Genomic DNA, 922,746 nt, shown 5'->3' on the forward strand with positions numbered 1-922,746 from the left:
TAGCCCAGGATCATCCAGAGCAGATAGCCGATGTTGCCGGGCGCCAGCGGGTCGAGGCCGATGCCGCGGAAGATCGCGGGGAGCGAGATGATCACGATCGAGCCGTCGATGGTCGCGATCAGGACGCCCAGCGTCGTGTTGGAGAGCGCGACCCACTTGTACCGGCCGTCGTCCTCCGGCCGGCCGTTGCCTTCGGGGCGGGCCGTCGTGCCCGCCGGTGCGGCGCTCACAGCCGCTCCGAGAGCCGGTCCAGCAGCGGCAGCACCGCCAGCAATCGGTGCCGTTCGTCGTCGGTGAACTCCGTCCGGATGATCGCGCCCAGCCGCTGCACGGACTCCGAGCGCCGGTCGGCGAGCACCTTGCGGCCCGCGTCCGTCACCGTCACCACCGCACGGCGTCCATCGGCGGCATCGGGGCGGCGGCTGACCAGCCCCCGTTCCTCCAGCCCCGCCAGCGTCGTCGCCATGGCCTGCGGGCGCACCCGCTCCGATTCGGCGAGCGACCCGGGGGAATCCGGTCCCTCGCCGTCCAGCCGCGCCAGTACGGACACCTCGGAGAGCGTCACGTCCCCCACCGCGTGTGCCTGTCGCAGTCGGCGCGCGATCCGGCCCACGGCCAGCCGGAGTGCCGCTCCGACCTCCGTGGGGTCGTCCGCCGCCGGCGTCGTCTCGTCCATAATTAATTACAGTAGCTTAATCAATTGGCTGTAACTACCCCCGTCCCGAGGGCCGCCGCAGCGATGAGTCCGAGCCCCGGGCCCGGTCCCGGGCGGTGAGGGCTGAACGCGGCCGTCCGCCCCGCCGGTTGACGCGGGCGGGCCGCGGTCGTCGCCGGGGACCCGCGGTCCGGGTGGTGGCGGGGACCCGTGCGGCATACGTTTGACGTGGGAGCGGCGCCGTACGCTCGTACGCCATCGCGACGCCGGTCCACGGCCCTGCAGTCCATCGCCGGTGAGGTGCTCCCATGAGAATCCAAGGGTCTGTCGCTCTGGTCACCGGAGCGAACCGCGGGCTCGGTGAGCAGTTCGTGCGGGCGCTCCTCGACGCGGGAGCGGCCAAGGTCTACGCGGGGGCGCGCGATCCGGGAAAGGTCACCGTGCCGGGGACGATCCCGCTCGCCGTGGACATCACCGACCAGGAATCCGTGCGCGCGGTGGCCGAACAGGCCCAGGACGTGACGCTCCTCGTCAACAACGCGGGTTCGACGACCCGGGCCCATGTGCTCACCTCCGACTTGGACTCGTTCCGCAAGGAGTTCGAGACGCACGTCCTCGGGACCCTCGCCATGAGCCGGGCCTTCGCGCCGGTTCTCGGGCGCAACGGCGGCGGCACGATCGTCAATGTGCTGTCCGTGCTGTCCTGGGTGTCGATCCCGGCCAGCGCCGGATACGCCGCGGCCAAGTCCGCCGAGTGGTCCGTGACCAACGCCCTGCGGGTGGCGCTCGCGGAACAGGGCACACAGGTCACCGCCGTGCACGTCAGTTACCTCGCGACGGAGATGGCCGCACGGATACCGGGCCCCAAGGCCGATCCCGCCGCGGTGGCCCGCGCGGCCGTCGACGGGGTCGACGCCGGACTGGACGAGGTGCTCGCCGACGACGTCAGCCGGCAGGTCGAGGCGGCGCTGGCGGCGGGACCCGAGGCTCTGTATCCCCAGCTGTCCGGCGGGCACCCGCTGGTCTGACCGCCCGGGCGGTTCCTTCCCCCGCCGGTCAGCGGCCGGTCAGTGCGGGAGAAGCTGCTGGCCGCCGTCGATGTCGTACGTCGCACCGGTGAGTGCGTCGTTGACCATGATGTGCAGCGCCAGAGCGGCGATGTCGCCCGGGCCGACGACCCGCCGGATGGGCAGCGTGGAGCGCAACTCCTCGCGTCGCGCGTCGAGTTGATCACCCAGCAGCGAGGCCGACAGAGGCGTGTCGACGAATCCGGCCGCGATGAGGTTGACCCGGACCGGTGCGATCTCCAGCGCGAGATTGGCGACCAGCGCGGGCAGCGCCGCCGTCATGGCGCTCACGACGGACAGGCCGACGCCCGGTCGCCGGGCGCCGGTGCCGCCGATGAACAGCAGCGTTCCCCCGGCCCTGACCTTCTCGCGGCCGTAGAGGGCGACCGCGAGCGTCATCGCCAGGCGGTCACTGAACTGCCTGCGGGCCACGACGAGGTCCATGTCGTCGAGGGGCATGTAGGCGGGACCGCCGGCGGTGACCATCACGTGGTCGACCGGCCCCTCCAACTCCTCGAAGAACCGCTGGAGCCGGTCGGTGTCGGTGGCGTCGAACGACGCCGTGCTCAGCGGCCGGAGTTCGAGCGCGGCCCGCTCCAGCCGTTCCGGGTCGCGGCCGACGAGGATCAGCCGGGCGCCGCGCGCGCGCCTGGCGGGCGGTCTCCAGCCCCATGCCCGCACTGGCGCCGATCACCACGACGGTCTGCCCGGCGAGGCCCGGCGGACCGAGGGTGCCGGGAACACCGGGCGCCCCGGTCATGGCACGACCTCGCGGCCGCCGTCGTACTCGCGGACGCGGTGCGGCTCGCTGCTCATCCGTGCCTCCGGGGGTCGCCTCCGCTCCATCGTCGCGCTTCGGCCCGCCGATCGCCCGTCGGCCGGCCACGGCGTCGGGAGGCACTGCCAGTCCGGCCGTCCATCGTCGCCACCCATGGCCGAGACCTCCCACCTCGATGCCGTCCGCGCCTCGTAGGACACCGTCGCCGTCGACCACGCCCGGCTCCTCGGCGGCAGACTCGCCGAACCCGCCCTGGACCGCGCGATGGCGGCCCGCGTTCGTCGGCCGTGTCCGCGCCGACGGCTCCCACCGCGTCGCCGACCTCGGCTGCGGCCGGACCGGGTGACGACGCACCTCGCCTCGCCGGGGCTCGACGTGTTCGGCGCCGACCTCTCCCCCGGCATGGTGGAGGTGGCCCGGCGCACCTACCCCGTGCTGCGGTTCGAGGTGGGCACGATGCCGGCGCTGGACCTGCCCGACGCGGGCCTCGGCGGCGTCCTGTCCTGGCACTCCACCGTCCACACGCCGCCACGGGAGCTCCCGGCCGTCCTCGCCGAGTTCCACCGCGTGCCGGCGCCCGGCGGCCCTGCTCATCGCGTTCACAGCGGGCGACGCGCGTGTCCGGCTGGAGCACGCCTACGGCCACCCGGCCGCACTGGACGTCCACCAGTACCCTCCGGACCGCGTCGCCGGGCTGCCGGCCGAGGCTGGATTCCCCGAGACCGCACGCCTGGTGCGGGCGGCCGGCGTCGGCGAGCGGACGCCGCACGCGTTCCTGCTCGCCCGCAGGAACGGCGGTGGGTGACACGGCGGGGCCGGGCGCCCCGACCCGCGTGGACGTCCGGTGACCTGGTGACATAAGTTCCTGCGTGCCCGCTCGCGGCGGGCCCACCACTCGTCCACCATCCCTTGGGGGGATCCCATCGTGTCGCTCAACCCTGCCGGTCCGCCGGGCACTGCCCCCTACTCCGGGGCCGGCCTGTCACCCACGCCTCCTCCGGCCCCGGCCGGCGTGCTCCGGTCGCCGCTCGGCCTGGCGAACGCGGTCACCACGCTGCTGGCGCTGGTGATCGCGCTGGACGTGTTCGCGATCGTCGCGGACATCAATCTCTACTCCACAGCCGGGACGTGGGCGCCGGACGACCTCGCCTCGGTCAGCGAGGCCGGCCCCGCCGACGTGCTCGTGTCCGCCGCCTCGCTCATGCAGGCCATCGGCCTCCTGGCCACGGCGGTCGTCTTCATCATCTGGTTCCACCGGGTGCGCGCCAACGGCGAGGTCTTCTCGCCCAACGGGTTCGACAAGGGGCGCGGCTGGGCCATCGGCGGATGGTTCGTCCCCATCGGCAACCTCGCCATCCCGTACCGCATCGCCCGTGACATCTGGACCGCCAGTACGCAGCGCGCCCCGGACGGCTCGTGGCGCCCGGCCCGGACGGGCATCATCACCGCGTGGTGGTTCGTGTGGATCCTCAGCCTGATCGTCGACCGGGTGGCCTCCCAGGTGTACTCCGGCGCCGAGGTGCCCGACGCCGTGCAGGACTCCGCACTCGACATGGCCGTGGCGACCACGCTGGACGTCGCCGCCGCCGTGCTGGCGATCCTCTTCGTCCGGCGACTCACCGCCATGCAACATCGCATGGCCACCCAGGGCCCGCTGGTCGCCTCCTGAGGTTCCCGCGTTCCTCGGCGTCCGGGCGCCGGCCACGTGCCGGTGCCCGGACGCGTTTTCGCGGCCCGGGTTGCGAGCGGTGCGGACACGCGGGGAGGCTGGCAGAGGAACGGTGCCACGAAGGCGGTGGTGGGACGTGGAGCGCCAGGTGTCGGTCGAGATGACCGGTGAGGGCTATCGCGTCGCGTGCCGGGACACGGGCGCGGTCGGGCACGGCATGACCGAGTCGGAAGCGTGGACGGACTTCTGGCAGGCCCTGCACGCGGTGTGGAAGTCGCCGGAGGACGCGCGGGCCGCCGCCGAGCGGCGGGACGCGGACCGTGCGCGGCCCCGGATGGACCGGGTGCGCGGCCTGCTGAGCTGAGCCTGTCCGAAGCGGCCGCGGCACACCGCGGGTCGCCTGCCGCGGACCGTGGCATAGGCAGACGGCCTGAGCCGGCACGCGGTGATCGAGGGCATCCACGAGGGCCGCACCTACGTGGCGGAGTCCTCCGCGATGACGATGGCCTTCACTGTGCCCGTCGGCTTCGCCGAGACGCCGACGGTGGACGGGGACGTGCCCGTCCAGTGCCGGGCGTCTCGTTCTGCGTCCACCACTTGGCCTGCCAGTTGTGGCCGCTGTAGGAGGCCGTCATCCCGTTCGTGTAGACCGAGGATGCGCTCCACGCGGCCGCGCGGGTGGCGGCGGAGGCGAGGGTGGTGAGGAGTGCCAGAGTGCGTCGCGTGACCGTAACTGCTCCTTGCGTGGGGAGAGTTGTGTTGCGCACTGAGCAATGGGATTGACCTAGGCCTGTCAAGGTCTAGACCAACCCGCGTTCCGCTTGAGGCCGCGCCCCGGCGGCGTAGCGTGGGACGAGGGGGGAAGCACCACGGGGGACGGCGGCAACGGGGGGCCTCAGCGCTACGAGGAGCGTGGGCGATGGGCAACCCCTCGACCGACCGGCTGCGTGAGCGCGTCCGCGGCCCGGTGATCACCCCCGGCAACGACGACTACGACCAGGCACGTACCGTCCGCAACGCCATGATCGACAGACGCCCCGCGGCCGTTGTGCGCTGCGCCGGCACGGATGACGTCAGGGCCGTCGTGGACTTCGCGCGGGACAACGACGTCGATCTCGCCGTGCGCGGCGGCGGGCACAGCGTGCCCGGCTTCGGCACATGCGACGGCGGTGTCGTCGCCGACCTGTCGCCGATGCGCGCGGTGCGGGTGGACCCGGCGACGCGGACGGCCCGCGCCGAGGGCGGAGCCACCTGGGACGACTTCAACACCGCGACGCACGCCTTCGGACTGGCCACGACCGGCGGCATCATCTCCAGCACCGGTGTCTCCGGGCTGACCCTCGGCGGGGGCATCGGATACCTGAGCCGGGCGCTCGGCCTGAGCTGCGACAACCTCGTCTCCGCGGACGTGGTGACCGCGGACGGGGAGCTGGTCGTCGCGAGCGGCAAGGAGCACGACGACCTGTTCTGGGCACTGCGCGGCGGGGGCGGCAACTTCGGGGCCGTGACCTCGTTCGTGTTCCGGCTGGCGCCGCTGACGGACGTCTACGGCGGCCTGATGCTCTTCGAGCCGGACGACGCCGCCATGGTGCTGCGCGCCTACCGCGAGGCCATCGCCGCCGCCCCGGAACGGCTCTGCGTCTTCCCGGCGTTCCACATCGCGCCACCGCTGCCGTTCATCCCCGAGGACCGGCACGGGGACCTGTTCGCCGTCCTCGTGGCGTGCTGGGCCGGACCGCCGGGAGAGGGTGAGCGCGCGCTGCGGCCGTTCCGCGACGCGGCCCCGGTGGCCGCCGAGCACGTCGGCCCGATGTCCTATCCGGCGATGAACCGCCTCTTCGACGCGATCGCGCCGCCCGGCCTCCAGCACTACTGGAAGGCCGCGTTCGCCACCGAGCTGACCGACGAGGCCATCGCGGCCCTCGCCGCCCACGCCCCCGGGCTGCCCGCGGTCAACTCGGCCGTCCATCTCTACCCGATCGACGGCGCCTGCCACCGGGTGGCCGCGGACGCGACCGCCTTCGCCTACCGCGACGCCTCGTTCGCGGCGGTCATCGCCGGAATGTGGCCCGACGCCGCGGCCAACGACGCCAACATCGCCTGGGTGCGCGGCTGCTACGACGCGATCGCGCCGCACGCGCAGGAGGGCGGTTACATCAACTTCATGGCCGGTGACGACCAGAACCGCATCCGGGCCAACTACCGCGGCAACTACGACCGCCTGGTGGAGGTGAAGAGGGCCTACGACCCGGGCAACCTCTTCCACCTCAACCAGAACATCACGCCTTAACGTGCGGGCGCCGGAAGGAAGATGCTCCCGCGCGCCGCGGCCCGCGCCGTGCGCGTCGCGACCGTGACCCACGCCACGAGCAGCAGGGTGCCGAGCACGACCGCCGCGCCCTGGAAGGCCGTCGCGTGCAGACGCAGCGCGAGCGCGCTCGTGCCGGTGACGCAGGTGCCCACAGGGAAGGTGAAACTCCACCAGGTCAGCGAGAAGGGCAGGCCGCGGCGCGCGGTGCGCACCGTGAGGGCCGCCGCCAGGACGAGCCACATCATCGCGAAGCCCCAGACGGGCACGCCGTACACGAAGCCGAACACCTCGGCGCCGGTGGCGTAGGGGCGCGGCAGCACCGAGGGGGCCACCCCGCCGAGCAGGTTGGCGGCGGTCACGGACTGGCCCAGCGGTCCCAGCACGATCCAGAGCGTCGGCACCATCGCGGCCGGGCCCGTCTTGTGGTGCACGAGCCGGCTCCACACCTGGGTGATGATCACCAGGCTCGCGATCAGGCTCATGCCGAACATCGCGTAGCACGCCAGCAGCAGCGTGAGTCGTCCCTGCCCGGGCGCGAGGTGCGGGATCAGGGCGGCGCCGGTGGCGGCCGAGACCATCGGGGGCACGACGGGCATCAGCCATCCGCCGAAGGCCGCGTCCTCGGTGACGCGGTGGTCGGTCATGGCCCGGTACGGGATCCACACCCAGGTCGCCAGACCCAGCAGGGTGCCCGCCGACCAGAGCACCACGTCCACGACGAGCGCCGGGCGCTCCCCGATCCACGCGGAGCCCAGCGTCAGGGTGCCGGTGCCGACCGTCATCAGCGCCATCGCGGGGGCGCCCCAGAAATGCGCCATGACCGGATTGCCGGCGTGCGCGCGGCCCCGTTCCGGGTGGCGCGTCCAGTGCACGGACCAGGCGGCGGTGAGTACGACGAGCCAGGCGGCTGCCAGGGCCCATACGACGGTGGCGAACGTCCGCAGCCCCGGCACGTGCACGGGGAGGCCGGCCGCGGCGACGGCGACGATGCCGGTGCCCATGACGGAGGCGTACCAGTTGGGACCGAGGTCGCGGAAGAGCTGGGAGGGGTGGTCCAGCTCCCGCAGCAGACCGGTGCGCGGGTGGGCGCCGGTCCTGGGCGGGGCGGTGAGCGAGCTGTGCATGGGCACAGCCTCCCCCCGCCCCCGAGGCCGCGGTAGGGATCATTCCGCGATGGGGTCATAGACTCGGGCTATGCCCCTGCCCGAGCGTGTGAGCGACCTGGCGGCGTACGACCTGCTGCTGTCCGTCGCCCGCCTGGGCAGTGTGGGCGCGGCCGCCCGCGCGCACGGCATCAGCCAGCCGTCCGCGAGTTCCCGGCTCCGCCATCTGGAGCGCCGGCTCGGGCTGCACCTCCTGGAGCGGTCGCCCCGAGGCTCGCGGCTCACCGAGCAGGGCGCGCTGGTCGCCGACTGGGCCCGCACCGCGGTGGACGCGGCGGCCTCGCTGGACGCGGGCGTGACCTCGCTGCTGGGCACCACGGAGAGCCGGCTCCAGGTGGCGGCCAGCATGACGGTGGCCGAGTACCTCCTCCCCCAGTGGCTTGCGGTCCTGCGGGCCCGCGCGCCGCAGACCTCGGTCGCCCTGACCGCGGGCAACTCCGACGAGGTCGCGGCCGCCGTGCGGGAGGGCAGGGCACACCTCGGATTCGTCGAGGCCCCCGATGTCCCGCGCGGGCTGACCGCCCGCACCGTGGGACGCGACGAGCTCACGGTGATCGTGGCCCCGGCCCACCCCTGGGCACGCCGTTCGGGGATCACCGCGGGCGAGCTGGCCGCCACGCCGCTGGTCAGCCGTGAACGCGGCTCCGGCACCCGCCGTTATCTGGAACGGGCCCTCGACGGGGTGGGCGCGGTGCCCCTCACCGCGCCTCTGCTCGAACTCCCGTCGACGACCGCGATCAAGACCGCCGTCGCCGACGGGGTCGCCCCCGCGGTCCTCAGCTCGCTCGCGCTCGCCGCGGAGCTGGCCAACGGCACCGTGGTCGCCGTACCGGTGCGTGACCTCGATCTCACGCGCGCCCTGCGGCTGGTCCACCCACGGACCAGCCCTCCCGCCGGCGCGGCCGGTGAACTCGCGGCGATCGCCCGGCACGGCGGCCCGCCGGCGGCCGCCTGAGGCCACCGCCACGACCTATCATTGAAGTGCGGCAACGATCCGCACCGGCGGATGGTTTCCCGCTTGATACGGTGATCGGCGTGACAGGACACGAGAACGCGAACCGGGACCCCGCATCCGATCCGCTGGACCGGCTCGGCTTCCTGTTGGCCCGTCACGGAGCCGTCGCCAAAGGCCGCGTGCACCATGCGTTCGCCGTCTGCGGACTGGCACCCCGTCAGGGCACCACGCTGATGCTGCTCGGCAGGTCGGGCCACATGAGCCAGCAGACGCTCGCCGGCGAACTCGGCGTCGACCCCAGCATCATGGTCGGCATCCTCAACGACCTGGAGTCCTGCCGCCTCGTGGAACGCCGCCGCGACCCGGCCGACCGCCGGCGGCACATCGTCGCCATCACCGAGGCGGGCGTCGACACGCTGACGCGGGTCGAGAAGGCCCTCCACGAGGTGGAGGGCGAGCTCTTCGCCGATCTCGCCCCCGAGGAGATCACCACGCTGCGCGGCCTCCTGGCCCGGGTCAGGGCGTCCCCGGCCGTCTCCCCGTTCGACGAGGCCTGAACGGCCGGCCCCGGCGCCCCGGACGGTACGGCCTCCGGACGCTACGGCTTCCGGGATGCGCGCGAAGGGCGGGCGGCCGTCACATCCGAGCGTCCCCACGCGCGATGACGGGCCACCCGCCCTGGCGGACAGGGCGACAGCCGTGTCCTGTCAGCCGCACTTACCGTCCCCACGGGCGCGGCCTCCTGCGCCTCCCTCACAGAGCGCAGGACCTTCACCCCGTCCTCACAGGTCCGGGGCGAAATTGAACGTACACGACGGTTGATCTATATCAATCATTATGCTCCTGTGACCATGACCTCAGCCCGACGCTCCCCGGCGGCGGAATAAAAGGCTCCGTGGGGCCGAGGGGCCGGCCCGGGCGGCGTGGGGCACCTCACACCGCACCGCCAGGCATGACGATCACGGCCCTGACCTGCACGTTCACGGAATCACACCTGGTGGGACCGCCAGAGGCCGACCCGGGGGCCTTGCGCTCCGCGCGCACCCTGTCGCAGAGTCCACACATATCCGGCCTCGTTCGCTTACGCGGCGATGGGGCAACCGGGCGGGGGGCACGTTCGAAAGGGTCCTTGTCCTCCCATGGTTTTCCCACGCAGCAACCAGGCAAAGCACCGCCGCGGTCGATCCCTGCTGTGGAAGGTCACGACGGCCGGCGTCGCAGCGGCCGCCGCGCTCGGCGGCACCGCCTGGGCACTGCAGCAGTCCTTCCAGGAACCCGCGGAGGCCGCCGGCAAGCCCCGGCCGGCCGCCGTCTCGCCGGCGCCCGCGTCCCACCGCACCGCCCCCAGCCCCGACGCCGCACCCGGCAAGGGGCTCGACCCGGCGGTCCACGGCGAGAAGAAGGCGAAGAAGGCGACCGGGAAGAAGACCGGCGCCGGCAAGAGTGCCGAGCCCGCCCACGAAGCGCCGTCCCCGAAGGCATCGGCGTCCACCTCCGCAAAGGCGACGCCCAAGCCCGCCAAACCCACCAAGCCCGCCGCACCCACGAAGTCCGCCGCGCCGACCCGCCACCCGGCCTCGAGCGCGCCGCACACGACCCACCCCACGCACCCCGCCGTCACCCCGTCACCGGTGGTCACCCACCCGTCGCACACGCCCCCGGCCACCCCGCCCGCACCCAGCACCCCGCCGGCGAGCCCCGATCCGACGGACACGGCGACACCGGCGCCGAAGCCCTCGGCCACGGACACCCCGGCCGAGGACACGGCGCCCTCCGCCACATCGGAGGGCCGGGTACCGCGCGGGCACGTCATGTGGTGGCAGCACCGCACACCGAGGTGACACCGCGGGCACGGATCAGCGCCCGCGCCCCGAGAAGCGCTCGACAGCCCGCAGTACGGCCTGCCCCATCGCGGGGCTGCCGGTGTGCCCCGAGTCGTCGATGACCTCCAACTCCGCGTCCGGCCACACCTTGGCCAGCTCCCACGCGGTCGTCAGCGGGCTGCCGAGGTCGAGCCGGCCGTGGATCAGCACCCCGGGGATGCCCGCCAGCCGGTGGGCGTCGCGCAGCAACTGCCCGTCCTCCAGCCAGGCGTCGTGCGAGAAGTAGTGCGCGCAGATCCGCGCGAACGCGATCAGCGCGTCGTCCGCCCGGTCGCTGTACGCACCCGGCTTCCCAAGGCTCTCGTGGGCGATGACCGCGTCCTCCCATGTGCACCAGTCCCGCGCCGCCTTGGCGCGCACGGCCTCGTCGGTGCTGTTCAGCAGCCGGCTGTAGGCGGCGACCAGGTCGCCGGCGCGGTCCTCGGGCGGCAGCGCGTCGCGGAAGGTCTCCCAGGGGCCGGGCAGCAGGCGGCCCACGCCGCGGTAGAGCCAGTCGGTCTCCTCGGGCCGGGTCGTCGTGACCCCGACGATGATGATCTCGGTGACCCGCTCGGGGTGGCGCTCGGCGTACGCGAGGATCAGGGTCGACCCCCAGGAGCCGCCGTAGAGCAGCCAGCGCTCGATGCCCAGGTGCTCGCGCAGCCGCTCCATGTCGGCGATCAGGTGCTCGGTGGTGTTCTCCGCGAGGCTCACGCCCGGGTCGGAGGCGTGCGGCAGGCTCTCCCCGCAGCCCCTCTGGTCGAACATGACAACCCGGTAGAGCTCGGGGTCGAAGCCGTTGCGGGCGCCGCGCTTGCCACCGCCGCCGGGGCCGCCGTGCACGCACACCGCGGGCTTGCCCTCCGGATTGCCGCTGACCTCCCAGTGGATCAGCTGGCCGTCGCCGACATCGAGCTGCCCCTGTGCGTACGGTTCGGAATGCCTGAACGGCGAAGCCACGGCGGTCTCCTCCTGCGGGATGCGGAACGGACGCGGTACGGACGCTGAAACGCCCAGGTGAGGCTACTGGGCGCGCCCCGGGGGACGCCATGCGCTCCCGCACGCCCTTCGCGGTACCGGCCAAGCCGTACCGAACCACCCCTATGAGCCGAAAAGATCACCAACGTGCCGGCTCACGCCCTGGGGGGAGAGCATCATCGAGGACACGCGGAGCCACGCGCCCGCGGACCGGCGTCCGGAGCGACCGCGCTCCGCCCGCACCCCGTCCCGGAGCGGGCCGCCGCGACCCTCAAGGAAGCGGGCCAGTACACCTAAACCGAGTTCCGCAACGACGTCGCCGGCGCGGGCACGGACAAGAACGGCTGCTGCGTCTTCCCCGCCGGGCAGCCGGCGCCGTCCGTCGGCGATGGGTGCCTTCGGGCGAATGACGCCCGCCGCGCGTTGCACGGACCCGGAGCGGTGGTACGAGCCCAGGCGTACGGGAGGTGGTGGCGGGCCCATGCCCAGGCGAGCGCACACGCAGGGCGGCCCGGGACCGGGCACGCCGCCGGCGGGCCGCCGGGACCGCATCCGCAGCAGCCGTCGCGCGGCGGCCGGCCGTACTCCCCTCGGGACCGGGCCCCGGGTGCTGCCCGCGCTCAACACTGCGGCCGCGTACAGCTGGCGGCTCATCGTCGTCGGCGTGGTCGTCTGGGGGATCTTCTCGGTCCTGGGACGCTTCCACGAGATCGCGGTCGCGGTCTTCCTCGGGCTCGTCGGCACGGCGATGCTCCGTCCGGTGGCGGACCGGCTGGCGCGGTGGATTCCGCGGCCGCTCGCGGTCGCGGTGTCGCTGATCGGCAGCATCGTCCTGGTGCTGGGCGTGCTGGCCCTGGTCGGCGAGGCGGTCGCCCAGGAACAGCAGGGACTGCAGAAGGAGTTCGGGGCCGGACTGACCAGAATCGAGCGCTGGCTGGAGGCGCCGCCCCTCCGGCTCGACCCGAAGGCCCTCACCGACCTCCAGTCCACGATCGGCGACTGGCTGTCCAGCCACCGCTCGACGCTCATCAGCACCGCGCTCAGCGGCGCCGGGCGGCTGATCGAGGTGCTCACGGTCTTCGCGCTCGCCCTGTTCTGCTCGGTCTTCTTCCTGCACGCCGGCGACCGTCAGTGGACCTGGTTCTGCCGGCAGTTGCCGCTGTCGGTGCGGGACCGGGTGGCGGCCGGGGGCACGGCGGCGTGGCGCACCTTCACCGGGTACACGCACGGCATCGTGCTCGTGGCCGCCACCAACGCCATCCTCGTGGGCCTCGCCCTCTACGCGCTCGGCGTGCCGCTCGCCCTCCCCCTGGCCCTGCTGGAGTTCTTCGCCGCCTTCGTGCCGCTGATCGGCTCACCGATCGCGCTCGCCGTGGCCGCCGTGGTGGCCCTGGCCTCCAAGGGCCCGCTGGTCGCACTCGTCGTCGTCGCCCTCATCGTCATCATCGGCCAGATCGAGGGCCACATCCTGCACCCCCTCGTGATGAGCTGGGCCGTCCGCCTCCACCCCGTCGTCGTCGCCCTCAGCGTCATCGGCGGCGCCATCGCGGCCGGCGTCATCGGCGCGGTCGTCGCCGTCCCCCTCGTGTCCGTCCTCTGGTCCGTCCGCCAGGCGCTGCGGGCCGCCGGAGCGCGCCGGGCGTAGCCCGCGAGCCGCCGGGGCACCCGGAACGCCGACGTCCGAACAAGCGGACGAGGCGGTACCGGAAGGGTCAGGGAGCGTAGTGAAGGCGACCCCCCGCGGCAAGGGCAATGGCGAATTGCGCAAATTCTTGCATGCACGCGCAAGTACGTGTCGGATGCACCGCACGGCAGCGCAAGCCTGTCGCGTGCATATCAAGAGACCCCGCCGTAGGCATGGACGCCCGTAATTGGCTCTGCAACTATCGCCACGGTTAACGCAATTTCATGAGCGATCAACGCAACTTCTCGGTCATCAACACACGAGAGGCACAGGGACGACATGCGAAGGAAGCACATGGTCCAGCGACTGGTGGCGGGGGTGATCGCGGCGGGCATGGTCGTACTCGGCCTGTCGGCGCCGCCCGCCTCGGCCGCCGGGGGGCCGAACCTCGCGGCCGGCAGAACGGCCACCGCGAGCAGTTCGCACGCGGAATACGGGGTCGCGAACCTCACCGACGGCAGCCAGGACACGTACTGGCAGAGCGCGGGAAGCTCGTTACCGCAATGGGTCCAGGTCGACCTGGGCAGCGGTACGAACGTCGACGAGGTGGTAGTGAAGCTGCCCGCGGCGTGGGGCGCGCGCGACGAGACATTCGCGGTGCAGGGCAGCACGGACGGCAACACCTTCTCCACCTTCTCCGGCTCCGCGGCGCACACCTTCGCGCCCGGGGCGGGCAACACGGTGACGATCGGCTTCTCCGCCGTCACGACCCGGTACGTGCGGCTGAACATCACCGCCAACACCGGCTGGTCCGCCGCCCAGGTCTCCGAGCTCGAGGTGCACGGTGCCGCCTCCTCGTCGGACAACCTGGCCCAGGGCCGGACGCTGACCGCGAGCGCGAGCAACGCGCCCTACACTCCGGCCAACGCCAACGACGGCAACCAGGCCACGTACTGGGAGAGCGCCGACAACGCCTTCCCGCAGTGGCTCCAGGCCGACCTCGGCTCCTCGGTGGGGGTCAGCAAGGTCGTGCTGAAGCTGCCGCCGGCCTGGGAGGCAAGGACGCAGACGCTGTCGCTGCGCGGCAGCACGGACGGATCGAACTTCAGCGACCTGGTGGCGTCCCACGACTACGCGTTCAGCCCCGGGAGCAACAACACGGTGACCGTCAACCTGACCTCGGCGACCGTGCGCTACCTGCGGGTGAACGTCACGGCCAACACCGGCTGGGGCGCCGCCCAGCTGTCCGAGCTGGAGATCTACGGCCCGGCCACCGGTGACACCGTCGCGCCCTCCGCGCCCACCGGGCTGGCGTACACGCAGCCCGCGTCCGGCCAGATCCGGCTGACCTGGAACGCGTCCACCGACAACGTCGGCGTCACCGGCTACGACATCTACGCCAACGGCATGCTGCGCACGAGCGTCGCCGGCAACGTGACGACCTTCACCGACAGCCAGCCCGACACCGCCACGGTCACGTACTCCGTGCGGGCCAAGGACGCGGCCGGCAACCAGTCGGGCAACAGCAACACCGTCACCCGCACCGGCGACACCGGCGGCGACACGCAGGCGCCCTCGCAGCCCGGCAACCTCGCCTGGACGCAGCCCGCGTCCGGCCAGGTCAAGCTGACCTGGACCGCCTCGTCGGACAACGTCGGCGTCACCGGCTACGAGGTGTACGCCAACGACCAGCTGCGCGCCACGGTCTCCGGCACCACTCTGACGTACACCGACACGCAGTCGGACTCGGCGACCGTCGCGTACTACGTCAAGGCCAAGGACGCGGCCGGCAACCGCAGCGTCGCCAGCGCCACCGTGATCCGCAACGGATCGACCACCGGCCCGGGTTCGAACATGGCGGTCGGCAAGGCGATCACGGCCTCCTCCACCACCCAGAACTTCGTCGCGGCCAACGCCAACGACAACAGCGTGACGACGTACTGGGAGGGCGCGGGCGGCAGCTACCCCCACACGCTGACCGTCTCCCTCGGCGCCAACGCCGACGTGACCTCGCTGGTCCTCAAGCTCAACCCCGACAGCGCCTGGGGCACCCGCACCCAGACCATCCAGGTGCTCGGCCGCGATCAGGGCGCGACCGGCTTCACCAGCCTCAAGGCCGCGGCGGACTACACGTTCAACCCGGCCTCGGGCAACACCGTGACCATCCCGGTCAGCGCGCGCGTCGCCGACGTACGGCTGACGTTCACCGCCAACAGCGGGGCGGGCGGCGGGCAGGTCGCCGAGTTCCAGGTGATCGGCACCCCGGCGCCGAACCCGGACCTGACGGTCTCCGCCATGTCCGTGTCCCCGAGCGCGCCGGTCGAGACCGACGCGGTCACGCTGTCCGCCACCGTCCGGAACATCGGCGATCTGGCGTCGGGCGCCACCAACGTCAACTTCTACCTGGGCACCACCAAGGTCGGCACCGCCGCGGTCGGCGCGCTGGCCGCGGGCGGCTCGGCCACCGTGACGGCGAACATCGGCACCCGTGACGCGGGCAGCTACCCGCTGAGCGCGCAGGTCGACGAGTCGAACACCGTCATCGAGCAGAACGACACCAACAACGCGTACAGCAACCCGAGTCCGCTGGTCGTCAAGCCGGTCGACAGCTCCGACCTGGTCGCCGCGCCGTCCAGCTGGACGCCGGGCAACCCGGGCAAGGGCAACACCGTGACCTTCTCGGTCGCGATCAAGAACCAGGGCACCGTGGCCTCCGCGGGCGGCGCCCACGGCATCACGGTGACGGTCACCGACACCGCCTCCGGGAGTGTCGTGAAGACACTCACCGGTTCCTACAGCGGTGCCATCGCGGCGGGCAGCACCAGCAGCCCGGTCAACCTCGGCACCTGGACGGCGGTCAACGGCAAGTACACCGTCAGGACGGTGCTCGCCACGGACGCCAACGAGCTGGCGGTCAAGCAGCAGAACAACACCAGCACCCAGTCCCTGTTCGTCGGACGCGGCGCCAACATGCCGTACGACATGTACGAGGCCGAGGACGGCGTCCTGGGCGGCGGCGCTCAGGTCGTCGGCCCGAACCGCACCGTAGGCGACCTCGCGGGCGAGGCGTCCGGCCGCAAGGCCGTCACGCTGAACAGCACCGGGAGCTCGGTGGAGTTCACCACCAAGGCCAGCACCAACACCCTGGTCGTGCGCTACTCCATCCCGGACTCCGCGGGCGGCGGGGGCATCGACTCCACGCTGAACGTCTACGTCAACGGCACCTTCCTCAAGGCCATCGACCTGACCTCCAAGTACGCGTGGCTCTACGGCAACGAGACCGCCCCGGGCAACAGCCCCGGCGACGGCAGCCCGCGCCACATCTACGACGAGGCCAACATGCTGCTCGGCACCAACGTGCCGGCCGGGGCCAAGATCAAGCTGCAGAAGGACGCCGCCAACGGCACCACCTACGCGATCGACTTCGTCAACACCGAGCAGGTCGCGCCGATCGCCAACCCCGACCCCGCCGCGTACACCGCGCCCACCGGCTTCAGCCAGCAGGACGTCCAGAACGCCCTGGACAAGGCGCGGATGGACACCACCGGCACGGTCAAGGGCGTCTACCTGCCGCCGGGCGACTACGACACCTCCAGCAAGTTCCAGGTCTACGGCAAGGCCGTCAAGATCATCGGCGCCGGGCCCTGGTACACCCGCTTCCACACCCCGTCGAGCCAGAGCAACACCGACGCGGGCTTCCGTGCCGACTCCACGGCCAACGGTTCGTCCTTCTCGGGCTTCGCGTTCTTCGGCAACTACACCTCCCGCATCGACGGTCCCGGCAAGGTCTTCGACTTCGCCGGCGTCGCCAACATCACCATCGACAACGTCTGGAACGAGCACACGGTCTGCCTCTACTGGGGCGCCAACACCGACAACGTCACCATCACCAACTCCCGTATCCGCGACACCTTCGCCGACGGCATCAACATGACCAACGGCAGCACGGACAACCACCTCGACAACATCGAGGCCCGTGCCACGGGTGACGACAGCTTCGCGCTCTTCTCCGCGATCGACGCGGGCGGCGCGGACGAGAAGAACAACCTCTTCGAGAACCTGACGTCCCTGCTGACCTGGCGTGCCGCGGGCGTCGCGGTCTACGGCGGCTACGCCAACACGTTCCGCAACATCCTCATCGCGGACACGCTGGTGTACTCCGGCGTCACGATCAGCTCCCTGGACTTCGGCTACCCGATGAACGGCTTCGGGACCGAGCCGACCAACGTCCAGAACGTCTCCATCGTCCGCGCCGGCGGACACTTCTGGGGCGGTCAGACCTTCCCGGGCATCTGGCTCTTCTCCGCCTCGAAGGTCTTCCAGGGCATCCGCGTCACCGACGTGGACATCGTGGACCCGACGTACAGCGGGATCATGTTCCAGACCAACTACGTCGGCGGGCAGCCGCAGAACCCGATCAAGGACACGATCCTCACCAACGTGACCATCAGCGGCGCCCACCGCAGCGGTGACGCCTTCGACGCCAAGTCCGGCTTCGGCCTGTGGGCCAACGAGATGCCGGAGTCCGGCCAGGGTCCCGCGGTCGGCTCGGTCACCTTCAACAACCTGCAGTTCAACGACAACTTCCAGGACATCAAGAACACGACGTCCACCTTCACCATCACCCGCAACCCGTAGGCGGTAGCCGGGTAGCCCCGGCCGGGAGCAAGGCGCACGCAAAGGCGGCGTGCCGCGACTGGATGTCGCGGCACGCCGCTCGTTCATCGGGCCCTGTCGGGCCTGGGCTCAGCGGTGGCGGCGGCCGCCCCACTCCTTGCTGTCCACGAAGCGGCCGTGGTCGTTGCGCAGGGTGGCGCTGTCACGGTTGTCCCAGACGCCCTTGCGGCGGTCCTGGAAGACGTCGAACCGGCTGTCGCGGCCCTGACCGGTGTGCACACGGACCTTGGAGTGGCCGGGGAGGCGCAGGAAGTCGAAGCGGTAGCGGTTGCCGTCGCTGTCGGTCAGCGTCCAGCCGCGCAGGTTCACTCCGTCGCGGCCCCTGTTGACCACCTCGACCCACTCGGTGTTGAGCGCGCGGTTCGAGCGGACGCCGCGGCCGCCCTCGTCGTGCCGGACGTCGCCGATCGACACCGCGGAGCGGGGGGCCGGGCCGTGCCCGTGCCCGTGGCCGCGGCCGTTGTCGGCGGAGGCCGGCATGGCGGCGGCCGCCACGACGGCGCCGGAGGCGAGGACGGTGGCGATGACGCGACGGGCGTTGAACGAAGCAGACATGATGCCCCCTCATCAGGGTGCGTCCCGGAACTCCAGTGTTCCGGTGACGCGGTGTGGATACCTCGGCGGTTGGCCGATGACCCAACTCTGACCTGCCGCGACGGCAAAATCCGGAAGATCCGCTTCACGTTACGGAATGCGGACATATCCGTAACCCTCACCTGTAGGCGACATCTGTCAATGTCATAGGACACTCCATGTCATTGCCTGATACATCGACCCGGCCGGCGCACGTCATCCACGCGACGACATGTCACCCATAGGGGTAAGAGCCCCATGCGCGGCGTTGACGCGCGGGCCCGAGGGCCTTTGTAACGGCCCCACCTGCGAACATCGCGTCATGGCCACACACGAGCCCGGCAGCGGCTACCTCCTCGACAACCGGCAGTCCGAGGCGGGTGTCCGCTTGGGGGCTCTTGCCGATCTCTTCGATCCCGTGACGTTCCGCCACGTCGACGCCCTGGGGATCGGCTCGGGGATGCGCTGCTGGGAAGTGGGTGCGGGCGGCCCGTCCGTGCCGCTCGGACTGGCCCGGCGTGTCGGGCCCGGCGGGACGGTGGTCGCCACCGACATCGACGTGTCGTGGGCGCGGCAGGCGGCCGGCGGCGTGATCGACGTGAGGCGCCACGACGTGGCCGCCGACCCGCCGCCGGACGGCGGCGGCTTCGACCTGGTCCACGCGCGGCTGGTGCTGGTGCACGTCCCCGACCGCGCCGAGGCCTTGCGGCGGATGGTCGCGGCGCTGCGCCCGGGTGGCGTCCTGCTGCTGGAGGACGCCGACCCGGGCCTCCAGCCGCTGCTCTGCCCGGACGAGTCGGGGCCCGCGCAGCAGCTCGCCAATCGCCTCAGGTCCGGATTCCGGACGCTCATGGCGGAGCGCGGCGCCGATCTCGCGTACGGCAGGACGCTGCCCAGACTGCTGCGCGAGGCGGATCTGGAGGACGTGCGCGCCGACGCGTACTTCCCGCTCACCTCACCCGCCTGCACGGTGCTGGAAGCGGCCACGGTGCGGCAGATCCGCGGCCGCCTGGTGGCGGCGGGACTGGCCACGGACGAGGAGATCGACCGTCATCTGGCCCATGTCGCCACCGGCGCCCTCGACCTCGCCACCTCCCCGATGATCTCGGCGTGGGGACGCCGGCCGCTCAGCGCGACGGACGCCACCCCGGATTCCGCCCGGTGAGGGCGACGACCCGGTCCAGCAGCGGCGCCTCGGGAGGGACGGGGACCGGGCGGCCGAAGGGCCCGGAGCCGTCCGATTCCGCGGTGAGCGGGGTGAGCAGGGCGAGCGCCGCCTCCAGGCCCGCCGGGTCCGGCCGGTAGTCCTGGCCCGTGGCGCGGGCCAGGTCCCAGCCGTGCACCAGGAGCTCGTTGAGGGCGAAGCCCCCGGCCGCGCCGGCCGGCAGGTCGATCCCTCCGACGCGGGTGCGGCCCTCCCACGCGAGGGGACTGAGCCAGGCATCCGCCATGTCCGTCAGCAGACCCGGCAGGCCGGCGCGCCACCGCGGCGGCGGCTCCGGCGGGAGGGCGCTGCCCGGATCGCTGTCGGTGGTGGGCCCGAGGTCCTTGCGGGCCGCGTCGCGGAAGGCCGCGCACAGCCCCGCGACATGGCCGATCAGAACGCCCACGGTGTAGTCGGGGCACGGGGTGGGAGCGCCGAGCCGGTCGTCGTCGATCCGCTCCAGCACCGCGGCGACGCCGAGGGCGGCGGGACGGAGGTCGGGCCGCCCGGCGGTGCCGGGACCGTGGAGCTGCTGCGTCATGGGAGTCCCCTGGGTGTCGGTGTACCTGCCCGGTAGGACCGCGGCGGCGCCCTGAACTCATCGGTGCAAGGCCGTGGCGCAGGCCGTGGCCGCGGCGGGGCGCGGCCACCGGGTGCTGCAGATCTTGCCTGAAGGCAGTATTGACCTGTGGAGGTCCTTGGCAGGAGGCACCGCCGCCCGGACCGGCCGCGCGGACGCGGGCGGCGCGGTGCTCCCTGACGCTCCGGACGACTCGCCCGTGAGGGGTGACGCGTACGCCGTGCTCGACGACCGCGGCGCCATCGTGAGCTGGAGTCCCGGCGCGCAGCGGCTGCTCGGGCACACCGCTGCCCGCGTGCTGGGCACACCCGCCGCCCGCCTGCTGCACTCGGCCGCCGACGCCGCCCGGATCCTGGAGCGCCGCCGCGACGACCGGTCGGTCGTACTCGGCGTGGCGGGGCTGCGCCATCTCGACGGCCACCGCGTCGACGTGGCGCTGTGGGCGCATCCGCTCGCCCTGGCGGGGCGGCAGTACTGGCTGCTGCAGGTCGAGGACGCCGAGACGGTGCGGCGGAGCGACCTGCGTGACGCTGTGCTGCAAGGCGTGTTCACCGAGTCGCCGTTCATCATCGACGTCTTCGACCGGGACCTGCGCTTCCTGGCCCAGAACGACTCGCGGAAACGCGTGTCCGGATTCGGGGAGGTCGTCGGGCGGACGATGCGGGAGGCCGCGCCGCCGGGCCTGCTCGACATGGACGGCCTGGAGAGCAGGCAGCGGCAGGTCCTGGCCACGGGGAAGGCGCTGATCGGCACCGAGGTACGCGGCCGGGACCCGCGCGACCCGGACCGGGACACCGTCTGGCAGGAGACCATCCTGCCGCTGCGCGGCACCGGCGGTGACGTGGTGGCGCTCGCGCACATGGTGACCGACACCACCGAGGAGTCCCGCGCCCGCGAGCGGCTCGACCTCGTCAACGAGGCGAGCGCCCGCATCGGCAGCCGGCTGGACGTCCTGACCACCGCGCAGGAGCTCACCGACGTCGCCGTGCCGCGCTTCGCCGACCTCGCCTACGTCAATCTGCTGGACCCGGTCTTCGGCGGGGCCGAGCCGGTGACCGGTCCGCCGCGCGACACGGTCGTGCTGCGGCGGGCGGCGAGCACCATGGACACCGGCGACCTGGAGCAATCGATCGTCGCCACCGGTGATGTGGACGCGTTCGCCTCCGCGCCCGACTCCCGCACCCGGCGGGCCCTCGCCGACGGGAAGCCGGTGAGGCTGACCGGCGAGGAGGTCAGGAGCGAGCTGGCGGCATCCGATCCGGCGCGCGCGGCGCTGGCCGTTCGGTACGGCGTCCACTCCTGGCTGCTGGTCCCGATGTTCGCCCGCGGCGCGCCGCTCGGCTCCGTGGTCTTCGTCCGCATCACCCGCGCGCACCCCTTCGAGGACGACGACGTGCCGCTGGCCACGGAGATGGTGACCCGCGCCGCCGTGTGCATCGACAACGCCAGCCGCTACACCCGGGAGCGGACCACGGCGCTGACGCTGCAACGCAACCTGCTGCCGCGAAGCATGCCGGAACTGCCGTGCGTGGAGAGCGTGTCGCGCTGTCTGCCGTCCGGTGAGCAGGCGGTGCTCGGCGGTGGCTGGTTCGACGTGATCCCGCTCTCCGGCGCCCGGGTCGCGATGGTGATCGGCGACGCCGGCGGCGAGGGACTCTACGCGGCGGTGTCGATGGGGCGGCTGCGGACGGCGGTACGCACCCTCGCGGATCTGGACCTGTCACCCGAGGAACTCCTGACCCATCTCGACGACCAGGTCAAGCGCACCCTCAACGACCGTCCCGAGCCGGTGGCACGGCCCAAGGACACCGCCCGGTCCTGCCTCTTCGCGGTCTTCGACCCGATCTCCCGCAAGTGCCGCTTCGCCGCCGCGGGCCACCCGCTGCCGGTGCACGTGGGGGCGAGCGGGCAGGCCTCGTTCGTGGACGTCCCCGTCGGCGCCCCGCTCGGCGTCGGCGCGGTCCCGTACGAGTCGGGCGAGGTGACCCTCGCCGACGGCGACGTACTGGCCCTGTACACCGGCAGCCGGATCGGCGAGCCGGGCGACCGGGACCGCGGCGCGGGGTCGGCACGGCTGCGCGAGGCCCTGTCCGACCCCGGCATCGCGGCGGTCCTGCGCGCCGGCGGCGGGCCCGACTCGCTCGGTGACGCGGGCGACGCCGTCCTGAGCCGCATGCACTCCGGCTCGCCCGGCTCCCCCGAGAACATCGACGTGCTGCTGCTCGCGCGCGTGCACGGGCTGGAACCCGACCGGCACGTCACCTGGGAGCTGCCCGCGGAACCGGAGGCCGTCGCACGGGCGCGGGCGCTCACCGTGGCGAAGCTGGCCGAATGGGGACTGAGAGAACTGGAGTTCACCACCGAACTGCTGGTCAGCGAACTGGTCACCAACGCGATCCGGTACGGACGGCCCCCACTGCGCCTGCGCCTCATCCACGAGCGCACCCTCATCCTCGAGGTCTCCGACGGCAGCAACACCTCGCCCCGCGCCCGCCGTGCGCTGGAGACCGACGAGGGTGGCCGCGGTCTCTTCCTGGTCGCCCAGGTCGCGAAGCTGTGGGGCACCCGCTACGAAGTGCGCGGCAAGACCATCTGGGCCGAACAGCCACTCACCGACCGCCCGGACGGGGCGGACGGGGCGGATGGCGATGACGCCGCACTGTGACGCGTGGCGCGCCGCCGCTTCGCCACGTCGCGGGGCGGGGCGGGACGGGGCGGGGATGTTCCGGCATGTTCCCCAGGGGCGCCGGGTGCGGGAACACCTCCTGCACTGCGGCGGGAGACCGGGGCGTCGAGGCCGGTGACGGCGACGAGCGCCGCGAACACCACGGCGGCCGGCCTGGGCGACCCGTCCCCCGCGTCCCTCGTGCTCGACCCGGCCACCCACGCCGAGGGCGCGTACCCCCCTCGCCAGGGTCGACTCCCGCTCGTGTGCGCCAAGGGCAACGACGCCCGGTCGCCGGCCACGCTCGAAGCGTTCCTGTCGTACGCCGTCAGCGGTCCGGGCCAGGAGACCGCTCGGCAGGGACACACCCGGCTGCCTGGCTGAGGCCCGGGAGCCTGAGAGAGCCTTCCGGAACGGCGGACTATCGTGTCGATCATCCGTCACCTCGGAAGGAAACCCCCTTCATGTACGACGCAATCCTGGCCGAGACGATCACCGTCAGCGGCCACGGCGCCGACCCGATCGAGGCGTACGCGGCGCGCCCGATGACGCCCGGTCCCCTGGGCGGCGTGGTGGTGATCCATCACATGCCGGGCTACGACGGCCCGTCGAAGGAGATCACCCGCCGCTTCGCCGCGGAGGGCTATGCGGCCGTCTGCCCGAACCTCTACAGCCGCGAGGCCCCCGGCGCCTCCCCGGACGACGCGGCCGCGACGGCGCGGGCCCGGGGCGGCGTACCCGACGAGCGGCTGCTCGGGGACGTGGCGGGTGCGGCCGCGTACCTGCGCGGGCTGCCCTCGTCCAACGGCCGTGTGGGTGTCATCGGTTACTGCTCCGGCGGGCGGCAGGCGTTCCTCGTGGACGCCTCGCTCGACGTGCAGGCGGCCGTCGACTGCTACGGCGCCTTCGTCGCGGGCCGGCCGCCGGAGGGCTTTCCGCTCCAGGTCGAGCCGCTCCTGCACCTGACGAAGGAGCTGCGGGCGCCGTTGCTCGGGCTGTTCGGCGCGGAGGACAGCTACCCCTCGCCCGAGCACGTCGCCGAGCTGGAGGCCGAGCTCAAGGCGCACGGCAAGCCGTACGAGTTCCACACCTACGAGAACGCGGGCCATGCCTTCTTCGCCGTCGACCGGCCGAGCTACCGGCCGCAGGCGGCCGTCGACGGCTGGTCCCGGATCCTCACGTTCTTCGGGGAGCACCTCTGATGTGCACGTACCTCACGGAGAAGATCCGCATCGAGGGCAGCGGCAAGGGTGCGCAGGGCTACTTCCCGCTCACCGACGCGATGGTCTACGTCGACCATCCGCAGCACGCGCCCTTCGAGCACACCGTCAACATCGACTTCATGAACCCGGAGCTCGGCCCCTCGGCGCGGGTGGCCGTGGAGCTCACCGAGGAGGCCGCGCTCGCGCTGGTGGAGGCGATCCGTTCGGCCCTGGCCGCGGCGCCGCCCGGGCTCGCCTCGGCGTCCGCGGGACGCTGAGGGCCGTTCCGGAACCCTAGGCGGTCCCCACCTGGATCAGCGCGTGGGTGCCCGTGGTGCGCCAGGGCGTGCCGGTGGCGTCCAGACGGGCGACGGTCCGCGCGTCGACGCCGGTGAGGGTGTCCGACTTGAGGGTGCGCAGGGCCGCGACCGGGCCGGGGAAGTAAGCGGTGACCTCCGCGAACGGCACGGTGGCGGCCCACTGCCGGTCGCCGACCAGGCGGCGGTAGTTGAGGTCGCCCTTCATGATGGTGACGGCCGCAGCCGCGAAGCGTTCGCGCAGGTCGACGGGCAGGGCGTCGTAGGGCAGCGGCGCGCAGGCGAACGGGTGCGTGGACAGCGTCAGGCGGTCAGCGCGCAGGGCGTCGGCGAGCCGGTGCCCGATCGACCCGGCGGCGCCGGGTGCGTGCGTCATACGGCGCAGGCACATCAGCACGTCGCGGGGGGTGGCGTCGGAGACGAAGTAGGGGCGCGGCTTGAGCATGAGCTCGACCCGCCCGGCGCGTCCCGTGGCCAGCAGGTGGTCGATCAGGGCGAGGTCGGCCAGGATCTCGCGGGCGCTGTTGTCGGCGACCACGACGACCTGCCCGCCGTCCAGGAGCGGCCACAGGCGGTCGGACTCGTCGGCCACGTACGTCCCGGACGGCTCGGGGGCGCTTCCCTGCTCGCCCGCGATGGTGAAGCCCAGGTCGGCCTGGTTCCCCCAGACGGCCGCCGTCAGCAGCCGGTGCTCCCGCTCCTCCTGGGTGAGCGCGGCCAGGTCGTCCAGGGCCGCGAGGTCGCCGGCGAAGCCGCGGCCCTCCAGCTCGGCGTCCTTGAACGGCGCGAAGAAGTCCAGACCGTGCCAGGGCCCGTCGGCGAAGTACCCCGTGGCCTCGAGCAGTCTGCGGTAGAAGTACGACTCCGCCCACAGGAACGGCAGTTCGGGCCAGGCTCTGCCGTAGCCCCCCTGCCCCCACCGCTCCCACACGGCCGCGTCCGGCACGTCCGCCGGCAGTGGGGCGACGGTGCCGCGGCGGGACTCCTCCAGGAGCGCGGCGCACGCCTGGCGCTGCGCTCCGCCGTAGGGGACGGCCTCCAGGATCCGTCCGATCAGCACCGGGTGGCGGACCTGGAAGACGTTCCAGGCGAAGGAGCCCGGTTCGTCACAGGTGATCGGCGGCGCGTCCGGGTGCGTCGCGCCGTGCGCTTGACTGGGCATGCGTGGTCCTCCAACGGTGGGAACGCAATTCTCACAGGAAGCGGCCCGGAATCACGGACCGCACGCCCGTCCGGGCGGACGTTCGGGGGAACGTCCCCTACGCTGCTGCCCGCGATGACGCCGCCGACCCCGCTGGACCGCGCCCTCACTGACCCCGGCGACCCGCCGATGCGCCCGCTGCCTCCCGCGGTCGCCGCCCTCCTGCTGCGCCTGCAGGCCCCGCCCCGCCTGGCGGCGCACCTGCGGGCCGTCCACGACGTCGCCCACGAGCTGGCCGGCTGGACGCGGGAGCACTGCCCGGGCCTCCCGCTGGACCGTGAGGCGGTGCTCTTCGGCGCGGCGACGCACGACATCGGCAAGACCGTCCACGAGGCCGAGCTGTCCGGCCCGAGTTCGGCGCACGAGGAGGCGGGCCGAAAACTGCTGCTGGCGCACGGTTTCTCCCCGGGGCTCGCCCGCTTCGCCGGGACCCACGCGTCCTGGGCACAAGCGGCGGTGACGGTTGAGGAATTGCTGGTCAGCACGGCCGACAAGGTGTGGAAGAACAAGCGGGTCCCGGATCTGGAGGACCGCCTCGTGACACGGCTGGCCGAGGCGAACGGCACTCCGCGCTGGGAGGAGTTCCTCGCGCTCGACGACGTCCTGAGCCGGATCGGCGAGCACGCGGGGCGGCGCCTCGCCTTCCAGGCGTCCTTCCCGGTGCGGGGCTGACGCGGTGCGCAACAATGTCCTGTCCGATGCGGCACGGCCTGTCGAGCACATCCGGGAGCCCCGATGGCAGTGGAGATCGTCTACGAGACCCATGCCACGACCACCGACAACGAGGCGGGCATCGCCACCGGTCGGCTCCCGGGCGAACTGTCCGAACCAGGCTGCCGCCAGGCCCGTGAACTGGGTGAGCGCCGGTCGGGCGGCGGATTCGCGGCCGTGTTCACCTCCGACCTGCACCGGGCCGTCCGGACGGCCCGGATCGCGTTCCCCGACGGCCGCCCACCGGTCCACCAGGACATCCGGCTGCGCGAGTGCGACTACGGCGCCCTCAACGGGGGCGCGTACTCGCTCGTCGCCGCCCAGCGGGCCCAGCGCCTGGACGAGCCCTTTCCCGGCGGCCAGAGCTACCGTCAGGTCACCGCGGCCACCAGCGCCTTCCTCCACGACCTGGCCACCGGATGGGACAACACGCGCATCCTGGTGATCGCGCACTCGGCCAACCGGTGGGCGCTGGATCACCTGCTCGCCGGCACGCCGCTGGAAGAACTCCTCGAAGCGCCCCCGGCGTGGCGCCCGGGCTGGCACTACACGCTGCCCTCCGGCTGGCCGCCCCCTGCGGGTCGGTGAGGCCCGGCTACCGGGACCCGCGCACGGAGAACTCGTTGCCGTCCGGGTCGAGCATCAGCAGCCTGCCCCCGTCCCCCTCGCCGGTGCGGGTCGCGCCGAGCGAGATCAGGCGATCGACCTCTTCCTGCCCGTCGTCGTGGGCGGGGATCTCCAGCTCGAGGAACAGCCTGTTCGCGCCCGTCTTCGGCGCCACCGGAGGACCACCCCAGGTGATCTTCATGCCGCCGTTCGGCGACTGGATCGCGGTCTCCTCGTCCTGATCCCAGACGAGCGGCCAGCTCAGGGCCTCGCTCCAGAAGTAACCGACCTTCTGGGTACCGTCGCAGGACAGGGCTCCGATGAAACCGGTCCCGGCGAGGAACGTGTTGTCCGCCTCGCAGACGCAGAACTCGTTGCCGTCCGGATCGGCGAGCACCACATGTCCCTCTTCCGGGAGTTGCCCCACGTCGATGTGTGCGCCACCGAGGGCCAGCGCCCGGGCCACCGTCCGCTGCTGATCCTCCGGGGAGGCGCTCGTCAGATCGAAGTGCGCCCGGTTCTGCCCGGTCTTCGGCTCCTGGCTCGGAAGGAAACGGATGCGGAACCCGGCGGGGTCAGGGGGCAGGATCGCGATGTCGTCCGGGCCGTCGGCCAACTCCCGGCCCAGGAGCCCGGACCAGAACCGCGCCAGGTCCGTCGGCCGGGTCGCGTGGAAGCAGATCGCGAACAGTCGACTGGTCATGGCCTCTGCATCTCCGCTCCGTCGACGGTCGACACGGTGCCTCCCCGCGAGGGCAGCATAGGACGGCCGTGCGACACCCGCATCCGAGTTCCCGTCGCGCGGAAGCCCCTCACACGCCGCGCCTGCCACGGTCGTTCGGCGCCGGGCCGGACGAGAGCGGCGAGGAATCCGGCGGCCCTCTCCCCGCGGACGCGGTCCGCCGTCGCATGGGCCCGCGGCGATCGGGTACGCGACGTCTCACGATTGCGTCCGCAGCACTCCGTACGTGTTCTCCGAAAGGAGTTGCCATGAGCTGGTGGCGAAACGCCGCTTGTTCCGACGAGGATCCCGACCTGTTCTTCCCGGTCGGTGCGTCAGGGCCGGGGGCCGCTCAGGCGGAGCGGGCCAAGGCGGTCTGCCGTCTTCTCTGGGGGTGACCATGTGGCACGAGGCGAGTGGTGACTACTTTGTGCAGCTCAGCGCCGGTGTTGTCGACACTATCGCGTGCAACATGTGTGGCACAACTCCCGTACAAAACACGGAACCCAGTCGCCTCCTTTCCCCGGTGACTGCCAGGCGTACAAGCTCGTCTGTGCGCCGGGCATGGCTGCACCGCCGCCACTCAGCCCGAGGCTCGGTAGCGTGTGCGCGAAGATCGAGGAGAGGGGGCCGACGCGATGACGGACGGCTTGGCGTGGATCGGCGAGCACTGGTACAGCGGTGCGATCGTCAAGGACGGGATGATCTCGGACATCTGCCTCACGGCGGTGCGGGGCGTGGACCCGGTGGACTTCGTGGTCCGTCTCGGTGCCGACCGCCGCATGGCTGAACGGGCCACGTTGTTCGCGGACTTCGACAGGCTGAGCGTGGGCGCGAGCGACAGCGTGGCGATGTTCGGCCGCAGCGGCGAGTGGGCGTACGTTCTGGAGACCGAGTGGTCCACGTATCAGCACCTCATCCTCGACCGGGCGGACCACAAGAACACCTTGGTGCGGCAGGGTGAGGAATTCGTCTGCCTGGATCGGTTCGTGCAGGAGACCCCGTGGGTGTGCTACGGCGACGTGGCCGGCGAAATGAGGGCTATCGAGCCCGGCGACAGCCTGCTGGTGGCCGAATTCCCGCTTGAGGATCGGTTCGGGGCGTTCGCCGCACTAGATGCGTCCCTGCGCGAGGCCGGGGCGGTGTGGGACACCTTCCCCGGCGTTGAGGACCCCGACGACCCCTGGGCTGAAGAAGAAGAGTTGGCGAGACGGTTGTTCGGGGCGGTGGGCGAGCATCTCGGCCTGTCGCTGCCACGCCGGCAGATCGAGAAGGGACTACTGCCCACGGTGGTCCTGTCCTCGCCGTTCTGAACCGGAGCAGCATGGAGCGCCGCGCGGGCCCTTGCCATCCACGGCCGGAGGCGAAGCCCCGAGGTCTACGGTCGGCGGTCGACGAGCGCCCGGTCCAAGCGTCGCCGTCGCCGCGGGCCAGCACCCGGCGAACCATGACCTTCGAAGGGAGCGCCTGGCGATTGAGCCTTCGAGTTGGCGAGCCCAGCGACAGACCTGGTGGGCACGGCACCGAACGGGGCCAGCGGTGGCCCCGCTACCGTGGCCGGCAGGCGGCGATCAAGCTGTCAGTGTCTGTCTCTAGGCTCAGCTCATGAGAAAAGACCTGGTCCGGGAGTCGTGGGACCGCATCGACGAGTGGCTGCGCGAGAACGCGCCTCGCACCTTCGCCACGCTTGGGCCGCCCGCGGAACATGGGGAGATAGCAGCAGCGGAGGCGGGACTGGACGTCACCTTCCCTCCTGATCTGGTCGCGTCACTGCTCCGGCACAACGGAGCTCTGGGCGGCGCGGAAGCCTTCCGGTTCAGCACGCATGACCGGCTGCTCTCGGTGAGCGAGATCGTCGAGGACACCAGGTTCATGCGCGACATCGCCGAGGGCCTGGACGAGGAGGAGGCCGAGTACTACTGGATCGACACCTACCTGAAGTTCGGTTCCTACGAGGCGACGGCCGACGGCCTCACGATCGACTGCCGCCGGGGGCAGGACTCCTACGGTGCGATCGGACGCTTCTTCGATGAGACCGGCACCGACTTCGGACGAGCCGACTCGCTGGGTGCGTATCTGGCAGAGCTGGCCGACCAGCTTGAACGCGGCCGGGACGGGGGTGCCATCACGTTCAACGGCCGACTGCTCTGGGAGCGGGCCGGGCCTCTCGGACCGGACTGGGGCAGCGCCGACGACCCCCTTCCCCAACTGGACGAGCAACTGCCGGAGCTGGACCTGTCCTGCAGCCCCACCGATGTTCTACATGTCGGCCTCCTCGACGGGCTTGAGGAACTCGGTGCGCTGCTCGCCATCCTGCCTCGTGAACAGGTGGCCACGGCTGCGCGGAAGCAGCTGCGCAGAGTGGCTGTGGAAACGGGCCTGAACAAGTACCCGGAGGTCAGATCGGTCCTGGACGCGCTGGACCGGGGCGAAGCCCCACCAAACCCGGAACAGGCCAACCCGCTGGCCCTGCGACTGCGCACGGTGATCGCGCAGGCGAACACCCACCGAGACGCTCCTCGTAGGTGGGCTGCGGAGAAGATGGTGCACGGGATCTGGGGCTCGCCCTACAGGTCCGTTTGCGAGAGCGTGAGCATCCGCGGCCACCTCACTGTCGACTGGCGTACGGATCTGCACGAGGACCTGGGCAGTCCGCCACTGCCATCCATCCCTGATGACCGCTTCTGGGGGACCCTGCGCAATCCCGCCATCGACTCCACCTGGCATGCGGCTCAATACGCCCAAGATCAGGGCTGACCCCGGGGCTCCGGTTCCAGCTGTGCGGTCCCTTTGGTCGGCCCCGCCAGATGGACCGCTCAGTCACACTCGTCGAGGACGTAGCGGACGTGCGGGGCTATGAAGTAGCCCGTAACGACGAGGGGCTGACGCTGTCGGCGGTGGAGGAACCTGCGGGTTTCGGTGGCGAGTTCGTTCTGGTTCCTGGTCCGGTGGGTGAGGGGCAGGCTGCGTTTGAGGTCGGCGTTGACCAGCTCGTCCGGGTTCAGCTCGGGTGAGTACGAGGGCAGGAAGTGCAGCTCGATTTTGTCCTTGTGGTCGGCGAGCCAGGTCCGTACAGCCATTGAGCGGTGGGCCGAGTGCCGGTCCACGATCAGATGCAGCTTCCGGTCGAAGTGGCCGACCAGCCGGTCCAGGAAACGGCACATGACCTTCGCGTCGAAGGTCTCGGTGAAGACCATGAAGTGCATCCGGCCCTTCGTGCTGATCGCGGACATCGCGTTCACCGAGAACCGGTTCCCCGTGCGGCGGACGATCGGCGTCCGCCCCTGCTCGCCCCAGGTGCGACCGGTGACCTGATCCGAGCGGATCCCGACCTGGTCACCGAAGAAAACTTCAGCACCTTCCGCGTTCGCCCTGGCCCGGATCGCCGGCCAGGTTTCCTCGCACCAGGTACGGACGGCCTCCGGGTCCTGTTCGACTGCCCGCTTGTCCGGCCGCTGGAAGGTCAGGCACCAGCGCTTGAGGTACTTGCCCACGCCGGGCTCGGTGAACTGGACTCGGTACAACTTGAAGATCAGCTCGCCTATCAGCCTCCGCGTCCACAGTTGCCCGGAAAGCCCCAGGTCGCAGGGAATGTGAGCGAGGACCGCCTGCCGCACGGCGGCCTGCTCGGCCTCGGACAGCACCTGGTGTTCGCCTGCGCGGCGGCCTCGCGGCCGGGACAGCAGCGCGTCCCGGCCACTCGCCTGCCACGGCCCTGACCGACACCCTGAACAAGGCGGCGACCTCCGCCCTGCCCCGCCCCTCCACCAGCGCGAACACCGCCAGCAGCCGTACAGCCTCCTGCGCGTCCGGCGACCACGTCCGCGCATCCCCCACCAGATCGCTCACCCACGATCAACGAGCCTGAACCCAAAGCGTTTCGGATCAATAGCAACTTAATCCCGCTGACAGTGCTCCGCGCTGACCTGTTGTTCGGGCCTGGCGCTCCATCCAGACCCACGCGGTACTCGCACTACGACTGTGGCGCAATCCGATACGGCCCGGAAATCTCAATTCGCGAATTAGAGTCAATACAGATCAAATCGGGCGTCGCCGCGCACCCACCACGAGCACCCTGACCCTAATTCGACTTTGAAATCATCCTGCGAATACAATGCACCCTGGCGATCTACACAGGAGAGAGCATTGTGAATAAAACGCGCATATGTCTCGCCGTAGTGGTGTGTACTTTCATGGCCGCCTCGTGTGGGGGAAGCAGCACGCCCGTCGACACGTCCCACCTGACGGGCCGAGAAAAAGAATGGGTGGAATTTTCTTATACACACGAGAAGAACGACGAGATCAAACGGGCCTGGGAAGGACTAACCGCTGAAGGCGTCAAGTCCTACCTTGATCAGCAGCGTCCCCACCTATGCGACGACACGGCGCCGCTGATGCGAAGCCTGAAGGAAGCGGGATACGAGGCCGGCGAAATGCAGGAATACAAAGAAAAGACCGAGCAGCTAATCTGCTAACTTCGATCTTTCGTGACGGCCCGCCAGTTCTTTGGCAGGCCGTCACGAAAGATCGAAGTTAGCTCAGGTCAGCGTCGCACTCAGAGGAACTCTGGACAATGGATGGCGAGATCCAGTGCTCACAGTGACGCTTCGTACGCCTCGCGGATGGATGTAGGAATACGGCCGTGGTCGTTGCCAAGTAACCGTTCGCGCGAGCCCAGAGGCGTAGCGCCTCGTCCCTCGGACTGCGATCGAGCGTACGGCGCCCAGCGGGCCCAGCCGCGTTGCCGGAGCTCGTCCGCTACAGCTTGAAAGGCCCGCCGCACGTCTCCCGCCGCACGCATAGTCACTCCGCTCACGTTCCGTTCTCGAGTGGTCGGGCTATGCCACCGGCTTGTTGACCGCCGTCGTACCCACCGCCTACCTGATCACGACTGGCCGCCGCAGGCGCGGCGGTTGCAATTTCCTGGGATGTACGGGCTGGTTGAGTTGTGACGGGTTGTGGTGAATAGCAGAGCACAACATCACCAAACCACCCGAACCATCCACGACGAAAAGGAAACTACCAACGCCCGGGACGCTCAGGGAACTTGATCAGCCCCTGCCCCGATCCACAGGCCGAGACGATCTACTTAAATGAAGGGAACGCTGTGGCCTGCTTTGAGCGCGCTCGTCGCGGTGTTTCCGCGGTGTCAGGCCACCCGGATGGAGCGAAGTCACTCTTCCTGCCACCTGAGAGACCCGTTCACCACCTGCGGGCGCTGCACATCCCAGTTGCCACGTTCCATTCCGTCGGCGAACGACATCAGCAGCTCGCCCAGAGAAGCCTTCGGATGGGTTTCATTCGGGCCTACCTCGGCATAGTGAAGCACATAGATTTCGGAAGACCCAGAAGCATCAAGGACATAACCGTAGTAGGCTCCTTCGAAGTCCCAGATGACCGGGATCAGGTGGGGTTGCCAGTAGCCCTCAGCTTCCTGGGCCAAATCCAGCAGCCAGGCGCGTTCCGCGATGATCTCGTCGCATCCCAGGTACACCTTGCTGAACGGAAAGATCACCGAATCCAGGTGCTTGAGCGGCACAACACGCCCATTAGGGAGAGTCTGCGTGGTGTTCTTCGCGCAGCTGCCGTTGTTCGCCCGCAGCAGGACCTCAAGCACGTCGGGTACCTCGAATCCCAGCGCGTCGCGCAGATTCGCGATGTCCTCGTCCGTCGCAGGACCGCGCAGTGCCAACGCTGTGGACGGCGAGTTGACCCGGAGCCAGTGCACGATCCGGGCCCAGGCCGCCTGCACTTCTTCGATCTCGGACACTCCGGCTACATCTCCCTGCTCTTGACGCAAAACCAGTGGGCGACACTGCCCCGCACCGTCGGCACACCATCTGGCTCGTCCGGCCAGATACTCATCGCCCTACGGCGACGCCCTTTCAGGCGGCCTGACTATAGCCGCAGGCGTACTCGAGACCAGTCGCGCGGCCAGCCGATGGGATTCAGCCGCGTTGGTTGAGAGATCTGGTGAGGTCCCGGTTGGCCGATCGGGCGGCATCAAGGTCGGACCGGGTCTCTTCCAACTGGGCAGTCAACTCAACGTTTTCCTGCTCCAGCCTGGTGATCTTTCGCTGAAGTTCTTCGATGTCGGTCGGGGCACCCAGCCCTGATTCCTGCCATGCCTGAGTTCCCAGCGTCTGCGACAGCCGCTTCTCCAGTTGCTGGACGCGGGCCGCCAGTCGGGTATTGCGGTTCTGGGCGTGGGCGAGATCGGCCTGAAGAGAGGCCCGGCTGACCGGCGAAGCAGCGGCCGGGTCCTGACCTGCGGGTTCGATTTCAGCGGCGTGGACCAGTCCGAGCAGGTCGCGGTGGCGGTACAGGAACGTGCGGTCCACTCCGGCTTGCCGAGCGATGACCGAGACATTGATCGGGGTGCCGTTCTTGCGGGCGTTCTTGATCGCGGTGACCACCCGCTGACGGCGCCGCTCGGAGTTGGCCTGGCGGCCGTCTCGCATGGTGGGGGTCACGGCAGTCTCCAGGGACGGACGTCGGGCATGGGCTGGGCGATGCGCGGCATGCCGAGCATGACCGTGCGGCCGCGGCGAACCACCGCGACGGCTTCCTCGATCTGGGAGCGTTCCTCGGACGAGAGGTCGTCGAGGTCGGCCTTGACACGGTTGATCAGTCGCCGGACCCTGCGAATCTCCTCCTCGGAGGGCATCGCCTCGCTGCGGGCCCAGTCGTCGGCCTCGAAGGCCGACATCAGCCTTTCCCGGCTGCGGAGAAGGTCATCGAGGTATCGCTCCAGATCGGGAAGGTAGGAGACGTCGGTGCGGAAGTGGTCGCAGCCGACACAGCGGAAGCGGATCGGGCAGCTCTGCCCGCCGGCTGCGACATTGTGGGGCTCCAGGCAGATGCCGTAGGCCGTGGCGACCTCTCCGATGGCCCTTCGCACGTGCTCGGAGTCGAGCAGCCCCTGGGCCTTGCGCCAGACACGGGTGCCACGCCGGTCGAACTGCAGGGCGGTAACGCGGTCGACGGCTTCGCGCCGTCGTTCCTGGCTGACCCGGTAGTACGACTGTGTGGTGGAGAGTTCGCGATGGTCCATCAAATCCTTGAGGACATCGGGCGCGACGCCGGCGTCGGCGTGCCGTTGCGCATAGCTGTGCCGGTAGGCGTAGGGGAAGATCTTGGACTTGTCGAACGGCAGATGCTGCGTGACCTGCTTCCCGTCGATCTCGACCACGATCGGGATCATGATGTCGGGAAGTGCGTCGACCCACGCGCGGTGCTGGTCCCCGATCGTGCCGATGGACTTCTTCCCTTCGGGGTTGGCCACGGGGCTCGGCAGGAGTTTCAGCATGCCGGTCGGGGTGTCGGGGTACCTTTCGCGTACTCGTTTCTGCTGTTCGGTGATGATCGCGGCGGTAGCCTTCGCGATCGGCAGCCGCCGGCCCAGTCGGTAGTTCTTGTGGTTGTCGTAGAGCAGGACGAGGGAGCCGTCGGGGTCCTTGGCCAGACAGTCCCATGGCAGTTTCGCGATCTCGTCGGGTCGTCGACCAGTGTCGATCAGCAGCTCGGTGGCGACACGGACCTCGCGGTAGCTGGTCTTCTCCAAAAGGTCGAGGTTGTCGCAGAGTTCGCGCATCACCTCGTCCGGAAGATCCTTGCCGGCCTCGGTGTCCTCGGGCTCGTCCGGGATGTCCTCCACGGACAGCGCAAAGCTCACGGGAAGTCCGTCGAGTACCTCGCCGTGAGCGGTCAGGCCCAGGACACGGATCCTGTTCAGGACCTGTCGGACGCCTCGGATCACGTGGACCCGGTGATAGGCCCCGAACACGCCGGTCTCGGCGAGGAAGGCCATCCGGTTGCAGAAGTTGTCCATGTCCGCGCGGCTGAGGAGCGTTGGCTGATGGCCCTCGTCATCGCGCTGCAGCCGCAGGGACTCCGACAGCCTCTCCATGCCTCGGATCATGTTCTGCAGGGAGGAGGCGACGTGCTGGCCTCGCCGCCGCGGCAATTCGTCGTAGGCCCAGACCTTGGCCGCTTCGCGGAAGCCCTTCTGGTGGATCTTGGTGAAGTTGACCGTGCCGCTGTGGCCGAAGACGACCAGGTCCCACGTGTCCTTGAGACGTTCGGTCTCCGGAGTCGTCCCCAAGCGGCGCAAGGCCGTCCGGGCACCTCGGATGATCATTCCGAGGTCGTCGATCATGCCCAGACGATCCAGGTCCGCGTCGTCGAGTGCTTCCAGACTCGGAATCTGCAGGATGCGGACTCGGTCGCAGACCGTGCGGAACCGATGGTCTCGCGTCTTTACCTCGCGCGCGGTGCGGACTTGGAGGCTGTAGAGCAGCTCGGCAACGAGCCGGTCGGGCAGACCGCGCAGGCTGATCTCGCGGTCCACGGCCACCGCGGGTGTCGTGCGACGCCACTTGTCTTCGTCACCGTCGAAGGTTCCCCGCTTCCGCTCGAGGCTGAGTCGTGTGGCGTGCACGTCGCAGTAGGGGTTTCCCTCTCTGCCACGGGTCCGGTAGCAGGAAGCGACGTGGCAGGGGCCAATGGCGGGCAGCGGATGCAAATTCGGGCGGCTGAGGAAGTCCTCCATGGTCAGATCGGTCGATCTGTCCCAGTGATACTGGTGCGCGGGACACAGTCTGGCGGCGACCGACCTGCGTGGACGTTCGCACTGCGGCACCTCGCAGAGCTTCTGCCCGATACAGCGGAGCCGACCCGTTCTGCCCCGGGCCTTGAACTCCTCCAGGGACAGCCCGGACTGCCTCCAGCGGTTCATACAGCCAACACACATCGGCTCACCGAGCGGAGTGCCCTTCACACAGCCCGAGATCTCACAGTCCGGCATGCCCAGCACCGGATGGCTGTTGGGATAGCGGGCCACCCGCACGTCCCAGTCCCAGCTGAGAAGACTCAGGAAACCGGCGTCCAGCGCACTGATGATCTCGGTGGTCCGCAGATCCTGCAGTTCACGGGCCAGAGGCAGAGGCGTCGCCATCAGCTCTCCTCCAGGCCGTGCGGTGCCCGCGGGGAGGGGACACGCTCGATGGCCTCCCGCAGTCTCGACCGGTCAGGGATCAGATAGGGCCGCACTGACCCCGGATGTTCCTGTCCGAGCAGGGCCTGCACCTCGTCCAGCGTGCCGCCGGCGTCCGAGACGTTGCTGCCGAACGCGCGGCGGGCCATGTGAGGCCCCACCTTCCGCAACAGCTTCGCCCGCTCACCCAGGCGCTCGAACAGCTCGCCCATCGCATCGGGCGTCATGGGAGCACCCAGCGGCTCACGGAACAGGTTCACCAGCAGGAAGTCACTGCCGCCGGACCCGACGATCTCCCGGCGCTCGTCGATGTACTGGTCGAAGGCCTGGACCACGAGGAAGTCCACCGGCTGTGCCCATGCCTTCTTCGACTTCGACCAGGCGTCATTGCTGTTGTCCCGCCGACGCACGTGCAGGTGGGGCCCTTCGTAATCGCAGCCCAACGCCTTCGAATCGGGCAGCAGATGGCAATCACTGCGGCGAAGGCCGGCCACCTGTCCGCGGCGAAGGCCGACCCGCCCGTGCAGCAGCACGATCAACCGGTCCCGCGCGTTGCGGCACTCGAGGAACATCGCCACCAGCTCCTCGTCGGTGGCCCTGTCCACCTCCGCCTCCGGTTCCTTCACCCGATGCCGTGCCCGCAGCCGGTAGGACAGCCCCGAGTCCTCGCCCTGAGCCTCCAGCGGCAGGTCCCGGCTGTCGGCCAACTCATAGATCTGACCCAGCACCGACCGGGGCGCCTCGCCCACCGACACGGCGTACGAGAGGAGCCCGCGCACCGCGGTCAGCACCCCGTTCATTCGCCGTTCCTTCCGGGCCGGATCGGCCCCGGGCCCCAGCACCACGGGGGCCGGTTCGCCATCCGGCGTCGACGGCGTGTACTTCAGCCAGACCATGAACAGGCCCATGTCCCGGGCCGCATGCCTCCACTGCCGCCCCGTCCGCCTGCACCACAGCAGGTAGAGGGCCACGCCACCGGCGTACGCCTTCGTGGTCAGCTCGGCTCGACTTCGGCCGAACCTCAAGAACCTCAGCCACTGGTCAGCGACCGGCACCACCCGGAGGTCGTCGTCCACGACGGTCCAGTACCGCACCCCAGAAGGCAACTCCACAGGAAAAGCCCGCACATGCAACTCCATGATCTGACAGCTGATGCAACAACCCGCCACAGAGCCACAACCCCCAAGAACGAGTCTCAGTGGATCAACTTAGCCCCCTCTTGCAACAACACACCACGCAGGTCAGCACCCCAGAGAAGCTCGCGGTGCCCGGTGGAGGAGCAATGCCTGCAGTGGGCCCTGGACAGCGGGCAGAACCCGGGAATCTGGGGCGGTACGACCGAGGACGACCGACGGGCAATCAGGCACCGCCGGGCGCGGCACCGTTCGCACGCGCCACGGTCACCGTCGTCCCCCCGCAGGGAGCGCCGGCCGGCGGCCCGCTGACCTCCTGGGGCCGGCGGGCGGTCACCCGGTGCGCGGGGCGAACATCCCCGGACGGGCCGTTCCCGGCCGCCGGAAGGCCACCGTGAGGGCGAGCAGCCAGCTCACCCCGAAGGCCGCCGCGACGCCCGGCTGCCAGGTCATCACGGTCGCGACCAGCAGGGCGAGCGAGGCGGCCACGAGCACCGCGACGAGCAGCACCCGCGGCCCGGGCCTCCCCGTCCGCCGGTCCCGGAGCGCGTCCAGCGCCCGGTCACGGGGCGTCAGGTGCATGGTGCGCAAACGTCGTTCGAGAACGGCGTCGGCACTCAGCAGACGCTCCATCCCCGCCAGCGTGCGCCTCTCCCGGTCGGACAGTTCCGAGCTCTCCATTGCCGGCACCTCCGCGGCTCGCCACCCGTACCTGTCATCTACCCCGAATGGGCGCGGGGATGGCGGGTAGCCGAGTTCCGGTGGCCGTCCTACGGTCGCTCGTCGGCCCCCGTACCCGGCTGACGACGGAAGGAGTCCGATCATGCTGATGGCGCATCCCGTGGTGCTGTACATGCTCGTCGAGAGGTACGAGTCGCTGTGCGCGCGGCCGGCGGGCGAGGGCGGCGGCGAGACCGGCCGCCACAGGGACGACCTCGCCGCCGCCCTGTGCGCGGCCACCGGGACACCGGACGTGGAAGCCGCGCTGCGCGCCGCCCGCCGCATGCTGCCGGGGACGGGAGCGGACTCGGAGTCGGACTCGCAGTCGCAGTCGCAGTCGCAGTCGCAGTCGGGCAGGAGTTCCGGCGGATCTTGAGGACGACCGGTCGGCACGGCGTGGCGGTGTCGTGAAAGGGCCGGTCCGCGCCCTGCATCACTTGACGGGACCGGCGGGTGGCCCGACCCTGAAAAGGATCGAGCGTTCCACCCCACTGGGAGCTCCACGTGCCACCCCTCCCCTCCCCCCGTCCGGCACGGGCCGCCCACCGGCTCACGGTCCGCTTCGGCGGAGCCGAGGACCGGCCGCTGGCCATCGTCGCCGGTGAGATCGACCAGGACGGCGCCGATGATCTGCGGCACGCCCTTGAGTCCGCGCTGGGCGACGGCACGGACGGCCCCGGCGGTCTCGACGTCGACCTGCGCGACGTCTCTTTCTGCGACTGCGCCGGGCTGAACGCCCTGCTGCAGGTCCGGTTGCACGCCCTGGACAGCGGCCGCACCGTCACGCTCCGCGCGGTCAGCGGGCAGGTGGGGCGGCTGCTGTCGCTCTCCGGCACGGAGGACCTCTTCGCCGCCGCCGCGTGAAGCGTCGCCGGAACGGGCCGTGTCACCGCCGCGGCACCGGGTAGCCGACCGTGGACAAGCCTCGATCCACTTCCGAGGAGGACCAGGTCATGACCGACCCCGTGCCCCCCAGCCCCGTCCCCTCGCCGGGTCCCACGGGCCCCGGCCCGGGCCCTTCGCCCGGCCCCGTGCCCCCGCCCCTCGGCCCCGACCCCGTACCGCCGGAGCCGCCGCGGCCCGGTCCCGACCCGGTGCCGCCGGACCCGACGCCGCCCGGTCCAGGACCGGAACCGGGGCCCTTGCCCGACCCCGGTCCGCGTCCCGCGCCCGCCACCTGACCGCGGGAGGCAGAACGCCGGTGGCCACCGGCAAAACCCTGACGGAGTATCACCGCAAGCGGGACTTCGCCAGGACCCCAGAGCCGGAGGGCCGCGGCGGACGGGATCCGGACGGCGAGCCCCGGTTCGTCGTCCGGATCCACGACGCCGGCACACGGCACTTCGACGTCCGCCTCGCGGTCGACGGCGTGCTCAAGAGCCGGGCCGTCCCGAAACGCCCGTCCGGCGCATCCCACGACAAGCGCCTGGCGGTGCCCACCGAGGACCATCGCTGGAGTACGCGGACTTCGAGGGCGTCATCGGGCAGGGCGAGTACGGCGGGGGGACCGTGATCGTCTGGGACACGGGGGACGTACCGGCCCGTCACCGACCGTCCCTTCGCGGCGGCGCTCGGCCGCGGGCATGCCTCGTCCTGGCTCGACGGCGCCAAGCTGCGGCGGCGGTCACGCACTGACCCGGACGCCCGGCCTCCAGAGCGGCCGGGCCTCGCGTGCCCGCCACCGCAGGAACCTCCGCGTGCGTGAACACCGGCCCCGCGCAAACGACTTGGGAGCAGCGGATTGACAGTGCGCGCTGTGGCGCGGAGATTTGAGAGCGCTCTCATAGGAGCGTCCGCATCCTCCACCCCCCACACAAGGAGGAACCACATGCACGCCCGAGTCGCACAACGCAGATTCCTCGCGGTGCTGTTCGCCGCGATTCTGGTGGCCGTGGGCCTGACGGCCCTCGGCACCACGTCCCGGGCCGACGCCGCGGTACCGGCCACCATCCCGCTGACCATCACCAACAACTCCGGTCGGCCGGGGCCGGTGTACCTGTACGACCTCGGCACCCAGCTGTCGAGCGGACAGCAGGGCTGGGCCGACGCGAACGGCGCGTTCCACGCCTGGCCGACCGGAGGCAATCCGCCGACACCGGCGCCGGACGCCTCGATCGCGGGGCCCGCGAACGGTCAGTCGGTCACGATCCGCATGCCCAAGTTCTCGGGCCGGCTCTACTTCTCGTACGGCCAGAAACTGGTCTTCAAGGTGACGACGGGCGGCCTGGTGCAGCCCGCCGTCCAGAACCCGAGCGACCCCAACCGCGACATCCTGTTCAACTGGACCGAGTACACGCTCAATGACGCAGGACTGTGGATCAACAGCACCCAGGTGGACATGGTCTCGGCCCCGTACGCGGTCGGCGTCAGGCTCGCCGACGGCTCCGTGAAGACCACCGGGCACTTCAAGCCGGGCGGGTACACCGGCTTCTTCGACGCCCTGCGCGCCCGGCCCGGCGGCTGGGCAGGCCTGATCCAGACGCGTTCGGACGGCACCGTGCTGCGCGCCCTGTCGCCCGGCCACGGCATCGAGACCGGGGCGCTGCCGCGCACGGCCATGGACGACTACATCAACCGCGTCTGGCAGAAGTACACGGCCTCCACCCTGACCGTGACCCCGTTCGGGGACCAGCCCGGCACCAGGTACTTCGGGCGCGTCTCGGGCGACGTCATGAACTTCACCAACTCCTCGGGGGCGGTGGTCACCTCCTTCCAGAAGCCCGACAGCGACAGCGTCTTCGGCTGCTACAAGCTGCTGGACGCCCCCAACGACCTGGTGCGCGGCCCGATCTCCCGCACGCTGTGCGCCGGATTCAACCGTTCGACCCTGCTGGTCAACCCCAGCCAGCCGGACACGAGCGCGGCGAACTTCTACCAGGACGCCGTCACCAACCACTACGCCCGCGCCCTCCACGACCGGATGGCCGACGGCAGGGCGTACGCCTTCGCCTTCGACGACGTCGGCAACCACGAGTCGCTGGTCAACGACGGCGATCCGCAGCAGGCCTACATCACCCTGGACCCGTTCAGCTAGACCGGGGCTGGACGTCCCCGACGAAGGAGGCGAGCGTGCCGGCCGGTGCGGCGCGCTCGTCCGGGGGCATGCCGGGGTGGTGCCCGGCCGGCGCGGACCCCTGCGGCACCGTGCCGGCCAGCGCGAGCCGGGACACGATGCGGTAGCGGTCGCCGCGGTAGAGCGAGTGGACGTACTCCACCGGCTGCCCCTGCGCGTCGCAGGTGAGGCGGTCGAAGAGCAGCGCCGGGGAGAGCACGGGTACCGCGAGCAGCCGCGCCTCCTCCTCGTTGGCGACCGTGGGCTCGATGGACTGGACGGCCTCGTGCACCTGGACTCCGTGCCGGTCGCGCAGGAAGGCGTAGAAGTCCCCGGACTCCATGTCGGCGGCGCGCAGTCCCGGTACCAGGCCGGCGGGAACGTGCAGGTACTCCACCGCCATGGGCTCGCCGTCGACCAGCCGCAGCCGGGCGATGTAGACGATCTCGGCGGCGGGCGAGATCCGCAGCTTGCGGCCGACGCGCGCGCCCGCCCGTACGGTGGCGAACTCCAGCACGCGGCTGAGCCAGTCGCCCCCGGCCTGCGGAAGGGTGAAGACGCTGGCGCCCTGGGCGAGTTCCTGGGTGATCTTCGCGGGGGCGACGAACATGCCGCTGCCGTGCCGGCGGACGAGCAGGCCGGTGTTGACGAGCTCGTCGACGGCGGAACGCACCGTGGGGCGCGAGACGTCCAGCCGCTCGCACAGCGCGCGTTCGGACGGAATCGGCGTGCCGGGCGCCTGGGACTCGACGAGCTCCAGCAGATGGTCGCGGACCTTCTCCCGCTTCAGCGGCGACCGCGGCGCCTCGCCCGTCATGGATCAGCCCCCCCGTTCGGTACCCGGTACCCGGTACCCGGGCGTACGGCGCGGCGCCGTACGGTGCGAGGCTAGCCAGTTGCTGACCAGTTCACCAGTGGTCACGGCCCAACGGATCGACGACGAGCCCCTATTCCCTTGCGTCCCGGCCTCTTGACCGCCCATCAGGTCTATGCCATTTTCCCTTACCAGTGGAAGACCAGTTGCCAAGTGGTAAGCCCCACGCGCTCCACCGACTGGAAGGGATCACCATGTCAGGAACGTCCCGCACCACCGACCCGGGCCGCAGATCCGCCCGGGTCCGCACGGCCATGGCCGTCTGCGCCGCGGCTGGTCTGGCCTGTGCCGGGCTGACCGCCCTGCCCGCGTCCGCCGCGGTGGGCACGCTCAGCGCCCAGTACCGCACAAGCGCTCCGGGGGCGACCGCCGACCAGGCCGAACCCTGGTTCGAGATCACCAACACCGGGAGTACCGGCGTCCCGCTCAGCGAGGTGACGCTGCGCTACTACTTCAAGGCCGACAGCTCCACGACGGCGTACCGCTTCGCCTGCTCCTGGGCGGTCAAGGGCTGCGCCAACATCACCGGCACCTTCGGCACACTCGCCAACCCCACGGCGACCGCCGACCGTTATCTGGAGATCGGCTTCACCTCCGGCGCCGGCACGCTCGCCCCGAGCCAGAACACCGGTGACATGCAGCTGCGCTTCTACCGCGCGGACTGGCAGCGGCTCACGCAGTCCGACGACTACTCCTTCAGCGGCACCCAGACCGCCTACGCCGACTGGAACAAGGTCACCCTCCAGCGCGGCGGCTCCGTCGTCTGGGGCACCGCCCCGGCCGGCAACAACCCCACCGATCCCCCCACCGACCCGCCGACCACACCGCCGACCGACCCGAACGCGCCCGCGCTCTTCGACGACTTCCGCTACGCCTCCAGCGGCGACCCGGCCCTGCAGAGCCACGGCTGGACCGTCAAGTCCGGCCAGGGCGGCCCGGGCGTGCCCGGCGCCACATGGTCCCCGCAGGACGTCACCTTCGTCGCGGGCACGGGCGGTGACAAGGTCATGAATCTCCGCCTCACCACCGACGGCACCGCCGCCGGCACGAAGGAGACCGAGATCCAGACCAGCGCCCGCAAGTTCCGCAACGGCACCTACGCGGCGCGGGTCCGCTTCGACGACAGCGCGGCCGGCGGCCCGGACGGGGACCACATCGTCCAGACGTTCTTCGCCTTCACCCCGCTGAACGCGCCCATGGACCCCGACTACAGCGAGCAGGACTTCGAGTACCTGCCCAACGGCGGCTGGGGCGAGCCGAGCAACATCATGTACACGACGTCCTGGGAGACCTACAACCCGGACCCCTGGAACGCCGTCAACACGCACTCGGAGAACCGCGCGAGCTACGACGGCTGGCACGACCTCCAGGTCACCATCGACAACAGCGCCATCACCTACTCCATCGACGGCCAGGTCTTCGGCACGCACGGCGAGCCGTACCTGCCCGAGACCAGCCAGTGGATCGACTTCAACCACTGGCTGATCGACCTCACCGGCCAGACCGGCAGCACTTCGCGCTCGTACGACCAGCAGGTCGACTGGGTCTATTTCGTCAAGGACCAGGTCCTGACCCCGGCGCAGGTCGCCGCCAGGGTGGCCGCCTACCGCTCGGCGGGCACGTCCTTCACCGACACCGTGCCCGGGAGCTGATCGGACCCCGCGCCGCCGTCCACCGCCACAGGCGCGCGGTGGACGGCGGCGCGGACCCAAAGAAAGGCGCGACCAACGGAATTGGCTACCCGTCACCCAGGTGTTTCCGCCGGTCGCGCGGTCGTCCGCGTTCAGCCCCCGAATTCCCGCGATGCACGGTGCGGATCATCGCCCTGCGCGCCGCCGAATGAGCCGTGAGCGGCCGGGCCGGAAACGGGCTCGCGATACGCCGGCGCCGACGCGGCATCCGGTGAAACGGGGGCGCCATTCCACCGCGTGCCCCGGAATTCCTCCGCCGCGGCCGCAGTGCCGTTCCGGGCCTCCGCGACGGGACTCATGAGTACGGCGAAAGTGATCAGCATCAGCTCGAGGCCGAGGCCGATGATGAGCGGCGCGACGAGAACCAGGCCGGTGACACCGCTGTCGCTGTGGACACCCGACACATCCCGCACGTTCACGGCCGCCATTCCGGTGTAGTGCATACCGCTGATCGCGACGGCCATCACCAGTGCGGCGCCGAACGTCGCCCAGGTCCCCTTCACCCGCAGGGTGAACCACAGCGCGACGGTGGCGGCCACGACGGCGATCACCACGGAGAGCACCACGAGCCATGTCGTGTAGACGACCGCCCCCGGGAACAGCAGGGCCCGCATGCCCATGTAGTGCATCGCGGCGACCCCGATGCCGGCGCCGACACCGCCGGTGAGCAGCCCGGACCACGATCGCCGCACCCCGGCGACCAACATCCCGAGGCCCACGATCACGATGGCGACCAGCAGGCTGACGATGGTCAGCGGTACGTCGTAGCGGAACTCCACGCCGTCGACGGCGAAGCCGAGCATGGCGATGAAGTGCATGCCCCAGATGCCCGACCCGAGGGTCAGCGCTCCTGCGGCGAGCCACGACCAGCCCTGGGCGAGCCCGCGGGCGTGGAAACGGGCCGCGCAGGCGAGTCCGAGTCCGGAGCCCACGGCCGCCATGAGGTAGGCGAGCACGGGATACAGGGAATGCGAATAGAGATGCTGATGCTGCCCCACGAAGGAAACTCCCCACCTGCCATGGACGGTACGCGCTCCACCGGGAACGGAAAGGGGCAGTGCGGGTCGCCGATCGACCGGCACCTGTGCCCACAAGCCTCGCCGGTGTACCGACCGCAATTCGGAATCGGGGCTCCCGCGGCGGCGCCCTTGCCGTTCCACGGGGCACGGCCACGGCGATTCCCCCATCGCCCGACCACCGATGCTTGAACCTTATATTAAGTCCCGGAAGGTGTCGCACGCCCACGGCACCGGAAACACACCGTTCCCATACGGGTAATTCTTCCTCGGGAAATGCGCCGGCCGGCGGCCGGAATGGATCACCGGGCGGCCCACCGCAAGAGGTGGGGCCCTTCAGGCTCCCGAGGAACGGCGGAGCGTGCCCGCGTACGCGCCGGCGAGGGTGCCCAGCGCGGCGGCGACCGGGCGCCGGGCGGGCCCTTCGAGCAGTGCGACGCCGCCGCGTTCCGCCGCGCGCAGCCGGTGGACCTGGAGGTCGACCAGGGCGCGCGTCATGGGCCGGTAGGGCGGGGGGACGATGTCGATCAGCCGGCGGGCATCGGCGAGGCCGCGGCGGGTGGTCGCGGCGACCTCGTGCACGAGACCCGCGAAGTCGCCCGCCGGCGCGCCGCGTTCGAGGGCGGCGCGGGTCAGCCCGTGGCGGGCGAGGGCGTCCTCGGGGATGCCGAGGCGGCCGGCGCGCAGGTCCTCGGCGACGTCCTCCAGGAAGTCCAGGCGCTGGGCGGCCTCGACGAACGTACGGCAGGCGGCGCGGTAGCCGGCCCATCCGTCGGACGGGGCGAGCAGGGAGGCGACGAGGAGGAAGGCGGGCAGGGAGTACGCGTCCACGTAAGCCTGGAAGTCGGCCTCGGCGGCGAAGCCCCGCCAGCCGGCATCGGCCGGGGCGGCGACGAGGTACTCGGCCACGACGTCGCCGAGCACAGGCCGCCGGGCGACGGTGTGGGCGAGGGCCCGCAGCAGCCGGTCGCCGTCACCGTCACTGGCGTTGCCTTCGCCCTTGCCGTTGCCGTCCGCCAGGGCCTCCTGCACGCGGCGCTCCCACGCCGTGAAGGCCGTGCGTGCCGCTCGGCCGTCGGTGTCCTGGTCGAGCAGGTTGTCGGTGTGGTGCATGAACGCGGTGGCGGCGACGACGTCGGGGACGAGCTCCGCCGGCAGCAGGAGCCGGACACCGAGAAAGGTGGCGCGGTCGAAGCGGGTGACCAGGCGTCGCTGGGCGGTGTAGGCGTCGCGCAGCGCCGGGTCGGCGATGCCGGCCCGGTCCAGGGTGTGCCGCCAGGTGGTCATCGTTCCGCCGCTCCGTTCGTCCGGCCAAGGTTTCCGGCGAAGAGTCACACGCAGAAAAACCGGCAAACTCACTGCTCGATGCCGCCGGACACCCTCTGAGCTGGGATTCACCGTACCGGGAAACGGCCGGATACGGGCGGAGTCTCCCCTTGTACGGGCTGACCGGCCCACGCCCCGCGGCGGCACACATCTCGGGCGGGCCGGAACGGGCACAGGATGCCCGAAGTTGCCCGAACGGCCGTGGAGCGTCCACCGCCGACGTGTGCCACCGGCGGAACCGGCGGACCAGGGAGGTGCGGGGGGCGAGCTCGCGGGACTGCTCTCCGCCGGGCTGCTCGGTGACCGGGCCGGCCGGCTGCGGCTGTGCGCGGACAACCCGCGGCGGCCCCGCGTTCCCCGCCGTGCCGGCCGGCGCTCGGGCTCGCCGCGCGGGTGGCGGAGGTGACGTACGGCCGCGGCCGTAGGATGACCGGCCGGTGCCCTTGCCGGGTCGCCGGCCCCGGCCCACCCCCGCACAGGAGGCGAGAAACGATGCGGTCCCGCGTCCACAGCATGCCGACGCCCCGCCTGTTCTCCGGCCGGCGGCGGGTTAGGGCGGTCGTGCGGATCCGGATCGAGGGCCACGACCTGCCCGGGCGCACACAGTTGTGCGGCCCGGAGGACTCCGCGTACACCGACGTCCATGTCGCGGTCCAGCGCCGCAATCGCCCCGCGGAGCTGCTGGACCTCCAGCCGGCGGACGCCGCGACGGTCGTCTGGACGCTGGAGTGCGTCGCCACGGACACCCCCGAGGGCACCGACATCACGGGCCCCTATGTGCAGGGCGCGCCGGGCGGCCGGTTCGTCTACCTGTCGTGGGGTGCCGTGGACGGTGCCGGCGGCTTCACGATGTTCCGCCGGGCCAAGCTGATGTTGGACGCGGTCGACCGGGACGTGCTCGCCCGGTCGGCCCGGTCCGGGGTGCTGGTGGGCACCCTCGGGCTCACCGACGGCGGCGGGCGTCCTCTGTGCGCCGCCGTGCGGCCACCGCGCATTGCCTGGTCGGCTGCGTAGGCGGAAGCAGCCGGCTCAGTGGGCCGAGGGTCAGTCCTCGCCCCGGACGATGTTCCAGTCCGTGCTGTTGTCCTGGTCCCGCTCCGGCTTGTCGGCGCGCTTGCCCGTCTTCACAACGGCCGGCCTGCAGGTACGTATCTGCTGGTCACGCGGTATTCGGGTACTGATGGGGTGGCCGTTCCTGTTGTCCACGGTCCGGTGCCTCCTCGATTCCTCTCAAATGTCGACATACCCACTTAAATAGTACATGCACGAACAACCTCCACCCCGTACGGGCACGCTGCGTGAGGGGCTGTCAGCGAGGTGTCACACATCGCCGGATTCCCGGCGGAGTCGGGGCGCCCACGGATGCGAACGCCTGGCCGGAGGGCACCGCCCGCCAAGGTCGCGCCTGCCCCGCTCTGCGGGCCGGAAACAGCTCCCCGGCCCGGCCGGCATCCGGGCGCAACCGCTCCCCCACCCTTCGATACACCGCCCACCTGCGGAAACGTGGACGGGCCGCCGGCAGGGCGGAGGGCACGGACGGCCGACGGCCGCCGGTTCCCGAAATGGCCTTATTCCAGCAAATTGAGTGTCATGACGGGCGTGCCGCTCCCGCCGACGGGTCGCGGGGGCCGACGCTTGCCCTGTCCAACCCCGCGGGTGCCCCGGCACCCGCCGAGACAGGAGGTCACCATGCGTCTTCCCCGCTTCGCGACCGCGGTCGGTGTGGCCGTCGCCGTCGTCCTGGGTGGTGCCGCCGGCGCCGGCGCCGCCACCCCCGAGCTGGTCGGCACCCACGCGGGCCACTCCGCGCACGCCGCTCACGACGCGCATGCCGCGCACGACGACCACGGCCGCCACGGGAACCACACCCGTCACCACAGCCGCCACCTGCCGAAGTGGCACGGTCACCGGCACCACCGCGCCAGCCACCGCGACAGCCACCGCCACCACCCGTTCGCCAAGCACCACCGCCGCTGACCCCCGGCGGCACGCTCTTGAGGCGGCGGCAGGCACCTGGCTGGTGCCCGCCGCCGCCTCAGGCCGTCTGGGCGGTGCGCAGCGCCGCGTACGAGCCGCCGGAGCGCAGCAGTTGGTCGTGCGTCCCGGTCTCGGTGATCCGGCCGTCCTCCATGACGACGATCCGGTCGGCGTTCCTGATCGTGGACAGCCGGTGCGCGACGACGAAGACCGTCCGGTTGCGCACCAGCCGCTCCAGTGCCTGCTGCACCAGCGCCTCGGACCGCGAGTCCAGTGCCGACGTCGCCTCGTCCAGCACGAGGACACGGGGGTTCCTGATGAGGGCGCGGGCGATCGCCAGCCGTTGCTTCTGCCCACCCGAGAGGCGGGCTCCGCGCTCGCCGACGACCGTGTCCAGGCCGGCCGGCAGGCGTTCCACGAACTCCATCGCGTTCGCGGCGCGCAGCGCCTCGCGCACGGCCTCCTCGGCCACGCCGGGCATGCCGTAGGCGACGTTGTCGCGGATGGTGCCCTCGAAGAGGATCGACTCCTGCGGAACCACGGACACGAAACGGCGGTAGCTGCGCAGGTCCAGGCTCTCCATGTCGGCCCCGTCCAGCAGGATGCGGCCCTCGGTGGGCCGCAGGAAGCCGATCACGAGGTTGAGCACCGTCGACTTTCCCGCGCCCGAGGCGCCCACCAGCGCGATGGTCTCCCCGGCTCGCACGGAAAGCGTGAAGTCCCGTACGGAGTGCCGCCCGGCGTCCTCGTAGACGAGGCCGACGCCCTGGAAGTCGATCCGGCCGCGGACCGCCTCCACCTCGGTCTTGCCCGCGTTCTGCTCCAGGTCGGGTGCCTGGAGCACCTCGCCGGCCGAACGCACCGACTCCAGGCCCTTGCTGACCACCGGGGTGAGGCTGAGCAACGTGGTCACGGCGGCCGTGAGCGAGGAGAAGTACGTGGTGAGCATGACGACGTCCCCGGGGGTCACGCCGAGCCAGCCGTTGTACGCGGCCAGGGCGGAGCCGAGCAGGCAGCACGTGCCCAGGACGTTGAGGATGATCCAGGCGAGTGAACCGAAGCGGCCGTTGAGCCGGTCCAGGCGCAGTCCGGCGGTGAGCACCTGGCTGAGCGTGCCGTCGACCCGCCGCAGCGCCGTGGACTCCAGCCCGTGCGCGCGCGTGATCGGGATCAGGGCCGTCATCTCCGTGACCCGGGAGGACAGTTGCTCGACCTCCTGGCGGAACGACTCGTTGGACTCGCGCAGCCGGCCGCGCAGCCACATCACCAGCGCGGAGGTCGCGGGCACCACGACCAGGAAGACCGGCAGGAAGGACGGGGTCTGCACGGCGATGACCACGAGCGCCCCGCTGAGGGTGGCGAAGGCCGACAGGCCCATGTCACCGGTCTGCTGCACGGCCTGCTCGATCGCCTCGACGTCCCGTATCACCTTGGTCTGCAGGACCGCGGAGTTGACCCGCGAGTGGTAGCCGATGGACAGCTGCTGCATCCGCTGGCACAGCGCCGAGCGCAGCCGCATGCCGGTCCGCCGCGCGCTGCCGTACCAGCACCGCACATAGAGCAGGTGGAAGGGGTAGTTGAGCAGGAGCATCAGCAGCAGGACCGCGGCGCCGAGCATCATCCCCGACAGCGGCCGGTGCTGCACGATGACGTCGATGACCTGCGCGGTGACCAGCGGCGTCAGCCAGATCGGCGTGTGCTTGACCATGAAGGCCAGGACCGCCACGGTCAGCCGGCCGCGGTCGTGGCGGAAGAGGTAGGCGAGGGTGCGGATCGGGTGTTCACCGCGGTAGCGGTGGTCGAGCGGGCCGTGCGGCGACGCCATGCGGGAACTCCGGGAGCACGTGGGCGCGGGGGATGAGACGGCACTGGCTCATCGTCCGGTCAACGCGGGATCTTAGGCTGTGCGCGCTCCCACGGTCACGGTGCGGAGCACCGGCTGTCCGGTCCCGGCCGACTGGAGACGTCCTCAGGGGGAAGCCGGTGGAGGACAGGGCGCGACGTGGCGCCCGGAAACCCCTGGGGAGTCAGCCATGTTGGCCATCATCGCGACCGTCGTCTTCGCGATCGCTTTCGTCATCAACGCCACCGGGACCCACACCGACGCGGTGTTCACGCCGACGAGCCTGCTCCTGGTCGGGCTCGCGCTGGTCGCCGCGCACCTCGGCGGCCTGGGTACCAGTGCCCGCTGGTCCGGCTACCGCGGCCGGCGGCGCTGAGCCCGCGGGACAGCGGAGGGGAGGGCACGATGACCGACCACCGCGAGGAGCCCGCGCCCGAGAAGGACGGCCCGCACCGGCCGGGCTTCTCCAGCCCCGGATTCTCCACGTCCACCGGCGGGGAGGAGGCGGGCCGCGTGCCGCCGGCCCCGCCGGTCCCCGAGTACGAGGTGCCGGAGCCCGAACTGCCGAACGCGGACGGCCCCGGCTTCGCGTCGGCCGCGTTCGAGTCCCCGGGCTTCGAGTCGCCCGGCTTCTCCAGCCCCGACTTCTCCAGCCCCGACTTCAGCAGTCCCGGCCCGCTGGGCGGCGACGGCCAGGACACGGAGCACGACAAACGCGGCGAGGACGACAAGGACGCCGGCCACAGGGACAACGGCGCCTCAGGCGGGGGGCCTTGAGGCTTCTTCGGCCATCTTGGCCCGGCACTCGGCGATGACCCGCAGGGCGTCCCGCTCGATCTCGACGGGGTCCAGCCCGAGCGCCTGCCCTATGTGCGCCGACCAGACCTCCGAGCGCACGTTGGTCTCGAAGTCCAGGTCCGCCCGGATGGTGTCGCGCGCGGCCTGCCGGTTCTGGCTCACCATGACGAACGTCGACAGGAAGATCGCCTCCAGGCTGACGACCATCGTCAGCAGCCCGAAGGGGAACCGGTCGAAGACGGCGCCCTGGCCGAACACGCCCTCGTTGGCCAGGATCCAGCCCGTGAACCAGACGATGTGCACGTACACGAAGCCCATCGACCCGGCGAACCGGGTGATCACGTCCGCGACCCGGTCCTGGAGGCCGCGGCCGCGGGCGAAGAGGGCCTGCTCGTGCCGCAGGGGGCTGATCACATGCGGCGTCGGGCCGGCGCGGTGGGACGTCATGGGCACATCCTGCCCCGGCAGCCGTCGCCGTCGACGCACGGGGTACGGGGTACGGGGTACGGGACCGGGAAGAAGCGGGCCCCTGGGTGCGTTGTCATGAGCGGATCGGGTGGATCCGGTGGATCCGCCGCCATCGCGACAAACGGAAGGAGTCATCGTGAAGGTACGTGCTTCACTGCGCTCCCTGAAGAAGGCGCCCGGCTCGCAGATCGTCCGCCGACGCGGGCGGGTGTTCGTGATCAACAAGAGGGACCCGCGGTTCAAGGCCCGCCAGGGCTGAGCCGCCGCTCCGGGAACGGGCGCCGAGCCGTCACATGACGGTGCGGCGCCCGTCCGCGCGTCCGGGCGGGTCCGCGTCCCGGCGGGTCACGACACGGGGGCTCGCGCGCGCAGCAGGAGCAGGACGACGTCGTCCGTGCGGCCGCGCCGCCCGGCGGTGTGCGCGAGCAGGCCGTCGGCGACCTCTTCCAGGGACAGGTGCCCGGTGAGCGCGAGGTGCTCGGCGAAGTCGGCGAGCGCGTCGTCCATGTCCGTACCCGGGGCCTCGACCAGGCCGTCGGTGTAGAGGGCGAGCACCGAGCCCGGCGGGAAGCGGACCTCGGTGGTGGGGTAGCACGCGTCCCCCTCCACGCCCAGCAGCGGGCCGCCGGCGAGCTCGAGCACCCTGACCCGCCCGTCCGGTTCGCGCAGCAGCGGGTGCGGGTGACCGGCGCGGGCGACGAGGGCGCGCCGCCGCGGCAGATCCAGGTGGAGGTGCACACAGCTGGCGAACAGCCCGGCGTCCAGGTCGACCAGCAGCCGGTTGGTGGACTCCATGACCTGACCGGGCGACTGCCCGGCCGCGCTGTAGGCCCGCACCGCCGTGCGGACCTGGCCCATCAGCCCGGCGGCCTTGACGTTGTGGCCCTCGACGTCGCCCACGACCGCGGTCACCCGGTCACCGACGCGGGTCATGTCGTAGAAGTCGCCCCCGATGTCCATGCCCTCGGTGCCCGGCAGGTAGCGGGCCGCGACCTCCAGGCCGCGCGGCGACGGGAGGGTGTGCGGCAGCAGGGCCGCCTGCAGCCCGTGGGCCAGCCGGTGCTTGATGTCGTACAGCCGCGCGCGCTCCGCCGCCTGCGCGATCAGGCCCCCGAGGGCGGTCAGCACGGCGCGCTCGTCGGCGGAGAAGGTGTGCGGCTCGGGGTAGCCGAGCACGCAGCTGCCCACCGCCCGCCCCGAGGCGATCAGCGGCAGGAACGCCCAGGAGGCCATGCCGTCGCTGACGGCCGGCCGGTCCGGGTAGAGCTGCGCCAGGCGCTCCGGGGACTCCACGAAGGACGGCGCCCCGCGCACCAGCACCTGCACACTCGCGGTGGGCGCGGTCACCGGCAGCCCCTCGAAGTGGTCCAGCATCCGCGGGTCCGGGTAGCCGCGGTGCCCCAGCACCCGCATCCGTCCGCCCTCCGAGGCGAGCAGGGCCACCGTGCGGCCGCCGATGGCGGGCACGATCTCGCCGGCCAGCAGGTCCACGACGTCCTGCACCCCGGCCGCCTCGGTCAGCGCGACCGCCAGGTTCAGCACATGGGAGATGGTCACCAGCCGCCCCGGGCCGCGCTGCCCGGGGCCGCCGGACTCCGCGTCGTCCCTTCCGTCCCTTCCGTCCCTGCCGTCACCGTGATCACTGTGCTCCTCGTGCTCCCCGGGGATGCCGGACGAGCTGGTCGGGGCCGGCGTGATCCGCAGGGTCACACCGTCGGTGCCGGGGTGGAGGCAGAAGCCCAGCCAGTCGTTCGGCGGGCGGAGCGCGACGAACGACATGGACCGCTGGCTGATCAGCGCCCCGCGGAAGCGGTCCTCGTACGCCGGGTCGTTGAGCCAGGGCATCGCGGTCCACAGCTGGGCACCGGTCAGTGCCTTGACGGGGACGCCGAGGAGGGCCGCCGCGGCGGCGTTGGCGAAGGTGACACGGCCGTGCAGGTCGAGGGCGCAGAGCCCCTCCGGCAGCCGGGCGACCATGTGCTCGGCCTGGACGGGGAGCGTCGCGGCGGTCCGCGGTGAGGCCTCGCCGGCGTCCGGGGTGCCGGGCTCGCGGCGCACCGGCCGGCCGGCCACGGCCTCGCGTTCCAGGCGCAGGGCCAGCCGCCGGCAGGCGGAGGACAGCAGGTCGCGTTCCAGGTCGCCGAGTTCCGGCGGGTGCGCGGCGGCCAGGACGACGAAGACCGCGCCATAGGCGGTCTCGTCGGTGACGACCGGCAGCGCCGCCATGGTGTACGGGTACGGCAGCACCAGCGCGATCCGCGGATAGAGGCGCGCCATGTCGTTCTCGCTGCCGACCCAGACCAGGCGGCGCTCGCGCAGGGCGTCGGCCACGGGGAGCCGCGTGGCGAGCCCGATACGTTCCCACGGAGCGGCGAAGGCACGCGGCAGCCCCGCGGTGACGGCCATCTCCAGGACCGGTTCGTCGGGCGCGAGCAGGTAGACCGCGCCGGCGTGGGCGTGGACGTCGTCCATCATCGAGGCCAGGGCGAGGGAGAGCAGCGCGCCGCCGGCCGTCCCCCCGTCGTCCGGGTACGGCAGGCCGGGAGGCATCCCGTCGGGCACGGGGACCACCTCCTCCGGCTCCATCGGTCCAGCCTGCATCCGGGCGACGCTCCGCGCATGCGGGGGGCGGTCCGACCGGCGCGGACCCCGGCGGCCCGCGTACCGCGGTCACGCGGTCGGGGGCTCAACTGCCTTGTGGCGTCGCACAGATGGAGTACCGCGTTTTTGTTCCATCCCTTGGCGTTCGAACGAAGCGATGCTTCAATGTGGCGCTGTTAGGAAGGTTTCCTAACTTCTGACCACCGGAGACTCCCGTGCTGATCCCCCCACCCCGCCATGCACGTACCGTCAACGGCAAGCGCGTGGCGCTCTGCGCGACCGCCGTCCTCTCGGCCGGCGTGCTCGTCGTGGGCGTCGGCTCGCTCGCGTCCGCCGCTCCCGCCCCCGCGGTCGCTCCAGCGACCGCACACGCCGCCGTGGCGGCCAAGGCCGCCGCGACCGGCCTGGACGACGCGCACAAGAAGGACATCGCGATGCAGCTGGTGTCCAGCGCCGAGAACTCCTCGCTGGACTGGAAGGCCCAGTACAAGTACATCGAGGACATCGGCGACGGCCGCGGCTACACGGCCGGCATCATCGGCTTCTGCTCCGGCACCGGTGACATGCTCGACCTCGTCCAGCTCTACACCGACCGCAAGCCGGGCAATGTGCTCGCCCGCTACCTCCCGGCGCTCCGCAACGTCAACGGCACCGACTCGCACAGCGGCCTCGGCTCCGGCTTCGTGAGCGCCTGGCGGACCGCCGCCGCCGACACGGCCTTCCAGCAGGCCCAGAACGACGAGCGCGACCGGGTGTACTTCAACCCCTCGGTCCAGCAGGCCAAGGCCGACGGGCTGCGCGCGCTCGGCCAGTTCGCGTACTACGACGCGATAGTGATGCACGGCCCCGGCGACGACAAGGTCAGCTTCGGCGGCATCCGCAAGACCGCCCTGTCCAAGGCCAAGAGCCCGGCGCAGGGCGGCGACGAGAAGGCGTACATCAACGCCTTCCTCGACGCCCGCAAGGCGGCCATGAAGACCGAGGAGGCGCACAGCGACACCTCCCGCGTCGACACCGAGCAGCGGGTCTTCCTCAACAACGGCAACTTCGACCTCACCCCTCCGCTGAAGTGGAAGGTCTACGGGGACAGCTACACCATCAGCCAGTGATCCCCCCGCACCACAGGACCGGGCCGGCCCCCCGTGCGAGGGAGCCGGCCCGGTCCGCGCGGGAGCCCGCGGCGGGCCCGCGGCGTCAGGCGACGCAGACGCCCTGGACCGCGAGCCGCTCGTACAGGTGCGGGTGGGCCACCGTTCCGTCGGGGTAGCGCTCGGCGGCGCCGCTGAACTCGGGGCTGGTGAGCGCCGCGTGCAGATGCCCGGCGGACTCCCAGACCGCGATGTTCATCAGCGCGCGGCTGCTCCCGACGCCCTTGTGCATCTGGGCGGAGATGAAGCCGGGCTGGCGCTTGAAGTAGGCGGAGTCCTCCGTCCAGGCGGCCAGCACCTCCGCCACCTTGCCGTCCGGCGCCACGATGGTGTTGACCAGGACCACCGGCCCGGTCTCCTCCAGCAGCTGCTTGGGGTAAGGGGACGTCTCGTCGACGTCGGCGAGCTCAATCACAGCTGTTCCTGTCGTTGGGGAGCGGTGAGGGGTCGAGCGTCACGGGGAGTTCCGCCAGTCCGCGGAACGCGGGGAAGGGGACGGCGAGCCAGCGCGCCCGCTCGGGCGGCGTACCGAGGGCGACGTGCGGGAAGCGGCCGAACAGCGTGGCCAGGGCGATCCGCGTCTCCAGCCGGGCCAGCGGCGCCCCGACGCAGTAGTGCGGCCCGTGCCCGAACGCCACGTGGGAGCCGGCGTCCCCGCGGGTGACGGCGAAGCGGTCGGGGTCCTGGAAGGCCGCGGGGTCGCGGTTCGCGGAGGCGATGGCGATCTGCACCAGCGCCCCCTTGGGGATGAGGGTGTCGCGGATCTTCACGTCCTCGGCGGCGTAGCGGAACGTGGCGTTCTCCACCGAGCCCTCGAAGCGCAGCACTTCCTCGACGGCCCGTGGCAGGAGCTCCGGGTCGCCCATGACCGCGGCCAGCTGGTCCGGGTGGGCGAGCAGATGGTGGACGGCGTTCCCGATCAGATAGGCCGTCGTCTTGTGGCCGGCGAAGAGCAGCACCCAGGCCGTCGAGATCAGCTCGTGGTCGGTCATGGCCCCGCCCTCGTCCTGGGCCCTGACCAGCGCGCTCATCATGTCGTCGCCCGGGTGCGCGCGCTTGCGCGCGACAAGCTCCACCAGATAGTCGCGCAGCGCCCCCTCGGCCTCCTCCAGCGCCTTCCTGGCCTCGGGGCCGAAGCCGGTCTGCGCGACGGTGGCGGACCAGTGCCGGGCCTGCTCGCGCTCGGACTCCGGGACGCCGAGGAGTTCGCAGATCACGTTGAGCGGGAGCGGGAAGGCGAACCGGGGCAGCAGGTCGACGGGCTCACGCGTCGGGCACCGGTCCAGCAGCTCGTCGGCCACGCGCTGGATGCGCGGGCGCAGCGCCTCCACGCGGCGCGGGGTGAAGGCACTGTTGACGATCCGGCGCAGCCGGGTGTGCTTGGGCGGGTCGGAGAAGAGCATGTTGTCGTCGAGCGCGACGGAGGAGTCCCCGAAGATCCGCTGGTAGGCGTCCATCGCGCCGTACATGTCCTTGCTCAGCCGCGGGTCCGCCAGCGCGGCGCGGGCGTCGTCGTAGCGCGTGATCAGGTATGTCTCCACACCGTGCGGGGGCCGCATCGGGCACACCGGCGCCGCTTGCCGCAGCGCCGCGTAGACCGGGTGCGGGTCCGTGCGGAACTCCGGTCTCCCCTCGGCGACGGCGGCCGCCGCCTCGCCGGGGGTGGATGCGTGTGTCATGGCTCGTCCTGACATTCGGGCTGCCGTCGGTCACTGCAGCGGGCGGCTCGCGGCGCGGTCACATCCGCACATCCTGTGGGGCATACCGGAACCGGAAGGACGATTCACCGGAAACCCCACCTGCGGACATCGTAGGAAGACTCCTCGCGGTCCAAATCCGGAAGGGGGCAAATGGATGAAACGCGCGAGCGAGTGAACACCGGTCGCGTGGCGGTGCCCGGTGAGCGTCCTGTCCGGTGGCGTACGTCCTGGTAGCGGCAGGGCCAGGTCGCGGGACGGGTGGCCGCCTCCGGTGGAACGCGTGAGCGGTTCGAACGAGCTCGGCGTCTGGGCGCGGCGGGGCCTGGTGCGCCCACAGGACGCGGGCCTGCCGCCGACCGGGTTGCGGCGCGTGCCAGGGCCTCCGGCTGCCGGGTCATCCCGTCCCGGCCTCATCACCCGCCAACTCCGCACCGGAGCACGGCACTTCGGAAAAGTCCCTACCCATGGATGGGTGAAAGTTGTACGGTCCACGGGGCCACGTATCGCCAGGGAGGTATGTCATGGCCCCGCCAACAATACCCGCCGTACCCGCTGTGCTCAGCCGAGCCCGCACCGTAGCCCCACCCGGCTGGAGCCGGTGGCTCGTACCGCCCGCGGCGCTCTCCATCCACCTCGCGATCGGACAGGCCTACGCCTGGAGCGTGTTCAAGCCGCCGCTGGAGGGCTCCCTCCACCTCAGCGGCACCCAGTCGGCGCTCCCCTTCCAACTCGCGATCGTCATGCTGGGATTGTCCGCGGCCTTCGGCGGCACCCTCGTCGAGCGCAACGGTCCGCGCTGGGCGATGTGCGTGTCCGCGCTCTGCTTCTCCGCCGGCTTCCTCATCTCCGCGCTCGGCGCCGCGACCAGCCAGTACTGGCTGATCGTGCTCGGGTACGGCTTCGTGGGCGGGATCGGCCTCGGCATCGGCTACATCTCCCCGGTCTCGACCCTCATCAAGTGGTTCCCCGACCGCCCCGGGCTGGCCACCGGCATCGCCATCATGGGCTTCGGCGGCGGCGCCCTCATCGCCTCGCCCTGGTCGACCCAGATGCTGTCGTCCTTCGGCACCGACAGCTCGGGCATCTCCCAGACCTTCCTGGTGATGGGCCTGGTCTACGCGGTCTTCATGACGTTCGGCGTGCTGCTGGTACGCGTACCGGCCGACGACTGGAAGCCCGCGGGGTGGACGCCCGCCGAGGACGCGGTGCGTCCCCTGGTCACGACCGCCCAGGTGTCGGCCCGCACGGCACTGCGCACACCGCAGTTCTGGTGCCTGTGGGTGGTGCTCTGCATGAACGTGACGGCGGGCATCGGCATCCTGGAGAAGGCCGCGCCGATGATCACCGACTTCTTCGCGGACACCTCCACTCCGGTCGCGGCCACGGCCGCCGCGGGCTTCGTCGGCGTCCTGTCGCTCGGCAACATGCTGGGGCGGATCACCTGGTCGGCCACCTCCGACCTGGTCGGGCGCAAGAACATCTACCGCGTGTACCTCGGCGTGGGTGCCCTGCTCTACCTGCTGATCGCGCTCGTGGGCGACTCCTCCAAGCCGCTGTTCATCCTGGCGGCCGCCGTCATCCTGTCCTTCTACGGCGGCGGATTCGCCACGGTTCCGGCGTACTTGAAGGACCTGTTCGGCACCTACGAGGTCGGCGCCATCCACGGGCGGCTGCTGACCGCGTGGTCCACCGCCGGCGTGCTGGGGCCGCTGATCGTGAACGCGATCGCCGACCACGAGAAGGCGGCCGGGCGCACCGGCCCGGACCTCTACACCACGTCCTTCGTCATCATGATGGTCCTGCTGGTCATCGGCTTCGTCGCCAACGAACTCGTACGCCCCGTCAACGCCCGCCACCACGACGGCCCGTCGGCCGCACCCGCCGTCGAGGCGGCCGGCCCCGAGTCGGAAGGAGCCGTCCGATGACCGACCCCTCCACACCGCCCGCACCCACCCGGGGACCGGCGGCGACCGCGACCGCGCCGGCCCCTACGGGAGCGCGGGACCGGCGTCCCCTGACGGCGCTCGCATGGCTGTGGGTGGGGGCCCCCCTCGCCTACGGCGTCTACGAACTGGCCCTCAAGCTCAAGCAGTTGTTCGGCGGCTGAACCGCGGCGGGTTGTTGCGGAATTCTTACCCCCGTCCGGTGGGGCTGGGCGGGCCCGCGGGCGCACTCGTACGCTCGCGGGCATGCCCGCCTCCCTGCCGGCCAGGCTCGCCCTGGTCACCGCCGCTCCCCTGGCCCTCGCGGCCGCCGGTCTCCTGGTGCACCCCCACACGCTGACCGCCGGGACGGCACACCACTGGGCCGTACTGCATGTGTGGCTGCTGCCGTTGTTCCCCCTCCTGCCGCTGGGCCTGGCCGTCCCCCTGCGGGGTCGCCACCGGCGCGACGCCGCGGGCCTGGCCGCGACGCTGGCCTGGGCGGGCGCGTACGGCTACGCGGTCCTCTACACCGGACTGGACGCGGTCGCCGGCATCGCGGGGGGAACGGTGCGCGCGTACGGCGCGCCCGGCCAGGAGGCCCTGCTGAACCGCCTGTTCGCCACCGGGGACGCTCTCGGCCGGGCCGGCGTCTGGGCCCTCGCCGGAGCCGTGCTCGCGACGGGAGCGACGCTGCTGCTGCGCGGCGGCAGCCGGGACGGACTGCGGGCCGTGCCCGGGACGGCCGTCCTGCTCGCCGCGTGCTGGTCCTTCCGGGACAGTCACATCTTCTGGCCCCGGGGGGTGTTCACCATGCTGGCCTTCGCCCTCGGCTTCGCCCTGCTGCTGTGGCCCGGTAGCCCCTCCCCCACCGGCCCCGCCCCCGCGCACAGCCGATGGCCTGACAAGCACTGAGCGGCCGCCAAGCGGGGTAACCGGCTTCCGTACGACCGCGCGCTCATCGCGTCGAGCGCCGACCACGGAGGAAGCGAACCATGCCCCACAGCCCCCGGACGAACACCGGCACCGACCGCGGCACGCTCGGCGTCATCGGTCTGATATGCGCCGGCGCCGGCTTCTTCGTCCTCGGCATCCTGCTCGGCCCGGCCGCCGTGATCTGCGGCTGGCTCGCCATGGGCCGTACGTGGCGGGGCGCCAAGCCGCTGCTTCCGCTCATCGCCGTGGTCCTGGGCGCGATCGACACCCTGGTCGCCCTGCTCTGGATGACCGGCCCGCACTGGAGCGGCGGCGGCGGCATCCTCTGACCGGTCCCCCTGGAGCCCGTGTGCCCACCCCCGCCGTCCCGTCGTCGCACAGCGCGGCTGCCCTCCTGACCGCGGTGCTGCTGGCCGCGCTGCTGCCGACTGTGGGGTGCGGCACCGGCCAACGCCCCTCCCGAGACGTCCCGGTGACCCCGCCGGCGGCCGGCGCGCGCTTCGACTACCAGATCGGCGGCGGCTACCCGCCCGCGAAGGGCGTCAGCGTGGTCTCCCGCGACCGCTCCGACCGGCCCGCCCCGGGTGTCTACTCCGTCTGCTACGTCAATGCCTTCCAGGCCCAGCCCGGCGCGTCGCCGTGGTGGCGACGGCACCACCCGGAGCTGCTCCTGCGCGACCGGCGGGGTGCCCCCGTCGTCGACGAGGAGTGGGACGAGGTGCTGTTCGACGTCTCGACGGCCGCCCGGCGCTCCGCGCTGGCCGCGGTCGTCGGCCGCTGGATCGGCGACTGCGCCGCGCGGGGGTTCCAGGCCGTCGAGCCGGACAACCTCGACTCCTTCGACCGCTCCCAGGGTCTGCTGACGCCTGATCAGAACGCCGCGTACGCCCGGCTCCTGGTGACACGGGCGCACGCGGCGGGACTGGCCGTCGCGCAGAAGAACACCGCCGAGCTCCTCCCCCGGCACGCGGACGTCGGCTTCGACTTCGCCGTGGCCGAGGAGTGCGGGGAGTTCGCAGAGTGCGGCGACTACGCCGTCGCGTACGCCGACCGCGTCCTGGTCGTCGCCTACACCGCGGCCGACTTCGGCCGGACCTGCCGCCGCTGGCGCGACCGCCTCTCGGTGGTGCTGCGGGACCGGGACGTCGTGCCCGCCGGGGAACGCGGGCACGTCTTCCGCACCTGCTGAGCGACGGCGGCCGCCTCAGCCCACGGACACCGCGTACCAGCGGCCGTCGCGCTGGTGGACGAGTTCGGCGGCGACCAGGGTGTCGATGTGGCGCACGATGGTGGCCGGCTGGTAGCCCACGACGGCGCTCAGGTCGTCGACGGTCGTGCCGTCACCGCCCGCGGCACGCAACTGCTCCAGGGTCTTGAGCGCCGTGCGGGGCAGGGCGGGTTCCGGCCGGCGTTCCGCCGCTGGCTCCGGCCGCGCCCCGGGCCCCCGTTCCGGGCTCTGCTCCGAGCGCGGTGCGGGGGCCACGGGCGCGGGAGCCGCGGGCGCGGGGGCCACCACCGGCGCCGGGACGCCCGCGGGAGCCGCCGCGAGGGCGGTGGCGGGCGAGGCCGGGCGGGAGGCGGGCCGTCCGTCGACCGGGGCGGTGGCCGCGACAGGGCGGGGGGTGCGGTTGACCGTGCGGTGCTTGCGGCCCTTTTGGTGACGTCGGGTGCTCATCTCACGCTCCTCCTTGGCTGCGATCTTGCAGGGCCAACGGGCGAACGCGGTTTCGGTCACGCGGATACGTGCATGCGGGGGACACCGCCCCGGGGAATGCGCTCCCGTTCCGTGAGGTTGCACGACCAGAGCCGAGTGAAAAGGGGAGCCTCATGGCATCCACCCACAGCACGCGGGGCCACACCGTCACGGCGGTGCCCGGTACGCAGCACGTGAGGGTCGAGATCGACGGACAGATGGTGGCCGACACCCGGCGCCCGCTCCTGGTCCACGAGACCGGTCTGCCCGTGCGCTACTACATACCGCCGCAGGACGTCGACCTGGCGCGGTTCCAGCCGACCGAGACCCACACCACCTGCCCGTTCAAGGGCCTGGCCTCCTACTGGTCGTACGGCGACCACACCGACGTGGCCTGGGCGTACCCGGAGCCGATCGCCACCGTGCCGGAGATCAAGGACCACCTGTCGTTCTACGACACGATCGCCGAGATCACGGTCACGGACGGCGCCTGACCTGCCGGCCCGTCGCGGCCGGCGCCCTCGCCCGGGCGGCGCCGGCCACCGCTTTCAGCACCCGCACGGCCGTCACGATGCGCCATACAGTGTGACGTTTCGTAATGCCTCGCCCCACCAGGCACGAGTGTTCGTTTTGAGGCGCGCCGCGGGCTTTCGGGAGCAATGATGGTCACATGGCGAATCCGACCATCCTCACCGTCGACGACGATCCGGCAGTCTCCCGGGCGGTGGCCCGCGACATTCGCCGCCGGTACGGGGACCGGTACCGGGTGGTGCGCGCGACCTCCGGCGACGAGGCCCTGAGCGCGCTGCGCGAGATCAAGCTGCGCGGCGAGCAGCTGGCGGTGATGCTGGCGGACTACCGCATGCCGCAGATGAACGGCGTCGAGTTCCTCGAAGCCGCGATGGACCTGTTCCCGCTGGCCCGGCGCGTACTGCTGACCGCCTACGCGGACACCGCGGCCGCCATCGACGCGATCAACATCATCGATCTGGACCACTACTTGCTCAAGCCGTGGAGCCCGCCGGAGGAGAACCTCTACCCGGTGATCGACACGCTGCTCGAATCGTGGCTGTCCACGCCCGACCCGACCGCCAGTGAGACCCGGGTCGTCGGGCACCGCTGGTCGGCGCCCTCGTTCAAGGTGCGCGACTTCCTCACCCGCAACCTGGTGCCCTACCGCTGGCTGCCCTCGGAGGACCCGGAGGCCGTCCAGCTGCTCACCGCTGCCGGTCTCACCCCGGACGACGTGCCGCTGGTGGTCACCGACGACGGCTCGACGCTGGTGCGGCCGAGCGAGGCCGAGCTCGCCGCGCACGTCGGTCTCAGCACCATGCCGTCCGCCGACTTCTACGACCTGGTGGTGGTCGGCGGCGGCCCCGCCGGCCTCGGCGCGGCCGTGTACGGCGCCTCCGAGGGCCTGCGCACGGTGCTGGTCGAACGCAGGGCGACGGGCGGCCAGGCCGGCCAGAGCAGCCGGATCGAGAACTACCTGGGCTTCCCGGACGGTGTCTCCGGCGCCCAGCTCACCGACCGGGCGCGCCGGCAGGCGCTGAAGTTCGGCGCGGAGATCCTGAGCACCCGCGAGGTCATGGGCCTGGAGGCGGCGGGCGCCGGAAGGGTGCTGTCCTTCGGCGACGGCTCGGCGATCACGGCGCACACCGTGGTGCTCGCCACCGGCGTGTCGTACCGCAGGCTGGAGGCGCCGGGACTCGCCGAGTTCACCGGGGCAGGGGTGTTCTACGGCTCCGCCATGACCGAGGCCATGAACTGCGCAGGCCAGGACGTCTACATCGTGGGCGGCGCCAACTCGGCGGGGCAGGCCGCCGTGTACTTCTCGCGCAACGCCCACCGCGTGCATCTGCTGATCCGCGGCGCCGACCTGGGCCGTTCCATGTCGCGCTATCTGATCGACCAGATCTCCGCGATCGACACCATCGAGCTGCACCCGTGCACCGAGGTCGTCGGCGGCAAGGGCGGCGACCACCTGGAGCAGCTCATGCTGCGTGACGCGAAGACGGGCGCCGTGACGACCGTGGACGCGGAGTGGCTGTTCATCTTCATCGGCGCGGAGCCGCGGACGGACTGGCTGGAAGGCGTCGTGGAGCGCGACGCGCGGGGCTTCGTCCTGACCGGCCCCGATCTGCTGACCGGCGGGCGGCGGCCGGGGCGCTGGCCGCTCCCCCGCGACCCGTACCACCTGGAGGCCAGCGTGCCCGGGGTCTTCGCGGCGGGCGACGTCCGCGCGGAGTCGGTCAAGCGGGTGGCGTCGGCCGTCGGCGAGGGCGCGATGGCCGTATCGCTCGTGCACCGTTATCTGGAGGCGCAGTGACCATGTCGGACCGGCTCGTGCCGGAGCAGCTGAAGACCCTGTTCCTGTTCGAGTCGCTCGGGGACGGGCAACTGGACTGGCTCGCCGAGCAGGGCGTTGTGGAGCGGACGGCGGGCGGCGACGACGTCTACTGCGAGGGCGAGCCCGCGACCTGCTTCTACATCCTGCTGAGCGGCACCGTGGCGATGACCAGGCTGCTCCACGGCGACCAAGTGGAAGTCAACCGCACGGACCAGCGCGGGGTGTACGCGGGCGCGACGCAGGCGTACCTCGGGGACCGGGTGGAGCAGACGTACCCCAACTCGCTGCGGGCGATCACCGACTGCGAGTTCTTCGTGGTCCCGGCCGACGAGTTCGCTGGGGCGATGCACCGGTGGTTCCCGATGGCGGTGCACCTGCTGGAGGGGCTGTTCTTCGGGGTACGGCAGCAGAACACGATCATGGGTGAGCGCGAACGCCTACTGGCTCTGGGCTCGCTGTCCGCGGGGCTGACGCATGAACTCAACAACCCCGCCGCGGCGGCGGTGCGGGCGACCTCCGCGCTGCGCGACCGGGTCGCCGGCATGCGGCACAAGCTCGCCCTCATCGCGGACGGCCGGCTCGACACCCGGCAGCTGCACGAGCTGGTCGAGCTCCAGGACGCCGCGATCAAGCGCCTCGCCTCGGCACCGGAGCTGTCGGCGCTGCAGGCGTCGGACGCGGAGGACGAGCTGACGGACTGGCTCGAGGACCACGGCGTCAACGGCTCCTGGGAACTGGCCCCGACACTGATCGCGGGCGGGGTGGACATCGAGTGGCTCGGCACCGTGGTGGAGACGGTCGGCGAGGACCGCCTCGAGGCGTCCGTGCGCTGGCTGTCGTACACCCTCGACACCGAACTGCTCATGGGCGAGATCGACGACGCCGTCACCCGGATCTCCGGTCTGGTCGGCGCGGCGAAGCAGTACTCGCAGCTGGACCGCGCGCCGCAGCAGACCGTGGACGTGCACGCGCTGCTGGACGCCACGCTGACGATGCTTCACGCGAAGATCCCCGGCGGGGTGCAGGTGGTCAAGGAGTACGACCGCACCCTGCCGCAGATCCAGGCCTACGGCGCGGAGCTCAACCAGGTGTGGACGAATCTCATCGTCAACTCGCTGGACGCGATGGGTGGTTCCGGCACCCTCAGCATCCGCACCGAGTGGGACGGCACGGAACGGCTGCTGGTCCAGATCGGCGACACGGGGACTGGTGTCCCCGACGAGATCCGGCCGCGGATCTTCGAGCCGTTCTTCACCACGAAACCGGTCGGCGAGGGCACCGGGCTCGGCCTCGACATCTCCTACCGCATCGTGGTCAACAAGCACCACGGCGACATCCGCGTCGAGTCCACCCCGGGCGACACGCGCTTCACCGTGTGCCTGCCGGTCGCCCTGAGCCACCCGGGCGACGCCTCGATCCCGGGCTGAACCGGCGGCCGGCGGTCAGCCGAGCGTCTTCCGCGACTTCCCGAAGCCGGTGGTGGGCAGTTGCTGGTCCGCGGCGCTCTTGAGCGACCGCAGGGCCAGCAGCAGCACCCCGATGTCGTCGATCAGGATCGGGTCGGGCAGCAGGTCCACCGGGCACACCAGATAGATCACCGCGGCCCAGAAGGCCAGCTTGCCCGAGCGCGGGACGTCGGCGCTGCGCAGCAGGGTCCGGACCCGTGCCATCTTTACCACCAGCACCACAGCGACCACGAGCATGGCCGCGACCGCAACCCCCGCGACAACCAACACTGTCGTGGACCAACCACCCATGACTGCCTCCCTCCCTCGTTCGCGTCTACCCCTGAGGGGTGCGCAGAAACGGTACCCGACCCGGCACGAAAGGCCGTCCACCGCATGATCGCGTCACACCGGATCGCCGCCACCACCGACCTCGGCGAACGCAGGCTCGCCGGACTCGCACTCAATCCCGCCGCCCCCGAGGACGTGTTGCTGCGCCTGCTGGCCGAAGGGCCGAAGGTGGCCCAAATGACACTGTGCGAGGACCGGCCGCTGCCGGACACCGTCGCCGAGGCCGTGATCGCCCACCCGGACCGGTCCGTACGCGGCCGCTTCGCGCGCAATCCGCACGTCGACCCGGTCCGGCGGATACGGCTGATCGATGACCCGGAGTGGTCCGTGCGGGCCCTGCTGGCCGACGGTCCCGCGCTGCCGCGGTACGCGACCGCCGCACCGCTGCCGGACTGGGCCGTCCTCCACATGATCCGTACCTACGAGGACGACATCCTGGGCGGCATGCCATCCCGCCAGGTCTCCTCCGGCCTCATGCGGTCGGCGCACTCCCATCCGGACCCCAAGGTGCGGCTCATGGGCATCAAGTGGCGCGGCGTGCCGGACGACGTCAGGGAGGCGCTGCTCGCGGATCCCGACGAAGGGGTCCGGGAGGCGGTGCGCGACCGTCTGCGGCACGAGGACCCGGAGTGCGTGGAGCGGGAGCTGCCGGCACGGAGCTGCCACGCCCGCACCGGCATGCTCATCTACGGAGCCCTCAGCCGGAATGTCGTCGAGAGCGTGCTCACCGCGCCGGCCGCCGAGGACGAACGCGCCACGATCGCGAGCAACCCCACCCTTCCCGCGGACGTGGTGGCGCTGCTCTCCGCCGATGCGGACGCCGAGGTCCGCCGGGGGATCGCCCGCCATCCCCGGCTCTCGCAGGAGCGGCGCCGGGCCCTCGGAGCGGATCCCGACCCGCTGGTGCGGCGGAGCGCCGCCCACCGCCGCGACCTGGAACGTGACGAACTGCGGGCGTTCGCCACCGACACCGATCCCCGCGTGCGGCTCGCCGCGTCCATGCACCCCGCGCTGACCGACGCCGAACGTGCCGCCATCGACTTCGAGGTCCCGATGGACGAGCCGTTCGTCCCGTGGCCGCAGCCACGGGTGCCCGGTGACCCGGCCGAGTTGCGCCGCAATGCCCTGTCCGGCCATCCGATGCTGCGCCGCCGGGCCGCCCGGAACCGCTTCCTGCCGCCCGACCTGGTGGAGCGCCTGGCCGCCGACGAGGACCTCGGCGTCCGTGTCCTGCTCGCGCAGAACCACCCGGGGGCGCCGGCGGCCCTGCTGCTGCGCAGCTTCCTGGAGTACACCGGTCCCGAGCGCGAACACCTCACCAGCCGAGCGGACTTCCCCACCGCCGGGCTGGCCCGGTACGCCGGCCACGAGGACCCGGCGGTGCGGGTGCTGGCCTGCCGGGACCCGCAGACCGCCGCGGAGACCGTGGAGGGGCTCGCCCGCGACCCCGATCCGCGGGTGCGGGCCGCCGCGGCACGCCACCCGAACCTGCCTCCCGCCCGGCTGGCGGAGCTCCTCGACGACGAGGAGTTGGCCCATCACGCGGCGGCGAACCCGGCGCTGGACCCCGTCGTCATGCGTCGACTCGCGGCGTCCGCTGCCGGATGAAGGAGGTCAGCCGGTCGTAGGCGGCACGCAGTTCGGCGCGGGTGTACGCGTCCCGGACGGCGATGAGGGCGCCGTGGGAGGCGGCGTGGTCGACGGTGAAGCGGTCGTGCCAGCCGCCCCCCGAGGCGATGATCACGGGGGTGTCGACACCGTCGAACTGGTCGGCGGTGATGTCGACGCGCAGGCCGTTCTTCTCGATCCACGCGTGGGAGGCGCCGTTCTCCCAGGCGCTGACGTACCTCCACACGCCCATCCCGTTCTCGTGGAGGTACTCGCCGAGCAGGACCGACGCGTCACCGCAGGAGCCGTAGGGGAAGCGCTCCAGGGAGACCAGGCCGGCGTCGGGGCAGTCCAGGATCGCCTGCCGGAGTTCCAGGGCGAGTGTGCGGAGTTCGGACACCCGCGGAGTGTAACGTGTGAAGATCATTAGTTCGAGGGCGCCGGTTCCGGCAGCGGTTCCCTTCGCCGGGGCGGCAGCCGAGCCGGCACCGCGTTCGCCGTCAAGACTTCACGCCAGGGCCGAGACGGGGACGTCCCCGCGGCTCGCGGAACCCGCTTCGCGTTCAACAAGCGAAGGAAACGGACTCCCCGCAGGTCACCGACCGTTCGAGGTTCTCACGCGCCGACGGCCCGCGACTCCGTCCGAAACAGTTCCTGCCGGACCACTTGACCGCCACTTCTCTCACGTCTTAACTCACGCCCTGAATTAAGTCGCGCGGCCGAGACAGGAGTTCCGATGAGACCCCACGTCAACGACGCCCACCGCAGACACTTAGGGCTGATAGCCCTGCTGTCCGTCCTGCTCGCCCTGATCGCCGTCCCCGCCGGCCCTCTGACCAGGGCCCACGCCGCGGCCTGCGGCACCACCAACGCGGCCCAGGGCAAGACCGCCACCGCCTCCTCCACCGAGAACGCCGGCACCGCCGCTGCCAACGCGGTCGACGGCAACGCGGGCACCCGCTGGTCCAGCGCCTTCAGCGACCCGCAGTGGCTCCAGGTCGACCTCGGCAGTTCGCAGACCCTCTGCGAGGTCGTGCTCACCTGGGAAGCCGCCTACGCCAGTTCATACCAGATCCAGATCTCGTCCAACGGCACCGACTGGACCACCGCCGCCTCCACCACGACCGGCGCCGGCGGCACCGAGACCCGCGCCGTCAGCGGCACCGGCCGCTACGTACGCATGAACGGCACGGCCCGGCACACCCAGTACGGCTACTCGCTCTGGGAGTTCGCCGTGCACACCACCGACGGCGGCACCGGACCGGTGATCCCGGGCGGCGGCGACCTCGGCCCGAACGTCCTGGTCTTCGACCCCACGACCGCGGGCATCCAGGCCAAACTGGACCAGGTCTTCCAGCAGCAGGAGGCGGCGCAGTTCGGCACCGGCCGCTACGCGCTGCTCTTCAAGCCCGGCACGTACAACAACATCAACGCCAACATCGGCTTCTACACCTCGATCGCCGGGCTCGGCCTCTCCCCCGACGACACGACCTTCAACGGCGACGTCACCGTGGACGCAGGCTGGTTCAACGGCAACGCCACCCAGAACTTCTGGCGCTCGGCGGAGAACCTCGCTCTCAACCCGGTGAGCGGCACCGATCGCTGGGCCGTCGCCCAGGCCGCGCCCTTCCGCCGCATGCACGTCAAGGGCGGCCTCAACCTCGCGCCCAACGGGTACGGCTGGGCCAGCGGCGGCTACATCGCCGACAGCAAGATCGACGGCACCGTGGGCCCGTACTCGCAGCAGCAGTGGTACACCCGTGACAGCTCGGTCGGCGGCTGGACCAACGGCGTGTGGAACATGGTCTTCTCCGGCGTCCAGGGCGCTCCCGCGCAGAGCTTCCCCAACCCGCCGTACACCACACTCGACACCACCCCCGTCTCCCGCGAGAAGCCCTTCCTGTACCTCGACGGCAACGACTACAAGGTCTTTGTGCCCGCCAAGCGCACCAACGCGCGCGGCACGACCTGGGGCGCCGGCGCGCCGCAGGGCTCCTCGATCCCGCTGAGCCAGTTCTACGTGGTCAAGCCGGGCGCCACCGCCGCGACCATCAACGCCGCGCTCGCCCAGGGCCTCAACCTGCTGTTCACCCCGGGCATTTACCACGTCGACCAGACCATCAACGTCAACCGCGCCAACACGGTCGTGCTCGGCCTCGGCCTCGCGACGATCATCCCCGACAACGGCGTCACCGCCATGAAGGTCGCGGACGTCGACGGCGTGAAGCTGGCCGGCTTCCTGATCGACGCCGGTGCGGTCAACTCCCAGGTGCTGCTCCAGGTCGGCCCGCAGGGCGCGGCCGCCGACCACGCCGCCAACCCGACCACCGTGCAGGACGTCTTCATCCGGATCGGCGGCGCCGGCCCGGGCAAGGCGACCACCAGCGTGGAGGTCAACAGCGACGACACCATCATCGACCACACCTGGATCTGGCGCGCCGACCACGGGGCCGGGGTGGGCTGGGACACCAACGCGGCCGACTACGGCCTGCGCGTGAACGGCGACGACGTCCTGGCCACCGGCCTGTTCGTCGAGCACTTCAAGAAGTACGACGTCCAGTGGAGCGGCCAGGACGGCAGGACGATCTTCTACCAGAACGAGATCGCCTACGACGCCCCCAACCAGGCCGCCATCCAGAACGGCGCCACGAAGGGCTGGGCCGCCTACAAGGTGGACGACTCCGTCACCACCCATGAGGCCTGGGGCGTGGGCAGTTACTGCAACTTCACCACTGATCCGACCATCCGGATGGACCACGGCTTCGAGGTCCCGGTGAAGGCCGGGGTCAAGATGCACGACGTCCTGGTGGTGTCCCTCGGCGGCATGGGCCAGTACGACCACGTCATCAACAGCACCGGTGGCGCGACCTCGGGAACCTCGACGGTGCCGTCCAACGTCGTCTCGTTCCCCTGACCCTCGCATGACGCACGCCTGAGGCACATCCGGCACGCAGGGGTGTCCCGCCCGCCGGCGGGGCACCCCGTCCGTCTCAGGCGGCCCGCCGGCGACGGGAGTTCAGGGCCTCCCCCACGGCGGCCGCCGCCGCCATCGCCACCCCGGCCACCGGCACCGCCCAGTGCCCGCAGAACGTACTGGCCAGCACCAGCACGGCGCAGACCGGCAGAACCGCGTGCTCGGCCAGGCCGCGCTTGGCCCGCCGGGAGTGGATGAGCCAGACCGTCAGCAGGAACAGCGCGGCCGGCAGCGTCACCGCGAAGGCGGCGGCCGTCTGCGAGATGTGCGCCTTGTGCACGGCCTGCTCGACCACCACCTCGAGCCCCGCTCCGACGGCGGCGGCCGAGCCGAAGACGAAGTAGTGGCCGTAACCCCACACGAACGACCGGATGCCGCTGGCGAGGTGTTCGGTGACGGGGGTGGAGAAGTAGATCCAGTACGCCGCGAAGACGATGAGCAGTCCGCCGAAGGCGATGGGCAGCAGCTCGCCGAGCGCGGAGAACTCGTCCACCGCGGACTGCACGGCCACCGTCGCGGCGGCGACGGACTCGCCGAGCACGATGATGGTGAACAGCCCGTAGCGTTCGGCGATGTGGTGGGCGTGCCAGGTGGTCCGCTGCGCGTGTTCCGCGATGACCGGCACCGACAGGTCCGCGACGGCCATGGCCACGAATCCCCAGGTGAACACCCCACCGGGGACCAGCAGCAGCAGGATCCATCCCGTCTCGACGACCACCAGGCCCACGGCATAGCGCAGCGCCGTGGTCCGCGCCGCCGCCGTCGTGTTGCGCGCCGCGCGCAGCCACTGGCAGGTCAGGGCGATCCGCATGATGACGTAGCCGGCGACGGCGACGGTGAAGTCGTTCTGGTCGAAGGCGCGGGGCACACCGGCCGCCAGCACCAGGACGCCGACGATCTGCACGAACGTCGCGATTCGGTAGGGGACGTCGTCGGTGTCGTAGGCCGAGGCGAACCAGGTGAAGTTGACCCAGGCCAGCCAGATCGCGAAGAAGACGAAGCAGTACCCGGCGACCCCGTGCCCGAAGTGGCCCTCGGCGACGGCGTGCACGAGCCGGACGCCGGCCTGCGCCACGGCCACCACGAAGCACAGGTCGAACAGCAGTTCCAGCGGAGTGGAGACCCGGTGCACCTCCCGCGGGTCCCGTGGGGTCATCCGCACCAGGGGACGGTAGTGCCAGCCCGGCGGCGCGTGATCGTGATCGGTCATCCGCGCATCGTAGGACGCGCGTCGCGGGCCGCGCACAAGAGGGCCCGCGCCCCCCGGTGGGGGCGCGGGCACCGAGGGGGCGGCGTCAGCCGGCGCAACCGTCCTGGAGCATTCCGGCGCGCAGTCGCGCGATGGTCCGCGACAGCAGACGGGAGACATGCATCTGGGTGCAGCCCATGATCTCGCCGATCTGGGCCTGCGTCAGCTCCTCCACGTACCTCAGGTGGAGCAGTCGCCGGTCGCGCTCGCTCAGCTCGGTCATCAGCGGGGCCAGGGAGCGCAGGTCCTCTATGAGTTCCATGCCCGGATCGGGGGCGCCGATGAAGTCGGCGAGCACGGTCTCGTCGCCGTCGCCGTCGTCCGTGGTCAGCGCCGCGTCGAGGGAGGAGGCGGTGTAGCCGTTGGACGCGACCTGCGCCTCGACGACCTCGTGTTCGCCGATGTCCATCAGCGCGGCCAGTTCGGCGACCTTCGGGGCCCGGCCGAGCCGGGAGGACAGCTCGTCCCGGGCGCGCGCCAGTTCGACCCGGCGCTCCTGGAGCCGGCGCGGCACGTGCACGGCCCAGGTGGTGTCGCGGAAGAAGCGCTTGATCTCCCCGACGATGTACGGCACGGCGAAGGTGGTGAACTCGACCTCGCGCGAGATGTCGAAGCGGTCGATGGCCTTGATCAGACCGATCGTGCCGACCTGCACGATGTCGTCCATGTCGTCGCCGCGGTCACGGAAGCGCCGCGCCGCGAACCGGACCAGGGACATGTTCATCTCGATGAGGGTGTTCCGCGCGTACTGGTGGTCGGGCGTGCCCTCCTCGAGAACCGTCAGCCGCTCGAGGAAGAGCTTTGACAGGGCCCGCGCGTCCGAGGGTGCGACACTGCGCGGGTCGCTGATCTGCGGCAGTCCGTCCACGACGGCCTTCTCCACCCCGGACCCGACCATCGTCTTCCTGACGTCCGCGATCACAGTTCCTCCTCAACCCGTCCAGCGACGTGTACGCGTGTACTGCCGTTCGGGTACCCGGTCCCGCACCGGGCATGCCCCCCAATTCCGGGGTGACGTAAATCTGTCCACCGGGCCGCGTAGGACCGGCACGGCCGGGCAGACACACAGGGACCAGTGAGGCCTACGGGGTGATCGTACGTGTACAGCCTTCAAACGGATGACGAAGGACAGGTGCCCACCGCCGCACACAGTGGCGGGGGCCTCCCCGCGTCCATCGGCGAGGCGCGTGACATGGCCCGTGCCCGCCTGACCGGGATCGATCCGGAACGGGTCGAGGACTGCCTTCTGGTGGTCTCCGAACTCGTCACCAACGCGTTCCGCTACGGCGAGGGGATCGCCGGCTTCGAGGTCCTGCCCGGGCCGGACGGCATCCGCGTCTCGGTCGGCGACCACAGTTCCCGGCTGCCCGCCACGCCGCCGGCGGACGGCGGCTTCCTGCCCGGGGGCTACGGCTGGCGCCTGGTGCGCCGGCTGGCACGGGACATCAGGGTGACCCTGCTCGCCCGGGGCGGCAAGGTCATCCAGGTCGTACTGCCGCGCTGAGCGCGCGCTGCTCCGCGCCACCTCCCTTCCCGGGGCGCCTCGTCCGGGAGACATGTGCGTGGAGAGACGGATCGCGGATACACGCACCGTAGACACGACAAGGGACCCGAAACAAGGTCAGATCCCATTCCGGGACCCCCATGGGTCCCCAGGAGGCACACCATGACCACGGGCATCATCATCGGGGCGGTCGTCCTGGTAGTCCTGATCGCCGCCGCGGCGCTGTACCTGACGCGCCGCGGGCAGGGGCCGGGACATCTGAGGCGGCGTTTCGGCCCCGAATACGAACGTACGCTCGCCCGGCACGACGGCGACACAGCCGCCGCCCACAAGGAGTTGCAGGAACGCGTCGACCGCCACGGGCATCTGACGCAGCGCCCGCTGGAGGCCCGCAGGAGCGAGGAGTACCGGGCCGAATGGGCGGCCCTCCAGGAGCGGTTCGTGGACTCCCCCGCCCAGTCCGTCCGCGAGGCGGCCGGCCTGCTCGACCGGCTGGCCCGCGAGCGCGGCTTCCCGGCGGCCGACTCCGGCGAACAGATCGACGCGCTGTCGGTGCACCGCCCGCGCCACCTCCAGGCGTACCGCGATCTGCGCGGCGCCGCCGCCCGCCCCGGGGAGCACAACGGTGACCGCCCCACAACCGAGACCGAGGACCTGCGCGCCCGCCTGCTGAAGGCCCGCACGCTCTTCGACGACCTCGTCGCGGGGGGCAAGGAGCCGCGGCACGCCGCCCGAAACCGGCACGACACCGACGGGCGGGCCGACGCCCCCGCCGGTGACAGCGAGACCGAGACCGAGAGCGGGACCGGCACCGATGGCGACACCACCGCCACCGGACGCCGCGGCTCCCGCCGTTCGCATCTGCCCTCCGGGAGTAACCGATGAACCCCATGAACGAGTCCGGCCACGACGACAGGACGACCGAGCCCGGGACCGACGAGCGGATCGACGTCAAGAGCAATGACGTCACGCCCGGCACCGAGCGCGCCACCCAGCGGCCCGGGCAGCGCTCGCGGCCCTCACAGCCCTCTCCGTCCGGACGGGTGAGCGAATCCGAGGCCGCGCACGGTCCCGTGACACCTGATCGGACCGCCGACCCGCACGAGTCCAGCGACCCGCGGGAGCCCGCGGAGCAGGCGCGGCGCGTTCCCACCGCCGAGCCGGAGCACCCGGTGCGGGCCCCGCACACCCCGCGGGAGCCGGGTGCCCCCAAGGCGACGGCGGAGGACGCCGACAAGCTCCAGCGCCGGCTCCAGCAGGCTGTCGGCGGCTTCGTCGACGAGCCGCGGCACGCGGTGGAGGAGGCCGACCACGTCCTGGAGGAGGCCACCGAACGGCTCGTCCAGGAGCTGAAGGGCCGGCGCCACGCACTGCGCGCGGGCTGGGACGGCGGCCGGGACGAGACCGACACCGAGAAGCTGCGGGTGGCCCTTCAGGGATACCGCGAGCTGGTGGACCGGGTCCTGCACGTCTGACGCCGCACCACCCGTACGGAGGAAAGCCGCCGCGCATCGCGGCGGCTTTCCTCGTGCCCACTACCTCCCACGCCGTCAGTCCCGGCTGCCGTGACGGGTACGGGCCCACAGCGGCAGCCCGTACCAGCAGGCCAGGTACCAGAGGACCACCCCGGCCACGACGTAGGGGACATAGGCGCCGTGCGTCGCCACCCGCAGGACGAGCAGCACCGCGCAGGCCATCGTGGCCAGCAGGAGCAGAAGTCCGGCAAACGTCAGCCGCGAGGCCCAACGCACGCTCTCCGGCTTGATCCGCCGGCCGGCGACGATCCGATGGAAGGAGACCGGGCCGATGAGCGCCCCGGTGGCCGCCGCACCGAGCACGACGGTGACGATGTAGATGGTGTGGTCCACCGTGTCCAGCCGCTGGTAGTTCGGGGTGAAGACCACGGTGAGCAGGAAGCCGAAGAGGATCTGCACGCCGGTCTGGGCTACCCGTACCTCCTGGATCAGCTCACCCCACATCCGGTCCGCGCGTTCGTCCTCCGTCTCGTCCCGGCCCCGTTCCTCGTGTCCTTCCGAGGTGTCGGTCATCGTTCCCTCCCGGTTCCTCTGCGCGCGGCTCGGAGCGATATGTGCTTAATATGCGTTTCGCTAAGCTATGTAACATCTCATCAGATTGGGACGACCGATGGCGAAGACGTACCTTCTCCGCGGCACCGCCGCCGCCTGCCTGGCGGCCGCGGCACTCGCGTGGCCGGCCTCGGCCCAGGCCGCCACCACCCCGGCCCGCCCGGCGGCGGTCCCCTCCGTCGCGCAGGACGACGGAAACGGTAGTGGCGACGGCCGGGATCGGGGTGACGACGACAACCGCTTCGGCAACGACCGGGGCGACTTCAACCGCGGCGACTTCGGCCGCGACGACGACCGGGGCGACGGACGCGGCGACGACCGGGGCGACCGCGGGGACGACCGCGGCGGACGTGACGGCGGACGCGGGGACGACCGCGGCGACGGACGCGGCGGACGTGACGGCGGACGCGGGGACGACCGCGGCGACGGACGCGGCGGACGTGACGGCGGACGCGGGGACGACCGCGGCGACGGACGCGGCGGGCGCGACGGCGGACGCGGGGACGACCGCGGCGACGGACGCGGCGGGCGCGACGGCCGCTGCGACGACGACCGCGGCGGACGCGACGGGCGTGACGGGCGTGACGGCGGACGCGGGGACGACCGCGGCGGACGCGGCGACGACCGCGGCGACCGGCGCGGCGGCGGACGTGACGGCCGCTGCGACGACGGCCGCGGTCGCGGCGACCACGGCCGGCACCACTGCAAGTGCGGCCGCCACCACGGCGGCGGCCACGGCGGAGGCGGCAACTACGGCGGAGGCGGCGGCAACTACGGCGGCGGGGGCGGCGGCGGCGGCGGGATCGGCGGCGGCGGGATCGGCGGCGGCGTCGGTGGTGTCGGCGGCTTCCCCGACAAGGACGCCCCGGTCGCCCCGGTCGCGGTGGGCCAGGGGCTCAGCAACCGCTCGCTCTACGACCCGAGCCTGCTCGACGTGCTCTGAGCGGGTCCGCGCACGACGGTCCGGCCGCCCCGTTCGGGGCGGCCGGACCGTCGTTGCCGTCAGCGCCCCAGCCGGGTCCTGGCCAGCGCCGTGACACCGACAGCCGCCAGGGCGATCTGGATGAGCCACTCGATCCAGTCGACACCATCGGTGTCCGCGACCCCGAGTCCCGCGGCGATGGCGCTGCCGAGGAACGCGGCGACGATACCCACGACGATCGTCCACACCAGGCCGATCGGCTGCCGGCCGGGCGCCAGCAGGCGTCCCAGCAGACCGATGACCAGGCCGATCACGATCGCACTGATGATGCTCGACATCTCCATCCCTACCCCAACTCTCGCGTCCCCGCGTTCGAATGTCTGTCTGCCTCCACCCGGATACCCCGGACCGGCGGGTCCACGCGGGCCGGCGTCCCGATCACCGGGCCCCGCTGTTTCACCGGCCCGGTACGGGGCAGCCGACGGCCGGGGGGATTCAGGTACACAGGCCCAGCTCAGGGAGGCCGGCATGGAGACGTCGGGAACAGCCGCCGCGGTGCGGCCCGGAAGCGGGGGGCGGCGCGCGATCCGGGCCGGCGCACGCGCGGGGCTGACGGCCCGTGGGGTCATCTACACACTGACCGGCGTACTCGCCCTGCGGATCGCCTTCGACGGTTCCTCGCAGCAGGCCGACCGCGGGGGCGCGGTGTCCGAGCTGGCGGCTCAGCCCCTCGGCGGCGTCCTGGTATGGGCCCTGACGGTGGGACTGGCCGGGATGGCGCTGTGGCGGCTGTCGGAGGCCGCTTTCGGAGCAGCAGGGCCGGACGGCGGCAAGGCGTCCAAGCGGTTGCAGTCGGGGGCCCGCGCGGTCTTCTACGGCTTCGTCACCTACTCGGTGGCGACCTTCGCGGTGAACGGCGGATCCGGCGGCGGATCCGGAGGATCGGGCGGTTCCGGCGGCGGGGCCGGGGGGTCGAGCGACCAGACCTCCAAGGACGTCACGGCCGAGGTGCTGGGATGGCCGATGGGCCGCTGGCTGGTCGGCGCGGCCGGGCTGGTCCTGGTGGGGGCGGGCGGCTGGATCGCCGTGCGGGCGATTCTGCGCCGATTCCGCAAGCACCTGCGTACCGGCGCCATGTCGCCGCGTACCCGCAAGGTGGTCGAGGCCTTGGGCGTGGGCGGGGGCACGAGCCGCGGGGTGGTGTTCGCCGCCGCGGGCTGCTTCGCCGTCATCGCCGCGGTGCGCTTCGACCCCGGCCAGGCCAAGGGACTGGACGACACCCTGCGGACGTTCCGCGAGACCCCCGCCGGGCCCTGGCTCCTTGCGGCGGTCGCCGTGGGGCTGGTCCTGTTCGGTCTCTTCTCCGGCGCGATGGCGCGCTGGCGCGACGTCTGAGGGACGGCCGGCGCCGGCCGCCGGCGGGTCAGCGCCCCGGCAGCTTCACCACGGTGACGAAGAACTCGTCGATCTGCCGGACGACCTCGATGAACCGCTCGAAGTCGACGGGCTTGGTGACATAGGCGTTGGCGTGCAGCCTGTAGCTGCGCACGATGTCCTCCTCCGCCTCGGAGGTGGTGAGGACGACGACCGGGATGTCGCACAGCGAGGCGTCGGCCTTGACGTCGGCCAGCACCTCGCGGCCGTCGTAGCGCGGCAGGTTGAGGTCGAGCAGGATCAGACCCGGCCGGGGGGCGTCCGCGTGCTGCCCGCGGCGGTGGAGGAAGTCCAGCGCCTCCTCGCCGTCGCGCACGACGTGCAGGACGTTGCGGATCTTGTGCTCCTCGAATGCCTCACGGGTCATCAGCTCGTCGCCCGCGTCGTCCTCGACCAGGAGGACGACGATCGGTTCCGGCTGGGGCGGCACGGTCAAGGCGTCAGTCCTCCAATGGGGCGGGCCGCGCGGCGGCGGGCAGGGTGAAACGGATACGGGTGCCCGCGCGTGGCGCGGGGTCGAGCCAGATCCGGCCGCCGTGATGCTCCACGATCTTCTTGCAGAGGGCCAGACCGATGCCGCTGCCGTCGCCCCCGGGCTCCCCCTCGCGCGGGCGCGGCACGACGCCGAAGACCTTCTCCGCGTAGGCCCGGGGCACGCCGACGCCGTTGTCGGTGACGGCGAAGCCGAGCAGGCCGTCCTCGTCCGGGCCGTCCGAGGTGATGCCGATCCGCGGCGCGCGCTCCGGCGAACGGAAGGCGACGGCGTTGCCGAGCAGGCTCTGCCAGAGCATCGTCAGGAGCGTCGGGTCGCCGATGGTGCGGGGCAGGGACTTCGGCCGCTCGACCGCGGCACCGCACTCCTCGATCGGCACGGCGAGGTTGGCCAGCGCCTGATCCAGCGATTCGTCCAGCGCGACCACGACGTCGCCTTCGTCGGGCCGGCCCGAGCGGGCGAAGGCCAGCAGGTCGCCCAGGAGTACCTGCATGCGCTTGGCGCCGTCGACCGCGTACGCGATGTACTGCAGGCCGCGCTCGTCGAGGCGGTCGCCGTAGCGCTTCTCCAGCAGCTGGCAGAAGGAGATGACCTTGCGCAGCGGTTCCCGCAGGTCGTGCGAGGCGACGTAGGCGAACTGCTGGAGCTCGCTGCCGGCGCCCCGCAGCTGCTCCTCCCGCTGCCGGGACTGCGCCAGTTCGGCGTCGGAGGACTGCCGGGACCCCTCCAGTTCGCGCAGGGCCTCACGCAAGGGGGCGAGCTGCCGCAGGGCCCTGCGGTGCACGAGCAGGGCCAGCCCCGCCGCGGCGAGCAGGAGGAGGCCCAGAACGGCCGCGACGGCCCAGTACGGCAGGGTGAGCCCGGAGCGGTCGTCCTGGGCGGCGGCCGAGGTGCGCGGCGGGACGGCGGACCCGGGCACGCGGCCGGGGCCGGGGGCGGCCTCGTGGAGCGCGGCCGGGCGGATCAGGGCCGGTGGCGAGCCGGGGCCGCCGGCGCCGAGGGTGTACCCGGCCGGCCGGCTCGCGGCCGCGGTGTGCGAGGGCTGGGGGGCGGCGACGCCCGCGACCGCGCCCACCACCACGACCAGGGCGGCGGGCGCGAGGACGATCCGGCCCGCATGGGTGAGCCGCGTGATGGTCATGACGTGATGTCCCAGTCGAGTCGGACGACCGCGACGTCGTCGTCGAAGCCGCCGTGTCCGGCGGCCAGCGACTCGGCGCGGTCGATCAGGGTGTCGACGAACTCCGGCGCCGCCAGCGCGGCGTGCTCCCTGGCCAGCGTGAGCAGCCCGTCCTCCCCGAGCCGCCCGCTGCCGGCCCGGCCCTCGAACAGTCCGTCGGTGAAGAGGGTGAGGGCCTGTCCGGGGAGCAGGTCGAGCCGGCCCTCGGGCCAGCTCCCGGCGCCGGGGATCATGCCGAGGGCCGGGCCGCCGGGGGGCTCGGCGTACTCGACGCCGCCTTCCGGCGTGCTGCGGAGCAGGCCGTGGTGGCCGGCCCGCCACACAGACGCGCCGCGGCGGTCCGGGCTGAGGGTGAGCACGGTGGCGGTGGCGAAGATCTCGGGTGCCGCGCGTTCGGCGACCAGCACCTCTTCCAGCAGGGACAGCTGGCGTTCGCCCGTGACACCGCTGAGGACGAGGGTGCGCCAGGCGATGCGCAGGCCCACGCCGAGCGCGGCCTCGTCGGGGCCATGGCCGGAGACGTCGCCGATGACCGCGTGGACGACACCCTCCGCGGTCTCCACGACATCGAAGAAGTCTCCGCCCAGCAGGGCGTCGGCGCGGCCGGGACGGTAGCGCGCGGTGACGGTGACGTCCTTGGTGCGCAGCATCGGCAGCGGAAGCAGACCGCGTTCGAGCCGGGCGTTCTCCTCGGCCCGCATCTGGCTGGCGTGCAGCGCGATGGCGGCCCGTTCCGACTGCTTGCGCTCCACGGCGTACCTCAGTGCCCGGCCGAGCAGCTCCGGATCCACGCGCCCCTTGACGAGATAGTCCTGGGCGCCGGCGGACACCGCCGCGAGCCCCGTGCGCTCCTCGGCCAGGCCGGTGAGCACGACGACCGCCGCCCGCTGGGTGAGGGCCAGCGCCCGGCCGAGGGCGGCCAGCCCCTGGCCGTCCGGGAGGTGCAGGTCCAGCAGGACGCAGTCGGCGGGGCGGGCGCCGAGGGCGTCGCCGGCCTCGGCGAGGGAGCGCACCCACCGCAGCTCGACCGGCACGCCGCTGTCGGCCACCAGTTCCTCGACCAAAAGTGCGTCGCCGGCGTCGTCCTCGACCAGGAGCACGGCGAGCCGCCGGCTCGTGCTGTCGCCCGGTCTGGGGATCAGCCCCCCAGACGGAGTAAGGGTGTTGCCTTCCACGTCGTCTCCCCACCCCAGCGGTGCCCCTTGCGGAGCGATGGGATCGTACGCGAAGGAAGCCCTGGCCGGGCAGCCTTTGCGACACTGCGGACCCTCATCGATCATTGCCGTCGGGCAACAGTAATACCCTGCAACGGATACACGGAGCACACCCGGGTCGGGAACAGCCCGTTCAAGAAGTGAGGATGCCGTGCGCACCTATGCGCTGCGGCTCCGCCCCTCCGTCACGGCGGGGACGGCGGACAGCCCTGTGGAGGCCGCCGCGCTCCGGAAGGCCGCCAGCCCCTCCAGCAGGGCGCGCCGGGCGCGCTCGGGCATCGCGGCGACCACGGTGGCGAGCTCCCGCTCACGGCGTTCGCGCAGTTCGGTGAGGAGCGCGGCCCCGCGGGGGGTGAGCCACAGGCGCACCTCGCGGCGCGACGTCGGACTGATGTCCCGGGTGAGGTATCCCACAGCCTGCAGCCGGTCGCAGAGCCGGCTCATCGCCGGCGGCGCCGCGCCGAGCAGCTCGCACAGGGTGCGCAGATTGGCGCCCTCGTTCCCCTCCAGCGCGAACAGCAGGCGCAGCTGCGAGGGCGGGACGGGCGGGTCCCCCGCGTCCCGGCCCCGGCCCCAGAGCACTTCCAGCGCCTCGACCATCGACGACGCCTCGGCGACAACGTCCCGGTCGGGCGAGCGACTCGCGGACAAGGTCATCTCCTGGGCGTCATGTCTCGGGCCCGGAGCGGGCAGGAAACGGATATAGGGGTACACATCACGGCTCCCCTCGGCCCTGCCACCGTAACCGACCCTCCCCTCCACCCAGAAGGACCCCAGCGAACGGTGAACACCTCCGATCTCCACTCCGCCGAGCGCGCCCTGCGCGCTTCCGCCCCCCATGCCCTCCCCGACGCCGTCCGCCGGATTCTGCGGCAGCACTACGGCGCGCGTTCGGTGGACGTCCTGCTGGCCGACTACGGCCAGACCGTGCTCCAGACGGTGGGTGCACAGCCCGGCGCCGACGGCGTCGTCCGGATCGCCGCCAGTCCGGCCGGCCGGGCGTTCGGGGCTCAGGAACCGGTCACCGAGGCCGTCGCCGGCGGTGTGCTGCTGCACCTGCCGGTGAGCGTGCGCGGCGACCGCCTCGGCGTGCTCAGCGTCGGGCTCGCGGCCGGGCCCGCCCCCGATGACGCCGATGACGCCGAGGCGGTCGCGGACCTCGGCGAGATCGCCGAGATGCTGGGCCACCACATCCTGGTCGCCGACCGTGACACCGACCGGTATCTGCGGGCCCGCCGCCTCGACCGCCTCACGCTCGCCGCCGAGATCCAGTGGCAGCTGCTGCCGGGGCACTCCCTCGCCCGTCCCGGGTACGCGCTCGGCGCCCAGCTGGAGCCCGCCTACGACATCCACGGCGACAACTTCGACTGGTCCGCGTCCGAGGAGGACCTCACGCTGACCGTCACCAACGGCATGGGCCAGGGGATCGACGCGGCCCTGCTGACCAGTCTCGCCGTCAGTGCGCTGCGCAACGCCCGGCGTGCCGGTGTTCCGCTCGCCGACCAGGCCGTCCTGGCCGACCAGGCGGTCTTCGCCCAGTACCGGGGTGAGAGATATCTGTCGGTGCTGCTGATGCGCTTCGAGCCGGCCACCGGCACCGTCGACGTGGTCGACGCCGGGTCGCCGCGGGTGTACCGGCTGCGCGACGGTGCGGTGGAGGCCGTCCCGTTCGAGCCGCAGTTGCCGCTGGGCATGTTCGAGGACACCCCCTACGTCGTCCAGCGGTTCGAGGTGCGCTCCGGCGACCGGCTCGTCGTCGTCAGCGACGGGGTGTACGGGACCGCTTCCGCGTCCGGTGAGACGTACGGCGAACAGGCCCTGGCGCGGGCGATGCTGGCCACCCGGCTGGTGCCGCCGGCCGATGTGCCGCGGGCCGTGCTGCGCGAGCTTCCCGGCTACCGAGCGGTGCCCGACGCCGAGGACGACGCACTCGTCCTGTGCCTGGACTGGGACTGAGCCAGGGACCGGGAGGTCCGCGGGACCGGCCGGCCGGCCCGCGCGAGCGAGCGGTCATACTGGTGTCATGACCAGGGCGGCGAGCGAGAGAGCGAGACCCCGCGCATGACGCAGTCCCGCGCCGCACGCCAGGAGGGACCCGCGGCGGACGAACCGCGCTTGACGGTCGACGAGTTCGCGGCCCGCGCGGGGACGACCGTCCGCACCGTCCGCTTCTACAGCGCCAAGGGCCTGCTGCCGCCGCCGGAACTGGGCTCGCGCCGCGTCGGGCTCTACGGGCCGGACCACCTCGCGCGGCTGGCGCTGATCGAGGAGTTGCAGCACCAGGGCCTGACCCTGGCCGCCATCGGCCGCTACCTCGACCAGCTGCCGGGCGACATCACCCCGCAGGACCTGGCCCTGCACCGGGCGCTGGTGGCCACCTGGATGCCGGACACCGCGGAGGAACTCCCGCGCGCCCGGCTGGAGCAGCGGGCCGGACGGGAACTGAGCGGCCACGACCTGGACCGGCTGGCCGCGATGGGGGTGCTGCACGCCACCGTCGACCCGGAGGTCCTGCTGGTCAACCCGGCGATGCTGCACCTGGGGGTGCGTCTGCTGGACGTGCCGATCCCCTTGGAGACGGTGCTGGCCACCCGGGAGATCGTGCTCAAGCACGCCCGCGCGGTCGCGCACGAGCTGCACCGGCTCTTCCAGCGCGAGGTGTGGCAGCCGTACATGGCAGGGGAGCCCGACCGGGAGGACCGGGCGCGGATGCGCGGCCTCACCGAGGACCTCCAGCCGATGGTCGTGCAGGCCCTGGTCACCGCCTTCCAGCGGTCGCTGGCGGAGGAGCTGCGGGTGACGGCCGCGGGGCTGGACGGCACGGAGATGTGAGCCCCGAGGGCCGCGGACGCGGCCCCCGGGGCGTGCCGGTCAGCCGTCGGTGAAGGTCTCGCCGCGTTCGGCCTTCCGTACCAGCAGCTCAGGTGCCGCGAAGCGCTCGCCGTAGGCGGCCCGCAGTTCTCCGGCGCGCGCGAGGAAGCCCGCCGGGCCGCCGGGGTAGCCGTTGATGTACTGCAGGACGCCGCCGGTCCAGGCGGGGAAGCCGATGCCGAGGATGGATCCGATGTTGGCGTCGGCGACGGAGACGAGGACGTTCTCCTCCAGGCAGCGCACCGAGTCCAGGGCCTCGACGAAGAGCATGCGCTCCTTGAGGTCCTCGAAGGGGACGTCCGCCGCCCCGGGCTCGGTGAAGTGCTCGCGCAACCCGGGCCACAGGCCCGCCCGCTTGCCGTCGGCATACTCGTAGAACCCGGCTCCGCCGCTGCGTCCCGGACGGTCGAACTCCTCGACCATCCGGTCGATGACCGCGTCGGCCGGGTGCGGCTGCCAGCTGCCGCCGGCCTCCTCCACCGCGCGCCGCGACTCGTTGCGGATCTTGCGGGGCAGGGTGAGGGTCAGTTCGTCCATCAGCGAGAGGACCTTGGCCGGGTAGCCGGCCTGGGCGGCGGCCTGCTCGACGGTGGCGGGGTCGACGCCCTCGCCGACCATGGCGACGCCCTCGTTGATGAAGTGCCCGATGACGCGCGAGGTGAAGAAGCCGCGCGAGTCGTTGACGACGATCGGGGTCTTGCGGATCTGCCGCACCAGATCGAAGGCGCGGGCCAGCGCCTCGTCGCCGCTGCGGGCGCCCTTGATGATCTCCACCAGCGGCATCTTGTCGACCGGCGAGAAGAAGTGCAGGCCGATGAAGTCCTCGCGGCGCTGCACCCCTTCGGCGAGCAGGGTGATGGGCAGCGTGGAGGTGTTGGAGCACAGCAGGGCGTCGGGGGCGATGACGCTCTCGATCTCCTGGAAGACCTTGTGCTTCAGTGCCGGGTCCTCGAAGACCGCCTCGATGACGGCGTCGCAGCCCGCCAGGTCCTGCGGGTCGGCGGTGGGGTGGATCCGGGCGAGCAGCGCGTCGCGCTTCTCCTGGGTCGTACGGCCCTTGGCCAGGGCCTTGTCGAGGAGTCCGGCGGAGTACGCCTTGCCGCGCCCGGCGGCCTCGGCGGAGACGTCCTTGAGGACGACCTCGATGCCGGCCTTGGCGCAGGAGTAGGCGATGCCCGCGCCCATCATCCCGGCGCCGAGGACGGCGACCTTGGTGACGGGGCGGGCCGGGACGCCCTTGGGGCGGCTGGCGCCGGAGTTGACGGCCTGCATGTCGAAGAAGAACGCCTGGATCATGTTCTTCGCGATGGGGCCGGTGACCAGCTCGGTGAAGTAGCGGGTCTCGATGGTGAAGGCGGTGTCGATGTCGACCTGGGCGCTCTCCACGGCGGTGGCGAGGATGTTGCGCTGGGCCGGGTAGGGCGCGCCGGCGAGCTGCTTCCTCAAGTTGGCCGGGAAGGCGGGCAGGTTGGCGGCGAAGGCGGGGGTGCTGGGGGTGCCGCCCGGGATGCGGTATCCCTTGGTGTCCCAGGGCTGCGCCGACTCGGGGTGCGCGTCGATGAAGGCACGCGCCTTGGCGAGCATGTCCTCGCGGTCGGCGGCCACCTCGTGGATCAGGCCGTTGTCCAGGGCGCGCTGCGGGTCGTACTGCGTGCCCTGGAGCAGCACCTTGAGGAGCGCGTCGGTGATGCCGAGCAGCCGGACGGTGCGGACGACGCCGCCGCCTCCGGGGAGCAGGCCGAGGGTCGCCTCGGGAAGGCCGATCCTCGAGCCGGGCGCGTCGAGCGCGACCCGGTGGTGGCAGGCCAGCGCGATCTCGTAACCGCCGCCGAGCGCGGCGCCGTTGACGGCGGCGACGACGGGCTTGCCGAGGGTCTCGATGCGGCGCAGGTCGCGCTTGATCGCCATGCCGGCCGCGAAGATCTGCGGGGCGTCCCCGGGCCCGGCCTTGATCATGTCCTTGAGGTCGCCGCCGGCGAAGAAGGTCTTCTTGGCGGAGGTGACGATGACGCCGCGCACGCTCTCGCGTTCCGCCTCCAGGCGGTCGGCGACGGCCCGCAGGGACTCCCTGAAGGCCTGGTTCATCGTGTTCGCGGACTGGTTCGGGTCGTCGAGGACGAGGGTGACCACGCCGGTCTCGTCCTGCTCCCAGCGGATGGTGGTGTTCGTCGGAAGAGCGGTCATGTTCGGTCGGCTCCGTTGCGGGGTGCGGGACAGGAGGTCAGAGGCGTTCGACGACGGTGGCGATGCCCATACCGCCGCCGACGCACAGCGTGGCGAGTCCGTACCGCTGGTCGCGGCGCTCCAGTTCGTCGATCAGGGTGCCCAGGATCATGGCGCCGGTGGCGCCGAGGGGGTGGCCGAGCGCGATGGCGCCGCCGTTGACGTTGACCTTGTCGTGGCTCAGGCCCATCTCCCGCATGAAGCGCAGGACGACGGCGGCGAAGGCCTCGTTGATCTCGACGAGGTCGATGTCGTCGATGGTGAGCCCGGCCTTGGCGAGCGCCTTGCGGCTGGCGGGGGCCGGTCCGGTGAGCATGATGGTGGGGTCGGAGCCGGAGACCGCGGCGGAGACGATGCGGGCGCGCGGGGTCAGTCCGTAGCGCTCGCCGATCTCGCGGTTGCCGATGGCGACCAGGGCGGCGCCGTCGACGATGCCGGAGGAGTTGCCCGCGTGGTGGACGTGGTCGATCCTCTCGACCCAGTGGTACTTCTGCAGGGCGACGGCGTCAAAGCCGCCGGCCTCGCCGATCGTGGCGAAGGACGGCTTGAGGCCGGCCAGGCTCTCGGCGGTGGTGCCGGGGCGGATGTGCTCGTCGCGGTCGAGGACGACCAGCCCGTTGCGGTCCAGGACGGGGACGACGGAACGGTCGAAGCGGCCCTCCTTCCACGCCTCGGTGGCCCGGGCCTGGGACTCGGCGGCGTAGGTGTCCACGTCGTGGCGGCTGAGGCCCTCGATGGTGGCGATGAGGTCGGCACCGACGCCCTGGGGGACGAAACCGGTGGTGTAGCTGGTCATCGGGTCCATGGCCCAGGCGCCGCCGTCGGAGCCCATGGGGACGCGGGACATGGACTCCACGCCGCCGGCCAGGACCAGGTCCTCCCAGCCGGAGCGGATCTTGGCGGCGGCCATGTTCACGGCCTCCAGGCCGGAGGCGCAGAAGCGATTCTCCTGAACGCCGGCCACGGTCTCGGGCAGACCGGCGAGGATCGCCGCGGTCTTGGCGATGTCGGAACCCTGGTCGCCGAGCGGGGTCACGACGCCGAGCACGACGTCGTCGATGGCGGCCGGGTCGAGGCCGGGCAGCCGGCGCCGCAGCTCGTCGATGAGCCCGGTGACCAGGTCGACGGGCTTGGTGCCGTGCAGGGAGCCGTTGGCCTTTCCGCGCCCGCGCGGGGTGCGGATGGCCTCGTAGACGTAGGCGTCGGTGCTCAACGTCGGATGCCTTTCGGTGAGGGTGGTGGGGGGGTCGTACGGGTCAGTCCAGCAGCGAGCGGCCGATGATCTCCTTCATGATCTCCGTGGTGCCTCCGTAGATGGTCTGGATGCGGCCGTCGATGAACGCCCTCGCCACCGGGAACTCGGCCATGTAGCCGTAACCCCCGTGCAGTTGGAGGCAGCGGTCGGCCACCCGCTTCTGCAGTTCGGTGGCCCACCACTTGGCCATCGAGGCGTGCACCGCGTCGAGCCGGCCGGCGCTGTGCTCGGTCACGCAGCGGTCGGTGAAGGCACGGGTGACCGCGCACTCGGTCGCCATCTCGGCTATCTCGAAGCGGATGTGCTGGAGCCGGGCGAGCGGGCGGCCGAAGGCCTCGCGCTCCTTGACGTACCGGGTGGTGATCTCCAGCAGGTGCTCGGCGGCGGCCGCCGCCGCGACGGCGATGCCCAGGCGTTCCTGGGCGAGGTTGGCCATCAGGTGGAAGAACGCCTGGTTCTCGGCGCCGAGCAGGTTCTCCTTGGGCACCCGCACATCGGTGAAGAAGAGCTCCGCCGTGTCCTGCGCCTTCTGCCCGATCTTGTCGAGGTTGCGTCCGCGGTCGAAGCCGGCCATGCCGCGCTCGACGACCAGCAGGCTCAGGCCCCGTGCCCCGCCCTCGGGGGTGGTGCGGGCGACCACCACGACGAGGTCGGCGAGGATGCCGTTGGAGATGAAGGTCTTGGCGCCGTTCAGGACCCAGTGGTCGCCCCCGTCCACGGCGGTCGTGCGGATGCCCTGGAGATCCGAGCCGGCGCCCGGTTCGGTCATGGCGATGGCGGTGATGATCTCGCCGCTGCAGAAGCCGGGCAGCCAGCGGCGTTTCTGCTCCTCGGTGGCGAGCCCCGTCAGATACGGGCCGACGATGTCGTTGTGCAGGCCGAGGGCGAGGCCGTGGGCCCCGGCGCAGGCGAACTCCTCGGCCAGGACGACCGCGTAGCGGAAGTCCCCGGTGCCCCCGCCGCCGTGCTCCTCGGGGACGGCGATGCCCAGCAGCCCCTGGCGGCCGGCCGCGAGCCATGCCTCACGGTCGACGATGCCCGCCTTCTCCCACCGGTCGTGGTGCGGCAGGACCTCCTTGGCGAGGAACGTCCGCACCGTCGCCCGGAACGCCTCGTGCTCGGCCGAGAAGAGCTCGCGCTGCATGCTGCCTGCCTTCGGGGAGGGACGTCGCGGTCAGGGCCGGGTACGCCGGCCGGCCTCGGGGGTCAGTGCCGGGACGTCCCAGTCGCGGGCGACCTCGGCGGTGTGGGCTCCGGGCCGGGCCGGGGGCCGGCGCAGGCTCGCGGGGGTGGCGGAGAAGCGGGGGGCCGGGGCGGGCTGGGTGATGCCGCCGGCCGTGACGAAGGTGCCGCGGGCGGCCAGGTGCGGGTGCTCGGCCGCCTCGTACAACGACAGTACCGGCGCGACACAGGCGTCGCTGCCCTCGAACACCTCGGTCCACTCCTTGCGCGTACGCGTGGCGAAGCGCTCCGCGATCAGCGACCGCAGTTCGCCCCAGCGGGCGAGATCGCCGCGGTCGGGCGCGTCGTCGGGAAGCCCGAGCAGCCGGGCGAACTCGGCGTAGAAGGCGGGCTCCAGGGCGCCGACCGTCATCCAGGCACCATCGGCGGTCGCGTAGACGGCGTAGTAGGGGCAGCCCCCGTCCAGCAGGTTGGCGGCGCGGCGGTCCTGCCAGGCGCCCGCGGCCAGCATGCCCCAGATCATCGCACCGAGGTGGGCGGCGCCGTCCACGATGGCGGCGTCGACGACCTGGCCCGTCCCGGTGGCACGGGCGTGGTGGAGCGCGGCCAGCACCCCGGTCACCAGGTAGAGGGAGCCGCCGGCGTAGTCGCCGAGCAGGTTGGCCGGGACGGCGGGCGGGCCGCCCGCGGGCCCGATCATGCCGAGGGTGCCGGCGGTGGCGATGTAGCCGATGTCGTGACCCGCGTTCAGGGCCAGCGGGCCGTCCTGGCCCCAGCCGGTCATCCGGCCGTAGACGAGGCGGGGGTTGCGGGCGTGGCAGTCGGCCGGGCCGACGCCGAGGCGTTCGGCGACGCCGGGGCGGTTCCCCTCCAGCAGGATGTCGGCCCGCTCGGCGAGGCCGAGGACGAGCGCGGCACCGCCCTCGTCCTTGAGGTCGACCACGACCGAGCGCTTGTTGCGGTTGGTGACGTCGTGGTCCGGGTCCACGCCCAGCCGCGCGCCGCCGGGCCGGTCCACGCGGACGACGTCGGCGCCGAGGTCGGCGAGGAGCATGGCGGCGAAGGGCGCCGGACCGATCCCGGCGAGTTCCACGACGCGCACCCCGGCGAGCGGGCCGCCCGCCGCCGGGAGGGCATCCGTCGCGGGCGCGCGCGGGTCCGGTCCGAGCGGGTCCGGGCGTCCCTCGGCCATCGTTCCTCCGGCCTCTTCGGCGGGACATGACAGTAATGGTGTAACACTGAAGATGCTATGGAGACCCGGAGCGGGTGACAAGGGGTGGCCGACGTGGCACGGCCGGATGACGACGTACGGGTGAAGGACCTCTGGCGGGAGCTGGGGCTGCCGGGGATCGTGGACGTGCACACGCACTTCATGCCGGAACGTGTGCTGGCCAAGGTGTGGGCGTACTTCGACGGCGTGGGCCCGCTGACCGGCCGGCCGTGGCCCATCGCGTACCGGGAGGACGAGGAGGAGCGCGTCGCCGCGCTGCGCTCGTTCGGCGTCCGGGCCTTCACCTCGATGCTCTACCCGCACAAGCCCGCCATGGCGGCCTGGCTCAACGCCTGGGCGGCGGACTTCGCCGCGCGCACGCCGGACTGCCTGCACACCGCGACCTTCTTCCCTGAGCCGGAGGCGGCGGGCTACGTGCGGCAGGCGCTGGAGTCCGGCGCACGGGTCTTCAAGTGCCACGTCCAGGTGGGCGGGTTCGACCCCAACGATCCGCTGCTGGACGACGTGTGGGGGCTGCTCGCCGAGGCCGGCGTCCCCGTCGTCACGCACTGCGGGTCGGGCCCGGTGCCCGGCCGCCACACAGGCCCTGAGCCGATCCGCAGGCTGCTGGCCCGGCACCCGCGGCTGCGCCTGGTCGTCGCGCACATGGGCATGCCCGAGTACGGCGACTTCCTCGGCCTGGCGGCCCGTCACCCCGGTGTGCACCTTGACACGACGATGGCCTTCACCGCCTTCGCCGAGGCCGACGCCCCGTTCCCGGCCGGGCTGCGCGGCCCGCTCGCCGACCTCGGCGACCGCGTGCTGTTCGGCAGCGACTTCCCCAACATCCCCCACGCGTACCTGGAGGCCGTGGAGGCGGTGGCCCGGCTGGGGCTCGGCGACGCATGGGTGCGCGGCGTGCTGCACGACAACGCGGCCCGGCTGTTCGGGCTCGACCGCTGAGCGGCTCCCGGTCGCGGCATACCGCGCCCTGCCGTGCCGTGTCACCGGCGGGCCGTTCCCGCGGCGCCCCTGCAAGGGCCGGTGACGCGTGAGGTGATCCAGCCGAGGCAGGGACCGCCCGGCTTCGGGACGACCGCCTCGCCGTCCACCAGGCAGCGGTCCGCGCGGGAGGAGGGAGATCGCGGGGTTCCTCGCCCTCCGCCTCGCGGACGGCTCCAGGCGGCCTCGCGGGAGACCCGTTCGCCGACGACGTCGTCCCCGTGGGCGGCCTGCCCCTTCCACTCGCCCGGCGTGCGCACGGCGGAGGGCCGCGGCAGTCCCGCGGACACGGCGTCCGGCGGGAGGCGGCGGACCGGCGGGATGCCGGCCTCCCGCACGCGGACGGCGAGCCGGGTGCCGGCCACCACGCGGCCCCGCCCACTCGGCACACAGGCGCTCCGCGACGGCCTGGACGGCCGGCGGTCGCGGGTACTCCCGGACGGACTCCTGCGGCGCGGGCACGGCACGCTCCTCGTTCGGACCGGCCCTCGGTCCCTCCCTCCGTTGTACTCCCGGGCACACGTTCGGGCGGTGCGGCGCGCGGTCGGCGGACCGGTCGGTACACCATGGTTTGTCCCGATTCTCAGGCCACCTTCCGGGAGCGCAGCCCGATGACTCCCCGCACGCCCCGCCCGCACTGGCTGTTCGGCGACCAACTGGGACCGCACTTCCTCGACTCCGCCGGCGGCGGACCGGATCCCGGAGCGCCCGTGGTGATGATCGAGGCCCGCTCGGTCCTCGCGCGCCGCCGCTTCCACCGGGCGAAGGCCCATCTGGTGCTCTCGGCGATGCGTCATCGCGCCGCGGAACTCGGCGACCGGGTCCACTATGTGCGGGCCGAGACCTACGGCGAGGGACTGCGGAAGGCGGTCGGCAAGGGACCGGTGACCGTCTGCCGTCCGACCTCGCGCGCCGCGCTCGGTCTGGTGACGGCGCTGGACGGGGTCGCGGTGCTGCCCGACCGCGGTTTCCTGGTGCCGGCCGCCGACTTCGCCGCGTGGGTGGACGGCCGGGAGGGCGGGCGGCTGCGGCTCGAGGACTTCTACCGCTGGGTGCGCCGCTCGCACGACCTGCTCATGGACGGCGACCGGCCGGTGGGCGGCCGCTGGAACCTGGACCAGGACAACCGGGAGCCCCCGCCGCGCGACTGCCACGGCGGCGCACTCGGCACCCCGGAGCCGTGGCTGCCCCGCGAGGACGCCGTCGACGAGGAGGTGCGGCACGACCTGGACCGCTGGGAACGCGACGGCCTGGTCCGCTTCGTCGGCCGCGACGGGCCGCGGCGCTTCGCGGCCACCCGCCGGGAGGCGCTCGCCGCGCTGCGCCGCTTCACCGCCCACCGGCTGCCGGACTTCGGCCGCCACGAGGACGCGATGCTGGCCGGCGACCCGGTCATGGGCCACAGCCTGCTCTCCGCGCCGCTGAACCTGGGACTGATCCATCCCGCCGAGTGCCTGGACCGGGCGGAGCGGGCGCTGCGGTCCGGGGAGGCGCCGCTGAACAGCGTGGAGGGCTTCGTCCGGCAGATCGCCGGCTGGCGGGAGTACGTCTGGCACCTGTACTGGCACTTCGGCCCGGACTACCGGCACCGCAACGCGCTGCGCCACCACACCCCGCTGCCCGGCTGGTTCCTCGATCTGGACGCGGACGCGGTGCAGGCCCGCTGTCTGGCGACGGTGCTGGCCCAGGTCCGGGACACCGGCTGGACGCACCACATCCCGCGGCTGATGGTGCTGGGCAGCCACGCGCTCCAGCGCGGCTGGGACCCGGAGCAACTCACCGACTGGTTCCACCGCTGCTTCGTCGACGGCTACGACTGGGTCATGGCCCCGAATGTGACCGGCATGTCACAGTTCGCGGACGGCGGCCTGATGACGACCAAGCCGTACACCTCCGGCGGCGCCTACATCCACCGCATGAGCGACCTGTGCGACGGCTGCGTCTACCGCCCCACGGAACGGACCGGGGAGCGCGCCTGCCCGTACACCACCGGCTACTGGTCCTTCCTGCACCGGCACCGCACCCGGCTGGCGGCAAATCACCGCACTGCGCAGGCAGTTCGCGGGCTTGACCGGCTCGGCGACCTTCCCGACGTGCTGGCGCGGGAGGCCGGGCGCGGCGACGGACCCCCGTGACGGACCATCACGGGACACACCTGTGACGGTGTGCAACCTTCGCCGCGCAGCGGGTACGCGAAGGGGGATGCGCCGCGGCGTCATGTACCCATCAGAGTCGAATTATTACGGAGAGTAGCGAACTCAATGCACTCCAGGCACGTATAGTTACCTGCGTCACACCGGTAACAGGGAACGGTTCGGACTCCCGAGCGAGTCTCATACGTAGAGCCGCAGTTGGGCGCAGGGCCCGGAACCCGCCCGGCCCGGAGAGACAGTGAGGAGAAGCCATGCGACCGTTCGCGCTGATTCATGCCCGGCCGGCTACACCGGAAACGTTCATACCCAACTACACCTACGACTCCGCGCTTCAGTTGAACGTCCTGCCCGACGGACGTCCCGTCATCAGCGACCGGGGGCTGCTGCTCGCCACCGGCGCCACCGTCTCCACCGCGGGCTCCAAGACGCACTTCGACGACTGACCGCCCCTGCCCACCCGCCGCCCATGACCGTCCTGATCCTCACCTCCCCCGAAGACGTGACAGCCGACCTGGTGGTCGCCGCGCTGCACGACCGCGGGGCACCCGTCGTGCGCCTGGACCCCGCCGAACTGCCCGGCGAGGTCTCCATGTCGGCCGAGTACGTGCGCGGCGACGTGCACGGCTACCTGTCCGTCCACGAGCGCCTGGTCAGCATGAGCAGCCTGCGCTCCATCTGGATCCGCAGGCCCGGCACGCCCGGCTCCGGAGCCGTCGAGCAGTCCGAGTGGCTGTCCGCGGAGACCGGACGGGCGCTGTACGGGGCCCTGCGCTGCGTGCGGGCGCGATGGATGAACCATCCCTCCGCCGCGGAGCAGGCCCGTTACAAGCCCTGGCAGTTGTTCACCGCGCACCACGCGGGGTTCGCGGTCCCGGCCACCTTGATCACCACCTTCCCGCAGGCGGCAAGGGAGTTCGCCGAGCAGCATCCGCACCTGGTGGTCAAGTCCGTCTCCGGCACGCACCCGGGCAATCCGCCGCTGGCCCTGCCGACCACCCTGGTCGCCCCCGATGCCGACTTCTCCGCGGTCGCGGCGGGCCCCACCCTGCTGCAGGAGTACATCCGCAAGGCCGCCGACGTCCGTCTGACCTGCGTGGGGAACCGGCTGTTCACCGCCCGCAAGAAGTCCGGCCCCGACCAGGTCGACGGGCGCTTCGGCAGCCCGGACGACGCGCGGTGGGAACCCGTCGCGGCACCCGCCCGGATCGCGCGCGCCGTGCGCGCGTTCATGGACGCCGCCCAACTGGCTTACGGTGCCTTCGACTTCGCCGAGGACGACGACGGCACCTGGTGGTTCCTGGAGTGCAACCAGGGCGGCCAGTTCGGCTTCGTCGAGCTGGCGACCGGGCTGCCGATCACGGACGCGATCTCGGGCTGGCTGGCGCCCGACACGGGCTGACCGGGACGCGCGCCTGACGGACCGTCATGACATCGTGTCAGGACTCCCGGATGCCCCAAGGGGACCCGTAGCCGGTCAGCAGGTCCAGGAAGGGCCGCGGCGCGAACGCCTCGGGCCCGAGCACCCCGGATCCGGCCCAGGCTCCGGAGGCCATCAACTCCATTGCCACCACGGGGTTGACGGCGGTCTGCCAGACGACGGCCTGGGAGCCGTACTCGCGCATCGACCACTGGTTGTCGACCACGTGGTACAGGTACACCTCGCGCGGCCGGCCGTCCCGTGTCCCGGTGACCCACGTCCCGGCGCACGTCTTGCCGTGCATGCGCTCGCCCAGCGCGGCGGGGTCGGGCAGGCAGGCGGCCACGACATCGCGCGGGCTGACCCGGACCTGGCCGTCCCGGCCCGCCACCGTGACGGGCCCTGTGCGGTCCAGGCCCAGTTGGTGGAGGGTCCTGAGGGTGCCGATGAACTCCTCGCCCAGCCCGTACTTGAAGGTCACCCGCCGGGCGTCCACCCAGCGCGGCATCAGCAGCACCTCTTCGTGCTCGACGTTGACACAGCTGACCGGGCCGATGCCCTCGGGGAAGTCGAAGACCTCCGGCTCACTGAAGGGCGCCGTGGTGAACCAGCCGCGGCCCTCCTCGTAGACCACCGGAGGGTTCAGGCACTCCTCGATCGTGGTCCAGATGCTGAACGAGGGCGCGAAGTCGTAGCCGTCGACGGTGAGGTTCGCGCCGTCCCGCACCCCTAGTTCGTCGATGGTGTCGAAGAGTTCGTCGGCCGCGTAACGGGCGAAGACGTCCGACAGCCCCGGCTCGACGCCCATGCCGACCAGCGCCAGCCGCCCGGCCCTCTCCCACTCCGCGGCCCGCTCGAACTGCTCGTCGCCGAGCTTGACGCCGCACTCCTCGTACGGGCGCTCCGGGTGCGGGCGGGACAGCGACATCGCCATGTCGAGATAGTCGGCGCCCGCCGCGAGCGCCGCGCCGAACAGCGGCATCACGAACCGCGGGTCGGTGGCGTTGAGCAGCACGTCGCAGCGGTGCGCGGCGAGCAGCGCGGTCACTGCGGCCTCGTCGGACGCGTCGGCCCGGGCGGCGGTGAACCGGGTGTCACCGCCGGCGGACACGGCGGCGACGGCGGCCTCCGCGCGTGCCAGGTCGCGGTCGGCGACCACCATCGCCTCGAAGAACTCCCGCCGGGCCGCGATCCGGGTGATCGCGGTGCCCACGCCGCCGGCTCCCACAAGCAGTACTCGCATGGCTGACCAGTCTCCGTTCCCGAGGCGGTGCCGCCTCTGACAGGGGTGACCCGATGGACCCGATCGAACGCCCTGCCCGTTCCTACGGTCAATGGCGTTGGCATAAGGTCGCCACAGCGTCCGGACAGCGTGCGAGGGAGGCGGCCGTGCCGAAGAAACCGGTCCCGGAAGCGGACCGCAGGCGCCGCCGCCCCACCCGCGGCGGAGCCGTCCTGTCGCACCGGCTGATCGTCGACACCGCGCTGCGCGTGCTCCGCGAGCACGGCAGCGCGGGTCTGACCGCGCGGCGGCTCGGCACGGCTCTCGGCGCGGACCCCAGCGCCCTCTACCGCTACTTCCGGGGCATGGACGACCTGATCCTGGCCATCGCCGACGACCTCATGGGCCGCGCCGTCGACGGCTGGCAGGGCACCGGCGCCTGGCGCGCCGACCTGCGCGACCTGGGCCTGCGCGTCCACTCCGCGTACCAGGCCCACCCCCAGGCGGCCGTGCTGACCGCCGGCCGTGTCTCTGGCCGCCCCCATGAGACCGCCGCGGACGAGACCATCCTCGGCATCCTCCGCACGGCCGGGTTCCCCGACCCCGACGCGGTCGCCGTCTACCAGGCCTTCATCGACCAGGCCCTGGCCTTCGCCGCCCTCGACGCGGCCACCCTCGCCCTCCCCGCGGCCGCCCGCGAGGCCGACCACGCCGTATGGGGCGCCACCTATGCCCGTCTCCCCGCCCGCACCCATCCGCACATCGCCGCCACCGCCGGCCTGCTGGTCGCCCGTATGAACCGCAGCGCCTACCCCACCGCACTGGAGATGTTCCTCGACAGCGCCGAGAGCCGCCTGACGCGGGCACGCGCCGGCGCGGCACCGGGTCCGCCGGACCGCCGTCCCTGAGGCCGCGGCCCGGGCCCCGGGCGGGATTCACCAACGTGCTGCTGTTCGAGCCGCTGGGCCCGGCCGTCGCCCGCGCCCGTCCGGCCCGGCGGGCCCTGGGCCTGGCGGCCGCCGGCTGCGTCCTGCCCCTCGCCATCGAGACCGTGCGGTACGAGGTCGTGCGGCTGATGCGTGCCGCCGACGCCCAGGACATCGCCGACAACCTCTGCGGCCTGCCCGCCGGCCTGCTCCTCGGCATGGTCACGCGTCCCCTCGTCCGCCGCACCTCCGTCTCCCCCGGCTTCCCCCTCCCGCGTGCCGTCCCACTCGCCCCGCTCCCCGGACCGCGAGTTCCCGCCGGAGGCGTGACACAGGACACGTACGAAACGGTTTCGTTTCGGTGTGCACTGCCCTAGGCTCAGATGAGTACGAAACCGTTTCGTTTAGATCGGTGGGACACCATGTCCGAAGCCTCCGTGGAGCGCCGCTCCCGCCTCACGCCCGAGCGGGAGGAGGAGCTGTACACCAGCACGCTGGACCTGCTCCGCGAGGTCGGCTACGAGGCCCTCACCATGGACTCGCTCGCCACCCGCTCGCGCTGCAGCAAGGCGACCCTCTACCGCCAGTGGGGCGGCAAGGCCCAACTGGTGGCAAGGGCGCTGCGGCACCAGAAACCGGTGCACGCCGCCGACATCGACACCGGGAGCCTGCGCGGGGACTTCCACGCGATGCTCACCGTCGAGGACGACAGCCGGCTGGCGCGCGACTTCGCGCTCATGCGCGGGCTGGCGATGGCGATGCACGCCAACCCCGACCTGCTGCGCGCCTTCCGCGAGCTGATGGTCGAACCGGAGCGCAGCGGTCTGAACGCCGTACTGAGGCGGGCCGTCGACCGCGGCGAGGTCCGCGCCGACAACCCCGCGCTCGACTACCTCATGCACATGCTCGTGGGCGCCTTCGCCACCCGCGCCGTGATCGAGGACCGGCCCCCGACGGTGGCCTACCTGACCGCCTATCTGGACGCCGTGATCCTGCCCGCGCTCGGTGTCGCCCCCGTCGGTGACGGTGCGCCCGCCGGCTAGCCCGGCGCGGCCGCACACCCCCGCCCCGCCCTTCCACGACCCGACCGGGAGTACGTCCTCGTGGCCACTTTCCTCTACCGCATCGGCAGACTCGCCTACCGGCGACGGAACTTCGCCGTCCTGATCTGGGTGGCGCTGCTCGCGCTCGCGGGTGTCGGCGCCGCCAACGCGCCCGCCGCGGGGAGTTCGTCCTTCTCCGTCCCCGGGACGGAGTCCCAGAAGGCGTTCGACCTGCTGGACCAGCGCTTCCCCGGGTCCAGCTCCGACGGGGCGACCGCCCGCGTGGTCTTCAAGGCCCCCGCCGGCGAGAAGATGACCGACCCCGCCAACAAGAAGGCCGTCGGGACGACCGTCGCGGAACTGCGCCGGGGCTCCGAAGTCGCCTCCGTGGACAACCCGTTCACGGCCAAGGCAGTCAGCACGGATCACACGACCGCATACGCCCGGGTCGCCTACGACGTCCCCGGCATGCAGCTGAAGGACTCCTCTCGCGACGCGCTGGAGAAGGCGGCCGAGCACGCCCGCGCGGACGGGCTGACCGTCGAGATCGGCGGTGACGCACTCCAGGCCGCACCCGAGACGGGCGCCACGGAGGTCATCGGCATCGCGATCGCCGCCGTCGTCCTCGTGATCACGTTCGGCTCGCTCGTCTCCGCCGGTCTGCCGCTGCTCACCGCCCTCGTCGGCGTCGGCATCGGCGTCAGCTCGATCACCGCCCTGGCCAGCGCGCTCGACCTCGGCTCGACCACCTCCACCCTCGCCATGATGATCGGCCTCGCGGTCGGGATCGACTACGCGCTGTTCATCGTCTCCCGCTACCGCGCCGAACTCGCCGAGGGCCGCGAGGGCGAGGAGGCCGTGGGCCGGGCCGTCGGCACGGCGGGCTCCGCCGTGGTCTTCGCCGGCCTCACCGTGGTGATCGCGCTCGTCGGCCTGTCCGTCGTCGACATCCCCATGCTGACGAAGATGGGCATCGCGGCCGCGGGCACCGTCGTCATCGCCGTGCTCATCGCGCTCACCTTGATCCCGGCGCTCATCGGCTTCGCCCGGCGCCGCATCCGGCCCGCCGACGCGCGCGGCGGCCTGCTCCGCCGCCGCGCGAGGACGGCCGAACAGCACGCCCACCGCAAGGCGCGGAACCTGGCCGCGCGGGGCACCGAACGGCCGAACATGGGCACCCGCTGGGCGCGCTTCGTCATCCGGCGGCCCGTCGCCGTCCTCCTGCTCTGCGCCGCCGCGCTCGGCGCGGTCGCGGTGCCCGCCGCATCGATCGAGCTCGGCCTCGGCGACGACGGCTCCCAGCCCTCCTCGACCACGCAGCGCCGCGCCTACGACCTGCTCTCCGACGGCTTCGGCCCCGGCTTCAACGGACCGCTGGTCGTCGTCACCGACGCCCGGGGCGCCGCCGACCCGAAGGACGCGGTCACGGAGGTCGCCAAGAGCCTCAAGGGCCTCGACGACGTCGCCGCCGTCACCCGGGCGACCTTCAACGGGGCCGGGGACACCGCGGTCATGAACGTGGTGCCGGACTCCAAACCGAGCAGCACCGAGACCGAGGGGCTGGTCAAGGCGATCCGCGCCACCGGCGGGGAGATCACCGCGGACACCGGGGCGAGGATCTCCGTCACCGGCACCACCGCGCTGAACATCGACACCTCGCAGAAGCTCACCGACGCCCTGCTGCCCTATCTGGGGCTCGTCGTCGGACTGGCATTCCTCCTGCTGATCGTCGTCTTCCGCTCGGTGCTCGTGCCCCTGAAGGCGGCCCTGGGCTTCCTGCTCTCGGTGATGGCCGCCCTCGGCGCCGTCGTCGCGGTCTTCCAGTGGGGCTGGTTCGCCTCGCTGCTCGGGGTGGAGCAGACCGGCCCGATCATGTCGATGATGCCGATCTTCCTGGTGGGCGTGGTCTTCGGCCTGGCGATGGACTACGAGGTGTTCCTGGTGACCCGGATCCGGGAGGCGTATGTGCACGGGGAGCGGCCCGGCCAGGCGATCGTGACCGGCTTCCGGCACGGCGCCCGGGTGGTCACCGCCGCCGCGGTCATCATGATCGCCGTGTTCGCCGGCTTCATCGGGTCCGGCGAGTCGATGATCAAGTCGATCGGCTTCGGCCTCGCGATCGCGGTCTTCTTCGACGCGTTCATCGTGCGCATGGCCATCGTCCCGGCGGTGCTCGCCCTGCTCGGCAAGCGGGCGTGGTGGCTGCCGAAGTGGCTGGACCGCCTCCTGCCGAACGTGGACGTCGAGGGCGAGGGGCTGCGGGTGCCGGACACGGGCACCGGCAGCCACCAGGGGCCCGGCCCGGACGGCTTCGAGGACCACGGGGACCGGCAGGGCGGGGACGACCTGCTCCGGCCCGTGCGCGTCTGACGCCGCCGCCCGGCGAGGGCCTCGCTGCGACCGCGCGGGGGCCTCATGGACATCCCCTCCCCCTAGGGGGAGGTCCGCCAGGAGCTCCCCGACCTCGTCCGCCACTGCTGGCGGGCACAGCGTCTGTGTTCCGAGTTCCGGCTCGTACTCCGCCGGGTCGGTCAGCGGCGCGCCACTCGGCACCGTGAAGCAGTACATCGAGCAGCAGAACCCGCCGCTCTGACCCCTGCCGAGGTGAACCACACGGACCCATGCCCACAGCCCACGTCAGAACAGTTCCCGGATTCGCCTCACCACCAGGCTGAAGCCCGGTGCAAATACACCCGGTAGCGTGGTGGTGCCGCAGCCGGACGACCGCGAAGGGGGCCACCGATGGCAGCACCGGAGGAGTCGCCGCAGTTCCCGGTCCACGCCGCCGCGCGGGCAACGGGTCTGGCGGCCCTGGACGAGGCGCTCACCGGATGCCGTGCCTGCCCGCGGCTGGTGGCCTGGCGCGAGGAGACCGCCCGGGTGCGGCGCCGGGCGTACGCGGACGAGGAGTACTGGGCCCGGCCCGTGCCGGGCCTCGGCCCGTCGGACGCCGCCCTGGCCATCGTCGGGCTGGCCCCCGCGGCCCACGGCGGCAACCGGACCGGCCGGATGTTCACCGGCGACCGCTCCGGCGACGTGCTGTTCGCCGCGATGCACGCGGAGGGGCTGGCCTCCCAGCCGACGTCCACCGCGCGCGGCGACGGCCTGGAGCTGTACGGGGTGCGGGTGACCGCTCCGGTGCACTGCGCGCCGCCCGCCAACAAGCCCACCACGGACGAGCGGCTGACCTGCCGCCCCTGGCTGGTGCGCGAACTGGAGCTGCTGCGGCCCACCCTGCGTGCCGTCGTCGTGCTCGGCGCCTTCGGCTGGCAGGCCCTGCTGCCGGTGCTCGCCGACTCCGGCCGCCGCCTGCCGCGCCCGCTCCCCCGCTTCGGGCACGGCGCGCACGTCGAACTGCCCGGCGCCGGCGGCTCGGAGCCGCCGTTGCACCTGCTGGGCTGCTACCACGTCAGCCAGCAGAACACCTTCACGGGACGGCTCACCCCGGCGATGCTCCGCGAGGTCCTGGCACGCGGCGCCGCGTACGCCGGGCTGCGGCCCGAAGTGTGAGGCGCGCGGCCCCCGGCCCGTGGATCAGCGCCGGGCGGCGGTGACGATCGCTTCGGCGACGACGGGCAGCGAGGCCGGGTGGAGGCCGAGGAAGAGGTTGGGCTCGATCAACTCCAGCTCCATGACGCGCGGCGCGCCGTCCTCGTCGTCGACCAGGTCGACGCGCGCGTAGAGCAGCTCGGAGGAGGCAGCGGGGACCACTGCCAACGCAGCTTCGGCAGTGGCGAGTTCGGCCGCGGTCGGGGTCCACGGGCGCACGCCCGGGTGAGCCACCTTGGTCGCGTCGTAGGCCGTTCCGTGGGAGAGGACGGCGTTCTTGGCGACGGCGTGCAGGAAACGGCCGCCGATGAAGACCAGGGCCCGTTCCCCGCTGGAGTCGATGGCCGGCATGTAGGGCTGGACCATGGCGGTGAGGCCCTCGGCGTGCATGCGCGCGATGTGCGCCCGCGCGGCGAGGTGGCCGCCCGCGCGGTAGCGGCCGGCGTAGCGGGCGCCTGCTCCGGCGGCCGGCTTCACCACGTACTCACGGTCGTCGGGGAGGCCGTCCGGCTCGGATCCCGGCGGCAGATAGCGGGTGGCGACGGCGGGGACGCCCCGCGCGGACAGCTCGCCGAGGTAGCGCTTGTCGGAGTTCCAGCGGACGACGGCCGGCGGGTTCGCCAGCGTGGTCGCCGCCCCGCAGCGGTCGGCCCACGGCAGGAACTCCGCGGTCCGCCAGGTGTAGTCCCAGGTGGAGCGTATGACCGCCAGGTCGAGGGAGGCCCAGTCCACGGCGGGGTCGTCCCAGTGGACGACGACGGCCTCGGCGCCGGCGACCGCGACGGCCTCCCGCAGGAACGGCAGGTCGCGGTCGGTGCTGGTGCCCTGGCGCGGTGCGCACGTCACCAGCGCGATCCTCGGACCGCTCGTACGGCTCGTGCTGCGCGGCACGGGAACTCCTCCGGGTCGGCTGCCGTGACCCCGGCAGCGTATCCGGGCCGGGTCGGCGCCGGTCGGGAGCCTCCCGCACGGCACAATTGCGCCATGTCGAAGTCGCGCCCCGGCCGCCGTTCCGCCCCCCGCCCGCACACCCGGCCGGTCCTCCACTCCCCCGCAGCCCCCTGCCCCTGCGGCCTCCCCGCCGGGTACGCCGACTGCTGCGGCCGCTACCACGCGGGCCACGCCGCCGCGCCCACCGCCGAGGCCCTGATGCGCTCCCGCTTCACCGCGTACGCGGTCCACGACGCCGCCTACGTCCTGCACACCTGGCACCCTGACACCCGCCCCGCCGAGCTCGCCCTCGACCCCCATCTGCGCTGGGAGCGCCTGGAGATCCTCGGCACGACCGACGGCAGCGCCTTCCACACCGAGGGCACCGTCACCTTCCGGGCGCACTACGCGCTGCACGGCGACCGTGACGCCATGGAGGAGCAGAGCCGCTTCGTCCGCCACGACGGGGCCTGGGTGTACGTGGCGCCGCTGCCCTGAGCGGTGGCGAACGGACCCGTACGCGCCGGTCCTGCTCCCTCCTGGGCCCCCGACACGAGGTCAGAGCCGCACGCCGTCCACTCCCGGTGCGACGCCGCGTGCCACTCCGTGCGGCGTCAGCGCGAGCACCCCCGCGCCTCGCACCGGGGTGTGCGGAGTGAGGGTCAAAGGGGTGGGGCCGAACGTGGCGGCGATGTCGGGCGCCATGTCCAAGGCGGCCGCCCTCCACTCGTCCTCGTCCTCGTCGCTCTCCCCGGCGGCGTCCCACTCCGGTGACAGGCCCAGTTCCGCTCGGCGGGCCCGCTCGTAGGGCAGCGGATCCCCGAGGGTGAGCAGTTCGTCCTCGCCCTCGCCCGTCTCGCAGTATCGCCGGACGACATCGCCGCCCTCGGCCACCAGCCATGCCGATCCGTCACGTTGAGCGCCGTAGTAGTAGGCCTGCGCCTGGCCGTAGTGGGCACTGAGCATGGTGCAGATCTGAAGGACTTCCTCCCTGCGCTCCTCGTCGCAGGGGTTGCACCAGTCGCCGACGATCAAGGTCCAGCCGTCGAGCTCGGGGGACACGTAGACCCGCGCACCGAAGACCGCGTCCTCGCCGACGCCGCCGTGAGTGTCGGCATCGAGCACGGCGGCAGCTTCGGCGAAGCGCACCGGCCTGGAGTGGACGAGGCCGAGGAGTTCCATGAGTCCGCCCTGGTCACCCGTGGGTACGGCCATCCAGTAGTTCCAGCACGTCGTCAACGGCCCGGGACTGTCACCCTCGTTCGCATGCACGCGTACACCATTCCAGGCCGCGGTGCGGCTTTGGAACCGGGGTAGGGCGGCGGCCGGGGGCCACTTCCCAGGGAGCCGCCCGCACGTCATCCTGCCGCGGGGGGGGCGCCGGACAAGGGGGGGCGTGCGTCGCGGGTGGGTGCTCGGCGGGCCGGCGCCGACGTCCCGGCTGCTGCTGGACCTCCTCCCGGACGGGCACGTCGTGGCCGTCAACGGCTCGTCACGCATGCTCGACCGGCCCCGGGACCGGCACCACGAGAACTGCCGGCCCGCCTCGACGCCCTCTGCCTACCCGCCCAGGACGCCCGAGGCCACGCGTCCCGGCCCCCAAGGACACCGCCTCCCGGCCCACCGGGGCGTCGAGCCCGACCGGCCCCGGCCCGGCCCAACGCCCTGGGCTGCCCGCCCAGGACTCCTGTAGCCGAGCGTTTTGGCCAAGGCCGCGATCCGGACTCCCGCCCCTTCCGTCCGGCACCAGCACCGGCACCGCAGCCTGTCCGCCTCGCCTCCCAGCGAGCGCCACGCGACCGCGGACCAGGGACCGCCTGCCGCCCGCCGCCCGCCGCCAGGCCATCCGAGGCCGAGGACGCGCGGCACCTCCGGCCCGCCGTAGCGCACCACCGGGAGGCAACGCCGGGCCCGAGGACCGGGACAGCCGGCCCACCGGGCCGTCAGCGGGCGCCGCGCAGGCGCTCCATGTCGCGCCGGTCGCGTTTGGTGGGGCGGCCGGTGCCGCGATCGCGGACCACGGGCGCCGCTACCTCCTCCGGAGTGGGCGGCGGCGGGCTGTTGTCGACAAAGCACTCGGCGGCCACCGTCGCCCCGACACGCTTGCGGACCAGCCGGGACACGACGACGACCCGCTCCTGCCCGGCGCCGCGGAGCCGTACCTCGTCGCCCGGGCGGACGGCGTGCGCGGGCTTCACGCGCTCGCCGTTGACGCGCACGTGACCGGCCCGGCACGCGGTGGCGGCCATCGAACGCGTCTTCGTGAGCCGGACGGACCAGATCCAGGCGTCGACCCGCACCGGGCCCTCGTCGTCAGCCATGGTCCGACCCTAGCGCGCCCGCTTCGCGGAACGCGGCGTCCGGTATGCGCCCTTGACGGAAGCCCCCGCGGTACACAGGATCTGCACAGGCATGTACGCGTCAAAGTTCGCTCAAGAGCGTCCCCTCCCAGCGCGACTCCATCCCCCCACACACCGGAGTGACCTGTGCCCGCAATCAGACTCGTCGCGGCCGGCGCCGCCGGCGCCTTGGCCGCGGCCCTTCTGACCGCCTCCGCCACGCCCGTTTCCGCCACGCCCGTTTCCGCCACGCCCGCCTCGGCCCGGCCGGCCCTCGCCGCCGCGCCCGACATCCCGGTCGCCAACGTCAAGGCGCACCTCAGCCGGCTGCAGTCGATCGCCACCGCCAACGGCGGCAACCGCGCCCACGGCCGGACCGGCTACCGGGCGTCCGCCGACTATGTGAAGGCCCAGCTGGACGCGGCCGGATACACCACCACGCTCCAGCCGTTCACGTCGGGCGGCGCCACCGGCTGGAACGTCATAGCCGACTGGCCCGGTGGCGACACCAACCACGTGATCATGGCGGGCTCGCACCTCGACTCCGTGACCGCGGGTCCCGGCATCAACGACAACGGCTCCGGTTCCGCCGCCGTCCTGGAGACCGCCCTCGCGGTCGCCCGCGAGAACCTCCAGCCCACCAAGCACCTGCGGTTCGGATGGTGGGGGGCCGAGGAACTCGGCATGATCGGCTCCAAGGCGTACGTGAACAGCCTGTCCACCGCGGACCGCGGCAAAATCGACGGCTATCTGAACTTCGACATGATCGCCTCGCCGAACCCCGGCTACTTCGTCTACGACGACAACACCGCGCTGGAGAAGGTCTTCAAGGACTGGTTCACCGCCAAGGGGATCGCTACCGAGATCGAGACCGAGGGCGACCGGCCGATCCGACCACGCGCCCTTCAAGAACGCGGGCGTGCCCGTCGGCGGCCTGTTCAGTGGCGCCGACTACATCAAGACGGCGGCGCAGGCGCAGAAGTGGGGCGGCACCTCGGGGCTGGCCTTCGACCGCTGCTACCACTCCTCCTGCGACACGGCGTCCAACATCAACGACACCGCGCTGGACAACAACACCGACGCCATCGCCAACGCGATCTGGACACTCGCCACCGCCACGGCTCCCCCGCCGGGCACGGTGTTCGAGAACACCGCCGACGTGACCATCCCCGACGCGGGCACGGCCGCGGAGTCCCCCGTCACCGTCAGCGGCATCTCCGGCAACGCGCCCTCCGCCCTCGCCGTCGGCGTCGACATCCGCCACACCTGGCGCGGTGACCTCGTCGTCGACCTGGTCGCCCCGGACGGGACCGCGTACCGGCTGAAGAACTCCAGCAGCGGCGACTCGGCCGACAACGTCATCACGACGTACGCCGTCAACGCGTCCGCCGAAGTCGCGGCCGGAACCTGGAAGCTCCGCGTCCGTGACGTGGCGGCGCAGGACACGGGTTACATCAACAGCTGGAAGCTGACCTTCTGACCGTTCCGGCCCCCGCCGACGAGCCGGGTCCACCCGGAACCCGGCTCGTCGGGCGAAACATTTGCACGCGCCGATTATCGGCGGCGCGACTTATCATGGCCGTATGGTCGCCACCACGGACTCCGCACCCACCCGGCTCACGCAGAGCTGGTGCGCCTTGTCCCTGCTCCACGACCGGATCGAGGCCCACGTCGAGCGCGCGCTCGAGGCCGGGCACGGGCTGAGCGTGCGCGAGTTCTCCCTGCTCGACGTCCTCAGCCGCCAGCACACGGGCGAGGGCGGCCATCTGCGGATGGCGCAGGTGGCCGACGCCGTGGTGCTGAGCCAGAGCGCCACCACACGGCTGGTGACGCGGCTGGAGGACCGCGGACTGCTCACGCGCTACCTGTGCGCGACCGACCGCCGCGGCATCTACACCGACGTCGGCGAGGCCGGCCTCGCCCTGCTCGCGCAGGCCCGTCCGACCCACGACGAGGCACTGCGCCAGGCGCTCTCCGAGGCCGCCGCGCATCCCGAACTCGCGCCCCTGGTCACGGCACTGGAGTCGCTGGGCACCGGCGCGTGACCGTGGCCCGCTGCGGCCCGGCGGGCACCGACCTACGCTGAGAGGGGCGCGGACCGCGGTCGCCGCATCGCCGCACCCCGACGGGGCATCCCGCGAGAGGAGAATCGCCGATGACCACGTACCACACCGACTCCCATGACTCCCACGTCGACGTCATGCTCACCGATTGCGCCAAGCAGGACGCAGGAGCCGTACTGGGCGCGCTGGAAGCCGCCTTCCCCACGCGCCCCGGCGAGAGCCTGACCGAGGCCGTGGAGCCACGGCCCGGCGCCACGCACCCGACCGTGTGGGCGGCCTCCGTCGACACGCGCAGCCACGGCCACGAGCTGGGGCCGGTCCACCTCGACGGCACGCTCACCGCCGACCTGTCCGGCGGCCCGCGGCACGTCCGCGAGGTCAAGAAGGTGCTCGGCGACTGCTTCGAACTGGAGGAGCAGGGCAGCGTCTCCGGTGACCAGGAGGTCGAGCTCCGCGTCCGCCTGACGGAGATCTCCGACCGCTGAGACCGCCGAGCCGCCCGTCCCACCCGCTCACCCCGTGCCGGAGGGCCTCCGGAGCCGCCGCTCCGGGGGTCCTCTCACGCCACGAACAGGCCCGTGGTGCCCTCGGTCTCCGCCCCGCCGCCGTCGCGGACGGCCTGCGCGGCGGCGGCGAGCCGCTCGACGGCGTCGCGGGCCACGCTGCCGCCGACGGTGAAGGGCAGCCGGATGTAGGACTCGAAGGCCCCGTCGATGCCGAAGCGCGGACCGGACGGGACGCGCACGCCCAGGCGCTCGCCCGCCATCGCGAGGCGGGAGCCGGAGACCTCCGCGGTGCGCACCCACATGGTCATCCCGCCGGAGGGCACGGCGAACTCCCACTCGGGCAGCCGGTCCCGCAGGGCGGCGACCAGGTCGTCGCGGTGGGAGCGGGCACGTTCGCGCCGGGCGGCCACGGCGTCGTCCCAGACCTCGTTGCGCAGCAGCCACGCGACCGCGAGCTGGTCGACGACGGGCGAGCCGAGGTCGAGGTAGGCGCGGGCGCTGACCAGCCGGCGCACGACGTCCGGGGTCGCGCGGACCCAGCCGATGCGCAGACCCGCCCAGATCGCCTTGCTGGCCGAGCCGACGGTGACGACGGTGCCGCCGCGGTCGAAGGCGGCCAGCGGGCGCGGCGCGGGCCCGCCACCGGCGTCCAGGGTCAGCTCGGCCATCGTCTCGTCGGCGATCAGCACGGTACCGGCGGCGCGGGCCGCCTCGACCAGCCCGCGGCGCTGCTCGTCGGGGACGAGGGTGCCGGTCGGGTTGTGGAAGTCGGGCATGACGTAGGCCATGCGCGGCGCAGCGTCGCGCAGGACGCGCTTCCAGTGGTCGAGGTCCCAGCCCGCGAGCCCTTCGCGCAGCGCGACCGGGACCAGCCGGGAGCCGTTCTCCCGCAGCAGTTCCAGGACGTTGGCGTAACTGGGGGACTCCACGGCCACCCGTTCGCCGGGCGCCACCAGCCGCCGGACCGCGGCGGCGATGGCCCCCATGGCACCGGTGGTGACCATGATCTGCTCGGGGAGGGTGGGGATGCCGCGCGCGGTGTAGCGCTCGGCGATGGCCTCGCGCAGGACGGGCAGCCCGGCGGGGAAGTCGCCGTGTGTGGCGGAGTAGGACGGCAGGTCCGCCAGCGCGCCGCCGACCGCGCGGGACAGCCATGGCTCGGGCGCGGGCAGGGCGGCGCAGCCGAGGTCGATGACGGTGCCTGCGGCGTCCGGCGGCAGCGGTTCCAGGCCGCGCGTGGGCAGGGCGTGGCCTTCGGGGACCGCGGTCCAGGTGCCGGCGCCGCGCCGGGAGCGCGCGAAGCCCTCGGCGCGCAGCGCCTCGTATGCGGCGGCGACCGTCGTCCGGCTGACGGTGAGGGCGAGGGCCAGTTCGCGTTCCGCGGGAAGCCGGGCGGCCACGGGGACGCGGCCCTCCAGGACCAGGACCCGGATGCCGTCGGCGAGGCCCCGGTAGGCCGGGACGCGGCGTCCCGTGGAGCGCTGGGGGCGGGGTTCGAGCAACCGGGCGAGATGGGTGACACCCACAGTTGCGGTCCACTGCGACATGGTTACCGGTCCACCTTCCGCATATTGGCCATGGAATACGACCACGACCATGCCACATACTCTCCCGTACAGCGTCATCGCGGCCAGAGGGGGGTCCCGTGGAGGGCCAATCACACACCGGCGCACGCACCGCCCGCAGACTGGTGCACCTCTATGCGGGACTGACCCTGTACGGCGCGAGCGCCGCCCTCCAGGTGCGCGCGGCGCTCGGTCTGGATCCCTGGGACGTGCTGCACCAGGGCATCGCGCGGCACACCGGAGTCAGCATCGGCCTGGTGTCGGTGGCCGTCGGCGCGCTCGTCCTGCTGCTGTGGTGGCCGCTGCGCCAGCGGCCCGGCCTGGGAACGGTCTCCAATGTCTTCGTCGTCGGCCTGTCGATGGACGCGACGCTGAGCCTGCTCCCCCAGCCGCACTCCCTCGGTGTCCGCATCCCGCTCCTGGTGGCCGGCATCGTGCTGGGTGGCGTGGCGACCGGGCTGTACATCACCGCCGGCTACGGGCCGGGCCCGCGCGACGGCCTCATGACCGGGCTGCACCGGCGCACGGGGTGCTCGATCCGGCTGGTGCGCACCGGGATCGAGGTGACAGTGCTGGCCGTGGGCTTCGTCCTGGGCGGCAGCGTGGGCGTCGGCACGGTGCTGTACGCGCTGTCGATCGGCCCGCTCGCCCAGTTCTTCCTGCGCGTTCTCGCGTTCCCGGCGCCTGCGGCGGAGCAGGAGCCGCAGATCGTGGTCCGGGGAGCTCAGCCGGTGGCGGAGCCCACCGGGGGACACGCGATACTGCACGAGTGACTGCGATACGCCACCCGTACCTCGACAGCCCGGCACCGCTCGCCTTCGCACACCGGGGCGGTGACGCCGACGGCCTGGAGAACACCATGGCCGCCTTCCGGACCGCCGTCGACGGCGGCTACCGCTACCTGGAGACGGACGTCCACCTCACGTCCGACGGGGTGCTGGTGGCCTTCCACGACAGCTCCCTGGACCGTGTCACCGACACGCGCGGGCGGATCGCCGAGCTGACCTGGGCCGAGGTCCGCGAGGCCCGGGTGGCGGCCAAGGAGCCGGTGCCGCTCTTCGACGACCTGCTCGAGGCCTTTCCCGAGGCCCGCTGGAACGTCGACGCCAAGGCGGACGAGGCCGTGGCCCCCTTGATCGAGGCGATCCGCCGCGCGGACGCCTGGGACCGGGTGTGCGTGGGCTCCTTCTCCGAGGCACGGCTGGTCAGGGCGCGCGCGCTGGGCGGGCCGCGCATGGCGAGTTCCCTCGGCACCCGCGGCGTGGCGGACCTGCGCCTGCTGTCGGTGGGCGGCAGGCTCGCCGAGCGCTTCCTGCTCGACACGGCGGTGCGGCGGGGCGCGGTCTGCGTGCAGGTGCCCGAGCGCGCGTACGGCATCCGTGTGGTCGACGCCGCGTTCCTGCGGACCGCGCACCGCCTGGGCCTCCAGGTGCACGTGTGGACGGTGAACGACGAGCAGCGCGTGCACGCCCTGCTGGACCTCGGTGTGGACGCCATCATGACCGACCGGCTGGAGATGCTGCGCTCGGTGTTCACCGAACGCGGCGTCTGGACCTGACCGGCTGACGTTCCGTCACTTCGGGTCGGTCTTCTCCTCCTTGCCGGGGGTCGCGGCCGGGCTCGCCTTGCCGGTCTTGCCCTCCTTGTCGGCCTTGTCGCTCTTGGTGGTCCCGGCGGACTTGTCGGCGCTGCCCGCCTTCTGTTCCCTCTCGGCCTTCTCCGCTTTTTCCGCCTGCTCCGCCTTCTCGTCGGCTGCCGACTTGGTCTTCGACATCCGGGCGAAGACCACGACATTGCCGGAGTAGCCGCTGGCACTGCTGTACGTGCCGCCGCAGGTGATGACCCGCAGCTCGGGGTCCTTCGTGTCGCCGTAGACCCGGTGGGCCGGGAAGCCGGTCCTGTTGAAGACCTCGATGCCGAAGATGGTGAAGACCGCGGTGGTGCCGTCGTCCCGGGCGACCTCGATGGTCGAGCCCTTCTTCAGGGCGCCGAGGCTGTAGAAGACGGCGGGGCCGCTCATGTTGTCGACGTGGCCCACGATCACCGAGGCGCCGCGCGCCCCGGGGCTCACCGAGTCCTTGAACCAGGCGGCCTCGTTCTTCTCCTCGGGCGGCGGCGTCTCGATGACGCCGTCCTTGTCCAGGCCCACGTTCATCAGCGGGGCGTCCACACCGATCGACGGGATGCGCACACGCGTCGGCTGGGCCGGCGGCAGCGGAGGCGGCGCCTTGATGCCGGAGGTCGCACCGCTCCCGCCGCCGGCCAGGGCCGCGGAGCCGGCCGAGGGCTGGGGCGGGCCGCCCGATCCCAGGAAGCCGTCGAAGGTCAGCACGAGTCCGGTCACGACGACCGCACCCACCGCCACCCCGGCGACCCGCCGGCCGCGCCGCGTCAGACGCAACGGCGGCGGCTGCTGACGACGGCGGGCGGCGGGCCGGGCGGCGGCACCGGCCGGCGGGCGCCGGGTCGCGGTCTCGCGAGCGGCGGGGCGCGGCGGGTTCCCCTGCCAGGCGAGTGCCTTCGGCGTGACGGCGTGGGCGCGAGGGGTCGCGGGGCGGGCCTTCGCCTCGAGGCGGGCCTTCACGTCGGGGCGCGCTTTCGCCTCGGAGCGGCCCTTCACCTCGGGACGGGCCTTCGCCTCGGGACGGGCCTTGGCGTCGGGACGGGCCTTCGCCTCGGGACGGGCCTTGGCGTCGGGCACGTTCTGGGCGCCCGGCTTCGGCGCTTGCCCGGACGGGCGGCCGGCCTTCGCCTTCTGCCGGGGGCGCGGCGCCGGTTCCGGCTTGCCGCGCTGCCGCGCGGCGCGGGACGGCGCCTTCGGGGCCGGGCGGGGGCGCGCGGGCGGACGCGGCGTCTCGTCCTCCCAGGTGGCCGGGAGCGGCTGGCCGAACCAGGGGTCGGGCTGCCCGTACCAGGCGTCGGGATGTCCGTACCACGGCACGGGAGTGGTGTGCTCCCCGGGATAGTGATGCATCACAGTCCTTCAGCTCCGGCAGCCAGGTCCGTGACGGCACATGACGGCCCGTCATACATGACCGTAGGACGAATGCGCGCGGGCCGCATTCGGAGGAGTGCGAACGGGGCAATCCGCACCTCACCCGATCGGGTAGAGCGGGTGAGGCAGCGGGTGCAATCCGGTGCCGCCGGGATGCGGAGCGGCCCCGGGGTGCCGACCGTGGCCTGATGAACACTCAGCACCCGCGCGCACAGGGTCTCGACGGCTTGCGTGCGCTGGCCGTGACGGCGGTCGTCGTGTACCACGTGCACGCACCGTGGCTGCCGGGCGGCTTCCTCGGCGTGGACCTCTTCTTCGTGCTCTCCGGCTACCTGATCACCAGTCTGCTCGCCGCCGGCCACTGGCGGGGCGGACGCCTTCGGCTCGTCGCCTTCTGGCGGCGGCGCGCCCTGCGGCTGCTGCCCGTGCTGTGGCTGGTCCTGGCGGTCACCGCGTGCGCGGCGACGCTGGTCGGCGGGGACGGCCGGCGCGACCTGCGGGGGGCGGTGGCGGCCGCGCTCACCTACCGCAGCAACTGGTGGCAGCTCGGACGGCACGACATGTACTTCGCGCAGTTCGGCGCCGAACCGCCACTGCGGCATCTGTGGTCGCTGGCGGTGGAGGAGCAGTTCTACGTGGCGTGGCCGCTGCTGCTCTGGGCACTGATGGCGGTCGTGCGCCGGCAGTGGGCGCAGGCGGCGATCGCGGCGGTGCCGGCCGCCGCGTCGTTCGCGGCCATGGCGGCGCTCTACGTGCCGGGCACCGACCCCTCCCGGGTGTACTACGGCACGGACACGCACGGCGGCGGTCTGCTGCTCGGCGCGGCGGTCGCGCTCGTGCTCCCGCTGTCCCGGGCCGGGACGATGCGCCGGGCCGGATACGTGCGGGCCATCGACGGGCTGGGCGTGGCGGGCCTGGCCGTACTGGCCGCGGCGGCAGTGCTGGTGTCCGGGACCTCGGCCTTCGTGTACCGGGGAGGCCTGGTGCCGGTGTGCCTGGCGGCGGCCGCGCTCACGGTGGCGGCGGGCGGGCCGGGAAGGGTCGCCCGGCTGCTCGCGTGGCGGCCGCTGGCCTGGACCGGGCGCCGCTCGTACGGAATCTACCTGTGGCACTGGCCGGTCCTCGCCTGCCTGGTCAACGCAGCACCGGAAGCGCTGAGTTCGCCCTGGGCACGGTGTGCCGCGCTCACGCTGCCGGTGGCCCTCGCGGCAGCGTCGTACCGCGTGCTGGAGGAGCCCTTGCTGCGACTCGGCCTGCGCGGGTACGCCGAGTTGTGCAGCACGTTCCTGCGCCGGGCGTGGGGCGCCCGTCCCCGGCTGGTGCTGGGAGCGGCGGCCGCGGTCGTCGCGGCGGCGGGCGTGGCGTACGTCGGCGTGCTCCGGGCTCCGTCCGGCGGCGGCCTGCAGTCGCAGATCGCGTCGGGCGAGCGGGTGGTCGCGGCGGCGTCCGCGCCTGCGGCACGGCCTGCCGAGCCGCTGAGTGCGATGCGCCCGGAGCGGCGGGATGACGGGCCGGGCACCACGAGCGGCGTTCCGGACGTGACCGGCGCCGACATCACGGCGGTGGGCGACTCGGTGATGCTGGCCTCGGCGGATGCGCTGCAGGAACTGCTTCCCGGGATCGCCGTGGACGCCGTGGTGGGCCGTCAGATGAGCTCCGCCCCTGCGGTCTTGCAGCGGCTGCGGGACGCCGGGCGACTGCGTCGTGTGGTGGTCGTCGGGCTCGGGACGAACGGGGACGTCACCCCGGAGGTTCTCGACCGGGTGGTGCGCATCGCCGGTCCCGGACGGCGGGTCGCGTTCGTGGACGTCCAGGCGCCCCGGTCCTGGGAGGCCCGGGTGAACAGCGCGCTGCGGAAGGCGGTACGCCAACACCCTGGATCCGCGCTGGTCCCGTGGCGGGCCGTGATCGCCGGGCACCCTCAGCTGCTGTGGGGGGACCGCATCCATCCGCGCCCCGAAGGCGCACGGCTGTATGCGCGGACGCTCTCCACCGCCGTAGCAGGACGTTTCTGACGAGTCGTCCGCGCGGCCTGCGTGCGTGCGGGCTTCTGACGGCACATCGGCTGACGGCCGGTCGGCCGCACATCGGGACAAGATCCTCTGACAGGGGGTCACCCGTTTGACGATCTCTTCACATTTTTCTGACACGGCTCCAGACATGTCGCTGACCTGCGGCAACCGCGATCGGCCGACAGGCCTGATGCCCCGTCCGGAGCAACGCGGCAGACCGTGCCAAGGTGCGGCCGCATCCCGGTCCTCGTGCCATGGGAGCAAGGACGCGGTCGCAGTTCGTGTCACGGGAAGCCAGTCCCACCTGCCCCGTCCGCAAGGAGGTTCTCCCTATGCGTGCTTCACGCATCATGGCCGGGGCGGCGATGACCGTAGCCGCTGTCGTCCTGCCAACAAGCGCTATCGCGGCCCCTGGCGTCGGGCTCTCCAGCTACCGGGTCTCCCCCGGTGACCTCGTCACGGTCACCGTCGCCAACTGCGTGAGCGACACCGTCATCACCACCAGCATCCCCGAGCGTCCCACCGTGGCGGTCAGCGGGACCGGCGGCGGCGCCAGCTTCACCGTCCCGTCGGCCACGCCCCCGGGCACGTACAACGTGACCGTCGACTGCACCGAGCCGACCGGCCAGGACACCGGCCCGAGCGTCGTGCAGCTGACCGTTCGCGCCATCGACGGCAACGCCAACGGCCCGGGCGGCGCCAACGGCAACGGCAACGGCGACAGCCGGGGCGACAACGGTGGCCGTGGCGACGACCGCGGCGACGACCGGGGTGAGGGCCGCGGCGACGACCGCGACCGCGGCGACGACCACGGTGACCGCGGCGACGACCGGGGCCGTGACCACGGCGACCGGGGCTACGGGCGTGGCGGGCACGGCGGTTACGGACACGGCCGCGGCGGCTACGGCGACAACTGCGACTCGTGGTGGGGCGGTGGCCGTGACGGCTACGGCCGCGGCGGCGAGGGCGGCCGGGGCGGCGACGGCGGTTACGGCGGCGGCCGCGGGGACGACCGTGGTGACGGCGGTGGGCGTGGTGACGGCGGCGGCCGCGGCGACGACGGTGGGCGCGGCGACGGCGGCGGCCGCGGCGACGACGGTGGGCGCGGCGACGGCGGCGGCCGCGGCGACAACGGCGGCCGCGGCGACAACGGCAACAGCTCCGGCGCCGGCTTCAACAACTCCGGCAGCCAGGGCCTGAACGACAACCTCGCCGCCCAGGGCGCGGGCACGGATCTGGCCGACGGCCGCAACATGGACGACAACGGCGGTGGCCGCGGCGGCGAGGGTGGCCGCGGCGGCGACGACCGCGGTGACTTCGGTGGTCGCGGCGGCGAGGGTGGCCGCGGCGGCGACGGCGGTTACGGCGGTGGTCGCGGCGGCGGTCGCGGCGGCTGCTGGGGTGGCGGTGGCGGCGGCGGCATCGGTGGTGGCATCGGCGGCGGCGGTATCGGTGGTGGCGGCCCGATCGGCGCCCCGAACACCGGTCTCGGCGGTTCGATCGGCATGAACACCCCCGAAACCATCGTGGGCGGCGCGCTGCTGGCCACGGGTGCCGGTGCCACCTTCTGGGTGCTGCGCCGTCGCCGTACCAACGGCGGCAAGGCCTGATCATCGCGGACCTCCGCGATCCGGGCATACCGCCCTGCCCCCGGGCCGCCCCAGTGGCGCCCGGGGGCAGACGTGTGTCCTGGCTCTCACTCGCCGCCCCGCGGATGGCATCATGCCGATCACATCGGCACGGCGCACGGACACGGAACGGCGGGCACAAGTGGTGAGCACGGACGAGGCGCGGGGCACGACGGCGGATGTCGGCGCCGTGGCGGCCGCGGGCGAACGGCGCCGCGAGCAACGCGGCTGGTACTTCTACGACTGGGCCAATTCGGTCTTCTCCACCAGCGTCATCACGGTCTTCCTCGGCCCCTATCTCACCGACATCGCCGAGGCCGCCGCCGACCCCGACGGTTTCGTCCGCCCGCTCGGGATACCCGTGCGCGCCGGCGCCTACTTCGCGTACGTCGTCTCCGCCTCCGTACTGCTGTCGGTGCTGGTGATGCCGCTGGCCGGGGCGATCGCGGACCGTACCGGCCGCAAGAAGGCGCTGATGGGGGTCTTCGCCTACACAGGGGCCGCCGCGACCACCGCCATGTTCTTCGTGGGCGGTGACCGCTATCTCCTGGGCGGCGCACTGCTGATCGTCGCCAACGTCGCCTTCGCGGCCTCGGTCGTCCTCTACAACGCGTTCCTGCCGCAGATCGCCGAGCCCCACGAACGCGACGCCGTGTCGTCGCGCGGCTGGGCGTTCGGCTATGCCGCCGGCGCACTGATGCTCGTCGCCAACCTGGCGCTCTTCCTCGGCCACGACGCGGTCGGCGTCACCAAGGGCATGGCTGTGCGGATCTGCCTCGCGTCAGCGGGGCTGTGGTGGGCGGGCTTCACGATCGTGCCGCTGCTGCGGCTGCGCGATCGCGTCGACGGGGCGGCCGGGGCGGCAACGGTGGCCGCGGCCGGAACCGTCAAGGCCCGGTCCGGGGCGCTGCGCCAGGGCTGGCGCCAGCTCGCCGACACCGTGCGGGACATGCGCCGCTATCCGCTCACGCTCGGCTTCCTGCTGGCGTACCTCATCTACAACGACGGCATCCAGACCGTGATCTCCCAGGCGTCCGTCTACGGCTCCGAGGAACTGGACCTGGACCAGACCACGCTGATCGCGGCGATCCTGCTGGTGCAGGTGCTGGCCGTCTTCGGCGCCCTGCTGCTCGGCCGGCTCGCCGCGCGGTACGGGACCCACCGCACGGTGCTCGGCTCACTGGTGGCATGGACGATCACCCTCGCGGCCGGCTTCTTCCTGCCCGCCGGCCGGCCGGTGGGCTTCTTCCTCCTGGCGGCGGCTATCGGCATGGTGCTGGGCGGCAGTCAGGCGCTGTCACGGTCCCTCTTCTCCCACCTCGTGCCGCGCGGCAAGGAGGCCGAGTACTACTCCGTGTACGAGGTGAGCGACCGCGGGACGAGCTGGCTCGGGCCGCTGCTGTTCGGGCTGACCTACCAGCTCAGCGGCAGCTACCGGGACGCGATCATCTCGCTGGTGGTCTTCTTCGCGATCGGCTTCGTGCTGCTGCTGCGGGTGCCGATGCGCCGGGCGGTGACGGCCGCCGGTAATCCGGTCCCCGAGACGATTTAGTCCCTCGGAGTGCGACGCGGTAGTGTACGCCGTTGGTTCGACGGATGGACCGTTACTGCGCGCTAAAGATATCAGAACGCAGGGTGACATCTTTCGTGAGATGTGACAAAACGGGCGCCGATGGGTACAAAAAGGGGCGGCACGACGGCCGACGCACCTCCCGATACGGGAATCTTCACCGCCGACCGGACGTTGACCGGATGACGACGACAGCGACACCTGTCCTGTGGGCGACACAGCCCGGGAGGCACGATTCATGAGTGAGCGAGCTCTCCGCGGCACGCGACTCGGGGCGACAAGCTACGAGACCGACCGCGGCATCGATCTGGCGCCTCGCCAGACCGTTGAGTACGCATGCCGGAACGGCCATCGATTCGAGATGCCGTTCTCGGTGGAGGCCGAGATTCCGCCGGAGTGGGAGTGCCGGGCCTGTGGCCAAGTGGCACTTCTGGTCGACGGAGAGAGCCCGGAGGAGAAGACGAGCAAGCCCACGCGTACGCACTGGGACATGCTCATGGAGCGGCGTACGGTGGAGGAGCTGGAGGAAGTTCTGGCCGAACGGCTGGCCGTTCTCCGCTCGGGCGCGATGAACATCGCCGTTCATCCGCGCGACAGCCGCAAGAGCGCCTGACAGAAGGTAGCGGGCCCGTGAGGGGCGGGCCCGGTCCGACGTGCGCCCCGGGCGAACGTGGCCTCAGAGCCGCGTCCCGGGGTTTTCGTTGTCCTCACCCGGTCCGCGGTCCACGACCTCGCCCTGGATGACCTTGCCGTCCGGGCGGTGGATGCGGATCTGCGTCTCCGCGTCGCGGGCCTGCTGGAACAGGTCGCCGAGCGAACCCTGCTCCTGGGACCGGGCGGCGACCCGGCGCTCCAGCGCGCGCCCGCCGATGCGGGTCAGCAGCGAGCGGGTGGGCGGGAAGAGGAAGAGCAGACCCGCCACGTCCGAGATCAGACCGGGCACCATCAGCAGCAGGCCACCGGTCAGCAGCGCACCCGCGCCGCCCTTCCCCTTGCCGGCCGTGCCGCCCTTGGAGTTCCCGGTGCCCCCGGCCTGCCCGGCGTCGTCGGGCCGGGCCGCGTTCGCGTCCTGGCCGGGCGGCGTCGCCGCGCGCACCGCCTCGCTCAGCGACCGCCAGGCGCTGCGGCCCGCATTGCGTATCGCCAGCCCGCCGAGGACCAGTCCCGCGACGAGCAGCAGCAGGACCGTGAAGCCGCCGGCCGCCCTGCCGACCAGGATCAGCAGCCAGATCTCCAGCAGGGCGTACGCGGCCACGGCCAGGGGAATCAGCCGTCGGCCGCGGGAACGCCCCTGCTGTCGCTGCTGCTGCGGTCCACCGGACCCGCCGGGCGGCGGGGTGCTGATCGTCATACGCCCCATTGTGCCTGGTCGCCGCCGAACGCCCGGAGGATCCCGGTCAGCTCTTCCGCCGGGCCTCCGTGTACCGCCGCACGCGGGACCCCACACCCCAGGCGGTGACCCGCCACAGGGCCTCCACCACGATGTCCCGGCTCATCTTGCTGTCGCCGCGCTCGCGCTCGACAAAGGTGATCGGCACCTCGACGACGTGGAAGCCGGCCTTCACCGCGCGCCAGGCCAGATCGACCTGGAAGCAGTACCCCTGCGAGGCGACCTCGTCCATGCCGAGGCCGAGCAGCGTCTCCTTGCGGAAGGCACGGTAGCCGCCGGTCACGTCGCGCAGCGGCACGTCGAGCAGGAAGCGGGAGTACGTGCTGCCGCCGCGGGACAGGTACTCGCGGGACTTGGGCCAGTTGACCACCCGGCCGCCGGGAATCCACCGTGAACCGAGCACGACATCGGCGCCCTTGAGGGCGGTCAGCAGCCGCGGCAGCTCCTCGGGCTGGTGGGAGCCGTCGGCGTCCATCTCGACCAGTACGCCGTAGCCCTGGTCGATGCCCCAGCGGAAGCCCGCGAGGTAGGCGGCGCCGAGGCCCTCCTTGCCCTTGCGGTGCAGCACGTGCACGTGGTCGTCGACGACGGCCAGCTCGTCCGCGAGCTTGCCCGTGCCGTCGGGGCTGTTGTCGTCGGCGACAAGGACGTGCGCCTCCGGTACGGCAGCCCTGACCCGGCTCACGATCGGCTTGATGTTGTCGGCCTCGTTGTACGTCGGAATGATCACGAGGACCGTGCCGAGCGGCCCGTAGGCGCTCCCCGGGGCCGTACCACGGGTGACCCCACCGCCAACGCTCACTGCTGCTCCTCCATTTCCTTGCTGCCTCGCCTGCCCAGCACGAACACGGCGACGCACGACAGGAGCCCCACCATAGCGAGCGCCCATTCGGGAGCGTCGCCGACGTGGTCGGCGACGGTCAGTTCGTCCCGCAGCGGCAGCCGGGCGCTCAGCACGTCCTGCGTGAACTCCTGTGTCCGCTGCTCGATCCGGCCGTCGGGGGCGACCACGGCGGTGATGCCGCTCGTGGCGGCCGTGACGACGGCACGGCCGTGCTCCACCGCCCGCAGCTGCGACATGGCCAGCTGCTGCTCGGGCTGGCCGGTGCGCCCGTAGGTCGCGTTGTTGGTCTGGATGATCAGCGCGCGGGCGCCGGCGGCGACGGTGTCGTGCACGATGCCGTCGTAGGCCACCTCGAAGCAGATCACGTCGCCGAGCCGGGCCGGGCCGATCCGCAGCACCCCGGAGTGCTTGCCGGGGTAGAAGTCGCGCGGGATCTGGTCCAGGCGCTTGATGACCTTCGTCAGCTCCTGCCGGAAGGGCACGTACTCGCCGAAGGGGACGGGGTGCTGCTTGGTGTACGAGGCGCCGGGACCGGTCACCGGGTCCCAGACGATGCCCTCGTTCTGCACGTGCGTGGCGTCCGGGCCGTCGACCAGCGCGCCGACCAGCACGGGGACGCCGACGGCCTGGACGGCCTTGGTGATCAGCGCGTAGGCCTGCGGATCGGCGAACGGGTCCATGTCGGAGGAGTTCTCCGGCCAGATCACCAGGTCCGGCTTGGGGGTGCGCCCCGCCTTGACGTCCGCGGCGAGCTTGAGCGTCGCCTCGACGTGGTTGTTGAGGATCTTCAGCGGACGGCCGAGGAAGTGCAGACCCGGCTGCTGGACGTTGCCCTGCACGATGGCGACCCGGACGCTGTCGTCCGCCTTCGTCGGGACCGGTACGGCCCAGCCCGCCGCGAAGACGGCGACCGCCGCCACGGCCGACCCGGCCACGGGCAGGAACCGGCGCCGGCCGAAGACGACCGGGCCGGTGCGCAGCCGCCACACGGCGACGGCGGCCGCGGCCAGCAGGGAGCCGCACAGCGCCACGGCGAAGGTCACCAGCGGGGCCCCGCCGAGTGCCGCCAGGGGTGTGAACGGCGAGGAGGTGTTGGCGAAAGCCAGCCGGCCCCACGGGAAACCCCCGAACGGCAGCCGGTCCCTGGCCAGTTCCTCGGTCACCCACAGGCAGGCGCCCCACAGCGGCCAGGCCCGCAGCCGTGACGTCACAGCCAGGCCGGCGCCCAGCAGCGCGACGAAGGCGGCCTCGATCACCGAGAGGCCGACGACGGCGTCGTAGCCGATCACCCGCAGCCACAACAGCAGCCACAGGAAGAACGGCAGTCCGAAGGCGAACCCGAGCCACGCCCCCTGGCGGCCGGTACGGCCCCGGGTCAGCAGCGCCAGGCCGGACACCGCCGCGATCGACAACGGCCAGAGCCCGTACGGCGGGAAGGCCGCCGCGAGCGCCAGGCCGCACACCGCCGCGAGCGCCGACCGCCGCGCGTGCCGGCGCACGGAACGCCGCATGCGGACCAGCCGCCCGGGCGCACCGGCGGCCGCCGCCGGGAGGGCCTCATCGGTCGTCGCCGTCGGCTCGGCGGTCGCCGTCGCGGCGTCGGAACGCGATCGCACGTTCGCGGCCTTCCTGCAGGTGGGCACTGTGTGAAGTGACGGTACCCCGGATGGCGGCCCCCGCGGACCCCGGGCAGGCAAAGCGGGCGGCGGGACCGGGCCCGTGACGGAGCGGCAGGAGACGCCGAAAGCGGAGCGGCGGCCTCCCGGCGGCCCGGGAGGGGGAGGAGGGCTCGGGAGGGGGAGGAGGGCTCGGGGCCCGGAGCGCCCTTCGGGCCGACCTGGGACCCGCTGGCTGCGGATCGGCGACAAGGCCGTTGTCTACTGGGCGTCCGGGCCCCTCCCGGTCACACCTGCCGGCCGGGCGAGCCCGTTCCGTACCGCGGGCGCTGGACCTGGCTTCCAGTGGCGGGTGCCGGTGCGGCACGACGCCCCGTGGCCCAGCGGCGGTCGCCGGACGCGTGGAGGCCTCCGGTCGGACGTCCGGTGGTGGACCCGGCCGAACCTACTCGCCCCCGACCGTCGCCTGTCAACAGCCGTTTGACCTGCGCGGATTGACCAAATCAGCAGGTCAAGCGCGGGCCGTGGACCGTGCCATGCCATGCCCAGGGAGAACCGTTCGGCCGCATCGCGCGGGGTCGCGTCACTCGTTCGGCCGTGCGAAGACCGTGCGACCGCCGACGACCGTCCGCAGTGCGGTGGGCAGAGGCAGGTCCGGGCTGAGGTCGGGCAGGCCCGGGGTGCCGGAGCGCGGGTCGGTGGACCAGTTGGCGACGCGGTCGTCGGGTGCCTGGACGACGAGGTCGCCTGCCTGCCAGATGACGTAGTCGGCGGGCGCGCCAGGGACGAGGACGCCCGCGTCGTCACGGCCGGCGGCGCGCCATCCGCCGCGGGTGTGGGCGTTGAAGGCGCCCCGCGCGGAGATGCGGTGGTCCAGGGTGCGGTGGAACGCGGCGGCGCGGACCGTTCCCCAGGGGTCGAGCGGCGTGACGGGGCTGTCGGAGCCGAGCGCCAGCGGCACCCCGGCGCGGGTCATCGCCGCGAAGGGGTTCAGCGTGCGGGCCCGGTCCGCGCCGAGGCGCCGGGCGTACATGCCGTCCTCGCCGCCCCACGCCGCGTCGAAGGCGGGCTGCACCGAGGCGACGAGCCCCAGTTCCGCGAAGGCGGCGATGGTGTCCTCGGTCATCATCTCGGCGTGCTCGACCCGGTGGCGCAGCGCGCGCACCCGGTCGAGCCCGACGCGCCCGGCGGCCTCGCGCACGCCCTCGGCCACAGCGGCGACCGCGGCGTCGCCGATGGCGTGGAAACCGGCCTGCACGCCCGCCGCGGTGCACAGGGCGACGTGCTCCGCGACGGCGGCGGCGTCGAGGTACCCGGTCCCGCCGGTGCCGGGAGCGTCGGCGTACGAGGCGTGGAGGCAGGCGGTCCTGGAACCGATCGAGCCGTCCACGAACAGATCGCCGCCCGCCCCGATCGCCCCCAGGTCCCGGAGGCGCTCCAGGTCCTTGGGGCCGGTGACGGCCTCGGCCCAGTAGCCGAGGACATACGGGCCCGGCTCCTCGGCCGCGAGGCGCAGCAGCGCGGTCAGGTCGTCCTCGGAGGAGATCTCGGGCCCCGCGCACTCGTGGAGGGAGCCGATGCCCAGCGAGGCGGCGTGCGTGAGCGCGGCACGCTGGGCGGCGGTGCGCTGCTCAGGGGTGACGGCGGCGTACGCGGCGCGGCGCACCGCGTGGTGCGCGTCGCGGGTGAGCGGCCCGGCCGGGTGGTGGCCTGCCATCGCCTCGACGCCGGGCACCAGTGCCAGGAGTGCGGTGGTCACGGCCGCGGAGTGCACGTCAGCGCGGGTCAGGTACAGGGCGCGGCCGCCGGTCGCGGCGTCGAGCTCGGCGCGGTTCGGCGGGCGCTGCTCGGGCCAGCGGGACTCGTCCCAGCCGTGGCCGAGCAGCACGCGGTGGCCCGGGTGGGCCCGCGCGTGCGCGCCCACCCGGTCCAGTGCCTCTTTGAGGGTGCCGGACCCGGCGAGATCAAGACCGGTCAGGGCCAGGCCGGTCGCGGTGCTGTGCACATGGGCATCGGTGAACGCCGGGGTGACCAGCGCGCCGGCCAGGTCGACGACCTCGTCCACGCCTTCCGCGAAGGAGTCCGCGGCGCCCTCTGAGCCGAGCCAGGCGACCGTGCCGCCGTCGACCACCATGGCGGTGGCGAAGGGGTCGGCGGGGCTGTAGACGTTGCCGCCGCGCAGCAGCACGGTACGGGGGGTGGTCGGCTCGTTCGTGGTGTGCGGCACTGGTTTCGCCTCGCGGGGTGGTGCGGTGTGGGAGTGCTTCGGTGGGGCCGGGCTCAGACGCGTGGCGGCCGGGCCTCGTAGGGGGTGGAGAGCACGACCGTGGTCCGGGTGGAGACCCCGGCCAGGGTGCGGATCCGCGCCAGCAGGTGCTCCAGCTCGATCGGGGTGGCCACCCGGACCTTGAGGATGTAGTTCTCCTCGCCGGCCACGCTGTGGCAGGCCTCGATCTCCGGGACCTCGGCGAGCCGGTCGGCGATGTCGTCCGGAGCACTGGGATCGAAGGGCTTGACCGAGATGAAGGCGGTCAGCGACAGGCCCACCGCTTCGGGGTCGACGATCGCGGCGTACCCGCGGATCACCCCGCGCTGCTCCAGGCGGCGGACCCTCTGGTGCACGGCCGAGGTGGACAGGCCGGTGGCCTTGCCCAGGTCGGTGTAGCTCATGCGCCCGTCGGCCACGAGAAGTTCCACGATTTGCCGGTCCAGCTCCTCCACGACGCAAGAACCTACAGGGTCCATGGTCGTCCGCGACATCCGGCCCGGTTCCCCGCCGTACGTCCCGGGCGGACCGTTTCACGGGCAATTCCCGCGAACCTCCTGTTTCCGGCATCCGTGACGGGGAACCTGATCCGGAGCCGGACGTCCACGGAGGTGATGGCGATGCCGGAACGTCAGGGAAGGCCACCAGGTGCCGGCGACGCGTCCTCCCGGCAGGGCCCGGGGGTGCCGGACGTGCGGGAGGACCGGGGCGGCTCCCCCGCCGCCGTGGAACTGGACGAGCTGCTGCGCTACGAGCACGAGCACGCCGGTCGGCCCGCCGTGCTCCGTATGCTCCGGGCTCGCCGCGAACGGCTCCGCGACCAACGGCTCCGCGGCGAGGAAGGCGACGGCCGCTGACCTGTCACGCCGTGATGCGCACGCAGAGCAGGCAGGTGTCGTCACCCGGATCGGCCAGGCCGAGCGCCTGGGTCAGGCTCAGGGCCACCGTGGCGCAGTCGGTGCCGGCTACCGCCTCGGCCGTACGGCTCAGGCGTTCCAGCCCTCGTCAAGGTCCTGGCCGCGCCGTTCGACCAGCCCCGTCGGTGAACAGGAAGAGGCGGTCGCCACCGCGCAGCTCCGCCGTCGACTGCCCGTAGGCACTGTCGTGACTCGCCCCGAGGATGCGCCCGTCGGGCTGGGCCAGGAAGACCGCGTGACCGCCGCGCAGGTGGAGGATCGGGAGATGCCCGGCGCGGGCCCTGGTGAGGATGCCGGTGGCGGGCCGGTAATGGGCCAGGAGCATCGTCGCGGTGGCGGTGCCCGTGCTCATCAGCACGCGGTTCAGACGTTCCAGGACGCGCTGCGGGGGTGTGCCGCTCAGCGCCATGGCCTCGGCGCCGTAGCGCAGTTCGGCCATGGTGGCGACGGCCTCGATGCCGTGGCCCGCCACGTCCCCCACGCCCAGCAGGGCCGAGCCGTCGGGGAGCTCGACGGCGGTGAACCAGTCGCCGCCGATCGGGATCGAGGTCTCGGCGGGCAGGTAGGACACGACGCAGTTGAGTCCGGGCAGGTCGAAGGAATGGTCGGGCACCGGCAGCAGCGCGTTCTGCGGACGGCGGGCCAGCACATGCTCGGCGTTCAGGCTGCGCTGCTGGGTGCTGAACGCGCGCTGCGCCTCGTCGAGGGCGATCTGCTCGTGCCGCTGTGCGGTCAGGTCCTGGTAGAAGCCGTGGACCGCGACCGGCCGGCCCAGGGCGCCGACCACGGCCTCGGCGACGAAGCGCAGATGGCGGGTGCCGTGCGGAGTGCGGATACGGAAGGGCACGTCGACCGGCTGCCCCCCGCCGAGCACGCCTGCGCGGCGGCATTCCCAGGCGCTCCATGAGCACGCCCCTGGCCCGCTCCACCGCGTCCCGGCCGGGGATCGTCCGCTGCTGCTCGGCGGCGGTACGCGGCTCCTGCCGGCCACCGAACGCGGAGCCGTGTGCGTCGTGGCTCACCTTGCGAGCACCGCACAGCCCGGTCCCCCCGGGGGCCGCCGCTCGTTCGGCCCTTGCGCACCGGGGGGATGCGCACATGCCCGTACCGGGCGGCGGCCCGGAACGAGAGGGGTTGGAAGCATCTCCTCCGGGAAGCCGAACCACCGACGATTCCCCGAAAGGAGAGACCACATGGGCACCATCAGCGAATTCGTCGACGTCGACGTCCCGCTGCACACGGCGTACAACCAGTGGACGCAATTCGAGGAATTCCCGCAATTCATGGAGGGCGTGGAGCAGGTGACCCAGGTCGACAACCGCCACAACCACTGGGTCACGAATGTCGCGGGCTCCCGCCGGGAATTCGACACCGAGATCGTCGACCAGCTCCCCGACGAGCGCGTGGCATGGCGCACCCTGTCCGGCGACGTCAGGCAGCGCGGCGTCGTCACGTTCCAGCGGCTCGACCGGACGCGCACGCGCGTCAACCTCGCCATGGAGGTCGAGACCTCAGGGCTCGCGGAGATGGCCGCCGACGCGCTCGGGGTGCTGGACCGGCGCACCCGCGGCGACCTGCGGCGCTTCAAGGACTACATCGAGGAACGCGGCAGCGAGTCCGGCGGCTGGCGCGGCCGGGTAGCGCCGGGCGGATGACGGTGCGACCGTGGCGCCATGACGGACCTGGACGCGGTGGCGGACGAGCTGTACGCGCTGGCGCCGGAGGAGTTCACCGCCGCCCGCGACGAGCGCGTCAGGAACGCCCGCCGCGCCGGGGACCGTGCCCTGGCCGCCCGCGTCGCGGCGCTGCGCCGGCCCTCTCTCGCGGCATGGGCCGGGAATCTGCTCGTCCGTGAGCACGCCGACGATGTCGCGGCGCTGCTCGGTCTCGGCGAGTCCCTGCGGCGGGCTCATCGCGAACTCGACGGCGGGCAGTTGCGGGCGCTCGGCCGGCAGCAGCGGGCACTGGTCGACGCCCTGGGCCAGCAGGCCGCCCGGCTCGCGGCAGACGCCGGGCGGCCGCTGGCGGAGGCCACCCTGGACGAGGTCCGCGGCACCCTGCACGCCGCCCTCGCCGACCCCGGCGCCGCGCGGGCCTGGGCGACCGGGCGCCTCGTGCGGCCCCTCAGCGGCACCGTCGACTTCGACCAGGCGGTCGGCGGCGCCGTTCCGGGGGCGGGAGCGCCGGCCGGGCAGATGGACGGGCACATGGACGGGGTGGGGGCCGGGGACACCGTCGTTCCCCTGCGGTCGCGGCCGCACGAGGCGGCCAAGCGCCGCCGGCTGGACGAGGCCCGTCGCCATGCCGAGCGCGCCCGCAACGAGGCCCTCGCCCGCGACACGGACCTCGCGGCCGCCCGTACGGCACTGGACGCCGCGGAGTCCCGGCTCGGCGAGCTCGGCGACGCCGTGCGGCGCGCGGAGGAGGACCGGCAGCGCGGCGCCGCCGACCGCGAGCGGGCGCTGGGCCGGGTCGCGGACGCCGAGAAGGCGGCGTGTGCCGCCGCCGGTCAGGCGGCCGCCGCGTCGGCCCGCGTCGGCGAGCTGACGGCGGAACTCGCCGGCCCCGGAGCGGGCCCCGGCCCCGGCCCCGGCTCCGGCGGGTAGACGCACGGCCATGACCACCCCCGACGAGAACGCGCCCCCGCCGCGCCCCGCGACGGCTCCGGAGCCCGGCAGGACCCTCGGGGTCGAGGAGGAGTTCCTGCTCGTGGACGCCGGTAGCCGACGGATCGCGGGCCTGGCCGGCGCGGTGATCGAACGGGCCCGGAGGACGCCTCCGCCCGCAGCCGACGCCGTACTCCAGCGGGAGCTGTCCGCGGCGCAGATCGAGGCGGCCACGGGTGTGACGACGGACCTGCGGGAACTGGTCCGGCAGCTCGACACCGCGCGCCGCACCCTGGCCGCCGCCGCCCGGGCCGAAGGCGGTCGCCTGGTGTCGACGGGCCTGCCCGTGCTCGACGGGACGGCCCCCGTGAGCGGCGGCGAGCGCTACGCCGCGATCGCCCGGCTCTACGAGCACCAGGCCGCCGGATATCTGGCCTGCGGCTGCCATGTGCACGTCGGGGTGCCCGACCCGGAGACGGCGGTCGCGGTGGTCAACTGGCTGCGGCCGTGGCTGCCCACGCTGCTCGCCCTGTCCGCGAACTCCCCCTGGGACCGGGGCCGGGACTCGGGGTACGCGAGCTGGCGGGTCATGGACCAGGCGCGCTTCCCCGGGTCGGGGATCCCGCCCCGGTTCGGCTCCGCGGCCGAGCACGACGCGGAGGTGGCGCGGCTCGTCGAGTGCGGCGTCCTCGTGGACCCCGCGATGACCTTCTGGCTCGCCCGGCCGTCGCCCCATCTGCCGACGGTCGAGGTCCGGGTCGCCGACGCGCTCGGCACGACGTGGGAGACGGCACTGCAGGCGGCCCTCACCCGGGCCCTGGTCTCGACCGCCCTCGCCGACCTCGCGGCGGGGCGCGAAGCGCCTCCGGTACCTCCGCAGCTCGCCTCCGCCGCCCTGTGGACCGCGGCGCGCTTCGGCCTCGAGGGCCCCGCCGTCGACCCGCTGCACGAGACCCGCGTCCCGGCCCGTGCGCTGCTGGACCGTCTCCTGGCACGCCTGGCGCCCGCCCTGGAAGCCACCGGCGACCTTCCCTTCGTCCGTGGCGCCCTCGGCGCCCTCCACCGCCATGGCACCGGTGCTGCCCGCCAACGCCGTGCCACCGCACCGTCCGGCCCCACCGCGGCTGTCGACATGCTCGCCGCCCAGACGGAGGGCGCGCCCTTGCCCGGCCTGCGGGCACATGCCTGCCGGGTGCCGGGTTTGTCCGGGGCCGGAGAGGAAAGCCGCTCCCCATGAGGCTCGTCAGGCGCGCCCCGGGCACGTGCGATGCCCCGGCTCCGGGCCGCGGCCGGCAGGTGCCGCACGGCCCCGGTGAAGCGCGCGGACCGGGCGCGGTCCGCCGTGCCGTCGACGTCCGCCTCGCGCGGACCTGAGCAAGGGAGGCCCGTCATGCGCCGGGACGTCCTGGGGATCTATCTGAACGACCATCTGGCGGGCTCGACCGCGGGCAGGAACCTCGCCCGCCATCTCGCCGAACACCACCGCTCCTCGCCGTACGGCGGCGAGCTGAGCCGCGTCGCCGACGAGATCACGGAGGACCGGCAGGCCCTTCTCGGCCTGATGGACGACCTGGGCGTGCCGGCGCACCGTCACAAGGTGTACGCCGGATGGGCCGCCGAGAAGGGCCGCCTGCTGAAGCTCAACGGGCGCGTGACGCGCCGTTCCGGGCTGAGTACGGTGATCGAACTGGAGACGCTCCGGCTCGGCATCGAGGGCAAGACGCTGCTCTGGCGTACGCTGCTGTCCCTCACGCCGCACCGGGCCCTGGACGAAGCACAGCTGAAGGGCTTGCTGGAGCGGGCCCGTGAGCAGGCCGACACGGTGGAGGTCGTGCGTCGCCACGCGGCCGTCGCCGCCTTCCGCTGATCGCCGAGGTGTGTGATGGCCCGACCCGGGGTGTGGTGGACGCTGCGGCATCCGCTCCGGGCATGGCGCCGCTCCACGGGGCACCGGGTGATGCGCCAGGGCGGCGAACTGGAACTGCTGCACCGGGCCATGGGATTCGCTGCGCTGGGCATGGTGACCCTGGTGCCGCTGCTGATCGTGGTGGCGGCCGCCGTACCGTTCCAGCAGGCCGGGTTCGCGCAGTGGATCGTCGACGGGATGGGGCTGTCGCCGACCCCGTCGGAGGCGGTGCGCAAGCTCTTCGCCGCGCCGCGCAGGGTGTTGAGCAGTACCAGCGTGCTGAGCCTTGTGCTGCTGGGTCTGTTCGGTCTGTCCTTCGCGGCCGCCGTCGAAGTGGGATACCTGCGGATCTGGGAGCTGCCGCCGGCACCGTGGCACCAGTTGTGGCGCCGTGCGGTGTGGCTGGTGGCGCTGACCGCGTACCTGTTCGCGGAGGCGCAGAGCGGCACGGTACTGAGGGAGGGCCTGCCGGCCGCAGTCGTGCGGGTGGCACTGACGCTCGTGCTCGGCGTCCTGTTCTTCTGGTGGGCGCAGCACTTCCTGCTGGCCGGGCGGATCAGCTGGGGAGTGCTGCTTCCGGGGGCCATCCTCACCGTGGCGGGCCTGGTGGGCCTGCGGATCTTCTCGTCGCTGGTGTTCTCCCCGCTGATCGTGACGAACGCCGTCTCCTACGGCGCGGTCGGCACGGTGCTGATCGTCCAGTCGTGGCTGATCGGCGTCGGGTACGTCGTCTTCGGGGCGTGTCTGCTGGGCCGGCACCTATCCGGGCCGAATGAGAGGTTTTCCCCTCATTCCGGAGGGCAGGCGAAGGACGAGAACGAAGCTGCCGACGCCTCGGAAGGAGACCCCCATGGGCGCCGAGAAGAAGACCAAGAACACCGGTCAGAAGATAAAAGGCCAGGTCGAGGAGACCGCGGGCAAGGCCACCGGCAATGACCGGCTGAAGATGAAGGGCAAGGCCGACCAGGTCAAGGGTGACGCGAAGCAGGTCGTCGAGAAGTCGAAGGACACGCTCGACCCGTGAGGCGGCCCGGCGACCGTACGGCGCCATGGGCCGGCGACGCGCGACGGCGCGTCGCCGGCCCGCGTCCGCCGCCGGAGGCTACGCGCGGGCGGTCCGCAGATAGAAGCGGACGCTGGTGCCGTCCGCGCCGGTCCGTGTGCGGACCAGATCGGCGAGGTGATGCACCAACAGCAGTCCGCGCCCGTTGGGCAGGCCGCGGACCGCGGGGCGGCGCCCCGCGAGCGGGTCGTCCAGTCGGCCGGCGTCGGCGACCTCGCACACCACGTCCCCGTCCTCTGCCCACACCTCCACGGTCCCGGAACCGCCCCCGTGCACCACGCTGTTGGTGATCAGCTCCCCCGCGGCCAGCGAGAAGTCGCCGAGCCGCTCCCCCGTCAGACCGAGTCCGCGGGCCCGGTCGGTCGCGGCGTGCCGGGCGTCGGTGAGGCGCTCCGCGTCGAAGGGATCGGGGGCGGAGCCAGGCGGCGGGGGCGGGAGGCAGTTGTACGCGGCGACCACGCGGTCCGGCGCGTACGTCGCGCTGCGCGACAGGCGTCCGCCGTCGACGATGACAGGGTGCGTGGCACGGGCGTCGGCAAGCGCGGTGGTGTCCAGGCGCGCGGCGTCGTAGGGGCAGAGGATCGTCACGGGGCGGCCGGCGAAGGCCAGGTTGATCAGGGCCTCGTGCTGGGCGCAGGCGGGGTACTCGGTGGCGGAGCGTCCCGGCCAGACGGGCTCGCCGACGATCCGGACGCGGGCGCCCGGGTGCTCGTCGGCGAAGGCGCCGAGCACGCCGGGGATGATGCGGCCCGGATTGCGGCCGGCCTGCTGCATGTCGAGCCAGCGGACCTGGTCCGCCCGCGCTCCCAGCTGGGCCCGCAGCAGCTCCAGTCGGGCACCGGGCACGGCGACGGCGACCGGTTCGCCGCTGTACAGCCCCTCCAGCACGAAGGGGACCGTGCCCTCCATGTACTCGCGCATACTCCGGTAGAACAACGCCGGATGCACGAACGGCCCGGTGTGGGAAGCCTCGTTCCGCACCTCGCCACCTTTCGCCGCCCCCGGCGACCCTACCAACCGCTCACGCGCGGCGGGCGCGGCAAGCCGGGTCCGCGGGCTCCCTCGACGGCTGCGCGGGGCGTGATGTGGGCATCGTGCCCGGCCGGACGGCCTCCCCCTTTCGCGCGGACGGCCGAGCCCCGCGCTGACAGGCAGCCGAATGGCTGCCTTTTCTGGACGGCGGGGCATGGACGACGCGATCTCCAAGGCACTGGCGGACGCCGGCCGGCGCAGGCTGCTCGACAGCCTCAACGCCCGCGGCGGGCAGACCCTGCGGAAGCTGTGCGCCGGGCTGGAATGGCCCGGCAGTCGGTCAGCGATCACCTCGCCGTCCTGGAGGCGGCGCACCTGGTGACAACAGCCCGCCGCGGCCGCGAGAAGCTGCGCTTCCTCGACGCCGCCCCCGTCAACGCCGCCGCCGAGCGGTGGATCGACCAGTACGCCCGCGAGAGCGCCCGCACTCTCGCGCACCTGCACAGGGCATTGGAGCTGCCGGCGATGAGCGAGAGCGCGTTCGTCCGCACGACCTACATCCGCACGACGCCGGAACGCCGCTGGCAGGCGCTGACGGATCCGGCCTTCACACGTCGCTACTGGGGCGTGGCCTTCGGGACCGCTTGGCGGCCGGGGTCGCCCATGGTCTGGGAGGAGAAGGGCGCACGCACCGCCGATCCGGAGCAGGTCGTCCTGGAGTCCGAGCCGTACCGGAGGCTGTCGTACACCTGGCGCACCTTCACCCCGCGATGGGCGGGGAACGCCGGCGGGGACGCGGACGTGCCGGCCCGACTGGTCCGGGAGCGGCGCTCCCAGGTGACCTTCGAGATCGAACCGCTCGGCGACACGGTCACGCTGACCGTGGTCCACGAGGCCACGACCCCGGCGGCACCGTGCTCGACATGGTCCGGCACGGCTGGCCCGCCCTCGTCTCGGGCCTCAAGACCCTGCTGGAGACGGGCGAGACGCTGGCGGAGCCGCGCTAGACGCGGCCACACCGTGGGACGGGTCGTCCGGGGGTGACCGCCGCACACGCACGACGGTCACCCCGGGACGCAGGCTCGAAGATCAGCGAGGACATCCACACACGTGGCAGGTATTCAACTCGAAACCAAGCTCCTCGATGGTCGCCGGACTACGGGGTTCAGCGGACTCCCGCGCTGCGGAAGCACGATGTTGCCAGCGCGGAACACATCAACGGAAGTCTGCGTGTACGTCCGCGCGGCGAAGGATGTCTTCGCCGAGTCGCCACCGATCGCTGTCGCGGACGTGGCGCGTCCTCTGCCCGGCCCTGATGACTTCCGCGAGCCGCCGCAGCTGTGCAGCGCCGAGGTTGTCGGCCATCTCCTTGGCCAGCCGCATCGCGTGATACTCCTCGAACGCACTGTGCGAGTCCTCGATGGCCCCAAGTACTGCGTCAAAGTTCCGCAGCTCCCGCCTGGCCTGCATCATGGCCAATGCCGTGATGCGCTCCTCGTCGCTTCCTTCCTGGAGCCAGCGGAGCACCTGGGCGGGCTCGAACTCCCGCTCCCCGGCAAGTCGCCGAGCCTGACTCATCACATCTTCCATCGCACGCGTGCGCTCCCGGCCGGCGTTCATCGAACTTCGGACGGAACGGTAATTGGCAGCAATGGGACCGGCCGCCTCCAACAACGCCTGGGCTTCCGAGCGCAGTTGCGCAGCCTCCGTAGTGTCGCCGCGTTGCTCTGACTCTTCGGCCAACCACAGTCTCTCCGCTGCCGCGGCGCGCAGCCTGAGGGTGGCACCTCCGACCTCGAAGCTCTCGATGCGATTACCGAGAAGCCCGAACACCAGCAGCACGCCGCCGAATATCAGCAACACGGCTGCACCGGTCCCGTTCTGCGTCACGAAGACCGCGAGCACCCCGGTCCCAAAAGACAGAGCGCCCAAGAGACCCGTCAGCACCTGCAGGACAGGTGTGAACGGACCAGAAATGGGTTGTCTTTCCACCGGCTTCTCCTCAAGAAGTGAACTACAGCTCGCCAGCTGCGGACCTCAGGAAGCTACCGCGGCCCGGGCCCAATGACGGTGCGGCAAGGCGAACAAGCAGCGTCAAAGCAGTAATTGCGGGGTCTACGCCCCCAGCCGGGAGCGCAGGAACGCGAGCGCCGCCTCGTCGTCGTCGATGGCGCCGCCCTCGTGGCCGTTGTAGGGCCAGACGTCGATGGCCTTGGGGCCCGCGTAGGCGTTGTACGCGGCGAAGACCGTCGAGGGCGGGGTGATCTCGTCCATCAGGGCCGCCGAGAAGCGGGCGGGGACGCGGGCGCGGGCGGCGAAGTTGACGCCGTCGAAGTAGGCGAGGGTGCGGTGGACGCGAGCGGCGCTGCCGCGGTGCACGGCGAGGTAGCGGCCGATCTCGCGGTACGGGTCGGCGTCCGTGACGACGACGGCGCGCGGGAAGTCGCACAGGAACGGCACGTGCGCGACCAGGGCCGCGACGTCGGGGACGAGGGCCGCGACCGCGAGCGCCGTGCCGCCGCCCTGGCTGGCTCCGAGGACCGCCACGCGGCCGGCGTCGACGGAGGGCAGCGTGCGCACCGCGTCGACGGCGCGCACGGCGTCCGTGAACAGCCGCCGATAGTAGTACTGGTGGGGGTCCTCGATGCCGCGGGTCATCATGCCGGGGGCCTGGGGGCCGGACGGGCCGGAGTCGGGGGTCGCACCGCGGCTCCAACCGGAGCCCTGGCCACGGGTGTCCATGTGGAGGTGGGCGAAGCCCGCGGACGCCCACAGCAGCGACTCCAGGGCGTGTCCGCGGCCGCCGCCGTAGCCGACGTAGGTCACGATCGCGGGCAGCGGGCCCTCGGCGCCGTGCGGGAGCCGCAGCCAGGCCCGTACGGGCTCGCCGCCGAACCCGGGGAAGGTGACGTCGAAGACGCGCAGGGTGCGCAGGCCGGTGTCGACCGGCTCGACCGTGACGGCGCCGGGTGCCGCGGCGGCGCGCGCCGCCGCGAGCGTGGCGTCCCAGAAGTCGTCGAAGTCGTCCGGGGCGGTCTGGGTACTGCGGTGGGCCCGCAGTTCCGGCTCGGGCAGGTCGGTGAACAAGGGTGCGGCTCCAGGGTGGTCAGGGAGTGAGGGGCCGGTAGTCGAACCAGTCGATGTCGGCGACGGTGGCCGACGCGGCGCCGTGCGCGGTGGCGTAGGGGCCGAGCCACACGCCGAGGAAGCCCCCGGCGCGCGGCGAGCTGAGGAAGCCGCCGTCCACGGCGGTCAGTTCGGTCTCCCGCGGCTCGGGGCCGCCCGCCGGGGCGTACCGCAGCCCGTAGCGCTGGCCTTCCGCGTGGATGCGCAGGACCACCGGGCCGGCGGGCAGGGGTGCCTCGGCGACGATCCGTTGCACGCCGTGCTCGCGGAGGGCGGCGAGGACACGGCGCCCGCCGCGGCCGTCGCCCGCGACGGCCAGCACGAGGTGGTCGGCCTCGGACTGCCGGACGGCCAGTCCCGCCCACTCCCCGGGCGTCTGCGGCTCCACGTCGAACAGCGCCGAGACGCTGACGCTTTGGTGCTGCTGCCGCCGTCCGAGGAAGCAGGGCGTGGCGGTGTCGGCGAGCGTTGCCGGACCGAGCGGCAGCCGCAGGAAGCCGGGCCGGGCGGTCAGCGACCAGAACGGCTCGCCGGTGCGGACCTGGTTCCAGGACAGGCGCGGCACGGGGTCGTCGAAGTGGTCGCGGACCGGTTCCCGGTACGGCTCGCCGGCGGGGCCGGCGGTCCCCGGCCGCGGGAAGGGTCCGAGGGTGGTGCCGACGCCCGGCGCGAAGACCGGCCAGCCGTCCTCCCACACCACGGGGACGAGGAAGGTCTCCCGTCCGAGGTTGGGGTGGTAACCCCCGTAGGGGCGGCTGCCGAGGAGCACCGCCCACCACTCCCCCGCGGCGGTGTGCACGAGGTCGGCGTGGCCGACGCCGACGACGGGGAAGTCGCGGCCCAAGTGCCGGTGGGTGAACACCGGGTTGGCGGGGTTGCCCGTCCAGGGCCCCGTGACGTGGTCGGCGCGGGCGACGCTGACGGCGTGCCCGTGCTCGGTGCCGCCCTCCGCGGCGAGCAGGTAGTAGCGGCCGTCGGCCTTGTAGAGATGGGGCCCCTCCGCCCACACCGCGCCGTGCAGGGCGCCGCGCCACAGCAGGTGCTCGGGGCCGGTGAGGGCGAGCGCGGTGGGGTCGAACTCCCGCAGCCAGACGTCGGTCTGGCCGTCCCACTCCCCCGATTCGGCGAGCCGTGTCCCCGTGCACCAGGCGCGGCCGTCGTCGTCGAAGAAGAGGGAGGGATCGATACCGGGGGCGTCGTCGAGCCACACCGGGTCGCTCCACGGACCCGCGGGGTCGGTGGACGTGACGACGAAGGTACCGGTCCGGCCGGTCCCGCCGGTGCCGCCGACCAGGGTGGTGATGACCCAGAAGCGGCCTTCGTGGTGGCGGATCGTCGCGGCGAAGATCCCCTCGGACGACGCGACCGAGCCGAGGTCCACCTGCGAGGGGCGGTCCAGGACGTGTCCGACCGGCCGCCAGTGCAGCAGATCGCGGCTGTGGAAGACGGGGATGCCGGGGAAGTACTCGAAGGTCGAGGTGATCAGGTAGTGGTCGTCGCCGACCCGGCAGATGCTCGGGTCGGGGTGGCAGCCCGGCAGAACGGGGGCGGCGGACGCGCGGTGCGCGTCCGCCGCCCCCGTACCGTCGGACGGATTCACGCGCCGGCCCCGGCGGCGGTGACCCGGGCGTGCAGCCTGCGGGTGTGGTCCACCTGCCGTGCCGGGCCGGTGAGTTCGGCCGGCACCGTGAGCCGGACGTCGGCGCTGGAGGCGGCCAGCCGCAGTTCCAGCCCGCCCGGCTCCACGACGCGCCGGCCGTCGCGGCCGGTGAACGCCGCCACGTCGGCGGGCACGGTCACCCGGACCCTGGAGACCTCGCCCGCCTCCAGCGGGACCCGCAGGTACCCGACGAGCCGCTGCACGGGCTGCACGACCGAGGCGACCGGGTCGTGCAGATAGACCTGGACGACCTCGCTGCCCGCCCGGGCACCGGTGTTGCGGACGGTGAAGGACACATCGACCTCGCCGTCGGTACCGGTGACGGCGCGGCCGTCCGGGCCGGCGCCCGCGACGTCGAGATCGCCCCATTCGAAGGCCGTGTACGTCAGCCCGTGGCCGAACGCGAACGCGGCGGCCGGGTCGATGTTGGAGACCTCGCTGGCGCGGGCGAGCGGTGCGGCCAGATAGGTGGACGGCTGCACGGCAGGGTGCGCGGGCACACTGACCGGCAGGCGCCCGGAGGGAGCGATCCGCCCGCCGAGGACGCCGGCGAGCGCCGGGGTGCCCTCCTGCCCCGGGAAGAAGGACTGCACGATCGCGGCGGCCTCGGTGGCGGCCCGGCCCAGGGCGTAGGGCCGCCCGGCGAGCAGGGTGAGCACCACGGGGGTGCCCGAGTCGAGAAGGGCGTCGAGGAGTTGCTGCTGCACTCCGGGGAGGGTGAGCGACTCCGCGTCGCAGCCCTCGCCGCTGGTGCCGCGTCCGAAGAGGCCGGCCCGGTCGCCGAGCGCGGCGATGACGACGTCCGCGTCCCGCGCCGCGCGCACGGCCGCCGCGAAGCCCTTGGTGTCGGCATCGTCGACGCCGCAGCCGGCGACGGTGACGATCTCGGCGCCGGGGAACTCCGCGACGAGGGCCTGGCGCAGCGTCGGCAGGTCGATGCCGGCCGGGGTGCCCGGGTGCTGCGATCCGACGTGGACGGGGAAGGAGTAGCAGCCGAGGACGGCGGCCGGGGTCTCGGCCTGGGGTCCGACGAGCGCGATCCTGGCGGGCCGGTCCAGCGGCAGGGTGCCGTCGTTGCTCAGCAGGATCACCGACCGCTCGGCGAGCCGGCGGGACAGCTCGCGATGGGCCGCGGAGTCCAGGTCGACGGTGCCGCGCAGGCTCTCCGGGTCGGTGAGGTCGGCCCCGGCGAGGGCGGGCGGCACAGGGCTCCACTCGGGGTCGAGCAGGCCCAGTTCCGCCTTCTGCGCCAGGACCCGGCGCAGCGCCCGGTCGATCAGCTTCTCGTCGATCCGGCCGGCGGCGACGGCCTCGCGCAGCGGCTCCCCGAAGGTCTTGACGGTCGGCAGCTCGATGTCGACGCCGGCGGTGAGCGCGGTGCCGGCGGCATCGGCCCAGTCGGCGGCGACGCCGTGCAGGGTCTTGAGGAAGGCGATGCCGAAGTAGTCGGCGACCACGGTGCCGTCGAAGCCCCAGGTGTCGCGGAGCAGTCCGGTCAGCAGTTCCTCGTCGGCGGCCGAGGGCACGCCGTCGGTGTCGGTGTAGGCGTGCATCACCGAGCGGACGCCACTCTCGCGGACCGCCATCTCGAACGGCGGCAGGACAACGTCGGCGCGCTCGCGCGGTCCCATGCTCACCGGCGCGAGGTTGCGTCCGGCGCGGGAGGCCGAGTAGCCGGCGAAGTGCTTCAGGGTGGCGACGATGCCGGCCGACTCCAGTCCCTGGATGTACGCGGTGGCGATGGTGCCCACCAGGTACGGGTCCTCGCCGATGGTCTCCTCCACGCGGCCCCACCGGGCGTCGCGCACGACGTCCAGGACGGGGGCCAGCCCCTGGTGGATGCCGACCGAGCGCATGTCGCGGCCGATGGCGGCGGCCATGACCCGGACGAGGTCGGGGTCGAAGGAGGCGCCCCACGACAGCGGTACGGGATAGGTGGTGGCGCCCCAGGCGGCGAAGCCGGCGAGGCACTCCTCATGTGCCATGGCGGGGATGCCGAAGCGGTTGGCGGCGGCGATCCGCTCCTGGGTGCGCATCAGGGACAGCGCGCCGAGGGCGGGGTCGACGGGGGCGGTACCGAAGGGCCGGGTGAGCTGGCCGAGTCCCGACGGCAGGAGGTCGTCGAGGCTCGGGGGCTGGTCCATGTCGTGCTGGTGCGGGGCGACTTCGGCGCCCTCGTTGGATGCGCCGACCCAGACGCCGTACAGCTGGGCGATCTTCTCGTCCAGGGTCATGTCGCGGATCAGCACTTCGACGCGGGAGTCGGCGGTCACGTTGTCGTTCACTTTCCTCCGACACCCATCAGCCCTTGGACGAGGGCACGGCGGGCGAACAGGTAGACGAGCAGGACGGGGATGGTCGACAGGACCACGGCGGCCAGCAGGCCGGGGATGTTGATGCCGTACTGGGTCCGGAAGTTGTACAGGCCGAGCGTGATCACCTTGGTCTCCTCGGACTGGGTGAGCACCAGGGGGAAGAGGAAGCCGTTCCAGGCCTGGAGCGCGGCGAAGACGACGATCGTCGACAGCCCGCTCTTGGACAGCGGCACCACCAGCTGGAAGAAGGTGCGGCTCACGGAGGCGCCGTCCACGGCCATCGCCTCGAAGAGTTCGGTGGTGATGTCGCGCATGGTTCCGGTGAGGATCAGCGTGCAGACCGGCAGGCAGAAGGCGGCCGTGGGCAGGATGACGCCGAGGAGGTTGTCGTAGAGCCCGGCCTTGCTGATGACGTAGAACATCGGGACGATCACCGCCTGGGCGGGGATGGCCAGGCCGAGCAGGAAGAGCCGGAACACCCCGGAGGTGCCGCGTCCCCGGTTGCGGACGATCGTGAACGCCAGCGGCGGCACGAGCAGCACCACGATGGCGACGACGCTGACGGTGACGACCACGGTGTTGAGGAAGTACTGGCCGAAGCCGTTGGTGAAGTCCTGGACGTAGTTGTCCAGGGTGAAGGACTTGGGGAAGGACAGCGGGCCGTTGGCGCTGTACGCCGAGCGCGACTGCACGGTCGCGCCGAGCATCACGTACAGCGGCAGGCCGACCAGTCCGAGCCACACCAGGGCGCCGAGGCCCGCGAGGTAGTTGGGGCGGCGCCTCATCAGAGCCCTTCCTTGGTGCCGGCCATCTTGTCGTAGCCGGAGACCTTGACCACGACGAGCGAGATCACGGTGGCGACGACGACGAGCATCAGCGCGATGGCCGCGCCCGCGCCGAAGTCGAATCCCTTGAAGGCCTTGTCGTACATGTAGTAGGCGCTGATGGTGGTGTCGGTGCCGGGGCCGCCCTGGGTGAGGATCAGCACGGTGTCGAAGGTGGTGAGACCGCCGACGACCATCAGGATCACCGAGGTGATGATCGAGTTGCGCAGCTGCGGCAGCGTGATGTGGAAGAACTTCCGTACGGTGCCCGCCCCGTCGATCTCCGCGGCCTGGTAGAGCACCTGCGGGATGGCCCGGGCGGCACCCTGGTAGATCAGGGCGTGGAACGGCGTGAACTGCCAGGTGCTGACGAAGACCAGTACCCCGATGGCGGCGGTCTGCGTGCCGAAGAGATTGCCGTCGCCGAACAGCCAGCGCGCCTGCGAGGGCACGCCGAAGTTCGGGTCGAGCAGGGCCCGCCAGAGCACCGAGACCGCGGTGGCCGACAGCAGCAGCGGCACGAAGAAGATCGCGGACAGCACGGCCCGGTTGCGCTCGGGGCCCGCCGCCCAGACCCCGAGCAGGATGCTCAGCGGGGTCTGGACAACGACGCCGAGCACGGTGAGCAGGACGCTCAGCCACAGGCTCTTGATCATCACCGGGTCCTGGAAGAGCCGGACCCAGTTGTCGAAGCCGGCGTACTCCGGCGAGCCGAGGCCGTTCCAGGCGGTGAAGGACAGCACCGCGACCATCACCAGGGGAACGAGGGCGAACAGGGCGAAGAACACGGTGGCGGGGAGCGCCCAGGCCAGGCCCGGCCGGCCGACGGTGCGGCCGGCCGGGCGCTGGGTCTGTCGCTTGCCCGTCACGGTGGCGGCGAGGGAAGCCATGCGGGGGACGTCGCTTTCAGGAGGCGGGCAGGGCCTGCATGGCCTTGATGAAACCGTCGGCGTCGAGCTGGCCGTTGAAGAACTGCTGCACGGCCTGCTGGATCGGCGTGCCGGCCGCCGGCGGGTAGGCCTGGTCCCACGACAGCTGGAACGAGGGCGCCTTCTGGACCAGGTCGAACTGGTACTTCAGGTAGTCGGGGTGGTCGGTCGTGTCGAGGAACTTGGCGGTGTTCGTGGTGGTCGGCAGGTTGCCGATCGCCAGTTGCTGCTTGACGAAGTCGTCGGAGTACATGAGCTTGAGGAACTCCGCGGCCGCTTCCGGGTGCTCGGTCTTCTTCAGCACCGAGTAGAAGTTGTTGGTGTTGCCGACGACGTTCGCCGGGTCGCCCTTGCCGCCGGGGATCGTCGGGAAGCTGGCGTAGCCGAAGTCGTTCTTGACGAAGTCCGGGCTGGCGTCCTGCTGCGTGGAGTACTCCCACGAGCCCATGAGCTCGAAGCCGGCCTTGCCGGAAGCGAGGAGCTGGGGCGAGCCGCCGTCGGTGAACTTCACCGAGTCGTAGTTGGTGCCGAAGGCGCCGGCGTCGATGAGCTCCTTGAGCATGCTCAGCGCCTTCTTGCTGTCCTCGCCCTCCCAGGCGCTCTTGTCGCCGCTGAGCGCCTTCGAGAACAGCTCCGGGCCCGCGACGCGGTCGTAGAGGTACTCGAACCACATCAGGGTCGGCCACCTGTCGCCGCCGCCGAGCGCGATCGGGGTGACGCCCTTGGCCTTGAGCTTCTTGACCGCGTCGACGAGCTCGTCCCAGGTCTTGGGCGGCTGGACGCCGGCGTCGGCGAGGACCTTCTTGTTGTTGAACATCAGCACCGGCTGGGTGCCGCGCATCGGCACGCCGTAGGCCTTGCCGTCGATCACCGCGGTGTTGAAGACCGAGGGCAGGAAGTTGTCCTTCAGGCCCGGGTCCTTCTGGATGAAGTCGTCGAGCGGGAGCAGCAGACCGGCCTTGACGAACGGCTGGATGCTGCCGCCACCCCAGTTGAAGAAGACGTCGGGGGCCTGCTTGGTGTTGATGACGGTCTGCAGCTTCTGCTGGTAGTCCGCACCGGGGATCGTGTCGAGGACCGCCTTGACCTTCGAGGTCTTGTTGAACTCGGCGACGAGCGCCCTCTCCACCTTGTTCGCGGAGTCGCCGTACACCAGGACGTGAATCGTCCCGGAGCCGCCGCCCGCGGAGGAGTCGTCACCACCGCAGGCCGTCAGGGTCAGGCCCAGTGCCAGTGCCGCGCCGCCGGCGACGGCACGGGGAAACCACGCACGCTTCTTCATCATCGACCTCTCGAAAGTTTCGGCTACATTGCCGAAATTCGCCTGACGACGGACCGTAGGCTTCCCTCAGCCCGGGGTCAACAGGGTGGAATCCCCGCGACCAAACCGTTATCGAACGGTGGTGGGACCGGTGCTCTATCCTGTGCGCCATGCATGAAGATGAGATCGAGGGCGGCCGGATCACTCTGGCCGACGTGGCGTCGAAAGCCGGCGTGTCACTTTCGACAGTTTCGAAAGTCCTCAACGGCCGTCCCGATGTCGCCGCCCCGACCCGGAGCAAGGTGGAACGGCTGCTGGAGGCCAACGGCTACCAGCGTCCGGCGCCCACCCAGCCCGAGTCCCGGCTGATCGAGATCGTCTTCCACGAACTCGAGAGCATCTGGGCGATGGAGCTCATCCGCGGCGTGGAGAACGTCGCCAAGAGCCGCACCATGAGCGTGGTACTCACCGAGAGCGGCACCCGGCACGCCCCCGGCCCGGAGTGGATCGAGGGGGTGCTGCGCCGCCGGCCGCTCGGCGTCGTCCTGGTGTTCTCCACGCTCCCGGACGACCTGAAGCGCAAACTCCGGTCGCGGGCCATCAACTTCGTCATCATCGACCCGGCCGGCGACCCGGAGCCCGACGTGCCCTCCGTGGGCTCGGCCAACTGGGCCGGCGGGGTGGCCGCCACCCGGCACCTGATCGAGCTCGGGCACCGTCGCATCGGGATCATCACCGGCCCGGACGACATGCTCTGCTCCCTCGCCCGCCTCGACGGCTTCCGCTCGGCCATGAGCATGGCCGGGCTCACCGTCGACCCCGGACTCATCCAGTACGGGGACTTCCATGTGCAGGGCGGCCACGACGGCGCGTTCGAGCTGCTGGAGCGGCCCGACCCGCCGACCGCGATCTTCGCGGGCAGCGACCTGCAGGCGCTCGGCGTCCTGGAGGCCGCCCGGGTCAAGGGGCTCCAGGTGCCCCGCGACCTGTCCGTCGTCGGGTACGACGACATCCCGCTGGCGCAGTGGGCGAGCCCGGCGCTCACCACCGTCAATCAGCCGCTGCTCGAAATGGCCGAGGAGGCGACGCAGATGCTGCTGCGCATGGCCCACTCCGGGGACGCAGGGGATCTCGGCACCATGCGCGTGGAACTCGGTGTCCGACTGGTCGTCAGGAAGAGCACCGCCCCGCCCCGGGACACCACAGGTCCGGAGGGCGGCTGAGCGGGCGGTGGCCGCGGGGAGGGCGCACAGCGGGCGCACGGCAGCGCCGCAGTGGGCACGGAAGGCCCTCCGGGCGCATCGTGTGACGAAGGCCACACCCGATGTCAACGGTCGTCGGAGTGGCGGTGATTACCACGCCCGGGTGGCGGGAAATGCTCGCTATGGCCGCGGCCGAGAGCCCTGGCCGGCCCCACTGATGGGCGTTCTTCTGAGGGGGAGATGCACCCATGCGTACCCACGCACGACACAGCCGCGGCGAAGGCACGACAGCCGCGCTCGGGGAGGAGCACGAACGCACTGAGGTGCTCGTGCTCCTGACTGCGGACGACTCCGACTCCGACGCCGCTCCGGACTCCACGGATGACGCCTTCGACGCCTTCGACGACGAGGCCTACGAGATCTTCCGCGTGCACTGCCCCGACTGTGCCCGGCCGATCGCCCTGCTCGCCGACGAGGACGTGCTGCCGGAGCACGCGCTGTGCTCCTCGCCGTGGAATCCCTTCGGGCTGACGGTCTGCCCCGGCTCGGGCCGGCCCGCCGCGGACGCGACGCCGGCCGACGGGGAGGACGCGGCCGACGACCAGGACTGGGGGCAGCTGCTCACGCTGCCGGACGGCCTCGACTGGCGTACGCAGCCCTTCTCCCACGTCGGGGGCCCGGGGTCGCAGCCGATCCGGGTGCCGTTCCAGCGCGCCGCCTGACCTCGCGCAGCCGCGGTGCCGCGCCGCCTGTTGAGGAGCGGCACGGCACCGGGGCAACACGCGGACCCGGCTACGGGGCCTTGCTCTCCGGCCCGGCGAGGCTGCGGGCGATGACCATCCGCTGGATCTGGTTGGTGCCCTCGACGATCTGCAGGACCTTGGCCTCGCGCATGTACCGCTCGACGGGGAAGTCGGCGGTGTAGCCGTAGCCGCCGAGCAGCTGGACCGCGTCCGTGGTCACCTGCATCGCGGTGTCGGTGCAGAACAGCTTGGCCATGGCTGCCTGCCGGGAGAACGGCCGGCCGGCGTCGCGCAGCCGGGCCGCCGCGAGGTACAGGGCCCGGCCGGCCTCGATCCGGGTCGCCATGTCGGCGAGCATGAAGCGCAGGCCCTGGAAGTCCACCACGGGCCGGCCGAACTGCTGCCGGGTCATGCCGTAGGCGAGCGCCTCGTCAAGGGCCGCCTGCGCGACGCCGATCGCGCACGCGGCGATGCCGAGGCGCCCGGAGTCCAGGGCGGCCAGCGCGATCGTGAAGCCCTGTCCCTCCTCGCCGATCCGGCGGGTGTCGGGAACGGTGACCTGGTCGAGGTGCAGCTGGGCGGTGGGCGAGCCCTTCATGCCCATCTTCTTCTCCGGCGGCGCCGCCGACAGGCCCTCGGCGTCCCCCGGGACGAGGTATGCGGTGATGCCGCGCGGGCCGTCGACGCCGCTGCGGGCGAGCACGGTGTAGAAGTCGGCGACGCCGCCGTGGGTGATCCACGCCTTCGTGCCGTCGAGGCGCCACCCCTCGTCCACCCGGGTGGCCCGGGTGCGCAGGGCGGCCGCGTCGGATCCGGCGGCCGGCTCGGACAGACCGTAGGCGCCCAGCAGCGAACCCCCCAGCATCGCGGGCAGGTACTCGGCGCGCTGCTCCTTGGCGCCGAAGTGGGCGACCGCGTGGCTGGCCAGGGTGTGCACGCTGACGCCGAGGCCGACCGTGAGCCGGGCGGCGGCCAGTTCCTCGAGCACTTGGAGGTACACCTCGTACGGCTGGCCTCCGCCGCCGTACTCCTCCGGGTAGGGCAGGCCGAGCAGGCCCGCCTCGCCGATCAGGCGGAAGGTGTCACGCGGGAAGATCCCCGCGTCCTCTTCCCCGGCCGCCTTGGGCCTGATCTCCCGCTGGGCCAGCTCACGCACGAGCGTGAGCAGGTCGCGGGCCTCCTCGGTGGGCAGTTGGCGTTCCACCGGCTGGGGGCCGTCGTGGGTCATGGCGGCGCTCTCCTCCCTGTCGGGCGCGGCGGCGGCGTCCGCTCAGGATGTGGCGGCGCTACCGGTATACGTACCCTCCGCCCATGGTCTCCCGCCGGGTCACGGCATGGTCCGACCTGCGGCTTCGGCGCGATGGAGTATGCCCGATCGGAGGTGCCGTCGTCACGGGTTGCCCGGCCCTGTAAGGGGGAGCGGCGGATTTTGTCATATCGGACGTGCGTGGGGCGTGGCTTTCGCAAGGCCGTACGGGTTCCGCGGGGTCCGGGATACCGTCTGCGGGCGCGCGGTGCGCGTGGACGGCTGTGCGATCCGTGCGGCCGGCACAGAGCTGGGGAAGGGTGATGCGGGTGTCCGTGATCCGTACGTGGGGTCCGCGGGCGGCCGCCGCCGTGGCGGTGGCGCTGCTCGGGACGGCCTGTGGCGGCCAGGACTCCGGAACGCCGGGCGGCCCGGTGGCACTGGAACGGATCGGCCGGGCGATCGGCTGCACCCCGCAGGTGCAGACCGACGTCGACGAGCTGCGCCAGGGAGCGTGCACGACGGCGCGCGGAGCGTACGTGATGGTCACCTTCGCCAGTGCCGCGGGGCAGAAGGCCTGGCTGGAGGAGGCGCAGCCGTACGGCGGTTCGTATTTGGTGGGCGAACGCTGGGTGGTCGAGGCCGACCCCAGCGCCCTGGAGCCGGTCCGCAAGGAGCTCGGCGGCACTGTCGAGGAGGGGCAGCACCACGGGGGGCACGCCTCCCACCCGGGGGCCTCGGCCCCCTCGGCCTCGGCGAAGGGCTGATCCCCCTCCGCAGGGGACCGGCCCGGCACACGGCGGCGTCACTTGGTGTGCCGGGCCGTCACCGGCCGCGGGTGATCGGGTCGGGCGGGTCAGATCTCCAGGTCGGCCTCGATGCGCTTGAGCTGGTGGCGGGCCATCGCCAGGTTCGCGCGGTCCTTGTCCAGCGCGACGTAGAGGAAGAGGCCCTTGCCCGAACGCCCGGTCAGCAGCCTGATCATGTGGATCTGGGTGTTGAGCGTGATCAGGATGTCCTCGATGTGCTCCTTGAGGTTGAGCATCTCCATCGTGCGCATCTTGGCGCGGACGACGTCGGTGTTGCCGGCGGCCGCGACGGTCAGGTCGAGGTCCTTGGAACCGCCGAGGGTGCCCAGGGCCATGCCGCTGCCGTAGTCCACGAGAGCGACGCCCAGGACGCCCTCGATCGACGTCATTACATCCTTCAGCGCGGTCTCGGTGTTGGCCATGACGGTCTCGCTTCCTTGTCGTTGAGTGCTGTTGCGTGATGAATGCCTGGGACCCGTGGCGGCGCGGCCGCGTCCGGTGCCCGACGGCTTGTCAGCTGGTGAAGGTGGTCGTACGGTCATTTCCGCTCCTGACGTTGGAGCGCGAGGTCGACGAGATCCTCGATCCGTCGACTGGATCGGCGGGCTTCCAGGTGCAGCCGGCCCACGTTCGAGCCGGGGCCCGCGACGAGGGCGAGGGCCATCGCGCTGCCTGCCGCGTACGCCGCGACATATCCGCTGTCCCCCCGGACGATGAGCTCCCGGAAAGCGCCTCGCTCCGTCGCCTCGGTGATCCTGGCCGCCACGCCCAGCGCCGCTGCGGTGAGCGCGGCGACGCCCTCCGGTTCCGGCCCGCTGAGGTCGTGCGCCACGACCAGGCCGTCGGCGCTGGCGACGAGCCCGCCCGTCAGGTGCGGCACCCTCGTCCGCAGACTCCGGAGTTCGGCCAGCACATCGGCTTCGAGTGCCACGAGCTGTCTCCTTCCGGCGAGCTGCCGCAGAGCCTTCCTCCACGGTCGGTCGGCAGGCGCCGGGCGGGTCGGCAGGGCGCTCACAGGCGGGCCTCCAGGGCGGCACGTAGTCGGAGCAAGAGGGCGACGGAGGGATCCGTGGACATCGGTGCCGCGGGCTGCGGCCCGCCGACCGCCGGGGGTGGGGCGGGTGCGGACGGCTCGGCCCGGGCCGCGGTGGCGATCCGGCCCCCGGCGGCGAGCCGCCGGACGTCCAGCAGCGTGGCGAAGGCGGAGCGGCCCAGATGCCACGCGATCTGGACCGGCGTGCGGCGGCCGTCCGCCGCCGCGAGCACGGCCAACTGGCCTCGGGTGGGGGCGCGGGCCCGCCCGCCGCGGAACTCCTCGCCGGGACGTGGGACGACGGGACCCGCGTCGGTGTCGTCCCACGGCCAGGCGCGCTCCAGCTGGGTGCGCCGGCGCTGTGCCTCCTGGGCGATCCGCTGCGCCGGGACCGGCCGGGAGATCGGGCCGAGCCGCGAGGTGGCGCCCGGCTGGAACCGGTCGGGCTCCGAGTCGGGCAGCAGGGTGAAGTACGCGGCGTCGAACAGCGCCAGCAGATGGCACAGTTCGAGTTCACCGCGGGCCACCCGGCCGGTGTCCACCAGGTGCCGGCCCACGCCGCGGCCGACGTCCGCGGTGGTGACCGCCTCACGCCACTGGTCGGGAGTCAGGCGGCCGCACGCCATCAGCCGCACCCCGAGGTCCGGGGCGCACGGGCTCTCGGCGTGCACGACGGCACCGTCGCGCAGGTAGACCGCGCCCGCCGATCCGTACAGCGCCCCGCTGGCGCCGGCGTCGGCGAGCCGGGCGAGCGCGGCGCCGAAGGCGTACGCCCCGAACCGGCCGGGGCCGCCGGCGACGGGGGCGGGAGCCGGGACGCCCCGGGAGGGCGTCCGGCGGGGCAGCGAACGCAGCGCGAGCGGAGGCCGCGCGGCCTCGGCCCCGGTCATACGAGCACCAGCCGGTCGGCGATGGACTGGAGCCCGATCCGGGCGACGGCCAGGTTGGCGATCGCCCGGTCCAGCCAGATGTACAGGATGACGTCGCTGTCGAAGGACGTGTCCAGGAAGCGGATCAGGTGATAGCTCCCCGGCGCGGTGATGATGATGTCCTCCACCGGGATGCGCCCCGGTTCCTTCGCCGTGAAGGTGGCGCCCTCCACGACCGCCCGGGCGGCCTCCGTGGTGTCCGCGGCCGCGGACTCGTGGCCGTGTCCCGGTTCCTGCCCGACCGCCCCGAGGATCAGGCCGCTGCTCCAGTCGACCACACTCGCCCCGAGCACGCCGGGTATGGCCAACGCCTCGGAAAGGCATTCGTCGATGCCGGGCACGCGCACCCCTTCGCCGCCACGTCTGGTATACGGAACAGCACGGAACGTTACTCAAGCCGTACGCGAATCAGGTGAGTTACGGCATTTTCCGTTGGCACGTGCGACGGACTCGCTAGGATTCCGAACCGCTTGCGCTCACTCGGCGGAATTGTCTTCAGGCGTCCCCTTGGCGATCACCGCGAGCGTGTCCAGCGCATGCCCCAGGACCTGCGTAGACGGTGAGGCGAGGCCGATGCGCACGGCGTGCGGGGCGCTCCCGCGCCCGGCGGCGAAGGCGGCGGCGGGGGTGACGGCGATGCCGTGCCGGGCGGCCGCGGCGACGAAGGTGTCGGCCCGCCACTGTCCGGGCAACCGCAACCAGCAGAAGTAGGCGTGGGGGTCGGCGGACACGGCGAAGCCGGCCAGCCGCTCGGCGGCCAGGCCCGCACGGGCGGCCGCGTCGCGCCGTTTGGCCGCCACCACGGCCTCCAGCGTCCCGTCGCCGATCCAGCGCGTGGCGGCTTCCAGGGCGAAGCCCGTGGCGAGGCTGCCGGCGGAGCGCAGCGCGGCGGCGACCGGCGCGGCGAGCGCCTCGGGGGCGAGGGCGAAGCCCACGGTGAGTCCGGGCGCGAGCCGCTTGGAGAGGCTGTCGGTGAGGATCACGTGCCCGGGCGCGTACGCGGCGAGCGGGGGCGGCGCGTCCGGCCGCAGGAAGGCCCAGACGGCGTCCTCCACCGCGTGCAGGCCCAGCCGGCCCAGTGTGCGGGCCAGTTCGGCGCGGCGGGCGCCGGACATGGTGACGCCGAGCGGGTTGTGGAGGGTGGGCTGCAGGTAGAGGGCGTGCAGCGGGGCTCCGGCGTGGAGTTCGGCGAGCGCGTCGGGCCGGATGCCGTCCTCGTCGCACGGAACGGGGACGAGGCTGACTCCCCGTCGCGCCGCGACGGAGGCGATCACAGGGTACGTCAGCGGCTCGACGCCGAGCCGGCCGCCCGGCGGGACCAGGGCGGCGACGGCGGCGGCGATGGCCTGGCGGCCGTTGCCGGCGAACAGCAGGCGGCGCGGGTCCGGGCGCCATGCCGGACCGGACAGCAGCGCGGCGACCGCCTCCCGCCCCGCCGGGGTCCCGTCGGCGGTGAGCGGACGCAGGGCCGCCCCGAGGACGTCCGGGCGCAGCAGCGGGGCGAGGCCGGCGGCCAGCAGTTCCGCCTGCCCTTCCGTGACCGGGTAGTTGAGCTCCAGATCGACACGCTGCCGCGCGGGCTCGGCGAGCGCGGGGCCCGCCGCCGGCGCCGCGGCTCGGACGAAGGTGCCGCGGCCCACCTCGCCGACGGCCAGGCCACGGCGCGCGAGTTCGGCGTAGACGCGGATGGCCGTGGAGTTGGCGATGCCGCGCTGCCGCGCGAAGACGCGCTGCGGCGCGAGCCGGTCGCCGGGGCGCAGCCGTCCCGCGGCGATGTCGGCCGCCACGGCGTCGGCGACCGCGCGGTAGTCCTCCGTCGGCATGTCCCCTCCAGAGCGAAGCCCATATTGCACCGAGAGCAAAGATCTTATTGCACCGAGCCGGAGAGGGCACCTAGCATCACGAACAACACCCCGACACCGTGGGGCGTTTGGGGATTTTCGGGGAAAGGGGGAAGGCTCGTGGCGACCACGCGGGTCAACGGCATCACCGTCGCGTACGACGACGAGGGCGCGGACGGGAACGGGGGCGGGGAGAGGGACGGCGGCACGGCTCCCCTCCCCCTGCTGCTCGTCCACGGCCACCCCTTCGACCGCTCCATGTGGGCGCCCCAGGTGGCATCGGTCGCCGCGTCCGGGCGCCGGGTGATCGCCCCCGACCTGCGCGGCTACGGAGCCAGCGAGGTCGTCCCGGGGATCACGCCGCTCGGCACCTTCGCGCAGGACCTCGCCGCCCTGCTGGACCATCTGGGCGTCGCCCGGGTGGTGCTCGGCGGGCTGTCGATGGGCGGCCAGATCGTGATGGAGTTCCAGCGGCGCTTCCCCGGGCGGGTCGCCGCGCTCGTCCTCGCCGACACCTTCCCCGGCGCCGACACCGAGGACGGCAGGAGGGCCCGCGAGGCGATGGCCGGGCGTCTGCTCGGCGAGGGCATGGCGGGCTGGGCCGACGAGGTGCTGGACCGGATGATCGCACCGTACAACGTCACCGGGCGGCCCGACGTGGCCGCCCATGTGCTGCGGATGATGCGCGGTACCTCCCCCGAGGGCGCCGCCGCCGCGCTGCGCGGGCGCGCCCGGCGCCCGGACTACGGCCCCGTGCTCGCCGCCGTCCGCGTGCCCACCCTGATCGTCGTCGGCCGGGACGACGTGTTCACCCCCGTCGCCGAGGCCGAGGCCATGCACCGCGCTGTGGCCGGGTCGCGGCTGGCGGTGGTGGAGGGTGCCGGGCATCTGCCCAACCTGGAACGGCCCGAGGTCTTCGAGGGCGTACTGCGGGAATTTCTCGACGGGTTGGACGAATAGGAGCGAATCCGCCCCGGCCCGCGACGCGTTGCGACAGGTTCGGCGCTGTCGGCGTCGCGCGCGGGCCCGGCCGCCCCGACGCTCAGGCCGTCGCGTCCACGAGCGAGAGCGAGTGGAGCCGGTCGGGCGGGCCCGGCCGGGCGTAGTACCAGCCCTGGGCGGTGTCGCAGCCCAGGGCCCGCAGGTACTCCGCCTGGGTGCCGGTCTCGACGCCCTCGACGGTCACCGACAGTCCGAGCGTGTGGGCGAGGTCGACGATGACCTCCACGATCTTCAGGTCGACCGGGTCCGCCGGGTGCTGCTGCATGCCGCGCGTGAAGGAGCGGTCCAGCTTCAACGCGGTGATCGGCAGCCGGCGCAGCGACGCCAGGTTGGAGTAGCCGGTGCCGAAGTCGTCCAGCGCGATGGCCATGCCGAGGTCGGCGAACTCCCGGAGCGGGCGCAGCAGTTCCTCGTCGGCGCCGATGAAGGCGCTCTCGGTGACCTCCAGGCACAGGGCGGCCGGCTCCAGCCCCGCGTCCTTGATGACGGCGAGGGTCTCCGGGACCAGTCCGTGATGGCCGAGCTGCGCCGGGGACAGGTTGACGTTGATGCGCAGCGGGTGGCCGTCGCTGCGCGGGAACTGCCAGTCACGGGCCTGCCACGCGGCCTGCTGGAGCACCCAGTGACCGAGCGGCACGATCAGCCCGGTGCTCTCCGCCAGCGCGATGAACCGGTCGGGACCGAGCACCCCGTGCACCGGGTGGCACCAGCGCACCAGGGCCTCGGCACCGCGCACGCTGCCGTCGGCGAGCCGGACCAGGGGCTGGTACTCGATGAAGAACTCGCCGCGTTCCAGGGCGATGGGCAGCTGGTTGGTGAGCCCGTGCCGGGTGATGGCGCGGGCGTCGGAGTCGGGATCGGCGAGCTCGAAGCGGTTCCCGCCGGCGGCCTTGGCGCGGTACATGGTGATGTCGGCGCTGCGCAGCACCTCGGCCGGGCCGATGCTGCCGGCCTGGCCCTCCACAATGCCGATGCTGCACCGCACGGACAGTTCGCGGTCGTCGATCCGGACGGGGTCGGAGAGCGCGGCGAGGATGAGGCCGGCGAGGCCGGTGACGTCCGTACGGCTCGCCGGGTTGACGACGAGCGCGGCGAACTCGTCACCGCCGATCCGGGCGACGAGCTGGTCGGCCGAGGTGACGCAGGCCTTCAGCCGCTCGGCGACGGCCACCAGCAGCCGGTCGCCGACCGCGTGGCCGAGGCTGTCGTTGACGTCCTTGAAGCCGTCGAGGTCCAGGTAGCAGACCCCGACGCGGGAGCCCTCGGGGCCGCCGAGCACCTGCTCGAGGCGTTCGAAGAACAGGTTCCGGTTGGCCAGCCCGGTGAGCGCGTCGTGCGTGGCCTCGTACCGCAGCCGCTCGCTGAGCAGGCGCTCCTCGGTGATGTCCTCCATCAGCGCCAGCATGTACTGCGGGACGTCCGCGTGGTCGCGGAGCAGGGAGACCGTCAGATTGGTCCACAGGGCGGTGCCGTCGGGGCGGTAGTACGCCTTCTCCACGCTGTAGCGGTCGCGTTCGCCCCGGTTGAGCTGGCGCTGCATCTCCCAGACCTCGGGGGCGTCCTCCGGGTGCACCCAGTCGTAGACGTTCCTGCTGAGGATGCGGCGCTCCAGGCCGCCGAACATGGCGGTGAGGGCGTCGTTGACGTCGAGGATCCGGCCCTCCATGTCGGCGATGCCGATACCTATGGAGGCACCCTGGAAGATGGCTCGGAACCGCACCTCGCTCTCGTGCAGGGCCTGTTCGACGGCGGTGCGGGCGGCGAGCGCGGCCCGGGACAGGGCCTCCTGCTCGGTCCTGGTCCGTTCCCGCAGCGCGCCCGCGTACCCGTAGGCGATCCAGTGCTGGAGCCGGCCGGAGCGGGTACGGCCCTCGTCCGTCGGCAGGGCCGGGTCCAGCGGGGAGTACAGCAGCAGGTAGGCGTCCACGACGCCGAGGATGCGGGGCAGCGCCTCGGGGTCGGTGCAGTGCGCGGCCACCAGCGCTGAGCCGATCTCCGCGCCGGCGCGCGGGTCGAAGGGCTGGGCGTGCAGGGCCGCCTCCAGCCGCGCGGCGAGCGGGAGCAGGTACTCCTCGAACTCGCCGCGGGTCATGGAGGTGGCGGTGGCCGGGTAGATCGCCCGGCTCCAGATGATCGCGAAGCGCCGCAGGCTGTCGGCGGGCTCCGGTTCGGGGTCGGGGTCGCATTCCGTGGTCACGGTCACGCCTTGCGGCCGACGCCCGCGAACCCGCTGAAGACGACCGGATCGAGTTCGTCGTCGTCCGAGCCGTCCGGGCGCCACAGCGGCGGCGAGACCAGGCCCGGTTCGACGAGTTCGAACCCGTCGAAGAACGCCTCCACCGCGTCCCGCGAGCGCATGATCAGCGGTGAACTGGCACGGCGGTAGACGTTCTCCACCCGCTCGCCCTCCTCGGGCCGGCGCGGGCCGCCTTCCACGGAGGCATGGGTGAGAACGAGCAGGCTGCCCGGGGCGAGCGCGTCGCGCAGTTCGGCGACGGCCTTGGCGGGGTCGTCGGCGTCCTCGATGAAGTGCAGGACGGCGACCAGCAGCAGGGCCACCGGGCGGTCGAGGTCCAGCAGCCGGCCGGTCTCCTCGCTGTCCAGGATGTCGCGCGGGGAGCGCAGGTCGGCGGCGACGATCACGGCGTTCTCGTGGCCGTCCAGCACCGCGCGGCTGTGGGCGACCGCGACCGGGTCGTGGTCGACATACACCACGCGGGAGGCGGGGTTCGCGGCTTGGGCGACCTCGTGGACGTTGCCGAAGGTGGGGATGCCGGAACCGATGTCGAGGAACTGGGTGATGCCCTCGTCCACCGCGAAGCGCACGGCCCTGCGCATCAGGGCCCGGTTGGCCTGCATGATCTTGGGCAGGCCCGGGAAGGCCTCGATCGCCCGCCGCCCGGCCTCCCGGTCGACCTCGAAGTTGTGCGAGCCGCCCAGGTAGTAGTCGTAGATGCGGGACACGCTCGGCACGGACAGGTCGATGCCGTGGGGGGCCCAGGCGGGACGCTCCATCAACGACTCCAGCTCGTCGGGATCAGGGCACCCGTCCGTGTGGACGGCCGCGTGGCTCAGAGGCTACTGATCGTTCGATCGAGAGAAACCAGAAATGGAAATATTCGATCCGTTTTCGGTCACTCGCCAACGGCAAGTGCCCTGCCCCCGCGGCGCGGGAAACAGGGCACTTGTCACCGCCGGATGACGGGCAGTCAGATCGCTCAGACGCTGACGCCGTGCGCGCGGAGGTAGGCGAGCGGGTCGACGTCGGAACCGAACGACGCGGTGGTGCGCACCTCGAAGTGCAGGTGCGGGCCGGTGACATTGCCCGTGGCGCCCGACAGGCCCAGCTGCTGGCCCTCGGAGACGGTCTGGCCGGCCGAGACCGACAGCGAGGACATGTGGGCGTACTGCGAGTACTTGCCGTCGGCGTGCTTGATGACGACCTGGTTGCCGTACGAGCCGCCCCAGCCGGCGGAGACCACGGTGCCGGACGCGATCGACTTCACCTTGGTGCCGGTGGAGGCGATGAAGTCGACACCGGTGTGGTAGCCCTTCGACCACATGGAACCGGACTGGTGGTAGGGGGTGCCCAGCGTGACGTGGTCCAGCGGGGCCGTGTAGCCGGAGGCGGACGAGGAGGCGGGCTTCGCCGGCGCGGGGGTGCTCTCGGCGGGCTTGTCCGGGAGGGCGACCTTGACCTCGCCGCTCAGCGCCAGGACCTGGCCCGGGCGGATCAGGTTGGGGTCGGCGCCGATGACGGACCTGTTGGCGGCGTACAACTCGTGCCAGCCGCCGGTCACGTCCTGGGCGTCCGCGATCGAGGAGAGGGTGTCGCCGCCGACGACCTTGTAGCTGTCGCCGGTGGCCGGCTTGGAGGCGGAGTCGGCGGGCTTGCCGGCCCCGGTGTCCTTCACGGGGGTGGCGGGCTTGGGGGTGGTGGTGCCGGCGACGCTCTCGGGGGTGGCCGAGGTGTCGGCCATCGCCTTGGTCAGACCGGCCTTGGGGCCGCACACCGGCCAGGCCTGCGGGCCCTGGACGGCCAGGACCTTCTCGGCGACGGCGATCTGCTCGGACTTGGTGGCGAGGTCCGCACGCGCGGCGTACTTGGTGCCGCCGAATCCGGCCCAGGTGCTCTGGGTGAACTGGAGGCCGCCGTAGAAACCGTTACCGGTGTTGATGGACCAGTTGTTGGTGCTTTCGCAGCTGGCGACCTTGTCCCAGACGCTCACCGGGGCGGCGTGGGCACCGGTGGCGCCGACGACCGGAAGGGCGATCGCGGCACTCGTGGTGCCGGCGAATGCGCCGATGCGGACGAAACGGTTGGTCCGCTGACGACGGTGCTTTCCCTTTGCGGGCATGAGGAATTCCTCTCCGACGCCTACGAGGTGAGCTGTCGGGTTCGGGCTGGAGCTGCCCGGCCGCGTTGAGGCATGCCAACCAAAGGCACGTCGCTGCGACTTCACCCCAAGCCGTTCCGTGACACGGAACGGCACCTACCTGGGTCCCCCGCTCCTGCCGTGCGGTCTTGTCATCCGGTTTACGAGTGGCGGCAGGATTAGGCGTTCCACTCGGAAGAATTCCCGCGGGCATCCGGCCTGCGGGACTTGGAAGCTAAACGACGCCATCGCGCCCCGGCAAGGTCCGAAATCACAGCAATCGCCGACCGGCAAGTCGATCAATAAATTCTGTGACGTTACGTGAGAGGCGTCCGCTCTGCGTAGGCGAAATAATGACCCCGGGCAAACGGCCGTACACGGGTGGTGAATATGGGGAACTTAAATCGACGTTGGGTTGCCGAAACCTGCCGCAGCGTGTTCGCCGCGTGACACCCATCACGTGCCTATTGCCTACGCATGCACTGTGGATGCATATGTCCGCTTACGACCTTTGATGCCGGATAAGGCATGACATGGGGCGTCCCAACCCGCCTTCCACGACGGCTTCATGGAGCCCGCACACGTCGTCGTGTCCAGTGGGGCAACCGATGACCGGCACCCGTCGATTCCCGACGGCGTCGCCGCCCTCCGGTAACGCGGACGGGAGCACCGCTGCACCGTCGAGGCGACCGAGGACCCGGCGGCGCTCACCGCGGGCCTGACCGGCGGCGCGGCCGCGGTCTTCCTGCCGACCCGCGGCGAGGTGCTCGACGCGCGGGGGCACCGAGTACGGCCGGGTCTGGTAAGGGGACTGCCCGGGGGCGCGCTCCACCCGGCACTCGGACATGCAGCCGGGCGTGCTGCGCGTGAAGGAGGGCGACCCCCTCGCCCCGCGCACCCCACCCCCTCCACGCCCGGCCACACCCGAAGCCTGCGCCGACCCCGCGTGACGGCGGTATCTGCCGGGCGCCGTGACCTGGGCCACGGGCAGCGCGCGGGACGGCCGGGAACCCGGGTGACACGGCAGAACCGCCAGGGGTAGCCTCCCAATCCCGAACATTTTCTTACATCGCCACACCGACCGGGAGCCCCCGCGTGCCCTACCTCGCCGCCGAAGACCGCTATGCCTCGATGCAGTACCGCCGCACCGGCCGCAGCGGGGTCCTGCTCCCCGCCGTCTCCTTGGGCCTGTGGCACAACTTCGGCGACACCTCGCCGCTGGAGACCCAGCGCGCGGTCCTGCGCCGCGCCGTGGACCGCGGGGTCGTCCACCTCGACCTCGCCAACAACTACGGGCCGCCCGCCGGCTCGGCCGAGGCCAACTTCGGCACCCTCTTCGCCCAGGACCTGCGCCCGTACCGCGACGAGCTGTTCATCGCCAGCAAGGCCGGCTACGACATGTGGCCCGGCCCGTACGGCGAGTGGGGCAGCCGCAAGTACATGCTGGCCTCGCTGGACCAGTCGCTCGGCCGCATGGGCCTGGACTACGTCGACGTCTTCTACTCCCACCGCTTCGACCCGGACACGCCCCTGGAGGAGACCATGGGCGCCCTGGACACCGCGGTCCGCCAGGGCAAGGCGCTGTACGCCGGCATCTCCAACTACCCCGCGGACGCCCACCGCCGGGCCACCGAGATCCTCCGCGAACTCGGCACCCCGCTGCTGATCCACCAGGCGGCCTACAGCCTCCTGCAGCGCGGCCCCGAGGCGGGCGTCCTCGACGCCGTCGGCGAGACGGAGACCGCCCTCATCGCCTACTCGCCGCTCGCCCAGGGCCAGCTGACCGACCGTTACCTCGACGGTGTCCCCGCGGACTCCCGCATGGCCCTCGGCCACTTCCTCAAGCGCGACACCCTCACCGACGAGAAGCTCACCCTGCTCCACGCCCTGAACAAGATCGCCGGGGAACGCGGCCAGACCCTCGCGCAGCTTGCCCTCACCTGGGTCCTGCGCGACCCGCGCGTGGTCTCGGTCCTCATCGGCGCGAGCAGCGTGGCGCAGCTCGACCAGAACCTCGCCGCACTCGACGCCGCGCCCCTCAGCGAGGCCGAACTCACCGAGATCGACCGCCTGTCGGCGCAGGGCGGCGTCGAGATCCCGTAGTCCCGCCAGGGCGTCGCCGCCCAGGGGTCCCGTCCGTCAGGACCCCTGGAGGCGGCCCTCCAGCGCGGCCCGCACGCCGGGCCACTCGCCCCGGAGGACGGAGTAGTAGGCGCTGTCGCGGACGGTGCCGTCCGTCGCACGGACGTGGGCACGGCGGATGCCCTCGAAGCGCCCGCCGACGCGCTCGATCGCGGCGCGCGAGCGAGCGTTGCGGGCATCGGTCTTCAGGGTGACGCGCAGCACGCCCCAGGTCTCGAAGGCGTGGGTGAGCAGCAGGAGCTTGGCCTCGGTGTTGCACGGTGTGCGCTGGGCGGAGGCGGACAGCCAGGTGCTGCCGATCTCCGCGACCGTGGGCACGCCGTCCGGGCGCGGTGCGGCGCGGCCGGCGGGCCAGGCCGGGGTGGCGGTCCAGTAGTCGAGGTCCAGGAAGCGCGTCGAGCCGATCAGCGTGCCGCGCGCGGTGCCGACCACGGCGAACGGGAGTGCGGCGCCGGTGGCCTGGTCCGCCAGGGCGTCCCGGACGTACCGCAGCATGGCGGGCAGCTCGTCCGGCACCAAGGTGAATCCGTAGCTGTCGCGGGACTCCTGGGCGGCGCGCAGCAACCCGTCCGCGTGGTCCGCGGTCAGCGGCTCCAGGCGGACGTGTCGGCCCTGCAAGGTCACGGTTTCCGGCATGCCCCGGATGCTATGCGCACCGCCGCGCGGCTGGTCAACTGCGTGTCCCGCGCGGGGCGCGGTCGGGAGTGGTGACCGGGGATGTGAAAATGTCGGCATGAGCAACAACGACGTGTACTTCGACATCACGATCGACGGCGAGCCCGCCGGACGGATCGTCTTCACCCTCTTCGACGACGTGGTGCCCAAGACCGCGCGGAACTTCCGCGAGCTCGCCACCGGCGAGAACGGCTTCGGCTACGAGGGCTCGCACTTCCACCGCGTGATCCCGGACTTCATGCTCCAGGGCGGTGACTTCACCGCCGGCAACGGCACCGGCGGCAAGAGCATCTACGGCGCGAAGTTCGCCGACGAGAACTTCCAGCTCAAGCACACCAAGCCGGGCCTGCTGTCGATGGCCAACGCGGGCCCGAACACCAACGGCTCGCAGTTCTTCATCACGACCATCGTCACCGACTGGCTGGACAACAAGCACGTCGTCTTCGGCGAGGTCGTCGAGGGCCTGGACATCGTCAAGAAGATCGAGTCGCTCGGCTCGCGCAGCGGCAGCACCAACGCCCGCATCGAGATCGCGAAGTCCGGCACGGTCGCCTGACCCACGTCCCGCCGCCCGGCACCCGGGCCGCCCCGTGCGGCCTCCGGTGCCGGGCGCCCGCCCCGGTGCGGCGACCGGGAGCGGCGTACGATTTCCCATCGGCGCCATCACTCCTGGCAGGGCCGCTCACGCGGCCACCGCTGAACGGGACGGCGCCGAACAGCCCCGGCCGCCTCGCGGTACGCCGGGCGCCGCACGAAGGAAAGGAACGACCCGGATGTCCGCGGAGAAGAACTGGGGCGGCAACATCGCCTTCCACGCACGGCGGCTCCACACCCCGGAGTCCGTCGGCGCGCTGCAGGACATCGTGGCCCGCTCCGAGCGGATCCGGCCGCTGGGCACCCGGCACTCCTTCAGCACCGTCGCCGACACCGACGGCGACCACGTCTCCACCGCGGCGCTGCCCCCCGTCGTCGACATCGACGCCGACGCGCGCACCGCGACCGTGAGCTCGGGCCTGCGCTTCGGCGAGATCGCCGGGACGATCGACCGCGCCGGTTTCGCCCTGCACAACCTTGGCTCCCTCCCGCACATCTCCGTGGCCGGCGCGTGCGCCACCGGCACCCACGGCTCGGGGACCACGAACGCGTCCCTCGCCGGGGCCGTCCGCGCGCTGGACGTGGTCACCGCCGACGGTGAGCACGTCGGGATCCGCCGCGGCGACCCGGACTTCGAAGGCTCCGTGGTGGCGCTCGGCGCGCTCGGCGTCGTGACGCATCTGACACTGGACCTGCTTCCCGCGTTCTCCGTACGCCAGTGGGTCTACGACGACATGCCGCGCGAGGAACTGGGGCGGAACTTCACCGAGGTGATGTCCGCCGGCTACAGCGTCTCGGCGTTCACGCGCTGGCAGGACCCCGTGCTGGAGCAGGTGTGGCTCAAGGAGCGCGTCGAGGACCCCTCCGCGCCCCCGGCCCCGGCGCCGCGCGAGTGGTACGGCGCCGTCCTGGCCGACGGGCCCCGGCACCCCGTCCCGGGCATGCCCGCCGCGCACTGCACGCCGCAGAACGGCGACGTCGGCGCGTGGTTCGAGCGGCTGCCGCACTTCCGCATGGAGTTCACGCCCAGCAGCGGCGAGGAGATCCAGTCGGAGTACTTCGTGGACCGCGCGGACGCCGCGGCGGCGTTCGACGCCCTGTGGGAGGTGCGCGAGCACTTCGCGCCCGCCGTGCAGATCGGCGAGATCCGCAGCATCGCGGCCGACGGACTGTGGCTGAGCCCCGCGTACGGGCGCGACAGCGTCGCCTTCCACTTCACGTGGATCCCCGACACGGCGGCCGTCCTGCCCGCGCTCAAGGCGATCGAGCAGGCCCTGCGGCCGTTCTCCGCCCGCCCCCACTGGGGCAAGCTCTTCACCACTCCGGCCGCCGACCTGCCGGCCCTCTACCCGCGCTACGACGACTTCCGCGCCCTCGCCGCCCGCAGGGACCCCTCGGGCACGTTCCGCAACGACTACCTGCGGGAGTACTTCCCCGGCCACTGACCGGCGCGCTCCCCGCCGGGGGCGGGCGGAGGCACAGGTGGACGAGACGGATGCGCAGCCGGTCCGGCAAGGGCCGGGCGCAGCGCGTACCGCCCGGTGCCACGAGGCGGACGTGCCGCCGCGTCCCGTGCGGCGAAGCCACCGAACCGCCGCCCCCGCCGGCCCGGCAGGACCTCGGCACGCACCCGGCCCGCAAGCCGGAAAGCCCACCGCACTGCCCTCCAGAGGACCCCGCACCCGCCGGGCGCAGCGCGTACCGCCCGGTGCCACGAGGCGGACGTGCCGCCGCGTCCCGTGCGGCGAAGCCACCGAACCGCCGCCCCCGCCGGCCCGGCAGGACCTCGGCACGCACCCGGCCCGCAAGCCGGAAAGCCCACCGCACTGCACTCCAGAGGACCCCGCACCCGCCGGGCGCAGCGCGGCACCGGGTCGAACGGCCCGCCACGCTCCCCCACGTCCTCGGGGACGAGCACCGGGGCCGCCGGATCGACGTCGGCGTCCATCGTGACGTCCGGCACGGTTTCGGGGCCGAAGCCCGGCACGTTCCCCGCGAAGGCATCGACGCCCCACAGCGGTTCACGTACGCCGGCCGCGTCGACCCGCCCGTCGCCACCCCCTCCGGACGGACACGGCTCCGCGGGCGGCCGTGGGCGCGGTGACGTGGGTCACGACGCGTCGCCGGCCCGTCAGCTCGCCCTGGCCCGGCCCTCGTCGTCCTCCCCGAGCACGCGCTCGATGTCGGCCCACGAGGCGCCGAACTCCGCGAGCACGTCGGCCACCACGCCCGGGCCGGTGGCGAGCGCCAACAGCATGTGCTCGTCACCGATGTGCCGATCCCTGCGGGCTGTCGCGGCGCGCAGAGAGCGCTCCAGTACGGTCTTCGCGCCCCGGGTCAGCGGCGGGCGCCCGGCCGGACGCCACCGCCGGGGCCTGCGTGCGACGGACAGCGCCCCGGCGCCGTGGGCGTCCTCGACGCGGGCGACGATCTCGGCGACGTCGATGCCGAGCCCGGCCAGCGCCTCGGCGTCCGCCCGTGAGACCCCGCCGCGGCGGCGGGTCTGCGCGATCGCCTCCTCCAGCGCCTCGCGGCGCCGGTCCACGCCCAGTGCGGCAAGGACGCCGGAGGCCCGGGTGCCCTCCGCGTCGAGCAGCGCGAAGAGCAGGTGCTCCTCGGCGATCGCCTCGTCCCGGGCCTTCCCGGCGTGCCCGAGCGCGCCCTCCACCACGTCGCGCGCGCTCTTGGTGAACCTCTCGAACATCCTCAGTTCCTCCCGTACTTCTTGTGCACGGCCTGCCTGCTGACGCCCAGTTCATGGGCGATCTCCTGCCAGGACCACCCCTTGGCGCGCGCGCTCCTGACTTGCACGGCCTCGAGCTGCTCCAGCAGCCGCCGCAGTGCGGCGACGGCCCGCAGCCCGATCCGCGGGTCACGGTCTCCCGCGCGTTCGGCGAGATCGGTTGCCTCGGTCATGTCTGTCAATTTACGTTGACAAGCCGCACACGTCAACCGCAGTTGACAGGGGCGCCGGGGAGAACGCGCGGCGCCCGGTCCTCCGTGACGGAGGACCGGGCGCGCGGCGGAACGGGGAAGGGCCGGGGCACCGGTCAGCCGAAGGCCTTGACCGCCTGGTAGTAGGTCCACGCGGTGCCGTTGCACGCGGTCGCGGTGGCGCCGCTGTAGCCGGCGCAGATGCGCTTCAGGTCCTCGTAGAAGGCGCTGTCCAGCCTGCTCTTGTTGGCCGAGAAGGCGCCGGCGGCCTTGTAGTTGCGGTAACCGAAGTCGTGCCGGGCGCAGGAGTTCGCGAAGGGGAAACCGAAGGGGTTGTCCGGGGAGGTGCTGCAGTAGTCGGTGGACCAGTCGAAGGCGTAGGCGGACCAGGCCGCCTGGTTCTGACGCGCGGCCCACCAGGCGTTGTAGCTGGAGGCGCTGGTCTGGGTCCAGCTCGACAGCACCTGGGTCTTGTCGGCGGGAGCGGCGTTGGCGGGCGTGGTCAGAACGACGGTGGCGACAACGGCGGCCACGGTGGCGGCGAAGCCGGTGGTGATTCGGCGCATGGGGTCTCCAGAGACGGGCGCGCGGCGGCACGCGGGTACGGGGGTGGCACCGGATGCGGAATCTCACGGGTGGTGCGGAAGTGCCGGATCAGGATCGCGCCGGGAGGGTCTATGCGAGTAGACGCGAGACGGCAAAATCCGCATGAACATGCCGAAGCGCCGCCGACGTCAGTCGTCGACGGCGCATCACCAACGGTTCAGGAGCGGGGGGAACGGCCTCCCGGCCCGTGGGATCAGGAGCCCTGGGCGCCCGGCGGGCCGCCGAAACCGGAGGACGGGGCGGAGGCGGACGCGGCCGGCTGGTCCGAAGTGCCTCCGGCGTCCGCGGCATCCTTGGCATGGTCCCAGTGCGGGTGGTGAAGCCGCGCCCAATTCGGCGTGACGAACCCCGTACGCAGGCCGTGCCGCGCCTCGGCGTCGTGGGCCGCCATCCACCAGTGGCCCGCCACCGCGAACGCGACGGCCAGCGCCAGCCAGTCGTGGACGAAGGTCGCCCCCGTACGCCACACCACCGCCGTCAGGTGCGGGAACATCATCAGCAGCCCGGTGCCGAGCATCACCAGCACGGCCCCGGCCGCGAAGGCCGCGTAGAGCTTCTGCCCCGCGTTGAACTTGCCCGCCGGGCGGCCCTGGTAGAGCCGGCCGCGCACGGCGGCCCTCAGCCAGGTCTTGTCATAGGACATGAAGCGGTTGAGCCGCCGCAGGTCGTGCCGGAACGCGCGGGAGGCGAGACCGGCGAGCGCGGGCAGCGGCAGCGCGATACCGGACCACTCGTGAACGGTGACGACCAGGCGCCTGCGGCCCACGATCTCGGCGAGCGGCGGCAGATAGAGGGACGCCGCGGTGAAGAGGCAGATCGTCATCAGCGTCGCCGTGCTGCGGTGCACCCAGCGCTCGGCCCGGGTGAAACGGCGTACGGACTCAGGAAGTCGGGGCATCGTGGCGTCCGTTCGAGCGGCCGACCCAGGCGTCGACGTCATAGCCGTAGTGCTCCCAGTAGCCGGGCTGCACGTCCTTGGTGACCTCGATGCCCGAGAGCCACTTGGCCGACTTGTAGAAGTACATCGGCGCCACGTACAGCCGCACCGGGCCGCCGTGGGCCGACGTCACCGGCTTGCCCTGCATACTCAGGGCGACCAGCACGTCGTCCCGGCGGGCCTGTTCGAGGGTCAGGCTCTCCGTGTAGGCACCGTCGAAGCAGGTGAAGCGGACGGCGCCGGCCCCGTCCCGCACGCCCGCGAGGTCGAGCAGATGGGACAGCCGCACTCCTTCGAAGGCGGTGTCGTCCACCCGCCACCCGGTGACGCACTGGACATCGCGCACCATGTGCGTCTGCGGCATGGCCCGCAGATCGGCGAGGGTGTACCCGGCCTGGCGCTCGACGAGCCCGGAGACGGTCAGCCGGTAGTCCGTGGCGTCGCGGTGCGGGATCGAGCTGGTCACGTTGTAGAAGCGGAATCCTCCGCCGCCCGGCAGCAGTCCCGTCAGACCGGTGGGGTCCTTGCTCGTCACCTGCGACAGCGCCGAGTCCAGGCCGTCCTGCGCCCGGCTGCCCAACGCCACGCCGAGCGCACCCAGCCCGATCATGCCGAGCACTACGCGTCGGCCGACCGGCGTGCCCTTGCTCTCCATGTCCCTCACCGTAATCCCGGGAATGCCGGATACAGAATGCCCGGTCACCCCGTAAGCAAGGCGTAATAGGTCGGTCAGCCGATCTCCAGACCCGCGTAGTTCTCCGCCAGCTCGGCCGCCGCGTGCCGGGAGGCGGCGATGCGGTCGAGCTGGCTGATCTGGAGCCGGGTGTCGAAGTCGCTGTGCGCGGGGTCGGTGTGCAGGGTCGTGGTCATGAACCAGGAGAACTGCTCGGCCCGCCACACCCGGCGCAGGCACGTGTCGGAGTAGGCGTCCAGCAGTTCCTCCGACCCGGTCTCCCGCAGGTGCGCGAACGCCCTGGCCAGGACGACCACATCGGCGGCGGCCAGGTTGAGTCCCTTGGCGCCGGTGGGCGGCACGATGTGCGCGGCGTCCCCGGCGAGCAGCACCCGCCCCCAGCGCATGGGTTCGGTGACGGAGCTGCGCATCGGCAGCACCGCCTTGGAGGTGATGGGTCCCCGGTCCAGCTTCCAGTCGCCGTCGATCGCGAAGCGGGCGTCCAGCTCGTCCCAGATCCGCTCGTCGGACCAGTCGTCGGTGTCGGTGCCGTTGGGCACCTGGAGATAGAGCCGGCTGACCTGGGGCGAGCGCATGCTGTGCAGGGCGAAGCCGCGCGGCGAGTGCGCGTAGATCAACTCGTCACTGGACGGCGGGACGTCGGCGAGGATGCCGAACCACGAGTACGGGTAGACCCGTTCGTACGTCCGGCTCGCCCCGTGCGGGAGCGCCCGGCGGGTCACACCGTGGAAGCCGTCGCAGCCCACGACGTAGTCGCAGGTCAGGATCTTGTCGCGGTCCTCGTGGGTGTAGTGGACCACCGGACGGTCCGTGTCGGCCCCCTCGACCGCACGCACCGTGGCGCCGAACACCAGCGGGGCGCCGTCCTCGGTCTGCAGGGCGACGAGGTCCTTGACGACCTCGGTCTGCGCGTACACCCACACGCGGCGGCCGCCGGTGAGCGCGGGGAAGTCCAGGCGGTGGGTGCGCCGGTTCCAGCGCAGTTCGATGCCGTCGTGGACCAGGGCCTCCCGGTCCAGCCGGCCGGCCGCGCCGGAGGAGCGCAGTACGTCGACCGTGCTCTGTTCGAGGATTCCGGCGCGCTGGCGGTGCTCGACATAGGCGCGTTCCCGGCCCTCCAGGACCACGCAGTCGATGCCCGAGCGGTGCAGGAGCCGGGCGAGCAGCAGGCCGGCGGGGCCGCCGCCGACGATGCCGACGGTGGGGTGGGGCTGCATGGGTGGGCTACTCCCCCTCTTCCGGTACTTCTCCGGGACCTTCTGGTTCTTCCTCTTCGAGGACGCGGTTCGCGACGGCGAACGCCGCGTTCCCGGCGGGCACGCCACAGTAGACGGCCGACTGGAGCAGGACCTCCTGGATCTCCTCCCGGGTCAGGCCGTTGCGCCGGGCGGCCCGGACGTGCAGGGCCAGCTCGTCGAGGTGACCGTGCGCCACCAGCGCGGTGAGCGTGACACAGCTGCGGGTCCTGAGGTCGAGGCCGGGCCGGGTCCAGATCTCGCCCCACGCGTAGCGGGTGATGAAGTCCTGGAACGGCGCGGTGAAAGCCGTCGTCCGGGCGACCGCCCGGTCCACGTGGGCGTCGCCGAGCACAGCGCGGCGGACCGCCGTGCCCGCGGCGTGGCGGGAGCCGTCGTCGGTGGCGGGACCGGGCGTCAGGTGCCCGAGCAGCGCGGCCAGTACGGGTCCCGGGCGCTCGACGTTGGCCAGGTGCGCGGCGTGCGCGACCTCGGTGAGGCTCGCGCCGGGGATGCCGTCCGCGAGTTCCCTTGCGTCGGCCACCGTTGCCGCGGGGTCCTCGCGGCCGGCGACGACGAGCGTCGGCGCGGTGATCGCGGCCAGGCCGGACCGCACGTCATGCGTGGCGAGCACCTCGCACAGCCGCGCGTACGCCTCCGGGTCGGCGGCCCGCAGATCGTCCACGAGGGCCTCGGCCGCGGAGCCCGGGACAGAGGCGGAGGTGAACCAGCGGGCCGCGGTGGTGTCGGCGACCGGCCCGGTGCCCTTCGCCCGCACCAGCGCGGCCCGGTCACGCCAGCCCTCCGGCGTCCCGAAGCGGGCCGCGGCGCACAGGACGGCCAGCGAGGTCACCCGCTCCGGGTGGTGGATCGCCAGCCATGTCCCGACCGCGCCGCCCAGCGAGATGCCGGCGTACCCGAACCGCCCGACGCCGAGCGCGTCGGCGAGTTCCAGCACCATCCGCCCCAGGTCCGCCGTCGTGGGGTCCGGCGGGAGCAGCCCGGCCGGTGTGCCGCCGTGCCCCGGCAGGTCCCAGCGGATCACCCGGTGGTCGCGGGCGAGCGCGGGCACTTGGGCGTCCCACACCGCCAGCGACGTGCCCAGGCTCGGCCCCAGCAGCAACGCCGGGCGCCCGGCCGCCCCGTCCACCCGGTGGTGCAGCAGCCGTGGCTCCCCGGCGCCGGCCGATGTGCTGCCGCTCATGCGTCCTCCTCGTGTGCGGGCCTGCGGACGTGCGGACGTCTCGGTCCAGCGGGACCCGCCCGGCGCCGGCGGGGGGTCGGGGCGGCGCAGGGCCCGGTCGACGAGGGCGGCCGCGGAGCCGGTGCAGCGGGTGGGATCGGTGAGATCGCGCAGGCGGTCCTTGGGGAGGAGGGCCGCGAGGGCGGGGTCCTCGGCGAGGACGTCGCCGAGGTCGATGCCCTCCTCGACGGTCCGGCGGGAGGCCCGGGCGAGCGCTTCCTTCGCCTCACCGCGGCCGATCACGGCGGCGAGGGCCGCGGCCAGGCGCTCGGTGACGAGGAGACCGCCGGTAGCGTCGAGGTTGTCGCGCATGCGGTGCGGGTGGACGCGCAGTCCCTCGGCCAGTTCGGCGGCGCCCTGCGCCGCGCCGCCGGCGAGGCGCAGGGCCTCGCGCAGCGGCTGCCACTCGGCGTGCCAGGCGCCGGCCGGCCGTTCGTCCTCGGCGGCCAGGGAGCCGTGCAGCACGGCGGCGAGCGCGGGTACTTGGCGGGCCGCGGCGGCGATGAGGGCGGCGCGCACGGGATTGGCCTTGTGGGGCATGGCGGAGGAGTCCCCGCCGGTGCCCTCGGCTACCTCGCCGATCTCGGTCCGGGTCAGTACGAGGACATCGGCCGCGATCTTGCCCAGCGCGCCCGCCGTGAACGCGAGCGCCGCGCCGAGGTCGGCGACGGGGGTGCGCAGGGTGTGCCAGGGCAGCCCGGGTTCGGCGAGCCCGGTCTCGGCGGCGTACGCGGCCGTCAGCCGCTCCCCGAGGTCGGGAACCTCCTCCCCCTCCGCGCCGCCCGCCCTGCCCGCCTCGCTCGCCGCGCTCACCGCGCTCGCCGCGCTCGCCTCGGCGAAGGCGTGGAACGCCGCGAGGGTGCCCGCCGCGCCGCCCAGTTGCGCGGGCAGGGCGGTGCGGACGGCCGTCAGGCGGTCGTGGGCGTCCAGGACGAGGGCGCGCCAGCCGGCCGCCTTGAGCCCGAAGGTGGTGGGGACGGCGTGCTGGGTGAGAGTGCGCCCGGCCATGGGCGTCTCGCGGTGCTCGCGGGCCAGCCGCCCGAGCGCGCGGGCGGCGCGGGCGAGATCGCCGAGCAGGGGCGTCAGCGCCCGGGAGGCCACCAGCATGGCCGCGGTGTCGAGGATGTCCTGGCTGGTGGCCCCGCGGTGGACAAAGGGTGCGGCCGCCTCGTCCCGCTCCCCCACGGCCGCCGTCAGGTCGGCCACCAGCGGGATGACGGGGTTGCCGCCCGGCCGGGCGCGCAGCGCGAGGTCGCGCGCGTCGAATCCGCCGGTGTCGGCCGCGGCCGCCGTCACCGCGGCCGCCGCGGAGGCCGGTGCGAGACCGAGCGCGGCCTGCGCGCGGGTCAGCGCGGCTTCGGCGTCGAGCATGCCGCGGACGAACGCGGCGTCGCCCGTCGCCTCCTCCACAGGCGTGCCGGCCCGGCCCGGGGAGAGCAGGCCGGTGTCGGCGAAGGGCTCAGTCGAAGGCAAGGAAGACCGTCTCCTCATGCACTCCGTCGTACTGCAGGCGGATGTCGAAGCGGTGGACGCCGTCGCCGTCCGAAGTGGCGACCAGCGTGGCACGCCGTTCCGGCTCCAGCGAGCCGAGCAGCGGATCGCCGGCCGCGTCCTCGAGATAGGCGCGGGTGTGCAGATGGTGCAGCAGGCCGCGGGCGAAGACGATCATCGACAGATACGGGACGCCGCCGGGCGGCAGCGTGCGGAAGGCGTAGTGCCCGTCGGCGTCGGTGGGCACGCGGCCGAAACCGGTGAAGGCCGGTCCGTCGCGGCCGATGACCGCGCCGTCCACGGGGTCGCGGCGCAGGGAGCCGGGGGCGCCGTGCCGGGAGCCGTCGGGGGCGGGCTGCCAGACCTCGATCATCGCGTCGGGGACGGGCTGCCCCGCGCCGTCGTGGACGTACCCGTGGACCGTGATCGCACCGGGGTGCCCGGCGGGCGCCAGCTCGCCGCCCTTGGCGAAGGGCAGCGCGTAGCCGTAGAAGGGGCCGACGGTCTGCGAGGGCGTGGGACCGGGGGGTGCGGGAGGCGGCGTCATCGGCCCTCCTCGGCCCAGGTGGCGGCCGGTCCGTCCAGGACGATGTCCCAGCGGTAGCCCAGCGACCATTCCGGGGTGGACAGGTCGTGGTCGTAGGCCGCGACCAGGCGCCGCCGTGCGCGGTCGTCGGTGACCGACTGGAGGATGGGGTCGCCGGCGAAGAGCGGGTCGCCGGGGAAGTACATCTGCGTGACCAGGCGCTGCGCGAACGCCGTACCGAAGAGCGAGAAGTGGATGTGGGCCGGGCGCCAGGCGTTGACGTGGTTGCGCCAGGGGTAGGCGCCGGGCTTGATCGTGACGAACTCGTACGCGCCGTCCTCCCCGGTCAGGGTGCGCCCGACCCCGGTGAAGCCGGGGTCGAGCGGGGCGGGGTGGTCGTCGCGCTGGTGGGCGTAGCGGCCGGAGGCGTTGGCCTGCCAGATCTCGACGAGCTGTCCGCGCACGGGCCGGCCGCGCCGGTCCAGGACGCGCCCGGTGACCCGTATCCGCTCGCCGAGCGGCTCGACCTGGTGCTGCCGGGTGAGGTCGTGGTCCAGGGCGGTGACGTCGGTGACGCCGAAGACGGGTCCCGAGAGTTCCAAGGCCTCGGGGTCGCCGCCGGCCGTACCGGCGGCGACCAGCGGCCGCTTGGGATGCCGCAGCACGCTGCTGCGGTAGGGGGCGTAGCCACGCCTGGGGTGGTGCTCGGCGGCCGCCCCGTCCGCGAGGCGCCCGGCGTACGCCTCGTGTGCCTCCGCGATCTCGCGGGAGATCTCGTCCTGCGTGAGCGGGGTGGCCATGCGGGCGCTCCTACCTCTCCAGGACCAGGGCGAGACCCTGCCCGACGCCGATGCACAGGGCCGCCAGGCCGGTGCCGGAGCCCCGGGCGGCGAGCTGGTGGGCGACGGCACCGGCGATCCGGGCGCCGGACGCGCCGAGCGGGTGGCCGACGGCGATGGCGCCGCCGCGCGGGTTGACGAGCGCCGGGTCCAGTTCCGGCCAGCCGGCCAGGCAGCCCAGCACCTGGGCCGCGAAGGCCTCGTTGAGCTCGACGGTGCTGAGGTCGCCGAAGCCCTTGCCGGACTTCGCCAGCGCCTTGCGCACGGCCTCGACAGGGGCGAGGCCGAAGTAGTCGGGCTCGATGCCGGTAACCGCGGAGGCGCGGATGCGGGCGAGCGGCTCGCGGCCGGTGGCCCGCAGTCCCTCCTCGTCGACGATCAGCAGGGCGGCCGCACCGTCGTTCAGCGGCGAGGAGTTGCCCGCGGTGACCGTGCCGCCGTCCTTGCGGAAGGCGGGCTTGAGGCGGGCGAGCGCCTCCATGGAGGTGGTGTCGCGGATGGTCTCGTCGCGGGTGAGGTCCACGCCGTCGAGGGGGACGACCTCGCCCTCGTACAGGCCGTCCTTCCAGGCGCGGGCGGCCTTCTCGTGGCTGGCCACGGCCCAGGCGTCCTGCTGCTCGCGGGTGATGCCGTGCCGGTCGGCGATCAGCTCGGCGCTCTCGCCGAGCGGGATGGTCCACTGCGGGTTCATCCGCGGGTTGACCATGCGCCAGCCCAGGGTGGTGGAGTACATCTCCTGGTGCCCCGCGGGGAAGGCGCGCTCGGGCTTGGGCAGCACCCAGGGAGCGCGGCTCATGGACTCCACGCCGCCGGCTATGGCGACGGAGACATCGCCGACGGCGACCGCGCGGGCGGCCTGGATGACGGCTTCCAGGCCGGACCCGCAGAGCCGGTTGACGGTGGTGCCGGGGACGGTGACGGGCAGTCCCGCCAGCAGGACGGCCATCCGCGCGACGTCACGGTTGTCCTCGCCGGCGCCGTTGGCGTCGCCGAAGAACACGTCGTCGACACGGGCCGGGTCGAGGTCGGGGGTGCGGGCCATGAGCGAGCCGACGACGTGCGCGGCGAGGTCGTCCGGGCGCACGCCGGACAGGGCGCCGCCGTACTTGCCGACCGGGGTGCGGACGGCGTCGACGATGTAGACCTCGCGCAACTGCTGGCTCATGACTGGCCTCCTTGGCCGGTGGCGGCGACGGCGGCGTTGCCGGCGCCCTGGGGGGTGCGGACCGGGGCGGCGGTCTTCTCCAGGATCTCCTCCACGGCGACGCCTGGAGCGGTCTCGACGAGGACGAGTCCGTCGTCGGTGACGTCGAGGACGCCCAGGTCGGTGATGATCCGGTCGACGCACGCCTTGCCGGTGAGCGGCAGGGAGCACTCCTGGACGATCTTGGGGCTTCCGTCCTTGGCGGTGTGGGTCATGGTGACGATCACGCGCCGGGCGCCGTGCACGAGGTCCATGGCACCGCCGATGCCGGTGACCAGTTTGCCGGGGACGGCCCAGTTGGCCAGGTCCCCGCGGGCGGAGACCTGCATGGCGCCGAGTACGGCCGTGTCGATGTGGCCGCCGCGGATCATGCCGAAGGACAGTGCGGAGTCGAAGAACGCGGCACCGGGCAGGACGGTGACCGTCTCCTTGCCCGCGTTGATCAGATCGGGGTCGACCTCGTCCTCGTACGGGAAGGGGCCGGTGCCCAGGATGCCGTTCTCCGACTCCAGGACGACCTCGATGCCCGCGGGAAGGTGGTTGGGGATCAGCGTCGGCAGGCCGATGCCGAGGTTGACGTACTCGCCGTCGCGCAGTTCCAGCGCCGCGCGGGCGGCCATCTCGTCGCGTGTCCAGGCCATCAGGCCGACACCTCCCTCGCGGTGACCGTACGGAACTCGATCTTCTTGTCGGCGGCCTGCCCGGGGGTGAGGGCCACCACCCGCTGGACGAAGATGCCCGGCAGGTGGACCTGGTCGGGGTCGAGCTCACCGGGCTCGACCAGCTCCTCGACCTCGGCGACGGTGATCCGGCCGGCCATGGCCGCGAGCGGGTTGAAGTTGCGGGAGGACTTGGCGAAGACCAGGTTGCCGTGCCGGTCGCCCTTGGCGGCGCGGACGAGGGCGAAGTCGGTGGTGATGCCGCGCTCCAGGACGTACTCGACGCCGTCGAACGCGCGGACCTCCTTGGGCGGGGACGCGAGGACCACCCCGCCGTCGCCGTCGTACCGCCAGGGCAGGCCGCCGTCGGCGACCTGTGTGCCGACACCGGCGGGCGTGTAGAAGGCGGGGATGCCGCAGCCCCCGGCGCGCAGGCGCTCGGCGAGGGTGCCCTGCGGGATGAGTTCGAGCTCCAGCTCGCCGGCCAGGTACTGGCGGGCGAATTCCTTGTTGGCGCCGATGTAGCTGCCGGTCACCCGGGCGATGCGCCCCGCGGCGAGCAGGACGGCGAGGCCGGAGTCCAGCGCGCCGCAGTTGTTGGAGACCACCGCGAGGCCGCCGGTCCCCGCGTCATGGACGGCCTGGATGAGCGTGTTGGGCACGCCGCCCAGTCCGAAACCGCCGACGGCCAGCGACGCCCCGTCATGGACGTCCGCCACGGCCTCGGCGGCCGAGGCGACCACCTTGTCCATCCTGTGCCACCCTTGTTCGTCCAGTGAACTTAAGTTCACAATGATTCGTGCCCGAGTGTGATCCTCCGGCGCCCGCTCTGTCAACGTCTCGGGGCGGTACGGTTTCGACGACCCATCTCCATGCTGGAGCGCCCATGACATCCCCCGCACCCGCCACCGCTCCCCCGCCGCAGGAGGCCGTGGGCCCGCTCCTCCGGGGGCTCGCCGTACTGCGCGGGCTCTCGGCGGCCGACGGACGGCGCTCGGTGGGCGACCTCGTACGGGACACCGGACTCGCCCGCTCGACCGTGGACCGGGTGGTCAGCACCCTCACCCGCACCGGCTATCTGCGGCTGGAAGGCCGGGACGCGGTCCTCGCCCCCCGGCTGATGGAGCTGGGCAACGCCTATCTGGCCGCCAGCCGGCTGCCCGAACTGCTGGGACCGCTCGCGGACGCGCTGGCGGACGGCCTGGACGAGTCGGTGTCCATCGCGGTCCCCGACGGGGACGGCGTGCGCTTCGTCCACCAGGTCACCCGGCGCCGCGCCATGTCGCTGACCTTCCGGCTGGGGGATCTGCTGCCCGCGGAACGGGGCGCGCCCGGCGCGCTGTTCGCCTGCGGGTGGGGCGAGGCGGAGTGGGACCGCTGGCGGCGGCGCCGGGCGGCCGACCCCCACGGCGCGGGCTTCCCCGCGCTGCCGGACGGGCACGACGAGGGCGCCGCCTCCTTCGAGGAGCGCGTCCGGACCGCCCATGAGCACGGCTGGTCGGCGGACGACCAGCTCATCGAGCCCGGCCTGATCGCCGTCGCCGTACCGGTGCGCGACCCGGCCGGCGCCGCGGTGTGCGCGGTGAGCGTGGTCAGCCACACCAGCAGGCACAGCGCCGGCTCGCTGCGGGCGGCGGTGCTGCCGCGGCTGCGCGGGACGGTCGCCGCGATGGAGGGGGCGCTCGCCGCCCCCGCTGGCCCGCCCGCCGCCACGCCGGCCGGCCCCACTCCGGCGGCCTGGACACGGGCCTCCAAGCAGGAGCTCGGGCCCGAGTTCGTGGAATCGCTGGCGCGCGGTCTCGCCGTCCTCACCGCGTTCGGCGAGGGCCGCTCCGAACTGCCGCTGACCGCCGTCGCCGAGGCCACCGGCCTGGCCCGGGCCACCGCGCGCCGCTCACTGATCACCCTGGAGCACCTGGGCTACGTCGCCGCCGACGACCGGCTCTTCCGGCTCACCCCGCACGTGATGGAGCTCGGCTGCGCCCATCTGTCCCGGCTGACCCTGTCCCAGATCGCCGGGCCGCACCTGGTCGGCCTCGTGGAGCACGTGCACGACTCCGCCTCCATGGCCGTGCTGTCGGGCACGGACATCCAGTACGTGGCCAGGGTCCCCACCGTCCGCATCATGAGCGTCAACATCACCGTCGGCACCCGGTTCCCCGCCTACGCCACCGCCATGGGCCGGGTCCTGCTCGCGGGCCTGCCCGCCGGTGAGCGCGCCCGCCTCCTCGCCGGCGCCGACCGCGCCGCCCTCACCCCGCACACCGTCACCGACGCGCAAGCCCTGAACGACGTCCTGGACGCCGCCGCCACCGACGGCCACGCGCTGGTCAGCGAGGAACTGGAGGAGGGCCTGCGGTCGATCGCGGTGCCCGTGCGCGACGGCTCCGGCCGCGTCGTCGCGGCCGTCAACGTCTCGATGCACGCCAGCCGCCGCACCGTCGAGCAGTCCCGCGCCGACCTCCTCCCCCCGCTCCGTGAGGCCGCCGCCCGCATCGAGGAGGACCTGCGCGTCGTGGGCCGCTACGCCCGCGTCGGCGTCTCCTGACCTGCCGTCATGACCGGGGCGAGGGCGTGCCGTCCCCGTCGGACGGGTCCACGTTCCACTCACCGGGCAGCACGCTCCCGCAGAAGACGCACACGAAGTCGTCCTCGCGCACGATGCCGCGCTCCCCGCACCCGGCGCAGCGGCGGAAGACCACGGCGTACGTGAAGGCGGGCGGACGGCCCAGCCCGGCGCGGTCCAGGGCACGGGCGACCGAGGGCCACGACACGATGTCCGGGCAGTAACCGGTCGAGAGGTTGCTGACCTCGACGGCCGTCCACTGCCCGGACGTTTCACGGAAGGCGATCTCCCCGGCGCCCAGGACCTCGCCACCGCCGGCACAGGCCACGTGTTCACTGCGGCGCGGCGCCAGACGCAGCACCCCGGCGACGTCGACGACATAGGTGAAGGGCTCCGCCAGGTCCGCCGACGTCTGCTCCGCGGCCCAGGCGGCGAAGTCGTCCGTGCGGCGGACCGGCCACCCCGCCCCTTCGGGCCGTGCGGTGGCCCTGAGGTCCGCCGGCCCCACGTAGCGATAGCGACGCACTCGCTCGTCCACGCCGCCACCGTAGAACGTCCGTCGCACCGGCGGGAACCGGGGCCGCGGAGCGTGCGTGATCACATGACATGATCCCGAAGAACAGGGCAGCGCCGGCGCTCGTACACCTCACCGCGGTGTGGTTCATGGGTTGCGCGCTCACCGCGATCGGGTTCGAGGCGGTGCTGATCGGGCTGTTCAGCGGCGGGCCGGCGGCGGGGGTGGTCGCGGCCGCGTGCTGGGCACCGGTCGCTGTGGCGCTCCTCGCGGCGCCGGGGTTCGCGGCGCGCCGGCTGATACCGGTGACGGAGCGGCGCGGCGGGGTGTGGGGGTGGGCCGCCGGAGTGTTCGGGGCGGGCACGGCCGGCGTCCTGATCGCCGTGGCGGTGCGCCTGCACGTCGACGGCCTGCGCAACGGGTTCGTGCTCTGCGTCTCGGGAGGACTCTGTTACGCCCTCGCCGCTGCGCTCTTCCTTCCCGGCGCGCGGACGCGGATCGCCGCCGTCGCGGCGGCCGCCCTCTTCGCGACCGGCGGGGCCTGGACCGCCTGGGACGCCGGGCGGCTGCCCACCCTGGACACATGGCTCCGCGCCAACGGTGTGGACCGGGCCCTGCTGCGCGTGGGCGACCCGCCGCCGGGCTGGACGCTGCGCGTGCTGGGCGCGGGCGAGGACGGCTTCGGCGCCGACTACGAACGCCCCGGCACCACGGCCATGCACCTGGCCGTCGAACGCAGCGGCCACGACACCCGGCGCGTGGACGCCCGCGGCTGCCCCGTCCCCTTCGGTGAGACGATCCGCTGCACCGACGACGGCGGGGGCCGCCGACTCATCACGTACGAGGGCGCCTACGAACGACGCGAGCTGCTGCTGCGCCGCGACGGCCTGGTCTGCACGGTGACCCTGTACGCGCACGGCCCGGGCGCCGGGACCGGCCTCCCGGCGGCCCGCCGCGTCCTGTCGACCCTCCGGCCGGCGACCGACGCCGAACTCGCCCCACTGGTACGGCTGCCCCTGCGCGAATGACCGGAGAGCAAGGTCCCCTCAGTTTCCGGGCCGCTGCTCAGCGCACCCCGAGCCGGTGCAGCACCCGGCTCTGGGCCGGGGACGGCCACAGCGGCCAGGAGAGGTAGCAGACGCCGCCGGTACCGCTGCGGACCTGGCCGTCGGCGGCGTAGCGCTTCGTCCTCAGCCAGTTGTTCTCGAACTGCGACCGCGGGTAGACGCGGCGCACGGCCTCGTCGTCCGGGCTCGCGGGGTCGTTGACGATCACATCACCCTCAAGGGTGAATCCGATGACGCACATCAGATGACCGGAGGTGCCGTAGCCGGCCCCGTCCAGCTCGGTGGCCAGGAAGGACTGGGACGTCATCACCGGGATACCGGCCCTGATCAGCCGCTCCACGTCGTTCAGGCTGTGCAGCCGTGTCACGGTCGCGACGAGGTCGCGGTAGGTGGCGGTGTAGGCGGTGTTGAAGGGCCAGTTGCCACAGCCCTCGTACTGGTAGTCGTAGGTGAAGCGGGCGGCGTGGTCGACCTGGGGATCCTCGTAGGAGGGGTCGACCCAGGCGAGGTCGTCCTCGTCCGGTTCCCGGCCCCAGTACTCGATGACCATCTGCGAGGACGTGGGGCTGCACCAGGCCTCGCCGCCGTTGTCGTACTCGGGGTACTGGCCCTTGTGGATCTCCTGGGAGTAGCGCGGGACGGGCAGTTCGACGCCGCGTCCCACGCCGGGCTCCGAGGCGGGCACGGTGAAGCGGTCGGGGATGTCGGAGGCCAGCGCGGCGACCCGCCAGACGGTGGGGGTCGCGTGGCTGCCGGGGCGGCGCAGGAGGGTGAGGCGCAGGCGGTACCAGGCCAGACGGACGCCGGACGCGGGGTCGGCGATGGCGAGGGTGTCGGTCGAGACGCTGCTCTTGGCGTCGGTCTGGCCGTCCACGGAGGTGCGCCGGATGTCGGCGTCGCCGGAGGCCCAGCGGCCCATGACGTACCAGGGGGACATGCTGCCGTCGGTGTAGGTGGCGCACAGCTCCACCTGGATCCAGGTGCCCGCGGGGGTCCGGGCGTTCCAGGAGGCGACGATCTCGGTCGCGGGGCTGCGCGGGGTGTGCACCGGCGAGATCCACGTGGCGGTCTCCCACGTCTCGGTGATCCCGGTGTGCGGGTCGGCGTACTCCAGGACACCCGAGGGCCTGCCGATGGCGATGCCGGGGCGGGGACCGGGTACGACACAGATGCCGCTGCCGTCGCCGCTGTGCCAGTCGGACCAGCGGGTCCATGCGTGGTGGTCCACAGCGGCCTCGTCGTGATCGCCGTACGGGTGCCGGCCGGGCCCGCCGCCCGGCCGTCCGGGGGCACAGGGGCGGTTACCGCCGCCGGCGGCGAAGGCCCGCGGAGCGGTCGCGGTGGCCGCGGCCGCGATGGCGGCGGCGAGCACCGCGCGACGTGGGGCGAGTCGTGTCATGGGCGGTCCCCCCTGTCCTGAGCATGGACGGCGGACGGTCAACTGTCGTCCCGCGCACGCCTCTCGACCTTCATTCCCGGCACATTGGAGCATGTTCGTCGGCCGATACCATCGAATGCAGCCAAGGACACGCCAAAAAAGTGTCAAGGATATCGGCACCGTTTCGCGCGCATTACTCATATTGACTTACCGGAAAAAACGCGAACGGAGTGTCATCCACGCACCCCGCATGGCGGATGAGAATCTTGCGCTTCTGGCCATGTCGACGCCGCTCCGGAGGAAGCCTGATGACACTCGGTGCCGTCAGAAGCACGCGCACACTGGCCGGTCTGGCCGTCCTGTTCACCGGGGCGGCGGGCTGGCAGGCGCCGGCCGGAGAGGCGGCCGTGGCAACCACCGCGCAATGCGCCACGTCCGTGCCGTTCCGCTCCGGCACCGGCGGTTACCACACCTTCCGTATCCCAGCGGTCCTGCGGATCGGCAAGAGCACCGTGCTGGCCTTCGCCGAGGGCCGCCGCAATTCGGCCGCGGACGAGGGCGACATCGACGTGGTCCTGCGCCGCTCGCTGGACGGCGGCTGCACCTGGCAGGCCATGCGCGTCATCGCCCGCGGCGCAGGCCAGGCCTTCGGCAACCCCACCCCGGTGGCCGACCCGAAGACCGGCCGCATCGTGCTGCTGATCTGCCGCACCGTCGGAAATCTGACGAAAAGTCAACTGGGTGGCAGCTCCAAGGCGGTCTACGACGCCCGGCAGGTCTGGGAACTGCACAGCGACTCCGGCGGGGGCAAGTGGTCCGCGCCCCGGCAGATCACCAAGAGCGTCAAACCCGACAACTGGCGCTGGTACGCCACCGGACCCGGCCACGCCATCGCGCTGAGCAAAGGCCCCCACGCCGGACGCCTGCTCGTCCCGGCCAACCACACCGCCGTCGTCGACGGCGAGGTGGTGCACGGCGCCCACTCCCTCTACAGCGACGACCACGGCAGGACCTGGCACATCGGCTTCGTCGAGGAGGTCCCGGGCGGCTGGATCAATCTCAACGAGACCAGCATGGCCGAGCTGCCGGACGGCCGGATCTACATCAACAGCCGCGACGACGGCGGCTTCTCCAACGCCTCACGGGCCAACGCCTACAGCACCGACGGCGGAGAGAGCGTGGAGGGCAGCTTCGAGCCCCAGGAGGCCATCGAGGGGCCCGAGGTCCAGGGCAGCGTCCTGCAACTGCCGAGCGGGACGCTGCTGTACTCCGGACCGTCCGATCCGGGGGCGCGGGCCGCCATGGAGATCCGGTCCAGCGACGACGGCGGCATCTACTGGGAGCCCGCCTGGCTGACGGACAGTCACCCGGCCGCGTACTCCGACCTGGTGGACTTGGGCGGCGGCATGGTGGGGCTGCTCTACGAGACGGGAACGAGTTCTCCGTACGAGACCCTGACCTTCGCCCGGCTCACCTCGTGACCGGACCGGCGGGCGCACACAATCGGGTGGCGTCGCACGTCGTCGGCCGGGGTCACCAACGAATTTCGAAGGAGAACGCCATGAAGCGCATCGCGAAGGCCGCGGCCCTGTCCGCCGTCGCCGGTGTGACCGTGCTCGGTGTCGCCACCGGCGCCGTCGCCGGCGGTCACGGCGGCGGTTTCGGCGGCCGCGGCGGCGGTGCCAACGCGCGGGCCGCCGCCATCGGCTCGCCCGGCATCCTGAGCGGCAACGTCGTCCAGGTGCCGGTCAACATCCCGATCAACATCTGTGGCAACGGCATCAACGCCGTGGCGCTGCTCAACCCGGTGGCCGGCAACGTCTGCGTCAACCGCTGACACCATCGGAACGGCGCGAGGGGCGTACCGGAATCGTCCGGTACGCCCCTCGGCGTGTTCCCAGCGGCGTCCGCTCAAGCGGACTGGGCGGCCATTTCCTCGGCCAGCGCGGCCGCGAAGGAGTCCACGTCCTCCTCGGAGGTGTCGAACGCGCACATCCAGCGCACCTCGCCGGTGGACTCGTCCCAGAAGTAGAAGCGGTACCGCTTCTGCAGCCGCTCGCTGACCTCGCGCGGGAGCAGCGCGAAGACGGCGTTCGCCTGGACGGGGCGGACGACCGTCACCCCGTCCACGTCGCGCACGGCCGCCTCCAGGCGGCGGGCCATCGCATTGGCGTGGCGGGCGCTGCGCAGCCACAGGTCCCCCGTGAGCAGCGCCTCGAACTGCACCGAGACGAAGCGCATCTTCGAGGCCAGCTGCATGGACAGCTTGCGCAGGTGCTTCATCGCCCGGACCCGCTCCGGGTTCAGCACCACGACGCACTCGCCCAGCAGCAGCCCGTTCTTGGTGCCGCCGAAGGAGAGCACGTCCACGCCCGCGTCGGTGGTGAACTCCCGCAGCGGCACGCCGAGCGTGGCCGCCGCGTTGGCGATCCGCGAGCCGTCCAGATGGACGGCGAGACCCCGCTCGTGCGCGTGGTCGCAGATCGCCCGGATCTCCTCGGGCGTGTAGCAGGTGCCCAGTTCCGTGGTCTGGGTGATCGAGACGACCTGCGGCTGGGCGCGGTGCTCGTCCTCGAAGCCCCAGGCCTCCCGGTCGATCAGCTCAGGGGTGAGCTTGCCGTCCGGGGTGGGCACGGTGAGCAGCTTCAGCCCGCCCATGCGCTCCGGCGCGCCGCCCTCGTCCACGTGGATGTGGGCGGAGGCCGCGCAGATCACCGCGCCCCAGCGCTCGGTGAGCGCCTGGAGCGAGACGACGTTGGCACCGGTGCCGTTGAAGACCGGGAACACCTGCGCGCGCGGGCCGAAGTGGGCGCGGAAGACATCCTGGAGGTGGAGGGTGTACTCGTCCTCGCCGTAGGCGACCTGGTGGCCGCCGTTGGCGAGGGCGATCGCCGCCAGCACCTCGGGGTGGACGCCCGCGTAGTTGTCGCTCGCGAAACCGCGCGTCCTCGGGTCGTGGTGGCGGACGGCGTCCGTCGGGGCCTCGGTCACGGGCGGGGTGTCAGCCACTGGCGGGTTCCGTTCACTTCCTCGGCGGGCCGGCTCCACACGTCAGCGACGGCGTCGGCCAGGTCGGTCACATCGGTGTAGCCCGCGAACTTGGCGTTCGGGCGCTCCTCGCGCATCGCGTCGTGCACGAGCGCCTTGATCACCAGGACGGTGGCGGCGGCGGTCAGGGGCTGCTCCCCCGCCGCCTTGCGGAAGGAGTCGCCGAGCGCCAGCGTCCACGCCTCGGCGGCGGCCTTGGCGGCGGCGTACGCCGCGTTGCCGGCCGTGGGCTTGGTTGCGCCCGCCGCGCTGATCAGCACGTACCGTCCGGCGGGCGCGGCCTGCAGGGCGTCGTGGAAGGCGAGCGAGGTGTGCTGGACGGTGCGGATGAGCAGCTTCTCCAGGAAGTCCCAGTCCGCGAGGTCCGTCTCCGGGAAGGACGCCGAGCCGCGCCAGCCGCCCACCAAGTGGACCATCCCGTCGATGCGCCCGTGCTCCTTCTCGATCCGGCCGGCCCACTCCTTCGTCGCGGACAGGTCCAGCAGATCGACGACGTCCCCGGTGATGACGGCGCCACCCGCGTCGAATCGCGCGAGGTCGACGGCCTCGGCGAGCCGTTCCGCGTTGGCGTCCGCGCCGACCACGCGGGCACCCGCGCGGGCGAGCCGCTGGAGGGTGGCGCGTCCGGCGGGTCCGCCGGCCCCCGCCACCGCGATCACGGCTCCGGCCAGGCTTCCCCCGGCCGTCCCGCCTGCTTCCGTCATCTCCGCCGCCTCCTTCGCTGCATCGGTCACGCGGCCACCTGCCCCGTGCCGTGGGCCGTGATGCCCTTGGTCGAAGCGATCACATCACGCAGCTTCTTGGCCAGGGCCTCGTAGAACATGCTGAGCGGAAACTCGTCCGGGAGCACCTCGTCGACGAGCTTGCGCGGCGGCAGGCCGAGGTCCAGCGCGTCCGGGCCCTTGGCCCACACCGAGCCGGGGTGCGGGGAGAGGTAGCCGGAGACCAGGTCGTAGGCGGCGAACCAGTGCACGAGCTTGGGGCGGTCGATACCGTCCCGGTACAGCTTCTCGATCTCGCCGCAGAGCTGGTTGGTCACCTGCGGGGCACGCTCCCAGTCGATGCGGAGTTTGTTGTCGGTCCAGCGCACGGCGTCGTGCTTGTGCAGGTAGGAGAAGAGCAGCTGGCCGCCGAGACCGTCGTAGTTGCGGACGCGGTCACCGGTGACCGGGAAGCGGAAGAGGCGGTCGAAGAGGATCGCGTACTGGAGGTAGCGGCCCATGCCGTGGCCCTCGGCCTCCAGCTTCACGGCCTCCTTGAAGGTCGTCAGGTCGCAGCGCAGCTCCTCCAGGCCGTACATCCAGAACGGCTGGCGCTGCTTGATCATGAAGGGGTCGAAGGGCAGGTCGCCGTGGCTGTGGGTGCGGTCGTGGATCATGTCCCACAGCACGAAGGTCTGCTGGCTGAGCTCCTGGTCCGCCAGCAGCTCCTCGGCGTCCTCGGGCAGCGCCACACCGAGGGTGTCCACGGCGGCGCGGCTCACGGCGCGGAAGCGGGCCGCCTCGCGGTCGCAGAAGATGCCGCCCCAGGTGAAGCGCTCGGGGGCCTCGCGGACGGCGACGGTCTCGGGGAAGAGCACCGCGGAGTTCGTGTCGTACCCGGGCGTGAAGTCCTCGAAGGTGATCGGCACGAACAGCGGGTTGTCGTAGCGAGTGCGCTCCAGCTCCGACAGCCACTGCGGCCACACCACGCGCAGCGCGACGGCCTCCAGGTTGCGGTCCGGGTTGCCGTTCTGGGTGTACATCGGGAACACCACGAGGTGCTCCGCGCCGTCCGTGCGGTCGGCGGCGGGGTGGAAGGACAGCAGGGAGTCCAGGAAGTCGGGGACCGCGTAGCCGCCGTCCGACCAGCGCCGCAGGTCCTTGACCAGGGCCTGGTGGTAGGCGGTGTCGTGCGGGAGCAGCGGGGAGAGGTCCTCCACGGCGCGGACCACGCGGTCCAGCGCGTTGTCGACGACGGCGCGCTGCGGCGCGTCCTGCGCGGAGAAGTCGATGGAGCCGTCCCCCAGCTGCCAGGGGCGGATCTCCTCCACCGCCCGTTTCAGGACCGCCCAGGCCGGGTGCCGGACAACACCGCCGCCGGACGCACCGGTCCCGCTGGTGCCCGTGCTGTCGTGCGACACCGTCGCCGGCGACAGGATTTCCGTCATGACCCCTCCTTCGCAGAAGAACCTCTTGTATGGCCACCGTATATAGCGCTGCTTCTTCCGTTCAAGTGGAGACGGAGGAAAATCTTCCGCACAAGGCCCCCCTCGCCGCGATTCTTCCTGTAGGCAGGCGCGCCGTTCACCCGGTGTTCGGCCCGGCGCCGCAAGGGCCCGCTAGGCTGCGCGATGTCCCTCGACCATGCGCAAGCACCCGCACCGGAAGCGACCCGATCTTGAGCTTCTTCACCGTCGGTCACCGCGGTGTCATGGGCGTCGAGCCCGAGAACACCCTCCGCTCCTTCGTCCGCGCCGAGCGCGAGGGACTGGACCAGATCGAGCTCGACCTGCACCTGAGCAAGGACGGCGCCCTGATCGTCATGCACGACGAGAAGGTCGACCGCACCACCGACGGCTCCGGATTCGTCTGCGATCTCACTCTTGCCGAGCTGCGCGGCCTCGACGCGGGCCGCGGCGAGCGCGTGCCGGTCTTCGAGGAGGTCGTCGATGCGGTCGCGAAGCCCATCCAGGCGGAGATCAAGGACGTCGCCGCCGCACGCGTCCTCGCGGACGTGCTGCGCGAGCGCGACCTGGTCGAGCGCGTCGACGTGCTGTCGTTCCACGACGCCGCCCTCGCCGAGATCCGCGAGCGCCTCCCACAGGCCCGCACCGTCCTGGTCGCCGAGGGCCCGATGGGCTCCGAGATCATCCCCCGCGCCCAGGCCGTCGGCGCCCGCCTCGTCAGCCTCAGCCTGCGGCGCATCAGCCTCGCCCTGGTGCAGGAGTGCCACCGCGCCGGCATCTCGGTGATCGCCTGGACGGTCAACACCCCGCGCGAGCTCGCCCTCGCCCACGCCCTCGGCCTGGACGGCGCGGTCACCGACGTCCCCGAGGTCAAGCGCGCGGTCGAGAACGGCCTCACGGACTGGTAGCCGGCGCCCCGCCGCCGCTGCCCGGTCAGCCGGTCAGCCGGTCAGCCGGTCAGCCGGTCAGCCGAGCTTCTTCACCAGCAGCTCGAAGGCCAGGTCATCACGGGTGGGCAGGCCGAAGCGGGCGTCGCCGTACGGGAACGGGCTGGTCGAGCCGGTGCGCTCGTAACCGCGGCGTACGTACCAGGCGATCAGTTCCTCGCGCTGGGTGATCACGGTCATGTGCATCGCGTCGGCGCCCCACTCCTCACGCGCGAAGCGCTCCGCCTCGGCCAGCACGGTCCTGCCGAGACCCGCGCCCTGCAGGCCCGGACGGACGGCGAACATGCCGAAGTAGGCGTGCCCGTCCCGGTTCTCCAGCTGGCAGCAGGCCACGATCGCGCCGTCCGACTCGACCACCAGCATCCGGCTGCGTTCGCCGTCGACGACGGCCGCGACGCCCTCGGAGTCGGTCCGCCGGCCCTCGAGGAGGTCCGCCTCGGTCGTCCAGCCGGCCCGGCTCGCGTCGCCGCGGTACGCCGATTCGACGAGCGCGACGAGCACCGGCACGTCGGCGGGGGTGGCGGTGCGGAACACGGGGCTGACGACGGGCGTTGCGCTCTCCATGGCGGGGTCCTCTCGGGTGCGGCGGGGTCGTCCCGAGGCTAGCCGGTCACCGCGGGCGGCGGTGCGAAACCCCTCGCCTGTGCGTGCCCGACGAACTCCGCGGGCGGCGCGCAGCCGTGCACCCGCACCCAGTGCTCCCACGGCAGGTCCCAGGTCCAGGTGCCGTCGGTGGCCATACCGGGCTGAACCTTGTCGTACGGGTCCTGCGCCAGGGGGTCCGCCGCACAGCCCGCCGCGATGACGACGACGCTGCCCCCGGCCAGGTAGCGCGCGAGCGGATCGCGCAGTTCCTCCGGGAGGCTGCCGGGTACCAGTTCCACCTCGGGCAGGTCCGTCATCTCGCTCCCCTCGAACATGCCGAGTACCTCGGCCTCGCCCGCCCGGAACGGGGCACGGGTGATGACGGGCCGGCCCTGGGCGGCCGCGTTGGCGGGCCAACGGGTGTGGCCGTCGACGCCGGGGTGTGCCGGAAGGCGGTCGTTCCGCGCGGGTGGTTCGGGGATCCGCAGGGGCACGGTGAACCCTGCGTCCTCCAGGCGGGCGGCCGGCAGCCTCGACTCCGGCTCGGTGCCCTTGACGCCGTCCTCCGCGAGGGCGCGCAGGCGGGAGCGGACCTCGGAGAGCGGCACGCCGAACAGCTCTCGGACGGCCTTGAGCCCGGCGGCCCACGCACCGCCGGGCCGCGGCTCCGCGCGCAGCAGCACCTCGCCGTGGGTGGCGATCAGCGCCTCCCGCACGTACCACGGGACCTCACCGTGTCCGCACTCCGCGCTTCCGTCCCCGCACGCCGCGCAGGCGCCCTCCACGCTCCAGTGGACGACGCCGTCGATGACGATCCCGCCCGCCTCGTAGCGGGCCTCGGCACCGCAGCGGAGGCACGTCCGGTACAGCGGGGCGATCGAACCGGGACCGTGGGTCATACGGGTCAGCGTGCCCGAGGCGGTCCGACGTGTCAGGCGGTTTTCCCGTCGCCTCGTGGGTAGTTTCGCGCGCATGCTGAACGTACTGAGCAGCCGGATCCTCCTGCGGCCCACCGATCTGGAGCGTTCGCGCGCCTTCTACCGTGACGACCTCGGGCTCGCGATCTACCGGGAGTTCGGTCCCCGCGAGACCCGCGGCACGGTGTTCTTCCTCGGTGGCGGATTCCTGGAGGTCTCGGGGCACGCCGACGGGCCACCCGCGCCGGGTCTGCAACTCTGGCTCCAGGTACCTGATGTGACGGGGACTCACCTCATGCTGACCGGGCGCGGCGTGCGTGTGGTGCGGGAGCCGCGACAGGAGCCGTGGGGGCTCGTGGAGATGTGGATCGAGGACCCCGACAGCGTACGCATCTGCGTGGTGGAGGTGCCGGAGGACCATCCGATCAGGTATCGGCCCTAGCCGGAAGTGGGGCGCGCCGCCGGGGTCCGCGCAGGTGGACGCGGGAGGGCGATCTCGGCCCAGATGGTCTTTCCGTCGGGCCGCTGACGGGTGCCCCAGCGCTCCGCGAGCTGCGACACGATGAGCAGCCCGCGCCCGCCCTCGTCGAGCATCCGGGCCCGGCGGAGGTGGGGGGCGGTGTTGCTGCCGTCGGACACCTCGCAGATCAAGGTGTCCTGCCGGATGAGGCGCAGTTGCACGGGACACGCTCCGTAGCGGATGGCATTGGTGACCAGCTCGCTGACCACCATTTCCGCGGTGAACGCCAGCTCGTCGAGCTCCCAGCCCGCCAGCCGGGACGTGGCGAGGTCGCGGGCGTGCGCGACCTCGGCGAGGTCCACCGTCAGGTCCCAGGCGGCGGCGTGCGTCGCGTCGAATTCCCGGGTGCGGGCGATGACGAGGGCGACGTCGTCCCGCGCGTACCCGTCGACCTGGGTGCTCAGGACGTGGTCGCACATGTCCTCCAGGGAGGGCACCGGCTCGGAGAGGGCTTTCTGGAGGCGCTCGAGTCCCTCGTCCATACTGCGCCCGGCAGACTCGATGAGGCCGTCGGTGTACAGGGCGAGGAGGCTGCCTTCGGGCAGTTGCAGTTCGGCGGTTTCAAAGGGGAGCCCGCCCACGCCCAGCGGAGGACCGGCGGGGATGTCGAGGTACTGGACGTCCGATCCCGGACCCACCACGGCGGGTGGCGGGTGGCCGGCCCGAGCGGCCACGCACTGGCGTGAGACCGGGTCGTAGATCATGTACAGGCAGGTCGCCACGATCCCGCCGGTGTCCGATTGCGGATCGCGGCTCCCGTCCTGGGTCCGGTCCGTCTCCTCCCGGAAACGGGTGACGACGTCGTCCAGGTGGGTGAGCAGCTCGTCGGGCGGCAGGTCCACGTCCGCGAGCGTGCGTACCGCGGCACGCAGCCGCCCCATCGTCGCCGAGGCCTGCACACCGTGCCCGACCACGTCGCCCACCACCAAGGCGACCCGGGCCCCCGAGAGCGGGATGACGTCGTACCAGTCGCCGCCCACTCCCGCGCGAAGGCCCGCGGGCACATAGCGGGTCGCCGCCTCCACCGCCGACTGCTCCGCCACCACCTGCGGCAGGAGACTGCGCTGAAGAGCCAGGGAGGTGTTGCGCTCGCGGGTGTAGCGGCGTGCGTTGTCCACGCACACGGCGGCCCGTGCCCCGATCTCCTGTGCCAGGAGCAGGTCGTCGGCGTCGAAGGGCTCCCGGTTCGGGGAACGCGTGAACAAGGCGGCACCGAGGGTCACACCCCGCGCGCGCAGGGGGACCACCAGCGCGGAGTGGGGAGCGTTCGTCCCGGCGTCGTCCGGACCGGCGGCCCGGCAGGCCGCATCGGCGGTACCGGTGATCTCCGTCATCACGGGGTCGCCCGTCATCAGACCGGGGGTCGCCTCCGCTCCTTCGCGGTGGGCGACGACGTCGCCGGTCCGTACGCCCCCCAGGGGCGCGGCCGAACCCGCCTGGGCGGTGCGGCGAAGGGTGATGTCGTCCGTCCCGGGTCCGCCACCGGGTTCCTCGCCCTGGAGTACGGAGTCGAAGAGGTCCACGCTGGCGTGGTCCGCGAAGCGGCACACCGCGACGTCGGCCAGTTCCTCGGCGGTTCTGGCGGCGTCGAGGGTGCTGCCGACCTGTGCGCTGGCCGCGCTGAGCAGTTCGAGGCGCTCGCGGGCGATCACAAGACGTCTGAAGCGTCTCTCCCCCGCGACACGGATCCGGCAGACGACCAGGCTGATGCACAGCGCGGCGGCCAGCGCCGTCAGCGTCGTGATCTTACTGGTGGGCCCCATGTCATGGAGGAGGACCCCGTAGACGGCGACGCCTGCGGCCAGGTTGAACAGGCCCACGATCATCGTCCGTCGCACCGACAGCAGTGCGCTCGCCACAACGGGGATCAGCACCGCGTACTCGGCGATTCCCATGACGTGCAGCCCGCCGGCAGCCAGCCCCACCCTCACAGCTGAGATCAGCACAACGCTCAGAAGGAGAATGGCGAAGCTTCTGTTGTCCCGGACCGGTTGCACGCGGGAAACCTCCCACGGCGGAGGGCGGGGCCTTGCGGCAGTCCCTCGCGCCGAAGCCGTTCGCACGCCGATTCACGTACACCCTCCCCCTGCCCCGCACCGGTCGCCCCCACCCCCGCTCGCCCCGGTCCGGATATCCGCGGATACGGCCGCGCTCCCCTCACGGACTCCGGGCGACGGGCCCGCACCGGGCCCCTGTACTGGCCCCCGCACTGGGCCCGCGCCCGGAACCGACGGGCGAAGCGGGTTAACGTAAAAGGGTGGAGATATTCCATTTGAGGTACTTCGTCGCGGTCGCGGAGGAGCTGAACTTCTCGGCGGCCGCGCGTCGGCTGCATATGGCCACGTCGCCCCTGAGCCAGCGGATCAAGGACCTCGAGCACGAGATAGACCACCGGCTGTTCGAACGCGACACCCACAGCGTCACGCTCACACCGGCCGGCGAGGCGCTGCTGCCGATCGCGCGGGACGTGCTGGAGCGGATCAATTCCGTTCCGTGGCGGCTGCGCGTAGCCACTTCGCCGGGGCGCAGCACGATGTTCGTGGGCATACCTCTCGGGGTGCATCCCCGGCTGCGGGACCTCGCCGACGCGCTCTGCGAGCGGGTCGGCGAGATGTACGAGCTGAGGTGCTGGCCAGGGTCCTCCAGGGCGCTGATCTCCGGGGTGAGCGAGGGCAGACTCGCGCTCGCCCTGGTGCGGATGCCACTGAGCGACCCGGCCCTGGAACTGCTGCCCGTCATGTCGGAAACACTGGGAGCGCTGGTGCCCGCCGACCAGTTCGCCGGGCGGGACTCCGTGGCACTGACCGAACTGGCGGACCTCAGCTTCATCGTCGCCCCCAAGGAAGGCAGACCCGCGTACTTCGACGAGCTCGACCGGGAATTGTTCGAGCGGGGCGTCAGAAAACGCATCGACCTGACCGACACCGATTATTCCGGAATCGCCGAGATCGTCTCGAGCGGAATGGCCTTCTACTTCTCCCTGCTCGACCCCGAGAGCCCTCTGCACGGCTACGCGAGGAAGAACACGCGGGTCCTGCCGTTCACGGACTTCGAGCGCCGACTGGACACTGCCCTGATCTGGCGTCGCGACCGGGCCTCCGACGGCGACCTGGACGAACTCGTCGACGCGGCCCGGGAGGTATTCGCAGAACCGCTCCATGTCTGAGCCGACGACGGCGCGACCCCCGCGGTCGTACCGGCAGCGGCAATCGACAATTCCACTGTCCTGTTCACGCTCCCGATCTCTCGACGGCGCTCACACATTCGGCCGGGGGCCCGGGGCGCGTCACCGGGTCGCCGGTCGGGTTCTCCGGCACGCGGCTCGATCCGCCGTCCGGCGCCGGTTCCCGGCCAGGACACCGCGGAGATCCCGGCCGGGCCGGCGGCAGCCGCCCGCTGGGCCGAAAAACGGAGGAGAAACCATGTCCACCAGCGAAGTACCCGTCCAGCGGGTCGGCTCGACCCTGCTGATCACCATCGACCGGGCGAAGGCACGCAACTCGGTGGACGCCGCCGTGGCCGCCGCGCTGGCCGCCGCGCTGGACGAACTGGAGGCCGACACGGGGCTGAGGGTGGGGGTACTGACCGGAGCAGGGGGCACTTTCAGCGCCGGAATGGACCTGAAGGCCGCTCTGAAGGGCCAGTCGCCCACGATCCCGGGCCGCGGCTTCGGCGGCCTGACGGAGGCATCACTCACCAAGCCGCTCATCGCCGCGGTGGAGGGCTACGCCCTCGGCGGCGGATTCGAACTCGCCCTGGCCTGCGACCTCATCGTCGCCGCCGAGGACGCGAAGTTCGGCCTGCCCGAGGTCACGCGCGGGCTCATCGCCGCGGGCGGCGGTGTGATCCGGCTGCCCGCGCGCATCCCGTACCACCTGGCCATGGAGCTGCTGCTCACCGGCGAACCGGTGAGCGGGAACCGCGCGGGCGAACTCGGCCTGGCCAACCGGGTCACCGCGCCCGGGGAGGCCGTGACCGTCGCCCTCGAACTCGCCGAACGCATCGCGCGAAACGCCCCGCTCGCGCTGGCCGCGGTGAAGAGCCTCACGCGGGCCGCCAACGGTGTACCGGAGGCCGAAGCGTTCGCCGTGCAGCGCGAGACAATGGCCACGCTGATGGCCTCGGCCGACGTACGCGAGGGCATGACGGCCTTCGCCGAGCGCCGCCCCCCGCAATGGACGGGGACGTGATTCTGGGATCGGTGTCGTCCTGATCCGCTGTCCGCCGGCATCCTCCCCGCCCGCGGTGCGCCGGCTCACGGCGGCCCCCTGGGTCCCCGGTGTCCGTCGGACACCGGGTGGCGCTCATCGCGTCGGCTGCGTTTCCGCCGTCACGGGGATCGCTCCCCCCTCGCGGAGCCCGGTGATCTCCGCGGGGCCGAATCCCAGCTCGGCGAGGATCTCCTCATTGTGCTCACCCAGGTCGGGCGCCCGCTTCGCCGTCACCTTCGGCACCCCGCGCAGATTGACGGGGCTGCTGATGGTGTATTCCAGCCCACTGACCCCTTCGAGCGGGACGACGATGTCGTTCACGCGCAACTGCGGGTCCCGCGCGGCCTCTTCCGGTGTCTGGATGAGGCTGTAGTTGACGCGCTCCCGCGCCAGGGCGTCCTTCCAGTGGGCGAAGGGCCGCGAGCGGAACTCGGCGTCGAGCACTTCGCTGAGCGCGGCAGCGTTCTTGGCGAAGCCTTCGAGGTCCGTGAAACGGGGATCCTCGGCCAGTTCGGGGCGCCCGATGGCCCGCGACAGCGCCGGCCAGTGCACGGAGGAGGTGGCCAGCATGAGCCAGCGGCCGTCCGCGGTCTCGTAGGGGTTGGTCAGCGCGTTCGCCGGCGCGGTGCGGTCGTGCAGCTCGAACGGTGTGCCGCCGGCAAGGGCGCCGGCCACGAGCGTTCCCGTGGCCCAGACGCCCGTGGCGAGCAGCGACGTCCCGACATCGGCCCCTTGCCCCGTCCGCTCGCGGCGGTACAGGGCGGTCGCGATCGCGGCGTAGACGGCGATCGCCGACGAGTAGTCGCCGCTGCCCCAGACCGGCACTGTCGGCGGAGCTCCCGCGTCCCGGGTGGAGGCCAGCAGTCCGCTGCGCGACCAGAAGGCGGTCAGGTCGAAGCCCGGCTGCCTGGCGTCGGGGCCGGCGTCCCCGAAGCCGGTGAGGTCGGCGTAGACGACCCTCGGGTTCCAGCCCGAGACCTCGTCGTAGCCCAGGTGCAGCTTCTCCCGTGTGCCGTGCGGAAAGTTGGTGATCACCACGTCGGCCCACTCGACGAGGCGCTTGAGCACCTCGACGGTCGCGGGGGACTTCAGGTCGATCACCATGCCGCGCTTGTTGCGGTTGGCGAGGTGCCAGCCGTAGTTGGCCTGTGCGACGGGGCTGGGCGGCACGGAACTCAAGAGCCGCTGGGGGTCACCCCGGCCCGGAGGTTCGATCTTGATGACGTCCGCTCCGAAGTCGGAGAGCACGGCGGCCGCGGCCGGTCCCGCGATGTAGGTGGCCGCGTCGAGGACCTTCAGTCCGCTGAAGACGGATTCGGTGGTCACGGCCGTCACCCCACGAAGGCGCTGTGGCCGGTGATGGACTTGCCGACGATGAGGGTCTGCATCTGGTGCGTGCCCTCGTAGGAGTAGAGCGCCTCGGCGTCGGAGAAGAACCGGGCGATGTCGTACTCGAGGACGATGCCGTTGCCGCCGAAGATCTCGCGGCACCAGGAAACGACCTCGCGCATACGGGCCGCGACGTACTCCTTGGCGAGCGCGGACTGCTCGTCGCGGAAGACGCCCTGGTCCTGGAGGCGGGCGAGCTGGATCAGCATGCCCCAGCAGGCGGTGATGTTGCCCAGGCTCTTGACCAGGAGGTCCTGCACCAGCTGGAAACCGGCGATCGGACGGCCGAACGCGATGCGCTCCTTGGCGTAGTCGAGCGCGAGCTCGTAGGCGCCGATCATGACGCCGAGCGACTGCCACGCCACTCCGCCCCGGGTCCGGCGCAGGATTTCGCCGACGTCCCGGAAGCCCCTCATGTTGTGCAGCCGGTTCGCCTCCGGCACATGGACGTCGGTGAGGGTGATCTCGGCGTTCTGCACGATCCGCAGTGCGATCTTGCCCTCGATCTTCACCGGCGCGAAGCCGGGGGTGCCCTTCTCCACGACGAAGGCCTTGACCTTGTTGTCGTCGACGTCCCGGGCGAAGACCACGACGTAGTCGGCGAACGTGGCGTTGCCGATCCACTTCTTGGCCCCGTTGAGGATCCAGGTGTCGCCCTCGCGCTTGGCGGTGGTGCGCATGCCGCCGGAGACGTCGGAGCCGCCGAGCGGCTCGGTCAGGGCGAACGCGCCGATCTTCTCCATCGTGGCCATGGCGGGCAGGAACCGGTCGCGCTGCTCCTGGTCGCCGCCGTAGTAGATGGAGTAGAAGCCGAGGCCGTTGTGGACGCCGAAGAAGGTGGCGGTCGAGGCGTCGACCCGGCCGAGTTCCACGGCGAGCATGCCGCTGAGGAGGTGGCTGACCGCCGGCTTGTGCGCTCCGTAGCCCTCGTAGGCCAGGGCGGCCAGTCCGCTGCCGCGGAACTTCTCGATGTACTCGACGGGGAATTCGGCCTTGGCCCAGTACTCGTTGACCAGCGGCTTGATCTCCTTGCTCAGGAAAGCGCGCGCCGTGAGCAGGATGTCGAGCTCGTCCGCCGACAGCAGCGACTGGTAGAGGTAGAAGTCGGCGGCCAGCTGGTCGTCCGCCTCGGTGAGGGGGGTGGCGGTGGCGGTCATCTCAGTTCTCCTTGCTGTGCTCGGTGCGGCGTACGTCCTCCAGGGCGGACAGGACGGCCAGTTGCCTGCGGTCGCGGGCTTCGGCGAGCTCGGTGTACGGCGTGGCGGCGTAGGCCTTCTCCACCGCCTGGATGACGTACTCCCGGTCCTGCGGGTCCTGCGAGGGCTGTCCCAGGGCCAGTTGCTGCATGGACTGACCGATGTGCGCGCTCATGTGGCGGTAGCCGCCGGGGCCGCCGCCCAGGTGTGAGCCGAGGAACGGCCCGACCGTGGCCCAGCGGAGGCCGAGCGAGTGGGTGACGACGGTGTCCAGTTCCTCGGGGGACACCACGCCCTGCTGCACGAGGTGGACGGCCTCGCGGCTGAGCGCGCTCTGGAGCCGGTTGCCCACGAAGCCGGGGATCTCCCGGCGTTCGACGACGGGGGTACGGCCGACGGAGGTGTAGAAGGCGACGGCGGCCTGTACGGCCTCTTCTGTGGTGCGTTCGCCGGGTACGACCTCGACGAGCGGCACCAAGTGGGGCGGGTTGAAGGGGTGTCCGATGAGGATGCGGCCGGCGTCCTCGAGGTCCGCGGTGAACGCGGTCGCCGGGATCGCCGACGACGAACTCAGGAGCAGCGCGTGTCCGGGGGTCTCCCGGATCAGGCGGGCGAACAGGTCCTTCTTGAATTCGACGCGCTCGGGCCCGTTCTCCTGCACGACATCGGCGTCCCGGACGGCTTCTGTGATATCGGCGGCGAGGTGCACGCGGTCGGCCAGGCCGTCGGTTTCCAGGCCTTGGGCCGCCAGCTGCGGGACGAATTCGGCAAGCGCCTCGTCGGTCGCCTCCTTCAGGTCGGGGCGGGGATCGCTGACATGAACGGTGAGGCCATGTGCGGCGAACAGTGCTGTCCAGGACAGACCGATGGTGCCCGCGCCGATCACGGCGGCGGTACGGAAGGGGCGTGTCATCACCCGTCCTCCTTCAGATGGTCGAATACCGGCTCCGCAGGGCGAACGTGAGGTCGGCGGGATTCCGCCACCGTCTCCTGGTTTCGCTCCGCGCTTTTTCTCGTCTCACACACAACGCTAATGCGGGCGGCAGTGCGACGGAATTATCGAACCGGAAACGGCGACATGACCGAAGCGGTCACACCACTTCGGAATTTACCCGGCGGGACTTTCCTTGAATCAATTCCGGGAGCGGATATTCCCTCCGGGGATTCCGCTGCCCGGCGTGAATTCTCGTACAGCCGGTATTCCGCCCGGTGACGTACGGGGCCACCGGCCGCCGATTGGCTCTCGACCCGGCCCGGCGCGCCGGGGAGACTGAACATCTGCCGTACTGAAGGAGTTGTGATGCAGGTAGCCGTGGTCACCTTCGACGGGTTCAATGAGCTCGACAGTTTCATCGCCTCCGCATTGATCAACCGGTGCCGCAAGGACGGCCTGGAGGCCTTCATCACGACGCCGACGCCGGTCGTCACGTCGATGAACGGCGTCGAGGTGACCGGCCAGCGACCCATGGGGTTCGTGACCGAGGCCGATGTCGTGCTGATCGGCAGCGGCGTCAAGGCACGTGACGTGGCAGCCGACGAACGCCTCCCTTCCATGCTGCCACTCGACCCCTCACGGCAGCTCGTCGGTGCGCAGTGCTCGGGCGCACTGGTACTCGCGCGGCTCGGTCTGCTGGGGGACATGCCCGTGTGCACGGACTCGAAGACCCGGCCCTTCGTCGAAGCCCTCGATGTCACCGTGCTGGACACGCCGTTCCACGTGGAGGGGAACATCGCCACGGCCGGCGGCTGCCTGGCGTCGCAGTATCTCGCCACATGGGTGATCGGCCGCATGGTCGGGGAGGACGCCGTACGGGACGTCATCGGCTACGTGGCTCCGGTCGGCGAGAGCGAGGAGACCGTCGAGCGCGCCCTGCGTGCCGTCCGCGCGGGCGAGGTGGCGCTGAGCTGACCCCCCGCCCCCGCGGTCCGCTCAGCCGCCTGCCGTGACGCCCGTCTCCGCGCAGGCGGCGGCGAAGCGGCGGACGCCGTCGGCGATCTCGTCGGTGCCCGTGGTGTCCGCGAAGCTGAGGCGGACGTACGGGGCCGGGGCCTCGGCGGCGAAATAGGGGCGGCCGGGGGCGACGGCGGTGCCCGCGCGCAGTGCGGCGGCGGCGAGAGCGGTCTCGTCGGTGCCGTCGGGGAGGCGCACCCAGAACTGGTAGCCACCGCTGGGCGCCCGCACCGTGGCGGCGAGGCCGGGCAGGTGGCGCTGGAGTGCGGCGAGCATCGCGTCGCGGCGCTCGCGCAGCCCGGCGGAGACCGCGCGCAGGTGGCGCGGCCAGGCGGGGGCTCCGACGAGTTCGAGGGTGGCTTCCTGCAAGGGCCGGGGCACGAAGAAGCTGTCGACGACCTGGATCGCGCGCAGCCGTTCCATGACCGGCCCGCGGGCGACGAGGGCACCGACCCGCAGGCTGGGCGCGGTCGGTTTGGTCAGCGAGGTGACGTGGACGACCGCGCCGTTGGGGTCGTCGGCGACGAGCGGCGGCGGGAGCGGCCCGCCGTGGCCGAGGCGGCGCGCGAAGTCGTCCTCGATGACGAACGCGCCGGCGGCGTGCGCGATCTCGGTGACGCGGCGGCGCCGGCCGGCGGCGAGCACGGTGCCGGTCGGGTTCTGGAACAGCGGCTGGCAGAAGAAGACCCGGGCGCCGGTCGCGGCGAAGGCCTCGGCCAGAAGGTCGGGCCGTACGCCGTCGTCGTCCATGGGCACCGGCACGGGACGCAGTCCCGCGGCGCGGGCGACCGCCAGGGCACCGGGGTAGGTGGGCGACTCCATGAGCACCGGGGCGCCGGGCGGCGCGAGGGCCCGCAGGGCGGTGGTGAGCGCAGCCTGCCCGCCCGCGGTGACCAGGACATGGGCGGGGCCGAGGTCTCCGCCCGGGCCGGCCGCCTCGCGGGCGAACCAGGTGCGCAGCGCGGTCAGTCCCTCCAGCGGGGGCCGCTCCCAGGCGCCGGGGCGGCGGGCCGCGCGGGCGAGGGCGGCGCCGAGTGCCTGCTCGGGCTGGAGGGAGGGGTGCAGATAGCCGCCGTTGAAGGCGATGACGCCGGGCGGCGGCACCGCGAGGCTCGTGGTGACCCCGGAGGCGTCGACGACCCGCGGCGCGGGCTCGCCGTGCTGCTCCTCGGCCGTGAGGGCCACCTGCTGCCAGGAGGTGTCGACGGCCCGGGCGTCCCCGGCCCCTTGGTGCGCGCGATACGCACCGGCGCCGGGGCGGGTGACGACGAGCCCTTCCGCGGCGAGGGCGGCGAGGGCGCGGGAGACGGTGACCGGGGAGACGCCGAACCGTTCGACCAGGACACGGCTGGAGGGCAGCTTCTCGCCCGGGGAGTAGCGGTGCAGCTCGCTGCGCAGGATATCTGCGAGATTCCTCGAACTGCTACCGTCATTCATGACAGAACAGAATAGCGCTACCGAACGCACGCGGATAGCGGTCGCCGGTCGCGGAGCGACGCCGGGTGCGATGCGCGGCGGAACGGTCCCCGGCGGCACGGCCCTGGCCGGCCTCGGCGTCGCCGCCTTCTCCCTCACCTTCCCGGCCACGCACTGGGCGCTGACCGGCTTCGGCCCCTGGACGGCGGCAACCGTCCGGGCCGTCCTCGCGGCCGCCGTCGCCGGCGTGTGCCTGGCGGTGGCGCGCGTGCCGTTGCCGGAGCGGCGGCACTGGGCGGGGCTCGCCGTCGTGGCGGCCGGGGTCGTGCTCGGTTTCCCGCTGCTGACGACGCTGGCACTGCGCACCACGGGCACTTCGCACGCCGCCGTCGTCGTCGGCGCGCTGCCGCTGGTCACCGCCGCACTCGCCGCGGTACGCATGGGGACGCGGCCCTCGCCGCTGTTCTGGACCGCGGCGGTCGCGGGCGGAGCGGTCGTGGTGGGGTTCGCGCTGTGGCAGGGCGGGGGCGTACCGACGACCGGCGACCTCTTCCTCATCGCGTCGCTGGTGGTGTGCGCGGCGGGCTATGTGGAGGGCGGCCGGCTGGCCTCCGTGATGCCCGGCCGGGAGGTGATCGGCTGGGCGCTCGTGGGGGCGCTGCCGCTGACCGTGCCCGCGGCGGTGGTCTCGCTGGCCACCGAACCGGTGCACGCGGGCGCCCAGGCCGTCGCCGGACTGATCTGGGTGTCGCTGGTGTCGCAGTTCCTCGGGCTCGTGGTCTGGTACCGCGGGATGGCCGCGATCGGCGTCGCCCGCGCGAGCCAACTGCAGTTGGCGCAGCCGCTGCTGACGCTCGTGTGGGCGGCCGCGCTGCTGGGCGAGGACCTGGGCGCGCTGACCGCGCCGGCCGCGGTGGCGGTCCTCGTGTGCGTCGCCGTGACGCAGCGGGCCCGTACCTGATCCCCAGCCGCGCCCCCCTATGCCCCCATGCGCGGGGGTTCGCGCCGCCGGGCGGGGGCATCCTCCGGTGAGGAGCCGAAGGGGGTCGGGTCATGCACGGACCACCGCTGGTGGCCTGGCTGCTCGTGGCGCTGGGAGCGGCGACGGCCGCCTACTGCCTGGCGCGCACGCGGCCCCGCTGCCCGGGTACGACACGCGAGGAACGTGAGGAACAGAGCGTGGCGCGGGCCGAGGCGCTGATGGGCGCCGGCATGGCGGTGATGGCGGTGCCCGTGTCGGTCCTGGACCAGCCGCCGTGGGCGGGCGCGGTGCTCGCGCTGGTCTTCGGTGGCGCGGCGGTGCGGTCGCTGCTGCTGGTCCGGCGGAGCGCGCACCATCTGCACCACGCGGTCGGCGCGGTCGCGATGGTCTACATGACCGCCGCTATGGAGGGTGTCGGCGGGTCGGCGCACGCCGGGCACGGGGCGATGGGCGCGCCTGTGCTGACCGGACTGCTGCTGGTGTACTTCGCGGTCTATGTGCTGGCCGGAGGGGTGCGCCTGGTGTCCGTCCCGGTCACGTCGACCGCGGCAGCGGCAGCGGGGCCGGCGGGGCAGATCGCGGTGCGGCACGCGCCCGGGCTGGCGTCGGCGTGCCGCGTGTCGATGGCGATCGGGATGTTCGCCATGCTCCTGACGCTGTGACGCCCGTGAGGCGTACGTCACTTAGGGCGCGGCAGCGTACCGGGCGGCCGCGCCGCCCTCATAGTGTGGCGCCATGACGGTCCCGCTGGTCCTGCTGCTGCTCGGTGCGACCGCGGCGGCCATGGCGCCGCGACTGCTGACCCGGGTCGGATGGCCGGAACGCGAACCCGTGCTGGCCCTGTGGGTGTGGCAGTGCGTGGTCGGCGCGGTGCTCCTGTGCTGCTTCCTGGCGATGGCGCTGAGCGCGTGCGCCGCGTGGGAGTGGCTGCGCGGTGGGCTGTTCGCGTTCGCGCCACGCGGGGTCGTGGAGGCGTACGGGCTCTCGGGCCATGGCTCCTGGGCGGGATATCTGGCCATTCTGCTGGCCTGCGGCGGCGCCTGGACGGGCGCCATGCTCGCCCGCGAGATCCGTACGGCGCGCACCCGGCAGCGCCGGCGGCGCGCCGAACTGCGCGTACGTTCGCCGCGGCTGCCGGGCGAAGCGGCGGCGTCCGGTGAACGGCTGGTCGTTCTGGAGGACCAGCGGCCGGAGGCATGGTGGCTGGCCGGGCAACGGCCGCAACTGGTCATCACCACGGCCGCGCTGCGCCGCCTGAAGGGACGCCAGCTCGACGCGGTCCTCGCGCACGAGCAGGGACACGCCCGGGCCCGGCACGACGTGCTCCTGCACTGCGCGGGCGCGCTGGCGGCCGGATTCCCGCAGGTCCCGGTCTTCGCGGGCTTCCGCCACCAGGTGCACCACCTGATCGAACTGGCCGCCGACGACATCGCCTCGCGCCGCTTCGGCGGGCTCACGACGGCCCTCGCGCTGGTCGAACTCAACGAGGACCGCGGGGTGTTCGGCCCCGGCTCCGCCCCGCACGGCCATCTGCCCGGCCGCGTCAGCCGGCTGCTGGACCCGGCGCCGCGGCTGACCCGGCTCGGCCGCGCCCAGGCCTCCGCGTGCGCCCTGCTGATCCCGTTCGTGCCCCTGCTCGTCGCGTTCGGCCCCGGGCTCCGCGCCCTCACGTAATCTCGGGCGCATGCACGCCCCACCCGCCTCCTCCGTCAGCCGGGGCGCCGGCCCGCGCGCCGTGTGCCTGCGGTACTGCGCCGCGACGGGTGCCGTCTTCCTGCTGCTGCTCGCGTTCGTGGCGGGCCGGTGGGCCCCGCTGACGGACACCGACCGGCGCATCGCCGTCGCGTTCCACTCCTTCGGGGTCCTTCACCCCGGCTGGACGCGGGTCAACCGCGTGCTGTCGGACGGATTCTGGGACCCCTCCACCATGCGCGCCCTGCTCGCCGTCTGCCTCCTGTGGCTCCTGTGGCGCGGGGCCAGGCGTCAGGCGCTGTGGCTCGCCGTCTGCGGCCTCCTGGGCTGGGTCCTCCAGCAAGCCGTCAAGGCCGCCGTGGGACGCCCCCGTCCCCATTGGCCGGACCCGCTCGCCACGGCGGGCTTCGCGGCCTTCCCGTCGGGCCATGCCATGACGGCCGCCATCAGCTGCGGCGCCCTGCTGTGGCTGTTCCTTCTGCGCCGCCCCGGGGCCGGGACCCGCCGGCGCGTCGCCGCCTGGCTGCTCGCCTGGGTCTCGGTGATCGGTGTCGGCCTCACCCGGATCTATCTGGGTGTCCACTGGCCCAGCGACGTCCTCGGCGGCTGGCTCCTCGGGGCGGCCGTGCTCACGGGGACCGCGGCGCTCTGCGAACCCTGGCGCCCGCCGGCGGCGGCGACCGGCGGCCGGGACATCTGACGCGGCGCGCGGCGTCCTTCACGCCTACCGTGGAGAGTGGAAGGGGCGGGCACACGGCCCTCGGTACGTGTGCGCCCGCGGTCCCGACGTCAGGGAGCACCACATGTCGCGCGAATCCAACCTCTCCATCCTTGAGCACATCGGCTCGGCGGTGAACGGCGGCCGGCTCGAGGAGTTCGACTCCTATGTGGCACCCGGTTCCGTCGACCACGACCCGGCGCCCGGCCAGGTCCCGGGCCCGGAGGGTTACGAGGAGATGTTCGCCGCGATGCGGACGGCCTTCCCCGATCTGCACATCGACGTCGAACACGTCCTGGCCACGGACAACGAGATCGCCTTCGCCTACACCATCACGGGGACCCACCTCGGCGAGTTGATGGGGCACCCGCCGACCGGTCGGACGGTGAGCTACCGGGGCATGCAGATCAGCCGTGTCGAGGACGGCAAGATGATCGAACGCTGGGGCAGCAGCGACGAGCTCGGGATGCTGCGGCAGCTCGGCATCGCCGACTGACCCCGCGCGGCGCGGCGCCACCGGCCGGAAAGCCGCGGTTCGGCCCCGCTCGACCGCCCCGTGACGTCCCCGCGAGGCGGGTCGGGGAGGATGCCGGGCATGACCATCAAGGGATTCATGTTCGACTTCTCCGGGACGCTGCTGCGCGTGGAGCCCACGGAGAGCTGGCTGCGTGCCGTCGTCGCGGAGCGCGGCATCCCGCTGGAGGAAAGGGAGTTGACGGCGTACGTGGAGCGCCTGGAGCGGGTCGGCGCGCTGCCCGGCGGTGTCGCGCCGGAACGCGTGCCCGCGCATCTGGCCACGGTCTGGGGCGAGCGGGACCTGTCCGCCGATCACCACAGGGCCGCGTACACGGGCCTCGCACGGGAGGCGGAGCTGCCGTGGGAAGGGATTTACGACGCCCTGTACGAGCGGCACATGCGGCCGGAGGCGTGGGCGCCGTACCCGGACACCGCGGAGGTGCTCGGTGAGCTGCGGCGGCGCGGGGTGCCGGTGGCCGTGGTGAGCAACATCGGGTGGGACCTGCGGCCGGTCTTCCGCGCGCACGGACTGGACGGCCTCGTGGACGCCTTCGTGCTGAGCTACGAGCACGGGGTGCAGAAGCCGGACCCGCGGCTGTTCGGGATCGCCTGCGAGGCGTTGGGGCTGCCGCCGGAGAGCGTCGCCATGGTGGGCGACGACCGGCGGGCGGACGGCGGCGCCGCGGCACTGGGTTGCCGGGTGCATCTGGTGGATCATCTGCCCGCGGACCGGCGCCCGGCAGGGCTGCTGCCGGTACTGGAACTGACCGGCTGATGTGGTTCCGGCCGTGACCCGGCGGTCCCCCGCGCCGCCGGGTCACGGCTCGAACCCCGCGTTCCCGCCCGAGCACAGGGCTCGCGCGAGTCGGACTCCCGGTACATTGGCCCGGAGCCAGTCAACGCAGGAGTAAAGCATGTCCCCTCGGCGACCGTCGGTCAACGAAGAGATGCGGCGCCGCTCGCGGGAGCGGCTGTTACGGGCGACCGTCGAGCTGGTCGAAGAGCGCGGCTACGAGTCCACGACCCTCGGCGACATCGCCGACCGGGCCGGTACGGCGCGCGGGCTGGTCTCGTACTACTTCCCGGGCAAGCGCCAGTTGCTGCAGTCGGCCGCCCACCGCCTGATGCACACCGAGCTGTCCGCGGCGCTGGAACGGCCGCCGGCCTCCGCCGACGGAAGCGAGTTGCTGGCCCGGGCGATCGACAGCGTGCTGGGGCTGCCGGGGCGGTTCCCCGTGCTGATGCGCGCGCACATGGCCGGCATCCTGCAGACGGCCGGTTTCAGCGAGTGCGCGGAGCGGCACCGCCTGGCGGAGTTACTGCGCGGTGCCGTCGAGGCGTGGGGCTCCCCCGACCCGGAGCACGACTACCGTATGCTGCGTGCGCAGTTGATGGGCGGGGTCTTCGCCCAGCTGATCCCGGGGGCTGCGATGCCGCTGCCCCATCTGCGGCGCGACCTCTTCCGGCGCTACGCGCTGGGCTGGGAGCTCGGCGTGCCGCCGGGCGGCCCCGAAGGACTGCCACCCGGCGGCACGCCACTGCCTGACCCCGCTCAGCGGTAGTCGGGCTGGGACTGCACGTTGAGCTCGGCGAGCCGGATGCCGCGGGCGCTGTCGGTGCGCCGGTCGGAGATCCGCAGGACGTCGAAGCCCTTGGCGATGTCGTTCGAGTAGATGTAGCCGTTGTAGTAGTAGGCGCTCCACGAGCCGCCGAGCACGAGCGCGTCGGCGGACAGCGGGCCGCGCTCGAAGAAGCCGATCTCGCGGGGACGCGAGGAGTCGGTGAAGTCCCAGACGGAGACTCCGCCCTGGTACCAGGCCTGGACCATGATGTCGCGGCCCTTGGCCGGGATCAGCGAGCCGTTGTGGGCGACGCAGTTCTCGGTGTCCGCCTGCTGGCGCGGGATCTTGTAGTAGCTGCGGAAGACGAGCTTGAGGTGGCCGTGCTTGCGCACGATGTCGTAGATGCCGTCGGCGCCGCGCTGCGGACCGATCAGCGCGTTGCACTCGGCGCCGCCGCCACCGCCGAGCTCGTCGGTGAAGACGACCTTGGTGCCGCGCTCGTTGAAGGTGGCCGAGTGCCAGAACGAGAAGTTGACGTTGTCCTGGACCCGGTCGATCACCTTCGGGCGCGCGGGGTCGGAGATGTCCATCAGGATGCCGTCACCCATGCAGGCGCCCGCGGCGAGCCGGAGCTTGGGGAAGACCGTGATGTCGTGGCAGCCGGTCGTCTCGCTCACCCGCCCCTGGGTGTCGCTGGGCGGGATGCCCGGGTTGCCTCCGTCCGGGAAGAGGACGGGGAAGCCGGCGAGGGCGGCGTTCTCGGGGTGCGAGCGGGGGATCTTCACGACGGAGATGCCGTCGTGCGGGGGCTGGCAGTCCGGGAAGGACGCACTGGGCGCGTACGAGGAGACGTATACGAACACATCGCGCTTGCCCGGCACCAGGGTGTGGGTGTGGGAACCGCAGTTGGTCTCGACGGCGGCGACGTAGCGCGGGTTGGCCTTGTCGCTGATGTCGAAGACCTTGATGCCCTCCCAGGAGGACTTCTGACTGGCGGGCTGGGTCGCGCTCGCGCAGGAGTCGTCCGAGCGGGAGGAGTCGGTGGACAGCACCAGCAGGTTGCCGGACACCGAGATGTCGTTCTGCGAGCCGGGGCACAGGACCTGGCTGACGACCTTCGGGCTGGTGGGCCGGCTGATGTCGTAGACGACGAAGCCGTCGTAGTTGCCGGCGAAGGCGTACTTGCCCTGGAAGGCGAGGTCGGTGTTGAAGCCGGCCAGGGACTGCTTGGGGATGTTCACCAGGTGGTCGACGTTGGCGCTGGTGACGACCTCGTCAACACCGGGTATCGCGCCGTCGGCGGTCGCGGGCGCCGTGGCCGCGAGGCCGAACAGCATGACCGCCGCGGCCACGAGGGCCGCAAGGCGTCTGGGGCGGGCGGGGGAAGTACCTAAACGCGTCACCGCGTCCTCCAAGGTGTTCGGTCAAGATGAAACGATGAAACGACCAAGCCGAAGTATGCTCTTTTCATGCTCGCGTCAAAAGATGCACAATGAGGCAGTGCTCGTTACCCGCTGTGCAGTATTAGCGCTGCTTCCCCTGTCCCTTGCCGCCTCGATGCTCACGCTGACCGGATGCGACGGGGGCGCCGGCGACGCCAAGGCCGCCGCTCCGTCGGTCATCGCCCCGGGCCGGCCCGGGGAGGACGCCGCCACCTTGTCCGCGGACGAGGCCGCCGAGGCAAGGCCCGACGACTCCCCCAACACCGCCGACCTGACCTACACGGCGAACATGATCGCCCACCACGAGCAGGCGCTGGCCATGTCCGCGTACGCGGACACCCGCGCGTCCGGCACCAAGGTGCGCGCCCTGGCCGCGCGGATCGAAGCCGCCCAGGGCCCGGAGATCAGGACCATGACCGCCTGGCTCCAGGAGAACGGCGGCGCGTCACCAGGTACCGGCGACGATCACGGTCACGACCACGCGTCGATGCCGGGCATGGCCTCCCCCGCACAGCTGGCCGAGCTGCGCGCCGCCCGGGGCACGGCATTCGACCGGCTCTTCCTCCGGCTGATGATCAGCCACCACGAGGGCGCGGTCACCATGGCGGCAGGGGAGCTGTCCGAGGGGCGCAACGTCCAGGTGGGCGAGTGGGCGAGCGAGGTGATCGCGCAGCAGACCGCCGAGATCGGCCGAATGCGGTCCTTGACCTGACATCCCGCGCCGCGACACGCCTGCGCCGGACATCCCGCGCCGCGACACGCCTGCGCCGGCCTGCCCGGGCCGATGCCCGGTGCGATGCTGGATATGCCCGGCCGCTCCGGCCGTCGCCTCGACGAGGAGGAGGCGCCTGTGCTTCGCATCGCCGTCGTCGGATCAGGTCCCAGCGGGGTGTACACGGCGGAGGCCCTGGCCCGCCAGGAGGCGGTACCCCAGGTCGCGGTGGACGTGCTGGACCGGCTCCCCTGCCCGTACGGCCTGGTCAGGTACGGTGTGGCACCCGACCACGAGAAGATCAAGTCCCTGCAGGGCAATCTGCGGCGCGTCCTGGAGGACCCGCGGATCCGCTTCCTGGGCAATGTCACGGCCGGCGCCCCCGGCCTGCCCCCCGAGCGCCTGCTGGAGCTGTACCACGCGGTGGTCTACTGCGTGGGCGCCGCCACCGACCGCCACCTCGGTGTCCCCGGCGAGGATCTGCCGGGCAGCTTCTCGGCGACACGCTTCGTGTCCTGGTACAGCGCGCACCCGGACGAGGCACCGGACGAGTTCCTGCTCAGCGCGCGGTCCGCCGTCGTCGTCGGGGTCGGCAACGTCGCCGTGGACGTCGCCCGCATCCTCGCGCGCGGCGCGTCCGAACTGCGTCGCACCGACGTCCCGGAAGCGGCCCTGCGCGCACTGGAGAACAGCCGGGTCACCGACGTCCACATGGTCGGCAGGCGCGGCCCCTCACAGGCGAAGTTCACCACCAAGGAGCTGCGCGAACTGGGCGCACTCGCCGACGCGGACGTGCTCGTCCGGGAGGACGAGCTCGCGCTCGATCCCGCGTACGCGGATCCGCAGTCCCTGCCGGCGGTGGCCCGGCGCAATGTCGAGGTGCTGCGCGACTGGGCCGGGCGCCCGCCAGCCGGGCACCGGCGCCGCATCCATCTGCGCTTCTTCCTGCGACCTGCCGCACTGCTGGGCGAGGACAGGGTGGCGGGCGTGCGTTTCGAGCGGACGGTGCCGGACGGGCAGGGCGGCGTGCGCGGCAGCGGCGAACTCGAGGACATCGACGCGCAGCTGGTGCTGCGCTCGGTCGGCTACCGCGGTGTGGCCATGGAAGGGCTGCCCTTCGACGAGGCGCTGGGCATCGTCCCCAACGAGCAGGGCCGGGTCCTGCGGGACGGCAGGCGGTCGCCCGGCGAGTACGTCGCCGGATGGATCAAGCGCGGGCCGACCGGCGTGATCGGCACCAACCGGCCGTGCGCCAAGGAGACCGCCTCGGCCCTGCTCGCGGACGCCGGTGCGCTGCTGTCGCGCGGCGAGCTGCCGGCGGACCCGCTGGAAGGGCTGCGCGCGGCGGGCCGGCATCCCGTCGAGTGGACGGGCTGGGAGGCCATCGAAGCCGCGGAGGCGGCGCTCGGCCGGTCCCTGGACCGGGCGACGGTCAAGATCCCGGACTGGGCGGGCCTGTTGGAGGCCGCGACCGGGAGCCCCGGGTGACGGTGCGACAGCACAGCGGACGTCAACAGACTGTGCACGGTCCCTAGGGTCTCGGGCAGCCGTTCACCCGGCACAGCCGCTCATTCGCGCCGCGTTCGAGGAGTCCCCATGGCGACGACGTCCCGCCCGCCGGTCCATCCCGTCGACGAAGTCCTGCCGCCCGCCCGGCTCGCGGCGTTCGGCCTGCAGCACGTGCTGGCGATGTACGCGGGCGCTGTCGCGGTGCCGCTGATCGTGGGCGGCGCCCTGAAGCTGTCGCCGGCCGACCTCGCGTACCTGATCACGGCGGATCTGCTGCTGTGCGGCATCGCCACGCTGCTTCAGTGCGTCGGCTGGTGGCGCTTCGGTGTACGGCTGCCGATCATGCAGGGCTGCACCTTCGCCGCGGTCTCCCCCATGGTGCTGATCGGCCAGGACGGCGGACTGCCCGCGATCTACGGCTCGGTGATCGTCGCGGGCCTGGCGATGATCCTGCTGGCCCCCGTCTTCGGGCGGCTGCTCCACTACTTCCCGCCCGTGGTCACGGGCACCGTGATTCTGGTCATCGGGCTGAGCCTGCTGCCGGTGGCGGGCAACTGGGTGGCGGGCGGTGTCGGTTCGGCCGACTTCGGGGCGCCGCGCAACATCGGTCTCGCGGCCGCCGTGCTGCTCGTGATCCTGCTCGTCCAGCGTTTCGCACCGGACGTCCTCGCCCGGATCGCCGTGCTCGTCGGCATCGTCGCGGGGACGGCGGTGGCCGTGCCGCTCGGCTTCACCGACTTCGGCGCGGTCGGCGACGCGGACTGGCTCGGCATCAGCACGCCCTTCCACTTCGGCACCCCCACCTTCCAAAGTGCCGCTGTGGTCTCGATGCTCGTCGTTGCGCTGGTGACGATGACCGAGACGACCGGTGACATCATCGCCGTCGGTGAACTGACCGGCCGCAAGGCGGAGCCGGACCGGCTCGCGGACGGGCTCCGCGCCGATGGCGTGTCCACGGTGCTGGGCGGGATCTTCAACACCTTCCCGTACACCGCCTACGCGCAGAATGTGGGCCTGGTGGGGCTGACCCGCGTGCGCAGCCGGTGGGTGGTGGCCACGGCAGGCGGCATCCTGGTCCTGCTGGGGCTGCTGCCGAAGCTCGGCGCGCTGGTCGCCGCGATCCCGGCACCGGTGCTGGGCGGCGCGGGACTGGTCATGTTCGGCACGGTGGCGGCGAGCGGACTGCGCACACTGGCCACCGTGGACTTCCACGGCCCCGCCAACCTGATGATCGTCGCGGTGTCCGTGGCGGTGGGCCTGCTGCCGGTGGGCGTGCCCACGGTGTACGCGAGGTTCCCCGACTGGTTCCGGACGATCATGGACAGCGGTATCAGCGCGGGATGCGTCACGGCGGTCGCGCTCAACCTGCTCTTCAACCACCCGCCGCGCGGCCGGGCTTCGGCGGACGGCGAGGCCCCCGAGCCGGGCACGCTACCGGCCGGCCAGTGATGAGCGTGCCACCGGATGCGGGCTCCCGCGGCACTGCCCGCGCTTCTAGGGCAGCTGCCAGTCGACCGGCTGCGCGCCCTGCTGGAGCAGGAGGTCATTGGCCCGGCTGAAGGGCCGCGAGCCGAAGAACCCGCGATCCGCCGACATCGGGGAGGGATGCGCCGACTCGATCGCCGGCAGGTCGCCGAGCAAGGGACGCGCGTTGCGGGCGTCGCGGCCCCAGAGGATCGACACCAACGGCTTGCCGCGCGCGGCCAGGGCGCGAATGGCCTGCTCGGTCACTTCCTCCCAGCCCTTGCCGCGATGCGCGGCGGGGCTGCGGGGTGCCGTGGTCAACGCCCTGTTGAGCAGCAGCACTCCCTGCCGGGTCCACGGCGTCAGATCGCCGTTCGACGGCCGGGGCAGGCCGAGGTCCGACTGCAGTTCCCGGTAGATGTTCTCCAGGCTCCCGGGCAGTGAACGCACGTCCGCGGCAACGGCGAAGCTGTGCCCGATGGCCATCCCCGGCGTCGGGTAGGGGTCCTGCCCGACGATCAGCACCCTGACCTCGTCGAAGGGCTGCTGGAACGCCCGCAGCACATGCTGCCCCGCCGGCAGATAGGTCCTGCCCGCCGCGATCTCCGCCCGCAGGAAGTCACCCATCCCCGCGATGCGTTCGGCCACCGGCGCAAGGGCCTCGGCCCAGCGGGGTTCGACAAGTTCACTCAATGGTCGTGCTGCCACAGCCGTCACCCTACCGGCCCACACGGCCGCACTCCCACCAGCCGCGAGAGCACCGAGACAGACAGCACCGAGGGCGAGCACGTGGTGTGTGCTCGCCCTCGGTCATGTGACGTGGTGTGTCACGTGGTCATTCTCAGCCCTGTGCGGCCGGGAGGACCTGGATGGTCCTGGAGGTCGTGACCGGTGCGAGCGAGGCGGCGTCGGTGTAGGCGCGCATCGAGTCGTTCGTCACCGACACCGTCACCGAGCCCGCCTTCAGCGCGGTCAGGATCCGGGTCTGCGGGTCGAGGATCGCGACCTTGCCCTTGCGGCGGGCGTCATCGACGGCGTCCTGACCGGTACCGATCGCCAGGTTCGACGAACCGGTCCAGTGGACCGACATCGGGTACCGCAGCGGCACCACACGCGAACCCGTGGCCACACCCTGCGGCTGCACGATGCTGCCGGACAACTGCGCGGTGCTGCCGGCCTCGACCGACTCGGGCGTGTTCAGCGTGATCGACTGCGCGAAGGCACGCACATCGGCCTGGAGCCACTGCTGACGCGCGTTGCGGTGCGAGTCCACCGACCAGTCGACCCAGCCGGTGAAGCCACCGCGGTCCGGCGTGCCGTAGGGGTCCTTGCCCGAGGACGGCAGCACCATGTAGGGGACGCCCTCCAGGTGGTGGACGTCGGCGATCTGGGCGTGCGAGCCGACCATGACGGCGCCCTTGCCCGAGTCGTCACGGAAGTCGGTCAGCAGGTTCTCCACCAGCGCGGCCTCGTCGCGGTCGCCGAGCTGGCTGGACTTGGTCTCCGCCGGGTCGTCCACCGGGTGGTGGGCGAACACCGCGACGTTGTCGATCGACTTGTCGTTCTTGGCGTCGGCCAGTGCCTGCTGCAGCATCGGCAGCTGCTCCCACGCGGTGGAGCGCAGCGAACCGACGGAGCTGGCGAGCAGGATGAAGCGGGTGCCCTTGTGGTCGAACGTGCGGTAGGGCTTGCCGAACTCGGCGGTGAAGTTCGTCAGGTCCTGCTGGACGTTGTTCAGGCCGTAGGACTCGTGGTTGCCCGGCACGTAGTAGCACGGGATCGAGCCGGCCGCCGGGTCCGGGGTGCTGTCGGCCGCGGGCTCCTGGCCGACCGGGATCAGGTCGCAGCCGGCGTCGGTGAGGACCTTGCGGGCCAGGGTGAGGTCCTGCGGCAGACCGCGGTCGGTGATGTCACCGTTGAGGACCAGCAGGTCGGGGTGGGTGGTGCGGATCCGCTGGATCGCCGTGGTGGCGACCTGCGTCAGCACCGGGCTGTCCGCGGTGAACTGCACGTCCGACAGCGTCGCGAAATTCCAGGTGCTGCTGCCCTTGAGCAGCGAGCCGTCGTCGGAGACCAGCGCGTCCGGCTTCAGGTCCGCCTGCGCTAAGCAGGTCGATGGCGCTGGGGATGTCGGCCTCGATGCGGTCCAGGACGAACGTGCCCGCCTTCTGCTGGGCGACGCTGGTGTTGATGCCCTGGAAACCCGAGATCGCGATCGGGAACTTCGTGTCCGCCGGGACCGGGAAGGTGGCGTACTGCCAGTCACTGCTCGCCGAAAGCCCCGTGCCGTAGATGCCGTTGCTCTTGCCGCTGGAGTCGGTGTAGGCGAGGTAGCTCAGACCGCTGGGCACGCTGATGCTGGACTTGAGCCGCACCCGCAGACGCAGCGGCTGGCCGGGCACCTGCACGCGCTGGGCCGACGAAGCCGAGGTGACACCGACGTTGCGCATCGCGTTGAAGTCGATCCGCAGGCCCTCAGGGGCGGTGGAGAACGTCGTGGCCGCGGTGCTGTTGTTCCGCCAGCGGGCCAGCACATCGTCGTCGAAGTCGTAGACCGTCTTGGTCTGCACACCGATCGTGATCGGCAGCTGGGCCGACACACCGCCGACCGAGATCTTCAGGATCGTGCTGTCGTCGGCCAGCGGGGTGATCCGCAGCTTGCCGCCCACGGCCTTGATGTCCACGACGTCGTGGTCGTAGTCCAGCGACAGGTCCTGCGGGTCGACCGGAGCGGTGTAACCCTCGCCGTCGCGGCCCGTCACCGAGACGGTGGTCGCGTCCTCGGGCGTCGGGGCGGCGATCGACAGGAGCTTGGAGGACGGCTCCACACTGGCCAGCGGGCCCAGGACGGAGACCGTCCCGTGCCCCTGCACACCGTCCGCGGTCGCGTCGACGGTGACCGGGCCGTGCGCCTGCGGCGCCGTCAGCACGTCACCCTGGACCGACGCCTCACGGGAGGACCACTGCACGGAGTTCGGGTCGACCGTCACCGGCGTCTGGTGGCTGTCCACGCCCACCGCGGTCAACGTGCGGTGCAGACCGGGGAAGACCTTCACGTCGCCGTCGGCCGACGCCGCACCGGGCGCCGGCTTCACGAGGAGCTGGCGCAGCTTGCCGTCGCCCTTGGCGACGAACACACCGACACCGTTGGTGTTACTGCGCTCCTGGCCGTCGGACGGGGTGTTGCGAATGGTCACCTGGTCCTCGCCCAGCGGGCGGGCGACCATCTCGCTGGAACCGCCGCTGTCGAGGATGACCGCGGTCTGCACGCCCATCGCGACCATGTCGTGGCCCACCTTGGCGACGGTGACGCCGCCCTTGCCGGTGCCGCCCGGGCCGTTCCACTCGCCGAGCACGAGAGTGTGGCCGCCGTCCTTGAATCCGAACGACGTGCGCGGGGAGATCGCCGAGTTGTCCAGGTTGGCGCGGGCCTTGCCGTCGGAGACGATGATGCCCTCGCCGGTGCCGCCGTGGCCGAGCGCGAACTGCATGTTCTTGGCAACGTTGTCAGCCAGTTCCCAGTCGAGCGTCGCCGGGTCGCCGGGCTGCAGCGCGCGGATCGCGGCCGCAGAGGCGCCTGTGCCGACCAGGTAGAACCCGTCGTCCGGGATCGTTCCCGAGCCCGCGGGACCGTTGGGGGTGACCGACACGACCTTGCCGTTGCGGACCAAAACCTCGGCGAGGTCCTGGTCCACACCGATGAACGGCCGATTGCGGCTGTAAGTGCCCCACGCGGACGTGAACGCCACCATGCCGCCGGCGGGCACCGGGTGGGGCTCGGGGTCCGCGGCGTTGACCGACAGGAGCTTGTGGTCCGTGCCCGCGAAGTTCGCGGACGCGTTGACCATGACGTTGACGAGCTGGGCGATGCCGTCCTTGCTCACGCCGACGTGCGGCTGCACCGCGGCGGCTTCCGGGCCGCCGAGGTTGGCGGTCTTGAGCAGTTGCCCGTTCTGGATCTCGGCACCGTGCGCCGCGGTGGAGTTGCCCAGGTCGTAGAAGTCGCCGTTCACGCCCGCGACGGCACCGGCCTTGTTGGCGGCCGTGCTGAGCGCCCCGCCGGAGGCGACGGGTCCGGCGGTCAGCAGGTCCGTGCCGACGGCGCTGTTGGACAGGTCGACGGTCAGGAACCGCGCGTCGTACCAGCCGCTCTGGTCGAGCGCCTGAACGTGCTGGAGGCCGATCCCCGGACCGATCTTCTCGGACGTGTTGATCAGCGGGATGCCACCGGTAACGGGTGCGGGCCGGCTACTGTCCGCATACGCCATGGCAGGTGCGGCCGCCAGCGCGGTCGCCGTGGCGAGCACCACGAGCAGTGGCCTTGCAAGCCGACGGTTCAAGACCATCGATGTCATGGAAACCTCGGGTCGGAAGAGGACACGGAGGCAGAACCTCCGTTACACCCACACCAGTGATGGGTGCGGTTCCGATGAGAGAGATCCAGTGAATCGTGCACATTACATCTTCACGATCGGCCAATGAACCCTGGCTGTGCCCTTGTGTTTCCAGCACGGGTGAGGGGACGTCAGGATCCTCGTCCGCTCGAGGCCCACCCGCCACAGTCCGGACGTCCTGTCACTCTTCGCGAGGAACGCCCCCAAGGCCGCCAGCCATGCACCGGGTTGGTCGATGTGGGCCATGTGGACCGCGTCCGCGAGCCGCCGGGGCGCGTCCGGGTGGCGGGGGCCGGACACCGGCAAGTGCCCTGTCGGTGACAGCCGTTACTCTGCCCGGGTGACGACGCAATCGAACACCCCGGCGGGCTGGTACACGGACCCGCACGGCACTCAGAATCTGCTGCGCTACTGGGACGGATCCCAGTGGACGGAGCACACGCACGCGGGCCAGCAGCCCCCGGCGCCCACCAAGGAGAACCCCTGGGAGCTGGGCGTCGACGGCGGCCACGATCCCTCGCGCATCCAGCGGCAGGTGCAGCAGCAGGCGGGCCTCGCGCCGGGAGCCGCGGGCGGTGGCACGCTGTTCAGCGAGCCGGTCCTCGTGGTGAACCAGAAGGCCAAGCTCATCGAGCTGAACAACGAGTACAGCGTGTTCGACCAGAACGGCGGCCACATCGGCTCGGTGAGCCAGGTCGGCCAGAGCACCGCGCGCAAGGTGCTGCGCTTCGTCTCCAGCGTGGACCAGTTCCTGTCGGTCCGCCTGGAGGTGCGCGACGCCCACGGGCAGCCGCAGTTGCTGCTCACCCGGCCCGCGAAGTTCATCAAGTCGAAGGTCGTCGTTCAGCGCCCGGACGGCACGACGCTCGGTGAGATAGTCCAGCAGAACGCGATCGGCAAGATCAACTTCGCGTTCGAGGTGAACGGCCAGAAGATCGGCGCCATCAAGGCGGAGAACTGGCGGGCCTGGAACTTCGCGATCGTCGACCACGCCGGGACCGAGGTGGCCCGTATCACCAAGACGTGGGAGGGCCTGGCGAAGACGATGTTCACGACGGCCGACAACTACGTGCTGCAGATCCACCGCCGACTGGAGGAACCGCTGCTCAGCATGGTCGTCGCCTCGGCGCTCACCGTCGACACCGCCCTGAAGCAGGACTCGCGCGGACTGGGCTGACCGGCGCTCGCGGTACGGTGCCGGGCCTCGTGGACCCGGCACCGTACCGGGACAGAACCGGACAGGTAACCCCTGGGAAGGACCCGCCCGAACAACAGCGCACGCAAAGGCACTAGCATGCCTCGCCATGAGCACTGCCGAAGGCCCCGCACCCGGCCTGCCCGTTCGAATGCCGCGCCCCCGCCAGCCCGGGCGGCACCGCCGACCGGAAACGCTGACCACGCCCGAGGGCGCCCCCGTGCTGGTCCTTGCCGTGCCCGGTACGCCTTCCCCCGCGATACGCAGCCTGGCTGAGGAGATCGTCAGCATCGCGCGCATCGAGCTGGCCGGTCTCGACCCCCGTGTCGGTTACGTCGACGGTGACGGCGAGGAGTACCCCTCGCTGGAGTCCGTGCTGACCCAGGCGGCCGCCGAGCGCGGTGACGACTCCCCCGCGGCGATCGTGGTGCCGCTGCTGGCCGGGCCCGAGGCGTCGGTGATGCGCCGACTGCGGCAGGCCGTGATGGACAGCCGCTCCGCGGCCGAGGTCACCGATGTGCTGGGCCCGCACCCGCTGCTCGCCGAGGCGCTGCACGTGCGGCTGTCGGAGGCCGGTCTCGCGCGTGCCGACCGTGCCCGCCTGTTCACGGTCGCCACGGCGGCCGACGGCATCATCCTGGCCACCGTGGGCGGCGAGGAGGCGGTCCAGGCCGCCGGTGTGACCGGTCTGCTGCTGGCCGCGCGGCTCGCCGTGCCGGTGCTGCCCGCCGCGCTGGACATCGAGGGCTCGATCGCCGAGGCCGCCGACCAGCTGCGTTCCTCCGGCTCGCTGACCCTGGCCCTGGCGCCGTACGTGGTCGGCCCGGAGGTCGCCCCCGAGGTGCTGCACGACGCGGGCAAGGAGGCCGGCTGCTCGACCGCCGATGCGCTCGGCCCGTACCCGGCGATCGGCAGGCTCGTGGTGGCCAAGTACACGACGGCCCTGGGCATTCCCCAGTCGCCGGAGGGCGTCCCGATGCCCTGACGGCACACCCGCACGACCGTACGCACGCGTACGACGACGGCGTGGTGGTGCCGTCCCGGAGGTCCGGGGCGGCACCACCACGCCGTTGTTCGTGGTGCGGAAAGCCGAGAGAGCGTCAGCCGAACACGACGCAGGAGGCCGCGGGAACGGCCAGCGAGCCGGCGAGCTCGGGCGTGCCGGTGGCCGGGTCCACGTCGAACCAGCTGACATCGCCCGAGCGCTCGTTGGCGGCGTACAGCCTCGTGCCCGCCGGGTCGAGGGTCAGGTGGCGGGGCCAGTCGCCCCCGCAGTCCACCGTCTCCAGCAGCTCGAGCGTGTCGCCTTCGGCGTCGACGGAGAGCACGGCGATGCTGTTGTGACCCCGGTTGGCGGCCCACGCGAACCGTCCGTCGGGCGAGACGACCAGCTCGGAGGGGTAGTTGGGGCCCGTCGCGTCCTCGGGCAGCACAGAGACCTCGGCGACCGGCTTCAGTCGTCCCACCTCGGCGTCCCAGTGACAGACGGTCACGACCGAGGCCAGCTCGTTCATGATGTAGGCGCGGTCGCCGCGCGGGTGGAAGGTCAGATGACGCGGGCCGCTGCCGGACCGCAGGCCCATCTCCCGCTCGATCTCCAGCTCGCCCGTGGCGGCGTCGAGTTCGCACACCCGCACCGAGTCGGTGCCGAGGTCCACGGTCAGCACCCAGCGGCCGGCCGGGTCCGGCAGCACCATGTGCGCGTGCGGGCCGGTCTGCCGGTCCGGGTCGGGGCCGTCGCCCTCGTGCTCCATCACGTGCCGGGTCGCGCCGAGCCTCCCCTCGCCGTCGACGGGCAGCACGCTGATCGTGCCGCTGCCGTAGTTGGCGGTCAGCAGATGTCCCTGGTGCAGGCACAGATGGGTGGGTGAGCCGCCGTTCACCGGGACAGCGGCGCCGAGGAGTTCGGGGCGCGAGGGGTCGCTCAGCGAGAACGCGGCCGCGCCGCCGTTCTGCGGGTGCTCGGCCACCGTGTAGAGGCGCGTGCGGTCCTGCGAGAGGACGAGGAAGGACGGGTCGTCCACCGCGGCGTCGGCATGCAGCGCCGTCAGCGCACCCGAGTCGGGGTCGACGGCCGCGGTGGTCAGCCCCTTGCCGCCCGCCGAGGTGAACGACCCGATGTAAACGTGCCCGGCCACTGCCGTACCTCTTCCACTGGTTGTACGTACGGCGGCTGAGAGTAACGCAGTGGCCGGAATCCGCTCCCGCTGCCCCCGTCACACCATCGTTTCGCCGCGGGCGAGGGCGAGCGCCTGCGGATGGTGGACGTACGCCGGGGTCCGTTCCCCGGTCTCGTAGTAGCGGTGGAACACCCCGGTCGCCGAGCCCGACATCGGCGGCACGATCCACGACCAGTCGGCGGGCACGGTACGGCCCCTGCGCTCCTCGCGGTCGATGTGGGCGAGGAAGCGGCGGGACTCGGTGTGGTGATCGGTGACGGTGGCGCCCGCGCGGTCGAAGGAGTGCAGGACCGCGCGGTTCAGCTCGACCAGGGCGCGATCGCGCCAGAGCGTGCGGTCCTGGGCCGTGTCCAGGCCGAGCGCCTCGGCGACGCGCGGGAGCAGGTCGTAGCGGTCGGTGTCGGCGAAGTTGCGGGCACCGATCTCGGTGCCCATGTACCAGCCGTTGAAAGGTGCGGCGGGATAACAGACCCCGCCGATCTCCAGGCACATGCAGGAGATCGCCGGGACGGCGTGCCAGCGCAGCCCCCACTCGGCGAGCCAGTCGAACTCCGGGTGGACGATCGGGACCTCGAGCACGGCCTCGTCCGGCAGCCGGAAGCAGCGCGGCTGCCCGCCCCCGGCCCCCTGGACGATGAGCGGCAGTACGTCGAAGGGCGTACCGGCGCCGCCCGACCAGCCGAGGCGCACGGCCGCCTCGGTGATACCGGTGTTGACCGGATCGCCGACCACGGTGCCGTCCGGCGCGCGGTGGCCCGCGTAGCGGATCAGCTGCTCGTTCCAGATCCGCGGGCCCTGCCGCTCCGGGGTGTCGGGGGCGAGGACGGTGATGACGGGGCGGATCCGGCCCCCGTTGGTGGCGGCCCGCAGATGGGCCACGGCCTCCAGCGCGACGCCTTCTGCGGTCGTGACGTGCCGGCGGTCGCGCACCTGAAGGGAGTTCCAGTACAGCCGGCCGATGCAGCGGGTGTTGTTGCGCCAGGCCACGCGGGCGCCAAAGACCAGTTCCTCGCGCGTGTGCCGGTACGTGCCCGTCGCCTCGATCTCGGCGAGGACCGCGGCCAGCCTGCGCCCCGGGTCCCCCGCCGCGGGGAACTCCGTGTGGAACTGCCGCACGAAGTCAGCCGCCAGGGCCCGCATGCCGGGCTCCTTCTCCGCTTCGCCCGCCTGGTCCTGCCGGTCCTGCCCTGCCTCCGGCCACTCCCCGGCGGCCGGCGCCTCCTGCGGCACCGGGTGCCCGGCCGGGCACCTCGTCACCGGTTCCGGTTCCGGTTCCTCCATGCGTATGTGCTGGACATCGGCGGGGGCGCGGCCAGCCCCCGCCGACGTCCGCTGATTCGTTCCTCCTGCACGGCGCAGAAACCTCAGCACGCCACGTACCCCCCAAGACGGTTCCACCCGGGCCGTGTCCCGTGACGGCCCGCGTATTCGGACGCGAGATGGAACCGGTCTACTGCGTCGGCGGAACGATCCATCCCGTCTTCCGGGGGTGAATACGACGCGAAACCGCGCCGATTGTCTATGTGTGGGGCCGCCGGTGATTGCTTTGCGTCACCCACCGACAGCAGTGCGTGTCGATACGCCTGCGGCTGACGGGTCAGACCGGGACGGTGGTGCGCGGCTCGGCACCGAGCGGGACGGCCAGACCGGTCAGGGCCGCTTCGAGGTCGTGAAGATGGGCGAGGGCGCGCTCGGCGTGCGGATGGGAGCCGCCGGCGCCGGAGGCGACCGGGAGCGGGGACACGGATGACGGCGGCACCAGAAGACGTTGCACGGCGGTCTCGACGCGCCGGCAAGCGGCGGTGAGGCGTTCGTCGTGGCACGCACGGGGGTCGGCGACGACCGCGGCAAGACCGCCGACCTGACGGGCGCACTCGTCCAGGAGGGTGAGGACGGCGCGGGCGCGCGCCTTGCGGGACCGCAGGGGGCTGAGGGGATGGACGAGCGGCGCCACGGACTGCCGCACCCGCGCGAGCAGGGCGTCCAGTTCGGCGACATGGCGGGCGAGGTCGTCGGCCGGGCCGCCGGCCAGGTGCCGGGCGGCCTCGCCGGTGAAGTCGCGCACGGCGTGCAGCGCGCGCCGGATCCACGCGTCCGTGGCCGCGTGCGTCGTCATCGGCAGCACCGTCAGGACCGCCACGGCCGCGCCCAGGGCGCCGACGGCGGTCTCCCCCAGCCGGAGCGCGAGCAGCCCGGGGTGAAGGATGCCGAGCAGTCCGTAGAGCAGCCCCGCCATGACGGTGACGAAGAACATCATCCAGCTGTACGAGACCGGTGCGGTCCAGAAGATCCCGAAGACGCACACGGCGACCAGCACGGCGGTCGGCACGGGTGCGCCGTGCAGGGGCGGCGCGATCATGAGGCCGCCCGCGATGCCCGCGACGGTACCGAGCACCCGGCGGAAGCCACGGACGAGCGTCTCGCCGCGCGACGCCGTGTTGACGAAGATCCACCAGGCGGTGCCGACCGCCCAGTACCAGCGGTCCTGCGACAGCGCCTGACCGGCCGCCACGGCGATCGCTGCCGCCAGCAGCACCTGGAAGGCCTGCCGCGTGGTCGGACGGCGCAGCCCGCGCTCCTGGGGCAGCGCGTGCACGGGGCCGGGGACGGCACCGCGCTCGTAGCACCACACGCCGAAGCGGACGACGGCGGCGCAGCCCAGTCCGAGCCCCACGGCCCCGTACAGCTCCGGCAGCAGCTCAGGACCGGCGCGCAGGAACTGGGCGACGAAGAACATCATGAAGGCGAAGACGCCCAGGGCGTGGCCACGCGGCCCCCAGCGGCGGGCGTAGACCCCGGCGAAGACGACGGCCAGGAATGCCGCGTCCCGGGCGCCGGGGACGGCGTGCAGGCACGCGGCCAGTGCGAGCACGGGAAAGCCGGCGAGCGGCATGAGCGCGGTCGTCACGGCCTGGCGGGCCGGTCCCGGGTCCGCCACGACGAACAGCGCGAGCAGCGCCGCGAGGCCGCCGGCGACCACGGCGGGGAGCGGCAGTCCCGCCGCCGCGACCGAGGCGACACCCGAGCCGATGCCGAGCACGGCCCGACAGGCGGCGCGCAGCCGTGCCCGTCCCGGGTCCGGTGCGTGGAACATGCGCTTCACCACGGGTGCCGTCCCGCCCCCTGTCCGCACTGTGCGACCGTCCGTCCATGGCAAAGGCGCTGCGGGGACACCGGTCTCCCGCAACGCCATCGTCCGCCCCAGCGAAGCATCCTCCGGGTCCATGGCTCAAGCGGCGCCCGTTTCCCTGTGCCATTGGCCCACCGGCATCGGGCGCCCGCCGGCTCGACCCCGGGCCAGTGGTCCATGCCGGAACACCCATACGGCGTATATTGGCGATAAAGGCGGGCATATCGAGACCTAACGGTTGGTCCCCGCCTTTCACGGCGCCTGACGAACCAACTCACCGGATCCGCCCCTGAAGGGGCTCGAGTCGTATCCGGCCCGTCCGGAGGAGGACGCGATGAGGGACGTGGCGAGCGAGCGGGACGTGGACGACCGTCCCGCGATGATCGAGCGGGTCGTAACGCTCGATGTGAACGGACGGTCGTACACCCTGCGCCTGGACACCCGGGTGACGCTGCTGGACGCCCTGCGGGACCGGCTGGGACTGGTCGGCACCAAGAAGGGCTGCGACCAGGGCGCCTGCGGCGCGTGCACGGTGCATCTGGACGGCAGGAGGGTGCTGGCCTGCCTGACCCTCGCCGCTCAGGCGGAGGGCCGGGCCGTCACCACCATCGAGGGCCTTTCCGGCGCCGACGGGCCGCATCCGGTGCAGCGGGCCTTCATGGAGCACGACGGTTTCCAGTGCGGCTTCTGCACCCCGGGACAGATCATGTCCGCGGTGGCGCTGACGGCCGAGGGCCGGACCGGCTCCGACGAGGAGATCCGCGAGTTCATGAGCGGCAACCTGTGCCGCTGCGGCGCCTATCCCAACATCGTCGCCGCGATACGCGAGGCGGCGTCCGAGGGAGGTCACGATGCGCACCTTTGAGTACGTGCGGGCCACGGCCACCCAGGAAGCGGTCCGGATGCTGGCCGACGACCCGGCGGCGTCCTGCCTGGCGGGCGGCACGACGCAGCTCGACCTGATGAAGGACGGGGTCCTGGAGCCGCCGCGGCTGATCGACATCACCAGACTCCCGCTGCACGGAATCGAGCGCCGCGGCGACACCCTGCACGTAGGAGCGCTGGCCACCATGGAGGAACTGGCCGCCGACGCCACGGTGGCCGAGCGGCTGCCCATGGTGCGCGAGGCCCTGTTGCTCGGCGCGTCGGTGCAGTTGCGGAACATGGCCACCATCGGCGGCAACCTGCTGCAGCGCACAAGGTGCCGGTATTTCCGCGATTCCGGGGTCTTCGAGTGCAACAAGCGCTCGCCGGGATCGGGTTGCGCCGCGGTGCAGGGCGCGGCGCGTATGCACGCCGTGCTCGGAGCGAGCGAGCGGTGCGTCGCGCTGCACGCCTCCGACCTCGCCGTCGCCCTGGTGGCGCTCGACGCGGTCGTACACATTCAGGGGCCGTCGGAGCGTCGCACTGTGCCGCTGACGGAGTTCTACTTCACCGCCGACGAGAGCCCCGAGCGCGAGAACGTCCTGGAGCACGCCGAGCTGATCACCGAGATCGAGATCCCGCTGCCGCCACCGGCCGCCCTGTCGGGCTACCTCAAGGTGCGCGACCGGATGTCGTACGAGTTCGCCCTCACCTCGGCCGCGGTGCTCCTGGTCCTCGACGGCGGCACGATCCGCCAGGCCCGCGTCGGGCTGGGCGGCGTGGGGTCGAAACCCTGGCGGGCCTACGAGGCCGAGCACGTGCTGACCGGAGCGCCGGCCACGACGGCCGCCTTCCGGGACGCGGCCGAGGCGACGATGGGCGACGCCTGGACCCTCCCGGGCACGGCGTTCAAGGTGCCGCTCGCCCGGCGCACCCTCGTCCGCGAACTGCAGACAGTGTCAGGAGTGACGGCATGAGCACCGTCGAGAGCAGGCCGCTGGTCGGTACGGGCATCAACCGGGTCGACGGTCCGCGCAAGGTCACCGGCACGGCCCCCTACCCGATGGACTTCAGCGTCCCGGGGCAGCTCTACGGCGCCCTGGTGCAGAGCACGATCGCCGCGGGCCGGATCGTGCGCATGCACACCGAGGCGGCCGAGACCGCCCCCGGGGTGATCGGCGTGCTCACGCACGAGAACGCCCCCGAGGTCGGGACAGGACCGGTGACGGTGCTCGGCGCGTCGCCGCCGGCCCCGCTGCGGAACGACCGGATCGTCCACCAGGGGCAGCACATCGCCTTCGTGGTGGCCGAGACCCCGGAACAGGCCACCGCGGCGGCGCGCCTGGTGCGGGCCGACTACGAGGCAGCGGAGCCGTTGCTCGACCTCCAGGACCCCCGCGCCGAGCTGGTGACCGACCCATGGGGGATGGACACCTCGCGCGGCGACACCGCCGCGGCCCTGGAGAGCGCCGAGGTGGTCGTGCGGGCCACGTACACCACCCCGGACAACACCAACAACCCGCTCGGGCTGTTCGCCACGCTGGCCTCGTGGGAGGGCGACACCCTCACCGTCCACGACACGAGCCAGTGGCCCTCCATGGTGCGTACGACCCTCGCCATGGTCTTCGGCATTCCCGAGAGCTCGGTACGGGTCCTGGTGCCCTATGTCGGCGGGGGCTTCGGCGCCGGGCTGCGCGCATGGCCGCACGTCGTCCTCACCGCCATGGCCGCCCGCGTGCTCAAGCGCCCGGTCAAACTGGTCCTGACCCGGCCGCAGATGTTCACCTCCGTCGGGCACCGCCCCCATGGCGTGCAGTGGCTCAGCCTCGGCGCGACACGCGACGGCGATCTGGTCGCCCTGGACCACCGCAGCCTGACCTCCTTGAGCATGGAGGACAACGACTTTGAGCCCTTCACCCACGGAACCGCCTCCGCCTACCGGTGTCCCAACGTGATCACCCAGGACCGGCAGGCCAGGATGAACATCTGCGCGCCGACGTCCATGCGCGCCCCGGCCGAGGCCCAGGGCAACTTCGCGATGGAGTCGGCCCTCGACGAACTGGCGTACACCCTGGGCATGGACCCCGTGGAGCTGCGGGTGCGCAACCACACCGCCGTCGACCCGCGCAACGGGCTGCCCTGGTCCGGCAAGGCGATCCTGGAGTGCTACGAGGCCGGCGCGCAGCGCTTCGGCTGGTCCGAACGGAATCCCGAGCCGCGCTCCATGCGCGACGGGAACTGGCTCATCGGCTACGGCATGGCCAGCGCGATGTTCCCGTACTTCGCCACCCCGTGCATGGCCGAGGCGACCGTCAACCGCGACGGCAGCGCCTTCGTGCGCAGCGCGGCGACCGACATCGGCACCGGCACGTACACCGTGATGGCCCAGCTGTCCGCCGAGGAACTGGGACTGCCCCTGGAGAAGGTCCGCTTCGACCTCGGCGACTCCGACATGCCCGACTCGATGATGGCGGGCGGCTCCGGCCTGACCGGAGCGCTCGGCAACGCGGTGCACGACGCCTGCCGGCGGCTGCTGCGCTCGTTCGCGGAACTCGCCCGCGAGGACGCCGAGTCGCCCCTGAAGGGCGTGAACCCGGACGCCGTGGAGTGCGGCGACGGCCGGGTCTTCCTCGCCGGCCGGCCGGACCGCGGGGAGTCGTACATCGACATCCTCGCCCGGCACGGGCTGCCCCAGCTCACGGCGACCGGGAGCAGTACCCCGCCCGTCGCGGAGGAGCTGGGCATGTCCCCGGCCGGCGCCTACGGCGCGAAGTTCGCGGAGGTCCGGGTCGACGCCGACCTCGGCCTCGTCCGGGTGGCGCGCGTGGTGTCCGCGATCGACGGCGGCCGCATCCTGAACGCGAAGACGGCCAGGAGCCAGATCATCGGCGGGACGGTCGGCGGCATCGGCATGGCCCTGTTCGAGGACACCGTCACGGACCCGCGCACCGGCCGCATCGCCAACGGCACGTTCGCCGACTACCTGGTCGCCGTGAACGCCGACATCCCGGAGCTGGACGTGGTGTTCGTCGGCGAGCCCGACCGCGGCACCGCGACCGGCACCAAGGGTATAGGCGAGGTCGGCCTGGTCGGCATCGCGGCAGCGATCGCCAACGCCGTCTTCCATGCCACCGGAAAGCGCTTCAACCGACTGCCGATCACGCTCGACGCCCTGCTCTGAGGCCGGCCCGTGCCCGCCGACGAGCTGGACGCCCGCATCCTGGTGCTGCTGCTGGAGCGGCCGCGCACCAGTGTGCGCGAGTGTGCCCGCATCCTGGGGGTGGCGCGCGGCACGCTGCAGGCCCGGCTGGACCGGATGGAACGGGACGGGGTGATCACGGACTACCGTCCGCGCCTGTCACCCGAGGCCCTGGGGTACCGCGTGCTGGCCTTCGTGCACCTGGAGGTGACCCAGGGACATCTGGACGACACCGGCAAGGCGCTGGCCGCCGTGCCCGAGATCATCGAGGCCTTCTCCATCACCGGTGGCGGCGACCTGCTGACGCGTGTCGTGGCACGCGACGCCGCGCACCTGGAGGGCGTCATCCAGCGGCTGATCCAGCTGCCCGGCGTCGTCCGCACACGCACCGAAGTGGCGCTGCGGGAGCGGGTACCGCAGCGCATGCTCCCCCTGGTCGAGGAGGTCGGCAGGGCGGCGGCCGCCCGTACGCCCTGATCGCGGGCTTGGCATGCTGGAGGTATGACACTCCCCGCGGTGATCTTCGACCTGGACGGCACGCTGGTCGACAGCGAGCCCAACTATTTCGAGGCCGGCCGCCGGCTGCTGGCCACCCACGGGGTCGACGACTTCACCTGGGACCAGCACGCGCGCTTCATCGGCATCGGCACCCGCGAGACGCTGGAGACCCTGCGCGCCGAGTACCGGCTCAGCGCCTCCGTCCAGGAACTGCTGGACGCGAAGAACCGGCTCTACCTGCGGCTGGCACGCGAGGCGACCCATGTCTTCCCCGGGATGCGCGCGTTCGTCGATCTCCTGCACGCCGAGGGTCACCCGATGGCGGTCGCCTCGGGGTCCTCGCGGGAGGCGATCCGGGCGGTGCTGGCCGGCACCGGGCTGGGCTCGGTGCTGACCACCGTCGTCTCGGCGGAGGAGGTCGCGCACGGCAAGCCGAAGCCCGACGTGTTCCTGGAGGCGGCGGCGCGCCTCGGGGTCGACCCGGCCGACTGCGTCGTCGTCGAGGACGCCCCGCCCGGGGCGGAGGCGGCGCACCGCGCGGGCATGCGGTGCATCGCGGTCCCCTACCTGCCGGCGCAGGTGGACGACCCCGCCTTCGCGACGGCGGGACTGCTGGTCCGCGGCGGGCAGCACGCCTTCGACGCGCGCGTCGTGCACGCCTGGCTGACCTCGTGAGCACGTAGCCGGGCGCCCCGCACCATGACGGCGGGTGCCTCGGGCGGCGGCCGGTTCGCCGAGGAGCCCGACGGCAGGCCGGCCCTGGCCGAGGCGATCCTCAACGGCATGCGGGGGCAGCCCTGCGGCGTCGGAACTCGGTTGCCCAGCGGCACGCGGCGAGCGCGATCGGCTCCGGCTCGTCGTGGACGCGGGCCCCGAGCGGCGCGCCGTCGCCGGCACGCGCCGCCGCTCGAATGGCGCGTGCGGTCCGCCGGCCTTATTCGTGGTGTGGGGACCCCGCCCGTCGCCGTCCCCGCCCGCCACGGCCCGCAGCAGGAGGAGGCGGAACGGTGAAGATTGTCGTCGACCTCAACCGGTGCCAGGGATACGCGCAGTGCGCGTTCCTCGCGCCCGACGTGTTCGAGCTCCACGGCGAGGAGGCGCTGCTCTACGACGCCGGCGCCTCGGACGAGGAGTACGACCGTGTGTCCCGCGCCGCGGCCGCCTGCCCCGTTCAGGCGATCCTCGTCGAAGGGCCGGCCCCGGTGGCCGCGGGGGTGGGTTCCCATGACTGACCAGCGGACGGACTGGCCCGCGGCGCCGGAGCGCATCGTGATCGTCGGCGCCTCGCTCGCCGGGCTGCGGGCCGCCGAGGTCCTGCGCGACGAGGGCTTCAGCGGATCGCTGACCATCATCGGCGAGGAGACCGAACGGCCCTACGACCGCCCGCCGATGTCCAAGGCGGTGCTCCTCGGCCGCATGCCCCCCGAGCACGCCGCGCTGCCCGCCCGGCGCGAGGTGGACGCCCACTGGCGCCTCGGTGTGCCTGCCACCGGCCTGGACCTGGCCGCCCGGCGGGTGCTGCTGCGCGACGGCAGCCATGTGGAGTACGACCGCGTGCTGATCGCGACGGGCGTCCGCGCCAGGCCCTGGCCGGACGCCGCGCAGGCGTCCCTGGAGGGGGTGTTCACGCTGCGCACCATGGAGGACGCCCGGCAGCTGGTAGGACGTCTGGACGCCGGGCCGCGCCGGGTGCTGGTGATCGGCGCCGGCTTCACCGGCTCGGAGATCGCCTCGGTGTGCCGTGAACGCGGTCTCCAGGTGACGGTGGCCGAACGCGGGCCCGCGCCCCTGGTCGGGGCGCTCGGCGGCGTGATCGCCGCCGTCGCCGCGGACCTGCAGCGCGAGCACGGCGTCGACCTGCGGTGCGGGGTCACGGTCACCGAGCTGGTGGGGGACGACGGCGGCCGGCTGCGATCGGCGCGCCTGTCGGACGGCTCGACCCTCGACTGCGACGTGGCGGTCGTGGCGCTGGGCGCGGTCCGCAACACCGAGTGGCTGCACGACTCCGGTCTCGGAGCCGGGCCGCGGGGACTCGCGAGCGACGCGGGCTGCCGGGCGTTCGACATCAACGGGGTCGTGACCGACGACGTGTTCGTGGCCGGCGATGTGGCGCGTACCCCCCACCCGCTGTACGAGTACCAGTTGCTGGCCCTGGAGCACTGGGGCAACGCGGTGGCGCAGGCCGAGGTGGCGGCGCACAACATGGTCAACTGCGGCCCCCGGCGCCGCCCGCACCTGGCGGTCCCGGCCTTCTGGTCCAGCCAGTTCGGGGTGAACATCAAGTCGGTCGGGGTGCCGTCGTTCGCCGACGAGGTCGCGATCGTCCAGGGGTCGGTGGACCAGCGTTCCTTCGTCGCCGTCTACGGGTACCGGGGCCGCATCACCGCCGCGGTCTCCTTCAACCAGAGCCGCTGGCTGGACTACTACTGCACCCTGATCGAGGCCGCCGCCCCCTTCCCGCCCGACCCCGGCACCTTCGACCGGCCGGACGAGGTCCTGGTGCAGGCCGCCGACGTGCCCGATCCGTCCCAGCTCTCGCACGGCCCCACGGTCGCGGTCACCGGGCACCTGCCGGACGAGCGCCGCGTGGTCCGCGTCCCCCCGACCGTCCTGGAGGCCCGCGCATGACCAACGAGACGATGCTGAAGCGGATCAACGACTTCGCCAACCGGGCCGACCCGTACCCGCTCTACGCGGAGTTGCGCCGCACCCCTGTGGCACGCCAGGACGACGGCGCGTACCTGGTCAGCACGTACCGCGAGATCAAGGCGCTGCTGCACGACCCGCGCATCAGCTCCGACCTGAGCCACCGTCTGCCCGGCGACCCGCAGGCCGCCCAGGCCGAGGGGCAGCCGCCGTCCTTCATCCGGATGGACCCGCCGGACCACGACCGGGTGCGCCGTCAGGCCATGCGCCCTTTCGGGCCGCCGCACACCCCGGACCGGATCGCGGGTCTGCACGACGAGATCGCGCGGGTGACCGAGGGGCTGCTCAACTCCATGGAGGGGCAGAACCGCATCGACATCGTCGAGGACTTCGCCTACCCGCTGCCGGTCAGCGTCATCTGCCGGCTGCTGGGCGTGCCGCGCGAGGACGAGCACCGGTTCCGCGCCTGGGCGGACCGCATCGTGTCCTCCACCGGGGTGCGCACCCGCGGCAGCACCTTCAGCGAGGACGACGAACAGGCCCGCAAGGAAGCCATCACCGAGATGGGCGTCTACATGGCGGGGCTGCTGGAGGAGCGCCGCGCCAGCCCCACCGAGGACCTGATGTCCGGCCTGATCCACGACAACGGCCCGGACGGGCAGATGGCGCCGATCGAGCTCATCGGCAGCATGGTGCTGCTCTTCATCGCGGGTCACGAGACCACCGTCAATCTCATCACCAACGGCATGCTCACGCTGCTGCGCTACCCGGAGGCCATGGAACGGCTCCGCCGGGAACCGGAGTTGATGCCGACGGCAGTGGAGGAGCTGCTGCGCTTCGAGCCGCCGGTGCACATGCTGCCGCAGCGCACGCCGCTGACCGACATCGAGATCGCGGGCGTCACGGTGCCCAAGGGCTCGCCGCTGATCCTCGTCCTTGCCGCGGGCAACCGGGACCCGGGCCGTTTCACCGATCCCGACCACTTCGACCCGGCTCGCACCGACAACCAGCACTTCGGCTTCGGCAGCGGCATCCACAGCTGCTTCGGCGCGCCGCTGGCCCGCCTGGAGACGCAGATCGCGCTCACCGCGATGATCCGCCGGCTGGACAACCCCCGTCTCGCCGAGGACCCGCCGCCGTACCGGCCCAGCCCGGTGCTGCGCGGCCCGCGCCACCTGCGGATCGAGTGCGACGGGGTGCGTGCCTGAGTGCACCGGTGAACGCTCGATGAAGATCGTCGGAACCGCTCCCGGGACGGATCCGGCCGCAGGCCGGCGGCCCTATCGTGTCCGCAGTGAGAAATGCCAGGGGCGCCGCGGCCCTTGCCGCCGGCCTGCTGCTGGCGGCCGTTGCCGCGGGCTGCACGGTCACCCCGCCCGATATCGACCCCGTCTCGGCGCCGCAGCCGTACGCGGCCACCGCGAGCGCGACCGCGGTGGCCCCCGGCACCTCCACGGGAGACCCCGAGCGGCACGCGGCGCCTCCCGTGCCTTCACCACCGCGGGAGGCCGCGTCGACCCTGGGCGCCCAGGGCGATGACCACGCCGCGCATGCCGAACCGGACTGCGCCGCGGGCGATCTGATCCTGTCCGGGAACATGCCGCGCAAGGCCGTCCTGGGCGAGCCCGGTGAGATCGCGATCGACATACTGCTGCGCAACCGCTCCGGGGCCGCCTGCCTGCTGCGCGGCTGGCCGGGCATCACCTTCTACGGCGAGAACATCGTCATGACCTGCATGGTCGGTTCCATCGCGACGGGGTGCGGCGAGCTCGTCGACGCCAACTCACCTCGCCCGCTGACGGTGACACGCTACGGGCCCGGCCGCCCGGCGGCCGTCGACCTCGCGTCCGGGCAGAGCACCACGTTCAGCGTCGTCTGGAAGTCCACGACCCAGACGGTCTGCAACGGCGAGGACTACTACGACCCGCCGCACGGCGCACACGTCTTCGTCCCCGGCGACTCCTCGCCGCTGACCCTCACGCCCCTCGACATCTCCCCCTGCCGGGGGAAGATCGCGATCACACCGTTCGGCGTCTCCGGCTGACGCACGGGAAGACAGCGGTTCCGGCCACCGCTACCGGCGGCCGTACTCATCCCAGGAAGCTCAACCGCACCTGGCGGTCGGGGTTGTCCCGGTTCGTGTCCACCAGCACCACGGACTGCCAGGTGCCGAGTTCCAGCGAGCCACCGACCACGGGGAGGGTCGCGTGCGGTGGGACGAGCGCGGGCAGCACATGGTCGCGGCCGTGGCCGGGGCTGCCGTGGCGGTGCCGCCAGCGGTCGTCGGCCGGGAGGAGGTCGTGGAGCACCGCGAGCAGGTCGTCGTCGCTGCCGGAACCGGTCTCGATGACCGCGACACCTGCGGTGGCATGCGGGACGAACACATTGAGCAGCCCGTCCCGGCCGGGTGCCACCTCCCGGAGGAACTGGGCGCAGGCGGCGGTCAGATCGTGGACGGTCTCCATGCCGCCGGTGGTCACGTCGATGATGCGGGTGGTGAAAGCGTCGGCCATGCGTCCATGGTGGCGCAGGCGGCGCGGAAGTGCGTTCCGAGGGCGGGTCGGGGCGCCGTTGACGCTCCCCGCACCGCCCGAACGGCACAGGACGCCTGCGCCGCACAGTGGTTCGCGCGATGTGCTCGAGATCCCGCCGAATCCCTGGGCCGGGCCCCGGAGTCGCACGGCGGGCCGGGACATCGCCCCGGTCGCCGTCCTCACCGGGGAACCCGCACATGGAGGACGTGAAGGCCCGGGAGGGGTGGCTGCCCGACCTCGCGGCGCGCGGGCGCCATCGGAGCGGCCGCCCGCGAATCCCCTGCCGGGAGTGCCCGCGACGATGGCCGGGTACTGCCGCTCACGCGGCAGCCGTACCCTATTGGTCTGGACCACTTCCCCGAACCGGGATAGTGTCCCGTTGCCCATCCGTGCGCCGAAGGGGAACCCACGTGTACGCACCGCGCCGCATCGCCGCCCTCGTCGACGCCTGCCTGCTGCCCGTCCCGCGCACTCGGCGGCCACCGGAGTGGCTCCGGCGCGGCCTTGAGCGGGCGGCCGCGGTCACCATAGGCGTCCCCGCGGCGCTCAGCGGCGGTCCCGTGGTGACGGAGCTGCTCCGCGACGAGGCCGGGCACGGCGCCGTCGTGATCAGCGAGCCGCTGGACACCGCGGAGGTCGTCGAGGGGTGGGGCGTGCCGGGCGCCGCCGTGCTGGCGTGGCTCTCCGGTGTCGACCTGCTCCAGCTGGGCCCCGGCTGCGACGCGGGCGTCCAGGACGCCATCCGCACCGCCGCCGCACGCGCCGTGGCCGACGGTGACCTGCCCCTGTCCCGGCTGGAGGAGGCGGCGGCGCGGGTGGCGCGGCTGCGGCGCGAGACGGCGTCGGGAAGCTTCCCGACGCCGTCGTAGTTGGTGGAAGCGTGAACGATATGGACGCCACCGACGTCAGGCGCGTCGAAGTAGCCGTCATCGGCGCCGGTCAGGCCGGGCTGTCGGGGGCGTACTTCCTGCGCCACTCGGGCATGCTCCCGGACCAGGACTTCGTGGTCCTGGACCACTCCCCCGGGCCGGGCGGCGCCTGGCAGTTCCGCTGGCCCACCCTCACCTACGGCAGGGCGCACGGCGTGCACTCCCTGCCCGGAATGGAACTCGAGGGCGCCGATCCCGGGCGGCCCTCCTCGGAGGTCGTCGCGGAGTACTTCGACCGCTACGAGCGCACCTTCGACCTCCGCGTCCACCGCCCGGTCGACGTCTCGGCGGTACGGGATGCGGGCGACGGCCGGCTCCTGGTCGAGACCGACGCCGGCATCTGGTCCACCCGTGCCCTGATCAACGCCACGGGCACCTGGGACCGGCCCTTCGTTCCCCGCTACCTGGGCCAGGAGACCTTCCGCGGGCGCCAGCTGCACACCGCCGGCTACCGCGGCCGCGAGGAGTTCGCCGGCGAGCACGTGATCGTGGTCGGCGGCGGGACCTCCGCGGTGCAGCTGCTGATGGAACTCCGGGAGCCGGGCGGCGCGGCCGCCACGACCTGGGTCACCCGGCGGCCGCCGGTCTTCCATTCCGGCCCTTTCGGCGAGGAGCAGGGCCGAGCGGCCGTCGCGCTCGTCGAGGACCGCGTCAAGCAGGGCCTGCCGCCGCAGAGCGTCGTCAGCGTGACCGGGCTGCCCATGACAGAGGCGATGCAACGCGCCCAGGAGCGCGGCATCCTCGCGCGGCACCCCATGTTCGACCGTGTCACACCGGACGGCGTCACCTGGGCCGACGGACACCATGAACGGGCCGACGCCATCTTGTGGGCCACGGGCTTCCGGGCGGCACTGGACCACCTGGCCCCGCTGCACCTGCGCGAGCCGGGCGGCGGCATCCGCCTCCAAGGGCTCACCCAGGCGGCCGTCGACCCGCGCGTCCACCTCGTCGGCTACGGCCCCTCCGCGAGCACCATCGGCGCCAACCGCGCGGGCCGCAGTGCCGTCCGGGAGATCCGGGCACATCTGCGCGCGGGCGCCGCCGAGGTGGCCGTCGCGGGCTGATCCGCCCGGGTCAGCGACCCGCGCGCCCTTTGCCCAGCGTGGAGCCGCGGACCACCAACTCCGGCTGGAAGACGATGCGCCGGTGCTCGTGCTCCTCGGCGAGGTCGCCGGTCTCCTCTATGAGCAGGTCGGCGGCCGCCCGGCCCATCCGGTACGCGGGCTGCCGCACGGAGGTCAGCGGCACCGCGGCCGCGGCGGCGAACTCGATGTCGTCGTACCCGACCAGCGCGATCTCCTCGGGCACGGCGATCCCCGCCGCGTACAGCGCCTGGAGCACGCCGAGCGCCAGTAGGTCGTTCGCGCAGAAGACCGCCGTGGGCCGCTTCGCCATGCCCAGCAGCCGCGCGCCCGCGTCCCGCCCGGAGGCGACGTCGAGCCGGTCGGCCTCGATGTGCGCGAGCGCGTCCTCCGGCAGCCCCGCCGCGGTGAGCGCCGCCAAGGCGCCTGTACGCCGGTCCTGACACTGGGCCAGGTGCATCGGGCCGCTCACGTAGACGATGCGCTCGTGGCCGCGCTCGATGAGGTGGTCGACGGCCAGCCGGCCGCCCTCGATGTCGTCGACGGACACCGAGCACGCCTCCGCGCTCGGCACCACACGGTCCACGAACACGAAGGGGATGCCGTGCCGCCGGAACGACTCGATGTTCCGGCCGGTGGTGTCCGCGGGCGTCACGAGCACCCCGCGGACCCGCTGCTCCGCGAACAGTCCCAGGTACTCGGACTCCTCCGCCGGGCTCTCCGCGCTGTTGCAGAGCATCACCCCGAGCCCGGTCTCCCGCGCGGCGCGCTCCGCGCCGGAGGCGACGTCCACGAAGAAGGGGTTGGCCATGTCCAGGACGAGCAGTGCGATGATGCGGCTGTGCCCGGCCCGCAGCTGGCGTGCCGACTCACTGCGGACATAGCCGAGTTGCTCGATGACCGACAGCACACGCGCACGCGTGTCCTCGGAGACCATGTCGGGCCGGTTGATGACGTTCGACACCGTGCCGACCGAGACGCCCGCATGCCGAGCGACATCCTTGATCCCCACCATGCGTGTCACGGGTTCCGCCCTACCGCCTTCCGCGACCCGCCGCGGGTCGCGGATTCATGCTACGCATGTTTGACATCCTCCCCGCCCTGACGGGCGGGGATTCCTGGCTCACGTTGGCTGGGGACCGGCGGTCCGCCAGCGCTTGCACGATCGGCCTGAAGGCCAGGGCCTTCCGGGAGAAAACAGGTGACGATATCGGCGCCCACCGTGGTCGGACACCTGTCGCCGGGGTTACGCGCCGCCCTGCCGCCCGTGTCCTGACGCCGTTCGTGACGGCGGACGGCCCACTGGGCGAGCGGAGCCCCGGCACCCTCTCACGCCAGATGGAAGACCTCGGTCAGGGGCCGCATCGCCTCGTCGGGTCGGGCGCCGTCCAGCGCCTCGAAGAACTCCCCCATCTCCGCCTGCCAGCGCGCGTTGACGTCCGTCCGCGCCATGGCCGCCTGCGCGGCCGCGAAGTCCTCCGTCTCCAGGTAGCCCACGAGCAGCCCGTCCTCCCGGAGGAAGAGGGAGTAGTTGTGCCAGCCGGTGGCGGACAGCGCCTCGCGCATCTCGGGCCACACGAAGGCGTGCCGCTCCTTGTACTCCGTCAGCCGGTCCGCACGGACCTTCAAGAGAAAACAGACACGCTCCACGCTCGGTCCCGGCCTTCCCGAATCTGATATGAAAGGTTTCAATGAGATGCCAGGGACGTTAGGACACCCCGATATGGCTCGTCAATGTGCTGCGCCCGCACGCGCAGACATCCGATCTCTGCTTCACAGCGATCGGCAGCTGCGGCAGTATGAGGAGCCTGCGGGCGGCCGCATGGACCGGGAGGAGGCCAGATGCGCGTAGCGCTCTTCGTGACCTGCGTGAACGACACGCTGTACCCGGAGACGGGCAAGGCGGTCGTCACGCTGCTGGAGCGGCTGGGGGTGACCGTGGACTTCCCCGCCGCCCAGACCTGCTGCGGCCAGCCGCAGTTCAACACCGGCTACCGGCACGAGACCGAACCGCTGATGAGGCGCTACGCACGCGCCTTCGAGGGGTACGACCACATCGTCACCCCCTCCGGCTCCTGCGCTGCCATGGTGCGGGACAACTACCCCCGCATGGGCGATCGGGCCCGCGCCGAGGGACGCGGCGGCGAACTGGCCGCGATCGCCGGGTCGGTCGTGCCGCGCACGTACGAACTCACCGAGTTCCTCACCGATGTCCTCAAGGTGACCGATGTAGGGGCCTACTTCCCGCACAAGGTCACCTATCATCCGACCTGTCACGGCCTGCGCATGCTCGGACTGGGCCGCCGCCCCCTGGAGCTGCTGAACCACGTCAAGGGCCTGGAACTGGCGGAACTGCCGGGCGCCGAGGAGTGCTGCGGCTTCGGCGGCACCTTCGCCGTGAAGAACGCCGCCGTCTCCGCCGCCATGGGCGCCGACAAGGCCGGCCACATCACCGGCACCGGCGCGGCGGCCGTGTGCACCGTCGACAACTCGTGCCTGATGCACATCGGCGGCACCCTGGCGCGGCTCGGCTCCACGGTGCGTCCGGTCCACCTCGCCGAGATCCTGGCCTCCACCGAGGACCGTCCCTACGGAGGCATCCGATGAGCGGCACCTATCTGGGCATGCCCGCCTTCCCGGTGGCCGCCGAGAAGGCCGTGCACGACGAGACCCTGCGCGGCAATCTGCGGCACGCCACGCACACCATCCGCGACAAGCGCGCCAAGGCGGTGGCCGAACTCTCCGACTGGCAGCAGTTGCGCGCGGCGGGCAAGCGCATCAAGGACGACGTCCTGCGCCACCTCGACCACTACTTGGAGCGCATGGAGCGGACGGTCACCGCCGCCGGGGGCACCGTGCACTGGGCCGCCGACGCCGACGAGGCCAACCGGATCGTGACGGAACTGGTCCAGGCCACCGGCGAGACCGAGGTCGTCAAGGTCAAGTCGATGGCGACGCAGGAGATCGGGCTCAACGAGGCCCTCGCCGGGGCCGGGATCACCGCCTACGAGACGGACCTGGCCGAACTCATCGTGCAGCTCGGCGACGACCTGCCCAGCCACATCCTGGTGCCGGCGATCCACCGCAACCGCACCGAGATCCGCGACATCTTCAACAGCGCGATGGCGCGCTGGGGCCGCCCCGCGCCCGAGGACCTGACCGACACCCCGGCCGAACTGGCAGAGGCGGCCCGCCTGCACCTGCGGGAGAAGTTCCTGCGCGCCAAAGTGGGCATCTCGGGTGCCAACTTCATGATCGCCGAGACCGGGACGCTGGTCGTGGTGGAGTCCGAGGGCAACGGCCGGATGTGCCTGACCCTGCCCGAGACGCTGATCTCTGTGGTCGGCATCGAGAAGGTGCTGCCGGCCTGGCAGGACCTGGAGGTCTTCCTCCAGTTGCTGCCGCGTTCCTCCACCGCCGAGCGCATGAACCCCTACACCAGCACCTGGACGGGCACGACCGACGAGGACGGTCCCCGCGCCTTCCACCTGGTGCTGGTCGACAACGGGCGCAGCGACACCCTGGCGGACGAGGTCGGCCGCCAGGCACTGCGCTGCATCCGCTGCTCGGCGTGCCTCAACGTCTGCCCGGTGTACGAACGGGCCGGCGGCCACGCCTACGGTTCTGCCTACCCCGGCCCGATCGGGGCCATCCTGACCCCGCAGCTGCGCGGCACGGACACCGCGCTGGACGCCTCGCTCCCCTACGCCTCGTCCCTCTGCGGCGCCTGCTACGAGGTGTGCCCGGTCGCCATCGACATCCCCGAGGTGCTGGTCCACCTGCGCGAGCGGGTCGTCCAGGGCGGCGAGGTGACGCGCGGCGGCAGCAAGGCCGTCCTGAAGCCCGCCAAGGGGCACGCCGCGGAGCGTGCCGCGATGCGCGCGGCGCGCTGGACGCTTGACCATCCCGGGGCGCTGCGCGCCGGACAGCGGCTGGCGTCACGCACACGCGGCCTGCACCCGCGCAGGCTGCCGGGCCCCGGCCGCGCCTGGACGGACACACGTGACATCCCGGCCGTACCGGCGGAGTCCTTCCGCGACTGGTGGCGGCGCACCCGGGGCACCGAGGGCTCGGAGGGCAGCAAGTGAGCACCCGCGAACAGATCCTGGGCCGCATCCGCCGCGCCCTGGCCGACGTGCCGCGCGAGGAGGCGCCGGGCGGGGGGCCGGCCGAACCCGGCTATCTGCGCGTGCACGGCGAACGCAACCCCGCGCAGAGCGCGGATCTGCTCGCCGGGAACCTCGCCGACTACCGCGCCATCGTGCACCGTACGACCGCAGGCGAGTTGCCCTTGCTTCTCGCGGCCCTGCTGTCCGCCCGCGGGGCGCGCAGCGTGGTGGTGCCCCCCGGGCTGCCCGACGGCTGGCTCGCCGAGGCGAAGGACGTCGAACAGGTCGCGGACACGGTTGCGTTGACCGCGTACGAGCTCGATGCCGTCGACAGCGTCGTCACCGGCTGCGCCGTGGCGATCGCCGAGACGGGCACCATCGTGCTGGACGCCGGGCCGGACCAGGGGCGGCGCAGGATCACGCTGGTCCCGGACCACCATGTGGTGGTGGTGCGGGTGCCGGAGCAGGTCGTCGATTCGGTGCCGCAGGCCCTGGAGCGGCTGGACCCGGCCCGTCCGCTGACGTGGATCTCCGGGCCCTCGGCGACGAGCGACATCGAGCTGGACCGGGTGGAGGGTGTGCACGGCCCGCGCACCCTGGAGGTCGTGCTCGTCACGCCGTGACCGTCCTGCAGTCCTGCGCGGGGGCTCACTTCGCCTCCGCGTAGGACCGCACGACATGGGTCTCCAGTGGGAAGGACACCGGCGTCGGCCCGAACAGCAGGCGGCGGGCCTCGTCCGCCGCCTCCGCGACGGCGTTCCCGGCCTCGGGGGCGAGTTCCTCGGGGGTGTGCACGATGACCTCGTCGTGCAGGAAGAACACGAGCCGGGGCCCGTCGAGCGCGGCCAGCCGCCGGCGCAGCGACGCCAGCACGGCCAGCGCCCATTCGGCGGCGGTGGCCTGGATGACGAAGTTGCGCGTGAAGCGGCCCCACGCCCGCGCCTGGGCGTCGCTGAGGTCCTGACGGTCGGCCGCGGGCGGCGGCGACGTACGGCCGAGGTGGGAACGGACCACACCCCCTGCCTCGCCGGTTCGCGCGGCGGACTCCACCAGCCTCATGGCGTCCGGGAAGCGGCGCCGCAGGACCTCCAGCAGGGGTCCCACCTCGCCTGTGGTCTGCCCGTACATGGCGCCCAGCAGGCCGAGTTTGGCCCGTGCGCGGTCGCCGCCGAAGGCCGTACGGGCCAGGGCCGCGTAGAGGTCGCCCTCGGCCGCGGCGGCCGCCAGCCCGGGATCACCGGACAGGGCGGCGAGCACCCGCGGCTCCAGCTGCCCCGCGTCCGCCACGACCAGCCGGTGCCCGGGGTCGGCGACCACGGCCGCCCGCAGCTGCCGCGGGATCTGCAGTGCGCCGCCGCCGCGAGTGGCCCAGCGTCCGGACACGACACCGCCGACGACGTACTCCGGGCGGAACCGCCCGGCGGGCGCCCAGTGTTCACGCCAGGCCCAGCCGTGGGCGCTGTGGATCCGGGAGAGCTCCTTGTAGCGCAGCAGGAGGCCCGCGGCGGGGTGCTCCACCTCCTTCAGGACATGGGAGCGGGTCGAGGTGATGTGCACGCCCACCCGCTCGAAGGCGGGCAGCAGCTGGGCGGGCGAGTCCGGGTTGACCGGGCGGCCCAGGGCTTCCTGGATGGCCGTGGAGAGGTCGTTGAGCACCTTGGGCCGCGCGCTTCCGGGCGGCCGCGGGCCGAGCAGGCCGATCAGCACCTCGTCGTGGGCGGCGGCGCTCCAGGGCAGGCCGTCGTGGGACATCTCCGCCGCGGCGAGCGCCCCGGCGGACTCGGCGGCGCACAGCAGGCGCATGCGGTCGGGGTGCTCCGACAGGGCGATCCGGCGCTGCTGTTCGGCGTGGACGGCGACCACGGCGTCCAGGGGATCGGTGCCGGGCGGAAGGCGATGGCGGTCGGCGGCGAAGAGCACCGGCTGGTCGTCGGCCCCGCCCTCGGGCGCGTCCTCGGGGACCGGCAGCCCGCGCAGACGCGCCCAGGCCGCGCCCAGGGCACGCGGCAGGCCGAAGCGCTCCTCGGAGCCGAGCAGGAGGGCCTCGACGAGCTTGAGGTCGTGACACCGCGCCGGGCGTACCGGCAGCCGGTCCAGCAGAAGCGGGTAGATCTCGTCCGTGGCGGCCCAGACCCAGCGGGGCGCCTGACGCCTCTCGCGGTCGGCTACGGCCGCGGCGAGATCGCCGACGCTCTCCGGCGGCCCCGCAGGGGACCCGTCCTCGCGCAGCGCTTGGAGCCGCCCGCCGGTCCCCAGTGGATCGGCGACGACGGCGACGGAAAGGCTCCTCGGCGAGGTCACACTCCGAGCGTAGGGCGGGGCACTGACAACGCCCCGGCAGGGCCGTCAGCCGTCGGCGTCGCGGCTCACCTTCAGCGCCCACAGCACGAGCGGCACCTGGAGCGGCAGCCGCGCGAAGGCGGCTTTGCGCAGCGGCGCGGGGCGGTCGCGCCAGTCGCGGGCCATCTTCACGTTCGCCGGGAACACCCCGGCGAAGAAGCCGGCCGCCAGCAGCGCACCGGCACGGCGGGTGCGCGGCAGCGCGATACCCGCGGCGAGGGCGAGTTCCACCGCGCCGCCGGCATACGTCCAGGTGCGGGCGTTGCCGGGCAGGATCTTCGGGACGATCGCGTCGAAGGGCCCGGGCACCACGAAGTGCGCGGTGCCGGCGGTGGCGAGCAGCCGGGCCAGCAGCCTGGCGGAACGATCGGAACGGCCTGACTCTGCCATTAGGGACCTCCTGCGGATGTCGGCGCCGCGGCTCACGTTAGCGGCGGCCCCGGGTACCGCGTGGCGGATCACCGGTCCCGGCGTGTGCGCTTGCTCACCCGTCCAGGGAAGCGGGGGCGGGTTGGGCCGGGCCGGGCCGGTGAACGGCGGGAGCTGCGCGAAATCCGGTTCGGCGCTCAGGGTCCGGGCGAGATGATCGAGCGCCGTCCGGACCCGGGTGAGCGGGTGGCCGGGGAAGCGCGCGTCGTACTCCGGGGCGTCGGCACGGTGGAAGGGGAGCCCGCCGCGCAGCCCCGGCGCGAAGGGATGTTCCAGGAAGTAGTGCTCGGGCCCGAGTTCGGCGAGCACCATGGCCTCGCGTATCCCTGTGGGGCCGTCTTCAAAGGCCTGTACCTTCGCCACCGCGCTGCAGGCCGCGCGCGGCAGGGTGTACGTGCCGAGGAACGCCTGGCCGCTCGGCCGGTCCGGCAGCGGCACTTTGAGCACCTGGCGCAGCGCCGGCAGGCCGGCGACCCGGACGACGTCGGCTTCGATGAGGCCGCCGCCGGCGTCGGCAGTGAAGTGGGCAAGCGCCTGCCGGAGCCGGTCCGGTTCCTCCAGGGGCGCTGGTATGTCCGGCGGCAGGTCGAAGAAGTGCAGGCTGACCACATCGCCGTGGTCATCGGTCCAGGCGTGCTCGGCGACCTGCCGGTAGCCCGGCAGGTCCGCGCCGTCGAGTGGTCCCATGGGCAAGGATCATGCCGTAGGGGCGAGTTGGGTGTCACGGCGCACCAGGGCCGCGTACCGGCCGTCGAGGGCCAGCAGTTGGTCGTGCGTGCCGCGTTCGGTGATCCGCCCGCGGTCCAGCACGACGATCTGGTCGGCGTCGCGGACCGTGGACAGCCGGTGCGCGATGGTGATGGTGGTCCGGCCCGCGGAGAGGGAGTCGATGGCTTCTTGGACGGCGAGCTCGGTGCGGGTGTCCAGGGCGCTGGTGGCCTCGTCGAGGATGAGCACCGGTGGATCGCGCAGAATGGTGCGGGCGATGGCCAGGCGCTGCTTCTCGCCCCCGGAGAAGCGGTAGCCGCGTTCGCCGACGACGGTGTCGTACCCGTCGGGCAGGGCCGCGATGTGGTCGTGGATCTGCGCGGCGCGCGCCGCGTCGACGATCTCCTCGTCGGTGGCGTCCGGCTTGGCGAAGCGCAGGTTCTCGGCGACGGAGGCGTGGAAGAGGTAGGTCTCCTGCGAGACCACGCCCACGGCCGCGGCGAGGGTGTCGAAGGCGAAATCGCGCACATCGGTGCCGTCGAGCGTGACGCGACCCTCGGTGACGTCGTACAGGCGGGGCACCAGATAGCTCAGCGTGCTCTTGCCGGATCCCGTGGCGCCGACGACCGCGAGACTCGTGCCGGCGGGCACCTCCAGGTCGATGCCGTCCAGGGTGCGCTCGGGCGAGGTGGGGTCGTAGGAGAATCCCACGCCTTCGAAGCGCACGTCGCCGCGGGCGCGTTCGAGCCGTACGGGGTCGGGCCGCTCGGTGATGTCGACCGGCAGGTCGAGGTATTCGAAGATGCGCTGGAAGAGCGCGAGCGAGGTCTGCACCTGCACGCCGGTCGACAGCAGGCTCACCGTGGGCCGGAACAGGCCTTGCTGCAGCGAGACGAAGGCGACCAGGGTGCCGATGGACACGAGGGTGCCCGCGCCGTGGACGACGACTCCGGCGGCCCAGTAGATCAGGGCCGGCATCGCGGCCATGACGATGCCGATGGTGGACATGCGCCACCGTCCGGCCATGTTGGAGCGCACTTCGAGGTCGACCAGACGCTCGGACTCGTCGGCGAAGGAACGGGTCAGTGACGCGGAGCGCCCCATGGTGCGGCCGAGCAGGATGCCGCTGACCGACAGGGATTCCGTCACAATGGCGGACATCGCGGCCATCTGCCGCTGCCGCTGGGTGGTGATCCTCTTTCGTTCCGTGCCCACCCGGCGGCTGATCCACACGAAGACCGGAAGCAGCACCAGGGAGACGATCGTCAGGCGCCAGTCCAGGGCGAGCATGGCGACGACACTGGCGATGACGCTGGTGAGGTTGGAGACCAGCGAGGTCGCGGTGGACGTGACGGTAGCCTGCATGCCTCCGATGTCGTTGGCGATGCGGGACTGCACCTCGCCGGTGCGGGTCCGGGTGAAGAAGGCGAGCGACATGCGTTGCAGGCGCTCGTAGACGGCGGTGCGCAGGTCGTGCATGACGCGCTGGCCGACGGTGGTGGATATGAGCGTCTGGAGGACCCCGAAGACGCTGTTGAGAACGGCGGTGGCGATCATGCCGAGGGCCAGCAGGCTCAGCAGCCCGGTGCGGCCCTGCGGGATCGCGGTGTCGAGGATCGCGCGCAGCAGGAAGGGCGAGGCGACCGAGACGAGGGAGGCGGCGCCGACCAGCAGCCCGACGAGGGCGAGGCGGCCGCGGTAGGGGCGGAAAAGGCCCAGGACACGTCGCACTTCGGTGCGCCGGTCGGGGTTCTTGGGCGGTGGGGTCCACTGCGGGGATTCACCGGGGTGCAAAAGGCCTCCGAGGGCGGGGTACGGCAGGATGATGGGAGCGTAGTTCATTGTTACCTATACTCACAATGAACCGCATCCTGATAATCTCGGGGCATGAAACCGCGCATCCCCGCCACCGACGCCGACGGGTCGAGCAGCCTCGCCGAACAACTGCTGCGGCTGACCCGCCGGCTGCACCGCGTCCAGCGGCGTCACCTGGAGCCGCTCGGCATCACCCCGGCCCAGTCACGCATGCTGCGCAGTGTCGCGCACAGCGAGGAGGCACCGCGGATGGCCGATCTGGCCCAGCGCCTGGAGGTCGTACCGCGCGCGGTGACCACCCTCACCGACGCCCTCGAGGAACGGGGCTTCGTGCGCCGCGTGCCGGATCCGGCCAACCGCCGCGTGGTGCGGATCGAGATGACGGCGGAGGGCGAGGGCGCGCTGCGGCGGCTGCGGCAGGCCCGGCGGGCGGCCGCGGAAGAGATGCTGGCACCACTGGACGCGGCCCAGCGCGATGCCCTGACGGCGTTGCTCGCCGCCCTGGACACCACGCCGGGCCACTGCTGAGAAGCCGGCACTCGCGGGGCCCTGTACGCCGCACACGGCGCGAGCCCGTCTGGGCGGGGGTCAGGCGCGCCAGGTGTCTGAGAGCGACACCTTGCCACTGGCGGGGACGGTCGCCGTACGGTTCGCACCGGACTCCCAGGTGACGTTCCCGTTCGCGTCCTTCTTGATGTACTTGTACTCGAAGGACGTGCCCGCGCTCATGGAGACGTCCAGCTTCCACACCGGGTAGGCGGCCGAGGACAACAGCGCCGCCCCGGCGGTGTTCCAGCTGCCGAGCACCGCATCGCTGCCGATCACATAGACGTTCTGACCCCACACAGTGGTGGCGTTCACCGAGAAGGAAGCGCCGCTCGCCGGGGCCGTGCCGCCGCCGTTGCACGGGGCGCCCGCGTAGAGCGCGACCGCGTCGTTGGCGCCGATGGTCGCGGCGAAGGTGCCGTTCGAGGCGACGGCGTAGGTGGCGCCGCTGTGCTGGACGTCGCAGTAGGTCCCGGCGGGCAGCGAGGTGGTGAAGGTCTGGCTGATGGATCCGCTCTCGTGGTTGATCGCCACGAAACCCTTGCTGCCGCGCCCGAAGGCGATGGCGTTGCTGCCGTTGGACCACCAGTTGGTCACGGCCGTGCCGGCGACGGCGTTGCGGAATCCGACCATGCCCGCGATCTGCGGCCAGGCGTGCTGGCACTTCCAGCCTTCGCTGTAGCAGGCGTTGACGGTGCCGCCGTTGGGCGGGCCGGAGTCGTTGTCGGAGAACTCGTAGCCCGAGTACACATTGGGCGAGCCGTAGGGCCACGCCAGCATGTAGACGTTGGCCAGCGTGTAGGTCGCGCCGGCCTTGTAGTTCAGGGTCGAGCCGTTGCGCTCGGTGTCCCAGTTGTCCACAAAGGTGCGCGCCTGCCCGCTCGGCAGGTATCCGGCACCCCAGGAGGCACCCCAGTTGCTCAGGTAGGCCAGCTTCTCGTTGCTGAAGATCCGCTTGAGGTCGTAGGCGCCCTGGAAGGCGTCGACGTCGCCCGTCCCGGTGTACTCGCCGGGCTGGACGGCCTCACCCGCGCCGTAGATGACCTCCTGTGCCCAGAAGACCGAGGGTTTGCTGAGCTTGGCCTTGATGGCGGCGAGGTCGCCGGAGGCGATGTGCTTGGCCGCGTCGATCCGGAATCCGTCGACGCCGAGGGAGATCAGGTTGCTCAGATAGGCGGCGATGGTGGAACGGACGTATTCGCTCCCGGTGTTCAGGTCCGCGAGCCCGACGAGTTCGCAGTTCTGCACATTGTCGCGGTTGGCGTAGTCCGTGATGCTGGACCGGCAGGAGTGGAAGTCCTGGTCCTGGTAGTAGCCCGGGTAGTTGTACTTCGTGTACGACGTCCCTCCGGTGCCCGTTCCCGAACCCGCGCTCATGTGGTTGACGACCGCGTCCGCGATCACCTTGACGCCCGCCGCGTGACAGGTGTCCACCATGTTCCTGAAGGCCGTACTGTCCCCCAGCCGTCCCGCGATGCGGTAGCTGACGGGCTGGTACGAGGTCCACCACTGCGAGCCCTGGATGTGCTCCTGGGGCGGCGAGACCTCCACGTAGCCGTAGCCCGCGGGGCCGAGGGCGCTGGTGCACTCCTTGGCGACGGAGGCGAATTTCCATTCGAAGAGCGTCGCGGTGACGTCCTTGCTCCCGGGCGGTGCGGCCTGGGCCGGCTCCTGCGACACGACGGCGAGGCCGGCCGTGGCGAGCAGCGCCGCCAGTCCCGCGCGCACGAAACGCGATCTCATGGTGCGGCTCCTTCGTTTTCGGGCACAAAGGTGCCCCGAAGACAGCCACGCGCCAGGCCATCGAGTGGGGGGCGGAGTTCCCGCCCGTGGGAGCTCCGGACAGGAGACTGGCCCCGTGCGTGGACACCGTCAATACATCGCGTGGAAAAACTTTCAACCTCTTGCGGAAACAATCTGCATTGCGGTTGCGGATGGCAACCCGGGTGCTGTCAGCGGTATCTGAGTGACCGTCAGCGACAACAGGAGTCACGACCGTGCCACGTTCCCCGTACTGGGAAAAAACCGGTTGAATTCACCCCGCCGGGAACGCGACCCTGGCACGTCCTCACCCACCCCCATCTCCGATGCCGGGACGCCATGTCGCTTCGTTCTCTCCCCCATGCCGATCCGGGTGTCCCCGACACCCGGTCCGGCTTCCGATTCCTGCTCTGGCTCGAGAAACGCCAGATCCGCGCCCAGGCGGCGGCCACGTTCTGGGGCACGCTCAACATGGCGGCGTTCGCGGGCGTGCCCGCGGCGGTCGGCCTGGCCGTCCAGGCGGCCGTCGACCGCTCGGGCGGCAGACTCGCCCTCGCGGCCGGCCTGATCCTCGCTCTCGGACTGGTCTCGGCGGTGGGCGACGTCATGCTGCACCGCACCGCCGTCACCAACTGGATCACCGCCGCCGCCCGGGTGCAGCAGTTGCTGGCCCGCAAGACGGCCGAACTGGGCTCGGTGCTCACCCGGCGGGTCGCGGCCGGCGAGGTCGTGGCCGTCAGCACCGGTGACGTCGAGAAGATCGGCTGGTTCGTCGAGGCGCTCGCCCGCTTCGCCTCCTGCTTGCTGGCGACCGTCGGTATGACGGTCGCCCTCGTCGTCTACCGGCCCGAACTCGGTCTGATCGTGGCGGCCTGTGTCCCCGTCCTGGCGCTCGCGGTGCTTCCGCTGCTGCCGCACGCGACCCGGCGGGCGGACGAGCAGCGGACCAAGGCCGGAAAGGCCACCGAACTCGCCTCCGACACCGTGGCCGGACTGCGGGTGCTGCGCGGCATCGGTGGCGAGGAACTGTTCCTCACCCGCTACCGGCGCGCCTCCCAGGAGGTCCGGGAGGCCGCCGTGCGCAGCGCCCGAATGTGGTCACTGATCAGCGCGCTCCAGGTGGCACTGCCCGGACTGCTGCTGCTCGCGGTGACCTGGTACGGAGCGCGGCTGGCGCTGGACGGCCGGATCTCGGTCGGCGAACTGGTCACCGTCTACGGCGCCGTGGTCTTCCTGCTCTTCCCACTGCGGGGCTTCGAGGAGATCGCGATGGCGTACTCCTTCTCCCGGCCGTCGGCCAAGCGCGCGGCACGGGTGCTGTCGCTGCGGCGGGACACGGCGGGGCGGGCGGGCGCCGGCACCACCGGAGCCTCACCGTCAGGGCCATCGGGGGCGACAGGGGCGTCGGGAGACCTGTACGACCCTGCCACCGGCTTGCTGGCGCCCGCGAGGAAGCTGACCGCCGTCGTGTGCGGCGATCCGGACGCGGCGGGCGCGCTGGCCGACCGGCTCGGCGGGCACAGCCCGGAACGGGCCGAGGGCGATCCCTCGGTGCTGCTGGGCGACACGGCGCTGGACGAGCTTCCGCTGGCCGCCGCACGGGCGCTGGTGCTCGTGCAGGACAAGGACCCGGTGCTGCTTTCTGGCACACTCGCCGAGCTGCTCGACGTGCCCCGCTCAGGCGCCGTCGCCCCCGCGGACGCCCTGGCCGCGGCCCAGTGCGGCGACGTGCTGGAGGCGCTGGCCCAGGCCTCCGTGGACGAGTCGGGCGACCCGATGCGCACACGGATCACCGAGCGGGGACGGTCGCTGTCGGGAGGGCAGCGGCAGCGCCTCGCGCTGGCCCGCTCGCTGATGACCGACCCGCAGGTGCTGGTGCTCGACGAGCCGACCAGCGCCGTCGACACGCACACCGAGGCGAGGATCGCGCACGGCCTGCGGGCGCTGCGCGCCGAGCGGACCACGGTGGTCCTCACCTCCAGCCCGCTGCTGCTGGACCTGGCCGACCGGGTCGTCTTCATCGAGGAGGGCTCGGTGCGGGGCTCCGGGACGCACCGCGAACTGCTCCTCACCGACCCCGGCTACCGCGCAGTGGTCACCCGGGAGACCGAACCCGAACTCCATCCATTCGAGTCACTACGGAAAGCCGAGGAACCCGCATGATCGGCGTGCCACCGCCGGAGTACGATCCGGCCGCGCCGCAGCAGGCCAGCACCCTGCCGGTGGGTTCGCCCACCACGGTGCGCGGTTACGTCAGGGAACTGGTCGGCCGCCACCGGCGTGCCTTCGTCGCCCTCATCGCGCTGAACGCGGTGGCCGTCCTCGCCTCGATGGTCGGCCCCTACCTGCTGGGGCACCTGGTCGAGAGCCTCTCGGTGGGCGACCGGGATCTGCACCTCGGCCGCACGATGGCGTTCTTCGCCGCCGCTCTCGCCGTGCAGACGGTCTTCGTGCGCGAGGTACGGCTGCGCGGCGCGATCCTGGGCGAGCGGATGCTCGCCGACCTGCGCGAGGACTTCCTCGTACGGTCGGTCGCGCTGCCGCCGGGCGTGCTGGAGCGGGCCGGCACCGGAGACCTGCTGTCCCGGATCACCACGGACATCGACCGGCTGGCCAACGCGATGCGCGAGGCGGTGCCCCAACTGGCGATCGCCGTGGTCTGGGGCGGGCTGCTGCTCGGCGCCCTGACGGTCACCTCGCCGCCGCTGGCGCTCGCCGTGCTCGTGGCGCTGCCCGTGCTCCTGCTCGGCTGCCGCTGGTACTTCCGCCGTGCGCCGCACGGCTACCGCTCCGAGGCGGCCGGCTACGCGGCCGTCTCGGCCGTGCTCGCCGAGTCGGTCGACGCCGGACGCACCATCGAGGCCCATCGGCTGGAGGAGCGGCGCGAGGAGCTGTCCCGCCTGCGCATCCGGCAGTGGGTGGCCTGGGAGCGCTACACGATGTGGCTGCGCAGCGTGCTCTTCCCGGTGATCAACGCGACGTACACCCTGATCCTGGCGGCCGTACTGCTCATCGGCGGGACGCTGGTCCTGCACGGCTGGGCATCGGTCGGCGAACTGACCACGGGCGCGCTGTACGCGCAGATGCTGGTCGACCCGATCAATCTCATCCTGCGCTGGTACGACGAGCTCCAGGTGGCCCAGGTCTCCCTTGCCCGTCTGGTGGGCGTGCGGGAGATCGAGCCGGGCGCCGGCGATCACGAGGTGACGCCCGACGGCCGTGACGTCCACGCCGACGAGGTGCGCTTCGGCTACCGCGCGGGCAGCGACGTACTGCACGGCGTCACCCTGCGGGTGCGCCCCGGCACGCGGGTGGCCCTCGTCGGGCCCTCCGGCGCCGGGAAGTCGACGCTGGGTCGGCTGCTGGCGGGGATCTACGCCCCCCGTACCGGTGAGATCACCCTCGGCGGTGCCCAGCTGTCCAGGATGCCCGCGGAGCGGGTCCGCGAGCACGTGGCCCTGGTCAACCAGGAGCACCACGTCTTCGTCGGGACACTGCGCGACAACCTGCTGCTCGCCCGCGCGGGGGCGGACGACACCGAGCTGTGGGCGGCCCTGACCGCGGTGGACGCCGAGGGCTGGGCGCGGGCGCTGGACGCCGGTCTGGACACCGAGGTGGGTTCCGGCGGCGCCGCGCTCACCCCGGCTCAGGCGCAGCAGGTGGCGCTCGCCCGCCTGGTCCTGGCCGACCCGCACACCCTGGTGCTGGACGAGGCCACCTCGCTGCTCGACCCGCGGGCGGCACGGCACCTCGAACGGTCGCTGGCCCGAGTCCTGGACGGCCGCACGGTGGTGGCCATCGCGCACCGGCTGCACACCGCGCACGACGCGGACCTGATCGCGGTCGTCGAGGACGGCCGGATCAGCGAGCTGGGCAGCCACCACCAACTGGTGGAGGCGGACGGCGCCTACGCGGCGCTGTGGCGGTCCTGGCACGGATAGCCGGCCGCCACGGCGCCGCGCGCCGAGCCGCGGTGGGGGTGCTCAGGCGCCGAAGACCAGCGCCCCCACCGCGCCCACGCCACCGATCACGAAGAAGACCGGTGTGAGCACCTTGATCTCGACCTTGCTGCCCGCACGGAACCGCATGGGCTTGGGCGTGCCCAGCGGGTACCAGCGCCGGCGCCCGATGGGGATGGGCCACAGCACCGGGCAGCCCGATACGGTCAGCGCGTCGCCGAGACAGTGCACGATGGAGCCGAGCACGATCGGGATGCCGATCCACAGGTACTGCTGACCGGGCTCGGTCAGCAGCCAGCCCTTGCCGCTCTGGGTGCTGTCCAGGGTGTCGGCGAGCACCCAGGCGCTGGTGGCACCGAGCAGCCAGACCAGGATGTCGCTGGACATCCTGGCCTGCCGCCACAGCAGTCCTTCGACCGCCAGAACGGCGTGCACGAAGAGGATGAAGACCACGGCCCACCGGCCGCCGACCCATGCCAGGCCGGAGGCGCCGGCGCCCATCATGACCGCCCAGAGCCAGGTGTGGGTCAGGGTACGGTGCCCGCCCTCCCGTATCGGGTCGCCGGGCTTCCGGGTCTTCCGGTAAGCGGCGTACGACAGCTTGTCGATGACCGAGCACAGCCACCGGGAAATCGGGCCGAATGCCCGGGAAATCGTGGCTGCCTTGTGATCCAGATCAGGAGCGAGAGCCGCACCGGCACAGATCAGCGCACCGACCACGAGGGTCGGCCAGGGCATCGGATGATCGAGCCCCGCGGCAACCGCACCTACTGCCAGCCAAGCTGCCGCTCCGGAGACAGAATGTGCCGGTCCCATCATGGCGTGTCCCGCCCCTTTCGACCCGCCCTGAAGCGGAGTTGACGTCCAATTGACGGCACACCATACCGTCGGGCGATCTTCGCTTGTACCGCCGGTTCATCCCCCGGACCCCGCGGCAGGCAAGATGGGGGTGTGACCCTTATCGATCAGCTCCCTGCCGAGGCCGACCCCGACGCCCTTTTCGAAGCTTTCGCCACCTGGGTGGAGGGCCAGGGCATCTCGCTCTATCCCGCCCAGGAGGAGGCGCTGATCGAGGTCGTCTCGGGGGCGAACGTCATCCTCTCGACGCCGACCGGCTCGGGAAAGAGCCTGGTCGCGGCGGGTGCGCACTTCGCCGCCCTGGCGCGTGACGAGGTCACCTTCTACACCGCGCCGATCAAGGCGCTGGTGTCGGAGAAGTTCTTCGACCTGTGCAAGCTCTTCGGCACCGAGAACGTCGGCATGCTCACGGGCGACGCCTCCGTCAACCCGGACGCACCCGTCATCTGCTGCACGGCGGAGGTGCTCGCGTCGATAGCGCTGCGCGACGGCAAGAACGCGGACATCGGCCAGGTCGTCATGGACGAGTTCCACTTCTATGCCGAGGCCGACCGCGGCTGGGCATGGCAGATCCCGCTGCTGGAACTGCCCCAGGCTCAGTTCCTGCTGATGTCGGCGACCCTCGGTGACGTCAGCCGCTTCGAGAAGGACCTCACCCGGCGCACCGGGCGGCCCACGTCGGTGGTGCGCTCGGCGACCCGTCCGGTGCCGCTGTCGTACGAGTACCGGCTGACCCCGCTCACCGAGACGCTCACGGAGCTGCTGGAGACCCGGCAGGCACCGGTCTACATCGTGCACTTCACGCAGGCGGCCGCCGTGGAGCGGGCGCAGGCGCTCATGAGCATCAACATGTGCACGCGGGCCGAGAAGGACGCCATCGCCGAGCTCATCGGGAACTTCCGCTTCACCACCAAGTTCGGGCGCAACCTCTCCCGTTACGTCCGGCACGGAATCGGCGTGCACCACGCGGGCATGCTGCCCAAGTACCGGCGCCTGGTGGAGAAGCTCGCCCAGGCCGGCCTGTTGAAGGTCATCTGCGGCACCGACACCCTCGGCGTCGGGGTCAACGTGCCGATCCGCACGGTGCTGTTCACAGCACTCACCAAGTACGACGGCAACCGGGTGCGGGTGCTGCGCTCCCGGGAGTTCCACCAGATCGCAGGCCGGGCCGGCCGGGCCGGCTTCGACACCGCGGGGCTCGTGGTGGCCCAGGCGCCCGAGCACGTCATCGAGAACGAGAAGTCGCTGGCCAAGGCCGGGGACGACCCGAAGAAGCGCCGCAAGGTCGTCCGCAAGAAGGCGCCGGAGGGCTTCGTCGGCTGGTCCGACACCACCTTCGAGAAGCTGATCGCCTCCGATCCGGAGCCGCTGACCTCCCGCTTCCGGGTGACCCACGCAATGCTGCTGTCCGTGATCGCGCGCCCCGGCAATGCCTTCGAGGCCATGCGCCGGCTGCTGGAGGACAACCACGAGGACCGCAGGTCCCAGCTGCGCCACATCCGGCGGGCCATCGCGATCTACCGGTCGCTGCTGGCGGGCGGAGTGGTGGAGCGCCTGGACGAGCCGGACGAGGAGGGCCGCATCGTCCGGCTGACCATGGACCTCCAGCAGCACTTCGCGCTCAACCAGCCGCTGTCCACCTTCGCGCTCGCCGCCTTCGAGCTGCTGGAGCCCGAATCGCCCTCCTACGCGCTCGACATGGTGTCGGTCGTCGAGTCGACCCTCGACGATCCCCGCCAGATCCTGGCCGCCCAGGAGAACAAGGCGCGTGGCACCGCGGTGGCCGCGATGAAGGCCGACGGGATCGAGTACGAGGAGCGGATGGAGCGCCTGCAGGAGATCTCCTACGCCAAGCCGCTGGAGGAGGTGCTCTCCCACGCCTACGGCGTCTACCGCAAGAGCCACCCCTGGGTGGGCGACCACCCGCTCTCGCCGAAGTCCGTCGTGCGCGACATGTACGAACGCGCCATGACCTTCACCGAGTTCGTCTCGCACTACGAGCTGGCCAGGACCGAGGGCATCGTGCTGCGCTACCTGGCGAGCGCCTACAAGGCGCTGGAGCACACCGTCCCCGACGACCTGAAGTCCGAGGACCTTCAGGACCTCATCGCCTGGCTGGGCGAGCTGGTCCGCCAGGTCGACTCCAGCCTGCTCGACGAGTGGGAGCAGCTCGCCAACCCCGCGGAGATGACCGCCGAGGAGGCACAGGAGCGCGCCGACCAGGTCAAGCCGGTCACCGCCAACGCCCGGGCCTTCCGGGTGCTGGTGCGCAACGCGATGTTCCGCCGGGTGGAGCTGGCCGCCCTGGAGCACTACGCGGAACTGGCCGAACTCGACGCCGAGTCCGGCTGGGACGCGGACAAGTGGGCCGACGCCATGGACGCCTACTGGGACGAGTACGAGGATCTGTGGACCGGTCCGGACGCACGCGGCCCGAAGCTGCTGCAGATCGAGGAGCGCCCCGAGGAGGCCCTGTGGAAGGTGCGGCAGACCTTCGCGGACCCCAACGGAGACCACGACTGGGGCATCTCGGCGGACGTCGACCTGACCGCCTCCGACGAGGAGGGACGCGCGGTGGTCAAGGTGACGGCGGTCGGCGCGCTGTGACCGCGGTGCCCGGGATACGCACGACCGCGCGGACCCGCGCCTCCGCCACGAAGGCACGGAAGGAGCACGCCCGATGACCAATCCCGCCGAGCGCCTGGTGGACCTGCTCAACCTCGAGAAGATCGAGGAGAACATCTTCCGCGGGCAGAGCCCCGAGGAGCGGATCCAGCGGGTCTTCGGCGGGCAGGTCGCGGGCCAGGCGCTGGTCGCCGCCGGCCGCACGACGGACGGCACCCGGCCGGTGCACTCCCTGCACGCGTACTTCCTGCGGCCGGGCCGCCCGGGTGTGCCCATCGTGTACGAGGTGGAACGCGTGCGCGACGGGAAGTCCTTCACCACCCGCCGTGTGGTCGCGGTGCAGCAGGGCAGGACGATCTTCACACTGACCGCCTCCTTCCATCTGCCGGAGCCCGGCTTCGAGCACCAGCTGCCGATGCGTGAGGTCCCTGACCCGGAGAGCCTGCCGAGTCTCGGGGACGAGATCCGGGAACACCTGGGCGGCCTGCCGGAGCAGTTGGAGCGCATGGCGCGCCGGCAGCCGTTCGACATCCGCTATGTGGAGCGGCTGCGCTGGACCCCGGAGGAGATCGTGGGCGCGGAGCCGCGCAGCGCGGTGTGGATGCGCGCCGTGGGCCCACTCGGCGACGACCCGCTCGTGCACACCTGCGCTCTCGCGTACGCCAGCGACATGATGCTGCTGGACGCCGTACGGGTGCCCATCGAGCCGTTGTGGGGGCCGCGCGGCTTCGACATGGCATCGCTGGACCACGCGATGTGGTTCCACCGGCCGTTCCGGACCGACGAGTGGTTCCTCTACGACCAGGAGTCCCCGGTCGCCACCGGCGCCCGTGGGCTGGCCCGTGGACGCATCTACGACCGCCAGGGCAGGCTGCTGGTCTCGGTGGTCCAGGAGGGGCTGTTCCGGAAGCACGAGGACTGACCTGTCGCGTGGCCGCATACAGCGGTCCGCGGCGCGTCGTGGAGGCGGCGCGGACCGTCCCCGGCGAAGGCCACTCCTCGCCCGAATGGCGTATCCCTTGGTGCTGTGCACATGATGGTGGCGTGAGGGTGATGTCGGGCTGTGCCTCCTCCTCCCAGGGGTGCCTTTCAAAAGGACGGCCGGTAGGGCCTGTCCAGGGGCGGCGAGGATGATCGTCCATCGCTGAGGCGCACGTGGACACCGGCGCATGAGCCGGCGGGCGCGAGTTCACTGCACATCGATCACGACACCCCCGCGTTTCCCCTGTGGTCGATGTCTGAGAAAGACATTTCTAGCCGAGGAGCAGAGACACATGACGTCGCACACCGTCCCACCGACTGCGCGTCTCTCCGAGCACGAGGCTGCCGTGGGGTTCACGGCATCCCGGCAGTTGTCCGAGGCTCTTCAAGCAATTCTTGTGGAGCTGGTCGAACTGCACCTCCAGGGCAAGCAGGCCCACTGGAATCTGGTGGGCCACAACTTCCGGGACCTGCACAAGCAGCTGGACCACATCGTTGACGACGCTCGTGAAGCCAGCGACACGATTGCCGAGCGCATGAGGAGCCTCCACGCCGTGCCGGACGGGCGCTCCGACACGGTCGTGGCCACCACGACGCTGCCCAAGTTCCCCGAAGGGGAGCTGACCGTCGCAGCCGTGGTGGATCTCATCACCACGCGCCTGCACGCGGCGACGGCGACGATGCGGCGCCTGCACGACGGCGTGGACGCGGAGGACCCGTCCACCGCTGACATCCTCCATTCGGTCATCGACACCCTGGAAGAGCACGCTTGGATGGTCAGCGCCGAGAACCGTCAGGTGTGACGCACGCGCCGTCACCCCATGCCGCTCAGCCCGCTCATCGGGGGTCATCCGGCGCCGAGGCCCAGGAGCCGGCGCCAGTGGCTCCTGACGGCCCGCGGGGGAGGCTCGACGGCATGGGGTGACGGTGCGGGCTCCGAAGACTCCGCCAACACCCCGCGATCTGGCTCCCGTTCGCTCCCCGGCCGGGGAGCGGGCCGGACGGAGCGCGCCCGCAACAACGCGTCCGCCAGCGAGACCTGGGCGAAGGCGACCTCGTCGGGATGGTCCGCCACGATGTGTGCGTCGATCAGCTCCCGCACGGCGTACGAGCCGGTGTTCCCGGGTGACAGTCCCGGCCGCAGGCGGCGCAGATACGCCCGCTCGTGCGGATCGGGCACGGCCCCCGCTGCCGCTTCCGGGCCCAGCAAGGCGGCCCAGGCGGCCGCCTCACCCCAGGCGTCCGCGGCATCCCGCACCATCTCCTCCACTCGCCGGGCCCGCCAGCCACGGGGGCGGTGGTCCTCGCCCTCGTCCAGCGCGTCCCGCAGTGCGGCGGGAAGACGGCCCGCGAGCAAGGCCGGCTGGACGACCGTCAGTTGCCGCACCTCTGAGGCCAGATAGAGCCAGACGACGGTCCGGTACCGGTTCACGTACCACCGCACGGGGCGGATGAGGCCCCCCTTGGTGAGTCTGGTGAAACGGTCGCGCGTGATGCCGATGAGCTCTCCGCCTTCCACGCTCCCCACCAGCCTGAGCCGTTCCCTGAGGGTTTCCGGGAAGCCCTCTTCGGCCCGCAGCCGTTCCACGTCCTTGCGCACCACCCGCCGCCGACCGCCGGCGGCGGGTGTCGTGCGGATCTCCCCCACCCGCAGCGCGACATCGAACTCGTCAGGTTCCAGACCCAGTTCCTCCCGCGCCCGTCGCACACCGAGCGCTTCCGCGACGACAAGCTCCTGCACGCCCATGCCGATCCCCGTTCCTTCCGCGACCATTCGTCACTGACAGTCACGAATGTAGAACATGGGACCGACACCCCGCAGGGGCCTGTGGATAACTCCGTCACACCCCGTGGTCGTAGACGGTCACGGACGTTCCACGGCGCACCAGCCGCTCCTCGATCATCGGCTCCACGCGGTGCCAACTGCCGCCCGCCAGACCGCAGCCGATCCGCGGCATGTGCACCGACGCCCCGAGCCCGGCAGCCCGGTCCGCCACCGCCGACAGTGCCGCGTCGATCGCCTCGTACCGGACCGGCACACCCTTGCTGCCCCGCCGGATCCCGTGCTGGCCGATCATGTTGGCCACCCAGAGCCATGGCCCGACTTCGACGAACTGGACGGCGCCCAGCGCGAAGCCGTTCGTGGCGCGTTCGCGGTGCCAGCGCCGGTAGGCCGCCTCGGGCTCCGGCCAGCGGGCCGACACCGCGAGCACGAAGCCCTTCCCCCACCCGCCGGTGTCATTGCAGACATGGGCGATCAGCTTCACTCCGTCGCCTTCCGGGGTGGTCGCGTCGCCCCGGACATACGTGATCTCGGACATGGCATCACGGTACGTACGGGCACCGACATCCGGCCGCGGACGGCCACATCACAGGGCCCGTAGTCCGTTGATGACGTCCTGCAGCACCCCGACGTCCGGCAGCTCGGCCGGGGGCACGGGGCGGATCGCCCGCAAGTGGCCCTCGCGCAGCAGGTCGCCGAGGAGCACCCGGACCACGCCCAGGGCGAGGTCGGCCTCCGACGCCAGGTCGGCGACCGACAACGGGCCGTCGCGGCACAGGTCGAGCAGTGTGAGGTGCTCGTCGTCGAGGCCGTCCTCGGAAGCGGTGGCCGCGGTGGTATGGGAAGTGTGGGATGTGCGGGCGGTGTTGGCAGCGATCATGACAGCGATCAGGTCGACGTCGCCGTCCGAGTCCGGCCGGGTACGGCCACCGGTGATGGTGTAGGCGCGCACCATCGGACCGGCCTCGTCGTCAAACCAGAGCGCGCCCTCGTCCTCCGGCGGGCTCGGCGTCATGCTTCATCACTCCCCGGGAGCCGCCGCGTCGTGCCGGCGCGGTGCGACACCGAGGTGCTCACCGACCCGGTGAACCATGAGGGTCATCTCATAGGCGATCTGGCCGACATCCGCCTGGACCCCGCTCAGCACCGACAGACAACTGCCCTCGCCCGCGGCCGTGACGAAGAGAAAGCCGTCGTCGAACTCGACCATCGTCTGCCGCACTCCACCTGCCTCGAAGTGGCGGCCGGCGCCCTTGGCGAGACTGTGGAACCCGGAAGAGACGGCGGCCAGATGCTCGGCCGTCGGGCGATCCAGACTGGTGCTCGCGCCGGTCACCAGACCGTCGCCGGACAGCACGAGCGCGTGCCGGACGTGCGGCACCCGTTCCGTCAGGTCGTCCATCAGCCATGTGAGTCCGTTGCTCACGGTCATCCCCCGCTGCCCCCGTTCTCCGCAGTCCCGTGCGGTGTCGCAGCGTCCCTGCCGCGGGCGAGGCCGCGCGTGAACGCCGTCATGGTGGAACGAGCCTCTTCCGGAGATCGTTCCCTTTCCTGTCCGCCGGCCGGCGGCTCGGCCGGGCTGTCGTGCACGGCGTCCTCCCTGAGCTGCGCTACGAGACTGGCCTGTCGCACCCGCTTCGGCAAGCCCGACCCGGTGCGCCCGTCCTCCTTGGGCCGCGAGGGGCCACGACGGGTCCGCGGCGTACGCGGGGCCTTGTCGGCGCGGTCGCCACCGGGCGGCTCCGCCGCCGACCGGGGCCGCAACACATACTCCCCGGTCTCGGCGTCGTCCGCCGAACCGTCGACCAGCACGGCCTGCGGAATCATCACCACGGCCACGGTGCCGTCGTACCGGCCGCGACGCAACGCGACCCGTACCCCTTGGCGGGCCGCGAGCCGTCCGACGGTGAACAGCCCGAGGCGGTCGGTCTCCGGCAGTTCGGTGCCGGCGGCGGCCTCGCCCATCTCGCTGTTCGCCTCGGCGAGGCGGTCGGCGCTCATACCGAGTCCGCGGTCCTCGATCTCCAGGACGTAGCCGCCGCCGACCACCTCGCCCCGCACCTCGACCCTGCTCTCGGGCGGGGAGAACGCGGTGGCATTGTCGATGAGTTCGGCGAGCAGGTGGAGCACGTCGGCGACGGCGGAGCCGACGAGCGCCACCCTGGGCATACGCCGAACGACCACACGCTGGTAGTCCTCCACCTCACCGACCGCCGCCCTCGCCACCTCGGCGAGCCGGACCGGGCGTCGCCAGGCCCGGCCCGGGGCGTTGCCCGAGAGGATGAGCAGGCCCTCGGCGTGCCGCCTCATGCGGACCGCGATGTGGTCGACGCGGAACAGGTCGTCCAGCTCTGCCGGGTCCTCGGAGCGGCGTTCCATGCCGTCGAGGAGGGTGAGCTGACGGTGCAGCAGTACCTGGCTGCGGCGGGCGAGGTTAGTGAAGACCGCCGCCACCCCGCGACGCATCCGCTCCTGGTCGACTGCCGCCTGCACCGCGGCGCGCTGCGCGGTGCTGAAGGCCCTGCCCACCTGTCCGATCTCGTCGGCGCCAAGGCGCAGTTCGGGGGCGGCACGGGCCACGGCGGCGTCGTCGAGCTCCTCACCGGACCGCAACCGGTGCAGCACCTCGGGGAGCCGGGTCCCTGACAGCTCCAGTGCCTCGTTGCGCAGCAGGGTGAGCCGCCGGGCGATGCCGCGGCCGATCAGGAGGGAGACGACGACGGTCAGAGCGACCGCGAGCAGGCCAGCGAGGCTGACCGCCCCGGTCCTGAGGAGGACGCTCATGCCGTCGTCGCGCGCCTGATCGCCGATTTCGCGGGCGGCCTCCAGATTGATGATGCTGAGCTGGGAGAGGGCACGGTCGGCGTTGAGCCGCCAGGCGCGCAGGACGACGCCGCCGACGCCCTCCGCACCCGCCGATCGCACGGCGGTCTCTATGGAGTCCAGCGACCAAGCGACGCTGCCGCCGCCGAACTGGTCGAGGCGCTCCTTGGCCGCCTTGCTCAGTTCCGGGTCGACGATCGAATACAGCAGTTTCCGGCCGTCCACGGTGCTGATGAACTCGCGGTACTGACTGATCGTCATGGGTTGCCCCGCCAGCACGGCGCTGATCATGGCGTCCTCGCGGGACAGCAGCTCCCTTGCGCGTACGAGTTCGATGACCAGGCCGCCCTGGTGGGCCACCTCACCGCTCTGCAGGGACGCCAGCGCGCCGCGCAACCGGAACGTGGGATCGATCACCGACGAGTAGCGGTGCAGCGCCATGGACCAGCCGAAGCCGGGCTGCCGCAGCTCGGCGCGCAGCGGGCGCAAATCCTCGGCAGCGGTGATGATTTCGGTCAGCCGTTGCTTCTGCACGAGGTTCAGCGGCTCCCCGCGGGCCTGCTCGCGCGCGTGCTCGCGCACGACGGCGAGCTGCCGGTCGGTGTACCGCTCGCTCCGGGCGAGCTCCGTGCCGCCCTGCGCGCCCCCGGAGGCGACATAGGTGACGGCGAGGCGTCGTTCCACCTGCAGCGAGCGAGCCAGATCGTCGGCCGGGGTGCCGTAGTAGCGGTAGGTCTCGGCGATCCGGATGAGGGCGAAGGCTCCGCGTACCGAGGTGTAGGTGCTGTACGTCCACAGACCCGCCAGCGACAGGAGCGGCACCAAGATCAGTGCCACGAGTTGCGTGCGGATGGTGCGGGGGCGCAGGCGCATGCGTCAGGTCCTCGGTCGACCATGGGTTCGATACGGAAGGGCACAGTCTGGCCGAAGGAGGCCCTCTGACAGGCGGCGACTGTGACAAGTCACAGCCCGGGGCGGCCGCCGGCCGTCGAATCCCGTCGAATCCGCCGGACGTGCGTTCACGCCACGCTAACGATTCGGCGGTGCCGTGGAAACGCCCGCGTCGCACACCGGACGGTGGGAACCAGCGAGGGGCGGCAAGAGCTGCGCCGCTCCACAAGGAGGCCGCGGTACCGCACCCGTCCAGCGGCTCCTGGACGCCCCTTCGGCGCCCTGCCGGGGCAGGATGGGGGCATGGGACACAGGATGACCGAGGAAGAGTGGCGGGCCTTCGTGTCCGCCGGGACGCGGACGGGCAAGCTGGCGACGGTCCGCGCGGACGGGCGGCCGCACATCGCCCCCATCTGGTTCTTGCTGGACGGGGACGACCTGGTTTTCAACACCGGTGCGGGAACCGCCAAGGGGCGCAACATCACGCGCGACGGCCGGATCGCCCTGTGCGTGGACGACGACCGGCCGCCGTTCTCGTTCGTGGTGCTGGAGGGTCGTGCCGAGGTGAGCGAGGAGCCCGGCCCACTGCTGGAGTGGGCCACCCGGATCGCGGCCCGCTACATGGGGGAAGACCGGGCCGGGGAGTACGGGCACCGCAACGCGGTGCCCGGCGAGCTGCTGGTGCGGGTACGGATCGACAAGGTGCTCGCCGAGGCCGATGTGGCCGGCTGACGCCAGGGGCGGGCCGGCCACGCCGGCTCAGCTGACCGGCTTGCCGCCGTTGGCCTTCTTGCCGTTCGCGGCGACCGCCCACCAAGTGCCGCCGACTCCATGACCGTTGGTGTCGCCGGCCTTGGTGTCGCCGCTGTACCAGTACACCGGCCAGCAGTTGTAGGACAGCTGCTTGGTGCCGTCCGACCGCGTGTAGGTGCTGACGAGCTTGGGGTTGAGGCCCGCGGCCTCGGCCTCCGCCTTGGAGACGGGCTTGGCCGGCGGCCACTTCTTCAGGCAGTCGCCCGTGCAGTTCGACACCATGGGCCAGTCGGTGTCCTTGTCGAAGCGGTAGAGCGTACGTCCCTTGGAGTCGACCAGGATGTCGGCCAGCTTGGCGTCGTTGACGACCGACAGAATCGGCCACTTCTTGTCCGAGGCCGCTTCCGCGCTGTCCCCGGAGCCGTTGCCGTCGTCGCCGTAGCCGTAACCGTCGCCGGAGCTCGCGGAGGGACTCGCCGTCGACGGGTCGTCGTAGCCGTAGGCACCCGAGGTGGAGGCACCGGGCTGGGCCGACTCGGCCGCGTTCTGCTGCTGGGCCGCGGGGGCCACGTTGCTCGCCTGGTCGTAACCGGACGACGACCCGCTGCCGCAGGCGGTGACGAGGAGAAGGGCAGCGGCCGTTCCGGCGACTGCGGCACCGATCCGCTTGTGCATCTGAACTCCTAGCGCAATAGAGGCTCGGGGGCCGTGCGCCCCGCCTGCCCACCCGTACGCACCCCGCCCGGAAGCCTCTCAATGCACGGTGTTATTCATTTTTCGCAGCGCCGTTCTGCTAAGGTGCCCGCCCGCCGACAGGCCGTCAGCTCACGGAGTCCAGCAGGCGGGCCGTGTGCATCCGCCCCGCGTGCTCCACCAGAGCGACCAGCACGTCCCTGCTCGAGGCCCTCTCCCGCGCGTCGCACGTCAGTACAGGGATGCCGTCCTCCAGATCGAGCGCCCGGGCGATGTCCTTGGGACCGTGCTCGCGCGCGCCGGGGAAGCGGTTGACCGCCACCGCGAAGGGGATACGCCGGTGCTCGAAGAAGTCCACCGCGGGGAAGCAGTCCTCCAGGCGGCGGGTGTCCGCCAGCACGACCGCGCCGAGCGCGCCCTGCGCCAGTTCGTCCCAGAGGAACCAGAAGCGGTCCTGCCCGGGCGTGCCGAACAGGTACAGCGACAGGCCGGCCCTGATGGTGATGCGGCCGAAGTCCATCGCCACGGTGGTGGTCGTCTTGCGCTCCACGCCGCCGGTGTCGTCGACCCACCGCCCGGCCTCGGTGAGCGTTTCCTCGGTGCGTAGCGGCCGGATCTCGCTCACGGCCCCCACCAGCGTGGTCTTGCCGACCCCGAAGCCACCGGCGACCAGGATCTTCAGTGCCATGGGCGGTGTGTCAGAGTGCCCGGAGTCCATTGATCACCTCTCGCAGAATGCTCACGTCAGGGAGTTGCGCCGGTGGCACCGGGCCGCGGACCCGTACACAGCCGAGCGCCAGCAGGTCGCCGAGCAGGACGCGCACGACGCCCACCGGCAGGTCGGATTCGGCCGCGAGCTCCGCGACCGACTGGGCGGTGCGCCGGCACAGCGCGAGCATGGCGGCGTGCTCATGAGTGAGCGACGGGTCGTCGGCCGCACCGGGCTCGGCGATCACCTGGGCGATCAGGTCCAGTCCCGCGCCGGCCGTGCCGGGCCGGGTCCGGCCGCCGGTCAGGGCGTACGGCCGCACCATGGGCCCGGCTTCGTCGTCGTACCAGTGGTCGCCCGGACGACGCGTGTACCCGCCGTTCATCACCCGCCGGCCCAGTCAGCCGGCGACCGGGCCGGCGGCCCCGAGACGCGGCGGTGTGCTCAGATGCTCGCCGACGCGCTTGACGAGCCTGGCCATCTCGTAGGCGATCATGCCGACGTCGGCACCGGCCGTGGTGAACACCGCGAGGCAGGAGCCCTCGCCCGCGGCGGCCACGAACAGGAAGCCGTGGTCGAGTTCGACCATGGTCTGCCGGACCGTACCGGCCTCGAAGTGCCGGCCGGCGCCCTTGGCGAGGCTGTGGAATCCCGAGGCAACGGCCGCCAGGTGCTCGGCGTCCTCGCGGCTGAGTCCGCGCGAGGCCCCCACCGCGAGCCCGTCACCTGACAGCACCACCGCGTGGCGGACCTGGGCGACCCGGTCGGTGAGGTCGTCCAGGAGCCAGTCCAGCTCACCGGACCGGTTCGATGCGTCGATCATCCGTGCTCTCCTTCGCGGGATGCCCTGCCGGGGGTACGGCCGGTGTCGGTGTCGCCGTTCTCGGGGGCCGTGCGCGGGCCGCCGTGGCCGCGGGCGCCGTCGTGGCCGGGCTCGGGCGGCGGGGCGGCGCGCAGGGGACGCCGGGCGGCCCTCTCCGGGTCGCCGTCGCCGTCGCGTGGCAGGGTGCCCCCACCGCGGATCCAGCCGCTGCGGTAGGCCGCCAGAGTCGCGCGGGCCTGTTCGGGGGAGCGCTCGGGCGTCCCCCGTTCCGGCCCTGTGGTCGAAGTTCCCTCCGCAGCGGGCCGTTCGAGCAGTTGCGGGGCGAGGCTGGCCCGCCGTACCCGGCGCGGGAGCGGGCCGTCCCCGGCGGGCGCCGGCCCGGGCGCCGCGGAGGCAGGGGCGGGGGCCGGACCGGTCGGAACCGCCGGTGTGGGGGCCGGCCCGCGTTCCGGCACCGGGCGGGGCACGGAGTGACGCGACGGTCCGTCGCCGGAGCCGTGCTGTGACGTCGCCACCGCGGGCACGGGCTCCTCGGCCAGGGTGCCGTTCCCGTGGACCGTGGGCGCCGCGCTCCTCGTTCCGAGCGCTTTGGTGGCGTCGGCTTCCTGCGCGCCGGTCTCCAGCAGCGCGCTGGGCAGCAGGACGACAGCGGTGGTGCCCCCGTACGGCGAGGGGCGCAACGCGACCTTGACGTCGTGCCGGGCGGCGAGCCGGCTCACGACGAACAGGCCGAGCCGGTCGCTGTCGAAGAGATCGAGCGCCTGTGACTGGCCGATACGGCGGTTGGCCTCCGCCATGGCTTCCGCGCCCATGCCGAGCCCGCGGTCCTCGACCTCCAGGACGAAGCCGTTGCCGACCTGCTCGCCGTACACACGCACCTTTGTGTGGGGAGGCGAGAACTGGGTGGCGTTCTCGACGAGTTCGGCCACCAGGTGGGTGAGGTCGGCGACCGCGGCGCCCACCACGGCCGTCCGGGGCAGTCGCCGGACCTCGACGCGTGCGTAGTCCTCGACCTCGGCGACCGCGGCGCGCACCACATTGGCGAGCGGTACGGGCTTGCGCCAGGCGCGGCCGGGTGCTGCCCCGGAGAGGATGATCAGGCCCTCCGCGTGGCGCCGCATCCGGGTGCTGAGGTGGTCGAGCCGGAACAGGTCCTCCAGCTCCCCCGGGTCCTCCGTGCGCCGCTCCATGGAGTCGAGCAGGGCAAGCTGACGGTGCACCAGCACCTGGCTGCGACGGGCGAGGTTCACGAAGACCCCGGAGACGCCGCTCAGGAGTTCCGCGCGCTCGGCGGCGGCCCGCAGGGCCGAGCGCTGCACGGTGGCCAGCGCCTCGGCGACCTGCCCGATCTCGTCACTCCCATGACGTTCGAGCGGGGCCTCGGACTCGAGGTCGATCGTCTCCCCCGCGCGCAGGCGCCGCATGGCGCGCGGCAGTTTGCGCCGGGCCAGGTCGAACGCGGTATTGCGCAGCCCGACCAGTTCGACGACCAGGCCGCGGCCGATGCGCACGGAAATGAGCAACGAGGCGACGACGGCGATCAGTCCGAGCAGCACGGCCACGCCCGACCGGCTGAGCAGGCTGTACAGAACGGGCCGCTGTGTGGGAGCCGTTCCCACCGCGATCGCCGCCAGGCCGCTCGCCACCGGGACGGCGGCCCGGCTCCAGACGGCGGGCGGAGCCGCGTCGGCAGCGGCCTTGCCGGGGCCTGCGGCCAGCACGGCGTCCTCGACCACCGCCAGGTCCGCGTACTCCTCGGAACCGCTGAGCCGGTCCCAGGCACGGCGGGTGTCGCCGGTCAGTCCGGGAGCGGCCGCGTCAAGCAGCAGCCGGCGGGCACGGATGGCCCCGCTGACGTCCCCGTAGCGCACGATGGGCAGGTCGTGGTCGAGGGCGGCGGTGGAGAGCAGGGCGTCCTCACAGGCGAGCTGTTCCGCCGCGCGTCCGATGTCCAGGGCGACGCGGGACCGCGGCGAGTCGGCGATGGCGTCGGCGATGGCGAAGGCGTCCGTGATCGCGTCCGTGTAGGCCTGGTAGACCCGGCCCCAGTCGGCGCGTGCCCCGGTGCCGCCGGGGCGCAGCGCGTCGAGACCGTCAACGGCCCCGACAAAGACGCGTACGCGGTCGGCGACTTCACGGGGCAGACCGGTGCCGTCCGCCACAGTGTGATCCTTGCCGAGGCGGAGCCTGGCCACGGCGCGGCCGGTCGCCTCGACACGGCGCCTCAGCTCCGTCGCGGTCGCGGACCCTGGATCAGCCAAGGAGTGGCCCGCGGCGCGGCGTTCGGCCTCCAATGCGGTGATGGTGGTGATGACCGGTTCGCGGATCGTTTCTGCAACGCGCTGTGCACGGATCTGACGGGATATGTCCTGCGCCGTGGTCACGGCCGCGAAGGCCCACAACGCCATCAGAGAGACGACGGGCACCATCAGGAGGCAGACGATCTTCGCGCGGACGGTTCTGGGCCGCAGGCCCGGCAGGGAAGTCCGCCGCGGCCGCTCATCGGCGGGGAGACCTGCGTGCGCGCGGCGGCCGTGCTGTGGCGTCATGCGGCGCCCTCCCCGAACCGCGTGGCGGCCGCCGAGGCCCCGCGTTCCCGCACCGTCGGGGAGAGCGCGACGAAGGCCGAGGTGAGGAAGAGGTACGAACCCAGACCGACAATGAGCGGGAAGAGGAAGGCGGTTGCCCCGGCCCCGCCCAGTACGGCGGCCGAGGGCCGCACGTCCACCCGCACGGCGAGCATCCCGGTGTAGTGCATGCTGCTCACCGCGACACCCATGAGGAGCGACGCCCCCATGACGACCACGGGCCGATGCACGGTGAGCACCGCCCACAGGGCCACGGTCGCGGCGGCCACCGCGACGGACACCGACAGGGCCACCTCCCACGGGTCGTAGGAGACCTCGCCGTGCAGGCGCATCGCCGCCATCCCGAGATAGTGCATGCTCGCGACGCCCAGGCCGGTGGTGAGCCCGCCGGCCACCAGCGCCACGAACCGCCCCTTGCCGTAGCCGACGGCGAAGACGCCCAAACCGACGACAAGGAGGGCGACCAGCAGGCTCAGCACGGTCAGCGGCACGTTGTAGCGGATCTCGGTACCGCTGACGCGGAAGCCGAGCATCGCGACGAAGTGCATCGTCCAGATGCCGGTGGCGAGCGCGCTCGTGGCCGTGAGCAGCCAGTTGCGGCGGGAGCGGCCGGTGGCGGCCAAGGCGCGGCCGGTGCAGCGCAGTCCGAGGGCCGCGCCGACGCACGCCATCGCGTACGAGAGCAGCGGCGTCAGCCAGCCGAAGGCGGCGTGGTCCATGTGTCCCATGGCCACCGGACGCTAGTGCGGGGGCGGCAGCGGGCCTCGGCCATGACGGAACCCTGCGTTAATTGACAAGGTGCTTTCCCCATGCGGTGGGGAACGATCACGCAGAGGCCGAACCTGCACAGGGTGATGGCGTTTCAGGAGCCACGTGGCGCATACATGATGACGCCCACGCCCACGAGGCACACCAATGCCCCGATGACGTCGAAGCGGTCGGGCCGGTAACCGTCCGCAACTATCCCCCAGGCGAGCGAGCCCACGATGAATACGCCGCCATAGGCGGCCAGAATGCGGCCGAATTCGGCGTCCGGCTGCAAGGAGGCCACGCATCCGTACAGGCCCAGCGCGATCACCCCGGTTCCGACCCAGGCCCAGCCGCGGTGTTCGCGCAGGCCCTGCCACACCAGCCAAGCGCCGCCGATCTCGAGGAGCGCGGCGAGCACGAAGAGGGCGACCGAACGCAGCGTGAGCATGCGACCATGATGCCTCGCGCTCCACGCTGCCCCGACCGCGGCTCCCACCAGAGGTGTCCGACATGCATTCCGACCCCGCTCATGTGCGTGAGTTCTTCGCCGCCCGGGCCGCCGACTGGGACACCCGCTTCCCCGACGACGGTCCCGCGTACCAGGTGGCCGTGGAACAACTCGGCCTGAACCCAGGGCAGACCGTGCTCGACGCCGGATGCGGCACTGGACGTGCGCTGCCGTTCCTCCGGCACGCGGTCGGCCCGACGGGGGCGGTCATGGGCGCCGACCTGACCCCCGAGATGCTGACTGCCGCGGTCCGGGCGGGCCGCGGGGCGGACGGCGCCCTGGTGCTGGCCGACTGCGGCCGCCTTCCACTGCGCGACCACGTCGTGGACGCCGTCTTCGCGGCCGGGCTCATCGGCCACCTGCCGGACCCCGGTGCGTGCCTTCGTGAACTGGCCCGGGTCACCCGGCCCGGCGGACTGCTGGCCCTCTTCCACCCCGTCGGCCGGGCCGCCCTGGCCGCCCGGCAGGGCCGCCGGCTCACACCCGACGACCTGCGCGCCGAGCCCAATCTGCGGCCCCTGCTCGACGGATCGGGCTGGTCCATGACCGGCTACACGGACACCGACGACCGGTTCCTGGCGATGGCCTCGACGAAGGCATAAGCGTTGTCGAACATGATGTTGTGACCGGCCCCGGGGACCGGGACCACCGACACCCCGGCCGCCACCAGGTCCTGGTGCCCTGCGAGTTCCCCGCTGAGCTCGCCGATCAGGTAAGTGCGCGGAATGGCCATGGAGACCAGTAGCGCACGCATCGTGGGTTCGGTTCCGCGCATCAGGCCCATGGCGCTGCGATGCAGCGCCACCGGGTCCGCGAGCCGCATCGTCGCTCCCCACTTCGGTCCGACGCGGTCCAGGACGCGGACGAAGCCCCCGCCGTGCACGAACTCCTTCTCCGTGAAGGCGGCGATGCCGCTGCTGCCCGCTGTCACCGGCGGGCGGGGATCCAGATTCGCCTCCGCCAGCACCAGGCGCGCGACAAGGTCCGGCCGGCGTGCCGCCAGCACAATGGCGACGGCCCCGCCCATGCTGTGGCCGACCACCTCCGCGCCGGTCACACCGGCGGCGTCGAGGGCGGCGGCGACCGCGTCCGCGTGGTCCTCCAGGCGGTAGCCGAAGTCCGCCGGACGGTCGCTGATGCCGAAGCCGGGCAGATCGACCAGGAGGGACCGGCGCCGGCACAGCGCGGGATGCCCCGCAATGTGGGCGAAGTAGACGGTGGATGCCGCTCCCAGTCCGTGCAGGTAGACCCGCGCGGGGTCCTCGCCTGCAGACTCCGTCCATCGGATGTGCGCGCCGTCCTCGGTGAACTCTGTCTGCTGCATGGCCGCGACTATACATCGACACCGATGTATCCCCCAACCGATGTACCCCGCGGGTGGTGGAGAATGGCCGCATGCTGGAGCTCGCGATCCTGGGATTCCTGTTTGACGACGCCTTGCACGGTTACGAACTGCGCAAGCGCATCGCCGCGCTCACCGGGCACGTCAAGCCCGTTGCGGAGAGCACGCTCTACCCGGCCATCAAGCGGATGGAGAAGGCCGGCCTGCTCCAACGGGAGACCCGGCCGGGGGCGGTCGCCGCCCCGCGCCACGAGCTCACGCTCACCGACGAGGGCCGTACCGAACTCCGCCGACGGCTCGCCGAACCCTCCGCCCTCGACATCTCGGACGAGAACCGCTGGTTCACCGTGCTGGCCTTCCTCCGGCACCTGGACGACCCGGCCGCCCAGGCCGCGGTGCTGGGCCGCCGCATGGCCTTCCTCGAGGAGCCGTCCGGGTTCTTCTACGAGGGCGACCGGCCGCTGCGCGCCGAGGAGGTCGACGACCCATTCCGGCGCGGAGTGCTGGCCATCGCGCGGGCCACCACGAAGGCAGAGCTGACGTGGCTGCGCGGCACGCTGGCGGACCTCGGCGCCCAGGCTCCCTAGGACCTGGCGCGGGCGGCGCTCCGCCCGTCCGCGAACCGGAGGCACCGGTACCGCATCCGTGCAGGCAGCCGCCTTGCGGAGCGCCGAAGTTGGCCACGGCGGCAGGGCGCGAGCCCGCGTCGCGGTCGGTGAAGGGTTTTCCACAGGCGCGGCCCCGCTCTCGACGCGGGTCTCACCGGCTGGTTAGGGTGCGCCCACCACGGAGAACCACTCGGAAGGGGATGCCCGTGTCCGCGACAGACGACGACGCGCTGTTCGTGCTCACGGCGGCGATGCTGACGCCCGCGCAGTTCCCGAGCGTCCTGGCCGACGACTATCCGGCGGCATGCGCCGAGCTCGGCCTCGAAGCGGTCACCGACGGCTACGGCCTGATCTTCGGGCAGGACGGGGCCGGCGCCCGGTGGACCGTGGCGGTCAACGACACGGCCCTCGTGGCCTGCGCCCTGGCCGCCTGGGACTGCGGGCTCGAGTACGACCTGTCCCCCGACGACCACTCGGTGATCGCCGCCCTGCCCGGCTGGCCGCTGCCGGTGGCCGTCGCCGCCCCGGGGGTCGCCGCACCCCACGACCCCGACGAGAAGGAGGCGGGACGCCCGCTCTCGCCGCCGGACAGCGATCGCTGGGGGCCGGCGCAGCGGCGCATGGGCGCCGACGAGATCGCCCTCCAGTGGCGCACGTGGCGTGAACAGCTGGGTCGGCCCGCGGGCTCCGGCGAAACCGGCGGGGAGCAGGCCACGGAACATCAGGCGGGCGAGGATCAGGGGACGGAGCCGGGCACAGGCAGGGGCAGCGGTCTCCATCCCGGCGTCCGCCGCGCGTTGACCGCCGCCCAGGAGTACGTGAACACCCCTCCGCCGCCCGGCCGCATACGGTCGACGGCGGCCGGAGAGGGTGTCCGCACGCTGCGCGTGGACGGCGCGGACTGGAGCCTGGTGGCCCGCACCGACGACGTCGCCTTCGTGCTGCTCGACGAGGAACCGGGCGAGGTGCTCCCGGTCGGCCGCGGACCCGAGCTGCCGGGGTTGCTGCAGGCCCTTGAGAAGCTGGCCGTCCGGCCCAGCTGAGCCCGCCTGCCCCCGGGCCCCGACCCCCGACCCTGGGCCCCCGACCCCAGGCCCCGGGCCCTGGCTCAGCGCGCCCGCGGGTCCTCCCGCGGATCGTCGTGCACCTTCTCGGCGACCTTGCGCGCCGCCACCAGCACCGGGTCCCACACCGGCGAGAACGGCGGGGCGTAGCCGAGATCGAGGGCGGTCACCTGCTCGGCCGTCATGCCCGCGGTCAGGGCCACCGCGCCGATGTCGACCCGCTTGGCCGCGCCCTCGCGTCCCACGATCTGCAGCCCGAGCATCCGCCCGGTGCCGCGTTCGGCGATCGCCTTGACCGTCATCGGGGCCGCGCCCGGGTAGTAGCGGGCCCGGCTGGTGGACTCCACCACAGCGGTGACGTACTGCAGGCCGGCCGCGTCGGCCTGCGACGCCTTGAGCCCGGTGCGGGCGATCTCCAGGTCGCAGACCTTGCTGACCGCCGTGCCGACGACACCGGGGAAGGTGGCGTAGCCGCCGCCGACGTTCGTGCCGACGACCCGGCCCTGCTTGTTGGCGTGGGTCCCGAGCGGGATGTGCTGCATCCCCCCGGACACCAGGTTGAGGACCTCCACACAGTCGCCCGCCGCCCAGATGCCGTCGGCGCCGCGTACGCGCATCGCGCGGTCCGTGAGCAGCCCGCCGTGCTCCCCGAGGGGCAGTCCTGCCTCCCGTGCCAGGCCCGTGTTGGGTGCCACGCCGAGGCCGAGCACGACGACGTCGGCCGGGTACTCGCCCTGGTCGGTCGCCACCGCCCGGACCCGCCCGCCGGCCCCGGTCAGCACCTCGCGGACGGCGGAGCCGGTGACCACGGTGACCCCGAGCCCCTCCATGGCCTTGCGCACCAGGTGCCCCATGTCCGGGTCGAGGGTGGACATGGGCTCCTCGGCCCGTTCGAGCAGGGTGACGCGCAGACCGTGCCGCAGCATGGCCTCTGCCATCTCGACGCCGATGTACCCGCCGCCGACCACGACCGCGTCTCGCGCCGGAGTGTCGTCGAGCGCGCGGAGGATCTCCTCGCCGTCGTCGAGAGTCTGCACCCCGTGCACCCCCTCGGCGTCGATCCCCGGGATACCGGGCCGCTTGGGAACGGCGCCGGTGGCGATGACCAGCTGGTCGAACCCGGTCCAGTCCTCCGCGCCGGACATGTCGCGGGTGCGCACACGGCGCGCGTCCAGGTCGATGCCGAGGACCTCGGTGCCGAGCCGCACGTCGATGTGGCGGGCCTGGTGCTCCTCGGGCGAGCGGGCGATCAGCTCGCCGGGCCCCTCCGTGTCCCCGGCGATCCAGTAGGGGATGCCGCACGCCGAGTAGGAGGTACGGCGGCCGCGTTCGAAGGCGATGATCTCCAGATCGTCCGGGTCCCTCCGCCTGCGTGCCTGGGACGCGGCCGACATGCCCGCCGCGTCGCCCCCGATGACCACCAGCCGTTCCGTCATGACCGCAGCGTATGCGCCCACCCCCGGTATCGTGCGCGGCCACCCCCGTGGCGCACACTTGTGCGTCATGGACCTCCAGATCACCGCGACCTCCCCGGAGCATCCGGCCGCCCTCCTCGACCTGCCCTGGAACGTGCCGCTGGAGGAGTGGCCCGAGGAGTACCTGGTGGCCCTGCCCCGCGGCATCTCGCGGCACGTGGTGCGCTTCGCGCTCGCCGGGGACGAGGTCGTGGCGGTCAAGGAGGTCGGCGAGTGGGCGGCCGTCCGCGAGTACGGGCTGCTGCGGGACCTGGACCGGATCGGCATCCCCGCGGTGGACCCGCTGGCCGTGGTCACCGGCCGCAAGGACGAGCGTGGCGCGCCACTGGAGCCCGTGCTGATCACCCGGCACCTGGGCGGCTCCCAGCCGTACCGTTCCATGTTCGAGACGACGATGCGGCCGGGTACCGTCAACCGCCTGCTCGACGCACTCGCCGTACTGCTGGTCCGGCTGCACCTGGCGGGCTTCGCCTGGGGTGACTGCTCGCTGTCCAACACCCTGTTCCGGCGCGACGCGGGCGCTTACGCGGCGTACCTGGTGGACGCCGAGACGGGCCAGATCCAGGCCGGCCTCTCGCGCGGCCAGCGCGAGTACGACATCGAGGTGGCCCGGGTGAACATCGCGGGCGAGCTGATGGACCTGGAGGCGGGCGGCTCCCTGCACCCCTCTGTGGACCCGATCACCTTCGGCCAGGCCATCGCCGACCGCTACGACGAACTGTGGCACGAGCTCACCCGCGAGTCGGTCTACCCGGTGGGCAAGCGGCACTACATCGACCGGCGCATCCGCCGGCTGAACGAACTCGGCTTCGACGTGGCCGAGATGCAGATCCAGAAGTCGCCGGACGGGGACCATGTCACCTTCCTGCCCAAGGTCGTCGACGCCGGCCACCACCAGCGCCAGTTGCTCCGCCTCACCGGTCTCGACGCCGAGGAGAACCAGGCCCGCAGTCTCCTCAACGACCTGGAGACCTGGATGGCCACCCAGGACGACTACGCCCCCGGCGACCCGCTCGGCGCCCGTCCCGAGGTGCTGGCCCACCGATGGGTCCGCGACGTCTTCCGGCCCACCGTCCGCGCCGTCCCGCGCGAGCTGCGCCGCGGCATGGACACCGCGCAGGTCTACCACGAGCTGCTGGAGCACCGCTGGCTCATGTCGGAGCAGGCACAGCGGGACGTCGGGCTGGACGCCACGGTCGAGGACTACGTGCACAAGGTGCTGCTTCAGTCGCCGCAGGCGCCGGCGGTACCCCTGCCACCGGACTAGGCACCGCGCCGCCCCTCCCCGCGTGGCTGGAGCGGACGCCTGAGTTCCGCGACGAGCCCCGCTTCCGCGACGTCCGGGTCGGTGTGCGCCTTGAGTGCCTCCAGTTCGGCAGCCCACGGTCCCGTCCACCCGGTGGCCTCCCCGCCCGCGCGAACGAGGAGCACCGCGACAAGACCGGCCGGTGTGCCGGGACGCCTGCCCAGAGCGCGGGCCACGTCCAGGACGGCTTGGAGCGGCCGGCCGTCGCCGACCACCACGGAGGGCCGGTCGCCGAAGGACAGGACGTACGGGTGCCCCTCGACGAGCCGGAGGCAGCGCTCCCACCGCTCCATGCCGGCGTCCCCCTCGCGCAATCCCGCGACCGCGGCACGGAAGGCCGCGCGGGCGGCGGCGCGTCCCAGTCCCGCGCGTTCCAGTGCCTCGGCGTACGCGCCGTCCAACGCCGCCGAATACCGGTGCTGGTTCGCGGCGAGACGGTCGAGAAGGCGCAGTTCCGCCCGGCCGCCCACCAGAGTGCGGAGCCCGTCGCGAAGCGCGGTGACGGCCACCTCGGAACGCGCCGCCGCGCCGGAGAGCGCGTATCCGGCGGCGTACCGCTCGTCGTGCGGGCGTGCCGGGTCGGACAGCGCGGCCGCCAGCGCTGCGGCGACCACCCCGTCCGCGCCGTGGCCGCTGACGGCCGTGCCCAGCGCACCGCAGACGGCCGCCACGACGTCGGTGTCGCCTCCCTCACGCACCAGGGCGGCCAGGAAGTGCGCGTGGGCCTCAGCGGCCGCAGGAACGGCGTCGCGCCGGCTGTCGATGACGGCCCGGCGCACCGCCGCCTGCCCCATCCGGTCCCGCAGCCGGGCGGCGACCCCGGGCCGGTCCAGGGCCGCGGTCAGCGGCACGGCCAGCACGGCGAGCACGTCGTGGTGCTGACCCGGCACGTCCCACGCGGCCAGCAGGACACCGAACGCCTGCCTGCCTGAGCGTTCGCCCAGCGCCCGCGCCGCCTCCTTCCGCGAGCCCACCGGCGCCCGCGGGTCGCACGCGATCCGGCCGAGCCATTCGACCGCCTCCGCGTCGGGAATTCCGTCGAGGAGGCGGCGCAGCGCCGCCATCGCGGCCCGACCGCGCACACCGCCCGTGCCGGCGTGCTCCAGCAACGGGCCCAGCGCGGTGCGGTCGGCCATCCGGCCGAGCGAGGACAGGGCGGCGGCCACGACGGGCTGCGGAACCTCTCCTTGAACGAGCCGCCGCAGGCCCGCCGCATCGCGCAGTTGGTGGGCCGCGCGGGTACGTTGCCTCAGCGGCACGTCCTCATCGGCGGCGACCCTTTCCAAGTGCCGGGCTATCAGTGCCCGCTGCGCGGGCAGCCAGCGTCCTTCGGCGGTCTGTGGCAGCCGCGGTACCCACGGCTGTGCGGCAGCGGCCGGCAGACCCTCCAGCAGATCGGTACGGCGCCGCGTCAGCGTCTCCTCCAGGCGCGGCACCGCAGCGAACACCCTTCCGGATGTGAGGAGTTCCCCGGCTCGTTCCTCCCGAGTCGCGGGGTCGGCGAGCCAGACCCCGGCGGCGCGTGCGGCGACGGCGGGATCGTCGCTCTCCAGTGCCGTTCGAGCGAGGAAGCCGTCACAGCCGGGCAATGCGGCGACGTGACGCTCCAGAAGTGCCGCGATGCCGAGCGCGTTCCGGGCGCCGTCGCCCCGGCTGCCCACGGCCCAGATCTCCCGGGCGGCGGACCGGCCGACGTCCAGCGGCGTCCCGCGGTCCGGGAACCGGGGGTCGGCGAGAACCTGGGCGAGCAACAGCACGACGGCTGCCGCGCGTTCGTGGTCACGACGCGAGGCGGCCGCCACGGCCACCCGCCGCAGGAGCCGTTCGGCGGCCTTGAGGGTGTACGCGGTCGAGTCGTGGGACTGGACGGTCGTCAGGGCCATGTCCCGCAAGGCCGCGTACGGGACGGCCGCGAGCAACCGGGCTGGCGCGGCGGCCGCCTGCTCCAAGGCCGCCTGGCGCACGATGCACTGGTCGTGCCAGGCGCGTTCACACGTGGTGAAGACGCGGGCGTACTCTGCGGGGTCGCCGTGCTGGGCCGCTGCAGCGAGGAGTCCGGGCCAGGCGGAGCGCCGCCGGTGGACGGTGAAGTCGTCGGCCAGGCCGCGGTAAAGGGGTTCGGCCTCGGCCGGCGGAAGGAGCACGCCGAAGCGCAGCCGGACGTCTCGCTCGCGCCCAGGACCGTCCGGAAGGTCCCGGACGAACTCGGCGCGATCCTGGGGCTCCAGCGCGGCGACGGCGCTGACCGGCACCTTGTGCCGGTTCCCGTCGGGCACGCGTGCCCGCACCAGGCGGACGCGCAGACCGGGCGGCACGAGCGCCAGCAGGGCGTCCGCGGTGACGGGCTCCGCCAGGTCCCGGTACTCGTCGTCCTGGGTACGGCACACCGTGGCAAGGGCGGCGAGTTCCTCCGGGGCCAATTCACGCAGTGCCCGACGTACAGCCTTGGGCAACGGGCCCTTGGCCAGCGGCAGTTCCGTGATCCCCGCACGGCGGACGACGGCGAGCAGGTCCCGGGGCCGGCGCAGAGCGGCCACCACGGCCTCGCCGGTCATGAGGCCGGGCGCCTTCTCGGCGAGGAGCAGCGCGGCTGCGGGGTCCCGTCGGGCCACGGTCCCCACCAGGTCCAGGTGGCTGTGGAAGAGCCGGTACCACGCGGAGGTGCCCTCGGCCCGTGCGGCGGCCCGGACCAGGTGTTCAGCGACCGCCCGCGGTGCGGTGCGGACGAGCGACGCCAGGACGCCGGCAGGCGCGTCGAGCTGGGGCAGCCACTCCTCCACCGTGCCCGGCGGGCAGGCCGGCAGCAGTTGTGCCGCCTCGGCGTCCCCGTACCGCTCGCGGACCTCCGGCAGCAGCCGTGCGGCGAGTTCACGGCGCCGGCACAGCCGCAGGACGCGGTAGACGTCGCGTCGTACGCCGCGAATGCCGCTCAGCGCGAGCCGCTCCACCGCGGCGTCGGGAACGGGGAGCCGGACGGCGGCCGCCAGGGCGCGGCGGCGCAGCCGAGGATCCTCGAGCGCGGCGGCAACGGCCTCGATGTCGCGGCGGACGACGGCGAGGAAGAGCGCGAGGTGCCGCTCGTCGGGGCTCCCGTCCGCGAGGGCGGCGCGGGCGGCGCGATAGCCGTCCTCGTCAAGGGAGCGGCCGTGTTCCGCGATGGCCCGCATCCGGGCCGGGAAAGGAAGGTGGTCGAAGTGCGTGTACAGGGCGCCGACTTCTTCTCGGGAGTTCTTCCGGACGCCGGCCGTGGCCGGTGGCGGCGGCGCCCGTACCGGGCGGCGCAGTGGTGATCGTCCCCGCCGCCTCCCGGTGCCGCAAGTGAATTACGCCCCTGGTGCGGCGGAACGGCCGCGTGTCGCGGAGATCGTGAGCCGCACATAGTCCACGACCGGCTCCCGCAGGCGCTGCGCCACGGCCCGGACGAAAGCCTCGTGCTCGCCTTCGGGAAGGCGTTCCAGTTGCCCGCCGAGGACGACGACGGCCAGGTAGGAGAGCAGTTGGTCCCCGGCCGCCAGGCGCGCGGGGTCGGGCACGAGAGCGACCTCGACGTCGGTGAACCCGGCATCGCGCAAGCGCTGTTCGGTCTCGGCCACGCCGGCGAAGTGCCAGACGGCCGGTTGCGCACCAAGGACGTCGTCGACGGCCGCGGAGACGCGGGCGATGTTGCCGAGGCCGCCGCATTCCGCGACAAAGGTGCCGCCGGGGCGCAGGACGCGGGCGATCTCTCCGAAGAGCGCGGCGTGGCCGGGGATCCAGTGAAGAGTGGCGACGCTGACGACGGCGTCCACCGGCTCGCTCAGGGGCAGCCCGCGCGTGATGTCGGCGTGGACGGCCTCGACCCGGTCCATGCGCCCGGCAAGGCGCCGCCGAAGCCGGTCGAGCATGCGCAGCGAGCCGTCGACGGCCACGACGTGCCCGTCCGGGAGGAGGTCCAGCAGCGCGGCGGTGTCGCGGCCGGTGCCGCAGCCCAGGTCGAGCACGCGCTCGTCACCGCGTGGGCCGGATGCGGCGAGCCGGCCGAGCGTCCGCCTCCCCCACTGTTCGTGCGGCAGCGGAAGTGCGTCGTAGGTGGTCGCGTCCCATTCCCTCGGCATGCGCTCACATTAGACACGTAGTCCATCAGATGATACCTCGTGTCTCACACGGTGGACGAAAGGGGAGCGCGCAGGTCCGTGATCGAGGTGCGTCCCGTCGACAGGGTGAGCGGAGGCCGCACCGCCCTCGAGGACGACGACTGGGCGGCGTGGAGGCGGTGATCGGCTGGACGGCGGATGTTTTGGGCCCGAGGCGCTGTGCGGACTCGACGCCTTCTCGCACCTGGAGGTCGTCCACCGCTTCGACCGCGACCCGGAGGAGCGGAAGCAGACCGCGGCGCGCCACCCGCGCGCAACACCGCGTGGCCGCTCGCGGGCAGCTTCGCCCAGCGCGGCAAGGAGTGGCCCAACCGGCTGGGCGTCCCGCGCTGCGAGCTGCTGCGAGTCGAGGGGCTGGACGTCCATGTGAGGGGCCTCGACGCCGTGGACGGCACTCCGGTGCTCGACGTCAAGCCCTGGACGACCGGGTTCGGCCCGCGGGGCGAGGTCGTGGAACCGGCATGGGCCGGGGAGTTGATGCGCCGTTACTACCGACGGCGAGGGGGCGGCGCAAGCGCCGCGGGCTCCGCGGGCGGCATCCGGGTGAGGCGGTGGCGCTGCGCGGCGTGTCCTCGCCGACCGGTTCAGGCATATGGGCTGATGTTCCTTTATGCAGTCAAGGCATGCGGCCACGGGCTCGCACCATGGAACCCGCGGCTCGCGCCAGGAGTCGGACGGGCCGCACCGCCACCTCAAGGGCGCGCACCGGGCCGTACGGCGTTCACGCCGTACGGCGACCGTCCTGGTCGTCGGCACCGGAGCGGTGGGTTTCGTCGCCCTGACGGCGTGGGGCGTGCACCGTGCCGTCGTCCACTCCCCCACGCCCGTCCTGTACGCGCGGCCGGCGCCGACCCCGCAGGCACAGCCGTTCCCCAACCTCGCCGACCGCGTCACGATGCACCGGGTCCCGGCCTACCCCGCCTCCGAGCCGCGCATCGTCACCCGTGCCTCCTGGGGAGCGGACGAGAAGCTGCGCCATGAGGCACCGCACTACGGTCACGTGGTGGAGGCGGTCTTCCTGCACCACACCGACAGCGGCAACGGCTACGCCTGCAAGGACGTGCCGCGCATCATCCGGAACATCTACACCGGTCACGTGCGCGGGAAGCACTGGGACGACGTGGCCTACAACTTCTTCGTCGACAAGTGCGGCACCATCTACGAGGGCCGGGCCGGCGGCCTGGCCAAGCCGGTGACCGGTGCGCACGCGGTCGGCTTCAACCAGGACACCATCGGCGTCGCGGCGGTCGGCACCTTCGACGCCCCCGGCAGCGTGACGCACGCGATGACCGAGGGGATCGCCCGGCTCGCGGCCTGGAAGCTCGGGATCTCCGGCATCGACCCCCGGGCCAAGGTCACCCTGGTGTCCAGCAACGACAAGAGCCGGTTCCGCAAGGGGAAGCACGCGGTCTTCCACGTCATCGCGGGCCACCGGGACGCCTTCATGACCGACTGCCCCGGCAACGCCCTGTACGCCGCCCTGCCGGCGATCCGCGCCGAGGCCGCCCGGCTCCAGGGGCGGCCACAGGCGCGCAAGGGCTGACCGGACCTCACGGCTGGGGCCGGCCGGACGTCAGCGCCAGCAGCGCGACGTCGTCGCCGACGACGCCCGCGTAGCGGCTCAGGTCCTCCCAGACCGCGTCGAGCACGGTGCGCGGCGAGGGGTTCGCGTCGCGGGCCAGCAGCGCGGTCAGCCGGCCGGCGAGCGGATAGAAGACCCCGGACGCGTTCCTGGCCTCCGTCACGCCGTCGGTGTAGGCCAGGATCATGTCGCCCCGCAGCAGCTCCACTTCCGTGGTCACGGGCCGCGGCAGGCCGGGCAGTCCCGTGCCCAGCGGTGGCGCGGGGTCTGCCGTCAGTTCCAGCACCGCGCCGTCGCGCAGCAGCAGGGCCGGAGGGTGGCCGTGGCAGGCCAGCCGCACCACCGATCCGTCCTTGGGGAACTCCAGCAGCAACGCCGTCGCGAACAGCTCGCCGTTGGCGTCCGCGTCCAGCAGCAGACGCCGCTCCAGCCGTCCGGCGAGGCTCCTCAGGTCCGGCTGGTCGAGCGCGGCCTCCCGGAAGGCGCCGAGAAGGGACGCGACGGTCGACACCGCGGCGAGCCCGTGGCCCTGCACATCGGCGATCAGCGCCCGTACGCCGTGGGGCCCGTCCCGTACGTCGAACAGGTCGCCGCCCACCAGAGTGCCCCGCTGCGCCGCCCGGTACAGCGCCGCGCAGCGCACGGAACCGACCCGGGGCGGCACGGGCGCCAGTACGGCGTGCTGGGCGGCCTCGGCGACCGAGCCGGCCTCCACCAGGCGGCCCCGGGACCGCTGGCCCACTCCCGCGATCAGGACGCTGAGGACACCGATCAGCACGACGGCGCCCACTTCGCCGCCGGCGAGGCTGCCCGAGCCGACGACCGGAAGCATCATCACGACGACCACGGCGACCGCGATGACGGCCGTGCCCAGGACCCCGTAGGTGAGGGCGGCCAGCGGCGATACCGCCGCGTAGTACGCGCCCAGTTCCACGTCGCCGGGCGTGACGCCCTGCGCCACGACCAGAGCGGCCAGCAGGACGACCGGCAGCAGGCGCAGCCACCGGGGCAGCGGGGCGATCTGCAGTGTGCCGTCCTCGGCGGGAACCGTCCCCATGAAGGCACGGTAACCGCCTGCGGCCGCGGCCGCCGGGTCAGCGGGCGGCCGCCGCCGTGGACACGACGAGCTCCGGGTGGTGGCGCCGGGCGACCTCGGGGTGGGCGCGCAGCCATCCCTTGAGCTCGTTGCGTCCGTACTCGGCGAACAGGGGGTTGGCCGGGTCCCTGGTGGCGCCCGGGGCGTGGTGGGCGTGCGCGAAGGGCAGCGGGGCGATCCGCGCGTCGAGCCGCGGGTTGTAGAAGAACGGAACGGAGAAGCGCTCGCGTGCTCCGGGCGGGCTGACGACGCGGTGGTTGGTGGCCTTGAGCCAGCCGTCGGTGGCGACCTCCAGGAGTTCTCCGAGGTTGACGACAAAGGCGCCGGGCAGCGCCGGGACGTCGTGGAAGCGGCCGTCGGAGCGCTCCACCTGGAGGCCGCCTACCTCGTCCTGGAGCAGCAGGGTCAGGAACCCGTAGTCCTTGTGCGCGCCGACGCCCTGGCCGTCGCCGGTGGGGGCGGTGCCGGGGTAGCGCACCAGCTTCAGGTGCAGATGCGGCTCGTCGGCGAAGGCCTCGTCGTAGAAGGCCTCGGGGGCGCCGATGGAGGCCAGCAGTTCGTGCAGCAGGCGGTGCGCGATGCCGCTGAGCCGGTCGATCCAGCGCAGGGAGCGCTCGCGCAGCTCGGGGAGGCCGGCGGGCCACTGGTTGGGGCCTTCGAGCCACCAGTACGGAGGTTCGCCCGGGGCGGGGACGTGCCGGGGCCGCTCTGCGCCGACGTCGAGTTGGTCGCGCCAGTCCTGGCTGCCGCCGGTGCGCTCGTCGCCGATCCGTGTGTAGCCGCGGAAGTGCGGGGAGTTGAGGTTGCCGAGGGCGAGCCGGTCGGCCTCCGGGAAAGCGAAGAACGCGCGGATCACGCGCATCAGCGCGGCGGTCTCCTCGGTGGTGACGCCGTGGCCGGTCAGCTGGAAGAAGCCGACGTCGTGGGCGGCGGCGTGCAGGTCGCGGTGGAACCGGGCGCGGGCCTCGGGGCCGCGGTCGGCGGCCGACAGGTCGATCACGGGGAGCTGGAGTGTCATGTGTCTTTCCGCAGGGTGTGTCCCGGCAGCGGCGGCGATGGCCGAGCGCTCCGCGCGGGGCCCTGTTGGGGCGGCGGCGCGGGGCCGGGTGGTGGAGAGGGAGGAAGAAGCGGGGTGCCGGGGCTCAGCCGCTGCGGCGACAGGACATGCTCGTGACGCGGACGAAGTCCACGTGTCGGCGGCGCACGAGCAGAACCATGGGCCAAGGGTACTGCCGCGGGCGACGTTGCTCCGTGACCCATGTCACCCGGGCCCATGCCCCTGCGCCCGCGAACGTGGGACGGCGCCATGGTCCGGGCGCGCGGTGGCGGCCACGATGTGGCGGCAACCGACCCCGACGTGCCCTGGAGGCACCATGCGCCCCTGGAGAGGCCTCACCAGAGGTGTCCCGAAGAGCGTCCCCCTGCTCGCCGCCGCGGCCCTCGTACTGGGCGCCGCCGCGGTGCCCGCGGGGGCGCAGGCCGCGACCGCCGGCCACTGCGCGCGGCTGGACCAGGTGGTGGTGCCCGGCGCCGCGCTCGCGCAGCGCGCGTGCCTGCCCGACCTGACGACCACCGGCCTGGCCGGCACCCCGTACACCGACGCCGCCGACCAGGCGGGGCTGTCCGCCGCGGGCACCGTGCGCCCCTCGGGCGTACCCGGCGTCCAGGTCGACGGCTACTTCCCGGACGGCTCGGGCTTCAACACCACGCACGGCTGGAACCACGACGCGCAGTTCGTGCTGCGCATGCCGGACCGCTGGAACGGCGGCCTGATCGTCACGGGAGCTCCGGGCACCCGCAAGCAGTACGCGCTCGACGTGCTCATCTCGGACTGGGCGGTCGCGCAGGGCTACGCCTTCGCCGCGACCGACAAGGGCAACAGCGGCCCGGACTTCTACACCGACGGCCGCCGTCCCGGGGACGCGATCGCCGAGTGGAACCGGCGCACGACCCAGCTCACCGTGGCCGCCAAGGCCGCTGTCGCCCATCGGTACGGCCATGCGCCGCGGCGCACCTACATGACGGGAATCTCCAACGGCGGTTACCTCACCCGCTGGCAGCTGGAGAACCATCCGGCGCTCTACGACGGCGGTGTGGACTGGGAGGGCACCCTCTGGACGGCGGACGGGCCCAGCCTGCTGACGTCGCTGCCCGTGACGGTGGCCCGCGCCCAGGGCCGGGCGACCGATGCGGACCTGCTCGCGGCCGGGTTCGCGCCGGGCTCGCAATTCCTGTGGCCGTACCACCAGCAGGCGTACTGGGGCATCACGCAGAAGACCTACCGCGCGTTGTTCGACCCCTCCTACGACCCCGCCTGCCCGGGGGCGAGCGCCGGCGCGACTGTCCCCGAGATCCTGGCGCCCTGCGCCTCGGACGCGGACTACGACTACGCCGCACGGCCCGCGGCGGTGCACCGCGCCGTCGCCCGGGTCGCGCTCACCGGCCGGATCGGCAAGCCGATGATCACGCTCCACGGCACCCTGGACACGCTCCTGCCGATCGCCACCGACTCCGACGTGTACGACCGCATGGTCGACGGCGCCGGACGCGGCCGTCTGCACCGCTACTACCGGGTGGCGGGCGGGAATCACGTGGACGGCCTGTACGACACCTATCCCGACCGGCTGCGGCCGGTCCTGCCCTGCTACCGGGAGGCGCTGGGCGCGCTGACAGCCTGGGTGGAGGACGGGCGTACGCCGCCCGGCGACCGCACGGTGCCGCGTCCGGCGGACGGCGACGTGGTCAACTCCTGCGCGCTCGGCTGATCAGACCCGTTCCAGGCGGCGGTGCGGCTCCTGGGGCAGCTCGACGCCGACCCGGTCCCCGGGCCGCACCTCGCCGCCGGTCAGCACAACGCCCATGATGCCGCCCTTGCGGACGATCGCGCCCTGCTCGTCGCGGCCGACGACCTGCTTGAGCAGCCCGCTGCGGAAGGCGTCGATCTGCAGACACGGATTGCGCAGCCCGGTCACCTCGACGACCGCCTCGGCACCCAGCCGCAGCCGGGTGCCGACGGGCAGGCCGAGGAGGTCGACGCCGCGGGTGGTGACGTTCTCGCCGAGCTCACCCGGGGCGACCTCGTAACCCGCCGCGCGCAGCTCGTCGAACAGTTCGCCGTGGATCAGGTGGACCTGACGCAGGTTCGGCTGCGTCGGGTCCTGCGCCACGCGCGACCGGTGCTGCACCGTCACCCCGAGATGCGCGTCGCCCTCGACCCCGAGGCCGGCCAGCAGGCGGATGCTCTGGCGCGTCGGCTTGCTGAAGTGGTGTCCCTCGTCGCGGCTGACGGCGGTGACGGTGGCGGTCACGGAACACGCTCCCCTCGTCCAGGCTGCTGGAGAATCAGCCTAGCCGAATTATTCATTGAGACTTCAAGAAGTTTTCCCTACGCTGGGTCCATGCCTGTTCGCCGTCTCAATCACGCCGTGCTCTACATCCGCGACGTCGCCCGGTCCGTCGAGTTCTACCGCAAGGTGTTCGGCTTCACGGTCGACGTGGAGATCCCCGGCCGCGCCGCCTTCCTGAGCGCCGAGGACACCCTCAACGACCACGACCTGGGGCTGTTCGCCATCGGCCCGGACGCGCCGGGCCCCGAGCAGGGCCGGGTCGGCCTCTACCACCTCGCCTGGGAGGTGGGCACGCTCGGCGAACTCGCCGACACCGCCCGCGCGCTCACCGAACGCGGCGCGCTCGTCGGCGCCAGCGACCACGTGGTCTCCAAGTCCTTGTACGCGAAGGACCCCGACGGCAACGAGTTCGAGGTCATGTGGCGCGTCCCCCGCGAGGACTGGCCCACCACCCAGGAGGCCATCCGCCCCCGCCCCCTCGACCTCCAGGCCGCCCTCGACCGCTGGGGCCCCGACCTCGCGACGGGCGCCGCGGCCGGCTCGGTGACCTGACGCCGGGGTCTTCAGTCGAGGACGACGGTCACCCCGCGCTCGCGCAGGAGCCGCACAATCTCCTCGAAGTAACCGAGCCCTCCGCCGGACACGACGTCCGCCAGCGCCTCCCGGGCGACGGCGGCGTCGTGCCAGACCAGCGTGAACGGTGGCTTCACACCGAAACCGCCGGCCAGGCAGTCGTCGAAGGCGTCTCCTCCCCAGCCGTAGTACCGACCCGGTCCGACGATCGCCTCCGCCATCGCACAGTGCAGTCCCGGAACGTCGGTCACATACCGCCCGTCCAGGTGGTGCACCCCGCCGGAGCGGTCCGCCCCGCTCCGGCCGACACAGCCGCCGAGGGTGAGCCGCAGCCACGCGTCCCTACCGTCGCTGCCGTAGGTCCTGTACGGAGTTCAGATCACGGTTCGGGCAACGGTCGCCGGCGACAAGGCGTGCTCCTCCCGCAGCAACCGCACCTACCTGCGCAAACGCAAAATCCGGGCGGTGATCCCGGAGAAGGCGGACCAAGCGGCCAACCGTAAAAGAAGGGCTCGCGCGGAGGCCGCCCCGTCAGCCACGACGCCGAGCTGTACAAGGACCGCAACACCGTCGAGCGGTGCATCAACCGGCAGCGCAACTGGCGCGGGACCGCCACCCGCTACGACAAGACTCCCGAAAGCTACCTGGCCGGAATTCACTTGTGCGGCACGATGCTGTGGCTACGCAGCATCACCGGACCTGCATGTCTAGTGACCTCGTTCCCGGCCGAGGAAGCACGACAGGAGTCGCCTGAAGTCGTGCGGGTGCTCGAGCGCCGGCACGTGCCCGCATCGGCCGAGCACGTACAGACGGACATCGGCCAGGTGTTCGAGCAGGGGCAGGGCTGCCGTCCCGAGCGGGGTGACTCGGTCCTCGGCGCCGTGGACGAGCAGCACGGGCGCGCGGACCCCTGCCAGCGTTTGCGCCGAGAGGGTGAGCTCGTCGGCCCAACGCGCCCTAGGTGGAGGGAACAACGACGCGAATGCGGCCGCCCCCGCTCGCATCGCAGCTGCACGGGCAGCGACGGCCGACTCGGTCACGAGCGCTTGGTCGAGGACGAGGCGACTCAACATGTCTCGTGCCCCGAGCGGGTCGGCGGGGGCGGCCCAGACCGCGTCGAGCTCGGCGGACAGCGGCGCCCCGGGGGCGCCCATCGTCGAGACCGCCACGACACGGGTGACCTGCTGGGGACGCGCGGCCGCCAACGCCAGCGCCACGGCACCGCCCATGGAGTGGCCCACCACGGCGTAGTGCTCGACACCGAGAGCATCCATCAGGCCCGCGGCCTGCTCCGCCCACAGCCGGAGCCCACCCCTGGAGCCCGCCGGGATTGGTGTACGGCCGAACCCCGCCTGGTCAGGAGCCAACAGGTGCCAGGACGTGCCCAGCGCCTGTGCCGTCGTTGCCCAGGCGCCGGATCCGGTCGTACCGGGTCCGGAGCCGTGCAGCATCAGCACCGCGGGCCCGGTGCCGCTCTCCATGACGTGGACGGGGGAGCCGTCGACTGTGATGGTCCGAAGTGCCGTCACTGGGACAGGCCAGGTGTGCTCATGCCGATGCGGAGTTGATGGACTTCGAAAAGAGCTCCATCATCGCCTTGCCGAATTGCGGCATGTCGGGCCACCCCCGGCAGGAGACGAGGTTGCCGTCCACGACGTCGGGAGCGTCGATGACCGTCGCGCCCGCGTTCTCCATGTCACCGGTGATGGGGGGGAAGCACGCTGTCTTCCGGCCCTTCAGCAGCCCGTACACAGCCGGCACCTGCGCGCCGTGGCACACCAGCGCGATCGGGAGGTTGCGCGCGAAGAAGTGCTCGGTGATGCGCCTGACGTCGGCGTCGACCCGGATCCACTCGGGGGCACGTCCCCCAGGGATGATGAGGGCGTCATAGCGCTCGACGTCGACCTCGGCCCAGGGCACGTCGACCGGCAGCTTTCGGCCGTTCTTCTCCACGTAGGCGTCGGAGTTGGGGTCGAACTCGTGGATGACCAGCTGAACGTCGCGCATCGTCCGTGACGAGACGTCAACGTCCCAGCCGCCCTCCTGCACGCGATAGTAGGGATACATGGTGTCGAGCTCCTCGGCGGCGTCGCCGGTCAGGAGCAGCGCTCTGGCCACCTGCTTCTCCTCGCATCTGAGGCGGGTGAGATCGATCCGATCCGATCCGATTGCGTAGCATTCCTCGGCCCAGCCCGCCCGTCAAGCCTTTACACCATTCCGTCCGCGCCCTTGGCCTCGTCGAGCAATCGTCGGAACCGCTCACCGGACAGCAGAATGTGCCGACGCATGGCGTAGGCGGCGGCGTCGGGGTCACGCGAGGCGATCGCGGCCACAACTTCTTCGTGCTCGGCCATGGCCAAGTGAGTGACCTGGGTGTCGTGGAGAAGCCGGAACAGGTGCACGTGCGTGTGCAGGCGAGCGAGCGCTTCGCGGATGACCTGGTTCTCCGCGCTCAGGGCGACAAGATCGTGAAAAGCGGCGTCGCGGAGCCCGAGAGCCAGGCTCGATCCGTAGCGACATCAGCCAGCTGTCCGAGCAGCGTGTCGTACACCTCGTCGGCAAGCCGGCCACGAGATCTTCCCGGCGGCGTTCCGCCCGTCATGGCCCCACTGCCCCACGCGATCGTCGCTTCGTCGTCCATCGTGACGTGAGGTACCTTCCAGCGTCTTCGCGAACCTATTGACATCGGTCGCAACGCTGCTGCATGGTGACGACCATTCGGATCGTATAGGAAAAGTGACGGATGCCAGCCATCCTTCACCCATCGCGGAACCGCCCGCCAGCGCCCTGCTTCGACCACCTGAAGCTCCCCTGAGCATGCTCGACGTCCTGCTCGGTTCGCCATCGGGCCACACAAGGACCGAAGGACTTCTCGACTGACTGAAGACCCAGTACGGCGCGGCGTACTCGTCCGTGCGGCACCTACCGATGTTTCGTCGATGATCATGAGAAGGTCGTGCATAAATCCGCGATAGTGGTGCGCGCTCCAGCGTCAGCGCGGCGGGGGCGGCGATTCGCCGCCCCCGCCGCGTGAACGGGTCAGCGGTTGAGGTTCTGCATCCACTCCCGAAGCTCGCCCGCCTGCCGCGCGAGCTCGGAACGCGCCGCAGCGTCGCCGGAGGCCTTGTCGTTCGCCAGGGCGACGATCGAGTTCAGCGCCGGGATGGCGGTGGTGTAGTTGGTTGCCAGGTAGCTGTCCCGCGCGATGTCCAGGGCGGCACCGGCGGCGTCCGCGGCGTCCGCGGTCAGCAGCCCGGCGGCTCGGTCAGCCTTGATCAGCAGGCTGGTCTCGCGGTAGGACGAGCAGTTGGCGTCCGTGCGGTCGGCGGTCGTCTCGATCCCGCCGAGGATGATCTGCATGAACGCGTCGTCGTAGTACTGCGTCCGGAAGTGGCCGAGGATGTTCGAGAACGCTTTGCCACCGTTCCAGTTCTGGCACCACGCGATCGGGTGGTCGCCGTTCATCAGCCGCAGCGGGTTGGTGGCCGCGTTGCCGCTGTTGAGGCTGCGCTGGTAGCTGTCCTCGTTGAGGCTCAGCAGCGTGTGCACGTCGGCCCGCATGTTGCGGTCGAAGTTGTAGAGTTCGTCGACAATCATCCACCGGGCAGGGAGATGCGCGGTCGCCGGGTGCGTCTTGTCCTCGGTCACCACCTCGGCGTGGATGCAGCTGCCGCACTGGCCGAACCCGTTCTGGCCGTTCGGATGGTCGGTGAAGAACCCACCGGCGAGGTCGCCGTACCACGGCCAGGTGCCGATCTCGAACGAGTCGGCGGCGCCGTGGATGCCGACATAGCCGCCGCCCTGCTTCATGTAGGCCTCGAAGTTCGGCTGCTCGGTGGTCGGATTGAGCGGGCCCGGGTGCCCGACGTTGGACTCGAAGACGATCGTGTCGTACCTCTTGAGCGTGTCGAGGCTCAGGAACGGGCTCGTGGGCAGCGTGACCGTCGTGAGTTGCGGGTCGTAGACGTCGACGTTGAAGTTGTGCGCGATGCCGAGCTTCTGGATCGCGGCCACGGTGTGCGGGATGTGGTCGTGCCGGAAGCCCGTCGTCTTGGAAAAGATCAGGACGTTGTAGTCGGCGTCCGGGTTGTGCGGGAGCGGGGCGAGCACCGGGTCCGGGATGAACTTCGGGCCCGCCGCGGGCTCAGACGTGAGGCCCGTCGCGGGCTCCGGCGCGAGCCGGCCTTCGAGCTGGTCGATCAGGTAACGAGCATCGCCCACGAGTGTGCTGCGGGCCGAGCCGGGCGCGATCCGGCCGGCGATCGAAACGAACCCGTTCAGGACCTGGCTCGCGCGCTTGGCCGAACCGGCGTCGGCGAGCGCCTTCGCCTGGTCGACCTTGGCTTGGAGCGCCTCGCCGACCTCCGCCGAGACGCTGCCGGCGGTCACGAACCGGGTGATCAGCGTACCGACGTCCGCGAACGAGGTCGTCACGATGAACGTCTGCGTGTACTTCGCGCTGCTGGAAGCAGCGTCAGAGAGATGCACCGCGAGCGTGTGCACGCCGAGCGACAGGTCGGAGGTCTGCACCGGCAACGGCGGGACCAGCTTGCCGTCGAGGTACATGTTCAGCACAGCCACTCCGCCCGAGCCGGGGGCGGGGTCCGTGCGCGTCGGGATAAGCGTGGCGGCGTGACCGACGTGACCGTCGGTGATCGCCGGGTACGATGCAGCCGGCGCGCGCGTGTCGATCCGGACCGAGATCGAGCGGAACGCCGCGACGTTTCCGGCCGTGTCGACCGCGCGGTACCGGACGCTGGTGTTGCCCTCCTGCGTGATCACCGCTGACGCCGTCGCCGACGTCGGCGCCCCCTCGACGGGCACGTCGACGTAGGCGGCGCCGCCGTTGAGCGAGTACTGGAACTTGGCGATGCCGACGTCGTCGGTCGCCGACACGTTCAGCGTCACCGGGCCGCTGTACCAGTTGTTCTGGCCGGTCGGCGCAGAGGGCGACAGCGTCGCCACGTTGATCGTCGGCGGTGTCGTTTCCTGTGCCCACGACGGTGTCGCGGGGATGAGTGCGGCCGCCGTCAGGAAGGCGGCCACTGCCGATGTGTGAAATCTTCTCCGCATGAGTGTCTTCTCTCCTGCCGCTATACGGGCGGGGTTCGCTGGATGCGGATGCCCGTGCCGACGAACTCGGGTTCGTCGGCACGGGCGGGTTCGCTAGGTGCCGATGCCCGTGCCGACGAACTCGGCCCAGTTGAGGTTGAACAGGTTGCCGCCCGTGGCGCCACCCGTGACCGGGCGGAACACCAGGAACAGCTCATGCGTCCCGGACATCGAGACCGGGAACGTCTGGCTCGTCCAGGTTCCCGTCCCGCCGGTGGACACGAGGTTGGCCGTGGTCAGGATCGGCCCGGTGATCGAGTCCTGACGGACCTCGATTGCCGCCAGCGGCGACCCGGGCGTGCGGCCGTTCGCCGCGTCCGCCGCGCGGAACATGATCGAATCGATGTTGGTCAGGTTGAATGGGCCGTTGAGCTGGAGCCAGTCGCCCGAGCCAAGGCTGCCGCGGTGCACGCCGGCGCCGCCGTCGGTGTTGGTCGCCGTGTTGGTGCCGGACTGGTTGACGACGAACTCCACCTCCTGGTGCTTCTGGCGGATCTGGTGCTGGCCGGTCGTGGTCAGCTGCGGGACGCCGCCCGGACCGCCGTGGTCGGTGTAGCGCGCCTGGACCACGCCGGAGACGTTGCCGCCGTGTGAGACGTCGTCGGCGACCGTGTGGAGCACGCCCGAGCAGCCGTTGGCGGACTCCTCGGCGTGGCCGTGCGCGTCGTGGCCGAGCACGAACGTCACCTGCACCTCGGAGCAATTCACCGTCCCGTCCTCGGGGTCGGTGACCGTGACCGAGAACGGGATGTCGTCGCCGAACGCGAACGTCCCGCCCTCCACCGGCGTATCGACGACCACCGTCGGGCTCGTGTTGCCCACGGTGATCACCGTGCTGGTCGAGGTTTGCTTGCCGGACGAGTCGAGCACGGTCAGCACGGCCGTGTAGCGGCCGGACTGCGTGTAGGTGTGTGCCGGGTTCGGGTCGGTCTCGATCGCCGAGCCGTCGCCGAAGTTCCACTCATAGCTGATCGAGTCGCCGGGATCCTCATCCAGCGAGCCGGCGCTGGAGAAGTTCACGGTCAGCGGCGTTGAGCCGTCGGTGCGGTCCGTGGTGAGCACGGCCTTCGGCGCGCGCTTGCCCTTGACGTACTCCCACTTGTACATGCCCGCGTCGGGGCTGATGACGTTGAACCCGTTGCCGTAGGTCAGCAGGTAGAACGCGCCGTCAGCACCGAACTGCAAGTCCATCGGGTTGTCGCACTCGAACCGGAACGTGCCTGCCCCGGCGCTCGCACGGCTACCGCAATCCAGGAAGTTGTTGATCTTCTGGACCTGGTTGGTCCGCTTGTCGAGCTTGACCTCGCGCAGCGTGTCCTGCGTCCACTCGCTGATGATCACCGAGTCGTCGTAGTACGGCGGGAACTTGTGAGGGTTCGGGTTCTTCGGGTCGTAGTGGTACTTCGTGACCCCGTGCGGACCGACGCCGCCGGTGTAGAGCTCGGGGAACAGCCGCGGGCATTCGGTCGTCGAGCCGGGCGCGATCGGGCCCGGGGTCGGCGCGTAGTAGGCCTCGCACGGGGTGCCGAGCGGCGTGTTCGTGTTGTTGTCGCGGTAGGAGTACCAGATGTCCGGGTCGGTGACCGGCGGGACGTCCCTCAGGCCCGGCTCGACCGTCGGACCGCCCTCAATGTTCCACAGCGAGTCGTTGCGCTGCGTCGGCCCGTCGCAGTCGAACTTCTGAGGCGGGTTGTTCAGCGGCGTGCCCGGTGTGGTGGTGCCGGGCGCGAACTCGTGGAAGTTCCACTGGTAGTGCGCGAGGTCACGCTTGTAGCACGTCGGCCAGCCGTAGTTTGACGGCTTGCGTACGATCTCGTAGCGGCCGGTGCCCGCCGGGCCGTGCGAGCGCTGCGGTGTCTGGGCGTCGGGCGAGTAGTCGCCGATGTAGGCCACGTCGTTCTCGTCGACCTGGATCCGGAACGGGTTGCGGAACCCCATCGCGTAGACCTCCGGCCGCGTCTTGTCCCGCGGCGCGCCCGCGACCAGCGGGAACAGGTTGCCCGGCGGGATCGAGTAGGCGCCCGTGCCGGGGCCGAAGTGGACCTTGTTGGCGTCGGCGGCGGAGATGTTGCCGTCCTTGACCTTGATCCGCAGCACCTTGCCGCGCAGGTCGTTGGTGTTCAGCGCGCTGCGGCGCGAGTCACCGGTGAGCCGCTGATACCAGCCGCCCGCCTGCGCCGTGTTGGTGGCGATCGCCGGCGTGGCGGTGCCGGTCAGGCCGGAGCCGTCGGCGGTGATCTGCGGCTGATCGGACTGCTGCTTGCCGCGGCGGAAGAACACGTTGACGTTCGACGTGTTGACCGCGCCGCCGCTGGTCTGGATCTCATCCGCCTCGATGTTCGAGAGCGCCTCGAGCGCCGCGTCGATCGCATTGCGATCCGCGTTCCACGCGATCGGATCCGTCGTCTGGCCCTCGAAGGTCAGCGTGAACGTGCCGCCCGTCGCGTTGGTGACGCGCACGGTCTGCTGCTCGTCGGTCTTCTGCGAGTTGTAGGGCCCGTAGCCGCCGGCGTTGATGCCGCCCGCGGGCGTGTCATCGCCGGTGACCATCCAGAGGTTGCCGTGCTTGTCGAAGTCGATGTCGCCCCCGACGTGGCAGCATTCCTGGCGGTTGACCGGCACGCGCATGATCTGCTGCTCGGAGCCCATGTCGAGGTGCGCCGGCGTGCTGTCGGCGGCGTCGACGAACTTGAACCGGCTGAGCTGGAAATAGCCCACGTACGGATCCCACGCGGTCTTGGACGCCGCCACGTCCGGCGGGGTGGTGTTCGGCGTGATCTGGGTGACGACTGATCCGTCGCTCAGCTTGACGTCGGTGACCTCCTTCGGCGAGTAGTAGAGGTAGACCCACTTGTTGGTCGCGAAGTTGGCGTCGACCGCCGGGCCATAGAGCCCGTCCTCGCCCGCGGAGTAGATCTGCTGCGTCATCGGCAGGCTCGAATCGGCGAAGTTGGCGACGACCGTGGTGACGCCCGTGGTCGAGTCGTGCATGCGCAGCGAGCCGAGGCGGTCCGTCTGCAGAACGCGGCCGTCCGGCAGCTGGTCGAAGCCGATCGGCTCCTGCAGGTTCGGCGGCGAGCCGATCTTCGTCTGCTGGTAGTTGGCCAGCACGGTGGCGCCGCAATCGCTGTAGGCCGGGTCGGCCTGGCCCGCGGCCCAGCCGATCGCGCCCTTGAGGTGCTTGGTGAGGCCGGCGTCGAAGCTCGCGGCCGTGTTGCCCAGGCCGGTGTAGAACGAGCGGCCGCCCTGGAAGTCCTTGCACCACGAGACCGGGTGATCGGCGCCCATCGTGCCCCCGGCGATCCCGTCGAGGTCGGCGCCCTGTGGCTGCGGCCCGAACGGGTCTTCGACGACGGTGTCGAGGATGTGTGACACACCGCGGACGTTCTTCTTGAAGTTGTACCACGTGTCGGTCCGCGACCAGATCTGCGGCAGATCCTTGGTCGCGTCGTGGACGCGGTCGGCGACCTTCACGTCACCCGACTGCACGTCGGTCCTGCCGGACGCACGCGTCCCCAGGATGTCAGTCAGGAACGACCAGGACTCGTCGGTCTCGACCGTCGAGCCGACGCCGACGAAGCCGCCGCCGTCGCGGAAGTAGCTCTCGAAGTTCGCGCGTTGCGCGTCCGTGAGCGGGCTCGCGAGACCCGTGTCCAAGAACACGACCGCGCGGTACTGCACCAGCTTCTTCTCCGTGAAATGGTCGCCCACGTCAGCGGGCCCGGGCGCCACGACCGTGAAATGACCGGTTCTGGCCGCATCCCGGATCGCGGCCAGGCCGGCCGACGACACCGCGTCCTGGGTGCTGCGCACCACGAGCACCTTGAAGTGGGCGTCTGGTGGTGCGGGCTTGGGGGCAGGCGGGGACTGCTGCGGCGGCGCCGGTGCAGCGACGACAGCGGGCTCAGCCGCCGTGGGGGCCGCGGCGCTCACCGGCGTCGCGAGGAGCGTGAGGAAAGGGGCTATGAGGGCTAAGGCCATCGTGGTCGCGGTGCGACGTCTCGGGCGTCGTCCGTTTTCTGGCAGGGCTGCACCGAACAGCCTTGCCCACGTTCGATGACGTGGTGACATGAAAAACCCTTCCTGCCTGGGGGATGTCGGGCACGGCGCGCGCCGTCGCGCTTATTGCCACGTGGTGGTAGCGCATATTGCGGTTGCTGGAGGGTGCCGTCTCCAGGTCTGTGGGGCCGTCAGTAAGATGCCGGCCTGGGGAAATCCATGATCGCGGTCGGGTCGTCGATGATGTGGTTGATCACCATGCTCGCCGCGCCACGGGAGGCGGCGCCGAAGCTGAGCGTGGAGGCGACGAATCGGCACTGGGCGGCTGGAGCTGCCACCACGAGCCGTTGCAGCTGGACTTGTGCGTGGAGCAGCAGCCACTGGGCCAGCGAGGCGAAATAGCCTCCGCTGACGATCACTCGCGGGTTGAACAGGTTGGCCAGGATCGAGCCACCGGGTGGCCGACATCGCCAGCGGCCTGGCCTCTGGCGACCGGCGCATGACGATGGCGGTGGCACAGGTCGGAGAGTGGCTCGGGCTTCACCAGGGCAGGTCAGGTGTGGTCATGCGATGCGGAGTTGATGGATTTCGAAAAGAGCTCCATCATCGCCTTGCCGAATTGCGGCATGTCGGGCCACCCCCGGCAGGAGACGAGGTTGCCGTCCACGACGTCGGGAGCGTCGATGACCGTCGCGCCCGCGTTCTCCATGTCACCGGTGATGGGGGGGAAGCACGCTGTCTTCCGGCCCTTCAGCAGCCCGTACACAGCCGGCACCTGCGCGCCGTGGCACACCAGCGCGATCGGGAGGTTGCGCGCGAAGAAGTGCTCGGTGATGCGCCTGACGTCGGCGTCGACCCGGATCCACTCGGGGGCACGTCCCCCAGGGATGATGAGGGCGTCATAGCGCTCGACGTCGACCTCGGCCCAGGGCACGTCGACCGGCAGCTTTCGGCCGTTCTTCTCCACGTAGGCGTCGGAGTTGGGGTCGAACTCGTGGATGACCAGCTGAACGTCGCGCATCGTCCGTGACGAGACGTCAACGTCCCAGCCGCCCTCCTGCACGCGATAGTAGGGATACATGGTGTCGAGCTCCTCGGCGGCGTCGCCGGTCAGGAGCAGCGCTCTGGCCACCTGCTTCTCCTCGCATCTGAGGCGGGTGAGATCGATCCGATCCGATCCGATCCGATCCGATTGCGTAGCATTCCTCGGCCCAGCCCGCCCGTCAAGCCTTTACACCATTCCGTCCGCGCCCTTGGCCTCGTCGAGCAATCGTCGGAACCGCTCACCGGACAGCAGAATGTGCCGACGCATGGCGTAGGCGGCGGCGTCGGGGTCACGCGAGGCGATCGCGGCCACAACTTCTTCGTGCTCGGCCATGGCCAAGTGAGTGACCTGGGTGTCGTGGAGAAGACGGAACAGGTGCACGTGCGTGTGCAGGCGAGCGAGCGCTTCGCGGATGACCTGGTTCTCCGCGCTCAGGGCGACAAGATCGTGAAAAGCGGCGTCGCGGAGCCCGAAGGCGCCATAGGCCATGGGCCCGCTTCCCCCCTCCAGCTCCGCCATCTCCTCCAGCATTCGTCGCAGACCGGCCACCTGCTGCAAGGATGCGCGTTCGGCGGATCTGCGCGCCGCTGCCGGCTCGAGGAGCAGGCGGAGCTCAAGCATGTCCTCGAATCGCTGACGGGTGATTTGGGGGGGAATGTGATAGCCGGCATGGGGCACACGCACGACCAGGCCCTCGGCCTCCATCCGGTTCAGAGCGTCTCGGATCGGCGTCTGCGAGACCCCCAGCTCTCGCGCCAGGACGTCGATCGTGACGCGGGAGCCAGGCTCGATCCGTAGCGACATCAGCTGTCCAAGCAGTGTGTCGTACACCTCGTCGGCAAGCCGGCCACGAGATCTTCCCGGCGGCGTTCCGCCCGTCATGGCCCCACTGCCCCTCGCGATCATCGCTTCGTCGTCCATCGTGACGTGAGGTCCTTTCTTACGTCTTTGCGAACCTGTTGACATCGGTCGCATGCTGCGGGATGTTGATGCCCGCTTGGATCGTATAGGAAAGGTGACGGACGCCAGCCATCCTTCACCCATCGCGGAACCGCCCGCCAGCGCCCTACTTCGACCACCTCAAGCTCCCTTGAGCATGCTCGACGTCCTACTCGGTTCGCCGCCGGGCCGCACAAGGGCCGAAGGACCTCTCGACCGCCTGAAGCCCATTACGTGGCGGCGTACTCGTGATGCCGGTCCGCGGGTCAGCCCCTGCGACAGCCGGCAACACGCCTGCACCCAGCAACTGCTCGGTGAAGCACGCAGCAAGGCTCCAGAAGCCCCGACCCAGAAAGCAGGCACGAGGATGCGGTATCCCAAGCCATTAGGACGACTGTCCGTTCCCGGTCGAAAGGTGCAGCTGGCGACGGCGGCCATGTTGGTGGCCACGACCGTGGCGGCTTGCGGCGGCGACACGCAGGCGAGCGCCCCCAAGGCACCGGCGACCATCCCGGAGCTCACCAAGGACCCGCTGACCCTCAGCTTCATCTGGTTCGACTGGCCCCCCGCCCACGCGCTGGAAGCCTTCGCGAACGCGGAGTACACCAAGGAGCGGCGGAACGTGACCATCAAGGTCAACACCGTGCCGAACGCGAACTGGCACGACGCGATGTTCACCCAGTTCGCAGCGCACCATACCGACTTCGACATCCCGATCCTGGACTCGCAACACATCGGCGAGGCCGTGACGAACGGCAATATCCTCGACATCACCGACTTCGTCAAGAAGAACATCGACGTCAAGGCCTACAACCCGTACCTCCTGGCGGCCTACGGCCAGTTCCCCCAGGCGGAGACCGGCAAGCGCGACGAAAACGCCAGCATGTACGGACTGCCGCTGCTCGGCGACACCTGGACGATGATCTACCGCAAGGACCTGATCGGCGACAAGCCACCGCAGACGTGGGACCAGATGATCTCAGTCGCCGAGAAGTGCCAGGCGGACCACCCCGGCGTCAGCGGGCTGGCTTTCCATCAGGCCAACGGCTCCGACGCCGCGGCCGTAACCTACAACACGGTCAACGGCGTCTACGGCGGCAACCTCTGGGACTCCAAGACGCGCAAGATCGACGGCGTCCTCAACGACACCGCGGGCCATGAGGCGATGGACGTCCTGGTCAACAAGATGAAGCCGCTGACCGCCAAGGGCTCCGGCAACTGGTTCATCGACGAGGTGAACGCGGCGGTCGCCCAGGGCAAGGCATGCATCGCGTTCAACTGGATCGCCGCGAGCGGCGGCCTGCTTGACCCGAAGCAGTCGACGCTCGGCACCACGCGGGAGCAGATCCTCGACAAGCTCGGTTTTGCCACCCTGCCGAGCCAGAAGACGAACCTGGTGCCTCTCGGCGGCATGGGGATGCACGTGTCGGCCTACTCCCCCAAAGCGAAACAGGCGGAGGCCCTGAACTTCATGAAGTGGTTCGAGCGGGCTGACATCCAGAAGAAGTGGGCCGCGGCTGGTGGCGTGCCCGCGCGTACGGACGCCCTGCAGTCGCCCGAGTTCCTCAATGCCGGGCCGTTCAACCAGGTGTACGCCGACTCGGTTCCGCGGATGCGGGACATGTGGAACGTGCCCGAGTACGCGCGCCTCGTCGACATCGAGAACACCAACGTGAACGCGGCTCTCAACGGCGCGAAAAAGCCGAAGGATGCGGTCGACGACATCGCCAAGGAGCAGCAGAGCGTGCTCGACTCCGGCAGCCGCAAGGGCGGCGGCGGACTGTGAGTGCCCCCACTCCTCTGACGACCGACCACGGCCGGCAGGTGGCGTCCGCGGCGCCGCCTGCACCAAGTCGGTCCCGCCGCTTGAGCGACCGCGGGCTCGCCGTGGCCTTCATCTCCCCGGCGCTGCTGCTGTTGCTCGCCATGTCGGTGTTCCCGTTGCTGTGGGCGTTGTACCTGTCGTTCACCGACTACTCGGCCACCCGCGGGGGGCCGGCCCATTTCATCTGGTTCGAGAACTACACCGCCATCCTGACGTCGGCGCAGGTCCACCTGAGGGCCTTGACGACGTTGATCTACGTGTTCGGCGCGGTCACCCTGCAGACGGTGCTCGGTTTCGCCATCGCCTACCTGATCTCACGGCGCACGCACGGGCGAGGACTGCTGACCACTTTGTTCCTGGTTCCGATGATGCTGTCGCCGGTCGTGGTCGGGCTGTTCTGGCGATTTATGCTCGACGCGCAATTCGGCGTGATCAACAGCTTGCTCGGCTCGCTCGGCCTGGGGCAGGTGGAGTGGCTCACCCAGCAGCGAACGGCACTGATGTCCCTGATCGTGGTCGACACCTGGCAATGGACGCCGTTCATCATGCTCATCGCACTTGCGGGCCTCACCGCGGTTCCCAAGTACCTGTACGAGGCCGCCTCGATCGATCGGGCGTCCGAGTGGTTCCGGTTCCGCACCATCACTCTTCCGCTGGTGTGGCCGCTGCTCCTCATTGCGGTGTTGTTCAGGGCCATCGAGGCCTTCCGGCTGTTCGACCTCGTCTACATCCTCACCAGCGGAGGTCCGGGGGTCTCCACCGAGACGTTGTCGTTCCATGTCTACAAGGTCGCGTTCCTGGGCTTCAACACCGGAACCGCCTCGGCGTACGGGATCCTCATGGTCCTCGTCGTCATCGTCCTCACGCAGCTCTACCTGCGCTACTTGAACAAGCTCAAGGAGGACTGATGGCCGTATCCGTCGACGAGGCCGCGTCCACAGATCCTGTCCGGGATCACACACCCCCCGCGCGTCGCCTCCGCGGCCGGGGCCGTTCCGTGCTGGAGGTCGCGCTGCTGACCATGCTGGCCGTCGTGATGCTCTTTCCGGTGCTGTGGATGATCGAGACGTCCATCAAGGAGAACCGGGACGTCTACGCCGTGCCGGCCAAGTTCTTCGACTTCAAGGTCACGATGGGCCATTTCAAGGACGTGTTCGTCGCCTCCGGCGGCGGTCGCTCGGCCTTGTCCGTCTCGTTCCTCAACTCCGTCGTGGTCTCTGGGGTCTCCACGGCGCTGGCCACCGTGCTGGGGGTCCCGGCGGCCTGGGCCTACTCACGCTTCGCCGTGAAGGCCAAGAAGGACCAACTGTTCTTCATCCTGTCCACCCGCTTCATGCCGCCCGTGGTGGTCGTGATCCCGATCTTCCTCATGTACCGCCAAGTCGGACTCATCGACACCAAGCTCGGCCTGATCCTCATCTACGCCGCGTTCAACGTCCCGTTCACGATCTGGATGATGAAGGGGTTCGTCGACGAGGTGCCCGCAGAGTACGAGGATGCCGCCATGCTCGACGGCTACACCCGCTTGCAGGCGTTCCGGCGATTCACCCTTCCCCTGCTCCTGCCCGGCATCGCCGCGACGGCGGTCTTCGCACTCATCTTCTCGTGGAACGAGTTCGTGTTCGCCATCTTCCTTACCTCCAGCGACAGCGTGCGGACGGCCCCGCCTGCCATCGCCGGCCTCATCGGTGGAACCACGGTGGACTGGGGTCTCGTGGCCGCCGCCTCCGTAGTGTTCGCCCTACCGGTGCTCGTCTTCGCCTACCTGGTGCGCAAGCACCTCGTCGCCGGTGTGACGCTCGGGGCGGTGCGACGCTGATGGCGGGCATCGAGGTGACCGCGCTGCACAAGCGCTACCCGGACGGGACGGTCGCAGTTGATCACGTGGACCTGTGCATCGGCGACGGCGAGCTGTTCGTGATGCTCGGCCCTTCGGGCTGCGGCAAGACGACCACGCTGCGAGCCATAGCCGGCCTGGAGAGGCAGACGACGGGCGACATCCGCATCGGCTACACGCTGGTCAACGACCTGCCGCCCGCCGAGCGCGACATCGCCATGGTGTTCCAGTTCTACGCTCTCTACCCGCATCTGAGAACCCGCGACAACCTGGCGTTCCCACTGCGGGCCGAGGGACTGCCCAAGGCGGAGGTGCGCGAGCGGGTCGACGAGGCCGCCCGGCTGATGCGGCTCAGTCCGCTCCTGGACCGGCGACCGCACCGGCTGTCCGGCGGGGAGCAGCAGCGCGTCGCGCTTGCTCGCGCCCTGGTGCGACGACCGCGCGCATTCCTCATGGACGAACCCCTCACCAATCTGGACGCGGAGCTGAGGGCGGACATGCGCACGGAGATCAAGCACCTGCAGGGGGAACTGGGGACGACGATGGTTTACGTCACCCACGACCAAGTCGAGGCGATGTCGCTCGGCCACAGAATCGCCATCCTCAACAAGGGCCGCGTCGAGCAGATCGGCACGCCGCTGGAGGTCTACGACCGTCCGGCGAGTCTTTTCTGTGCCGCATTCATCGGCTCACCGCCGATGAACCTGATTGAGGTGGAGGTGGCCGACGGGAAGCTGCGCAGTCAGGGCGGACTGGTCCTCCCGCCACCGCCAAGCCTGCCGCGCGACCGTCGCCTGGTCGCAGGCGTCCGGCCGGAGGCACTGGAAGTCACAGAACCAGGGGCGGAGCGTTCGGCCCCGGCCCGCGTGGTCTCGGCGGAGTGGCTGGGAGACGAAATCATCTACGTGGTTGACCACGGCGGCCAGCGCGACGTACGGGTTCGGATGCCACCGACTGTTCGTTTCGCCGCTGACGCGCCGGTCGGGCTGCGGCACACCGGCGGGCCCCCGCCGGTCTACGACGTGAGCACGGAAGAGCTGGTGGCCTGATGGGAACCGTGGCAGTGCACGGGCTGTGCAAGTCCTTCGGCAAAGTCCAGGCCCTGGACGGGGTGACGCTGGACGTGCCGGACGGTTCGTTCTTCGTCGTGCTCGGGCCCTCCGGGGCAGGCAAGACGACGACCCTGCGAGCGATTGCCGGCCTTGAGCAGCTTGACGCCGGGTCGGTGCATCTGGACGGGAGGGACGCGACCGGTGACTCCCCGGCCGCACGCGACCTGGCCATGGTCTTCCAGAGCTACGCCCTCTACCCGCGACTCACGGCGTACGAGAACATCGCTTCGCCGCTGCGGGCACGCCGCTGTTCTTCGAGCGAGATCGCCGCTGCCGTCGAGCAGATGTCGAGCCTGCTGCACATCGAACGTCTGCTGCAGCGGCGTCCCGCGCAGATGTCGGGCGGTGAGATGCAGCGTGTCGCCCTGGCCCGGGCGCTGGTCCGTCGCCCGCGCGCGTTTCTCATGGACGAGCCGCTGACGAACCTCGACCTCAAGCTCCGCGTCGAGATGCGCACCGAGCTCACCCGCATCCACCGGAGTCTCGGGGGAACCTTCGTCCACGTGACCAACGACCAGGTCGAGGCCCTGTCCATGGCCGACCAGGTCGCGGTCCTCAAGGAGGGGAAGGTGCAACAGGTCGGAACGCCGACCGAGGTGTACGAGCGACCAGCCAACCGGTGGGTCGCAGGCTTCGTCGGGAGCCCGCCGATCAGCCTCCTCCCCTGCCACGCCGAGGGGGATCGTCTGGTCGGGGCGGACGGCTGGACGCTGCCGCGGCCCCGCTGGACCACGGCTGAGGACGGTCGTCCGCTGCTGCTGGGCCTGCGGGCAGAGGACCTGTCCATCGAGCAGCGTGGGGACGCGTCGTTGTCGGGTGAGCTCTACGGCCTTGAGCCGCTCGGTGACCGAACGGTGGTCGACGTCCGAGTGGGGACGGAGATCCTCAAGGTCAAGGCACGACCCACCGTCACGGGTACGCCGGGCGAGCGGCTGCTTATCACGGTCGACCTGGACCGTGCGCACCTGTTCGATGCGGGCACCGGGCTGGCGCTGTCCGAGGCCGGGGGGTAACCGCGCAGGGCGGCGACGTCAACATGCGCCCGCACGTGGCAATCGAGCCTCGGCGGACCGTCACCGGTGAGCACGGCCTGACAACGCTGAAGCGGCCATGGCCCGAGAAGGCGATCGGTGGCGCGGGGCGTCGCCCTGCAGCCAGGGCCAAGGCCACGTTCGACCCGCTCGGCAACCTCGACCCCGACCCGGTCGTGCAACCCGTTCGTCGACGCGCGTGGCGCGATCGCTGAGGTCACGCCGGACATCACCCAGAACATCACAGGAGGCGACCCAATGAGTGACCCGATGAACGTCCTGAACCCCGAGCACCGGCGCCTCCGGATTGGCGACGCCTGGCGCGACGCCGCCGGCGGAGCCACCTTTGTCGTCGAGGACCCGGCAACCGGCAGGACCATCGCCGAGGTGGCGGACGCCGACGTCGTCGACGGGCTCGCCGCTCTGGACGTGGCGAACAAGGCAATGGCGGAGTGGGCGGCGACCCCGCCGCGCAAACGGTCGGAGTTGCTGACCGCGACGTACCGGGCACTGACCGAGCGATCCGAGGAGATCGCCCGGCTGATAACGCTCGAGATGGGCAAGCCGCTCGCCGAGGCTCGGGCAGAGGTGGCCTACGGCGCCGAGTTCTTCCGTTGGTTCGCCGAGGAGGCGGTGCGCGTCGAGGGGCGCTACAACACCGCTCCGGCCGGTGGTTATCGCATCCTCACCGTGCCGAAGCCGGTCGGACCGTGCGTCTTCGTGACGCCCTGGAACTTTCCGTTGGCCATGGGGGCCCGCAAGATCGCTCCTGCGCTGGCGGCGGGCTGCACCACGATCACCAAGCCGGCAGCCCAGACGCCACTCACCATGCTGTTCCTGGCCCGCATCATGGAGGAGGTCGGCGTTCCCCCGGGCGTCGTCAACGTCGTGACAACCAAGCGTGCCGGCGAGGTGGTCTCAGCACTGCTGGCCGACCGTCGGACCCGCAAGCTTTCGTTCACCGGGTCGACCGAGGTCGGGCGCGTGCTGCTACGACAGGCGGCGGACAACGTGCTCCGCACCTCCATGGAACTGGGCGGCAACGCGGCCTTGATCGTGTGTGCCGACGCGGACCTGGACGTCGCGCTGGACGGTGCCATGGTGGCCAAGATGCGCAACATCGGGCAGTCCTGCATCGCGGCCAACCGAATCTACGTCGAGGAGCCGGTGCGCGAGGAGTTCACGGCGCGCTTCGCCAAGCGGATGAGCGCGCTCTCGGTGGGCCATGGTCTCGACGACGGCGTGGACGTCGGGGCGTTGATCGACGAGGCCTCGGTCACCAAGATCGACGAGCTCGTCGCCGACGCGGTCAATCGCGGCGCCCGTGTCTTGGTGGGCGGCGAGCGTCCGGATGGGCCGGGCCACTTCTACCCGCCTACGGTCCTCGTCGACGTGCCCGAAGAGGCGCGGATGCTGGAGGCGGAGATCTTCGGCCCGGTGGCGCCGATCATCTCGTTCACGTCCGACGACGAGGTAATGGCGAAGGCCAACGACACCGAGCACGGCCTGGTCGGATACGTCTTCACCCGTGACCTCCAGCGGGCGCTCCGGTTCACCGAGGGGTTAGAGACGGGGATGGTCGGCATCAACCGTGGTCTGATCTCGGACCCGTCAGCTCCGTTCGGAGGCGTGAAGCAGTCCGGGATCGGCAAGGAGGGGTCGCACGAGGGCATCCTTGAGTACCTCGACGTCACCTACGCGGCGATCGACCTACCGTGACCGGTTTGCTGCTCCGGGTGCCCGCCGAGGATCACCGCGCCCTGTGCACACATGACCTGACCGGCCTCCACCCGTGGGGCGGGACCCGGGCCATGGCCGGCACGAATCCGCTGGCACCCGGGCACGCCGTCGACTCCGCCGGTGTGCGCGCCACAGACGCGGCCGCGGCGGTGGATGGGGCGATCAGCCCTTTCGGTGGTCCCGAAGGCTACGCCCTCGGGCTCATGGTCGAGGTGCTGGTCGCGACCTCGACTCGTACCGCCCTGGGCGACGATGTCCGCGGGACCCTCGACCCGACTGACCCGCCCGCCAGGGGCGACGTCTTCATCGCGATGGACCCGAGGGCGCCCGGGCACGACCGAGTCCGGGAGCCCGGCGCGCGCCTGCGCCACCCGGCAGCCGACGTCGTCCCGGTCTCGCAGGTGAACTGGACGTCCGCCCAGCACATCACCGCCGACGTTCCAGAGAGGCACTGACATGCTTGAGACCGTCCGCGGACCACGCCAGCTGATAGTGGGCGAAGGGGTCGCGCAGAACATCCCACGAGTGGTGGCCGAGTGTGGCTCGCGAGTCCTCATCGTGACCGACCGGGTTCTTCTGGGGCAGCCGGGCGTGGCCGAGATCGTGGCCGCCGTGCGGGAGAAGGTCGAAGTCGTCGGGGTGTTTGCCGACGCGACTCCGGACGTGCCACTCGCCGATGTCGCCCTGGCCGTCTCGGTCGCCGCAGAGGTGGACGCCGACGTAATCCTCGCCATCGGGGGTGGCACGGTGATCGACCTCGCCAAAATCGTCGGCGTCATCCGGCGCCACGGTGGGACGCCGCGCGACTTCTACGGCGAGTCGAAGGTGCCGGGGCCGACGATTCCTCTCGTCGCGGTCCCGACGACGTCAGGCACCGGCTCCGAGCTCACGCCCGTCTCGGTGTTGACCGACCCGGACCGCGAGCTGAAGGTGGGGGTCTCCAGCGTCCACATCGTGCCCGACTTCGCCATCGTCGACCCCGAGCTCACCTACACCTGCCCTGCGACCGTCACTGCCCACTCCGGCATCGACGCGTTTTGTCACGCGGTGGAGAGCTACACCGCGCGACCCCGGGCCCACGGACCGCGCGACCCGGTGGAGCAGGTCTTCCTCGGCCGCAACCCGATCACCGATCACTACGCGCTCCTGGCCGCGAAGCGGATCGCCCGCAGCTTGCCCCATGTCGTCAGGGACGGAGGTGACAAGGACGCGCGCGCGGACATGGCCTATGGGTCCATGCTGGCCGGGATCGCATTTTCCCACGCAGGCAACGCGGCTCCGCACGCCCTCCAGTACCCCATCGGCGCAGCCACCCACACACCGCACGGCCTGGGCGTCGGGCTGCTGCTGCCCTACGCGCTGGACGCGGCCAGGGATGCCATCGGCGACCGGTTGACCATCCTCGCCGGGGTGTGCGGGCTCGACGTGACCGACGCCTCGGATGCCGAGGCCGCAGATACGTTCCTCACCTGGCTCGACGGGCTCCTTGCCGACATCGGCATCCCTGCCACCTTGGCGGACATCGGCGTGGCACGCGCCGACCTCCCGCGCTTCGCGGAGATGGCCAGTGGCGTCACCCGCTTGATCCAGAACCATCCAGGCCCGACCGACACCGCCAGTCTGACCGCGATCCTCGAAGCGGCCTGGATCGGGGACCGGACCCGACACATCCTGACTCCGGAACAGAGATAGTGACGGGCCTTTCACATGACGCCGAGTTCCCTGCCCCACCCTGGGTATCGGAATTGTCGGCTACGACTTAGTACTCCAGCAGTACTTCGTGGCTTGACCTGGGGAAACGTCGAGTGGTGGGAGTGTAGCGGGCAGGATGCCGTCACGGACGGCTTCTGCCCGCTCGCCCCTCGAAGGAGTGCCCACGACGGCAAAGTCGTCCCGGGCCGGGGAAGCCTCGCGTCGTGATCACCGAACAGGCAGCCGAGACCTGGGACCGCGACCTGGACCACCTCTTCACCACCATCGGGCACCACTTCAGCCGCGTCGAACCACGCCGCCGCATGCGGGACTACGTACGCGGACTGTTCGCCCCGGTGGCCCGCAAGAACAGCTGGCAGCTTGCCGAACACGTCGGCCACGCCCAGGACCTAGTGGGCCCATTGCTTGGCGGACGCCGGCATGCCGCGGTACCAGGTCTCCCAGACCGGACGCGCGAGCAGGGGTGGACGGTCCGAGCCGCCGTCGGTCAGCGCGGTCCAGCGCCCAGAGCTCGACCCAAGTCCACCGGAACTTCTGCGGCCGGCGCAGAACGGCGAGCAGCGGCTCAGCGGGCTCGCACCCGAGGAGTCGCATCGGCACGCTCGGGGAACCGTAGCGCTCGTCGAACAGGCCGTCCACACTGAGGCAGGTTCCCGCGGGGCCCTTCGCGTACAGCTCGAAACGCGGGGACTCGGGCCTTCAGGGCGGCACCCCACCCCGCAGTGTCAGGATCTCGCGGGGCGGAGCCACCCGGTCGGCGAAGAATCCGTCGGCACCGGCGCACCGCCCCCACAGGCGCTCGACGCCGTCCTCGTCCTCTTTGACCAGCGAGTACGTGACCGGGAAGTCCTGGCCCACCCGGTGTGGTCCTCGGCGCGCATTCCGTCCCCTCAACGGGCGAACGCCCGACCGTGGTGCGCCTCTAGCGGCCGATCTGCTTGCGTCCCGCGCGGCGCAGGCGGCGGCGCTGGGAGGGGTCGAGGGTGAGGTAGGCCGCCGTGGGGACGCCGAGGACGATCAGCAGGGCGATCCAGTTGGGGAGGAACGCCGCAAGGACCCAGAACGCCACGAGGCCGACCGCCAGGCCGCCGACGACGTACTTCGCGCGATTGGACATCTTCCCTGCCTCCGTCCGCGGCACGCGCCGCGCTCACATGGATAAACGCGGCACGCGCCGTGGCGGTTCCCGCCCGTCGCCGGGCCGGGTCGGGCCGGGCCTTGGGCGGCTACGGGGCCGGGGTCAGTTGTCGTTGGTCCCGGAGTCCTCACGGGGCGGCTGCGGTCCGGCGTCGGCCGTCCGGGCGCCGTCCGGCGCATCCCCGGGGGACGGGGAGGCGGAGGCGGTGGCCCGCCGCTCGTGGTCGCGGGTGGCCTCGGCGCGCACGAGCGCGGTCAGGGCGGCGTAGATGTCCACGGGCATGGTGCTTCTCCTGCGGTGTTCGTCCTGGTGCGGGGCATGGCGACAGGGCGCGCGGCGCATTGCGGGGCGGTGCGATGCGGTCGGCGGCCGGGCGCTGTCAGCAGCGCAGGACGGCGTGCAGGTGGCCGGGGGGTCCGGCGGGGGATGTGTGCCGGGCCGGCCCCGAAAAGGCGGCGGCGACCGGGTCCGCGGCGGCCGCGTCATGGGGGGCGGCCGAGGAGTGGTGCTGGGGTGCGGCGCCGCGGTGCTGGGGGCCGGCGTGCGGGGCGGCGCGCCGGGCGACGTGCGCCGGATGGTGGTGCGTCTCCGTGCCCGCCCCGTCGGTGACGGCGGACACGGCCGCCGTCCGCTCGGGCGACGACACGGGAACCGGCCCCCACAGGACGCACAGCGCGTGCAACAGGCACGTCAGGACCACGAACAGCACCGGCCGGCCGGCGGGCCTGAACCGGCCCGGAGGTCGCCCTGCGGTATGCGGCATGCGCTGCTCCTCCGGATGCGTACTCCTCCCTCCTTACCGGGCCGGGCGCGCAACCCCGCAGCTCACTAGGCTGATCGACGCACGCGTTCACCCTGCCGACCCAACACCCGCGGAAGGAACCGCGCATGCAGCCTCTGGAGGGCATCACGGTCGTGGCCCTGGAGCAGGCCGTCGCCGCTCCGTACGCGACGCGGCACCTGGCCGACCTCGGGGCCCGCGTCATCAAGGTGGAGCGGCCCGGCGGGGACTTCGCACGCCACTACGACCGCACGGTCCGCGGGCTGTCGGCGTACTTCGTGTGGTGCAACCGGGGCAAGGAGAGCGTCGTGCTCGACCTCAAGCAGCCGGACGACCGCGCGCTGCTGGACCGGATCGTGGCCGGCGCCGACGTCTTCGTGCAGAACCTCGCGCCGGGCGCGGCCGGGCGCCTCGGGCTCTCCGCGGAGGCGCTGCGTGAACGCGACCCCCGGCTGATCACGTGCGACATCTCCGGCTACGGGCCGGACGGCCCCTACCGGGACAAGAAGGCGTACGACCTGCTCGTCCAGTGCGAGACGGGGCTGTTGTCGATCACCGGCGGCCCGGAGGCACCGGCGCGGCCGGGCATCTCCGTCGCCGACATCGCGGGCGGCATGTACGCGTACGCGGGGATCCTGACCGCCCTGTACGAGCGTGAGCGGACCGGCGCGGGCACGGCCCTGGAGGTGTCCCTGCTCGACGCGCTCGCCGAGTGGATGGGCCACCCGTTCTACTCGCAGGCGTACGGCGGCGAGCCGGTCGCCCGCAGCGGCGCCCGGCATCCGTCGATCTCGCCGTACGGGCCCTACCGTTGCGGCGACGACGCGGTGGTCTTCCTCAGCGTGCAGAACGACCGGGAGTGGGTGGCGCTGTGCGAACAGGTCCTGCGCCGCCCCGAACTGACGCGTGACCCGCGCTTCGCCGGCAACCCGCTGCGCCGGGCACACGACGAGGAGCTCACCGCGGAGCTGGAGAAGTGCCTGGCCGGGCACACCGCGGACGGCGCCATGGCGCTGCTGGACCGGGCCGGGATCGCCAATGCCCGGCTGCGCACCGTCCCGGAGTTCGCCGGCCATCCACAGCTCGCCGCGCGCTCGCGCTGGCGGGAGTTCGGCTCCCCCGCGGGACCGCTGCGCGGACTGCTGCCGCCGGTGGGCGTCGCGGGCCGCGAGACCCCGATGCGGGAGGTCCCGGCCCTCGGTGCTCACACGGAAGCCGTACGCAGGGAGTTCCCCGGTTGACGGATCCCGCGGCCATCCGGGTGCCGCGCGCACCCCCCGCCGCCGGATCGCTCGGTCGAGCCGGTAGCCTCGGGAGCGGCACGCTGACGATCACGTTCGCAGTGGTGCACCGCCCCCGTGGTCCTGACCCGGACGGGGCGGGCGGCCGGGTCGCCGCCGGGGTCCGCCACAGCGGGACCGGGGCACTCGGCAACTGCGGGCCTCACGCCCCCCGGTAGCGGGTGAACACCGGGAACGCCGCCGCGAGGCCCAGCATCGCCACGACGACCAGCACACCGCCCGCGGTGACCGCCGTCCGCGTCCCGAATGCCGAGCCGGCCGTTCCGTGCAGCAGGTCGGCGACGCGGGGGCCGCCCGCGACGACGACGGTGAAGACGCCCTGCATGCGGCCGCGCATGTCGTCGGTCGCCACCGACTGCAGGATCGCGCTGCGGAACACCATCGACACCATGTCGGCGAAACCGGCGAGCGCCAGGAACGCCGTCGCCCACCACAGGCTGCCGCTGAGCCCGAGGCCCGCGATCGCCACACCCCAGCCGGCCACGGCGATGACGACCATGAGGCCGTGCCGCTTGGACCGCGAGAAGGTGCCCGAGAACAGACCGCCGGCGACCGCGCCGACGGGGATCGCCGCGAACAGCAGGCCGAGGGACAGCCCCTCCCCCCAGGGCGCGTAGGTGGTGGCGGCGAGCTGCGGGAACAGCGCGCGCGGCATGCCGAAGACCATCGCGATGATGTCGGCCACGAACGACAGGAGCAGGATGCGCTGCGCGGTGATGTAGCGGAAGCCGGCCCCGACCTCGCGCCAGCCGCCGCGGCGGGCGACCGCGGCACCGCTCCGGTCCAGCGGGGGCAGCGCGGGCAGCCGGAAGACCGCCCAGACGGTCGCGGTCAGCGCGACGGCGTCGAGGAGGTAGAGGGTCGGCAGGCCGAGGACGGGGATGAGGGCGCCCGCGAGCAACGGGCCCACCACGAGGCCGGTCTGCATGACGGTCGAGCCGAGCGCCACCGCCGCGGGCAGTTCCTCCGGGGGCACGAGCCGCGCGACGGCGGCACTGCGCGCGGGCGCGTTCATACCGACGCAGGCCTGCTGCGCGGCGAGCAGGACCATGAGCAGCCACACCGAGCCGGCACCGAGGAAGGCCTGCACCCAGAACAGCAGTGAGGTGACGGCGACACCGATGTTGGTCACCAGCATCAGCTTGCGGCGGTCCACGCTGTCGGCGACGGCACCGCCCCACAGGGCGAAGACGACCAGCGGGACGAGTCCGGCGATGCTGGAGTAGCCGACCCACGCGGACGAGCCCGTGATGTCGTAGATCTGCTTGGGCACGGCGACCGCCGTGAGCTGACTGCCCACGGCGGTCACGGTGGTGGAGGTCCACAGGCGGCGGTAGGCGGGGTGCCGCAGGGGCCGGGTGTCCATGAGCCAGTGCCGCATGCCGTTGCGGCGCTCGGGTTCACAGGGTTCGTCGGCGGCGGCGCGGGCCGCGTCCTCTATGGGGCTGCCGGCGGTGTTCTTGGTGCTGTCCACGGGGCCTTTTGCTTCCTTGTACAACTATCGCTGACCCGCCGACCCTACCCGCCTCCGTCCCCGCCCGAAATGCGCTGCCCCTGGCAGGGTTCCGGCGCGCGGCAGCAGTGCGGACGAACGGGCGAGGCCGATCGTCACCACCCGGGCGCTGTCGGGCGCCTCCAGGAGCCCGGCGTCCGTTCCCGCGACGATCAGGGCGAGCCGGTGCCCGGCCGGGACGACGTGGTCGGTGGCGGCCGGGGGTGATGGTGGTGGTGCAGGCGCGCCCGGGGACGAGGGGCCGGCCGTGCCGGGCGGAGGCGGCGTGCCCGAGGTCGGCCCAGCCGCGGCTGACCACGGTGTGGGACACGTCCGCGGTGTCCGCCGCGGTGTCGAGGAAGCAGGCGCTGTCGCCGGGGGCGCTCGCGCCCCAGCAGGAGCGGGTGGTGAGGTCGGTGATGCCCTCCTTGGGGCCGGGGAAGTCGCGGACGGCGGCGCGGCCGAGGTCGACGACGACCGCCGAAAGATGCGCGCTCGTGGTGGAGGCCGACGCGGTCGCGTCTGGGTCCGGCCCTCGTTGCCGCGCCAGCAGCAGGAGCAGTACGGGCTCGCGCCCATGATCACCGGCACTTCGCGGCCCGCGGCGGCGGCCTCCCGGGGACGCACGATGCCGGCGGCCACCCGGTCGGTCCGGCCGTCGCCGTCACTGTCGCGTCCCGTGTCGACCCGTACGGCCTCGCGGATGGCGTCGGCGTAGGAGTAGTCGGGCCGGCTGAGCCCGTCCCGCACGGTGCCGCCGGAGGCGGCGTGCGCGGCCGTCACCGGGAGGAGGACGGCGGCGAGGGCGGCGACGACCGCTGCGACGACGGTCGTCGCACGGGCGCGGGCACGGAGGATGCGCGAAAGGGGGGCCACCCACGGACGTCAACGCTTGGCAATGCCATGCCAAACAGGTTCCCGGCCAACTCTTGCCCCCGAAGGGGGCCTTGAGGACGGCCTCCTCCGCCGAGGGCGGCCGGCAGGGCCTCCCCGGCGCGGCCGCGGCGCACGGTCCTGTTGACACATTCGGCGTAGCCGAACTGTCCGGCGAACACGCCCCGTGATGAGCTGGTCACACAGCCGGGTCGACGGGTGGACCGGAGAACCATCCCTCGCGGCGGACCCGGACCACGGCTCGACGGGTGGCACACGCCCCGGGGACCGCAGCCGAATCCCGATTGGCCCCGGGGAGCGCCGGGGCGCGAAAGGAACGCCGGCAATGATCGCTGCCCGCACCACCGGCCTCACGTCCGGCCCCTCCGCCGGCCTTTTTTCCGGCACTGCCGCCCGCCGCACGCCGCGTCGCCTCTTCACCGCACTGGGTGCCTGCGCCGTGCTGCTCACCGCCTGCGCCGCCCCGCCGCGGACCTCCCCCGCACCGCGCCCCGCACCCTCCGGCAGCGAACCGGCAACGGACGGCACGGCAGCCGTGGCATCGCAGTTGGGCCCCTACTACGGGCAGAGACTGGCGTGGAGGCCCTGCGACCGGGCCGACGGATTCCAGTGCACCACCATGCGCGTGCCCCTGGACTACGCCCATCCCGAAGCCGGCGACATCCTGGTCTCGGCCACCCGCAAGAGGTCCACCGGCGGCGGGCGGCTCGGCTCCCTCCAGCTCAATCCCGGCGGCCCCGGCGCGTCCGCGATGGACTACCTGTGGAAGGCAGCCACGGCGTACTCCTCCTCGGTGCGCGGCGCCTACGACCTCGTCGCGATGGACCCCAGGGGCGTCGGCCACAGCACCCTGGTCGACTGCGGCACGGGGCGGCCCGTCGCCTTCATGCAGTCGCCCGTGCCCCCCACGCCCGACCAGGCGGAGATCGACGCGTGGGACACGATGTTCCGTAAGACCGCCGGCGAGTGCGAGCGGCACGTCAAAGGGCTGCTCCCGTACGTCGGGACGCCCGACGCCGCCCGGGACATGGACATGCTGCGTTCGCTCCTCGGCGACCGGCGACTGCACTTCGCGGGCTTCTCCTACGGCACCTACCTGGGCGCGACCTACGCGGAGCTCTTCCCCTCGCGAGTGGGACGCCTGGTGCTGGACGGCGCCCTCGATCCCGCCCTCGACGCGTTCGGCACCACGCTGCACCAGGCCCGCGGCTACCAGGTCGCCTGGGAGGCCTTCGCCGCCGACTGCGCGACCCGCCCCGACTGCCCGGTCGGCCGCAGCCTGCCGGGGGCCGCCCGCGCGCTGGACACCCTGCGGGCCACCCTGGACCTTTCACCGCTCCGGCAGGGCAAGGACGACGAGGTCACGGGCGACGACCTGACCGCCGCGGTCGTCGACGGCCTGCGCTTCCCCGCATGGGACCGGCTGCGCGACGCCCTGCGCGGGTTGCGGACGGGCGACGCCCACGACCTCCAGGAGATCATCGCCGACGGACAGGAGACCAGCAGGGAGGGCGACCAGGCGCAGACCGCGGTCAGCTGCCTGAGCTCCTCGATCGGCCCGCGGCTCAGTGCCCTCCGCGCCGCGGCCGCGCTGCCCCGATTCCTGAGCGTGTCCCCCAGTTCGGCCGGGCATTCGCCGACACCCTGGTGATGTGCACACATTGGCCGGTCCCGTCGCAACAGCCCGTACACCCCATTCGCGCACGGGGCGCCGCTCCGATCCTCGTGATCGGCACGACCCGCGACCCCGCCACCCCGTACCCGCAGTCCGTGGCGCTGGCGGGGCAGTTGGACTCCGGGCGGCTGCTCACCCGCGTCGGCGACGGCCACACCGGCTACCACCGGGGGAACCGTTGCGTCGACGGCGCCGTCGACCGCTTCCTCCTGCGGGGCACCCTCCCGCCCACGGGCACGGTCTGCCGCTGACCCGCGCCCCGCACACACCACGCGCCGGGGAGGACGGGCGTCGTCCCGTCCTCCCCGGCGCGCGTTCACGCGGTCATCGGCCGGTGTCAGCCGCGGCGCCCGCCCCCGCCGCCGCCCAGGCCCTTGTCCAGTCCGGCGCGGCGCAGGGCGTCCGCCATGGCGCCGGAGGGCGCGGGACGGTCGCCGCCGCCACGCGACTGACGGGGCGTGCCGCCGCGCCGCTCGGGACGGGAGCCCCGCTCGGGACGTCCACCGCCGCCGTTGCCCTTGGCGGTGCCGGATCCCGCACCGCCGCCCGCCGCACCGCCGCCGCCCGCCGCCGCGCCGGCCTCGTCGTCGAGCCGGAGCGTCAGGGAGATGCGCTTGCGGGGGATGTCCACATCGAGGACCTTGACGCGGACGATGTCACCGGGCTTCACGACGTCGCGCGGGTCGCTGACGAAGGTCTTCGACATCGCGGAGACGTGGACCAGGCCGTCCTGGTGGACGCCGACGTCCACAAAGGCGCCGAAGGCCGCCACATTGGTGACGACGCCCTCCAGGACCATGCCGGGCGCAAGGTGCTTGAGTTCCTCCACGCCCTCCTTGAACTCGGCGGTCTTGAAGGCCGGACGGGGGTCGCGGCCCGGCTTCTCGAGCTCGGCAAGGATGTCGGTGACCGTCGGCAGGCCGAAGGTGTCGTCGACGAACGCGTCCGCCTTCAGCCCGCGCAGGACGGCGCCGTTGCCGATGAGCGCCCCGATGCCGGTACCGGCGGCGGTGCTCATGCGGCGGACCACCGGGTACGACTCGGGGTGGACGCTGGAGGCGTCGAGCGGGTCGTCGCCGCCGGGGATGCGCAGGAAGCCCGCGCACTGCTCGTACGCCTTCGGGCCGAGCCGGGCCACTTCCTTCAGCGCCGTGCGCGTACGGAAGGGGCCGTTGGTGTCCCGGTGGGCGACGATGTTGCCGGCCAGGCCCTCGGTGATGCCGGAGACGCGGCGCAGCAGCGGCACCGAGGCGGTGTTGACGTCGACACCGACACCGTTCACGCAGTCCTCGACGACCGCGTCGAGCGAGCGCGACAGCTTCAGCTCGGACAGGTCGTGCTGGTACTGGCCGACGCCGATCGACTTGGGGTCGATCTTCACGAGCTCCGCCAGCGGGTCCTGGAGGCGGCGGGCGATGGAGACGGCGCCGCGCAGCGAGACGTCCATGTCCGGCAGTTCCGCGGAGGCGTAGGCCGAGGCGGAGTAGACCGAGGCGCCGGCCTCGGAGACGACGGCCTTGGTCAGATTCAGCTCCGGGTGGCGCTTGATCAGGTCGCCGGCGAGCTTGTCGGTCTCGCGGGACGCGGTGCCGTTGCCGATCGCGACGAGGTCGACCTGATGCGCCGCGGCGAGCTTGGCGAGCGTGGCGATGGAGGCGTCCCACTGGTTGCGGGGCACGTGCGGGAAGATCGTGTCGGTCGCGACGACCTTGCCGGTGGCGTCGACGACCGCGACCTTCACGCCGGTGCGGAAGCCCGGGTCGAGGCCCATCGTGGCGCGGGTGCCGGCGGGGGCCGCGAGCAGCAGGTCGCGCAGGTTGGCGGCGAAGACCCGCACCGCCTCGTCCTCGGCGTTCTGGCGCAGCTGTACGCGCAGGTCGAGGCCGAGCCGGACGAGGAAGCGCGTACGCCAGGCCCACCGCACCGTGTCGGCAAGCCACTTGTCGGCCGGGCGGCCGCGGCCGGTGACGCCGAAGTGGTGGGCGATCTTGCGCTCGAAGCTGGACGGGCCGTCCTCGACCGGCTCCTCGGGCTCCAGGGTGAGGTCGAGGACCTCCTCCTTCTCACCGCGGAACATCGCGAGCACGCGGTGCGAGGGGAGCTTCCCGAACGGCTCGGCGAAGTCGAAGTAGTCGGCGAACTTCGCGCCCGCCTCCTCCTTGCCCTCCCGCACCTTGGAGACCAGCCGGCCCCGCTCCCACATCCGGGTGCGCAGCTCGCCGACGAGGTCGGCGTCCTCCGAGAACCGCTCGGTCAGGATCGCGCGGGCGCCCTCCAGGGCCGCCGCCGCGTCCGCCACGCCCTTGTCGGCGTCGACGAAGCCGGCGGCCTCGTCCTGCGGGTCGAGCCCGGGGTTGTCCAGCAGCCGGTCCGCGAGCGGTTCGAGACCGGCCTCGCGGGCGATCTGCGCCTTGGTGCGGCGCTTGGGCTTGAAGGGCAGGTAGATGTCCTCCAGGCGCGCCTTGGAGTCGGCCGCGAGGATCTGCGCCTTGAGGGCGTCGTCGAGCTTGCCCTGGGACTCGATGGACTCCAGGATCGCGTCCCGCCGCTCGTCGAGCTCCCGCAGGTAGCGCAGCCGCTCCTCGAGCGTGCGCAGCTGGGCGTCGTCGAGGGCGCCCGTCGCCTCCTTGCGGTACCGGGCCACGAACGGCACGGTCGCACCGCCGTCGAGGAGATCGACGGCCGCTTGGACCTGCCCTTCCCGTACGCCGAGCTCCTCGGCGATCCTGCGCTCGACCGAGACCGTTGTCGTCACGATGTGCGACCTGCTTTCTGGCTGGACTACCGCTGCATTATTGCGGAGCCCGGCCGCCGAGCCGCGAGGCTGGGGGCGAAGCCGCGCCGGAGTCCTGGGGCAGCGGCTTCTCGAACCAGTGGCCGGCGTAGCGGTCGCCGTTGTAGTCGTCGATCTCGTGGTAGCCGAGCTTGCTGTACAGCGACCTCGCCTCGACCAGGTCGGCCCGGGTGTCGAGGCGGATGACGCGCGCGCCCAGGTGTTCCACGGCCGCACGTTCGGCCGCCATGACCAGCAGCGCGGCGCCGCCGGTACGGCGGGCGGCGGGGGCGACCCAGACGCGGCGCAGTTCGGCGACGCCCGGCGCGAGCAGCCGCACCCCCGCGCAGCCGGAGGGTTGTCCGCCGTGTCGGCCGACGAGGAAGCGGCCGGTGGGACCGGCGAGGTCGTCACTGGTGTCCTCGGTGAGGAGGTCGTCGATTTCCTTCCGGGTCATCGGCCTGCCGTAGTAGCGGCTGACGATGTCGTCGTAGTAGCGCCACAGCAGGTCCCTCGACAGGGGGTCGTCAACGGAGAGTGGCGATATCTCCCATACGGGCGAAGCGTGGATGTTCTGTCGCGGTACGGTCACGGAGCCCATCGTGCCAGTGCGCCGCGTGACTATCCTCCGGTTATTCGTTGGCGTCTCAACGACACGGGGGCAGGACATGACGCGGTACGCCGCGCGAACGAGCCATCCCATCGCCACCGCGGAACAGACCGGGAACGACGTCCTCGTCTTCGGCCCTGGCGCCGCCGACTGGTCGCAGGACACCTCGGTCGCTTGGCGCTGGAAGGCGCCCGGCGGGACGGGCACCAGCTGGCAGCAGCTGTCGGACGTCCGCCTGCGCAGAACCCAGGCGTACGGGCGGGTCGTGCTGGTCACCGCCCTCGGCGGCCGGGCGGCGATGGTCCGCGAGGACACGGGGGCGATCGTCTGGCAGACGATCACGCCCGCCGACACCCCGCGCGCCATCGAGCGTATCCCGGGCGGGGTGATCGCGGTGGCGTCCGGGGCACCCGGGCGGCTGCGGCTGTACACCGACACCGAGCAGTCCGGACCTTTCCTCACGCTCCCGCTGCCCAGGGCGCACGGCGTGCTCTACGACCCGGAGCGCGCCGCGTTGTGGGCGATCGGCGAGGAGCGGCTGGTGCGCTACGCGTTGTCCGGCAGGGGCCCGGCGACCATGCTGACCGAGCACAGCGTGATCCACTTCGAGGGGCAGGGCGTGGATCTGCAACCGGTGTACGGCGAACCCGGGTCGCTGTGGTTCACCGACACCAACGGCGCCTACCTGCTCGACGCCGACACCCGCAAATACCGGCAGGTGGACGGCGCCGGCGACGTCCGCGCCTACCTCAGCCAGCCCTCCGGCATCCGGATCCGCGCCCGCGGCCAGGTGTCGGGCCCGCGCGTCGGAGGCGGCCCCACGGTCGAGTTCCTGGAGCCCGACGGCACCACGGCGTACTCCCGCACCCGCCCCGGCGCGGAGTTCGCGGCGGTGCGGCTGTGGACCCCGGACTTCCGCTGAGAGCGGTGAGCCCGCCGCGGAGCGCCGTCGCGCGCGATCGCCGGGACCGCTCACGGGCCGTGGGAGCGGTCGTGTAATGATCGGAGGACGTAGAACATTGCCTTGGACAACTGTTTCGCAGCCGGTGCCCGCCCGGGCGCCGAGCCGCCGGCGGGCCGCGGTGCGTCCGTACCGAGCCGGTCCGGCACCCCCGCACACGCCAACGGAGGCATCGCTCCCATGGAATACCGCCATCTCGGCCGCAGCGGTCTGCTCATCAGCGAGATCGCCTACGGGAACTGGCTCACCCACGGTTCGCAGGTGGAGGCGGACGCCGCCACCGCGTGCGTCCAGGCCGCCCTCGAGGCCGGCATCACCACCTTCGACACCGCCGATGTCTACGCCGGGACGCGGGCCGAGTCGGTGCTCGGCGAGGCGCTGAAGGGCGAGCGCCGCGAGGGCATAGAGATCCTCACCAAGGTCTACTGGCCCACCGGTCCCGGCCGCAACGACCGCGGTCTGTCGCGCAAGCACATCATGGAGTCGATCACCGGCTCGCTGCGCCGCCTGCAGACCGACTACGTCGACCTGTACCAGGCGCACCGCTATGACGTGGAGACGCCGCTGGAGGAGACGATGGAGGCGTTCGCCGACGTCGTCCACTCCGGCAAGGCCCTGTACATCGGCGTCTCCGAGTGGCCCGCCGAGCAGATCCGCCGCGCCCACGCGCTGGCGCGCGAGCTGCGCATCTCCCTGGTCTCGAACCAGCCGCAGTACAACGCCCTGTGGCGGGTCATCGAGGACGAGGTCGTCCCCACCTGTGTGGAGCTGGGCCTCGGCCAGGTGGTCTTCTCGCCGATCGCGCAGGGTGTGCTGACCGGCAAGTACGCGCCCGGCCAGCAGCCGCCGGAGGGCTCGCGGGCCACCGACGACAAGGGTGGCGCCAACATGATCGCCCGCTGGATGGGCGACGACGTGCTGGCGGCCGTGCAGCAGCTGAAGCCGCTGGCCGCCGAGGCCGGGCTCTCGCTGGCCCAGCTGGCGGTGGCGTGGGTCCTGCAGAACTCCAATGTCTCCGCGGCCATCGTCGGCGCCTCCCGCCCGGAGCAGGTCGCGGAGAACGTCAAGGCGTCGGGTGTGGTCCTGGAGAAGGAGCTGATGGCGCGGATCGAGGAGATCCTCGAACCGGTCGCCGTCACCGACCCCAAGCGGGTCCACGACAACGTTCCGGTCCGCCGCCCCTGACCGGTCCGGCCCCGCGGTCCGTGCGGACCGCGGGGCCGCAGCCGGCTACTCGGCGTGGCAGTGCGCCCCTTCGCCGCCCGGGGTCTCCCTGGGGAGGTCGAGCGAGGGGTTGCGGTCGAAGAACCCGGTGGGCTTGAGCGTGAAGCCGCTGTGGTCGACCGGCATGACCGGCCACTCCTCCAGCCGGGGCACGTGGGTGGGGCCGAAGGTGTGCCAGACGGTCAGCTCGGTGTTCTCCAGCGTCTCGCCGGGCTCGGTCCAGCGGGGCAGCCCGGCGCCGCCGGCGTTCTGGTTGGGGTAGTCGCCCGCGGGGAAGCGGCGTTCGGGGCGGTAGCGGGTCACCCACACGTGCTTGGTGCCGTAGGCCGCACGCCGGGCGACGGCCGAGTCCGGTTGGGCCAGGAGGACCGGGCCGGGCTGCGGGACGAGGGTGTACGCGACCGGCGTGCCCATGCGGTTGAGCGAGCCGGGGTTGGTGATCCGCCAGCGCCGGCCGGCGAGCGGGTCGGCGAGGCGGCCGCCCTCGGCGCTGTCCGCGAGGGCGGTCACCCGGGTGGTGAAGACGTTCCCGTTGGGGTTGTCCGGTCCGTGCGGGACGGGGACGACGTCCACCTCCTCGACGGTGTTGGCGTGCCCGTCGACGGCAGCGTCCAGGCGGACGCAGAACATGTGCTGGTGGAACGGGGCCAGCAGGCCCGGGGCGATCTCGGTGCCGACCGCGTCGGCGGTGCCGGGCTCGACGGCGGAGGTCTGCACGATGCCGGTGGACTTGGCCTCGAAGCCGATCGTGCCGTCCTGGTAGAAGTACCAGTAGAAGCCGTAGTCGTAGTTGCCCACGGTGGCGATGTAGGAGACGACCAGGCGGCGGGAGCGGCGGCTGTCGGCCGCCATGCCGTTGAAGATGTCGGTGTGCTTCCACAGGAGACCGTAGTCCTCCTCGTGGATGCAGATCGCGTTCGGCAGCGTCTCGGGGTTCCCGAGGTCGTCGCAGAGCACGGCGTCGAGGTAGGCGATCTCACCGAGGCAGTCGCAGCCCAGCTTCAGGGCGTTGGCGTTGCGGCCGAGCAAATACTCGCCCGCGTCGAGGAAGGCGACCCAGTTGCGGTCGTCGCCGGGCTCGGCGTAGGCGACGGCCATCTCGGCGAGTGAGGCGCGGTGCAGGACGGGGCGGACGCGGTCGCCGTCCTCGTGGCCGATCTGGTGCAGGACCAGGCCCTCGCGGCTGTTGAAGTCGACGCGGAAGCGCCACTTCTGCCAGGTCATCAGCCGGCCGGTGAGGGTGAAGGACGGCCCCTCGGGCTGGGTGATCTCCAGCGGGCGCAGGTCCGTGCGGGCGGGACCGTTGAACTCGGCCTCGTAGCGGCCGCATTCGGCCGGGATCGGCACGGCTCCGGTGTCGATGAGGCGGACGACCTTGCGCTCGATGACATCGACGTCGGCGACGAGCCCGGCCACCGGGTGCGCCCAAGGACTGTCCGTGGCGTCGCAGCGCAGCCAGGTCAGGGAGCGCATGAGGCGGGCGCCCGGCCGGTCCTCGAAGCGCAGCGGGCCGGCGCCCAGGGGGCCGCGATGGCCAGGTCGAAGTCGGTGACTCCGCGCTCGGCCATGGCCTTGCGCCAGCCCGGGTCGGCCTTGACGACCTGCTCGACGATCTCGTACTCCTCGAAGGTGACCGGCGGCTGGCCCTCCTGCGCGGTGTCGAGCGCGCGGTGGGCGACGACGACGCCCGCGGTGACGTCCACCAGTGCCTCGGCGGCGTCGCCGGTCGCGGAGTCCAGCAGGGTGACGCGCAGACGGCGGACGACGGGGTCGCCGTCGCGGTGGGCGTCGGCGGTGTGCCGGTCGGGCTCGTCGAGCAGCACCAGGGGGAAGCGGGTCGTGTCGGTGACCCTGCCCTCCTCGGTGAGGATGCGGCGGGCGGCGGCGATCTCGTCCGCGGTCAGCGGATCGAGGGGGTGCGGCGCGGCGGGAGAGGTGCCGGCGTCGGTGTGGCAGCAGGAGGACATGGGACAACTCTCCGATGTGCGTGATTCGTTGCGCTACGGGATGGTGCGGGCACGCGGCCGGCCCGCCGCCCCCTTTCGGGGCGCGGCGGGCCGGGCGGGGTCAGGATGCGGCGGGCTCCGCCTGCTCCTGGCCGGCCGCGTTCTCGCGTGCCTGCTCGATCCGGAACGCCTCGTTGCCGAGCCCGATTCGGGCGTGCACCTCGGGGCGCGTGGAGCGCAGGACCACGCCGTAGACGAGACCGCCGACGACGGTGACGCCGATGATGCCGGGCAGGATCCAGGAGACCGCGGAGCCCGCGCCCGCCACCAGGACGTCGAAGTCCTTGACGGCGTAGACGGCGATGACGACCAGCGCGACGCCCGCCAGCGCGGAGGCGGCGATCCTCGGCGCCTGGGTGCGCAGCGCGCCACGCCGGACGAAGTAGCCGATGATGGCGAAGGCCGTGGTCGCCAGCAGCACGATGATGCCCAGCGCGCCGACGTTGCCGCCCCAGGTGAAGAGCTTGAGCACAGGCGCGGTCGGGTCGTGGTCGCCGGCGGCGCTGGTGTCGGTGACGGCGAAGGCGACGACGAAGACGAGGGAGATGACGGTCTGCAGCAGCGAACCGTGTGCGGGCGCACCGCTCTTGGGGTTGGTGCGACCGAAGGCCGCGGGCAGCAGGGCCTCGCGGCCCATGGCGAAGGCGTAGCGGGCGACGACGTTGTGGAAGCTGAGCAGGCAGGCGAACATACCGGTCACGTACAGGACGTGCAGGACGTCGGTGAAGGTGTTGCCGATGATCGACTCACTGAGACCGAACAGCAGCCCCGGTCCCTGCTTCTGCGACTGGCCGACGATCTGTGAGGGACCGGTGGCCACGCTCAGCGCCCAGGAGCTGACGGCGAAGAAGACCGCCACAAAGGTGACGGCGAGGAAGGTGACCCGGGCGACGAGCACGTGCGGGCGGCTGGTCTCCTCGGCGTAGACAGGGGGCTGCTCGAAGCCGACGAACGCGGCGATGCACAGGCACAGCGCGGTGCCGAGCCCGGCGCCGCTGAGGGTGGCCGGGTCGAAGGCGTGCAGCGACAGCCCCTCCTTGGCGGAGGGGTGACCGATGGCGGCGACGTCGAAGATGACGACGAGGGAGATCTCGATCAGCAGGAGGACGCCGAGGACCTTGGCGTTGAGGTCGATCTTCAGCCAGCCGAGTGCGCCGACCAAGAGGACACCGAGCAGGGCCGGGATCCACCAGGCGATCGTGATGTCGAGGTAGCTCTCGAACAGCCCGGAGATCTCGAAGCCGAACAGGCCGTAGACGCCGAACTGCAAGGCGCTGTACGACACGAGGGCGAGGATCGACGCACCGGCGCCTGCGGTGCCGCCGAGGCCGCGCGCGATGTAGGCGTAGAAGGCACCCGCGTTGTGGACGTGGCGGCTCATCTCGGCGTACCCGACGCTGAAGAGGATGAGCACGACGCCGAGGATCACGAACAGCAGCGGCTGCCCGACGATGCCCATGACCCCGTACGCGGTGGGCATGACGCCCGCGACGACCATCAGCGGGGCGTTGGCGGCGACCACGGACAGCAGCAGGCCGGGCAGGCCGAGCCGGTCGGCCCGCAGGGCTCTCTCCTCGCCCTTGAACGTGCTGATCCCGGTATTGCCCCTCAGCATGGCGGGTCCTTTCCTTGTGGGTGACTGGGTGTGCTGTGCGTCGATGGGGGGTCCCTAGGGGGATCCGGGGCCGAGCACGGCCTCGCGCGCGGCGCGGAAGGCCTTGCCGGGGTCGCGGTCGGGGTACGCCCACGGGATGCGGGTGGCGTGGCCCCCGATGCGGTTGAACAGGGCCGCCGCCTCGGCGGTGCGGCCTTGCAGGTATTGGGCGTGGACAAGGAAGTTGAGGTCGAGGTAGAGCCGCGGATGGTCGCGGTCGTCCCACTCCAGCCACCAGTCGAAGGCCCGCTTGAGGGCCTGCCGTGCGCGCCAGCCGCGCCAGTGCTCCGAATCCGCCGGGTCGGCGGGCTCGGCGCCGGCGGCGGCCAGCACGCGGTAGAGCTCGGCGTGGGCGACGACCGGCAGGACGGCCAGCGGGGATCCTTCGGGGGCGTCGCCCGCGGCCCACTCGGCGAACTCGTACACCTCGTGGAACTGGCCGCCGTCCGCCGGGGACTGGGGGCGCTCGGCCAGGCTGGCAGCCATCAACTGGTGGCCGTGGTGGTGGTCGCGGTGGCGGCCGCGCACCTGGTCGAAGGCGCGCATCCGGTCGTCGTCGGTGCCGGTGTGGCGGGCCAGGATCAGCAGGCACAGCCAGGGCGTCGGATCGGCGGGGGCCAGGGCGGCGGCGGTCAGGCATGCCTCGCGGGCGCTCTCGGGACTCTCCTTGCCGGCGACGGCGCGGAAGACCAGGGCGCAGCCGAGCAGGGCGGCCGCGTCGGGACTGTCCGGTTCGGCGAGCTGCCACTCACGGGCCCAGGTACTGCTCGCCCGGCCCTCGCCGAGCACGACCAGGCGGTGGCCGCGGCGGTCCCAGGCGTCCCCTGTCTCGGCGAGCAGGGTGCGGGCCTCGGACCAGCGGCCCTGGGCGAAGGCGGCACGGGCGGCGGCCAGCGGTTCGTCGTCCAGTGCGGGGTCGAACCGCAGTTCGTCCCGGGAACGGAATCCGAACGGGGGTGGAGGAGTCATCCTCGGGGTGCCTCCACGGCGCGCACGTCATGTCCGGCCCGGGTCGGGACTTCCCCTTCGGCGTCCGGTGATCAGCTGATCACGCACAGCCAACCGGTACAGGCAGGTCCGCTTCAAGACCGGCCCCGTTGTCTCGATGTAGTCCCACGCGCCCCCGCCGACCGCCCGCGACCAGAGCTAACGGGGCATCAGGGCACGGAACGGACAGGTTCGGCGGGAAAGGCTGCGCAAGGTGGCGTGCGCCTGATATTCGAACGTACGAAGCGGGAACGAAGGAGTCATTCGGTGGCGGACGATGCCGCGCCCGCGCCATCGCACCCCCTGGCGTACGTCAGGCGGAGCCATGGCTGGAGCTACCAGGACCTCGCCCGGGTCGTCGCGGAGAACGCGCGCGCCCTCGGCGTGCCCATGGCGGCACGGCGGGAGAAGGTCTGGCGCTGGGAGCACTGGGGCGTGGTGCCAGAACGGGACAGCCAGCGCGCACTGGCCCGGGCGCTCGGCGTGCCCTTGCGAGAGGTGGACGCGCGCCCGTGGCCCGGCTGGCTGCCGGCACCGGCAGGCCTGCCGGAGGGACTGGGCTGGGACCGCGCGGGCGCCCTCGGCGCCCTTGAGGCGCTTCTCGACAGCGGCGGCCGCGACCCGCGGGGCTACCCGGTCGTGGAGGGGCCGGAGTTCCGCGTCGCGATCGGGGAGTGGTCACGGGCGGCGCCCGTGGGCCCCGCCACCACGCCCGAACCGGCCCCGCGCGGCGACGACTTCGACGTGGAGACCACGGCCTGGCTGGAGTGGGGCCTGCACGGGCTCTTCCGGCTCGACGGCCGGCTCGGCGGCGGAGCCGTACGGCACCGCGTCGAGGCCGACCTGCGCATCGCCCTGGAACTGATCCGCCAGGGGCCGTTCGCGGACGCCGACGACATCCGGCTCCTGCGCACGGCCACCGAGCTGACCCGGCTGGGCGGCCGTGCCGCCGTCGACACCGGCCGGCACGGCGCCGCCCAGCGGTACTTCCTCACCGGGCTCCGGCTCGCGCACGCCTCGGGCGACGGGACCCAGGCGGCCCGCCTGTGGGCCGAACTGAGCCTTCAGGCGGTACTCAACGGACGTCACGACGACGCGCTCGCGGGCGTGGCTGCCGCCGAGGACGCACCCGCCGCCCTTCCGCCCGCCGTCCGCGCGACGCTCGCCATGTGCCGCGCCCGCGCGCACGCGGGGCTGGGCGGGGAACCGGCCGCCCGCCGGGCGCTGGAGGAGGCCGCCGGCCTCCTGGATCCGGTCCGGGACGACGCCGAGGCCGAACTCCTCGCCCACAGCGGCCTCGCGCTGCTCGACCTCGGCCACCCCGGGGAGGCCGCCCGCACTCTGGACAAGGCCCTGCCCCTCCTGCCCCCGTCCCACCGCCGCGACCTCGCCCTCCACACCGCCCACGCCGCCCTCGCACGCGCCCTCTCCGGCGACCCCGACGGGGCCCGCCCTCTCGCCGCCCACGCCGCCCGTCTGGCCCGCACCTGCCTCTCCCCCCGGGCCACGGAGGCCGCGGAACGCGCCGTGGCGGCGTCCTCGGCCCCGGGGCGGGAACTCCGTGCCGACGAGGCACTGTCGGCCTCGGAAGGCGCACCGGTCCCGGGTGGCGGTGCGGAACCCGGTCCGGCGTCGTGAAGCGGACGGTGACGGCGATGCGGGCGGCGACGACCAGGCGAGCGGCGGCTCGTCATCCGCGTCCGTGAACCGCAGACGCCGCAAGAAGCTGAGCCGTGCCCTGGTCACGGCCGCGATGCTGGGTGACGCCAGGACGGCCGGCCGGCTCCTGCGGCGCGGGGCCCCGCCGGAACTCCCCGACGCGGACGGCACGACACCCCTGTACGCCGCCTCGGTCCAGGGCGCGGCGGACGTCGTGGCCGTGCTGCTGACCGCGGGAGCCCGGCCCGACACCGAGAGCGGCCGCGGTGACGAGGGCACACCTCTGTGCGCCGCCGCCTGCTGGGGCCACACCGGGACGGTGCGTCTGCTCCTCGCCCACGGCGCCGACCCCGCCCTGCGCGAGGACCACGGCGCGGGGCTCGCCGCGCTCGACTGGGCGCAACGGGGCCCGCATCCGGAGACGCTGCTGCTGACCGCGGCGGTGGCCCGTCGCCCGGCTCCGGCTCCGGCTCCGGCTCCGGCTCCGCAGTGAGCATGCGGAACGCGCCGGTCCCCGACCCCTTCACGGGGTCGGGGCCGGCGCGTCGGCGGCGTCGTCGGTCACACGACCGGGCGGCGCCCCCGCCCGCGCGTCAGGCTGTACCCGGCCACGCCCGCGAGGGCGCCGAGCACACCGCCGACGGCGGTCCAGATCCAGCGGTCGGACCACCAGCCGCCGCCCCAGCCGCCGTCGGGCTCGGTGAGACCGGCCGCGACGGGCGAGGCGCCGTCACCGGGCTCCTCCTCGCTCTCCTCGGTCGCGGCCGGTGAGGGCTGCGCGTTGGGGTCGAGGGTGGCGCCCGCCTTGGCCACCGGGGTGAGCGGGGCGGCCAGTTCGCCGTCCACGGCCTGCGAGCCGCCCGCGTCCTTGGACGCGGTGCCGAGCTGGACCTCCACCGGCAGGCCGAGGTCCTGGTCGGCGAGGCGGACCACGGTCAGCCGGATGTAATAGGCGCCTGGCAGCGGGTCGTTGGCCCAGGCCTCCGACCAGGCGCGAACGGTGCGCAGCCGGCAGCTGAGCTCCGCCGTGGCCGCGTCCGCGGCCGCGGTGACGGTCGGCTTGCCCGCGGTGCACGCCTGGTGGCGGCGGAGTCCGTCGTAGACGTCCAGCTGCCAGGTCTGTGCGCCGTGCCGGGAGGCGGACTCGGGGAGCTGCACATTCGCCGAGACCGTGAGGATCTGGCCCGCCTTGACGGGGGTGACCCAGTACAGGTAGTCGCCCGTCGAGGCGCCGGCCTGGGTGGAGGTCACGTCCTGCCCGATGTGCCCCGCGGTGCGGAAGCCCGTACCCGGCTGAGCCGCGGTCTCCGCCGTCCCCGACGACTCCGACCCGCTCGGGCTGGGCGTGGCGTCGTCGGCGACGGCCGTTCCCGCTCCGGTCGCGAGCAGTGCCCCACCGAGCAGGAGTCCGGCCGCGGCCATGCGGATCATACGCGTGCTACGCATCAGTTGGTCCTCCAGACGGCGAGGCGCCAGCGCGAGATCCAGCCCCACAGGATGCCGGCCACCAGGCCGGTGACGGCGAGCAGGGCGAGCAGCCACCAGCCGCGGCCGAGACCGAAGGAGGCGACGTCGGAGGGCTGGTCGGGCGAGGACACGAGGTCGATGCTCAGCTCGACGGGCAGGCCCGGGGTGCGCTTGACGGCGTCGGGCGCGGAGAAGGAGTTGCTGATCTCCAGGCAGACGGTGCGCGCGGTGGCGGCGTCCGCGTCGTCACGCTCGGGCCACGCGTAGCGCAGGCCGGCGGAGATGACGTCGGTGCGGCCGCTGCCCGCGTCGGTGCCGCGGACGAGTTCGCGGCCGCCGCGGGTGACGGCGCGGACGAGCACGCCGTAGTCGCGGTTGACGGCGCGGTCGGCGCCGACGCTGACGGACGTGCGCAGTTCCTGGCCGTCGGTGACGCTCACCCGGTACCAGCGGTGCTCCGCGAACTCCTCGCGGTCGGTGTAGACGCCGGCGCCGAGCAGCGGCGCGTCGGTGCAGGTGCCTGCGCCCTCGGTGACGGTCGGGGTGACGACGACGTTGTTGTCCGCCGCGCGGTCGACGAGCTGTTTGATGCGGTCGGTGAGCTGATCGGCGTGGTCGACGGCGGTGTAGGTGCCACCGGTGGCCTCGGCGATGCAGCTCAGCTGTTCACGGATCTTGGTGGTGGGGACCAGGCCGAGGGTGTCGACCACCAGGTGGGTGCCCTCGGCGGCGAGTTGGCGCGCCACCTCGCAGGGGTCGAGGGGCTGGCAGGTGTCCTCGCCGTCGGTGATGAGGACGATCCGGCGGGTGGCGTCGCCGCCGGCCAGGTCCTTGCCCGCGGCCTGCAGGGCGGGGCCGATCGGCGTCCAGCCTGTGGGGGCGAGGGTGGCGACCGCGGTCTTGGCCTCCGTGCGGTCGACGGTGCCGACCGGGTAGAGGGCCGCGGTGTCCTTGCAGCCGACCCCCTTGTCCTTGCCGGGGTAGTTGGCGCCGAGCGTGCGGATGCCGAGCTGCACTTCCTCCGGGACCGCGTCGATGACCTCGTTGAAGGCCTGCTTGGCGGCCGACATGCGGGATCTTCCGTCGATGTCGTTGGCGCGCATGGAACCGCTCACGTCGAGGACGAGCTCGACCTTGGGGGCCTCGCGCGGCGTCTCCGGCCCGTCGTCCGCGGCGGCCGGTGCCGCGGCCGGGAAGAGCGCGGTGGCCAGTGTGGCCGCGACAGCGCACACTCCCGCCGCCATCCGTTTGGGTATGATCATTGGCGGATCCTATGGAAGATCCGTCGCGGCCCCCAACTCGGCCCAGACCACACGTCCCGTGCCGTCCGCGCCGGTCACCACACCCCAGGCCCGGGACACCGCTCCGACCAGCAGCAGGCCGCGTCCGCACTCCTCGCCGACGTCAGCGACCCGTACCTGAGGGGCGGTCAGCCCCATGCCCTGGTCGGCCACTTCCACGCGCACGACGCCGCGTTCGACCCGGACGGCGCAGGCCACCTTCTCGCCGCCGGAATGGCGCACAGCATTGGTGAAGAGTTCGGACACCACCAGGCCGACATCGTCACAGATCTCCTCGGCGACCCCCCAGTCACGCAGCCGCGCCCTGACGCGCCGTCGCGCCTCGGCGACCGCGGCGCCTTGCGCGGCCAAGAGGAACGCGTCATGGGAGGATGCCACTCCGCTACTATGCGCGCCTGCCCGAATGCATGGCAAGGTGCAATCTGCAATGTGCAAAGCGGTGCCGACATGCTTTGCAACGTCCTGACGCCATGCCAAACTTCCCGTGGATCAGTACGGTTGGAGGATTTCTCGTGAGCGAAGCGCGATCGTCGAGTGCACCTACCGTGCTGCGTGTCGTACTCGGCAAGCGCCTCCAGGACCTCCGCGAGAAGGCCGGCGTCTCGTACGAGGACGCCGCCCACGCCCTTGATGTCACCCACGCCACGATCCGCCGCATCGAGAAGGCCGAAGTCGGTCTGCGCATCCCGTACGTGGAGAAGCTGCTCCAGACCTACGGTGTGACCGACCCGGCGGAGATCGCCAAGTTTTTGGACCTGGCGCGGGAGGCCAACCGCCCCGGCTGGTGGCACCGCTTCCGCGACGTGCTGCCCGAGTGGTTCAGCGCCTTCGTCAGTCTGGAGGGCGAGGCCGAGCTCATCCGCGCCTACGAACCGCACTATGTGCCCGGACTGCTGCAGACCCCTCAGTACGCCGAGGCGGTACTGCGGGCCGGGCGCCCGCACGCCTGCCAGGACGACATCGAGCGCGGGGTGGCGCTGCGCATGGAGCGGCAGGCGCTGCTGGTCCGCGACCAGCCGCCGCTGCTGTGGGTCGTGATCGACGAGACCGTGCTGCGCCGCCCCATCGGCGGCACCGAGGTGATGCGCGACCAGGTCGACCGGCTGATCGAGGTCTGCGGCATGCCCCAGGTCCGCCTGCAGGTCATGCCGTTCGCCTCGGGTCCGCACCCGGCCATGTACGGGCCCTTCCACATCTTCCGCTTCCCGCTTCCGGAACTGCCGGACATCGCGTACGCGGAGAGCCTGATCGGCGCCGTCTATCTCGACGACCGCGAGGACGTCTCCCAGTTCCGCGAGGCCCTGGACCGCATGAGCGCCCAGGCCCTGCCCGCCGAACCCACCCGCGACTTCCTCCAGGACGTCCGCGACCGGCTCTGACCGCCCGCGGGCCGTCAGTCCGCCTGCCGGAACCCCGGCTCGCCACGGCCGGCACGACCACCCCGCGGACAGCCACGCCCCACACGCCCGGCCGGACCGTCGCGTCGCGCCCGGGTGTGTGCGGGGCGTCCGGTGGGAACGGGACCGCGCCGCCGCGGAGGCGTGGCGCTCTACGCCTCCCCGGCCGGTTCGGCCGCATAGCGGTCCCGCAGTTCCCGCTTGAGGATCTTGCCGCTGGCGTTGCGCGGCAGCCCGTCCACGAGCACGACGCGCTTGGGGGTCTTGAAGCCGGCCAGCCGTTCCCGGGCGAAGGCGATCAGCTCCTGCTCGGTGACGACCATCTGCTCGTGTGCGACGACGACCGCGGTGATCGCCTCGATCCACCGCTCGTCCGGCAGCCCGACGACCGCGACCTCGGCGACCGCGGGATGGCGGTACAGGACGTCCTCCACCTGCCGTGACGCCACCAGTACACCCCCCGAGTTGATGACGTCCTTCACCCGGTCGACGACGGTGAAGAAGCCCTGCGCGTCACGCACCGCCAGGTCCCCGGAATGGAACCAGCCGTCGCGGAAGGCGTCGGCGGTCTCCTCGGGTTTGTCCCAGTAGCCCTCGCACAACTGCGGGGAGCGGTAGACGACCTCGCCGGGGGTGCCGTCGGGGACGTCCTTGCCGGACTCGTCGACGACCTTCGCCTCCACGAAGAGCACCGGCCGGCCGCAGGAGTCCATGCGTCCCTCGTGCTCGCCCGGTCCGAGGACGGTGGCCAGCGGCCCGATCTCGCTCTGTCCGAAGCAGTTGTAGACGGCCAGTCCCGGCAGCCGCCCGCGCAGCCGCTCCAGCACCGGGACGGGCATGATCGACGCTCCGTAGTACGCCTTGCGCAGCGCGCCGAGGTCGCGCGCCGTGAACTGCGGGTGGTTGGCGAGCGCGATCCACACCGTGGGCGGCGCGAACAGGCTGTCGGCGCGTCCGGCCTCGACCGCGTCGAAGACCGCGACCGGGTCGGGGCCCTCGATGATGGTGTTCTCCGCACCGACCGCCAGGTAGGGCAGCAGGAAGACGTGCATCTGCGCCGAGTGGTACAGGGGCAGCGAGTGCAGGGGCCGGTCGGTCTCCTTCAGGTCCAGCGCGACGATGGCGCTGACGTATTCGTGCACCAGGGCGCGGTGCGTCATCATCGCGCCCTTGGGGAGGGCCGTGGTGCCCGAGGTGTAGAGCAGTTGGGCCAGATCCTCACCGCTGGGCGGCGTCAGGCCTTCCACGGGCGCGGCGGCCGGCAGCCGCGCGAGCAGGCTCTCCCCGGTGTCGCGCAACGCGAGGGTGCGCACACCCGTCGGCAGCCGCCCGGCGAGCGCGGGGTCGGCGAGGACGAGGGCGCTGCCGGACTGCTCGACGAGGTAGCGCAGGTCCTCGCCCTCCAGGTGGTGGTTGACGGGTACGTGTACCAGCCCGGCCCGCGCGCAGCCGAGGAAGGCGACGAGGTAGGCGTCCGAATTGTGGCCGTAGGCGGCGACGCGGTCGCCCGGCCGCAGTCCCTCGGCGAGGAGCACGGCCGCGGCCGCGGAGACCGCGTCGTCCAGTTCGCGGTACGTCCAGGCGCGGTCGGCGAAGCGCACCGCCGTCCGCTCCGGAACGCGGCGCGCGCTGCGCCGCAGGACTCCGTCGACCGTGTTGCCGTGCGTCGTCGCCACCATGGCGTCAGCGTGGCATCTCCGCCAGCCTCCTGGCGAGATCCTCGACGTGGTCGTGCCAGGCGTCGAGAGCGGCGGAGCGCCGGCCGGCGAACGCGGCCGAGCCTGTGTGGGTGAGGATCAGCCGGGCCCCGTGGCCGGTGCCCTCGGTCAGCTCCCAGCGCACCGTGCCCCCGTGCCGGCCGTCCTGGTCCCAGGCGTACGCCAGCAGGACGGGGGCCCGCACCTCTGCCACCGGGCCGTGGCCGAACTCCCCCGCCGCGAAGCCGCCCGGCACGGTGCCGCCGACCTCGGGCGCGACGACCTTGCCGAGCAGGGTCCGCCAGACCGTCGCTGCGGGCTGGGTGAGCTGCCGTTCGAAGCGCACCCGCCAGCCCTCCTCGTCGCCCGCGGCGCTCGCGACGGTCTCAGTGGTGCCCCGGTCCAGCCCGAACGCACAGACGAAGCTCTCGTGCTTGGCGTTGATGTCCCCGGGCGGGGGCGCTGGGCGGCCGTCCAGGGCGGGGTCGATGCCCGCGATGCAGGTGTCCCAGCCGGAGGCGAAGCTGGCCGCGCCCGGACGGTCGGCGAAGGTGTGGGTGAGGGTGAGTACGGAGCCGGCGGCCTCGGGCTCCACCTCCCAGCGCAGCAGATCGCTGCCCCAGGTGTAGGCGAGCACGCGGGGCGGGTCGACCTCGGTGACCTCGCCGTCGAGATCGGGCATCTCGCCGTGCCGGAAGACGAAGCGCACCTTGCCGCCGGGCCGCAGCTCCAGCTCCACGTCGGAGGGGAACCAGTGTGCAAGGTGCCCGGGTTCGGTCAGGGCCCGCCAGACCTTCTCCGGCGGGTGGGCGAGCCGGCGCACCATCCGCAGGGCGGTGCGGCCGTCCGCGGCGGTGGTCAGTGTCCCGGCGGTCTCGCTGGTCATCGGGGTTCCTCCGTCTCGTCGGGCATTGCGTCCAAGTGCCGCTCCAGAGCGTCGAGTCCGTCGCCCCAGAGCCTGCGGTAGGGGGTGAGCCATGCGTCGACCTCGCGCAGCGGCCCGGGACGCAGCTCGTACCACCTGCGCTGGGCCTCGGCGCGCACCCGCACCAGACCGGCCTCGCGCAGCACCCTCAGATGCTTGGAGGTGCCGGGCTGGCTCAGACCCAGCTGCTCGGTCAGTTCGCCGACCAGCCGGGGACGCTCCAGCAGCAGGTCCAGAATCCGCCGCCGGGTCGGTTCCGCGAGCACGTCAAAGGGAAGGGACACCCTTCGAACATACTCCACCGGCTATATACCTGCAACGGCATGTAAGCCGGAGCGGCAAACCTCCGCTTCGGTGCACACGAGAGAACGCGCAGGGCGCGGGAGGCGACCGTACTCGCTCTGGTGGTGACGTCATGTGAACGGGAGAATGGCGCGCGTGACGATCACCACCGCCGAGGCGGACAAGGTACTGGCCGACAACTTCGCTCCCTGGGTGCGGGATCTGGGCCTGACGGTCGAGGAGACCGGTGAACGCCACGCGATGCTCCGGCTTCCGTGGTCGGACCGGCTCGCCCGCGAGGGCGGCGGCCTGTCCGGCCAGGCGTTGATGGCGGCCGCCGACACCGCGACCGTGATCGCCGTGTCCGCCGCACGAGGCGGCTTCGGCCCCATGACGACCGTCCAGCAGTCGACGACCTTTCAGCGCGCCGTCATGGGCGCGGACGTACTCGTCATCGCCCGCGTCACCAAGCTGGGCAGGCGACTGGGCTTCATCGATGTCGAGATGACGCCGGTGGGCTCCGAGGAGCCCGCGGCCCACGCGACCACCGTGTACGCGTTCCCCGGCTGAGCCGCCGGCGGTCGCGAACGGGGGGCGGTTCTTCACCCGTCTTCGCCGTGCGGAGCCGGGATTTCACCTGAGCGCGGCGTGGTGCACCAGCGCCGCGCCGCCCGCGGGAAACGATTGACCTCCCATCAGATATCAGATGAACGGCGTCCAGCTGGGGTGAAGATGAGCCGACGTTGGGGCCGGGTACGCCTGGCGATCACCGTGGTCCTGGCGCTGGGCACGCTCCTGGCGGGCGCCGGCGGCGCGGTCGCGGCGACCGGCAAGGGCGTGCGCTACGCGGCACGCACAACGATCGCGCCGGGCGTGGACTACCGGCGATTCGACTACACCGGGGGCCACGGCACGGCCCACGGCCACTTGCTGACGGTGGATCTGCGCCGGCGGAACGTGTCCGTCGACCTGCTCTACCCGGGTACCGTCGCGGGCCGCGGCACGGTGTCCCGGCTGGCCGACGCCGCGCACGCCGTGGGCGGGATCAACGCGGACTTCTTCCACATGAGCGAGACCCAGCACCCGGGGGTCCCGGCGACGGGCGCCCCCGTCGGCCCGGCGGTCGCACACGGCCGGCAGCTCAAGGCCGCGGTGCCGTCGAGCCAGCGCTTCGGCCCCTCGCTGCCGCCCGGCACCTCCACCGAGAACGTCCTCGGCATCGGCTTCGACCGCAGGGCCCGCCTCGACCGGCTCCACCTGCAGGGCACCGTGCGCTCCGGCCGGAGCACGGTCGCGCTGCGCGGCTTCAACCAGTACGCGCTGCCGCAGAACAGTGTGGGCGCGTACACCTCCGACTGGGGCACCGCCTCCCGCCGGCGGGCGGTCTGCGGCAGCGACGTCCGCCGGACCGATCCGTGCGTCAGGAACACCTACGAAGTGACCGTGCGGAACGGCCAAATCATCACAGCGCGCGCCGCCCCGGGCCGCGGCGCCATCCCCCCGGGGACGGTCGTCCTGCTCGGCCGCGAGGACGGCGCGCGCGCCCTGCGCGCACTCGTTCCGGGCCGGCCCGTGGCCGTACAGAGCCGGCTGCTGCCCGTCTCCCACCGCGGCGACCTGCGCTTCGCCGTCGGGGGTTACCCGATCCTGCGCGACCGCACCCCGCTGGCGGGACTGGAGAACGGCACGGCGGCGACCCGCACGGCCGCGGGCTTCGGCAACGGCGGGCAGACGCTGTACCTGATGGCCCTGGACGGCAACGCCGAGAGCGGCGCGGGACTGACGGTGCGTGAACTCGCCGGCCTGATGTACGCGCTGGGCACCGACTCCGCCGTCAACCTCGACGGCGGCGGCTCGTCCACCCTGGTCACCCGCTCCCCCGGCGCCTCCCGCGTCACCGTCCGCAACCACCCCACCGGCGGCGTCGAACGCGCGGTCGCCAACGGCATCGGCGTGTTCATGACCCCCGGCTGACCCGGGCCGCCCGTGGCGGCCGGTAAACCGGTGCGGCCGGGACTCAGTCCGCCATGCCGGGTGCGCCCCACAGGGGGAACCAGCGGGTGAGGTCCTCCTCCACGCGCAGGTCGTTCTTGAGCAGGCCGGCCACCTGCAACTCCAGCGCGTTGTCGCGTTTCTGCTCGCCGGGCCGGACGCACAGGGGATAGAACGTGCCGCGCTTGTAGAGGTAGACCAGAGCCAGCGGACGGCCGGAGTCGTCGCGGAAGCCGGCCAGCGAGCAGAGCAGTTGCGGCCCGAAGCCGTGGCTCTCCAGGGCCGAGTTGACCGCGTGCAGATCGCCCACCAGCGTCGGCATGTCGTCCGCGGGATGGCGTGCCACGAGCCAGGTGTAGCCGTAGGCGTCACGTGTGGACTCGACGGGGACGCCGCCCTGTCCGGTGTCGAGGTCGAGCAGTGCGCGGACGTCCTGCTGGACCTCCGCGAAGGCGCCCCCCTCGACGGCGGCGAAGCACACCGAGCCGACCCCGGTCGGCCGGAACCCGGCGCCAGCCTCGAGTGTCACAGCGGCCGACGGCAGCCCGAAGAGCTGGTCCAGGTCGGGCTTGACGGGCTTGCTGCGGCCGAGCAGCGCGTCGAACAGCCCCATCAGCGCCGCCCCAGTTCGGCGGAGATCCGGCCCAGCTGGGCCAGCCGCTGTTCCAGGGTGGGGTGCGTGGAGAGCAGCTGCGCCAGGCTCTGACCGCCGGCGAGGGCCGGGGCGAAGTAGAAGGCATTGAACGGCTCCGCCTTGCGCAGGTCCTCCGTCGGGATGCGCGCCATCTGGCCGGTGACCTTGGTGAGTGCGGACGCGAGCGAGGAGGGGCGGCCGGTGAGCATCGCGGCGGAGCGGTCGGCGGACAGCTCGCGGTAGCGCGACAGCATCCGCGTGAGGAGGAAGCTGACCGCGTACACAATGGCGCTGACCAGCGGTATCAGGATGACGATGATCGTGGTGCCGGGGTCGCGGCTGTTGCGGCCGAGGCCGCCCCACAGCCCGATCCGGGTGATCATGCCGGCGAGTACGCCCAGGAACGACGCGATGGTCATCACCGCGACGTCGCGGTGTGCCACATGCGAGAGCTCATGGGCGATGACGCCCTCCAGCTCGTCGGGCTCCAGCCGGCGCAGCAGGCCGGTGGTGGCGCACACCAGGGCGGCCTTCTCGTTGCGGCCGGTGGCGAAGGCATTTGGCACGTCGCTGTCGGCGATCGCGACCCGCGGCTTGGGCATGTCCGCAAGGGCGCAGATGCGGTCCACCACGCCGTGCAGCTCGGGAGCCTGCTCAGGGGTCACCTCTCGGGCGCCCATGCTGAAGGCGGCGATCCGGTCGCTGAACCAGAACTGGGCGATGAACAGGCCGCCGGCCACGATCAGGATCAGCGGCCAGGCACCACGCAGCAGGGCCAGGAGGGCGCCGACGAAGACCACGTACAGCAAACCGATCATGAACATGGTGACCACCATGCGTGTGGTCAGCCCCTTGTCGGGGGCGAATCGGGTCCTGTCCATGGCCCCTCCCGTGTTCTCGGGACGCCGGCCGCGGCGTCGTGCTCCGCTTCGATTGTGCCTCCGCGGAGGCACGAACGGCGGGGTCGCGACGGCGCGGCCGAAGTATGGGATCAGCGTGCCGCGTCGAGCGTCAGCTTGCCGTAAGTGCGCCGGGCCCGCAGGTCCTCGTGCGCCCGGGCGACCTCGGAGAGCGGGTAGACGCCGCCCTCCTGCGGCCGCAGCCGTCCCTCGGCGGTCATCGCCAGCAGCTCGGCCATGGGCTCGCGGTACATGCCGGGGCGGCCCAGGCAGTGCATCAGCCAGAAGCCGACGACCGCACGCGACCGGCCCATGAGCTGGGCGGCCTGCACGGGCGTGGGCGGGACCCGGGAGGCGAGGCCGTAGGTGACCAGGCGGCCGAAGGGCGCCAGTGCGGCGAGGGATGCGTCGAAGACCGGACCGCCGGTCATCTCCAGGACGATGTCGACCTTCTTGCCGCCGTTGGCCTCGGTCAGGCGCTCCTTGAGGCCCTCGGCGGCACCGTCCAGGGCGACGTCGGCACCCAGTTCGAGGGCCAGGTCGCGCTTCTCCTTGGAGGACGCGGTGGCGATGACCCGGCCCGCGCCGAACTCCTTGGCGAGCTGGACGGCGAGCGAGCCGGTGCCGCCCGCGGCGGCGTGCACGACGACGGACTCGCCCTCGGCGATCCGGGCGGAGGTGCGCAGCAGGTGCCAGGCGGTGAGCCCCTGGACGACCAGGGCGAGCGCCTGCCCGTCGGTGACGCCCTCGGGGATGTCGTGGGCGAGGTACTCCTCGACGACGGCCTTCTGGGCGTAGCCGCCGTTGTCGGTCAGGGCGACCACGCGACGGCCGTCCGGGGTGCGGCCGGCGACCTCGGCCCCGGGGACCAGCGGGAGGGTGGCCTTGGAGAGGTAGGAGTTCTCGACCATGTGCGTGTCGGCGTAGTTGACACCCGCCGAGCCGACCTCGACCAGGAGCTGCCCGGGTCCGGGCACGGGGTCGGGCAGCTCCACCTGCCGCAGCACCTCAGGCCCGCCGAACTCGGTGATCTGGATCGCGCGCACCGCGACTCCCTTCGCTTGCGTCCGTACGTCGTGTCGTCCGGGATCACGATAGCCGTAACACCGACCAGTCGGTATGTGCGGGCGGCGGGACGGCGGGAGAGGCCGCGCAGGCCCTCCGGAGCCGCGCCTCGACGGGCCGTCCGCCCGGTTGTCCACAGGCGTCCGGCAGGTGTCTTGACGCGCAGGTCGGATAATGGATTACTGGTCCCGCCAAAGGCTACCGAACGATCGGTTGGGAAGGGTGGGGGCCATGGACACCGTGGGCGAAGGATTTCGGGACGCGGCCGAACGGATGACCCGGGGCAGGAGCTGGAGGCCGTGCAGCTGCGGCGCCTGCAGGGCACCCTGCGGCACGCGTACGACAACGTGGCGTTCTACCGGTCGTCCTTCGACAAGGCCGGCGTCCGCCCCGAGGACTGCCGCACCCTGGCGGACCTGGCCCGCTTCCCCTTCACCACGAAGGCCGACCTGCGGGACCAGCACCCGTACGGCATGTTCGCCGTCCCGGAGTCGCGCATCCGCCGCATCCACGCGTCCAGCGGCACCACCGGAGCGCCGACCGTCGTCGGTTACACCGAGCGGGACCTGGAGACCTGGTCGGACGTGGTGGCCCGGTCCCTGCGAGCCGCCGGCGCCCGGACCGGCGACAAGGTGCACATCGCCTACGGGTACGGCCTGTTCACCGGCGGGCTGGGGGCGCACTACGGGGCGGAGCGGCTCGGGTGCACCGTCATCCCGGCCTCCGGCGGTATGACCGCGCGGCAGGTGCGGCTCATCGAGGACCTGCGCCCCGAGATCATCATGGTGACGCCGTCCTACATGCTCACGCTGCTCGACGAGTTCGAGCGCCAGGGCGTCGATCCGCGCTCCACCTCGCTGCGCGTCGGCATCTTCGGCGCCGAGCCGTGGACGGAGGCGATGCGTGAGGAGATCGAGCAGCGGGCCGGCATCGACGCGGTGGACATCTACGGCCTTTCTGAGGTGATCGGTCCCGGCGTCGCACAGGAGTGCGTGGAGACCAAGGACGGCCTGCACATCTGGGAGGACCACTTCCTCCCGGAGATCGTGGACCCCGTCACCGACGAGGCCATGCCCGCCGGTGACAGCGGCGAACTGGTCTTCACCTCGCTCACCAAGGAGGCCATGCCGGTCATCCGCTACCGCACCCGCGACCTCACCCGGCTGCTGCCGGGCACGGCCCGACCCGCCTTCCGGCGCATGGAGAAGATCACCGGGCGCTGCGATGACATGATCATCCTTCGGGGCGTCAATCTCTTCCCCACCCAGGTCGAGGAGATCGTGCTGCGTACCGAGGGCGTCGCTCCGCACTTCCAGCTGCGCCTGACCCGCAACGGACGGCTCGACGAACTCACCGTCCGCGCCGAGGCCAGCCCGGAGGCCGGCGCACAGGCGCGCGCGGCGGCGGCCGAGGCCATCGGGCGCGGCGTGAAGGAGGCCGTCGGCGTCACGGTGGCCGTGGAGATCACCGATCCCGAGACCCTGGAGCGCTCCGTTGGAAAGATACGCCGGGTCGTGGACGAACGCACGAGGTAGCGCCGAGGACCGTGCGCGCACGTCATCGCGCCGCGAATCACCGGCCCGGCCGATGAGCAGTGCGGGTCCCGGCCACGTATGGTCGTGCACAGGTACGGCCGGGGCAGGGCGAGGGGAGCGCCTCACGGCGACGCGGGCGACCGCGCCAACCGGAAAGGCGATGAGCATGGTGCGGCGCATCCCAGTGCGTCAGATCCTCGCCGCGGTGCCGCTGCTGCTGGTCGCCGTCGTCGTCCTGCGCCACTGGCCGACCGTCGACGCGGGCACCGACCGGCTGGGCTCCGCGGACCGCGAGTGGCTGCTCGCCGCGGGCGCGGCGACGCTCCTGGCCTGGGTCTGCTCGGCCGCCGCGCAGCAGGGCGCGGTGCTCGAACAGCTCCCTGCGGGACGGCTGCTGGCCACGCAGTTCGCGGCCTCTGCGGTCAACCACATCCTTCCGGCCGGCGTCGGCGGCAACGCCGTCAACCTGCGCTTCCTGCTGCGCTGCGGCCTGTCCCCCAGCCGTTCGGCGGCAGCGCTCGCGGTGCGGGCGCTGGCGGCCTGCGTGGTGCGCGTGGCATTGCTCGCGGCGTTGCTGGCGGTCTTCCCGCACGCGCTCGACCTGCACAAGGTGGTCCCCCTGCGGGCCCACTCCGTGCTGGCCGTGGCGGCCGGCGCGGCGCTGTTCGCCGTGCTCGTGGTCCTGCTGTCGGTCCGCCAGATCCGGCGCCTGGTCTCCTCCTTCCTCGGCACGGTCGTCTCCGACGTCCGCGCCGTGCACGGCAGTTCCTCGCGTGCGGCGGCACTGTGGACGGGCTCCCTGGCCTTCCCCGTGATGCACGCGGCGGTGCTCGTCGCGGTCGTCCGGGCCCTGCACGCGCCGGTGCCGGCCGGGCATGTGGCCCTGGCGTATCTCGCGGGGAGCGCGGCCGCCGCGCTGCTGCCGACACCCGGCGGACTCGGCTCGCTGGACGTCGCCCTGGCCCTCGCCCTGGTCACCGCCGGGGCGACCGGAGTGGCGGCGACCTCCGCGGTGCTCGCGTACCGGATCGTCACCGTATGGTTGCCGTTGCTGCCCGGTGTGCTGGTGCTCGCGGCCCTCGTCCGCCGGCGGGTGCTGTGACCCGTTCCCGGAAGGAAGACCAGTGCGTGTCCTGTACGGCCTGCTCGGTGCGCTGATCGTCGGGGGGACGTTCTCCTCGGTCCTGCGCACGCTGGTCATCCCCCGGCCGACCAGATCCAGCATCACCCGCGCGGTGCACGCCGTGGTGCACTTCCCCTTCCAGTTCGTCGCCGACCGCTGCCGCACGCCGGAGAACAAGGACCGCGTGCTCGCCCCGGTGGCGGCGGTGTCGATCCTGTTCAACCTGGTCAGCTGGCTGTTCGCGTTCTGGGCCGGGTACGCGTTGCTCCAGGCGGCCGTGAGCGATCTCGACGCCCTGGACGCACTGCGGGAAGCCGGCTCCTCACTGTTCACGCTCGGCTTCGCCAGCAGCCGTCATGTGGACCTGACCGTCATCGACTTCTGCGCCGCGGCGACCGGGCCGATCACCATCGGTCTGCAGATCGGTTACCTGCCGACGCTGTACGCCGCGTACTCCCGCCGCGAGGCCGAGGTGACACTGCTGCAGGCCAGGGCGGGCAGTCCGCCCTGGGGACCGGAGATCCTGGCGCGCTACGCCCAGATCGGCGTGACCGACAGCCTGGCGGAGATGTTCCGCAACTGGGAGCGCTGGGCGGCCGAGGTCAGCGAGAGCCACACCAGTTACATAGTGCTGAGCCGTTTCCGCTCGCCGCAGCCCAACCGCAACTGGCTGGTCGCACTCCTCGCGGTGATGGACGCCGCCGCCATGCAGCTCGCCCTCAACCCCGGCCGTCCGCAGGCCGAGGCGCGGCTGGCCCTGCGGGCGGGATACGTGTGCCTGCGGGACATCGCCGACATCTGGCGGGTCCCGTACGACCAGGACCCCTCCCCTGAGGCATCGATCCGGCTGACGTACGAGGACTTCGCGGCGGCCGTCGCGCACATCGCCGCGAACGGCTACCCGCTGGAGCGCACCCCGGAGGAGGCCTGGCCGCACTTCCGCGGCTGGCGCGTCAACTACGAGGACCTCGCCTATCGCTTCGCGTACCTCTTCGACGCGGTCCCGGCGCCCTGGTCCGGTCCGCGCCGCACCCTGGAGGAGACGATGATGCCGATCACGCCGGTCGACCGCAGGCCGGCCGGCCCCCTGGGGGGAGCTAGGTAGACAGGGCGACGTCGGTCGACTTCACCAGGGCGACGACCTCGGAGCCCTCGGCGAGACGGAGTTCGTCGAGGGCCTCACGGGTGATCACGGCGGTGAGCTCGCGGCCGCCCGCGAACGCCAGCCGCACCGTCGCCATCGCCTGGCCCTGCGTCACCGCGGTCACCGTGCCGGGAACGCGGTTGCGGATGGTCAGACCGCCGGGAAGCGGTGGTGTGGCGAGGGAGATCTCGGTCGCCTTGATCAGGACGGTCACCCCGCCGCCGGGGATGATGCCGAGTTCACGGACGGCCTCGGCGGTCACCGCGGCGGTGAAGGCGGGGCCGCCGCCGTCGAGGTGGACGGTGACCACGGCCATGACCTCGCCGGTGACCACCGACTCGGCCTTGCCGGCGATCTGGTTGCGGATGCTCAGAGCCATGTGCCGCACCGTAAGCCCGCCCGGCGCCCGCGGCGGGGAACGACCCGCGCGCACGCCCCGGGCGGCGGCGTGCCCGGGGCGCGCCCGCCGAGGCACCGCCGCGCGCTACACCGCGGGAACGGGCTGCGGCGGCACCGGGCCGACGTAGCGCGCCGCAGGACGGATGATCTTGCTGTCCTCCGCCTGTTCCAGGATGTTCGCCGACCAGCCGACGACGCGGGCGCAGGCGAAGGTCGGGGTGAACATCTCCCTCGGCAGCCCGCACAGTTCCATGACGACGCCCGCGTAGAACTCGACATTGGTGTGCAGCTCGCGGCCCGGCTTGAGCTCGGCGAGGATCGCCTCGACGCGGGCCTCGACCTGGAGCGCGAAGTCGACCAGCGGGCCGCCGAAGTCGCGGGCGATCTCCTGGAGCATGCGGGAGCGGGGGTCCTCCGTGCGGTAGACGGGGTGGCCGAAGCCCATGATGCGGTCCCCGGCCAGGACGCGTTCGCGGATCCAGGGGTCGATGCGGCCGGGGGTGCCGATCGCGTCGAGCGTGTCCAGCGCGCGGCTCGGCGCGCCGCCGTGCAGCGGACCGGACAGCGCGCCCACGGCGCCGACGAGACACGCGGCGAGGTCGGCACCGGTGGAGGCGATGACGCGGCCGGTGAAGGTGGACGCGTTGAACCCGTGGTCGACCGTGGAGATCAGGTAGCGCTCGATCGCCCGCGCGCGGACCGGGTCGGGTTCCTCGCCGGTGAGCATGTGGAGGTAGTTGGCCGCGAAGGGCAGGTCGTCGCGGGGCTCGACCGGTTCCAGGCCCTGCCCGAGCCGGTACAGAGCGGTGAGCAGAGTCGGCACGGCGGCGCTCGCGGTCAGCGCGTCGGCCAGTCGCCGTTCGGCATCGATGTCGTACAGCGGGCGGAAACCGGCGGCGGCGCCCAGCAGCGAGAGCGCGGTGCGCAGCCCGGCGAGGGGTCCGCTGAGCGCGCCGGAACGGGCGATGGCGGGCAGCGCGTCCCGGATCTCGCTCGGCAGCCGGCGCAGCGGCGCGACGCGCGCTGCGAAGTCGGCCCGCCCCGCGGCATCGGGGAGCGTGCCCAGCAGCATCAGGTGCCAGACGTCCTCGAAGGTGCGGCTGCGGGCGAGTTCGACGGCCGAGTACTGACGGTAGTGGTAGAAGCCCTCGGTACCGCGGACGTCCCCGAGCGCGGTCTCGGTGACGACGACGCCCTTGAGTCCGCGGGGTACGCGGGGCACGTCGGGGGTGACGGGGATGACGGGGATGACGGTCACGGTGGTGTCCTCCTTCGAACGTGACTCGACCATCCATCATTGATTCAATGCGCGTCAATATTGATTGAATCAATATGTGATGGGATGGAGTCATGACGACCGAGGAACGGCTCACCACCCGGCAGGCCGCCGAACGGCTCGGCGTGAAGCCCGAGACGGTGTACGCCTACGTCAGCCGCGGCCTGCTCGGCAGCCGCCGCGCACCGGACGGCCGGGGAAGCACCTTCGACGCCCGTGAGGTCGACGCGCTGCTCCGCCGCACACGGCGCCCCGCGCAACAGCCGGCCGGCGACGACGCCGGGAACGGAACGGGATCCGGCGTCGGCGTCGGCGCCGTACGGACCGGCATCACACTCATCGACGGCGACCGCTGCTACTTCCGCGGGGTCGACGCCACGGCGCTCGCCGGGCGGTACCGCTTCGAGGAGGCCGCGGACTGGCTGTGGACCGGGGTCATGACCCCGGGCACGCGCTTCACCGCCCCGGCGCAGGCCCTGGCCGCCGCCCGCCGGGCAGTGGCAGCGCTTCCCGGCCACAGTGGCGCGATGGACCGGCTGCGCGTGGCCGCCATTGCCATGGCGGCGGCCGACCCGCTGCGGTTCGACCTCGCCCCCGAGGCGGTGGTGGGGGTGGGACGCACCCTGATCCCCGTCCTGATCAACGCACTGCCCGCGGCGGGGCAGGAGCATCGCGGCGAGGGACCGGCGGCCTGGCGGCTGTGGTCGCGGCTGACCGCGCGGCCGGCCGACGAGGCCACACTGCGGGTGCTGGACGCGGCCCTCGTCCTGCTGATCGACCACGACCTCGCCGCCTCCACCCTCGCCGCACGCGTCGCCGCCTCCGCCCGCGCACACCCGTACGCCGTGGTGTCCGCGGGCCTCGGCGCGCTCGACGGCCCGCTGCACGGTGCCGCGAGCGGCCTGGCGCACCGCATGCTCGGCGAGGTGCTGGAGCGGGGCAGCGCGGCCGCGGTCGTCGCCGACCACCTGCGCGCCGGGCAGGGTGTGCCGGGGCTGGGGCACCGGCTCTACCCGCGCGAGGACCCGCGCGCGGTCATGCTCTTCCGCCTGCTCCAGGATGTGCCGCAGGCCGCCCCGGCCCTTGGGGCCGCCCGCGAGGTCGTCGCCACCGCGTCCCGCGACACGCCGCTGCACGCGAACGTCGACCTCGCGCTGGCCGTGCTCTCCGTCTCCTGCGGCATGCCTCCCGAGGCCGGCGAGACCGTGTTCTCCGTGGCCCGCACGGCCGGCTGGATCGCCCACGCCCTGGAGGAGTACGAGGAACGTCCCCTCCGCATGCGCCCCAGCGGCCACTACGTGGGTCCCCGCCCGCCCCGCCCCCTGCCGTAGGGGTGCGGGCGGAGCGGGTGACGGGAAGGGCGGCGCCCGAAGCGCACCTCCACGCCGAGGGCGTCGCCGTACGGCGGGCCGAGTTCCACCGAGCCTGCGCGCCCGGCCGCTCGGACGTCGTCGGCGACGAGCGCGAAGCGCGCGGGGGAGGCGGGCGGTCCGGTCATGACGAGCCCCGCGACCTCGGCCCGCATCCACAGCCGTGCCGCGGACTTGGCCCTGCGGACGGCGGTGAGGACCGCACGCGCGGTGTCGAGGACGAGGGGGTCGCCGTCCGGCCGGTGGAAGGCCGGCCGGTGGTAGGCGCCGGGCCGTTCGCGGTCCTCCAGTGCCGCCTGGGCGACCGCGGTGCGGAAGGTGGTGTCCCGCAGCGTGGGCGCCCCGGCGGTGTACGCCTCGCCGCGCGCGAGGTTGCGCACGAAAGCGCGCTGGGAGGCGGCGCGAGCCCGGTCGCCGACGGTGCGGTATGAGCGTCCAGTCGACCGACAGGCCGAGCCTGCGCCACAGTTCCTCGAAGGCCCGCTCGTCCTCGGCGGTGAGCCGTACGCACAGCTCGATGAAGTTCCGCCGGGAGACCGGGACCTGGCGCGTGCCGGGCCGTTCCGGCGGGGTGGAACCGAGGTCTTAAGGGAGGGACGGGGCGCAGCTGACGCCGTGGACGTTCTGCACCCGGCGCTCGGCCGACAGCCGTTGTCGTCCCAGCCCATCGGGTAGAAGACCGTCTTCCCGCGCATGCGCCGGTAGCGCGCGACGGTGTCGGTGTGGGTGTACGAGAAGACGTGGCCGACGTGCAGGGTGCCGCTGGCCGTGGGCGGCGGGGTGTCGATCGAGAAGATCTCCTCGCGGGGCCGCGACTGGTCGAAGCGGTGTACGCCCGTCTCGTCCCAGCGCCGCGACCAGGTCGCCTCGAGCCCTTCGAGGGAAGGCCGCGCGGGAACGTCCTGATGCCGACGGGGCGAATGCGTCATGCCCGCTCATCGTAGGGACGTGCCGGCGGCCGTGCCGAACGATCAAACGGCAGGATCGTCCGCGCCACGAACCATCCCGGCGGGGAACGGCCGGCCGGACCCGGGATCGTGACCCCACGCGTCTCCCCTGCCCGCTGTGTCCGCCGTGCCCGATCTCACCGGCCTGCTCCGGCACTCCTGCCACGCGCCCACCAGCCGCCTGCCCACCGCCCCCGGCCGGATCGGCCTCGGCCCGCGCGGTCACCCCGTGCTCCTGCGCGCGCCGGCCGGCCTCATGACGCCGGCTCAGCCTGCGGAGGTCCTCCGGCAGGACAAGACCACGATGGTGTCACCGCGGACGAGCGGGAGCGGGCCCGGTTCACCGAACGGCATCCCTGCCCCCGCCGGCCGCCGACGCCGGCCTTGCGCTCGTCGCCCGCGGGCGGCAGATCACCGCAGGGGTGCACGGCCGGACATTTGGCCACGCGCACGGATTCCCCGCGCCCTGTGCGCCGCGCGCGGCAGCCACGCCAGTAGGCTCGGACCGTGAGCGACAAAGGGCCCTTCGAACGGGGCACCGACGGCCCGAAAGTGATCGTGGCCGGGGTGGACGGGAGCGAGTCGTCGTGGCGGGCGGCGGCGTACGCCGCGGGGCTGGCCCGGCGGCAGGGGTCGCTGCTGGCCGTCGTCTACGTCCAGCCGGTCCTGGCCACGGGCGCGGCGTTCGGCGCACCGGTCGCCGAGGCCACCGCCGGGATCGCCGACGAACTGAAGGCGGAGATAGAGAAGGCCGTGCAGAGGCTGCGCGGGGTCTTCGCCGTGCGCTGGGAGTTCCACACCTTCCAGGGCGATGCCTTCAGTGGTCTGTCGAAGGCGGCCGACGACCTCAAGGCCGACGCGGTCGTGGTCGGCGCCTCCGAGAAGGCCGGGCACCGGATCATCGGATCGGTGGCGGTGCGCCTGGTCAAGGCCGGCCGCTGGCCGGTCACGGTCGTGCCCTGACGCCCGCGTCCCTCGCCTGTGCGGCGCTGTGCGGCGCCGCGTGTCGTCGTCGGTGACGTGTGAACGCGCGACGTGGTTCCCGGGCAATCGGCACGAAGGAGCAGCATCTGGCACGAGCCGTCCGGCTGTCACCTCTGCCTCCTGCCTGGTCGTCGATGACGTGCCGCGCGGCGGCGACGCCGTCACGGGTGAAGGGGACCAACGCGTGGACCGCATCGTCCACGGCGCAGCGGGCGACGGCCCCGGAGATCTCGTGCGAGGGATGACGGGAGTCCTCTCGCGTCCGCCGGGGGCGAGGCTGCCGGTCCAGGCCGCGTCCCCGGTGTCCGGCTCGTGGCGCGGCCTCGTGGCGCGGGCGCGTGGGGCCGCCGCGCTCGTGGGCCCGTGCGGCGCGCATCGTCTCGCCTGGCCCGCGCCCAGGGCGGACGGCGCGCGGACCCGTCCCGGCCTCCGTCCCGGGCGGGCGAGTCGTACGGAATAGCGGTCCTACCCCTTCCGTTAGGGTCAGTGGGTTCCGACCGACGGTGCCTCGGAAGCAGGTAAGGGAAGCATGGCCACTGTTGAGCTGACCAAGGACAACTTCGACGAGGTCGTCTCCGCCAACGACTTCGTGCTGATCGACTTCTGGGCGTCCTGGTGCGGCCCGTGCCGGATGTTCGCCCCGGTCTACGAGGCCGCGGCGAAGGAGAACACCGACCTGGTCTTCGGCAAGGTCGACACGGAGGCCCAGCAGGAACTGGCCGCCGCGTTCCAGATCCAGTCGATCCCGACCCTGATGATCATCCGCGACAAGGTGGCGGTCTTCGCCCAGCCGGGAGCGCTGCCGGCCCCGGCCCTGGAGGACCTGATCAAGCAGGCCCGCGAGCTGGACATGGACGAGGTCCGCAAGTCCATCGCCGAAGGTGAATCCGCTCCGAAGTCCTGACATCTGACCCTGCGTCAGCCATGGGCGACCCCGCCGGGGCGCGGCATGGCCGTCCAGTCGTGGCCCGACGGGGCCGGCGACCGCTCCGGCGGCCGCCGGCCCCGTCGCACTGTCCGGGCCCTGTCCGGACCCGGTGGGATCGCGTGGCCGGATCTCGCCCCCGTTGCCTGGGAGAACGAGCCCCCGACCACGGAAAACCCGGCACTCCCCCAGTGGGCCGGCCCGCACCGCGGCCCCCGCCGAGGTGCGACCACGGTGGCCGCCCCGGATCCCGGCTCCGCTGGGGCCGATATCCGCGGACCCTGGGCGCCGGCCCGGCTTCAAGGCTGTGACCTGTGCGTTCATCCGCTCCGGATGCGCGGAACAGGGGTCCGGTCCACCCTTGATGATGACCGGAACGCAGGAACGCCCACTGGCGCGGGCGGACCTTACGTATCTCGGACGTTCGTCGGGGCGCCTCTTGAGCGGTGTGCGCCGAACGGCTTAGGTGGTACGGACACGCGGTAGACGCGTGGTACACACCACCACCTTCGACGGGAGGTACAGGCCATGCCCGCCACCAGTCACCACATGGGAACATCCGAACCGATCACCGAGACGACGGCGGAGGACCACATCCAGGGCATCTGTTTCAAGACGGGCCCTCCGCGCCGCATAGGCGTGGAACTGGAATGGTTCCTTCACGACCCGCACGACCCGGCCCGCCCGGTCAGCCCCGCTCGGCTCAACGCCGCAGTGGACGGACTGCGGACCCTCTTCCTCCGTTCCCGGCTCACCACAGAGCCAGGCGGACAGCTGGAGCTCAGCTCGCTGCCCGCCACCTCGCTGACCGCGTGCGTGAACGCCGCGGCGGCGGACCTCGACTCCGTACACCACCGGCTCCGGCAGGACGGCCTCGCCCTGGCCGGACACGGCCACGACCCGTGGCGGCGCCCGCGGCGCCTGCTGGACGAGCCCCGGTACGCGGCCATGGAGACGTACTTCGACCGCGGCGGGCCCGCCGGCCGGTCGATGATGTGCTCGACCGCCTCGGTACAGGTCTGCCTGGACTCCGGCACGGCGGAACCGGGCCCCTTCGGACTGGGCAGACGCTGGCTGCTGGCCCATCTGCTGGGCGCCGTCCTTGTCGCCGCCTTCGCCAATTCGCCGCTCAGCGGCGGGCGTCCCACGGGCTGGAAGTCCACTCGGCAGGCGGTGTGGGCCGCGCTCGACCCGGGCCGCACCCTGGCCCCCGAGGCGGGTCCCGATCCGCGGGCCGCGTGGACCGCGTACGCCCTCGACGCGCCGGTGCTGTGCATCCGCGGTGACGAGGGGCCGTGGACGGTGCCGGAGGAGCTCACCTTCCGGCAGTGGATCCGCAGCAGGGTGCACCGGCCGCCCACCACCGCCGACCTGGACTACCACATGTCGACGCTGTTCCCGCCGGTGCGGCCGCGCGGCTACCTGGAGCTGCGCATGATCGACGCGCAGTCCGGCCGGGACGGCTGGATCGTGCCGCTCGCCGTCGCCACGGCGCTCTTCGACGACGCCGCCGCCTCCGAGATCGCCTACCGCGCGGTCAAGCCCCTCGCCGACGCGGCCGGTCCCGGTCCCGCGCCGCGCAACCCGCTGTGGCGGCGCGCCGCCCGCCATGCGCTGGCCGACCCCGAGCTCCACGCCACCGCCGTCACCTGCTTCGCCGCGGCCCGCGAGGCCCTGCCCCGGCTCGGGGCGAGCGACGCGGTGCAGGCCGTGGTGGCCGACTTCACCGAGCGTTTCGTCCTGCGCGGCCGGTGTCCCGCCGACGACCTCCTCGACGCCTTCCCGAGCAAGGAGAACCAGTCGTGACCGCACCCGCTCTCGACCCCGAGGCGCTGCGACGGCGGGCGCTGGACGCACTCGTCACCGCCCGTGAGCGCACCCGCGGGCTGACCACCTGCGTCGACGAGCACGAGCTCACGGCGCAGCACTCCCCCCTGATGTCGCCGCTGGTGTGGGACCTGGCCCACATCGGCAACCAGGAGGAGCAGTGGCTGCTGCGGACCGTCGGCGGCCATGAGGCGCTGCGGCCCGACATCGACCCGATCTACGACGCCTTCGAGCACCCCCGTTCCGAGCGGCCCACACTGCCGCTGCTGCCGCCCGCGGAGGCGCACGCCTACGCCTCGGACGTACGCGGGCGGGTACTGGAGATCCTGGAGCGCGCGCCGCTGCACGGCAGCCGGCTGACCGACGCGGCGTTCGTCTTCGGCATGATCGCGCAGCACGAGCAGCAGCACGACGAGACCATGCTCATCACCCACCAGTTGCGCCGCGGCCCCGCCGCGCTGACCTCTCCGGCGCCGGCCCCGGCGCCCGCGGACGCGGCGCTGCTGCCTGCCGAAGTCCTGGTCCCCGGCGGCCCGTTCACGATGGGCACCTCCGCGGAGCCGTGGGCGCTGGACAACGAACGTCCCGCGCACACGCGGGACGTGGCGCCGTTCTTCATCGACACGGTGCCGGTGAGCAACGGCGCGTACACCGCCTTCATAGAGGACGGCGGCTACGACGACGAGCGCTGGTGGACCCCGGCCGGCTGGGCGCACGTGCGCGAGCACGGCCTGTCCGCGCCGCTGTTCTGGCGCCGCGAGGGCGGGGCGTGGCTGCGCCGCCGCTTCGGGGTGACCGAGCCGGTGCCGGCCGCGGAGCCCGTGCTGCACGTGTGCTGGTACGAGGCGGACGCCTACGCCCGCTGGGCGGGGCGCCGCCTGCCCACGGAGACCGAATGGGAGAAGGCCGCCCGGCACGACCCCTCGACCGGCCGCTCGCGCCGCTACCCGTGGGGCGACGCGGATCCGGCGCCGGAGCTCGCCAACCTGGGCCAGCGCCACCTGCAGCCCGCCCCCGTCGGCAGCTATCCGGCCGGCGCCTCGCCGCTCGGTGTGCGGCAGATGATCGGCGACGTGTGGGAGTGGACGGCGAGCGACTTCCTGCCGTACCCGGGCTTCGCGCCGTTCCCGTACAAGGAGTACTCGGAGGTGTTCTTCGGCACCGACCACAAGGTGCTGCGCGGCGGTTCGTTCGCCGTCGACGCGGTCGCCGTCCGGGGCACCTTCCGCAACTGGGACTACCCGATCCGGCGGCAGATCTTCTCGGGCTTCCGTACGGCTCGCGACGCGCGTCCGGAGTCGGCGTGACAGCCCCCGGGGACGGGGCGGTCCGCTGATGTGCCGCCACATCGCCTACATCGGGCCGCCGGTGGCGTTGCGGGACGTCGTGATCGACCCCCCGCACTCGCTCTACCGCCAGTCGTGGGCGCCGCGCCGGCAGAAGTACGGCACGGTCAACGCCGACGGCTTCGGGCTCGGCTGGTACGCGCCGGACGACCCGGTCCCGGCGCGCTACCGGCACTCCGGGCCGATCTGGGACGATCCCTCGTTCGCGGACGTCTGCCGGGTGACGCGCTCGGGCGCGATGCTCGGCGCGGTCCGCGACATCACGGAGGGGTCGGCCGCCGACGAGTCCGCCGCCGCCCCGTACACGGCGGGCCCGTGGCTGTTCAGCCACAACGGCGCCCTGCGCGGCTGGCCGCACTCGGTGGCGGAGGCCGCCCGCTCGCTGCCGGCCGAGGAGCTGCTGACCCTGGAGGCGCGCTGCGACTCGGCGCTGGCCTGGGCCCTCACCCTGCACCGGCTGAAGGCCGGCGCGCCCCCCGACGAGGCACTGGCCGACACCGTCGGCCGGCTCGCCGCCCTGACCCCCGATTCCCGGCTCAACTTCCTTCTCAGCGACGGCCGTTCCATCGCCGCCACTGCCTGGGGCGACACCCTCTGGTATCTGGCGGAACCCGGCCGCAGCGTCGTCGTGGCCTCCGAGCCGTACGACGACAGTCCCCGCTGGACCGAGGTCCCCGACCGCCATCTGCTGTACGGCGATCCCACCGAGGTCCTGCTGATCCCGCTCAAGGAGCCGCACCTGTGAGCCCCTTCACTCTCACTCGCACCCTGCCCGCGGACGCCACGGCGGCCGCCCTGCGCTCCGACGTGGCGTACGGGCTGAACCGCAGCCCCAAGCAACTCCCGCCCAAGTGGTTCTACGACGCCCGCGGCAGCGAGCTGTTCGAGGAGATCACCCGGCTGCCGGAGTACTACCCGACCCGCGCCGAACGGGAGATCCTGACCGCCAGAGCGGCCGAGATCGCCCGGGCGACCGCGGCCCGCACCCTGGTCGAACTGGGTTCCGGCTCGTCGGAGAAGACCCGCCTGCTCATCGACGCCCTGGGCCCGCCCCTGACCTACGTGCCCGTCGACGTCAGCGAGTCGGCGCTCCGCGGCGCCGGGCAGGCCCTGCTCGCCGACCACCCGGACCTGAGCGTCCACGCCCTGGTCGCCGACTTCCAGCACGGCCTCGCGCTGCCGGACGCCCCGGGACCGCGCCTCGTGGCGTTCCTCGGCGGCACCATCGGCAACCTCCTGCCCGACGAGCGCGCCCGCTTCCTCGGCTCCGTGCGCGCCCTGCTCTCCCGCGGCGACGCGCTGCTGCTCGGCACGGACCTGGTCAAGGACGAGGCGACCCTCGTGGCCGCCTACGACGACGCCCAGGGCATCACCGCGGCGTTCAACAAGAACGTCCTGTCCGTCATCGACCGGGAGCTCGGCGCCGATTTCGACCCGGACGACTTCGAGCACGTGGCCCTCTGGGACCGCGAGCACGAGTGGATCGAGATGCGGCTGCGGGCGCGCGGCAACGTCACCGTGAAGGTGCCGGCGCTCGATTTCACGGTCGACTTCGCGCGCGGCGAGGAGATGCGCACCGAGGTCTCCGCCAAGTTCCGCGAGGAAGGCGTCCGCGCCGAACTCGCCGCCGCGGGTCTCACCCTCCAGCACTGGTGGACCGACCCCGAGTCGCGCTTCGCCCTCTCCCTGGCCTTCCCGGCCTGATCCCCGCGTCCCGAGGCGGAGGTCCGGTGCCCCCGGCACCGGACCTCCGCCTCGCGCGTGCACGGCCGGTGCGGAGCCGCATCCCACAGAGTATTTCACGAGTAAAACACATGTTAATCTTATGGGTATGGCCAATCTCTTCCGCCCCCTCCGCGACGCCCTCCGCCTGCGCGCCGTCAAGGATCTCTGGCATCAACGGGCAGTCAGCGTGGTCGTCGCCGTGGGGATCGTGGAGGGGGTGCTGCTGACCCTGGGACGGCTGGATCTGGTGCTCTACGCGGCGGGTGGCGCGCTGTGCGCCCTGTACGCGCACGGGCTGCCCTACGCCGCCCGGGCGCGGACGCTCGCGCTGATCGTGCTGGGCATGGCGGTCGGCGGTGCGGTGGCCCTGACCACCGCCGCGCTCACCGACGCCACGGCGGTGCGGGTCGCGGTCGCGGCGGCGCTCGCCGCGGCGCACAAGGTGGTGTGCGACGCGACGCGGATCGGGCCGCCAGGGAACGTGATCTTCACCTTCGTCGCAGCGAGCGCGGCGTTCGTGCCGCAGACCCCGGCGCAGGTGCCCGCGCACGTGGGGCTGATGGTGCTGGGCGGGGCCGTCGCGTGGCTGGTGGGCATGGCGCCGGCCCTGGTGCGCCCGCACGGGCCGGAGCGCGCCGCCGTGGCCAGGGCCCTGGAGGCCCGGGCCCGGGTCCTGGCCGGCGACCGGACCGCGGCGCGGGCCGGGCACGAGGAGACCGCGGCCGCGAACGCCGCGTGGCACACGCTGCGGGCCGCCGGAGCGAGCGCCCACCGCACGGGGCTGGAGCGGCTGCTCGCCCGCGCCGACGCCACCGGGCCTGCCGGCGCTTCCCGGCTGACCGCCTGGGCCCGGGAGCTGCGCACGGCGCGGACTCTGCCGGACATGGGCGCCGCGGGCGCGGCGACCTGCGCGGACTTTCGCACGGGGCCGGCACCGGTCCACGGTCCCACGGCGCGGCACCTCGTACCGATCGGCCTGCGGGTCGGCATCGGCAGCGCGGTGGCGGGCTGGGTGTCGATGGCGCTCGGGGTGGACCGTCCGTACTGGGCCGTCGTGACGACAGCAGCCGTCCTGGCCTCCAACACCACCCTGTCCTGGCAGCGGGCGCTGCAGCGCGTCCTGGGCAATCTGCTGGGGGTGCTGCTGTTCACCGTGCTCGTGCCGTTCACGGCCATGGGTGCGGCGGCCCTGATCGTGACCGCGCTGACCTGCAATGTCGCGGCGGAGGCCACCATGGCCCGCAATTACTGGCTGGCCAGTGTCTTCGTGACGCCGATGGCCATGATCATGACCGAGTTCGCCGGCACGCAGCCGGCGGGCCGGCTGGTGGCGGACCGCTGGCTGGACACCGTCGTAGGCGCGGTGGCCGGGCTCGTGGTGTGTTTCGCCGTCCCGAACCGGCGCGCCGGCCGGCGGGTGGGCACCGCTCTGGACCGCCTGGAGGACGAGCTCGCCGCCCCGCTGCCCGGGGAACCCCGGCTCACCGCCGCGCTGCTGGAACTGCGCGAGGCCGCCGACACCGCCTCCGGCGAGTGGTGGAGCGGCCCCCTGCCCGAGGAACGGATCACCGACGCGGAGCGGCGCGGTCACCTCGCGCTGGCGGGCTGCCGCGGCGCCCGGTCCGTCACCCTGGCTTGACGACGCGTACGATCATGCGGACGCCGCCGGAGCCGCCGGCGTACCGAGGAAGGACTTCGCGCGTGGAGGACGCCGTCGCGACGGTGCTGCGCCAGTGGCAGGACGTGCACCCGGAGCTGGACTTCGCGCCCGTCGCCGTGATCGGGCGCCTGAACCGGAGCACCGCACTCCTGCAACTCGCCGTCGACGCGCCACTGAACCGCGAGGGCCTCAGCCGCCCGGAGTACGACATCCTCTGCGCGCTGCGCCGCGTCGGCGAGGAATTGACGCCCGGACGTCTGGCACGTGAAACCTTCGCGTCGGGAGCGGCGATCACCAAGCGGATCAAGCTGCTGGAGGAGCGCGGCCTGATCGGCCGCCGCCCGGACGACCGGGACCGCCGGGTCTCGCACCTGCGGCTGACCCCCGCCGGCCTGGCACTCGTGGACCGTCTGCTCCCCGAGCAGCTCGCTTACGAGGAGGGGTTGCTGTCCGGACTTCCGGACGGCCGGCGCCATGAGCTGGCCGAAATCCTCGGTGAACTCCTGCTGCTGCTCGAAGGCCGCTTGGGCGCGCTTTCCGGGTGAAGCGGGCACCGAACGGTGCCGCACCACCAGTGATTCAGCGAGCGCACATCTCCACGCTCCGCAAAGGACATGCCAAGGCAAGGCGCCGACGGGACAGATAGGGGTGTCCCCGTCCCCCTGACCAGGGAATCGCGCCATGACCGCTTCGTACGAACTCGCGCCCGTTGTCGACAACGCAAGCGACCGTCCCCGTTATTCGGTGAGCCTCGCCCAGGACGAGGCCGAGGTGCGGGCCGCGCAGCGTCTGCGGCACCAGGTGTTCGCCGGGGAAATGGGGGCTGTGCTGGACACGCCCGAACCCGGCCTGGACGTCGACGCCCTCGACGCCTTCTGCGACCACCTGCTGGTGAAGGACGACCACACCGGCGACGTCGTGGGCACCTACCGGCTGCTGACCCCCGCCAACGCCCGCCGCGCGGGGCGCACCTACTCCGAGTCCGAGTTCGACCTCGGCCGGCTCGCCCCGATCCAGCACGACCTCGTCGAGGTCGGCCGCTCCTGTGTGCGCCCCGACCACCGCGACGGTGCCGTCGTCGCGCTGATGTGGGGCGGCATCACCCGCTACATGGCGACCACCGGCCACAACTGGCTGGCCGGCTGCTGCTCGGTGCCGCTCGCCGACGGCGGCGGGACGGCGGCCGGTGTCTGGGACCGGGTCTCGGCCAAGTACATGGCCCCCGAGGAGTACCGGGTCACCCCGCACCGCCCCTGGGACCCGACGGGCCTCGCCCGCCCGGCCCGTGCCGCGCTGCCCGCGCTGCTCCGCGGCTACCTGCGCCTGGGCGCCTGGGTCTGCGGCGAGCCCGCCCACGACCCGGAGTTCGGTGTCGCCGACCTGTTCATCCTGCTCTCCCTGGAGCGGACGGACGAGCGCTACCTGCGTCACTTCGGCTCACTCGGCTCACTCGGGTCCTCGTGATGGCCGCGACGTGGTGGTCGCCGGTCTCGCCCTGCACCCCGCAGGAGTGCGTGACCGGCGAGGGGCCCCTGGTGGGCATCCTGCGCCGGATGGCGCGCTACGTCGCGGTGGTCGTGGTGCTGCTGATCGGGCTCGTCCTGACCGTGCCGGTGGCCGTGCTCTGCCCTCCGGCACTGCGTGACCTCCTGGTCCGTACGTGGATGCGGTCGGTGGTGGCCGCCTTCGGCATGCGGGTCCGGATGCCGGCCCCGCGCGCCGTGCGCGAGCCCGGCCGGGGGCTGCTGGTGGTCGCCAACCATGTGTCCTGGATGGACATCCTGCTGATCGCCGCCGTCTTCCCGGGCCGCAATGTCGCCAAGTCGGACATCCGGGGCTGGCCGGTGCTCGGCCCGTTGTGCGTGCTCGGCCGGACGATCTTCATCGACCGCGAGCGGTTCCGGACGCTGCCGGACACCGTCGCCGAGGTGGCGGGGGCGCTGCGCGAGGGGTCCACGGTCGTCGCCTTCCCCGAGGGCAGCACCTGGTGCGGCCGCGAGGAGGGCCACTACCGCAACGCCCTGTTCCAGGCCGCGTTGGACGCGGGTGCCGACGTGCAGCCCCTCCGGATCCACTACCGGCTGGCGGACGGGACGCGCAGCATCGCCCCGGCGTTCGTCGGGGAGGACACGCTGATCGGCTCGGTGCACCGGGTGATGTCGGGGCGCGGCCTGACCGCGGAGGTGGCGGCGCTCCCGCCGATCGCCGCGGGCACCTGGCACGACCGGCGCGCGTTCGCCCGCGCGGCCTACCGGGCGGCCCACTTCGCCGAGGTGCCCGCCGCACGGCGGCCCGCACCGGCAGGGGTGATCGAAGTGGTCGAGGTGGCGGCACCCGTCGTCATCCCCTCCCCCGTCGTGCAACCGAGCGAGCCGGCCGCAAGTCTCCCCTAGTGACATCCGGTCCCCGGACCCGTCACTCCCATGGGAGACGCCATGCGCCGAAACCACCGCCTCGCGGCATCCGCCGCGGGTCTCGCTCTGCTCACCGGTGCCATGGCCGCGGCGCCCGCCTCCGCCTCGGCGGGGGCGGCCCCGGCCGCTTCCGGCACCACGGCCGCCCGAGCCACGAAGGCCACGACTCAGATCGTGAACGCCCGGACGGCCACGCACTGCACGTACGACCGGCTTGTGATCGACGCCAAGGGCGCCCTGCCGCCCGCCGGCGTCAGGCGCGTCGCGCAACTGCGCTACGACGCCTCGGGGAAGAAGGTGCCGCTGCCCGGCACGTACTTCGTCGAGATCAAGCTGTCCCCGGCCGCCGCCCACGACGCGGCCGGCAAGAACGTCTACCGGGGCCCCCGGCTGACGAGCCCGAAGCTGCCGAAGCTCAAGGGCCTTGCCCTGACCGGTGACTTCGAGGGTGTCGTCACCTTCGGCACCTCGTTCACCTCGAAGCCGTCCTGGACCACGAAGCGGCTGCACAGCCCCGAACGGTTCGTCGTCGACTTCGCCCACGCCAACACCTGCCGCTGACCGCCGCGTCGGGGCCGCGGTGACGGCACGTCCGTCGCCGCGGCCCCGCTGCGCCATGCCCTCTTGTACGGGCCTTCTCGAGTCATGACAATGTGCATGCCAAAACCGAAAGAACTTCGGTCTCGAGAGGACCCCCCACATGAAACGACCTCTCAGAGGTGCCTTGGCGGCCGTTCTGACCGCCCTCGCGGCAGTCGCCTGCCTCGGTTTGTCCGCCGCGCCCGCCTCGGCCACGAGCCGGGACGCCACCGGCGTGCGGAACACCGCCCCCGCTGCGGTCACCGTGAACTTCGCCGGCACGGTGTCGCTCAGCAACTGCTCCGGCTCGCTCATCCGCCTCCCGGCCTCGGCCTCCACCGACCCGGCTCTGGTGCTGTCCAACGGCCACTGCCTCACCAGCGGCTTCCTGGACCCGGGCGAGGTGCTGCTCAACCAGTCCTCGACCCGCACCTTCGGACTGCTCAACGCCTCGGGCCGCAACGTCGCCACCCTGCGGGCCACCAAGCTCGCCTACGCGACGATGACCGACACCGACATCTCGGTCTACCAGCTCAACCGCAGCTACGCGCAGATCCAGTCCTCGTACGGGATCTCCGCGCTGGAGCTCTCCGCCGCCCATCCCGTGCAGGGCGCCGCGATCAAGGTGGTCTCCGGCTACTGGAAGACCATCTACACCTGCGCCATCGACGGTTTCGTGTACCGGCTCAAGGAGGGCGACTGGACCTGGAAGGACTCGGTCCGCTACACCTCCGCGTGCAACACCATCGGCGGCACCTCCGGTTCACCCGTGATCGACACCTCCACCGGCAAGGTCGTGGCGATCAACAACACGGGCAACGAGGACGGCGGGCGGTGCACGGTCAACAACCCCTGCGAGGTGGACCAGAACGGCACCGTCACGGTCCGCCAGGGCATCAACTACGCCGAGGAGACATACGGGATCGGCGCGTGCGTGACCACCGGGAACCAGTTCGACCTCGGCCTGGCAGGGTGCACGCTCCCCAAGCCGTGACGCCCCCGGCGTCGCTCAGCGCTGGTACATCGCGTCGATCTCGGCGGCGTAGGCCTCCTCGACGGCCCGGCGGATCAGCTTGCGCGACGGGGTGACCAGCCCCTCCTCCTCGGTGAGGCAGGCGGCCAGCACGCGGAAGGCACGGATCGACTCCGCCTTCGACACCCGCGTGTTGGCCGCCGACACCGCGCGCCGGACCTCCGCCTCCACCTCCGGGTCGCGCACCAGCTCCCGCAGCCCGGCCGGGGTCTTGCCGCGCAGCCGCAGCCAGCGTGCCGCCGCCTCGCCGTCAAGGGTCACCAGCGCGGTGACGTAGGGCCGGTCGTTGCCTATGACCAGGCAGTGCTCGATCAGCGGGTGTTCGCGGACGCGTTCCTCCAGGACCGCCGGCGAGAGGTTCTTGCCGCTGGTCGTGACGATGATCTCCTTCTTGCGGCCGCTGATGGTCAGATAGCCGAGCTCGTCCAGGAACCCGAGGTCGCCGGTGGCGAGCCAGCCCTCACGCAGCGCCTCGGCGGTGCCCTGCGGGTCGCCGAGGTAACCCGAGAAGACCGTCGCGCCCTGCAGCAGGATCTCGCCCTGCTCGGAGATCAGCACCGAGGTGCCGGGCACGGGGTGCCCGACCGTGCCGTAGCGCACCTTGCCGGGCGGGTTGGCGGTGGCGGCGGAGGTGGACTCGGTCAGGCCGTACCCCTCGTAGACCGTCACGCCCGCGCCCTCGAAGAACAGCCCCATCCGGCGCCCCATCGTCGAGCCGCCGCTGACCGCGTTGCGGACCCGGCCGCCCAGTGCCTCGCGCACCCTGGCGTACACCAGCCGGTCGTAGATCCGGTGCAGCACCCGCAGCGCCGCGCTCGGCCCGGGGCCGGTGCCGAAGGCGCGCCGCTCACGGGCCTCGGCGAAGCGCACGGCGACGTCGACGGCCCGGTCGAAGACGCCGAGGTTGCCGCTCTCCTCGGCCTTGGCGCGCGCGGCGTTGAAGACCTTCTCGAAGACGTACGGGACGGCCAGCATGAAGGTCGGGCGGAAATCGGCGAGATCCGGCAGCAGCGCCGCGGCCGACATGTCCGGCTGGTGGCCCAGGCGCGCCCCGGCCCGGACCGCGCAGATCTGGATCATGCGGCCGAAGACGTGCGACAGCGGCAGGAAGAGCAGCACGGACGGCGGCTCCGCGGTGCCGGTCTCGAAGATCGTCCGCCACTGGGCGATCACGTTGTCGCACTCGGCCATGAAGTTGCCGTGGGTGAGCACGCAACCGCGCGGGCGGCCGGTCGTCCCGGAGGTGTAGATCACCGTGGCGACCGCGTCCGGGGTGACCGCCAGCCGGTGCCGGTGCACCACGTCCTCGCCGACCCGCTCGCCGTCGGCCATGAGCTGCTCGACGGCCCCGTTGTCCAGCTGCCAGACGCGCGTCACGGCGGGGAGGTGCTCGATCACCGAGCCGAGGGTCATGGCGTGCTCCTCGTGCTCCAGCACGCAGCCGACCGCGCCCGTGTCGTGCAGGATCCAGCGCAGTTGCCCGGCGGAGGAGGTCGGGTAGACCGGCACCGGCTGCGCCCCGATCGTCCACAGGGCGAAGTCGAAGAGGGTCCACTCGTACCGGGTCCGCGACATGATCCCGATCCGGTCCCCGAAGCGCACACCGTGCGCCAGCAGCCCCCGGGCGAGCGCCATCACCTCGTCACGGAACGTGGCGGCGGTCACGTCCTGCCAGCGCCCGTCCTCCTTGCGGCCCATCCGCACCCCGTCCGGCACCCGCGCCGCGTCCTCGAACACGACGTCGGCGAGCCCGCCGACATGGGTCGCGTGCACCAGTGCGGGCAGACTGAAGGCGCGCACGCGTGCTCCTCGTGGGGTTGGAGCGAGCCGGAAGCGTAACGTTACCGATCTCTCACGCACTGTCCGGCCGAGGCCGGTCGGGACAGGGCTTCTTCACCAAACCTCCCCCCGCGGGCGATCACGAGAGATCATGGGATCAGGAGGTGACCTCCATGACCACCAGGATCCGACTCCACGGCGGCCCCGGGGACGGTCTGACACTCGGGATCGCCCTGGTAGCCGGGGGGCAGCCCCCCGAGGGCATCCTGTACGACCCGATGGCGATCACCGTGCAGGACGCCGGGCTGCACCAGGCGTGGCCGGACAGCGCGGCCTACTACAAGCGCCTGGAGCACATGGCCGACGAGCCCTGGAACTACGCGTACGAGAGCGAGGCCACCGCACCCCTCGAGTGACCGCCGCGCACAGGCGGCGTCACGGTACGTCGCGGTCACGCAGAGCGACCGCCCGGAGCGGGAGACCGGGACCAAAGTCCTCCGGTACGCCGACTTTTTGGCCGTCCGCCGCCAGGTTTCGTACAGTTCCCCAGGAAGCAGCGGGAACACACGAACCAGGGACGACTGCGGGCATGACGGCGACCGAGAACGAGCAAGGCACGGCAACGGCATGGGAGGGCGTCCCGGGCATCGACCCGGCACGCCTGGAGCTGTGCCTCGACGTCCTCCGGGAGCTGGACGACCTGCCCGTGGACCACCCGGACGCGATCACCGTCCGCAAGGCCACGGCGGGCATCTACCGGACCGTGAAGCAGCGCCGCCGCCAGGAGCGGAGGGCATCCAAGACGGCCAACGACAAGTTCGTCACCGAGGCCACCGCGACCGGCTCGGCGGAGCGGATCGACGACGAGACGCAGGGCCTGCTGCCCTCCTCGTCGGTGCTCGGCGAGATCGCCGGCGTCCTGCAGCGGCCGCGCTCCTGCTACGTGTGCAAGCAGCGCTACGTCGAGGTGGACGCCTTCTACCACCAGCTGTGCCAGTCGTGCGCGGCCTTCAACCGCGCCCGGCGCGACGCCCGCACCGACCTGACCGGCCGGCGCGCGCTGCTGACCGGCGGCCGGGCGAAGATCGGCATGTACATCGCGCTGCGTCTGCTGCGCGACGGCGCCCACACGACGATCACCACACGGTTCCCCGCCGACGCGATCCGCCGCTTCAAGGCGATGCCCGACAGCGACGAGTGGATCAGTCGGCTCAAGGTCGTCGGCATCGACCTGCGCGACCCGGCGCAGGTCGTGGCGCTGGCCGACTCGGTCGCCGCCGAGGGCCCGCTCGACGTCCTGATCAACAACGCGGCGCAGACCGTGCGCCGCTCCCCGCAGGCGTACGCCGAGTTGGTGGCCGCCGAGTCGGCGCCGCTGCCCGCCGGCGAACTGCCCGTCTCCGAGGTCTTCGGCACCTTCGGCAGCGGCGCCCAGCCGGCCCTGCCCGGCCCGCGCCGGGACAGCGCGGCACGTGCCCGGGAGGTCACCGAGCTGGCGCTGGTCAGCGGTTCGGCCTCGCTCGCCCGGATCGAGGCGGGTACCGCGATCGATGCCGGCGGCCTGGTCCCCGACCTGGACGCGGAGAACAGCTGGAGCCGCGCGGTCGGCGAGGTCGACCCGGTCGAGATGCTCGAAGTGCAGCTGTGCAACGAGACCGCCCCGTTCATCCTGGTCAGCCGGTTGCGCCCGGCCATGGCCGCCTCCCCCGCGCGCCGCACCTACGTGGTGAACGTCTCCGCCATGGAGGGCAAGTTCAGCCGCGGCTACAAGGGCCCCGGCCACCCGCACACCAACATGGCCAAGGCGTCCCTGAACATGCTGACCCGCACCAGCGCGCGGGAGATGCTGGAGACCGACGGCATCCTGATGACCAGCGTCGACACCGGCTGGATCACCGACGAGCGGCCGCACCCGGAGAAGTCCCGGCTCGCCGACGAGGGCTTCCACGCCCCGCTCGACCTCATCGACGGCGCGGCCCGGGTCTACGACCCCGTCGTCCGCGGCGAACTGGGCGAGGACCTGCACGGGGTCTTCCTCAAGGACTACGCGCCGACCGACTGGTGAGGCCGCGCGGCCGGGCGGGACGGGCCGCGCGCGACTACGATCGACGGTGTGGCTGAGCGCCGACTCGCGCCGTCCGCGCCCGAACTCGTGCTGGAGACCGCCGGGGACACCCTGGTCCTGGTCCCGGGCAGGATCTACCGCGTCGGCCGTGACCCGGACGGCGAGATCGTCCTCGACGACCCCCGTGTCTCGTGGCATCACGCCGTCCTTCGCACGGTCGCGGGGCAGTGGGTCCTGGAGGACGCCGGGAGCACCAACGGCACGTTCGCGGACGGCAGGAACGTCCGCCAGTGGGGTGTGGGCGCGGGCAGCGTCGTCCGTTTCGGCCATCCGCTGACCGGCCCGTGGGCCCGGCTGACCCGGGCCTCGGCCACACCGGTCTACCGGCCGCCCCCGATCGCCTCGCCACTGGCGACCGGCACCTTCCGGCAGCCGACGTCGGTGCGGCCGCTGCCCGACGACACGATCCACATCGGGCGCGCGGCCGACAACGACCTGGTCGTCGAGGACCTGCTGGTCTCCCAGCACCACGCGGAACTGCGGGCGCTGGCCGGCGGCGGCTACGAGATCGTCGACCTGCACAGCCACAACGGCACCTATCTGGACGGTCAGCCCGTGGAGCGGGCGACGGTGCACCAGGGCGACATCATCGACGTCGGCCACACGGTCTTCCGGCTGGTCGGCGACAAGCTCCAGCAGTTCACCGACACCGGCGAGGTGTCGCTGTGTGTCCGCGACCTGTCGGTGACGGTGGACGGCGGCAGCAAGACCCTGCTGGACGACATCTCCTTTCCCGTCGGCGAGAAGAGCCTGCTCGCCGTGGTGGGCCCCAGCGGTTCCGGCAAGTCGACCCTGCTCAACGCGCTGACCGGGCTGCGCCCGGCGGACCAGGGCACGGTGCTGTACGACGGCCGGGACCTCTACCGCGAGTACGCCGATCTGCGCCAGCGCATCGGCCTCGTGCCGCAGGACGACATCCTGCACCTCCAACTCCCCGTCCGCCGGGCCTTGTTGTACGCCGCCGAGCTGCGCTTCCCCGGTGACACCGCGAGGGCGGAACGAGAGGCCCGGGTCGATGAGGTGATCGCCGAACTCGGGTTGCAGGCCCGCGCCGACCAGCCCGTCCACACCCTTTCCGGCGGCCAGCGCAAGCGCGTGAGCGTGGCGCTGGAACTGCTGACGAAGCCGTCCCTGCTCTTCCTCGACGAGCCCACCTCGGGGCTGGACCCGGGCATGGACCGCTCGGTGATGACGATGCTGCGCGGGCTCGCCGACGACGGCCGCACGGTGGTCGTGGTGACCCACAGCGTGCTCAGCCTGGAGGTCTGCGACCGGCTGCTGGTCATGGCGCCGGGCGGGCGCATGGCGTACTACGGGCCGCCGGACGAGACGCTGCCGTTCTTCGGCTTCCGGCAGTGGCCGGAGGCCTTCGAGGCGTTCGAGAACGAGCGGCGGCGGGACTGGGCCGGCCAGTACGAATCCTCCACGCTGCACGACGAGTACATCAGCGACGCGATGGACCAGATGGAGTCGCCCGGCCCCACCCCGCGCCCGGCGCTGACACCGCCCAAGCCCCAGCGCTGGGGCGGCCAGTGGTGGACGCTGGTACGCCGCTACACCGCGTCCCTGGCGGCCGACCGCACGTTCCTGGTGATCATGGTCGCGCTGCCGTTCGTCATGGGGGGCATGGCGCGCGCCCTGGCCGGGGGCGCGCTGACGCAGCAGAACACGATCAATGTGCTGCTGATCCTCTGCGTCGGCTCGGTGCTGACGGGCGCCGCCAACGCGGTGCGCGAACTGGTCAAGGAGCGGGTGATCTACCGTCGGGAACGTGCGGTCGGCCTGTCCCGGTCGGCCTACCTCTGCTCCAAGATCGCGGTGTTGGGCACGATCACGGTCGTCCAGGCGGTCGTCCTGACGATGGTCGCGCTCGTCGGGGTCCGGCTGAGACCCGGCGGCGGCAGCGGGGTCCTCACCAGCGCGCTGCTGGAGATCACCCTGGCCGCGGCGCTGCTGGCCTTCACCTCGATGATGCTCGGGCTGGTGGTCTCGGCGGTGGTGCGCAAGGAGGAGGTGACCATGCCGCTGCTGGTGCTCGTCGCCCTCGTGCAGGTCGTCTTCTGCGGCGCGCTGCTGAAACTGCACGGGGTGCCGGGGCTGGAGCAGTTCGCCTGGCTGGTGCCGGCGCGCTGGGCCCTGGCCGCGATGGCGGCCACTCTCGATCTGGGCGCCCTGGCACCGGGACGGATCACCTCCGACCCGCTGTTCCGGCCCGAGCCCTGGGTGTGGGCGCTGGACATGGGCGCGATGGCGGCCCTGTCGGCCGTCATGGCGTACATCGTGGCGTGTCTGTTGCGGCGGCAGGAGCCGGCCGTCATGCGGAGGTAGGCCCGTCACCCCGACGGCTGAGTCCCCCCGGAGGTGCCGTCCCGCCCGGCCCGGCGGCGGCGCGGCCGGGCGGCGAGACTGCCGAGGAGGCCGGTGACGGCGCCCCAGGCCGCGGCGAGGCCGACCGCTGCAGGAAGGTCGGGGACGAGGACGACGGAGCCGCCGAGGCCACCGGTGTCCGAGGGGTCGCCGATACCGAAGAGGGAGAGGCCGTAGTGGGCGTCGATCCAGGTGAGGAGGCCGATCAGCAGCATGGCGGCCGCGGCGGCCAGCGCCAGGCGGACGGCATTGCGGACGTGACCGGCGCCCGGCGGGGCGCGGCGGGCCGTGGCCCATCCGGCGGCGAGCATGGCGACGGCGGCGGCCACGAGGAGCCACCAGGCACGGCCGTCCTGCCGGGCGAGGGAGGCGAGGTCGAGGGTGACGTCGCCGTCGCCGCCGGTGCGCAGGACCCGCGCGAGCGGCTCGGGCACCGGTAGTCCGAGTGCGCCCTTCACATGACCGTGCCAGGTGGCGCCCAGGCCCAGGCCGAAGGCGAGCCACGCGAGGTTCGGCAATCCGAGGAAGACGACGGCGAGGGTGTCGCCGGCGTCCGTCCGGGTGTCGGCCGTGACCAGAGCGGCGATCCCCGCCGCGACGACGTACGCCAGCAGCACCGCGACCATCGCGCGGGCGGCGGGCCGCACCGTGGCGTGCGGCGGCTCGAGCCGGGGCGCCAGTGGGACCCGCCGGGACACGGCGAGCGCGAGCAGGAGGACGACGAGCAGCCAGAGCAGGCCCAGGCCCACGGTGGTGCCGACCAGGGCGTGGAAGCCGACGGTCGGGGTGGTGCCCAGCAACTGGGCGATCTCGTCGAGGTACTCGTTGCCGGCGGTGAGGGTGAAGCTGTGCCGGGCGCCGAAGGCGATCAGCAGGAGGGCGACGACCCACAGCAGGGCGGTCCGCAGGACGATGCGCAGCAGGTGGCCGCCCGACAGCACGGCGTGGAACCGCAGGGGCCGCAGGAACGCGTAGGCCGTCACCAGCGCCCCGGCCAGCGCCACGGACAGCGGGACGGCGGTGATGCCCGCCTGGGTCTCGGCGATGAAGCCCGCGCCGCCGTCCAGGGCGACCCGTCCGCCGACCGCCATGACCACGGTCGCCGCTATGACGGGGACGAAGGCGCCCTGCGGCAGTTCCGAGGCCCCGGCGAGCCACAGCCCGAGGGCGGCGACGACCAGCATGACGGCGAAACCGGCGACGACGACGCCCAGGGCGTACAGCCAGCCCCGCGCCGGCCCGAGGACGGGACGGGAGACGGGGGGCTCATGGCGGCTCACGCTGTCAGGCTATGCAGCCCAGGCGCGGCCCGCCCGTCCGGAATATCGCTCTTGACGGCCCCTGGCGCCCCTCCTGCCGCGCCGCCGGCGAACGGCGGCGCCCCGCCCGGGACTTCGCGGACGAGGCCGCCAAGGGGCACCGGCCCGGTATCGCGGCACCGCCGCGCGGGCCGGCCGGCGCCCTCAGGGCCCCGGCGCGGACCGCCGGCACGCGCTCAGGAATGCTCCTGCAGACGGGGCCCGTAGAGGTCGACCATCCGGGCGCGCGCGGCGCCCAGCCGTTGCGCGATGGTCTGCGCGGCGGCGAGCACGACGGCCTGCCCGAGCACCGGGTCGTCCTTGAACAGTTCGCGGACCTCGGCCGCGACGAACTCGTACGCGCCCACCGTGCCCAGCGCGTGCGCGGCGAGCTGCCAGCGGTAGGGCGGGAACATCCAGGACCAGCCGACCAGTTCGCCGGGGCCGAGGGTGTCCACGGAGACCGGGCCGCGGCCGGGCACGTCCATGTCGAGGGAGACGGCGCCGGACTCCACGACCCAGAAGCGGTCGGCGAACCTGCCCTCGTCGAAGATCCGCCAGCTCTGCGGGAAGCTCACCCGCTTGGCGTGCTCCAGGAAGACCCTGCGGTGGTGCAGCGGCAATGAGTCCAGCATGGTCACCGTACTGCTCATGAACGTCCTCCCGTGCCGTCCGAGCCCTTGACCTCAGAGTACGGTCACGCGCCGGGCGTCGCAGGAAGGTGGCCGGAGAACCAGTCACGCGCCAGGTGTGCGACCTCGTCGAGTGCGCCGGGTTCCTCGAACAGGTGCGTGGCTCCCGGTACCACGTGCAGCAGGCTGGGGCAGGTGAGCTCCGCCTGCGCGCGTCGGTTCAGCTCCAGAACGATGTCGTCCCGGCCGCCCACGATCAGCAGGGTGGGCGCGCGCACCGTACGGAGCCCGGGTCCGGCGAGATCGGGCCGACCGCCGCGGGAGACCACGGAGGAGACCTCCGCCCCGGGGTCGGCGGCGGCCCGCAGCGCGGCGGCGGCGCCGGTGCTCGCGCCGAAGTAGGCGACCGGCAGGTTCTCCCGGCGGGCCCAGCGGGTGACGCCGGCGAGGCGGCCGGCCAGCAGCTCCACGTCGAAGACGTTGGCCCGGTCGGTCTCCTCCGCGGGGGTCAGCAGGTCGAACAGGAGCGTGCCGAGGCCGGCCTGGTTCAGCGCGGCGGCCACGGCACGGTTGCGCGGGCTGCGGCGGCCGCTGCCCGTTCCGTGGGCGAAGACCACCACGGCACGGGCGTCGGCGGGCATCGTGAGCGTGCCGGCCAGCCGCGCCCCGGCCGTCTCCACCTCGACGTCGGTGGTCCGGGGGCTTCTGGCCACGGCCTGCTTGAGCAGTCCTGAGACCTCGTCGTCGGCGGTCTGCGAGAAGTCGTGGTACCACTCCCCCACCGCGAAGAACACGGCCGGCACCGACAGGCACACCACGTCGTCGGCCGCGGCCCGCAGTGCGGGCATCGCCTGCGGCGCGGCGACCGGCACGGCCAGCACGACGCGTGCGGCGCCCCGGGCGCGGGCCACCGCGCAGGCGGCCAGCGCGGTGGAGCCCGTCGCGACGCCGTCGTCCACGACGACGACCGTGCGGCCGGCCAGTTCGGTGCTCGGCCGCCCGTCGCGGAAGCGGTGCGCCTGCCGGGACAGCTCGGCCTCCTCGTGCCTCTCGACGGTGTCGATGTCGTCCGGGGAGACATGGCTCATCTGCACGATGTCGTCGCTGAGCACCCGGGCACCGCCTTCGCCGATGGCGCCGAAGCCGAGTTCCCGGTGGTGGGGGACGCCGAGTTTGCGGACGACGATGACGTCGAGTGGCGCGTGCAGGGCCTGGGCCACCTCGTAGGCGACGACGACGCCGCCGCGTGGCAGGCCGAGCACGACCGGGTTGTGGTCCTCCAGATGCCGCAGCCGCCCGGCCAGCTGCCGTCCGGCATCCGCGCGATCTGTGAAGTGCATGGTTCACCCCCGCGAGCGGGACATGCGGGACTTCTTACGGCCTACCCTGAATAGTGTCCAGCAAGCAAACGGCAGGGACCGCGCGATGCCCGTGCTCGTCGGAACGTCCGGGTGGCAGTACAAGGACTGGCGAGAGGTCCTGTATCCGCCGGAGGTGCCGCAGCGGCTGTGGCTGGAGGAGTACACCAGGCACTTCCCTACGGTGGAGAGCAACAACGCCTTCTACCGCCTGCCGTCGCGGGAGACCTTCGCGGCGTGGCGCGAGCACACCCCCGACGGGTTCGTCGTGGCGGTCAAGGCCAGCCGGTACCTGACGCACATGAAGCGGCTGCGCGACCCCGAGGAGCCGGTGCGGCGGCTGCTGACGCACGCCGAGGGGCTGGGCGACCGGCTGGGTCCCGTGCTGCTCCAGCTCCCGCCGAACCTGCGCGCGGACGTGCGGGTGCTCGACGGGTGCCTGCGCTGCTTCCCGCGCGAGGTGCGGGTGGCACTCGAACCGCGCCACCCCTCGTGGTGGACGCCGGAGGTCAGGGCCCTGCTCGAGCGGCGCGGCGTCGCCCTGTGCTGGGCCGACCGGCGGGCACGCCCGGCAACGCCGCTGTGGCGCACGGCGGACTGGGGCTACGTGCGGTTCCATGAGGGCATCGCCCGCCCGTGGCCGCGGTACGGGGCGCGGGCGCTCACCACCTGGGCCCACCGCATCGCGGACACCTGGCCGGAGGACTCCGACGTGTTTGTCTACTTCAACAACGACCCGGGCGGCGCGGCGGTCCTGGACGCCGACGCCTTCACCGCGGCGGTCTCCGGGGTGAAGCCGTCGTGATCCGGCGCAGTGTGGTCGTCTCCGGTGACGTACAGGGCGTGTTCTTCCGCGACACCTGCCGGCGGACGGCGCTGGAGGAGGGCGTGAGCGGCTGGGTCCGCAACCTGGCCGACGGCACGGTGGAATCGGTCTTCGAGGGCCCCGCCGAGGCGGTCGGACGGATGGTGGAGTGGGCCCACCAGGGCTCTCCCCTGGCGATCGTGGACCGGGTCCACGTCCACGAGGAGGAGCCCGAGGGCCTCACGGGTTTCGAGATCCGTCCGACTCCGTGGCGCGGCTGAGCAGCAGCGACCGGCTGTGCTCGTCGGCCCAGAGGGAGTGCGGTTCCACGTGGGGGCGGAGCAGACCGGTGAGCGCGGCGTCGGCGCGGCCGTTGAGGGCGTCGGAGGCGATCTTGCGCGCCACACCGGCGAGGAAGTCCGCGAGCTGCACCCGCGGGTCGGAGCGGGACTCGACGAGCGTGAGCGACGCGAGCCGGGACGGCGGCGGCAGGATCGCCTCCAGGCGGCGGACGCGTTCGGCGGTGAGCGTGTTCTGCCGGTCGTGCACGACGGAGACGGGGTGTCCGTCCCGGCCGAAGTGGGCGATGGTGCGGGCCAGGGACGGGAGCAGCGGGTCCAGGTCCGGCAAGGGCGGCGGCCCATCGAGGACGCGGGCCCTGAACGCCTCGGCGCGGGGCCGGGTGTGCCGCAGGCGCGCGGCGAGAGCGGTGCCGTGCAGGACGTCGAGCGTGCGGAAGAAGGCGTCGACGGGCGCCGGTCCGGCCTCCCGGTTGCGGGTGCGGACGAGGTCGTTGGCCGACTCCAGGAAGACGCGCCACTGCGGGGCCGTCAGGGCGCTCCGGCCCTCGCGGTAGAGCGGCGCGGCCTCGGACCGGTCGTCGAGCAGCACGTCGGCGACGCGGCGCACGACGAAGAACGCCTTGTCGGTGAGGTGGACACGGGCGTCGGCCGGGAGCGGCCCTGACGGTCCGAGGAACCACTCCAGGACCGGCCGGTGCTTCTCGCGGAGCAGATGGTTGGCCTTGTACTCCTGGGCAGGGGAGCGGATCCGGTCGCGCATCTCGCGCAGGCAGGCGTGTGCCACGGCGGGGTCCAGCCGTACGCCCGCGTGGGCGAACACGTCGGTGTTGCCGCCGATGAGGTTCTCGCCGTCCGATCCGGACTCGTCGCAGGCGATCTCCAGGACGGGACCCGTCGTCACCGCGTCCTCCCTGGTCTTCCGGTGGTGCCCTTCCGGGCCATCCTCGGCCATCCGGGCGGCGGGCTCCAGGGGATTTCCCGCGCGGCGGACGCGGTGCGGTCGCCGCCGGCCGTCGGTACTTCTCCCCAGCCGCAGCCCGGCGCCGGACGTCCGGATCCGGGCGGGAAGATCGGACATCCTCCCGATGCCCGCGGGTGCCCGTCCCTGTCAGCATCGACAGGGCACGCGAACACGATCAGCACCCGCGCGAGGCAAACGAGGCACCCCACCCCATGAATCACCGTACGCAGTGGGCGACATGACCCTGCCCCGGTTCACCGACGCCGACGCCTACGCGCTCCGTGCGGGAAGGATGTTCGACGGCTTCACGCTGTCCGGCGCGGTGACCGTGCACGTCCGGCGCGGCCGGATCGTCGCCGTGGACCGGACGGGCTCGCTCCCGCCGCCCGGCGTGCCGCTGGTCGACCTGGGCGACGACGCGTGCCTCCTGCCCGGCCTGGTCGACGTGCGCACCCATCTGGCGTTCGACGCGGGGCCCGACCCCGTGGGCTCGCTCGTCGCGGCGGACGACGGGCGGCTGCTCGCGCGCATGCGCGTCGCGGCCCGCACGGCGCTGCAGGCCGGGATCACCACGGTCAGGGACTCGGGAGATCGCGGCTTCCTCGCCCTGGCCCTCGCCGCCGAAACCGCCGCCGATCCGAGCCGCGGCCCCGAGATCCTCGCCGCGGGCCCGCCGATCACCACACCCGGGGGGCACGCTCATTTCCTGGGCGGCGAGGCGGTGGGTACGCGCGCGCTGGTCGACGCGGTGCGAGAGCGTCATGCGCGGGGCTGCTCCCTGGTGACGGTCATGGCCAGCGGCGACGCCCGCACGCCCGGCTCGGACCCGTCCCGTGCGCAGTACACGCGCGACGAACTGCGAACCGTGGTCGACGAGGCCCATCGCCTCGGCCTCCCGGTGGCGGCGCACGCCCACGCCACGGTGGCGATCGCGGACGCGCTGGCCGCGGGAGTGGACAGTCTGGAGCACGCGTCGTTCCTGGGCGGCCACGGGGCGGTCGAGGAACTGAGGCTGCAGGCCCTCGTCGCGGGGAGCGGGACGTTCGTCGGCATGACGCCGGTCCGGGCGGCGGGGGTGCACGCCGACGGCGTCCACGCCGCGTACCGGGCGCTGGCCCGGCTCGGCGCCCGGATCGCCGTGGGGTCGGACGGGGGTGCGGCGTCCGCCCGGCCGCACGACACGCTGCCGTGCGGCGCGCTGGAACTGACGGCACTCGGTATGTCCCCGCTGGAGGTTCTCATGGCCGTCACCAGCCAGGCGGCGGCCATGTGCGGGGCCGAGGGCCGCAAGGGGCGCATCCGGGCCGGCGCCGACGCCGACTTCCTCGTGATCGGCGGTGACCCCCTCACCGGGCTCACCGGGCTCGCCGCGCTCCGGGACGTACGCGCCGTCTTCCGCGCGGGCGTCCGGATCCGCTGACGCCGGACCCCGGGGCTGCCCTAACCGTGGCTGCCCAGGCTGTCGCGGTCGACCGGCGGGAGGTAGTCGCGCACCAGGGTGCGCTCCCACCAGGCGCCGGTGGTGCGCAGGGTGTGCCAGTCGGTGAAGCGGTAGTGGTAGAGGCGGGCCCGCACGTGCGTGGGCGGCGTGTGCGGGAACGGGTTGCTGCGCAGCAGCCGCAGGGTGACGGGGTCGTTGTCGAGGAGCTTGCCGACGAACGGCAGGAACCAGGGCCAGGCGTAGGAGGAGGAGATGCCCGCGAACCACATGAGCCAGTCCAGGCGCAGGTGGAACGGGGCGAACTGGCGGGGCATCCGGCGGAGGTCGGTGGGTTTGCCCTTGAAGCCGTACTCCTTCCAGACGGTGCCGGGTCCGAGTTCCGCGGCGTCGGTGCCCTCGACGACGACCTCCATGCGGACGCGGTTGACGCTGCCGAAGGCACCGTAGGAGTTCACCAGGTGCAGCCGGTTGAAGGAGACGTTCATCATCTGGCCGCGCGAGACCAGGTTGCGGGCGGGCCACCAGCTGAGCAGGACGACCAGCACGGTGGCGGCCAGCACCAGGCCCTCGTACCACCCGGGCGCCGGGACGCCGGCGCGCGCCGGGGGCGCGGCGAGGAGGGAGCCGTCGAACGCGGAGACGGCGAGCACGATCGTGAGCCAGTTCAGCCAGGCGAAGTTGCCGGACACGACCAGCCAGAGCTGGGTGAGGATGACGATCGCGGCGGCGGCGCTCGCGACCGGCTGCGGTGTGAACAGCGCTACCGGGACGACAAGTTGCGCGAAGTGGTTGGCCGCCGTCTCCACGCGGTGGACCGGCCGGGGCAGCCGGTGGAAGAACCAGCTGAGCGGGCCGGGCATGGGCTGTGTCTCGTGGTGGTAGTCCAGGCAGGTCAGGTCGCGCCAGCACGCGTCGCCGCGCATCTTGATCAGACCCGCGCCGAACTCGACGCGGAAGAGCAGCCAGCGCATCAGCCACAGGACCAGCACGGGGGGCCCGGTGTCGTCGTTGCCGAGGAAGACCGCGAGGAAGCCCGCCTCCAGCAGCAGGGACTCCCAGCCGAACGCGTACCAGGTCTGGCCGACGTTGACGATGGACAGGTAGAGCAGCCACAGCACGGTCCACAGCAGCATCGCCGCCCAGAGCGGCACGAGGTCGCCCGCCCCGGCGGCGACGGCGGCGGACAGCGCGGCGCCGCCCCAGGCGACGGAGGCGAAGAGGCGGTCGGAATAGCGCCAGTGGAAGAGGCTGGGCGCCCGTGAGAAGGGAACCCGGGCGGTGAACCGGGGCACGGGCAGCAGCCCGCGCTCGCCGATGAGGGCGCGGAACTGGTGCGCGGCGCCCGCGAAGGCGACGAAGTACAGCACGGCCAAGCCGCGCTGGATGACGACGCGGCTCAGCCAGTACTCGGGAGCCGTGAACCACTCCATGGCGCTCCCGGCCGGTCAGGGGTGATCGCTGATCAGCGACAGCAGCCCGCCCTCGGGATCGCGGATGCCGGCGACGCGCCCGTAGGCGCTGTCGATGGGCTCGCCGGTGATCTCGGCGCCCAGCTCCTTGGCATGCATGACGGCCGCGTCGACGTCGTCGACGGCGAAGAAGACATGCCATCGCGGCCGCACCTTCGGGTCGGCCGCGGCCTCCACCCCGCCGCCGCGGATGCCCGCCACGCTGTGTCCGTCCACGTACAGCACCACGCGGTCGTTCTCCCACTCCACGACGTAGCGGGGACCGCGCCGGTCCCAGTGGAAGACCTCCCCGTAAAAGAGGGCGGCCGCGAAGGAATCCCGGGTGCGCAGCTCGATCCAGGTGGGCGCCCCGTGCATCCGCAGCTTGCGCGGCGGGCCCTGTTCGCCTTCCCAGATACCGAAGGCCGCACCCATGGAGTCGGCGACGAGCGCCAGGCGCCCGGCGTCGAAGTCCAGCGGGCCGACGGCGACCGTGCCGCCCCGCTCGCGGATGTCGGAGGCGGTCGCGTCCGCGCTCTCCACGCCGAAGTAGGTCGTCCATGCGACGGAGGTCTCCCAGTCGCGGGCTATGGCACCGATGCCCGCGACCTCGGTGCCGTCGATCATGGCCCGTTCGTACCGTCCCCAGCGCGACGGACCCGGTTCGAAGGTCCACCCGAGCAGCGGTCCGTAGAACGCCTTCGCCACGTCCAGGTCGCGCGCCATCAGACTGACCCAGCAGGGTGCGCCGGCCACGCAGCAGATCTTCGTGGTGGACACGTCCTGGCCTCCTTGATCCTCGCCCGTTCCAAGGATGGGGGCAGCGGGTCAGGTGGGCATCTTCGACGGGTCCGCCGTACGCAGGGGACCACGCGGGCGGCTCAGTGCCCGAACAGGTGCATGCGACTGCGGCGCGAGGGGACCGTGGCGGTGGTCTTCCCGGTGGTTGTGGTGGTGCCGGCGTCGGCGGTCCCGGCGTCCGTGGTGCCGTCCGGGGTCGCGGCGGCGGCCTCGTGCGCCCGTGCGCGACGGCGCAGGGCGCGCAGTTCCGCATGGCGGCTGCGCGAGCGTCCGGCGCCCGCCATCGCCATCCCCGCGGCCAGGCAGAACACCAGGCCGAGGGCGATGCCGGCGAGGAAGACGCCGAGGGTGTTGAGGGTGGCGATGTCGGTTCCGAACATCGTCACCGTGTAGTCGGGCCCTCCGGAGAGGTTGTCCGAGATCAGGAGCCCGGTGAAGGCGGCTGTCGCGCCCATGAGCAGAAGTCCCAGCAGCAGCATCGTGCTCTCCTCGATGTCCTGGCCGTGGTTCTCGTCCGTTGCCCCTCGCCTACCCCGAGCGGGGTCACGGATGCGTACCGCCGTCCTTGCGCAGGAAACGGCGCAGGCGGGTGAGGGGCCAGGTGTTGATCACGTCGTCCTTGGTGAGCCGGCCGCGCTGGGCGGTGCCGACGCCGTAGCGCATGAAGTCCAGGTGGAGCGTGGAGTGGGCGTCGCTGTCCACGGCGAACCGCACGCCGTGCCGGCGGGCGCGCAGGATGAGCTCGTCACCGAGGTCCAGCCGGTCGGGCTGGGCGTTGACCTCCAGCGCGGTGCCGGTACGCGCGCAGGCGGCGAAGACCTCGTCGAAGTCCGCGTCGATGGCGGGGCGCCTGCCGAGCATCCGGGTGGTGGGGTGGCCGATGATGTTGACGTGGGGGTTCTCCGCGGCCCGCACCAGCCGACGGGTGAGAGCGGCGCGGCTCTGCCGGAAATGCGAGTGGATCGAGGCGACGCACAGGTCGAAGCCCGCCAGGAAGTCGTCGGGCCAGTCCAGGCCGCCGTCCGGGCCGATGTTGAGTTCGGTGCCGTGCAGGACGCGCATGCCGCGGTGGGCCCTGTCCAGGGCCCGGACGCGCTCGCGCTGGGCGAGGATCTTCTCGTCCGTCATCCGCTGCATGGACAGGTCGGGCGCGTGGTCGGTGACGGCGTAGTAGGCGTAGCCGCGGCCCGCGGCGGCCTCGACCATTTCCTCCAGGCCGGCAAGACCGTCGGTGAGGTCGGTGTGGGTGTGCAGGTCGCCGCGGATGTCGTGGGCGGTGACCTGCTCCGGCAGCTCGCCCGCAAGCCCCTCCTGGATCTCCCCGCGGTCCTCGCGCAGGGCCGGCGGTATCCAGGGAGGCCGAGCCGTGCGTAGACCTCCTCCTCGGTGCGGGAGACGATCAGCTCGCCGGTCCCGGCGTCGAAGAGGCCGTACTCGGAGAGCTTGAGCCCGTGGCGGACGGCCAGCTCGCGGGTGCGGATGTTGTGCGCCTTGGACCCGGTGAAGTACTGCATCGCGGCACCCCAGGAGTCCGGCGGCACTACCCGCAGGTCCACCTGCAGGCCCTTGGCCGTGCGGATCGACGCCTTCTTCTCCCCGCGCGCGATGGTCTCCGCGGCGTACGGCAGACGGGTGAACGCCTCCATGAACGGAGCGGACCGCCCCGCGGCGACGAGGACGTCGACGTCACCGATCGTCTCGCGCATCCGGCGCAGGGAGCCCGCGTAGGCGCACCGCCGGCAGCCGGTGACCTCCGACAGGGCCGCGACGACCTCGTCGGCGACCTCGGTGGCCACGTTCAGGGGGACCCGGCCGCCGGAGGACTGCATCAGGCCGATGCCGTGCAGGATGTTCTCCTCGGTCCGGGGGCCGAAGCCGGGCAGGTCGCGCAGCCGCTCCTGCTCGATGGCGACGGCCAGTTCCCGCACGGAGGCGATGTGCAGTTCCTTGTAGAGCATCATCGCGCGCCGGGGACCGAGCATCGGGATCGCGGTCATCTCCCGGACACCCGCCGGGATCCTGGCGCGCAACTCCTCGACGGCCGGAACCACGCCGGTGTCCAGATATGCGGTGACCTTCTCGGCGACGGACCTGCCGACGCCCGGGATATCGCGCAGCGCCTTGGCGTCGAGCTTCGAGACGTCCTCGTGGTGGCCGCCGATGGCGCGGGCGGCCTTCTCGTAGGCGCGTGCCCTGAAAGCGTCGCCGCCGGTGATCCGGATAAGGTCGGCGTACTCATGGAGCAGGGCTTCGACCTCGTCGTTGGCCCTGGCCATGCGGGGCGCCTTCCCGTCCGCGCCGCCGGCTAACGGGTGGGAGCGGTCGTTCCCCTCGCGGCGGGACGGGCCGTGAGGCACGGTGGAGGAAGCGATCCGCCCCACGGCCCCAAGGAGACCGAGATGACCGACCACACCTACCGGGTGACCGAGATCGTCGGCTCGTCGGACGAGAGCGTCGACGCGGCCATCCGCAATGGGCTCGCCCGTGCGTCGGAGACCCTGCGCAATCTCGACTGGTTCGAGGTGACCCAGGTCCGCGGCCACTTCGAGAACGGTCAGGTCGGGCACTTCCAGGTCGGGCTGAAGGTCGGTTTCCGCCTGGAGTCCGCCGGCTGATCCGACGGCGGCCACGACGACTGACGCGACGGCGCCGGCGGCCGCCCGCGGCCGTTGTCAGTCCCATGGGGAAGCATGGCGGGTACCGGCATCACCTCGGGCCGGCCGTATCCCCGGGAGGGACTGGACCATGGTCGCGTTCCAGCTGACGATCGACTGCGCGGACCCGACGGCGCAGGTGCGCTTCTGGGCCGCGGCCCTGCGGTACCGGCCGGAGGAGGCCCCCGGCGGCTTCCCCACCTGGCGGGAGTACTGGCTGAGCATCGGCGTTCCCGAGGAGGAACTGGGCGACTCCGACTGCTGCGACTCCATCGTGGACCCGGAGGGGGCGGGCCCGCGCATCTGGTTCCAGCAGGTGCCCGAGGGCAAGTCCGCCAAGAACCGTCTGCATCTGGACGTGCAGGTGGGCGGCCGGCGGGAGGACGTACCGCTGCCGACCCGCAGGGAACGCGTCGACGCCGAGGTGGATCGGCTGCTCGCGGCGGGCGCCTCCCGGCTGCGGGTGCTCTCCACGGCGGGGATCGACCACTACGGGGTGGTGATGCGGGACCCCGAGGGCAACGAGTTCTGCGTCGTCTGAGCCCGCGGGGCGGGAGAGCTGGGGCGCTGGGGCGCTGGGGCGCGCCCGCGGAGCGGGGTGGCGCGGGCGCGACTCACGTCGGGAAGAAAGGGGTTCACCGGGCGCCGTCGCGACGGCGGCGCCAGAGGTGGCGGGCCACGAACGCCGCGAGCAGCACGCCGAGGGCGATCAGCAGGTACACCTGCGAGCGGGTGACCCAGGAGTAGACCGACCCGAGCCGGGTGCCCGCCGCGTAGCCGACGGCCGCCCAGGCCCCGACCCACAACAGGGCCCCCAGCGTCGTGCAGGCGAAGAACCGCCACCAGGGCATGCCCGCGGTGCCGGCGATGATGCCGTTCGTCTGCCGCAGGACGTCCACGAAGCGCGCGAAGACGATCACCAGGTCGGCGCGGCGCGCGAAGAACGCCTCCCCGCGGGCGAAGCGTGCCGGAGTCAGCAGCACGTAGCGGCCCCAGCGGTGCACGAAGGCCCGCCCGCCGCTGCGCCCGATGAGGTAGCCCAGGCAGTTGCCCAGCACGGCCGCGGTCGTGGCGACCGCGACGACACCCGCGAGGTCCATTCGCCCGGTGCCGGCGTAGGCGGCGGCGACGACCAGGACCGTCTGGCCCGGCACAGGGATGCCGCAGTTGTCGAGGAGTACGAGCACGCCGACCGCCAGGTAGCCGTAGTCGTCCAGCAGCGGCGCCAGCCCGGCCAGCGGCCCGGGCAGCGGAGGCGGCACACCCACCCTCACCGCACGGCGGCACGAGGGGCCGCCCCGGTCCCGCACCGGTCTCCCGCGGCACACAACTCCCGCACCGCGGCGGGGATTGCGCTCCCGCGCACGGGGAGTACCACTCGCGCCATGGACACCTCGCTCGCCAGGACCGGACAACTTCCGCGCCGCACCATGAAGCGCTGTGCCAGGGCCCGGGGCCGGCTACGGGGGCGTGTCGAGGGCGGGATTCACACCGGCGGGCTAGGACGCGGCACCGCAGGGCGGTGCCCGCAACACGCCTTGGCGCACCGTCCGCGGTCCGCTCCCCCGGCCGCGCGGCCGGGGATAGTGGCTGTGTGTCCGGTGGCCTCCCCCCACGCCTCGCCGACCTCGTGCGGCTCAACAGCGACCCGATCGCCGTGCAGACGGCGCGCTCGACGGTGGCCGCGGTCCTGTCGTACGCCGTGGCCGTCTGGCTGCTGCCCAACCCGGCGCCGCTGACGGCCCCGCTGACGGCGTTGCTGGTCGTCCAGGTCACCCTCTTCACGACAGTGACGACGGGCATCCGCCGGGTGCTGAGCGTGGTGGCGGGCGTGCTCATCGCGGTGGGCTTCAGTGAGCTGATCGGGCTCACGTGGTGGAGCCTCGGGCTGATCATCCTGGCCTCGCTGGTGACCGGGCACTTCATCCGGGTGGACGAGTTCGTCGCCGAGGTGGCGATCAGCGCGATGCTGATCCTGGCGGTGCCCGCGCCGTCCGGGGAGGCCGTCGACCGGGTCATGGAGACGCTGGTCGGCGCGGCCGTGGGCGTGCTGCTGAACGTGGTCGTGCCTCCGCCGGCGTTCGTCGAGCCGGCCGGTGAGGCGGTGCGCGAGCTGGCCGAGCACATGCGGCTGCTGATGGTCCGTATGGGTGGCGAACTGCGCGCCGGCGCGACCGCCGAACGGGCCCGTACATGGCTGATGGAGGCCCGGCGGCTGGACAACGAGATCGCCCGCTTCGACGCCTCGCTGCGCCGGGCGGAGGAGGGCACCCGGCTCAATCCGCGGGTCAGACCCGCCGAGGGCGCGATGGCCCGGCTGATCCTGCGCAGCGGCCTGGACACCCTGGAGGTCTCGACGGTCCTGATGCGCACGCTGTGCCGGTCGCTGACCGAGATGGAGCGCGAGCGCGGACCGCTGGAGCCGCTGTTCCCCCAGGAGCTCGCGGACGGGATGGACGAGCTCTTCGCCGACATGGCCGACGCCGTGGACAGCTACGGCCGGCTGATCGCGGCCCAGGTGACCGCCGGCGCCGAGCAGGCGGAGGCGCGGCTGGCGGACGCCCTGCGGCGCGGCCGGGAGGAGCGCGACCGGATCGCGGCGCTGCTGCGGGCGGAGACCGAACGGCGCTGGGAGAACTGGGACCTGTACGGGGCGCTGCTGGCCAATATCGACCGGCTGCTGAACGAGCTGGACCTCGAGCAGCGCTCCCGGTGGCTGTCCGAGCAGTTGGTGGCCGCCGCCCCCTCCTCGCAGGGGATGTCCGCCCGGGTCCACCGGCGGGCCCGCGCCATCGGCGGACGCCTGCGGCGCGGCGCGAAGGGCCGGGGCTGACCGCGTCGGACGACCCCTCATACGGCTGGACGGGGGAGTCGGAGGCACCCCCGGGCGACCCGCGCGGCGCGGGGCGGTCGCCCTCGTGGGCGCCCAGGCCCGCAGCCGGTCACGGAAGCCCGGCTCGGGCTGTGCGTGCAGCAGTTGGGACGTGCGGCGCGCGGTGGAAACAATGCCGGCGCCGTACCTCGCGGGGACCGGGAGGGCCATCCGCGAGGCGGTCGTCCGGCAGGGCGGGCCCACGGCCCGGCCGGCCTGTTGCCGAGTCAGGACGGCCCCGATCGTTTCGTGGCAGTGCGTCACTTCCATGGCCACGTTGTCGCCCGGACGCTCCGCTCAACGGGCGGGCTCCGGCGGGGGGACGTACGACTGATCGCAGAGGCGGCGATCGCCGCCGACCACGCGTCCGAGGAGAGGACCCTCATGCGAACCAGTCTGACGCGCCGCACCGCTCTCGGTGTCGCCACCGGACTCCTGGCCACCGGCCTGATCGCCGCGAGCGCCGGCTCGGCCGCCGCCGCCGGCCACACGGTGCTCCGCGACAGCAGCAGCCAGACGCGGCTGCTCGACGAGGATGACAACAACGGCGGGACCGACAACGCCGTCAACAACGCAGCTGACAACGGCGGGAACGTCGACCCCGCCGACAACGCGGCCGACAACGGCGGTAACGCCGACCCGGCCGACAACGCGGCCGACAACGGCGCCAACCTCGACCCCGCCGACAACGCGGCCGACAACGGCGCCAACCTCGACCCCGCCGACAACGCGGCCGCCGATCCGGCAGCCGACCCGGCAGCCGACCCCGCCGACAACGCGGTGGACAACGGCGGCGACGACAACTTCGCCGACAACGGCGGCGACGACAACGGCGCCCGTGACGGCGGCGACCTCGGCGGCGGCGACGACGGCGGCTTCGGCGGCGGCGGCAACGGCGGCGGCGAGGGCTTCGGCGGCGCGAACAGCGGCGGCTTCGGCGGCGGCAACGGCGGCGGCGGCTTCGGCGGCGGCAACGGCGGCGGCGGCTTCGGCGGCGGCAACGGCGGCGGCAACGGCGGCGGCGGCTTCGGCGGCGGCGAGGGCGGCTTCGGCGGCGGCGGCTTCGGCGGCGGCGAGGGCGGCTTCGGCGGCGGCAACATCGGCAGCGGCAACTTCGGCCGCGGCAACATCGGCAGCGGCAACTTCGGCCGCGGCAACATCGGCAGCGGCAACTTCGGCGGCGGCTTCGGCGGTCGCGGCGGCTTCGGCGGCGGCAAGGGTGGTGGGCACGGCAGGAACAACGGCTTCGGGTACAGCGTGATCCGCATTGACGACTATGGCTTTGGCAACGGCTTCGGCCGCGGGTTCGGCTTCGGTGGCGGCGGCCTGGGCCGCGGCTTCGGCTTCGGCGGTCTGGGCCTCGGCCGTGGCCTCGGCTTCGGCTTCGGCGGTCTGGGCCTCGGCCGTGGCTTCGGCTTCGGCGGCTTCGGCGAGGGCGGCCGCGGCTTCGGCGGCGGCGGCTTCGGCGAGGGCGGCCACGGCGGCCACGGCGGCCACGGCGGCCACGGCGGCGGCAAGGGCCACAAGTTCGGCGGCCACGGCGGCGGCTTCGGCGGCGGCTTCGGCTACGGCCGCGGCTTCTCGAACTTCGGTCTGCTCAACGTGATCTTCTGACACTCGCCCACGACAGAAACAACGAGGGCCGGGCGGAACATTGTGTTCCGCCCGGCCCCGCGTCGTGGGTCACTTCAAGTCGGAGGTCTCGATGTAGCCGCTGTCGACGAGCACCTTCTTGTAGTTGGTCTTGTCGACGCTGACCGGGGGGAGCAGGTACGCGGGCACAAACTTGTTGCCGTTGTCGTAGTCCTTGTGGTTGTTGATCTCCGGCTTCGTGCCGGAGAGGACCGCGCCGGCCATCAAGACGGCACGGGCCGCGAGCTCTCGCGTGTCCTTGTACACGGTCATCGACTGCTCGCCACTGATGATCTCCTTGACGGAGTCCACCTCGGCGTCCTGGCCCGTGATGACCGGCATCGGCTTGGCGTCCGTCCCGTACTTGTCATCCTTCAGAGCGGTGATGACACCGCGCGCGATGCCGTCGTTGGGGGCGAGGACGGCGTCGACGGTGCCCGAGCCGTAGTATTTGTGCAGCCGGGTCGTCATCGTTTCGGTGGCGATATCGGCGTCCCACTTGAGCGTGGAGACCTGGCTGATCCTGGTCTGCTTGCTCTTGATCTCCAGCTGGCCGCTGTTGATGTATTCCTTGAGAACGCCCCACGCGCCGTCAAAGAAGTAGCGCGCGTTGTTGTCGTCGGTGTCGCCGGCGAACAGCTCGAGGTTGTATGTGCGGTCCGGGTTCGCCTCGAGGCCGAGCTTCTGGACGATGTACTCGGCCTGGAGCTCACCGACCTTTTTGTTGTCGAAGCTGGCGTAGTAGTCGACATAGCTGGTGCCGAGCAGCAGCCGGTCGTACGCGATGACCTTGACGCCGGCACGGTGGGCCTTCTGGAGCACCTCGCCCAGCTCGAAGCCGTCGACCGCGCCGATGATCAGGACCTTGTCACCTTCGTCGACCATCTTCTGGATCTGGTCGACCTGCCGGTCGACGTCGTCCTCGGCGAATTGGAGGTCGGTCTCGTACCCCTTCGCCTTGAACTTCTTTTCCATATTCTTGCCGTCTTCGATCCACCGCGTCTGCTTCGTGGTGGGAAGGGCGATGCCCACCTTGACAGCGCCACCGTCGCTCCCGGACTGGCCGCCGCAGCCGGTGGCGGCGGTCGACGCGGTGAGAGTGAGGACCACGAATATCGCGGTGCGCAGTCTGGCAGCTCTGCCAGCGTGCATGGACTCAGTTCCTTTCGGGCCGAACAAAACGGTGCTCCGCCACCCGCTCGCGCGGATGACGGTGTCCGGGCCCGGGCACGAGAATTCCGTGTCCGCCCAGCCGATTCGCCGGGACACGGAAAAGCTGCTGGTACGTCAGGCCCGAGGCGTGCTGTGCGGGTACGGCCCCCGGCCGCGTCCCCCACCGGTGTACCACCCGTGGTCACGGGCTGTACCGAGACGGATACCTCGAAGTTGAGCGGACAATAGCACAGCCTTCACACGACCCCCTCAGGCCCCATACGCCACCTGTGGGCTCGCGATGGTGTCACTTCCCGGAACGGGCTCCGCGAGGTCGTCGCCAAAAGCCACGACGCGGTTGTCGGCGTCGACATGAACGACCTTCGGCCGCAGGTCACGGGCCTGAGCGTCGTCCACCTGCGCATAACTGATGAGGATCACGAGGTCGCCGGGGTGCACCAGATGGGCCGCGGCGCCGTTGATGCCGATGACCCCGGAACCGCGCCGGCCCTCGATGACGTAGGTTTCCAGCCGTGCACCGTTAGTGACATCGACGATGTGCACCAGCTCACCGGGGAGGAGGTCGGCGGCCTCCATCAACTCGGCGTCAATGGTGACGGATCCGACATAGTGGAGGTCGGCCTCGGTCACCGTGGCACGGTGGATCTTGGACTTGAACATGGTGCGCAGCATCGCGATACTCCCGGACTCGGCTCCCTGCCTGCGTTATTGCCGGTCAAGGGCGACCCCCCATCATACGCCGGGGCATGCCCCGGGCAGCGGCCACCCCCGTCTCTCGCCGGCTTGCCGGAACGGCAAGAAGACTCGCCTGCCGCAAGGGACTCCACGCATGATCGGCCATGGGTACGGAACGGCGGGAGGGCACCGTGCCGGGACGATTCGGATCAGTGGTCGAGGAGGATGCATGACACAACAGGACGGTCGGGCAAGGCATCGCCTGGTCCCGTCACCGGCGGGCCGTATCCATTTGGTGGAACAGGGCGAGGGGCCGCTGGTGCTGCTCGTGCACGGCTTCCCGGAGGGCTGGTACTCCTGGCGCCACCAGTTGCCGGCCCTCGCGGCGGCCGGGTACCGCGCGGTCGCCGTCGACGTCCGCGGTTACGGCCGGTCCTCCCGGCCGGACGCCGTGGAGGCCTACCGGATGCTCGACCTGGTGGCCGACAACGTCGCGGTGGTACGCGCTTTGGGCGAGGAGACGGCCGTGGTGGTCGGCCACGACTGGGGTTCGGCGATCGCCGCCAACTCCGCCCTGGCCGAACCGGACGTCTTCCGCGCGGTGGGGATGCTCGGCGTCCCCTACGCGCCGCGCGGCGGACCGCGTCCCGGTGAGGTCTTCGCGCGGATGGGCGGGGACTTCGCGGAGGACGAGTTCTACGTCTCGTACTTCCAGGAACCCGGCCGCGCCGAGGCCGAGATCGAGCCCGATGTGCGGGGCTGGCTGGCGGGGTTCTACGCGGCCCTGTCCGCCGGCACGATGCCGCCGCCGGGCGCCGCGAGCCCGTACTTCGCCGGCAGGGGCGGGAAGCTCCGTGACCGCTTCCCCACCGGCCCGCTTCCCGCGTGGCTCGGTGAGGACGGGCTCGAGGTCTGCGCCGGGGAGTTCGAGCGGACCGGGATGACCGGAGCGCTGAACCGCTACCGGAACATGGACCGCGACTGGGAGGACCTTGCCGCCTTCGACGGCGCTCCCCTCCTCCAGCCGTCGCTGTTCGTCGCCGGTGCCCTGGACGCCTCCGTCGCGTGGATGGCCGACGTCATCGGCGCCTTCCCCGACACCCTGCCGGGCCTGGTGTCCTACCGGCTTCTCGACGACTGCGGCCACTGGGTCCAGCAGGAGCGGCCGGACGAGGTCAACGCGATCCTGGCCGACTGGCTGGCCGGGCTCCCCGCCTGAGACGGCGTCGGGGGGGTGGCGTCCGGGCCCCCGGCCGCGGACGCCACGCCCCGGCGTACCGGAGGTTCCCCTTCGCACCGGGACCACCGCTTCCGCCCCACCTCTAGGCAGGTGGCCCATTGGCCGGATATCTTCCGTCAACGCCGGATCCGGGTGCGGCGTGGCACTGGCTCGGGGAAGGGGGGACCTTGCGCGAATTCGGCCTTCCGCCCCTGGCGGAGCCGCTGCGGTCGGGGGGACTCGCGGAATCGGTGTACGAGGCGGCCTGGAAGCGGCCCGGCACGCCCGCCCTCGCCCGGCGCGACGAACCGGGCGGCGCGGTCTGGCGCGAGGTCTCGGCGGTCGGCTTCCGTGACGAGGTGGTCGAACTCGCGAAGGGGCTCGTCGCCGAGGGGATCGGCTTCGGCGACCCGGTCGCGTTGATGGCCAGGACCCGGTACGAGTGGACGCTGTTCGCCTACGCCCTCTGGTCGGTGGGCGCACGGATCGTGCCGGTCTACCCGACCTCCTCGGCCGAGCAGGTCCGCTGGATCCTCGCCGACTCCGGTGCCGTGGCGATCGTGGTGGAGCACGAGGACCACGCCATGACGGTGGGCGCCGTCATCGACACGCTGCCCGCGCTGCGCCGTATCTGGCAGCTCGACGCGGACTGTGTGCGGTGGCTCGGTGCGCACGGCCAGGCGGTACCGGCGGTACTGGTGGAGCAGCGGCGCTGGGAGGTGGAGCCGCAGTCGGTCGCGGTCGTGGCGTACACCTCGGGCACCACCGGGCCGCCCAAGGGCTGCCTGATCACGCACGCCAACCTGGCCGCCGAGTGCGACACCCTGCTGGCCGGCTACGGCGCCCTGTTCGCGCCGGCCGGGCAGCGGCCGTCGGTCCTGGCGTTCCTGCCCATGTCGCACGTCTACGGCCTGATGGTCTCGGTCTGCGCCCTTCGCGGCGGTGTGCTGCTGGGACATCAGCCGGAGCTGTCCCCCGGGGCGTTGCTGCCGGCGTTCGCGACCTTCCGGCCGACGATCGTCCTGGCCGTCCCGTACGTCTACGAGAAGATCCTCCAGGGGGCGCGCCAAGCCGCCGCACGGGCCGGCAAGGCCCAGCTGTTCGACCGGGCCGCCGACGTCGCCGTGCGCTGGGCCGAGGCCGCGGAGCGGCACGCGGTGGGAGGCGGGCCGGGCCCCGGTCCGCTGTTGCGAGCGGCGCACTCGGCCTTCGAGCGCATGGTCTACGGCCGTATCCGCGACATCCTGGGCGGCCGTGTGAACTACACCGTCTCCGGCGGCTCCCCGCTCAGCCGTGAACTGGCGCTGCTGTTCGCCGGCGCGGGGCTGACGATCTACGACGGCTACGGGCTGACCGAGACGACGGCGGCCGTCACCGCCCAGCCGCGGGGCCACGTGCGCTTCGGCACGGTGGGCCGCGCTCTGCCGGGCTGCGCCGTGCGCATCGCCCCGGACGGCGAGGTGCTGGTGCGCGGGAGCACCGTCTTCGCCGGATACCACGCCAACCCCGCGGCGAACCAGGCCGTCTGGCGGCTCGGCGGCTGGATGGCCACCGGCGACGTGGGACGGCTCGACCCGGACGGCTATCTCACGATCACCGGACGCAAGAAGGACATCATCATCACCAGCAGCGGCAAGAGCGTCGCCCCGCTGGTGCTGGAGGAGCGCCTGCGGGCGCACCCGTTCGTCTCGCAGTGCGTCGTCGTCGGCGACAACCGCCCGTTCATCGCCGCGCTGATCACGCTCGACCCGGACACCATGCAGTTCGGGGCGGGTATGGCCGAGCGCGACCTGCGGGCCGAACTCCAGCGCGCGGTGTCGATCGCCAACGCCGTCGTCTCGCGCGCCGAGTCCATCCGCGCGTTCCGCGTGCTGCCGCACGAGTTCTCGGTGGCCAACGGACTGCTGACGCCGTCGTTGAAGCTGCGCCGGGACGCGATCGTGCGCGAGTACGCGGCGCAGATCGAGTCGATCTACTCCTCCCAGCGCGGCAGCGGGGGCCTGGCCGGGCATCCCTAGGACCGCGATCGCCCCGAGCGGCAGGGGTTCTTCCGGCGTTGGGTGAGGAGCCGCTTGCCTGCGCAACGCGCCCCTGGCACGCGGTCGCCCCCGACCCGCAGGCGGGCAGGCCCCCGCCCAATGCCCCGCCCACACAGCCAACTCCCCGCGGGGTCCGGGCCCGGACGGCGGAGGGGGCGTCTCGCAGCGGCAGTCAGACCCCCAGGACGCGGCCGCCCCGCGGAGCGGTGCGGCGGGGGCGCCCGAGGGGGCGGCGTGGGCGGGCCGGGGGCTAGCCGGCGCGCGTGAGCAGGCGGCGGAGGCGGTCGAGGAAGGTGCGCTGCGCCAGGAGGATCCGCTCACCGGCCACGTCGAGGGGGAACCACTCGGCGCGGTCGATCTCGGGGAACTCACGGACGTTCCCCGAGCCCCTGGGCCACTCCATGGTGAAGGTACCGGGCACGACGAGCGCGGTGTCGAGGTCGCCCTGCAGGGCCCAGATGGTGACGATCTTGCCGTTCGGCTGGGTGTTCTCCCCCAGCGGCAGCAGCTCGCCGTCCGGGACCGGCAGACCCAGTTCCTCCAGGAACTCGCGCCGGGCGGCGGCCTCGGCGGTCTCGTCAGGCTCGTACTCGCCCTTGGGGATGGTCCATCCACCGGCGTCCTTCGACGCCCAGAACGGCCCGCCCATGTGGCCCAGCAGCACCTCGGGCCAGGGGCCCGGGGTGCCGCGGAAGAGCAGGATGCCCGCGCTGCGCTTGACCGGCTTGCGGCCGGTCGTCTCCGCTGCTGTCATCCGACCAGTCTGGCCGGTCAGTCCCGGCCCAGCCACAGATCGGGGCCGAAGACCTCGTAGTGCACGGCGGAGGCGGGCACTCCGCGCTCCAGCAGCTGGGTGCGGACGGCGCGCAGGAACGGCAGCGGGCCGCAGAGGTACGCCTGGAGCCCGTCGGGCAGCGGGACGTCGCCGAGGTCCACCCTGCCGCTCCGGTCGCCGGACAGGGCACCCTGGAGATCCTCGTACCAGAAGTGGGCGCTGCCCTGGGGCAGCTTGCCGGTCAGGGCGCGGTGGTCGGCGGCCAGTGCGTGCTCCGCCGGCGAGCGGTCGCCGTGGACGACGGCGACGGGGGCCTCGTAGCCGGAGCCGGCCAGCTGGTGGAGCATGGCGAGCATCGGGGTGCAGCCGATGCCGGCGGACGCCAGCAGCAGCGGGGCGCCCTCTTCGCGCAGGACGACATCGCCGTAGGGGGCGGACAGTTCGATCCGCGCGCCTTCGGCCACGTGGTCGTGGAGGTGCCCGGAGACCTCGCCCGCCGGGTCGCCCGCGTTGCCGCGCACCCGCTTGACGCTGAACCGGCGGGTGGCCTCGCCCGGGGCCCCGGACAGGCTGTACTGGCGGATCTGGCGGGCGCCGTCGGGGAGTTCGACGCGCACGGACACGTACTGGCCGGGACCGAAGCCGGGCAGCGGAAGGCCGTCGGCGGGGCGCACCCGGAAGGTGACGACGTCCTCGGTCTCGCGGACGCGTTCGACGACCTCCCACGGGCGCCAGGTGTCGCCGTCGAGGACGCCCTTCTCGGCGTACAGGCGCTCTTCGATGGCGACGAGGGCGTTCGCCATGAGCCAGTAGACCTCGTTCCAGGCCGCGCCCACCTCCTCGGTGACGGCGTCGCCCAGGACATCGGCGATGCCGGCGAACAGGTGCGTGTGGACGACCTCGTACTGGGCGGGGCTGATGCCGAGGGAGGCGTGCTTGTGCGCGATGCGGGCCAGCATGGCGTCCGGGCGCTGCTCGGGGTGCTCGACGAGGGCCGTCGCGAAGTGGGCGATGGCCGCCGCGAGTGCCTGCCGCTGAGTGCCGTCCGCCTGGTTGCCGCGGTTGAACAGGTCGCGCAGCAGCTCCGGGTGGGCGGTGAAGAGCCGGTCGTAGAAGCGCTCGGAGATCTCGGAGATCGCCGCGCCGACGGCGGGCAGGGTGGCGCGGACGGTCACGGCGGACTTCTCGCTGAGCATGGACGGCTCCTTAATAGGTATATGAGATTCGCATTAAAGGGCGCACGGAGGCCCGCCCTCGGCACAGCGGTGGAATGGATCGCGGAAGGGACCGCCTCAGGCGCCGGGACCCGCAGGACCCCGCCCGACGAGCCCCAACAGGAGCGGCCCGGTCGGCGCGGCCGTCAGGTCCTCGACCGTGAGCGGGTCGAGGGAGGCGTAGAACGCCTCCTGCGCGCGGCGCAGCGCCCCGCGCAGCCGGCAGGCGCCGGCCAGCGGGCACGGCACCTCCCCCTCGCAGTCCACCACGTCCCCGGCCCCCTCCAGCTCCCGCACCAGGACGCCGACCGATGCCGTGCGCCCGGCGGCGGTGAGGGCGAGGCCCCCGCCGCGGCCGCGCCGGGTCTCGACGATCCCGAGGTGCTGAAGGCGGGCCACGACCTTGGCGAGGTGCGAGTACGGGACCCGCACCGCGTCGGCGACGCCCCGGGCGGTGGACGGCTCGCCCTTGACGGCGAGGGCCATCACCGCGCGGAGCGCGAGGTCGGTGGACTTGGTGAGGCGCATACCTCGAGGCTAGATAATACGCATCTGGGATTCAAGTTAGGACGGGCCGTCTGCGGCCCACGTCACACGTGCCCCACCACCCGCGGACGGGAGTCGCGGCGGCTCCCGCAGGGCGTCCTGCGTCGCGCGATCGCCGCTCGCCGGGACGGAGCGGTACGGCCGCGACATGGCCGGCACGGCCGGCACGGCCGGCACGGCAACTGCCGGTCGTGCACCCGGGAGACGGCCCGGCCCGGAGACGGCCGAATGCCCGCCGCCGCCCTCGTTCGCGCTGCGCGCTCCCGCACCCGGCTCGCGGGGCCGGGTGCCTGGTCAGTGCCGCCCGGGCTGCCGCGACCGGCTCGCACTGACGGCGCGCACGCTCGGCGCTATGTTGGCCTCCGGAGGAGTATCCGACGGAATGAGGGCATGATCCCGAACGAATCCTCCGCCCACGAACCGCGAACGCCATCGGAGCAGCCCGGAGAGGACAGGCTGCGGCTGCTCCTCTCCACGGGCGACGACCAGGGCGAACGCGATGCGCTGCGGCTGGGGCTGCAACAGGCGGTGGGCGCCCTGGCAGGGCTGGGCGGCCTGGTGCACCTGCGCGGTGGCCAGGCCCGCGGCGGCATCCCGCTGCGCCTCGCCACGAGCATCGGACTGCCCCGGAATCTCACCCGGGCCTGGGTCTACCTCGCCGACCACGACAGCACCGCCCCCGGCCGGGCCACCGCGGAGAACACCCGGCTGTGGCTGCCCACGACCGCGGTCACCCCGGGCCCCTTCCCGCCGCGCTCCGGCGTCGCGGCCGTCCCGCTGCCCGGTCCCGAGGGCCCGCTCGGCGCGCTGTCCGGGGTGACGGCCGGCGGCCTGCCGCCCACCGACGGCCAGTGGGACCTGCTCGAACGGATCGCGGCCTGGGTGGGCGACCGGCTCGGACGCCCCGAACCCGCCGAGCCGGGCCGGCGCTGGCGCCTCGCCGAGCGCAGGCCCGGCACCCGGCCCCCCCCCAGCGACGAGGGCGGCCGAGGACTGCAGCTGGTCGCCGCGCTGTGCCAGCGGTGGGGCACCCGCTACACCCCGTACGGCAAGAGCATCTGGACCGAGCAGGCGATCCCGGGGCCGGGCGTCTGAGCCCGGTTCCCGACGGCTCGGTGGTCCGGCGCCCGCTCGGCGAGGGGTGTCGAAGGGGAGCGTGTCCCGGCGGATTACGCTCAAGAGCAGCGATCAAGAACCGGCCGGCGCAGCACCGGTCCCGAGCCAAGGAGCCGCGCGATGCGCATCGCAGTGCTGGACGACTACCAGAGGGCGGCCCACCGCTTCGCCGACTGGAAGGGCCTGGGCGCGGAGGTCGTCTTCCGCCAGGACCACCTCGGCACCACCGAGTCGCTGGCCGCGGCGCTGGACGGCTTCGACGTCGTGGTGGCCATGCGGGAGCGCACCCCGTTCACCGCCGAGCGCTTCGCGGCACTGCCCGCACTGCGGCTGCTGGTGACGACGGGCATGGCCAACGCGTCCATCGACCTGGAGGCGGCCCGGCGGCACGGCGTGACGGTCTGCGGCACCGACAGCCCCCCGCACGGCACGGCGGAGCTGACGTGGGGGCTGATCCTGTCGCTCGCCCGGCACATCCACCAGGAGGCGGCCGGAATGCGGCGCGGCGAGTGGCAGCACAGCATCGGCGGCGACCTGAACGGCCGCACCCTCGGTGTGGTGGGTCTCGGCCGGCTCGGGGCGCGTGTCGCGGCCATCGGTACCGCCTTCGGCATGCGGGTGCTGGCGTGGAGCACCCACCTGGACCCGGAGCGGGCGGCCGAACACGGAGTGCTGGCCGTGGACAAGGAGGAACTGTTCTCGGCGTCCGACGTCATCACCGTGCACTACAAGCTCAGTGAGCGCAGCACGGGCCTGGTCGGCGCCGCGGAACTGGCGCGGATGAAGCCGACCGCGCTGCTGGTGAACACCTCCCGCGGTCCGCTCGTCGACACGCCCGCCCTGGTCGCCGCCCTGCGCGAGGGCCGGATCGCCGGCGCGGCGCTGGACGTCTACGACACCGAGCCGCTGCCCCCGCGGGACGAGCTGCGCACCCTGCCGAACACGCTGCTCACCCCGCACCTCGGCTATGTCACGGAGGCCACGTACGACGTCTTCTACCGGCAGGCCGCCGAGGACATCGCGGCCTTCCGCGACGGGACGCCGCTGCGGGTGCTGACGTCCTGAGGCCGCGGCCACCGAGGCCGGTCACACCGTCGCCCGGTCGTGGTGACCCGCCGCCGGGGAAGGACCGGCCGGCCCTACCCCGGCGCCGTGCGGCTCAGTGGCCGCGGGCGATCCACTCGTCGAGATGCGGCGCCTCGGCGCCGATCGTCGTACCGTCGCCGTGCCCGGTGCGGACGACCGTCTCCGGCGGCAGCGTCAGCAGGCGGTCGCGGATCGAGTCGACGATGGTGGGGAAGTCCGAGAAGGACCGCCCGGTGGCGCCCGGGCCGCCCTGGAAGAGGGTGTCACCGGTGAAGACCGTGCCGAGCTCGGGCGCGTACAGGCAGACGGCGCCCGGGGCGTGGCCCGGGGTGTGCAGGACGGTGAGGGCGGTGCCGGCCACGGCGATCTCCTGACCGTCCGTCAACTCGCCGTCGGGAGCGCGGTCGGGGTGGGTGTGCTTCCACAGCGGCAGGTCGTCGCCGTGCAGCAGGATCGGCGCCCCGGTCAGCGACGCGAGCGCGGGTGCCGCGTCGATGTGGTCGTTGTGGGCATGGGTGCTGACGATGGCGAGCAGGCGCCGCCCGCCGAGCGCGCGGGCGATGGCCTCGGCGTCGTGGGCGGCGTCGATGACGATCGCCTCGCTGTCGTCGCCGACGATCCAGACGTTGTTGTCGACGTCCCAGGTGCCGCCGTCGAGGGAGAAGGTGCCGGAGGTGACGAGGTGGTCCACGCGGGCCGCCATCAGAAGACCACCACCGAACGCAGGACGTCGCCGCCGTGCATGCGCTCGAAGGCCTTCTCCACCTCGTCCAGGGCGATGGTCTCGGTGACGAAGGCCCCCAAATCGAGCCGGCCCTGCTGGTACAGGTCGATGAGCATGGGGAAGTCGCGGGAGGGCAGGCAGTCGCCGTACCAGGAGGACTTCAGGGCGCCGCCGCGGCCGAAGACGTCGAGCAGCGGGAGCTCCAGCTTCATCTCCGGGGTGGGGACGCCGACCAGGACGACGGTGCCGGCCAGGTCGCGGGCGTAGAACGCCTGCTTGTACGTCTCGGGGCGGCCGACCGCCTCGATGACGACGTCCGCGCCGAAGCCGCCGGTCAGCTCGCGGACCGCCTCGACCGGGTCGGTCTCCTTGGAGTTGACGGTGTGGGTGGCCCCGAGCTTCCTGGCCGTCTCCAGCTTCCGCGCGTCGACGTCGATGGCGATGATCTTCGACGCTCCCGCCAGCTGTGACCCCATGACGGCCGAAGCTCCGACGCCGCCGCAACCGATGACGGCCACGCTGTCCCCGCGGCCGACGCTGCCGGTGTTGAGGGCGGCACCGAAGCCGGCCATGACGCCGCAGCCGAGCAACCCGGCGACGGCCGGACTGGCGGCGGGGTCGACCTTGGTGCACTGGCCCGCGTGGACGAGGGTCTTCTCCGCGAAGGCGCCGATACCCAGGGCCGGGGAGAGCTCGGTGCCGTCCAGCAGGGTCATCTTCTGCTTCGCGTTGTGGGTGTTGAAGCAGTACCAGGGACGGCCGCGCAGACAGGCGCGGCACTGGCCGCACACCGCGCGCCAGTTGAGGATGACGAAGTCACCGGGAGCCACGTCGGTCACGCCCTCGCCGACGGACTCCACGACACCGGCCGCCTCGTGGCCGAGGAGGAAGGGGAAGTCGTCGTTGATGCCGCCCTCCCGGTAGTGCAGGTCGGTGTGGCACACCCCGCACGCCTGGATCCTGACCAGCGCCTCTCCCGGTCCCGGGTCGGGCACGACGATCGTTTCCAGGCTGACGGGGGAACCCTTCTCCCGGGCGACGACGGCACGGACCTGGTGGGCCATGGGGTACTCCTCGGCTGGTACGGATCCTGGGACGGACGTTTCTCGTTGCGGCACACACCACGCATATCGCACCGCAAGCATCGGCGACTGCGGACAGAGCGGTCAAGAACAGCACGGTCCGGCCGACCGGGTCCATTCTTACCAGGGATCTTCCCGGCGAGCCCCGCACGACGGAGGTGTTCGCCCCGCTCCCGGCCCCGCTCCCGTTTCGGCCCCCGGACGGGTGCGCGGGATGCCTCCGGGGCGCCCGTCAGACGGTGTGCCTCAGCGCCCGCGCACCGCGGTCGCCCGCCGCACGCGCCGCCGGAAGGAGCGCAGCCGTCACAGCGACCGTCACACACACGAAGCCGACCAGCAAAAGCGCCGGCCACGGCGGCGACTCGGCGATACCCGCACCGACACCGCTGGACCGGCCCTGGAGATCGATCAGCCAGTCCGACGCGTACACCCCGGCCGTGACGCCGGCGACCGCGGCTGTCAGCGCGGTCAGCCCGATGCCCGTCACCACGGTCGCCACGGTCTGCTGGGGCGTCAGGCCCACCGCGCGGTAGGCGCGCATGTCACGGGCGTGGTCGCGGATCCCGGTGCCGATGGCCGTGGAGAGCTCCGCCAGCGCGATCAGCGCGAGCACGGTCACCAGGCCGATGACGACCCCGCGCACCGGGGAGAGTTCGGCGCCGGGCCCGGCCACCTCGCGCACCTCCAGCGCGCCGCCCGAGACCTCCGACAGCCGTGTGCGCACGGACGCCCGGTCCGCGTCCGGCTGCAGCACCAGGCTGTAGTACGCCGGGCGGATCGAGTCGTCCTGGGCGCGCAGCACGTCCAGCGGCGCCGAGATCACCCGGCCGCCGTGCCCGGTCTCGATGCTGCGCCCGACGATGTGGAGGATGTGCGGGGTCCCGCCGACGGTCACCCGCACCCACTGGCCGACGCCGGCGTGCAGCGCGTCGAGCAGTCCCTGCCCGGCGACGGCCTCGTCCGGCCCGGTGGGGCGGCGGCCCTCGGCGACGGCGAACGGGTAGGGGTCCGCGACGGTGCCGATGCCGCGCAAGGTGACGGACTGCGACTGGCCGGGCGCCAGCGCGGTGAGTTCGGCGCCCGGGTGGACGGCGACGACCGACGGATCCGCGGCCAGCAGCCGGCGCGCGGCCTGGTCGGTCAGCCCGTTGGGCCGGGCGGTCAACGCCCCGGCCTGACCGACCTGTTCGGGATGGTGCTCGAAGCGGTCCAGGGTGGCCCACGTCCCCAGCGCGACGGTGATCATCAGTACCGGCAGTGCCAGCCGGGCGACCGCGACCGCCGACCGCAGCGGCCGGTGCAGCACCCCGCGGCAGCCCAGGACGAGGGCGGGCGGGGTGCGCAGCCGCAGCGCGGCCCTGGCCGCGCCCGACATCCGCCGCCGTCCCGGAACGGCCCCCCGGGCGGCGGGAATCGGCGGCACCTGACCGGCGCGCCATGCGGCGAGCACGGTGGCCAGGGCGATCACCAGCACGGTCGCGGCGGCCGTGCCGGGCAGCGCCCAGGTGTGCTGCGGCAGCCCCCGCCACAGCGCCATGGCCTCGCCCATCGGGCCGGGGATGCCCGGCGCCAGGGTCTCCGCGGCCACCGCGCCGAGCAGCACCCCGGCGGTGGCGAGCACCGCGTGCTGGACCAGGAACATCCGCACGACCTGCGCCGGGGTGAAGCCGACGGCCTTGAGCACCGCTATGTCGCGCACGTACGCCAGCACGCGCGTGCCGATGCCGCCGGTCACCGCGATCGCCGCGGCCAGCAGCGCGGCCAGCCCGAACAGCCCGAGCAGTAGCCCGAGAAGGTGGTTGTCCCCCTCGGCGTCGGCGCGGGCCTCGCGCCAGGTGGAGACCGTCAGCACCCGGTCCGAGCCCACGGCGGTGACGGCCCGCTGCACGACGAAGGCCGTGTCGGCGGGGTCCGCGAGCCGCAGTCCGACCGTCTCCCCCGCGCGTCCGTCGCCCGGGCCGAGCGCACCGACCAGCGCGGAGGAGGCCCAGCCGGCCCCCGGCCCGTCGCCCGGTGCATAGTGCGGCTCGGCGGTGTCCGCGACGCCCACCACCCGTACGGTGCTGCGTCGTCCGCCGCCGGTGACGGTGATCTCGTCACCGGGCTCGGCCCACAGCGCGGTGGCCACCGACCGTTCCAGGACCACACCGTCGCCGGCCCCGCCGTCGAGCCAGCGGCCGCGGTCCATCAGCGGCCGGCCCACCTGCGGCGGGGTCGCGCCGGAGGCGCGCAGGTCGAGGGCGGCCTTCTCACGGCCGTGCTGGGCGGTGACGGTGAGCGTGCGGAAGGGGCCGGAGACACCGGTGACCCCGTCGAGCCGGGACAGCGCCGCGGTGCCGGCGGCCGTGCCGTCGGTGCGCAACCACACGTGCGCGCCCTGCGTGGCGGCGAACATCCGCTGCCAGGGGTTGGCCGCGTAGACCAGCAGCGCGACCGACAGCAGCAGCGCCACCGTGATCCCCGCGGTGGCCAGGACGATGGACAGGGCCTGCCCGCGGTGCGTGCGCAGATCGGCGAGAGCCCAGCGGACGGTGGCGCGCACGGCGGTCAGCCCTGCAGCTTCACGACGTCGGCGGCGGCGCGGGAGGGACGCGCGCCGGCCGACGGGCCGTCGAGGACGACATCGTCGACGATCTCGCCGTCGAAGAGACTGATCACCCGGTCCGCGGCGCTGGCCACCTTGGCGTCGTGCGTGACCAGCAGGATGGTCTGGCCCCGCTCGTGGCAGCGGGCGAGCAGCCGCAGCACCTCCCGGCTTCCCCTGCTGTCCAGGCTGCCGGTGGGCTCGTCGGCCAGCAGCAGCGCCGGGCGGTTGACCAGGGCCCGGGCGAGGGCGACGCGCTGCTGCTCCCCGCCGGAGAGGTCGGCGGGGGTGCTGTCCTCCTTGCCCTCCAGGCCGAGCTCGGCCAGCAGTTCCTGCCGGGCGGCGCGCACCTGGCGCGGCGAGCGGCCGGCCAGCAGGGCGGGAAGTTCGATGTTGTCGGCGACGGTGAGGGTGGAGACGAGGTTGAAGAACTGGAAGACGATGCCGACGCCGCGCCGCCGCAGCACCGCCCAGCGTGCCTCGCTCAGCTGGTCGACCCGCTGCCCGTCCAGCCATATGCGGCCGCGGTCGGGCCGCTCCAGCCCGCCGAGCAGATGCAGCAGGGTGGACTTGCCCGCGCCCGACGGCCCGGTGACGGCGACGAACTCGCCGGGCCGGACCTCCAGGTCGACCCCGCGCACCGCCGGGACCTCGCCGCCGTCCACGCGGTGCGTCTTGACCAGTCCTTCGACCCGGAGCATGTGCGGCTCCCGCGGGAGGGGCGGTTCGGCCCGTCTCATTCCAGCTCCTCCTGGCAGCGCTCCAGCCAGTCGAGGTCGGCCTGCAGATGCAGGGTCGCGCCCTCGATGAGCAGTTGCGCGATGCGGTTGTCCCGGTCCTCCCCCGAGGCGAGCCGCGACATGGCCCGCATCAGGTTGAGGTAGTGGCGGCGCTGCTTGTTGATCAGGGAGACCTGGTCGGCCATTCCGGTGGCGGGGGCGAGGGCGAGCTTCATGAAGAACTCGTCGCGCACCCGGGGTTCGCTGGAGGGCTCCTCGAACCAGGCGGAGACCGCTTCGCGCCCGGCGTCGGTCAGTTCGTAGATCCGCTTGTTGGGCCGGCCGGACTGGGTGACGTCCTCGCCCCGGATCAGTCCCGACTTCTCCAGGCGCGCCAGTGTCACGTAGATCTGGCCGATGTTCGGCTGAGGATAGGCGGCGCCGAACAGCTTCTCGAGCTCCGTCTTGAGCTCGTAGCCGTGGGCCGGCCCCTTGGCGAGCAGTGCCATGAGCGGAAGGCGCACGCTCGTCCCGCCTCCTCCCCGGCTACCTGCGTGTTAGGGGCTCCCGTTGCCCCGGCCCGTCGTCGAGCAGGCCATCTTGCCGCAATGGCTAGTATCGCGCATGTCCAACAGGTATACATGGCCCTTCGGACGACGACGACGTCGCGCCGGGGCGGGACCTGGAGGATCGGATGCGCTGGGCGCGGGCCGCGGGAAGAACGCTGCTCGTCGCTGCGCTGCTGACGACCGGGTACGGGGGCGCGGGCGCCCGCGCCCCCGACGGACCGCCCGGCGAGGGCGGGCGGGGACCGGTCACGCTGGCCACCGGGCGCGATCTGACGGGCTACCTCCAGCACGTCCTGGACGGCTGGAACCGCGCCCACCCCCTGGAGCGGGCCACCCTGGTGGAGCTGCCGGAGGCCGCCGACGAGGTGCGCGCGCAGATGGTGGACAGTCTGCGGTCCGGCAGCGACCGCTTCGACGTGCTCAACATCGACGTGGCGTGGACCTCGGAGTTCGCGGGCGCGGGCTGGATCGCGCCGGTCGAACCGCGCGGGCTGCCGCTGGACCGGCTGCTGCCCTCGGTCGTGGACACCGCGACCTTCCGCGGGCGCCTGTACGCGGTGCCGTACGTGACCAACGCCGGGCTGCTGTACTACCGCAAGGACATCCTCGACCGGGAGCACCTGGACCCGCCGCGCACCTGGGCGCAGCTGGAGCGGGAGGCGAGCACCCTCGCGCCGAAGTACCGGATCGGCGGCTACGCCGGGCAGTTCCTGCCGTACGAGGGGCTGACGGTCAATGTCACCGAGGCCGTGCAGTCGGCCGGCGGCGGCATCCTCGGCGGCGAGGGCAGCCGCGTCACCGTCGACTCGGCGGCGGCGCGTGAGGGGCTGGGCTTCCTCGTGCGGGGGGTGCGCGAGGGCTGGATCCCGCGCGCGGCCCTGCGGTTCAAGGAGGAGGAGTCCCGGCGCGCCTTCCAGGACGGCGAGTTGCTCTTCCTGCGCAACTGGCCGTACGTGTACGACCTGGCGTCGGGGCCGGACTCGAAGGTGGCCGGGCGGTTCGGCGCGGTGCCGCTGCCCGGGCCCGACGGGCCGGGTTCCAGCGTGCTCGGCGGATCCAACCTGGCGGTCAACGCGCACGCGCGGCATCCGCGCACGGCGGCCGATCTGCTGGCCTACATGACGGGTGAGCCCGTGCAGCGCCAGGTGCTCACCGAGGGCTCGCTGCCGCCGGTGTGGGCGGACCTGTACCGCGACCCCGTGCTGGTGCGCCGCTATCCGTACCTGCCGGTGCTGGAGCAGAGCGTGCGGGCGGCCAAACCGCGCCCGAAGAGCGCGCGGTACGAGCAGGTGAGCCTGGCGGTCGCGGCGGTGAGCCGGGACGCGCTGGCGCAGCACGCGACGCCGGGACAGGCGGTGGCGCGGCTGGACCGCGAGCTGCGGGAGATCGTGCGGGGCGGGTGAACCCCCCCTCCTACTTACTTGTTAAGTAGGACGTCCGTCGCGACCTCTCTTCTACCTCTGCATCTACCATGACAAATACCCCCAGTACACACTGCTTGTCGGCAACTCCATTGACACCGTCCTGACTCGGCTACTTAACATGCATGCATAACGAGCCAGTTGACGCGGTGTGCCGTGTCCATTCACGCACCACTCCGCCGAGGAAAGGACACCCTCCCCGATGAAGCGCACGCTCGTCGCGGCCACCGCCCTGTGCGGCCTGGCCCTCACGACCACCGCCTGCGGCGGCGACACGAAACCCGCCTCCGACTCCAATGCACCTTCCGGCGGTCAGGAGCTCAAGGGCCAGACGGTGACGGTCGCCGCCGTCTGGACCGGCACGGAGCAGAAGAACTTCCAGAAAGTGCTGGACGGCTTCACCGCGAAAACCGGGGCGAAGGTCGCCTACGTGTCCACGGGCGACAACTTCGCCACCGTCCTGGGCAGCAAGATCGAGGGCGGCGACTCGCCCGACGTGGCCATGGCCCCGCAGCCCGGCGTGGTCCAGCAGTTCGCGGGCAAGGGCTGGCTCCTGCCGCTGTCCCCGGCCGTGAAGAGCGCCGCGGAGCAGAACTTCGCCAAGGTCTGGCAGAAGTTCGGCACGGTCGACGGCACCTACTACGGCCTGTACTTCAAGGCCTCCGACAAGTCGACGGTCTGGTACAGCCCCCAGGCGCTGGACACCGCGGGCGTGCAGCCGCCGAAGACCTTCCAGGAACTGCTGGACGCCGCCGGCGCGATCTCCGACTCGGGCCTGCCCGCCTTCGCCGTGGGCGGATCGGACGGCTGGACGCTCACCGACTGGTTCGAGAACGTCTACCTCTCACAGGCAGGCCCGGAGAACTACGACAAGCTGACCCAGCACCAGATCCCCTGGACCGACCCGACCGTCGTCAAGGCGCTCGGCACCCTGGCGAAGCTGTTCGGCAAGGACGACCTCATCGCGGGCGGCCGCAAGGGCGCCCTGGCCACCAGCTTCCCCGACTCCGTCGCCCAGGTCTTCGGCAAGACCCAGAAGGCCGGCATGGTCTACGAGGGCGACTTCGTCGGCGCGGTCGTCTCCGGCGACCTCGGTCGCACGGTCGGCGAGGACGCCAAGTTCTTCCCGTTCCCCTCCGTCGACGGCGGTCCCGCGCCGGTGGTCGGCGGCGGCGACGCCGCGGTGGCGCTGAAGTCCGGCAAGAACACCAAGGCCGGGATGAAGCTCCTGGAGTACCTCGCGACCCCCGAGGCCGCTCAGATCTGGGCCAAGGCGGGCGGCTATCTCTCCCCCAACCAGAAGCTCGACCCGGCGGCCTACGCGGACGACACGACGCGCGAGACGGCCAAGTCCCTCGTCGGCGCCGGGGACACGGTGCGCTTCGACATGTCCGACCAGACCCCTCCCGCCTTCGGCGGCACGCCCGGCAAGGGCGAGTGGAAGATCCTCCAGGACTTCCTGGCCGACCCGAAGGACCCCAAGGCCACCGCGGCGAAGCTCGAGGCCGCGGCCGCCAAGGCCTACCAGGGCTGAGGTCCGGTCATGTCCTCCGCGCTCAACCGTAAGGTGCCGTCCGCCCCGGCGGGCGGCACCGCCCCGCCGGCCGTGCGGCGCCGTTCACGCCGGGCCAAGGTCACCGCGGTCGCCTTCGCACTGCCGGCACTGGCACTGCTCGGCGCCCTCGTCGGCTACCCCATCCTCTTCTCGGTCGGCCGCAGCCTCTTCGACGCGAGCGGCGACCGCTTCGTGGGGCTGGACAACTACCAGGAGATGTTCTCCGACCCGGCCACCCTCAAAGCCGTCCGCAACACCGCGATCTGGGTCGTGGCCGCCCCGGCGCTGCTCACCGGAGTGGGCCTGATCCTGGCCGTCCTCACCGAGAAGATCCGCTGGGCCACCGCGTTCAAACTGCTGATCTTCATGCCGATGGCGGTCTCCTTCCTCGCCGCGGGCATCACCTTCCGCCTCGTGTACGACCAGGATCCGCAGCGCGGCGTGCTGAACGCCGCGGCGGTGGCGATCCACGGCTCCTTCACCGACGCCTCGGCGTACCCGGGCGCCCGGCCGCGCGGCAACGACGTGCTCACGGCGTCCGACGGCGGCTTCCGGACCGTACGGCCCGCGGAACCCGGCACGACCGTCACGCTCGGGCTCGTCGGCCTGCCGCCGCAGTCCCTGCCCGGCGGGGCCCGTCCGGCCGCCCCTGCCCCCGCGCGCGACGGCGAGGTGACCGGCGTGGTCTACCTGGACTTCGTTCCGGGCGGCGGCGGCACGCCGGGTGCGGTCGACCCGCAGGAGAAGGGCCTGCCGCACATGGCGGTCGAGTTGATGAAGGACGGCGGGGTCGTCGCGACGACCACCACCGCCGACGACGGCTCCTTCCGCTTCACCGACGCCGCCGGCGGCGGGGAGGTCCGGCTCCCGGCGAAGAACTTCGCGCCCCCGTACGGCGGCATCTCCTGGCTCGGCCCGACGCTGATCACCCCGGCGATCATCGGCGCCTACCTGTGGATCTGGACCGGCTTCGCGATGGTGCTGATCGGCGCCGGACTGTCCTCCCTGCCCCGCGAGACCCTGGAGGCGGCCCGGGTGGACGGCGCGAACGAGTGGCAGATCTTCCGCCGCATCACGGTGCCGCTGCTCGCCCCCGTCCTCGGCGTGGTCTTCGTGACCCTCGTGATCAACGTGATGAAGGTCTTCGACCTCGTCTACATCATCGCGCCGGGGCCGGTGCAGGAGGACGCCAACGTGCTGGCACTCCAGATGTGGCTGGTCTCCTTCGGCGGCGGCAACAACCAGGGCCTGGGCAGCGCGATCGGCGTCGTCCTGCTGCTGCTCGTGCTCCCCGCGATGGCCCTCAACATCCGACGCTTCCGCAGGAGTTCGCGATGACCGTGCAGAGCGCCGCGCCGCGGCCCGCCCCACCCGGCACTCCCGCCCCGCGGTCCGGCGGCGGCGCCGGCCGGACCTCGGCCGCCCGCCGGATCGGCGCCTGGCTGCGCGGCGGGCTGGTCCAGGCGCTGCTGACCGTCGTCGCGCTGATCTGGCTGACGCCGACGGCCGGGCTGTTCGTCTCCTCGCTGCGCGACTCCGACGACACCTCCGCGTCCGGCTGGTGGACCGCACTGCTGCACCCCGGTTCACTGGGCTTCGGCAACTACACGGCCATCCTGGGCGACAGCAGCATCACCCAGGCCTTCTGGAACACCGTACTGATCTCGGTCCCCGCGACCGCGGCGGTCGTGGTGCTCGCCGCGCTCGCCGGATACGCCTTCGCCTGGCTGGAGTTCCCCGGCCGGGACTGGGTGTTCCTGGTCGTCGTCGGCATGCTGGTGGTGCCGGTGCAGATCGGCCTGCTGCCGGTCGCCCGGCTCTTCGGGGCGGTCGGCCTGTTCGGGACGACCGCCGGCGTGGTCCTCTTCCACGTCGCGTACGGACTGCCCTTCGCGATCTTCCTGCTGCGCAACTACTTCGCCGAGATCCCGCGCGAGATGCTCGAAGCGGCGCGGATGGACGGCGGCACCGAGTGGACGATCTTCCGCAAACTCGTGCTCCCCGTAGGCAAGCCGGCGATCGCGAGCCTGGCCATCTTCCAGTTCCTGTGGGTCTGGAACGACATGCTCGTCGCGCTGATCTTCGCCGACAGCGGGTCGCAGCCGCTCACCGTCGCCCTCCAGTCGCAGATGCGGCAGTTCGGCTCCAACATCGACGTGCTGGCGCCGGGCGCCTTCCTGTCGCTGATCGTGCCGCTGGCGGTCTTCTTCGCCTTCCAACGGCACTTCGTGGAGGGGGTCATGGCCGGTTCGGTGAAATGACGCCCGGCACGGCGACGGCCGGCGGCCGGGGCGGCGGAGACATCGGAGGACTTGCTTGCCAGGTGGTCCATACCACTTTAGAGTCGACCCGGCAGGCCGGATCCCTCCGACGTCTGCGGTGCCCCGGCCCGCCCGCGCGTCCCCGACCGGCAAGGACCCCGCCCCCATGCCCATGCAGCCCTGGTTCGCCGACGCCAAGCTCGGCATCTTCGTCCACTACGGGATCTACGCGGTCGACGGCGTCCCCGAGTCGTGGTCGTTCTACACCGGGCAGGTCAGCCACGAGCGGTACATGGGCCAGCTCGACGGATTCACCGCCGCCCGTTACGACCCCGGTTCCTGGGCCCGGCTGTTCGCCCGCGCGGGTGCCCGGTACGCCGTCCTCACCGCCCGCCACCACGACGGCGTCGCACTGTGGGACACGGCGGAGGGCGAGCTGTCGGTGGCACGCCGCACCCCGGCCGGCCGCGACCTGCTCGCGCCGTACGCACGGGCGCTGCGCGAGGAGGGCCTGAAGGTCGGCCTGTACTACTCGCACTCGGACTGGAACCACCCCGACTACGCCAGCGTGGTCCACCCCGACCCGCCCATGCCGGACGTGGCCACCAGCCGCTGGGTCGTCCCCGCGGACGGCCGCCAGGACCCGGCGGCCTGGCGGCGCTATCTCGCCTACCGGGACGCCCAGGTCGCCGAGCTCGTCGACCGGTTCCGGCCCGACCTGCTGTGGTTCGACGGCGAGTGGGAGCGCAGCGAGGAGCAGTGGGGCCTGGACGCGCTCGCCGCCACGATCCTGGCCGGGAACCCGGACACCGTGCTCAACGCCCGGATGCTGAGCCACGGCGACTACGCCACCCCCGAGCAGGGGATCCCGGTCGAGCCGCCGTCCGGGCCCTGGGAGCTGTGCCTGACCGTGAACGACTCCTGGGGGTTCCAGCACGGCGACCACCACCACAAGTCGGTGTCCCGGCTGGTCCGCTACTTCACCGAGACCATCGGCGCGGGCGGCAATCTGCTGCTGGACGTCGGCCCCCGCGAGGACGGCACCATCACGCCCGAGCAGACCGGGCGGCTGGAGGGCCTCGGGGCCTGGATCCGCGCGCACTCCGACGCCGTCCACGGCACGGTCGCCGGGCTGCCCCCGGGTCACCACTACGGCCCCAGCACCCTGTCCGCGGACCGCCGCACCCTCTACCTGGTCTGCTTCGACGCCCCGCGGGAGGCCGTGTCGGTACGGGGCCTGCGCAACCGCGTCCGCCGCGTGTCGGTGGTCGGCAGCGGCACCGAGCTGGGCCACGACATCACCGGCGGGCTGCACGAGGTGCCCGGCGTCACCTGGATCGACGCCCCGTCCGCGACGGACGTGGACCCCCACGCGACCGTGCTCGCGCTCGAACTCGACGGCGAACTCGACCTCTACCGCGGCACCGGCCGCACCTGACCCGCGGCCCCCGGGCACTGCGCGGGTCAGGCGGAGCGGTCGAGGTCCTCGGCCCGTACGGCGTGCGCCAGGGGCACACCGCGGACGTAGCGCCCGAGAACGCAGGAACCCTCCCCGTCCCCTCCCCGGCCGGGGCGGGACCGGTCAGCGGCCGCCGGCGAGGGCGGCCTCGTAGCCCGGCAGGACGACGTCGCGGATGAGCGCGTTGCGCTCGTCGAAGGGGATGAACGCGCTCTTCAGTGCGTCCACCGTCGCCGTCCGCAGGTCCTCCAGCGTCCAGCCGGCCTCCGTGACGAGGCATTCCATCTCGCGTGTCATCGTCGTGCCGGACACCAGGCGGTTGTCGGTGTTGACGGTCACCCGGAAGCCCAGGTCGCGCAGCAGCGTGATGGGGTGGCCGGCCACGGAGACCGCCGCGCCCGTCTGCAGGTTGGAGGTGGGGCAGACCTCCAGGGCGATACGGCGGTCGCGTATCCAGTGGGCGAGACGGCCCAGCTTGCCGTCCACGATGTCGTCGGCCAGGCGGACGCCGTGGCCGATCCGCAGTGCCCCGCAGACCTGCACGGCCTGGTGGATGCTGGGCAGGCCGTGGGCCTCGCCGGCGTGGATGGTGAACGGCACGTTCTCCTCGCGCAGGTACGCGAAGGCGGCCAGGTGGTCGGCGGGCGGGAAGCCGTCCTCGGCACCGGCGATGTCGAAGCCGACCACGCCCGCGTCCCGGTAGGCGACGGCCAGACCGGCCACCTCGCGGCTGCGGTCGGCCATCCGCATCGCGCACAGCAGCGTGCCCACCCGGACCGGGGTTCCCGCCGCGGCGGCCTTGGCCATGCCCGCGGCCAGGCCCTCCTGGACGGTCTCCACGACCTCGGCGAGCGCCAGCCCGCTGTGGACGAGCAGTTCGGGGGCGTAGCGGACCTCGCCGTAGACCACGCCGTCGGCCGCGAGGTCGAGCACGTACTCCTCGGAGACGCGCAGCAGGCCCTCGCGGGTGCCCATCACGGCGATGGTGTGCTCGAAGGTGGCGATGTAGCGCACCAGGTCGCCGGAGTTCGCGGCGTCGTAGTACCAGGCCGCCAGGGCGGCGGGGTCGGTGGCGGGCAGTGTGTGCCCGATCCGACCGGCCAGTTCCACGAGTGTCGCCGGGCGCAGGCCGCCGTCGAGGTGGTCGTGGAGCACGGCCTTGGGCAGCCGGCGGAGGAGAGCGGTGTCGAGGGCGGGGGCGGCCGTGGTCACGCGGTGGGCTCCTGGTCGGCGGTCGTGGGGGCGGCGGGCTGGAGGAGGTCCCAGCGGTTCCCCCAGGGGTCCTGGAAGACGACGACCGAGCCGTACGTCTCGTGGCGGGGCTCCTCGAGGAAGGTCACCCCGGCGGCGCGCATCCGCGCGTGGTCGCCGGCGAAGTCCTCGGTGTGCAGGAAGAAGCCGACCCGTCCCCCGGTCTGGTCGCCGACGCGGGCGAGCTCTGCCTCGTTCTTCGCCCGCGCGAGCAGCAGGCCGCTCCCCTCGCCCGCGCCGCGCGGGCGCACGACCACCCACCGGCCGCCGCCGGGGCGCGGCTCGTCCTCGACCAGTTCGAAGGCGAGCGGGCCGGTGTAGAAGGCGATGGCCTCGTCTTGATCGGGGACGACGAGGGTGATCAGGGCTATGCGGGGCATAGCCCAACGTTATACGTAACACCAAGAGGCGGGCAAGGCGCGCCGTCCGGCCCCGCGACGGCACGGCGCGCAGCGGCGCGCTTCACGCGTCCGCGGCGGCGTACACGCGGCGGCCGTCGACGAAGGTCTGCAGCACACGGGTCTCCGCGATGGCCTCCGGGGGTCCGGTGAAGGGATCGCGATCGAGGACGACGAGGTCGGCGAGCTTGCCAGGGGTGACGGTTCCGGTGTCGTCGAGGTGGTTCACATGGGCGGAGCCCGCGGTGTAGGCGGCGATGGCGGCGGCCAGGTCGAGGCGCTGGCCGGGCAGGAAGGCGGGGGTGCCCTCGGGGGCGCCGGGGAGGCGGCGGTTGACGGCGACATGAAGGGCCTGGAGCGGATCGGGGCTGCTGACGGGCCAGTCACTGCCGGCGGCGAGGGACGCCCCTGAGCGCAGGAGATCGCCGAACGGGTACTGCCACGCGCCGCGTTCGGGGCCGAGGAAGGGCAGCGTGAGCTCGTCCATCTGCGGTTCGTGGGCGGCCCACAGGGCCTGGACGGTGGCGGTGGCGCCGAGCGCCCGGAAGCGGGGGACGTCGTCGGGGTGGACGACCTGGAGATGGGCCAGGTGGTGCCGGGTGTCGCGGAAGCCGTTGGCCGCGCGTGCGGCCCGGACCGCGTCCAGGGCCTCGCGCACGGCGCGGTCCCCGAGGGCGTGGAAGTGCACCTGGAAGCCATGGGAGTCGAGTTCGGCGACGTACTTGGCGAGGCCGGCCGGGTCGACGAAGCTGATGCCGCTGTTGCCGGAGACGCAGCCGCAGGCGGTGAGGTAGGGGCCCAGCAGGGCGGCGGTCCCGTTCTCCGCGATGCCGTCCTGCATGACCTTGACGGTGGTGGCACGGAACCGCCCGCGGCTCACCGCCGCGCGCCGTTCGAGGAGTTCGGGGATCTGGTCCGCGCCGCGGTCCCGGTCCCACCACAGGGCGCCGACCACGCGGGCGGTGAGCAGCCCCTCCGCGAGGACGGCGCGGTACGCGGCCACGGGGTCGGTCATGTTGGCGTACGTGCCGACGATGGCGTCCTGCCACGCGGTGATGCCGAACCCGTGCAGTACCGACTGGGCGCGCAGCAGCGCGGCCTTCTGCTCGGCGAGGGTGACGGCGGGCAGCAGGCGCCCGACGAGGTGCTGGGCGCCTTCCTGGAGCATGCCGGTGGGGTTGCCGTCGGCGTCGCGCTCGATCCGGCCGTCAGCCGGGTCCGGGGTCTCCCGGGTGACGCCTGCGAGTTCCAGGGCGCGGGAGTTGACCCAGGCACCGTGGTGGTCCCGGTTGGGCAGGAAGACCGGACGTCCGGGCACGACCGCGTCCAGGAGGGCGGCGGTGGGATTACCGCCGGGGAACGCCTCGAGCGACCAGCCGCCACCGGTGATCCACTCCGCCTCGGGGTGCGCGTCGGCATAGGCGCGGACGAGCCGCACGTACTCCCCCGCCTCGCGGGCCTCGGCGAGATGGCACTGTCCGAGTTCCAGACCCGCACCGAGCGGATGGACGTGCGCGTCCTGGAAGCCGGGCAGCAGCAGCCGGCCCGCCAGGTCGACCACTTCGGTGCCGGGGCCGACGAGTTCGCGGACCTCGTCGTGGCCGACGGCGGTGATCCAGCCGTCCGTCACGGCCACACCGGTGGCTCGGCCGAGGACGGCGTCGACGGTGTGGACCGGTCCGCCGGTGAACACCAGGTCGGCATGGGCTCGGGACATGGGGCGCGCTCCAGATCGGGGGCTCGGGGCGGGCATGGACCAGCCGTTGTACACCCGCCCCGCCGAACACGCCATGCGCGGCGCGGCGGACACGACGACCCGGGGCATTCGGGCGGTCCCCCTCCGTTCTGGACTCGCTCGCCGGGGTCCGGCGGCTCGCCGCCGACGTCTCCGCCGCGCACGACCAGCTCGACGTGCTCGTCAACAACGCCGGAGTCGGCTTCCACGCCACGGGCACCGACCGACTGACCTCCCGGGACGGGCACGAACTGCGCCTGGCCGTGAACTATCTGGCGCCCGTCCTCCTGACCCGCGAACTGCTCCCGCTTCTGCGTCGTTCGGCGCCCTCCCGGGTCGTCAACGTGGCCTCGGTCGGCCAGCAGCCGATCGACTTCGACGACCCGCAACTCACCCGTGACCACACCGATGTCGCCGCCTGTTGCCGCTCCAAACTGGCACTGATCGGCAACGGCCTGGACCTCGCCGAGGAATTGTCCGGCACCGGCGTCACCGTCAACAGTCTCCATCCCGCGCCCTACATGCCGACGGCCATGTCCCGTGCGTCCGGTATGGACGTCGTCGACTCCCTGGAGCAGGGCGTGGCGGCCACCCGGCGCCTGATCGAGGCTCCCGAACTGGCCGACGTCACCGGCCGGTACTTCGACGGCGAGAAGGAGGCGCGGGCATCGGCTGAGGCGCACGACCCGGAGTTCCCGCGCCGCCTCGCGGCCCTCACCGCGGAACTCCTCCCTGCCTTCCGCCCTTCGTGAGCACCTCACCGCCCGCCGGGCGACGCCGGTTCGGGGGTGATCCCGGGAGGGGCGGCCCGCGGCGGACGCGCCGACAGGGAGTTCGGGTTCGCGGCACGCCGGTGGGCACCCTGCGGTTGCGCTCAGAGCATGACCGCCCCCGCGGCGGCCGGCGGCACGGCACAGTGAGCGCATGAATGTACTGATCCTGGGTGGTACGGAGTTCGTGGGGCGCGCGGTGGCGGAGGAGGCACTGACGCGTGGCGAGAAGGTCACGGTGTTCCACCGGGGACGGCACTCGCCGCCGCCGGGGGTCACCCCGCTGCACGGGGACCGGGTCGCCGAAGGCGGCCTCGCGGAGCTCGCGCGCGGCGAGTGGGACGTGGTGGTCGACACGTGGTCCGGTGCGCCGTCGGCGGTGCGGGACACGGCCGCTCTGCTGACCGGCCGGGCCGGGCGCTACGCCTATGTGTCCAGCCGCTCGGTGTACACCTACCCCGCGGCCGCCGGCCTCGACGAGGAGGGACCGGTGGTCGACGCGTCGCCCGACGACGGCGCGGACGTCGACTACGCGCGGGCCAAGCGGGGCGGTGAACTGGCCGCCACCGGGGCCTTCGGCGACCGCGCGCTGCTGCTCCGGGCGGGGCTGATCCTCGGCCCGTACGAGAACATAGGCCGCCTGCCGTGGTGGCTCACCCGCATCGCCCGCGGCGGTCCCGTGCTGGCTCCCGGGCCGCGCGACCTGCCGCTGCAGTACGTCGACGCGCGCGACCTCGCCGCTTTCACGCTGGACGCCGCCGCGGCGGGACTGGGCGGCGCCTACAACCTCGTCAGCCCGACCGGGCACACCACGATGGGCGAACTGCTCGACACGTGCGTCGCCGTGACGGGCGGCGAGGCGGACCTGCGCTGGGCCGAGCCCTCCGCGGTGCTCGACGCCGGTATCGAGCCGTGGTCCGAACTGCCCGTCTGGCTGCCGCCGGGCGAGCTCTACGACGCCCTGCACACCGGCGACGTCTCCCGCGCCGTCGCCGCCGGACTGCGCTGCCGCCCGGTCGCCGAGACGGTCGCCGACACCTGGTCGTGGCTGCGGTCCCTGGGCGGGGTCGCCCCGCAGCGCCCGGACCGTCCGACGGTGGGGCTGCCGCCGGAGAAGGAGGAGGCGGCCCTGAAGGGTCTCGGGTGACGGCCGGCCGCGCGGGCGGCCTCAGCCCTCGGGCCCGGCCACCAGCGCGCCCTTGAGCCGGCCGAGTTCGGCGCCGGTGAGGCCGCGCTCGCGCAGCCATCGGCCGGCGCCGCCGTGGCGCGTCCGGAGAGTGTCGAGGAAGTGGTGCATGACCTGGGGCTTCGAGGCCATGTAGTGATGCTCGACGGCAGGCAGGTCGCGGTAGGAGGGGAGCCGGGCGAGGCGCTCGCGGATGCGCGCGACGCGCTGGGCGGTGAGGGCGTAGTCGGCGGCGATGGCGCCGGCCGGCACCCCGACCGCGTCGAGGAGCAGGGCGGCCAGGACACCCGTGCGGTCCTTGCCGACGGCGCAGTGGAAGACCACCGCGTGCTGATCGGTGTCCGCGACGATCCGCGCGGCGTCGACCAGGGACGCGCCGCTGCCGTCGAGCAGCCCCTCGTAAAAGCCCGCCGTGTCGTCGGCCGCTTCGTCGCGCACCGCCGGCACGGCGTCCGTCACGACCGCCTGCACGCGGCGGACGGGCAGGCTGACCCGGCGCACGGCGGTGCCCGCCAGCAGGCCGTGCCCCTCGCGGGCCGCCTCGTCCGGGCCGCGCAGGTCGACGACCGTCCGCAACCGGTAACGCCCCAGGAGCAGTTCGACGTCGTCCGCGGTGGCGTCCTGGAGGGTGCTCGCCCGGAACACCACACCCCGCCGGGTCCTGCCGCCGCCGTGCACGGGCAGCCCGCCGAGGTCGCGGATGTTGTCGACCTCGGCCAGTTCCACCCAGCGGGCCGCGCCGCCGGACAGGCCGTCGTGCTTCTCTGCCAAGACGGCCTCCTCGGACGGGGTTCGGGTCGCCTGTTCTTTTGTACCAGCGCGTCAGGGCGGGTGGACGCGCATCCGGGTGCCCCCGGCGTGCGGACGGCGGCGGCGCGGGTTCCACTGGAGGCTGTGACCGGCTGGGCACCGTCCGTGAGGGCGACCCGGCCGGCAGGCGCCGTCCGGGCGCGGGCGACCGCGCGGGGACGGCGGCGAGAGCGAGGAGATCTCCCGTGGCCCGCAGGATCCCGCCGACGACCGCGGTTGCCGTCGTGTTCGTCTCCGCGCTCTTCATGGCGATCATGGACACGACGATCGTCAATGTGGCGGTCCCCGCGATCGGTCGCGACTTCGGCGTCCCGGCCTCCGGCCTCGGCGCCATCAACATCGGCTATCTGGTCAGCCTCGCGGTGTTCATCCCGGTCGCCGGCTGGCTCGGCGACCGCTACGGCACCCGGCGGACCTTCCTCGCGGCGCTGGTCGTCTTCACGGGCGCCTCCGCGCTGTGCGCCACGGCGACCACCATGGACCAGCTCACCGGGTACCGGATCCTCCAGGGCGCGGGCGGCGGTCTGCTCACGCCGGTGGGCCAGACCATGCTGTTCCGTGCCTATCCGCCGGCCAAGCGGATCAGGGCGCAGCGGGCGCTCATGGTCCCCACCGCGGTCGCGCCCGCGGTGGGCCCGGTGCTGGGCGGCTGGCTGTCCGACGCGGTGTCCTGGCACTGGGTGTTCCTGGTCAACCTGCCCATCGGCGCCGCGGCCGTCGCCTTCGGCCTGATGTTCCTGCCGGACTACCGGGTCGAGAGCCCGGGCCGTTTCGACCTCACCGGGTTCCTGCTGGCGGGCGGCGGTCTGTCCCTGACGCTTTATGCCCTCACCGAGGGCCCCGACCAGGGGTGGGGGACGGCCGGCATTATCGTGCCCCTCGTGTTCGGCATCACCGCGCTGCTCGCCATGGTGGCGGTGGAACGGCGCATCGCGATGCCGATGCTGGACCTGGAGCTCTTCAGGGACCGGCTGTTCCGGGCCAACACGATCGTGATGTTCCCGCTGAGCGCGGTGTTCCTCGGCACGGTCTGGCTGTACCCGCTGTTCCTTCAGGAGGCACTGGGCTTCGACGCCCTGCGCAGCGGCATGGCCACCTTCCCCGAGGCCCTGGGCGTGATGGCGGCGGCGCTGGTGGCGCCCCGTCTGTACCGGCGGATCGGGCCGCGCTGGCTGATGGTGGGCGGCTCGGCGGGCATGGCCCTCTGCGTGGCCGTCATGGCGGGCTTCACCGCCGGCACGTCGGAGTGGACGCTGCGGGGCGTGCTGTTCGTCCTGGGCTACTGCATCGGGCACGTGATGATGTCGGCGCAGAACGCCGCGTTCGCCACCGTCCCGGCCCCCTCGACCGGGCGGGCCGCCACCGTCTTCAACATGCAGCGGCAGCTCGGCGGCGCCTTCGGCACGGCCATCATCGCCACCCTGCTCGCGGCCGTCGGCACGACCGTGCTGACCGCCGACGGCACGCCGGCCGCCAACCTGACCGCCTATCACGCCGGCTTCGTCCTGTGCGCCGGCCTCGCGCTGGTCTCCGCCGCCGCCGCGTTCTTCGTCTCCGACCAGGACGCCCTGGGAGTGGAACGGCCCGACGCGGAGCGGCCCGTCCGGCCGGACGCCGCCGAGGCGGCGACGCCCGCGTCGCCCTGACGGTCTCCCGGCCACTGCGTCTGTTTGAGACGTTTCGCCCCGGGTGGGATGCTGGGAAGGATGGCGCGGGGTCCGGGCCTCGGAACCGACCAGGCGAGGACGTCGGCGATGCCGGTACAAGATCCGATGGACGACGGGCAGTCCCTTGCCGGGCCCGCCGTGGCCGCCGTGGACACCGAGGGCGTCGTCACCGGATGGACGCCCGGCGCCGCGCGGCTGCTGGGGTACCGGAGGGACGAGGTGGTGGGGCGGGCGGCGCGGACGCTGCTCGCCGGGCAGCTTCCCGTCTCGGCGCTGCGGAGTCTGAAGCGCCAGGAGGAGTGGCGCGGCGGACTGCTGCTGCGCCACCGCCGGGGCCACACCGTACGGGCGGAGGTCGACGCCGCCCCGATGGGCGCCGCATGGGCGGTCATGGCGCAGGAGCCGGGGGCACCGCTCACGGAGTGGGCCCTCGACCAGATGCCCGCGGTCTTCGGCGTGTACGACCACGAGAAACGGCTGATCGGCAGCAGCGCGGAGGGCCGCCGTGTGATGGGGGTCCCGGAGCAGGAGGTCATCGGGCTGCGGGTGGTCGAGTTCTCCCCCGGACGCCGGTCGGAGAGGCTCGAGGAGCTGATGGACCGGGTCATGGAGACCGGCGAGCGGATGACCGCCGAGACGTTCACCCGGGCTCCCGGCGAGACCCGCGCCCACGCGTGGTCGGTCTACCTCTACCCGCTCAAGGACCCGGACGGGCAGGTGCGCGGCGTGTCCGTGGCAGCGCTCGACACGACGTCGCAGTACAAGACGCGCAAGCGGCTGAGCCTGGTCAACACCACCAGCGTACGGATCGGGACCACGCTGGACGTCGTGCGCACGGCCGAGGAGCTGACGGAGGTCGTGCTGGGACAGTTCGCCGACTTCGCGAGCGTCGACCTGCTGGACGCCGTCCTCGACGAGGCGGCGGAGGACGCCGGCCCGCGGGCGGCCGGGCCGGTGACCCTGCGCCGGGCGGCTCAGAGCTCCGTTCTGGACGGAGCGCCGGAGACCTCCGTGCGCCCCGGCGAGTCGGACCACTATCCCGAGGAGTCGCCCATGGCGCGGGCGCTGGTCACAGGGAACGCGGCGCGCCTCTGGATCGAGGACGACGACGTCCAGGACTGGCTGCGCGCGGACCCGCCGCACGCGCGCACCTCGCACGCGTTCGGCATCCACTCCCTCATCGTGGTCCCGCTGCGCGCCCGGGGCACGACGCTGGGGCTCGCCCAGTTCGTCCGGCACCGCACGCCCGACCCGTTCGACCCCGACGACCTGATCCTGGCCGAGGAGATCACCGCACGGGCGGCGCTTTCCATCGACAACGCGCTGCGCTACACCCGTGAACGCCACACCGCCCTCACCCTGCAGCGCAGCATGCTGCCGCAGCGCACGCCCCGGCAGGCAGCGGTCACCGTCGCCTCCCGCTATCTGCCGGCCGACGCGCGGGTGGGCGTCGGCGGCGACTGGTTCGACGTGATCCCGCTGTCCGGGACGCGTGTGGCGCTGGTGGTGGGCGACGTGGTCGGGCAGGGCATCGAGGCGTCCGCCACCATGGGCCGGCTGCGGACGGCCGTGCGCACCCTCGCCGACGTCGACATGCCGCCCGACGAACTCCTCACGCACCTGGACGACCTCGTCCTGCGGCTCAACCGCGAGGAGCACCCGGAAGGCCCCGGCGAGCACGCCGACTCCGGGAACATCGGCGCCACGTGCGTGTACGCGGTCTACGACCCGGTCGCCCGGCAGTGCACCGTCGCCCGCGCCGGTCACCCCGCGCCCGTGGTCATGCGCCCGGACGGCACGGTCGAGGTGCCCGAGGTCCGCGCCGGGCCACCCCTGGGACTCGGCGGCCTGCCGTTCGAGTCCACCGAGCTGGATCTGCCCGACGGCAGCATGATCGCCCTGTTCACCGACGGGCTTATCGGCGCGGGCAGAGTCGACCGCGTGCCCGAGGGCGGCCTCGCCGCCGGCGCGGCGCGGCTGGCCGCGGCGCTCACGGACGGCCCGTCGGCGTCCCTGGACGACATGTGCGACCACGTGATGCGCACCCTGTTGCCCGACGCCCCCGCCGACGACGTCGCGCTGCTCCTCGCCGGCGCCAACGGCCTGGACGCGTCGCGCGTGTCGACCTGGGACCTGCCGCCCGACCCGGCCATGGTGGCCCGCGCGCGCAGGCTCACCACGGACCGGCTCGCGCAATGGGGGCTGCAGGAGATGACGTTCGTCACCGAACTCGTCGTGAGCGAGCTCGTCACCAACGCCATCCGCTACGCCCGCGCGCCCATCCAGCTGCGGCTGATCAACGACACCAGCCTCATCTGCGAGGTCTCCGACGCCAGCAGCACCGCTCCCCATCTGCGCCGAGCCCGCGTCTACGACGAGGGCGGCCGCGGCCTGCTCCTGGTCGCCCAGCTCACCGAGCGGTGGGGCACCCGCCACACCCTGCGCGGCAAGACCATCTGGACCGAGCAGCCCCTGCCACCGTCCGCGTGACGGCCGGTTTCCACCGGAACGCGGCTTCCCGGCTGCCGCAGCGGCGATCAGCTCTCGGGGGCGACGGCGACCGGGACGGGCCGGCGGACACCGCGGATCCCGCGGACGCGGGCGGCGAGTGCGGGGCGGGACGGAGCCCTGGTGGGGCGCGGGGGCCGGGAGAGGACGAGCACGGCGACGCCGGGGAGGCTCGCGACGAGGGTGAGGACGCCGTAGACGACGGCGGTGGACAGACCCTGCGCGGCGCCGAGACCGGCCGCGCCGAAGGCGAGCGTGGAGACGGCCTCGCGGGGGCCCCAGCCGCCGATGTTGATCGGCAGACCCATCACGAGGAGGGCCAGGGTGAGCGGCGGCACGAGCTGGGCGACCGGGGCGGCCGACCCGGCGGCGCGGGCCGCGACGACGAAGAGGGCGACGTGGCCGACCAGGCCCGCCGCGGAGAGCAGGACGACGCCCGGCCAGGTGGACCGGGCCAGCAGGCCGCGACGCAGGTCGGCGAGTCCGCCCGCGAGGGCCCCGGCACCCTGGCCGGTCCGCCGGCTGCGCCGTACCGCCCACACCGTGAGCAGTCCCGCGACCGCGACCGCGCCGAGCACGGCCGCGGTGAGCGCCAGGGCGCCGGTGCCGGCGGGGAGGAGTTCGCGCGTCATGTCGGCCAGCAGGGCGGGCCGGCTGAGCAGGACGGCCGCGCCGAGCACGAGGACGACGATCTGTCCCCCGGTCCGTTCCAGGACGACGGCCCGCACCCCGCGGCCGACATCGCCCTCGGTGCGCCCGTGCTGGACCGCGCGGTGGACGTCCCCGAGGACGCCTGCCGGGAGCACCGCGTTGAGCAGCAGCGCCCGGTAGTAGTCGGCGACGGCCCGCCCGATGCGCAGCCGCAGGCCGAGCCGGCGGGCCACGATGCACCAGCGCCAGGCGCTGAAGACGGTGGTGAGCAGGCCGATGCCGAGTGCGGCGAGCACGGACACGCCGCTGACCATGTGGAGCCCGTCGAGGAACGCGCTCGTGCCGAGCCGGGCCACCAGCGCCGCCAGGATGCCGGCGCCCAGGAGGAGCCGGAGCCAGGGCCACGCGCGCTTGAGGAACGTCATCGGACGTCACCGCCCGCCGACCCGGGGAGCACGAGCAGATCGGTGTGGCCGATCTCGGCCCGCAGTCCGCCGGCGGCGCAGGTGTCGAGCCGGCGGCGGAGGTAGCCTTCGGCGCGGGCCGAGAGACCGGGGCGCTGCTCGACCGCCGCGCCGACCCAGCCGCGCAGCCATTCCGCGGTCAGGGCCGACTCGTCCGGGCCCAGCCGCCAGGGGCTCGGGCCGCTGAGCACGGTGGCGCCGTACCGTTCGAACGCCGCGGTGGCGACGGCGACGGCGTCGGGCCCGAGCAGGCTCCGGCCGTCGCTCTCGCGCCGCTGGTGCTCGTCGAAGGCCGCGGCGATCTCGTGGTCGAGGGGATCGGCGGGGTCGAGCGTCACCCGGCCGACGACGGACAGCGTCAGCAGGGCGGGGCAGCCGGCCTCGGCGCACGCCGCGGCGAGGGCGTCCACCTCGTCGGCGGTGAGCAGATCGAGCAGTGCCGAAGCGGTGACGAGCGAGGTACCGGCGAGGTCCGCGGCGCGCAGCCGGGTCAGGTCGCCCTCCTGGGTCGCGGCGGTGACCGCGCCCCCCGCGGTGATCCGGCCGTCCAGGCTCGCCCGGGCGAGCGCGAGCAGCCGGGGATCGCGGTCGTGGAGGATCCAGTGCTGGGGGCCGGGCAGCCGGTCGGCCAGCCAGCGGCCGAGCGATCCCGTGCCGCAGCCGAGGTCGCGCACGACGAGCGTGCCGTCCGGGGGCGGCTCCGCGGCCAGCCGGTCCAGCAGCGGTGGGACCAGTCCGTCCGAGCGGGCGGCGGCGTCGGCCCCCTCACGCAGCGACAGCCACTGCGGAGTGAAGGCGGGCGCCTCCGCCGCGCCCGCCGATGACCCGGAACTGTTCGTCATGACCCCTCCCGCACCATCTTCTGGAGCACCGCGTCCATGCGCCGCGATGTCTCCTCCCAGCCCCGCAGGGTGTCGCGCCGGTCCCGGGCCGAGGTCCGCAGGCGGCGCCGCAGCGTGTCCTCGGCGAACCAACGGCGCAGTCCCGCGGCCAGCGCCGTCCTGTCGCCGGGGGGCACGAGGATGCCCGGGAGGCTGCCGTCGGGGGCCTGCCCGAGGGCGTCCGGCACCCCGCCGACGTCCGAGGCGAGCACCGGGATGCCGCGCATCAGCGCCTCGGTCACGACCATTCCGAACGTCTCGGCGCGGGACGGCAGCACGAGGAGGTCGGCGGCGGCGTACGCCCCGGCCAGGGCCTGTCCGGTGAGCGGGCCGGTGAGCCGCACCCGGTCGGTCAGCCCGGTCGCCGCGAGCAGTTCACGCATCAGTTCGGTGTAGCCGCCGTCACGTTCCAGGGGCCCGACCAGGTCGCAGCTCCAGGGCAGGTCGGCGAGGTCCGCCAGGGCCTCGATGAGCACGTCCTGCCCCTTGCGGGGGGTCAGGGACGCGACGCACAGCAGCTGTGACGACCCGTCGGTGCCCGGGGCCAGCGGCGCCGCGTCCGTGCCCGGGGGCACGACGTGGACGCGCCTCGCGGGCAGTTGGTGGTGCTCCACGAGCCGGCGCCCGGCCCAGGGGCTGGTGGCGACGACGGCGCCCACGCCGTGCAGGGTCTCCCGTTCCCGGGAGTCGAGTTCGGCGGCGACCTCGGCCGGCAGTCCCGTCTCGTCGGCGAGCGGCAGGTGGACCAGGACCGCCACCCGCAGCCGGCCCGACTGCGGGACGACGATGTCGGGGACGCCGCAGGCCACCAGGCCGTCGAGGAGGACGCAGGCGCCGTCGGGCAGGTCCGCGAGCGACCGGGCCAGGCGTTCGCGGGCGGCGTCGTCGGGCCGCGGCCAGTTGCCGGGCGCGGCGATCTCGCGGACGGTGCGACCGCCCGCCGCCAGCGACTGGTTCAGCCGTCGGTCGTAGATGTTGCCGCCGCTCGGCACGGCCGTGTCGTCCACGTCGCCGGGCAGGACGACATGGACGGTGCGCACGTCCGGCGCGACGGCGCCTGCGGCGCTCACAGCGTCCGCTCGTAGCTCGCCCAGGCGACATGGGACTCGTGCAGGGAGATGCCGATGCCGGTGAGTCCGCGCGCGCCCTCGCCGAGTGCGCCCTCGTTCACCCGGTCGGCGAGCCGGTCGGCGATGTACCGGGCCAGGAACTCCGTCGAGGTGTTGACGCCGGCGAATTCGGGCTCGTCGTCCAGGTTGCGGTAGTTGAGGCCGGCGACGACCTTGCCGAGCTCCTGGGTGGCCAGACCGATGTCGACCACGATGTTGTCGTCGTCGAGTTCGGGACGGCGAAAGGTCGCGTCCACCAGGAACGTCGCGCCGTGGAGTCGCTGCGCGGGGCCGAAGACCTCGCCGCGGAAGCTGTGGGCGATCATGATGTGGTCGCGAACGGTGATACTGAACACGGTGGAACCTTCCAGGGCTGATCTATGCCGGTCGGTAGTCAATACGGTGGCAGAGGACCGATGGTTCACCGCCGGCGACACGGTTCATCACCTCGGGCAGCCGGTCGAACGGGCTCTGCCCGGTGATCAGCGCGTCGAAGGCCGGATCGGCCAGCAGCCGCAGCGCCACCGCCATCCGGTCGGCGTAACTCCGCCGGGTGCGCCGGTTGGGCGACACCGTGCCGACCTGGCTGCTGCGGACGACCAGACGGCGCGAGTGGAAGGCCTCGCCGAGCGGCAGCGAGACCCGCCGGTCGCCGTACCAGCTCATCTCCAGCAAGGTGCCCTCCGGCTCCAGCAGTTCCAGGCCCCGGGCGAGCCCGGCCTCGGTGGCACTGGCGTGGACGACCAGGTCGCAGCCCCCCTCCGCGTCGCCGGGCAGGGCGAATCCGACGCCGAGGGCCGCGGCGACCCCGGTCCGCGCCGGGTCGACGTCGACGAGCTGCACCCGCGCTCCGGGGAGGCCGGCGGCCACCGCCGCGACGCTGCACCCCACCATCCCGGCGCCGATGACCGCGATCCGGTCGCCGACCAGGGGCGCGGCGTCCCACAGGGCGTTCACGGCGGTCTCGACCGTGCCGGCGAGGACGGCCCGCGCGGCGGGCACGTCGTCGGGGACGGGGGTGACCGCCGAGGCCGGGACGACGTAGCGGGTCTGGTGCGGATAGAGGCAGAAGACGGTGCGGTCCAGCAGCTCGGGCGGGCCCTGCTCGACCACGCCGACATTGAGGTAGCCGTACTTCACCGGGCCCGGGAAGTCGCCCTCCTGGAAGGGTGCCCGCATGATCGTGTGCTGGCTCTCCGGCACGCCTCCGCGGAAGACCAGGGTCTCGGTGCCGCGGCTGATCCCGGAGTGGAGCGTGCGCACCACCACGTCGTCCGGTCCCGGCTCGGTCAGGGTCACGGCGCGGATCTCGCCCTCGCCGGGTTTACGAAGCCAGAAGGCCCGGGCCGAACGCTCCATGGGTTTTCTCCGTATCCCTCCACGACAGATGAGGCCGTACCGTACGCGGCGCTCCCGCGAATCCCGTAACCGGGGGAACAAAGATGACCGTGATGACCGTGGGAACCCGGCTCGACAAGGGCTCGGCGGGGCGGGAACAAGCCGTCGCCGCAGTGGCCCAGTTCGGGTTGCTCGTCGCGCTGTGGGCCTCGGTGGGCCTGCACGAGGCGGGCTGGATCGCGGGGGCCGCCTACGGTGCCGCCATATGGGGGTTGCTGACGGGCGCGCTGCGCCGTTCCGGGGCCACCGAGCTGGGTCCCGCCGACCGGGTGACCCTGGGCCGGGCGGTGCTGGTCGGCGGGGTCACGGCGCTGGCGGTGGCGGGCGCGGCCCATGGCGCGATCTTCACCTTCGTGGCGTCGGCGGCGCTGGTCCTCGACGCGGTGGACGGGAAGGTCGCCCGGGCAACCGGGACCTGCTCGCGGCTGGGCGCCCGTTTCGACATGGAGGTCGACGCCTTCCTCATCATGGTGCTGAGCGTGCAGCTGGCCACGATGCAAGGCCCGTGGGTGCTGGCGATCGGCGCGATGCGGTACGCGTTCGTCGCCGCGTCCTGGGTGCTGCCCTGGCTGAACGCGCCGCTCCCGCCGAGCTTCGCCCGCAAGACGGTGGCGGCGTGCCAGGGAATCGCGCTCGTCGCGGCCTGTTCGGGGATTCTTCCTGCGCCGGCCGCGGCCGGGGTGTCGGCGCTGGCGCTGGCCGCACTCGTGTGGTCCTTCGGCCGCGACATCGCCTGGCTGTGGCGGACCCGTCCGGCCGGTGCGCCCGGCGGCGGCCACGAGTCGCTGCCGGCGCCGGTGGTGTCGGTCTCCGGTCAGTCGTCCTGGCGGGGGTGATACCGCAGCAGCACGACGTCCCCGATCTGCCGGGTCTCCGCGAGCCGCATGCGGTGGCCCGGCCCCTGGGGGAAGTCGGCCGGCTGCACCAGGCGCGGCGCGTCGGCCTGGCCCACGAAGAACGGCGCGTACACGAGCTGCAGCTCGTCGACGAGCCCGGCCGACAGGAACAGCGTGTGGACCACGCCCCCGCCCTCGACCATCAGGCGTTCGATCCCACGCGCGGCAAGGTCGTCCAGCACCTCGTGTACGTCCAGCGGGTCGCCCGCGCCGACCACCGTGGCCAGCCCGTCCAGCCGCTCGGCCAGCGCGGGCGCCACGCCGGCGGTCGTGTAGACGAGTTTGGCGCAGTCGCCGGTCGTGAAGAACCGCGCCTCCGGGTCCAGTTTGCCGCTCTCGGTCAGCGTGACCTTGACCGGCGTCGCCGGCCGGCCCGCACGCAGCCGTTCGCGCTGCCGCTCCGGGCACACCAGCAGCCGGGGATCGTCCGAACGGATGGTGTTGGCCCCCACCAGGATGGCGTCCACCCCGGCCCTGACCTCGTCGATGCGGTCGAAGTCCTCGTCGTTGGAAAGAAGGAGGCGGGTCGTGCTCGTGTCGTCCAGGCAGCCGTCCAACGAGGAGGCGACGGACAGCAGCACATACGGGCGCGATCTCATGTCGCCAATGATCCCCTTCCAGGTCCACGCGGGCGATGGAGCTTTCGTAAGCTTGCACGATTCGGGACGGAGAGGTATAGGGGCGCCGCAGGTCAGCGCGCCGGCCGGGCCGGCGGTACCGGCCACCGGCACATCGGCGCCGTCACACCCGCGGCCGCACGGCGCGGGTGCGGTCGCCGGAGTCGTCGGCCACGGTGAGCGCGGGGACCCTTGACGGCCGCCGCGAGGAACGCGGCGTTCTGTTCCGGCACGGGTGCCGGGCCGAGGGCCCGGCACGTGCTCATGGCCGCGGAGGCGGCGCGGGACCGTGCCGGGCACGCCCGTTGCGGTGAAGCTCCGGGCAGGCGACGCTGCGGTGCCGGATGTTGCGGGTCATCCCGCGAGTGCGGCAGCCTGGCCCCGGTAGCGGCAGGCAGGACACGCCGGCCGCCTGATACCGCCACGGCCGTTCCCGCCCGCCGGGCCCGGGGAAGAGGACGATCCGCCCCGACACCGGCTGCCCCACCGGGTCGCGCGGGCAGGGGCCCGCGTTCACTCCCGGACGGCCTCGAGCACGTCCAGGGCGACGGTGTCGTCGGCATCGTGGGCATCGTGGGCATCGTGGGAGAAGGAGACACTGACGCGGGTGTAGAGGCCGCCGAAGCGCTCGCGCACGGCCCGGCCCACCTCCCGGGGTTCGCCGTGCAGGGCGAAGGCGTCCAGGACGCCGTCGTCCACCAGACGCCCCATCTCCTGCCAGCGGCCGCGCAGGGACATCCGGTGCAACTCCCGCTGGAGCTCGCCCCAGCCGTGGAGTTCGAGGACGGGGAGGTAGGCGGGTGTGGAGGCGTAGAAGGCGATCCGCTCACGGGTGGCGGTGAGGGCCGCGGCGTACTCCTCCTCGGTACGGCCGGTGGCGACCAGCACGGTCCCGGCGACGTCGAAGGGCAGCGCGGCCCGCCCGGCCGACTCCCGGGCGGCACGGACGGCCGGGAGGCTCACCCTGCGCAGGTAGTCGGGTGAGGTGAGGGGGTGACAGATCAGCCCGTCGGCCACCTCACCCGCGACGGCGGTCATGCGCGGGCCGACGGCTGCCAGCCACACCGCGGGCGGCCCGGACGGCAGCGGTCCCGGGTCGAACATCGGGGTCATGAGGGTGTGGGTGTAGAAGTCGCCGCGGAAGGCCAGCCGTCCGCCGGTCTGCCAGCTGTGCCAGACGGCGCGCAGCGCCTCGGCGAACTCCCGCATGCGGGCGGCCGGTTGCGACCAGGGCATGCTGTAGCGGCGGGTGATGTGCGGCTTGACCTGCGAGCCGAGTCCGACGATCGCCCGGCCGCCGGACAGGCGCTGGACGTCCCAGGCGGCCGTCGCCACCGTCATCGGGCTGCGGGCGAAGGCGATGGCGACCCCGGTGGCCAGCCCGATCCGCCGGGTTCCGCCGGCCGCCACGGCCAGTTGCAGAAAGGCGTCGTGCTTCAGCTCGTTCACCAGGAACCCGTCGGCGCCGCGCGCCTCGGCCCGGGCCGCCGCGGCGGCGGCGTGCTCGATCGGGCCGGTGAAGGTGACATCGGTCTTCAAGGGTGCGGTGGTCACGCGGCGGGGCTCCCGGTCGGGGCGGCGTCTCGTCAGGGAAGGAACCGGCGCGGCTCAGGTCCGGGAGGGATCCTGCGACTCCAGGAGTGCGGGCGGTGCGGCCTGCCGCCAGGAGTCCACGAGGATGTCCCGCAGCTCGCCCACATCCTCCAGCGCGGCCAGGCGCACCCGCACCCAGTGCGAGCCGGCCTCGTGCGGCGGCACCCAGAACTTCTCCGGCTCCGCCGCGATCAGCTCCTCCCGCTCGTGCATCGGGCAGCGCACGGCGAAGGACGTCTCGTCGTCGGGGACCGTCACGAACATCTTCCCCGCGACCCGGAACGTGGGCATGCTCCAGGCCTCCTTCTCGGCCGTCTCCGGCAGCGAGAGGGCGATACGGCGGACGTCTTGGGAGTCGGGCATCCCCCTACCGTAGACACCACCACTGACACCGGCGCCCCGGGCACGCGAAAGGCCGCTCCCCCGCCACGGGGGAACGGCCTCCCAGCTGCCGCATCGCGGCGCACCCAAGGTGCGGCTAGCTTGCCGCGAACTTCGCGAGGATGCCCTGCATCTCGTAGACGTTGACGCCCCGGGTGAAGCTCTTCTCGATCGGCTCGTGGCTGCCGGAGACCCAGATCTTGAGGTCGGCGTCCAGGTCGAACGGGCCGGCGGTCTCCACCGAGAAGCGCGTGATGCTCTTGTACAGCACGGAGAGGTACTCCACCTTCTTGCCGGTCACCCCCTCCTTGTCCACGAGGATCAGCCGGCGGTCGGTGAAGAGGATGCTGTCGCGTACCAGCTCGAAGGCGGCGTGCAGCTGCTCGTCCTCTCCCAGCAGTCGCGCGAACTCTTCCTGTGCCGCCGTCACATCGACTGCGTGCGCATTTCCGAACATCGCCATAAAAGACCTTCCGCAGCAGCAAGTTGACCGTAGATGATCAGCCTATCGGAGTGCCATGGGGTGGACATGCCACGGGGAGCGGCCGGGCCCGGGGCCGCCGCGCGGGACGGGGGAACCGGCCGCGTGCTTCACGGCTCAGCCGGCGCGGAGCGGCTTCAGCGCGTTCCCCCACGCGATGACCTCGTCGAAAACCGTGTTCAGCGTCGCCGCGTGCTGATCGGTGGGCCTGAATACGGTCCAGTTCTCGAAATCCGTCGAGGTGTTGATGAAAACCCCCTCACGCGTGGTGGCCACCTTGAGCTCTGCCAGCACCAGACGGAGATTCTCGGCGGCCCGGGCGCCACCCACCACGCCGCCGTAGCTGACGATGCCCGCGGCCTTGTCGTGCCACTCGTGGAAGACGTAGTCGAGGGCGTTCTTCAGCGCACCGGGCAGCGAGCGGTTGTACTCGGCCGCGATGAAGACGAATGCGTCGTACTGGGCGATCGCGGCGGCCCAGTCCTTGGTGTGCTGCTGGGTGGGCTGCCGCAGGACGGGCGGCAGGGCCTCGTCCAGGAGGGGGAGCTTGTACGCGTCGAGATCCACCAGTCCGAACTCCGCGTCCGTCCTCTTCTCGGCATGCTCCATGACCCACGAGGCGATGGAGGCTCCCAGACGCCCGGGGCGAGTACTGCCGAGTATTACGCCGATCTTCATCGCTGAATGTCAACCTCTCGAATGATGCGAGGACTTCACGGGGGCTTTTCCCGGAAGCCGGGATCCGGCCCGGTCCCGCACAACAAGCAGTAACCGGGCCGTACCGAAAGCGACCGTATGCAAGATCTCGAGTACCGACTTGTCCGGCAGTGCCAGGGGGCACCGCATCCTTGTCCTCCTGTGCCACGTGCACGAGTCCGGTGCTCAGCGGATCGCCATCCCTGACGCTTTCCGGGGCGCGGTCGCACGAACACGCATGTCACCTGCCGAGGGATACTCGTCGCATAACCTGAACATCCCGGCGCAGCGGTCGGTTCTCTCCCGCGCACGAATACGGGAGTCCGGCTGATCGCTCGTTCCGCGCTGAAAGTGCCCGCCGCGCTCGGCGCCGCCGCAGGAGGACCCCTTGCCCCATCGATTCGACCTGAGGTCGTTCGCTCCGGGTGACCGCCCGGAGGCCATACGTGAACAGTCCAGATCGCTGAACGGCCGCATCGATCTGGACCTTCCGCCGGACCCCGCGCAGCTCACGGCCGTCGCTGTGACGACCGTGCTGCGCTCGGTCGAGGTGTCCGAGGTCAGCTGGAACCTGGCAGGACTGCGGCGCTCCCCCGGCCCCCTGTCCGATGACGTCGAGCCGCAGATTTTCATGGCGATCCAGGAATCAGGGGTGTCCCGGGTCGCCCAGGGAGGCCGGGAGACGGAACTCCGGCCAGGCGGGCTCATCCTGCTGGACACCGCGGAGTCCTACTCCATCTCCTTCCACGGCTTCATCCGTACCGCCACGGTGCGCATACCGACCCGGCTGCTCGGACTCCCCTCCCCGCTGCTCGACCGCATCACCGCGGTGCGGCTCGGCCCCGGTCTGCCGGTCGTGGACGCCGTGACGGCGTTCTTCTCCCGGCTGATCCGCGAGCAGGACGCCCTCGGGGCCGGCGAGGCCGATCTCCTGGCGCAGCCCGCCGTGGAACTCGTCCGGGCCCTGGTCACGACCGGAATCGGACGCGAGGATCTGGCAAGGGAACCGCTGCATCTCACACTCCCGCAGCGGGTTCTGGCGTACGCCCGCCTCCATCTGGCCGAGCACGACCTGAGCGCCGCACGCATCGCTGCCGCGCACCATGTTTCGGTGCGCCACCTCTACCTCTCGCTGTCCCGGGCCGGTATCTCGCTCGGCGAGTGGGTCAAGGCGGCGCGACTCGAGGAGTGCAAGCGGGAACTCGCCGCGCCGGGCACCCGGTACGTGACGATCGAGGCGATCTCCTACCGCTGGGGGTTCGGCACCGCGGCCCATTTCAGCCGCGCCTTCCGGGCGGCGTACGGGATGACCCCGAGCGAGTGGCGACGCGCGGCGGGCGGGCCCCCGGACCCACCGACCGACCCCGGGTCGCCTTGACCCCCTCGGGGCTCCCGCGTCCCCGCTCCCGGCCGACGCGGGCGCCAGGTGGAGGAGGGGAGCCGGACCGGTCGGCCTCAACTACCGGCGGACGGGGCGGAGTCCGACTCCGTCAGGTGAACGTCGCTCGCGGGAACGCCAAAGGGCCCGCCGACCTGGAAAATTCCAGTCCAGCGAGCCCTTCCACACCGTCGGGACGACAGGATTTGAACCTGCGACCCCTTGACCCCCAGTCAAGTGCGCTACCAAGCTGCGCCACGTCCCGGTGCCGGATCCCCCGGGATTTTCCGGGCTGACCACGCACGAGAACAATACCGCACGTCGACCGGTGCTCGCTCGCAGGTATCGCCCCGGCCCGCCGTACGCACCCGGCCCGAATGGCGACCCCGGGCGAAGCTGAGTAGCCGTACTCATGTGGCGCGCGTCATGCGGGGCCGACACTGCTCCCATGGCGAATCCGATCCGGCAGCAGACGACGGCGGCCTACTCCGCGCAGGCCGCGCTCTCGTTCGCCGTCGCTGTGACGGCGATGGTGGTGGGCATCGCCTACCTGCCCGTGGGCCGGTGGGCGCGGGCCTTCCTGGCGGTGGGACTGCTCTCCGTGGTGACCTCGGCGTTCACCCTGGCCAAGGTGGTACGGGACCGGCAGGAGGAGGGCCAGGTCACCAGCCGGGTGGACCAGGCCCGGCTGGACAAGCTCCTGGCCGAGCACGATCCGTTCAAGGTCGACGGGCTGTGACCGCGGCCTCGGACTTCTCCCCGGCGGGCGTATCGCCGAGCAGGTAGCGGGCGCCCGCGCCGCCGGAGGCCGCGGTGTCCCCGGGGTTGTACAGACCGCATTTGCGCAGCGAGAGGCAGCCGCAGCCGATGCAGCCGGTGAGCCGGCGCTTGAGGCGCTCCAGCTCGGCGATCTGCTCGTCGATGCGGCGGGTCCAGGTGCGGGCGACGGTGTTCCACTCGGTGGCGTTGGGCGCACGGTTTTCGGGCAGCCGGTCCAGGGCGGTGCGCGCCTCGTCCAGGGACAGGCCGACGCGCTGCGCGGCACGGATGAAGGCCAGACGGCGCAGGGTGGACCGTGGGTAGCGGCGCTGGCCACCTGCCGTACGTTCGGAGCGGATGAGACCGATCTCCTCGTAGTAGCGCAGACAGGAAGTGGCCAGGCCGCTGCGGGCGGCAAGCTCGCCGATGGGGAGGCGGTCCTGGTGCGCGGGGCGGGCCGGGGCCGGGGACTGCGGCGCATGCGGGCTCATGTCCCACGAGCCTACGCTTGACCTCAAGTCGCCTTGAAGTTGCACGCTCGTTTCATGACCCAGACAAGCACGACCCCCGCGTACGACTACCGGGACCTGCCGCGCCTGATGTCGCTGATGACGGGCGACGAGAAGCACGGCCCGGCGGCCACCTCCACCCTCGATGTGCTGTGGGTGCTCTACGACCGTGTGCTGCGCGTGACCCGGGACACCGCGGACGACGAGGACCGCGACCGCTTCCTGCTGTCCAAGGGCCACGGTCCGATGGCCTACTACGCCGTGCTCACGGCCAAGGGCTTCATCCCGGAGGAGTGGCTGTCCTCCTTCGGCTCCTACGACTCACGGCTCGGCCACCACCCGGACCGGATGCTGGTGCCGGGTGTGGAGATCGGCTCCGGGTCTCTGGGGCACGGGCCGGCGCTCGCGGTGGGCAGCGCCCTGGGGCTGCGGGCCCAGGGGCTGACCTGCGCCAAGGTGTGGGCACTGGTCGGCGACGCCGAGATGGACGAGGGCAGCAACCACGAGGCGATCGCCTTCGCGGGCGCGATCGGCCTGGAGTCACTGCACGTCGTGGCGATCGACAACTCCTCCGCCACATACGGCTGGCGGGGCGGGCTCGCCTCGCGTTTCGCCGCCGAGGGCTGGTCGGCCGTGACCGTGGACGGCCGCGACCACGAGGCGCTGTACGAGGCGTTCACCGCGCCGCACCCGGGCGTGCCGCGCGCGGTCGTCGCACGCGTCGAGTCCAAGTACTGACCGCTGTTCCCGCGCCACCGAAGACGTCACCGAAGACGACACGGACCGAGGAGTCTCCCCACGATGGACACCATGCGCGAGCGCTTCACCACCGTCACCACCGCCCTGCTCGACGAGGATCCGCGGCTGGTGGTGGTACTGGCGGTCATCTCCGGCGACCGCTTCACGGACGCGGCCCGGGCGCATCCCGACCGCGTGATCGACGTCGGCATCCGCGAGCAGCTGCTCGTCGGGGCGGCGGGCGGGCTGGCCCTGACCGGGCTGCGGCCCGTCGTGCACACCTTCGGCAGCTTCCTGGTGGAGCGGCCGTTCGAGCAGGTGAAGCTGGACCTGGTGCACCAGGACGTGGGCGCGGTGCTGGTCAGTTCCGGCGCGTCCTACGACATCGCGGCCGGCGGCCGTACCCACCAGTCGCCCGGCGACGTGGCGCTGCTCGACACGCTCCCGGGATGGACCGTCCACGTGCCCGGCCACCCCGACGAGGCCGAGGCACTGATCCGCCACGCGGCCGCCGACGGGGACCGACGGGTCTATGTGCGGCTCAGCGACCAGTCCAACCGCGCCGCGCTGCCGGTCTCCCCCGGGCGGTTCCGCACGGTCCGTGAGGGCCGCGCGGGTGTCGTGGTGGCCGTGGGGCCGCTGCTCGACGCGACGTTGGAGGCGGTGGCCGGACTCGACGTCACGGTGCTGTACGCCTCGACGGTGCGGCCTTTCGACAGGGCCGGACTGCGTGCCGCCGCCGGGGCCGCGGACCGTGCGGATGTCGTACTGGTCGAGCCGTACCTGGCTGGCACCTCGGCCGGGTTCGCGAACGACGCGCTCGTGGATCTGCCGCACCGCGTCCTGGCCCTCGGCACCGCCAGGGAGGAGCTGCGCCGCTACGGCACCTGGCGCGACCACGCGCGGGCACACGGCCTGGACGCGGCGGGGCTGCGGCGCGGCGTCGAGTCCTTCCTCGCAGGCGCGCGGGCGGGCGCCCCGACGGCCGGGGTGTGCTGACAGCCCCCGGGCGGATCAGGTCCAGGGCAGTGCGGAGCGTTCCCGCCAGCAAGGCGGAGCCGCTACGGCACCTGGCGCGACCACGCGCGGGCACACGGCCTGGACGCGGCGGGGCTGCGGCGCGGCGTCGAGTCCTTCCTCGCGGGCGCGCGGGCGGGCGCCCCGACGGCCGGGGTGTGCTGAGAGCCCCCGGGCGGATCAGGTCCAGGGCAGTGCGGAGCGTTCCCGCCAGTAGAGCGGGGCCGGTTCGGCGAGGACGGTGAGGCGGGCGAGCCGTTCCGCGCTCAGGTGGAGGACGGCGGCGGCCGCGTTGGCCTCCACCTGAGCAGTGGTGGCCGCGCCGGACAGGACGACGCCGGCCCAGGGGCGGTGCAGGATCGCGGCGAGGGCGACGGCGTCAGGAGTGGCGCCGGTCCCTGCGGCGACCTCGGCGAGGACCGAGCCGGGGGCGGCCCAGGCGAGGCGGCCGTTGGCCATGCCCTCCTTGACGAGGACGGTCAGGCCCGCTGCGCGGGCCTCGGCGAGGGCCGACCCCGCGGACGGTTCGAGAAGGTTGTAGGTCGCCTGGACGGCGGTGAACAGGCGCTGCCCGTCGACCGTCACCTCCATGGCCGCGCGGATGGCCTCGGCCTGCCGCGCGCCGCTGGTCGAGAAGCCGACGGCGACGCCCTCGGCGGCGAGGGCGGCAAGGCGTGCGTGCAGGGCCCGGTCGGTCAGGGCCGGGCTGTCCGGCGTGACGGAGTGGATCTGGTAGAGGCCGAGCCGGTCGTCGAGCAGGGCCCGGGTCTCGCCGATCTGCCGGTCGTAGGTGGCCGCTGAGTGGTCCTTGACCTCGTGCACCTTCGCGTCGGAGCGCCAGTCGGCGGTGTAGGTGTAGCCCCACTTGCTGCCGATCACGACGTCGGCCACCTCGGGCCGGGCGGCGAGCCAGCCGGCGAGGAACTCCTCCGCACGGCCGTAGGAGCGCGCCGCGTCGAAGTAGCGCATCCCGGCGGAGTACGCGGTGTCGAGCACCTCGTGGGCCCGGTCGCGCATCGCGTCGACGGTCCGGTCGGCGGGCAGGTCGGCGTCCCGGTGCAGGTTGATGTAGCCGGGGCGGCCGACGGCGGCAAGGCCGAGTCCGAGGCGGGGCAGGGGGGCGGCGGCGAGGCGGTCGAAGGGCACGTGCGCCACCGTACTCCCGGTGCAGTACGGCGATCCGGTGCCTGAGAGGGACGTCGCGAGTGATCACCGGAATGCATAGTGGGAGGCACCGGAACTCCGCCGGCGCACGTGCCCCCCTTCCCACCCGAGGATCACCGTATGCGATTGGCCCTGCCCAGGCCCCTGCGTACCCGGCGGCGTCTCGCCGCCGGAGTGGCCGCGCTCGCCCTGCTGGCCGGCGGCGGGGCGGTGACCCTGGCCGCGGCAGGCGGCCCGGCGGCCGTCCACCGCCAGGACCGGGTGTTCTCCGTCCCGGAATCCCCCGGCAGCGCCCGGACGGTGCGGATCGACGCGTCGTACTTCACCTCAGGGGACGGCACGCCGCGCCCCGCCGTGCTGCTCGCGCACGGCTTCGGCGGCAGCAAGGCCGACGTCCGGCCGCAGGCCGAGGACCTGGCCCGGCACGGCTACGCGGTGCTGACCTGGTCGGCGCGCGGCTTCGGGCGGTCCGGCGGCCGGATCGGCCTCAACGCCCCCGACGCCGAGGTCGCCGACGTCTCGCGGCTGATCGACTGGCTGGGCAAGCGGCCCGAGGTGCTGCGCGACGGTCCCGACGACCCGCGCGTCGGTGTCACCGGCGCCTCGTACGGCGGCGCCATCTCGCTGCTCGCCGCCGGCCACGACCGGCGGGTCGACGCCATCGCGCCCGCCATCACGTGGTGGAACCTGTCCGACGCCCTGTTCCCCAACGGCGTGTTCAAGAAGCTGTGGGCGGGGATCTTCTTCTCCACGGGCGCGGACGGGGCCACCTGCGGCTTCACCGCGCAACTGTGCGCGATGTACGACCGCTCGGCGGTGTCGGGGCGGGAGGACGCCGCGACCCGGCAGCTGCTGGAGCGCTCCAGCCCCTCGTCGGTCGCCGGGCGGATCAAGGTGCCCACCCTGGTCGTCCAGGGCCAGAACGACTCGCTCTTCCCGCTCGACCAGGGCGACGCCATCGCCCGCGCCGTCGAGGCGGGCGGCGCGCCGGTCGCCGTCGACTGGTTCTCCGGCGGACACGACGGCGGCGACCAGGAGACCGACCGGGTCCAGGGCAGGATCACGGACTGGTTCGACCGCTATCTGAAGAAGGACAAGGGCGTGGGCACCGGTCCCGCCTTCCGCGTCACCCGCGCCGGCGGCGTCGACACCACCGACGGCCGGGCGATCAAGCGCGGCGCCGGCGCGCCCGCCTACCCCGGGCTCGGCGGCACGCGGACGAGCCGGGTCGCCCTGACCGGCGCCGCCCAGTCCGTGGCCAACCCGGCCGGCGGGAATCCGCCCGCCATCTCGGCGGTGCCCGGCGTCGGCGCGCTGTCGCAGCTCTCCGACCTCGGCCAGGGACTGTCCCTGTCGCTGGACTTCCCCGGTCAGCGCGCCGCGTTCGACTCCGCCCCGCTGCGCTCCCCGCTGCGGCTGACGGGCGCCGCGAGCGTGCCGGTGGACGTCACCACCGCCGCCCCGGACGGCGCGGTGCTCTTCGCCAAGCTGTACGACGTGGGTCCGGGCGGCTCGGAGTCACTGCCGCACCAGCTCGTCGCGCCGCTGCGCGCGGACGGGAAGGGCACCGTGCCGGTCACGCTGCCCGCCGTGGACCACGAGTTCGCCGCGGGGCACCGGCTGCGGCTGGTGCTGTCCAGCACCGACCTCGGCTACTCCTCCCCGGTCCGGCCCGCCACGTACCGCGTGTCACTGCCTGCGGGCGCCGCGCTGACCGTGCCCGTCGACCCGGCTCTGACCACCGACCAGGGCGGGCTGCCCGCATGGGTGTGGATACTGCCCCTGGCGGCGCTCGCACTGGCCGCGGCCCTGCTGCTGACCGGGCGGCGGAGGGCGGGCACCGTACGGCGGGCCCCCGAACCCGCGCTCGCCGACGTGCCGTTGGAGATCTCAGGACTCTCCAAGCGGTACAAGGGCGCGGCCGACCGCTACGCGGTACGCGAACTGTCGTTCCGCGTGGAGCGCGGCCAGGTGCTCGGGCTGCTCGGCCCCAACGGCGCGGGCAAGACCACGACGATGCGGATGATGATGGGCCTGATCAGGCCCGACGCCGGCGGGATCAGGGTCTTCGGGCAGGCGATCCGGCCCGGCGCGCCCGTCCTGTCCCGGGTCGGCGCGTTCGTGGAGGGCGCGGGCTTCCTGCCGCACCTGACAGGGCGGGCCAACCTGGAGCTGTACTGGCGCGCCACGGGCCGCCCCGCCGCCGACGCCCATGTGGACGAGGCGCTGGAGATCGCCGGTCTCGGCGAGGCCCTGGAGCGCGCCGTGCGGACGTACTCGCAGGGCATGCGGCAGCGGCTGGCCATCGCGCAGGCCATGCTGGGCCTGCCCGACCTGCTGATCCTCGACGAGCCGACCAACGGCCTGGACCCGCCGCAGATCCGCGAGATGCGTGACGTCGTGCGGCGCTACGCGGCCGCCGGACGCACCGTCATCGTCTCCAGCCACCTGCTGTCGGAGGTCGAGCAGAGCTGCACGCACCTCGTCGTGATGGACAAGGGACGGCTGATCGCGGCCGGCCCGGTCGGCGAGATCTCCGGCGGGGGCGAGGCGCTGCTCGTCGGCGCGACCGGGATGCCGGACGACGCGCGCGAGGCCGTCGCCGCGAAGCTGGCCGCGCTGCCGGGGATCGCGGCGGCCGAATCCGTCGGGGAAGGGCTGCTGGTGCGGCCCGGCACGGTGACCGTGCCGGAGCTGCTGACCGAACTGCTGCGGCTGGACGTGCCGGTGGAGCGCGTCGGGCCGCACCGCCGCCTGGAGGACGCGTTCCTGACCCTGATCGGAGAGTCCGCATGACCGACCCCATGCACACCACGGCCACCGTGGACACCGCCAGCACGGCGGGCGCAGAGGGCACGGCGAGCACGGCGGAGGTCGCGCCGGGGTACCGCCCGGCCCGCACCCTGCCCTTCCGCGTGGAGGCGGTGCGGCAGCTCCTGCGCCGGCGCACGCTCGTCGCACTCGCCGTCGTCCTGGGCCTGCCCGTCGTCGTGTGGGCCGCGTTCGCCATCGGCGGCACGCCCAGCGGCCGGGACTCGGTGCCGACGATGATCGACGTCGCCACGGCCTCCGGGGTCAACTTCGCCCTGGCGGTGCTCTTCGTCTCGTCCGGCTTCCTGGTGACGATCCCGGTCGCGCTCTTCTTCGGGGACACCATCGCCTCCGAGGCGAGCTGGTCCTCGCTGCGCTACCTGCTGGCGGCGCCCGTGCCGCGGGCCCGGCTGCTCACCAGCAAGCTGCTGGTCTCGCTGGTCTTCAGCGCCGTCGCGGTGCTCGCGCTGCCGGCGGTGTCGCTGGGTGTGGGCACCCTCGCCTACGGCTGGCACGACATGGAACTCACCTCGGCCGGCTCGCTGCCGCCCGGCACGGCGGCCGGACGGCTGGCGATCGCGGCGCTGTACGTCTTCGCCTGCCAACTGGCCGTCGCGGGCTTCGCCTTCTGGCTGTCGACGGTCACCGACGCCCCGCTGGGGGCGGTCGGCGGGGCCGTCGGGGTCGCGATCCTGTCGAACATCCTGGACGCCATCACGGCCCTGGGCTCGCTGCGCAACGTCCTGCCGACACACTGGCAGTACGCGTGGTTCGACGCGCTCCAGCCCCGGCTGGAGTGGGCCGGGATGATCAAGGGAACATCGGTCTCGGTGTCGTTCGCGGTGGTCTTCTTCGCCCTGGCCTACCGCGGGTTCCGGGGCAAGGACGTCGTGTCCTGAGCCTTGAGCCTTCCGGCCGCGGCGTCAGCTCCCGTACCCGAAGGCGAACACGTGCGCCGTGCCGTCGGCGGTCGCCGGCAAGGTGATGCTCGTGACGCGCTTGGCGGCGTCCACGGGCAGCTTCACGGCGAACACATAGGTGGCCACCTTGTCCTGCTTGCCGCTCCCGGTGTTGCGGTAGGCCGTCGTGACGGCCGTGGTGTTGCCCGGGATGGGCTTGCCCCCGCCGCCGCCCAGCGTCCAGTCGGAGAAGCCGGAGCGGATCTGCGCCGTGGTGCCGTCGGCGTAGGTGACGGTGAAGGTACCGGTCGCGCCGGCGGACGAGGCGTTGGTCGCCGAACCCAGGAGGCCGACGGAGGTCGTCCCGGCGGGCGCGGTCAGCGGGACGGTCTGCCCCGAGGCCTCGATGTTGTCCGGCTGTCCGGCCGTGGTGCCGGGCCAGGTGTAGGTGATGCCGTCGGCGGTCACCGTGCTGCCGCCCTCGACACCCGTCGCGGCCAGCGCCTCCTTGGAGTACGCCCAGCCTCCGCCGTCGAAGCCGCCGTTGTACTGGCTGCCGTCGGGGTGGACGCCCTCATTGGTGTAGTACGGCCACAGGTCGCCCGGTTTCGCGACGGCCACGTGCAGCACCGTGGTGCCGAGATCGGTGCCCGACGCCGTGCTCAGCGAGAAGACGATGTCGTACGTGCCCACCGTGCTGCCGCCGGTCACCGTCACCGGGTGGGCCTCCTTCGCACCGGCGCCCAGGGTGAGCGAGCCCGAGCCGGCGTCCAGCGAGACCCCGGACGGGACCTGTGCGGTCCAGCGCACGACCTCGTCCTCGGCACCGATGTTGGCCAGGTCGAGCGTGCCGGTGCCGCTGCCGCCGGGGGCGAGCACCAGTCCCGCGCCGGACGGACCGGAGCCCGCCAGCACGGTGCGCTGGCCGGTGGCGTCCGACGGCGGGGCCGCCGAAGGCGCGGACGCCCAGGCGGTGTTGGGGGTGGTACCGAGGGTGAAGTCCAGGGTCGCCCCGTCGCTGAGGTCGGCGAACGACAGCCACGCGGCGTTGTGCGCCGTGCCGTCGACACGCAGCGACTGCACATACGGCGCGTCCGTGGCGGCCTGCGGAGCGTTGATCTTCACCGTCCTGCCGCCGCCGAGGCGGATCTGGGCCTTGGGGAAGACCGGGCTGCCCAGCACCAGGGTGTCGGTGCCCGGCGTCTGCGGGTACATGCCCAGCTCGGACCACACGTACCAGGAGCTCATGGCGCCCAGGTCGTCATTGCCGAACTGCCCGACCGGAGCGTTGAAGTACAGCTTCTGCTGGGCCTCGCGGACGGCCGCTTGTGTCTTCCACGGCCGGCCGAGGTAGGCGTACTCCCAGGGGATCTCCACGCTCGGCTCGTTGCTGAGGTCAGCGTTGGTGCCGCCAGGGTGGGCGATGTCCGACAGGAGGCTGTCGAGGTAGGCGTCGTAGGCGTCCGCACCGCCGCGGGCGGCGATCAGCGCCTTGAGGTTGAACGGGATCATCGGGGTGTATTGCGCCGAGGTGCCCTCGACGAAGCCGTTGGAGGTGCCCGGGGCGAAGCCGGTGGCGAAGGCGCCGGAGGTGGTGCGGGCCTGGACGTAGCCGGTGCGCACGTTGAAGACGTTCTGCCAGTCCTGGGCACGGGTGGCGAAGGTGCGGTGCACGCCGTCCTGGCCGAGTGACTTGGCGAGCGCGGCGATGGCGTAGTCGGCGCTGTCGTACTCCAGCTGCGTCGACACCGGGCCGTAGAAGTTGCAGCAGCCCCAGTTCGTGCCGTCGATGGGCAGATAGCCCTTCGCGTCGCGGACCGCCTGGCCCGGACGGTCGTTGTTGGGGTGGGTGGCCTGGTGGACGAGGGAGTCCAGCGCGCCGGGGGCGTCGAAGTCGCGGGCCCCGAAGGCGTACGCGCCCGCGACGATCCCGGCGGCCGGGTCGCCGACCATGACGTAGCTCTCGCCGTTGTTCTGCGCCCACTTGGGGAACAGGCCGGTCTGGTCGAAGCCGTTGACCATGGAGCTGACGACATCGCTGGTGACGTCGGGCGCGACGACGGCCATCAGCTGCGTCTGGGAGCGGTAGGTGTCCCAGCCGGAGTAGTTGGCGTACTGGACGTGGCCCTTGCGGACGGTGTGCACCTCGCCGTCCATGCCGGCGTACTCGCCGTTGACGTCCGAGAAGACGTTGGGGTGCAGGAGGGAGTGGTACAGCGCGGTGTAGAACTGCACCTGCTGATCGTGGCTGCCGCCGCCGATCCGCAGCCGGCCCAGCACCTTGTTCCACGCGTTGTGGTTGGCCTGCCGGACGCCCGCGAAGTTCCAGCCCGGGATCTCGGAGGTCAGGTTCTCGGCGGCGTTGGCGTCGCTGGTGTACGAGATGGCGACCTTGGCCTTCACGGCCTTCTGCGTGGTGGTGTCGAAGGTCAGGTACATGCCGTTGGCGCCGGTGACGGGCGGCTTCGCGCGGGTGCCGGAACTCGGGGCGGCGCCGGATGCGGAGCCCTGGGCGGCACCGTTGACGGAAGCCTTCGCGGAATCGTTCGCGGAATCGCCACCGGGGCCGTGGCCGGCGCGGGGGCCGGGGCGGCCCGGCACGGTGAAGTGCCGCTCCTTCTGCGGGCCGCGCGTCGCCGGGGGTGCGAGCGGCTGCTCCGGGGCGCCGAGGCGCAGGGACTTCGCCTGGGGGTTGACCGCGCCGCCCACCCACGTGCCGCTGTCGGTGAACGGCCGGTCGAAGGTCATGCGGAAGTGCAGCGTGTAGGTGTTGTCGGCGCCGCAGAAGTGGCCGCTGGTCACCGCGCCCTGCACCTCGTGGTCGTTGACCACCTGGGCGCGGGTGTTGTCGATCTGCGTGGCGCCGCCGCTGAGTTTGAGCAGCAGGTGCGAGTCGGCGCTGCCCGGGAAGGTGAAGGTGGCGAGCCCGGCGCGGGTGGTGCCGGCCAGCTCCGTGGTGATGCCCGCGTCGTCGGTCAGCCGGTAGTAGCCCGCCTCCGACAGCTCGTTGGCATGGCTGAACCCGGTCGAGGTGGCGCTCAGGTCGCCGGCGAGGGATCCGGCGAAGGGAAGCACGGGCACATCACCGGCGGCAGGGCAGCCGGGGCCCGAGATGTGCGTGAGGCTGTAGCCCGAGATCTTCTTGTCGTCGTACTCGTAACCGCCCCCGGAGGGGCGGTTGGGGGTGGTGTCGGGCCCCCACTGGAGCATGCCGAAAGGCATGTCAGGGCCGGGGAAGGTGTCCACGGCGCCCGATGTTCCGATGATCGGATTGACCAACGACGCCGGGTCGTCGACCCAGGGGACGTCGACTGCCGGCGCCGCGGCCGCGGCTGCCTGCAACGGCCCGGCCGCGAGGCTCAGGACGGCGACCGCCGCCAGCGGAACGCGCAGGCTCCGTACGCGCGGGAGAGGGGGGAGATGGGGCCTGCGAGTCAACAGGTCGCGCCAGGGTCTTGCCATCACGTGCCTCCACAACCGGATCGTCTTCACGGATGACTGAGCGTGGGTCGCACTACCGCACGACAACGTTGTCCGGCTCCTGACAACGTTGCCAGCGGGCATGAGTGAAACGCCTCACCTGAATACCTGTCAACACCGGGCCCCCGATGCTCACGTGAACCACACGTGCGGGCGAACGGATCGCGCCAAACGGGGCCACGCTCACGCGGAGGGCGCTGCGCGCGGGCCCGGGGCAGGCATGGGGCAGGCACGAGAGCGGGTCGTACGGCAGGTGGCGCTCCCGGCCGATCGCCCGAAGTCCGCCGGCCGGCCGCAGTGGCGCCCGGCGAGGATGACGGAACTGCCTGCTCCGCCTTCGCCGGTGACGGGGATCGTCGCGGGCACGAGTGACGGAGAAGACGGCCGGAATCCGCGGGCCGGTGCCGGGCGGGAGGTGAACTGCCGTCGGACGGCCCGGGGGTGACGCAGCGGGATCAGGAGGTCGATTCCGCAGCCGACCCCGCCGAGCGACGCCACGGGCCCGACCCGCGCCCACGCCGGCTGGACGGCGGGGCCGCGCACGGGCGTGGCTTTCCGTGGGCCCGACCCGGGTGGTCCGTCCGGCGCGTGGCGATATAGGTCAGCTGCCGGAGGGGCGCTCGCGTGGTTCCGGAACGGGGTGCGGCACGAAGAGGCTCAGCCGGTGGAGGGCCGGCTGTCCCCGGGGACCGCAGACCATGTCCATCCGCACCGCGCTCCCATCGATCACCGTGTCGGACGCACGGAGACGGCGGCAGTACGCAAGCCAGTCCGGCACGTCCTGGGTCTCGAAGAGCACTTCCCAGCGGCCCAGCTCAGGGGTGAACCGAGCCGCGTCCTGCCGCATCTCTTCCTGCCGCTGACGCTTTATCTTCCGCTGCCCTGGCATCGGTCCAGCCTCGCCGGTCCGCGCCGTCGCGGCAAGGCGATGGTCCGTCGCCGGGACGGACCGACACCGATCACGCGCCGACCGGGCTCCGGCCCGTGACCGGCAAGGACGCTCCCGGGAGGTCCATGCCCCAGGCGGCGGCGCAGAGGGCGCGGTCGACTTCGGCGGTGTAGGTGGCGGCGGCGAGCCAGGCATGGGCGAAGTGGGCGGGGTCCGTGGGCAGGAGACGGCCGAAGGCGTCGCGGTCGCGGGTGGCCGCGCGGGCGTGGAGGACGGTGAGCAGGTCGGCTCCGGTGGAGAGGCCGGCGCGGCGCAGGCGCTGGGTGTCGGCGGGGACGGTGGACGGAAGGGCGACGACGCGGCGGCCGCCGGACACGGCCTGCTGGACGCGGCGGTGCAGCAGATGCAGGGGCGCGTCCTCCGAGGCGGAGGCGGAAGCGGTGACGGTCGCCGCGGGCGGGACGGACGACGAGGACAGGTCGGCCCGTTGGAGGCGGTCGAGTCCCGCGTCGAGCCGGGCCGCCGGGTCGGTGGGATGGCTCAGGGCGAGAAGCCGGGCGCGGGCGTGCGGCGCCGGGTCGAGACGGGCGACGACGCGCAGGCGGAGGCCGGGGGCGGCGGCGAGGAGCCGCAGGTTGTCCCGGTACGGAAGCGCCGGGTGGTCGTGGGCCGCGGCCAGACGGAGCGTCAGGCCGTCGCAGTCGGCGAGCAGGCAGTCCCCGCCGGTCTCGCGCACGGTGCCGGTGAGGGTGACGTCCAGGAAGAGCAGGCCGTCGCCCGTGGCCAGGGCGCGGGCGGCCTGGTCGGCGACGGGTACGGACCACAGGCGGTCCAGCGGCTCGCCCGTCCAGGCCGCGCCGGAGGCCCGTACCGCCCGTACCGCCGCACCCGCGCCGAGCCGGCCGGCCGGCGAGACGGTGGCGCCGGACACGGCGAGCCCCGCGCGGGACAACTCGCGGTGCGTCAGGGCCGTGTCGCCGATGCGGACGCTTCGGTCGGCGGCGCCGGTGGCCCTTCCTGGGCCGCCCGGGAGGACGTCGGAGACGGTGTACAGGCGGCCGTCGGCGTCGGCGGTCCACGTGACGGCGCCCGCGTGACCGCTCGCCGTGAGCACGGGTTCGGAGAACAGGCCGTACAGCCGCAGCGAGCCGTCCGGGGTATAGGGCTGCCGTGCGGTGCCGCGCACGGCGGCCAGCTCGGAGCCCGTGGCGTACGGCACTCGGTGCGCGGGGCCGAGCAGTTCGCGCAGTGCCTCGACGAGTTCGGCCAGGCGGTGCGCCGGGTCGCCGGAGCGGGCGGCACGCAGCCGGGTGACGACGGAGACCGCGGCCGCGGCGATCCGGGGCAGCCCGGCGATCCTGGCCGTGTGCGCCGCCCGCAGCAGTTCCGCCTGGGGCACGGCGCCGGCGCCGTCGATGCCCGCCTCCAGGACGGCGGCGGCCGCGCCGCGCACCGCGTCGGCGGCGGCGCACTGCTCCGGGCCGGCGGTGTCCGGCGCCTCCGGCGGCGCGGTGTCACCGGCCGCGGTGGCGCCCGCCGGCTCCGTGTCGTCGGCGCCGGGTTCGGCGACCGGCGCGGCCGAGGCGGCGGCGGCGCGGTGGAGGCAGTCCGGGGCGAGCAGGCATCCGCAGCGGATCGCCCCGGCGCTCGTCACTGTGCCGCCGGGGGCGTGCAGTTCGAGGTCGGTGTCGTCGTCGATCGCGACGCGCACGGTGTCGCCGTCGCGGACGACCGGGCGGTCCGCCAGCTTGGCTGCGCCCGCGTCGAGACGCTTGCGCAGCCGGGGCGAGAGCGCCGCGACGAGTTCGGCGGTGACGACGGGCGCGACCGGGGGCAGATTCGGGTTCATGAGATCTTCTCCCCCACCCAGCGGGCGAGTTCCAGGGGGCTGAGGGCGGCCACGGGCATGCCCGCGGCGACGAGCTGTCCGGCCACGCCGGTGGAGTAGCGGGGGCGTCCCGCGTCGTCGAGGCTCGCGCAGCCCAGGACATGGCAGCCGGCGCCGACGAGCGCGCGGACTTCGGCGAGGAGTCCACCGACCGGGTAGCCCTCCTCGAAGTCGCTGACGACCACGACGAGCGTGCGCGACGGAACGGTCACCAGCTCGCGCGCATGGCGCAGTCCGGCCGCGATGTGGGTGCCGCCGCCGACGCTGACCTCCAAGAGCAGCGACAGGGGGTCGGTGACGTGGTCGGTGAGGTCGATGACCTCGGTGGAGAACGCCAGGAAGTGTGTGGACAGGGTCCGCACCCCGGCCAGCACGGAGGCCGTCAGTGCCGCCCAGATGGTGGACGCCTCCATCGAGCCGGAGACGTCCGTGACGAGGATCAGCCGCCAGTCGGCGGCGCGTTGCGCCCGGGTGCGGAACACCGGGCGCTCGGGGACGACCTGGACGGTGCCGTCCGGGGTGCGGCGGGCGGTCGCGAGGTTCGCCCGCAGGGTGCGCGCAAGATCGAGGCCGCCACCGGGCCGCCGGCTGGGGCGGGGGACGACCGTGCCGTGCAGGGCGGGGCGCAGGCGGGTGGCGAGCTGACGGGTCAGGGCTTCGACGAGGCGGCGGACAAGGGGCCGGAGGGCCGCCAGCCGTGCCTCGGGCAGGCCTCCGGCGTGCGCGAGCACCGTGCGCAGCAGGTCCACCGAGGGGCGCACGCTGTCCGGGTCGAGTTCCGTGAGGGCGTCCTTGCGACCCGACGCGGCGGCCGCGGCGAGGACTTCCTCGCGGATGCCGGGCCCGAACAGCGCGGCCAGTTCCTCCGACCACTCGCGCACTCCGGGGTACGCCGCCTCCCGGCCCCCGCCGCTGCCGCCCGCCATGTCGCCGCGGCTGCCCTCGCCGCGGCCACGGCCGTACAGCTCGTCCAGCGCGGTGGCCAAGGCCGCAGCGTCGCGCGGCAGTCGCTCCGCCCGGCGGCCGAGCACGAGCCGCCAGCGGTCCGCGGCGCCGATGGTGCGGCCGGGCGGGCGGCCGTCCGCCGTGCGGGGCGGGGAGTCGAGTTCGCCCGGTGCCGCGTCGCGCTCCCCCTCCGGCGCGGATCCGTGGTCCGGGAGCAGCAGGCCGAGACGGTGCAGAGCGCTCCTGGCGGTGAGGTCGGCGCGGGTCCACGCGGCGAGGGCCAGGGGGTCGATTCCGGCGGTGTCGGCGACGCCGCTGACGTCGAGGCGTTCCTCGACCGCCGTGAGCAGGCGGTCCCGGGCGGCGGGGCTCAGGGTGTCGAAGCCGCCTCGGAGGGCGGGGAGCCGGTCGAGGAAGGCGCGGTCGGAGAGGCAGGCGACACGGTCGAGCAGCGGTTCGAGCGCCGGGGCGGCGGCTTCGAGGAGCGGCCCGGCCGCGGTGAGCAGACCGGTGAGGCGGGCGTGCAGGGCGGCGCGCGAGGGCGGATCGGTCGCCCCGTCAAGCCAGGAGGCGACCCGGGCGCCGAGCTCACGCGCGGGCTCGTGGCCCAGGAGGACACGGACGGCACCGGCGGCACCGCGCATCAGGGGTGATCCGTCGGCCGCGAGGCGTGCCAGTGCGTCGGTGAGCCGGATCCCGCCGAACCGGTCGGCACGGTGGGCGAGTTCGAGCAGTGCGTGGGCGTCGGCGGGATCCTCGGAACCGGTGAGTCCGTCGACCTGGCGCACGGCGGCCGCCGTCAGCAGGTCGGCGACGGCCTCCGCGCGGGTCGTGCGGTCCTCGTCGGGACCGAGGCCGGCGATGTGCCCGGCACGTACGCGGTCCAGCAGCGCGAGGCCGCCGAGGAGTTCGGGCAGGGAGCCGGAGCCGGGCAGTACGTCCGCTGCCTCGGCGAGACGTTCGTCGGTGAGTGCGGACAGCCCGCACTCGGCGGCCTCGGCGAGCCCGCGCAGCGTCTGGGCCGCCGTGGAGCCGCCGCCGTCGGTCTCCGACCTGCGGCGCTCGCGGAGCACGCCCTCGGCGGCCTGGGCGGCGGTGACCCCGCGGGTGCCGGCAGCCGTGAGCATCGCGGCGGTCGCGGGGGTCCAGCGCACCTGCCAGCGGGTGGTGAGGGCATCGGCGCCCCCGACGCCGCCGACGTCCCTCGGCTCGGCGTACGGCACGCCGCACACCGCCAGGCGGCGCAGGAGCAGTTCGCGCCGGCGGTCGAGGTCGGAGCGCAGCGGGTCGAGCCGGAGGTCGCGGGAGTCGGTCGCCGCCGCCCCCTGTTCCGGTCCGGGCAGCCCGAGTGCGGCGGCCTCGGCCTCCACCGCCGGGGCGAGGCCGCTGCGCGGGGCGCCGGGGGCGGGCCGTCCGCTCCGGGTGCCCACCAGGACGTGTTCCATGGCCCGCGCGACCGCCCGGCCCCGCCCGTACGGCTCGCCCTGCGCGAGCACGGTCTGCACGGCCTCGACGAGTTCGCCCCGCCCGGCGGCCGGCAGTCCTCGCAGCCGGGCGAGGTCGCCGGCGAGCCGGCCGATCTCCCGGGCGTCGGCCGGGCCCGACGGATGTCCCTGGGCCCGCAGTTCGGCGCACACGCGGACGGCGGTGCGGATCAGCACCGCCTCGAGCGCGCCGGGGTCGCCCGCCGCGTCGAGGACGAGGTGCTGCCACTCCGGGTCCCTGATGCCCGCGGGGTAGCCGGAGCGCTCGTCCAGCAGCGCATAGGTGTACGGGATGAGGGAGGTCGTCCAGGGGCGGGCGTCCTCGCGCCCCCTGCTCCCGGCGTCCTCGCTCGCCGCGGACGCGCCCCCGGGCGCCGCCCCCGGCAGCAGCGCCGGGGCGTGGAACGCGCCGACGACCACGGCCGCGCGGGCCCCGTCGGCCGTGGCGTCGTCGATGCGGGACCGCATCCACGCCTCGCGCCGCAGGTCGAGTGCGGGGACACCGCCGGAGGCGGCCGCGTCCTCGCGCAGGGCCCATCCCGTCAGCAGAGCGGCGCGGCGCAGGGCCTCGGGCGGCGACCCGGGGGCGGTGGCTTCGACGAGGCGGTCCCACAGGTCGTCCCCGGGGCGTCCGGTGACGCGGTCGCGCAGGACCGCGTGGAGGCCGGGCCCCGGCTCCCCCGCCACTCGGGGCGCCTGCCTGCCCGCGGCCCACGCGCGATCGGCCAGCGGCAGGTCGCAGGCGACGGCCGGGACGCCGTGCCGGGCCGCCCAGCGCACGGCGGCCAGTTCGGGCGAGAAGTCGGCGAAGGGGTAGAAGGCCGGGCCGCCGCCCGCTCCGTCGCCGGGGGCGGCGGCGAGGGCGACGGGCGCCCGGGTCGCCTCGTGGGCGAGCCAGGGCAGCCATTCCTGCATCTCGTCGGGGAGTTCGACGAGCAGGACGTCCGGCTTGGCGTCGTCCAGCAGGGCGGGCAGGGCGGCCGCGAGCGACGGCGCGTGGTGGCGTACGCCGATGAGGTACGGCGCCGCCGCGTCCGTGAGTGCGGCGAGAGCCGCGTCGGGGGTGCGGGACACGGCGGTCAGCCCTCCAGCACGGTGCGCAGTTCCCACAGGGTGCGCCAGGTCGGGGAGCCCTGCTCGGCGCGGCGTCGGACGGGGCCGTCCCAGTAGCCGAGCAGCCGTGCCGCGTCGGCCGGGTCGTCCTTGCGCACGACGCCGAGCAGATGCCCGGGCAGCAGCCCGAGCACATCACGGTCGCCCGGGAAGTACGCGCCCGCGAGAGCGAGCGCGCCCGCCACCGAGACGGCCTCGGCGGTGCTCATGACCGTGGAGGGGCGCTCCACTTCCCAGCCCTCCGCGGAGCGGCCCTCGCGCAGGTCGCGGAAGGCGGTGACCAGGGCTTCCAGAACGGCGTCGTCGACCTGGTAGGGCGCCCCCGCGCGTTCGACCGCCGCGCGGGACTGGCTGCGCACGAGCGCGGTCTCGGCGTCGAGGTCGCCGATGGGGCCGACAGTCTCGAAGTTGAAGCGGCGTTTGAGGGCGGCGGACATCTCGGAGACGCCCTTGTCACGGAGGTTGGCGGTGGCGATGAGGGTGAAGCCGGGTGCCGCGTGCGCCAGGCCGTCCTCGCCGCCCGCGAGTTCGGGGATGGAGATGCGCCGTTCCGAGAGCAGGGAGACCAGGGAGTCCTGCACCTCGGGCAGGCAGCGCGTGACCTCCTCGACCCGGGCGACGGCACCGCGCGACATGGCCGTGAGGACGGGCGAGGGCACGAGCGCCTGCCGGCTGGGTCCCTGGGCGAGCAGCAGCGCGTAGTTCCAGCCGTACTTGAGCTGGTCCTCCGTCGTGCCGGCGGTGCCCTGGACGACCAGGCCGCTGGTGCCGCAGACGGCGGCGGACAGCAGCTCGGAGAGCATCGACTTCGCGGTGCCGGGCTCGCCGACGAGTAGCAGGCCCCGTTCCCCGGCGAGGGTCACGACGCACCGTTCGACCAGGGCGCGGTCGCCGACGAACTTGCCCTCCACGACGAGGCGGCGCGGGACGTCCCCGGGGGCCCCGGTGTCCTCCGGCAGCTTCAGCGGCTGTCCGTCGCTGCCCATGACGAAGGTGACGACGGCACGCGGGGTGAGCCGCCAGGAGGGCGGCCGGGGGCCGGTGTCGTGGGCCGCGAGGAAGGCGAGTTCGGTGGCGTACCGGTCCTCGGGCGGGGTGATCTGCCGCTGAGCGGGTGCGGCGGGAGCGGCGAGAGGTGCGGTGGTGGTCATCGGCGGCGGCCCTTCCGGGTGGCGCGGGTGGTGAGTTCTTCGAAGGCGGGGGCGTCGCCGTCGCGGACACGGTCCCAGGCGGCGGTGAACAGTTCGGGCACCGGGAGCAGGGGGACAGTCCGGGAGTGGTCGCGGACCGGGTAGAGGCCTTCCTTCCAGGTCTCCACCGGGAGGGCGGGTGCCTTGAGGTCGCGCCAGCCGCAGGGCAGGAAGAGGGTGCGCCCCGCGCGCGGGCGGCGGGCCTCGACGACCAGGCCGCTCGCGGCGAGTCCGGTGCGGGCCTTCTTCATGCGGGTGGGCTTCCAGCCCGTCCAGCGGGCGCAGTTGCGGTCCGTGGGGTCGGGCAGGGCGAGCAGTTGCAGGTACAGCGCGGCGGCGTCCTCGCCGAGGCCGTGGGCGGCGGCGACCTCGGCGACGAGGTCCGGCACGGTGAGGGTGGGGTCCTGGGCATGGCCGGCCGGGTCGTCCGGGCCGGTGCCCGCGGCGAGCGCCCGCTGAAGTCCGTCACCGAGGACGGCACCCAGGCCGCGCAGGCCGCCGTCGCGGTGCGGACCGACCAGGCCCTCGACGAGGCCGAAGACGGAGTCGTCGGGGCCGGTCAGCCCGGCCGGGCGGACGAGCACGGTCTCGGTGTCGCCGTACCAGGGGCGCAGCACCAGGGCCTGGCCGGCGTGGGTCAGGCCCTGGGCGTCCGCGCCACCGGTGGCGGGCAGTCCGTATGCCTTGCGGAGCTGGACGGCGGTGGGGCTGCCCTTCTCCGTCCACTCGATGTCGACGTCGAGGAGCAGGCCGGGGTCGGCGAGCCTGCGGCGCAGGGCGGTCAGTCCGCCGGGGAGCGCGGCGCGCAGCGGATGCCCGTACGGCAGGCCGTAGGCGAGCCCCGCGAGCGCGGCGACGGACTGCGTGATGTCGTGCCGTCCGGGCAGTGCGGAGGGGTCCTCGGGGACGAGCTCGCCGTCCCTGCCGGGCCGTTGCGCCGTGGTACGGCTGAGCCACGGGGTCCGCCCGGGGTTGAGGACGGCCTCGGCCTCCGAGGCGGGAACGCCGGTGAGTTCACCGGCGACCTCCTCCGGCAGCCGGACCAAGCCGCCGAGCCGTTCCGTCCAGACGCGGCCGGCCGCCGCGACATCGGGCCCGGTGGTCCACAGTCCGGCCGGGTCCTCCGGCAGCAGGGCGCCGGCCAGGGCCGCCCTGTCGCCCTGGCCGAGGGACGCCAGCAGGGCCTCGCCGAAGTCCTTCTGCCGCGGCTTCAGTCCGACGGCGTCCAGTGCCGCGGTGTCCGGGTCCTTGGGCAGGCCGGCGAGCAGCAACGTCGCCTGCACGGGGCCGAGGCCGCCGCCGGTCGCCGCGACGAGCGCCTCCGGGCCGTCCTCCCGCCAGGGCGCCGCGCCCTTGTCCCCCAGGAGCCGGGTCAGCTCGCCCAGCCGCCCGGCGGGGAGGTCCGGGGCGCGGCCGGTCTCCTCCTCCAGGGTGAAGTGGGCGACGGCGCCGAACGCTCCGGAGGGGTCGTGGTCGAGGGCGACCCATCGGACGTGCCGGCGCTGTCCGTCGACGTTCTTGCAGGCCAGAATCACCACGGTGCGGTCACCGCGGCGCAGGACCTGCCCCGCCCGCTGCTGCTTGTCGTGCTTCTCACCGAGGACGACCTCGCGGAGCCCGCCGCCGGGCGCCGCCAGTCGTCCCTCGGCGATCGCGTCGAAGAGCAGGCGCAGCGCCTCGCGCTCCTTCGCGGGGACGGCGGGCGACGCCGCGCGGACGGCCAGCGGGCGCAGCGCGCCGAGGACGGCGGGCCATGCCAGGCCCATGCCGGGAACGGTGTACTCGTCGCTGAGCCATCCGCCGCCGAGCACGCCGATCCTGTCCCGGCCGGGGAGCGGTTTGCCCTCGGCGGGCTTGCCGGACAGTACGTGGTTGACGGAGCGGATCTGCCGGAGCGTGGTCCACTGCGTGTCGCCGGACCACCAGGAGTAGGCCTGGTCGGCGATGCCGGCGACGGCGCCGCGCAGGGTCTGGTCGTCGCCGTGCTCGGGACTGTGGTCGGCGAACATGCCCTCGGTACGGCTGCGCGACTGCGGCGTCCGCTGCTCCGGCGGGGTGACGAAGCCGATCACCCCCTCCAGGTGGCGCAGGACGCTCTGCACGAGTGCGGTCACGCCCGTGAGGAGCCGCTCCTCGGTGAGGGCCGGCAGGGCCCGCGCCACGGAAGCGTGCGCCACGGCGGTCGTGGAGGGACCGGTGTACTTCTTGGTGCGGGCCGCCTCCGCCCGCCGTTCGGCCAGGGCGCTCGCGGTGGTCTTCAGCACGTCGGCGGCCTGCGCGTCGGTGAAGGCGCGCAGCACGTCCGAGCCCTTCTCGTCACGCGGGCGCAGGGCGTGCCAGAAGGCGAGCGGCGGGACGAGCCGGGTGCCGGCGGCGAACTCCCCACCGCTCCCGCAGACCGACAGGGTGGCGAGTTCGTCGGTGCCGGTCGCGTCGCCTGCCGTGTGAAGCGAGATTGTCTGGTGGGTGAGCGCCACGATCGGCTCGGCGCCGCCGGGGAGCCGCAGCGCGCCGAGCGGCATGGTCCGGGACCAGCTCTCCCTCTTCCGCACGGGGAAACCGACGGTGCGGCCGTCGGGCGTGCCGGCGGTGCAGCGCGCCTCGGTCCCTTCACCCTCGACGCGGATCCAGCGGCCGAGGACCGTGCCGTCGGTGCCGAAGGGTGTTCCCTCCAGGCCGGGTTGCAGCGGCAGGACCTCGCAGTCCTCCTGCCGGAGCCGGGCGCCCTCGCGGATACCGGAGCGCAGGAAGGCGGGCAGGGAGGCGCGGCTGTGGGTGCCGGTGACCGGGTCGTACTCCATCCAGACCTGCTCGCGGCCCTGCTTGCCCTGGCGCCAGAAGGAGGTGCCGTCGCCGAGGACGGGCCGGGCGGAGGGCAGCACCGTGTCACCGGCGTGCAGAGTGCGGCCGCCGGTGGCGCGGCCGCCGCCGGGCAGGGGGATCGAGGCCGCGCCGACATGCGCGTCCCACCACGTGGGAACGGTCTCCCCGCCGAGGGTGAGGACGTCCGCGGGCCGGGCGGACCAGTACCCGCGCTGTTGGTCGCCCTCCCGCCACATCACGAGGAGTTCACCGTCGGTGTAGCGGAAGGACGGCTGGTGCCAGCGGTCGAGTTGGACGGGGATGCGCAGGTCGTGTTCGAGGAGCACCTTCTCGGGACCGACGACCACGACCTTGTGCTTGCGGGCGAGGATGAGGGCGGGCCAGGCCTCGGAGATCCGGAGCGAGTGCTCCCCGGCCGACTTGGCGGCAGCCGCGTCGAGGAGTTCCATGGCCTCCTCCAGCGCAGGCCAGCCCAGTTCGTCGAGGATGCCCTCACGCAGGGTGCGCCCGAGCAGCGGCGCGATGTCGTGACCCGCGACGCGGGCGACGGCGCCGGGGTTGACGCGCGTCGCGACGGACCGGAAAGGCCGCATGCGGCTGAGCGCGGTCCGGGAGGCGGGCAGGCCGCAGGCCCCGGTGAACTGCTCCGCCGCCTCGTCCAGCCAGTCGTGCAGGACGGTGCTGAGCACCGGGTGCGAGGCCAGGGCCTCCAGTGCCTCCGTCTGCGTGCGGTTGTCGCCGAGTTGGCCGATCGCATGGTGCAGCAGGCGCCGCAGGCGCGGATCGGCGCCGGTGGCCACGAGGTCACGCCGTCCGGTCCCGCGGTCGAGCAGCCACGGGGCGAGCGGCAGGTGGACGCTCGCCGCGTCCTCGGGGACGGCGAGCGGGACGCCCTCCGCCACGCACAGGTCGAGCAGGTCGAGTTCGGCACCGGCGCGCCAGCGGGCCGCGAAGAGGTCGACGGGACGTCCGTCGGCGCGCAGCCTGGGTGCCATCCGGGCGACGAGGGCGAGCGTGGACGCGGAGCGTTCGGAGCTGGGCGAGCCGTGCTTGCGGTGCGTCGCCCAGCGGGTCAGCCAGTCCGCCGCGTCGACGTCCGCGGCGGACTCGCCCGCCTCCCCCGCCTCCCCGGTCAGCAGGGTGTCGGCTCCGGTCCCGGCGAGCAGCGCGAGCCAGAACTCGTCGTGCTCGGGGTCGCTGCCGAGTCCGGTCGGCATGATCTCCAGCAGCCTGGCCCGCACGGACGGTTGCCGCTCGGCGAGCACGACGAGGGTGGGCCGGAAGGCGGTCCAGAAGGAGCCGGGCGCACGCACGACGGCGGGCGAGGCCAGCAGGTCGGCGACGAGGGCGCACTCCTCGGTGACCCGGTCGAGTCCGGCGGCCTTGACCAGCCCGCGGGCGTCCTGCGGCAGCGAGGCGTACGGAGGCATCCCGGCGGCGCAGCGCTCCACGGTGAGCTGCCGGAACTGCCGCCAGGCCTCAGCCGGATCGAGACGCCGGGCGAGGTCCTTGACGTGCTCCTTGAGCGCTTTGACGGTGAGGGCGCCCGCGAAGGCGAACTCCAGGAACACCGCGCGCTGACGGTCCTCGTCGACGGCGAGGCCGTGGACCCGCTCGGCCGCACGGGCCTTGCCGAAGAAGGCGGCGGCGTAGGTGGTGTTCTCGTGCTGGAGGAAGACGCGGGCGGCCTGCTCGTGGAAGGTGGGCAGGAAGTGCGGCACGGCGCGGCCGAGGCGTTCCGCCAGGACCTCGAAGCCGTCCTTGGCCGCGCCGGCGCGGGACTTGGCCATCCGCGCGAGCCGCTCGATGTCCTTGACCAGGGCGAGCGCGTGGTGTCCGTTGGCCGGGTCGTTGACCAGGGCCCAGGCGGGGAATCCGAGCGTCTCCCGGCGCACCTGGCCGACCTCGGGCGTCTCCGGCTCGCGGGTCAGGCCGAGGAAGTCCAGCGCCAGGTCCTCCGCCTCGCCGAGGGTGCCCGGGACGAGGCGGACGACGCGGCGACCCTCGAGCACGGGGTGCGTGTAGCCACGCACGGTGAGGGTGTCGGCGTCCTCGCCGGCGGTGGTGCCAGGGGGCAGGATCGCGCCGGCGTCCAGCAGCGCGGTGACGGTGTTCCGGTCGTGGGCGCTCATGCCGCCTGCTCCTCGTCCTCGATGTCGCGGCCCGCGTACAGGGCGGCCGCCATGCGCATGCCTTCCGACCAGGCGACGGCGCCGACCTGACCGAGTCTCAGGGCCCGTCCCGTACCGTCGGTCCAGGAAAGGGGCCCGGTCTCGGTCTCGCTCCAGCCGTCGTAGTCGCCGATCCAGATGCGGGCCTCGACGGGCCGGCCGTCCTCGAGGACGGGGCAGACGGCGTGCCCTCCGCGTACGCGGTAGCCGAGCGAGGTGGCACGGCCGTGCAGGAAGCGCAGCTCCTTGAACGTGCCGCCCGCGTAGTCCTGGACCACGGTGCCCTCGGGGTCGAGGTCCGCGGGGCGGTGCCAGACCTCGCGGAAGAGCTGCTGCGCCCCCTGCTCCACGCCCAGTTCGACCGCGAACTCGCGCAGATCCTCGAGGTCGTCCAACAGGACGGGGTGCGGGATGCGCACCAGTTCGGGGGCGATGCGCACGGTGTCGCCGTCCAGGTCCACCAGGCCGAGCCCGCGCTCCGCCCCCGCGTCCCGCAGGAAGCCGGCGACCTGTCCGTCGGCGCCGGTCACGACGACGTCCCGCAGGGCCGCCTGCCACGCCGGGTCCGGCCACACCGCCCCGACGACGGCGATCGGCACCGGCAGCGAGCGCACCATCCACCGCTCGACGTCGGCCAGGCAATGCCGTTCGTGCCGCTCCAGCCACTCGGTGAGCTGACGCAGCCCCACCACCGCCGGGTCGTCGGCCAGTTTGCCCGGCACGGACTTCAGCCGGCGGCCGGCCGCATTGCGGCACACGACCTTTCCGTCGTCGAGGGAGACCTCGTAGTCGCCCGCCGTCACCCACCCCATCGTGTGCCTCCCTGCACCGCGTTGATCAAGTGACCGGAACTGTAGGTGGGGGCACTGACAACCCCCTCCCACGCCTGTGGACAGCGGGAATCCCGCCCGCGTGGGCGGTCACCGGGCAGGTCGTGCCGACGCCTGCCCGCGATACTTGTCCGGGACGATCCGGTGCCGGGCACGTTGTCGGCGGGGCCCCCTAGACTCCGTCCCATGACCATCGCGACAGCCGCCGTCATCGCGGACCTGGCCCCCGGCGGAGTCCTGCGCGCCTCGATCAACCTGGGCAATCCCGTGCTGGCGCACGGCACCGGGCGGGAGCCGGGCGGCGTGACGGTGGACATCGCGCGGGAGGTCGCGGCACGGCTGGGCGTGCCGGTGGAGCTCCTGTGCTTCGACGCGGCACGCAGGTCCTACGAGGCGATGGCGACCGGCCGGGCCGACCTCTGCTTCCTGGCCGTCGATCCGGCCCGCGAGGCCGATGTGGCGTTCACCGCGCCCTACGTGGTGATCGAGGGCGTGTACGCGGTCCCCCGGGACTCCGCGATCTCCGCGCCCGCCGACGTGGACCGTCCGGGCGTGCGCGTCGGCGTGAAGCGCGGATCGGCGTACGACCTGTTCCTCAGCCGCACGCTGCGCCACGCGACCGTCGTGCCCGGGGACGAGGGCGTGGAGGTGTTCCTCGCCGAGGAGCTGGAGGTCGCGGCGGGCATCCGGCAGCCGATGGCCGCCTTCGTCGCGCGCCGTCCCGGCATCCGGCTGGTCGACGAGCGCTTCATGGAGATCCGCCAGGCGGTGGGCACGACCAGGACGCGGCGGCCGGAGACGGTGGCGTTCCTGCGCGCCGTGGTGGAGGAGTTGAAGGCCGGCGGCTTTGTCGCCGAGGCCCTGCGCGACGCGGGGCAGTCGGAGACGCTGGTGGCACAGCCGGCCTAGCCCGCCCGGCGGGGCGGACCGCGCGCCGGGTCCGGGCCGAGGAGGCGGTCGGACGTGGCGGCGTCAACCGCTCCGATCCGGCCGGCGGCGGCCGCGGCGCCACTGCCCGCCCGGATGAGGGCGCCGAGCCCGGCCGCGGCCGTACCGCATGGCTAAGGTCGTGGCATGCCAGCCGTGTTGGTCAATGGTCTGCCCGGAGCCGGGAAGACGACACTCGCGCGAGCGCTCGCCCGCGAACTCCACCTCCCCCTGCTCAGCAAGGACTCCGTGAAGGAGACCCTGGCCGACCACCTCGGGGCGCTGCGCCCGGCGGACCGCCCGGCGCGCGAGTGGAGCCGGTCGCTGGGGGCCGCGGCGGCCGAGACGTTGTGGACGCTGCTGGCGGACTCGCCGGCGGGGGCGGTCCTGGAGAGTCCCTGGCCCGCGCACACGCGGCCCTTGGTGGCCGCGGGCCTGGCCCGCGCCGGGGTCGGCGAGGTGCACGAAGTGTGGTGCGAGGTACCCGAGGAGACGGCGCGGCGCAGGTTCCGTGAACGGGCGCCACTGCGGCATCCGGTGCACATCGAGGGAACCGGGTTCTCCGAGGAGGACTGGCAGTTGTGGGCGCAGGGGGCACAGCCGCTGGCCCTGGGCAGGGTGCACCGGGTGGACACGACCCGCCCGGTGGACGTGCCGGCGCTGGCCCGCGCGATCACCGGCGCATGAGGTCCGCGGGCGCGCGCCCGCGCCTTCCGCCAGGTTGCCGCAAGGGGCTGCGCGAGGGCTGCGAACCGCCGTAGCCTTCCCCTGCGAAGGCCGGTCCGCGAGGGGGCGCAGGGGGCCGCGATGAAGGGCATGCCCCGGCGCGTCCGCACGCCGGACCTCACCGCCCGCAGTCGCACACCACCGCCTTCGGGCTCCGCCGGTGCCGTCCCGGCGGAACACCCGACCCGCCCCGGCCCGCACCGCACGGAGCGCGCCGCGAGCGTACGGCGTCCGGCGTGGTCCCGCCCGGCGCACCGGGGCGCCTCCTGGCGCCGCATCCCTCCCCATGATCACCTTCGTCAGCGGGTGGCCCGCACCCTCACCGTCCACGAGTCCGGTGCGCCGGCCGGCGCGCCGGGCCGACCGAGGAGCCGTATGAGCATGCCCCAGCCCCGGCAGGCGTCCGCCCGAACGCCCGGGGCACAGGACCTCCCCTACTACGAGGACTTCTCCCCCGGCCGCGGCGCCCTGCCGCCGCGGGCCTGGACCCCCGCCTCCGACGCAGCACGGCTGAGCCTGAACGGCATGTGGCGGTTCCGGCTCTCCCCGGCCGCGGACGCGGAGGACACCGCCTTCACCCGCCAGGACTTCGACGCCTCGCGCTGGGACGTGCTGCCGGTGCCCTCCCACTGGCCGCTGCACGGCCACGGCGCGCCGTGGTACACCAACGCCCGCTACCCCTTCCCCGTCGACCCGCCGCACGTCCCCACCGAGAACCCGACCGGTGACCACCGCCTCGCCTTCGCGCTGCCGGACACCTGGCCCGAGGGGGGCGCGTGCGTGCTGCGCTTCGAGGGCATCGAGTCCTGCGCGCGGATCTGGCTCAACGGCGAGGAACTGGGCGTCTTCAAGGGCAGCCGGCTGCCCGCCGAGTACGCGGTGGGGCATCTGCTGCGCCCGGTCGGCAATGTGCTGGCCGTCCGCGTCCACCAGTGGTCCTCGGGCAGTTACCTGGAGGACCAGGACATGTGGTGGCTGCCGGGCGTGTTCCGCGACGTCACGCTGCTGCACCGGCCGGCGGGCTGCGTGCCCGACTTCTTCGTGCACGCCGTGTACGACCACACCCGCGGCACGGGCACGCTGCGCGTCGACGCCCCGTCCGGCGGCCGGGTCACGGTACCCGGGCTCGGCGTCGACATCGCCGCCGGCGAGTCCGTCACGCTGCCCGTCGAGCCGTGGAGTGCGGAGGTCCCGCGCCTGTACGCGGCCGAACTGGCCGGCGAGGGCGAGCGGGTCCCGTTCCGGATCGGCTTCCGCACCGTCGCCGTCGAGGACGGCGTGCTCACGGTGAACGGCCGGCGCGTCCTGTTCCGGGGCGTCAACCGGCACGAGTTCCATCCCTCGCACGGGCGGGCCCTGGACCTCGCGACGATGCGCGAGGACGTGCTCCTGATGAAGCGTCACAACATCAACGCCGTCCGCACCAGCCACTACCCGCCGCACCCCGCCTTCCTGGAGATGTGCGACGAACTGGGCCTGTGGGTCGTCGACGAGTGCGACCTGGAGACCCATGGCTTCGGCGAGGTCGGCTGGGCCGGCAACCCCGTGGCCGACGAGCGCTGGACGCCGGCGCTGCTGGACCGCGCCGACCGCATGGTCGAGCGCGACAAGAACCATCCCTCGGTGGTGATCTGGTCGCTCGGCAACGAGTGCGGCACCGGCCGCGGCCTGTCCGCGATGGCCCGCCGCATCCGCGAGCGCGACCCGGACCGGCCGATCCACTACGAGGGCGACCTGTCCTGCGCCGACACCGACCTGTACTCGCGGATGTACGCCGACCACGCCGAGGTCGACCGGATCGGCCGGCGCGAGGAACTCCCGTGGGGCGACCCGGAGCTGGACGCCAGGCGGCGGGCGATGCCCTTCGTCCTGTGCGAGTACGCGCACGCCATGGGCAACGGCCCTGGTGGCCTCGCCGAGTACCAGCGGCTGTTCGAGTCCCACGAGCGCCTCCAGGGCGGCTTCGTCTGGGAGTGGATCGACCACGGCATCGCCCGCCGCACCGCCGACGGCCGCCGGTGGTACGCCTACGGGGGCGACTTCGGCGAGGAGATGCACGACGGCAACTTCGTGTGCGACGGGCTGCTCTTCCCCGACCGCACGCCCTCCCCGGGCCTCGTCGAGTACAAGAAGGTGATCGAGCCGGTCCGCATCGAGGGCGATGCCGCCGCCGGCACCGTGCGGATCACCAACACCCATGACGTCGCGGACCTTTCACACCTGCGCTTCACCTGGACGTACGAGGTCGACGGGGTCACCGCCGCGCAGGACTGCCTGTCCGTGCCGCCGCTCGCGCCCGGCGAGTCGACCGAGCTGAAACTGCCCGAGCCCGCCGCGTCCGATCTGGTCGGGGAGGCGTTCTGGCAGGTACGGGCGGTCCTGGAGCGGGACACGCCGTGGGCGCCCGCCGGGCACGAGGTGGCCTGGGGCCAGTGGGCCGCGCTCGTCCCGTCCACCGCGCCCTCCGCCGCGCGGCCTTCCGCGCCGCACACGCCGCGGGCCGCCGAGGGAGGCGTCGTGCTGCTCGGTCCCGGCACGTTCGACGCGGCCTGCGGGGAGCTGCGGTTCATCGACGGCTACGCGGTCTCCGGTCCCCGGCTGGACGTGTGGCGGGCCCCGACCGACAACGACGAGGGCGCCCCCTGGCAGCCCGACGAGCGCTACGGGCAGTTGTGGCGGGAGGCAGGACTGCACCGCATGCGTCACCGCGTCGACGAGGTCGCGGTGGAGGACGGCGGCCTGACCGTGCGGACCCGGGTCGCCCCGGCCGCCAAGGCGTTCGCGCTGCGCACCGTCTACCGCTGGACCGCCGACGGCGACCGGCTGCACCTGGTAGTCGACGTCACCCCCGAGGGCGCCTGGCCGCTGCCGCTGCCCCGGCTCGGTGTCCGCCTCGGCCTCTGCTCCACCCTGACGTCGGCCGAGTGGTACGGCGGCGGCCCCGGCGAGGCCTACCCCGACACCCGCGCCGCGTCCCGTGTCGGCCGCCACACGGCGTCGGTCGAGGCGCTGCAGACGCCCTACGTCCGCCCGCAGGAGAACGGCGCCCGCGCCGACGTGCGGTGGGTGCGGCTGCGCCGCGAGGACGGGACAGGGGTGGCCATCGAGGGCGAGCCGCCCTTCTGGTTCACCGCGCGGCACTGGACGACCGAGCAGCTGGACGCCGCCGCGCACACGACCGCGCTCGTGCCGGGCGACACCCTGTGGGTCAACCTCGACCACGGCCAGCAGGGCATCGGCAGTCAGTCCTGCGGTCCCGGCGTGCTCCCCCAGTACCGGCTGGACGCCGCCCCCGCGTCCTTCTCGTTCACCTTGTCCACCCTCACCGGCAGCCGCTGAGGGCTGCGCCCGCTACACCGCCGGACGGCCGGGGGCCGTCCGGCGGCGCGTTGCCGGGTATCCGGGGCCGTCCGCACCCCGGCCGTCGTGGAGCCGCATCGTGGCGGGGGCACGCCACCGGGCTGCCGCACGGTCGTTCTCGGCGCTGCCCACGCGCGGGGGTGCGGGCGGGGCGGGCCGGCCGCGTCGACGTCAGCTGGACTGCCCGCGGCTGCTACAGCGGCCGCGGGCCCGGACACATTCGGCGCGACCCCGCGTCGGCCGCGTCCTCCTTCGCGGGCGTGGATCTGCGCGGGCAGTTCCGGCGGCTCGACGACTGGCCCGGCCCCGGCCCGCGGGACGGCGCTGAACCGGGCCGGGGTCGGCGGTCGAGCCGCGGAGGGCGACTACGCCGTGGCGGTGTCCGCGTGCGGAGCGGCCCTCTCGGAGCCGTCGGCGAGCACGGGCCAGGCGCGGCCCGCGCCGCCCGTGGCGACAGCCCGCCACCAGGGGTCGAGGGGCAGGCCGGCGGCGGGTTCGAAGGGCTCGCCGGGGCGGGGCACCGCGACGCGGGCGCCGGTGGCGCGGGCGGCGGCGACGGTGCCCTCCGCGGGTGCCTCCCACGGGTGCGGCGCGAGGTTGAAGGTGCCCCAGTGGATCGGCAGCATCAGCTCGCCGCGCAGGTCACCGTGGGCGCGGACGCCCTCCTCCGGCGTCATGTGGATGTCCGGCCAGAACTCGCTGTAGGCGCCGATCTGGACCATCGTGGCGTCGAAGGGGCCGTAAGAGGCGCCGATCTCGGCGAATCCGGGGAAGTAGCCGGTGTCACCGCTGTGGTAGACCCGGTGCTCGGGTCCGGCCACGACCCAGGAGGCCCACAGGGTGTGCTGGGTGTTGCGAATGGCACGGCCGCAGAAGTGCCGGGCGGGTGTCGCCGTCAGGGTGAGCCCGCCGACCTGCGTGGACTCGTGCCAGTCCAGCTCGGTCATGCGGTCCGCGGGGACGCCCCAGCGCTCGAGGTGCGCCCCGACGCCCAGCGGGATCACGAAGCGCGTACCCGTACCGGCCAGTGCCTTGATGGTGGGCATGTCGAGGTGGTCGTAGTGGTCGTGCGAGATCACGATCGCGTCGGCCTCGCCCAGTTCCCGCAGCGCGACCGGGGGCTGGTGCAGCCGCTTCGGCCCGATGAAGGAGAAGGGGGAGCAGCGCTCGCCCCAGACGGGGTCGAAGAGCACGCGGTGCCCGTCGATCTCGGTCCAGACCGTGGAGTGGCCCATCCAGGTGAGCCGCAATCCGGACGCGGGCGGCGCCGCCAGGTCCGCCAGGGTGGACCCGTACAGCGGGATGTTGCCGGCCGGGGCGCGGCGCACCCGGTCCTCCTTGCGGAAGTACGAACGGGCGAACCGCAGCATGGAACCCGAGGGCGCGGTCCGGGCGCTCACCGGGTTCCTGAAGACGCCGTCGGCGAAGTTGGGCGACCGCTGGATGCGCTCCATCCTTTCCCCGTAGGGATTGTCTCCGAAAGCGGGGATGAGACGAGCGAGCGGAGAACGCTTCGGACTGGAGCCGGTCACGGCACCTCCCGGTAGTCGGCGGTCACGATCGCGCCGTGACCGTGCGGGTCCCGGCAGCACCAGTATGTACAGCGACAACTCCTACATCGGTCATTCCAGTTCCGCGCCCCGTTGTGCATCCTGTGTACGTCCTGTCACAGGGCGCGGACCAGGCGTGGCTATCCCGCGGCGCGGGGCTGCCCGTAGGCGCGCTCCACATGCAGCTTCAGGACCAGGCGTTTGTCCTCGACCATGGCGCGCCGGTAGTCGTCCCAGTCGGGGTGCTCGCCCTGCACGGCCCGGAAGAGGTCGATGAGTTCCTCGACGGTCGCGTCGTTCCGGTCCGCGGCGACGGGGGTGAGTTCGGCGGTGCCCTCGGCGACCGTCCACGCCCAGCGGTCGGGGGTGGTCACGTGGTAGCTCGCCCGGGGGTCGCGTCGCAGATTGCGGGTCTTGGCGCGGTCGTCGGTGAGGGAGACCCGCAGCACGCCGGTCGCCGGGTCGTAGTGGTGGGTGACGTTGGACAGCTGGGGGCGGCCGTCCCGCTTGATCGTCACCAGCACGCCGCCGTTGGAGTCGGCGAGCAGTCGCAGCAGTTCCGTATCGCTCATGCCCGCCTCAACGACCGTCCGGGACAGAGGATTCCACGACCGCGCCATCCGGGCCGAGGAGCGCTCGATGGGCCGCCCCGTCCGCCCAGACGACGGCCACCTCGTGGCCCGCGGGGGTCGTGCGCACCTCGGCTTTCGCCACCGCGGACAGCGGTTCCGGGTCCGGCGCACCGCTGAGCCGCGCGGCGCAGACGAAGAGGTCGCCGCGGTACCGGCCGGCCTCGGTGGTGGCACCGGCGGCGGCCGGGACGACGGCGTGCGGGGCGCACGCGGTGGGCACGGGCGGCAGCGCGGGGGCGTCGGTGAGCCCGTGCAGCGGCAGCAGCTCCGAGCGCAGCCCCTCCCCCGCCGGCCAGCCGGTCTGCCGTACGGCCGTGCCCGGATCGGCACCGGTGACCAGGTGGACGCGGACCTCGGCGGCGCCGCGCGCCAGGACGACGGCGACGACACGCACGCGGTCGCCGGCCGCGTCGCCGGCGACGGAGCGCGAGGCGGCCCAGCCCTCGCCCGCGCCGAGCGGGACGATCCCGGTCCGCGCGGTGACCGAGCCGTCGGCGCGGACGAGGCCGAAGTGGTTGTCGGGCGGGTCCGCGGCGGACACCGGGGCCGTGGCGCTGGAGTACGCGAGGCGGGTGTAGTGCGGGTCCCAGCGGAGGTCCTCGCTGCCGTGGTTGTGCAGGCGGACGACGCCGTCGGCGACGGTGGACTGCAGCAGCCAGTTCGGCGCGGGCAACGCGGTCAGGGCATCGGCGCGCTCGGCGGGCGCGGGCTCCTCGGGGGCCGTCCACACCTCGTGGTCCGCCGGGAGCAGCAGCCCGAGGAAGCCCTTGCTCGCCCAGTACGGGGACGCGGGGCCGGAGTAGCCCTGGAGGACGGGCGCGTACGGGCCGTGCCAGCCCAGCGACAGCAGCCCGTCGGGTCCTGCGGCGCCCCGGTCGAGGAAGTGGCGCAGGGCGCCGGACGCCAGCCGCCGTGTGGTCCCGGGGGCGAGCGGGGTGTGGCCGGTGAGGGCGCCGAGCCACAGGGGGCAGGCGGTGGCCATGCGGTAGGTGAGGGACCGGCCCTGGTGCACGGGCGAGCCGTCGGCGCCGAAGAGGCGGGCGTAGTCGGCGAGGTGGACGCGCAGCCGCTCGCCGTAGCGGTCGAGGCGGTCGGCGTCGCCGGAGAGCCACGCCTCCAGCACGGGGTACAGGTGCAGGGCCCAGCCGTTGTAGTAGTCAAAAGCCCGCCCGTCGCCGTCGGTGTACCAGCCGTCGCCGACGTACCAGCGCTCGATGCCGTCCAGGCCGCGGGTGACGGCCGCGTCGTCGCCGAGGAATCCGGCGACGGTGACGGGGAACAGCTCCCAGTTGGAGGCCCAGGGTTCTGCGGTGACCGCGCGGGACAGCCACGCGCCGGCGCGCTCGCGCACTGCGTCGTCGAGACGGTCCCACAGCAGGCCGCGGGTCAGGCGCAGGGCGAGGGCGATCGACGCGGCCTCGACCAGGGGCTGGCTGCGGTCGGTGACGACCGGCCAGTCCTCGGGTCCATCCCCGCCGGGGTGGGCGGTGCCCGCGGCCAGGCCGTCGGCGTAGCGGTCCAGGAGCCCTGCCGGGTCGTCGCCGCCGGCGCCCGCCACGCGGATCGCGGCGAGCAGGAAGGTCCGCGCGTAGCCCTCCAGTCCGTCCGAGCGCACGCCGGAGGCGCTGGGGCGGCCGGCAGGCAGGTGGTACAGCGCGCGGCCCGGGGTGGCGTGCGGGGCGACTGCGGCGAGCAGCCCGTCGGCGACGGCCTCCCAGTGTGCCCGGGTCCATCCGGTGTACGGGCTGAGCGCCCGGTCCTCGCGCGGGAGGACGAAGGGGTGCGGGGGCGCGGGACGTGTCACGGGGGTGGCTCCTCTCCGGCCGCTGATGGGCAACGTTGGACCCTACCCGCGGGTGCAAGCGCTTTCTAGACCGCATACGGCACGTTCCCGCACCTCAGCGCACCGGGACGTCCGTCTTCCGCCCCAGGTAGGTCAGCGGCCCCGGGTCCACGACCGGGATCTCCTGGAAACCGAGGCGGTCGTAGAAGGCGCGCGCCGGGGTGTTCGCGGTGACCATGCCGAGGTGGACGGCGCCCGTCCCGCGCGCCGCGAGGGAGGAGAGCAGACGCTCCATCAGACCCCGGCCGTATCCCGCTCGCTGGTACTCCGGCAGCAGGTCGATGTGCAGATGCGCCGGATATCCGGCGAGTTCGGGCACGACCATGCGCTCGGGCCAGTGCAGCAGCCGGGCCATCTCCTCGTCCGCGGTCACCGGCACGCCCTTCGGCCGCGGGTGGCGGCCCTCGACGGCGGGCAGCCACTCGTCGCGGAAACGCCGCACGAAGGCCACGGTGTCGGCGGCGCCGACGACGTAGCCCACCACGCGCGTCCCGTCGTCCACGACGAAGGCGAGGTCCGGCTCCAGGTGGGCGTACGGGCCGGCGAAGATGTCGGGCAGCAGGTCCTGGTCCGCGTACAGGGCGCGGGCGTCGCCGCCCTCGTGGCCGGTGCGCACGCAGACGTCGTAGAGGTCGTCCCGGTCCTCCGGGCGGTAGGGGCGGATGGCCACCGTTGAGGTCATGCGGGCATCATGGCCCTGTGGGAGCGCTCCCACAACCCTTTCGGCAGGGCGCGCTAGGCTGAACGAAGGGCCTACCGAACGCGGCCGAGGGGAGATCGCCATGGCCCCGGACACCGAGACACCGGCCGTCTCCCGCGGCCCCCACCTGCTGTACGCCGAGGTCTCCCGCGGCACGGGCACCCCCGTCGTCCTGATGCACGGTTTCCCCGACAACTGCCGCCTCTACGACCGGCTGCTGCCGCACCTCCAGGGCCGTGCGCCCGTCGTCCGCTTCGACTTCCTCGGCTGGGGACGCTCCGACAAGCCGCCCGGCCACCCCTACTGCGTCGCCGAGCAGGAGGCCGATCTCGCCGCCGTCGCCGACTCCCCGGCCACCGGGCTCCGCGGCCGCCGGCTGATCCTCGTGGCGCACGACGCCTCGGGGCCGCCCGCCATCGACTGGGCGCTCGCGCACCCGGGCCGGGTCGCCCGGCTCGTCCTGCTCAACACCTACTACCACTGGACGCCCGCCCTGCGCCGGCCGCCGGCGATCGCGCTCTACTCCACCCCGCTGCTGCGCGCCGGGGCCCGTGCCGTCGCCCGGCGCCGCCCCGACCTCGACCGGCGCCTGTTCGCCTGGCAGGTCGGCTCGTTCATCCGGGACCCCGTGGTGCGCGAGGTGTACGTGGCACTTCTGTACCGGGAGTTCCCGGCCGCGCGTCCGGCCTTCTGGCGCCTCAACGACGAACTGCCGCACGCGGTGCTCAGCCGCCGCCGGCGCATCCCGGAACTCCGGGACTTCCAGCCGCGCGTACGCATCGTCTTCGGCGCCCGGGACCGCTGGCTCAACGCGCGCGTCGCCCGGCAGTTCTCCGTCCTCTTCCCGCACAGCGAGTTGCGGCTCCTCCTGCGCGCCGGCCACTACGTCCAGATCGACGAACCCGCGCTGGTGGCGGGCGCCATCACTGCCGCCTAGCCAGCGTAGTGACGGATCGTCAAGGGATGGTCAGCGGTCCCACGCCCCCGCGGCGGCGGCCTCGCGGGCGAAGTCGCGGAAGTCGCGCGGTTCGCGGCCGAGGATGCGTGCGACGTCGTCGGTGAGGCGGGGGTTGCGCCCGTCGAGCAGGTCGCCGAAGAGCTGGGTGAGGAAGCGGGCGGCCTCGTCCGGCAGCCCGAGGGCGGTAAGTCGCGGAGCGTACTCGCGCGGCGGGACCGCGGTGTAGCGGACGGGGCGGCCGATGGCGGCGCCGATCCGGGCGGCGGCGTCGGCGAAGGTGAGCAGGCGCGGGCCGGTCAGCTCATAGGTGCGGCCGGCGTGCCCGTCGCCGGTGAGCGCGGCGACGGAGATGTCGGCGATGTCCCGGGCGTCGACGAAGGGTTCACCGACGGTGCCGGCCGGGAAGACGATCTCGCCGTCGAGGAGGCCGTCGCGAAAGAGCCCATCGGTGAAGTTCTGGCAGAACCAACTGGCCCGGATCACCGTGCAGTCGGCGCCCCCGCGGCGCACCGCGTCCTCAGCCGGGCGAGGTCCTCACCGCGGGCGGACAGGAGGGCGATGCGGCGCACACCGCTCGCGGCGGCGAGCGCGGCGAAGTCGCCGAGCGTGGCGGCGGCTCCCGGGTCGCCGATGTCGGGGTGGTACGCCAGGTAGGCGAGGCTCGCGCCGTCGAGTACGGGCTCCCAGCCGGCGCGGTCCGCCCAGTCGAAGGGCGGTTCGCCGGAGCGGGAGGCGGTGCGTACCGCGAGGCCGTGGGCGGCCGGCGCACGGACGACATGGCGGCCGGTCTTGCCCGTGCCGCCGAGGACGAGCGCGGTGTCTGCGGGGCCCGGTGCGGGCGCCGGTGCGGGTGTCTGCGTCATGGCCCCGGTGAAACGGCCACCGGATGAGACGCACCATGGCCGATCGGCTTCCCTCCATGCGCGAACACCTACCCTGACCCGTATGGACGCACTGACGGGCCTGCTCGACGGACCCCGCGCGCGGGGCGCGTTCCTGCTGCGCATGGTCATGGAACCGCCGTGGTCGGTGCGGATCGAGGACCGGGCGCCGCTGTGCGTCATGACGGTCGCGCGGGGCGGGGCGTGGATCGTGCCCGAGGACGGCGACGCGGTGCGGCTGGGCCCCGGCGATGTGGCCGTCGCGCGTGGCCCGGCCCCGTACGCCGTGGCCGACCGGCCGTCGACCGCACCGCACGCGTGGATCCTGCCCGGCGAGGTGTGCCGCACCGCGGACGGGCACGACCTGGCCGACGCGATGGCGCTGGGGGTCAGGACCTGGGGCAACCGGGCCGACGGGGCGGACGTCACGCTGGTCGGCACGTACCAGGTCCGCGGCGAGGTCGGCCGGCGCCTGCTGGACGCGCTGCCCCCGCTGCTGGTGCTCGCCGCCGCGGACTGGGAGAGCCCGCTGCCGGCGCTGCTGTCGGAGGAGATCGTCAAGGACGAGCCGGGGCAGGAGGCGGTACTGGACCGGCTGCTGGACCTGCTGTTGATCTCGGTGCTGCGCACATGGTTCGCCCGGCACGGGCAGGCGGCCCCCGCGTGGTACCGGGCCTTCGCCGACCCCGTGGTGGGCCGGGCGCTGCGCCTGCTGCAGAACAATCCCGCGCACCCCTGGACGGTGGCCGGGCTGGCCGCCGAGGCCGGTGTGTCCCGGGCGGCGCTGGCCCGCCGCTTCGGCGAACTCGTCGGCGAACCCCCGATGGCCTATCTCACCGACTGGCGTCTCACGCTCGCCGCGGACCTGCTGCGCGAGCCGGACGCCACCCTCGGCGCGGTCGCCCGCCGGGTCGGCTACGGCAGTCCCTTCGCGCTGAGCGCGGCCTTCAAGCGGGTGCGCGGGATCAGCCCGCAGGAACACCGCGCCATGGCGGCCCGGACGGAGTGACACTGGGAAGTGACTCCGGGGAGTGGTCATGAACGGCTCGATTCAGATGGGACGGGTCTACGGGGTACCGCTGCGGATGCACTGGAGCGTCCCCGTGCTCGTCGTGCTGCTCGCGTACGGGCTCGGCCGCGAGACCCTGCCCGCGTGGATCCCCGGGCTGTCCGCCGGCGTCTACACCCTGGCGGCCGCCGTGGGCGCGGTCCTGCTGATGGCGAGCCTGCTCGTGCACGAGATCGCCCATGCGGCGACGGCCCTGCGCAAGCAGATGTCCGTGCAGGACGTCACCTTGTGGGCGATGGGGGGCATGACGCGCATGGACCGGCCCACGTCGGCGGGCGCGGCCTTCCTGGTCGCGGTCAGCGGACCGCTGGCCAGCCTCGTCATCGGGGGCGTCGCACTCGGCGCGGGACTCGGCGTGGCCGCGGCGGCGCACCGCTCCGTCCCCGGGGCGCTGCTGGTCTGGCTCGGCTGGGCCAACCTGCTGCTCGGCGTCTTCAACCTGCTGCCCGCGTCGCCGCTGGACGGCGGCCGGGTGCTCCAGGCCCTGCTGTGGTGGCGGACCGGGGACCGCGACCGCGCCGACCGCGCCGCCGGCCGGGGCGGGCAGGTCGTCGGCGTCCTGCTGGTCCTCGGCGGCTGGCTGGCGTTCGCCCGCGGCGTTCCCGGCGGCCTGTGGCTGGCGCTCGTGGGGCTGTTCATGGCCCTCACCGCGGGCGCCGAGCGGCAGCGCGCCGTCATCGGCTCGGCACTGCGCGGGGTGCGCCTCGGGGACGCGATGTCCTCGCCGGTCGCGACGGGTTCCGACTGGCTGGCCGTGGACCGCTTCATCGACGAGGTCGCGCTGCGCTCCCGGCACTCGGTGCTGCCGCTGCTCGACTTCGACGGCCGGCTGTCCGGGCTGGTGTCCATGCGCCGCCTGACCTCCGTGCCGGCCGAGCGCCGCGCCGAGGTCCGGGTGCGCGACGTCTCGGTCCCGCTGTCCCAGGTGACCACGGGCTCCCCGGACGAACTCGTCAACGACGCCCTGGACCACCTGCGGTCCGGCGCCGCCGGCGTGCGCGTGGTGGTCGTGGACGGCGGCCGCCCGGTCGGCATCGTCACCGGCGGCGACATCACGCGGCTGGTGCAGCGCCGGCAGATGGCGGGCGGCAGCCGCGCCGCCTGACCGCCCGGGACCGGCAGGACCGCTGCGCCGGAGCCGCCTCTGGGCGACGATGGAGCCATGCTGCTCGCGGAGATCGCGCGTACGTCCCAGGAGATCGCGGCCACGTCCGCCCGTTCGGAGAAGGTCGCGGCGCTCGCCCGGCTGCTGAGGACCGCGGAGCCCGACGAGGCCCCCGTGGTGATCACGTACATCGCGGGGCGGCTTCCGCAGCGCCGCACGGGCGTGGGCTGGAGCACCCTGCGCGAACGCCACGAGCCGGCGGCCGAGCCCCGCCTGACCGTGGCCGGGGTCCACAGCGCCCTGGACCGGGTCGCCGCGGTGACCGGCAAGGGCGCCGCCGCGGAGCGCAAACGGCTGGTGGCCGAGCTCATGGGCGCGGCCACGCTGGAGGAGCAGGCGTTCCTGCTCGGGCTGATCGGCGGCGAACTCCGGCAGGGGGCGCTGGACGCGCTCGCCGTGGAAGGGCTCGCGGTCGCGGCGGGAGCGCCTGCGGACGACGTACGGCGGGCGGTGATGCTCGGCGGCTCCCTCGGCGCGGTCGCGCGTGTGCTGCTGACGGACGGACCGGGAGCCCTCGCCGGGTTCCGGCTGGAGGTCGGACGTCCGGTACAGCCCATGCTCGCCCAGACCGCCAAGGACGTGGACGAGGCGCTGGACCGCCTCGGCCCCTGCGTCCTGGAGGAGAAGCTCGACGGGATCCGCGTCCAGGTGCACCGGACCGGCCCCGATGTCCGCGTCTACACCCGCACCCTGGACGAGATCACCGACCGGCTGCCCGAAGTCGTCGCCGCCTCGATGGAGTTGGCGGCGGAGGAGGCCGTGCTCGACGGCGAGGTCATCTCCTTCGGCGACGACGGCCGGCCGCGCGCTTTCCAGGAGACCTCCTCCCGCGTCGGCTCGCGCCTCGACGTCGCGACCGCCCGGGCGGCCCTGCCGGTGGCACCGGTCTTCTTCGACCTCCTGTCGGTCGACGGCCGCGATCTGCTGGACCTGAGCACCGCGGAACGCCATGCCGAACTGGCCCGGATCGCCCCCGTGCCGCGCCGCGTCCAACGCCTGGTCGCCGCCGACCCGGCCGACCCCGCCACGCGCGAGGCGGCACGGGAGTTCGCCGCCCAGGTCCTGGAGCGCGGCCACGAGGGCGTCGTCGTCAAAGCGCTCGACGCCCCCTACAGCGCGGGACGGCGCGGCGCCGCGTGGCTCAAGGTGAAACCGGTGCACACCCTGGACCTGGTGGTCCTCGCCGCCGAATGGGGCCACGGCCGCCGCACCGGCAAGCTCTCCAACCTGCACCTCGGCGCCCGCAGGCCCAACGGCACGTTCGCGATGCTCGGCAAGACCTTCAAGGGCCTCACCGACGCGATGCTCGCCTGGCAGACCGAGCGCCTCCAGGAACTCGCCGTCAGCGACGACGGCTGGGTCGTCCGTGTCCGTCCCGAACTCGTCGTCGAGATCGCCTTCGACGGCCTCCAGCGCTCCTCGCGCTACCCCGCCGGCGTCACCCTCCGCTTCGCCCGGGTGCTGCGCTATCGCGACGACAAGTCCGCCTCCGACGCGGACACGGTGGATTCCGTCCTGGCCCTCCGCGGCTGACGCGTCGCTGCGCCGGCTGCCTGGGTTTTCCCCCTCCCGCCCGTGTGCCCGGCGCGGTCTGGGCGCCCCGACGGGCGGGGAGAAGCACCCGGTACGGACGGCGTCAGCCCGCCGCCAGGGCCTCCCCGAACACCCCGTACGCCCGCTCGTCGAAAAGCACGAACCGCACCTCTTCCACCCGCCCCGCCACCGCGTCCCGCACCGTCCGCAGCGCGATCCGCGCCCCGTCGTCCAGCGGCCAGCCGTACACGCCCGTGGAGACGGCCGGGAACGCCACGGTGCGGGCGCCCAGTTCGTCCGCCACGCGCAGGGATTCCCGGTAGCACGACGCCAGCTGCTCCGAGCGGTCCTCCGCCGCGGACCACACCGGGCCGACGGTGTGGATCACCCAGCGGGCGGGCAGCCGCCCCGCGGTCGTGGCGACGGCCTGCCCGGTCGCCAGTCCGCGTCCGTGGTGGGAGGCGCGCAGCGCGCGGCACTCCTCCAGGATCTCCGGCCCACCGCGGCGGTGGATGGCGCCGTCGACGCCGCCGCCTCCCAGGAGCGAGGAGTTGGCGGCGTTGACGACGGCGTCCACGGCCTGCTCGGTGATGTCTCCCTGGACCAGGACGATGTGTGTCATGCCGGTGATCCTGCCACCGCGCACGGCCTCGCGCCGCACCGTTTCCGGCGTGCGGATCACCAGTCGCAGGGCACTCTCAGGTCCAGCAGCGAGTCGCAGAACTCGGAGGGCCGCGGCGGCCAGCCCGCACTGTGCCAATGGGCGATGCGCCAGCCCAGCCGTTTGGGCCACAGGGGCAGGTGCCGCAGGTCCGCCACGGGCACCCAGACCGGGGCGGCGCCCTTCTCCAGGTCCAGGGAGGAGCGCGGGCCGATCGTGCCGGTGGCCTCGACGAGGAAGTAGTGGCCCGGGTGCGAGCCGCGGTGGATGCGGTTGACCCGGGCGATCTCGCGGCCGACGGTGCCGGTGAGACCGGTCTCCTCCGCGAGCTCGCGCACCACCGCGGCCTCCGGGGTCTCCCCCGGCTCGACGCCGCCGCCGGGTATCTCGTAGAAGTCGCCGCGGCGGTGGCGGTAACGGATCAGCAGCATGTGCCCGTCGCGGATGATCACCGCCCCGGCGCGGGTCCGCCTGGGCGGCCGGCCCAGGGGTTCCTCCAGGACGAGCCGGCCCCGCCACCAGGGCGGTCCGTCCCAGGAGCGCAGGATGGCCTCCCACGCGGTCCACGGCGCGAGCGGCAGGTGCAGGGCCTCCTGCCGGGTGAGCAGGCGGGGCGGGGCGGAGGCGGGCGGGAGCGGGGCCGCGGCCCGGAAGTACAGCTGGGTGCCCGCGACCGCGCGCACCTCCAGGCAGGGCGAGGCGTCGATCCGGACGTCCACGCCAAGGGCGGTGCGGGCCGCCTCGCGGGCCGCCGCCGCGGGGTCGCCGCGCGGCGGGACGGGCGCCCTGGGCAGGGTCAAGTCGTCGTGTACGGCGAGGTGTTGGTCGTGGAAGAGGATCACTCCTGCGTGCAGTGAGGACATCTGGCCGACGCTAGCAGCGCCCGCTGTCGCCGACGTCGTGAATATTCCGGATCGGGGCGGCCTCGTCCGCCCGGACGCTGCCGTCTGGTGGTCGGCCTCCCGGCGTCGCACCCTGGAGGGAAGGAGGCGACTGACATGACACGTCCGGTCGGTATTGACCTCGGCACCACCAATTCGGTGGTCTGCGCGCTGGAGGGCGGTGAGCCCACCGTCATCACCAACACCGAGGGAGCGCGGACGACGCCTTCGGTGGTGGCCTTCGGCAAGGGCGGCGAGGTCCTCGTGGGCGAGATCGCCAAGCGCCAGGCCGTGACCAACGTGGACCGCACGGCGCGCTCGGCCAAGCGGCACATGGGAGACCCGGACTGGCGGTTCCCCGAGTCCGGCTCGATCGACGGCAAGCGCTTCACCGCCCAGGAGATCTCGGCCCGGGTGCTGCAGAAGCTGAAGCGGGACGCGGAGTCCTACCTCGGCGAGGACGTCACGGACGCGGTGATCACCGTCCCCGCGTACTTCGACGACGTGCAGCGCACCGCGACCAAGGAGGCCGGCGAGATCGCCGGGCTCAACGTCCTGCGCATCATCAACGAGCCCACCGCCGCTGCCCTGGCCTACGGCCTGGACAAGGAGAACGACCAGACGATCCTCGTCTTCGACCTGGGCGGCGGCACCTTCGACGTGTCCCTGCTCGACATCGGCGAGGGCGTGGTGGAGGTCAAGGCCACCAACGGCGATACGCAGCTGGGCGGCGACGACTGGGACCAGCGCGTCGTCGACCATCTCGTCGAGCGCTTCAAGAACGGCTACGGACTGGACCTGTCGCAGGACAAGATGGCGTTGCAGCGGCTGCGCGAGGCCGCCGAGCGGGCGAAGATCGAACTCTCGTCGTCGACCGAGACGACCGTGAACCTGCCCTACATCACCGCGTCCGCCGAGGGCCCGCTGCACCTGGACGAGAAGCTCACCCGCGCCCAGTTCCAGCAGCTGACCGCCGATCTGCTGGAGCGCTGCAAGGCGCCCTTCCACCAGGCGGTCGAGGACGCCAGGATCGACGTCTCCGACGTGGACCACGTGATCCTCGTCGGCGGCTCCACCCGGATGCCGGCGGTGACCGACCTGGTCAAGTCCCTGACGGGCAAGGACCCGCACAAGGGCGTGAACCCGGACGAGGTCGTGGCCATCGGCGCCAGCCTCCAGGCCGGCGTCCTCAAGGGCGAGGTCAAGGACGTCCTGCTGCTCGACGTCACCCCGCTGTCCCTGGGCATCGAGACCAAGGGCGGCATCATGACCAAGCTGATCGAGCGCAACACGACCATCCCGACCAAGCGCTCGGAGATCTTCACCACGGCCGAGGACAACCAGCCGTCCGTGCAGATCCAGGTGTTCCAGGGCGAGCGCGAGATCGCCGCGTACAACAAGAAGCTCGGGGTGTTCGAGCTGACCGGGCTGCCCCCGGCGCCGCGCGGGGTACCGCAGGTCGAGGTCTCCTTCGACATCGACGCCAACGGCATCATGCACGTGGCGGCGAAGGACCTGGGCACCGGCACGACGCAGAAGATGACCGTCACCGGCGGCTCCGGGCTGCCGAAGACCGACATCGACCGCATGATGCGCGAGGCCGAGCAGTACGCGGAGGAGGACCACCGGCGCCGCGAGGCCGCCGAGACCCGCAACACCGCGGAGGGCCTGGTCTACTCGACCGAGAAGCTGCTGCGCGACAACCCCGACAAGGTCCCGGCCGATCTGCGGACCGAGACGGAGGCGGCGGTCGCGGACCTCAAGGAGAAGCTGGCGGCCGAGGGCGACGACACGGCGGCCATCCGTACCTCGACCGAGCGGCTGAACGCGACGGCGCAGAAGATCGGCACGGCGATGTACGCCCGGGCCCAGGCGGAGTCCTCGTCCGCGGGCGCCGGTCAGGGAGCAGGACCGCCGCCGTCCGCCGACGACGACAGCGACGACGTAGTGGACGCGGAGATCGTCGACGACGACAAGCGGGAGGGAGGCACAGGGTGAACGGTGCCGCCCCGCCGGATGGAGCCGGTCAGCTGCGCGCGCGCCTGGCCGAGCGCACGGCGGACCTCAAGCGGCTGAAAGCGGAGTACGACAACTACCGCAAGCGCGTGCACCGCGACCGCCTGGCGGTGCGCGAGATCGCCGTCGCCAATGTGCTGCGCGGCCTGCTGCCGGTCCTGGACGCGGTGGACCGGGCCAGGGAACTGGGCGAGGTGACCGAGGGGTTCAGTGCGGTCGTGGAGGTGCTGGAGACCCGGCTCGGCGAGCTGGGGCTGCGGTCCTTCGGCACGCCTGGCGACCCCTTTGAGCCGGTGCGGCACGAGGCGGTGGGTACCGCGGGAGGAGCGGAGGCGGAGGGCCCGGTGTGTGCCGAGGTCGTGCGGCCGGGTTACCGGGTCGGCGGCCATCTGCTGCGCCCTGCCGAGGTCGTGGTCGCCAGACCTGCGGCGCCGCACGCTCAGGTGCACCCTGGAGGCATGGAGACAACCCACAAGGTGGACATCGCCCCGCTCGCCGAGGACCACCGCTACCGGAGGGTGCACCTGCGCGGCCTCGGCTGGCAGCAGTTCGAGCGCGAGGAGTTCGAACTGCGGGTGCGCGACGCGTTCCCGGACATCGACGTGTCCGACCCCCACCAGGTGCACTGGGCCGACCATCCCGGCGAGTGGCCGGACTGGCGGCCGGGCGAGGCCTGACAGGACGGCGGGCGACGGGGCCGCGGCTCAGGCCGCGGCGAGCAGCGCGGCAACGCGTTCCACGGCGAAGGCGTAGCCCTGGACGCCGCAGCCGGCGATGACCCCGTCGGCGCGCAGCGAGACGTAGCTGTGGTGCCGGAAGGACTCGCGCCGGTGGATGTTGGAGATGTGGACCTCCAGGACGGGCATCCCGTCGCAGGCGTTCAGCGCGTCGAGGAGCGCCACCGAGGTGTGCGAGTAGGCACCGGGGTTGATGACGATCCCGCAGTGCGCTCCGCGCGCCTCGTGGATCCAGTCCACGAGGTGTCCTTCGTGGTTGCTCTGGCGGCAGTCGGCCGCACCGCCGTGGCGCTCGGCCGTCGCCGCGCAGAGCGCCTCGACGTCGGCGAGGGTCTCGCGGCCGTAGATCTCCGGCTGCCGCTGTCCGAGCAGGTTGAGATTGGGACCGTTGAGGACCATGATCGGCGCGTCGGCGAGAGTGCGGGTCATGGCCCTCAGGTCTACCACGTCATCACCCGAAGGTGACGGCGGCGTCCATCTCCCACACCAGGACTTCCGCGCCCTGCGCCCCGGCCGTCAGCCGCTGGCCCTCGGACCCGGTGACGCGTACGGCGTCGCCCTTGGACAGCAGTCCGGCGCCTTCCAGGGCGACCTCGCCCTTGGCGACGTACACGTGGGCGAAGGGCGCGGTCGGCAGCGCGAGGGTCTGGTCCGCGGTCAAGCGGGAGGCCCGCAGGGCGGCGTGCTTCTGGGCGATGGAGATGGCGCGCTGGTCACGGTCGCGGTCCATGCCGGAGGCGACGGTGACCCACCCGCCGCGGGCGAGTTCGTCGTTGATGTCCATCTGCTCGTAGCCGGGCTTGATGCCCTGCTCGTCGGGGAAGACCCACATCTGCACGAAGTGGACGGGGTCCTTGTGCTCGGGGCCGCCGGTGATCTTCCACGAGTCGTTCTTCTCGCTGTGCAGGATGCCGGTGCCGGCGCTCATGCGCTGGGCGAGGCCCGGGTAGATCACACCGTTGTGGCCCTCGGAGTCCTGGTGGACGAGGCCGCCGTCGAGCACCCAGGTGACGATCTCCATGTCGCGGTGCGGGTGGGTGTCGAAGCCGGTGCCGGGCGCGACGACGTCGTCGTTGGAGACCAGCAGGAGACCGAAGTGGGTGTTCTTCGGGTCGTAGTGGTGGCTGAAGGAGAAGCAGTGGTGCGAGTCGAGCCAGCCCGCACGGGTGTGGAACCGCTGTCCTGCGCGGCGGACATCCAGCTGGGTGGTCATGGGTGGGTCTCCTCCTGCGGGGGCGGGTCGTACCTTCGGTCAAGGTAACATGTTGAATTCTAAACTATATTCCCCGGATGCCGTAGCTCCGCAGCTTGCGGTAGACGGTCGCCCGGGCGATGCCGAGGGCCTGCGCCGCCCGCGCCTTGTTGCCGCCGTGGGTGCGCAGCGCGTCCAGGATCGCGTCCCGCTCGGCCCGCTCCAGACTGCCCAGCCGTCGTCCGCCGGCCGCACCGCGCACGGCGTCCGGCAGCTCGTCGGGGCGGACCGGGGCGGTCAGCCGGCGCCGGTCGGCCAGCTCGCGCACGACCAGCCCCAGCTCCGCCACGTTCCCCGGCCAGGTGTGCCGCTCCAGGACCCTCTTGGCCTCGACGGTCCAGGTCAGCGGCGGGTACCCGGGTGCGGGGCGCGGGCTGAGCGCGGCCAGCAGACCCGACAGGTCCTCGGGGCGCTCTCGCAGCGGCGGCAGCGTCACCGAGCGCGCCGCCAGCCGCCCCAGCAGACGGTCCACACACGGACCGCCCACCGGGTCCCCCGGGGTGGAGGTGGCGGTCAGGGGCATCCGGGGGAAGCGGTCCAGCAGTGACACCAGCAGCGCGGCGGCGCCCGCGTCCAGCGCCTCCAGGTGCCGGACGAACACCGGCACCGGCGCTTCCAGGGCGGCCAGCCGCTCCACCCACTCGTGCGCGGCCGCGGCGGTGACCTGGGCCGCGTCGAGTTCGACGGCGTCCGGGCGCACGGCGCGGGCGACACCGGTCTTGCCGGTGCCGGGCTCGCCCGCGATCAGCAAAGTGCCCGGCGAGCTCCCCAGCTCCACGGCGCGGGCCGCGGCGGAGCGCCAGGAGCGCGACGCGCCGACGAGGCCCGGCAGCCGCGGGTCCGGCACGGCGGCCTGCGGGGTGCCCGCGTCGCCGGTGGGCGTGAGGATCGCCACGGCGCCGACCACCTCGCCCGCCTCCTGCACGGCGCGCAGCCGGGCGGACCAGCCGCCGCCCGGCAGCGGCAGTTCGCAGCCCTCCGCACGGCCGTCCCTCACCATGCCCCCGGCCCGCCGTTCCAGCAGGTCAAGGGCCTCTTCCGAGAGCCTCCTGGCGGCTTCGGCACTCACGAGCCGCGACCGGCCGTCGGCGGCCACGACCGCACGCTCCTGCGGGCGCTCGCGCAGGTAGGCACCGAGCAGCAGCGCCTCGTGCGGTGTATCGGATTGAGACACGCCGGACACCTCCTCCTGGTTAACCATTCGTTTCGTTGCCATTTCAATTATCCGTCAGGGAGCCGCTTTGATGGAAAGCGTCGAAACCGATGTGCTGATCGTGGGAAGCGGGCCCGCCGGGGCCACCGCCGCGCTCGCCCTGAGCACCTACGGAATCCCGAACGTCGTCGTGACCCGGTACAACCGCCTGTCGGCGACCCCCCGGGCCCACATCACCAACCAGCGCACCATGGAGGTCCTGCGCGACCTGGGCGTCGAGCAGGAGGTGATCGCCAAGGCCACACCTCAGCCTCTGATGGACAACACGGTCTTCTGCACCAGCCTCGCGGGTGAGGAGCTGGGCCGCCTGCGCTCCTGGGGCAATGACCCGCTGGTCCAGGCCGCGCACGAGCTCGCCAGCCCGACCCGCATGTGCGACATGCCGCAGCACCTGATGGAACCGGTGCTCGTCGACGCCGCCGTCGCGCGCGGGACGAAGCTGCGCTTCGGCACCGTCTACAAGTCCTTCGTGCAGGACGCGGACGGCGTGACCGTGACCGTCGAGGACACCCTGCGCGGCGACGAGTACACCATCCGCGCCAAGTACCTCATCGGCACCGACGGCGGCCGCAGCCAGGTCGCCGAGGACGCGGGCCTGCCGATGGACGGCAGGATGGGGGTGGCGGGGAGCATCAACATCCTCTTCGAAGCCGACCTGTCCCGCTGGACCGCCCACCGGCCCGGCACGCTGTACTGGGTCCTGACCCCAGGGGCCACGGTCGGCGGTATCGGCGCGGGCCTGGTGCGCAACGTCAAGCCGTGGAACGAGTGGCTGATCGTGTGGGGCTACGACGTCGAGGCCGCCCCGCCGGACCTCACCGAGGAGTACGCCCTGTCGGTGGTCCGCCGGCTGATCGGCGACGACGACCTGCCGGTGACCATCCGCTCAAGTTCGTCCTGGACGGTCAACGAGATGTACGCCACGACGTACTCCAACGGCCGGGTCTTCTGCGCGGGCGACGCCACGCACCGGCACCCGCCGTCCAACGGACTGGGCTCCAACACCTCCGTCCAGGACTCCTACAACCTGGCGTGGAAGCTGAAGCTGGTGCTCGAGGGCTCCGCGGCGCCCTCGCTGCTCGACAGCTACACCGCGGAGCGCGCCCCCGTCGGCAAGCAGATCGTCACCCGCGCGAACAAGTCCATCGGCGAGACCGCCCCGGTCTTCGAGGCGCTGGACCTGCTCGCCCCGCAGACCCCGGAGCAGCTCGTCGCCAATCTGGACTCCCGCAAGGAGGCCACACCCGCCGGCGAGAAGCGCCGGCAGCGGCTGCGCGAGGCCATCGACTTCAAGCGGTACGAGTTCAACGCCCACGGCGTCGAGCTCAACCAGCGCTACTCCTCGGCGGCGGTCGTCCCCGACGGCACCGCGGACCCCGGTTTCGACCGGGACCCCGAGCTCCACCACCAGCCCAGCAGCCGCCCCGGCGCCAAGCTGCCGCACGCCTGGCTGACGGCGGGCACCCGCACCGTGTCCACCCTGGACCTGGGCGGCGGCGGGCGCTTCACGCTGCTCACGGGCATCGGCGGCGGCACCTGGGTGGCGGCCGCCCGCGCCGTCGGCGCCGATCTGGGGCTGGACATCGAGACCGCCGTGATCGGCCCCGGGCAGGACTACGAGGACCCCTACGGCGACTGGGCGCGACTGCGCGAGACGGGCGACACCGGCGTGCTGCTGGTCCGCCCCGACCTGTACGTCGCCTTCCGGCAGGCGGGCGGGGCGGGCGACGAGGCCGAGGCACGGTCCGTGCTCGGCGGGGCGCTGCGGCGCATCCTGGGACGGGACTGACAAGGAGCCACGATGGACTTCACCGAAGAGAGCGCCACGGCGGCGGTCGTGGAGAGCTTCGCCGGCACTCCGGATCCGCGGCTGCGCGAGATCCTGGGCAGCCTGACGCGCCATCTGCACGACTTCATCCGCGAGGTCGAACCCACGATGGAGGAGTGGGAGTGGGGTGTCGACTTCCTGACCCGCACCGGGCAGAAGTGCGACGACACCCGGCAGGAGTTCATCCTGCTCTCCGACGTCCTCGGCGTGTCGATGCTGGTGGAGACGATCAACCAGCGCAAGGCCGCACGGACGCCCGGCGAGGTGACCGACTCCACCGTCCTCGGGCCCTTCCACATGGTCGACTCCCCTGAACGTGAACTCGGCGACTCGATCGACATGATGGGCACCGGCCGGCCGTGCGTCGTGACCGGGCGGGTGCTGTCGGTGGACGGCACTCCGCTGGCGGGCGCCATGGTGGACGTGTGGCAGGCCGACGACCAGGGCTTCTACGACGTCCAGCAGCCGGGCGCGCAGCCGCAGGGCAACGGGCGCGGGCTGTTCACCACCGACGAGGAGGGGCGCTTCCGCTTCCGCACGGTCGTGCCCGCGCACTACCCGATCCCGACGGACGGCCCGGTCGGCGACCTGCTCGGCGCCACCGAGCGGCACCCGTACCGGCCGGCGCACATCCACTTCATCGCGGGGCACACCGGCTTCCAGCCGGTGACGACGCACATCTTCGTCGAGGACAGCCCGTACCTGGACTCGGACGCGGTGTTCGCGGTCAAGAAGAGCCTGGTGCAGACGTTCGCCGAGGTGGACGACGCCGAAGTCGCGGCGGAGTACGGGGTGCGGGCGCCCTTCCGGCTGGCCGGCTTCGACATCGTGCTGCGGCCGTCATGAGCCCCGGGAGCCTGGACTTCGTCCACGAGTCCCTGCCGATGCGGGTCGTCTTCCGCGCAGGGTCCGCCACCACCGCCGTCGCCGGCGAGGCGGACCGGCTCGGGCTGCGCCGCGTGCTGGTGGTGTCCGGGCGGCACGGCCTGGACACCGCGCGGGCCGTCGCCGACTCGCTCGGCGCGGCCTGCGCGGGGGTCCATCCGGGCGCGGTGATGCACGTACCCGTGAAGGTCGCCGACGAGGCCGTCGAGGTGGCCCGGGACGTCGACGCGGACGGCCTGGTCGCGGTCGGCGGCGGCTCGGCGGTCGGCCTCGGCAAGGCGGTCGCCCTGCGCACCGGCCTGCCGCTGATCGCCGTGCCGACGACGTACTCCGGCTCGGAGATGACCTCCGTGTGGGGACTGACCGAGAACGCCGTCAAGCGCACCGGCCGCGACCCCCGCGTCCTGCCGCGCAGCGTCGTCTACGACCCGGAGCTGACGGTGTCGATGCCGTCCGCGCTCTCCGTCACCAGCGGCGTCAACGCGATGGCCCACGCCGTCGAGGCGCTGTACGCGCCCGACGCCACGCCCATCGTCTCCCTGATGGCCGAGGAGGGCGTACGGGCCCTGGCCGGCGCGCTCCCCCGCGTCGTCGCGGACCCGGCCGGACCCGAGGCCCGTGGCGCCGCCCTGTACGGGGCGTGGCTGTGCGGCGCGTGCCTCGGCGCCACCACCATGGGCCTGCACCACAAGCTGGCCCACGTGCTCGGCGGCACCTTCGGCCTGCCGCACTCCGAGACGCACACCGTGCTGCTGCCGTACGTCCTGGCCTTCAACGCCCCCGCCGCGCCCGGCGCTTCGGCGGCACTCGGGCGCGCCCTGGCCACCGACGACCCGGCCGCCGCGCTGCACTCTCTCGGCAGCCGCCTCGGCGCCCCCCGTTCCCTGGCCGAACTCGGCTTCGGCCGGGGGGACATCGAGCAGGCGGTGGAGATCGCCACAGCCGCGCCGTACGCCAACCCCCGCCCCGTCAGCGCGGAGGACGTCCGCACGGTCCTGACCGCCGCCCACGAGGGAGCTCCGGCGTCCGCTGTCTGACCCCCGGAAACCGACGGCGCCGGCGGCCCCCACGGCATCCCCGTGGGGGCCGCTCACCGTCGGGTTCCGAGGGGCCGGAAAAAGGGCCGCCCCATTGATCCGGCGGCATTCGCAATTGCTGGCGAGAATTCATCCCTGGGGAGGCTCGATCACCGGTGCGCCGCAGCTCACAGGGGCGTACACGCATACGGGAAACAAGTGTTTTCGACCGTCAAACGCCATGCCTCGCCACCCCTTCCGCCAGGTAGAAATATCTACCAAGGTAAGGCGCATGAGGAATACGGCACCGAAGCAGGCAACTGAATGGCTGGCCGCCGCCGCGGCGGACCCGCGGGCATGCAAGCGGGAGTGGGAGCACGGGGAGAGCGGCACCGCACTGCTGCCCGCGGGACGGTTCTGGGACGTGCTGAGCGTGCCCGAGGATCTCGGACTCCTCGCCCTCGACGCCCTCTTGCGCATGCCGGGAGCGGAACCCGGCCCGACGCTCGCGGACGCGGCGTCCCGTCGGGTGGGTTTCTTCCTCCCTCCCGATCCGGCGAGCAGATGGGTGGGCTCTGGCATCCGGTACGCCGGCGCCGGCGCGTGGATCGCGGTCCCGCCGCCGTACCGGGCGGCGGGGGCAGGGGTGCTGCGGTGGCTCGTGCCACCGGACGGCAACGGGACGCTGCACACCCCTACCGTGGTGGAACTCGCTCTGTTCCAGGCCGCGGCCGCGGCCGACTGCCACCGCTGAGCGTGTCCGGCTCCGGCTCTTCCGCCCCCGTGCGGCGCGGGACCGTCCGCCCCGCACCCCGCCAGTCGGCGACGAGTTCCGAGTAGATCGGCGGGTCCAGCCAGTACGCGCCGGTGAGTTCGGCATAGGTGCGGTGATGGTCGGTGTGGCCGACGACGAGGCACCCGCGGGCGATGGATGTGCTGTCCATGTCCCCATGCAACGCAGCGAGTACGCCGGTGGTACGTCCCAGCCCCGCCGCGCCACTGGATCGGGTGAGCACGCCCCCCTCGTTCGGGGGCGTGTCATTGTCGTTTCAGCGGCTGGTCGGATTGTCTCTCTCCTCACCTCTGCCCCGGGCTGCGCTCCGCGGTGACCGACGGGTAACGTCGGCCCCAGGACCGCCGCTCTGAGGGGAGCCGCACGCGTGACGTGGATGCTGTACGGGGCCACCGGGTACACCGGACGCCTGATCGCGCGGGAGGCCGTGGCCCGAGGGGAGCGGCCCGTGCTGGCCGGGCGCACCGCCGCCGCGCTGGAACCCCTGGCGGCGGAACTCCACCTGCCGTACCGGGTGCTGGGCCTCGGCGACGCCTCCGGTCTTCGTGAGGCCCTGGCGGGAGTGGCGTCGGTCGCGCACTGCGCCGGCCCCTTCTCGGCGACGGCGCTGCCGATGGTGGAGGCGTGCCTGGACACCGGGACGCACTATCTCGACATCACCGGCGAGATCGACGTACTGGAGCGGCTGCACGCGCTGGGCGACCGCGCCCGCGCGGCCGGGGTGACGCTGCTGCCCGGCGCGGGCTTCGACGTGGTGCCCACCGACTGCCTGGCGGCGACCGTGGCGGCCGCGCTGCCCGGCGCGACCCACCTGGACCTGGCCTTCGTCGCCGGGGGCGGGGCCAGTCCCGGCACCGCCCGCACCGCGCTGGAGGCACTCGACAAGGGGGCGGGCGGCCGGGCCAGGATCGACGGCGTGATCCGCGATGTGCCCCTGGGCCGGCACCGGGTCACGGCGTCCTTCCGTACCGGTGACCGTTCGGTGGCGAGCGTCGCGTGGGGCGACGTGAGCACGGCGTACCACTCGACGGGCATCCCGAACATCTCGACCTACACCTGGCTGCCCGCCGCCCCGCTGGTGGACCGACTGCTGGCGGTCGCACCGGTACGGCGTGCCGCGCGCGCCGGGATCGACCGCTTTGTGCGCGGCCCGGGCGAGCGGGCACTGACCCGTACCCGCTCGCAGGTGTGGGCGCGCGCCCGCGACCCGCGCGGCGGCGAGGCCCAGGCGGCGCTGTCCACGCCCAACGGCTACGCCCTGACGGTGGATTCGGTGCTGCGGATCGTGCCGCGGCTCCCGGACCTGCCGCGGGGCACGCACACCCCCTCCTCCGCCCTGGGCGCCGACTTCGTCCTGGAACTGGACGGCGTACGGCGGAACGGGCCGCACATCGGCTGACACGCCGTCACTCCCTGTGCCCGGGTGGACTGCGCCGACCGCTACCTGATGGCAGATGTGCCATGTGCCGCGCAATAGCTCGCCCTTCACGACGCACGCCCCCCTCGATCTACGCGCGCAGAATCAGTCCGCACCGCCCCTGTCAACGTGACCTGGGTGGACTCCTCTGTCCAGACACCCCTTACAGGGTGGCGGGGACGCGTGACTCACGCCCCGCATCCCATGCCATGGCGCCACGTTGGGCGATGTCGTGGGAAGCGTTCCGGTCCGCCTGGGCAACGACCCCGCAGTTCCCGCAGATGAAGAGGGCCTGGTCGACCCGGTTCTAGTTGTCGACGTGCCCGCACTCGCAGCACGTCTGTGAGGTGTAGCCGGGGTCGACGTGCACCACGGACACGCCCGCGCGGCGCGCCCGCAGCACCAACGCCGTGCTGCACGGTTCCTTCGGCGCCGTCTCCAAGAGCCTCCTCGCCAGCGGCACCACCGCGACCCTGAAGCCCGCCGACAACGCCACCGTCAACGGCCCGCCCTACCCCACCGGTTACTCCGGCGACACCGGCGCCTTCTTCGCCACCAGCACCTTCGGCAGCGGCCGGGTCGCCTTCTGGGGCGACAGTTCCCCCGTCGACGACGGCACCGGCTCCTCCGGCAACACCCTCTACGACGGCTGGAACGACTCCGGCGCCGCCAACGCCGCACTCGCCCTGAACGCCACCGAGTGGCTCTCGGGCGCGAACGGCAGCGGAGGCGGGGGTGGCGGCACCTGCACCGCGGCCCAACTGCTCGGCAACCCCGGCTTCGAGTCGGGCAGCACCACCTGGACGGCCTCCAGCGGTGTCATCACCGACTCCGCCGACCAGGCCGCCCGTACCGGCTCGTACAAGGCGTGGCTCGACGGCTGCGGCTTCGCGCACACCGACACCCTCGCGCAGACGGTGACGATCCCCGCGGCCTGCACCACCGCCGCGTTGAGCTTCTACCTGCATGTGGACACCGACGAGACCACCACGACCACGGCCTACGACAAGCTCACCGTGGCCGCCGGCTCCACCGCCCTTGCCACGTACTCCCACCTGAACGCCAACGCCGGCTACGCGCTCAAGAGCGTCAGCCTGGCCGGCTTCGCGGGCCGGACGGTGACCATCACGTTCACCGGCACCGAGGGCTCGCAGATCCGGACGTCCTTCGTCATCGACGACACGGCGCTCACCGTGAGCCGACCGCCGCCGCGCCCGGCCGGGCGGCGGCGGCCGCGGCCGCCGCCGCCCAGTCCTCCAGACCGGCGACGAACTCACCGGCACGATCCGGCCAGTTGAGGCCCGACAGCGCCGCGGCATGCCCCCGCGCACCCATCAGCCCGCGCAGCTCGGCGTCCTCGCGCAGCCTGCGCACCGCCTCGGCGGCGGCGGAAGGATCCTCGTACGGCACGAGGAGGCCGCAGTCGTGCGCCGTCACCAGATCGGCGGCCAGCGGGTTGGGGGTGCTGACGACGGGGATGCCGTAGGCCATGTACTCCACGACCTTGGTCGGCCGGGAATGGCGGTAGTTGGCCTCGTCACGCAGCAGGGACATCCCGGCGAGCGCACCACGCAGCCGGCCGAGCGCCTCGTCGTTGGGCAGGAAGCCGTGCCAGCGCAGCACGCCGTCGCGGTCCGCGGCGGAGAGTAACGCCCGCACGTCGCCGTCGGCGGCGCCGATCACCTCCACCCGGACCTCCGGGGCCAGCAGCCGCGCCATGGCGATGAGTTCCTCCGTGCCCCGGGCGCGGGACAGCTGCCCGAGGTAGACCACCCGGTCGTCGCCCGGGGGCACCGGTCCACCCGGCGGCACCGTCACCAGGTTGGGCACCACGGGATGGATGCGCCGGAACCGCGCCTGGTAGGCGTCCTCGGCGAGCAGCAGATGCAGATGCCGTTCGGCGATCCGCTCCACGGCGCGCACCGCGAGCCGTACCGGCGGGCGCAGCACGCGCGGCACCCAGCCCTTCATCGCGATCGCCGCCGCCGTGTCCTCGTGCACGTCCCACACCACGGCGGGACGCCGGGCACCGATGCGCCGCCAGTGGCGCAGTGCGCCCGGCAGGGCGAGCAGCAGCTCCGGGTCGTGCAGCAGGACGACGTCGGCCGCGGGGCCGCGCGTGTCGAGCATCCGCCGTGCCGCGCGGACCGCGGCGCGCCGGTCGCGCCCGGTGGCGCGGGGCAGGTCCACCGCCTCCACTTCGGGGCGCGGTGTCACGCCCCGTGCGCTGAAGGGCGCGGCATAGGTGACGGTGTGCCCGCGGTCGAGGAGCGCCGCGATCTCCCGGTGCAGTATCCGGGCGTCCTCGGGGTGGTGCACGACGGTCACGACAAGCACGTGCATCAAAGCACCTCGACATCGGGCCGGTTCAGGCGTCCGCGCGTGTCGAACAGCAGGCGCGCCTGGTGCGCGACGTCCTGGAGGTCGTACGCGCTGTGATCCTGGAGGAGGATGGTCAGGTCGTTCTCGCGCAGCGCGGAGGGCAGGTCCGCGGCGCGCGCCACCGGCTCGCCGTCGATCTCCCAGGCGTGCACGAACGGATCGTCATAACTCACGTGGGCGCCGAGCTTGCGCAGCAGCCGCGCGACGGGGACCGCCGGGGTCTCCCGCTGGTCGGCGACGTCGGGTTTGTAGGTGACGCCGAGCAGCAGCACCCCTGAGCCGTGCACGGGCTTGCCCGCGTCGTTGAGCAGGTCCTGCGCGCGGCGCACCACGTACTCGGGCATCCGGTGGTTGATCTCCCGGGCGAGCTCCACGAACCGGAACTCGTAGCCGAGGGTGCGGATCTTGTACGACAGGTAGTTCGGGTCGATGGGGATGCAGTGGCCGCCGACCCCGGCGCCGGGCCGGAAGGCCTGGAAGCCGAAGGGCTTGGTCGCCGCGCAGTCGATGGCGTCCCAGATGTCGACGTCGAGTTCGCGGCAGAGCACGGCCAGCTCGTTGACGAGCGCGATGTTGACGTGCCGGTAGGTGTTCTCCAGCAGCTTGGCCATCTCGGCCTCGCGGGTGCCCTTGGCCTGGACGACGGTGTCGACCACCTTGCTGTAGAAGGCGACCGCTCGCGCCGCGCACTCCGGGGTGTGACCGCCCACGATCTTGGGCGTGTCGCGCAGGCCGTACTTCTTGTTGCCCGGGTCGATCCGTTCGGGGGAGAAGGCGAGCGCGAAGTCCTGTCCCGCACGGAGTCCCGAGCGTTCCAGGATGGGCCGCAGGACCTCGTCCGTGGTCCCCGGGTAGGTCGTCGACTCCAGCACGACCAGCACCCCGGGCCGCAGGCGCGCCGCGATGGCCTCGCCGGCGCCGGTGACGGCGGTGAGGTCGGGCCCGCCGTCGGCGGACAGCGGGGTCGGCACGCAGATGATGACCGTCTGGGCGTCCGCCAGGCATTCCTGCCCGGTGCTGGCGATGAAGCCCGCGGCCAGCATGTGTTCGAGATCGTTGTCGGAGACGTCGTCCACATGCGAATGGCCGGCGTTCAGACCGGCCACCACACGCGGGTCCAGGTCATGACCCACCACGCTCAGCCCCACCGCCGCGGCTTCGCGGGCGAGAGGCAGCCCCACGTATCCGAGGCCTACGACTGCGAGATCCACCGTCATTGCCGCACCATCCCGAGTGCTATGAGGCCCCCAGACTCCGGTAGGCATCGCGCGTCAGCCCGGCGATATGTGCCCAGGTTCGGTCGCAGGCCACTCGGGTGCGGGCAGCTTCACCCATGATCCGTCGTCGTTTTGCACTATAGAGCAATACTTCGAGCGTTTCCGCCCATACATGGGGATCGTCCGATGAAATTAGTTTTCCGTTCACCTCGTCTTCGATCAGTTCCCCCATGGCCTTGAGATCACTGGCAGCGACGGCAAGACCACTCGCCATCGCCTCCACCGGCTTGAGAGGCGTTACCAATTGACATACCCGATCGGGCGTCCGCGGTACCGCGAAAACGTCCAACACCGCGTGATAGGACCGGACCTCCGTGTATGGGACGCGGCCGGTGAACAGCGCGGCCTCGCCGAGGCCGAGCTCGGCCGCCTGCCGCTCCAGCGCCGGGCGCAGCGGGCCGTCGCCGACGATGAGCAGCCGCAGCGGCACGCCCCGGCGGCGCAGTTCGGCGCCCGCGGTCAGCAGGGTGCCGATGCCCTCGTGCGGGGTGAGCGTGGAGACGGTGCCGACGACGAGTTCGTCCGGGGCGATGCCCAGCCTGGCGCGCAGCGGGCCCGCGTCGGGCAGCGGTTCCAGGAACACGTCGTCCACGGCGTTCGGCACGACACGGACCCGCTCCTCGGGCACGCCGCGGGCGACGATCTCCTCCTTCATCGTCTCGCCGAGGGTGAACACCAGGTCCGCCGACCGCATGCAGTGCGTCTCCAGCGCCCGCCGCTCGCGGAAGGACGCGGAGTCCGGGCTGCGGCCGGGCCCCTGGGTCAGCCAGGTCTCCTCCAGGAAGCCGCGCACCTCGTACACCACGGGGAGGCCGAACGACTCGCGCAGAGCCAGCGCCACTCGGCCGTTCGGGTGATCGGTGGCCGCGTGCAGCACCGCCGGGCGCAGCCGTTCGACCAACCGGGCGGCCATCTCGGCGTTGCGGGCCAGGACCGCGCCCGGCGTCGCGGGCATGCGCAGGGGCAGCAGGCGGTGGTAGGGCACCCCGTCCACCACCTGCGTGGCGCGGCCGTCCCACGCGCCCTGCGCCACGGGGAAGCCCAGCCGGGTCACCACCTGGGGGTCGAGCCCCGCCTGTCGCTGGGCGCGCGCGATGGCATGTGTGCGTACGGTATAACCGGCATTCCGGTACGGCAGCGAGTTGGTGACCAGGTGCAGCACACGCCCCGGTACGGGGGTTCCCGGCGCGCCGCCCGGCGCGGGCACCGTGCTCGGCCCGTAGGCACTCGCACCGCGGACCCGGTGCGGGTCACGGGCCGGCAGCCGGGCGAGGGCCCACCCGGCGGGCCGGCGGGCCGGCCCCGGCGCGAGCCGCAGGGCAAGGCCGGCAGCCCGCACCGGATCGGCCCGCAAATGACGGACCGCCACTGAGGCGGCGAGAATCAAGGCACGCAGAGTACGACGAGGCACCATCCCACCTAAGCACCTCCAGCCAACGGGAGGCACCGTGCTCGGCTCGGTAGTACATGTTGTCGGCGCCAGGCCCAACTTCGTCAAGGCCGCCCCAGTGGTCGCCGCGCTGCGGGCGGCGGGGCAGCCGCAGTCCGTGGTGCACACCGGGCAGCACTACGACGAGCGCATGTCGGACATCTTCTTCAGGGAACTCGGCCTGCCCGAGCCCGATGTGGACCTCGGCGTCGGCTCCGGCACCCACGCGCGGCAGACCGCCGCGCTGCTGGTCGCCCTGGAGGACGAGCTGTCCGCCCGCTCCCCCGCACTCGTCACCGTCTACGGCGACGTCAACTCCACGCTCGCGGCGGCGCTGGTCGCCGCGAAGCTGGGACTGCCGGTCGCCCACGTCGAGTCGGGACTCCGCAGCTTCGACATGACCATGCCGGAAGAGGTCAACCGCAGGCTTACCGACCAGCTCGCCGACCTGCTCTTCGTCACCAGTCCCGAGGGGGTCGGCCATCTGGCCAACGAGGGGGTTGACCCGGCACGGGTGCACTTCGTGGGCAACCCCATGATCGACACCCTCATGTCCCACCTGCCGCGCTTCGACCCCGCGGCGGCCCGCGCCACACACGGACTGCCCGAACGCTACGGCGTGGTGACCCTGCACCGCCCGGCCAACGTCGACGACCCGGCCGCAGCGACGGCCGCCGTACGGGCCCTGCGCGGCGCGGCAGAGCAACTGGAGCTGGTGATCCCCCTGCACCCCCGCGGGCGCGCCGCCCTGGAGGCGGCGGGTCTGGCCGGGGCGCCCGGCGTGCGGATCGTGGAACCGCTCGGGTACCTGGAGTTCATGGGGCTGCTGCGCGGCGCCGCCGCCGTCATCACCGACTCGGGCGGCGTGCAGGAGGAGTCCACCGTGCTCGGCGTGCCCTGCCTGACGCTGCGCCCCAACACCGAGCGCCCGGTGACGGTCACCCACGGCACCAACCGGCTGGTGGACCCCGACAGCCTGGTACCCGCGCTGCTCAAGGCGCTGGACGGGGGGGCGGCCACCGCCGAGGGGCCGCCCCTGTGGGACGGCCGTTCGGGCGAGCGCATCGCCAGGATCATGACCGAATGGCTGGAGCACCATGTCTGATCCGTCGGGGCGCAGGACCCGGGACTACTGGGAGAAACGCCACCGGCGCCATGACGAGCTGGCCTCCAGCGGACACATCGGCCTGGAACGCGCCGGCAACGAGGTCTTCTACGCCGTCCGCCTCGCCGAGCTGCTGCGCCACACCGGCGACGCCGGCAGCGGCACCGACCCCCTGTTCGTCCTCGACGCCGGCTGCGGCAAGGGCTGGTTCGCCCGCGCCCTGGCCCGCTGCGGCCACCGCGTCGACGCCTTCGACGCCAGCCCCGAGGCCGTCGGGCAGGCCCGTGAACTCGGCGGCGGCCCGCGCTACGCGGTCGCGGAACTCGACGCGTGGCGCAGCCCGTGGCTGTACGACGTGGTGATGAGTGTCGATGTGCTCTTCCACGTCATGGACGATGCGCTCTGGGAGTCGTCCCTCGTCAACCTCGCCTCCCTGGTGCGGCTGACCGGCCGTCTGATCGTCTCCGACGAGGACGCGCCGGGCCGGACGTCCCGGGGCGACTACATCCTGCACCGCCCCGCGGCCGAATACCGTGCCGTCGTGGAACCACTCGGCCTGCGCCACACGGGTTTCACGCCGTACGGTTTCCGGGAGAACAGGGTCGGATTCCATGTCTTCACGAGGACCTCCTGATGCGCCTGCTCGATCTGCTCCACCCGCACCTGGACGGCGTGACCGAGGTCGTCGACGCGACCGGCGGCGGCATTCCCCTCGAGCCGTACCTGCACCTGCCCGAGGGCATCGGGCTCACCCGCCCGGGCCCCGAGGACCGAGAACCGGTCGGCGAGGGCCGGCTCGTCCTGCTGTCGTACGGCCCCGATCCGGCACGGCACGGGGACGAGGCCGCGTTCACGGCCGCGCTGGAGCGGATGCGGCCCGGCGGGCGAGGGCTCGTCGTCTTCGGCCACGCCACCACCGAGTTGCCCTACCACCGACTGCTGGACGGGCTGGTCGCCCATCGCTGCCAGGTGCTGCGCGCCGCCGGTCTGGGCTACGTCCACCTGCACGGCGGCGCCGTCTTCACCTGTACCGAGCACCTGTTGCCGCTGCACGACGGGGCGGGCCGCCCGGTGCCCGGCGGCGGTGACGGCGGTGGCACCGCGCTGCGGATCGCCGACGAATACGTGCTCACCGACTTCGTCTCCCGCGCCCAGCGGGACCGCCTGCTGGACCTGGAACGGCGCCACGACCAGGACAGCCGGGCCCTGGAGACGCTGCGCGACGAGACCGGCGCGGACCGGGCGGCCGCCGCGATCCGCGAACGCGACCAGATCGCCGCCGCGCTGCGCCAGGCCCGGGACCGGGTCGGCGTGCTGGAGGCCCGGGTCGCCATGCTCCAGGGCTCCACCTCGCTGCGGGTCGGCCAGGTGCTCGTCTCGGCGGCCCGCTCCCCGCTGCGCGGCTCGACGCGGCTGCCGCGCGAGTTGTACGGGATGTGGCGCGGGCGCAGCAAGGGAGGACGGCCGGTCGCGGCCCGGCCGGCCGGCTCGGTCTTCGCTGCGCTGCCCGAGGCGGCCTCGGCCGACGGGGACCGGCTGCACCTGGCGCACCGCGCCTTCTCCGCGGGGCCCCGGGACCGTCTGGTCGTCGCCGGCGTGCTCAACGCGGCGACGGCCGCCGACTTCGCCCACGACGCGGTCGTCAACCGCGCGCTGCCGCACGACGCCACGCTGGTCGCGGAGCGCACCGACCCGGACGTGCTGGTCGTGCAGCTCAGCGCCTGCACCGGCCCCGGGCCGTGGACGCACACCGGCACCGGGCTCGCCCCCGACCTGGACCGGCGGCTCGCCGATCTGCTGGCGACCGCGCGCGCCGCGGGCCGCCCGACGGTCCTGTGGCGGGACGGCCCCGCATCGGCCGCCCCGGGGCTGTCCCGCTTCCCCTGGGACGCCGTCCTCGACGGTGACACCGGGGTGCAGCCGGCCCGGCTGGACCCCGCGACGACGGCGCGGGCGGACCTGCGGGAGATCTTCACCTCGCGAGCCACCCGGATCCGGCTGTCGCAACTCGCCCGGATCGCCGGCGCCACCGACCCGCTGGACTCCCGGCGTGTCACCGTGCTCGCCGACCCGCGCGACAGCGCGGAGATCTCCCGGCTCATCGGGCAGGTGCTGGCGCAGCTCCACCGGCCCGCCGAGGTGCTGGTCCCCGCCCCCGGCACGGCACTGGCCGAGCTCACCGCGGGCGGTGTCGCCGTACGGGCCTCAGGCGACGGGCCGAGCACGCCCTGGGTCGCCGACTGGACCGACCTCGGCGAGGAACGCGAGGCCGCCCACCTGCTGGACCTGATGTGCGCTCAGGAGTGCTCCGGCGCCGACGCGGTGGGCTACAGCGCCGACGGCGCGGGCTTTGTGCCGCACGTCAACGGGTTCACGCCCGCACTCGTCCGAAAGTCGCTGTGGCGCGCCCCGGAGGGCGCGGGACGGCTGTTCACGATCCGCCGGGAGGACGCACGATGACGGCGACGCGCACGATCCGCGCGATGGTCTACGGGGACGTGGACCTCAATCTCATCGACGGCTCCGCGGTCTGGGCCCAGTCGATGGTGCAGGCGCTGTCGCTGGCCGGGTGCGAGACCCGGCTGGTGCTCAAGGCGCCGGTGCGCACCGGGCGGCTGGTCGACCCGCTCGCCGAACTGCCGGGCGTCACCGTCGTGACGACCGACCGGGTGCTCTCCCCCGTCCAGGCCTCGCGCAAGCTGCGCGCCCTGGACGAGGAAGAGCCCTGCGACCTGCTGGTGCTGCGCGGCCGACGGGCGGTCACCCAGATCGTGGCGGACGGCGACTTCGACGGGAGGATCTGGGCGTACCTGACCGACATCCCGCAGTCGGCGGCGGAGATGACCGCCGAGGCGGCCCAGGACCTGGCCCGGATCGCCGAGGCGTCCCGGCAGTTGCTGTGCCAGACCGAGGAACTGCGCTGCTTCATCGAGGCGTGGGTGCCGGAGGCCTGCGGCAAGTGCGTGCTCTACCCGCCGAGCGTGCCGGTGCCCGACTTCGACGTGCCCGAGCACGAAGTGGCGGGGGACCCCGTGCGCATGGTCTACACGGGCAAGTTCGCGCCGCGCTGGAACACCCTGGAGATGACGGAGCTGCCACGGGCGCTCGCCGCGCGCGGCGTACGGGCCGAACTCCACACGGTGGGCGACAAGATCCACGACGACCCGCTGCACCCGGAGTTCCACGACCGCATGGAGCGCGCGCTCGGCACCACCTCGGGTGTGGTGCACCACGGCGGCACGCCCCGCCAGGAGGCGATGCAGATCGCGGCGGGCTGCGACGTGGGACTGGGGTGGCGCCATCCGGATCTGGACGCGAGCCTCGAACTGTCCACGAAGGTACTGGAGTTCGGCACCCTGGGGCTGCCGGTCGTGCTCAATCGCACGCCCGCGCACGAGGCCCTGCTCGGCGCCGACTACCCGCTCTTCGTCCCCGGCCGCGGAACCCTGGACGACGCGGCCCAGGCCGTGGCCATCGCCGCCGGCTCCAAGGAGGCCTACCGGACGGCGGCACGGCGCTGCCGGGAGGCCGCGGCGCACTTCTCGCTGGAACGGGCCGCCGAGCGGCTGCGCGGTCACCTCGACCGGGCCTTCCCCGCGACTCCGGCCGGCCTCGAGAAGCGCACCCGGCCGCTGCGCGTGGTGGTCGCCAGCCACGACCTGAAGTTCTTCACCCGGCTGCTCGACCACTTCCAGGCACTGCCCGGGGTCGAGGTGCGCATCGACGCGTGGTCCGCGCTGGCCAAGCACGATGTGGCGGCCAGCCGTGAACTGGCCGCCTGGGCCGACGTGGTGGTCGTGGAGTGGTGCGGCCCTGCGGCGATCTGGTACAGCCGCCACAAGCGGCGCGGCTCCCGGCTGCTGATCCGGCTGCACCGCTTCGAGCTGTACGCGGGCTACCCCGACCAGGTCGAGATCGACGCCGTCGACCGGGTCGTCTGCGTCAGCCCGCACTACACCGCGCTGACCCGCGAGCGCACCGGCTGGCCGGACGCCAAGATCGCGACGATCCCCAACTGGGTGGACGACCGCCAGATGGACCGCCCCAAGGCCGCCGACGCCCGCTACCGCCTGGGCATGATCGGCATCGCCCCCGCCCGCAAACGGCTCGACCTCGGGCTGGACGTGCTGGAGGCGCTGCGCGCCCGGGACCCACGCTGGCAGCTGTCGGTGAAGTCCAAGATGCCGTGGGACTACTGGTGGATCTGGAACAAGCCGGAGGAGCGCACGCACTACGACGCGATCCTGCGCCGGGTGCAGTCGGGCGCGCTCCTGGAGGACGCGGTGGTCTTCGACAGCTTCGGCCCGGACGTGGCCAGTTGGCTGCGGCGCATCGGCTTCGTGCTGTCCACCAGCGACGACGAGAGCTTCCATCTGGCCCCGGCCGAGGGAATGGCCTCCGGCGCCGTCCCCGCGCTGCTGCCCTGGCCGGGCGCGGACGCGATCTACGACCGCCGGTGGATCCACGACTCCCCCGAGGCGATGGCGGACGCGATCCACACCCTGGCCGAGGACGGCTGGGAAGCCGAGGCCGGACATGCGCGCGGCTGGCTCCAGGAGTCCTTCGGCCTGGACAAGGTACGCGCCGCGTGGACCGACCTGCTCACCGACGCCGCGGCACACTGAGTGGTCCGGCCGCCGGATGATCGTCCCCCGGCGGCCGTTCCACGACCGGCAGAACCGACCGGCAGAACCCACCGGCCGTACCTTCCGGTCGGCCGTAACATGGCGCCCGGGGTGGCCTATTGGAGGGGGACATGACCATGGATGAGTCGCCGTACGACATCCTCGTCGTGGGCGGTTCGGGAGTGGACACGGTGGTGCGGGTCGACAGCCTGCCCGTGCCGCCCGCGGACTCCCTCGGTGTGCCGCCGATCCTGGAGTGGCCGGGGCAGACCGGCGGCAATGTGGCGCTCGGCTGCCGCGCGCTCGGGATGACGGTGAAGTTCCTCGACTTCGTCGGTGACGACTGGCTCGGCGGCCTGGTCCGCGAGCGTCTCACCAAGGGCGACGTGGACTTCGAGCCGCTGATCTCCCCGGCGGGCACCCGCCGGGCGGTGAACCTGGTGGACGCCACCGGGCGCCGCATGTCCTTCTACGACGGCCGCGACCCGGCGGACCTGCGGATGCCCCGCGCGTTCTATCTCCCGCACCTGCGGCGCGCCCGGCACGTGCATCTGTCGATCTCCCCTTTCACCCGCTTCCTGTACGACGACATCGAGGCGCTGGGCCTGCCCGTCTCCACCGACCTGCACGACTGGGACGGACTCGCCGAGCACCAGCGGGAGTTCGCCCGCCGCTCCGACCTGGTGTTCCTCAGCGCCGCGGGCGCGGGCGAACGCATCGCGGACGTCATGCGCGGCATCCTGCGCGACGGCCGGGCCACGGCGGTCGTCGCCACCGCCGGCGCCGGGGGCGCCTACCTCCTGGTACGCGACGGCAGCCGCACCCCGCGGCACATCCCGACGGCGACCCCGCCCGGCCCCGTGAGGGACTCCAACGGCGCGGGCGACGCCTTCGTCTGCGGCTTCCTGTACGGACGAGCCCGCGGCCTGGACTTCGCCGAGTGCGCCCGTCTCGGGGCGGTCGCGGGCGCGCACACCTGCGTCGCGGAGGGCAATCTCGCCCTCGTCGACGCGGAGACGCTGGACGCTCAGGTCTCCCGTTCCGGCACGTAGTCCGCCTCCTGGAGGCCGAAGGTCCAGGCGACGCCCTCCCGGGCGGTCCGGGTCCGCGGCGGCACCCGCAGCCAGTACGTGCGGTGGGTGCCGTCCGGCTCCGGTGTGGAGTTGACGACCTCGACCATCACGAGCGGTTCGTCCCCCTCCAGCTCGATCCGCCACAGCACGCCGGCCGCGTCGCGCTGCACCGGCTGCGCCCCGGACTCCTCCAAGTAGCGGTCGTAGCCGTAGAACTCCAGCATCACCCGGCGCAGCTCCGCGTTCTGCTCCTCGCGTATCCGCCGGGGGGTCAGCTCCGAGAGCCCGTCGAGGAACGCGGCCGGCACCGGCATTCCGCGCCATGCGTGCAGGGCAAAGCCGTCCGGGAAGGCGAGCGCGGGGCCGTCGCCCCGGTCGAGGCGGCCTGCCTCGTCCCGGTGCAGTTCCAGGGGACGTTCGGCGACGATCGCGACGCGCTCGTACGGCCACCACCAGCCCGCGGACCGCGCCACCGCGGCCACCCCCGCCAGGTCCCCGGCGCCCTCATGGCCGTCGAACGCCGCCAGCCAGGCCGCGTCGTGCTGGCCGAGGACCGCGTCGAGCAGGGCCGGGCGGACCGCCCGCTCCCCGCCGGGCACGTCGGCGGCCGACTCGACCACCCCCGTCCGTATCCGCTCGGCGAGCAGCACCGTGCCGTCCCACAACTGGGCACCCGTCAGGGCCCAGTGGGCCGCCCATCCGGCCGGCCCCATCCGCTCGGCTACCCGCTCCCGAGCCGCAGCCCACGGCAGGGTGCGCACCCGCTCACGGACACTCGGGCCCGCCGAGCCCTCCGCCGTGAGGCGCGCGGCCAGGGCCGCGCCCTCGCGGGGCGAACCCGCCCACACGATGCGTTCCGGACCGCGCAGGCCCGCCAGCCGGTAGGCCAGCCGCACCCCGTCCTCGGCCGCCGCGTGGTCGGCCGGGCCCGTCGCCGCGGCGACCTCGCGCCACACCGCGGTCGTCTCCATCGGGGCCGCCGCCCCCGTCGTCGCCACCGTCATCGCTCCCGCTCCCCAGTCCTCAGTCCTGCTCAGTCCTCAGTCCGCCACGACGCGCACCGCGCCGGGCGCGTACTCACGCTGCCGCACCACCCGGTACCAGCCCTTCGGAAGGGGTATCGCGGCGTGCTCCTCGTGCACCACCCGTCCCCCGTCCGGCAGATGGAGGTGCGCCACGCCGAAGGGCCCCGGCTCGCGCACCAGCGTGCCCGGCCCGACGACGGCGTGGGCGTGGCCGGTCACCTCGCCGAGCGCCAGCACGAGCCTGCCCCGCCCGTCCCGCGGCTGCCGCGGCAACCGGTCCGTGCCCGGTGGCACGGCGGCCTCCGCGACGGGCACGATCAGGACGTCCCCCTGCCGGTACATGCGTGTCTCCCTTCGCCGTCGGCGCGCCTCGCCGACCCGATGTCCACGACGCTACGCCGGGGGTCCGACAACGCCCCGCCGCAGCGGCGCCGTCCACAGCCCGCGCGCACCGCTGTCGGCGGGGCTTGGTACAACTCTTCGCGAGCAGTGCACCGGCCCGTCCACGTCAGGAGACCAGCGACATGTCCCACGTCGAACACCTGCAGGAACTGCACGGCCTGCCGGCCTTCGAATTCCCCGGGCCAGACGAGCGGCGGGAGCTGCCGGAAGCCGGGGCCGTGGCCTGGCGGCTGGCTGTCGACCCCTACCGCGACAACGCCCCGGAGCCGTTCGAGGCGTTGTGGGACCGCTTCCTCGACACGGTGGACACCGCGTCGGTGCGGGCCGTCGTGATCGGTCAGTGGGGAGAGCCCTACGACAACGACTCGGGCGCAGTGGTGCAGCGGCTCGTCGACGCCCGGGACCGGCTGACCGGCCTGCAGGCCGTGTTCATCGGCGACCTGGAGAGGGAGGAGGCCGAGGTCTCCTGGATCGAGCAGTCCGACGTCACCCCGGTCCTCGACGCCTACCCCCTGCTGGAGGAGTTCGGCGTCCGCGGCGGCACCGGTCTGCGCTTCCCCGCGGTCCGCCACAAGCACCTGCGCACGCTCTGCTTCGAGGCCGGGGGCCTGCCCGGCGAGGTGGTGCGCGGTGTCGCGGCGAGCGAACTGCCCGCGCTGGAGTACCTGGAGCTGTGGCTCGGCGTCGACGAGTACGGCGGCGACGCCACGGTCGCGGACCTCGCCCCGGTCCTCGCCGGTGGCCGGCTGCCGGCACTGCGCCACCTCGGCCTGCGCAACAGCGAGATACAGGACGAGATCGCCGCCGCCGTCGCCTCTGCTCCGGTCGTGGCACAGCTCAAGTCGCTGGACCTGTCGCTCGGCGTGCTCACCGACGAGGGCGTCGGCGCGCTCCTGGCCGGTCAGCCGCTCACCCACCTGTCCTGGCTGGACCTGCACCACAACTTCGTGAGCGACCCGGTCGCCGAGCGGATGCGCGCGGCGCTGGAGCCCTCCGGCGTCGAGGTCGACCTGTCCGAGCCCGGAGACGAGGACGAGGACGAGGACGGCACCGTCTTCCGCTACACCGCCGTCGCGGAGTGAGGCACCGATGACCTTCGCCGAACACCTGGAGACCCTGCACGGGCTGCCCGTGCACACCCTGCCCGGGACCGACGCGGCCGGTCTGCCCGCGGCCGGCGACGTGGCCTGGCGGCTGGACTGCTTCGCGGCCGGAGAGACGCCCTTCGAGGATCTGTGGCGCGGCTTCACGGAGGCCGTCGACACCGAGCAGGTGCGTGCTCTCGTCATCGGCCCGTGGTGGGAGGACGAGTACACCGAGCTGCGCCCGGCGCTGGAACTGCTCCTGGCGGACGCGGCACGCTTCCCCGCCCTGCGCGCCCTCTTCCTCGCCGACGTCACCAGCGAGGAGTGCGAGATCTCGTGGCTCGCGCTGACCGACGTCACGCCCGTCCTGGAACGCTTCCCGCTGCTGGAGGAGTTCGGCGTCCGTGGTGGCGACTCCCACGGCCTGGGCGCCGAACCCGTGGCGCTGCGCCCGGTACGGCACGAGGCGCTGCGCGTGCTGCGCTTCGAGTCCGGCGGGCTGCCGGGGGAGGTCGTCCGGGCCGTCGGCGCCTGTGACCTTCCCGCCCTGGAGCGCCTGGAGCTGTGGCTCGGGGTGTCCCAGTACGGCGGCGACGCGACCGTCGCCGACCTGGCGCCGCTACTGGCCGGTGGGCGGTATCCGGTACTGCGCCACCTCGGCCTGCAGGACAGCGAGTTGCAGGACGAGATCGCCGCCGCCGTCGCCTCGGCGCCGGTAGTGGCCCAACTGAAGTCGCTCAGCCTGTCCATGGGCACCCTCACCGATGCCGGGGCCGAGGCGCTGCTGAACGGCCAGCCCCTCACCCACCTCGAGCGGCTCGACCTGCACCACCACTTCCTGAGCGAGGCCGTCGCCGAGCGCGTGAGCGCCGCCTTCGGTGCCACCGGGACCGAGGTCGACCTCTCCGAGCCCCAGACGCCGCACCGGTGGCGGGACGAGGAGTGGCGCTATGTCGCCGTCTCCGAGTAGCCCTCCGCGAAGCGGGCCGGCCGGGGACGCGGTCCGCTTCGCCGTCGTCGGCAATCCCGAGAACCGCCGCACGGCACTCTTCGCCGACGCCGTACGCGGCGCCGCACACCCGGCGCCGCGTGTGCTGCCCTGGCGGGAGGTGCTGGACGTCGGATACGGGTTCGAGCCGGGCGAGTTCGTGCGGATCGACTCCCCCGGCGAGAACGCCGAGGTGGACCGCCTGCTGCGCGGCGCCGGTGATCCGGCCCGGGTCGAGGGCTCGGCGCTGTGGTACCGCCGCTTCACCGCGGCGGTACGGGAGGTCGCGGCAGCCGCGCACCGGGCGGGCGCGGTGCCGTCCGCGGACCCGGAGGACGTCGCCGTGATGTTCGACAAGCGGCGCTGCCACGCCCGGCTCGCCGCCGCCGGGGTCCCGGTGCCGCCCGCCCTGACCGGCCCGGTCGGCGGCTGGGAGGACCTGCGGGACGGATTGCGGGACGCCGGTGTCCCCCGGGCCTTCATGAAGGCCGCGCACGGCTCGTCGGCCTCAGGGGTCGTGGCGCTCGCCGTCGCCGGACCCGGCCGGGTCCGTGCCACCACCTCGGTGGAGACCACGGACGACGGGCGGCTGTTCAACTCCCTGCGGGTGCGGCACTACACCACCGAGCCGCAGGTCGCCGCTCTGGTCGACGCCCTGGCCCCCGACGGCCTCCACGTCGAGCGGTGGCTGCCCAAGGCCTCCCTCGGCGGCCGCGCGGCCGACCTGCGCGTGGTGGTCGTCGCCGGCCGCGCCACGCACGCCGTCGTCCGCACGAGCCGGCACCCGATGACCAATCTTCACCTCGGCGGCGCCCGCGGCGACCTGTGCGCGGCCCGCACGGCCATCCGGGCCGCCGGAGGTGCCCTGGACGACGCCCTGCGCCTCGCCGAGCGCGCGGCGGCCTGTTTCCCCGGCACCCTCTGCGTCGGCGTCGACATCCTGCCCGCGACGGGCTGGCGGCGCTTCGCCGTCGGCGAGGTCAATGCCTTCGGGGACCTCCTGCCGCGGCTGACCGGCCTGCCCGGCAGCGGGGCCGAGGGCCTGGACACCTACGCCGCGCAGGTCGCCGCCGTACCGGCCGCGATGGAGCGCGAGCGCGCACGACGCAAGGAGCAGGACCGTGAAGTCCCTGAGAAGCGTGAAGACCCTGAGAACCGTGAGAGCACAGCCGGCACAGCCGAGGCCTGACATGAACGAGGTCGTGGGCAGCCACGACATCCTGATGGTCACCCTCGACACCCTCCGTCACGATGTGGCCCAGGAGTTGGCGGCGGCGGGCCGCATCCCGCACCTGGCCCGCCACCTGCCCGGTGGCCGGTGGGAGCGCCGGCACGCGCCCGGCAGCTTCACCTACGCCTCCCACCAGGCGATGTTCGCGGGCTTCCTGCCCACGCCCGCCGAGCCGGGCCCGCACCCGCGGCTCTTCGCCGCCCGGTTCGCGGGCAGCGAGAGCACCGCGGACGGCACCTTCGTGTACGACACGCCCGACCTGGTGTCGGGGCTCGCCGCGGCCGGATACCGCACGGTGTGCGTCGGCGGCGTCGGCTTCTTCAACAAGCAGGGGCCGCTGGGCTCGGTGTTGCCCGCAATGTTCCACGAGAGCCACTGGGAGCCGGAGTTCGGCGTGCCCTCCCCCACCTCCTTCGAGGCGCAGGTGGCCCGCGCGGAGAAGGTGGTGGCGGGACTGCCGCACGAGCAGCGGCTCTTCCTCTTCGTCAACGTCTCGGCGCTGCACCAGCCCAACTGGTTCCACCTGCCCGGCGCCACCCGGGCCTCGGGCGACACCCGCGCCTCGCACGCGGCGGCGCTGGAGTACGTGGACCGGCACATCGAGCGGCTGTTCACCGCCGCCGCGAGCCGCGGGCGCTGCTTCGCGATCGTCTGCTCCGACCACGGCACCGCGTACGGGGAGGACGGGCACACCGGCCACCGCATCGGCCACGAGGTCGTCTGGACCGTGCCCTATGCCCACTTCTTCCTCGACGAGGCCCGATGACCCGCACCGACGTGACCATCGCCCAGGCGCCCGCGGCGCCGGGCCCGGACCGCCCGTACCAGCACTACGTCTACGCGTACCCGCACAAGACGGCCTACCGCCCGCTGCCCCGCGGGAGCGCGCGGCTGCGGGACCTGTGGGCGGACGAGCCCAAGGACGCCCTCTCCCTCTACTTCCACATCCCCTTCTGCGAAGTGCGCTGCGGCTTCTGCAACCTCTTCACCCGGATCGGCGCCCCGGACGGCCTGACCGCGGCCTACCTGGACGCCATGGAACGCCAGGCACGGGCCGTCCGCGAGGCGCTCGGCGCGGAGGCACGGTTCGTCAACGCGGCCTTCGGCGGCGGCACTCCGACCTTCCTGGAGGCCGCCGAGCTGGAGCGGCTGTGCGATCTGGCGGAGCACATCCTCGGGGCCGATCTGACGGCGGTCCCGCTGTCCGTCGAGGCGTCGCCCGCCACGGCGACCGCGGACCGGCTCTCCGTGCTGGCCGCCCGCGGCACCACGCGGCTGAGCCTGGGCGTGCAGAGCTTCGACGACGCCGAGGCGCGTGCCGCCGTACGTCCGCAGCGCCGCGCCGACGTCGAGGCGGCGCTGGCACACGTCCGGGACGCCGGCATCCCCGTCCTCAACATCGACCTGATCTACGGCATCGAGGGCCAGACCGAGGCGTCCTGGCAGAGGTCCCTCGACGCGGCCCTCGCCTGGCGGCCCGAGGAGCTGTACCTCTACCCGCTGTACGTGCGTCCGCTGACCGGTCTGGGCCGGCAGGCGGGCACGACGCCGGGCGACACCGCGTGGGACGAACAGCGCCTGCGCCTGTACCGCCACGGCCGCGACCACCTCCTCGCGCACGGCTACGAGCAGGTGTCGATGCGCATGTTCCGCCGGTCCGGCGCGCCGGTGGACGGCGGCGGGGACTACGCCTGCCAGACCGACGGCATGGTGGGCCTGGGCTGCGGCGCCCGGTCGTACACCTCGGCGCTGCACTACTCCTTCGACTACGCCGTCGGCATGCAGGAGATACGCAGGATCGTCGACGACTACACCACCCGCCCCCAAGAGGATTTCGGGGACGCCGACTTCGGCTGGGCGATGGACGCCGAGGAGAGCCGGCGCCGCCACCTCCTGCAATCGCTGCTGCAGGCCGAGGGGTTGCGCGTGGCCGACTACCGCGCCCGCTTCGGCACCGCGCCCGGCGAGGACTTCCCCGCCGAGCTGGAGCGCTTCGGCGAACGCGGCTGGCTGGACCCCGCCGCCCGGCCTGGGCTGCTGCGCCTGTCCCCGGAGGGCCTGGCGCACTCCGACGCGCTCGGCCCGGCGCTGTTCTCCCCGGCCGTGCGCGCCCGCATGGCCGCCTACGCACTGAAGTGAGGGCGACCGCGATGGATCTGACGGTTCTCTACCGGGGCCCGCTCGCCTCGTGCGACTACGACTGCCCCTACTGCCCGTTCGCCAAGCGCCGGGACAGCCGTGCCGAACTGGCCGCCGACCGGGCCGCGCTGGAACGCTTCGCGGGCTGGGCCGCCGCGCAGCACGGCGACCGCCTGTCGCTGCTGTTCACGCCGTGGGGCGAAGGACTGGTGCGCTCCTGGTACCGGCGCACGCTGACGGAACTGAGCCGGCTGCCGCACATCGACCGGGTGGCGATCCAGACCAACCTCAGCTGCCGTACCGACTGGCTGGACGCCGCCGACCTGTCCACCCTCGCCCTGTGGTGCACCTTCCACCCGGGGCAGACGCCCTATGACCGCTTCCTCGGCAAGACCCGTGAACTGGCGGACCGGGGCGCCCGTTTCAGCGTGGGCGTGGTCGGCCTGCCGGAGCACCTGGAGGCCGCCCGCCGGCTGCGCGCGGACCTTCCGAGCCATGTCTACCTGTGGGTCAACGCCGCCGAGGGCCACGGCTACACCGACGCCGAGGCGGACCGGTGGACCGCCCTCGACCCGCTCTTCCCCTACAGCCGTCGCCCGCACCGCAGCGCGGGCCTGCCCTGCCGCACGGGCGAGTCGGTGATCTCCGTGGACGGCGAGGGCACCGTCCGCCGCTGCCATTTCGTCAGGGCCGAGCTGGGCAACCTCTACGACGGCTCCTACCGGGCCGCGCTCGGGCCGCGCGCCTGCCCGCTGGCGGTGTGCGACTGCCACATCGGCTACGTCCACCTGGAGACGCTGCCGCTGTACGACGTCTTCGCCGGCGGGGTCCTGGAGCGGATACCCGCCGCGCCCTCCCCCCGCCCCGCACGCGCGCCCGAGGGAGCGGCCGGTCAGGGCTTGTGACCGACGCCGCCCCAGAAGGCGATCCGGGTGTGCTCCCCGGTCTCGGGGAGCGGGGCGTCGGGCCGCCAGCTCGGGACCTGCACGAGGCCCGGCTCGACCAGCGGGAATCCCTCGAAGAAGGGCTCGATCTGATCCTTGCCGCGCAACGTGAGCGTGGAGGTGGCGTTCTTGTAGGCCTCGCGGGCGTCGGCGTCCACGTCCTGGTGGAAGTCGGTGGTCCCGTGGGACAGGATCAGCCGGCTGCCGCTCGGGAGGTTCTTGCCGAGGGTGCGCACGATGCCCGTGGGGTCCTCCTCGTCGCGCACGAAGTGCAGGAGGGCGACGAGCATCAGCGCCACCGGCTCGTCGAAGTCGATGAGTTTGCGCAGCGTCCCGTGCTCGAGGATCGTGTCGGGGTCGCGCACGTCGCCGAGGAAGAAGCCCGCGTTGCCGGTGTTGGTCAGCCGGGCACCGGCGTGGGCGGCCACGATCGGGTCGTTGTCGACATAGGCGACGCGCGCGTCGGGGACGATCTCCCGGGCGACCTCGTGGGTGTTGGGCGAGGTGGGAATCCCGGTGCCGATGTCGATGAACTGCCGGATGCCCTGCGCGGCGGCGTGGCGTACGGCGCGCCGCATGAAGTCCCGGTTGGCGCGGGCGCTGGGGCGCGCGTCGGGGGTCATACGGATGACCATCTCGGCGGCTTCGCGGTCGGCCTCGTAGTTGTCCTTGCCTCCGAGGTAGTAGTCGTACATCCGGGCAGGGTGGGGCCTGCTGGTGTCGATCTCGTCCGCGGAGAAGCCCTTGTCGGTCAACGCCGTGCTCCGTTCGGAATCCTCTGGCCCGGGTGGGTCCAGGTCGGTGCGGTGGGGTGCGGTGGGGTGCGTCGCGGCCCGTGCGGCCGCGCGGCGCGGTGAGGGACCGTCCGGCTCGCTCCGGCGCTCCGTGCGCATGACATCATCCCCCGGCCGGTGCCCGTGGGGCAGGTGGTTTCCGGACGGGCGGACCGCGCTGGGGCCGGGGCGAGCCGGCGCCCGGGCCGGTCGTCGTGGTCCGGCCGCACGTCAGGTCTCGCTGAGGACGGCACGGAGGATCTCCTCGGTCCTCTGGGCCGGTGCGGCCTGTGCGCACATCCGGTCCAGTGCCTCGAGGAAGGACGAGACGTCGTCGCGGTCGTCGAAGTAGACGGAGCCGACCAGGTTCTCGGAGTAGACGACATCCGGCAGTTCGTGGGTCTGGAACCGGAAGATGTGGAACGGCCCGTACATGGCGGGGTGCGGGCCGTCGGAGAACCGCATGATCTGCAACCGCACGTTCGGCAGCGAGCAGCTGTCGATGAGCCGGGTGATCTGGGCACGCATCAGTTCCGGGCCGCCGATGGGCCGGCGCAGCACCGTCTCGTCGATGATGATCCACACCAGCGGCGCGTCCGGGCGGGCGAGCAGGGCCTGCCGCTCCAGTCGCACCGCGACGACCCGTTCGACCTCCTCCGCCGAGGCGCGCGGGCGGCCCGCCCGCAGCACCTCGCGCGCGTAGTCCTCGGTCTGCAGAAGCCCGGGGATGTAGTGCGGCTCGTAGGCGCGGATGACGCTGGCCTCGCCCTCGATGCTGACGAAGGCGCTGAACCAGTCGGGCAGTACGTCGCGGTAGCGGTGCCACCAGCCGGGGCGGTTGGCCTCGCGGGCGAGGGAGACGAAGGCGTCGACCTCGGCCTGGTCGACGACCCCGTAGGTGTGCAGCAGTTTCTCGACGTAGGGGATCTTCAGGCCGACCTCGGCCTTCTCCATGCGCCGGATGGTGGCATGGGTGACGTCCAGCGCCCGGCCGGCGTCCTCGAAGGTCAGCCCGGCCTTCTCGCGGAGGTCCTGCAACCGCTTCCCGAGCACCACCCGCAGGACGGTGGGAGCACTGGCCGCCCGTGCGTCCGTCACGACCACTTCCCCAACTCCCCTCAATCGAGAGCAGTGTGTCATGCCGTCATCGGAATCGAACAGTGCGCGAGGGGCGTTCTGCAAATTACAGATCGCATCTTGCCAACAGTTCGAACGAAACCGCATAGTAGCGATGTGGCCTCCTCCCCAGACGCTCTGCGGTTAGAGCGCCGTGGCGACCTCGACGCCCGTCGCTGTCACGATCTGTTTCGTTTGCCCGCCCACGGGTCCTCGGTCGCCGCGGCACGCCATCGCGTGCGGGGACGGCTGCGGGAGTGGGAGGCGGACGAGGGTCTGCGCGACGACGCCGAGATGATCGTCTCCGAGCTCTTCACCAACGCCGTCCGGCACACCGGCAGCGAGCACATCGCGTGTGCGCTGTGGTTCGACGGCGACCGGCTGCGTCTCGAGATCACCGACCAGGGGCGCGCGCCGACTGCGCCCCGGCCGCGTGCGGCGGGCGTGGACGAGGAGGGCGGTCGCGGACTGCTCCTGGTGGGCGCGCTGTCGCAGGTGTGGGGCGTCCGGCCCTCGGACGACGGCCTGGGCCGTGTCGTCTGGGCCGAGCTGGTCGCCGGGACGACCGCCGTGTGAGCGCACCGGCCGGTCCGGCAACCGCGGCAGGGCAGGGCTACAGGGGCAGCAGATCGGGGCGCTTGGGCTCGACATGGTCGCCCGAGGACTCGCCGCGCAGCCGCCGCCCGATCCACGGCACGAGGTACTCGCGCGCCCACTGGATGTTGTCCCGGCGGATCTCCGCGGGAGCGCGGAAGGGCTCCGGCGGCCAGGGCTGGTCCGGGTCGGCCGGTATGCCGAGTCCCAGCACCTGCCCGGCGCGCAGCGCGACACGGGTGTGGCCCTCCGCCGAGAGGTGCAGCCGATCGGCGTCCCAGGCCCGGCGGTCCTGCACCGAGCGCAGCGACCACAGGTCCAGCACGGGGCAGTCGTGGCGGTCGGCGATGGCCCGCACATGGGCCGTGTACGTGGCGATCTTGCCGCGCAGGTGACGCAGGACGGGGACACCGCGGGTGTCGAAGCCCGTGCAGAGCACGACGGTGCCGACGGAGTGCGTGAGGCGGGCGACCGCCGCCTCGTAGCGCTCGGCGACGTCGTCGGGGTCGCTGCCCGGGCGGAGGATGTCGTTGCCGCCCGCGCAGAAGGTCACCAGGTCCGGATGGAGTTCGATGGCCCGGGGCACCTGCTCGTCGACGATCTGGTCGAGGAGGCGGCCGCGCACCGCCAGGTTCGCGTACCGGAAGTCGTGCTCGGGGCGGCGATCGGAGAGGAGGACGGCGAGCCGGTCGGCCCAGCCGATGAAGCTTCCGTCCGGTCCGGGGTCGCCCACACCTTCGGTGAAGCTGTCCCCGACGGCTGCGTACGACCCGATCGCACCCTTGTTGTTTTTTGTCGAATCGTCTGCCACGTCAGCAGATGATCCACCTCTCCGAATGGGCTACGCCACCGTAACCAGGGCCTGACACGGGGTGATTCATCCCACCCGGCCAAATCCGCCGCGGGCGGAATACGGCGGGACCCCGGAGCGTCGTGCCGCACGGCCCGCCCGGCGGACAGCTGCGGCCGCCGACGGCCGTGCCGCGCGACCGGTGACCGTGCCCCGACATCACATACCGACCGGTACGGCAGGGGATCCGTGTGTCGTAGGGTCAGCAGTGGTCCGGCCGCCGGTGACCAGCGCCGCCCGGCCCGTGAGCGAAGGAGCGCCGGTGACCCAGCAGACGCCGCAGACCGCCTCGTCGGAGCCCGAGCTGACCGGAGTGCGCAACTTCCGTGACGTCGGCGGGCTCCCGACGACCGACGGCCGCCGGGTGCGGCACGGACGGCTCTTCCGCAGCGGGCACCTGGCGCACACCACCGAGCAGGACGCCGCCTTCCTCGCCTCCCTCGGACTGCACACGGTCTTCGACTTCCGGAACTCCTCCGACATCAAGCTGGAGGGCCCCGACGTCGACCTGCCCGGCGTGCGCAACGTGAACATGCCGCTGAGCGACCCCGCCCACGGCGCCGAGTTCTGGACCACCGTCCGCGAGGGCGACATCGAAGCGCTGCGCGGCACGCTCGGCGACGGCCGGGCCGCCGAGCGCATGGTGGCGGCCTACCACCGGATCGTGCTCGACCGCACCGCCGAGCACAGCCGCATGCTGGAGCTGCTGGCCGAAGGGGAGTCCGTGCCCGCGCTGCTGCACTGCGCCGCGGGCAAGGACCGTGCGGGCACCTCGATCGCCGTGGTTCTGCTGGCCCTGGGCGTCGAGCGGGACGCGATCGTGGCGGACTACCTCAAGAGCAACGAGGCGCACCGCCGCTACCGCGTCCAGCGCGGCGAGCACGCCGAGCCGGCCGGCACCCCCGAGGTCATGGAGCTGCTGAGCCCGCTCTTCGATGCCCGCCAGGAGTACCTCGAGGCCGCCTTCGGCACCATCGAGGAGCACTGGGGATCGGTCGACCGGTACCTGGAGGACGGACTCGGCCTCACCCCGGAGCGCCGCGAGCGGCTGCGCTCGCTGCTGCTGGAGGACGCGGGCCCCGTGTGAGCCGTCCTGCCGGGGCCTACTTGGCCCCGGCCAGGTGGAAGATCAGGAAGAAGAACGCGGCGATGATGTGCACCCCCACGAGGTAGATGAAGGCACGGACCTTGAAGCCCATCGGGGCCTTGTCGGAGCCGGAGATCTTGGCGGACACAGGAAGTCTCCTCATCGGTTATCGGTCATCGGGTCATCGGGGGCCGTGCGGTCGTGGTGCCCGGCCGTCGCCCAGGCACAGATCCGCGACGGCGCTGCTCAGCAGCGTGTGGACGAACAGCAGGTCCACGCCGCCGGGTGAGGCGGCCGCGATGCGGTGCGGGGTCGTCGAGTCGAAGTGGGCGCTGTCACCGGGGGCGAGCCGGTGCACGTCCTCGCCGAGGGTGAGCCGCAGCTCCCCCTTCAGCACGTACAGCCACTCCTCCCCGGGGTGCACCCGCACCAGCCCGTCCTGGGGTCCCGGCGGGACGTGCAGCCGCAGGGCCTGCATCGCGCGTCCCGGGTTGCCGGTCTGCCAGTACGTCCAGCCGCCGGCGTCCGCGGGCTCCACCGCCCCGGCGCGCACGACGGGGTCGCGCTCCGGCGCGGTCTCGCCGAGCAGCTCCGAGACAGTGGTTCCGTAGGCCCGGGCGAGGGCGAGCAGCATGGGGAGCGAGGGCTGCCGCTGCCCGGTCTCCAGCCGCGACAGGTGCGCGGGCGAGAGCCCCGCACGGGCGGCGGCGGCTTCGAGGGTCAGGCCGCCGCGGCGGCGCAGCTCCCGCAGCTGTGGGGCGACATCCGGCAGGGGCTCGTCATGCCCCGGTGTCGAGGTCATACCCCAGGTATAGACGCACTTCGCCCCGGAGGCAAAAAGTTTGCCTCCGGGGCAAAGTAAGCGCCGGGCGGTCAGCGGTGGGCGACCGCCTGCTTCACCAGTGTCCTGCCGAACTCCCACATCAGGCCACCGCCGCCGTGTGCGTCGTCCATCACGGCGGTGAAGGCGGTCACGAAGCGTTCCACCTCCGGCTCACCGATGACCAGCGGCGGGATCAGCTTGATCACCTCCAGATGGTCCCCGGAGACCTGGGTGAGGATGCGGTGCCGCTGCAGCAGCGGTACCACGACCATCTGCGCGAACAGCCCCTTGCGCGCCGCTTGGAGCATCGTCCAGCGGCTGCGCAGGCCGAGCGACTTCGGGCGGCCGAACTCGATGCCGATCATCAGCCCGCGGCCGCGGACCTCGTGCAGCAGCTCGTAGCGCTCCACCAGGGCGGCCAGCCGCGTGCGCAGCAGGTCGCCACTGGCCCGGGCGTTGGACACGATCCGCTCGTCCTCCATCACGGACAGCGTCGCCAGGCCCGCCACCATCGCCTGCGCGTTGGACCCGAAGCTGGCCGAGTGGACCAGCACCCGGTCCATGGAGGAGTAGACCTTCTTGAAGATCCAGTCCTTGCCGAGCGTGGCGCCGACCGGCACGTACCCCCCGGAGAGCGCCTTGCTGACGCACACCAGGTCCGGTTCCACGCCCTCCTCGTGCTGGTAGGCGAAGAAGTCGCCGGTGCGGCCGAGGCCGGTCTGCACCTCGTCCGCGATCAGCAGGGCCTTGTGCCGGTGCAGCAGGTCCTGCGCGGCCCGCAGATAGCCGGGTGGCGCCGCGTGGACGCCCTTGCCCTGGATGGGCTCGACGATCAGCGCCGCCACGTCGCCGCGGGCCAGCTCCCGCTCCAGGGCCGCGAGGTCGCCCAGCGGCACCGCCGTGTCCGGCAGCAGCGGGGCGAAGCCGTCGCGGAAGCCACCCTCGCCGTTGACGGACAGGGAGCCTGTCGTCAGCCCGTGGAAGGCGTGGTCGCAGTAGAGCACCCGCGGCCTGCCGGTGACGAAGCGGGCGAACTTCAGGGCCGTCTCCACCGCCTCCGTGCCGCTGTTGCCGAAGAACACCCGGTCCAGGTGCGGGGTGTACGACAGCAGCTTCTCCGCGAGCAGTCCGGGCAGCGGCTGGCAGTCGAAGCGCGTGAGGTCGGCCAGACCGGCGTCCAGGACGTCGTGCAGGGCCTTGCGGACCACGGGGTGGTGGCGGCCGAGGCCCATCACCCCGAACCCGGCGAGCATGTCCAGGTAGTCCTGGCCCTCGTCGTCCCAGAAGTACGCCCCCTCCGCCCGCTCGTAGACCCTGTCGAAGCCGATGGTGTGCAGCATCCGCGGCAGTTGGTGGTTGAGGTACCGGCCGTGCAGGTCGTAGCGCTCCGCGCCCCGCTCGGCCAGCAGCGTCGCCAGGTCGAAGCCCTTCGGCTCAGGATCGGGCGGTGTCATCGCTCGTGTACTCCTCGGTCCGTTGCTCCGTGTGCGCCCCGATACGGGCGAGGGTCGCGCCGATGCGGCCCGCGATCTCCGCCGGCGTGAGCCCGATGTCGGCCAGCAGTTCGCCGCGCTTGGCGTGGGCGAGGAACTGCTGCGGGATGCCGAAGTCCCGCACCGGCACATCCGTGTCGGCGTCCCGCAGGGCCTGGGCCACGGCCGAACCGACCCCACCCGCACGGCCGTTGTCCTCGACCACGGCCACCATGCGGTGCTCTGCGGCCAGCCCCGGCAGGGCCGCGTCCAGCGGCTTGACCCAGCGGGGGTCGACGACGGTGACGCCGATGCCGCGCTCGCGCAGCAGGGCGGCCGCGGCCAGGCAGACGTGCCCCAGTGCGCCCACGGAGACCATGAGGACGTCGGGCCGCTCACCGCGGTGCAGGACGTCCATGCCGCCGACCCGGTCGATGGCCGGCAACGCCTCGCCGACCGTCTCCTTCGGGAACCGGACGACCGTCGGCGCGTCGGCCACGTCGAGCGCCTCGCGCAACTGGGCGCGCAACTGGTCGGCGTCGCGCGGGGCGGCGATCCGCATCCCGGGCACGACCTGGAGGATCGACAGGTCCCACATGCCGTTGTGCGAGGCGCCGTCGTCGCCCGTCACCCCGGCCCGGTCCAGGACGAAGGTGACCCCGCACTTGTGCAGCGCGACGTCCATCAGCACCTGGTCGAAGGCCCGGTTGAGGAACGTCGCGTAGACCGCGACGACCGGGTGCAGGCCACCGGTGGCCAGACCCGCGGCCGAGACCGCGGCGTGCTGCTCGGCGATGCCCACGTCGTACACGCGGTCCGGGAAGGCCCTGGCGAACTTCTCCAGGCCCACCGGCTGGAGCATCGCCGCGGTGATGGCCACGACGTCCTTGCGCTCGGCACCGATCTTCAGCATCTCGTCGCCGAAGACCGAGGTCCACTTCGGGCCGCTCGACGGGGTCAGCGGCTCGCAGGTCAACGGGTCCATGGCGCCCACCGCGTGGAAGCGGTCGGCCTCGTCGCGCTCGGCGAAGGCGTACCCGCGGCCCTTCTCGGTGAGGCAGTGCAGAAGGACCGGCCCGCTGAAGCGCCGGGCCCGGCGCAGCGCGGACTCCACCGCCGCGACGTCGTGGCCGTCGATGGGGCCGACGTACTTCAGGCCCAGGTCCTCGAACATGCCCTGGGGCGCGAAGGCGTCCTTGAAGCCCTTCTTCGCCCCGTGCAGGGACTCGTACAGCGGCTTGCCGACGACCGGGGTCTGGTGGAGCACCTGCTTGCCCCAGGCGAGGAAGCGCTCGTAGCCGTCGGTGGTGCGCAGCGTGGCCAGGTGGTTGGCCAGGCCGCCGATGGTCGGCGCGTAGGAGCGCTCGTTGTCGTTGACGACGACGATGAGCGGGCGGTCCTTCGCGGCGGCGATGTTGTTCAGCGCCTCCCAGGCCATGCCACCGGTCAGCGCGCCGTCACCGATCACGGCCACCACGTGGTCCTGGCGGCCGAGCACCTGGTTGGCCTTGGCGAGCCCGTCCGCCCAGCCCAGCACCGTGGAGGCGTGGCTGTTCTCGATGACGTCGTGCTCGGACTCGGCGCGCGACGGATAGCCGGACAGCCCCCCCTTGCCGCGCAGTTTGGAGAAGTCCTGACGACCCGTCAAAATCTTGTGCACATAGGACTGGTGACCCGTGTCCCACAGGATCCGGTCGGCCGGCGAGTCGAAGACCCGGTGCAGCGCGATCGTCAGCTCGACCACGCCGAGGTTCGGCCCCAGATGGCCACCGGTTCTGGCGACCGCCTGCACCAGGAAGTCACGGATCTCCACCGCGAGTTCGTCCAGCCGCTCCTGCGGGAGGACCTTCAGATCGCGCGGACCACGGATGTTTTCGAGCAGCGACACTTTCCCACCTCGCTCCCCTCCGGGAATGGTTCGCTCAACTCACACTGATCTGCGGCTCCCCTGACGGGACTCCGTCGGCCTCCATCTGCTCGGCGAGCTTCATGGCCTCCTCGATGAGGGTCTCCACGATCTTCGACTCCGGCACGGTCTTGATGACCTCGCCCTTCACGAAGATCTGCCCCTTGCCGTTGCCCGAGGCCACCCCCAGGTCCGCCTCGCGCGCCTCACCCGGACCGTTGACGACACAGCCCATCACCGCGACCCGCAGCGGGACCTCCATGCCCTCGAGCCCCGCCGTCACCTGATCGGCCAGCTTGTACACATCCACCTGGGCCCGCCCGCACGACGGGCACGACACGATCTCCAGCCGCCGCTGCCGCAGATTCAGCGACTCCAGGATCTGGATACCGACCTTGACCTCCTCCGCCGGAGGAGCCGACAACGACACCCGGATCGTGTCCCCGATCCCCTCGCTCAGCAGCGCACCGAACGCCACCGCCGACTTGATCGTCCCCTGGAACGCCGGACCCGCCTCGGTCACCCCCAGGTGCAGCGGGTAGTCGCACTGCGCCGCCAGCAGACGGTAGGCGTTGACCATCACCACCGGGTCGTTGTGCTTCACCGAGATCTTGATGTCCCGGAAGCCGTGCTCCTCGAACAGCGAGCACTCCCACAACGCCGACTCCACCAGCGCCTCGGGAGTCGCCTTGCCGTACTTCTCCAGCAGACGCCGGTCCAGCGACCCGGCGTTCACCCCGATCCGGATCGGCGTGCCCGCGTCGGAGGCCGCCCTCGCGATCTCCTTCACCTTGTCGTCGAACTGCCGGATGTTGCCCGGGTTCACCCGCACCGCCGCACAACCCGCGTCGATCGCCGCGAACACGTACTTCGGCTGGAAATGGATGTCCGCGATCACCGGGATCTGCGACTTCCTCGCGATCTGCGGCAGCGCGTCCGCGTCGTCCTGCGAAGGACACGCCACCCGGACGATCTGGCAGCCCGCCGCCGTCAGTTCCGCGATCTGCTGCAGGGTCGCGTTGACGTCGGCGGTCAGTGTGGTCGTCATCGACTGGACGGAGACCGGTGCGTCGCCGCCCACCGCCACCGGCCCGACCTGGATGCGCCGCGAACGGCGGCGCTCCGCGAGCGGTCGGGCCGGTACGGAGGGCAGGCCGAGCGACACGCGCCCGACTGCTGTCATCGCGACGTCACTTCCCGCGGTTTCCGGCGACGGTCTCGCGGCCGGCCCTGATGGACTCCTTCAGGGAGGTCATCGTGGCGAGGACGGCGGTCGGCTCGTAGCCGCAGTGCGCCATGCAGTTGGCGCAGCGCGGGTCCTTGCCGCGCCCGTACTTGCTCCAGTCGGTATCCTCGATGAGCTCCTTGTACGTGGTCACATACCCGTCGCTCATCAGGTAGCAGGGGCGCTGCCAGCCGAAGAGCGAGTAGTTGGGGATGGCCCACGCCGTGCAGGGGAAGTCGACCTTCCCCTCCAGGAAGTCCAGGAAGAGCGGGCTGTGGTTGAGCCGCCACCGCGCCCGGTTGCCGCCGGAGAAGGCCTTCCGGAACAGCTCCCGGGTCTGCTCGACGCCGAGGAAGTGCTCCTGGTCGGGAGCCTTCTCGTAGGCGTACGCCGGCGAGATCATCATCTCGTCGACCTCGAGCTCGTCATTGAGGAAGTTGAGCACCTCGATGATGGTCTGCGGGGTGTCGGTGTTGAAGAAGGTCGAATTCGTGGTGACCCGGAAACCGCGCCGCTTGGCCTCCTTGATCGCCTCGACGGCCTCGTCGAAGACGCCTTCCTTGGCCACCGATTCGTCGTGCCGTTCACGCAGACCGTCGATGTGCACGGCGAACGCGAAATAGCGCGACGGCGTGAACTTATCCAGCTTCTTGCGGAGCAGCATGGCGTTGGTGCAGAGGAAGACGTACTTCTTCTTCGCCACCAACTGCCGCACGATCTCGTCGATCTGCGGGTGCATCAGCGGTTCTCCACCGGCGATGGAGACCATCGGCGCACCGGATTCCAGTACCGCGCCGACCGCTTGGGCGACGGGCATGCGCTGCTTGAGCACCCCGGCGGGGTGTTGGATCTTCCCGCACCCCTCGCATGCGAGGTTGCAGGCGAAGAGCGGCTCCAGTTCGACGATGAGAGGGAACTTCTCGCGCCTGCGGAGCATTTTCTGTTCGAAGAGATAGGTGCCGACCCGGATGGACTGACGGAGAGGCATGGCCATCTAGCTCACCTCCAGGGGAGCGCGGTAGAGCGGTGCCAATCGAGAAACGCGGGAAAAAGATCCCTCAGTACACGGAACGCGGTGATTCCGGTGCGGAGGGTGCCGAGACGCACGAGCTCGAACTCGGGCGTGTCGACGACCACACGTGCCGCTGCGACGGGGCGTGGGCCCCGGGCGAGCGCGGCCCGCATCATCGCCGCCGACTCCATGTCGACGGCGATGGCACCGGTGGACCGGAGCGCCATACGCTCCGGTCCCCGTACGACATGGTCGGACTCCGCGAGCCGGCCGATGTGCACGGTGTGCCCGGCCGCCTTGAGCGCGGCGGCCAGTGTCGCACCGTCCTGCGGGCCGTCGGCGACCACCACGTCGCCGGGCCGCATTCCGGTGGCCAGTCCGGCACAGAAGCCGGTGGTGAGGACGGGGGCCCCGTCGAACGCGGGGTCGCGCAGCGCCTCGGTGACGGCGCGCTCGGCCGCCTGCGGCCCCATCCCCGTACGCACGAAGACGACCGGGGGTCCCTCCCCCTTGCCGCGACCCGGGTAGGGCCCCGCCGCGGCGCGTGCACGCCCGCCGCCGCGCAGTGCGAACCGTTCCATCCGCAGCGCGCAGACGATGAGCAGAGGTGGGCCGGACGGCCCCATCAGTCCTCCTTCCGTACTCCGCCGAAGGGCTCCCCGTGCACGTAGCGCCCGAGGGCGGTGAGCGGGAACACCATGCGGTAGAGGTGGTAGTTGATGGAGAAGTCCCGTGGGAACCCGGTCCCCGTGAAGTAGGGCTCGTCCCAGGAGCCGTCCTCCTTCTGCGTGTCGACGAGCCGGCGCACACCGCGCGTCACGGCCTCGCTCTCCCGCTCCCCGGCCGCCAGCAGGGCCATCAGCGCCCAGGCGGTCTGGGAGGGGGTCGACTCACCGCGGCCGACCCAGTCGGCGGAGGAGTAGGACCGCAGGTCCTCGCCCCAGCCGCCGTCCTCGTTCTGCACGGTCTCGAGCCAGGACACGGCCCGCCGGACGGCGGGGTGACTGCCCGGCAGTCCGGCCGCGACGAGGGCGGGGACCACCGACCCCGTGCCGTAGATGTAGTTGACGCCCCAGCGGCCGAACCAGGCGCCGTTCGGCTCCTGTTCGGCGAGCAGCCAGTCGATGCCGCGCCGGGTGTGGGGGTCCTGCCCCAGACCGAGGGCGGCCAGCATCTCGACCACGTGCGCGGTCACGTCGGCCGAGGGCGGGTCGATGACCTCGCCGAAGTCGCAGAAGGGCAGCCGGTTGGGGAAGGCGCTGGTGTTGTCGGCGTCGAACGCGCCCCATGCGCCGTTCTTGGACTGCATGCCCAGGTTCCAGCGCACGCCGCGCTCGACGGCGGACCGCACCCTGCCCGGCTCGGGGTGGTCGACCCGCAGCAGGGCGAGCACGACCTCCGCGGTGTCGTCGATGTCGGGGTAGGTGTCGTTCTCGAACTCGAACGCCCAGCCCCCGGACGGCAGGTCGGGCCGTTGCACGGCCCAGTCGCCGCGCTTGCTGATCTGCTCGCCGAGCATCCACTCGGCCGCCTTGACCAGGGCCGGGTCGTCGGCCGGGACCCCCGCGTCGGCGAGGGCGATGGCGGCCAGGCAGGTGTCCCAGACCGGTGACTGGCACGCCTCGATCATGCGCGTGTCCTCGTCCGGCCAGACGGCGAAGTCGTCGAGGGCCCGCAGGCCGGCGCGGAGCACGGGGTGGTCGAGGTCGTAGCCGAGCAGGTGGAGCGCGATCACCGAGTAGACGGCGGGGGGCTGGATACCGCCGAAGCAGCCGTCGTTCTCCTGCCGCTCGATGATCCAGCGGGCGGCGGAACGCAGCGCGGCCCGGCGCAGCGGACGGACGCTGACCTTGCGGTAGGCGTGCAGGGCCCGGTCGATCCGCTGGAACACCCCGTCCCAGCTGCCGAGGAAGGCACGTTTGACGGCTGGGTTCGGCCGCGCCGGATCGACGTGCAGTTCGTCGAGCCCGAAGGAGACCGGCCGCACCGGCCGGTGGGCCGCGACGACGGTGAGCGGCACGATGGTCTGCCGCGCCCAGCTGGCGAACGAGTAGATGTTCAGCGGGGCCCACTTGGGCAGGAACATCAGCTCGGGCGGCAGCTCGGGCAGATCCTCCCAGCGCCACCAGCCGAACAGCGCGAGCCAGATCCTGGTGAACACCCGGGCCCGCGCGACCCCGCCCTGCTCGCGCACGAAGGCGGAGGCCGCGGCCATCCACGGGTCGTCAGGCGCGTCCCCCGCGAGCCGGAGCGCGACATACGCCTCGACGGTGGCCGAGACATCGCCGGGGCCGCCGTGGAACGTCGGCCAGGCGCCGTCGCCGCGCTGCTGGGACCTGATCCAGCGGGCTGCCGCCGCGACGATCCGCTCGTCCTGGATCCCGAGGAACTGACGGAGCAGCAGATCCTCGGCGTCCATCGTCACATTGGTCTCGAGGTCGCCTTTCCACCATCCGTCAGGGTGCTGACGGGCCAGCAGATGGTCGGTGGCACGGCGCGCCGCGCGCGCGGCAGCCGCCTCGACGGGACGTGTCGTACCGTCCCGCGACGAACCGGGCGTCAGATGCGTCGGTCTGCCCGTCGTCTTCGTGCTGGCCGAGGGTGCCCCGGAGGCCGCGATGCCCCCGGAACCGCCGTCGGTCGTCGCTGTCATGGCTTCCCCTTTGCACAGTCGTTCCGTCTGCGGTGTTGGGGCTGCCGTCGGCCGTTACGCGCTCCCGGCCGGCGACGTACTGCGCTCCACTTGCGTCCTTACTTCTCGCGAACCACCACAAAATCCGCCAGGCCCACGAGCTTACGGCGAACTTCACCCGACATGTCCATTTTGTCGAGCGCGGAAATTGCGGTGGCGTACTGACGTCGGGCTTCCTGGGATGTCCACTCCCGACCCCCAGCCTCCTCGATCAACGCCGCCCTCGTCGCGAACTCTTCCTCGTCGAAGGACTCAATATCATTACGGTCCAACGAATCCGCGGCCTTCGCATCCGCTGCCAGCAGCTCGGCGAGCTGCTCCGAGGCCGGGCCCCCGGCGGCCAGCGCGGCGACGACCGGCAGCGACTTCTTGCGCTGGCGCAGGTCGCTCCAGGTCTGCTTGCCGGTCGCGGCCGGGTCGCCCCAGATGCCCAGCAGGTCGTCGATCGCCTGGAAGGCCAGGCCCAGGTGGTAGCCGTACTCCTCCAGAGCGTCGGCGTCCGCCTCGGAGGCGCCGCCGAGCACCGCACCGATGGAGGAGGCACAGGCCAGCAGGGCGCCGGTCTTGTTGCCCTCCATCTCCAGGCACTCCTCGACGGTGACCCTCTCGCGGTGCTCGAAGGAGATGTCCTGCGCCTGACCGTCGATCAGTTTCCGGGTGGCGGTGGTGATCCGCCGGGTCGCCCGGCCTGCCTCCGCGGTGCCCTGCTCCAGCAGGATCTCGTTCGCGAGCGCGAACAGCGCGTCGCCGACCAGGATGGCCTGGGCGGGACCGTGCACCTTCCACACCGTGTCGCGGTGCCGGCGCTGCTCGTCGCCGTCCATCAGGTCGTCGTGCAGCAGCGAGAAGTTGTGCACCAGCTCCACCGCGACCGCGCCGGGGATGCCCGTCTCGGGGCCCGCGCCCGCGGCCTCGGCGGAGAGCAGGGCGAGTGCGGGACGGACGGCCTTGCCGCTGTCACCGTGGGTGGGGTTGCCCGCGGCGTCGATCCACCCGAAGTGGTAGGCGGCGACGGTGTCCATGGGGGGTGCGAGACGGTCCACGGCGGCGCGCAGCACCGGCGTGGACAGCTCGCGGCCGCGCTCCAGGAGCGCGGTCACGGTCGCTCTGTCGACGCCCGCGTTCATCTGCTCGTGGCCAGCGGTCACAATGTCTCCTCTGGTTGCACTGGTGAGGCTCATGCCGGCTCCAGGCCTTCGATTTCGAAGGGGCGTGGGTCGAAGGGATGGCGGAGTGCGGTCAAAGCTGCTCGGGAGGCTTGCAAACCGCTGCGGACCGCGCTTTCCATGGTCGCGGGCCAGCCGGTGGCGGTCCACGCACCGGCGAGCCAGACGCCCGGCGCCCGGGTGCGGGGGCCGGGGCGCAGGGCGCCGACACCGGGGGCGGGCGCGAAGGTCGCCGTCCGCTCCCTGGTGACGAAGAAATCGCGTACGGCCGCGTCACGCGAGGCCGGGAGCAGCCGCTCCAACTCGGGCACGTAGCGCTTGCGCAGCTCTGCCACCGGGAGGTCGATCTCCTCCTCGGCCGCGGACTGGGACAGGGCGATGTACTGGCCGCCGGTGAGCCCTGAGGGCTCCGTACGGTCGAAGACCCATTGCACGGGGCTGCCGAGGGCCGCGAGGAAAGGCTGCCGCAGCACCTTGCGGTCGTAGACGACGTGGACGTTGAGGATCGGCGCGGTGCCGATGCGCAGCAGGGCGTCCGGGTCCTCCAGGGCGCCCGCGGGCAGCAGTCCGTGCGCCTCCTGCTGCGGGACGGCCAGCACCACGACGTCGGCGGTGATGCGCTCGGCGCGGCCGGGGCCGGTCTCGGCCTCGACCTCCCAGACGGCACCCTCGTCGTCCGCGCCGGACCGTACCGGCTCGGCCGCGTCCGTGCGGGTGACCGAGGTGACGCGGGCGCGCAGCAGGGTCCGCACCCCGGCCTTGTCCAGGGCCGTGCGGGCCCGGTCGTCGTGCAGTTCGCCGAGCGGCCGGGCGGCCCAGCCGATGTCGGCGGCGCCCGGGTCGGAGAGCAGGCCGGTCTTGAAGACCATCGCGGCCAGACCGAGCGAGGAGTTGCCCGCGGTGGCGTTGAGGGTCGCGACGCCGACCAGGTCCCACAGGGCCTCGATCGTGCGCGGCGACTGGCCGCGGCGGCTCAGCCAGCTGCCGAAGTCGACGGCGTCCAGGGCGGGGTCGGTGAGGTCCAGGCCGCGCAGCGCGAGCGCGGCCCGGCCGACGGAGGCCCGCTCGGCGAGCGACAGGTGCGGGTAGGTGGCCAGGCTCGCGGCCAGGTGCAGCGGCACCGGGAGCGCGGCGCGCCGCAACCGGCCGAGCCGCGGCCGCGCGCCGCCGACGTCCAGCACGGGCACATCGAGCCGGTTCTGCACGGTGACGAGGTCGGCCGCGTCGATCCGGTCCAGGAACCGCAGGTAGGCGTCGCAGCAGCGCAGGAAGACGTGCTGGCCGTTGTCGACGGTCAGGTCGCCGCGCCGGAAGGAGAACGCGAGGCCGCCCAGCCGGGGCCGTGCCTCCAGCACGGTGACGCGCAGTCCGGCGTCGGCCAGGGCCAGGGCCGCGGTCGTGCCCGCGAGCCCGCCACCGACCACGACGGCCGTGTGCTCAGCCATGCGCCCTCCCCCTCGGCCCGCCCCACGGGGCGCTCCGTACTGTTGCCGACAGTGACGCACCGGACACGGTGCCGGTTGCCACGGGGCGGAAAAACCCGTTCGCCCGCGGTGAGGTGGCTTCCGTACCCGGTTCGGACGCGCCGCCTGGAGCGGCAGCGGCGCCCGCGGCCGCTGGGGCGGGTGTCACACGCGCCTCCTGGCCGCCCGGCGGGCGTCGAGTCCCGCTAGGCCGCGGGCCGCGACGTACGCCTTCTCGTGGGCGGGCAGCGAGACCCGGCCGCGCAGTACGGCCTCGGGCTCGGCGGCGATGCGCTCCAGCAGCCGGCGGTAGATGCCCGCCATCGCCGCGACGCAGGCGCCGCTGCGGCGGTCCAGCATGGGGAGCAGCCGGTAGCCGTCGGCGAACAGGGCACGGGCCCGGCGCACCTCGAACTCCATCAGGCCGGCGAAGTCCGCGCCGGGCGGCGGGGTGTCGGAGTGGAACCCGTCCGAACAGCCGAACTTGGCAAGGTCGTTGGCGGGCAGGTAGGTCCGCCCGTTGGCCGCGTCCTCGCGCAGGTCCCGCAGTATGTTGGTGAGTTGCAGCGCGAGCCCGAGGGTGTCGGCGTACTCGGCGGCGCGCTCGCGTTCCTCCGCGGAGGTCGCCGTCCCGAAGACGCCGAGCGAGAGCCTGCCGATGGCCCCGGCGACGCAGCGGCAGTAGGCCGCCAGGTCCTCCCAGGTCTCGTACGTGTCGCCGCGCAGGTCCATCTGGACGCCGTCGATCAGCTCGTCGAGACCGCCGAGCGGGATCGGGAAGCGCCGGGCGGAGTCCGCGAGGGCCACCGCCACGGGGTCGGTGTCCTCCTCGGTGACCTCACCGGCGCGGACCCGGGCCAGCGCGGCGCGCGTCTGGTCCAGCCGGGCCTGCTTCTCGGCGGGCGCGAGGTCGCCGTCGCCGATGTCGTCGACCCGGCGGGAGAAGGCGTACAGAGCCGACATCGCCTGCCGTTTGGGAGTGGGCAGCAGCCGGATGCCGTAGGCGAAGTTGCGGGCTTCGTGGCCGGTGACGCTCTCGCAGTACGCGTAGGCGGCGAGCACCGGTCCGGACATGCGATCGGAGCCGTTCACTGTCCGGCTCACCCCTCTCTTCGCAATGTCGACCCCACCTCGCGCAGGAGGCTGTACTTGCCCGCCTTCGGCGGCCCTGGCAGCACGTCGTACCCGGCGTCCGCGATCGCCCGGAGGGCGGCGCGGCCTCCCCCGACGAACCCGGCGAGCAGCAGCCTGAGCCTGCCGTGGACGCTACCCACCAAGGGGGTGCCTTCATTCAGAAGATCGCGGGCGCGTTCCGCTTCATGGGCCACCAGCGCGCGCACCGATGCGCCCGCGGTCGCGGTGGTGAGATCGGTTTCGGTCACGCCGAAGCGCTTCATGTCCTCGGCGGGCAGGTAGATGCGGTCGCGGCCGAGGTCCTCGGTCACGTCCTGGAGATGCTCGACGATCTGCAGTGCGGTGCAGACCGCGTCCGAGTGGCGGATCCGCTCGGGGGTGGATGTGCCGGTGATGCCCAGGACGAGGCGGCCGACCGGGTTGGCCGAAAGCTCGCAGTAGGCGAGCAGGTCCTCGTACGTGGCGTAGCGGCGGACGATCTGGTCCTGCCGGTTGGCCTCCACGAGGCCGAGGAAGGGCTCCGGGGTGAGGCCGTGCCGCTGCACGGTGGGCCGCAGGGCGCGCAGCAGGGGGTGCCGGATCGTGTCCGGCGGGCCGTCGAAGACCCGGCGCAGATCGGCCTCGAAGGCGTCGAGCATGGCCAGGCGGTCGTCGGCCGCCTCGGCGGGCAGCCCCAGGCGCAGGGCGTCCTCACGGCCGCCGCCGGCCAGGTCTCCGTCGCCGATGTCGTCCACGAGCCGGGCGTAGCCGTAGATCGCCATGAGGTCGCCCCGCCAGGCGCGGGGCAGGAAGAACGGAGCGACCGGGAAGTTCTCCCTGGTCGCCTTGGCGAGCACGGCCTGTGAATGCGCGTCCGGAGCCGCGTCGCCCGTAGCCGCGGGGCGGAGGCCGGTCACCGTGGACGTCCCGGTGTCCGGGTGGTGGGCAGTTTCTCCCCAGGGGTCCACAGAGCCATAGCCGTCACATCCCCCGTTCTACACTGATAGCCCATAACACCCAATTTCGGACACGCCGCTGCCATATCTCCTGCTCCGGGCCACCGCGTACCCCAACCGACTCTCCGGACGTTTCGCCTGAGATCCGGCGATTGAGTACCGCTACAGCTTACGGCGCAGAGCGACCCGGGCGTGCGCCGGGGTGCACAACGATGTCGATCCGCAGGCTCCAACGCACATTCGGAGGGTCGCCTTCCAGGGTGCTGGCAAAGTCCCGTAAAAATCAGGAGCCACACAGGTCCCGAATGACCGTTTCCGCCACCTGTCCCACCAAGGCGGCCCCAACGCGCGATGAATTTTCGCGGTCAGCCGCGGCCGTACTCCTCTTCGGCCTTCCAGAAGTACACGAACCCACCCACACCGGTCGCCAGGGCCCAGCCCAGCGCCACGGCCCAGACGTGCGGGGGCAGCTGCTCCGCGGTGAAGCTGTCGATCAGCGCGAACCGCACGAGGTCGATGTAGACGGCGGCGGGATTCAGCTGGAGTGCCAGCTGGACCGGCGCGGGGGCGTGCGCCGTGAAGTGCGTGATGCTGTACATCACGCCGGAGGTGTACATCCATGTGCGCAGGATGAACGGCATCAGCTGAGCGAGGTCGGTCATCCTGCTGCCGAGCCGCGCCATGATCATCGCGAGACCCGCGTTGAACACCGACTGCAGTACCAGCGCCGGCACGGCCATCAGCCAGGCCGTCCGCGGCACCTCGCCGGTCATGAGCACGACAGCCAGCAGCACGAACATCGACATCAGCAGCTGCTGTAACTGCACCAGCGTGAACGCCAGCGGCAGCGAGGCGCGAGGGAAGTGCAGCGCCCGGATCAGGCCGAGGTTGCCGGATACCGAGCGGACCCCGGCCATCACCGAGGACTGGGTGTAGGTGAAGACGAAGACGCCCGTGACCAGGAACGCGATGAAGTTGTCCACCCCGCGGTCGGTGCCGAGCAGCAGGCCGAAGATGAAGTAGTACACGGCCGCGTTGAGCAGCGGCGTCAGCACCTGCCACAGCTGGCCCAGCCGGGCCTGGGTGTACTGCGCCGACGTCCGGGCCCGGGCGAACGACAAGATGAAGTGCCTGCGGCCCCACAGCAGCCGCACGTACGCGGCAAGGCCCGGCCGGGCGCCGCTCACGGCGAGCCCGTACTTGGCCGCGAGTTCGGCCGGAGTCAGGCGGTCGTCCGCGGACGACGCCGATCCGGCGCCCATGGCGAACGTACCGTCGTGCGTTGTCTCGCTCACTGTCGACACTTTCGTCCCGTGGGCGCGCATCCGGCCGGAAAGCGCCGGATGCGCGGTGTCCTGTCGACTTTCGAGCTTGTCAGATGATCGGGGGCCGGCCCAGTCGGGCGAGCCGCCAGACGGTGGACCATCGCATGGGCCGGCGCGGGCCGCACGGGGTCGACCAGCCCTCCCGGAACCCGCCGAACCAGGCGCGCAACGCCGGTCGCGACGGCCGCCGCAGCAGGGTCAGCAGCAGCCAGACCCCCAGATACGCCGGCACCAGCGGCCAGGGCAGATTGCGCCGGGCGAGCCACACGCGGTTGCGGGCCACCATGCGGTGGTAGACCGCGTGGCGGCTCGGGGCGGTCAGCGGGTGGTAGAGGACCATGTCCGAGCGGTAGTCGATCAGCCAGCCCGCGTCGAGGGCACGCCAGGCGAGGTCGGTCTCCTCATGGGCGTAGAAGAACTCGTCCGGCAGCCCCCCGACCTGCTGGAAGACCTCGGTGCGGACGGCGTTGGCCCCGCCCAGGAAGGTGGTGACGCGTGAGGAGCGCATCGGGTCCGAGGCCCGCAGCCGGGGGACGTGGCGGCGCTGGGTGACCCCGGACTCGGGATCGGCGATCCGGAAGCTGACGATGCCCAGGTGGGGGTCGTCGGCGAAAGCCTCGCGGACCAGCGCGCCGGTGTCCTCGTTGGGCAGCAGCCCGTCGTCGTCGAGGAACAGGAGGACGTCGACGTCCCGGCCGCCGGGCCCGAAGGCCTCTATGCCGACGTTGCGACCACCGGGGATGCCCAGGTTCTCGGGCAGCTCCACGGACCGCACACCGGGCGGCAGCTCGGGCAGCGGGGAACCGTTGCCGATGACGGCGACGTCGATCGCCGGGCCGGCCTGCTTGGCGACCGAGTCCAGCAGGTCACGCAGCTCGTCCGGGCGGTTGCCCATGGTGATGATCACCGCGCCGAGGCGCACCGACTCCGCCGACGTCCCCACCGCGATCACCTCAGCCTGTTCGAGGCGAGGATCGAGACCAGGTGCAGCAGCGTCTGCAGTACCGCGATGGCGGCCAGGGCGCACACCGCGATCCGGGTGAACAGCAGGTCGCCGTGGAAGGAGTCCGCGACGCCGGCCGCCAGGATCAGCAGCGAGGCCTCGACCCCGCCGACCAGGCGGTGGAACTTCAGGGCGGCCGCGGCGCGGCGGGCCAGTGCCAGACCGGAGGAACGCGGCACGGACGCCTCGTCCTGCACCGCGGCCAGGCCGCTGCGCGCCCGGGCCACGTCCACCAGATCGGTCTCCGCCTTGATCAGGATCGCGCCCAGCGCGGCCAGCGTCCCGAGGAACGCCCAGCCCCACCGGGTGCTCGCGCCGTCCTGGTGGAACAGGTCGGCGGCGCGCACGCCGAAGCCGATCAACAGCGCGGCCTCGGACAGGTAGTGGCCCACCCGGTCCAGGTAGACCCCGGTTATCGAGGTCTGTTTCCGCCAGCGGGCGACCTCGCCGTCCACGCAGTCCAGCAACAGGTACAGCTGGATCAGCAGGGCGGCGGCCACCGCTCCGGCGAGGCCCGGCACGAGAAGTGCCGCACCGGCCGCGATACCCGCGACGATCATGAGATATGTGAGCTGGTTGGGCGTCACCCGGCTGTTCACCAGATGGCGGGTCCAGTGCAGTGAGATCTCGCGCATGTAGATGCGCCCGGCCCAGTGCTCACCGCTGCGGCGGTCCTTCAGCCCTGCGGGGTGAACGACCGGCCGCAGCTCAGCTACCGATGGTTTTGGCATAGTCGGCGTAAGCGTCCCTGATCTCGTCGGTGGAAAGTTCCAGGTGCTCGAGGATCGTGTAGCGCCCGGGGCGGGTCTGCGGTGCGTAGACGACGGCCTTGACGAACTCGTCCTCGGTGAAGCCGATCTCGCCCGGCGTGACCGGCAGTCCATGGGTGCGCAGGGTCTCCGCGAAGAGCCCTGCCTGTTCCTCGGCGCCGCGCAGGAACATCGCGAACGCGGCGCCGATGCCGACCTGTTCACCGTGGGCGGCGGCACGTCGTGGGTACAGCAGGTCGATCGCGTGGCTGATCTCGTGGCAGGCGCCCGACGCGGGGCGGCTGTCGCCGCTGATCGACATGGCGATACCGGTGAGCACCAGCGCCTCGGCGAGCACGGTCAGGAACTCGTCGTCGCCTATCCCACCGGGGTGGCGCAGCACGGACTCGCCGGCGGTACGGGCCATCGCGGCGGCCAGGCCGTCGATCGGCTCGCCCGTCTCGCGGTGGGACAGCTCCCAGTCCGCGATGCAGGAGATGTTGGAGATCGCGTCGCCGATGCCGGAGCGCACGAAGCGGACCGGGGCCTCACGGATCACGTCGAGGTCGATCACCATGGCGATGGGGCTCGGCACGCCGTAGGAGCCGCGGCCGTTGTCGTTGTCCAGCGTGGACACCGGCGAACACAGGCCGTCGTGCGCCAGGTTGGTCGCGACGGCCACCACCGGCAGCCCGACGCGGGCGGCGGCGTACTTGGCGGCGTCGATGATCTTGCCGCCGCCCAGGGCCACCACCGCGTCGTAGCGCTTGCCGCGCATGGCCTCGGCGAGCCTGACGGCGCCGTCGATGGTGCCGCCGGCCACCTCGAACCAGTCGGCGGCGGGCAGGGCCGGGGCCAGCCGCTCCCGCAGCACCTGGCCGGAGCCGCCGCTGACCGCGACGGCCAGCCGGCCGGAGCTGGAGATGCGCTGGTCGGCCAGGACGCCCGCCAGGTCGTCGAGGGCTCCGGCACGGATGTCGACGACGACCGGCGAGGGAATGAGCCTCGTCAGTACCGGCACGCGATCTCCCGTGCCCGGTTCAGGTCGTCGTGGTTGTCGATCTCGACCCAGGGGACGTCGCCGATGGGCGCGACGTCGATACGCAGGCCCCGGTCGACCAGCTCCTGGTAGCCGTCCTCGTAGTACAGCTGCGGGTCGCGCTCGTAGGTCGTCCGCAGCGCGTCGGTGAGGTCGGCGGCGGCGGCGCCCTCGATGAGGGTGACCCCGATGTACTCGCCGCTGGCCGCGGCCGGGTCCATCAGCTTGGTGATCCGCCGCACGCCCTGCCCCTCGGCCGTGACGACCTTCATCTCCTCGTCGGCCAGGTCCTTGACCGTGTCCAGGGCGAGGATGATGCGGCGGGCGCCGCCGCGGGACTCCAGCAGGGTCTGCTCGACGGAGACGGGGTGCACGGTGTCGCCGTTGGCGAGGATCGCGCCCTCGGCCAGCACGTCACGGGCACACCACAGGGAGTAGGCGTTGTTCCACTCCTCGGCCTTGTCGTTCTCGACGAGGTGGAGCTTGACGCCGTACTTGGCCTCCAGCGCGGTCAGGCGCTCGCGCACGGCCTCCTTGCGGTAGCCCACGACGACGGCGGCGTCGGTCAGACCGACCTCGGCGAAGTTGCGGAGCGTCAGGTCCAGGACGGTCGTCCTGCCCTCGCCCGCCGGGTCCACCGGCACCAGGGCCTTGGGAAGGGTGTCGGTGTAGGGGCGCAGACGCCGTCCGGCGCCGGCCGCCAGCACGAGGCCGATCATGCGGGTTCTCCTGTTTCGTCGTGCACGGCGGGCGCCCCCGAGGACACCCGGAAGCGGATGCTCTCGGCAAGCACCGGCAGGGCCGGTGCGACGGCAAGAACCGTCAGCGCCACCGTGAATCCCGTGGTGTGTGCCAGGGCCACGCACGCGGCTGAGACCAGCAGCGTCCGTCCCTCGTGTCCGCCGCTCGCGCCTACCAGGGCCCGCGGGGGCGCCCCGGTCCCGCCGCGGATGCGGTACACCGTGTCGTAGTGATGGTAGGCGACCGCGGCAACCGGACGGAAAGCCGCGGGAAATGCTCCGTTCACCTTTGAGACAGCCGCGAGCGCCAGGGCGGTTCCGTACTCGGCCGCCCGAAGAAGGGGCGGGACCAGCCGGTCCAGGGCTCCCTTGAGCGGTCCGGCGACGGCAAGGCCCGAGGTGACGACGTGGACGGCGGCGGCCGCGAGCGGCCGCCGGTTGACCGCCGGGCCTGCCGGCGACGTGGCGATCATCACTGCCTCGCCCACCGCGGCGGCTGCCGGGAGACCGCGGCCGCGCGACAGGCGGGCGACGGCTTCGGCAAGGGGTCCGGTGTCGGCGAGTTCCGCGAGCGCGGCAGCGGCGCGGTCGGTGCGAACCGCTTCGTCGCACTGATCATCAACTGCGCCTTCGCAGCCTGCCGCACCACCGTCGGTCGCCTTCTGCACTCGCCGACCCGCAAGGATCGCGATCGGCCGCCGGCGTTCACCGATGGGCAGCACGATCATCCTGCGTATCCGCACCGTCCAGCCGGCCCGGCCGCGGCCCCCGGCCGGTGCCAGTGCCCGTACGAGCACGGGACGGGCGGCCGGCCGGCCGGACAGGGCGCCCGGCACGGCGGCGGCGTCGAGGTGTGCCGCGAAAGCACCGGCGTCGTCCGCCGCGACCACGCCGAAGCCGAGGCCGCGCAGATCGGCCTCGATCGGTGAACCCACGACCGGCGGACCGGTGAGGATGGCGGTCGACAGACGGACTCACTCCCTGGGAAACGCAGTGGACGGGTGGGGCGGCGCCGATCGGCGCCGAGCTCTGACACGCCTGCCGGACACCCGGTCGCGCCGTGACAGGGCGGCTGTGACGGCAGAGGTTATCGGATTCCCGGAAGGTTCCGTTCACCGGCGGTTTCCCTGGCCTTCGCACAGATGGTGTGATCATCATCACCGGTTGCGGGCCAGGGGACAACCCTCTGTGCGTATCCGCCGATAGAGTGAACGTCATGACGTGGCTGATCACAGGTGGCACGGGGTTCATCGGCTCCCATGTCGTGCGGGCGATGACCCGCGCCGGGGAACGCGTCGTGGTCTACGACGACGGCTCGGCCGGTGTCGCCTCGCGGGTCCCCGCCGACGTACCGAGGGTGACCGGTTCCACACTCGACCGGGACCTGCTGGACCGCACGATCGCCGAGCGCGACGTCACGGGTGTCGTGCACCTGGCGGCCCGGAAGCAGGTCGGCGAGTCCGTGGAGCAGCCGCTGCTGTACTACCGGGAGAACGTGGGCGGCCTCGGCACGCTCCTGGAGGCGGTGGCCGCTGCCGGGATCGACCGCTTCGTCTTCTCCTCGTCCGCCGCGGTGTACGGCCTGCCGGACGTGCCACTGGTGACCGAGTCCACGCCGTGTCTGCCGCTGAGCCCCTACGGGGAGACCAAGCTGGCCGGCGAGTGGCTGGTGCGGGCCGCGGGCAGGGCGCACGGGATCTCCACGGCCTGCCTGCGGTACTTCAACGTCGCGGGCGCGGCCGTGCCGGAGCTCGCGGACACCGGGGTCTTCAACGTCGTCCCGATGGTGTTCCAGAAGCTCACCGAGGGCGAGGCCCCGCGGATCTTCGGTGACGACTATCCGACCCCCGACGGCACCTGTGTGCGCGACTACATCCACGTCGAGGACCTGGCCGACGCCCACCTCGCGGCCGCCCGCTGGGTCACCGACAGGGACACCGCCGAGGACCTGACCGTCAACATCGGCCGCGGCGAGGGTGTCTCCGTGCGTGAGCTGATCGACCTCATCACAGAGATCGCCGGCCGTCCGGAAGTGACGCCGGTGGTCACCCCGCGCCGCGCCGGGGATCCGGCGAGCGTGGTGGCCTCGGCCGAACTGATCCGCAAGGAGCTGGACTGGAGCGCCGTGCGCGGCGTCCGGGAGATGGTCGAGTCGGCATGGGAAGGCTGGTGCCTGCGGTACCCGGAGGCCCGCCGCCCGTAGTCCCGCCGCCGTCCGGAACACGCCCCGTACCCGTGCCATCGCCGCAGGTCACCGCATATGACAACGGTGATCGACGGCGAGTTGCCCACGGACCGTCACCGATGTTCACTGGGGCACGCCGGCCGAAGCCGGCGGCCGCGTCGAGCACCGACGGCGAAAGGGGAGTCCCAGGCGATGGGGGCAGGGCACGGGCACGACCACGGCCACTCGCACGGATCCGCGGCCGGGCTGACCGGCACGGCAGCGGCCCGGTTCCGCGGGCGGCTGCGGATCGCCCTCGGCATCACGCTGCTGATCCTCGTGGCGGAGGTCGTGGGCAGCACCCTCACCGGTTCCCTGGCGCTGCTCGCCGACGCCGGCCACATGGCCACGGACGCGGCGGGCCTGGCGATGTCACTGGTGGCGATCCACTTCGCCGCCCGCCCGCCGAGCGAGCGCCGCACCTTCGGCCTGGCACGGGCGGAGATCCTGTCGGCGGTGGCCAACGCCGTGCTGCTGTTCGGCGTGGGCGCCTACATCTTCTACGAGGCCGTCTCCCGGCTGATCACCCCGGCCGCGGTCGAGGGCGGGCTCACCGTCGTCTTCGGCCTGGTCGGCCTGGTGGCCAACTCGGTGTCGCTCCTGCTGCTGATGCGCGGGCAGCGCGAGAGCCTGAACGTGCGCGGAGCGTTCCTCGAGGTCATGGCGGACGCCCTGGGCTCGCTCGCGGTGGTCGTGGCGGCCGTGGTGATCCTGACCACCGGATGGCAGCAGGCCGACCCCGTGGCCTCCCTGCTGATCGGTGTGATGATCGTCCCTCGGACGTGGAAGCTGCTGCGCGAGGCCATCGACGTCCTGCTGGAAGCGGCCCCCCGGGACGTCGACATGGCCGACGTCCGCAGCCACATCCTCGGACTCCCCGGTGTCGAGGGGCTGCACGACCTGCACGTGTGGACCATCACCTCGGGCATGCCGGTGCTCTCGGCCCATGTGGTGGTGAGCCCGGACACCCTCGACGCCGTGGGCCACGAGAAGGTGCTGCACGACCTGCAGGGCTGCCTGGGCAGCCACTTCGACGTGGAGCACTGCACATTTCAGCTGGAACCCGGCGGCCACGCCGAACACGAGGCACGGCTGTGCCACTGACCCGGCGACAGCGGGGATCGACACAGGGTCACCGACATTGAGCGCGCTGCGACGACGTCCGGACCCCGTACGTGAGGCAAACTGAGGTCTTGTCGTCGAAGCAAAGGATGGCCATGCCCACGAGTCCCGCCGCCGGCCGGCCCCTCACCCCTGCCCAGGACCCCTCCTCCAACGGCGCCTCGGCTCCGATCATGCTCGAACTGGTCGACGAGACCGGCGTGACGATCGGCACCGCGGAGAAGCTCTCGGCGCACCTGCCGCCGGGCCGTCTGCACCGGGCCTTCTCGGTCTTCCTCTTCGACGGCGAGGGACGGCTGCTGCTCCAGCGCCGCGCCCTCGGGAAGTACCACTCCCCCGGCGTGTGGTCCAACACCTGCTGCGGCCACCCCTACCCGCAGGAGCCGCCCTTCGTCGCCGCGGCGCGACGCACCGCCGAGGAGCTGGGCGCGGCACCCGCGTCGCTGCGGGAGGCCGGCACGGTCCGCTACAACCACCCGGACCCGGCGTCGGGCCTGGTGGAGCAGGAGTACAACCACCTCTTCGTGGGGCTGATGACCGCGCCGCTGAACCCGGACCCCGAGGAGATCGGCGAGATCGCCTTCGTGACCCCGGCGGAGCTGGCCGCGCTGGAGGAGTCCGGGCCGTTCTCCGCCTGGTTCCGGACCGTGCTGGGGGCGGCGCTGCCCGCCGTACGGGAGCTCACGGGCGAGCGCGCCGGCTGGTAGCCGCGCCCGTCACCAAGGAGTGCCGGGCGGCAGCGGAAGCGCCGCCCAGATGACCTTTCCTCCGGAAGCGGTCTGCTGCACGTCGCACATCCCGCCCGCCTCGGCGGTGACCGACTTGACCAGCAGCAGGCCGCGCCCACCGGTGTCCGCGTCGTCCACCTGGAGCGCCTTGGGGCGGTAGGGATGGTTGTCCTCGACCGCCACACGGACCCAGTCGAGGCCGACGGCGACCTCCACCGCGATCTCCGGTGAGAGCAGGGCGGCGTGCCGCACCGCGTTCGTCACCAGCTCGGAGACGATCAGCAGCAGACCCTGCAGCAGATCGTCGTCCAGGGGGACGCGCTGCCGCACGAGCAGATCCCGTACGGTGTGCCGGGCCTGCGGTACCGAGGAGTCCAGCGCGGAGGCGGTGAAGCGCCACACGCCCTCGTAGGGGCGCGGAAAGTCCGGTGCCACCGGAGGCACCGGTTCGGGCGGGACGCTCCCGCGTACGTCCATGGCGGCGTTCACCCTCGCATTCAGCGATGCTCCCCGCGGTTCCCCCTTCCCGGCCCGCTGGGCGGCGACGGGGTCCGCCTCACGTTCCGAGTGTCGGCAGCCGGGGACTCCACCCCGAGTCGCTGACCGTAAATCCATAGCTTTCGACCGCCTGCGACACAGGGTGACCGGAGTTGGTGGGCTCGATGAGCTCTGATGACGCACCGGTACCGGTTTCAATGCTCCAGTGGGGTCTGCCGGGCCTCGGCCACCATGCCGACGATCCGCCGGCCGCCCAAACCGGCCCCGAGCAGGCCCAGACCGTCGAAGAGCAGCGCAAGCGAGAAGAAGGCGCCGATCACGTAGACGCTGCTGTGCGGCCAGTTCGCCAGCACCAGGACGGCCAGCAGAATGCCGATCGCCCCCTGGATCAGGGTCCACACCATCTGCGGTCCGCGCACCACCAGCCCACCGAACAGCCGGAAGATCCCGCCGGTCAGGAACAGCAGCGCCGCGAACATCGTGAGGGCCGCGGCCGTCTGCGCCGGGTTGCGGATCACGACCACGCCCGCCGCGATGTACAGGGCCGCGACGACCAGGGCCAGCCAGAAGTAGTTGTGCTCGCGGTTCTGGACGGCCTGCGCCAGGCCCACGACCCCGCCGATGAGGAGCAGCCAGCCGAACAGCACCATGGAGGTGATGGTGGCGAATCCCACGTAGAAGAGCCCGACCAGGCCGCAGACGACGAGGACCACGCCGAGCGCGGCGACCCAGCCGAAACTGCGCTTGATCCCGGCCTCCGGGGGATCCGGGTACTTCTTGCGTCCCTTGAACGGGGTCATGGCCGCCTCCTTGAACGCGTCGGGAGCCGGTCGGAGCCGGCTAGGGGACATATACCCCCGATTCCCCGAGGTGCGGTCCCCGATAGGATCGCCGTGGCCGCAGCGCGCGGCGACGGCACGCGGCCGGCGCGGATTCCCGCGACGACACGACGAGTGGGGGATGCGGGCATGTCCGACCCGTCCGGGCCCGGTCTGCTGCTGGAGAAGGCGGGCGCCACCGCCACTGTGACCATCAGCAATCCGGCCAAGCGGAACGCCATGACCCTGGGGATGTGGCGGGAACTGCCGCGTCTGCTGGCCCGACTGGCGGACGATCCCTCCGTACGGGTGCTGGTGCTCACCGGCGCCGACGGCACCTTCTGCGCGGGCGCCGACATCTCCGACCTGCGTGACGCCGCCAGCGGCCCCGGCGCCGCGCAGAGCGCGGCCGTCGAGGCGGAGGAGGCGCTGGCCGCCTTCCCCAAGCCGTCCCTGGCCGCCGTCCGCGGCTTCTGCGTCGGCGGCGGCTGTCAGCTCGCGGCGGCCTGCGACCTGCGCTTCGCCGCCGAGGGCGCCCGCTTCGGGATCACGCCGGCCCGGCTCGGAATCGTCTACCCGGCCTCCTCGACGCGCCGGCTGACCGGCCTGGTCGGCCCCTCCACGGCGAAGCATCTGCTCTTCTCCGCCGAGCTGATCGACCACGAACGGGCACTGCGCACCGGGCTGGTGGACGAGGTCCTGCCGGACGGAGCCCTGGACAAGCGCGTCGGGGAGTACGCGGGCCTGCTGGCCGTGCGTTCCCAGCTCACCCAGGCCGCGGCCAAGGACTTCACGGCCCCGGACCCCGACCCCTCCCGTGCGGCGCACTGGGCCCGGCAGGCGGCCGGCAGCACCGACACCGCGGAGGGCGTGGCGGCGTTCCTGGAGCGGCGGGAGCCACGTTTCACCTGGTCGGTGGGGGGCTAGGCCAGGAGGTGCGGCGGCAGGGGGACGCCGGCGCGCAACGCGGGGTCGGCGACCGGGGCGCCCCGGGTCGTGCCGAGCGGGACGACCCCGGCCCAGACCGGCAACGCGGCGTCGGGGCCGTCGCCGTCGCCGGGATGGCCGGTGCGGATCTTGACGGAGGCCTCGTGGGTGGCGAGGGCGAGCAGGTCGGTCGCCGCGAGTTCCCGGCGGTTCGGGCGGCGGGCGTAGTCCCACTGGCCGGGGGCGCACTGCTCGGTGAGCACGCGCAGCCCGTGCAGCCGCTCCCCCGGGTCGGTGACCCGGCGCGGGACGCCGATGACCATGGCGCTGCGGTAGTTGACGCCGTGCTCGAAGACGGACCGGGCCAGGACCAGACCGTCGATATGGGTGACGGTGACGCAGACCTGGGCACCGGACGCCTGGACGAGGCTGCGACTGGCGACCGAGCCGTGCAGGTAGAGCGTGCCGGTCCCGGCGTCGTGACCGTAGACCGTCGGCACGGCGAGCGGGGTCCCGTCGACGACGACCGCCAGATGGCACACGAACCCGGCCGCCAGCACGGCGTCCAGGTCGTCGCGGGAGACGCTGCCCTGCTCGCGAAGGCGTCGGTGACGGGTGCGCTCGGTGACCGGGAGCGTGCGGTCGGCGGCGGGCATGAGAGTCCTCCAGGGAACACGCGGCTTCGGGACGTCCAGGCTAGCCATATCGGCATTCGATGTGCACCACTGCCACTGATCCAGTGTCTTCAGCCCGTCCGCGCGACGGAATCAGCGTTCACGGGAGGCGCCGCTCGGTAACATGCCAACCGGTCGGTAACCTGTTCCCCATGACCGCCACCGCCCTGGAACCGCGCGCCGGACGGCGCTGCCACAACGCGCTGAACCCCCTGCACTCGGTCGTCTACTTCTCCCCGGAGTACGACGACACGCTCTCGGCGCTCGGGCTCGAGCGCGGCGCCATGGCCTACTTCGCCGGTCGCGCCGCACCGCTCGGCGCGGTGACGGCGGGTGCGGTCGCCGCGACCTTCTACAACTTCAACCACGCGATCATCGCGCCGGTCGTCCCGCGCGCCTGGGAACTCGCCCCGCCCGCGGCGGTCCTCGACGCGCGGCTGCGCATCGCCGACGCCGTCCTGACCCGGCTGCTCGGAGCAGACCTCCTCGACTCCGCCGACCTCGCGGACGCGGCCACGCTCGCCCTGCGTGCCGCCGAGGCCTGCACCCGTGAGGCCCGGCCCCTCTACGCCGCCAACGCGGAACTCCCCGTGCCCGAGCGGCCGCACCTCGCGCTGTGGCACGCGGCGACGCTGCTGCGCGAGCACCGCGGCGACGGGCATCTCAGCGCGCTCATCGCCTGCGGGCTCGACGGGGTCGAGGCGCTCGTCACGCACACCGCCACCGGCAAGAGCTTCACCCCGCGCTTCGTCCAGCGCAGCCGGGGCTGGTCCGCCGAGGACTGGGCCGCCGCGCAGGATCGCCTCCGCGACCGTGGCCTGCTCGACGCGGAGGGCGAGCTCACGGAGCGCGGCGTGGAACTGCGCCGCGAGGTGGAGGCCGTGACGGATCGCCTCGACCGCGCGCCGTACGAGCACCTGGGTGCGCAGGGGGTCGAACGCCTCACCATGCTCGCGGGTGGGGTGACGCAGCGCGTGCTCGAGGGTGGCGGTTTCCCGCTGAAGTATTTCGGCAAAGCCTGAACGGGCCCGTCCGGGGTAACCCGTCCTTCCCCGCCCGCCCTTGTGTCCTATGAAGTCCGGGTGGCCCGACGCAAGTTGTCTGTGTGCCGGGTCCGGGGCCCCCGGGGCCGTACGTCCTGGACCGGACCTCTAGGTGCGTTTCCAGAACCCCGCATTGATCACCCCGAGCCCAGGACACACATATGCCGAACGTCCAGACACCCGCCCTCCCCCAGCCTCCAAGGCCAGGGGTGCCCCCACCTCCCCCGCAGCGCCGGATCGTCCGTGCTGAGCCGACGAGTGGCGCGAGCAACGACCGCCCTACACAACCCCACTGGGGATCAGGCGCATGACGAAACCTGAGGGGCGGGGGCGTTGGGGGCACCCCCGGCCGGAGGCTGGGGCAGGGTGGATGTTCTGGACACGGGAGCATATGTGGGTGCACAACCCGGGATACGCAGCACAAGGTGCTGGAGGCACCTCAATGTGCTGTCCACAATGGCCGGCCCCGGAGACCTCGCGCCCGGCCCCCCACGAAACGCGCGTCGGGGCGCGTGACGTCACAGGGCACCCGGGAGGGAGGTCGGCGGAGAAACCGCGACGGGGCCGCCCACCGGCACTGGCACCCCCACCGACTCCGAACGCCCGGCGCGAGCCTCCCCACGTGCCGCGCCCACACCCGCCACGACCACCAGCGCCGTCCCCGCGGCCTGCAAGGCCGTCGGCACCTGCGAGACCAGGACCAGGGCGGCGAGCAGACTGACGGCCGGCTCGATGCCGGCGAGCGTTCCATAGGCGGTCTTGCCGACCCGTTGCAACGCTTTCATCTCCAGCAGGAACGGCACCAGCGGCATCAGTACGGCGATCCCCGCCACCGCGGCGACGACCTGCCAGGTGGCGCCCGCCACGACGCCGGGCGCCCCGAAGGGCGCGGTGAAGAGCGAGGCGACGGTGAGCGAGACGGCAAGGCCGTGCGCCGCGGAGAAGCGGCTGCCGACGTGCTGCGTGCCGATCACGTACAGCGCCCAGCAGGCGCCGGACGCGATACCGAAGAGGACGCCGGCGAGGTCGGCGCCGTCCTGCCAGGGCGAGGTGAGGCAGAGCACGCCCGCCGCGGCCAGCAGCAGCCACGCCAGTTCGCGGGGCCGCCGCAGGGAGGCGACCGCGACGGCCAGCGGGCCCAGGAACTCCAGGGCCGTCGCCGTGCCGAGCGGGATGCGGTCGGCGGCCTCGGAGAAGAGCAGCATCATGGCGCCGCTGACCGTGCCGAGCAGCACGACGGCGACAAGGTCGCGGCGCGGGGCCGTGCGCAGCGCGGGCCACAGGGAGCGGCCGGTGAATGCCAGGAGCAGCAGCGCCGCGAAGCCGACGCGCAGCCAGGTGGTGCCGGCCGGGCCCACGTCGTCGAAGAGTTCGGTCGTCAGGGCACTGCCGGTGTGCAGCACCGCCATCGCGGCCAGGATCAGCACCGCGCCAGGCATGCGGCGGCTTGCAAAGGTATGCGGCTCGGTCACCCGCCCATTGCACCGTCCGACGTCTGTTTCTGTCCACGCGTCATTGGTGGACGCATTGTTTACCATCAGTGGATGATCGAGCCCGCGGACCACCTCCCCGATCTCGGCAGGCTGCGGCTCCTGGTCGAGCTCAGCCGCCTTGGCACCATGGCGGCGGTCGCCGAGCGCACCGGGTACGGCACGTCGGCCGTCTCCAAGCACCTGGCCGTCCTGGAGCAGGAGGTCGGTGCCCGGCTGCTGGCGCCGGTCGGCCGCCGCGTCCGGCTGACCCCCGCAGGGGAGCGCCTGGTCGAGCACGCCGTCGGGATCCTGGCCGCGGTGGAGGAGGCGCGCGCCGAGCTGCGCGGCGAACCCGGGCCGGTGGGGCGCGTACGGGTGGCGAGCTTCGCCAGCGCGGTCGAGTCGGTCGTGATGCCTGCCCTGGTCCGGCTGCACGAGCGGTACCCGCGCGTCGAGGTGCAGCTGAACGAGCACGAACCCGAGCAGACCCTGGAACTGCTGCTCGCCGGGGACATCGACCTCGGCATCGTGTACGACTACAGCCTTGTGCCGCGCACCGCGCCCAAGGGGATCTCGGTCCGGCAGTTCGCCACGCAGCCGATGTTCCTCCTGCTGCCCGCGGGCCATGCCTCCGACCCGGGCGGCCCGGTCCCGCTGGCCGGGCTGCGCCGGCTCGCGGAGGCCGGGTGGATCACGAACTCCCGGGGCAGCGACGACGACGAGCTCGTCCAGCGCGTGTGCGCCCTGGCCGGCTTCACCCCGCGCATCGTCCATCGCGTCGACAGTCTCCACCTGGTCAACCTGCTCGCGGGTGCGGGCCTCGGGGTCGCTCTCCTTGCCGAGTCGGGTATCGAGCGGCAGCGCGCCGACGTCGTGTGCCGTCCGCTGGATCCTCTCGTCGGCACCCGCCGCCACTTCCTCGCGGCCCGCGCCGGCCAGTGGTCATGGCCTCCGCTCGCGGAGGTCGCCCGGCTCCTCACCCCGTGAGCGTGGGGTCACCGGACGGCGCGGATCGACTCCTCCTCGCCCGTCGCGTCGGGGCGCTCACCCGTGCGCGCGCGCTGGGCGCAGGGCAGCGCGGGGTGACGGCCGAGCAGCACGACGCCCAGGGTGACGGCGACGAGGCCCGCCGCCTCCCAGGCGAGGGCTCCCGGAGTGACGCGGAGGCGGTCGCCGAGGAATCCGACGCCGCAGGCGATGCCGGCGATGGGCTGTGCGGCGGTCAGCGCGGGCAGGGACATACGCAAGGGAGCGGTCTCGAAGGCGCTTTGGACGAGCACGAGGCCGGTGAGTCCGATGCCGAGGATCGCGTAGGGCTGCCAGTGCACGAGGAGGGCCGCGATGCCCTCCATCTCGGCGATCTGGCCCGAGGTGCGTGTGAGGGAGTCCTGGAGCCCGTAGAGCAGGCCCGCGGCGAGGGCGATGACGGTGGCTTCCGGCGATGGGCGCAGACGCCGCGCGCAGGCGACGAGCAGCAGCGCGACGCCCATGACGATGCCGATGACCAGCCAGTGCCGCAGGGGGCCGCCGATGTGGCCGCCGCCCGTGGGGCGTCCGGCCGCGATGAAGGCGGTGACGCCGAGCGCGAGTAAGCCCACGCCCGACCAGCCGTGCCAGCCGAGTCTCTGGCCGGTCAGGTGGCGCGACAGTGCCATCGCGAAGAGCAGGTTCGTCGCGGTGAGGGGTTCGACGAGGGAGAGCTCGCCCTCGGTGAGGGCGAGCGCGCTCAGCACCATGCCGAAGATCATCAGAAAAATGCCGAGCAGCCATTGCGGCATCCGCATGAGATCCAGCAGCAGCCGGAAGGACAGGAAGTTGGACAGCGGGGCACGCTGGGCGGCGAGCTGCTGGAGGACGAAGCCGAAGCCCAGGCAGCACGCCGCACCCACCCCAAGCAGGAATACGGCCACCTCGTCAACCTCCCGGTGTCGCCGGCTGGCCTGACCATAGCCCCTCCCCCGGCTTGATCGCGACGAATGCAGGCGGTCGATCCGGCTCGAGCGGCTATGTGGTGCGGGCGGGGCGGGAGCGCACGGTGAGGCCGCCGGTGAAGACCCGGATATGGCGCAGTTCGGCCACGACGTCGGCCAGGGACGCGCAGGAGGGGGTGTCGCCGGGCTCCGGCCATCCGATGGCGGGCGTTCGGCCGTCCAGGGAGTCCGCGAGCACGTCCAGTGCGCTGACGACCCCGTCGCCCTCCTCACGCGAGGGCCGTTCGGCGCCCTGCTCGATGCGGACCGCGCAGGCGGTGACGGCGTCCACGATCCGCTCGGAGGCGGCGGCGACGCGGACCCAGTCGGTGTGGCGACCGCGGCCCCAGGGCAGCTCCGCCGCGACCGTCTCGGCGGCGGATCTGGCCTCGGCCAGGGAGCTGTAGGCGGCCCGGCGCAGCACCATGCGGTCCCTGGGGCGCCCGCAGGCGGGGGTGGTGAGGACGTGGGCCAGGTACTCCCGGGTACGCCGCAGCGCCTCGGCCATCAGGTGGGCCACGCGTGCGGTGGGATCGGTGAACCCCGGCAGGTGGCCGACGACGAGCACGATCGCGCAGGCCGTCGCGGTGTCCAGCAGGCGATCGGCGGCGGCCTGGGTGTCGCCGCCCACCCAGACGAACGCCAGCACCATCAACGTGACCACCGACGTCTGCAGGCCGAAGTGCCGGAAGGAGACGGGCAGGAGCGCGCCCGCGACCGCGGCGCAGACCACCGGCCACCACATACCGGCGCCCAGGAGCGCGGCCAGGCCCCCGAAGACCAGCACCCCGACCGCCGTCCCGACGAAGCGGTTGACGACGCGGGAGAACAGCGGCCCGATGTCCGGCTTCACCAGGAAGACGGCGGTGAGCGGCAGCCAGTACCAGTGGTCCGCCCGCAGGGCGAGGGCCACGGCGGCACTCGCCGTGACGCACACCGCGACGCGCAGCCCGTACTCGCGCCCGGCGGGCCCCAGGACGCGGCGCCGCACCGTGGGGACGGTGCCCGGAGCGGGGAGCGGTGCCACCTCCTCGGCACTGGTGACGTCGGGGACCGTACGGGCGAAGACCGCGGAGGCGTACAGCAGCGCCCGGTCGAATGCCGCGCGGGCCGGGGTGCTCGCCCCGGGGGCGGGGAGCGGCCCGGGCGGGTCGCCGCCGCGCAGCGCGGCGGCGAGGCGACGCGGGCCCTCCGCGATGTGCGGCGGCAGTGGGCGCGCCTCCCACAGCAGGGCGATACTCGCCTCGCCGAGCGCCGTGGCCGCCGCGAAACGCTCGGCGAGGAGCAGTTCAGCGGGGCGCGCGGACCGGCGCGCCAGCCGCCGGAACAGGCGGCGCAGGCGCACGGCCTCGTCGCCCCGGTCCATCGCCGCCGTGAGCCGCCGCCGCGCGGTCTCGGCCCCGGGTCCGCCGGCGGCATCCAGAGCGCCCGCCAGGGAGTCGAAGACACCGGCCAGCGCCGCCTGCTCGCCCGCCAAGGTGCCGCCGACCGGCCGCGGAGGCCGCAGCACGAGCCGCAGCAGGAGCAGCCAGATCGCGCCCGCCAGGAAGTACAGCGCCTTGAGCCAGGGCGTGCCGGGCAGCGGCACGCCGGTCCCGATCACCATGAGGCACAGGGTCTGCATACCGGTCCGTGAGCACACCGGGCCCACGGTGCTCGCGGCGCCCGACACCAGTGCGACGCCGAACAGCAGGGGCAGCACCCACCAGCCGCTCGGGACGGCGTCGGCCGTGGCCGCCCCGATCAGCAGTCCCGACGCCCCGACGAGCACGGGCAGCCCGATGTACACGGCGCCGGTCCGCCGCGTCCCCGGCAGGTCGTTGAAGCCCGCGAACAGCGTCCCGAAGCCGGCCAGCACGGCGAACTCGACCCACCCCCGCGCCAGCCCGAGCGCCATCACCGGCCCTGCCGACAGGGCCCCCCGCAGCACGGCCGGCCACGGGACGGGATCGCGCTGGTAGCGCAGCGGGTGGGCCAGCCACGTGGGCAGGACGACGGCGCGGCCGGGCCCACTCACAAGCACGTCGGGCATCCTCACTGACAGGGCGGTCGGCATGGCGCGAACCGGGGTGTCTCTGCCGAGGCTTCCTTCTTCAGCCTAGCTGTCCGTAACACCGGCCCCGCGGCCCGGACATTTCCGCGTCACGTCCTGCTTCCGCGCACCTCAGAGGAGGGCGAAGGGCCCGCCGGCGGCGAAGGCGTGGCCGGCGAAGCGTCCGCCGATGCGGAGGTGCGCGGCGGCGTCAGGGTGGAGCCCGTCGGGGAGCGGCAGTTCGGCGAAGTCGTCGGCGCCGTAGAGTGCGCGGCCGTCGAGGTGGTAGAGGTTCGGGTCCTCGGCGGACCGCTGCCGGACGATCCGGGCCAGCTCCCCGCGGACGACGCCGAGCGTCAGCTTGCCGCTCGCGCGCTCCGCCGGGTCGCCGGTGGCCAGGAAGCGCGGCTCCCCCGTGGCGACGGAGGCGGGGTCCAGGGCGGTGGGACCGGGGGTGTCCTCGTGGATGGGGCACAGAACGGGCGAGACCACCAGCAGTGGTGCGGTGGGGTGGCCTTCGCGGATGGTGTCGAGGAAGCCGTGGACCGCGGGGCCGAAGGCGCGCAGCCGCATCAGGTCGGTGTTGACCAGATTGATGCCGATCTTGACGCTGAGCAGGTCCGCAGGCGTGTCGCGCAGGGCGCGGGCGGTGAACGGGTCGAGCAGGGCGCTGCCGCCGAAACCGAGGTTGACCAGGTCCACACCTCCGAGGGCGGCGGCGTGCGCGGGCCAGGTGGCGGTGGGGCCCGCGGCGTCGGAGCCGTGGCTGATCGAGCTGCCGTGGTGCAGCCACACCCGGCGGCCCCGGTCCGGCGCGGGCTCGACGGGGGCGTCGGTGCGCAGCGCGAGCAGTTCGGTGGTCTCGTTGTGCGGGAGCCAGATCTCGACGTCCTTGTCACCGCCGGGCAGGCCGGTGAAGCGGAGGGTGCCGGCAGGGCCGGTCCGGTGCTCGAACGTACCGGTGGCCATGTCGATGGTCAGGGTGCTGCCGCCGGTGACGCTCTCCCGGCCGGCGAGACGGCCGTCCACGAGAAGGTCGTAGACGCCGTCCGGGCGCGGCGGAACGCCCGCGTAGACCCGCTTGGTGGGCACGGTGTCCAGTTCGATGCCGGTGGCGCGGGTCCGGAAGACCAGCCGGACCCCGGAGGGCTGGGCCTCGGCCATGGCGAGTTGCGGGTCGGTGTTCTGGGCGCGGGCCCGGGCGGGCAGCCGGTGCGGAAGTATGCCGCGCTCGGTGCGCTCCAGTTCGAGGGCGCCGCGTACGAGGTCCGCGGTGACGGGGGTGGTGATCCACTGGTGCTCGGTGTTCATGTCCTCAGCCTGTTGGGCGTGTCGAGTCCGCTGTTCGCGGGTGCGGGACGGGCGGGTCCGCCCGCCCGGTCAGGGCGCGGGCCAGTTCCGCAGCAGGGCGTCGAGGGCGTCCACGACGCGTGTCCAGGTCTCCTGCGTGTCGGGCGCGCTGTGGCTGAACCCGCCGCCCATTTCGAGGCTGACGTAGCCGTGGAAGACGCTGCCGAGCAGCCGGACCGCGTGCGTCCGATCCGGTTCCGCCAGGTCGTAGCCGCGCAGGATCGCGCGTGTCATCTGCGCGTGCCGGACGCCCGCACTGGCGGCCGCCGACTGCGGGTCGAGCCGGAACTGGGCCGCGGTGTAGCGCCCGGGATGCTCCCGGGCGTAGTCGCGGTAGACGTTCGCGAAGGCGGCGAGCGCGTCCTTGCCGGACCGTCCCGCCAGGGCGTCGGCGGCCCGGTCGGCCATCTCCTCCAGCGCGAGCAGGGCGATCCCGGTCCTGAGGTCGTGGGAGTTCTTCAGATGCGCGTACAGACTCGCGACCTTGACGTCGAACCGCCTGGCGAGTGCCGAGAGCGTCACCTGCTCGAAGCCGGCCTCGTCGGCCAGTTCAGCCCCGGCCCGGACCAGGCGTGCGGTGGTGAGTCCTGCGCGCGGTGCCATGACCATCCCCTCCTCTGACTGAACCCAGTATGCATTTACCTAATACCTTTAGGCAAATATCGGCAGAGGAGAGCCGGGGAACGGCGTCGTGAGCCGTCCCCGGGTCAGTACGTGGTGATCGCGGTCTCGCCGGACTTCGTGCCGATCGCGATGTGCGGGCCCCGGTCCGGATCGGCCCAGGCGAGCAGTCGGCGCATGGCCTCGACGGGGACGGAGACGCAGCCCGCGGTGGGGCCGGGGCCGTTGGCGTGCAGGAAGATGCCGGCGCCGCGCTCCTGCTCCGGCTCGTCGTAGTTGAAGCCGATGACGAAGGCGTGGACGTACGGCTTGCGGTACCTGATCAGGTGCTCGGACTCGGAGGCGGCGCAGTCGGGCGGCAGCGGCTCGACCCAGCGGTTGTAGGACCAGGAGGCGTTGTCCTGGCACCACCACGAGTCCGGGGTGACGGCCCGGTAGGGCATGCGGGTGCCCTTCGGCGCGGGCTTGATGCCGAACGCGTAGGGCAGGTCGTACAGGCCCGTGGGGGTGGTCCAGGTGCTCTGGGCGCGCTCCTCGCCCTCGACGAGGCCGCCCGCGCCGAAGCGGGCGGGCGCGGAGCCCGCGGCGCTCCAGACGCCGTCCCGCAGGTCCCACCAGGTGACGGTGCCCTTGGTCGACGCGGTGTCCGTGGCGACGGCGGTGATGAGCTGCGTTCCGCCGCCCGTGTCCACCATGCCGGCCGGGAGGGGCGGCACGCGCGGTGCCGGCGCCGCGGTCGTCGCCGCGGTCACGGCCGGCGGTGCGGTCGTGCCCGCGCCCGCCGTGCCGGCCGCGGCGGCCAGCACGGCGGAACCCGCCACGACGAGTCGTACGAAGCGGTCTCGGATCAACGCGGGAGGTGCTCCTCGATGGCGCCCACGACCTCGTCGGCCTCGGGCTCGGTGCGCGGGCGGAACCGGCCGACGACCTGGCCGTCCGCGCTGATCAAAAACTTCTCGAAGTTCCACTGGACGTCACCGGCCGCGCCCTCGGCGTCGGCGGTCTCCGTCAGCGCCGCGTAGAGCGGGTGCCGGTCCTCGCCGTTGACGTCCGCCTTCTCGAAGAGCGGGAAGCTCACGCCGTAGGTCGCGGAGCAGAACGTCGCGATCTCCTCGGCCGTGCCCGGCTCCTGACCGGCGAACTGGTTGCTGGGGAAGCCCAGCACGCTGAAGCCGCGGTCGGCGTAACGCTTCTGCAGGCGCTCCAGGCCCTCGTACTGCGGGGTCAGTCCGCACTTGGAGGCCACGTTGACGATCAGCAGCGCCTTGCCCTGGTGGTCGGCGAGGGACGCGGTCTCACCGGAGAGCGTGCGCAGCGGAATGTCGTAGATGTTCACGTTTCGAACTCCTCGTCGGGGGACGGGTAAGGGATCACAGACCGCCCATTCAACCCCGCCCGCTCCGGTGATCTTCCCACGGGAGGGCCCTCGGAACGGGGCAGCGACGCGGGCGTCAGTTCTCCGTGATCCGTCCGGCCCCGACCTGGATGCGGCGCGTGGTGTGCACGGCCTCCAGCATGCGGCGGTCGTGGGTGACCAGCAGCAGGGTGCCGTTGTACGTGGCGAGCGCCGACTCCAGCTGCTCGATGGCGGGCAGGTCCAGGTGGTTGGTCGGCTCGTCCAGGACGAGGAGGTTGACACCGCGGCCCTGGAGGAGCGCCAGGGCGGCACGGGTGCGCTCGCCCGGGGAGAGCGTGGCGGCCGGGCGCATGACGTGGGCGGCCTTCAGGCCGAACTTGGCGAGCAGGGTGCGCACATCGGCCGGAGGCATGTCCGGCACCTCGGCGCCGAACGCGTCCAGCAGCGCCTCGCCGCCATGGAAGAGCTTGCGCGCCTGGTCGACCTCGCCGACGACGACTCCGGGGCCGAGGGAGGCCGCCCCCGCGTCCACGGGCAGGCGGCCGAGGAGGGCGGCCAGGAGGGTCGACTTGCCGGAGCCGTTGGCGCCGGTGATGGCGACCCGGTCCGCCCAGTCGATCTGGAGGTCGACGGGACCAAGGGTGAAGTCCCCGCGACGCACCTCCGCGCCGCGCAGCGTCGCCACGACCGCGCCGGCGCGAGGGGCGGCGGCGATCTCCATCCGCAGCTCCCACTCCTTGCGGGGCTCCTCGACCACCTCCAGGCGCTCGATCATCCGCTGCGTCTGGCGCGCCTTGGCGGCCTGCTTCTCCGTGGACTCCGTGCGCAGCTTGCGGCTGATCTTGTCGTTGTCCGTCGCCTTGCGCCGGGCATTGCGGACGCCGTGCTCCATCCAGTTGCGCTGCATGCGCCCGCGGGCCTCGAGGCCCGACTTGGTGTCGGCGTACTCCTCGTACTCCTCACGCGCGTGACGGCGGGCGGTGTCCCGTTCCTCCAGGTAGGCGGCGTATCCGCCGCCATAGGTGTTGACCTGCTGCTGCGCGAGGTCCAGTTCCACGACGCGGTTGACGGTGCGCGCCAGGAACTCCCGGTCGTGGCTGACCACGACGGTGCCGGCCTTGAGGCCGGTGACGAACGCCTCCAGGCGCTCCAGGCCGTCCAGGTCGAGGTCGTTGGTCGGCTCGTCAAGGAGGAAGACGTCGTAGCGGCTCAGCAGGAGCGAGGCGAGACCCGCGCGGGCGGCCTGGCCGCCGGAGAGCGCCGTCATCGGGAGGTCGAGGCCGACGGTCAGGCCCAGCGAGGCCGCCACCTCCTCGGCCCGCTCGTCCAGGTCGGCGCCGCCGAGTGCCAGCCAGCGCTCCAGGCCGTCCGCGTAGGCGTCGTCCGAGCCCGGCGCCTCGTCCATCAGCGCCTGGGTCGCGGCGTCCAGCGCCGCCTGGGCGGCGGCGACCCCGGTGCGGCGGGCCAGGAAGGCGCGCACCGTCTCACCCGTCCGGCGTTCCGGCTCCTGCGGCAGATGGCCCACGGAGGCGTTCGGCGGACTCAGCCGCAACTGCCCCTCCTCCGGAGCGCTCAGGCCCGCCAGCAGACGCAGCAAGGTGGACTTGCCGGCGCCGTTGGCACCGACCAGCCCGATCACGTCGCCGGGCGCGACAACGAGGTCCAGACCGGAGAAGAGGACGCGGTCCCCATGGCCTGCGGCGAGGTCTTTGACGACAAGAGTGGCACTCATCAGACCACCGATGCTATCGCCCCGCCCAGCGGCGCCGGCCGGCCGCGCCCAGCGGGGTGGGACCCCCGGTGGGACCCGCACCGCGCACCCTGGGCGTACGGCGCCGGGTGAGGAAGCATCACCTTCCACAAGCCGCTGCCGCCGCGAGGGAGATCACGTCATGCCGAAGCGCAAGGCACTTGTCCGGCGTCCTGGTCCGCGTCTGGCGGAGGGGATCGTGACGCACGTCGAACGGTCACCGGTGGACGTGGAGCGGGCGCTGCGCCAATGGGAGGGGTACGGGGCGGCCCTGCGCACGCACGGGTGGGAGACGCTGGAGATCCCGCCGGCGGACGCGTGCCCGGACGGGGTGTTCGTGGAGGACACCATGGTGGTGTTCCGCGACGCGGCGCTCATCGCGCGGCCGGGCGCGCTGCCGCGCCGTCCGGAGACGGCGGCGGCCGGAGCGATCCTGGCGGGGCTCGGGATGTCTTTCGCCGAGGTGCGGGCGCCGGGCACCCTGGAGGGGGGCGACATACTCAAGACGGGTGACACGTTCTACGTGGGCACCGGCGGCCGCACGAACGCGGAAGGCGTGCTCCAACTACGTGCCGCGTTCGAGCCGCTGGGGGCACGGGTGGTAGCGGTACCCGTCACCAAGGTGCTGCATCTGAAGTCGGCCGTCACCGCGCTCCCGGACGGCACCGTCGTCGGCCACCCCCCGCTGGTTGACACGCCCGAGGTGTTCCCGCGATTCCTGCCGGTCCCGGAGGAAGCGGGCGCCCATGTGGTGCTTCTGGGAGACGGGAAGCTGTTGATGGCGGCGAGCGCACCGCGCGGCGCAAAAATTTTCGCCGCAATGGGCTATACGCCCGTACTTGTCGACATAGACGAGTTCGAACGGCTCGAGGGCTGCGTGACCTGCCTCTCGGTACGGGTTAGCGGGTTGGACGCTTAGAGCGGGTTGCCATGCGGGCGGCACGTAACCTACGGTTTCGTAACTTACGATTCCGTAGCTACCCTCAGCCAACCGCCAGGAGCGCAGCGTGACCATTGCCCCGTCCCAGAACACCGGATCGGACGTGTGGAGTGACTCCCGGCTGCTCTACGCCCTGGAAGAGGTCGTCGAGACCGAGCTGAACCGGCATCTGACGGCGGCCAAGGAATGGATGCCCCACGAGTACGTGCCGTGGAGTCAGGGCAGGGACTTCGACGGGGTCATGGGCGGCGAGGCCTGGGAGCCGGAGCAGTCGAAGGTCACCGAGATCGGCCGGATATCGCTGGTGGTCAATCTGCTGACCGAGGACAACCTGCCGAGCTACCACCACGAGATCGCCACGCTCTTCGGCCGTGAGGGCGCCTGGGGCACCTGGGTGCACCGCTGGACCGCGGAGGAGGGCCGGCACGCGATCGTCATGCGCGACTACCTGCTGACGACCCGTGCCGTGGACCCGGTGCAGCTGGAGCGGCTGCGCATGCAGCACATGTCGGCGGGCTTCGAGGCCGACAACAGCCACAGCATGCTGCACTCCGTCGCGTACGTCGCCTTCCAGGAGCTGGCCACGCGCATCTCGCACCGCAACACCGGCCGGGAGTCCGGTGACGCGATGTGCGAACGCATGCTGGTGCGCATCGCGACCGACGAGAACCTGCACATGGTCTTCTACCGCAACCTGCTCGCGGCCTCGCTGCAGTTGGCGCCGGACCAGGCGATGCAGGCGATCCGCGACGTGGTGGTCGGCTTCCGGATGCCGGGCCACGGCATGCCCGGCTTCGAGCGGTCGGCGGCGCGGATAGCGATCGGCGGCGTCTACAACCTGCGCATCCACCACGACGACGTCCTGCAGCCGGTGCTGCGGCACCTGAAGGTGCTGGAGGTCGCGGGGCTGGGTCCTGAGGGCCTGAAGGCGCAGGAGGAACTGGGCTTCTTCATGGGCGAGCTGGACTCCCAGGCCCGCAAGTTCGAGGAGCGCAGGGACGCCCTGCTGGCGCGGCGGGCCGCCCGCGCCTGACCGGACGGCGCATGGCGGGGCGCCCCCCTGGGGGGCGCCCCGCCCCCTGGGGGCCCGTCTAGGTGTGCCCCGGGCCCAGCGCCCAGGCCGCGGCGGAGAGCGTGGCCATCGACAGCAGTGTGGAGAACATGACCGCGTCGCGGGCGAGGGCGGTGCTCAGCTCGTACTGGCGGGCGTAGATGAAGACGTTCTGCGCGCTGGGCAGTGCGGAGAGGATCACCACCGCGAGCAACTGGTGGGCCTGCAGGTGCAGGACGAGACTGCCGACCGCGAACGCGGCCAGGGGCTGGACGAGGGTCTTGATGAGGACGGTGGCCCCGACCTCCGTCCGGATCGCGATGCCGGTGGCAGGTGGGCGGCCGTGCAGCGACATGCCCAGGGTGATCAGCGCTGTCGGCACGGCCGCGTTGCCCAGCAACTCGACCGAGTGTCCGAGGGCGACGGGAAGCCGCCAGCCGGCGGCGGAGACCGCGCACCCGAGCGCCGTCGCCAGGATGACGGGCGTACGCAGCGGCAACAGCAGCATGCGGACCGCGCCCCGGTCTCCCCACCGCCCGCCGGCACGGGCGGTTCCAGCGGTTCCCGCGTCGAGGACGGTCAGGATCACCGGGGTGACCAGCAGCACCTGGAACAGCAGTACAGGGGCGACGAACGACGCGTCGCCGAGGATCTGCACCGCGACCGGGATGCCCAGGTTGGCGGAGTTGACGTATCCGGCGGCCATGCCGCCGATCGCCTGGTCGGGCAGGCGCCGACCGAAGAGCCACCGACTCGCGGCGAACCCGAGCAGGCAGGCCAGCGCCGTTCCCGCCGCGAAGGCGATCATGGACGAGTTCGCGAAGGTGCCCAGGGGTGTCCTGGCGACCATGGTGAACAGGGCGGCCGGCATAGCGACGTTGAAGACGAAACCGCCGAGCACGGACTCCCCCTGCGGCCCCAGCAACCCGGCGCGGCCGACCGCGTAACCCGCCGCGCCGAGCACCCATAGGGGGACGAAACCGGAGAGCAGTGATGGCACGGCGTGCATGGAACCTCGGGTTGTCCGGTAGGTCGTCAGGCCGGGGCCGGGATCGCCGGGAGGCCTGGTGCAGTCAATCAGGCGGCCCCTGGACCGACGCGCGGGGGCGATGCGAAGAATCATGCAAGCACGCTTGATTGTTTCTCGGGGCGGTGCCAGCCTGTGACGCACCACGGCTTCGCTGACTCTGCGTCAACCAGGGGGACACGTGTCCGACCCCACACCCGTACTGGACGACCTGCGGGACGAGAGCGAGGGTCTGGACGCCCTCGTCGCCCCGCTGGAGGCGCCCGACTGGGCCACGCCCACACCGGCCGCCGGCTGGACGATCGCCCACCAGATCGCGCACCTGGCGTGGACGGACCGGCAGGCGCTGCTCGCCGCGACCGATCCGGCCGCTTTCGGGACCGAGGTCGAGAAGGCCGCGTCCGCGATCGACACCTATGTCGACCAAGGCGCGGAGGAGGGCGCGGCCCTGCCGCCCGCCGAGCTCCTGGAACGCTGGCGTGCCGGCCGGAACGCGCTCCAGGAGGCCTTGCGGGCACAGCCGCCCGGAGCGCGCCTCCCCTGGTTCGGGCCGCCCATGGGGACGGCCTCGATGGCCTCTGCCCGGCTGATGGAGAGCTGGGCGCACGGCGAGGATGTGGCGGACGCCCTCGGGGTGCGACGGGAGCCCGCGCCGCGGCTGCGGCACGTCGCGCGGATCGCCGTCCGCGCCCGGGACTACGCGTACGCCGTGAACGGGCTCGCGCCGCCCGCCGAGGAGTTCCGGGTGGAACTGACCGCCCCGGACGGCGGCTCGTGGACGTACGGGCCCGAGGACGCCGTCCAGCGCGTGACGGGCCCCGCCCTCGACCTGTGCCTGCTGGCCACCCGGCGCCGGCACCGCGACGACCTGGCGCTGCGGGCCGACGGCGCCGACGCCGACCGCTGGCTTGACATCGCGCAGGCCTTCGCGGGGCCGCCCGGTGAAGGGCGGAAGCCGGGGAACCCGCAGAAGGGGGCCGCACAATGAGCGGGGACAACCGGGCGATCATGCTGGAGCGGCTCGCCGGCATCGAGGCCGAGCACGAGAAGGCGCTCGCCGGCGGCGGCCCCAAGTACGTGGAACGGCACCGCGGCCGGGGCAAACTGACCGCCCGCGAGCGGGTGGAACTGCTGCTCGACCCGGACACCCCGTTCCTGGAGCTGTCGCCGCTGGCGGCGTGGGGCAGCGACTATCCGGTCGGCGCCTCGCTGGTCACCGGCATCGGGGTCGTCGAGGGCACCGAGTGCGTGATCACCGCCAACGACCCGACCGTCCGCGGCGGCGCGAGCAATCCGTGGACGCTGAAGAAGGCGCTGCGGGCCAATGAGATCGCGCTCGCCAACCGCCTGCCGCTGGTCAACCTGGTGGAGTCGGGCGGTGCGGACCTGCCCAGCCAGAAGGAGATCTTCATTCCGGGCGGCGCGCTCTTCCGCGACCTGACGCGGCTGTCGGCGGCCGGTATCCCCACCGTGGCCGTCGTCTTCGGCAACTCGACCGCCGGCGGCGCGTACGTGCCCGGTATGTCCGACCACGTCGTCATGGTCAAGGAGCGCTCCAAGGTGTTCCTCGGCGGGCCGCCGCTGGTGAAGATGGCGACCGGCGAGGAGAGCGACGACGAGTCGCTGGGCGGCGCCGACATGCACGCCCGTGTCTCCGGGCTGGCCGACTACTTCGCCCTGGACGAGCCGGACGCGCTGCGTACCGCCCGCCGCGTCGTGGCCCGGCTGGGCTGGCGCAAGCAGGGCCCGGCCCCGGCGGCCGCCTACGACCCGCCGCTGCACGACGAGGACGAACTGCTGGACATCGTCCCCGGCGACCTCAAGACCCCCTTCGACCCGCGCGAGGTGGTCGCCCGCGTCGTCGACGGCTCGCTGTTCGACGAGTTCAAGCCGCTGTACGGGACGAGCCTGGTCACCGGCTGGGCCCAGGTGCACGGTTATCCCGTCGGCATCCTCGCCAACGCACAAGGGGTGCTGTTCAGCGCGGAGTCGCAGAAGGCGGCGCAGTTCATCCAGCTGGCCAACCAGCGCGACATCCCGCTGCTGTTCCTGCACAACACCACCGGCTACATGGTGGGCCGCGAGTACGAGCAGGGCGGCATCATCAAGCACGGCGCCATGATGATCAACGCGGTGTCCAACTCCCGTGTGCCGCACATCTCCGTCCTCATGGGCGCCAGTTACGGCGCCGGGCACTACGGGATGTGCGGCCGTGCCTACGACCCGCGCTTCCTGTTCGCCTGGCCCAGCGCCAAGTCCGCCGTCATGGGCCCGCAACAGCTCGCGGGCGTGCTGTCGATCGTGGCGCGGCAGTCGGCGGCGGCCAGGGGCCTGCCCTTCGACGAGGAGGCCGACGCGGGCCTGCGCGCCATGGTGGAGCAGCAGATCGAGTCCGAGTCCCTGCCGATGTTCCTGTCGGGGCGGCTGTACGACGACGGGGTGATCGACCCGCGCGACACGCGCACGGTGCTCGGCATGTGCCTGTCGGCGGTCCACAGCGCACCGGTCGAGGGCACGCGCGGCGGCTTCGGCGTCTTCCGGATGTGAGGGGCAGCGTGACCGTGATCGCATCAGTGCTGGTGGCCAACCGCGGCGAGATCGCCCGCCGCGTCTTCCGCACCTGCCGCGACCTGGGCATCGCCACGGTCGCCGTGCACTCGGACGCGGACGCGGGGGCGGCGCACGTACGGGAGGCCGACGCCGCCGTACGCCTGCCCGGCGACGCCCCGGCCGACACCTATCTGCGCGGCGACCTGATCGTGAAGGCCGCCCTGGCGGCCGGTGCGGACGCCGTGCACCCTGGCTACGGATTCCTGTCGGAGAACGCCGAGTTCGCGCGGGCCGTGATCGCCGCGGGCCTCACCTGGATCGGCCCGGCCCCGGGGGCCATCGAGGCGATGGGCTCGAAAACCCGCGCCAAGCGCCTGATGGCCCAGGCCGGTGTCCCGGTGCTGGAGGCCGGTCCCGACGACCTGCCGGTACTGGTCAAGGCGGCCGCCGGGGGCGGCGGGCGCGGCATGCGCGTCGTACGCGAAGCGGCCTCCCTGGAGGCGGAGATGGCCGCCGCCCGCGCGGAGGCGCTGTCCGCCTTCGGCGATGACGAGGTCTTCCTGGAGCCCTATGTCGAGGACGGCCGCCACATCGAGGTCCAGGTGCTGGCGGACGCGCACGGCACCGTGTGGACGCTGGGCGAGCGCGACTGCTCGGTGCAGCGCCGCCACCAGAAGGTGATCGAGGAGACCCCTGCCCCCGGCCTCGGCGACGAACTGCGCCGCACCCTGCACGAGGCAGCCGAGGCGGCAACGCGGGCGATCGAATACACCGGCGCGGGGACGGTGGAGTTCCTGGTGTCCGCGGACGGCCGCCCGTACTTCCTGGAGATGAACACCCGCCTCCAGGTGGAGCACCCGGTGACCGAGTGCGTCTTCGGGATCGACCTCGTCGCGCTGCAACTGGACGTCGCCGAGGGCGGCCGGCTGCCGGCCGCTCCCCCGCGGCCCACGGGGCACGCCGTGGAGGCCCGCCTGTACGCGGAGGACCCGGCGCGCGACTGGCAGCCGCAGACCGGCGTCCTGCGCCGCTTCCGGCTGCCCGCGATGCCCGGTCTGCGCGTGGACGCGGGCTTCACCGACGGGGACCGCGTCGGCGTGCACTACGACGCGATGCTCGCCAAGGTGATCGTCCACGCCCCCACCCGCGAACGGGCTCTGCGGCAGCTCGCCGGCGCCCTGGAACGGGCTCGCGTGCACGGCCTGGTCACCAACCGCGACCTGCTCGTACGCGTCCTGCGCGACCCGGACTTCGCGGCCGGGCGGCTGTCCACGGCGTTCCTCGGACGGCTCGGCCCGGCCGCGCCCGCGGACCCCGGCGCGGTACGGCTGGCCGCCCTGGCCGCCGCCCTGGCCGACGCCTCCGGGCGGCATGCCCTGGGCGGCTGGCGCAATGTGCCCTCGGCGCCGCAGCGCAAGACGTACCGTGCCGAGCCCGACGGGACGGAGCACGAGGTCCGCTACCGCGTCGGACGCGCCGGCCTGGCCGCCGAGGGGCACCCCGACGTGCGGCTGCTGTCCGCGGCGGCCGACGAGGTCGTCCTGGAGGTCTGCGGCGTCCGCCGCGCCTTCGAGGTCGCCACCTACGGGGCCGAGGTCCACGTCGACGCTCCCATGGGCGCGCACCGCTTCACCGCTCTGCCGCGCTTCCCCGATCCGGTGGAGCGGATCGCGCCCGGCTCGCTGCTGGCGCCGATGCCGGGCACGGTGGTCCGCATCGCGGAGGTGGCGGTCGGCGACAAAGTGGCGGCCGGGCAGCCGCTGCTGTGGCTGGAGGCCATGAAGATGGAGCACCGCGTCACCGCCCCGGCGGACGGCGTGCTCACCGCACTGCACGCCGAGGTCGGCCACCAGGTCGACGTCGGGACCGTACTCGCCGTCGTTCACGAGGAGGACTCGGCATGAGCGGGATCACCGCTGCGAACGGACCGACAGGCACCTTTGACAACCACCTTGTGGAGAGCGAGGAACGGCGCGCCCTGCGCAAGGCCGTCTCCGACCTCGGCCGCCGCTATGGACGCGGCTATTTCGCCGCGGCGGCCCGCGAGGGCAAGCACACCGACGAGCTGTGGCAGGAGGCCGGCGCGCTCGGCTACCTCGGCGTGAACCTGCCCGAGGAGTACGGCGGCGGGGGCGGGGGGCTGGCCGAACTGGCCATCGTCCTGGAGGAGCTGGGAGCGGCCGGCTGCCCGCTGCTGCTGCTCATCGTCTCCCCCGCGATCTGCGGCACGGTGATCGCGCGCTTCGGCACCGAGGAGCAGAAGCGGCAGTGGCTGCCGGGGCTGGCCGACGGCTCCGTCCGCATGGCCTTCGGCATCACCGAGCCCGACGCGGGCTCCAACTCGCACCGGCTCACGACCACGGCGCGCCGCGACGGCTCGGACTGGCTGCTCACCGGCCGCAAGGTCTTCGTCTCCGGCGTGGACATCGCGGACGCCACGCTCGTCGTGGGCCGCACCGAGGACGCCCGTACGGGCCGTCTGAAGCCCTGCCTGTTCATCGTCCCGCGCGAGACGCCGGGCTTTGAGTTCCGGCAGATCGAGATGGAGCTGACGGCCCCGGAGAAGCAGTTCCAGCTCTTCCTGGACGATGTGCGGCTGCCGGCCGCGGCCCTGGTGGGCGACGAGGACGCGGGCCTGCTCCAGCTCTTCGCGGGGCTGAACCCGGAACGCGTGATGACCGCCGCCTTCTCGATCGGCATGGGCCGCCACGCACTGGAGAAGGCCGTCGGCTACGCCCGTACGCGGCAGGTGTGGCAGGCGCCCATCGGCGCGCATCAGGCGATCGCCCACCCTTTGGCGCAGGCGCACATCGAACTCGAACTGGCCCGCCTGATGATGCAGAAGGCCGCCTTCCTCTACGACAGCGGTGACGACGCGGGCGCCGGCGAGGCCGCCAACATGGCCAAGTACGCCGCCGCCGAGGCCGGTGCCAGGGCGGTGGACCAGGCCGTGCACACGCTGGGGGGCAACGGCCTCACCACCGAGTACGGTCTGGCCTCGATGCTCACGGCGTCGCGCGTGGGCCGCATCGCACCGGTCAGCCGGGAGATGATCCTCAACTACGTCTCGCACCACACGCTGGGTCTGCCCAAGTCCTACTGAGCACGTCCTATCGAGGAGGGGGAGCGGTCATGGCACAGCCGGCCGTGTTCCACAGCGAGTACCCCGCGGTTCCCGCCATCGACCTGCCGATCCACGAGGCCGTGCTCGGCCGGGCCGCCGAGTTCGGCGACCGGCCCGCGCTGATCGACGGCGTGGACGGCACGACCCTCACCTATGCGCAGCTCGACGCCTTCACACGGCGTATCGCCGCCGCCCTGGCGGACGCCGGGCTGCGCAAGGGCGACGTCCTTGCCCTGCACAGCCCCAACACGGTCGCCTATCCGCCGGTCTTCTACGGCGCCACGCGCGCCGGGGCGGCCGTCACCACGGTGCATCCGCTCGCCACGGCGGAGGAGTTCGCACGGCAGTTGCGCGACAGCGGCGCCGCGTGGATCGTGACCGTCTCGCCGCTGCTGGAGACCGCCCGCAAGGCGGCGGAACAGGCGGGCGGTGTCCGGGAGATCTTCGTCTGCGACACAGCCGAGGGACACCGCTCGGTCCTGGACTTCCTCGCCTCCGCCGCACCCGAGCCCGAGGTCTCCTTCGACCCGGCCACGGACCTGGCGGCGCTGCCGTACTCCTCGGGCACCACCGGCATCCCCAAGGGCGTGATGCTGACCCACCGCAACATCGCGACCAACCTGGCCCAGCTCGACCCGATGCTGGCCTCCGAGCCCGGTCACCGCATCCTGGCCGTGCTGCCGTTCTTCCACATCTACGGCCTGACCGCGCTGATGAACGCCCCGCTGCGCAAGGGCGCGACCGTCGTCGTCCTGCCGCGCTTCGACCTGGAGCAGTTCCTCACCGCCATCGAGACCCACCGGGTGCAGGGGCTGTACGTGGCCCCGCCCATTGTGCTGGCGCTCGCCAAGCACCCGGCCGTGGCGGGGCACGACCTCAGCTCCCTGGAGTACGTGCTGTGCTCGGCCGCGCCCCTGGACGCGGATCTGGCGCGGGCCTGCTCGCAGCGGCTCGGCCTGCCGCCCCTCCTCCAGGCGTACGGGATGACGGAGCTGTCGCCGGGCACCCATGTGGTGCCGCTGGACGCGCGCGACGCGCCCGCGGGGACGGTCGGCAAACTCATCCCCAGCACCGAGATGCGCATCGTCCCGCTGGACGACGGCACGGACACCGGCGCGGACGGCACCGGGGAGATCCACATCCGCGGTCCCCAGGTCATGAAGGGCTACCTGGGGCGGCCCGACGAGACGGCCGCCATCGTGGACGAGGACGGCTGGCTGCACACCGGCGACGTCGGACGGGTCGACGAGGGCGGCTGGCTGCACGTGGTCGACCGGGTCAAGGAACTGATCAAGTACAAGGGCTACCAGGTGCCGCCGGCCGAGCTGGAGGCGGTGCTGCTCACCGATCCCCGGGTCGCCGACGCGGCCGTCATCGGCGTCCTGGACGAGGACGGCAACGAGATCCCCAAGGCGTACGTCGTCCCGCAGCAGGGCGGCCCGCTCACCGAGGACGACGTGATGGCGCACGTGGCGGCGCAGGTCGCCCCGTACAAGAAGGTGCGGCGGGTGGAGTTCACCGACGTGATACCGCGTGCCGCGAGCGGAAAGATCCTGCGGCGCGAACTCCGCGCCCGCGAAAGGGGCGGCAGTTGATGGCCGGCGAAACGGCTCCCGTGGTGCGCACCGCGCACGAGCGGGGGATCACCACGCTCACCTTGGACTCCCCCGCCCATCGCAACGCGCTCTCCGCGCGCATGATGGACGAACTCTCCGACGCGCTCACGCGGGCCGGAAAGGACCCGGCGACCCGTGCGGTGCTGCTGACGCACACCGGCGGCACCTTCTGCGCCGGCGCGGACCTGAAGGAGGCGACGTCCCCGCAGGGCCCGCGCCGGATGGTCGCGCTCTTGCGGTCGGTCGTGGAACTGCCCAAGCCGGTCGTGGCCAAGGTGACCGGGCACGTGCGTGCGGGCGGGATCGGGCTGCTGGCGGCGTGCGACCTGTCGGTGGCGGGGCCGGGGGCCAGTTTCGCCTTCACCGAGGTGCGGCTCGGCCTCGCGCCCGCCGTGATCTCGCTGACGGTGCTGCCGCGCCTCGACGGGAGGGCCGCGGCCCGGTACTACCTCACCGGGGAGGTCTTCGACACGGCCGAGGCCGTCCGCACCGGCCTGGTCACGGCCCCGGAGGAGGCGCTGGACGGCATCCTCGCGGGCCTGCGCGCCGGATCGCCCCAGGGGCTCGCGGAGTCCAAGGCGCTGACCACCGCGGAGGTGCTGCGGGGCTTCGACCGGGACGCGGACGCGCTGGCGGAGCAGTCGGCGCGGCTGTTCGGCTCGCCCGAGGCCGCGGAGGGGATGCGGGCCCTTCTCGAACGGCGGGCGGCACCATGGGCGTTGTGAGCGCCCGCGTGCCCAAGCAGGACCGCAGCCGCGCCACCCGGCAGCGGTTGCTGGAGGCTGCCGTCGCCTGCCTGGCCGCTCGCGGCTGGGCGGGCAGTACGGTCGCCGTCGTCGCCGAGCACGCCGGGGTCTCCCGGGGCGCGGCGCAGCACCACTTCCCCACCAGGGAGGACCTGTTCACCGGGGCGATCGGGTTCGTCTCCGAGCAGTGGCTGGTCGCGCTGCGCGAGCGGACCCTCGAGCTGCCGGACGAGGGCGTCCCCCGCACTCGCGCCGTCGTCGAGCTGGTCGTCGACCTCTACACCGGCCCGATCTTCCGTGCCGCGCTGCACCTGTGGATCGCGGCGGCCAACGAGGAGCAGCTGCGGCCGCGCGTCACGGCCCTGGAGGCCCGGATCGGCCGCGAGGCGCACCGCCTGGCGGTGGAGATGCTGGGCGCCGACGAGTCCGTGCCCGGGGTGCGCGAGACGGTCCAGGCCACCTTGGACATGGCACGCGGCCTGGGACTGGCCCATCTGCTCAGCGACGACAGCGCCCGCCGCGCGGGCATCGTCCGCCAGTGGTCGACGGTCCTGAACGGGGCACTGCGCGGCGGTTTCTGACTCGCCCGCTGTCGGTGGCCAATGGGACGATCCCGTCATGGTGAACGAGGTGGAGCAGGCCGGCGAACTGGGCTTCCTGCTGGCGCTGGTGGACCGGGAGCAGGCGGCGCGGGTGCGCCGCCGCACGGGCCTCCCGAAGGACGACCGCGCGGGGGCCGGGAAGCCGCCGAGGGGTAACGGATGGCGGCTCGGCCTGCACGGCCTGCCCTCCTCGGTGGTGTGGTGGATGCTCCAGCAGGACGATCCGGACGTCAATGTGCTGCTCTACCACCACGGCCGGATCGACGACCGGGTACGGCACGACATCCTCCACGGCGTTCCCCACGGCCCCGGCCGCACCCGGCGGGTCAAGGTCGACAGGGCCCTGTCGCGGTTCCCGCCGCCGGACGTGCCCCGGGCTGCCGGTCCCGAGGAACTGACCGCCGTGCTGCGCGAAGGGGCGTCCATGGCACAGGGACGCGCCGCCGCCCGGTTGGTGGGGCGCGAGGACTGGCCGGTGGTGGCCGCGGCCGACGCCGGTCAGCCGCTGCCCGGCTACACCCGCTGGGCACTGTCCGTCCGGCCCGACTGCCCGGCGGAACTGCGCGCGCGGTTCGGCACGCACCGCAAGTTCACGCACCGGCTGAGGACCGCGGGCATCGTGGACGGTCCGGGGGTCTACGCGACGACGACGCGGCCGGCCCGGCAGGCGCTGTCCGTCCTGGCGATGGGGCACTGGGCCTTCCCGGCCCGTCTGGCCGAGGCCCGCGCGGCCCTTCAACCCCTCGTACGCGTGGAGTTGGGCGGCAACATCGAGGCCTGGGCGGTGCTCACGCAGTTGCTGCCGACGTTCACCGGAACGGTGCCCGAGCTGGTGACGACGGCGCGGGCGATCGCGGGCGACGCCGCGTAGGAAGTCGATGGCCCGTTGTCGGTGGGCTCTGGTACCACTGATCCACAGGGGCATCAGGGGGATGCGGAGGTCGTGCACGGGGGGCGGTCATGGGATACGGGGCAGGCACAGCCGGGCGACGACTCACCGTCGGGCTCTCCGACCGGCGGGCGCTCGAGCGCTGGCGTCCGGCGGATCCGGAGATCGTGGCGGAGGCCCGGCGGCTGAAGGAGGCCGCGCTGCTGGACTTCGGTCTGACGCAGTCCGCCGTCGCGTCCTGGCTGTACGCCAAGTGCCGGCACCAGATTCCGACGACGGCGGTGGACACCGCGGCCGTGGTCGCCTCCGGGGACGGCACGATCCTGCTGCTGTTCAACCCGGAGTTCTTCGTGGGGCTCGGTCTGGAGGGGGTGAAGTTCGTCCTCTTCCACGAGTCGCGGCACGTGGTGCACCGGCATCTGTTCACCGAGCCGGAGCTGCGCGAGGACCCGGTCTTCACCCTGGCCGCGGAGGTGTCGATCAATCACGTCGCGATGGTCCGGCTGGAACGCGACACGCTGCCGGTGCTCGGGGGTGAGCCGACCGGCGTCGACCCGCGCGCGGTCCACGCCGCGTACGACGGCGACCTGCGGGAGCAGGGGCTGACGCCGCTGTCCTACGAGGACTTCACCGCGACCGACATGAGCGTCTACACCGAGCTCAAGCGGATGGCGCGCCCGCCGGCGCCGGCAGGCGCGGTGCGGTGCGTGCACATGGACGCCGGTGGGGTGCCGGCGGATCAGGACACTGTCGACCGGATGGTGTCCTCGGCCCTGCTCAACTCCCTGCTGGCGGCGCGCCGGGGCCACACCGGCGCAGAGCGCGAGCTGCTCGACCTCATGGACCGCACCGAGGACGCCTCCGAGCACACCTCACGGATGTGGGGCCGGCTCGGGGCCGGCGCGCTGCGCGGCGAGACCGTGCGGACCCGGCAGGTCGACTGGTGGCAGCGGTGGCTGGTCGACGTGGTCGCGTCGAAGCTGCGCGAGGGCGAGCGGCTGGTGTACCCGAAGAAGCGCGGCGCCCTCCTCGCCGCGCTCGGGCACGACCCGATGCTGTCGCGGCGCGGTCCGGTGCGCGACAAAGTCCTCGTCGTGGCGTACGACACCTCGGGGTCCATGCCGGCCTCCGTCGTCTCGTGGCTGACCGAACTCGTGGGCCGGATCGACGGCGTGGAGGCGCACTGGCTGTCCTTCGACGGCGTCGTGATGCCCTTCGCGCCGGACGAGCGGGTCTACGGCGGCGGGGGCACGAGCTTCCAGGCCGTCGCCGACTACGTGGAGGGGCGCACGGAGGTGCGGGGCCGTCGTTTCGAGGAGCGTGCGGACGCCGTGATCGTGCTGACCGACGGCTGGGCCCCGCACATCACACCGGCCGAACCGGACAAGTGGATATGGCTGATCACCCAGGGCGGCGACGACTGGCCGGACAGCCACACCCCGCCCATGGCCTGCCACCGCGTCACGACAGGAGCGAGATGACCACCACCGCGGCGACCGCCACGGCCGTCCCACGGCCCTGGCGGCCCAGTGCCACGTACCCGAATCCGCCCGAAAGATGGACCGGCGTGTCCCGGCTGGAGTCCTTCATCGACGCGATGATCGACATGCGGCAGACCGGTCAGGTCTTCGGCGAGCACGGGATCGGCAAGACGTCCACCTTCTTCTCGCACATCGCCGAGGCCTACCCGGACACCGAGCTGGTCTTCGTGCCGGCCGCCAACCTCACCCCGGACGACCTGCTGGCGAACGCGCCCGTCCGTGACCCGCGGACCGGCGCCCTGGTGCTGCGTCAGCTGGTGATGAGCCAGTTGAGGACGGGACGGCCGTTCGTGCTGCTCATCGACGATTCGCTGCAGGCGGGCGAGACGATCCAGTCGCAGCTGATGCAGATCGCCTGCAACTGGACGCTCGGTGAGTACGACCTGCGTGAGCTCGGCTGCATCGGGGTGTTCCTCAGCGACAACGAGTCACTGACGGAGACGGCGAGCCGGCGCGGCGACCTGGCCCTGCTGGACCGGATGGTCACCGTCCGCGTCACCGCCAACGACACCTCCTGGCGGACGAAGCTGGCCGCGAAATACCGGGACCGGGACCTGTCCGGGGTCTTCGGTGTGTGGGCGTCCCTCGGCCCGGCGGTCCGCGAGCTGCTGTCGCCCCGCACCCTCGACCACATCCTGGCCAACGCGCGGGAGGGCTTCCCGTTGCGGTGGGGGCTGCCGCTTCTCAACGGCGAGCGGCTCCGGCTGGCAGAACCGCGGGCCGACGGCACCCCGGGCCAGGACCGCACGGCCGAGATCCTCGACCGGATCGCCAAGGCACTGGGCGTCCCCAACCCCGCGACGGTCCCGGACCCGGTGCGCTCCGTGGTACGCGCGGCGCTGCGCAACCGGTGGACGGTGCTGCTGCAGGGGCCGCCCGGCTGTGGCAAGACCGAGCTGGTGCGCGAGACGCTGCGCGAGGGGCTCGGCCGCGACCCGCTGTACTTCTCGCTGCCGGTCACCAACGTCGAGGATCTCTGCGCGCCCATCCCGGGCCAGGACGGCTCGCTGGAGAACCTGCTGGCGGCGGTCTTCACCGGTGCCGAGCCGAAGGCCGTCGTCTGGGACGAGTACAACCGGCCCAAGGACAAGGCGGCCTTCGCCAAGCTCATGGAGATCACGCAGGAGTGGTCGCTGGCGGGTCGCCCGATAGAGAACCTGCGGGCACAGGTGGCCGTGCAGAACCCGCCCTACCACCTGGGCCGCAAGCTGCTCGTCTCGCGGAACAACATCGCCCAGGCCACCCGCTTCACCGCGTCCCTGACGGTCGAGCCGGGCGACATCCCGGCCAACGAGTGGCTGATCGCCCGCTACGGGGCGGTCGCGGAGACCGTACTGGAGTGGTGGAAGCACGACATCGACGAGGACGGGCGCGCGTGGATCACCAAGCGCACCATCGAGCGGCTGATCAAGCTCCACCAGCGCGGCCTGCCACTGGAGATGGCGACCGTCTACCTCGGCGACGGCGAGTACGCACCGGTGCCGCTCACCGCCCTGGTGGACCGGCTCGCCCGGCGCCCGGTGACCGGGCTGCGTGAACTGGCCGGGGACGTCGAGGGGTGGGAGGCCCGGCTGCGCGGCGCCCGGGAGGAGTCCGACGAGGGTAACAACGACAGCGACATCGTCCACCAGGTCATCGCCAACGCCGAGTTGTCGCAGCTGAAGCGCTACCGCAAGGTGGTGACCCGGCTGGTCGCGCTGCTGCCGCCGAAGTTGCGCTCGACGTATCTCGTCGGCGCCTCGGAGGAGGCGCAGCGCTTCTGGATCGAGACGTTCGCGCGTATGCCCCGCTGACGGGCCGGCCGCCGGTTCAGCGGGGCGTGCGGTGGACGCTGCGGACGGCGGCCACGGCGTCGGGCACGGCGGGGTACGGAAGGTGCGCGCTGAGGGCGTCGAGGCGCTGACGGACGCTGGTCGCGACGCCCTTGCCGAGCACGAAGCGGGTGGGCGCGGCCGCGCCGGGTGCCGCGTCCAGAAGACGGTGCGCCTCGCGGCTGCGGATGCCGGTACTGGCCAGCACCAGGTGACCGAGCCGGTGCGGGACGGCCGCCAGGGCGGCGGCGATGGCTTCGGCGGCCGCGGTGTCGACGCGGTTGTCCGCGGCGCCGAGGACGCCGGCGGCACGCACCCGGCCCAGGTCCAGCAACTCGACGCCTGAGGCGGCCGCGGCGGCGACCAGTGCCGCGCAGGCCCGCGGCCCGATGCCGTTGCTCGCCGCGGACAGCCGGGTGAGCCGGCCGTGCGGTGCCCGGCGCAGGGCCTCGGCGAGGATCAGTCCGCCCTCGTCGCCCAGGCGCGCGGCGGAGACGTACAGCTCACCGACCGCGCCCTCCGTGATGAGGCCGGCGAGCACGGCCGCCCCGGCCGGTCCCAGCGCGTTGCCGCCGATGAAGAGCCGCTCGACGCCTCGCCCGTTGCCGGCGGCGATGAGCAACGCGTCCACCAGGACGGCCAGTCCCGCGACGTCCAGCCCGGTCTGCACCAGGTCCAGGGTCCGCAGCGAGCGCGCCGCCTCCACCAGCCCCGCCGCGGCAAGGCCGCCGCCGGGCCCGAGCGGATTGCGCTTGAGCCACACCCCGGTGACGGCCTGAGGTGAGGCCCGCAGGCTGTCGGCGATGGTGCAGGCGCCGCCCGCGGTGATGCCGTTGCAGCCGAGGTAGAGCGTCTCCACACCGGTGCCCGCCGTGCGTTCGGCGACCGCCGCGGCACCCGCGTCACCGAGCCCGTCGGTGCCCAGCAGCAGATGCCGGACGGCGCCGGTGGCCGGGGCCTGCCGCAGCGCCTCGGCGACGGCCGCGGCGCCCTCGGCGCCGAGCGCCTGCTTGCACAGGTCGAGCCAGGCCGTCGGGCAGGGCGGTCCCGGCGGGGAAGTCCGTCCGCCGCACGACGCCTTCGCCGCCGCGCAGCCAGCCCAGCAGGGGTTCCAGGTCGGTTCGCGGACGGGGCACGACCTCCGGGACGCCCGCGTGGGGCTGCTGCTCAGCCGTCATGTCACCACTCGGCTTCCTGGTAGTCCTTGAGGAAGACGCCGGACACCGGGTGCCCGGCCTCGCCGCGCACGATCGGGTCGTAGACGCGGGCCGCGCCGTCCACGATGTCCAGCGGGGTGCGGAAGCCCGCACCGGCGAGCCGGTGTTTCTTCGGGTGCGGATTCTCGTCGGTGATCCAGCCGGTGTCGACGCTGCACATGTGGACACCCTGCCCGGCCAGGGCCGGGCCGCTGGTGCGGGTGAGCATGTTGAGGGCGGCCTTGGCCATGTTGGTGTGCGGATGGCCGGCCGTCTTGTTGCGGACCGCGAAGCGGCCCTCGACGGCGGTAACGTTGACGATGTAGCGGCGTGGCCGCGGCGAGGCGAGCAGCAGCGGCAGCAGCCGGTCGCACAGCAGCGCGGGCGCGAGGGCATTGACGAGCTGGGTCTCCAGGAGCTCGGCCGGGTCGAGCCCGCCGAGCTCGGCCGACCAGGAGTTCCGCGGCGCGGTGTCGGGCAGCAGCCCCGCCTCGTCGGTCTCGGCCAGCACCAGTTCCGCCACCGGGCCGCTCACGGCGGGCAGGGCGAGGGCCGCACCGAATCCGGGGGCGGTCAGCATCGCTCCGGGCCGCGGCCCGGCCGGCAGCGGCCGCCGCTCCCCCGCGGTGAGGGCGGCGTAGGCCTCGGGCGGCCTGCGCACCGTCTGGGCCGCGTTGTTGACGAGGATGTCCAGTGGCTCGCCCGTCTCCCGCAACCGCTCGCACAGGCCGATGACCTGGCGCGGGTCGCGCAGGTCGACGGCGATGACGGTCAGGCGGTGCAGCCAGTCCTCGCTGCCGGCCGCCGCGCGGAATCTGCGGACGGTGTCCTGCGGGAAGCGGCTCGTGACCAGGAGTTCGGCGCCGTCGCGCAGCATCATCAGGGCCAGCTGGAAGCCGATCTTGACCCTTCCGCCGGTGAGCAGTACCCGGCGCCCCGTCAGGTCCGCGCGCGCCCGGCGGTGGGTGGAGTTGTCGGCGGCGCAGTCCGGACAGAGCAGGTGGTAGAAGGCGTCGGCCTGCCGGTAGTGCGCCTTGCACACGTAGCAGCGACGCGGCCGGGTGAACTCCCCCGCGGTGCCGCCCTCACCGCCGCCGGCCGTGTCCAGGGGTGCGTCCTCGCGCCGGGCCAGGGCCCCGGTGGCGGTGGCCGCGACGACCTCGGCGTCCGCGGCGCTCCGCTCCTCTCGGCGGGTCCTGCGGCGGCGCAGCCGCCCGTCCCTCGTGAACGACGCGGCGACCTGCTCGGCGCGCAGCCGTACCGGATCGTCGACCGGCAGCGCACGCAGTTTGCCGACCACCTCGTCGAACGCGGCGAGTTCGGCCTCGCCGATGACGTCCGTCTCTCCGCCGGTCTCCCCCACTGCCCCTGCCCGCTCGTGCCACCATGACGTGGGTCCGGCCGGATTCGAACCGGCGTGACCGCCTTGAGAGGGCGGCGCGCCTGCCTCTGCGCTACGGACCCGAGTTACCCGCACTGCCCGGACGGCCGGAATCGAACCGGCGTCTCCGCCCTGATGAGGCGGCGCGCCTGCCACTGCGCTACGTCCGGGCATTGCCGGTGATCCTAACGGCGCCGGGCCGCGGGGCCTACGATCGGGCTGACGCCGCCCCATCGCCCCCGAGGAGGCCCGGTGACCGCCGCCCACGATCCGCTCGCCGTCCGGGAGACAGTGCGCGCGTTCGCTCTCGCCCTGCCGGGGGCGGGGGAGGAATTCCCTTGGGGCGAGAGCGTCGTCAAGGTCAGCAAGAAGGTCTTCGTGTTCCTCGGCGTCGGCGACGGCAGCCATCCGCCCCGCATTGGCGTGAAGCTCAAGGACCCCGAGGTCCACGAGCACGCGCTGTCCGTCCCCGGTGCCGAGCCCAGCGGCTACGGCCTCGGCAGGGCGGGCTGGGTCTCCGTCCCGCTCGCCGAGGGCACCCCGGCGGCGGAGGTGCTGTGCGAATGGGTGGAGGAGAGCTACCGCGTCATCGCGCCGAAGCGGCTCATCGCGGAGCTGGACGCGCGCTGAGTTCCGTCGTCGCCCCGATCACCGCGGCGGTCGCCACGTCGAGCGGGTACGCCGGCTCGGCCGGCAGCAGGGCGGTCGCACCGGCCGCGTCGCCCGAGCGCGCCAGGTCCCGGACGGCGTGCGCGAGACCGGTGACGTCACGGACACCGCGGAGCCAGTGGTCGGCGTAGTCCTTGGTCGCCCGCCCGGTGAGGCCGAGTTGCAGTGACCGGTACGGCAGCCGGCGCAGCCCGAGGTCGCACTCGGGGTCCCACTGGACGCGGACCGAGGTGGTCCGCAGGCGCTCCGCCCAGACCTCGCGGTCGGGGTACGCCCTGCGGTCGTAGTGGGACAGGCAGGCCTCCCGCAGCGCGGACTCGAAGCCCTCGCGGCTGATGTCGAGGGCGAGCACGCGTTCCTGGCCCTCCTTGCCGCCCCATCCGCTGCGGTACATCATCCACAGGAACGACGGCTTGATCCACGTCATGCGCGACCGGCTCCAGCTCGCGGGGAAGCGGCCGTGCCGTGCGGCGTACTCGCCGATCTCGGGACGGTAGGCCTGATACACCGTCACGGTGTCCGCGGTACGGGCGGCTCTGATCTGGCGGTACGGGGTCGTGGCCGCCGGGGTGGTGTTCATGATGCGGGCATGGTGCCCCCGCGGCCCCGACAGGCGCCATCGGTTTTCGCTGGGCGCTCACGCGGTTCCCGTATGGCGGCGCGGACTGTGCGCCGCGCAGGCCCGCCGCTTAGCGTGAAATCCCGACGCGACATCAGCACGAAGGGCCCGGTCCGCCTCACGGCAGCCGGGCGGGAGGTCCCCGGTGGGCTCTGTCACGTTCCTGCTCGTGGTGGTCATCGTCACGGCACTCGCGTTCGACTTCACCAACGGATTCCACGACACCGCCAACTCCATGGCGACCTCGATCGCCACGGGCGCGCTCACCCCGCGGGTCGCCGTCTCGGTCGCCGGGGCGCTGAACCTGCTCGGTGCGTTCCTGTCCACGGAGGTCGCGAAGACCATCTCCAACGGCATCGTCGACGACAGCAGGGTGTCGCTGGTGATGATCTTCGCCGGGCTGGTGGGGGCCATCTTGTGGAATTTGCTCACATGGCTCGTGGGGCTGCCGTCCAGTTCCTCGCACGCCCTGTTCGGCGGGCTGATCGGGGCGGTCTGGGTCGGCGCCGGCGGCTCGGCCGTCCGCGTCGCCGAGGTCGTGGAGAAGATCGTCATCCCGGCGGTGGCCGCGCCGGTCGTGGCCGGCGTGGTGGCCTTGCTGGCGACGTACCTCGCGTACGTGATCACGCGGCGGACATCCGGCCGTGAGGTCGACCGCGGCTTCCGGGCGGGCCAGATCGGCTCGGCCTCGCTCGTGGCGCTGGCCCACGGCACCAATGACGCCCAGAAGACGATGGGCGTCATCACGCTGACGCTGATCTCCGCCGGGGTACTCGCGCACGGTGCGGGGCCGCCCTGGTGGGTGGTGCTGAGCGCGGGGCTGGCGATCGCGCTGGGCACCTACGCGGGTGGCTGGCGGATCATCAGGACCATGGGCAAGGGGCTGACCGACATCCAGGCCCCGCAGGGCTTCGCGGCCGAGACCAGCGCGACGGCCGTCATCCTCGCGTCCTCGCACCTGGGTTTCGCGCTGTCGACCACTCAGGTCTGCACGGGCAGCATCCTCGGCGCGGGACTGGGCCGGAGACTCGCCGAGGTGCGCTGGGGCGTGGCCGGGCGCATCGCCGTCTCCTGGGTGCTGACCCTGCCCGCCGCTGCCGCCGTGGGCGGGGTCGCCGCCTGGGTCGCGGGCCACGGGAACGTGGGCGTCGCGCTCGTCGCCGGCACGGCCCTGGCCGCCGCCACCGGCTTCTACGTCCTGTCCCGCCGCCGGCCGGTCACCCCCGACAACGTGAACGAGGAGGGCCCGCAGGGGCCGGAGGCCGCGCAGCGGTCGGCCGTCTGAGCGGCGAGGAGCGAAGCATGGACATCAAGTGGGGCAATCTCGGTTCGGTGTTCGGCACCAGTTTGGGGATCACGATCCTGGTGGTCGTGATGTTCTCGCTCGGCATCGCCGCCTGGGGCCGCGCCGCCGGCGGGTCCGAGGGGGCGACCCGGCAGGAGGGGACGCGTGACGTCCATCGCAAGGTCGCACTCGGCTCGGCCGCCCTGTGTTTCGCCGCGTGCCTGGCGGTCGCGGCCTACGGCATCGAGCTGATCATCCCGGGCTGACGGCCGGCCGCGGCACCCGCGGCGCCGGGCGCGGCCCGGCGATCGGGCCGCTCAGACCCGGCTGCCGTCCCTCGCCGCCGCCGCGGCCGGAAGGGGCGGGACCGGCTGTCCGGGAACCGCTTGTCCGGGCGCCGACACGGCGGCCGCCTTCTTCTCCACGACCCTCTCCGCCGCCTTGCCGCCGAAGGAGACGCCCACCATCACGATCACGAAGGTGTTGAAGCTGTCGCAGACGTCGTCCAGGAATCCCGTCTTGTCCGCCATCGCCCGCGCGACCTCGCTGTTGAACGAGGCCGCGACGAAGCCGAAGTAGAGGACGGTGAAGGCGGACATCACGGCGGTGCGGACGTCGCGCGGGTCGGTGAACAGCACCAGGAGGGTGCACAGGCTCATCGCGGGCAGCGCCACGGACAGTCCCGCGATGCCGATGCCGATGCCGATGTCCTGGCCGAAGAACCAGAAGGTGGAGCCCACGCCCAGCGCGAGCAGCAGGACGTTCACCACGACGAGCAGCCGGCCCACGCGCCAGTTGATCCGGCCGTCGCCCATGCGGCCGGAGAACATGTCAGGCGGTCTCTCCCCGTTCACGGCGCTCAGGATGCACCGGGGGCGCGGCGCCGGTTTCCTCCGCGAGACGTTTGATCGCGCCGAGCCGGGCGTCCCACTGCGCGGCGACCCGGTCCATCCATCGCGCGGCCGCGATCAGCCGCTCTGGCCTCACGGCGTAGCGCATTTCGCGCCCCGCGCGACGTCCGGCGACCAGCCCCGCCTGGTCCAGGACGGCCAGGTGCTTGACGATCGCCTGGCGTGTGACGGGGAGTTCGGCGGCGAGCACGGTGGCGGTCGCGTCACCGTGCCCGGCTATGGCGTCCAGGATGCGCCGTCGCATCGGATCGGCCAGCGCGGCGAAGACGTCCTCCTCGCCGCCCGCCTGACGGTCTGTCATGCGGACAGCTTCTCCGCGTACGTGGCGAATCCGGCCAGGACCTGCGTCCACCCCTCCGAGTGGCTCTCGTACCCGGCGTTCGGAATGCGCTCCTCGGGGATGTCGAGGGTCGCGAAGCCGCTCTCGACCACCCGCAGAAGGGTGCCCTCCCCCTCGGGGGTGAGGGTGAACTCGACGAGGGTGGAATTGCCCTCCGCCGCCTCCACGCCGGGGAAGGCGCTGGCCCAGCGGTAGGCGAAGTAGCGCGGCGGCTCGACGCTGACGATCCGCGTCGGGTAGACGTCCGCACCGTGGTCGAGCGTCATGATGCCGCCCGGGCGCAGATCCATGGACTTGGGGTCGCCGCTGTCGCCCGTGTCCTGCCCGAACCAGCGGCCGATGTGCTCGGGGCGGGTCAGCACCTCCCACACCCGCTCGACGGGCGCTCCGATGCTGATCTCGCGTTCGATCCGGTCCTGGGTTTCGGTGCTCATGGCCGTACCTCCATCGACGACAACCTTACGTGCAACCTCATGGTTGCATGACGTGGCCCCGACCCGCAACCCAACGGTTGCATATCAAGGGAGGGCCCGGACATACGGAGGGCGGCCGCCCGAGGTCAGGGGGTCGCGTCTCCCCCGTCAGAAGAGCCCCTGCCCCTGCCCGCACCAGCACGTCCCGCGGGTCGAAGCCCCGCTTCGCCTCCACCGGCGCGGGCCACGCCGGGCCGAAGCACTCCCGCCGGCCGGCCCGGCCGAACGGGACGGAGCCGACGGGTAGTGGGTGCCACCCGCGTCACGGTGGGCCTCGTCGACGGGCCGCCGAACGACGCCTGGCCGCCGACCGCCAGGACCGGCATCCTCGGCTTGCCCCGCGTCGCGAACTTCTTGTTCCGCTCGCGGTGACCGGGTCGTGCAGCAGGGCGACCGCGTCGATCTGTTCCCAGGCGAGCTCCCCGTCGTGCGCGGTTGGCTGCCGGCAGGCCGCCGAGCGCCGCGGTGTCCTCCGGCGACGTGGTGCGCAGCACCGCCGGCAGGTACGGGACCGGTTGCCGGTTGCCGGTTGCCGGTTGCGGAACCATCGCCACGACGTCGTCCACCGACCTCGGACGCAGCACCGCGACCGGTCTGCGGTGCACGATGCGCCCGAAGTCGTCAGCGGCCGCGGTGAGCGAGGCCTCGCCGGTCAGCAGCCCCCCGTCCAGGGGCGGCAGCCCCACGGGTCCGTCCGCGCCCTCCGTGCCCGGGCGCCGTCAGGGCCCAACTGCGGCCTGACGGGCCGAAGCCGGCGACCACGGCACCCGCGGTGATGGCCACCGCATGCGATGCAGCTCGCCTGAGCGGCAGTTGGGGCATGCGCTCGCACTGATCGGATCGAATCGGATCGGACGGCGGCTCAACCGCGCGGGAGTCCAGGCCGGTCCGGTCCGCGCCGAGGTGAGTCGTCCGAAGCCGCGCCGGCCCGGGGACGTCGTCCGTCCCAGGGCCGGCAGGCAGCCCGGACGATCAGCCCAGGGCCTTCCACCCGGCGTCGGTGGCCACCGACCTGAGCGTCGCGATGTCGAGCACCGGCGACGGGCGGGTGGCCGGCCGGTGGTACCCGTCGGCGTTGAGCTCCGACACGGCGACTCGCAGGCCGCCGGGGCGGATCGTGTCGACGGTCCACTGCACGGTGCCGTCCCCGCCCTTCTCCGCGTCGCCCTGCCGAACGATCATCCTCGTCCCGTCGGCAAGGACCACGGCGCCCGCGAAGAGGTCGTCCTGCACGCCCTTCGCGCCCCAGCTCTCGACATTGACCTCGACGAAGGTCGCGCCCTTGCCGTCATCGACGGTGAGGTGGGCGTATCCGGACCCGCCGCCCGAGGCGCTGGTGTGCAGCTTCGCCGGGAGCGCGGCCTTGAGGACCTCGACGATGCGGCCCACGTCCGGTGCGGTGTCGGCCGGGGAGGCCGGGGCGGTGCCGTGGTCCTTCGCGGGGATGGCGTCGAAGACCTTGTCCCAGCTGGAGGAACGCACGATCGCGCCGAGCTGCGCGGGGGTCAGCGGCGGTTCGGACCGCGTCTGGGGGGCGCCCTTCTCGGCGGCCGCGTTCCATTCGCTCACACCGATCTGACGTCCCTCCGGCGTGGTCAGGACGGCGCGCCAGTTCCTCGGCCCCTTGCGCTCGTCCTGGTACTCCCAGCCCTGCACGACCAACAGCACCGACCCGTCGGGCAGTTGGGTACGCGTGCACTTGGTGCCCTTCTTCACGAAGGCGAGGTCCGGGCACTGGTCCTGCTGCTGCCCCCCTGTCACAAGGCTCAGGTCGACGGACAAAGTGGAGGCACCCCTGCCGTCGTCGAAGACGAGCGCCGCATACGGTGCGGGATCTCTCCTGCCGATGGACCGCGTGCCCCGTCCCCGCTCGTCGGACACGCTTCCCCCGGGCAGGAGGGCCTTGAACAGGGTCAGCATCTCCTGGTCGGAGACCTCCGGACGCCGGCTGCCGGTGGCCGGCGTGTTCTCCGGTCCTTTCGCCGGTGCTTTCGCCGGTGCATTCATCGCCGGGACCGCGTGCCGCGACACGTCCCCCGGCACGACCAGCGCGGCCGCGACGCCTGCCGCCGCCACGGCCACGACGGCACCGGTCACGGCGGCGCGGCGGCGCCGGAGGGTCCGGCCGCGCGCGAGACCGGCGGCGACGAGGGAGCGGTTGTCGGCGCTGAAGGAGTCGCCGGTGCCGCGCAGCGCGGCGCCGAGGTCGTCTTCGAAGGGCATGGGTGTACCACCGTCCGTGGGAGAGCGGGAAGTCGTGAAACCGGTAGGGGTCAGCGGGGGGACACGAGGTCCGCGAGACTGTCGCCGAGCAGTTCGCGCAGCCGGGCGAGCGCGCGGAACGACCGCGTGCGCACGGTGCCGGAGGTGAGCCGCAGGGCTTCCGCGGTCTCCTCGATGCTCCGGTCCTCCCAGTAGCGCAGCACCAGCACCGCGCGGTCCTTGGGGGACAGTCGGGCCAGGGCGTCGAGGAGGGTCAGCCGCAGCAGCGTCGTGTCGCCGTCCGGCGACGTGCCCGAAGGGATGTCGGGCACGTCGCCGATGGGCGACTCGCGACTGCTGCGCCGCCGCTGATGGGTCAGGAACGTACGCACGAGCACGGTCTGCGCGTAACCGGCGGGGTTGCCGATGCGGGCGATGCGCCGCCAGGTGACGTACATCTTGCCGAGGGTCTCCTGGACGAGGTCCTCGGCGAGATGCGTGTCACCCCCGGTGAGCAGGCAGGCCGAACGGAAGAGGTGCGCCGCCCGGCCGGCAGCGAACTCCAGGTATTCCTCCGTGCGTTCCTCGTGCATGTACCGTCCCGTGGTCGTGATCGTCTTCCGGCGCGCCTTCACCTCACTGACGCTGTGGGCCCCGGGAAATGTTGCACCGCCACAGCAGCAGAGCTCCCGCCAGGAACGGCAGCCCCGCCACGGCGAACAGCGGGCCGGGGCCGGCCCAGTGCGAGCCGAGCGCCCAGAAGCCGAACAGCAGCAGCCCGGCGGCCTCGGAACCCAGGCCCGCCAAGGAGGTCACGGTGGCCCGGGTACGGTCCCCGAGCAGTTCCTGGAGGCGGGCGTCGGCGGCGGCACCCGCCCAGTCGAAGACCCCGAACGCTACCGCGACGGCGACCAGACCTGCCGGGTGACCGCCGGACGTTCCCGCCCCTGCGGCCAGGCACAGCCCGGCCGCCGCCGGGGCAGCCGGGGCCCAGCGCATTCCGCGCCCGGCGAGCCAGCCGCCGGCGGTGGCGCCCGCGGTGACCAGGAGCACGAGCAGCGGCACCAGGGGTGCGCTCACGCCGGTGGCCCGCGCCAGCAGCGGCACGTACTCGTCCAGCGCCGCCGCGCCCGCCAGCAGCGAGACCACCGCGAGCATCCGGGCCACCCCTGGCTCGTGCCGGGCCTCGGCCAGCGCTTCGCGCAGCAGTGCGCCGTAGGCCGGTCCGTGGTCCGCAGGTCCCCGGTGCCGCTCGGGCAGGCGGAGTGCGGCGAGGGCGGTGAGCACCGTCACGGCGATGCTGGCCAGCCCCACCGCCGGGTACCCGCCCACCCCCAGCAGCGGTCCGGCCAGGGCCGTCGCCGCCAGCGCGGCCGTGGTGCCGAGCGCCTGCGAGCGGCCGATGAGGCGTGCGTACGCGTCGGCCGCGCCTGCCCCGGTCAGCCCCTCGTGGACCAGCGCCTGCAGCGACCCCGAGCGCAGCGCGCTACCGGCGCCCCACAGGACGAATCCGGCCGCGAAGGACTCGTAGCCGGGCAGGCAGGTCCACAGGGTGAAGCCCGCCCCGGTCAGCAGTGGCGCGATGAACAACAGGGCACGCCGGGAGAAGCGGTCGGCCCACACCCCGGACGGCACTTCCAGCGCGAACGCCGTGAAGGACCAGAGGGCGAAGAGCGAGGAGATCCCGGCCTCGGACAGCCCGGAGTCGGCGAAGAGCACCGCGTACACCGGGTAGAGCGGGACGAGGTCCTCGAGGAAGGCGTAGGCGTAGAGCCTGCGCGCGAGGAAGGACTCCGGGGACTTCGGTGTGGATCAATGTCGCCATGTCATGACACGAGCGTACGCGGGTAAGTCTTCGGTGAGGAGTGGTTTCCATGCACTTGGGACGTACCGGAAGCGAGCCTCTGCAAGCCCGCAGCGCGCTGCGGCTGAGACTGGGGCTGGCCGCCTTCGGCCTGGTCTGGGCGATCGCCGGGACGGTGATCTTCTCGATCCTCGGGCAGATGGGCTGGGCCATCTTCTTCGGTGTGCTGGCACTGGCCGCCGCGGTCGACGTGGTGGTGGTCGTCCGTCACATCCGGCAGGGCCCCCACTACCAGCCGGGTCGCGATGTGCCGCCGTACCATCCCGTGCGCAGGCGGTGACCCCGCGCACATCCCGATCGGAGCGGGAGAACCGGGAGAACACGGAAGGCCCGGTGCTTGCGCACCGGGCCTTCCGTTTCAGTAGCGGGGACAGGATTTGAACCTGCGACCTCTGGGTTATGAGCCCAGCGAGCTACCGAGCTGCTCCACCCCGCGTCGATGAACACAACCCTACGGGGTGTCGGCCCCAGGACCAAATCCATTTCCCGCGGACGCGCCGGGCCCGGGTCGGGCCCGGCGCCGATGGCCGACGACGGAGGTCACTCGTCACTCTCCGCGAGCGTGCCGGGGAGTCGTTCCCGCGCACCGTTCACCGCCGGGGCCGGCGACGGCTCAGGCGGGCTGCCACAGCTCGACACGGTTGCCCTCCGGATCGGTGACCCAGCCGAACCGGCCCACGCCGTCCATCTCCTGGGTCTCCTGGGCCACGTCCGCTCCCTTGGCGCGCAGTTGCGCGAGCATCGCGTCGAGATCGCGGACCCGGAAGTTGAGCATCGTCTGCTGCGTACGGGACCCGAAGTAGTCGGTCCCGGACTCGAACGCCGCGAAGACCGTCGCCCCGGTCTCCTGACGCCACAGGCCGTGCTCGTCGGTGTCCAGGCCCAGGCACTCGCGATACCACGCACTCAGGGCCTCGGGGTCGGTGGCCCGCAGGAAGTACCCGCCGATTCCCAGCACATGTTCCATGCCGCCATCCTGCCAGGGCGGCGATCGGGCGGCCCGGCACCGCACGATCGACGCGGTCTGCGGCCCTTATTCCGGGCCCGGCCGGGGCCGGGGCAGCGTCGGCAGGCCGTCCGGGTCCTGCGTGTCCGGGGCGTACGGCCGGAACGGGTCCAGGGCCGGGAGGTCGGGGACCAGATGGGCGTAGGCACGGCAGACCGCGGCGGTCTCGGCGATCGACACCAGCGGGGTACGGATGTGCGACCATCCACCGGAGGCGTCCCCGGCCACCGCCACGCCGGCCCGGTCCGGGGCGATCGACGTCGCGGCCGCCATGGCCTCGGGTGCGAAGTCGGCCAGACCGATTTCGGCGGTCTGCTTGCTGACCCGGTGCACCACCCGGCCGGTGAGCTGGGCACGGAGCAATCCCGCGCCCTTGCCGAGTTCGGGCCCGAACCGCTGCCCGCAGATCTCCAGGTAGATGCCGACCGGACGGGCCCTTTGCGCGAGCCGGATCAGGTTGGCGACCATGCGGTCCCGGGTTTCCTCGTCGATCGTCGTGGCGTTCGGGAACAACTCGGCGATGTCGTCGACCAGCACCACGATCGGGAACGGCCGCACGTATGCGGGAAGCCCCCAGATGTCCGACGCGACCTCCTCCTCGGGCTCCGTGAGCGCCGCGCCCTGCTGGTTCTTGAGGAGGTCGAAACGATCCTCCATCTCCGCCACCAGCGCGTCCAGCAGCTTCGACGCCTGCTCGCGGTCGGTGGCCAGGGCCGACAGGCGGGACGCGTACGGCGCCTGCTCCACGCCGCGCTTGCAGTCGATACCGACCAGCGCCACCGGGAGCCTGGCCAGGTTCATGATCAGGTTGCGCTGGTACACCGTCTTGCCCGACTGGTTCGCGCCCAGGGTCAGCGTGTGCGGGATCTGCCGGTAGTTGCGCACGAACGTCGTCCCGTCCTCGCGCAGAGCGACCGGGACCACCATCGGGCCGGACGGCAGCCTGCGTGGCATGCGCACGTCGCGCAGCACGTCGTAGCCGGTCATGCGCAGTTCCACCACGCCCGGCTTGACCGGGACCACACTGAGCGCGTGCACGCCCCAGGCGTGCCGCAGCCGGACGGCGGCGGCGGCCACATCGGCCGGTTCGAGTCCCGGCGGGAGCCGCAGCCGCACCCGCATTCCGATGAGGGAGCCGCTGACCCGGCGGATCTTCGGCGGCACCGGCCGGGCCTGTCTGCGGCTCGTGATCCACACCGCGAACGCCCGCAGCCGGGACGGGGGCAGCGCCAGCCCGCAGGCGACCATCGTGGAGCCGTAGGTGGCCAGGAACCGGCCCCAGGTCAGAGGCAGACCGACCAGCAGCCAGAACGCCACCGGGTACCGGCGCCGGGCGTAGTCGAGGCCGCCGGCCAGTGTCAGCACCAGGCCCACGAGCACGACGACCCTCATGGTGATCAGCCCCTGCCATTCGACGCGGCGGCCCGGACCAGTGCGGTGACCGCCGCGGCGAGGATCGGGATCCGTTGCCGGGTGCGGCCGTGGGACGCATGGTCCCAGCTCCCGGACCGCCGGCCCGGGAACCGGCGCAGAAGGTCGCCGGACGCAGCCCGGATCGGTGACGCCGCTACTGCGGATGGCCGCTGACAGGCCGTCGGGCACCGGGGCGGCGCGGATGCGCAGGCGCGCAGGCACGACAGCACGCAGGCACGCCGACGGCGGGGCTCCCCCCGGGGCCCCGCCGCCGCGTTCCGCGTGCCGTCGTTCCGCTCTCCGGCCAGGTCAGCCGTAGAGCTTGGCGACGGCCCTCTGGGTGGTCTTCTTGAAGGCCTTGACCGGGGCCTGCGGGAGCGTGCCCATCTGGCTCCACTTCACGACGGTCACGGTCCGGCCGTCGCGCCCGATGCCGTAGAGCGCGACGCCGTGCTCGGAGTCGGGGTGCGCGGTGTGCACGCCGTAGACGTGCGCTCCGTTCTCGACGCCGATCGAACCGTAGTCCTTCCAGTCCGCCTCGCCCTGCGGGTTCTGGCGCTCGAAGCGGGCGGCGCAGCCGCGGACGGACACGCGGAGCCTGGTGGCCAGGTCGCGGGCGGCCCGGGTGTCCTTGGCCTTGAAGGTCAGCTGGACGGCGCCGGTGTCGAACTCGGTTCCGAACTCCCGGTACGCGGCGCCGCGGGACGGCAGGACGCGCTCCAGGCAGAAGACCGGGTAGTCGGGCAGGCCCTGGGTGACCCGGCCCGCGTACCAGGGGGAAGTGGGGTGCGGTGGCAGCTCCTTGGGCGCCAGGAACTTCGGTGCGGCCGCGGGTGCGGCGGCCTCCGCCTCGGCCGCCCCGAGGCCGAGCAGGGCGGTCGCGGCGACGGCCGCCACGACGGCGCGGCCGGTCAGTGTGTGCTGGTACACGATGCGTCCCCGTTGTCTGTGGTGATGGTCTTCGGTCGTGGTGACGCCGGCGCCGGAGCGACGGCGGTGATGTCCACCAGGCTGCGCGGGACGGCGCGGCCCGGCAACGGATACCGCGTCATCCGGGACGCCGGAACGGTTCCGCGTACCCTGGCCTGGGGAGAGGGGAGCGCCCTGGAACGGGTGCCGGGAACGCGGGACGACGGCGGGGGCACGGGGATGGCCGGTACGGCGGCGGGCAGCGGGCAGTTCGCGGAACGTCTGCACGCCCTCAAGGAACGTTCGGGACTGAGCTACGGGCAGTTGGCGAACCGGCTGCACGTCAGCACGTCCACCCTGCACCGCTATTGCCACGGCGACGCCGTTCCCGCCGACTACGCGGTCGTGGAACGCCTTGCCCGGCTGTGCGGGGCGGGGCCGGAGGAACTGGTCGAGCTGCACCGGCGATGGGTGATGGCGGACGCGGCCCGGCGGGCGGGCAACCGGGGCGGCGGAGCGGAGGAGCCCGCGGGCGGGCCGCCCGAAGCGCCGGATGCGCCCGGCGAGGCCGCGGTGGAGGATCCACCGCCCACCGCGAGGGGAACGGCACGTCAAAGTCCGTGGCGCCGGCGGCTGTCCCGTCCGGCGATCGTGGTGTCGGCGGCCGCTCTCGTGCTCACCGGAGCCGCGCTGGCGATGACCGACGCGACCGGCGACGGCCGTCCCGGGGCAGCGCGCACCGCGCCTTCGGCGACCGGCGGCACGGGCGCCGGTGCCAACGCCTCCCCCTCCGCCTCCGGCCGGGAGGGGGAACACGGCGGCCGCCCGTCGATCTCGCCCTCCGCGTCGGGCACTCGGGCGGCCCCTTCGGTCTCCGCGTCGTCGGACGGGCCGTCGCGCTCGCCCGCGCCGACCGGAAGGCGGACGACTTCCGCCCCGTCCGGCCCGGGCGTCCTGGCCAGGCCGCTGACCTGGAGTGTCCGGTCACATGTGTGGGAGAACGGCTGCGACCACCGCTATCTGATCGACCGTCCGCCCACCGAGGTACCACCGCCGCCCGTCGCGCAGGACGCCCGCGCCTGGGCGACCGCCCTCGACGCCGTGCACGGTGGCACCACCATCGTCGAGGCCACCCTGCGCGGCCGTACACCGGCCCCGGTGGTGGTGCAGGCGCTGCACGTGCGGGTGGTGGAGCGCCGCGGCGTGCTGCGCTGGTCCTCCTACGCGATGGACAACGGGTGCGGAGGGGCGCTGACTCCCGCCGTGTACGCGGTCGATCTCGACATCTCGCGCCCCCTCGCCCGTCCCCAGGACGGCTTCGACGGCGAGAACACCGTTCCGGCGGTCCGTCTGCCGTACCAGGTGTCCGACCGGGATCCGATGGTGCTGCGGGTCGACGCCCGGACGCAGGGCTGCGACTGCGACTGGTACCTGGAGGCCGACTGGACCTCCGGCGGGCGCACGGGCACGGTCCGCATCGACGACGGCGGCCGGCCGTTCCGCACCAGCGGCGTCAAGGGCCGCCCGCAGTACGGCTACTGGCCGTCGACCGGCTGGACCCGCGGCTGAGCCCGCCTGCGGCCATGCCTCCTGCGTCCCCGAAGGTCCACTCGATCAGCAGCGCGCGCGGGCTTGCCCGAACTCACAGCGGCGTTCGGTCAGCGACGTGTACGCGGCCGAGGACTGCACGCGCGTGCGCGACCTGGCCGACAGCCGCAGCCTGAACGACCCGGCAGACCCATGCGGTCGGAACACCTGGACGGCCCGGCGCCCGCGGAGCCCGCGCGGGCACGGGCCGGCGGGGCGTCAGGAGCCGAACGGCAGGAGAATGCCCTTGTGCATGGTGAGCAGCACGACCAGCACCATCACGTCGGCCGCGCCGAGGACGAGCCCGAGCATGGCCCGCACGGGACGCTTGGTGCCGCGCACCAGGGCGACGCCACCGAGCACCAGGGCGAACGGGCCGAGGACGATGTTGAAGGCGAGCAGGCCGACCAGTCCGAGGACGAACGAGGCGACGGCCATGCCGTCGGCGCCGTCCGAGCCGTCCTTGGAACGAGTGTCGCGCTCACGCGCGGGAGCGTAGGAGTCCATGGGTCGAATCCCCCCTGGGAGACGTGGAATCAGCGGTGGCGGTGGTGTGCGAGGCGCTCGCGGATCGTGAAGACGAGCAGCCAGGCGGCGATCGCGCCGGCGGCGACGAGGAAGGCGGGGAACGAGGTGCAGGAGACGGTGCCCAGGAGGATCCCCAAGGCGACCAGGGCGACGAGGAACGTCACGAGGCGCTGCCTTTCTCGATGACTGCGGCGGTGTGGGTCACGGGCGGGTGGAGCAGGACGCAGTAGCACAGTCGACGATTCAGTGAACAGTTGGAATAACAGTTGTTCACTGAATCCGTAGTCTACTGTCGCCAAACTCGGCGAACAGCTGTTTACTGGATGACATGAGTCACACCGTCGGGGTCCGCGAGGCCCAGAAGCAGCAGACTCGGCAGGCCCTTCTCGACGCGGGCCTGCGCCTGCTGGAGAACCAGAGCCTGAGCAGCCTGGGACTGCGCGCGGTCACGCGCGAAGTGGGCGTCGCACCCGCGGGTTTCTACCGCCACTTCAGGGACATGAGCGATCTCGGAGTGGCCCTGGTCGGCGAGTCGCTGAGCAGCCTGCACGCGATGATCCGGGCGATCATGGCCGAACAGGACGACGCCGAGGAGGTCATCGCCCGGACCGTGCGCCTGATCACGCTCCATGTGCGCGAGCACCGGCCGCACATCCGCTTCATCGCGCGCGAGCGCCACGGCGGCGTCACCGCGGTCCGCGAAGCCATCGCGGCCGAGTTGGAGCAGTTCGCCGAGGAGGTGGCCACCGCCCTTGCCGCACAGTCCATTTCGGCGGGCTGGCGCACCGAGGACGTGCGCATGCTGGCCGAACTCTACGTGGACCGCATGCTGATGACCGCGATCGCCTTCATGGAGGCGCCGGCGGACGATCCCGCGGCCGAGGAGCGCATCGAACGCACCGCCCGCAAGGAGCTCTTCCTCGTCCACCTGGGCCGTCGGCACTGGCTCGCCGCCCAGGAGGACGGCACCGCGCCCCGCGACTGATGGGGCGTTTCGCGATCCGGAATGGTGATTCGCACTTGCGGAGATCGGCCATCTAAGGTGAAGACATGGCCATCGCACTCTTTCGGCGTAATCGTTCGGCACGCAAGGGTACGGAAGCGGCGGTGCTCGCACCGCCGATCGCCAGAGGCGCGGGACTGATCAGCTGCCAAATACTGGACTCCCTCGGCCACCCCATGAACGGGGCCGAGATCGTGGTGACCGAACTGGGCAGCGGACGCGTCCGGGTGAAGGCGACCAGCGACCCCTACGGAACGTTTCTCGCGACGCTGCCGCCCGGGCAGTACACCGTGGTCGTCTCCGCGGACAGCCTGCAGCCCTACCGCGGGACGGTGGAGATAGCCGAGGGGCTGCAATCCCCCATCGGCAAAATCCAGTTGACCCCTTCTCCCGGGCTGGAACTGCCGCCCCCCGGCACCTGGCTCTTCGACCCCCCGCACACGGCGATCCGCTTCATCGCCAAGCACGTCGGCATGGCGCACGTCCACGGCCGCTTCGACCGCTTCGAGGGAGGCATCCGCGTCGCCGAGCGCATGGAGGACTCGCAGATCGAGATCAGCATCGACGCCGCGAGCATCAACACCGGCAACCGGACCCGGGACAACCACCTGCGCTCCGCCGACTTCCTGGACGTCGCCGCCTATCCCTTCATCCACTTCGCCAGCGACCGCTTCCTGCACCGCACCGGCAACAAGTGGACCGTCCAGGGCCATCTGACGATGCACGGCACCAGCCGCTCGGTCTCCCTGGACACCAACTACCTGGGCCTGGCGACCGGCGGCTACGGCGAGGAACTGCGCTGCGCAGCCCTCGCCACCGCCGAACTGCACCGTGAGGACTACACCCTCAACTGGCAGAACATGCTGGCGCGGGGCATCGCGGTGGTCGGCCCGACCATCAAGCTGGAGCTCGACATCCAGGCCATGTTCTCCGCGCACGACACCCCGACGCCTCCGGAGTAGCCGGGACCGGGCCTCAGAAGGCGCTGTCGGCCGCAGGCGTGATGACCGCGAACACCGCGCCCTGCGGGTCGACGATCTGGGCGAAGCGGCCGACACCTGGCATGTCCATCGCGGGCACGCGCAGGGTGCCGCCCGCCGCCACGGCCTTGGCCACGGTCGCGTCGACGTCGGCCGCCGTGAAGTACGGCAGCCAGTGCGAGGTCGCGCCCGCACCGAGCTGCGCCTCCTCCAGCAGCCCGACGCCGCCGTGGCCCGCGTTGTCGTCGCCGGCGCCCGGTGAGACGACCACGTACGTGAATCCGGGGTTGCTCATGTCGTCGGTCTTCCAGCCGAGGACGGTGCGGTAGAAGTCGAGCGCCGCGGGCACGTCCGTGGTGTACAGCTCCGTCCAGTACAGGCTGCCGGGCTCGTTGACGAGGTCGATGCCCTGGTTCGCCCCGGGCTGCCAGACGCAGAAGTTCGCACCGGCGGGGTCGGCGAAGACCGCCATGCGGCCCTTGTCGAAGACGTCCATGGCCGGGTGGCGGACCGTGCCGCCCGCCTGCTCCACCACCTTGGCCGTGGCCTCGGCGTCCTGGGTGTGGAAGAACGGCTCCCAGGCCGCGGAGCCGGCGCTCGGGTCGCCCGGGCCGATCCCGGCGACGGTCTTGCCGCCGATCTTGAACATGCCGTAGCCGCCCGCGTCCGGTCCGGCCGAGACGTACTCCCAGCCGAACACCTCGCCGTAGTACGCGGCGGCGGCCTTGCTGTCCGGCGCTCCGAGGTCGAGCCAGTTGGGCGCGCCGGGGAGGAAGTCTGTGCTGAGCATGGGGTGCTCCTTCGACGGAGGGTGTTTCCCTGGTCACGCACAGTCTTGCAGCGGCCACTGACAACGCCCCCGACCAGCGGGGGAACCGTCGGCGGGCGTCCGGCTCTCGCCGCCCGCCGGGCCGTCAGGTCTGCGGCGGCTGGCTGGTGATGACGGCGAACGCCGCACCCGCCGGATCCGCCAGGTGCGCGAAGCGGCCGACGCCCTCGGCGTGCTGCGGGGCCACGACCACGGCGCCGCCGAGCCGGTCCGCCGTGCGGACCACCGCGTCGCAGTCGGTGACCTCGAAGTACGGCAGCCAGCGCGGGACGACGCCCGCCGCCCCCATCTCGTCGGTGATCCGCACGACGGCACCGAGGGTCGTGCTTCCGTCGGAGGTGGACAGCACCGTGTAGCCGGTGTCGCCGAAGGGCACTTCCTGCGCCTGCCAGTCCAGGACGGAACCGTAGAAATCGATCGCCGCGGCGGGATCGGGCACGAACAGCTCCGCCCAGCACAGGCTGCCGGGTTCGGTGACCAGGTCAAGGCCCCGGGTGTCGCGCGGCTGCCAGACGGAGAACTCCGCCCCGCCCGGATCGGTGAAGCCCGCCGTCCGCCCGTTGGTGAACACGTCGAAGGGCCCGAAGCGGACCGTGCCGCCCGCCTGCTCCACGGCCTTGGCGGTGGCGTCTGCGTCGTCGGCCTGGAAGTACAGCGTCCAGGCCGACGGCGCGCCTTCGTCGGCCGACGGACCGAGGGCGGCCACGGTCCTCCCGTCCAGCTGGAAGAACCCGTAGCCGCCCGCTTCCGGCCCCAGGGGCCGCACATCCCAGTCGAAGAGCCCGGTGTAGAACGCGGCGGACGCGCCGGGATGGCGGCATCCGAGCTCGAGCCAGCTCGGGGCCCCCTGGGCGTAATGAGTCGAGAGCATGACGGGCTCCTTCGTTACGGCGTGCTGCCCCGTGCCGTCCCCCCAGGTTCCGCCCTCAGTCTGGCACCGCCGTCCGGCTCTCGCCGGACGGCGTCACTTGGCCTTGGTGAACGCGTCGTACGCCTTCAGCACGTCGTCGGTCGGACCGTCCATGCGCAGCGTGCCGTGCTCCAGCCAGATGGCTCGATCGCAGGTGTCCCGGATCGATTTGTTGTTGTGGCTGACGAGAAAAACCGTTCCGGCTTCCTGGCGCAGCGAGCGGATGCGCGCCTCGGACCGCTTGCGGAAGCTGTTGTCACCGGTGGCCAGCGCCTCGTCGATCATCAGCACGTCGTGGCTCTTGGCCGCAGCGATGGAGAACCGCAGACGGGCCGCCATGCCCGACGAGTACGTCCGCATCGGGAGGGAGATGAAGTCGCCCTTCTCGTTGATGCCGGAGAACTCGACGATCTCCTCGTACCGCTGCCTGACCTCCTCCTGAGTCATGCCCATGGCCAGGCCGCCGAGCATCACGTTGCGCTCGCCGGTCAGGTCGTTCATCAGCGCCGCGTTGACGCCGAGCAGCGACGGCTGGCCCTGTGTGTAGACCTTGCCGCTCTCCGCGGGCAGGAGGCCGGCCACGGCCTTCAGGAGGGTGGACTTGCCCGAGCCGTTGGAGCCGATCAGCCCGATGGACTCGCCGCGGTACGCGGTGAAGCTGACACCGCGCACGGCGTGCACCTCACGCACGTTCGGGTTGGCCTTGCGCCGCACCACGCGCGACAGCGCGTTCACGGCGGAACCGCGCGCGGCGCCGGCGCCGTGCACCCGGTACACGATGTGCAGGTCGTCCACGATCACGGTGGGAATGCGCTCATCAGCCACGGCCGTACTGCTCCTCTGCCTTCCAGAAGTACACGAAACCACCGACACCCATCACGACGGCCCAGCCCAGCGCGATCGCCCACACATGCGGCGGCAACTGGTCCGCGGTGAAGCTGTCGATCAGCGCGAAGCGCATCAGGTCGATGTAAACAGCGGTCGGGTTCATCTCCAGGGCGAGCCGGACGAGGTGGGGAGCGTGCTCCGTGAAGCGACTGATGCTGTACATGACACCGGAGGTGTACATCCACGTGCGCAGGACGAAGGGCATCAGTTGCGCCAGGTCGGTCATCTTGCTGCCGAGCCGCGCCAGCACCATCGCGAGCCCCGCGTTGAAGAGGAACTGCAGCAGCAGCGCGGGAACCACGAGCACCCATGACAGGCGCGGGACCTCGCCGGTCATCAGCACGATCGCGACCAGGACCAGCATCGACATCAGCAACTGCTGCAGCTGCATGATTGTCTGCGCGATCGGAAGGCTGGCCCGGGGGAAGTGCAGCGCGCGCACCAAGCCGAGGTTGCCCGCGACCGCACGGACGCCCGCCATCACCGATGAGGAGGTGAAGTTGTAAACGAAGACGCCGGTCACCAGGAACGCGATGTAGTTGTCGATACCGCGGTCGACCTTCAGCAGCAGGCCGAAGATCAGGAAGTAGACGGCCACGTTGAGCAGCGGCGTCAGCACCTGCCACAGCTGGCCCAGCCGGGCACGCGTGTACTGCGCCTGCACGCGGGCCGTGGCGTACGAGGTGATGAAGTGACGGCGCCCCCACAGCTGCCGGACGTACAGGACCAGGCCGGGCCTGGCTCCGCTCACCGAGAGGCCGTACTTGGCCGCCAGTTCGCCGGGGGGAAGCGTCAGCGTGCCTGGCGGCGCGGTGGCCGCGGAGGAGGACTCGATGTCAAGGCTCACGGGGGCAGCGCTTTCTTCGAGGGGTTCGAGGAAGGAGGTGCGAAGTGGGGGTTTACACTCAAGCGGAACGACACCGTACCGTCGTAACCGAGACGTTAGACCACGCGAGCGCTGGAACGCAACCGTTCCGTCGCGACGTCGCGTAGGCTGCCGCACATGGCATCGGACACCGCCCCCTCCCGTCGCGCCCCCGCCGGGGCCGCAGTGCTCCGTGACGACGTCACGGAGGCCATCCGTGCCGCGGTGTTCGAGGAACTGGCGGCGGTCGGCTACGGCCGCATGTCCATCGAGGGCATCGCCCGTCGCGCCGGAGTGGGAAAGGCAGCCGTCTACCGCCGCTGGCGGTCCAAGCTGCCGCTCGTCCTCGACGTCGTCTCCGCGGTCGCCGCGCTCGGCGTCCCCGCCCCCGCCACGGGCTCCCTCCTGGGCGACATCCGCGTGCTGCTGGAGGTCACCGCACGGGCGCTGCGGCACCCCGTCGCCTCCCAGATCGTCCCCGACCTGCTCGCGGAGGCCTCCCGCAACCCCGAGATCGCCGCTGCCCTCCAGGCCGCGCTCAGGGACACCCAGCGGGGCATCGCCTCCGGCATCATCGACAGCGCGATCACCCGTGGCGAGCTGGCGCAGGGCACCGACACGGAACTCGCCCTGGACCTCATCGCAGGTCCTCTTTACTGGCGCCTCGCCGTCCTTCGCGCGCCGCTCTCACCCCGCTACCTGGACCGCCTCTCCGCCGCCACGGCGGCGGCTCTCGCCGCGACGGCGGGCTGACCGGCCGACCCCACGCCACCGCGCGATGTGATCATACGCACACTTGTTCAGCCGCGGGGGATGGCGAAGTCGTCGAGGCGCGCCTCGTCGGGTACGAGGGCGGACCAGGGTGCGGGAGAGGTGAGGACCGCGACAGCGGAGGTGGGGAACTTGTCGGCGGCGCGGTACAGGGCCTCCGAGGCGGCGCCACCCGCGAGGCGGAGGGTGAGGTCCTGGACGCCGGGGTTGTGGCCGACGAGCAGGATGGTACGGACGCTGTCCGGCGTCTCGCGCAGGACGTCGAGCATGGCGCGGGCAGTGGCGGCATAGAGCCGTTCGTCGTACGCGACCGGGGGTTCCGCGCGGGTGGCGAGGGCGTCGGCGGCGAGTTCCCACGTCTCCCGGGTGCGCACGGCGGTGGAGCAGACCACGAGGTCCGGGATGTGCTTGTTCTCGCGGAGCCAGCGCCCGGCGGCGGGCGCGTCACGGCGGCCTCGGGCTCCGAGCGGACGGTCGTGGTCGGGGACGTCCGGGGGCCAGGCGGACTTGGCGTGCCGGAGCAGGATGAGGTGCCTGGTCACGGCCGCACCCCGCCGACGTCGCGGGTGAGTTCCAGGCCCAGGACGCGATCCACGTGCGCGAAGGTCTCGAACCGCGACCCGGGCGGCAGTTCCGCCTGCGCCCCGACGAAGTCGAGGGCGTCGAGTGCGGCCGGGGTGTCGAGGTCGCGGGAGAGCGCCGCCCGTATGCGCTCGACGTGCTGCGCGCACAGCGGTTTCGAGGGCTCCTCGGCCCACAGGGCGACTGCCCTGCGCCAGCGGGCGAGCCGGGCGGCGGCCGCGTCGAGCATCGGTGGCGCGAGTTCCAGGGGCACACGGCGGTCCCGGCCCAGCAGTGCCAGCCGCAGGGCTGTCCCCGCGGACATCCGCCCCGTGACGGGCCCGACATCCATGCGCACGCCTTCCCCCTCGTCGCCGGGGTCCTCCGTGTCGCCCGCGGTCACGACCCGCACCGCCATCCGGCCCGCCAGTCCCTCCTGGGCCTCGGACACGCTCGCCGCCCGGATCGCCGCCGGGGCGGCCCCGAGAGCGCCGCTGAGGCCTTCGGCCTCAGCCCTGTATGCCGGGTCGACCACGGCGAGCAGCACTTGCCCTCCCGTGATCTCGACCGTGCGGGTGAGCACGTCGGCCGTCACGATCACCCGCGCGGCCTGCGGACCACCCCCGGGGGGCAGGCAGGCCACGACTCTCAGCGGTGCCCGGCGTCCCGGTTCCAGCTCCACCGTCCCGCCCGTCCGACCGTCCTCGATGCGCAGCACGCCTCCGAATCTACGCCGTACGCATGCGAGTGCGCTTCGCTTGCTGTCCGGGTTTTTTCCCCGCCCGCCCTCCCGGGTGCCCTGTGAAGTCAGTAACCCCGGCGCCCGTCGTGTGGGGGTCGGGTTCGGGGCCTCCGGGGCTGGCCATTCTGGACAGCACATTTAGGTGCCTCAGGCGCCTGCGTTGATCACCCCGGGTCATGCACCCAAATATGCTCCAGTGTCCAGAACACCCACCCCTACGACCCCGCCCCCTCCGTTGTGTTCGCGCCTGATCCCCGGTGGGGGGTAGAGGCGGCGCCGTGCCTGGGGCACCCGTTGACGCAGCGCCAACCCGCGGGAACCCCTCAAGAGACCGGACTGCGTCCACTCCGCGACAACCGCAGCCAGCACAGCGGGGCCGCCAACTGCGCCGGGCCACAGCATCCATCGCAGCGTCGGCAAGATCGACCACCACCACCCGCCACACCGCAGCTCAGCGCCTCTGGGTGATCATTCCCCCAACCCGACTGCGCTGCACCGACGATGACACGAGCCACAACCGCTCAATGCGCCCCCACCGGCGGGTCACGGCCAGCCGCGAGGCCGCATCCAGGCAACCGCGACCACCCCCACCCCCATCGGGCGTCCGTCGCCGCACACACGGCGGAAGGGGACACCGCGCAACCCCATGGGCTCACAGCCGGCTGCACGCCCCGACCGCCACCGCGAGGCCGCATCCAGGCAACCGCGACCACCCCCACCCCCATCGGGCGTCCGTCGCCGCACACACGACAGGAGGGGGCACCAGGCAACCCCATGGGCTCACGACCGGCTGCGGGGCCGCGTCCAGGCAACCGCGGCCACCCTGGACCGCCTCCACACCCCCCACCGGGGATCAGGCGCGAACACAACGGAGGGGGCGGGGTCGTAGGGGTGGGCGTTCTGGACACTGGAGCATATTTGGGTGCACAACCCGGAGTACGCAGCACAAAGCACCCGAAGCACCTAAATGTGCTGTCCAGAATGGCCAGCCCCGGAGGCCCCGAACCCGGCACCCACGTAAACCGGCGCCGGGGTCACTGACTTCACTGGGCTGGGGGCACCCCCGGCCGAAGGTTGGGGGAGGGCGGGCGGGGAAAAACGGGAAACCGCCCGGCACGACGGGCCCGGCGCGGAGATCGCGCCGTGCACCGGCCCTGAGCGGGACCTACAGTTGCGCGTATCGGACATAACGGACTGCGTAGCCGAGAGGAGCCGTCGGTGCGTGAGATCCTCCCGGCGCTGAGCCGCTGGTACGCCTCGGGGACCCCCTTCGGTCTGGCGACGGTCGTCGACGTCAGCCGCAGCGCGCCCCGCGGTCCGGGCGCGGCCATGGCCGTCGGGCCGGGCGACGAGGTCGTGGGCAGCGTGTCCGGCGGATGCGTGGAGGGCGCCGTCTTCGAACTCGCCAAAGAGGTCGTGGAGTCCGGCGAGGCCCGGACGCAGACCTTCGGCTACAGCGACGCGGACGCCTTCGAGGTCGGGCTGACCTGCGGCGGCGAGCTCACCCTGCTCGTCCGGCCGGTGTGCCCCGCCACCGACCCGGCCTTCGGCGCGGTGGCCGCGTCCGTGGCGGCCCATCGGCCGGTGGTGACCGCGACCGTGCTCGACGGCCCCGCCCCGCGCGGCGCCGCGCTCGCCGTGTGGCCCGACGAGGTCGCCGGCACCCTGGGTACCGAGGGCCTGGACGCGGCGGTCACCGACGACGCCCGCGGCGGGCTGGCCCAGGGCGTCACCGGCCTGCGGCACTACGGCCCGCGCGGCGAGCGGCGCGAGGACGCCGTCGGCGTATTCCTGCAATCGTTCGCCCCGCCGCCGCGCATGCTCGTCTTCGGCGCGATCGACTTCGCCGCCGCGGTGGCGCGGATGGGGCTGTTCCTCGGCTACCGCGTGACGGTGTGCGACGCGCGGAAGGTCTTCGCGACGCCCCGGCGGTTCCCGGAGGGCGTGGAGGTCGTCGTCGACTGGCCGCACCGCTATCTGGCCGGCACCGGGACCGACGACCGGACGGTCATCTGCGTCCTGACCCACGACCCCAAGTTCGACGTGCCGCTGCTGGAGGAGGCGCTGACGCGCCCCGCCGCGTACATCGGCGTCATGGGCAGCCGCCGCACCCACGAGGACCGCCTGAAGCGCCTGCGCGACACCTCGGTCTCCCCGGCGGCGCTCGCCCGCCTGCGCTCCCCGATCGGACTGGACCTCGGCGCTCGCACGCCCGAGGAGGTCGCGGTGTCCGTCGCCGCCGAGATCGTCGCCCTCCGCTGGGGCGGCACCGGTATGCCGCTGTCGGTCACCCCGGGAGCCATCCACCCGCAGGTGCTCAGCCGCGTGACGGCGTCCGGCTGACGGGATACGCCGCCACGCCTCACCCGTTCGGGCCGGCCGGCAGACTGCTCCAGCACGCCGTGTGATGGACTGACTGCACGGCGTGCCGGCGGGTCTGCCCGGAGCCTCACTTCGGGGGTGCCCGCCACCCCCACCTCTGCTGTGCCGGCCGCTTCCCGATCCCCACCAGCCCTGGATGACGCATGGGCGGAAGCGAGGCGTGGCGATGAGCGCTGTCCCCCTCTCGGCCCGAATACCGGGACGCAGGCTCCGCGGTGCCGTGGCCCTGCTGAGCTCCTGCGGGCTGCTGCTCACCGCGTGCACGGCCACCACCGGGCTGCTTCGGACGCCCGCCCACGCTCCCGCCGACGGCACGGCCGCCGCCACAGGCGTTCCCCCGGATCTGGCCCGCTACTACCGGCAGAAGCTCGACTGGACGACCTGCGCGGACCGGCCGTCCTTCCAGTGCGCGACCCTCAGGGCCCCGCTGGACTACGCCCACCCCAAGGCGGGCGACATCCGGCTCTTCGCCACCCGGCTCAAGGCCGGCGGGGCCGGAGCGCGGCGGCTCGGCTCCATGCTCGTCAACCCCGGTGGCCCCGGCGGCCGCGCCGTCGAATTCCTTTGGGACGCGACGGGGTTGTTCACCCCGGAGGTACGCAAGGCCTACGACCTGGTCGCTGTCGATCCGCGCGGGGTGGGCCTGAGCACGCCGTTGGACTGCGACGTCACCACGCCGGTGACGCTTCCGCCCGAAGCGAGCGCCATCGACCACGCGCAAGCGAGTATCCGCTGGCTGGAAACGTACTCCGCACGGGTCGCCGACCAATGTCTGCGACACGCGGGCACGTTGCTGCCGCACATCGGCACCCTGGACGCGGCCCGCGACCTGGACCTGGCGCGCGCATTGGTCGACGAGGAGAAGCTGAACTTCCTCGGATTCTCGTACGGCACCTATCTGGGGGCCACCTACGCCGGGCTCTTCCCGTCCCGCGTGGGCCGCATGCTGCTCGACGGCGCGGTGAACCCGGCGCAGTCCGCGTCCCGCGACTTCCTGGCACAAGCACGTGGGTACCAGGTCGCGTGGGAGGCCTTCGCCGCCCATTGCGCGAAGCTCAGCGGCTGCCCCGTCGGCCACTCCGTCGAGGAAGCCGACCGCACCCTGAAGGTGCTGCGGGACGCCCTGAACGAGACCCCGCTCCACCAGGGCAAGGACATCTCCGTCACCGGCGACGGCCTCATCGACCAGGTCATCACGACGCTGATGCAGCCCAACTGGGACGTGCTGCAGCAGATGCTGAGGGAGATCCTGGCAGGGGAGACCACGACCTATCAGCGGGTCGCTGGCGCGGAGCAGGCGGCGTCTGCCGATCCCGTCGGCAACCAGGCGAACCGGGCGATCCGGTGCCTCAGCTCTGCGCTGGGACCGCGGTTCACCGTTCAGCAGGCCATGGCGGCGCTCCCGGAGTACCAGCGCGCCTCGGCTCTCTTCGGCGACCGGTTCGCGTACCAACTGCAAATGTGCAGCCACTGGCCGGTGCGGTCCGACCAGCCGGTGGGCCCCATCACCGCCCCGGGCGCCCCGCCGATCCTGGTCGTCGGCACGACCCGTGACCCGGCCACGCCCCTTGCCGGCGCTCAGGCGCTGGCCCGCCAGTTGTCCTCGGGCCGGCTGTTGACCTGGGACGGCGACGGGCACACCGCCTACGCGCGGGCGGACAGCAGTATGTGTGTCGACGACGCGGTGGACGCCTTCCTGATGAGCGGCCGGCTTCCCCGGGTGGGCACGGTCTGCACCTGACGGCAGCAGGAGAACGCCCCTGCCCCGGCGGCCATGCGGCTGGGGCAGGGGCATTCCCCCCTGGCACCGCCGCGACGACGGGTCACATGTTGATCATGTGGCCCGCAAGGCCGTGCAGCGCCTCCTGGACCGCCTCGCCGAGGGTGGGGTGCCCGTGGACGTTGCGGGCCAGCTCCGCCGCCGTCAGGTCCCATTTCTGGGCGAGCGTCAACTCCGGCAGGAGTTCGGTGACTTCGGGGCCGACGAGGTGGCCGCCCAGGAGTTCGCCGTGGGCGGCGTCGGCGATGAGCTTGACGAAGCCGCCCGAGTCGCCGAGGCCGTGTGCCTTGGCGTTGGCGGAGAACGGGAACTTGGCGACGCGGACGTCGAAACCGCGTTCGCGGGCCTGGGCCTCGGTCCACCCGAAACTGGCGATCTGCGGCTGACAGAAGGTCACCCGCGGGATCATCACGTAGTCCAGCGGCATGGTCTCCGCGTCGCCGATGGTCTCGGCGGCGACGATGCCCATCGCCTCGGCGGCGTGCGCGAGCATCAGCTTGGCGGTGACGTCGCCGATGGCGAAGATGTGCGGCACGTTCGTACGGCAGTGGTCGTCGATGTCGATGGCGCCGCGCTCGGTCAGCCGGACCCCGGTCTGCTCCAGGCCGTAGCCCGAGACGCGCGGCTGGAAGCCGATGGCCTGGAGCACCTTGTCGGCCTGGAGGGTCTGCCGCTGGCCGCCCGTGGTGACCATGACCTTGACATGGTCACCGGAGTCGTTGATCGCCTCGACCCGCGTGGAGGTCAGCACGTCGATGCCCATCCGCTTGTAGCGGCGGGCCAGTTCGGCCGAGACCTCCTCGTCCTCCAGCGGCACCACGCGGTCCAGGAACTCCACGAGGGTGACCTTGACCCCGAAGTTGTGCAGGACGTAGGCGAATTCGACGCCGATGGCACCCGCCCCCGCGATCAGGACGCTCTGCGGGAGCGTGTCCGACATGATCTGCTCCTCGTAGGTCACGACCCGCTCGCTGAGCGACGTACCGGGCAGCAGCCGGGTGGTGGCCCCGGCGGCGATGATGCAGTGGTCGAAGGTGACGGTCTGCGAGCCGCCCTCGTTGAGGGCCACCTGGAGGGTGTGGTCGTCGGTGAAGGTGCCGCGCCCGTCGATCTTGGTGATGTCGTTCTTCTTCATCAGGTAGTGGACGCCCTTGACCCGGCCGTCCGCCACCTTGCGGCTGCGCGCGAAGGCCTCGCCGTAGTCGAAGGTGACCTCGCCGTTCACCCGGATGCCGAAGGTCTTGGCCTCCTGGGTGAAGATGTGGGCCAGCTCGGCGTTGCGCAGCAGCGCCTTGGACGGGATGCAGCCGACGTTGAGGCACACGCCGCCCCAGTACCGCTCCTCGACGACCGCGGTCCGCAGTCCCAGCTGGGCGGCCCTGATGGCCGCGACGTACCCACCGGGGCCCGCGCCCAGGACGACGACGTCGAAGTGTGTGCTGGTCATGCGGCGACCCCTGTCTGGACCACTGGCGGATGCTCGTGCAGGCCGGACTTCCCCGGGTGCAACGATCACCTGCCCGGTCCCCCCGCGCAACACGTGCGTGGTGTCCGGCCGGTCACACAGGCCACACTCGGCCACGGCCGCCGGGGGACGTGGCGGCGCATCCGCCGTGCCGCGCGCTCGCGCGCGAGGTGAGTCCAGCACGGCGTCGCGGGGACGCGGGCCGGGACATCCGGTGGCGGAAGCCGGGAGCGCGCACGGACCGGGAGCAGGCGCGCGCCCCGCCGTGTCGCGCCGGCGAGGGTGCCCGATGGTGCGCACCCGGGCGCGCCATCGGATCGCTCGTGCCAGGAAGCGGTCGGGCTTGTGCGGTCGTGACGACAGGGACCTACGTCCCGCCCGCAAAGGACTTCAGGACGGACCAAAGTCCGAGGTCAGCGGCGGTTTCGCCCCCTACGGTGGATGGCTGACCACGCATGCGGCGCATGCGTCCGAACGGCACCAGGAGGTACCCCCGTGGCACTGACGACTCGCGCGAACCGGACGCTCGGCGTTGCGGCGGTGACGATCGCCGGAGCCGCGGTGATGGCCTGCGGCACCCAGCACATGTCCCAGACGGCGGCTGCCGCACCCGCCACGGCCACGCCCACCGCGGCCGCCACCTCGCACGCGGCCGCGACCTCCCCTGCGGCCCCGTCGGTCCCCCACTCCCCCGCCGCGCCCTCGCCCGTGCACGCCCCGGCCACCGCGGCGCCCGCCCCCACCGGCGGCGCCCCCACCGCCACAGCCCCGGCCAAGCCCACGCACCACCGCGCCGCCGCCCCGGCGCACCGGACGCACACGACGCCCGCACCGGCACGGTCCGCCACGCCGCCGGCCCCGCACCGCACGGCGCAGGACACCCACGGCACCCCGGCCCACGCGCCGGCCGCCGGCCGCGTCGACCAGTCCATCCAGCACGGCGCGGAGGGCGGCGGGAAGTCCGTCGCGCTGACCTTCGACGACGGCCCGGACTCGACGTGGACCCCGAAGGTCCTCCAGATACTCGCGGCGCACCACGCCAAGGCCACCTTCTGTGAGATAGGTCCCAACGCCACGGCGCACCCGGACCTGGTCAAGAAGATCAGCGCGGCCGGCCACCGGCTCTGCGACCACTCCGTCCACCACGACGAGGCCCAGAGCGGAAAGTCCGCCGCGTACAACCGCCACGAGATCGTCGACGCGCAGCAGGAGATCGCCCGCGCCGCCGGCCCCGGCGACCGGGTCTGGTACTACCGCGCCCCGGGCGGCGACTTCTCGCCCTCGATCCGCGCGATAGCCGCCGGCCACGGCCTGCGCCCGCTGGGCTGGACCGTCGACTCCGAGGACTGGCGCCGGCCCGGTGTCGACTCCATCCTCAAGAACGTGAACACCGAGCTCAGGCCCGGCGGAATCATTCTGATGCACGACGGCGGCGGCGACCGGTCGCAGACCGTCCAGGCCCTCGAAACCCTGCTCGACCGCCTCGACGCGGCCGGCTACTCCTATACCTTCCCCGGGCGCTGAATCGCGCGGGCGGCGCGCGCGTCGCACCATGAGCACATGGCTACCGGGAGCGCCATCGACGCCGAAACCGTGGTCAACATGCGGGATCTCGGCGGGATCCCACTGGCCGGCGCGGGCCCGGGACGGGCGGTGCGCCCCGGGGTGGTGCTGCGCTCCGGCCCACTCGACCGCTACGACGCCGGTGCCGACCCCGACGTCGCCGGCCTCGGCATCCGTACGGTGGTCGACCTGCGCACCCACGAGGAGCGGGCCGGCGCCCCCGACGTCCTCCCTGAGGGCGCGCGGCTGTTCGTCGCCGACGTACTCGGCGACAGCCCCGACCTGCCGGCCGCACGGCTGCCGGCCCTGCTCGACGACCCCGCGGGAGCGCATCGGGAGCTCGGCGGGTGCCGGGCCGAGGAGCTGATGACCCGGGCGTACGAGCGGATGGTGCGGTCACCGCGGGCGTGCTCCGCGTACTGCGCCCTGCTGGAGACCGCGGCGGACCCCGCGGCGCGTCCGGTGCTCTTCCACTGCACGGCGGGCAAGGACCGCACCGGGTGGGCGAGCGCGGTCCTGCTGACGCTGCTGGGCGCGGATCCCGCTGTGGTGGAGCGCGAGTTCCTGTCCGTCAATCCCGCGGTGCGCGAGGCCTTCCGCCCCCGGCTGCGGCGTTTCGTGGCGGCCGGCGGCGACCCGGAGATCGCGGAGGCCGTCGTCGAGGCGCGCCCGCGCTATCTGGAGGCAGCGCTGCGCGCGGTGAGCGAGAGCTGGGGCGATGTGACCGGCTATGTGCGCAACGGCCTGCGACTGCCCGATGCCGCCGAGCAACGACTCCGGGAGGGACTGGTCGCCCCCGGCTCCCGAGCGTGACGAAATTCCGCGCACACGGGCTGCGCGGGCGCCCCGGAGACGGTGTAATGACGACGTGGTCAGCGACGGCGCGAGGGGACGCAGAGTTCGGATGCTGTCGGCCGAGCTCGCGCTCAAGACGCTCCGATCCGATCTGGAGCACTCAGGACGCCTGAGATCCGTCATCGAACAGGCACTGGTCTTCACCGGCGCGACGCTGGTCGCCGTCTACCTTCCCGCCGAGGGCGGCGCGGAGTTGCGCCTGGCCGACTCGGCGGGCGTACCGCGCACGCTGTACGGCCTGCGGGACGGCTATCCGGCGGACGGGCCCTCGCCCGTGGCCACCGCGGTGCGGCGGCGCCGGCCGGTCAGCGCCACCTCGGGCACCGCGGACACCTCCGGCACCGCAGCCGCGGGTGAACCGCCGGACGCCGCGGCCCCGTTCGACGCGCCGCTGATCGCACTGCCGGTGCAGGCCGAGGGGAACGGCGTGGGCTGCCTGGTCGCCGTCACCGACGACCCGGCGGGCTTCGACGCCGAGGACCGGCAGTGCCTGCAGGTGTACGCCGCGGCCGTCGCCTGCCCCCGGCAGGAGCCGGTGCATCCCGGGGAGTCCGGGCCGTCGGAGCTGTCGGGTCCGTCGGCGGCGCAGGCCGGCCGTCGGCCCCGCGGCTTCAACCTCGCCATGGACACCGGGCGGATCCAGGTGGACGACGAGGTGCTGGCGCTGTTCGGCCTGACGCCGGCGGAGTTCGACGGGCGGGTGGACACGCTGCTGGCACTGACCGTGCCGGAGGACCTGCCGACGGTCATGTCCGTCGTCGAACCCGGCCACATGGCGACCGGTGAACGCGAGTTGGAGTTCCGTGTCCGCCGGCCCTCGGGCGAACTGCGCTGGCTGCGGCTGCGCGGGCACGTGGTGTTCGCACCGGACGGCCGTCCCGCGCGGCTGGTGGGGACCGTCGGCGACACCTCCCGGCTGCGCGCCGGCGTCAACGACGTGGGCCGGATCCAGCAACTGGCGACCGACCTGTCGAACGCCTCGACGGTCCAGGAGGTCAGCCAGGTCGTGGCCACGGCCCTGCGCGGGCCGCTCAACGCCGACCGGATCGCGCTGGCCGAGGTGGAGACCGACCGGCTGATCGTGACCGTGCTCGACCCGGCGGACCAGAGCGCCTGGCCCGACGTGTGGCGCAGCGAGTGGCGCACCGAGTGGCCGGACGCACCGACCCGCTCGATGCCGACGCTGGCGACCGCGCTGCGCGAGGGCAGGATCGCCTTCTGCCCGCCGGGGACGCCGCTGGAACCCGCGCTGGCCGGGGTGGGCACCGGGGGGCTGGCCGTACTGCCGCTGCCCGCCGCGGGGCGGGTGGTCGGGTGCTGTCTGATCGGCTGGGACTCCCCGCACGAATTCGCCCCGGACGAACGGGCCGTGCTGACCGCCGCGGCCGGTCTGGCGGGCCAGGCGCTGGTCCGGGTGCGAGCCTTCGACGCCGAGCACGAACTCGTCGCCACCCTCCAGCGCACCCTGCTCCCCCGACGCCTGCCCGAACTGCCCGGCGGTATCGCCGTCGCCCGCTATCTGCCGACCACCGGTGGCCTGGAGGTCGGCGGCGACTGGTACGACGTGATCCACCTTCAGGACCACCACGTCGCGCTGGTCATCGGCGACGTGCAGGGGCACAACGCGGGCGCGGCGACGCTCATGGGCCAGATGCGCACGGCGGTTCGCGCGTACGCGGTGGAGGGGCACCCTCCCGACGTCGTCATCTCGCACGCCAACCGGCTGCTCATGGGCATGGAGACCGATCTGTTCGCCACGTGCTGCTATGTGTCCATCGACATGGAGGAGGGCAGCGGCTGGTGCGTCCGCGCCGGGCACCTGCCCCCGGTCCTGCGGCTGCCCGACGGCGGGACGGAGACGGTGGAGGGCGACGGCGGGCCGCCGCTCGGTGTCATCGCGCACGCCGACTTCCCGCTGATCCCGCTGCGCCTGCGCCCGGGCACCGTCCTGGCGCTGACCACGGACGGGCTGGTGGAGTCCGCCGACCTCCACTACGACGACGGCATGGCGCGCCTGGCGGAGACGCTCTCCGACACCGACCCGGGCCACCTGGGGCTGATGGCCGACGCGCTGCTGGACGGCGCCACCCGCGGGGACGACATCGCCCTGCTGCTCATGCGCTACGACGGCATGGCGGTCAAGCCCGTCCGCGAGAGCTGGACGGTGTGGCGGCTGCCCGACGCCGTCTCGCACGCCCGGCGTTTCACCGGACGGACCTTGCGTTCGTGGGGGCTGCCCCGGGACGAGGTGGACACCGCGCTCCTGGTCGTCTCCGAACTCGTCACCAACGCCCTGGTCCACACCGACGGTCAGGTGCGGCTCGACCTCACCCTCATCGGCGACCGCCTGCGCATCGCGGTCAGCGACTCCTCTCCCCGTACCCCCGTCAAGCCCGCCATCGTCAGCTGGCAGGACACCGGGGGCCGCGGCATCCTCCTCGTCGAGGCGGTATCCGCGACGTGGGGCACGGTGCCGCTCAGCGGCGGCAAGCAGGTGTGGAGCGAGCTGACGGTGCCACCGCGGCCCGTCTGACCGCGCCTGATCGCGGGTGACCGCCAACCGAGCCCATTGCTGAGGCAGTTGAACCAGGACCGCTTCAAAACCGTGACCTGCAGCACCTCTTCCCGACATGCCGACCAGTCGGTATCGTGCGGCCACCCCGGAGCGCCCCGGGACGTACCGGCCCTGCCCGCTTGGAGACCACGTGATGACGTACTTCGGCGACACCCGGCACCACCCGTCCGCACCCCGTCACGCCGTGCCCGTCTGAACCGGCCGCGCACCGTGGGCCGTTGTGGTCCGCGGCCACCGGCGACGCCTGGACCCGACCGAATCCGATTCTGATTCTGGTACCGGCGGGAAGCGCCGGGCCCGTCCCCCTGTCCCTCTTCTCCCGCCCCGCCGAACTCCCCTAGGAAGGGTGACTGGTGGAAAGCCTCCTGCGGATCGACGACCTCGGAGTCTCCTTCGGTGGTCTGTCCGCGCTCGACGCGGTGTCCCTGTCGGTCCGGCCCGGCGAAGTGCTCGGCGTGATCGGGCCCAACGGCGCCGGCAAGACCACCTTGTTCAACGCCGTGTGCGGTTTCGTACGCCCCGCCACCGGCACCCTGCACTGGCAGGACCGCCCGGTGCCCTGGCCGCGCCCGCACCAGCTGGCCCAACTCGGCATCGCCCGCACGCTCCAGGGGCTGGGGCTGTTCCCCCGGCTGACCGTGCTGGAGAACGTGATGGTGGGCGCCACCCGGCACGCCCGGGCGGGCTTCGCCTCGGCGCTGCTCGGGCTGCCCCGCTCCGACCGCGACGAGCGCCTGCTGCGGCACCGCTCCCTGGCGGTGCTGCGCGAACTCGGAGCGGAGGACGTCGCGGGCCGCCTGCCCGGCGAACTCCCCTACGGCGTGCAGAAACAGGTGGCGCTGGCCCGCGCGCTGGCCGGGGAGCCACGTCTGCTGCTGCTCGACGAACCGGCCTCCGGGCTGTCCGAGGCCGAGATGCGCCGGCTCGGCCAGGTGATCGGCGGCCTGCGGGAGCGGATGGCGGTCGTCATCGTCGAGCACCACATGGACCTGGTGATGAGCGTCAGCGACCGGGTCCTGGTCCTGGATTTCGGCCGGGCCATCGCCCAGGGCACACCCGACGAGGTACGGGACGACCCCCTGGTCACCGAGGCCTACCTCGGCGACGAGGTCACGGAGCCTGCCGGGGACGCGGGCACCGGCGCGCGAGAGGAGTCCTCCCGTGCTTGAGATCGACGGCCTCACCGTCCGCTACGGCATGGTCCGGGCCCTGGACGAGGTCTCGCTGACGGTGGACCAGGGCTCCATCACCGCCGTCCTCGGTGCCAACGGCGCCGGGAAGACCACCCTGCTGCGCGCCGTCCACGGGCTGGTCCGCCCGCGCGCCGGACGGATCGTGCTGGACGGCTCCGACATCACCCGGCTTCCGGTCGAGGACGCCGTACGCCGCGGACTGGCCCACGTGCCCGAGGGCCGCGGGGTGATCACCGAGCTGAGCGTCCACGACAACCTGCGTCTGGGCGGCCTCTGGCGCGGCCGTACCGAGCGCCGGGCCCGGCTCGGCGAAGGGCTGGACGAGGTGTACGACCTCTTCCCCGCGCTGGCCGAACGCCGGGCCCGGCCCGCCGAGACGCTCTCCGGCGGCGAACGGCAGATGCTCGCCATCGGGCGCGCCCTGATCACCCGGCCGCGACTGCTGCTGCTCGACGAGCCGTCGCTCGGTCTCGCGCCCCGGGTCACCGCACAGATCCTCGCCGTCCTGCGGGAGTTGCGGGACCGGCAGGGTCTGACCGTGCTGCTCGTGGAGCAGAACGCGCGCAGCGCGCTGTCCGTCGCGGACCACGGTGTCGTGCTGAACATGGGACGGGTCGTCGCCGCCGACGCGGCCGCCCGTCTCGCCACCGCGGACGACCTCCGTCACGCCTATCTGGGGTTCTGAATGTATTTCATCAATCTGACACTCGGCGGGGTGAGCAGCGGCATCGTCTACGCGGCGGTCGCGCTCTCCCTGGTGCTGATCTGGCGGGCGACGCGGATCGTCAACTTCGCCCAGGGCGGCATGCTGATGATCACGACCTTCGTGGCGCTCGGCGTCATCCATGCGACGGGTTCCTACTGGGCCGGGCTGCTGGCGGCCCTGGCCTCGGGCTTCCTGCTGGGCGCGGTGGTGGAACGGCTGCTGGTGCGGCCGGTGGAGAACGCCCCGCCGATGAACGCGGTCATCGTCACCCTCGGCCTGCTGTTGTTCCTCCAGGCCTTCGCCGGGATGGTGTGGGGCGGCTCGCCGCGCTCCTTCCCGCCGCTGCTGGGCATCCAGGGGTTCGGCATCGGCGGCGCGCGACTGCTGCTGTCACCGTCGGACCTCTTCACCATCGGCGCCGTACTGGTCGTCATGGGGCTGCTGGTGGTCCTGTTCCGTGCCACGCCGGTGGGGCTGCGAATGCGTGCCGCGGCCTTCGCCCCCGAGGTGGCGCGGATGTTCGGTGTGCGCGTCGGGCGGGTGCTGACGCTGGGCTGGGCGCTGGCCGGCGCGGTCGGCGCGCTCGCCGGTGTGCTGATCGCGCCGACGACCTTCGTCGGGCCCAACCAGTTCGACGCGGTGCTGGTCTTCGGCTTCGCCGCGGCGGTCGTGGGTGGACTGGACAGCCCACCGGGCGCGGTGGTCGGCGGGCTGGTGGTCGGGCTGACGCTGAGTTACGTCTCGGGCTACCTGGGGTCGGAAGTGGCCCTGCTGGGCGCCCTGGTGGTGCTGATGGCGGTGCTCATGGTGCGGCCCAACGGGCTGTTCTCGCGTACCTCCGTGCGACGGGTTTGAGGGGCCATGGCTGAGACGACCGAGACGAACGACACCACGACACCCCCTGCCTCCGTGTCCTCCGCCACCGGGCCGCCTGCGTGGCTGCGCCCGGCGATGGACCGGACCCTTGTGCGGCATCTGCTGACCGGTGCGGTGGCGCTGCTGGCGCTGTGCGCCGTCGCCGCCGCCCTGCCGCCGTTCCAGAACCTCCAGCTCGCCAGTGTCGCGACGTATGTGTGCGCGGTCGCCGGGCTGACGGTGCTGACCGGTCTCAACGGCCAGATCTCGCTGGGCCACGGTGCCCTGATGGCGGTCGGCGCCTACGGCACAGGGCTGTTCCTCACCAACCTCGCCTGGCCGCTGCCCGTGGCCCTGGCGGCAGGGACGGCGCTCACCGCCGCGGTCGGTGCCCTCGTCGGCACGGCGGCGGCCCGTCTACAGGGCCCATACCTGGCGGGCGCGACGCTCACCCTGGCGGTCGGCCTGCCCGCGCTGGCCAACTACCGCCATCTGTCGGATCTGCTCGGCGGCGAGAACGGCCTGGTGGTCGCCACTCCCCCGCCGCCTGCCGCGCTCGGCCCGTACTTCCCGCTGGAGCGCTGGCAGGCGTGGATCTGCCTGCTGTGCGCGGTGGTCGTCCTCGTCCTCCTCGCGGACCTCGGCCGCAGCCGGGTGGGCCGCTCGTGGCGGGCGATCCGGGACGACGAGGACGCCGCGGCGCTCGCCGGCATCCACGTGGGCCGGCTTCGGGTGCTCGCCTTCGTCGTCAGCGCGGCCTGCGCGGGCCTGGGCGGCGGCCTGCTCGCGGTGGTCAGCTCGCTCGCGGCGCCGGGGGCGTTCCCGCTGGCGCTGTCGCTGTCACTGCTGACGGGGGCGGTGCTCGGCGGGCTGGGCAGCCTCGCGGGCGCCGTCTACGGGTCGATCGTGCTCGTCCTGCTCCCCACCTGGACCGGGGACGTCGCGGACGCGCTGCACCTGTCGCGGGGCTTCTACGCGAACCTGCCGCTCGCCCTGTTCGGCCTGGTCCTCGTCCTGTCGATGCTCGTCTTCCCGCAGGGCATCCAGGGCGCCCTGGTCCGGCTCGCCCGGCGGCTGCGAGCGGCGCGCCGCGCGCCGTCCTGACCGCCCCCCCTTACGGCACGACCCCGCACATCCGTTCATCACCCACCGAATCCGGTTCGGTTCCAGGAGGGGCCATGAGAAGAAGTCTCCGCACCACGCTCCGCGCACGCCTGCACCTGCGCGCCACGGCCGCGCTCGCCGTCCTCGCCCTCGCCCTCACGGCGTGCGGTGGCGACTCGGGCGGCGGCTCGGCGCCCGGCGTCACCAAGGACAGCATCGTCATCGGCAGCCACCAGCCGCTCACCGGCCCGGCGGCGCCGGGCTACAGCAACGTCTCGCAGGGGGCGAAGGCGTACTTCGACTACGTCAACGACCACGGCGGGGTCAACGGCCGCAAGATCGACTTCCGGTACCGGGACGACGCGTACAACCCGACCGAGACGGTGAAGATCACCAAGGAACTCGTCCTGCAGGACAAGATCTTCGCCATGCTCGGCGGACTGGGCACCCCGACGCACACCAAGGTGGTGGATTTCCTCAACGCCCAGCGCGTGCCCGACCTGTTCGTCTCCTCCGGCTGCCGCTGCTGGGACGACCCGAAGAAGCACCCGCAGACCTTCGGCTGGCAGCCCGACTACGTCGTCGAGGGCAAGATCCTCGGCCAGTACATCAAGGAGCACTTCGCGGGCAAGAAGGTCGCGTACTTCTACCAGGGCGACGACTTCGGCAAGGACGGCGTCGCCGGCCTCGACCAGTTCATCCCGGCCGAGCAGGTCGTCAGCCGGCAGAGCTACCAGCCCGGTGGCACCGACGTCAGCCCGCAGGTCGCAGCCATCGCCGGCGCGAAGGCGGACGTCGTCGTGCTGTTCACCATCCCCAGCTACACGGCGCTGTTCAAGCTCACCTCGGTCAAGCTCCGCTACAACCCGCAGCTCGTGGTGACCAACGTCGGCTCCGACCCGACCACGCTGAGCGGCCTGCTGGACGCGTACGTGAAGAAGGCGGGCGGCACCGCCGACGTCGCCGCGCTGATGGACGGCATCATCACCGACACCTACATGCCGGGGACCACCGACACCTCCAACAGCTGGATCAAGCTCTTCCGTTCGATCCACGACAAGTACATCGCCAAGACGCCCTTCGACGGAAACGTGGAGTTCGGGATGTCCATGGCCTACACCTTTGTGCAGGCCCTGAAGGGCGCGGGGAAGGACCCCACACGCGCGTCGCTGGTCAAGGCCGTGGAGAAGGGCGGCTTCTCCGGTCCGGGCCTGGTGCCGTTCCGCTTCAGCGCCGACTCGCACGCCGGGTACACAGGGGTGCAGATCGGCACGCTGAAGGGATCGGAGATCAGCTTGGAGGGAACGCCGCTGGTCACCGACAGCGGGACCGGCCCGATCACGGCGTACACCACCGCACAGCCCGAGGCGCCCGCGGACGGGATTCCGGCATCCTGACCGACGGGACCGATCGGACCGAAGGGTAGTGTTCTGCCCCAACAGGCGGTGACGGACGAAAGGTCCCGGGATGGGCGACGCACAGGGCGACGAGCCGCACATCGGCGATTCCCCTGACGCCCCGGCCGCGGGCCCGGGGTCCGGGCCCGCGGCCGCACCCGCGACCGCGCCGGCCCGGACTCCCAGCCGCGCCGAGACCACCCGCCAGGCCCTGCTCAAGGCCGCGCGGGAGGTCTTCGGCGAGGCCGGCTACACCGCCGCCGGCATAGCCGAGGTGGTGCGCCGCGCCGACGCCAGCGTGGGCGGCCTGTACCACCACTTCGACGGCAAGGCCGACCTCTTCCTGGCGCTGTGGGAGGACTTCCGCGCCGCGCAGGCCCACGCCGCCGCGCAGGCCGTCGCCCGTCGCCGCGCGGCCGGTGAGAGCCACCCCCGCGCGCTCTTCCTCACCGGCACCCGCGCCTACCTCGAACACACCTGGGCCCGGCGCGAGATGGCCAAGCTGTTCTACACCGGCGACACCCCGCCGGGCTTCGACGTGATGGGCCGCAGGAACCTGCGCACCTGGATCCACCACAACGCGACCCTGCTCGGCACCAGCCGGGAGGAGCCGGGCGACCGCACGCTGCTCATCGCCCTGACCACGACCATCGCGGAGATCGGCCGCGAACTGGTGGCCTGCGACGACACGTGCGATGCTGCCGCCCTCACCGACAGCGCCATCGAACTCATCGACGGGCTCTGCGACTTCGCCCCGGGAGGGGCGCGCCAACCGGCCCGGCAGCCTCAGACGCGCTGACCCGGCGTCTGCGTCGTGTCGCGCTGGCGCGGCAGGGCGACCTCCTCCGCCCCCTTGCCGTCCTCCCCGCCGCTGTCCTGACGCAGCATCACCGTGCGCGTGGGGTAGGAGATCTCGATGCCCTCCTCCTGGTAGCGGCGGTGCAGGCGCTTGAGGAACTCGTGCTTGATCCGGTACTGCTCGCCGTACTCCGAGGTCCGCAGGATGACGGAGAAGTCGATACGGGACTCGCCGAAGGTGTGGAAGCGCACCGCGGACTCGTGGGCGGGCACACCGCCCTCGACACCGGCCATCACCTCGTCTGCGACCTCGACCGTCACCCGCTCCACGTGCTCCAGGTCGTTGCCGTAGCCGACGCCCGCCTGCACGATGAGCGACATCTGCTGCTCGGGCTGGTGGTAGTTGGTGGCGATCGCCCCGGCCAGCTTGGCGTTGGGGATGATCACCAGGTTGTCGGAGAGCTGGCGCACCACGGTGTTGCGCCAGTTGATGTCGACGACATAGCCCTCCTCGGCGCTGCTCAGCCGGATGTAGTCACCGGGCTGCACGGTCTTGGAGGCGAGGATGTGCACTCCGGCGAAGAGGTTGGCGAGGGTGTCCTGGAGCGCGAGGGCGACCGCGAGACCGCCGACGCCCAGGGCCGTTATCAGCGGCGCCACGGAGATGCCGAGCGTCTGGAGCAGTACCAGGCCGCCCATGCCCAGCACCGCGACGCGGGTGATGTTGACGAAGATCGTCGCCGAGGCCGCCACGCCGGACCGCGACAGCGCGACCGCCCGCACCGTCTCGGCCACCATGCGGGCCGCGGCGATCGAGGCGGCGAGGATCAGCAGGGCGACCAGGACCTGGTTGACCGTGCGGTCCACCGTGTGCTGGAGCGGGAGCGCGGCGGCGGCCGCCCATGCGCCGGCCGCCAGGACCGACCACGGCACCACCGTACGCAGCGCGGTGACGACGATGTCGTCGCCGTCCCACCGTGTCCGGGTGGCCCGTTCCCCGAGCCAGCGCAGTGCCAGCCGCAGCGCGAGCGCCGCCACCGCGCCCGCACCGGCCCAGGCACCGGCGACTATCAGGTCGTGCATCGTCAGCGCGCGGATCACCGGCCCGCTCCCGCCGTGCGTACGGATCCACCCGCGGGAGGGGGGGCGTGCTGTGTCGTCACTTGTCGCCTTATCGTTCTGGGGACGCCGAAGAACCGCTCCGGACATCCCTCGTCCGGAGGCGATCTTCACCATCCTGCCGCAGTCGTCACGGTGCGCGCATGTCGCGCACCGGACAACGGGGAGCATCGCGCCATGGGTTGGGCGGCGCCCCGCGCGCCGGGACGGCGCACAAGGGCGGCCGGTCCCGCCCCCACTGTGTCGCGGGGGCGGGACCGGCCGCCGCCGATCGCGCGGACTACCGCAGGCCGTCCGGCACCCGGGCGTAGCCGCTCGCCCGGGCCGTGAACGTGCCGCGGCCCTGGGTGCGGCTGCGCAGCCGGGTCGCGTAGCCGAACAGCGCGGCCAGCGGCACGGTCGCGCTCAGCACGGCCGTGCCCGCCCGGACGGACTGGCCGGTGACACGGCCGCGTCGGGCGGCCAGGTCGCCGAGCACCCCGCCCACGGCGTCGCCGGGCACGGTGACGGTGACCTCGGCCACCGGCTCCAGCAGGGCCGTGCCGGCGGCCCGCAGCGCCTCACGGAGCGCGAACCGGCCCGCAGCCCGGAAGGCCGCCTCCGAGGAGTCCTTCACGTGCGTGGCCCCGTCGGTGAGCGTGACCCGCAGGCCGGTGACCCGGTGACCGCCGAGCGGCCCCTCGGCCAGTGCGTCCCGGCAGCCGGCCTCGACCGCCCGTACGTACTCCCTGGGTACCCGGCCGCCGGTGACCGCCGAGACGAACACGAAGTCGTCGTCGTGGGGCTCCACGTCGATCACCACTTGGGCGAACTGCCCGGCGCCGCCGTCCTGTTTGACATGCCGGTGCACCCATCCGGCCACGCCGCGCACCACGGTCTCACGGTGGGCGACCTGCGGGCGGCCGACTCCGACCTCCAGCCCGTGGGCGCGGCGGACCTTCTCCACCGCGACCTCCAGATGCAGTTCGCCCATGCCGGACAGCACGGTCTGGCCGGTCTCGGGGTCGGTACGGACCGTCAGCGACGGGTCCTCCTCCACCAGCCTGGCCAGCGCCACCGCCAGCCGGTCGGTGTCGCCGCTCCGGCGCGCCTCGACCGCGACGGTGACGACCGGCTCGGCCGTTCCGGGCGGTTCGAGGACCAGGGGCGCCGCCGGGTCGCACAGCGTCGAACCGGCGCCGGCCGCCTTCACGCCGACGACCGCGACGATGTCGCCGGCCACCGCGCGGTCGACGTCGACATGCCGGTCCGCCTGGACCCGCAGGATGCGGCCGATGCGCTCCGTGCGCCCGGCCCGTGCGTCCAGCACCGTGTCCCCCTTCCCGATCGTGCCCTCGTACACCCGCAGATACGTCAGCCGTCCCGTCGCGGTCGCGGCGACCTTGAACACCAGCCCGGCGAAGGGCAGGCACGGGTCGGCCGCCGTGCGCACCGGCGGGACGTCCAGCGGCGACGGCAGGTACGCCACCACGGCGTCCAGCAGCGGCTCGATGCCGCGGTCGCGGTAGGCCGATCCGCACAGCACGACCACGCCCTCCCCGGTACGGGTCAGGTCGCGCAGCGCCGCGCGCAGCGCCGCCTCCGCCACCTGCCCGTCCGCGCAGAACTCCTCCAGCGCGGCGGGGTGCAGCCCGGCCACCGTCTCCTCCAGCAGCCGGCGCCGGCGCCACGCCTCCTCGCGCAGGTCGTCCGGCACCTCGCCGTCCTCGTACGTCTCCCCGCCAGCCCGCCACGTCAGCGCGCGCATGCGCAGCAGGTCCACGACCCCGGTGAAGCCGTCCTCGCGCCCGACCGGCAGCTGCACGACCAGCGGAACGACGTGCAGCCGCTCGGCGATCGACGCGACCGCCGCGTCCAGGTCGGCCCCGGTGCGGTCCAGCTTGTTGACGAACGCGATCCGCGGCACGCCGTGCCGGTCGGCCTGCCGCCACACCGACTCGCTCTGCGGCTCGACGCCCGCGACGGCGTCGAAGACCGCGACGGCGCCGTCGAGCACACGCAGCGAGCGCTCCACCTCGTCGGAGAAGTCCACGTGGCCCGGCGTGTCGATCAGGTTGAGGCGATGGCCGTCCCAGTCGCAGCTCACCGCCGCGGCGAAGATGGTGATGCCGCGGTCGCGCTCCTGCGGGTCGAAGTCGGTGACGGTCGTGCCGTCGTGGACCTCGCCGCGCTTGTGGGTGGCGCCGGTGAGGTACAGGATCCGCTCGGTGACGGTGGTCTTGCCGGCGTCGACGTGGGCGAGGATGCCCAGATTGCGGACGGCGCGGACGGCGGTCAGGGGTGGGACGGTGCGCATGGCCCGTGGCCTTTCGGGTGATCAGGTGTGATCGGGAGAAGGGCGGCGCGATTCCCGGACGTGACGCCCCGGCACGGGGCGCGGGGGGACCCCCGCGGTGACCGGGGCAGCGAAGGCTGCGGTCCTGCGGGGGATCAGAAGGTCGTCGCGGGCGTCCGGTGCCGGCCGCGCAGCCGGCACCGGGCCGCGGAAGACACCAGGATCACCTCGTGGCGTGACGGGGGAACGACGGCTGCGGTGCGGCAACGCACGGCCCGGCTCCCCTCGTTCGGCACGGAGCGCGCCGCGATGTCGGGCGGCGCGTGATCGACCGCGAGCGTAGCGTGCGGTACGCGTCCGGGTCACCAGATTTACCGCACCGCGGCACGGTCCCCGCGGCCCCCGAATGCGTGCGGCACGAGCCCCGGGTGGTCCCGCCGCGCACCGCACACACCGTCAGCCTCGGGCCGCAAGCGCCTCCGGCGCTGCCGGGCGGCCCCGTGACGCGCAGCACCCGGGCCGTGGAGCGACAGCCGGACCTCAACCCGCAACGGCGCGGAACGCCCCCACCGTCAGCTGCCGCAGACCCGGACCGCAAAGCCTCCCGCACCGCCGGGCGGCGCCGTGACGAACCGCATCCCGGCACAACTCCCGCATGAGGGAGCCGCGGACACCGATCACGAGGAGCCGCCCGGCACCGGGCCGCGGGTGGTCCCGTCGCGGCCTGCGGACGCCGCCAACTCCCGCAGGTCCGGCCCCAGAGGCCAGCGGCGCTGCCCGCCCGTGCCATGACGAGACGCCTCCCGGCACGACTCCCGCACGGGAAGCAGCGCACACCGACCGCGAGGAGGCCCGCAGCGGCGGCCGGCAGCCGGACGCGCGACCGCGCTCACCGTCGACTCCCGGAACCCCGCGCCCCGGCACGACCCCCACACCGGCAGCAGCCGGACCCCGACCGGCCACGGCGCGGAACGCACGCAGCGTCAACTCCCGTAATCCCGCGCCGCAGACGCCTTCGGCACAGACCGCTGGTGCCGTAACAGGCCGCGCCCCGGCACGCCCCGCACGGGGACGCAGCGGACACCGGTCACGAAGAGGCGCGCCGCACCGTCAGCTCCCGCAGGCGCCCGGCCAGGCGTAGTCGGGCAGCAGGCGCTGCCAGCGCTCCCGGCCGGAGGGGCCCGCCAGACGGCACAGCCGGGCGGTGCGGTGGCGGACGTCGGGGTCCCAGAGCCGGATCGTGCCGTCGTTGCCCGCGCTGGCCACGGTCGCCCCGTCCGGGCTGAAGGCGACGCTCCACGCGGCCCGGGTGTGGCCGGTCAGGGTGGCGGTGAGCCGCCGCGCCGCCGGGTCCCACAGCCGCACGGTGCGGTCGTTGCCGCTGCTGGCGAGCGTCCGGCCGTCCGGCGCGAAGGCGACACCGCGCACGGAGCCGGTGTGGCTGGTGAGGACGGCGGCCGCGCGGGCGTGCGGCACGTCCCACAGCCGTACGGTGCCGTCGTTGCCGCTGCTGGCGAGCGTCCGGCCGTCCGGCGCGAAGGCGACGCCCCGCACGGAGCCGGTATGCCCGGCGAGGACGGCGGTGACGTGCCGGGTGCGGGTGTCCCACAGGCGCACCGTCAGGTCGTCGCTGCCGGTGGCCAGCAGACGGCCGTCCGGGCTGTAGGCCACGCAGTTCACGAAGTCGGTGTGCCCGGAGAGGACGGCCACTTGGCGCCGTGTGGCGGTGTCCCAGAGGCGGACGGTGCGGTCGGCGGAGCCGGTCGCCAGGGTCCGCCCGTCGGGGCTGAACGCGAGGGAGAACACGGCGCCCTCGTGGCCGCGCAGGACGGCCGCGCTGCGCCGCGTCCGGGTGTCCCACAGCCGTACGGTGCGGTCGCCGCCCGCCGAGGCGAGCCACCGGCCATCCGGGCTGTACGCGACGTCGTAGACCGGGCCGCTGTGACCGGTCAGGGTGTACGCGAGGACGTGCCGGGCCGTGTCCCAGACCCGTATGCCGCCGTCGCCCCCGGCCGAGGCCAGGGACCGCCCGTCGGGGCCGAAGGCGGCCTTCCACACCTCGGTGACGGGAGTGGCGGCCAGCGTGCTGCGGCGCAGGTCCCACAGCACGACGGTCCTGTCGAAGCCCGCGCTCGCGACCAGGTCGCCGCGGGCGGCCACGGCGACGGCGAGCACGTAGTCGGTGTGGCCGGTGAGGGTGCCGACCGGTAGGTGGGTGCGGGTGTCCCAGCGGATGACGGTGCCGTCGCCGCCGGCCGACAGGACGGTGTGGCCGCCGGGCCCGAAGGCGAGGCCGTTCACGTCGTCGTCGTGGCCGGCGAGCGTGGCCGTGCGGCGCAGGGTGGCGACGTCCCGCAGCTGCACGGTGCGGTCGGCGCCGCCGCTGGCGAGGGTGCGTCCGTCGGGGCTGAACGCCAGGGCGAGCACGTCGCCGCTGTGTCCGCGCAGGACGGCGACGCTCCGGCGGGTCCGGGTGTTCCACAGCCGCACCGTGCGGTCCGCCCCCGCCGAGGCGAGCAGCGCGCCCCGGGGGCGGAAGGCCAGCGCGAGGACCTCGTCGGTGTGGCCGGTGAGGACGGCGGTCCTGCGGCGCGTGGCGACGTCCCACAAGCACACCGTGCCGTCACTGCCCGCCGATGCCAGCGTGCGCCCGTCGGGCGCGAACGCCACTGCGCGTACCGGCCCTTGATGGCTCTTCAGGACGGCGACGGTGCGGCGGTGGGACACGGACCACAGCCGGACGGTGCCGTCACTGCTCGCCGAGGCGAGCAGCCGCCCGTCGGGCGAGAAGACCACCGACCTGACGGGCCCGCGGTGCCCGGTCAGCACCGCCGCGCCGGTCCGGGAGGCGACGTGCCACAGCCGCACCGTGCGGTCGGAGCCCGCCGAGGCCAGCAGCCGCTGGTCCGGGGAGAAAACGACCGCGTTGACGGCGCCCGTGTGCCCGGTGAGCCGCCCGGCGAAGGCGTCGGCCTGCGTGCTGAGCAGTGCGCCGCGGGCCTCGGTGGTGGGCGCGGTGCGGTAGGCGGCCTCGGCCAGCAGCATCGCCGCCTCCGGTCGTCCCACGGCCAGTTGGGCGGAGCGGGCGGCCATGGCCTGCGAGAGCGCGGTGGCGCGCTGCCGGTCGGCGGCGAGCCGCTGCTCCACGGCCACCCCGCCGGCCAGCACCGCGAGGACGAGCAGCACGGCCAGCACCACCAGGCCGATCCCCTGCTGCCGGGCCCGGCGGCGTGTGAGCAGGCGGCGCAGGTCCTCCTCGCGGGTGGAGGCGGTGAGGAAGTCGCCCTCCGCCGGGCTCAGTTCACCGGGCCGGCGGCCGGGCCCGGCCGTCCACTCGCGGGTGGCGGCCAGCCGGGTGCCGCGGTAGAGCAGCCCGGGGTCGTGGCCCTCGCGCTCCCATTCGCGGGCGGCCGTGGTGAGTTGCTGGTGCAGCAGGAGGTCGGCGCGGGCGGCGTGCACCCAGGTCCGCAGCCGCGGCCAGGCGCGCAGCAGCGCCTCGTGGACGATCTCCACATGGTCGGCGCCGACGGTCAGCAGCCGGGCCGCGACGAAGGCGTCGAGCGCGGCGCGGGCCGCTGGGGCGTCGGGCAGTCCGTCGAGGAGGTCCGCGGTGCCGCGGGGCCGCCGGGACTGCTCGTTGTCCTCGCCGACCCGCACCAGCCGCAGCAGCAGCCGCCGGGCGGCCTCCTGCTCAGCGGGCGACAGCGCCGTGAACAGGGCCTCGGCGGCGGTCGCGACGGAGCCGTGGATGCCGCCCGCGGCGAGGTAGCCCGCGACGGTCATGGTGCGGCCCGACCGCTGCCGCCAGGTGGCCATCAGGGCGTGGGCGAGCAGCGGGAGCGTGCCGGGAGATCCGCCGTCCTGGGGCCCGGCGCCGCCCGGCGTCTCGGCGCCGAGGTCCCGCAACAGCAACTCCACCAGGCCGGCTTCGAGCTCGGTGCCCTCCTCCTCCGCGGGCCGCACGATGCACGCGCGCAGTTCCCCGGGGCTCATGGCGCCCAGCGCGAACAGGCCGTCGCTGATGACTGGCACGAGGGTGGGATGGTCCAGGCAGCGCCCGGTGACGTCGGCGCGGATCCCGAGGACGACCGCGGCGTCGCCGGACGCCGCGAGGCCGGTGAGCGCGGCGATGAAGGCACGCCGCTCGGCCTCGTCGTCGCAGAGGGTGAAGGTCTCCTCGAACTGGTCGACCACGACGGCAAGTCCCGCGCCCTCCGCGCCGGGCCCGAGGGCCGCGACGAGGGCGGCCGCGCGGGCCGCGGGCGGTCCCTGGTCCGGCAGGTCGTCGAGCCCGCCCGCGGGCGGCACGGCCCGCAGCGCGTGGACCAGGGCGTCCAGCGGCCGGGCGGTCGGCGTGCACACCACGACCGGCCAGTGCCCGTACGGCCCCCCGGCCAGGGCGGGGACCAGACCGGCCCGCAGCAGCGACGACTTCCCCGCCCCGGACGGGGCGACCACCGCCAGCGGCCCCTTGCCGACGCGCAGTTCGAGGCGTTCGAGGAGTTCCGCGACGGCCCGTTCCCGCCCGAAGAACCGCGCCGCGTCCTCGGTGCCGTACGCGGACAGGCCGGGATAGGGGCCGGGCACCGTCTCGTCGTCCCCTGGCGGCGCGGACGGCAGCAGGGCGAGCAGACCGCCCCCGGCTTCCAGGGCCTCGTCGCAGAGCCGCGCGAGCTCGGCGTTGACCGGCTTGCCGCCGGTCTCGATCTTGCTCAGGTACCCCTTGCTGTAGTGGGTGCGGCGTGCCAGCGCGGCGAGCGACAGGCCCCGCTCCAGGCGCAGTTCGCGCAGGGCAGGACCGAACGCCCTCGCCGGCGCCGAGGGTGCGGTCGATTCGTCCGGTGTCCGGTCCATCCGCTCCCCGCCGCGTACGGCGTGGTGTACGCCGTTCCCTGTCACCGGCGGCTCCGCCGGTGTGCCCTTCAGCAAGATCATGAGCGATCGCGGGCGGGGAACGGTTCCCGGGGACGCCACGGAGGGCAGGCGCACGGGTGAGATCAAGCCACGGGCCGGCGTCGGCCCACCACCCCCGTGAGAGGTGGGACGACGCCGCCCGTGGCGGTCGGGACGCGGCAGTGCGGGGACGTGCGGACTCGGCGGCGATACGGCCGCGGCCTCTGGCGGCCGGCTCCCCGTCGCCCCGAACGTCCCGTCACAAAACGGCGGTTCGCCGAATCCGGCGGGCGCCCGCCCCCTCCGTGTGGGCGCCGGCGACCGGATCGGGCGCTGCAATCCGCCCGTTTCCCCTCCCCCATCAGGCGACGGCCCGCACCACCTCACTCCCGTCCGCCACAAGGGTGGCCTCCAACCGGCCGCCGCTGACAGGGGTTTCCCGTTTCCTCTTGCCCTCCCGGCCGGAAAACACCTGGTGAGAGCGGTCAACTGGGCGGACCTCGGCGGGGGTGACGGCGTCACGAACCTGACGCGGCTCCCCGCCCCGGCGGACCGGCGCGCCCCCGGCGGCACTTGTCCGGATCTCGCTGTTCCGCTTCCCGGGCCGTCCCGTCGCCCCCCTCGCGGGCAACGGGCGCCTCACACCGTCAGGTGTCATGGCAGCGCCGGACGCGGTCGGCCCCCGAGCAACCGTGCCCTGGACCAACCGATCGCTAGCCTCACGCAGGGCGGTGTTGACGGTGTCCCGCTTCGTGGAAGTGCCCAGCTCCTTGGCCGCGGCTTCCACCCGTCCGGGCCGTCGGTACCGGACACGGATCCAGGCGCGGAACACCCCCCACCGAGCCGAAGCGTCACGCGTCAGCGCGTGGTGCGCACCCCGTCCAGCGCGACGCCGATGACCCGGTCGCGCTGGATCTCGTCGGGGAAGTAGGTGGAGCTGATGCCCGCGACCATGCGGAGCAGGTCGTCGAAGGACACGTCGGTGCGCGCCTCGCCGGCCTTCTGGGCGCGTTCGAAGAGCGGGCCGCCGGCCTGGTACATGGAGTCGCGGCAGGCCAGGAAGACGTCGGACTCGTTGTTGAGGGCCTCGCGGATGGCCCGCTTGGTCACGGTGTAGTCGACGAAGCGGCGCAGCCAGGACGTCAGCGCGTCCCAGGGTTCCAGGGGGGCGACGTCCTGGGCGACGCGGCACAACTCGTTGACCTCGTCCGCGTAGACGGACTCGAAGAGGTGCCGGCGGGTGGGGAAGTTCCGGTAGAGCGTGGCGATGCCCACACCCGCGCGGCGGGCGATGTCCTCCAAAGAGGCCTCGGCGCCGTTCTCGGCGAAGGCCTCGCGGGCGGCCGCCAGCAGGGCGTCGTAGTTGCGGGCGGCGTCCCTGCGGTGCGGGCGCTGGGCCGCGACGATCTCGCTGACGGGAAACGGCTGGGCCGTCACTTCTGCCTCCCCGGCCGGAACAGTTTGAAGTGGAGGAGTGCCTCCGCTACAGTGGAGGCGTACCTCCACTTTAACGCAGGGGGCGCACTTCCGTCGACACGTGTCATCCCCACGCGCCGGCCGCGCCCCGGTTCGCCCCATTCCGGGCCTTGCACCGACGCAACGCCCCTCCAGCGACTTCCGGCGGACTCCGGCGCGCCCGACGCGGCCCGCGCCCCGCCCGGCCGGCACCACCAGCCCGCTCATCACACCGCGACCGGACGCTTCCGCGGCCGGCCGCGCCCTGTCCGGATTCGGAGAGGCTCCTTCATGCCCCGACGCTCCACCCGCCTCACCTTCGCGGTCCTCGCGACCGGTGCGGGCGTGTTCTCCATGCTGCAGTCGCTGATCGCCCCGGCCCTGCCGACGGTCCAGCACGCGCTGCACACGTCCCAGTCCACCGCGACCTGGGTGATGACGGCATACCTGCTGTCCGCCTCGATCTTCACGCCGATCCTGGGCCGTCTCGGCGACCTCGTCGGCAAGAAGCGCACCCTCGTCGCCGTCCTCGTCGTCCTGACGCTCGGCTGCCTGCTCGCCGCGCTCGCCCCGACGATCGGGGTCCTGATCATCGCCCGTATCGTCCAGGGCATCGGCGGCGCCCTCTTCCCGCTGTCCTTCGGGATCATCCGCGACGAGTTCGCGGCGAGCCGGGTCAGCCCCAGCATCAGCAACCTGTCCGCGGTGATCGCCGCCGGCGGCGGCGTCGGCATCGTGGCCGCGGGCCCCATCGTCTCCGCCCTCGACTACCGCTGGCTGTTCTGGATCCCGGTCGGCATCGTCGCCCTCACCGCGCTCATCGCCTTCCGCTACGTCCCCGAGTCCCCCAGCCGTGCCGAAGGACGCGTCAACTGGCTCGGCGCCGCCCTCCTGTCGAGCTGGCTCGTGGCCCTGCTCCTGCCGCTCAGCCAGGCCGGCACCTGGGGCTGGACCTCGGTCCGCGTGATCGGGCTGTTCGTCGCCGCCGTGGTGCTCTTCGCCCTCTGGCTGCTCGCCGAAGCCCGCTCCCGCCACCCGCTGATCGACCTGCGCATCATGCGTCTGCGCGCGGTGTGGACGACCAACGCCGCCGGTCTCCTCTTCGGTGCCGGCATGTACGCGATCTGGTCCTTCCTCCCCGGCTTCGCCCAGACCCCGCGTTCCGCGGGCTACGGCTTCGGGGCGAGCGTCACCTCGGCCGGCCTGCTGATGCTGCCGATGCTGATCGCGATGTTCTTCTCCGGCGTGCTCAGCGGCCGCCTCGAGCCGGTCGTCGGCGCCAAGCGCCTCCTCGTCGCCGGCGCCGCGCTCGGCGCCGTGGCCTGCGGCTTCCTCGCCGCCTGGCACGACCAGCAGTGGCAGGTCGCCACTTCCGCCGGCATCTTCGGCCTCGGCATCGGCCTCGCCTTCGCCTCGATGGCCAACCTCATCGTCCGCAGCGTCCCGCCGGAGCAGACCGGCGCCGCCAGCGGCATGAACGCCAACATCCGCACCATCGGCGGCTCCATCGGCGCCGCCGTCACCAGCGTCCTGGTCACCAGCCGTCTGCAGCCCTCCGGCCTGCCCTACGCCTCCGGCTACACCCACGGCTTCGCCCTGCTCGCCGTCCTGCTCCTCGGCGCGTCCCTCGCCGCTCTCCTGGTCCCGGCCCGTCGGAGCCGGCACGCCACGGGCAGTGCCGTCCGCGCCTCGGACACCCCGGCCCTGGCGGAGGCCAAGGCCGAGGTGGCGCCGGTCACGAGCGGCTGACCCGCCGCGCCCCACGGCACACGAAGCCGCCGCCGGTCACGGGAACCCCCGCGGCCGGCGGCGGCTCACCCGTAGCCGGTGAACCGGCCGCCCGTCGCGGGCCGCCCGGGTCCCCTGGGCGGCCGGGGCCGGCGGCTGCCGCATGCTCCGGGCGGTCGCCGGCGGTCGGGCCGGGCCATCAGGCCGCCTCGTGAAGGATGTTCTGCTCCACCCACACCGTCTTGCCCGTCGCCGTGTAGCGCGTGCCCTGGGCCTCCGTGAGGTGGGCGACGATGGACAGGCCCCTGCCGTTCTGGTCGCTGAGGGTGGAATGGCGCGCGTGGGGGGCCGCGCTGCAGACGTCGGAGACCTCGCAGATGAGCGTGCGGTCGCGGATGAGGCGCAGCCGGATCGGACCGCTGGAGTAGCGGACCGCGTTGGTGACGAGTTCGCTGACGACCAGCGTGGTGGTGAAGGACAGCTCCGGCAGGCTCCAGTCGGTGAGCTGGCCGTCGGCCCAGGCCCGGGCGTCGGAGACGGCGGCGGGGTCGTTCGGCAGCTCCCACGTGGCGACGTCCACCGGGTCCAGGGTGCGGATGAGGGCCGCGAGGAGCACGGGCTCACGGCGGCCGCCGGCGGTGCAGGCCAGCGCCACCGAGACGGCGGTCTCGACGGCGTCCTCGGGGTCGTCCCCCGTCGGCGGCACGATGCGGATCGCGGGGGCCGCGCCCGACCCGCCGTCCGTGCCGCAGCTGAGCAGCAGGATGCTCCCGGAGGGCACCTCGAACTCCGCCACCGGCTCCGCGGCCATGGGCGCGGAGTCCTCCGTCCCCGCCCGGTCGGGCGGGGGGGCGTCCGAGGGGAAGGCCGGCTCGGCTCCGGCGTCCCCGCCGGCGGCGGCCGTGCAGCGACGGGTGACGGGGTCGTAGACCGCCAGCAGGCAGTGCGTGGGGGCCTGGGCGGCCCCCGCGCGGCGGCCCAGCCGGGCGATGACCTCGCCGGGGTTCATGTCCAGCAGCAGCAACGCGCGGATCGCCGCCCTGACCTGGCTCATCCCGGCCGTGGCGGTGATGCCCGCGCCCTCGGCCGTACCCGCCACCAGGGCCACCCGGGCACTGGGGAGCGGCACGACGTCGATCCAGGACCCGGGCGCCGAGGACTCCGGGACGTGCCCTCGCACGGCCGCGAGCGCGCTGACCGCCGGGGCGTCCGACTCGTGCAGGGCCTCCTGGAGGAACCGCGCGGCGGCCTCGTGGACGAGCCGCCGCCGCTCGCACTCCAGGAGCCGGGCGGTCCTGCGGCCCAGTCGGCCGGCCTCCCGCAGGTCGGCCTGCGAGAAGGCGGGCGACCCGGCCGTGCGGTAGAAGGCCGCGAGCCCGAGCAGCATCCCGCCCACGTCGAGCGGCACCACGAGCACGGAGTGCGTGTGGCTGCCGCGCATCAGCGGGGCGCGCACCGGGTCGCGCAGGAGCCAGGCGGTCCTCGCGTGCAGATTGAGGACGATGCGCGGGCGCAGGTCGACCAGTGACGCGTGGTACGGCGTGCGCACCGGCAGTTCGCTGACCTCCCCGACCTCGTACGCGCGGGGAATCTCGTCGGGGAGGACCGCGCGGAAGGCCCCGCGCCGGAAGTCGAGCACCATCGCGGGCAGCCCGGACATCGCCGCCCGTTCGCTGACCGTGGCGTCCGACACCTCCACGGCGGCGAAGTCGGCCACCGATGGCACGGCGGCGTCGGCGAGTTGCTGGGCCGCTTCGTACGACTGCGGCTGGTCCGGCGGGACGGTCTGGGGCTGGTCGGTGACGCAGTACATGTCGCTTGCCTCGGTTGGACGGGGACGTCGGCTGGGGACGGCTTTTCGTCGCTGCTTATGAGCCTGCCCAATGGATGGGAGGAGCGCATCCCGCCAGGTCCGCAGTCGTCATCGGTGGTTTCCCGCAGTCCTGGCTGCGGGTGTGCCGCAAGACGGGCGACGCGGGCTGCCCGTTCCGCGAAGCGGATCTACCGTTGCACCTATGGAAGTCCCCCGCCGCCCCGACGGCAGGCACCCTTCCGCCGCGACCACGGTGGTGCTTGCCGACGACCACCTGGTGGTCCGGGCAGGAATGCGCCTGCTGATGGCCGCGGACCCGGCCTTCCACGTGATCGCGGAGACCGCGACCGTCCCGGAGACCCTCGAAGCCGTGCGCGAGCACCACCCCCGGGTGCTGGTGCTGGACCTGACCATGTCCGGCCGGTCCAGCCTGCCGACCATCCCTGGCCTGTTGTCGGCCTCCCCCGGCACCAGGATCCTGGTCCTGACCATGCAGGAGGACCCGGCCTACGCCCGGGAGGCGCTGCGTACCGGGGCGGCCGGCTACCTGCTCAAGGAGGCCGCCGCCGAGGAGCTCCTGGCCGCCGTGCGCCAGGTCGCCGGCGGCGCCACCTACGTGCAGCCGTCGCTGGGTGCGCGGCTGGCCGTCGAGAACATCGCTGTCCCGGAACGCGGCGAGGAGCCGCTGACCGACCGGGAGACCGAGGTGCTCACCCTCCTCGCGCTCGGCCACACCAACCAGGAGATCGCCCGGCGCCTCTTCGTCTCCGTGCGCACCGTGGAGACGCACCGCTCCCGGCTCCGCGACAAGCTCGGCAGGGACAGCCGCGCCGAACTGATCGCCGTGGCCCGGGAACGCGGACTGGTGGCGTGAGCGTGACCGGGCCGGGCCGGGCTGCGCTGCGACTGGGCTTCGAGGTCCTCGGCACCGCATGCCTGGCGGCCGCCGTCTTCATGGAGGTCACCGACCGGCAGGTGTCCTGGGAGCTGGTGCTGTCGCTCGCCGCGGCCTCGGCCTATCTGTGCATGATCCCGCTGTGCGCCGCCGGCCAGCGGATCTGGCTGCTGGTCGCCACCGCCGTCGCGCTGATGCTCACGATCGCCGGAATGGTCAGGGTGGCGCAGGAGCCGCTGCTGAACCTCCTGCACGTGTTCCCGCTGCTCCTTGCGGGCTACGCGATCATCGCCAGCCGCGCCTCGTCGCGCCGGGAGACGCAGCTGAGACGGGAACGGGTACGCGCCCGCCACGACGGGGAGGAGCGCGAGCGCCGCCGCTGGGCCCGCGAACTGCACGACGACACCCTCCAGGAACTGGGCGCGATGCAGGTCGTCCTCTCCTCCGCCGCCGCGGACGGCGGGCCCGAGGCGATGAGCCGCGCCATCGAGCAGGCGCGGGCCCTGGTCGGCAACCAGATCGTCTCCCTGCGGCACCTCATCGTGGACCTGCGCCCGGTGGTGCTCGACGAACTCGGCCTCAGACCGGCCCTCCAGGCGCTGTGCCGGCACACGTACGAGACCTTCGGGATCCGCACGGACCTGCGCGTCGCGTCCCACGGCGACGCGCTCGCCGGGCGGCTGTCCCCCGAGACCCAGGCACAGGTGTACCGGATCGTCCAGGAGGCGATCACCAACGCCGTCAAGCACGCCGAGCCGACGCGCATCGTCGTGACCGTGGAGGGCAACCGCCGCGCGGCCCAGCTGACCGTGGCCGACAACGGCCGCGGCATGGCGCCGCCCGCCGCGGACCGGCCCGTCCCGTTACGCGCCCCGGACCAACCGCCGCCCCGCCACCCCGGGATGGGCCTGTCCGCGATGCGCGAGCGCGCCGATCTCATCGACGCCCGCCTGACCCTGCGCAGCGCGCCGGGCGAGGGCACGACGGTCGTCCTGCGCGTCCCGCTGACCGCGCCGGACGAGGCCGCGGAGGGCCAGGACCCCGCCGGGCACTGATCGCGGCCCCGGCGGCACCCGGCCGGCCCCTTTCCTCCGCTTTCTTGACCTCAAGGGTGGTCGAGGTTCTACGGTCCGTACATGAGCATGGAGACCACCGCCTGGACCCAGCTGCACAGCGTCATGAACGCCACGCAGGACCGCCGGCCCCTGGCCCGCGACACGCTGCGGCGCGTCGGGGCGTTCGCCCGGCCGCACCGCCGCCGGATCGCGTGGTTCGTGCTGCTCAGCGTCGTGACGGCGCTGCTCGCCGTGGCGACGCCGATCCTCGCGGGACACGTCGTGGACGCGATCGTCTCCGGCGACCGCTCCGGACGGGTCACCACCCTGGCGGTACTCATCGCCGTCATCGCCATCGCCGAGGCCGGTCTCGGGCTGGTGAACCGCTGGCTGTCCGCGAATCTCGGCGAGGGCCTGATCCTCGATCTGCGCACCACCGTGTTCGACCACGTCCAGCGCATGCCCGTCGCCTTCTTCACCCGCACCCGCACCGGCGCGCTCGTCAGCCGGCTCAACAACGACGTGATCGGCGCCCAGCGGGCCTTCAGCAACACCCTGTCCGGGGTCGTCGGGAACCTGGTCACCCTGCTGCTGACGCTCGGCGTCATGCTCGCCCTGTCCTGGCAGGTCACGCTGCTCGCGCTGGTGCTCCTGCCGGTCTTCGTCGTACCGGCACGGCGTACGGGCACCCGTATGGCCCGCCTCCAGCGGGAGGCCGCCACGCACAACGCCGCCATGGGCACACAGATGACCGAGCGCTTCTCCGCTCCCGGGGCGACGCTGGTGAAGCTCTTCGGCCGGCCCGCCGACGAGTCCGCCCAGTTCGCCGAACGCGCCCGCCGCGTGCGGGACATCGGGGTGCGTACCGCGATGGCGCAGTCGGCGTTCATCACCGCGCTCACCCTCGTCTCCGCCCTCGCGCTGGCGCTGGTCTACGGACTCGGCGGCCACTACGCGCTGAGGGGCGCCCTCGAAGCCGGTTCCGTGGTCACGCTCGCCCTGCTCCTCACCCGCCTCTACGCACCGCTGACGGCGCTGGCGGGCGCGCGTGTCGACGTGATGAGCGCCCTGGTCAGCTTCGAGCGGGTCTTCGAGATCCTCGACCTGAAGCCGCTCATCGCCGACAAGCCGGACGCCCGCGAGGTGCCGGACGGGCCGCTCGCCGTGGAGTTCGAGAACGTGCGCTTCGGCTACCCGTCCGCAGAGAAGGTCTCGCTGGCCTCCCTCGAAGAGGTCGCGAGCCTCGACACCCGCGCGGGCGGTGAGGTGCTGCGCGGCATCTCCTTCCGCGCAGAGGCGGGCCGCACGATCGCCCTGGTGGGCTCGTCGGGGGCCGGGAAGTCGACCATCGCGCAGCTCCTGCCGCGCCTGTACGACGTGGACGAGGGCGCGGTGCGCGTGGGCGGTGTCGACGTGACCGACCTGACCGCGGCCTCGCTGCGCGCCACGGTCGGCATGGTCACCCAGGACGGCCACCTCTTCCACGACACGATCCGCGCGAACCTCCTGCTGGCCAGGCCGGAGGCCGGTGACGACGAGCTGTGGGGGGTCCTGCGCCGGGCCCGTCTGGCGGACCTCGTGGCCGAGCTCCCGGACGGGCTCGACACCGTCGTGGGCGAGCGCGGGTACCGGCTCTCCGGCGGCGAGCGGCAGCGCGTGACCATCGCCCGGCTGCTGCTGGCGGGGCAGCGCATCGTCATCCTCGACGAGGCCACGGCCCACCTCGACAACACCTCGGAGGCCGCCGTCCAGGAGGCCCTGGCCGAGGCGCTGGAGGACCGGACCGCCGTGGTCATCGCCCACCGGCTGTCCACGGTGCGGGCCGCCGACCTGATCCTCGTCGTCGAGGACGGGCGGATCGTGGAACGGGGCACGCACACCGAACTGCTCGCGGCCGGCGGCCGGTACGCGGAACTGCACCGCACGCAGTTCAGGACCGACGACGACCCGGAGCCGGCCGGGGTCGTCTGAACCCGCTCACCCGACCGGGCGGTTCGGCGCGGCCGCCCGGAACAGGGTCAGTAGCGCCAGTGCCTGCGGGGCGTCCGCGTCGAAGAACTGCTTGGCCAGGGCGGGCGGCACCGCGGGACCGTGCATGCGGACCTCGTGGCAGGAGAAGCAGAACGCCGCCTCGAACAGGGCCGGTTCGAGGGAGGCGTCGTACGCCCGGATGCCCCAGCCCGGCGAGAAACCGCAGCGGTGCTGCACGCTTTCGGGCAGGGTCCCGATCAGGGCCACGGCGTCCGCGGCCTCGCCCCCAGCCCAGAGGGCAACCGTCCCACCGCGGTAGGGGGCGCCCGGCCCGGCGGGAAGGCCGGAGATCCGCACGACCTCGATCAGCGCGGTGTCGGCGAGGGCCTCGGCGGAGAGCTGCATGCGCGCAGTCTGCCCGACCGGCAAGGGCCAGGGTTCGGGCAGCCTCCGCCGGGCTGCCCGAAGCCGGACCGGGTCCGCTCCGCGGCGTTCGCGCCGACCGGGCGGGCGCCGATGACGACGACGTCGCTGCGGGACGTCCCGGCCGCGCTCCTGGGTTTTCCGCGCCTTCCGGGTGCGCGTACGCGTCCGCTCAGCGGCCGGGGAGCCGTGTGGTCACTTCCTGGAGCACCCACTCGTTGCCGTCCGGGTCGCTGAACGCCGCGAAGGACCCGTAGCTCGCACGCTCGGGGTGCGGGCCGCTGACCCGGTCCTTGTCCCCCGCGTGGTGGAAGACGCCGCCCGCGTCGTGGAAGACCTCGCCGACCTCGACGCCGCGGCCGACGAGCTCGGTCCGGGCCTGCTCGATGTCCGTGACGACGATGTGCAGGCCCTGAGCGGAGCCCGGGGCCGCGGTGGTCACGTCGTCACCGAAGAGGACGGAGCACTGCGATCCGGGCGGCGTCAGGTGCACGACCCGGAAGCCCTTGGCGTCGGCGTAGTCGACGTCCAGCCGGAAGCCCATGCCCTCCTCGTAGAAGCGCTTGGCGCGGTCGACGTCGGAGACGGGCAGAACGAGCACTTCGAGCTTCAGGTCCATCGTCGTCGTCCATCTCTCCAGGGGGGATTTCATCACTGGTCTGACTGGTGACGAGCATGACTGATGCTTTCATCACCTGTCAAGGCAGTGACGCGCCACAGGGAGAGGGGTGCGCAGGATGGGGCCCTACCGGGAGCCCGCCCGGGGAATCAGCTGTGGTCCGCCGGTTCGCCGGCGGCGACGTTCCGCAGCGCGGCCGTGAGCGGGGCGAGGTCGTGGCCGTCGAAGTGGTCCACGAGGTGCTGCCGCACGGTGGTCAGGAACGTGGGCCAGGCCCGTTCCAGACGGGCGAGCCCGGCATCGGTCAGTACGGCGTTCCAGCCGCGGCCGTCTTCGGCGCACTTGACCCGCTCGACCCAGCCCTGCTTCTCGAGCCGGATGACGACACGGGTCACACCGCTGAGGGAGAGATTGCAGGCCTCCGCGAGATCGCTCATCCGCAACCGCGCCTCGGGGGCCTCGGACAGGTGCATCAGCGACGTGTACTCGGAGAGCGGCAGCCCGGCCTCGCGCACCAGATCGTTGTCGACCAAGCGGGGCAGCACCAGCATCACCCGGCTCAGCTCGCGCACGAAAGCCTCCTCGCTCGCACTGAGGGGCCGCAGCGACTGCGGGGACGTCGGGGACTGCTTCCGGGGCGGCATCCCTTCACCTTAACTCCTTGACAGGTCAAGAGGGCAACCCGGACGACGGCACGACCCGGCGGCGCGGCCCCGGAACCGCGCCATCGAGGAGATGACGTCGCGTCAGGACCTCAGTACCGTGACCGGGATGCGGATCCTTCACCTGTCCGACCTCCACATCGGCCCCGACGACGCGCCGAACGCCCGCGGCATCAACGCCAGGGAGTCGCTGCGCAGGATGCTCACCGACCTGGAAGCCGTACCCGGCGTCGGGGCCGTCGTCGTCAGCGGGGACGTCGCCGACGACGGCTCACCGGAGGCGTACTCCGCGGCGCGCGACATGGTGCGCGAGTTCGCCTCGCGCAAGGGGGCCCCGGCGGTCTTCTGCACCGGCAACCACGACGAGCGCGGCGCCTTCGCCAAGGTCCTGGGCAGTGGCCACGTCGGCGTCGACGGAGGCGACCTGGCCACCGCGGTCGTGGATTCCCCGGAGGGCGAGCGGGCCGCGGCGAGCGTGATCGACGGGCACCGCTTCATCACGCTCGACTCGCTCGTCCCCGGCAAGGTCTACGGACGGGTCGGCGCCCGACAGCTCGACTGGCTCCGCGAGGTGCTGGCCGTGCCCGCGCCCCAGGGGTCCGTGGTGGTCCTCCACCACCCGCCGGTCACCCTCGACGTCGAGGTGCAGAAGAACCTGGGCCTCCAGGACGCGGCGGAGCTCGCGGACGCCGTGCGCGGCACGGATGTGCGGCTCGTCCTGTGCGGCCACTTCCATCTCCAGCTCTTCGGTCACCTCGCGTCCGTCCCGGTGTGGGTGACCGCGGGAGTCCTCAGCCGCATCGACCTGACGGCGGCGCCGGGGACCGAGCGGGCCGTTCGCGGGGCCTCGGCGACCCTCGTCGACCTCGGAGGCCCGTACGCCCCGCTGTTCCACGTGCTCCAGGCACGCGACCCGCGGGCGGGCGAGACGGTGTACGAGCTCGACCGCGACCAGCTCCGCTCGGTCATCGACCGGCTGCGGCCCGGCGCCTGATCAGGGGGCGACGGCGACCTTGCTGACCAGCGGGAGGTGGTCCGAGGCCGTCGGGTCGGACTGCACGACACGCGTGACGAGCGGCTTCACCTTGCCGGTGGTGTAGACGTCGTCGATCCGCTCGGTCGGCGCCTCCGCGGGGTAGGTGGCCCCGTCGCCGCGGCCGTGCGCGGACCTGGCCCATGCGTCGGTGTAGGCGCGCTGGAGCGGCTGGGACTCCGGCGCATTCGGGACGGCGTTGAAGTCGCCCACGAGGATCGCCGGCTCGGTGTCGCCGATCATGTCGACGATCTGCGGGGCCTGCTGCAGCCGGTCGGCCTGCGAACCGGCCGCCAGGTGGGTGCAGTAGAAGTGCACCGCCTTGCCGCGGACGTCCAGCGTGGCGTGCAGCAGCCCGCGCTGCTCCTGGCCGGGCGACTTGTACAGCCAGGTGTTGTCCGACTCCGTGATCGCGTAGCGGGACAGGATCGCGGTGCCGTACTGGATCCGGTGCCCGCCGGGCGTCGGCGGCTCGTCGTCGATGTTCGCGCCGAACGCCACGTCGTAGCCCAGCAGCGCGGCCAGCTCGCCGGCCTGGTCGGCCCAGTCGCTGCGCCCGGAGTAGTGGCTGTCCACCTCCTGGAGCCCGACCACGTCGGCGCCGCTCGTGCGGACGACTTCCGCGATGCGCCGGACGTCGAGCACGCCGTCGGTGCCCTGGGCGTGGTGGATGTTGAACGTCATCACGTCCAGTACCCGCGACCCTCTGCCCTCGGCGGCCGACGCCTGGGCGATCCCGGTGGTGGTGACGGTGGTGAGCGCGACGACGGCCGCGAGTGCGGACAGGGCCCGGCGCAGCATGAGGGATCCTCCTGGGGGACGGGGTCAGGAACGATCACGATCGTCATCGTGTCCCCCGGCAGACCCGTGACCGCGAGGTGAACGGTCCCCCCACTCGCTGTGCAGGACCTTTGCCCCTTCCAGCCTACGTGCCCGTCCGGGGATCGCCCGCCTTGCCACGGGGGAAACCCGGGCCGAATACTGCTCGCGTGCGAACCGCCCGCCGGGGCTTGACCCTCGACTTGGTGCAGGGCTGAGAGTTCCGGGTGTGGAGAGCGAGATGCGCAGTATCGGTGAGCTGGCCCGGGAGAGCGGACTGGGCGTGAGCGCCCTTCGGTTCTACGACCGGGCCGGTGTGCTGGTCCCCGCCTGGGTGGATCCCGTGAGCGGCTACCGCTGGTACGGCGCCGAGCAGCTGGACGAGGCCCGGCTGCTGGCAAGGCTGCGCAGGGCCGGGATGCCGGTGGCGGACATCCGGCTGGTGCTGGCCGGCTGGTCGGGCCAGGACACCGACCTGGTGCGGCAGTTGCTCGAGTCGCATCTGCGCCGTCTCGAACGGACGCTGTCCGATGCGCGCGCCGAGTTCTCCACGGTCCGAGCCCTTCTCGAACACAGGGAGAACCCCATGACGTCGTCCAGTGCCCCCACCACCGCCCGGTGGGCCGTCCCCGCGCCCGAGCTGGCCGCGGCGTTGGACGCGGTCCGCTTCGCCGTCAGTGCCGATCCGGAGTTGCCGATGCTCGACGGTGTCCTGTTCGACATCGAGGAGGGGACGCTCCGCGTGGTGGCCACCGACCGGTACCGCATGGCGGTCGGGCAAGCCGCTGCGAGCGGGCACGACGGGCCCCGTACGCAGGTCGTCGTGCCGTCCCCGCTCGCCGACGCGATGCGGGCGCTGCTGAGTGACGGCGGGTCCGTCGAGCTCACCGTGGACGGTGACCGCGTGGTCCTGGAGGCCGGGGACCGTCAGGCGGCCGGCCGGCCTCTCGGTCACGACTTCCCCGACTACCGTCGCCTCGTCGCCGTGCCGGCGGGGCGGCGCGCCCTCGTCGACGTCCCGCCCCTGCGGGCGGCGGTGGAGGCCGGCCCCGTCCGTGCGGGCGAGGTGCGCGACCAGGACGGCGCGTCCTTCGACATCGTCGTGCTCGAGATGACGGACGACGGCACGGTGCGGGTCTGCGAGGACGGTGACGAAGGTGAGCGGGACTCCGGCCATGTCGCGGTCAATCGCGACTTCCTGCTGCACGCCCTGGCCGCCGGAGCCCGCGACCGGCTGATCCTGGAGTTCGGTGCCCCCACCACTCCCGTGGTGATCCGCAGGCCCGACACCGAGGACACCTTCTCGCTCCTGATGCCGGTCCGCCTGGAGGACTGACCCGGCACCGGCCCGGGCGGCGCCGTCGGCACCGCCCGGGCCGCCCGGGCCGACCGGTCAGGCGCGGGAGAAGAGCCCGATGCCCTCCGGGACCGGACGCTCGGCCCCGCCGGTCGGGTGGTTGCGGACCACCGGCTTACCGGTCACCTCGTCACGGGTCACCAGGGTGGAGGAGCCGCCGCCGTCCAGGTTGACGCCGTTGTCAGCGCCCACGCTCTGGAACACGCCCGCGAGTTCGGCGATGGTCAGACCGGCGCCGCTCTCCGCGGTGCCGTCCAGCACCAGGAGGTACAGCAGCCGGCCGTCGTCGCCGAAGGCCGCTCCGGTCCTGGTCGCCACGGCCTTGTTGTCCAGGCCGGCGAGCGGCTTGCCGTCGCGCAGCACCGGGGCGCCGCCGACCGCGAACTTCAGCCGGTTGCCGCCGGCGGACTCCAGGTCCTCGGAGACCCGGATGTGCTCGCCGATCTCGAGCGAGCGCAGCTCAGCCGCGCCGGCCTCGCGTCCGACCAGGACCACCGAGTCCTCGGCGACGGCGCCCTCACCGATGGTGTCCGAGCCGGACACCACGCGGTTGTTGCGCACGGTCACCTCGTAGACGTCCGTGCTGCACGCGGCGGCCCGCACGGTGTCGGTGCCGCACGTGGCCCGCTCGCGCGAGATGTCGCCCCACTGGGAGGTGAAGGCGCCGATGCCGCCGACGGGGATCGCGTACTGGTTGAACCCGTCGAGGCCGAGCTCCTTGTCCCGGTGCCCCTTGATGGAGCCGTCGAAGCTCAGCGAGTCCAGGTGGGCCCGGTTCTTGTAGTCGACGCCGATGACGTCGCGGGTGGACGTGCCGGGCGCCAGGCCCGGTCCGAACCGCTGGCCGTTGGGGACGGCGGACTTGAGCGCCACACCGTTGTCGATGGCCGGGCCCACCGCGGAGTTCGTGGCCGGCACGCCGGGGTGCTGCGTCTCGTCGATGTTGAAGAAGTCGGCGTTGACGCCGGCCACCGCACCCTGTGCCGAGACCAGTTGGGAGAGCTTCGTACGGGCGGAGACCTTGCCGGGGGTCAGCATCCCGACCGAGACCCGGGGGTCGCTCAGGTCGGCGGTGATCACGTGACCGGTGACCTTGCCGTGCGAGGCGGCCACCGAGAAGGCCTGGTAGGTGATGCCCGGGGCGACGGTGACGTCCTCCGCCAGCCGGACCCGCTCCACGGCGTCCGCCTGGGTGATCCCGGCGCCCAGGACCATCACGCTCATCGTGAGCGTCGCCGCAACGGACGCGGCCGCCGTACGGGCCCGTCCTGTCATTCTGGTCATGTGAGTCCCGTCATATCTGCATGCATGGCGCACGAATATCCGCCGGAGCCATGAGAAGGGGCCCGGAGGAATAGCCGGTGGCAGTTCTCTGACGGGACGGCGAATCTTGGCCTACCGAGTCCTGGAAGTCGTGTGTCAGCGCCGGGCGCGCCCGGGGACCCGCGCAAGGCCGCGGAGGGTTGGGGGCGGCGGGACGCGGAACCGGCCGCGCCGCGATCGGGGCCCGGGCAGGCCCCGCCCTCTCCCGGCCGCCACCGCGCACTCAGCCGGCGGCGGCGCCGAACCACCGGGGCAGCCGCGCGAGCAGATCCTCCTGGTCGTCACCGGCCCATGCCACATGGCCGTCCGGCCGCAGCAGCACGGCGGGCACGTCCAGTTCCTCACTGACGTCCACCACGTGGTCGACGCGATCGGCCCAGCCCGCGACCGAGAGCCGGCCGGTCCGGTCGAGCAGCAGTCCGCGGCCCGCGTGCATCAGTGCGTACAGGCGCCCCTGCTTCAGCTGGACGTCCCGCAGCCGGCGGCCGAGCAGTTCATGGCCCTCGCCGAAGTCGTAGCGGACCCCGATCGCGGTGATCTTCTCGATCAGGTACCGGTTCACGTCCTCGAAGTCCATCAGTTCCGACAGCAGCCGGCGGACCGCGCGGGGGCCGGGCTCGGGTGACAGCAACTCCATCTGCGCGCGGGTGTTGTCCAGTACGTCGGCGGCCACCGGGTGCCGTTCGGCGTGGTAGCTGTCCAACAGTCCCTGCGGCGCCCAGCCGTTGACCTCGGCGGCCAGTTTCCAGCCGAGGTTGAACGCGTCCTGGATACCGAGGTTGAGGCCCTGCCCGCCGGTCGGCGGGTGGATGTGTGCCGCGTCACCGGCCAGCAGCACCCGGCCGGTCCGATAGCGCTCGGCCTGCCGGGTGGCGTCGCCGAACCGGGACAGCCGGCGCGGCGAGTGGATGCCGAAGTCGGTGCCGGCAAAGGCCCGCAGCTGCCGCTTGACCTCGTCGAGCGTCGGCGGGACCGAGCGGTCCGCGGCAATCCCTTCGGCGGGCACCACCACGCGGTACACCCCGCCCCCGAGGGGCCCGACGCCGAACCGCTGCTGGGTCTTGCGGACTTCGGCCACCACGGCGGCCACCTCGTCCGGCGGCGCGGCCACCTCCATCTCGCCCAGCAGCGTCTCGACCCTGGTGGGCTCGCCGGGGAAGCCGACGCCGAGCAGCTTGCGCACCGTGCTGCGCCCGCCGTCGCAGCCGACGAGCCAGCGCGAACGCAGCTGCGTGCCGTCGGACAGCCGGGCGGTCACCCCGTGGTCGTCCTGGCTCAGCCCGGTCAGTTCGCGGCCGCGCCGGATCTCGGCGCCGAGCTCGACGGCACGCTCGGCCAGCAGGCGGTCGGTGGCGGGCTGCGGGATGCCCAGGACATAGGGGTGGGCGGTGTCCAGCCCGGCGGGCCAGGGCTTGGTGATGGCGGCGAAGAAGCCGCCGACCGCGTACTGCTTCCCCAGCGGCTGGAACCGGTCCAGCAGACCGCGCTGCTCCATCACCTCGATGCTGCGCACGTGCAGGCCGAGCGCGCGGACGAACGCGGCCGGCTCCGCCTCCTTCTCCAGCACGAGCACGTGCACGCCGTGCAGCCGCAATTCCGCTGCCAGCATCAAGCCGGTCGGTCCGCCGCCGGCGACGATGACGTCGATCACGAATTCCCCCAAGAGCGCATGCATTTCGCCGATCCCCGATGTCGGCGGGATCCGGCTTCGGCCGCAGATTCTGCGGCACCACCGGGGCCTTGCCGCAAGACCCCCGGTCCGCTATAAGTTGAGAGTGGCAAGGAGCGGGTGACCTCCTTGCCTTTTCTCTTTGCTGTCGCTGATGTGTGCCGTCCTCCGGTGGACGGCACCGGAGAACGCGCTTGATCGGCCGCTTTCCCTCGTATAGCAATGCACCTGTGATGCAAGGTGAGAAGACCGGGCTGCGCGCCCGGCAGGAGAGCGACGTCGACGTCCTCCATTCCGAGCTGTACGACGACGTGGCCATGCGGTCGCGCGCCGACTCCCGCCCGTGGCGGCCCGTCCCGCGGGGCTCGGGACAATCGCCCTACGCGGTGACCGATCCGTCGGACGAGGCAGCCCTGTTCTCCGTGGTGGAGCTGGAGTCGGGGGAACTCATGGGCGAGGCCCTGCTCTGGGGCATCGACATGCACAACAGGACCGCTCACATCGGCATCTCCTTGCGCCCGGCGTTCCGCGGCCGCGGGTTCAGCACCGATGTCCTGCACACGCTGTGCACGTACGGATTCACCGTCCGGGGACTGCAGCGCCTCCAGATCGAGACCCTCGCGGACAACGCCCCGATGATCGCCGCCGCGGCCAGTGCCGGGTTCGTGCGCGAGGGAACCCTGCGCAGTGCCGCCTGGGTGTACGGCGTGTACGCGGACGAGGCCGTCCTCGGCCTCCTCGCGAGCGACTGGACGCCCCGGGCGTGAACGGCCCACGCGCCGAAGGGCTGTTGAGGACCCGGCTGCCGGGGCCCGTGCCGGCCACCCGTCTGGTGGCGGCCGGTGCCGCGGCGGCGACCGTCGTCGCGGGCCTGGGGCTCAGGGCTGTGGCGGCGGGGAGCGTGGCCAAGTACGGCGGGGACGCGCTGTACACCCTTCTGCTGCTGGCACTCGTCGTGCTGGTGGCGCCGCGGGTATCGCCCCTCAGGGCCGCCGGAAGCGCGCTGGCCCTCAGCTGGGCGGTCGAGTTCTTCCAGCTCAGCGACGTGCCGGCGGAGCTCTCCGAGCGGAGCACCGCGGCCCGCCTTGTGCTCGGTTCCACCTTCAACGCTCCCGATCTGCTCTGGTACACGATCGGCGCAGCAGCGGGCCTGCTCGTCCACGGGGCGGTGGGGTCCGTCCTGTTCCGCCGGTACCCGCCGCACCCGGAGCACCCGGCTCACCCGGCTCACCCGGCTCAATGAGGTTCCGCGGCAAGGCCGTCGGCGTCCGCCGCGAAGAGGGCCGAAAGTACGCCATTCGGGGAAAATCCTTGGACGCCGGGGAATCCGGCGCGGGACACTCCCCTTCCCCGCACCTGCGCTGCCGGGGCACTCACTCGAACCGGAACCAGGCTCTGCACGGCCCGTGAAACGGCACGTCGCGGGCCGCCGCACGACGACACGGGGTTGTGATGGGACTGTCTGAGGCACATGCGGGCGCGCCGGGCAAAGGCTCGGTCGCCCTCGCGCTTCGTTACTACGGAAGGGAACTGTCCCGGCTCCGGCGTCTGACGCTGCCCGCCATGTTCCTGCCGGCGCTGGGCAACATCGGCATCAGCTACCTCGCGCCGCTGATCGTCGCCAAGCTCGTCGGCCGCGTCGCCGGCGGGACCGCCTTCGGCTTCGCGACGGCCATGCCCTACGTCCTCGGCTTCGCCGGCGTGCTGCTGCTCGCCGAGGCCCTGTGGCGGCTCGGCCTGCACTGCCTGAACCGCCTCGACGCCCTCGGCATCGAGCACCTGTACGTCGTCGGCATGGACGAGTTGTTCGCCAAGGACGCGGCGTTCTTCCACGACAACTTCGCCGGGTCGCTGACCAAGCGGGTGCTGAGTTTCGCCTCCCGGTTCGAGGAGGTCGTCGACACCGTCACGTTCCAGATCGTCGGCAGTCTCGTGCCGCTGCTGTTCGGCTCGGTGGTGCTGTGGCGCTACGAACCGCTGCTCGTCGTCGGGCTCGTGACGATGATCGTGCTGACGGCGCTGTGCGTGGCCCCGCTGATCCGCCGCCGCCAGGCGCTCGTGAGCCAGCGCGAGGCCGCGGTGGCCCGGGTGTCGGGCCATGTCGCCGACAGCCTGACCAACATGGACACGGTCCGGGCGTTCGCCGCCGAGGAACGCGAGGCGGCCGAGCACCGGTCCCGAGTGGCGGAGTCGCGGCGGCTCACCCTGCGGTCGTGGGACTACGGCAACCTGCGCATCGACACGCTGGTCGCGCCGCTGTCCGTGCTGACCAACGGCCTGGGCCTGCTGCTCGCGATCACCCTCGGCAGCGGCGGGCACAGCGGCGCGCACAGTGTGGAGGCGATCGTGGTCGCCTTCACCTACTACAGCAACGCCACCCGGATCATGTTCGAGTTCAACCAGATCTACCGCCGTCTGGAGAGCTCGATGACGGAGGCGGCGCAGTTCACCGAACTGCTCATGACCCCGGCGACGGTGCTCGACCCGGTCTCGCCGGAACCGCTGCGGAACCGGTCGAACCGGTCCGCCGACGTTCACTTCGAGCAGGTGACCTTCACCCACGCGGGCGCGGAGCCGCTCTTCGAGGGCCTCGACCTGGCGGTGCCCGGCGGGGAGAAGATCGGTCTCGTCGGCCGGTCCGGCGGCGGCAAGAGCACGCTGACGCGGCTCCTGCTGCGGATGAAGGACATCGACTCCGGCCGCATCCTCGTCGGGGGCCAGGACATCAGCAGCCTGCGCCAGGCCGATCTGCGCGGCCTGATCGCCTATGTGCCGCAGGACCCCGCGATGTTCCACCGCACGCTGCGGGACAACATCGCGTTCGCCCGGCCGGAGGCCTCCGAGGCCGAGATCCGCCGCGCGGCCGAGGCGGCCCACGTCACGGAGTTCGCCGACGCGCTCCCGGAGGGCTTCGACACCATGGTGGGCGAGCGCGGGGTCAAACTCTCCGGCGGGCAGCGCCAGCGGGTCGCCCTCGCCAGGGCGATCCTGCGCGACGCGCCGATCCTGCTGCTCGACGAGGCGACCAGTGCCCTGGACTCCGAGAGCGAGGTCCTGGTCCAGGAGGCGCTGTGGCGGCTCATGGAGGGGCGCACCGCACTCGTGGTGGCGCACCGGCTGAGCACGGTCGCCGGCATGGACCGGCTCGTCGTCCTCGACCGCGGGCGCATCGTCGAGCAGGGCACCCACCTGGAACTGCTCGCCTCGGAGGGCGCCTACGCCAAGCTGTGGCAGCACCAGTCGGGGGGCTTCCTCGAGGACACCCCGCGGGAGCGCGCGGTGACCCCCACCGCGTCCTGACGGGGTGGGGGCCGCCCGCACACGCTCCCGTCAGGCGCGCAGCACGTCCGCCAGTTCCCGGGCCGAGGAGGGCGCCCCGGGAACCCGGCGGCCGTCGTGCTGCGCGGGCACCCGGTCCAGGGCCGGGACCAGGGAGCGGGACCGTTCCGCCGACACGCGTTCCAGGACGGTCGTGCCGGTCTCGGCCTCCAGGGCCGGGGCGTAGCCGGCGGTGCGCAGGGCGGTGAGGGTCTCGTCCGGCGGTGCGGTGGAGATCAGCACGGTCGGCGCGATGCGCCGCAGGCCCAGCTTGGCCAGGCCGCGGGTCTGGGCGACCTCGGCGATCAGTGCCGTGTCGTCGGAGCGGACGCAGCAGGCGGAGCGCACCACGCGCAGCCGCCCGTGGCCGCGGGCGATGTCCTTGACCGTGTACGCCAGCGGCTGCGGCAGTCCGGTGCCGGACTCGCAGACCGCGGTGAGGCGTTCGAGGATCTCGTCGGCACTCCACCCCGCGTCGAAGGCGCGGCGCAGCGAGGCGGGGGTGATGCGCCAGACCACGGCGTGCCCCTCGGACTCGATGTCGCCGACCGCGGAGAGGAGTCCGGCCAGGTCGGGGGCGGGGGCACCGGTCACCGTGGCGGTGGAGTCCGCCTGGAACCGGGCCGTGGTGCTGGGCGCCGGGAGCATCGAGTGCAGGGCCTTGCGCAGGGCCGCCACCGCCTCGGCCAGTGCCGGTCGCGCGGCCAGGCCCTCTCCCAGCCGGCCGGTGCCCTCGGCCGCCGGGTCGGCGTCCGCCCCCGGGACGGCCGGGTAGTGGCGGGCGGCCCCGGCTTCCAGGAGGCCGGCGACCGCGCGCCCGGCCCCGGTGAGCGCGCCGTGGGAAACCAGGCCGAGCAACTCGGCCTCGGCCAAGGTGGCCTCGAGCCGCCCCGGCAGGGCCTCCTCCTCTTCGTCGTGATCGGCGTGGGGCGCTCCCAGCACCGGCTGGAACCAGGCGGCGCACTCGAGGAGTTCGGCGCGTCCCGCCTCATCGACGACCAGGCCGTATCCGTCCGGCAGCGTGGCCAGAGCCCGCAGCACGCCGTGCCGCAGCGGTACGGCGTACGGATCCTGGGGGCTGATCAGCGCCACCGGGGTCTCGTCGTCCTCCGGCCAGTGGGTGAGCACCTCCGGCACCACGGCCCAGGCGGCCGTCAGCGGCAGCAGTTTCCCGGCGGGCGGGGCCGCCGCCCACGCGTCGTACCGGTCGCTGGCGAGCAGCCGTGCCGAGGGCTTCGGCCCGCCGGGGCGCGTACGCCCCCTCCCCCGGCCGCGCACCGCGGGTTCCGGTTCGTCGTCCTTGGGCGCGGCGAGGCCGGCGTTCACCGCCAGGTCGAGCCAGAGCCGGGTGTGCTCCTCGCTCGTCCCTGCCGACTTGGCCAGCCGCCTGGTGTCGCGCACGGCGATCCCGCCGGCCTTGCGCACCGCCACGGGATGCGCGGCCAGTTCCCGCAGCACCAGTTCCGCGCGCCATGCGGCGGCCCCCGCGGCCATCGCGCCCTGCCCGTCCCAGTCGTGGGGCAACACGGCCACGCAGGTGAGCGGTTCGGCTTCCAGGCTCAGGGACGGGGCGCGCTGATCGAGCCGCAGGGCGTGTCCCACCTCGTACGGCATCTCCACCAGATCGGGTCCGACCGGCACCACCATGCCGCGTTCCGCGAGCCAGTCGGTGCCCTCGTCCCCGCTGCCGCCGTCCCGGAACGCGTACTTGTCGTCCGGGCCGCCCGCGTAACCCCCGTACCGGGAGACGAAGCAGTGGGTGCGCAGCAGCGGCGGCCCCTGCACCATGTGGTCCAGCAGGTCGTGCGCCGCCGCCGGAGCGGTGGCCACCAGTTCCCGTACCCGGCCGGCGTCCGCGAGCAGGGCGCCGATCGCCGTTTGCGCGTCGGCGCGGGTGCGCTGGTCGATGCCGAGTACGGCGGCGATCCGTTTGACCTCGGGCGCGTTGTAGGCCCGCGTCAGGAGGGTGTCCAGCGGCCTGCCGTAGCCGTCCATCCGGGCGGCCCACCGATGCAGCAGCGACGGCAGCGCCAACTGGCCGGGAGGAGCGGGCAGCAGCAGTGCGCGATCCCGCAACCGGTCGAGCGCCGCCGTCAGGTGCGCGCGGGACGTCCCGCCCCGTTCGAGCCAGTCCAGTACGTCGGTCTCGGGCACCAGCCGTTCGTAGGAGTCCACCCGGGGCGGCTCCGGCCGCCAGGTGTACGCGGCCTGCTCCGGTACGGCGACCGGCCCGTACGTCTCCAGGGCCCTGGCCGCCACCGACGCCAGCAACTCCGCGTCCCCCGCGGTACCGGCGGCGACGGCGCGCTCCACGGAGGCGTCGGTGAGCAGGTGTTCCGCCAGGTGCCGGAACGTGGCGATCCGCACGTAGCCGGCGGCGTCGGGCAGTTCACGCTCCTCCAGCAGGGCGGTCAGACGCTCGCCGGGGAGCCCGCCGAGCCACCTCTCCAGGGCAGTACGCTCATTCACGCGTCCGAGCCTAGAGCAGCGCCGCCGCCGGAACGTGCTCACGTTCCGCACTCGCGCCCCTCCTGCGGCCCATGGGGGCGGAGCGGTGCCGGTGCGGCGGGTTGACCGGACCTGGGACGCGAGTCGACGGCAAGCCGCCCGGGCGGCCATCACCACGCGGGAGCGCTCCGTCGACGCCGCCGGTCTTTGTCATCTATTTGCGTGCTGATCATGCCACCGAAGAGAACCTATGCCGTGCTCGCGACCATGGCTGTCGCCGCCGGCACGCTGGCCACCGCAGGTCAGGCGGACGCGGCGGCGACGGCGAGGTCTACGCCGTCACCGACAACGACGGCCTGGCCGACGCCACCGGCGAGACGGTCTTCCTCCGCCTGGGCTCCGTCAAGCGGATCTTCGGGCGCCGCTGACCTGTCACGGCACTCACGCGGACGGCCGCCGGTGGGTCGCCGGCGGCCGTGCGCGTGGCGTCCCCGGCCCCTCTCCCAGGTGCGGGCGACGGAGTGCCAGGCCTGTCAGGCCCTCATCCGGCGCCGGGTGTCAGCTGGGACTGCACCAGGGGTCCGTACCGCCCGACGAGGTCGCCGGTGCCGGACTCCCGCATCGCCGGACCCCTCGCGATGCCGTACATGACGCCGAGGCCGAGCAGCACGGCCATGGCGAGCTCGGCGCGCAGCCCGGCGTCGGGGCCGGTCAGGCGGTGCGCGAGCTGTTCGCTCACCTGCGCGCGGAAGTTGTCGCGCAGGACGTCCCCCGAGTCGCCATGGAGCGGTGCGAACACGATCCGCAGCACGGGGTCGGTGCCGTGGTGGCGCTGGGTCTCCAGCACGTGGCGGACCATGTGGTGGCCCAGCCGGTCCAGCGGTGCGTCCAGGAGTGCTTCCGCGTCGCTCTCGAAGGACAGCACCCGGGCGAACAGGGCGTCCTTGCTGCCGAAGTACTTCAGGATCAACGGCGGGCTGACGCCGGCCCGTTCGGCGACCGCCTTCAGGGTGATGTCGGCGTGCGGCTGCCGGGCCAGGAAGTAGCGCACGGCCTTCAGGATCGCGGCCCTGGTCGCCTCGGCGTCCCGGCGCACGCCCGTACCGGCGTCGTGGGATGGCTCGGCGGCGCTCATACGTCCTCCAGGGTCTCGCTCCTGGCCTGCCCCGCCGTCCCGGCGGTCTTCCGGGCACCGCGCGGTGCGCGGTCGCCGGGGATCGACAGTGCGGCGGCGATGGCCAGGACCGCGACGAAGCCCGCCATCGCGAAGGCGAGCTGGTAGCCCGGGAGCGTCGGCACCAGGACTCCCGCGACCGGGCTGGTGTGGTGGATCAGTACGGCGGCCACCGCCGCGCTCGAGACGGCCTGACCGATGGTGCGCATCAGCACGTTGACGCCGTTGGCGGAGGCGCTCTGCTCGGCCGGCACCGCCCGCAGGATCAGGGTGGGCAGCGCCGAGTAGGCCAGCGTGGTGCCGCTGGAGATCACCGTGGCCCCGACCAGGATCACCCACAGGTCGCGGCTGTCCACGACGCGTATCACGTAGCCGAAGGCGATGACGGCCGCGCCGAGGGCCAGCGTGACGCGCGGACCGCGGGCGGCGGATATCCGGGCGGAGACCGGGGACAGCAGCAGCATGGTGAGGCCCGCGGGCAGCAGGCACAGACCGGTCTCGAAGACGGTCAGGCCAAGGCCGTATCCGCTCGCCTTGGGCGCCTGGACCAGTTGCGCGGTGACGAGCGAGTTGGCGTAGAAGGCGAAGCCGGTGAGCATCGCCGCCACGTGGGAGAGCCCGACCCGGGCGCCGGACGCGAGGCGCAGGTCGACCAGCGGCTGCGCGGAGCGCAGCTGATGCAGCCACCACAGCGCGAGCACGATCACCGCCGCGACGAACAGGCCGACGATCCGGCCGCTGCCCCAGCCCCACTGCCCGCCCTGGGACACGGCGAGCAGCAGGCAGATCAGCCCCGCGGCCAGCCCCAGCGCCCCGACGACGTCGAACCGGCCGCTCTCCCGTTGCCGCGAGTCCGCGACCGCCCACCACACACCGGCCACACCCAGCGCGCCCAGCGCGCTGGTCAGCCAGAACATGGTGTGCCAGTCGGCGTACTGCACGACCAGCGCGGCCAGCGGCAGACCGAGGGCGGCGCCGATGCCGACCGTGGAGCTCATCATCGCCACCGCAGAACCGCGCCGCTCGGGCGGCAGTTCGTCCCGCAGCACGCTGATCGACAGCGGCACCACGGCGGCCGCGGCGCCCTGCAGCGCCCGGGCCGCGATCAGGACCCAGATCTGCGAGGACAGGGCGCACATCACGGAGCCGAGCGTCATCAGGGCCAGAGCCCCCGTCAGCACCCGGCGCTTGCCGTACATGTCCCCGGCGCGGCCGAGCACCGGGGTGAGCACGGCGCCGGACAGGAGGGTGGCCGTGACCATCCAGGAGACGGTGCCCGCCGAGGAGTGGGTGAGCCGTGGCAGGTCCGGCAGCAGCGGGACGACCACGGTCTGCATGACAGCCATGAGGATGCCGCCGAAGGCCAGCACCGGCACGGTCAGACGCTTGCGCAGGCCGCCCGGGGCGGGCCCGGTACGGGTCGTGTCGGGTACCGGGGCGGGCTGGGCCATGACGTCTCCAGACGAGGCGAGCGGTCGGTGAACGGCAATTCACCGTATCGGGTGAATTGCCATTCACCAACCTCGCGGCCGCTCACGACGGGACGGCGGTCACCCGGTCCCAGAACCAGTACAGGCTGACGATCACGATGGGCGCGGTCATCGCGGGCAGGACCCAGCGGTGCGCGGGAGCCCTGCGCAGCAGCACCAGCAGCGGGAACACCACGGCGATGATGCCCAACTGCACCGCCTCGATGCCGACGTTGAAGCTGAGCAGCGACAGCAGCAGCTCCCAGGACCAGCTCTCGTCGATGCCGAGCGCCCCCGCGAAGCCCAGGCCGTGCACCAGGCCGAAGAGGAAGACGACCGGCAGCCGCCAGCGCCCGGTGCCCTCCCGGTCGCGCAGCAGGATGCCGGCGCACGCCATGACGGCGATGGACGCCGCGATGACCGGTTCCACGACCGCCGCAGGCACGCTCACGACGCCCATGGCCGCCAGCAGAAAGGTGACGCTGTGCGCGGCGGTGAAGGCGGTCGCCGCGAGCAGCACGTCGCGCAGGCCGCGGGCGCCGATGAGCAGCGAGAGCAGGAAGAGGATGTGGTCCAGGCCGAACAGCAGGTGCTCCATGCCGAGCAGGAAGAAGTCCGCGATCTGGCGGGACTCGTGGTGTCCCCCGGTCTTCAGGGTCGGCTCGGCGGCGGTCAGCACCTGGGAGCCGCGCTGCCCGTCGATGTCGTAGTGGACGATCGTCTCCGTGCTGTGGACGAAGCTCTCGGCGTCGGGGAACAGGGCACTGGAGATCGTGTAGGTGCCGTCCGCGCCCGCCGGGCAGTCGAAGAGCAGGGTGAGGACGGCGAACGGCCGCGTGCCGCGCGTGTGGATGTCCGCGTCTCCCGTCGGGCGGGGTGCGCAGGCCGTGCCGTCGTGGGCGAGGGCGAAGCGTCCGGTGACGTACGCGTCCACGGCCTTGGCGTTGGTCTTCAGCTGGCGCAGCTGCTCGGCGGGGTCCTTCGCGCCGTAGGCCTCCTCGTACAGCCAGGCCGACTTCATGAGCAGGTCGTACTCGAGGTCGAGTTCCGCCTGGACGCGGGTTCCGGTGCCCGTCACCTCGACGTACGCGGTCGTGGTCGCGTCGTGCGCGGCGGCCGGGGCGGGCCTGGCGAGGCCGGCGGCGAGCAGGGTCAGGAGCGCCGCGACGACGGTGAGGAGCGCGGCGGGCAGGCGCGAGGCGGCGGAACGCATGGTGGTCTCGGTTCTCGGTTCTCGGTTCTCGGGTCTCATTGGCGGGAAGGCGGCGCGCCCGCCGTCCCGGACCGGTCGGTCCGGGACGGCGGGCGTGGCTGCCCGGTGTGGGTGCCGGGCGGTCGGCCGGTCAGGAGGTCACCTGCCGGAAGCGGACGTGGCGAACCAGGGGTACGCGGACTCCTCCGGTCCCCAGGAACCGGCCTTGCCCTTGGCGTCCTTGGTCACGAGGACGGCCGGCTCCGAGGTGGTGACCCCGCCGCCGGTGGAGCGCGCGGTGACCAGCCACGCGTGGATGGTGTCCGGCCGCAGGTCCCGCCAGGTCACCGAGGCGACCTGGCCGGAGGCGGCCTTGGCCTCGCCGATGACGCTCACGGGGTTGTAGAGCGCCAGCGAGTCGGTCCTGAAGGTCGTCTTGCGGCTGCTGAGGTCGATCGGCAGGACCATGTTGTCCTCGGTGCCGTCGTACCGGTGGTTGGTGTCGTACTCGGTGGCGCCGAACTCGTCGAGCAGCGGCGAGTAGGTGTCGACGGTCAACTGGGAGCGCTTGACGTCGAACTGGAGCATCCGGAAGAAGCTCGCGCCGAACTGGAGCTGGTCGTCGGGCTTGTAGCCGCCGATCTCGGTGAGGCCCAGCCGGTCCGCGGACACCGTGTAGAACTGGTAGTCCGCCAGCAGCTCGACGACGTCGTGCGCGACCTTCCCGACCCGGGGCTTGATGTTGGTGCCGACGCCGTGCTCGTGACCGGCGAGGATCAGGAACACGTTCGGGTTGTCCTGGACCACCGTCTTGTACAGCATCGAGCCGTCGGGCGCGGAGAACGGTGCGCCGCGGCCGTCGGGGTTGCTGCTCGGCGCGAGGTAGTCGTGCGAGAGCAGGATGCCGTTGCGGTCGGGGAAGCGCTTGAAGACCGAGTCGGCCCATTCGGCCTCCTCGCGCGTCACGCCGTAGGACAGGCCGACCACGACGAAGTCGAGGCCGCCGGCGGAGAACAGGTCGTAGTGGTTCTGGTTGTCGCCCTCGCGCCAGGGCCCGCCGTACTCGGCGTGCTCCCAGCCCTTGGACAGCGCCTGGTAGCGGTCGGGGCCGTAGTACTTGTTGTAGATGGCGCCCGGGCCGTTCTCGGTGCCCGACTGGTTGTCGTGGTTGCCCGCGATGACGCCGTTGGGCACGCCGGCGTCGTCCAGGATCTTCTGCTGCTTCGAGGACAGCTCCAGCTCGCCGGTGACCTGGCGCTGGGTGGCCTCGTCGGCGGGCTTGCGGATGTTGTTCTCGATGAGGTCGCCGGTGTGGGCGACGTAGGCGATCTTGCGCTTGTCCTTGTTGTCGGCGATCCAGCGCGACACGTCGCCGTACGCCTTCTCCCAGACCGCGCGCTCCTCGGCCGTCTCCTGCTCGACCGCGCCCTCGGAGAGGTACTGCGTGTCGGTGTAGTGGACGATCGAGAAGTCGTACGAGCCCGGGTCGGCGAAGGTGTCGGGGTCGCCGGCGTCGATGTCGTCGGCGAAGGGGTCCTCACCGGTGACCATGGCGTGCACCTTGGTGCCGTCGACGTAGCGGCGGTCGACGACGGCGGTCAGGACGGTGTTGCCCTTGACGGCGCCGCGGGCGCTGGTCAGGACGTCCCACTTCTCCGTCGCGGAGTTCCACACGCGCAGCGCGGCGAGGCGCTCCGGGTCGATGGTCCCCTCCCAGCGCAGCACCGGCGCGTCGACGAGGTCCTTCGCCCGGACGTCGAACCGCTGGTAGGTGACGGCGTCACCGGCAGGCGCGTCGATCGTCGCGCCGTCGGCGGGCTCGATGCCGGTGGCCTTCAGCTTCTGCTCGCCGTCGACCTTGAGCGTGGTGGGGACGGAGGGGGCCGTGCCCTGGTAGACGTGGTCGGGCGTGACGATCTCGGTCTCGGAGAACGTCGCGGTCACCTCGCCCCCGTCGGGCTCGGCGACCTTGGCCGACAGCTGGACGCTGCCGCCCGCGTCGGTCGTGCCCGACGCCGGGCTGAGGCCGGCGGGGACGTCGGGGATGCCGGCGGAGGTGAACTTCACCTCGCGGCTGGCGCTGTTGCCGACTCCGTCGGTGGCGGACACCGCCAGCGTGTGCTCACCGGCGGACAGGCCGGGGCCCACCGCGGCGCCGAGCTGGACCGGCTTGCCGTCGAGGGTGACGACCGGGCCGGTCACGACGGCGGAGAGGTCCTCGAGGCGGACGTCGAGGACGACCGACGCGGTGAGCTTCTGTCCGGCGGCGGGGACGCTGGAGGCGATCTTGGGCGCGGAGTTGTCGGTGACCAGGACGCGCGTCGCGGTCTTGCCGGTCTTCGACGTCGCGGCCAGGGTGTGCTTGCCGTCGGCGATCTTCGCGGTGTCGAGGTCGGCGCGCAGGCCCTGGGCGGGGCCGTCGACGAAGAACTCGAGGTCGATCTCGGTCAGCGGGTTGACGTTGTCGCCGCAGTTGCCGTCGCCGAGGCTGTAGGAGCCCTTGAGCATGCGGCCGGCGGCGGTGCCGTTCGCCGGGGTGAGGGTGATGTCGGAGATCGCGAAGTCGTCGTGGTTGTCACCGCAGGACGTCGGATAGGTGCCGGTGACGAAGTCGACCGTGTTCCAGCCGGGGACCAGCCACTCGTTGGGGAGCGCCAGGTTCACGCGCTGGCTGACGAAGTCGCCGTCGAGCACGTGCTTCTGACCGTTCACCAGCAGGTGGTTCTGGTAGCGGGCCTCGATCGAGTTGGTGCCCACGGTGAAGCCGAGGGTGGCGTTGCCTGAGCCGAGGGTCGGCGAGGCGTGCACGGCCGGGGCGTCGATCGTCCAGTGCAGCTCCGCCTCGCGCAGGCGGGTGGAGGTGTTGTCGCAGCTGCCGTCGCCCATGGCGTAGGAGTCGGCGATGCCGTGGCCGGTGACGGTGCCGCCGTCGAGGGTGAGCGCGAGCCGCGAGATGTCGAAGTCGTCGCGGTTGTTGCCGCAGGTCTCCTTGTACGGGCTGGTGACGACCGTGATCGTGTTGTCACCGGGCACCAGGAAACGCGCCGGGACCGCGATGTCGACCCGCTGGCTCACCCAGGTGCCGCCGAGGTCGATGCGCTTGCCGTTGACGAGCAGGTAGTTGTCGTACTTGTCGTCGATCGAGTTCGACCCGACGTCGAAGGAGAAGGTGGCCGCGCCGTTGCCGAGGTTCGCGTCGGTGGCGGGCTCCTTGCCGTCCACGGTCAGCGTGGTGGTGTCGCCCTCGGCGCCCGCGGGGAAGTTCGCGAACACCGGCTGGCGGCCCTTGACCAGCGTGCCGTCCTCGGGCAGCAGCTTGGGGGCGCCCGCGGGGGCGTTGTTGACCGTCACCGTGGTCTTGACGGACTCGCCGGAGACCGTGCGCGCACCGAGGACGTGCTCGCCGTTGGACAGCCTGGTGGTGTCCAGGTCGGCGCGCATGCCGGTGGTGCCCTGCGGGTCGCCCAGGACGAAGAAGCTCAGCGCGGCCTTCGTCAGCAGCGTGGTGTTGCTGCCGCAACTGCCGTCGCCGAAGGAGTAGGTGTACTCGTTCTCCTCGCCGTCCGCGACCTCGCCGAGCAGGTCGAGGCCGATGTCGGAGAGCACGAAGTCGTCGTAGTTGGTGCCGCAGGAGCTGTCGACCGTGCCGGCGAAGAACTCGATCGTGTTCTCGCCCTTGCGCAGGTGCTGGTTCGGGATCTCGAGGGTGCCGCGCTCGTTGACGAGGTCGCCGATGTCGATCCGGTAGTCGCCGTTGACCAGCACGTAGTTGTGGTAGCGGGCCTCGGTCGAGTTCGTCCCGACGTCGAAGCTGAGCCGGGACACCCCGATCGTCGGCTCGGCGTCGATCGCCTTGCCGTCGACGGTGATCCGCCGGATGGAGTCGCCGGCGGCGGTCGGCGTGGCGACGACCTCCTCGGTGCCCTCCAGGTACGCGCCGTCGCCGGGCGTGAGGGTCGGCAGGCTCGTGGCACCGGCCGGCGTGCTCCGCTGCGACGACCCGGCCTCGGCGGCGTACGCCGCGGTCAGGTTCCCGCTCACGAGCAGCAACGCGGCAAGGGCCGCCCCGAGGAGCCGCCGCCCGCCTGATCCGCCGGATCCCCCGGATCCGCCACCTGGCTGTCTGCGCCACTCTGTTGGCCGCTTCACGAACTGCCCCTCCTGATCGATGCAAGGTAAAGGGCACGCCGAGAAAGACCCACGACATGCCCATGGCGGATCTTGGGCGGCGTAAATGAACGGAGTTAAAGCAGAGGTAAACAACCAGCGGAATGCTCCGCTCAGGGCGGGCGGGGGTGCGGTGCTCAAAGGTGGGCGTTCACGCACACTTTGAGCGTGTCGCGAGCACCCATAACGTCCCCTTGACGATAAGTGATCCGCCGTGCGAGGCTGACGCAGCATCACGCCGGAGACGCTTTGACCGGCAGTCCGCCGGGGCCGCCCCGGACCGGTCGCGCTCGCCAGGACGGCGCTCACCTCGACATGCTCAGTTCGGCCCGTCTCACGCGCACCGCCGGATCATCTGGAGGACACCCATGGCCCACGCCCCGATATCGAACCCCCACCTGGACGCGCGGGCCTCCGACCGGGCCGCAGGGGTGCTGCTCGGCGCGGCCGCGGGCGATGCGCTGGGTGTGCCGTACGAGTTCAAGGCGACGCTGAGCGAGGACCAGCAGCCCCGGATGATCGGCGGCGGCCTGGGCCCGTACGAGCCCGGCGAGTACTCCGACGACACGCAGATGCAGGTGTGCATCGCCCAGGTGGCGGCGACCGGAGCGGATCTGCGCAGCCCCGGGGCCCTCGACGCGATCGCCGCCAACTTCCAGCACTGGCTGAGCGAAGGCGCCAGCGACGTCGGCAACCAGACCAGCGTGATCCTCAGTACCGCCGCACGCGCACCCGGTTCGGCGGGCACGGCGATTCGGGAGGCCGCCCGGGAGTACACCGCCGGCACCGTCCGCAGCGCCGGGAACGGCTCGTTGATGCGGACCGGGATCGTCGCCCTGGCTCACCTCGACGACGCCGCCGCGATGGCCGAGGCCGCGATCGCCGTCAGCGCGCTCACCCACCCGGACCCCGACTGCGCAGACGCCTGCGTCCTGTGGTGCTCCGGCATCCGCACCGCGGTGCTCCACGGGACCTTCGACGGCGTGCGCGAGGGCCTGGACCTGCTGCCCGCCGAGCGCCAGGAGACCTGGGCGAAGCGGCTGGACGATGCGGAGGCCAACCCGCCGCGCCACTTCCAGAACAACGGCTGGGTCGTCCACGCCCTCCAGGCCGCCTGGTCGGCCATCACCCGCACGGCTGTGCCCGAACTGAACCTGGCCGAGGGCCGCTTCCCCGCCCAGCACCTGCAGCTGGCACTGGAGGCGGCGGTCCGCGCCGGGACGGACACCGACACCGTCGCGGCGATCGCCGGCGCCCTGCTCGGCGCGCGCTGGGGCTGCTCCGGCATCCCGCTGGAATGGCAACTGGCCGTCAACGGCTGGCCGGACCTCGCCGCGCCCGACCTGGTCCGGCTGGCGGTGCTCACCGCCCGGGACGGGAGCGACGACAAGCTCGGCTGGCCCTCGTCGCCCCAGATGCCGCCCGGCAGCCACACCGGCTTCGCGACACCCCACCCCCACGACCCCGGTGTGATCCTGGGCAACCTGGCCCTGGCCCAGGGCACCGAGCCGGTCGGCGTCGACGCCGTGGTCTCACTGTGCCGTATCGGCACGGCACCGCTGCTGCCCGGCACCGACATCGAGCACGTCCGCGTCTGGCTGGTGGACAGCGACGGCTCGAACGCCAACCTCCACTACGCCGTCGACCAGGCCGCCCGCCAGGTGCTGCGCCTGCGCCAGGAGGGCAAGCGCGTCCTGCTCCACTGCTTCGCCGGGCAGAGCCGCACGCCGGCCGTCGCGGCGGTCTACAGCCACCTGTTCCAGGGCATCGACGCGAAGACCGCCCTGCGGGACCTGCGCCGCACGCTGACCGGCGGCTGGCACCTCCACGCACACCCGGAACTCCAGGAAGCCGTCCACGAACTGACCTCGGGCCGAGACCAGCAGACGGGAGGGGCTGCCGACCACAAAGGCCTGAGCGGTAGCGCAGAGGACAACGACGGCGCCCAGCCGACCGGGTCCACCGCCAAGAAGATGGGCACGCTGGGCATCGAGTGGATCGTTCACCCTGACGACGTCACCCCGGAGCAGACCCAGGCCGTCCTGGATGACCAGGAGGCAGGCCGGAAGAGGTTCCTGAAGGAGAGAGCTCTCGATCAGTTCGATGATGCCTCTGCCGACCTGGGGCCCGTGGAACCGCAGCTGGGCCGCGACGCCGAGCGGGGGCAGCGGAGGGGGCTGCTTGAGGAGAAGGGGGCTGCGTCCCGGGTGCGCGGGCTGATGCTCGGCCTGGCGGTGGGCGACACGCTGGGCCGCGCCGGGGGCACGCTGCCGGCCGAGGGCCCACTGCGGGCGGGGGTCAGCACCCAGCTGGCGTGCTTCACCGCGGAGGGCACGATCCGCGCCCTCGTACGAGGCGCCGAGAAGGGCATCTGCCACCCGCCGTCGGTGGTGTGGCACGCGTACTGCCGGTGGGCCGCGCTGCAGGGTCTGGAGGCCAAGCGCTGGGAGTCGGGCGAAGGGCCGTGGCCCGACGGCTGGCTCGCGCAGGTGCCGGTGCTGGCCGAACGGCGCGGCTCGGCACCGGCGACCGTGGCCGCGCTGGCCAGGATCGAGCAGGGCACCGTGGAGAGGCCGACGACGACCAGCCGCGGCTGCCACGCCCTGACCCGCACCCTCCCCCTCGCGGTGCTCGGCGCCGCGCAAGGCCCCGAGCTCGCAGGCACGTGGGCGCGTGAAATCGCCGCCCTCACGCACGGCGACCCGGCCGCGCACTCCGCAGCGGCCCATGCGGCGGTGCTGGCCAGCCACTGCCTGACCGGCTCGCCGGTGCGACAGGCCCTGCGGGACGGCCTCAAGGCGCTGCGTGCCGCGGAGCGCGGCTCGGCCGCCAATGACCTGGACCGGCTCGACGCGGCTCTCCAGGAGGCCGTCGGCCACGGCGCCGACGCCGGGCGGCTCGCGCGGCTCGCACCGGACGCCACGGCGCCCTCGGCCTTGCTGGGCGGCGTGTACGTCGCCGCGTCCTTCCCGGCCCGGGAGCAGGTGGGGGACGCGCTGCGCTTCGCCGCCGGGGCACCGGACGGCGACTCCGTCGCCTGCGTGGCGGGCGCGCTGCTCGGCGCGGCCCACGGCGCGGAGGCCCTGCCGGTCGATCTGGTCAGCCGCCACGAACTGGCCTGGGTCCTGGACACCCTGGCCCGCGACCTCGTCACGCAGCTCGCCCGCACGGACAGCGACCCGCACTGGTGGGGTCGCTACCCCGGCTGGTGACCCGCCTCCCAGTACGTTGGCCACGAACGTTGCCGGGGTGTTGGTGACCGGCCGGTCGGTGCTCGCGGTGCTGGTCGGCAGGCGTCATCCTCGTTGTCGACGTGCTCGCTGGTGAGGGTGAGGGCGAAGATGGCAGAGCCGGTCAGACGCCGCCATGCGCTGAGGTCCGTGTCGGCGGCCAGTGTCACCAGGGCCGCGTCTGGCACAAGATCCCGGCAACAGGACGATCGTCGGGCAGTGCAGGCGAAGGCGACGTTCCTGTAGGGCGGCGGCCGGCCCGTCTGGTATCGGCGCACCTGCCGATACAGCGCCTCGGGATCGGCGGCGAGCGTGCCGGACGCTGTACGGTGACCTCGCGTCCACCGAGGAGGCGTGCGGCCGGGCCCGGCTCCGAATCCGTGGGAGCCTGACACATCCGGTGTGCGTGCCACCGTGGGGAGTACGGTGAAGGGGCCAGGGAACTTGGCCTGCCGACAGCGGAGCCGAGGCGATTCGGCTTCGGGAGTTCGGCGGGCCGGCCGGGCTCCGTGCTGACAAGCGAGAACACCATGGCCGACTTGGACAACCCCCATCTTCCCGAACACTTCCCGGACGAGATCCGGCGAGCGGTGAAACCCGGGACGGCGCTGCTGAGGCTGGAGACGACTCGGGACCGTCAGGGAATCCTCGACGGTGCGTGGTGGCCGCGTTCCCGTGACATCGCCGCGGAGCTTCCCCGTCTGGTCACCGAGTTGGTCCGCTATCTGGGCCCCATCACTCGCGTCGGTCTGGACGCGAACGCCTGGGACGAACTCCCCACGCGCCTGACCGTTGACGACCGGGTCGTGCACATCGATTCCTTCCCCGTCGGTGACGACACCGTCCTGATCACCCGCGGTGACCGGGACCACTTCTCCCTGCTGGTGGTGCCGCCGCGGGCCACCCCTGATGCGGCGCGCGCCGCGATGGCCAAGGCGGTACAGGCCGGCAACGTCGCAGGGGCCGAACAGATCCTCATCGACACAGGCACCAATCCGGATCGTCCGAGGCGCGTGGACGACGCCGACGCGGGTCCGCAACCCGATGAGCTGACGTGAGGGTGCGGCCGAGGGCGGTCACCGGTCGGCTTGTGCGCCAGCCGGGTAAGCAGCGATATCGTGGACATATGTCGGTTTATGTCAAGCTTGTGCTTGAAGCGCGGTCGCCCGCGGAGCCTTCCCAGGGGCCCCTGGACATGCAATACGAAGACAAGCCAGGGCTGGCGACGTACGAGTACGACGTGCACCCGAGCGGGGCCTTGCGGGTTCTGCGCGTCTCCGAGAACGCGCCGCACGTCATTGAGGGATTCTTCGGACCCGGCGCTTGGCTGCAGGTCACGGGCACATATCTCCGAACGGGCTCCCAGTACTGATCGACGACCGGTGCCGGTTGACCGGGGCGCCAGGCCTCGCAGAGCGAGGATGGCGATGGATAGGGCCGCCGGCCACGCCCGCCCAGCAGTGGGTGCTGGGGGCCATGCCTCCCAGCAGGTCGCGACACCGGTCCCGGCGAACCGGCCGGCGTCCCCTTGACACGCACCCACTTCCCGCAGCGGCAAAGGCGGTGACCCGTGCTCCCGCACGCTGTGCGGGAGCGTCCGCGTCAACCGGAACGCAACGGCCCCGGCGCATTCACACGCCAGGGCCGCCCTTCCAAACTGCTGCACGTGAGAGTGCACCAGTTCACTGCCTATCGTAATGCTGCCGAGCTCTCGACGCGAAGACACGAATAACAGTGAGCCGCATCCCGCACCTGCCGTGGGCCCGGACGCCCGCTCCGCCCCGGCACGGCCGCACTCCAGCGCTTACGGGAAACAGGCCCAACACAGCGCCGGGGGTCTGCCCGGACGAGGGTGCCGTCGCGGATCGGCCGGGCTACGCCGGGCAGGCTGGGTTCGCCCGCCCCATCCGCCTGCCGGCCCGATCGGGTACGGGCCGGTGCGTCACCCCCAGGCGGTTGCCGGCGGCCACTCGGCCCGGCGGGCCCGGGCGGTGTCCGCCCGCTTGATGGCCTCCACCGCCGCGTGCCCCGTATCACCGCGGCTCGCCGCCACCCGAGGCGGAATCACTCCCGCGTGCGGGTGGCCGGCAGGGGTCGGGCGGCCCGTACGCACCCCGGACTGGAACGACTGCAGAGCCCGGGGGTCCTGCGTGGTGTCGACCGTGAGGTGCAGGCGGGTGGTGCCGCCCTCGGGACTTGCCGTGCAGCTGCGCTGTTCCGTACCCGCGAAGTGGTGCCGAAGCACTTCAACGACCCGGCGGGCGGCCTCGGGGGACGGGGCGATGACGCGGACCTCGGCGAGCGCGGTCCAGGGCGGCGCCGCCCGGACTGTCACCGCCGCGGGCGGCGGGCGGCCCGCGGCGGTGACACGACGCGGGGAGGCCAGCAGTCGTGCGGGTCGCTGCGCGCTCGCTGCCGTCGAACCACTGGTTCGCAGCAGACGACGGCTGCCGCCTTGTGGCTCTTCCTGCGCCGTCCCGGCCAATGACTCCGGGGAATCGCCGGCGCTTATCTCTGGGACGGCGACAGTCCGGCGGCGACGGTACGGGAGCAGGTCACCGTAGCGGAAAGCGGCGATCCGCTGTTCGTGACGCTCGTTGAGCGCACGGATGATGAAGGCGCCCACAGCGATCATCGCGAGGAGCACGGCCAGGCTGACGAGGAGTGTCATCACGCCCACATCCCCCTGGCGCGGCCGGGCACCGCGGCCATGTCGTCCGTGGACGGGGTGCCGCCTTCCGACTCCCAGTCCGCTTCGCCTCTGCGGTCGGTTCCCATGGTTCGGAGGGGTTCGTCGTCCGCCATGAGGCCGCTCGCGGTGAGTCTGCGCCGGGGGTCGGCCGCGGCTGCCATCAGCCGGGTCGCTGCGGCCAGATCACATTCCGGCGGGATGACCAGCAGATCCAGGCGACCGGTGGTGTAGGAGAGCAGCAGCAGTTTGTTCGGGTCCTGTTCCGTGAACCACCCGACGTGGACGACATGTCCTGACGCGGACACCCTTCGCGGGATCACCGGCCAGAGCGTGGGGTTCACCGCGACTCGGGTCACTCGCGCCCAGCTTCGATCCAGTGTGTCGATCAGGGCCGGGAGTTCACGTGCGAGATCGCGGGAACGCGGCCACCAGGCTCCGTCCAGCAGACCACGCGCGGCAGCGGGCAGCTTCAGTGCCAACCGGGGCGGAAGTATCGGAGGTGAAGAATCCTGCCCATCAGCGATGAGCGGTCGATCGAGGATGACACTCATGACACGGACCTGACTCCGGGCGTGTTCCCACTTGCCCGAGATGGTCGTTCGCCGGGAACGACACCGGCATGAGGGCCCGTGTGCGTAATGCTCCTGGTAACTCCAGACTACTCCGGCGAGGGCCCGCTGAGGACGGTACTGACGTACGGCGGGCATCTGACGGGGCTGGGCACGGCTCGCGAGGGTGGCCCCGCGCTCGGAGCACACCCTCACGCCAACGGTGCTCTGCGCGCGGCGCGGTTCCTGCGCGCTCTCGGCGTGCGTCACATCCGCGCATTGCGCGGCCCCATGTCACCGGGACGGCGCAGCGCGGCACGGGCGTCCCTGGCGGAACCCGGCCCCCGGCGCGGGGGCGGGATCGCGGGCCGGGCCCCACCGCGCCCTGGCGCCCTGACCGGCACGGGGGAAGGACTCCCCCTGAGCGCCGAATGCCCCGAATAGGTAGATTCACCCCGGATGCCCAGGGCGCGGACGCCCGCAACGGCTTCCGCCGCAGGACCCCGGAACCGCTACCCCGAGGCGAGGAGGAAGCCCATGTCCCGACTGGTCGTCGCGGGCGTCGGCTGCCACGGGGGTCCGGCGGCGGTGCCCCGGGCCGCGGCGGTTCCCGGACACGGGAAGACCGGCACCGCCGCGGACGCCACATGCCCGGACAACGAGAACTCCGGCCCCCGGAGGCCGCCGAGGAACGGGGAAACCCACCATGGCCACTGACACACCCATGCAGCTCGGCATGATCGGGCTCGGCCGGATGGGCGCCAATCTCGTGCGCCGGCTGATGCGCGACGGCCACCGGTGCGTCGTGCACGACCTCAGCCGCGACGCCGTGCTGGAGCTGGAGAAGGAGGGGGCGACGGGCACCGCCTCCCTCAAGGAGTTCGTGGAGAAGCTGGAGCCGCCCCGCAACGTCTGGCTGATGCTGCCCGCCGGGGTGGTGCAGCGGACGCTCGACGAGCTCACCACTCTGCTCCAGCCGGGCGACACCGTGATCGACGGCGGCAACTCGTACTACCGCGACGACATGACCCGCGCCCGGCAGCTCGCCGCGCAGCGGATCCACTACGTGGACTGCGGCACGTCCGGCGGTGTGTGGGGGCTCGAACGCGGCTACTGCCTGATGATCGGCGGCGAGGACGAGCCGGTGGCACGGCTGGGCCCGGTCTTCCGCACCATCGCCCCCGGCCGCGGGAACGCGGAGCCCACACCGGGCAGGACCAGGTCCGACGGGACCGCGCCGGAGGGCTATCTGCACTGCGGGCCGAGCGGCGCCGGCCACTTCGTGAAGATGGTCCACAACGGGGTGGAGTACGGGATGATGGCGGCCATCGCCGAGGGCCTGAGCATCATCCGGCACGCGGACGCGGGCCTCGGCCGCAGGACCGTCGACGCCGAGACCGCTCCGCTGCGCGAGCCCGAGGCGTACCCGTACGAGATCGACGTGGCCGAGGTCGCCGAGGTGTGGCGGCGCGGTTCGGTGATCGGCTCCTGGCTGGTCGACCTCGTCGCCGACGCGCTGGCCCGCTCGCCGCAGCTGGACTCGTTCACCGGCCGGGTCTCGGACTCCGGTGAGGGCCGCTGGACGGTCCAGGCGGCGATCGACGAGAGCGTGCCCGCCCCCGTCATCAGCGCCGCGCTCGCCGAGCGGTACGCGTCGCGCGGACTGGGCGAGTTCGGCGACAAGGTGCTGTCCGCGATGCGCGGCGAGTTCGGCGGCCACGCCGAGAAGACCGGGTGAAGGCGCCGTGACCCACCGTTCCCCCTCCCCGAGCCACGGACCGGTCCCCGAGGACCACGTGGTGGTGGTGTTCGGCGCGACCGGCGACCTCGCCCGGCGCAAGCTGCTGCCCGGACTGTTCCACCTGGCCAAGGCGGGGCTGCTGCCGGCCCGCTACCGGATCGTCGGCTCGGCTCCGGCCAAGAGCTCGCTGAGCGACGAGGAGTTCCGCAAGCACGCGCGGGAGGCGGTCGCGGAGTTCGGCCGGTCGAAGCCCGAGGGCCGCGCGTGGCAGGAGTTCGAGGCGGCCCTGTCCTTCGGGGCGTGCGATCCCGGCGCCGCCGAGCCGCTGCTCGCGGCCGTCCAGGAGGCCGAGCGGGCCATCGGCGGCAACCCGCGGCGCCTGTTCCACCTCGCGGTGCCGCCGAGCGCCTTCACGTCCGTGGTGGAGACGCTCGGGGCGAGCGGCCTCGCCGAGAACGCCCGGGTGATCGTGGAGAAGCCCTTCGGTACGGACCTCGCCTCGGCCCGCGCGCTCAACGCGTCGATCCACGCGGTGTTCGACGAGTCGCGGGTCTTCCGCATCGACCACTTCCTCGGCAAGGAGTCGGTCGACAACATCCTCGCCCTCCGCTTCGCCAACGGCCTCTTCGAGCCGATCTGGAACCGCGACCACATCAGTCATGTGCAGATCGACGTGCCGGAGAGCATCAGCATCGAGGGCCGGGCGCAGTTCTTCGAAGGCACCGGCACCTTCCGGGACATGATCGTCACCCATCTCTTCCAGCTGCTGGGATTCGTGGCCATGGAGCCGCCCACGGCACTCGAGGCGCACTCCATGCGGGACGAGAAGGAGAAGGTCTTCCAGTCGCTCAAGCCCATCGACCCGGCCCATGTCGTCCGCGGGCAGTACGAGGGATACCGCGCCGAGCCCGGCGTGGACCCGAAGTCGGACACCGAGACCTTCGTCGCGCTGCGCGTCGGGATCGACAACTGGCGCTGGGCCGGGGTGCCCTTCTACCTGCGCTCGGGCAAGTCGCTGGGCGAGGCGCGGCACGTGGTGACGCTCGGCTTCCGGGAACCGGCCCTGCGCATGTTCCCGCTGGCCGCGCGCGAGGGCGCCGGCGTCCGGAGCAACGAGTTGCTGATCGACTTCGACGACCCCGGCCGCATCATGGCCTGCTTCCTGGTGAAGGACCCCGGGCCCGCCATGCGCCTGCGCGAGGCGGAGATGGTCTTCAGCTACGCCGAGTCCTTCAACTCGATGCACGCGCTGGAGGGCTACGAGCGCCTGCTCCTGGACGCGATGCTGGGCGACCAGTCGCTGTTCACCCGTTCCGACGGCATCGAGCGCCTGTGGGAGGCGTCCGCCCCGCTGCTGGAGAACCCGCCGCCGGTGCAGCTGTACGCACCCGGTTCCTGGGGACCGGAGCCCGCCGTGCGCCGGCTGATCGCGCCGCACCGCTGGAGCCTGCCGCGCCGGGCGTGACCGGGGGCGGCCGAAGGGGCCTCGGCAGCCCCGACGAACACCAGCTTGCGGACGTCCCGCCCCGGCCAGGGGGTTGCTGCACCGGGGCCGGGGCGGGGTCGGTCGGGCCCGGGTCAGTCCGCCAGAGGAGCCGTCAGGTTCCCGATCCGCGTGACCGCCCAGCGCACCATGATCACCGTCACCATGGCGCTTGCCGCGACAGCGGTGACGATCGAGGCGGCCGAGCCGGAGTGCAGCGCGGTCAGGAACGGGAAGACCAGCGTGACCACCGCCGCCAGCGCCCCGGCGCCGTACCAGGCCAGGAACAGCACCGGGCCCAGGCTGCCCGTAGGAGACTGAGTCGACGACATCAGCAGATGATGCTTGGTCGCCCCCCGGCAGGCGTTGACCAGCGAAGCGCCCACCAGCGGTGGCACCAGGGCCGGTGCCAGCAACGCGCGGGCCCCCGCGCCTTCCCCGGCCAGCACCCCGGCCGCCGCCAGTGCGCCCACCAGCCCCAGCACGACGGGCACCGCCGTGTGCCGCAGCATGAGGTCCCGATAGGGGTACGGCGCCCATGACGCGCGCCGCGTGTCGTCGGTCTCCACCCGGGCCGGCTCCAGCAGCTGGGTCAGCGACCAGTAGCCGAAGACCAGTGAGGCCAGTGCCGCCGTCACGCCCGTCCCGCCGTGCGCCGATGCCGCCAGCACCGCGCCCAGCACCGCGAGCACCCCCAGCACCACTGCCCGGCCGAGCCGGCCCGGAGTCCGCAGCAGCGCGAGCGTGTCCCGCCACGGCACCGCCAGTTCCGCCCAACGGGGCGCCGGCAACCGCCATCGCGTCGACCGGCCCCCGCCGGTGACCCCGGCCACCGCCTGCCGCGCGGTACGGAACTCCGCTGTGCGCAGCGCGGCCATCACTCCGGTCGCGGTCCGCGAACGCCGCCGTACCGCGGACAACGCCAGCGACCCGGTGAAGCGGTGTGCCGCGGCCAGCGCGCCGGCCACCACCACCGCCAGCAGGACGCCCGCGGCCCAGCCGCCCGGCAGCGCGGCAGGCGTGGGGGCGAGCGCGGCCAACCCGGCCCAGCCCCAGGGCCCGGACCACAGCTCCACCCGTTCCAGTCCCGGCAGCCGGTCGCCGCTGACCGCCAGCACGGTCTGCGCCACCAGCGCCAGCACCGCCATGCCGACGTACGGAGTGGCCAGCCTGGCCCAGCGGGCCACCCGCTCGCTGCCTTCCACCGCGGTGGCCAGCGCGGTCGCCAGCAGGGGCAGACCAGCGCCGCCCAGCAGGCACCAGCCGAACGCGGCGGGCAGCCCCACACCGACGGTCAGGCCCAGCGCGATCATGCCGATCGCCGCGACCAGCAGCCCGGCCCCGCCGGAGATCGCGGCCGAGCCCCAGAACCACGGCCGCAGCACCCGGGCGACGTCCACCGGCTGCGCCAGCAGCCAGTCCACGGTCTCGCGCGGCGGCACCACCGGCCCGCGCCACTGGGCGTCCCAGGCGGCGACCAGCAGCCATCCCAGCCCCAGCGCGCAGGACCCGGCCGGCAGCGCGGCCAGGATCGCCGCTCCGTGACCGGAGTAGTCGGCGCCCATCGACTTCTCGAGGAACAGCCCCATGCTCGGCAGCGCTCCCCACACCCCGAGGATGAGCGCCACGCAGTACACGGTGTAGGCGATCTGGCCGGTCCTCTTGCGGCGGTGCGGGGTGCGCAGGTCACGGACCAGCCGCAGCGTCTCCCGCGTCCAGTCGTCCTCGTCGGACCAGGCCGCGGAGTGCTCGCCAGTCTCCCCGGTCTCCTCGGCGAGGGCGGTCACCGGGCACCGTCCGCGCTCTCGGCCAGCCAGGTCAGTCCGTCGGTCCCGGTGGCGAGCACCTTGTCCGGGTGGCCGTCGGCCACCACCTTGCCGTCGCTGAGGACCAGCACCCGGTCGGCGACCGCCCTGGCCAGTTCTCCGTGGTGGGTCACCAGCAGCACTCCGACGCCCTCCGCGGTCTCCTTCTTGATCAGGTCCGCCAGCCGCCGCCGCGCGCCCGGGTCCAGTCGCTGTTCCGGCTCGTCCAGGAGCAGCAGGTCGCGCGGCCGGACCATCGCGGAGGCCAGCAGCAGGGACTGGAGCTGCCCGGAGGACAGTGCCCCGGGCAGCGCGTCGGCGTGGTCGGTCAGCATCCGCTCGGCCAGTACGTGGCCGATCCAGTCGCCGGCGTCCTCCACCCCGTGAGCCACTGCCACCAGCTGCAGATGCTCGCGCACGGTCAGGTCCGGGTAACAGGCCGCGGTGTCGCCGACCACCGCCACCCGGGCCCGGACGGCCGGGTCGTTCTCGTTCATCGGCTTGCCGTCGAACTTCACCGTGCCGGTGCTCGGCCTGTCCCGGCCGGCCGCTATGCGCAGCAGTGTCGATTTGCCCGAGCCGTTGTGGCCGAGCAGCGCCACGCACTTCCCGGACCGCAGTCGTAGGTTCATGGTGGCCAGCGCTGTGCGCTTGCCGTAGACCCGGCTGACGCCGCTGAGTTCGAGCAATGGTGGTGCACCCATGTCGCCGGGCCTCTCGTCAACCGCGAACGCTGTCCCCGCTTCGGCCTCGGGGACGACGGCCCGGAGCGGCCCGGCCATTCTCCATGCTCCGCCCGGCCGGGGGCCAGCGGCGCCGGGTGTCCTTGGTCCACTGCGCGTGCGGGGCGCCGGCGAGTGCGTTTGTGAGAGGTTCCCCGTGCCGGCCACGGTGGTGCGCGATGCCGCCCACCTGGACGTCTCAAGGTGACGCGCGGCCGAAGGACCGGACCGGTACCACCCGTGGCGCCAGGTCGGCGCTGACGCGTTGGGACGACGCAACATCACCAAAGCGCACGGAAGCATGAGAAATGCCACAAACTGAGATTCCAGCCGCATCACACCCCTTGAGACAACCCAGGAGTCCGCTGGCCAGCTGAGATCGACATGTCAGCGCGCTGTGTGACCCCACAGTCGGCGACGCGACGGAGATCCGTCACCCGGAGCCTCGCGAGCGAGCCGGTTCGAGGGCAGCAGCGCCTCACCGCTCGCAGGCTTCCGTCTTGCCGGGGCCGTCGGCGCGCGGATGCCAGTCCCGGCGGCCGGCGGGGCCCTCCACCGGAATCAGCGCGCGCGGGACCGTCCGGACGGCTCGGGCGCGAGGTCGGCGAGCAGGGTGTCCAGCACCATCTCCTCCTCCACGCGGACCCCGTGACCGGCCAGGGCTTCGGCGAGTGGCGGGTCCCACGGGGAGGCAGCGGGGATGCCGGTCAGGGGCAGCGCGCTGTCGCGGGCGGCAGCGCGGTAGTCGGCGGTCGTGTAGCGCCAGGGGGTCCACGGAACACGGGCGAGCAAGGCGGCAGCGATGCGCAGTCCGCCCCAGTCGAAGTCGCCGTGGTAGCGCAGGCTCGCACCCTGGTCCGCCATCTGGCGCAGAAGCGTGAGGGCGGCGGCGGAGGGCTGGCCCTGGAGGCACACCAGGGGTGGGCAGTTCGCCCCGTGTACGTCGGCGGCGGCGGCCACGACCGCGGGGTTCTCGCAGACATGCACCGCCGCCCTCGGCGTGAGCAGCGCTGCATCTACAGCGAGTTGACGGAGTGTCAATACGGCGGGTTCGCCGTTCGCGGTCAGCCAGTCCAGAGCGGGGGTGCCGCGCAGGCCGAGGGTAAGGACCGTGGAGGACAACTCGTCGCGCAGCAGTCCGGCCGAAGCCCATGCCTCGCGTCGCCACTCGGTCCCGGAGCCGTCGGGGAAGCCGGTCAGCGCGCGGATTCCGGACAGTGCGAGGGTGGCCAGCGGCGTTCCGTCGTCGAGGGCGTGTGCCGAGCCGAGGGCGCGGGCCGCGAAGGCGGGCAGCGAGACGGCGGGGTCCGCGGGGAGTTCGCGCAGGACGCGCGCGGCGTCGGCGAGCATGCCGTGGGCCGCCTCGGGCGTGCGGGCGAGACGCCGTACCAGGCCGTCGGCACACAGGCGCTCCGCCCAGCCGGCGAGCAGGGGCAGTTGATCGAGCGGCGCGTACGCCTCCTGCCATGCCCGGTCCTCCTCGGCGCGTGTGACGCGTGCCGGGACGACCGGGCCGGTGAGGGCCACGATCGCGGCGGGGAGGCCGTCGGGGCTGATGCCGGAGCGGCGCAGCACCGCGTCCACCGCGTCGAGCCGGACCGTCAGCGAGCGGCCCCCACCCGGCGGACGGCCCAGCAGACGCTCGGCGGCGCGGCGTTGGGCGTCGGTGGGGGTGCCGAGGGACACGCTGCCGGTGAGCGGCTCTTCGCGTTCCATGCGGCGGCGGCCCCGTTCGACGAGCCAGGCGAGGTCCGGGCCGCCGAGCAGGCGCCCCAGACGCACCGCGTCCACCGCCGCGGGCTCGGGCACCCGCCCAGCGGGCCGGGACGGCGCCGCCTGCGATCCCTCGGGCACCTCCGCTGACCGGCTGGGACCGCTTGAGGGCATGCCGGGTGCCCCATCGGCGAGACTTCCGCGGTCGGCGTCCGGCGTCACGTCCACAGCCGTTCCCCCACCGGGTCACCGGCGCCGGTCACGGCGGTCGCGACCGCCGGGTCCTCCGCACGCGTCCGCGTCGCGCCGTCCCATTCCCAGCGGGTGACGAGCACCGCGGCGAGTTCGTCGATGCGGGAGAGCTGGGCGATGGCGATGCCGGGCACCTGCGGGTAGCAGGCCCACTCGCGTTCGCTGGTCATCACGACGTCCAGGTCGAAGGCGTGCAGCAGTCCGAGGCACTTGGCTCGGGAGTCGTCGTCGACGCCGGCGAACGCCTCGTCGAGGGTGACCAGGCGCGGTGCGTGCGGGTTGCCGGCGGTGGCGTAGTGGGAGGAGGCGGCGGCGAACAGCGGCACGCTCACGGCGAGGACGCGCTCGCCGCCGGAGGCGGGGCCGGTGGCCGGGACCCAGCGGCCGTGCTGGTGGCGTTCGATGCCGAACTCGTGCCAGGAGCGGTAGTCCAGGGCGGCGGTCAGGTGCTCCAGCCAGCTGCCGGAGGTGTCCTCGCTCTGCCGCGCGATGATCTGCGCCTGGAGGAACTCGCCGACCGCGGCCCGGTCCTCGGGGGTCCACGCGTCGGCCGACTGGCGCAGCCGGGCGCGGGCCTGGTCGAGTCCGGCGGGAGCCTTGCGGGAGGGGCGCCACACCAGGCGCAGCTTCATCCCGGTGGAGGTGGGCCGCTGCTCCAGTTCGTCGTTCATGGCGGCGACCTGGCGTTCGGCCGTGCCGATCAGTTCCTGGAGGGTGCCGGCGACCTCGGTGATGAGGTGGGTCTCCAGGATCTCGCGCTCGCGGGCGGACAGGATGCGGGTCAGCTCGCCGACCTCGGCCGCGAGGGCCTCGGACAGTTCGGGCACGGCGCGGGCGCGGCCCTGGTAGACGATGTCGACGACGATTCCGTCCTCGACCATGCGGGCGGCCGCGGAGTGGCCGTGCCGGGACAGGGCGTCCTGGAGAGTTTTCAGTTCCTCGCCGAGCCGTTTCTGTACGCGCTCCCAGGCTGCCTCGGAGTCGTCGGTCGCCGCGAGTTCCGACTCGACGGCACGGGCGAGCCCGATGGCGGCGGTGGCGCTCCACGGCCCGCTGTCGGACGGGGGCACTTCGGTGCCGGGTAGCGCCACAAAGAGCAGCCCGGTGCCTGCGAACCGCTGGAGTGCCGCGATCGCCGTGGTACGGGCTGCGACGGACTCGGCGATGTCGCGCTCCAGTTGCTCGATGCGTCCTCCCGCCTTGCCCACGCGCTCGACGGCCGCGGTGTGGGCCTGCTGCGTGCCCTTGCGGCCTGCGGCGTTCTGGGTGAGGGCGGCGGCGGTCCCGGCGAGGCGGCGCTCCAGCTCGGCGACGGCCGCTCCGACGGTGGAGCGCAAGGTGGTGTGGCGCTCGTCTGCCGCCGCCGCGTCGTGCCCGGCCTCCTCGGCGCGCAGGGCGAGTTCGGCGGCGCGCTCGCCGGCCTGCTCGGCGTCGCCGCGTTCGGTCTCGACGGTGCGGGCGGCCTCGGTGCGTTCGCGCAGGGCGGGCCAGAGGGCGGCCAGGGCGACGTCGAGCGCGGCCAGGGCCTGGCGTACGGCGGTGAGTCCGGGGCGGTCGGCGGGCAGGCCGAGATCGGCCGCGGTCCGGCTGAGTTCGCCGGCGGCCCGTTCGGCCCGCTGCGCCGTCTCGGTGAGGTCGGCGGCCCGCTCGTCCCTGCGTCGCGCGGCCCTGCCGGTCTGCTGGGCGGCCGCGTCCAGCCGGGCGTGGGCCTGCCGCAGCGGGGCGTCGTCGGGTGCGGCGGCCAGCTCGGCGTCGAGCGTGCGGCGGCGGGCCGCCACGGCCTGCGCCTCGGTGGTGATCGCCGCCGCCTCGGTGGCCAGGGCGGCGAGTTCGGCTCGCAGTACGGCGATCCTGGCGCGCCTGGCCTCCTCGCGCGCCCCTTCGCCGATGTACTCGGCGGCGGGCTTCGCCCAGCGGCCGGTGAGCGCGCCGACCCGGAAACGGCCGTCGGAGTGGATCCAGGTGTCGGTGTCCGGGGCGGTGCCGCGGGGCCCGTACCCGACGGCTGCCAGCAGCCGGGCCACCGCCTGCTCCCCCACGGCGGTGGCGCCCGCGTCGCCTCCGTCCACGGCCGGCCGCAGTACGTCGGCGAGTGAGCCCGGGGGGACGGGGCCGCTCAGCGGGTCGAGCAGGATGTCGTCGCCGTCCGCGTCCAGGGCCGTGCCGTCCGGGCGTACCCAGGCGTCCAGCAGACCGGACGCTTCCAGAGCGGCTTCGATCCCCGCGCGGTCGTCGTCCGGGACCGGTTCGCGGAAGTCCACCAGGCGCCACAGCGGTGCGCCGGCTGTTCGTTCCCGTACGCCGGGGGTGCGGGTGTACGGGGGCCGGGGGCCGCGCTGGCCACCGGATTCCAGGACGCCGAGTTCCGCCTCGGCCGCCCGGCGCCTGCCGTCCAGTTCATCCTGGCGCTGCGTCGCTTCCGCTGCACGGTCGGCCAGTTCGCCGGAGCGTGTGCGGTGGGCCCGTACCGCCGCCTCCCGCGCCGGGTTGGGCCCGTTCAGGTGCTGCGTCCATTCCTGGAGCTCCTCCAGGAGACCCACCGGATCGGGGTACGCCAACTGCACGCAACCGGCGGCGTGTTCCCGTACGGCTGCGAGCAGTTCCCGGCCCGCGGCCCGGACGGTCTCGTGGGCGCGGCCGTGTTCCTCCTGGGCGTGGGCGAGGTCGGACTCGGCCTCGTCGAGGCGGCGGGAGGCGGCCAGCTTGTCGGATGCGGCGCGGTCGGTTTCGTCGGCCAGTTGCTGCACGTGGTCGAGGGTGCGCCGCCTGCGGTCCGCCGCGGCTTCGACGGCGTCGCGGGCGGGTTCCCTTTCCGGGGGCAGTTCCACATGGGCGTCCGCGGCGACCTGGCCGACCCGGGCGAGTGCCTGTCCGGCCTGGTCGTCGGCCGAGGTGAGCCGGTTTCCAGCGGTGGACAGCCGCGCCAGCGCACGGGCGTGCATCTGCTCGGCCTGCCCGCGGTCGGCCTCGGCGCGGTCGCGGGCGTCGGCGGTGCGCCGGGCGTGCTGGGCGGCCTGCTCCAGTTCGCGGGCGCTGCGCATCTCGGGGCCCTCGCGCAGGGCCGCGTCCTGGGCCTTGAGGCGGGCTTCGGCTTCTTCGAGGGCGGCGAGGCGCTGCTCCGCCTCGCCGCGCTCTTCTTCCGCGCGGCTCCTGTCGGCCCGCGCGTCCGACAACTCGCGTTGCAGGGATTCGTACTTCGCGTGCTCGGCGCGCGGCAGCCGGGCACGGCGGCGGGAGGCGATGCGGGCGTAGCGGCGGTAGTGGTCGAGGAAGGCCGAGGCGGCCTTCTCGGCTTCGGCGGCGGCGCGCAGTTCCTCCTTTTCCTCGTCCAGGGAGCGGAACGCCTCCGCCACGTCGGCGATGACGGCCTGGTCCATCGGGGGCAGGGCCTCGGTCAGTGCCCTGGACAGGGCGGCCTCGTTGGGGCGCTTGGACAGCTGTGGCTGGCGCAGCTGGATGAGGAGGTCCACCAGGGCGGCGTACCGCTGTTCGCCGAGCCCGAACAGCGCCTCGTCCACGGCCCTGCGGTACGCGCCGGCCTGGTCGTAGACCATGCCGTGGCCGGTGACGGCCTCGGCGATCCGGTCCCGGGACAGCGGGGTCCCCGTCGCGTCGAGGAAACCGAGGTCCTGCCCGACGCGCTGGTCGGTGACGACGAACCAGTGGCGGACGATGCCGCGCCCGGAGACGGCCTTGAGGCCGCAGGCGAGGGTGCGGAAGTGCTCCTCGCCGGTGGTGTCGTCGCGCCTGCCGAACTCGATCCAGGTGTAGCCGAGGCGTTCGGGATGCGGGTGTTCGCCGCCGAGCAGCAGGTTCCACTCCATGCGCTTGCCGGGGTCGGCGTCGGGTTCGACGCGGCGTGCGGACAGGTCGCCGTCGAGGAGGAAGGGCAGGGTGAGGGCGAGGACCTTGGACTTGCCGGTGCCGTTGTTGCCGCGCAGCAGCAGGCGGCCGTCCTTGAAGTGGAACTCCTCGGTGTCGTAGAGGAAGAGGTCCACCAGTCCGGTCCGCAGCGGCTGCCAGCGGGTGCGGCCGGGCCGGGGCAGGAGCGGCCCTGCGGCGGGGTCGGACGAGGACGGGTGGCGGGGGGCGGGCAGGTCGGTCATCGCTGCGTGGTCCTTGGCTGGGCGGTCTTTCCCGGTTCGAGCACGACGGTCTCGCCGACGGCGTACCGGGCGAGGGCCGGGCGGGGCGCGACCCCGTCCGGGGTGCGGACGGCGAGGGACAGGGCGGTGAGTTTGGTGACGGCCTGCTCGACGAGCTCGCCCTCGGCGCCCGGTTCGCGGGCGGTCTTCGCCCAGAAACCGCCGTGCTCGGCGGCGAGTTCGCGCACCTTGCGCTTCAGCTCCTCGGTGGTGGCCGGTCCCTGACGGGCGGCGAGGTGTTCGGCGAGGAGCAGGGTGACGTGCCCGTGCGTGCCCTGTTCCGGCATGCGTACGTCGGTGAGGTCGTCGTCCGGGTCGACCATGGCGATCCCTTCGGCGCGGACCTCGGGCACCAGGCCGGTCAGCTCGGTGATGCGGGCGGTGAGGAAGCCGCGCTGGCGGGTGAGGTAGGCGAGTTCGGTGTCGGTGAGGGTGTCGTAGTAGAGGACGGGGTCGTCCAGGAGACGGCGGGTGAGGGTGCGGCGCAGGGCGCGGAAGCGCAGTTCGTCGCTGTCGAGCGCGGTCTCGGCGGTCAGGGCGGTGAGCCGCTCCTCGAACCCCTCGGCCTGGATGAGGGACGGGCCGTGGCGGGTGGCGAGCAGCCCGGCGAGCACGCGGCGCTCGACGTCGTAGAGCACGTCGCCCGCCCCGCTGACGTACGCGTCCTCGTCGCCCGCGACCCGGCGCAGCACGCCGATGGCCAGCAGCAGCCGTACGACGGCGGCAAGGTCGAGGCGCTCGTCGCGGCGATCGAGGGTGAACTCGATGCCGGCGGCGATCAGCTGGGGGTCGGCGGCGTCCAGGACGACCTGTTCCGCGAGGCGTCCGAGCGCGATCTGCTTCTCGCCACGCTCCAGCGCGGCGAGCGCCAGGCACAGCAGGACGTAGCGGCGGCGGGTGAAAGGGGCGCCGGCCCGACTCGCCTCACGTGCGGGGTGGGTGGCGTCGGTCAGGGTGCCGGGCGCTTTGCGCAGCCGGGCGGCGTCGGCATCGACGACGAGGGCCCAGCCGGTGTTCCGGTCGAACCATTCCCGCAGCTCCGGCGCGTTCTGCCGGACCAGCCGGAAGGCGTCGGCGTGCCGTCCGCGGGCGAGGAGCAGCGGCTGGGCCAGCAGGGCGCGGGCGGCTTTGCGCAGGTCGGCGGCGCGCTGCCCGTCCAGGACCTCGGCGAGGGGGGTGCTCACGGCGCCTCCTGGGTGAGGCCGGTGATCTGGACCAGGTGGTCCGGGCCCCGGAAGACCCCGCCGGGGGTGCGGATCTCGGCCGTCGTCCCGTCGCCGAGGGCGCTGAGGCGGATCTCCATCGAACCGTCGTTGCTGGTCGCGACGGTGCGGGTCATGCCGGGCCGCCAGGTGGCGAGCGCGTCGCCGAGCAGTTGGAGGAAGAGGCCGAAGGCGAGCGGGTCGAGTTCGCCGAGCGCGGAGAGCCGGGTGGTGCCGTCGGTGGTGAGGCGGGCGCGGGCCGCTGCTGTCTCGGCGGCCTGCTTGGCCGCGATCTCCGCCAGGCGGCTCCGCGCCTGCGACCGGTCCTCGACCTTGCGGGGCTTGCCGCGGCGCTCGTAGCTGCCGGTGCGGCGCAGTTGGGGGCTGATGCGCAGCGGCTCGGACTCGGCCCAGGGGGTGGCTGCCGGCTCCGGCCGTGCGGTGCGGGCGGCGAGGGTGTCGGCGTCGACGGTGAGGTGGCGGGCGGGGTAGAGGCCGAAGGCGGCGCGCCACAGCCGGTGCCGGGCGTCGTCGTCGGGGGCCTCGGCGAACCAGCGGGCGAGGGTGCGGAAGTCCGCGGAGCGGTCGGAGCGTCCGGCGCGGCGTTCGTTGAGCGCTCGTACGACGGCCAGTAGCTGGGGGATCGCCCCGAGGGCCCGCCCGCGCAGCAGCCGGGCCTGCGACTCGCGTCCGTCCCGGCTGATGAACCAGGCGCCGAGCCCGGCCCACCGTGCCGCCCACCGCTCGTACGCCTCCCGCTGCGCGCTCTCGGCGGACTCCGGGGAGGCGTCGGCGGCCTCGCGGGCGGCGGCGGTCGCCAGGAGCGGTTCGATGCGGTCTTCCAACTCCAGGATGAGCTGGGCGATGCGGCTGCCGAGGGTGATCAGGTCCTGGATGAACCGCTCCAGGTACTGGATGAGCTGGTCCTTGTAGGCGAGGAACGCCTCCTCGGAGACGTCGTGCAGGTCGATGGTGCGCTGCAGCGAGCCCATGAAGGCGCGGGCGTTGTCGGCGAGCGCGGCGAAGCGGCTGCCCAGCCCGTCCAGCGCGAGGTGCGTCTTGGCGGGGTCGGGGACCTCCTCGGCGGCGAGCACGAGCAGGGCCCGCAGCTGGGTGACGATGTCGTGCAGGGCCACGGCCTGCAGCGAGCCGCGCCGCCCGAGCGCCTGGTCGTACGCGGCGAGCGCCTCCTCGGCGGCCTCGCCGGGCTGGGTGAGCTGGTACACGTACCGCTTGCGGTAGAAGTCCTCGACCGCGGTGACGCGCGCGGTGTCGGGGTCGGCCCGCAGATTGCCCCATGCCGGCTGGCTCAGATTGTCCAGCGCCTTCGCCACGGTCTCCGCCTCGGCGGGCCGCACGTCGGGCGGCAGCGACGCGTGCACGTCCTCGGGCCGCAGGTGGACCGCGTACCGCTCTTTGGCCTGCAGGAACACGCGCATGATCTGCCGGTAGAGGGCGGCTGTGGGGGTGCTGAGGTGCGCGAACGGGCCGTATGCGGGGGCGGGTCGTTGCTGGAGCGGTGGCGAATGGGTCATCGCAGGTCATTGTGTCCGACGGACACCGTTACGCACGAGTCCTGACCAGGAATGATCGACTCCGGACCGGCCCGGCCCCTTTTAGACAAACCGGTACGGCAGGGGGGCCGCCGGCCACCGTCCGGCGGCCCCCTGCCGTACCGGCTCAGCCGCAGACGTGGTCCGTCCTGCTGCCCGGTGGCGTCAGGGCCTTCTCCCCCGCCGACAGGCCGCGCCCCGCCACCGCGCACACCTTCTCCAGCCATCGCTGCGGATCGAGCGCGAGGAGGTAACCGTCGGAGCCGTCGACCACGCCCATCGACGCGCCGTCCTCCGTCAGGTCGGCGGTCGCTCCGTACCCCGGCGTGAAGTGGTAGCGCTCGGTGCCGCCGCCGACATCCCAGGCGGTGTACTCGTTCTGCGTGCTCTGGGTGCTCAGGGTGGACTCCGAGGCGAAGGCGCTCAGCCACTGGACGCCCCGGTACGCCAGCGGTTCGGACCACTTGTCCTTGCCTGCCTTGTCCATGTCCCAGACCCGCACGGCGCCGTCGTAGGTCAGCACCGCGAGCAGCCGTCCTGTCGGGTCGAAGCCCAGTTGCTTGACGCCGCCGTACCCCCCGACGTCGATCGATTCGACCGCTCGGCCCTCTTCGAAGTCCCAGATCACGATGTCGGCCCCCTCGGCGGCCGCGCGCACTGCCGCCTGGCCGTGCCCCGGGCGTGCCACCGCCCAGGTACCGGCGGCCGCGATCGACACCTCGACCGGTTCCTGGGTCCTGGGCCGGTAGGCGGTGCCCACTTCCCGGCCCCGCGCCAGGTCCCATCGCACGACGTACGACAGCGCCGAGATCACCACGTGGTCCGGGCCGTCGAAGGTGATGTCGACCCATGCCGGGGTGCGCCCGGAGCGCGGGTCCGGGCGCGTGGGGTCGATGCCGGGCGGTCGCGGCAGATCGATCCGGTCCAGCTCCCTCAGCGTGCTGCCGCCCACCTCCCAGACCAGGACGGTGCGGCCGTCCGCCGCCGGCGTGAGGACCCGTGTGCCGTCCGGGCTGAACGCGCCGTACAGGGCGGCCAGCGGACGGGACGGCCGCACCGCCGCCAGCATCCTGTGGGTACGCAGGTCCCACAGGCGCAGCCCGTTGCCGTCGGAGTCGACGCTGATGACGCGGTCGTGGTCGGCGTCGACGGTCCGGATCCGGGCGGTGAGCATGGTGGTGTCGAACGTGGACGGCTGCGGAACACGCGCCACCATCACCGTCGCCCCGATGCCCACCGCCGCCCGGAGTTCGTCAGGCGGTCCGGTGAGCGCAACGGCGGGCAGCTGCGACTCGCCGGTGAACGACGCGTCCTCCTGTGCGGGCGCGGGCAGGTCAAGGGTGCCGGGGCGCCCCTCGGCAAGGTCGAAGACCAGGAACCGGAACCTGCCGAGCGTGGCACCGAAGCGCTGCACCGGGTTGAGGAGGAAGCGGCCCGAGCTGTCCAGGCGCGGCACGTACAGCGGGCACACCAGGCCCAGTTGCCGTGTGCTGTACTGAATGCGCACTTTCGGCCTGCCGGTCAGGTCCCAGGACTGCAGAAGCCCTTCCGGAGTGCACCGCACCAGTGTCCGGCCGTCGCCGCTGACCGTGACGGCGCCGGTCAGGTCCGTACCCCAGGTCGCCGAGTCCCGTCGGCCGTCGGCGAGGTTCCAGCGGACCAGGCGGCCCTGGGCCCCTTCGGCCGCGCCCTCCTGGGTGATCCGGCCGATCACGGTTCCGTCCGGGCCGAACCACGCCTCGGCCGTCTCCCAGCCCTTGGGCGCGCGCAGCGTCTTGCCGACGCGCCGGCCGCTCGCGGACTCCCAGGCCAGGACCCCTTCGCCGGGCAGCGCGGCGAGCACTCTGCGCCCGGTGCCGTCGAAGCGGAGGTCGACGGCGGCGCGGGCGTTGGCCCGTACGGCGTCGCCGTCCCGCAGGACCACCGTGCGCCAGTCGCCGCCGCCCTGCGGGGCGATTCCCAGGGACACCTTCCCGTTGACGGACGCCCGCGCGGAGATACGCCCGTCGGGCGAGAGCGCGACGATCCTCGATGCCGTCGGCAGGCCGCTCTCGTCCACCTTGTCCGTGCCGAGGGTCAGACCGACGGCGTCGCCGGAGGTCATGCCCACATTGATCCGCTTGCCGTCCTCGCTCATCGCGACATCTCGGACCGGGGCGTGGTTGTCCCACACCACCCGCTCCACATGGCGCAGCCGCAGATACTGCTTGATCAGCGCGGTGCGTGCCTCGGGCTCCTGAGCCGTCCGGTACGCCGCCGCCGAGAACAGCGCGGATGTCTCCACGGAAACGTCGTCGAGCTGCTCGGCACGTACCGCCAGTTGCTTCGACGCCGCCTTCCGCAGTTGCCCGTCGAGTTCCGCGTTGCGCCACACGAAGAGCCCGGAGGCGGCCACCGCGAGCGCCGTCAGGACGGCGAGTACGCCGATGACCCACCGCCGCTGCCGCACCCGCCGCCGTGCGCGCTCCTCCTGCGCCACCCGCCCGGCGACCGAGCGGTCGATGAACTGCCGCTCCGCATCGGTCAGTGCGGGACCCCGCAGCGTCATCCACTGCTCCGCCTCCGCGAGCGACTCGCCCTCCAGAAGCTGCCCGCGCTCCACGTCGTGCCGCAGCTCCGCCCGCCAGGCCAGGAACGCGCGGTCCTGGCGCACGCGCTCCTCGAGCCGCTTCCAGGCGCTGATCAGTGCTTCGTGGGCGAGTTCGGCCGTCACGGGTTCCCCGCCACCACCGCGCAGCACGAGCAGCCGCCGTTCGGCGAGCGCGGTCGCGATCCGCCACTGCCCCTCCCCCGCGTCCTCCTGTCTCAGGGCACTGCGCATCGGGATGTCGCCGCCCGGCAGGAACCGGACGAGATCGGTGAGCAGCCGCATGGCCTCGGCCTCGTCGGCCTCGCCGACGCAGCTTCGCCAGGCAGTCTCGGCGTACAGCCCCAGCGCACCCTGGACGCCGCCCACTTCACGGTAGGTGTCGAAGCGCAGCCGTCCCCCGATCTGCCCGTCCCACAGCTGTGCCATGACGAAGCCCAGCAGGGGCAGCGCGCCGGGGCCGTCCCCCGCGTCGTCCAGCATCCGCTCGACGAGCCCGTCGTCGTACGTCACGGCGGGTGTCAGCTCCAGGGGATTGCGGATCACCTGCTCCAGCTGAGGGCGGGACATGGGGGCGAGCAGCCGCACTTGCCCGCGGCCGAGTGCCGGGCCGAGCAGCGGGTGGCTGAGGGCCGCGTCCGTGAAGTCCGACCTGAGGGTGACCAGCACGCGCAGTCCGTCGGGACGGTGCTCGGGAAAGAGCAGACGGACGGCCTCCTCGATCTCGGCGTCCGGCCCGGCGAGCAGTTCCTCGCCTTGGTCGAGTACGACGAGCAGCGGCTGCTCCGACTCGCCGCTGGTCATGCGCAGGGCGTCCGCGAGGCCGCGCTCCGCGAGGAGTTCCTCCAGTTGCCGCACCTCGTGCGCTCTTGCGGCTCCGCGCAGTCCCGGACGTACGGCTGTGACGAGCTCCGAGGCGAGCGCCGCCCGCAGTGTGGCGCCCTCACCGGGGCGCACCATCAGCACGACATGACCCCGCTCTCGCATCCGCGGCACCACGCCCGCGCGGGCGAGCGAGGACTTGCCGCAGCCGGAGGGGCCGACGAGGGTGACGCTCGGGTGCGGGCCGGCGACCAGGGCGGTGACGTCGGCGACGTCGCCCCGGCGCCCGAAGTAGACTTCCGCGTCGCCCTCTTGGAAGGTCGACAGACCGCGGAAGGGCGAGGCGGGGCGGACCACCGCTGCCAGTTCGGGCAGTTCGGCGACGAGTGTGCGGGTGGGCATCAGAAAACTCTGCTGGACCCCGCCGGGCTGGATCACGACGACCATCCCGGCGACGGCGCGCAGTTGCTCGTCCCAGACCGGGCTGCCGCTGAACCCCTCCTCGACGGGCACGCCGTGCGGATCCGCCTGCGACAGCTGCACCCAGCCCTCGGCGGTGGCGCCGCGCAGCCGCCCGTAGTGCCAGACGCCGCCCGGGGAGCGGTACGGGAAGCCCGGCACGCGTACGTCGTGGCCCCACACCTGCTGGGTGTCGGCCATGTTCAGCGGGTGGGACCCGGGTATCGGCGCGCGCAGGCGGAGGACCGCGATGTCGCCGGTCTGGTCCTCCCGTACCGGCACCCAGCGCTCGACCTGCGCCGCGCCGCCGCCCTGGGCGGCGAAGGGCAGGTCTACGAGGACCTCGGTGCCTGTGGCCACGTCGTCCTCGCGGGGCCGGTCGAGGGCGTCGTTCACGACATGGGCGCAGGTCAGGACAAGGTCGGGGGCGATGAGGAAGCCGGCGCCGGCGAGTTCGCCGTCGGGGCCCTTGACGCGGACCACGGCTGCGGCCAGTGCCTCTTCGGGGCTGCGTGATCCAGTGCCCGTCCCCGTTACCGCAGCCGTCACTGTGGCCTCCGCGTCCCCGTGGCTCCCGATGAGCACAACTCCCCTACGGAGTATCGCTGTTGCTGTCCGTGCGGTCACCTCTGTTCCAGGTCAGCGTGACCGCGAAGTTGGCCGCTGTGGCAGTGCTGGCGATCACGACGTCCGCCTCGGCGGAGATGGAGACACCGAATTCGAGGGTCACCTCGTCCGGGGCGTTCACCATCCCGCGGAAGCGCCCGACGAAGCTGTCCGCCACGGGCCGCACGGTGTCCAGCATCTGCCCGAGGGTCTGTTCCGCCCGCGGCACGGCCCGGCTGCCGCGGCCGACCCGGACGAGGCGCTCGTCCACCTCGCGGACCTGGACCCGCACCACGTCGTCGGTGCCATCGCCCAACGGCACTTCGACGGTATGCACGGACCGTTCGGTCATGGGGTTCTCCTTCGCTCCGGGGCAGAACGCGGTGATCGTGGGGAGTCTCAACCACCCTTTTCTCACTGCGGGTTGAGCATCGCATGGGAGACGGACGCCACCGCACTCGCACCCCGTACCCCCGCGGGCACACCTCCGAAATCCCACCGGCCGAGCACGCGGCCACTTTCCTCACGCCTTAATTCATGTCTTGACAGAACATCGACAAGCTGTTTCGATCTGCTCGCGTCCGGAGGAAGGAGCGCTTCCCCGTACGCCGCCCGGCCCCCAGCAGGGGGGCGCGACGTCACCGTCCGAACGAACCCCTGTCAGCAGCGGGTTGCACGGGATCCCCAGGACACGTCCGCCTGAGCCACCGCCAGTGGCCGGGCACCGGCTGTCCGTGGGACCGGGACCGCGTACGACCCGCGCATCCCAGCAGAAAGGAAGGACATCGTGAGACGTTCCCTCATCGGGGCAGCCGCAGCTCTCACCCTGGTCGTTCTCGTCGGCACGGAGTCGGCGGCCCCGGCCGCCGTACCGCACCACGGCCCCTCCGTAACGGGCACTTACTCCACGGACGCCGCCCACGCGTGGCAGCCGCTGCCGCGCGTGAGCCCGGGAACCCCCACCGACGCGACCGTCGTCGTCGACCCGAGCACCACCCGCCAGAAGTACTCGGGCATCGGGTTCTCCCTGGACGAGACGAGCGTGTCCAATCTGTGGAAGCTCACCCCCGCCAAGCGTGAGGAGGCCGTCCGGCTGCTCGTCGACCCGAAGACCGGGGCGGGCCTGAACCGGTTCCGCCTCACGATCGGCAGCCCCGACCTCATCGAGCACCTGCCCTTCTGGTCGGAGGACGACCTGCCCGCCGGGGTCACCGACGACTTCCAGCTGAAGCACTTCTCCATCCAGCGCGACATCGACCTGCACATCATCGACACCATCAAGCTGATCCAGCGCTACAACCCGAAGGCCACCTTCTTCGGGTCCGCGTGGAGCGCCCCGGCGTGGATGAAGACCAACAACCAGTTCACGGGCGAGGTCGCGCTCAAGCCCGGCAGCACGACGGACTACTACCAGGTCGGCAAGCTCCGGGACGACTGCATCGACGTCTTCGCCCGCTATTACGTCAAGTTCGTGCAGGCGTACGCCAAGCACGGCATCCCCGTCGACGCCCTGACCCTGCTGAACGAGCCCGGCATGGACGTGGTCTACCCGGCCATGGACATCAGCGTCGCCCAGCAGCAGAAGCTCGCCATCGCCATCAAGAAGGCCCTGCACAGGGCCGACCTGAACACCGGCCTGTACGTCCACGACTTCAACTTCTGGGACTGGCGCGACCCGAACAGCACGGCGACGAAGAACTACTACCGCATCTTCAACGACGCCCCGGACGGCTCCGTGACCGGCCAGCAGGTCCTGAACGCGACCGACGCCGTGGCCTTCCACCCCTACTGGGGCGACCCTAAGGTCATGCGCGACGCGTTCGAGCAGACGGGCAAGCCGGTCCACATGACCGAGACCAGCGACCTGTCCGCGTCCACCATCCTGAACTACTTCCGCCTCGACGCGAGCTCCTACGTCATGTGGGCGCAGACCACCGACCAGGACGGCGGCACGCTCCACTGGACGCCCGCACGGGACAACAACATCGACTGGGACGAGGTCGCCGCGACCACCAAGTGGCCCGACCGCCTGGTCAAGGTGAACACCACGACCAAGGACTACTCCGTCCGCGACGAGCTCTACACCATGGGGCAGTTCGCGAAGTACCTCACGCCCGGCGACGTACGGCTGGAGTCCAGCACCACGGCGGGCGGCGTGAGCAACGTCGTCTACCGGCACGGCGCCGACAGGTTCGTCGCGGTCCTCGGCAACGCCAACAGCACCGACACCACGGTGCGGGTGGTGCTCGCCGGCAAGTCCTTCGTGGTGAAGGTCCCGGCGAACTCCTACGCCACCTACCGCTGGCAGCAGCGCATCCCCCGGGACAGGCACAACCGGGCGCCCGTGGTCGCCGCCGTGCCCGACGTGGTGGCCGACCAGTACAGCACGGTGCAGGTGCCGCTCAAGGCGACCGACCGCGACGGTGACCGGCTCGCCTTCTACGCGACCGACCTCCCGGACGGCGTCACCCTCGACCCCGCCACGGGAGTGGTGACGCTCAAGCCGACGGCGGCCGGCGAGAACGACGTGACGGTGGTCGTCACCGACGGCGCCGCGCACGCACAGGTGACCCTGCACGTGACGGTGCGCCCGCACAGCGCGCCGGTCGGAGTGCGGGTGGAAGCGGAGTCGTACGCCGCCCAGCACGGCTGGACGGCGGGCGGGGCCAACTTCATCGAGAGCAACCCCGCGGCCAGCGGCGGCGCGAACGTGGGCTGGACCGCCGCCGGCAACTGGCTGGACTACGCGGTCGACGTCCCGAAGGCCGGCACGTACGACCTGGAACTGCGCGTCGCCACGGGCGGCGGCGCGGCGGTCACGGACGCGCTGTCCCTCCGCGACGCCGGTGGCACGACGCTGGCCACGGCGTCCGTCCCGAACACGGGCGGCTGGGGCTCCTACCAGTCCGTGCACGTACCGGTCACCCTGGCCGCGGGCGACCAGACGGTCAGGCTCTTCTGCGAGACGGGCGGCTTCAACATCGACTACTTCCGCCTGTCGTAGCGCGCTCTGCCAGCGGCCCGCCGTCACTCCCCGGCAATCGGTGGGGAGCGACGGCGGGCACCGCGGGGACCGGTCAGGAACGGGGAATGCCCATCCCGTCGAAGCGCTGCATGAGGGACGACTTGCCACGGTGCGCGGCCCGCAGTTCACCGGCCCGCCGGTCGAAGTCCGCGGTGCCGCCGGTGCGGGTCTCTAAGGCGCGCAGGTCTCCCAGGATCACGACGGCCGCGTCATAGGCGCCGGCCTTCTTCTGGGCGATCAGGCCGTCGACCTCACGCCACGCCTGTTCGGTGTCCTGGGCGAGCTTGTCCAAGCGCGCCTCCTGCGCCTCGGCGGCGGCGCGTGCCCGGGCGCTTTGCTCCCGTTGCCTGCGGTCGGCACGACGGCGGTAGGCCGTGTCGAGGAGTTCGGCCGCGGTGCGCCGGCCGGTTTCGTCACGAGGCCCGGGGACGGTGACGGCCGCCCGATAGCGAGCCAGGAGCTCAGGCCCTGGGGATGCCGGGCCCAGCGCGGCCTCGACGAGCAGGGCGTCCTTGTCGGCGGCGGGGAGACCGGCGATGAAGGCGGCCAGGGCCGTGCGGTCCACGACGTCCGCGGTGGCGGGTCGGCTGTTCTCGGCGGCGGCCGCCAGGAGGTCCGCGTCGACGGACAGGAAGTCCGCGAGGGCCCGCTGCGGGCCTGTGAGTGAGGCCAGTCCCGCCGGGAGGGGCGGTTCGACCTGGCTGGCGTAGTTCTCCTCGTCGTCCTCCGCGAGTTCCCAGGCGGTGAGACCCGCGAGCCACGCCACGTACAGCGGCCTCAGGTCTCCGGCCGCGAGTTCGGCGCGTAGCCCCACGAAGGCCGAGAGCGTGTAGGATGTCTCGAATTCCCACTCGCAGCCGTCCTCCGAGGACACGGAGAAGTCCAGCAGCGTGTGTCCGGACCGGGTCCTGACGCCGAGCGCATCGTCCATCGCGTACGCGGTGGCTTTCTTGGCGGTGAGCGACCCGGCGGGCAGACGCAGGACGAGGCGACGGCTGCCCCAGTTCGCGTAGTACAGATGGGCGTCGTAGAGCTGCTCGACCAGCTTCGTCGTGTCGCCGCGGAAGTCGCCCCAGTGGTACTCGTTGACGAACCGGGTCGCGGTGATGTCGGCGCGAGTGGACAGCGCCCGTACCTGCCTGACCTCGTCCTCGTTCAACGGCCGGTCAAGGGCGAGGAACTCGTAGTACTGGTACTCGCTCACGACTTGGCAGCCTACCGGCCGTACACCCTAGGCTTGGGTCAGCCGCGGAGCCATCCGAACAGCCCATTGCCGCGCCGCTCGCGCTCCCACTCCGCCTCCGCTTCGGCTCGCTCGGCCGCCACGCGCTCCCGCTGCGTGCAACATCGCGGGCATTCATCGCCGCGGGCCAAGCCAGGGGCATCGTCAGGGTCGACGTCGCCGCCGCAGGTCGGGCAAGGCCACAGCGAGGCCTCCCATTGCCGGTACTCGTCCTTCTGCCGACGTGCTTCCTCCTCCTCAGCTGCCCGCTGGACAGCGCGACGTCGTTCGTCTCGACGGCCGTAGGCATGCAGGTCGTCGGCGTTGCGCAGGGCATCGGTGAGTGTCTGGGCTGAACCATGGCCGAAGCGCCACCAGATCGCCCCGCACGGGCCGTTCTGCTGCAGCCGGTCCAGTGCGGTGGCCAGGACGGGCACCGCGCCGTCGTAGTCCCGGTACCCGTCCCGCTCTCCGGTGTTCCCTATCGGGCGGCCAGGACGCCACGTGTCCTGCCAGTGCTCCTCGGATAAGCGTGCGACCTCATGTATCCGTGCCTGCAGGGCCTTGAGACCGACCTGCTTGGTGAACACGAACGCCATGAGCTGCCCCGAATTTCGTGGAGTCCGCGATCGTGTGATCAAGCGGTCTGCGGGGTTTCCTCTAGTTGCGCCCAGTACGCCTGTTCGTATTCGTCGGGCGGGACGTAGCCGAGGGCGGAGTGGAGTCGTTCGCTGTTGTACCACGCGATCCATTGGACGAGGGCCCGCTCGACCTGGTCGAAGTCCCGCCACGGTCCCTGATGCTCGATCAATTCAGCCTTGAACGTGCCGTTCAGGGCCTCGGCCATCGGGTTGTCGTAGCTATCCGCGACGGACCCGACCGACGCCGAGGCGCCGGCCTCGGCCAATCGCTCTGTGTAGCGAATGGACACGTATTGCGACCCGCGGTCGCTTTGGTGGATCAGTCCCGCGTCCTTCTTGATCTTCTGGCGCCACAGCGCCATCTCCAGCGCATCCAGTGGCAGGTCGGTGCGCATGTGGGTGGCGGCCTGCCAGCCCACGATCCGGCGGGAGTACGCGTCCAGGACGAACGCCACATAGACCCAGCCCGACCACGTGCGGATGTAGGTCAGGTCCGCGAGCCATAGCTGGTTCGGGCGCTCGGCGGTGAAGCGCCGGTTGACCAGGTCCGGCGGACGCGGGGCGGCCGGCTCCGGGAGCGTGGTGCGACGCCGTTGTCCGCGGATGACGCCCTCGATCCCGAGCTCGCGCATCAGCCGCTCTCGACCGTGCAGCGCGCCACCTGGCGTCCGGAGCGGACCAGCGCGCGGGTGATCCGGCGGGCGCCGTAGGTGCGACCAGATTCCTCCCACACGGCTCTGACCAGCGGAATCAACTCTTCATCGCGCAGGCGGCGGGCCGACTTCGGTCGCGTCTTGCGGGCGAAGTAGGTCGACGGCGACAGGTCAAGCACCCGGCAGACGGGATCGACCCCGAGGCCCATGTCGCGCAGATGGTCGATCACCTGCTCGGCCTCGTCCGGGGACGGTCGATCTCCTGGGCAAAAGACACCGAGGCGGCCTTCAAGATCTCGTTCGCCCGCCTGAACTCGGCATTCTCCTTGCGGAGTTCTTTCAGCTCGTCGCGTTCGGCGGTGGTGAGGCGGTCGTCGCGCTCGCCGGCGTCGGCCTCGGCCTGGCGGACCCAGGAGCGCAAGGCCTCCTTGTGGATGCCGAGGTCACGGGCGACGTGCGCGACGGGACGACTGGTCGAGCGGACCTCGCGGACGGCGCGCTCGCGCAGTTCATCGGGGTACTTACGGGGTGCTGGCACTGCTGGTAGTTCTCCTTTACGCCTGGATCGTAACAAACCCAGACTTCAGGGACTTCACGAAGATCAGTGCAGCTCACCCGCTCGTGCCCCGATATCTCGAGGCGTTCGAGAAAGCACGCGAACGCCAGGCCCAGCGGGAACGGCGGAGGTCTCTCGCACTGGCAACCGTGGGACAGGACTACGTGCCGGAGCGCGCGGCATGAATGACGCCGTGACCGGCCTGCGCCTGCTGCCGTGGGACGGTCCCAATGGGAAGCCCGCGTACACCCCCGACGACAATCCCGAAGGGATGATCGCGCGACTCGCCGACCGCATGGAGCGCGAACAACTCGCCACAGCGTCAGACCTGCTCGACCTTGCTCGTCAGATGCTCGCCGTCACTGAGCCGCTGACCTCGGACCAATCGCGCTTCGTCGTGGCACGTCTCTGCGACGCGCTGTCGAACACGCTGCGGGTCGCCGAATCGCGCGGCATGCGTCTGACATCCGGAGGCGCTGGTGAGTAGACGCAAATTTCCGCTGATGACGATGCGCGTATCGCGCGACGGCGGGCAGACGTGGGGGCGCCGCCTGCGCTTCCACAGCAGCGACAACCTGAAGCCCCTCCAGTCTTCCGCGTGGCCACCGTGCGAGTGCCGTCGATGCGTGCCGGGGCTGCGCCGCACATAGCGACCCGCCCGAACGCAGACGGGGCCCATAGCGGCCTGCGGATTCCCCGGTCGCTACGGGCCCTGCGCAGGCCGAGGATGACGTTCGTACTTCGCCCGCGTGCGTCAGTCGTGCTTGTTCCGAGATCGCTGCCCAGTTCGTCGGTCAGGCTCCCGAACACCCCGTCACTCACCCGCGCGGATCGTCCACCACCGGGTCCCGGCCTGGGGAGAACGGCCGCAGGATCAGCACTGGGTGATGCTCGAGCACCGATCGCGCACGCTCCCCCTCGGCTCGGTCCACTTGCTTACGCCTCTGTCTCGGGCAGCGGCACCGTACCCGCTCGAAGGAGACCCTCGCCTTCCGCCACAGCTTCTTGCAGTTGTTCGACGAGTTGGCGCAGGCTCGCGTCGAGGTCGACCTGGTCTCTCGTCTCCGCGACGATCGCTTCACGCACGTCGTCGACGAACGGCTGCCAGGTGTCGCGAGTGCGCTGCGTGCACTCAGTAACGACCTGCTGCCGCTTCTCGGCCGCCTCCTTGTCATGGTTCAGGCGCGCGCGATCTGCTCCCCGCTCGTCGACGGCTTTCGCCAAGTAGACAGCGAGGGGAAGTGCGGCTTCGGCGATGCCGACGTGCCGACTCAGGCCCCCAGGCGCCTTCGCCGAACCGTCCTTCCCGCCGGCGATCGACCCGGGTGCGGCAGCCTTCAACAAACCGATCAGCATCGTCCCGACCGTATCGACATGTTCTGCGGCACCCCCGCGCCCTGCCGGGGTCGTGGGGGCATGCTCCTTGGACTCGAGTGTCGCAACCAGCGACGCAAAGCCGGACCAGGAGGGTCGGGCGCGCTCTCGGTCCTTGGTCTTGCGGATCGACTGCTGCAACCGCTGGAGGCGGGCCTCGTGCTTGGTGAACCACTCGTCGAGCGCGCGCTGAATCTCGGCCTGAAGTTCACCGGGGCCGGAACTCGGCTCCCACGACCGCCGCAGCACCTCCTCGAGGAGACCGTCGAGGCCGGCTTGTGCGGCCCGATCGAGAACGTCGAGTTCGCTCTCCCATAGGTCGCGGCGAGCGACGCCACTGGCAGCCACTTCGGCACGCGCCGTGTAGTCCGACAGTTGCCTCCGCAGCTCGGTCACGGTTTCGTCCAGGACCGCTGTCCAGTACCGTTGCCCGGCCGCATGTCGCCATCCGGGCAGTGCCGAGAGGGAGACCGCCTCGAAAGCATCCGCGAGGTCCCTCATTCCGTCCCAGCCACGGAAGTCATCCCAGGTCTCTCGGCTGAGATCCGTGTCCGGCCCTGCCGTCTGGAACGGGTCCTGCGAGACGACGAATACCGGTATCCTGTCGTTCAATTCAAACAGTTCTCGCAATTCGCGAACCTTGCGATCGCTCAGTGCCCGGTACTCCGTGAGATCGCACTCCGGGTCCACACCCGCCTCATCGAACCGCGAGATGACGAACCACATCGTCCCCGCCGGCCATCCCTGCGTGAACAGCTTCCGAAGCACGTCTCTTTCGGCGGTCGCCAACTGCGGAGTCAGCACCATGATGCCGACGTCCGTGAGTCCGACCGCCGCCATCGCTCGGCGCGAATTGTTCTGTGCACGAATATCGGACGCACCGACCGCGAATCCGGGAATATCACGGATGATGCACCCACCGACCTCAGTATCGTTGACCTCGAAAGTTTCGTGGCGTGCGCTGATCGTGAGCCAGCCGGGAACATCGCCGCCCGAATCGACGAGCAACCGGCGGAGCAGGGAACTCTTGCCGGTGTCGTAGGACCCGAAGAGAGTCACGACCGGTCTGTGCAGCTTCTCGAAGGCGTCCCAGTCGTCGACGTACTGCCCGACCAGCGATCCGCCTGGAAGTCTCCCCAGCCAGTCCCGCACTGCATCAATGTCGACCACTGTCACTCGTTCCCCTCTGGCCTGTCGATCAATTCGTCCGCAGCCGCGATCAAGGCCCCGACTACCTCGGCCTGCGCTTTCGCCGAGTCCATCCGCTTCCTGATCGACGATTCGAATTCGAGGTGCTCTTCGAGCAATGTTTCGAGCTCCTTGGTCCGCTGTTCGAGGTATCCGACGGGACCATCCCCTTGCTCGCCGCGCATGATCTGTTCGACGATCCCCGCAGCCGCTTCGTCGATCACCTTCAACGCCGAATCCTGCTGGTGCTTGTGTTCTCCAGCCTTGTGGATGTCATTGGCCATCGACACGGCATCCACGGCGGAAGCGATGACCCCGAGGACCACCGCGACTCTGGCAACGTTGGCGCCGCCCTTCACCGCGCCCCACGGCTTGAACTTGTGGCCGAACTGCTTGCCGATCGCGTAGATCGCGTTCCGATTTCCAAGGGCTTTCGCAAGCGGCGCAGCGGCGCCTGCGACGTTGCCCGCACCCTCGGTCAGATCCTCGTACCAGGCATTTCCCTGGGCCTTGAATTCTGCCGCGAACTCGGGTGACACCTGGAACTCGGCGGCGCGCATCTCGCGTCCGATTGCCGATATGTGGTCGCTGAACCACTCGTCCAGTTTGCGTGCCGCGTCGGCAAGGTACCGTTCGAGATCAGCTTCGAACTGCGGAGCCTTCCACCAGGAGTCGACGAGGTTCTCCAGCTTCTGGCCGTCCTTCCGATCGAGTTCTGCGACTGCGGATTTCGTCGCTACCAAATGGCGGTCCACCATACGGCGGGCGTCCTCTCTCAGTGAACCTTCGAGGACCACGGCGTCGTTCATTGCGGCCCGGAGGGTAGCGATCACCGGCTCCGAGCGACGCAGCTCTTTCGTGCCGTCGACCTGCGCCTGGTGAAGCATGTGCCGGCGACGCTTGAGGTCGGTGACCGCCGCATCGAAGGCCGCCGACGACGCCGCAGCGGACAGCTGCTCGTCGGAGAGTCCGGATATGGCACTCGTCAATGCGGCCACGCCGTCCCACAGCCGATGCTCGTCGAAATCACCGGGTACTGCCGTTGCATCGCCTCCCACCAGGCCGAACGGATCACCGGACAAGCAGTGGATCCTGTCCATATCGACTTCGATGGAACGAGCGGCGAATGCTGCCCGCAGCTCCTCGCGTTTGCGGTTCTGCAGGTTCAGAAAGGCCTCGGGTGCAGCCAGCGGATCCACGCCCAGTTCGTCGCACCGATTGACGAGGAACACCATCCGCCCGCCTTTTGAGGCAAGCAGCTCCGAGCCGCGCGCGAGCTCCTCCAGTATCGAGGTGTTGCCGACCAGCAGATTGATGTGGACGACGACAAACACGAGAGCAGCCTCGGCGATCGCCTCGAGTGCCGCGGTGTCGTGCTCGTCGTGTCCACTCTGCAAGCCGGGTGTGTCCACGAGATCGAACCGGGGGAACGGGTATCGGTTCGCGGCTACGGTCGCGGGCACCGCGCGGATGTCGAAGGCTGCCTCCGGTTGCCGGCCGCTGTCCACCATGATCCGACGGATCAACGACGACTTTCCCGAGTTGTAGTCACCGAGAACGGCAAGAGCCGGTCTTGCCCCGTCGACGCGCCAGAAGGTTCGCGCGATGTCGAACAGTGCCGGGTCGCGTCGGGCCGCGTCCTCGAGGTGGTCTCGCCAGGAGTGGATGTCTGCCGTCGACGGTGCGCTCCACGCCGCAGCCACAGCGCGCGTCAGCCGGCTGAGGTCCTCCGCCCGGCGACTCGAGTAAGCCTCATGTACGGCATGGTCGATCTGCGCCGACTGGTGGTCGATGCCGGACTCGAGCCAGTCCTCACCCAACAATGCCCTGGTCACCTCCGCCGGAGACTCTCCCATCCGACGCTGCGCACGCAGCATGACGTCGGCCACAGCGGGTGCGGGTTTGACCGAACCGGCGTAGGTCCGGAGGCTGTCGATCAACCTCACGATCCGGCTGCCCGCCATGCGAAGCTCGATCGCAGCGCGGAGCGACTCGCCGACCGCAGGAGCCAACAACGTCCACGCCGCTTCCCGGCTGTCGCGAACGAGGGCATCCTCGTAATCCACGAACGTCTGATCCACAGCGCGATGGCAGTCTGCAAATGCCTGCGCCATCGCTTCCTGTGCTCGCTTCGACGCTTGCCGGCTCATCTTCTTGCCGAAATGCTGCTGGAGCTGTCCTACGACCCCGACGCCCGCGGCAGCCGCGCCCAGTACCCAACCTGCGGGGTTCCAGAAGAGGGCCAACGCAGGTACCGCAAGGGCGCTTGCACCCACCGCGATGCCCGCCCCCCTGACGGCATCACCCGTCACACCGCCGCCCTCGTTGCCGAGGATCATCGCGGCGTGCGATATCGCCGTCCTGTTGGCGATGGACTCGTGGTCCACCGCGACGTCAAGCTCACGCTGCAGGAAAGCCCGGCGACCCGCCCAAACGGCGTCCACCGCAGCGGAAATGGCACCTTGATCGAACACAACCTTCGTGAACTCTGTCTCGTCGATCGCTGTGTGCTCATCGAATGCCCTCCGGATCAGATCATCCGCGTTGGTCTTCGCCTGTCGGCGGCATCCCGCAAGATGCGAGGCAGCTAAGTGCCGGACGAAGCGGTCCAACGTTCCTCGGGCCGGCGGCGTGTACGGGCGGCCCCGCGCCTGCTCGGACACCTCAAGCAGATCCGCGCTGAGAGCCACGTCGTGCAGCCACGTGGCACGTTCGGCGTCTTCTGGGTAGCCCAGCACGGCGAACAGCGACTCGACCTCGCGTTCGAGGGATTCCGCTTCCTGCTCGATCTCGACCGCCAGGTCCTCGAGTTCGCCGATCCCTCGGCGGCACCGTGATCGGATGTCCTCGCGCAGCGCTGTCAACCGGAGATCGGCGCCGCCTTCCTCGATGGAGGTGGTTATCAGGCGCTCCAGCGTCCCGAAGTTCGACCAGCGATCGAGGTAGTCCTTCCCGAACTCATCCCGTTCATGGTGGAAGTTCTCCGGGGCTGGGCCGTGGAACGGGGTCGTGGCGCGCGCGAAGAAGGCCCTTCGGCTGTGGATCGCGACGACCGGCGTGTTCGGCAACCCAATCTGTACGAGCTGGGTCCGAATGTTGTCGGTGTGCTGGCGAACCGATTCGGAGAGATTCCTTCGGCGAGCCTCGGGGACTTTCGCGGGGTGGCGCCAGCGCGAGTTGCGGACGTTGAGGACAGCCACCACCGGCTTTCCGTGGTCGCGGATCCAGGCGCCGATCTTCTCGAACTCCATCTCCTGCTGGGACTGGCTGTCGAAGCACAGAAGCACGATGTCGGCGATCTCCACTGCCTCGCGGGCCTTGGCCTCGAGATCGTCGCGGCTCTCGGTCCGTCCCCAGCCGTTGATCCCGGGTGTGTCGAACAGTTTGCAATCCCGCCACTCGATGGGACGCACCTCGGTGGTCCAATCGCTGACACCCGGCGAGACATACTCCCCGTCGAGCCGGCCGAACGCCGACAGCAGGGTGCTCTTTCCGACGCCGGTGCGTCCGAAGAACGCGATGTTGAACGACCCGAGCGACTCGCGCTCACGATCGAGGTGACGTCGCAGTTCCCCCGGAAACCCACGAGCGAAGTCGTCCAGGCGGATGATCAAGCCGGACGAGGACGACGCGACCCGCTGCCCTTGCGTGAATGCGCCGACCAGGTCGTCCGTGATGTCATCCAGACGTGTCAGTTCCGCGTGTCCCAGCTCGACGGCCGATCGAACGGCCTCCTCGAGCGACACGACCTCTGTCGTCAACTCATCGTCACTTTCTGCTGGCAGACCGGTCACGGCGCGGCGGTGATGTTTGTCGAGCCGTCCAGGGCCTGGCGGGCGACCTTCATGGACGTGCTGGTGAAGTCGGGCATGGACGATCCGGCGGCCTGTGGCGCGGCGGCCGCGGCGATGGTGCGGGTGTGCATGATCCCCCCTGAGCGGTTCTGCTGCTGAGGAACATCATGCGGCATGTGGTCCACCGTGGCGGTGGTGACGGACAGGGCTGTGAATCCGCAGGCGGCAACGGAAGTGACGTTGGCTCGGTTCATGGTTGTCCTTCGGGTAAGGAAGCGGAGGGTGAAAACCACGCAGCAGTCGTGCGAGGGGCGGCGCAGGCGGGGGGTGCATTGCCTCGGCGCCGCACTCGACGTACTGACCCGCTCCGGGCAACCAGTCAGCCGGCGTTGGTGCCGGTCAACTGACGCTGAGGAAATGAATTGCCGCCGCGTCACCGTCACCTGCCTCAGGGGGAAGGCACGGATTTCAAACGGTGCTGGACCTTGGGCTGCAATTCGCCCGGACACGACGGGACCCCGCTCGCGGCTGTGCGTGGGGCGGCCTCGTCGGCCGCGGGCTGGTCAGTATGCGCCGCTGTCCCGTAGCTCACGCACTACCTGCTCCCGCATCTCCGGGCAGTACGCCTTCACGCCCATCAGCAGCAGTTCGTTCGCCTCTTCCTTCTGCCTGCCCCAGTCCGGCCCGTAGGGGTACAGACCGCCCTCGTCGAACATCCACTTCACGCTGTGACCCGCGCCCAGTGCGTCGCACCACTCCTGTGGAAAGTCGATGAGGTCACCATCGGATGGCTGGCGCTCGGCCCAGCTGCGCCACGAGGCAAGGTGCACGGCGTCGAGGAACTTGACTTCCTTGCTGACGTTCGGCGACGCCTTCGGCTTGGCAAGTGTCTTGTTGTCGCTGGTACTGCCGCAGGAAGCAAGCGAAGCGATCGCGGCAGCGGCGAGTAGCACGGTAGTGACGGTAGTAGTGACGCGGCGCATCGTGCCCCCAGGGTGTATGCAGTCGGTACGTGGCGTGCACGGTTGAACCAACCAAGGCCCACCGTCCGGATCGGCGGGGCCTTGGTCGAAGAGATCAGTAGTTGGCGTTGGCGATGACGTCGCCATCCTGGCCGTAGACGGTCACGAGTCCGTTGTTGGACTCGTAGCAGGACGTGAACGCAGAGGCGATGAGCTTCGCGTCACCCTGGTTGTCGCTCATGAGCCCGCCAGTGAAGTCGGTGTAGACCTCCGCCGAGTCCAGGATGTCGTTCCGCTTGTCCGCGCCGGTCACCTTCGTCACGTGCTGGACGGCCTTCTTCTCCGTGGCCGTACCGGACTTGGCTACGCAGGCCTTGAACTGCTCGGCCTGCGTCTTCGTCTTCTGCGCGGGCGTCGCCTTGGCCTTGGCGGAACCCGGCGTGCGGTCGGCGGTGACGGCCTTGTCCTTGGCACCGGTGTCGGTGGCGTCGCCGTTTCCGCCGCTGGCCGCGGCGGCGATGCCGATCAGAACGAAGAGGGCGACGACGCCGAGGCAGCCGAAGCCGACGATCTTCCCCGCCTTCGACTTCTTCGGCGGCTGCGGCTGGAACGGCGCAGTGCCGTAGCCCTGCTGCTGCGGGCCGCCCCAACCGGGCTGGGGCTGCTGCGGGTGCTGCTGCTGGCTCATGGTCCCTCCAGGGGATGTAGTAGATGCACCTTTCGGGTGCGTGTGACGTGTGAAGCGGGAATGTGCGTCAGGCCGCCCAGGCGGCGAGGGCGCCTGTGGCCCACAGCGGGACCAGGCGCGGGAGTTCGGTGCGCGGGACGGTGCCGCGCACGCAGCGCAGGCCGAGTTTGGCCAGGGAGTCGGCGGCCTCGTTGAGGGGGTGGCCCGCGTGTGCCTTCTCGTGGACGAACGTCAGGTGCGGGGTGTACTCGGCGAGCAACTGCAGCTTGAGCAGGCTGGGCTTGCGGCCCTGGGAGCGCAGGTGGGTGTCGTAGCCCTCGGGCATGTCCGTTCCACCCTGCTGCCAGCTGTGCAGATGCCGCAGCGCCTGCAGGTTGTCCACGCGGACCTCGATGGGCTGGCCGGGGTGCGTGTGGAGGACCGCCTTGAGGCCCCAGTACACGACGCGCAGTTCGGTGACGACGACGCGGGAGCGGGGGCGCGCGAGGTACTTCGGGTAGAGGTGGGCGCGCAGACCGGTGCGGCCGGTGGTGGCGAGGTAGCCGGAGGCCACCCGGTCGGGGCCGACCGAGGCGTCCGTGGCGAGCACGATCGGCCCGGCAACGGCCTTGACCTTGTCGTTCACGCACACCTGGCGGCGAGTGGAGGTGATGGGGCGGGGTGGGTGGGCGAGGGGAGAACGACGACTCATGACAGGCGTACCTCCTTGTTTTGGCATCGGAGCAGCGGGAGAGACGACGGGCACGGGTGACGCCCGCCGAGCGTGGTCGTGTCGGTCAGGCGCCGGCAGCGGTCGGCGGGTGGACCTGGCCGTAGACGGTGAGGAACAGCTCCAGGTCGGCGCGCTCGGCGGGCGCGGCGTGACCGGAGGCGAGGCGGGCGCGGGCCTCATGGTGGGCGCGACGCAGGTAGCCGCTGCGCTCCAGGTGGCGCCACAGGAGGCGAAATGCCTGCTGGTGGTCGTAGAGGGTGGTCTCGTAGGACGTGCCGGTGATGTGGCGGGCCTGGACCAGCAGGGCCCGGAAGTTCTCCCCGGCGTCGCGCTTGAGCAACTGCGCCAGGTGGCGGCTGTACACGGTCAATTCGGGCTCGCCCGTCTCGGTCAAGCAGGTTTCTCCACTCATGAGGCCTCGTCTGCTGTCCCAGGGCAGGCCGAAGCGGCCATAAACGGCCCCGGGGCGCTTCCAGCGACCGCGGCCGACCGGAAGCGTCTACAGATAAGCATCAGAATGAAAGCACTGTCAAACCTGTTTACCGAATTAGCCGGGGTGTACGATGGCCGCTGTCCCCGATGAGAGGTGAGAACACGTCATGGCCCAGCCGTCAGCCCAGGTGACAGCCGCGGAGATCTCCCGCATCGCGGGAGTCACACGCGCCACCGTCAGCAACTGGCGCCGCCGGCACGAAGACTTCCCAGCACCAGCCGGCGGCACCGAGACCAGCCCGCTCTACGACCTGGAAACCGTGCGCGCCTGGCTGAGCTCCCGCGGCCAAACCACCGCCGCCGCCCCCGCCGAGGAGCTGCGCACCCAGCTGCGACTGCGCCCCGCGGGCGCCGACTCGGCCGTACCGCTGCTCCCCCTGGTCCTCGCCACCTCCCGGTGGTCCCCGAACGACCTGACCGCTCTGTCCGAGCTACCGGATGCTGACGTCGCCGCACGCGCGGACGCCGCCGTCGCCGAGCTCGCCGACACTGTGCCGCAGACCGAGGCCGCCCCCTTCACGGCAGCCGACGCAGGCATCGTGCGGGCGCTGATCCACTGCGTACGGGAGGAAGGCACCCAGGCCGCCCTCGACGTACTCGCCGAGCGGGAACTGGAGGACAGCGCCTCCACCGGTACCTACCAGACCCCCGACCGGCTGGCCGACCTCATGGCACGCCTGCTACCCGCGGACACAGCCCGGGTCCTGGACCCCGCGTGCGGCAGCGGCACCCTGCTGGCCGCCGCCGCACGCCACGGCGCCAACAAGCTGTACGGCCAGGACACCCTGCTGGTGCAGGCCCAACGCAGCGCGGTGCGCCTGCTGCTGGCCGCGCCCGATGCGACGGTGGCCGTGCAGGCCGGCGACAGCCTGCGCCACGACGCGTTCCCACAGCCCCCCGTCGACGCGGTGCTGTGCAACCCGCCCTACGGCGACCGCGACTGGGGCCACGACGAGCTGGCCTACGACCCCCGCTGGGCCTACGGTGTTCCGCCGCGCATGGAATCCGAACTCGCCTGGACCCAACACGCCCTGGCCCACCTGCGCCCCGGCGGGTATGCGGTGCTGCTACTGCCCCCCGCCACCGCCGCACGCTCCTCAGGCCGCCGCGTGCGCGCCGAACTGGTGCGTGGCGGCACCCTGCGCGCCGTCGTCGCCCTGCCGTCCGGCGCGGCCGCGCCCCTGCACATCGGACTCCAGCTGTGGATCCTGCAGACCCCGGAGCCGGACGGCCCGGACCACACCTCGGTGCTGTTTGTGGACGCAGACGCCGAGCGTCAGCAGGACAGGCCACCCAGCCGGGCCGGGAGCACACTCAGCTCGTCCGGGACGCGCCGACGCCGCGACGCCCTCGACTGGGACGAATTGACCGACACCGTGCTGGACCACTGGACGGCCTTCCGCGCCAGCCCGGAGTCCTTCTCCGACGAGCCCGGCATCGCCCGGGCAGTCCCCGTACTGGACCTCCTCGACGAGGTCGTCGACCTCACCCCAGCCCGCCAGGTCCGTGCCCTGCCCGCCGACATCGACCCAGCTCAGGTAGCACGGCAGGCCGATCACCACCGCAAGCAGTTGACCGAGCACGCCGGCCTCCTTGCCCAGGCCGCTCAGGGCACGTGGCAGCCTACCGGCGACTCCCCACGGCAGTGGCGCACGGTCACCGTCTCCGACCTCGCCCGCGGCGGCGCCCTGGAGATCCTGCGGGCGGCGACCGACTCCCGGGAGAAGACCGAGGGCGCGCTATGGAGGGCCGAGAACGCCGGACGGCTGGTTCTCTACGGCACCGACATCACAGACGGCCTACCCGCCTCCAGCACGTTCCTCGACAGCGTGCCCTTGAAGTCGTCACCGGTCATCGCCGAAGGGGACATTCTGGTACGCATGTTCCCAGGGGACGGCATGAGCACGGCCCGACTGGCCGACGAACAAGACATCGGTGTGCTGCTCGGGCATGACCTCTACCTCCTGCGTCCCGACCCGACACGATTGGACCCCTGGTTCCTCGCGGGCTTCGTCGGCGCGCACGACAACATCACCGGGGCATCCACCGGCAGCACCTCCGTCCACCTCCAACCCGGCCGGCTGCGCGTACCGCTGTTGCCCCTGCAGGAGCAACACCGCTACGGCGAGGCCTTCCGCCGCGTCCACGAACTACGCACTGCCGCCCGCCAGACCACCGAACTGGCTCATGGGTACGCGGATCTCCTGACCACCGGACTGACAGCGGGTGCACTGCTCCCACCCGAGACTGCATCGACCTGACGCACTGGCACACTTCTTCACTCATCAACCACACTCGGCCATACCCGCCTCCTCGCCCGGCGAGGCGGCTCGGAAGGAACTCGGGGAACCTTGAACCTGCGGAACTAGCCCGCGGCTGGTTGGGCATGGACGAACCCCGTCGATCCTGTGGACGAGCCGTTACAGATCGCCGCTCCACTTCTCGGCGAGAATCTCCAATCTCGCCGAAATCTTCCCAACTCCCTGAAATATTAGGCACAATGGGGCTGTAGCTGATCTAAAGGGGGTACCGGTGGCAGATCAAGAGTCGCCTCGAGTCCTACGGCTCACGTTCGAATTCCACGTGCCTGTCGGCCTGCGCGTGAACATTCGCGGCGAACGCATGAAGGCGGCCGCGGAGGCATTCACCAGCGCCGTGCAAGTCCTGGCCAGTCAGGTGTTCCCATGGGCCTCCAAGATGAGGGTCCGTACCGAGTGGTCATACGCCTGGTACGACGACCAGCCCGAGCCTGTCCAGCTGCCGGCCACGGAAAAGAACACGCCCTCCAGGTAGTGGGGCCGACTGGCCGGAGACCGGCTGGACCACGGACAGGTACAGGCAGTACCTGGAGGGAGTACACGACTGCGCGCAGAAACGCGGCGTCCTCGGTGGACCTATGAAACCGGCGGCGCCGTCCGCTCCTCATCCGCTGTCGTCGGCGGCACCGTTTTATGTCGGCAGCAACGACGGCATTGGCAAGATGTGGTGTGGGCGGGGTGATGGTGCTTACTGCAGTTCTCTCTGGAGAGGGATGCCGGCATGGAGATTGAGCAGGGGGCTTTGGCGCGGGACGAGGAGGGCCTGGCTGCGGTCGAGGAAACCGACGCGCTTAGAGTTGCCGCTGAACTCCGCCTGACCCTCGACCGTCCGGAACATGCCGCGGACGCGGCAGCGAGTGCCTTGGACCCGTACGCCAGCGACAGTCTCGAGCGCGCGCGCCCGCTCACCGCCCTCGCCGAGAGCACTGGCCTTCAAGGGCGCTTGGTGGACGCAGTCGGACTCGCGCTCGAGGCCGTCCGCTTGTATGACCACCATGCCCCACTGCCCCCGCACCGGGACATTGAGCTGGCCCAAACGTTGTGCATCCTGGCAGATCTCCACAGTGCCCTTGGCGAACACCAGAAGGCCGAGGAGTGCGCTGGCCGGGCTGCAGGCATCGTGTACCGCCAGTGGCTGGTTGACGCACCCGCCCGATACAGCCTTTTCATGCAGGTCCTGCACAAACTGGTCGCCTATGCGGTCGACGCCGCCGACCTTGCGGCCGCTGTCGAAGGTGCCAAACTGCGCGTCACAGCTGTGAGGGGGCATGTTGACGCACCCCTGGAAGAACTCGCTGGTTTTCTGGGCGAGCTCGGGAGCCTTCAGGCGAGGCACGGTGCTCACGTTGACGCGATGGCAACGTTCACCGAGGCGGGCGAGTTGGTATCCGGCCGCCCCTACGACCGTGCGGTCCTAGACGCCCGCAGATCCTCCGCCTTGCACAACTTGGGCAGGACCACCGAGGCTGTGCAGCTGTCGAAGTACGCCATCGACGTGCTCAGTCCGGTCGAGAAAGAACCCTCGCATCTCCTGCTTCCCTGGCTCGGCCACCTCCACCACGACCTCAGTACCTACCTAAAGGCCAAGCAGCGCCCTCGAGAAGCCCTCAGAGAGGCCGACCACGCCGTGAGCGTCTACGAGCGTGTCGCGGCTGACAACCCGGCAGAGCACCGAGAACAACTCGTCTCGACTCTGACTTTGGCGGGTGCGCTGTTGGACGAACTAGGGGAAACGGAGCAAGCCCGCCGCATGCGGATACGTTTGCAGGACATCCGGCAGGAGACAGGCGACTCCCGGATCGCGGCGCCGGTGAAGGACGTACGGCACATCGCGGCAACGCTGCGCCGCCCTCGATGATGAGCTGCTCCGGTACCGCGTGCGGGAGCTGCGCCGTGGTGGCGGATGTGGCGTTATGGGGCCTGGTGCCGCTCGCCCTACCGATGAGCGGCCTGGTGTCCGGCCGTGGCGACCTCAGCGATGTGCTCCTCGATGCGCCTACGGACCGGCGACTCGTCCCTGCAGCAGTCACCAAGTGTGCGGAGGAACCTCAGCCCCACTTCGTCGTCTGGTTCGAAGCCGGCGGACGCTGTGACGTCCTCGTAGTATTCGAGGTCCCCTTCGAGAGCGATCTCAGGGAGTTCGTCGAGACCACCGATCAGGGCGTGGACGACGTTGACCCAGAACCGGGAGGCGTCCGTCTGCTCGACGGCGAAATCAACAAGGTCTTGACTCGACAATGTGAGGTCACTGTTCCAGTTCTCCTCTGAGAAGTACTCCCAGTAGGTGTTGAGGCCCGGCCGTATCTGTCCGATACTCTGGCTTCCCCCGCCGCTGGAGATGTCTCCGCCCTCGAAGCCGTAGGACTCCGTGAGGAAGCCACGGTTCAGCTGGATCTCCTCTCGCCCACAGGGATGACCACCCAGTCGCCGTCGCACGCGGCGGCGAGGTACGGCGTGCTGTTGATGTCGAGGCGCAGTGGTGCCAGGTCGTCGTGTCGGCGAATGAGGTCCTCGTTCGCGGACTCGTAGTCCTCCCAGTCCTCTCCGTACAGGCCCTCCCAGGTGTTCTCCCCGGGGCTGGAGGTGAAGCGGATGGCGTCGGCCACGGCGTGCGGGGCGGAGGTCGAGATCTCCACGGAGGCGGTGAGCGGGAAGACGAGCAGGTCCGGGACCGCGGCGAGGGCGAGGGCGAGCGGGTCGCTCCCGGGCTCGAAGGTGCCTAGCACTGTTATCGCGTCCTGAGCCGGGCCTTGGTCCTTCAGCAGTTGAAGGACCCCGTCACGCACACACAGCGCAAACTCAGCCTCTTCGCCCCCGACGGGTGACACACAGACGGTCAGGAACGACTCGAGTGGCATGGTGGAAACGGCGTGCCGCCAGCCCATCCCGAACAGGCCGGGCCCGTCGTAGATGGCCACGAGCCTGTATGCGTCGTCGTCCTGCCCCACGGTCTGCGGCGGTTGTATGGGGAGGATCCCGGGCCGGGGACCCCCGTAGTGCCTGATGACCAGTTCGCGGGGGTCCGGTCCAGCACCCGCGTAAAAGGCGAGGGCGTGCCCTCGGACGAGCAACTGATCGTTCCAGCGCAGTTCCACGCGATTCCTGTCGTACAGCGATGCCAGAAGGAACTGCCGCGCCCGACGGGCGTTGAGGCGCTGTACGGATGGCCAGGACACGTCCGCGTCCGCGTACAGCGGGAGGGCATCCCCGTCGCCGTTTCCATCGGCTCGCTCTGGGGCTTGCGCGTCCTCGTCCTCGAAGTCGTCGTCCGACTCATCGAAAACGCTCTGCGACTGATCAATGACGGCCCGCCCCGGGCGGGGGTTGGGGAACACCGACGCCAGCAACGCCGTCTTGAAGTGGGCGCTGAAGAGCTTGGTGCTGGCCCGCTCGAAGCGGTCCACGGGGCGGGCCAGCAATCGGCCGTCCGCCGTCCGGTAGAAGGCGACGTTGACCTCCTTCGCCAGCCATGCGTCGAGTTCGTAGGTCGTGCCCAGGTCCCCGTCCGGGGTGATCTCGGCTGTTCCGAATAGAGCCTGGGCCTCGGTCCAATCAACCGACTCCAGGCCCTCAACGGCCGCGGCCGCCGCGCTGAGCCGCTCATCCTGTTCCTCGAAGACCCGGTCGGGGATGACGACGCCGACGACGTAACAGCCGTTGCCGACGACTCGCCAGGTGGAGGTGAGTGCATAGGAGGCGCCCAGGAGCACGTCTTCGGCGGCGTCGCAGACCAAGGCGTCGAGCTCCGAGTCGTCCCCCGGACCAATGCCGGAAGGCAGGCCAGGTATGCCGAGCACCTCCACAGTGTCGGTGTTGCAGGGCTGCTCCGAGATCACCGCGATCGAGTAGGTGCCGGAGCTCCGGTCGCGCTCGACGCGGGCGTAGGACGAGTTGACAGTGTCTTCGAGGTCCACGGGGTCTTCTTCCTTTTCGCGCGCCGTCTGGCGGGGAGGACCGGTGCGGACGGCGCTCCTCTTCCGCACCCGCAGATAGGGCAGGACACGCCCGCGCACCGGGTCGGACGAGGCAGGCCTTTCACGCGGCCAGCGGCCCCCGCAGTCGGGGCAGGCGTACAGCGACGGCTCCGGGTGCACCTCGTGGACGATGACGTGCAGGGCCCGGTTCGTCGCCGGGCGACCACCGGGCTCACGCGCCGCGCCGGTACCCGGCGGAGGTTCTGTCTGGAGTGATGCGGCGCAGTGCGGGCATTGCGGGGGTGGGGCCACGGCGGCACTCCTCGGGTTGGTACAGAGACACCTCGGCAGACCCCTTGGAGGTCTGTGCCTGCCGCCAAGGGGCGCCGAGGTGGTCGGATCTGGTTCTGAGGGACACGGCAACCCGAACGGCCGGGTCAGTCCTGCCGGGATCGCCTGGTTGCCTGCCAGCCGCGGGTTGATGCCTCCTCGGCTCCAGAGCAGGAAAGCAGCCGCCATGTCGTTGCCGGCCAGGCGAACACCGCGTCCTGGTCGAACTGCTGTCCCAGTACGCGTGCTTCGCCGTCCCTCAGGCCGACAATCGCTGCGCTGTCCTTGGTGTGTCGACCGTCCGCGTCACCGCCCACAGCCAGGCCAGAACGGAAGTCCTCGTCGGCGCAGCAGACCGAGCAGCTCTTGGGCGTGTTCGTTGTCCTGCCGGGAAGCGGAGCCGCCACCAGGGCGCAGTAGCCGACACCCGATGGGCTCGAGATCATCTCCTTCAGTCCCGCAGGCTGATCGTCCCCCGCCGTCTGTGCCCGTCGAACTTCGATCGGTCGACCGGCGGACGCGGAGCCGGCTTGGCCGCGGCAAGCATGATGACCTCCCGCCCGGACAAAGCCATACGCCACTGCCCGAGATCAGGCCTGCCTCCGTACTGTCCCGCTGCCTGGCCGAGGAGACGCCGAACAGCGGCCTCTTGACGCTCATCGAGCACGCCGGGCTGCGGCACAAAAGGCTTGTCGGGTGCCGCGTACGCATCCATGGAGAGGATGCGGCACACCGCCAACGCCGCCTTGTACCGGTCACTGTCAACAGTGACCATCCCGGGTGGGGCCTTCGGGTCGTTCCAGTCGATCGTGTCCGCCTGGGCGAGTACCGGTGCACGGCCCGTGAGCCGGGCGCCGTCGCAGTCCAGAAGATATACGGCCGGCACAGGCCGTACCGTCCACAGTACGTTCGCCTGGGAGAGGTCACCGAGCACAAGACCCATGGTGTGCAGCCGCTCGAGCAACTCGACGAGGGCGACAACCAGCGCATGCCGCTCCGCCGGGTTCGGCTGTGCCACCGACTGCCAGGCAGCTTTCGGGCTGCGCAGCAGATAGGCGAGTTCGGTGAGCTTGGTACCGCCGTTCGGTGTGTGCCAGGTCATCGTGGCAGGCGCCTGATTCATCAGGAATCCGGTCACGCGGCCGCCGTTGGTGACACGGCACAGCGGCCAGGCCGCCTCCGTGTCCAGCTGGTCCCGCTGTCCCGGGTCTAGGACCCTCCTGATGTCTACCAGTGCGGCCAAGGCGTCGCCGTCGACTCGGTGGGGCTCGCGGTAGCTCTTGTAGAGAACCCCCGGTCGGCCTTCGACGGTGTGCACCTCACCTTGGCCGCCGTCGCCGACGCGGTCGAGGAGCCGCAGTGAGGCGAGCGCGACGTCGGCGCCGTTCTCGTGACTCATGCCGCGCCGTCCCAGAGGCAGATCGCGGTGCGGTCGTCGTCGTACGACTTCACTCGGAACTGCACCTGCCAGAGGAAGTCAGCGGGCTCCGGGGCCATGCCCGTTCCCCAGGCATCACTGAGGAATTCGCGCATCCCTGCGTCCCCGGCCAGCGGCGTGGACAGTCCGTCCGTGCACAGGACGAGGACGTCGCCGGGCGCGGCCGAGTTGAAAATGCGGGTCTCGGCGTATCTTCCCCCCGGCAACGCCGCCGTCTTGGTGTCTATCACTCCCATCCCGCCGGCCTGCTCTTCGAACAGGTCGACATTCCAGACCCCGTCCCGTAGCCGGGCGACACCGCCATCCCCGACGGCAAAAAAGCCGCGGTTGCGTACTGTCGGGTCCAGGGGGACCAGCAGTGCGCGAAGTGTCGTGGCGTACTCCTCAGGCGGGTGCCCACGCCGGGCCGCGATCTGGGCGAGGGCCTCGGCCGTACTGCCCACCGCGGAGTTCACCAGTGCGGTGAATCTCATCTCATCCCCGTCGCGCACCACGCACAGCAGGTCGTCGACACTCCGCTGGAGAAAATGGGCAATGTGCCTGCACGCTTCATTGGAACCGACGTGCGAGCGACTTGCCGAACCCACCCCGTCGGCGACAGCGAGCAGAAGCAGACCGTCGTCCTCGCCCCCGAGCCGGGCGACGCACAGCGCGTCTTGGCGGGGCTCTCTCCCATACCGGTGCGAGTCACCTCGGACGGACGCAGCGCGCACGACCAATGGCCCGTGAGAGGCGCCATCCACGACGATGTCGGGAAGCACAGCACCATCGACATCGTCACCAACCGACGGCAGGGCCCCTGGACGAGGGAGGTACGACGGAGGCCGGGGCCCACTGTGCTGGGGGACGCCCAGCACAACGACGGGATCGCGTCGAGGCTCCTGCGTCGTATTGGACGGTGGTGAGGGCGGCGTTGCGGGCGCGTTCTCCGCCACTGCCTCGGGCACTGGCCCGGGGGGAGCAAGAAGTTCCCGTATGTTCGGCCTTCTCACTTCTGCAGGATGCGAACCGACCGCCTCGTCAGGCACGTTCGGGAGCTGCCGTCCGGTATCCACGTTCTCATGGTGCATGGCCGGCCTCAGAGCTTGTCGAGGGAAACGGTCGAAAATCCGGGCACGGTTTCATCGACAGCGAGGGCGAACCCACCACTCCCGTCCGCGGGAATACTGCTCGCGGACCGTACGATCGACCGTGTGAGGCTGGCCGCGAACTCACGCAGGGCCTGGGCGGGAGACACGCTGGCGTCCTGCTGCATGAACGCCCGGAAATTGGCCACCTGGCTGATGGTCCCTGGGTCGGCTTCACCAATGCCGAAAGCGATGATCTTCGGGCCGTACCGGGCTTGCACAAGCTCCTTGTGGGCCTGCTCCCAGCCCGCGTCCGTGGGAATGCCGTCCGAGAGGAAGAAGACGACGGGGCGGTAGACCTCGTGCCCTTGTCCCTTCAGGGTCGTGACGTCCCCCTCGATGCACCGCAGGAGCGCGCGGAAGGCCTCGCCGTATGCCGTCAGTCCACCGCCCGCCAATGCGGGCAACGAGTCGATGTCGCTCAGGTCCACCAACGGCTGAAGCACCTTCGCATCGTCCGAGAAGCCGATCAGGCAGAACCTGGTCTTGTCGGCGACCGTCGGGTTGGTGCTGATCTCCTGATGCAGTTCAGGCAAGGCCTGATTCATGGCATCGATGTTGGAACCGATCATGGAACCCGACTCATCACAGACCAGGTAGAAAGGAAGGATCTGCACGCTTACGCACCTCCGGGCGGGTGGTGATCAGTAGCTGTAGAAGTAGATCTCGATGTCGGCGTGGCCCGCGGAGGCCCCGCCCTTCCAGAAGTCACGCGTGGTTGCGCCCTTGAACATATCGGGACGGGCCTTTTCCAACAGCGCATTGACCTCGTGGGCGTACTCACCACCAGGACCGGGGTCCGTGTGGCGTCCGAACGTCAGGACGAAGGCCGCCTGCCGACCGGCGTATGGAGCGGTCACGCTGCGCAGTCGTCGCACGATGCGGTCCCGGTCGCCCGGTGCTGCGTCGATGGACACGTTCACCGGCTTCCGCATCACCGCACGCGGCCCGGTGTGGGAGGGCTGGGGTTTCGGCGAAGCCGACGCCATTGGGATGTGCGGCTTCGCGGAGCTTGCGGCCTTGACCGGGTCGCCTTGGTCGCCCATGGCGACCAAGGCGAGGACCAGGAGCATGTCCGCGAAGAGCCAGCCTGCAAGGTGCAGCGGGTTGAGTCTCCCGCCGCGGGCGGTGCCGGCGCTCACCGCGACGTGACCGGAATCGGGACCACGCCGTCGGCGGAGGAGGCACCAGGCTCGTTCGGCCTGGGCAGGTCGACCACCAGCTCCGCGAACCGCTCCGCCGCCTCGCGCAGCGCGCGCGTCTGATCGTCCAGTCGCAGAACTGCCTGCTGCGAGGCGGCGACAGCCCGCGCGGTCTCCTCGGTCACCTGCGCAAGGCGATCGAGCACCTGTGCCGATACGTCCGTAGCGACTTCCGTCGCCGTGGTGAACGAGCGCTGCGAAGCGGCCAGGACCTGAACCGAGTCCTCGACCCGCTCGCCGGCGCGGGCCAGAGCGTCACGGACTTCGCCGTTGAGACCGCGTACATCCTCAAGCGCCTGACGAACCATGACGCCACTACCGTTCACCGCAGCCTCGACGCGCTGCCCGGCCGCCTCCAGCGGAACTGCCAGCGAGGACACGGCCTTCCCGACCTCAGCCCCGTTGGTGCGCACGGCGGTTTCGATACGTCCGGCAGCCTCCTCCAACGGTCGCACGGCACCATCGACACCGGCGAGCCTGCGCTCGGCGCTGTCCACCGCGTCGCTCACGGTGGTTGCGGCTGACGCCAGGTGCTTCTGGGTTCTGATCGCCTTGTCTCCCAAGCGTCCCAGCGTCGCAGCCGCTCCGGTCAGCTCCGCGGCAAAACGGACCGGGGAGGACAGCCGCTGCTCGTTCAACACCAGTTGTGCCCGGGTCAGGATGGGCACGAGCTGGGCCATGAGGTTGTCGGCCGCGTGCTGAGAGGTGGTCTCCCGCCGGTCGTTCTGGGCTCGGCGTGCGCCATGTGCTGCCGCCAGCAGAAAGAGCAGCAGGATCGCGCCCGTGGCCGTGCCGGCGACATGCCCGAACGTGAACCAGCCGGTCAGCCTGCCCTCGAAGCCGGACTGCCAGAGCTGGAGAAACGGCCGGGCCGCCATCTTCGGGTCTGAGCCGATCAACGCTTCGTAGGCGCTGGAGGCCTTCGTCAACCCGAACCAGGTCAGCAGCAGCGGCACGAAGACCAACGCGCCGAGTACGGCTTCCAGCCAGCTCCAGAACTGCCTTCGCGGTTCATCGCGGACGATCGCGCTCAGGCTTTCGGGGCGGGCGAACGCATGAAGGAGGTCAAGCTCGGTCCACTGCTCCAATGCCGAGCCGCTCTGGCCCTGGAAGGCGTCCGCGAGCAGCCTCAGCTCGTCACGCCTCGAAGCAAGTCCTGGCTGGTCAGCGATGTCTCTGATTTGTTTGGCGACCGCAGAACGGTCTGCCACAGCCCCTACGGGCATTACCACCCCTATGAAAGATCACGAAGCGACAGCGGATTGATCACTGCCTGATCGGCATGACAACGCGCCTGCTCAGCCCGTCCTGAGAACTCCCCATTCCCGGTCACGGAGCGCCGATGTTAGCGCAAGGCGTGGCGGGAATTACACTGTCCGGAACATCTCGGTGACAGCAGAAACCGGGCATGAACAGGGCGAGTGTCGGTCTCTGATTCACGGAACGGCGACAGGCGAGAGCCAGCCGGAGTCGTCCCGCACAGGTCTTCGCAGGGACGCGTAAAGCGCACCTCTGGCGGCGACCCGCACGCCCTCCCCGCCCGAGGCACTGCTGCCACGGTGGAGAGGAGGCGTGCCTGTCCGTTCAATCCGGATAAGGCTTGAGTGTGCCCAGGCGCTGGAGTTCCACGATGTGCTCCGCCGCACGCCGCGGTGCTTCACCACCAGTCACGAGTACTCCCGCCTCGATATTGCGTCGTGCCGCGGACTCGGTCAGGTTGGCACTGCCGAGGAAGAGCTTGCGTCGGTCGGCAACCGCGAGTTTGGCGTGCTGACGGGAGTGAGCGTGACCGGTCGGGTCACGTGCCCAGTGCCACAGGCGTAACCCGGGCACGGATGCGAACGCCTCAGCGGGTTCCCTGCCCGAGAGGAGTCCACGCGCGCCGGCCAATGTCTCCACCACGACATGGATCTTTACGCCCCGCGCAGCAGCCTCCGTCAGGGCCTGTGTCAGTGCCGGATACGGTCGGGCCGCGTACGTCATGGCCAACAACTCGTCACGAGCCTCTTTGATCACCCCGACGAGCACTTGGGCAGTCGCACGCACCGGAACGGTCGGCGTCGAGGGGCCGCTCCACACCGTGCGGACCTGCACCTTGTCCCGGGCACGGAGCATGGCAGCGACATAACCCCGCAGATAGGCAGCCGCCTCCGTGGAAGGCACCGACTCCGCGGCCATCGCGTCGTACAGCCTAGCGACGGCTTCCGTGACTCCAGGCGTCGCCAGCTCCGCCAAAGCCCGCTCCTTGCCGCGCCGTCGTGACAGCAGGCCGGCGAGATCCTTGCCCCGAGAGAGGCCGAGGGCCGCCACGGCGTCCTCCGCGGCGGCCTCGAACTCGCTGCGGCTCACGGCAGCAGACCAACCGGTGTGAGTACCTGTTCCTTGTCTCCGGAGAGCGGGACGAGGAAACGGCGGTCCAGAAATCGATTGGCGCGTTCACATGTGGTTTCGGATACGAAGAGGCAGACGTGGCATGCGGCTCCATGGAGGTAGTCACCCGGGTCGCGCGGCAGCCGCTCGGAGCAGAGGGGATCGGCCGAGCAGTGTCCGGCATCCGCGAGGGCACGGCGGACGATCCGGTCGAAGTCACGCTCTTCGGCGAGGGAAACCAGCCCTCCGAGGGTGCCCTCGGAGTCCGGAACCGCGGTGTAGATGAGGATGCCCGTCCTCGGGTTCTGTTCGTCGCCGGCATAGATCCGCTCGGCGAGTGAGGCCGAGTTGTAGCCGCATTCCAGGGCGATGGTGCGGATCAGCAGGTGGGAGAGGGTGTGCAGGGCGATATATCGCGCTCCGGGCCAGCCGTGGAGAGGGTCGAAATCACTTGTCATGCGGTCCGACTTGCGGTTCGCGCGGAATCGGCCGTACGCCTCCCTGTGCTCGCCCATCGGCGGCGACTTCTCCATTCGCGTCACCCACTCAGCCATGAGGTCGTCCCGCACGCGGAGGAAGATGCCTTCTCCACGCACCTCACTGGCCGGCACCCAGTTCTGCATCCCGCGGGACAGATCGACGCGGGTGGCAATCTCCGGCGACTCAGGGTCAGGCGCGTCGAGCCGGGTGAACCCGATCAAGGCGCGCGCCTCGCGCAGCCGCTCGACCTGGCGTACGTCGCCGAAAAGCTCGCTCAGGGGGGCAGGAACAGGGACCTGCCGCAAGGCGAAGTCATCGCTGGGCGGGGGCACGGAACCGGACAGCGCGTCCCATTCGGGCCCGAAGAGATCGGCCTGGACGTCTGGCGCAGAGGGAGCCGGTCCACTGGTCCCCTGCTTGCGAGCCGCAATCGCCGCGACGACCGCGTCGGCATCGAACTCCATGAGGAACCCGAACTTGGGCATGCTCGCCAAGAACTCGAACTGGCTGCGGTCGCCGATGATTTGCAGGTCAGGCCAGTGGTCGTCGAGGAGCTTGTCGACATCACCACCCGGAGCCTTGGGAAGGGCCAGTGCGCTGAGGGTGAGCGGGAACCACTGGTTGGACGCACCGGCCACCATCAGCACCGCCTCCTGACCGCAGCCGTTCGTCTCGAACGTGCCGAGGTGCGCGTGCCGTCCCCGGCACTGCGGCAGGTTGCGCCGGCCGCGTTCGCCCATCGCTTCCCGGATGTTGCGCTTCTCGCCACAGGCGACGCATTCGATGGTGACATTGGCGGCCTGGTTGCCGCCGTGGTCCTTCATACGCAGCTTCGGACGGAGGGTCTTGCTGCAGGCCTGTCCGTGGTGGACGTATGCGGTGTACGGGAACTCGTCGAGATGGCCCGCGGTACAGACGAGGGTGAAACGGGCCGCCACGGCGAGCGGCTTCCCGCGCTTGCAGTCGTGGAGGAACTTCGCCTCGTGCGGAGTGCGCGGGTTGGAGTTGACGAAGGTGAACTCGCCGGAATCCACGGCAGCGAGCACGTTGCAGGCGGTGCAGCGGAGCCACTGGGGAAACGGCGTGACCGGCACACCCACGCCCTGTGCGGCCCAGCCCCTGGGGTCCGTGTCGCCGCCTTCCAGCCACGGGGCGGCGCGCAACTGCTCGATCTGCCCGCGCCCATAGCGCTGGAGGGAACGGTTGACGGCGGCGCGCAGCCGGGGCTCGTCGATGTCGTAGTCGGTGATGCCGGAATAGCTCCAGGTATCGGTCCCCTTGACGAGAACCGAGAAGTTCGGCAGGTCGACGAGAGAACCGATGCCGGCGGTGAACATGAGGTGGCTGGGGCGTACGGAGCCGACCCTGCGATTGCCGTGGGCGCTCATTGCTGTGCCTTCCTGGGGCCGTACTCGTCGCTGTCCACGGTGGCCGCCGTGTCGGGGTCAGGGTCGCTATCGGTGTTGGACGCACCGAAATTCCAGTCGGGGCCGCTGCCTGAGGACTCTTCGAGGAACGCCCCGCCGCCGGGCAGCAGGAGGTTGATCTCGTTCTCCGTCTCGCGCATCGACATGCCTACGGTCAGCTCGGTCCACTGGGTTCCGTCCGCCCGCCTCAGAAGCCCGCTCACGATCGTCGTCTTGCGCTTCTCTTTGCGGTAGCCGAGCGCCGAGCTGTTCTCGTCACGCTTGCGGCGCCATTCGTCCTTCAGCCGGTCCAGGCGTTCGCTCAGGTATTGACGTGGCCGCTCGCCTCCTACCCGGTCGGCCCGTTCAAGGAGCCGACGTTCGACGTCCCGGGCAATGGGTCCGTCGAGGTCGACATGGTGGGCGTCAAGGTTGCGAGAGGTGTCATACGCCGCATGCCGTAGCGCGGCGACATAGGTGGCGGCGATGCCCCGGTCGAGAGCGCGGCGGGTGAACGGGGTGACAGAGAGAGCTTCGACCTGGCGGTAGAACGTGGCGTGGTAGTGCTCGAAGTCCTCGTAGTGGGCAAGGTCTCGTGGGCGTGACCAGTTGTAGAGGGTCACGACGAGCCCTGGCCGCCGGGCGTCACGGCCGACACGCGAGGACGCCTGGATGTACTCGGCGGTGTTCTTGGGCTGACCGACGACGAGCATCAGACCGAACCGCGAGACGTCGACACCCACCTGCAGCATGGAGGTGGCAAGGACCACGTCGACGGCCTGTCGGGCGGCCGGCGTCATGGCAGCACGAGGCTCTCGCTTTTCCTTGATCGACGCCGCGTACTCGCGAAGGAAGGCGCGCCGTCGGTCCGAGGTGTCACGCTCGGGGTCGAACTCGATCTCCAGCCGCTTGAGGGCCGCGCCGATGTCAGCCGAGGAAATACGCGAGGTCAGTTCCTGGATGCTGAGCATGCCGGCTCTGCTCACGATGCGATCAGCCAGCGTTTCCTGGCCCTTGCGACTGCCGTTGGAGCGCACACGGGTCGTGATGTCGTCGTCCATGTATCGCCGCATGCCCGCCAGTTCCCGGGTCGCGTTGAAGTAACCGACGAGCGTCATGTAGGGGTCGGCCGGCTTGCCGTAGTCGTCGAAGAGCTGCTGCCCGGCAAGGAGCAGGATCTCGGCGACCCGGATCTCGGCTGCCTTGAGGCGGGTACCGTGCGCGCACACGCCCAGGTAGCGGCGGCCGGGGTTCTCACGACTCAGCTCGACTTGTCGGGAGAAGAACGTGTCGCCGACGTCGAGCACCTGCGGAGGGAAGACTGCGACCTTGCGGCCGAAAACTCCGCGCACCTGATCGGCAGCCCGTTTGGTGGTCGCGGTCGATGCGACGATCTTCGGCCCGACCTCGTGGCGCTGTCCCCGCTCGTTGGTGACGCTCCAGGTGCACAGCTGATCGACGGCGGCTTCGAAGAGGCCGACGGTGGTGCCAAGCGCGCCGGAGATCAGGTGGAGTTCGTCCTGAATGATCAGGTCCGGAGGACGCAGACGGGTGACGGGCTGTGCGGTGACACCGGGTAGGTCGCCCTTCGCGTTGTGGCGGCTTCCGCACCCGGTCTTGGCGTCGAGGTCGTCGTGACGGTAGCCGTGGCGGGGGCAGAGCTCGGTGACCCTGCCGAACAGAAGACCCGCGTACCCGTTCCAGGGCAGCTGGGCGAACTTGTCCACCGTGGCGATCAGCAGGGACGGGGCAAGCCGGTAGATCTCCTCGTCGACAGTGAGCACGGGGATACCTTCACCCGGCGATTCACGGCGGGAGAAGGGGCACCGGTCCTCGCCCTCACCGCGCGGGCAGTACAGCAGGACGCGCCGCCGGCCTTCGTCGTACTCCATGTGGGAGCGGGCCGTCAGTCCGGTGCCGCACCACGGGCAGCTGAGCAGCTGAAGAACGCGCGCGTGTTTGTCGCTCGCGCTTTCCTTGGCGTCGGCGATCTGCTCCTTGGCCTCATCGAACCAGTTGGGCGAGACGGAGGTACCCACCCAGAGGCCGATGCGGAACGGTGTGACGCCCCAACGCGAGTCTCGCGCGAACGCCTCGCGGCGCAGAACCTCGCAGGCGCTGACCAGTGCGGCGGCGCGCTGGAACTGCTGGGCGGTCAGGAGACGCAGGGTGTAGCGCATGAGGACGCCGACACCCGCTTCACCGCTGCGTGCCTCCGTTCCCGAGCCGACCGTTCCCTGCAGGCGCCGCAGCGCGAAGGTGTAGGCGGCGAGGCCGAGATACGCCTCGGTCTTGCCACCGCCGGTCGGGAAGAACAGCAGATCGACCAGGGCTTCCCGGCCGGTGCCGCGGTGGGCGTGCCCGGGCTGGGTCAGGGAGTCGAGGTTCAGCAGGACGAAGGCGAGCTGGAAGGGGCGCCAGCTCGCGGCGTCCTTGCCCTTGGCGTAGATCTCGTCCGACGCCTCTTGGTATGAGGCGCGATCGTCCTCGCGGCCGGCGCGGGCGGCGGCAATGGCGGTGTTGCGGCGCTGGAGGGCCATGGCACGGTTGGCGAACCGGAAGGCTTCCAGGGCCGTGTCGTCGGCCACGAGCCTGTCGATACCCAGTGTTATGCGGTCGCAGATTTCCAGCGCTTGCTCAATGGCGGTTTCAGCTGATTCACGCAGGTCGTGCGGGAGCGTGCGCGCCCTGTGGCGCTGCTGCTCAAGCCAGGTGCCGTAGCCATCCGCGAGCGGGGCAAGCGCGGCACTGAGTTCCGTCCGGCGGGCCGGTACCGCGAGTGCGGCCAGTTCGTCCATGCCGAGCTCCAGCCCGCCGAGGAGTTCCTGCTCCTCGAGAGTCGGTGCCGTGGTGGCTCTGACGTCGTACTCGGGCAGCCAGGTGGTCGTGAGGCGGTGCGCGTTGCGCTCGCCGTCACGGACATGTGCGCGCACAGCGACGTTGCGCCCATTGGCGTGGCTGAGGCTGTCCCGGTAGAGGAGTCGAAGCCGCCGCTCCTCGCGGTCTTCGGGGGCATTGCCGCGGTTCCCGGGATCGAGCGGGTCGTCGACCGGGAGGAAGATCGCGGCCTGGTCGTCGGGAAAGGCGGTGACGTCGATCTCGGGCTGGAAGAGCCAGTGGGCGTCTCGAGCCTCCCGGCTGTCCTGCTGCCGGTTCACCAGGGCCAGTTCGACGACGCGCAGGTCTTCGGCACCGGCTCGTCCCCCGTGCTGCCGTACCTGAACGTCGAGGACGACGGCCCCGCCTTCGAGCTCGACGGTGTTGTCGGCCGCACCGGTGACGTCGATGTCCACCGGATGTTCGACCGGCTCGCGGGACCAGATCCTGCGGGTCGTGCCGCGATCCGTCGCTTCCTCCGACTGTGTGTAGCGGCCCCAGCGAACGAAGGCGCTGAGAGTGCCGACGGAGGCGGGAACCGTGAAGGACAGCCCCATGGACGATGCCCAGATATGGCCGGCGGCCTGCGGGCTCAACCGGTCCTGAGGCTCGCCGTCATCGCCTTCCTGCTCGTCACCCGACTCGCCGTCCGCGCTCTGGGCGGCCACGACGGCGATCCGGTCTGCGGTGACCGCCTGGGGCCGCGGACCGAGCATGCCCACGAGATACCGGTCACGCGGACCGGAGGAGGCGCTCGGCAACGTCTCAGCCTCACCGTCCCAGGGCCCGAGGAGATCGCGGCGGATGTAGGTCACGAGTCCGTCCCGCACCGCGAATGAGTCCCCGGCACGGAAGGTCTGGGACACTTCGTCGAGCGGGTGCGGGACAGCGGCCTGGGCAGGCTGGGCCGGCATTCGGTGGGTCCTTTCGGACGGGTCCGGTGGAGCACGAGCATGGCGTGATGGTCGGCAACACGAGAAATATAGACCGTTGACTGAGTTCACACAATGAGTACGCGGTACTCCCTCGCTCGTAGGTGCGACAAGTCTCTAGGCTGTGCCTCGACCACCGCCCGCTTGCGGCCCGAGGACACCCATGCCCCGACTCGCACTCTCCGACGACTTCGTCGCGGATCTGATTTCGCTGCAGAAACCCGTCCAGAAGGAAGTCAACGACGCGATCCAGATGTTCCGGAGCATGACCGTCCCCCAGCTCCATGCCAGCAAGGGCATGCACCTGGAGAAACTGACAGGGGCGCGCGACCACCGGATTCGCACCATACGCATCACCAAGTTCTACCGGGGGGTTCTCCTGGCCCCCGACGACGGCAGCGAGCTGTTCACGCTCCTTCGGGTCGCTCCGCACGACGAGGCGATCAACTGGGCGTGCAAGCGGGTCTACTCGGTCAACGGGGCCACCGGAAGCCTGGAGGTGCGCAACGTCGATGCCATGGAGCAGATGGAGACCTACTTCGAAACGAAGGCTGTCACAGCCCCCGCCCGCCTCTTTGAAGAGCACTCCGACACCGTGCTGCGTGACCTCGGCATCGACGACCAGGTTCTGCGCCTGGCACGCGTCTGCGTCACGGCCGACGATCTGACAGTCATGGCGCCGCCCATGATGCCCGCCGACCAGTACGAGGTGCTGGAGTTCCTGGCAGCGAATTACTCGGCCCAGGACGTCTGGGAGCAACTGATCGCCCCACGGGGGCAGACCGTGCGCAGCGCGGAGGATCGTCCGACGGTGACCCTCAGCGAAGCCATTCTCAACACGCCCAACCGCATGGTGGAAGTCACGGGCCCCGGGGAGCTGGAGCGGATCCTCAGCGAGGACCTCACCCGTTGGCGCATCTTCCTCCACCCCGCCCAGCGCCGGTATGCGTACCACCCTGGTTTCAACGGACCCGCTCAGGTCACGGGTGGCCCCGGCACCGGCAAGACGGTCGTCGCCCTGCACCGAGTCCGGCATCTGCTGCGCACCGGCAGTGAGGGCGAGCGGATTCTGCTGACCACCTTCACGAACGCTATGGCGGCAGCTCTGCGCGACAGCCTGGCGCTTCTGCTTGGCGAGGCGGATGCACACCTGCTGAAACGGGTCGAGGTCACGACCGTGGATTCAATCGCTGCCCGGGTCGTCCGCGAGGCGCGTGGCAGTTCGCTGAAGCCCCTTTCTTCCCCCGCGGAGAAGAGCGCCTGGACGCGTGCCATCGCACGCGAGGACCTCCCGTGGACGGAGCAGTTTCTCTCCCAGGAGTTCCGCAACGTCGTGCTGGCGCAGGGGCTGCGTACGCCCGAGGAGTATCTGCGCTGCGTACGGAGGGGGCGCGGCACCCAGGTGGGGCGAGTGCAACGGGCCCGGCTGTGGCGTGTCATGGAACGGTTCACGACGGACCTCGCCTCGCGCGACTCGGCCACGTACACCCAGCTGTGCGACCAGGCGGCCGGGATCCTGGCCGAGAGCGGGCCGCGCTACCGTCACGTCGTCGTGGACGAGGCCCAGGACCTCCACCCGGCCCAGTGGCGCGTGCTGCGCGCGTGCGTCGCTCCTCAGTCCGACGACATCTTCATCGTCGGCGATCCCCATCAACGCATCTACGATTCCCGTGTCTCGCTGCGCTTGCTGGGGATCAATGTCCGGGGGCGTACGTCCCGGCTGCGGATCAACTACCGCAGCACGGAGGAGATTCTGCGTTGGTCCGCATCCCTGCTCGACGGTCAGCCCGTGGGCCGGCTCGGTGAGGACGACGAGGATGACGGTGGGCGGGATTCGCTCCGGGGCTACCGCTCCCAGCTGCACGGCCGTTTGCCGGCGGCCCGCGGATACACGAGCCAGGACGAGGAGCTGCGAGCGCTGGTCGAGCAGATCCGGACCTGGATCGACCAGGACGGTGTCAAGCCGTCCGAGGTCGCGGTGTGCGCTCGTTTCAACACTTTGGTCGACGCCGTGATCACCCGCCTGCGGCGGGAGGGCATTCCAGCGGTCGCGGTCAAGGACGATCCGGGACCGGATGTGTCGGGGGTCCGAGTGGCCACCATGCACGCCATGAAGGGGCTGGAGTTCCGTTGCGTGGCCGTCGTCGGCGTGACGTCCAGCGTGCTTCCCTTTGCCCCGCAGGTGACGTCGGTCGAAGTGGATGCGGTACAGCACCAGTCGGACCTGCTGGCCGAACACTGCCTGCTCTTTGTGGCCTGCACACGGGCCCGCGACGCGCTGGCGATCTCGTGGAGCGGTGAGCGGAGCCGCATGCTGGATCCGGTCGCGGGCTGAGGGCCGGCGGTGCCGCCGCCCGAACCCGGCTTGGGGTTCGGGCGGCGACGCCCGGGGTGTTCAGACCCGGATCTCCCGGACGACGACCTTGTGGGTCTTGTTACGGGAAGCGTCGTAGGAGATCTCACGTCCCGCCGACTGCCACATCAGCGCATGCCCCAACGGAGACGAAGGAGAGACGATCTCCCCCTCGTCAGTGGGCAGTTCGGCGACCGTGTACAAGGTGTCACTGTCGACCTTCCCGTCGAACTCCAGAACGAGCAGCGAGCCGGGGACCACGACCTCGGGCACGGCCGCCTGCCCGACGCGTACGGCGTCGAGGAACGTCCGCAGGAAAGCCAAGCGCTGCGCACGACGGTCACGCTGATCAGCCTGCGTCTTCCTCAGGAACACGAGCTTTGCCGCGTCCAATCCTTCGGGGGTCTCGTCAGGAGCATCGACGGCGGCCTGCAGTTCCTGCATCTCGCGCACCAGCCGGTGGAAGGCTGCGGCAGGGATCTCTTGCACGGGGAGCGCGCCCTGCACGCTCCGGGTCGGTACCTCCTCGCGCCGAGGCTGCAGCACCGGGGCGACCGATCGCGCGCCAGGCCTGGCCGCTGTCGACGTCGTGCGGGGGCGCGGCGTCATCCGGATCCTGTCCCGCGTCGCGGTGGTCGCAGGCTCCGGCGTCGCGGCGGGCTCGGATGCACGTACTGCCAACCGAACGGCCGGGGCGACATCGACCGGGCGGGAATCCGCATCTGAGCCCGCGTCGTCCGTGTGCTCGTCGTCCGCGGCCGTCCCATCCGGGCCGTCCTCGTCCACCACCGGCTCGGTCGGCGCCGCGGGAGTGCCGGGCTCCTGGGGATCCTCGCGGAACGGCTCGATCCCCAACCGCTCCAGTTCCTCCCACAGCGGGGCGAGCGCCTGTTCGCGGTCGAAGTGGAACCGGCTGCCGCGGATACGGACAAAGCTCCAGTCGACACGTTCCAGGTCACGCTGACGGGCGGCAGCAGTGGACGCGTCCTCACCCTCGGCGAAGGTGTCGCCGTCGCAGGCGACCGCAAGTCTGCGGGTGCCGCCCTCGACGACCAGGTCGATCGTGTGGCGGCCGACGCGGTACCCCGGCCGCACCCGATAGCCGCGCTCGGTCAGCTCCAGGTACACCTTCTGCTGGAACAGGCTGTCGAACGCTTCGTGCCTTACGTCCGGGAACACTTCCCCGTTGACCGCGGCGGTGTCCTCCTCCGCGGGCCGGGTGAGGTGATCGAGCCACTGCCGGCGCAGGTCGTTCTCGTGGAACTGCTCGGGGCGCGCGCTGTGAAACACCCATACCTGGTCCTGCGCGCGGGAAGCGGCGACGTTGAGGCGCTGCTCGTACGTCTTCCCGTTGAAGCCTCCCGGCACGGTGCCAGCCGCACTGGTCGCAGAGTTGACGCAGGAGACAAACATGACGTGCCGCTCGTCGCCCTGGAAGTCCTCGGCGTCACCGACCCGGATGCGGCGTTCCTCGCGCTGCTCGTAGTCGAGGCGCTCGGCGAGCAGATTCTCCAGCTCCGCCAAGTGTCCCTTGCTGGAGCGGAGGCTGATCACGCCCATGGTCTTCCCGGCGTACGCGGGATCGGCGCAGCAGCGCACGATCGCGTCGACGAGCGCCTCGGCCTCGGCGGGATTGGCCAGCCGCGTGTTGGTGCCGAGGGCTTCACCGCCCTCGACGTGCACGGTACGGACCGGGGGCAGCCGATCTGCGCCGTACTGGCGTAGGGGCTGGAGACGGCCGCTGTAGCAAAGCTCGTTGGAGAAGGAGATGATCTCCGGCATGCACCGGAAGTGCTCCTTGAGCATGAGTGAGCCACGGCCCGCCGAGAACGACTGCGTCAGGTCGAAGAAGCTGGACTCGGGGCCGAACAGGCTGCGGACGTCGGGCTCGAGTGCGGTGAGCAGCCGGTCCCTCAGATGGAAGTACTCGTCCTGCTTGAGGCCGACGTTGGAGGGACTCACCTGCTTGTCGTCGCCGACGACGACCATCCGGTCGGCGAGCCAGCTGAGCAGCATGGCCTCGAGGCCCGATTGGCTCGCCTCGTCGACGATGACCACGTCGAAGATGCCGGGCCGGTCCATGGGCACTGTTTCCGCGACCTGGTGCAACGGCATGATCCAGGCCGGTACCGCCGTCTGAGCCTTGCGCAGGGCGTCCTGGGCGTCACGCCGGTAGCGGTGCTGGTACTTGCCCTTGATCCGGCGAGCGGCCAGCTGGTAGGCGCTGAGGGCTCGGGACTGGTCGCCGGTGAGCAGCCCGAGGCAGCGGTGCCAGGCCCGGGCGGCGGCGAGCCGCGCAAGCATGATGCGCGCCTCGTCGTCTGCCTCCGTCAGCCGGCGACGCAGGGTTCGCTCGGCCTCCGGATCGGTGAGCCGCTCCATGCGCTCGCGCCACGCGGACCACGCCCAAGTCTCCGCGAGGTGTGTCAGCCGGGCGTCCCAGGCCGCGTCCTCGGGGGTATCGGTGATCCGCTCGGCGAGCGCGGGGAACGCCTCGCGTACGCGAGTGAGCGCGCTGTGCTGTTCGGACCTCAGCCGGACGGCCTCGCGGATCTCGGCAATCTCGTGGCTGAACTCGCGGTAGCCGGCGGGGTCCTGGGCGCGCACGGTGTCCAGCGCGCGCGCCACGGCGGGCGACACGCCGGGCCGGTCGGTCCAGGCGCGCAGGAGCTCCTCGGTGTCCAGGATCGACTTGCGTGAGTGCTCGGCTGCGCGCAGGGTGGCCGCCGCGCGGAGCAGGGCCCGCACGGCGTTCTCGACGGTCAGGTCGTGCCACGTGGCGACGGAGAGCTCCGCCGACGTGGCCGCGGCGGTGAGCACCTCGGTGCGGGCGGCCACGACCGCGAGAAGTGCTTCAAGGACCTCCGCTTCCTGTCGCAGGCGAGCGAGTCGCGGGCCGTGGCCCTGCCAGGCGCCGGTGGGGGCTCCCCACTCGGACTCGACCTGCGCCAGACGCAGCTCGAGCTGTACACGGGCCAGGACGACAGCCGCGGTCTCGGCATCCTCCGGGGCACGCCCGTCGACCCGGACCGCGTCCACGAACGCGCCGGAGGCCTTGGCCAGTTTCGAGCGCATGCCGAGCGGCCCACGCAGTTTCTGCCCCTGGTCGAGCCCGTCGTGCAGTGCGGTGGCCTGGCCGAGTGCGGCGGCCGGATCGTACGTCTCCAGGCCACTGACCATCGCGGTTCCGAGCGTGGCGAGCGATGTGTCGATGGCCGCGAGAGCGTCGGCGACGGCTGCCTGCCGGCTGCGCGCCTGCCAGTCCTGCCCGGCACTCACCTCCTTCAAGAGCGTCACGGCCCAATCGCCGGCCGCCGCCGCCAGCGAAGCCGCACGGCCACGCGCGGCGGAGAATCCGTCGAGCGCGGCCGAAAGCCGACGCTGTTCGGCCTCACCGAGACCGCGCACAGCCGTGTCGTACTGCTGGCTCAGCGGATCCTGCCGCACTGCCGCGTGGGCGTCCTCCGCCGAACGCACGACGGACACGGCCTCCTCGAAGTCGCCGGGACTCGGCAGCTCGGAGGGGCCGGGCACCTCAGCGGCCAGTGCCCGGTGGTGCGGGGTGAAGGCACGGGTCGCATGCAGCAGACGCAGTGCCTCATCGGCACCGACGGTCGGCTGCTCCTGGGGGACCGTGCCGAGCCAGTCGAAGCGCTCCGCCTCGGAGGCAAGGCGTTCGGCGATCTCCTGCAGGCTGCCGCGGTAGTCGCCGATCTCCGCGTCGAAGCGGTGGGTCTCCCGCTCGCGCAGCACCGCCAGGTCGCGCAGCATCGTCTGCTGCGCCGACCGGGCCGCGGCGAGCCGCGTCTGGAGGTTGCGGATCTCTTTCTGCGAGGCCTTGGGGTCGTACCCGGCGTACTCGCTGAGGATCCTCTGCACAGACGCCTCAAGCTCGCGCTGAGCGGCCGCGCCGTCCTCGGTACGGCTCACACACAGATCACGGATGGACTCCGGCAGCTTGTCCCGCAGGACACGCAGGGCGCGCGGGGTGTGGCTGGTGATGAGGACCCGTTTGCCCTGTGCGAGCAGGTCCGTGACCAGGTTGGCGATGGTGTGCGTCTTGCCGGTGCCGGGCGGGCCCTGGACGACGACCAGGCGGTTGGCGCGCAGACGCTCCGCGATCGTGCGCTGTTCCTCGTTGGCAGGCAGCGCGAAGTACATCTCTCCGCTGCCGCCGTCCGCCCCGTTCTCCTCGGCCGCCGCCAGGTCGGCGGCGGTCAACGCCCCGTTGCGACCGGCGATGTAGCCGAGCAGTTCGGTGGGAGGGGTGCCCGCGTCGATCTGGCGGGCGATGGCCTTGAGTGCGTCCATCGTCGACCGGCGGTTGCGTTCGCGCAGGACGAGGGCAGGCGTGAAACCCACCTGGGGCACGTCGAGGGTGCGCGGCTTCGCGCGCTCCAGAGTCGGCAGGTAGCTTCCGGCGCTGTGCGCGGCGTTGACCCAGCTGCGCAGGGCGGTGTGCACCGCATCGAGGTGTTCGGGGTCCGTGAGGTCGGACGCGCCTTCCAGCACCTGGACGATCGTCTCCCGGACGGGCCCGGGCACGTGCTGGGCGCCTTCCAGCATGCCCTCTTCCAGCTCCAGGCCCACGCCGGTCGGATCCGGGGCAGCGGTGAGCGTTCCGGTGGACGGATCGAGCTGGATGGTGGCCCGGTGGGTGACCAGGTGCCGTTCCACCCGCTGGCCACTCGCCGTCTGCCAGGTCAGCCGGCCGAGACCGAGAACGAGTTCGTACGCCTCGCCGAGGTTGGCGGCGTCCTCGTGCATCTTGTGCAGCCGGTCGTAGAGCCTGACCAAGGGGTCGATGGCGCGACGTCGTTCCGCCCAGGCGAGCCACTCCTGTTCCCACGCGGCGTACAGCTTCTCGATCTTTTCGCGCTCGGGGTGCTCTTCCAGCTCGTGGTAGGACTTTTCCAGCGGAGTGCCCTGGGACCAGTCCGGGAACTTGGGCTCGATCCGGCGGCGCAGATGCGGGGCACGGGTCTGCTTGAAGTCCCGCGTGCGCGTCTCGTCCACCCAGGGCGTGAGCGGGAGCTTGGGCTGAGGGGCATCCTCGCGTTCGGGGCGAGCGACGCTGAGCCAGGTCGGGTCGTCAGTGGCGAGCACTCCGTCGAGCATTACCTCGACGCCGGGCATGTCCGGCAGTTCCTCGAACCACACGGTGCCGGCTGCCCCGTCGAGCGTGCGCACGGGCCGGGCCTTCGACTCCTCCGCCTCGGCGAGGAAGCGGAAGATCTGCCGGACGCGGGTGGCATCGGTCTCGTCGGCGGAGGGCTCCTGTGCGACGGTCTGCGGGCCCTGCCGTCCGGCACCGGTTGCCTGCGCCGGCACGGCCCCGAGCTTCACCCGTCCCCTGGGCCGAGACTCGCCCGCGTCGGCAAGGCCGCCATGGCCGCCCGCGGACTCCGGCCCTGCTTCCGCGAAGAGGGACTGCTGCTGCTCGCCGAAGAGAGCCTCCTGATCCGGGAGCGGTGCCGACATCGTTCGGGCGGCCGTAGCACGGACCCCGACGGACGACGCTACGGCCGTGGTGAAGGTGACGCTCTCACGGGCGGGCGAACCCGGGAACCGGACCTCGATGTCCAGCTCTGCGACAGTGCCGGCGGGAATGCTGTACGCCCAGGTCGCCGAGACCCTCCGGCCCTTGCGCAGGGTGCCGTCGAGCACGTCGTCGAGCACGTCGGAGCTGCGGTCCTGCACCTGGCGACCGGTCTTGCCGTACGGCCCGCTCCTCACGAGCAGGCTGATGCCGTCCACATCGACGGGGCCGCCGGTGCCGTTGCTCAGATAGAGAGTGCAGGACACCAAGTCGTCGCCCTGCCGGTATCCGTAGGAGTCGCCGGGATCGGCCAACTCATACGGCACGACGTCGTCGACCCGGACATACAGCCCATCGTCGTACTGATAAACGGAACCGACCGGCTGTACGCCGTCGCCCAGGCCACTCTCGCTCTGGCTCACACGCCACCCCACTGCTCCGGAGGCCACCTGGTGGCCACCCTCGAATCCCACCCCTGGCCACGCCCAACACGTACGCGACACGCTCCCCGGCGCACCAAGTTGAGTGTGAACTCAGCACACGCGGCGAGGGTATCAGGAACACCGCCAAGGTCACCGCGTTACGGAAGCTTGCGACCATACAGCGCTCCAAAGCGAGGAGAGACCACCAAGTCCCCCCTTCGCTGCAGTCGAACGCCCCGGCGCCGGATGCGCACCCACACGATCCGCGAGCGGATCCCGATGGACTCGCTAATTGATTGACTAAGTTCACATCGGCATGCAGTCTTGGTTTGGGCGTCACGCGTCCGCTTGCGACCATCCACAGAAGAGGCACACGCGCCATGCATATGGAAGTGATCGACGTCTCGCCCGAGTTGGCAGCGGAGTGGCTCACTCGGAACACCAACAACCGCCCCCTCAGCAAGAACACGGTGCAGCAGCTGGCCGGCCAGATCCAGCGAGGGGAATGGCAACTCACGCACCAGGGCATCGCCTTTGACGAGGACGACGTACTCATCGACGGCCAGCACCGGTTGGCCGCGATCGTCAGGGCCGGCGTTACCGTGCCGCTGACCGTCACCCATGGCGTGCCCCGTACCGCGTTCACCGTGATGGACACGGGGCGCAAGCGCACCGGCCGGGATGCGCTCGCCCTCGCGGGAGAGACCAACGCGACGCACCTCGCCGCAGCCCTGCGCGGACTCCACCTCTACCTGCACGTGCCGAACTCCGCATGGAGCGGAGGCTCATCCGTAACCAGCAACGACCAGCTCCTGGTCATGCTCGAGAAGCACCCCGGCATCCGCGACGCCCTCAACCAGGGCATCGCGCTCAACCGTGGATGCCGGATCACCGTCACGGCCGCGACGATCGGATGGTACGTGACCACGGTGGCACGGCCCGACATCGATCAGTCCTCCTGGCTCGACGGGGTCGTCACCGGCGCGCGACTGGAATCAGGCGACCCTCGCCTCACCCTGCGCAACACCATGCTCAGCCTGGCCGCGGGCAATGCACACCGTCGCCGCGATGACTCGCGTGAGCACCTGCTGTACTACCTCAAGGCGTGGAATGCCTGGGTGGAAGGTCGTAGCATCAAGCTTCTGCGCCGGTCCCCCAACGAGACGATGCCCAGGCTCTCCCAGCAGACGAGCACAGCGCCAATGGTCGGACAGGCCTGACAGCAGCCTCTGCGAGCCGCACAAAAAATGGCGGCTCCGCACACGTGACGGCCTCAATCGGCTGAGCCGTGAGACATCTCGCTGCGCAGGAGCCGAAAGTCATCGAAAATCACCATCGTTGACTGTGTTCACGTTAGATTCGTGACCGCTGTGCCATCCCGGGGCAGGAACGCCGGATGGGTGGCAGATACCCGCACACCCGGCAGGGAGAGGAACCGCATGCGCGCGCAGGAGATCACCTTCCTCAAGCTCGTCCAAGGGGACAAGCAGTTCCAAGTGCCGCTCTACCAGCGCACGTACAGCTGGGGCCCGGATCAGCTGAAGCGTCTCTGGGAGGACGTCACCGAACTGGTCGACCAGCACGTCTCCGGGGATTCCACGGCACCACACTTCCTCGGCTCGGTAGTGCTGGCCCCCGGCCAGATCCAGGCCGGCGGGGTCCAGAGGTGGCTGGTCGTGGACGGTCAGCAGCGACTGACGACGCTGATGCTGGCGTTCACCGCTCTGCGCGATCACCTCAAGGAGTCCGGCGACCTGCGCGGCGTGGACAGGGTCCATCGGCAGATACTCGTCAACGAGTTCCACGAGGGCATCGACCACTATCGGCTGCTGCCCACGCAAGCGGACCGGGAGGCGTACACCGCCTGTGTCCAGTCCCGGGCCGAAGCCGGCGGGAGCGACAACGTCGGCGCTGCCTACCGCTACTTCCGCGGTGCGCTCGCCGAGGGCCAGGAGTCCGGCGACGAGCGGTGGATCGGAACGGTCGAAACCGTCCTCAAGGACCTGCTCTCGATCGTGGAGATCACCGCCGAGCCCGGCGACAACGTGTACCGCATCTTCGAGTCCATCAACAACACGGGTGTCGGGCTGAGCCAGAGCGATCTGCTGCGCAACTACGTGTTCATGCTGCTGCCCAAACGGGGTGAGCGGGTCTACCAGGAACTGTGGCTGCCCATGCAGCAGAGCCTCGGCCCGAAGAACCTCGAACTCCTCGTCTGGCTGGACTTGGTCGTACGCGGCCACCACAAGACCAAGCAGAGCGAGATCTACCGCGAGCAGCAGAAGCGGCTTCAGCCCTTGGCCGGCGACGAGAACGCATTGCAGGCGGAGATCGCGCAACTGGCCGAGCGTGGGAGGCGGTTCCTCCGCATCATCGAGCCCCACCGCGAGATGTCGCCCGCGCTCCGCGCGGTGCTGGAACGCCTCACCGCGTGGGGCGGCCAGACCCACTACCCACTCGCGCTGCACCTCCTGGACCTCATCGACGCCGGAAGTACGACTCCCGACGACGCGGCGCAGGCCCTGCTCTATGTCGAGTCCTACCTGGTTCGGCGCCTCATCTGCCAGACACCGACCACCGGCCTCAACCGTATCTTCATGGAAGCCCCGAAGGAACTGGAGACCGACCGGCCGGCCGCCGAGGCCGTCCACCGGTTCCTGTCCAGTCGGCGCCGCCGGTGGCCGAGTAACGACGAGCTGCGCGAGGCGGTCCGCAGCAAGCCCTTCTACTGGAGTGGTCGCCCTCCGCAGCGCAGCTACATCCTGCGCCGCCTGGAGGAGAGCTACCGCTCCACCGAGCCCGTCGACTTCGCCAAGGCCTCCATCAGCGTGGAGCACGTCCTGCCGCAGCGCCCGGCACCGGCATGGTTCGAGCTGCTCGCCGAAGAGACCGAGCCGAACCAGACTCCCCAGGAACTGCACGACCTGCTGGTCCACACCCTCGGCAACCTCACGCTGACCGGCGACAACTCGAAGCTCTCCAATCACCCCTTCGAGCGCAAGCAGCAGATCCTCGAGTCGAGTGCCCTGCGCATGAACCTGGAGATCGCCTCGGCGGAGCGCTGGGGCAAGGCGGAGATTCTGGGTCGTGCCGGCCGCCTGACGGAGCGGGCCGTGGAGCTGTGGCCCGGTCCGATCGGCGGGGTCAAGGCCGCCGGCGAGGAGTGGTCGGGCTGGGCCGAACTGCGATCGGCCCTGGTGGCGATGCCGAGCGGCACGTGGACGACGTACGGCGATGTCGCCGAACTCATCGGGAGCCACCCCGTGCCCGTCGGCACGTATCTGGGCTCCAATTCGTCGGTGATGGGGGCCTACCGGGTGCTCACCTCCGAGGGCAGGATCTCTCCCGCCTTCCGCTGGCCAGAGGGCAGCGAAAGGCAGCCACCGCAGGACCTGCTGATGAGCGAGGGAGTGAGGTTCGACCCTTCGGGGCGGGCCCATCGCTCGCAGCGCCTGACCGCCGCCGAGCTGGCCACCCTGCTCGGCAAGGACGTCACACAGCCGACCGAGCACGACCCCCTTCCCGACGGGGAGGACACTGCGGCAGCCGACCGGTTCCGCACGCAGTTGCAGCAGCACTGGCCGCAAGCGTCCGCTGGGGTCCTGGGAGCACTCGACTTCTGGCGCCGACAGGGCGGCTACATCGACTACGGCCGCCACGAGGAGACAAGCTGCTTCCCGACGTTGGACGTCGGTACGAGCCGGGAGCCTCACCTGATGTGGCCGATTTGGATCTACCCCGTGAGCGGGACGGTCGAGGTCGTCTTCCAGTACCTCAAGACCCGCAGTCCGTTCGACGACGTCGAACAGCGCCGCGAGCTCCTGCAGCGTCTCAACAAGATCGACGGAATCGAACTGCCCGAGGCGAAGCTGGACCTGCGTCCGTCCTTCCCGGTGCAGGTCTTCGCCGAGCACGGCGACGCGATCTGCGAGGTGCTGGACTGGTTCGTCCACACGGCGGCGCTGGACCTGGCCCGAAGGGCCTGAACGCCGCGACGAGCGCCCCCATACCCATCTGTTGTACATCCTGTTGAGCTCCGGAAGGCGCTACGGCAGGCAGCGACAAAGCTGGAAGGAGCACTCATGACAGACCGGCAATGCAATGGAGAGGTTCACAGCCTCAGAGATCGGACCATCTGCTTCACGGGCCGTGTGCATATTGACGGCGTGTGGACAGTCAGGGACAAGTGCAAGAAGAGGGCCAGGGATCGCGGCGCAACGCCGAAGACGGACTTTTCCCGAAAGGTGACCCTGGTCGTGTTCGGTGATCTCACGAGCAAGGCCGTGAGCGATACTCGGCGCAACTACGGCGACACACTGGTGGATGCCGAACTCCGGCGCCGCCAGGGGCACCACGTCTGCGTCGTGAACGAAGAAGGCTTCTCGCACTTGCTCCAAGGCAGGTCCGCCGCCTGCCTGGAGTTGCGGCGGGCAGAAGGAGGCCATGTTCACCCCGTATCGCCTACTCCGCCCGGGACGGAATGATGGGCGGTCCCCTGCGCGGTCGGCAGATCGGCCGCCACGGGCACAAGGCCCTGACCGTGGACCCCAGCACTGCGGTGCATCGTCACCAGCAGCGTGGTGGGACGCGACCCTAGTGGCTCGTTGGCCGGGCGCCGGACGTAGGTGTCACGCGCGACCGCTTGACAGCCGCGGCGACGGCACGAATCGGGCGCCATGACGCGACAGACCAGGAGGGCACCGTCGGGCTCGCGTCTCTGCCGGTGACGACGGACAGCCCGGCGATCACCACGTGCACCCCGACTACCTCCAACCGCGAGACGCGACTTCAGGAGCAGACGATGGACAACGAGATTCAGCTGATCAGCGACGGTGATGGACTGGCGGTCATCGGGAATGCGACGGACGTCGAACGCTTCCTCGTCTCGGAGGGATTGTCGTCGAAGGACCTCGGACTGCAACGGCTCAAATCCGTCGCCAGTACCGGAGCCATAGTCGCGCAGGCAGGTTCGGAGATCGCCGCCAACTCCAGTCGCTGGGTGAAGCTGACTCCGAAGGCGGCAGAGCTTGTCAAGAAGTACGGGCTGAGGGAAAGCTCGAAGACGGGACTCAGCACAGGTGTACTGAAGGGCAAAAAGGGCCAGATCAAGGGATTTGTCGAGTTCGTGAAGGGGCCCAAATCGCTTCTGACCAACCCGGCGGTTCTCGCCAATGCTGCGAAGCTCATGTCGCAGGTTGCGATGCAACAGAGCATGGACGAGATCACCGACTATCTCGCCACGATCGACGCGAAGGTCGACGACGTGCTGCGCGCCCAGAAGGACGCTGTGTTGGCCGGCATGATCGGAGTCGGCTTCGTCATCGAGGAGGCCATGACCATCCGCGAGAACAGGCATGGAGTCGACGAGGTCACGTGGTCGAAGGTACAGACCGCCCCGACGACGATCGCAGAAACCCAGGTGTACGCATTGCGTCAACTCGACGCGGTCGCGGAGAAGATGGAGCGCCAAGCCAAGATCGGTGATCTCGCCACGACGGCCAAGGATGCCGAGTCCGTGGTTCGGGAGTGGCTCGCTGTTCTTGCGCGCTGCTTCCAACTGCAGGACGCGATCGCCGTGCTCGAACTCGACCGGGTGCTGGACGCGTCCCCGGAGGAGCTGAACGGGCATCGCCTCGGGCTGAAGGCTGCACGGCAGGACCGGCAGGAACTCATCTTGCGGAGCACCGAGCGTCTGGTGGCCAGGATGAATGCGGTGGCCGGCACGGCCAACGCGAAGGTGTTGCTGCACCCGACCAAGTCGCCGGCTGTGGTCCAGTCGAGCAACCATGTCGCGACCGGTGTCCATGACTTCCACGGGCGGCTCGGGATCGAGTCCGGCCGCCAATCCGCGGAGGCGAGACGGTGGGTGGACGCGGCCGCGGAGGCGAGGGACAAGGCACTCGAGACAGGAGCAAAGGGCGTCGTTGCCGCCAGGAGCCTCGGCAACGAGACCCTCGACCGGGCCAACTCGGTAAAGGGCAGGCTCGCCAGCGGGATCGCCGAGCGGGTGCGCCGTCGGGGCGGGGACGAGGGAGAACGCAACGAGGAAGGCTGAGTGAGCGCCGACCGTCAGCCGAGTGCGCGGCCCGATTACGCCCTTAATCGCGAAGAGCCCGAATAATTCGATGCCGGGTGGTCGCGCGGTACGGAAATCTTCATCGCCGAGGATCAGGGCCCTGGCCGGGAGAGCGCAGACCAGCAGGTCCATAGGGCATAGGCCAGGCGCTCGACCACACCCACCAGCTCCGGACCGCTCACCCTAGCCGCCATGTGCATCCGGTCCTGGTACTGGAGGAGCGTCCCACCGACCCTCTCCTTCCGGACCCGTGGCGCATAGGATTCCCGGGCAGAGGCCGACAATATGGGAGGGGAAGGCAGATGCAGAAGGGCACCCTTGAGTACGAGCGGGCTCTGGACGCCGTGATCGAGATTCTGCGCGCCCGCGCACGGCAAGGTGCGACACCGCTGCAGTACGGCGAACTGAGCACCGAACTGGCATGTCTCGGCCATCATGTCCCGCCCCACGAGGGCCCGATGCCCTACCTGCTGGAAGACGCCTCGGTTCAGGAGAGCCCGGACGGCTCGCTGCCATTGCTGTCCGCCCTCGTCGTTCTGAAGGACACCGGCTGGCCGTCCGGCGGCTTCTTCAAGCTGGCCCGGCGCGCGCCGTACAAGCGGCTGGGTGACGATGTGGAGCTGTGGACCCGTGAGCTGAAGGACCTGGCGGAGCACTACGCGGGTCGCTGACGCACCCTTCCTTCAATGCTCCCGCCCCGCAGCCTCCCAGCCCTGACTCGTGTCTTCCAACGCAAACCGGACTGCTCACCGGCGGAGGCCGTCGCCATCGTAGGCGGGCGATCAGTGCTGTCCTCTGATGAGGCGGGCGTTCCTGGCGACCGCTTGCTGCTCGCGAGGGATGAGCCGTGCGACGCCTACGCGTCCTCGTCGGCGACCTCGTCCCAGGCCGGCAGGGGCACACCGTCGGACGCGCTGATCAGGAGCACCTCGCATCGCATCTGCCGGACGGCGGCGAAGAGGCGTTGCCGAGCTGCTTCGCCGTCCTCGGGCGGAAACGAGATGCGGATCTGGTGAGGGCGTGACACGTCGTAGGTGAGCAACCAGTCCGTCTCGACGGTCGCGAAATGATCCTGGCCCGACTCACCCTGTTCCGTGCGCCAACTGCCCCGGTCCACGGTCGGGGCCAGGGCCTCCCGCAGGATCGCCAGGCGCTGGGCGTGCGCGAGCGGGCCCTCGGAGAGACGGAGGCAGCGGTGAGTGCGTGGCCGGAAGGCGTTGAACCACGGAGCCAGGTCCGGCTCCATGTCCGCGAGCAGCCGGGAGCCGGCACGTCCCCCGACCCAGGCTTCGTTGAACTCGGCCGCGCCCATGGGGTGGGTCTCGTACCAGCCCTCGCTGCTCCACACCACGACGGGCCAGCTCTCGGGTGCCCCCGTGGTGAGCCAGCAGAGCCGGTCGGCGTCGATGGTGGTGCCCCAGACCAGCAACCCGCCCGGAGCCGGGTGAAGAGCGTACGGGAAACGCTCCGGGTCGCTCTCGGCCGTGTCCGACGGCGTGCCGCTCTGCCACACGACGCCGTTGTACTCGCTCGTGCCGAACGGCGTCCTGAGGTTGAGGTAGTCGTCGCGACGAGGTACTTGTAGTCGTCGGGCAGCCCTGTGCCGAGCGCGGTCTCCGCGGCGGCCCAGCTTCCGCGGGCGTCGACCGGAACTGCCGGCGGCGTCACGAGCCGCGCCAGGTCCGCGTTCCCCGTCACGGCACATCGGGCCCTACGAGTGCCCCGGCGAAGGGCTCGCCGGTACGACGGGCGTACGCCATCCGCTCGCGCACCTCGCGCAGGGTGCGCGGACGGAAGCCGGGGCCGCCGCAGCAGCTCTTGTGGAAGCGGACGCCCGCGTGCAGCAGGACGGAGAGCGTCCTCCATGCCGCGGTGTCCCGGCGCCGGGGCGCGGCGAAGGCCGACCCCACGTGAATCAGCGGCTCCGCGCAGCGCGGGCAGATCCGTTGCCTGTCACTGTCATAGGACTGCTTGTACGATGCCCGGCAGGGCAGGCAGACGTACGAGGTCTTCGCGTGGGCCATGTCGCCAGGTTATGCAGCGCCCGCGAAGAACTCGACGCGATTTCGGAGCCGGGATGCTCTCGAAGGTCCGCGCATCCGTGTCTGTCTCATGTGTGGCCAGGCTGCCGGGCGGCCTCCGCCGGGGCGTGCCTCATGGGGACAGGCGGCACGGTGCTCGGCGGTTCGAGAGACACCTCCGCCCAGACGGTCTTCGTGTAGGCGTCCCCGGTCTCGCAGCCCCAGCGGCACGCGTACGCGGCGACCAGTAACAGCCCCCGCCCCGATACCGCCGCGTGCGGCGTCGGCGCGGCCACGGGGTGACGGACCGGCCGCTCCGGGCGCGTGTCCGTGACTTCGATCCGGACCGCCTGCGGCAGGAGGAGCAGCGTCAGCCGGAAGTCCCGGCCGGGGAGGCGGCCGTGGGTGATGGCGTTGGACGCCAGCTCGGCCGTGACGAGGGCGACGGCGTGCGCGGAGCCGCAGTCGTGCGCTAGGCCGGTCCACTCGGTGAACTGCTGGACGGCGAGTTGACGCGCCAGCCGGGCTCCCCGCCGGGTGCTGGTGAAGCACAGGCTCAACTGGGGCTCGGGGAAGTGGGACTCGTCGGTGGTCTGTTGTTGCGTCACGGTTCCAGCGTGGGTGGACAGGTGTGCCGCTCGCCAGGTACGACGGCCGTACACCCGCCGCCTCGTACGGGGTGCGAGTGCTTGCCTGCCACGGTTGTACGGGTGTTGTACGGGCCCGCGACCGTGTCCCCGTTGCTCCGGCATGCGTTGAACATTGCCCCGGTGGCGTGGGGGTGGTGAGCGCCGCTCTGGGCGTGGGCGGGGCGCTCCGGCACGGAAGGGCGTGAGAGCGGTGCGGGACACGCGGAACGGTCACACGGTGAGGACGAATGAGGAGGGCGACCCGCCGGGCGTATGGTCGGCCTACGGCAAACTGCTCCAGCATCTCCGCAAGCAGGCGGGGCTGAGCCAACAGGCCCTCGGGGAGGCCATCGGCTACTCGCTGGAGCAGGTCGCCTCGGTCGAACAGGGCCGGCGGCCTGCGAAAGCGGCGTTCACGGAGGCAGCGGACCGGGTTCTCGGAGCGGACGGAGTGCTGGAAGTGCTCCAGGACGAGGTGGACCGGGCCAAGCTGCCCAGGTTCTTCCGCGACTTCGCCCTCATCGAGGCGGACGTGGTCAGCCGCTTCTCGTACGATCCGCTGCTGGTGCCGGGGCTGTTGCAGACAGAGGCGTATGCGCGGGCGGTGTTCGCCGGGCACTGTCCCCCGTTGAGCGAGGAGACCATCGACCAGCACACGGAGGCGCGTCTGAGCCGCCAGAAGCTGCTGACACGGGTGCCGCTGGCGGAGCTGTCGTTCATCATCAGCGAGGAGGCGCTTCGCAACCCGGTAGGTGACACGGAGGTCCTGCGCGTTCAGTGGCAGCGTCTGCTGGAAGTGGGTGCGCTGCGCAACGCCGAGGTTCAGGTGATGCCAACTGCGCCGGGATTCCACGTCGGGCTCAACGGGCCGTTCGTGGTGCTGGAGACGAACGATCACCGACACTTTGGGTACATCGAGGCCCAAGAGGTCGGGTGCGTCGTCCGTGATCCGGCAGAGGTCAGCGCCTTCGGGCTGCGGTATGGCAAGCTGCGGTCGCAGGCGTTGAACCCCGTGGAGTCTGCGCGGCTAATCCAACGGTTGGTGGGAGAACCATGAGCGTGGAGCAGGTACCCGAGAGCACGGACGAACTGCGCTGGTTCAAGAGCAGCTACAGCGGATCGGGCGGCGGCGACTGCGTGGAGGTGGCCTTCGGCCCGGATGCCGTGCACGTGCGGGACTCGAAGGCTGTGGATGGCGGCCCTGTGCTGCAGTTCGACAGGGACGAGTGGGCAGCGTTCGTGGCACTCGCGGCGGGGTAGGCCAACCAGCGCTTCTACGCGGAACAGCGGCTCGTTCAGGTAACTTGCTGTGACGCGAACGAGCCCGTCGTCATTCTGGCGACTCAGAAGAGGGCACCATCGGCGCCCTCACCGAAATCCGAACCACCTCGCGCGGCCAACTTCTCCTTGCGCTTTCGAATCGCCTCGGTGGAGGGCAAGGGTAGGTCAGGGTGCTTCTCCCTCGCCTTCGTCTCCAACTCCTTGTGCAAGCCCAGGTGGACCTCGTCGGCGTACGCCTGATGATTCAACTGGCGAAGCCGGTCGATAATCTCGGTCCGGACGAGCGGGCTGATGGTATAGCGCGTGCCTTGATCGGTCTCGTGAAAGTCGTGGTCGAGTGGGAACGTCTCGTGGGTCGGATCGACGGGGGGCGTCTTCCCGGATTCATCCAAGAGGTCGTGCCAGCCGTAGGCCTCAACTGTGGCCTTGTCGATCTCCTTGTGAACGCGCCGGAGTTCACTGATGTCGCCGTCTTGGCAGGTCGCATCGTGGAGGAGGTTATATGTGTCGGTCAGACCGACGTTGCGGCGCTGCATCAGCTGCCGACGGTGCTCGTCAAGGCGGTTGCCCACCTCGCGCAACTTAGGTGTCAGGACAGGCCTGACGAGCTTCTCGAAGATCTCACTGGGCGTGTAACTGGCGTCAGACTTGAGGGTACCTCCACTCAACAACGCCCACCAGTAATGCACAGAAGACGAAAGGAAGGCAAAAAGACCCTCATCACTGGACGCGAATACCACAATCTTCTGATCGAAGACCACCCCGTTAGCAACAAGCGCTGGCGCAAGGGTCTTACTCGTCTGCGTCATGGCGATTACTCTCGAAAGTGGAGAGATCCTTTTATACAAGGACTCTCTCCTACGCTCGTATTCCCAAAAACGCTTGGCAAATTTCTCGCCAACGATAAACGTTCCATCGGGCTTCCGCCTCTGCCTGTCCGGCATCACCTCCTCTTCCACACGAGAGAACGGCGCTGCAAACATTCGAGCTTCACGTTCTTGCATATCGCCAAAGTTCACGATCCAGCGATCACCGATCTGATCTGGCCTGGCATTGAACTCCTTTCCGTTCACGTAACGAAACAGGACGCGGCGATTTTCCGGATCCTCCGCCATCCAAGAAACGGCAGTGGGCTTATCGATCACAAATCCCTCACCGAGGGGCTTGGAACCGACGAATGACAGACCGCGATTACACACCAGGGACTCCCCCCAGAGGGAGATCCTGGATTCTGGGTAGAGCGACGCAGTGATCCCGACCTGCACGCTCTTCTGATCCAATACAAACGCGGATCCACGTCTCACAGTAGCCACACTCGTCCAAATGGCACAATATTCGACATCTGCAGACTTCGCTGGCCACGGGGCACTCCTGATTGCCCTCCTGATGCGAACACCCAGCGACACAATCTGATCGAGAGCGACGGCGCGTGACTGTCCCTGTGCGAGCGAATTCGTCGCAACCACTCCGGTCTGCGCGCCGGCGTTAAGAAGTTGATGGATTCTCAGCTCAAAGTACGCAACAAGGTCCGCACTCCCCCGCACGCCGTTAGCGACATGCTCCACGAGGTTTTCGCGATATCCCTGACCAAAACTGGAGGTGATGTCCCGACCAGTAACAAACGGCGGGTTCCCCACAATCGCGTCAAACCCACCTCGCAGCGAAAACACCTCAGGAAACACCAGCGGCCAATGCACCGGCCGCCGCTGCAGTGCCCCGTCCGGCAGTTCGGCCGCCAGCCACTCCTCCGCCGTGGCACGCGCCTCGCGCACCACGTCCGAGTCATCCTCGACCCCGTCTTCAACGATCTGTCTCACGATCCACGCCGCCTGCGGGAACAGGTCCCTGACGCGCTCGCCGCCGTTCTGCGCGTACCACTCCACGCGCCCCGACGCGCACGTCGCCAGTGCCGCGCCCGCGATCAGGTCGCCCACCAGCCGCAGTCGCCGCGAATGACGGTTGACCTCCGCCAGGCGCTCGCGCTTCTGCTGAAGCGCCGGCAGGTCGACACCCTTGATCGCGGTGATCGCCAGGCGCTCCCGCGTCAGCTCGTCCACCAACTGCCGCGCCTGCTCGGCCAGGATGTCGGCCTGCTGCCCCGGCTTCATGTGCACGGACTGGATCTGCTCCATGCTGTGCACGCCCAGCAGTGAGTCCCCCGCCACCAGCCGGTCGTCCAGGAACGTGAACGGACGGCCCGGGTCCATGGAGACCAGCCACAGCGACAGCTTGGCCATCTCCACCGCCATGGGGTTGATGTCCACCCCGTACAGGCAGTGCTCGATGATCTCGCGCCGTGCCTCGACCACCACCGGGTCCTGCTCCGCGTCGGCCGCCGTCACCGCGTCCACGGCCCGCCCCGCCCGGTACGCCATCGCGTCCGCCCGGCCCTTGGACTCCCACGCCTCGATTAGCCGGTCCGCCAGGTAGCGGCAAGCTGCCACCAGGAACGCCGCAGAGCCCATCGCGATGTCCGCGACCTTCAGGTCGAGGATCTGCTCGGGAGACTTCAGGCGCCACTCCGCCGTGTCCGCCGTCTGGAGCGGGCCTGGTTCGTAGACCAGGGGCTCCAGGGCGTGCAGCACGACCTCCTCCGCCAGGAAGCGGGGCGTGTAGTGGGTGCCCGTGTTCTTCCGCAGCGAGGACTCGGTGACGTACAGAGCGCCGTTCGGGATGACCGTCGGCAGGCCGCGCAGGTCGTCCCGGAGGATGCCGACGAACGGCAGCAGCCGCTCCGTCAGCGCCGGGTCCTTGGTTACCGCGTTCAGCCGGCGCCGCGCCTCCGCCGCGTCCTCCGCCGCGAGCGGAGCGAGGCGCTTCTCCAACTGGCCCGCCGTCGCCGGAGGCTTGGGGTCCTTCCACTTCTCGTGGACTGCGTTCGCCAGCGCCTTGACCGATCCTGCCTTCGCCGCCAGGGACTCCAGCTCCCGCAGCGGCACCTCGTGCTCCAGCCCCTCCGGACCGATCAGCCCCACCATGTGCTCGGTGGCCCGGCGCCCGTCGAACGAGAGCAGGCCCTCGTACACGTAGCCGATCTGCTCGACGTCCAGGGCGCGGAAGCTGAGCGTGCGGACCTCGCGGTCCTTGCCCTTGCCGACGCGGACCTCCTGGACCGCCTGGAGCATGTGGAGCACCGTGCGGTCGTCGATCGGGAGGAGCGGGGTGGTGTGCTCCATCCACGGGTACGTGTCGGGGTCGAAGATCGAGCCGTCGTACGCGGGCAGGTGGAAGCCCGAGCCCGGGTGGTCCACTCCCCCGTGCACGGCGTGGAAGAGCGCGATCAGCCGGTGCCAGGCGGAGGTGGTGTGCTCCAGCGAGGTCTCGCCCTCCTCGTCCGCGCGGGCCTTGAGCTCGTCGCGCAGAAAACGGGCGGAGTAGGACCGCGCGTACACCTCGTTGTCGGCGGGGAGCAGTCCGCGTTCCTCGGCGAAGAGGAGGAAGACGATGCGCATCATCACCGCGACGGCTCCGCGGTAGACCACGCCCGCGGCCACGCCGGAGGCGTGCAGGCCGGGCGCGCCATGTTCGACGGCGCGCACGTCGGCCCGCCCTATGGCGTCGACGAGGAGTTCCACGGCTTGCCGGACCTGGATGCCCAGGGCCTCGGTGACGTCCTCGCCGGCCGCGAGGCTGGCCTTGAGCAGGCCGACGAGCGTCTCGGCCTCCTCATACTCGAAGAAGCGGCGGCGGCTCAGCAGGGAGGCGAAGGCGCGGACGACGTAGCGATCGGCAGCCGTGTTCCAGTCGATGGAGTCGAAGACGGCCGTGGTGGTGACGCCGCCGAGCGGGGCCCACACCAGGCACCACCAGCGACCGTCGGTGACGAGGCCGAGGGGGACGCCGTGGTGCCGCAGGAGTCGGGCGAGGCGGTCGGCGGGGGCGGCGGCCCAGTCGCCGCCACCGCCGGCGCGGGCGGTGGGCGCGGTGCCGGCGGGGACGGTGATGCCGAGGAGGCGTACGCGCTTGGCGGCGGACGCGGTGTCCGGTTCGGCGGCGAGGTCGGTGCCGGGCTCGACGAGGGCGAAGTCGGGACGGACTTCGGTGTTGTGCTCGGCCACACGCAGGGTGAGGCGGTCCAGGCCGTGGTGCTCGGCATCGCCCTGGCGGAACGTCAGGGCGTCGTCCCAGCCGAGGAGGCGGCGCAGGATGTAGGCCACCCACTCGTCGCGGCCCGCCGTGGTGTCGGTCTGCCAGTCGGCGTGGCGGGCGCGCAGCCGGGCCCGTTCGTCCTTCTCCAGGGGATCGAGCTGGGGCCAGGCCCGCAGCAGGACGGGCATGGTCAGGAAGGGGCCGGAGACCTCGCTGAGGTCGAGCCACTCCTGGTGCTGCCTGCGGCCGTCGGCGGCCTGTGCCTTGGCGGCGGCGAGTCCGGGGCTCATCGGGCGGCGGGGGCTCATCGGCGGGCGTCCTTTGCGGGAATGACGAAGACGACGGCGGCGGGGAAGAGGTGGGAACGGGGCTCGCGGTAGCGGGCGGCAATGGCCGCGAGTTCGCGCTCGCGCTCGCCTGGAAGGCCTTCGATGCGCTCTTGCCAGCGGCGGCGGTCGTCCTCGAACTGGCGGCGCTCGTGGCCGGTCAGCTCGTGGGTGGACAGCAGGGCGAGCTGTTCGCCTTCGCCGTCCCCCTCCTCCTTGAGCTTGGCGCGCAGGGTGGCCTCGAAGCGGTCGAGGGTTGCGATGATGCGGCGCTCCTCCTCTGCCCGGCGATCGGCGAGTCGGCTCTCCAGCTGGCGGCCGAGCTCGTCGGCCCGCGTCCTCAGTGACTTGTAGAGAGGGTCACGGAGCCTCGGCCAGGCGTCGGTCAGTTCCTTGCGCAGGTGCGGGGCGGCTTCGCTTCCCTCGGTGAGCGCGCGGGACAGGACCCTGCCCTGTTCACCGACCGACTCCCAGCGGCGGAAGCGTCCGGTGTCGCCGAACCAGCCGCCCGCGTGGAGGACTTCCTCGTGGAGGCGGGTGCCGTCGGTGCCGACAAGGACGTAGCGCGCATAGGCGGAGACCAGGGTCGTGGTGACGGCCGGGTCGTCGGAGACGACGGCGGTGACGCGGTTGAGGCCGACCGAGTCGGCGTTCCAGACGGCGGCGGTGAGCAGGCGCGTGGAGAGGGCGACGAGCGGGTGCTTGAGGTGGGCGAGGACCACGTCGTCGCGGCCCTGCGCGGCGACCATCGGGGAGAAGGTGAGCGGCCGCTGCTCGCCCTCGCGGAGCTTGTGGGCCAGGCCCCGGGTCGCTCGCTCCCAGCTGCCGGACAGGGGCTGCACGTCGAAGAGGTCGCCTGGCTCGAAGTCCTCCGCGCGGAGGAGGGAGGGAAGAAGCGCGGGCTGGTGGTCGAGCGCGAGGGCGGTGTCGACGACGCGCTTGACGTTGGCCGGGGTGAGGCCGAGGGAGTCGACGGTCTCTTCGTACTGGTCGGCGAGCCTCTTGGTCTGCGCGGTGACGTTCTGCTCGGGCGCGACGTCGCCGCCGGTGCGGCGGCCCTTGATGGGCCTGGGCTTGGCGTTCTCGATGTCGACGGGCGCGGTGTCGCCGGTCATGCGGCGCTGTACGGCATCGGCGAGGACGGCGTTGACGGAGCCGAGGTCCTGCTCCATGCGGGCGACCTTCTTGGCCACCCGGGAGAGGAACTCCAGGTCGGCCTCGTAGGAGCCGGCCTGGGCCTGCTGCCAGCCGGAGCCGATGAAGTGGGTGATCTCCGGGTCGTTCTTCTGGCCCCAGCGGTCGATGCGGCCGATGCGCTGTTCGAGCTTGTTGGGGTTGAACGGGATGTCGTAGTTGATCAGGCGGTGGCAGTGGTTCTGGAGGTCGATGCCCTCGCCGGCGGCGTCGGTGGCGAGGAGGATGCGGACCTTGCCCTCAGCCCGCGACGGCTCGGCCTGGAAGCCGAGGCGGATGCGCTCGCGTTCCTCGGCGGAGAGTCCGCCGTGGAGGCGTTCGACGCGGCCGCCGCCGGTGAGTTCCTCCTGCTGGAGGAGGTCGTGCAGCCATTCCTGGGTGTCGCGGTACTCGGTGAAGATGACGACCCGCTCATTGGTCCAGTTCCTGCCGTCGGGACGGCAGAGCGCCTTGAGGGTGCGGATGAGGGCGTCTGCCTTGGAGTCCGGAGCGGCCTCGTGGGTGAGGGCCCAGCGCTCCATCTCCTGCAGCAGGTCGAGTTCCTGACCGTCCTCGGCCGGGGTGAGGGAGGTGGAACGGGTCAGGGCGTCGTCCTCGGCGTCGACGAGGCCGGTGTCGTCCAGGTCCGCGACGAGGTCGGCGAACTCCTCCAGCCATTCGGGGACCTCGGCCGCGGCCGCACGGCCGCGCGCGGGGCCGGTGTCGTCCAGGTGGGAGAGATACACCTGGACGGTGTGGAGGAAGGCCGCCGGGGAGGAGAAGAGGCGCTTCTTCAGTAGCAGCGTCACCAGGTCGGCGGCGCGGCGCCCGCCGCGGGCCGTGGGCGTCAGCTTCTTACGGCGCAGATCGGCGAACGATCCGAGCAGCTGGTGGATCTCGCGCTCTTGCGGCGTGTAGTCGACGGAGAGTTCGAGGGTCTTGCGGGTGCGGAAGCGGGGCGTGCCGTCGGCGTTGGTGACGGTCGACTTCAGGCGCCGTACGACGGTGTCCTTGAGGGCTTCCTTGTCGGGGTCCACGCCGCGGGCGAAGCGCTGGTCGTCGATGAGTTCCAGGAGAGCGGTGTAGGACTCGGGATAGCCGTTGTGCGGCGTGGCGGAGAGGAAGAGCCGGTGCTCGAAGTGCGGGACGAGGCGCCGGATCAGCTTGGTCTGCTGGGAGTCGACGGCGTACACCTGCTTGGGCGCGGCGGGCGCGACGTGGTGGGCCTCGTCGAGAACGAGCAGGTCGAAGAAGCGCTTGTGCTCTCCGTCCGAGCTCTCCTCGGGCGCGCCGATGACCTCGTCGAGGAGGCGCTGCGCCTTCTGTCCGCGCAACCAGGGCAGGGAGACGATGGTCAGCGGGTGGACGCGGAAGGGGTTCGCGGCGGTGCCGTGGGTGCGGCGCAGCCGGGCGCAGTGCTCGGAGTCAACGATGGTGAATTCCAGGCCGAACTTCTCGGCCATCTCGTCACGCCACTTGAGCGTCAGGCCGGCCGGGCAGACGACCATGGTGCGACGGGCACGGCCGCGCAGCAGCAGTTCCTGGACGACGAGACCGGCCTCGATGGTCTTGCCGAGGCCGACGTCGTCGGCGAGGAGCAGGTTGACGCGAGGTGCGCCGACAGCCCGGGAGACCGGCTCCAGCTGGTACGGCTCGACGGCGACGCCGGAGCGGAACGGAGCCTGGAGCGTCTTGGCGTCAGCGGAGGCGACGGCGGACCAGCGGACGGCATCGAGGAACGCGGCAAGGCGGCCCGGAGGGTCGTAGGAGCCGGTGGAGGCGTCGGGGAGGGAACCGGCGGGCAGGACACGGCGGCCGGGCTCGACCTCCCAGATGACGGAGAGGGTGTCGCCGAAACGTCCGTCGGCGACGGACTGGAGGTGGACGAGGGTGGCGGGCCTGCGCTCGTCGTCGCCGTCGGCGGCCGGTGACGGCTCGACGCGGGAGACCACCCAGGACTGGCCGCGCACCTCGACAAGGTTGCCCTCCTCGGGGAGCTGTTCCGCCTCGGTGCGCTCGGTCTCGCGCTGAGCTGCTGGCGTCATGGGCGCTGTCCCCTCGGTGTCTCTGCTGCCGTCCGTAGACAGTGTCCTGTCTCCCCACCGGAACGGAGCGATGGCAGCGTAACACGAACGATTTACTGTGAACAGAGATTACAAAACCATGGTCGGTGTGGAGTATGCATCAGGCCATCCGCCGCAGCCGGTCCAGCAGGGTTCGAGTGCGTCCGTGCCGGGCATCGGCTGCCGGCAGGACCCTCTCCTCCTCGTCCGCCAAGCGCCGCAGCAGCTCCTCGGCAGCGAGCCGCTCTCCCGTGCGCACCAAGAGCACGCCTATCTCGTACCGCGTGTCCAGCACCGCCGGGTCACCCGGTCCGAGAAGGCTGCGTTGTTCGGCGAGGACCGACTTCAGCTCGTCCAGGGCCTCGCGCGTGCGGCCGAGCGCGCCGGCACAGAGGGCGGATCCTGCTCGGGCGGCGAGAAGGTCGGCATGCCCGAGGCCGGGAACATCCATGAGGTCGCGATATTCCTCCAGGGCGCGGGCGGGGCGTCCTGACCGGCGAACGGCGGCGATCTCGGCCAGTCGCGGGTGGGCGGGGGCCGCCGCGGAGCCTGGAGCCTGCTTCGGGATCCAGGCGGCGAGCAGGGCGGCCACCTCCGCCGCGGAGGCGGGTCGGTCCTCGGGCTTCTTCTCCAGAAGCCTCTCCACCAATGCTCGCAGCCCGGCCGGAACACCGGAGCGGCGGTCGGCCAGTGGTGGCACGGGTTCGTGCGCGTGCTGGTGGTACAACATGAAGGGGCTGCCACCGCTGAAGGGCGGAGCGCCGGCGAGAAGTTCATAGAGGACGCAGCCCAGCGAGTAGAGGTCGCTGGCGGCAACGGCCTTTCCCACTGCCTGCTCGGGCGCCATGTAGACGACCGTGCCGGGGGTGGCGTTGGCAGCGGTGAAGCGGGTCTCGCCGGGCTGGGGCTCCAGGGCCGCGGCAACGCCGAAGTCGAGGACCTTGATCTCGCCGTTCGGGGTGATCATCAGGTTCGACGGCTTCAGGTCGCGGTGTACGACATTCTGCCCGTGGGCGTAGGCGAGCACCTCGGCAGCCCGCCGGGCAACGTCCGCGGCTCGTTCGACGGGCAGCGGACCATCGCTCTCGAGCGCGGCATCGAGGCCGCGCCCCCGGACGAGTTCCATGACCAGGTAGAGCTCTCCCTCGTGGCTGCCGTGATCGTGGACGGCGGGGATGCCCGGGTGTTCCAGACGGCTGGTGAGGCGCGCCTCACGCAGAAACCGGCGCTCCAGCGTGCCGAGTTCGGCGCCGAGGCCACGGGGAGCAAGGAGCTTGACGGCCACTTCACGGCCGCGGTCGCGGTCGTACGCCGCCCAGACGACGCCCATGCCGCCTCGGCCCAGCTCGCGCGTCAGCTCGTACTGCCCAAGGCTTCGCCGCATTGCGCCCGTCCCCAGTCCCGGCGCCCGTGGCGCCTTTCACACCCCTGCGACCGGGGCGGCGCGGCGCACCCGGTCGGCTGAACCCATCCTCTCACCGTTCACACCGGCCACGGCCCTTGCGGAACCAGAAATGGGCGGCGGGGATCCTCGGGCCGCGCGCGACGGGTGGCCAGCACCGGGTCCGGGTCCGGCAGGTAGGGAGCGAGAGTCGCGTAGACCTCGGCTGCCGAAGAGGGACGGTCGTCCGGATGCTTCGCGAGCAGAGCCGTCACCAGCTCCCGAAGGTCGTCGGGGATGTCAGAGTCGGAGATGGCGGGCGGGGGGGAACTCAGATGGCAGGAGGCCAGGAGCGCTGGCTGGTCGCTGGCGAAAGGCGTCTCGCCCGTCAGCATGTGATGCAGAAGGCAGCCCACCGCGTAAAGATCGCTGCGACCGTCGAGCCTGCCCTGACCGGAGAGCAGTTCGGGTGACGCGCAGACGATGTTGCCAATGGCTTCGCCGGTCATGGTCAGCCGCGGATCGGCGTCCGCGAGCAGTTTCACCAGGCCGAAGTCGAGGATCTTCACCACCCCGTCCGCACGAATCATGACATTCTGCGTCTTGAGGTCACGGTGCACCAGTCCGACGGCGTGGGCCGCGGACAGCCCGGAGCACAGTTGGGCCGCGACGGCGACGGCCGAGGGTACGTCGAATCGTCCGCCGTCCTGTTGGTCGAAGAGGTACTCCAGGGTGGTGCCCTCGATAAGCTCCATCACCAGACAGCAAGTTTCGTCGGTGATCGCCGCGTCGAAGACCGTGGTGACGTTGGGGTGACCGAGGCGCGCAGCCGCCTGCGCCTCTCGCCTGAAGCGAGTAAGCGCCTCATCGCGGCTCCGCGGGACAGCCAGCAGTTCCGCGGCGATGGTCTTCACCGCCACAGGCCGCTCGAGATGCAGGTCAACGCCGCGCCAGACCTGCCCCATCACCCCGCGACCGAGGACCGACTTGAGTTGATAGCGATCACGAAGCACCATCCCCGCCGTAAATTTGTGCATTTCTCCGGCCCTCTACACTTCCCACACGGCGTCCACATGTGTTTATGCTGTGAACAAAGTCAATGTGCGTAGTAGCCTTCCATGCAACACGGCCGCTGGGACGCTGACCAGCCCAGCCGGCCGAGCAACGCGGAGACCGTTTGATGAGTACACCCCACGCCGTACCCGTCAGCTTGGCCGAAATCGCCCGGATCGCGGGCGTGGGGCGAGCAGCAGTAAGCAACTGGCGCCGCCGCCACGACTCATTCCCCACCCGTATCGGCGGCACCGACGTCAGTCCGCAGTTCTCGCTGGCAGAGGTGGAACTCTGGCTGCGGGACAACGGCAAGCTCAAAGACAACGGTGACCGCGAATTTCTCTGGCCGCGGTTCGAAGCACTCGGCAGCAGAGACGAGTCGGGCTTGGCCGTCGCCGAGGCGGCCCGGCGGATGCGCACTCCTCGCACGCGGGCCTCGCACTCCGAGCTCTCGCCGGGAGCAAGGGAGTTGGCCGACGAAGCGGCGAAACTGGGGCGGAACGAGGGGCCGCGTGAGACCTTTGAATTCCTGCTGCAGCGGTGGCTGGAAACCCATGTGCGGCAGCTCAGCACAACCCCCCCGAAGCTCGCCACGCTGATGGCACGGATCGCCCTCTCTGTCCGTCTGGGCCGACGCGACGGAGAATTGACCGTCTTCGATCCCGCTTGCGGTACCGGGCATCTGCTCGCCGCGGCAGTACAGGAATACGACGGCTCGGGCCTGGAGCTCTTCGGATGTGAGCGGGACCCGGCTCTCGCCGCATTGGCCGCCGCCCGGCTCGGCTTCGCCACGGAGGATCGCCAAGTCCGCACGGAGATCGCCACGGCCGACGCCCTGCGCGAGGACCCGTTCGTCGGCACACGAGCCGAAGTCGTGCTCTGCAACCCCCCCTTCAACGAACGGGACTGGGGTTACGAGGAACTCGCCACCGACCAACGGTGGTCTCACGGACTTCCACCGAGAACCGAGCCGGAACTGGCCTGGGTCCAAAACCTGCTCGCCCACCTCAAGCCGGGTGGGACGGCCGTCATCGTTCTTCCACCCGCTGTCGCGTCACGTAAAGCAGGCCGCCGCATCCGCGGTTCCCTGCTACGGACGGGTGCACTGCGAACGGTGGTGGCGCTCCCACCCGGCAGCGCGCAGCCGCACAGCGTGTCGCTTCAGTTGTGGGTACTCAGGGCCGCTCAGGACGGTCCTGCCATCGCCCCGTCCCATCAGGACGTCCTTCTTGTGGATGCCACACGCTTCGCGCGACCAGGCGCACGGGAACCGGGACCGAACTGGGAGGCACTCGGCGATTTCGTGCTCTCCGCCGTGGAAACACTCGACCGCCCGGATGATCCACCGGAGAGCGCTGTCCGAGTCCCGCTGCTCGATCTCCTGGACGACGAGGTGGACGTCACCCCGGGTCGTTACACGGCATCGGGCAGCGAGCCATCAGGCGTCGAACTCGCTGCTTCCTGGGCAGAGTTGGGGGATTCCCTGGCCGGTCTGGTTGGCCATGCCCAGCACCTCTCCAAACTGCGCTTCGAGACCGAGGCACTGCAGACCACTACAACCGTGGGAGACCTCGTTAAGGCTGGGGCTCTGACACTGCGCGCCGGACAACAACCCGCGGAGACCTCAACACGACCTGGGGAAGCCGCCGTCCGGCTCCTCACGGTCGCGGACCTGCTGATGGACGGCGCCCCGAGCGGACGCTTCTCCACCGACGCGGCACAGACGATCGCCGAGGAGGGTGACGTCGTGGTCGCCGGAGTGGTTCGGGCCTTCGAGGCGTGGGTGCACGAAGGACCACCAGTCGCCCTCGGAGCACAGCTGTACAGCCTCAGGGCCGACCCGGAGAAACTGGACGCCCACTTCCTCGCCGGTTGCTTGCGCGCACCGGCCAACGGACGCCAGGCAGGCACGCACGCATCTAGTTCGTCCCGGGTTGACATCAGGCGCCTCCAGGTGCTCCAACTCCCCCTTGAGGAACAGGCAGCGTACGCCGAGAGCTTCCGGCGTCTGAGCACGTTCGAGACGCTGTTCGCCAAGGCTGACGCCCTGGGTAAGGGGTTGGTGAGTGACGTGAGCGATCGACTCGCTGCGGGTGGGCTGACCGCCTGAGAGCCTCACGGGGGATTCGTCCGCTGTCCGAACCAGAGGTGATCCCCGTGGGGTGGCACACCACGGGGATCACCTCAGCGTCGGCCTGCACCGTCTACGACGCCACGCACGCGTCCTGCGGCGTTTCCTTCGCGGCGGCATCGTCCTGCGTCGTAGCTACGTCCCTTCGCGCCGTCGCAGGTCAGTCTCGGGCTGCGTGCAGTCCGCGCCCGCGTCCACCGCGCCGTTGTCCCTCACCGCTCGCACTCCGAAGGGAGTAGCACCAGACCTCGGCCGCTGACGATTGGGTGTAGTACGTCGATCGCTGCCCGCCGACTCAGTTCCTCGTGATGACGCTGGTTGCGGAAGCTTCTTATGTGCTTCCCCTCGTAGCGTAGAGACCATGACTGGAGGGGAAGTTGGGAGTCATGGCGGAGAAGAGGCGGAAGTTCGACGCGGAGTTCCGTGAGGGGGCTGTGCGGATCGTCGCCGAGACCGGTAAGACGTTGGCCGAGGTGGCGCGGGATCTGGGGATCAACGAGACCACCCTGGCGACCTGGGTCTCCCGGGCACGGCAGGCCGGCGCCACCAGGTCCGGGGAGAGCGAGGAGCTGGCGCGGTTGCGTCGGGAGAACCTGCAGCTCAAGCGGGACAACAAGGAGTTGGCGATGGAGCGTGATGTCCTCAAACGCTGCATGATCCTGTGGGTGAAGTAGCTGCGGCGGACCCGGCGGCACTCGTCGGGGCGATCAGCGACCAGAGGACCGAGCACGGCATCCCGCACACTGTCGCCTGCCGCGCCGACACAGCCCCCGTGGCCGCAACGACAGCCGACTCCTCCGCGACCTCAGTCTCAACGACGGTCTCACTCATCAGGCGTCCCCTTGATCATCGGATCCGCCGTTTATTGGGCTCTGTCTCACATCCGGTGGTAACGGAGAGTCATACCGCTGGAGACCGCCCTGAAGTGCTCTCTTGCAGACCGAGGGAGACACTCCCGGGGTCCTGGGCGACGTCCACCATGAAGCTGCTCCGCGCGGCTCATGGGTGTCTGGATATGGATCGACCTGCGGTTATTACTTTGCGCATTCGACATCACCAGGAGTTACCACCGGATGTGAGACAGAGCCGTTTATTGAACACTCCCGGCCTTGGGTCAAGGCCCCGCCGGCCCAGACGCTCATGGCGGCGGGCCGGTCCGGCGCAGAAGACCGGGCCGGCCGTACAGGACAGAACGTCCGCCGACGCCTCATACGGAGAGGATCAGTGCGAGCCGGCGGTCGCGGTGGTGTAGAACTCGGCGGCGGTGAAGGTGGCGGAGACGCCCAGTTCGGCCGCGACAGCGGTGAGCCCGGCCTGGGCGGCGGCGAGGTCGGTGTGGCCGTCGGGGCTGAAATACGGCGCGATGAACTTCTCGTAATGTGCCCGGATTTCATCCCCCGTGTGACGCCCGAGGAAGTTCCCCAGATACCGGAGCGTGGTGTCGGGGTCCTTCTGGATCACCTGCAGGGCGCGCCGGTGGGCTCGTACGACGGCTTGGACCGCCCGGCTGTCCGGGTCGATGTAGGTGGGGTCGACGGCCACGCCCACGGTGGGAATCCGGAAGTGGTCTCCCACGTAGGCCAGGACGTTCCAGCCGTACTCGGCGGCCAGCGCCTCCGGTGCCATGGTGTCGCCGACCATCGCGGCGTCGATCTCGCCGGCCCGCAGACGGCGCAGATCCATGGCGTAGTCGCCGGGCCAGCGGACGACGGTCCGAACGTCGCGGTCCACGTCGAGCCCGGCCTGGCGCAGCACGATGCGGGTGAACACACCGGGGCCGGTGTGGGGAGGGGTGACCGCCAGCCGTTGGCCGGCCAGGTCGGCCAGGGAGGTCAGGCCGGGGCGGGCGAGGAACCAGAACAGCGGGCTGGCGGTGTTGACGTGGAGTGCGACCCAGGGGATGCCGTCATTCAGTCGCGACAGAACGGTCCGGCCGAGCCCGATGACAGCGCAGCGGCGCAGCTGCTGCGCGTCCCAGGTGCAGCCGTCCCGCAGCGAGACGTGGACGCCCTCGTCGGCGTAGAAGCCCTGCTGGTCGGCGATGTAGGCGACCAGTTCCTCGTGCGGGCCCCGCCCGACGTAGACGAGATCGATCGTGTGCATGAAGGTCTCCCTTGCAGTTGACGGTGTATCGGAACTGCCCGGCCGTGGGCCGGGTCGGCAGACGGGGCCCGGAGTGGGCGACGGAACTCGTCGGTGCGGTGCCCGTTGGGGTCCGGTGGAGCCCGAGCCCGGGCCCGTCCTGTGCGCGGAAGGGACCCGGGGGTCGCCCCGGGCGGGCTTGTCGCGGTCGGGCGGACGACGCTGCGCGCGGAGGCGGTCCGGTGCCACCGGTAGTTGTCGATCTTGTCGGGAGCGGTCGGCGAGTCCGGTTCGGGGGCCGGTACCCGGCACTCTGCGACCCGCTCTTCGGGCCGAAGAAGCTATCCGTCGGAGGCGGTCCGGTGTCGCCGGTACTTGTCGACCTTGTCGCGGTCGAGGTCGACGCCGAGCCCTGAGCCTTCGGGAACGACGAGGTGGCCGTTCTCGTAGCGGACGGGGGCCACGGTGAGGTCGTCCCGCAGCAACAGCGGCCCGATGAGCTCACAGCCCATGTCGAGCTCCGGAACCGAGGCGAACACATGCGCGGCGGCCGCGGTGCCGATCGACGTCTCGATGGCGGTGCCACCGTAGCAGCGAAGACCGCCGTGGGAGGCGATGGTCGCCACCTCCATGGCCGCGTGGAGCCCGCCGGCCTTGCCGATCTTGACGGAGACCGAATCACACGACCTCGCGGTGATGGCGGACATCGCGTCGACGGCGCGGCAGACGCTCTCGTCCGCCATGATGCGCAGGCTCCCCGTCCGCTCGACCAGCGAAGCCATCCCGGCGACGTCGCGCCGATCGATCGGCTGCTCCACGACGCTCACGCCCATCGCTTCCAGCCGTTGCACACAGGACACGGCGGTCCGGTAGTCCCAACTGCCGTTCGGATCGACCAAATAGTCGTGCTCGGTGCCGATTTTGGCGATGAGGCGGGCTGCCCGCTTGAGGTCCTCGTCGGGCGACAGCGCGCCGAGCTTCAACTTCAGGGCCGGGTGTCCCTGCCCGAGCCGCTCGATGGCCTCGTCGGCGACCTCCTGCTCGCCGCTCCCGCTCAACGCCCACCGTACGGGGATCCGCGTGCGCGCGGCCCCGCCGAGGAGGCGGTGAACAGGCACACCGAGGACGCGGCCGGTAGCGTCGAGCAGCGCCATCTCGACGGCTGCCTTGGCGAACTCGTTGCCGTGGCTCACCCTGTCCATTGAGGAACGGATCAGGGGAAGCGCGAGGCAGTCCATGCCCACCAGTACCGGGGCCAGGTAGACCTCGATGAGTTGCTGCTGCCCCTCGATGCTTTCGCCGCTCCACCACGGACCGCCCGGCGTCACACCTTCACCGATGCCGATGACCCCGGCGTCGGTGTGGACCTCCACCAGCAGGTAACTCTGGTGGTAGATCTCATGGTTGACGAACCGGTGTGGCCGGGAGGTCGGCAGGTCCACGATCGTGGTACGCAGCTTGGTAATCCGTAGCGTGCTCACGACTCTTCCATTCTTGAGCGATGTCTCTTACGGGCCGGGAAGGGAGTCTTCACGTCACTCGGGCAGTTCCAGGACGAGCTCCTCGCTCATCGCTCTGGACACACAAATCATCATCACCGAGTTCTCGGCGCGCTCAGATTCGCTCAGCACCTCGTCGCGATGGTGGGGCAGACCCTTGACCACCCGAGTCTCACACGTGCCACAGATGCCGTCCCGGCAGTCGAAGTCCAGGTCGTAACCCTCGCCTTCGAGGGCTTCGAGAATCGATTGGTCCGCGCCGACCCGTACCCGCTGCCCGGAACCGGACACGACCACGTCGAACGCGGAGTTTTCTGAGGTGTCCGTCCGGTGCGACGACTGGAAGCGCTCGACCCTCACCGACGACGGATCCGGCGCCAGGTTCTCGACGGCTCCGGTCATCCCCTCCGGCCCACAGCAGTACACGGTCGAACCCCGGTGGCGGTCGAGGATCGGCTGCAGGTCGAGCAGGCCTTCGTGCTCGTCATCGGCATGGACCGTGACCCTGTTGTCGTCCCAGGAGACGATCTCGTCGTGATAGGCCATCAGCGAGCGACGGCGACCGCAATAGACGAACTCGAATTCCGTGACACCGGCGGCACGCAGCTGTCGCAGCATGCTGAGGATCGGTGTGATGCCGATACCCCCGGCGAGGAACAGGTACCTTGCCGCGGGTTCCAGCGGAAAGTTGTTGTTGGGACCGTGCACCGGTACGACGGACCCGACGGGCAATTCGTCGTGGACGTAGGCGCTGCCACCGCGTGAAGTCGGTGACCTGTGAATGGCGATGGTCCAGGTGCCGTCGGACCGGTTGGCGCCGCACAACGAGTACTGACGGGTCAGGCCGGACGGCAGGTCGAGGACGATGTGCGCACCGGGGTCCCATGCCGGCAGCGGCGCACCGTCGGGATCGACCAGTCGGAGTTCGACGACATCGTCGGCGACCCGTGTTCGCACCTCGATCCTCACGTGTCGTTGTGTGTCTTTCCCGCTCATGCCTCTCCCGTCTGTGTCGCCTCTCGCATCATCTGCGCGCACGGCACGCCGTCGAGGTGTTCTCGGCAGAAGTGCAGGGTGGGGTGTCACGAGTCCGCGGCGGCTTCCGCCGACTCGTGTCTCTTCTCGGCGGGCCGGCGAGTGCGCTGTGTCTGGCGTGCTCGGATCGGACGACGTCGTGCTCACCGGGCGCCGGCTCCGGTGCCCGGCCGGCGCACCGGAGCCTTGTTCGTGGTTATTCCGGCTGGAGTACGAACCCGAACTCGCCGAGCGTCCAACTGTCGCCGTCGATGTCGGTCTTGGTGAGGGGGATGATCAGGCCGGGCTTGACGCCTTCGGCGCAGTCGCTGTCGATGTAGGGGTCGCCCTCGAAGTAGAGCTGGGTGACGAGGGGCTTGTAGCCCTCGGCGGTGACCAGGAAGTGCAGGTGCGCGGGACGCCAGGTGTGGCGGCCCAGGACCGAGTTGAGGAGGTCGCCCGTCGGCCCGTTCTTGGGGATCTCGTAGGGGGCGGGGCGGATGCTGCGGAACTCGACGGCGCCGTTCTGGTCGACGGGGACGCGGGCGCGCAGGATGTAGTCCTCGGGCACGCCGGCGTCGATGAAGCTGTACAGGCCCTCGTCGGTGGCGTGCCACACGTCGACCGTCGCGGTGGCGAGGGGCTCGCCGGCGGGGCTGCGGACGGTGGCCTTGAACAGCAGCTTTTCGCCGGCCTCGTCGGGTCGCATGGGCAGCGTGTAGGGGCGCTCGGTGAGTACGGGCGCGCCGATTTTGTAGTAGGGCCCCTCGATGGCGCTGGGGGTCCACGGGCCTTCGCCGTAGCTGTTGGTGTCGACGGTCGCTTCGAGGAAGGTGTCGGTCCACAGGGGCCACTCACCGGCCTCGCCCACCCGGATCAGGTACTGCGTTATCGCAGCGTAGTCCTCGTACCTAAGGCCGTGACGGACGATGAAATCCCTCGTCAGCTCGATGAACTCGTCGAACAGGTCGACGACACGCTGATTGGCCATGCATTCCTCCTGGGGAGGTCGTGGGAAGGGGAATCCAGCGTTCTTGTTGCGGGCGACTGGATTTCACGGCAACGCTAACCGGCGGGTCGGGACGCGGACCAATACCGGATCGGAACAATGCCCGTGCCAGACGGGTATCACGGTCCCGACGGGGTTCCTGCGGCATCGGTTTTCCAGGGGTGATCACTCGCCCCTGCCGTGGAGTCGTCACATCGGCTCGCAGGGGGACAGTGAGGTCTTCTCGGCAACTTGACGGTGATCGGCCAGCCGTCCGGGGCGGAGATGGCCTGGACGTTGCCGCCGTGGTGCCGGTGTTTTCCCGACCACCAGAGCAGGGCTTGATCAAGTTCCGTAGGCGTCTGGATCGTTGGTGATGCCCAGGATGGGGAGTGCTCGTTGGGGTGTGTCACGGATGGCCCGGGTGGTCTTGGCGATGTTGTCGGCTCCGAGGATTTTCAGCACGCCGATGGCGAGGTTGCGGAGGGTCGCCATGGCCCGTGGTGCGTTCCCGGTGTGGACGGTGGAGGCGTCCTCGGCGAAGGTGACATCCCTGATGTGGTGCGAGGAGTTCTCCACTCCCCAGTGCCCGCGAATCGCGGCGGCCAGGTCGGCCGGGCCGGTCTGGTGGGCGTCGAGGCTGGTGACGGCGTAGACACTCTCACGGGTCTCGTTCTGGCCGGTGGGCTTGCGCCGGTGGTGGACGCGGATGGCCAGGCGGGCGTGGGGAAAGGCGATCCCGCCGGCCTCGTCGGCGATGCCGCAGATCTTGATCGACCGTGACTCCCGCCGGCCGTGCCCGGTCCCGGAGGCGGTGTGCTGGACGGCGATGTCCCGCCACGGCAGGGCCGCGAGCTGGCTGTGGGCGGTCGGCTGGTTGGTCTTGATCACGGCGATGTAGTGGGCGTTCTTGGCCTCGACCAGCCAGGAGATGTTCGCCTTGACCGAGTGCAGGGCGTCGATCATGGTCGGTGCCGTCCGTGATCGGCCCGGCGGACGGAAAGTCCGGGAAGGCCGGTCGCGTGCCTCATCGGCGCGCGCGGTCCGCCGCCCACGCCGACCCGCCCTTCGATGCTCGCCACCGACGGATCGAGGGGCGGGGCGAGTCGGGGCCTCAGATCGACACGCGCGGGCCGCTCTCCGCGGTGGTTTCGGGCTCGGACGAGGTGGCGGACACGTGCTCGAGGAAGGACAGGACGAGCGCGGGCACGTTGTCCGCGCGGTACAGGCAGCTGAGCCCCTCGGGCGGGGTGTCGGAGAGCGGCACGAAGCCCACTCCCGGCAGCGTGACCCTGGTCGCGGACCGGGGGACCACCGAACAGAACCCGGCCGAGGCCACATACCCCAGGGCGGTGAGGACGTCCCCCGCCTCTCTCACGACGGGTGCCGAGAACCCGGCCTGTGCGCACAGTTGGGTGACCTCGTCGGCGAAGCTGGGACGCGGGCCCGTGGGAAAGAGCACGAGTTGTTGCTCCCGCAGATCCGCCAACTCGGCTTCGCCGGCTTTCAGCAGCGGGTGACCCTCGGGCAGCGCCAGGTAGAGGGGCTCGCTGGCGACACGGCGGACAACGAGACCCGGTTCGCTCCGGTACTGACGGCTGAACCCCAGGTGCATGCGTCCGTCCCGGATCGCGTCGGCCTGCACGTTCTTGGGGGCACGCTCGAGGACCAGGCTCACCGTCGGGCGGGTCTTGAGGAACCCCCGCAGCAGGCGTGGCACGGCGTCGAACATCGGGGACCCGAAGTAGCCCACCACCAGGGAGCCGGCCTGCCCCGCGTCCGCGAGCCGCGCACGGTCGATGGCGTACTCGGTCAGCTGCATGATCCGGTGGGCCCGGTCGAGCAAGACGGCACCGGCCTCCGTCAGCTCGACACCGCTGGGCGTGCGCGTGAACAGGCGCACGCCGACACTCCGCTCGAGTCGGGCGATCCGCCGGGTCAGCGGCGGCTGGGTCATGTGCAGCCGGGCCGCGGCCCGGCTGACATTCCCCTCCTCGGCGACGGCGATGAAGCATTCGAACTGCCGGAGATCAACTGGAAGCACGCTGCCGACAGTACTGACTGGGGTAGTCCGGGTGAACCCTCGGGGAGTTTCCGACGGAACGGGAGTAGCGACCTTATAGCCCGGTGCGCGACGTATAAGACCTGAATGCGCTGTCGGAATTCCCGTGCGGGCCCGCTCGCTCACGGATCTCCACGCCGTCGAGCGTCGGCATGCGGGCGACTTCCGGCCCGCGCGTCACATCCCCTACCCCGTCGAACGGGTGGGGCGATATATCCTAAAAATTAACGAATGTCGCATACTTTCATGCATCCATGATTCCGAATGTGAAATGCGCCGTCGGCGAGAAAGTCGAGTGTCGGGGTAGCGCTGTTCGCGGAAGGTATGAAGACGACCAGATCTCGGTATTGGACGGTGTGTGAGGCCCCTGTCTAACGTCTCCTCCAGCGCTCGGCGGGACTGCCCAAATCCGTCCTGAAATCCCAAACAGCCTGGAGGAAATATGCATGCTGTGATCATCGGCGGTGGAATGGGTGGGCTTTTCGCCGCTCTCGCTCTTCGCGAAGCAGGTGACACTTTCGATTCGATCGACGTCTACGAGGCGAGTGCGACCCCCACCACCGCGGGCGCGGGTCTGAATATCTCGCCGAACGGTGCGCGCCTGTGTCACTGGGTGGGCGTGGACCTCGACGGCGGTGACCCCAAGGGCCCTGACGGTGTCCTGGACGGCGGGCGCGCGGCGGTCCTGGAGGCGTCGCGGGAGATCCTGGTCGACGGATCGGTGTCCCGTAAGCCCATCCCCTACAACACGCCGGAGCAGCTGGCCGAGGGCGGCGGGTTCCACCACATGCATCGGCAGGACCTGCTGATGTGCCTGCACAAGCGGGTCAGCGAGCTCGGACCCGACTCGGGTGTGAAGTGCCCCATCCGCTTGCACATGGGCAAGCGCCTCGTCAAGCTGTCGCAGGACGAGAACTGCGGCACCGCCGTCTTCGAGGACGGGACGGTCGTCACCGGCGATGTCGTCATCGGAGCCGACGGAATCGGCTCGCGGGTGCTGAAGGAGACCTGGCCGGGCAAGGGGCAGCGTCGCTGGACGGACGTGGTGTGTTACCGCGGTCTGATTCCGCGCGACAAGGTCGCGGCGATGCGCAAGCCTGACGGCAGCCCGCTCGACCACAACCCGATCGACTCGTTCACGATGGACACCCGTCGGCACGACACCGCCTGGGTGATGACGTACTGGGTCCGTGGCGGAGAACTGCTCAACGTGTGGTATGGCGTGTACACGCCGGACTCGGGCGAGTTCCCCGAGGACTGGGCCGGATGGAAGCCGATCGGCAACTCGGACATCCTGGAGACCACGGAGCGCGCGTTCGCGGGCGACCCCCGCAAGGACGACATCCTCGCCATGGGCGCCGCGATGGTGGAGCCCACGAAGTGGGGGCTCTACGACCGGGACGCGCTCGAGGAGTGGCAGGACGGCCGCATCTGCCTGCTGGGCGACGCGGCGCACCCGATGCTCCCGACGTTCGGTCAGGGAGTCAACCAGTCCCTTGAGGACGGGGCGGCCCTGAGCAGCTGCTTCAAGCTGCACGGCGACGACGTGTACAGCGCCCTGCTGCACTACGAGCGCGTTCGGCACTACCGGGCGAGCCGCTTCCAGTTCGCGTCCAAGTTCAACTTCAAGGTGCTGGAGCCCGAAGACACGCCGGAGCGTAAGGCGCTGCTCGCGGCGGCCGACGAGCGGGACTTCCCTCTGTTCGCGCACGAGCAGCGCGCGGGCAACAACGACTCGTGGATCTACGACTTCGACGCGCGCAACATCGGTGACAAGCTCCCGAGGAAGAAGCTCGGTCCCTGGGACTTCCGCGACCGTGAGGTGATCGCCAACGCGCGCAAGGAAGTGATGCGCAACCTGTGGAAGCCGGAGAAGCCGGTGGAGGGTGGCCGGCAGATCACCAGGGCGGAGCTCGCGCAGCACAGCACCTTCGACGAGTGCTGGATCGTGATCGGCGGCAAGGTCTACGACTTCACCGAATGGAAGGACCACCACCCGGGCGGGGCGTTCGTCGCCCGCATGTACGCCGGGCGCGACGCGACCGCGGAGTTCTCGGACTTCCACAGCAAGGCGGCGCTCAAGCACATGGAGATCTTCTGCGTCGGCGACCTGGTCGACTGAGGGTCTACGCCTGAGATCGGTGGAGAGGCACGGCCCCGCGACACGAGGCTCGAGGCTCGGCCGTGTGACGCGGCCGGCCACGGCGGGCGACCTCGCCTAGGACGCCAGCTCGGCAGTCCTGGCACGTTCCCGGCCCGGCGCGAGACACGACCGATCCGGTGGGCTGTCCATGAACTCGGCACCCGGCCCCATGGAGATCGCAGGGCGGGTGACGCGGTCGTTCCCCGAATGCACGCCCGGGCACCCCGGTGGGAAAGTTTCCACCGGGGTGCCCCGCGCGCGATTCCGTACCCGGAGGCGGCCGACGCCGCCGAACGCAGCCGAGAAAACGCCCCCTTCACGCTCAAGTGAGACGTGCCGGTGCGGAGCCGCTTGTCGGTGGCCACGTGTAGGTTCCACTCTCCGGCGGATCCGAAGGACGTTCGGGCCGGGCCCGCATCACCCCATGGATGCTGTCGGGTCGCCCCGCTGCCCACAGGTCATCGATGCGGTCCGAGGTCGGAGCCAGCGGCATCGGCAGGCATTTCCCGCGACGCGGGGACAGGGATCTGCCCCACGTGCGGCGAGAGGCCGCGGAGCCGGGCGGCGGACCGCTCGCGCACCACGATTATCCAAGGCCCGAGCCGCGGAGCCACGACCGCGTCCGCCACGGCGCCACAGCCGCGGTCACCGCGTCGAACGTGGCAGAGTGGCAGAGTGCGGCCATCCACCGTCGTCCATCTGAAGTCCACTTCTCAGTCATCGGAAGCAGGGGTTGCGTGATCGAGGGCAGCCCCGGATGGAGGAAAAGAGATGCCCTTGTCCAAGAAGAAAAGTGCCACTGTCGCGGTCACCGGTGTGACAGGCGCCCTGGGCGGCCGGGTCGCGTCCCGGCTCGCCGACCACAAGGTCCCCCAACTCCTCATCGGGCGACGGCCGGAGCTGCTGCCCGAACTGCCCGGAGCGCAGCGGCGAGGTCCGGCCTCCTACGCCGACGCCGGGGACATGCGCAAGGCGCTGGCCGGGGCCTCGACCCTCGTCCTGGTCTCCGGACACCGCACCGGACGCCGGCTCGAGGAGCACGCCACGGTCGTCCAGGCCGCGATCGCGGAGGGCGTGGACCGCGTTCTGTACGTGTCCATCGTCGGCGCCGGACCCACCGCCACCTACCTCAACGCCCGCGACCAGTGGATGACCGAGCGGTACCTGGCAGGCATCGAAATCCGCCACACCGTGCTGCGTGCCGGCTGGTACACCTCGACACCAGCGGCCCTCGCCGACGAGGAGTTCGTGGTGCGCGGCCCCGCGAGTACCGGCCGGGCGGCCTTCGTCACCCACGAGGACATCGCCGACGTCATCACGGCGGTCGTACTCGACGGGGACGACCGCTCCGAGCACGACGGAGCGACCCTCGATATCACTGGGCCGGAGGCCCTCACCCTCGACGAAGCGATCACCCGTATCGCCGCGGCCACCGGCAGGCCGTATCGCTTCGAACCCGAGACGCTGGATGAAGCCTTCGCCTGGCGGTGGCGACAGGGCATGACCGGGGAACAGATCGAGACCTGGATCTCGTGGTACCAGGCGATCGAGAGGGGCGAGATCTCCACGGTCACCGACGTGGTCCCCCGGCTCACCGGTTCACCCGCGACCCCGATCTCGGACGCGGCCTGGTGGCCCGAGCCGAAGACCGCGCGCGGCGTCCGTTGAGGGACACGTCCCTGACGGACCTCCTTACGGACGGCTGACCCGCGCGGGAGATCGGCGACCACCGGTGCCTCGACGGCGAACCGGACGTTCGTGCGCGCCGACGGCCCGCGATGGGTCCGTGTCATAGCGAGGACCACCGGGGGCTTCGAGGTGCCCCGCCGCTCCCACCGCGCCGTGGGTCTTTGCGGCACGGCGGTCCACCGCCGTGCCGGTCGCGAGAGACCTCGACCCGGCTGGTTCGGCGGGGCACCACCCGCTCCCGTCCCGACCCGCTCTTCCAGAGAACCCGACCATCGCTCACGAGAGGCAAGCACCGCCCGGGAGGCGGTGTCGGACGTGCCAACGGGCGCGTCGTTGGCGGTGGGCGGGTTCAGGTTGAACGGCGTGGCGAACGTGTTGATCCAGTCGCTGCTCGAGCGCGGTGTGACGGGACTGTCGGTCGTCTCGAACAACTGCGGGGCCGTGGAGTCGGGCCTGGCGGTGCTGCTGGCGGCCGGATCAGCCGGGTGACGGGCTCGTACGTCGGCGCGAACAAGGAGTTCGCGCGCCAGTTCTAGCCGGTGAGCTGGAGGTCCAACTGATCCCGCAGGGCACCCTCGCGGAGCGGTTGCGGGCGGGCGGTGCCGGATTCCCGGCGTTCTACACCCCGGCGGGGGTGGGCACCCAGGTCGCGGCGGGGTCTGCCCTGGCGTTACGACGGCTCAGGCGGTGTCGCGTTGGCGTCGCCGCCGAAGGAGGTGCGCGAGTTCGACGGCACCGAGTACGTACTGGAGCGAGGCATCCGTACCGACTTCGCCGTGGTCCGGGTGACCAAGGGAGACCAGCACGGGAACCTGGTGTTCAACAAGTCCACCCGGAACCTCAACCCCCTGCCGTCGATGGCCGGTCGGGTGACCATCGCCGAGGTGGAGGAGTTGGTCGAGCCCGGCGCGATCGATCCGGACGCGGTGCACCTGCCGGGGATCTTCGTGCAACGGGTGGTGCCGCTCACCCCTGAACAGGCGGCGGACAAGAAGATCGAGCAGCGCACGGTGTCCGTGCCCGGGACACGCGAGAGGGGGAGCGGCTGATGGCCTGGAGCCGTGAGCGGGTGGCGGTCCGGGCCGCTCGGGAGTTGGGGAACGGCCAGTACGTGAACCTGGGCATCGGGCTCCCCACGTTGATCCCCAACCATCTCCCGGAGGGTGTGGAAGTCATCCCCGGTGCTTCCTTCTTCGACTCGGCACTCTCGTTCGGGATGATCCGAGGCGGCCACATCGACGTGGCGGTGCTGGGCGCCATGCAGGTCTCCGCGCGGGGCGACCTGGCGAACTGGGCGATCCCCGGGAAGATGATCACCGGGATCTGCGGTGCCATGGACCTCGTCCACGGGGCCCGTACGGTCACCGTCGTGATGGCAGCGCCACCGACGAGGGCCTGTACAGCTTCATCGACGCCGGCGTGCCCGAGGACTACATCCTGCGCGCCCGCGTCCCCGTCGACCAGAACGGCGCCGTCGAGTTCCGCAGCATCCGCCCCGCCCCCTACGAGATCCCCAAGAACGGGCCGACGGGCGACCTCCTCAACTCGGTCCTGGGCCGCCACACCTGGCGTCCCGCGCACCTGCACTTCCTGGTCACCGCCGAGGGCTACAAGCCCCTCGTCACCCAGCTCTACTTCGAGGGCGACCCCTACATCGACAGCGACTGCGCCGAAGGCGTCAAGCCCGGCCTGATCATCCCCCTCACCAAGACCGACATCGACGGCGACAGTTGGACGCTCGGCGAGTTCGGGTTCGTACTCCAGCCGGAATAACCACGAACAAGGAAAGGTCACTCGGTCTCCTCGATCGCGCAGCGGTCGGGATGTCGGAAGGTCGCAAGCAGTCGGCTGTCGCCGAGTTCGCGGGCCGCACACGATCACCGCATCAGGCCCGGGCGGAGGCCCGCGCGGTCGCCAGGACCGCGCTCGTCTCGGCCCGCTCGCGTGCCCGGCGACCGAATCGGTCGCGGCAACCCGGTGTCCAGGGCTCGGTGGAGAGCTCCGACACCGGCTCGGCCGACGGCCGATACCCGCGAAAGCGGCTTGGTGTTGCCGTCTTGGTATTGGCTTGCTCTCCACCCGTCTGGCTACGGTCGGCAAAGAATACGCAGTCGAGCTGAGCGGAGCGCGCCATGTGCCACAGCCATTCGGAGGCACCCGAGTTGGGCGGGGGCCTGACCGTGACGACGTGTCGGACACCCGGAGTCGATCCTGTCCCCTATCTGCACTTCGGCAGCGAGGAGACCACCGACGCCGATGTCATCGTCCTGATGACCGACATCTTCGGAGTGAACCCGTTCTATCGCCACCTTTCGGGCCTGCTGGTGGCCGAGGGATACCAAGTGGTGATGCCGGACATGTTCCACCGGCTCGGCGCCGCGGCTCCGGGACGTGACGGCGCGCTGGCCCGCCGCGCGCGGCTGCACGACCCGTTGGCCATGGACGACGTGGAGCGGGTCATCGAGGGCACCACGGACGGCAATCGCCGCTTCGGTGTGTTGGGTTTCTGTATCGGCGGGAGCTTCGCCCTGCTGAGTGCGGCCGCGCACCGCAACCAGGTCACTGCGACCTACTACGCGTTCCCCAAGGGCTCGCCGGGTGCGAAGGTGCCGGTCACGGAACCGCTGGAGGTCGCCGGTTCGATCGCCGGGCCGGTTCTGGGCCATTGGGGTCGGCAGGACTACATCGACGCGGGTGAGGTCGAGGAGCTCGCGAAGGTACTCGACACGGCTCCCGGCGAGACCGAGGTCAGATGGTACTCCGACGCGGGGCACAGTTTCCTAGCCGGGATGACCGAGAACCCTCAGGACTCCGTGGGTGCGGCGGCGGACTCCTGGCGGCGGACGCTGGCCTTCTTCGGGTCGCACCTCACTCCGGCCACGCGTGGCTGACCCGTCCCACCGACCGGCCCCGCGCCGCGAAACGGTCGGCGCGGGCGCGTAGTCGACGGCGGGTGGCGAGCCGGACGGCTCGTCGCTTCCGGGAACTGGCGGCCGCAGACGGTACTGGTGGGCACTAGGCCGACTATCCGGGGACTCGAACGACGGGCCCTGTCACATGAGGAGAACCTTTGCCATGATCGAGAAAGAGCCGTCTGAAGTTTCGGTGGGACGCGCGGACTTCGTCCACCAGTGGCCCGCCTCACGCGTCGTGTTCGGACCGGGCAAGATCTCGGTCGCCGCCAGTGAGGCGGCTCGCTTCGGCACCCGGTTCGCCGTGATTCACGATCCGACCGCCCAGAGCGCCGCCGACCGGGTGGCGAGCGACGCGCGAGGCGGGGTCTGCGCGCGGATCGGCGAGGTCGCGCAGCACGTCCCCGTGCAGGCGGTGACCGAAGCCGTGGCCATCGTCCGGGAGGCGCGCACGGAGGTATTGATCTGCATCGGCGGTGGCTCGGCCACCGGCCTCGCCAAGGGGGTGGCACGGGAACTCGCGTTGCCCTTGGTCGCCGTTCCGACCACCTACGCCGGCAGCGAGATGACCTCGATCTGGGGACATACGGAGGGCGGAAAGAAGACCACCGGGCGCGCGGAATCGGTCCGTCCCCGCACCGTGGTCTACGACCCCGAACTGACGCTGGATCTGCCCCCGGCGATCTCGGTGACAAGTGGCGTCAACGCGATCGCGCACTGTGTGGAGGCGATGTACGCCCCCGAATCGTCCCCGATGACGCGAGTGGTCGCCGCCGAGGGGATCCGGTCCATGAGCCGAGCCCTGCCCGGCATCCTCGACGAGCCTCGTGACGTCGCGGTCCGCGGCTTCGCGTTGCGCGGGGCCTGGCTTTCCGGCTGGTCGCTGGAGGTCTCCACGACCGGGTTGCACCACAAGCTCTGCCACATCCTCGGCGGCTTGCTGGACCTGCCGCACAGCCCCCTTCACACCGTGCTGCTTCCCTACGCCGTCGCGCACATCGCACCCGCCGCCGAGGCCGAAACCCGGATCGTGCTCGAAAGCCTCGGTCTGGCGGGGCCCGTGACCGATGCCGGGGGCCTGATCTGGGAGCGTCACCAACTCTTGGGGGCCCCCGCATCGTTGGCCGAGATCGGCATGCGCGAAGCCGATGTGGAGCGGACGATCGCCGAGGCATCGGCGGCGCTGGCCGATCGTCCACTCCCGCCGCGTCCGATCGGGTCCTCCGGCCTCCGCGACGTGATTCTGACCGCCTTCAAGGGTGACCGACCTGCGGCGTGACCCGTTTCCGCTGGGACGGGCTGAGATCGAATCGGGGCGGACGCGTGGCGTGGGTACCACCTTCTCGGGCGGCGGGCCGCCGGGCCGCATGACCTCCCTCCTGCGGACACCGCAGCGACTCGATGCGCCGCCTGAACAGCGACCGCCAAGCGGCAACAACCCTGTCAGCGATCAGGGGCAGGAGCCGGAGCCTTTGCCATCGTTGTCAGTCTCCACTCCGCAAACATTCCGACCTGCGGCCCCACTCGAGGAACCCCGGATTGGCCGGTGCCGACTTTCCGGCACAAGAGCCGATCGCGAGATTCCCCGGAGACGTTCCGCAAGGCTCCGCGCCCGCCGAAACAACACGAGAGGAAGAAATCATGAATGAATTTCTGGTCGAGTTGACCATCAACGTGCCCGAGGGGACCGACGCGGCAGAGGTGGACCGGCGTCGCGCCGCCGAAGCGGTCCGTGCCAAGGAACTCGCCGCCGAGGGCCATCTGTTCCGACTGTGGCGCCAGGCCGGGGAGCCTCGTGTCATCTCCGTGTGGCGCGCGGACGACGAGGCGGAGTTGCGCGAAATGGTCCTGGGGAGCCTGCCCCTGTGGCCTTGGGCGTCCGCTGTGATCACCGCTCTGCAGCCGCACCCCAACGATCCCAGCTGAGCCGTTCCGGGCCTTCCGGCACGGCACCACACTGCCCAGGCTCGGTGCGTCGATCAGGACCGCCGCACCGAGCCCGCAGTGCGCGCCCAGAGGTGGAGAAGTCGGTGGTTCACCGACTGGTTCGACGGGCCCTTGGTCGGTTGCGCGCGGGGCGGTCGGTACACCTCACGGGTACCCGTGCACCGTCGCGGGCCAGGGACGCGTCCAGTGCTGTCGGCCTCTTCGGCAGCCGTCATCAAAAATAGGGGCGCCGCGATGGCCAGCTACCCCGGATGGAGGGAAGCACGTCCGAGTACACCGGTGCCAAGGTGGCGGTCACCGGAGTGACCGGCGATCTGGGTCGGCTGATCGCGGCCCCCCAGCCCGCCGCTCATACAGCGCCGTCCCGGGCCGACGTCCTGAGTTACAGCAAGGACCGCCCGTCTACCGACTGGCCTGGGTCGGAACTGGCGGGGATCACCCAGATCACGGCAGAGAAGCGGCACCGCCTGCCGCAGGGGCAGCACCACGTACTCCTGCGCGGTGCCGTCGGCGCGCTGCCAGGCGGCCTGCCAGATCCAGACCCGCCGCCCGGCCCAGGCCGCGTCGACGCCCTCGCCAAGCGCGTCGACCACGCCGGCGCCGTCCTGGTTGGGAACCTGCTCGGCGCCACCGGCGCCTCGCGAACCGCGGCGCGCCTTCCAGTCGGTGGGGTTCACACCCGACACCCGCACCCTGACTCGGACCTCACCCGGCCCCGGCGCGGGCAGCGGACGCTCGACCAGTTCCAGCACATCGGGGCCGCCGGTGCTGCGATACACAATTGCCTTCATACCCTGCCTTCTCAAGTCGCGGTGCGGCAGTGGTGCAGGGCGTTGGCGCGGCACACCACGAAACAATTCTGGATGATGGAAATCATACAGGTATCAACACACTTGCGCTGAGCTGCAGGTTTACCCAACCGGGAGTACGCACGTCCGCCCCCAGGCACACCGGACCTGATCCGGAAGCTGTCGGCGGGGCTACGGCGTGGATGACCAGCTGGTCGACATGCCGGCTGAGCGGGCTCGAGCGGAGAATCTGCAGCTCAGCGGTGCCGGCGCGTTGTTGCAGCTACTGACCAAGCGGGTGCTGGAGTGCGCCCTGGAGGGTGAATCACCGATCACCTCGGCCAGGAGAAGCACGATGCGGCCGGGAAGAACGGCGGCAACTCCCGCAACGGGAAAGGGTCCAAGGCCGTGCTGGCCGATGTCGGCCAGGTCGAGACAGCCGTGCCACGGGACACCGACGTCGACTTCGAACCGCAGATCGTCCGTCGGCTGACCGGCGTCGACGAGATGGTGCTCTCACTGTCCGCGAAAGGGCTCACCCACGGCGAGATCGCCGCATATCCGGCCGAGGTCTACGGCGCGAGCGTGTCCAAGCCCCGGGTGTCGGCGGAGCCCGATCGGGCCTGGCCGGAGCGGATCGATGAAAGGTCCGATCTCCTGGGGAAAAAAGTGCACGAGATCTAGGAAGCAAGGGGGTTGTCCCGTACATTCATGGGACGTCTCCCCCCCTCACTGTCGCCCGCCGTCTGGAGAACTCACATGCGCAGGGCTGTTGTTGCATGCCTTGTGGCCGTTGCCGCCGCCGCCTTCGGGGTGTCGAGCGGTGGTCCGGTCGAGGCCGCTTCGCACACCGATGTGCTGCACGTCGCGCCCGACGGGCACGGGACCGCCTGTACCGCGCACAGTCCGTGCACGCTGGATACCGCCCGGGACCGGGCCAGGCCGCTGGTCCCCGGTGCCACAGGGGACGTTGTCGTCGAACTGCAGGGCGGCACCTACCGGCTCACCGGCCCGTTCCGACTCGGGGTCCAGGACTCCGGACGGCCCGGCCACTCGGTGGTCTACCGGGCAGCCGCCGGACAGGCCCCGGTGCTCACCGGTGCCGTCAAGGTCACCGGGTTCAGCAAGGTCGACGCGGACAAGAACATCTACCGCGCCAAGGTGCCCGCGGGCACGGCGGCCCGCGAACTGTTCGTCAACGGGGTGCGGGCCGACCGCGACCGAAGCCGGCGCGACCCGTCCGGGTTCACCGCCACCTCCACCGGGTTCACCACCGCCGACTCGTCCTACACCACCTGGACCGACCCCGCCCGGGTCGAGGTCGTGCGCAACAGCGGCTGGAAGCAGATGCGCTGCCCGCTCGCCTCCATCAAGGCGTCGGCGTCCGGCGGTTCGGACCTGACCGTGGATCCCGCGTGCTGGAACAACAACCACACCTCGGTGCCCCACCCGGGCTTCCCGTTCAACGGCGCCGGGCTGCCCACGCTCGAGGGCATCACCTGGCTGGAGAACGCCTACCAACTCCTCGGCACACCGGGCCAGTTCTACACCGACCAGAACGCCGGCTACCTGTACTACGTGCCACGGCCGGGCGAGGATCTGGCCAGGGCCGACGTCGAACTGCCCGTGGCCTCGCAGCTGGTGGACGTGTCGGGCACCCCCGGTCACCTCGCGCCGCTGAACGACACCGACTGGCGGGCGGTCTACACCGGCTCATGGGGTTACTCCACCAGCCGGCCCCTCGGTGACCTGAACGCCGACGTGCACTACACCTCCACCGACGGCGACGCCGTCAGCTACACCTTCAACGGCACCGGGATCCAGATGCTCTCGGAGACCAACGACGACGAAGGCAGCGCGGACGTCTACATCGACGGCAAGAAGATGTCCGCGGTCTCCGGCAACGGGCCGGTGCGGCTCGCCCAGCAGGCCATGGTCTCGGTCACCGGACTGCCCAAGGGCACCCATACCCTGCGCGTGGTCAAGACCGGCGGGTCGTACCTGCTGGTGGACGGCTTCACGGTCACCCCGGACGCGATCACGCCGGTGCACGACGTCACCTTCTCGGGCATCACCTTCTCCGGCACCACCTGGACCGCCCCCACCGCCGAGGGCTACGTGGACAACCAGGCCGGTGTCGTCTGGGACCCGACCACGCGCACCCCGGCGCGTATCCCGGCCGCCGTTCAGGTGCACCGCGGGCAGCGGATCACCTTCGAAGGCGACACCGTCACGCACACCGGTACCAGCGGCATCGACCTGGCCGACCAGACCCAGGACTCCACGGTGACCGCAAGCACGATCACCGACACCGCCGGAATCGGCGTCGCCATCGGCGAGGTCGACGACTACTACCAGACCGATCCGGCGCTGATGACCAGCGGCAACACGGTCTCCCGGAGCGTCGTGCAGTTCCCCGGCCAGGAGTACGCCGACGCGGTCGGCATCTGGGTCGGATACAGCCGCGGCACCACGCTGTCGCACAACGACATCGGCTACACGCCCTACTCCGGCATCTCCATCGGCTGGGGCTGGGGCTGGGCCTCGGACTGCACCCTCCAGGCCAAGCAGGGCCTGCCCACCCCGTGCGCGCACGGCACTACCTATGCCGGCGGCCAGCACATCATCGGCAACCATGTGCACAGCGTGATGGGCGCGCTGTTCGACGGCGGCCCGATCTACACCCTCGGTGGCCTTTCATCGCCTTCGGAGTTCACCGGGAACGTGCTGTCGGAGTGCATCGACGGATGCAACATGATCTACCACGACGAGGGCAGCTCGCAGTGGAACACCCACGACAACGTGGTGCGCTTCAGCAACGGGTCGCTCTGGACGAACCTGTGGACGCCGAGCATCCATGACGACGCGATCCACGACAACTACAGCGACACCGCCTCCTACATCAACAGCGGCACGGACATCACGTTCCAGCAGGCCACCGTGGTGACCGACGGCGACTGGCCGGCGGCGGCGCAGGCGATCATCAAGGCCGCGGGCCCCGGCACCCTGCCCGGAACGACGATCGACGACGACGACCTGCGGGTCTCGTACACCGGCAGCTGGTCCTCGAGCGGTTCCCGCGGCGACGGGGACCTCGACAACGGCGTGCACTACGCCCAGCAGAACGGCGCCGCCGCGACGATCTCCTTCACCGGCACCGGAATCAGCTTCCTCACCGAGACCAACTCCGACGAGGGCGACATCAACGTCACCCTCGACGGCGCCTCGAAGGGGACGGTCAGCGCGAACAGCCCGCAGCGACACGCCCAGCAGAGCGTGTACACGGTGTCGGGCCTGACCGCCGGCCCGCACACGCTGACGCTCACCAAGGTCAGCGGCAGCTATCTCCTGGTCGACGGCTTCATCCTGAGCTGACCGGCCGTCGTCGGCCGAAGAAAGGCAGTCAATGTTCCTCGTCAAGGCAAGAACGATGCCGGTGCTGGCGGCGGTGGCCGCGGCCGTGACCGCCCTGATGGTCGCCGCGCCGTCCGCGCCGGCCGCACCCGCCGCGGGCGGCCAAGCATCCTCCGGCCGGCAGCTGTCGGCATGGTCGCCGAGCATGACCATCGGCGGCCCGAACTTCGACAACCGGACCATCCGGATGGTCGTCCACTCCAGCATCAACGGGCACGGACTCCGTATCCACCTGTCCAACCTACGCGGCACCACCCCGCTCACCGTCCAGGCAACGAGCGTGGCCGCGCAGTCAGACCGTGCCACCGCCGTCCCCGGCACCCAGCACGCGGTCACCTTCGCTCACCACACCTCGATGACCATCGCCGCCGGAGCCGAAGCCGTCAGCGACCCGGTGCCCATGACCGTCACCGCCGACCACAACATACTGGTCAGCATCTACCTGCCGAACGCCACGAGTTCCGCCACCTGGCACTCCGACGCGTTCGACACCACCTACCTGTCCGCGCCAGGCGACCACACCGCAGACACGGCGGACGGCAACTACATCACGGCCACCACCTCCTGGTACTACCTGTCAGGGCTGGACGTCGTCTCCCCCGACGCCCGCGGCACCGTGGTCGCCTTCGGCGACTCCATCACCGACGGCTACAACACCCCGACAGGGGCGTACCACCGCTGGCCCGACGACCTGGCCCGGCGGCTGGCCGGCACCCGGCCGATGGGCGTGGTGGACGCCGGCATCGGCGGCAACCGCGTCCTGACCGACGTCCCCAACATCTGGCAGGGCATCAGCGCCACCAAACGGTTCGCCCACGACGCGCTCGGCCAGCCCGGGGTACGCGACGTGATCCTGATGGAGGGCATCAACGACATCGGGAACAACGCCGGGCCCGACGGCGGCCCGCTCACCGCGCAGGACCTGATCAACGGCTACCGCAACCTGATCAACCAGGCCCACGCCGCAGGCGTCCGCATCATCGGCGGCACCATGCTCCCCGACAAGGGCGCCAGCTACTACAGCGACTCCGCCGAGTCGATCCGCCAAGCGGCCAACCAGTGGATCCGCACCAGCGGTGCCTTCAACGGCGTCATCGACTTCGACAAGGCCCTCGCCGACCCCACCGACCCCACCGCCCTGAACCCGGTCTACGACTCCGGCGACCACCTCCACCCCAACGAGGCCGGCATGCAGGCGATGGCCAATGCCATCGACCTCAACCTCCTGCACTAGCGGTGGTTTGTTGACGGCGGGTCATGGCTGCGGTAGGCCGATAGCAGAGGACCGTCGCCTTGCTGCCTGGGGGGCTTGTGATGACCCGTCGTGTGCCGTGTCCGCCCGCACCTGGCCCGCTGGAAGCCTACGCCGCACGCTTCGATGACCTGTTCTCCACACTGGCACAACGCCGCGGGTTCCGCGAGTACCTGACCGGACTGCTGTTGCCGCGGGACCGCAACAAGACGCTGACCTGCCTCGCAGGTTCCGAGCCGGTGGTCGGCGCCCAGCACCCGGCGGTGCAGCGGCTGCAGTTCTTCTTGTCCGAGTCGACCTGGGACCACGAGCGGGTCAACGCCCGCCGGGTCGAGATGCTCCTGGCCGACCCCGCGACCGCACCGCACCCGGGCGGGGTGCTGGTGATCGACGATTCAGGCGACCGCAAGGACGGCAAGGCCACCGCGCACATCGGCCGTCAGTGGCTGGGCCGGCTGGGCAAGACCGACAACGGAATCGTGACGGTGACCACCTGCTGGGCCGACGAGAACCTCTACTACCCACTCCACGCCGTGCCCTACAGCCCCGCCCACCACTTCCCCCAAGGCAAGAGCGACCCCCGCTTCCGCACGAAGCTGCAGATCGCAGCCGAACTCGCCCGCGCAGCAAAGACCGCCGGCGTAGCCTTCCGGGCCGTGGCCGCCGACTGCGCCTACGGCGACCAGGACAGCTTCCGCAGACAACTCCACGCGGCAGGGCTGCCGTTCGTCATGGCCCTCAAACCGAGCCACGGCACCTGGGCCTACGGCAAGGACGCCTGCACCCCGTCGACGCCGCCCGCGCCCTGACCTGGACCGGCCCCCAGCAACCCGGCGACTGGACCCCGGTCCGGCGGACCTTCCGCGACGGGCACACCGAGACGTGGTGGGCCGCCGACGCCCACCTCGGCTGGTGGGGCCCCGACGGAAGCGTCCGCCTGGTCGTGGCGACCGCAGACCCGGCCACCCTGCCCGCGCAGGCCACCTGGTACCTGGCCACCGATCTCCCCCGTCCCGGCGGCCCCCGCGAGGCCGACAGCCCCGAACCCAGCGCCGACCTGCACGAAGTCGTAAGGATCTACGGCATCCGGCACTGGATCGAGCAGAGCTACAAACAGATCAAAGACGAACTCGGCTGGGCCGACGTCCAGGTCCGCTCCGACACCGCCATCCGCCGTCACCAAACCCTGGTCACCTGCGCCTTTTCGTTCTGCTGGGACACCTGGTTCAGCCCACCGCCCAAGGTCTCGCCCAGAACTACGCCACCGCAGCCACCCGAGGAACCGGTCCGGCCCGAGAGGGGGACCAAGCAAATCCCACCAGCCCCAACCGGCCAGCTGGCCCACAGCGATACGAGCCGTCCGGGCCTGGCTCGCCCCCTGGACCGCCCTCCAACGCTACTGGCGGGCATGGACCAACGCACCCCCACCACCCGAACTCCAAGCCCTCATCACCGCCCTCAGCGCAGGCCACCCCCTCGACCTCTACACCCCGACCTAACAAACCACCGCTACTGAACTTGAACTCGTGATGTCGGTCGGCTCGTGGTGGCGGCGTCAGGGTCGGAGACTGCTGGCTGTTGTGCTCGGGTTCAGGACGGTGGCTGTAGCCAGCGCCGCGCCGTGGGGAGATTCACCTCGACGTCATCGCTCCAAGAGCAGACCTCCAGCCATGAGAGGTAGCCGCCTTGCGTGAAGACCAGGACCTCGCCAGGGCACTCGCCGGTTTCGGTGAACAGCTGTACGTCGACAGCCACGACGGTGCCGAGGCCCGTTGGAGCGGGCTCCACCGCGTCGGCGTCGAGTTCGAAATAGGCAGTGCCGCACCCGCACTTACAGCGGGATTGCACCCTGAGTTGGGGCACCTGTCGTCTGAGGGCGACGTGAACGGGCTCGTCCGGGCTCAGGAGGAGGTCAAGCACGTCGGCTACGTCCTCGGGCAGGCTGTCAGTCATGCCGCCACCGTAGCTGACCAGCAGCTTTGGAGTTCGACCAATTTCGGGTCCGTCGACCAGACGCTCACGGGTCCAGGGCCAGCTCAGTGCCTGCGAGGCAGCCGTCGATGACCTCCGGTCGGTACTGCAGCATCTTCAGTTTGCGCTTCACGGCGCGAGTGATCTGGCCGAGGTCGGCCGCGGCGAGGTTGCCGATGTCACGCTTGACCAGCGACCACACGCCTTCCTGCGGGTTGAGGTCCGGGGCATAAGTGGGCAACTGGAACACCGTGAGCCACTCGGCGTTCGCGTCGATGAACTCGCGCATGCCAGCCGTCAGGTACAGGCGGACGTTGTCCCAGACCAGCACGATCGGTCCGCCGAGCTGGATGCGGGCGCGGACGATCAGGTCGCGGAAGTCGCGCCAGCCGAAGCCCTTCGGCTCGTCCTTGCGGCCTCGATACTCGCGGATCGCGTAGAACAGCCGGGACCGCTGGCCCGGCTTGTAGCAGGCCATACCCGCCATCGACACGCGCCCCGAGCCCCGGCCCCTCACCTTCACGACTGGGGTCTGACCGATCCGGCCCCAGGTCCTGGCGCGCGGCGGAGTCATCGACTGCCCGGCCTCGTCCTCGAAAACGATCCAGGCGTTGCGCTCCGCCGCGGTGCCCTTACCCGCGGCCAAGTCACCTTCTTCCAGACCTCGACCGCGTCGTCATCGCGCTCGATCGCTCGCCGAGTGGGCTGCTGCCAGCTCCAGCCGTGCCGTTTCAGCAGCCGCCAGGTGCCCTCAACCGTGTAGGAGACGTGGAAGAGCCGGCCGATCAGCGTCTTGATCCGTGCCAGCGTCCACCGCTGGTCCGCCCAGCCGTGAGCCAGTGGACCACGCTCCAACTCCCGCTCCAGCCTGGCGATCTGGGCTTCACCGAGCCGAGGTCTTCCCGGCGACCCCTTCGACAGGACTCCCACTTCTCCACTCTCGCGCCAGGCCCGGCGCCACCGCTCGACCGACCGCACACTGATCCGCAGGGCAGCGGCAATCTCCGCGTTCCTCTGCCCGCCCTCGAAACGCTCCACGGCCTGGAGCCGTAACCGCTCCCGAGTAGCCCTCTCGGCGTCGGTCAGCCCGCCGCCCTGCGCGTACCTCACACCCCACGGCTACCGGTACCGACGACCAACTGTCAGGCGAACGGCACCGACATCACTCAATCAAGTTCAGTAGATCGTTCCGTCGCAATAGTTCACGGAAGGTTTGTTTCCTGGAACGATGCGGACCGGGACAGGTGGTGTGGCGACTACCAGGTCCGGCTGGGGACACCATGGGCAAAGGGGTGCCTGTTGGAAGTACGGATTAGCGTGTCGGGCAGCGACGAAGTCGGCGAATTCATCAGGCTTCGGAACTGGCTGAGCGGGGAGCGGACGCTGACAGGTGCGGTTCGCGTGGTAGCGCGGCCTCCTGGCGACGGCGAGTTGGGCGGGGCGTTCGACCTTTTGGCGGTGACCCTCGGATCGGGTGGAGTTGGGGTCTCGCTGGCCCGGTCCCTGATCGTGTGGCTCCGGACCCGCCGTACAGATGTGACCATCACAGTCACGTCGCCGTCGGGTACCGTGAAGGTCGATGCGCAGCGGATCAAGGATTCTGCCGTCGTGGAATTGCTGGAACACGCTCTGCAGGACCGTGATGAGCATTGAGGTACCCGACTATTCACGGTCACGGGCGGTGCTCATCGGTGTCTCGGTATACTCGGATCCGTGGTTCCCGCCGCTACCAGCCGTGGCCAACAACCTTGTTGGTTTCCATGAGGTTCTGACAGACCCCCAATTGTGCGGCTGGCCCCGCGACCGAGTCACGGTACTCCTCGACCCCGTCGACGTCCGGCTTATCCTGCCGGACCTGCGCCGCCTTGCGATGGAGACCGAGGACACCCTCCTGTTCTACTTCGCCGGGCACGGGACAATATCGACAAGAGGCGACCTCTGCCTGATCCTGTCCGACACCCGAGCAGAGCACGAGGACATCAGCGGCCTGGATTTTAATTGTATTCGGGAGGTATTCCGCAATAGCGGCGCCAGCACGAAGATTGCGATCCTGGACTGCTGCTACTCTGGCCGAGTCATCGAAGCACTCGCCGCGGCGCCGGTCGCCGACGCCACGGACATTCGCGGTGCCTACATCATGACGGCCAGCGACGGCCCCGCGCACGTCGTTCCCTTCGCTGAGCAGAAGAACACCTACACCTCCTTCACCGCCGAGTTCCTCCAGCTGATACGACGAGGAATCGCTGGCGCCTCCTCCAGGCTGACGCTCGCGGAGATCTATCTCCATCTGCGGCAGAGCCTCAGATCGGTCGGGCTGCCTGCCCCCAACCAACGCGGCACGGACACCGCCGACCGGTTCGTCTTCACCCACAACGCCGCTGCAGGCATTCGGCCGAACGGTCCCAACGTGTCGTTCCTCGACGACGTGACAGCCGTTGCGGAGGCTGACGGCTCGCCATCTCAAGGATCCTCGGACTCGACTCCGGAGACCCAGCCACCCGGAAACGACGAGATGGATCCGAGCGCCGTCACGCCCGGACCGTCCCCCAATCCAAAGGGCCGGAAACGCTCCAGGAAACGCACGACATGGCCGCTCGTCGCGTCTGCCGCCGTAGCGGTCACCGCCATCGGCGTGCTCGCCTCATTTTATCCATGGTGGACCACAGACAACGGCCCGAGCAATCTCGCCAGAACAACCCCGTCCCTTTCATCCGGCCCTTCCACTTACGCGCCGCCTTCCCAACCGACCAACCGACTGCTCGCGGGCGAAACACTCCATGCCGGAGACAGCATCGCCTCGAACAACGGCCGATACAGACTGCTGCTGCGTCTAAGTGACGGCAATCTCATGCTGTTGGGGGACAGGGATACCGTCTGGCAATCCGGCCCCCAGCACGCGACCGTGCTGTGGAATCAGAATGACGGCAACCTCGTCCTGAAAAACAGCGCCGGGGACCCTGTCTGGGATTCGGCAACCGCCGGTGACACGGACTGCACCTTGACTGTCACCGACGATGGACACGTCGTGCTTCGCCGCGACGTCGACGGCGCCCTGCGCTGGAGCCGTCCCAAATAATTGCCCGAGGGCGCGCATCCACCTATGGCATGGCACGGCCTCGACCATTGGGCAACCCATGACGTGCCGATGCCGGTGACGAGGGTTTGAGGTGATCCCCGTGGTGTGGACACACCTGACAATGGATCTTGTCGATCCTGGAAGGTGTAGATCCACGTGGCACGACCCTCGAAGTACAGTGCGGAGTTCCGGTCCGACGCGATCGCGTTGTGGCGGGCTTCGGCCGGTAGGCGGACGTTCAAGGACGTCGCGGCCGATCTGAACGTCACCCCCGAGACGCTGCGGACCTGGGTGCGTGACGCCGACGGCCGTCCAGCCGCTGCCGGAGCGTCGCAGGACACCGAGGCCGAGCTGACCCGGCTGCGGGCGGAGAACGCGCGACTGGCCAGGGCGGAGAAGGAATGGCAGCTCGAGCGGGAGATCCTGCGCCGGCAGCGGCGTATTTCGCCCGGAAGATGAAGTGAAGACCACCGCTTGGGACTTCGTCTTTACCCACGCCGAGATGTTCGGCATCAAGCGGATATGCCGGGTACTGGAGATCTCCCGCTCGGGCTACTACCGGTGGATCGCCGGCGCCAAGGCGCGAGCGGAGCGGCAGGCCGCCGATGACGTGCTGGTCGCCGAGATCCGTGAGATCCACGCCGAACACCGTGGCAACTACGGCGCGCTGCGGGTCCATGCCGAACTGCGTGGGCGCAGACCACCGCCTTAAGGACCCGGAGCGGCGAGGCCGAACGCCCGGCTCGGCTCAGCCCAACGGGATCTCGAAGTCGACCACGGTCGTGTCGCCGCGCCTCACGATCGGGTGAGCCACCTCCACGATCCGGCCGTCCTTCGCCACATGTCGCCGGGTGTACCGGAGCACCGGGACGCCGGAGCCGATCTTCAATGTCTTGGCTTCGTACTCGGTCGGCATGCCGCAGGTGAAGGACTCCTTGACCAGGATGACCGCGATGCCGAGCGCGCCTAGTTGAGCCCTTGTACCGCCCGGCCAGGGCTCGTGGATCGGGTCCGCCACCGGGGTCCCCTCCACGTCCGCCCAGCGCAGGTACGACGTCGACATCTGGGTGGGCACGCTGTTGTCGTAGAAGACGAAGTGGCGGGCAAGCAGCTCCTCCGCCGGCTCGCACTCAAAAAGGGCCGCCAGCTCATGTGTGGCCTCCACGCGCTCGTACAGCTTGTCCAAGCGGTACTCGGACCAGCCGATGCCCTGATCTCGCGTGAAGGGCGTTGAGGGGACTCCGGCCCTGTTTCGGTACCGGTCAGCCGTCAGCCGGTGAATCGGAGGACGCTCCCGAACCCGGGTCCCGGCGCGGGCCCTCGTCTCGATCAGGCCCTCATTGCGAAGGAGCGCAAGAGCGTTGCGCACGGTGGTCTCGGAGACCTCGTACTCCTCCGCAAGCGCCGGGAGCGTCGGAATCCGATCGCCGATGCCGAACTCCCCTGAGGAGATGCGGTTTCGCAGGTCAGCAGCGATCCGCAGGTATCCCGGCCGTTCCACGCCCCACCACCAATCCGAGTGATCCCGCTTTCTGTGCACACATAATGACCCGCCGCGCTTGACCTTGGCCAACCCCACCCCTCAATCTGTACACAGATACTGCTTATCTGTTGCACAGAAAGTCATGAGGTCGGGGGACTTGCATGCCCGAAACAGGACGGTCCTGGACCCTGGAGTTCGAGGCGACGCCTGCTCAGGCGCCCTCGGTCCGCCAGTGGGTGGCCTTGCGCCTAAAGCACCCGGACGCCCCTCAGGTCGCCAACGAGCTGTTCGTCTCGGTCCTGGCCGCCGGGAGCCCAAAGGTCGAGATGACCCTGTCGACGGCGGGGGATCGCAACCGCATCACCGCGGTCGGCTCGATTCCGATGTCCGTCCTGCACAGCCACGGGCCCGGTTTCACCATCGTCAGCGGCCTCACGACCCTGTACGGCCTGAACACCGACGGCTGCGGGGTGTGGGCCCAGCTCACCACGGAGGACAAGACGTGAGCCCCATCACCGAAGTGACCGAGCAGCAGCGGGCGTACAACGCCCTGCTGGACCACCTGGTGCAGCATCCGGACTGTGTCCCGGGCTGCACCGAGGGCGACGCCCTCCGCCAAACCGAGCGGGAGGCGCGATGACCCGATGCGCGCGGGGCGAGCACGAGTTCCCGATCGAGGACGAGAGCGGCGCCTACTGCGAGGAGCACGGCGTGGCACTGGAGTGGACACGCCGATGGAGCACCCCCTCCCCCACCGAGAGAGACACCCATGGACAGCACGGCGGTCCCGTGGATCCGGGACCTGCATGGTCGGCCCAGCCGAGTCGTTGAGCCGTATCGATGCGAGTTGGAAGAGAATGCGTATGGACACAAACGTCCTTGGCCGGTTACGTCCTGACGGTGCGTGCAGAGCTGACCCCAACAGCAGGTGTCGCCCGGCTGACACCGCCGCCAGGGGTGCCAGACAGCCGAAGGGCCGCCCCTCGAGGACGGCACTCCGGCTGGGTGAGGGTTGGTGTTGTTCGCACCTCTGGCACTGGTGGGGGCCGATTCAGATGCGTCAGCCCGGCTGCCTTCGCGCGCTCCAGCGCGGTCGCGAGGTCCGGTGCCTCGGCCGCCAGAACGGTCAGCCCCTCGTGGAGGTAGCGGTAGGTGGTGGAGGCCGACAGGCCGTTGTCGCAGGCGAGTTGGGAATGGCGGGTGCCGTCGATGAACCAGCGCAGGACGAGCACCGCCTGGCGGAAGCAGCCCAGCGCACGCCTGCCCTTGCGGGTTCCGACCGCGATGCGGTGATCGCGCAGCAACCGGGCCAGGTGCTCGGCGGTGGACCGCTTCACATCGAGCACCGCGGTGTATGTGACACCGGTCGACACGTGAGGCCCCTCGGTCAGAACAATCCGTCGCAAGATCCTTCCTACCAGGGGCCTTACGCCTGACCGGACTTGAGGACCGCACGGGCGGCAGCGCAAGCTTCGCGATCACAGCGAGCGACGGGCGCTTACCGGGAAAGACTCACTGACGACCGGGACGCCTCCTGAGCAGCCGGTCCATGTGGCTCATGGCCTCGCGCTGCGTGTCCTGCACGACGTGCGTGTACACGTTCATGGTGATGCTGATCTGTGAGTGACCGAGGATCTCCATCACGACGCGGGGCGCGACTCCGGCCGCCGTGAGGAGGGGAGGCATGGTGAGCGGGGTCACCGGGCGGTCACACGTCCCGTGGTCGGCTTGCCGTGAGAGGCTGTTGACGGATTCGGCCGGGGGTTCAGGTCCCATGCCTCCACGGCGAAGTCGCTGCTGCCGGTGCCGGTCGTGCGGGCCTGCAGGCGCCAGGGCGCGTCGCCGAGCGGATAGAACCTGATCGTGAGGACCTGGCCGGTGGCGAGGTAGATCTCGGCGATCGAGCCGTCCACGATGACGCGGAGTTCGACGGGTGAGCCGGGGACCTTCGCGGCAGGGCAGGGGACGGCGTAGGTGCCCGTCCGTGCGCGCGGGTCCCATGAGGCGTGGCTTCGGTCGATGGTGAGCTGACCGGCGGTGGGGTCGAGGCCGATGTCGAGGTATTCGGTGCCGTCCGCGGAGGTGACCAGGCGCAGACCACACAAGCCGGTGGGGTCGGGGATCAGTACGGCGGTGAGGTCGAAGGTGCGGCTGACCTGCCCCAGGTCGACCGGCCCGGATCGGGTGACGTGTCCGGTGCGGTGCAGGACGCGTTCGCCGCGCAGGGCGAGCAGCTCGCGGGCGGGGCGCTGGCCGACCGTGCCGTCGTCGGCCAAAGTCAGTTCGCGCGGGAGGGTGAGGACTCCCGCCCAGCCCGCTTCGTGCGCCCAGGTGTCGTCGCGGGCCTCCCACGCCCAGCCCCACAGCAGCCAACGGTCTTCTTCGGGGGCCTTGAGCAGGGCGGGGGCGTAGAAGTCCGGGCCGTGGTCCAGCCGTGCAGGTGGCGCAGTTGCGGTGAAACGGGCTGACTCCTCGCGGCCGGTGTGCACCGTCACGTGGCTGGGACCGCCCTCCGGCGTCCAGTCGCTGACGATCAGGACACCGCGGTCACCGAAGGTGGCGTACTGGGGGCATTCCCAGCCCGCCGGGCCGTCGGCGGTGGTGGCTGGGCTGCCGGTGTGGAAGGGGGCGCGGTAATCCCAGTGCTCCAGGTCGTCCGATTCATAGAGCAGTGCCGCGCCGCGGCCGTCGGCGAGGGCCGCGCCGACGAGCATCCGCCAGTGGCCGTCCTGCCGCCAGACGTAGGGGTCCCGGTACATGGTGGTGTCGGCGGGCGGCTCCGGGATGAGGAGTTGGGGCCGCTTGGCCCAGGTGTGCCCGCCGTCGTGGGACTCGGCGGTGGTGACCGGCTGCCACCAGCGGCCCGTGCGGTTGGCGGAATAGAAGGCCACCAACCGGCCCTCGACGGAGATGGCGTTGCCGGAGTAGCAGCCGTCCGCGTCGTCACCACCGGGGGTGGGGGCGAGCGCGATCGGAAGCTCTTCCCAGGTGATCAGATCCGGGCTGCGGAAGTGACCCCAGTGCATGTTCGCGTGCTGCGGACCGTACGGGTTGTACTGGCAGAACACGTGGTACTGGCCGTCGTGGAAGACCAGCCCGTTGGGATCGTTGATCCAGTTGCGGGGCGGTCGCAGGTGTACGGCGGGCAGGTGGGGATCGATGGGCGGCGTAGGCACACGAAGCCTTTCAAAGGGTGCGCTGAAGCACAGCGTGGGGGCAGAGAAGAGAGTGGGAGGGCCGGCGGGGCAGGCGTGCGCCCCTGCGGTCAGCCTTGACTCCGCTGGAGGCGATGCTGTTGACGAAGGCCCGCTGGAACGCCACGAACAGCGTGAGCACCGGCACGGTGATCATCGAGGCGTAGGCCATGATCTGGCCCCAGGAGGGGTTGGACGAGCGAGCGCAGCAACGGCATCCGGCGGCGGTCCGGGCGTGCGGGCGCGGAGGATGCGGAGGCCATGTCAGTCCTTCTCCCGGGTGAGGAAGCGCTGGATCAGGGAGACCGCCAGCACCAGAACGAAGAAGACGAGGGAGATCGCGGACGCGTACCCGGTCTGCTGCTGCCCGTATCCGGTCTGAACGGCCTGGTAGACAACCGTGGTGGTGGAGTCCAGCGGCCCGCCTTGCGTCATCACGTTGATCTGCGCGAACAGGCTGAACGCGGCGATGGTGATGGTGATGAGCACGAAGTGCGCGTGGAGCGCAGGCCGGGCCAGGTCACGTAGCGGAAGCGGACCCAGCGGGTGGCGCCGTCGATGTCGGCGGCCTCGTACAGGTCCTGCGGGATGGTCTGCCGACATGCTCGATGGACACAGCAAGATCCGCGACGTGAGGTGCCAGTCGCTGCCGCAGGTCCTGGAACCGATCGGGCCAGCGGGGGTCGTAGTCACTGACCACGATCACGTGTGTCATGTCGGCAGTCTTGCAGGGTCACAAGGGCCTTTGGCAGTCATGGCGCGGGAACGGGCATGTGCGTTCAGACGTGGAACAGGAGCCGTTCGACGCCGGCCTTCAGCGCCGCTTCGTCCGCCCAGGGCGGGTTTGCGCCGGGGACGGAGCAGGTCTGGGCGGCGACGCAGGCAGCGAAGGCGCAGGCTTGGGTGACGTCTTCGAGGCTCAGCCCTTCGAGCCGGCCGCCGAGGTGGCCGAGGGCGGTGAGACGGTGCAGCAGACCTGCGGTGAAGGAGTCCCCGGCGCCGACAGTGTCGGCGACGTCGACGGCCGGGGCCGGGACGGTGACGCGGAGGCCGTCGAGGGAGGCGAGAGCGCCGCGTGAGCCGAGGGTGATGACGACGAGGCGCGCGCCGGCGGCGTGCCAGGTGTCGCACGCCTCTTCGGGGCCGACGCCGGGGAGGAGCAAGCCGAGGTCGTCCTCGCTGAGGCGGAGGATGTCGGCGAGGGCGCACCAGCGTGGGAGCCGTTCCCGGTAGGCGGAGGGCGGTACGAGCAGGGGGCGGACGTTGGGGTCGATGGACACGGTGACGTGTTCGCGTGCCTTGGCGAGGTGGTCCTCGATGCGGCTGCCGCCGGGTTGGCGTATCAGTGCCAGGGAGCCGGTGTGCAGGCAGACGGTGCCGTCGTGCGAGGTGCCGGCGAGTTCGTCGGCGGTCCACTGCCAGTCGGCGGCGCTGTCGGCGTAGAACGTGTAGGTGGCCTGGCCGGTCTCGTCGAGGGCGGCGACGGCGAGGGTGCTGGGCTCGGGGGCGGTCACGCTGCCGCTCAGGTCGACACCGGAGTCGCTGAGGCGGTTACGGAAGAGCGTGCCGAAGACGTCATGGGAGAGCCGCGCGAGGAAGCGGGTGGGGGTGCCGAGCCGGGCGAGGGCGACGGCGGTGTTGGCGGGGCCGCCTCCCGGCAGGACGCGCAGGGCGAGTTCCCCCGGGCCGGACAGGGCGGGGACGGTGAAGGCGTCCGCGACGCACTCACCGAGAACGGTGACACCGCTGGGTGACTCGAGTCGAGCCATGGTGACGGTCTGCCTCTCTGGGAAAGCGCGCGGAGCTGCCGCGATCCGCGCGTGGGTTTCGGCCGGTGCCCGGCGGGCCGGCGTACGTACGGGCGAAGGACACCGGGCGGTGGCCTGATGCAGCCCATGTCTAGGCATAGACATGCGGTGCGAAACGCCCGTAACTTCCTCGCAACCTAGCACTAACGCGCGTTATTAAAGCGCGAAACTGGAGGCAATGTCACGCCTCCGCCGGCCGAAGGGGACGGGAAGTGGCCACGGTAGGGACAAGCCGTGTGGCCATGAGCGAGGTGCGGGTGCCTTGCTGACCACGGTCTCCTTCGTCCTCAGAAAGGGACACCGAACATGGACTATCGCCATCTGGGCGGCAGCGGCATGCTGGTCAGCGCCATCACCTACGGGAACTGGGTCACCCACGGCTCGCAGGTCGACCAGGACACGGCCACGGCCTGTGTACGCGCCGCTCTCGACGCCGGCATCACCACCTTCGACACCGCTGACGTGTACGCGGAGACCCGGGCGGAGGAGGCACTGGGCGCCGCCCTCAAGGGCGTGCGCCGTGAGGGTGTCGAGATCTGCACCAAGGTGTACTTCCCGACCGGGCCGGGGAAGAACGACCGCGGTCTGTCCCGCAAGCACATCATGGAGTCGATCAACGGCTCGCTGCGCCGCCTGGGCACGGACTACGTGGACCTGTACCAGGCTCACCGCTACGACTACGCCACTCCGCTCGAGGAGACGATGGAGGCCCTCGCCGATGTCGTCCACGCGGGCAAGGCGCACTACATCGGCGTCTCGGCGTGGAAGCCGCAGGAGATCAGGGCCGCGGCGCAGCTGGCGCGGGAACTGAAGATCCGCCTGGTGTCCCACCAGCCGCAGTACTCCCTGCTGTGGCGCGTGATCGAGCCGGAGATCGTCCCGCTCTGCCAGGAGCTGGGCATCGGACAGATCGTGTGGTCCCCGCTCGCCCAGGGTGTGCTGACGAGCAAGTACAAGCCGGGGCAGCAACCGCCGTCCGGTACCCGCGCCACCGACACGAACGGCGGCAGCGACGCGGTGGCCGGATGGATGCGCGACGAGGTCCTGACCAGGGTCCAGGAGCTGGTTCCTCTCGCTGCTGAAGCAGGCATGTCCCTGACGACGCTGAGCCTGGCGTGGGTGCTGCGCAACACGAATGTCTCGGCGGCCATCGTCGGAGCGTCCCGGCCCGAGCAGGTCGTCGAGAACGCCAAGGCTGCGGGCGTCACGCTGGACGACGAACTGGTCAGGCGCGTGGACAAGATCCTCGATCCGGTCGTCGAGCGGGACCCCGAGCGCATCGACGTGTTCGTCGAGCGGCCGTGAGCCCGCAGCCGCCGGGGACACGGCGGCGAGTCCACAGCCATGCCGTTGCCCTGCGGGCCGCCCTCCCGAGGCGTCACCCAGCCTCCAGCGGCGGCACCGAGAAGGCGTCTCATTCCCATCCTTCTTCGTTACCCGGCGATGTATTGACATGGCGCATAAGGCGGCCGTAACTTCCCTGCAATGCAGTAGTAACGCGCGTTATTAAAGCGCGAAACCGGAGGGGTCTCGGCACACCTCCACCGACCGAAGGGGACTGAAAGTGGCCACCAACAAGACGCAGCGCGTGACCATGAGCGATGTGGCTCGCCGCGCGGGTGTCTCGCGGACCACGGTCTCCTTCGTCCTCAACGACAAGCCCGGCGCAACCATCCCTGACGAGACCCGTCGGCGGATCCTGGAGGCGATCGACGAGCTCGGCTACCGGCCCAACGCCGGGGCGCGGGCACTGGCCGCGAACCGCAGCGGATGGTTCGGGCTGATCACCGAGATCGTGACCGGCCCCTTCGCGGCCGAGGTGATCACGGGTGCGCAGAGCCGTGCCTGGGGCGATCGGAGGTTCCTGCTGATCGCCGCGAGCGAGGGCGACCCTGCCCAGGAAGCCGCCGCGCTCGACCAGATGCTGGAACACCGGGTGGAAGGGCTCCTGTACGCCACGACCTGGCACCGGGCCGTCAGTCTCCCCAAGGTCGTCCGCGAGGTGCCGACCGTCCTCATCAACTGCTATGACGAGGAAGGAGAGCTGCCGTGCATCCTGCCCGACGAGGAGTCGGGCGGATACAAGGCGACCCGCAGGCTCCTGGACGCCGGTCACACCCGCATCGGGTTCATCAACCTCGACCCGGCGATCCCGGCCGCCATCGGCAGGCGCGACGGGTACGAACGTGCCCTGCGCGAGGCCGGGATCACCCCCGACCCCTCCCTCGTCCTCCCCGGCTGGGCCACCGCCGACGGCGCCTACACCGCCGCCTGCAATCTGCTGGACCGCCCGGCCGCCGACCGGCCGACCGCGCTGTTCTGCGGAAACGACCGGATGGCGATGGGCGCGTACGACGCGATCAAGGAACGTGGACTGCGCATCCCGCACGACGTGGCCGTGGTGGGGTTCGACAACCAGGAACTCATCGCCGCCTATCTGCGGCCGAAGCTGACAACGCTCGCCCTGCCCTTCGAAGCCATGGGCACCAAGGGCGTCGACATGCTCGCCGCTCTCGCAGCGGGGCAGCCGCTCGACACCCACCGGGTGACGATCGACTGCCCGCTGCTCGAACGCTCGTCGGTCTGACCGCTAATCAGCCCGCCGAGAATCCCATCCCGTCTTCGTCCTGTGTGTTGAAGAGAGGAAAAGAGTCTCCATTATGGCACCCTCCCGCATACCTTCACGGCGGCCGCAAGCCGTCCTCAGAGCGGTCACCGCCACCGCCGCTGCGGCCCTGGTCCTGTCCGCCTGTACGGGTGGCTCGGGCACCGCCGGCGCCGGTGACACCTCCGGCAACCAGCTGCTCACCATCCCGCGCGAGGATCTGGCGACGTTCACGCGCAACTTCAACCCGCTCTCCCCGCAGGCCGCCCCCATGACCCTCCAGGCGGTCTACGAGCCGCTTGCGGTACACAGCATGGCCGACGCCAAGGACACGCCGTGGCTGGCCACCAAGTGGGAGAAGGCCAAGGACGGCAAGTCCCTCACCTTCACGCTGCGCGACGGCGTCAAGTGGTCGGACGGCCAGGCGCTCACCGCCGACGACGTCGTCTACACCTTCGAGCTCCAGAAGAAGGTGCTCGGTGGCTTCGACTACCTCGACAAGGTCACCGCGGTCGACGCCCACACGGTGACGTTCTCCTTCAACAAGGCGTTCTCGACCGCCTTCTACGAGATCAGCGGCCACTACATCCTGCCGAAGCACATCTGGTCCAAGGTGAAGGACCCGGCGAAGTTCACCAACCCGAACCCGGTCGGCACCGGCCCGTACACCAAGATCGAGAAGTTCCAGAGCCAGTCGTACGAGCTGCGCAAGAACCCCGACTACTGGCAGCCGGGCAAGCAGCAGATCGCCGGCATCCAGATGCTCGCCTTCTCCGGCAACGACAGCGCCAACATCGCCTTCACCAACGGCGAGGTGGACTGGACGCAGTCGTTCATCCCGGACATCGAGAAGTCCTTCGTCGCCAAGGACAAGAAGCACAACCACTACTGGTTCCCGGCCACCGGCGCCATGATCAACTGGCAGCTGAACACCACCAAGGCGCCGTTCAACGACCCGGCCGCGCGCAAGGCGCTCAGCATGGCCGTCGACCGCGACCAGATCACCAAGGTCGCCATGAACGGCTACGCCGAACCCGCCGACTGCACGGGCCTGGCCCACACCTACGACAAGTGGCGTGACACGTCGCTGGCCGCCTCCTGCACCTGGACGAAGTACGACACCGACGCGGCAGCCAAGGCCCTGGATGCGGCCGGCTACAAGGAGAGCGGCGGCAAGCGGAAGCTGAAGAACGGCAAGGACTTCACCCTCGACATCTCCGTCGGCTCCGCCTCCTCCGACTGGATCTCGGTCGCCAACATCATCAAGCAGGACCTCGCGAAGGTCGGCATCACCGCCACCGTGAAGACGCCCGACTGGTCGGCGGTCTCGTCCTCGTACAACACCGGCACCTTCGACACCGGCATCGTGTGGAGCAACAACGGCGCCACCCCGTACGAGTACTACCGCGGCGTGATGTCGACCAAGATGGTGCAGCCGGTCGGCAAGCAGGCCACGGAGAACTACCACCGCTTCGGCGACAAGAAGGCCGACAAGCTCATCGACGCCTTCGCCGCCGTCACGGACGAGAAGACGCAGCGCGAGCAGACGAACGGCCTGCAGGAGCTGTACAACGAGGACGCGCCCGTCGTCCCGCTGTTCACCGGCCCCGAGTGGGGCGCGTACACGGACGCCCGCTTCACCGGCTGGCCCACCGAAGAGAACCCGTACGCCACCCTCGGCAACCGCAACGGCAGCACGATCCTCGTGCTCACCTCGCTGAAGCCCGTCAAGAGCTGACGCACGGATCGGCGGCCGTCCTCCTCCCCGGACGGCCGCTCCCCACCGCACCCCCGCACCCCCTACGACAGGAGCACGACCCGTGCGTCTCATCCTGCGCAACCTGGGGTTCTATCTGCTCGCCTTCTGGGCCTCCCTCACCCTGAACTTCGTGCTCCCGCGCTTCATGCCGGGCGACCCGGTCTCCCGGATGTTCGCGCAGGCCCAGGGCACGATGCAGCCCGACCAGATAGCCCAGTTGCGGAAACTCTTCGGCCTGGACCACCGCCCCCTGTGGGAGCAGTACCTCAGCTACGTCAAGAGCGTCTTCACCGGCGACCTCGGCATCTCCATCTCCCGCTTCCCGACCCCGGTCTCCGACGTGATCGGCTCGCAGATCGGCTGGACCCTGCTCCTCGGCGGTGTCGCTCTCGTCATCGCGGCCGTGCTCGGCAACCTGCTCGGCATCGTCGCCGCCTGGCGGCGCGGCGGCGTCCTCGACTCCGCCTTCCCGCCCCTGCTGATCTTCGTCGGCTCGTTCCCCTACTTCTGGCTGGCCATGGGCGCGCTGTACCTGTTCGGGGTGAGCCTCGGCTGGTTCCCCATGCGGCACGCCTACGACGTCGGACTGACCCCCGGCTTCAACGGCGAATTCCTCTCCAACGTCGCCACCCACCTGGTGCTGCCCGCACTGACCATCGTGCTGGTCTCCATCGGCGGCTGGATGCTCGGCATGCGCAACACCATGATCGCCACAGCGGCCGAGGACTACATCACCATGGCCGAGGCCAAGGGGCTCAGCCCCTCGCGGATCATGTTCCGCTACGCCGCCCGCAACGCGCTGCTCCCCTCCGTCACCAACTTCGGCATGGCGCTCGGCTTCGTCGTCGGCGGCGCGCTGCTCACCGAGGTCGTGTTCGCCTACCCCGGCATCGGCTACCAGCTGCTGATGGCCGTCCAGGGCCTGGACTACCCACTGATGCAGGGCATCTTCCTGACGATCACGGCCGCAGTGCTGATCGCGAACTTCCTCGTCGACCTCGTCTACGTCCGCCTCGACCCGCGCGTCCGCGTCCGCTGAGGAGGCTGCCGACATGACCGCCATCGAAATCGCCACGGCGACCGCGCCGACGGCCTCCGCGCGCGCTTCCCGCCGGCGCGGACTGCTGCGCCAGCTCATCGACAGCAAGAAGGCGCTGACCGGGCTGATCCTGCTCGCTCTCTTCGCACTGCTGGCCCTGCTCGCACCCGTCCTCGCACCCGGCGACCCGTCGCTCATCAACTCCACGGGCAGCCAGGCCCCCTCGGCCGCACACTGGCTCGGTACGACCGCCAAGGGTCAGGATGTGCTCGCCCTCACCCTGTGGGGGGCGCGCAGTTCGCTCTTCGTCGGGTTCACCGTGGGGCTCGTGGCGACAGGCGTCGCCATCGTCGTCGGCCTCGCCGCCGCGTACTTCGACCGCGTCGTGGACGACGCGCTGACCCTGGTCACCAACATCTTCCTGCTGCTGCCTGGCCTGCCGCTGCTCATCATCCTGGCCGCGTTCCTGCCGCCCGGGACCTCCACCGTGATCCTGGTCCTCGTCGTCACCGGCTGGGCGGGCTCGGCCCGGGTCCTGCGCGCGCAGGCCAAGTCGATCCGCGGCAAGGACTTCGTGGCCGCCGCCGTCGTCACCGGAGAACGCCCCCTGCGGATCATGTTCCGCGAGATCCTGCCCAACATGGCGTCCGTGGTGATGACCACGCTGCTCGGCTGCGTGATCTTCGGCATCGGCGCCCAGGCCGGCCTGGAGTTCCTCGGCCTCGGCGACAGCAGCGTCGTCAGCTGGGGCACCAACCTGTACTGGGCCAGCAACGACGGCGCGCTGATGACCGGCACGTGGTGGGCCTTCGTCCCCTCCGGACTATGCATCGCGCTCGTCGCCTTCGCGCTCGCGCTGGTCAACTACGCGGTCGACGAGATCACCAACCCAAGGCTGCGCAACCGCCGTGCCCGCCGTGAGAGGAGGGGCTGAGCCATGGAACCCGTACTTGAGGTGAACGGCCTGCGCGTCGAATACCGCAGCGACGGACGCACCGTCGTGGGCGCCAACGACGTCTCCTTCTCCATCGGCGCCGGAGAGGTCTTCGGCCTCGCCGGGGAGTCCGGCTGCGGCAAATCGACCATCGCAAACGCGGTGATGCGGCTGCTGAAGCCCCCGGCGGAGATCACCGCGGGCAGCATCCGCTTCCAGGGCAGGGACGTCCTCGCCCTGGACCCACGGGAGCTGCGCGCCTTCCGGTGGCGTGAGATCGCCATGGTCTTCCAGTCGGCGATGAACTCCCTCAACCCCGTCCTGACCATCGGCGAGCAGATCGTCGACATCTTCACCACCCACGAGAAGCTGAAGAAGCGGCTCGCGCGGGAGCGGGCCGGCGAGCTGCTTCAGCTGGTCGGCATCGACCCGGGAAGGCTGAAGGCGTACCCGCACCAGCTCTCCGGCGGCATGCGCCAGCGCGTGGTCATCGCCATGGCCGTCGCACTCCACCCCCGGCTGCTGATCATGGACGAGCCGACCACCGCGCTCGACGTGGTCGTGCAGCAGGAGATCATGGCGCAGATCCGCGACCTCCAGCGGGAGCTGGGCTTCTCCATTCTCTTCATCACCCACGACATGTCCCTGATGATCGAGCTGTCGGACCGCATGGGCGTGATGTACGGCGGACGGATCGTCGAACTCGCCGACGCCAAGGACCTGTTCGCAGGGCCGCTCCACCCCTACACCGAGGCGCTGATGAACGCCTTCCCGCCGCTGACAGGCCCGCGCCAAGAGCTCACCGGCCTCTTCGACGCCCCGCGCACCGCCGCCAGCTGCGGCTTCCACGTCCGCTGTCCCGAGGACCGCTCGGACTGCTCCATGAACATCCCCGACCTGCACGAGATCGCCCCCGGCCGGTGGGTGGCCCAGAGTGCCCAGGGAGCCCCCCGATGACCCAGCCCCTGCTGTCCGTACGCGGTCTGACCAAGGACTTCCAGGTCGGCACCGTCTTCTCCCGGCGCCGCGTCCGTGCCGTCAACGACGTGTCCTTCGACCTGCCGGCCGGCCGGATCACCGCCCTGGTCGGCGAGTCCGGCAGCGGCAAGTCCACCATCGCCCGCTGCCTCGCCCGCCTCGAACAGCCCTCCGCCGGAAAGGTACTGCTCGACGGCCAGGACATCCTGCGCACCGAGCCGCGCCGGGCATCACGGGCGTACCGCCGCAAGGTCCAGATGGTCTTCCAGGACCCCTTCGGCTCACTCAACCCCGTCCACCGCATCGAGCACTTCCTCACCCGCGCCCTCGTCCTGCACGGCCACTCCGCCACACCAGAGGCGCTGCGCGAGCTGATAAAAACGGTCGGCCTGACCGAGGACATGCTCCAGTCCTACCCGCACGAACTCTCCGGCGGCCAGCGTCAGCGCGTCTCCATCGCTCGCGCGTTGGCGGTGGACCCGCGCCTCATCCTGGCCGACGAACCGACGTCGATGCTGGACGTCTCCGTGCGCGTCGGCGTGCTCAACCTGATGCGGCGCCTGCGCGACGAGCGAAACATCGCCATGCTCTACATCACCCACGACCTGGGCTCCGCCCGCTACCTCGCGGACACCACCATGGTCATGTTCGCCGGCGAACTCGTCGAGGGCGGCGACGCGTTGGCGGTGATGGACGCCCCCGCCCACCCCTACACCCGCCTGCTGCTGTCCGCCGTACCCGACCCCGAACGGGCCAGCAGCTACGACCCCGTCGAGCGCGCCAAGCACCGCGAGGCGATCCTCAACCCCACGTCCTGCCCCTACGGCGACGACGGCACGTGCAGCCGCACCGAGCCCGTCCGCCACATCGTCGGCGAGAACGACGGACAGCCCCACTGGGTGCGCTGCCACCTGCGCGCACCCGCCTCCGACATCGCCCGCCGCGTCCTGAAGGCCACCGACCGGCCGGACGGCGAGGCCACCGACGACACCGAGAAAGCGGAGACCACCGCCGCATGACCCACGACCTCACCCTCCCCTCCGGCACTCCCGTCGCCGAGGGGCTGGCCGAACGCGCCCTGCGCGACCCCCACCGCCCCCGCTTCCACTTCACCTCGCCCGGCGGCTGGCTCAACGACCCCAACGGGCTGAGCCACTGGAACGGCGTCTACCACCTCTTCTACCAGTACAACCCGCTCGCCGCCGCCCACCACCGCATCCACTGGGGCCACGCCACCAGTACCGACCTCGTGCACTGGTCCGATGAGCCAGTCGCCCTGGTGCCAGGCTCGGACGGCCCGGACCGCGACGGCTGTTGGTCCGGTGTCCTGGTGGACGACGGGGGAGTGCCGACGCTCGTCTACTCGGGCAGGCACGGAGACCACGAACTCCCCTGCGTGGCCAGGGGATCGGCCGACCTGCGGTACTGGACCAAAGACCAGGCCAACCCGGTCATCACCGCCCCGCCCGAGGGCGTCGACATCACGGCCTTCCGCGACCACTGCGTCTGGCGGGAGGGCCAGGTGTGGCGCCAGCTGGTGGGCTCGGGCATCCGGGGTGTCGGCGGAACGGCCTTCCTGTACGAATCCGACGACCTGCGCAGTTGGCGCTACGTCGGCCCCCTGCTGACCGGCGACGCCTCGCAGAACCAGGGCGAGCTCGACTGGACCGGCACGATGTGGGAGTGCGTCGATCTCTTCCGGCTCGGCGAGGCCGAGGAGGCCGGCAGCACCGACGTGCTGGTCTTCTCCGCCTGGGACGAGGGCACCACCCACCACCCCCTGTACTGGACCGGCCGCTACCAGGGCGACACCTTCAACCCGACCGCCCTCCACCGCCTCGACTACGGCGGACGCTACTTCTACGCCCCCCAGTCCACTCGCGACGAGCACGGCCGCCGCATCATGTTCGGCTGGCTCCAGGAGGGACGAACGGACGAGGCGAACGCGCAGGCCGGCTGGTGCGGCGTGATGTCCCTGCCGAGGGTCGTCACGCTCGCCACGGACGGCGGCCTGCATCAGGCCCCGGCGCCGGAGCTGACCGAGCTGCGGCGGGAGCGCGTAGAGGTGACTCCGGGCCGGCAGGCCGACCGGTACACCCGGCTGCCCGCCGTGCGCGGGGACCAGCTGGACATCGAGACGACCCTGCGTCTCGCTCCCGGAGCGACCGCCCGGCTCGTGGTCCGCGAGACACCGGACGGCGCGGAACGCACGGTCGTGGAGGTGAGCAGGGCGCAGGACGGAACGGGCGGCACCCTCCGCCTGCGCCGCGAGACCAGCAGCCTCGACCCGACGGTCGACACCGAACCCCGCTACGGCGAACTGCCGTTGGGCACCAACGGGCGGGTCGACCTGCGCGTCCTCGTCGACCACTCCGCACTGGAGGTCTTCGCCAACGGGCGTGCCCTCACCGCCCGCATCTACCCCACCCGCCCGGACGAGGCCGTCGGCGTCGGTATCGGCGCCGACGGCGACGTGGCCCTGGAGCGGTTCGACGCCTGGCAGATGGCGTCGGCCTTCACCGACAGACCCCGGCCGCTCTGGCCGTGACGGTCTTACACACGGCCACGGCCCGCGGGGTGGACGTCCCCCCGGGCCGTGGAACACCCTCCCCTGCTCTCCTCAGGAGCTGCCACGAGCGTGTCCCGCCGTACCCTCCTGCTCGCCGGAGGAACCGCCGCCACCCTGCTGCCTCTCGGAGGCATCCTCCCCGCAGCACAGGCCGCCACCCCGAGCGCCGCCGGAGCGACCCCCGCCGCCACCCCGATTCCCGACCCCATCCCCGTCACCGGCACCTGGACCCGCACCTCCGACGGCGGCCAGAAGGCAACCGCCGGCCGTCGCGGGCCCGCCCTCGCCCTGGTCCGAGCAGCAACTCGCGGCCAAGGGCACGTACGCGGCCCGCGTCACGCCCCAATCCTCTTCCGCCGTAGGCGCGTTGGCGTTCTGGGCAGCCCTGGAAGGCTCGACCGGATACGCGGTCGCCCTCGACCCCGGCCGCGCCCGCATACGGCTCTACGACCTGACCGGCGGCGACACACTCGCCACCGCTCCACTTCCGGGCGCGCGGACCGCAAGACCCTATGACCTCGAAGTGGCAGCCGACGGACCCGAGCTGACGGTGCATGTCGACGGCAAGCGGCTCCTCCACACCGAGGACCACCGCCACGACACCGGCTCGATGGGCCTGCTCGCCCAGGGCGGCACCGTCACCTTCGGCCCACCCTCCGTCTCCGCCGTCACCACCAACCTCACCGGCTGGACCACAAGCGGCGGCACCTGGACGGCGACCCCGCTGGGCTGGCGCGCGGACCCGTCCCAGGGAACCACCACCCGCGCCGTCACCACGACCCAGGCATACGACACCGCGCTGCAGGCCGACCTGCTCCTGCACGACACCTCCGCGGTCGCCGAACTGCTGGTGCGTACCGACGAGGCGGCCACCCGCGGCTACGGCGTCCAAGTAGACCCGGGTCACAGCAGGCTGAGGCTCTACCGCATCGACAGGAACGTCACCCTCGGCACGTACGCGACCGCCATCGAGGCCGACGCGGTCTACCGCCTGCGCGTCGAAGCCGGGGGCACCGAACTGCGCGTGCACTGGCAGACCAACTTCCTCTCTCCCGACGGCTACAGCCCCGTCATCACCGCCCAGGACTCGACCCACACGACGGGCCGACTCGCCGTCAGGGCATCGGCCGGCGCGGTGTCCTTCGACAACGTCGCCGCCGCGGAACTCGTCGCGCAGGACGGTGACCTGCGAGCGGCTCACCTCATCGGGCAGCGTGGCGTGCACCCAGCGGCGGAACGAGGGGATCGACACCTTCAGTTTGTGCTCGTCCCGCAGCCGCTAGTGAATCGTGGAGACCGTCACCGTCCCGAGCAAGTCCTTGATGATGTCGCGGTGTTGGTCGATGTCGGACCAGGTGACTTGCCGCAGTCTCCTGTCGACGAGGCCGGGGAACCATCCCTCGATCAGCCCGGCCCAGTCGGCCTCGGTCATCGGCGGTCCGCCCGGGGTGATCCCGGACGCCTCCGCCGGGGCCAGGTACTTCCTGACCGTCTTGCGGTCCACTCCCAGCGACGCGGCCAGCGCGCTCTTCGAGCGGCCCGCGTACCAGTGGACGTAGATCTCGGTGATGTCGACCACGACGAACGTTCTCCTTGCCATCCGGGCTGCCCATCGGCCTGCCGAACCACGGGCCGAGGAACACAGGCAGCTCCGCGATGACCAGGTCCCTCGGTCCCGGCCTCCGCGCTACCCATGGCCAATAAGGAGGAAGCATCACAGAGAATCACATGGCGCTCAAACCAACCAAGATGGGGAAAGTCGGAAACGCGACCAGCTATCTCACTCGTAGTAGTCGGCCCACTGGACGGCGGCCAGGACGACGGCGAGGACGGTGTAGGTGCCGCGCCAGCTGAGGTGTTCGGCGAGGGCGGCGGTGGTGGGCGCGAAGACCGTGGAGGCCAGCCCGCCGGCCAGGGTGAGGATGGTGAGTGCCTTGATGCGGTCCGGTCCCCACCAGCGGGTCAGGGCGGCGAAGGCAGGCTGGTAGAACGAGGCGGCCATGGCTACTCCGGAAAGCAGCCATGCGGCGGTGAAGGCCAGGAGGTTCGGTGCGGCGGCGACGGCGAACACGCTCGCGGCGGCGAGGACGGATCCAGCGGTCATCACCACGTGGGGGCCCCGCCGGTCCAGGATGCGGCCGACCGGGATGCCGGCGAGAGCCGAGACCAGCAGTGCGGCGGGAACGCGGCACTGCAGGCTGCGGCGGACCAGCCGGTGTCGGCGGTGATGCGTGGGAGGAGCACGGGGATGGCGTAGTAGACGATGCCCCAGCCGGTGATCTGGGTGGCGCACAGGGCGGGAAGAGCAGCGCGCGGTCGCGACCAGTTCCCGGTGCTGGGCGCGACCGCGCTGTCGTGAAGGTTCGTCACCGCAGGGTCAGCAGCAGCCGTTGGTGGTGGCGGGGGCGCCGATGCCGATCTGCAGGGTGGCCGGGGCTGTGCAGCAGCCGCCACCGGTGTCCTGGGTGGTGTCGGGCTGGTCGAACAGGCCGGCGCCACCGCATACGCCGGTTTCGGGCAGCGTGAGTTCCACACGTTCGGCGGCTTCACGGTCGCCGGCGAGGGCGGCGGCGATGGAGCGGGTCTGCTCGTAGCCGGTCATGGCCAAGAAGGTGGGGGCGCGGCCGTAGGACTTCATGCCGACCAGGTAGATGTCCTGCTCGGGGTGGGAGAGTTCGTTGACGCCGTGCGGGTAGACGGTGCCGCAGGAGTGCGCATTGGGGTCGATGAGCGGGGCGAGGGCGGTCGGGGCCTGCAGGCGCTCGTCCAGACCGAGCCGGATCTCGGACAGGAACGACAGGTCTGGCAGGAACCCGGTCAGTGCGATGACCTCGTCGACGGGCTCGAGGCGGCGGCCGTCCTCGCCGACCAGGACCAGGCGGCCGTCGGTGTCGCGCTCGATGGCCTCGGTGCGGAAGCCGGTCACGGCATCCGCGTGGCCGTTGTCGACGGCGGCCTTGGCGGCCAGGCCGAGGGCCCCACGGGCGGGGAGCTGGTCGGCCGTACCGCCGCCGAAGGTGGACCCGGAGATACCGCGCCGCACAATCCACACCGCGTGCGTACCGGTGCCGTCCTCGGCCTTGGCCAGGTCGGCAAGGTAGGCCAGGGCAGTGAAGGCGGAGGCGCCGGAGCCGATCACCGCGGTGCGCTTACCCGCGTAACGGGCCCGCACGGCGGGGTCCTTGAGGTCCGGGACGCGGTAGCTGATGCGGTCAGCTGCTGCCTTCTCGCCCAGGGCGGGCAGGCCGTTGCCGCCGGCCGGGCTGGGCACGGCCCAGGTACCGGAGGCGTCGATGACGGCACGTGCGGTGACGCGCTCCTCGCGGCCGTCGGCGTGCGCGATCTGCACCACGAACGGCTGCGTCTCCCGGTCGGCGTCCACGATCCGGTCCCGTCCGGCGCGGGAGACCCCGGTCACGGTGGCGCCGCAGCGGACCTTGTCGCCGAGGACGTCTGCCAGCGGCTGCAGGTACTGCTCGGCCCAGTCGCCGCCGGTCGGGTAGGTGGCGCCGTCCGGGCGGACCCATCCGGTCGGGGCGAGCAGCTTCTCCGCGGCCGGGGCGGTGAGCTCGGACCAGGTGGAAAAGAGCCGCACGTGCGACCACTCGCGCACCGCGCTGCCGGCGACCGGCCCGGACTCCAGCACCAGGGGCTCAAGACCTCGCTCCACCAGGTTGGCGGCGGCGGCAAGGCCCGCGGGTCCGGCCCCGATCACGACGATCGGCAGCTCAGTGATGACAGGCGCGTTCACGACGACTCCTCGGTGTTTCGACATCCGTCGATGCAAGCTCGTGCCGCCAGAATCCCATCTGCTTTGACGAACGTCAACATAGACACGCGTGGAATCAGCGAGCTCCGCCCATGACTGCGAGGATTGAACACAGGCCTGGCCTGTGTAGTTCGACATGTGTCAACATAGAAGAATGTCGAATGTGGAGCTGCTGCCGGTCCTGGACTCCGACGTCGGCGTGCCGTGCTGCCCGCCGCTGACCGAACGCCCGCTGAGCGCCGAGGAGGCCGAGCGGGCGGCCAGGATGTTCAAGGCCCTCGGCGACCCGGTGCGGCTGCGCCTGTTCTCCTCGGTCGCCTCCCATGAGGGCGGCGAGGCCTGCGTGTGCGACATCTCCGACGTAGGCGTCTCCCAGCCGACCGTCTCCCACCACCTGAAGAAGCTCAAGGAAGCCGGCCTGCTGACCTCCGAGCGGCGCGGCACGTGGGTGTACTACCGCGTCGAGCCGTCCGTGTTCGCCGCCATGGGCCGGCTTCTCGCCGGCGCCGCCGCGATCTGAACTGCGAGGCTCCGCCCGGGCCGCGGTCAGCGCATCGCGTCCGCGAGCCGGGTGATGCCCTGTGCGAGCGCCTCCCGGACGGCGCGGGCGGACTCGATGTCCAGGCCTTTCAGGTCGGGCAGGTCCCAGTCGTAGCAGCGCCGGCCGGACAGCACCGGGCAGGCGTCACCACAGCCGAGTCCGGCGGGGAGGCCTGCGTCTGTGACCTCACTGCCTGCCTGGGCCTGCGTCAACCGACGATCAGCCACCACCTGAAGACGATGGTCGATGCCGGCCTCCTGAGCCGGGAGCGACGCGGAACGTGGGTCTGGTACGCGGTGGACCAGTCCGGTCTCGAAAGGGTTCGCCAGATCATCGGCTGAACACAGCCGCCTTGGGTGAGGCCCGATGGGGCCCACCCGCTGGTGAGGGAGCGGGTGAGCCCGTCTCGTGGCTACTGACCGAGAGCGGCCAGGTAGCGTTCGGCGTCCAGGGCCGCGGAGCAGCCGGTGCCGGCGGCGGTGATGGCTTGGCGGTAGGTGTGGTCGACGACGTCGCCGGCGGCGAAGACGCCGGGGACGTTGGTGCGGGTGCTGGGCGCGTCGACCTTGAGGTAGCCGTCGGCGTCCAGGTCGAGGACGCCCTTGAACAGCTCGGTGCGCGGGTCGTGACCGATGGCCACGAACAAGCCGGTCACGGGCAGTTCGCGGGTCTCGCCCGACTTGGCGCCCTTCAGCGTCAGGCCGGAGAGCTTGCCGTCGGTGCGGTGGATGGCGGCGACCTCGCTGTCCCAGGCGAAGGAGATCTTCGGGTCGGCGAAGGCCCGCTCCTGCATGGCCTTGGAGGCGCGCAGGGTGTCGCGGCGGTGGACGATGGTGACGCTCTTGGCGAAGCGGGACAAGAACGTCGCCTCTTCGATGGCGGTGTCGCCGCCGCCGATGACGGCAATGTCGTGCTCGCGGAAGAAGAACCCGTCGCAGGTGGCGCAGTACGACACGCCCCGTCCGGACAGTTCGTCCTCGCCCGGCAGGCCGAGCTTGCGGTGCTGCGAGCCAGTCGTGACGATCACGGCCTTGGCCCGGTGGACGGTGCCCTCGGAGTCCGTGACGGTCTTGATGTCCTCGCTGAAGTCGACCGCGGTCACGTCGTCCGGGACGAGTTCGGCGCCGAAACGCTCGGCCTGGGCCCGCATGTTGTCCATGAGGTCCGGGCCCATGATGCCGTCGCGGAATCCGGGGAAGTTCTCGACCTCGGTGGTCTGCATCAGCGCGCCACCAGCGGTGACCGAGCCCTCGAAGACCAGCGGCTTCAGCGAAGCGCGGGCGGTGTAGAGCGCGGCGGTGTACCCGGCGGGTCCGGAGCCGATGACGATGACCTCGCGAACCTCGCTGGTCACGCGGCGGGCTCCGGCGCGATCTCGGCGATCAGACCCTCGATCAGGACCTTGATCTCGTCACGGATGGGGCGGACGGCCTCGACGCCCTGGCCGGCCGGGTCCTCCAGGTCCCAGTCCAGGTAACGCTTGCCGGGGAAGACCGGGCAGGTGTCGCCGCAGCCCATGGTGATGCACACATCCGAGGCCTTGACGGCCTCGACCGTCAGCACCTTCGGGATCTCGGCGGAGATGTCGATGCCGACTTCCTTCATCGCCTCGACGGCGGCCGGGTTGACCTGGTCACCCGGGGCGGAGCCGGCCGAGCGGACCTCCACACGGTCCCCGGCGAGGTGGGTGAGCCACGCGGCGGCCATCTGCGAACGGCCGGCGTTGTGGACACAGACGAAGAGCACGGAGGGCTTGTCGGACATAGTGGTCTCTCTTGTCTACGACGGAACACCCGGGCTGGCATCAGCCCCGGCTGATGTGACAGTATCAGCCCATGCTGACGTCAGTCGACACTGATCTGATCCGGGTTCTGGCGGACCCGCTCAGGCTCCAGATCGTGAGCCTGCTCGCCCGCGAGACGCTGTGTACCACGCATCTCGTGGAGGAGACGGGCGCCCGTCAAACCAACCTCTCCAACCACCTGAAGGTGCTCAGAGACGCGGGTGTTGTCGAGACCGAGCCCTGCGGCCGGTTCACGTACTACCGGCTGCGGCCGGAGGTCGTCGAAGCCCTGGCCGGGTCTTTTTCCGACCTGGCCGCCACCGCGCGGGCCACCGCCGAGAACAACACCAAGCGCGCCTGTCCCTGATCACCGTTTCCCGCGCCTCGCCGACAGGAGTCCCGTTGAGCGCCACCGAGACCGCCCCCGGAATCACGGCGGAATCCGCCCCCGCCGTCGTCCCCCCACCGCGTGTCCCGTTGACCCGCCGGACCGCCGCCGAACTGGTCGGCACGGCCGCCTTGGTCGCCATCGTGATCGGCTCCGGCATCCAGGCCACCGAGCTCAGCAAGGACGTCGGAGTCCAGCTGCTGGCCAACGCCATCGCCACGGTCTTCGGCCTGGGCGTGCTCATCGCCCTGCTCGGCCCGGTCTCCGGTGCGCACTTCAACCCGGTCGTCACCCTCGCCGAGTGGTGGACCTCCCGCCGCGAGGGCGGGGACGGCGTCACGGCCCGCGAAGCCGCCGCCTACATACCGGCCCAGATCGTCGGGGCGATCGCCGGCGCGATCCTGGCCGACGCCATGTTCGGCGAGCCGCTCGTGAAGTGGTCCACGCACGACCGCTCGGCCGGGCACCTGCTGCTCGGCGAGGTCGTCGCCACCGCGGGACTGGTGCTGCTGATCTTCGGGCTGGCCCGCACACAGCGGCTGCACGTCGCGCCGGTCGCCGTCGCGTCCTACATCGGCGCCGCCTACTGGTTCACCTCTTCCACGTCTTTCGCGAACCCCGCAGTCACCATCGGCCGGGCCTTCTCCGACACCTTCGCGGGAATCGCCCCCGGCTCGCTGCCCGGCTTCATCGGCATGCAGATCATCGGCGGCATCGTCGGCCTGGCCCTGGTCGCGCTGATCTTCGCCCGATCTGAGAAGTCGGCTTCCTGATACAGGCAGTCATCAGCAGTGCTGCAAGCGCCGTGGGGCCCGAATATCCCGGGCCCCACGCGCTACGTCGTGGGAGCGCAGATCACATATGCCTGGTAGTTACCGCCACCCACGCCGGGGCTGACAAACCAGCCGTTGGCCAGATCACCAGTGTTCGAACCGCCTCCATTGGTGGTCGGGATGGACGTCGTCAGCGGGTTGTGCGCGCCCGTGCCGGACGGGACGCCGCCACCGCCCAGCGCGACCTGCCCAGACGGGCAACTGACAAAAGCGAATATGGCAGGCTGCCCGACGACCACACGGGCGTTGGCGACACCCGACGGCCCAGCCGGACCTGCCGGCCCAGCCTGACCTGCTGGCCCCTGCCCACCCGTATCGCCCTTCGGCCCCGCAGGACCAGCAGGCCCCTGCACACCGTTGTCGCCCTTCGGCCCCGCAGGCCCCTGCACACCGTTGTCGCCCTTCGGCCCGGCCGGACCCGCTGGCCCCTGCCCACCCGTATCGCCCTTCGGCCCCGCAGGACCAGCAGGCCCCTGCACACCGCTGTCGCCCTTCGGCCCCGCAGGACCGGCAGGTCCCTGCGGTCCAAGAGGACCCGGAGGCCCCGACGGACCGTCGGCTCCGGTATCACCCTGCGACCCCGCAGGACCGGCGGGCCCCTGCGGTCCGACAGGGCCGGGCGGACCCACCGGACCGGGCGGCCCAGGAGGGCCGGGACGACCCGGACGGCCCGGACGGCTCAGGCAGTAGCCGGCTGGGTACGGGAAGAAGCGGCACGGGTAGAGGGAACCGTCGTAGGCGTGAGGCTCCGCAACACGTGGCGCGGGGCCACCCTCCGCGTACGCCGCACCTGTCACGGCACTCGACGCCAAAGCCACGACGCTCGCAGTCACCGCCCAAAGACGCAGACCGCCTCGGCGACGCCAAAGGGGCACCCGAGACACGACTATTCGAGACAACGCGTCACCTCCAGGAAGGGGCTCGCACCACACGGCGGTGTCGCCACCAGGAGAGAAGAGCTGTCATGGACAGCAGCGAGCCCACATCAAGAATCGCCCCGAGTGGCTCGGTGTGCACATTCAGTAGTTAAGGCGAGTGATGTCCACAGCGGTACGCCGCAGCCACCTCGTCGTCGCTAGAACGGCCATGAACCCGGACCGGCCCGCTTTTCTGGTCCAGGCCGCGCGTGATGGGCAGTTGGTCACGCGGTCAACAGCAGCCGACTGCCTTGAAGGCGGGTTCGGCCGCCTCTCCGACCTTGGCGTGGAACACATCGCGAGGAGCAGGCGATGGGCCGCGCAAGGCCTTGCGGCTGGCGGCAATAGACCGGCGTCGACCTAGTGTGGAGGCCGTCGGCAGGAACAGCCATAGATCGATGCCCGTCTATCAGTTTGAACGTACTGGCGCCCCTCGCGGCCTTCAATGACGCTTTGGTGTCCCGTGGCCGTCAAGAAGGTGATGGCTACGCACCCAGGTCTGGGTGGCCATCTGCACGGCGTCGAACGGGCTGCCCAGCGGTGGGGTGTAGGACAGGTCCAGATCTTCCATCGCCTCGACGGCCATGCCGTGGAACAGAGCTGCGGCAAAGGTGTCGACCCGCTTGTGGACTGCGCTGTTCAGGTGGCCAGCGATTTGGGCGCCGAGCAGGCGCCCTGTGGTGGCGTCGCCGGCGATCCGCATGTGGATCACGTGCGAGCCCGGGTAGTACGCCTTGTGGTCGTCCGCGGTCGAGGCGACGGTGACGGGGCTGAAGCCTCCGGCGATGGCCTCATGGTCACGTAGCCCGGTGCGGGCGACGACCAGGTTGAAGACCTTCAGCACCTGCGTGCCGAGGGACCCGGCGAACTGCCGGTCCCGTCCAAGCGCGTTCTCACCAGCGATGCGGCCCTGCTTGTGGGCCCGTCTAGCCCCGCTCCCGGGCCGCACGGATGCTCGCCTCCAAGGCCGCCATGAGGTCGACCGCCAGCACCGGCTCTTCCGGCTCCTCCACCTCTGCGCCCGTCATCTTGGAGGCCACCAGTTGCTCCACCGCCGCCGCGTATTCGTCGTGCAGGTCCCCGATTTCGACCCCAGCGAGCTGATCCATCAGCAGCTCGGCAAGCTCCAGCTCCCGATCCGTAACCGGCGCGGTCGAGGACAGGTCGTCCGGCTCACGGATCTCCTCCGGCCACAGCAGCGTGTGCAGCACGAGCATCCCGTGTCGCGGTCGAAGCACCGCCAGGCGCTCCCGTGTCCTCAGCGTCACCTTGGCGACGGCGACCTTGCCGTGCCGCGCCAATGCCTCCACCAGCAGCGCGTACGGCCGCTGCCCCTGCTCGCCGGCAGCGCCAATCCAATAGGGCTTCGCGTACAGCATGGGGTCGACGTCGGCCTCGTCGACGAACCCGAGCACGTCGACCGTCTTCCGCGTCGGCAAGGGGAGCGCGGCCAGTTCCTCATCGAGGAGGACCACCGTGCCGCCGTCCGGCCGCTCCCAGCCCCGCGCGATCTCCGACTGCGGAACCTCGACGTCCTCGCTCTCACACACCCTCCGGAGCCGAATGCGGGACCCATCGCACACATGAACCTGGTGGAAGCCCGCCCCGTGCTCGCGCTGTAGAGCTGCACAGGCAGTGTGACCAGGCCGAAGCTGACGTACCCCGACCAGATCGCGCGCATACGGACAGCGTGCGGCCCGGGGCGGTTCGGCGCGCGGCGGGCTACTCCTCCCGGCGAAGACCGCTCACCACTCCACAGCGGGGCCGGGCTGATCCAGGTCGCCCGTCCCAGGCATGACGCGGATAGCGGCCGGGTTCCACCAGTAGGTGCGCCAGTAGATCACCGGCCAGTTGTCGCCCTCGAGGAACGTGACCTTGCACTGCACCGCGTGGCGGCCGTCCTTGTACCGGATTTTGTGCCAGACCAGGGCGTCATGCCACTGGCCGCCGACCCGCACCTGCACCCGCGGCTGCATCCACGTGTCGAAACCCTGATACCGACCCACGTCGTTCGGCTCGACGTCGGTCCTGTGGACGCGGACGGCGTCCCCGTCGTGGAAGCGCTCCTCGATGGGGCTGGTCCCCAACAGGGACCCCGGAGCTCGAAGGCCTCCAAGTCCCACCAGAACCACGCCGTCCGCCGGCCATCCGGCAGCGCAGGCCACAGCATCAGGTGGACGGCCTCGCGGTCGTCGGCGTACCGGCGGCGCTCCCCCACCCGTCCTCGGTAGGAGCGGCCTGCCACTCGCAAACCCACCCGCTGCTGCCGCTCGGCCGGATACGCCTCGACGTATGCGGGAACGTCCCCGGGTTCCCGGGAAGGCACCTCTACCGCATCACGTCGCTCGCTCACACGTTCGACCGTAAGAGGCTCGGCGACCGCAGCCAAGTCCGCCTACCGCCGGCCACCCGTACGGATTACTCCCCGGCGTAGTCCAAGCCATAGGCCGCCTTCCGCAACGCACGCGCCAGGTCGTACGCCCCGAACTCGGTTTCGAGCCCGGACTCCTCGATCCCCTCCCGTAGCTCCGTCGCGACCGCCCGCCACGCATCCAGCAGTTGGTCACTCTCGGCCCGCGTCTCCTCATCCCACTCCAGCACGGGGCGCTGCGTCCCGCGCTGATGCACGCCGATCGCCTTTCGAGCCTCGTCGAACGAACGCTGCAGGTCAGCGAGGGACTGAGGGACGGGGATCGTTTTCTTGGAATCGGCAAGGTGGACTGAGATGACGGTCATGCCGGGGACCTTAACCCCGGCCACTGACAACGCCCTGGCCGTGAGGTCTGCCCGATTCCGGTGCTCACCCGGCGGTGGTGACGTCGGGGCGCGGCCCGACGGCTCGCCTGCAGCGGGGACGGGACATCGGCCACGGGCCGGCCGTAACGGTGCCGCGGGCAACGTGCCAGGCCTGCGCCCGGGCGTTGAGCGCGGAAACGGTGGCGGTGTCGGCGGCTGTCATCACCGTGCTGCGCCCAGCCGTGGTGTCCTTGGCCCACGCGGCGAGCACGGCTTGCTGCATCGCACTCGCGGTGCCGGCGGTGATACGGCCGCGGTCCCGGTACCAGGCGAACGCCTCCCCGGCGGCGTCGCCGTCACGCAATACCAACGAGGCCTCGCCCTCACCACCGGTGCGGAAGCGGTGCAGCCGGTCCAGTTCGACCACTCCCCCGCCCGAGGTGATCAGGCGCAGCGCGCCACCGGACTCGACCGCGGCCAGCTGGCAGGTATCCCCCAGCAGCCGCACCACCGCCCCGGCCTCGGCGGCATCGGCCACCACCTGGTCCAGCAGACGGGTACCGGCCATACCGGCCTCGTCAACCAGCACCACATCACCCGGCCGCAGGCCGAAAGCCTCCCCCACCAGGGCACCTTGGGCGGCCAGCTGACGCCCACGCAGCCAGAAATGCAGAGTGTGCCCGGGCCGGCCCAGGTCGGCCCCGAGGACGGCGGCGGCGCGAGCGGGATCAGCCGGCCACCGGCCGCGTCCACCGCGCAGGCCAGCAACCGCATCGCGGTGGTCTTCCCCGACCCGGCCGGGCCGATGCCGGCCAGCAGCGGCCTGTCCGACACCGCGAACGACGCCGCCAGCTCACGCTGCCCCGCATCTAGCCCGCCGCCGTGCTGCGCGGCGACGCGGGCGAACACCTCCCGCCCGACCGGCGCCACCACGCTCGCCCCAGCGGCGGCCAGCAGCCGCTCCTCGGCCGCCAGCAGCGAGGCGGTGGTGTAGGTACGGGACCCGATCGCCAGGTAGACAGTCTCCCTGTCCTCGCGCGTCAGCTCCGGAAGCCCAGCGTGAAGGTCAGGCGCCGTGACCTCCACGCACTCCGCACCGGCCAGAACCCGGTCGGCGATCCCATCAGCGGCACCAGGCGGCGCGGTCGCCCCGGCCAGCGTGCGCATCAGATACCGGCGAGCCTCCGCCAGCACCTGCCGGCGCCGGAAGGTCGTGCGGTGCGCGACGACTTCGGCGAGCACCTCAGCCGCCGCGGCAACATCCACCTCCACCACACGCTGCCCGCCCGGCCCACACCCCGGACCAGCAGCTTCGTGACCGGCGGTGCGCCCGGAAGCCGCCTCAGGGACGGCAGCGGCCCCGGCGGCAGCTTCCTCACCGGCGCCGCGCCCTGTGGTGGCCTTACGGGCGGCGGCCTGCGCCGCCCGCAGCACACCGTCCACCGTCGCCTGGTCCGTGGCGGCAATCGCCCGCCGCCGCCAGTCGGCGAGCAGGTCGTCCAGGGAACGCGCTGTGCGCTTGGGCTGTCTGGTGGAGATCCGGGCCCGTTCCTGCAGCCCCTTGCGGGCAGCCAGACCGGGCTGCCGGCCATGACGATGCCGGTAGTCCGCCTCCAGTTCCGCAACCACCTCCCGTATCGCTGCGGCGCGTTGCGAGAACAGCTTCCGCAGCCGCACGTCGATGCCCATGACCTGCATCACCGGGCGCTGCCCGGCCGTCACTTCCGCCGGCTCGGTCCGCAACCCCAACCGCTCGCAAAGCAGTTCCAGGGCCCGCTGATGGAACAACTCCGACGCTGAAACGACCTCCCGGAACAGCAGGCGGGCATCGAGGTTCTGCCACTTCCCGTCCGGGCCCTGGACGCGGGGGCTGATCACGACATGCTCGTGCAGCATCGGGTCCCCGGCCCGGGACTCGTAATGCAGATACACCGTCGCCAAAACCCCAGGCTTCGCCCGCAGCTGTGCCGGCCCGCCGGCCCCTCTCCGCACCGCCAGCGCGTGATCCTCGATCCACGCGACCGTCTCGGTCCTGGCCTGCCGCAGCACCTCCAGCACGACCTGGCGCACCTGCTCGTCGCCCAGCGCGAACAGCAGCGACAACTCCTCGCACGAAAACGTCAGGTCGAAGCCGGTACGGGCCTGCCGCCGGCGGCCGGTGCGGGCGGCCAGGAACCGGGCGAGTTCCTTCCCGTCATCCGGCGCCCGCCCCATCTCGGCGCGGAACGCCTGAGCGACCACCCTCATCTTCAGGTTCTTGGCCTCGGCCGGAGTCAGCGGCCGGCACAGCCGCTCGCTCACGTGCTGCAGCACCTGCTCGATCTGCCGGTCCAGCGGCGACGCTTCCGCAAGGTTGGGTATCGCAGGGCCCAGCTTGGCCGCCCCCCACGCCTGCTTCTTCGTCGCGCCCGCCCGCGTCTCACGCGCCAGGATCGCCTCGGCGTCCGGGTGCATCCCCAGCCCGAACAGCGCCCGCATCTGCGGCTCGCTCACCTCACCGGCAAGCCCCAGCACCGCCGCCGCCCGCCCGAGCCACTCCCCCGTCGGCACCCCAGGAACGCTTGAGGACACCGCGACCCCGCCACCGCGCGCCCCATCGCACTTGGCGATGTTGTTTTGGTAATAGGCTTACCCAGCAGCGGAGATGCCCTGCGTCGTCATGGTCACCACGCCACGGCACCACAGCAAACACAGCACGCCGCGTCCCAGCCAGCCGGCCTCCCACACCCCGGTCAACGATCACGCGTGGCGTACCGCCCCACGGGACCAGCCCCACCCGCCACCACCCCGGCCCCCACCAGTGCCAGAGGTGCGAACAAGACCAACCCTCACCCAGCCGGAGTGCCGTCCTCGAGGGGCGGCCCTTCGGCTGTCTGGCACCCCTGGCGGCGGTGTCAGCCGGGCGACACCTGCTGTTGGGGGCAGCTCTGCACGCACCGTCAGGACGTAACAGGCCAAGGACGTTTGTGTCCATACGCATTCTCTTCCAACTCGCGTGACCTGCGGCGAAAGTAGTTCCTGCCACCGGGCGTCACACCCAAGACATCGTTCACAGCTGCACCTGCAGGGCAGCTGTTTGGGCCGGGGATGTGCCGTCGCCCGCTCGACTTACCCACCGCAGGAGAAATCATGAAGCTGAGCCATGCCATCCGCCGTACCACCGCCGCCGTCGTCGCCGTCAGCGCGATGTCCCTCGGCTTGGTCGCGACCACCGCCGGAGCCGCGCACGCCGTCGCGTCGTGCACCGGTGACGTGTCGATGTACGGCACGCTGTCCGACGGCCGGCTGACGTACACGCAGATCGAGCCGAATACCGGCGACCGCGTCAAGACGCTCATCGGCCCGAATCTCGGCTTCACGCCCAAGACGATGGCGGCCCTCAACTTCAACACGGTCCTGGTCACTTCGACCACCGGCGACCTCTACCGGGTCGACGTGCAGACGAACAACACATCCCTCACGCTCGCGGGCGTCGTCAAGATCTGGGACGGCGGCTGGACCTTCGACAAGTTGGTCTACGACGGCGCCGGTCACCTCTATGGGACGGTCGACGGCCAGCTCCACCAGTACCTGGTGTCGCAGCCCAAGCCCGCAGGGTCGGCCCACATAGGCCAGCACGTCGTGATCGACACCGGCTTCGTCCTCAAGACGCTCGCCGCCGCGGGCGACGACCGCATCATCGCCTCGACCTCGGACGGCCGACTGCTCAGCTACAAGATCAACGGCGTGAACGACTGGGACAGCTCGGTCCTGAAGTCGAGCGGCTGGTCGGCGGTGGACTCGCTCTCCTCGCCCGGCGGCGGCCTCTACTACGGCCGTACCAACGGCGGCATGTACTGGTACCACGACTCGGACCCGACCGACGGTGACGGCAGCGACATCGCGTACCACTCCGACGACCCGGTGGACGCGTCCGGCTGGACCCAGAGCCTGCTGTCGGCCTACGCGAACAACTGCGCCTACGTGCCGGCGGCCCCGCCGCAGTCCGTACAGGGCGGCACGATCTACCGCAACGAGGTCATCGCCCGGGCCAAGAACTGGTACAACCGCAACGTCCCGTACAGCCAGAGCGCCTACGCCACCGACGTCGACGGCGACCACACCTACCGCACCGACTGCTCCGGCTTCGTCTCCATGACCTGGCACCTCACCTCCTCGCTGACGACCGAGACCCTCCCCAGCGTGAGCACGCAGATCAACAAGGCCGACCTCAGGCCCGGTGACGCGCTGAACGACTACTCCGACCACGCCGTCCTCTTCGCGGGCTGGAAGAACCAGGACGCGGGCACCTTCTACTACTACGCCGAGGGCAGCACGGCCACGGACATGAACTACTCGACCGCGAACGTCTACAGCGGCGACATCGGCGGCCACCCGGCCTCGTCGTACGTCGCCCTGCGCTACAAGAAGATCGCCTGACGCCCCACCCGACCCCTCGATGGCCCCGCCGATCCTCGGCGGGGTCATCGAGTCGTCCTTGACCCACAACGGCCTCAACACCGGCGGAACCCCGGCCACCGCGGCCCCCGTGGCCGGCAGCGCGCTGCGGCACCACGCCGGCCGGCGCGGTGCGGTACCGGCCGCCGGTCTCCGCCGGCTCCAACCCGAGCTGCGCTGTGACCGTCGTCAGCCACCAAGGCTCGGCCGCGTGGTTCTGGATCGTCGTGATGACCTTCTTGCCGCGGACTGCCCCGGTGATTCCCAGTTCCCGCATCAGTCGCTCGACGGTGCAGCGGGCCACCCGATGACCCTGTCCCTGTAGGTGACACCAGATCTTGCGGGCCCCGTAGACGCGGTAGTTGGCATCGAACACCGCCTGAATCAGTACCTTCAACTCCGCGTCTCGGTTGGCCCGTTGCGAAGGTGGGCGACTCTTGGCTGCGTAGTAGGTGGAGGGGGCGATGCTGAGACCGTGCTCGGTGAGCACGGTGCAGATCGGCTCGACGCCGCCGAAGCGGTTCCGGTACTCGTCGATGAACGTCACGAGCGTGTGTGTGGCCGGTCGAGCTCGGCCGCGAAGAAAGCCGACGCGGCCTTCAGAATCTCGTTTGCCCGCTTGAGCTCGGCGTTCTTCTTGCGTAGGCGCTTGAGCTCGGCCGATTCCTCCGTCGTGGTGCCCGGCCTGGCACCACTGTCGATCTGGTCCTGGCGGACCCACTTGCGCAGCGTTTCGGTCGTCCCGATCCCCAGTTTCGCCGCGACCGCCTTCATCGCGGACCACTCCGTGTCGTACTCAGGCCGCACCTCGGCAACCATGCGGACCGCGCGCTTGCGCAGCTCAAGGGGATAAGGGGAAGGACGTGCCATGACTCGATCCTCTCAAATGATCGAGTCCCCACCGAACCCGGAACGGTTCAAGGGCCGCCTCCCCTGTTCGAATAGATCGGCCGCCATGAGGCGCCGACGCTCCAGACCAACTACATCTGCCAGCTTGCGACTTCGAACCCCCATACAGCTGTTATGCCGCACTTGACCCGGTCAGCAACCGTCCGACCAAAGATCAGTACTTGCTTTGCATGAGGACGGGAATTCCTGACATCTGGATGATCACAGATCGCACATAAGGGGCTTCCATCGCATTAACACGAAGGAAGCCCCTTACTTCAGCTCACATCTCCATGAGGCTATCGGTCACGGAGACAGCCGGGTAAACTCCAATTTCCAAATTTCCCTTGCAGTCCCCTAGCTCAAAAGTCACCACTATCTACGTTCCCCTAGCACTCTCAGAGCAACTCGCGAACTACTCGCGAATTTCCAAGCGCTGCGGGAATTGATCCGGATTTCCGAACCGCAACACGCGGGTCAGTTCACTCCACATCTCTTCGATCTCACGATCGCCGACGTCAAGGAGGAGCTCCAGTTCACGCTCCTCCATGTCGAGCATGAAAGCCGTGTTCTCGCTGAGGTTGAAACGCAAGGACCGACCATTCAGGACGGCTTGTTCAACACCACCATAGGCCACCCTATGCTCTTCATCCACGATGCAATACGTATCGAAGCCCAGGCGTCGATCCTGTGCTGTTGATTCCCCGAGCTTCATTTGGAAGATCAGATACTTCCCCTCCCCCTCCTCATCCTCGGACAGTCCGAGAATAAATGTCGCATCGGGGAGATTTTCTTCAGCCGCCACTTTCCGGACGGTCCATTGCAGTGCCATCATTCCTCCGAACTCCACTTCCCGGATCCCTTAGGGCCGTTCCAAATGTACACGAAGGTAGCATCCTTCTCCTTCGCGGCCCTGCTCATGGATCCTTGACATTGACGGCAGGGAGGGAGGATGGCGCGAACCGTAACAGTACTACCGCGCGGAACCACGGCCAGGTTCGCGTATTGGTCATGCGGTATGTGCACCGTACGACTGCCGCCAGACATAGCCACCCCGCGGGCTTCAGTATGGCTGGCTTGAACACTATTGGGGAATCCGAGCGCCTTCTCTTCGGGTGTCATGCTCCCACTCCGCAAGGAATAGGCAACAACCAATGCCCCTTCGGCGTCTCGCACCCAAAATTCTGCCCAATGGGTCGATTTGGTCACTGGGCCAACGATGGTCCCCTTGCCCGCCCTGATTCCCGTATGGCTAATTCCAAATACTGCGGCGAACTCCGAAGGGCCTGTATACAGGTCACCGCCTACGTCCACGCCGTTTCTCTTGGCCCAAGCGTCGTACTGATTACCCCAGTCACAACCCGGGCTGCCCGGCCCCCCGTCTCCCCAACAATCGCCGTCCACTGGCCAGCGAAAATAGTCCAAAGTGTGCGGAACGTTACTGAGGAGGCCGTAGAAAACGTCCCCGACGGTGTAAGCAACCTTTTCGACAGAATTACGCTTGGGACTGTCATCGACGCTTATCGACTCGACTTCACCAAGCAGCACATCCGCGGTGTCGTTGCAGGTGTAGTAGCAACCGTTGTCACCGACAGTTCCGGCAGGTTTTCCTGCGCCGCCCGGGTTTGTGTTGCTTGTGGGTCCTCCGTCGGTGCGGGACTCGCTGTGGCCGGTGCCGTCGTCGATCCAGAGTCCGCTGGGGTCGGCGTAGGTGGCCGGGTTGTTGTTTGCGTATGTGAAGCCGTTAAGCGATTGGGCTGCAGCAATATCCAAGGACAGGGTCGACGCTCAGGAAGCGGCCGATGGTGGGGTCGTACCTGTAGGGGACATGGCCGGATCAGGACGGGACACTAGGGGACTGAGGATGATGTGAATCTCAATGGACGATGAATGCCATGGAGATTCGAATTATCATTTACCCAATTCCGTATTGCATGTGGCATACCCATCCATTGAGCCCTTTCCAAGCTGAGCCGAGCTGGATCGGAGGGCTCGTCGTCAAGGGCTGACTGCCGTCGAGCTAGGATGCGCGCAGGATGGCGGCTGCAGGCCTTTGGAGACAGCACGATGGTGAATACGACGCCGCGTCGGCGCGCGTTGCTCCTAAACGAGTACCCGGAACTGACCGACTACGCACGGACGGCTCTGCGCTTGCATCCGCGCCGCGGTATGCCCACGGCACATCACAGCTCCGTGGGCGGACCCCTGCTGTGGCCTCTCGACGAGCCCTGGCCGCTCTGCCATGGAAAGCACTACGGCGACGGCCCCACTGGGCCGGCAGAGGGTGTCGTCCTGGCCTCGGTCTTCCAGCTCTTTCGACACGACCTGCCGGACGGTCTGCTGAGCGCGCCAGAGTGGATGTTTCCCGATAACAGCGACGTGCTTCAGGTGCTGTGGTGCCCGAACCCCCACGTGGACACCGACGACCCGAAGGCGACCCTTCGCTGGCGACAGCAAAGCCAGCTGACGGAAGTCAGGTCCAGCAACCCCGCTCTCAACGTGTTCACCCCAGACGACGCCGACAACCTCGTTCCGCGCACCTGCGTTGTCCACCCTGAGCTGGTCCAGGAGTATCCGCCCATCAGCATCGAGGAGCCCCAGGAGAGCGGCTTCGCCGAAACGATGCTGGGCATCCTGCCGCCCCACCTTGAGCTCGCGTGTGCCTTGTGGACCGCCACAGGCCGCCCGCGCGAGAACTTCGACCAGCACGACTACCTCGACCACTGCCGTGTCCCAGGATGGAAACTGGGCGGCTGGGAGCCAAAGGTCGGCCTCTGGCCTACACCGGCCAAACACTGCGAGTGCGGCGCTCCCACCTTTCTGCTCCTGGGAGCCACCTCAGAAGATCTCTTCGGTCCGTGGCAACCGGTGGATCCCCCCGGCTTCCGCTGGGGCGACCCGGATGACTGGGACGACAACCGACCAACCGACATCTGGCCCGGACGCAACGGCCTCCTGTGGCTCCTGGGATGCGAGGCAGACCCCACGCACCCTGTCCTTGTCTACGCCGAGTAGACACATGACGGCTTTTCCAACCTCAGGTTGAGGTGTTGAGGTGGAGTGTGAGGACGGCCTGCACGAGGGCGGTGATGCGGGTGGTGCTGCACCGCAGCTTGCGCAGGAGCCGCCAGGTCTTGAGTGAAGCCATGGCCTGTTCGCCGAGTGCCCGGATCTTGGCGTGGGATACGTTGGCCGCGCGCTAACCTGAGGAGAGCTTGTCCCAGCGGCCTCGGTAGGGCACACGTACCGTGCCGCCGGCACCCTGGTAGGCCTTGTCCGCCCAGCATCGGATGTTGGCCTCGGTCAAGGCCTGGGTGATGCCGTGGGCGCGGGCGGCTTTGATGTCGTGGACCGCTCCGGGCAGTGCGGGAGACGCCCAGATGAGGTTCCCGAACGGATCTGCGATGACCTGCACATTCATCCCGTGCTTCTTGTGCTTCCCCGAGTAGCAGGCCGAGCATCTTGGCCTGCCCGTCGGGGCCACCGGCGATCTGGGACACGATCTCGGTCGCCCGGTGCCCGTCGGGGGCCCGTTCGATCGTGCCGTCGTCAGCGCGGCGCGCCGCGTACAGCAGGGCGCCGGACATGGCGTTGCCGATCCATCCGGCGGCGAACCGCACCTCCGGGACGGCCCGGTACATCTCCCAGGCGCGGACCTGCCACCCCTGGTCGTGTGTGGCGCCCTTGCCTCGAATCTTGCGGGCGACGTACCGGGACGAGGCCGCGGTGAGGGCTCTCCCTGGTGTGGTCACTGGGCGACCCGGCCGAGGGTGTCATCCACGCGGTTCATGAGGACGGCGGCGCCGGCAACCGCGAGCCATTCGATGCCGTGGACCAGCAGCGGCGCGTCCCCGAACCGGCCGGTCGCGACCAGGTACGTGGCGAGGAGAACACCGGCGACCCACCAGCCGGTGCAGTACACGCGGCTGATCAGCGTGACGACGAAGTCGCGGGCCTTGGAGTCGGGGCGGGCCTGATGCCAGGCGAACACCTTGTCGCGGGCCGGGTCGAGGATGGAGTCATGGACGAGCAACTGGGTGCCGCGGTAGCCCGCGAATCCCAGCAGGGCGAGTTCAACGGCACCGATCAAGGTGGCCCCTTTGGTGAAGATCCTCCGGATGTCGGCGGATATCATAGGACCCACCCGAAACCGGGCGTCGTGAGCGAATTCCCAGGTCAGTGCCGGTATTTCAGATCACACACGGATTCGCACCAGTTGAGGCACCGCCGGTACGCTCCGGGACACGGGGCCCGCGGCTATGCCGATGCAGTGTCCGGACGGCGCGGGCCTACGCACCCCGCAGCCGTCGGCCCTCCTCCTCGACGGGTCACGTGCCCGCGTCATCCGCGCCGCAGCCCGACGCCGACCTGACTTGGGGCTCCTTCGTGTCAAGCCCCAACTCACCCTCGGCGCCCTCGACTGGATCGTGAGCTAGCACGCCCTCCTTGCGACTCCAACTCTCGCCGTCACGGTCAACAAACCACAGGCCTCGCACCCGCAGGGACGCACTGTCGGGGATCGGAGCCAGCCCGCTCAGTTGGAGTGCCGTCGGGATATCCCATCCATTCCCGGAAAAGCCCTTCCCGGGGGAGTATCTGAGGTCCTCGGTGTCGATCACAGTCTCTGAGCACGGCGGTAGGCCACGCAGGAGCAGATTGAAGGCGACTGACCGAGATTCCCTGATGTTCCAGACCGCGTTGAGGCTGAGGTGAACATCAGCCACAGGGTCTGGAGACCGGTTCAGCAAGTGAATGCGCTGAGAGAGACCTCCGTCATTCCAGATCGAGACGCGCGAGGCCTGCTCGCGCTGCTGATCATCGTGTTGCTCCCGGGACTCGTTCAACTGATCGGCTGCTACACGTGCGTTGTAGATCGTGCCAACGCCAGTTGCCACCAGGCCACCGATGCTCGCGACGATCGTGACAACCGCGCCAACGGTAAGGAGGTTCAGCCCACCGAACCGGGTGCCCTTCTCAGAATCCTCTGCTCGCTCGCGGGCTCGGACGCGGCTGGGACCAGGGCGCTGCCTGGCCAGGCGCAGTCTGGTCCGTCTTGGTGCTCCGCTCCCTGTCACCCGTCCCCCTCCCGTACATCCCTGCACAGAGAGACGAGCGGCGGGCGCGACTGGCTCCCTGGGCGGCCGGGGAAAGCACGGCGGACCCCCGCCGATCGCGCAGCGGGGGCCCTACTCAATGCGACGAGGGCTCCTCGGGGGGAAGCGGATGCCCTCACTCCGCTCTCAGCGTGCGGCCGCCGCGGTGGTGTCGCATCCCGTCGCGGCCGGGCGGGTGACGGGTCATCGGGCGATCTGCCGGGTGTACGCGGCCGCGGCGCCGGAGGGCGGCCGCCTCCAACTGCTGGTACACCGCGCCGTCGTCGGCGTGCACCAGCTCCACGGAAGCGGGACTGTGCCTCACTCCTGCCCGCTGTCCTCGGCATCGTCGCCTGCTAGCGGATACACGGCGCCCTCGTCCTCGTCCTCGTCGTCGCTGCCGTCGACCGCGCGCACACGCCGCGCCACCGCGGCGGCTGGCCAGGTCCGCGATCCGCGTACGCCGCTGCTCGGCCGGAAGCTGCTCGAACTCGGCAAGCTGCACCGCCAGCGGGTTACCGCCCTGCCCGGTCGGGGCAATCGGGGTGATGCTGCGATTGCGCTGCTCGCCCCTGAAGGTGTCCGATGCCAGAAGTCCGTAACAGATCCATGCTCCGCTTGACCGGCGCCGCCGTCGTGCTGCTTGCGCTGCTGATGCCGGCGGCCTGGACGGCGTCGGAACGTGCGGAGGCAGACCGCGGCTCCGTCCATCCGAGGTGGCGGCCGCCTTCGGCAGTGACGCAGTGCGCCGCTTTCCGCCGCAACGCGGCAGGGCCCACGCCTTGAGGCGTGGGCCCTGACCGCAAGGCTCGCCACCTTGGCTGTCTGCGGCCTCGCGTGAGCCCTTCATCGTCCCTGGTGTCGGCTTGCCGGGCCGCTTGGGGGCCGATCCGGTGAGCGCACAGAGCATCCGGTGGGGAATCGGCCGAGACCGGAGCGGCGCTCAGAACAGGATCGAGAAGTTCCCCCAGCCGGTGCCGATGACCGAGCTGCCGGCGAAGCCGCCGTCGCCGTTGCCCTTGTAGAGCAGCAGCTCGTTGGTGGTCTTGTTGCGGGCGATGAGGTCGTTGTCGCCGTCGCCGTCGAAGTCGCCAGCGCTGAAGATGAGGTCCAGACCGCTCCAGTTGTTGCCGATGGTGGCGGATCCGGCATTGAAGCCGCCGGCGCCGTTCCCGCGGTACAGGACCAGGTCGCCGCTGGTGCTGTTGCGGCCGATGACATCCGGCTTGCCGTCGCCGTCGAAGTCGCCGGGAGACATGATCAGGTTGAAGTTCCCCCAGCCGGTGCCGATGACCGAGCTGCCGGCGAAGCCGCCGTCGCCGTTGCCCTTGTAGAGCAGCAGCTCGTTGGTGGTCTTGTTGCGGGCGATGAGGTCGTTGTCACCGTCGCCGTCGAAGTCGCCGGGCGTGGTGATGTTGTCCAGGTTGGACCAGTTGTTGCCGATGGTGGTGGATCCGGCGTTGAAGCCGCCGGCGCCGCTCCCGCGGTACAGGACCAAGTCCCCGGTGGAGGTGTTGCGGCCGATGACATCCGGCTTGCCGTCGCCGTCGAAGTCGCCGGGCCGGACGATGGTATTGAACGTGGACCAGTTGTTGCCGATGGTGGTGGATCCGGCAGTGAAGCCGCCGGCGCCGCTCCCGCGGTACAGGACCAAGTCGCCGGTGGTGCTGTTGCGGCCGATGACGTCGGAGTTGCCGTCGCCGGTGAAGTCTCCGCGGTCGCCCGAGCTGCTGATCTTCTTGTAGCGGATCGGGTCGTAGGTGGTCAGTTCGGACCAGCTGTCGAAACCGAGGTTGCCCTTGTTGGAGGGGGCGTACGGGTTCCGGACGGTCTCGTCGTCCTGGTTGAACGAGTAGACGTAGGCACCCTGGGCGTGGTCGGACGGGCTCTTCCACTTGGCGAACAATTCCATGTGGCCGGCGCGAAGCACAGCGTCTCCCGGCTGGAGCTGGTCCAGGGCGGCCAGATAGGTGATCCGACCTGAGCCGGGGAAGGAAGCCGTGCTCTCGCTGCTGGACAGGTGCCAGGCCATGGAGACCAGGCCGGAGCAGTCCTTGCGGTAGCTGCGGCCTTGCGGGTCGGGAGCGGAGCCGCTCTGGTCGTAGGTATATCCGTGGTCGACCCAGTACTGGGCTCTGGCGAGGACTTCGGAGCGGGTGATGGTCCCGTCGACGCTGGATGCGGCCTGCGCGGCCGTCGGCGGCAGAGCCACCAGGGCGCCCAGAGCGACGGTCAGGCCGAAGGCGGCGGTTGCTATGCGGCGGAGCGGCATGGTGTTCACGGGCACAGGAATCCTTTTCGGAAGGCAGAGGGAAGGGATCGGGGTGGAACCCGGGTTGAATCAGTCCCAGATCATGTCGTCGGTTGCCGGAGCACCGACGTTGGCCGCGACAGCGCTGTGTGCGGCGGTGCTGGTGCCGGCGGGAGCGGCGGCAGCTTCCGCAGCGGGCAGCAGGACGCTCGAGCCGAAGAAGATGGCGGTGACCGCGACGGCCTTGACGATCTGGTTGAGGATCACGGGTGTCCCGTCCTGTCCTGAGAGAGGGGCGCAAGGGGCTGTCTCCGGGTGCGGCGTCCCGCGGTTGACGCCTGGTCCGGTTGCCGTCCCGGGTGGTGTCCCGTGCCGGCGAGTACTAGCTTCGCCGCAGGTCAGCGGGTTCGGAAGGCAGATCGGCTGGACGGATTCGGCCCTGGACGGATCAGTCCAGCGGGGCCGGTGGGCCCAAGAGCGCCTCATAGAACGGTGCGAACATCGGTGCGCGGGCGTCGACGAGTTCCCAGTCGGCCAGTTCAGCGCGGGCGCGAAGCACACGGCGGCACACGTCGGCGGCGCAGGCTTCGGCGTGCTCCAGCCGGTCGGCGAGCAGGTACAGGCCCAGCACGGGATACGGCCGGGCGGTGGGGTGCACGACGATGTGCTCGACCTTGTCGCCGGCCTGAGTGTGTGCCCGCATCCAGGCGCCCATGTCCGCGGGAAGTGCGGTCTGTTGAAAAGCCCGGAGCCGGGCATGCACGAGGTACATGGCTGTGAGCCTGTCAACTGACTGGGAAACGTTACTAGTTACGCAACCAGGACTGTTCGGGCAGTGGCCGGAACCGTCCACCGGAACAGTTCGCGAAACCCCCGCGTGCGGGCGCGTGTCCTGCGATGATCACGGCTGGCACACGGGCGCATCGTTGCACCAGGGGGGTCGTCCATGCTCACGGCGCTGGGCCTCGACGCCGCCGCGGAGGCGGTCTACCGAGCCATGCTCGCCCACCCCGACGACGGCGTGGCCGCCTTGAGCGAGCACCTCGACCTGTCCGAATCGCAGGTACGCGGCGCTTTGGACACCCTGAGCGAACTGACCCTGGTCAGAGCTTCATACGACCATGCCGGACGCCTGCGCGCACTCCCGCCCGAACTGGGCATGGAACTGCTCATGGCCAGGCAGCAAGCCGACCTGGCCGCGCGGCAGCAGCGCATCGAAGCATCCCGCGCGGCGGCTGCCCAGCTGATCGCCGAATGCGCGGACCTGCGACCGCAAGCACCCTCCCCAGGGGTCGAGCAACTCCTCGGACTGGACCAGATACGCGATCGCCTGGCGTCCCTGACGCGGGAGCTGTCCAGCGAGGTCATGACGTTCGCGACCGGCGGAGCCCAGTCACCGCAGGCCATCGACGCAGCCAAACCGCTCAACGAGGAACTGCTGACCCGCGGGATCCGGATGCGGACGATCTACCTCGACAGCATCCGCAACCACCAGCCCACCGTGGACTACCTCACCTGGCTCACCGAACGCGGCGGCGAGGTGAGGACCGTCGCTGCCCTGCCCTGCCGCATGATCATCACCGACCGCGGCCGCGCTGTCATCCCGGTCAGCACCGACGACACCGCAGCCGGCGCCGTCGTCCTGAGCGGACAGGGCACGATCACCGCGCTGTGCGCACTTTTCGAAAGCACCTGGGCAACCGCCCAGCCACTGACCCCGAGTCCTGCTCGCGACGGCAACGGACTCACCGGGCAGGAATCCACCACACTGCAACTGCTCGCAGACGGCCTGACCGACGAGGCCATCGCCAAACGACTCTGCGTCTCACCGCGCACCGCACGACGCATCGCGACCGACCTGATGGAACGGCTGAACGCACGCAGCCGCTTCCAGGCCGGCGCCCGCGCAGTCCAACACCGCTGGCTCCCCGACCAGCCCTGAACACGCCACCCCCACCTCAACAGGCCACCGCAAACCCCACCGACAGGCTGCCTGAACCGTTCCGGGTTCGGTAGGGACTCGATCGTTTGAGAGGATCGAGTCATGGCACGTCCTTCCCAGTATCCGCTTGAGCTGCGCCGTCGTGCGGTGCGCATGGTCGCCGAGGTGCGGCCCGACTACGACACCGAGTGGGCCGCGATGAAAGCGGTCGCCCAGAAGCTGGGCATCGGCACGACCGAGACGCTGCGCAAGTGGGTCCGGCAGGACCAGATCGATACCGGCATCCGGCCGGGCACGACGACGGAGGAATCGGCCGAGCTGAAGCGGCTGAAGAAGGAAAACGCCGAGCTGAAGCGGGCCAACGACATTCTCAAAGCCGCGGCGTCTTTCTTCGCGGCCGAGCTCGACCGGCCACACACACGCTCGTAGCGTTCATCGACGAGCACCGGGACCGCTTCGGCGGTGTCGAGCCGATCTGCCGCGTGCTGACCGAGCACGACTGCAAGATCGCCCCCTCCACCTACTACGCCCACCACAAACGCCGGGCCATGCCGTCCGCCAGGACCGTGCGGGACGCCGAACTGAAGGAACAGATCAGCAAGGCCTTCGAGGCCAACTACCGCGTCCACGGAGCGAGGAAGATATGGCGCGAGCTGAACCGGCAGGGCCATCACGTGGCCCGCTGCACCGTTGAACGCCTGATGCGCGAGCTCGGCATCGCCGGAGCGGTCCGCGGCAAACGCGTCATCACCACGCTGCCCGGCGGGCAGGCCGAGCGGGCCCCGGACCTGGTGGATCGCGACTTCGTCGCAGGCGCCCCGAACCGCTGCTGGGTCGCGGACTTCACCCACGTGAAGACCTGGGCCGGTGTCGTCTACGTCGCCTTCGTCGTGGACACTTTCTCCCGCCGGATCGTCGGCTGGTCGGCGGCCACCGTGAAGGAGACAGTGTTCGTGCTGGACGCCCTGGAAATGGCGATCTGGCAACGCGACCGCGAGCAAAACCCCATCCAACCGGGAGAGTTGATTCACCACTCGGACGCCGGGTCGCAGTACACGAGTTTCCGGCTCGCCGAGCACATGGACGCCGCCGGCATCGCCGCCTCGATCGGATCGGTCGGCGACGCCTACGACAACGCCCTGATGGAGAGCACGATCGGCCTGTTCAAGACAGAGCTCATCAAGCCCCGACGACCCTGGAAGACGCTGTCCGACGTCGAACTCGCCACCGCCGAGTACATCGACTGGTACAACCACCGACGGCTCCACGGTGAGATAGGCCACGTCCCACCCGTCGAATACGAGAAGAACCACTACCGCACAACCACGAAACCCCAGGTCACAACCAACATCTGAGATCTCTACCGAACCCGGAACGGTTCACCCGGAACGTTGAGCCACAAGCGGTCCTCCCAGAGCCCGTTACAGCTCGGGTACACCTGGAACAGCACCGCCGCCGCGTCGAAGTAGAGCGTCATGAGGGCAGCGTACTTTTGCCCGAAGGGCTGAGGGTCGCAGCCTGAACTGTGGCTGGCACCGAGTGAGCACCTTGTCGGGTCTGGACGACCGAGCTCTGACCTCGAAGGTGCCGACCAACAGCAGAGCCACATTGGCGCGTGGAACTACTGGAGCAAGATCATTTTGCGGAGTAGTTCGAATCCGGCTCGGCCGTAGAGCTGCCTCTTGATCTTTTTGATGCGGTTAACGGCGCCCTCGATGCTGCCGGAGCTCCAGTCAAGGGTGAGCCCGGCTGTTACGGCGTCGAGGTCCCGGAGCATGTGAAGCGCGAAGCCAGTGAGGCCAGGTAGCTGGCTGGCGCCGACTGCGTCGATCCAGGTGGGGATTGTGGAGCCGAGGCGGTTGGTGAGTATCTCCCCGAAGTCCCGGACATGTCCGGCGGCCGTGTTCAGGTCGGGGCAGCGGGCCAGGACCTCCTTCAGGCTGGCGCGGTCGTCCTCGCTCAGCGCGGTGGAGTGCCGGGTGAGCCAGCCGGTCACTTGCCGCACTGTCGGCAGCCGGGGCGGCATGCCGGCCGGAGTCGTGCGCAGGGTGGCGATGTGGGCGCGAACCATTTGGTAGGTGACGGGCGCGTTGTCTGCGCGGAGTTCAGCGTGGAGGCGGGTGACGCTGGTGCATCCCGCGGCGAAGCGTCGCTTCCAGGTAGAGCTTGTAGGGGTCCAGTCTGCTGGGGCGGGGCCGGTTTTCGCGGATGGTGTCCTGCCAGTTCGCGGCGTTCGCGTATCTGAGCACGGTGTTGAGGCCCCAGCCCAGGTGCCGTGCAATCGCCCGGCGTGAGTGACCTTGGGCAAGAAGCTCGTGGACCAGGGCATGTGCTGCCTTCTTCCGCTCGGCCCGCCGGCCGACGGGCACCGAGTCGTCCTTGGGTCGGCCGGAAGTCAGTCGGGTGGCCTCCGGCAACATGCTGATGGGCGAAGGGTCGCGCAGGCAGTCGCGGTGGGCGGCAACGCAGGTCTCCACGGCTCGGCCGAGGCCCTGCCACAGGTGGAACCGGTCAGCGACCTGCAGAGCATCAGGGGCACCGCGGCGGGCACCGTCGGCATAGGCGCCCGCCCGGGCCGGGCAGATGATCTCCACTCCGGGGTGACGGACAAGCCACGCGGCCAGCGGTCCGGCTTCACGCGTCCGGAGCACATCGACCACGCGATGGCCTTCGACGCTGGTCAAGACCGTGGAGTACGTCTGGCCGCGACGGATCGCGAAGTCGTCCACGCCCAGCACGCGCGGCGTGCTGAACGCGGGATCGGGCAATGCCATGACCCTGCGCAACAAGGTCATCCGGCCAGCTCCGAAGCCCAGCCGGGCGCCGGCCCGCCCGGCCAGCGCGAGCCCCACCCGCTCCAGGGCATGGTTGAGCCCCATGGTGAACCGTGCGTGCGGGGCGGCCAGCCGGGAGAACGGCTCGGCGAACGTCCGGCGCGGGCAGTCCCCCGCACCGCAGATGAAGCGCCGGACCGTCAGCCGGATCACGAAGCCCTGCTCAGCGAGTGGAAGGTCCCTCAGCCTGCGCTGGTATCGGTCGTGGACCCGCCCCGAGAACCGGCCACAGTCCGGACACGCAGCCCCGGCCGCGCGGCCTATCGCCACCACCTCGACCGTGCCGAACGCGGCCGTAACCGCCTCGACATCCGCATCGTCGATCCCCTCGAACACCAGTGAGCCCCAGAACGGTGCATCGGTCTGCATGACCAGCACCATCACCGTCCACAACCGACCCCAGCAGCGATCGGTAGACACCTGAGGGAGCGTCAATTCTGTCCGTGGGACGACAAGGCGTATGCCGTCTCACACGAACCCGTCTCCTCGCAATCGAACGCCGAGGTAACGCTCCGCGACGACTCCCCAAGATCTGTGCCGGAACCTATTTCTCATGAACATTCACGGGCCTCAAGATCCGCAACTGCTGCCCAATCTGGCGGACTAACGCTGCCCATAGAAGTGAACGAAGCCACCCTCTCAGTCCCGTGGGCTAACGCGGTCCGCATGCCAATCGGTCGAAATGATGGAGGCGCTGCCCGGTTGGGCAGCGCCTCCATCGGCGGTTACGTACCTGCCTACGCGGCCGTCGGGGCGCGGAGTTGGCGGACCATGGTGGCGTAAAGCGGGGAGTCCGGGAACGGCTTCTGCTCTCCGACGCTTGCGTAGCCCCAGCGCTCGTACATGCTTTTGACATCGGTCTTGCGCGGGTCCACCAACAGTGTCACGCGTTCCTCAGCGCGGCTGGCGAGCAGCTCCTCGTGGATGCGATGGGCGACGCCGGTGCCGCGCCACTGTTCGCGGGTCATGATCTCGAAGAGTGCGAGAGTGCGGGCGCCGGTCTCCTCGGTGAACGCCTCAGACAGCGGGTCCAATTGATGCATCCACCAGCGGGCGCCGGGCTGTAGAGCGGCACCGTAGGCGTAGCCGACGGGCTCTCCGCTCACGTAGCCGATGACCGCCTCCCACTCGTTGCGGCCGGCGTGCCCAGTCAAGCGCTCGTTGAAGCGCTCCACGGTGAAGAACGGGTCATCCATGCGGTTGGCGTAGACCTCGGCGAACACGGACAACAGGATTGGCCGTACCTCGTCAAGCTGCTGCCGCCCTATGCGCTTGAGCTCCAGTTCCATGGGGTGCGGTCCTTTCACAGGGTGGTGGTCTGGGTGTCGTGCAGCCATGCTCGGGCGCGTGCTGACCCCGTGGCGGCAGCTTCGGTCCGGAAAACGCGCAGTAGGTCACGGACGCGCCCACTGTTGGGGACGCCGTGGGTGTAGAGAACGTCGGCGGTACGGCAGGCCTGCTCAAGGTCGCCTTGTTTGACCTGGGCGATGGCGAGTTGGGCAGTGTAGTAGGCCCGGTTCCTCGCGAATCCGGGGCGGATGCGCGCCAGGGTCTGATGCGCGTGAGACTCGGCCTCGTCGGGGCGGCCGATGCGCAGGTGCACCAAGGACGACAGGCCGTGCCATTCGGCGACGTCGAAGAAGTGAAACCACGCGGGGCGGGGCGCCGCGGCGTCTGCCCGGTGTAGGGCATCTTCGGACAGGCGGATGGCGCGCAGGGCCCCGCGGACGTCTTGCTGGGTGGGACAGAGCCAGGGCGTAGCGGGCGTGGCCGAGGGAGGCGTACAGGGGGTCTCGGCGGGTCATGGCGTTGCCGCGGACGCGCTCGGCGGCTGCTTGCGCGTCGCCGGGCTTCTGGCGCTGGGAGGACAGCAGTGCCATGTAGTTCCACGCGCGGAGAGTGACCACGGAGTCTCCGCTGTAGCCGGCCAGCATGAGCGCGCGTTCGAGGTGACGCTGGGCGCGGTCCATGGCGCGGGCGTCGAGTGCGGCCCATGCGGCGGCCATGGTTGCGTTGGCGGCGAGGCTGTAGACGGCGCGGCGGATGCTCGTCGTGGCCTGCCCGTGGTTCACGAGGTCCACGGCCATCTGGGCTTGGGTGAGTGCTTCTGTCTCCACCGCGGCGGAACCTCCGGACCGCTGCTCCTGGACGGAGAGCGCGTCCAGCGCCGCTTGCATGCGCTCAAGGTCGGAGCGGCCGATGCGGGGGGATGCGGTGATGGGCGTAGGTATGGCGACGGCGACCGCGGTTGCAGCGAAAGTTCGGCGTTGCATGGGGTCCTCTTGCAGGGGCTTCGGCTTGGCTCGGGTCGGCTTGATGAAGCCGAGGGCTTCACCGGTGCTGCCGAATACTGCCTCTAGAGCCTTGAGCTGTCTGCTCTGCGGCCAGCGGGTTTGTCCGCTCAGCATGCGCCGGATCGTGCGATCGGTTAGGTCGCCCATGCGCCCGGTGAGAGCGAGTAAAGCCTCATTGAGCGCCTTGGCAAGGTCAGCTGCACTCATGCCAGCGGCGCGCATCTGCGCTTCCAGGACCGTGTTCCTGTGCTCATCACGGGAGCTGACCATGCGTCAACGGTAGTAGGGGCGCCGACTGCAAAGGTAATGGAATCGCAAATTCGCCCTAGGGTGTGCACTCTCTTTGGCGCCGGTTCGCCCTACTGCGGAGAGTGATCGAGCGGTTACCTCATCACAAGACACCGCATGATCCGGCCTTGGGAGACAAGGTGACCAGCACACACCCCATCACGATCTCTGCCGACTCGGCCGACGCTTCCGGCCCGGCTGTCGCCGTCGTCGAGACCCCCATGCCGCTCCACGCCGACCCGCTATGGCAGTGGCGCGCGACGTTCGAGGCGAATGGATCAGCGAGCGGCAACGCGAGAGTCCACACCCGCACCCAGCTCACCATGGGCAAGTGGCCCGGCGACATCGAGCACGCCGCGCGGATCGCTGCGCAGGTGATGGGCAACGCCGAGCGGCACTCGTCGCCGCCGCCCCGGGCACGGATGGGTTTCCGCCTGGCCGTCATCGCCACCGGCGAACTCCTCATCGAGGTGACCGACCCGCTTCCCGCCTTCCCCGGCTTCACCCAGGCCGTGACGTGGGAGCCCTCGGCGGGCGAGCGGCACCGCGGCCTGTGGCTCGTCCGGCAGTTCGGCGGCCGACTGTCCTACGCCGTTGCCGAGGACGGCCTCTCCAAAACGGTGCAAGTCCTCATGCCCGGGACGCCGGCATGCAACTGACCGATGAGGCCCCGGCGCGCGACGACATGCAGGACCTGGCCGCCCGTATCCGGGCCTACCTCGACATTGCCGATCAGCGCGAAGTGCGGATGCCCCTCGGAGGCTCCCTCTTTGACGTGGTGATCAGCGGACGCGCCAGTGACGCCATGGTGGCCGCCATGGACGAGATCCAGCTCGGTACTGCCGGGCCGGTCATCGCAGACCCGGACAACGGCTGGCTGTACTGGCTCGTGCCCCCCGGGACGACCGCCCGATGGGACCCGCACCCGTACGGCGTGTGCCTCGGCGCACCGTACGTCCTGACGCTGCCCCCGCTCGCCCACAACGCACCCCCGGGCCCGTACTGGCTCCGGCCGTGTGCGAGCGACCGTCTTGTGCCGCCCGGCCCGCTGCGCGGTCTCCTCGAGCGCTTCGTGCCCACTCCGACGCCGCACGAGTCGATTAGTGCCGCGCTGGGCTTCCGGGCCCCCTGACCGCTCATGCGGTCCCCAGACTCCTTCCCTTTCCGGGGAGGAAACCCCCGCCCCATCCCCCTGGGGGCGGACGGCCCGCCAGTGAAGAAGGACCGGGCCGAGCACCAGGCGTTGCGCACGCCGGGTTCATCCGAATCACCCGGCGTGCGCGGCGTTCCCATCCGTGAGCTCACCCAAGGAGGGGGACCTCTTCATGGATCGGTACTTGCAACGCCGCGGGCGGCTGCTGACGTCGTCGAGGCCCATGCCCGATTTCGAGGTCGTGGCAGCGAACGGACCCTGGCTCCACCGAGCGGACGGCAGCCGGATTTTCGACGGATCGTCGGGACTCCTCTGCATGAACGTGGGGCAGAGCAGCCCCCAGGTCTTCGCCCGCATCGCGGAGCAGTGGTCCCACTACTCGTTCGGGGGCGCCGCCGTCGTCCAGCCGCACGTTCAGATGGAGCTGATAGACCGGCTGTGCCGGGCCGTCGGCCGGCCGGATGACTCCGTCGCGCTGACCACGTGCGGGACCCTCGGCGTCGAGGTCGCCATCGGCCTGGCCCGGAACATCGCCCGGGTCCGTGGTGACGGCAAAGCCCGCGGGGACATCCTGACGTCGACCCTGAGCTACCACGGCAACAGCGCGATGACCCTCGCTCTCGCCGGGAATCACGCCCGCCGGCCCCGCCCGGAGGACGCACTCGGTCTCGGCCCCGCGTTCCCCGCGCCGTACCCGCCGACGCACGACCACGCCGCGCGTGCGTGCGACGCGACCTGTGCCGACGAGGTGGCGCGGGCGATCGACGCCCGGGGCGCGGAGAACGTGGCCGCCGTCATGATCGAGCCCGTCAACGGCACCACAGGCGGCGCCTATGTGCCGCCTGACGGGTACCTGCGGCGCGTGTCGGAGATCTGCCGGGAGCGGCAGGTTCTGGTCATCCACGACGAGGTCCTGACCGGGCTGTGGCGCACCGGCACACCTCTAGCCAGCCGTCATTGGGACGGCGCAGAGCCAGACCTGTGCATCCTGTCCAAGGGGCTGGGCGCCGGATACACCGGCATCGGAGCCGTGCTGGTCTCGCCGGAGCTCGCACCGCTGATCCGGCACCGCGACGCGGACCCCCTGCCCGCGATGGGCACCATGGCCGCTCACCCCCTGCAGGCCGCGGCCTGCCTCGGCGTCCTCGACGAGCTGGAAGCCATGGACGCCGACGCTCTTCGGAAGCGCGGAGAAGGGCTCGGGGCGTCGCTACGGGCGCTGACCGACCTGCCGGCCGTGCGGGACGTCCGCGGCCTGGGCCACCTGTACGGGGTGGAGCTCGAACCCGGCCTGCTCTGGCTCCTGATGGTGGAGGCCGAACGCCGCGGGGTCTTCTTCTACCCGTTCACCGGGGCCGGCCACCCGAAGAGTGAGGGCCTGGTCGTCGCCCCTCCCTTGACCTCGACCGACGAGGACATCGAACACCTCACTACGGCGCTCGCCGACGCCGTGGCCGCACTGACCTGACCGGAGCCCGAACCACCCACGCATCGAGGAGGACTGCCATGCTGTTCCTGCCCCACCCCGTGATCGACTCCCTGACCCCCGACCAGGTCCGCATGTGGGAAGCGAACTTCTCCCCCGACCCCGACGGGCAGCGCCGTCCGGCACTCGAGGAGGGCATCTGGCGACGCACTCAGGAGCCGGGCAACGCCGAGCTGTCCGGGTGGACCATGGACGAGTCCGGACGCCGCCGCATCGTCCACTACCGGCTGCACTACGGCCTCGACCGGACGCACCCCATGGAGCGCCTGGTCCTGGAGGAGCTGTACCTGCACGTGTCCTGGCTGGGCCCGGCGGCCGAGATCGCGGACTACCGGCGGGACCTGGACCAGTGGCTCACCGACGGCCGATGGAAGCTGACCGGCGAAGGAGACGGGGCCTGGCGCCGCGGTGATCTGCGCGTCACCATCGCCGACCACGCCGTGCACCCGCAGGACGAGCGCGCCGATCGCGACACCCCCGAAGGGTTCTGTTCGGTCGACGTCACGATCCAGTCCGAGGACTACACCCTGCCTCGGGCGGCACGAAATCTGCCGTGGGACGTCCTGGCCGGCGGGATGCGCATCAAGGAGGAGCGCGGCACCCCGACCTACGCCGAGGACCTGTCCGGCCTTCTGAACCACCTGCCGTTCGTCGTGGAGGCCGGCTGCGGGACCAGCATCGAGGCCGGTATCCCGCCGCTGCACTGGCTCCACGAGGTCTACCGGGTCACCGACCGCACGGGCAACGACCTCACCCAGCGACACCGCTTCACCCTCTCCGCGGCGGACGACATCCTGGTCAAGGAGCTGCTGACCGACGCGCCCCGCAAGGTCAACGACATGGTGTCGATGTTCCGTGCCCTCGTCCTCGCCGAACCGACGAGCGCGCACCGGGCGTTGAAGGCCTTCCACGACGCCGGGCACATGACCGGCCCGGTGGCCACGCACAACTTCGACCGTCTCTTCGCCAAGGCGGGGCTGGAAGAGGCGTTCATGCGCCGCTACGACCAGCGCATCCCGTACATGCCGATCCCCGACGACGCCAAGGCGCTGCTCGTGATCGGTCTACACGCCGACCGGCGCTACGTCCAGGCACGCGCGCGTGAACGTGGCCTGCCGATCTTCTTCCTCGACACCGAGGGCGTGACGGAGAACGGGGTCTACAAGCCGTACCCGATCGAGGGGGCCCGTGAGGGCGACGTCGTGGTCCGCTCCGAGGCGCTCCCGGCCCTGCTCCGCCTGGCCGAAATGCTCAACGTGACCGTCTGAGTGGAATCCACGCCACTCCTGCACCGGTAGCGTCTAGGGGCACATCGGGCACGGTGTGCCCCCAGACAAGAACAGGACCCGCAATGCGCGTTTCCGTGATCGGCTGTGGCCACCTGGGCATCCCGCACTCTGCGGCAATGGCCGAACTGGGCCATGAGGTCGTCGGTGTGGACGTCGACCAGGCCAAGGTAGACCGGCTCAACGCCGGCGAGTGCCCGATCTACGAGACCGGTCTCCCCGAGCTGCTGGCCCGTCACACCGCGAGCGGTCGCCTGCGGTTCACCACCGACATCCGTGAGGCCGCTGCCTTCGCCGAATTGCACTTCATCGGCGTCGGGACCCCCATCGACGCCGACGGCCGCTCGTACGACACCGGCCAGGTCTACGGCGCGATCCGGCAGCTAGCTCCCCACCTCGACCGGCCGTGCACGATCGTCGGGAAGTCCACTGTCACCGTCGGCACCACCAGTCAGGTCACGGCCCTCGCGCAGCGCCTGGCCCCCGCCGGGGACGCCGTCGAGGTCGTGTGGAACCCGGAGTTTCTCCGGGAGGGACACGCTGTTGAGGACACTCTTCGCCCGGACCGTCTCATCGCTGGCGTGACCACCGCGGAGGGCGAGAAGGCCATCCGCGCGGTCTACGCCGGGATCATCGACGCTGGAGTGCCGATCTTCGTCACCGACCCGCAGACCGCCGAACTCGCGAAGGGCGCCGCGAACACCTTCCTCGGCTTGAAGATCAGCTACATCAACGCGGTCGCCGACATGTGTGAGGCCGCCGGCGGCGACGTCTCCAAGATCGTGGACATCCTCGGTATCGACCCCCGGATCGGCGCCGGGGGCATGCGACCCGGCATCGGCTACGGCGGCGGCTGCCTCCCCAAGGACATCCGGGCCTTCACTGCTTCGGCCCAGCAGGTCGGTGCCGACTCCGCTGCGGCCCTCCTGCGCGCTGCCGAGGTGATCAACGAGGACCGCACCGACGTCGCGATGGGCCTCATCACCCGCGCCCTGGGCGACACCGTCAACGGTGCCCGGGTCACGGTGTGGGGCGCCGCCTTCAAGCCGGGCACCAACGACGTCCGCGAATCCCCGGCCCTGGCTCTCGCACACGCCCTGCAGCACGCCGGCGCCGCGGTCACCGTTCACGACCCGCAGGCCGTGGCCACGGCCATGGTCCGCAACCCCGAACTCGACTACACCGACGACCTGCCTACGTCCGTCGACGGGGCCGACCTCGTTGTGCTGGCCACCGAGTGGCCCGAGTACCACCAGGCCGACCCGCAGGCCCTCGCGCACCGCCCGGCAAGCCCGCTGCTCGTCGACTGCCGGACCGCCCTCGACCCGGAGCCCTGGCGCACGGCGGGCTGGACCGTCCACCAGCTCGGCCGACCGGGGAAGTAGACCGGCCCCGCAGCGCCACTCCGCCGCGCGCTCCCAGCGTTCCCTGGAAGCGCGCGGCTGCTATGTGGGCGTCTGTCGTACCAGGGCGCGGCCCGCTCACGCATCCCGCGGTCGCCGTACGACGCGGATCGCGTCCGGGTTCCACCAGTAGGTGCGCCAGCACACCACCGGGAAGTCGTCGCCCTCCAGGAACGTCATCTTCACCTGCACCGCGTGCCGCCCGTCCCAGTAGCGGATCTTGTACCAAACCACGCCGTCGTGCCATCGGCCGCCGACGCGCACCTGGACCTGCGGTTTCTGCCAAGACGCGAAACCCTCGTACTTCGGGACCTGGTCGGGTGGGACCTCTCCGTAGTGGACGCGGACCGCATCCCCGTGGAGGAGATGCTGCTCCACCAGAACCATGCTGTCCGCCGTCCGTCCGGCAGGACGGGCCAAAGCGTCAGGCGGACGGCCTCGCGGCCGTCGGCGTGACGGCGGCGCTCCCGGACGCTGGCGCGGTGCTGGCGGCCTGCCACGCGCAGGGACACCCGCTGCTGCTGCTCGGCCGGGTACGCCTCGATGTACGCGGGGACCTCCCCAGGCTGCCGGGGCGGCACCTTCACCGCATCACACCGTTCGCCTACACATTCGAGGGTAAGGCTGGGCAAGGGGAGCAGCCAAGCCCGCTCGTCCCCAGTCACCCCTGTGGGTTACTCCCCGGCGCAGTCCAGGCCGTACGCCGCCTTCCGAAGTGCCTGTCCCAGCCTGTAGGCGCCGAACTCCGCCTCAAGCCCCGACTCCTCGATGCCCTCCGCAACTCCACCGCGACCGCCCGCCACGCATCCAGCAGCCGGTCACTCTCCGCCCGCGTCTCCTCGTCCCACTCCAGCACCGGACGCTGCGTCCCGCGCTGATGCACACCGATCGCCTTCCGCGCCTCGTCGTACGAACGTTGCAGGTCATCGAAGGATTCAGGCACAGGGATCGTCGTGCCGGACTTCGGATTCTCGGGATCGGGGACTGAGATGACGGTCATGCGGCGGATGGGAGCTCCGGGCACTGACATTGATGCTGGTACTCAGGTCCTGGTGGCTGTGGCATTGTCCGGGTCCTTGTGGCTGGTCCAGCCGCACCCGGCGCCGCCGAAGACCTCCATGTGCGTTACGCCAGCCTCCCGCGCCCAGTTGAGGATGCCCGCGTTGTAGGCCACCGCGCTCTTGGTGACCATCGCCGCCTCTGCCCACACCACCTGCACCGGGTACCGGGCTCCATTACGGTAGATCACGTAGGCCAGCCAGCCTTTGGGCCAGCCTGTCCGCGAGGACCGCCGGCACCTTCAGCGCCTTGTGTTCTCTGCGGCCAGCAGCGCGAAGCGGACAATAAGCGTCCCTCGGACGGCGCTCTCGCATGGGCGAGATACGGTTCGCTCCGCAATTCGTACCACCACCCTTGGGGGGGACCCATGCGCACCACCACGATCGCGGCGATCCTGATCGCAGCCTGTCTGCCGATCGTCGCCTGCAGCACCAACGAAGCAGTCGGGAAGAGTACAACTGCGAGCGCCGCCGCGCCCGATACGACGACTACCAGCGCCAGCGCCTCGGTTCCGGCCGTACTCGACGCCACCTCCGCATTCAACGAGATCGCGAAGGCTGTGCCGACCGGGAAGCTCACGCTGACTGTCACCGCCGAGAACGACGAGAACCATCTGCTTGGGCGGCCCGGACAGTACACGTCGAAAATCGCGTTCGCGGACAGCCGTATCAAGGGCGACGATGCCGCGATGTACGAGACCGGTGATATTGAACTCGGCGGATCGATTGAGGTGTTTCCGGACGCTGCCGGGGCGAAGACTCGCGCGGCGTACATCCAGAAGGTGACGAAGGGCATGCCGGCGCTTGCGGAGTACGACTACCCGGTCGGCACCATCCTGGTCCGCGTGTCCCGGTATCTGACGCCGGCGCAGGCCAGCGAGTACGAAACGGTTGCCAAGAAGCTCGGCTGACCACGGGCCCGCTGTGTGCCGCTTGCCCCTACGGGCGGGCGGCGCGCCGCCCGGGACGTACTGAGCGGGCGAGCAAACGATGACTGCGGGTCCGCCCCGCCCACTGTGCCTGGGCGGAGTTCCGTCGGCTCACTCCCGCCTGCGCGGGGAGGACGAGCACTCGGCGCAGTCGGCCAGCGGAACGCCGGCTCTCCCCCGCCTGCGCGGGGAGGACTCAGAAACGTGCCTCCAGGGCCTTGATGCGGGCGGCTCCGTCGGCACTCCATGCGCCACGCCGACCTCTCGGACCTGGTCATGAAGGGGATGCTCGACATCACGTTGCAGGGGTTCCTGTCGGCGTGCGTGCGGGCCGAGAAGAACGTCATGGTCGTGGGCGGTCAGGCCGCCGGGAAGACCACGCTGCTGCGGGCCCTGCTGAAGGAGATCGATCCGGCCGAGCGGTTCGTGACGCTGGAGACGGAGTACGAACTGTTCGCGCACGAGAACGGCTACCACCAGCAGGTCGTCCCGATGGAGGCCCGGGAGTCCAACGGCGAACGCATCGACGGGCACGGCGCCGGCGAGATCACATTGATGGACCTGATGTACCGGGCGCTGCGCATGAGCCTCGCGCGGATCGTGGTCGGTGAGGTCCGCGGCCCAGAGATCGTCGCGATGCTCCAGGCCATGACCAACGGCCAGGGCGGCAACCTCTCCACTCTGCACGCGATCCACCCGTCGGTGGTCTTCGACCGGATCGCCGAGTTCTACCTGCTCGCGCAGGCCAACATGAGCGAGGCGCTGGCGTACCCAGCAGGCCGCGAACGGCCTGGACTTCATCGTGTTCGTCGCGTCCATCGATGAGACCCGCATCGGCGGGCACCGGCACCGGTTCGTCCCCCACGTGCTGGAGGTCACCGGCATCGGTGAGGGCGGCCGCCCCGACACGAACCTGATCTTCGGGCCGCGCCCGGAGTGGGACGAGCCCAGGGCCATGCCGCTGATGCACCCCCGGTGCATGCCCGACTTGCGGCGGGCCGGCTTCGACCCCGGACTCCTCAACACCCCGCACGGCACCTGGCCCGCGCCGCTGGCTCTGCTGATCCGGGAGACCTCATGACGGGCGGGACGGGGCTGCTGCTGTGGGTCATCACCGGTGCGGCACTGGTCGCCGGGCTGGTCGGCATCGTCAACGGCGTCAGCGGCACGGACGTCCCGACGCGGCCGTTCCTGGCGGCACGGCTTCACGCGGTGCGCTCCGGCGGCTCGAGGCCCAAGACCCGGCTCGCTGCCGGTGCCGTCGCAGGCGCCGTGGTGTGGGCGGTCACGGGCGTGTTCGTCGCCGGGGTGCTGGTGCTGCTGGCGGAGAACGGTATCGGTACAGAGTGGATCATCTGGTGACGTGGCGTTCGGGTGGTGCGCGAGAGCTGTCCGGAGCCCGGGCGGATGAGGTGCTGTGCCTGAACGTCGAAGACCCGTCCCGCAGGATGAGTCCGGCAGGATCGCCGCCGAGGGCGGGGCCCGAGTGGATCCACTGGCAGTCCGGCACCGCCCGATTGCTTCCCCGCCTGATAGGGCGCCGCACCCAAGGTCCGTGAGCCCGTCCCTCTCCTTCCGACCTGCGGAAAGGCTTTGGACAACTGTGGGCAGTCTCCTCTACGGTACGGCGGCGGCCGAATCCGGGCGCCCAGCACAACCACCAAAAAGGCACCCCGATCCATGAGATGCACCAACTGCGCTGCCCGCCCGGCTGTTTCGTCCTCGGGACGATGCGCGCAGTGCGTCGGATGGACACCGGAAGCGCTGACCCACCACAGACCGGAGTACCGCGATCCGGGCGGCCTTGCAAAGATCGCGACCGCGCTGCTCGCGGTGGCGCTGCTGGCCGACGTCGTCGCCGTCTTCGCCGCCGTACGGACGGCATCCCTGGCCGGTGACATCCTCCACTTCTCCCCCGCTGTCACCGACGACCGCATACGTTCCGTCAACGACTTCCACAAAGTGGCTGGCTGGGTACAGAAAGGCTCGCTGCTCGCCGCGGCAGTGCCGTTCGTCGCCTGGTTCCACCGGGCGCGGCTCAACGCCGAGGTATTCGCACCCGCCGCCATGCGCACCACCCCCAGCTGGGCGATCGGCGGCTGGTTGATGCCCGTGCTGAACCTGTGGATGGGCCGCAAGATCGCGAACGACATCGATCGTGCCACCCTCCCGCCCTCGCCGGACGGACCGCCGGCCGACCGGCCGGACAGCAGGGCGACCGGCCCCACACGCCTGCTCCTGAACACCTGGTGGACGCTGTGGATCGGCTCTGTCTGGGGCGGCTGGCTGTACACGTTCGTAGCCGAGTTCATCTACCTCGAAGGCTCCACCGACGTCGACAATTACCCCGTGGGAATCACCCGGGTGAACGCGTTTGGCGAAGCCGTCGGGCACGGCGTCGGCGTGTTCGCGGCCGTCGCCGCGGTACTCGTCGTCCGCCGGATCACCGCCCTCCAGCGCATCCGCGCCACAACCCTCTTGTCCGACATTACGTGATCGCCAGGACAAGCCCCAGCCGGCCCGCCGACAACGGTGAAACCGGCACCTCGGCCGGTGCGGATCGGAGCGGGTCTCACCTGGCTCACCGAACGCGGCGGCGAGGTGAGGACCGTCGCTGCCCTGCCCTGCCGCATGATCATCACCGACCGCGGCCGCGCTGTCATCCCGGTCAGCACCGACGACACCGCAGCCGGCGCCGTCGTCCTGAACGGACAGGGCACGATCACCGCGCTGTGCGCACTTTTCGAAAGCACCTGGACAACCGCCCAGCCGCTGAGCCCGAGTCCTGCCCGCGACGGCAACGGGCTCACCGGACAGGAATCCACCACACTGCAACTGCTCGCAGACGGCCTGACCGACGAGGCCATCGCCAAACGACTCGGCGTCTCACCGCGCACCGCGCGACGCATCGCGACCGACCTGATGGAACGGCTGAACGCACGCAGCCGCTTCCAGGCCGGCGCCCGCGCAGTCCAACACCGCTGGCTCCCCGACCAGCCCTGAACACGCCACCCCCACCTCAACAGGCCACGGCAAACCCCACCGACAGGCTGCCCGCCCACCCACACCTGAGCTTATTGTTCAACCGTGCTGCTGTTGTCACTGTCCACCCCAGACGCAAAGAACAGCTTTCAGGTGCACCGGCTGTGGACCAGTGGGATGCCGGGCAGCCAGTACTTCCTGATCGAGAGCCGCCAGCGCACCGGCTACGACACGTCGGTGCCCAGTGACGAACCGCTGATCCGGCACGTCGACGAGAACCAACCGGACAACGCCGACGAGTCCCACTACATGACGGGACTCGTGCAAGCCGACAAACGGCAGGACCTCAAGTGGGCGGCGACCCCGCGACTCCTACACCGCAAGCACCGGGAACCCCTCGTTCAGTCCGACCAGCACTCCCAATTCGAACTCGCACACAGGCACGCCGGCACGCTCTGCTGATCGCCGCCACCACACTGCAGGCGTGAGCGTTCTCGCGTTCATCGCCTCCCTGAAGTGGCCGATCACGGTGCTGGGCGTCCTGTTCGTGGTCACGCGAGCGTTCAAGTCAGACGCCGGCAAGGGCCAAGCCCTCGCTGATTGGCTCAGCAAGCGCCGAAGTTCAGATAGCTGCCGTTGTTCCGGCCGGGCTGGAACTCGACGATGCCCAGCCACCATCCGTGGTCGTCGATCCAAGTCCGTGACCTTCCGCACTCCTGGAGGCCGAGGGGCTGGAGGGCCTCGCGGGCTGCCACCCTGACCAGGCGGGATGCGGGAGATGTGGCTGCCATGCCGATCATTGTCCGCGGCTTTGCAGTGCGTGCTCTAACCGGGCTGGTCCGCGGTGAGGCCGGACGGCAGGACCTGGCCTTCGATATTCAGGCGGCGTGCGGCATCAGCGTGCAGGTCGTTGCGCTCGCGCCAGTGAGGTAAGGCGAACGGGCTGGTGAGAACAACAGCCTCGCCGGGCCGCAGGACCGGACGTGCGGTCCGTGGGTGATCCACGGCAAGAACCGGCACCTGCCGCCCGGGCACCGCGACCGGTTCGAGGGCGGCCGCTCTCGATGAGGCTCCTGCCCAGCGCCGGCGACAACAGCGCCGCGGACTTCACGCGCAACAGGATTCAGGCGTCGCCCGGTTGCGGGCAGGGCGGCCGACGGGATTACCGCTCGGCCCCTCGCACGTGGCGGCCGGGTGACCGGCGCGGCCACCGATGGTGAGGTACGTCGCCGCGGTAGGGCGATGGTCGAGAAGGCGTGAACACGACACGCGGCGCCAAGTCGCCAACTCCATCCATTGACCTGGTCGTCGAAGGCACGCGATCTTTCTTCCGGCAACGCGCCACCCGCCCGACAACGTTATCGGAATTGCCCTGTCCACTCCGTCCTCCATCGGAGTCGCCCTGTGCTCGTTCCCCGTCTCCCACGCCCGCTCGCCGGATACTTGAGGGGTGCCCCTGCCCGGCCATCGGGACCCCGGTGGCGACAGGCCACCGGCGCGGCCGCGGCCCTGCTGCTGGCCGCCCTCGCGGTCCAAGTGCCGCAGCAGAGCCCTGCCGTCGCCGATGACGCCGGGGCCGCGACGCAGTCTCTCTGCGGCACCCCGCAGCCCGGGCACTTCAGTTGCTTCGCGGTACGCCGAGCGGACACCGGCAGCGGTCGCGGCGCCCGGTCCGCCGCACCCGAGGGGTTCGGTCCGACCGACCTGCGCTCAGCGTACGACCTGCCCGCGGATGGCGGCGCCGGGGTGACCATCGCGATCGTGGCCGCCTACGACAACCCGATGGCCGAGCAGGACCTCGCGGCTTACCGGGCCCAGTACGACCTGCCGCCCTGCACGGCCGACAACGGCTGCTTCCGCAAGGTGGACCAGCGCGGCGGCACGGACTACCCGCAGCCCAACGACGGCTGGGCCGGCGAGATATCCCTGGACCTGGACATGGTCTCGGCCGTCGCACCGAAGGCGCACATCCTCCTCGTCGAGGCCGACAGCTCCGCCACGGACGACCTCGGCTCCGCCGTCAACACGGCGGTGGCGATGGGCGCCCGCTACGTGTCCAACTCCTACGGCGCCTACTACGACGGCCCGGACCTCGGCGCCCTGGACGCGGCGTACTTCGACCATCCCGGAACCGCCGTGGTGTTCGCCTCCGGCGACTACGGCCACGGGCTGAGCTACCCGGCGTCCTCCCCGTACGTGACGTCGGTCGGCGGCACCTCGCTCAGCAGGAGCGACACCGGTGCGCGCGGCTGGACGGAGACGGTGTGGAGCGGCACGGGCTCGGGGTGCTCCGCGTACCAGCCCAAGCCGGCGTTCCAGACTGGCACCGGCTGCGGCAAGCGATCTGTGGCGGACGTCAGCGCGGTCGCCGACCCCGACACCGGCGTGGCGGTCTACAACACCTACTCCGGCGGCGGATGGGGCGTCTACGGGGGTACCAGCGCCTCCGCCCCGATCATCACCGGTCTGTACGCGCTGGCCGGGACGCCCGTCGAGGGCACCTACCCGGCCGGATACCCGTACCGCACTCCCGGTGCGCTCAACGACGTGACCACCGGCAGCAACGCCCACTGCTCCGACGACGCGCCCTGCGGCCCGGACACCGCGCCCGCGTGCGAGCCCGCGAACAGCTGCACCGCCGGACCCGGCTACGACGGGCCCACGGGCCTGGGCACGCCGCACGGCGTCGGTGCCTTCCGCCCCGGCCCGCACGGCACCGTGACCGGCAAGGTCACCGACAAGGCCACCGGCAAGGCGGTGTCCGGGGCGACGGTACGGCTGGGCGCACTCTCGGCGGTCACCGGCACGGACGGAAGGTGGTCACTGGCGGCGCCCACCGGCTCGTACCCGCTGACGGTCAACGCCTTCGGCTACTCCGAGAGGGACCTGGGCACGGTCACCCTCACCGACGGCACGGAGCTGACCAGGAACGCCGCGCTCGCCGCCGTGCCGACCACCACGGTCTCCGGGACCGTCCGGGACGGCGGCGGACACGGCTGGGGCCTCTACGCCCGGCTGACCGTCGACGGCGTGCCCGGCACCGTCCACACCGACCCGAAGACGGGCCGCTACTCCGTCCGCCTCGAGCGCGGCAGGACGTACACGCTGCACGCCACCGCTCTGTACCCCGGCTACCGGCCGGCCGAGACCAAGGTCATGCTCGGATCGTCCCCGAGGACCGCCGACCTGACGCTCCCGCTGGTCGGCTCCGGTACCCTCCCGCCCGGCTACGCCGTCGACTACCACGGCGGCGGCTTCCAGTCCTTCGACACCGCCGCGAAGCCGGCCGGGTGGAGCATCGTCAACCACACCGACGCCAGGGGCTGGGGCTTCGACGACCCGCTCACCCGCGGCAACCAGACCGGTGGAGACGGCGGCTTCGCCCAGGTCGACGACTACGCCCTCGGCTGGGGCGAGGTCGACACCGAACTGATCAGCCCCACCTACGACTTCTCGGCGCAGACCCAGCCGGCGCTGGAGTTCGACACCGCGCTGCCCAGTCTGTGGCGCTTCAACGACCCCACGGCCGACATCGACGTGAGCACCGACGGCGGGGACCACTGGGAGAACCTCTGGCACCACACCGACGTCGTGGAGGGCCCCTCCCACCAGGTGGTGCCTCTCACCGCCTACGCCGGTAAGTCCTCGGTGCGGCTGCGCTTCCACTTCGCCGGTTCCCTGACCGGCATCTGGCAGCTGGACAACGTCGCCGTCGGCACCCGCTCGCTGGTCACCGTGCCCGGCGGGCTGCTCACAGGCCGAGTGACGGACGCCAACACCGGTGCCGCGGTGGTCGGCGCGACCGTCTCCGCAGCGAAGGCCCCGGAAGACAGCGGCCACAGCATCGCCACACCGGACGACCCGGCCGTCGGCGACGGGCTGTACTGGGCCTTCTCCTCCCGTACCGGCCGTCAGGAGTTCACCGCCGCCCTGCCGGCCTTCGGCTATCCGACCGGGACGTCGGCCGTGACGGTCAAGGCCGACGCCGTCACCGCCGCAGACTTCGCCCTGCGCCCGTCCCGGCTGAAGGCCACCCCCGGTGCGGTGGGCGTCACCGTTCCCTGGGGCGGGAAGCGGACCGTCACCGTGAAGGTGCGCAACACCGGCGGCGCCCCGGCCTCCCTCGCCGTCGGGGAGCAGGCCGTCGCGGGAACCTCGGCCCGCGTGTCCGGCGCCGTCAGGGAGCGGACCGCGGCCAGGCCCGATCCGCTCGGCGTCGCGACGGCCACCGCCACGGCGGCGGACCGGACCACCGGGGCGACCTCCGGGCAGGCGTGGCAGCCGCTCGCGGACCTCCCGCAGCCCATGACCGGGGGGATCGCGGCCGCGTACGACGGCGTCCTCTACACCGGTCTCGGCCAGACCCCCGACGGGCAGTGGACCACCGCCCTGCGCTCCTACGATCCGGCCACGGCGACCTGGAAGGACCTCGCCCCGGCCGTCACCAAGCGCAGCGGCGCGGCCTACGGGTTCGTCCGGGGCAAGCTGTACGTCGTCGGCGGCAAGAACCGCGCGGGCACGCCGATCGCCGGGGGCGAGGTCTACGACCCGGCGAGCGACACCTGGTCGCGGATCGCCGACGCACCCAAGGCGTACGGGAATTCGGCCGCGGCAGCGGTCGGCGACCGGCTCTACGTAATCGGCGGGTGCACCAGCTTCTCCTGCGGCACGCGCGACGTCCAGGTCTACGACCCGGCGGGCGACACGTGGTCCCCGGGTCCGGCCTACCCTCTGCCGACCTCCTGGCAGAGCTGCGGAACCGTCGACGGGACGCTGTACTGCGCGGGCGGTGTCCACCAGAGCGACGGGCAGCCTCCGCACGCCACGGCCGTCGGCTACGCCCTGGACCGTGCCGCGGGCCGCTGGACGCCGATCGCCGACCCGCCGGTTGACTTCTGGGCTGCCGCGACGGCGAGCGGAGGTGGCCGGCTCATGGCCGCCGGCGGCGTGCTGGTCGGGGCCGCAGCGGTGACCAACGAGGCCTACGCCTACGATCCGGCCGCGGACGCGTGGAGCGCGCTGCCGAACCTGCCGCAGCCGCTGTACGCGGCGGCGGGAGCGCCGGGCTGGTCCGTCCTGGGCGGCCTGAGCGCCGACAGGGTGATGCAGACCTCCGCCCTCGAACTGCCCGGCTACGACGCGCCCCACGGGGACGTGACGTGGCTGGCGGCGAAGGCGGGCTCCTCCTCGGTCGGCGCGGGCAGGACGGCGGAGCTGACCGTTACCGTCGACGCCGGCGACATGGGGCCGGCGGACGCGGGCGTGCACCAGGCACGGCTGGTCATCGACAGCGACGGGCCGTACGCCTCCGTCACCGTGCCCGTCACCATGACCGTGGTGGCGCCTCCCGGGTGGACGCACCTGAGCGGCACCGTCAGCGGCGCCGGGCGACAGGGCGGGAGCACCCCGCTGGCCGGAGCCACGGTCCGGGTCGGGACCGGGACCGGCGCGCACACGCTGAGCACCGGGGTCGACGGCACGTACCAGCTGTGGCTCCCGGAGGCCGGACCCGCCGTCTCCCTCACGGTGAGTGCCGAGGGCTACCGGACGGCCGAGCACACCGTGCGAACGCGCGGTCGCGACGCCGTCACCGCCGACGTGGTCCTGACCAGGCGATAGGCGTCCTGGCAGAACACAGTGGGGCCGGCCCGGCGACAGGCCGGCCCCACTGCGTCGAGCGGGGTGGTGACAGACGGGAGCGGCAGCGTGCGGCTCAGGGGCCCACGGGCAAGACCGCCCGCTCGGCAGCGCGTTCGAAGTCGAAGGCGCGGCAGCCCATTCGTCGAACCAAAGTGGCGTTGAGTTCGGTGTAGGTCGTGACCTTGCCAAGCTTCGCCCGCTCGATGAGGAACCGCCGCCCGGCCTCGACCAACAAGTCCCACTCGACCTCGGCACGACCGGATCCAGACATCTTGCCCCCTGTCCCTGAATCATCCTGATCCGTACGGCGGGAACGTACAGCGCCGGCAGGGGCCTCACAATCCCCTCGGGTGGGCAGGATGACCGCGTTGTAAGCCTGGTGGTCAAGGACATCGAGGGCACGCAGGTCAGAGCGGCTTCGAAAAGGCCCCGGCTCAGCGAGTCCTCGCGACTGTCGCGAACTGTCGTTGACCGTGGCTGACCGCTCGATGTGGCACGGTTGTGGCACGCGTTGGAGGTGTCGACACCCGGCCCGAGGCCTGTGAGGGTGATACCGGACTCTAGTAGGGCTCCCAAGATTCTGTGACGACGGCTGGAGCAGCGAGAAGGCGTAAATCCGATGGCCCGACAGCGTTCCGGCGACAAGACTGCCCCGGTGAACACCCTGCCGCCGGTGCCCGGCCCGCTCTCTATGCCCATGCCGGACCCGCGTGGCCGCGACTTCGTTCTGGATTACGACGGTATGCACGCCCTGGTCGCGGACCTGGTTTTGCCTCGCGGGGCGTCTATGTATGTCATGAGCGCGATGGAGACCTCCCGTGAGCTCATCCGGCACTCCTACTACCGGTACGAGTTCGCCACCGTAGCCGTCACGCACTCCCTGTTCGCCCTGGAGCACGTCCTCGCCGAGCGTCTGGGCTCGAACGACCCGCTCCCCGCCCTCATCCAGCGGGCCACCAACGCAGGGCTCATCACGGCCGGACTCGCCGCCGAACTCGACCGCAGCCGACTACTGCGCGACCGGCTCACCCAGGGCACCGCGTCAAGTGCCGCCATCAAACAGGCCCAAGCGGTCGCAATGGTGCGTGCCGTCTTCAATGCCGTCGCCCTGCTCCTCCGCCCACCGTCCGCAGCAGAGGCGACAGCCACCCCGGTAGGCGGAGCACAGCCCGTTGGCGGACTCGCGCGGCTGTGGAAGGACCACCTACGCGCACTGTTCCCCGACGGCTTCCGCGGCGTGGACTTCGACGGCGTGGACCTGGTCCTCCTGGACGCCGACGTCGCCGGCCTCGTGCAAAGAGAACTGAACGGCGGACTTGACGACAGGGGCATTGCCTCCCTCTGGGGCTGCATCGCCGACCTGGACAAGATCGTGCCCCTGATCAACGAGGAGTACTGCGCCTCCTACTTCACGAATCTTCGGACGATGGCACAGGTGGCAGCATCGCCCTACATCCCCACTGCGATCTGACCGCCGGGGTCGAAACAGACTCGGGTGTGTTCCCGCAACCCTTGTCCAGATCTGGCTCGGTCCCGTTCCATCAGGCTCCCTGGACTGGCGGCCCGCACCCAAGGTAAAAGATCAAGGCCCAGGCTTCTGGACTCATTTCGGTTGACCTGGGCCTTTGCCATGCGCTGGGGCTGGTGGGCGTGGCCGGTTTCGAACCGCCGACATCTGCCTTGTAAGTTCGAGCCCGGTCGCAGGCTGACAGCAGAAACCCACCGCCTTGGGTTGCACCGGGTCCGCCCGCGTCCGGCTCGGTCTATCGCTATGCGGCGTCGTTGATGTCAGCTGGTGACGTCACTCTGGCTTCTCCTGCTGTCGGCGTGCGGTGCGGGCGGAACGCGCGATACAGGAGGCGGAGTTCGCTGAGAACCACAAGCACGGGCACGATGGCCCACCAGACCGAACCCCCCTGGCGGTACTGCGAGAGTCCCACGCTGAGGATCAGTACACCCACCACGAGCCCAACGCAGGAACTGATCTTGCCTATCAAAGGATCGTCTCCGAAACGGCGCTTCATGGGCTCTCCAGCGGTACATGGTGGTATGGCACATCCTGACAGTGCACCCCAGGTGGCCAACGACCGGGATGTAGTGGAGCCTCCGATGGTCGGTGAAACAGTCTTGAAAATCGTCGTGGCAGCGATGTCACCGTGGGTTCAAAGAGAGCACGATCGGCCTGTTCAAGACAGAGCTCATCAACCCCCGACGACCCTGGAAGACGCTGTCCGACGTCGAACTCGCCACCGCCGAGTACATCGACTGGTACAACCACCGACGGCTCCACGGTGAGATAGGCCACGTCCCACCCGTCGAACACGAGAAGAACCACTACCGCACAACCACGAAACCCCAGGTCACAACCAACATCTGAGATCTCTACCGAACCCGGAACGGTTCACCGGGGCGCAGCACCCCTTCGATGACCTCGGCCCGCAGTCCGGGGTGCGGGGTGCGGGGGTGACACGGAGCGCCGCTCGAAGCCGGACGGGGTGTCGGCCCAGACGCGCTGGTCGGCGGCGCGTACGAGCTGCGCGGGCTCGCCGCCGCTCTCGACCTCGGCGAGCAGCCGGGGCATGGTGCGTCCGTACGCGGTGCACAGGCGTCCGAGGGGGGCGGCCGTGGGGCTGATCTCGGCGCGTTCGAGGCGGGAGAGCGTCGAGCGGCTGATGCCGGTGCGCGTCGCGAGGTCGTCGAGGGACCAGCCGCGCTCGTCGCGCAGCTCGGCGAGGCGGGCGTCGACGGACGTGGGGCCGGGGTCTCTCATATCCGGGACGTTCCCAAATCCGGGACGGAACCAAGAGGGCGGATGGGCCCCGCGGCTTTGACGCACCCCGACCGGTCACCTATCGTACGTATAGTAGACCGATCATCTACTACGTCTCCATCACCTCCCTCGGAGCAGGAACACCATGAGCGTTCAGGGCCAGCGCAAGACGTTTCTGATCACCGGTGTCAGCGGTGGCCTCGGCCGCGCCTTCGCCCAGGAGGCACTCGCCGCCGGTCACCGGGTCGTCGGCACGGTCCGCGCACCGGAGAGGATCACCGAGTTCGAGGCCCTGGCCCCGGGGCGTGCCAGTGCCAGGCTGCTGGACGTGACGGACGAACAGGCCGTCGTCCCCCTCGTCAACGAGGTGGAACGGAACATCGGCCCCGTCGACGTGCTGATCAGCAACGCCGGCTACGGCCTCGAAGGCACCGTCGAGGAGTCGACGATGGCGGACCTGCGCCGGCAGTTCGAGGTCAACGTCTTCGGCAGCGTCGCCGTCATCAAGGCGGTCCTGCCCCACATGCGCCGGCGCCGCGGCGGGCACATCGTGACGCTCTCGTCCATGGCCGGCCTCACCGCCCTCCCCGGAGTCGCGTTCTACGGCGCGAGCAAGTTCGCCATGGAGGGGATCGCCGCATCCCTGGCCCAGGAGGTCGCCGGCTTCGGCATCCACGTCACCTCCCTCGCGCTCGGCTCGTTCCGCACCGACTGGGCGGGCCGCTCGATGACCCGCGTGCCGCGCAGCATCCCCGACTACGACACGCTGTTCGACCCCATCAGGTCCGCCCGGCAGGCCAAGAGCGGCAACCAGGCCGGTGATCCGGTCCGCGCCGCCCGCGCGCTGCTGCGGGTCCTGGATGCCGACAACCCTCCGGTCCACCTCGTCCTCGGCACGGACGCTCTGCGTCTGGTCGAAGAGGGGCAGCGGCTGTTGGGCGAGGACCTCGCCGCCTGGGCCGACCTCACGGTCTCCACCGATTTCCCCGCCGACCGGTGAACAACGTGACCCCGACGTCTCCCTGGCCCCTCCGCCAGGGTTCCTGCGACCGAGTTTGGACCCTCCCGTGAACGAATCCCGCCCCCGTACGGCCGTCGACTTCTGGCTTGACCCGGTGTGCCCCTGGACCTGGCTGACCTCGCGCTGGATGCTCGAGGTCGAGAGGATCCGGACAGTCGACGTCACCTGGCGCGTGATGAGCCTGGCCGTGCTCAACGAGGACCGCCTCGACCAACTGCCGGAGCGCATACGCGAGCTGATGGGCCTGGCATGGGCGCCGGTCCGGGTCCTGACAGCGGCCTCGCAGGCCTACGGGCCCGAGGTGACGGGGCCCTTGTACACCGCCATGGGCACCCGCTTCCACCTGCACCAGCAGCCCCGGACCAAGCCGACGATCGCGGCCGCGCTGCGCGACGCCGGCTTGCCCGAGAGCCTCGCGGACGCCGGCGGCACCGATACCTTCGACGCCTTGGTGCGCGCCTCCCACCAGCAAGCCGTCGACCTGGTCGGCGAGGACGTCGGCAGCCCCGTCGTCGCCCTGCCCGGTCAGGACGGTGGCAGGGCCGCGTTCTTCGGCCCGGTGGTCAGTCCCGCCCCGAAGGGCGAAGAGGCAGGGCGCCTCTGGGACGCCGCAATCGTCCTCGCCTCCATGCCGGACTTCTACGAGATGAAGCGCACCCGCACCGCCGGTCCCGTCTTCGACTGAGGCGCGGCGACTGCGGCAACGGTGATGGCGGCCGGGGGCCCGCCGCTGCCCCCGGGCGCGGCGGGCCCCCGCGCCCGGTTTCGTCGAGGCCGTCGCGGGCCGTTCGCCTGCGCGGTGTAGCGTCGCCGACAGGATCGAGGCCGGATGGACGGCGAGGCCTGCACGTTGTTCCACGGGGACCACCGACCCGCAGTCATGGAAGAGGTACGCACCCCATGACCACCGAACCGTTGCGCATCGGCGTGCTCGGCGCCGCCCGCATCGCCGGGACCGCCATCGCCGCCCCCGCCCGCACGACCGGTCACCGGCTGGTCGCCGTGGCCGCGCGCGACCGCTCCCGGGCGGCGGACTTCGCCGCCGAGCGCGTGCTGGACTCGTACACCGCTGCCGCCATCCCGCGCCGCATTCCGGTACACACTGGCCCATACCCGCCGTCCGCGAACCGTGGCTGCAGGCGATCTACGACCGCGGGTACTGACCTGTCACCGAACCTGGCTCCGCTGCTACCACCCGTTCCCAGCGTCATCGTAGACACCCCGCACGCCTGCGCGTGCCAGACCGGGCGGCGCTCCCAGGCGTGATGTGCGGGGCATCATCCCGTCGTGCGCAGCGTTCACGGCGAGATCACGCACACCTCGGCGCCGGTACCCGCCGCCCCCTGGCGCAGACCGGGACACCACACGGCCGCGTCGACCCAACCGCCGGACGCACCTCTGGCACTATCCGCCCACCCCCACCCCCAGCCCCCGGCAAACGACCTGGCGCCGGCACGGGCAGAACACCCGAACCGGCTTCTCCCCTCCGCCGCGCCATCAGCCGAGGCCCCGGGTCCGCCAGCACCCGCCCCGGGGCGTACCGGCCTGCGGCCGCCTGAGCGTGCTGCGGACGCAGCAGGCCGCCGACGAGCGCGCCGTCGAAGGCCTCGACGGCCGCCAGTGCCTCGTCGAGCCCCCGCGATGGGCTCGGTCAGCAGGTCGGCGCGCATCACGCCACCGCCCTGGTCGCCGGGAACCACTGCATCTCCGGCAGCGGCGCGGTGGTGGGGGCGAGCTCCAGGTAAGCCAGGTGCCGCAGGAAGCGGGGGAACACCTGCGCGGCGGCCCGCGAGTCCCCCTGCGGCGGACGCGCGCCGGTCATCGCCCCGGTGATGGTCTGCGCGTCCGGCTCCCCGTCCGCCGGCTCGGCCTTGAGGTACCGGGCAACGCGCTCAGCGCCGTACTGCAGCACCGCCTCGCCGATCAGGGCCCGTATGTGGTTGCAGAAGCCGCCCCGCGCGCCGCCGCAGAGCCGGTTGTTGTTCGTGCTGCAGGCGTACGCGTACGTGCCGGCGGCGACCGACGAGACGTAGACCCGCTCGATGTCCGGGCCGCTCGACACGATGCCTTGCAGGCGTCCGTCGGCCAGTTCGACGAACGGTACCTTCGCGAGCTTGCGGGAACGGGCAGGTGCGATCACCCGCGCGGTGCTCGACCTCTCCCAATCCGACAACGCGCCACCTCCTGTGCACCGAGGGGGAATCCACGCCACACCGGCGGGACGGCACTGGACGTCCACAGGCACACGACGCTGTGCCTGGCCGACGGCGGGGTGCGGATGCCGGGCGGCACGTGGAAGCGGCAAAGGCGCCGGCCCGGAACGCACCCGCAGTACAGTGGCCGGCCGCTCGTACGGCGACGGGGGAACCGACGCGAGCGCAGCGCCGCTGCCGCCCGTGGGACCACGACGACCTGCGCAGCGTGTCTCTCCACCACTGAGCGAAGGGCCGAGCTCTTGGGCGCGATCCGGTTCCGTTTCTCCCGCCGCCCGGATCAGGGGGATCCCTGCGGGTTCGACCTGGGCGACATCGTCGTCACGGGGGACTCCGGTACCGCGGCCTCCCAAGGCCACTCCCCGGACCAGGGGATGATGATCCACCTGGCACTGTCGCTCCTGCTGGATCAGTTGGCCGTCCTGCGGAGCACCGGGAAGCAGGTGACCTTCGTCGGAACCGACTCGTCGTTCACGATCCGGTTCAGGCCGACACGTCGGGGAATCGCGATCTCCAGCGGAAACACACACATCGGCACGACCCGGTCGGAAGAACTCTTCGCCGAGGTCCTGCGGGCGGCCGAGCAGTTCGCCGGTGCGGAACTGCACCACCTTCCGGACGACGACGCGGGCGGATCGGATCTCGCGGCGTCCCTGCGTCAGTTCCGCAGCGTCGTTCCTCGATGACGCCCGATGTCCCACGTCGCGCGGCGCCGGACCGTGGAACAGCTCACCTCCGTCCGCCCCGGGCGACATGAGGGTCACTACGGCACGTCGGGCCGCCCCCGCTCCAGGAGTGGGGCGGCGAACTGCCAGGCGTGGGTGAGGAGCGTGTCGACGGCGGACACTGCCGTGCGCAGGCGCGCGTCGTGCGGGCCGGTCAGGAGCACGTGCGGGAGGTTGCGGCGGGTCAGTTCCTCGCGGAAGCGAGTCGTCATCCACGTGCGCAAGTGCTCGCCGTCGCGGAGGCCGTCGTCCTCGAAGGGGACGCCGGCGTCGTCCGTGAGGAGCCAGAGGTGGTGACGGCCGCGGGCGGCGATGGATTCGACCTGGGGGTTGGGGGCGCCCATGTAGCGCTCGTGCCAGATCGTGGTGGCCAGGGCGTCCGTGTCGCAGAAGAGGACGGGGGAACCGGCGCGCGCTGCCGCGTCCTCGTCGGCGAGCTGCTGTTCCGCGATCAGCTCGAAGTCCTCAGAGGTCCAGGTGACTTCGTCGAACCCCGCGTCGGGGCGGAGCGTCAGGAGTTGTGCGTACTTCTCCTCGCTGTACGTGCGCCCGTACTCCGGCACCCACCGCGTCGCTTCCCACACCCCGCCGCGCGCCTGGTAGTGCTCCGCCAGCGCCTGGGCCATGGTCGTCGTGCCGGTCGATTCCGCGCCCACGACGACCACTCGGCGGGTCAGCCCAGCCCGTACCGGGGCCGCCAGGTACGGCCAGCAGCCGACGGGGTCCTTGCGGACGGCGGTCCCCGAGACCGGGTAGGTCGTGCGGGCGACGTCGACCGTCACCGCGGTCGCGCCGAAGCGGCGGCCGAGTTCTTCGCCGTAGGGCTCGGAGGTGAAGACGGCGTCCACCGGGTCGGTGACCGCGGCGCGGAAGATGGCCATGTGGGCGTCCCACACCGCGGGGTCGGTGACGTCGACGGGTATGTCGTCCACCGCGCCGACGACCTCGATGGCCGACTCGGGGTGTTCCTCGCGCATCCAGGCCACCCGCTCTGCGAGCGGGATCGACTCCACCGCGGAGGCGCACACCAGCACCGTGAGGCGGCGGCATCGCGCGGCGGCGGTGCGGACCAGGTGGTGGTGGCCCGCGTGGGGCGGATAGAACTTGCCGAGCACCAGCCCGTGGTCGAACTCGCTCACGCCAAGGCCTCCTTACGGGCCGCTGCCGTTGCCTCGCCGAGCCACGCGCGCAGTCCGACCGCGCACAGCAGCAGGAAGCCCGCGTAGAGGAGCGAGGTGAGATAGAGCCCCTTGTACGCGTACAGCGGGATGTAGACGACGTCCGCGGCGATCCACAGGTACCAGGACTCGACCTTCTTCCGGCACTGGCCGTACGTGGCGGCCAGCGACAGCGCCGTGGTGAGCGCGTCCCAGAACGGCACCGTGGAGTCCGTGGCCCGGTCGAGCAGGACGGTCAGGGCCGCGGTGGCGAGCACCGTCGCGGCGGCCAGGACGCGCCAGGTGCGGGCGTCCGTGCGGCTGATGGCGAGATGCCCCGATGTCCCGGCGATCCAGGACCACCATCCGTACACCGCCAGCGCCACGTAGACGACCTGGAGGGCCGCGTCCGCGTACAGGCCCGCGCCGGCGAAGAGCAGGATGAAGAAGAGGTTGTTCGCGATGCCGATCGGCCAGTTGGCGATGTGCCTTCGGGCCACGAGCCATACGCAGAGCGCTCCGCTGCCGAAGCCCAGCACCTCCACCCAGCTGACGGGCGTGTCCAGCAGGGTGAACAGGGGCTCCTGGAGCCGGGTGACCATGTCCGCGAGTACCACGCGGCGACCTCCTAAACGTCACCCTGACGATAACGCCAGGCGTGCAGGAGGGGCAAGGGAATTACGCCTGCGGTCAAAGGCTCACAACCACCCCCGCCGGGCCGCCGCCAGCCCCGTCTGGAAGCGGGTGGACGCGCCGAGTTCGGTCATCAGGCGGTGGATGCGCCGCTGCGTGGTCCGCGCGCTCCAGCCCTGCGTGCGGGCGATGGCCGCGTCCGTGAGTCCCGACGCCAGCAGGCTGACCAGGGCCCGGGTCTCGGCGTCCGGCTGCCCCGGTTCCGCCGGAGCCGGTCCGGCCGCCTCCCCCAGCGGGATCGCCCGCTCCCACTGCGCCTCGAAGAGCGACTGCAGCGCCACCAGCATCGGCGACGGGTGGATGAGGTACGCGGCTGACTGGCCGCCCGTCGCGAGACTGAACGGGATGATCGCGGCAGTGCTGTCGCTGATCACCAGCTTCAACGGCAACTCCGGCCGCACCCGGGCCTGTTCCCCCGCCCGCACGCTCGGCATGATGTCGTCCTGCAGCCGGCCGGGCCACGCCACCGCCTCGCGGTCGTAGATCACCCTGTGCGTCACCCCCGTCCGCTGGCGATCCAGCTGGGCGTCCAGATTGCTGCCGGGCCGGTCGACGTACGGAGGGCGGTCGAAGGCGCACACCTCGCGGCGCGCTCCGGTCGTCAGCCGGTACACGGCCTTGCTGATGTCGTCGCGGTCCGTCAGCAGCTCCGCGGCCATGTCCGGGTGGCTGATCCTGCCCGCCTCCCGGTGCGTCTCGACGAGCCGCTGCACCAGCGCCCGCGCCTCGCCGAGCTGCTGCTCCCGTTCGTGGATCAGCGCGCCGACCGCGACATCGGGGGCCGCCGCCGAGAACGTCGGCGGCCGCCCCGCGCTGCGTACCGCCAGGCCGTCCCTGACCAGGCCGGACAGCAGCTTCCCCGCCGCGGGCGCGGCCAGGCCGCACGCGTCCGCGAGCTCCGCCGCCGTACACCGCGGCATTCCCACCAGCGCCGTATACACGCGCTCCGTCTCCGCCGTGAACCCCAGGACGTTAAATTCCATGCCTTCTCCTGCACCTCCGTGGCACCAACCGGCCACCTGGCGGAGGTAGGCCACCTTCCCCACCTTGTGTCCCGTCCGCCGCACTTGACATCTTCCAGCAGCGAGCGCGCTGCCCTGCGTTGAGGTGGGCGTCAGCGTGCCGCGGTGTGTCTCCCCGCACACCCCGCCCGCTGAAGAGGTGTTCCATGTCGCGTGCCCATCCGTACGCCAGACGGCGACTCGGTGCCGTATCCGTCACTTCCGTCGTGTTCCTGGCCCTCACCGCCGCGCTCCCGGCCTCCGCCGCTCCCGGTCCCACCGCAACGGGTTCTGCCGCGTCCCCCACCGCCCGTACGCCGCTGGGTGACGCGTCGCCGCAGAAGGCACTGCCCGCCCAGCGCGCGGGCGTCGTCCCGGGGCAGGTGCTGGTGACCCTCTCCCCGCAGACCGCCGTGACCGGCCGGAAGCTGCCCGGGAACCGGGCCCGCGCCCTCGCCCCCGGCACCAGTAGCGCCGACGTGAACAAGAAGCTGAACGCCGTCGGGGCCACCTCGCTCCAGCCGCTCCTCCCCTCCCTGTCGGCCTCCGCCACCGAGTCGATGACCGCATCGGCCCGCACGCGCCTGGGCGACGACACCGCCGACCTGTCGCGCACCTACGTCCTACGGACCGGCAACCGCGACTCCGCCGCCGTCGCCCGCACCCTCCAGGGCACGCCGGGAATCGTCGGCGCCGAGCCGAACCGGTACGTCAACACCATGAACACCGGCGGACGGCAACTCCCAGCCACCGCACGGGCGTCCGCGAAGCGCACCTCCGCCGCGCCCAGCGCCTCTCCCATCCCCACCAACTTCGCCCTCACCGACTCCGCCCAGGCCTTCCTCAACGCCGGCGGGGTCGACGCGGTGGGCGCCTTCGACATCCTCCAGGGCCGCTACGGGCAGCAGCCCGGCGCGGGCCGGACCATCACCAACGTCTCCATCGGCGACCTCACCGACCAGGCCATGGCCGACGCCGGTGACCCCTACGTCCAGGGCCACGGCCCGACCACCGTCCTCAAGGACGGTCAGCGCTACCTCGACCTCCCCTCCATGCCCCTGATCCCCGCCTACGTCGCGGCTCCCGACGGAAGCCTCAGCGGCTCGGCGTCCACCAAGGACCAGGACCCCGGCCTCGGCGAAGTCCTGCTGGACTTCAGCGTCATGGCGCCCCTGGCACACGACCGGCAGCGCCCCGACCGCCCCGGCAGCGACTACACCGACCTGCTCGGCGTCGCCCCCGGCGCCGGCTACCGGCTGGTCGTCCCGCAGCAGCCGACGATGGACCAGATCGCGACCGCGCTCCTGGCCGCCGCCCACCAGTCGCCCAAGCCGGACGTCATCACCGCCAGCCTCGGTTTCGGCACCGACGCCCAGGGCTTCCCGGGCCGCTACCTGGAGGACGACCCGTACATCCGGTCCGTCGTCGCCTCGATCGTCCAGAAGGACCACGTCGTGGTGGTGATCTCCTCCAACGACGGAACCCGCCTCTACACCCCGGCCGCCGTCGGCCCCGACGGCGGCAGCACGCCCACCGACACCGCGAAGAACGACAAGTCCGCCACCGACATCGACGACGTGGCCTACTCCACCACCCCGTCGCAGGTCCCCGACAGCGGCGCGATAGCCGCCGGCGGCACCACCCTGGACGACACCCTCGCCTCCCGGACCGGTCACGCCACCACCGCCGAGACCCGCATCAGCGGCTTCGGCACCTTCTCCTCCGGCTTCGGCACCCGTATCGACCTCTCGGCGCCCAGCGACAACATCGTCGCCTTCACCCACACCGACGGCGGCGACGCGCAGTCCGTCACCCCCGTACTCAACGGGGGTACGTCCGCCTCCGCGCCCGAGATCGCCGCGGCCGCCGCCGTGGTGCTCCAGGCCGCAGGGCTCGCCGGACACCACCTGACGCCCGCACAGGTACGGGACGTGCTGAAGCGGACCGGCCGGGAGGTCGCCACCCCGGCGCAGATCGACCGCGAGCTCAACGTCGGCAAGCAGATCGACGTCACCGCCGCCGTCGAGGACGTCCTCGGGCACCGCGGCGGCGCCACCGCGGCCGTACGGCTTTCGGTCGCCCACCGGGTCACCAACGCCAGCCTGGGCGGGCAGTTCCTGGAGACGACCGACCCCGACCGCATCGACCTCGGGGACATGGCCTCCGGCGGCAACGGCATGGGCTTGGTGGGCCCGGTCACCTTCGCCGGTGACGTCACCGGCCTCCCCAAGGGCGCAAGCCCCACGTACACGCTCACCGTGGGCGCGCGAACCTGGCGCTCCGCCACTCCGGCGATCCGCGTGACGCCGACGGAACTGCTCAACGCAGCGGGCCTCCCGGTCGTCTCCGCCGCCGACCGCGCCGTCAGCGTCACCTACCGCGTCCTGACCGGCGGCCGGACCCGGGCCACCGTGCGCCGCACCCTCACCGTCGGCCCCAGCGACGGCCGTTACGTGGAGAGCACCGCGCCCAAGGCGCCCGCGGTGGTGAAGGCCGGCCACGCGGTCACCGTCACCTACGACCTGACCGGCGTCGACAGGCTCAACGCCCCGCAGCTCGTCGTGTCCACCGTCGGCCACTGGAACCCAGCCCTCGCGCCCCTGTTCAGCGCCGCGTGGCACCAGGCCCTGACCGCCGGCTCCGGCACCGTCACCATCCCCGCCGACGCGTTCGGCGCCGGGGGCGGCCTCTACGGCATCGGCATCGCCCAGTCCGGCTTCGGGGGCAACCCCAGCCTCACCACCTACGGCGAGTTCGCGCCGGTCCGCGTCGATGGCGGCACCGCCGAGCAGCGCCCGCAGGCGCCGCTGGTCACCGGGCAGGACGGCATCCCCGCGCACAGCACCCAGGTCACCCGCGCCAAGGCCGGCTTCGCCGTCCGGTACGACGTACGCGACGTCCCCGGGGCGAAGTACGCGCAGGTGGAGTTCGCCGCACCCGCCCCGACGCTCCACAACTCGCTGAACACCTTCACCAACGCCAACGGCACGGCCCTCGACGACAACGGCGTCGACGCGCCCTCCGCCGCCCACCGCGTCCTGTCCGCCACCAAGGGCACGGTCGACCTCGACGCGCTGCGGCTCGGCCTGTCCACCTCGACCGTCTACGGTGTGCGCGTCATGGCCCTCGACAGCAAGCACCGGGTCATCGGCCAGGCGTCGCCCGTCTCGACCCTCGAGGTCGACGACGGCGTCGCCCCGGCCGGAAGCACGGTGCTGTCCTTCGCCGCCGCGGGCGAGGACTCGGTCGCCGCACTGCGAACAGTTTCCGGTGCCACCGAGATCCGGCACTACTCCACGAGGACCGGCGTCTACGGTCCGGTCATCGCCTCGGACAGCGGCGACGGATCGGAGTACGAGGTCCTTGGCGTGGCCTCCGCCACGCACCGCGCCCTCGCGGTGCACCAGGCGGAGCCCGGCGGCGATGTGCAGGTGGAGACCTGGGACACCGCCACCGGCACCCTCGTCGGACGGACCACGCTCGCGGCGGCGGACTACCGCTTCGTCGTCGGACGCGTCGACGCCGCCCGCTCCCGCGGCGCGCTGCTGCTCCGGGCCGTCGCCGACAACACCGACCTGGTGCTGCCCGTCGACCTGAAGGACGGCACCACGCAGGCCCCCATCCCCTCCGACCTGCCGGGCGCCGCCAAGGGCTCGTACAGCCTCCTGGACATCGACTCCTCCACCGGGGACGTCTACCTGGCCAAGGGCGCCCCCATCGCCCTCTGCCTGGGCGGCGTGCAGATCCCCCGCGTGGACACGCGGACCCGGAGCGTGAGCCTCGTGGGGACCATGTCCGGCTGCAGCAACGGCTTCGGCTCCGACGGCGCGGGCACGCTCTACAACCTGTCAGCCACCGCGATCAGCACCAAGATCGTCCCCACCAGCGTCCTCGGCTCGCTCGCCGTGGGCACCGGCGAGTCGGACGACCCGGTGGCCGTACGCCGCGGCCCGGCCACGGGGATGGCGGTGGACGGCGCGAACCGGCTCGCGGTCGCGGCGTTCACCGCGCCGGAGGGCACCAGCTACGCCGGCTCCGGCACCGCCGTCGTCACGGACAACAACGCCACCGGTCAACTGCTCGTCATCGACGTCACGACCGGCGCGGTGGTGCGGACGCTGACCGGCTTCCAGATCAACGGGCATGGCGGTCCCCTGGTCCACGGGGGCGTGATGAACTCCGTCCAGCTGGACCCGGCGACCCGCACGGGCTGGACCTACGGCGCGTACGACGGGCAGATCCGCCAGTTCTCCTACTGAGCGGAGGGCCGTCCCGGGGGCGAGAAGCGGTCACCGCTCCTCGCCCCCGTGGCGCCGATACCGAATCGAAACCACGGACACAGCTACCTGTGCAACCCTCCGCAGTGCTGCGGGAGTGGTGGATGGCGAGCGGAGCGCCGGACGGAGGCGGCGGCGGCTCCACGCGCATAGGTTTTGCCGACCGAGGAGGAGACTCGAGTTGTCCGGAATCAGAAGTGCCTCGATAGCGGCCGCGCTGCTGGGCTGCACCCTGTTGCTCGCGGGGTGCACCAATTCCTCCGGGTCCGGGACCGACTCCGCCGCCGGCACGACCGCCTCGGCCTCGTCGGGGTCCTCGGCGTCCGCCGAGCCCTCGCCCTCTCCTTCCGCCCCGTCCTCCAGCGCGGCCGCCTCGCCCTCCGCATCGGCGCCGCCGCGGACTGCCACTCCCACGCCGACGTCAAAGCACACCACCGCCCCGGTCAAGGCCCCGCAGGCGCCGGCCTCCCTCCCCGGCTGCCGCAACCTGGGCGTCACCAGTGAGGTCAAGTCCGCGGTGACGCGGGCCTACCAGCGCAGTCATCCGCGCTTCGTCCACATCGCGCCCGTGCCCGGCCAGTTCTTCTACGGCCAGTGCGGCACGGTCCGCTACGCCGCCACCCCGTTCGACCCCACCTCCGGCGCGAACGAGGGCGAACTCGTGGGCCTCCAGGACGAGGGCGGCGCCATGAAGTACTTCCGCACCGCCACCGGGACCGACTGGACCTACGTCACCAGCGACGGCTTCCCCGCGGGCCCGCACGGCTGCGCCGACATCCCACAGATCCCGCACGCCCTGGCCACCGCCTGGAGGAACTGCTCCGTCGCGGGCTGACGTACGGGACGACCGGCGCGCGCACTCCGCTCGACGCGGGTGCGCAGCGTCGGCACGATCGAGCCGGCTCCGCTGCAACAGAACCCGGCCCTGTCCCCCGATGCGAGTGGCAACGGCCGGGGCAGCCAAAGAGACCACCTGTACCCCAGGAGCACCCGACCGGGGCGCTGCACGGGATAAGATCCGGTGAACCGGATTTCGTCGTGGTCTCAAGGACAATGACAGCAAACCGGTCAGGTAAAGGCAATACTTTTGCGGTGCGACCCCATGCGAAGAATGGCCGCAAAAAGCCCATCCTGTAGCTGCCCGCGGTTCTGACTTGGCGTGGCGAGCCGGCCGCTGGGACCGTCACGCGGCACGATTGTCCGGATCCCGCCCATGTCGCCGCCTTGCGCGCATTCCGTCCCGAATACCGGGTGGACCGGGTCCCGGCAGCGCCTCCACTCTGCCCATGGAGGCCCCTCTCCATCGGGCTGCAACCCATGGCGACGTTCCCGGGGCCGCCGAGCGAGTGGCAACGAGCATGGGAGGTCCCCCGGCGTGCCGCATGACACGCGCACTCACTGTTCGCACACCGAAGAAACCCCTCCGAGAAGGCACGGTATCCGACTGTCCACAGCGGTCGTTGTCGTCCTGGTCGCCCTGGTCCTGGGAATCGCGCTCGCGTCCCGGATCCGGATCGACGTCCACCTGGCGGCACCGACCCTGCCGGCCGTCATCGCGGCGGAGCTGATCCGCCGGCTCATCGGTTCCTTCATCCGGCCCAAGGACCGGTGAGCAGCAACGCGCAAGCGCCGGCGCGGCGGCCTCGCCCGCTGCGCCGGCAGCACGGCTCCAACCGGGGACTTCAGCGCACCGGGTGACACCGGTAGCCCGCATCCGGCGGCCCGAACAGCAGCCCGTTCTCATCAAGGGCGTTGAAGACGGTCAGTTGGCCGCGGGGAAAGCGGAAGCCGACGGCGACTGTCCCCCGCGCCATGTCGTTCCCGGTCCATTCGAGGAGCTGTACGTCCTGAAGGATCTGGCCCTGGAGGGCCTGGAGTTCGCCGCGCGCGTCGTGGCGCCACCGGAGGTCGAAGTCGGGCCATACGACCGGCTGGTGGGGAAGCACCGCATTCCAGGTGATCGAGATGTCGTCGAATTTTTGGTGGTTGATCTCCACCTGGTCCCCGGTGAAGTCGAGCAGGACCGGACAGTCGGCGAACCACTCGTCGTCCTGAACATCCCAGACCAGCCAGGCGCGGGCCAACGGGCGACCGATGAGCGCCGCCAATCCTGCACCGTGGCGTGCCGCGACCGCCGAGTGACCGTTCAGCCACTGCGGTCGGTAGCCGTCGATCCCGAAGTCGAACACCTCGCTCACGTCCTCCCGCCCGCGATCCATGCCGCGGTGCGCTGCTTGAACTCGCGGTCGACGTAGGGGCTGTCGTGACGCGTGATCGACTCCAGGTGCCGCAGGACGTTCTGCGAGCGGTACGGATGGCGCACCGCCAGCACGTCGACGCCGGTCTCGCCCGTAGAGGCCTGGACGTACACGCTGCTGTCGAGCGCCATCATGGCAAAGCCGGGGTGACCCGCGCGTACGCCGAGGAACGCCGACGACGCTCCCCGCCCCATGATGTCCCAGTGCGCGAGCAACCGGACCCGGGTCCAGGCGTACGGCCGGCTGTGGCCGCCGAGGCCGGCCCGCCGCAGCGGCCGGTACACCTTGCGTTCGCGTTCGCGGATGCCCATCGACGACTGTTCTAGCAGTTCGTGGCCGCCCCTCCCCCGGCTCAGCTCCGGGAGGCGACTTGGAGGAGCCGACCGACGACGGCCGCCGCCTGCTCCGGGTGGCCCTCCAGCCAGCTGCCGAGGTGATTTCGGACGCCCTCCGCGACGCAGGCGGACACCGCGGCGTTGCCCAGCGCGCCCAACGTGGGGCCGACGTGCTGAGGGTGGTCCAGCTTCACCGACACGACCGCCGTGAGGCCTTCGCCGATACGCTCGGCACCGAGGTCGGGGTCCGTCGCGGACAGCAGTCGTCGCTCACGGGCGTAGGCGGTGAGCGCGGCCGCCGTCCCCTCGCGGAAGCCGGTCACGGGGGTGCCACCCGCGTGCGTGGGCGCGCTGTTGGCGAAGCTGCGCAGCCGCACTTCGCGAGAGGCACACCACCGCAGGGCCACCTCCGCCCGTCCCTCCATCCGGTTGTCCTCCCACTCGAAGGCGATGACGTCGGGGTGGACGGGCGCGCCCGCCGTCGCGTCGAGGAAGGCGACGAAGTCCCGCGCCCCGCCCGGGAACCGGAAGCGCACCGATCGGGGTCCGCCCGGAACGCGCGCGTCGGTCAGGGAGATGGCCAGGCGCCGGTTCAGGAAGGCCAGTTCCCTGAATCGCTCCTCCAGCACCGCGAACGAGCACTCCACGGTCTCGAAGATGCCGGCGTCGGGCCAGAAGGTGAGGGTGGTCCCGCTGCCGCCTGCCGCTCCCACGGCAGTGGACGGCGTGACCGGGACGCCACGCGCGAACTCCTGGACCCAGCGGGTTCCGTCGCGCCGGACCTCGGCTGTCAGCCGGCTCGACAGGGCGTTGGTGACGCAGGGCCCCAGCCCGAGCCTGTCCAGGTCCGCGTGGTCGCGGCCGCCGCCGGGCCTTCCCGCCGCGTACATGCCGCTGGTCAGCAGGGCTTCGAGCTCGCCAAGGACCCCCGGCCCGTCGTCGGCGACGCTCACCCCGCCGTCCGGGGGTGAGGGTGACGTCGACGGTAGTGGCCCGGGCGGCCAGCACCTCGTTCACCGCCCGGCCCACCGCCTCGAACACCGCCTGGTGCAGGCCCCGTTCACCGGTCGAGCCGATGTACATCCCGGGCCGCGCCCGAATGGCCTCCCAGGCCTCCAGCACCGTGATGTCGCTTTCGTTGTACCTCTTGGCGTCCTCGGTCACGAAATCCCCCTGCGACCGTCTCCAACAGTGCTGCCAAGCCTAGGAGATTCACGAGAAGCCGCAGGTCAGAGGCGCTTTTCGGAGGGCGCGCAAGGGCGGGTGACCGCCTGCCCGCATACAGTTGGTCCGGGGAGCCACGGGATGGCCGAGAAGCCGGCCGCACCCCGGCCGAGGCCGCGCACGACCCCTTCCACGGGTGCGCCGGGGCCTCCGTTTTACGGGTCCGCCCTCGCAAAAAACCAGTCGGCACGGCGGAACACGGCCGGGAGGATGGTGAGATGGGCGATCTGCTGTGGGACGACGTCGCGTGGCTGCTCGATCCGGCCGGTGGGGGCTACCTCCCCGACGTGTTCATCGAGGACACGTCGGCGGCGGACTGGCAGGCCGTGCTCGATCTGATCCGCGAACGGGGCTGGGCCTTCGAGTACGCCGAGGACGCCGCGGTATTGCCGTTGCCCCGGGCCAAGACCGTGCTGTCCCGTTCGGCCGACGCCGAGTACCCCAGCCTGACGGTGTGGCCGCATCCCGAGGTCCGTGCGATCTTCCGGTTCCTCGGGGACGACGAGATCGACTTCGACGTCGACGTCCGGGAACTCCAGGGACAGGAGCGCCTGGACGTCCTGTGCGGGTTCCTGACCGCGATCGGACGGCTGCTGGGCACGTCGGTACCGCTGTTCCCCGAGGGCGGCGGCACAGAACCGCTGCTCGGGTACGACGTCGCCGCCGACCGGGTCAGGGTGCTGTGGTCACCACCGGACCGCGGCTGCGCGTGAGGCAGCCTTCATGGGGAGAGCGCCACAAGCCCGGCGACATCGCCGGTCCTCCCCGGGATACTGGGCTCCCATGGATGAGGTCGAAGTCGTCGTCGCCCACTCCGAGCGCGCGACCCTGCGAGTCGGCGACGTGTTCCTGAAGGTGGACACCGACCAGGCGCGCACCGAGATCGAGGTCCAGGCGATGGCCTTGGTGCCGGTCCCGACTCCCGAGGTCCTGTGGCGCAAGCCGCCTGTGCTCGCGATCGCCGCCGTCCCGGGGAGGGTAATCGGCCGCCTCGGTGAGCCGTCGACCGCGCCGCCGGCGGCGTGGGCCGCGGCCGGTGCTGCCGTCCGGCGGCTGCACGAGGCGCCGTTGCCGCCCTGGCCCGGCCGGCGCCGCCGGTGTCCCGATGAGTTGGCGGCGGAGCTCGACGCGGAGTGCGCGTCGCTCGTGACGAACGGCGTCCTGCCCGCCGGCCTGGTCGCCCGCAACCGCCAGGTCGCCGAGGCCGCGATCCGGCCGTGGACTCCGGTGTTCACCCACGGCGACCTGCAGATCGAGCACGTCTTCGTCGACGGCGGCGAGGTCACCGGCATCATCGACTGGTCGGAGGCGGGCCGGGGTGATGCCCTGTTCGACCTCGCCACCTTGACGCTCGGACACGAGGAGCGCCTCGGTGACGTCCTCTCCGGCTACGGCACCGACGTCGACCTCGACGTGATCCGCGCCTGGTGGTCGCTGCGAAGCCTGCTGGGGGTTCGCTGGCTCGTCGAGCACGGCTTCGACCCGTTCGCGCCGGGCTGCGAGGTCGACGTGCTGAGATCCCGGATGTGAATCCTCCCCCAGCTGAAGCAGGGGGTTTCCTGGCTCACGTGGGCTGGAGACCCGCGGTCCGTCAGCTCTTGCACGATCAGCACCAGCCGGGTGGAGACCAGCCCGGTGTGATGAAGCACATCCAGGAGGAGCATGTGCTGTCTTGGCTCCCGATCAGCACGGTGTACGCGCTGGTCGCGGGCAGCGGCGAGACGGTCATGGGTCTCACGAACCCGGACGAGGCGCGTCCCTACCTCCAGGGTGCCGCCGGTCCCGGCGCCGACCGCGCCGTCCACCGCGTACCGCGCAGCGCCAAGTTCTCCGCGCCGGTGCATGGATTCATCCTCGGCGGCGCCCTGCTCGCCGTCGTGATCGCCTCCCCCGCCCTCTGGTTCGGACCCGACAGGCTGCCCTGGTGCCTCACCTGGCTGCTGTGCGCCCTCGCCTCGGCGGCGATCGTCCAACTGCCGCTGCGCGGGGTCGGCGCGGCGAGCCGGGCGCTTCCGGAGGGCCCGTCCTGGACGGTGCGCGAGGAGTCGGACCCGGCCATCGCGTGACCCGGGCGGGCCGGGTGGTGGATCGCGGGCACTGCCCGGGTATGTCGCGTCGTACCCGCCCGTGCGGGAGCAGCGGGTGGAGCTCTACGTCGTCCGCCGGGCCCACCGGGCGCGCGCGTGGGAGCGGCGCTACTACGCCGATCCCCGTGACGCCGCGCACCTGATGGTACGGCTCGGGCAGGCCGGCGGGAGCCGGGAACGGCCAGGTAGCGCGCCTTGCGGGTCAGTGGTCGGTTCGGCGGCGGCGTTCGCGCCACTGCCGGGCCCGTTCTGAAAGACAGGCGCCGATCATGAGGATGCCCGCGGTCGCAGCGCAGTCGGCGAGGCTTTCGGGGCCTCCGAAAATGCGGGCCAGTCCCCATCCTGCGAGGGTCAGCGCCGGCCAGACGACAAGAACGGGCATCGCAAGCCGGCGCACGATCGTTGAGGGGGCAACCATGAGGCGAAGGGTATCCGCACGCCGGAAAGCCACCGATCCTCCAACCACCCGCTCCGCTGCAAGGAGACCACCGGGCCGGGGCAGCGCACCGGGTGGGCGGCGTACCGCCCCGGGTTGCACGCTGTCCGTACGCGCACGACGTGGACCGGATTCATCGGCCTCGGGCTCGTGACGCTCCCCTTGCCGCTCTCGACCGCGGCGAGGGCGCTGTGCACATCGCCTGGCGTGATCCGGCGCGGGTGCTCGCCGAGGTCGGGCCAAGCGCTGGATCGCGCCTCACCAATCGCGGCCCTACGTTGGAGGTACGGATACTCCTTCGAATCGAGGGCCCCATGGACATCAAGGACTCAGTGGCCATCGTGACCGGGGCAAACCGCGGGCTGGGGCGGCATTTCGCCCAGCAGTTGCTGGAGCGCGGCGCGGCGAAGGTCTACGCGGGCTCGCGCAAGTCCTCCTCGGTCGATCTTCCTGGCGTTGTACCCATCGAGGTGGACATCAGCGACCCCGATGCCGTGACCCGGGCTGCCGAGGCGGCCCCGGACGTCACACTGCTCATCAACAACGCCGGGATCAGTACGCACACTGAGCTTGTCACCGGTGACATGGCGACCATCCGACGGGAAATGGAGACAGCATTCTTCGGCTCACTCGGCATGATCCGGGCCTTTGCTCCGGTGATCACCGCCAATGGCGGCGGCGCCGTTCTCAACGTGCTGTCGCTGCTGAGCTGGAAGCACTACCCGAAGTACGGCGCATACTGTGCGTCCAAGGCCGCCGAGTGGGCCATGACCAACGTGGTACGGCAGGAACTCGCCTCCTCCGGCATCGACGTCACCGCCCTGCACGTGGGCTACATGGACACGGACATGGCGGACTACGTTCCCCCTTCGGACAAGGTGGACCCTGGTACTGTCGCCCGGCTCGCCCTGGACGGGGTCCAGGGACGCGCCCTCGAAGTCCTGGCCGACGACAACACCCGCGACACGCGCGCCGCTCTCTGCGGCGACCTCTCCCAGCTGTACCCGGGCCTGCCCGCTCCACGCTGACACGCGAGCGCGGTCCGGCACGGCGAACCCCTGCCGCACCGTCCGGCAGGGGCCTGTCAGTCAGCCTCGCGCTTTCGCGTCATCCGCAAGCTCCGACAGTCCGGCCACCACAGGGCGGGAGGCCCGGTGGCGACTGCAGCACCGACACCGGGCCGCCACGTGCCACCGCGGCTGGAACGACGTCACCGCAATCGCATGATCACGAACAACAGGTGCGGTGACAGAGGTGATACGGGCGGCCCGGCGAGACCGGGCCGCCCGAACCGGCTCAGCGCAAGCCGAACGCCCTGATCACCGTCTGGGTGACCGCGTTGCCCGCCGAGTCCCGCGCGCTCGCCCGGAGCGACACGAACGCGGCCTTCTTCGGCGCGTTCACCCGGAACCGCCCGTCGTCGCGGCAGTCGGAGCGGTGCCAGGTCTTACCGTCGTCGTAGGACAGCTCGACGCTGACCGGACTGATCCGACCCGCCGCCGAGGCGCCGGGCAGCTGCGCGGCGGACACGGTGAGCGAGGTGTTCCTGGCCGCTTTGCCCGCGTCGTCGGTGTCGGCCTCGTAGTCCAGCTGGATCAGCGGGAGGACTGCCTGGGTACTCTCGTCCGCCGGGGCCTCCGAGGTGAAGGTCCACTCCGTGCTGGTGCTGGAGGAGTACGGGCTGAAGGACGCGTCCCGGCTGTTCTGGACCACCAGCCGGTAAGGCAGCGGCCCGGCGGCGGGCGCGGTGCCCCCGACGACGGTTCCCGTGCCCTCCCCCAGCTGCGTGCCGCCCTGGTAGAGGGTGAGGGTCTGCTGGGAGCGCTCGTAGTCCATCGACATGCCGACGTGGTCGGAACCGCCGTAGCCTGGCACGTCGAGGCTCAGCCGACTGCCGCTGCGAGTCGGCAGCTTGTAGTTGTTGTTGAGGTAAGGCCGCTCGATCGGCTTGAAGAACTCCACGGACTGGGTGCTGCCCGGCCGGTAGGTAGTCCTGGGCTCGATCTCGTAGAGCAGCCCGTCGGTGAACGCCTCCTGGCCCCAGCTGTAGGCGCCGCCGGTGGAGACCCAGTCGACGCGCTTGCTGTTCACCGGCTCGCGCGTGGTGGTGCCGATGCCCCAGTCGGAGTACGACGGCCAGTCGAAGCGGTACTCGCCGCCGCCCAGCGTCTTGTCCGGGCTGTCGAAGGTGACGTCCACACGCGCCAGGTTCTTCGGGCCGCCCTTGACGGTCAGGTCGGACGGGATCTGGTTGTGCCAGGTCTGCATCAGGTCGTAGACGTAGGAGCTGACCGGCTGCGAGTCGACCGACAGCTTCGTCTTGTCGCCGCGCACCTGCCCGATCAGCTTCTCGCCCTCGTCCGTGCTGAGCAGCGCGACGTCGATCGCGGCGGGCGGGCCCCAGGGGTCGGGGCTGTAGCCGCGGATCTGTCGGCCGGGCTGGTCGTTCTCCACCAGCAGCAGCTTCGCGCCCGCCTGGACGGCCGCGGCGGCCTGGTCGATGTCGCTCACGTCGCTGTTACGCCGTACCACCACGGCCTTGCCGCGTGCGTCGAGATGGGCGTAGTCCGCGCTGCCGCCCTCACCTGCGAAGACGACCCGCAGGTTGTAGTGGCCCTTGGGCAGCGGGGTGACCGCGTCCTGGCGCAGCACGTCGGTGAAGTCCGATGCCTTGGTGGACACGCTGAGCGCGGGCTGCTCCTTGCGCCACCGGGCGGCGAGGTAGAAGTCGCCGTGGGTGACCTTGTGCGTCGTCGGCTCCGCCCAGAGGCTGTCGTAGCTGGTCTGGGTCTCCATGTAGTCCCGCCAGGAGGCGCCACCCATCGACCGGTTGTACTCCAGCCGCTGGTAGGTCGCCTCCGTCGGCTGCGGAGTCGTCGTCTCGACCCGCCGGATCTTCGACGCGTCAAGGGTGACGGTGGTGTCCCGGTCCAGACTGACATCGGGGTCGCCGAGCAGCGCCATGCCCAACGAGTGCGGGCCGTGCACACCCTGCACGTCCTTGAAGGACAGCACCGAGTAGACGTCGTCGGGCAGGTACGTCTGAGAGGTGCCGGTGTCGTCCACGGGGTAGAAACCGGGGTTGAAGTCGCCGGACCTCAGCACCTCGACGACGCCCGACATGGGCTTGCCCTGGCTGTCCTTGAGCACCAGTGTCAGCTTGTGCGCGGCGTCGCCCAGCGATACGGCGGTGTGTGCTGCCAGGTTCCCGGCCGGGTCGGCGGCCAGGATCTGGCCGGTGTAGCGGCCGTTGCCGGTCAGCCCGGAGCCGTCGATCGTGACGGTGATCCCGGCGGTGCCGTGCGCGGGCACGGTGACCTGCGGGGCGGACAGCCGGAAGAGCCCGGAGGGCGCGTTCGGGGCGTCCACGGACAGCGCCAGGGTGACCGCCTTGTCCGTGAGGTTGGTGTACGTTATCGGCCGCTGGACGGCGGCCGTACCGCCGACGTTCACCTGTCCGGCGTACGCGGTTGCCGACGCGAAGATGCCTGCGTGTGCGGCCGTGGCGACGTCCACCCGGCCGCTGCCGGCCTGGAACGCGTCGTACTGCGGGGTCCGCAGCGAACTGCTGGCCAGCAGGTCCTTCAGCTGGCTGCCGGTCAGCTCCGGGTGCTCGGCGGCCAGCAGCGCCGCCGCGCCGGTGACGTGCGGGGTGGCCATCGAGGTGCCGCTGAGGGTCTGGTAACTGCCCTCGCCCTCGGGGGCGTACTGGGAACGGGCCGCGAGCACGTCGACGCCGGGCGCGGTGATCTCCGGCTTCAGCGCGCCGTCACCGACGCGCGGGCCCTGGTTGGAGAACAAGGCAACGTTGTCAGAGCTGTCCACGGCGCCCACGGTCAGCGCGGCGTCCGCCGCTCCGGGACCGCCGATGCTGTCGGGGGTGCCGGTGTTGCCGGCGGCGACCACGAACAGGGCACCGGTCTGTGCGCTGAGCCGGTCGACGGCCGCGCTCAGCGGGTCCGTACCGTCCGACGCTATGTCGGAGCCGAGGCTCATGTTGATGATCTTGGCGTGCTGGTCGACGGCCGCCCACTCCATTCCGGCCAGCACCCAGGAGTCCTCACCGGAACCCTCGTCGGACAGCACCTTGCCGATGTGCAGTTCGGCGCCGGACGCGACACCTCTCTCCACGCCGCCGGAGGCCGCGCCGGTGCCGGCGATCGTGGACGCCACGTGCGTACCGTGCCCGTTGCGGTCCTCCACGTCCTCGCCGGGGACGAAGCTCTGGGTGGTGGCGATCCGGTCGGCGAGGTCCGGGTGGCCGGTGTCCACACCCGTGTCGAGGACGGCCACGTCGACGCCCTGCCCCGTGTCGCCGCCGGACCAAACCTGGGGGGCGCCGATCTGGGCAGTGGTGTCAGCGAGGTCGGCGTGCACCGTGCCGTCGAGCCAGATACGAGCGATGCCGGCGCCGAAGGCGGGGGTGGTGGGGGGCGCGGCGGTGGTCGATGTGAAGGCGCCGGTGCCGGGTTCCGTGCCGGTGACGGCGCCCCAGAAGTCGGCCGAACGCGTCCGGTCCTCCGTGAGGGCGGCGCCCTGGACGCTGCTCAGGGCCCGCACCCGGGTGGCGCCGGGGGGCGGCGTGCTCCGGAGCCGGCCGGAGATGCCCGAGGTGTAGGAGACGATCAGCGGCAGCCGGTCGCGGTGCGCGTCGTCGTAGCCGTCCGCGACGAGGTCGCTCACATCGAACAGCCGCCGGTCCAGGATGCCCTGGGCGACGTACGGGAGAGCGGCGTCGGGGTAGACGTAGAGGTCCCCGCCGACCTCCATGATCCGGGCCTGGGCCGGGCCGCCGCCGGGTCCGGCGACGACGACGGTACCGCCGGACTGTCCGGGCTGCGCGGACTGCCGGGTGGTGACGACGTCACCGGTGATGAGGGTGACCGTGTGCGTGCCGGGCGGCACGTTGTCCTGAGCGGCCTGACCAGAGGCCGCCTGACCCGGGGCGGCGGCCTGGCCCGGAGCGGCCGACGGGGTGTCGGCCAGTGCGGTGAGCGGGCTGGACAGCGCCAGAACGGACACGCCTGTGACGGCGAACACGCTCCAGCGTCTGGGAATCTTCTTCAACAGGGTCCTAGCATTCGTGACGAGTTCGGGATTTTTTGTCCCGAAATAGCCTTGCACGTGCCTGGTTGAGGCACTAGGGAATTCTCATCACCAGATGTTTCAGCCAGGAATCCTCGGGCAGTGACCTTCGCCACCTTGATCAGTGACGGTGAACCTGCCCCTCCCGGGTCTGCGTTGACGCGACGCGCCGGCCTCTGCTCACCGCGGTCACCCACGGAACCGTCGCAACCCTCACCCAGGTGGAGGTCGGCACCAAGACGAACGTCGGCTGGCCGAGACGAAGAAGGCGCACTACATCGCCGTGATCAAAACCAGCCAGCCGGTCGCCTGACGGCCGGCCCACCACCGGTCATCCCGGCGGCAGATGCGCAGCTGGGGCATCACCGTGGCGGGACCCACGGGCGCTCTTGCCGTCCACCGCGAGAAAGTCGGACCCAGCCGGGTCGGTTCCGAGCAGGTCGGCTCGACCTCGCCACGTGCTGCCGCGGGCCGGTCGAGTTCGACCTCGCCCATGCGCCCGAGGAGGTGGGGCGGCACTACCCCGGGGCCGACCGCTCCCTGATCGACCGGTGCCGCGCCCTGAACTGGGCCCTGTTCTGCGCCTGGCGCTGGCGACGGCACGATCAGATGCCCGACCGGGAGCACCGGAGGGTCCGTGCCGCACTCGAACGCTGCTGACCGATGACCCGGGAGCGCGGACTTTCGCACGGCAGGCGCGTCACGTCCTACGCGTCCGAGGCGGTCCCGCGCGTGGCGCCCGCCGATGCGACCACCACGCACAGCACCGCGATCCACTGCGTCCAGCGCAGGGACTCCTGGAGCACGACGAGGCCGATGAGGGCCGCCATCGCCGGTTCGAGGCTCATCAGGATGCCGAAGACGCGCGGCGGGATCCTGCGCAGTGCCTCCAGGTCCAGCGTGTACGGGATCACCGAGGACAGCAGTGCCACACCGAGCCCCGCGAGCAGCACCCACGGCTCGATGAGCGCCGTTCCGCTGTCGGCCACGCCGAACGGCACGGCCACCAGGGCCGCGACGGCCATGCCCAGCGCCAGGCCGTTGCCTTCCGTGGTGTGGCGGCCCAGCGCCGCGCCGACCAGGATGTACAGGCCCCAGCACGTTCCCGCGGCGAGGGCGAACAGCAGTCCCACGGAGTCGAGTTCCCCGCTTCCCCCCGTCAGCAGGACCATCCCGCCGGCCGCGAGTGCGGCCCAGAGCGCGTCCAGCCATCGTCTCGACCCGGCCAGGGCCACCGCCAGCGGCCCGAGGAACTCGACGGTCACCGCGATCCCCAGCGGGATTCTGGCCAGCGACAGGTAGAAGCACAGGTTCATCGAGCCGAGGGTCACGCCGTACGCGAGCACCACCGTCCACGTGCGGCGGTCCATGCGCAGTGACGGCCGCCAGAAGAGCATCAGCACCACCGCCGCGAAGAACAGGCGCAGCGCGACGGTCCCGAAGCTGCCCACCGCGCCGAACAGGTGCTTGGCCAGCGCCGAGCCCAACTGGACGCTGACGATGCCGAGCAGCACCAGTGCCGTGGGCGGGATCGCACCGAAGGCACGTCCGGTCAGTACGGTCAGGGAGGTTCGGGGGGAGGACGGGTCACGGCTGCTCGCGTCGGCGTTCATGGTGGCCACGCCTGGATTCTCGGCGCTCGGACGCTGCGCGTCACGTGATTTCCCGGCCTGGGAGACCAGGGGCGACAGTATGCTGTATACGACATATTCAACGGCTCGAGCCTGGAGGGGACATGGAAGGCCTGGATCCCGAGGTCGTGCTGGGAATGGCAGCCCAGGCACCTGACGGCATAGTGATCATCGACCGCGAAGGACTCATCCGCTACTGGAACCACGGGGCGGAGCGCATCTTCGGGCTCCCGGCCGCAGAGGTCGACGGTCGCAGTCTGGACGTGATCATCCCCGAGCGGCATCAGCAGCGGCACTGGGACGGTTTCCAGAAGTCCATGGCCAGCGGCACCACCAAGTACGGTGACGACGACCTCCTGACCGTTCCCGCGGTGGGCGCCGGCGGCCGAAAGCTGTCGATCGAGTTCAGCGTGGTGCTGCTGAACGGTGCCGACGGACGGCTGGGTTACGTCGGGGCCGTCATCCGGGACGTCACGGCCCTGTCCTCCCGAAGCTACGGCGAAGTGACAAGTAGCTCTCTGTAATCAGAGGGATGCTCGGTCAGGGGTAGCGGGGCGAGGTCCGGGGACTTCGCCGACCTGGAGGGCGGTGAAGTCGGCGTGGGCCTGTTCGACGGCTTCGGGGTACGCCTCGCGCTTGGCGTGCTCGGCCAGCGCCCGATTGATGCTCGCCACCGAGGGGTTCTGGCCCTTGCGTTTGCCGGTGGGGATGATCAGGTCGGGCTGGATCTGCTCGACGGACTCGCCGCCCGCGCGGCGCCGGAGCACGGTGTGGAGCATGTCGTCGGTGATGACCGGGGGCCGGCCGCCGTGCTTGTCCTTGCGAGCCGCGGTGTCGAGCCCTTCCAGGGTCGACTCGCGGATGTTCTCCCGCTCGGTCTCCGCCATCGCCGCGAAGAATGCGAACAGCAGCTTCCCCGGGCCGGTGGGGTCGTAGATGCCGGGCAGGGGCCCGGCGAGCATCTCCAGGACCAAGCCGTGGGCGGTGAGGTGGTCGGCAAGCGCGGTGAGTTCGGCGGCGTCGCGGCCGAGCCGCTTCATCTCGTACACGGTGAAGATGACCTGGCAGTGCGGGGCGTGCGCCTTGACCTCCCGCGCCGTCCTCAGCGCCTCCTCGAACTTCGGGCGGACCCGCACCCGGGTGCTGATCTTCTCGCTGAAGATCTTGTCCCTCGGGATGCCGTGCTTGCTGAGTGCGTCGAGCTGGGAGTCGAGTTCCTGCCCGAGGGTCGAGCACCGCGCGTAGCCGATGCGGATGTCCGCGCTCGGCAGGTCCGGGTCGATCGGCGCCGGCGGTGGGGTGCCCGGCCGCCACGGCCGTCCCGGTCCGCGGTCGGCCGGGGTCGGCACCCGCAGCGCCTTCTTCAGCCGGGGCACCTTCGTGAAGCGGCGGGTGTGGTAGGCGGAGGTGACGGCGCCGCCGCGTGAGCGGCACGGCGAGCCGGGCTGAGCGTCACACTTCGGACAGGCGTGCTGTTCGACGTCGTCCGCGTCCGACCGGCCGGTCGGGGGAGGCTGCTGAGGGTCCGTCATGAGCCCGGATTTTTGCACTATGCAAGTCTCAGAAGGGGGTCCGTCCCGCTTTTGAGTGAGAACGGGTTCTGCGAACGAATCCGGGTTCGGCGGAGGTCTGGCGGCCCGTTTCTGATCTTGCTCGCGCAAAGGACCGTTTATGAGAGTTCGGGCCACGTCGCTTCAGCCGGCGAGCTTCTGCAATTTAGGTGTTGGTGTTCACCGAGGTGGCCTTACCAGGCCGATCTCGTAGGCGGTGATGACAAGTTGGACTCGGTCGCGGGCTTCGAGTTTGGTGAGTAGCCGCGCTACGTGTGCCTTTGCGGTGGCCACGCTGATGTAGAGGTGGGCGGCGATCTCACTGTTGGACATGCCGCGTCCGACGAGGGTCAGTACCTCGCGTTCCCGCTGGGTGATGTTTTCGACCGGTCGTGGGTGTGGGGGTGGTTCGGGGGCGGGCGGCGAACTCTGCGATCAGGCGGCGCGTGACGCTCGGGGCGATCAAAGCGTCTCCGGCGGCGACCACGCGGATCGCCCCGAGGATGTCGTCCAGTGCCATGTCCTTGACGAGGAATCCGCTCGCACCCGCTCGGAGCGCGCCGTAGATGTACTCGTCGTCGTCGAACGTGGTGAGGATAAGGACGCGCGTCGCTCCAGCGGCTGCCGTGATCAGCTTGGTGGCTTCGATGCCGTCCATGCCTGGCATGCGGATGTCCATCACCGCCACATCGGGCTTGGTGTCCCGGACCAACTGGACTGCTTCGGCGCCGGTTCCGGCCTCTCCCACGACCTCGATGTTTGGGGCGTCGGCCATCAGGACGCGCAGACCACTGCGGACCAATGGCTGGTCGTCGGCGAGCACGACGCGGAGCGTCATGAGATGTGCACTCCTTCGGAGAGGGGAAGCCGGGCTGCCACGCGAAAGCCGCCCTCGGGTCGCGGCCCGGCGGTGAACTGGCCGCGTAGCAGGTTGACGCGTTCCCGCATTCCGGTGATGCCATATCCGATGCCGGAGGTGAGGCCCCCGCGGCCGTCGTCGGCGACCTCGATGATCAGTTCGCCGTCTTGGTAGCCGATGGTGACGCAGCAGTCGGGGGTGTCCGCGTGGCGCACGACGTTGGTGAGGGCTTCCTGGACGATCCGGAAGGCGGCCAGGTCGATATCGGGGGGCAGGGGCCGTCGTTCTCCGAGCCATTGCACGTCGACATGAACGCGCGCGTCCTTCGCAGACGCGGTCAGCCGGTCCAGGTCGGCCAGCCCCGGGGCAGGCTCGCGCGGCGCGGCCTCCGCCCCAGGGCCCGGTTCGGTGCGGCGCAATGCGCCCAGGGTGCGCCGCAGCCCGGCGAGGGTTTCCCTGCTGGTGTCTTCGATGGTGGCCAGCGCGTTGCGGGCCTCGTCCGGCTGTGTGTCGATGACCCGGCGGCCCACGCCTGCCTGGATGGCGATGACGCCGATGCTGTGCGCGATCATGTCGTGCAGCTCACGGGCGATCCGGAGCCGTTCGGCAGCAACGGCCTAGGCGGCGGTCTGCGAGCGCAGTGCCGCGGCGTGCTCGCGGCGTTCGCGAACCGAATGGCCGGTCATCCAGGCGGCGCCAAGCGCCAGGACGAGGACCACGACCGTGCGGGCGAAGCTGTCCGTCCCGGTCCCAAGGCGTGCGGCGAAGGCGACCTGTACGCCGAGCGTCGTGACAGCAGCGGTGACCGCGATGCGGCGAGGCCGGGTGGCCACGATGTATCCGGCGGCGAGGTCGTTCGCCAGAACCAGCAGATACACGACCTGCCAGAACGGGGTCGTCGTCGCCGTGACGTACGTACCCAGAAGCATCAGTGCCAGGGCCGGCAGTGGACGACGGCGCAGCAGCCTGAGAGGCAGGACCGTGACCGCGGCTGCCGAGACGAAGGGCAAGCCGGGGGAGTCGAAAGCTGTGCCGCGTGCAGCGAAGAACAGTGCGAACGGGTAGGCGATCGCCCCGCACCAGGCCAGAGCCGCCCGCACGGCCGGCCGCAGGTGCCAGGACAGCAGGGGACGCGGCTTGGCGGACATGGGGCGATCGTAATCGCCTGACATGCGGCGGAACATTGGCCCGTGGGCGTACGCCCACGGGATACAAGCTTTGCCGCCAGTGCAGCCGACGGGCCGATGCCGGACGGCCACCCTCCCCGGCACCGTTGGCCGGGTGATCGAAGTCAACGAACTGACCAAGCGATACGGCAAGGCCAATGCCGTCAACGGCCTGACCTTCACCGTGCGCCCCGGGCACGTCACCGGGTTCCTCGGTCCCAACGGTGCCGGCAAGAGCACCACGCTGCGCATGCTCCTCGGCTTGACCGAACCCACCAGCGGCACCGCCACTATCGACGGTCACCTGTTCCGGGACCACCCGCGCGGCCTGCGTCACGTCGGTGCCCTGCTCGACGCCCATGACGTCCATGGCGGTCGCAGCGCAGTGGCCTATCTGTCCGCCCTGGCCCGTAGCAACGGTATCCCGCGGCACCGGGTGGACGAGGTCCTTGAGGAGGTAGGACTGGCTCCTGCGGCCCGGCGTCGCATCGGCGGGTTCTCCCTGGGCATGAAGCAGCGGCTCGGCATCGCCACGGCTCTGCTCGCCGACCCTCCGGTGCTGCTGTTCGACGAGCCGGTCAACGGCCTGGACCCGGAGGGCGTGCGGTGGGTACGCGGCCTGTTCAGGCGCCTGGCCGCCGAGGGGCGCACCGTGTTCGTCTCCAGCCACCTGATGAGCGAGATGCAGAACACCGCCGAGCACCTGATCGTCATCGGCCGGGGCGAGCTGATCGCCGACGAGAGCGTGGCGGAGTTCGCGGCCCGCGGCACCCGCCAGAGCGTGACCGTGCGGACACCCGACAGCACCACGCTGGCAGCTGTGCTCGAAGCCGAGGGCGCTTCGGTACAGCCGGATGGCTCGGGCGCAGAGGAGTGGCTCACCGTGACCGGCCTGAGCGCGGCCCGCATCGGGGAAATCGCCTCCCACCACCGCATCGTGCTCCTTGAGCTGGCCACCCGCACCTCCTCACTGGAGGAGGCGTTCATGGAACTCACCGCCGACAGCGTCGAATACCTCGCAGGAGAATCCCGATGACCTCGACCACCACACAGCAGACGGGGGTCTCGACCGCCGTGCGCGCCGCCGAGCCCGGCGCCCGCTTCCGGGACCTCCTCGCCGCCGAGTGGATCAAACTCTGGTCGCTGCGGTCTATTTCCTGGGCGTTCGGGGCCAGCGCGCTGGTCATCATCGCCATCAACATCAGCGCGGCCGTCGCGGACTACAACAACTGGCCGACCTACAACGAAGGGATCCGGGCCCTCTTCGTTCCGATCTGGGCCATGCGGGACGCCTTCACCATCGGCGCCTGCATGGTCCTGATACTCGCCACCGGCAGCATCGGCGCCCTCACGGTCGTCGGCGAGTACAGCACCGGACAGATCCGCACGACTTTCGCGGCAGTACCGGCCCGCCGATCGGTCGTAGCGGCCAAGATGGCCGTCGTGACGGCAGTCATGCTCGCCTACGGCACCGTCGTCGCGGCAACCTCGTTCGGCGTGACACAGGCCATCCTGTCCGGTCGGGGCATCGGCCTGTCCCTCGGCTACCCAGGCGCGCTCCGCGCCGTCGCGGCGTCCGCTCTGCTCGCTCCGGTGTGCGCGCTCGTCGGGATGGGCCTCGGCGCCCTCATCCGGCACACCGCAACCACCCTCGTGACGTTCACCGGCATTCTTCTGCTGCTGCCGTTCCTCCTCAACGACCGCCACCGCTGGTCGTCCGCCATCCTTCACGCGCTGCCCCGCAGTGCGTGGGAACGACTGGTTCAGATGGGCGACCCCTTCGGATCGGCCCCCTACCCGGCGACCATCAGCGGGTCGTGGATCGTGTACGCGGCCTGGCCCCTCGCCGCAGCAGTCGTCGCTATGGTCGCCGTCCGCCGGCACGATCTGTGAGCCCGCAGGGCCTGGCTGCCAAAGATGTACACCGGGCCGTTACAGCAGGCTCTTTGTCCGTACCCGAGGGTGCCAGGCGGGAGTGTGACGGCTCCGCCCCGCGCTCAGGCTTCCGGCCTGGTCGTGCCACGCGGTGCCGGTTAAGGGGTCTGCGAGTCGGACGCCGTACGGGGGCCGGGCACCATGGACGCCGCGGCGGCGAGGGCGAGGTGTGAGTTCATGTCCAGCTCGAACCGGCCGTAGGGGTTCACGTGGGTCCAGAACAGCGGGGACAGGGCCCGCCGGTCGGCGTCGGTGAGCCGCTTCTGCCACTTTCGCCACCAACGCGCAGCCCTCGTAAGGAAGATCGGATGCCGTTGGCCAATCGGGGTGTCCGTGATGTCGGCCTTCACCCCCAGTTGGGGTTTCACGCACCGATGTTGAGGTCCGGCGAAGACGGTGGGGTAGCGCGGGCTCGCGGACCCGTTCCATGCTCGTGCAGGCCCGTGGTCCCCGGAGCGGCCGGCTCTCGTGCTGACGGTGCAGTTCGTGGATCGGCTGGCAGACCGCGGAGTCAGTGCGGGTTCACTGGAAGGGAAAACATCAGCGGGCGCGGAGCGGCGCCGATCGCCAAGGCGGTGACGGAGGAGGCGCTGCGGCTGGAGGTGGCGGCGCGGGGAAGCGGTGAGCCTCATGGACAGGCGCGGACCGGACACGAGGGAGCCCCCACCCGGCAAAGTGCCGGGCGGGGGCTCCCTCTGACCTCACGCGATAACGCCTATCAGATCAGCGTCACCTCGAATGAGGCACCGCTCTTCGGAATACCCGTCACTCCGGAGCAAGGGATCCGAGTTCGACTTCCTCGAATACCCGAGCCCACCAGGATTCCTCATCCTCGAAGATCTCTGGATCGGCAGTCTCAGCATCAGCCAGAGTGCGCTCCACGAAGGAATCGTAAGCGTCGTCTTCTTCTTCCATACCGGAGAAGACGAACTCCTCCCAGACCTTGAGGATGCCCTGAAGAGATCGCAGCGACGAGTTGACCTGCACGATGGAGGCGTCCTCGATCGCATAGCCCTTCGCCATCAAGACAGATCCTGAATCGATGGCGAGCCAGTAGCTGTTGACCCCGTCCTCAAAGTCTCCCAGGAAGACCGCGGGGCCCGTCTCCGAGAACTCTCGCAGTTCCAGCTCGCGGCCGGAATTGCGGACGAACATGCGGTTCGAGTCTTCTGGCAGCCCTCGTCCGGAAAGGAGTTCCACATCTTCGTCTCTCAGTCCGAGAGACTCCAGACGCTCCCTCTCGAAGGGCCTCCATCGCACTTCAGTCACAGAAAACCTCCAACATCTGAGAAACCCTACAGCAGCCCTCGGCGGATCTTGGTGAGACCGCGCTTCAAGGCGTTCATGCCATCTCTTCTGCCATCCCGGTCAGGGCCGTACGTGTAGCTGTACGTCACGTCCACTCCGCCGGGCGCGTTGCTTCCGAGCCATGCACTGCAATTCTGGTAGTCGGCACCGCAGGGCGCCAACTCCGTGTAGATGCCCTTCAGGCTGCTGTCATCCAGTCCCAGTGCGGCCCACGCCTCAACGGCGAGGCGTTCCGAATGGCGACCGGAGCTGCGCGTGACGATGTAGTCCAGTTCGCCTTCAGCGTTCTCATAGGCGACTACGGCGACGTTCCTGCCACCCGTGGTCCAGCCATTGTCCCTACGCGCCTGAATGGCGACCTGGCTGAGGTTGTCGCCGCCGTATTCGACCTGTGTCGCACCACAGTTGTGAACGAGGACCGGCGTGGCACCCGCGACGACGTAGTACGTGTGAAGGTCGGAGACCGTCAGGTTGTGGACCGTGGCACCCTGACTGGTCCAACGCTTGACCGCCGCGATCTGGACGTACGTGCCCGCGCCGGTCTGCAGCCACTGACCCGACTTCAGGTCAGTGGCGTCGACCCACTTGCCGAGTTCCGGGACCCAGAAGGGGTGCCCGTCGGTCGCAGTGACCTGGGCCGTCCTCGAACCCGACTTGCCGTCGACGTCGACGGTCACCTTGACCAGGTGTTTGAGGCCCTCACCCTTGATCGCGGCGCTGACCGTCTCGACCCGGGTCTCACCCGTCCTAGGGTCGGTCACCTTGACCTTGTCACCGGGCTTGACCTGCTCGATCGGCTTGGTCGAGCCATCGGCCATCAGAACCTTCGTACCGGGGACGAAGCTGTTGCTGACCGAGCAGGAACCGCCGTCGCCGGCCTTGCCGGAGCCGCCGCCGCCGCTGCTGCCGCCGTTGCTGCGGGAGGAACCGCCGGACTTGCCGCCGCCTCCGCCGCCGCCGGACTTGCCGCCTCCGCCCTTGCCGCCGCCGGAGTGCGAGGAGGACTTGGGTGCGGCCTTGGCCTGGGACTGCTTCTGGGCGGGGTTGCCCGTCTTCCGCTTCGCGGAGGCCGCCGCGTCGGCTCGTCTCTTGGCGGCTTCGGCCGCCTTCTTCCTGGCCCTTTGCGCGGCTTCCTTCTTCGCCCTCTCGATGGCCAGCTTCTTGGCCCGTAGCGCGGCTGACTCGGCTGCCTTGGCCGCCTTGAGCACCGCCTCGGCGGCCCGTTTCGCGACCTTGAACGCCTTGATGGCGTCGATGGTGCGGTTGACCGCCTTGATCACGGCCGGAATCTTGCCGAGCTTGGCCCACGGGATGGCGTCGATCGCGATGCTGACGCAGGACCACATGTCGCCGCCGAAGCAGGCGATGGCGTCGTTGATACCGATGAAGTCCTTCAGCGTCTCCCACGCGACCGCCAGGATGACGGCGGTGAGGGACTTGCCCTGCATCGACTGCGCCTGCGCGACCTGCGCCGCGGACAGACCCGCGCCGGCGAGGGCCGCGGCCTGCTCCGAAGCGGTCAGGACGATCGACTCACCGGTCGGGTCGGAGTACGTGACCGGGTTGTTCTGCGCATAGGCGTACCCGTTGCACTGCAGCGGGTCGTTCAGATCGAGCACTGGGTCGACGGACAGGAAGCGTCCGACCACCGGGTCGTAGAGACGGACGCCGAGCGGTTGGTAGCCGGAGGGGTCGTCCCGGGTCTGGCCCAGGAAGCCCTTGTGGCTCTGCCGGCCCACATTGGCGGTGCCGCGTTCGTTGCCGAACGGGTCCTGCTTGCGGACGCGCACCGGCATGGAGCCGTAGAGACCGATCTCGGTGTACGCGCTGCCCTGGTGATCCGTGGTCTGGGCGACCAGGACGTCCGCGCCGGTGCCGTACGCGTAGCGCACGACGGAGCCACCGGGGACGCCGTAGGTGCGCTCGGTCTTGACCAGGACACCGCCGTTCTGGACGGTGACCTCGGCCTCGCCCAGGTGCAGCGTGGCCTGCTTGCCCTGAATGGTGAGCAGGCGGGAGCCGTCGGGGCCGTAGATGTGACGGGTGTCGTTCTGCGGCTCCCACATCTGCGCCGCGGAGGAACCGTCACAGGTCGCCAGCACGACAGGGGTCGAGTTGGCGTTGACGGCGCCCTGGACCGCGAGGCACAGGGCGGGATTGCCGGCCAGCATGAGCTGCCCGACGGCGTTGCGCTTCAGCTCCTGCGCCGCGGAACCGTCGCACTTACGGACCTGGAGCGCCGACCCGGCCGATGCCGCGGTGGGCTGGAGGCACCAGGTGTCGTGCGTCGAGAGCGTGCCCCGGTTGGAGTCGGTCTGCCCCGGCGTGGGGGTGAACCTGAAGTTCTGCGCGCCCGACAAGTTGCACGAGTAGAGCTGGATCACCTGGTTGGCGGACGGAACCCCGCCCTTGAGGTCGAGGCACTTCTGCCCCAGGCCCACGTACGGGGTCTTGCCGCCGCTTCCCTGGCCGGTGATCCGGTCGACCTGGCCGTCATAGGTCCAGGTCAGCTCCTGCTTGTCGCCGTTCTGGATCGAGGTGACGGACTTGGTCTCACCGGTCAGCTCGTACAGCCGCGTGGCCTCAGCCGTGACCTGCGCACCCGCGGGGGTCTTGTAGGTCTTCGACACCTTGGTCAGCGTGTGCGGCTGGTCCTTGGCGGCGTTCTTGCCGTACGCGTACGTGCTGACGGCGTTCTTGGTGGTGTCGCCGGTGAGGTCGTTCTCGGTCAGCTTGGTGCGGTTGCCGAGCAGGTCGTACTCGTACTCCTGCCAGTAGCCGGAGCTGTCCGCGCCCGTGGCGGCCCTGAGCGTGCCGTCCGCGTTCTTGTTGAGCGAGCCGTCCGCGTTCCTCGGGTTGACGCAGGCCGTCTGGTCCTTGGCGGTCCAAGCCGACTTCAGCTGGCCCATCGGGTCGTAGACGAAGCACTGGCGCTCCGCGATCCCGTCGGACTTCTCCTGGATCGAGGTGACGTTGCCGGCCGGGTCGTAGGTGTACGCCCGGTTGGACACCAGGTTGCCGCCGACGACGGTCTTGTCCGCGGTGGCGTCGCTCTTCTCGCGGTAGACCGACTGCTCGGTGAGTTCGCCGCTGCCCTCGTCGAAGGCGTTCTGCGTCCAGACGCGGTACGGCTGGGCGCCGAGCGTGGAGCGGAGCACCTGACCGTAGGCGTCGTAGGCGGTCTCGGAGCCGTACCAGTCCTTGCCGGAGATCGAGAGCGGATTGCCGTCCTTGTTGTAGCGGACGACCAGCTTCTCCGCCTCGAAATTGCCCACCTTCGGAACGGTGGACTCGTCCAGCATGCCGTTGTCGTTGTACGTGTAGTCGTACTTGTAGTCCTTCTGCAGACCCCAGGTGTCGGCGATGGACTGCGGCAGGGACAGCGTGGTCGAGGTCGGCTGGTAGTCCTTCGTGTAGCCGTTGACCGCCTGCGTGTAGGCGAGGCCGTCGGTGTACCGGGTGGCGGTGGCGGGCATGCCCTTGCCGCCCGGGGCGGAGTCGTACGTGAACGAGGACAGCAGCTTGCCGCCGGAGTCGTTCTCGCGCGCCTCCTTCGGCCGCGACAGCTCGTCGTAGCCGTTCCAGACCTTGATGCCGCGGGCGTTCGTGGCCGTCTGAGGCCGGCCGAAGGCGTCGTACGTCGTGCGGGTCGTGCCCGAGTCGGGGTCGGTCGCCGTCTCAAGCTGGCCGTTGTGGTTGTACGTCCACGACCACGGGTGCGTGTCGTCCGCCGAGGCGATCGCCTTATCGACCTGGCCGTGCGCGTCGAACTCGTAGCGCGTCGACGTGAACCCGCCCGGGGCCGCCGGGTTGAAGGTGTCCGTCCGGACGGTGCGGCCGGTCGCGTCGGTCCACACACGGTAGGACGAGTCGCCCTCCGGCTGGATGACCTTCGACCAGTCCTCGCCGTACTCGTAGCGGACGGCCCGGTCCTCGTACGCCTTGGAGAAGGACTCCTTGGTGTCCGGGTCGATCCACTTGAGGTACGGGGTCTCCTTCAGCACGCGGCCGAGGCCGTCATAGGTGTAGCGCGTGATGTTGGGGACGGCCGTGTCGGCGAGTGGGCTGAACAGCTCGCCCGGCTTCGCCTCGTCGGTCAGGTAGGCGTTGTTGGTCTGGTAGACCTCACCGGAGTTGTTGTACAGCGTGTCGGTGATCAGCCAGCCGGCGCCGTTGTCGGCTTCCTCCTGCGTCTGCCGCTCACGGCCGAGGCCGTCATAGAGGGTGACGGAGGTCTCGATCCGGTCCTCGTAGCCGCGCGCGTATGTGGTGACGTACGGAGGCTTGCGGATCTTGATGTTCGGGTCGTCGGGGTCGGTCTCCTCCACCGGGATCGTGTAGACCGCGCGGAAGTCCGCCACGCCGATGCCGGGGGTGCGGCCCGGGGCCCATGCCTCGGCGAGCCGGCCCAGCGGGTCGTACACGGCCTCGCTGACCTGGAGGTTGGCGTCGGTCGTCTTGACGGTGACCGAGCGGCCCGGCTCCAGCTCCTGGATCTGGCTGTGCCCGAGCACGTTGGTCGCGGTGACCTTGAAAACCTGGCCCGTGGCCGGTCCAATGGAGTCGTAGGCGATCGTGGCGGACTTCGGGGTCTGCTGGGTCAGCTGGTCGGCCGGGGTCTGCTTGACCACGCGTCCGACGGAGTCGAACTCCGTCCTGCCGGTGGTCTGGAAGCCGGTGCCGGCGCCGTTGAGCGTCCACGATTCGGTGGCCAGGCCACGGGTCGAGGAACCGGGCGCCGTGCCGTAGTCCGTGCCGTCGTACGCGATGCGCTGGCCACCGCTGAGGGTCGACAGGTCGGCCCAGTCGGCGTTCGCGCAGGTCGTCGGCGAGACCAGCACCTGCTTCGACAGACCGATGAGGTTCTTGTCGGTCCGGTGCAGGTACTCCAGCTTGGTGCAGGACTCGTCACCGGTCTTGGCAGCGTCGGCGTCGCCCAGGGACTCCACCAGAGTCGGCAGACCGTAGGTCGAGTCGTACGTCGTGCTCGTCCTGACCGTGCGCAGGGTGCGCGGGTCGTCGGTGTTGGTGCCGGACGACCTGGTGTACGCGATCTCCTCGGGCTCCGTGACCCGCCAGGCCCGCAGCGGGCTCAGGCCGTCGTCACGGTCGCGCCGGGCCAGCTCGGTGGCCTCGGGCTTGGTGACCGAGCGGGACAGCCATTCGGAGTCGGCCTTGGTGGAGTCGGTGTACGTGATCTCCTCGGCGATCCGGCCGGCGAACGGCTCCTCGTCCTTGGCGAGCTCGGCGCCGGTGATGTCCTTGACGGACACGGTGTCGCCGAGGCCCCGGAAGAAGCGGGTGACGGACTTGGAGCGCTGGCCGACGGTGTCCGGGGTGCTCTCGACGACCGGACCCGTCAGGACGGTGGTCTGCTCGACGCCCGCGAACTGCGAGTAGGTGCGCTGGGACTTCTTGGTGAACTCGGCCTCGGCGAGCTTCCAGGCCGGGTTCTTGTAGCGGTACTCCGTCCTGGTGGTGAAGTTGCCGTCGATGTTCGGCAGTTCCTCGACGGTGTCCACGACGTACTTGTGGAACCAGTCGATGTCCTCGACCTCGGGGTCGGGGTTCCAGAACGACGGGTAGCAGAGCCGGTCGTTGACCTTGAGCTGCGCCTGCAGCCGGGCCATGGCCGTGGCCCTGTCCTCGCCGGGCTTCTGGTCGAGCAGGGGGAGATTGCCGGTGAGGCAGTCGCCCTCGATCGGCTTGTACGTGACGATGGTCTCGCCGCCGTACTCGTTGACGACGCGGCCGATGCGCAGCCGGGAGAAGCCGGGACGCGAGGTGTGGACCGCCTTGACGCGGTTCGGCATGTCCTCGGTGTTGGGCTCGAACCGCACCGTGTTGAGCTGCACGCTCGCGTCGGTGGAGCCCTTGCGGGCGTAGCCGGTGCGCTGGACAGACTCCAGCCACAGGGCGGTGTTCGGGCCGGTCAGCAGCTTGGCGAAGCTCTGCTTCAGCTGGTACTCGTCGACGACCTGGCGAGCGGCGGTGTCGGTGCGCCGCTGGGCCGAGGTCGTGATCTTGTCGAGGCGCTTGCGGGTCCAGAAGGAAGGACCGGCGTTCCAGCACTTCTTGCCGGCCTGGCAGCGCAGGTCGGCCGGGGTGTCGAACCAGGGGCGGTAGTCGCGCGGGTCCTTGGAGGTGAAGTTGGCCTCGGAGCAGGTGACGTCGCCGACGGTGTAGCAGCGCTCCGCCACGGTGAAGCCGACCCGGGCCGGGGCCTCCGCCGTGAAGATGCTGTTGCTGCGCTGGCCGTAGTAGATGTGGTCGAGCCAGCCGTCGCGGTCGTAGGCGACCGGGTCCTTGAAGTTGAAGTTGCGGGCGTAGTAGTTCGGGGCGTCCTTCTTCCACCACATGGACATGGCGTTGCCGTGGACGTCCTCGATGTAGTCGAGGCCCCAGCGCCAGCCCTGCGTGCACCAGGAGTTCGTCCAGTCGGTGGTCGTGGGGCCCTTGTAGCAGTCCTCACCCGAGTGGTTGCCGTAGACCGGGACCGTGAGCACCGAGTCGGTGGTGGGGTCGTCGGCGGCGGAGCCGTGGTCGGACCAGCCCGGGAGCTTGTTCTTGCCGAAGTGGTACTTCGTGCCGTCCTTGGTGGTGACGACCCAGTACTCACCGTCCTTGGCGCCGTTGCCGGTGTCCTCGTTCTTGACCAGCTGGATCGTGGAGCCGTCGCCGTTGGCCGTGAACCACTTGCTCTGGTCCGCGTCCCAGACCAGCTCGGTCGTCATGCCGCCGAGGGAGAGGGTGGCGTTCTCCGAGCCCCAGCACAGGTCCGCGGTGCGGTGGGTGGCGTTGTTGGATCCGGCCTTCTTGGAGTCCTGGCGGCAGTTGGCGTACGTCCGGGTGATGGAACCCGCGTTGTAGTCCCAGCCGTCGCCGATCCAGGAGGCCTGGTTGTTCGTCGAGGACGTGCGGCCGTCGACGGACTGCGAGGAGTACGCCAGGTTGACCTTCGGCATCAGGCCGCCGGCGGTCTCCGGGACCTGGATGTCGTACGAGTAGGTGAAGGCGCCCGAGGAGGAGCCCGACGACCAGGCGCCGGAGGACAGCAGCGGCGAGGCCGTGAAGTCACCGGACACCGACGAGCCGGTGTCGAGGCCGCCGACGGCGGCGCCGCCGTTCGCGGAGACCGCGGGCTGGACGCTTTCCCGGTAGGAGGCCTTGGTCGCGCCGGAGGGGACGAAGCCCTCGTCGACCAGACTCGCGACCGGGATGGTGCCGCTGAGGATCTTGCGGGTGGGGGCGTTCCCTGCCGTCCTGGTCCGGGTCGGCGCGTCCTTGGCGGCCACGGTCCTCACCGTGCTGCGCAGGCGCTGGAAGTCCTTCTTGCCGTTCTTGACGTTCCTGTCCCCGTCGGAGAGGGACATCGTGCTCGTACCGCCGCCGTCGGCGCAGTCGCCCTCGGTCGGGGAGGAGTAGACGCACTCGGGCAGCAGCATCAGACCGAAGCGGTCGGCGGCCTGCGGTCCGTAGAGGTCGGCGAAGCCCGTGGTGTCGATGCTGATCGCCACTTCGGCGTCCGGGTCGACCGTGGCAGGCGGGGTGAGCTTCATGACGATGCCGGAGACGCCCGCGTCCTGCGAGGTCGTCTGCGGGGCCACGCCCACGGTCCAGTCGCCGGCGAGGGCGGCGGCGTCACCGCCCTCGGGGACGCCGATGGCGACCGGCAGGCCGTCGCTGACGGGCTCGGTGGTGCCGGGTTCGCTGGTCGTCTCGAGCGTGGCGTGACCGGTGCCGGAGGTCCACGCCGCGGTGGCGGTGGGGGTGTACGAGGCGACCGGGTTCTCCGGCGCGAGGGTCAGGGTCTTGTCGGCGGCCTCGTCGCCCTCGACTTCGGTGGCCTTCGGCAGGTCAGGAAGGTCGACCTGGGCGAGCGACTCCTCACGGCTCATGCCGGCGCCGGGGATGGCCAGCGCCTGCCCGCCCAGGCTGGTCACGGTCAGCGTCGAGGACAACAGAAGGACGACCGCCGTGCGGCTTCGCCGCCGGCGCCGTCGTTGTGGCTCCGTCATGGCTGGGCGTCCCCGCCCCAGCCATGACAGCGGACCTGAAGCACGCATTCGCGTCGACTCCCACCCTGGCGATTCAAACAACGGAAGAGGTGCGGAAACACCAAAAGGCACACGCCTGGCTCAGACGTGTGCGTGCGCACTCTCTGTCATGTCCAGCTACAAACGCAAGATCGACGAGAGGTGTCAAAGGCCCGCGAAAGTGATCTGCAACACGGGGCACAACAGGCCGAACCGCTCCACTGACGTCACATCAGGACGATGAGAGGAAATCCAGTGATCACCGCCAATGCGGGCCCAGAAAAGCCCTGAACCGGACTTGGTTAAGAGCTGGTCAAGCCAGATCCACGTCCACGTAACGGGTTCATAAAAACTTCACCCATGGACGTCAATGCTTCACATGTGTGATCGTGTGCCCGCCTCCTGCCCCGCGGCCTGCCGACCGGGGCTGTCTGTGCTGTCCTCAATCCGTCTGGTTCCCACGGGAGTAGACCGCCGTGACCGCGCCGCCTCGTTTTCTCAGCCCATTCGTGCGCACGCGCACCCGGCTGTCCCTGACCCTCGGCCTCGTGCTGGCCGCCCTGACCGCCGCCCTGCTGCCGTGGGGGCAGCCGGGCGCCTCTTCCCCGACCACCACCGGCGGCCGCACCACCGACGCCACCCCTGCCTCCACCGGCCCGCGCGACGAGGCCACCGCGATGGCCCAGGCCCAGCGCACGCACCGGCAGGTACTCGTCGACACGGCGACCAACGCCACCACACTGACCTGGGCACTGCCCAACGGCCGCTTCAAGACCCGGATCACGGCCACACCGACCCGGGCGAGGAACGCCGAGGGCGAGTGGGCCCCGGTCGACAACACCCTGAAGCGAACGGCCAAGGCCCCCCAAGGCCTTGGCATCGCACCCGCGAACCCGGCCGTTCCCGTCCGCTTCGCGAGCGGCAACGCCGAGAAGACGCGCGCCGACCGCTCGTTCGCCCGCACCGGGACACCGGGTGAGACGGTGCTCGCCGAGGTCGAACTGGACGGCCACGCCGTCGCGTACACCTGGCCGGGCGCGCTGCCCGAGCCGGTCCTCGACGGGCCGCGCGCCCTGTACTCCGAGGTCCTCCCGGGCGTCGACCTGCTGCTCGTCGCCCGCGAGGAGGGCGGAATGGCACAGGTCCTGATCGTCAAGACCCCCGAGGCCGCACGGCAGGAAGCGCTCAAAACCGTCTCGTACGGCCTGCGCTCCGCCGCAGCCGTGTTCCGCCAGGACCGCAAGGCCGACCGGGTCCAGGTCCTGGACACCGCCGGCAAGGAGATCGGCTCGATCCCCACGCCGTTCGCGTGGGACTCCAGCGGCCGTGACCCCGAACTGCCCGAGGGCACCACGAACCGTACATCCGTCGCCGGCCCGGCCGACGTGCTGAAGCTGTCCGGCCTGACCGGCATCGAACCCGGCGCGCAGTCCGCGCCGCTGCCGATCACCCTGGACGGCGAGGACACCCACACCGCCCGGCTCGGCCTCGGCTTCGCCGCAACCGGGCTGGCGGCACGCAAGGACGTCACGTACCCGCTGTTCGTCGACCCGCCGCTGAACCCCGGCTGGGACGCGTGGACGGTGGCCTACAAGCCGTACCCGAGCACCAGCTTCTTCAACGGCACCAACTTCTCCTCCGGCACCTCCGACGCCCGCGTGGGCCACGAGTCCGACACCGGTGGCACCGCCCGCTCCTTCTGGCGCATGGACTGGAACAAGACCATCAAGGGCGCGGCGATCACCAGCGCGACGTTCAAGGTGCTCAACAACCACTCCTGGTCCTGCACGGACCGCGAGTTCCAGCTGTGGCGCACCGGCGCGATCTCGTCCGGCACGACCTGGAACGCGCAGCCGAGCTGGTCCGACGAGATCCAGCGCAAGTCCTTCGCGCACGGCTGGTCGACCTCCTGCCCGGACGACTACGAGGCCTTCAACGTCAAGGACGCCGCCCAGTACGCCACCGACAGGGGCGATTCGACCGTCACCCTGGGCATGCGGGCGACGAGCGAGTCGGACACGCAGACCTGGCGCAAGTTCAAGGCGACCTCCGCGACCATCGAGGCCGTCTACAACCGCAACCCGTCTGAGCCCACCGGCGGTTCCTCGAAGCCCGGCGGCCCCTGCACGCCCGGCCCCGGCGCGGGCGTGACGGTCGGCAAGACCAACATCACCCTGTCGGTGACCGCCAAGGACCCCGACAGCAACATGAGCAAGGTCCGCTTCCGGTTCTGGAAGACCGGCGGCACGGTCCCGGCCGGTACCGAAATCACGATCGGCGCCTCCGGCGGCACCGCCACGTACACCATCCCGTCCAGCGATCCGCTGCTGAAGGACATCACCACCAACACCACCTTCTCCTGGGATGCCATGGGCAAGGACTCGGCGGGTGCGACGTCCACCAACTACCCGCCGGGCACCGAGCCCTGCCGCATCACGGTGGACCCGAGCGGACCGTCGCAGCCCAGTGTCACCAGCGACGTGTTCCTCAGGGCCACTTCGGACGGCGCCACGTGGGCGACAGTGAAGTTCGGCCTGACCGGACCGATCACCTTCGAATCGCCGGGGGCCGCGAGGTTCACCTACGCGTGGGGCGGGGTCAGCCCGATCTCGGTCAACGCCGACGCCAATGGCGTCGCCACCCTCCCCGCCCTGCGGCCGCTGAACGCCGGGCCCAACACACTCCAGGTCTACGCCTACGACAGCCTCGGCAACGCGAGCGCGCGGACGGACTACACGACCTACGTCCCGCCGAAGGACAACGCCGACGCCCCGGGCGACACGGGCGGCGACGGCACCCCTGACCTGCTCCTCATCGACAACACCGGCGTCCTGCGGACGTACCCGGGCCAGCCGGGCGGCGAGCTGTACGGCCAGCTGACGTCCTCGTACAGCATGGGCGCCGACGGCAAGGCGGTGCTGACCCCGGCCGGTCACTGGTACAGCGCGACGACCGGCAAGGCCGCGCTGATCGCGCACTACCAGGACGCCTACCCGGGCGACGGCACCACGGACCTCTTCGCCGTCAACCCGGACGGCACATTCTGGCTCTACCCGGGCGACGGCTACGGCTCGTTCGATGTCGACCAGCGGATGAAGATCCGCCTCCCGTCCAACGCGCCCGCGCCGTCCACCTGGACCCAGCTCAAGGCCATCGGCGACATCACCGGCGACAAGCTGCCCGACCTCGTCCTGCGCACCGACATCGGCTTCTGGGTGCTCTCCGGCTACAGCGGCGCCACCTTCCGGACCGCGACCTTGATGAACCCCGACGCCTGGGGCCGCCGCGACATCGTCAACCTGGCCGACATGAACAAGGACGGCACGCCCGACCTGCTCTGGCGCAACCTGGACAACGGCACCATGTACGTCCGGCACGGCAAGCCCGGATCCGTCACCGGCAGTGTCGACCTCAACTCCCTGATGCTGGCGGCCAACTCGCTCAACGGCGACGTCACGTTCGGCACCAGCTGGACCGAGGCCAACGTCGACGCGGCGATCGGCATCCCGGACATCAACAACGACGGCATCCCGGACATCTGGGCCCGGTTCCCGTCGGACGGCCACATGGCCATCTACAACCCGTCCACCACCAACACGAACGCACCGGTGAAGACCGTCATCGGGTCCGGGTGGACCGACAAGCTGGTCTTCGGTTGATCCGGCCCGTCTGACCCGGCCTGTTCCTCACGGGCCCGCACACACGGGTGCCCCGCACGCGATTCGCGTGCGGGGCACCCGTGTCCGCTGCGGCGGGTCAGACGACGACGTTGCCCTCGTGCAGCGCGCGGATCGCGTCCGCGTCGTAGCCGAGGTCCGCCAGCACCTCGTCGGTGTGCTCGCCCAGCAGCGGGGCGCCGATGATCTCGGGCTTGAAACCGGAGAACTTGATCGGGCTGCCCACGGTCAGGTAGGTGCCGCGCTCTTTCTGCTCGACCTCGACGATCGTGCCGCTCTTGCGCATGTCGGGGTCCTCGGCGAGCTCCTTCATGCTGAGGACGGGCGCGCAGGGCACCTCCCACGTGCGCAGGATGTCGACGGCCTCGTACTTGGTCTTGTCGGCCAGCCACTTCTCGATCTCCGCGAAGATCTCGAAGATGTGCGACTGGCGCGCCTTGGCGGTCGTGTACTCGGCGTCCTCGACCCACTCGGGCCGGCCGATGGCCTCGGCGGTCCGCTTCCAGTTCTGCTCCTGGATGGTGAAGTAGATGTAGGCGTTGGGGTCGGTCTCCCAGCCCTTGCACTTCAGGATCCAGCCGGGCTGGCCGCCGCCGCCCGCGTTGCCGCCGCGCGGCACCGTGTCGCCGAACTCGCCGTTCGGGTACTGCGGGTACTCCTCCAGGTAGCCGACCTTCTCCAGGCGCTGCTGGTCGCGGAGCTTGACCCGGGTGAGGTTGAGGACGGCGTCCTGCATGGACACCGACACCTTCTGGCCCAGGCCGGTCTCGTTGCGCTGGATGATCGCGGTCAGCAGGCCGATCATCAGGTGCATGCCGGTGTTGCTGTCGCCGAGGGCCGATCCGCTGATGGTCGGCGGGCCGTCCCAGAAGCCCGTGGTGGACGCGGCGCCGCCGGCGGCCTGAGCGACGTTCTCGTAGACCTTGAGGTCGTTCCACGAGGAGTCGTCGTTGAAGCCCTTGACCGAACCGAAGATCAGGCGCGGGTTGAGCTGGTGGATGTGGTCCCACCCGAGGCCCATCCGGTCCATGGCGCCCGGGGCGAAGTTCTCGACCAGGATGTCCGCCTCGCGGATCAGCTTCTCCATGACCTCCTTGCCCGCGGGGGTCTTGGTGTTGATGGCCAGCGAGCGCTTGTTGCTGTTGAGCATCGTGAAGTAGAGCGCGTCGAGGTCGGCGATGTCCCGGAGCTGGTTGCGGGTCACGTCGCCGCCCTGGGGGCGCTCGACCTTGATGACGTCGGCGCCGAACCAGGCGAGCATCTGGGTGCACGCGGGACCGGCCTGGACCCCGGTGAAGTCGATCACCTTGATTCCGGCGAGCGGCTTGTCACTCATGGTGGCTTCCTTCTGGTGAATGTGCGCGGTGCGGGAGGGGGCTGTGCGGATGCGGGGTGACGCGGGGGTGCGGGCGGTCACTTCTTCGCCGGCACGATGTTGCCGACGGTGATGCCCTTCGGGTTGAGGTGCGAGATGTGGCCGCTCTCGGTGCCTGCCGAGGGGTCGATCACGCAGTCGATGAGGGCCGGGCCGCCCGAGGCCAGCGCCTCGGTGAGGGCGGCGGTGACCTCGGCGGGGGTCGTCGCGCGGTAGCCCTTGCCGCCGAACGCCTCGATCATCAGCTCGTGGCGGGCCGCGGACATCAGGGTCGTCGGGGACGGGGCGTCGTCCAGCGGATTGACGTCGTCGCCGCGGTAGACGCCGCCGTTGTTCATGATCACGGTGACCACGGGCAGCTTGTAGCGGCAGATCGTCTCCAGCTCCATGCCGCTGAACCCGAAGGCGCTGTCGCCCTCGACGGCCACGACCGGCGCGCCGCTCTCGACGGCGGCGGCGATCGCGTAGCCCATGCCGATGCCCATGACGCCCCAGGTGCCGCTGTCCAGGCGGTGCCGCGGCACGTGCATGTCGATGACGTTCCGCGCGATGTCCAGGGCGTTGGCGCCCTCGTTGACGATGTACGTCTCCGGGCGCTCGCGCACGACGTCGCGCACCGCCTTCAGCGCGCCCATGAACTGCATCGGGTGCGGGTCGGCCTTCAGGCGCTCGGCCATCTTGGCGACGTTCTGCGCGGAGCGCGCCGCCAGCTCCTCGCGCCAGGCGGCGGGGGCGGCGATCTGACCGGGCTTGGTCCGCTCGGCGAGTGCTTCGAGTACCGACTCGATGTCACCGACGAGCGGGGCGGCGATGGGCTGGTTGCTGTCCATCTCCCTGGGCTCGATGTCCACCTGGATGAACTTCGCGTCGGGGTTCCACTGCGGTGCCTCGCCGTGGCCCAGCAGCCAGTTGAGGCGGGCGCCCACCAGCATCACGACGTCGGCCTTCTTCAGCGCCAGCGAACGGGCGGTGGCGGCCGACTGCGGGTGGTCGTCGGGCAGCAGGCCCTTGGCCATCGACATCGGCACGTAGGGGATGCCGGTGGACTCGACGAACTCCCGTACCTGCTCGTCCGCCTGCGCGTACGCGGCGCCCTTGCCGAGGACCACCAGCGGGCGCTGCGCGCCGGCCAGCAGCTCGATGGCGCGGTCGACGGCCTCGGGCGCGGGGATCTGGCGCGGCGCGGGGTCGACGAGACGGCTGATCGTCCGCGCGCCCTCGTCGGCGTTCATGATGGAGCCGAGCACCGCGGCGGGGATGTCGAGATAGACACCGCCGGGGCGCCCGGAGATCGCGGTGCGCAACGCGCGGGCGATGCCTCGGCCGATGTCCTCGACCCGGCTCACGCGGTAGGCGGCCTTGCAGAACTGCTGGGCGGCGGCGAGCTGGTCCATCTCCTCGTAGTCGCCCTGCTTGAGGTCGACGAGGTGGCGCTCGCTGGAGCCGGAGATCTGCACCATGGGGAAGCAGTTGGTGGTGGCGTTCGCCAGCGCGACCAGCCCGTTGAGGAAGCCCGGCGCGGACACCGTCAGGCACACGCCCGGCTTCTTCGTCAGGTAGCCGGCCGCCGCCGCCGCGTGTCCCGCGTTGCTCTCGTGGCGGAAGCCGATGTAGCGGATGCCCTGCGCCTGGGCGAGGCGGGCCAGGTCGGTGATCGGGATGCCGACCACCCCGTAGATGGTGTCGACATCGTTCGCCTTGAGCGCGTCGACGACCAGGTGGTACCCGTCGGTGAGCTCGGCCGGAACGTCGGCGGTCGCCACGGTCTCCAGTGGTGAGGGGGCGGTCATGGTCCGAGGTCCTCCTTGGGCAGGTCATGCCTGTGCGGCTGCTCGTCTCACCATCCGCAGCGCGCCTGCCCACGTCCAAGACCTATCGGCGACCAGCCCATAAGCGGCGTCTATCAACGCATGCCGCGGGGGTCCGGAGCACCCTTGATAGACGTCCGCTATCGACCGTTCACCAGCGCGTATTGGACGCGCACCGGGCGCCCCGCCCAGTCTCGCTGGGGAGACGGCTCACCGGACCAGGCTCATCGGACCTGGCTCGGCGGACGCCCGGCAGACGCCCGACAGACCTGGCTCAACGGACCCGGCGCCAAGGAGGTGCGGTCATGACCGTTCCGGCCGCAGCATCCGTGCGCGACCCGAACCGGTACCGGCCGCCGACGGTCACCGGCCTCGGCGGTCTCCTGGAACGCCAGGTCCGCGATCGCCCCCGCGCCCGTGCGCTGGTCGTCACCGGGGACCGGGTGGAGCTGTCGTACGGCGCGCTCGCCGCGCTGGCCGACGACGTGGCCGCCCGGCTCGGTCGTACGGGGCTGCGCCGCGGGGACGTGGTCGGCCTGGTGTGCGCCAACACCGTCGAGTTCGTCGTGGCGCTCCTGGGCGGGGCGCGTGCGGGGCTGGTGGTCGCGCCCGTGGACCCCGCTCTGCCCGGGTCCGAGGTCTCCGCCCGTCTTGAGGCGCTCGGGGTGCGGGCGCTGCTCGTCGGCCCGTCCGCGGGCGAGCCCGCGCCGGTCGCGCACGTCCCCGTCCCGGCCTGGACGTTGCGGGTGGCGGTGTCCCGTGCCGGTACGGCGTCGGCCGCGCTCGACGCCGGCGCGCCCGACCCGGCGGCCGCCCGGGGCGCGGCCCGCGAGCTCATCGCCGACGACGCCCTGGTCCTGTTCACTGCGGGAACCAGCGACCGGGCCAAGATGGTTCCGCTGACGCACGCCAACGTGGCCGCCTCCGTGCGGAACATCTGCGCCACCTACGAACTGGGGCCCGGCGACGCGACCGTCGCCGTGATGCCGTTCTTCCACGGCCACGGGCTGCTCGCCGCGCTCCTGGCCTCCCTGGCGAGCGGCGGCTGTGTGCTGCTGCCCGCGCGCGGCCGGTTCTCGGCGCACACGTTCTGGGACGACATGCGGGCGGTGGGCGCCACGTGGTTCACCGCGGTCCCCACCATCCACGAGATCCTCCTCGACCGGTCGGCGATCGACCACCCGGACCCCCGGTCACGGCCGCACAGCCCGCCGCTGAAGTTCGTGCGCAGTTGCAGCGCGCCCCTGAACGCGGCCACCCAGCGGGCGCTGGAGCGCGCACTGGGTGCGCCGCTGCTGTCGGCCTACGGGATGACGGAGTCCACGCACCAGGCGGCCAGCGAACCGCTGCCGCAACACGGGCCGTTGAAGCACGGTTCGGTCGGCCGGCCGACCGGGGTGGAGCTGCGGGTCGTGGGCCCCGGCGGGCGCCCCTGCCCTGCCGGCGCCGAGGGCGAGGTGTGGGTGCGCGGTGCCGGCGTCGCCCGCGGCTACCTCGCCGACCCGGCCGGGACGCAGCGCGGTTTCGGCGACGGATGGCTCCGTACGGGCGACCTCGGCACCCTGGACGAGGACGGCTACCTCTTCCTCACCGGGCGTATCAAGAACCTGATCAACCGCGGGGGCGAGAAGATCTCGCCCGAGCACGTCGAGGACGTCCTGGCCGGCTGTCCGGGGGTCGCCGAGGCCGCCGTGTTCGCCGTGCCCGACGCGACGTACGGTCAGCGCGTCGGCGCGGCCGTGGTCCTGTCGCGGGGCGAGAGCGCCGGGCCCGAGGAGATCCTGCGGTACTGCCGCACCCGGCTGGCGGCCTTCGAGGTGCCCGACCGGCTCGACGTCGTCGCCGCGCTCCCGCACACCGCCAAGGGCGGGCTCGACCGGGCGGCGGTGCACGCCCTGTACGCGGACCGGCCCCGCGGGCCCGGACTCACCTGACGCGGTGCTCGGCCGGCAGCGGCTCGTCGAAGAACTCGTCCAGCGACAGGCCCGCCGCGGCGGTCATGAACGCCCGGGCCGCGACCGAGCCGGGGGTCGCGGCGTGGATCGCGACCGACACCTGCGCCCTGGCGTCCGGCTCGACCAGGCGGACGGCCCTCATCCTGCCGAGCGGCGGCATCGCCCGCAGCCAGGTGTGCGGCACGATGCTCGCGCACGCGCCGGCGCCCACGCTGGCGTAGAGGGCCGCGACCGAGTCGGTCTCCACCTGGGGGGTCACCGCGACCCCGCTGTCCGCGAAGGCGCTGTCGATGACCTGGCGGATCCTCATGTCGGGGGTCAGCAGGGCGAGCGGCATCTGGGCCGCGTCCGCCCAGCGCATCGTGTCGGCCGGGGACAGCAGCTGATCGCTGGGCGCGAGGAGCATGTACCGCTCCTCGTACAGCGACATCACCTGGAGGTTCTCCCGGTCGTGGGGAGCGAAGTGGGCTATCGCGGCGTCGAGTTCGAAGGCGAGCAGCTGGCGGTGCAGCTCCGTGGTCGACAGCCGGGAGCGGACCTGCACCTTGGCCAGCGGGTGCGCCGCGCAGAACGCGGCGACGGGGAGCACGAGGGTCGTCGACGCCGTGGGTTCCGTGCCCAGCCGCAGGGTGCCGGTGATGCCGGACTGGACGGCCGCCACCTCGGCCTTGAAGGCCTCCTGCTCGGCCAGGATCCGCTTGGCCCACACGACGAGGCGTTCGCCCTCAGGCGTGAGGCCCTGGTAGTTGTGGCCGCGGTTGATCAGCGTGACGTTCAGTTCCCGTTCGAGCTTGGCGATCGCCGCCGAGAGCGCGGGCTGGGACACGTAGCAGGACTCCGCCGCCCGCGCGAAGTGCCTCTCCCTGGCCACCGCCACGAAGTACTCCAGCTGACGGAACAGCATGAACGACTCCTTTCTGCTGGGGCCGTGGCCGCGCCGGCGCTTCCTGCTGGAGTCGCAAGGCCGTCAGTGGTACCGCTGGTTGCGGTGTGGCCCGTCAGCTTACCGAGCGCGGTGTCGCGGCCCTCACGCGCGCCCGTCCGCCCCCGGTGCGGCCTCAGGACCCCGGCGCGGTCGCGCCGGGGTCCTGAGGCTGCACCCAATGCGCCGATCCTCGTCCGTATGCGGAATCGGGCTACGCGGGCGCCGTCTTCTGGGCGGTGTCGTCGATCTCCCAGCCCGCGGCGGCCCGTTGCGCCAGCAGGTCGGTGGCGGCGTGGACCGTGCGCAGGGCGGGTGCCTCGGCGCCGCAGATGTCGGCCATCTCCACCACCGCCGTCACGATGGCGTCGAGTTCCAGCTGCTTGCCGGCCTCCAGGTCCTGGAGCATCGAGGTCTTGTGGTGTCCGACGCCTTCCGCGCCGCGCAGCCGCTTCTCGATCGAGATGTCCGGGGTGCTGCCGACCCTGGCCGCGATGTCGAGGGTCTCCTCCATGAGTTGGACGACCAGCCGCCGGGTGTGCGGGTGGCGGCAGATCTCGACCATCGTCGCCCGGGTCAGCGCGCTGATCGGGTTGAACGCGACGTTGCCCATCAGCTTGATCCAGATGTCGTCGCGCAGGTTCGGCTCCACCGGGGCCTTCAGTCCGCCCGCGATCATGGCCTCGCTCAGGGCCGTGCACCGGTCGGAGACCCCGCCCCCCGGCTCGCCGATGGAGAAGCGGGTGCCCTCCAGGTGCCGGATGACACCGGGGGCCTCGATGACCGTGGCGGGGTAGACCACGCAGCCGATCGCGCGCTCCGGAGGCAGTACGGCGCTGGTGGCGCCGCCCGGGTCGACCGACTCGATCCGCCGCCCTTCGTAGGGACCGGGGAGTTGGTGGAAGTACCACCACGGGATGCCGTTCTGAGCGGCCACCACCGCGGTGTGCTCACCGAACAGGGGGGCGACCAGTGATCCGGAGGTCGGGTAGGCATGTGCCTTCAGGCCCAGGAAGACGTAGTCCACAGGGCCGATCTCGCCCGGGTCGTCCGTGGCGTCGGGCCGCGCCACGAAGTCGCCTCGCGGACTGAGCACCCGGACTCCGTCCGCACGTATGGCCCGCAGATGCTCACCCCGGGCGATCAGATGGACATCGGCGCCACCACGGTGCAGTGCCGCGCCCCAGTAGGCGCCGATCGCACCGGCTCCGAGGACTGCAATTCTCACGGCGGCTCCTCTCGATTCGAGCGGGAATGAATACTGTATGCAGTGCTGTCTCGCGATGTACAGTCCCTTCACGGAAAGGCGCACGCTCCAACGCCGGGCGGCGCCGGGCCCCATCGCGGTCCGGCACAGGGCCGGGCGGGCTCCAACGCCCCACAAGGCGGCACAACTCACACCCCCGGCTGGTTGGCCGGGCACTCAGCGGGGGAAACCTTCGCCGCACACGCTGTGCCGCGCGCCACCGCGCGTCGCAACCGGCACACCGTCGCAAAAAAACGCACCGCTGGGCACGTCCGCCGGCGGCTCGTGGTGAAGGCCCACGTCAGGGCGGTCGGCCAAGGCAAGCGCGAGACGGCCGACGGCACAGCTGACGACGGCAGCGGTATGTCAGTCGGAAGGGACGGAACAGGAGAGCGATGTCGGATTCACCACCACAGCAGATCGGTGTCGTCACCGAGTCCACCGCCGGGGAGACCCGCGTGGCGGCCACACCGGACAGTGTCCGCAAGCTCCTGGGCCTCGGGTACGAGGTCGTCGTGGAGTCGGAGGCCGGATCGGCCTCGGGCTTCTCCGACGACGCCTACACCGGGGCCGGCGCACGGATCGGCGACGCCTGGCGGGCGGACGTCGTCCTGAAGGTCAACGCGCCCTCGCAGGAGGAGATAGCCAAGCTGCGCGACGGGGCGACCCTCGTCGGGCTGATCGGTCCCGCCGTCAACCCCGGGCTGCTGGACGAGCTCGCCCGGCGGCCGGTCACCGTCCTGTCGATGGACGCGGTGCCGCGCATCTCGCGGGCCCAGTCGATGGACGTCCTCAGCTCGATGGCCAACATCGCCGGGTACCGGGCGGTGATCGAGGCCGCCCACGTCTTCGGGCGCTTCTTCACCGGTCAGGTCACCGCGGCGGGCAAGGTGCCGCCCGCGAAGGTCCTCGTGGCCGGCGCGGGGGTGGCCGGCCTCGCGGCGATCGGCGCGGCAGGCAGCCTGGGCGCGGTCGTCAGGGCCACCGACCCGCGGGCCGAGGTCGCCGACCAAGTGCGCTCGCTGGGCGGGGAGTTCCTCGCCGTCGAGGTCGAGCAGCAGGCGAGCGGCGACGGGTACGCCAAGGCGACGTCCGAGGCGTACGACCGGCGCGCGGCCGAGATCTACAGCGAGCAGGCCGCCGATGTCGACATCGTCATCACCACCGCGCTGATCCCCGGCCGCCCGGCGCCCCGGCTGATCACGGCCGCGGACGTGGCGTCCATGAAGCCCGGCAGCGTCATCGTGGACATGGCCGCGGCGCAGGGCGGCAATGTCGAGGGCACGGTCAGCGGCAAGGCGATCGTCACCGACAACGACGTGACGATCATCGGCTACACCGACCTCGCCGGCCGGCTGCCCGCCCAGGCCTCTCAGTTGTACGGGACCAACCTCGTCAACCTGCTCAGGCTCCTGACGCCCGGCAAGGACGGGCGGCTGACGCTGGACTTCGACGACGTCGTCCAGCGGTCGGTGACCGTGGTGCGCGACGGCGAGAAGACCTGGCCGCCGCCGCCCGTGCAGGTGTCGGCCGTGCCCGCGCAGCCGGCCGCCGCGGCCCCCGCCGCGACGGCCCCGCAGGCCAGGGCGCCCCGCCTGACGCCCGCCGTCCGCTACGGACTCGTCGGCCTCTGCATGGTCGCGATGTTCCTCCTCGTCGCCTTCTCCCCCGCCCAGCTCATCGGCAACTTCACGGTGTTCGCGCTCGCGGTGGTCATCGGCTACTACGTCATCGGCAAGGTCCACCACGCCCTGCACACCCCGCTGATGTCCGTCACCAACGCGATCTCCGGAATCGTGGTGGTCGGCGCGCTCCTGCAGATCGGCCACGACGGGGTGCTCGTCGCCGTGCTCTCGCTCGTGGCGATCACGCTGACCACCGTGAACATCTTCGGAGGATTCGCCGTCACCCGCCGCATGCTCGGCATGTTCTCGAAAGGCTGAGGATCGATGACCGCAACCACGGCCGCACAGGCCGCCGACATCGTCGCCGCGCTGCTGTTCATCTTCAGCCTGGCGGGGCTCTCCCAGCACCGCACCTCCCGCGCCGGAGTGGCCTACGGCATCGGCGGCATGGCGCTGGCGCTCGTCGCCACCGTCGTCGTCGCCGCACGGGACATCTCGACCGGCACCGTCCTGCTGATCGTGGCCGCCACGGCCGTCGGCGGCGCCGTGGGCCTGTGGCGGGCCCGCAAGGTCGAGATGACCCAGATGCCGGAGCTCATCGCCGTCCTGCACAGCCTCGTCGGCCTGGCCGCGGTGCTGGTCGGCTGGAACAGCTACCTGGAGGTCGAGGCGCACGGCGCGGAGCAGACCCGGATCGCCGCCGACCTGCTGCGCATCCACCACGCCGAGGTGTTCATCGGCATCTTCATCGGCGCGGTGACCTTCACCGGCTCGATCATCGCGTTCCTCAAGCTGTCGGCCCGCATCAAGTCCCGTCCGCTGACGCTGCCGGGGAAGAACGCCCTGAATCTCGGCGCGCTGGCCGCCTTCGTGGCACTGACGGTCTGGTTCGCGGTGACCCCGAGCCTGGGGCTGATGATCGCCGTCACCGTCCTGGCGCTCGCACTGGGCTGGCACCTGGTCGCCTCGATCGGCGGCGGCGACATGCCCGTCGTCGTCTCGATGCTCAACAGCTACTCGGGATGGGCGGCAGCGGCAGCGGGCTTCCTGCTCAACAACAACCTGCTGATCGTCACCGGCGCGCTGGTGGGCTCCTCCGGCGCCTATCTGTCGTACGTCATGTGCAAGGCGATGAACCGGTCCTTCATCTCGGTGATCGCCGGCGGATTCGGCATCGAGGCGGCGCCGAGCGGCGACGCCGAGCAGGGCGAGCACCGCGAGACCAGCGCCGAGGAGACCGCCGAGCTGCTGGAGAACGCCACCTCGGTGATCATCACCCCGGGCTACGGGATGGCGGTGGCGCAGGCCCAGCACCCGGTGGCCGAGCTGACCCAGGCGCTGCGCGAGCGCGGGGTGAAGGTGCGGTTCGGCGTGCACCCGGTGGCCGGCCGGCTTCCCGGGCACATGAACGTGCTGCTGGCCGAGGCCAAGGTGCCCTATGACGTCGTGCTGGAGATGGACGAGATCAACGACGACTTCACCGACACCTCGGTGGTGCTGGTCATCGGCGCCAACGACACGGTGAACCCGGCGGCGCAGGACGACCCGTCCAGCCCCATCGCCGGCATGCCGGTGCTGCGGGTCTGGGGGGCGGAGAACGTCATCATCTTCAAGCGGTCCATGTCCTCGGGGTACGCGGGCGTGCAGAACCCGCTGTTCTTCCGCGAGAACAGCCGCATGCTCTTCGGGGACGCGAAGCAGAGCGTGGAGAACATCCTGCGCGCGCTGAGCGCGCCGGACCCCGGGTCCGCGGCGTCGCGGCCGGGCGGCCCCCGTACGGCCCAGCAGCCCACGCACGCCTGACGGGCGCCGCGCACGGCGGTGCGGGCGGGGCGGGAAGGCTTCGGCCTCCCGCCCCGCCCGCATTGCCGCGCCCGGCCTGACGGCACATCAACTGACGTTCGCTGACGAAGCCTTGTACAAGACTCCACGTAGATTGCATACTAAAACCTGTATCCTGGCTCCGTCACCAACCGCAGTCCGATGAGGGGGCCCATGCGCGACACACGCACCGCCGCAGCCGCCACCGTCCGGATCAACCGGCCGGCGCCGCTGCGCCAGGCCGTCTACGACGCGCTGATCGAACTCATCATCAACGGCACCCTCACCCCCGGCCAGCACCTGGTCGAAGCCGAACTCGCCGAACACCTCGGCGTCAGCCGCCAACCCGTACGCGAAGCCCTCCAACGCCTCCAGACCGACGGCTGGGTCGACCTCCGACCCGCCCAAGGCGCCTTCGTCCACGCCCCCACAGAAGAAGAAGCCGCCCAACTCCTCAGCGTCCGCGCCGTCCTCGAGACCTACTCCGCCCACGGGGCCGCGCTGCACGCGACCGAGCAGGACGTGGCCCGGCTGTGGGAACTCCAGGAGACCGGGATCGCGGCCCTGGCGGCGGACGACGCGCGGGGCATCGTCGAGGCCAACGCCGCCCTCCACGGCTTCATCACCGAGCTGTCCCGCAACAAGGTGCTGGCTGAACTGATCCCCCAGGTCGACCGGCGGGTGCGCTGGTACTACATGCCCATCGCCAAGCCCCGCGGCAAGGAAGCCTGGAACGAGCACGCCTCCCTCATCGACGCCATCGCCGAGGGCGACGCGGAACGGGCCGAGGAACTGATGCGCTGCCACACGCAGCGCACCACCGACTTCTACGGCCGGCAGATCGCCGCCGCCGGCGCCCGGAAGGGATGACGGACGACCGCCCCATCTCCCCGTACGGCCGGGGGAAATGGGGCGGGGCCGGACGAAGCAGGGAGCGCACCCCACCGGCCGGCCCCGCTCCCGTGACGCGGACGACCCGGCGCGGAACTGCCGCTGGACCGGGCCGGGCTCCGTTCGCCCGCGCACGTCTCGCGGGAGGGGGCGCCGGGGCGGGCGCCCCCTCCGGTACCGGATCGCTCAGCCGCTGCTCGCCTCGGCGGGCGAGGGCTGGACCTGGCCCGTCACCTCCCGCACGGCGGCAGGCTCCACGTGCGAGGGCCTCGGCTGGCGCAGGAACAATGTGATCGCCGCGGACAGGAAGGCGATCCCTCCGGCCAGGCTGTAGCCGCCGGTGTAGCCCCAGGCACTGATCACCGAGGCGGCCAGGCCGCCGCCGAAAACGCCGCCGAACAGCTTGGCGCTGTAGACCAGACCGTAGTTCTGCGCGTTGTTGTTCTCACCGAAGTAGTCCGGTACGAGCGCGGCGAACAGCGGGTAGAAGGCGCCGCCGCCGAAGCCGTTCACGAACGCGAAGACCAGGAAGAGGGGTTCGTTGTGGGCCTGGCCCGACCACAGGACGCCGAACTGCGCCACGCCCGCGACGACCAGGACCAGCGTCAGCGTCCGCTTGCGGCCCAGGGTGTCGGACAGCCAGCCCACCGCCGCCCGGCCGACGCCGTTGACCACGGCGAGCACACCCGCGGACGACGCGGCCACCAGCGGCCCGAAGCCGAGGCTCTTGGCGAACGGCACCTGGAAGTTGATGCCGAACAGCGACACACCGCCGATGCACACCAGCGCGAACCACATCAGCGGCAGCTGCCCGGTCCTGATCGCCTGCATCGGGGTGAACTGGGCCTTCGCCGGCGGGTTCTTGGCCAGCCGCTTCGCGACACGCGCGGAGTCCTCGGTGGTGCCCCGGTGCAGCGGGTCCACGTCCTGCGGCCACCAGCTCTTCGGCGGGTCCTTGAAAAACATGCCGCACACGCCCACCACGATGACCATGAACACGGCGATCAGGTCGAGCACCAGCTTGAAGTTCCCGGGGTGGAACCAGTAGCTGAAGACGAAGATGAACGGCAACGTCCCGTAGGCGAAGCCGCCGTTGACGAACCCGGTGCGGGCGCCCTTGTTGTCCGGGTACCACTTGCCGACCATGTTGATGCAGGTCGCGTACACGAGACCCGCTCCGGTGCCGCCGAGCACCGAGTAGCCGAGGATCACGACGACGGGGTTGCCGAAGTGGGCGACGGCCGAGAGACCGAGACCGGACAGCAGCGCGCCGGCGAGCATGGCCGTCCTGGCCGGCAGGACCCCCGTCTCCCTCAGCCGCCCTGCGGGAAAGGCCACCCCGGCCTGGAAGACCGCCCAGACGCTGGCGATCCAGAACGCCTCCGTGAGCGTCCACCCGTGGGCGCTCTCCAGCGTCGACTCCGCGGAGCTGTAGCCGTACTCGAAGACGCTGACACCCATCATCGCGAACCACGGCAGCCAGACCATCCAGGCCCGGGGCCTGCCCAGGATGGACCGGTCGGTCTCCCCGACCCGGTACACGCGGCCGTTCGCGTCGGTGACCTCCCGATAGGGAGCGGGAGCCACCTCAGGTATTGCTGACATGTGTGCCTTCCCTTGCGTGAGAAGAACCTGGCGTGCGCTCCCTGGGCTTGTCTCTTCGTGCGGCGGGGCGGTACGGATTCCCGCCCCCGCGGCACGGCCGGCACGCGGTCGTGCCGGTGGTACGCCGTCCGTCGGCTCAGGTCCGGGGCGGCATCCCGGTCCGTGCAGCACATGGTCGGTGGCACATTTGTGAAACCCACGGACGCGCGACAAAGCCGCGCCCGGGGCTGAGTTGTGGCTGGTCAGCCGGTCGTTGTGCGATGCATTACATACTGGAGATTGCATACGGTATGGATCCGCGGAAGCGTGTGTCCAGGGGATGTCGGGAAGATTGACTACCGCATTACCTTCGGCTGCCGTCCCTGCGCGGGCAACGCCACGCGACGGCAGCGGAATTCACCCGCCAGACCTGCGCAATCACGGCATCGCGGCCACCGACTGCTTCAAAGGCCGCCTCCGAAAGCCGAATTGACGGCCGCTCAGGGGCTACGGGCAGGCCGCGCGGGGAAAACCCGCTCGACCCGGTGCCCCTGGAAGAGACCCTCCGCGCATGGAGTTTCTCTGCTACCACCGCGACCGGCACGGCTCCGTGCCGTTGCGCGACGAACTGATCGAGGAGCACTGGTCCTACATGGACCAGTACGCGAAGGAGATCGGGTGTGAGTAGTTGCGGTACAGAAAGTGCCGTTGAGATTGATCTTGCTGGAATTGGCCTACCTGGGGTAGCGCCGAGGTAAGCCCAAAAGCCGCCAGTACTTGATCCTGGCGGGTGTGGTGCTCGGTCCGCTCAACGCAGGCTGGCAGCCAGGAGTGCGTTGACGCGGTTCTCGTACTCACGGCGGGCCTTGCGCTGGGCCGGGACCGCCACGGTGCCGTCGAAGGGCTGGCAGCGGTCGAGGAGTTGGCGGTGGACCCCGGGCACGGTGGTGATGCGCAAGGTGTAGCCCTGGCCGCGTCGCACGGTCACACCCTGGTCGAGCGCGGCCTGCTCGGCGTCGTTCAGGTCGGTCGCGCGGAGGAAGTCGGCGACCTTGCCCGGCATGTCGAGGGCAACCGGCAGCTCCGGGGCCGGGGTGCCTTCGTCGGCTACGACGTGTTCGGGCATGAGGTCGGCGACGGCCGTGCGGATGGCGCCCCGGCTGACGCCGTACTCACGGGCCAGGGCGGCGATGGACCGACCCTCCAGATACCCGGTGCGGACGGCGTCGGCCTTCTCGGTCTTGATGGCAGGGCGGCGTCCGCCCTTGTTGCCCTTGGCCTCGGCGGCACGCAGCCCGTCGTAGGTCAGCTCGCGCTGGAGGTCGCGTTGTAGTTCGCCGGCGGCCGCGAGGGTCTGCACCATGAACTTCACGGTGGACAACAGTTCTCCGGTGCGCGGGTGGCGAGCGGTGAGGTCCATAGCGGAGAACGCGCCGTCGTGGATGCGCAGGGCGAGACGGTCGCGATGCAGGACGTCGAGCACGTCGAGGATGTGCCCGGTGCCGCGTACGAGGCGGAACATCTCGGAGATGTGCACGGTGTCGCCCGGCCGCGCGTACGCCAGCAGGTCGCCGAACTTCGGGCGCTGGAGCGGGTGGAGGCGGCTGGAGGTGCCGGGCTCCTCCTCGAACGTCACCAGGTCCTCGATCCCGGCCTCGTCCAAGACGAGGTTCTGCCGGGCGGTCGACTGCCGGTCGGTCGACACTCGCTTGTCGACCAGGTTCGCCACCGAAGGCCCCTTCTGCTCGGAGGATCGGACCTTATCTGTCGGCAAACCCTGTCATCAATCACCATCGGATCTGATTGGATTCGCGCAGCCAACGGGCCCCGAAATGCCCGGGTTCATTGGACGTCTGCCGTGCCTGTCGTCATTCGATCGTTTGCCGACAGGCGGGGGTCGGCTGTCCCGGCGCTTGAGCGCGGGAGGCCGTCAGGCGGGGATGGTGAGGACAGCGTTCGCCACAGAACCGGCGTGCGCCGAGGTCCGTGGAGCCGTGAGGGCCGGCCGGAGCGCGTGGCGGCGTTCTGGCCAGCCCCTGGGGGTCTTCAGGCCGTCGGGCGCTTGGCGCGGGCGGTGAGGCGTTCCCAGTTGTGGTGGCCGATGTCGGCCTTCTGCTCGTCGGTGAAGGGCGAGTTCTCCAGGAAGGAGCGGGCTTCACCGTTGCTGGTGTCGACGTAGGGGAAACCACCGGGGCGGAAGCCGTAGGTGAAGGGGTAGTCGGTGGAGTACAGCATCCGGTCGGTGCCCATCACTTCGGCGGTCCAGCGCAGGTAGCGGGGGCTGTTGGTGCCGCTGCCGGCGACCCAGAAGTTCTGCTTGAAGTAGTCCGCCAGGGGTTGGCGCAGGCGGCCTGCTTCGCCGAAGAAGCCGGTGTGGTCGAGGTAGAACAGCGCGACCTCGCCCCAGTGCCCGGCGATCACCTGCAGGTCCGGGAACCGGTCGAAGACCCCCGAGAAGATCATGCGCAGGTATTGGAGACCGAGGTCGTAGTACCAGCCGAGCCCGGCTCCGGCAAGGACGGAGCCCATGGGCGCGGGGAGGTCGGAGTAGTAGGCGTCGATGACGGGCTGGACCGGTGTCTGCGGGTGGAAGTGCAGCGGCACGGCCAGCCGCTCGGCCGTGGCGTACAGCTCGTCGTTGTCCGGGTGGTCGGCCAGCTTGTCCCCGGTACGCCCGTACAGCATGGCGCCGGGAAAGCCCAGCTCGCACACGGCGCGCTCCAGTTCGGCCGCGGCCGCGGCCGGCGACTGGGTGGGAATCGCGGCGAACGCCTGGAAGCGGTCGGGCCGGGAGGCGACGATCTCGGCAAGCTGGTCGTTGGCCTCGCGGGCCACCGCGACCGCGTCGGCCTCGGACAGATCCTGCACACCCGGGGACGACAGGGAGAGCACGGCGACGTCGATGCCCTGGTCGTCCATGTGGGCCAGCCGCTGCTCGCCGACCTCGTGCAGGTTCTTGGCGATGGGGTTGTCGCCGAAGCCGCGGGCGGGGATCTGCGGCGATCCGGCCCGCTGGTACGCCTCGTAGACGGCCGGTACCACGACGGTCTCTTCCACCCCGATGATCCGCAAACGGTCGGACATGACGGTTCTCCTCGTACTGATGTTTCCAATGGAACTCCGTCAACGGTACCATTGATACTATCGACGGCAACACGAGAGCGATACCAGCGATAGCATCCAGGTTCCAGCGACGCTATCGTTGCTTCCATGCCTGTTGAACCGACCCAACCGACCCCCACCCGGCGCGCCGCGGAGCCCGCCACCGCCGCACGAGAACAGACGCGCCGCCGGATCATCGAGGCCGCGACCGGCCTGCTGGAGCAAGGGGGCCGCGACTCGGTCACCACCCGGGCGGTCGCCGACGCCGCCGGACTGCAACCGCCCGCCCTTTACCGGCTGTTCGGCGACAAGGAGGGGCTGCTGGATGCAGTGGCCGAGCACGGTTTCACCCGGTTCCTGGCAGCCAAGCAGCAGATCGAACCCTCGCCTGACGACCCGGTCAAGGAACTGCGCGTCGGCTGGGACACCGTGGTCGAGTTCGGACTGGCCAACCCCGCGCTGTACACGCTGATGTACGGCGAACCCGCCCGGTCCACGACCGTCTTCCGGATCGGCCTCGAACACCTCATGGACAAAATCCGCCGCATCGCCGCCGCGGGGCTCCTGCGCGCGGAAGAGGGACTCGCGGCCCAGATCGTCCATGCCACCGCCAGCGGCGCCATCCTGACCTGGCAGTCCGTCCCCGAGCCCGAGCGAGACCCCGCGCTCCTTGTCGCCCTGCGCGAATCGATGATCACCACCATCACCACCCAGGAACCGGCTGTGGAGGAACCGGGGCCGGGCGGCGCTGCCCGTGCCTTGCGCGCAGCACTGCCCGGCCAGAACGCCCTCAGCCAGGCCGAACAGCAACTTCTGACGGAATGGCTCCAGCGACTGTCCGCATAGCCGCTCCCCACGACCGGCCTCACGTCCATGATCGTCGGCTTGGCGTTAACCGCTGTACCGCAAGGCCGATTCCGAAACCGCGGTCCAGGCGAAGGGAACCCGTCGATGACGTGCTCAACCATGGAGACGCAACGCTTCTACGGCTCGGGGAACCTGCCTCACCCGTCCCCGCACCAGTCGCATCCCTGCTGCTGGAGTACATCGCGGACCGCGACAACATGAACACCGCCACCAATCAGGCATCCCGTTGGCTCTTCCCCGGCCGGCGGGCAGGCCAGCCTGCCCGCCCCGACCACCTGTCCGCGCTCCTGGGCGAGATCGGCGTCCCGGTCGCCGCAGCCCGGGGCGCCGCCATCCGACAGCTACTCCTTGAGCTGCCCGCCCCCGTTGTCGCGGATACTCTCGGCTCACATGACTCGGGCGAGAGGCCCTCGGCGAGAGAGGCGCCCCGGGCCGACAGCCTGGAAGGCGATGGCGAGCAGGGCCCGAGGCGAAGGCGCCAGCAGGGTGGGGGCCGGGGCGGGTCCTACTCCGCTGACGTGTGCGCCGTGCCCGCAGTGCGAATGCGCTGGCTGAGGAAGAGAGCCGCACGGTCCAGTGCCTCGTCTGCCTCGTCCAGGACGCCGGCGAACGCCTGGAACACGTGCGGCACGTCGGCGGTGATGTCCAGGATGACGTCCACTCCGACCGACCTCGCACGCTTGGCAAGGCGCGTGGAGTCGTCCAGCAGGATCTCGTTGGTGCCCACCTGGATCAGCATTGGGGGGAAGCCGGTCAGGTCGGCGAGGACGGCCGGGCTGAGCAGGGGCTGGTGCGGGTCGGCTCCGGCGAGGTACATGGCCCCGGTGTGTTCAACGGCCTTGCGGGTGAAGATCGGGTCGACGCCTTCCTTGGTGTCCATGCTCTGGCCCGTGCGGGTGGCGTCGAGGCCCGGGGAGAACGCCACGATGGCGGCGGGCAGTGGCAGGCCCGCGTCACGGGCGGCCAGGCAGGTGGTGATGGTTAGGCCACCGCCGGCGGAGTCGCCGGCAAACGCGATGGTTGAGGGGGCTTTGCCGCTGTCGAGGAGGGCGCGGTAGGCGCTCAGGGCGTCTTCGATCGCGGCCGGGAACGGGTGCTCGGGGGCGAGCCGGTAGTCCAGCGAGTGCGCCCCGAAGCCGGTCTTGGCCACGAGGTGTCCCGTCAGTGACAGGGCGGTCTCGGGGGAGCCGAACACAAAGCCGCCGCCGTGGAAATACAGGATCGTCCCGGCGCGGGGCCCGTTGTCCGGCTCGACACGCAGGGCGGGTCGGTTGCCGAGCGTCGTCCGCGTGGTGCGGATGGTGTCGGGCACGATCATCTGGGCCATCAGCGCCCTGAAGCCTGCTCGTATCTCCTCGACCGACCGTGCGCCCTCGGGTTGCGGCTGCCGCAGCATCACGTCGACCTCGGCCCGCTGTGCCTTGCTCATGGCTGTGCTCCTGTCGGAAGTAGCTTCCAGTACACTATATGCCATGGCATATACATCGGACGGTGACGCGGTCGATCTACCGGCCTTCTTCGCCGACCTCGTGCGGTGCGAGACGCGCCTCTACAACGCGCTGAACGATCGCCTCCGCACGCGGCACGGGATCGTCACCTCGCAGTTCGAGTTCCTGCGCTTCCTGCGCGACCACCCCGGGGCCCGCGTGGCGGACCTCGCAGCCGAGTTCGCCATCGGCATCGGAGCGACCAGCAAGGGCGTCGACCGCCTGGAGAAGCAAGGATGGGCCATCCGGCAGCCGAACCCGGCCGACCGCCGGTCCTCACTGCTGGACCTGACCGACGACGGCACGCGGCTCGTCGACGCGGCGGAGGAGACATTCGCCGAGGAACTGGCCGAACTGATCGGCGGCACGCTCGACATTGCCTCGGCGTCGGCCGCCGCCCATGCATTCGTGAAGCTGCGCTCGGCGCTCGAACGCAACCAGATCGGAACGCCCACAGGCTGACCGATATCGCCTCTGTCCCGGGCGGCCGCGACTCCCGGCCCGCGCGGGGTACGGTGAGCGGCCCAACGGGTCGGGTGTGCGGGGTCAATCGTCGTCCTCGTCGTCCTCGACGGCGTCCGGGTCCCGGAAAGGGCGCAGGCCCTGACCGGGACCGCTGGCCTTGATGCTGAACAGGTAGCGGCCCAGGAAGTTGATGTGCCGGTCCTTGAGCGGAGAGAGGCGGGCCACGTCCTCGTCCTTGATGTCGTGACCCTCGGCGCGGAGCTGGGCGACCGCGGCGTCCAGGTAGCGTGTGTTCCACAGCACGACGGCGTTGAGGACCAGGCCGAGGGCGGCGAGCTGGCCTCCTGGCCCTCGCGGTACGCCTGGCGGATCTGACCCCGCCCACCGTGGCAGATCGCGCGGGCAAGCCGATGGCGGGACTCCTGCACGGTGAGCTGCCGGTTCATCAGGCGGCGGTAGGTGTCGTCCATCGGGTCGACCAGGGCGAGCAGGTGCACGGCGGCAGCATCGCCAGGCGCTCCCGCTCCGAGGCCCGCCGCGCCGGGCTGATCAGCCGGTTCGCCATCAGCACTGCGAACAGGTCCAGCGCGTCATCGACTGCCTGCGCCTCCAGCTGACGCACCACTGCCGTCAGCAACGCGGTCCGCCGCGGATCGGGCGCCCGCTCGATCGTCTGCGCCTTGCTCAGCTGCCCGTACCGGGCCGTGGACATCCGGTTCACCAGCACCCGGGACAGGTTCACCCGCCCCAGCGCGAACGCGGAGATCTCCTCCACTCGCTCCATGGCCCGCACCATCGCGGTGCCCGTTGACTTCGTCGGCGGCGTCCGCAGCCGCTCCAGCTCCGAGACCCGCTTGCCCTCCGGCACCACCAGCAGCTCAGCCAGCGCAGGCACCAGCGCGGGATCGGCCCGGTGCGCAGCGCGGGCCACCGCCTCGTACCCGCGCCGCTCGGCCACCGTACGGGCCTCGGACACCTGCCGGGCCAGCACACTCACCCCGGCAGCAGCACCCGGTTCTTGCGCAGCCACGTCACCGCGTGGTTGAACAACGCCACCGGCCCCTCGGCGTGCGTCCACGCCCGCCCGTACAGAAAGCTGCGGAACTCCCGCCCCCACTTCCGGTCGGTGAAGTCTCGGTACTTGAACCGCTCCTGGATCTCCGCTGCGTGCTCGTACGGTGTCCTGCGCCGCTCCGGGTACCGTTTCACGCACGAGGCGTCCGCGATGCCGAGCTGCCCGGCCAGGTACTCCACGACCTCCCACGGCACTGCGAGCGGGTCCTCACCCGGAAACCGGCCGACGTAGCGGACGGTGCAGATCTGTACCGCCATCCCCAGCCGGTGTGCGTCCGTACGACGCAGCGCGATCAGATCACGGTCGTCGTCATCGAGGAAGAAGAACCGCTCCAGCTCCGGGCGCGTGGGCACCTCGGTGAACGTCCCGTACGGCCTGCTCATCAGTCAGAAATTCCACCGGCACGACCGGACCGTAGCCAGCACCGACAGCCACCCGACGATCTTTCCGAGAACCCCGGCGGCACCCCGGTAGATGTGCTGGCCGACCATGATCAATCTCAGCGGCACTTTCTGTACCGCAACTACTCACAACCGGAGGGCCCCGCGAGTTCGCGAAAACTGAAGGCTCTTCAGCGCGAACCCGCGGGTTTACCGGTATGCATCAGGCCGGTGCATCCGTGAGTTCGGGTGGAACATGGGGATGCTGAGCGATCCGAAGGGCTTCGGCGGCAATGCCGGCGGACATCTCGGTTATGACGGGCGCCCGCCGAACTGCCAGTTGTGCACCTCGATGTCGGCGTACCGGTCCGGGGTCAGGATGGCGCGTGCCGTGTCTGGGTCCGGCACCCGGACCAGCGCGGCCGTGCCCAGCCAGGTGGTGCCGTCGTCGGACAGCAGCGGCCCGTAGGCGATCAGCTCGTCGCGGTCGGGCGGCAGTGCGAGGTCGGCGGCCTGCCCCGCGCCGAGGTCGAGACCGAGCACCAGGTACCGGTTGCCGCTGGTCGGGCCGCCGGGGAAGTCCCACATGGTGCGCCCCAGCAGGTTGCGCCACCGTCGCAGCAGCACGTCCCGGTAGACGCCGGCCTGGTAGTTCGGCTCGTCGAAGGCGAACGCGCGGGCGGCGACGGGATCGGGCAGGTCGACGATGTGCACGCTGCCGGTGGGTGTGTCGCCGTCGTCGGCGAGGGTCGGGCCCCGGGCGATCATCTCGTTCGCGTACCGGTCCATGTAGGACCAATGCTCTTCCAGTAGCTCGTCGCGCAGTGGCAGGGAGCCGGGCCGGTCGCGGTGGTAACAGAGGAACTCCATGCCCAAGGATCGCTTCACGGAGGTAACCAGGTCGAGCGGGTTTCACTGCGGGGGCTGCTCGGCGGCCTGTTCCAGCAGGGCCCGTGCGGAGTCCGCGTAGCGCATCGCGGTCTTCTCATCGAGTCCGAAGACCTCCGCGAGGTGGAGCGGGTCGGGGCCTTGGACCAGTGCTTCTTCGAGCTGCCGGTCCACGCGGAGTCTCTCCAAGGTCGCGTCCTGCCCCCGCATCGCGGCGCTGATCCAGTGGTTGCTGGCTCGGCCGGTCGTCTTGGCGGTCTGGTTGTTGATCAGCAGGTGGAGGTTGGCGGTGTTCGGCCACCGTCGGCGCCGGTGCTCCAGCCAGTCCAGCAGCAGCTTCAGGGTGAGATCGTCGAGCGGGCGGGCGCGTCCGGCGATGGTCAGCCGGCGGTTGCCGAGGTCGACGTCGTCGAGCATGAGGGTGGCGATCTGGGCGACCCGGGCGGCGTGGACCGCCGCGAGGGCACAGGCGGCAGTAGTTCCACTTCAGCGGCTGGACGCGACGGCAACCGGTGCATGCGGCCGCTTCGTGGCCGCGGCCGAACATGTAGCAGGTCGGGCAGAGGCGGCCGCTGAGGTTTCCCCAGGGCAGGCAGCTCTCGCAGGAGTCAGTGGGCTTGACGTAGCCCTTCGGGAACCGTGCCACCGGCTCACTCCGGCGGCAGCGACCGGCCGTCCCGGCGCTTGGGGATCACCTTCGGTGCGGCGGTTCCCGCGCCGACCGCCACCCGTTCCGTCTCCTCTACCTGGCCAGGGCGGTGGACCTTCTCCGGTTCGGGGATCAGCAGGTCGCCGATCTCGCAGCCGAGGACCACACAGATGACGTCCAGGTCGTCCAGTTTGAGGGAGACCGGCTGGCCGGACCACAGGCCGGACATCTTGCCGGTCGAGATCACCAGGCCCTGCTCGGCCAGGCTCCGCTGGAGCTCGGAAGCCTTCCAGATACCCTTGTTCGCGGCGGTCAGCCGCAGGTTCCACCTCATCGGCCCAGTCCTTCCAGCCGCTTCGCGGCCCGTTCCATCCCGGCGGCCCAGGCGTCCTCGACCCGGGTCTGCTGCACGTGGATATACCGCATGGTGGTGGCGATCCAGGAATGTCCTAAGTCCTCCTGGATTGCGAGCAAGTCCAGCCCATGCCCATAGAGTTGGGACGCGCAGAAATGCCGCAGCACGTGCGGTGTCAACTTGTGTGTCCAGCCCGGCAGATGAGCCTCGACCGCGTTGTCGAGCCCGTTGCGCAGGGCGTCGTCGCCGACCCGGCGGGCGGAGCCGTCGGTGTTCTTGCGCTCGGAGGGAAACAGCGGGGCACCGGGCCGGGCGTGGTCGTCGTCGAACTGGCCCCACACGTCCTCGATGAACCACCGCAGTGTCCGGTCGGCACCGTTGATCAGCGGCACCATCCGCTCGCGCGGGCCCGAGCCGCGGGCGCGGTCCCACTTGATGTCGTCCAGGTCGAGCCCGCATGCCTCGCTCACCCGGAGGCCGACCTGGGACATCAGCTTCGAGGCGGTGTAGTTCCGGGCGGTCGGGGCGAACTTGCGGCACGTGGCCGGCTCGCCGCCCCAGCCGGTGAACAGCGCCCCGATCTCCGGCTCACTCGGCGGGATCCGCAGCTGGGCGTCCTTGGCCCCGCGCGGCCGGTTCATCTCGTCGATCGGGCACTCGACCACCCGGCCGGTCATCCGGTGGAGCTCGACCTTGTGCCACAGCTCCAGGAACATGAAGTACGTGCTCAGCGCCTGCGCCCGGCCCAGCCGGGTGCCGCTCGGCGAACCACGCAGCACCTTCCCGAAGTACACGTCCGCGTCGGCAGGCTCCATGTCCCACAAGGGCCGGCCGAACCACGTCCTCATCTGATCCAGGTGACCGACGTCCCCGCGGATGGTGCCGTCCGCCAGGCCCGCCGAGGCCCGCGCGAGGACCAACCCGGACAGCACGTCGGTCTCGAACCGCTCCAGTTCCTCCGCCGACGCGGGCGCCCAGTGCTCACGCAGGTCCCGTACGACTGCCAGCGCCGCCAACCCGAGCCTCCTCGCCTTCGACCCGACTGCGAATCGGTCGGACGAGATGAGAACGCTTCAAGAATCCCGAAGTTACGTCACAAGCCTGCAGAGCACACGAAGGAGGAACAACCCCCTGGCCACGGGCACAGGGACTCAGCGAGGCTCAGGGGAACTCACGGGATGTCGCACAGATGATCGCCCGGGGCCCGACCCCTCGCTGACGACCGCGACACACCCACCGGAAGTGTGCACATCGTCGACCTGCCCGACCCCGCCGCCGCCCGCGCGTTCGCCTTCGCACCATGTGGGACTTCCCCGGCGGCAGGACCGGCGGCGACCGGTACCTGGTGCTCGGGCTCGGCGCGGGGCAGGCCGCCGACCTCGTCCCGCCGCCTGGCGCGGACGACCTGATCGCCTACGGGCCGCTGCTCTCGGACGACGGCAGCGCCTGGCTGGGTACGGCGGCACCGCTCCGGGCGCCGGATCCCGGGACGGCACGTGCCGTCCTCACTCCGGACCGGTACGTGGCCGTCGAGGTGCACGACTGGCAGTTCGGCGGGCGGCCGTCATGACCCGGGGCCGGCCGGCACATGGCTCTGTGCCGGCCTGACCCAAACCGCTCAGTTGGCGGTGGTGCGGCGGCCTCCCCGGCCGCCCTGCCCGCCGCGGCCGCCGGCGCCACCACGGCCGCCCGTGCCGCCCTGGGCGTCACCGGAGGCCGTACGGCGGCCGGTGCCGCGGGTGGCGTTGCCGGAGCCGGAGCCGTTCGCCGTACCGGAAGCGGTACGCCGGTCGGAACCGCGTCCGCCCGTGGTGGCGGAGCCGGTCGCGGCCCCGCGGGTTCCCGTCCTGCGGCCGGAGCCGGCCGAGGCGCGGCGGTCCGCACCCTGTCCGCCGGTGCCGGTGCCGGTCCCTGCGGTCGCGCCGCCGCCCGCACCGCTGCGGCGCCGACGGCTGGGCCGCTTGCCGGGCTCGCCGGTGCGGGGGGCCAGGGCCGCCGGCTCGGGGACCTCGATGGTGACGGCCACACCGGACGGCTCGCGGGCGCCGGTGATGGTCGTCAGTGCCGCGTCGCTGGAGGTGACGCGGGCCGTCCGGGGGCGGATGCCCGCGGCCGACATGAGCTGGGTGACATCGCGCTTCTGCTCGGGCAGGACCAGCGTGACCACGCTGCCGGAGCCTCCGGCGCGGGCCGTGCGGCCGCCGCGGTGGAGGTAGTCCTTGTGGTCGGTGGGGGGATCGACGTTCACGACGAGGTCGAGGTCGTCCACGTGTATACCGCGCGCCGCGACGTTCGTGGCGACCAGCGCGGTGACCACACCGGTCTTGAACTGCTCCAGGGTGCGGTTGCGCTGCGGCTGCGAGCGGCCGCCGTGCAGGGCCGCCGCGCGGACGCCGACGGACAGCAGCCGCTTGGCGAGGCGGTCGGCCGCCCTCTTGGTGTCGAGGAAGAGGATGACCCGGCCGTCGCGTGCCGCGATGCGCGTGGTGACGGCCTTCTTGTCGGTCTCGTCCAGGACGTGGAGCACGTGGTGCTCCATGGTGGTCACCGCTCCCGCGGACGGGTCCACGGAGTGCACCACGGGGTCGCTCAGGAAGCGCTGCACCAGGCGGTCGATGTTGCCGTCCAGGGTGGCCGAGAAGAGCATGCGCTGGCCGTCGGGCCGCACGCGCTCGATCACCTTGGTGATCTGCGGCATGAAGCCCATGTCGGTCATCTGGTCGGCTTCGTCGAGCACCGTGATGCGCACGTCGCCGAGCAGGCAGGCACCCTGCTCCACCAGGTCGTTGAGCCGGCCGGGGGTCGCCACGACGACCTCGACGCCGCGCCGGAGCGTGGCGGCCTGCTTGGTCATGGACAGCCCGCCGACCACCGTGGTCAGCCGGAGGTTCACGGCCGTCGCGTACGGGGTCAGCGCGTCCGTCACCTGCTGGGCAAGTTCACGGGTGGGCACCAGCACGAGGGCGAGGGGTGCCTTGGGCTCCGCGCGCAGTCCTGCCGTACGGGCCAGCAGCGCCAGCCCGAACGCGAGGGTCTTGCCGGAGCCGGTGCGTCCCCGTCCCAGGAGGTCCCGGCCCGCCAGCGAGTTGGGCAGCGTGGCGGCCTGGATGGGGAAGGGGTCGGTCACGCCCTGCGCGGTGAGGGTCTTCAGCAGCCCCGCGGGCATGTCGAGGGCGGCGAAGTCCTCGACGGCGGGAAGGGCGGGAGTCGTGCTTTCCGGCAGCCGGAACTCCCGCGGCGCCGACGCTGCGGACGGTGCGGGCGACGACGTGCGCCGGGCCGGCTTCTGGGGCCTGCGGGACATGCGGTACTGCCTTCCTGGAACCAGCGCAAACCGGGGTCCGCACCAAGACGGTGCGGACCCCGGTGAGCAGATACGCGTCAGGCGATCAGGCGGGGACGATGTTCTCCGCCTGCGGGCCCTTCTGGCCCTGGGTCACGTCGAACGAGACCCGCTGGCCCTCCTGGAGCTCGCGGAAGCCCTGGGTCGCGATGTTCGAGTAGTGGGCGAAGACGTCGGGGCCGCCGCCGTCCTGCTCAATGAAGCCGAAACCCTTTTCGGCGTTGAACCACTTCACGGTTCCCTGTGCCATGACGCTCTCCTTCAGGTAGGCAGAGGCCCCATCCGGAGATGCCGGGTAGAACAAATAATGCGCCCGAAGGAGAAGTTTCCCCTCAGGCGCACATAGATCCATGGGTACCACAACTGCAACTTCGGGAACCCTAGCACAGCGCGACGGCCCACGACGGGCCACGGGAGCGCGACACCGTCCTCCGGGCCTCCGTGGCCCGGCGGGCGCCGACCGCGCCGCCGGGCCGTTCCCGGGGGCTCGCGGGGGCCGCGAGCCTCACGACCCCCGCCGCGTGTGAATCCGGCCACATGCCGCGGGCAGCGGGCAGCGGCCTCCCCCGCCCGGGGTTCCAGGGGCTCGCGGCAAGCCCCTGTCGTCCCGGCCGGCGCTCCCGTGCCTCCCCGGTCCTGCCCGGGAGAGGGTCGCACCCGGGGTCAGCGCATGAGCTTCACCGCGGCCACCACCAGGGGGTCCAGGCCGTCCGCTCCGGCGTCGACGTACTCCAGGAGCCGGGCGCGCATGCGCGGGTCCCAGAACCTGCCGATGTGGCCGGCGACGGCCTCGGCGGCCCGCTCACCGGGCAGGTGCACCAGGTTCGCGGCGATGTCGTTCGCCATCCTGCGTTCCGACGGCACTCCCGCTGCCATGTCAGTCCCCCACCGTGAGCAGGCCGCCCTGGACGGGCCCGGCGTTCTCGGCCGGCTCGGCGTTCTCGGCGGCCTCGCCCCGCGCCGGCCGCGCGAGCCCGACCTGCACGGCGGTCACCTTGTACTCCGGGCAGTTGGTCGCCCAGTCCGAGTTCTCGGTGGTCACCACGTTGGCGCCGGTCACCGGGTGGTGGAACGTGGTGTAGACGACCCCGGTCGGCATGCGGTCGGAGATCTCCGCGCGCAGCGTCGTCTGCCCCACCCGGCTGGCCAGCGTCACCATGTCGCCGTCGTTGATGCCGCGCACCTCGGCGTCGTGCGGGTGCAGTTCCAGGATGTCCTCGGGGTGCCAGGCGACGTTTGCGGTGCGGCGGGTCTGCGCCCCGACGTTGTACTGGCTGAGGATCCGGCCGGTGGTCAGGACCAGCGGGAAGCGCCGGGTGCTGCGCTCGTTCGTCGGCACGAAGGTGGTGACCTGGAACTTGCCCTTGCCCCGGACGAACTCGTCCACGTGCATGATCGGCGTGCCTTCCGGGGCCGTCTCGTTGCACGGCCACTGGACGCTGCCGAGCTTGTCCAGCAGCTGGAAGGAGACGCCGGTGAAGGTCGGGGTGACCTGGGCGATCTCGTCCATGATCTGGCTCGGATGGTCGTACGCCATGGGGTGGCCCATGGCCGTGGCGATCTCGCTCACGATCTGCCACTCGTGCTTGCCCGTCCTCGGCTTCATCACCGCGCGCACCCGGTTGATCCGGCGCTCGGCGTTGGTGAAGGTGCCGTCCTTCTCCAGGAAGGACGCGCCGGGCAGGAAGACGTGCGCGAACTTGGCCGTCTCGTTGAGGAACAGGTCCTGGACGACGACCAGTTCCATGGCCTCCAGCGCGGCGGTGACGTGCTTGAGGTTGGGGTCGGACTGGGCGATGTCCTCGCCGTGGACGAACAGGCCGCGGAAGGTGCCGTCGATCGCCGCGTCGAACATGTTGGGGATGCGCAGCCCGGGCTCGGCGAGGAGGGTGCCGCCCCACAGGTTCTCGAACACCTTGCGCACCGCGTCGTCGGAGACATGCCGGTAGCCGGGCAGTTCGTGCGGGAACGAGCCCATGTCGCAGGAGCCCTGCACGTTGTTCTGGCCGCGCAGCGGGTTCACGCCGACGCCGTCCCTGCCGAGGTTGCCGCAGGCCATCGCGAGGTTGGCCATCCCCATGACCATGGTGGAGCCCTGGCTGTGCTCGGTGACGCCGAGGCCGTAGTAGATGGCCCCGTTGGGCGCCTGCGCGTACAGTCGCGCCGCCGCGCGCAGTTCCGCGGCCGGCACGCCGCAGATCTCCTCGGCCGCCTCCGGGCTGTTCTCCGGGCGGGCGATGAACTCCGCCCACGCCTCGAAGTCCTCGCACCGCTCGTCGACGAAGGCCCGGTCGACCAGGCCCTCGGTGACCACCACGTGCGCCATGGCGTTGACGACGGCGACATTCGTGCTGGGCCTGAGCTGGAGGTGGTGCTCGGCCTCGATGTGCGGGGAGCGCACCAGGTCGATGCGGCGCGGGTCGACGACGATGAGCTTGGCGCCCTCGCGCAGCCGGCGCTTCATCCGCGAGGCGAACACCGGGTGCCCGTCCGTGGGGTTGGCTCCGATCACCATGATCACGTCGGCCTGGGCCACGGACCGGAAGTCCTGTGTGCCGGCCGATTCGCCGAACGTCTGCTTGAGCCCGTATCCCGTCGGGGAGTGGCAGACCCGGGCGCAGGTGTCCACGTTGTTGTTGCCGAAGGCGGCGCGCACCATCTTCTGGACGACGTAGACCTCCTCGTTGGTGCACCGCGAGGAGGTGATGGCGCCGATCGCGCCCGATCCGTACGTCTGCTGGAGCTCGCGCATCCGCCGGGCGACGGTGCCGATGGCCTCGTCCCACTCGACCTCGCGCCACGGGTCGGTGATGCTCTCGCGCACCATGGGCTTCAGCACCCGGTCGGGGTGGGAGGCGTACCCGAAGGCGAAGCGGCCCTTCACGCAGGAGTGGCCCTCGTTGGCGCCGCCGTCCTTGTACGGCACCATCCGCACCAGCTCGTCGCCGCGCAGCTCGGCCTTGAACGAGCAGCCGACGCCGCAGTACGCGCAGGTGGTGACCACCGAACGGGTCGGCATGCCGAGCTCGACCACCGACTTCTCCTGGAGCGTGGAGGTCGGGCATGCCTGGACGCAGGCCCCGCAGGAGACGCACTCGGATTCCATGAAGGTCTCGCCGGCGCCCGCCGAGACCTTGGAGTCGAAGCCGCGGCCCTCGATGGTCAGCGCGAAGGTGCCCTGGACCTCGCCGCAGGCGCGGACGCAGCGGGAGCAGGCGATGCACTTGGACGCGTCGAAGTCGAAGTACGGGTTGGAGGTGTCCTTCTCGGCGTCGAGGTGGTTCTCACCCTCGTAGCCGTAGCGGACCTGCCGCAGCCCGACCACCCCGGCCATGTCCTGCAGCTCGCAGTCGCCGTTGGCCGGGCAGGTCAGGCAGTCCAGCGGGTGGTCGGAGATGTAGAGCTCCATGACGCCCTGGCGGAGCTTCTCCACCTTAGGGGTCTGGGTCCGCACGCTCATCCCGTCCGCCACCGGCGTGGTGCAGGAGGCGGGGGTGCCCCGGCGGCCGTCGATCTCCACCACGCACAGCCGGCAGGAGCCGAACGGCTCCAGGCTGTCGGTGGCGCAGAGTTTGGGGATGTCGATGCCGGCGAGCGCGGCGGCGCGCATCACGGAGGTGCCCTCGGGCACCGCCACCGGTATCCCGTCGACCTCCACCGACACCGTCGCCGCGCCGGGCCTTTCGGGTGTGCCGTAGTCGGGTTCCTTGAGGAGCGTCATGCCGTGCCCTCCGTCCTGGCGCCACTGGGCTGCCTGTTCCGGCTCCCCTGGCCGGTGTCACGAGCGAGGAAGTCGTCGGGGAAGTGGGCGATGGCGCTGCGCACCGGCATGGGGGTCAGGCCGCCCATCGCGCACAGCGAGCCGTCGGTCATCAGCTCGCACAGGTCCTCCAGCAGGGCGAGGTTCTCGTCCCGCTGCTGACCGGCCACGATCTTGTCGATCACTTCGACGCCGCGGACGGAGCCGACCCGGCAGGGTGTGCACTTGCCGCAGGACTCCTCGGCGCAGAACTCCATCGCGAAGCGGGCCTGCGCGGCCATGTCGACGCTGTCGTCGAACACGACGACGCCGCCGTGACCGAGCATGGCGCCGGCCGCCGCGAAGGCCTCGTAGTCCATCGGCAGGTCGAACATCGTCGTCGGCAGGTAGGCGCCCAGCGGCCCGCCGACCTGCACCGTGCGCACCGGGCGGCCGGAGACCGTCCCGCCGCCGTAGTCCTCGACCAGTTCGCGCAGGGTGATGCCGAAGGCGGTCTCCACGATGCCGCCGCGGGCGATGTTGCCGCCGAGCTGGAACACCTGGGTGCCGCGCGACCGGTCGACGCCGAGTTCCTGGTAGGCCTTCGCGCCGTGGGACATGACGACGGGCACGGTGGCGAGGGTGAGGACGTTGTTGACGACGGTCGGCTTGCCGAACAGGCCCTCGATCGCGGGGATCGGCGGTTTGGCGCGGACGGTGCCGCGCTTGCCCTCCAGGCTCTCCAGCATGGAGGTCTCCTCGCCGCAGATGTACGCGCCCGCGCCGACGCGCACGTGCAGGTCGAAGTCGAGCGCGGAGCCGAGGATCCCCTTGCCGAGCCATCCGCGCTCCCGCGCGATGTCGATGGCCGCGCGCACGGTGGCCACCGCGTCGGGGTACTCCGAGCGGATGTAGAGGTAGCCCTCGCGGGCGCCGACCGCGTGCGCGGCGATGGTCATGCCCTCGATGAGCATGAACGGGTCGCCCTCCATGACCATGCGGTCGGCGAAGGTGCCGCTGTCGCCCTCGTCGGCGTTGCAGCAGACGAACTTCAGCTCGTCGGTGCACCCGAGCACGGTCTTCCACTTGATACCGGCGGGGAATCCCGCGCCGCCCCGGCCGCGCAGTCCGGAGTCGGTGACCTCGGTGACCACGTCCTCGGGGGTCAGTGCCAGCGCCGCGCGCAGCCCTTCCAGGCCGCCGTGCGCCAGATAGTCCTCGGCCGACAGGGGGTCGGTCACGCCGATTCTGGCGAAGGTGACCCGCGTCTGCCGTGCCAGCCAGGGCAGTTCGTCCACGATGCCGAGGCGCAGCGGATGGTCGGCGCCGTCGAGCAGGCCCGCGGCCAGCAGGCCCTCCACGTCCGAGGGGGCGACCGGTCCGTAGCCGACGCGGCCGGCGGGGGTGGCCACCTCGACCAGCGGCTCCAGCCAGAGCATGCCGCGGGAGCCGTTGCGCACCACCTCGACGGGCAGCTCCCGTTCGGCGGCGGCGTGCCGCAGCGCGTCCGCGACCTCGTCCGCGCCGACGGACCTGGCCGCCGAGTCGCGGGGGACCCAGACCGTCACGGCGGAATCCGAAGAGCGCTGTGTCATGAGACCGTCCCCTTGAGAATGGAGCCCAGCCGGGCCGTGCCCACGCGTCCGTACAACCGGCCGTTCACCTCGACCGAAGGCCCCAGGGCGCAGTTGCCGAGGCAGAAGACCTGCTCGACGGTCACCGAGCCGTCGGCCGTCGTCCCGCCCGGTTCCAGACCGGATTCGCGGGCCCAGTCCATCAGGCTGTCGGCGCCGACGGCCTGGCACGCCTCGGCGCGGCATATCCGCACGGTGGTGCGCCCCGCGGGTTCACGCCGGAAGTCGTGGTAGAAGGTCACCACGCCGTGGACGTCCGCCCGGGAGAGGTTGAGCTCGTCCGCGAGCACGGCGACGGCCTCCTGCGGCACGCACCCCAACTCGGCCTGTACGGCGTGCAGTACGGGCAGCAGCGGCCCCCGGTCGTCCCGGTGGCCGGCGGCTGCGGTCCTGACCACCTGCTCGACGGTGGCGTCGGTCCCGCCCGCGCTCCCCGGCGTCATGACCGCTCCGCCTTCACGACGAGCGGGAGTCCGGGCGCGGGATGCTCAACTGCCGTCCGGCGCATTCGATACACACACATTCGGGCCCCTTGACCTCTCCTGCGGATGCGCGGGGTCCGTGACCGACGTACAGAGCCGCTTCGGTTTTCAGGCGGTGCTGGCGGTACCCCTAGGACAATAACGCATACAAGCTTCTGCATACAGAATCCCGACGCACTTTTGTGAGTCCGGCGGCGCCGACGGCACACCGCCCGCGCGCGCCCGACACGCCTCCGCATACCGGCAGCACACGCCATGTTGCATACCAAAACCTGTACACTCAGGCCTCCCCGCCGTCCTCGCCCCTCACGGCGGACTCCACTGGCAGAGCCGTCGGCCCCTCAGGCTCGCCGGCAGAACGGGGGAACGATGCGCGAGGCCCTGACTGCGGCGGCCGGCCACCGCGTCGCCCGCCCGGCGCCGCTGCGCCAGGCCGTCTACGACGCGCTGATCGAACTCATCATCAACGGCACCCTCACCCCCGGCCAGCACCTGGTCGAAGCCGAACTCGCCGAACACCTCGGCGTCAGCCGCCAACCCGTACGCGAAGCCCTCCAACGCCTCCAGACCGACGGCTGGGTCGACCTCCGACCCGCCCAAGGCGCCTTCGTCCACGCCCCCACAGAAGAAGAAGCCGCCCAACTCCTCAGCGTCCGCGCCGTCCTCGAGACCTACTCCGCCGAACTCGCCGCGCGGAACGCGACACCCGAGGACGTCGAGCGCCTGTGGGAGCTGCACCAGGACGGCGTGGACGCCCTCGCCGGCGGCGATGTCGAGCGCCTGGTCACGGCCAACATCGCGCTGCACGCCTTCATCACCTCCGTGGCCGGCAATGCCGTACTGGCCGAGCTCATCTCGCAGGTGAGCCGGAAGGTGCGCTGGTACTACACACCCATCGCCAAGCCCCGCGGCAAGGAAGCCTGGAACGAGCACGCCCAGCTCATCAGGGCCATCGCCAAGAGCGACGCCGGCCGCGCGAGCGAGATCATGCGCAAGCACACCCAGCGCACCGGCGAGTACCGCAAGGCCGTCGCCGCGAAGGCGTCCGGCCGCGACTGACCTGCCGCTGCCGCTCCTTCAGGAGGCGAGGGCGCCGGCAGGACGCCGGTCCGGTGCCACGGCGGCCACGACCGCCACCGCGGGGTGGACGGCGTCGCCGCCGAGGGCCCCCCGCAGTTCCAGCAGCCACGGCAGCACGGTGCCCAGCACGATGCCGAGCCCTGCGCCGTCCTCCCCCAGCATCGCGTCCGCGGGGACCAGGACCGGGTCGGCGAGGACGGTCGACGTGGCGCTGCCGTACGGTCCCGCCCCGTCCGTCCGGGCCGGGACGAACAGGTCCGGGGCGTGCGCCGGGACCGTCCAGAGCGTCATCCCGTCGTCCGCGGCGAGCGGCCGGGACGACCAGAGGTAGCTGTCGGCCTCCCCGGCGGCGACCACCTCGTGCTTGCGGGCCCTCAGGGCGACCACGTCACCGCTGCGGGAGGCCGTCGAGCGCGGGGTCCAGGGCCCGGTCCGCGGAACCTGCTCCGCGGGGTCTTGCTCGGCCAGGGCGAGACTGCCGAGGTGGCGGCCGGCGGCGATCTCGCCGCGGATCCAGCGGCCGCCGTGCGCCTCGAGGACGGCGACCGCCGCGTAGTGCGACTGGAGCACGGCCGCGGTGGCCGGGCAGGCACGGGCGATCCGCGCCACCACTTCGGCGGCGTCGGACAGGCCCAGGCCGCCGCCGCCCAGGTCCGCGGAGACGGTGAGTCCGAGCAGCCCGGCCCGCCCGAGCGCCGTCACGGCACCGCGCGGAAACCTCCCCTCCTTGCCGGTCCTCTCGGCGGAGGGCTCGATGACGCTGCTCAGGACGTGGGAGAAGGCGGTGCGGTACGGCACGGGGTGCCCCCCTCGGGAGTGGTTTCCGGTCCGCTGTCGGCCGGTGGGCGTGCGGGAGTCGCGGTTCCCTGGCGTACGGGGCCGGTCCGCGCGGAGAGCGTCCGCGCCGGCCGGCCCCGCCACCGTGCGCGCGGGCCGTGTGCCCGGTCCGCCGTCGGGCGGACCCGGCCGGTTTGCCGTCCGCCGGCCCGCGCGCACACCTGGTCGGCTCAGGGCTGCACGCCGGTCTGCGGGTCGATCTCCCGCAGCAGCCCCGCCGACACGTCGAAGACAAAGCCCCGGACGTCGCCGGTGTGCGGCAGGAACGGTGACGTCCGCACCCGCCGCATCGACTGCCGGACGTCCTGGTCGACGTCCTGGAAGGACTCCACGGCCCAGGCCGGCCGCTGCCCGACCTCCCGCTCCAGTTCGTGCCGGAAGTCCTCGGTCAGGGTCTGGAGACCGCACCCCGTGTGGTGGATGAGCACCACGCTGCGGGTGTCGAGCGCCCGCTGACTGATCGTCAGAGAGCGGATGGTGTCGTCGGTGACCACGCCGCCCGCGTTGCGGATGGTGTGGCAGTCCCCCAGTGCGAGGCCGAGGGCGGCGTGCAGATCGATGCGGGCGTCCATGCAGGCCACGACGGCCACCCGCAGGACGGGGCGGGCGCCCATGCCCGGATCGGTGAACCCGGCGGCGTACTCCCGGTTGGACTCCACGAGGCGGTCGGTGACCGTCTCCGGGGGGCGGGCGCCCATGCCCGGATCGGTGAACCCGGCGGCGTACTCCCGGTTGGACTCCACGAGGCGGTCGGTGACCGTCTCCGGGGGGCGGGCGCCGCCGGTGGACTGCGCGGGGCGGTGCGTCGACGTCGACATGCTGGGCTACCTCATTCCGTCGGCGGGGGCGAAGGGACCCGTGCCGGGCTGCCGGACGGTTCGAGCCGGATCACGATTCCCTTCGATGTCGGGGTGTTGCTGATGTCGGCCACGCTGTCCAGCGGTACCAGGACGTTGGTCTCCGGGTAGTACGCGGCGGCCGACCCCGGTGTGGTCGGGTAGCCGATCACCTGGAAGCCGGGGGCGCGGCGTTCCACCCCGTCGTGCCACACGCCCACCAGGTCGACGCGGTCACGGTCGGCGAGGCCGAGGGCCTCCAGGTCGACGGGGTTCACCAGGACGACGCGGCGGCCTTCGTGGATGCCTCGGTAGCGGTCGTTCATCGCGTACGGGACGGTGTTCCACTGGTCGTGCGAGCGCAGCGTCTGCAGGACGAGGTGCCGCTCGGGTGCCTGGACCATGGCGAAGTCGTTGCACGTGAAGACCGCCTTGCCGCTCGGGGTGGGGAACGTCCCGTGGTTGACCGGGTTCGGCAGCAGGAAGCCGCCCGGCTCGGCCGCCCGCGCGGAGTAGTCGTGGAAGCCGGGCACGACCCGGGAGATCCGGTCCCGGACGGTGCCGTAGTCCGCCTCGAACGCCGCCCAGGGAAGGGACGGGGTGTCGCCGAGGGTCCGGGCGGCCAGCCGGGAGATGATCGCCACCTCGCTGAGCAGCGTGCCGGAGGCGGGCTCCAGCCGGCCGCGCGAGGCGTGCACCTGGCTCATCGAGTCCTCGACGGTGACGAACTGCTCGACGCCGCCCTGGATGTCGCGGTCGCTGCGGCCCAGGGTCGGCAGGATCAGCGCCGTCTCGCCGCAGACGGTGTGGGAGCGGTTGAGCTTGGTGGAGATGTGCGCGGTGAGCCGGCACGTGCGCAGCGCCGCCTCGGTCAGCTCGCTGTCGGGCGCGGCCCGGACGAAGTTGCCGGCGACGCCGACGAAGACCCTGGCCCGGCCGTCGCGCATGGCCCTGATGGAGTCCACGGTGTCCCAGCCGTGCCCGGTGGGCGGAGTGAAGCCGAACTCCCGCTCCAGGGCGTCCAGGAAATCCTGCGGCATGCGCTCCCAGATGCCCATGGTGCGGTCGCCCTGTACGTTGCTGTGGCCGCGCACCGGGCACACGCCCGCTCCCGGCTTCCCGATGTTCCCGCGCAGCATCAGGAAGTTGACGACCTCGCGGATGGTGGGCACGCCGTGCTTGTGCTGGGTCAGGCCCATCGCCCAGCAGACGATGACGCTCCTGCTCCGCAGCACCCGCTCGTGCACCTGCTCGATCTCTTCGCGGGTCAGCCCCGTGGCCTCGCGGACGTCGTCCCAGTCGGTCTTGCGGGCGTGCCGGGCGAACTCGGCGAAGCCCGTGGAGCGGGTGTCGATGAACTCGTGGTCCAGCACGGTCCCCGGCGCGTCGTCCTCGGCCTCCAGCAGCAGCAGGTTCAGCGCCTGGAACAGCGCGAGGTCGCCGCCGGGCCGGATCTGCAGGAACTGGTCGGCGACGGTCGTGCCGCGGCCGACGATGCCGCGGGCCTTCTGGGGGTGCTTGAACCGCATCAGCCCGGCCTCGGGCAGCGGGTTCACGGCGACGACCTGGCCGCCGCGCCGCTTGGTCTCCTCCAGCGCGGAGAGCATCCGCGGGTGGTTGGTGCCCGGGTTCTGGCCCACGACAAAGACCAGGTCGCAGTCGTAAATGTCGTCCAGGGACACGCTGCCCTTGCCGATGCCCAGGGTCTCGTTGAGCGCGGAACCGCTGGACTCGTGGCACATGTTGCTGCAGTCGGGCAGGTTGTTGGTGCCGTAGGCCCGGGCGAAGAGCTGGAGCAGGAACGCGGCCTCGTTGCCGACCCGGCCCGAGGTGTAGAAGAGGGCCTCGTCCGGGGAGTCCAGGGCGCGCAGTTCGCCCGCGAGCAGGTCGAGGGCGCCGTCCCAGCCGATCGGCTCGTAGTGGTCCGAGCCGGGCCGCTTGACCATGGGTTCGGTGAGCCGGCCCTGCTGGTTGAGCCAGTAGTCGGACTTCCCGTCCAGCTCGGACACCGGGTGCTCCCGGAAGAAGTCCGCGGTGACCCGGCGCGAGGTCGCCTCGTCGCTGATGTGCTTGGCGCCGTTCTCGCAGTACTCCTGGAGGTGCCGGTGTTTCGGGTCCGGCTCCGGCCAGGCGCACCCGGGGCAGTCGAAGCCCTTGGGCTGGTTGATGTTCAGCAGCGTCAGCGCCGTCCGCCGGACGGTGGTCTGGCCCAGGGCGTATTGGATCGCGTGCGTCACGGCCGGCAGTCCGGTCGCCCAGGTCTTGGGCGCGGTCACCTCCAGATGGTCGTCGGTCGGGTCCTCGATGGTGCTCATGGTCGGGCCTGTGCCTTTCTGCTGTTGCTGCCTGCGCACCGCAGCGTCCTGCCGCGGCGGGCGCCGGGGGCGGTGCGAGCCCGCTCGGCGGGTGGATGAGCGGGGTCTGTCACGGGGAGGTCTGCGCCGAGGCGTGTCGTCCGGGCCCGGTGCGGCGGCGGATCGCGCGGCCGGGTCGAGTCACGGCCGGCCGGTGGTCCGCGGTGGCCGTCAGATCACGCCCTGCGCCCTGAGGGTGGGCAACTCGTCCTCGTGGATGCCGAGTTCGGTGGTGTAGATGTCGTGGTTGTGCTCGCCGAGCAGGGGGGAGCGGGTGATGGTGGTCGGCGAGTCGGAGAGTTTGAGGGGGTTGCCCACGGTGGTGTAGGAGCCGCGCTGGGGGTGCGGGACGTCGACGACGATCTGGTTGGCGCGCAGGCTGGGGTCCTCGATGATCTCCTTGGTGGACAGGATGGGCCCGCAGGGGATGTTGTGGGTGTTGAGCTGCTCCAGGACCTGCCACTTGGGCAGCGTGCTGGTCCACTCCTCGATGAGCTGGAACATCTTGGTGAGTTTGGGCAGCCGGGCCCGGGGAGTGGCCCACTCGGGGTCCTCGGCCAGTTCCGGGCGGCCGATGAGCTCGGCGAGGGGCGGCCAGCCGGTGGGCTGGACGATGACGTACACGTAGTCGTTGGGACCGCCGGGCGCGCATTTGACGGCCCATCCGGGCTGGCCGCCGCCGGAGGCGTTGCCCGAACGCGGCACCTCGTCGCCGAAGTCGTCGTTGGGGTACTCCGCGAGCGGGCCGTGCACCAGGCGCTGCTGGTCACGGAGCTTGACCCGGCAGAGGTTGAGCACGGCGTGCTGCATCGCGACCTGGACCCGCTGGCCGCGTCCGGTGTGGGTGCGCTGGAACAGCGCGGCCAGGATGCCGGCCACCGCGTGCATACCGGTGCCGGAGTCGCCGATCTGCGCGCCGGTCGCCAGCGGGGGGCCGTCGTCGAAGCCGGTGGTGGCCATGGATCCGCCCATCGCCTGCGCGACGACCTCGTACGCCTTGTAGCCGGTGTAGGGGCCCTCGCCGAAGCCCTTGATCGAGGCGTAGACGATCCTCGGGTTGATGGCGTGGATGCGTTCCCAGGTGAAGCCCATCCGGTCGATCGCGCCCGGGGCGAAGTTCTCCACCATCACATCGCTGCGGCCGATGAGCTCGGTCAGGAGCTCCTTGCCCCGCGGCGTCTTGGTGTTGAGCGTGATGCTCCGCTTGTTCGCGTTGAGCATCGTGAAGTACAGGCTGTCCACGTCCGGCAGGTCCCGCAGCTGGCTGCGGGTGATGTCACCCCCCGGCGCCTCCAGCTTGATCACGTCCGCACCCAGCCACGCCAGCAATTGCGTCGCCGACGGACCGGACTGCACGTGCGTCATGTCCAGAACACGAATACCTTCGAGTGCCCTGCTCACAGCCGTCCCCACCTCACCTGTCCACACCGACCGACCGACTGACCGTCTCCCACACTGTAGATTGCATACCGTATGGAGTTGTCTTCATCGTCGCGGCAGCCGTGACGGATGTCCAGAGCGCGCCGGGAAATATTTGCCCATGGCGGGACCGCGCCCCGGCGCGCCGGCACTACTGCGCCGCGCGGCGCGGGCGATTCAGGACCAGTGGACGGCGGCCAGCGGGTACCCGCCCGCGTCGAACGTCTCCTGGCACACGGAGAGCCCGAACGCGATCTCCAGGCCCTTGAGCAACCGCTTCTGCCAGTCGGCGATCCGGCCCTCGTTCTCGAAGACCGGACGCCCGTCGGCGTAGCGGACCTCCGGGCGGCATCCCGCGTCGTGCATCGCCCAGTTGAGGAAGGACATCTCCGGTGCGTCGTCGAAGTAGTGCCGGCCGCCCAATGGGGCCTCTGCGTGGAACCGGCCGCGGATCTCGCCGTGCCACACCAGCCGGCCGCCCTCGAACCAGGCCATGCAGTACATGCCCTTCGCGGCGATGTTGTAGAGGAGGACGGCCCTGCCGGTCCCCCGCGGCAGCGCGAAGCCCTCGTGGAAGGGGATCAGGTAATCGAAGTTCCCGGCGAGGAACGACCACTCGCCTTCCCTGCCGTAGACGGTCACCAGCGGCTCGTCGGGAACCCGGATACGGGGGTGGGTCCGGTCCCAGACGGCCTTGGCCCCGGCGCTCACCGGCTCCGGCATCTCCCAGGGAACCGCGCCGAACACCACCGCCAGGTCCTGCGGGGCGATGCCCTCCGCGAACACCAGGCCCGCCTGTCCCCCGAGGACGGGGTCGGCCGCGCCGTCCGGCCACCGTTCGCCGATCCACGCGATGCCATCGTCTTCCGCCATGACCGGGGACCGTAACAGCGAGGTCCGACAGCGGTGCGCGGCAGGGGACTTGGGGTGTCTCGGCGGCGCACCGCGCGGGTGCGCCGCCGCCTCACGGTCAGACGGTCCTGGCCACCTGGGCGTACGTCAGACGCGGGGAGCGCGGGAACCACGCGTTCTCGCCGGGCCTGCCGATGTTGACGACGACGAGAACCGAGTGGTCGCCGTCGTCGAAGAACTCCTTCTCGATCCCCGCGGCGTCGAAGCCGGTCATGGGTCCCGCGGCCAGACCGGCGGCGCGGACGCCGACGATGAAGTACCCGACCTGGATCAGCGCGTTGAGCCGCGCGGACCGCTCGCGCACCACCCGTTCGGTGAAGAGGTCCTTGGCATGGGGGGCGTGCGGGAACTGGCTGGGCAGTTCCTCGTGGAACTCGTTGTCCGCCGCCAGGATCGCGACGAGCGGCGCGGTCGCGGTCTTGGCGCGGTTGCCCTCGGACATGTGTCCCAGCAGGCGCTCGCGCGCCTCGGCGGACCGGACCAGCACCATCCGCAGCGGTTGCTGGTTCATGGAGGTGGGGCCGTACTTGACCAGGTCGTGGACGGCCTCGATCTGTTCGTCCGTCACCGGCTCGCCGGTGAAGCTGTTGGCGGTCCGTGCCTCCAGGAACAGCAGGTCCTGGGCCACGGTGTCGAGTGCGAGGGACATGGGACAACCCCTTATGAATGAGCGTCTGTGGCTTCTCGGTGATGGGGGGACCGCGCGAAGGAGGAACCGCGCGCCGGCACGGCGGGAACGCGGCGGTCGTGGTCGTCGTCGCCCCGGCGAGCCCTCGGAGCAGGCCGTAACGCCGCCGTGTCAGCGGCAGACCGCCCGGCGCGGCGCGAGCCGCCATCGGCGGACGGAAGGCCGCCCGTGTCCGGCCGCGACATCGACCTCGCGGCGCCGGTGCCTCGGCGCACGCACCGCGCGCATCGAGTTCACGAGGCGGTCACCTCCCGAATGAATGACGCTGCCGTGCCTGCGGCCACGCCGTTGCGTCCAGGATCACCGCGGCCCCGGAACCGGGGCATCACCCATTCAAGGGATCCTCGCCACCGGGCCGGGTGATCGGTGCGCCGCTCAGCCGGTCCCGTCGGTGCCGGTGCCCCGCTCGATCGCCAGCCGGGTCAGCTCGACCCGCGAGTTGATGCCGAGCTTGGTGAAGATGTGCTTCATGTGCGTGTTGACGGTGTGCACGGACACATAGAGCCGGTCGGCGATCGCCCGGTTGGTGAAGCCCTCGACGACGAGCGGGATCAGTTTCCGCTCGGACTCGGTCAGGTTCTCCCAGCCCTCGGGTCCGGCCGCATGGTGCCGTACGGGGGCGGTGCGCACGCCGAGCCGGCGCATGCGCCGCTTGATCCGTTCCTGGTCGCGCTCGGCTCCCGCGGCCGACACGAGCCGGCCCGCCTCCTCGAAGTGGGCGATCGCCGGCGCCGTGTCGGCCGCTGCCGCCATGAGGCTGCCGAGGTCCTCGCAGGCCGCCGCCAGGGCCAGCGGCCTGCCGGTGCCCCGGTAGCCGGCGACCGCGGACGCCAGTGCGCCGGGGTCGCGGTGGATCAGGCCGTCCACATGGGCGCGGACCGCCCCGAGGATCTGCAGGCACTCGTCCTGCTCCGTCAGGTCCCGCAGGACGTCGGAGACGGTCAGCGCCACCGACGTGTCCTCGCCGCGGAGCGCTATGCGTACGATCCCCGGCCAGTGGGACGGAGGCACCGCGAGCAGCCGCGCCGGCTCACCGCTTCCGAAGCTCTCCCTGAGCGTTACCGCCGCTTCGCCGTCCTCGCCCTCCGCGTCCGCCAGGAAGGCGCGGGCGAGAGCCACCCAGGGGCCGTACCGCAGGGTGTTCGTGCCGGAGCCGCTTGCGGCGGCACGCAGGTGGTCCCTCGCCTTGGCGAGATCACCCCGCCTGATCTCCACCAGTGCCAGCACGGAACGGGCCTGCGGATTCGGCTGGGTGATCTCGAGCTCGTCCGCCACGGTCAGGCTGGCCTCGGCCTCCACGGCGGCGTCGTCCAGCGCTCCCCGTTCGAGCAGTGCGCAGGCCCGGGCGGCGTGCCATTGGGGAAGGGACCAGCCCAGGCCCAGCGCCTCCGCCTCGCGCTGTCCCTCCCGCAGGATCCACTCGGTGTTCGCGAGCCGGTCGGTGGCGGTCAGCACGGTGGCCAGCCACAGCGCCGGAATGCGCGGCGGCCGCAGGTAGAGGGCGGCGGACTGGGTGCCGGCGCGCCGGGTGGCCTCCTCGGCGAGTCCGAGGGCGCGGGCCAGCCGCCCCCGGTAGAAGAGCGTCTGCGACTGGAACACCATCGCGCTGACGACGACGGCCGGATCCTGGCTGCTGTAGGAGGCCTCGACGAGCCCGGGGCCGGTCTGCTCGGCGGCGGTGATGTCCCCGAGGTACACATGGCCCGTCGCCTTGGTCTTCAGCATCCGGACGCGCAGGTCCTCCGGCAGCGCGGGCAGGGCCAGGGCCTGCTGGAGATGGGTCATCGCGGCGGCGTCGTCGCCCGCCGCCTGGTGGATCTCGGCGGCCACCAGGCGCAGGCATGCCTCCTGCTGCGGCTCGAGGCCCTCGGGCAGGGTCGCGTCGACCAGGTCGAGCGCCTCGTGCACCCGGCGGGTCCTGCCGAGGTACTCGGCGGCTTCTGTCAGCAGGGTGATGCGGCGCCGGTCGTGCGGGGGCAGCAGCCCGGCGACCCGCTGGGCGAGGTCACCGGCCGCGTCGGGGGCCGACGACGACAGTTCCCGTACGGCGGTGGTCAGCGTGGTCACGGCCTCGTCGTCGACGGGGCCGCCCGACATGACGACGTGCCAGGCCATCTCGGCCGATCGTGCCCCGATCCCGCGCAGGCTGTCGGCCGCCTCCCGGTGCAGCGCGGTCCGTACGGCCAGCGGCAGGTTCTCGTGCACGGCCTGCCTGATGAGGTCGTGGCGGAAGGCGAGCCGGGGGCCGTCCGCCGAGAGCAGGCCGTCGTTGACCACGGCCTCGACGCCCGACAGCAGGCTGCCGACCTGCCTGCCCATCATGCGGGCCGCCGTGCCGAGCGGGAACTCGCGGCCGAGGACGGACCCGACCTGGAGCAGGTGCACGGCGTCCTCCGGGAGCCGGTCCAGGCGCGCGGCGACGCTCCGCCGGAAACTGACGGGGACTCCGTCGTGCAGGAGGCTCGCCTCGCCCGCCTCCGTTCTGAGGGCATCCGTGTCGGCGAAGGCCCGCACCAGTTCGATCGCAAGGAAGGGATTGCCCGCGACGCCTCGCAGAAGCCTGGTCAGACCGGGTGACGGCCCCGCCCCGAGGACATCGGCCGCGATGAGCTGGAGGTCCTGCTGCGGCAGCGGGCCGAGGGTCAGCCAGCGGGCTCCGAGGCGTTCGAGGTCCTCGCGCACCCTGGCCACTATCGGTCGCTCGGTGTCCGACCGCACCGCCAGCACCCACAGGATCCGCGAGGCGGCCAGGCGCCCCGGCAGGGTGCGGAGGACGAAGAGCGTGGCCGGGTCGGCCCACTGCGCGTCGTCCACGAGAACGGCCACCGGGGCGCGCTGGGCCCGGTCCTCCAGGGCGTCCGCGATGCTGTCCAGCAGCCAGAGGCGCTGGTCCTCGGTGGCCGCGGCGGCCCGGTCGAAGCCGCCGGAGGACTGCAGGGCGGACTGCAGCGCAGCTCCCGCCGCGTACTGGTCGAGCTCATCTGCGCGTACCGACACCACGTCGAACCCGGACCGCCGCGCCATGCCGTCCAGCTCCGCGAGCAGCCGGCTCTTGCCGACGCCGGGCGGGCCGTCCACGACGACGCAGGCGCCCCGTCCGCCGTGCACCGTGTCCAGGGCCTCGCGGACCGCCGTGATCTCGCGGTCCCGTCCGCGCAGCCGCAGCCCGCTACCGGCACCGTGCCCGCGCCGGCCCGCCTGGTCGCCGAGGGGGTCTGTGCTGCGCATGGGGCAAGCATGGCGCAGGGCCGCGGCGGCGCTCAATGCCGCTCCCCCGCCGACCGGCACTTTCACCCGGGTGATCCCCGGTCCCGGGCCGCCCTGTCACCCCACCGCGACGCATGCTCCGTGCCATCCGGATCTCTTGTCCGTGGAGAGGAGCACGACGTGCGTACAGGCAAGGAATATCTGGCGGCGCTGAACGACGGCCGCACCGTGTGGGTGGGCGACGAACTGGTCGACAACGTGGCCACGCACCCCACGACCCGGGCCTACGCCCGGAGCATCGCGGCCTTCTACGACCTCCACCACCGCCCGGACCTCGAGGACGTCATGACGTTCGTGGACGAGGACGGCGTGCGGCGGTCCATGACGTGGTTCCAGCACCGCTCCAAGGAGGACCTGCGGCGCAAGCGGCAGTATCTGGAGACCGTGCAGCGGGAGCTCGGCGGCGGGGCGATCCCGCGCACGCCGGACGTCAACAACTACGTCCTGCTGACCTACGTCGACGACCCGGAGCCGTGGAGCAGCCAGTCCGTCGGGACCGGTGGGCGGGATCTCACCGAGGGGATCCTCGGCTTCTGGAACGACGTGCGGGACGGCGACCTCAACGCGACGCCGGCCTTCGTCGACCCGCAGGCGGACCGCTCGCGCGACTCCGCGCAGGCGGAGTCCCCCGCCCTGCGGGTGGTCGCCACCTCGGACGAGGGCATCACGGTGCGCGGCGTGAAGGCGATCAGCACCGGCGCCGCCTTCGGGGACTGGATCCACATCGGCGTCTTCTACCGCCCCGGCATCGTCGCGGAACAGATCATCTACGGCGCCGTGAAGCCCAACACCCCCGGGGTCACCATCATCTGCCGGGAGAGCGTCGCCCGGGACGGCCAGGACGTGGAGCACCCGCTCGCCGCACAGGGCGACGAGCTGGACAGCATGATCGTGTTCGAAGACGTCCTCATCCCCTGGGACCGGGTCTTCCACATCGGCAACCCCCAGCACGCGTCGCTGTACCCGCAGCGCGTCTTCGACTGGCTGCACTACCACTCGCTGGTGCGCGCGATGGTCAAGGCGGAGCTGATGCTCGGCCTGGCGCTGCTGGTCACCGAGCACATCGGCACCTACCAGTTGCCGCCGGTCCAGGCCAGGATCGCCCGCTTCGCCGGCTTCCACCAGACGCTCAAGGCGCATGTGGTGGGTTCCGAGGACGAGGGGTTCTTCACCCCCGGCGGCATCTTCAAGCCGAACGTCCTGATGTTCGACTTCGGGCGGGCGTACTACCTGGAGCACATCACGGACATGGCCCACGAGCTCGTCGACCTGTCCGGCCGCGCCGCGCTGATCTATCCCACCGAGGGGCAGTGGCAGAGGCCCGAACTCCAGCCGTGGCTGGCCGCCTTGCAGACCGGTCCGGTCGGCAGGCCGCACGACCGGATGAAGATCAGCCGGGTGATCCGCGACATGTTCCTGTCCGACTGGGGCGACCGCATCAGCACCTTCGAGAACTTCAACGGCACGCCCATACTCGCCATCCGCACCCTCACCATGAAACGTGCCGAGATGGCCCCGAACGGCAGCATGGCGGACCTCGCCCGCAGGGTCTGCGGCATCGAGACCGTGAGCGACGGTGATGAGGAGACCGCGTACAGGACCCAGGCGCACTACGCCCGGCGCCAGGACGCAAAGTAGCGGCGGGACGCCGGGGCCCGGTCAGAGCACACCGCTCTCCCGGGCCCTGGCGACGGCCGCGCTCCTGTCGTGTGCGTCGAGTTTCCGGAAGATCGCGCGGACCTGTGTCTTGACGGTGTTGTGGGACACGTAGAGCTCGGAGGCGATCTCCCGCAGCGTGAGCGGACCGCACAGGGCGCGCAGCACCCGCCGCTCCCCCAGCGACAGGTCCGCCGGACGGGAGGGGGCGGGTGTCCCCGCCGCGTGCCCGCCGGCCCGGGCGAGCAGGTCCGTCAGCACCCCGGGCGACTCGCACCGGGCCGCCGCGCGCCCGGCTGCCTCGCGGGCCCTTCGCGCCGCGTCGGGGTGGTGCCGCGCGCTCTCGAGACGTGCCCGCGTGACGTGGCACAGGGCGCGCAGGTGGGGTTCGTTTCCCGTACGGGGTGAGCCCGCCAGTACCGCTTCCGCGCCGGCCAGCACCCTTGCCGCCTCCTCGAGGTGTCCTTCCGCAAGGAGCAGTCCGGCCCGGCCGACGTGGGCGGGCACCGCGACGAAGTGCCGGGTCAGGCCGGCCGCCGTGGCCGCTTCCAGGGCCTCGTCACTCAGAATGCGCGCCAGTTCACGCCGTCCGGCCAGGAGCGCGCACACCGTCCGCAGGCCCAGCGCGCGGACCAGCGCCAGGCCGTGCCCGGCGGCGTGCGCGTCACGGGTGGCCTCGCCCAGCAGCGCCTCGGCCTCCTCGTACCGGCGGGTCCACAGCAGTGCGGCACCGTACGCCGTACCCGCCAGGGCACGCCAGGACGTCAGCGGCACGGTGCCGGCGACGGCGGATGCGCCGAGGCGGCCGGCGGTCAGGACCTCCCCCCGCAGACAGCAGGCAACGGCCTGGGCGACGGCCGCCGCGTCGGTGACCGTGCCGCCCTCGCCGACCGTCTCCCGCCCCGTCTGCCGCAGCCGGGCCACGTCCAGCCAGCGCCGGGCCGTTTCCGGGGTGCCGTCCGAGAGGGCCGCCATCGCCGCCACGACGCACAGGCGCGCGTCCGCGGCGACCGTTCGGGGCGCCAAGAGGTCCAGCCACCGCGCGACTTCCGCACCACGGCCGGCCGAGACCGCCTTCTCCCAGCCGTCGAGCACGCAGGCGACGGCCGCCGGTTCGTCACCGGCCAGCGTCCAGTGCCGTACGGCGGCGGCCGTGTCCCCCTGCCGGGAGTACCACTGGGCCGCCGCCCGGTGCAGGGAGGCCACGGTGTCCGGGCCCTCGGACGCCAGGACGTCGGACAGCAGCAAGGACAGCGCCCGGTGACGCCGGTACGCCGGAGGATCGGCGGCGACGGGCACGAGCAGTTGCACGCTGCGTGCGAGGTCGCGCAGCAGCACCCCCGCCCGGTCCCCGGCCAGGGCCTGGCACGGTCGGGCACTCAGCTCGCCGAGCACACTCGTGCGCAGCAGGAACCGGCGCTCCTCGGTCGTGAGCAGGCAGAGCACCTCGGTGGCCAGATACTCCGTCACCGCCTGCCTGCCGCGGGCCAGTTCGCCCTCCGTGCCGTCCTCGTTCGCCGGGCGGGCCAGGGTGCGCCCCATGATGCACAGCCCCGCCGCCCATCCCTCGGTGGCCTCGTACAGCGCGCCCGACAGGTCCGCGGTGGCGACGCAACCGAGCAGACGGGTCAGCACGGCCTGTGCCTCCCCGGGGGTGAAGGCCAGGTCGCGCTGGTCGAGTTCGGCGGTCAGGCCGCGCAGGCGCAGGGCCGGGAGCGGCCTTCCGGGATGGTGCCGGGTCGACAGGACGACGCGCAGGCCGTGCGGGAGCCCGGTCAGGAAGTCCGCCAGGCCGCGGACCGCGTCGGCGTCCGTGAGGGATTCGACTCCGTCGAGGATCAGCGTGAGCGGCGCCGCGGGCCGCCCGCCGGGTGCGGTCACCGGAGCCGGCAGGGTCTCCTCGAGCCATGCGCCGACCGTCCACCCGTCACCGTCGGGGCAGGTGGGCGCGTCCGGGCGGGCGAGGCGCACCGCGCTCCGGATGCCGGCCCAGAGCCGGGCCGGGGCGTTGTCGTACGCGTCCAGGCGGAGCCAGGCACATCCTCCGCGCTCCGCCAGGCCCCGCGACCACTCGGTCAGGAGCACCGTCTTCCCGGCACCGGCCGGCGCGGAGACCACCACCACGGGCTCGGTCACCGCGTCGAGCCGGCGCAGCAGGCGCGGGCGGGTCAGCAGATGCGGGGGCTGGGCCGGGGGACGCAGTTTGAATGCCGGAACGGAGCTGGTCATGGCACCTTCCGTGGAGTCGTCGGGACGGGAGTCGTCGGGACGGGCGGAGCCCCCGGCGCCCGTGGCTCGCCGCTGGGGAGCCCGACGCCGGGGGCGGTGGCGCGCCGGTCACGGGCGCCGCGGCGGCCTCCTGCGGGCCGCTGCCGACGCGATCAGTGCGAACCGCCCAACGCCCCGAAGCCTCCCGCGAAATGGACCAGCGGCCGGCAGTCCGCCCGGTGCGCGCAGGAGAGGACGTCGCCCACGAAGATGGTGTGGTCGCCGCCGGGGAGCGCCTCGGCGACGTCGCAGACGATCGCCGCGATGGCGTCCTTCAGCACCGGCACACCGTGGTCGTCGAAGGTCTCGACGCCCGTGAACTTGTCGGCTTTGGAAGCCGCGAAGTTCCGCGCCAGATGCTCGCACCCCTCACCGAGTACGTTGACGGCGAAGCGGCCGTGCGCCGCGATCGCGGTCCGTGTGTACAGGTGGTTGCCGATGCACACCAGCAACTGGAGCGGGGTGAGGGAGAGGGCGGACACGGCGCTCGCGGTCATCCCGATGGGGGTGCTTCCGGAGCGCGTGGTGATCACGCTGACACCCGTGGCGAGCCGGCTCATCGTGGCTCGGAAATCGGCTGTCACGTCAAGGATTTCAGTCATCGGAGACCTCCGTGGGAGTCGTGTGGGGTCCTGGTGTCCGTGGTGTGGTTCGAGGCCCGCGGTGCCGGCGTCCTGTGCCGGACGCGCCGCGGCGGTGGCATTCAGTCCGCGGGGAGGTGTTCGACGACGAAGGTGTGGCTCAGCAGGGTGTACGGCTCGTCGGCCAACCCGCGGCAGGGACCGGCGTCGGGCGCGTAGGTGTCGTAGGACTCGATCAGCGACTCCTTGACCCCGAACACCGGGTCGGAGTCCAGATAGGCGTCGTCCGAGGGGAACAGCATGGTGGTCACGCGCTGGAATCCCGGAGCCTCGATCAGCACGTGCACATGGGCCGGGCGCATGAGCGACCTGCCGGCCGCGCCCATGAGTTCGCCGACCGGGCCGTCGCCGGGTATCGGGTAGCTGGACGGGCGGATGGAGCGGAAGCCGAAGTGCCCCGCCTCGTCGGTCCTGAACAGCGCGCGCATGGCCGGTTCGACCTGCCCGGGCACGTCGACGTCGTAATGGCCCTCCGCGTCGCTGTGCCAGACGTCCACCGCGGCGCCGCTCACCGGTGCCCCCTCGCGGTCCACGACCCGTCCCTCGAAGAACAACGGGGTACCGGGCAGGCCGCCGGAGATGTCGGCGGCATCGGCTGACCGCGGCCTGTCCTCCCTGAAGTAGGGGCCCAGGACGCTGTTCTGCGTGGCCTCGGCGGCGCGCCGGTTGCCCAGGGCGTCGACCAGCATGGTGACGCCCAGCACGTCGGACAGCAGGATGAACTCCTGGCGCGCCGGCGTGCACGTCTGCCCGGTGCGGGTCAGGAAGTCCACTCCCCGCGCCCACTCCTCCTCCGTCAGCCCGACATCGCGGACGAAGGAGTGGAGGTGGCGTACCAGTGATTCCAGGATCTCCGCGACACGGGCGTCCTTGGCGTCCCGCATGGTCGAGATCACGGCCTCGGTGATGGTGTCGCTGGTCAGATCACGCATGGCGCGCTCCCGTGGTGAGTGAGTGTTCGATGGCGGAGTCGGTCCGGGGATGCCCGTCGCCGGGCGGCGTGCACGGTCTGTCCCCGGCCCAGGCACGGGTCAGGACGTCACGGACGGCCTCCCGGTCCACCGGCCGCGGATTCCAGTAGCCGTCCCGCACGACGAGGCCGGCCGCCTCGTCGATCCCCGCTTCGGGCATGCCGAGGTCCCGCAGTGCCGTCGGGGCGCCCAGACCCCCGGCGAAGTCGAAGAGGGCGCTCGCGGCGTCGTCCCCCGGCAGCGCCCGCGCGATGCGTGCCATGGCCTCGGGAGCCGCCGGCGCGTTGTGGGCGACGACGTGCGGCAGGACGACCGCGTGGGCCTCGGCGTGCGGGAGGCCGAAGGTGCCGCCCAGCACATGGCACACCTTGTGGTGCAGGGCCATGCCCACCGTGCCGAGGCACGTGCCCGCCAGCCACGCCCCGTAGAGGGCGTCGGCCCGCGCCTCGCCGTCGTCGGGCCGCCGGGCGACGGCCGGAAGGGACCGGGCGAGGGAGTCGAGCGCCTCACCGGCCATCAGGAAGGCGAGGGGGTCCCGGTCCTGTGCGTACAGGGCCTCCACGGCGTGCGCCATCGCGTTGATGCCGCTGACCACCGATGCCGCCGCGGGAAAAGTGAGCGTCAGGTCGACGTCGTACACCACCGTCCTGAGCAGCACGTCCGGCAGCCGCCGGGTCGTCTTGGCGCGGCCCTCGGTCTCGCCGAGGATCGGCGTCATCTCCGAGCCCGCGTAGGTGGTGGGCAGCGCCAGCTGCGGCAGCCCGGTCCGCGCGGCGATCGCCTTGCCGAGGCCGATGGTCGAACCGCCCCCGATGGCGAGCACGCAGTCCGCTCCCACCGCCGCGGCGTACGCGACCGCCTTCTTCGTGACCTCGACCGGGGTGTGCGGGGCGGCTCCGGTGAACGTTCCCACGGCCACCGCGCCCAGCAGGTCGCGTATCTCCGCCGCCTGGTCCACTTGACCGGGCGTGCACAGGATGAGCACCCGCCGGCATCCGAGGGCTTCGGCCTCTTCGGGGACACGGCTGCGCGTACCACTGCCGAAAACCACCTTCGTGATCTGTCCCCGGTGCACGAATGTCTTCATAAGAATTCCCTCGGTCCTGCCGCTTCTCCGTTAATGGATGAAAGCGTCGGCACTCGCAGATCGCGCGTCAACGGAATGCACGGGCGATAACGGTGACAGGCCGCGGAATACCTTGTTCGCGCGACGCTCCCCCACCGGGTCACCCGGGGATCCCGTCCGATATCACTCATCTGCGGGATGCGGGCGGGCACCGGGGCGTTGAACCATGTGCCGTCCAGGCGGGACGGGAACGCCCCGGACGCGTCCGGGGGTGTCACCGTACCCGTGATCACCGCGTCACCGGCGGGAACAGTGCGAAAGCCGGCCGAATTCCCGCCCATTTCCGTGACGTGGGCGGTGCCTGCCGGCGCGTTGCCGACGGCGGACGGATTCGAAAGGAAAGGGGTCCCTTGACAGCAGGAGGACGGACGATCACGCTGGATACCATGGAAACTATGGGAGTTTCGCCAGTTTCCCCACGTGACGCGCAGCGTGCCGACGTGATCGTGGAGGCGGCCGGCCGGCTGTTCTTCGCGCCGGGCTTCGCGTCCGTGAGCATGGACGATCTCGCTCGCGAGCTCGGGATGAGCAAGAAGACGATCTACCGCCACTTCCCCGACATGCGGAGCCTGCTGACGGAGGTGCTGGACCGGCAGTTCGCGGCGGTGGAGCGCACCTTGGCGGCGGCGGCAGAGGAGGCGCGGGGCCGGCCGTTCGGTGTGCGGATCCAGCGGTTCCTGATCGCGGCCGGCACCGAACTCGGGCGGATCGGCGCGGCTCAGCTCGCTGCGGGGCGAGGCGATGTGATGCTTCGCCAGTACGTAAAGCAGCGGGCGGACGCGGTGATCCACCGGCCGCTCGACGAACTGTTCCGGGACGGACACCGGCGGGGTCTGCTGCCGGCGCCGCCCGAGCTGATCGGTGAGATCACCCGCGGCGCGCTGGAGCGGTTGCTCACCTCGCGGTTGCCGGGCGAACTGGAGTGCACCGCGGCGGATCTGCTGCGGGCGACCGTCGACACCGTGCTCTACGGGGCGATCCGCCCGGCACGTCCCGGCGCCGGCGACGAACAATCCGGGGCGGTCATCGCGACGGCCCGCGACGACGAGGAGGAAGTGGGCCCATGACTGGGGCAACCGGCAGGGTGGCATTGGTGACGGGCGCCAGCAGCGGAATCGGCGCCGCCACCGCGGGCCTTCTGGCCGCGCGGGGGATGCGCGTGGTGGTCAACTACCTCCGCAGCGACAAGGCGGCCGCGGACGTGGTGGCGGGCATCGAGGCGGCGGGCGGCCAGGCCATGGCCGTACGGGCCGATGTCCGCGAGCCGGCGGCCGTCGAGGGCATGGTCGAGCAGGTCCGGACGGCGTGGGGCGGCGTCGACGTGCTCGTGCACAACGCGCTCATCCCCTACGCGGTCAGGTCCTTCCAGGACATGACGTGGGACGAACTGGGCGGCAAGATCGACGGCGAGATGCACGCGGCGTTCGCGGTCACGAAGGCCGTCCTGCCCGCCATGACCGAGCAGGGGTGGGGACGCATCGTCTACCTCGGCACCGGCCTCAGCCGCCGGCCCCGGGAGGGCATGATCGCGCTGGGCACGGCCAAGGCCGCGCTGGAGCAGTTCGCCCGCTACCTCGCCCAGGAACTGGGGCCGCACGGCATCACGGTCAACGTCGTCGCTCCCGGACCGGTGGACGACACCCGCATGGCGGCGGACGTGCTGGACGACGCGCTCAAGCAGCGGCAGATCGCCGCCACCCCCATGGGCCGGCTCGCGCACCCGGCCGACGTCGCCGAGGCGGTCGCCTTCTACGCCGGCGAGGACAACGCCTTCATGACCGGCACGACGGCCGCGGTCAACGGCGGGATGTCCATGCACTGAGGCGCCGCCGCCCTCGCACCCATGGCCGCCGCGACGCCCGCGACACGCGGGCGAAGGGCGGTGACACGATCAAGGAAGGGTGTTCATGCACACCATCGATCTCGCCTATGTCGGGCGGGGCCTGCACGAGGAACTGGCCGCCTACATCGCCGACCAGGAGGGCTACTACGCCGACGAGGGCGTCCACGTCTCGCTGCGCGACGGCTGCGGCTGGGACGACGAGCGGCTGCGCCGCGGCGCCACCATCGGGCTCGGCAGGGCCCTGCTGTCGCGGCTGACCGACGGCACCCCCTGGGTCGCCCTCAATGTCAACACCCACCGCCCGCTGTTCTGGTTCCTCGCCCGCCCCGGCCTGACCTCCCTCGCCGACCTGGCCGGCCGGCGGCTGGCGGTGCACGCCCCCCGCACCGCGCCGGGGTGCTTCACCCGGATCGTGCTGCGCGAGGCCGGCCTCGACCCGGACCGCGACATCGACACCGTCGTCCGGATGCCCGGCGACTACGGCTTGGACCTGCGCGGCCTGCGCGACGGCAGCCTCGACGCCGCCCTGGTCGGCAGCACCATGGCGCCGGAGGCGGTGGCCGCCGAGCACGGCTGGCGGGTGCTGGCCTGGGTCGGCGGCCACTTCCGGATCCCCACGGTGGGCGTGGCCGTCGACCCCACGTACACCGACCCGGACGGTCCCGCCGTCCAGGCCGTCGTACGAGCCCACCGGCGGGCCCTCCTGGTGATCCACAACGACCCCGATACCACGGTGCGGCACATGCGGACGTTCCTCGGCGGACACACCGAGGACGAGGTCCGCACCCACTACGAGACGTTCATCGCGCCGTACTTCACCGTCGACGGGCAGGCCGACCTCGCCGTCGGCGGCACGGCGATCGCCGCGGTCGCCGCCGAGCTCGGCGTCCCCGCCGGCTTCACCGCGGCCGACTTCTACCGCGGCGCGGCCACCACGCCCCGGGAGCCGGCGGCGACGGCGTCGCGCCGGTAGCCCGGGACCGGCCCGGACGCCGGCTGACGGGTGCGCCGCCCCTCAGCCGGCGTCCGGGCCGGTCCGGGCCAGGAGGGCCCTCCCGGGCCCGTGGGCGGCCTCAGGCGCCCGGGATCGCCATCTCCAGCCAGACGGTCTTGCCGCGCCCGTTCGGCGAGCTGTTCCACGCGCTGGCCAGGGCGTCGACGAGGAAGAGGCCGCGTCCGGACTCGGCCTGGGAACTGCCCTCCTCGGTCAGGGAGAAGGCCGAGGGGACGGGCGGGTCGCTGTCGGAGTCCCGGACCTCCATGCGGATGTTGTCGCCGAAGGCGCGCAGCCGTACGTCGACGTCACTGCCCGCGTGGATGAGCGCGTTGGTCACGACCTCGGAGGCGACGAGCTGGAGGTCCTCCGACATCTCCTCCAGGCCCCAGGCGCGCAGCGAGTCGTCCACGAAGCCCCGGGCCGTCTTGACGCCCAGCAGGTCGTGCTCCTGGAGGTGCAGGTGTCCCGTCCGGGACGCGTCGCGGACGCCGGCGCCCTCGAAACCGGCCAGCAGCAGCACGGCGTCGTCGCGGCGGTCGTGGAACCCCGGCGTCTCGGCGACGACGCCGTCGGCGATCTCTTCGAGATTGGCTCCCGCCGTGCTGCCGCTACGGAACAAGGCGGCCGCGGCGACGGTGGGGTCCGGGGCACACGGGTCCACCAGACCGTCGGAGTACAGCATGAGCACCGACCCCGGCGCGACGGTGTGCTCCCGCGCACGGCAGGCGGCGGGGACGGAGACGCCGAGGGGCACGTTGGAGGGGGCCTCCAGGACGGTGACGACTCCGTCGGGACCCATGACGAGCGGCGGTGGATGGCCCGCGAGGGCCACCTCGGCCACACCGTCAACGGTGTCCAGGGCGATGACGCAGCAGGTGGCGAGCAGGTCGGTGCCGAGCCGTGCGAGCAGTCTGCCGGTCCGGTCGATGACCGCGGCGGGCCGGTGCCCCTCGGTGACGTAGGCCACCACCGCTCCGCGCAACTGGCCCATGAGGGCCGCGCTCTCGATCGAGTGCCCCTCCACGTCGCCCACCACCAGCACGGCGCGCCGGCCCGGCAGATCGATCACGTCGTACCAGTCGCCGCCGACCTCGGACGCGGCCACGGCGGGCTGGTAGCGGGCCGTCGTCGTCAGCTGGGGCGACTCCGAGAGCACCGGGGGAAGCAGCCGCTTCTGCAGGCTCTCGGCGAGTGCGTGCCGCTTGCGGCCCAGTTCCACCCGTTCGACGGCCGGGCCCATGGAACCCGCCATCATCGACAGAACGGCCCTCTCCTCGGGCGAGAAGCGGCGCGGTCCGCCGAACTCCAGGCAGCACACACCGACGACCTGGTCCTTCCCGATGAAGGGGAGGTCGATGACGTGGCGGTTCCCGACGAGAGGGAGGTAGGCCGCGGAAGGGGACCCGTCGTCGGGGAGAAGGGGTCCCGCCGCGAGCGGAGTGCAGCCACCGGCGACGACCAGCGCCCGCCGCCGTACCGCCTCCGCCGCCGGTTCCGTGGTGTGCAGCCCGCTGCCGTGGAGGGTCCGGGCCAGTTCCGAGGAGGCCCCACTGTGCCCCACGACCCAGAGGCGGCCCCGGCCGACGGACGCCAGCACCAGGGCCCTGGCGTGGAACGGGGCCATGACGCAGAACCGCGCCGCCCCGACGAGCTGGTCCAGGGTCGTGGCCTGGTTGACCATCTCGGACAGCCGTCGCAGGGGGTACATGAGGCTCAGACCCGCGGAACCGGGGACGCCGCGCACCCCCCACAGGACGTCGCCGGCCGCCTCGTCCACCGTTTCGGCGTAGCCGGCACGGACGATGGGGGCCAGGACGGGCATGTGCCCCGGCACGATCGCCGTGCCGTGCGCGGCGAGCACGGCGAAGGTCTGCGCGAGGCGGTCGCCGAGCACCGCCAGCCGCGCGCGGTCGGCGCCGTCGTAGCCGCCCCGGGTCTCCGGACGGAGCACGGACAGCGCGCCGAAGCGCACGCCGTCGGTGACGAGCGGGGCAGCGGCGACGGCGAAGGGGTAGTGCGGGAGATCGAGCGGCAGATCGCGCCGGACGTCGATCTGCGGATCCAGATCGGTCAGGACCACGACCTCCTCGGCGGCCAGGGCGCGTGCGGAGGCGTAGGGGGCGTCCAGCGCCATGTGTCCCGGGAGGGTGAACACCGACGGCGAGCTGCCGCCGATCATGGCCGCCTCGAGTTCGCTGCCGTCCTCGGCCAGGAGGTAGACGGCCGCCGCAACGCCGTCCAGCCGGTCCGCGGCATCGCGGAGAGCACGGTGGATCACCGTCGCCAGATCGCCGCCCAGGCTCCGGGCGGGGACCGTTGCGCGGTCGTGGCCTGTGACTGTCCGGCTGCTCATCACGGAAGTTTCCTGTCCGTCGGCAGTATATGTGCGATTCCTCCGTGGACGCCCGAATCGACCTCCCTGGCGGAATCCCGCTCGGATCGCCCGCACAAACGGGCAGAACCGCCGCATTCACGCACCTCTGGGTGCCCCCACGGGAGCCCGATTTGGCACCGTATGGACCCCGGTTCAGGTTGTTGGGTCGGAGACAACCGATCGTACGTCCAGGCGATGGGCCATGTTCAGGACCGCGTCATCTCCATACCCCCAGATATCGGCTAACCCGCAGATCACGGGGGTCGTTCAGAACTTCTGCAAGGCGGGTGATGGTGTGCGCGTGACGCACGGACTGCGTGTGCTCTCCGTTTATGAGGGCTTCTTCTCCGGTGGGGCCCGGATCCTGCACAGCGACGTCGTCCTCGGACTGCGCGAGGGCGGCCAGCACCACAGCGTGCTCAGCATGCACGGAGAGGTGCACCGCGAGGCCACTCGCCAGCCGATGGAGAACGACGCCTGCTACCGGTCGCTGACCGCGGCCGGTGTGGAAGTCGCCTCCCTGGGCCGCAGCTTCGGGCCGGCCGGGGGCCCGACGGCCTTCACCGGACCGGAACTGGCCGCGACGGCCAGGGCGACGGCAGCCGCCGACGTCATCCTGTCGCTGAAGGAACAGCCGCTGGAACTGCTCAATCAGGCCGGTCTGCCCCTGCGGCCCGTCGTGGTCTGCCTGCACCGCTCCGACCCGGAGAATCAGGGCCCTGCCCTGGAGGAGCTGAAGGCCGCCGTCGCGAGCGGCAGGATCGCGGCCTGCGTCTGCTGCGCCGAGTCCACGCGCGTCGCGTACGAGGCCGCCGGGATTCCGGGCGAACTGCTGCACGTCATCCCGAACGGGGTGGACCTGCTGCGCTTCCGCCCCGACCCGGCGCGGCGGGTCATGCTGCGCACCACATTGGGCGTCCCGGACCACGCGCCGGTGGTCGTCTTCGCCGCGCGCTACGCCACGATGAAGAACGTTCCGCTGTTCCTGCGGGCCGCGCAGGCGTGGCTGCGGCGCGAGCCCACCGGGCACATCCTGATGTGCGGCGCGGGCATGACCGAGGCCAACCTCGCGTTGCGCGCGGACATCGCGGCCGCCTTCGGCGACGGGGCCCGGCTTCCCCGCGGGCTCCATCTGCTCGGCGTACGGGGCGACATGGAGACCGTCTACGCGGCCTCCGACGTGGTGGCCCTGACGTCCTCCTCGGGGGAGGCGGCGCCACTGTGCCTGATCGAGGGCATGATGTGCGGCGCCGTCCCGGTCGCCACCGACGTCGGGGACACGGTCGCGATCGTGGCCGGCCACGGCATCATCACCCCGCAGGACCCGGAGGCGATCGCGTCGGCCTGGGCCGATGCCTTCGACCGCCGGGCGGAGTTCGCCCCCTTCCTGGCCCACAGCCGGGAACGCTTCAGCCGTACGCGGATGATCGCCGCCTACGCCACGCTCCTCGACCGTGTGCACCAGGGAATGGGCACGGCAGCGCTGCCGGAGGCGCTCTGAGGGACACGACCGGCGACGGGGCCGCCACGCTCCGCAGCGCCACGGGCGGCCGGGAGACCGGCCGTTCCGTGCGCTCGGACCGTGCAGCGGCCCCGTATACCCCTGGAACGCACAAAAGCCGACCGGGATCGCTCCCAGCCGGCGTTTTCCATCGCTGTGACTGCTGTGTCCGAGGGGGGACTTGAACCCCCACGCCCGATAAAGGGCACTAGCACCTCAAGCTAGCGCGTCTGCCATTCCGCCACCCGGACCGGGTGTCCGACCGCGGGGTATCCCCGCGGCGACATGGACAACGATACCAAGGATTCGGGGTGGGTTTCACCTGCGTATCCGCTGGACGGGAGGGGTGTGCGTACGGGAACGGGACCCCGGCACCGCACGCCGCCGGCGGGGGCCAGAGAGCGTGCGGTGCCAGGGCCGCGGTCATCCACCCGGTCTCACAGGAGACGGACCTCGCGCAGCGCGCCACTGCGGGTATAGAGGAATCCCCGCACCGCCTCGGTGTGGGGCAGTCGCGCGTTGCCCTCGACGCGGGTCATGCACGTGCGCAGGTCCTCGGCCGGATCGCTGAGGGCCGTGCAGTCCTCGTGGTGCACCAGCACGATCTCGCGGGTGCCCTCGCGCAGCTGGCTCAGCCGGAGCGAGCGGAGCGCGTCGTCGGTGACGCAGCCGCCCGCGTTGCGGATGACATGGGCGTCGCCCGGACGCAGGCCGAACATCGCCTCGACGCCGAGCCGGGCGTCCATGCAGGCGAGGATGGCGACCCGGGTCTGCGGCTCGCGTTTCCTCGGGTCGAGCGGCGCGAGGGCGGCCCCGACGTCGTGCCGGCGGATGAGCAGGTCCTCGGTGCCCGTCATCACAGCAGCCCGCGGACGAGGAGCGCGGTTTCCGAGGGCGTGCTGCCGACGGCGACACCCGCCGCCTCCAGGGCCTCCTTCTTGGCCCGGGCGGTGCCCGCCGAGCCGGACACGATGGCGCCCGCGTGGCCCATGGTCCTGCCCTCGGGGGCGGTGAAGCCCGCGACGTACCCGACGACGGGCTTGGTGACCAGGCGCGAGATGTAGGAGGCGGCCCGCTCCTCGGCGTCGCCGCCGATCTCGCCGATCATCACGATGAGGTCGGTGTCGGGGTCGTCCTGGAAGGCGCGCAGGCAGTCGATGTGGGTGGTGCCGATCACCGGGTCGCCGCCGATGCCGACGGCGGTGGAGAAGCCGAGATCGCGCAGCTCGTACATCAGCTGGTAGGTGAGGGTGCCGGACTTGGAGACGAGTCCGATGCGTCCGGCGGTGGTGATGTCGGCGGGGATGATGCCCGCATTGGACTGCCCCGGGCTGATCAGGCCGGGGCAGTTGGGGCCGATGACGCGCGTCCCGGCCGCGGTGGCACGGGCCCGGAAGCCGACGGTGTCGTGCACGGGGACGCCCTCGGTGATGACGACGACGAGAGGGGCCCCCGCGTCGGCCGCCTCGTCGACGGCGGCGCGGACGAAGGGCGGCGGGACGAAGACGACGCTGACGTCCGCGCCCGTGGCGCCGATCGCCTCCTTGACCGACCCGAAGACCGGGACGATGCGCCCGTCGAACTCCACGTGGGTGCCGGCCTTGCGCGGGTTGACGCCGCCGACGATGTCCGTGCCCGAGGCCAGCATGCGGCGGGTGTGCTTCATGCCCTCCGAACCGGTCATGCCCTGCACGATCACCTTGCTGTTGCGGTCGATGAAGATGGCCATCGCGATCAGCTCCTTGCGGGCGCGGCGGCCCGCGCGGCCGCGCCGTCCATGGTGTCCAGCTGCTGTACGAGGGGCCCCAGCGACGGCGCGGCGGCGTCGAGGACGGCCCGGCCGAGCTCGGCGTTGTTGCCGTCGAGGCGCACGACGAGGGGCTTGGTGAGGTCGACGAGGCCGAGGGCCCGCACGATGCCGTCGGCGACGGCGTCGCAGGCGGTGATGCCGCCGAAGACGTTGACGAGGACGGAGGTGACGTCGGGGTCGGAGAGGATGACACCGAGGCCGTCGGCCATGACCTGGGCGGAGGCGCCGCCGCCGATGTCGAGGAAGTTGGCGGGGGGCGCCGCCGTGGTGGGCGACCACGTCGAGGGTGCTCATCACGAGGCCCGCGCCGTTGCCGATGACGCCGACCGTGCCGTCGAGTTTGACGTAGTTGAGGCCCTTGGCGCGGGCGGCGGCCTCCAAGGGGTCGCCCTCGCCGGGGGTCTCGTAGGCCGCGTGGGCGGGGTGCCGGAAGCGGGCGTTGGCGTCGAGCGACACCTTGCCGTCGAGGGCGAGGATGCGGCCGTCCTCGGTCCGTACCAGCGGGTTGACCTCGACGAGGAGGGCGTCCTCCTCGGTGAAGACCTCCCACAGGGCGATCAGGACCGGCACGGCCTCGTCCGGCAGGCCGCCGGCGGCGGCGATCTCGCGGGCCTTCTCCTCGGTGACGCCTTCGTCGGCGTCGACGGGGATGCGGGCCAGGGCCCCGGGCCGGGTGGCGGCGACCTCCTCGATGTCCATGCCGCCCTCGGCCGAGGCCATGGCGAGGAAGGTGCGCTCCGCGCGGTCGAGCAGGTAGGCGACGTAGAACTCGTCCTGGATGTCGGCGGTCTCGGTGAGCATGACCGTGCCGACGGTGTGCCCCTTGATGTCCATACCGAGGATCGCGCGGGCCTGGGCCTCCGCGTCCGCGGGGTCACTGGCGAGTCTCACCCCGCCCGCCTTGCCCCGGCCGCCGGTCTTGACCTGGGCCTTCACCACGACGCGTCCGCCCAGGCGCTCGGCCGCGGTGCGGGCCGCCGCGGGGTCGTCCACCACGGAGGAGTCGAGCACGGGGACGCCGTGGCCCGCGAAGAGCTCCCGTGCTTGGTACTCGAACAGATCCATCGTCAAACTCACCTGCCCTGACTGGAGTCGGCGGAGAATCCGGTGCACACCTCTGGACACCGGCTGGCCGATGAGGGATAAACGTCTGCATACAGTATTCGTCGGCTGTATGCAATGTACAGACTCCTGAACGGAATCGCACCAAGGATCCACTCACCGGCCCGAACGGAAGGACCCGAATCGCCATGCACCAGGGCAACTTCGCACCCGCGGCCGGGAACATCGCCGGCGGTGCGCCGCCGTAGGCGGACGGGACGGCGAGCACCTTCCTCCGCGAGCACGTCCCTCCGCGAGCGCGGCCCAGCCGCCGCGCCCGGGCCGAGCAGTCGGCCCGCAACGATCCTGCCCGGACGGCGTCGTACCGGGCAGTCGCTCCCGCTTGCGAGCGGAGCACAAGGGGCGGCACCGGTACCGCGTCACGCGCGGCCGGACCGCCCGCCCCGGAAGCACCACAAGAGAACCGTCCAGGGGGCGCTGGCCCGGCTCTTACGAGGCAAGGGGAACGACAATGGCGTCATCAACATCGTCTCAACCACCCAGCACGTACACGGAGGTGACGGACCGCAACGGCCGCACGTACCGGATCGGTGAATCCGACCGGCAGATCATGGGGCGGCCCCGGTGGACCATGGTGATCCTGCCGTGGGTCGCCATGATGGCCATCAGCTCCTCGGAGTACGCGTTCACCTCCGCCGAGGACACGCTCTCCGACGCGCACAACTGGCACGGCGCGCACATCTTCTGGCTGCTGGGCGTCTGGATCCTCTTCCAGGCGGCGGTGGCCTTCCCGGCCGGCAAGATGCGGGAGAACGGCACGCTGTCGGCGCGCGCGGCGATGGTGCTGGGCGCGGCAGGCACCCTGGTCGGCTACCTGTCGCTGGCCCACGCGCCCAATGTCTTCTGGGCGTACCTGGGCTTCGGCTTCTTCGGTGGTGGCGGCGCCGGTTTCGTCTACGCGACCTGCATCAACATGGTCGGCAAGTGGTACCCGGAGCGCAAGGGCGGCAAGACCGGCTTCGTCAACGGCGGTTTCGCCTACGGGTCGGTGCCCTTCATCTTCCTGTTCAAGTCCTACATGGACCTGGGCAACTACGAGAACATCCTGGTCGTGGTGGGTATCGGCCTGGCGCTGGCCGTCGCCGTCAGCGGCTTCTTCTTCAAGGACCCGCCGAAGAACTGGTGGCCCGCGCACATCGACCCGCTCGCGGTCTCCGACGACCCCCGGGTACGCCGGGCGCTGGAGAAGAACCCGCCGGCGGTCAAGCAGTACACCCCGATGGAGGCCGTCAAGACCGGCGTCCTGCCGCTGATGTGGTTCTGCCTGCTCTGCACGGCGGGCGTGAACATCTTCGGCATCTCGTTCCAGGTCGACTTCGGTGACGAGATGGGCTTCGCGGGCGGCATCGTGGCCCTCGCCATGAGCCTGAAGGCGATCGTCAACGGCACCGGCCGCGGCGTCATCGGCTGGATATCCGACCGGTACGGGCGGCGGCAGACCCTGACGTTCGTCTGCGTGGTGCTGGGCCTGGCGCAGTTCGCGGTCTACTTCTCCGGCTCGATGGGCAGCATGCCGCTGTTCCTGCTGGCGTCGATGATCTCGGGCTTCGGCGGCGGCGCGATCTTCCCGTTGTTCGCCGCGATGACCGCGGACTACTTCGGGGAGAACAACAACGCCTCCAACTACGGCTTGGTCTACAGCTCCAAGCTGGTCTCCGGCCTGGTCGGCGCGGGCGTCGGCAGTGTCGTGGTGGGGGCCTGGGGCTACGGCGGCGCGTTCATCCTGGCCGGCTGCATCGGACTGTTCACCGGTGGTCTGTCGCTGCTGCTGCGGCAGCCGGGCCGTCCCCGCGTCAAGGACATCCGGCCGAACCCGCAGCCCATCAGCCGGGAGATGGTCTGAGATGCCGGCGGAGAACCCGGTGGGCCCGGTGACCCGGGCGGTGCCCGCGACATCGGGTTCCGCGTCCCGGCCGGCCTCGTCCGGCCGGTGGGGAGTCAGGACGGCATGACGGGAGCCTCAGCCGTGGAACCTCACGGCTGAGGCCCACGCGGAGTCATCCGGAGCGGTCGGCCGCGATCGCCTTGTGGTGCCGGATGACCTCTTCGACAATGAACTTGAGGAACTTCTCCGCGAAGGCCGGGTCGAGGTGCGCCTCCTCGGCCATCTGCCGCAGCCGCGCGATCTGCTCGGACTCGCGCCGCGGGTCGGCGGGCGGCATGTCGTACGCGGCCTTCAACTGGCCCACCTGCTGGGTCGCCTTGAAGCGTTCCGCGAGCAGGTGGACCAGCGCCGCGTCCAGGTTGTCGATACTGCCGCGCAGGTAGCGCAGGCGCTCCAGTGCGACTGCGTCGTCCGCGTGTCCGTCGTCCATCCGCCCAGCCTATCCAGCGGCGCGGTGATCAGTCGGTACGCCCCGTCGCGGCGACCGTCACGCCCAGGCCGATCATGGCCAGGCCCCCGGCGCCGCCCACCATCGACAGCCGGCGCGGCGAGCGGGCGAACCAGGAGCGGGCCGCGGAGGCCACCAGGCCCATGGTGCTGTCGGAGGCCAGCGCGATGACGTTGAAGACCAGGCCGAGCAGCAGCATCTGCGCGGTGACGTGTCCGGCGGCGCGGTCCACGAACTGCGGCAGGACGGCCGCGTAGAACACCATCGTCTTGGGGTTGGACACCCCGACCACGAAGCCCTCGGACAGCGTGCGCAGCACGCCGCGCGCCGCCCCCGTCTCCCCGGCGGCCATGCTGAGCGCCTTGCGGTGCCGCAGCGCCTTGGCCCCCAGGTACACCAGGTACGCGGCGCCCGCGAGTTTCAGCGCGGCGAACAGCAGCGCCGAGCGTTCCACGACCGGGCCGACGCCGAACGCGACGGCCAGGACGAGGACGTACGAGCCCAGCGTGTTGCCGGCGACGGAGGTCAGCGCCACGCGGCGGCCGTGGGCCAGCGCGCGGCCGATGACGAACAGCACGCTGGGGCCCGGGATGAGCACCAGCAGGAGCGATACCAGGGCGAATGCCGCCAGTCGGTCGATGGTCACCATGGCCGGAGGCTAATCGGGTATATGTTCCGGCGCACTGGATTTTCGGCGGGGACGGAAGGCGGGACGACATGGGTCAGCCGCAGGGCAAGGAGCTGGAAGCCGTACGGGCGCGACGGGAGGAGCTGCGCGCGGCCTATCTGCGCGAGCCCGGCAAGCGGCCCGCGACGACGGCGGCGGGGGTGCACCACGCGGCGTTCATCTGCCGCGACGTCGAGGAGACCATCGGTTTCTACCAGGAGTTCCTGGGCTTCCCGCTGGTGGAGCTGGTGGAGAACCGCGACTACGCGGGTTCCAGCCACTTCTTCTTCGACATCGGCAACGGGAATCTGCTCGGCTTCTTCGACTTCCCCGGCCATGAGCACCCCGAGCAGCACGAGACCATCGGCGGCCTGCAGCATATGGCGCTGTCGGTGACGGCGGAGCAGTTCGACGCGGCGAAGGAGCGCCTGGACGCGGCCGGCACCGACTACCTCGGACCGGACCGGGGCGTGGACAACAGCCTGTACATCCGTGACCCGAACGGCCTCAACCTGGAGCTGTACCGGGAGCGGCTCGGCTACTTCGAGGGCGAAGCGCTGCTCTGATCCGGCGGGCCGGACCGGGGGCCGCGCTCAGTCCTTGCCGGCGCGGTGGTGGTAGGAGTTCCGGGTCTGCTCGGTGTGGGCGCGCATGACCTCGCTCGCCCGCGCCGCGTCGCGCGCGGCGATGGCCCCGATCAGCTCACGGTGCTCGATCCAGGACTGCATGCCGCGCTGCCGGGCGACCGGGGTGTAGTACCAGCGCACCCGCCGGTCGACCTGCCGGGAGAGCTCGGCGAGGACCGCGTTCCCGGCCAGCTCCATCACGTAGGCGTGGAGGGCGGCGTTCGCCGCCACCACTGCGTCCACGTCGTCCGCCGCGACCGCGGCCTCGCCCGTCGCGCACAGCTCGGCCAGCCGCTTCAGCCCCTGGGCACCGGCGTTGGCTGCGGCGAGGCGCGCGGCCTCGGTCTCCAGCAGCGCGCGGACGACGAGGAGCTGGTCGGCCTCCTCCTCGGTGGGCTCGTGGACGAACGCCCCCTGCGCCGGGCGCAGATCGACCCATCCCTCGGTGTTCAGCCGCTGCAGCGCCTCGCGCACGGGCTGGCGGGACACCCCGAGGTGGCCGGCCAGTTCGGTCTCCACCAGATGCTGACCGGGGCTCAGGGCCCGGGTGATGATGAGTTCGAGCAGCGCCTCGTACACCCGCTCGCGCAGGGGTCCTGGACGCTCCAGTTTGGGCACGGATCCCTGCGACAGCCCAGTGGACAGCATCTCGGCCCCCAACCTTTCCGGGGATGACTGGCTTTCGTCTACAGTCTACTGGGGGCCGGACCCGGTGGGGACACCGCCCCTGCGCATGACGCTCTTCACATCCTGCCCCGCCGGGGGCTCGCCCTATGCGACCCCGATGAGTTGGGACGTCTTCACCACCACCAGCACCACCAACGCGATCAGGACGGCTGCCGCGCCCAGCGCCTGGACGAGGGTCCGGTGCCGGGCGGGGGCGTAGGCGATGACCAGGCCGACCGCGCCGCCGGTGAGCAGGCCGCCGAGGTGGCCCTGCCAGGAGGTGATGGCCGCGGAGATCACCAGCCACACCAGCAGCGTGACGATCAGCCGGTTGCCGCCGAGGGGGTCGTAGCGCAGGCGCCGGCTGAGGACGTAGTACGCGGCGCCGAGACCGAAGACGGCCCCGGAAGCCCCGAGCGCGGGGGTGTACGGGGCGAGCACGTACTCCGCGACGCCGCCGCCGAGAGCGGCGAGCAGGTAGAGCCCCAGGTAGCGGGCGCGTCCGAGTTGGCCCTCGACGACGCGGCCGATGTTCCAGAGCGCCGCCATGTTGAAGAGGATGTGGGTGACGCCGAAGCGCCCCCCGGTCGGGCTGAGATGGAGGAATGCCGAGGTGATGAGCCGGTACCACTCGCCGTGCGCGACGCCGATCGCCCGGAAGCCCGGGGGCACCGGCTCGCCGTGGTAGACGTACCCGTTCCCGTCGGGTCCGAGCAGGCCCGACCCGAGGGCGTCCAGCCGGACGACGATCTCCGGACGCAGCAACTCGGCCACGTACAGGGCGACGTTCAGCGCGATCAGCGCGTAGGTCACCACGGGGACGCCCGATGTCGCGATCCTGCCGCCGAAGGCCGTGCGGGCCTCGCGGACGCTGCGGTTGCCCTCGCGGACGCACTCGGGGCACTGGTGGCCGACGGACGCCTCGCGCATGCAGTCCGGGCATATGTAGCGGTCGCAGCGCGTGCAACGAACGTACGACTCGCGCTTGGTGTGGCGGTAGCAGGTGGTGACCGGGGGCTGGGTCCCCTGATCGGCGTCCGTGGCACTCACGACTGACAGCCCCTGTCGGCATTCGGCACAGCAGATTCGCACGGTTGTACCCAGATCAGGCACCGCGCGTCAAACCGTGGCCGCGACGGTGTTCCGCGGCCCGCGGCGGCCCCCTACATTGATCCCGTGACGAGCGACGCATCCGCCACCGAGCAGCCGGAACTGGTCCTGCGAGGGCGCGGTGTGGCCGCCCGCTTCGGCGGGGCGGACATCCTGCTGAGCGAGGGACATGTGCGGCGCCGCATTCCGGTGGCCGCGATCGAGGAGGTCCGCGCGGCCGGTCCGCAGGGCAGCACCGCGGAGATCGTCCTCACCACCGCGGGCGGGCCCGCGGCCGTGCACTTGGTCAGGCACCACAACTCCCGCGCCGTGTCGGTGTTCGCAGCGGCTGTCAACGCCGCGCTCCCCGCGCGTGACGCCCACGAACCCCGGCAGGACGGCGCGGCCCTGGTGGAGGTGACCTCCACCAGGGCGCTCAGGGCACGTCCCGCGGACGACACGAAGCCCACCGAGGAGTCGACCCCGGGCGACGCCGTCATGGGTGTCACCGGTCTGCTCCTGGCACTCGGCTGGCTCGCGGGTCTCGTCTGGCGGCTCATCGACGGCGAGGGGGCGCTCCGGTGGGGGCTCGGCATCCTGCCCGCCTTCTTCGGCGTCGGCGCGCTGGCCGGAGTCCTCATGGAGCTGGACAAGGGCCTGGCGCTGCGCCGGCGCGGCATCACGGTGATCGCCGTCCTCGACCGCAGGGAGGAGCCCGAGGACGGCGAGGCCTCCGCGGTGACGGTCTACCGCTTCACCGATCTCAAGGGAGTCGTCCACGAGTACCGGGGCTCGGGCCGCGAGGTCGAGGGGGACACGAAGGGCGTGGAGATCACGTACGACCCGGACCACCCCGACGTGGTCTCCGGCACCGGCTGGTACGCCCGGGTCGCGGGCATCACCGCACTGGGCCTGCTCACCCTCGCGCTGTTCGCCGGCGCCCTCTACCTGACCGTCGGCAGCGTCGTGGACCTGTTCTGATCCCCGCTCCCCCGCGCGTGCACGACCCTTGACCCCTTAATCGAATGCTGTAGACAATCTACGAATGGCGGAGACCTGCCGTGCCGCGCCGCGCGGCATGGCACCTGCGCATGGCAACCTCTGTACCAAGGGCCGAATCGGCCGCCCGCACGGACAGAACCGGGACTGATCGACATGGGACGGGTCACCGAACGGCGCCGCGTACTGCGGATCAGGGACGGCGCCATCGACCACCGGGCGGACACCCTGGTCGCCGAGGAGCCGCTGGAGATACGGCTGAACGGCAAGCCGCTCGCCATCACGATGCGCACACCGGGCGACGACTTCGCCCTGGCCGCCGGATTCCTGGTCAGCGAGGGCGTGCTGGGCAGCGCGGAGGAACTCGCCAACATCGTCTACTGCGCGGGCGCGACGGTGGACGGCTCGAACACGTACAACATCGTCGATGTGCGGCTCGCGCCCGGTGTCCCCCTTCCCGACATCACGCTGGAGCGCAACGTCTACACGACGTCCTCCTGCGGCCTGTGCGGCAAGGCCAGCCTCGACGCCGTCCGCACGACCGCGCGCTGGCCCATCGCCGACGCCTCCCCGCTCCGGCTCGAACCGGCTCTGCTGTCCGCCCTTCCCGACCGGCTGCGCGCGGCCCAGCAGGTCTTCGACCGGACCGGCGGCCTGCACGCCGCCGCGCTCTTCACGGCCGACGGCGAACTGCTGGACGTCCGCGAGGACGTCGGCCGCCACAACGCCGTCGACAAGATCGTGGGACGCGCCCTCCAGCAGGGCCTGCTCCCGCTCGCCGGGAAGATCCTCATGGTCTCCGGCCGCGCCTCCTTCGAGCTCGCGCAGAAGGCGGTGATGGCCGGTATCCCCGTGCTGGCCGCCGTCTCCGCCCCGTCCTCCCTCGCCGTCGACCTCGCCGCCGAGTCGGGTCTCACCCTCGTCGGCTTCCTGCGCGGGACCTCCATGAACGTCTACGCCGGGGAGGAGCGGATCGCCCTGCCCGCGGCAACGGCCGGCCGGGGCTGACCCGACTGGCCCTCCCCGAGCCCGGGAACGGCCGGGGTAGACACTGTCCACCCCCAGGTGGACACTGTCCACCATGCCCGCAGACCCCCGTGCCCGCCTCCTCGTCGCCGCACTCGCCGTGCTCGACGAGGACGGCGTGGAGGGCCTGACCCTGCGGGCCATCGCCCGCCGGGCCGACGTGTCGCACGGCGCCCCGCTCAAGCACTTCCCGCACCGCGCGGCGCTGCTGTCCGCTGTGGCGACGGCCGGGTTCCGGGACCTCAACGCCTCGGCGGAAGCCGCCGTACGGGACTGTCCGGACGGGGCGTCGGCGGCGGCCCGGCTGCGGGCCGGGGCGGGCGGGTACGTGGCCTACGCGCTCGGGCGGCCCGCCATGTTCGCGCTGATGTTCCGGCACGACCTGCTCGACCCCCAGGACAAGGAACTGAGCCGGGTGAGCCTGTCGGCCTTCGACGACCGGCTGCTCGTGCTCGTACGCGCCGCGCAGGCGGAGGGCTGGCACCCGGCGGCCGACCCCCGGGCGCTCACCGGCGCCCTCTGGTCCGGGTTGCACGGCCTGGTGCAACTCTGGTTGTGGGGCTCCCTCGCCCTCGCGACCGGCGCCGCGTCCGCCGAAGTGGCGCTGGACGCCCTGTTCACCTCGTTCGACCTCAAGGAACGCTGACGATGACGGAGAGCTACGGTTTCGACCGCGAAACCGCCCTGACCCCCCGCCCGGGCGAGCCCTCGCTCCACGACGCCGAGCTCCACGAGGGCTGGCGGATCGGCATGGGCATCAACGGCGGCCTGCTGCTGGCCCTCGCCGGGCGGGCGCTCGCCGCGGAACTCGGCGGGGACGAGCGGGGACACCGCGACCCGTTCTCGATCAGCGCGTACTATCTGTCGACCTCACGCCCCGGCCCGGTCACCGTACGCACCGAGACGCTGCGCCGCGGCCGCACGGTCTCCACCGGCACCGCGTCGGTCCTCCAGGACGGGCAGGAGCGGCTGCGCGCCATCGCCACCTACGGCGACCTGGACGGCCACGACCACCTGGGCGACGTGCGCACCTCCGCCACGCCCCCGCAGATGCCGCCCCCGGAGCGATGCCCGGGCACCGACATGGCACCGCCCGAGTTCCTGAAGATCGCGCCGATGCTGGACCGGATCGAGCTGCGGCTGGACCCGGACACGGCCGGCTGGGCGGTCGGGGCGCCGTCAGGACGCGGCCTGATCCAGGGCTGGCTGCGGCTGCCCGACGGACGCGAGCCCGATCCGCTGATGCTGCTGCTGGCCGTCGACACCCTCCCGCCGGTCACCTTCGACCTGGGCGTCCGGGGCTGGGCCCCCACCCTGGAACTGACCGCCCACGTCCGGGCCCGGCCCGCGCCGGGCTGGCTGCGGCTGAAGCACTCCACGCGCAACTTCGCCGACGGCTACATGGAGGAGGACGCCGAGGTCTGGGACTCGGCCGGCCGTCTCGTGGCGCAGTCGCGGCAGCTGGCGCGGGTGCGGCTGCCGGAGGACGTCTAGCACCACCGCCGCCGCCCGCGACCGCCCGGCGTCAGTGCAGTTGCTGCCGCCAGTCCTCGGGCACCCTGCCGTGCGGACCCGGGGAGGGCTGGGTGTCGGGGCGTGCGGTCGGCGGGGGCAGGGCGGGACCGTCGTAGTACTCCTCCGTCTCGACGTTCCAGAACCAGTCCTCACCGGGCTCGAAGCTGGTGATGAACGGGTGGCCCGCCTCACGGGCGTGCCGCGTGGCGTGCTGGGACGGCGAGGAGTCGCAGCAGCCGATCCGCCCGCACTCGGCGCAGCGCCGCAGATGCAGCCACCAGCCCGGCCCCTCCCCCGCACCGCAGCCGGCGCAGCCCTCGCCGCTCGGCTTGGCCGTGGGGTCGATGCCAGGGATCGTAGGGTCGTCCGCCATGGTGCACCCGCCTCCTTCGCGCGCGATCACGTTCTCCCCGCATGCTAGCCATCCCGCCGCTCCCTCACCGCTCGAAGCGGCGGACCGTCCGCGGTCCGACGGGCCGGGCCGCGTGCTCCGTCGGTCGGTCCCCGGCGCCGCCGACCGGGAACCGTTACGGAAAATGGGCAACTCATGGCATTCAAGGGCTTTTCCGGTCTATCGCTTGCCTTGTCCTTCGCGACGACTTCAGACTTGTCCCCTCAGCGAGGCACCAAAAGTGCGCATATCGGCCTCACTGACGGGGGGACAACACTGTGCGTCACAAAGCGCTGCCGGAAAGCCTCGGCGACCGACTGCGGGCCGCGGCCGCGCTGCCCGCCCTGGCCGTCCACAGATCGGGGCTGGTGGGTCTCGCCGCGGCCATCGACCGACAGGCGGGCCGGACGCCCCCCGCCCCGACGCCGGCCGAACCGGGCCCGGGGCCGCGCGGAGGCGCCCCCGGGCCCGCGCTCGAGGCGGACGCCGGGACTTGGGCCCAGCTCGACCTGTTCACTCTGTTCGGCCGCCCCGGGACGTACCGGGCGCCGGCCCCGTCGGCGCGGGAGGCGCGCGTACGCACCGTGCTCGGCCTGCTCCCCTCCCTGCTGGTCTTCCTCCCCCTGGTGGTCACCTGGTACGGGCTGAGCCGGGCGACCCATGCCTACCAGGAGCTGCGTTCCACCGGCGAAGGACGGCGCACCGCCGACGGCCGCACCTTCCTCGACCTGTGGCAGGACGGCTTCGCCGGCCATCTGAGCGGGGCCTTCACCTTCGGTGCGCAGGTGTGGTGGACCATCGCGTCCCTCGGTCTCCTCGTCGTGGTGACCCTCACGGCCGGCCTGGCGCGTCGCGGCCAGGAGGGAACCGCGGAGGCCGTCGCGCAGGAGGCGGTCGCCCGACTGCATCCTCTGCTCACGGAGGCCCAACTCCACCTGCTCCCGCTGCGATTGGAGACGCCCGCCAGGTTCGCCGCCGAGTTGAGCGGGGCCGCCGCCCGGCTCACCACGCTGCTGGAGGCGGCGAACCGTACCCACACCGAGAGCCGAAGGGTCGCCGACACCACGGTCGCGCTGCTGCGCACCGCCCAGCAGGACATCGAGAAGCTCTCCTCCGCGGCGACCGCGCTCGACACCGCCGCGGCCCGGCTGGACCGTTCGGGCGACCGCATGGCCGCGACGACGGAGCGCACCACCGTGGCCGCGGAGGCGATGGGCCGGCTGGTCACGGAGGACATCGAGCGGGCGCGCACGGAACTGGCCGGCGCGGCGGGCGCGACCGCCGACGACATCCGGCGGGCGTCCGAGGCCTCGGCACAGCGCGTCGTGGCACTGGGCGACGAGGCGGTCCGCACGGTCGCCGCCCTGTCCGACGCCGCCACGCAGCGTATGACGGACATCGGCGGCCAGGTCGAGAAGGCGCTCGAGCTGGCCGCACGGGAGGGGCGGCAACTGGTCGGCGACGCCTCGGCGCAGGCGGGCGCCTCGCTGACCCGGTTGCTGGACGAGGTACGGGTCGCCGCGGCCGCGCTCGACCGCTCCAGCACCCGACTCGGCGCGGCCGGGGGCGGTCTGTCGCAGTGGCTGGAGTACACGCTCGGTGAGGGTGCCGACCGGATCGCCCGCACCTATGAACTCGCCATAGCCACCGCGGCCGTCGAACTCAGCAAACGGTTCCACGAGGCCGGCGGCGGCATGGAGAGCGCCCTGGGCGCCCTGACCGAGGCGGTCGGCCGGCTCGACGGCACGGTCGGCGCCCTCCGGGGCCCCGCCGGCGGCGCGGTCCGCGACCGTACGCCGGACGGGGACGGCGGCGCGGCGGCCCCCGCGCCCGGCCACTGCGCGGGCTTCGCGCACGAACCTCCCGCCGACGCCGTCCCCGACGACCCCGCGGACCGGCCGCCACCGGACGGCGCCCTCGCCCCCGACGGTCAACAGCCGCCGTGGAGCGGCACGGTGCTCCTGCGCCGGTCCCCCCGCCACGCGGCTCGGGACGACGGTTCCGGCGGCGCCGCATGAGGGGCCCCGGGGTGACCCACCTCGCCGGATGGCTGTTCGCCGACCTGTTGCTCGTCCTCGTGCTGATCGTGCTGGGCGGCCAGACCGTCCAGACCGTCCAGGGTGCGGAACCGGCGACGCCCCGGCCCTCACCGGCCGCCAGGACTTCCGCCGCGCCCTCCGCCTCGGCGCCGCCCGGCATGGACCCGGACAGCAGGCGTCTGAAGCTGCTCGTCAGCCAGGACGTGGCGGACGACCTCCGCGGCTCCGGTGAGGCCCGGGACGCGGCGCGACGCCGGATCAACAAAGAGGTCGACCGGGCACTCGCCGGCGAGGGGCGGCGCGGAGCGATGATCTTCGTCTGGGGCTCGGACGGCGGATGCGCCGACTGCACGGCGAACTCCGACCTCAGCTCCCGCTACGCGGAGGCGGCGGCCCAGGCGATAGTGCGGGGCCGCCACCGACTGCTCCCCCGCGCCTCCGCCTTCTACCGCGGCTACATCGACCTGAGCGGCGCCTCCGGGGCCTTGCGCATGGAGGTCTTCTTCTACAACACCTGAGCGCCGTCCCGGCCCGCACCTCGGCGCTCGCCTGAAGCCGGGCATCCGCATGCAGTTGGAGATCGACGAACGCCTCGAACGCTGGTGTGCCTGTGGGAGGCCGTCTGACGACCGGGACCCGGCGCCTCACCGGCCCTGGAGACGCAGTGTGGGCTCTCCCGCGTGATCGCCCGAGGGCGGCCCGACGACCGCGGTGAACTCGCCTGCCCGCACCGGGAGATCGGGGCCGGCCAGGTCGAACGACGGGACGAACGGCTCGGTGGCGGTGGCGGTGGCGGTGGCGGTGGCGGTGGCGGTGACGGTGACGGAAGGACCGTAGCGGACGGCGAAGAGGTGGAGTTCGTCCGGGCCGTGGCGGACGGCGGGCGCCTCGATCGCGGTGGTGGCGGCGATGTGGCGCCATCCCTCGTCGGGGTCGCCGAAGCCGCGGGGGTCGGCGGCGAGGCGGAAGGCGGCCTGCTCCTGGGTGAGGCCGATCGTGGTGGCGCTGGTGAAGCAGGCCGTGCCGTCCGTGCCGGGGAAGTCCGGCGTGGTGAGGCGGAGTCCGGCCGCGCCGGCGACGGCCATCCCGTCGAGGACGAGCGCGCCGGCGGTCGTGCGCCGCACGCCCTTCGCCGCGAAGCCGACGCCGGCGGCGTGCCGGATCTTGGCGAGACGGCCGCCGTGGGCGGTGGCGTAGGGGAGGCCGGACGGCAGGCAGGGCGCACCGGGGCGGCGGTCGACGGCGACGACGACGACGACGAGCCAGCGGCGGACGCCGTCGGTGACGTACAGGGACCGGGTGTGGACCAGATCCCCGTCCTTGGTGACCACGGGCTTGGTGACCAGTTCACCGCGAGGGCGGGCGCGGTGGCCGCGTCCCGCACGCGGACCCGGCCGAACGGCCGGGTGAGCAGGAAGCCGTCCCCGGCGGGTCCGATGCCGTGCCGGCGGTTGACTGCGGCGGGCAGCAGCACCGTACGGCCCGCCTCGACGACGGCGGGCGTGAGGCGGTCGTCGAAGGAGACGCTGACGCCCTCGCGGCGCAACTGGTGCCGCACCCGGGCCCTCGCGCGCGGCGCGGGCCCGCAGTCCGCCCCTGCCGACGCCCGGTCCGCCCACATCTCGTGGGCGGCCGCGCTGTCGGCCGCCTCGGGTCGGTCCCCCTGTCGAGCCGTGGGACGGGTCGTGCGGCGCATCGCCTCCGGCCCGTCTACCACGAGGGCCGGACCGGGCCGTTCGGGGCGACGCGGTACAGGTCCTCCGCCAGGGCGCGCAGGCGGTCGCGGCCGAGGACGGCGGTCCAGGGGCGGACGGCGTCGGCGGCCGCGGCCTCGGCGGCACGGGTGCAGGCGCGGCCCCGGTCGGTGAGGACCACGAGCCGGGCGCGGGCGTCGTCGGGGTGGGGTCGGCGCTCGGCGTAGCCCTTGGCGACGAGTTCGTCCACGAGCTGACCGGCGCCCTGGCGGGTCACCCCGAGATGCGCGGCGAGCTCGGTGACGGTGGCGCCGCCCGCGGCCATGCGGGCGAAGGCGAAGCCGTGGGCGGGGCGCAGGTCGGTGTAGCCGCGGGCGACGACGCCGTCGTGGATGGCGGCGGTGAGCGCGCCCGCGGCCGCGATCAGGTTGACGCCCAGGGCCGTGGCCAGGGCCTCTTCGTCGTTCATGGGAATCACCTTGACACAGTGCGCAAGCAGCTTGAATATATGGGCAAGTTACTTGAGCAAGTCACTTGCCTATATGGACTGGAGTCCTCCATGCCCGTCGTCCGTGCCTCCGACGCCCTCGTGCACGACCTGCACGGCGTCCGCTTCGTCTCGTACGCCGCGACCGCCACCGGCAGCCGGGAGATCTGCGCCTGGCGCGGCGAGGTACCGCCGCGCACCGCGGGACCGGCGCACGTCATCAGCCGGGAGGAGGTCTTCCTCGTGCTCGGCGGCACGCCCCGGCTGTCGCTGGACGGCGACCCCCACGACCTCTCCCCCGGCGACGTGGCCATCGCACCCGCCGGATGCTCCCTGGTGCTGGAGAATCCGGCGGACGAGCCCGCCACGCTCTGGGTGACCACGAGCACCGGCCTGGAGGCGTCCCTGGCCGACGGCTCGCGGCTCAGCCCGCCGTGGGCGCGCTGAGCGGGCCGGACCTCACTGAAGGTGCGCGGTGTCGTTCCACAGGGTGATCGCGGGGTCGCCGTACTCCCAGCCGAGGACGGAGAGCGACGCGGGGGCCAGGCTCAGCACCATGCCCCGCATCGGGTCCAGCCGCAGCCAGCGGGCGGCGAGCGTGCGCAGGAAGTGCCCGTGGGCGAAGACCACGGCGTCGGTGTCCTCCGACTTGGCCCAGGCCACGACCTCGTCGGCGCGGTTGGCGACCTGCCAGGAGGTCTCACCGCCGACGACGCCGTCCCGCCAGATCACCCAGCCCGGCCGCTCCTCGCGGATCTCCGGCGAGGTGCGGCCCTCGTACTGCCCGTAGTCCCACTCCTGCAGCGCGTCCCACGTCTCCGCGCGGTCGCCGAAGCCGGCCAGCTCGCAGGTCTCGCGGGCGCGCTGAAGCGGGCTGGTGCGGACCCGGGCGCCGGGGAAGTCGTGCCAGGGGGCCCTGGCGAGGCGCTTGCCGAGCAGCCGCGCGGCCTCGCGCCCCTCCTCGGTGAGCGGGATGTCGGTACGGCCGGTGTGCTGGCCGCTCTTGGACCACTCGGTCTGTCCGTGCCGCACGAGTACGAGGCGCGAGGCCATCAGGAAGCCACCTCCTTGTGGACGGCTTCGATGTCGTCGCCGTCGGGATCGCTGACGAAAGCGCAGTGAGCGCGGTGTTCGGGCCACTGCCGGGTGCCGTGCCGCGAGGTCCCGCCGGCGGCGACCGCCGCGGAATGGAAGGCCTCGGCGGCCGCCCGGTCGGGTGCGGCGAAGGCGATGCGGGCGCCCCCGGTGGGCCGCCCGCCGGCCCGTTCGAGGGAGAGTGACGGGGTGCCGCGGTCCGGGTGCCGGCACTCGGTGACGACGTCGGCCTCGCGGCCGATGCGCACGCCGAGCGGCGCCAACACGGCCGTGAAGAAGACTCGGCCGGCCTCGCGGTCCGCGGCGAAGGCGCCGATGTGGTGGAGGAACGATTCCGCCGAGCCCTCTGAGGTCACGGGGACAGTGTCCCTCCCGACCGGGCGGACGCACAAAACGAAGCCCGGGACACAACGCGCGGACCAGGCCCGATGACCACGCATGCCCGGCAGAACCGGGGGGATCGCGACCGCCGCGGAAGAGGCGCGTACGCTGCCGATCGCCGGACCGCCACGCCGCCGCCCACCACCGCGACACCGCGACACCGCCGAGGAACGAGCAGCCGAATGACCCCCGTGACACAGCCCCTGGACGTGCGATGGATCCACGGGTCGCCGTCCGCGAAGCACAACACCGACCCCGACATCCAGGTGTTCGCGTACGCCGAGGACACCGTCGTGCTGCGCCAGAACAAGGCGGTCCACTACGAGGCGCCCTTCCTCTTCCTGCTCTTCGGCGAGGAGCGGGCGGTGCTGATCGACACCGGGGCCACGGAGTCCGCCGCGTTCTTCCCGCTGCGCCGGGTCGTGGACGAGCTGGTCGACGCCTGGCGGGAGCGGCATCCCCGGGGCGGGTACGGGCTGCTGGTGCTGCACACGCACGCGCACGGCGACCACGTCGCTGGCGACGGGCAGTTCACGGACCGCCCGGACACCGTCGTCGTCCCGGCCGGGCGCGACAGCGCGTGGCCCTTCCTCGGCTTCGACGCGGACCCGGACGGGGTGGCCCGCGTCGACCTCGGCGGCCGGGTCCTGGAATGCCTGGCCACGCCCGGCCACCACGAGGCCGCGGTCACCTACTACGACCCCCGCACCGGCTTCCTGCTCACCGGCGACACGGTCTACCCGGGCCGGCTCTACATCGCCGACTGGGCCGCCTTCGTCCGCACCCTCGACCGGCTCATCGCCTTCGCGGGGGACCGCCCGGTCAGTCATGTCCTCGGCTGCCACATCGAGATGAGCCGCGAGCCCGGCGTGGACTACCCGATCCGCACCACCTACCAGCCGGACGAACCGCCGCTGGAGATGACGGTCGGCCATCTCCACGAGATCCGGCGGGCGATCGACGAGATCGGCGAGCGCCGGGGCAGCCACCCCTACCCCGGCTTCGTGATCTGCCGGCAGGACTGAGCCCGTGCACGCCGCCGCCGTGACCCTGACCGTCCTGCTGCTGCTCGAAGTCGTCCCCTCGGCCGTCGCCCAGCTCGCCCGGGCCCGCGCGGGTCTGGCACGCCTCGACGAACTCACCCGGCTCGGCGTGCTCCAGGGCCGGCATCCCCGGGTACCGGCGCTGCTCGGCACGCTGCACGCGCTCGGCGCCGCGGCCGTGATCGCGGGTCTGTGGTGGCCCCTGCTCGGCGTGGCCGGGGCCGCGTCGGAGGCGGCGATCTTCGGCTGGACGCTCTACCGCCAGGTGCTGGCCGGCGACCGGGGGCGCGCGCTCGGCGCCTACCTGCTCTTCCTCGCGATGGCCCTGGCCGTCCTGGTGGTGAACGCGCTGCGCTAGGGCGTCCCGCCCTCGCCCATTGGCGCCGGCCGCCCGGAAGGCTGGGCCCCGCGGCTCCGCCGCCGACCACCGGGGGCATCGGGACGAGGCCCTGGACGTGCCGCGCATGACCCGCCCGGGACGGGAGCCGTCCGCCCGGTCACGTCCCGTGGCGGTCCGTGATGAAGGTTCGGCGCAAGGTTGACGCCCCCAGGTGCGGTCCGCGCGGCCGGGCTGCCGGACTGCCGGGCTGCCGGGCTGCTCCGACGATTCGGCAACGCGGCGCGGGGGCAGCACCGACCGGAGGGCGGGGGAGCCTCGCGGGGCGGGCGGGGAATGCGCCGACCGGCCCTACGGCGTCTTGTCCCCGCGCGCCGCCGCGGAACCGTGGACCAGGACGCCGC

Annotated in this window: 791 protein-coding genes, 5 tRNA genes, 36 pseudogenes and 1 riboswitch (2 of these 833 cut by a window edge); of the genes and pseudogenes, 386 read left to right on the forward strand and 446 right to left on the reverse strand. The window is 71.7% G+C overall.

The window, feature by feature from the left end; translation table 11 throughout:
- On the reverse strand, positions 1-230 hold the beginning of the coding sequence (locus tag RV983_RS04160; protein ID WP_475984397.1) for an MFS transporter. Its footprint begins 1,549 nt before the window's first position; only the first 230 of its 1,779 coding nucleotides appear in the window; it begins with the start codon at positions 228-230; its stop codon lies off the left edge, out of view.
- Positions 227-676 carry a MarR family winged helix-turn-helix transcriptional regulator gene (locus tag RV983_RS04165; protein WP_475984398.1) on the reverse strand — a complete coding sequence of 150 codons (450 nt, stop codon included), beginning with the start codon at positions 674-676 and terminating at the stop codon, positions 227-229. The genes RV983_RS04160 and RV983_RS04165 overlap by 4 nt, the downstream gene beginning before the upstream one ends.
- A 287-nt stretch (positions 677-963) precedes the next feature.
- Between RV983_RS04165 and RV983_RS04170 the strand changes: the two genes are divergently transcribed.
- Complete coding sequence (locus RV983_RS04170; protein ID WP_475984399.1) at positions 964-1,683, forward strand: SDR family oxidoreductase; 720 nt, start codon at positions 964-966, stop codon at positions 1,681-1,683.
- A 39-nt stretch (positions 1,684-1,722) separates the two neighbouring features.
- Here RV983_RS04170 and RV983_RS04175 read toward each other — a convergent pair whose 3' ends face one another.
- Positions 1,723-2,403, reverse strand: coding sequence for an SDR family oxidoreductase (locus RV983_RS04175; RefSeq protein WP_475984400.1), 681 nt, complete (start codon positions 2,401-2,403; stop codon positions 1,723-1,725).
- 361 nt (positions 2,404-2,764) lie between these two features.
- On the opposite strand from RV983_RS04175, the gene RV983_RS04180 reads away from it, so the two are divergent.
- The 3 genes from RV983_RS04180 to RV983_RS04190 all read left to right on the forward strand — a co-directional run bounded on the left by RV983_RS04180 (position 2,765) and on the right by RV983_RS04190 (position 4,533).
- Entirely contained in the window at positions 2,765-3,361 is a 597-nt protein-coding gene (locus RV983_RS04180; RefSeq protein ID WP_475984401.1) for a class I SAM-dependent methyltransferase, read from the forward strand.
- A gap of 64 nt (positions 3,362-3,425) precedes the next feature.
- A complete protein-coding gene (locus RV983_RS04185; protein ID WP_475984402.1) occupies positions 3,426-4,169 on the forward strand; it encodes a DUF4328 domain-containing protein in 744 nt (247 codons plus the stop codon).
- A 112-nt stretch (positions 4,170-4,281) separates the two neighbouring features.
- The gene (locus RV983_RS04190) at positions 4,282-4,533 is read left to right on the forward strand and encodes a hypothetical protein (protein WP_475984403.1); all 252 of its coding nucleotides are present in this window, start codon (positions 4,282-4,284) and stop codon (positions 4,531-4,533) included.
- Positions 4,534-4,735: 202 nt separating this feature from the next.
- On the opposite strand, the pseudogene RV983_RS04195 reads toward RV983_RS04190, so the two are convergent.
- Positions 4,736-4,882: pseudogene (locus RV983_RS04195) on the reverse strand (carbohydrate-binding protein); the annotation flags it as partial.
- Between the two features lie 206 nt (positions 4,883-5,088).
- Here RV983_RS04195 and RV983_RS04200 point away from each other — a divergent pair.
- On the forward strand, positions 5,089-6,459 hold the full coding sequence (locus tag RV983_RS04200) for an FAD-binding oxidoreductase (RefSeq protein WP_475984404.1): 1,371 nt from the start codon (positions 5,089-5,091) through the stop codon (positions 6,457-6,459).
- Here the strand turns inward: RV983_RS04200 and RV983_RS04205 are convergent.
- On the reverse strand, positions 6,456-7,604 hold the full coding sequence (locus RV983_RS04205) for a TDT family transporter (RefSeq protein WP_475984405.1): 1,149 nt from the start codon (positions 7,602-7,604) through the stop codon (positions 6,456-6,458). The genes RV983_RS04200 and RV983_RS04205 overlap by 4 nt on opposite strands.
- A 70-nt stretch (positions 7,605-7,674) precedes the next feature.
- Between RV983_RS04205 and RV983_RS04210 the strand changes: the two genes are divergently transcribed.
- The 3 genes from RV983_RS04210 to RV983_RS04220 all read left to right on the forward strand — a co-directional run bounded on the left by RV983_RS04210 (position 7,675) and on the right by RV983_RS04220 (position 10,439).
- Entirely contained in the window at positions 7,675-8,598 is a 924-nt protein-coding gene (locus RV983_RS04210) for a LysR family transcriptional regulator (RefSeq protein ID WP_475984406.1), read from the forward strand.
- 80 nt (positions 8,599-8,678) lie between these two features.
- Entirely contained in the window at positions 8,679-9,155 is a 477-nt protein-coding gene (locus RV983_RS04215) for a MarR family winged helix-turn-helix transcriptional regulator (protein ID WP_475984407.1), read from the forward strand.
- A gap of 582 nt (positions 9,156-9,737) precedes the next feature.
- Positions 9,738-10,439, forward strand: a complete 702-nt coding sequence (locus RV983_RS04220; protein WP_475984408.1) for a hypothetical protein — start codon at positions 9,738-9,740, stop codon at positions 10,437-10,439.
- A 15-nt stretch (positions 10,440-10,454) separates the two neighbouring features.
- Here RV983_RS04220 and pip read toward each other — a convergent pair whose 3' ends face one another.
- A complete protein-coding gene (gene pip, locus RV983_RS04225) occupies positions 10,455-11,420 on the reverse strand; it encodes a prolyl aminopeptidase (RefSeq protein WP_475984409.1) in 966 nt (321 codons plus the stop codon).
- A 499-nt stretch (positions 11,421-11,919) separates the two neighbouring features.
- Between pip and RV983_RS04230 the strand changes: the two genes are divergently transcribed.
- Together RV983_RS04230 and RV983_RS04235 are read left to right on the forward strand one after the other, a co-directional pair.
- Positions 11,920-13,083: an AI-2E family transporter gene (locus RV983_RS04230; protein ID WP_475984410.1), complete on the forward strand. Its 1,164-nt coding sequence runs from the start codon at positions 11,920-11,922 to the stop codon at positions 13,081-13,083.
- A gap of 372 nt (positions 13,084-13,455) precedes the next feature.
- Positions 13,456-17,700: a discoidin domain-containing protein gene (locus RV983_RS04235; RefSeq protein ID WP_475990215.1), complete on the forward strand. Its 4,245-nt coding sequence runs from the start codon at positions 13,456-13,458 to the stop codon at positions 17,698-17,700.
- 108 nt (positions 17,701-17,808) lie between these two features.
- On the opposite strand, the gene RV983_RS04240 is transcribed toward RV983_RS04235, so the two are convergent.
- Positions 17,809-18,294: a lamin tail domain-containing protein gene (locus RV983_RS04240; RefSeq protein WP_475984411.1), complete on the reverse strand. Its 486-nt coding sequence runs from the start codon at positions 18,292-18,294 to the stop codon at positions 17,809-17,811.
- 340 nt (positions 18,295-18,634) lie between these two features.
- On the opposite strand from RV983_RS04240, the gene RV983_RS04245 reads away from it, so the two are divergent.
- Positions 18,635-19,477, forward strand: coding sequence for a class I SAM-dependent methyltransferase (locus RV983_RS04245; protein ID WP_475984412.1), 843 nt, complete (start codon positions 18,635-18,637; stop codon positions 19,475-19,477).
- On the opposite strand, the gene RV983_RS04250 is transcribed toward RV983_RS04245, so the two are convergent.
- Positions 19,440-20,057 (reverse strand): TIGR03086 family metal-binding protein, encoded by a 618-nt coding sequence (locus RV983_RS04250; RefSeq protein ID WP_475984413.1) that lies wholly within the window; start codon positions 20,055-20,057, stop codon positions 19,440-19,442. The genes RV983_RS04245 and RV983_RS04250 overlap by 38 nt on opposite strands.
- Positions 20,058-20,214: 157 nt before the next feature.
- Here RV983_RS04250 and RV983_RS04255 point away from each other — a divergent pair, with 157 nt between their 5' ends.
- The 4 genes from RV983_RS04255 (at position 20,215) to RV983_RS04270 (ending at position 24,241) form a co-directional block, all read left to right on the forward strand.
- Positions 20,215-22,761, forward strand: coding sequence for a SpoIIE family protein phosphatase (locus RV983_RS04255; RefSeq protein ID WP_475984414.1), 2,547 nt, complete (start codon positions 20,215-20,217; stop codon positions 22,759-22,761).
- A gap of 135 nt (positions 22,762-22,896) precedes the next feature.
- Positions 22,897-23,145 (forward strand): hypothetical protein, encoded by a 249-nt coding sequence (locus tag RV983_RS04260; RefSeq protein WP_475984415.1) that lies wholly within the window; start codon positions 22,897-22,899, stop codon positions 23,143-23,145.
- 80 nt (positions 23,146-23,225) lie between these two features.
- A complete protein-coding gene (locus RV983_RS04265) occupies positions 23,226-23,963 on the forward strand; it encodes a dienelactone hydrolase family protein (protein WP_475984416.1) in 738 nt (245 codons plus the stop codon).
- Positions 23,963-24,241: a DUF6295 family protein gene (locus tag RV983_RS04270; protein ID WP_475984417.1), complete on the forward strand. Its 279-nt coding sequence runs from the start codon at positions 23,963-23,965 to the stop codon at positions 24,239-24,241. The genes RV983_RS04265 and RV983_RS04270 overlap by 1 nt, the downstream gene beginning before the upstream one ends.
- Positions 24,242-24,257: 16 nt before the next feature.
- Here the strand turns inward: RV983_RS04270 and RV983_RS04275 are convergent, their stop codons facing one another.
- Positions 24,258-25,442 (reverse strand): damage-control phosphatase ARMT1 family protein, encoded by a 1,185-nt coding sequence (locus RV983_RS04275; protein ID WP_475984418.1) that lies wholly within the window; start codon positions 25,440-25,442, stop codon positions 24,258-24,260.
- Positions 25,443-25,556: 114 nt separating this feature from the next.
- On the opposite strand from RV983_RS04275, the gene RV983_RS04280 reads away from it, so the two are divergent.
- Together RV983_RS04280 and RV983_RS04285 are read left to right on the forward strand one after the other, a co-directional pair.
- Positions 25,557-26,153, forward strand: a complete 597-nt coding sequence (locus tag RV983_RS04280; protein WP_475984419.1) for an HD domain-containing protein — start codon at positions 25,557-25,559, stop codon at positions 26,151-26,153.
- A gap of 63 nt (positions 26,154-26,216) precedes the next feature.
- Positions 26,217-26,780, forward strand: a complete 564-nt coding sequence (locus RV983_RS04285) for a histidine phosphatase family protein (protein WP_475984420.1) — start codon at positions 26,217-26,219, stop codon at positions 26,778-26,780.
- Between the two features lie 7 nt (positions 26,781-26,787).
- Here the strand turns inward: RV983_RS04285 and RV983_RS04290 are convergent, their stop codons facing one another.
- The gene (locus RV983_RS04290; protein WP_475984421.1) at positions 26,788-27,501 is read right to left on the reverse strand and encodes a VOC family protein; all 714 of its coding nucleotides are present in this window, start codon (positions 27,499-27,501) and stop codon (positions 26,788-26,790) included.
- A 287-nt stretch (positions 27,502-27,788) separates the two neighbouring features.
- Here RV983_RS04290 and RV983_RS04295 point away from each other — a divergent pair.
- From RV983_RS04295 to RV983_RS04305, 3 genes and pseudogenes are all read left to right on the forward strand, one after another.
- A pseudogene (locus RV983_RS04295) lies at positions 27,789-27,902 on the forward strand (WhiB family transcriptional regulator); the annotation flags it as partial.
- 255 nt (positions 27,903-28,157) lie between these two features.
- The gene (locus RV983_RS04300; protein ID WP_475984422.1) at positions 28,158-28,832 is read left to right on the forward strand and encodes a hypothetical protein; all 675 of its coding nucleotides are present in this window, start codon (positions 28,158-28,160) and stop codon (positions 28,830-28,832) included.
- Positions 28,833-29,124: 292 nt separating this feature from the next.
- The gene (locus tag RV983_RS04305; protein ID WP_475984423.1) at positions 29,125-30,276 is read left to right on the forward strand and encodes an SMI1/KNR4 family protein; all 1,152 of its coding nucleotides are present in this window, start codon (positions 29,125-29,127) and stop codon (positions 30,274-30,276) included.
- Positions 30,277-30,335: 59 nt separating this feature from the next.
- On the opposite strand, the gene RV983_RS04310 is transcribed toward RV983_RS04305, so the two are convergent.
- On the reverse strand, positions 30,336-31,349 hold the full coding sequence (locus RV983_RS04310; protein ID WP_475984424.1) for an IS630 family transposase: 1,014 nt from the start codon (positions 31,347-31,349) through the stop codon (positions 30,336-30,338).
- Between the two features lie 435 nt (positions 31,350-31,784).
- Here RV983_RS04310 and RV983_RS04315 point away from each other — a divergent pair, with 435 nt between their 5' ends.
- Entirely contained in the window at positions 31,785-31,994 is a 210-nt protein-coding gene (locus RV983_RS04315; protein WP_475984425.1) for a hypothetical protein, read from the forward strand.
- A 698-nt stretch (positions 31,995-32,692) separates the two neighbouring features.
- Here the strand turns inward: RV983_RS04315 and RV983_RS04320 are convergent.
- The 4 genes from RV983_RS04320 to RV983_RS04335 all read right to left on the reverse strand — a co-directional run bounded on the left by RV983_RS04320 (position 32,693) and on the right by RV983_RS04335 (position 37,590).
- Positions 32,693-33,289, reverse strand: a complete 597-nt coding sequence (locus RV983_RS04320) for an SMI1/KNR4 family protein (protein WP_475984426.1) — start codon at positions 33,287-33,289, stop codon at positions 32,693-32,695.
- 178 nt (positions 33,290-33,467) lie between these two features.
- Positions 33,468-33,992 (reverse strand): DUF6262 family protein, encoded by a 525-nt coding sequence (locus RV983_RS04325; protein ID WP_475984427.1) that lies wholly within the window; start codon positions 33,990-33,992, stop codon positions 33,468-33,470.
- A complete protein-coding gene (locus RV983_RS04330; protein WP_475984428.1) occupies positions 33,989-36,475 on the reverse strand; it encodes a hypothetical protein in 2,487 nt (828 codons plus the stop codon). The genes RV983_RS04325 and RV983_RS04330 overlap by 4 nt, the downstream gene beginning before the upstream one ends.
- Entirely contained in the window at positions 36,475-37,590 is a 1,116-nt protein-coding gene (locus RV983_RS04335; protein WP_475984429.1) for a tyrosine-type recombinase/integrase, read from the reverse strand. The genes RV983_RS04330 and RV983_RS04335 overlap by 1 nt, the downstream gene beginning before the upstream one ends.
- Positions 37,591-37,641: 51 nt before the next feature.
- Here RV983_RS04335 and RV983_RS04340 point away from each other — a divergent pair, with 51 nt between their 5' ends.
- Positions 37,642-37,959, forward strand: coding sequence for a WhiB family transcriptional regulator (locus RV983_RS04340; protein WP_475984430.1), 318 nt, complete (start codon positions 37,642-37,644; stop codon positions 37,957-37,959).
- A gap of 21 nt (positions 37,960-37,980) precedes the next feature.
- Here the strand turns inward: RV983_RS04340 and RV983_RS04345 are convergent, their stop codons facing one another.
- Positions 37,981-38,328 (reverse strand): hypothetical protein, encoded by a 348-nt coding sequence (locus RV983_RS04345; protein ID WP_475984431.1) that lies wholly within the window; start codon positions 38,326-38,328, stop codon positions 37,981-37,983.
- A gap of 142 nt (positions 38,329-38,470) precedes the next feature.
- Here RV983_RS04345 and RV983_RS04350 point away from each other — a divergent pair, with 142 nt between their 5' ends.
- From RV983_RS04350 to RV983_RS04365, 4 genes and pseudogenes are all read left to right on the forward strand, one after another.
- Positions 38,471-38,743 (forward strand): DUF5133 domain-containing protein, encoded by a 273-nt coding sequence (locus RV983_RS04350; RefSeq protein ID WP_475984432.1) that lies wholly within the window; start codon positions 38,471-38,473, stop codon positions 38,741-38,743.
- A gap of 128 nt (positions 38,744-38,871) precedes the next feature.
- Positions 38,872-39,231: an STAS domain-containing protein gene (locus RV983_RS04355; protein WP_475984433.1), complete on the forward strand. Its 360-nt coding sequence runs from the start codon at positions 38,872-38,874 to the stop codon at positions 39,229-39,231.
- Positions 39,232-39,568: 337 nt separating this feature from the next.
- Positions 39,569-40,112 (forward strand): annotated as a pseudogene (locus RV983_RS04360) (DNA polymerase ligase N-terminal domain-containing protein).
- Between the two features lie 83 nt (positions 40,113-40,195).
- Positions 40,196-41,401 carry a glycoside hydrolase family 64 protein gene (locus RV983_RS04365; protein ID WP_475984434.1) on the forward strand — a complete coding sequence of 402 codons (1,206 nt, stop codon included), beginning with the start codon at positions 40,196-40,198 and terminating at the stop codon, positions 41,399-41,401.
- Here the strand turns inward: RV983_RS04365 and RV983_RS04370 are convergent.
- Positions 41,394-42,236, reverse strand: coding sequence for a GntR family transcriptional regulator (locus RV983_RS04370; protein WP_475984435.1), 843 nt, complete (start codon positions 42,234-42,236; stop codon positions 41,394-41,396). The genes RV983_RS04365 and RV983_RS04370 overlap by 8 nt on opposite strands.
- Positions 42,237-42,487: 251 nt before the next feature.
- On the opposite strand from RV983_RS04370, the gene RV983_RS04375 reads away from it, so the two are divergent.
- The gene (locus tag RV983_RS04375) at positions 42,488-43,945 is read left to right on the forward strand and encodes a cellulose binding domain-containing protein (RefSeq protein ID WP_475984436.1); all 1,458 of its coding nucleotides are present in this window, start codon (positions 42,488-42,490) and stop codon (positions 43,943-43,945) included.
- 131 nt (positions 43,946-44,076) lie between these two features.
- On the opposite strand, the gene RV983_RS04380 is transcribed toward RV983_RS04375, so the two are convergent.
- Positions 44,077-44,982, reverse strand: coding sequence for an MHYT domain-containing protein (locus RV983_RS04380; RefSeq protein ID WP_475984437.1), 906 nt, complete (start codon positions 44,980-44,982; stop codon positions 44,077-44,079).
- A gap of 354 nt (positions 44,983-45,336) precedes the next feature.
- On the reverse strand, positions 45,337-46,287 hold the full coding sequence (locus RV983_RS04385) for a squalene/phytoene synthase family protein (RefSeq protein ID WP_475984438.1): 951 nt from the start codon (positions 46,285-46,287) through the stop codon (positions 45,337-45,339).
- A gap of 600 nt (positions 46,288-46,887) precedes the next feature.
- Between RV983_RS04385 and RV983_RS04390 the strand changes: the two genes are divergently transcribed.
- Positions 46,888-47,340 carry a DUF5990 family protein gene (locus tag RV983_RS04390; protein WP_475990216.1) on the forward strand — a complete coding sequence of 151 codons (453 nt, stop codon included), beginning with the start codon at positions 46,888-46,890 and terminating at the stop codon, positions 47,338-47,340.
- 30 nt (positions 47,341-47,370) lie between these two features.
- Here the strand turns inward: RV983_RS04390 and RV983_RS04395 are convergent, their stop codons facing one another.
- Positions 47,371-47,532, reverse strand: coding sequence for a hypothetical protein (locus RV983_RS04395; RefSeq protein WP_475984439.1), 162 nt, complete (start codon positions 47,530-47,532; stop codon positions 47,371-47,373).
- Between the two features lie 483 nt (positions 47,533-48,015).
- Here RV983_RS04395 and RV983_RS04400 point away from each other — a divergent pair, with 483 nt between their 5' ends.
- Positions 48,016-48,303 (forward strand): hypothetical protein, encoded by a 288-nt coding sequence (locus tag RV983_RS04400; RefSeq protein ID WP_475984440.1) that lies wholly within the window; start codon positions 48,016-48,018, stop codon positions 48,301-48,303.
- Between the two features lie 58 nt (positions 48,304-48,361).
- Here RV983_RS04400 and RV983_RS04405 read toward each other — a convergent pair whose 3' ends face one another.
- The gene (locus RV983_RS04405) at positions 48,362-50,128 is read right to left on the reverse strand and encodes an ABC transporter ATP-binding protein (protein WP_475984441.1); all 1,767 of its coding nucleotides are present in this window, start codon (positions 50,126-50,128) and stop codon (positions 48,362-48,364) included.
- A gap of 208 nt (positions 50,129-50,336) precedes the next feature.
- Between RV983_RS04405 and RV983_RS04410 the strand changes: the two genes are divergently transcribed.
- Complete coding sequence (locus RV983_RS04410; RefSeq protein ID WP_475984442.1) at positions 50,337-50,522, forward strand: hypothetical protein; 186 nt, start codon at positions 50,337-50,339, stop codon at positions 50,520-50,522.
- 29 nt (positions 50,523-50,551) lie between these two features.
- Positions 50,552-50,923 carry a hypothetical protein gene (locus tag RV983_RS04415; RefSeq protein WP_475984443.1) on the forward strand — a complete coding sequence of 124 codons (372 nt, stop codon included), beginning with the start codon at positions 50,552-50,554 and terminating at the stop codon, positions 50,921-50,923.
- On the opposite strand, the gene RV983_RS04420 is transcribed toward RV983_RS04415, so the two are convergent.
- Positions 50,906-51,391 carry a DUF1003 domain-containing protein gene (locus RV983_RS04420; protein WP_475984444.1) on the reverse strand — a complete coding sequence of 162 codons (486 nt, stop codon included), beginning with the start codon at positions 51,389-51,391 and terminating at the stop codon, positions 50,906-50,908. The genes RV983_RS04415 and RV983_RS04420 overlap by 18 nt on opposite strands.
- A 157-nt stretch (positions 51,392-51,548) precedes the next feature.
- On the opposite strand from RV983_RS04420, the gene ykgO reads away from it, so the two are divergent.
- Positions 51,549-51,671, forward strand: coding sequence for a type B 50S ribosomal protein L36 (ykgO, locus tag RV983_RS04425; protein ID WP_319665974.1), 123 nt, complete (start codon positions 51,549-51,551; stop codon positions 51,669-51,671).
- Between the two features lie 86 nt (positions 51,672-51,757).
- On the opposite strand, the gene RV983_RS04430 is transcribed toward ykgO, so the two are convergent.
- Positions 51,758-53,998, reverse strand: coding sequence for a PP2C family protein-serine/threonine phosphatase (locus tag RV983_RS04430; RefSeq protein WP_475984445.1), 2,241 nt, complete (start codon positions 53,996-53,998; stop codon positions 51,758-51,760).
- Positions 53,999-54,228: 230 nt separating this feature from the next.
- On the opposite strand from RV983_RS04430, the gene RV983_RS04435 reads away from it, so the two are divergent.
- Positions 54,229-55,122, forward strand: a complete 894-nt coding sequence (locus RV983_RS04435; RefSeq protein WP_475984446.1) for a chitosanase — start codon at positions 54,229-54,231, stop codon at positions 55,120-55,122.
- A gap of 85 nt (positions 55,123-55,207) precedes the next feature.
- Here the strand turns inward: RV983_RS04435 and RV983_RS04440 are convergent, their stop codons facing one another.
- Both RV983_RS04440 and RV983_RS04445 read right to left on the reverse strand, forming a co-directional pair.
- Positions 55,208-55,576: an antibiotic biosynthesis monooxygenase family protein gene (locus RV983_RS04440; RefSeq protein WP_475984447.1), complete on the reverse strand. Its 369-nt coding sequence runs from the start codon at positions 55,574-55,576 to the stop codon at positions 55,208-55,210.
- Positions 55,569-56,840 carry a cytochrome P450 family protein gene (locus RV983_RS04445; RefSeq protein WP_475984448.1) on the reverse strand — a complete coding sequence of 424 codons (1,272 nt, stop codon included), beginning with the start codon at positions 56,838-56,840 and terminating at the stop codon, positions 55,569-55,571. The genes RV983_RS04440 and RV983_RS04445 overlap by 8 nt, the downstream gene beginning before the upstream one ends.
- Before the next feature lie 542 nt (positions 56,841-57,382).
- On the opposite strand from RV983_RS04445, the gene RV983_RS04450 reads away from it, so the two are divergent.
- The 5 genes from RV983_RS04450 to RV983_RS04470 all read left to right on the forward strand — a co-directional run bounded on the left by RV983_RS04450 (position 57,383) and on the right by RV983_RS04470 (position 60,908).
- Positions 57,383-58,786 carry an L-lactate MFS transporter gene (locus RV983_RS04450; protein WP_475984449.1) on the forward strand — a complete coding sequence of 468 codons (1,404 nt, stop codon included), beginning with the start codon at positions 57,383-57,385 and terminating at the stop codon, positions 58,784-58,786.
- A complete protein-coding gene (locus RV983_RS04455) occupies positions 58,783-58,968 on the forward strand; it encodes an MFS transporter small subunit (RefSeq protein ID WP_475984450.1) in 186 nt (61 codons plus the stop codon). The genes RV983_RS04450 and RV983_RS04455 overlap by 4 nt, the downstream gene beginning before the upstream one ends.
- Before the next feature lie 82 nt (positions 58,969-59,050).
- On the forward strand, positions 59,051-59,698 hold the full coding sequence (locus RV983_RS04460; protein WP_475984451.1) for a hypothetical protein: 648 nt from the start codon (positions 59,051-59,053) through the stop codon (positions 59,696-59,698).
- Between the two features lie 80 nt (positions 59,699-59,778).
- On the forward strand, positions 59,779-60,048 hold the full coding sequence (locus tag RV983_RS04465; RefSeq protein ID WP_475984452.1) for a hypothetical protein: 270 nt from the start codon (positions 59,779-59,781) through the stop codon (positions 60,046-60,048).
- Positions 60,049-60,068: 20 nt separating this feature from the next.
- On the forward strand, positions 60,069-60,908 hold the full coding sequence (locus RV983_RS04470) for an endo alpha-1,4 polygalactosaminidase (protein WP_475984453.1): 840 nt from the start codon (positions 60,069-60,071) through the stop codon (positions 60,906-60,908).
- A 15-nt stretch (positions 60,909-60,923) separates the two neighbouring features.
- Here RV983_RS04470 and RV983_RS04475 read toward each other — a convergent pair whose 3' ends face one another.
- The gene (locus RV983_RS04475; protein WP_475984454.1) at positions 60,924-61,394 is read right to left on the reverse strand and encodes a hypothetical protein; all 471 of its coding nucleotides are present in this window, start codon (positions 61,392-61,394) and stop codon (positions 60,924-60,926) included.
- Positions 61,395-61,546: 152 nt separating this feature from the next.
- On the opposite strand from RV983_RS04475, the gene RV983_RS04480 reads away from it, so the two are divergent.
- The 3 genes from RV983_RS04480 to RV983_RS04490 all read left to right on the forward strand — a co-directional run bounded on the left by RV983_RS04480 (position 61,547) and on the right by RV983_RS04490 (position 65,189).
- Positions 61,547-61,906 (forward strand): DUF427 domain-containing protein, encoded by a 360-nt coding sequence (locus RV983_RS04480; protein WP_475984455.1) that lies wholly within the window; start codon positions 61,547-61,549, stop codon positions 61,904-61,906.
- A gap of 176 nt (positions 61,907-62,082) precedes the next feature.
- Positions 62,083-63,741, forward strand: a complete 1,659-nt coding sequence (locus RV983_RS04485) for an NAD(P)/FAD-dependent oxidoreductase (RefSeq protein WP_475984456.1) — start codon at positions 62,083-62,085, stop codon at positions 63,739-63,741.
- A gap of 2 nt (positions 63,742-63,743) precedes the next feature.
- Complete coding sequence (locus RV983_RS04490; RefSeq protein WP_475990217.1) at positions 63,744-65,189, forward strand: ATP-binding protein; 1,446 nt, start codon at positions 63,744-63,746, stop codon at positions 65,187-65,189.
- A 15-nt stretch (positions 65,190-65,204) separates the two neighbouring features.
- On the opposite strand, the gene RV983_RS04495 is transcribed toward RV983_RS04490, so the two are convergent.
- A complete protein-coding gene (locus tag RV983_RS04495; RefSeq protein ID WP_475984457.1) occupies positions 65,205-65,465 on the reverse strand; it encodes a YkvA family protein in 261 nt (86 codons plus the stop codon).
- Between the two features lie 138 nt (positions 65,466-65,603).
- Between RV983_RS04495 and RV983_RS04500 the strand changes: the two genes are divergently transcribed.
- Entirely contained in the window at positions 65,604-67,166 is a 1,563-nt protein-coding gene (locus RV983_RS04500) for a hypothetical protein (RefSeq protein WP_475984458.1), read from the forward strand.
- On the opposite strand, the gene RV983_RS04505 is transcribed toward RV983_RS04500, so the two are convergent.
- Positions 67,132-67,566 carry a hypothetical protein gene (locus tag RV983_RS04505; RefSeq protein ID WP_475984459.1) on the reverse strand — a complete coding sequence of 145 codons (435 nt, stop codon included), beginning with the start codon at positions 67,564-67,566 and terminating at the stop codon, positions 67,132-67,134. The genes RV983_RS04500 and RV983_RS04505 overlap by 35 nt on opposite strands.
- Before the next feature lie 336 nt (positions 67,567-67,902).
- On the opposite strand from RV983_RS04505, the gene RV983_RS04510 reads away from it, so the two are divergent.
- Positions 67,903-70,080 (forward strand): galactose-binding domain-containing protein, encoded by a 2,178-nt coding sequence (locus tag RV983_RS04510; protein ID WP_475984460.1) that lies wholly within the window; start codon positions 67,903-67,905, stop codon positions 70,078-70,080.
- Between the two features lie 76 nt (positions 70,081-70,156).
- Here RV983_RS04510 and RV983_RS04515 read toward each other — a convergent pair whose 3' ends face one another.
- Together RV983_RS04515 and RV983_RS04520 are read right to left on the reverse strand one after the other, a co-directional pair.
- Positions 70,157-71,350, reverse strand: coding sequence for a low temperature requirement protein A (locus RV983_RS04515; RefSeq protein WP_475984461.1), 1,194 nt, complete (start codon positions 71,348-71,350; stop codon positions 70,157-70,159).
- 85 nt (positions 71,351-71,435) lie between these two features.
- A complete protein-coding gene (locus RV983_RS04520; protein WP_475990218.1) occupies positions 71,436-72,287 on the reverse strand; it encodes a SigB/SigF/SigG family RNA polymerase sigma factor in 852 nt (283 codons plus the stop codon).
- A gap of 234 nt (positions 72,288-72,521) precedes the next feature.
- Here RV983_RS04520 and RV983_RS04525 point away from each other — a divergent pair, with 234 nt between their 5' ends.
- The 3 genes from RV983_RS04525 (at position 72,522) to RV983_RS04535 (ending at position 74,368) form a co-directional block, all read left to right on the forward strand.
- The gene (locus RV983_RS04525; protein WP_475984462.1) at positions 72,522-72,893 is read left to right on the forward strand and encodes an ATP-binding protein; all 372 of its coding nucleotides are present in this window, start codon (positions 72,522-72,524) and stop codon (positions 72,891-72,893) included.
- Between the two features lie 162 nt (positions 72,894-73,055).
- On the forward strand, positions 73,056-73,778 hold the full coding sequence (locus tag RV983_RS04530) for a hypothetical protein (protein WP_475984463.1): 723 nt from the start codon (positions 73,056-73,058) through the stop codon (positions 73,776-73,778).
- Positions 73,775-74,368: a hypothetical protein gene (locus RV983_RS04535; RefSeq protein WP_475984464.1), complete on the forward strand. Its 594-nt coding sequence runs from the start codon at positions 73,775-73,777 to the stop codon at positions 74,366-74,368. The genes RV983_RS04530 and RV983_RS04535 overlap by 4 nt, the downstream gene beginning before the upstream one ends.
- A 75-nt stretch (positions 74,369-74,443) precedes the next feature.
- Here the strand turns inward: RV983_RS04535 and RV983_RS04540 are convergent, their stop codons facing one another.
- Positions 74,444-74,941: a DUF6328 family protein gene (locus RV983_RS04540; RefSeq protein WP_475984465.1), complete on the reverse strand. Its 498-nt coding sequence runs from the start codon at positions 74,939-74,941 to the stop codon at positions 74,444-74,446.
- Between the two features lie 97 nt (positions 74,942-75,038).
- Here RV983_RS04540 and RV983_RS04545 point away from each other — a divergent pair, with 97 nt between their 5' ends.
- Positions 75,039-75,923, forward strand: coding sequence for a hypothetical protein (locus RV983_RS04545; RefSeq protein WP_475984466.1), 885 nt, complete (start codon positions 75,039-75,041; stop codon positions 75,921-75,923).
- Between the two features lie 59 nt (positions 75,924-75,982).
- Here the strand turns inward: RV983_RS04545 and RV983_RS04550 are convergent, their stop codons facing one another.
- Complete coding sequence (locus RV983_RS04550; RefSeq protein ID WP_475984467.1) at positions 75,983-76,246, reverse strand: GlsB/YeaQ/YmgE family stress response membrane protein; 264 nt, start codon at positions 76,244-76,246, stop codon at positions 75,983-75,985.
- A gap of 184 nt (positions 76,247-76,430) precedes the next feature.
- Here RV983_RS04550 and RV983_RS04555 point away from each other — a divergent pair, with 184 nt between their 5' ends.
- Entirely contained in the window at positions 76,431-77,297 is an 867-nt protein-coding gene (locus RV983_RS04555; RefSeq protein WP_475984468.1) for a DUF1206 domain-containing protein, read from the forward strand.
- Positions 77,298-77,325: 28 nt separating this feature from the next.
- Here RV983_RS04555 and RV983_RS04560 read toward each other — a convergent pair whose 3' ends face one another.
- The 4 genes from RV983_RS04560 to RV983_RS04575 form a co-directional block, all read right to left on the reverse strand.
- Positions 77,326-77,772 carry a response regulator gene (locus RV983_RS04560; RefSeq protein ID WP_475984469.1) on the reverse strand — a complete coding sequence of 149 codons (447 nt, stop codon included), beginning with the start codon at positions 77,770-77,772 and terminating at the stop codon, positions 77,326-77,328.
- 4 nt (positions 77,773-77,776) lie between these two features.
- The gene (locus RV983_RS04565) at positions 77,777-78,970 is read right to left on the reverse strand and encodes a sensor histidine kinase (protein WP_475984470.1); all 1,194 of its coding nucleotides are present in this window, start codon (positions 78,968-78,970) and stop codon (positions 77,777-77,779) included.
- A complete protein-coding gene (locus RV983_RS04570) occupies positions 78,967-80,184 on the reverse strand; it encodes a PP2C family protein-serine/threonine phosphatase (protein WP_475984471.1) in 1,218 nt (405 codons plus the stop codon). Before RV983_RS04570 ends, RV983_RS04565 begins: the two co-directional genes overlap by 4 nt.
- 198 nt (positions 80,185-80,382) lie before the next feature.
- Positions 80,383-80,880: a MarR family winged helix-turn-helix transcriptional regulator gene (locus RV983_RS04575; RefSeq protein WP_475984472.1), complete on the reverse strand. Its 498-nt coding sequence runs from the start codon at positions 80,878-80,880 to the stop codon at positions 80,383-80,385.
- A gap of 126 nt (positions 80,881-81,006) precedes the next feature.
- Here RV983_RS04575 and RV983_RS04580 point away from each other — a divergent pair, with 126 nt between their 5' ends.
- Positions 81,007-82,179 (forward strand): PP2C family protein-serine/threonine phosphatase, encoded by a 1,173-nt coding sequence (locus RV983_RS04580; RefSeq protein ID WP_475984473.1) that lies wholly within the window; start codon positions 81,007-81,009, stop codon positions 82,177-82,179.
- A gap of 105 nt (positions 82,180-82,284) precedes the next feature.
- Positions 82,285-83,055, forward strand: coding sequence for a MerR family transcriptional regulator (locus RV983_RS04585; RefSeq protein WP_475984474.1), 771 nt, complete (start codon positions 82,285-82,287; stop codon positions 83,053-83,055).
- A 39-nt stretch (positions 83,056-83,094) separates the two neighbouring features.
- Here RV983_RS04585 and RV983_RS04590 read toward each other — a convergent pair whose 3' ends face one another.
- From RV983_RS04590 to RV983_RS04605, 4 genes are read right to left on the reverse strand one after another with little or no spacing between them, the layout of a single operon-like run.
- A complete protein-coding gene (locus RV983_RS04590) occupies positions 83,095-85,278 on the reverse strand; it encodes a 3-hydroxyacyl-CoA dehydrogenase NAD-binding domain-containing protein (protein ID WP_475984475.1) in 2,184 nt (727 codons plus the stop codon).
- A gap of 37 nt (positions 85,279-85,315) precedes the next feature.
- A complete protein-coding gene (locus RV983_RS04595; protein WP_475984476.1) occupies positions 85,316-86,530 on the reverse strand; it encodes an acetyl-CoA C-acetyltransferase in 1,215 nt (404 codons plus the stop codon).
- Positions 86,531-86,573: 43 nt separating this feature from the next.
- The gene (locus tag RV983_RS04600; RefSeq protein WP_475984477.1) at positions 86,574-87,716 is read right to left on the reverse strand and encodes an acyl-CoA dehydrogenase family protein; all 1,143 of its coding nucleotides are present in this window, start codon (positions 87,714-87,716) and stop codon (positions 86,574-86,576) included.
- A 30-nt stretch (positions 87,717-87,746) separates the two neighbouring features.
- Entirely contained in the window at positions 87,747-88,946 is a 1,200-nt protein-coding gene (locus tag RV983_RS04605) for a CaiB/BaiF CoA transferase family protein (RefSeq protein ID WP_475984478.1), read from the reverse strand.
- Between the two features lie 93 nt (positions 88,947-89,039).
- On the opposite strand from RV983_RS04605, the gene RV983_RS04610 reads away from it, so the two are divergent.
- The gene (locus tag RV983_RS04610) at positions 89,040-89,927 is read left to right on the forward strand and encodes an amidohydrolase family protein (RefSeq protein ID WP_475984479.1); all 888 of its coding nucleotides are present in this window, start codon (positions 89,040-89,042) and stop codon (positions 89,925-89,927) included.
- A 41-nt stretch (positions 89,928-89,968) separates the two neighbouring features.
- On the opposite strand, the gene RV983_RS04615 is transcribed toward RV983_RS04610, so the two are convergent.
- The gene (locus RV983_RS04615) at positions 89,969-90,355 is read right to left on the reverse strand and encodes a DUF427 domain-containing protein (protein WP_475984480.1); all 387 of its coding nucleotides are present in this window, start codon (positions 90,353-90,355) and stop codon (positions 89,969-89,971) included.
- A 222-nt stretch (positions 90,356-90,577) separates the two neighbouring features.
- Between RV983_RS04615 and RV983_RS04620 the strand changes: the two genes are divergently transcribed.
- The 3 genes from RV983_RS04620 to tgmB all read left to right on the forward strand — a co-directional run bounded on the left by RV983_RS04620 (position 90,578) and on the right by tgmB (position 93,518).
- Entirely contained in the window at positions 90,578-92,101 is a 1,524-nt protein-coding gene (locus tag RV983_RS04620; RefSeq protein WP_475984481.1) for a cryptochrome/photolyase family protein, read from the forward strand.
- 269 nt (positions 92,102-92,370) lie between these two features.
- A complete protein-coding gene (gene tgmA / locus RV983_RS04625; RefSeq protein WP_475984482.1) occupies positions 92,371-92,562 on the forward strand; it encodes a putative ATP-grasp-modified RiPP in 192 nt (63 codons plus the stop codon).
- 23 nt (positions 92,563-92,585) lie between these two features.
- The gene (tgmB, locus tag RV983_RS04630; RefSeq protein WP_475984483.1) at positions 92,586-93,518 is read left to right on the forward strand and encodes an ATP-grasp ribosomal peptide maturase; all 933 of its coding nucleotides are present in this window, start codon (positions 92,586-92,588) and stop codon (positions 93,516-93,518) included.
- 37 nt (positions 93,519-93,555) lie between these two features.
- Here the strand turns inward: tgmB and RV983_RS04635 are convergent, their stop codons facing one another.
- On the reverse strand, positions 93,556-94,779 hold the full coding sequence (locus RV983_RS04635) for a saccharopine dehydrogenase family protein (protein ID WP_475984484.1): 1,224 nt from the start codon (positions 94,777-94,779) through the stop codon (positions 93,556-93,558).
- A gap of 146 nt (positions 94,780-94,925) precedes the next feature.
- Here RV983_RS04635 and RV983_RS04640 point away from each other — a divergent pair, with 146 nt between their 5' ends.
- The 5 genes from RV983_RS04640 (at position 94,926) to RV983_RS04660 (ending at position 100,237) form a co-directional block, all read left to right on the forward strand.
- Entirely contained in the window at positions 94,926-95,666 is a 741-nt protein-coding gene (locus tag RV983_RS04640) for a TetR/AcrR family transcriptional regulator (RefSeq protein WP_475984485.1), read from the forward strand.
- A gap of 35 nt (positions 95,667-95,701) precedes the next feature.
- Positions 95,702-96,061, forward strand: a complete 360-nt coding sequence (locus tag RV983_RS04645; protein WP_475984486.1) for a hypothetical protein — start codon at positions 95,702-95,704, stop codon at positions 96,059-96,061.
- A gap of 45 nt (positions 96,062-96,106) precedes the next feature.
- Positions 96,107-96,727 carry a TetR/AcrR family transcriptional regulator gene (locus tag RV983_RS04650; RefSeq protein ID WP_475984487.1) on the forward strand — a complete coding sequence of 207 codons (621 nt, stop codon included), beginning with the start codon at positions 96,107-96,109 and terminating at the stop codon, positions 96,725-96,727.
- Positions 96,728-96,787: 60 nt separating this feature from the next.
- Positions 96,788-99,097 (forward strand): MMPL family transporter, encoded by a 2,310-nt coding sequence (locus RV983_RS04655; protein ID WP_475984488.1) that lies wholly within the window; start codon positions 96,788-96,790, stop codon positions 99,095-99,097.
- A gap of 372 nt (positions 99,098-99,469) precedes the next feature.
- A complete protein-coding gene (locus RV983_RS04660) occupies positions 99,470-100,237 on the forward strand; it encodes a uracil-DNA glycosylase (protein WP_475984489.1) in 768 nt (255 codons plus the stop codon).
- 24 nt (positions 100,238-100,261) lie between these two features.
- Here RV983_RS04660 and RV983_RS04665 read toward each other — a convergent pair whose 3' ends face one another.
- Positions 100,262-101,167 (reverse strand): ATP-grasp domain-containing protein, encoded by a 906-nt coding sequence (locus RV983_RS04665; RefSeq protein WP_475984490.1) that lies wholly within the window; start codon positions 101,165-101,167, stop codon positions 100,262-100,264.
- Positions 101,168-101,260: 93 nt separating this feature from the next.
- On the opposite strand from RV983_RS04665, the gene RV983_RS04670 reads away from it, so the two are divergent.
- Complete coding sequence (locus tag RV983_RS04670; RefSeq protein ID WP_475984491.1) at positions 101,261-101,704, forward strand: YchJ family protein; 444 nt, start codon at positions 101,261-101,263, stop codon at positions 101,702-101,704.
- 60 nt (positions 101,705-101,764) lie between these two features.
- On the opposite strand, the gene RV983_RS04675 is transcribed toward RV983_RS04670, so the two are convergent.
- Positions 101,765-102,478, reverse strand: a complete 714-nt coding sequence (locus RV983_RS04675; RefSeq protein ID WP_475984492.1) for a hypothetical protein — start codon at positions 102,476-102,478, stop codon at positions 101,765-101,767.
- A 671-nt stretch (positions 102,479-103,149) separates the two neighbouring features.
- The gene (locus RV983_RS04680) at positions 103,150-103,527 is read right to left on the reverse strand and encodes an RNA-binding S4 domain-containing protein (protein WP_475984493.1); all 378 of its coding nucleotides are present in this window, start codon (positions 103,525-103,527) and stop codon (positions 103,150-103,152) included.
- 165 nt (positions 103,528-103,692) lie between these two features.
- Between RV983_RS04680 and RV983_RS04685 the strand changes: the two are divergent.
- The 3 genes and pseudogenes from RV983_RS04685 (at position 103,693) to RV983_RS04695 (ending at position 106,093) form a co-directional block, all read left to right on the forward strand.
- A pseudogene (locus RV983_RS04685) lies at positions 103,693-105,025 on the forward strand (M28 family metallopeptidase).
- A 103-nt stretch (positions 105,026-105,128) separates the two neighbouring features.
- Positions 105,129-105,590: a MarR family winged helix-turn-helix transcriptional regulator gene (locus RV983_RS04690; protein WP_475984494.1), complete on the forward strand. Its 462-nt coding sequence runs from the start codon at positions 105,129-105,131 to the stop codon at positions 105,588-105,590.
- Positions 105,591-105,700: 110 nt separating this feature from the next.
- Positions 105,701-106,093, forward strand: coding sequence for a hypothetical protein (locus RV983_RS04695; protein WP_475984495.1), 393 nt, complete (start codon positions 105,701-105,703; stop codon positions 106,091-106,093).
- Between the two features lie 74 nt (positions 106,094-106,167).
- Here the strand turns inward: RV983_RS04695 and yczR are convergent, their stop codons facing one another.
- Positions 106,168-107,661: a MocR-like transcription factor YczR gene (yczR, locus tag RV983_RS04700; RefSeq protein WP_475984496.1), complete on the reverse strand. Its 1,494-nt coding sequence runs from the start codon at positions 107,659-107,661 to the stop codon at positions 106,168-106,170.
- Positions 107,662-107,759: 98 nt separating this feature from the next.
- Between yczR and yczE the strand changes: the two genes are divergently transcribed.
- On the forward strand, positions 107,760-108,452 hold the full coding sequence (yczE, locus tag RV983_RS04705) for a membrane protein YczE (RefSeq protein ID WP_475984497.1): 693 nt from the start codon (positions 107,760-107,762) through the stop codon (positions 108,450-108,452).
- Entirely contained in the window at positions 108,449-109,237 is a 789-nt protein-coding gene (locus RV983_RS04710) for a glycerophosphodiester phosphodiesterase family protein (protein ID WP_475984498.1), read from the forward strand. The genes yczE and RV983_RS04710 overlap by 4 nt, the downstream gene beginning before the upstream one ends.
- 201 nt (positions 109,238-109,438) lie before the next feature.
- Here the strand turns inward: RV983_RS04710 and RV983_RS04715 are convergent.
- Positions 109,439-110,080, reverse strand: a pseudogene (locus RV983_RS04715) (class F sortase); the annotation flags it as partial.
- Positions 110,081-110,862: 782 nt separating this feature from the next.
- On the opposite strand from RV983_RS04715, the gene RV983_RS04720 reads away from it, so the two are divergent.
- The 4 genes from RV983_RS04720 (at position 110,863) to RV983_RS04735 (ending at position 116,497) form a co-directional block, all read left to right on the forward strand.
- Positions 110,863-112,689 (forward strand): acyltransferase family protein, encoded by a 1,827-nt coding sequence (locus RV983_RS04720; protein WP_475984499.1) that lies wholly within the window; start codon positions 110,863-110,865, stop codon positions 112,687-112,689.
- Positions 112,690-113,018: 329 nt separating this feature from the next.
- Positions 113,019-114,296, forward strand: a complete 1,278-nt coding sequence (locus RV983_RS04725) for a hypothetical protein (protein ID WP_475984500.1) — start codon at positions 113,019-113,021, stop codon at positions 114,294-114,296.
- Positions 114,297-114,408: 112 nt separating this feature from the next.
- Entirely contained in the window at positions 114,409-115,866 is a 1,458-nt protein-coding gene (locus tag RV983_RS04730; protein ID WP_475984501.1) for an MFS transporter, read from the forward strand.
- Between the two features lie 256 nt (positions 115,867-116,122).
- Positions 116,123-116,497 (forward strand): RNA polymerase-binding protein RbpA, encoded by a 375-nt coding sequence (locus tag RV983_RS04735; protein ID WP_475984502.1) that lies wholly within the window; start codon positions 116,123-116,125, stop codon positions 116,495-116,497.
- Positions 116,498-116,560: 63 nt separating this feature from the next.
- Here RV983_RS04735 and fxsA read toward each other — a convergent pair whose 3' ends face one another.
- The 5 genes from fxsA to RV983_RS04760 all read right to left on the reverse strand — a co-directional run bounded on the left by fxsA (position 116,561) and on the right by RV983_RS04760 (position 122,455).
- Positions 116,561-117,235, reverse strand: a complete 675-nt coding sequence (gene fxsA, locus RV983_RS04740; protein ID WP_475984503.1) for an FxsA family membrane protein — start codon at positions 117,233-117,235, stop codon at positions 116,561-116,563.
- Positions 117,236-117,281: 46 nt separating this feature from the next.
- Positions 117,282-118,076, reverse strand: coding sequence for a polyprenol monophosphomannose synthase (locus tag RV983_RS04745; RefSeq protein WP_475984504.1), 795 nt, complete (start codon positions 118,074-118,076; stop codon positions 117,282-117,284).
- Positions 118,073-119,734 carry an apolipoprotein N-acyltransferase gene (gene lnt / locus RV983_RS04750; protein WP_475984505.1) on the reverse strand — a complete coding sequence of 554 codons (1,662 nt, stop codon included), beginning with the start codon at positions 119,732-119,734 and terminating at the stop codon, positions 118,073-118,075. The genes RV983_RS04745 and lnt overlap by 4 nt, the downstream gene beginning before the upstream one ends.
- 583 nt (positions 119,735-120,317) lie before the next feature.
- Complete coding sequence (locus RV983_RS04755) at positions 120,318-121,868, reverse strand: amidohydrolase (RefSeq protein WP_475990219.1); 1,551 nt, start codon at positions 121,866-121,868, stop codon at positions 120,318-120,320.
- Between the two features lie 146 nt (positions 121,869-122,014).
- Positions 122,015-122,455: an Lrp/AsnC family transcriptional regulator gene (locus RV983_RS04760; RefSeq protein WP_384297657.1), complete on the reverse strand. Its 441-nt coding sequence runs from the start codon at positions 122,453-122,455 to the stop codon at positions 122,015-122,017.
- Positions 122,456-122,620: 165 nt separating this feature from the next.
- Between RV983_RS04760 and RV983_RS04765 the strand changes: the two genes are divergently transcribed.
- The gene (locus RV983_RS04765) at positions 122,621-122,857 is read left to right on the forward strand and encodes a DUF8129 domain-containing protein (RefSeq protein WP_475984506.1); all 237 of its coding nucleotides are present in this window, start codon (positions 122,621-122,623) and stop codon (positions 122,855-122,857) included.
- A gap of 148 nt (positions 122,858-123,005) precedes the next feature.
- On the opposite strand, the gene RV983_RS04770 is transcribed toward RV983_RS04765, so the two are convergent.
- Positions 123,006-123,764 (reverse strand): PP2C family protein-serine/threonine phosphatase, encoded by a 759-nt coding sequence (locus RV983_RS04770; RefSeq protein ID WP_475984507.1) that lies wholly within the window; start codon positions 123,762-123,764, stop codon positions 123,006-123,008.
- Between the two features lie 346 nt (positions 123,765-124,110).
- On the opposite strand from RV983_RS04770, the gene RV983_RS04775 reads away from it, so the two are divergent.
- The 6 genes from RV983_RS04775 (at position 124,111) to RV983_RS04800 (ending at position 128,453) form a co-directional block, all read left to right on the forward strand.
- Positions 124,111-124,572: an SRPBCC family protein gene (locus tag RV983_RS04775; protein ID WP_475984508.1), complete on the forward strand. Its 462-nt coding sequence runs from the start codon at positions 124,111-124,113 to the stop codon at positions 124,570-124,572.
- Between the two features lie 18 nt (positions 124,573-124,590).
- Positions 124,591-125,523 (forward strand): hypothetical protein, encoded by a 933-nt coding sequence (locus RV983_RS04780; RefSeq protein ID WP_475984509.1) that lies wholly within the window; start codon positions 124,591-124,593, stop codon positions 125,521-125,523.
- Between the two features lie 10 nt (positions 125,524-125,533).
- Positions 125,534-126,760 carry a carboxylate-amine ligase gene (locus tag RV983_RS04785; protein ID WP_475984510.1) on the forward strand — a complete coding sequence of 409 codons (1,227 nt, stop codon included), beginning with the start codon at positions 125,534-125,536 and terminating at the stop codon, positions 126,758-126,760.
- 153 nt (positions 126,761-126,913) lie between these two features.
- A complete protein-coding gene (locus RV983_RS04790; RefSeq protein WP_475984511.1) occupies positions 126,914-127,390 on the forward strand; it encodes a hypothetical protein in 477 nt (158 codons plus the stop codon).
- Between the two features lie 15 nt (positions 127,391-127,405).
- A complete protein-coding gene (locus RV983_RS04795; RefSeq protein WP_475984512.1) occupies positions 127,406-128,365 on the forward strand; it encodes a ribonuclease BN in 960 nt (319 codons plus the stop codon).
- Complete coding sequence (locus RV983_RS04800) at positions 128,319-128,453, forward strand: CsbD family protein (protein WP_319658357.1); 135 nt, start codon at positions 128,319-128,321, stop codon at positions 128,451-128,453. Before RV983_RS04795 ends, RV983_RS04800 begins: the two co-directional genes overlap by 47 nt.
- A gap of 78 nt (positions 128,454-128,531) precedes the next feature.
- Here the strand turns inward: RV983_RS04800 and RV983_RS04805 are convergent, their stop codons facing one another.
- Positions 128,532-129,473, reverse strand: coding sequence for an anti-sigma factor RsbA family regulatory protein (locus RV983_RS04805; RefSeq protein ID WP_475984513.1), 942 nt, complete (start codon positions 129,471-129,473; stop codon positions 128,532-128,534).
- A 205-nt stretch (positions 129,474-129,678) separates the two neighbouring features.
- On the opposite strand from RV983_RS04805, the gene RV983_RS04810 reads away from it, so the two are divergent.
- Positions 129,679-129,846, forward strand: a complete 168-nt coding sequence (locus tag RV983_RS04810) for a hypothetical protein (protein ID WP_475984514.1) — start codon at positions 129,679-129,681, stop codon at positions 129,844-129,846.
- Positions 129,843-130,508, forward strand: coding sequence for an SRPBCC domain-containing protein (locus RV983_RS04815; RefSeq protein WP_475984515.1), 666 nt, complete (start codon positions 129,843-129,845; stop codon positions 130,506-130,508). Before RV983_RS04810 ends, RV983_RS04815 begins: the two co-directional genes overlap by 4 nt.
- 171 nt (positions 130,509-130,679) lie before the next feature.
- On the opposite strand, the gene RV983_RS04820 is transcribed toward RV983_RS04815, so the two are convergent.
- The 7 genes from RV983_RS04820 to RV983_RS04850 form a co-directional block, all read right to left on the reverse strand.
- A complete protein-coding gene (locus RV983_RS04820) occupies positions 130,680-131,456 on the reverse strand; it encodes a hypothetical protein (protein WP_475984516.1) in 777 nt (258 codons plus the stop codon).
- A 123-nt stretch (positions 131,457-131,579) separates the two neighbouring features.
- Positions 131,580-132,551, reverse strand: a complete 972-nt coding sequence (locus RV983_RS04825) for an acetylxylan esterase (protein ID WP_475984517.1) — start codon at positions 132,549-132,551, stop codon at positions 131,580-131,582.
- 19 nt (positions 132,552-132,570) lie between these two features.
- Positions 132,571-134,190: a glycoside hydrolase family 43 protein gene (locus tag RV983_RS04830; RefSeq protein ID WP_475984518.1), complete on the reverse strand. Its 1,620-nt coding sequence runs from the start codon at positions 134,188-134,190 to the stop codon at positions 132,571-132,573.
- Entirely contained in the window at positions 134,187-136,535 is a 2,349-nt protein-coding gene (locus RV983_RS04835) for a beta-xylosidase/alpha-l-arabinosidase (protein WP_475984519.1), read from the reverse strand. The genes RV983_RS04830 and RV983_RS04835 overlap by 4 nt, the downstream gene beginning before the upstream one ends.
- The gene (locus RV983_RS04840) at positions 136,532-137,350 is read right to left on the reverse strand and encodes a carbohydrate ABC transporter permease (RefSeq protein ID WP_475984520.1); all 819 of its coding nucleotides are present in this window, start codon (positions 137,348-137,350) and stop codon (positions 136,532-136,534) included. Before RV983_RS04840 ends, RV983_RS04835 begins: the two co-directional genes overlap by 4 nt.
- The gene (locus RV983_RS04845) at positions 137,350-138,279 is read right to left on the reverse strand and encodes a carbohydrate ABC transporter permease (RefSeq protein WP_475984521.1); all 930 of its coding nucleotides are present in this window, start codon (positions 138,277-138,279) and stop codon (positions 137,350-137,352) included. Before RV983_RS04845 ends, RV983_RS04840 begins: the two co-directional genes overlap by 1 nt.
- A 16-nt stretch (positions 138,280-138,295) precedes the next feature.
- Positions 138,296-139,600 carry an ABC transporter substrate-binding protein gene (locus RV983_RS04850; protein ID WP_475990220.1) on the reverse strand — a complete coding sequence of 435 codons (1,305 nt, stop codon included), beginning with the start codon at positions 139,598-139,600 and terminating at the stop codon, positions 138,296-138,298.
- 149 nt (positions 139,601-139,749) lie between these two features.
- Here RV983_RS04850 and RV983_RS04855 point away from each other — a divergent pair, with 149 nt between their 5' ends.
- Complete coding sequence (locus tag RV983_RS04855) at positions 139,750-140,802, forward strand: LacI family DNA-binding transcriptional regulator (protein ID WP_475984522.1); 1,053 nt, start codon at positions 139,750-139,752, stop codon at positions 140,800-140,802.
- Positions 140,803-141,029: 227 nt separating this feature from the next.
- Positions 141,030-141,503: a hypothetical protein gene (locus RV983_RS04860; RefSeq protein ID WP_475984523.1), complete on the forward strand. Its 474-nt coding sequence runs from the start codon at positions 141,030-141,032 to the stop codon at positions 141,501-141,503.
- A 70-nt stretch (positions 141,504-141,573) separates the two neighbouring features.
- Here the strand turns inward: RV983_RS04860 and RV983_RS04865 are convergent, their stop codons facing one another.
- Entirely contained in the window at positions 141,574-142,752 is a 1,179-nt protein-coding gene (locus RV983_RS04865) for an acyl-CoA dehydrogenase family protein (RefSeq protein WP_475984524.1), read from the reverse strand.
- Between the two features lie 347 nt (positions 142,753-143,099).
- Here RV983_RS04865 and RV983_RS04870 point away from each other — a divergent pair, with 347 nt between their 5' ends.
- The gene (locus RV983_RS04870; protein WP_475984525.1) at positions 143,100-143,537 is read left to right on the forward strand and encodes a hypothetical protein; all 438 of its coding nucleotides are present in this window, start codon (positions 143,100-143,102) and stop codon (positions 143,535-143,537) included.
- An 89-nt stretch (positions 143,538-143,626) separates the two neighbouring features.
- Here the strand turns inward: RV983_RS04870 and RV983_RS04875 are convergent, their stop codons facing one another.
- From RV983_RS04875 to RV983_RS04895, 5 genes are all read right to left on the reverse strand, one after another.
- Positions 143,627-144,001 (reverse strand): hypothetical protein, encoded by a 375-nt coding sequence (locus tag RV983_RS04875; RefSeq protein WP_319658277.1) that lies wholly within the window; start codon positions 143,999-144,001, stop codon positions 143,627-143,629.
- A 116-nt stretch (positions 144,002-144,117) separates the two neighbouring features.
- Complete coding sequence (locus RV983_RS04880) at positions 144,118-144,510, reverse strand: roadblock/LC7 domain-containing protein (RefSeq protein ID WP_319658275.1); 393 nt, start codon at positions 144,508-144,510, stop codon at positions 144,118-144,120.
- 80 nt (positions 144,511-144,590) lie between these two features.
- Positions 144,591-145,502 carry a transcriptional regulator gene (locus RV983_RS04885; RefSeq protein WP_475984526.1) on the reverse strand — a complete coding sequence of 304 codons (912 nt, stop codon included), beginning with the start codon at positions 145,500-145,502 and terminating at the stop codon, positions 144,591-144,593.
- Positions 145,499-145,882: a hypothetical protein gene (locus tag RV983_RS04890; RefSeq protein WP_475984527.1), complete on the reverse strand. Its 384-nt coding sequence runs from the start codon at positions 145,880-145,882 to the stop codon at positions 145,499-145,501. Before RV983_RS04890 ends, RV983_RS04885 begins: the two co-directional genes overlap by 4 nt.
- A 135-nt stretch (positions 145,883-146,017) precedes the next feature.
- Positions 146,018-147,364 carry an aminotransferase-like domain-containing protein gene (locus RV983_RS04895; protein WP_475984528.1) on the reverse strand — a complete coding sequence of 449 codons (1,347 nt, stop codon included), beginning with the start codon at positions 147,362-147,364 and terminating at the stop codon, positions 146,018-146,020.
- Between the two features lie 138 nt (positions 147,365-147,502).
- On the opposite strand from RV983_RS04895, the gene RV983_RS04900 reads away from it, so the two are divergent.
- Positions 147,503-148,342, forward strand: a complete 840-nt coding sequence (locus tag RV983_RS04900) for an alpha/beta fold hydrolase (protein ID WP_475984529.1) — start codon at positions 147,503-147,505, stop codon at positions 148,340-148,342.
- A gap of 82 nt (positions 148,343-148,424) precedes the next feature.
- On the opposite strand, the gene RV983_RS04905 is transcribed toward RV983_RS04900, so the two are convergent.
- The 3 genes from RV983_RS04905 to RV983_RS04915 form a co-directional block, all read right to left on the reverse strand.
- Positions 148,425-150,587 carry a putative bifunctional diguanylate cyclase/phosphodiesterase gene (locus RV983_RS04905; protein WP_475984530.1) on the reverse strand — a complete coding sequence of 721 codons (2,163 nt, stop codon included), beginning with the start codon at positions 150,585-150,587 and terminating at the stop codon, positions 148,425-148,427.
- Positions 150,584-151,399 carry an SAM-dependent methyltransferase gene (locus tag RV983_RS04910; protein ID WP_475984531.1) on the reverse strand — a complete coding sequence of 272 codons (816 nt, stop codon included), beginning with the start codon at positions 151,397-151,399 and terminating at the stop codon, positions 150,584-150,586. The genes RV983_RS04905 and RV983_RS04910 overlap by 4 nt, the downstream gene beginning before the upstream one ends.
- A gap of 203 nt (positions 151,400-151,602) precedes the next feature.
- The gene (locus RV983_RS04915) at positions 151,603-152,742 is read right to left on the reverse strand and encodes a transglycosylase family protein (protein WP_475984532.1); all 1,140 of its coding nucleotides are present in this window, start codon (positions 152,740-152,742) and stop codon (positions 151,603-151,605) included.
- Between the two features lie 4 nt (positions 152,743-152,746).
- Positions 152,747-152,946: riboswitch (cyclic di-AMP (ydaO/yuaA leader) on the reverse strand.
- 909 nt (positions 152,947-153,855) lie between these two features.
- Here RV983_RS04915 and RV983_RS04920 point away from each other — a divergent pair.
- Positions 153,856-154,863 carry an aldo/keto reductase gene (locus tag RV983_RS04920; RefSeq protein WP_475984533.1) on the forward strand — a complete coding sequence of 336 codons (1,008 nt, stop codon included), beginning with the start codon at positions 153,856-153,858 and terminating at the stop codon, positions 154,861-154,863.
- A 36-nt stretch (positions 154,864-154,899) separates the two neighbouring features.
- Here RV983_RS04920 and RV983_RS04925 read toward each other — a convergent pair whose 3' ends face one another.
- Entirely contained in the window at positions 154,900-155,538 is a 639-nt protein-coding gene (locus RV983_RS04925) for a GNAT family N-acetyltransferase (RefSeq protein WP_475984534.1), read from the reverse strand.
- A 97-nt stretch (positions 155,539-155,635) separates the two neighbouring features.
- On the opposite strand from RV983_RS04925, the gene RV983_RS04930 reads away from it, so the two are divergent.
- Positions 155,636-156,133 (forward strand): peptidylprolyl isomerase, encoded by a 498-nt coding sequence (locus RV983_RS04930; protein WP_475984535.1) that lies wholly within the window; start codon positions 155,636-155,638, stop codon positions 156,131-156,133.
- A 217-nt stretch (positions 156,134-156,350) separates the two neighbouring features.
- Positions 156,351-157,616, forward strand: coding sequence for a D-arabinono-1,4-lactone oxidase (locus RV983_RS04935; protein ID WP_475984536.1), 1,266 nt, complete (start codon positions 156,351-156,353; stop codon positions 157,614-157,616).
- Positions 157,617-158,302: 686 nt separating this feature from the next.
- Here RV983_RS04935 and RV983_RS04940 read toward each other — a convergent pair.
- From RV983_RS04940 to RV983_RS05000, 13 genes and pseudogenes are all read right to left on the reverse strand, one after another.
- Positions 158,303-158,875: a Clp protease N-terminal domain-containing protein gene (locus RV983_RS04940; protein WP_475984537.1), complete on the reverse strand. Its 573-nt coding sequence runs from the start codon at positions 158,873-158,875 to the stop codon at positions 158,303-158,305.
- Positions 158,876-158,877: 2 nt separating this feature from the next.
- Positions 158,878-159,087 carry an HTH domain-containing protein gene (locus RV983_RS04945; RefSeq protein ID WP_319658245.1) on the reverse strand — a complete coding sequence of 70 codons (210 nt, stop codon included), beginning with the start codon at positions 159,085-159,087 and terminating at the stop codon, positions 158,878-158,880.
- A gap of 134 nt (positions 159,088-159,221) precedes the next feature.
- Positions 159,222-159,671: a phospholipase gene (locus tag RV983_RS04950; protein ID WP_475984538.1), complete on the reverse strand. Its 450-nt coding sequence runs from the start codon at positions 159,669-159,671 to the stop codon at positions 159,222-159,224.
- A gap of 233 nt (positions 159,672-159,904) precedes the next feature.
- Positions 159,905-160,651 (reverse strand): cytochrome b/b6 domain-containing protein, encoded by a 747-nt coding sequence (locus RV983_RS04955; RefSeq protein WP_475984539.1) that lies wholly within the window; start codon positions 160,649-160,651, stop codon positions 159,905-159,907.
- Positions 160,593-161,303, reverse strand: coding sequence for a molybdopterin-dependent oxidoreductase (locus tag RV983_RS04960; RefSeq protein ID WP_475984540.1), 711 nt, complete (start codon positions 161,301-161,303; stop codon positions 160,593-160,595). The genes RV983_RS04955 and RV983_RS04960 overlap by 59 nt, the downstream gene beginning before the upstream one ends.
- A gap of 74 nt (positions 161,304-161,377) precedes the next feature.
- Entirely contained in the window at positions 161,378-162,559 is a 1,182-nt protein-coding gene (locus RV983_RS04965; RefSeq protein ID WP_475984541.1) for a 4-hydroxybenzoate 3-monooxygenase, read from the reverse strand.
- Between the two features lie 7 nt (positions 162,560-162,566).
- On the reverse strand, positions 162,567-163,781 hold the full coding sequence (pcaDC, locus tag RV983_RS04970; RefSeq protein ID WP_475990221.1) for a bifunctional 3-oxoadipate enol-lactonase/4-carboxymuconolactone decarboxylase PcaDC: 1,215 nt from the start codon (positions 163,779-163,781) through the stop codon (positions 162,567-162,569).
- 72 nt (positions 163,782-163,853) lie between these two features.
- Positions 163,854-165,311, reverse strand: a pseudogene (gene pcaB / locus RV983_RS04975) (3-carboxy-cis,cis-muconate cycloisomerase); the annotation flags it as partial.
- Positions 165,280-165,858 carry a protocatechuate 3,4-dioxygenase subunit alpha gene (gene pcaG / locus RV983_RS04980; protein WP_475984542.1) on the reverse strand — a complete coding sequence of 193 codons (579 nt, stop codon included), beginning with the start codon at positions 165,856-165,858 and terminating at the stop codon, positions 165,280-165,282. The gene pcaG and the pseudogene pcaB, both read right to left, overlap by 32 nt.
- The gene (pcaH, locus tag RV983_RS04985) at positions 165,855-166,637 is read right to left on the reverse strand and encodes a protocatechuate 3,4-dioxygenase subunit beta (RefSeq protein ID WP_475984543.1); all 783 of its coding nucleotides are present in this window, start codon (positions 166,635-166,637) and stop codon (positions 165,855-165,857) included. Before pcaH ends, pcaG begins: the two co-directional genes overlap by 4 nt.
- Positions 166,638-166,647: 10 nt before the next feature.
- Complete coding sequence (locus tag RV983_RS04990; RefSeq protein WP_475984544.1) at positions 166,648-167,841, reverse strand: thiolase family protein; 1,194 nt, start codon at positions 167,839-167,841, stop codon at positions 166,648-166,650.
- Positions 167,838-168,521 (reverse strand): CoA transferase subunit B, encoded by a 684-nt coding sequence (locus tag RV983_RS04995; RefSeq protein WP_475984545.1) that lies wholly within the window; start codon positions 168,519-168,521, stop codon positions 167,838-167,840. The genes RV983_RS04990 and RV983_RS04995 overlap by 4 nt, the downstream gene beginning before the upstream one ends.
- Positions 168,521-169,291, reverse strand: coding sequence for a CoA transferase subunit A (locus RV983_RS05000; protein WP_475984546.1), 771 nt, complete (start codon positions 169,289-169,291; stop codon positions 168,521-168,523). The genes RV983_RS04995 and RV983_RS05000 overlap by 1 nt, the downstream gene beginning before the upstream one ends.
- 134 nt (positions 169,292-169,425) lie before the next feature.
- On the opposite strand from RV983_RS05000, the gene RV983_RS05005 reads away from it, so the two are divergent.
- Positions 169,426-171,087, forward strand: a complete 1,662-nt coding sequence (locus tag RV983_RS05005; RefSeq protein ID WP_475984547.1) for an IclR family transcriptional regulator domain-containing protein — start codon at positions 169,426-169,428, stop codon at positions 171,085-171,087.
- Between the two features lie 7 nt (positions 171,088-171,094).
- Here RV983_RS05005 and RV983_RS05010 read toward each other — a convergent pair whose 3' ends face one another.
- Positions 171,095-171,643, reverse strand: a complete 549-nt coding sequence (locus tag RV983_RS05010) for a hypothetical protein (protein WP_475984548.1) — start codon at positions 171,641-171,643, stop codon at positions 171,095-171,097.
- 68 nt (positions 171,644-171,711) lie between these two features.
- Here RV983_RS05010 and RV983_RS05015 point away from each other — a divergent pair, with 68 nt between their 5' ends.
- A complete protein-coding gene (locus RV983_RS05015; RefSeq protein WP_475984549.1) occupies positions 171,712-172,647 on the forward strand; it encodes a hypothetical protein in 936 nt (311 codons plus the stop codon).
- A 37-nt stretch (positions 172,648-172,684) separates the two neighbouring features.
- Here the strand turns inward: RV983_RS05015 and RV983_RS05020 are convergent, their stop codons facing one another.
- Positions 172,685-174,085: a peptidase C39 family protein gene (locus RV983_RS05020; protein WP_475984550.1), complete on the reverse strand. Its 1,401-nt coding sequence runs from the start codon at positions 174,083-174,085 to the stop codon at positions 172,685-172,687.
- A gap of 287 nt (positions 174,086-174,372) precedes the next feature.
- Here RV983_RS05020 and RV983_RS05025 point away from each other — a divergent pair, with 287 nt between their 5' ends.
- Together RV983_RS05025 and RV983_RS05030 are read left to right on the forward strand one after the other, a co-directional pair.
- Entirely contained in the window at positions 174,373-175,545 is a 1,173-nt protein-coding gene (locus RV983_RS05025) for a sialidase family protein (protein ID WP_475984551.1), read from the forward strand.
- 80 nt (positions 175,546-175,625) lie between these two features.
- Entirely contained in the window at positions 175,626-175,901 is a 276-nt protein-coding gene (locus RV983_RS05030) for a chaplin (protein ID WP_475984552.1), read from the forward strand.
- 74 nt (positions 175,902-175,975) lie between these two features.
- On the opposite strand, the gene RV983_RS05035 is transcribed toward RV983_RS05030, so the two are convergent.
- From RV983_RS05035 to RV983_RS05045, 3 genes are read right to left on the reverse strand one after another with little or no spacing between them, the layout of a single operon-like run.
- Positions 175,976-177,073 carry a threonine aldolase family protein gene (locus RV983_RS05035; RefSeq protein WP_475984553.1) on the reverse strand — a complete coding sequence of 366 codons (1,098 nt, stop codon included), beginning with the start codon at positions 177,071-177,073 and terminating at the stop codon, positions 175,976-175,978.
- Entirely contained in the window at positions 177,052-177,816 is a 765-nt protein-coding gene (locus RV983_RS05040) for an SDR family NAD(P)-dependent oxidoreductase (RefSeq protein ID WP_475990222.1), read from the reverse strand. Before RV983_RS05040 ends, RV983_RS05035 begins: the two co-directional genes overlap by 22 nt.
- Before the next feature lie 26 nt (positions 177,817-177,842).
- Positions 177,843-179,261: a DUF6421 family protein gene (locus tag RV983_RS05045; RefSeq protein ID WP_475984554.1), complete on the reverse strand. Its 1,419-nt coding sequence runs from the start codon at positions 179,259-179,261 to the stop codon at positions 177,843-177,845.
- Positions 179,262-179,491: 230 nt separating this feature from the next.
- Between RV983_RS05045 and RV983_RS05050 the strand changes: the two genes are divergently transcribed.
- A complete protein-coding gene (locus RV983_RS05050; RefSeq protein ID WP_475984555.1) occupies positions 179,492-180,187 on the forward strand; it encodes a glycerophosphodiester phosphodiesterase in 696 nt (231 codons plus the stop codon).
- Positions 180,188-180,244: 57 nt separating this feature from the next.
- On the opposite strand, the gene RV983_RS05055 is transcribed toward RV983_RS05050, so the two are convergent.
- Together RV983_RS05055 and RV983_RS05060 are read right to left on the reverse strand one after the other, a co-directional pair.
- Positions 180,245-180,790, reverse strand: coding sequence for a GNAT family N-acetyltransferase (locus RV983_RS05055; RefSeq protein WP_475984556.1), 546 nt, complete (start codon positions 180,788-180,790; stop codon positions 180,245-180,247).
- Between the two features lie 38 nt (positions 180,791-180,828).
- A complete protein-coding gene (locus RV983_RS05060) occupies positions 180,829-181,710 on the reverse strand; it encodes a hypothetical protein (RefSeq protein ID WP_475984557.1) in 882 nt (293 codons plus the stop codon).
- Between the two features lie 73 nt (positions 181,711-181,783).
- Here RV983_RS05060 and RV983_RS05065 point away from each other — a divergent pair, with 73 nt between their 5' ends.
- Positions 181,784-182,170, forward strand: a complete 387-nt coding sequence (locus RV983_RS05065) for a VOC family protein (RefSeq protein WP_475984558.1) — start codon at positions 181,784-181,786, stop codon at positions 182,168-182,170.
- Here the strand turns inward: RV983_RS05065 and RV983_RS05070 are convergent.
- Complete coding sequence (locus RV983_RS05070) at positions 182,167-184,173, reverse strand: ATP-binding SpoIIE family protein phosphatase (RefSeq protein ID WP_475984559.1); 2,007 nt, start codon at positions 184,171-184,173, stop codon at positions 182,167-182,169. The two genes, RV983_RS05065 and RV983_RS05070, sit on opposite strands and share 4 nt — an antisense overlap.
- A 332-nt stretch (positions 184,174-184,505) precedes the next feature.
- Here RV983_RS05070 and RV983_RS05075 point away from each other — a divergent pair, with 332 nt between their 5' ends.
- Together RV983_RS05075 and RV983_RS05080 are read left to right on the forward strand one after the other, a co-directional pair.
- Positions 184,506-185,414, forward strand: a complete 909-nt coding sequence (locus RV983_RS05075; protein WP_475984560.1) for a LysR family transcriptional regulator — start codon at positions 184,506-184,508, stop codon at positions 185,412-185,414.
- A 256-nt stretch (positions 185,415-185,670) separates the two neighbouring features.
- The gene (locus tag RV983_RS05080; protein WP_475984561.1) at positions 185,671-186,438 is read left to right on the forward strand and encodes a crotonase/enoyl-CoA hydratase family protein; all 768 of its coding nucleotides are present in this window, start codon (positions 185,671-185,673) and stop codon (positions 186,436-186,438) included.
- A gap of 114 nt (positions 186,439-186,552) precedes the next feature.
- Here RV983_RS05080 and RV983_RS05085 read toward each other — a convergent pair whose 3' ends face one another.
- From RV983_RS05085 to RV983_RS05095, 3 genes are read right to left on the reverse strand one after another with little or no spacing between them, the layout of a single operon-like run.
- A complete protein-coding gene (locus tag RV983_RS05085) occupies positions 186,553-187,785 on the reverse strand; it encodes a CaiB/BaiF CoA transferase family protein (protein WP_475984562.1) in 1,233 nt (410 codons plus the stop codon).
- A gap of 5 nt (positions 187,786-187,790) precedes the next feature.
- Entirely contained in the window at positions 187,791-189,005 is a 1,215-nt protein-coding gene (locus RV983_RS05090) for an acyl-CoA dehydrogenase family protein (RefSeq protein ID WP_475984563.1), read from the reverse strand.
- 1 nt (position 189,006) lies between these two features.
- A complete protein-coding gene (locus RV983_RS05095; RefSeq protein ID WP_475984564.1) occupies positions 189,007-189,957 on the reverse strand; it encodes a 3-hydroxyacyl-CoA dehydrogenase NAD-binding domain-containing protein in 951 nt (316 codons plus the stop codon).
- A 387-nt stretch (positions 189,958-190,344) separates the two neighbouring features.
- Here RV983_RS05095 and RV983_RS05100 point away from each other — a divergent pair, with 387 nt between their 5' ends.
- Positions 190,345-190,953 carry a DJ-1/PfpI family protein gene (locus tag RV983_RS05100; protein WP_475984565.1) on the forward strand — a complete coding sequence of 203 codons (609 nt, stop codon included), beginning with the start codon at positions 190,345-190,347 and terminating at the stop codon, positions 190,951-190,953.
- A gap of 21 nt (positions 190,954-190,974) precedes the next feature.
- Here RV983_RS05100 and RV983_RS05105 read toward each other — a convergent pair whose 3' ends face one another.
- Positions 190,975-192,432, reverse strand: coding sequence for an aminotransferase-like domain-containing protein (locus RV983_RS05105; protein ID WP_475984566.1), 1,458 nt, complete (start codon positions 192,430-192,432; stop codon positions 190,975-190,977).
- On the opposite strand from RV983_RS05105, the gene RV983_RS05110 reads away from it, so the two are divergent.
- From RV983_RS05110 to RV983_RS05140, 7 genes are all read left to right on the forward strand, one after another.
- On the forward strand, positions 192,431-193,372 hold the full coding sequence (locus tag RV983_RS05110) for a DMT family transporter (RefSeq protein WP_475984567.1): 942 nt from the start codon (positions 192,431-192,433) through the stop codon (positions 193,370-193,372). The genes RV983_RS05105 and RV983_RS05110 overlap by 2 nt on opposite strands.
- 92 nt (positions 193,373-193,464) lie before the next feature.
- Positions 193,465-194,055, forward strand: a complete 591-nt coding sequence (locus tag RV983_RS05115; RefSeq protein WP_475984568.1) for a DUF5134 domain-containing protein — start codon at positions 193,465-193,467, stop codon at positions 194,053-194,055.
- Between the two features lie 73 nt (positions 194,056-194,128).
- Positions 194,129-195,067, forward strand: coding sequence for a M56 family metallopeptidase (locus RV983_RS05120; RefSeq protein ID WP_475984569.1), 939 nt, complete (start codon positions 194,129-194,131; stop codon positions 195,065-195,067).
- A gap of 10 nt (positions 195,068-195,077) precedes the next feature.
- Positions 195,078-195,785 carry a phosphatase PAP2 family protein gene (locus tag RV983_RS05125; protein WP_475984570.1) on the forward strand — a complete coding sequence of 236 codons (708 nt, stop codon included), beginning with the start codon at positions 195,078-195,080 and terminating at the stop codon, positions 195,783-195,785.
- A 103-nt stretch (positions 195,786-195,888) separates the two neighbouring features.
- Entirely contained in the window at positions 195,889-196,299 is a 411-nt protein-coding gene (locus tag RV983_RS05130) for an ester cyclase (protein ID WP_475984571.1), read from the forward strand.
- 99 nt (positions 196,300-196,398) lie between these two features.
- Positions 196,399-197,094 carry an HAD family hydrolase gene (locus RV983_RS05135; RefSeq protein ID WP_475984572.1) on the forward strand — a complete coding sequence of 232 codons (696 nt, stop codon included), beginning with the start codon at positions 196,399-196,401 and terminating at the stop codon, positions 197,092-197,094.
- Positions 197,095-197,233: 139 nt separating this feature from the next.
- A complete protein-coding gene (locus RV983_RS05140; protein WP_475984573.1) occupies positions 197,234-197,881 on the forward strand; it encodes a TetR/AcrR family transcriptional regulator in 648 nt (215 codons plus the stop codon).
- Here RV983_RS05140 and RV983_RS05145 read toward each other — a convergent pair.
- Complete coding sequence (locus tag RV983_RS05145; RefSeq protein ID WP_475990223.1) at positions 197,872-199,218, reverse strand: LVIVD repeat-containing protein; 1,347 nt, start codon at positions 199,216-199,218, stop codon at positions 197,872-197,874. The two genes, RV983_RS05140 and RV983_RS05145, sit on opposite strands and share 10 nt — an antisense overlap.
- Positions 199,219-199,438: 220 nt before the next feature.
- On the opposite strand from RV983_RS05145, the gene RV983_RS05150 reads away from it, so the two are divergent.
- The 3 genes from RV983_RS05150 to RV983_RS05160 all read left to right on the forward strand — a co-directional run bounded on the left by RV983_RS05150 (position 199,439) and on the right by RV983_RS05160 (position 202,993).
- On the forward strand, positions 199,439-200,035 hold the full coding sequence (locus RV983_RS05150) for a DUF305 domain-containing protein (RefSeq protein WP_475984574.1): 597 nt from the start codon (positions 199,439-199,441) through the stop codon (positions 200,033-200,035).
- A 138-nt stretch (positions 200,036-200,173) separates the two neighbouring features.
- Complete coding sequence (locus RV983_RS05155; protein ID WP_475990224.1) at positions 200,174-201,523, forward strand: FAD-dependent oxidoreductase; 1,350 nt, start codon at positions 200,174-200,176, stop codon at positions 201,521-201,523.
- A 108-nt stretch (positions 201,524-201,631) separates the two neighbouring features.
- Positions 201,632-202,993 carry a nucleobase:cation symporter-2 family protein gene (locus RV983_RS05160; protein WP_475984575.1) on the forward strand — a complete coding sequence of 454 codons (1,362 nt, stop codon included), beginning with the start codon at positions 201,632-201,634 and terminating at the stop codon, positions 202,991-202,993.
- 45 nt (positions 202,994-203,038) lie between these two features.
- Here RV983_RS05160 and RV983_RS05165 read toward each other — a convergent pair whose 3' ends face one another.
- The 3 genes from RV983_RS05165 to RV983_RS05175 form a co-directional block, all read right to left on the reverse strand.
- Complete coding sequence (locus RV983_RS05165; protein ID WP_475984576.1) at positions 203,039-203,716, reverse strand: uracil-DNA glycosylase; 678 nt, start codon at positions 203,714-203,716, stop codon at positions 203,039-203,041.
- A 133-nt stretch (positions 203,717-203,849) separates the two neighbouring features.
- Positions 203,850-205,019 (reverse strand): metallophosphoesterase family protein, encoded by a 1,170-nt coding sequence (locus RV983_RS05170; protein WP_475984577.1) that lies wholly within the window; start codon positions 205,017-205,019, stop codon positions 203,850-203,852.
- On the reverse strand, positions 204,919-207,354 hold the full coding sequence (locus RV983_RS05175; protein WP_475984578.1) for a phosphodiester glycosidase family protein: 2,436 nt from the start codon (positions 207,352-207,354) through the stop codon (positions 204,919-204,921). Before RV983_RS05175 ends, RV983_RS05170 begins: the two co-directional genes overlap by 101 nt.
- 388 nt (positions 207,355-207,742) lie before the next feature.
- Between RV983_RS05175 and RV983_RS05180 the strand changes: the two genes are divergently transcribed.
- Positions 207,743-208,579, forward strand: coding sequence for an LURP-one-related family protein (locus RV983_RS05180; protein ID WP_475984579.1), 837 nt, complete (start codon positions 207,743-207,745; stop codon positions 208,577-208,579).
- A gap of 127 nt (positions 208,580-208,706) precedes the next feature.
- Positions 208,707-209,582, forward strand: coding sequence for a sirohydrochlorin chelatase (locus RV983_RS05185; protein WP_475984580.1), 876 nt, complete (start codon positions 208,707-208,709; stop codon positions 209,580-209,582).
- A gap of 115 nt (positions 209,583-209,697) precedes the next feature.
- Here RV983_RS05185 and RV983_RS05190 read toward each other — a convergent pair whose 3' ends face one another.
- From RV983_RS05190 to RV983_RS05200, 3 genes are all read right to left on the reverse strand, one after another.
- On the reverse strand, positions 209,698-210,735 hold the full coding sequence (locus tag RV983_RS05190; protein ID WP_475984581.1) for a lactonase family protein: 1,038 nt from the start codon (positions 210,733-210,735) through the stop codon (positions 209,698-209,700).
- 78 nt (positions 210,736-210,813) lie between these two features.
- Positions 210,814-212,058: a nitric oxide synthase oxygenase gene (locus RV983_RS05195; RefSeq protein WP_475984582.1), complete on the reverse strand. Its 1,245-nt coding sequence runs from the start codon at positions 212,056-212,058 to the stop codon at positions 210,814-210,816.
- A 316-nt stretch (positions 212,059-212,374) separates the two neighbouring features.
- On the reverse strand, positions 212,375-213,871 hold the full coding sequence (locus tag RV983_RS05200; RefSeq protein WP_475984583.1) for an FUSC family protein: 1,497 nt from the start codon (positions 213,869-213,871) through the stop codon (positions 212,375-212,377).
- A 370-nt stretch (positions 213,872-214,241) separates the two neighbouring features.
- Here RV983_RS05200 and RV983_RS05205 point away from each other — a divergent pair, with 370 nt between their 5' ends.
- From RV983_RS05205 to RV983_RS05245, 9 genes are all read left to right on the forward strand, one after another.
- Complete coding sequence (locus RV983_RS05205) at positions 214,242-214,772, forward strand: (2Fe-2S)-binding protein (protein ID WP_475984584.1); 531 nt, start codon at positions 214,242-214,244, stop codon at positions 214,770-214,772.
- The gene (locus RV983_RS05210) at positions 214,759-215,748 is read left to right on the forward strand and encodes an FAD binding domain-containing protein (protein WP_475984585.1); all 990 of its coding nucleotides are present in this window, start codon (positions 214,759-214,761) and stop codon (positions 215,746-215,748) included. The genes RV983_RS05205 and RV983_RS05210 overlap by 14 nt, the downstream gene beginning before the upstream one ends.
- Positions 215,745-217,952, forward strand: coding sequence for a xanthine dehydrogenase family protein molybdopterin-binding subunit (locus tag RV983_RS05215; RefSeq protein WP_475984586.1), 2,208 nt, complete (start codon positions 215,745-215,747; stop codon positions 217,950-217,952). The genes RV983_RS05210 and RV983_RS05215 overlap by 4 nt, the downstream gene beginning before the upstream one ends.
- Positions 217,953-217,961: 9 nt before the next feature.
- Positions 217,962-218,447: an Lrp/AsnC family transcriptional regulator gene (locus tag RV983_RS05220; RefSeq protein WP_475984587.1), complete on the forward strand. Its 486-nt coding sequence runs from the start codon at positions 217,962-217,964 to the stop codon at positions 218,445-218,447.
- Positions 218,448-218,471: 24 nt separating this feature from the next.
- Positions 218,472-219,143, forward strand: a complete 672-nt coding sequence (locus tag RV983_RS05225) for an HAD family hydrolase (protein ID WP_475984588.1) — start codon at positions 218,472-218,474, stop codon at positions 219,141-219,143.
- A 332-nt stretch (positions 219,144-219,475) separates the two neighbouring features.
- Entirely contained in the window at positions 219,476-219,700 is a 225-nt protein-coding gene (locus RV983_RS05230) for a ferredoxin (protein WP_475984589.1), read from the forward strand.
- A complete protein-coding gene (locus tag RV983_RS05235) occupies positions 219,693-221,096 on the forward strand; it encodes an NAD(P)/FAD-dependent oxidoreductase (protein ID WP_475984590.1) in 1,404 nt (467 codons plus the stop codon). Before RV983_RS05230 ends, RV983_RS05235 begins: the two co-directional genes overlap by 8 nt.
- Entirely contained in the window at positions 221,093-222,322 is a 1,230-nt protein-coding gene (locus RV983_RS05240) for a cytochrome P450 (protein ID WP_475984591.1), read from the forward strand. Before RV983_RS05235 ends, RV983_RS05240 begins: the two co-directional genes overlap by 4 nt.
- 86 nt (positions 222,323-222,408) lie before the next feature.
- Complete coding sequence (locus RV983_RS05245) at positions 222,409-223,158, forward strand: DUF4232 domain-containing protein (RefSeq protein ID WP_475984592.1); 750 nt, start codon at positions 222,409-222,411, stop codon at positions 223,156-223,158.
- Positions 223,159-223,204: 46 nt separating this feature from the next.
- On the opposite strand, the gene RV983_RS05250 is transcribed toward RV983_RS05245, so the two are convergent.
- Positions 223,205-223,627, reverse strand: coding sequence for a YjbQ family protein (locus RV983_RS05250; protein WP_475984593.1), 423 nt, complete (start codon positions 223,625-223,627; stop codon positions 223,205-223,207).
- Positions 223,628-224,058: 431 nt separating this feature from the next.
- Here RV983_RS05250 and RV983_RS05255 point away from each other — a divergent pair, with 431 nt between their 5' ends.
- The gene (locus tag RV983_RS05255) at positions 224,059-224,517 is read left to right on the forward strand and encodes a hypothetical protein (protein WP_475984594.1); all 459 of its coding nucleotides are present in this window, start codon (positions 224,059-224,061) and stop codon (positions 224,515-224,517) included.
- Positions 224,518-224,537: 20 nt separating this feature from the next.
- Positions 224,538-225,641 (forward strand): NAD(P)-binding domain-containing protein, encoded by a 1,104-nt coding sequence (locus RV983_RS05260; protein ID WP_475990225.1) that lies wholly within the window; start codon positions 224,538-224,540, stop codon positions 225,639-225,641.
- Between the two features lie 10 nt (positions 225,642-225,651).
- On the opposite strand, the gene RV983_RS05265 is transcribed toward RV983_RS05260, so the two are convergent.
- Both RV983_RS05265 and RV983_RS05270 read right to left on the reverse strand, forming a co-directional pair.
- Positions 225,652-226,674 (reverse strand): LacI family DNA-binding transcriptional regulator, encoded by a 1,023-nt coding sequence (locus tag RV983_RS05265; RefSeq protein WP_475990226.1) that lies wholly within the window; start codon positions 226,672-226,674, stop codon positions 225,652-225,654.
- A 314-nt stretch (positions 226,675-226,988) separates the two neighbouring features.
- Positions 226,989-227,309, reverse strand: coding sequence for an L-rhamnose mutarotase (locus RV983_RS05270; RefSeq protein WP_475984595.1), 321 nt, complete (start codon positions 227,307-227,309; stop codon positions 226,989-226,991).
- A gap of 192 nt (positions 227,310-227,501) precedes the next feature.
- Here RV983_RS05270 and RV983_RS05275 point away from each other — a divergent pair, with 192 nt between their 5' ends.
- Genes RV983_RS05275 through RV983_RS05285 form a run of 3 tightly spaced genes read left to right on the forward strand, consistent with a single transcriptional unit; the run spans position 227,502 to position 230,391 of the window.
- Positions 227,502-228,266: a (Fe-S)-binding protein gene (locus RV983_RS05275; protein WP_475984596.1), complete on the forward strand. Its 765-nt coding sequence runs from the start codon at positions 227,502-227,504 to the stop codon at positions 228,264-228,266.
- Positions 228,263-229,747, forward strand: a complete 1,485-nt coding sequence (locus RV983_RS05280; protein WP_475984597.1) for a LutB/LldF family L-lactate oxidation iron-sulfur protein — start codon at positions 228,263-228,265, stop codon at positions 229,745-229,747. Before RV983_RS05275 ends, RV983_RS05280 begins: the two co-directional genes overlap by 4 nt.
- Positions 229,744-230,391, forward strand: a complete 648-nt coding sequence (locus RV983_RS05285) for a LutC/YkgG family protein (RefSeq protein ID WP_475984598.1) — start codon at positions 229,744-229,746, stop codon at positions 230,389-230,391. Before RV983_RS05280 ends, RV983_RS05285 begins: the two co-directional genes overlap by 4 nt.
- 25 nt (positions 230,392-230,416) lie before the next feature.
- On the opposite strand, the gene RV983_RS05290 is transcribed toward RV983_RS05285, so the two are convergent.
- The 3 genes from RV983_RS05290 to RV983_RS05300 all read right to left on the reverse strand — a co-directional run bounded on the left by RV983_RS05290 (position 230,417) and on the right by RV983_RS05300 (position 235,087).
- Complete coding sequence (locus RV983_RS05290) at positions 230,417-232,069, reverse strand: bifunctional 3'-5' exonuclease/DNA polymerase (protein WP_475984599.1); 1,653 nt, start codon at positions 232,067-232,069, stop codon at positions 230,417-230,419.
- Positions 232,070-232,114: 45 nt separating this feature from the next.
- Positions 232,115-232,498, reverse strand: coding sequence for a DoxX family protein (locus tag RV983_RS05295; protein ID WP_475990227.1), 384 nt, complete (start codon positions 232,496-232,498; stop codon positions 232,115-232,117).
- A gap of 735 nt (positions 232,499-233,233) precedes the next feature.
- Positions 233,234-235,087 carry an ABC transporter ATP-binding protein gene (locus RV983_RS05300; protein ID WP_475984600.1) on the reverse strand — a complete coding sequence of 618 codons (1,854 nt, stop codon included), beginning with the start codon at positions 235,085-235,087 and terminating at the stop codon, positions 233,234-233,236.
- 45 nt (positions 235,088-235,132) lie between these two features.
- Here RV983_RS05300 and RV983_RS05305 point away from each other — a divergent pair, with 45 nt between their 5' ends.
- Positions 235,133-235,588, forward strand: coding sequence for a MarR family transcriptional regulator (locus RV983_RS05305; RefSeq protein WP_475984601.1), 456 nt, complete (start codon positions 235,133-235,135; stop codon positions 235,586-235,588).
- 60 nt (positions 235,589-235,648) lie between these two features.
- Here RV983_RS05305 and RV983_RS05310 read toward each other — a convergent pair whose 3' ends face one another.
- On the reverse strand, positions 235,649-237,349 hold the full coding sequence (locus RV983_RS05310) for a carbohydrate-binding module family 20 domain-containing protein (RefSeq protein ID WP_475984602.1): 1,701 nt from the start codon (positions 237,347-237,349) through the stop codon (positions 235,649-235,651).
- Positions 237,350-237,706: 357 nt separating this feature from the next.
- Between RV983_RS05310 and RV983_RS05315 the strand changes: the two genes are divergently transcribed.
- Complete coding sequence (locus tag RV983_RS05315) at positions 237,707-239,530, forward strand: ABC transporter transmembrane domain-containing protein (RefSeq protein WP_475984603.1); 1,824 nt, start codon at positions 237,707-237,709, stop codon at positions 239,528-239,530.
- Positions 239,527-241,308 carry an ABC transporter ATP-binding protein gene (locus tag RV983_RS05320; protein ID WP_475984604.1) on the forward strand — a complete coding sequence of 594 codons (1,782 nt, stop codon included), beginning with the start codon at positions 239,527-239,529 and terminating at the stop codon, positions 241,306-241,308. The genes RV983_RS05315 and RV983_RS05320 overlap by 4 nt, the downstream gene beginning before the upstream one ends.
- A 42-nt stretch (positions 241,309-241,350) precedes the next feature.
- Here the strand turns inward: RV983_RS05320 and RV983_RS05325 are convergent, their stop codons facing one another.
- Positions 241,351-242,145: a metal-dependent hydrolase gene (locus RV983_RS05325; protein WP_475984605.1), complete on the reverse strand. Its 795-nt coding sequence runs from the start codon at positions 242,143-242,145 to the stop codon at positions 241,351-241,353.
- Positions 242,146-242,277: 132 nt separating this feature from the next.
- Between RV983_RS05325 and RV983_RS05330 the strand changes: the two genes are divergently transcribed.
- The 3 genes from RV983_RS05330 (at position 242,278) to RV983_RS05340 (ending at position 246,593) form a co-directional block, all read left to right on the forward strand.
- Entirely contained in the window at positions 242,278-244,791 is a 2,514-nt protein-coding gene (locus tag RV983_RS05330; protein ID WP_475984606.1) for a DEAD/DEAH box helicase, read from the forward strand.
- Positions 244,792-244,864: 73 nt separating this feature from the next.
- Positions 244,865-245,731 carry an acyl-CoA thioesterase gene (locus tag RV983_RS05335; RefSeq protein ID WP_475984607.1) on the forward strand — a complete coding sequence of 289 codons (867 nt, stop codon included), beginning with the start codon at positions 244,865-244,867 and terminating at the stop codon, positions 245,729-245,731.
- Positions 245,732-246,083: 352 nt separating this feature from the next.
- Positions 246,084-246,593: a Dps family protein gene (locus RV983_RS05340; RefSeq protein WP_475984608.1), complete on the forward strand. Its 510-nt coding sequence runs from the start codon at positions 246,084-246,086 to the stop codon at positions 246,591-246,593.
- A gap of 44 nt (positions 246,594-246,637) precedes the next feature.
- Here the strand turns inward: RV983_RS05340 and RV983_RS05345 are convergent, their stop codons facing one another.
- The 5 genes from RV983_RS05345 to RV983_RS05365 all read right to left on the reverse strand — a co-directional run bounded on the left by RV983_RS05345 (position 246,638) and on the right by RV983_RS05365 (position 251,269).
- Positions 246,638-247,537, reverse strand: a complete 900-nt coding sequence (locus tag RV983_RS05345; protein ID WP_475984609.1) for a DUF6397 family protein — start codon at positions 247,535-247,537, stop codon at positions 246,638-246,640.
- 94 nt (positions 247,538-247,631) lie between these two features.
- Positions 247,632-248,111, reverse strand: coding sequence for a macro domain-containing protein (locus tag RV983_RS05350; RefSeq protein WP_475984610.1), 480 nt, complete (start codon positions 248,109-248,111; stop codon positions 247,632-247,634).
- A 48-nt stretch (positions 248,112-248,159) separates the two neighbouring features.
- Positions 248,160-248,588, reverse strand: coding sequence for a DUF742 domain-containing protein (locus tag RV983_RS05355; protein WP_475984611.1), 429 nt, complete (start codon positions 248,586-248,588; stop codon positions 248,160-248,162).
- A gap of 6 nt (positions 248,589-248,594) precedes the next feature.
- Complete coding sequence (locus RV983_RS05360; RefSeq protein WP_475984612.1) at positions 248,595-249,005, reverse strand: roadblock/LC7 domain-containing protein; 411 nt, start codon at positions 249,003-249,005, stop codon at positions 248,595-248,597.
- Entirely contained in the window at positions 249,002-251,269 is a 2,268-nt protein-coding gene (locus RV983_RS05365) for a sensor histidine kinase (protein ID WP_475984613.1), read from the reverse strand. The genes RV983_RS05360 and RV983_RS05365 overlap by 4 nt, the downstream gene beginning before the upstream one ends.
- Before the next feature lie 321 nt (positions 251,270-251,590).
- Here RV983_RS05365 and RV983_RS05370 point away from each other — a divergent pair, with 321 nt between their 5' ends.
- Positions 251,591-252,019 carry a PPOX class F420-dependent oxidoreductase gene (locus RV983_RS05370; protein ID WP_475984614.1) on the forward strand — a complete coding sequence of 143 codons (429 nt, stop codon included), beginning with the start codon at positions 251,591-251,593 and terminating at the stop codon, positions 252,017-252,019.
- A 27-nt stretch (positions 252,020-252,046) separates the two neighbouring features.
- On the opposite strand, the gene RV983_RS05375 is transcribed toward RV983_RS05370, so the two are convergent.
- The 7 genes from RV983_RS05375 to RV983_RS05405 all read right to left on the reverse strand — a co-directional run bounded on the left by RV983_RS05375 (position 252,047) and on the right by RV983_RS05405 (position 258,051).
- Positions 252,047-252,715 (reverse strand): hypothetical protein, encoded by a 669-nt coding sequence (locus RV983_RS05375; RefSeq protein ID WP_475984615.1) that lies wholly within the window; start codon positions 252,713-252,715, stop codon positions 252,047-252,049.
- A gap of 145 nt (positions 252,716-252,860) precedes the next feature.
- Entirely contained in the window at positions 252,861-253,451 is a 591-nt protein-coding gene (locus RV983_RS05380; RefSeq protein ID WP_475984616.1) for a GTP-binding protein, read from the reverse strand.
- Positions 253,432-253,827, reverse strand: coding sequence for a DUF742 domain-containing protein (locus RV983_RS05385; protein WP_475984617.1), 396 nt, complete (start codon positions 253,825-253,827; stop codon positions 253,432-253,434). Before RV983_RS05385 ends, RV983_RS05380 begins: the two co-directional genes overlap by 20 nt.
- Positions 253,828-253,842: 15 nt before the next feature.
- Positions 253,843-254,265: a roadblock/LC7 domain-containing protein gene (locus tag RV983_RS05390; protein WP_475984618.1), complete on the reverse strand. Its 423-nt coding sequence runs from the start codon at positions 254,263-254,265 to the stop codon at positions 253,843-253,845.
- The gene (locus RV983_RS05395; RefSeq protein WP_475984619.1) at positions 254,262-256,814 is read right to left on the reverse strand and encodes a sensor histidine kinase; all 2,553 of its coding nucleotides are present in this window, start codon (positions 256,812-256,814) and stop codon (positions 254,262-254,264) included. The genes RV983_RS05390 and RV983_RS05395 overlap by 4 nt, the downstream gene beginning before the upstream one ends.
- Positions 256,811-257,581: an MHYT domain-containing protein gene (locus tag RV983_RS05400; RefSeq protein WP_475984620.1), complete on the reverse strand. Its 771-nt coding sequence runs from the start codon at positions 257,579-257,581 to the stop codon at positions 256,811-256,813. The genes RV983_RS05395 and RV983_RS05400 overlap by 4 nt, the downstream gene beginning before the upstream one ends.
- Positions 257,582-257,715: 134 nt before the next feature.
- A complete protein-coding gene (locus RV983_RS05405) occupies positions 257,716-258,051 on the reverse strand; it encodes a YnfA family protein (protein WP_475984621.1) in 336 nt (111 codons plus the stop codon).
- 62 nt (positions 258,052-258,113) lie between these two features.
- Here RV983_RS05405 and RV983_RS05410 point away from each other — a divergent pair, with 62 nt between their 5' ends.
- On the forward strand, positions 258,114-258,713 hold the full coding sequence (locus RV983_RS05410; RefSeq protein WP_475984622.1) for a class I SAM-dependent methyltransferase: 600 nt from the start codon (positions 258,114-258,116) through the stop codon (positions 258,711-258,713).
- On the opposite strand, the gene RV983_RS05415 is transcribed toward RV983_RS05410, so the two are convergent.
- Entirely contained in the window at positions 258,662-259,435 is a 774-nt protein-coding gene (locus RV983_RS05415) for an alpha/beta fold hydrolase (protein WP_475984623.1), read from the reverse strand. The genes RV983_RS05410 and RV983_RS05415 overlap by 52 nt on opposite strands.
- A 71-nt stretch (positions 259,436-259,506) precedes the next feature.
- On the opposite strand from RV983_RS05415, the gene RV983_RS05420 reads away from it, so the two are divergent.
- Entirely contained in the window at positions 259,507-260,040 is a 534-nt protein-coding gene (locus tag RV983_RS05420) for a PadR family transcriptional regulator (RefSeq protein ID WP_475984624.1), read from the forward strand.
- Positions 260,041-260,261: 221 nt separating this feature from the next.
- Complete coding sequence (locus RV983_RS05425; RefSeq protein ID WP_475984625.1) at positions 260,262-261,104, forward strand: hypothetical protein; 843 nt, start codon at positions 260,262-260,264, stop codon at positions 261,102-261,104.
- A 65-nt stretch (positions 261,105-261,169) separates the two neighbouring features.
- On the opposite strand, the gene RV983_RS05430 is transcribed toward RV983_RS05425, so the two are convergent.
- On the reverse strand, positions 261,170-262,561 hold the full coding sequence (locus RV983_RS05430) for an FAD-dependent oxidoreductase (RefSeq protein WP_475984626.1): 1,392 nt from the start codon (positions 262,559-262,561) through the stop codon (positions 261,170-261,172).
- A gap of 67 nt (positions 262,562-262,628) precedes the next feature.
- On the opposite strand from RV983_RS05430, the gene RV983_RS05435 reads away from it, so the two are divergent.
- Complete coding sequence (locus RV983_RS05435) at positions 262,629-263,867, forward strand: DUF4032 domain-containing protein (protein WP_475984627.1); 1,239 nt, start codon at positions 262,629-262,631, stop codon at positions 263,865-263,867.
- On the opposite strand, the gene RV983_RS05440 is transcribed toward RV983_RS05435, so the two are convergent.
- Positions 263,864-267,073: a hypothetical protein gene (locus RV983_RS05440; protein WP_475984628.1), complete on the reverse strand. Its 3,210-nt coding sequence runs from the start codon at positions 267,071-267,073 to the stop codon at positions 263,864-263,866. The two genes, RV983_RS05435 and RV983_RS05440, sit on opposite strands and share 4 nt — an antisense overlap.
- 156 nt (positions 267,074-267,229) lie before the next feature.
- Positions 267,230-268,000, reverse strand: a complete 771-nt coding sequence (locus tag RV983_RS05445; RefSeq protein WP_475984629.1) for a class I SAM-dependent methyltransferase — start codon at positions 267,998-268,000, stop codon at positions 267,230-267,232.
- 177 nt (positions 268,001-268,177) lie between these two features.
- Between RV983_RS05445 and RV983_RS05450 the strand changes: the two are divergent.
- Positions 268,178-268,453 (forward strand): annotated as a pseudogene (locus RV983_RS05450) (TrmO family methyltransferase domain-containing protein); the annotation flags it as partial.
- 196 nt (positions 268,454-268,649) lie between these two features.
- Positions 268,650-269,582: a peptidoglycan recognition protein family protein gene (locus tag RV983_RS05455; RefSeq protein WP_475984630.1), complete on the forward strand. Its 933-nt coding sequence runs from the start codon at positions 268,650-268,652 to the stop codon at positions 269,580-269,582.
- Between the two features lie 7 nt (positions 269,583-269,589).
- On the opposite strand, the gene RV983_RS05460 is transcribed toward RV983_RS05455, so the two are convergent.
- Together RV983_RS05460 and RV983_RS05465 are read right to left on the reverse strand one after the other, a co-directional pair.
- Positions 269,590-270,678, reverse strand: a complete 1,089-nt coding sequence (locus RV983_RS05460; RefSeq protein WP_475984631.1) for a PP2C family protein-serine/threonine phosphatase — start codon at positions 270,676-270,678, stop codon at positions 269,590-269,592.
- A 37-nt stretch (positions 270,679-270,715) separates the two neighbouring features.
- Positions 270,716-271,735 (reverse strand): isopenicillin N synthase family dioxygenase, encoded by a 1,020-nt coding sequence (locus tag RV983_RS05465; RefSeq protein ID WP_475984632.1) that lies wholly within the window; start codon positions 271,733-271,735, stop codon positions 270,716-270,718.
- A gap of 355 nt (positions 271,736-272,090) precedes the next feature.
- On the opposite strand from RV983_RS05465, the gene RV983_RS05470 reads away from it, so the two are divergent.
- Positions 272,091-273,482 carry a tannase/feruloyl esterase family alpha/beta hydrolase gene (locus RV983_RS05470; RefSeq protein WP_475984633.1) on the forward strand — a complete coding sequence of 464 codons (1,392 nt, stop codon included), beginning with the start codon at positions 272,091-272,093 and terminating at the stop codon, positions 273,480-273,482.
- Here the strand turns inward: RV983_RS05470 and RV983_RS05475 are convergent, their stop codons facing one another.
- Entirely contained in the window at positions 273,483-274,025 is a 543-nt protein-coding gene (locus RV983_RS05475; protein ID WP_475984634.1) for an MOSC domain-containing protein, read from the reverse strand.
- Positions 274,026-274,115: 90 nt separating this feature from the next.
- Here RV983_RS05475 and RV983_RS05480 point away from each other — a divergent pair, with 90 nt between their 5' ends.
- On the forward strand, positions 274,116-274,616 hold the full coding sequence (locus tag RV983_RS05480) for a VOC family protein (protein WP_475984635.1): 501 nt from the start codon (positions 274,116-274,118) through the stop codon (positions 274,614-274,616).
- An 11-nt stretch (positions 274,617-274,627) separates the two neighbouring features.
- On the opposite strand, the gene RV983_RS05485 is transcribed toward RV983_RS05480, so the two are convergent.
- Positions 274,628-274,912: a barstar family protein gene (locus tag RV983_RS05485; RefSeq protein ID WP_475984636.1), complete on the reverse strand. Its 285-nt coding sequence runs from the start codon at positions 274,910-274,912 to the stop codon at positions 274,628-274,630.
- Between the two features lie 121 nt (positions 274,913-275,033).
- On the opposite strand from RV983_RS05485, the pseudogene RV983_RS05490 reads away from it, so the two are divergent.
- Positions 275,034-275,320, forward strand: a pseudogene (locus RV983_RS05490) (IS5/IS1182 family transposase); the annotation flags it as partial.
- A 24-nt stretch (positions 275,321-275,344) separates the two neighbouring features.
- On the opposite strand, the gene RV983_RS05495 reads toward RV983_RS05490, so the two are convergent.
- The 3 genes from RV983_RS05495 to RV983_RS05505 form a co-directional block, all read right to left on the reverse strand.
- Positions 275,345-276,166, reverse strand: a complete 822-nt coding sequence (locus RV983_RS05495; protein ID WP_475984637.1) for an alpha/beta fold hydrolase — start codon at positions 276,164-276,166, stop codon at positions 275,345-275,347.
- Between the two features lie 19 nt (positions 276,167-276,185).
- Positions 276,186-276,755 (reverse strand): DJ-1/PfpI family protein, encoded by a 570-nt coding sequence (locus RV983_RS05500; protein WP_475984638.1) that lies wholly within the window; start codon positions 276,753-276,755, stop codon positions 276,186-276,188.
- Positions 276,756-276,844: 89 nt separating this feature from the next.
- Positions 276,845-277,093 (reverse strand): FCD domain-containing protein, encoded by a 249-nt coding sequence (locus RV983_RS05505; protein ID WP_475990228.1) that lies wholly within the window; start codon positions 277,091-277,093, stop codon positions 276,845-276,847.
- Here RV983_RS05505 and RV983_RS05510 point away from each other — a divergent pair.
- Positions 277,016-277,288, forward strand: coding sequence for a hypothetical protein (locus tag RV983_RS05510; RefSeq protein WP_475984639.1), 273 nt, complete (start codon positions 277,016-277,018; stop codon positions 277,286-277,288). The two genes, RV983_RS05505 and RV983_RS05510, sit on opposite strands and share 78 nt — an antisense overlap.
- Positions 277,289-277,676: 388 nt before the next feature.
- On the opposite strand, the gene RV983_RS05515 is transcribed toward RV983_RS05510, so the two are convergent.
- The 5 genes from RV983_RS05515 to RV983_RS05535 all read right to left on the reverse strand — a co-directional run bounded on the left by RV983_RS05515 (position 277,677) and on the right by RV983_RS05535 (position 285,714).
- A complete protein-coding gene (locus tag RV983_RS05515; RefSeq protein WP_475984640.1) occupies positions 277,677-279,683 on the reverse strand; it encodes a ThuA domain-containing protein in 2,007 nt (668 codons plus the stop codon).
- 120 nt (positions 279,684-279,803) lie between these two features.
- Positions 279,804-283,562, reverse strand: coding sequence for a ThuA domain-containing protein (locus tag RV983_RS05520; RefSeq protein ID WP_475984641.1), 3,759 nt, complete (start codon positions 283,560-283,562; stop codon positions 279,804-279,806).
- 377 nt (positions 283,563-283,939) lie between these two features.
- Positions 283,940-284,167, reverse strand: a complete 228-nt coding sequence (locus RV983_RS05525) for a hypothetical protein (protein WP_475984642.1) — start codon at positions 284,165-284,167, stop codon at positions 283,940-283,942.
- A gap of 134 nt (positions 284,168-284,301) precedes the next feature.
- On the reverse strand, positions 284,302-284,880 hold the full coding sequence (locus tag RV983_RS05530; protein WP_475984643.1) for a DJ-1/PfpI family protein: 579 nt from the start codon (positions 284,878-284,880) through the stop codon (positions 284,302-284,304).
- 99 nt (positions 284,881-284,979) lie between these two features.
- Entirely contained in the window at positions 284,980-285,714 is a 735-nt protein-coding gene (locus tag RV983_RS05535; RefSeq protein WP_475984644.1) for a GntR family transcriptional regulator, read from the reverse strand.
- A gap of 175 nt (positions 285,715-285,889) precedes the next feature.
- Here RV983_RS05535 and RV983_RS05540 point away from each other — a divergent pair, with 175 nt between their 5' ends.
- The 10 genes and pseudogenes from RV983_RS05540 to RV983_RS05585 form a co-directional block, all read left to right on the forward strand.
- A complete protein-coding gene (locus tag RV983_RS05540) occupies positions 285,890-287,518 on the forward strand; it encodes a sugar ABC transporter substrate-binding protein (RefSeq protein ID WP_475990229.1) in 1,629 nt (542 codons plus the stop codon).
- 80 nt (positions 287,519-287,598) lie between these two features.
- A complete protein-coding gene (locus tag RV983_RS05545) occupies positions 287,599-288,465 on the forward strand; it encodes a carbohydrate ABC transporter permease (RefSeq protein WP_475984645.1) in 867 nt (288 codons plus the stop codon).
- Entirely contained in the window at positions 288,465-289,376 is a 912-nt protein-coding gene (locus tag RV983_RS05550; protein ID WP_475984646.1) for a carbohydrate ABC transporter permease, read from the forward strand. The genes RV983_RS05545 and RV983_RS05550 overlap by 1 nt, the downstream gene beginning before the upstream one ends.
- On the forward strand, positions 289,376-290,443 hold the full coding sequence (locus RV983_RS05555) for an ABC transporter ATP-binding protein (protein ID WP_475984647.1): 1,068 nt from the start codon (positions 289,376-289,378) through the stop codon (positions 290,441-290,443). Before RV983_RS05550 ends, RV983_RS05555 begins: the two co-directional genes overlap by 1 nt.
- Complete coding sequence (locus RV983_RS05560) at positions 290,443-291,519, forward strand: ABC transporter ATP-binding protein (RefSeq protein WP_475984648.1); 1,077 nt, start codon at positions 290,443-290,445, stop codon at positions 291,517-291,519. The genes RV983_RS05555 and RV983_RS05560 overlap by 1 nt, the downstream gene beginning before the upstream one ends.
- Positions 291,520-291,542: 23 nt before the next feature.
- The gene (locus RV983_RS05565; RefSeq protein ID WP_475984649.1) at positions 291,543-291,752 is read left to right on the forward strand and encodes an FAD-linked oxidase C-terminal domain-containing protein; all 210 of its coding nucleotides are present in this window, start codon (positions 291,543-291,545) and stop codon (positions 291,750-291,752) included.
- Positions 291,753-291,795: 43 nt separating this feature from the next.
- Positions 291,796-293,256 (forward strand): NAD-dependent succinate-semialdehyde dehydrogenase, encoded by a 1,461-nt coding sequence (locus RV983_RS05570; protein ID WP_475984650.1) that lies wholly within the window; start codon positions 291,796-291,798, stop codon positions 293,254-293,256.
- The gene (locus RV983_RS05575; RefSeq protein ID WP_475984651.1) at positions 293,253-293,732 is read left to right on the forward strand and encodes an Ldh family oxidoreductase; all 480 of its coding nucleotides are present in this window, start codon (positions 293,253-293,255) and stop codon (positions 293,730-293,732) included. Before RV983_RS05570 ends, RV983_RS05575 begins: the two co-directional genes overlap by 4 nt.
- Position 293,733: 1 nt before the next feature.
- On the forward strand, positions 293,734-294,969 hold the full coding sequence (locus RV983_RS05580) for an iron-containing alcohol dehydrogenase (RefSeq protein WP_475984652.1): 1,236 nt from the start codon (positions 293,734-293,736) through the stop codon (positions 294,967-294,969).
- A gap of 263 nt (positions 294,970-295,232) precedes the next feature.
- Positions 295,233-295,370, forward strand: a pseudogene (locus RV983_RS05585) (IS701 family transposase); the annotation flags it as partial.
- Between the two features lie 319 nt (positions 295,371-295,689).
- Here the strand turns inward: RV983_RS05585 and RV983_RS05590 are convergent.
- The 4 genes from RV983_RS05590 to RV983_RS05605 all read right to left on the reverse strand — a co-directional run bounded on the left by RV983_RS05590 (position 295,690) and on the right by RV983_RS05605 (position 296,891).
- Positions 295,690-295,848, reverse strand: a complete 159-nt coding sequence (locus RV983_RS05590; protein ID WP_475984653.1) for a hypothetical protein — start codon at positions 295,846-295,848, stop codon at positions 295,690-295,692.
- 64 nt (positions 295,849-295,912) lie between these two features.
- Positions 295,913-296,107: a hypothetical protein gene (locus RV983_RS05595; RefSeq protein WP_319658126.1), complete on the reverse strand. Its 195-nt coding sequence runs from the start codon at positions 296,105-296,107 to the stop codon at positions 295,913-295,915.
- A 123-nt stretch (positions 296,108-296,230) separates the two neighbouring features.
- Complete coding sequence (locus RV983_RS05600; protein WP_475984654.1) at positions 296,231-296,410, reverse strand: hypothetical protein; 180 nt, start codon at positions 296,408-296,410, stop codon at positions 296,231-296,233.
- Between the two features lie 97 nt (positions 296,411-296,507).
- Entirely contained in the window at positions 296,508-296,891 is a 384-nt protein-coding gene (locus tag RV983_RS05605; protein ID WP_475984655.1) for a hypothetical protein, read from the reverse strand.
- A 125-nt stretch (positions 296,892-297,016) separates the two neighbouring features.
- Here RV983_RS05605 and RV983_RS05610 point away from each other — a divergent pair, with 125 nt between their 5' ends.
- Positions 297,017-298,150, forward strand: a complete 1,134-nt coding sequence (locus RV983_RS05610; protein ID WP_475984656.1) for a CaiB/BaiF CoA transferase family protein — start codon at positions 297,017-297,019, stop codon at positions 298,148-298,150.
- A gap of 202 nt (positions 298,151-298,352) precedes the next feature.
- Here the strand turns inward: RV983_RS05610 and RV983_RS05615 are convergent, their stop codons facing one another.
- Both RV983_RS05615 and RV983_RS05620 read right to left on the reverse strand, forming a co-directional pair.
- The gene (locus RV983_RS05615; protein WP_475990230.1) at positions 298,353-299,651 is read right to left on the reverse strand and encodes an MFS transporter; all 1,299 of its coding nucleotides are present in this window, start codon (positions 299,649-299,651) and stop codon (positions 298,353-298,355) included.
- Complete coding sequence (locus RV983_RS05620; RefSeq protein WP_475990231.1) at positions 299,611-300,264, reverse strand: CocE/NonD family hydrolase C-terminal non-catalytic domain-containing protein; 654 nt, start codon at positions 300,262-300,264, stop codon at positions 299,611-299,613. Before RV983_RS05620 ends, RV983_RS05615 begins: the two co-directional genes overlap by 41 nt.
- A 657-nt stretch (positions 300,265-300,921) precedes the next feature.
- Between RV983_RS05620 and RV983_RS05625 the strand changes: the two genes are divergently transcribed.
- Together RV983_RS05625 and RV983_RS05630 are read left to right on the forward strand one after the other, a co-directional pair.
- Positions 300,922-302,247, forward strand: a complete 1,326-nt coding sequence (locus RV983_RS05625) for an alpha/beta fold hydrolase (RefSeq protein WP_475984657.1) — start codon at positions 300,922-300,924, stop codon at positions 302,245-302,247.
- Positions 302,247-302,522 (forward strand): alpha/beta hydrolase, encoded by a 276-nt coding sequence (locus RV983_RS05630; RefSeq protein ID WP_475984658.1) that lies wholly within the window; start codon positions 302,247-302,249, stop codon positions 302,520-302,522. The genes RV983_RS05625 and RV983_RS05630 overlap by 1 nt, the downstream gene beginning before the upstream one ends.
- 86 nt (positions 302,523-302,608) lie before the next feature.
- Here the strand turns inward: RV983_RS05630 and RV983_RS05635 are convergent, their stop codons facing one another.
- Positions 302,609-305,026 (reverse strand): Tex family protein, encoded by a 2,418-nt coding sequence (locus tag RV983_RS05635; RefSeq protein ID WP_475984659.1) that lies wholly within the window; start codon positions 305,024-305,026, stop codon positions 302,609-302,611.
- A 37-nt stretch (positions 305,027-305,063) separates the two neighbouring features.
- Positions 305,064-305,636, reverse strand: coding sequence for a GNAT family N-acetyltransferase (locus RV983_RS05640; protein WP_475984660.1), 573 nt, complete (start codon positions 305,634-305,636; stop codon positions 305,064-305,066).
- Between the two features lie 76 nt (positions 305,637-305,712).
- On the opposite strand from RV983_RS05640, the gene RV983_RS05645 reads away from it, so the two are divergent.
- Both RV983_RS05645 and RV983_RS05650 read left to right on the forward strand, forming a co-directional pair.
- On the forward strand, positions 305,713-306,576 hold the full coding sequence (locus RV983_RS05645; RefSeq protein WP_475984661.1) for a DUF6528 family protein: 864 nt from the start codon (positions 305,713-305,715) through the stop codon (positions 306,574-306,576).
- A 219-nt stretch (positions 306,577-306,795) separates the two neighbouring features.
- Positions 306,796-307,800: an aldo/keto reductase family protein gene (locus RV983_RS05650; RefSeq protein ID WP_475984662.1), complete on the forward strand. Its 1,005-nt coding sequence runs from the start codon at positions 306,796-306,798 to the stop codon at positions 307,798-307,800.
- A gap of 45 nt (positions 307,801-307,845) precedes the next feature.
- Here the strand turns inward: RV983_RS05650 and RV983_RS05655 are convergent, their stop codons facing one another.
- The 4 genes from RV983_RS05655 to RV983_RS05670 form a co-directional block, all read right to left on the reverse strand.
- Positions 307,846-309,312: a primary-amine oxidase gene (locus RV983_RS05655; protein WP_475984663.1), complete on the reverse strand. Its 1,467-nt coding sequence runs from the start codon at positions 309,310-309,312 to the stop codon at positions 307,846-307,848.
- A complete protein-coding gene (locus RV983_RS05660; RefSeq protein ID WP_475984664.1) occupies positions 309,300-309,806 on the reverse strand; it encodes a hypothetical protein in 507 nt (168 codons plus the stop codon). The genes RV983_RS05655 and RV983_RS05660 overlap by 13 nt, the downstream gene beginning before the upstream one ends.
- 100 nt (positions 309,807-309,906) lie before the next feature.
- Positions 309,907-311,460, reverse strand: a complete 1,554-nt coding sequence (locus RV983_RS05665) for an APC family permease (RefSeq protein WP_475984665.1) — start codon at positions 311,458-311,460, stop codon at positions 309,907-309,909.
- Positions 311,461-311,514: 54 nt separating this feature from the next.
- Positions 311,515-312,468: a hypothetical protein gene (locus RV983_RS05670; protein ID WP_475984666.1), complete on the reverse strand. Its 954-nt coding sequence runs from the start codon at positions 312,466-312,468 to the stop codon at positions 311,515-311,517.
- A gap of 285 nt (positions 312,469-312,753) precedes the next feature.
- On the opposite strand from RV983_RS05670, the gene RV983_RS05675 reads away from it, so the two are divergent.
- Both RV983_RS05675 and RV983_RS05680 read left to right on the forward strand, forming a co-directional pair.
- The gene (locus tag RV983_RS05675) at positions 312,754-314,124 is read left to right on the forward strand and encodes a hypothetical protein (protein WP_475984667.1); all 1,371 of its coding nucleotides are present in this window, start codon (positions 312,754-312,756) and stop codon (positions 314,122-314,124) included.
- Positions 314,125-314,188: 64 nt separating this feature from the next.
- On the forward strand, positions 314,189-314,638 hold the full coding sequence (locus RV983_RS05680; protein ID WP_475984668.1) for an ankyrin repeat domain-containing protein: 450 nt from the start codon (positions 314,189-314,191) through the stop codon (positions 314,636-314,638).
- 68 nt (positions 314,639-314,706) lie between these two features.
- Here the strand turns inward: RV983_RS05680 and RV983_RS05685 are convergent, their stop codons facing one another.
- The 3 genes from RV983_RS05685 to RV983_RS05695 are packed head-to-tail and all read right to left on the reverse strand — an operon-like array spanning position 314,707 to position 317,291.
- Entirely contained in the window at positions 314,707-315,591 is an 885-nt protein-coding gene (locus RV983_RS05685; RefSeq protein WP_475984669.1) for a hypothetical protein, read from the reverse strand.
- The gene (locus RV983_RS05690) at positions 315,591-316,874 is read right to left on the reverse strand and encodes a VWA domain-containing protein (RefSeq protein WP_475984670.1); all 1,284 of its coding nucleotides are present in this window, start codon (positions 316,872-316,874) and stop codon (positions 315,591-315,593) included. The genes RV983_RS05685 and RV983_RS05690 overlap by 1 nt, the downstream gene beginning before the upstream one ends.
- Positions 316,875-316,883: 9 nt before the next feature.
- Positions 316,884-317,291, reverse strand: coding sequence for an ATP-binding protein (locus tag RV983_RS05695; RefSeq protein WP_475984671.1), 408 nt, complete (start codon positions 317,289-317,291; stop codon positions 316,884-316,886).
- A gap of 134 nt (positions 317,292-317,425) precedes the next feature.
- Between RV983_RS05695 and RV983_RS05700 the strand changes: the two genes are divergently transcribed.
- Entirely contained in the window at positions 317,426-318,292 is an 867-nt protein-coding gene (locus RV983_RS05700; protein ID WP_475984672.1) for a helix-turn-helix domain-containing protein, read from the forward strand.
- Positions 318,293-318,462: 170 nt separating this feature from the next.
- On the opposite strand, the gene RV983_RS05705 is transcribed toward RV983_RS05700, so the two are convergent.
- Genes RV983_RS05705 through RV983_RS05715 form a run of 3 tightly spaced genes read right to left on the reverse strand, consistent with a single transcriptional unit; the run spans position 318,463 to position 321,216 of the window.
- Positions 318,463-319,989: a fatty acyl-CoA synthetase gene (locus RV983_RS05705; protein ID WP_475984673.1), complete on the reverse strand. Its 1,527-nt coding sequence runs from the start codon at positions 319,987-319,989 to the stop codon at positions 318,463-318,465.
- Positions 319,990-319,993: 4 nt separating this feature from the next.
- A complete protein-coding gene (locus tag RV983_RS05710) occupies positions 319,994-320,893 on the reverse strand; it encodes an SRPBCC family protein (protein ID WP_475984674.1) in 900 nt (299 codons plus the stop codon).
- The gene (locus RV983_RS05715) at positions 320,890-321,216 is read right to left on the reverse strand and encodes an ArsR/SmtB family transcription factor (RefSeq protein ID WP_475984675.1); all 327 of its coding nucleotides are present in this window, start codon (positions 321,214-321,216) and stop codon (positions 320,890-320,892) included. The genes RV983_RS05710 and RV983_RS05715 overlap by 4 nt, the downstream gene beginning before the upstream one ends.
- A 154-nt stretch (positions 321,217-321,370) precedes the next feature.
- Between RV983_RS05715 and RV983_RS05720 the strand changes: the two genes are divergently transcribed.
- Both RV983_RS05720 and RV983_RS05725 read left to right on the forward strand, forming a co-directional pair.
- A complete protein-coding gene (locus RV983_RS05720; protein WP_475984676.1) occupies positions 321,371-321,784 on the forward strand; it encodes a PaaI family thioesterase in 414 nt (137 codons plus the stop codon).
- Positions 321,785-321,946: 162 nt separating this feature from the next.
- The gene (locus RV983_RS05725) at positions 321,947-323,188 is read left to right on the forward strand and encodes a phosphodiester glycosidase family protein (RefSeq protein ID WP_475984677.1); all 1,242 of its coding nucleotides are present in this window, start codon (positions 321,947-321,949) and stop codon (positions 323,186-323,188) included.
- A 43-nt stretch (positions 323,189-323,231) separates the two neighbouring features.
- Here RV983_RS05725 and pspAB read toward each other — a convergent pair whose 3' ends face one another.
- The 3 genes from pspAB to RV983_RS05740 all read right to left on the reverse strand — a co-directional run bounded on the left by pspAB (position 323,232) and on the right by RV983_RS05740 (position 325,785).
- The gene (gene pspAB, locus RV983_RS05730; RefSeq protein WP_475984678.1) at positions 323,232-323,819 is read right to left on the reverse strand and encodes a PspA-associated protein PspAB; all 588 of its coding nucleotides are present in this window, start codon (positions 323,817-323,819) and stop codon (positions 323,232-323,234) included.
- On the reverse strand, positions 323,819-324,721 hold the full coding sequence (htpX, locus tag RV983_RS05735) for a zinc metalloprotease HtpX (RefSeq protein ID WP_475984679.1): 903 nt from the start codon (positions 324,719-324,721) through the stop codon (positions 323,819-323,821). The genes pspAB and htpX overlap by 1 nt, the downstream gene beginning before the upstream one ends.
- Positions 324,722-324,831: 110 nt before the next feature.
- On the reverse strand, positions 324,832-325,785 hold the full coding sequence (locus RV983_RS05740; protein ID WP_475984680.1) for a quinone oxidoreductase family protein: 954 nt from the start codon (positions 325,783-325,785) through the stop codon (positions 324,832-324,834).
- Between the two features lie 309 nt (positions 325,786-326,094).
- Between RV983_RS05740 and paaK the strand changes: the two genes are divergently transcribed.
- The 3 genes from paaK (at position 326,095) to RV983_RS05755 (ending at position 329,567) form a co-directional block, all read left to right on the forward strand.
- Complete coding sequence (gene paaK, locus RV983_RS05745; RefSeq protein WP_475990232.1) at positions 326,095-327,339, forward strand: phenylacetate--CoA ligase PaaK; 1,245 nt, start codon at positions 326,095-326,097, stop codon at positions 327,337-327,339.
- Positions 327,340-327,505: 166 nt separating this feature from the next.
- The gene (locus RV983_RS05750) at positions 327,506-328,441 is read left to right on the forward strand and encodes a lysylphosphatidylglycerol synthase domain-containing protein (RefSeq protein ID WP_475984681.1); all 936 of its coding nucleotides are present in this window, start codon (positions 327,506-327,508) and stop codon (positions 328,439-328,441) included.
- Positions 328,442-328,463: 22 nt separating this feature from the next.
- On the forward strand, positions 328,464-329,567 hold the full coding sequence (locus tag RV983_RS05755; protein WP_475984682.1) for a hypothetical protein: 1,104 nt from the start codon (positions 328,464-328,466) through the stop codon (positions 329,565-329,567).
- On the opposite strand, the gene RV983_RS05760 is transcribed toward RV983_RS05755, so the two are convergent.
- Together RV983_RS05760 and RV983_RS05765 are read right to left on the reverse strand one after the other, a co-directional pair.
- Positions 329,560-329,985, reverse strand: a complete 426-nt coding sequence (locus RV983_RS05760) for a TOBE domain-containing protein (protein ID WP_475984683.1) — start codon at positions 329,983-329,985, stop codon at positions 329,560-329,562. The genes RV983_RS05755 and RV983_RS05760 overlap by 8 nt on opposite strands.
- A gap of 105 nt (positions 329,986-330,090) precedes the next feature.
- Positions 330,091-331,296, reverse strand: a complete 1,206-nt coding sequence (locus RV983_RS05765; RefSeq protein WP_475984684.1) for a citrate synthase — start codon at positions 331,294-331,296, stop codon at positions 330,091-330,093.
- Between the two features lie 59 nt (positions 331,297-331,355).
- Between RV983_RS05765 and RV983_RS05770 the strand changes: the two genes are divergently transcribed.
- Positions 331,356-332,612 (forward strand): citrate synthase, encoded by a 1,257-nt coding sequence (locus RV983_RS05770; RefSeq protein WP_475984685.1) that lies wholly within the window; start codon positions 331,356-331,358, stop codon positions 332,610-332,612.
- Here RV983_RS05770 and RV983_RS05775 read toward each other — a convergent pair.
- Both RV983_RS05775 and RV983_RS05780 read right to left on the reverse strand, forming a co-directional pair.
- On the reverse strand, positions 332,576-333,031 hold the full coding sequence (locus RV983_RS05775; protein WP_475990578.1) for a hypothetical protein: 456 nt from the start codon (positions 333,029-333,031) through the stop codon (positions 332,576-332,578). The genes RV983_RS05770 and RV983_RS05775 overlap by 37 nt on opposite strands.
- A gap of 276 nt (positions 333,032-333,307) precedes the next feature.
- Positions 333,308-333,580: pseudogene (locus tag RV983_RS05780) on the reverse strand (class I tRNA ligase family protein); the annotation flags it as partial.
- Between the two features lie 525 nt (positions 333,581-334,105).
- On the opposite strand from RV983_RS05780, the gene RV983_RS05785 reads away from it, so the two are divergent.
- From RV983_RS05785 to RV983_RS05840, 12 genes are all read left to right on the forward strand, one after another.
- Complete coding sequence (locus RV983_RS05785) at positions 334,106-334,561, forward strand: universal stress protein (RefSeq protein WP_475984686.1); 456 nt, start codon at positions 334,106-334,108, stop codon at positions 334,559-334,561.
- A 550-nt stretch (positions 334,562-335,111) separates the two neighbouring features.
- Positions 335,112-335,486 carry a thioredoxin gene (gene trxA, locus RV983_RS05790; RefSeq protein ID WP_475984687.1) on the forward strand — a complete coding sequence of 125 codons (375 nt, stop codon included), beginning with the start codon at positions 335,112-335,114 and terminating at the stop codon, positions 335,484-335,486.
- A gap of 570 nt (positions 335,487-336,056) precedes the next feature.
- A complete protein-coding gene (egtA, locus tag RV983_RS05795; RefSeq protein WP_475984688.1) occupies positions 336,057-337,313 on the forward strand; it encodes an ergothioneine biosynthesis glutamate--cysteine ligase EgtA in 1,257 nt (418 codons plus the stop codon).
- Positions 337,310-338,641, forward strand: a complete 1,332-nt coding sequence (gene egtB, locus RV983_RS05800; RefSeq protein ID WP_475984689.1) for an ergothioneine biosynthesis protein EgtB — start codon at positions 337,310-337,312, stop codon at positions 338,639-338,641. Before egtA ends, egtB begins: the two co-directional genes overlap by 4 nt.
- Positions 338,642-338,669: 28 nt before the next feature.
- A complete protein-coding gene (gene egtC / locus RV983_RS05805; protein WP_475984690.1) occupies positions 338,670-339,425 on the forward strand; it encodes an ergothioneine biosynthesis protein EgtC in 756 nt (251 codons plus the stop codon).
- Entirely contained in the window at positions 339,422-340,384 is a 963-nt protein-coding gene (egtD, locus tag RV983_RS05810) for an L-histidine N(alpha)-methyltransferase (RefSeq protein ID WP_475984691.1), read from the forward strand. The genes egtC and egtD overlap by 4 nt, the downstream gene beginning before the upstream one ends.
- A 127-nt stretch (positions 340,385-340,511) precedes the next feature.
- Positions 340,512-342,044, forward strand: a complete 1,533-nt coding sequence (locus RV983_RS05815) for an FUSC family protein (protein ID WP_475984692.1) — start codon at positions 340,512-340,514, stop codon at positions 342,042-342,044.
- A 14-nt stretch (positions 342,045-342,058) separates the two neighbouring features.
- Positions 342,059-342,610 carry a MarR family winged helix-turn-helix transcriptional regulator gene (locus RV983_RS05820; protein ID WP_475990233.1) on the forward strand — a complete coding sequence of 184 codons (552 nt, stop codon included), beginning with the start codon at positions 342,059-342,061 and terminating at the stop codon, positions 342,608-342,610.
- Positions 342,611-342,746: 136 nt separating this feature from the next.
- On the forward strand, positions 342,747-343,529 hold the full coding sequence (locus RV983_RS05825; protein ID WP_475984693.1) for a GNAT family N-acetyltransferase: 783 nt from the start codon (positions 342,747-342,749) through the stop codon (positions 343,527-343,529).
- On the forward strand, positions 343,529-344,458 hold the full coding sequence (locus RV983_RS05830; RefSeq protein ID WP_475984694.1) for a lysophospholipid acyltransferase family protein: 930 nt from the start codon (positions 343,529-343,531) through the stop codon (positions 344,456-344,458). The genes RV983_RS05825 and RV983_RS05830 overlap by 1 nt, the downstream gene beginning before the upstream one ends.
- Positions 344,459-344,500: 42 nt before the next feature.
- Complete coding sequence (locus RV983_RS05835; protein WP_475984695.1) at positions 344,501-345,040, forward strand: AMIN-like domain-containing (lipo)protein; 540 nt, start codon at positions 344,501-344,503, stop codon at positions 345,038-345,040.
- 139 nt (positions 345,041-345,179) lie between these two features.
- On the forward strand, positions 345,180-346,052 hold the full coding sequence (locus RV983_RS05840; RefSeq protein WP_475984696.1) for a S1 family peptidase: 873 nt from the start codon (positions 345,180-345,182) through the stop codon (positions 346,050-346,052).
- Between the two features lie 15 nt (positions 346,053-346,067).
- Here RV983_RS05840 and RV983_RS05845 read toward each other — a convergent pair whose 3' ends face one another.
- Positions 346,068-347,891, reverse strand: coding sequence for an AMP-dependent synthetase/ligase (locus RV983_RS05845; RefSeq protein WP_475984697.1), 1,824 nt, complete (start codon positions 347,889-347,891; stop codon positions 346,068-346,070).
- A 152-nt stretch (positions 347,892-348,043) separates the two neighbouring features.
- Here RV983_RS05845 and RV983_RS05850 point away from each other — a divergent pair, with 152 nt between their 5' ends.
- From RV983_RS05850 to RV983_RS05860, 3 genes are all read left to right on the forward strand, one after another.
- Complete coding sequence (locus RV983_RS05850) at positions 348,044-348,286, forward strand: hypothetical protein (RefSeq protein ID WP_475984698.1); 243 nt, start codon at positions 348,044-348,046, stop codon at positions 348,284-348,286.
- A gap of 173 nt (positions 348,287-348,459) precedes the next feature.
- The gene (locus RV983_RS05855) at positions 348,460-349,935 is read left to right on the forward strand and encodes an SDR family NAD(P)-dependent oxidoreductase (RefSeq protein ID WP_475984699.1); all 1,476 of its coding nucleotides are present in this window, start codon (positions 348,460-348,462) and stop codon (positions 349,933-349,935) included.
- A gap of 48 nt (positions 349,936-349,983) precedes the next feature.
- On the forward strand, positions 349,984-352,323 hold the full coding sequence (locus RV983_RS05860; protein ID WP_475984700.1) for an FHA domain-containing protein: 2,340 nt from the start codon (positions 349,984-349,986) through the stop codon (positions 352,321-352,323).
- A 5-nt stretch (positions 352,324-352,328) separates the two neighbouring features.
- Here RV983_RS05860 and RV983_RS05865 read toward each other — a convergent pair whose 3' ends face one another.
- The 3 genes from RV983_RS05865 to RV983_RS05875 all read right to left on the reverse strand — a co-directional run bounded on the left by RV983_RS05865 (position 352,329) and on the right by RV983_RS05875 (position 355,632).
- On the reverse strand, positions 352,329-353,642 hold the full coding sequence (locus RV983_RS05865) for a streptophobe family protein (protein WP_475984701.1): 1,314 nt from the start codon (positions 353,640-353,642) through the stop codon (positions 352,329-352,331).
- A gap of 215 nt (positions 353,643-353,857) precedes the next feature.
- Positions 353,858-354,313, reverse strand: coding sequence for a Crp/Fnr family transcriptional regulator (locus RV983_RS05870; RefSeq protein WP_475984702.1), 456 nt, complete (start codon positions 354,311-354,313; stop codon positions 353,858-353,860).
- Between the two features lie 44 nt (positions 354,314-354,357).
- Positions 354,358-355,632, reverse strand: coding sequence for an alpha/beta family hydrolase (locus RV983_RS05875; protein WP_475984703.1), 1,275 nt, complete (start codon positions 355,630-355,632; stop codon positions 354,358-354,360).
- Positions 355,633-355,717: 85 nt separating this feature from the next.
- Between RV983_RS05875 and RV983_RS05880 the strand changes: the two genes are divergently transcribed.
- Both RV983_RS05880 and RV983_RS05885 read left to right on the forward strand, forming a co-directional pair.
- Positions 355,718-356,455 carry a DUF72 domain-containing protein gene (locus RV983_RS05880; protein WP_475984704.1) on the forward strand — a complete coding sequence of 246 codons (738 nt, stop codon included), beginning with the start codon at positions 355,718-355,720 and terminating at the stop codon, positions 356,453-356,455.
- A complete protein-coding gene (locus RV983_RS05885; RefSeq protein ID WP_475984705.1) occupies positions 356,452-356,736 on the forward strand; it encodes an acylphosphatase in 285 nt (94 codons plus the stop codon). Before RV983_RS05880 ends, RV983_RS05885 begins: the two co-directional genes overlap by 4 nt.
- Here RV983_RS05885 and RV983_RS05890 read toward each other — a convergent pair.
- Complete coding sequence (locus tag RV983_RS05890) at positions 356,696-357,658, reverse strand: DUF3800 domain-containing protein (protein WP_475984706.1); 963 nt, start codon at positions 357,656-357,658, stop codon at positions 356,696-356,698. The two genes, RV983_RS05885 and RV983_RS05890, sit on opposite strands and share 41 nt — an antisense overlap.
- Before the next feature lie 298 nt (positions 357,659-357,956).
- Here RV983_RS05890 and RV983_RS05895 point away from each other — a divergent pair, with 298 nt between their 5' ends.
- On the forward strand, positions 357,957-359,138 hold the full coding sequence (locus RV983_RS05895) for an amidohydrolase family protein (protein WP_475984707.1): 1,182 nt from the start codon (positions 357,957-357,959) through the stop codon (positions 359,136-359,138).
- A 20-nt stretch (positions 359,139-359,158) separates the two neighbouring features.
- On the opposite strand, the gene RV983_RS05900 is transcribed toward RV983_RS05895, so the two are convergent.
- The 4 genes and pseudogenes from RV983_RS05900 to polX all read right to left on the reverse strand — a co-directional run bounded on the left by RV983_RS05900 (position 359,159) and on the right by polX (position 363,684).
- Positions 359,159-360,589, reverse strand: coding sequence for a lipase maturation factor family protein (locus RV983_RS05900; protein ID WP_475984708.1), 1,431 nt, complete (start codon positions 360,587-360,589; stop codon positions 359,159-359,161).
- A 15-nt stretch (positions 360,590-360,604) separates the two neighbouring features.
- Positions 360,605-361,387: a VOC family protein gene (locus RV983_RS05905; RefSeq protein WP_475984709.1), complete on the reverse strand. Its 783-nt coding sequence runs from the start codon at positions 361,385-361,387 to the stop codon at positions 360,605-360,607.
- A gap of 101 nt (positions 361,388-361,488) precedes the next feature.
- Entirely contained in the window at positions 361,489-361,887 is a 399-nt protein-coding gene (locus tag RV983_RS05910; RefSeq protein WP_475984710.1) for a hypothetical protein, read from the reverse strand.
- A 64-nt stretch (positions 361,888-361,951) separates the two neighbouring features.
- A pseudogene (gene polX, locus RV983_RS05915) lies at positions 361,952-363,684 on the reverse strand (DNA polymerase/3'-5' exonuclease PolX).
- 123 nt (positions 363,685-363,807) lie between these two features.
- On the opposite strand from polX, the gene RV983_RS05920 reads away from it, so the two are divergent.
- Both RV983_RS05920 and RV983_RS05925 read left to right on the forward strand, forming a co-directional pair.
- Positions 363,808-364,023: a dodecin gene (locus tag RV983_RS05920; RefSeq protein ID WP_384283707.1), complete on the forward strand. Its 216-nt coding sequence runs from the start codon at positions 363,808-363,810 to the stop codon at positions 364,021-364,023.
- A gap of 130 nt (positions 364,024-364,153) precedes the next feature.
- Positions 364,154-364,603 carry a VOC family protein gene (locus RV983_RS05925; RefSeq protein ID WP_475984711.1) on the forward strand — a complete coding sequence of 150 codons (450 nt, stop codon included), beginning with the start codon at positions 364,154-364,156 and terminating at the stop codon, positions 364,601-364,603.
- A 94-nt stretch (positions 364,604-364,697) separates the two neighbouring features.
- Here RV983_RS05925 and RV983_RS05930 read toward each other — a convergent pair whose 3' ends face one another.
- Positions 364,698-365,324 carry a DedA family protein gene (locus RV983_RS05930; protein WP_475984712.1) on the reverse strand — a complete coding sequence of 209 codons (627 nt, stop codon included), beginning with the start codon at positions 365,322-365,324 and terminating at the stop codon, positions 364,698-364,700.
- Between the two features lie 332 nt (positions 365,325-365,656).
- On the opposite strand from RV983_RS05930, the gene RV983_RS05935 reads away from it, so the two are divergent.
- Together RV983_RS05935 and RV983_RS05940 are read left to right on the forward strand one after the other, a co-directional pair.
- Positions 365,657-366,895 carry an FUSC family protein gene (locus tag RV983_RS05935; RefSeq protein ID WP_475984713.1) on the forward strand — a complete coding sequence of 413 codons (1,239 nt, stop codon included), beginning with the start codon at positions 365,657-365,659 and terminating at the stop codon, positions 366,893-366,895.
- 423 nt (positions 366,896-367,318) lie between these two features.
- Complete coding sequence (locus RV983_RS05940) at positions 367,319-368,548, forward strand: hypothetical protein (RefSeq protein WP_475984714.1); 1,230 nt, start codon at positions 367,319-367,321, stop codon at positions 368,546-368,548.
- A 69-nt stretch (positions 368,549-368,617) separates the two neighbouring features.
- Here the strand turns inward: RV983_RS05940 and chvE are convergent, their stop codons facing one another.
- Both chvE and panD read right to left on the reverse strand, forming a co-directional pair.
- On the reverse strand, positions 368,618-369,718 hold the full coding sequence (chvE, locus tag RV983_RS05945) for a multiple monosaccharide ABC transporter substrate-binding protein (RefSeq protein ID WP_475984715.1): 1,101 nt from the start codon (positions 369,716-369,718) through the stop codon (positions 368,618-368,620).
- Between the two features lie 270 nt (positions 369,719-369,988).
- Entirely contained in the window at positions 369,989-370,411 is a 423-nt protein-coding gene (panD, locus tag RV983_RS05950) for an aspartate 1-decarboxylase (protein ID WP_475984716.1), read from the reverse strand.
- A 232-nt stretch (positions 370,412-370,643) separates the two neighbouring features.
- On the opposite strand from panD, the gene RV983_RS05955 reads away from it, so the two are divergent.
- Both RV983_RS05955 and RV983_RS05960 read left to right on the forward strand, forming a co-directional pair.
- Positions 370,644-371,633, forward strand: coding sequence for an alpha/beta fold hydrolase (locus RV983_RS05955; RefSeq protein WP_475984717.1), 990 nt, complete (start codon positions 370,644-370,646; stop codon positions 371,631-371,633).
- Between the two features lie 188 nt (positions 371,634-371,821).
- Positions 371,822-373,651, forward strand: a complete 1,830-nt coding sequence (locus RV983_RS05960; protein WP_475984718.1) for an AMP-dependent synthetase/ligase — start codon at positions 371,822-371,824, stop codon at positions 373,649-373,651.
- Between the two features lie 271 nt (positions 373,652-373,922).
- Here the strand turns inward: RV983_RS05960 and RV983_RS05965 are convergent, their stop codons facing one another.
- The 3 genes from RV983_RS05965 to RV983_RS05975 form a co-directional block, all read right to left on the reverse strand.
- A complete protein-coding gene (locus RV983_RS05965) occupies positions 373,923-374,426 on the reverse strand; it encodes an NUDIX hydrolase (protein ID WP_475984719.1) in 504 nt (167 codons plus the stop codon).
- A gap of 17 nt (positions 374,427-374,443) precedes the next feature.
- The gene (locus tag RV983_RS05970; protein ID WP_475984720.1) at positions 374,444-375,643 is read right to left on the reverse strand and encodes a globin domain-containing protein; all 1,200 of its coding nucleotides are present in this window, start codon (positions 375,641-375,643) and stop codon (positions 374,444-374,446) included.
- Between the two features lie 96 nt (positions 375,644-375,739).
- Positions 375,740-376,189, reverse strand: a complete 450-nt coding sequence (locus RV983_RS05975; RefSeq protein ID WP_475984721.1) for an RrF2 family transcriptional regulator — start codon at positions 376,187-376,189, stop codon at positions 375,740-375,742.
- A 978-nt stretch (positions 376,190-377,167) separates the two neighbouring features.
- On the opposite strand from RV983_RS05975, the pseudogene RV983_RS05980 reads away from it, so the two are divergent.
- Positions 377,168-377,302 (forward strand): annotated as a pseudogene (locus tag RV983_RS05980) (ATP-binding protein); the annotation flags it as partial.
- Between the two features lie 141 nt (positions 377,303-377,443).
- Entirely contained in the window at positions 377,444-378,388 is a 945-nt protein-coding gene (locus tag RV983_RS05985; protein WP_475984722.1) for a D-2-hydroxyacid dehydrogenase family protein, read from the forward strand.
- 94 nt (positions 378,389-378,482) lie between these two features.
- On the opposite strand, the gene RV983_RS05990 is transcribed toward RV983_RS05985, so the two are convergent.
- From RV983_RS05990 to RV983_RS06010, 5 genes are all read right to left on the reverse strand, one after another.
- On the reverse strand, positions 378,483-379,112 hold the full coding sequence (locus RV983_RS05990) for an MBL fold metallo-hydrolase (RefSeq protein WP_475984723.1): 630 nt from the start codon (positions 379,110-379,112) through the stop codon (positions 378,483-378,485).
- On the reverse strand, positions 379,112-380,197 hold the full coding sequence (locus RV983_RS05995; RefSeq protein ID WP_475984724.1) for an S-(hydroxymethyl)mycothiol dehydrogenase: 1,086 nt from the start codon (positions 380,195-380,197) through the stop codon (positions 379,112-379,114). The genes RV983_RS05990 and RV983_RS05995 overlap by 1 nt, the downstream gene beginning before the upstream one ends.
- A gap of 250 nt (positions 380,198-380,447) precedes the next feature.
- Positions 380,448-382,757: an ABC transporter permease gene (locus RV983_RS06000; protein ID WP_475984725.1), complete on the reverse strand. Its 2,310-nt coding sequence runs from the start codon at positions 382,755-382,757 to the stop codon at positions 380,448-380,450.
- A 5-nt stretch (positions 382,758-382,762) separates the two neighbouring features.
- The gene (locus tag RV983_RS06005; protein WP_475984726.1) at positions 382,763-383,539 is read right to left on the reverse strand and encodes an ABC transporter ATP-binding protein; all 777 of its coding nucleotides are present in this window, start codon (positions 383,537-383,539) and stop codon (positions 382,763-382,765) included.
- Positions 383,536-384,042 carry a PadR family transcriptional regulator gene (locus RV983_RS06010; RefSeq protein WP_475984727.1) on the reverse strand — a complete coding sequence of 169 codons (507 nt, stop codon included), beginning with the start codon at positions 384,040-384,042 and terminating at the stop codon, positions 383,536-383,538. The genes RV983_RS06005 and RV983_RS06010 overlap by 4 nt, the downstream gene beginning before the upstream one ends.
- Before the next feature lie 170 nt (positions 384,043-384,212).
- On the opposite strand from RV983_RS06010, the gene RV983_RS06015 reads away from it, so the two are divergent.
- The 5 genes from RV983_RS06015 (at position 384,213) to RV983_RS06035 (ending at position 390,762) form a co-directional block, all read left to right on the forward strand.
- Positions 384,213-385,490, forward strand: coding sequence for an ABC transporter substrate-binding protein (locus RV983_RS06015; protein WP_475984728.1), 1,278 nt, complete (start codon positions 384,213-384,215; stop codon positions 385,488-385,490).
- 220 nt (positions 385,491-385,710) lie between these two features.
- Positions 385,711-387,042: an ABC transporter substrate-binding protein gene (locus RV983_RS06020; RefSeq protein ID WP_475984729.1), complete on the forward strand. Its 1,332-nt coding sequence runs from the start codon at positions 385,711-385,713 to the stop codon at positions 387,040-387,042.
- Positions 387,043-387,051: 9 nt separating this feature from the next.
- Positions 387,052-388,401, forward strand: coding sequence for a carbohydrate ABC transporter permease (locus RV983_RS06025; protein WP_475984730.1), 1,350 nt, complete (start codon positions 387,052-387,054; stop codon positions 388,399-388,401).
- Positions 388,398-389,324 carry a carbohydrate ABC transporter permease gene (locus tag RV983_RS06030; RefSeq protein ID WP_475984731.1) on the forward strand — a complete coding sequence of 309 codons (927 nt, stop codon included), beginning with the start codon at positions 388,398-388,400 and terminating at the stop codon, positions 389,322-389,324. The genes RV983_RS06025 and RV983_RS06030 overlap by 4 nt, the downstream gene beginning before the upstream one ends.
- A gap of 166 nt (positions 389,325-389,490) precedes the next feature.
- The gene (locus tag RV983_RS06035; RefSeq protein WP_475984732.1) at positions 389,491-390,762 is read left to right on the forward strand and encodes an alpha-L-fucosidase; all 1,272 of its coding nucleotides are present in this window, start codon (positions 389,491-389,493) and stop codon (positions 390,760-390,762) included.
- 144 nt (positions 390,763-390,906) lie between these two features.
- Here the strand turns inward: RV983_RS06035 and RV983_RS06040 are convergent, their stop codons facing one another.
- The 3 genes from RV983_RS06040 to RV983_RS06050 form a co-directional block, all read right to left on the reverse strand.
- Positions 390,907-391,995: an adenosine deaminase gene (locus RV983_RS06040; protein ID WP_475984733.1), complete on the reverse strand. Its 1,089-nt coding sequence runs from the start codon at positions 391,993-391,995 to the stop codon at positions 390,907-390,909.
- Complete coding sequence (locus RV983_RS06045) at positions 391,992-392,414, reverse strand: VOC family protein (protein WP_475984734.1); 423 nt, start codon at positions 392,412-392,414, stop codon at positions 391,992-391,994. Before RV983_RS06045 ends, RV983_RS06040 begins: the two co-directional genes overlap by 4 nt.
- 82 nt (positions 392,415-392,496) lie before the next feature.
- Positions 392,497-394,149, reverse strand: coding sequence for an amidohydrolase (locus RV983_RS06050; RefSeq protein ID WP_475984735.1), 1,653 nt, complete (start codon positions 394,147-394,149; stop codon positions 392,497-392,499).
- Between the two features lie 194 nt (positions 394,150-394,343).
- Here RV983_RS06050 and RV983_RS06055 point away from each other — a divergent pair, with 194 nt between their 5' ends.
- The gene (locus tag RV983_RS06055; RefSeq protein ID WP_475984736.1) at positions 394,344-394,919 is read left to right on the forward strand and encodes an SDR family NAD(P)-dependent oxidoreductase; all 576 of its coding nucleotides are present in this window, start codon (positions 394,344-394,346) and stop codon (positions 394,917-394,919) included.
- Positions 394,920-395,091: 172 nt separating this feature from the next.
- Positions 395,092-396,084 carry an NAD-dependent epimerase/dehydratase family protein gene (locus RV983_RS06060; protein WP_475984737.1) on the forward strand — a complete coding sequence of 331 codons (993 nt, stop codon included), beginning with the start codon at positions 395,092-395,094 and terminating at the stop codon, positions 396,082-396,084.
- 21 nt (positions 396,085-396,105) lie between these two features.
- Here the strand turns inward: RV983_RS06060 and RV983_RS06065 are convergent, their stop codons facing one another.
- Positions 396,106-396,894: a tyrosine-protein phosphatase gene (locus RV983_RS06065; protein WP_475984738.1), complete on the reverse strand. Its 789-nt coding sequence runs from the start codon at positions 396,892-396,894 to the stop codon at positions 396,106-396,108.
- A 224-nt stretch (positions 396,895-397,118) separates the two neighbouring features.
- Here RV983_RS06065 and RV983_RS06070 point away from each other — a divergent pair, with 224 nt between their 5' ends.
- Both RV983_RS06070 and RV983_RS06075 read left to right on the forward strand, forming a co-directional pair.
- On the forward strand, positions 397,119-398,579 hold the full coding sequence (locus RV983_RS06070; RefSeq protein WP_475984739.1) for an MDR family MFS transporter: 1,461 nt from the start codon (positions 397,119-397,121) through the stop codon (positions 398,577-398,579).
- 108 nt (positions 398,580-398,687) lie between these two features.
- Entirely contained in the window at positions 398,688-401,090 is a 2,403-nt protein-coding gene (locus RV983_RS06075) for a SpoIIE family protein phosphatase (RefSeq protein WP_475984740.1), read from the forward strand.
- A 47-nt stretch (positions 401,091-401,137) separates the two neighbouring features.
- On the opposite strand, the gene RV983_RS06080 is transcribed toward RV983_RS06075, so the two are convergent.
- Genes RV983_RS06080 through RV983_RS06100 form a run of 5 tightly spaced genes read right to left on the reverse strand, consistent with a single transcriptional unit; the run spans position 401,138 to position 405,572 of the window.
- A complete protein-coding gene (locus tag RV983_RS06080; RefSeq protein ID WP_475984741.1) occupies positions 401,138-402,184 on the reverse strand; it encodes a lysylphosphatidylglycerol synthase transmembrane domain-containing protein in 1,047 nt (348 codons plus the stop codon).
- Positions 402,181-403,065 (reverse strand): methyltransferase domain-containing protein, encoded by an 885-nt coding sequence (locus RV983_RS06085; RefSeq protein ID WP_475984742.1) that lies wholly within the window; start codon positions 403,063-403,065, stop codon positions 402,181-402,183. The genes RV983_RS06080 and RV983_RS06085 overlap by 4 nt, the downstream gene beginning before the upstream one ends.
- Entirely contained in the window at positions 403,062-404,174 is a 1,113-nt protein-coding gene (locus RV983_RS06090; protein ID WP_475984743.1) for a glycosyltransferase family 4 protein, read from the reverse strand. The genes RV983_RS06085 and RV983_RS06090 overlap by 4 nt, the downstream gene beginning before the upstream one ends.
- Positions 404,171-404,569 carry a 6-pyruvoyl trahydropterin synthase family protein gene (locus RV983_RS06095; RefSeq protein ID WP_475984744.1) on the reverse strand — a complete coding sequence of 133 codons (399 nt, stop codon included), beginning with the start codon at positions 404,567-404,569 and terminating at the stop codon, positions 404,171-404,173. Before RV983_RS06095 ends, RV983_RS06090 begins: the two co-directional genes overlap by 4 nt.
- Before the next feature lie 22 nt (positions 404,570-404,591).
- Complete coding sequence (locus RV983_RS06100; protein WP_475984745.1) at positions 404,592-405,572, reverse strand: zinc-dependent alcohol dehydrogenase; 981 nt, start codon at positions 405,570-405,572, stop codon at positions 404,592-404,594.
- Positions 405,573-405,664: 92 nt separating this feature from the next.
- Here RV983_RS06100 and RV983_RS06105 point away from each other — a divergent pair, with 92 nt between their 5' ends.
- Positions 405,665-406,447, forward strand: a complete 783-nt coding sequence (locus RV983_RS06105; RefSeq protein WP_475984746.1) for a CDP-alcohol phosphatidyltransferase family protein — start codon at positions 405,665-405,667, stop codon at positions 406,445-406,447.
- On the opposite strand, the gene RV983_RS06110 is transcribed toward RV983_RS06105, so the two are convergent.
- From RV983_RS06110 to RV983_RS06130, 5 genes are all read right to left on the reverse strand, one after another.
- Positions 406,426-407,106, reverse strand: coding sequence for a RibD family protein (locus tag RV983_RS06110; protein WP_475984747.1), 681 nt, complete (start codon positions 407,104-407,106; stop codon positions 406,426-406,428). The two genes, RV983_RS06105 and RV983_RS06110, sit on opposite strands and share 22 nt — an antisense overlap.
- A 531-nt stretch (positions 407,107-407,637) precedes the next feature.
- A complete protein-coding gene (locus RV983_RS06115) occupies positions 407,638-408,678 on the reverse strand; it encodes a TIGR03617 family F420-dependent LLM class oxidoreductase (protein WP_475984748.1) in 1,041 nt (346 codons plus the stop codon).
- A gap of 54 nt (positions 408,679-408,732) precedes the next feature.
- Positions 408,733-409,080 carry an MmcQ/YjbR family DNA-binding protein gene (locus RV983_RS06120; RefSeq protein ID WP_475984749.1) on the reverse strand — a complete coding sequence of 116 codons (348 nt, stop codon included), beginning with the start codon at positions 409,078-409,080 and terminating at the stop codon, positions 408,733-408,735.
- Positions 409,081-409,195: 115 nt separating this feature from the next.
- On the reverse strand, positions 409,196-409,561 hold the full coding sequence (locus RV983_RS06125) for a PH domain-containing protein (protein ID WP_475984750.1): 366 nt from the start codon (positions 409,559-409,561) through the stop codon (positions 409,196-409,198).
- A gap of 135 nt (positions 409,562-409,696) precedes the next feature.
- Positions 409,697-410,257: an NADPH-dependent FMN reductase gene (locus tag RV983_RS06130; RefSeq protein WP_475984751.1), complete on the reverse strand. Its 561-nt coding sequence runs from the start codon at positions 410,255-410,257 to the stop codon at positions 409,697-409,699.
- A gap of 406 nt (positions 410,258-410,663) precedes the next feature.
- Here RV983_RS06130 and RV983_RS06135 point away from each other — a divergent pair, with 406 nt between their 5' ends.
- Entirely contained in the window at positions 410,664-411,653 is a 990-nt protein-coding gene (locus RV983_RS06135) for a helix-turn-helix domain-containing protein (protein WP_475984752.1), read from the forward strand.
- A 191-nt stretch (positions 411,654-411,844) separates the two neighbouring features.
- Here RV983_RS06135 and RV983_RS06140 read toward each other — a convergent pair.
- A tRNA-Pro gene (locus RV983_RS06140) sits at positions 411,845-411,918 on the reverse strand.
- A gap of 183 nt (positions 411,919-412,101) precedes the next feature.
- On the opposite strand from RV983_RS06140, the gene RV983_RS06145 reads away from it, so the two are divergent.
- Positions 412,102-412,392 (forward strand): YiaA/YiaB family inner membrane protein, encoded by a 291-nt coding sequence (locus tag RV983_RS06145; protein WP_475984753.1) that lies wholly within the window; start codon positions 412,102-412,104, stop codon positions 412,390-412,392.
- Here RV983_RS06145 and soxR read toward each other — a convergent pair.
- Entirely contained in the window at positions 412,373-412,903 is a 531-nt protein-coding gene (soxR, locus tag RV983_RS06150) for a redox-sensitive transcriptional activator SoxR (protein WP_475984754.1), read from the reverse strand. The two genes, RV983_RS06145 and soxR, sit on opposite strands and share 20 nt — an antisense overlap.
- A 54-nt stretch (positions 412,904-412,957) precedes the next feature.
- Here soxR and RV983_RS06155 point away from each other — a divergent pair, with 54 nt between their 5' ends.
- Both RV983_RS06155 and RV983_RS06160 read left to right on the forward strand, forming a co-directional pair.
- Positions 412,958-413,659 carry a transketolase gene (locus RV983_RS06155; protein ID WP_475984755.1) on the forward strand — a complete coding sequence of 234 codons (702 nt, stop codon included), beginning with the start codon at positions 412,958-412,960 and terminating at the stop codon, positions 413,657-413,659.
- Positions 413,660-413,722: 63 nt separating this feature from the next.
- A complete protein-coding gene (locus tag RV983_RS06160; protein ID WP_475984756.1) occupies positions 413,723-414,658 on the forward strand; it encodes a transketolase family protein in 936 nt (311 codons plus the stop codon).
- 198 nt (positions 414,659-414,856) lie between these two features.
- Here RV983_RS06160 and RV983_RS06165 read toward each other — a convergent pair whose 3' ends face one another.
- Positions 414,857-415,822, reverse strand: coding sequence for an aldo/keto reductase (locus tag RV983_RS06165; RefSeq protein WP_475984757.1), 966 nt, complete (start codon positions 415,820-415,822; stop codon positions 414,857-414,859).
- Between the two features lie 138 nt (positions 415,823-415,960).
- Here RV983_RS06165 and RV983_RS06170 point away from each other — a divergent pair, with 138 nt between their 5' ends.
- Complete coding sequence (locus tag RV983_RS06170) at positions 415,961-418,636, forward strand: alpha/beta fold hydrolase (protein ID WP_475984758.1); 2,676 nt, start codon at positions 415,961-415,963, stop codon at positions 418,634-418,636.
- An 8-nt stretch (positions 418,637-418,644) separates the two neighbouring features.
- Complete coding sequence (locus tag RV983_RS06175) at positions 418,645-419,550, forward strand: ABC transporter permease (RefSeq protein WP_475990234.1); 906 nt, start codon at positions 418,645-418,647, stop codon at positions 419,548-419,550.
- A 24-nt stretch (positions 419,551-419,574) separates the two neighbouring features.
- On the opposite strand, the gene RV983_RS06180 is transcribed toward RV983_RS06175, so the two are convergent.
- From RV983_RS06180 to RV983_RS06210, 7 genes are all read right to left on the reverse strand, one after another.
- Complete coding sequence (locus RV983_RS06180; protein ID WP_475984759.1) at positions 419,575-423,012, reverse strand: GH92 family glycosyl hydrolase; 3,438 nt, start codon at positions 423,010-423,012, stop codon at positions 419,575-419,577.
- Between the two features lie 619 nt (positions 423,013-423,631).
- Entirely contained in the window at positions 423,632-423,919 is a 288-nt protein-coding gene (locus RV983_RS06185) for a hypothetical protein (protein WP_475984760.1), read from the reverse strand.
- A gap of 70 nt (positions 423,920-423,989) precedes the next feature.
- Complete coding sequence (locus RV983_RS06190; protein ID WP_475984761.1) at positions 423,990-425,768, reverse strand: hypothetical protein; 1,779 nt, start codon at positions 425,766-425,768, stop codon at positions 423,990-423,992.
- Complete coding sequence (locus RV983_RS06195) at positions 425,765-429,310, reverse strand: DUF5682 family protein (RefSeq protein WP_475984762.1); 3,546 nt, start codon at positions 429,308-429,310, stop codon at positions 425,765-425,767. Before RV983_RS06195 ends, RV983_RS06190 begins: the two co-directional genes overlap by 4 nt.
- A 5-nt stretch (positions 429,311-429,315) precedes the next feature.
- The gene (locus RV983_RS06200) at positions 429,316-430,500 is read right to left on the reverse strand and encodes an ATP-binding protein (RefSeq protein WP_475984763.1); all 1,185 of its coding nucleotides are present in this window, start codon (positions 430,498-430,500) and stop codon (positions 429,316-429,318) included.
- A complete protein-coding gene (locus RV983_RS06205) occupies positions 430,497-435,494 on the reverse strand; it encodes a hypothetical protein (protein ID WP_475984764.1) in 4,998 nt (1,665 codons plus the stop codon). The genes RV983_RS06200 and RV983_RS06205 overlap by 4 nt, the downstream gene beginning before the upstream one ends.
- Complete coding sequence (locus RV983_RS06210; protein ID WP_475984765.1) at positions 435,491-436,345, reverse strand: DUF4132 domain-containing protein; 855 nt, start codon at positions 436,343-436,345, stop codon at positions 435,491-435,493. The genes RV983_RS06205 and RV983_RS06210 overlap by 4 nt, the downstream gene beginning before the upstream one ends.
- Positions 436,346-436,549: 204 nt before the next feature.
- Between RV983_RS06210 and RV983_RS06215 the strand changes: the two genes are divergently transcribed.
- The 3 genes from RV983_RS06215 (at position 436,550) to RV983_RS06225 (ending at position 441,355) form a co-directional block, all read left to right on the forward strand.
- Positions 436,550-437,272, forward strand: coding sequence for a transporter substrate-binding domain-containing protein (locus RV983_RS06215; protein ID WP_475984766.1), 723 nt, complete (start codon positions 436,550-436,552; stop codon positions 437,270-437,272).
- Between the two features lie 165 nt (positions 437,273-437,437).
- Positions 437,438-437,977 carry a P-loop nucleotide/nucleoside kinase family protein gene (locus RV983_RS06220; RefSeq protein WP_475984767.1) on the forward strand — a complete coding sequence of 180 codons (540 nt, stop codon included), beginning with the start codon at positions 437,438-437,440 and terminating at the stop codon, positions 437,975-437,977.
- A 414-nt stretch (positions 437,978-438,391) separates the two neighbouring features.
- Complete coding sequence (locus tag RV983_RS06225; RefSeq protein WP_475984768.1) at positions 438,392-441,355, forward strand: glycoside hydrolase family 2 TIM barrel-domain containing protein; 2,964 nt, start codon at positions 438,392-438,394, stop codon at positions 441,353-441,355.
- A gap of 386 nt (positions 441,356-441,741) precedes the next feature.
- On the opposite strand, the gene RV983_RS06230 is transcribed toward RV983_RS06225, so the two are convergent.
- The 4 genes from RV983_RS06230 to RV983_RS06245 form a co-directional block, all read right to left on the reverse strand.
- Positions 441,742-442,908 (reverse strand): MBL fold metallo-hydrolase, encoded by a 1,167-nt coding sequence (locus RV983_RS06230; protein WP_475984769.1) that lies wholly within the window; start codon positions 442,906-442,908, stop codon positions 441,742-441,744.
- A 158-nt stretch (positions 442,909-443,066) separates the two neighbouring features.
- The gene (locus RV983_RS06235) at positions 443,067-443,498 is read right to left on the reverse strand and encodes a PPOX class F420-dependent oxidoreductase (protein WP_475984770.1); all 432 of its coding nucleotides are present in this window, start codon (positions 443,496-443,498) and stop codon (positions 443,067-443,069) included.
- Between the two features lie 7 nt (positions 443,499-443,505).
- Positions 443,506-445,362, reverse strand: a complete 1,857-nt coding sequence (locus RV983_RS06240; protein ID WP_475984771.1) for a DUF2264 domain-containing protein — start codon at positions 445,360-445,362, stop codon at positions 443,506-443,508.
- A 94-nt stretch (positions 445,363-445,456) separates the two neighbouring features.
- Entirely contained in the window at positions 445,457-446,083 is a 627-nt protein-coding gene (locus tag RV983_RS06245) for a GNAT family N-acetyltransferase (RefSeq protein ID WP_475984772.1), read from the reverse strand.
- 100 nt (positions 446,084-446,183) lie between these two features.
- On the opposite strand from RV983_RS06245, the gene RV983_RS06250 reads away from it, so the two are divergent.
- Positions 446,184-447,038, forward strand: a complete 855-nt coding sequence (locus tag RV983_RS06250; protein ID WP_475984773.1) for an alpha/beta fold hydrolase — start codon at positions 446,184-446,186, stop codon at positions 447,036-447,038.
- A gap of 30 nt (positions 447,039-447,068) precedes the next feature.
- Here RV983_RS06250 and RV983_RS06255 read toward each other — a convergent pair whose 3' ends face one another.
- Together RV983_RS06255 and RV983_RS06260 are read right to left on the reverse strand one after the other, a co-directional pair.
- Positions 447,069-447,542 carry a Rossmann-fold NAD(P)-binding domain-containing protein gene (locus RV983_RS06255; RefSeq protein ID WP_475984774.1) on the reverse strand — a complete coding sequence of 158 codons (474 nt, stop codon included), beginning with the start codon at positions 447,540-447,542 and terminating at the stop codon, positions 447,069-447,071.
- On the reverse strand, positions 447,539-447,922 hold the full coding sequence (locus RV983_RS06260; RefSeq protein WP_475984775.1) for an SDR family oxidoreductase: 384 nt from the start codon (positions 447,920-447,922) through the stop codon (positions 447,539-447,541). The genes RV983_RS06255 and RV983_RS06260 overlap by 4 nt, the downstream gene beginning before the upstream one ends.
- A gap of 82 nt (positions 447,923-448,004) precedes the next feature.
- Here RV983_RS06260 and RV983_RS06265 point away from each other — a divergent pair, with 82 nt between their 5' ends.
- The 3 genes from RV983_RS06265 to RV983_RS06275 are packed head-to-tail and all read left to right on the forward strand — an operon-like array spanning position 448,005 to position 451,707.
- Positions 448,005-448,949: an AraC family transcriptional regulator gene (locus RV983_RS06265; protein WP_475984776.1), complete on the forward strand. Its 945-nt coding sequence runs from the start codon at positions 448,005-448,007 to the stop codon at positions 448,947-448,949.
- 28 nt (positions 448,950-448,977) lie between these two features.
- Positions 448,978-450,114, forward strand: coding sequence for a site-2 protease family protein (locus RV983_RS06270; RefSeq protein WP_475984777.1), 1,137 nt, complete (start codon positions 448,978-448,980; stop codon positions 450,112-450,114).
- 57 nt (positions 450,115-450,171) lie between these two features.
- Positions 450,172-451,707: an ATP-dependent DNA ligase gene (locus tag RV983_RS06275; protein ID WP_475984778.1), complete on the forward strand. Its 1,536-nt coding sequence runs from the start codon at positions 450,172-450,174 to the stop codon at positions 451,705-451,707.
- 103 nt (positions 451,708-451,810) lie between these two features.
- Here RV983_RS06275 and RV983_RS06280 read toward each other — a convergent pair whose 3' ends face one another.
- Positions 451,811-452,329, reverse strand: coding sequence for an O-acetyl-ADP-ribose deacetylase (locus tag RV983_RS06280; protein WP_475984779.1), 519 nt, complete (start codon positions 452,327-452,329; stop codon positions 451,811-451,813).
- A gap of 56 nt (positions 452,330-452,385) precedes the next feature.
- Positions 452,386-453,231 (reverse strand): NUDIX domain-containing protein, encoded by an 846-nt coding sequence (locus RV983_RS06285; protein WP_475984780.1) that lies wholly within the window; start codon positions 453,229-453,231, stop codon positions 452,386-452,388.
- Positions 453,232-453,366: 135 nt separating this feature from the next.
- Between RV983_RS06285 and dnaK the strand changes: the two genes are divergently transcribed.
- Positions 453,367-455,247, forward strand: coding sequence for a molecular chaperone DnaK (gene dnaK, locus RV983_RS06290; protein WP_475984781.1), 1,881 nt, complete (start codon positions 453,367-453,369; stop codon positions 455,245-455,247).
- A complete protein-coding gene (gene grpE, locus RV983_RS06295; RefSeq protein WP_475984782.1) occupies positions 455,244-455,942 on the forward strand; it encodes a nucleotide exchange factor GrpE in 699 nt (232 codons plus the stop codon). Before dnaK ends, grpE begins: the two co-directional genes overlap by 4 nt.
- A 27-nt stretch (positions 455,943-455,969) precedes the next feature.
- Here grpE and aroQ read toward each other — a convergent pair whose 3' ends face one another.
- The 3 genes from aroQ to RV983_RS06310 form a co-directional block, all read right to left on the reverse strand.
- Complete coding sequence (gene aroQ, locus RV983_RS06300) at positions 455,970-456,431, reverse strand: type II 3-dehydroquinate dehydratase (protein ID WP_475984783.1); 462 nt, start codon at positions 456,429-456,431, stop codon at positions 455,970-455,972.
- A gap of 22 nt (positions 456,432-456,453) precedes the next feature.
- Positions 456,454-457,215 carry a pirin family protein gene (locus RV983_RS06305; protein ID WP_475984784.1) on the reverse strand — a complete coding sequence of 254 codons (762 nt, stop codon included), beginning with the start codon at positions 457,213-457,215 and terminating at the stop codon, positions 456,454-456,456.
- A 64-nt stretch (positions 457,216-457,279) separates the two neighbouring features.
- Positions 457,280-458,428 (reverse strand): helix-turn-helix domain-containing protein, encoded by a 1,149-nt coding sequence (locus tag RV983_RS06310; protein WP_475984785.1) that lies wholly within the window; start codon positions 458,426-458,428, stop codon positions 457,280-457,282.
- Between the two features lie 70 nt (positions 458,429-458,498).
- Here RV983_RS06310 and RV983_RS06315 point away from each other — a divergent pair, with 70 nt between their 5' ends.
- From RV983_RS06315 to RV983_RS06335, 5 genes are all read left to right on the forward strand, one after another.
- Positions 458,499-460,256, forward strand: coding sequence for an FAD-dependent oxidoreductase (locus RV983_RS06315; protein ID WP_475984786.1), 1,758 nt, complete (start codon positions 458,499-458,501; stop codon positions 460,254-460,256).
- A gap of 12 nt (positions 460,257-460,268) precedes the next feature.
- The gene (locus tag RV983_RS06320) at positions 460,269-461,141 is read left to right on the forward strand and encodes an intradiol ring-cleavage dioxygenase (protein ID WP_475984787.1); all 873 of its coding nucleotides are present in this window, start codon (positions 460,269-460,271) and stop codon (positions 461,139-461,141) included.
- Positions 461,138-462,217, forward strand: a complete 1,080-nt coding sequence (locus RV983_RS06325; protein WP_475984788.1) for a maleylacetate reductase — start codon at positions 461,138-461,140, stop codon at positions 462,215-462,217. The genes RV983_RS06320 and RV983_RS06325 overlap by 4 nt, the downstream gene beginning before the upstream one ends.
- A 271-nt stretch (positions 462,218-462,488) precedes the next feature.
- A complete protein-coding gene (locus RV983_RS06330) occupies positions 462,489-462,950 on the forward strand; it encodes a hypothetical protein (protein WP_475984789.1) in 462 nt (153 codons plus the stop codon).
- 415 nt (positions 462,951-463,365) lie between these two features.
- Positions 463,366-464,388, forward strand: coding sequence for a saccharopine dehydrogenase family protein (locus RV983_RS06335; protein WP_475990235.1), 1,023 nt, complete (start codon positions 463,366-463,368; stop codon positions 464,386-464,388).
- Positions 464,389-464,713: 325 nt separating this feature from the next.
- On the opposite strand, the gene RV983_RS06340 is transcribed toward RV983_RS06335, so the two are convergent.
- The gene (locus tag RV983_RS06340; RefSeq protein WP_475984790.1) at positions 464,714-464,872 is read right to left on the reverse strand and encodes a zinc ribbon domain-containing protein; all 159 of its coding nucleotides are present in this window, start codon (positions 464,870-464,872) and stop codon (positions 464,714-464,716) included.
- Here RV983_RS06340 and RV983_RS06345 point away from each other — a divergent pair.
- A pseudogene (locus tag RV983_RS06345) lies at positions 464,805-465,605 on the forward strand (hydrolase); the annotation flags it as partial. The gene RV983_RS06340 and the pseudogene RV983_RS06345 sit on opposite strands and share 68 nt — an antisense overlap.
- On the opposite strand, the gene RV983_RS06350 reads toward RV983_RS06345, so the two are convergent.
- Genes RV983_RS06350 through RV983_RS06360 form a run of 3 tightly spaced genes read right to left on the reverse strand, consistent with a single transcriptional unit; the run spans position 465,595 to position 469,452 of the window.
- Positions 465,595-466,749: a glycosyltransferase gene (locus RV983_RS06350; protein WP_475984791.1), complete on the reverse strand. Its 1,155-nt coding sequence runs from the start codon at positions 466,747-466,749 to the stop codon at positions 465,595-465,597. The pseudogene RV983_RS06345 and the gene RV983_RS06350 sit on opposite strands and share 11 nt — an antisense overlap.
- Complete coding sequence (locus RV983_RS06355) at positions 466,749-468,005, reverse strand: nucleotide sugar dehydrogenase (RefSeq protein WP_475984792.1); 1,257 nt, start codon at positions 468,003-468,005, stop codon at positions 466,749-466,751. The genes RV983_RS06350 and RV983_RS06355 overlap by 1 nt, the downstream gene beginning before the upstream one ends.
- Positions 468,006-468,024: 19 nt before the next feature.
- On the reverse strand, positions 468,025-469,452 hold the full coding sequence (locus tag RV983_RS06360) for a glycosyltransferase family 4 protein (RefSeq protein ID WP_475984793.1): 1,428 nt from the start codon (positions 469,450-469,452) through the stop codon (positions 468,025-468,027).
- 61 nt (positions 469,453-469,513) lie between these two features.
- Here RV983_RS06360 and wecB point away from each other — a divergent pair, with 61 nt between their 5' ends.
- The 5 genes from wecB to RV983_RS06385 all read left to right on the forward strand — a co-directional run bounded on the left by wecB (position 469,514) and on the right by RV983_RS06385 (position 476,276).
- Positions 469,514-470,599 carry a non-hydrolyzing UDP-N-acetylglucosamine 2-epimerase gene (gene wecB / locus RV983_RS06365; protein ID WP_475984794.1) on the forward strand — a complete coding sequence of 362 codons (1,086 nt, stop codon included), beginning with the start codon at positions 469,514-469,516 and terminating at the stop codon, positions 470,597-470,599.
- Positions 470,592-471,233 (forward strand): class I SAM-dependent methyltransferase, encoded by a 642-nt coding sequence (locus RV983_RS06370; protein ID WP_475984795.1) that lies wholly within the window; start codon positions 470,592-470,594, stop codon positions 471,231-471,233. The genes wecB and RV983_RS06370 overlap by 8 nt, the downstream gene beginning before the upstream one ends.
- A complete protein-coding gene (locus RV983_RS06375; protein WP_475984796.1) occupies positions 471,233-473,059 on the forward strand; it encodes a hypothetical protein in 1,827 nt (608 codons plus the stop codon). The genes RV983_RS06370 and RV983_RS06375 overlap by 1 nt, the downstream gene beginning before the upstream one ends.
- Positions 473,056-475,224 carry a glycosyltransferase gene (locus tag RV983_RS06380; protein WP_475984797.1) on the forward strand — a complete coding sequence of 723 codons (2,169 nt, stop codon included), beginning with the start codon at positions 473,056-473,058 and terminating at the stop codon, positions 475,222-475,224. The genes RV983_RS06375 and RV983_RS06380 overlap by 4 nt, the downstream gene beginning before the upstream one ends.
- A 131-nt stretch (positions 475,225-475,355) precedes the next feature.
- On the forward strand, positions 475,356-476,276 hold the full coding sequence (locus tag RV983_RS06385) for a carbohydrate kinase family protein (RefSeq protein ID WP_475984798.1): 921 nt from the start codon (positions 475,356-475,358) through the stop codon (positions 476,274-476,276).
- On the opposite strand, the gene RV983_RS06390 is transcribed toward RV983_RS06385, so the two are convergent.
- Together RV983_RS06390 and RV983_RS06395 are read right to left on the reverse strand one after the other, a co-directional pair.
- Positions 476,252-477,268, reverse strand: a complete 1,017-nt coding sequence (locus RV983_RS06390) for a DUF6745 domain-containing protein (protein WP_475990236.1) — start codon at positions 477,266-477,268, stop codon at positions 476,252-476,254. The two genes, RV983_RS06385 and RV983_RS06390, sit on opposite strands and share 25 nt — an antisense overlap.
- A 69-nt stretch (positions 477,269-477,337) precedes the next feature.
- Positions 477,338-477,664, reverse strand: coding sequence for a hypothetical protein (locus tag RV983_RS06395; RefSeq protein ID WP_475984799.1), 327 nt, complete (start codon positions 477,662-477,664; stop codon positions 477,338-477,340).
- A 182-nt stretch (positions 477,665-477,846) separates the two neighbouring features.
- Between RV983_RS06395 and RV983_RS06400 the strand changes: the two genes are divergently transcribed.
- Genes RV983_RS06400 through RV983_RS06425 form a run of 6 tightly spaced genes read left to right on the forward strand, consistent with a single transcriptional unit; the run spans position 477,847 to position 484,072 of the window.
- Positions 477,847-478,806: an STM4015 family protein gene (locus RV983_RS06400; RefSeq protein WP_475984800.1), complete on the forward strand. Its 960-nt coding sequence runs from the start codon at positions 477,847-477,849 to the stop codon at positions 478,804-478,806.
- A 7-nt stretch (positions 478,807-478,813) separates the two neighbouring features.
- Entirely contained in the window at positions 478,814-479,779 is a 966-nt protein-coding gene (locus RV983_RS06405; protein ID WP_475984801.1) for an STM4015 family protein, read from the forward strand.
- The gene (locus RV983_RS06410) at positions 479,760-480,986 is read left to right on the forward strand and encodes an STM4014 family protein (protein WP_475984802.1); all 1,227 of its coding nucleotides are present in this window, start codon (positions 479,760-479,762) and stop codon (positions 480,984-480,986) included. The genes RV983_RS06405 and RV983_RS06410 overlap by 20 nt, the downstream gene beginning before the upstream one ends.
- 1 nt (position 480,987) lies before the next feature.
- A complete protein-coding gene (locus RV983_RS06415) occupies positions 480,988-481,794 on the forward strand; it encodes an STM4013/SEN3800 family hydrolase (protein ID WP_475984803.1) in 807 nt (268 codons plus the stop codon).
- Positions 481,791-483,167, forward strand: coding sequence for an STM4012 family radical SAM protein (locus tag RV983_RS06420; protein ID WP_475984804.1), 1,377 nt, complete (start codon positions 481,791-481,793; stop codon positions 483,165-483,167). Before RV983_RS06415 ends, RV983_RS06420 begins: the two co-directional genes overlap by 4 nt.
- 11 nt (positions 483,168-483,178) lie before the next feature.
- Positions 483,179-484,072, forward strand: a complete 894-nt coding sequence (locus tag RV983_RS06425; RefSeq protein ID WP_475984805.1) for an STM4011 family radical SAM protein — start codon at positions 483,179-483,181, stop codon at positions 484,070-484,072.
- Here RV983_RS06425 and RV983_RS06430 read toward each other — a convergent pair.
- Both RV983_RS06430 and RV983_RS06435 read right to left on the reverse strand, forming a co-directional pair.
- Entirely contained in the window at positions 484,060-484,866 is an 807-nt protein-coding gene (locus RV983_RS06430) for an SAM-dependent methyltransferase (protein WP_475984806.1), read from the reverse strand. The two genes, RV983_RS06425 and RV983_RS06430, sit on opposite strands and share 13 nt — an antisense overlap.
- 249 nt (positions 484,867-485,115) lie before the next feature.
- Positions 485,116-485,982, reverse strand: coding sequence for a helix-turn-helix domain-containing protein (locus RV983_RS06435; protein ID WP_475984807.1), 867 nt, complete (start codon positions 485,980-485,982; stop codon positions 485,116-485,118).
- Positions 485,983-486,195: 213 nt separating this feature from the next.
- On the opposite strand from RV983_RS06435, the gene RV983_RS06440 reads away from it, so the two are divergent.
- A complete protein-coding gene (locus RV983_RS06440; RefSeq protein ID WP_475984808.1) occupies positions 486,196-486,576 on the forward strand; it encodes an ATP-binding protein in 381 nt (126 codons plus the stop codon).
- 37 nt (positions 486,577-486,613) lie between these two features.
- Here RV983_RS06440 and RV983_RS06445 read toward each other — a convergent pair whose 3' ends face one another.
- Entirely contained in the window at positions 486,614-487,405 is a 792-nt protein-coding gene (locus RV983_RS06445) for an SGNH/GDSL hydrolase family protein (protein ID WP_475984809.1), read from the reverse strand.
- Between the two features lie 301 nt (positions 487,406-487,706).
- Between RV983_RS06445 and RV983_RS06450 the strand changes: the two genes are divergently transcribed.
- Positions 487,707-488,531: a tyrosine-protein phosphatase gene (locus RV983_RS06450; RefSeq protein ID WP_475984810.1), complete on the forward strand. Its 825-nt coding sequence runs from the start codon at positions 487,707-487,709 to the stop codon at positions 488,529-488,531.
- A gap of 16 nt (positions 488,532-488,547) precedes the next feature.
- Here the strand turns inward: RV983_RS06450 and RV983_RS06455 are convergent, their stop codons facing one another.
- From RV983_RS06455 to RV983_RS06540, 18 genes and pseudogenes are all read right to left on the reverse strand, one after another.
- Entirely contained in the window at positions 488,548-488,679 is a 132-nt protein-coding gene (locus RV983_RS06455) for a DUF6126 family protein (RefSeq protein ID WP_475984811.1), read from the reverse strand.
- A 33-nt stretch (positions 488,680-488,712) separates the two neighbouring features.
- On the reverse strand, positions 488,713-489,333 hold the full coding sequence (locus RV983_RS06460; protein ID WP_475984812.1) for a helix-turn-helix domain-containing protein: 621 nt from the start codon (positions 489,331-489,333) through the stop codon (positions 488,713-488,715).
- Positions 489,334-489,404: 71 nt separating this feature from the next.
- Positions 489,405-490,808 (reverse strand): aspartate aminotransferase family protein, encoded by a 1,404-nt coding sequence (locus RV983_RS06465; RefSeq protein ID WP_475984813.1) that lies wholly within the window; start codon positions 490,806-490,808, stop codon positions 489,405-489,407.
- Positions 490,789-492,714, reverse strand: a complete 1,926-nt coding sequence (gene dxs, locus RV983_RS06470; RefSeq protein ID WP_475984814.1) for a 1-deoxy-D-xylulose-5-phosphate synthase — start codon at positions 492,712-492,714, stop codon at positions 490,789-490,791. The genes RV983_RS06465 and dxs overlap by 20 nt, the downstream gene beginning before the upstream one ends.
- Before the next feature lie 34 nt (positions 492,715-492,748).
- Positions 492,749-493,915, reverse strand: coding sequence for a flavodoxin-dependent (E)-4-hydroxy-3-methylbut-2-enyl-diphosphate synthase (gene ispG / locus RV983_RS06475; RefSeq protein ID WP_475984815.1), 1,167 nt, complete (start codon positions 493,913-493,915; stop codon positions 492,749-492,751).
- 7 nt (positions 493,916-493,922) lie between these two features.
- Positions 493,923-494,951 carry an adenosyl-hopene transferase HpnH gene (gene hpnH, locus RV983_RS06480; protein ID WP_475984816.1) on the reverse strand — a complete coding sequence of 343 codons (1,029 nt, stop codon included), beginning with the start codon at positions 494,949-494,951 and terminating at the stop codon, positions 493,923-493,925.
- A 5-nt stretch (positions 494,952-494,956) separates the two neighbouring features.
- On the reverse strand, positions 494,957-495,595 hold the full coding sequence (locus tag RV983_RS06485; RefSeq protein WP_475984817.1) for a phosphorylase family protein: 639 nt from the start codon (positions 495,593-495,595) through the stop codon (positions 494,957-494,959).
- Positions 495,595-497,622, reverse strand: a complete 2,028-nt coding sequence (gene shc, locus RV983_RS06490) for a squalene--hopene cyclase (protein WP_475984818.1) — start codon at positions 497,620-497,622, stop codon at positions 495,595-495,597. Before shc ends, RV983_RS06485 begins: the two co-directional genes overlap by 1 nt.
- A gap of 98 nt (positions 497,623-497,720) precedes the next feature.
- Positions 497,721-498,842, reverse strand: a complete 1,122-nt coding sequence (locus RV983_RS06495; protein WP_475984819.1) for a polyprenyl synthetase family protein — start codon at positions 498,840-498,842, stop codon at positions 497,721-497,723.
- On the reverse strand, positions 498,839-500,272 hold the full coding sequence (gene hpnE, locus RV983_RS06500; protein ID WP_475984820.1) for a hydroxysqualene dehydroxylase HpnE: 1,434 nt from the start codon (positions 500,270-500,272) through the stop codon (positions 498,839-498,841). The genes RV983_RS06495 and hpnE overlap by 4 nt, the downstream gene beginning before the upstream one ends.
- A gap of 183 nt (positions 500,273-500,455) precedes the next feature.
- Positions 500,456-501,364 carry a presqualene diphosphate synthase HpnD gene (hpnD, locus tag RV983_RS06505; protein WP_475984821.1) on the reverse strand — a complete coding sequence of 303 codons (909 nt, stop codon included), beginning with the start codon at positions 501,362-501,364 and terminating at the stop codon, positions 500,456-500,458.
- 26 nt (positions 501,365-501,390) lie between these two features.
- The gene (hpnC, locus tag RV983_RS06510) at positions 501,391-502,320 is read right to left on the reverse strand and encodes a squalene synthase HpnC (protein ID WP_475984822.1); all 930 of its coding nucleotides are present in this window, start codon (positions 502,318-502,320) and stop codon (positions 501,391-501,393) included.
- 404 nt (positions 502,321-502,724) lie between these two features.
- Positions 502,725-503,654: an ABC transporter permease gene (locus RV983_RS06515; protein ID WP_475984823.1), complete on the reverse strand. Its 930-nt coding sequence runs from the start codon at positions 503,652-503,654 to the stop codon at positions 502,725-502,727.
- 79 nt (positions 503,655-503,733) lie between these two features.
- Positions 503,734-504,579 carry a glycosyltransferase family 2 protein gene (locus RV983_RS06520; protein WP_475990237.1) on the reverse strand — a complete coding sequence of 282 codons (846 nt, stop codon included), beginning with the start codon at positions 504,577-504,579 and terminating at the stop codon, positions 503,734-503,736.
- Positions 504,580-504,632: 53 nt separating this feature from the next.
- A complete protein-coding gene (locus RV983_RS06525) occupies positions 504,633-505,418 on the reverse strand; it encodes a CDP-alcohol phosphatidyltransferase family protein (protein ID WP_475984824.1) in 786 nt (261 codons plus the stop codon).
- Entirely contained in the window at positions 505,396-506,457 is a 1,062-nt protein-coding gene (locus RV983_RS06530; RefSeq protein WP_475984825.1) for an iron-containing alcohol dehydrogenase family protein, read from the reverse strand. The genes RV983_RS06525 and RV983_RS06530 overlap by 23 nt, the downstream gene beginning before the upstream one ends.
- Complete coding sequence (locus tag RV983_RS06535; protein ID WP_475984826.1) at positions 506,445-507,194, reverse strand: phosphocholine cytidylyltransferase family protein; 750 nt, start codon at positions 507,192-507,194, stop codon at positions 506,445-506,447. The genes RV983_RS06530 and RV983_RS06535 overlap by 13 nt, the downstream gene beginning before the upstream one ends.
- Positions 507,191-507,967: pseudogene (locus RV983_RS06540) on the reverse strand (DUF5941 domain-containing protein); the annotation flags it as partial. The pseudogene RV983_RS06540 and the gene RV983_RS06535, both read right to left, overlap by 4 nt.
- Positions 507,968-508,431: 464 nt before the next feature.
- On the opposite strand from RV983_RS06540, the gene galE reads away from it, so the two are divergent.
- The 3 genes from galE to idi all read left to right on the forward strand — a co-directional run bounded on the left by galE (position 508,432) and on the right by idi (position 511,268).
- Entirely contained in the window at positions 508,432-509,418 is a 987-nt protein-coding gene (gene galE / locus RV983_RS06545) for a UDP-glucose 4-epimerase GalE (protein ID WP_475984827.1), read from the forward strand.
- Positions 509,419-509,592: 174 nt separating this feature from the next.
- Entirely contained in the window at positions 509,593-510,543 is a 951-nt protein-coding gene (locus RV983_RS06550; RefSeq protein WP_475984828.1) for a cation diffusion facilitator family transporter, read from the forward strand.
- Positions 510,544-510,656: 113 nt separating this feature from the next.
- Positions 510,657-511,268 (forward strand): isopentenyl-diphosphate Delta-isomerase, encoded by a 612-nt coding sequence (gene idi / locus RV983_RS06555; RefSeq protein WP_475984829.1) that lies wholly within the window; start codon positions 510,657-510,659, stop codon positions 511,266-511,268.
- Positions 511,269-511,277: 9 nt separating this feature from the next.
- On the opposite strand, the gene RV983_RS06560 is transcribed toward idi, so the two are convergent.
- Entirely contained in the window at positions 511,278-511,766 is a 489-nt protein-coding gene (locus tag RV983_RS06560; RefSeq protein ID WP_475984830.1) for an ATP-binding protein, read from the reverse strand.
- A 215-nt stretch (positions 511,767-511,981) separates the two neighbouring features.
- Complete coding sequence (locus RV983_RS06565; protein WP_475984831.1) at positions 511,982-512,587, reverse strand: HdeD family acid-resistance protein; 606 nt, start codon at positions 512,585-512,587, stop codon at positions 511,982-511,984.
- Positions 512,588-512,755: 168 nt separating this feature from the next.
- Between RV983_RS06565 and RV983_RS06570 the strand changes: the two genes are divergently transcribed.
- Entirely contained in the window at positions 512,756-513,532 is a 777-nt protein-coding gene (locus RV983_RS06570) for an enoyl-CoA hydratase/isomerase family protein (protein ID WP_475984832.1), read from the forward strand.
- Here RV983_RS06570 and RV983_RS06575 read toward each other — a convergent pair.
- A complete protein-coding gene (locus RV983_RS06575) occupies positions 513,529-514,188 on the reverse strand; it encodes a pyridoxamine 5'-phosphate oxidase family protein (protein WP_475984833.1) in 660 nt (219 codons plus the stop codon). The two genes, RV983_RS06570 and RV983_RS06575, sit on opposite strands and share 4 nt — an antisense overlap.
- A gap of 170 nt (positions 514,189-514,358) precedes the next feature.
- Here RV983_RS06575 and RV983_RS06580 point away from each other — a divergent pair, with 170 nt between their 5' ends.
- Entirely contained in the window at positions 514,359-515,228 is an 870-nt protein-coding gene (locus RV983_RS06580; RefSeq protein ID WP_475984834.1) for an SCO6745 family protein, read from the forward strand.
- A gap of 539 nt (positions 515,229-515,767) precedes the next feature.
- On the opposite strand, the gene RV983_RS06585 is transcribed toward RV983_RS06580, so the two are convergent.
- Complete coding sequence (locus RV983_RS06585) at positions 515,768-516,721, reverse strand: EamA family transporter (protein WP_475984835.1); 954 nt, start codon at positions 516,719-516,721, stop codon at positions 515,768-515,770.
- Between the two features lie 72 nt (positions 516,722-516,793).
- Here RV983_RS06585 and RV983_RS06590 point away from each other — a divergent pair, with 72 nt between their 5' ends.
- A complete protein-coding gene (locus RV983_RS06590) occupies positions 516,794-517,708 on the forward strand; it encodes a LysR family transcriptional regulator (protein WP_475984836.1) in 915 nt (304 codons plus the stop codon).
- A gap of 8 nt (positions 517,709-517,716) precedes the next feature.
- Here the strand turns inward: RV983_RS06590 and RV983_RS06595 are convergent, their stop codons facing one another.
- From RV983_RS06595 to RV983_RS06625, 7 genes are all read right to left on the reverse strand, one after another.
- Entirely contained in the window at positions 517,717-518,631 is a 915-nt protein-coding gene (locus RV983_RS06595; protein WP_475984837.1) for a DMT family transporter, read from the reverse strand.
- 94 nt (positions 518,632-518,725) lie between these two features.
- Positions 518,726-520,714, reverse strand: coding sequence for an FUSC family protein (locus RV983_RS06600; protein WP_475984838.1), 1,989 nt, complete (start codon positions 520,712-520,714; stop codon positions 518,726-518,728).
- A 141-nt stretch (positions 520,715-520,855) separates the two neighbouring features.
- Positions 520,856-522,034 (reverse strand): GDSL-type esterase/lipase family protein, encoded by a 1,179-nt coding sequence (locus tag RV983_RS06605; RefSeq protein ID WP_475984839.1) that lies wholly within the window; start codon positions 522,032-522,034, stop codon positions 520,856-520,858.
- Positions 522,035-522,103: 69 nt separating this feature from the next.
- Entirely contained in the window at positions 522,104-522,676 is a 573-nt protein-coding gene (locus tag RV983_RS06610; RefSeq protein ID WP_475984840.1) for a TetR/AcrR family transcriptional regulator, read from the reverse strand.
- A gap of 104 nt (positions 522,677-522,780) precedes the next feature.
- On the reverse strand, positions 522,781-523,545 hold the full coding sequence (locus RV983_RS06615; RefSeq protein WP_475984841.1) for a L,D-transpeptidase family protein: 765 nt from the start codon (positions 523,543-523,545) through the stop codon (positions 522,781-522,783).
- Positions 523,542-524,030, reverse strand: coding sequence for a glutathione peroxidase (locus RV983_RS06620; protein WP_475984842.1), 489 nt, complete (start codon positions 524,028-524,030; stop codon positions 523,542-523,544). The genes RV983_RS06615 and RV983_RS06620 overlap by 4 nt, the downstream gene beginning before the upstream one ends.
- Before the next feature lie 115 nt (positions 524,031-524,145).
- Positions 524,146-525,783, reverse strand: a complete 1,638-nt coding sequence (locus tag RV983_RS06625) for an ABC-F family ATP-binding cassette domain-containing protein (protein ID WP_475984843.1) — start codon at positions 525,781-525,783, stop codon at positions 524,146-524,148.
- 160 nt (positions 525,784-525,943) lie between these two features.
- Between RV983_RS06625 and ddaH the strand changes: the two genes are divergently transcribed.
- Positions 525,944-526,720, forward strand: coding sequence for a dimethylargininase (ddaH, locus tag RV983_RS06630; protein ID WP_475984844.1), 777 nt, complete (start codon positions 525,944-525,946; stop codon positions 526,718-526,720).
- Positions 526,721-526,808: 88 nt separating this feature from the next.
- On the forward strand, positions 526,809-527,774 hold the full coding sequence (locus tag RV983_RS06635) for an acyl-ACP desaturase (protein ID WP_475984845.1): 966 nt from the start codon (positions 526,809-526,811) through the stop codon (positions 527,772-527,774).
- A gap of 58 nt (positions 527,775-527,832) precedes the next feature.
- Here RV983_RS06635 and RV983_RS06640 read toward each other — a convergent pair whose 3' ends face one another.
- Positions 527,833-528,801, reverse strand: a complete 969-nt coding sequence (locus tag RV983_RS06640; RefSeq protein WP_475984846.1) for an AEC family transporter — start codon at positions 528,799-528,801, stop codon at positions 527,833-527,835.
- Between the two features lie 199 nt (positions 528,802-529,000).
- On the opposite strand from RV983_RS06640, the gene RV983_RS06645 reads away from it, so the two are divergent.
- The 10 genes from RV983_RS06645 (at position 529,001) to RV983_RS06690 (ending at position 541,680) form a co-directional block, all read left to right on the forward strand.
- Positions 529,001-529,807 (forward strand): TIGR03084 family metal-binding protein, encoded by an 807-nt coding sequence (locus tag RV983_RS06645; protein WP_475984847.1) that lies wholly within the window; start codon positions 529,001-529,003, stop codon positions 529,805-529,807.
- On the forward strand, positions 529,804-531,366 hold the full coding sequence (locus RV983_RS06650; RefSeq protein WP_475984848.1) for an acyl-CoA carboxylase subunit beta: 1,563 nt from the start codon (positions 529,804-529,806) through the stop codon (positions 531,364-531,366). The genes RV983_RS06645 and RV983_RS06650 overlap by 4 nt, the downstream gene beginning before the upstream one ends.
- 14 nt (positions 531,367-531,380) lie before the next feature.
- Complete coding sequence (locus RV983_RS06655) at positions 531,381-533,273, forward strand: acetyl/propionyl/methylcrotonyl-CoA carboxylase subunit alpha (RefSeq protein WP_475984849.1); 1,893 nt, start codon at positions 531,381-531,383, stop codon at positions 533,271-533,273.
- Complete coding sequence (locus tag RV983_RS06660; RefSeq protein ID WP_475984850.1) at positions 533,270-534,472, forward strand: acyl-CoA dehydrogenase family protein; 1,203 nt, start codon at positions 533,270-533,272, stop codon at positions 534,470-534,472. The genes RV983_RS06655 and RV983_RS06660 overlap by 4 nt, the downstream gene beginning before the upstream one ends.
- A gap of 29 nt (positions 534,473-534,501) precedes the next feature.
- A complete protein-coding gene (locus RV983_RS06665; protein WP_475984851.1) occupies positions 534,502-536,088 on the forward strand; it encodes a 4-coumarate--CoA ligase family protein in 1,587 nt (528 codons plus the stop codon).
- Entirely contained in the window at positions 536,088-536,834 is a 747-nt protein-coding gene (locus RV983_RS06670) for an enoyl-CoA hydratase family protein (RefSeq protein WP_475984852.1), read from the forward strand. The genes RV983_RS06665 and RV983_RS06670 overlap by 1 nt, the downstream gene beginning before the upstream one ends.
- Entirely contained in the window at positions 536,822-537,436 is a 615-nt protein-coding gene (locus RV983_RS06675; protein ID WP_475984853.1) for a TetR/AcrR family transcriptional regulator, read from the forward strand. Before RV983_RS06670 ends, RV983_RS06675 begins: the two co-directional genes overlap by 13 nt.
- Positions 537,437-537,473: 37 nt before the next feature.
- Positions 537,474-538,328, forward strand: coding sequence for a hypothetical protein (locus RV983_RS06680; RefSeq protein ID WP_475984854.1), 855 nt, complete (start codon positions 537,474-537,476; stop codon positions 538,326-538,328).
- Between the two features lie 89 nt (positions 538,329-538,417).
- The gene (locus tag RV983_RS06685; protein ID WP_475984855.1) at positions 538,418-539,827 is read left to right on the forward strand and encodes a vWA domain-containing protein; all 1,410 of its coding nucleotides are present in this window, start codon (positions 538,418-538,420) and stop codon (positions 539,825-539,827) included.
- Positions 539,824-541,680 (forward strand): ATP-binding protein, encoded by a 1,857-nt coding sequence (locus RV983_RS06690; RefSeq protein WP_475984856.1) that lies wholly within the window; start codon positions 539,824-539,826, stop codon positions 541,678-541,680. Before RV983_RS06685 ends, RV983_RS06690 begins: the two co-directional genes overlap by 4 nt.
- Before the next feature lie 16 nt (positions 541,681-541,696).
- Here RV983_RS06690 and RV983_RS06695 read toward each other — a convergent pair whose 3' ends face one another.
- The 4 genes from RV983_RS06695 to RV983_RS06710 all read right to left on the reverse strand — a co-directional run bounded on the left by RV983_RS06695 (position 541,697) and on the right by RV983_RS06710 (position 544,445).
- Positions 541,697-542,557 carry a ribonuclease inhibitor gene (locus RV983_RS06695; RefSeq protein ID WP_475984857.1) on the reverse strand — a complete coding sequence of 287 codons (861 nt, stop codon included), beginning with the start codon at positions 542,555-542,557 and terminating at the stop codon, positions 541,697-541,699.
- A 320-nt stretch (positions 542,558-542,877) separates the two neighbouring features.
- Entirely contained in the window at positions 542,878-544,257 is a 1,380-nt protein-coding gene (locus RV983_RS06700) for an SDR family NAD(P)-dependent oxidoreductase (RefSeq protein ID WP_475984858.1), read from the reverse strand.
- 29 nt (positions 544,258-544,286) lie between these two features.
- Positions 544,287-544,358 (reverse strand) — tRNA-Glu (locus RV983_RS06705).
- Between the two features lie 15 nt (positions 544,359-544,373).
- Positions 544,374-544,445: transfer RNA gene (locus RV983_RS06710), tRNA-Asp, on the reverse strand.
- Between the two features lie 82 nt (positions 544,446-544,527).
- Here RV983_RS06710 and RV983_RS06715 point away from each other — a divergent pair.
- Positions 544,528-544,905 (forward strand): MmcQ/YjbR family DNA-binding protein, encoded by a 378-nt coding sequence (locus tag RV983_RS06715; RefSeq protein ID WP_475984859.1) that lies wholly within the window; start codon positions 544,528-544,530, stop codon positions 544,903-544,905.
- Here the strand turns inward: RV983_RS06715 and RV983_RS06720 are convergent.
- Complete coding sequence (locus RV983_RS06720; RefSeq protein WP_475984860.1) at positions 544,880-545,524, reverse strand: DUF4291 domain-containing protein; 645 nt, start codon at positions 545,522-545,524, stop codon at positions 544,880-544,882. The genes RV983_RS06715 and RV983_RS06720 overlap by 26 nt on opposite strands.
- 184 nt (positions 545,525-545,708) lie before the next feature.
- Between RV983_RS06720 and RV983_RS06725 the strand changes: the two genes are divergently transcribed.
- Both RV983_RS06725 and RV983_RS06730 read left to right on the forward strand, forming a co-directional pair.
- Positions 545,709-546,848, forward strand: a complete 1,140-nt coding sequence (locus tag RV983_RS06725; protein WP_475984861.1) for an inorganic phosphate transporter — start codon at positions 545,709-545,711, stop codon at positions 546,846-546,848.
- 17 nt (positions 546,849-546,865) lie between these two features.
- On the forward strand, positions 546,866-547,114 hold the full coding sequence (locus RV983_RS06730) for a hypothetical protein (protein WP_475984862.1): 249 nt from the start codon (positions 546,866-546,868) through the stop codon (positions 547,112-547,114).
- A 51-nt stretch (positions 547,115-547,165) separates the two neighbouring features.
- On the opposite strand, the gene RV983_RS06735 is transcribed toward RV983_RS06730, so the two are convergent.
- The 6 genes from RV983_RS06735 to RV983_RS06760 all read right to left on the reverse strand — a co-directional run bounded on the left by RV983_RS06735 (position 547,166) and on the right by RV983_RS06760 (position 552,502).
- On the reverse strand, positions 547,166-547,702 hold the full coding sequence (locus RV983_RS06735; RefSeq protein WP_475984863.1) for a hypothetical protein: 537 nt from the start codon (positions 547,700-547,702) through the stop codon (positions 547,166-547,168).
- Positions 547,680-548,060 carry an ArsR/SmtB family transcription factor gene (locus RV983_RS06740; protein WP_475984864.1) on the reverse strand — a complete coding sequence of 127 codons (381 nt, stop codon included), beginning with the start codon at positions 548,058-548,060 and terminating at the stop codon, positions 547,680-547,682. The genes RV983_RS06735 and RV983_RS06740 overlap by 23 nt, the downstream gene beginning before the upstream one ends.
- Positions 548,057-548,533 carry an SRPBCC family protein gene (locus tag RV983_RS06745; protein ID WP_475984865.1) on the reverse strand — a complete coding sequence of 159 codons (477 nt, stop codon included), beginning with the start codon at positions 548,531-548,533 and terminating at the stop codon, positions 548,057-548,059. Before RV983_RS06745 ends, RV983_RS06740 begins: the two co-directional genes overlap by 4 nt.
- 1,011 nt (positions 548,534-549,544) lie before the next feature.
- Positions 549,545-550,795, reverse strand: coding sequence for a hypothetical protein (locus RV983_RS06750; protein ID WP_475984866.1), 1,251 nt, complete (start codon positions 550,793-550,795; stop codon positions 549,545-549,547).
- 50 nt (positions 550,796-550,845) lie between these two features.
- Positions 550,846-551,367, reverse strand: coding sequence for a SigE family RNA polymerase sigma factor (locus tag RV983_RS06755; RefSeq protein ID WP_475984867.1), 522 nt, complete (start codon positions 551,365-551,367; stop codon positions 550,846-550,848).
- A gap of 43 nt (positions 551,368-551,410) precedes the next feature.
- A complete protein-coding gene (locus RV983_RS06760) occupies positions 551,411-552,502 on the reverse strand; it encodes an MFS transporter (protein WP_475984868.1) in 1,092 nt (363 codons plus the stop codon).
- Positions 552,503-552,648: 146 nt separating this feature from the next.
- Between RV983_RS06760 and RV983_RS06765 the strand changes: the two genes are divergently transcribed.
- On the forward strand, positions 552,649-552,918 hold the full coding sequence (locus RV983_RS06765; protein WP_475984869.1) for a DUF6343 family protein: 270 nt from the start codon (positions 552,649-552,651) through the stop codon (positions 552,916-552,918).
- 82 nt (positions 552,919-553,000) lie between these two features.
- Here RV983_RS06765 and RV983_RS06770 read toward each other — a convergent pair.
- The 4 genes from RV983_RS06770 to RV983_RS06785 form a co-directional block, all read right to left on the reverse strand.
- Positions 553,001-553,074 (reverse strand) — tRNA-Met (locus RV983_RS06770).
- 177 nt (positions 553,075-553,251) lie between these two features.
- On the reverse strand, positions 553,252-553,605 hold the full coding sequence (locus tag RV983_RS06775) for a VOC family protein (protein ID WP_475984870.1): 354 nt from the start codon (positions 553,603-553,605) through the stop codon (positions 553,252-553,254).
- Between the two features lie 66 nt (positions 553,606-553,671).
- Positions 553,672-555,036: an FtsK/SpoIIIE domain-containing protein gene (locus tag RV983_RS06780; protein ID WP_475984871.1), complete on the reverse strand. Its 1,365-nt coding sequence runs from the start codon at positions 555,034-555,036 to the stop codon at positions 553,672-553,674.
- 330 nt (positions 555,037-555,366) lie between these two features.
- On the reverse strand, positions 555,367-555,987 hold the full coding sequence (locus tag RV983_RS06785; RefSeq protein WP_475984872.1) for a hypothetical protein: 621 nt from the start codon (positions 555,985-555,987) through the stop codon (positions 555,367-555,369).
- Positions 555,988-556,011: 24 nt separating this feature from the next.
- Here RV983_RS06785 and RV983_RS06790 point away from each other — a divergent pair, with 24 nt between their 5' ends.
- Entirely contained in the window at positions 556,012-557,535 is a 1,524-nt protein-coding gene (locus tag RV983_RS06790) for a helix-turn-helix domain-containing protein (protein ID WP_475984873.1), read from the forward strand.
- A 237-nt stretch (positions 557,536-557,772) separates the two neighbouring features.
- Here the strand turns inward: RV983_RS06790 and RV983_RS06795 are convergent, their stop codons facing one another.
- Positions 557,773-558,060: a DUF4190 domain-containing protein gene (locus tag RV983_RS06795; RefSeq protein ID WP_475984874.1), complete on the reverse strand. Its 288-nt coding sequence runs from the start codon at positions 558,058-558,060 to the stop codon at positions 557,773-557,775.
- Between the two features lie 29 nt (positions 558,061-558,089).
- Positions 558,090-558,245 carry a hypothetical protein gene (locus RV983_RS06800; protein WP_475984875.1) on the reverse strand — a complete coding sequence of 52 codons (156 nt, stop codon included), beginning with the start codon at positions 558,243-558,245 and terminating at the stop codon, positions 558,090-558,092.
- A 164-nt stretch (positions 558,246-558,409) separates the two neighbouring features.
- Between RV983_RS06800 and RV983_RS06805 the strand changes: the two genes are divergently transcribed.
- Positions 558,410-559,066, forward strand: coding sequence for a TetR family transcriptional regulator (locus RV983_RS06805; protein ID WP_475984876.1), 657 nt, complete (start codon positions 558,410-558,412; stop codon positions 559,064-559,066).
- Between the two features lie 65 nt (positions 559,067-559,131).
- Positions 559,132-560,046 (forward strand): YceI family protein, encoded by a 915-nt coding sequence (locus tag RV983_RS06810; RefSeq protein WP_475984877.1) that lies wholly within the window; start codon positions 559,132-559,134, stop codon positions 560,044-560,046.
- A 13-nt stretch (positions 560,047-560,059) separates the two neighbouring features.
- Here RV983_RS06810 and RV983_RS06815 read toward each other — a convergent pair whose 3' ends face one another.
- The 4 genes from RV983_RS06815 to RV983_RS06830 all read right to left on the reverse strand — a co-directional run bounded on the left by RV983_RS06815 (position 560,060) and on the right by RV983_RS06830 (position 563,538).
- Entirely contained in the window at positions 560,060-560,854 is a 795-nt protein-coding gene (locus tag RV983_RS06815) for a VOC family protein (RefSeq protein WP_475984878.1), read from the reverse strand.
- A gap of 124 nt (positions 560,855-560,978) precedes the next feature.
- Entirely contained in the window at positions 560,979-561,764 is a 786-nt protein-coding gene (locus tag RV983_RS06820) for a VOC family protein (protein WP_475984879.1), read from the reverse strand.
- A gap of 93 nt (positions 561,765-561,857) precedes the next feature.
- Complete coding sequence (locus RV983_RS06825; RefSeq protein ID WP_475984880.1) at positions 561,858-562,628, reverse strand: ABC transporter ATP-binding protein; 771 nt, start codon at positions 562,626-562,628, stop codon at positions 561,858-561,860.
- Positions 562,621-563,538, reverse strand: a complete 918-nt coding sequence (locus RV983_RS06830; protein ID WP_475984881.1) for an ABC transporter permease — start codon at positions 563,536-563,538, stop codon at positions 562,621-562,623. Before RV983_RS06830 ends, RV983_RS06825 begins: the two co-directional genes overlap by 8 nt.
- Positions 563,539-563,694: 156 nt before the next feature.
- Between RV983_RS06830 and RV983_RS06835 the strand changes: the two genes are divergently transcribed.
- Positions 563,695-564,309, forward strand: coding sequence for a TetR/AcrR family transcriptional regulator (locus RV983_RS06835; RefSeq protein ID WP_475984882.1), 615 nt, complete (start codon positions 563,695-563,697; stop codon positions 564,307-564,309).
- A gap of 47 nt (positions 564,310-564,356) precedes the next feature.
- On the opposite strand, the gene RV983_RS06840 is transcribed toward RV983_RS06835, so the two are convergent.
- Complete coding sequence (locus RV983_RS06840) at positions 564,357-564,869, reverse strand: SixA phosphatase family protein (protein ID WP_475984883.1); 513 nt, start codon at positions 564,867-564,869, stop codon at positions 564,357-564,359.
- Positions 564,866-565,606, reverse strand: coding sequence for a hypothetical protein (locus RV983_RS06845; RefSeq protein WP_475984884.1), 741 nt, complete (start codon positions 565,604-565,606; stop codon positions 564,866-564,868). Before RV983_RS06845 ends, RV983_RS06840 begins: the two co-directional genes overlap by 4 nt.
- Positions 565,607-566,848: 1,242 nt before the next feature.
- Between RV983_RS06845 and RV983_RS06850 the strand changes: the two genes are divergently transcribed.
- On the forward strand, positions 566,849-567,973 hold the full coding sequence (locus tag RV983_RS06850) for an XdhC family protein (protein ID WP_475984885.1): 1,125 nt from the start codon (positions 566,849-566,851) through the stop codon (positions 567,971-567,973).
- Between the two features lie 205 nt (positions 567,974-568,178).
- Positions 568,179-569,753: an alpha/beta hydrolase gene (locus RV983_RS06855; protein ID WP_475984886.1), complete on the forward strand. Its 1,575-nt coding sequence runs from the start codon at positions 568,179-568,181 to the stop codon at positions 569,751-569,753.
- An 82-nt stretch (positions 569,754-569,835) separates the two neighbouring features.
- On the opposite strand, the gene lpdA is transcribed toward RV983_RS06855, so the two are convergent.
- A complete protein-coding gene (gene lpdA, locus RV983_RS06860) occupies positions 569,836-571,239 on the reverse strand; it encodes a dihydrolipoyl dehydrogenase (RefSeq protein WP_475984887.1) in 1,404 nt (467 codons plus the stop codon).
- A 513-nt stretch (positions 571,240-571,752) separates the two neighbouring features.
- Here lpdA and RV983_RS06865 point away from each other — a divergent pair.
- The 9 genes from RV983_RS06865 to RV983_RS06905 all read left to right on the forward strand — a co-directional run bounded on the left by RV983_RS06865 (position 571,753) and on the right by RV983_RS06905 (position 582,304).
- The gene (locus tag RV983_RS06865) at positions 571,753-572,781 is read left to right on the forward strand and encodes a polysaccharide deacetylase family protein (protein ID WP_475984888.1); all 1,029 of its coding nucleotides are present in this window, start codon (positions 571,753-571,755) and stop codon (positions 572,779-572,781) included.
- 36 nt (positions 572,782-572,817) lie between these two features.
- A complete protein-coding gene (locus RV983_RS06870) occupies positions 572,818-573,633 on the forward strand; it encodes a tyrosine-protein phosphatase (protein ID WP_475984889.1) in 816 nt (271 codons plus the stop codon).
- 55 nt (positions 573,634-573,688) lie between these two features.
- Positions 573,689-576,208: a SpoIIE family protein phosphatase gene (locus tag RV983_RS06875; protein WP_475984890.1), complete on the forward strand. Its 2,520-nt coding sequence runs from the start codon at positions 573,689-573,691 to the stop codon at positions 576,206-576,208.
- 395 nt (positions 576,209-576,603) lie between these two features.
- Entirely contained in the window at positions 576,604-577,419 is an 816-nt protein-coding gene (locus tag RV983_RS06880) for an ABC transporter ATP-binding protein (protein WP_475984891.1), read from the forward strand.
- Positions 577,412-578,128 carry an ABC transporter ATP-binding protein gene (locus RV983_RS06885; protein ID WP_475984892.1) on the forward strand — a complete coding sequence of 239 codons (717 nt, stop codon included), beginning with the start codon at positions 577,412-577,414 and terminating at the stop codon, positions 578,126-578,128. The genes RV983_RS06880 and RV983_RS06885 overlap by 8 nt, the downstream gene beginning before the upstream one ends.
- A 30-nt stretch (positions 578,129-578,158) precedes the next feature.
- Positions 578,159-579,004: a branched-chain amino acid ABC transporter permease gene (locus tag RV983_RS06890; protein WP_475984893.1), complete on the forward strand. Its 846-nt coding sequence runs from the start codon at positions 578,159-578,161 to the stop codon at positions 579,002-579,004.
- A gap of 6 nt (positions 579,005-579,010) precedes the next feature.
- A complete protein-coding gene (locus tag RV983_RS06895) occupies positions 579,011-580,108 on the forward strand; it encodes a branched-chain amino acid ABC transporter permease (protein WP_475984894.1) in 1,098 nt (365 codons plus the stop codon).
- A gap of 74 nt (positions 580,109-580,182) precedes the next feature.
- The gene (locus tag RV983_RS06900) at positions 580,183-581,505 is read left to right on the forward strand and encodes an ABC transporter substrate-binding protein (protein ID WP_475984895.1); all 1,323 of its coding nucleotides are present in this window, start codon (positions 580,183-580,185) and stop codon (positions 581,503-581,505) included.
- A 70-nt stretch (positions 581,506-581,575) separates the two neighbouring features.
- The gene (locus RV983_RS06905) at positions 581,576-582,304 is read left to right on the forward strand and encodes a TetR/AcrR family transcriptional regulator (RefSeq protein ID WP_475984896.1); all 729 of its coding nucleotides are present in this window, start codon (positions 581,576-581,578) and stop codon (positions 582,302-582,304) included.
- On the opposite strand, the gene RV983_RS06910 is transcribed toward RV983_RS06905, so the two are convergent.
- From RV983_RS06910 to RV983_RS06925, 4 genes are all read right to left on the reverse strand, one after another.
- The gene (locus RV983_RS06910) at positions 582,292-583,404 is read right to left on the reverse strand and encodes a mechanosensitive ion channel family protein (protein WP_475984897.1); all 1,113 of its coding nucleotides are present in this window, start codon (positions 583,402-583,404) and stop codon (positions 582,292-582,294) included. The two genes, RV983_RS06905 and RV983_RS06910, sit on opposite strands and share 13 nt — an antisense overlap.
- A 298-nt stretch (positions 583,405-583,702) precedes the next feature.
- Positions 583,703-585,718 (reverse strand): elongation factor G, encoded by a 2,016-nt coding sequence (fusA, locus tag RV983_RS06915; protein ID WP_475984898.1) that lies wholly within the window; start codon positions 585,716-585,718, stop codon positions 583,703-583,705.
- A gap of 1,089 nt (positions 585,719-586,807) precedes the next feature.
- Positions 586,808-590,632 carry an nSTAND1 domain-containing NTPase gene (locus tag RV983_RS06920; protein ID WP_475984899.1) on the reverse strand — a complete coding sequence of 1,275 codons (3,825 nt, stop codon included), beginning with the start codon at positions 590,630-590,632 and terminating at the stop codon, positions 586,808-586,810.
- 816 nt (positions 590,633-591,448) lie between these two features.
- Positions 591,449-592,027, reverse strand: coding sequence for a TetR/AcrR family transcriptional regulator (locus RV983_RS06925; protein ID WP_475984900.1), 579 nt, complete (start codon positions 592,025-592,027; stop codon positions 591,449-591,451).
- A 309-nt stretch (positions 592,028-592,336) separates the two neighbouring features.
- On the opposite strand from RV983_RS06925, the gene RV983_RS06930 reads away from it, so the two are divergent.
- Positions 592,337-593,794 carry an MFS transporter gene (locus RV983_RS06930; protein WP_475984901.1) on the forward strand — a complete coding sequence of 486 codons (1,458 nt, stop codon included), beginning with the start codon at positions 592,337-592,339 and terminating at the stop codon, positions 593,792-593,794.
- 178 nt (positions 593,795-593,972) lie between these two features.
- On the opposite strand, the gene RV983_RS06935 is transcribed toward RV983_RS06930, so the two are convergent.
- Entirely contained in the window at positions 593,973-595,586 is a 1,614-nt protein-coding gene (locus RV983_RS06935) for a SpoIIE family protein phosphatase (protein WP_475984902.1), read from the reverse strand.
- A 202-nt stretch (positions 595,587-595,788) separates the two neighbouring features.
- On the opposite strand from RV983_RS06935, the gene RV983_RS06940 reads away from it, so the two are divergent.
- The 3 genes from RV983_RS06940 (at position 595,789) to RV983_RS06950 (ending at position 599,507) form a co-directional block, all read left to right on the forward strand.
- Positions 595,789-596,460, forward strand: coding sequence for a response regulator (locus tag RV983_RS06940; RefSeq protein WP_475984903.1), 672 nt, complete (start codon positions 595,789-595,791; stop codon positions 596,458-596,460).
- Positions 596,457-597,536, forward strand: coding sequence for a sensor histidine kinase (locus tag RV983_RS06945; protein WP_475984904.1), 1,080 nt, complete (start codon positions 596,457-596,459; stop codon positions 597,534-597,536). The genes RV983_RS06940 and RV983_RS06945 overlap by 4 nt, the downstream gene beginning before the upstream one ends.
- 81 nt (positions 597,537-597,617) lie before the next feature.
- Entirely contained in the window at positions 597,618-599,507 is a 1,890-nt protein-coding gene (locus tag RV983_RS06950; protein WP_475984905.1) for an ABC transporter ATP-binding protein, read from the forward strand.
- Between the two features lie 6 nt (positions 599,508-599,513).
- On the opposite strand, the gene RV983_RS06955 is transcribed toward RV983_RS06950, so the two are convergent.
- The 3 genes from RV983_RS06955 to RV983_RS06965 all read right to left on the reverse strand — a co-directional run bounded on the left by RV983_RS06955 (position 599,514) and on the right by RV983_RS06965 (position 601,193).
- Complete coding sequence (locus tag RV983_RS06955) at positions 599,514-599,912, reverse strand: hypothetical protein (protein WP_475984906.1); 399 nt, start codon at positions 599,910-599,912, stop codon at positions 599,514-599,516.
- Between the two features lie 190 nt (positions 599,913-600,102).
- Positions 600,103-600,549, reverse strand: a complete 447-nt coding sequence (locus tag RV983_RS06960) for a VOC family protein (RefSeq protein ID WP_475984907.1) — start codon at positions 600,547-600,549, stop codon at positions 600,103-600,105.
- Positions 600,550-600,698: 149 nt separating this feature from the next.
- Positions 600,699-601,193, reverse strand: coding sequence for a MarR family winged helix-turn-helix transcriptional regulator (locus RV983_RS06965; RefSeq protein WP_475984908.1), 495 nt, complete (start codon positions 601,191-601,193; stop codon positions 600,699-600,701).
- A 127-nt stretch (positions 601,194-601,320) separates the two neighbouring features.
- Here RV983_RS06965 and RV983_RS06970 point away from each other — a divergent pair, with 127 nt between their 5' ends.
- Positions 601,321-602,205: a metallophosphoesterase family protein gene (locus RV983_RS06970; RefSeq protein ID WP_475984909.1), complete on the forward strand. Its 885-nt coding sequence runs from the start codon at positions 601,321-601,323 to the stop codon at positions 602,203-602,205.
- On the opposite strand, the gene RV983_RS06975 is transcribed toward RV983_RS06970, so the two are convergent.
- Positions 602,206-603,045 (reverse strand): endonuclease/exonuclease/phosphatase family protein, encoded by an 840-nt coding sequence (locus tag RV983_RS06975; protein WP_475984910.1) that lies wholly within the window; start codon positions 603,043-603,045, stop codon positions 602,206-602,208.
- Positions 603,046-603,304: 259 nt separating this feature from the next.
- On the opposite strand from RV983_RS06975, the gene RV983_RS06980 reads away from it, so the two are divergent.
- Positions 603,305-604,399: a DNA polymerase III subunit beta family protein gene (locus tag RV983_RS06980; RefSeq protein WP_475984911.1), complete on the forward strand. Its 1,095-nt coding sequence runs from the start codon at positions 603,305-603,307 to the stop codon at positions 604,397-604,399.
- A gap of 57 nt (positions 604,400-604,456) precedes the next feature.
- Here the strand turns inward: RV983_RS06980 and RV983_RS06985 are convergent, their stop codons facing one another.
- Both RV983_RS06985 and rox read right to left on the reverse strand, forming a co-directional pair.
- A complete protein-coding gene (locus RV983_RS06985; protein WP_475984912.1) occupies positions 604,457-605,704 on the reverse strand; it encodes a phosphodiester glycosidase family protein in 1,248 nt (415 codons plus the stop codon).
- A 262-nt stretch (positions 605,705-605,966) separates the two neighbouring features.
- Positions 605,967-607,394 carry a rifampin monooxygenase gene (gene rox, locus RV983_RS06990; RefSeq protein WP_475990238.1) on the reverse strand — a complete coding sequence of 476 codons (1,428 nt, stop codon included), beginning with the start codon at positions 607,392-607,394 and terminating at the stop codon, positions 605,967-605,969.
- Positions 607,395-607,642: 248 nt separating this feature from the next.
- Here rox and RV983_RS06995 point away from each other — a divergent pair, with 248 nt between their 5' ends.
- The 3 genes from RV983_RS06995 to RV983_RS07005 all read left to right on the forward strand — a co-directional run bounded on the left by RV983_RS06995 (position 607,643) and on the right by RV983_RS07005 (position 610,712).
- Complete coding sequence (locus tag RV983_RS06995) at positions 607,643-608,179, forward strand: GNAT family N-acetyltransferase (protein ID WP_475984913.1); 537 nt, start codon at positions 607,643-607,645, stop codon at positions 608,177-608,179.
- Complete coding sequence (locus tag RV983_RS07000) at positions 608,176-608,655, forward strand: ribosomal maturation YjgA family protein (RefSeq protein ID WP_475984914.1); 480 nt, start codon at positions 608,176-608,178, stop codon at positions 608,653-608,655. The genes RV983_RS06995 and RV983_RS07000 overlap by 4 nt, the downstream gene beginning before the upstream one ends.
- Positions 608,656-608,864: 209 nt before the next feature.
- The gene (locus RV983_RS07005) at positions 608,865-610,712 is read left to right on the forward strand and encodes an ABC transporter ATP-binding protein (RefSeq protein ID WP_475984915.1); all 1,848 of its coding nucleotides are present in this window, start codon (positions 608,865-608,867) and stop codon (positions 610,710-610,712) included.
- 30 nt (positions 610,713-610,742) lie between these two features.
- Here the strand turns inward: RV983_RS07005 and RV983_RS07010 are convergent, their stop codons facing one another.
- Positions 610,743-613,199: a helicase-associated domain-containing protein gene (locus RV983_RS07010; protein ID WP_475984916.1), complete on the reverse strand. Its 2,457-nt coding sequence runs from the start codon at positions 613,197-613,199 to the stop codon at positions 610,743-610,745.
- Positions 613,200-613,396: 197 nt separating this feature from the next.
- On the opposite strand from RV983_RS07010, the gene RV983_RS07015 reads away from it, so the two are divergent.
- Positions 613,397-613,606: a hypothetical protein gene (locus tag RV983_RS07015; RefSeq protein ID WP_475984917.1), complete on the forward strand. Its 210-nt coding sequence runs from the start codon at positions 613,397-613,399 to the stop codon at positions 613,604-613,606.
- 113 nt (positions 613,607-613,719) lie between these two features.
- Here RV983_RS07015 and RV983_RS07020 read toward each other — a convergent pair whose 3' ends face one another.
- The 4 genes from RV983_RS07020 to RV983_RS07035 all read right to left on the reverse strand — a co-directional run bounded on the left by RV983_RS07020 (position 613,720) and on the right by RV983_RS07035 (position 621,054).
- Entirely contained in the window at positions 613,720-614,313 is a 594-nt protein-coding gene (locus tag RV983_RS07020; protein ID WP_475984918.1) for a TetR/AcrR family transcriptional regulator, read from the reverse strand.
- The gene (locus RV983_RS07025) at positions 614,310-615,803 is read right to left on the reverse strand and encodes an MFS transporter (protein WP_475984919.1); all 1,494 of its coding nucleotides are present in this window, start codon (positions 615,801-615,803) and stop codon (positions 614,310-614,312) included. The genes RV983_RS07020 and RV983_RS07025 overlap by 4 nt, the downstream gene beginning before the upstream one ends.
- A gap of 82 nt (positions 615,804-615,885) precedes the next feature.
- Entirely contained in the window at positions 615,886-617,034 is a 1,149-nt protein-coding gene (locus RV983_RS07030) for a HupE/UreJ family protein (protein ID WP_475984920.1), read from the reverse strand.
- 138 nt (positions 617,035-617,172) lie between these two features.
- The gene (locus RV983_RS07035) at positions 617,173-621,054 is read right to left on the reverse strand and encodes a metallophosphoesterase (protein ID WP_475984921.1); all 3,882 of its coding nucleotides are present in this window, start codon (positions 621,052-621,054) and stop codon (positions 617,173-617,175) included.
- Positions 621,055-621,548: 494 nt separating this feature from the next.
- Between RV983_RS07035 and RV983_RS07040 the strand changes: the two genes are divergently transcribed.
- The 3 genes from RV983_RS07040 to RV983_RS07050 all read left to right on the forward strand — a co-directional run bounded on the left by RV983_RS07040 (position 621,549) and on the right by RV983_RS07050 (position 625,782).
- Positions 621,549-624,392 (forward strand): ADP-ribosylglycohydrolase family protein, encoded by a 2,844-nt coding sequence (locus tag RV983_RS07040; protein ID WP_475984922.1) that lies wholly within the window; start codon positions 621,549-621,551, stop codon positions 624,390-624,392.
- A 548-nt stretch (positions 624,393-624,940) separates the two neighbouring features.
- The gene (locus tag RV983_RS07045) at positions 624,941-625,468 is read left to right on the forward strand and encodes a DUF5994 family protein (RefSeq protein ID WP_475984923.1); all 528 of its coding nucleotides are present in this window, start codon (positions 624,941-624,943) and stop codon (positions 625,466-625,468) included.
- Positions 625,469-625,605: 137 nt separating this feature from the next.
- On the forward strand, positions 625,606-625,782 hold the full coding sequence (locus RV983_RS07050; protein WP_475984924.1) for a hypothetical protein: 177 nt from the start codon (positions 625,606-625,608) through the stop codon (positions 625,780-625,782).
- Between the two features lie 570 nt (positions 625,783-626,352).
- Here the strand turns inward: RV983_RS07050 and RV983_RS07055 are convergent.
- Together RV983_RS07055 and RV983_RS07060 are read right to left on the reverse strand one after the other, a co-directional pair.
- Positions 626,353-627,081 carry a hypothetical protein gene (locus RV983_RS07055; RefSeq protein ID WP_475984925.1) on the reverse strand — a complete coding sequence of 243 codons (729 nt, stop codon included), beginning with the start codon at positions 627,079-627,081 and terminating at the stop codon, positions 626,353-626,355.
- Positions 627,081-627,809, reverse strand: coding sequence for a DUF5994 family protein (locus tag RV983_RS07060; RefSeq protein WP_475984926.1), 729 nt, complete (start codon positions 627,807-627,809; stop codon positions 627,081-627,083). The genes RV983_RS07055 and RV983_RS07060 overlap by 1 nt, the downstream gene beginning before the upstream one ends.
- Positions 627,810-628,356: 547 nt before the next feature.
- Here RV983_RS07060 and gnd point away from each other — a divergent pair.
- Both gnd and zwf read left to right on the forward strand, forming a co-directional pair.
- Positions 628,357-629,388 carry a phosphogluconate dehydrogenase (NAD(+)-dependent, decarboxylating) gene (gene gnd, locus RV983_RS07065; RefSeq protein WP_475984927.1) on the forward strand — a complete coding sequence of 344 codons (1,032 nt, stop codon included), beginning with the start codon at positions 628,357-628,359 and terminating at the stop codon, positions 629,386-629,388.
- Positions 629,389-629,395: 7 nt separating this feature from the next.
- Positions 629,396-630,856, forward strand: coding sequence for a glucose-6-phosphate dehydrogenase (gene zwf / locus RV983_RS07070; RefSeq protein ID WP_475984928.1), 1,461 nt, complete (start codon positions 629,396-629,398; stop codon positions 630,854-630,856).
- Positions 630,857-630,969: 113 nt separating this feature from the next.
- Here the strand turns inward: zwf and RV983_RS07075 are convergent, their stop codons facing one another.
- The 8 genes from RV983_RS07075 to RV983_RS07110 all read right to left on the reverse strand — a co-directional run bounded on the left by RV983_RS07075 (position 630,970) and on the right by RV983_RS07110 (position 647,092).
- The gene (locus RV983_RS07075; RefSeq protein WP_475984929.1) at positions 630,970-632,661 is read right to left on the reverse strand and encodes a hypothetical protein; all 1,692 of its coding nucleotides are present in this window, start codon (positions 632,659-632,661) and stop codon (positions 630,970-630,972) included.
- A complete protein-coding gene (locus RV983_RS07080; RefSeq protein WP_475990239.1) occupies positions 632,658-633,383 on the reverse strand; it encodes an ABC transporter ATP-binding protein in 726 nt (241 codons plus the stop codon). Before RV983_RS07080 ends, RV983_RS07075 begins: the two co-directional genes overlap by 4 nt.
- 579 nt (positions 633,384-633,962) lie before the next feature.
- Complete coding sequence (locus RV983_RS07085) at positions 633,963-635,210, reverse strand: TIGR02679 family protein (RefSeq protein WP_475984930.1); 1,248 nt, start codon at positions 635,208-635,210, stop codon at positions 633,963-633,965.
- Between the two features lie 122 nt (positions 635,211-635,332).
- Complete coding sequence (locus RV983_RS07090; RefSeq protein WP_475984931.1) at positions 635,333-639,472, reverse strand: TIGR02680 family protein; 4,140 nt, start codon at positions 639,470-639,472, stop codon at positions 635,333-635,335.
- Positions 639,469-640,695, reverse strand: coding sequence for a TIGR02678 family protein (locus RV983_RS07095; protein WP_475984932.1), 1,227 nt, complete (start codon positions 640,693-640,695; stop codon positions 639,469-639,471). The genes RV983_RS07090 and RV983_RS07095 overlap by 4 nt, the downstream gene beginning before the upstream one ends.
- On the reverse strand, positions 640,692-642,248 hold the full coding sequence (locus tag RV983_RS07100; protein WP_475984933.1) for a TIGR02677 family protein: 1,557 nt from the start codon (positions 642,246-642,248) through the stop codon (positions 640,692-640,694). The genes RV983_RS07095 and RV983_RS07100 overlap by 4 nt, the downstream gene beginning before the upstream one ends.
- Positions 642,249-642,393: 145 nt before the next feature.
- A complete protein-coding gene (locus RV983_RS07105) occupies positions 642,394-646,683 on the reverse strand; it encodes an nSTAND1 domain-containing NTPase (RefSeq protein WP_475984934.1) in 4,290 nt (1,429 codons plus the stop codon).
- Between the two features lie 43 nt (positions 646,684-646,726).
- The gene (locus RV983_RS07110; protein WP_475984935.1) at positions 646,727-647,092 is read right to left on the reverse strand and encodes a CU044_2847 family protein; all 366 of its coding nucleotides are present in this window, start codon (positions 647,090-647,092) and stop codon (positions 646,727-646,729) included.
- Between the two features lie 435 nt (positions 647,093-647,527).
- On the opposite strand from RV983_RS07110, the gene RV983_RS07115 reads away from it, so the two are divergent.
- Positions 647,528-649,744: a carbohydrate-binding protein gene (locus tag RV983_RS07115; protein ID WP_475984936.1), complete on the forward strand. Its 2,217-nt coding sequence runs from the start codon at positions 647,528-647,530 to the stop codon at positions 649,742-649,744.
- Between the two features lie 73 nt (positions 649,745-649,817).
- On the opposite strand, the gene RV983_RS07120 is transcribed toward RV983_RS07115, so the two are convergent.
- From RV983_RS07120 to RV983_RS07130, 3 genes and pseudogenes are all read right to left on the reverse strand, one after another.
- Positions 649,818-650,969 (reverse strand): hypothetical protein, encoded by a 1,152-nt coding sequence (locus RV983_RS07120; RefSeq protein ID WP_475984937.1) that lies wholly within the window; start codon positions 650,967-650,969, stop codon positions 649,818-649,820.
- A 38-nt stretch (positions 650,970-651,007) separates the two neighbouring features.
- Positions 651,008-651,577, reverse strand: coding sequence for a hypothetical protein (locus RV983_RS07125; RefSeq protein WP_475984938.1), 570 nt, complete (start codon positions 651,575-651,577; stop codon positions 651,008-651,010).
- 47 nt (positions 651,578-651,624) lie between these two features.
- A pseudogene (locus RV983_RS07130) lies at positions 651,625-652,819 on the reverse strand (IS3 family transposase).
- A 199-nt stretch (positions 652,820-653,018) separates the two neighbouring features.
- Between RV983_RS07130 and RV983_RS07135 the strand changes: the two are divergent.
- Entirely contained in the window at positions 653,019-653,324 is a 306-nt protein-coding gene (locus tag RV983_RS07135) for a hypothetical protein (RefSeq protein ID WP_475984939.1), read from the forward strand.
- Positions 653,325-653,773: 449 nt separating this feature from the next.
- On the opposite strand, the gene RV983_RS07140 is transcribed toward RV983_RS07135, so the two are convergent.
- The 7 genes from RV983_RS07140 to RV983_RS07170 all read right to left on the reverse strand — a co-directional run bounded on the left by RV983_RS07140 (position 653,774) and on the right by RV983_RS07170 (position 661,949).
- The gene (locus RV983_RS07140) at positions 653,774-655,387 is read right to left on the reverse strand and encodes a GTPase domain-containing protein (protein WP_475984940.1); all 1,614 of its coding nucleotides are present in this window, start codon (positions 655,385-655,387) and stop codon (positions 653,774-653,776) included.
- Positions 655,384-659,193, reverse strand: coding sequence for a GTPase (locus RV983_RS07145; RefSeq protein ID WP_475984941.1), 3,810 nt, complete (start codon positions 659,191-659,193; stop codon positions 655,384-655,386). Before RV983_RS07145 ends, RV983_RS07140 begins: the two co-directional genes overlap by 4 nt.
- Positions 659,190-659,447 carry a hypothetical protein gene (locus tag RV983_RS07150; RefSeq protein ID WP_475984942.1) on the reverse strand — a complete coding sequence of 86 codons (258 nt, stop codon included), beginning with the start codon at positions 659,445-659,447 and terminating at the stop codon, positions 659,190-659,192. Before RV983_RS07150 ends, RV983_RS07145 begins: the two co-directional genes overlap by 4 nt.
- 309 nt (positions 659,448-659,756) lie before the next feature.
- The gene (locus RV983_RS07155) at positions 659,757-660,146 is read right to left on the reverse strand and encodes a hypothetical protein (protein WP_475984943.1); all 390 of its coding nucleotides are present in this window, start codon (positions 660,144-660,146) and stop codon (positions 659,757-659,759) included.
- Between the two features lie 124 nt (positions 660,147-660,270).
- On the reverse strand, positions 660,271-660,843 hold the full coding sequence (locus RV983_RS07160; RefSeq protein ID WP_475984944.1) for a hypothetical protein: 573 nt from the start codon (positions 660,841-660,843) through the stop codon (positions 660,271-660,273).
- Positions 660,844-660,910: 67 nt separating this feature from the next.
- On the reverse strand, positions 660,911-661,534 hold the full coding sequence (locus RV983_RS07165) for a hypothetical protein (protein ID WP_475984945.1): 624 nt from the start codon (positions 661,532-661,534) through the stop codon (positions 660,911-660,913).
- Between the two features lie 85 nt (positions 661,535-661,619).
- Positions 661,620-661,949, reverse strand: coding sequence for a hypothetical protein (locus RV983_RS07170; RefSeq protein ID WP_475984946.1), 330 nt, complete (start codon positions 661,947-661,949; stop codon positions 661,620-661,622).
- A gap of 205 nt (positions 661,950-662,154) precedes the next feature.
- Here RV983_RS07170 and RV983_RS07175 point away from each other — a divergent pair, with 205 nt between their 5' ends.
- Together RV983_RS07175 and RV983_RS07180 are read left to right on the forward strand one after the other, a co-directional pair.
- On the forward strand, positions 662,155-664,308 hold the full coding sequence (locus RV983_RS07175; RefSeq protein WP_475984947.1) for an N-6 DNA methylase: 2,154 nt from the start codon (positions 662,155-662,157) through the stop codon (positions 664,306-664,308).
- 778 nt (positions 664,309-665,086) lie between these two features.
- The gene (locus RV983_RS07180; protein WP_475984948.1) at positions 665,087-666,223 is read left to right on the forward strand and encodes a hypothetical protein; all 1,137 of its coding nucleotides are present in this window, start codon (positions 665,087-665,089) and stop codon (positions 666,221-666,223) included.
- Positions 666,224-666,300: 77 nt separating this feature from the next.
- Here the strand turns inward: RV983_RS07180 and RV983_RS07185 are convergent, their stop codons facing one another.
- The 11 genes from RV983_RS07185 to drmA form a co-directional block, all read right to left on the reverse strand.
- On the reverse strand, positions 666,301-666,801 hold the full coding sequence (locus tag RV983_RS07185) for a hypothetical protein (RefSeq protein ID WP_475984949.1): 501 nt from the start codon (positions 666,799-666,801) through the stop codon (positions 666,301-666,303).
- Entirely contained in the window at positions 666,750-668,279 is a 1,530-nt protein-coding gene (locus tag RV983_RS07190) for a hypothetical protein (RefSeq protein WP_475984950.1), read from the reverse strand. Before RV983_RS07190 ends, RV983_RS07185 begins: the two co-directional genes overlap by 52 nt.
- 437 nt (positions 668,280-668,716) lie before the next feature.
- Positions 668,717-669,055, reverse strand: coding sequence for a DUF3293 domain-containing protein (locus RV983_RS07195; RefSeq protein WP_475984951.1), 339 nt, complete (start codon positions 669,053-669,055; stop codon positions 668,717-668,719).
- Between the two features lie 5 nt (positions 669,056-669,060).
- On the reverse strand, positions 669,061-669,927 hold the full coding sequence (locus RV983_RS07200) for a hypothetical protein (protein ID WP_475984952.1): 867 nt from the start codon (positions 669,925-669,927) through the stop codon (positions 669,061-669,063).
- Positions 669,928-670,004: 77 nt separating this feature from the next.
- The gene (locus RV983_RS07205) at positions 670,005-670,808 is read right to left on the reverse strand and encodes a PP2C family serine/threonine-protein phosphatase (protein ID WP_475984953.1); all 804 of its coding nucleotides are present in this window, start codon (positions 670,806-670,808) and stop codon (positions 670,005-670,007) included.
- Between the two features lie 317 nt (positions 670,809-671,125).
- Positions 671,126-671,791, reverse strand: a complete 666-nt coding sequence (locus RV983_RS07210) for a vWA domain-containing protein (protein WP_475984954.1) — start codon at positions 671,789-671,791, stop codon at positions 671,126-671,128.
- A 27-nt stretch (positions 671,792-671,818) separates the two neighbouring features.
- Positions 671,819-672,316, reverse strand: a complete 498-nt coding sequence (locus RV983_RS07215) for a hypothetical protein (RefSeq protein ID WP_475984955.1) — start codon at positions 672,314-672,316, stop codon at positions 671,819-671,821.
- On the reverse strand, positions 672,313-673,587 hold the full coding sequence (locus RV983_RS07220) for a methyl-accepting chemotaxis protein (protein WP_475984956.1): 1,275 nt from the start codon (positions 673,585-673,587) through the stop codon (positions 672,313-672,315). The genes RV983_RS07215 and RV983_RS07220 overlap by 4 nt, the downstream gene beginning before the upstream one ends.
- A gap of 373 nt (positions 673,588-673,960) precedes the next feature.
- Positions 673,961-674,725 (reverse strand): DISARM system phospholipase D-like protein DrmC, encoded by a 765-nt coding sequence (gene drmC, locus RV983_RS07225; protein WP_475984957.1) that lies wholly within the window; start codon positions 674,723-674,725, stop codon positions 673,961-673,963.
- Positions 674,722-676,614: a DrmB family protein gene (gene drmB, locus RV983_RS07230; RefSeq protein WP_475984958.1), complete on the reverse strand. Its 1,893-nt coding sequence runs from the start codon at positions 676,612-676,614 to the stop codon at positions 674,722-674,724. The genes drmC and drmB overlap by 4 nt, the downstream gene beginning before the upstream one ends.
- Positions 676,611-680,423, reverse strand: a complete 3,813-nt coding sequence (drmA, locus tag RV983_RS07235; RefSeq protein WP_475990240.1) for a DISARM system helicase DrmA — start codon at positions 680,421-680,423, stop codon at positions 676,611-676,613. The genes drmB and drmA overlap by 4 nt, the downstream gene beginning before the upstream one ends.
- 181 nt (positions 680,424-680,604) lie before the next feature.
- On the opposite strand from drmA, the gene RV983_RS07240 reads away from it, so the two are divergent.
- Positions 680,605-682,776: a UvrD-helicase domain-containing protein gene (locus RV983_RS07240; RefSeq protein ID WP_475984959.1), complete on the forward strand. Its 2,172-nt coding sequence runs from the start codon at positions 680,605-680,607 to the stop codon at positions 682,774-682,776.
- A gap of 60 nt (positions 682,777-682,836) precedes the next feature.
- On the opposite strand, the gene RV983_RS07245 is transcribed toward RV983_RS07240, so the two are convergent.
- The gene (locus tag RV983_RS07245) at positions 682,837-688,755 is read right to left on the reverse strand and encodes an AAA domain-containing protein (protein ID WP_475984960.1); all 5,919 of its coding nucleotides are present in this window, start codon (positions 688,753-688,755) and stop codon (positions 682,837-682,839) included.
- Positions 688,756-689,135: 380 nt separating this feature from the next.
- Here RV983_RS07245 and RV983_RS07250 point away from each other — a divergent pair, with 380 nt between their 5' ends.
- The 4 genes from RV983_RS07250 (at position 689,136) to RV983_RS07265 (ending at position 695,502) form a co-directional block, all read left to right on the forward strand.
- Positions 689,136-689,975: a hypothetical protein gene (locus RV983_RS07250; RefSeq protein WP_475984961.1), complete on the forward strand. Its 840-nt coding sequence runs from the start codon at positions 689,136-689,138 to the stop codon at positions 689,973-689,975.
- Between the two features lie 219 nt (positions 689,976-690,194).
- A complete protein-coding gene (locus tag RV983_RS07255) occupies positions 690,195-692,741 on the forward strand; it encodes a GmrSD restriction endonuclease domain-containing protein (RefSeq protein ID WP_475984962.1) in 2,547 nt (848 codons plus the stop codon).
- 815 nt (positions 692,742-693,556) lie between these two features.
- Positions 693,557-694,810 (forward strand): hypothetical protein, encoded by a 1,254-nt coding sequence (locus tag RV983_RS07260; RefSeq protein WP_475984963.1) that lies wholly within the window; start codon positions 693,557-693,559, stop codon positions 694,808-694,810.
- A gap of 323 nt (positions 694,811-695,133) precedes the next feature.
- Complete coding sequence (locus RV983_RS07265) at positions 695,134-695,502, forward strand: hypothetical protein (protein ID WP_475984964.1); 369 nt, start codon at positions 695,134-695,136, stop codon at positions 695,500-695,502.
- A gap of 185 nt (positions 695,503-695,687) precedes the next feature.
- Here the strand turns inward: RV983_RS07265 and RV983_RS07270 are convergent, their stop codons facing one another.
- The 3 genes from RV983_RS07270 to RV983_RS07280 all read right to left on the reverse strand — a co-directional run bounded on the left by RV983_RS07270 (position 695,688) and on the right by RV983_RS07280 (position 697,460).
- Positions 695,688-696,344 carry an SMI1/KNR4 family protein gene (locus RV983_RS07270; protein ID WP_475984965.1) on the reverse strand — a complete coding sequence of 219 codons (657 nt, stop codon included), beginning with the start codon at positions 696,342-696,344 and terminating at the stop codon, positions 695,688-695,690.
- Positions 696,345-696,525: 181 nt separating this feature from the next.
- On the reverse strand, positions 696,526-696,855 hold the full coding sequence (locus RV983_RS07275) for a deoxyxylulose-5-phosphate synthase (protein ID WP_475984966.1): 330 nt from the start codon (positions 696,853-696,855) through the stop codon (positions 696,526-696,528).
- An 86-nt stretch (positions 696,856-696,941) separates the two neighbouring features.
- Entirely contained in the window at positions 696,942-697,460 is a 519-nt protein-coding gene (locus RV983_RS07280) for an ATP-binding protein (protein ID WP_475984967.1), read from the reverse strand.
- Between the two features lie 259 nt (positions 697,461-697,719).
- Here RV983_RS07280 and RV983_RS07285 point away from each other — a divergent pair, with 259 nt between their 5' ends.
- Together RV983_RS07285 and RV983_RS07290 are read left to right on the forward strand one after the other, a co-directional pair.
- Complete coding sequence (locus tag RV983_RS07285) at positions 697,720-698,538, forward strand: helix-turn-helix domain-containing protein (RefSeq protein ID WP_475984968.1); 819 nt, start codon at positions 697,720-697,722, stop codon at positions 698,536-698,538.
- Positions 698,535-698,741, forward strand: a complete 207-nt coding sequence (locus tag RV983_RS07290) for a DUF397 domain-containing protein (protein WP_475984969.1) — start codon at positions 698,535-698,537, stop codon at positions 698,739-698,741. The genes RV983_RS07285 and RV983_RS07290 overlap by 4 nt, the downstream gene beginning before the upstream one ends.
- 83 nt (positions 698,742-698,824) lie before the next feature.
- Here RV983_RS07290 and RV983_RS07295 read toward each other — a convergent pair whose 3' ends face one another.
- From RV983_RS07295 to RV983_RS07310, 4 genes are all read right to left on the reverse strand, one after another.
- Positions 698,825-703,159: an Eco57I restriction-modification methylase domain-containing protein gene (locus tag RV983_RS07295; RefSeq protein WP_475984970.1), complete on the reverse strand. Its 4,335-nt coding sequence runs from the start codon at positions 703,157-703,159 to the stop codon at positions 698,825-698,827.
- Positions 703,156-706,395 carry a DISARM system SNF2-like helicase DrmD gene (drmD, locus tag RV983_RS07300; protein WP_475984971.1) on the reverse strand — a complete coding sequence of 1,080 codons (3,240 nt, stop codon included), beginning with the start codon at positions 706,393-706,395 and terminating at the stop codon, positions 703,156-703,158. Before drmD ends, RV983_RS07295 begins: the two co-directional genes overlap by 4 nt.
- Before the next feature lie 139 nt (positions 706,396-706,534).
- Positions 706,535-707,797 carry a serine/threonine-protein kinase gene (locus RV983_RS07305; protein WP_475984972.1) on the reverse strand — a complete coding sequence of 421 codons (1,263 nt, stop codon included), beginning with the start codon at positions 707,795-707,797 and terminating at the stop codon, positions 706,535-706,537.
- Between the two features lie 98 nt (positions 707,798-707,895).
- A complete protein-coding gene (locus RV983_RS07310; protein WP_475984973.1) occupies positions 707,896-708,831 on the reverse strand; it encodes a serine/threonine-protein kinase in 936 nt (311 codons plus the stop codon).
- A 143-nt stretch (positions 708,832-708,974) separates the two neighbouring features.
- Between RV983_RS07310 and RV983_RS07315 the strand changes: the two genes are divergently transcribed.
- Together RV983_RS07315 and RV983_RS07320 are read left to right on the forward strand one after the other, a co-directional pair.
- Positions 708,975-710,957, forward strand: coding sequence for an N-6 DNA methylase (locus tag RV983_RS07315; protein ID WP_475984974.1), 1,983 nt, complete (start codon positions 708,975-708,977; stop codon positions 710,955-710,957).
- A 407-nt stretch (positions 710,958-711,364) separates the two neighbouring features.
- A complete protein-coding gene (locus RV983_RS07320; protein WP_475984975.1) occupies positions 711,365-711,652 on the forward strand; it encodes a transposase in 288 nt (95 codons plus the stop codon).
- Between the two features lie 547 nt (positions 711,653-712,199).
- Here the strand turns inward: RV983_RS07320 and RV983_RS07325 are convergent.
- The 7 genes and pseudogenes from RV983_RS07325 to RV983_RS07355 all read right to left on the reverse strand — a co-directional run bounded on the left by RV983_RS07325 (position 712,200) and on the right by RV983_RS07355 (position 718,605).
- Complete coding sequence (locus tag RV983_RS07325) at positions 712,200-713,081, reverse strand: ABC transporter substrate-binding protein (protein WP_475984976.1); 882 nt, start codon at positions 713,079-713,081, stop codon at positions 712,200-712,202.
- A 320-nt stretch (positions 713,082-713,401) separates the two neighbouring features.
- Entirely contained in the window at positions 713,402-714,541 is a 1,140-nt protein-coding gene (locus RV983_RS07330; protein WP_475984977.1) for a muconate/chloromuconate family cycloisomerase, read from the reverse strand.
- A gap of 54 nt (positions 714,542-714,595) precedes the next feature.
- A complete protein-coding gene (locus RV983_RS07335; protein ID WP_475984978.1) occupies positions 714,596-715,528 on the reverse strand; it encodes a PDR/VanB family oxidoreductase in 933 nt (310 codons plus the stop codon).
- A 262-nt stretch (positions 715,529-715,790) separates the two neighbouring features.
- Entirely contained in the window at positions 715,791-716,564 is a 774-nt protein-coding gene (locus RV983_RS07340; RefSeq protein ID WP_475984979.1) for a dioxygenase family protein, read from the reverse strand.
- 233 nt (positions 716,565-716,797) lie between these two features.
- Positions 716,798-716,896: pseudogene (locus tag RV983_RS07345) on the reverse strand (IS5/IS1182 family transposase); the annotation flags it as partial.
- 10 nt (positions 716,897-716,906) lie between these two features.
- Positions 716,907-717,527, reverse strand: a complete 621-nt coding sequence (locus RV983_RS07350; RefSeq protein ID WP_475984980.1) for an ISAs1 family transposase — start codon at positions 717,525-717,527, stop codon at positions 716,907-716,909.
- 148 nt (positions 717,528-717,675) lie between these two features.
- Positions 717,676-718,605 carry a LysR family transcriptional regulator gene (locus RV983_RS07355; RefSeq protein ID WP_475984981.1) on the reverse strand — a complete coding sequence of 310 codons (930 nt, stop codon included), beginning with the start codon at positions 718,603-718,605 and terminating at the stop codon, positions 717,676-717,678.
- A 460-nt stretch (positions 718,606-719,065) separates the two neighbouring features.
- On the opposite strand from RV983_RS07355, the gene RV983_RS07360 reads away from it, so the two are divergent.
- From RV983_RS07360 to RV983_RS07395, 8 genes and pseudogenes are all read left to right on the forward strand, one after another.
- Positions 719,066-720,745, forward strand: coding sequence for a cytochrome b5 domain-containing protein (locus RV983_RS07360; RefSeq protein ID WP_475984982.1), 1,680 nt, complete (start codon positions 719,066-719,068; stop codon positions 720,743-720,745).
- A 798-nt stretch (positions 720,746-721,543) separates the two neighbouring features.
- Positions 721,544-722,434, forward strand: coding sequence for an NAD(P)H-binding protein (locus RV983_RS07365; RefSeq protein ID WP_475984983.1), 891 nt, complete (start codon positions 721,544-721,546; stop codon positions 722,432-722,434).
- 327 nt (positions 722,435-722,761) lie between these two features.
- A pseudogene (locus RV983_RS07370) lies at positions 722,762-723,504 on the forward strand (CoA transferase subunit A).
- Positions 723,504-723,830, forward strand: a pseudogene (locus RV983_RS07375) (CoA-transferase); the annotation flags it as partial. The pseudogenes RV983_RS07370 and RV983_RS07375, both read left to right, overlap by 1 nt.
- A complete protein-coding gene (locus tag RV983_RS07380; RefSeq protein WP_475990241.1) occupies positions 723,779-724,228 on the forward strand; it encodes a dioxygenase family protein in 450 nt (149 codons plus the stop codon). The pseudogene RV983_RS07375 and the gene RV983_RS07380, both read left to right, overlap by 52 nt.
- Positions 724,229-724,587: 359 nt before the next feature.
- A complete protein-coding gene (locus tag RV983_RS07385; protein WP_475984984.1) occupies positions 724,588-725,346 on the forward strand; it encodes a dienelactone hydrolase family protein in 759 nt (252 codons plus the stop codon).
- A 184-nt stretch (positions 725,347-725,530) separates the two neighbouring features.
- Positions 725,531-726,646 carry a maleylacetate reductase gene (locus RV983_RS07390; protein ID WP_475984985.1) on the forward strand — a complete coding sequence of 372 codons (1,116 nt, stop codon included), beginning with the start codon at positions 725,531-725,533 and terminating at the stop codon, positions 726,644-726,646.
- A 362-nt stretch (positions 726,647-727,008) separates the two neighbouring features.
- Positions 727,009-727,293 carry a muconolactone Delta-isomerase family protein gene (locus RV983_RS07395; protein WP_475984986.1) on the forward strand — a complete coding sequence of 95 codons (285 nt, stop codon included), beginning with the start codon at positions 727,009-727,011 and terminating at the stop codon, positions 727,291-727,293.
- A 263-nt stretch (positions 727,294-727,556) separates the two neighbouring features.
- On the opposite strand, the gene RV983_RS07400 is transcribed toward RV983_RS07395, so the two are convergent.
- On the reverse strand, positions 727,557-728,093 hold the full coding sequence (locus tag RV983_RS07400; protein ID WP_475984987.1) for an alcohol dehydrogenase catalytic domain-containing protein: 537 nt from the start codon (positions 728,091-728,093) through the stop codon (positions 727,557-727,559).
- A gap of 229 nt (positions 728,094-728,322) precedes the next feature.
- Between RV983_RS07400 and RV983_RS07405 the strand changes: the two are divergent.
- From RV983_RS07405 to RV983_RS07420, 4 genes and pseudogenes are all read left to right on the forward strand, one after another.
- Positions 728,323-728,747 (forward strand): annotated as a pseudogene (locus RV983_RS07405) (transposase); the annotation flags it as partial.
- A gap of 114 nt (positions 728,748-728,861) precedes the next feature.
- Complete coding sequence (locus RV983_RS07410; RefSeq protein ID WP_475984988.1) at positions 728,862-731,477, forward strand: hypothetical protein; 2,616 nt, start codon at positions 728,862-728,864, stop codon at positions 731,475-731,477.
- A 31-nt stretch (positions 731,478-731,508) separates the two neighbouring features.
- Positions 731,509-732,750 carry an SGNH/GDSL hydrolase family protein gene (locus RV983_RS07415; RefSeq protein WP_475984989.1) on the forward strand — a complete coding sequence of 414 codons (1,242 nt, stop codon included), beginning with the start codon at positions 731,509-731,511 and terminating at the stop codon, positions 732,748-732,750.
- An 80-nt stretch (positions 732,751-732,830) separates the two neighbouring features.
- Positions 732,831-734,284: pseudogene (locus tag RV983_RS07420) on the forward strand (IS701 family transposase).
- Between the two features lie 74 nt (positions 734,285-734,358).
- Here the strand turns inward: RV983_RS07420 and RV983_RS07425 are convergent.
- On the reverse strand, positions 734,359-734,721 hold the full coding sequence (locus RV983_RS07425) for a hypothetical protein (protein WP_475984990.1): 363 nt from the start codon (positions 734,719-734,721) through the stop codon (positions 734,359-734,361).
- Positions 734,722-734,785: 64 nt separating this feature from the next.
- A protein-coding gene (locus RV983_RS07430; RefSeq protein WP_475984991.1) for an IS630 family transposase occupies positions 734,786-735,849 on the reverse strand; the annotation gives its coding sequence in 2 pieces (ribosomal slippage) (positions 734,786-735,397 and positions 735,400-735,849; 1,062 coding nt in all).
- A 207-nt stretch (positions 735,850-736,056) separates the two neighbouring features.
- Between RV983_RS07430 and RV983_RS07435 the strand changes: the two genes are divergently transcribed.
- The 4 genes from RV983_RS07435 to RV983_RS07450 all read left to right on the forward strand — a co-directional run bounded on the left by RV983_RS07435 (position 736,057) and on the right by RV983_RS07450 (position 738,527).
- Entirely contained in the window at positions 736,057-736,392 is a 336-nt protein-coding gene (locus RV983_RS07435; protein ID WP_475984992.1) for an effector-associated constant component EACC1, read from the forward strand.
- On the forward strand, positions 736,382-737,815 hold the full coding sequence (locus RV983_RS07440; protein ID WP_475984993.1) for a caspase, EACC1-associated type: 1,434 nt from the start codon (positions 736,382-736,384) through the stop codon (positions 737,813-737,815). The genes RV983_RS07435 and RV983_RS07440 overlap by 11 nt, the downstream gene beginning before the upstream one ends.
- Before the next feature lie 156 nt (positions 737,816-737,971).
- Positions 737,972-738,274 (forward strand): transposase, encoded by a 303-nt coding sequence (locus RV983_RS07445; protein WP_475984994.1) that lies wholly within the window; start codon positions 737,972-737,974, stop codon positions 738,272-738,274.
- 1 nt (position 738,275) lies between these two features.
- Positions 738,276-738,527 (forward strand): IS3 family transposase, encoded by a 252-nt coding sequence (locus RV983_RS07450; protein WP_475984995.1) that lies wholly within the window; start codon positions 738,276-738,278, stop codon positions 738,525-738,527.
- 36 nt (positions 738,528-738,563) lie between these two features.
- Here RV983_RS07450 and RV983_RS07455 read toward each other — a convergent pair whose 3' ends face one another.
- Positions 738,564-739,388 carry a GntR family transcriptional regulator gene (locus tag RV983_RS07455; RefSeq protein WP_475984996.1) on the reverse strand — a complete coding sequence of 275 codons (825 nt, stop codon included), beginning with the start codon at positions 739,386-739,388 and terminating at the stop codon, positions 738,564-738,566.
- Between the two features lie 71 nt (positions 739,389-739,459).
- Between RV983_RS07455 and RV983_RS07460 the strand changes: the two genes are divergently transcribed.
- Positions 739,460-739,804: a hypothetical protein gene (locus tag RV983_RS07460; RefSeq protein WP_475984997.1), complete on the forward strand. Its 345-nt coding sequence runs from the start codon at positions 739,460-739,462 to the stop codon at positions 739,802-739,804.
- Positions 739,801-739,938, forward strand: a complete 138-nt coding sequence (locus RV983_RS07465) for a hypothetical protein (RefSeq protein ID WP_475984998.1) — start codon at positions 739,801-739,803, stop codon at positions 739,936-739,938. The genes RV983_RS07460 and RV983_RS07465 overlap by 4 nt, the downstream gene beginning before the upstream one ends.
- Positions 739,939-740,257: 319 nt before the next feature.
- On the opposite strand, the pseudogene RV983_RS07470 reads toward RV983_RS07465, so the two are convergent.
- From RV983_RS07470 to RV983_RS07500, 7 genes and pseudogenes are all read right to left on the reverse strand, one after another.
- A pseudogene (locus tag RV983_RS07470) lies at positions 740,258-740,671 on the reverse strand (IS5/IS1182 family transposase); the annotation flags it as partial.
- 139 nt (positions 740,672-740,810) lie between these two features.
- Positions 740,811-740,975 (reverse strand): annotated as a pseudogene (locus RV983_RS07475) (site-specific integrase); the annotation flags it as partial.
- A 20-nt stretch (positions 740,976-740,995) separates the two neighbouring features.
- Positions 740,996-742,474 carry a glycoside hydrolase family 32 protein gene (locus RV983_RS07480; RefSeq protein WP_475984999.1) on the reverse strand — a complete coding sequence of 493 codons (1,479 nt, stop codon included), beginning with the start codon at positions 742,472-742,474 and terminating at the stop codon, positions 740,996-740,998.
- A gap of 10 nt (positions 742,475-742,484) precedes the next feature.
- Entirely contained in the window at positions 742,485-742,664 is a 180-nt protein-coding gene (locus RV983_RS07485; RefSeq protein WP_475985000.1) for a hypothetical protein, read from the reverse strand.
- A 92-nt stretch (positions 742,665-742,756) separates the two neighbouring features.
- Positions 742,757-742,981, reverse strand: coding sequence for a carbohydrate ABC transporter permease (locus RV983_RS07490; protein WP_475985001.1), 225 nt, complete (start codon positions 742,979-742,981; stop codon positions 742,757-742,759).
- A gap of 31 nt (positions 742,982-743,012) precedes the next feature.
- A complete protein-coding gene (locus RV983_RS07495; protein WP_475985002.1) occupies positions 743,013-743,207 on the reverse strand; it encodes a GrpB family protein in 195 nt (64 codons plus the stop codon).
- Between the two features lie 64 nt (positions 743,208-743,271).
- The gene (locus RV983_RS07500) at positions 743,272-744,261 is read right to left on the reverse strand and encodes a carbohydrate kinase family protein (RefSeq protein ID WP_475985003.1); all 990 of its coding nucleotides are present in this window, start codon (positions 744,259-744,261) and stop codon (positions 743,272-743,274) included.
- 345 nt (positions 744,262-744,606) lie between these two features.
- On the opposite strand from RV983_RS07500, the gene RV983_RS07505 reads away from it, so the two are divergent.
- From RV983_RS07505 to RV983_RS07545, 9 genes are all read left to right on the forward strand, one after another.
- Positions 744,607-745,605, forward strand: a complete 999-nt coding sequence (locus tag RV983_RS07505) for an aldo/keto reductase family protein (protein WP_475985004.1) — start codon at positions 744,607-744,609, stop codon at positions 745,603-745,605.
- A 259-nt stretch (positions 745,606-745,864) separates the two neighbouring features.
- Complete coding sequence (locus tag RV983_RS07510; RefSeq protein ID WP_475985005.1) at positions 745,865-746,887, forward strand: LacI family DNA-binding transcriptional regulator; 1,023 nt, start codon at positions 745,865-745,867, stop codon at positions 746,885-746,887.
- A 73-nt stretch (positions 746,888-746,960) separates the two neighbouring features.
- Positions 746,961-748,643 (forward strand): ABC transporter substrate-binding protein, encoded by a 1,683-nt coding sequence (locus RV983_RS07515; RefSeq protein WP_475985006.1) that lies wholly within the window; start codon positions 746,961-746,963, stop codon positions 748,641-748,643.
- Between the two features lie 82 nt (positions 748,644-748,725).
- On the forward strand, positions 748,726-749,703 hold the full coding sequence (locus RV983_RS07520; protein WP_475985007.1) for an ABC transporter permease: 978 nt from the start codon (positions 748,726-748,728) through the stop codon (positions 749,701-749,703).
- Positions 749,704-749,716: 13 nt separating this feature from the next.
- The gene (locus RV983_RS07525; protein ID WP_475985008.1) at positions 749,717-750,637 is read left to right on the forward strand and encodes an ABC transporter permease; all 921 of its coding nucleotides are present in this window, start codon (positions 749,717-749,719) and stop codon (positions 750,635-750,637) included.
- A 3-nt stretch (positions 750,638-750,640) separates the two neighbouring features.
- Entirely contained in the window at positions 750,641-751,594 is a 954-nt protein-coding gene (locus RV983_RS07530; protein WP_475985009.1) for an ABC transporter ATP-binding protein, read from the forward strand.
- On the forward strand, positions 751,591-752,634 hold the full coding sequence (locus RV983_RS07535) for an ATP-binding cassette domain-containing protein (RefSeq protein WP_475985010.1): 1,044 nt from the start codon (positions 751,591-751,593) through the stop codon (positions 752,632-752,634). The genes RV983_RS07530 and RV983_RS07535 overlap by 4 nt, the downstream gene beginning before the upstream one ends.
- Positions 752,631-754,163 carry a glycoside hydrolase family 32 protein gene (locus RV983_RS07540; RefSeq protein WP_475985011.1) on the forward strand — a complete coding sequence of 511 codons (1,533 nt, stop codon included), beginning with the start codon at positions 752,631-752,633 and terminating at the stop codon, positions 754,161-754,163. Before RV983_RS07535 ends, RV983_RS07540 begins: the two co-directional genes overlap by 4 nt.
- Before the next feature lie 388 nt (positions 754,164-754,551).
- Positions 754,552-755,844: a hypothetical protein gene (locus RV983_RS07545; protein WP_475985012.1), complete on the forward strand. Its 1,293-nt coding sequence runs from the start codon at positions 754,552-754,554 to the stop codon at positions 755,842-755,844.
- A gap of 144 nt (positions 755,845-755,988) precedes the next feature.
- Here the strand turns inward: RV983_RS07545 and RV983_RS07550 are convergent.
- Together RV983_RS07550 and RV983_RS07555 are read right to left on the reverse strand one after the other, a co-directional pair.
- Positions 755,989-756,554: pseudogene (locus tag RV983_RS07550) on the reverse strand (MFS transporter); the annotation flags it as partial.
- Positions 756,555-756,561: 7 nt separating this feature from the next.
- Positions 756,562-757,935 (reverse strand): NAD(P)-binding domain-containing protein, encoded by a 1,374-nt coding sequence (locus tag RV983_RS07555; RefSeq protein ID WP_475985013.1) that lies wholly within the window; start codon positions 757,933-757,935, stop codon positions 756,562-756,564.
- A gap of 172 nt (positions 757,936-758,107) precedes the next feature.
- Here RV983_RS07555 and RV983_RS07560 point away from each other — a divergent pair, with 172 nt between their 5' ends.
- A complete protein-coding gene (locus tag RV983_RS07560) occupies positions 758,108-758,473 on the forward strand; it encodes an ArsR/SmtB family transcription factor (RefSeq protein WP_475985014.1) in 366 nt (121 codons plus the stop codon).
- Between the two features lie 26 nt (positions 758,474-758,499).
- Here the strand turns inward: RV983_RS07560 and RV983_RS07565 are convergent, their stop codons facing one another.
- Positions 758,500-758,724 (reverse strand): hypothetical protein, encoded by a 225-nt coding sequence (locus RV983_RS07565; RefSeq protein ID WP_475990579.1) that lies wholly within the window; start codon positions 758,722-758,724, stop codon positions 758,500-758,502.
- Between RV983_RS07565 and RV983_RS07570 the strand changes: the two genes are divergently transcribed.
- A complete protein-coding gene (locus RV983_RS07570) occupies positions 758,698-758,835 on the forward strand; it encodes an ArsR family transcriptional regulator (RefSeq protein WP_475990242.1) in 138 nt (45 codons plus the stop codon). The two genes, RV983_RS07565 and RV983_RS07570, sit on opposite strands and share 27 nt — an antisense overlap.
- A gap of 71 nt (positions 758,836-758,906) precedes the next feature.
- Here the strand turns inward: RV983_RS07570 and trxB are convergent, their stop codons facing one another.
- A complete protein-coding gene (trxB, locus tag RV983_RS07575; RefSeq protein WP_475985015.1) occupies positions 758,907-759,848 on the reverse strand; it encodes a thioredoxin-disulfide reductase in 942 nt (313 codons plus the stop codon).
- Complete coding sequence (locus RV983_RS07580; protein ID WP_475985016.1) at positions 759,845-760,258, reverse strand: arsenate reductase ArsC; 414 nt, start codon at positions 760,256-760,258, stop codon at positions 759,845-759,847. The genes trxB and RV983_RS07580 overlap by 4 nt, the downstream gene beginning before the upstream one ends.
- Before the next feature lie 71 nt (positions 760,259-760,329).
- Here RV983_RS07580 and RV983_RS07585 point away from each other — a divergent pair, with 71 nt between their 5' ends.
- A complete protein-coding gene (locus RV983_RS07585) occupies positions 760,330-760,644 on the forward strand; it encodes an ArsR/SmtB family transcription factor (protein WP_475985017.1) in 315 nt (104 codons plus the stop codon).
- A 35-nt stretch (positions 760,645-760,679) separates the two neighbouring features.
- On the forward strand, positions 760,680-761,438 hold the full coding sequence (locus tag RV983_RS07590) for an aquaporin (protein ID WP_475985018.1): 759 nt from the start codon (positions 760,680-760,682) through the stop codon (positions 761,436-761,438).
- 1,419 nt (positions 761,439-762,857) lie between these two features.
- Here the strand turns inward: RV983_RS07590 and RV983_RS07595 are convergent.
- The 5 genes and pseudogenes from RV983_RS07595 to mobF all read right to left on the reverse strand — a co-directional run bounded on the left by RV983_RS07595 (position 762,858) and on the right by mobF (position 767,722).
- The gene (locus RV983_RS07595) at positions 762,858-763,259 is read right to left on the reverse strand and encodes a hypothetical protein (protein WP_475985019.1); all 402 of its coding nucleotides are present in this window, start codon (positions 763,257-763,259) and stop codon (positions 762,858-762,860) included.
- An 82-nt stretch (positions 763,260-763,341) separates the two neighbouring features.
- Positions 763,342-764,085 (reverse strand): non-homologous end joining protein Ku, encoded by a 744-nt coding sequence (gene ku, locus RV983_RS07600; RefSeq protein ID WP_475990243.1) that lies wholly within the window; start codon positions 764,083-764,085, stop codon positions 763,342-763,344.
- 75 nt (positions 764,086-764,160) lie between these two features.
- Positions 764,161-764,502, reverse strand: a complete 342-nt coding sequence (locus RV983_RS07605; RefSeq protein ID WP_475985020.1) for a hypothetical protein — start codon at positions 764,500-764,502, stop codon at positions 764,161-764,163.
- 331 nt (positions 764,503-764,833) lie between these two features.
- The gene (locus RV983_RS07610; protein WP_475985021.1) at positions 764,834-765,151 is read right to left on the reverse strand and encodes a hypothetical protein; all 318 of its coding nucleotides are present in this window, start codon (positions 765,149-765,151) and stop codon (positions 764,834-764,836) included.
- A gap of 64 nt (positions 765,152-765,215) precedes the next feature.
- Positions 765,216-767,722: pseudogene (gene mobF / locus RV983_RS07615) on the reverse strand (MobF family relaxase).
- A gap of 558 nt (positions 767,723-768,280) precedes the next feature.
- On the opposite strand from mobF, the gene RV983_RS07620 reads away from it, so the two are divergent.
- Positions 768,281-769,570 (forward strand): tachylectin-related carbohydrate-binding protein, encoded by a 1,290-nt coding sequence (locus tag RV983_RS07620; RefSeq protein WP_475985022.1) that lies wholly within the window; start codon positions 768,281-768,283, stop codon positions 769,568-769,570.
- Between the two features lie 226 nt (positions 769,571-769,796).
- Here RV983_RS07620 and RV983_RS07625 read toward each other — a convergent pair.
- From RV983_RS07625 to RV983_RS07635, 3 genes and pseudogenes are all read right to left on the reverse strand, one after another.
- Positions 769,797-770,458: pseudogene (locus RV983_RS07625) on the reverse strand (IS3 family transposase); the annotation flags it as partial.
- 433 nt (positions 770,459-770,891) lie between these two features.
- On the reverse strand, positions 770,892-771,326 hold the full coding sequence (locus tag RV983_RS07630) for an Imm10 family immunity protein (RefSeq protein ID WP_475985023.1): 435 nt from the start codon (positions 771,324-771,326) through the stop codon (positions 770,892-770,894).
- A complete protein-coding gene (locus RV983_RS07635; RefSeq protein ID WP_475990244.1) occupies positions 771,308-772,024 on the reverse strand; it encodes a hypothetical protein in 717 nt (238 codons plus the stop codon). The genes RV983_RS07630 and RV983_RS07635 overlap by 19 nt, the downstream gene beginning before the upstream one ends.
- A 519-nt stretch (positions 772,025-772,543) precedes the next feature.
- Between RV983_RS07635 and RV983_RS07640 the strand changes: the two genes are divergently transcribed.
- Positions 772,544-773,491, forward strand: a complete 948-nt coding sequence (locus RV983_RS07640) for a hypothetical protein (protein WP_475985024.1) — start codon at positions 772,544-772,546, stop codon at positions 773,489-773,491.
- Positions 773,492-773,513: 22 nt separating this feature from the next.
- Here the strand turns inward: RV983_RS07640 and RV983_RS07645 are convergent.
- The 6 genes and pseudogenes from RV983_RS07645 to RV983_RS07670 all read right to left on the reverse strand — a co-directional run.
- Positions 773,514-773,924, reverse strand: a pseudogene (locus RV983_RS07645) (transposase family protein); the annotation flags it as partial.
- Between the two features lie 300 nt (positions 773,925-774,224).
- Complete coding sequence (locus RV983_RS07650; RefSeq protein WP_475985025.1) at positions 774,225-774,566, reverse strand: DUF1360 domain-containing protein; 342 nt, start codon at positions 774,564-774,566, stop codon at positions 774,225-774,227.
- Between the two features lie 1,139 nt (positions 774,567-775,705).
- The gene (locus RV983_RS07655; protein WP_475985026.1) at positions 775,706-775,894 is read right to left on the reverse strand and encodes a hypothetical protein; all 189 of its coding nucleotides are present in this window, start codon (positions 775,892-775,894) and stop codon (positions 775,706-775,708) included.
- A 618-nt stretch (positions 775,895-776,512) separates the two neighbouring features.
- Positions 776,513-777,841: an FG-GAP repeat domain-containing protein gene (locus RV983_RS07660; RefSeq protein WP_475990245.1), complete on the reverse strand. Its 1,329-nt coding sequence runs from the start codon at positions 777,839-777,841 to the stop codon at positions 776,513-776,515.
- A gap of 69 nt (positions 777,842-777,910) precedes the next feature.
- Positions 777,911-778,087, reverse strand: coding sequence for a hypothetical protein (locus tag RV983_RS07665; RefSeq protein WP_475985027.1), 177 nt, complete (start codon positions 778,085-778,087; stop codon positions 777,911-777,913).
- Positions 778,088-778,268: 181 nt separating this feature from the next.
- Positions 778,269-778,592 carry a hypothetical protein gene (locus RV983_RS07670; protein WP_475985028.1) on the reverse strand — a complete coding sequence of 108 codons (324 nt, stop codon included), beginning with the start codon at positions 778,590-778,592 and terminating at the stop codon, positions 778,269-778,271.
- A gap of 174 nt (positions 778,593-778,766) precedes the next feature.
- Between RV983_RS07670 and RV983_RS07675 the strand changes: the two genes are divergently transcribed.
- On the forward strand, positions 778,767-779,762 hold the full coding sequence (locus tag RV983_RS07675; RefSeq protein WP_475985029.1) for a LuxR C-terminal-related transcriptional regulator: 996 nt from the start codon (positions 778,767-778,769) through the stop codon (positions 779,760-779,762).
- 102 nt (positions 779,763-779,864) lie between these two features.
- Positions 779,865-781,117 (forward strand): IS3 family transposase gene (locus RV983_RS07680; protein ID WP_475985030.1). Its coding sequence is split into 2 segments (ribosomal slippage): positions 779,865-780,147 and positions 780,147-781,117, totalling 1,254 coding nucleotides; the frame shifts between segments, so codons are not numbered across the junction.
- A gap of 266 nt (positions 781,118-781,383) precedes the next feature.
- Here the strand turns inward: RV983_RS07680 and RV983_RS07685 are convergent.
- The 4 genes from RV983_RS07685 to RV983_RS07700 form a co-directional block, all read right to left on the reverse strand.
- Positions 781,384-781,758 carry a transposase gene (locus RV983_RS07685; RefSeq protein WP_475985031.1) on the reverse strand — a complete coding sequence of 125 codons (375 nt, stop codon included), beginning with the start codon at positions 781,756-781,758 and terminating at the stop codon, positions 781,384-781,386.
- Between the two features lie 109 nt (positions 781,759-781,867).
- Entirely contained in the window at positions 781,868-783,016 is a 1,149-nt protein-coding gene (locus tag RV983_RS07690; protein WP_475985032.1) for an ISL3 family transposase, read from the reverse strand.
- A 317-nt stretch (positions 783,017-783,333) separates the two neighbouring features.
- Positions 783,334-783,885, reverse strand: coding sequence for a GNAT family N-acetyltransferase (locus RV983_RS07695; protein WP_475985033.1), 552 nt, complete (start codon positions 783,883-783,885; stop codon positions 783,334-783,336).
- Between the two features lie 14 nt (positions 783,886-783,899).
- Complete coding sequence (locus RV983_RS07700; protein WP_475985034.1) at positions 783,900-784,202, reverse strand: hypothetical protein; 303 nt, start codon at positions 784,200-784,202, stop codon at positions 783,900-783,902.
- A gap of 1,116 nt (positions 784,203-785,318) precedes the next feature.
- Between RV983_RS07700 and RV983_RS07705 the strand changes: the two genes are divergently transcribed.
- From RV983_RS07705 to RV983_RS07725, 5 genes are all read left to right on the forward strand, one after another.
- Positions 785,319-785,837: a hypothetical protein gene (locus RV983_RS07705; protein WP_475985035.1), complete on the forward strand. Its 519-nt coding sequence runs from the start codon at positions 785,319-785,321 to the stop codon at positions 785,835-785,837.
- Entirely contained in the window at positions 785,828-786,310 is a 483-nt protein-coding gene (locus RV983_RS07710) for a hypothetical protein (RefSeq protein WP_475985036.1), read from the forward strand. The genes RV983_RS07705 and RV983_RS07710 overlap by 10 nt, the downstream gene beginning before the upstream one ends.
- 244 nt (positions 786,311-786,554) lie before the next feature.
- The gene (locus tag RV983_RS07715) at positions 786,555-787,799 is read left to right on the forward strand and encodes an aminotransferase class III-fold pyridoxal phosphate-dependent enzyme (RefSeq protein ID WP_475990246.1); all 1,245 of its coding nucleotides are present in this window, start codon (positions 786,555-786,557) and stop codon (positions 787,797-787,799) included.
- 38 nt (positions 787,800-787,837) lie between these two features.
- The gene (locus tag RV983_RS07720; protein WP_475985037.1) at positions 787,838-789,085 is read left to right on the forward strand and encodes an SIR2 family protein; all 1,248 of its coding nucleotides are present in this window, start codon (positions 787,838-787,840) and stop codon (positions 789,083-789,085) included.
- A gap of 83 nt (positions 789,086-789,168) precedes the next feature.
- Positions 789,169-790,488: a UDP-glucose dehydrogenase family protein gene (locus RV983_RS07725; RefSeq protein WP_475985038.1), complete on the forward strand. Its 1,320-nt coding sequence runs from the start codon at positions 789,169-789,171 to the stop codon at positions 790,486-790,488.
- A gap of 96 nt (positions 790,489-790,584) precedes the next feature.
- Here RV983_RS07725 and RV983_RS07730 read toward each other — a convergent pair whose 3' ends face one another.
- Both RV983_RS07730 and RV983_RS07735 read right to left on the reverse strand, forming a co-directional pair.
- Positions 790,585-790,884: a hypothetical protein gene (locus RV983_RS07730; RefSeq protein ID WP_475985039.1), complete on the reverse strand. Its 300-nt coding sequence runs from the start codon at positions 790,882-790,884 to the stop codon at positions 790,585-790,587.
- Between the two features lie 664 nt (positions 790,885-791,548).
- Positions 791,549-791,719, reverse strand: a complete 171-nt coding sequence (locus tag RV983_RS07735; RefSeq protein ID WP_475985040.1) for a hypothetical protein — start codon at positions 791,717-791,719, stop codon at positions 791,549-791,551.
- A 213-nt stretch (positions 791,720-791,932) separates the two neighbouring features.
- Between RV983_RS07735 and RV983_RS07740 the strand changes: the two genes are divergently transcribed.
- From RV983_RS07740 to RV983_RS07770, 7 genes and pseudogenes are all read left to right on the forward strand, one after another.
- Complete coding sequence (locus RV983_RS07740; RefSeq protein WP_475985041.1) at positions 791,933-792,475, forward strand: hypothetical protein; 543 nt, start codon at positions 791,933-791,935, stop codon at positions 792,473-792,475.
- Positions 792,476-792,739: 264 nt separating this feature from the next.
- Positions 792,740-793,318: an ATPase, T2SS/T4P/T4SS family gene (locus RV983_RS07745; protein ID WP_475985042.1), complete on the forward strand. Its 579-nt coding sequence runs from the start codon at positions 792,740-792,742 to the stop codon at positions 793,316-793,318.
- Positions 793,296-793,574, forward strand: coding sequence for a hypothetical protein (locus RV983_RS07750; protein ID WP_475985043.1), 279 nt, complete (start codon positions 793,296-793,298; stop codon positions 793,572-793,574). The genes RV983_RS07745 and RV983_RS07750 overlap by 23 nt, the downstream gene beginning before the upstream one ends.
- On the forward strand, positions 793,571-793,855 hold the full coding sequence (locus RV983_RS07755) for a hypothetical protein (protein ID WP_475985044.1): 285 nt from the start codon (positions 793,571-793,573) through the stop codon (positions 793,853-793,855). The genes RV983_RS07750 and RV983_RS07755 overlap by 4 nt, the downstream gene beginning before the upstream one ends.
- A gap of 471 nt (positions 793,856-794,326) precedes the next feature.
- Positions 794,327-794,989, forward strand: a complete 663-nt coding sequence (locus RV983_RS07760) for a DUF4328 domain-containing protein (RefSeq protein ID WP_475985045.1) — start codon at positions 794,327-794,329, stop codon at positions 794,987-794,989.
- 81 nt (positions 794,990-795,070) lie between these two features.
- Positions 795,071-795,496, forward strand: a pseudogene (locus RV983_RS07765) (helix-turn-helix transcriptional regulator); the annotation flags it as partial.
- An 84-nt stretch (positions 795,497-795,580) separates the two neighbouring features.
- Positions 795,581-795,937: a hypothetical protein gene (locus tag RV983_RS07770; protein ID WP_475985046.1), complete on the forward strand. Its 357-nt coding sequence runs from the start codon at positions 795,581-795,583 to the stop codon at positions 795,935-795,937.
- A gap of 143 nt (positions 795,938-796,080) precedes the next feature.
- Here RV983_RS07770 and RV983_RS07775 read toward each other — a convergent pair whose 3' ends face one another.
- Positions 796,081-796,266, reverse strand: coding sequence for a hypothetical protein (locus RV983_RS07775; RefSeq protein ID WP_475985047.1), 186 nt, complete (start codon positions 796,264-796,266; stop codon positions 796,081-796,083).
- Positions 796,267-797,221: 955 nt separating this feature from the next.
- Here RV983_RS07775 and RV983_RS07780 point away from each other — a divergent pair.
- On the forward strand, positions 797,222-801,094 hold the full coding sequence (locus RV983_RS07780) for a carboxypeptidase regulatory-like domain-containing protein (RefSeq protein ID WP_475985048.1): 3,873 nt from the start codon (positions 797,222-797,224) through the stop codon (positions 801,092-801,094).
- A 94-nt stretch (positions 801,095-801,188) separates the two neighbouring features.
- On the opposite strand, the gene RV983_RS07785 is transcribed toward RV983_RS07780, so the two are convergent.
- Complete coding sequence (locus tag RV983_RS07785; RefSeq protein WP_475985049.1) at positions 801,189-801,386, reverse strand: hypothetical protein; 198 nt, start codon at positions 801,384-801,386, stop codon at positions 801,189-801,191.
- A 525-nt stretch (positions 801,387-801,911) separates the two neighbouring features.
- On the opposite strand from RV983_RS07785, the gene RV983_RS07790 reads away from it, so the two are divergent.
- A complete protein-coding gene (locus RV983_RS07790) occupies positions 801,912-802,586 on the forward strand; it encodes a hypothetical protein (protein WP_475985050.1) in 675 nt (224 codons plus the stop codon).
- Positions 802,587-803,279: 693 nt separating this feature from the next.
- Positions 803,280-803,492 (forward strand): annotated as a pseudogene (locus RV983_RS07795) (IS3 family transposase); the annotation flags it as partial.
- A gap of 26 nt (positions 803,493-803,518) precedes the next feature.
- On the opposite strand, the pseudogene RV983_RS07800 reads toward RV983_RS07795, so the two are convergent.
- Positions 803,519-803,885: pseudogene (locus tag RV983_RS07800) on the reverse strand (helix-turn-helix domain-containing protein); the annotation flags it as partial.
- Positions 803,886-804,030: 145 nt separating this feature from the next.
- Here RV983_RS07800 and RV983_RS07805 point away from each other — a divergent pair.
- The 3 genes and pseudogenes from RV983_RS07805 to RV983_RS07815 all read left to right on the forward strand — a co-directional run.
- Positions 804,031-804,885, forward strand: a complete 855-nt coding sequence (locus RV983_RS07805; RefSeq protein WP_475985051.1) for an oxidoreductase — start codon at positions 804,031-804,033, stop codon at positions 804,883-804,885.
- A gap of 67 nt (positions 804,886-804,952) precedes the next feature.
- Complete coding sequence (locus RV983_RS07810; protein WP_475985052.1) at positions 804,953-805,591, forward strand: mycothiol-dependent nitroreductase Rv2466c family protein; 639 nt, start codon at positions 804,953-804,955, stop codon at positions 805,589-805,591.
- Positions 805,592-805,806: 215 nt separating this feature from the next.
- Positions 805,807-806,034, forward strand: a pseudogene (locus RV983_RS07815) (Gfo/Idh/MocA family protein); the annotation flags it as partial.
- 541 nt (positions 806,035-806,575) lie between these two features.
- Here the strand turns inward: RV983_RS07815 and RV983_RS07820 are convergent.
- Positions 806,576-807,079 (reverse strand): hypothetical protein, encoded by a 504-nt coding sequence (locus tag RV983_RS07820; RefSeq protein WP_475985053.1) that lies wholly within the window; start codon positions 807,077-807,079, stop codon positions 806,576-806,578.
- A 282-nt stretch (positions 807,080-807,361) separates the two neighbouring features.
- Between RV983_RS07820 and RV983_RS07825 the strand changes: the two genes are divergently transcribed.
- Positions 807,362-807,805, forward strand: a complete 444-nt coding sequence (locus tag RV983_RS07825; RefSeq protein WP_475985054.1) for a hypothetical protein — start codon at positions 807,362-807,364, stop codon at positions 807,803-807,805.
- 77 nt (positions 807,806-807,882) lie between these two features.
- On the opposite strand, the gene RV983_RS07830 is transcribed toward RV983_RS07825, so the two are convergent.
- The 3 genes from RV983_RS07830 to RV983_RS07840 form a co-directional block, all read right to left on the reverse strand.
- Positions 807,883-808,983: an AAA family ATPase gene (locus RV983_RS07830; protein ID WP_475985055.1), complete on the reverse strand. Its 1,101-nt coding sequence runs from the start codon at positions 808,981-808,983 to the stop codon at positions 807,883-807,885.
- Positions 808,980-809,618 carry a nicotinamide riboside transporter PnuC gene (gene pnuC, locus RV983_RS07835; protein ID WP_475985056.1) on the reverse strand — a complete coding sequence of 213 codons (639 nt, stop codon included), beginning with the start codon at positions 809,616-809,618 and terminating at the stop codon, positions 808,980-808,982. The genes RV983_RS07830 and pnuC overlap by 4 nt, the downstream gene beginning before the upstream one ends.
- Before the next feature lie 81 nt (positions 809,619-809,699).
- Complete coding sequence (locus tag RV983_RS07840; protein WP_475985057.1) at positions 809,700-810,677, reverse strand: helix-turn-helix domain-containing protein; 978 nt, start codon at positions 810,675-810,677, stop codon at positions 809,700-809,702.
- Positions 810,678-810,862: 185 nt separating this feature from the next.
- Between RV983_RS07840 and RV983_RS07845 the strand changes: the two genes are divergently transcribed.
- From RV983_RS07845 to RV983_RS07855, 3 genes are all read left to right on the forward strand, one after another.
- Positions 810,863-814,954: a S8 family serine peptidase gene (locus RV983_RS07845; protein ID WP_475985058.1), complete on the forward strand. Its 4,092-nt coding sequence runs from the start codon at positions 810,863-810,865 to the stop codon at positions 814,952-814,954.
- A 199-nt stretch (positions 814,955-815,153) separates the two neighbouring features.
- Positions 815,154-815,807, forward strand: a complete 654-nt coding sequence (locus RV983_RS07850) for a hypothetical protein (RefSeq protein ID WP_475985059.1) — start codon at positions 815,154-815,156, stop codon at positions 815,805-815,807.
- A gap of 540 nt (positions 815,808-816,347) precedes the next feature.
- Positions 816,348-816,584: a hypothetical protein gene (locus RV983_RS07855; RefSeq protein WP_475985060.1), complete on the forward strand. Its 237-nt coding sequence runs from the start codon at positions 816,348-816,350 to the stop codon at positions 816,582-816,584.
- Between the two features lie 70 nt (positions 816,585-816,654).
- Here the strand turns inward: RV983_RS07855 and RV983_RS07860 are convergent, their stop codons facing one another.
- The 3 genes from RV983_RS07860 to RV983_RS07870 are packed head-to-tail and all read right to left on the reverse strand — an operon-like array spanning position 816,655 to position 818,518.
- Positions 816,655-817,170 carry a hypothetical protein gene (locus RV983_RS07860; RefSeq protein WP_475985061.1) on the reverse strand — a complete coding sequence of 172 codons (516 nt, stop codon included), beginning with the start codon at positions 817,168-817,170 and terminating at the stop codon, positions 816,655-816,657.
- Positions 817,167-817,541 carry a hypothetical protein gene (locus RV983_RS07865; protein ID WP_475985062.1) on the reverse strand — a complete coding sequence of 125 codons (375 nt, stop codon included), beginning with the start codon at positions 817,539-817,541 and terminating at the stop codon, positions 817,167-817,169. The genes RV983_RS07860 and RV983_RS07865 overlap by 4 nt, the downstream gene beginning before the upstream one ends.
- 41 nt (positions 817,542-817,582) lie before the next feature.
- Positions 817,583-818,518, reverse strand: coding sequence for a hypothetical protein (locus RV983_RS07870; RefSeq protein ID WP_475985063.1), 936 nt, complete (start codon positions 818,516-818,518; stop codon positions 817,583-817,585).
- A gap of 489 nt (positions 818,519-819,007) precedes the next feature.
- On the opposite strand from RV983_RS07870, the gene RV983_RS07875 reads away from it, so the two are divergent.
- The 3 genes from RV983_RS07875 (at position 819,008) to RV983_RS07885 (ending at position 820,855) form a co-directional block, all read left to right on the forward strand.
- Entirely contained in the window at positions 819,008-819,502 is a 495-nt protein-coding gene (locus tag RV983_RS07875) for a hypothetical protein (RefSeq protein WP_475985064.1), read from the forward strand.
- Positions 819,503-819,572: 70 nt separating this feature from the next.
- Entirely contained in the window at positions 819,573-820,319 is a 747-nt protein-coding gene (locus RV983_RS07880; RefSeq protein WP_475985065.1) for a phosphotransferase family protein, read from the forward strand.
- Between the two features lie 110 nt (positions 820,320-820,429).
- Positions 820,430-820,855, forward strand: a complete 426-nt coding sequence (locus tag RV983_RS07885; protein WP_475985066.1) for a hypothetical protein — start codon at positions 820,430-820,432, stop codon at positions 820,853-820,855.
- A 223-nt stretch (positions 820,856-821,078) separates the two neighbouring features.
- Here RV983_RS07885 and RV983_RS07890 read toward each other — a convergent pair whose 3' ends face one another.
- The gene (locus RV983_RS07890; RefSeq protein ID WP_475985067.1) at positions 821,079-821,294 is read right to left on the reverse strand and encodes a hypothetical protein; all 216 of its coding nucleotides are present in this window, start codon (positions 821,292-821,294) and stop codon (positions 821,079-821,081) included.
- Between the two features lie 332 nt (positions 821,295-821,626).
- Between RV983_RS07890 and RV983_RS07895 the strand changes: the two genes are divergently transcribed.
- Entirely contained in the window at positions 821,627-822,340 is a 714-nt protein-coding gene (locus tag RV983_RS07895) for an SDR family oxidoreductase (protein ID WP_475985068.1), read from the forward strand.
- Positions 822,341-822,608: 268 nt separating this feature from the next.
- Here the strand turns inward: RV983_RS07895 and RV983_RS07900 are convergent, their stop codons facing one another.
- Entirely contained in the window at positions 822,609-826,352 is a 3,744-nt protein-coding gene (locus RV983_RS07900; RefSeq protein ID WP_475985069.1) for a S8 family peptidase, read from the reverse strand.
- 752 nt (positions 826,353-827,104) lie between these two features.
- Positions 827,105-828,010 (reverse strand): EamA family transporter, encoded by a 906-nt coding sequence (locus tag RV983_RS07905; RefSeq protein ID WP_475990247.1) that lies wholly within the window; start codon positions 828,008-828,010, stop codon positions 827,105-827,107.
- A 122-nt stretch (positions 828,011-828,132) separates the two neighbouring features.
- Between RV983_RS07905 and RV983_RS07910 the strand changes: the two genes are divergently transcribed.
- Positions 828,133-828,552 carry a PAS domain S-box protein gene (locus tag RV983_RS07910; protein WP_475985070.1) on the forward strand — a complete coding sequence of 140 codons (420 nt, stop codon included), beginning with the start codon at positions 828,133-828,135 and terminating at the stop codon, positions 828,550-828,552.
- Here the strand turns inward: RV983_RS07910 and RV983_RS07915 are convergent, their stop codons facing one another.
- The 4 genes and pseudogenes from RV983_RS07915 to RV983_RS07930 all read right to left on the reverse strand — a co-directional run bounded on the left by RV983_RS07915 (position 828,553) and on the right by RV983_RS07930 (position 831,585).
- Complete coding sequence (locus RV983_RS07915; protein ID WP_475985071.1) at positions 828,553-829,560, reverse strand: recombinase family protein; 1,008 nt, start codon at positions 829,558-829,560, stop codon at positions 828,553-828,555.
- Positions 829,561-829,758: 198 nt separating this feature from the next.
- Positions 829,759-830,416 (reverse strand): annotated as a pseudogene (locus RV983_RS07920) (response regulator transcription factor).
- The gene (locus RV983_RS07925) at positions 830,413-831,030 is read right to left on the reverse strand and encodes a sensor histidine kinase (protein ID WP_475990248.1); all 618 of its coding nucleotides are present in this window, start codon (positions 831,028-831,030) and stop codon (positions 830,413-830,415) included. The pseudogene RV983_RS07920 and the gene RV983_RS07925 overlap by 4 nt, the downstream one beginning before the upstream one ends.
- Before the next feature lie 24 nt (positions 831,031-831,054).
- Positions 831,055-831,585, reverse strand: a complete 531-nt coding sequence (locus RV983_RS07930; RefSeq protein ID WP_475985072.1) for a hypothetical protein — start codon at positions 831,583-831,585, stop codon at positions 831,055-831,057.
- A 133-nt stretch (positions 831,586-831,718) separates the two neighbouring features.
- On the opposite strand from RV983_RS07930, the gene RV983_RS07935 reads away from it, so the two are divergent.
- Both RV983_RS07935 and RV983_RS07940 read left to right on the forward strand, forming a co-directional pair.
- Positions 831,719-832,639, forward strand: coding sequence for an ABC transporter ATP-binding protein (locus tag RV983_RS07935; RefSeq protein WP_475985073.1), 921 nt, complete (start codon positions 831,719-831,721; stop codon positions 832,637-832,639).
- The gene (locus tag RV983_RS07940; RefSeq protein WP_475985074.1) at positions 832,636-833,496 is read left to right on the forward strand and encodes an ABC transporter permease; all 861 of its coding nucleotides are present in this window, start codon (positions 832,636-832,638) and stop codon (positions 833,494-833,496) included. Before RV983_RS07935 ends, RV983_RS07940 begins: the two co-directional genes overlap by 4 nt.
- A gap of 140 nt (positions 833,497-833,636) precedes the next feature.
- Here the strand turns inward: RV983_RS07940 and RV983_RS07945 are convergent, their stop codons facing one another.
- The 3 genes from RV983_RS07945 to RV983_RS07955 form a co-directional block, all read right to left on the reverse strand.
- The gene (locus RV983_RS07945) at positions 833,637-833,906 is read right to left on the reverse strand and encodes a hypothetical protein (protein WP_475985075.1); all 270 of its coding nucleotides are present in this window, start codon (positions 833,904-833,906) and stop codon (positions 833,637-833,639) included.
- 397 nt (positions 833,907-834,303) lie between these two features.
- Complete coding sequence (locus tag RV983_RS07950) at positions 834,304-834,807, reverse strand: SUKH-4 family immunity protein (protein ID WP_475985076.1); 504 nt, start codon at positions 834,805-834,807, stop codon at positions 834,304-834,306.
- Between the two features lie 26 nt (positions 834,808-834,833).
- Positions 834,834-842,789, reverse strand: coding sequence for a ricin-type beta-trefoil lectin domain protein (locus RV983_RS07955; protein WP_475990249.1), 7,956 nt, complete (start codon positions 842,787-842,789; stop codon positions 834,834-834,836).
- Positions 842,790-843,358: 569 nt separating this feature from the next.
- On the opposite strand from RV983_RS07955, the gene RV983_RS07960 reads away from it, so the two are divergent.
- The gene (locus tag RV983_RS07960; RefSeq protein ID WP_475985077.1) at positions 843,359-846,541 is read left to right on the forward strand and encodes a DNRLRE domain-containing protein; all 3,183 of its coding nucleotides are present in this window, start codon (positions 843,359-843,361) and stop codon (positions 846,539-846,541) included.
- Between the two features lie 97 nt (positions 846,542-846,638).
- On the opposite strand, the gene frc (RV983_RS07965) is transcribed toward RV983_RS07960, so the two are convergent.
- On the reverse strand, positions 846,639-847,895 hold the full coding sequence (gene frc, locus RV983_RS07965; protein WP_475985078.1) for a formyl-CoA transferase: 1,257 nt from the start codon (positions 847,893-847,895) through the stop codon (positions 846,639-846,641).
- 77 nt (positions 847,896-847,972) lie between these two features.
- Complete coding sequence (gene oxc, locus RV983_RS07970) at positions 847,973-849,724, reverse strand: oxalyl-CoA decarboxylase (RefSeq protein ID WP_475985079.1); 1,752 nt, start codon at positions 849,722-849,724, stop codon at positions 847,973-847,975.
- A 323-nt stretch (positions 849,725-850,047) separates the two neighbouring features.
- Here oxc and RV983_RS07975 point away from each other — a divergent pair, with 323 nt between their 5' ends.
- Positions 850,048-851,676, forward strand: coding sequence for a FadD7 family fatty acid--CoA ligase (locus RV983_RS07975; protein ID WP_475985080.1), 1,629 nt, complete (start codon positions 850,048-850,050; stop codon positions 851,674-851,676).
- Here the strand turns inward: RV983_RS07975 and RV983_RS07980 are convergent.
- Positions 851,669-852,601, reverse strand: coding sequence for a LysR family transcriptional regulator (locus tag RV983_RS07980; protein ID WP_475985081.1), 933 nt, complete (start codon positions 852,599-852,601; stop codon positions 851,669-851,671). The two genes, RV983_RS07975 and RV983_RS07980, sit on opposite strands and share 8 nt — an antisense overlap.
- Before the next feature lie 232 nt (positions 852,602-852,833).
- Positions 852,834-853,847 carry a 2-dehydropantoate 2-reductase gene (locus RV983_RS07985; RefSeq protein WP_475985082.1) on the reverse strand — a complete coding sequence of 338 codons (1,014 nt, stop codon included), beginning with the start codon at positions 853,845-853,847 and terminating at the stop codon, positions 852,834-852,836.
- A gap of 413 nt (positions 853,848-854,260) precedes the next feature.
- Between RV983_RS07985 and RV983_RS07990 the strand changes: the two genes are divergently transcribed.
- The 3 genes from RV983_RS07990 (at position 854,261) to RV983_RS08000 (ending at position 858,181) form a co-directional block, all read left to right on the forward strand.
- Positions 854,261-855,808 (forward strand): Re/Si-specific NAD(P)(+) transhydrogenase subunit alpha, encoded by a 1,548-nt coding sequence (locus tag RV983_RS07990; RefSeq protein ID WP_475985083.1) that lies wholly within the window; start codon positions 854,261-854,263, stop codon positions 855,806-855,808.
- 6 nt (positions 855,809-855,814) lie between these two features.
- Positions 855,815-857,293, forward strand: a complete 1,479-nt coding sequence (gene pntB / locus RV983_RS07995) for a Re/Si-specific NAD(P)(+) transhydrogenase subunit beta (RefSeq protein ID WP_475985084.1) — start codon at positions 855,815-855,817, stop codon at positions 857,291-857,293.
- Positions 857,294-857,485: 192 nt separating this feature from the next.
- The gene (locus RV983_RS08000; RefSeq protein ID WP_475985085.1) at positions 857,486-858,181 is read left to right on the forward strand and encodes a GntR family transcriptional regulator; all 696 of its coding nucleotides are present in this window, start codon (positions 857,486-857,488) and stop codon (positions 858,179-858,181) included.
- Between the two features lie 207 nt (positions 858,182-858,388).
- Here the strand turns inward: RV983_RS08000 and RV983_RS08005 are convergent, their stop codons facing one another.
- A complete protein-coding gene (locus RV983_RS08005) occupies positions 858,389-859,807 on the reverse strand; it encodes an OFA family MFS transporter (RefSeq protein WP_475985086.1) in 1,419 nt (472 codons plus the stop codon).
- Between the two features lie 550 nt (positions 859,808-860,357).
- Between RV983_RS08005 and RV983_RS08010 the strand changes: the two are divergent.
- Positions 860,358-860,462, forward strand: a pseudogene (locus RV983_RS08010) (YciI family protein); the annotation flags it as partial.
- Between the two features lie 132 nt (positions 860,463-860,594).
- Here the strand turns inward: RV983_RS08010 and RV983_RS08015 are convergent.
- Together RV983_RS08015 and RV983_RS08020 are read right to left on the reverse strand one after the other, a co-directional pair.
- A complete protein-coding gene (locus RV983_RS08015; protein WP_475985087.1) occupies positions 860,595-861,515 on the reverse strand; it encodes a recombinase family protein in 921 nt (306 codons plus the stop codon).
- 317 nt (positions 861,516-861,832) lie between these two features.
- Positions 861,833-862,870 carry an amidohydrolase family protein gene (locus tag RV983_RS08020; protein ID WP_475985088.1) on the reverse strand — a complete coding sequence of 346 codons (1,038 nt, stop codon included), beginning with the start codon at positions 862,868-862,870 and terminating at the stop codon, positions 861,833-861,835.
- A 126-nt stretch (positions 862,871-862,996) separates the two neighbouring features.
- On the opposite strand from RV983_RS08020, the gene RV983_RS08025 reads away from it, so the two are divergent.
- On the forward strand, positions 862,997-863,734 hold the full coding sequence (locus tag RV983_RS08025; RefSeq protein ID WP_475985089.1) for a TetR/AcrR family transcriptional regulator: 738 nt from the start codon (positions 862,997-862,999) through the stop codon (positions 863,732-863,734).
- A 526-nt stretch (positions 863,735-864,260) separates the two neighbouring features.
- Here RV983_RS08025 and RV983_RS08030 read toward each other — a convergent pair.
- Positions 864,261-865,184: an alpha/beta hydrolase gene (locus RV983_RS08030; protein ID WP_475985090.1), complete on the reverse strand. Its 924-nt coding sequence runs from the start codon at positions 865,182-865,184 to the stop codon at positions 864,261-864,263.
- Between the two features lie 43 nt (positions 865,185-865,227).
- Here RV983_RS08030 and RV983_RS08035 point away from each other — a divergent pair, with 43 nt between their 5' ends.
- On the forward strand, positions 865,228-865,704 hold the full coding sequence (locus tag RV983_RS08035) for a MarR family winged helix-turn-helix transcriptional regulator (protein ID WP_475985091.1): 477 nt from the start codon (positions 865,228-865,230) through the stop codon (positions 865,702-865,704).
- A gap of 84 nt (positions 865,705-865,788) precedes the next feature.
- Here the strand turns inward: RV983_RS08035 and RV983_RS08040 are convergent.
- The 6 genes and pseudogenes from RV983_RS08040 to RV983_RS08065 form a co-directional block, all read right to left on the reverse strand.
- Positions 865,789-866,213, reverse strand: a pseudogene (locus RV983_RS08040) (Tn3 family transposase); the annotation flags it as partial.
- Positions 866,207-867,187 (reverse strand): annotated as a pseudogene (locus tag RV983_RS08045) (DUF4158 domain-containing protein); the annotation flags it as partial. The pseudogenes RV983_RS08045 and RV983_RS08040, both read right to left, overlap by 7 nt.
- 287 nt (positions 867,188-867,474) lie before the next feature.
- On the reverse strand, positions 867,475-868,032 hold the full coding sequence (locus tag RV983_RS08050) for a YciI family protein (protein WP_475990250.1): 558 nt from the start codon (positions 868,030-868,032) through the stop codon (positions 867,475-867,477).
- A gap of 42 nt (positions 868,033-868,074) precedes the next feature.
- On the reverse strand, positions 868,075-868,467 hold the full coding sequence (locus tag RV983_RS08055) for a hypothetical protein (protein WP_475985092.1): 393 nt from the start codon (positions 868,465-868,467) through the stop codon (positions 868,075-868,077).
- 233 nt (positions 868,468-868,700) lie between these two features.
- Positions 868,701-869,033 carry a helix-turn-helix domain-containing protein gene (locus RV983_RS08060; RefSeq protein ID WP_475985093.1) on the reverse strand — a complete coding sequence of 111 codons (333 nt, stop codon included), beginning with the start codon at positions 869,031-869,033 and terminating at the stop codon, positions 868,701-868,703.
- Positions 869,030-870,070: a tyrosine-type recombinase/integrase gene (locus tag RV983_RS08065; protein WP_475985094.1), complete on the reverse strand. Its 1,041-nt coding sequence runs from the start codon at positions 870,068-870,070 to the stop codon at positions 869,030-869,032. Before RV983_RS08065 ends, RV983_RS08060 begins: the two co-directional genes overlap by 4 nt.
- Positions 870,071-870,228: 158 nt before the next feature.
- Between RV983_RS08065 and RV983_RS08070 the strand changes: the two are divergent.
- Positions 870,229-870,624, forward strand: a pseudogene (locus RV983_RS08070) (YciI family protein); the annotation flags it as partial.
- Between the two features lie 48 nt (positions 870,625-870,672).
- Here the strand turns inward: RV983_RS08070 and RV983_RS08075 are convergent.
- The 6 genes from RV983_RS08075 to RV983_RS08100 all read right to left on the reverse strand — a co-directional run bounded on the left by RV983_RS08075 (position 870,673) and on the right by RV983_RS08100 (position 878,213).
- Positions 870,673-872,358, reverse strand: a complete 1,686-nt coding sequence (locus RV983_RS08075) for a DEAD/DEAH box helicase (protein WP_475985095.1) — start codon at positions 872,356-872,358, stop codon at positions 870,673-870,675.
- A gap of 85 nt (positions 872,359-872,443) precedes the next feature.
- Entirely contained in the window at positions 872,444-872,647 is a 204-nt protein-coding gene (locus tag RV983_RS08080; RefSeq protein WP_030069301.1) for a cold-shock protein, read from the reverse strand.
- Positions 872,648-873,060: 413 nt separating this feature from the next.
- On the reverse strand, positions 873,061-873,243 hold the full coding sequence (locus RV983_RS08085; RefSeq protein WP_475985096.1) for a formate dehydrogenase subunit delta: 183 nt from the start codon (positions 873,241-873,243) through the stop codon (positions 873,061-873,063).
- Positions 873,244-873,274: 31 nt separating this feature from the next.
- Entirely contained in the window at positions 873,275-876,118 is a 2,844-nt protein-coding gene (gene fdhF, locus RV983_RS08090; protein WP_475985097.1) for a formate dehydrogenase subunit alpha, read from the reverse strand.
- Positions 876,115-877,731 (reverse strand): formate dehydrogenase beta subunit, encoded by a 1,617-nt coding sequence (locus tag RV983_RS08095; protein WP_475985098.1) that lies wholly within the window; start codon positions 877,729-877,731, stop codon positions 876,115-876,117. Before RV983_RS08095 ends, fdhF begins: the two co-directional genes overlap by 4 nt.
- Entirely contained in the window at positions 877,728-878,213 is a 486-nt protein-coding gene (locus RV983_RS08100; protein WP_475985099.1) for an NAD(P)H-dependent oxidoreductase subunit E, read from the reverse strand. The genes RV983_RS08095 and RV983_RS08100 overlap by 4 nt, the downstream gene beginning before the upstream one ends.
- Positions 878,214-878,621: 408 nt before the next feature.
- Between RV983_RS08100 and RV983_RS08105 the strand changes: the two genes are divergently transcribed.
- Positions 878,622-879,311 (forward strand): GntR family transcriptional regulator, encoded by a 690-nt coding sequence (locus RV983_RS08105; protein ID WP_475985100.1) that lies wholly within the window; start codon positions 878,622-878,624, stop codon positions 879,309-879,311.
- Positions 879,312-879,329: 18 nt separating this feature from the next.
- On the opposite strand, the gene RV983_RS08110 is transcribed toward RV983_RS08105, so the two are convergent.
- The 7 genes from RV983_RS08110 to RV983_RS08140 form a co-directional block, all read right to left on the reverse strand.
- On the reverse strand, positions 879,330-880,130 hold the full coding sequence (locus RV983_RS08110; protein ID WP_475985101.1) for an acyl-CoA dehydrogenase family protein: 801 nt from the start codon (positions 880,128-880,130) through the stop codon (positions 879,330-879,332).
- 209 nt (positions 880,131-880,339) lie between these two features.
- Positions 880,340-880,867, reverse strand: a complete 528-nt coding sequence (locus RV983_RS08115; RefSeq protein WP_475990251.1) for a beta-class carbonic anhydrase — start codon at positions 880,865-880,867, stop codon at positions 880,340-880,342.
- A gap of 131 nt (positions 880,868-880,998) precedes the next feature.
- Positions 880,999-883,320, reverse strand: coding sequence for an FdhF/YdeP family oxidoreductase (locus tag RV983_RS08120; protein WP_475985102.1), 2,322 nt, complete (start codon positions 883,318-883,320; stop codon positions 880,999-881,001).
- Between the two features lie 210 nt (positions 883,321-883,530).
- Positions 883,531-884,760, reverse strand: a complete 1,230-nt coding sequence (gene frc / locus RV983_RS08125) for a formyl-CoA transferase (protein WP_475985103.1) — start codon at positions 884,758-884,760, stop codon at positions 883,531-883,533.
- 195 nt (positions 884,761-884,955) lie between these two features.
- Entirely contained in the window at positions 884,956-885,651 is a 696-nt protein-coding gene (locus tag RV983_RS08130; protein WP_475985104.1) for a hypothetical protein, read from the reverse strand.
- A 97-nt stretch (positions 885,652-885,748) separates the two neighbouring features.
- A complete protein-coding gene (locus tag RV983_RS08135) occupies positions 885,749-886,339 on the reverse strand; it encodes a malonic semialdehyde reductase (RefSeq protein ID WP_475985105.1) in 591 nt (196 codons plus the stop codon).
- A 414-nt stretch (positions 886,340-886,753) separates the two neighbouring features.
- A complete protein-coding gene (locus tag RV983_RS08140; RefSeq protein WP_475985106.1) occupies positions 886,754-889,606 on the reverse strand; it encodes a helix-turn-helix transcriptional regulator in 2,853 nt (950 codons plus the stop codon).
- Positions 889,607-889,765: 159 nt separating this feature from the next.
- On the opposite strand from RV983_RS08140, the gene RV983_RS08145 reads away from it, so the two are divergent.
- Complete coding sequence (locus tag RV983_RS08145) at positions 889,766-891,283, forward strand: 4-hydroxyphenylacetate 3-hydroxylase family protein (protein ID WP_475985107.1); 1,518 nt, start codon at positions 889,766-889,768, stop codon at positions 891,281-891,283.
- A 21-nt stretch (positions 891,284-891,304) separates the two neighbouring features.
- Here RV983_RS08145 and RV983_RS08150 read toward each other — a convergent pair whose 3' ends face one another.
- The 4 genes from RV983_RS08150 to RV983_RS08165 form a co-directional block, all read right to left on the reverse strand.
- Positions 891,305-893,530, reverse strand: a complete 2,226-nt coding sequence (locus RV983_RS08150) for a winged helix-turn-helix domain-containing protein (RefSeq protein WP_475985108.1) — start codon at positions 893,528-893,530, stop codon at positions 891,305-891,307.
- A gap of 152 nt (positions 893,531-893,682) precedes the next feature.
- Complete coding sequence (locus RV983_RS08155) at positions 893,683-894,171, reverse strand: flavin reductase family protein (protein WP_475985109.1); 489 nt, start codon at positions 894,169-894,171, stop codon at positions 893,683-893,685.
- Between the two features lie 101 nt (positions 894,172-894,272).
- Entirely contained in the window at positions 894,273-895,142 is an 870-nt protein-coding gene (locus RV983_RS08160; protein WP_475985110.1) for a dioxygenase family protein, read from the reverse strand.
- Entirely contained in the window at positions 895,135-896,268 is a 1,134-nt protein-coding gene (locus tag RV983_RS08165) for a maleylacetate reductase (protein WP_475985111.1), read from the reverse strand. The genes RV983_RS08160 and RV983_RS08165 overlap by 8 nt, the downstream gene beginning before the upstream one ends.
- Before the next feature lie 434 nt (positions 896,269-896,702).
- On the opposite strand from RV983_RS08165, the gene RV983_RS08170 reads away from it, so the two are divergent.
- The 3 genes from RV983_RS08170 to RV983_RS08180 all read left to right on the forward strand — a co-directional run bounded on the left by RV983_RS08170 (position 896,703) and on the right by RV983_RS08180 (position 899,123).
- A complete protein-coding gene (locus RV983_RS08170; protein WP_475985112.1) occupies positions 896,703-897,374 on the forward strand; it encodes a TetR/AcrR family transcriptional regulator in 672 nt (223 codons plus the stop codon).
- Positions 897,371-898,129 (forward strand): SDR family NAD(P)-dependent oxidoreductase, encoded by a 759-nt coding sequence (locus RV983_RS08175; protein ID WP_475985113.1) that lies wholly within the window; start codon positions 897,371-897,373, stop codon positions 898,127-898,129. The genes RV983_RS08170 and RV983_RS08175 overlap by 4 nt, the downstream gene beginning before the upstream one ends.
- Positions 898,130-898,214: 85 nt before the next feature.
- Positions 898,215-899,123 (forward strand): ABC transporter substrate-binding protein, encoded by a 909-nt coding sequence (locus RV983_RS08180; RefSeq protein WP_475985114.1) that lies wholly within the window; start codon positions 898,215-898,217, stop codon positions 899,121-899,123.
- A 100-nt stretch (positions 899,124-899,223) separates the two neighbouring features.
- Here RV983_RS08180 and RV983_RS08185 read toward each other — a convergent pair whose 3' ends face one another.
- Positions 899,224-901,500, reverse strand: a complete 2,277-nt coding sequence (locus RV983_RS08185) for a SpoIIE family protein phosphatase (RefSeq protein ID WP_475985115.1) — start codon at positions 901,498-901,500, stop codon at positions 899,224-899,226.
- A 340-nt stretch (positions 901,501-901,840) separates the two neighbouring features.
- On the opposite strand from RV983_RS08185, the gene RV983_RS08190 reads away from it, so the two are divergent.
- Positions 901,841-903,022, forward strand: a complete 1,182-nt coding sequence (locus tag RV983_RS08190) for a glycosyltransferase (protein ID WP_475990252.1) — start codon at positions 901,841-901,843, stop codon at positions 903,020-903,022.
- A 166-nt stretch (positions 903,023-903,188) separates the two neighbouring features.
- On the opposite strand, the gene RV983_RS08195 is transcribed toward RV983_RS08190, so the two are convergent.
- From RV983_RS08195 to sucC, 4 genes and pseudogenes are all read right to left on the reverse strand, one after another.
- Positions 903,189-903,273, reverse strand: a tRNA-Leu gene (locus RV983_RS08195).
- Between the two features lie 186 nt (positions 903,274-903,459).
- Positions 903,460-903,879, reverse strand: coding sequence for a beta-class carbonic anhydrase (locus tag RV983_RS08200; protein WP_475985116.1), 420 nt, complete (start codon positions 903,877-903,879; stop codon positions 903,460-903,462).
- Complete coding sequence (gene sucD / locus RV983_RS08205) at positions 903,879-904,751, reverse strand: succinate--CoA ligase subunit alpha (RefSeq protein ID WP_475985117.1); 873 nt, start codon at positions 904,749-904,751, stop codon at positions 903,879-903,881. The genes RV983_RS08200 and sucD overlap by 1 nt, the downstream gene beginning before the upstream one ends.
- 5 nt (positions 904,752-904,756) lie before the next feature.
- Positions 904,757-905,897, reverse strand: a pseudogene (gene sucC / locus RV983_RS08210) (ADP-forming succinate--CoA ligase subunit beta).
- A 508-nt stretch (positions 905,898-906,405) separates the two neighbouring features.
- Here sucC and RV983_RS08215 point away from each other — a divergent pair.
- Positions 906,406-907,797: an OFA family MFS transporter gene (locus RV983_RS08215; protein ID WP_475985118.1), complete on the forward strand. Its 1,392-nt coding sequence runs from the start codon at positions 906,406-906,408 to the stop codon at positions 907,795-907,797.
- 154 nt (positions 907,798-907,951) lie between these two features.
- Here RV983_RS08215 and RV983_RS08220 read toward each other — a convergent pair whose 3' ends face one another.
- Positions 907,952-908,269, reverse strand: coding sequence for a chorismate mutase (locus RV983_RS08220; protein ID WP_475985119.1), 318 nt, complete (start codon positions 908,267-908,269; stop codon positions 907,952-907,954).
- A 28-nt stretch (positions 908,270-908,297) separates the two neighbouring features.
- Positions 908,298-908,936 (reverse strand): LysE family translocator, encoded by a 639-nt coding sequence (locus RV983_RS08225; RefSeq protein WP_475985120.1) that lies wholly within the window; start codon positions 908,934-908,936, stop codon positions 908,298-908,300.
- A gap of 68 nt (positions 908,937-909,004) precedes the next feature.
- On the opposite strand from RV983_RS08225, the gene RV983_RS08230 reads away from it, so the two are divergent.
- Positions 909,005-909,520 carry a VOC family protein gene (locus tag RV983_RS08230; RefSeq protein ID WP_475985121.1) on the forward strand — a complete coding sequence of 172 codons (516 nt, stop codon included), beginning with the start codon at positions 909,005-909,007 and terminating at the stop codon, positions 909,518-909,520.
- Between the two features lie 27 nt (positions 909,521-909,547).
- On the opposite strand, the gene RV983_RS08235 is transcribed toward RV983_RS08230, so the two are convergent.
- Both RV983_RS08235 and RV983_RS08240 read right to left on the reverse strand, forming a co-directional pair.
- Positions 909,548-910,228: a GntR family transcriptional regulator gene (locus tag RV983_RS08235; RefSeq protein ID WP_475985122.1), complete on the reverse strand. Its 681-nt coding sequence runs from the start codon at positions 910,226-910,228 to the stop codon at positions 909,548-909,550.
- A gap of 123 nt (positions 910,229-910,351) precedes the next feature.
- Positions 910,352-911,296 carry a rhomboid family intramembrane serine protease gene (locus tag RV983_RS08240; RefSeq protein ID WP_475985123.1) on the reverse strand — a complete coding sequence of 315 codons (945 nt, stop codon included), beginning with the start codon at positions 911,294-911,296 and terminating at the stop codon, positions 910,352-910,354.
- Between the two features lie 126 nt (positions 911,297-911,422).
- Between RV983_RS08240 and RV983_RS08245 the strand changes: the two genes are divergently transcribed.
- The 4 genes from RV983_RS08245 to RV983_RS08260 all read left to right on the forward strand — a co-directional run bounded on the left by RV983_RS08245 (position 911,423) and on the right by RV983_RS08260 (position 914,854).
- A complete protein-coding gene (locus RV983_RS08245; RefSeq protein WP_475985124.1) occupies positions 911,423-912,316 on the forward strand; it encodes a hypothetical protein in 894 nt (297 codons plus the stop codon).
- A gap of 174 nt (positions 912,317-912,490) precedes the next feature.
- Positions 912,491-913,342 (forward strand): formate dehydrogenase accessory sulfurtransferase FdhD, encoded by an 852-nt coding sequence (fdhD, locus tag RV983_RS08250; RefSeq protein ID WP_475985125.1) that lies wholly within the window; start codon positions 912,491-912,493, stop codon positions 913,340-913,342.
- A 73-nt stretch (positions 913,343-913,415) separates the two neighbouring features.
- Positions 913,416-914,006, forward strand: a complete 591-nt coding sequence (locus tag RV983_RS08255) for a TetR/AcrR family transcriptional regulator (RefSeq protein WP_475985126.1) — start codon at positions 913,416-913,418, stop codon at positions 914,004-914,006.
- A 2-nt stretch (positions 914,007-914,008) separates the two neighbouring features.
- Positions 914,009-914,854, forward strand: coding sequence for a thioesterase family protein (locus RV983_RS08260; protein ID WP_475985127.1), 846 nt, complete (start codon positions 914,009-914,011; stop codon positions 914,852-914,854).
- 31 nt (positions 914,855-914,885) lie between these two features.
- On the opposite strand, the gene RV983_RS08265 is transcribed toward RV983_RS08260, so the two are convergent.
- On the reverse strand, positions 914,886-915,248 hold the full coding sequence (locus RV983_RS08265; RefSeq protein WP_475985128.1) for a UBP-type zinc finger domain-containing protein: 363 nt from the start codon (positions 915,246-915,248) through the stop codon (positions 914,886-914,888).
- Between the two features lie 296 nt (positions 915,249-915,544).
- Between RV983_RS08265 and RV983_RS08270 the strand changes: the two genes are divergently transcribed.
- Together RV983_RS08270 and RV983_RS08275 are read left to right on the forward strand one after the other, a co-directional pair.
- Positions 915,545-917,284 (forward strand): hypothetical protein, encoded by a 1,740-nt coding sequence (locus RV983_RS08270; RefSeq protein ID WP_475985129.1) that lies wholly within the window; start codon positions 915,545-915,547, stop codon positions 917,282-917,284.
- An 11-nt stretch (positions 917,285-917,295) separates the two neighbouring features.
- A complete protein-coding gene (locus RV983_RS08275; RefSeq protein ID WP_475985130.1) occupies positions 917,296-917,823 on the forward strand; it encodes a hypothetical protein in 528 nt (175 codons plus the stop codon).
- A 126-nt stretch (positions 917,824-917,949) separates the two neighbouring features.
- Here the strand turns inward: RV983_RS08275 and RV983_RS08280 are convergent, their stop codons facing one another.
- Both RV983_RS08280 and RV983_RS08285 read right to left on the reverse strand, forming a co-directional pair.
- Positions 917,950-918,636, reverse strand: coding sequence for a hypothetical protein (locus RV983_RS08280; protein ID WP_475985131.1), 687 nt, complete (start codon positions 918,634-918,636; stop codon positions 917,950-917,952).
- Positions 918,637-919,015: 379 nt separating this feature from the next.
- Complete coding sequence (locus tag RV983_RS08285; RefSeq protein WP_475985132.1) at positions 919,016-919,468, reverse strand: MarR family winged helix-turn-helix transcriptional regulator; 453 nt, start codon at positions 919,466-919,468, stop codon at positions 919,016-919,018.
- A 90-nt stretch (positions 919,469-919,558) separates the two neighbouring features.
- On the opposite strand from RV983_RS08285, the gene RV983_RS08290 reads away from it, so the two are divergent.
- Complete coding sequence (locus tag RV983_RS08290) at positions 919,559-919,933, forward strand: cupin domain-containing protein (protein WP_475985133.1); 375 nt, start codon at positions 919,559-919,561, stop codon at positions 919,931-919,933.
- Positions 919,934-919,945: 12 nt separating this feature from the next.
- On the opposite strand, the gene RV983_RS08295 is transcribed toward RV983_RS08290, so the two are convergent.
- Positions 919,946-920,539, reverse strand: coding sequence for a histidine phosphatase family protein (locus RV983_RS08295; RefSeq protein ID WP_475985134.1), 594 nt, complete (start codon positions 920,537-920,539; stop codon positions 919,946-919,948).
- A complete protein-coding gene (locus RV983_RS08300; RefSeq protein WP_475985135.1) occupies positions 920,539-920,937 on the reverse strand; it encodes a VOC family protein in 399 nt (132 codons plus the stop codon). Before RV983_RS08300 ends, RV983_RS08295 begins: the two co-directional genes overlap by 1 nt.
- Before the next feature lie 207 nt (positions 920,938-921,144).
- Between RV983_RS08300 and RV983_RS08305 the strand changes: the two genes are divergently transcribed.
- Complete coding sequence (locus tag RV983_RS08305) at positions 921,145-921,987, forward strand: MBL fold metallo-hydrolase (protein ID WP_475985136.1); 843 nt, start codon at positions 921,145-921,147, stop codon at positions 921,985-921,987.
- A 4-nt stretch (positions 921,988-921,991) separates the two neighbouring features.
- Positions 921,992-922,363 (forward strand): hypothetical protein, encoded by a 372-nt coding sequence (locus tag RV983_RS08310; RefSeq protein WP_475985137.1) that lies wholly within the window; start codon positions 921,992-921,994, stop codon positions 922,361-922,363.
- Between the two features lie 330 nt (positions 922,364-922,693).
- On the opposite strand, the gene RV983_RS08315 is transcribed toward RV983_RS08310, so the two are convergent.
- Positions 922,694-922,746 carry the end of a bile acid:sodium symporter family protein gene (locus tag RV983_RS08315; RefSeq protein ID WP_475985138.1) on the reverse strand. Its footprint extends 1,021 nt past the window's final position, so 53 of the gene's 1,074 nt are visible here — the last part of the coding sequence; its start codon lies beyond the right edge, outside the window; its stop codon occupies positions 922,694-922,696.

The sequence above is a fragment of the Streptomyces sp. RLA123 genome (assembly GCF_056270165.1).

Excerpts from the sequence above, each read along its gene's own strand:
- RV983_RS07530 (WP_475985009.1), top strand. The coding sequence starts at position 750,641 with ATGGAACCCGTACTTGAGGTGAACGGCCTGCGCGTCGAATACCGCAGC.
- RV983_RS05340 (WP_475984608.1), top strand. The coding sequence starts at position 246,084 with ATGACGTCGCACACCGTCCCACCGACTGCGCGTCTCTCCGAGCACGAG.
- RV983_RS07585 (WP_475985017.1), top strand. The coding sequence starts at position 760,330 with ATGCTGACGTCAGTCGACACTGATCTGATCCGGGTTCTGGCGGACCCG.
- RV983_RS05350 (WP_475984610.1), bottom strand. The coding sequence starts at position 248,111 with ATGTCCGAGATCACGTATGTCCGGGGCGACGCGACCACCCCGGAAGGC.
- RV983_RS08020 (WP_475985088.1), bottom strand. The coding sequence starts at position 862,870 with ATGTCCGACCGTTTGCGGATCATCGGGGTGGAAGAGACCGTCGTGGTA.
- RV983_RS04840 (WP_475984520.1), bottom strand. The coding sequence starts at position 137,350 with ATGAGGCGCCGCCCCAACTACCTCGCGGGCCTCGGCGCCCTGGTGTGG.
- egtC (WP_475984690.1), top strand. The coding sequence starts at position 338,670 with ATGTGCCGCCACATCGCCTACATCGGGCCGCCGGTGGCGTTGCGGGAC.
- RV983_RS07110 (WP_475984935.1), bottom strand. The coding sequence starts at position 647,092 with ATGACCGAACGGTCCGTGCATACCGTCGAAGTGCCGTTGGGCGATGGC.
- RV983_RS05115 (WP_475984568.1), top strand. The coding sequence starts at position 193,465 with ATGCACGGACCACCGCTGGTGGCCTGGCTGCTCGTGGCGCTGGGAGCG.
- RV983_RS06610 (WP_475984840.1), bottom strand. The coding sequence starts at position 522,676 with ATGGCACCGCGCGCAGGACTCACCACCGCACGCCTGGTCCGGGCCGGG.
- RV983_RS05345 (WP_475984609.1), bottom strand. The coding sequence starts at position 247,537 with ATGGGCGTGCAGGAGCTTGTCGTCGCGGAAGCGCTCGGTGTGCGACGG.
- RV983_RS04400 (WP_475984440.1), top strand. The coding sequence starts at position 48,016 with ATGCGTCTTCCCCGCTTCGCGACCGCGGTCGGTGTGGCCGTCGCCGTC.
- RV983_RS06155 (WP_475984755.1), top strand. The coding sequence starts at position 412,958 with ATGACCCAGACAAGCACGACCCCCGCGTACGACTACCGGGACCTGCCG.
- RV983_RS07845 (WP_475985058.1), top strand. The coding sequence starts at position 810,863 with ATGTCGCGTGCCCATCCGTACGCCAGACGGCGACTCGGTGCCGTATCC.
- RV983_RS04270 (WP_475984417.1), top strand. The coding sequence starts at position 23,963 with ATGTGCACGTACCTCACGGAGAAGATCCGCATCGAGGGCAGCGGCAAG.
- RV983_RS05420 (WP_475984624.1), top strand. The coding sequence starts at position 259,507 with ATGCTGGAGCTCGCGATCCTGGGATTCCTGTTTGACGACGCCTTGCAC.
- RV983_RS05055 (WP_475984556.1), bottom strand. The coding sequence starts at position 180,790 with ATGGAGAGCGCAACGCCCGTCGTCAGCCCCGTGTTCCGCACCGCCACC.
- RV983_RS06535 (WP_475984826.1), bottom strand. The coding sequence starts at position 507,194 with ATGATCGGCCTCGTGCTGGCGGCCGGCGCCGGACGGCGTCTGCGCCCC.
- RV983_RS07990 (WP_475985083.1), top strand. The coding sequence starts at position 854,261 with ATGTCGGATTCACCACCACAGCAGATCGGTGTCGTCACCGAGTCCACC.
- RV983_RS05140 (WP_475984573.1), top strand. The coding sequence starts at position 197,234 with ATGTCCCCTCGGCGACCGTCGGTCAACGAAGAGATGCGGCGCCGCTCG.
- RV983_RS05660 (WP_475984664.1), bottom strand. The coding sequence starts at position 309,806 with ATGTCCTCCTGCTGCCACACCGACGCCGGCACCTCTCCCGCCGCGCCG.
- RV983_RS05300 (WP_475984600.1), bottom strand. The coding sequence starts at position 235,087 with ATGAACTACGCTCCCATCATCCTGCCGTACCCCGCCCTCGGAGGCCTT.
- RV983_RS04250 (WP_475984413.1), bottom strand. The coding sequence starts at position 20,057 with ATGACGCAGCAGCTCCACGGTCCCGGCACCGCCGGGCGGCCCGACCTC.
- RV983_RS05830 (WP_475984694.1), top strand. The coding sequence starts at position 343,529 with ATGGCCGCGACGTGGTGGTCGCCGGTCTCGCCCTGCACCCCGCAGGAG.
- RV983_RS05580 (WP_475984652.1), top strand. The coding sequence starts at position 293,734 with ATGCTTGAGACCGTCCGCGGACCACGCCAGCTGATAGTGGGCGAAGGG.
- RV983_RS08085 (WP_475985096.1), bottom strand. The coding sequence starts at position 873,243 with ATGGCGAACGACATCGCCGCGAACCTGGTGCACCTGCCCGGTGAGCGG.
- RV983_RS04520 (WP_475990218.1), bottom strand. The coding sequence starts at position 72,287 with ATGGTCGGGTCCGGGGTGGAGAAGGCCGTCGTGGACGGACTGCCGCAG.
- RV983_RS07060 (WP_475984926.1), bottom strand. The coding sequence starts at position 627,809 with ATGCCCGCCGTACGTCAGTACCGTCCTCAGCGGGCCCTCGCCGGAGTA.
- RV983_RS05710 (WP_475984674.1), bottom strand. The coding sequence starts at position 320,893 with ATGACCAGCGAGACCGCCGGGACACTGACCACCGCCGCGGACGGCCGC.
- RV983_RS07560 (WP_475985014.1), top strand. The coding sequence starts at position 758,108 with ATGTCGAATGTGGAGCTGCTGCCGGTCCTGGACTCCGACGTCGGCGTG.
- RV983_RS07360 (WP_475984982.1), top strand. The coding sequence starts at position 719,066 with ATGCATGCTGTGATCATCGGCGGTGGAATGGGTGGGCTTTTCGCCGCT.
- RV983_RS08130 (WP_475985104.1), bottom strand. The coding sequence starts at position 885,651 with ATGGCGGAAGACGATGGCATCGCGTGGATCGGCGAACGGTGGCCGGAC.
- RV983_RS06730 (WP_475984862.1), top strand. The coding sequence starts at position 546,866 with ATGGACATCAAGTGGGGCAATCTCGGTTCGGTGTTCGGCACCAGTTTG.
- RV983_RS06205 (WP_475984764.1), bottom strand. The coding sequence starts at position 435,494 with ATGAGCGCCCACGACCGGAACACCGTCACCGCGCTGCTGGACGCCGGC.
- RV983_RS07195 (WP_475984951.1), bottom strand. The coding sequence starts at position 669,055 with ATGATCTCGAGCCCATCGGGTGTCGGCTACTGCGCCCTGGTGGCGGCT.
- RV983_RS04785 (WP_475984510.1), top strand. The coding sequence starts at position 125,534 with ATGACCACCCCCGACGAGAACGCGCCCCCGCCGCGCCCCGCGACGGCT.
- aroQ (WP_475984783.1), bottom strand. The coding sequence starts at position 456,431 with ATGACCCGCACTCTCGCCGACGCGCCGATCATGGTCCTCAACGGTCCC.
- RV983_RS05605 (WP_475984655.1), bottom strand. The coding sequence starts at position 296,891 with ATGCCGCATACCGCAGGGCGACCTCCGGGCCGGTTCAGGCCCGCCGGC.
- RV983_RS04205 (WP_475984405.1), bottom strand. The coding sequence starts at position 7,604 with ATGCACAGCTCGCTCACCGCCCCGCCCAGGACCGGCGCCCACCCGCGC.
- shc (WP_475984818.1), bottom strand. The coding sequence starts at position 497,622 with ATGACAGCGACGACCGACGGCGGTTCCGGGGGCATCGCGGCCTCCGGG.
- RV983_RS07805 (WP_475985051.1), top strand. The coding sequence starts at position 804,031 with ATGAGCGTTCAGGGCCAGCGCAAGACGTTTCTGATCACCGGTGTCAGC.
- RV983_RS06250 (WP_475984773.1), top strand. The coding sequence starts at position 446,184 with ATGGCCCCGGACACCGAGACACCGGCCGTCTCCCGCGGCCCCCACCTG.
- RV983_RS08230 (WP_475985121.1), top strand. The coding sequence starts at position 909,005 with ATGGGTCAGCCGCAGGGCAAGGAGCTGGAAGCCGTACGGGCGCGACGG.
- RV983_RS05365 (WP_475984613.1), bottom strand. The coding sequence starts at position 251,269 with ATGCGCCTGCGCCCCCGCACCATCCGCACGCAACTCGTGGCACTGATC.
- RV983_RS06420 (WP_475984804.1), top strand. The coding sequence starts at position 481,791 with ATGACCCGCACCGACGTGACCATCGCCCAGGCGCCCGCGGCGCCGGGC.
- RV983_RS04285 (WP_475984420.1), top strand. The coding sequence starts at position 26,217 with ATGGCAGTGGAGATCGTCTACGAGACCCATGCCACGACCACCGACAAC.
- RV983_RS06935 (WP_475984902.1), bottom strand. The coding sequence starts at position 595,586 with ATGTACTGCGTCACCGACCAGCCCCAGACCGTCCCGCCGGACCAGCCG.
- RV983_RS05975 (WP_475984721.1), bottom strand. The coding sequence starts at position 376,189 with ATGCGCCTCACCAAGTCCACCGACCTCGCGCTCCGCGCGGTGATGGCC.
- RV983_RS04465 (WP_475984452.1), top strand. The coding sequence starts at position 59,779 with ATGCCCCACAGCCCCCGGACGAACACCGGCACCGACCGCGGCACGCTC.
- RV983_RS05440 (WP_475984628.1), bottom strand. The coding sequence starts at position 267,073 with ATGCGGGCCATCGCGGAACACGGCCGCTCCCTTGACGAGGACGGCTAT.
- RV983_RS06180 (WP_475984759.1), bottom strand. The coding sequence starts at position 423,012 with ATGGCAAGACCCTGGCGCGACCTGTTGACTCGCAGGCCCCATCTCCCC.
- RV983_RS05690 (WP_475984670.1), bottom strand. The coding sequence starts at position 316,874 with ATGATCATACCCAAACGGATGGCGGCGGGAGTGTGCGCTGTCGCGGCC.
- hpnD (WP_475984821.1), bottom strand. The coding sequence starts at position 501,364 with ATGTCCGGACCGGTGCTCGCCGCCTACGCGTACTGCGAGAGCGTCACC.
- RV983_RS07040 (WP_475984922.1), top strand. The coding sequence starts at position 621,549 with ATGGCCCACGCCCCGATATCGAACCCCCACCTGGACGCGCGGGCCTCC.
- RV983_RS08035 (WP_475985091.1), top strand. The coding sequence starts at position 865,228 with ATGGCATATACATCGGACGGTGACGCGGTCGATCTACCGGCCTTCTTC.
- pntB (WP_475985084.1), top strand. The coding sequence starts at position 855,815 with ATGACCGCAACCACGGCCGCACAGGCCGCCGACATCGTCGCCGCGCTG.
- RV983_RS05315 (WP_475984603.1), top strand. The coding sequence starts at position 237,707 with ATGTCGCTTCGTTCTCTCCCCCATGCCGATCCGGGTGTCCCCGACACC.
- RV983_RS08030 (WP_475985090.1), bottom strand. The coding sequence starts at position 865,184 with ATGAGCAAGGCACAGCGGGCCGAGGTCGACGTGATGCTGCGGCAGCCG.
- RV983_RS07410 (WP_475984988.1), top strand. The coding sequence starts at position 728,862 with ATGCGCAGGGCTGTTGTTGCATGCCTTGTGGCCGTTGCCGCCGCCGCC.
- RV983_RS07325 (WP_475984976.1), bottom strand. The coding sequence starts at position 713,081 with ATGCACACGATCGATCTCGTCTACGTCGGGCGGGGCCCGCACGAGGAA.
- RV983_RS05825 (WP_475984693.1), top strand. The coding sequence starts at position 342,747 with ATGACCGCTTCGTACGAACTCGCGCCCGTTGTCGACAACGCAAGCGAC.
- RV983_RS04170 (WP_475984399.1), top strand. The coding sequence starts at position 964 with ATGAGAATCCAAGGGTCTGTCGCTCTGGTCACCGGAGCGAACCGCGGG.
- RV983_RS06985 (WP_475984912.1), bottom strand. The coding sequence starts at position 605,704 with ATGACCAGAATGACAGGACGGGCCCGTACGGCGGCCGCGTCCGTTGCG.
- RV983_RS05925 (WP_475984711.1), top strand. The coding sequence starts at position 364,154 with ATGGTCGCGTTCCAGCTGACGATCGACTGCGCGGACCCGACGGCGCAG.
- RV983_RS04375 (WP_475984436.1), top strand. The coding sequence starts at position 42,488 with ATGTCAGGAACGTCCCGCACCACCGACCCGGGCCGCAGATCCGCCCGG.
- RV983_RS08075 (WP_475985095.1), bottom strand. The coding sequence starts at position 872,358 with ATGTCCCGCAGGCCCCAGAAGCCGGCCCGGCGCACGTCGTCGCCCGCA.
- RV983_RS04730 (WP_475984501.1), top strand. The coding sequence starts at position 114,409 with ATGCCGATCACATCGGCACGGCGCACGGACACGGAACGGCGGGCACAA.
- tgmA (WP_475984482.1), top strand. The coding sequence starts at position 92,371 with ATGCGACCGTTCGCGCTGATTCATGCCCGGCCGGCTACACCGGAAACG.
- RV983_RS05625 (WP_475984657.1), top strand. The coding sequence starts at position 300,922 with ATGATCGCTGCCCGCACCACCGGCCTCACGTCCGGCCCCTCCGCCGGC.
- pspAB (WP_475984678.1), bottom strand. The coding sequence starts at position 323,819 with ATGGGGCTGTTCGACGCGCTGCTCGGCCGCAGCAAGCCCGTCAAGCCC.
- RV983_RS05650 (WP_475984662.1), top strand. The coding sequence starts at position 306,796 with ATGGAATACCGCCATCTCGGCCGCAGCGGTCTGCTCATCAGCGAGATC.
- RV983_RS07425 (WP_475984990.1), bottom strand. The coding sequence starts at position 734,721 with ATGACTGACAGCCTGCCCGAGGACGTAGCCGACGTGCTTGACCTCCTC.
- RV983_RS06965 (WP_475984908.1), bottom strand. The coding sequence starts at position 601,193 with ATGCCGCCCCGGAAGCAGTCCCCGACGTCCCCGCAGTCGCTGCGGCCC.
- drmB (WP_475984958.1), bottom strand. The coding sequence starts at position 676,614 with ATGAGCGCCCACGGCAATCGCAGGGTCGGCTCCGTACGCCCCAGCCAC.
- RV983_RS04875 (WP_319658277.1), bottom strand. The coding sequence starts at position 144,001 with ATGGCCAACACCGAGACCGCGCTGAAGGATGTAATGACGTCGATCGAG.
- RV983_RS04235 (WP_475990215.1), top strand. The coding sequence starts at position 13,456 with ATGGTCGTACTCGGCCTGTCGGCGCCGCCCGCCTCGGCCGCCGGGGGG.
- RV983_RS06900 (WP_475984895.1), top strand. The coding sequence starts at position 580,183 with ATGAGAAGAAGTCTCCGCACCACGCTCCGCGCACGCCTGCACCTGCGC.
- RV983_RS06025 (WP_475984730.1), top strand. The coding sequence starts at position 387,052 with ATGTCCTCCGCGCTCAACCGTAAGGTGCCGTCCGCCCCGGCGGGCGGC.
- RV983_RS06375 (WP_475984796.1), top strand. The coding sequence starts at position 471,233 with ATGCGCCTGCTCGATCTGCTCCACCCGCACCTGGACGGCGTGACCGAG.
- RV983_RS07350 (WP_475984980.1), bottom strand. The coding sequence starts at position 717,527 with ATGATCGACGCCCTGCACTCGGTCAAGGCGAACATCTCCTGGCTGGTC.
- RV983_RS06350 (WP_475984791.1), bottom strand. The coding sequence starts at position 466,749 with ATGCACGTGCTTGTCGTGACCGTCGTGCACCACCCCGAGGACGCCCGG.
- RV983_RS04680 (WP_475984493.1), bottom strand. The coding sequence starts at position 103,527 with ATGGCTGACGACGAGGGCCCGGTGCGGGTCGACGCCTGGATCTGGTCC.
- RV983_RS06820 (WP_475984879.1), bottom strand. The coding sequence starts at position 561,764 with ATGCTCTCGACTCATTACGCCCAGGGGGCCCCGAGCTGGCTCGAGCTC.
- RV983_RS04990 (WP_475984544.1), bottom strand. The coding sequence starts at position 167,841 with ATGAGCCAGCAGTTGCGCGAGGTCTACATCGTCGACGCCGTCCGCACC.
- RV983_RS05260 (WP_475990225.1), top strand. The coding sequence starts at position 224,538 with ATGGACGCCACCGACGTCAGGCGCGTCGAAGTAGCCGTCATCGGCGCC.
- RV983_RS07315 (WP_475984974.1), top strand. The coding sequence starts at position 708,975 with ATGAGTACACCCCACGCCGTACCCGTCAGCTTGGCCGAAATCGCCCGG.
- RV983_RS05910 (WP_475984710.1), bottom strand. The coding sequence starts at position 361,887 with ATGCTGCTGCTGGGACTTCTGCTCATGGGCGCGACAGCCGCCTTCACC.
- RV983_RS04490 (WP_475990217.1), top strand. The coding sequence starts at position 63,744 with ATGTCGGACCGGCTCGTGCCGGAGCAGCTGAAGACCCTGTTCCTGTTC.
- RV983_RS05240 (WP_475984591.1), top strand. The coding sequence starts at position 221,093 with ATGACCAACGAGACGATGCTGAAGCGGATCAACGACTTCGCCAACCGG.
- RV983_RS04690 (WP_475984494.1), top strand. The coding sequence starts at position 105,129 with ATGGTCGCCACCACGGACTCCGCACCCACCCGGCTCACGCAGAGCTGG.
- RV983_RS06975 (WP_475984910.1), bottom strand. The coding sequence starts at position 603,045 with ATGCTGCGCCGGGCCCTGTCCGCACTCGCGGCCGTCGTCGCGCTCACC.
- RV983_RS07710 (WP_475985036.1), top strand. The coding sequence starts at position 785,828 with ATGCAACTGACCGATGAGGCCCCGGCGCGCGACGACATGCAGGACCTG.
- RV983_RS06560 (WP_475984830.1), bottom strand. The coding sequence starts at position 511,766 with ATGGACGTACGCGGGAGCGTCCCGCCCGAACCGGTGCCTCCGGTGGCA.
- RV983_RS04530 (WP_475984463.1), top strand. The coding sequence starts at position 73,056 with ATGACCACGGGCATCATCATCGGGGCGGTCGTCCTGGTAGTCCTGATC.
- RV983_RS05705 (WP_475984673.1), bottom strand. The coding sequence starts at position 319,989 with ATGGTGGCGACGACGCACGGCAACACGGTCGACGGAGTCCTGCGGCGC.
- RV983_RS08170 (WP_475985112.1), top strand. The coding sequence starts at position 896,703 with ATGGGAGTTTCGCCAGTTTCCCCACGTGACGCGCAGCGTGCCGACGTG.
- RV983_RS07260 (WP_475984963.1), top strand. The coding sequence starts at position 693,557 with ATGGACAACGAGATTCAGCTGATCAGCGACGGTGATGGACTGGCGGTC.
- oxc (WP_475985079.1), bottom strand. The coding sequence starts at position 849,724 with ATGACCGCCCCCTCACCACTGGAGACCGTGGCGACCGCCGACGTTCCG.
- RV983_RS04575 (WP_475984472.1), bottom strand. The coding sequence starts at position 80,880 with ATGACCTTGTCCGCGAGTCGCTCGCCCGACCGGGACGTTGTCGCCGAG.
- RV983_RS06525 (WP_475984824.1), bottom strand. The coding sequence starts at position 505,418 with ATGCCAAAACCATCGGTAGCTGAGCTGCGGCCGGTCGTTCACCCCGCA.
- sucD (WP_475985117.1), bottom strand. The coding sequence starts at position 904,751 with ATGGCCATCTTCATCGACCGCAACAGCAAGGTGATCGTGCAGGGCATG.
- RV983_RS06325 (WP_475984788.1), top strand. The coding sequence starts at position 461,138 with ATGAGCCCCGGGAGCCTGGACTTCGTCCACGAGTCCCTGCCGATGCGG.
- RV983_RS05760 (WP_475984683.1), bottom strand. The coding sequence starts at position 329,985 with ATGGCTCTGAGCATCCGCAACCAGATCGCCGGCAAGGCCGAGTCGGTG.
- RV983_RS04515 (WP_475984461.1), bottom strand. The coding sequence starts at position 71,350 with ATGACCGATCACGATCACGCGCCGCCGGGCTGGCACTACCGTCCCCTG.
- RV983_RS07715 (WP_475990246.1), top strand. The coding sequence starts at position 786,555 with ATGCCCGATTTCGAGGTCGTGGCAGCGAACGGACCCTGGCTCCACCGA.
- RV983_RS05410 (WP_475984622.1), top strand. The coding sequence starts at position 258,114 with ATGCATTCCGACCCCGCTCATGTGCGTGAGTTCTTCGCCGCCCGGGCC.
- RV983_RS05655 (WP_475984663.1), bottom strand. The coding sequence starts at position 309,312 with ATGCGCTCCCTGACCTGGCTGCGCTGCGACGCCACGGACAGTCCTTGG.
- RV983_RS06495 (WP_475984819.1), bottom strand. The coding sequence starts at position 498,842 with ATGAGCCTCACCAGTGCAACCAGAGGAGACATTGTGACCGCTGGCCAC.
- RV983_RS07785 (WP_475985049.1), bottom strand. The coding sequence starts at position 801,386 with ATGTCTGGATCCGGTCGTGCCGAGGTCGAGTGGGACTTGTTGGTCGAG.
- RV983_RS07255 (WP_475984962.1), top strand. The coding sequence starts at position 690,195 with ATGCGCGCGCAGGAGATCACCTTCCTCAAGCTCGTCCAAGGGGACAAG.
- RV983_RS06400 (WP_475984800.1), top strand. The coding sequence starts at position 477,847 with ATGTCCCACGTCGAACACCTGCAGGAACTGCACGGCCTGCCGGCCTTC.
- RV983_RS05280 (WP_475984597.1), top strand. The coding sequence starts at position 228,263 with ATGAGCGGCACCTATCTGGGCATGCCCGCCTTCCCGGTGGCCGCCGAG.
- RV983_RS06235 (WP_475984770.1), bottom strand. The coding sequence starts at position 443,498 with ATGAGCGATACGGAACTGCTGCGACTGCTCGCCGACTCCAACGGCGGC.
- RV983_RS04405 (WP_475984441.1), bottom strand. The coding sequence starts at position 50,128 with ATGGCGTCGCCGCACGGCCCGCTCGACCACCGCTACCGCGGTGAACAC.
- tgmB (WP_475984483.1), top strand. The coding sequence starts at position 92,586 with ATGACCGTCCTGATCCTCACCTCCCCCGAAGACGTGACAGCCGACCTG.
- RV983_RS04230 (WP_475984410.1), top strand. The coding sequence starts at position 11,920 with ATGCCCAGGCGAGCGCACACGCAGGGCGGCCCGGGACCGGGCACGCCG.
- RV983_RS05535 (WP_475984644.1), bottom strand. The coding sequence starts at position 285,714 with ATGGACGACGAAGCGATGATCGCGAGGGGCAGTGGGGCCATGACGGGC.
- RV983_RS07005 (WP_475984915.1), top strand. The coding sequence starts at position 608,865 with ATGGGACTGTCTGAGGCACATGCGGGCGCGCCGGGCAAAGGCTCGGTC.
- RV983_RS04305 (WP_475984423.1), top strand. The coding sequence starts at position 29,125 with ATGAGAAAAGACCTGGTCCGGGAGTCGTGGGACCGCATCGACGAGTGG.
- RV983_RS06780 (WP_475984871.1), bottom strand. The coding sequence starts at position 555,036 with ATGAGGGTCGTCGTGCTCGTGGGCCTGGTGCTGACACTGGCCGGCGGC.
- RV983_RS05120 (WP_475984569.1), top strand. The coding sequence starts at position 194,129 with ATGACGGTCCCGCTGGTCCTGCTGCTGCTCGGTGCGACCGCGGCGGCC.
- RV983_RS06805 (WP_475984876.1), top strand. The coding sequence starts at position 558,410 with ATGAGTCACACCGTCGGGGTCCGCGAGGCCCAGAAGCAGCAGACTCGG.
- RV983_RS06570 (WP_475984832.1), top strand. The coding sequence starts at position 512,756 with ATGTCCGACCCGTCCGGGCCCGGTCTGCTGCTGGAGAAGGCGGGCGCC.
- RV983_RS05840 (WP_475984696.1), top strand. The coding sequence starts at position 345,180 with ATGAAACGACCTCTCAGAGGTGCCTTGGCGGCCGTTCTGACCGCCCTC.
- RV983_RS05145 (WP_475990223.1), bottom strand. The coding sequence starts at position 199,218 with ATGCTGTTCGGCCTCGCGGCCACGGCGCCCGCGACCGCCGACGGCGCG.
- RV983_RS05425 (WP_475984625.1), top strand. The coding sequence starts at position 260,262 with ATGCCCGTGTCCGCGACAGACGACGACGCGCTGTTCGTGCTCACGGCG.
- RV983_RS04290 (WP_475984421.1), bottom strand. The coding sequence starts at position 27,501 with ATGACCAGTCGACTGTTCGCGATCTGCTTCCACGCGACCCGGCCGACG.
- RV983_RS08285 (WP_475985132.1), bottom strand. The coding sequence starts at position 919,468 with ATGAACGACGAAGAGGCCCTGGCCACGGCCCTGGGCGTCAACCTGATC.
- RV983_RS06330 (WP_475984789.1), top strand. The coding sequence starts at position 462,489 with ATGAGGAATACGGCACCGAAGCAGGCAACTGAATGGCTGGCCGCCGCC.
- RV983_RS04950 (WP_475984538.1), bottom strand. The coding sequence starts at position 159,671 with ATGCGCCGAATCACCACCGGCTTCGCCGCCACCGTGGCCGCCGTTGTC.
- RV983_RS04240 (WP_475984411.1), bottom strand. The coding sequence starts at position 18,294 with ATGTCTGCTTCGTTCAACGCCCGTCGCGTCATCGCCACCGTCCTCGCC.
- RV983_RS05275 (WP_475984596.1), top strand. The coding sequence starts at position 227,502 with ATGCGCGTAGCGCTCTTCGTGACCTGCGTGAACGACACGCTGTACCCG.
- RV983_RS05595 (WP_319658126.1), bottom strand. The coding sequence starts at position 296,107 with ATGTCCAATCGCGCGAAGTACGTCGTCGGCGGCCTGGCGGTCGGCCTC.
- RV983_RS05110 (WP_475984567.1), top strand. The coding sequence starts at position 192,431 with ATGACAGAACAGAATAGCGCTACCGAACGCACGCGGATAGCGGTCGCC.
- RV983_RS05295 (WP_475990227.1), bottom strand. The coding sequence starts at position 232,498 with ATGGCAGAGTCAGGCCGTTCCGATCGTTCCGCCAGGCTGCTGGCCCGG.
- RV983_RS08225 (WP_475985120.1), bottom strand. The coding sequence starts at position 908,936 with ATGGTGACCATCGACCGACTGGCGGCATTCGCCCTGGTATCGCTCCTG.
- RV983_RS07180 (WP_475984948.1), top strand. The coding sequence starts at position 665,087 with ATGGAGATTGAGCAGGGGGCTTTGGCGCGGGACGAGGAGGGCCTGGCT.
- RV983_RS07540 (WP_475985011.1), top strand. The coding sequence starts at position 752,631 with ATGACCCACGACCTCACCCTCCCCTCCGGCACTCCCGTCGCCGAGGGG.
- RV983_RS07505 (WP_475985004.1), top strand. The coding sequence starts at position 744,607 with ATGGACTATCGCCATCTGGGCGGCAGCGGCATGCTGGTCAGCGCCATC.
- RV983_RS07940 (WP_475985074.1), top strand. The coding sequence starts at position 832,636 with ATGACCTCGACCACCACACAGCAGACGGGGGTCTCGACCGCCGTGCGC.
- RV983_RS05985 (WP_475984722.1), top strand. The coding sequence starts at position 377,444 with ATGCGCATCGCAGTGCTGGACGACTACCAGAGGGCGGCCCACCGCTTC.
- RV983_RS06580 (WP_475984834.1), top strand. The coding sequence starts at position 514,359 with ATGACCGCCACCGCCCTGGAACCGCGCGCCGGACGGCGCTGCCACAAC.
- RV983_RS05370 (WP_475984614.1), top strand. The coding sequence starts at position 251,591 with ATGGGACACAGGATGACCGAGGAAGAGTGGCGGGCCTTCGTGTCCGCC.
- RV983_RS08255 (WP_475985126.1), top strand. The coding sequence starts at position 913,416 with ATGCCCGCAGACCCCCGTGCCCGCCTCCTCGTCGCCGCACTCGCCGTG.
- RV983_RS06905 (WP_475984896.1), top strand. The coding sequence starts at position 581,576 with ATGGGCGACGCACAGGGCGACGAGCCGCACATCGGCGATTCCCCTGAC.
- RV983_RS06930 (WP_475984901.1), top strand. The coding sequence starts at position 592,337 with ATGCCCCGACGCTCCACCCGCCTCACCTTCGCGGTCCTCGCGACCGGT.
- RV983_RS04540 (WP_475984465.1), bottom strand. The coding sequence starts at position 74,941 with ATGACCGACACCTCGGAAGGACACGAGGAACGGGGCCGGGACGAGACG.
- RV983_RS05540 (WP_475990229.1), top strand. The coding sequence starts at position 285,890 with ATGCTCGACGTCCTACTCGGTTCGCCGCCGGGCCGCACAAGGGCCGAA.
- RV983_RS08105 (WP_475985100.1), top strand. The coding sequence starts at position 878,622 with ATGCGCGAGGCCCTGACTGCGGCGGCCGGCCACCGCGTCGCCCGCCCG.
- ispG (WP_475984815.1), bottom strand. The coding sequence starts at position 493,915 with ATGACAGCAGTCGGGCGCGTGTCGCTCGGCCTGCCCTCCGTACCGGCC.
- RV983_RS06075 (WP_475984740.1), top strand. The coding sequence starts at position 398,688 with ATGCCGGTACAAGATCCGATGGACGACGGGCAGTCCCTTGCCGGGCCC.
- RV983_RS04210 (WP_475984406.1), top strand. The coding sequence starts at position 7,675 with ATGCCCCTGCCCGAGCGTGTGAGCGACCTGGCGGCGTACGACCTGCTG.
- RV983_RS05480 (WP_475984635.1), top strand. The coding sequence starts at position 274,116 with ATGCCTGTTCGCCGTCTCAATCACGCCGTGCTCTACATCCGCGACGTC.
- RV983_RS04485 (WP_475984456.1), top strand. The coding sequence starts at position 62,083 with ATGGCGAATCCGACCATCCTCACCGTCGACGACGATCCGGCAGTCTCC.
- RV983_RS05820 (WP_475990233.1), top strand. The coding sequence starts at position 342,059 with ATGCGGACGCCGCCGGAGCCGCCGGCGTACCGAGGAAGGACTTCGCGC.
- RV983_RS05095 (WP_475984564.1), bottom strand. The coding sequence starts at position 189,957 with ATGACACGCCCCTTCCGTACCGCCGCCGTGATCGGCGCGGGCACCATC.
- RV983_RS04790 (WP_475984511.1), top strand. The coding sequence starts at position 126,914 with ATGCGCCGGGACGTCCTGGGGATCTATCTGAACGACCATCTGGCGGGC.
- RV983_RS06565 (WP_475984831.1), bottom strand. The coding sequence starts at position 512,587 with ATGACCCCGTTCAAGGGACGCAAGAAGTACCCGGATCCCCCGGAGGCC.
- RV983_RS06130 (WP_475984751.1), bottom strand. The coding sequence starts at position 410,257 with ATGAAGATCGGCGTAATACTCGGCAGTACTCGCCCCGGGCGTCTGGGA.
- RV983_RS04845 (WP_475984521.1), bottom strand. The coding sequence starts at position 138,279 with ATGGCTTCCCTCGCCGCCACCGTGACGGGCAAGCGACAGACCCAGCGC.
- RV983_RS04245 (WP_475984412.1), top strand. The coding sequence starts at position 18,635 with ATGGCCACACACGAGCCCGGCAGCGGCTACCTCCTCGACAACCGGCAG.
- RV983_RS04350 (WP_475984432.1), top strand. The coding sequence starts at position 38,471 with ATGCTGATGGCGCATCCCGTGGTGCTGTACATGCTCGTCGAGAGGTAC.
- RV983_RS05060 (WP_475984557.1), bottom strand. The coding sequence starts at position 181,710 with ATGACCCACGGTCCCGGTTCGATCGCCCCGCTGTACCGGACGTGCCTC.
- RV983_RS08220 (WP_475985119.1), bottom strand. The coding sequence starts at position 908,269 with ATGGACGACGGACACGCGGACGACGCAGTCGCACTGGAGCGCCTGCGC.
- RV983_RS06590 (WP_475984836.1), top strand. The coding sequence starts at position 516,794 with ATGATCGAGCCCGCGGACCACCTCCCCGATCTCGGCAGGCTGCGGCTC.
- RV983_RS04550 (WP_475984467.1), bottom strand. The coding sequence starts at position 76,246 with ATGGAGATGTCGAGCATCATCAGTGCGATCGTGATCGGCCTGGTCATC.
- RV983_RS07275 (WP_475984966.1), bottom strand. The coding sequence starts at position 696,855 with ATGGCCCACGCGAAGACCTCGTACGTCTGCCTGCCCTGCCGGGCATCG.
- RV983_RS05090 (WP_475984563.1), bottom strand. The coding sequence starts at position 189,005 with ATGACCGCCACCGCCACCCCCCTCACCGAGGCGGACGACCAGCTGGCC.
- RV983_RS06145 (WP_475984753.1), top strand. The coding sequence starts at position 412,102 with ATGGCGAATCCGATCCGGCAGCAGACGACGGCGGCCTACTCCGCGCAG.
- RV983_RS07790 (WP_475985050.1), top strand. The coding sequence starts at position 801,912 with ATGAGCGCGATGGAGACCTCCCGTGAGCTCATCCGGCACTCCTACTAC.
- RV983_RS06970 (WP_475984909.1), top strand. The coding sequence starts at position 601,321 with ATGCGGATCCTTCACCTGTCCGACCTCCACATCGGCCCCGACGACGCG.
- RV983_RS04910 (WP_475984531.1), bottom strand. The coding sequence starts at position 151,399 with ATGGAGCGTCCCGCCTGGGCCCCCCACGGCATCGACCTGTCCGTGCCG.
- RV983_RS07460 (WP_475984997.1), top strand. The coding sequence starts at position 739,460 with ATGCCCGAAACAGGACGGTCCTGGACCCTGGAGTTCGAGGCGACGCCT.
- RV983_RS05250 (WP_475984593.1), bottom strand. The coding sequence starts at position 223,627 with ATGGCCGACGCTTTCACCACCCGCATCATCGACGTGACCACCGGCGGC.
- RV983_RS08235 (WP_475985122.1), bottom strand. The coding sequence starts at position 910,228 with ATGCTGTCCACTGGGCTGTCGCAGGGATCCGTGCCCAAACTGGAGCGT.
- RV983_RS06385 (WP_475984798.1), top strand. The coding sequence starts at position 475,356 with ATGACCATGGATGAGTCGCCGTACGACATCCTCGTCGTGGGCGGTTCG.
- RV983_RS04565 (WP_475984470.1), bottom strand. The coding sequence starts at position 78,970 with ATGACCATCACGCGGCTCACCCATGCGGGCCGGATCGTCCTCGCGCCC.
- RV983_RS06690 (WP_475984856.1), top strand. The coding sequence starts at position 539,824 with ATGACCACCACCGCGGCGACCGCCACGGCCGTCCCACGGCCCTGGCGG.
- RV983_RS04220 (WP_475984408.1), top strand. The coding sequence starts at position 9,738 with ATGGTTTTCCCACGCAGCAACCAGGCAAAGCACCGCCGCGGTCGATCC.
- RV983_RS06940 (WP_475984903.1), top strand. The coding sequence starts at position 595,789 with ATGGAAGTCCCCCGCCGCCCCGACGGCAGGCACCCTTCCGCCGCGACC.
- RV983_RS04445 (WP_475984448.1), bottom strand. The coding sequence starts at position 56,840 with ATGACACACGCATCCACCCCCGGCGAGGCGGCGGCCGCCGTCGCCGAG.
- RV983_RS06410 (WP_475984802.1), top strand. The coding sequence starts at position 479,760 with ATGTCGCCGTCTCCGAGTAGCCCTCCGCGAAGCGGGCCGGCCGGGGAC.
- RV983_RS04600 (WP_475984477.1), bottom strand. The coding sequence starts at position 87,716 with ATGCAGCGCGAGCTCTTCTCGGCCGAGCACGAGGCGTTCCGGGCGACG.
- RV983_RS07265 (WP_475984964.1), top strand. The coding sequence starts at position 695,134 with ATGCAGAAGGGCACCCTTGAGTACGAGCGGGCTCTGGACGCCGTGATC.
- hpnH (WP_475984816.1), bottom strand. The coding sequence starts at position 494,951 with ATGGCCATGCCTCTCCGTCAGTCCATCCGGGTCGGCACCTATCTCTTC.
- RV983_RS05105 (WP_475984566.1), bottom strand. The coding sequence starts at position 192,432 with ATGAATGACGGTAGCAGTTCGAGGAATCTCGCAGATATCCTGCGCAGC.
- RV983_RS04720 (WP_475984499.1), top strand. The coding sequence starts at position 110,863 with ATGAACACTCAGCACCCGCGCGCACAGGGTCTCGACGGCTTGCGTGCG.
- RV983_RS06740 (WP_475984864.1), bottom strand. The coding sequence starts at position 548,060 with ATGACAGACCGTCAGGCGGGCGGCGAGGAGGACGTCTTCGCCGCGCTG.
- RV983_RS05015 (WP_475984549.1), top strand. The coding sequence starts at position 171,712 with ATGATCCCGAAGAACAGGGCAGCGCCGGCGCTCGTACACCTCACCGCG.
- RV983_RS07775 (WP_475985047.1), bottom strand. The coding sequence starts at position 796,266 with ATGGCAGCCACATCTCCCGCATCCCGCCTGGTCAGGGTGGCAGCCCGC.
- RV983_RS07025 (WP_475984919.1), bottom strand. The coding sequence starts at position 615,803 with ATGGCCCAGCCCGCCCCGGTACCCGACACGACCCGTACCGGGCCCGCC.
- RV983_RS08140 (WP_475985106.1), bottom strand. The coding sequence starts at position 889,606 with ATGCGCAGCACAGACCCCCTCGGCGACCAGGCGGGCCGGCGCGGGCAC.
- RV983_RS05210 (WP_475984585.1), top strand. The coding sequence starts at position 214,759 with ATGCGCACCTTTGAGTACGTGCGGGCCACGGCCACCCAGGAAGCGGTC.
- RV983_RS05400 (WP_475984620.1), bottom strand. The coding sequence starts at position 257,581 with ATGGGACACATGGACCACGCCGCCTTCGGCTGGCTGACGCCGCTGCTC.
- RV983_RS08115 (WP_475990251.1), bottom strand. The coding sequence starts at position 880,867 with ATGGGCGCCCGCCCCCCGGAGACGGTCACCGACCGCCTCGTGGAGTCC.
- RV983_RS07975 (WP_475985080.1), top strand. The coding sequence starts at position 850,048 with ATGACCGTTCCGGCCGCAGCATCCGTGCGCGACCCGAACCGGTACCGG.
- RV983_RS07740 (WP_475985041.1), top strand. The coding sequence starts at position 791,933 with ATGCGCACCACCACGATCGCGGCGATCCTGATCGCAGCCTGTCTGCCG.
- RV983_RS04585 (WP_475984474.1), top strand. The coding sequence starts at position 82,285 with ATGACGCAGTCCCGCGCCGCACGCCAGGAGGGACCCGCGGCGGACGAA.
- RV983_RS05900 (WP_475984708.1), bottom strand. The coding sequence starts at position 360,589 with ATGGAGTGGTTCACGGCTCCCGAGTACTGGCTGAGCCGCGTCGTCATC.
- RV983_RS08150 (WP_475985108.1), bottom strand. The coding sequence starts at position 893,530 with ATGACCAGCTCCGTTCCGGCATTCAAACTGCGTCCCCCGGCCCAGCCC.
- RV983_RS05835 (WP_475984695.1), top strand. The coding sequence starts at position 344,501 with ATGCGCCGAAACCACCGCCTCGCGGCATCCGCCGCGGGTCTCGCTCTG.
- RV983_RS06160 (WP_475984756.1), top strand. The coding sequence starts at position 413,723 with ATGGACACCATGCGCGAGCGCTTCACCACCGTCACCACCGCCCTGCTC.
- RV983_RS06320 (WP_475984787.1), top strand. The coding sequence starts at position 460,269 with ATGGACTTCACCGAAGAGAGCGCCACGGCGGCGGTCGTGGAGAGCTTC.
- RV983_RS06260 (WP_475984775.1), bottom strand. The coding sequence starts at position 447,922 with ATGACGCAGACACCCGCACCGGCGCCCGCACCGGGCCCCGCAGACACC.
- RV983_RS06485 (WP_475984817.1), bottom strand. The coding sequence starts at position 495,595 with ATGGGGCCGTCCGGCCCACCTCTGCTCATCGTCTGCGCGCTGCGGATG.
- RV983_RS08080 (WP_030069301.1), bottom strand. The coding sequence starts at position 872,647 with ATGGCACAGGGAACCGTGAAGTGGTTCAACGCCGAAAAGGGTTTCGGC.
- RV983_RS07165 (WP_475984945.1), bottom strand. The coding sequence starts at position 661,534 with ATGAGTCGTCGTTCTCCCCTCGCCCACCCACCCCGCCCCATCACCTCC.
- fdhF (WP_475985097.1), bottom strand. The coding sequence starts at position 876,118 with ATGACGCTCCTCAAGGAACCCGACTACGGCACACCCGAAAGGCCCGGC.
- RV983_RS06355 (WP_475984792.1), bottom strand. The coding sequence starts at position 468,005 with ATGACGGTGGATCTCGCAGTCGTAGGCCTCGGATACGTGGGGCTGCCT.
- RV983_RS04635 (WP_475984484.1), bottom strand. The coding sequence starts at position 94,779 with ATGCGAGTACTGCTTGTGGGAGCCGGCGGCGTGGGCACCGCGATCACC.
- RV983_RS07620 (WP_475985022.1), top strand. The coding sequence starts at position 768,281 with ATGAAGCTGAGCCATGCCATCCGCCGTACCACCGCCGCCGTCGTCGCC.
- RV983_RS05555 (WP_475984647.1), top strand. The coding sequence starts at position 289,376 with ATGGCGGGCATCGAGGTGACCGCGCTGCACAAGCGCTACCCGGACGGG.
- RV983_RS05215 (WP_475984586.1), top strand. The coding sequence starts at position 215,745 with ATGAGCACCGTCGAGAGCAGGCCGCTGGTCGGTACGGGCATCAACCGG.
- RV983_RS05125 (WP_475984570.1), top strand. The coding sequence starts at position 195,078 with ATGCACGCCCCACCCGCCTCCTCCGTCAGCCGGGGCGCCGGCCCGCGC.
- dnaK (WP_475984781.1), top strand. The coding sequence starts at position 453,367 with ATGACACGTCCGGTCGGTATTGACCTCGGCACCACCAATTCGGTGGTC.
- RV983_RS07525 (WP_475985008.1), top strand. The coding sequence starts at position 749,717 with ATGACCGCCATCGAAATCGCCACGGCGACCGCGCCGACGGCCTCCGCG.
- RV983_RS06675 (WP_475984853.1), top strand. The coding sequence starts at position 536,822 with ATGGGCGTTGTGAGCGCCCGCGTGCCCAAGCAGGACCGCAGCCGCGCC.
- RV983_RS06030 (WP_475984731.1), top strand. The coding sequence starts at position 388,398 with ATGACCGTGCAGAGCGCCGCGCCGCGGCCCGCCCCACCCGGCACTCCC.
- RV983_RS04345 (WP_475984431.1), bottom strand. The coding sequence starts at position 38,328 with ATGGAGAGCTCGGAACTGTCCGACCGGGAGAGGCGCACGCTGGCGGGG.
- RV983_RS07720 (WP_475985037.1), top strand. The coding sequence starts at position 787,838 with ATGCTGTTCCTGCCCCACCCCGTGATCGACTCCCTGACCCCCGACCAG.
- RV983_RS05610 (WP_475984656.1), top strand. The coding sequence starts at position 297,017 with ATGCAGCCTCTGGAGGGCATCACGGTCGTGGCCCTGGAGCAGGCCGTC.
- RV983_RS04895 (WP_475984528.1), bottom strand. The coding sequence starts at position 147,364 with ATGCCGACGGAGGACTACCGCGCGGTCGCCGACGCCGTGGCGGCCGAC.
- lpdA (WP_475984887.1), bottom strand. The coding sequence starts at position 571,239 with ATGACCAGCACACACTTCGACGTCGTCGTCCTGGGCGCGGGCCCCGGT.
- soxR (WP_475984754.1), bottom strand. The coding sequence starts at position 412,903 with ATGAGCCCGCATGCGCCGCAGTCCCCGGCCCCGGCCCGCCCCGCGCAC.
- RV983_RS05025 (WP_475984551.1), top strand. The coding sequence starts at position 174,373 with ATGACACTCGGTGCCGTCAGAAGCACGCGCACACTGGCCGGTCTGGCC.
- RV983_RS07865 (WP_475985062.1), bottom strand. The coding sequence starts at position 817,541 with ATGGGCATCCGCGAACGCGAACGCAAGGTGTACCGGCCGCTGCGGCGG.
- RV983_RS05445 (WP_475984629.1), bottom strand. The coding sequence starts at position 268,000 with ATGCCGAGGGAATGGGACGCGACCACCTACGACGCACTTCCGCTGCCG.
- RV983_RS04620 (WP_475984481.1), top strand. The coding sequence starts at position 90,578 with ATGACTCCCCGCACGCCCCGCCCGCACTGGCTGTTCGGCGACCAACTG.
- RV983_RS05570 (WP_475984650.1), top strand. The coding sequence starts at position 291,796 with ATGAGTGACCCGATGAACGTCCTGAACCCCGAGCACCGGCGCCTCCGG.
- RV983_RS07055 (WP_475984925.1), bottom strand. The coding sequence starts at position 627,081 with ATGACACTCCTCGTCAGCCTGGCCGTGCTCCTCGCGATGATCGCTGTG.
- fdhD (WP_475985125.1), top strand. The coding sequence starts at position 912,491 with ATGGGACGGGTCACCGAACGGCGCCGCGTACTGCGGATCAGGGACGGC.
- RV983_RS05455 (WP_475984630.1), top strand. The coding sequence starts at position 268,650 with ATGCAGTCAAGGCATGCGGCCACGGGCTCGCACCATGGAACCCGCGGC.
- RV983_RS07390 (WP_475984985.1), top strand. The coding sequence starts at position 725,531 with ATGATCGAGAAAGAGCCGTCTGAAGTTTCGGTGGGACGCGCGGACTTC.
- RV983_RS04590 (WP_475984475.1), bottom strand. The coding sequence starts at position 85,278 with ATGACCGCTCTTCCGACGAACACCACCATCCGCTGGGAGCAGGACGAG.
- RV983_RS07495 (WP_475985002.1), bottom strand. The coding sequence starts at position 743,207 with ATGACACACGTGATCGTGGTCAGTGACTACGACCCCCGCTGGCCCGAT.
- RV983_RS05435 (WP_475984627.1), top strand. The coding sequence starts at position 262,629 with ATGGACCTCCAGATCACCGCGACCTCCCCGGAGCATCCGGCCGCCCTC.
- RV983_RS05355 (WP_475984611.1), bottom strand. The coding sequence starts at position 248,588 with ATGACGCCGAGCCCGCCGGAGGACGAGGGCGCGCTCTGGTTTGACGAC.
- RV983_RS06220 (WP_475984767.1), top strand. The coding sequence starts at position 437,438 with ATGCCAGCCGTGTTGGTCAATGGTCTGCCCGGAGCCGGGAAGACGACA.
- RV983_RS05645 (WP_475984661.1), top strand. The coding sequence starts at position 305,713 with ATGACGCGGTACGCCGCGCGAACGAGCCATCCCATCGCCACCGCGGAA.
- RV983_RS05100 (WP_475984565.1), top strand. The coding sequence starts at position 190,345 with ATGCAGGTAGCCGTGGTCACCTTCGACGGGTTCAATGAGCTCGACAGT.
- RV983_RS06660 (WP_475984850.1), top strand. The coding sequence starts at position 533,270 with ATGAGCGGGATCACCGCTGCGAACGGACCGACAGGCACCTTTGACAAC.
- RV983_RS06520 (WP_475990237.1), bottom strand. The coding sequence starts at position 504,579 with ATGGGCAACCGCCCGGACGAGCTGCGTGACCTGCTGGACTCGGTCGCC.
- RV983_RS08135 (WP_475985105.1), bottom strand. The coding sequence starts at position 886,339 with ATGTCCCTCGCACTCGACACCGTGGCCCAGGACCTGCTGTTCCTGGAG.
- RV983_RS06775 (WP_475984870.1), bottom strand. The coding sequence starts at position 553,605 with ATGGAACATGTGCTGGGAATCGGCGGGTACTTCCTGCGGGCCACCGAC.
- RV983_RS06185 (WP_475984760.1), bottom strand. The coding sequence starts at position 423,919 with ATGCCAGGGCAGCGGAAGATAAAGCGTCAGCGGCAGGAAGAGATGCGG.
- RV983_RS07175 (WP_475984947.1), top strand. The coding sequence starts at position 662,155 with ATGGCCCAGCCGTCAGCCCAGGTGACAGCCGCGGAGATCTCCCGCATC.
- RV983_RS04410 (WP_475984442.1), top strand. The coding sequence starts at position 50,337 with ATGTTGGCCATCATCGCGACCGTCGTCTTCGCGATCGCTTTCGTCATC.
- RV983_RS07930 (WP_475985072.1), bottom strand. The coding sequence starts at position 831,585 with ATGTCCGCCAAGCCGCGTCCCCTGCTGTCCTGGCACCTGCGGCCGGCC.
- RV983_RS06370 (WP_475984795.1), top strand. The coding sequence starts at position 470,592 with ATGTCTGATCCGTCGGGGCGCAGGACCCGGGACTACTGGGAGAAACGC.
- RV983_RS05175 (WP_475984578.1), bottom strand. The coding sequence starts at position 207,354 with ATGGTCTTGAACCGTCGGCTTGCAAGGCCACTGCTCGTGGTGCTCGCC.
- RV983_RS04670 (WP_475984491.1), top strand. The coding sequence starts at position 101,261 with ATGTCGAAGTCGCGCCCCGGCCGCCGTTCCGCCCCCCGCCCGCACACC.
- fxsA (WP_475984503.1), bottom strand. The coding sequence starts at position 117,235 with ATGACGATCAGCACCCCGCCGCCCGGCGGGTCCGGTGGACCGCAGCAG.
- RV983_RS05205 (WP_475984584.1), top strand. The coding sequence starts at position 214,242 with ATGAGGGACGTGGCGAGCGAGCGGGACGTGGACGACCGTCCCGCGATG.
- RV983_RS04280 (WP_475984419.1), top strand. The coding sequence starts at position 25,557 with ATGACGCCGCCGACCCCGCTGGACCGCGCCCTCACTGACCCCGGCGAC.
- RV983_RS05990 (WP_475984723.1), bottom strand. The coding sequence starts at position 379,112 with ATGGCGGCCCGCGTGGACCACCTCGTCACCTCCGGCACCTTCTCCCTC.
- RV983_RS04430 (WP_475984445.1), bottom strand. The coding sequence starts at position 53,998 with ATGGAGCCGGAGGAGGTGGTCCCCGTGCCCGACGGGATGCCTCCCGGC.
- gnd (WP_475984927.1), top strand. The coding sequence starts at position 628,357 with ATGGCCACTGACACACCCATGCAGCTCGGCATGATCGGGCTCGGCCGG.
- RV983_RS06765 (WP_475984869.1), top strand. The coding sequence starts at position 552,649 with ATGCACTTGGGACGTACCGGAAGCGAGCCTCTGCAAGCCCGCAGCGCG.
- RV983_RS05465 (WP_475984632.1), bottom strand. The coding sequence starts at position 271,735 with ATGACACTCCAGCTCCCCGTGATCGACCTGTCGGCCGCCGACCGCGGC.
- RV983_RS08260 (WP_475985127.1), top strand. The coding sequence starts at position 914,009 with ATGACGGAGAGCTACGGTTTCGACCGCGAAACCGCCCTGACCCCCCGC.
- RV983_RS05320 (WP_475984604.1), top strand. The coding sequence starts at position 239,527 with ATGATCGGCGTGCCACCGCCGGAGTACGATCCGGCCGCGCCGCAGCAG.
- RV983_RS04165 (WP_475984398.1), bottom strand. The coding sequence starts at position 676 with ATGGACGAGACGACGCCGGCGGCGGACGACCCCACGGAGGTCGGAGCG.
- RV983_RS07515 (WP_475985006.1), top strand. The coding sequence starts at position 746,961 with ATGGCACCCTCCCGCATACCTTCACGGCGGCCGCAAGCCGTCCTCAGA.
- RV983_RS07290 (WP_475984969.1), top strand. The coding sequence starts at position 698,535 with ATGAGCGTGGAGCAGGTACCCGAGAGCACGGACGAACTGCGCTGGTTC.
- RV983_RS06605 (WP_475984839.1), bottom strand. The coding sequence starts at position 522,034 with ATGAACACCGAGCACCAGTGGATCACCACCCCCGTCACCGCGGACCTC.
- RV983_RS06670 (WP_475984852.1), top strand. The coding sequence starts at position 536,088 with ATGGCCGGCGAAACGGCTCCCGTGGTGCGCACCGCGCACGAGCGGGGG.
- RV983_RS06005 (WP_475984726.1), bottom strand. The coding sequence starts at position 383,539 with ATGAGACGGGCCGAACCGCCCCTCCCGCGGGAGCCGCACATGCTCCGG.
- RV983_RS04480 (WP_475984455.1), top strand. The coding sequence starts at position 61,547 with ATGGCATCCACCCACAGCACGCGGGGCCACACCGTCACGGCGGTGCCC.
- RV983_RS05895 (WP_475984707.1), top strand. The coding sequence starts at position 357,957 with ATGACCCTGCCCCGGTTCACCGACGCCGACGCCTACGCGCTCCGTGCG.
- RV983_RS06625 (WP_475984843.1), bottom strand. The coding sequence starts at position 525,783 with ATGAGTGCCACTCTTGTCGTCAAAGACCTCGCCGCAGGCCATGGGGAC.
- RV983_RS06895 (WP_475984894.1), top strand. The coding sequence starts at position 579,011 with ATGGCTGAGACGACCGAGACGAACGACACCACGACACCCCCTGCCTCC.
- RV983_RS06835 (WP_475984882.1), top strand. The coding sequence starts at position 563,695 with ATGGCATCGGACACCGCCCCCTCCCGTCGCGCCCCCGCCGGGGCCGCA.
- RV983_RS07020 (WP_475984918.1), bottom strand. The coding sequence starts at position 614,313 with ATGAGCGCCGCCGAGCCATCCCACGACGCCGGTACGGGCGTGCGCCGG.
- RV983_RS08120 (WP_475985102.1), bottom strand. The coding sequence starts at position 883,320 with ATGAGCACCATCGAGGACCCGACCGACGACCATCTGGAGGTGACCGCG.
- RV983_RS06415 (WP_475984803.1), top strand. The coding sequence starts at position 480,988 with ATGAACGAGGTCGTGGGCAGCCACGACATCCTGATGGTCACCCTCGAC.
- RV983_RS04365 (WP_475984434.1), top strand. The coding sequence starts at position 40,196 with ATGCACGCCCGAGTCGCACAACGCAGATTCCTCGCGGTGCTGTTCGCC.
- RV983_RS08295 (WP_475985134.1), bottom strand. The coding sequence starts at position 920,539 with ATGGCCTCGCGCCTCGTACTCGTGCGGCACGGACAGACCGAGTGGTCC.
- RV983_RS06395 (WP_475984799.1), bottom strand. The coding sequence starts at position 477,664 with ATGTACCGGCAGGGGGACGTCCTGATCGTGCCCGTCGCGGAGGCCGCC.
- RV983_RS05235 (WP_475984590.1), top strand. The coding sequence starts at position 219,693 with ATGACTGACCAGCGGACGGACTGGCCCGCGGCGCCGGAGCGCATCGTG.
- RV983_RS07240 (WP_475984959.1), top strand. The coding sequence starts at position 680,605 with ATGCCCCGACTCGCACTCTCCGACGACTTCGTCGCGGATCTGATTTCG.
- RV983_RS06855 (WP_475984886.1), top strand. The coding sequence starts at position 568,179 with ATGAGCGCTGTCCCCCTCTCGGCCCGAATACCGGGACGCAGGCTCCGC.
- RV983_RS05460 (WP_475984631.1), bottom strand. The coding sequence starts at position 270,678 with ATGGGGACGGTTCCCGCCGAGGACGGCACACTGCAGATCGCCCCGCTG.
- RV983_RS05600 (WP_475984654.1), bottom strand. The coding sequence starts at position 296,410 with ATGCCCGTGGACATCTACGCCGCCCTGACCGCGCTCGTGCGCGCCGAG.
- RV983_RS06795 (WP_475984874.1), bottom strand. The coding sequence starts at position 558,060 with ATGGACTCCTACGCTCCCGCGCGTGAGCGCGACACTCGTTCCAAGGAC.
- RV983_RS04650 (WP_475984487.1), top strand. The coding sequence starts at position 96,107 with ATGTCCGAAGCCTCCGTGGAGCGCCGCTCCCGCCTCACGCCCGAGCGG.
- RV983_RS04945 (WP_319658245.1), bottom strand. The coding sequence starts at position 159,087 with ATGACCGAGGCAACCGATCTCGCCGAACGCGCGGGAGACCGTGACCCG.
- RV983_RS05815 (WP_475984692.1), top strand. The coding sequence starts at position 340,512 with ATGGCCAATCTCTTCCGCCCCCTCCGCGACGCCCTCCGCCTGCGCGCC.
- RV983_RS08290 (WP_475985133.1), top strand. The coding sequence starts at position 919,559 with ATGCCCGTCGTCCGTGCCTCCGACGCCCTCGTGCACGACCTGCACGGC.
- RV983_RS07100 (WP_475984933.1), bottom strand. The coding sequence starts at position 642,248 with ATGACCCATTCGCCACCGCTCCAGCAACGACCCGCCCCCGCATACGGC.
- RV983_RS06305 (WP_475984784.1), bottom strand. The coding sequence starts at position 457,215 with ATGACCACCCAGCTGGATGTCCGCCGCGCAGGACAGCGGTTCCACACC.
- RV983_RS07745 (WP_475985042.1), top strand. The coding sequence starts at position 792,740 with ATGCGCCACGCCGACCTCTCGGACCTGGTCATGAAGGGGATGCTCGAC.
- RV983_RS08025 (WP_475985089.1), top strand. The coding sequence starts at position 862,997 with ATGCCTGTTGAACCGACCCAACCGACCCCCACCCGGCGCGCCGCGGAG.
- RV983_RS07045 (WP_475984923.1), top strand. The coding sequence starts at position 624,941 with ATGGCCGACTTGGACAACCCCCATCTTCCCGAACACTTCCCGGACGAG.
- RV983_RS06550 (WP_475984828.1), top strand. The coding sequence starts at position 509,593 with ATGGGGGCAGGGCACGGGCACGACCACGGCCACTCGCACGGATCCGCG.
- RV983_RS05390 (WP_475984618.1), bottom strand. The coding sequence starts at position 254,265 with ATGATCGACGCATCGAACCGGTCCGGTGAGCTGGACTGGCTCCTGGAC.
- RV983_RS05000 (WP_475984546.1), bottom strand. The coding sequence starts at position 169,291 with ATGGACAAGGTGGTCGCCTCGGCCGCCGAGGCCGTGGCGGACGTCCAT.
- RV983_RS04180 (WP_475984401.1), top strand. The coding sequence starts at position 2,765 with ATGGCGGCCCGCGTTCGTCGGCCGTGTCCGCGCCGACGGCTCCCACCG.
- RV983_RS04795 (WP_475984512.1), top strand. The coding sequence starts at position 127,406 with ATGGCCCGACCCGGGGTGTGGTGGACGCTGCGGCATCCGCTCCGGGCA.
- RV983_RS08095 (WP_475985098.1), bottom strand. The coding sequence starts at position 877,731 with ATGACACAGCGCTCTTCGGATTCCGCCGTGACGGTCTGGGTCCCCCGC.
- RV983_RS04340 (WP_475984430.1), top strand. The coding sequence starts at position 37,642 with ATGCAACTCCATGATCTGACAGCTGATGCAACAACCCGCCACAGAGCC.
- RV983_RS06870 (WP_475984889.1), top strand. The coding sequence starts at position 572,818 with ATGGCTACCGGGAGCGCCATCGACGCCGAAACCGTGGTCAACATGCGG.
- RV983_RS06225 (WP_475984768.1), top strand. The coding sequence starts at position 438,392 with ATGAGCATGCCCCAGCCCCGGCAGGCGTCCGCCCGAACGCCCGGGGCA.
- RV983_RS04725 (WP_475984500.1), top strand. The coding sequence starts at position 113,019 with ATGCGTGCTTCACGCATCATGGCCGGGGCGGCGATGACCGTAGCCGCT.
- RV983_RS04420 (WP_475984444.1), bottom strand. The coding sequence starts at position 51,391 with ATGACGTCCCACCGCGCCGGCCCGACGCCGCATGTGATCAGCCCCCTG.
- RV983_RS07160 (WP_475984944.1), bottom strand. The coding sequence starts at position 660,843 with ATGAGCCAGCAGCAGCACCCGCAGCAGCCCCAGCCCGGTTGGGGCGGC.
- RV983_RS04415 (WP_475984443.1), top strand. The coding sequence starts at position 50,552 with ATGACCGACCACCGCGAGGAGCCCGCGCCCGAGAAGGACGGCCCGCAC.
- RV983_RS06680 (WP_475984854.1), top strand. The coding sequence starts at position 537,474 with ATGGTGAACGAGGTGGAGCAGGCCGGCGAACTGGGCTTCCTGCTGGCG.
- RV983_RS07695 (WP_475985033.1), bottom strand. The coding sequence starts at position 783,885 with ATGGAACTGGAGCTCAAGCGCATAGGGCGGCAGCAGCTTGACGAGGTA.
- RV983_RS06120 (WP_475984749.1), bottom strand. The coding sequence starts at position 409,080 with ATGCCCGACTCCCAAGACGTCCGCCGTATCGCCCTCTCGCTGCCGGAG.
- RV983_RS04385 (WP_475984438.1), bottom strand. The coding sequence starts at position 46,287 with ATGACCACCTGGCGGCACACCCTGGACCGGGCCGGCATCGCCGACCCG.
- RV983_RS05470 (WP_475984633.1), top strand. The coding sequence starts at position 272,091 with ATGCGCCCCTGGAGAGGCCTCACCAGAGGTGTCCCGAAGAGCGTCCCC.
- RV983_RS06285 (WP_475984780.1), bottom strand. The coding sequence starts at position 453,231 with ATGTCCTCACTGCACGCAGGAGTGATCCTCTTCCACGACCAACACCTC.
- trxA (WP_475984687.1), top strand. The coding sequence starts at position 335,112 with ATGGCCACTGTTGAGCTGACCAAGGACAACTTCGACGAGGTCGTCTCC.
- RV983_RS08160 (WP_475985110.1), bottom strand. The coding sequence starts at position 895,142 with ATGCGTGATCTGACCAGCGACACCATCACCGAGGCCGTGATCTCGACC.
- RV983_RS04310 (WP_475984424.1), bottom strand. The coding sequence starts at position 31,349 with ATGCGCGGACGTGGTCGCCGGACGCGCAGGAGGCTGTACGGCTGCTGG.
- RV983_RS06050 (WP_475984735.1), bottom strand. The coding sequence starts at position 394,149 with ATGTCCCGAGCCCATGCCGACCTGGTGTTCACCGGCGGACCGGTCCAC.
- RV983_RS05550 (WP_475984646.1), top strand. The coding sequence starts at position 288,465 with ATGGCCGTATCCGTCGACGAGGCCGCGTCCACAGATCCTGTCCGGGAT.
- RV983_RS06175 (WP_475990234.1), top strand. The coding sequence starts at position 418,645 with ATGCACACCACGGCCACCGTGGACACCGCCAGCACGGCGGGCGCAGAG.
- RV983_RS07535 (WP_475985010.1), top strand. The coding sequence starts at position 751,591 with ATGACCCAGCCCCTGCTGTCCGTACGCGGTCTGACCAAGGACTTCCAG.
- RV983_RS04450 (WP_475984449.1), top strand. The coding sequence starts at position 57,383 with ATGGCCCCGCCAACAATACCCGCCGTACCCGCTGTGCTCAGCCGAGCC.
- RV983_RS05430 (WP_475984626.1), bottom strand. The coding sequence starts at position 262,561 with ATGACGGAACGGCTGGTGGTCATCGGGGGCGACGCGGCGGGCATGTCG.
- RV983_RS06335 (WP_475990235.1), top strand. The coding sequence starts at position 463,366 with ATGCTGTACGGGGCCACCGGGTACACCGGACGCCTGATCGCGCGGGAG.
- RV983_RS07725 (WP_475985038.1), top strand. The coding sequence starts at position 789,169 with ATGCGCGTTTCCGTGATCGGCTGTGGCCACCTGGGCATCCCGCACTCT.
- RV983_RS07670 (WP_475985028.1), bottom strand. The coding sequence starts at position 778,592 with ATGTACCTCGTGCATGCCCGGCTCCGGGCTTTTCAACAGACCGCACTT.
- RV983_RS05335 (WP_475984607.1), top strand. The coding sequence starts at position 244,865 with ATGACCAATCCCGCCGAGCGCCTGGTGGACCTGCTCAACCTCGAGAAG.
- RV983_RS05040 (WP_475990222.1), bottom strand. The coding sequence starts at position 177,816 with ATGACGGAAGCAGGCGGGACGGCCGGGGGAAGCCTGGCCGGAGCCGTG.
- RV983_RS05265 (WP_475990226.1), bottom strand. The coding sequence starts at position 226,674 with ATGGTGGGGATCAAGGATGTCGCTCGGCATGCGGGCGTCTCGGTCGGC.
- RV983_RS05870 (WP_475984702.1), bottom strand. The coding sequence starts at position 354,313 with ATGAGCAGTACGGTGACCATGCTGGACTCATTGCCGCTGCACCACCGC.
- RV983_RS06650 (WP_475984848.1), top strand. The coding sequence starts at position 529,804 with ATGAGCGGGGACAACCGGGCGATCATGCTGGAGCGGCTCGCCGGCATC.
- RV983_RS07150 (WP_475984942.1), bottom strand. The coding sequence starts at position 659,447 with ATGAACCGAGCCAACGTCACTTCCGTTGCCGCCTGCGGATTCACAGCC.
- drmD (WP_475984971.1), bottom strand. The coding sequence starts at position 706,395 with ATGACGCCAGCAGCTCAGCGCGAGACCGAGCGCACCGAGGCGGAACAG.
- RV983_RS05385 (WP_475984617.1), bottom strand. The coding sequence starts at position 253,827 with ATGAACGGCGGGTACACGCGTCGTCCGGGCGACCACTGGTACGACGAC.
- RV983_RS07905 (WP_475990247.1), bottom strand. The coding sequence starts at position 828,010 with ATGAACGCCGACGCGAGCAGCCGTGACCCGTCCTCCCCCCGAACCTCC.
- RV983_RS04940 (WP_475984537.1), bottom strand. The coding sequence starts at position 158,875 with ATGTTCGAGAGGTTCACCAAGAGCGCGCGCGACGTGGTGGAGGGCGCG.
- RV983_RS06425 (WP_475984805.1), top strand. The coding sequence starts at position 483,179 with ATGGATCTGACGGTTCTCTACCGGGGCCCGCTCGCCTCGTGCGACTAC.
- fusA (WP_475984898.1), bottom strand. The coding sequence starts at position 585,718 with ATGCGCACCGTCCCACCCCTGACCGCCGTCCGCGCCGTCCGCAATCTG.
- ddaH (WP_475984844.1), top strand. The coding sequence starts at position 525,944 with ATGCCGAAGCGCAAGGCACTTGTCCGGCGTCCTGGTCCGCGTCTGGCG.
- RV983_RS05030 (WP_475984552.1), top strand. The coding sequence starts at position 175,626 with ATGAAGCGCATCGCGAAGGCCGCGGCCCTGTCCGCCGTCGCCGGTGTG.
- RV983_RS07250 (WP_475984961.1), top strand. The coding sequence starts at position 689,136 with ATGCATATGGAAGTGATCGACGTCTCGCCCGAGTTGGCAGCGGAGTGG.
- RV983_RS08185 (WP_475985115.1), bottom strand. The coding sequence starts at position 901,500 with ATGAGCAGCCGGACAGTCACAGGCCACGACCGCGCAACGGTCCCCGCC.
- RV983_RS05160 (WP_475984575.1), top strand. The coding sequence starts at position 201,632 with ATGGCGACGACGTCCCGCCCGCCGGTCCATCCCGTCGACGAAGTCCTG.
- RV983_RS06035 (WP_475984732.1), top strand. The coding sequence starts at position 389,491 with ATGCCCATGCAGCCCTGGTTCGCCGACGCCAAGCTCGGCATCTTCGTC.
- RV983_RS06060 (WP_475984737.1), top strand. The coding sequence starts at position 395,092 with ATGAATGTACTGATCCTGGGTGGTACGGAGTTCGTGGGGCGCGCGGTG.
- RV983_RS06665 (WP_475984851.1), top strand. The coding sequence starts at position 534,502 with ATGGCACAGCCGGCCGTGTTCCACAGCGAGTACCCCGCGGTTCCCGCC.
- RV983_RS05405 (WP_475984621.1), bottom strand. The coding sequence starts at position 258,051 with ATGCTCACGCTGCGTTCGGTCGCCCTCTTCGTGCTCGCCGCGCTCCTC.
- RV983_RS04510 (WP_475984460.1), top strand. The coding sequence starts at position 67,903 with ATGAGACCCCACGTCAACGACGCCCACCGCAGACACTTAGGGCTGATA.
- RV983_RS04605 (WP_475984478.1), bottom strand. The coding sequence starts at position 88,946 with ATGGCCGAGGGACGCCCGGACCCGCTCGGACCGGACCCGCGCGCGCCC.
- RV983_RS06080 (WP_475984741.1), bottom strand. The coding sequence starts at position 402,184 with ATGACGTTCCTCAAGCGCGCGTGGCCCTGGCTCCGGCTCCTCCTGGGC.
- RV983_RS05955 (WP_475984717.1), top strand. The coding sequence starts at position 370,644 with ATGACACAACAGGACGGTCGGGCAAGGCATCGCCTGGTCCCGTCACCG.
- RV983_RS07500 (WP_475985003.1), bottom strand. The coding sequence starts at position 744,261 with ATGGCTCGACTCGAGTCACCCAGCGGTGTCACCGTTCTCGGTGAGTGC.
- RV983_RS06465 (WP_475984813.1), bottom strand. The coding sequence starts at position 490,808 with ATGACACCGCCCGATCCTGAGCCGAAGGGCTTCGACCTGGCGACGCTG.
- RV983_RS05325 (WP_475984605.1), bottom strand. The coding sequence starts at position 242,145 with ATGATGGGACCGGCACATTCTGTCTCCGGAGCGGCAGCTTGGCTGGCA.
- RV983_RS06950 (WP_475984905.1), top strand. The coding sequence starts at position 597,618 with ATGAGCATGGAGACCACCGCCTGGACCCAGCTGCACAGCGTCATGAAC.
- RV983_RS05875 (WP_475984703.1), bottom strand. The coding sequence starts at position 355,632 with ATGCACTTCACAGATCGCGCGGATGCCGGACGGCAGCTGGCCGGGCGG.
- RV983_RS04925 (WP_475984534.1), bottom strand. The coding sequence starts at position 155,538 with ATGCCGGAAACCGTGACCTTGCAGGGCCGACACGTCCGCCTGGAGCCG.
- RV983_RS04955 (WP_475984539.1), bottom strand. The coding sequence starts at position 160,651 with ATGACGTCGACGCCTGGGTCGGCCGCTCGAACGGACGCCACGATGCCC.
- RV983_RS06280 (WP_475984779.1), bottom strand. The coding sequence starts at position 452,329 with ATGACACACATCGTCCTGGTCCAGGGAGACATCACCGAGCAGGCCGTG.
- RV983_RS05880 (WP_475984704.1), top strand. The coding sequence starts at position 355,718 with ATGCCCGTGCTCGTCGGAACGTCCGGGTGGCAGTACAAGGACTGGCGA.
- pcaH (WP_475984543.1), bottom strand. The coding sequence starts at position 166,637 with ATGGCCACCCCGCTCACGCAGGACGAGATCTCCCGCGAGATCGCGGAG.
- RV983_RS06640 (WP_475984846.1), bottom strand. The coding sequence starts at position 528,801 with ATGCACGCCGTGCCATCACTGCTCTCCGGTTTCGTCCCCCTATGGGTG.
- RV983_RS06815 (WP_475984878.1), bottom strand. The coding sequence starts at position 560,854 with ATGCTCAGCACAGACTTCCTCCCCGGCGCGCCCAACTGGCTCGACCTC.
- RV983_RS07610 (WP_475985021.1), bottom strand. The coding sequence starts at position 765,151 with ATGACCGTCATCTCAGTCCACCTTGCCGATTCCAAGAAAACGATCCCC.
- RV983_RS07320 (WP_475984975.1), top strand. The coding sequence starts at position 711,365 with ATGGCGGAGAAGAGGCGGAAGTTCGACGCGGAGTTCCGTGAGGGGGCT.
- RV983_RS04865 (WP_475984524.1), bottom strand. The coding sequence starts at position 142,752 with ATGACCCACGACGGCCCCCAGCCGGTGGAACGCCAACTGCCCACCGAG.
- RV983_RS06215 (WP_475984766.1), top strand. The coding sequence starts at position 436,550 with ATGACCATCGCGACAGCCGCCGTCATCGCGGACCTGGCCCCCGGCGGA.
- RV983_RS07310 (WP_475984973.1), bottom strand. The coding sequence starts at position 708,831 with ATGCACAAATTTACGGCGGGGATGGTGCTTCGTGATCGCTATCAACTC.
- RV983_RS05020 (WP_475984550.1), bottom strand. The coding sequence starts at position 174,085 with ATGACACGACTCGCCCCACGTCGCGCGGTGCTCGCCGCCGCCATCGCG.
- RV983_RS05940 (WP_475984714.1), top strand. The coding sequence starts at position 367,319 with ATGCGAACCAGTCTGACGCGCCGCACCGCTCTCGGTGTCGCCACCGGA.
- RV983_RS07885 (WP_475985066.1), top strand. The coding sequence starts at position 820,430 with ATGAAGCACATCCAGGAGGAGCATGTGCTGTCTTGGCTCCCGATCAGC.
- RV983_RS04735 (WP_475984502.1), top strand. The coding sequence starts at position 116,123 with ATGAGTGAGCGAGCTCTCCGCGGCACGCGACTCGGGGCGACAAGCTAC.
- RV983_RS07395 (WP_475984986.1), top strand. The coding sequence starts at position 727,009 with ATGAATGAATTTCTGGTCGAGTTGACCATCAACGTGCCCGAGGGGACC.
- RV983_RS04850 (WP_475990220.1), bottom strand. The coding sequence starts at position 139,600 with ATGAAGAAGCGTGCGTGGTTTCCCCGTGCCGTCGCCGGCGGCGCGGCA.
- RV983_RS06110 (WP_475984747.1), bottom strand. The coding sequence starts at position 407,106 with ATGAGATCGCGCCCGTATGTGCTGCTGTCCGTCGCCTCCTCGTTGGAC.
- RV983_RS04265 (WP_475984416.1), top strand. The coding sequence starts at position 23,226 with ATGTACGACGCAATCCTGGCCGAGACGATCACCGTCAGCGGCCACGGC.
- RV983_RS04275 (WP_475984418.1), bottom strand. The coding sequence starts at position 25,442 with ATGCCCAGTCAAGCGCACGGCGCGACGCACCCGGACGCGCCGCCGATC.
- RV983_RS06270 (WP_475984777.1), top strand. The coding sequence starts at position 448,978 with ATGAACGGCTCGATTCAGATGGGACGGGTCTACGGGGTACCGCTGCGG.
- RV983_RS04495 (WP_475984457.1), bottom strand. The coding sequence starts at position 65,465 with ATGCTCGTGGTCGCTGTGGTGCTGGTGGTAAAGATGGCACGGGTCCGG.
- RV983_RS04855 (WP_475984522.1), top strand. The coding sequence starts at position 139,750 with ATGCATGAAGATGAGATCGAGGGCGGCCGGATCACTCTGGCCGACGTG.
- RV983_RS06960 (WP_475984907.1), bottom strand. The coding sequence starts at position 600,549 with ATGGACCTGAAGCTCGAAGTGCTCGTTCTGCCCGTCTCCGACGTCGAC.
- RV983_RS04780 (WP_475984509.1), top strand. The coding sequence starts at position 124,591 with ATGACGGACCTGGACGCGGTGGCGGACGAGCTGTACGCGCTGGCGCCG.
- RV983_RS07660 (WP_475990245.1), bottom strand. The coding sequence starts at position 777,841 with ATGCCGCTCCGCCGCATAGCAACCGCCGCCTTCGGCCTGACCGTCGCT.
- RV983_RS08055 (WP_475985092.1), bottom strand. The coding sequence starts at position 868,467 with ATGCTCGACGACGTCGACCTCGGCAACCGCCGGCTGACCATCGCCGGA.
- RV983_RS05725 (WP_475984677.1), top strand. The coding sequence starts at position 321,947 with ATGAGCCGACGTTGGGGCCGGGTACGCCTGGCGATCACCGTGGTCCTG.
- RV983_RS07295 (WP_475984970.1), bottom strand. The coding sequence starts at position 703,159 with ATGAGCCCCCGCCGCCCGATGAGCCCCGGACTCGCCGCCGCCAAGGCA.
- egtA (WP_475984688.1), top strand. The coding sequence starts at position 336,057 with ATGGGAACATCCGAACCGATCACCGAGACGACGGCGGAGGACCACATC.
- RV983_RS05065 (WP_475984558.1), top strand. The coding sequence starts at position 181,784 with ATGCTGAACGTACTGAGCAGCCGGATCCTCCTGCGGCCCACCGATCTG.
- RV983_RS04860 (WP_475984523.1), top strand. The coding sequence starts at position 141,030 with ATGCGTACCCACGCACGACACAGCCGCGGCGAAGGCACGACAGCCGCG.
- RV983_RS07080 (WP_475990239.1), bottom strand. The coding sequence starts at position 633,383 with ATGGGTGCACCACCATTGCTCGAACTCAGCGGCGTCAGCCGGGTCTAC.
- RV983_RS04810 (WP_475984514.1), top strand. The coding sequence starts at position 129,679 with ATGGACGACGCGATCTCCAAGGCACTGGCGGACGCCGGCCGGCGCAGG.
- RV983_RS05130 (WP_475984571.1), top strand. The coding sequence starts at position 195,889 with ATGTCGCGCGAATCCAACCTCTCCATCCTTGAGCACATCGGCTCGGCG.
- RV983_RS07875 (WP_475985064.1), top strand. The coding sequence starts at position 819,008 with ATGGGCGATCTGCTGTGGGACGACGTCGCGTGGCTGCTCGATCCGGCC.
- RV983_RS04370 (WP_475984435.1), bottom strand. The coding sequence starts at position 42,236 with ATGACGGGCGAGGCGCCGCGGTCGCCGCTGAAGCGGGAGAAGGTCCGC.
- RV983_RS05850 (WP_475984698.1), top strand. The coding sequence starts at position 348,044 with ATGACCACCAGGATCCGACTCCACGGCGGCCCCGGGGACGGTCTGACA.
- RV983_RS05195 (WP_475984582.1), bottom strand. The coding sequence starts at position 212,058 with ATGGAGGAACCGGAACCGGAACCGGTGACGAGGTGCCCGGCCGGGCAC.
- RV983_RS08305 (WP_475985136.1), top strand. The coding sequence starts at position 921,145 with ATGACCCCCGTGACACAGCCCCTGGACGTGCGATGGATCCACGGGTCG.
- RV983_RS05185 (WP_475984580.1), top strand. The coding sequence starts at position 208,707 with ATGAGCACTGCCGAAGGCCCCGCACCCGGCCTGCCCGTTCGAATGCCG.
- RV983_RS05750 (WP_475984681.1), top strand. The coding sequence starts at position 327,506 with ATGGTGCGGCGCATCCCAGTGCGTCAGATCCTCGCCGCGGTGCCGCTG.
- RV983_RS07340 (WP_475984979.1), bottom strand. The coding sequence starts at position 716,564 with ATGGCCAATCAGCGTGTCGTCGACCTGTTCGACGAGTTCATCGAGCTG.
- pcaDC (WP_475990221.1), bottom strand. The coding sequence starts at position 163,781 with ATGAGCGGCAGCACATCGGCCGGCGCCGGGGAGCCACGGCTGCTGCAC.
- RV983_RS08060 (WP_475985093.1), bottom strand. The coding sequence starts at position 869,033 with ATGAGGTGGAACCTGCGGCTGACCGCCGCGAACAAGGGTATCTGGAAG.
- RV983_RS08050 (WP_475990250.1), bottom strand. The coding sequence starts at position 868,032 with ATGGAGTTCCTCTGTTACCACCGCGACCGGCCCGGCTCCCTGCCACTG.
- RV983_RS08215 (WP_475985118.1), top strand. The coding sequence starts at position 906,406 with ATGGCGTCATCAACATCGTCTCAACCACCCAGCACGTACACGGAGGTG.
- RV983_RS04695 (WP_475984495.1), top strand. The coding sequence starts at position 105,701 with ATGACCACGTACCACACCGACTCCCATGACTCCCACGTCGACGTCATG.
- RV983_RS04960 (WP_475984540.1), bottom strand. The coding sequence starts at position 161,303 with ATGGAGAGCAAGGGCACGCCGGTCGGCCGACGCGTAGTGCTCGGCATG.
- RV983_RS08000 (WP_475985085.1), top strand. The coding sequence starts at position 857,486 with ATGCGCGACACACGCACCGCCGCAGCCGCCACCGTCCGGATCAACCGG.
- RV983_RS06810 (WP_475984877.1), top strand. The coding sequence starts at position 559,132 with ATGGCCATCGCACTCTTTCGGCGTAATCGTTCGGCACGCAAGGGTACG.
- RV983_RS07050 (WP_475984924.1), top strand. The coding sequence starts at position 625,606 with ATGCAATACGAAGACAAGCCAGGGCTGGCGACGTACGAGTACGACGTG.
- RV983_RS04500 (WP_475984458.1), top strand. The coding sequence starts at position 65,604 with ATGATCGCGTCACACCGGATCGCCGCCACCACCGACCTCGGCGAACGC.
- chvE (WP_475984715.1), bottom strand. The coding sequence starts at position 369,718 with ATGCACGCTGGCAGAGCTGCCAGACTGCGCACCGCGATATTCGTGGTC.
- RV983_RS06405 (WP_475984801.1), top strand. The coding sequence starts at position 478,814 with ATGACCTTCGCCGAACACCTGGAGACCCTGCACGGGCTGCCCGTGCAC.
- RV983_RS08265 (WP_475985128.1), bottom strand. The coding sequence starts at position 915,248 with ATGGCGGACGACCCTACGATCCCTGGCATCGACCCCACGGCCAAGCCG.
- frc (WP_475985078.1), bottom strand. The coding sequence starts at position 847,895 with ATGAGTGACAAGCCGCTCGCCGGAATCAAGGTGATCGACTTCACCGGG.
- RV983_RS05360 (WP_475984612.1), bottom strand. The coding sequence starts at position 249,005 with ATGACCGTGAGCAACGGACTCACATGGCTGATGGACGACCTGACGGAA.
- RV983_RS08100 (WP_475985099.1), bottom strand. The coding sequence starts at position 878,213 with ATGACGCCGGGGAGCGCGGGCGGGACCGACGCCACCGTCGAGCAGGTG.
- RV983_RS05375 (WP_475984615.1), bottom strand. The coding sequence starts at position 252,715 with ATGCACAAGCGGATCGGTGCCGCAGTCGCCGGAACGGCCGCTGCCCTT.
- RV983_RS07640 (WP_475985024.1), top strand. The coding sequence starts at position 772,544 with ATGGTGAATACGACGCCGCGTCGGCGCGCGTTGCTCCTAAACGAGTAC.
- RV983_RS04765 (WP_475984506.1), top strand. The coding sequence starts at position 122,621 with ATGCCGGAACGTCAGGGAAGGCCACCAGGTGCCGGCGACGCGTCCTCC.
- RV983_RS04555 (WP_475984468.1), top strand. The coding sequence starts at position 76,431 with ATGGAGACGTCGGGAACAGCCGCCGCGGTGCGGCCCGGAAGCGGGGGG.
- RV983_RS06045 (WP_475984734.1), bottom strand. The coding sequence starts at position 392,414 with ATGCCCCGCATAGCCCTGATCACCCTCGTCGTCCCCGATCAAGACGAG.
- RV983_RS07890 (WP_475985067.1), bottom strand. The coding sequence starts at position 821,294 with ATGGTTGCCCCCTCAACGATCGTGCGCCGGCTTGCGATGCCCGTTCTT.
- RV983_RS06210 (WP_475984765.1), bottom strand. The coding sequence starts at position 436,345 with ATGGGGTGGGTGACGGCGGGCGACTACGAGGTCTCCCTCGACGACGGA.
- pcaG (WP_475984542.1), bottom strand. The coding sequence starts at position 165,858 with ATGACGCCGCCTCCCGCACCCCCCGGTCCCACGCCCTCGCAGACCGTC.
- RV983_RS07440 (WP_475984993.1), top strand. The coding sequence starts at position 736,382 with ATGAGCATTGAGGTACCCGACTATTCACGGTCACGGGCGGTGCTCATC.
- RV983_RS05920 (WP_384283707.1), top strand. The coding sequence starts at position 363,808 with ATGACCGACCACACCTACCGGGTGACCGAGATCGTCGGCTCGTCGGAC.
- RV983_RS07840 (WP_475985057.1), bottom strand. The coding sequence starts at position 810,677 with ATGGAATTTAACGTCCTGGGGTTCACGGCGGAGACGGAGCGCGTGTAT.
- RV983_RS04475 (WP_475984454.1), bottom strand. The coding sequence starts at position 61,394 with ATGAGCACCCGACGTCACCAAAAGGGCCGCAAGCACCGCACGGTCAAC.
- RV983_RS07305 (WP_475984972.1), bottom strand. The coding sequence starts at position 707,797 with ATGCGGCGAAGCCTTGGGCAGTACGAGCTGACGCGCGAGCTGGGCCGA.
- RV983_RS05200 (WP_475984583.1), bottom strand. The coding sequence starts at position 213,871 with ATGTTCCACGCACCGGACCCGGGACGGGCACGGCTGCGCGCCGCCTGT.
- drmA (WP_475990240.1), bottom strand. The coding sequence starts at position 680,423 with ATGCCGGCCCAGCCTGCCCAGGCCGCTGTCCCGCACCCGCTCGACGAA.
- RV983_RS04935 (WP_475984536.1), top strand. The coding sequence starts at position 156,351 with ATGTCCGCGGAGAAGAACTGGGGCGGCAACATCGCCTTCCACGCACGG.
- RV983_RS04535 (WP_475984464.1), top strand. The coding sequence starts at position 73,775 with ATGAACCCCATGAACGAGTCCGGCCACGACGACAGGACGACCGAGCCC.
- RV983_RS05380 (WP_475984616.1), bottom strand. The coding sequence starts at position 253,451 with ATGGACTCCGGGCACTCTGACACACCGCCCATGGCACTGAAGATCCTG.
- RV983_RS05970 (WP_475984720.1), bottom strand. The coding sequence starts at position 375,643 with ATGCTCAGCGAGAAGTCCGCCGTGACCGTCCGCGCCACCCTGCCCGCC.
- RV983_RS04775 (WP_475984508.1), top strand. The coding sequence starts at position 124,111 with ATGGGCACCATCAGCGAATTCGTCGACGTCGACGTCCCGCTGCACACG.
- galE (WP_475984827.1), top strand. The coding sequence starts at position 508,432 with ATGACGTGGCTGATCACAGGTGGCACGGGGTTCATCGGCTCCCATGTC.
- RV983_RS07880 (WP_475985065.1), top strand. The coding sequence starts at position 819,573 with ATGGATGAGGTCGAAGTCGTCGTCGCCCACTCCGAGCGCGCGACCCTG.
- RV983_RS06200 (WP_475984763.1), bottom strand. The coding sequence starts at position 430,500 with ATGACCACCACCGCACCTCTCGCCGCTCCCGCCGCACCCGCTCAGCGG.
- RV983_RS05765 (WP_475984684.1), bottom strand. The coding sequence starts at position 331,296 with ATGGTCGAGTCACGTTCGAAGGAGGACACCACCGTGACCGTCATCCCC.
- RV983_RS07415 (WP_475984989.1), top strand. The coding sequence starts at position 731,509 with ATGTTCCTCGTCAAGGCAAGAACGATGCCGGTGCTGGCGGCGGTGGCC.
- RV983_RS05225 (WP_475984588.1), top strand. The coding sequence starts at position 218,472 with ATGACACTCCCCGCGGTGATCTTCGACCTGGACGGCACGCTGGTCGAC.
- RV983_RS07090 (WP_475984931.1), bottom strand. The coding sequence starts at position 639,472 with ATGACCGACCTGCCCGCCCCCCGCCACCCGTCCTCGTCCGACCCCGCC.
- RV983_RS06745 (WP_475984865.1), bottom strand. The coding sequence starts at position 548,533 with ATGAGCACCGAAACCCAGGACCGGATCGAACGCGAGATCAGCATCGGA.
- RV983_RS05395 (WP_475984619.1), bottom strand. The coding sequence starts at position 256,814 with ATGACGCCACAGCACGGCCGCCGCGCGCACGCAGGTCTCCCCGCCGAT.
- RV983_RS07580 (WP_475985016.1), bottom strand. The coding sequence starts at position 760,258 with ATGTCCGACAAGCCCTCCGTGCTCTTCGTCTGTGTCCACAACGCCGGC.
- RV983_RS06020 (WP_475984729.1), top strand. The coding sequence starts at position 385,711 with ATGAAGCGCACGCTCGTCGCGGCCACCGCCCTGTGCGGCCTGGCCCTC.
- RV983_RS07895 (WP_475985068.1), top strand. The coding sequence starts at position 821,627 with ATGGACATCAAGGACTCAGTGGCCATCGTGACCGGGGCAAACCGCGGG.
- RV983_RS04200 (WP_475984404.1), top strand. The coding sequence starts at position 5,089 with ATGGGCAACCCCTCGACCGACCGGCTGCGTGAGCGCGTCCGCGGCCCG.
- RV983_RS08180 (WP_475985114.1), top strand. The coding sequence starts at position 898,215 with ATGCACACCATCGATCTCGCCTATGTCGGGCGGGGCCTGCACGAGGAA.
- RV983_RS04885 (WP_475984526.1), bottom strand. The coding sequence starts at position 145,502 with ATGACCGGGGCCGAGGCCGCGCGGCCTCCGCTCGCGCTGCGTTCGCTG.
- RV983_RS05005 (WP_475984547.1), top strand. The coding sequence starts at position 169,426 with ATGACATCCCCCGCACCCGCCACCGCTCCCCCGCCGCAGGAGGCCGTG.
- RV983_RS07485 (WP_475985000.1), bottom strand. The coding sequence starts at position 742,664 with ATGGCCTACGCCTCGATGATCACCGTGCCGGTGCTCACGCTGTTCGTG.
- RV983_RS06315 (WP_475984786.1), top strand. The coding sequence starts at position 458,499 with ATGGAAAGCGTCGAAACCGATGTGCTGATCGTGGGAAGCGGGCCCGCC.
- RV983_RS05045 (WP_475984554.1), bottom strand. The coding sequence starts at position 179,261 with ATGACGGAAATCCTGTCGCCGGCGACGGTGTCGCACGACAGCACGGGC.
- hpnE (WP_475984820.1), bottom strand. The coding sequence starts at position 500,272 with ATGGCTGAGCACACGGCCGTCGTGGTCGGTGGCGGGCTCGCGGGCACG.
- RV983_RS04545 (WP_475984466.1), top strand. The coding sequence starts at position 75,039 with ATGGCGAAGACGTACCTTCTCCGCGGCACCGCCGCCGCCTGCCTGGCG.
- RV983_RS07910 (WP_475985070.1), top strand. The coding sequence starts at position 828,133 with ATGGAAGGCCTGGATCCCGAGGTCGTGCTGGGAATGGCAGCCCAGGCA.
- RV983_RS06085 (WP_475984742.1), bottom strand. The coding sequence starts at position 403,065 with ATGACGAACAGTTCCGGGTCATCGGCGGGCGCGGCGGAGGCGCCCGCC.
- RV983_RS05080 (WP_475984561.1), top strand. The coding sequence starts at position 185,671 with ATGTCCACCAGCGAAGTACCCGTCCAGCGGGTCGGCTCGACCCTGCTG.
- RV983_RS05685 (WP_475984669.1), bottom strand. The coding sequence starts at position 315,591 with ATGCGTAGCACGCGTATGATCCGCATGGCCGCGGCCGGACTCCTGCTC.
- RV983_RS06980 (WP_475984911.1), top strand. The coding sequence starts at position 603,305 with ATGCGCAGTATCGGTGAGCTGGCCCGGGAGAGCGGACTGGGCGTGAGC.
- htpX (WP_475984679.1), bottom strand. The coding sequence starts at position 324,721 with ATGGACAGGACCCGATTCGCCCCCGACAAGGGGCTGACCACACGCATG.
- RV983_RS08005 (WP_475985086.1), bottom strand. The coding sequence starts at position 859,807 with ATGTCAGCAATACCTGAGGTGGCTCCCGCTCCCTATCGGGAGGTCACC.
- RV983_RS06390 (WP_475990236.1), bottom strand. The coding sequence starts at position 477,268 with ATGGAGACGACCGCGGTGTGGCGCGAGGTCGCCGCGGCGACGGGCCCG.
- RV983_RS06105 (WP_475984746.1), top strand. The coding sequence starts at position 405,665 with ATGACCGTGGGAACCCGGCTCGACAAGGGCTCGGCGGGGCGGGAACAA.
- RV983_RS06750 (WP_475984866.1), bottom strand. The coding sequence starts at position 550,795 with ATGCCCTTCGAAGACGACCTCGGCGCCGCGCTGCGCGGCACCGGCGAC.
- RV983_RS04755 (WP_475990219.1), bottom strand. The coding sequence starts at position 121,868 with ATGGTGGTCGACGGCGGCACGGTCGCCTGGCTCGGCTCAGAGGGCGCC.
- RV983_RS06170 (WP_475984758.1), top strand. The coding sequence starts at position 415,961 with ATGCGATTGGCCCTGCCCAGGCCCCTGCGTACCCGGCGGCGTCTCGCC.
- RV983_RS05150 (WP_475984574.1), top strand. The coding sequence starts at position 199,439 with ATGCTCACGCTGACCGGATGCGACGGGGGCGCCGGCGACGCCAAGGCC.
- RV983_RS07030 (WP_475984920.1), bottom strand. The coding sequence starts at position 617,034 with ATGCGTTCCGCCGCCTCGCGCCTGCCCGCCGCGCTCCTCACCGTCGTC.
- RV983_RS06190 (WP_475984761.1), bottom strand. The coding sequence starts at position 425,768 with ATGAACCCGAATCTGCCCCCGGTCGCGCCCGTCGTCACCGCCGAACTC.
- RV983_RS07755 (WP_475985044.1), top strand. The coding sequence starts at position 793,571 with ATGACGGGCGGGACGGGGCTGCTGCTGTGGGTCATCACCGGTGCGGCA.
- RV983_RS04455 (WP_475984450.1), top strand. The coding sequence starts at position 58,783 with ATGACCGACCCCTCCACACCGCCCGCACCCACCCGGGGACCGGCGGCG.
- RV983_RS04460 (WP_475984451.1), top strand. The coding sequence starts at position 59,051 with ATGCCCGCCTCCCTGCCGGCCAGGCTCGCCCTGGTCACCGCCGCTCCC.
- RV983_RS05560 (WP_475984648.1), top strand. The coding sequence starts at position 290,443 with ATGGGAACCGTGGCAGTGCACGGGCTGTGCAAGTCCTTCGGCAAAGTC.
- RV983_RS05855 (WP_475984699.1), top strand. The coding sequence starts at position 348,460 with ATGACGGCGACCGAGAACGAGCAAGGCACGGCAACGGCATGGGAGGGC.
- idi (WP_475984829.1), top strand. The coding sequence starts at position 510,657 with ATGCCCACGAGTCCCGCCGCCGGCCGGCCCCTCACCCCTGCCCAGGAC.
- RV983_RS08200 (WP_475985116.1), bottom strand. The coding sequence starts at position 903,879 with ATGACGGGCACCGAGGACCTGCTCATCCGCCGGCACGACGTCGGGGCC.
- RV983_RS08155 (WP_475985109.1), bottom strand. The coding sequence starts at position 894,171 with ATGACTGAAATCCTTGACGTGACAGCCGATTTCCGAGCCACGATGAGC.
- RV983_RS07385 (WP_475984984.1), top strand. The coding sequence starts at position 724,588 with ATGTGCCACAGCCATTCGGAGGCACCCGAGTTGGGCGGGGGCCTGACC.
- panD (WP_475984716.1), bottom strand. The coding sequence starts at position 370,411 with ATGCTGCGCACCATGTTCAAGTCCAAGATCCACCGTGCCACGGTGACC.
- RV983_RS06100 (WP_475984745.1), bottom strand. The coding sequence starts at position 405,572 with ATGGAGCGTTCGGCCCGGGCCTTCTGGCTTCGTAAACCCGGCGAGGGC.
- RV983_RS06720 (WP_475984860.1), bottom strand. The coding sequence starts at position 545,524 with ATGAACACCACCCCGGCGGCCACGACCCCGTACCGCCAGATCAGAGCC.
- RV983_RS05770 (WP_475984685.1), top strand. The coding sequence starts at position 331,356 with ATGACGACCGAGGAACGGCTCACCACCCGGCAGGCCGCCGAACGGCTC.
- RV983_RS05565 (WP_475984649.1), top strand. The coding sequence starts at position 291,543 with ATGCGCCCGCACGTGGCAATCGAGCCTCGGCGGACCGTCACCGGTGAG.
- RV983_RS05305 (WP_475984601.1), top strand. The coding sequence starts at position 235,133 with ATGAAACCGCGCATCCCCGCCACCGACGCCGACGGGTCGAGCAGCCTC.
- RV983_RS07135 (WP_475984939.1), top strand. The coding sequence starts at position 653,019 with ATGAATGACGCCGTGACCGGCCTGCGCCTGCTGCCGTGGGACGGTCCC.
- RV983_RS05415 (WP_475984623.1), bottom strand. The coding sequence starts at position 259,435 with ATGCAGCAGACAGAGTTCACCGAGGACGGCGCGCACATCCGATGGACG.
- RV983_RS08175 (WP_475985113.1), top strand. The coding sequence starts at position 897,371 with ATGACTGGGGCAACCGGCAGGGTGGCATTGGTGACGGGCGCCAGCAGC.
- RV983_RS06265 (WP_475984776.1), top strand. The coding sequence starts at position 448,005 with ATGGACGCACTGACGGGCCTGCTCGACGGACCCCGCGCGCGGGGCGCG.
- RV983_RS06755 (WP_475984867.1), bottom strand. The coding sequence starts at position 551,367 with ATGCACGAGGAACGCACGGAGGAATACCTGGAGTTCGCTGCCGGCCGG.
- RV983_RS04965 (WP_475984541.1), bottom strand. The coding sequence starts at position 162,559 with ATGCAGCCCCACCCCACCGTCGGCATCGTCGGCGGCGGCCCCGCCGGC.
- RV983_RS04660 (WP_475984489.1), top strand. The coding sequence starts at position 99,470 with ATGGCAGCACCGGAGGAGTCGCCGCAGTTCCCGGTCCACGCCGCCGCG.
- RV983_RS05630 (WP_475984658.1), top strand. The coding sequence starts at position 302,247 with ATGTGCACACATTGGCCGGTCCCGTCGCAACAGCCCGTACACCCCATT.
- RV983_RS08165 (WP_475985111.1), bottom strand. The coding sequence starts at position 896,268 with ATGAAGACATTCGTGCACCGGGGACAGATCACGAAGGTGGTTTTCGGC.
- RV983_RS06575 (WP_475984833.1), bottom strand. The coding sequence starts at position 514,188 with ATGCCCGCCGCCGACCGCACGCTCCCGGTCACCGAGCGCACCCGTCAC.
- RV983_RS07980 (WP_475985081.1), bottom strand. The coding sequence starts at position 852,601 with ATGCTGTTCCGTCAGCTGGAGTACTTCGTGGCGGTGGCCAGGGAGAGG.
- RV983_RS04930 (WP_475984535.1), top strand. The coding sequence starts at position 155,636 with ATGAGCAACAACGACGTGTACTTCGACATCACGATCGACGGCGAGCCC.
- RV983_RS06125 (WP_475984750.1), bottom strand. The coding sequence starts at position 409,561 with ATGGCGATGTTCGGAAATGCGCACGCAGTCGATGTGACGGCGGCACAG.
- RV983_RS06685 (WP_475984855.1), top strand. The coding sequence starts at position 538,418 with ATGGGATACGGGGCAGGCACAGCCGGGCGACGACTCACCGTCGGGCTC.
- RV983_RS04300 (WP_475984422.1), top strand. The coding sequence starts at position 28,158 with ATGACGGACGGCTTGGCGTGGATCGGCGAGCACTGGTACAGCGGTGCG.
- RV983_RS05310 (WP_475984602.1), bottom strand. The coding sequence starts at position 237,349 with ATGAGATCGCGTTTCGTGCGCGCGGGACTGGCGGCGCTGCTCGCCACG.
- RV983_RS06015 (WP_475984728.1), top strand. The coding sequence starts at position 384,213 with ATGCGCTGGGCGCGGGCCGCGGGAAGAACGCTGCTCGTCGCTGCGCTG.
- RV983_RS07915 (WP_475985071.1), bottom strand. The coding sequence starts at position 829,560 with ATGACGGACCCTCAGCAGCCTCCCCCGACCGGCCGGTCGGACGCGGAC.
- yczR (WP_475984496.1), bottom strand. The coding sequence starts at position 107,661 with ATGTCGCAGTGGACCGCAACTGTGGGTGTCACCCATCTCGCCCGGTTG.
- RV983_RS05135 (WP_475984572.1), top strand. The coding sequence starts at position 196,399 with ATGACCATCAAGGGATTCATGTTCGACTTCTCCGGGACGCTGCTGCGC.
- RV983_RS04995 (WP_475984545.1), bottom strand. The coding sequence starts at position 168,521 with ATGGCCTGGACACGCGACGAGATGGCCGCCCGCGCGGCGCTGGAACTG.
- RV983_RS06245 (WP_475984772.1), bottom strand. The coding sequence starts at position 446,083 with ATGACCTCAACGGTGGCCATCCGCCCCTACCGCCCGGAGGACCGGGAC.
- RV983_RS06275 (WP_475984778.1), top strand. The coding sequence starts at position 450,172 with ATGCTGCTCGCGGAGATCGCGCGTACGTCCCAGGAGATCGCGGCCACG.
- RV983_RS06955 (WP_475984906.1), bottom strand. The coding sequence starts at position 599,912 with ATGCAGCTCTCCGCCGAGGCCCTCGCCGACACCGCGCTGATCGAGGTC.
- RV983_RS05665 (WP_475984665.1), bottom strand. The coding sequence starts at position 311,460 with ATGCTGAGGGGCAATACCGGGATCAGCACGTTCAAGGGCGAGGAGAGA.
- RV983_RS06460 (WP_475984812.1), bottom strand. The coding sequence starts at position 489,333 with ATGACCTCGACACCGGGGCATGACGAGCCCCTGCCGGATGTCGCCCCA.
- RV983_RS04915 (WP_475984532.1), bottom strand. The coding sequence starts at position 152,742 with ATGCCCGCAAAGGGAAAGCACCGTCGTCAGCGGACCAACCGTTTCGTC.
- RV983_RS06790 (WP_475984873.1), top strand. The coding sequence starts at position 556,012 with ATGGTCTTCGGTCGTGGTGACGCCGGCGCCGGAGCGACGGCGGTGATG.
- RV983_RS05965 (WP_475984719.1), bottom strand. The coding sequence starts at position 374,426 with ATGACAGCAGCGGAGACGACCGGCCGCAAGCCGGTCAAGCGCAGCGCG.
- RV983_RS04330 (WP_475984428.1), bottom strand. The coding sequence starts at position 36,475 with ATGGCGACGCCTCTGCCTCTGGCCCGTGAACTGCAGGATCTGCGGACC.
- RV983_RS06920 (WP_475984899.1), bottom strand. The coding sequence starts at position 590,632 with ATGATCTTGCTGAAGGGCACACCGGCGGAGCCGCCGGTGACAGGGAAC.
- RV983_RS06380 (WP_475984797.1), top strand. The coding sequence starts at position 473,056 with ATGACGGCGACGCGCACGATCCGCGCGATGGTCTACGGGGACGTGGAC.
- RV983_RS05670 (WP_475984666.1), bottom strand. The coding sequence starts at position 312,468 with ATGACTCCTCCACCCCCGTTCGGATTCCGTTCCCGGGACGAACTGCGG.
- RV983_RS05995 (WP_475984724.1), bottom strand. The coding sequence starts at position 380,197 with ATGGCCCACCAGGTCCGTGCCGTCGTCGCCCGGGAGAAGGGTTCCCCC.
- RV983_RS07675 (WP_475985029.1), top strand. The coding sequence starts at position 778,767 with ATGCTCACGGCGCTGGGCCTCGACGCCGCCGCGGAGGCGGTCTACCGA.